Genomic DNA, 893,798 nt, shown 5'->3' with positions numbered 1-893,798 from the left:
CCGTCGCTCCGCACACGAAGGCGTGCCCCGGGAGCGCCGCCAAGAGCAGCCGAAGCCGCTCTTCGTCCTCGAGCGCCCGTGACGTGCGCGTGCCCCAGAAGGGAGACTCGAGGGCTCTCGAGCGCATCCGCCCCTCCGACAGCCCGAACGCCCGCCCGTCGGCGACGGTGAAGGCGGCGGGCAGGTCAGAAGGTGGCAGCATCCCGCCAGCGTGCGCTCGCGGCCTCGCCCGTGGCGGCGCCGGCGGGGTGCCTGTGCACTATCCCGTGGCATCCGCCCCTGGGGAGGAGAAGTCCCTCCGTCGAGTCGCCAACAACCGTTCGAATTTTCGCTGGAACGCGACGGATGCTGGCGACTCGACAGGAGGGGGGTCGGGAGGGGTCAGGCGACCCAGACGGTCTTGAGGTTGCAGAACTCGCGGATGCCCTCGGCCGAAAGCTCACGGCCGAAGCCCGAGCGCTTGATGCCGCCGAAGGGGAGCTCGGGGTACGAGATCGTCATGCCGTTGATGAAGACGGCGCCCGACTCGATGCCGCTGATCGCCGCATCGATCTCGGCCGCATCCGTGCTCCAGAACGCCGACCCCAGGCCGAAGTCGAGCACATTGGCGATCTGCAGGGCCTCGTCGAGGGACGAGACCTTGTAGAGGGATGCGACGGGGCCGAAGGCCTCCTCGGCGAACAGGCGCATGTCGGTCGTGATGCCGGCAACGACCGTGGGCGGGTAGAACCAGCCCTCGCCGCCCGGGCGCTCTCCGCCGGCGAGGATGTCGGCGCCCTTCGCCCGCGCGTCGTCGACGAGCTCGAGGATGTCGCGGAGGCCCGACTCGCTGGCGAGGGGTCCGATCTGCGTCGACTCGTCCGCGGGGTTCCCGAGCACGAGGGCCGACATCCGCTCGGCGAATCCCGCGGCGAAGGCGTCGTAGACGTCTTCGTGCACGATGAAGCGCTTGGCGTTGATGCAGGCCTGACCGTTGTTCGACGTGCGGGCCGAGACCGCCGTGGCGATCGCACCGTCGAGATCCGCGGAGGGCATGACGACGAAGGGGTCGGAGCCGCCGAGTTCGAGCACGACCTTCTTCAGCACATCGCCCGCGGTGCGGCCCACGGCGCGGCCGGCGCCCTCGGATCCGGTCAGTGTCACCGCGGCGATGCGCGGGTCGCGGACGACCGCTTCGACACGGGAGGAGCCGACCAGGAGGGTGGCGAACGCGCCCTCGGGGAACCCCGCACGCGTGAACAGCTCACCGAGGTACAGCGCCGAGCGCGGCACGATCGAGGCGTGCTTGAGCAGCCCGGTGTTTCCGGCCATGAGCGCGGGCGCGGCGAAGCGCACGACCTGCCAGATCGGATAGTTCCACGGCATCACGGCCAGCACGACGCCGAGCGGCTCGTACCGCGCGCCGGCCGCGGATGCTCCCACGACGCCCGGGTTCTCCAGCCACCGCGGGGCGAGGAACTCCTCCGCGTGATCGGCGTAGTACCGCATCCCCCGCGCCGACTTCGCCACCTCTCCGCGAGACTGCGCGATGGGCTTTCCCATCTCCGCGGTGATCGCGGCGGCGACCTCCTCGGCCTCGGATTCGAGCAGGTCGGCGGCGGCCCGCATCCAGGTGGCCCGCGCCTCCCAGCCGGCCTCGGCGAGCGCGGGAACGGCGGCCGATGCGGCGGCGAGCTTCGCCTCGACGGCGTCGTCGTCGTCCTCCTCGAAGATGCCGAGTTCGGCTCCTGTGGCGGGGTTGACACTGCGGATGGTGGGCACGGCGGCGCCTCTCAGAATGCGGTGGGGGAAGGGGGTGGGAAAGCTCAGATGAGGATGCTGAGCGGATTCTCGATGCGGCGCTGGAACGCGGCGAGCCACTCGGCGGCGATGGCACCGTCGAGGACGCGGTGATCGGCCGAGAGTGTCACGGTCATCACCGAGCCCACGGTCAGCTCGCCGTCGGATCCGACGACCGGCATCGGGCGCGCGGCGCCCACGGCGAGGATGCCGGACTGCGGCGGGTTCAGGATGGCGCTGAACTGCGCCGTCCCGTACATGCCCAGGTTCGACACCGAGAAGCTCCCGCCCTCCAGCTCATGCTGGCGGAGGCGGCCCGCACGAGCACGCTCGGCGAGGTCGGCGACGGTGGCGCTGATCTGCGACAGCGGCAGCCGCTCCACGCCCCGGATGACCGGTGTCGTGAGTCCGCCCTCGGTGGCGACGGCGACGGCCAGGTCGACGCCGGTGAAGTGGCGGATGCTGTCGTCATTCCAGATCGCGTTGGCGGCGGGAACATCGACGAGAGCGGCAGCGACGGCCTTCAGCACGAAGTCGTTGACGGAGATCTTGCGCGGCGCCGACTCGTTGACGCTCTTGCGAAGCTCCAGGAGCGCATCCACGCGGCAGTCCGCGACGAGATAGAAGTGCGGGACCGTCGACTTGCTCTCGGTGAGACGCCGCGCGATGGTGCGCCGCATCCGATCGACCGGCACGTCTTCGTAGGTCGCGGCTCCCTCGGCGGACGAGGCGGGCGCCTTGGGGGCGGCCGGAGCTGCAGGCGCCTGGGCGGTGGGCTCGGCGGCGGCCGTCTCGGCCGGAGCCTTCGCGAGGTGGCGCTCGAGGTCGCGCCGGACGATCCGTCCGTGCGGTCCGGTGCCGGAGATGTCGGCGAGGGGCACACCCTTCTCCGCCGCGAGGCGCCGAACGAGCGGGCTGGCGAACAGTCGCTCGCCGGAGGCTCCCGCGTCGTCTTCGGTGTCCGCGGATGCGGGATCCGCTCCGGTGCGCACTCCGGATCCGTCCATCGGGTCGGGCTCCGGGTCGCCGGGGGCTTCCTCGGCCGGGGGCTGGGCTGCGGTGCCCGCCGACGATGATCCGCTCGGCGCGCGCTCGGCGGCGGGAGCGGGATCTGCGGCGGCGACGCCGGCGGCGCGCAAGGCGTCGTCGATCGCGTCGGCTCCTTCACCCTCGGCGACGAGCACGATGATGGCGTCGCCGACGGCGACATTGTCGCCCGCCGGAACGAGGAGGCGCCCGACCGTGCCGGCCGCTTCCGCGGACAGCTCGACGGTCGCCTTGTCGGTCTCGATCTCGGCGAGGGTCTGGCCCACCGCGACGGTGGCGCCTTCCTCGACGAGCCAGGACTGGATGGCGGCTTCGGTGGCGCCGGCCATCACTTCGGGCATGCGAATGATCTCAGCCATGTCAGGCTCCGAATCCGGCGCGGACGGCCTCGAGGGCGGCGACCACTTCTTCAGTGCGGGCGATGGCGGCGCGCTCCAGCACCCGGGAGATGCTGGGGGATGCTTCGCCGCCGGTCACCCGCGCGATGGGCTGGTCGAGGTAGTCGAAGTAGCGACGCTGGATCTCGTCGGCGAGCCATCCGCCGTACGACGTCCCCTGTGCGCCCTGTTCGACGATGAGCACCGCGTTGGTCTTGCGGATGCTCTCGCCGAGAGTGTCCCAGTCGATCGACGCGCGGTCGAGCCAGCGCAGGTCGATGAGCTCGGCGTCGATGCCCGTCTGCTCGATCGCCTCGGCGGCGTGGTCGACCATCGAGAGGTAGCTGATCACGGTGACCTCCGCGCCCTCGCGGACGACGGCGGCGCTTCCCGGCGGGATGATGTAGTCGAGGTCTCCCTCGGGCACCTCATCGGCCTTGCCGTACAGATCGACGTGCTCGATGACGAGCACCGGGTCCTGCAGGGCGAGCGCGGCGTTCATGAGACCGACGTAGTCGCGGGCGTTGGATGCGGCGACGATGCGCCATCCGGGGCTGGTGGCGAAGATGCCGGCGGGGTCCATGAGGTGCTGCGAGCCGTAGCCCGAACCCATCGCGATCTTGGTGCGGAGCACGAGCGGCACGGGGTTCTCCCCGCCGAACATGTGGCGCGCCTTGCCGATCTGGTTGAACACCTGGTCGGCGGCCACCCACATGAAGTCGGGGTACATGAACTCCACGACCGGGCGGAACCGGCCGTCCAGTGCCAGTCCGCCGCCGAGACCGACGAACGCGTTCTCGCTGATCGGCGTTCCCATCACGCGGTCGGGACCGTACTTCTTCGCCAGCCCCTTGGTCGCGCCGTTCGTGCCGCCGTTGAGCTTGTGGACGTCTTCGCCCATGACGACGATGCGCGGGTCTTCCTCCATGCGGCGGTCCATGACCTCGGCCACCGCGTCGACGAACTTCACGGGGCGGGTAGCGGCGCCGGCCTCGAGGCGGGGGAGACCCTCCAGCTCGCTGGCATCGCCGCGCACGCCGACGTTGACGAAGGTCGTCTCGGGCCACAGCTCGGGACGGATGCGGCGCTTGCCGGGGCGGTCGGGGTCGGCCTCCACGAGGGCGTTCACGGCGGCGGTCATGGCCTCCTGGACGCGCGTGCGCAGCGCTGCGACAGCCTCGTCGTCGATCAGGCCGCGGTCGCGCATGCGACTCGCGGTCAGGTCGAGCGGGTCGCGGGCACGCCAGGACGCTTCTTCTTCCTTCGTGCGGTAGCCGAAGGCGCTGCCGGGGTAGGGGCCGTTCTGGTGGAAGAAGCGGTAGACCTCTGCCTCGATGACGGCGGGGCCTTCGCCCGACCGCATCCGCTCGGCTGCCTCCTGCGTGGCGAGGTACACCGCGAGCGGGTCCATGCCGTCCACGCGCCAGGAGGGGATGTGGAAGCCCTGCCCGCGGACGGAGAACCGCGTGTCCGCGGTGATCTCGTCGGCGCGCGTGGACACCCCGTACATGTTGTTCTCGATGAAGAAGGCCACCGGCAGCTTCCAGGTCGCCGCGAGGTTCATCGACTCCAGAACCGACCCGATCTGCGCGGCGCCGTCGCCGAAGTAGTTGATCGTGAGGTCGGTGTCGGTCGCACTGCTGTGCTTCTGCGCCCAGGCATTGCCTGCCGCCATGGGAGCGCCGCCGCCGACGATCGCGTTCGTGCCGAGAGCGCCGGCTTCGAACCACTGCAGGTGCATCGAGCCGCCGCGGCCCCGGCAGTAGCCCTGGGCCAGACCGAGGATCTCGGCGAGCGTGCGCTGGAGCACGGTCTGGATGTCGTCGTCCACGGGGTTCGCCGGGTCGATGGTGCCGCCGCTGACGTGCGTGAGTGCCTTCGCGAGGAACTGGTGGTGCCCGCGGTGCGAGCCGTTCACGCCGTCGCTGGAGCGGAGCCCGACGATGGAGCCGACGGCGCCACCTTCCTGCCCGATGCTGGAGTGAGCCGGGCCGTGCACGAGGCCTTCGCCGGCCAGTTCGAGCACCGACTCCTCGAACGCACGGATCAGGTGCAACTGGCTGAGCATCGTGCCCAGCAGTGCGGGGTCCGCTGCGTTCCAGTCGTCCTTGGTCGTGGAGAGTTCGATCCAGTCCACGCCGGTCGAAAGTTTCTTGCGCTCAGGCATCTTCGCCTCATCCCATCCCGCGGCCCATGTGGCCGGTCCGCTTCTTCGAGAGTAAGGGAGGATTTGATCCAATTCAAGGGGTGAGCCGAGAACAGTTCGCGAGAACTCTGGGCAGATGGCGCACAAATGGATACGATGTGGTCACCAGTCGACGAGGAGGTCGCGTATGACTCAGGACAACAGCCCCGGAATCCCGGGCCTGCGAGGATCGGATCACATCGGCATCACGGTGCCCGACCTCGACGAGGCGCACACTTTCCTCGTCGACGTCCTCGGAGCCGAGTACATCTACACCCTCGGTCAGAAGAGCGCCGAGGACGATTGGATGCAGGTCCAGCTCGGCGTGCATCCGCGCACCGTCATTCGCGAGATCCGCTTCTACCGCCTCGCGACCGGTGTGAACATCGAGACGTTCCTTTACGACTCCGCCGATGGGCAGAACCCGCAGCCGCGCAACAGCGACATCGGCGGGTACCATCTGGCCTTGTACGTCGATGACATGGATGCCGCGGTCGAGTATCTGCGCGCATCCGGTGTCGAGGTGATGGGGGAGCCGGTGGCCAGCGCGCAGGCGGCTCTCGGGCAGCGGTGGGTGTACTTCCGCGCTCCGTGGGGGCTGCAGTTCGAGCTCGTCAGCTATCCCGGCGGCAAGGCGTACGAGGCGGACGCGCCGCGTCTGCTGTGGAAGCCCACCGACCCGACTGCGTGAGAGGACCCGTGATGGCTGCTCCGCGTGCGGGCGTGCACGGCGCCACCGGCGCCCGGATCGCCGCGACCCTGCGCGACGCCATCCTCGACGGCGAGTACGCCCCGGGCGAGCGCATTCGTCAGGACGACCTCGCCGAGCGTCACGGTGCGAGCCGGCTCCCCGTGCGCGAGGCGTTGCGGATGCTGGAGGCCGAGGGTCTCGTCACCCTCGTCGCCAACACCGGGGCGTGGGTCTCCACGCTCGGCGCCGGAGAATGCCAGGAGCTGTACCTCGTCCGCGAGCGGCTCGAGCCGCTGCTGCTGAAGATGAACGTCGAGCTGGTCACCGACGACGAGATAGAGCGGCTCCAGCTGCTCGCCGATCGCATGGAGGAATCCGCCGACGTCGAGGAGTTCCTGGCGCTGGACCGCGAATTCCACCTCCTGGGAATCGACCACGTCGACACCAGCGTGCTGACCGACCTCGTCAAGAGCCTGTGGAACCGCACGCAGCACTACCGGCGCGCCGCGACGCGGCTGTTCTGGAGTGAAGGCGACCGCGGCGTGCACCACGACCACCAGCTGCTGGTGGGCGCGCTCCGTCGGCGTGACGCCGACGACGCCGAGATGCTGTTGGCGCAGCACATCCGCCGCAGCCGCCTCGAACTGACGCGGCATCCCGAGGTCTTCGACCTTCCCGCATAGCGGTGCCGTGCGCGGCCCCGCGCACCGATGCCAGAGGCCCAGGTCGCGTGGTGACCTGGGCCTCTGGCATCGGGTTTCAGGCGATCAGGTGTCGATCGCCCTCCCCGCGGAGGTGCGCCCGGTTGGGCGCGTCGGTATTACTTGGTGGTCGCCTTGGCAGCCTTCTCGATCGTCTTCGCGGTCTCCTTGGCGTGCGAGATGAACGCGACGTGCGATCCCTTGACCTCGGAGGTCTGGGCTCCGATGTTCTCGGCGAAGTAGCGCTGGGCGACGGGGGAGACGGCCTTGTCCTGCGTGGAGACCTGGTACCAGCTCGGGATGGTCTTCCACGCCGGCTCGCCGGACTTCTCGGTCATGCTCAGGGACGCGGCGGGACGCTGAGTGACGGCCATGCGTGCGGCGTCCTTCTTGGGCAGGTCGGCGGCGAAGATGTCACGGAACCGCGTCGTGTTGATGAGCGACTCGGTGTCGCCGCCGGCGATCGGACGCGAAACGAGGTCCTTTGCCGGGTCCGCCACGCCGCCCGGGTACTTCACGGGGTCGAGGAAGTCGATGACGGCGTCTCCGGCGTCGGGCGCGATCGCGGCGATGTAGACGAGGGCCTTCACGTGCTCGTTGCCGGTCGCGGCGTTGGTGATGACCGCGCCCCCGTACGAGTGGCCGACGAGGACCACGTCGCCCGGGATGGACTCCAGGACGCTGCGGAGGTACGCGCTGTCGGAGGAGAGGCTGCGGAGGGGGTTGGCGACGGCTTGGACGGGGTAACCGTCGCGCTGGAGCTCGTCGATGACGTTGTTCCAGCCGCTGCTGTCGGCGAAGGCGCCGTGAACCAGGACGACGGTCGGCTTGGCGGTCGGCTTGGCGTTCGACGCCGGCTCCGCAGCGCTGGCGGCGCCGGCTCCGACGCCCACGGCCAGGGCCGCGGTCAGTGCGACGGCGGCTGCGGCGGCAAGCCGGCGGCCGGAGAACGAATGGGTCTTCATGGGGGATGTTCCTTCCTTGTCCTGCTCATCAGGTAGACGAACTAGTACCCCTACAATAGGGAGGACAACGGCGCGTCGCAAGCCCAAACTCCTGATTGGGGGAGATGCGCCCACGAAGGCAGCGTCGACGCCGTCGCGGGCGGTGCGACGGCGCCACGACGATGCGCGCGGGTCGCGCCAGCGCCGGAGCACCAAGCGGACGCCTGCACTCCGGGAGAGGGCCCGGCGTATTGCCGGGGACGCGGAGGTCAGCGGGTGAGGAGGAGGGCGTCGCCCTGGCCGCCGCCACCGCAGAGGGCGACGGCAGCCGTGCCGGAGCCGCGGCGGATGAGTTCGTGCACCGCGTGCACGACGAGACGATTGCCGGATGCTCCGATCGGGTGGCCGATCGCGATGCCGCCGCCGTGGACGTTCACGACGTCGTCCGACAGCCCCAGTTCTGCCTGCGAGCGGGCCACGACCGCGCCGAACGCCTCATTGATCTCGACGAACGCCAGGTCGGACGGCGCGATCCCCGCCCGCTCGCACGCCTGCGCGATCGCGCGTGCGGGTTGCTCGTGGAGGGAGTTGTCGGGTCCGGCGACCTGCCCGGTCGCGCCGACGACGGCCAGCACCTCCCATCCGTTCTCATCCGCGTGAGAGCGGGAGGTGACGACGACCGCCGACGCTCCGTCGGAGATCTGCGAGGAGTTCCCCGCGGTGATCGTGCCGCCCTCGGCGAAGGCCGGGCGCAGGCGGGAGAGAGTCTCCACCGTCGTATCGGGGCGCACGCCCTCGTCAGTGGTCACCACGACCGGCGCGCCCCTCCGCTGCGGGACCTCCACCGGCACGATCTCGGCGTCGAAGATCCCCGCCGCCTGGGCGGCTGCGACCCGCTGGTGCGAGCGGGCGGCGACGGCATCCTGCGCTTCGCGCGAGACGTCGAACCGCGCGTTGGCCCGTTCGGTCGACGCGCCCATGCTCTCGTGGTCGTACGCGTCGGTGAGTCCGTCGTACGCCATGTGGTCCAGCGCCTCGACCGAGCCGTAGGTCCACCCCTCCCTCGATCCCATCAGCAGGTGCGGCGCCCGCGTCATGGACTCCATGCCGGCGGCGACCACGACCCGCGCGTCGCCGGTGCGGATCATCCGCGCCGCGTCGATGATCGCGGTCAGCCCCGACAGGCACACCTTGTTCACCGCGGAGGCGTGCACCTCCCACGGGAGGCCCGCCGCGACGGCGGCCTGACGGGCCGGGTTCTGGCCCGCGCCGGCCTGCAGCACCTGCCCGACGAGCACCGCATCCACCGCGTCGGCGGGGATGCCGCCCTGTTCGAGCGCGCCGCGGATGGCGATCCCGCCCAGCTGCGTGGCGGTGAGCGCCGCCAGCTGGCCCTTCAAGCGGCCCTGCGGGGTGCGCGCCGCGGCCACGAGGACGATGTCGTCGGGAATCATCATTTCTGCTCCTGGGGGATGCGGACAAGCAACGGCGGTTCGGTGGCCGCCACAACATCTTCCACGCTCACGCCGGGTGCCGTCTCCACGAGGACGAGCCCCTCCGGGGTGACGTCGAGAACGGCGAGGTCGGTGATGATGCGGTCGACCACGCCCTTGCCGGTGAGCGGCAGGCTGCACGCATCCACGATCTTGGGCGAACCGTCTTTGGCGACGTGTTCCATGAGCACGATGACGCGGGCGGCGCCGTGCACGAGGTCCATCGCGCCGCCGGGGCCCTTCACCATCTTCCCGGGGATCATCCAGTTCGCGAGATCCCCGTCCCGCGACACCTGCATCGCACCGAGGATGGCCGCGTCGATCTTGCCCCCGCGGATCATGCCGAAGCTGAGTGCGGAGTCGAAGAAGGCCGTGCCCGGGAGGGTCGTCACCGTCTCCTTCCCGGCGTTGATGAGGTCGGGATCGACGGCATCCTCGGGAGGGTACGGGCCGACGCCGAGGATCCCGTTCTCCGACTGCAGCACCACCGTCACCCCGTCCGGCACGTAGTTCGGCACCAGCGTCGGAAGTCCGATGCCGAGGTTGACGTACGAGCCATCCGTGAGTTCACGCGCGGCGCGGGCGGCCATCTCCTGTCGGGTCAGCGCCATGTCACTTCCCTTCCGCGCGGACGGTGCGTCGCTCGATGCGTTTTTCGATGTCGGAGCCGACTCCCACGATGCGGTGCACGTAGACGCCGGGCAGGTGGATGCTGTCGGGCTCGAGCTCGCCGGGTTCGACGAGCTCTTCGACCTGGGCGATGCACACGCGGCCGGCCATGGCGGCGAGGGGGTTGAAGTTCCGCGCGGCCTTGTTGAACACGAGGTTGCCGTGGCGGTCGCCGCGGAGAGCGTGCACGAGCGCGAAGTCGGTGACGATCGCCTCCTCGAGGACGAACTCGCGCGGTCGCCCACCGAGGTCGAACGTGCGCACGTCCTTGACGGGCGAGGCGATCGCCACCCCGCCGGCGCCGTCGTACTTGCGGGGGAGGCCGCCTTCGGCCACCTGGGTGCCCACGCCGGTCTGGGTGTAGAACGCGGCGATGCCCGACCCGCCGGCGCGCAGTTTCTCGGCCAGGGTCCCCTGCGGGGTGAGCTCCAGCTCGAGTTCGCCGGAGAGGAACTGCCGTTCGAACTCCTTGTTCTCCCCGACGTAGGACGACGTCATCTTGCGGATGCGCTGAGCATTCAGGAGGATCCCGAGGCCCCAATCATCCACGCCGCAGTTGTTCGACACGATCGACAGGTCTCTCGTCCCCTGCGCCAGCAGGGCCTCGATGAGGGCGATGGGGTTGCCCGAAAGGCCGAAGCCCCCGACGGCGAGGGAAGCTCCGTCCGGGATGTCGGCGACGGCCTCGGCAGCCGAGGCCCACGTCTTGTCGATCACGTGGCACTCCTTCGTGTTCCCGGCGCAGCGATGCGCCGTCCTCCCATCCTGCGCGGCGTGCACGTTGCGGGCGACGTGTCGTGTTGCGATGTGGATGCCGTCGGTCGTAACGTCCATATGGTGGACGCATCCTCGGACCGTGGGGCGGTACCCGGCGCGCAGGCCATCGCTCGGGCCGCGCACCTGCTGCGCCTCGTGACGGCGGCCGGGGTCGAGGGAGCAGCGATCGGCACCCTCGCCGCGCGGGCCGACCTCACGCGGCCGACGGTGCACCGGTTGCTCACGGCGCTCCGCCGGGAGGGTCTGGTCGACCGGGACGACGCTACGGGACGGTGGATGCCGGGACCCGAGCTGTACCTCATGGGAACCGTCGCCGCATCCCGCTACGACATCACGCCGACCGCGCGCGACATCGTCCGCTCGCTGGCCGTGCGGACCGAGGAGAGCGCCTTCCTCTCCGTCCGCCGGGGGGACGAGACGGTGTGCCTCCTGCGCGAGGAGGGAAGCTTCCCGATCCGCTCGTTCGTGCTCGCGGAAGGGGTGCGCTTCCCGCTGGGCGTCGCATCCGCGGGCCTGGCGATCCTCGCCTTCCTCCCGCCCCACGATGTGGACGCCTACTTCGACCGGCACCCGGAGCTGGGGGACGCCTGGGGTGCACCGCACGGCGAGAAGCGTCTGCGCGCGCGGCTGCGGGAAACGCACGAACGGGGCTATGCGGTCAACCCCGGGCTCATCGTCGAGGGAAGCTGGGGGATGGGCGCCGCCGTGTTCAACCGGGAGGGCGAGCCGCAGTGGGCGCTGAGCCTCACAGGCGTGCAGTTCCGGTTCGGACCGGATCGTCTTGCCGAACTCGGGCGCACGCTCCTGGCCCACGCGCACCAGCTGACGACGCGCGTCGCGCAGCGCTGATCCTCGGTCCCCGGGTTCGTCACGGTGAGCGCAACCATGCGTAGGTGATCTCCGGACGGCCGGGCGCTCCGTAACGGGGCACCCGCGCGACCCGTCCGCTGTCCACGAGATGCTCCAGGTAGCGGCGCGCGGTGACCCGCGACATCCCTTCCGCTTCGGCGACCTCGGTCGAGGACAGCGGCGCCGCCGCTTCGCGGACGCGAGCGCCCACTGCCGTGAGGGTCTCCTCGGACAGGCCCTTCGGTAGTGGGGGAGGTGTGGCACGCAGCGCTCCCAGCAGCGCATCGACCTCCGACTGCGACGCCACGCCCTCGGCCTGGGTCATTCCGTCGACATACGCGCGGTACGACTCCAGGCGCTCGCGGAAGGCCGCGAAGGTGAAGGGCTTGATGAGGTAGTGCACCACCCCGGTGGAGACAGCCGCGCGCACGGTCGAAGCTTCCCGCTCCGCGGTCACCGCGATGATGTCCACCTGGGCGCCGTGCGCACGGGCCCGACGGGCGACGCCGAGGCCTCCGCCGTCGGGGAGCGTCAGGTCCAGCAGCACGAGGTCGATCCGGCGATCGGGATCGATGAGCGCGGGAAGAGCCGCGCGGGCACTGGAGGCGAGGCCGGCGACCTCGAACCCGTCCACTCGCGCGAGATAGGCCGCGTGCAGCTCGAGAGCGAGGGCGTCGTCGTCGACGATGAGCACGCGGATCATGCCGGTGCTCCCGGAAGCCGTACCTGCACACAGGTCGGCGGGCCCGAGATGCGCACGGAGCCCGCATGCAAGGCCACGATGTCGTGAACGAGGGCGAGGCCCACCCCGCGAGGCGCGGTGGCTGCGGCCGGCTTCGTCGTCGCGCCGAACGCGAACGGGTCGGAGAGCTCGGCTGGGAAGCCCTGACCGCTGTCCGTCACGGTGACCTCGGTCTCCTCGCCCACCTGGTGCATGCCGACCCGCACCCACCGGCCCTCGGCACCGGCGGACGCGGCGTCCAGGGCGTTGTCGACGAGGTTGCCGAGAACCGTCACCGCATCAGCAGGCGGCATCGCCACGATCGGCGGCGGATCGGAGATGTCGATCTCCATCGAGACCCCGCGCTCCGCGGCCTCGTCCAGTTTGGCCAGCAGGAGAGCGGCGATGACGGAGTCGCCGGTGTGGCCGACGAGGCGATCGGCCAGTCCCTGCCGATGGTCGGCGGACTCGGTGAGCAGCGCGCGGGCGTCCTCCACGCGATCCAGTTCGAGCAGGGCAAGGAGGGTGTGCAGCCGATTGCCATGCTCATGCGTTTGGGACCGGAGGGTCTCGGTCAGCGTCTGCACGCTGGCCAGCTCTCCTAGGAGCGCCTGCAATTCCGACCGGTCGCGCAGCGTCATCACGTGGCCCCGCTGCGGGGCACGTCGCCCCCGCAGATCGCGCGCCTCCTCCTGGTTGACGAGGAGGACACGGTCGCCCGTCATGACGGTCTCCTCGACCATGCGGCGCCCTTCCCGAAGCGCATCGCGAAGTTCCGCGGCGATCCCCGCCTCCTCCGGATCGAGCGTCACCAGTCCGCTGCGCGCCGGCGGAAGACCGAGGAGGTCGGCCGCCTCGTCATTGTAGAGACGGATGCGGCCCTCGCCGTCGGTGACGACGAGACCCTCCCGGATCGAGTGCAGCACGGTCTCGTAGTTCTCCACCATGCGCGTCAACTCGTCCGGCGTCAGTTCGCCCGCGACTCGTCGCGCAGACCGCCGCACGAAGACGGCGCCGAGGAGCCCGAGCCCGACGATCACGCCGGTCACCACGGCGATGAGCGGAACCCGTGGGGCAAGCTGCGCCTGAACGGAATCGAGGGTCTCGCCGACCGACACCAATCCCACCATCTCCCCGCTGTCCTGGATCGGCGCGATCGTGCGCACCGACGGACCGAGGGTGCCCTCGTACACTTCGGTGAACGTGCGGCCGGCGAGGGCGGGCGCGGTCGACCCGAGGTAGGGTTCCCCGATCTCCTCGGGGTTGCGGTGGGTCAACCGGATGCCGTCGGTGGTCATGACCGTGACGAACGAGACATCGGCGTCGGCCATCACCTGTTCGGCGATGCGCTGGAGGCCGGCAGAATCGCCGTCCGCGGTGAGGTCGGCCACGGCGGGTTCGTGGGCGAGCGTCTCGGCCACGGAGCGTGTCACGGCCTCGGCCTCGCGCTGTCCGGAATCGGCCAGTTGGAGGCCGAGGACGATCGAGAGCACCGCGCCGGTGGCCACGGCCGTCCCGAGCGCGACCAGCGCCAGCCGGCCTCCCACGGTGAGTCTCACAACCTCATCCTCCCGCGCCGCTTCGTCGCGCGCCGTGAACAATACGACCACAACTGGCCGCTGCACGCGGGCTGGTTCACAGTCGAGGCAGCACCGGCACCCCCGCCGGTCACGACGACGATGTTGGAAGAGGGGATAGGCGCTGATGGCTCTGTCACTCCGCACTGCACGTAACGGACGACCCCGAAGAAGGATCGATCGCAATCACTGGCTTTACATCGCGGTCCTCGTGGCCGTGGTGCTCGGCATCATCGTGGGGCTCGTCGCGCCCGATGTCGGGGTCGCCCTCGAGCCGATCGGCCAGGGTTTCGTGAGCCTGATCAAGATGATGATCGCTCCGGTCATCTTCTGCACCATCGTGGTGGGCATCGGATCGATCGCGAAGGCGGCGACGGTGGGGAAGATCGGGGGCCTGGCGCTCGGGTACTTCCTGATCATGTCGACGTTCGCGCTGGCCATCGGGCTCGTGGTGGGCAACATCATCCACCCCGGCGCCGGCCTGGACATCGGCGGAGCCGCATACGAGGTGGAGGGTGAGGCCGAGAGCACGGACGAGTTCCTCCTCGGCATCATCCCGACGACGTTCTTCTCCGCGTTCACCGGCGGGAGCATCCTTCAGGTCCTCTTCGTCGCACTCCTGGTCGGCTTCGCGCTCCAGCGGATGGGCGAGCGCGGAGCGCGCATGGTCGAGGCCGTCCGGGGCTTCCAGGTGCTCGTGTTCCGCATCCTGGGCATGATCTTGTGGCTCGCCCCGCTGGGGGCGTTCGGCGCGATCGCGGCCGTGGTCGGCAAGACCGGATTCCAGGCGATCGTGAGTCTGGGTGTGCTGATGCTTGCGTTCTACCTCACGTGCTTCCTGTTCATCGCGGTCATCCTCGGCACGCTCCTGTGGGCGGTGGCACGCATGAACGTGTTCCGCCTCATGGGCTACCTGGGCCGTGAATACCTGCTCATCGTGGGCACCTCGTCCTCCGAATCCGCCCTGCCCCGGCTCATCGCCAAGATGGAGCACCTCGGAGTCTCCCGTCCCGTCGTGGGCATCACCGTCCCCACGGGATACTCGTTCAACCTGGATGGCACGGCCATCTATCTGACGATGGCGTCGCTGTTCATCGCCACGGCCATGGGGCAGCCCATGTCCATCGGAGAGCAGATCGGCCTCCTCGTCTTCATGATCATCGCGTCGAAGGGCGCGGCGGGAGTCACCGGCGCCGGTCTTGCCACCCTCGCCGGGGGACTGCAGGCCTACCGGCCCGACCTTGTGGACGGCGTCGGCGTGATCGTCGGAATCGATCGGTTCATGTCGGAGGCGCGGGCGGTGACGAACTTCACCGGCAACGCGGTGGCCACGGTTCTGATCGGCCGGTGGACGAAGCAGTTCGACGCGGCCCGCTCACGCGAGGTGCTGGCCGGCCGCCTGCCGTTCGACGAGTCCATGCTCACCGGCGACCCGCATGGCGCGGCCGCGCAGGAACAGGACAAGGTCGGCGGCGACCCCGAGGGTGAGACCCCCGTGAACACCCGGGAGCTCGACGCATTCCGGGCGAAGGCAGCCGCAGCGGCGGCGAAGCCTGCCGAACGAGGCTGACGCTTGACGTTCATCCGGCCTACGGTGCTGCGGCGCCGCAGGCCGGATGCGTGTCTCACGGGCCTTTCAGGGATTGGAGGCGGAGCAGCAGCCCGGGCGCGGTCCGGTCGAAGCGCGATCGAGGCGCCGAGCACGGCGGGCAGTAGCTCCCGGCGGCGCGAGATCACGACCGTGACGACCGTGGCGGCGATGGTCGGCGGGCATTTGGGGAGGAGATGTGCGATGGGGAGGGCGGGATGTGGTGATTCGGCCCTCCCGAAGCGCCATCTCCTCCCGGAGTGCTCGGGACGTTCTCGGTCGGGTCCGAGTGGGGCCGTGTGGCTGCGTGGGGATGGTCGGCGGGGGATAGTCGGCGGGCGGTTGGGGAGGGGATGTGCGATGGGGAGGGCGGGACGTGGTGATTCGGCCCTCCCGAAGCGCCATCTCCTCCCGCAGTGCCATCTGCTCCGGAGTGCTCGGGGACGTTCGCGGTCGGGGCGAGTGGGGCCGTGTGGCTCGGCGGGCGGTTGGGGAGGAGATGTGCGATGGGGAGGGTGGGATGTGGTGATTCGGCCCTCCCGAAGCGCCATCTCCTCCCGGAGTGCTCGGGGAACGGCCGAATCGCGGACCCCCCGCCACGTCGCCGGGCTACGGGGCCGGGCGGCGGAACCAGCGACGGCGGCGGGGAGGGGAAGGGGATGCGGCGGCCGCAGCCGCGCGCGCATCTCGGCGCGCCTCCCATGCCGCAACCTCCGCCTCCACGTCGCGGGTCGGGGTGACGACGGGCGGACCGCCGAGTAGCTGGCGCCGGGCCTCGATGACACGGCGGTTGAAGTCTTCGACCGCCTCGCGCACGTCGGCCGCCCGGGTGAGGGCGTCCAGGCGCTCCGCCATCTCGGCGTGCTCGACGCGCAGCATCAGCGCCGGCGGTCCGAGTCCGGTGAGCTTCTCGTTGGCGATCTTGCGACGGATCCACCAGTCGGGGTCGTGGCTCTCGCCGAGCCCCGCCAGCGGCTTGCCCGCCCCGGGGAGGTTCTCGAACTCGCCTCGCCGCATCGCCTGCTGGATCGCCGTTTCCACGTACGCCGCCCGCTCGGCCGCCGTCGACCCTCGTTCGGGGGCCCCGGCCGGCGGGCTTTGGGCGAGGGCGGCAGCGTCCCCGGCCAGCGGGCCTTCGGCCAGGGCGGCAGCATCCTCGGCCGGCGGGCTTTCGGCCAGGGCGGCAGCATCCTCGGGCGACAGGCGCCCCGCGCGCGCTTCCTGCTCGAGGCGGTAACGCGCGGCCGCCTGCCTCGGGTCGTCGCTCATGCGCACCTCCGCAGGGTCTCCATCGAGCCTACGACGGGAGAAGAGGGCGGGGTCGGCCGGCGCGGGCCGCGCTAGGGTGAGCGGCGCAGCACGCAGGAAGGCGGGGGATGACCGAGGAGCCAGGTGCACGCCCGACAAGCGCAGGTCGCGTCGGCGTCCGCGATGTCGCCCGGGCAGCGGGCGTCTCTCCGCAGACCGTGTCGCGCGTGCTCAACGGGCACCTGAGCATCCGCGACGACACGCGGGCGCGCGTTCTGGCGGCTGTGGACGCACTCGGGTACCGCATGAACAACGCCGCCCGCGCGCTGGGAACGAGCACCACGCGGACCCTCGGCGTGGTGGCCTCGGATGCTGCGCTGTACGGCCCCTCCGCGGGGATCGCCGCACTGGAGACCGCGGCCCGGGCGCGCGGCAGGTGGATCGCCACCGCGTACGCCGACGCCGCCGACCCCGCTTCGGTGGTCGCTGCGCTCCAGCACCTCCTGTCGCAGGGGGTCGACGGCATCATCCTCGTCGCCGCGCACACGCGGACGAGTGAGGCCGTTGACGCTGCCCGGCCGGGGGTGCCGGTCGTCGCTCTGCACGGCGGCGCGGGGACCGATCGTCAAGCCGAGGGGGCAGCCCTCGCCGTGCGGCACCTGCTGTCCCTGGGGCATGAGCGCATCGCCGAACTCAGCGGCCCCGCCGACTGGACCGAGGCGGTCGCTCGTTCGCGGGGCGTCGCGGCCGCGCTCGCCGAGGGGGGTGTCGCGAGCGCCGGGAGATGGTCGGGCGACTGGAGCGCCGCCGCCGGAGCTGCCGCCGCCGGGGATGTCGCGGCGGCCGTCTCGCGCCCGGACGGCCCGACCGCGGTCGTGACCGCGAACGACCAGATGGCGCTCGGCCTCATCGCCGGACTGCGCGCCGGTGGTGTCGAGGTGCCGGGAGAGGTGAGCGTGGCCGGATTCGACGACAATCCGGATGCGGCGTTCTACACCCCTGCGCTGACCACGGTGCGCCTCGACCTCGCCGGTGAGGCCCGCCGCGTCGTGGCCGCCGTGGTCGGCGAACCCGAGGCCGGGGCATCCGCCGCGCCGCCGATCCTGGTCGAGCGCGCCTCGACGGCCGCTCCCCGGAGCGCTCCCTGACAGCCCGCCCGCCCCACTCCGCGCCAGGACGCGCCTCCCGCGGATGCGCCTCCCCGGGACGCGACGGTTCGCGGCCGTCCCTCCGGCGCCGGACCCGCGGGAGGGGGGTCGCGCCGCCGCAATGATACCGGTAACATTCGCGGGAGACCTCGCCCGCCGACGATGGAGCACCCGTGACGACATCTCTGGATCCTGACGCGGTCGACCGCATCCGCGAACTGATTGCCGCGGGGCGCACCGCACTGGGGATCGAGCTCGGATCCACCCGGATCAAGGCGTGCCTTGTCGCAGACGACACCACGGTCCTGGCCGTGGGGAGTTCCGCGTGGGAGAACGACTACGTCGACCGCACGTGGACCTACTCCCTGGATGCGGTGGAGGAGGGTCTGCGCGCCGCCTACGCCGACCTCGTCGCCGACGTCGAGCGGCAGTACGGGGTTCGTCCGGCCACGTACGGCGCGATGGGTGTGTCGGCGATGATGCACGGCTACCTCGCATTCGACGACGCCGGCGCCCTCCTCGTGCCCTTCCGCACGTGGCGCAACACGTCGACCGCCGCGGCGGCCGCCGAATTGACCGCGGCGTTCGGAGTGAACATCCCCCTCCGCTGGTCGATCGCGCATCTGCACCAGGCCGTCCGCGACGTCGAGCCGCATGTGCCGCGCATCGCCTCCCTCACGACATTGGCCGGATACGTCCACGAGCGGTTCACCGGACGCCGGGTGCTCGGGGTGGGTGACGCCTCGGGCATGTTCCCCATCGACCCGGCGACCAAGAACTACGACACCGCGCTGCTCGCCCGCTACGACGCGCTCGCCGCGGGAACCGTTCTGCCGGCACCGGTGGGGGAACTGCTCCCCGAGGTGCTCGAGGCCGGCATGCCCGCGGGTGAACTGACCGCCGAGGGTGCCATGTTCCTCGACCCCACCGGCGAGCTTCGCCCCGGGTCGCCGCTGTGCCCGCCCGAGGGAGACGCCGGCACCGGCATGGTCGCGACGAATTCCGTGACGCCACGCACCGGCAACGTCAGTGCAGGGACGAGCATCTTCGCCATGGTGGTGCTCGAGCGCGCGCTGCGTCGCGTGCACGAAGAGATCGACCTCGTGACCACCCCCGCCGGCGACCTCGTCGCCATGGTCCACTGCAACAACGGCGCCAGCGAGCTGGGCGCGTGGGCAGGGGTCTTCGGCGAGTTCGCCGCCGCGGCGGGCGCTCCCCTCGACTCGGATGCGGTGTTCGAGGTGTTGCTCCGCGAAGCTCTCGAAGGGGATGCCGATGCCGGCGGCATCCTCGCGTACAACCACCTCTCCGGGGAACCGATTGCGGGGCTCGACGAGGGCCGCCCGCTCATCGTCCGGACGCCCGGCAGCCGCCTCACCCTGGCGAACCTCATGCGCGCGCAGGTCTACGGCGTCTTCGGCACCCTGAGCCTCGGGATGCGCATCCTCGCGGAGGAGGAGGTCGCACTCGACCAGATGTATGCCCACGGGGGGATCTTCCGCACGGCCGGGGTCGCACAGCGGTTCCTCGCCGGAGCCCTCGACGCGCCGGTGACCGTGGCGGAAACGGCGTCCGAGGGCGGCGCGTGGGGCGCGGCGGTGTTGGCGGCCTATCTGGCGCACGCCTCGCAGCTCGACCTGGCCGGATACCTCCGCGAACGCGTGTTCGCCGGCGCTCCCGCGACGACCCTTGCGCCCGAACCGGCCGACGTCGCCGGTTACGCCGACTACCTCGACCGGTATCGTGCGGGCCTCGCCGCCGAGGTCGCCGCCGTCGCCTCCCTCTGATTCCCCCCGAGCCACCACGCCCCCGAACCGCCCCGCACCACGCCTCCCCTAACCGGCCCCCGAACGCCCCCGCCCCGCCCGAAGGACATCCCATGACCCGCACGCCGCTTTCCTCCTCCCTCGCCGCCTACGAGGTCTGGTTCGTCACCGGAAGCCAGACCCTCTACGGCGACGAGACGCTCCGGCAGGTCGCCGAGCAGTCGCAGGCGGTCGCGGCCGGGCTCGACGGACTGCCGGTGAAGGTCGTCTGGAAGCCGGTGCTGAAGGATGCCGACAGCATCCGCCGTCTGGCGCTCGACGTGAACGCCCGGGACGAGGTCATCGGCGTGATCGCGTGGATGCACACGTTCAGCCCCGCGAAGATGTGGATCTCAGGGCTCGACGCTCTCCGCAAACCGCTGCTGCACCTGCACACCCAGGCCAATGTCGAGCTGCCGTGGTCCGAGATCGACTTCGACTTCATGAACCTCAACCAGGCCGCGCACGGCGACCGGGAGTTCGGGTACATCCAGACGCGCCTCGGCGTCGCGCGCAAGACCGTCGTCGGCCACGTGTCGAACCCGGCGGTGCGTTCGCAGGTCGAGGACTGGCAGCGCGCGGCCGCCGGGTGGGCCGCCGCCCGCTCGCTCAAACTCGCGCGTTTCGGCGACAACATGCGCTACGTGGCGGTGACCGAGGGGGACAAGACCGAGGCGGAACTGCGCTTCGGTGTGCAGGTGAACACGTGGGGCGTGAACGACCTCGCCGAGGCTGTGGCCGCCGCATCCGATGCCGACATCGACGCCCTCGTGGCCGAGTACGAGGAGCTCTACGACGTGGCGCCCGAGCTCCGCGCCGACGGGGAGCGGCACGAGTCGCTGCGTGACGGCGCCGCCATCGAGCTCGGCCTGCGGGCGTTCCTCGAGGAGGGCGGTTTCGGCGCGTTCACGACGAGCTTCGAAGACCTCGGTGCTCTGCCCCAGCTGCCCGGCCTCGCCGTGCAGCGGCTGATGGCCGAGGGATACGGCTTCGGGGCCGAGGGCGATTGGAAGACGGCGATCCTCGTGCGCGTCGCCAACGTCATGGGCGCCGGACTCCCCGGGGGCGCCAGCCTCATGGAGGACTACACCTACGACCTCGTTCCCGGCGACGAGAAGATTCTCGGCGCGCACATGCTGGAGGTGTCGCCGTCGCTCACGACGTCGAAGCCGCGCCTGGAGATCCACCCGCTCGGCATCGGCGGCAAGGATGATCCCGTGCGCCTGGTCTTCACCGCCGACCCCGGGCCGGCGCTCGTCGTGGCCATGAGCGACATGCGCGACCGGTTCCGACTCGTCGCCAACGTGGTCGAGAACGTCGCGGCGCCCGACCTGCCGAAGCTCCCGGTCGGACGCGCCGTGTGGAAGCCGCAGCCGGATTTCGCCACGTCGGCGGGATGCTGGCTGGCGGCAGGGGCCGCGCATCACACCGTCATGACGACCGCTGTGGGCATCGAGGTCTTCCGCGACTTCGCCGAGATCGCGCGCACCGAACTCGTCGTGATCGATGACGACACCACCCTTCGCGGGTTCCAGAGGGAGCTCCGCTGGAACCAGGCCTACTACCGCCTCGCGCAGGGACTCTGACATGGCTCGCGCACCGCTTTCCGGCACTCAGCATGCCCTCCGCGCCGGCGACGCCGAAGCGGTGATCGCCGGCGTGGGAGCATCCCTGCGCTCGTACACGTACGAGGGGCGGAACCTCGTCGTGCCTTTCGATGCGGATGAGGTGCGCCCCGGCTACCGCGGCGTGACGCTCGCCCCGTGGCCGAACCGCGTTGTGGACGGCCGGTACTCGTTCGGCGGAGTGGAGCAGATCCTCGCCCTCACCGAACCCGCGCGGGGGCACGCCCTGCACGGTCTGCTGGCGTGGGTCGAGTACGCGGTGCTCGACAAGGGGCCGAGCCACGTCACCCTCGCGGCGACCATCGAGCCGCAGACGGGCTATCCCTGGCGGGTGTTCGTCGAGACCACCTTCGCCCTCACGGCGGAGGGGCTGACGCAGACCGTGCGGGCGCGGACCGATGGTGTGACCCCCGCGCCCTGGGGCACGGGGCCACACCCGTACCTCGTCGGAGGGGCGGGCCGCGTGGACGACTGGACGCTGCACCTGCCCGCGGACCAGGTGCTCGAGGTCACCCCGGACCGCCTCATCCCCACCGACCTCGTCCCGGTCGAGGCGGATCCTGACCGGTTCGACTTCCGTACCGCCCGCCCGATCGGGCCTGTCGCGATCGACCACGCCTTCACGGCGCTCGCGCGCGAAACGGACGGGACCGTGACCGTGGCGGTGACGGATGCGGACGGCCGAGGCGCGGCGATCACGTGGGGTGAGGCGTGCCCGTGGGTGCAGGTGCACACCGCCGATCAGCCCGACGGCGAGCGTTCTCCGGCGCACCGGATCGGTCTCGCGGTCGAGCCGATGACGTGTGCTCCTGACGCGTTCAACGCCGCCCGCTACGACTTCGAGACCGGTCTTCTCCTCCTGGAGCCCGGCGCCGAACCGCTCGAAGCGAGCTGGACCATCCGCCCGGTGGGATGACGCGGATCAGTGCCCGTCGTGTGTCACGGCGGGCACGGTGCCGTCGCCGCGGATGAGCACAGCATCCTGCGTGGCGGCGAGAGCGGGGGTCACCACGACCGAGAGCACGGCCGCCGCAAGAATGAGGCCCCACACACTCGGCGCGCGTTCGCCGACGCGTCCCGGCCGCCGGCGGAGGGCGACAGCGGCGTAGCCGGCGACGACGAGAACCAGGGCGGTCGCTGCGGCCGCGGCCACGACGCTGGTGTGGGCGGGCGAGAGCGCCAGCAGGACGGTGAGAAGCAGCATCCCGAGGATGGCGCCGCCCACGACGAGACGCGGGACGAGGATGCGGGTGCGAGCGAGGCTCGCCGTGCCCCAGGCGAGACTGGTCACGCCCAGCGTGAAGAGCAGCAGGCCCACGCCTCGGCTGAGCGCGGTGCCGGCGGGACCCACGACGCCCCCGGCGCCCAGGGCGGCGAGGATCAGCCCGGCACCCCAACCGGCCACCGCGGGCCATGAGCCCGTGAACGCGACCCGCGCCATCCCCGCACGCAGAGCGCGCGCGGGGACGGCGGGATCGGACGCGGTGAGCGTCACGGGGAAATCGCCTTACGCCGTGCGAGTGCGCGAGTCACGCACGCTCTTGTCGGCGGCCAGGCCCACGCCGAGCAGAATGATCGCGCTGGCGAGGTGCAGGAAGTGGTCGGCCACGTTGAGCGCGAGGAAGTTGGCCGGACCCTGCAGGAAGAAGCCGACGATGCCGAGGAGGAGGTAGACCGCCCCGACGAGGATGTTGACGGTCTTGGCCGCACGCACGCCGGCGATGCCGCCGATGAGAAGCGCCGCACCGACCAGCAGGTGCACGATGTTGTGCAGCGGGTTGACCTGGAAGATGCCGAGCAGCAGGTTGCCGTCCGGCCCCGCGAATGCGACGTCTCCGGTGACGGTGAAGCCGAGTAAGCCGACGAGCAGGTAGACGGCGCCGAAGATGACGCCGACGAGACGGTTCGGTGATGAGCCCATGAGGACCTCCAGATGAGTGGCGCGGACGGTACCGCGCCTGCGGATGGTTCGGAACGGATCAGGAATCGGATGTGCGTGCCTCGGAAGGTGACGGCCGGGCAGGCGGAAGGCCTCGATTCTTTCGAGGCCTTCCCTGTTCTGCTGCGTCGCGCACTTTACGGGTCGCGGCGGAGCTGCTCCTCCATCTCGTGGTGGTGGTCCGGGCTGCCGCCTTCGGCGTCCGCTCGTCGCGTGTCGGCGGCGGGCTGGCTGTTGTCGGCCTTCTCGGCGGTGCCGTCCTTGCCGTCGGTGGCGTCTTCCCAGGCATCCTTCGCCTTGCGACCGGCGTTCTTCGCGTCATCCATGAGTCCCATGCGTCCTCCTTCTGGATCTGCTGTTGAGGCGAACGTAGGGGCGGAGCGAGGCGCCACCCGATGGGGTTGCATGGCAGGCGAAGCCGCGGTATGCGTGCGGCTGGGGCCGCGCACAGACGCTAGCCTCGAAGCGAGGAGGTGGACGGTGGGGCGAACGTCGGATGCTGTCGCGGAGGGCGTATCGATCGCCTTGGCCGCGGCTCGGCTGACCGTCCGCAACCACATCCTCGTCGAGACGATCTCGGGTGGTGCCGACTTCGATCGCGACGCGCTCGCGGCGTTCACGCGCGACACACTGCTGGACCTCGCGCGAGAACAGGAGCGGGCCGCCGACCGCATGCGGGAGCTTCGCCGCGGCGCGTGGGGCAAGCACTCCACGTCCAGCGGCACACACGATTACCGCGAGCGCGACACCCGGAACCTTCGCCGGCGCCGCAAGCAGTACGCCGGCGTGGCGAAGGAGCTGCGTGCCCTGGCCGACGACCGGGAACGGGTCTTCGCCCTCCTCGACGCCGCGCGGGACGCAGCGTGGGGCGACGTGGAGGCGAACCTTCAGCGCCGCCTCAAGGTCGAGGGGATGACGGCAGACGCGGATCCGGACTACGGGCGGATGCGGAAGGCGCGGATGGATGCGCTCCGCATGGTCGATCTTCCGAGGCTCGCATCGCACGCGCGACGCCGGCGGTCCGCGGCCGACGCAGAGCCCGGTGAAGAGCCGCAGACAGCTCAGGCGGGTGCCGAAGAGTAAGGATGCAGAAATCCCCCGGTCTCCAGAGGAGAACCGGGGGATTTCATCACTGTCTCAACACAGTGCGCGCCCGGAGGGACTCGAACCCCCAACCTTCTGATCCGTAGTCAGATGCTCTATCCATTGAGCTACGGGCGCACGGCCTCCGCGCGAAACGGCGCGCAGGCCTCACTGAGAGTACCTCACACTCCGCCGCCGCCGCGAATCGAGACGGCCTTTTCGCGGTCGTATCCGGGGGCGGCGGCGGGGTCGCGGCGTACCCTGGGGGGATGAGCGCCTACGTCTCGGCGTTCGAGTTGTTCTCCATCGGAATAGGACCCTCGAGCTCCCACACGGTCGGACCGATGCGCGCGGCCGGCGACTTCGTCGCGCGACTTGCGGCGACCGGCATGCTCGATCGAACCGCGGCCGTGGCCTGCGCACTGTACGGATCGCTCGGCGCGACCGGAATCGGTCACGGCACGCCGGACGCGGTCGTCGCCGGGCTTCAGGGGCTCGTTCCCGAGACCGTGGCCCCGGATGCGGTGCGTGCGGCGTGGAGCGGATGGCCCGAGGGGCAGCCGCTCCTGCTGGCGGGCCGGCATCCGGTCGCCTTCGCGAAGGAGGATGTCGTCTTCGCTCCGCGCACGCGTCTGCCGGGGCATCCGAACGCCCTGACCCTCGTCGCGCGCGCGGGAGGTGGGGAGGTGCTCGCGGAAGAGACTTACTACTCCGTCGGCGGCGGCTTCATCCGACGCCACGGCGAGCCTCCGCGGGTGAGTGCCCACTCCTTCCCCTTCGACTTCGACGACGCCGCAGGACTGCTCGCGCTCTGCGACGAACACGGCATCACGATCGCGGAGGCAGCCCGTCGCAACGAGGAGGCGCTCCGCGACGACGCCGAGATCGCCGCGGGGCTGGACCGGCTCTGGGACACGATGGCCGCATGCGTGAACGCCGGGCTGCAGGCCGACGGTGTGCTGCCGGGGATGCTGCGGGTCAAGCGCCGGGCGTCGGCCATCCGCGCCCAGCTCGAAGAGGTCGAGGCGGACGGGCGGCGGGAACTGCCGGGGGAGTGGCTCGGTGCCTTCGCGCTCGCCGTCAACGAGGAGAACGCCTCGGGCGGACGGGTGGTCACCGCGCCCACGAACGGCGCCGCCGGCATCCTCCCCGCCGTGGCCATGTACTGGTGGCGATTCCTCGCCGACTCGGGACTCGGCGCGGGCAACGCCGTCACGCCGTACGGCGAGCTGGTCGGGAGCGCGCTGCTCGGATACAACGGCCACGCGATCTCGCCGACCGAAGCCGCCGCCTGGGATGACGCACACGTGGCCGAGGCCAACCGCCGCCGCGGCGTCCGCCGGTTCCTCCTCACCGCGACGGCGCTCGGATCGCTGTTCAAGGCGAACGCGTCCATTTCGGGCGCCGAGGGCGGATGTCAGGCCGAGGTCGGCTCGGCGTGCGCGATGGCCGCCGGAGGACTGACCGCCGTCATGGGCGGGACGAACCGGCAGATCGAGAACGCGGCGGAGATCGCGATGGAGCACCACCTCGGCCTCACGTGCGATCCGGTCGGCGGCCTCGTGCAGATCCCCTGCATCGAGCGGAATGCGATCGCCTCCTCCACGGCCGTCGCCGCCGCGCGGCTCGCGCTGCGCGGCGATGGATCGCACTACGTCTCACTCGACACGGTCGTGGAGACGATGCGTCAGACCGGCATCGACATGTCGACGAAGTACAAGGAGACGAGCGAAGGGGGTCTCGCGGTCAACGTGATCGAGTGTTGACGCGGCGCCCGCTCAGTAGTCGGTTTCCGGCTCGGGCTCCGGCGGTTTCCGCAGTTTCGCGGTGAGGTCGCGCAGCATCCCCAGTTCTTCGTCGTTGAGCAGGGACATCCGTTCCGCGATGGATGTGGCGTGGTTGGCGGCGACCTTCCGGAAGGCACTGGCGCCGGCGTCGGTCGCCCGCACGAGGGTGCCCCGCCCGTCATCCGGATCGGAGCATTTCGTGAGGAGTCCGCGGGACACCATCCGCTCGACCAGCCGCGACACGCTCGGCTGGCTGATCAGCATGTTCGCCGTGACGTCGCGGAGTCGCGCGGTCACGTCCCGTGCGCGCGTGACGGTGAGCAGGACGTCGTACTCGGCTCGCGAGAGGTCGGTGCCGGTGAAGTCGACGCTCAACTCCTCGAGCACCTCGTGCTGCGCGCGGAAGAGACTCTCCCAGGCGGCCACGGCGAGGCGACGGTCGGTCATACCCTCAGATTACGGCGATTGCAGGCCGCCTAGGCTGAGCGGCATGAACCCGATCCGACGCGTCGCGGTCACCCTGGTGATCCTCCTGGCGGCGCTGACCGCCGGAGTCGTCGCATCCCCGGCCTCACCCGCCTCGGCCGACGTGAACGACTTCACGTTCGCGAGCATGAACGCCGACTACACGCTCACGCGCGCAGAGGACGGCGCGAGCGAGGTCCGGGTGGTCGAAACGTTCGTCGCGGTCTTCCCCGACAGTGATCAGAACAGGGGGATGCAGCGGCTGCTCCCGGAGACCTACCTCGGTGCGCCGCTCGATGTCGACCTCGTCTCGGTGACGGACGCGGAGGGCAGGTCGCGGCCCGTGGAGACCGAGAGCGATGACGGGTACCTACTCGTCACCTCTCGCGCCGACGACTTCGTGCACGGGGAGCAGACCTATGTCTTCACCTACACGATGCGTAACGCGGTCCGAGCCTTCGAAGACACCCGCGCGGACGAGTTCTACTGGAACGTGAACGGGCTCGATTGGGCGCAGCCCTTCGGTCGGGTGACCGCGAACCTCTACGTGGACGCAGAACTCGCCCCTTCTCTCACCGGCTCGCAGGCGTGTTACGCCGGCCCGCGGGACTCCACGGCGGGGTGCCCGATCGTGGCGGAACCCGATCCGGATGGTGGGGTCACCGTGCGGGCGGAGGCGACCGACGTGGGGCCGGGGGAGACCTTGACGCTTGCGGTGGGCTTCGCGCCGGGGACGTTCACCCCGTTCGACGCGTCCTATCTCGCCTCGCCGTGGGGGTGGTTGCAGGCCGGGAGTGCGCTGGTCCTTCTCGCCGCATTGGCGTGGGCCGTGGTGGTCCGCGTCCGACGGCTCGCAGACGCGCCCGGGCGGCCGACGATCATCGCCGAGTACACGCCGCCCCGCGCCGTCGATGCCCTCGAGAGTGCGGTGCTGCTGGGGAAATCGGCCAAGGCGATTCCGGCGGAGGTTCTCGAACAGGCCGTGGTGGGCAGCATCCGCATCGTCGAGGGGAAGCGCCGATGGCTGGGGGGCGTCGACCTGGAGGCGCATCTCATCGATCCGGCGCGAGCCGACGGTGATGGCCGGATGCTGCTGGACGGGCTGTTCGGCGAGGGGGCCGCGCCGGGCGCGGTGTTCTCCTTCGGACGGCAGGACACGCGGCTGTCCACTGCGGCCCGCGCGATCCTCGCGGCCGCGGGGAAGGAACTGGTGACCCGTGGCCTGCGGCGCGAGGTGCCCCTGCGGGAGCGAGTGCTGCCGTTCATGCTGGCGTTGGTCGCAACCGCGGGGGTGTTCACGTTCGGCGTCCTGGCGCTCGCGGCCAGCGTGACGCCGTGGATTCCGATCGTGCTGCTCATCGCGGCCGCGATCGCTGTCGTCGCGGTCGGCGGCCTGATCGCCCGGAAGCCGCTCACGGCGCTCGGTGCCGAGACCCGGGATCATCTGGCCGGACTGAAGGAGTTCATCGAATGGGCGGAGGCGGACCGCATCCGGATGCTGCAGTCTCCGGGCGGCGCGGAGCGAACGCCTGTCGATGCGAACGATCCGCGGCAGATGCTCCGGATCTACGAGGCACTGCTGCCGTACGCGGTGGTCTTCGGGCAGGAGAAGCAGTGGGCCGACCGGCTCGCGGTGCTGTACGACTCGACCGGAACGCCCGGTTGGTACGTCGGAACCTCCGGTTTCAGCGCCGCGTCGTTCGCGTCGGGCATCGGGTCGCTGTCGGCGAACGTGACCTCGGCCTCGTCCACGTCGGGCGGGTCGACCGGGGGCGGGTCGGCTGGCGGCGGGGGTGGAGGCGGTGGCGGCGGCGGCGTCTAGCTGTTCCGCGTCCCGGTGGCGGTCGGATGGCGGGGCGGTGGGGTGCAGCCCCTCCCGCGTCCCGGTGGCGGCCGGGGCTCGCCCGCCCAGTTCGTGACGCACCGAATCCCATCGCGACGTTCCGTGATTTCTGCGCCCGTCCCAAAGTCTGAGCACAGCGTCAGACGGTGAGCGTGGCGAGCTGGCGGGCGGGTGATCCATCGGTGGGGCGCCACCGCCGGGCGGGATCGAGCCATCTCGGGGCGCGCATCCATGGGGCGCGTCGGATCATGCGGATCTCCCAACCGCTGGTCTCGATGGTGCGGTGGTGGAACCAGCACAGGGCCACTCCGTTGTCGGTGTGAGTGGGCCCGCCGCGGGCGGCCTCTTCCACGTGGTGGATTTCGCACCACGCGGCGGGGACGTGGCATCCGGGGGTGATGCAGGTGCCGTCCCGCACCGCGATCGCCCGACGCTGGTGGGCGTTGTAGATGCGATGCGGTGTGCCGAGCTCGACGATGCTGCCGGCGCCGTCGAACACCAGACGCTGGATCGCGGCGGTGCATGCCACATGCCGTGCGACGGAAGCGGAGACGGCGCCGGTGTCGTCGGTGTCGCGCGTGGGGACGAACGCCACTCCGCCGGGCTGTGCGAGCTGGTCGGCGGCAACGGTGACCGTGAGGGTGGGGGCGGCGCCGCCGAGTTGGGGCATCCCGTCCATCCCCGCAGCGACCGTGAGCACGCCCGCGAACGCGTCGTGCCGGCGTTGCGGGGTGGTGCGCGGATCGACGGGCGCGTCCTCATCCTCGTTCGGTTCACCCGCGTTAGGGCACGCGGCGTCGGGTTCGAATCGAGGACCGGGAGCCGAGGTCACCTTGGGATTGAGGAAGGCGTCGAACAGGCGTTGCAGTTGCGCGGCGACCTCCGGCATCAGGCTCCCGCGCAGGGGAACGACACCGCTCTGCTCGCGTCCCAGGGTGAGGCCGCGCGCCTTGAGCGCACGCCCCTCGTCGGGGAGGGTGCCGTCCGGGTCGAGGTAGAGGGCCCAGGTCTTCGCCATGATCGCGATCTCGTCCGCCCCGGCCGGCCGGGTATCGGCGGTGCCGACGGCCGCATCCACCAGTGCTTCCTCAGCCGCGGCGAACGCATCCGCGTCGACCGCCGCGCAGCGGTCGCGAATGGGTGCGAGCTCCGCGGCGATCGCCGCTGCAGCGTCCACTCCGATCGCACCGGCGGTCACCGCATCGGCGACGAGGGGGAACGCCGCGGGGAGTTCGCCGCCGGTGAGCGCCGTGCGGGGGCGCAGGGGTGCGGCGGCTCGCATCCGCGTCCGCGCGGTGGACGCGGATATGCGGGTGACGCGTTCGAGGAGTTCGCCGGGGGTGCGGCATCCACGTCGCGCAGACAACCGGTCTTCGCCCAGCTCTGCGCGCGAGCGGTCGGCGACCTCACCGGCCAGGACCACGCGGGCTGCATCCAACAGCCGACCCAGTTCCTCGACGTCTGCCGCCTGACTCAGCAGTGAGTCGTCGGAGGCGGTTGCCGCGTCCAAGCCGCCGACGAGCGCACGCAGGCCGTCGCGGAGGGAGTCCACGAGGGCTGTCTGGTCGCTGTCGAACATGACCCCATTGTCCCGCTGGCCACCGACATCGGAGCGACTCAGGCCCAGATCAGGCCAGAAATCGGTGGACAACTCCCGGTGCGCGGAGGCTGGGGAGGAAGAGTCCCGTTCCCGGCAAGAGTAAGGGCCGGTCGGAGAGGCTTCCGACCGGCCCTTGTCCCTTGCACCAAGAGTGTCCTGCAATCACATGTCGGCAGCTGCCACAGCAAACAACTACCTGTCAGCACTCTATAACGGTGAGGTAACGGAACGGAAGAGTTGGCCGTTACCTTTTTGTGATTTCTTCGACTTCTCGGCTCATTCGACTTCTCGACTAAACGGTGACGTCCCACTCGGCGGCTTGCGCTTCCCGGGCCTGGCGCTCCGTCGACGACGGAAACACGTTGCGGTAGCTGGAGATCTCACCGGTGATGACCTTGACGATCACGTCGACCATTTCCTGCGGGTCGCCCTGCCCGGGGTAGGTGAACGTCGGCTGCTCCCAACCCGGGAGGATCGCCGTCTCCGGGTCGTACCAGTAGGACGACGCCTCGATCGCGGTGTCGTTGAAACCGGTTTGAAAGGGTCCGGGCTGCACCGTCGCCACGGCGATGCCGAGGGGTTTCAGCTCCTCCCGCAACGTGGCGGCGATCGCCTCGACCGCGTATTTGGTCGCGCTGTACGCACCGCCGAAGGGCTGAGCCTGCAGGCCGGCAATGGAGGAGTTGAACACGATCTTGCCGCTGCCGCGCCCGGCCATCTGGCGAATGAAGCGCTTCGTCAACTCCATCGGAGCGAACACGTCCGACTCGAAGTTCGCCCGAAGGAGCGACATCGGCAGGTCGGTCAGTGTCCCGATGTGAGCGACAGCGGCGTTATTGAAGAGCACGTCGACGTCGTAGCGGAGCGCGTGCGCGACATCGACCTCGTCGAACAGGTCGAGCTTGATGACCTCGATGTTCTCCAAGCCGGCCGCCGCGATCTCCTGACGCAACTGCGTCGCCTGCGGCCAGATCTGCACCCCCGCGATCACCCGGTACCCCAGACGGGAAAGATCGAAAGCGGTGAGTCGGCCGAAGCCACTACCTGCGCCGGTGATCAGAACGGTCTTCATGTTGGCCTTCTCTCGTCGGGACTAACTGGTTGGTTAGGAATCTAACTCTCCGACCCGCCGCTGTCAACCGACTAGTTAGTTTTACTCGACCTCCACGGCGAAGACCACCGCGATCGCGCGCCCGGACGTCAGGCTGCGCGTCGAATCTGGCACCCATCGGGGATCAGCGCGGCGGTCCAAACGACTGACGGTATTCGCGCGGCGTCATCCCGACCTCCCGCAGGAACTGGCGGTTGAAGTTGGAGAGGTTGCTGAAGCCGACGTCGTAACAGATAGCCGCGATCAGGGCGTCAGACTCTTCGAGCAGCACGCGGGCGCGCGCGATACGGAGCATTCGGACCGTCTCACTGAACGTGCGGCCACTCGCCCGCTGGAAGAATCGCGAGAACGTCGTCTCGGACATGCCTGCCAAACGCGCAGCTTCGCCCATCCGCACGGTGCCGCTGATGTTGGCGAAGATGTAGTCCAGCCCGCGCTCGACTGCGGCCGCGGCGGGTGAAGCTGCCTCCGGGGGCGTGAACCACTCCCTCGCCAGCAGCACCCGGTCCTCCCTCGGCGATCTGCTCAGAATGCCCAGCAGTCGGAAGAAGTGCACGAGCCGCAGCATGTGGTCGGTCGACCCCATCGCCTCGAGGGCTTCTGCTGCGTCGACGGCGGTGCGGCCGGTGAACAGGATTCCACGGGCAGACTCGTCCAACAGCGGGCGCAGCTCACGCAGTTCTGGCAGCTCCGCAGCCGCGCGCTCTATGCGGGCTCCGTCGAACTGCACTACAGCGTCCCGGTTGCGGATGATCTCGCCAGGCTGGAGGTCGCTCATCCAGTCGTGGGGGAGCCCCGAACCCACGAGCCACACCTGCCCGGGTTGGAAGGATCCGATGTGGTCGCCGACGATGTACCTGCCGGTGCTCTTGCGGATGAGGTGGATTTCGTACTCGGGATGGTAGTTCCACCGGGCGATCGGCGCCGGGTAGTCATGCTCCATCCAGCGCATGGAGCGTGCGGGATGGCGCTCGACCACCTCGAGCTCGGGCGGGCGGTTCAGGAGCTGAGCAGCGCGGTCAGCGGAGACGGCCATCTTCATGGAAAATTTGTATCAGAACCGCACTGCGACAGCGTAGGAGGCTGGTTCTAGCTGGCATAACCTGGCAGTACGACGCGAAGGAGCGACTCGGTGACCACCGATCGGCAGAGGCCCATCGGCTACCGGATCGATTCCAGCCGCACTGGTGCCCAGCTGCGGGTGCCGATCGTCGGTGTGTGATCACGGGCGGTTCGCTCGTGGACGGCACGGTCACGCCTGACGCTCGCGCACATCGCGAGCCGGCGTCGCTGGAAGCCGTCGCGCCCCGACGGGGTGATCGCGCACACGGGCGCCAGGGTCGCATGGTCACGATTTCGCATCTGCGGAAGGGGTGATGTTACTAGATGCTCAGTTGATAGGATATGTTTACAAGCTGTCAGAATTTTGGAACGTTGCAACGCTCGTCGCACCGTGAACTCTTGACAATGACGTGGGAGTAGCTATGTACAGTAATGAAGTCCTCAACAAGGTGTCTCGGCGCGGCCGTGGCGCTGTGGGATTGGCGGTCGCCACCCTCCTCGCTGTCGGCCTCGTCGGCTGTTCGGGCAGCGCGGGCGGCGGCGGAGCCGCCGGCGGTGACGGGGGGGACAACGTCCTCGGCCTCGTTGCCTTCGACATGACGTCGCCGTCTGACGCGGCGTTCGACAACAGCACGAAGGCCGCCTTCACGGATGCCGGCTGGGAGGTCCTCACGCAGGATCCCAAGGGCGACGCGGGTCAGGCCAACACGATCTGCAGTCAGTACGTCACCCGGCAGGTCACCGCGCTGATCATCACGACCTTCGCGCAGGACCAGATGGCGCAGTGCCTCTCCCAGGCGGGGTCGGCCGACATCCCGGTATTCTTCCTGGCCAGCCCCCTGATGGACGGCATGGCGGGCGCGGTCGACCTGGTGGCGCCTGAGCCCATCAACGACGTCTTCCTCAAGTACCTTGAGGACAACAAGGTCACCAACATCCTCACGCTCGACTACACGCCGGGCACCCCGTGCCGCCTGCGTGCCGAGTACCGCGACAAGCTGATCGAAGAGTCCGGTCTCGACATCGAGGTCGACAACCACGAGTTCCCGATCCCCGGCCAGGTCGTGGATTCGCAGAACGCCACCGCCGCGTGGCTCGCGGCCCACCCGGCGGGCTCCGGTTCGTTCGCGATCTGGTCGTGCTTCTCCGACTCGACTGCCGGCGCCCTCGCCGGAATCGAGCAGGCCGGACGCACCGACGAGCTGCCCATCTTCACGTGGGACTACAGCGTGTCCATCCTCGATGGCATCCGCAGCGGTGCCGTCGCCGCCGACCTCTGGATCGATTTCGAAGGCATGGGCGCCCAGGCCCTGGAGCTGGTGGAAGACAACCTGGCCGGCGGTGAACCGACAGGCGTCGTGGCGGCGAACATCGTGCTCACCAGTGAGAACATCGAGCAGTTCCTCACCGACCATCCCGAGGTCGAGCGCAACTGACCGGGATCGATCTCCGAGAGGGACGTTCAACTGTGAATAACAGCGAACCCGCACGCCGCACCGAGGCCAGCGTCAGCGACGCGCCGCTCATTGAAGCCCGTGACGTCACCAGGTCCTTCGGGGCGGTCGCGGCCCTCTCGGGGGTCAGCCTCGAGTTTCGCAGGGGTGAGATCCATGGACTTGTCGGCGCCAACGGCGCCGGCAAGTCCACTCTCCTCAATGTCATCGGCGGGGTGATCACCCCGAGCAGCGGCAGCATCCTTGTTCAGGGCAAGGAGCACGCCATCGATCGGCCTCGCGACGCGGATGAGCTCGGATTCGCATTCATCCATCAGGAACTGGCGCTGATTCCCGACTTCTCGGCAATCGACAACATGACGCTAGGGCTGCGCGACGCGGGGCGCTTCGGCTTCCTGGACCGCCGCGCCGCATCCAGGCGGGCCCGCGAGGTAGCCGAGCTGCTCGGCATGAACTTCTCGCTGCGCAAGCCGGCGCGTCTGCTCAGCCCGGCCGAGCGCGGGCTCGTTGCCATCGGGCGTGCACTCGTCCGCGACGCCCGGTTTATCGCGATGGATGAGCCTACGGCCGTGCTCTCAGACGTCGAGTGCCAGCGACTGTTCCGCATCATCCGCGACCTCGCAGCGTCCGGCGTAACGGTGGCGTACGTAAGCCACAGGCTCGGCGAGATCGAGGATCTCAGCGACCGAATCACGGTCTTCAAGGACGGAAGGGTCACCGGGCGCTTCGAACGGGGCGGGTACACCCGCGACGATCTCGTCCGCGGGATCACCGGGACGGCCGAGGGGCTCGGCCCGCGCGCCGAGGTCGCCAAGGTCGCGCTGAATGCGTCCGTCGTGTTCGAGGCGAAGCACCTGTCTGATGGGGGGCGCGTCCGGGACGTGAGCTTCGACGTGCGTGCCGGCGAGATCGTCGGAATCGCTGGTGTCGTCGGCGCCGGGCGCACCGAAACCCTCGGCCTCGTATTCGGCGAGCGTCGACCGGTCAGCGGCGAGATGACCCTGGACGGCAAGCCGTACCGGGCCGGCAGCGTCGCCGAGGCCATCCGTCATGGCGTCGCTCTCGTGCCGGAGGAGCGTCGATCGCAGGCACTGATCATGACGGACTCGGTACGCGCCAACATCCAAATGGGGTCGTGGGGGGCGACGGCGATCAGCCGGCTGCTGCCGTTCGTCAGTGACCGCAAGGCCCAGCGAACCGCCGAGCGCATGATGAGTGAGCTGCGTATCAAAGCCCGCGACCCGCACGTAGAGGTCGGGACGCTCTCCGGCGGCAATCAGCAGAAGGTCGTTTTCGGCCGCTGGCTTGCCCGCGATGCCCGCGTCATGTTGCTCGACGAGCCGACCCGGGGCGTAGACATCGGCGCCCGCCAGCAGATCTGGCAGACCATAGAGAACTTCGCGGCCGCAGGGAACGCGGTCGTCGTCGTCAGCTCGGAGCTCGAGGAGCTATCCATCTGCCATCGCGTCGTGGTGATGGCAGAGGGCCGCACGATCGGTGAACTGCAAGGACCCGGCGTCACCGATGAGCAGATGCTCTCAGAGATTTACAACCACCACCCGAAAGAAGAAGCCGCATGACCGACATCGCTCCTGCGCCGACCATCGACCCCCGACGGGGTCGATCGGCGGGCCAGTCCGTCACCCTTTTCATGGGCAAGTACGGAGCCCTCATCGTGCTCGCCCTCCTCGTCATCGTGTTCGGGGTGTTGGAGTCGGCGTACTTCCTCACTTGGGGCAACATCGTCCAGATTCTCAACCAGTCGGCACTCGCGGCGATCATCGCCTGCGGTCTGACGCTGGTCCTGGCGTCCAACCAGTTCGACCTCAGCATCGGCAACACGGCAAGTCTCTCGGGAATCGCCGTGGCCGCTATGCTCATCGGCGGCGTCCCGATCCCGGTCGCGATCGTGGTCGCACTCGCGATCGGTCTCTGCGTGGGACTGCTCAACTCGTTCTTGGTCACACGCCTCGGCGTCAACGCACTGGTCGCGACCTTGGGTGTGGGCAGCGTCGCCATCGGCGTCAATTACTTGATCTCCGGTGGGGCGGCCCAGCCATACGGCGCATTCGTCCCGGAATTCACCGAGCTCGCCGTCGGGACCTGGTTCGGCATTCCCAAGAACGTGTACTACATGGTGATCATCGTCGCGATCCTCTGGGTCGTGCTGAACCGCACCGTCCTCGGGCGCAACATTCAGGCCGTCGGCGGCAACGCCGAAGCGTCGCGTCTGGTGGGGGTGCCCGTGCGCGCCGTCACGACCGCCGCGTTCGTGATCTGCTCGCTCTGCGCTTCCGTCACGGGCATCCTGCTCGCGTCAGTCGTCGGCAGCGGGCAGGCAACGGGCGGTGACGGCTACACCCTGCAGGCCTTCGCCGCAGCCTTCCTGGGTACCGCGGTCATGCGGGAAGGCCAGTTCCACATCCTCGGAACCGTGGTCGGCGTCCTCACCGTCGCCACGGGCTTCAACGGCCTCGCGATCATCGGCGTGCCGGCGTTCGCGCAGTTCCTTTTCCAGGGCCTGGTGCTCATCGCGGCCGTGTCGTTCAGCACCGTCGCCCGTAAGCTCACCCGCGCCGGCTGACGCGTCTGCAGACGAAGGAGACACGATGTCCAGTGAGACGCCGAATACCATCGCAGAACTGCTCGGCGATGACGCCCCGAAGAACTGGGGCAAGTGGGGCCCCGACGATGAGGTGGGGAGCCTGAACTACTTGACCCCGCAGGAAGCCCTCCGCGGTGTGGCGGCCATCCGCTCCGGCGAGTCGTTCACCCTTCAGGTTCCGATCGGGATGCCGGGGTTCGAAGATCCCGTGCACCCGAGCCGCGCGGGCGCGGTACGCACCTCGGTCTCGGACGAGGGGTTCTTCCAGCGCGGCGCGGAAGAGCCCGCCAGTGGGCACCACTGGGCCGATGACAAGATCGAAATGTTCCTGCAGGGCTCTACGCAGTACGACGCCCTGGGCCACCTTTGGTACGACGGTCAGCTGTGGAACGGGTACGACGCCTCGACCACCAACGGCGAGTTGCGCAAGGCCTCCATACTGCCCATCGCCCAGCGAGGCGTCGTCGGTCACGGCGTGCTCATCGACATGGCACGCTATTACGGCAAGGACTCGCTCGAGCGGGGCGAGAGCTTTTCGCACATCGACCTCCAGGACGCCGCCGCCAAGCAAGGCATCGAGATCAAGCCGCGGGACATCATCGTCATCCGCACCGGGTGGCTGGGGCACTACTACCGGACCACGCCTGAGGAGTTCTACGCGGATTGGCATGAGCCGGGCCTGACCTGGTCGCCCGAGCTCGTGGAGTGGTTCCAGCGCATGGAGATCCCCAATCTGGTGACCGACCTCATCGCGAACGAGACGACCTGGCACGAGTCGGGTGTCGAGCTTCCCCTGCACAACGCCCTCATGCGCAACCTCGGGGTCGTCTTCACGGAGATCGTCTGGCTGGACGAACTCGCTGCCGCCTGCGCGGCAGACGACCGGTGGGACTTCCTCTATACCGCGGCGCCCCTGAAGGTACACGGCGCCAGCGGTGCTCCGGTCAACCCGGTCGCCATCCGATGACTGGGGTCGGGCTCTCGCAGGCGTCGCTGGCCGAACTGGACCCGCGGGTCGCGGTGCCGAGGTACGACCGGTCCCGGCTCTCGGTGGGCATCATGCACTTCGGCGTGGGAGGGTTCCACCGCGCCCATCAAGCGGTCTATCTGGACGATTTGATGTCGCTGGGGCTGGCAAGCGACTGGGCGCTGTGCGGCGTCGGCGTTCTCCCCCACGACAAGCGGATGGCCGAGGCGCTGGCAGCGCAGGATTACCTTTACACGGTCATGGTCAAGCACGCGGACGGCAGTCGCGAGGCCCGGGTGATCGGGTCGATCATCGACTACATGTTCGCGCCGGATGACCCGGAGGCGGTCATCGCACGCATGTCGCACCCCTCCGTGCGCATCGTGTCGCTCACTATCACCGAGGGTGGTTACAGCGTCGATCCCTCCACCGGCGCGTTCGACCCCGTGAGCCCGGACATCGCTGCCGACCTCGAAGGTGACAGTGCTCCGCGGAGTGCATTCGGTTTGATCGTGGCCGCGCTGCGCCGTCGCCGGGAGGCAGGCGTCCCGCCGTTCACGGTGCAGTCCTGCGACAACATCCAATCGAACGGCGACGTGGCGAGGCAGGCGATCTCGGGGTTCGCCCGGCTGCTCGACCCGGTCCTGGCCGATTGGATCGAGACGGAGGTGGCATTTCCGAACGCGATGGTTGACCGCATCACACCGGTGACAGCCGACGAGGACCGTGCGGAACTCGAGCAGCGGTTCGGCACGATCGACCGGTGGCCGGTGGTGTGCGAGCCCTTCACGCAGTGGGTCGTCGAGGACCACTTCCCGGCTGGGCGGCCCGAATGGGAGCTCGTCGGGGCGCAGTTGGTGGGGGACGTGCTGCCCTACGAACTGATGAAGCTGCGGCTGCTCAACGCCAGTCACCAGGCCCTCTGCTACTTCGGCTACCTGGCCGGCTATCGGTACGCGCACGAGGCGCTGGCGGATCAGCGGATCGAGACGCTCCTGCGTCGCTACATGGATCGCGAGGGAACGCCCTCCCTCGCCCCGGTGCCCGGCATCGATCTCAGCGCGTACAAGGCTCAGCTGATCGAGCGCTTCTCCAACCCGGAGATCCGCGACACCTTGGCACGCCTGTGTGCCGAGTCCAGCGACCGCATCCCGAAGTGGCTCCTCCCCGTGGTGCGGCACGACCTCGATGCCGGCATCCCGGTGCCTTACGCGGCCGCCGTGGTGGCCAGTTGGGCCCGGTACGCGGAGGCAGTCGATGAATCCGGGGAGCCCATCGTGATCGTCGATCGGCTGTCAGAATCGTTGCAGGCGATCGCGCGCACGCAGCGCGAACGTCCCACGGCGTTCATCGAGAACCGCGCCCTGTTCGGCGACCTCGTCGAGCAGCCGGCCTTCCGCGAGCCGTACCTCGAGACGCTCGCGGTGCTTCACGAGGCGGGGGCGCTCACCGCGCTGGAGAGACTGCTCGCGGAGGGGTGACCGGCCTCAGACGGCGGTGTAGCCGCCGTCGATGGAGAGGTCGGCACCGGTGATGAACGACGCGGCGTCGGACGCCAGGAACAGTACCGCCCCGGCGATCTCTTCCGGCCGTCCGAGCCTGCCCATCGGAGTGCCCTGCAGCCAGACGTCGAGGCGCTCGGGCATGGCCCTGCTGCGAGCGGTGAGCGCGGTCTCGACGTAGCCGGGCGAGATGCTGTTGACCCGAACACCGCGTGCGGCCCACTCGACGGCGAGCGATTTGGTCAGCATGATCACCGCCGACTTCGACGTGTTGTAGCTGGCCTGAGGCTGGGGTCGGTTGACGATGTGCCCCGACATCGAGGCGATGTTGACGATCGTGCCGGAGCCCGCCCCGAGCATGGCTCGTCCCTCTGCGCGGCACGAGCGGAACACCCCCGTGGCGTTGATGTCCATGACGGTCGCCCACTCCTCGTCGGTGAGGTCTTCGGCGTGGGACCCGAGATGGCGGATGCCGGCGCAGTTCACTGCCACGTCGAGCCGACCGGCTGACGCCAGCACGGCCTCGACGGCCAGGTCGACCGACTCGCTCGACGACACGTCCATGTGCACGAAGCGGCCGCCGACGGATGCGGCCGCCGACTCTCCGATGTCGGGGTCGAGGTCGCCGACCCACACCTGGGCGCCGGCATCCGCGAGGAGTCGTGCCGACGCGAGCCCAATCCCCCCGGCGCCGCCGGTGACGAGGGCGGTGCGTCCGTCGAGCCGGAACGTCTGCATGTGTTTCAGCCCCTCGCCTGCGGTGTGATGAACACCTTGTCGTACGTGCCCTCACGCTGTGCAGCCAATGCCTCGTCGAAACGTTCGATGGGGAAGTCGCCGACGCGCAACTCGTCGAGCGGCAGCTGGTGGGCGAGATTCGCGGCCCGGCGGTGGGTGAAGGGGTTCAGGGCCGTGCCCAGGATGGTCAACTCCCGGGCGTAGATGTCGTGAGGAGACACGCTAGCGCGGGCGTCGGGGTGCGCGACTCCGAAGAGCAGGAGCTGCCCGCCCCGCGCGAGGGCAGGGATCGCCGCGTCCATGACCGCGACCGAGCCCACCGCGTCGATCGCTGAGGAGAAGCCGATGCCGCCGCTTGCCTCGACCAGGCGCTCGCGCAGTCCGTCCTCGGCGGGGCTGAGCACGGTGTCGGCGCCGACCCGGAGCGCGAGATCGCGCCGCGAAGGCCTGCCTTCCACGGCCACGATCGGGCCAAGGCCGGCGCGACGGGACAGCATGATCAGCAGTGCCCCGACGGGGCCGACGCCGAAGATCACGATCGAGGTACCGGACTTCGCATCGAGCCGGTCGAGACCGTGCACGGCGCAGGCGAGCGGCTCGGTGAGGGCCGCCCGACGCGCGTCGTCGGTCCCGGGAACGGTGTAGGCGAGGCTCTGGTCGACCGCGAGGTATTCGGCCATGCCACCGTCGAGGTGCACGCCGGGAGCGCGGCGGTCGGGGCACATGTTCGGTCGACCGGTCTGGCACGGCACGCAGACGCCGCAGTAGTAGTGCGGCTCGACACTCACCAGATCGCCGACGTTGAGGTGACGGACGCCGGAGCCGACCTCGACGATCCGTCCGCCGATCTCGTGTCCGAGCGTGACGGGGGGCACGCTGTGATACTCCCCGTCTACGATGTGCGCGTCAGTGCCGCACAGACCGACGAACTCGGGAGCGACGAGGACGTCGGTCGGGCCGACGTTGGGGATGGGAATGTCGTCGACGATGACGCGGTGTTCCCCCTGGTAACGGATTGCACGCATAAATCGCCACGTTACCAGATGCTCACTTGATAGGATACGTTGACAAGTTGTAAGCCCCACCGTGGGTGCTCAGGATGAATCGAAGGCCAAATGACCCGCTCCCTCCCGCTGGATCAGCTTCGCGACGGCCGCGGCCGCTTCTCCATGCTGGCTATCGACCAGCGCGAATCGCTGCGGCAGATGTTGTCCGCCGACGCTCCGACACCGGTCGGGGATGACGAACTCGTGTCGTTCAAGGTTCTCGTCGCGCGTACGCTCGTGCCGCACGCCAGTGCTGTGCTCGTCGATCGGCAGTATGGGGGCCCCGCCGCCGCCTTGTCAGCGCGCCCCGTCATCCTGGCCGCCGATCTCCTGTCCCAATCCGTGCCCGGCGGGCCGGTCAACGTAGCGATGCTCGACGAAGACGTGACACCCGAGGTCGTGGCGGAGTTCGGCGCTGCAGCGCTGAAGATGCTCGTCCCCTGGCTTCCCGACCGTCGAGATGAGGCCGTAGACCTATCCGCCCGGTTCATGGACCTCTGTCGACGGCTCGGAGTGCCGGGCATCGTCGAGGGGGTCGTGCGACCTGAGGACATCGCCTTCTGGGATGCTCCTGCCCTCAACGAGGCGCTGGTCCTTGCCGCCCGCGACCTGGCTGGGACCGCGCCCGACCTCTACAAGGCGGAAGTGCCGTCGTACGGTGCCGGCGATCCGGAGGTCATCACCGCAACAGCACGCGCCATCACCGAGAGCCTCGAGTGTCCGTGGGTAGTGCTGTCGTCCGGTGTTCCCGCGGCGCGCTTCCCCGATGCCGTCCGCGCCTGCACCGCGGGGGGAGCCCAGGGCTTCCTCGCAGGACGCGCGATCTGGGCTGATGCCACGACATCGCCCGATCCGGCCGCCTTTCTCCGCACCGAGTCGGTGCGCCGGCTGCAGGAGCTGTCCGCGGCGGAGGTCGCGTGACCTCTGCTCCGACCGATGTCGTCGTCGTCGGCCGGGTCTGCATCGATCTTTATCCCACGCAATCGGGCGTGCGGCTGGAGGATGTGCGCACCTTCACCAAGTCGATCGGGGGCAGCGCGGCCAACGTCGCGGTCGCGGCTGCGCGCCAGGGTCTGGGTGTCACGATGCTCTCCCGCTCCGGGGACGACCCCTTCGGGCGCTACGTCGTCGAGGAGTTCACGCGCTTCGGCGTTGACGCCCGGCACATCCGTCCTATGCCAGGTATCCCGTCGGTGCTGACGTTCTGCGAGATGTATCCGCCGGAGGATCCGCCGCTGTACATCTGGCGAAACCCGACCGCACCCGACATGTTCCTCGACGTCGAAGACCTGCCGCTGGACGAGATCGCGTCGGCCCGCGTCTACTGGTCGACCGCGACGGGGCTCTCTCGCGAACCCAGCCGTGCCGCGCACCTCGCGGCGTGGGTGGCGCGTGGCCGGGCGCGTCACACGGTGCTCGATCTGGACTATCGGCCGATGTTCTGGGACGGCCAGGCCCATGCCTCCGCGGCCGTCGGCCGCGCACTCGAACACGTGACGATTGCGATCGGCAACGCCGACGAGTGCGAGATGGCGGTCGGGGAGCGCGACCCAGAGCGGGCGGCGGACGCGCTGCTCGAGCGTGGCGTCGAGCTGGCTATCGTGAAACGCGGCTCGAAGGGCGTGCTCGCGAAGACCGCCGACGAGCGCGTCGAGGTCGCCCCGATTCCCGTCGACGTGGTGAACGGCTTGGGTGCGGGAGACGCCTTCGGCGGTGCACTCTGCCGCGGCCTCGTGGAGGGTTGGTCCCTTGAGCGCACGCTGCGGTTCGCCAACGCCGCCGGCGCCATCGTCGCCACCCGGTATGAATGCTCGACAGCGATGCCGACCGGCGCCGAGGTCGACGCGTTCCTGGCAGAAGGCGTCATGAGCGGAGGCGACTTGTGAGCGAGCGGCTGCGTGTGCTCGTCCTCGGCGCGAGCGGCACGGTCGGCAGTGCTGCCGCCCGCCGTTTCCTCCAGGATGAGCGGTTCGAGGTGGTGGCGGTCTCGCGCCGCACACCTGGATACGCACCGCACGACCGGCTCCGCCATATGGCGGTCGACCTGACCGACGCCGGCGCGGTCGCCGACGCCCTCGGCGCGGCCGGGCCCATCACGCACGTCACGTACGCCGCCCTCTACGAGAAGCCTTCGCTCATCAGCGGCTGGACCGACCCCGAGCAGCGGATCACGAACGGCCGCATGTTCGAGCACGTCATGGGGGCGCTCAGCGACCATCCGGTCGAACACGTCTCGCTGCTTCAGGGCACAAAGGCGTACGGCTACCACGTTGGCCGGATGCGGGTCCCCGGTAAGGAGTCTCAGCCCCGGGTCGAGCATCCCAACTTCTACTGGCTTCAGGAGGATCTGCTCACCGCCGCCGCCGCCGAGCGCGGGTTCGGTTTCACGATCTGGCGCCCGCAGGCCATCTTCGGTGACCAGATCGGGGTCGCAATGAACATGGTGCCCGTCCTCGGTGCGTATGCCGCCATCCGAGCGGAGCTGGGTGAGCCGTTCTCCTTCCCGGGTGGTCACCTGTATCCGGTCGAAGCCGTCGATGCGCGGTTGATCGCGAACGCCATGCACTGGGCGACGGGGGCGCAGAACGCTCACGACGAGACGTTCAACATCACCAACGGCGACGTTTTCGCCTGGCCCGACATCTGGCCCGCCTTCGCAGACATGCTCGGCGTCGAGACGGGCGCTGACGAGCCGATGAGCCTGGCCGCGTGGCTGCCCCGCCACGCGGACGTGTGGGACCGTGTGGTCGCGCGCCACGGACTGCGCCCCAACACCCTCGAGCAGCTCCTCGGCTACTCGCACGCGTTCGCCGACGACATGCTGGCCTACACCCCGGATGGCTCCGTCCACGAGGCGCGGTCGCTCCCGCTGTTCCTGAGCACGATCAAGCTGCGCCAGGCGGGGTTCACCGAGGTCGTCGACTCCGAGTACATGTTCCGCGACCTCTTCGGCGCGCTGCGAGGTAGGCGGGTGCTGCCGTGACCGGAGGCGTGCCCGACCTCGCGGTGAATCCAGGAGTCTGGATGACCGGTTGGCAGGCCGATCGCGCCGAGGACATCGTCGCGCGCATCGCGCGTATCGGCTACCGCCGAATCGTCGTGGTGCTGCGGGACCCACACACCTTCGACCCCGCAGGCGTCCGGCAGCTCGTCGAGTCGCACGGCCTGCAGGTCATGACCAACTCCAACCAGATCGCGACCGAAGACATCGCCAGCGACGATCGCGAGGTGCGGGAGCGTGGCGTGCGCAGGATCCGCCGCGCCATCGAGGTCTCTGCAGAACTGGGGTCCGACAAACTGACCGGGATCCTCTACGGGGTGCTGGGCAAGGCCGCAGCCCCTGTTCCGCGCTCGGTCTTCACTCGCACGGCGCGCATGCTCGGTGACCTCGCCGAAGAGGCCGCGGACTCGGGCGTCGGGCTGCTGTTCGAGGTCGTGAACCGCTACGAGACGGCGCTTGTGAACACCGCGCGTCAGGCGATGGACTTCGTCGCGGCGTCCGGTACGAACCTCCTCGGGATCCATCTCGATATCTTCCACATGAACATCGAAGAAGACGACATGGTCGCCGCGATAGCCGAGGCGCTGCCCCACCTCGGCTATCTCGAGCTCGAGCAGAACCACCGCGGGGAACTCAGTCGCGGCCACATCCCGCTGGCTGAACTCACGGCATCGGCGATCGAGGTCGGCTACGACGGCCGCTACGGGCTCGAGGCGTTCACCGTCTCGGCCCTCGCACCGGACCACGCGACCGGCCTCGCGGTGTGGCGCGACGTGCTCGACCGTGACACCCGGGTAGCCGAGGATGCGTACGCTCTGCTGGCCGGCGCATATGCGGCGGCCGGCAGGCGCTAGGAGACTCACGCCTTCCAGAACGGCTTCAGGTGGGAGAACTCACGGATGCCTGCGGCGGCGACGTGGGACCGAGCAGGTCGCGGATCAATACCGCCGCGTCGCCGGGGGTGCGGGGAAGCTCGCGCATGGTCTCCTCGACTTCGGCCCGGCCCGGGATGCCGGAGCGGCCGTCGATCGCGCGGCACGACAGCGCCGCGGTGACGTTCGCGAAGCGGATGGCATCGGGCAGTTTCTTGCCCAGTACGACCGCGGCGAGCAGCGCTCCGTGGAAGACGTCGCCCGCACCGAGGCTGCTGCGCGGAACGATCGACAGAGCGGGCGCGTACGCAGTGGTCTCGGCGTCGAGCGCGAACGATCCCCGGCTGCCGTCCGTCGCGACGACCGTCTGCGCGCCGTCGGCGCGGGCGCGCTGGGCGGCCTCTCGCGGATCGTCGATCCTGTAGCGCTCGCGCAGCACCTGGGCGGTCGGCACGTAGAGGTCGATGAGGCGCAGATCGAGATCCGGCACCGGATTGCCGTCGTCGAGTGAGACTCGCGCGGTGCCCGCGCCCAGCATCCGCAGCGTTCGGTAGCCGATTTTGTCGACGTGCAGCCAGTCGTAGCCGGCCGGGATGGAGGCAGGCACCTCGGCGGGGCGCGTGATGATCGTGCGAGTTGCTGTCTCGGTGCTTACGACAACAACCGACGAGCTGCTCTCCAGGTCGTCGCGGACCACCACGTGGCGCGTGCCGACACCTTCGGCCTCGAGGCCGTCGATCAGGAGCCTGCCGATATCGTCGGCACCGACGACGCCTGCGAAGTCGACCTCGACGCCGAGCCGGGCCATGGCGACGGCGGCCGTCGAGGCGTTGCCGCCGCCGGCGAGGACGACGTGTTCGGCCTCGACCCGCTCGTCTTCACCGGGAAGCCGCCCGACCACGGCGATGGTGTCGAGCACCAGGCTGCCCAAGCACAGCGTGCGCACGGTCACCGCCGCGACTCCGGGTCGGCGGCGCGCGTGGAGGTGCCGCGCAGGTCGGAGCTGAGCTCGGTGCCCTCGGGATAGATGATATGCACGTACTCGACGCCGTTGCCGCGGCTATCGAACGCCACGCGATGCGCGACCAGCACAGCGGCGTCGGCGGGCAGCTCGAGGGCGGAGGCTTCCTCGGGTGTCGCATGTCTCGCGGTCACGACCTGCGACCCGCCGACCAGCTCGATCGATGCGACACGGTGCAGCAGGTTGTAGAGCCCATCGGACTCGAGCTGCTCACGGGTCAGGGTCACGCCCTCCGGCAGCGCCAGGAAGGTCTTGGTGAGCACGACCGGCACGCCGTCGGCGAAACGCACGCGCTCGACGTGCAACAGTGGTGCGCCCGGCGGCACATGCAGTTCGGCCGCGACATCCGCCCGTGCCTTCACCTCTTCGAGGAGGAGCACCTTGGTCGAGGGCGTCTGCCCCGAAGCGACGAGGTCGCGGTACAGGCTGCTGAGGCCGACCGGGCGCACCAGGCCGGTGCGGAGCGCAAACGCGCCGACGCCGCGCTGAGAGTGGATGATGCCGTCCGAGGCGAGACGAGCCATTGCCTGCCGAAGGGTGGGGCGGCTGACACCGAGCGCCCGAGCCAGGTCGTTCTCCGCAGGGAGCGGCACCGCCGCCGGATAATGGGTCTCTTCGACCAGTCGCTTCAGCAGTTCGGCGCACTGCCAGTACAGCGCGATGCCGGGCGTGCGGGGGAGCGGGTTGGCTGCAAGCCTGTCGAGCAGCAGTGCCTGCGGACCTGCCTGATTCATCGGGACTCCCAGCGTCGCGCATGTCGCGTCATCGGTGTTACTTTACAACTTGTAAAGCCTGCGGTCGATCAGCGACCCGCTCGGTGACCCGGAGGTATGTATGAGCATCGCAGTCATCGCCGGTGATGGCATCGGCAAAGAGGTCGTGCCTGCAGCGATCGCGTGCGTGGATGCCGCGCTCGCCCGCCACGACGCGTCGGTCGAGTGGGTCGACTATGACTGGGGTTCGGATCTCTACATGCAGACGGGCCGAATGATGCCGGTCGACGGGATCGAGAAGTTGTCGGGTCACGACGCGATCTTCCTGGGCGCGGTCGGTCTGCCCGCGATACCGGACACCGAGACCCTCTGGGGTCTGCTCATACCCATCCGCCGAGAATTTCGCCAGTACGTCAACCTGCGCCCGATCAGGGCGCTGGAGGGCGTGCCGAGCCCCGTCCTCGGCGGCGACGACATCGACGTACTCATCGTCCGCGAGAACAACGAGGGTGAGTACTCCGAGGTCGGCGGGCGTTCGTATCGCGGCCGGCCGGAGGAGGAGGCGATCCAGGTCAACGTTTTCACGCGGCATGGCATCGAGCGGGTCGCGCGCTACGCGACCGGGCAGGCCGCGGCCCGTCGGGGCGGGCTCACGTCTGCCACCAAGTCGAACGGAATCACCCACTCGATGCCGTTCTGGGACGAGGTCGTGGCTGAGGTCGCCGCGGAGACACCCGACGTCAGGCTCGAGAGCATGCTCATCGACGCGCTTGCGGCCCGCCTCGTACTCGACCCCGGTCGGTTCGACGTCATCGTGGCCTCGAACCTGTTCGGCGACATACTTTCTGATCTCGCCGGCGCGATCGCGGGCTCCATCGGCGTCGCGCCGAGCGCGAACCTGAACCCGGAGCGCCGGTTCCCGTCGCTGTTCGAGCCGGTGCACGGCTCGGCTCCCGACATTGCGGGGCGCGGTATCGCGAACCCGATCGGCGCCATCTGGACGGGGGCGATGATGCTCGAGCACCTGGGTCACGCGGATGCCGCCGCCGACCTCACTGCGGCCTTCCGGTCGGTCACCGCGGCGGGAGTGCGCACGGCCGATCTCGGCGGCCACGCGAGCACCGCGGAGGTCTCGCAGGCGATCGTCGACGCGCTCGCGTTGTGACGTGCGGCCAACCGGGCCGCGGACCGCGAGACCATCGGCAGTTCGCGGGCGCGCGCGAGTCGGACCCGAGGCCGTGACTCATCTGCGCGCCAGGAGCCGGCCTTCTGGTGTGCCCACCCTTGTCGCGTGGCAGGAACGGTCCTAACTGCGGGCGACCGTGAACCGCACGGTTCGTGGCGGGGAGGCGTTCCCCGCAACATCGGTGGCGGTGACGGTCATCGTGTGCCGCCCCGGGCTGAGTGCGCCCGGCGGTGTGCACGACCAGCCGCCGAGCGGCCCGGCGGTGGCGGTGCAGACCGTCTGGTCCGCCTCCGTCACGGTGATGGTGGCTCCCGGTTCGGTCGACCCCTTGATCGCGGGACGGTTGGTGTGCACGGTGCCGGTGGGCGTTTTCACCGTCGGGACCTGTGGCGCGACGGTGTCGCGCCACAGCACGCGTCGCACGGTTGGGGAGGAGTTCCCCACCGCGTCCGTGGCGGTGACCTTCACCTGGTGCACGCCGTCGCGGACCGGCACGTCGCACGTCCACGCGCCGTCGGCACCGGCGGTCGCCTCGCACGTGCTGCGTCCCGCCGTCACCGACACGACAGCACCGGGTTCGCTGGTACCCGCGACAGTGCTCGACCGGGTCGGCTGGGGGATGCCCCCGGCCGGGGTGGTCACGGTGATCGGCGGCGCGACGGTGTCCACCGCATAGGCGTCGATCACCGTCTCCTTGAACGTGGCCCCCGCGTCGTCCCACGCTTCCGAGCGCAGCGAGATCGTGGTGGCGTCCCGCGGAGCGGTCACCTTCGCGGAGTATGCGCCCGCCCCTCGGCCCGGCACCACCCGGACCGGCGTCCACGTGGCGCCCGCGTCCGCGGACGACCACAGCTTGAGGCCTCGGATCTTCCCGCCTTCGGAGCCGTCCTGGTGCGACACGGTCAGATCCAACTCGGTCGTGCGTCCATCCGTGTTGAAGGCATTCAGCCCCTGTACTCCGTAATCCAGCTGCAGCAGCGGGAGAATCGTGGGGCTCTGGGTGTGGGCGGAGGTGAATCCCCACTCGGTGGAGATGTGCGTGGACAACGGCCACCACGCGACATCCCGGCGGGTGTCGAGCGTCATCCGGTAGGTGCTCCTCTCCGCGGGCACGGAAGGGGTTCCGCTGGGGCTCTCTCCCTCGATCAGCAGGGCCTCGCCCTCGCGCAGCTCGAACCTCCCGGTCGACTCCGTATCCGGCCCCCACTGCTGCGGATGACCGTCTCCATCGACCCGGTACGGCAGGTTGACCGACAGCACATCGCCGTCACGGCTCACCGCAGCATCCTGCGGCGTAGCGGGAGACGGTCGCAGTCCACCGTGATGGACCTGGCCCATGAACGTCTCACTCGCCCGCTGCCCCGGCCGGTACGTCACCGGCGCGCTCTCGAACGGCGCGGGATCCGCGTTCCAGTCTTCCCCTGCCCGCACGGAGCGTTGGAATGTCAGGTCATCGTCTGTCGAGTAGTACACCTCACGCCCGAGCAGCGGCCCGGTGAAGCGGAATCCGAATCCGGTGTAGTTGCCCCCACCGATCATGGTGACGTATTCCACCATCGTGGTGCCGGGCACGAAAGCCTTGACGTCGACGTTCACCTTGGCGGTCGTCTTCGCGTTGGCCTCGTAGGTCAGATCCGTGGGGACGCCCTCCTCGATGTAGCCGAGCTGGTACTGGTACGAGGGGTTCGCGATGCCGGTGCCCTGCAGCCGTGCCTTTCCGTGACGGGCGAGCTCGACCAGCTGGAGCCCGAGGTCGCGGGGCAGCGTCAGGGTGGGCAGCGCCTTGCGGGCCATGCCGGGGAATCTCCGCGGGTCGACCGACTCGAAGTACGGACCGGGCGTCGCGCCGTAGACGAGCACGGCCACGGCTCCGGCGTCGAACGCGGCCTGCGCCTGAGCGTTCAGATCCGGATCTCCACGATCCTCCATGAGGACGACGGCCCCGCGAGCACCCGCGGCCGCCAACTCGTCCGGCGTTCCCTTCCCGGCGTTCACGATCGGTGCGTCGAGCCTGCCCAGGTACTGAGGGGACAGCACGCCGTAGTTCAGCTCACGCGAGATGTCGATCTTCTGACGGGCGCCCACCGCCTTCGCGTCGAGCAGCGGCTGGTTCAGCACGTACCGCGAGTGGACGGTCGTGTCGCCGGCCAGCGGCTCCGGGGACGCGAGGACGGAGATGTCGAGATCGAGTCCTCCCGTGGCGCCGCCGATGCCGCCCGACACCCAGGTCGTGACGGGGTAGCCGCGGTTCGGCAGCCATCGGGCGATGGTCTCTTCCAAACCGGTCGTCTTGGCCTTCCTCTCGGTTTTCATCTCGACCGGAATCGCCTTGCTCCCATCGAGGACCAGGGTGGTGTCGCCCTGCAGGTCGATGTCGCGCGCGAAGCCCGTGAAGCCGTCGACGAAGAGCGCATCCGGCGACGCAACGTTCAGAAGCTGGCCCAGCAGCGCGTAGCGGCCCGGCCGCAGCCGAATCTCTGTGACGCCGTCGACGAGGCTGAACGACTGGTTGACCTGCGAGTCATCCAGCCCGTGGATCGAGCCCGCGCTGCCCAGCGGAGCGGGCGTGCCGTTCGCCTGGATGGCCTCGATCCGGAGCGTGTGCAGGTCGGGCTCGGACATGAAGGCGAGCACGGTGCGGACCGGCGGGGCCCCCTCGCCCACCGCGGTGAGCACGCCGGTGTACACGCCCGGGTCATCGGCGCGCGGGTCGACGCTCACGTCCAGGGAGGCGGTGCCGTGAGCCGGCACCGTCACGGTGTCGGTCGAGAGCGTGACCATCCCTTCGGGTGCCGCGCCGCCGTCAGGGTCCGTGACCGTGACGGCGACGTGGGTGACGACGTCGATGTCGGAGGTGTTCGTGTAGGTGACCGTCTGGGACCGCGGGGCCTGGGTGTCGCGGGGCGACGAGAAGACCCCGAACGACAGCGAGGCGGGAGTCGCGTACACCGTCTCCTCGAGGGCGCCGGGGATCCAGGTCCGCCCCGAGCCTTCGGAGTACACCGGGTTGCCGGCCGGCTGCGCCGAACCCATCAGCACGGACTTGACAGCCTGGTCCTCCAGGTCCGGGCGTGCGGCTTTCACGATCGCCGCGGCGCCGGCCACATGGGGTGCCGCCATGGACGTGCCGGACATGGCCTGGTAGAGGTCGCCGACGGGCTCGAGCGGGTTGGTCTCCGCCGCTGCCCGGGCTGCCACGATCCTGTGGCCGGGCGCCGCGATGTCGGGCTTGATCGCCCAGTCGCCGAAGCGGGGTCCGAGGGAGGAGAAGGACGCGAGCGAGTCGTCGTCCGTGACGGCCGCAACGGTCAGTGCGCTGTCTGCCGTGCCCGGGGTGGTCACCGTCGTCGCCCCGAATTCTCCCTCGTTGCCGGCGGCGACCACGACGAGGGTGTCGTACCGCTCGGAGATCGAGTTCACGGCGAGGGCGCCGGGGTCGGTGCCATCCGTGTAATCGCCTTGGATTCCCAGGCTCATGTTGATGACATCCGCACCGTTTGCGGCGGCCCACTCCATCGCGTCGATGACCCACGATGTCTCGCCCTGACCCGCGGCGTTGAGCACCCTTCCGTTGAGGAGACGGGCTCCGGGGGCGACGCCCCGGTAGTCGCCGCCGGATGCCTCGCCACTGCCCGCGATGATCGATGCGACGTGGGTGCCGTGCCCCGCCTGGTCCATCGCCGTCCCGCTGCCGGTGAAGTCGGCCTCCAGGGTGACGATCCCCTCGTCGAGATCCGGATGGTTCGTGTCGATACCCGTATCCAGGACGGCGACGACCGCGCCGGTCCCATCCGCGCCGCCCGCCCACGCCTGCGGAGCGCCGATCTGCGGCAGTGAGTCGGTGTCGAGCAGCTCGACGGGGGAGTCGAGCCAGACCTTCTCGACCGTGTCGGCGCTTCCCACAGCCTCGACGAGTTCCGGAGCGCCCTCGGGTGCGATCTCGCCGGCGACCGAGGAGATGGACTCCAGCGTGTGCTCCGGCTCGACGCCGAGCGCATCCCAGCTCGGCTCGGCAGCGCGGGCACCGGGCTCCGTGGTCGTCTGAACGATGACCGGCATGCCGTTCTCCGGCTGGTTCGCTGTCAGCTCTTGGAGAGCGAGGACATCGAACAGGTTGCGGTCCAGGTGCTCGGGCACGAGGTGGGCGACGTCCGAGGGGATCACGAACAGGTGGCCGTCTTCTCCGAAGCTGTTGTAGCTCACGGGCCGTCCGTCGTCCCGCGGAGCGGGCGCGAGTGAGATGACCGGATCGCCGTCCGGTCCATCCATCACCGTCACTCGGTCGCCCGTGATCAAGGTCACGACATCACCCGACTGCTCCTCGGACGACGTCGGGAGTGCGGCGGCGTCCTCGCTGGCGGCCGCCACAGGGGGGATTCCGCCGACGAGGACGGCCAGGCATACTCCGCCGACGACGGCACCGACGACTGCTCTTCTGACTCTCACGCTGTCTCCCTGATCGGGAAGCGGCATGCCGGTCCCCCCGGCCCGGCCCGCTCCGCGCGGGCGCTCACGGCACGAGAGCAGCAGAGGATGCTCGTCGTCCCAGCTCCCTGCTGATTGACTCCATTGATGGCGGCCGAATGGTCGGCCCGCGACGAAAGTAGCAATTGTTGTTGCGGCCTACAATTCCCCACGCCCGGAGATCACCCCGCGTCGCCGGACATTAACAACCGCGCAACGTCACCGTCACACAGTGCCGATTCCAGCGGCCGGCGCAGACCGCGGTCATCCGCTCTCGCGGCTCTGACGTGGGCGAGCAGGGAACCGGGCGTCACTCTCGCCAGCGGCCGGCCATTGATCGGATTCATCGATGCAGCCGATCGGAACAATGCGTTGGACGCGCTGAGCACCCCGGCCCAGAGTGGTGGCACCACCACCCGAAGGAGACCGCAAATGTTGAAACACGTCGAGCTGGATCCCACGTTCCCGCTCACTTCGCAGTACTCGGACACGTCGAACGAGCCGACCATCCTCGTGAACATCTTCGATGTCGACCCGGCCGTACAGTCGGAATTCACAGACGCCTGGCTGATCGACGCCGACTTCTTCAAGAAGCAGCCCGGCTATATCTCCGCGCAGCTCCACCAGGGCATCGGGGGGAGTCGCATCTTCGTGAACTACGCGGTCTTCGAGAACACCGCGGCGTTCGCCGCCACGAACCGGCAGCCCGAATTCGGTCCGCTGCGAGGCGTCTACCCCGACGGCGCGACGGCCCACCCTCATCTGTTCCGCCGGGTGGCCGTGGCCGGCATCTGCGTCGGCGAGTTCGACGGACGCAGTGCTGGTCCCGCAACGCCGCAGCAACACGGGCTGAAGCACGTCGAACTCGACCCGACGTTCAGTCTTGCCGAGCAGTACGCGGATACCTCGGGCCAGACGACGGTGCTGCTCAACCTGTTCGACGTCGACCCACGCGACCACGAGTACTTCATCTCCGCCTGGAAGGCCGACGCGGAGTTCTTCAAGGCCCAGCCCGGATACATCTCGGCGCAGCTGCACAAGGGCATTGGAGGCAGCCGGCTGTTCTTGAACTACGCGGTGTTCGAGAACACCGCGGCGTTCGCGGCGACGAACCGGCAGCCACAGTTCGGTCCGCTGCGTGCCGTCTACCCCGACAGCGCCACGGCGAGCCCGCATCTGCTGCGGCGTCTGTCGATCCCCGGAGTGTGCATCGGAGAGGGCAACCGCCCCGTGGCAGCGGAGTGATGTATCGAAATCGCCGAGCGTCGCGCCGTCATCGCGCGGCTCAGCCGGGCCGAACTGGACGGTAGGGCGACCCGGCCGCCGCTCATCGGCGCCCCCGGGCTCAGCCCTTGCAGAGCATGGGCGTGTCGCTGCGTCCGAAGCGGTAGTCGTAGGTCGTGCCGTCGACCTCGACGACGATCCGCATACCCTCCACGATCGCCTGCGCGTAGGACCGCCCCGGCGCCGGGCAGCCGAGGGCGCTGCTCGGCCACGTCACGGCCTCGACGGAGACCAGCGCCGGCTCTCCCGAGACGCCACGAGCCGAGAGGTCATCGACGATCGCGTCCCAGCGCGCCGGGGGGCATCGACCTTGCAGCGAGTTCATTCCAGAGCCGAGTCTAGATCCGGGGGAATCGGGCGGCACACGATAACGCTGCCGGTACCGGATCACTCCGCGGTGCCGCGCGCCCCGTGGAGGCGTGCCAGGGCGGCGACGACGTCCCGGTGCCAGCGGCGCGCCGCCGGGAGGACCCCCGTGAAGATGGCGACGTCATGCGTCACCCCGAGGTACTGCACCGCGCTCGCCTCGACACCGTCCGCGCGCAGACGCTCCGCGTACGCCGCTCCATCGCCGCGGAGCGGGTCGTACTCGGCGGTGAGGATCACCGCCTCGGGAAGGCCGGCATGCGAGGCGGCGAGCAGCGGCGAGGCGAGGGGGTCGCGGGCATCGGACGGCTGTGCCAGATAGGTGCGGGCCACCGAACGGAGTTCGCGTAGCGCGAGGAGAGAAGGGATGCCGAGCGCCCGCGTCGCGCGCAAGTCGATGTGTCGGCCGGTGAGGTCGGTGACCGGCACCTCCAGCAGCTGCAGACGGATGGGAGGTCCCGAACGGTCTCGATTGGCGAGCGTCAACGCTGCGGCGATCGAGGCACCCGCCGACGTCCCGGCGACCCCGATCCGGTCGGGGTCGATCCCGAGCTCGTCGGCGTTGCGGTGCAGCCACACGAGCGCAGCGTGTGCCTGCTCGATCTGAGTCGGGAACCGGTGCTCGGGAGCCAGGGCGTAGTCCACGGCGACCATCGCGACGGATGCGTCTGCCGCCCGGCGGCGGTTCGCGGCATCCGTCGTCGGATAGTCGATGCCCCCGATGCGGAATGCCCCGCCGAAGAAAACGAGCCACGCGGGGATGCGCTCGGCGCCGGCCGAGTTCGGGGGGCCCTGTGCCGGCTGGGGGTAGTAGATGCGCACACGGACGGCCGGCAGACCGGGAACGGGGACGAGGTGCTCAACGGTGCGCAACTCCGGGCCCGGCGTCCCGACCGTTTCGAGCTCCTTGCGATCCCATGCCAGCGCAGCACGGCGATGCCGCGCCCTTGCCGTATGGGCCCCGGCGCCGGACGTCGGCGTTCGAGCCGGGCCCGACCCAGCCGCCTTGGTCGGCGCTTCGGGCTCGTCTCGTCGCCCGAGGAGCCGGCGCCAACCGGCCACCCGGAGGCGGAGCGCGTCGATGCGCTGCCGGAACAGATACCGGCGGTGCACCCGCAATCGCTCGGAGAAGAACGGATCCAAGCCCATCGAACACGCTCCTCCCCAGGGGTTCACAGTCTAGGACCGGAGAACGTCGCATGTTTCGGCCCCGCACCCGCCGCCGCGGGGTGACGATAGACGCGGGGAGAGCGAAGGAGTTGTTGTGACGTCGCCGATACCCATGCCCGTTCGTGTGAGCGTGGTCGTCCCCGTGTTCAATCCGGGACCGGCCTTCGACGAACTCATCGGATCTCTTGACCGCCAAACCCTGCGGCACACGGAATTCGAAGTCCTCCTGTGCGATGACGGATCGGGCGAGGAGACCCGCGCGCGTCTCGCCCGTGTCGCCCGAGATCGACCGAACACGCGGGTGCTGACCCTCGCGCACACGGGCTGGCCGGGTACGCCCCGCAATCACGGCATCGCTGCGGCGCAGGGCGACTACGTGTACTTCGTCGATCAAGACGACTACCTCTTCGACGCGGCGCTGGAGAAGCTCTGCGACTACGCCGACCTGCACGCATCCGACGTGGTCATCGGCAAGGAAGTGGGAATCGGACGCCGCCTGCCGCGCCAGATCTTCCGCCGTGACATCCCTCGCGCCACGCTCGGCAAAGATCCCCTCCTGGAACTCCTCACCCCGCACAAGCTTTTCCGCACCTCGTTTCTCCGAGCGAACGACATCCGCTTCCCCGACGGACGAGTGCGCCTCGAGGATCACCTCTTCGTCATGCGCGCCTACTTCGAGGCCGAAACGATCTCCGTCCTCGCCAGCGAGCCCTGTTACGCCTGGGTGAAGCACCCCGGCAGCGCCAGCTCCTCGCGGATCGATCCCGGCACGTACTACCCCCATCTGGAGGCCGTCCTCGACCTCGTCGATGCCCACACGGAACCGGGACCGCTTCGCGACACGCTCCTGCGGCATTGGTACCGCGGGAAGATCCTGAAGCGACTGGCGGGGCGACAGATGCTCGGATATCCCGACGACTACCGCGCGCAGCTCCTCGACGTGGTCATCCCCATCGCGCGGAGAAGGTTCGGTCCCGGCGTCGACGACGGCCTCGCGCTGCCGCACCGGATCCGTTCGGCATTGCTCCGCGGCGACCGGCGCGCCGATCTCCTGTGCCTGGCGGCGTTCGAGGCCGGTCTGGAATGCCGCGCCGTGGCGACCTCCGCCACGTGGTCACGCGGGGGAGGGCTCCGGCTCACGATCCGCGTGACGATCACCCAGGACGGCGAGGATGCGCTCGTCTTCGAGTCGCCCGGCTCGGACCCCGGGCGCCTCGTGCTGTCATCCTCGTTCTCCCTCGAGGACCTTCCTCCGGCCGTCCTCAAGGCCGGCCGCGACCTTCGTCGCGACCGTGTCGAGGTTCTCCTCCACGACGACACCGACGGCACCGAGCGCCGCCTCGCGGACCGCCGACGAGACAGCCGGGCATCCTTCGGCCTCTCGGTCGACCCGCTGAAGGTCTTCAGCCGGAAGGATCGCTCCCACGGCGGGCGCATCGTCGTGAAGATTCGTCGAGCACGCTGGTCCTTCGACGTGCCCCTGACAGCGGATCCGGCGATCCTCGCCAGGGCGGGGCGCTCGCCGCTCCTGGCCGGCCGCACGTGCGTCCTCGTGGCAGCCGGCAATGGGGCGGTCGAGCTCCGTCGCGAGTGGCCGGGCGGACGTGTGAAGGACTTCGCCGGCCGCGTCGTCCGCCGAGTCCGCAGGCTCGGGCGACACGCCTGAGGGGGTCGTCGGTGGCAGGCTCGCGCGGCGCGGCCGTAAGCTGCATGCGTCGCACCGTGCGAGTGGCCGGTCGCCTCCCCGCCCCGCAGTGTGACCTGCTCACCGACGAAGGAGGCGCCCGATGAGCGCTGTGAGAGACGGACGACTCAGCCGCGGCCTCGTCACAGCCGCGGGTGCGAGCTATACCGTCAACGTCGCCTTCGGTGCGGCCGTGGCATCCGGTGCCGTCGACAACAGTCGCATCCGCTGGGTCCACCACGCCCTGTTCCTCGCCACGGCGTCGCTGACCGCGCTCGCGCTCGCTTCCCATGCCGTCCAGCGTCGGCCTGAGGCCCTCGTTCTCCTGCCGGGGGCGCTGACGCTCGCCGTGCTGCCCTACGCGGGCGGACAGCGGAGCCGGCACATCGCGGTCGCGGGGTCGGCCGCGCCGTCGTTTGCGACCGCTGTCATTCTGGCCTGGAGGAGGCGCTGATGGAGTTCCTTGACGTGGTGCGTCGTCGGAAGACGACGAATGGGGCGTTCCTCCCCGATCCGGTCTCGGAGGAGCATCAGCGGCTGCTGATGGAGGTCGCCGGGCGCGCCCCGTCGCAGCTGAACAGCCAGCCGTGGCGTTTCGTGATCGTCGAGGATCGCTCCACGATCGAGAAGATCGGCCGGATCAGCGGCGAGAGCATGACCGAGGCGATGTCCAACGGCACCTTCTTCGAGCGGTACAAGCCCTACTTCCGCTTCAGCGCCGCGGAGATGGAGCGGCGTCGAGATGGGATGCTGTTCGACCGGCTCCCGGCACCGCTCCGCCCGTTCACCAGCCAGGTGTTCACCTCGCGGGGGCAGAAGCTGATGAACGGGTTGCGCGTGCCTCAGAGCCTGGGCGAGGAGAACCGCAAGCTGGTCTCCGGCTCGCCGCTGCTGCTCGGGGTGATGCTGGACCGGTCGGAGTACCGGCCCGGTCAGCTGTCATCGTTCTACTCCGTGTTCAGCATGGGCGCGGCGATGGAGAACATCTGGCTCGCCACCGTCGAGCTCGGCATGGGGATCCAATTCATCTCCTTCCCCATGGAAGTCCCGGGTCGCTGGGACGAGATCGTCCGCCTGCTCGAGGTGCCGGACGACCTCGAGCTGATGGCGGTGTACCGGCTCGGCTATCTGCCCACCGAGCAGCGCCGGCCGCCGATCGATTGGACGAGCGGGCAACGCAAACTTCCCTCGCAGTACGTCTTCCGTGGAACCTGCGCCACCCCGCAGGAAGGGTGGGACGAGCCCTCCATCCCTCCTCCCGGGGGAAGCGGCGGCTGAGCACCGTGCCCTCACGAATGCGGGGCGCGGTAACGTCATCGGATGCCCGAACTCCGCCGCGCGGCCGTCGCCGACATCGACCCCACGACGCTGTACCGCATCCTGTGGCTGCGCGTGAGCGTGTTCGTCGTCGAGCAGAACGTCGCCTACCCCGAGATCGACGGCCGCGACATCGAACCCGGTGCCGAGCTGATGTGGCTCGAGGAGGACGGCGCGGTTCCCGCGACCCTCCGCATCCTGCGCGACGGCGACGCTCTGCGCATCGGCCGCGTCGCGACCGCCCGGAGCGCCCGCGGCCGGGGATACGCCGCCGACCTCATGCGCGCCGCCGTCGAACGCTGCGAAGAGGTGGCCCCGGGAGCCCCGATCGACCTCGACGCCCAGATGCAGCTCGAAGGCTGGTACGCGCGCTTCGGGTTCGTGCGTTCGGGTGAACCCTTCACCGAAGACGGCATCCCGCACATCCCGATGAAGCGCTCATGACCGGCGGTCAACCAGGTGAGGCCGGATACGCCTGGCTGCGCGCGCGGTGAACGGCGCCCGTGCAGGCGCCCGCAGCCGCGGGGCACGGTAGCGTAGCCAGATGCCCGAAATCCGCCGCTCCGTTGTCGCCGAGATCGACCCGACGACGCTCTACCGAATCCTGTGGTTGCGCGTGAGCGTGTTCGTCGTCGAGCAGAACGTCGCCTACCCCGAGATCGACGGCCGTGAGATCGAGCCCGGCGCGGAGCTCCTGTGGACCGAGGAGGGTGAGGCCGTGCTCGCCACCCTGCGGATCCTGCAGGATGACGGCGCACTCCGCATCGGTCGCGTGGTCACGGCAGCCGCGGCACGCGGCCGCGGCTACGGCGCTGACCTCATGCGCGCGGCCATCGAGCGCTGCGAGCGGCGCGACCCCGGTGCGCCCATCAACCTCGACGCGCTGCTTGGGCTCGAGGGCTGGTACACGCGCTTCGGATTCGCGCGCTCGGGCGAGCCCTTCGAAGAAGACGGAGTCACTCACATCCCGATGAGGCGGCCGTGACCCCGCTCCGCACCCATCGGCTGACACTTCGCGACTGGACGACCGACCCCGACGATCTCGACTTCGTGCTCGACATGTACTCGCGCGGGGACGTGCAGCGCTACCTCGGGCGCTCGCCGCGCCTCATGGCCGACGTGGAGGAGGCCCGCGCGGCGGTGAGGCGGTGGACGGCGCTCGAGGACGGACCCCTCGGCGTCCGCGCGATCACCACGCACGAGGGCGACCGGCTCGGGAGCCTCCTGCTCAAGCGCATCCCGTGGTCGGCGGATGCTGTCGCCCCCGGCACCCCCGAGGACATCGAGGTCGGCTGGCACCTGCATCCGGACGCGTGGGGCCACGGGTACGCGTCGGAGGCGGCCGCCGCCGTGCTGCAGGAGGCGTGGGATGGCGGCATCCCCCGCGTGGTCGCGGTGACCAACCCGGCGAACTCCGCGTCGCAGGCCGTGTGCCGGAGGATCGGGATGCGGCACCTCGGTCTCAGCGACCGGTACTACGACACGACCTGCGAGCTCTTCGCGATCGAGGCGCCCGCCCGATAGCGCGACCCGCGCCGCCGGGCAACCGGATGCGGGAGCATCCCGGTCACGCGAGGATGGGGCCATGCTCAGCATCCCCACCCTTCCCCTCAACGACGGCACCTCGTTCCCCGAACTGGGTCTCGGCACCTACAAGCTGCGCGGAGAGGCCGGGATCGACGCCATGCGTTCGGCGCTTACCGCGGGCTACCGCCTGCTCGACTCCGCCGTGAACTACGAGAACGAGGCCGAGGTCGGGGAGGCGGTGCGAAGCAGCGGCATCCCGCGCGAGGAGATCCTCGTCACCACGAAGATCCCCGGCCGTGACCACGGCTACGACGAGACCACGGCCAGTGCGCGGCGATCCCTGGAGACCCTGGGACTTGACCGCATCGACCTGTATCTCATCCACTGGCCGAACCCGAGCGTGGACAAGTACGTCGACACCTGGCGGGCGATGATCGATCTGCGGGCATCGGGGGAGGTGCGTTCGATCGGTGTCTCGAACTTCACCGAGCCGATGCTGCGCCGGCTCGTGGACGAGACCGGTGAAGTCCCGGCGGTCAACCAGGTGGAGCTGCATCCGTACCTCCCGCAGGAGGAGCTGCGCGCCGTGCATGCGGAACTCGGCATCCGGACCGAGAGCTGGAGCCCGCTCGCCCGCCGCAGCGAACTCCTCAGCGAACCGGTCGTGACCGACATCGCCGCCGCGCACGGGGTGACCCCGACCCAGGCGGTGCTGCGCTGGCACGTGCAGGTCGGCTCGACCCCGATTCCGAAGTCATCCGACCCGCGGCGCCAGCGGGAGAATGCCGACGTGTTCGGTTTCGAGCTGTCCGCCGACGAGGTGGATGCGGTCTCCGCACTCCGCCGCGGGCGCCTGTGGGATGCCGACCCCGACACGCACGAGGAGATGTGAGCGCGAGAAACGACAATCCGGGCGAGACGGCACGCGCTGCGCCGTTTCTCGTCCGGAACGTCGTTTCTCGCTAGGGGCGGATGGCGCGGAGCCACTCGTCGAACGTCTGACCTCCGCGCGCGGCCGACGCATCCGGCAGGAGCGATCCGTCGCGCTGAGCACGACCGAAGGGTCCGGGAAGCGGCACGGCCGGGATCCACCCTCGCCGTCCGGTCGCGCGGGCGTAGGCCCGCACCATCCTCACCAGGCTCTCCTCCCCGGGGCCGGCCAGGTCGGCGATGCGGCCGGCCGGCGCCGCCGTGGCGAGGGCGGCCAGGTGTTCGCCGACCTCTCGCGCGGCCACGGGCTGCGTGCGCATGCGTGGGGCGACGTGCAGCGGCCCGAGCTTCGCGCGGGCGAACATCTGCGCGGCGAACTCGTGGAACTGCGTGGCCCGGAGGATCGTCCACGGGATCTGTCCGGCCTCGACGAGCCGCTCCTGCGCGAGTTTGCCGGCGTAGTAGCCGTGCGGGGCACGATCCACGCCGACGATCGACAGCGCCACATGATGCGCGACGCCCGCCCGGCGCTCCGCGTCGAGCAGGTGACGGGTGGTGGACGCGAAGAAGCCGATCGACTCGTCCTCCGCGAGGGTGGTGACGCTGAGAACGTCCACCACCGCATCCGCGCCGACGAGGGCGGTCTCCAGGCCGGATCCGCTCCGCACGTCGACGCCCTCGGCCCGGGCGAGGACGACCGGCTCGTGCCCGGTCGCCTCGAGCGCGGCAACGACGTGGCGCCCGACGGTGCCGGTTCCCCCGGCGACGGCGATTCTCACGTGCGGCCTCCCGCGGGTTCGATGGGCGAAGGGTTCTGGGGCGCGAGGTCGGCCGGGTCGGGGAGCATCGATCCCGGCGGGCTGGGTTCCACCCGCGGGGAGGCGAGGATCGCCAGCAGCACGCCGGCCAGCGCGATCGCGCCGCCCAGCGCCTTCACGGGGTCGAGGGTCTCACCCAGCAGGAGGGCGAACGCATAACCGAAAGCCGGAATCGCGGCCGTCGCGACTCCCGATACCGCGGCCGGCACGCGCTCGGCGCCGTAGTTGAAGAGCACGAGCGTGGGCGCGGTCACCACCAGCGCCAGCACGAGGATGCTGATCACCCCGCGCTCGTCGGTCGGAAGGGCGAGGGTGCCCGTCACCGCCTCCCACCCGAGCCAGGGGAGCATCAGGGCCGTGCCCCAGACGCCGGTGGCGGTGGCGAGCGACAGCGCGTCCGGGGCATCCGCCCGCCCTCCGTCCCGGCGGAGCAGGACGGTGTAGATCGCGTAGGAGGCCAGTGCTCCCACGTTGAGCACCACGCCGAGGTCGAGACGGAACCCGGATGCGGCGACCAGCGCGACGCCGATGGTCGCGAGCGTCAACCCGGCGATGGTGCGGCCGGAGAGCCGCTCGCGGATCACCATGACAGCGGCGACCGCCGTGAGCACCGGCAGGAGCGAGGCCACCAGAGCCGCGGTGCCGGGGGTGGTGAACAGCAGGCCGATGCTCGAGAGGGAGTAGTACAGCGTCACGCCGGTGAACCCCAGCAGGATGGTGCGCGGCTGTCGCAGGGCGCGCGCGAACGCCGGGCGGCGAAGGGCGAGCGGCACGAGGATGACCAGCGCCAGCCCGAAGCGGCTGACCGAGAGGACGGCCGGGGAGGCGGTCTGCAGCGCCCAGCCCGAGAGGACGTAGGCGAAGGACCACAGGATCACCGACACGCCGATCGCACTGATCGGCAGCCACCGAGCGGCCACGGGCGCCGTCAGAGTTCGATGCCGCGGTCGTCGTCGTTGACGCCGGAATTGCGCCCGCGCCACGACTCGTAGGCGATCAGCCAGCCGATCGAGATCGCCGCTCCCAGCACGATCCCGAGCCAGACGTTTCCGAAGACCATGCCGAACAGCACGCCGAGGGCCAGCACGAGCACGGTTCCCAGGAGCCACTGGGTGCGGCCGCGCGGCCAGCCGGTGCGGGGTTCGGACATACGCACAGCCTAGAGCCTGAGCGATCACGCCCCGCCCGTGAGCTCAGCCGGGAGCGGAGATCGAGACCATCCAGGCGATGCCGAAGCCGTCGGTGAGCATGCCGAACCGGCCGCCCCACGGCGGGGTGTCCAGCGGCATCGTGACCGTGCCGCCCTCCGCCAGCGCGTTCCAGTAGCGCTCCAGGGTGGGCGCGTCGTCGCCACTGAGCGACACGGAGAAGCCCGCGGGCGGTGAGTACGGCACGGAGCTGGGGGTGTCGGATGCCATGAGAGTGAAGCCGTCGGGCGTCTCGAGCTGCGCGTGCATGACGAGGTCGTTCTCCGACGGGTCTTGACCCATCTCATACGAACCGAAGGTGTCGATCGTCAGTTCGCCGCCGAAGATCGAACGGTAGAACTCCATCGCCGTGCGCGCGGAGCTGCGGAAGGACAGGTAGGGGTTGAGCGTCGTTGCCATGGCGACAGGATGACGCGGGGCGCCGACATCGGGGGAGAGGCTTTGGACTCAGCGGTCGCGGTGGTCTTCAGGATGCAGGCGCGGACCGCGGCGAGGCTCGATCATGCCGCTGGCGTAGATGAGCCGGATCACGCGCTGGCGCTGCCCTGCCCAGGGGGCGAGGAGTTCCAGCATCCCGTCGTCGTCCACGCGCCGGCCGGTGAGCGCGTAGCCCACGTGATGGGCCAGGTGGTAGTCGCCGACGCTGACGGCGTCCGGATCGCCGAAGGCGCGGATCCGGGTCTCGGCGCTCGTCCAGACACCGATCCCGGGCAGGCTGGTCATCACGCGGTCGCGAGTGGTGCTGTCGGGGGCGTCGGTCGCGGCGCGCACGAGGGAATCGCCGCGCGCGGCAGCCTCGACGATGGTCCGCGACTGCGGGGGCTCGAGGCCTGCCCGATGCCACGCCCACGAAGGGATGCGGCGCCACCCGGTGAGATCGGGCGGGGCGAACAGGGGCCGGGGAGTCGGTCCCGGCGCGCGCTCGCCGTACCACGTGACGATCCGCCGCCAGGCGGCGAACGCCTGGATCGCGGTCACCTTCTGCTCCATGATCGCGCTCGCGAGGGCATCGAAGAAGAGGTCGGTCCGCCCGATGCGGAGACCGGGATGGCGGTGATGCGCCTCGGCGATCAGAGGATGGCCCGTGGGGTCGAAGTCGGCCGGGTCGTCCTGCCCTCCGCACAACGCAGGGAGCTGGTCGAGCGCCCATTCCGCGCCGGGACCCCACGCCGCGCCCCGGACGATGCCACCCGGGCCCTCGCGGAGGGCGAGGGTCGCCACGCCGGCCGGCGTGCGGCTCGCCCGCCAGATGACGCCGCCGGCCGTCGTCATCGTCGGGTCTCCGGGGCCATGACGCTGGGGGAGGACGGCCCGCGCGAGGTCGAGCGGATGCCGCGGACGATAGACGGTCTCGACCGGTCGCTGCGGCGCCGGCCGCGGGTCGCGTGCTGCGGGCGCATCGCGGCCCGGGCGTCGGAAGACGGGGGCCGGCTCCGAACCGCGCCGGGCGGCGATCTCTCGCGCGCGCACCCCCGGATAAGCCATGCCCGCCACCCTACGTCCTCGTCACGACACGGCGGCCGAGAGCGGTGCGGGGTGGTTCAGACGCGGTCGGGGGAGGGGGTGCCGTGCCCGAAGCGGAGAACGACGTCGGCGTGCCGGTCGAAGCGGTACCCGACGCCGCGTACGGTGCGGACGATGTCTTCGTAGCGACCGAGCTTGGCGCGCAGGCGCCGCACGTGGACGTCGATCGTGCGTTCGCCCGGCGTCTCGTCATCCGTCGTGCCCTGCCAGAGGGAGGCGACCAGTTCGCTCCGGTCGATCGTCCGGCCCTCGCGCAGGACGAGGTACTGCAGCAGCTCGAACTCCTTGAAGGTGAACGCCGCGGACTCTCCGTCGATGAGCACGCGCTTGCGGGAGATGTCCACGATGACGCCGCCGGCGAGGGTGTCGGCGTCCTCCGGTTCCTGCTTGGTGCGGGCAACGGCCGAGGGTTCGTGCAGCGCGAGCCGCACGACATCCACATCGCGACCGCCGGAACCGGCGGGGGCGAGCGCGACGGTGGCGTAGGTCTGGGCGCTCGGGGCGAGGCCGGCCAGGGTTCGGCGGAGGGCCTCCACCAGGGTGCCGAGGCTCACGCCGTCGGCGGCGGCCTTCACCTCGTCGATCCCGACGTAGAGGGCGAACCCGCGGGGGGCGGTTCCGGGGGGCAGGTGCCGCTCGGCGGCGGGCGGCTCGGCGACGACCGAGGCCGGAGGGGCCGGAGGCGTGGCAACGGCGCGCAGGTGGCGAACGGGAGCGGGGCGGTCGAGAAGGGCGGAGGTCGACATGATGATGGCTGTCCTAAGAAAGCAGAACCTGCGCTCGCACGAGGAGGCGGTTCGGATGCGGGAGGGAGGGCCGCGATGGCCGGAACGAGGCATCCGGGTGCGCGTGATCGACGCGCGCTCCGGGGCGCTCGGGGACGGCGTGCTCGGCGTTCAGAAGCTCGAGCGGTCGTCCGACGGAGTCACCGAGTCAGCGACACATTCGACACGACTGAGCGCGGCCGGCCATCATCATGCCGGCAATCCCGTTCGCCTCCCAGGCGGACAGAGAACGCGCGTTGTCAGTCATACGCCCGATTATGTCGGTATGCGTCGCGATGCGTCAAACGTGTCAGGTCCATCGCGGGCAATATTTCGCTCTATGACGCCGACGTGCGACGGTCGTCGGACGGTCATCCCCGATATGTTGCAACATCCGCTAAACCTCTTGCGCTGAGATGGCCAAAGGTTTAACGTCTCTGTCGAAGCGCTTCCCGTAAGCGCTTCGACACCGAGGAAACCGCGGCTTCGGCCGCTGACGATGGAGTCCGCATGGCGAAGATCGATGAGGTGGCCAAGGCCGCCGGTGTCTCGATCAGCACGGTCTCGTATGCGCTCAGTGGCAAGCGGCCCGTCGCCAAAGACACCCGAGAGCGCATCGAGCGTGCCGTCCGGGAACTGGGCTACAGCCCCAACGCCGGAGCGCGCATGCTCGCGGGCGACCGCACGCACATCTTCGCCCTGACGGAGCCGTTGCGCCCCGACACGCACGCGCCCACCCATATGGCGTTCGTGCTGGCGGCGACGGTCGCTGCGCGGCGCCAGGACTACGACATCCTTCTGCTCACCGACGAACAGGCGCAGGCGGGAATGAGCCGCGTCGCCTCGAGCGGCCTCGTCGACGCCATCATCGTCCTGGATGTGGCGCCCGACGACCCGCGCGTGGCTCTCGCACGGGCGATCGAGACGCCGTCGATCTTCATCGGGGTCCCCGATGACCACGAAGGCCTCGTCTGTGTCGACCTCGACTTCGAGCGGGCTGCCGCTCTCGCCGTGGATGCCCTCCTGGATGCGGGGCACGAGCGCATCGCGCTCATCGGTCAGACCGACATCGCCTACCGCACATCCAACTTCCCTCCGCGCGTGCGCAACGGCGCGATGGAGCGAGCCGCCGAGCGCGGTGTCGAGTTGCAGTTCCGCTCCTCCGGTGCGGTGATGACCGACCCGCTCGCGACGCGGCGCGCCGTCGCTGAGCTGCTGGAGTCGGGCATCACCGGGATCGTGCTGCACTGCACGCAGGAGGCCCACGTCGCGGCGCTCGAGGAACTCGCGACCTCGGGCGTGTCCGTTCCGGACGACGTTTCCGTCGTGGCGGTGGGGGCCACCTTCGATACCGCGGCGATGCCGACGCCCGTGGACACGATCCCGCTCATCCCGCAGGCATCCTGTGACCTCGCCGTCGATCTGGCCGTGCGCTCGCTCGGCCCCGATCGCCCGGTGCCCGGGCTGCACCTCATCCCGCCGACGTACGTCGACCGCGGGTCGGTCGCTCGCCCCGTCGTCCCCGCCCGCCGCTGACCCGCCCGCCCAACCCGATCCGCATGCCTCGCATCGAAGCGCTTCGACACCGCGTCATCCCCGCCCCACCCGACCAGCACGTCACCAAGAAAAGTCACTCAGAAAGGAGTGCCGAAGATGGCACGAATCACCAGGAACACCCAGCGCCGTGCCGCCGCGGCTCTGGCCACCGCAGCGGTGGCCGCGCTCGCTCTCACCTCCTGCTCCGGCGGATCGGGCGACAGCGAAGGAGACGACACCCTGACCCTCTGGCACTACGAGGGTGACAACAGCGCCATGGGCATCGCCTGGGCGGAGGCGATCAAGGTCTTCGAAGAGGAGACGGGCGCGACCGTCGAATTCGAGGAGCGCAGCTTCGAACAGATCCGCTCCACGGCGAGCCAGGTGCTCAACTCCGACGAAGCGCCCGACCTGATGGAGTTCAACAAGGGCAACGCCACGGCCGGGTTCCTCGCCAGCCAGGGCCTCATCGCCGACATCAGCGACGCGGTCGAGGAGCACGGCTGGGACGACCAGCTGGCCTCGGCCCTGCAGACCACCGCGCGTTACGACGAGGACGGCGTCATGGGTTCGGGCGCCTGGTACGGCGTTCCCAACTACGGCGAGTTCGTCACGGTCTACTACAACAAGGATGCCTTCGCCGCCGCCGGGCTCGCGGTGCCGACGACCTACGACGAGTTCATCGCCGTGCTCGATGCCTTCCAGGCGCAGGGGATCACCCCGCTGGCCGAGGCCGGCTTGGAGTACCCGCTCGGTCAGCTCTGGTACCAGCTGGCGCTGAGCCAGGCGGACCGGCAGTGGGTCAACGACTACCAGCTGTACGAGAACCCGGTCGACTGGACCGGCGACGAGATCACGTACGCCACCGAGACGGTCCTCGAGTACGCCGACAAGGGCTACTTCTCGCCGGACGTCACCGGGCAGAAGGCCGAGGACGCGGGTCTGTCGTTCATCAACGGCACGGCACCGATCTTCGTGTCCGGCAGCTGGTGGTACGGACGCTTCGTCGATGAGATCGACGGGTTCGACTTCGGGCTGTTCCCCTTCCCCGACAGCGCCCTGAGCCTCGGCTCGTCGGGCAACCTCTGGGTGGTCCCCGAGCGCGCGGAGAACAAGGAGCTCGCGTACGAGTTCATCGACATCACCATGCGTCCCGAGATCCAGGCGCTCATCGGCAACAACGGCGGTCTGCCCGTCGCCGCGGATGAGGCGGACATCACCGACCCGAAGAGCCTCGAGCTCATCCAGGCCTTCAACGCCGTCAACGAGCAGGACGGGCTGTCGTTCTACCCCGACTGGCCTACCCCGACCTTCTACGACAGCCTCGTCGCCGAGTTGCAGGAGCTGGTGAACGGCACCAAGACGGCGGCAGAGGTCCAGGAGGCCCTCGGCGCCGAGTACGACTCGTACGTCGACGACTTCCGTTGATCGACCGGGGTGGCCCGCCGCGTCGGGCCACCCCGCCCCCCTGCACACTTCATCCATCCACGCCCGAGGAGCCGGCGATGTCCGCTGTTCCCTTCGTCCGCGCCCCGCGGACCAAGCTCCCGCCCGAAGAGCCGCTGATTCCCCAGGGCCGGAGACGCACGGCCGCCTACTGGCTGTACCTTGTGCCGGGTCTCGTGCTGGCCACCGTGATCGTGGTCATCCCGCTGATCTGGAACATCTATCTGAGCTTCACGGACTGGCGGGGCATCCGGCCGCCGGAGTTCATCGGTCTGGAGAACTGGATCGAGCTGGTGGGCGACGCGAAGTTCTGGACGTCGTTCGGCAACAGCATCTGGATGATCATCGCGATGGTCGTCTTTCCGACGATCATCGGGCTCGTCCTCGCCGCCCTCCTGTTCGACGTCATCGGGCGCAAGTTCGGTGGGCGCCTGGCGAGCTTCCTCCGCGCCACCTACTACCTTCCGCAGATCCTTCCTGCCGCCATCGCCGGCATCGTCATCGGCTGGATCCTGCGCCCGCAGGACGGCGCACTCAACACGCTTCTGGAGAACGTCGGGCTGGGCTTCCTGGCGCACAACTGGCTGGGCTCACCCGACACCGCCCTCGCCGCGATCATGGTCGTCCTCGTCTGGATCCAGATCGGCTACCCGGTCGTGGTGTTCATGGCCGCCCTGCAGCGCGTCGATCCCGAGCTGTACGAGGCGGCGGAGCTCGACGGTGCCAACTGGTTCCAGCGCTTCCGCTCCATCACGGTGAGCATCATCCGCCCCGAGATCTACGTCGTCACCCTCACGTGCACGATCGCCGCACTGAAGGTGTTCGGGCCGGTCTACGTCCTCACCCGCGGAGGACCGGGCACCTCGACGATCGTGCCCGCCTACTACGCCTACAGCGAGTTCTTCCAGTCGCAGCAGGTGGGCTACGGCGCCACCATCGCCACGGCGCTGACGATCGTCATCACGATCGTGTCGATTCTGTTCATCCGCGCGCAGAACGGCGCGGAGCGCAAGGAAAGGGCGGGGCTCTGATGGCCACGACGATAGCCGTGACCGCGGCTCCCACTTCGGCGAAGCCGCGCCCCGCGGGCGGCAAGGGGCGAGGAGGGATGACCAAGAAGCGCGGAGTGGACTGGCTGCTGCTCGCCTTCGCGGTCGTCGCCGCGATCGTCATCATCGCGCCGTTCTACCTGATCCTCATCAACTCCTTCAAGTCGCCCACCGATTACTCCAACGGCGGTCCGCTCGCACTGCCCACGGCCCTGAACTTCGACGGGATCGTCGCGTTCTGGGAGAGGGTGAACTTCCCGCAGAAGGTGTGGAACTCGTTCTTCATCGCCGGGATGGTGTCGGTCCTGGCGGTGCTGATCTCCGTGCTGAACGCCTTCGCGATCGGCATCGGACGGGTCCGCGGTCGCTCGTGGATCGTGCTGCTGTTCCTCCTGGCGAACCTGCTGCCGCAGGAGGCGCTCCTCTACCCGCTGTACTACATGTTCCGAGAGGTCGGCCTCTACAACAACGTGTGGTCGGTCATCATCGTCTTCACCGTCATCCAGGCCGCCTTCGGCACGTACCTGTTGTCGTCGGTGTACGGCACGTTCCCCAAGGAGGTGCTCGAGGCCGCTTCGATCGACGGCGCCAGCCGGTGGCAGATCCTGTGGCGGGTGATCTTCCCGATCAGCCGCCCCACCCTGTCGGTGCTGCTCATCTTCTTCTTCATCTGGACCTGGAACGAGTTCCTCATCCCCCTCACGTTCCTCGTCTCGAACGAGAACCAGACCGTGCCCGTCGCGATCGCCGTCCTTCAGGGCGATCGACTGATGGATGTCACGACCACCAGCGCATCGGCCCTCCTCGGCCTCATCCCCACCCTCCTTTTCTTCCTCATCTTCCAGCGCACCCTCACGCGCGGCATCACCGCAGGAGCAGTCAAGTAATGAAGTTCACCGATGGTTTCTGGCAGCTCCGACCGGGCGTCACGGCGCTGTACGGCCAGGAGGCCTACGACATCCGGGAGACTCGGACGGCCGACGGCCCCGGCATCCGCGTGATCGCCCCGACCAAGGTCATCGAGCGCCGCGGCGACACCCTCAACCGTCCCGTGCTCACGGTGACCCTCTCCTCGCCGTCCGAGGGGGTCGTGCGCGTGCGGGTCGAGCACCACGTCGGGGGTGGCCGCGGACTGTCGTTCGGGCTGCCGGGCGCCACGGAGAACACGGCAGCCGTTGAGGTGGATGCTGCGGGCGCGAGCCTGCGCACCGGGAACCTGCAGGCGCAGATCACGCCCGGCGCACCGTGGTCGCTGTCGTTCTCGTCGGCCGGCCGCACCCTCACGTCCAGCGGCCACAAGGCCCAGGGCTATCTGACGCTCACCGACGACGCCCAGGTCGACCCCGGCATCGTGGGGAACGCGCGCGCCGGCAGCCCGGTCGGGCGGCCCCGCGCGTTCATCCACGAGCAGCTCGACCTCGGTGTGGGGGAATTCATCTACGGTCTCGGCGAACGGTTCGGACCCTTCGTCAAGAACGGCCAGACCGTCGACATCTGGAACGCCGACGGCGGCACCTCCAGCGAGCAGTCCTACAAGAACGTGCCGTTCTACCTCTCCAACCGCGGGTACGGGGTGCTCGTGAACGACCCCGGTCATGTCTCGTTCGAGGTGGGATCCGAAGCGGTCGAGCGCGTGCAGTTCTCCGTGCCCGGTGAGGCACTGGAGTACTTCGTGATCGACGGGCCGACCCCCAAGGACGTCCTCTCGCGCTACACCGCCCTCACCGGCCGCCCGCCGGTGGTACCCGCGTGGTCCTACGGACTGTGGCTCTCCACGAGCTTCACCACCGACTACGACGAGGCCACCGTCACCTCGTTCCTGGACGAGATGTCGCGGCGCGAGCTGCCCGTCTCGGTGTTCCACTTCGACTGCTTCTGGATGCGGGAATTCCAGTGGACCGACTTCGAGTGGGACGAGCGTGTCTTCCCCGACCCCGACGGGATGCTGCAGCGCCTGCACGACCGCGACCTGCGGGTGTGCGTGTGGATCAACCCGTACATCGCCCAGGCGGCGCCGCTTTTCGCCGAGGCCGCCGAGCAGGGTTTCCTCGTGAAGCGTCCCGACGGGTCGGTGTGGCAGTGGGACCTGTGGCAGGCCGGCATGGGGCTCGTGGACTTCACCAACCCCGATGCGACCCGCTGGTACCAGGACAAGCTCCGTGCCCTCGTCGCCCAGGGCGTCGACTGCTTCAAGACCGACTTCGGCGAGCGCATCCCCACCGACGTCGTCTACGCCGACGGCAGCGCCCCCGACCGCATGCACAACCTCTACACGCACCTCTACAACAAGGCCGTCTTCGACGTGCTCGAGGAGATCCGCGGCGAGGGCGAGGCGGTGCTGTTCGCCCGCTCGGCCACGGCCGGCGGCCAGACCATGCCGGTGCACTGGGGCGGCGACTCGACGTCGACCTTCGCCTCCATGGCCGAGACCCTCCGGGGTGGCCTGTCCCTGGCGATGAGCGGGTTCGCGCACTGGAGCCACGACATCGGCGGGTTCGAAGGCACCCCCGACGCCGCCGTGTTCAAGCGCTGGACGGCGTTCGGGCTCCTCGGCACGCACAGCCGCTTCCACGGGTCGGACTCGTACCGCGTGCCGTGGCAGTTCGACGAGGAGGCCGTGGACGTCACCCGCACCTTCACGCAGCTGAAGATGAGGCTCATGCCGTACCTGTACCAGGCGGGCGTGGATGCCGCGGCAACCGGTGTGCCGGTGCTGCGGCCGATGGCGCTGGAGTTCCCCGACGATCCCGCGGCGGCCCACCTCGATCGGCAGTACATGCTGGGTTCGGACATCCTGGTAGCGCCGGTGTTCTCCGCCGAGGGCGAGGTCGACTTCTACCTTCCCGCGGGGGAGTGGACGCATCTCCTCACCGGTGAGAGCGTGGACGGGGGCCGCTGGCGCCGCGAACGCCACGGGTTCGACAGTCTTCCGCTGTATGTTCGACCCGGCACCGTCCTCCCGTGGGGGGCGCGCGCCGACCGCCCCGACTACGACTACCTCGACGGCCTCACCCTCCGGGTCTTCCCGGGCGGGGAGGGTACCGCCGACGTGCACGTCACCACTCCCGATGGACGCACCGCCGTCCTGTCGGCCGACCGTTCGGAGATCACCCGATGACCGCCTCTGCCGGCAACGCCGATTACCGCGACAGCGGCCTCCTCTTCCCCGAAGGATTCACCTTCGGTTCGGCGACCGCCTCCTACCAGGTCGAAGGCGCCGCGGCGGAGGATGGCCGCGGACCCTCGATCTGGGACACGTTCAGCAAGACCCCGGGCAAGGTGTGGAACGGCGACACCGGCGACGTGGCGTGCGACCATTACCACCGGTGGGAGTCCGACCTCGACCTGATGAGCGACCTCGGACTCGGGGCCTACCGTTTCTCGATCGCCTGGCCGCGCATCATGCCCACCGGCACGGGGGCCGTGAACCAGGCCGGGCTCGACTTCTATTCCGGTCTCGTCGACGGTCTGCTCGAGCGCGGCATCCGGCCCGTCGCCACGCTCTACCACTGGGATCTTCCGCAGCCCCTCGAGGATGCCGGCGGATGGGCGGCGCGGACGACCGCCGACGCCTTCGAGCGCTACGCGGAGGTCGTCGGCGCGGCGCTGGGCGATCGCATCCACACGTGGACGACCCTCAACGAGCCGTGGTGCTCGGCCTACCTCGGGTACGGGCAGGGCGGGCACGCGCCCGGGCGCCATGAGCCGGCCGCGGCGCTGGCCGCCGTGCACCACCTCAACCTCGCGCACGGGCGCGCCGTGCAGGCACTCCGGGCCACCTCGACCGGCGACCCGGACTACTCGGTCACGCTGAACTTCCACGTCGCCCGCGGGCGCGGCGATCGCGGCGCCGAGGCGGTCCGCCGCGTCGAAGCCCTCGCGAACCGCGCCTTCACCGGCCCGATGCTGCGCGGCGAATACCCCGCCGACCTGCTCGAGGACACCGCATCCGTCACCGACTGGTCGTTCGTTCAGGACGGCGATCTGAAGGCCATTTCTCAGCCGATCGACGTGCTGGGCGTCAACTACTACTCGACCGTCACGGTGCAGATGTGGGACGGAGCGTCGCCGAAGCAGCAGAACGACGGCCACAAGGCCGCCGACGGCGGCACGGCCTGGCCCGGCAGCGACGGTGTCGTGGAATTCCTCGAGCAGCCGGGGCCGTACACGGCCATGGGATGGAACATCGCCCCCGAGGGACTCGAGGAGCTGCTCGTGTCGTTGCGGGACCAGTTCCCCGGGCAGCCGCTCATGGTGACCGAGAACGGCGCCGCCTTCGACGATGTCGTGGCGGGGGACGGCTCGGTGCCCGACCCCGATCGTGTCGACTACCTGCGCCGTCACTTCACCGCCGCGCATCGGGCGATGGAGCAGGGCGTGGACCTGCGCGGGTACTTCGTCTGGTCGCTGATGGACAACTTCGAGTGGGGCTACGGCTACTCCAAGCGGTTCGGAATCGTGCGCGTCGACTTCGACACTCTCGAGCGCACCGTGAAGGACAGCGGCCGCTGGTACAGCGAGCTCGCGCGCACCGGAGTGCTTCCGGACTGAGTCGAGCCCGAAGGACCCCGCGCCCCGACGCCGTGCGCCGGAGACAGGCGTACCCTATCGGGGTGACCGAACTGCGCTTCGCCGACGAGAAAGACGCCTCGCGCTACACGCTGCACTGCGGCGACGACCTCGTGAGCGTGCTGGACTACCGCGACGACGGCCGGACCGTCGCGATGACGCGGGCCTACACGATCCCGACCTTCCGCGGACACGGGTACGCGGGCGAGGTCGTGGACCGCGCCGTCGCGCAGCTCGAGGCGGCGGGCGACCGTGAGGTGATCCCGGTGTGCTGGTACGTCGCCGACTGGTTCGCGGCCCACCCCGAGCGCGCCGGCATCCTGCGCGCCCGCCACTCCGCCTGAGGTTCTCGCGGCTCTACACTGAGCGCGTGCACATGAAGGACGCCTTCGACGCGGTGGCCGTCGTCTTCGAGGCGATCGGAGCAGTCGCCATGGCAGCGGGGTTCGTCGTCGCCGTGGTGCTCAGCATCCGCGCCCTCACGCGGGGCGAAGGGGGCGCGCGTGCGTTCTCCGTGGTGCGCACCACTCTGGGCGGCGGCATCCTCCTGGGGCTCGAGGTGCTCGTCGCCGCCGTCCTGCCCTGGCGCCGAGCGCTCACCACGACCGGGGCGCATGTGGTCGCCGGTGCCGTCGCGCGAGACCGGGCCGCGACCGGTTCTGCCGGCAGGTAGTCGCCCCGGTTCCGAGCGTCAAGCCCTTCCCCGCCGCGCGGGGGACACGCGAGGGTAGGAGAGCGACGGAAGGAACACGCCATGGATGATCGCGACCTGCCCGAGGGTGTCATCAACGCCGACCCCGCCGGCGGCTGGGAGAGCGGAGCGACCGCGGACGGCGAGACCGCCGAGCGGAACCGCGAGGCGCAGGACTCGTCGGGTCTGACCGACTCCGATCTGTCACCGACCGAGCCCGGCGACGATGCGACCGACGTCGCACCCGTCGAGAGCGACGCGCCTACTCAGGTCGCCGACCCCGACATGTCCACGGATGAGGAGAGCTGACGATGTCCGGAACCGCGAACGAATTCGACAAGCCGGGTGGGAACTACCCCGACCGCAATGACGAGTCGCCCATCGAACCCGCGCAGGACGAGGATCGCGGCGGCGACGCCACCATCCAGCACGGTGAGGCGCCATCGACCGTGCAGGGCGGCGCCGTCGCTCCGGACGCCCACGCCCCGACGGCGGGGTCGCCCGGCACGCAGGACGAACCGGCCATGGACATGCACGACGCCTCGGACGAAGACCGCGTCAACGGAATCGTGGCTCAGACGCGTGCCGACGTGGGTGATGCCCCGGAGGAGCGTATCGCCGACGTCCTGCGTCAGCGCTTCACCGAGACCGGAACCGACGTCGGGGACGACCGCATCCGCGCGCTCGCTGCGGAGATCGCGCAGCGCTGACCCCTCGCGGGGCGGCCGCGCCGCGCCCCTCTCGCCCCTGCCCATATCCTCTCGGCGAGCACACACGTTACGGTGCCCCATGACGTGTGTGCTCGCCGAGTCGATCTGTGCGGGCTGGGAGGGCACGAAGTGCCACGTCGCCTCCGGGACCGGGATGGATGTCGGGGATGCGACGCACTCCCGCACGAGAGGGATGCCGCGTCGTCTCACGCGAAGGGCCGCACCGGAACTCCGGTGCGGCCCTCGCTTTGTGTGGGTCAGGCGGTGCGGCGTCGCAGGAGCCGCAGGGCCGCGCCACCGCCGAGGAGGAGCAACGCGATCCCGGCGAGAGCGACGGGTGCCTCGGCTCCCGTGGCGGGAAGCACTGCCGCGCCCGGGAAGTAGCTGAAGCCCCCCGCCAGCGAGCCGGTACCGCAGGTTCCTCCGCCGACCACGCTGACGGGCACCGCACCGGTGGCCGCCCGCGCCGGGGCCGTCGCACGGATCTCCGTGTCGCTGACGACCGTGAAGCGCGGCGACGCGGTGCCACCGAAGAGCACGGCCGTGGCACCCGTGAAGCATGAGCCGGTGATCGTCACCGTGGTGCCGCCACCTGTCGGGCCGTTCCCCGGCGTGACGGCGTCCACAGCGGTCACCGGCGTGTACGTGAACACGCCGGCGTCACTGATTCCGGCCGGGCCGGTGACGACGACATCCGCGGTACCGGGCGTGCCCGCGGGAGCGGTGATCCGCAGCTCGGTGTCGCTGACGACGACGAGCCCGGTTCCGGCAGCCCCGTCGAAGGTCACGCCGGTGACGCCCGTGAAGTTCGAGCCGGTGATGGTCACCACCGTTCCTCCGGTCTCGGGGCCGACCGCGGGATCGATCGTCCCGATCACCGGGTCGTCGGTGTACTCGTAGGCATCGGGAAGCGTGTCGGTGCCGCACGCGTCGGCACCTTCCACGGTCACGTCCACGATGCCGGTGCCCGCCGGAACGGTCGCCGTGATCCGGGTGTCGCTGTCGACGGTGAAGGATGTCGCCGGCACGCCGCCGAACGACACGTCCGTGGCGCCGGTGAAGCAGACGCCCGTGATGACGACCGTGTTCCCGCCGGCGAACGGCCCGCCCGGAGGCGTCACCGCGTCCACCTCGGTGCCCTCGATGTAGGCGAACGACAGCGGCGGCGCGTCGCCGTTGGGGTGCGTCACCACGACGGCGGCGTTCCCCGGCACGTGCGCGGGGCTCGTCACCGTGATCTGCGTGTCGCTGTCGACCGTGAACGTGGTGCCGGCCGCCCCGTCGAAGGTGACACCGGTCGCACCGGTGAAGCCCTCACCGGTGATCACGACCACCGTGCCGCCGTCCTCGGGCCCCTGGTCGGGTGTGAGCGAGGCGATGCTCGGCACGTTGAGGTACAGGAAGTCGCCGGCATCGACGTCGCCGCCGGGGTGCACGACCGTGACCGTCACGGGGCCGGGCGCGTGCGGCGGTGCCACCACCCGGATCTCCGTGTCGCTGACCACCTCGACCGTGCCTGCGGAGATGCCGTCGAAGGTGACATCCGTCGTGCCGGCGAAGCCGGAGCCGATGATCGTCACCGGCGTGCCGCCGGTCTCCGGCCCCTGTGCGGGGTCGAGATCGGTCACGACCGGAGGCAGGAAGTACTCGAATGCGTCGGGCGCTTCCGCCGTGCCGCAATCGCCCGCGCCGACGACGGTCACGTCGACCGCGCCTTCGCCCGCTCCGGCGGGGACGACCGCCGTGATCGTCGTGTCGTTCACGACCGTGAAGCTCGTGGCCGCGATGCCGTCGAACTCCACGGCGGTGGCATCCGTGAAGCACGACCCGGTGATCGTCACCGTCGTGCCGCCCGCCACCGGACCGGCGTCGGGGGAGACGGACGAGATGTCCGCGACGGCGAAGTACTCGAAGTCGAACCCTGCCGAGTCGCCGGCGGCGTTCGTCACGATCACGTCGACTCCGCCGGGCGCGTGCGGCGGCGAGACCGCCCTGATCAGCGTGTCACTGATGACCTCGAACTCCGTCGCGGGGATGCCGTCGAAGGTCACGGCCGTCGTACCGGTGAAGTCGACGCCGGTGATCTCCACCGTCGTGCCACCGGTCTCGGGGCCCCGGTCGGGGTCGATTCCCATGATGGTCGGGGCGCCGGGGTTGACGTAGGTGAACCCGTCTTGCACCGTCTCGTTCCCGCACTCGGTCGGGTTGACGATGGTGACGTCGACGAGACCGGCGGTGCCCGGCGGGGCGGTGACGGTCAGCTGGGTGTCGCTGACGACGTCGAGATCGGTCCCGGCGACACCGTCGAAGAGCACCTCGGTCGCACCGGTGAGGCAGACGCCGGTGATCGTGACTTCGGTTCCGCCCTCCGTCGTGCCGGAATCGGGAGCAATGGCGGTCACGGCCGTGACGGCGTAGTACTCGAAGACGAGTGACGTGTTCGTACCGTCCGGGCCTGTGACGGCGACCGTCACGACTCCGGGGGCTGCTCCCGCCGGGGTGACCACCGTCAGGCTGGTGTCCGAGTTGACGAGGAGTTCCGTCCCGGGCACGCCGCCGAACGTCACGTCGGTGACGTCGGTGAGGCCGGTCCCCGTGATCGTCACGGGGGTTCCGCCGGTCACCGGGCCGCGGGGCGGATCGATCGCGAGCCCGGCAGGCGGAGCCAGTGCCACGGCGCGCACGGTCGCCGAAGCCAGGCGAAGGGTGATCACGCTCGGTCCCAGATCCGGCGCGATCCGCAGCTGCACCGCGCGCTGCGTGAACGAACCGGCATCCGTTCCGGCGGCGTTGCGGAACGTGCCGGGGTTCTCCTGCACGTTGACGGTGATCTCCACGACCTCATTGACCGCGCCGAGGAGCGGCGCGAGGGCCGTGACGGCCCCGCTCGTGGTGCTGTCGAGATAGGCCTCGAATGCCGCGGGGTTCAGGGCGGGCTCGAGGACGGCGCCCACAGCGGGGACCAGTGTTGCCGTCACGTAGTCCGCGAGCGGGTCGAGGAGGAGGTCGAGGTCGACCACAGCCGGCAGGCCGGGCGCGTCCACGCTCGCCTCAGGCTCCGCGGCCCCGGGGAGGTCGAGGAAGCCCCCCACCGTGCCGTCGACGTCGATCACGAGTTCGCCGAGGGGCACCCCGGCGACGGTGAGGCTGGTCGCGACCTCGATGTCGAGAGACGCGGCGTTCAGAGCGTTCTGGAGCGCGGTGGGAAGCACTCCCGTGAGGAGACCGTCGATCGTCGCGTCGATCGCGGAGATCACCGCGGCATCGCTCAGCAGCACGGTGTTCGGATCGAGACCGTTCAGGCCCTGGAGCTCCTCCAGGTCCAGGATGATGGTGCCGGTGGACAGCACGATCGTCACGCCGTCGGCAGTCAGGGGCGTGGCCGCGGCGGCAGTGAGGGCGGCACCCAGGTCCACATCCACGTCGACCGTCGGGGTCCCGAGCACGACCGCTCCCGCGAGCAGGTCGTCCAGGGTGCCGGTCACGACTCCGAGGAGGCCCGATGCGTCCACATCGAGCGCGCCCACGGCGGCGTCGAGGTCTGCGACCTCGGTCGTCAATCCCGCGTACAGGGCGGCCAGAGCGGGCGACTGCAGGATGAGGTCACCGCTCGCGATCTGGTAGTCGCTGTCGATCGTGGCACCGGTGGTGGTGCGGGTGGCGCTCGCCTCGGCGGCGAGGGCGCCCAGCTCGAGCGAGGCGCTGCTGAGGAGATCCGTGGCATCCAGGGCCGAGAGCACCGGCGTCAGGTCCACGGTGGTGTTCTCACCCGGAGCGCCCGTACCGGCCGCGATTGCGCCGTCGGCGGCGAGAAGGCCGGAGGATGCGAAGGCGCCGGTCGCGTCCGTCCGGGCGTACTGATCGACAGCCCCGAGCTCTACGACGTCACTGCCGCCGAAGAGCTGGACGCCGAGCCCGAGGTCCAGAAGTCCGAGCGCGGTGACGTCCAGCGCCTGGCGCGACGACCCGCCCGGCGGAAAGGCGTTGTACGGCGCCTGCAGCGTCGCCAGGGCGTCGATGTTCACGGCGCCGCCCGAGCCGGAGAGGAATAACCCCTCCGCCTCTGCGCGATCCCCCGGTGCCGCCAACGCCGGCGTCGCTCCCGCGATGACGAGCGCGGCGGCCAGTGCCGCCGATGTCGTCGCGATGGCGCGCCGTCGCCTCCTCGACCCGCCGCGCCGTCCGCTTCCGTCTGCCCGATTCGTTTCCGACACGAACTGCCCCGTTCACCCTCGGTCGGACGGCTTGCCCCCTGCCAGTCGTCGCCTTCGGTCCTCGGAACTTAGCGGCCTGGACGTCGGGGAATTTGACCGTTGACACCGGTGGACACGGCACGCCAATATTTTCTGCCCGTGCTGCGTGTCAGGCGGTGGCGAACACCAGGATGCGGGCCGCCGCGGGCGCTGCATCCCGGATCATCATCTCGTGTCCGCAGTCGGGGATCTCCTCCAGCCGACCGTCGGGGAGAGAATCCGCGACGAAGCGGCACCAATCCCGCGGGCATACCGGATCGTGCGCGCCGCGCAGCACGAGCGTCGGCACTTTCACCCGCGGAAGGGTGTTCTCCGGCCGATGCGCCAGCATCGCCCGGAACTTGCGCCTCAGGTGCGGCCCGGCGCGGACGTATTCGCGGGCGCCGGCGAAGATGACCTTCGGGTGCTCGTTCGCGACGTCGCGCAGGAGCCGCCACCCCTGGACGATCAGGTTGCGGGCGTGGCGGTCGACGGTCGGGGCGGCCAGGACGAGGCACGACACGATGCCGGGGTGGCGGGCGGCCACCTCCAGTGCCACCTGCGAGCCCATCGAGTGTCCGACGATCACGATGCGGCCAGGGACGCGCGCGACGAGAAAGGCGGCGACGAGGTCCGCCATCCGCTCGATCGCGGGCGTGCGGGCGGGTTCAGGGGCCTCGCCGTAGCCGGGCAGGTCGATCGCGATCACGCGGCCGTGCCGCCGGAGGTGCCGTGCCGCGTCCGCGAAGACAGTACGGCCCATGCCGATGCCGTGCACCAGCACGAACGTCGTCGGCCCGGTGCCCTGGGCTTCGGCTACGAGGGTCGACCCGGAAGCAGTGAACGAACTGACCGACGCATCATCGCTCAGTTCGGGCTCCACGCCTCGACGCTAGCGGCTCTGGATGCGGAGACGCGACGCGCGTACCGTGGCGGCATGTGCCGGAACATCCACACCCTCCACAACTTCGCACCGGCCGCGACGGACGACGAGATCCACGCGGCCGCGCTGCAGTACGTGCGCAAGATCGCCGGAACGACCAAGCCCTCCCGTGCGAACCAGGAGGCGTTCGACCGGGCGGTGGCCGACATCGCGCATGCCACCGAACACCTCCTCCACGACCTCGTGGCCGTCGCCCCGCCGAAGGACCGCGATGAGGAAGCCGCGAAGGCACGCGCCCGCGCCGAGCGCTCGGGCCGGTACGCGCCGCGCGTCGCCGCTGCATCCTGACGGTGTCCGGCGCCCCGTGCGTCACGCGACCGAGCGCGGGCCCTCCGCCACGACCGTGGCCAGGTCATCGCCGAACGTGTAGGTCGCGCTGACCGAGCCGCCGCGGAGGACGTCGGGGAGCCACCGCGCCGCGTCGTCCCACATGTCCGCGAACGGGATGCCGCCGACGGGAAACCACGCCGGGACGATCTCCTCCGTTTCGGCCGGCTCGCCCTCCCACCGTCGGCAGGTGAAGACGTGGGAGCGCTGCGACCACGCCGGTCGCGTCGGGAAGAGGTAGTCGAGCACTCCGGCGGGGACGAGGTCGTCCGCATCCACCCGCAGCCCCGTCTCCTCCGTGATCTCCCGGACCGCGCCCTCGCGGACGCTCTCGCCGCGCTCCACCTTGCCGCCGATGCCGACGACGCGGCCGAGCCCGAGTCCGCGGCGCTTGTAGCCGAGGAGCACGTCGAGGCCGCCGTCCGCACGGTCGCGGAGGAGATAGACGACGCACACGTCGGGCAGATCCACGCGTCGAGGCTATCCGGCCCGTGTTTCCGTCGTGTGGCGCTCTCGCGTCCCATCCACTCGCCACAATCGGCGGCGGTCTCGCGCCAAACCGTGCGTTTGCTGGCGAGTCGACGGGGGTGCGGGGTGCCTCCGGGGCGATGTCGGAGGGGCGACGTAGCGTGCTGGCATGCGCATCCTGCACACCTCCGACTGGCACATCGGGCGGTCCTTCCACGGACATGCCACCCTCGATGCGCTCCGCGACGTGCTGCGTGCGCTGGTCGCGCAGGTGGAGGAGCACCGCGTGGATGTCGTCGTGCTGGCCGGTGACGTGTTCGACTCCGCCGCTCCGGCCCCCGCCTGCTACGCCCTGCTCACCGACACGCTCGCCGCGATCTCCGCGGCGGGGGCCCGCATCGTCGTCACCAGCGGCAACCACGACTCCGCCGCACGCCTCGGGTTCCAGTCCGCGCTCCTGCGGGAGGGCATCACGGTTCTCACCGATCCCGGTGCTGTCGGGACCCCGGTGACGATCGCCGACGCCGACGGTCCCGTGCACTTCTACGGCATCCCCTACCTCGAGCCGGCGATCGTCCGGCACCGCTGGGAGGGTGTCGAGCTGCGCAGCCAGGCCCAGACGATGATCCACGCGATGGATCTCGTCCGCGCCGACCTCGCCGAGCGCGGTGGCCGTTCCGTGGCCCTGGCGCACTGCTTCGCCGCGGGTGTGGAGGCCACGCCCGGCGTGGAACGCGAGATCCGCCAGGGCGGTCTCGACGTCGTGCCGCTGTCGGCCTTCGACGGACCGGACTACGTCGCGCTCGGGCACATCCACGGGCGCCAGCAGCTGTCCGAGCGCGTGCGGTACGCCGGCGCACCGCTGCACTACAGCTTCGGCGAGGGCGACAAGCCGCGCGGCTCCTGGCTGGTCGAGCTGGATGCCGCGGGCTTGTCCGGCGTCGAATGGTTGCCGCTCCCGGTTCCGCGGCGACTCGTCACCCTGCGCGGAACGCTCGACGAACTCCTCGACGACGCGCGGTTCGCCGCCGACGAAGACGCCTGGGTGTGTGCGCAGTACACCGACCCGACGCCGCAGATCGAGCCCCTGCGGCGCCTGCAGCGCCGGTTCGCGTTCTGCGCCACGGTCATCCACAGCCCCGAGGGTGTCCCGGCTCCCGACGGCCGCGACTACTCGGGTCGCGTGCGCGCGGCGCGCGACGATGTCGAGCTGTTCGAAGCCTTCCTCGCCCACGTGCGCGCGGGCGACGGTGCCAGCGACGCCGAGCGTGACCTCATCCGCGACGTCGTCGACACGCGCACGGTCGCGGAGGCGCACGCATGAAACTGCACCGGCTCGAACTGGCGGGGTTCGGTCCCTTCCGCGAGCGTCAGTTCGTCGACTTCGATGCGTTCGCCGACGACGGTATCTTCCTCATCTCCGGGCGCACCGGGGCGGGGAAATCCAGCGTCCTCGACGGCGTCTGCTACGCCCTGTTCGGCGGAGTGCCGCGCTATGACGGCAGTGAGCGCCGCTTGCGCAGCGACCACTGCGACCCCGAAGACCCCACCGAGGTCGTCCTCGAGTTCACGGCGGCCGATCGGCGCTGGCGCGTCACCCGCTCGCCGGAATACGAAAGGCCCAAGCTGCGGGGCGGCGGAATGACCACCGAGCCGCACCGGGCGATGCTCGAGGAGTACGACGGCGCCCGCTGGAGCGGCGTGGCCGCCCGCCCCGTCGATGTCGCCGCGCATCTCGACGAGATCGTCGGCCTGACGCAGCAGCAGTTCCTGCAGGTCATCCTGCTCGCCCAGAACCGGTTCGCCCGCTTCCTCCTCGCCCGCAACGACGAGCGCCAGGCGCTGCTGCGGACGCTGTTCGGCACCCGCACGTACGAGGAGTACGCCGAGATCCTCGACCGCATGCGCAAAGACGCAGAGGCGGCTCTGGCCGGTGAAGGTGAGAACGTGCGGATGCTGCTGGAGGAGGCCGAGCGTACCGCCCGCTCCTCCGATCTCCTGCCCGAGGACGGTGCGGCCGAGGCCGGGATCGCGGGGCGACTGGCCGCCGTCGTCCGCGCGGTGGAGCGTGCCGCCTACCGGGCGGACGCTGCCGCGCAACAGCTCCGCACCGTCGACGCCGCCTTGGACGATGCTCTCGCACGCGAGCGAGCCGCCGTGTCGCTCGCCGAGCAGCAGCGCCAGCGGCTCGAGGTGCGAGCGCGTCTGGCGCGTCTCGAAGTCGAGGCGCCCGCGATCGAGCAGCAGCGCGGCACCCTTGCGCGGGCGCGCGCGGCGAAAGACCTGCGCGCGGCGCTGGACGCCGCCGATCGTGCGGCAGCGGCCGCGGCCACGAGCGCCGCCGCGGCGGCTGCGGCGATCGAGTCCTGGGCCGTTGCGGGGGAGACTGCGACCACGCCCTCGCAGCTGCGGGCACGCGAAGACGAGCTGGCCGCGGTCGTCGCCGCCTGCACGGAGGCGCTGACCGCCGAGGGCGAGCTGGCCGCCGCCGAGAAGGACGTCGCCCGCGCCACGGAGGCGGCCACCGCCGCCGAGCAGGCCGTGGAAGACCTCGATGCCCAGCGAGCGGCCGTCCCCGGGCTCCTGCACGACCTCGATGCGCAGCTGAGCGCCCTTGCGTCTGCGCCGGCGGATCATGCCACCGCGGCCGCGCTCGTCGCGGACACCGAACGCCGCCTCGCTGCCGCGCGCGAGGCCGATGCCCTGGCGGCGCCCCTGCACACGGCCGAACTCCGCGCCGTCGAGCGCGGCTCCGCTCTCGCGGAGGCGACCGCTCGGCACACCCTGCTCCTCCAACGGCGGCTGTCGTCGGCCGCGGGCGACCTGGCCGCCCGACTGGTCGCGGGTGAACCCTGCCCGGTCTGCGGAGGCGCGGAGCATCCGCATCCCGCACCGCCGTCCGATCAGCCGGTCACCGACGCCGAACTCGACGCAGCCGCCCGCGCGAAGGACGACGCCCTGACCGCCGACCGACGAGCCACCGAGGCGCTGCGTGCGGCCAGCGACGCCCATGCCGCGGCGATGGGTCGGGCCGGCAGTGGTTCCCTCCAGGAGGCCGAACGCGCCGCCGAGGCCGCGCATAAGGCGCTCGCGGTGGCGGAGCAGAACCTCGCCTCGCTCGAGCGGTTGTCCGCCGAGCGTGCGGGCCTTGCCGCCGCCGACGCCGAGGCCGCCACCGCCCGCGAGGCGCTCGTGGCTGAAGCCGCGAGCTGCCGGCAGGAGGCTGCCCTCGCCGGGCAGCGTGCCGAAGCCCTCCGCGCCCGGGTCGACGCAGCGCGCGGGGATGCGGCTTCGGTCGCCGAGCGCCGCGACGACGCCGAGCGGCGCCGTGGCCTGCTCCGCGCCCTCGGGGATCGCGCGGCCGACAGTGCCCTGCGCGCCCAGGTGTGGGGCGACGCTGTCGTCGATCGGGATGCGCGCCTCGCCGCCTCCGTCTTCGCCGATGCCGACGAGGCACGGGCGGCCTTGCGCAGCGCCGGCGACCGCGCGTCGATGGAGGAGAAGGTGCGGGCACACGAGAGCGCCGAGCGTGCCGATCGTTCCCGCCTCCTCGAACTCGAGCTCGCCCTTGTCGAGCAGCCGGAGGAGCCGATCGACCTGGAGCCGGTGCGCGCCGCGCTGACCGACGCGCGCGACCGCGTCACGGCGGCGGCCGCGACCGTCGCCGAGACGACCGCCGTGGTCGACCGCCTGCGCGACCTCGCCGAGCGGACGGATGCCGCGCACCGGGCCATCGCCGAGACCAGCGCGCGAGCGGCCGTCGTCACCCGCCTCGCGAACACGGTGTCCGGCCGCGCGCCGAACACGCACCGGATGACCCTCGAGACGTTCGTGCTGGCCGCCGAGCTGGAGGAGATCGTCGCTGCGGCGAACCTGCGCCTGGCCGACATGTCGAACGGCCGCTACCGGCTTCAGCACTCCGACGCGCTCGCCGCGCGCGGCGCGGCCTCCGGTCTCGGCCTCGAGGTGCTGGACGCCTACACCGGTCAGGCGCGTCCTCCGCAGTCGCTCTCCGGTGGCGAGACCTTCCTCGCCTCTCTGGCGTTGGCGCTCGGCCTCGCCGAGGTCGTGACGGCACGAGCCGGCGGCATCCGCCTCGACACCCTGTTCATCGACGAGGGCTTCGGTTCGCTGGATGACGACACCCTCGAACTCGCCATGCGCGCCCTCGACGAACTGCGCCAGGGCGGACGCACCGTCGGCGTCATCAGCCATGTCGCCGCGATGAAAGAGCAACTGCCCGCCCAGCTTCTCGTGGAGGCGGGCCCCCAGGGCGCCAGCGTCATCCGCTCGGGGGCGACGGCGCTCGCCTGAGGCCGGAGGGCCCGCCGCGGGAGAGTACCCTGAGGGGAATGTCCTCCGACTCCCGCTCCGCGAGCCCAGCCGGCGGGCACCCGCCCACCCGCGACATCGTGCTTTCGCCCGCACACCGGTGGCGTGCGTACTGGATCGCCGTCTCCGTCGCGGCCATCACCATCCTCGACCTGACCAAGGTCAACGTCGCGCTGCCGGTCATCGAGACCGCGCTCAACGCCGGCCCGACGGAGCTCCAGCTGATCGTGTCGGGCTACATCCTCACGTTCGGCCTTGTGCTCGTCCCCGCCGGCCGCCTGGGCGACTTGCGATCACGGCGGATGCTGTTCATCGTCGGGTTGTCCCTGTTCCTGGTCACGAGCCTGGCGTGCGCGCTGGCACCCGACGCCGGGTGGCTCCTCGCGTTCCGCCTCCTCCAGGGCGTGGCGGCAGGCATCCAGATGCCCCAGGTGCTCGGGCTCATCCAGCAGCTGTTCGTCGGCGCCGAGCGCGGTCGCGCCTTCGGTCTGTTCGGTGCCACGATCAGCATCGCCACGGCCCTCGGCCCGACCCTCGGAGGTCTGCTGATCGCCCTGGGCGGCGAGGCCGACGGCTGGCGGCTCATCTTCTGGATCAACGTCCCGCTGACCCTCATCGTCATCGTCCTCGCGGCAACGATGCTCCCGAGCACGCGCACCAAATCGCACCGGCGACTCGACCTGGATCCCGTGGGTGTCGTGCTGTTCGGTCTCACCGTGCTGGCATTCATGTGGCCGTTCCTCTTCACCACGGGCGCTCCGGGGGACGACCCGCGGCGCTGGTGGTTCCTCGTGGCCGGCGTGGTCTTCATTGCGCTGTTCCTGGTCTGGGAGCGGCGATACGCCGGGCGGGGAAAGCTGCCGCTGATCCCCTTCTCCGTCTTCCGTGCCGGGTCCTTCCGCAACGGGGTGATGGTCTCAGCGGCCTACTTCGCCGGCGGCCCCGCCATGTTCCTCCTCGGCACGCTGTACCTGCAGACCGGGCTCGGCCTGGCACCCGTCTTCGCGGGCATGGTGACCATCGGCTTCGCGGTCGCCTCGGCGTTCTCCTCCTGGATCGGCGGCGTCCTGGTCAACCGTCTCGGACGACCGCTCGTGGTCTGGGGCCTCGTCGGTCTTCTGGTCAGCGTCGGCGGGCTCGTCCTCGTCGTCCTGCTCACCCCGCCCGAATGGACGGCGTGGGCGATGACCGCGGTCATGGTGCTGGGCGGATTCGCTGCGGGCCTGGTGATCTCCCCGAACCAGACGCTCATGCTGGCCGACATCCCGGTGCAGCAGGGCGGCGTCGCCGGATCCATCGGTCAGCTCGGTCAGCGCATCGGCACGGCCGTCGGCACGGCGGTCGCGCTGGCGCTGTTCTACTCCACGGTGTATCGGGAGCAGGGCAGCGAGCCCGACCTCGTGGTCTACCACGATGCGTATGCGACCGGGATGATCGCGGTCGGCGTCTTCCTGGGGCTCGCGCTCATCGCCGGTGTCGTCGACCTGGCCTCACGTCGGCGCAGAGGCGAACCCATGACGCCCGCCGGCGCGGATCAGACGCCGTAAAGCTCGCGCACGCTCTCGCGCAACTGGCGTGAGCACTCCAGCACCGCGGTGTCCCACAGCTCGGTGGCGCCGTCCTGGGCGCGGTCGGACACGGCCTTGAGGATGCGCACGGGCACGCCGAATCGCGCGGCCACCCACGCGTAGGCGTAGGACTCCATGTCGACCAGGCCTGCCCCCAGCCCGCGGATGACCGTCACCGCCTCCGCGTCGTCCACGAAGGAGTCTCCGGTCGCGATCGTGACTCCTCTGGCCCCCACGACCACCCGGGTGGGGAGGGAGAGATGCTGGCCCCGCACGCCCGCAAGATCCTGTACGTCGTGCTGGACCGTCGCGTCGATCTCGTACACGCCCGGCGCCAAACCGGGGTCGACGGCGCCCGCCGTTCCGACCACCACGATCTCGTCGTAGTGCGCAGCATCCAGCGCTCGTGTCAGCGCATAGGTGGCCTGCAGTTTGCCGACCCCCGTGAGGAGTCGGTCGAACCCCGGGAGCTCGGGCTCGAAGGCGGTCAGTTCGTCCGCGTGCGCGGCGACGAGCAGTCTCATGCGATCAATCTTCCTTCCGCTCCGGCTCAGCCACCGGAGGTGAGGATCCCGATGATCCCCGATGCCAGCATGTACACACCGATCCCACCCACGATGATCCAGATGCCGACGCGCGCCGGGGACGGTTTTTTCGGGTCGTTCGCGGGGAGCATGGGGTCCTCAGGGTCGGACGAGAGTGAAGATGGCGGCGGCGAGCGTGAGCACGCCCCCGATCGCGGCGATCAGGGCGACGATCGGCCCCCCGCCGAACAGGTACGCCAGCACTGCCAGTGCCAGGAATACCACGCCGATGACGATGCCGATGATCGCGGCGGTCGGGGGCCGTCGGGCGGGGCGGTCGTTATCCATCCCGACCAGGGTATCCGGTCGGGAGCAGGCGGACGGGGCCGAGCACCGTTTCCTGGGGTGTGCGATGCCATACCGCGCGCGATCGGCGGTGTTCCGCGCGCGTGGTGAATCGGTAGTGGTACGCGGTCACGCGCACCCAGGTCGGTCGGCGCCCGGAGAAGGGGTCGTGCCGGAGGAGCCGCAGCATCCGCGGGTCGGCCTCGAGGAGTTTCCCGACGAAAGCTTCGAACCAGTCCTCGAGTGATCGGCCGAGGGGGAGGAACCACATCAGCCAGTCCAGCCGCAGGTGGTACGGAGCGACCTGGGGCGGGATGCGGCGGACGTCCCCCGGTTTGCCGCGAAACCCGTACTCCTGCCAGACGGTGGCGGGATCGCCCGGGTCCTCGGAGTCGGTGCCCTCGACGATGTACTCGATACGGCGTTTGGTGACCGTACCGAAGGCGCCGTAGGCGTTGGCGAGGTTCCAGCGGTTGAAGCTCGCGTTCATGAGTTGTCGGCGAGCGGTGAGGTTGCGCACCGCCGGCCAGCTCAGCACCACGTACAGCGCCGCGACCGCCGAGGTGACCACAAGCCAGGGCAGCGGCAACGCGGCGGACGCCCCCGCGCCGGGGATGCTGATCGCCGAGAACGCGAGCACGATGGAAATCCAGTTCAGCCACGCGAAGTTCCCGGTGACCACGAGCCACAGCTGCGTGGCGACGACGATGGCGCCGGCGACCGTGCCGATCCAGGCGAACCCGGGCCAGGGGATCCACACGCCCAGGAGAGGGACGAACAAGAACCACGGCACCACGAGCTGCGCGAAGTGGTTGCCGAGCACTTCGCCCTTGTGGAACCAGCGGGGCAGCAGATGGGCCTGCCGGCTCAGCGGACCGGGCATCGGCTGCGTCTCGTGGTGGTACGTGAGGGCGGTGAGATCTCGCCACTCCGATCCGCCGCGGATCTTGATCATCCCGGCGCCGAATTCCAGGCGGAACACGAGCCACCAGAACAGGACGATGACGACGGTCGGCGGCGGGGACGAGGACGAGCCGAGAAAGGCCGCGAGGAACCCGGCCTCCAGCAGCAGCATCTCCCACCCGAAGCCGTAGAACGTCTGGCCGATGCTGACGATCGACATGTACGCCAGCCACACGAACAGGAAGCACAGCATCGGCACCCACGCGGGGCCGAGCTGGGGGAGTCCCACCACGAGCGATGCAGCGACCAGCATCCCCGCGCCGCAGAGGAGGAGCAGGCGGCGGTCGGTGTACGGCCACCACCGGAAGATCGTGGGATGCAGCATCCGCTGTGCCCGTTTCGATGACCGCACCCAGCCCAGTAGCTGCGGAGCGGGCAGCAGGCCGTTCTCACCGAGGAGCGCGCGGAATTGCGCGGCTGTGGACAGGAACGCCACGACGTAGATGGCCGCGATACCGCGCTGAAGCACCTCGCGGGCGAACCCGAAGTCGATCGCAGCGAAGCCGTCCATGAACCGAGGGTAGGGGCGCCCCACCGCCGGCGGCAGCGGGTTGCGGGGCGCTTCGGAGGCGTTCCGGCGCGGTCGCCGACCTCGGGAGCGGATCCTGTCGTACCGTGGAGCATGGCGCACACATCGCGAACCGGGACCATCGTGGCCGTCGTCGGGGCCGGATCCGACGAGGCGCTCGGCGCCCTGGACGCGCTGCCCGGGGTCGAGACCCTCAGTCTGCACGGCACCGACCCCGCCCTCGCCGCACGGCGGATCGCCGCCGCATCCGCCCCCTGGATCGTGCACGACGCCGATCCCCTCGAGCATGTCGCGTCCGCGTGGGTCGAGCTGTACGAGGAGCGCGCCACCCTCGGCACTCTCGAGGTGGAGGTGGAGGCGGTGCTCGCCCACTTCGGGGCCGGGCGGGCCATCATGCCGGACTACTACATCGTGCTCGACCCCGACCAGGCCGACGCGACGTGGCGCCACTGGTGGCTGGGGGCGCTCGGACACCGCGCGCCCCGGCGCATCCTGCCCGCCACGGCGCCGACCACACCTCGGGATGCGGCCCTCACGCGCCTGCTCACGTCTCTGCCGACGTCGCGGCCGTGGCCGGACCCCGGGTCCTGGCTGCCCGGGCTGGCGTTCGACATCCCCGACCGCGTCGGCCTCCACGAGTAAGCCTCTGCGCGAGAAACGACATCCCCGGCGAGAAACGCCGCGTCGCGTGGTGTCTCGCCCGGATCGTCGTTTCTCGCGGACCTGGGGCGAACGTCAGGCGGGCGTCAGGAGGGGAAGACCTCGGGCAGCGCGGCGTGGAGTTCGGCGAGCCACGCCCGGGCGTTGCCGTCGGACGGGGCACGCCAGTCGCCCCGGGGCGACAGCGACCCCGCGGGGGAGACCTTCGGCCCGTTCGGGATGGCGGAGCGCTTGAACTGCGCGAATGCGAAGTAGCGCTTCAGGAACACCTCGAGCCAGCGCGCGATCGTCGGGAGGTCGTAGGCGTAGCGGTCCGCCTCCGGGAAGCCGGGCGGCCACTCGCCCGCCTCGGCGTCCTTCCACGCCTCGTGCGCGAGGAACGCGATCTTCGACGGCCGGAATCCGAAGCGCAGGATGTGGTGGAGCGTGAAGTCGTGCAGCGCGTAGGGTCCGATGCGGTCCTCGGTGGACTGCATCTTCCCGTCCTGCCCCGCCGGCACGAGTTCCGGGCTGATCTCGGTGTCGAGGACGGACTGCAGCACGTCCCTCGCCTCATCCACCTCGCCGGCCGAGATGACCCAGCGGATGACGTGCTGGATGAGCGTCTTCGGCACGCCGGTGTTGACGGCGTAGTGGCTCATCTGGTCGCCGACCCCGTAGGTGGCCCAGCCGAGCGCGAGTTCGGACAGGTCGGACGTGCCGATGACGAGTCCGCCGTGGTGGTTCGCGAGCCGGAAGAGGTAGTCGGTGCGCAGGCCCGCCTGCACGTTCTCGAACGTGACGTCGTGCACCGGCTCGCCCGACGCGAACGGGTGCCCGAGCCGGTGGAGCATCTCTTCGGCGGCGGGACGGATGTCGATGGTCTCGATGGATGCTCCGAGGGCTGTCGCCAGCGCGATGGCGTTCTCCCTGGTGTGGTCGCTCGTGGCGAAGCCCGGGAGCGTGTAGGCGAGGATGTCGCTCCGCGGCCGGCCCATGCGATCCATCGCCCGCGCCACGACGAGGAGGGCGTGGGTGGAATCCAGGCCTCCGCTGACACCGATGACGGGCTTGGGCCCCCCGATCGCGGTGAGGCGCTGCTCCAGGCCCGACACCTGGATGTTGAACGCCTCGTAGCAGTCCTGCGCCAGTCGCGCGGGGTCATCGGGAACGAACGGGAAGCGGTCGAGCGACCGGCGCAGGCCGATATCCGTCGTGGGGGGGTCGAGGTCGAACGGCACCGTCCGGAACTCGGGATCGTACGTGCGGCGGTTGTCGTCGAAGGTGCCTTGGCGCAGGCGATCCTGCCGGAGCTTGTCGAGGTCGACGTCGGCGACGCTGCGGCGAGGTCCATCGGGGAAGCGCTCGGAGGTCGTGAGGAGCTGGCCACCCTCGTAGATCATGGTCTGCCCGTCCCACGACAGGTCGTTCGTCGACTCGCCCTGACCCGCCGCGGCGTACGCATACGCCGCGATGCAGCGCAGTGACTGGGACTGCGAGAGCAGGGTGCGGTCATCGGCGCGGCCGATCGTGATGGGGCTGCCCGACATGTTCAGCAGCACCGTGGCACCGGCGAGAGCCGCTTTCGATGAGGGTGGCACCGGCACCCACATGTCTTCGCACACCTCGGCGTGCACCACGAGACCGGGCACATCCTGCGCCTCGAACAGGATGTCCGGTCCGAACGGGGCCTCGAGGTCGCCGACCACGATGTGCTGGCCCGACTGGTCGTCGCCGGGGGCGTACCAGCGGCGTTCGTAGAACTCCCGGTAGGTCGGCAGGTACGACTTGGGCGCCACCCCCAGGAGCCGGCCACGGTGGATGACGACGGCGCAGTTGTAGAGGCGGTTGCGGTGCCGCAGCGGCGCACCGACGACGAGGACGGGGAAAAGGTCGGCCGACTCCTCGACGAGCCGCAGCACGGCGGCCTCCACCGCATCCAGCACGGGGTCCTGCATCACGAGATCGTCGATGGCGTACCCGCTCAGGCACAGCTCCGGAAACAGAGCCACGGCGACCGAGTCGGCGTCGCACTCCCGCGCGGTGGCGAGAACCGATTCGGCGTTGGTGGCCGGGTCGGCGATCGAGATCGGAATGGTGCACGCCGCGATCCGGGCGAACCCATGCCGGTACGCGTTGTCGAAGGGAAGCGTCGTGCTCACCGTCCCATCCTGGCAGGTGCGCCTCCGGCCGGCGGCGGGGATTGACGTCGGAGGCCGCGGCTAGTGTCGAAGACGGAAAAGGGGAACATGCGGTACATCGGGAACGAAGGCCGGATCGTCTGGAGCGCGAGCGACCTGAAGGCGGCTGCCGAGTGCGAATTCGCGTGGCTGCGTGCCATCGACGCGAAGCTCGGGCGCGTCGAGGCCGTCGAGGACCCGGACGATCCGACGCTGGAACGCGCGGGACGCCTCGGCACGGCGCACGAGCTCCGGGTTCTGGAGATGTACCGCGAGAAGTTCGGTTCCGGCGTCGTCGAGATCCCCGAGACACGGTCATCGGATGCGGCGGCGCTGAGCGACGCGGTGGACCGCACGCGCGCGGCTCTCGCCTCCGATGCCGACGTCGTCTACCAGGCGGCGTTCGCGACCGACGAGTTCGTGGGGTTCGCCGACTTCCTGGTGCGCGACGCTTCGTCAGGCTCAGTGCACCCCGCTTCGTCAGGCTCAGCGCACCCCGCTTCGACGGATTCACGCGGGGGCCGGTGGCTCGTGCAGGACACGAAGCTCGCGCGCCGCGCGCGCGTCACCGCTCTCATGCAGCTGGCGGCATATGTCGATCAGCTGGACCGCCTCGGGGTGCCGCGCTCCGATCGTGTCGAGCTCCTCCTCGGCGACGGCACGGTCAGCTCGCACGACGTGGACGACCTGCTGCCGGTCTTCGCGTTGCGCCGCGCGCGGCTGCGGGCGCTCATCGCCGATCGTCGCGTGGAGCTGGGTGCCGCGGGTGCCCCCATCCCGTGGGGCGACCCCCGTGGTGAGCTGGGCGTCGTGGCGTGCGGGCGCTGCGCCACGTGCGAGATGGAGGTCGTCGCCTCCCGTGACCTGCTGCTGGTCGCCGGAATGCGCCCCGTGCAACGCGCGCGCCTCGCCGCCGCCGGCCTCGACACGATCGACGCGCTCGCGGCTGCTGACGTGCCGCCGGCGGGGATGAGCGTCGACACCTTCGGGTCGCTGCGGACGCAGGCGCGGCTGCAGCTGCGCAGCCCGGCCCCCGATGAGACGGTCGGAAGCGCGCCGCTCGTCCCCGTGTACGAGGTCGTCGCGCCGAAGGCGCTGGGCGCCCTGCCCCGGCCCGATCACGGCGACCTGTTCTTCGACTTCGAGGGTGACCCGTTGTACACCGAGGGGGAAGGTGCCCACTGGGGCTTGGACTACCTCTTCGGGTGGGTCGACACCAAGGAGCAGTACTCCGCCCTCTGGGCGCACGACTTCGCCGCGGAGAAGGAGGCGCTGGAGCGCTTCCTCGATCTCATCGCCCTGCGCCGGCAACAGCATCCCGACATGCACATCTACCACTACGCGCCGTACGAGCCGACGCATCTGCTCACCATGGCTGCGCGCTACGGCGTACGAGAGGCCGATGTCGACCGGCTGCTGCGCGAGGGGGTGTTCGTCGACCTGTACCCGATCGTCCGTCGCGCGCTGCGGGTCGGTTCGCGCTCCTACTCCATCAAGAAGCTCGAGCCGCTCTACATGGGCGATGAGGTGCGGACGTCCGACGTGCAGCGCGGCGACGACTCGATCGTGCGGTACGTCGAAGCACGCGCGCTCGCGGCCGATGGCGAGGCGGCCGCGGCAGAGGCGATCTTCGCGGACCTGGCCGACTACAACCGCTACGACTGCGTCTCGACGCGGCGCCTGCGCGACTGGCTCGTCGACCGCGCCCGCGAGGCGGGCCTCCGTCCCGCTCAGGGACTCGACCCCGACGAGGTCACCTACGACGAGTCACCCCGCGCGACCGCGCTGCAGCGCTGGGCGGCCCAGGCGCCGGAGTCGGACGCCGGAGCCCTGCGCCTGGGCGCCGCGGCGATCGACTACTACCCGCGCGAGGCGAAATCGTTCTGGGCGACACATTTCCTGCGCCTGCGCGAACCCGTGTCGGTGTGGGAAGACACGCGCGACGTCATGGTGGTGGATGCTGCTCGGTCGCGCGTGGTGGAGGACTGGCACTTCCCGGAGTCGGGCAAGGGAGGCGAGCGCCGCACGCTCGAGCTGCGCGGCGAGCTCGCCCCGGGCACGCGGTTGTCCACCGGCGGGGAACCGTTCGCCGTGTACGAGCTGCCCGTCCCCTTCCCGTACCAGGCGCGCCCGCGCTGGATTCACGGTGCGCGGTGGGTGCGCGTGGTCGAGGTGCTCGACGACGGCGCGATCCTCGAGGAGACCGCGGTCGAGGGGTTCACGTGGCACGAGCTGCCCCTCGCCCTCACGCCCGCCGCTCCGCCGCGCGCGGGCAATCAGCAGGCGGCCATCGACGCGTGGGCGGACGGCGTGCTGGCATCCGCACCGGTCCTCCCGGCGGACGCGGCGACCGACATCCTCTTGCGCCGCCCGCCCCGCACGCTGCGGCAGGCTCAGGGCGAGCCCGGCGGGCTCACGCCGTCGGCCGGCGATGACGTCGCGGCGATCGTCCGCAGCGTCGCCGACCTCGACCGCAGCTACCTGGCGGTGCAAGGGCCTCCGGGCACCGGGAAGACGTACGTCGGCTCGCACGTGATCGCCCGTCTCGTCGCCGAACGCGGGTTCAAGGTCGGGGTGGTCGCTCAGTCCCATGCGGTCGTGGAGCACATGCTCGACCGCGTCGTCGCGGCCGGCGTACCGGCAGCGCTCGTGGCGAAGACCCCCAAAGACCCCGAGTGCACGCCGTCTTTCACGGCGCTCCCGCGGAACGGTCTCGCCGCCTACACGGCCGAACACGCCATCGGAGGATTCGTCGTCGGCGGTACCGCGTGGGACTTCAGCCACGAGGGCCGCATTCCGCGTGGAAGCCTCGACCTCCTCGTCATCGACGAAGCGGGCCAGTTCTCCCTCGCCTCGACGATCGCTGTGTCGCTCGCCGCGCCCCGCCTTCTGCTCCTAGGTGACCCGCAGCAGCTGCCGCAGGTGAGTCAGGGCACGCACCCCGAGCCGGTGGACACGTCCGCGCTCGGCTGGGTGATGGATGGTGCCGAGGTCGTGCCGCCCGAGTACGGATACTTCCTCTCGCGCACCTGGCGCATGCACCCGCGCGTCGCCGAGCCGGTGTCACGGCTGTCGTATGAGGGCAAGCTCGCGTCGCATCCCTCGACGGCTCTGCGCGTGCTCGACGGCATCGAGGCGGGCGTCCATCCCATCGCCCTCCGGCATTCCGGCAACGCCACATCCTCGCCCGAAGAGGCAGCCGAGGTCGTGCGGCTCGTCACCGACCTCGTCGGACGGACCTGGACGGCCACCGAGACCGGCGACGACGGCCAGGTGCGGATGCTGCCGTCCCGGCCGCTGCGGCCCGAAGACATCATCGTGGTGACGCCCTATAACGCGCAGCAGGTCGCGGTGGAGGAGGCTCTTGCCGCGGCCGGCTTCCCCACCGTTCCGGTCGGGACCGTCGACCGGTTCCAGGGTCAGGAGGCGGTGGTGGCGATCGTGTCGCTCGCCGCGTCGTCCGGGCGGGATGCTCCGCGCGGACCCGAGTTCCTGCTGCTTAGCAACCGCATCAACGTCGCGTTGTCGCGGGCGATGCAGGCCGCGTACCTCGTGTATTCGCCCGGCCTCCTCGACGACCTGCCGCGCACGCCCGAGGGCGTGGCACGCTTGAGCGCTTTCGCACGCCTCGTGGGCGCCGACGTCGCGACGCCCTCGCTCATCTCCGCCTGACGCCCGGTCCCCTCCGCGAGAAACGAGATTCCGGACGAGAAACGGCGCCTCGCGTCGTTTCTCGTCCGGATCGTGGTTTCTCCCAGAAGCGGGCGGGCGGGCGGGTAGCGGGTCAGACGGTGCCGTAGAGGCGGTCGCCGGCGTCGCCGAGCCCCGGCACGATGTACCCCTTCTCGTCCAGGCGCTCGTCGAGCGCCCCGAGGACGAGGGTGACGTCGCGTCCGTCGACCTGCTTCTCGATGGCCGCGACCCCCTCGGGTGCGCCGAGGAGGCAGATCGCGGTGACATCCTGCGCGCCACGACGGAAGAGGAAGTCGATCGCCGCGCCCAGCGAACCGCCGGTGGCGAGCATCGGGTCGAGCACGAAGCACTGCCGGTCGCTGAGGTCGTCGGGGAGGCGCTCGGCGTAGGTGGTGGGCTCGAACGTCTCTTCGTTGCGCACCATGCCGAGGAACCCGACTTCGGCGGTGGGGAGCAGCTTCACCATGCCATCGAGCATGCCGAGGCCCGCGCGCAGGATCGGGACGACGAGCGGGCGCGGCTCGCTGATGCGCACACCGGTCGTCATGGTCACGGGGGTCTGGATCGCGTACGGTTCGACGCGCACATTCCGGGTGGCTTCGTAGGCGAGGAGCGTCACGAGCTCCTCGGTGAGTTGCCGGAACCCCGGCGACGGCGTACGCACATCGCGCAGCACTGTGAGCTTGTGAGTGATGAGGGGATGGTCGGCGACGTGCACACGCATAGGCTCAATCTATCCGCTCGATCCCGTCCGTACCTCGGAGCCGCATGACCGTCCCGCCCGCCGACCTCGCCGCGATGCGCCGGGCGCTCACTCTCGCAGCCCAGGCGGAGGCCGACGGCGATGTTCCGGTCGGGGCTGTGGTGACGGATGCGGCGGGGGCGGTGATCGGCGAAGGACGCAACCTCCGCGAACTCACGCATGATCCGACGGCGCACGCCGAGATCGTCGCGCTGCGGCAGGCCGCCGCATCCCTCGGCACCTGGCACCTCGCCGGCTGCACCCTCGTGGTGACTCTCGAGCCGTGCGTCATGTGCGCCGGGGCGGTGCTCCAGGCCCGCGTGCCGCGTCTCGTGTACGGCGCGTGGGACGACAAGGCGGGAGCGGCCGGCTCGGTGTACGACGTCGTCCGCGACCGCCGGCTGCCGCACCGCGTGGAGGTGGTGGCGGGTGTCGAGGCCGATGCATCCACCGCCCTGCTCCGGCGCTTCTTCACGTCACGCCGCTAACCCGCCCGTCGACTCGCCACAAAACGTCGGATTTCCGCGCGAAACTGCACGTTTTTTGGCGAGTCGACGCGGGTCAGCGGGGGAGGTGCGGCAGTACCTCGGTGCCGAGGTACTCCACGTGCTCCACATCCCGCGGATCGAGGAACTGGAAGTAGACGCGCTCGATGCCGTGCGACCGGTACACCGCGATCCGCTCGGCGATCTCCTCCGGGCCGCCCACGATGTTCGTGCCGTCGCGCACCTGCCCCACCGTGCGCCCGATCCGCGCCGCCCGCCGCGCGATCTCCTCGTCGTTCGCCCCGGCGATCGTGGACATCGCGATCGAGAGGCGGATGCTGCCCGGGTCGCGGCCGACCCGCTCGCACGCGGCGCGCAGGTTGTCGATGCGTTCGCCGATCCCGTCATCCGTCGGAAAACCGATGTTGTACTCCGCGGCGTACCGCGCGACCAGCTCCGGTGTGCGGCGCTTTCCGCCCCCGCCGATGATGATCGGCAGCGGCCGCTGCACCGGCTTCGCGAGGGCCGGCGCATCGGTGAGCCGGTAGTGCGCACCGGAGAAGGAGTACGACTCACCGACAGGGGTCGCCCACAGCCCGGTGATGATCTCGAGTTGCTCCTCGAGCAGCCCGAAGCGCTTGTCGGGGAACGGGATGCCGTAGGCCTCGTGCTCGCGCGTGAACCAGCCGGCGCCGAGGCCCAGCTCGACCCGCCCGCCCGACATGTCGTCCACCTGCGCCACCTGGATCGCCAGCGGGCCCGGGAGGCGGAACGTCACCGGGGACACGAGCGTCCCCAGGCGGATGCGGCTAGTCTCGCGGGCGAGGCCCGCCAGTGTCGTCCAGGCATCGGTCGGGCCGGGGAGCCCCGGGCCTTCGCCGGCGAGGTAGTGGTCGGAACGGAAGAAACCGGCGAAGCCGAGACGTTCGGCGGTCTGAGCGAAAGCGAGCTGGTCGCTGTACGTCGCGCCTTGTTGAGGCTCGGTGAAAACGCAGTACTCCACCGGTCCCGCCTGTCAGGCCGTGCCGGTCTGGTCCGCCGTGGCCGAACCCGCCGGTCCCTCCGGGCCGCCTACCCGGGCCCGGTCGACGTCGGGCTCGAGGTAGATCGCGCGGGCGACCGGCACGGCCGCGCGGATCCGCTGCTCGACGGTGTCGATCCTCGTGGCGGCATCGGCGAGCGTCTCCGCCGCGGGAAGGGCGACCTTCGCGGCGACGAGCAGCTCGTCGGGCCCGAGGTACAGCGTCTTGACGTGGATGATGCGGTCGACTTCGGGGCCGTTCTCGATGGCCGTCACGATGCGCTCGTGGTCGGCGTCGGTGGCGCCCTCTCCGACGAGCAGGCTCTTCGTCTCGATCCCCAGGACGATCGCGACGAGGATCAGCAGCGCCCCGATGAACAGGGTGCCGATCGCGTCGAAGATCGGGTTGTGGGTGATCGCCGCCAGTCCCACACCGCTCAACGCGAAGATCAGGCCGATCAGAGCCGCGATGTCTTCGAGGAGGACGACGGGCAGCTCCGGAGCCTTGGAGTGACGCACGAACGACACCCAGGACTGCCCGGGCAGGCGCACGTGGTTGCTCTCCACGATCGCCGTGCGCAGCGAGAACGACTCCAGCACGATGGCGACCACAAGCACCACGATCGGGATCCACACGTTCTCGAGCTCATGCGGGTGCGAGAGCTTGTTCACGCCCTCGTAGATCGAGAAGAGACCGCCGACGGAGAACAGAACGATCGACACGACGAACGCGTAGACGTACCGCTCCCGGCCGTACCCGAACGGGTGCTCCCGGTCGGCTTGACGCCGCGCCCGGCGTCCGCCGAGCAGAAGGAGAAGCTGGTTTCCGGAGTCGGCGAGGGAGTGGATCGCCTCGGCGAGCATCGACGCGGAACCTGACACGATCCAGGCGATGAACTTCGCGATGGCGATGCCCATGTTCGCGAGGAACGCGGCGATGATGGCGCGGTTGCCACCAGATGCACTCATACTCAGTCTGCCGATCGAAGAATAATGGCCTCCGTGGAAGGGGCCGGGTCTGCGGGGGTACCGACGTAGCCTATGCGGGTCAGGAGGGCGTGGCGAAACATCGCCGGCGCCTCGAGGTGCGGGCTGTGCCCCACACCGGGCAGGAGCATGTCGGTCACGTTGCCGCCTGCCCGGGCGTACGCGTCGAGAACATCGCGCGTCTGCGCCACCATCGGCTGCGGCGGCGCAATCTCGATGCCCGGCCAATCGGGCAGGATGCCGAGCTGACCGAGGTTGCCCGGGTCGGTGATCGAAGCATCCGAGATGATGGCGTCCACCTCGCCGTGCACCCACAGCACAGGCGGCTTGTCGGCGAGCTCCACGATGCCGGAGACGTCGAAGTACGTGGGCGCGAGCGCGTTGAGCACGCCCGCCGTGCCCGCTGCGTAGCCCGGCCATGTGGCCGTTCGCACGATGTCGCCGGGGTAGTTGCCCGACGCCGTCGAGGTGGCGAGCATCGCGCTGACCCAGACGTCCTCGTGCGCGCTGGAGTACCCGCTGGCGACGTACTCGGCGCGGAAAACGCTGCGCGGAGAGGTCTCCGCCTCGTCGGTGGTGTCTCCCGCACCCAGGCGGCGGACGTAGTCGGGATTCGCCGTTCCCGCGCCCGTCCCGGCACCCTCGTCGGTGAGGCGCGTGCCATCTCGGCGCGTCCCCCCGAGACCGAAGGGTGAGATCGGGGCCTGGAGGGTGAGGGTCAGCGCCGGGTGATCGAGGGCGTACTGCAGGACCACCGCCCCGCCGAGCGACCAGCCGACCAGGTGCGCGGTCTCGATGCCGAGCGCGTCGAAGGTCGCCGCGAGGTCGTCGCTGAAGTCCCGCACGCCGCGGGTGGCGTCGACCGGGACGTTCTCGGTGCCGCCGTAGCCACGGAGGTCGACCGCGACGACGCGGAGGTCACTCGGCAGGTCCTGCAGGATCTCCTGCCAGAACAGGGATGACCCGACGGTGCCGTGCACGAACACCACGGTGCGATCGGCCGGGGTGGCGGGGTCGTCGCCCTCCCGTTCGAGCACGTTCACACTCAGTCGGGACGTCTCGATGCGACGCGAAACGATGCCGTCGAACACGGTCATGGGGAGATCCTCCGCACTTCGTCGCAGGCGTCGGGACACCTGCGATTCGACTATATCTCCGGCCCCGACGCGACGGAACGCGCCGGGCGTGCGTGCGAGCGAAGCCCGAACGGGGGCACCGAGCGAAACCTTAGGATGGCGCCATGACCGCGCCATCTCCCACGCCCCTGCCCGACATCGCGATCCTCGGCGCGGGATCGATGGGGGGTGCGATCCTCGCAGGACTCGTCCGCTCGGGGCTTGCTCCGTCGATCACCGCGACCAACCGCACCGCGGCGAAGGCCGCCGACCTCTCCGGCCTGGAGGGGGTCACCAGCGTCGCGTTGGAAGAGCAGCCCGACGGCAACCTCCATGCGGCGGCGTCGGCCGACATCGTCCTGATCGGAGTCAAGCCGGGGATGGTCCCGGACCTGCTCCGCGAGATCGCCCCGCACCTGCGCGACGGTGCGATCGTCGTGTCGCTCGCCGCCGGGGTGCCGATCGCGACGTTCGTCGACATCCTCGGCCCCGGCCCCGTCGTGCTCCGGTCGATGCCGAACACCCCCGCCGTGGTCGGCAAAGCCGTCACGGGGATCGCGGCCGATGCCGCCGCATCCCCCGACGACATCGCCATCGTCCGGCGGTTGTTCGAGACGGTGGGCGCGGTCGTGGAGGTGCCGGAGTCACAGATCGACGCACTGTCGACGATCTCCGGGTCCGGTCCCGCCTACGTGTTCCTCCTCGTCGAGGAACTCACCAAGGCCGCCGTGGCCAAGGGTTTCGGCGAGGCCGAAGCGCGGCTGCTGGCCGAGCAGACGTTCATCGGCGCTGCGGCGCTGCTGGATGCTGCGGACGAAGAGCCTGCGGAGCTCCGCCGCCGCGTCACCAGCCCCAAGGGGACCACAGAGCGGGCGATCACCGTGCTGCAGGAGGCTGATCTCGCGGGTGTTTTCGGTCGCGCGACCGATGCGGCACTGGCCAGGGCGCGCGAGCTCGCCGCCGGCGCCTGACGGCGGCTGAGGGAACGGCCCGTCAGCGGTCCAGAGCCGCGAAGCGCTCGATGTCGGAGTTCGTCCCCGAGACGATGATGAGGTCGTGGTTGGTGACCACCGTGTTCGCCTCGGCGTAACGGAACGGCCGGCCGGGGCTCTTCACTCCGACGACCGTGACGTTGTACTTCGTGCGCACGCCGGACTCGTTCAGTCCGACGCCACGGATGAACTTCGGCGGGTACATCTTGGCGAGCACGAAGTCGTCGTCGAAGCGGATGAAATCCAGCATCCGCCCGCTGACGAGGTGCGCCACGCGTTCGCCGGCCTCGCGCTCGGGATAGATCACGTGGTTGGCCCCGACGCGGGCGAGGATCTTGCCGTGCGCCTGGGACACCGCCTTCGCCCAGATCTGCGGCACCTTGAGGTCGACGAGGTTCGCGGTGATGAGGACGGATGCTTCGATCAGCGACCCCACCGCGACGACGGCGACCTGGAAATCCTGCGCGCCGATCTGCTTGAGCGCGTCGATGTTGCGCGCGTCGGCCTGCACGGCGTGGGTGACGCGCTCCGACCACTTCTGGACGAGCTCGAGGCTGTCGTCGATGGCGAGCACATCGCGCTCGAGGCGATCGAGCTCGCCGGCGCAGGCCGCGCCGAACCGTCCGAGGCCGATGACGAGGACGGGTGCGTCGCTGCGGATGCGGTCAACCAACGATGGGCCTTTCCACCGGCAGCGAGTAGAGCTGCGAACGGGACGTCGCAGCCACCGCCGCGGCGAGTGTCACTGTACCAATGCGGCCCATGAACATCGTGACCGCGAGGACGTACTTGGCGGGGTCGGGAAGCTCGGCGGTCAGCCCCGTCGACAGCCCGACGGTGGCGAACCCGGAAATGACGTCGAAGAGCACCTCTTCGATCGGGGCTTGGGTGATCTGACCGATCGTCACGGTGGACAGCGCGACGATGGTCGCGCCCCACGCGACGACCGACAGGGCAACGCGCTGCACGTCGCTGGGGATGCGGCGGCCGAACGCCTCGACGGACGGTCGGCCCTTCGCCTCCGACCACACGGCCAGGGCCAGGACGGCGAGCGTGGTCACCTTGATCCCACCGGCGGTGGAGGCCGACCCGCCGCCGACGAACATGAGCATCGACCCGACGATGAGGGTCGACCCGTTCAGATCGCCGATGTCGATGACGGAGAAACCGCCCGAACGGGTCATCGCCGAGAGGAAGAACGCCTGGAACGTGGTGTCCCACGCGTCCAGGCTCCCGAATGTCTTCGGATTGTTGTACTCCAGCAGCAGGATGACTCCGGCACCGGCGAAGAACAGGATCACGGTGGTGATGAGGGTCAGCTTGGCGTGCAGCGACCACCGGCGGACGTGCCAGTGGTGCTTCCACAGCGTGAAGATGACGGGGAATCCGATCGAACCGAGGAACACGCCGGCCATCAGCACCGTCAGCAGGAAGTAGTCGTCGGCGAAGGGCACGAGGCCGTCGGCGTTCGGGACGAAGCCCGTGTTGGTGAAGGCCATCGCGGCGTAGTACGGCGCCTCCCACAGCGCCACGAGCGGGTCGATGCCGGCGAGGATGAGCGAGGGGTACAGGAGTACCGACAGACCCGCCTCGATCACGAGGGTCGACAGGGCGACCGTGGCCAGCAGTTGCCCGACCTCGCCCAGCCGCACCGTCTGGCCCTCGTTCACCGGGCCGCCGTGCACGCGCATGGGATTGGAGTCACCTGCCGCGATGAGTTTGGCGCGGAGGCCCAAGCGCTTGGAGATGACCAGGCCCAGGATCGAGGCGAGGGTCAGGACGCCCAACGCGCCCACGTTGACGCCGACATACGTGATCACGTGGCCGAGGGGTGACCAGTGCGAGTACATGTTGACGGTGGCCAGGCCCGTCACGCAGATCGTCGACACGGCCGAGAACAGGGCGTCGGCAAGCGGTGTGCGCTGACCGTCGGCGGCGGCGGCCGGCAGCGAGAACAGCGCCGTGAAAAGCAGAATCAGGGCGACGAACACCATGACGGCGAACCGTGCCGGCGACGACGTCGTGAGGTCGCGCACCGCATCCCAGCCGCCATCGAGGACAGCGCGCCATCCACGCAGTGCGCGGGGGCGCGCCGGCGCTGCCGCCATCGCCCGACCCCCTTCGTCTCGCTGCGCACGCTTCGGGCATCGCCTCGCTCGTGAACCCCGCTCATGGTACTCCGGCTCGAGCGCGGCTAATCTGAAGGCATGGCGGACATCTTCGACGTGATCGCAGACCGCACGCGTCGCGACATCCTCCAGCTACTCCTGGATCGTTCCCTCGCCGGTCAGGACGGTACCAGCGTGTCGCACATCGTGCAGGCGCTCGGTGTGAGCCAGCCCACCGTCTCCAAGCACCTGAAGGTTCTCCGCGACGTGGAGCTCGTGTGGGTGCGCGAGGAGGGGCAGCACCGCTACTACAGCATCCAGACCGCGCCGCTGGATGAGATCGACGACTGGCTCGTGCCGTTCTTCACGATCGACCCGCCGAGTCCGATCGTGCTGCCCGAGACGGCCGCGTACGCCGCGGATGTGGTCGGTCGCGCGGCCGCCTCGGCAAAGCACGCGGTGGCTACGGCCCTGCGCAAGCTGCCGGGCCGCTGACGCCTCAGGCGGCCGCGTCGGTGGAGTCGCCCTCTTGCTCGGTGTCGGACTCGTCCGGCTCGCCGTCGGGAGCGTCCCTGTGCGCGTCGGGCCCGTCGCCCGGTCCGGCGCCGTCACGCGGACCGGCGCCGTCACGCGGACCGGCGCCCTCGCGAGGACGGTCGCCGTCACGCGGACCCGCGCCGTCCCGAGGACCCGCGCCGTCCTGAGGGCCCGCGCCGTCGCCTCGTCCGCCACCGTCGCCGTCGCGCGGGGCATCGTTGTCCTGACCCGGGTTATCGGAGCGGGGGCCGGCCTCCTGGCCGTTCGGACCACGTTCGTCGGCCTCGGGGCGCTGCTCCGCGTCGGAGCCGCCGTTGCTGAGCTCGAAGCCGGAGGTCTGGGCGGGGCCGAGGTTCCATCCGGTTGCGACGCCGCCGCCGAACGCGAGTCCGGCCACGACGAGACCGCCGGCGGCCGCGGCCGCGATGACAGGCCACGAACGGCTCTTGGCCTCACGATTCTTGGGGGTGCCCTCGTTCGTGACGGGAGCGACCGGGGTGGTGGGGATGCTGTTTTCGGGGGTGCGAGAAGGGGCCGGATTGTGTCCGGCTGCATACGTGTCGTTCATGCTTCCACTCTGCCGGGGCAGATTAAGAACAGCGCATGATTGCGTTCAGCGTCCGCTGGGAATGCCGCGAACTCCAGGGTCGACGCCCGGGCTGTCGGGCGAGGGCACGCGTGAGACAACCCCACACGTCCCAGCAGCCACGCGGGTTTACACGCGTCGCGCCGACGCTCTAGAGTGTCGTCAGCACCCCGAGGGAAGGAACGCCATGGCCGAGCTGCCGGACGTGCGCTTCCTCACCGTCGCCGAGGTCGCCGAACTGATGCGCGTGTCCAAGATGACCGTGTACCGGCTCGTGCACGCGGGGGAGCTTCCGGCCGTGCGGTTCGGCCGCAGCTATCGCGTGCCGGAGTCGGCCGTGGTCGAGGCCCTGCAACGACCCGTCGCCGACGTCGGCTAGACTGATCCGAGGCCTTTTTTCTGAGCCTTGTGTTCCCGGGAGCCGGTCATCGGCACCCAGACTCCAGACATTGTGAGGTTTTCCGTGGGTTCTGTCATCAAGAAGCGCCGTAAGCGTATGGCGAAGAAGAAGCACCGCAAGCTGCTTCGTAAGACTCGCCACCAGCGCCGCAACAAGAAGTAAGCGGCTCCTGCACCGAGCGCCTGTCCTTCGCGGCGGGCGTTTCGTGTTCGCTGCGCCGCGCCTGACCTTTGAGGAGCCGCCATGCAGTCCATCTCCGTTCAGCAGCTGCGCGAACGCGAGGGCGTTCCGCTCATCGACGTCCGTGAGCCCGACGAGTTCGCCGCGGGCCATGTCCCCGGTGCCGTGAACCTGCCGATGTCGAGCATGGGGGAGCACCTCGACGAGTTGCCCGAGGGGCCCTTCGACGTCATCTGCCAGGTGGGCGGGCGATCGGCCCGTGTCGTCGAGGCGCTGACGGCGCGGGGGCTCGAGGCCACCAACGTCGAGGGCGGCACCAGCGCATGGGCCGAGGCCGGTTACGACATCGAGCGCTGATCGCTGCGGCGCACGCGTGCCGCGCCTCGCACCCGGCGGCGTCTGCCTAGGATCGAAGGGTGACAACCCTGACGGTGATCGGCAAGCCGGACTGCCACCTGTGCGATGTGGCGGAGGAGATCGTCGAAGCCGTGGTGGCCGACCTTCCCGACGCCGTCGCCGACACCGTGGTGATCGAGCAAGCGTCGATCGCGGATGACCGCGCGCTGCACGCGCTGTGGTGGGAGAAGATCCCGGTCGTCCTCATCGACGGTGAGCTGCACGCCCACTGGCGGGTCTCCGCCGACCGCCTTCGCACGGCGATCCTGGACGCGACCGCCTAGCGCTGATCGGTATCTCCCGGGATCACCGGGATGGCATTGGTGAACGCCGAGGCGCGCTCCACGGCCTCGGCGCTGCCGGTGAACAGTCCTGCGCCGGGATCCTCTGTCGCGGGAGGATCCGGCTCAGTCACGGTCTCGCCGTCTTCGGTGACGAGTACCCGCTGGACGGGCAGAGCGTCGGGCATCGTGCGCTGCATCCACGTCACCATCGCTTCACGCACCTGACAGCGGAGATCGAACAGGGTCGGTGCGTCGGCTGCGGTGACGAGGATGCGGATGCGGATGAGTCCGCCCGTGGCTTCGGTGACCTGCAGCACCGATGTCCGCCCGTCCCACAGGTCGGTGCGGGCGAGGACGTCGTCCAGGTGCTCGCGCATCCGGGCCGGTGAGACGCGCCAATCCACGTCGAACTCCACCGCGCCCAGCAGTTCGCTGCCGCGGCGCGTCCAGTTCTCGAACGGCTGCGTGGTGAAGTACGTGCATGGCAGCACGAGCCGCCGGTCATCCCACAGGTCGAGCACGACGTAGCTCAGGGTGATCTCGCCGACGCGCCCCCACTCGCCCTCGACGACGACGACGTCGTCCACGCGCAGGGCATCGCTGAACGCCAGCTGGAGTCCCGCGAACATATTGGCGAGCACCGACTGCGCCGCAAGGCCCGCGACGATCGAGGCGATACCCGCCGACGCCAGCACGCTCGCCCCGACCGCCTGCACGGCAGGGAAGGTGAGGAGTATCGCGCCGATCGCGATGATGATGATGAGTGCGATCGCCAGACGCCGCACGATGAGGGTCTGGGTGCGGATGCGGCGGGCCACCCGGTTGTCGGGAACATCGATGCGGTAGCGGCCGAGGGTCACATCCGTGCCGAAGGTCACGAGGGCGCTCAACAGCCAGGCGGATGCGGCGATCACCAGGATCGTGAGGACCTGCGTCAGAGTCGGCATCCACGCCGCCTCGGGGAACGCGAGGCCCACCGCGGCCCACACTCCCGCGAGGAGCACGGCGGTGCGGAACGGTATCCGCGCGTGGCGCACGAGCTGATGGGGCCACGCCTGGCGGCGGGCGATGAGACGGGCGGTGATCGTCACCACCGCCGTGAAGAGGATCGCGGCGAGAATGCACACGAGGAAGGTGATCGCGAAGTTCAGCCAGGGGTTGTCCAGCATGGGTCTCCTCGGTGACGCGCCCGGCGGCTCCTCCGGGCGAAGCATCCCCCTATGAGAGCACCCTGCGGCCCGCCTGGCGAGGGGGTGTGCTGCCGGTGAGGTGTGCGTTCTGCTCAGCTGATCCCGCGCGCGAGGACCGGGGCGGGCACCACGGCGATCCGCGCGGCCTGCCCGTATTCCACGCGTTCTGCTGCCGCGTGCTGCACCCGCACGAGTGTGCCGTCGTGCGTGCGCACGACGGTGGAGGAACACCTCGTCGTCGGCCGTAACCGTGTGCGGGGGTGGGGGTCAGGCGGTGAGGCGTGAACGGAGCCGGTCGAGGGTCGCGTCGCTCGCGCCGCCGGAGCGCAGGTACGCGCGAGCGCCGCCGCGCTCATCAAGCCACTGCAGCGCCGCTTCGATCGCGCTGGGCGGGCTGCCGGCCATGAGGTCGGCGAGGGCCGGAGTCACCTCGACGCCCATCATCGACACCATCCCCTTCATCCGGTCGAACCACGCTCCGCCCAGCCGTTCCTGGGAGAGGGCGTAATCGGCGATGGTCGCCTCCCGCTGCACGCCGATCGCATCCAGGACCACCGCTGTGGCGACACCGGTGCGGTCTTTGCCCGCCGTGCAGTGGATGAGCACGCCGGCATCCTCATCGGCGAGGAGCTGGGCGACGCGGGCGAAGGCGGATGCGCCGTGCCCCAGCATCTGTCGGTACATATCGGCCAGGCTGGGGAGGTTCTCCAGGGCGCGCTGGACGGCGCGGTTCGCGGCGTCGCGGTCGCCCGTCGCATGGGCGGTGAGCGCTTCCTCGATGAGGAGTGACATCGCGCCCTCCAGCAGGGGGAGATGCAGCTCCTTCACCCGGCGGCCGGTGGGGAGCCGGTCACGCGCGGTGTCGCGTTCGACCGGGGTGCGAAAGTCGACGATCGTGTCCACCGGCGACGCCGTGAGCTGCTCGATTCCGCGCGAGCTCAGGGCATGCAGGGCGTCCGCGCGGAAGAAGACCCCCGACGCGGTCGCGCTGCCGTCGTCCAGCGGAAGGCCGCCGAGGTCGCGGAAGTTGTACGTGCCGTCGAGTTCATCGAAGTCCGTCACTCCCTCAGGCTAGGGCGTGAGCGGTCAGGGGGCGAGGCGCGTCGGGCCGCGGAAGAGGAAGGTCACCTCGCGGATCGACGATTCGCCGAGCAGCAGCATCAGCAGGCGCGCGAGGCCCATGCCGAACCCGCCGTGCGGCGGGGTGCCGTAACGGAAGAAGTCGAGGTAGTCGGCGACGCCGGCGAGGTCCAGGCCCTTCTCGACCGCCTGCTCCTCGAGCACCCGGACGCGGTGCTCGCGCTGGGCGCCGGTGGTGATCTCGACGCCCTTGAAGAGCAGGTCGTAGGACTTGGTCATCCCCGTCTCGGGGTCACGCATGTGGTAGTACGGCCGGATCTCGGGGTGGTAGTCGGTGACGAACACGAACTGGTGTCCGTAGGTCTCCTCGATGTACGCGGCGACCTGGCGCTCGCCCTCGGGGTCGAGGTCGCCGTCGGTGCGCGGGATCTCGTACCCGCGCTGCTTCACCGTCTCGCGGGCCTCTGCGAGGGGGATGCGGGGGAAGGGGAGGGTCGGGACGACCACCTCGATGCCGAAGAGCTCTTCGATCTCCGCGCCGTGCTTGTCCTTGACGGCCTGGATGGCGACCTGCAGGAGTTCTTCCTGCATGCGGGCGACATCTTCGTGGGAGTCGATCCAGCTGATCTCCGCATCCACCGACGTGAACTCGGTCGCGTGGCGGCTCGTGAACGACGGGTCGGCACGGAAGACGTCGCCGATCTCGAAGATCTTGCCGAAGCCGGCCGACTGCGCCATCTGCTTGAAGTGCTGCGGGCTCTGCGCGAGGTAGGCGGTCTTGTCTTCGAAGTACTCCATGCTGAACAGCTCGGCGTTGGATTCCGAGGGGCTCGACATCAGCTTGGGGGAGTGGATCTCGATGTAGTCGCGCTCGATCCAGTACGTGCGCATCGCATGCTCGAGCGTGGTCTGCACGCGGAAGATGAGGTTGTTCCGCGCCTGGCGGAGGTCGATGAAGCGCCAGTCCATGCGCTTGTCCAGGCCGCTGTCGGCGGCGATGGGCGTTTCGGGGAGCGCCTCGGCCGCGATGTCGAGCCTGCCGATCTTCACCTCGACGCCACCGAGCTTGACGCGCTCGTCGTGCTTGAGGTCGCCCGTCACCGTGAGGAACGTGCCGGTGGTCAGGGCGGAGATCGTCTCCGTCAGGGCGAGAGCAGCGGCCGATCCGGGACCCGAGGTGGTTTCTCCGGTCTCTCCGCTCGTCGAAGGCTCGGCGAGCGCCCGCGTCGCGGGGTTGACCAGCTGTACGGCACCGGATTCGTCGCGCAGGATGACGAACTGCACCTTCTTCTGATCCCGCACCGTCTCGACCCATCCCGACACGGAGACCGGGCCGTCGGGGAGGGACTGCAGCTGCTTGACGAGAACGCGTTCACTCACGAGGGTTCAGTCTACGTGGGGCGGCGCGGGGGATCGGTGGGCGCCTGAACCCGGCTCGGCTCGGGGTCGGCGTGCCGTTGGGATCGGCGTGCCCGTCGGGGTCGGCGTGCCGTTCGGGAGGAGATGTGAAGTCCGGAGGACGGAAATGCCGGATCCGCCCCTCCCCACTGCACATCTCCTCCCCGGAGGTACGCCGTTCCCGGGCCGGTCTCGCTCGCCCGACCGGAGCCTGCGGTGCGCGTGCTCCCGACCGTGAGTCATCGTCCGCCCGTTCGCGAGGCCAGGTCTGCGCACGGCGGGGTCGGACAGCTCTGACAGCATGGGGACGTGAGTGCAGCGACGGTCGACCCCGCGCTCGTCCCCGAGCTCCTGGTCACCGACGTGCGGAAGAGCATCGGGTTCTGGTGCGGACTCTCCGGGTTCGAGATCGACTACGAACGCCCCGACGAAGGCTTCGCCTACCTCTCCTGCGGAGGCGCGCACCTGATGCTCCAGCAGCGAGGGATCGGTCGTGACTGGGTCACGGGGCCGCTCGACCCGCCTTTCGGGCGGGGAATCAACTTTCAGATCAGCATCCCGGAGCTGGATCCGATTCTCGCGGCGCTCCGCGACGCCGACTACCCGCTCTTCATGCCCCCGGAGATCAAGTGGTACCGCGTCGGCGACCACCAGGAGGCGGGTGTGCGACAGTTCCTTGTCACCGACCCGGACGGCTACCTCGTCCGCTTTCAAGCCTCGATGGGGCGTAGACCTACCGGATGATCCCGGCGTCGCGGCCTACGTCCGGCGAACCACCTTCTCCAGGAGGCGGGTCTTCGAGCGGGTGACCGGTCGCCATCGGCGATGGGCATCGTGCCAACCCGGTGCGCGGACCTCCGGGACACCCCGGTTCATGCGGATATCCCAGCCGCTCCGGTCGAGGAAGCGGTGATGGAACCAGCACAGGAGGACCCCGTTGTCGGTGTGGGTGGGGCCGCCTCGGGCGTGCTCGGTGACGTGATGGATCTCGCACCATCCCGCGGGGACGCCGCATCCCGGGATGATGCAGCCACCGTCCCGGAGCGCCGTCGCGCGTCGCTGGTGCCGGTTGAACACGCGCTCCTCGGTGCCGAGCCGCGTGATGCGGCCCGTGGCATCGAGCGTGATGCGCTGGATGCTGCCGCTGCACGCCACATGCCGGGCGAAGGCAGGCGATAGCGGCTCGTCGGTGCCCTCGGCGTAGGCCCACCCGCGGCCGGTGCGCAGATCCTCTTCGCGAATCGATACCACCAGGGTGGGCGCCGCGCCGCCGATCGTCGGCAGGTCGCCGCTGGCTGCGGCCGCCATCAGAGCGGTCGCGAGCGCGTCGTGCCGCCGCTGGGCGGGTCGCCGGTCGTCCACGGGGCAGAGCTCCTCGGATTCGTCGGAGGAACCGGGCGGCGGAGGCTCGCGAAAGACGACCCCGTTGTCGTCGACGCGCGGGGACATGATCGCGTCGAGGATGCGCTGCAGCTGAGCGGCGACCTCGGGCATCAGGCGACCGCGGAGGGGAACCATGCCGTCCTGCGCTGCGCCCAGCGTCAGCCACCGGCGGTGCATCGCGTCGCGCTCGCGCGGCTCCGCGCCGTCCTGGTCGAGGGCAGCCGACCACGCGAGAGCCTGGATGCGAAGCAGCTCCGCGCAGGCAGCCGGCGCCTCATCCGGTCCGGTGCCCCGCGCCTCGGCGGCCAGCACCTCATCGGCCAGCAGGACGGCATCGCGGGCGACACGCCGGTCCAACTCCGACAGCGGCGCGCTCACCGCGAGGATGCCGTCGACGCCCACGTCGCCGTCTGCCATGGCACAGCGAAGGGCGGGAAGAAACGGCGGCAGCACTTCACCGGAGGAGGGGGCGATCCGTCCGCGCACCGCGCGAGCCGCCCGCTGCCATTTCGTGGCGGTCTGCGGTGCGACGCGCGTGGTGCGCTGGAGAAGTTCGGAGACGTCGTGGCATCCGGCTCGTGACGTGAGCCTCGCGTCGCGATCGGGCGAGGCGGAGCGCGCGGCGACCTCTCCGGCGAGCTCGACGAGGACCGACTCGGTGCGGCGCTCGATCCGACCGGTGAGGGCGAGGGCTTCCAGCAGCGCATCGTCTTCGGCTGCGCCTACGGCGTCGGTCGCGAGCACCTCGGCGATCACCGCATCCACGCGGCCGGCGAGGTCGCGGAGGGTGTCGACGAGTGCTTCCATACCCCCATTCTGCCGAGGGCCACCGACATTGAACCTGCGATATTTCCCTGGTCAGCGTTCATTCCGGTGCTGGCGACGGAACCGCGCCACCTGGGGAGGAGATGGCGCTTCGGGAGGATCAATCCGCCCTATTCCGCCCTCCCCAGTGCACATCTCCTCCCGAAATGCTCGCCTCCTCCGGGGGTGCTCGCCGGCGGCCCACCTCGCGCCAGCCACCGCCACCTCGCCCCCCGCCGCCCCGGCTGGCGCATGCCCGGGCGCGATCCGGGCATGTCCGGTACCGTGCCCGCCCCCACCCGGTCTCTAAGATGAGCGCGTGACCTACCCGACGCCTCCGAGCGCGCCCCTCGCCGTCCCGCCGGCGACCACCCGTCGGCCTGTGCGGGTGTGGGACATCGTCCTCACCGTCCTCCTGGTGCTGCTGTTGGGCGTCTTGGCGATGCTGGCGTCGTATTTCGGCCTCTTCTTCGCGATGGCCTCCGATGGATGCTTCGACGACAACTGCAACTACGATCTGCTCAGCTTCGGCGTGTGGTTCGCGGTGATTTCGCCGTGGGTGGTGCTGGTCTTGACGCTCGCCGCTGCCGTCATCCTGCTCATCCGGAGGCGACTGGCTTTCTGGGTCCCCCTGGCCGGGGCCGCACTCACGATCACGGCCTTCTTCGTGGCGCTGCTGGTCGTGGGCGCCGCCGTCGGCACGTAGCGCGCGGGCCCTTCCGGATAGCCCGAGGAACCACGCCCGGATAGCCCGAGGGACCACCCCCGGATAGCCGGAGGAAGGACGCAGGGGAGCCCCCAGGAACTCGTAACCTGCCCCGCCTACGCTGGGACGAGGCATCCCCACGGGTGCCGATCGCCGAGACGAAGGCCCGGATGACCGACCTCACCCTTGCAGTGACCTCCCCTGGCGGGGACGGCTCGTGGCTCACGGCCCTCGTCGACTGGACGGTCTCGCTCATGGAGGTGATCGGCCCGGTCGGGGCCGGCGTCGCCATCGCGCTGGAGAACCTCTTCCCGCCCATCCCGAGCGAGGTGGTGCTGCCCGTGGCCGGCCTCACGGCGAGCCGCGGGTCGTTCACGCTCGCCGAGGCGCTGATCTGGACCACCGCCGGATCCATCGTCGGGGCGCTCGTCCTCTACGGGTTGGGACGCCTGCTCGGGGCGGACCGGCTCCGCAGGTTCGCCGACAAGATCCCACTCGTCAAAGCGGAAGACGTCGACAAGACCGTCGCATGGTTCCACCGGCACGGCGGCAAGGCGGTGTTCTTCGGGCGGATGCTCCCGATCTTCCGAAGCCTCATCTCCATTCCCGCGGGCGTCTCGAAGATGCCCATCTGGAAGTTCGTGCTGCTGACCGCGGCGGGGAGCCTGATCTGGAACACGATCTTCGTGCTCGCCGGCTTCTTCCTCGGTGCGCAGTGGCACATCGTCGAGCAGTACGCCGACTTCCTGCAGTACGTCGTGATCGCTGGGCTCGTGCTCGCCGCCGCCTGGTTCGTCTTCACTCGGGTGCGCTCAGGCAGGCAGCCCCGGCAGGAGCAGGCCGACGGCGCCTAGGGGTGCAGCGGGGCCGCGGCGGCAGCATCCGCTCAGCCCGCCCACAGAAGCCCCCGGCTTACACTGGGAGCGTGCCCGCCGATCGCCTCCACCTCGTGCGCCATGGCGAGGTCCATAACCCCGGACGCGTGCTGTACGGCCGGCTCCCGGGCTTCGGACTGAGCGCCGACGGCCGGCGGATGGCGCGTCAGGCGGCGGAATACGTCGAGTCGCTGGAGCGCCCCGTCACCGCCCTCGTCGTCTCGCCCCTGCAGCGTACCCGCGAGTCGGCGGAGCCGTTCCAAGAGCTGCTCGGCCTCGAACCGTTCATCGACGAACGCGTCATCGAGCCGACGAATGTCTTCGAGGGCAGGCGGATGCAGCGGGTCTTCTACAACCCGCTCAACTGGCGTCATCTCGCCAAGCCGGCCCTTCCGAGCTGGGGCGAGCCGTACGAGTACATCGTGGCGCGCATGCGCGAGGCGATGGATGACGCGTGGGACCGCTCGGAGGGCGGCGACGTCGTGATCGTGTCGCACCAACTGCCGATCTGGGTGGCCCATCTCTCCATCGCGGGCGGCGCCCTGCGCCACGACCCCCGCCGCCGGCGGTGCGCGCTGTCGAGCGTCACCAGCTTCGAACGTCGAGGCGAGTCGTCGACCTCGGAACGCTGGGTCGAGGTCGCCTACGCCGAGCCGGCTTCCACGGATGGTGCCGTCGACGTGGGAGCGGTGTGATGCGTCGCTTCGTCTCGCCCTTCGGGCTCGCTCAGCGACCGGGGCGCGGGCGCCGTCGCGGGGCCGCCCTCGCGCTCGCCGCCGCGCTGTCGCTCGGGCTCGCCGGATGCGCCGCGGATCCGCTCGCCGACCAGTACCGGGCGGGTGACAACAAGGGCTACATCGCCGCGAACGGGTTCGCGACCGAGGAGATCGCCGCCGCCGATCGCGGCGAGGCGGTCGAATTCTCGGGGGTCACCGAGTCCGGCGACGAGGTGTCCTCCGCCGACTTCGCCGGCCAGGTGCTCGTCGTCAACTTCTGGTACGCCGCCTGCGGCCCCTGCATCGTCGAGGCCCCGCGCCTGGAGGCGGCGTACGAGGCCTTCGAGGGTCAGGATGTGGAGTTCCTCGGCGTCAACACCTACGACCAGGCAGCGACCGCCGCATCCTTCGCCCGTGACAACGGCGTGAGTTACCCCAGCGTCATCGACGTCAACGGCGGCGCCGTCAAACTCGCCTTCGCCGAGCACGCCCCGCTGAGCGCGACGCCCGTCACCCTCGTCCTCGACACCGAGGGACGCGTCGCCGCCCGCATCATCGGCGAGCTGCCGGATGCATCGATCCTCGAGGCGATCGTGCGCGACACGCTCGCGGAGGCGGCGTGAATCCCGGGGCCATCGTCTTCGACGGTGCGCTGTGGCTCGCGCTTCCCATCGCGCTGGCGGCGGGCCTGGTGTCGTTCCTGTCGCCCTGCGTCCTGCCGCTCGTGCCGGGATACCTCGGCTTCATCGGCGGCACCGTCGCCCCGCGCCGGGGCGGCTCCGGCGCTGCTCCCGGGCGCGGACGGCTCGTGGGGGGCGTGCTGCTGTTCATCGCCGGGTTCACGCTCGTGTTCATGACGATGACCGTCCTCGGCGGCACCGTCGGGCAATTCTTCCTGGAGTACGCCGACCCCATCACGCGCGTCCTCGGGGTGGTCGTCATCCTGATGGGCCTGGTCTTCATCGGCCTGTTCGGCCTTGCGCAACGCACCTTCCGGCCCCGGACCCGCAGCAGTGTCGGACTCATCGGCGCACCGCTGCTCGGGATCGCTCTCGGCATCGGCTGGGCACCCTGCATCGGCCCGACGCTCACCGCGATCCTCTCGATCTCGTGGAACCTGGGCGACCCCGGCCGTGCGGCAGCGCTCGGCCTCGCGTACTCCCTGGGCCTCGGCATCCCGTTCCTCCTACTCGCGCTGGGCTTCGGCTGGGCCACCCGCTCCGTCGCGTTCGTCCGCCGCCACATCCGCGTCGTCAACATCGCCGGCGGGGTGCTCCTCATCCTGCTCGGCCTGCTGATGGTGACCGGCGTGTGGGGCGCGTGGATGTCGCAACTGCAGGGGGTGTTCCGAAGTGTCCCGCTCCCGCTCTGACTCGCCACCCGCTGAGGCACCCGTTCCCGAGATCGTCGAAGGGACGCTCCGCCCCGCGGATCACGCGTCGGCTCCGGATCCCGCCGACGGATCGAGCGGCGACGTCACCTCGCCCGCGCTCGGGTTCGTCGGGTGGCTCCGCTGGGGATGGCGCCAGCTGACCAGCATGCGCACCGCGCTCGTGCTGCTCCTCCTCCTCGCCATCGCGGCCGTGCCGGGATCGATCGTGCCTCAGCGCAGCGCCGACCCCAACGGCGTATCGCAGTACTTCACCGACAACCCCGACCTCGCGCCGATCCTCGACAACCTCAGCCTCTTCGACGTGTACTCGTCGCCGTGGTTCTCGGCGATCTACCTCCTGCTGTTCGTCTCGCTCATCGGCTGCGTCATCCCGCGCACGAAGCATCACTGGAAGGCGCTGCGCTCCCGTCCGCCGCGCACGCCGGCACGCCTCGCGCGGCTCGACGACGTCCGCGAACGCCATCTGGAGGCCGCGTCGCCGGAGCAGGCGGAGCAGCGTGCCGCCGAGGCGGTCGCCTCCGCAACCGAGCAGCTGCGCAAGGCGGGATACCGGGTCGAACGCTATGACGGCCGTGGCTCCTTCTCCGTGTCGGCCGAGCGCGGCTACCTGCGAGAGACGGGCAACCTCGTCTTCCACAGCGCGCTGGTCGGCGTGCTGATCGCGGTCGGCGTCGGCGGCGGGTTCACCTACACGGGACAGCGGGTGATCGTGGAGGGCACCACCTTCGTCAACTCGCTGCTGGACTACTCCTCGTTCAACCCCGGACGCTTCGTCAGCCCCGAGAACCTGACCCCCTACGCGCTGACACTGGACGAGTTCGAGGTCGCGTACGTCCCGCTCGGTGAGCAAGGCGCAGGGCAAGCGGGGAGCTTCTCCGCGAACCTCACCACGCGCGTCGGCGGAACGGAGAGCCAGGGGGAGGTGCGGGTGAACCACCCGCTGGATGTGGCCGGCGACCGGGTCTACTTGATGGGCAACGGATACGCCCCCACCCTCACCATCCGGGACGCAGAGGGCGTCGAGATCTTCCATGACTCCGTCCCGTTCCTTCCGCAGGACACCAACATGACGTCGCTCGGCGTGGTGAAGGTGCCGGACGGGCTCCCCGAGCAGATGGGACTCGTCGGGTTCTTCTACCCCACGCAGGCAGCGCTCGGTTCGGGCGCCTTCACGTCGGCGTACCCGGCGCTGGTCAGCCCGGTGCTGACCTTCAACGTCTTCGTCGGCGACCTGGGCATCGACGACGGCACAGCGCGTTCGGTGTACACGCTGAACACCACCGACATGGAGCAGCTGAGCGGCGGTGACACCGGCGTCGACTCGATCGAGCTGGTCCCCGGTCAGACCACCGACCTTCCGGGGGGCCTCGGCACGATCACCTTCGAGAACGAGGCGCCCGAGGGCGCGACCGGTTACGACGAGTCCGTGAAGCGTTTCGCCTCGCTCTCGATCCACCGCGATATCGCCGCGCCCTGGGTGCTCTCGTTCGCGCTGCTGGCCACCTTCGGATTGCTCGCAGCCCTCTTCATCCCGCGTCGACGGATGTGGGTGAAGGCCACACCGCAGGGTTCCTCGGTGCACGTGGAGTACGCCGGCCTGGCGCGGGGCGAAGACCCGACGCTCGCCGCCGCGGTGGAGCAGTTCGCGGCCCGTCACGGCGACTTCCTCGAGGGATCGCGCCGCACCCCCGACGTAGACTGAAACCATGCCCGGAACCGAAACGCTCACGCTCGACGCGGTCTCCGTGCTGCTGGTGTGGACCGCCATCGCGATCTACGTTCTCGCCTTCATCGCCTACGCCGTCGACCTCGCCCGACGCTCCGATGTCGCCGTCAAGGCTCAGGATGCTGCGCGCGAGCGCGAGCTCGTGACCGCCGGCGCCGCATCCGGAGCCGTTGCCTCGCCCTCGACCACCCGCGGCGGCGGGGCAGACCCGGCCGACGCGAAGCCGCGGTTCGTATGGGGACGCATCGGCACGTCGTTGACCGTGCTCGCGTTCCTCTTCCACGTGGCCGGCGACGTCACACGCGGCATCGCGGCCGAACGGGTGCCGTGGTCGAACATGTACGAGTTCGCCCTCACCGGCACGATGCTCATCGTGGCGGTGTACCTGGTCGTGCTCTTCCGCTACGACCTGCGGTTCCTCGGCTCGTTCATCACCGGGCTCACCGTCGTCCTCCTGGGCGGCGCCACACTGGCCTTCTTCGTCGAGGTGGTGCCGCTGGCCGACCCGCTGAAGTCGGTGTGGCTCGTCATCCACGTCTTCGTCGCGTCGCTGGCGACGGCCCTGTTCGCCCTGGCGTTCGGGCTCTCGGTGCTGCAGCTGATGCAGTCGCGCCGTGAGCAGCGCGTGGCGGCGGCCGCCGCATCCGGAGACGCTTCCGGGAAGACCGGGCTCCGGTTCCTTCGCACCATCCCGTCATCGGAGACGCTCGAGTCGCTCGCGTACCGGTTCGCGATCGTCGGCTTCATCTTCTGGACCTTCACGCTCATCGCCGGCTCGATCTGGGCGAACGACGCCTGGGGCCGGTACTGGGGCTTCGACACCAAAGAGGTCTGGACCTTCGTCGTCTGGGTGCTCTACGCCGGCTACATCCACGCCCGTGCGACCCGCGGTTGGCGCGGCACCCGTTCGGCGTGGCTGTCGATCATCGGCTTCACCGCGGTGATGTTCAACTTCACGATCGTGAACATGTTCTTTAAGGGCCTGCACGCCTACTCCGGCCTGACCACCTGACCCGACCGTCCCGTCCCGTCCCCCCCGCGCTCCCGCGAGAAACGACATTCCGGCTGAGACACGACGCGTCGCGTAGTGTCTCGCCGAGAATGTGGTTTCTCGCTGGCGGAGCGGCGCGACGGGGGAGCGGGGGAGCGGGTCAGGCGGGGGATGCGGCGAGCAGCGCGCGAGCGGGGAGTGATCGGCGCCGCGCGACCGCGACCGTCGTCGCGACGAACGCCAGCAGCGCCCACACCACGAGCCCGACGATGGCCGCGCCCAGACCATCGGCGGCGGTGAGGGCCGCGAGCATCCCCTGGTACGCCGGGGCCGTGGGCAGGAGACCCGCGACACTCAAGATCACGCCGGGCACGGTCGAGACGACCCCGGTCGCCACGGCCAGCACGCCGATCACGGCGGAGATCCAGCGACCCACGCCACCGAAGACGGCCACCAGCGCCTGGTTCACGGCGGCGAACGCGATGCCGGCGACGGCGGCGACCACCGCGAACAGCGACCAATCGGCCCAGTCGTAGCCGGCGGCGGCCTGCACGACGAGCGCCACGAGCACGCCCTGCACAGCGCCGATCGCGGCGGCCGGTGCCAATCCGCGGAGGGCAAGCACCGCCGACGGCCGGCGGGAGGCCAGTGTCCGGGCGGTGACGGCCCGCAGCACCACGAAGGTTCCGAGCCCGCCGAACCACAGAGCCACCATCACGACGAGGGGCACCGCGGACTCTCCGAAGAGGTTCGTGCCGATGCCCTCCGCTGCGACCGGGTCGGCGACGACGGAGGCGAGGTCCTGGGCCTCGGTGTCGGTGTAGGAGGGCACTTCCTCGACCGCGGTCGACAGGCCCGAGGCCAGGTCGGACGTCCCGGTCTGCAGTTGTGCGACGCCATCGGCGAGGCTCTGCGCCCCGGCCGCGAGCGCTCCGGCTCCCGTCTGCAACTCGCCCGCGCCCGCACCCAGAGAACGCGCGCCCGCTGCGGACTGCGCGGTCCCATCGGCGAGCTGTGTGAGGCCCGACTGCAACGCCTGCGCCTGCGCGGCGGCGGAGCGGAGTCCGCTGGACGATTGCGACGTCAGCTGCGAGACCCCCGCCGACACCTGGTCGGTGGCGTAGTCGGCGGCGCCGGCCGTGTACGCCAGGTCCGCGGCAGACTGCGCCGCCGCGCCGACCTGCCCGCAGAGGACCGGGTCGAGGGTTCCCGCGGCGCACTGCTGCGCCAGGGCGCCCAGTGTCTGCGCGAGGGCTGTTGCCTGGTCCGTCGACTGCTGGGTGTAGTCGGCCGCGGCCTGGGAGCCGGCGACGAGTTCGGGCGCGGCGATCTGGTCGGCTGCCGTGTTGAGGCCCGCGATGAGCTGGCCCACACCGGAAGCGGACTGTCCGATGCCGCCGGCGATGGTGTCGAGACCCGACGCCAGTTCACCGGCGCCGGCCGACAACTGCCCGGCGCCGTCACCGAGCTGCGTGGCACCGGCCGGCAGCTGCGCGGCGCCCTCTGCGGCCTGCCCGGCGCCGTCGGCCAGCTGAGCCGCGCCGTCCGCGGCGGTGCCGAGCTGGTCACCGAGGGTCGTGAAGCCGAGGAAGACGTTCTCGAGGTACACCTGCGACAGCGACGTGCCGAGCAGGGATGCGGCGGCCTGTGTGACCTGCGCGGAGATCGCGTCGTCGACCACGAGGCTGTCCGGCGGAGTGGAAACCTCGATCGTCGCCTGCTCGGGTGTGCCGCTGCCGGGCGAGGTGGACGTCGCCGCGGCGGAGAAGTTCTCCGGGATCGTGATGACGGCGGCGTACGAGCCGTCAGCCAGGCCGTCCTGGGCGTCTTCCTCGTTGGTGATCGTCCAGTCGAGGTTGCTGGGGAGGTCGTCAGACCCCTCGACGAGGCCCGCGGTCAGCTGGCGTCCGAGCGGGACGGTCTGGCCGTCGATCGTGACCGGCTCGTCGTTGTTCACGATCGCGGCGCTCATCGCGTCGAGGCGCTCGACGGGGTTGTACAGCGCAGCCACGAGCACGCCGCCCAGGAGAACCGGCAGCAGCAGTGCACCGATGATCGTGACCCAGGTCACGGGTCGGCGGGTACCGGCGCGTTCCAGCGGAAGCGCGAGTGGAGAGCCAGAACGGGTCATGCGGTCACCTCGGACAAATCAGTGGAGCGGGGAGAGGGGGCGCGGACCTGGGTGACGGATGCGGTCGCCCATCCGCCGTCGGCGAGCAGGCGCCGGGCGGCGTCGGCGTCGGCCGCAGTGATGAGCAGGGTCCAATCGCCGGTGGCGGCAGCATCCCGGAGGGTGGCGGCGGCCTGATCTCGGAGGGCCCCGTGCGCGACGACGTCGATGCCGTGGATCGCCAGAAGTCCGGGGCGGCCGGTGAGCGCATCCCGCAGCTCGGCGAGAGGATCCTCGGCCTCATCCAGCTGCGCCATGCCGACATGGCTACGCACCCACGCCTCCCGTCCGGGGAGGAGGTGGCCCGCGACCCGCAGTCGCCCCTCGGTGAGCGAGACGCGACCGGCCAGTGCGTACAGCGCCGCCCGCGCCCGACGGGGGTCGTCCGACGTGAGGATGGCGGCCGATCCCGGGTCGACCTCGAGGGAGAGCCCCCCGAACAGCTCGATATCCCCGGCCCCGAGCGCGAGGCCGTCGGCCACGACGACCGCGCGAGACTGCGGCCCCGGCCAATCCTGCAGCGCGATCTCCCGTTCGACGGCTTCGCCCTCGACATCGAGCTTCGGCAGGACACGCTCGAGCCACCGTGGCATCCACCACGCCTTGTCACCCAGGAGAGTCATGAGGGCGGGGATGAGCGTCATGCGGACCAGGAACGCGTCGACGGCGATGCCGACGGCCAGGCCCAGTGCGATGGGCTTGATGGAGGAGTCTCCTTCGGGCACGAACGCGGCGAAGACGGCGAACATGATGAGCGCTGCGGCGGTGACCACGCGCGCCGTGGCGGAGAACCCGGATCGCACCGCCTCCACGGCGATCGCTCGGGCGTCGGCACCCGCCGCGCCGCGAGCGCGCGCATGCACGTAGTCCTCGCGCATCCGGGTGACGAGGAAGACCTGGTAATCCATCGCGAGGCCGAAGAGCACCCCCATGAGCACGATCGGCATGAAGCTGATGACCGGGCCGACCCGGGTGACGTGGAGGAGATCGGCGAACCATCCCCACTCGAACACCGCCGCCACGGCGCCGAAGGCGGCAGCCACCGACAGCAGGTACCCCAGGGCCGCGGTCAGCGGCACCGCGATGGAGCGGAACACGACCATCAAGAGGAGGAAGGACAGTCCGACCACGAAGATCCCGAAGGGCACCAGCGCCGCTCCCAGGCGATCGGAGATGTCGATCGCGACGGCGGTGAAGCCGGTGACTTTCAGGTCGATCCCGTATTCGTCGAGCCACTCGTCGTGGTGCGAGCGCAGCTCGCGCACGAGGTCTGCGGTCGCGGGGTCGTCGGGTGCCGTCTCCGGGACGATCTGCACGATGCCGGTGTCGGCGGTCTCGTTCGGCGTCGCCAGCGCGACCTCCTTCACGCCCGGCAGGGCTTCCACCTCGGCCGCGAGGTCTTCCATGAGGCCGAGCGGATCGGTCGAGGTCACGATGGTGCCGGTGAGCACGAGCGGACCGTTGAACCCTGGCCCGAAGTGCTCGGCGGCCAGGTCGTAGCTCTGCCGCGCCGAGTTGTCCTGGGGCAGAACGCCGGCGTTCGGCAGCGCGAGCGCGAGGCTCCCGGCGGGGATCGCCATCGTCCCGAGGCCCACCACGACGGCGACGGCGGTGACCAGCGGATGCCGCGACACCAGCGCGACCCAGCCGTTGGTGCGCTTCGGCGCCGATACGGGCGTTGCGCGAGTCGCGGGGGTCGTGCGCGGGAGGACGGCCTCGCCGGGCTTCTCCACGGGCGCGTCAGCGTGCGAGGTCGCCGCCGCTGACCTCCGCGACCGGCGCCCGCCGACGCGCCCCGCGGCACGCCGGCCGACGAAGCCGAGAAGGGCAGGGGTGAGCGTCAGGGAGACGACGACGGCGATGGCGACGGCGACGGATGCGGCGATCCCCATCGTCGTGAGGAACGGGATGTTCGCGAACGAGAGCCCGATGAGGGCGATGAGCACGGTGATGCCGGCGAAGGTCACGGCAGATCCGGCCGTTCCCGTCGCCCGTGCGGCCGACTCCTCCGGGTCCATGCCGTCGCGCACCTGGTCCTGATGTCTCGCGGCGATGAACAGGGCGTAGTCGATGCCGACGGCCAGGCCGAGCATGAGTGCGAGCAGCGGCGTGGTGGAGGAGATCGTGGCGAAGGCCGTCGCGAGCAGGATCAGCGCCATGGACAACCCCACGCCGAGAATCGCGGTGAGCAGGGGGAGCCCGGCCATCACGAAGGAGCGGAACGTGACGATCAGCACCAGCAACGCGATGATCAGGCCGACCGCCTCGGTGATGGTGACGCCGGGGATGGAGGTGGCGAACAGATCGCCGCCGAGCGCGATCTGGGCACCGTCGGGCAGGTCAGCGGCGAAGGCGTCGGTGGCCGCTCGCAGGGCGTCCTTCGACTCGGCAGAGACGCTCGTGGCCTGGCCGTCGAACTGCAGGCGCACGATCGCCGCATCCGCCTCATCGGTGACGAGACCCGACACGGCCTCGTCGAATGGATCGGTGACGGCGAGCACGCCGTCGATGTCCTCCAGCTCGGAGACGAGCGATGCGATGCCTGCGGCGTAGGGGTCTTCATCGACGCGGTCGCCGTCAGCGGCGACGAGCACGATCTGGGCGCTGGTGCCCGACACCTGCGGGAAGGTGCGGGACAGCTGCTGGAGACCCTCTTGCGACTCCGTGCCCGGGATCGAGAACGAGTTGTCGGTGCCCTGATTCAGGACGAGCGCGCCGCCGCCGGCGGCGAGCAGGACGACGATCCAGGCGACGAGGACGCGCCAGCCATGGCGGTACGACCAGCGTCCCAGCGAGGCGAGGAGAGTGGACAACGAAGGCTCCGATCGGTCAAGGTCCGATACAACGCTGTACCCGATACACAGATGTATCGTAATAACCGAACGTCTGGTTAGGCTGGACGATTCGTGTGAAACGGAGGAACGAGATGTCCGACACCCCCGTCACTGGGCCCCGCCGTCGGGAAGCCACCCGCCAGCGGTTGCTGGATGCGGCCACCGAGGTCTTCGCCGAAGTCGGGCTCGATGCCACGTCCGTCGAAGCCGTCTGCGAACGCGCCGGTTTCACCCGCGGGGCCTTCTACTCCAATTTCGCCTCCAAGGAGGAGATGTTCCTCGAACTGGCTGCTGCCGTCGCCGAAGAGCGGATCGCCGAGTTCGAGGCGCGGGTGGCGCAATTGGAGGGCGAGGGATCGCTCGCGGCCACCCCGGAGACGGCGCTGGGACTGGTCGAGCGCGTGCTCGACCTCCCCGGCGACGATCGGCTCGGAGTCCTCCTCATGAGTGAGATCCGCATGCGCGCCCTGCGCACGCCGGCCATGGCGGAGGCGTTCCTCGCGCAGGACGCGTCGATGCGAGGCAGCATCGCCCGCACCATCGGCGAGATCGCGCGGGCGACCGGCCTGCGACTGGCCGTGCCGGCGGACGATGCCGCCCGGGTGCTCTTCCTCGTGTGGGAGGGCACGATGACGCGCGCCGTGATCGCCGGCCGTGACCGCCTCGGCGCTCAGCGCGAGGTGCAGAACAGCATCGCGGTCGTCGTTCCGCTGCTGATCGCCAAAGAGGACTGACCTCTCAGGACGACGCGAGCATCGCGTGGCACCGGGCCAGCCGCGCGACCCACCAGTCGCGACGGTCCCGGGGCGCGGCGAGGGATCGTAGACGCTCCGGCGAGGGCGCGAGAGCCTGCACCGGCAGCATCCCGTCGCGTGGTGCCAGGGGAGGATCGGCGACGTCGCTGAGGAACAACGCCGAGGTGCCCAGGCCGCAGTCGTAGTCCAACTCGGGAAGGGACGCCGCCAGCGCGACGCCCATCGCGAGGCCGATCGAGGTGTCCAGGGCGCTGGAGACAACGGCGGGGAGACCGGAGGCGGCGACGATCTCGAGTGCCCGATGCACGCCGCCGAGGGGCTGGGCTTTGATCACGAGAAGATCGGCCGCGCCGGCGCGCGCCACGCGGAGGGGATCGTCCGCCTTGCGCACGCTCTCGTCGGCGGCGACGGGGATGTCGAGGTAGCGGATCCGGTCGCGGACCTGTGCGAGCTCGTCCAGCTGCATGCAGGGCTGTTCGACGTATTCGAGGTCGAAGGGCGCGAGGGCATGGATGGCGTGCTCAGCCTCGTCGACGTTCCACCCGCCGTTCGCGTCGACGCGGATACGGCCCTCCGCGCCCAGAACGTCGCGGACCGCGCGCACCCGCGCCACATCGTCGGCGAGGAGCTGGCCGGGCTCGGCGACCTTGACCTTCGCGGTCCGGCATCCATCGAAACGAGCCAGCACGCCGGGGACGTCGGCGGGCGCCACGGCGGGAATCGTGGCGTTGACCCCGACGCTCTGGCGCAGGGCCGGTGGATGCGGGGTCCAGCCGAAGTCGATCGCCCCCGCCAGCCAGGTGGATGCTTCGCGGTCGTCATACTCCACGAACGGTGAGAACTCCGTCCAGCCCGCGGGTCCCCGCAGGAGCAGCGCTTCGCGGACTTCCACTCCACGGAAGCGTGTCGCCATGGGCAGCGCGACGACGTGCGCATCCTCGAGGAGCTCGTCGAGGGAGGGAAGCGGGGAGGTCACCACCCCATCCTCCCGCTGATCCGCGTCTGGCGCCCGGGGAAGTCGGACGCCGGCGGCCGGCACGCGGCCAAGCGAAGCGTGCTGACCTTGCTCGGCGATCCGGACAAGCTCGCCGCCGAGTACATCGACCGGCCGCTCCAGCTCGCCCGGTCACGGTCATCCTCTCCACCATCATCGGGTTCGGGATCGTCGCCATCGCCGCCTGGGACAGCATCGACGGTTTCCGCAAGGCCCGGCGGGCGCGCCGGCCCGGCGCTCTAGGCTGAACGCATGCTCCTCGACACCCCTGTGCGCATCGGCGTGCAGATCGAACCGCAGCACGCCACCTATCCGCAGATCCGCGACGCGGTACGGCGGCTGGAGGACATGGGCGTGGACATCATCTTCAACTGGGATCACTTCTTTCCGCTGCACGGCGACCCGGATGGTGCGCACTTCGAGTCGTGGACGATGCTCGGGGCGTGGGCGGAGCAGACCGAGCGCGTGGAGTTCGGCGCACTGGTGAACTGCAACAGCTACCGCAACCCCGACCTGCAGGCCGACATGGCGCGGACGATCGATCACATGAGCGGGGGACGGTTCATCTTCGGCACGGGGGCCGGCTGGTTCGCGCGCGACTACGACGAGTACGGCTACGAGTTCGGCACGCCGGGAAGCCGCCTCAAAGACCTCGCCGAGGGGCTGGACCGCGTGGTGGCGCGGTGGGGAAAGCTCAACCCGGCGCCGAGCCGCCGCATCCCGATCCTGATCGGCGGCAAGGGGGAGCAGAAGACGCTCCGGCTCGTGGCCCGCCATGCCGATATCTGGCACAGCTTCGTCGGCCCCGACCAGCTCGCGCACAAGATCGGCGTGATCGAGCGCTGGGGGGAGACCGAGGGGCGCGACGTCTCGGACGTGATCGTCTCCAATGAATTGAAGCAGCGCGACAGCCGCGACGCCGACGCCCTCTTCGATGCCGGCGTGCGGCTGTACACGCTCGGGTGGCCGCCGGGAACCCCGGACTACGACACGGTCGGTGCATGGTTGCGGTGGCGCGACGGGAAGAACGGGTCGTGATGGTCTCCGAACTCTTCGACCCCGCCGAATGGATGCCGGCGCCGGCGAGCGAGCGCTACACCGACATCACCGCGCATGTCTCCTCCGACGGCCGCATCGCCCGGGTCGCATTCGACCGCCCCGAGGTGCGCAACGCCTTCCGCCCCCACACCGTGGACGAGCTCTACACCGCGCTCGACATCGCCCGCCAGGATCCGCGCATCGGCGTCGTGCTGCTGACGGGAAACGGCCCGAGCCCGAAGGACGGGGGGTGGGCGTTCTGCTCCGGCGGCGACCAGCGCATCCGCGGACGCGACGGGTACACGTACGCCGATGACGCCGCGACCGCCCCGGATCCCGCCCGCGCCGGCCGCCTGCACATCCTCGAGGTGCAGCGCCTCATCCGGTTCATGCCCAAGGTCGTCATCGCCGTGGTCCCGGGGTGGGCGGCCGGCGGGGGGCACTCGCTCAATGTCGTCTGCGACCTGTCGATCGCCTCCGCCGAGCACGGTCGCTTCAAGCAGACCGACGCCGATGTGGGTTCGTTCGACGCCGGGTACGGGTCGGCGTACTTCGCCCGGCAGATCGGGCAGAAGCTCGCCCGCGAGGTGTTCTTCCTCGCCGAGGAGTACTCGGCTCAGCGCGCGTACGAGATCGGCGCGGTCAACCGCGTCGTCCCGCACGTCGACCTCGAGCGTGAGGCGATCGCGATGGCCCGCGTCATCCTGGGCAAGTCGCCGACGGCGATCCGGATGCTGAAATTCGCGTTCAACGCGGTCGATGACGGGCTGGTGGGGCAGCAGGTGTTCGCCGGCGAGGCGACGCGCCTCGCTTACGGCACGGACGAGGCCGTCGAGGGTCGCGACGCGTTCCTGGAGAAGCGCGAGCCGGACTGGACCGGGTTCCCGTGGCACTTCTGACGCCGCTCCGCCCGACCGGAGGGTGAGGCCGGCGTGAGACTCGAGGAGATCGACGGGGATCAGCCGCGCGACGTGTTACGCGCGCTCCGCGCGGCGCTCGGCGCCGGCCCCGCCGTCGGGCTCGGATCCACGCGTGGCACGCTTCCGGCGGAGGTTCCCGCCGGAACCGCCGTGGTCGTCACCACCTCTGGGTCCACCGGGGTTCCCAAGGCGGTCGCGCTCAGCCGCAACGCCCTCACCTCCAGCGCCCTGGCCACCGCCGCCCGGATCGGGGAGGGTTCCTGGCTCCTCGCGCTCCCGCCCGCCTACGTCGCCGGCATCCAGGTGCTCGTCCGCTCCCTCGTGGCCGGGCGTGAGCCGGCGATCCTCGCGGGCTCGTTCTCGCCCGAGTCGTTCACCGCCGCCGCGCGGCTCATGGCGTCGAGCGAGAACGGCGAGCGGATTCCCACGTACACGTCGCTGGTTCCCGTGCAGCTGCAGCGGATCGTGGATGCGGCGGCCACCGACAGCGACGTCGCCGCGGCGCTGCGCTCGTTCGAGGCGATCCTCGTGGGTGGGCAGTCGCTGCCCGATGTCCTCCGTGAGCGCGCCGCGGACGCGGGGGCGCGGGTGGTCCGCACGTACGGCTCGACCGAGACCAGCGGCGGATGCGTCTACGACGGCGTCCCTCTGGACGGTGTCCGCCTCCGCATCGTCGACGGGGAGGTGCGGGTCGCCGGCCCGGTGCTCGCAGACGGGTATCTCGGCGACCCGGAACGGACGGAGGCAGCCTTCCCGCGTGACGCGGACGGCACCCGCTGGTTCCGCACCGGGGATACGGGCCTCGTCGATGACGGCGGGATGCTCCGCATCCACGGGCGCATGGACAACGTCATCGTCTCCGGCGGCGTGAACATCTCGCTCGACCGCGTGGAGCGCGTCGTGCGGAGCATCCCCGGCCTGGAGGCGGCCGTCGTAGTGGGCGTGCCGGACGCGACGTGGGGGGAGGCGTCGGTCATCGTCGCACCCCGGGGCGAGGCGTTGCGCAGGAGCGAATCCGAGCAGCTGGACCACGCCCGCACTGCGGTGGCCGACGCCCTCGGCACGCCTGCCCGCCCGTCGCGACTGGTCCTGGTGGACGAGATCGCACACCTGGCGTCGGGCAAACCCGACCGCGAGGCGATCCGCCGCCTGGTGACGTCGCTGCGCTGACGTCAGGTGGCGGGGCGCTCTCCGGTGTCGACGACGCAGAAGCGGTTGCCCTCGGTGTCTTCGAGCACGATCCAGTCGGCGTCCCGGGGATACCCGTGCCAGTCGACCTCTCGTGCGCCGAGGTCGAGGAGCCGTTGCACTTCCGCGGCGTGGTCGTCGGCGTAGAGATCGAGGTGGATGCGCGGCGGATAGTGCTGCGGGTACCCCGTCACCGAGAGTGCGAGGCTCGTTCCGGGACCATCCCAGCCGCCTTTGTCGGGCGGATCGAGCATGACCCAGTCGTCGCTGGGTTCGGCGCGGTTGACGAACCCCAGCGCGGCGCGCCAGAAGTCCCCGGCCCGGGTTATGTCCTCGACGGTCATCACGATGGTGGCCATGGTGAGCATGTCTCCACCCTGCCGAGTCACCCCCGCTGAGGGGAGGGGGTTGCACGCGCGCCTAGGATGGCACTCCGTGGCCGCATCTTCTCGTAAACCTTCCGCTCGCACCAGTTCCGCGCGCCGCCGCCCGGGCGGCAATCCGCAGAAGCGACCCGCTCCGGCCGCCGCGCCCCGGAAGGCCACGGCGGCGGACTGGATCGGCGCAGCGCGGCTGCGCACCCTGCCCCTCGCCGTGAGCCCGGTGCTCGTGGGCACGGGCGCTGCCAACCTCGGGGCGGAGCCCTTCCACTGGGTCATTGCCCTGTTCTGCCTGCTGGTGACCGTGAGCCTCCAGATCGGCGTGAACTTCGCCAATGACTACAGCGACGGCATCCGCGGCACCGACGACCACCGGGTCGGCCCTGCCCGACTGACCGCGGCGCGCAAGGCGAAGCCGCGCACGGTCCTCATCGTCGCCCTGGTCTTCTTCGCCCTCGCCGCGCTCGCCGGACTCGCAGTGGTGATCCGCACGCAGCAGTGGTGGTTGCTGGCGGTCGGTGCCGCGTGCATCGTCGCGGCGTGGTTCTACACGGGCGGAAAACGCCCCTACGGCTACGCGGGTCTGGGCGAGGTGTTCGTCTTCGTCTTCTTCGGGCTGGTGGCCACCCTCGGCACGACGTGGGTGCAGGCCTTCGCGCTCCCTCAAGAGGCGTGGTTCGGCGCGGTGGGTGTGGGGTTCCTCGCGTGCGCGGTGCTGCTCGCGAACAACCTCCGCGACATCGATCAGGATCGCCTTGCCGGCAAGCGCACTCTGACGGTGCGCATCGGCAAGCGGTGGACGCAGGTGCTGTACACGGTGCTCGTGCTGGCCCCGTTCGGCATCGCCGCGTTCCTCGCGCTGTTCTATCCGATCGCGTGGCTGTCGCTGATGGCTCTGCTCGCCGGGCTCCCCGCCATCCTCATCGTCTGGACCTACCGGGTGCCGCGCGAACTCGTCATCGCGCTCGCGCTGACGTCGCTCACATCCCTCGCCTACGCGGCCTTCCTCTTCTGGGCCTTCGTCAGCTGAACCCCCGTCCGACTCGCGGATTCGGAGAAGAGCGCCGGATTCAGCGGTCGGTGCCGGGGCGACGGGATGCTGCGTCGCTCGCCGCATCCTCGGCGTCGGCGTCGGCCCGAGCCGCGGCGCCGCGGCGCGCGGCTCCGCGCGCCTGGGCACGGCGCTCGGCGAGGCCGGAGGTGACATCTTCCAGCGGGCGGCGGAGGAACAACAGCGACAGGGCCAGGCCGATGAAGGCCGCGAAGATGGCGGCGAGCCATGGCAGGTCGCGGAACACCGGGAGCAGCAGAAGTGCACCGAAGGGAACCAGGAACGCCAGCAGCCGCAGCACCGTGTACACCAGGGCCGAGCGCGCGATCATCGGGCCAGTCTAAGCCGCCGCGATCATCGTGCCCACTGCCCGGCCGACGCACAGACATCGCGCCTAGGATGAGACCATGGCGAGGCTGTTGCTGATTCTGGCGCTCGTGGGCACCGCGTTCTGGGTGTACTCGATCGTCGACTGTGCGCTGCAGCCGGCCCAGCGCGCCCGCGGCGTCAGCAAGGGCGCATGGATCGCGATCGTCGTGCTCCTTCCGGTCCTCGGCGGCCTGCTGTGGTTCGTCGTCGGCCGCGGCCGCACCGCCACCGCTGCCGCCCGCCGTGCTCCCGACGATGACCCCGAGTTCCTCGGCAGCATCGGCACGATCGCCGACCAGGACGAACGCATCCGTCGCCTCGAAGAGGAGCTCGCCCAGCTCGACGCTGAGGACGACGACGAACGGTTCCGCTCGGCGCCGCCCACCGAACTCCCGGGCGACGAGCCCGGCACCGCCCCGCCGACCGGAAACGAAGGCGACGACGACGCCCGCGGTCAGCGCGGCGCCGTCGGCTGAGCGTGACCAGCCCCGACCCGCGCCGAGGCGCCTCTCCCGCCACGGACGCCGCCGCCGCTCTCCTCGGAGCGCTGGTGGCGGGTGGCGTCCGGCACGTGGTCCTCAGCCCGGGTTCGCGCTCGCAGGCGCTGGCCCTGGTGGCCGCCGAGCTGGAACGGGCCGGCCGCATCCACCTTCACGTCCGGATCGACGAGCGCGTCGCGGGATTCACGGCGCTCGGCATCGGGCGTGAGACCGGTACCCCGGCCGCCGTCATCTGCACCTCCGGTACGGCCGTGGCCAACCTCCTTCCGGCGGTGCTCGAGTCGCACCATGCCGGCGTGCCGCTGCTGCTCCTCACCGCCGATCGCCCGCCCGAGCTGCGCGGCGTCGGTGCGAATCAGACCACACGCCAGCCGGGGTTGTTCGCGCCGCACGCGCGGTACGACACCGACCTGCCGGTTCCGGATGCCGTCGACCCCGACGGCACCTCGGACCAGACGGTGATGTTGCGGGGCGTCGCCGCCGACGCGCTCGCCGCCGCCCGCGGCGGCACCGGGCGCCCCGCCGGACCCGTGCACCTGAACCTCCCCTACCGCGAACCCCTCGCCGGCCCGACACCTGCCTGGCTGACCGGTGCGCCCGCGACCCGGCCGGCCGCCGGCGATCCCGGCGATCCCGCCGGCACGGAATCGGGAGCGCTGTACCAGGGCGGTGGCGGCATCGGCGGAGCCGACGTCGCGCCCGGGGAGACAGCGCCGCATCTGCTCGCCCGAGGCCCGCGCACGATCGTGGTCGCCGGGGCCGATGCCGGTCCGGCGGCCGAAGAGCTCGCGCATGCGGGCGGCTGGCCGCTGGTCGCGGAGATCGTCAGCGGCGCACGATATGGGCGGAACCTCGTGCACGGGTACCGCGACCTGCTGTCGAACCCCGAGCTGGGTGGCGCGGTCCAGCGCGCCGTGGTGTTCGGCCACCCGACCCTCAGCCGCGAGGTCGCGAGGCTGCTGTCCCGCGACGACGTCGAGGTGATCGCCGTACGCCGACCGGGCGAACCCCTGAACCTCAACGGCTCGACGCTGGGGGTGGACGAGGTGCGTGTCGCCGACGGACCCGCCGACCGTGAATGGCTCGGACGGTGGATGCGGGCATCCGCCGCCGCATCCACCGACCTGTCGCCGCCCGCTCCGGACGCCGACGGGCTTTCTTCGGCCGAGCCCCACGAGCGTCTGGGGGCGATCGCGGCGGAGATGGCGGTCCTGCGCACGCCGCTGGATCGCGCCGGGCTCGTCGACGCGGTGTGGCGCGCGACCTGGCCGCACGACCGCCTCGTCTTCGGCTCCTCGCGTTTGGTGCGGGTGGCCGACGCGGTGCTGGGTGGCAAGAAGGTGCCGGTGCACGCCAACCGCGGACTCGCGGGCATCGACGGCACCCTCGCCACGGCGATGGGAATCGCGCTGGCAAGCCAGACCGACGGGCGCGCCGGCGTGACACGCGTGGTCCTCGGCGACCTTGCCTTCCTGCATGACGTCGGATCGCTCCTCCTCCCGGGTGCCGAGCACGAGCCGCGCATCCAGGTGGTCGTGGGAAACGACGGCGGGGGAACGATCTTCGACGGACTCGAGGTGGCGGAGCTCGCCGGAGCTCAGGCGATGGACCGCGTGCTGTACACCCCGCAGGGGGTTCGGCTCGAGCACCTCGCCCTGGCGTACGGGTGGGAGTACCACCGGCCGACCACCCGCAGCGCCCTGGATCAGCTGCTCACCTCTCCCGTGGGCGGGCGTCAGCTCTTCGAGGTGCCGCTACCCCGCTGAGGAAAAGGATGCGCCGGCGTGCCGCCCGGCGGCAGGATGACTCCATGAGCTCCTCGCCACCGTGGACCACCCCCGCCGCAGATGTCCTTCGCGCAGATCCTGGATTCCGTCTCGCCGACGTCGATCCGCGGTCCACGCCCGGCTACACCGGCGGGAAGTCCGCGGGTACGCGGGAGCTGAAGGCGGGAGGATCCCGGCTCGGTGAGCTGCAGGAGCGCCTCTTCGCGCAGAGTGTCGCGGGCACCGCCGAAGGGTCGGTGCTGCTGGTGCTGCAGGCGATGGACACCGCAGGCAAGGGCGGCGTCGTGCGCCACGTCGTGGGCGCCGTCGACCCGCAGGGAGTCGAGCTCGCGTCGTTCAAAAAGCCCACCGACGAAGAACTCGCCCACGACTTCCTGTGGCGCGTCGAGCGCCGCCTTCCTGTGCCCGGCCGCATCGGCGTGTTCGACCGCTCCCACTACGAAGACGTGCTCATCGGGCGGGTGCGGGCCCTGGCGGCGCCCGAGGAGATCGAAGGGCGATACGACGCGATCGTGCAGTTCGAGGCGGATGCGGCGGCACGCGGCATCCGCTGGGTGAAGGTTCTGCTCCACATCTCCAAGGAGGAGCAGAAGGAGCGCCTGACCGAACGCCTCGACCGGCCCGACAAGCACTGGAAATACAACTCGGGAGACGTCGACGAGCGGCTGCTGTGGGACGAATACATGGCGGCCTATCAGCTCGCGATCGAGCGGACCTCGACAGCCGGGGCTCCATGGCATGTCGTGCCCGCTGACCGTAAGTGGTACGCCCGCCTGGCGGTGCAGCAGCTGCTCCTGGATGCTCTCACCGACCTGAATCCCCGATGGCCGTCGGCCGATTACGACGTCGATGCCGAAAGGGCGCGCCTCGCCGCATCCTGACCATGGCCGGGCCACGCGGCGAAACCCACTGCCGGGAGGGGTCAGGCGAGGGCTTCGACGATGGGACGGAACTTCACGCGCGTCTCCAGGAGTTCTGATTCGGGGTCGCTGCCGGCCACGATCCCGGCACCGGCATAGGCGGTGATGGGGAGGGCGCCGTTGGCCAGCGGCAGGTCGAACTGCGCACAGCGCAACGCGATCGCCCACTCGCCGTCGCCGGAGGCACCGATCCACCCCACCGCGCCGGCGTAGCGTCCGCGGTCGAACGGCTCCAGCCGGCGGATCAGATCCATGGCCACGGAGGTGGGGGTTCCCGCCACCGCCGCCGTGGGATGCAGCGCCGCGACCAGGTCGAGCGAGGAGGACCCGTCATCCAGCACGCCTTCGACGTCGGTCGCCAGGTGCCACACGTTCGGAAGGCGCAGCGTGAAGGGCTGCTCGCCCGCGGCCAGGGCGCTGGTGTGCGGGCGGAGCGAGGCGAGGACGCTGTGCACGGCGAAGCGGTGCTCGTCCTGGTCTTTCGTGCTGTCGGTCAGGGCGAGGGATGCCGCGGCGTCGGCGTCGGCTTCCGCGCCGCGGGCGATCGTGCCGGCGAGCACGCGCGCGGTGACGGTGCCGCCGGACACCGTCACGAGGGTCTCCGGACTCGCGCCGATGAGGCCGTCGACGGCGAAGACCCAGCAGTCCGGGTACCCGATGAGGAGAGCCCGGACCAAGCGGCGGAGGTCGGCGCCGGACGGCACCGTTCCGACCACGTCGCGGGCGAGCACGACCTTGTCGACCTCGTGGCGGGCGATGGCACCGAGAGCGTGCCGCACGGCGTCCTGGTACCCCTCCGCGGTCATCCGGCCGGGGCCCACGGTGGCAGACCAGTGCGGGCCGAACGGCGTGGGGGAGGGGAGTTCCGCGGCGGCAGCGGCCGGGGAGCGGTCGTCGACGGAGACCTGCGTGACCCAGGTCCGCCCGCCGCGCCGGCCGACGAGGGTGGCGGGGACGGTGAGGATGCTGCCGCGCGGCGAGTCCGGGTCGAAAGCGAACGAGCCGAGTGCGACGAGACCCGTACCGGGCACGTCCACGGGATCGTCGACGTCGGCGGCGGCGGCGACGGCGCGCCAGCGCGCTGCGAGGTCCGCCGCGGGCACCGGGGTCCCCGGCACAGCCTCCAGACGCAGGGCCACCCCGAAGGCGGCCAGAGCATCGCCGCGGCGGCTCCAGAAGAGGGGATCTTCGGCGTCGGCGTAGACCAGGACATCCTCGACGTCATCGACCTCACGGGTCACGACGCGGAGCCGTGGAACCTCGGACGACGCGGGGGACTGCACGGTGCCAGCCTAGTTCGCGCCCCGTACCCTCGGTTCGCGGGGCGTCCCCGTCGCGGGGCCGTCGAAGCGTCCGAGAAGCGCCCGCTCGCGAGGGCCTGTCCCTAGACTGCGGGGATGACTGCACCGCCCGAACCCGGCACGCGCCTGCTCTTCCGCTGGCGGAAATGGGATGGTGCGCCGCACTGGGAGCACGACTGCGTCTTCCTGGGTCGCGACGAGCACGGCGACTGGGTGGGGCAGCAGGCCGGATGGCGCAGCGCCCGGCCGGGGCGGGAGATGCCCGCTCCCCAGCCGAACGTCACGCTGATTCCGCCCGGCGGGCAGTGGGCGTTCACGGCGAATGCTGCGCCGCATCCCACCCGGGTCTACATCGACCTGGCGTGGGACGTCCGGTGGGGCGAAAGCGGGGAGCCGACCGGCATCGACATGGACCTCGACGTCGTGGAGCACGAGGGCCGGGGCATCTGGATCGACGATCGCGACGAGTGGGACGAGCATCGCGTTCAGTACGGATACCCGCTCGACATCGTCGAGCGACTCGAGTCCGTCGCCGTCGATCTGGAGCAGCGCGTGCGACGTCGCGACGCCCCCTTCGACGACGCCACGATCGCCCGCTGGCTGAGCCGGCTCGCCTCGTTCGCCTGAGCCGTGGAGTCCGCGGACCCGGCCTAGACTCGTCGGGTGACCTCCGAGCCGAACCGTGCCGACCTCGGCAAAGACCCGGCCCGCGTGGCGGGCATGTTCGATCAGGTCGCGCCGGCCTATGACCGCACGAACACCGTGCTGAGTCTGGGGAACGACCGGTTCTGGCGGGTCGCGACGACCCGGGCGATCGGGCCGCGCCCCGGTCAGCGCATCCTCGACCTCGCGGCGGGCACGGGCGCAAGCTCGGTGTCGCTCGCCCGGAGCGGCGCCGAGGTCGTCGCCGCCGACTTCTCCCCGGGGATGATCGCGGAGGGCCGGCGTCGGTACGGCGGCATCCCGAACCTGTCGTTCGTGCAGGCCGATGCCACCGCACTGCCGTTCGAGGACGCGGAGTTCGACGCGGTCACGATGTCGTTCGGGCTGCGCAACGTGAACGACCCTCGGAAGGCGCTGCGTGAACTGCGTCGCGTGACCAAGCCGGGCGGCCGGATCGTGGTGTGCGAGTTCTCCCACCCCCCGTCGCGACCCTTTGCGGGCCTGTACCGCTTCTACAACGGGCGGGTGCTGCCCGTGATCGCGAAGACCGTCAGCTCCAACGCGGAGGCGTACGAGTACCTCAACGAGTCCATCCGCGACTGGCCCGACCAGCGCACCCTCTCCGCTTGGCTTCGCGAGGCGGGATGGACCGACGTGGCCTACCGCAATCTCTCGTTCGGCATCGTTGCGCTGCACCGAGGCACCGCTCCCGCTTCGGAAGCCCCCAGCGCGGCGGGGTAGGCTGGGATGGTGACCCCCAGACCTTCCGCTGCGGGCTCGCAGATGGCGGGCAAACTGGGCCTCACCGACCGCATCTTCGCGGGCGTCCGCTCCCGCAGGCTCCTCGCCACCGTCGAGGCGGGTCTCGAGCGCGTCGACCGGAACCTCGCCGAAGAGCTTCGCATCGCCGATTCCCTGGCGGATGCGACGAGCCGCTACCTCTACGAAGCCGGCGGCAAGCGCCTCCGTCCGATGCTCGCGATCCTCACCTCTCAGCTGGGTGACGGTGTGACCGATGATGTCGTCGACGGCGCGACCGCGCTGGAGATGACTCACCTCGGTTCGCTGTACCACGACGACGTCATGGACGGCGCAGACGTCCGCCGCGGCATCCCGAGCGCGCAGACGGTGTGGGGCAACAACGTCGCCATCCTCACCGGCGACCTCCTCTTCTCCCGCGCGAGCCGGATCATGGCACGCCACGGCGACCGCGCCATTCGGCTGCAGTCAGACACCTTCGAACGCCTCGTCCTCGGGCAGATGCACGAAACCGTCGGACCGCACCCCGACGACGACCCGGTCGAGTTCTATCTGCAGGTGCTCTTGGACAAGACCGGGTCGCTCATCGCCGCCGCCGCCCAGGCCGGCGTGATCTTCTCCCACGGCCCGGAGGAGTTCGAACAACCCCTCCGCGTCTTCGGCGAGAAGGCCGGCGTCGCGTTCCAGCTCCTCGACGACGTGCTCGACCTCTCCGACGCTCCGGACGAGACCGGGAAAGTGCCCGGCACCGACCTGCGCGCGGGCGTGCCGACGATGCCCTACCTGCTCCTCGGACAGCGCGAGGATGCGGCATCCCGCGACCTGGTGGCGCGCATCGATGACGGCGTGGCCCGTATCGCCGACGGCTCGGACGCGGCCCTGCTCGACAGTCCCCTCGCCGAGTTGCGCGAGCACCAGGCCACCCGCGCGACCCTCGACCTCGCCCGCGCCTGGTCGGCCGAGGCCATCGCTGCCCTGGACCCGCTTCCAGATGGAGCCGTGCGCGAAGCGTTGAGCCGGTTCGCGCAGGCTGTGGCCGACCGCTCCAGCTGATGTCGCATCCGACACAGCGCGATACCTCGCGGCTTCCGCCGCATCCGAATCCGAAAGGATCCTCATGACTCAGCTCAGGCTGGCCATCGTCGGCGCGGGACCCGCGGGCATCTACGCCGCCGACATCCTCCTCAAGGCCGAGCGGAAGTTCGACGTGTCGATCGACCTGTTCGAGCAGCTTCCCGCGCCCTACGGCCTGGTCCGTTACGGTGTGGCCCCCGATCATCCCCGCATCAAGGGGATCATCACCGCGCTTCGTGGGGTGCTCGACAGCGGGGACATCCGCCTTTTCGGCAATGTGCGCTTCGGGGAGGACATCACCCTCGACGACCTCAAGCGGCATTATCACGCGGTCATCTTCGCGACCGGCGCCATCCGCGACACGAGCCTCGACATCCCCGGCATCGACGCGGAAGGTTCGTATGGCGCGGCCGACTTCGTGAGCTGGTTCGACGGGCACCCCGACGTGCCGCGCACGTGGCCGCTGGATGCGCAGTCGGTCGCCGTGATCGGAAACGGCAACGTCGCGCTCGATGTCTCCCGGATGCTCGCCAAGCACGCCGACGATCTCCTCTCCACCGAGGTCCCGGCGAACGTGTATGAGGGCCTGAAGGCTTCGCCGGTGACGGACGTGCATGTCTTCGGACGCCGCGGCCCCGCCCAGGTGAAGTTCACGCCGCTGGAACTGCGCGAGCTCGGCGAGCTGCGCGACGTGGACATGGTCGTCTACGACGAGGACTTCGACTACGACGAGGCATCGAAGGCGGCGATCGCCAGCAACAAGCAGGTCATGGTGATCGACCGCATACTCCAGTCGTGGCGAAAGCGCCCGAGCGCGAACAATGCCGCCGCCGCGGCAGGCGGCGGGGCGTCGCGACGCCTGCACCTGCACTTCTGGGCCAAGCCGGTCGAGATCAAGACGGATGAGTCCGGCCACGTGTCGGCGTTCGTCTATGAGCGCACGCGGCCGGACGGCGAGGGCGGAGTCGCCGGCACCGGCGAGCTGCGCGAGGTTCCGATCCAGGCGCTGTACCGCGCCGTGGGGTACTTCGGGTCGCCGCTGCCTGGTGTGCCCTTCGACACGCGGCACGGGGTCATCCCGAACCGCGAGGGCCAGGTGCTGCACGGCGACTCCAACGAGCCGGTTCCCGGCGTCTACGCGACGGGCTGGATCAAGCGCGGGCCGGTCGGGCTCATCGGTCACACGAAGTCGGACGCGATGGAGACCGTGCGTCACCTCATCAACGACCAGGGATCGTGGTGGCAGCCGGAGGATCCGTCGGAGGGTGCGATCCCCGCTCTCCTGGCCTCGCGCGGGGTCCGCTGGACCGACCTCACCGGATGGCACCGCCTCGACGAGCACGAGGTCGCCCTGGGCCTCCCGCACGAGCGCGCCCGCATCAAGGTCGTCCCGCGGGACGAGATGGTCGCGATCTCCCGCGGCGAGTAGCCCGTTCGGGGCTTGAGCCGGTTCGGGCTTGGGCTGCTCGGGCTTGGGCTTGGGCTTGGGTTTGGGCTTGGGCTTGGGCGGCTCGAGTGTGGGGTTGGGCTTGGGCGGCTCGGGCGTGACGGGCTCGGGCTTGAGCGGCTTGAGCTTGACGGGCTCGGTTTGAGCGGCCCGGGAGGAGATGGCGCTTCGGGAGGGCGGGACAGGGGGTTTTCGTCCTCCGTAGTGCACTTCTCCTCCCTGGGCGCTCGCCCCGGCGCCACACCGGACCCCGCCTGGCCCGCTCCCGTGCTCTTCGGGAGGGGATGGCGCTTGGGGAGGGTGGATCTGCGGGTTTGGGTCCTCCGTAGTGCACTTCTCCTCCCTGGGTGCTCGCCCCGGCGCCCGCATCGGACCCCGCCTGGCCCGCTCCCGTGCTCTTCGGGAGGGGATGGCGCTTGGGGAGGGTGGGTCTGGGGATTTGGGTCCTCCGTATTGCACTTCTCCTCCCTGGGTGCTCGCCCCGGCGCCGCACCGGAGTCCGCCTGGTCCCCACCCGTGCTCTTCGGGAGGAGATGGCGCTTGGGGGAGGGTGGATCTGGGGATTTTTGGTCCTCCGTAATGCACTTCTCCTCCCTAGGCGCTCGCCCCGGCGAACCCGAGCCCGAGCCCGAGCCGGCGCCCGGCGCACCCGAACCCGAACCCGAACCCCCCACTCGTCCTCCCCAGTCGGCCGCTGACGGGTTTCTTACACGGGCTGCCCCATCGAGCGTCCGCGGGCATCCCACGGCCGCGACGATGGCGGGATGCTCTCACTTGCGGAATCGATCAGAAGCCAAGGCGGCGTTTCGCGCGTATCCACGTTGCGCGACAGTGGGTTCTCCCGCCGCCGCGTGGAGGCCGCCCTGGCACGCGGGGAGATCGTGCGGGTGCGGCGCGGATGGGTGGCGACCCCGGATGCCGATCCCTACCTGGTGTCCGCCGCTCGAGCGGGCGTCGTCCTCACCTGCGTCACGCAGGCCCGGCGGCTCGGCTTATGGGTGTTCGGGGATGACCGGCCGCACGTGGCTGCTCCGGCACACGCGGGCCACATCGACGTCGCGCGGGACACGGTCGTGCACTGGGCCGCGCCGGTCGTGCCTCGGCATCCCGGTGCCCTCGTCGACGGCATCGAGAACCTCCTCGCGGCGGTGGCATCGTGCCAGCCGCACGAGGTCGCGCTGGCGATCTGGGAGTCGGCGCTGCGCCAGGGGATGGCCGACAAACGGGCGCTTCAGCGCCTTACCCTTCGACCGGACGCGAGACGGCTCTGCGAAGAGGCAACACCGTTCGCCGACTCTGGACTGGAGACGTTCGTCGTACCCCGTCTGCGATGGATGCGGCTTCCACTGCGCCGACAAGTGTGGATCGCAGGCCGCCCGGTAGATCTCCTCATCGGTGATTGCCTCGTTCTGCAGATCGACGGTGGCCACCACGTCGGAGCCCAGCGCGAATCCGACATCGCCCACGACGCTGAGCTGACGTTGAGGGGGTACCACGTCATCCGCGTCGGATATGCCGCCGTCATCGATGACTGGGCGGCGGTGCAGGACCGCATCATGCGAGCCGTCGCTCAGGGTCTGCATCTCGCGGCATGACTGACACCGAGATGGCGGGTGTCTCGGTGTGCAAGCCCCCGCCGCGGCGGCGCCGTCGCGCCGGGAAGCGGGCGGTTCGGGAGGAGATGGCGTGTGGGGAGGGGCGGATGTTGGGGGCTCCGCCTCCCGATGGCACATCTCCTCCCGGGTTGCCCGCGGGCACACTCCCGCCCCGCCGCGGGGGAGCTGTCGCGCCGGGAGCCGGGCGGTTCGGGAGGAGATGGCGTGTGGGGAGGGGCGGATGTTGGGGACTCCGCCTCCCGAAGGCACATCTCCTCCCGGGTTGCCCGCGGGCGGCACCGGGCCCCGAGACCCCCGGGGCCGCCCCCGCCCCCGGAGAACCTGACCGCCCCGGGAGAACCGCACCGCACCTGCCCACCCCCAGGCACCAAGTCCCGGACCGGACACGTCCCGCCGGCCCAGCCCTAGGCTGGCGGCATGAACGCAGGGTGGGTGCCCGACCTGCTCGGGCCGGGTTTCGAGCAACGCACCCTGCCCCTCGGCCGGGAGGACGGCGAGGAGATCACCGCGACGCTTGTGCGCAGCATCCCGTCGCCACCGGCTCGCCTGTTGGGGGCACTGCGCGACATCGACGTGCTGTACGTGCACGGGTGGTCGGATTACTTCTTCCAGGTCGAGCTCGCCCGCTTCTGGGCAGACCGGGGCGCCCGGTTCTTCGCCCTCGACCTGCGCCGGTACGGAAGAAGCCTTCGCGAGGGTCAGCGTCCGGGTGATATCCACTCGCTCGACGACTACGACGCCGACATCGATGCGGCCCTTCGCGTCATGGGGGAGGGGGAGCGCGGCACGCGTCGGCTGGTCCTCCTCGGCCACTCCACCGGCGGCCTCACGCTCACCCTGTGGGCCGCGCGACACCCCGACCGTGCCGCCGCGCTCGTCCTGAACAGCCCGTGGCTCGAGCTCCAGATCGGCCCCATCGGTCGGCAGGCGCTCACCCCCCTCGTCAACGCGCGAGCCCGCATAGATCCGCTCGGCCCGCAGCCCGTCGTCGATCTCGGGTTCTACACGCGGGCCCAGCGCGAGATCGGCTCGCTGCCGATCCCGGCGGACGGATGGCGTCCGGAGCGGGGGTTCCCGACTCATCCGCGCTGGCTGGCCGCCGTCCTCGCGGGCCACCGCCGCATCGCGGAAGGGGTGGATGTGGGATGCCCCGCCCTCGTGTTGCTGTCCGCGCGCTCGACGCCGCCGATCCGATGGACGGAGGAGATGACCGACACCGACTCGGTGCTCGTCGTCGACGACATCGCGCGCGCGGCGACCCGCATCGGGGAGCTCGTCACGATCGCCCGGATCGAGGGTGCCATCCACGACGTCTTCCTCTCCAGAGCGGGTCCGCGCACCGCCGCCTACGCGGCCCTCGACCGGTGGCCGAAGGCGCTGCGCTGACACTCCGGCGCGGAGGGGCCTGGATGCTGCGGCTCGGCTGCGCTGTCAAGCCCGAAGCGCTCGGCACATCCGGCCTGGTGGAATTCCCGCATGGATGACCGAGAGAGGGCGCCGATCGAATCCGGACCGGACCCCGACACCTCCTCCGCCGGTGAGCCGGACCTGGAGCCGGGACCGGACACGGATCCGGAAGACAACCGACCGCTCGCGGAAGAGGACGGGGTGCAGGACACCCCGATCTGACCGAGACCTCGGGCAGTGCGAGTGCGAGTGCGAGCGCGAGTGCGAGTGCGAGTGCGAGTGCGAGGGTGAGGGCGAGGGCGCTCGATCTACGGCATGGGGATCAGGGCTGTGTGATGACGACCTTGCCGCCGCCGTTTTCGGCCAGGGCGTGAGCCTCGGCGATGTCGGCCAAGGAGAACTCGTGGTCGACGCGGGGCGTGTAGAGCCCGTCCCGCCCGAGCGCGGCGGCGTACCGCAGGAGCGCCGAGTCGTTGCGCGAGCTGACCGAGGTGGCGCCGAGCTGCGCGGCCCCCTGGTGGTCGATGACGGTGACGACCTGGGAGGCCACCCCCACGATGCTCACCAGATCCGGCAGGGAGTCGGACGGGGCCGAATGCAGGGCTGCGTCCACGCCGCTCGGCGCGAGGACGGCCACGCGCTCCGCCAGCCCCGGGCCGTATGCCGTGGGAAGAACACCGAGCGACTCCAGGTGCGGATGGTTGCTCTCGCGGCCCGTGCCGATGACGGTGGCGCCGGCGGCGAGGGCGAACGCTGCCGCAGCGGTGCCGACGGCACCGGAAGCGCCCTCGATGAGCAACGTCTTGCCGTTCAGGTCACCCAGAGCGTCGATGACGGCCGCGGCGGTGGCGGACGCGAGCCCTGCTGCGGCGGCCTGCGCCGTCGACCAGCTCTCAGGAACGGTGCTCCATGCAGTCAGGACCGCGAACTCCGCGGTGGCGTCGGTGACCCCGCCCAGGCCGAACACGAGGTCGCCCACCCGCGTGTCCGTCACACCCGGACCGACTTCGTCGACGACACCGACGGCGTCCCGGCCAGGGATGGCGGGCAGGGTCACGGGGAGGACCTGCGCGAGGTGGCCGGCGCGCAGGACGACGTCGATCGGATTCACGCTCGTCGCGCGCACCTTGATCCGAACCGAACCCGCACCGGCATGAGGTTCCGGCACGTCCTCGACGACGAGAACATCGGGGGCACCGTACGAGTGGAAACGGGCAGCGCGCATAACAGTTCAACTTTCTGGTGAGCATGAGGCAGCAAGTACTTGCTGCGGAAAGGAACACTATCCCGAATTACTTTCCGCGGCAAGCAACGCTACGATGTGACCATGTCCGCAGCAGATCGCCTCTCGCCGCAGGAGGATCGAACCTGGTCCCTACTGGTGGGCGTCATGATGTGGCTCCCCGCCGAACTGGATACCTACCTGGAGCGGTTCGCGGATCTCAGCCACGCCGAGTACGGGGTATTGCGCTGTCTGTCGCTCAGCGAGGACCGCGAAATCCACATGAGCCGCCTGGCTGCCACCGCCAGCGTGACGCCGTCGCATCTGTCGCGGATCGTCGGCCGATTGGAGAAACGAAGTCTCCTGGCGCGCAGCGCGGATCCCACGGACGCGCGGAAGACCCTCGCGAGGCTGACGCCATCGGGAGCGCGCCTTCTCGCGGAGGTGGAACCCGGCTACGTCGCGGAGGTCCGCGCCCGCGTGTTCGCACTTCTCGAGAATCGGCAGCTCGAGCAGCTGGAGGACATTGCCGAAGCGATTCTCACACCGCTCCGACCTGAGTGCGTTGACCTCCTGCCCCCTCGATCAGCTCGCTAGGCCCGCGACGAACGTGAGCAGGTCGTCGACGATCACCCGTGTCTGATCAGCGGGCGAAGCGCAGGGTGACGATCTGGAAGGGTCGCAGGTGCAGGGTCGCGATGAGTTCCTCGCCGGCGGTCACGTCGACCAGAGCGGATGCGGTGGTCACGCGCTCGAGCAGATCGGTCTCCGCCACCCCGTGCGCGGCGAATCCCGTCGAGACCGTGGCCGCAATCCGGCGTCCGAGCGCCTCGTACAAACGCACCACGACATCGCCGCTGCCGTCTTCGGCCGGCTTGACCGCTTCGACGACGACCCCCGAGCCCTCGTCGGCGTGAGAGTCCGAGTGCGCGACCGAGACGGAGATGAGCGGTGCGATCTCGGTGGCGGCGGCTCCGGGCAGTACCCGTTCCGGGAGATTGATGCGGTAGCCCTCGACCACCGCATCCGCGACGTCGGCGCCGATCACGAGACCCACGCGCAGGGTGTGGGTGCCCTGATCCTGTGTCGGGTCGGGGAAGAGCGCGGCTCGGATCAACGACAAGCGCACCGTCGAGATCGTGCCACCGCCGGCCGCGCGAGCCGCGCGCGTGACGTCATGCCCATAGGTGGAGTCGTTCACGACGGCCACTCCGAAGCCCGGTTCCGCGACGCGGACCCACCGGTGCGCCACCGTCTCGAACCGCGCGGCATCCCACGACGTGTTCGTATGCGTGGCGCGATCGATGTGGCCGAACTGGATCTCGGACGTCGCGCGATCGGTGTGCACGTCGACGGGGAACGCGAGCTTGAGCAGTTTCTGCGTTTCGTTCCAGTCGACGTCGAAAGTGAAGTCCACGGTGCGCGATCCGGCGTCCAGCGCGATGCGCTGGACGACACGGGATGCGCCGAACGAGCGTTCGACGACGACCTCGTCGTCCACGACTGAGACGCGGTCCGTCCCCGTGAGGTCGGTGACGGTCGAGCGGTAATGCACGTCGACATCCCATGCATCCCACTGGGTCGGGGTGTCGCGGTGCAGTTGCAGCAGCCCGCCGGCCGTCCCGGGCGGGACGCTTTCGCGCCCGGAGGCGAGATCGACCGCGGATGTCACGAGCCCCCGTTCGTCGATGACCACTCGCACGACGCCGTTGTCGAGGATCCACTGCGACCCGCTCGCGCTCGGGGTCACGCGGGCGGGTGGCGTGCTGAGTGCCACGCCCAGGGCGGGCACACCGGCACGTGCGTGCGGGGCGGCGTTCACGGTCAGGGTGTGCGTGCCCTCGCCGGCCAGCTGACGGAGACTGGTCGCAATGACGTCCTCCAGCTCCCGCGCGACGTGGGCGTAATTGCGCTCCGCGTCCTGGTGAACCCAGGCGATCGACGATCCAGGCAGGATGTCGTGGAACTGCTGCAGCAGCACGATCTCCCAGGCGCGCGCCAGACGGTCGGTCGGATACTCGGCGCCGACCCGAACCGTGGCCGTCGTCGCCCAGAGTTCGGCCTCGCGCAGGAGATGCTCGCTCCGGCGGTTGCCCTTCTTCGTCTCGAGCTGGCTCGTGTAGGTTCCGCGGTGGAACTCGAGATACAACTCGCCCACCCACACCTCCGGGTCGGGATACTCCGCCTCGGCGGCCTCGAAGAACCGGCGCGGAGTGGAGTGGACGACGCGGGGGGATCCTTCGAGCGAGCCGGCCCGCGCGATGGCCTCCGTCATCTCCCTCGTGGGCCCGCCCCCACCGTCGCCGAAGCCGTAGGGCAGGAGCGAGACGGTACCGCGTCCCTTGTCCGCGTAGTTACGCTCGGCGCGCGCCAGCTCCGCGGCCGACACGATCGAGTTGTAGGTGTCCACGGGCGGGAAGTGCGTGAACAAGCGGGTGCCATCGATGCCCTCCCACTGGAACGTGTGATGCGGCATGCGGTTGGTCTCGTTCCACGAGATCTTCTGGGTGAGGAACCACTGCGCGCCCGCTGCCCGGGCCACCTGAGGCAGGGCGGCGGTGAAGCCGAACGAGTCGGGCAGCCATACCTCGGGAGTATCGATGCCGAACTCGCGAAGGAAGAAGCCCTTGCCGGCGACGAATTGTCGGGCGAGTGCTTCGCTGCCGGGCATGTTCGTGTCCGCCTCGACCCACATCCCGCCGACCGGGACGAACCGGCCCTCGGCGACACGGGCGCGGATACGCGCGAACAGGTCGGGGTAGTACTCCTTCATCCACGCATACTGCTGCGCGGACGACGCGGCGAAGACGAAGTCGGGGTTCTCGTCCATCAGGGACAGTGCGTTCGAGAAGGTTCTGGCCACCTTGCGCACGGTCTCGCGCACCGGCCAGAGCCAGGCCGAGTCGATGTGCGCGTGACCGACGGCGTGGAGCGTGTGCGCACTGGCGGTGGCGGGGCTGGCGAGCACGGGCGCGAGCGCGGCGCGGCCGGCGGCGGCGGTCCCGGCGACGTCGGTCGGGTCGACCGTGTCGATCATCCGCTCGAGCGCCACGATGATGTCGGCGCGTCGCGGAGAGCCCGCGTCCAGCTGCGCGGCGAGACCGTGCAGCGTGACGGTGTCGGCCAGGAGGGCCGTCACCTCCAGATCACGCAGGCGCACATCCACGTGTCGCAACCGGTAGACCGGGTCGGTACCCGCGGTGCGCGGGTCACCTACAGGCGTCGGCGCGAAGCTGAAGAGGCTCCCCACATCCGGGTTCGATGCCCCCTCGATGTACACGTCGATGGTGCCGTCGGGAGCGACCGCCTCGACGACCGCGTTGTTGAGGGGCGCGATGGCGCGCACCGGCTCTCCGCCGGCCGACCACACCATCGCCTCGCATTGGAAGCCGGGCTGGCCCATGGTGAATCCGAGGTCGGCGACGAGCTCGGCCCGCGTGCCGTCGGGCAGTGCGCCGTCGTCCGTCCGCCAGTCGTCCGGTACCCCACCACTCACCCGGAACCACGTCGTCCCCCAGGGGCGCCCCCAGAGATCTCCGGCGGAAATCGGCCGGTAGGCGCCGGCGGCGGCCTCGGCGATGGTCACGGGTTCGCCGGGCGCGTCCCAGCACACCAGCTGCAGCGGTCGTGCATCGCGGTGCACGGCGGGCAGGAGTCGCTCGCGGATGAATCGTTCGACTCGGAGAGCGGCCAGGGCGGAGCGGTCGTGCATCGCGTTCCTTTCTACGGGATGACAGGGGAGGTCGATTCAGCCCTTGACGGAGCCGGCAAGGGCGAACGCGCCGCCGGAGAGCCTTTGGACCAGAACGTAGAGCACGACCATCGGCGCGGCGTAGATCACGGAGTACGCGGCGAGTTGCCCGTACGCGACCGAGCCGTATTGACCGAAGAAGTTGAAGATCGACACCGCAGCCGGGACCTTCGAGGAGGTGAAGAGCAAGACGAACGGGACGAAGAAGTTGCCCCACGCCGTGGTGAACACGAAGATGAACACCACGCCGATGCCGGGCCTCATGAGCGGGATGACGATGCGCGCGAGCGCCTGCATCGATCCCGCGCCGTCGACCCACGCCGCTTCTTCGAGCGAGATGGGCACCGAATCCATGAAGTTCTTCAGCATCCAGATCGCCATCGGCAGCGACGTCGCCGCCATGAAGACGATGACCCCCCACACCGAGTCGAGCAGCCCGAACGACACGAACAGGGCGTAGACCGGCACCATCATCGCGGTGATGGGGAGACCTGTGCCGAACAGGATCCCGTACATGAAGGTCTTCTGGAAACGCATCGCGTAGCGCGAGAGCGGGTATGCCGCGAGCACGCCGGCGACGACGGTGATCACGGCCGTGCCCAAGGAGATGACGATCGAGTTCAGTAACGGCTGCCATGTCAGTTCCCAGGTCATGACCTGGGTGTAGTTCTCGAGCGTCCACGTCACGGGCACCTTCATGGTGACCTTCGCCTCACCGTCGAAGGACGCGAAGACGACCCACAGCAGGGGGATGAGGAAGATGACGCCGATCACGGCCAGGATCACCGACGACAGGATGGTCTGCGGTCCCTTGCGCGGCGCCGAGATCGCTGCGGTGCCCGCCATCAGTCCACCTCCGGCTTGAGGATCTTGATGTACATCACCGAGAAGACGGCACCGATCAGGAGGGTGACCGTGGCGACGGCGGTGCCGTATCCGACCTGCGCGAACTTGAAGGCCTCCTGGTAGGCGAGGACCGGCAGGGTCGAGGACTGGGTGCCGGGGCCGCCGCCGGTCATCACCCAGATGAGGGTGAAAACGCCGAGGGTCTGCAGGGTGGTCAGCAGGAGGTTGGTCGAGATCGACCGTCGAATGACGGGGAGCGTCACATGGGTGAATCGCTGCCAGGCGCCGGCCCCGTCGATCGTCGCCGCCTCTGTCAGCTCGGGCGGCACCTCCGAGAGCGCGGCGTTGTAGACCATCATCGAGAACGCGGTGCCTCGCCAGATGTTGGCGAGGATGACCGAGAGCATCGGGAAGTAGTACAGCCAGCTGGTGCCTTCGAGTCCGAACCAGCCGAGGAAGGTGTTGAGCGTCCCGTCCGTCTGGAAGAAGGCATACAGCGCGAAGGCCGCGACGATCTCGGGCAGCACCCAGGCCAGCACGACGAGCCCGCCGACGAGGGAGCGCAGCGGTTTCACCGAGCTCCTGATGAGGACGGCCAGCAGCATGCCCAGCACGTTCTGTCCGATCACGGCCGAGGCGAGCACGAAGATGACGGTGAGCCCGAGGGAGAGCCAGAACTCCGGCGACCCGATGAGTTCGGCGTAGTTGGCCAGGCCGATGAACTGCGGGTCCGCGGCCCGCGGTCCGGTGAGGGCGCGGTCGGTGAGGGAGCCGTACAGCGAGTACACGATCGGCCCCAACATGAACGCCAGCAGGAGCAGCGTCGCAGGCAACAGCGGCAGCAGCCGAGCGGCCGTGCGGGCGGGACGCCCGGGCCGGGAGGAGGCCCCCCGGTCCGGGCGGTGCCGGCCACCTGTGGTGAGTGTGGCGGTGGCGGTCATCCCGACGTCATCCCGCCTGCGTGTTGTCTTCGCCGACGATGCCCAGCAGAGCCGAGTCATATGCCGATTGGGCCTCCTCGGGAGTGGCCTGCCCCGTGAAGACGGCCTCCGTCGCGACCGGGATGTTGGACGAGATCTGTGAGTAGTCCGGCGTCGCGGGGCGGAAGTGCGTGTAAGGCACCAGCGAGGAGAAGAACTCGAACGAGGGATTGAAGTCGAGGTACTCCTGGCTCTCCGCGACGTCCTTCCGCACGGCGATCTGGCCCGCTTCCTGGTGGTACGTCAGTGCATTGTCGAAGGTGAGGGCCTGTGCCATGAAGTCGAAGGCCGCCTGCGGGTCGGACGCGTTCGCACCCATCGCGAGCGTCCATCCCCCCGACATGGAGGTGAAGCCGTCGCCGCCGCCGTCCTGGGTGGGCATGGCGGCGAATCCGAGCGTCTCCTCCCACTCCGGCCAGGCGTTCTCGCCGTTGATCCAGTTGCTGGGCAGCCAGGAGCCGTCGAGCGCGATCGCGATGCCGCCTTGGGGGAGCAGCTCGGTGCTGACCTTCGTCCCCCAGCCCGCGTCGAGCGCCTGCGCAGGGTCGGGGCCGAGTTCTTCATCGGCGACCGTCTGGTAGAACTGCAGCGCATCGAGGAAACCTTGTGACCCGGTCAGCCACCTGTTCGAATCGGTGTCCATCAGTTCGTCCTCCGTGCCGTACAGCAACATCTCGAAGCCCTGCATCGAGGTCGCCTCGCCGAGCGCCTGCGATGCGTAGACGTTGAACGGGATGACGTCGGGGTCGCTCTCCTTCACAGCACGGGCGGCATCGAGGACGTCCTCCCAGCTCGTCGGTGCCCAGTCCTCGGGGAGGCCTGCGTCCGTGAGGATCTGCTTGTTGAAGTAGAGGCCACGGGTATCGGTGCCGAGGGAGATGCCGTAGGTCTTGCCGTCGTCGCCCAGACCCGCCTGGCGGGCGCCGTCGTCGTACTGATCCCACTGGTCCCAGTCGGCCACGAAGTCGTCGATGGGCTGCAGGTAGCCGGCCGCGGCATCGGAGCGGATCTGGAAGGTGTCTTCGTAGATCACGTCGGGAGCGGTGTCGGGCGAGCCATTCATGAGGGCGAGCTTGGTGAAGTACTGGTCCTGCTCGGCTTCGATCGGGACGAGCTCGACCGTCGCCCCGGGGTGAGCCTCCTCGTACTCCTCCTTCGTGAGCTTCATGAGTTCGTCCATCGCCGTAAACGACGTGGTCTTCTGGTACGCCACCCGGATGGTGTCGTCAGACCCGCCGCCCTCGCCGCTCGCCCCGCAGCCCCCGAGCGCCAGTGCGAACGCGGTCGTCCCCGCGATCGCGAGAACCGCCTTCGATCTCTTCACGGTCAAAGCTCCTTCGCTTTTCCAGACGCACGTTGGGGTGCGCACGTCTTTTCTAAACCAAATGGATTAAATAGACAAGGGTTCTCCGGGTCGGAGTCGCCCTCAGCGGGACGCGATCATCAGATCGGTGGGTCGTGCGGTGAGAGCCGAATCGAGCACCAGGCAGGCGGCGCCCACGGCCGCGACGTCCGTGCCGAGGGAGCTCTCGAGCAGTCGGATGCCGCGCACCGTCGCGGTGGCGCGGCTCGCGGCCACCGCGCTTTGCAGCACGGGGCGGCCGGCTGCGGCGAGCAGGCTCCACAGCGGTCCGCCGACGACCACCACGTCGGCATCGAGAAGGTTGTTGACCTGTACGACCGCCCGAGCGAGATTCTCGCCGGCGCGCTCTACCGCCGCGACGGCGGCAGGATCGCCGTGCATCGCGCGCTGGGTGAGCGTGGCGAGGTGAGCGCGCAGCTCAGGGGCGGTGGGGGAGGCCCCGGGGGCGAGCACGCCGCCGTCGACGAGCAGGCGCTCCGGGGCGATGGCCGCACCGAGGCATCCCCGTTGCCCACAGGCACACGATGGTCCCTCGAGCTCGACGACGAGGTGGGCCACGTCGCCCGCGTTGCCCGTGCGCCCGCGAAGTGGCGTGCCATCCATCGCGAGTCCCACCCCGACCCCGGCTCCGTAGTAGACGAAGATCGCATCGTCGAGGTCCTGATTCGCGTCGGTCCACAGCTCGCCGACCATCGCGGCCACGACATCCTTCTCGACCGTCACGGCCAGGCCCGTTGCCTCCTGCAGCCGCTCGCGCAGATGCACGTGACGCCACGCCGGCACCAGGAGCGGCGGTTCGAAGAGAACGCCGCGCGCGGAGTCGAGGGGTCCGGGGGCGGCGACGCCGATCCCCAGCACACGGTCGCGCGGCAGCCCTGCGGCGGCGAGCAGCTCCTCCACGGCGCGGGTGAGATCCGCGACCAGATCTTCGGCCGTGCCTGTCTGCCGGGGAGTGTGCTCGGCGTGGGCGATCACCGCGCCGGTGAGGTCGACCGCCACGAACGTGTCGACGGCGGGGTCGAGATGGATGCCGACGGCGCAGCGCGCCGCAGGATCCAGCCGCAGCGGCGTGCGCGGCTTGCCCGGGCCCGCCGCGATGGGCGTCCCCTCCACGATCCAGCCTTCGTTCACCAGCCGCCGAGCGACGTTGCTGAGCGTCTGGGCGGATAATCCGGTGCGCGCCGCGAGCTCGATGCGGCTGATGCCCTCGGGTGCTCGCCGGATGAGGTCGAGCACGAGCGTCTGATTGTAGGTGCCGACCGCCGGCAGGTTGGACCCGCGTCTCATGAGTTCCTCCGGTCGCACCATACTGCGCCCGGGGCCTCCCGCCGTTACGGTCGAGCGTCAAGCCCCCGCGGCGCCCGGAGTGCCACTCGTATGGTCGAGACATGTCCCACACCGCAGACAGCGCCCCCGACGACCGTCACGACGACGTCTTCGAGGAGCAGCAGATCGTCGATCCACCCGAGCCGCCGCAGCCCGAAGTGGATGTCGCCGAGGACTGATCCAGCCGGCGCGGAGTCGAGGCTCGGGGGAGATGCGGCGCTCGACGTGCCCGTGCCCGTGCCGTGAACGAGGCTGCCGGCGTCCAGCTCAGGGGGCCAGCGCCCCCGGGTGACGCAGAAGCGGGATGAGTAACTCGGCGATCGCTCTTTCGGTACCGGATGCATCGAGGCCCCCGTCGACGCGCAGTACCCGCCACGTCGTGGCATCGCACAATGCCACGATCTGAGCGGAGCGGCGAACGAGCGTCGGCGCATCGAGCGCCGGGTCCAGGTGCTCCGCGAACGTGCGGCGGCACCAGTCGACGTGGTAGGCGCGTCCTCGCGCGACGATCTCGGGGAGCCCCGCGACGAGTGGCGCCTCGGCGTACGTCTTGAGGATGAGCAAGCCGTAGTCCTCGTAGTGCTCGACGAGCGCGGCGATCGTGTCTGCCGCAGTCGACCGCGACGCCGCTTCGCGCTTCGCGGCGATGCGGCTGAGCTCGCGCTCCACCGTCGTGGTCATGAGCGCGGCCTTGCTGCCGAACCTGCGGATCACCGTCTGCACGGTGACATCGGCATCCGCGGCCACGTCCTCGAGGCGGACGCGCTCGTAGGGCGTGGTGCGCAGCAGCGCGAGCATTGCGTCCACGATGCGCTCCGCCGTCCGCTCTGCCGCATCCGCACGTGCCGACATGCGATACTCTCGCTTATTCATGTTAAGCACGCTAACATCAAAATATGGATACCTTCATCGGGCACATCGGGCGCGTCGAAACCTGCCTTGGTTCCCTGTCCGTGCGGCGCATCGGGCGAGGTGCGCCGACCGTGCTCTGGTCGTCGATGTTCGTCGACAGCCACACGTGGGATCCCCTGCTGCCGCTTCTGCTGGACGGTGACCCCGGGCGGGAGTACGTGCTGATCGATCCGCCCGGCTTGGGGCGCAGCGAGCCTCTTTCGCGGCGCACCAACATGGTCGAGGCCGCAGGGGCGGCACGCGATGCCCTGCGGGGGCTCGGCCTGAGCGGTCCGGTCGACTGGATCGGCAACGCGTTCGGAGGCCACGTCGGTTACGAGTTGGCGACAGACTCGTCCGTGATGCGCAGCTTCGTCGCGATCAGCGCGCCCACCCAACCCGTCCCGGCGGCGCTCCGGCGTCAGATCGCTCTCCTTCATCCCCTCCTCCGCCTCGCCGGACCCGTTCGGCCTGTGCAGAAGGCCGTCATCGCGGCGATGCTGACGGATGCCTCGGCCACAGACACGCGCATCCTGCGTGTGGTGACGGAGAGCCTCGCGAGACCGACGCGCAAGAGCATGAGCTATGCGCTGCGCTCGTTCATCATCGACCGCCGCGATGTCACGGAGCGGCTCGCGCGCATCACGGCGCCGAGCCTGTTCGTCGCCTCCGACGATCGCGGCGACTGGAGCCCCGAGGACGCGCAGCGTGCGGCCGCGCTTGCCCCGAATGCCCGTGCCCTCACGATCTCGGGAGCGCGGACACTCGTGCCTCTGGAGCAGCCGGCGGCGCTGGCGGACGCGATTCTCGCCTTCTGGAGGGAGATCGGATAGGCGGACCCCCGCGGTTCAGGCAGGGTATCCGCGCGGGGCGGTGAAGGCGGCCCGCGCGCTACCGGTAGTTGGTGAACTGGAGGTCGACGTCGAGGTCGGCGGCCTTCAGGAGCCGGATGACCTCTTGAAGGTCGTCCCGGTTCTTCGACTGCACGCGCAGTTCGTCGCCCTGGATCTGGGACTTCACCGTCTTGGGCCCCTCGTCGCGGATGATCTTGCCGATCTTCTTGGCATCCTCCTGCGAGATGCCCTCCTTGAGCGTCGAGACGATCCGGAACTCCTTGCCGCTCGGGGTCGGTTCGCCCGAGTCGAGGCTCTTCAGCGAAATGCTGCGCTTGATGAGCTTCGTCTGGAAGACGTCGAGAACGGCCTTGGCTCGCTCCTCCGAGTTCGCCTTGATCAGGATGGACTCGCCGCTCCACTCGATGGAGGCGCCGGTGCCCTTGAAGTCGTAGCGCTGCTCGACCTCCTTGCGGGCCTGGTTGAGCGCGTTGTCCGCTTCCTGGCGATCGATCTTGGAAACGATGTCGAATGAGCTGTCGGCCATGACGCGAGTGTAGCCGCGACCGTCGGAGCGCACGGGGAACGGGGCCGCGGATCGGCGAACGCCTCCGGCGGAACCCCGGATCACGTCTTCGTATCGAAACCGGGTGCACTTTGCATGGCGTGGGAGGCGGACGCAGACTGGAAGCGCTTGCATAACAAGCCCGGGGCCGACGATGTCCGCCAGTACTGCGCTGACAGCGGCCCCTTCTGACAGAGAGGCACACACCGATGAAGGTGAACACCAAGGGCGCGCTCGGATTCGGCGCCCTCATCGCCACGAGCGCCCTGCTCCTCGCCGGCTGCGCCGGCGGCGGGGGAGACAACGGCGGTTCGGGCGACGGGGATGCATCCGCGAAGCTGACCGTATGGGTCGACGCGAACCGCGCCGATGCCCTGAAGGACGTCGCCGCGGCGTTCGAGGAGGAGAAGGGCATCGAGGTCGACCTCGTTCAGCGCGACTTCACCAAGATCCAGGCCGACTTCGCCGCGCAGGTCCCCACCGGCAAGGGCCCCGACATCACCGTCGGCGCGCACGACTGGCTCGGCGGCTTCGTGCAGGACGGACTCGTCGCTCCCATTGAACTCGGCGACAAGGCCGCAGAGTTCCAGCAGGTCGCGATTCAGGCCTTCACGAACGAGGGCAACGTCTACGGGCTTCCCTACGCCACGGAGAACCTCGCGCTCATGCGCAACGTCGACCTCGTCCCCGAGGCGCCCACGTCCTTCGACGACATGATCGCCAAGGGAACCGCCGCGGGCGTGCAGTACCCGTTCGTCGTCGGCCTCGACCCGGCCAACGCCGACCCGTACCACCTGTACCCGTTCGAGACCTCGTTCGGTAACTCGGTCTTCGCTCAGAACGCCGACGGCAGCTACGACGGATCGCAGCTGACGATCGGCGACGCCGCCGGCCAGGCGTTCGCCACCTGGCTGGGCCAGCAGGGGGCCGCCGGGACGATCAACCTCAACCTCACGCAGGACCTCTCCAAAGAGGCCTTCAACTCGGGACAGACGCCGTTCATCCTGACCGGCCCGTGGAACGTGGCCGACGCTGAGGCCAAGGGCATCAACCTCGCCATCGACCCCATCCCCTCCGCGGGTGGGCAGACGGCCAAGCCGTTCGTGGGCGTCCAGGGCTTCTACCTCAACGCAAAGTCCGACAACGCGCTCGCCGCCAACGAGTTCCTCGTGAACTACCTGGCTACCGAGCCGGTGCAGACCGCGCTGTACGAGGCGGGCGACCGCCCGCCGGCACTGACCGCTGCGTATGAGAAGGCCGCGGCCGACCCCATCATCGCCGGCTTCGGCGCCGTGGGCGCCACGGGTGCTCCGATGCCCAGCATCCCCGAGATGGGTGCGGTCTGGGAGTTCTGGGGCGTGGCGGAGGTCGCCATCCTCAAGGGCGAAGATCCCGCCGCCACCTGGACCAAGATGGCCGAAGACATCCAGGGCAACATCGGCGGCTGACGCCCTTCGTCACCGCTGAAGCAGGTGGGGCGGCCTCCGGGCCGCCCCACCTCACTCTCTGAGCACTATCCGCACGAACAAGAAAGCACCGAGGATGACCCTCCCCCCGGTCGAGACCGACACACCCGCCGATCGTCGAGATCCGGCACTCGAAAAGCGCCGCCGCCGCGCCGAACGCTACGCCGAGGCCGCGTCGCTCGGGTGGAAGGTGTGGCTGGTCAAGATCGCCGCGCTGGCGATCGTCGACGCCGCCGCGGTCTACGCGATCATGGTGCTCGCGGTGTCCGACCAGTGGATCATCGCGGCGGTCGTGGCGCTCGTCACCGTCGGCGTCAACGTCGTCTATCTGACCCCGGGACTTCTCCCGGCCAAGTACCTCACACCCGGGCTGATCTTCCTGCTCGTCTTCCAGATCTTCGTGATCGGCTACACGGTCTACATCGCCTTCACGAACTACGGCTCGGGCCACAACTCGTCCAAGGACGACGCCGTCAACGCGCTCCTCCTGCAGTCGCAGGCCCGCGTCGAGGATTCTGCGACCTACCCCATCACGGTCGTCGAACAGAATGGCGTGTTCTCCCTACTGGTGACCGACCCCGAGAGCGGCGACGCCGAGGTCGGCAACAGCGAGGCTCCGCTCGAGCCGGTCGAGGCGGAGTTCAGCGGCGGCAAGGCCGTTTCCGCCGAGGGGTACAACACCCTCGAGTTCGCCCAGGTCATCGCGAACCAGGGCGAGATCGGTGCGATCGCCGTGCCGATCTCGGATGACCCGAACGACGGGTACCTGCGCACCACCGACGGCTCGAGCGCGTACCTGTTCACGTCGAGTCTGCAGTGGGATCCGGACGCGGACACCATGACCGACACGAGCACCGGCACGGTGTACCGCGACATCGGCACCGGTGCCTTCACCGCGGACGACGGCACGGAGCTCCTGCCCGGCTGGGTGGTGACCGTCGGCGTCGACAACTTCGTGCGTGCGTTCACCGAGGAGTCCATCCGCGGTCCGTTCATCGCGGTGGCCATCTGGACCTTCGTCTTCGCCTTCCTCTCGGTGGCGACGACGTTCGTCCTCGGGCTCTTCCTCGCCATCGTGTTCAACGATCCGCGGATGAAGAGCCGGAAGTACTACCGGATCATCATGATCCTCCCGTACGCCTTCCCTGCATTCCTCTCGGCGCTGGTGTGGGCGGGCCTGTTCAACCAGGACTTCGGGTTCATCAACCAGGTTCTCCTCGGCGGCGCCTCCATCCCGTGGCTGCAGGACCCGTTGCTCGCCAAGATCGCGATCCTCATCGTGAACCTCTGGCTGGGCTTCCCGTACATGTTCCTCGTCACCACCGGCGCGCTGCAGTCCATCCCCGACGACGTGACAGAGGCGGGCAGGGTGGACGGCGCGAGCGTGTGGCAGATCTTCCGCTACATCAAGTTCCCGCTGCTGCTCGTCTCGGTGGCGCCTCTGCTGATCTCTTCGTTCGCCTTCAACTTCAACAACTTCAACCTGATCTACATGCTCACCGGCGGCGGACCGCGCTTCGCGGACGCATCCATCAACGCCGGAGCAAGCGACATCCTGATCTCGATGGTCTACAAGGTGGCCTTCGTCGGACAGATGCGTGACTTCGGGCTGGCCAGCGCATTCTCGATCATCATCTTCCTGCTCGTGGGTGTCATCTCGTACATCGGATTCCGACAGACCAAGGCCCTTGAGGAGCTGAACTGACATGGCGCTGGATTCGACTCCTCTCGCCGGCGCCCGCCCGCCGCGCCGACCCTTCGGCGTGTGGTTCCGGCAGACCGGATGGCGCCACATCGTCGGCATCGTCATGCTGGTGTTCGCCGCGTTCCCCCTTCTGTACGTCCTGTCGGCAGCGCTGAACCCCGGCGGCACCCTGCTGACGGCGAACGGGTTGTTCCAGACGTTCAGCGGCGAGAGCTTCGTGCGGCTGTTCACCAACCCGACGCAGCCGTTCGGCGCGTGGTTCGTGAACTCCCTGGTGATCGGGATTTCGACCGCGATCGGCACGGTCCTCCTGGGCGCCTTGGCGGCGTACACGTTCTCGCGGATGCGGTTCACCGGGCGTCGCTTCGGGCTCCTGAGCCTCCTGCTCGTGCAGATGTTCCCGCAGCTGCTGGCGTTCGTGGCCATCTTCCTGCTCATGTCGACGATCGCCGACATCTTCCCCGCCATCGGCTTGAACACCCAGGTCGGCCTGATCATGGTGTACCTCGGGGGCGCGCTGGGGGTGAACACGTACCTCATGTACGGGTTCTTCAACACCGTGCCGGCATCGATCGACGAGGCCGCCAAGATCGACGGGGCCGGTCACGCGCGGATCTTCTTCACGATCATCCTGCGCCTGGTGGCGCCGATCCTCGCTGTCGTGGGGCTGCTGTCGTTCATCGCGACGATGAACGACTTCGTCATCGCTTCCGTCGTCCTCGTCGACCCGGACAAGCAGACCCTGGCGGTCGGGCTGTACCAGTTCGTGTCGCAGGAGACGGCGACGAACTGGAGCGTGTTCGCCGCCGGCGCCGTGATCGCCGCCATCCTGCCGATGGTGCTGTTCCTCGCCCTGCAGCGGTACATCGTCGGTGGTCTGACGGCCGGAAGCGTGAAGTAACCCGGCTGTCCCTCCCTCACCGATACGATCTCCCGGCGCCCGGCCCCGCGGGGGAGGGGCGTTCGTAGACTGTTCGGCATGCATGCTCTGACCGAGGACGAAGTGCGGGAGTCGTTCGTGAACGCGGGCGACGACGAACGACGGGTTGCGGGGATGCCGGTGGACTTCCTCCTGGCCGACTGGGATCACCTCGACTTCCTCGCGTGGCGTGACCCCCGCAACCGCGGTCGCGGATACGTCGTCATCGAGCGGGACGGCGTACCGCGCGGCGTCGTGGTGCGTGCGGCGGAAGGCTCCTCGAGTGCGCGGGCGGCCATGTGCAATCTGTGCCACACCATGCAGCCCGCCGACCAGGTGGCCCTGTTCACCGCGCGCAAGGCGGGTACGGCCGGCAAGGCCGGGGACAGCGTCGGGACGTACATGTGCGCCGACCTCTCATGCCACGAGACCGTCCGCCTTGCCATGCCGCTGGCGCCGAGCGAAGTCCGAGCGAGCGTCGACCTGAAGATCGACGGCACGCGCCGCCGCACCGAGGCCTTCGTCGAGCGGGTGCTCGAAACGGCAGACGTATGAATCGACGTGTCGTGGTGGTCGGCGACGCGCTCATCGATGAGCTCCGCGACAGCGAGGGGGTGCGCGAGTTCGTCGGGGGAGCCGCGCTCAACGTCGCGGTGGGGCTGTCACGGCTGGGCGTGCCGGCCACGCTCCTGGCGATGGTCGGCGACGACGAGCCCGGCTCGCGCATCCGCACGTATCTCGAGGACTACGGCGTGGATCTGATCGCGTCGCCCTCGGAGTACGGAACCTCCCGCGCCGTGAGTACGCGGTCCCGCTCGGGTGAGCCCGAGTACGTGTTCAACGATGCGGCGCAGCATCGCCGCATCCGGTTCGGGGAGAACGAACGCGCAGCGCTCCGCGACGCCGAAATGGTCGTGGTCAGCTGCTTCCCCTTCGACGACCGGGCGCAGACGCAAGAGTTCGCCGATGCTGTGTCCGCCGCATCCGTCGCGCTCGCCGTCGACCCGAACCCGCGGGCGGGGATGCTGCACGACCGTGACGAGTTCGTCCGCGGCTTCGAGCGTCTGGCCGCGGGGGCGATGCTGGTGAAGATCGGCGAGGACGATGCGCGACTGCTGTATCGCGAGTCACTCGACCGCGTGCGCCCGCGGATGACTGCCCTGGGTCCTGCTGCGGTTCTCGCGACATATGGTGCAGGCGGCGCGGCGATCGACGCGGGAAGGGACACGGTCGTCCGGCCCGTCTCGACCATGCCCGGGCGGATCATCGACACGATGGGCGCCGGCGACGCCGTGCTCGCAGCCACCGTGGCGCTGCTGCGCGACGGCGTGCCCGCCACTGCGGGAGAGTGGGCCGCGGTCCTCGAGCGGGCGATGGATGTGGCGGCCGCGACGTGCCGCTTCGAGGGGGCGTTGCTGCGCCTGCCCCGTGAGCTCGAGGGGCGCGAGCTGGACCACCTGGGCACCTGACGCGCACAAGTGTCTAGGGTGGGGGAACCTACCCTGGAGGACCTCCGTGTCAGACATCACGCTTGAGCAAGCACAATCCGTCGTCGCCGCCGCGCTGGCGGAATCGAAAGTGATCGGCACGCCGATGAACGTCGCGGTCGTCGACGCTGGCGGAAACCTGAAGGCGTTCGCGCGTCAGGATGGCGCGTGGCTCGGTTCCATCGACATCGCCGTGAAGAAGGCGCGTACCGCGCGCCTTTTCGACATGCACACCGGAGCGATCGGCGAGCTGTCCCAGCCCGGTGGCCCGCTCTACCAGATCGAACACTCCAACGGCGGGCTCATCACCTTCCCCGGTGGGATACCGCTCAGGGTCGACGGTGTGATCATCGGCGCCGTGGGTGTCTCGGGGAGCACGGTCGAGGACGACCACCGGGTCGCGGACGCAGGCGCCGCCGCGCTCTGACGACTTCGGCCGTCGCAGCGTGCCGTCTGGTTCGAGTTGAGCCGGACAGGGGAGTAATATCGGTGATCGCGCCTCTGTCCGACTGCCAAAGCCGGGCAGGTGCGCACCTGGCGAGTTACCCAAGCGGCCAAAGGGATCTGACTGTAAATCAGACTGCTCAGCATTCGGGGGTTCGAATCCCTCACTCGCCACCACCACCCTTTTAACCGCATGTAAACAACGAAAGCCGCTCTGCCAGTCCTCGGACAGGCAGGGCGGCTTTCGTCGTCGGTGGCGGTTTCGTGGCTACTCCCCCCCCGGCAGAAGCCTCTGCGTAGTTTCCCCGCCTCGAGTGCCTTCCGCCCGCAAAGGAGCGGAAGGCACCCGAGCTGGCGTCCCCCCCAGTGTGTGCCAGCGTTGATTATTCGGTGCCCTCACCTGATCGGATTGCACGCGCGAGCGGGGGGAGTGTCAAGCCTTGCGATGCGTGGCCGCGTTGTGCCACACGGAGATGCGTAGCGGCGGTTTGCCCCCATGCCGGTCCCCAATCTCCGGCCGGCCACGACTTTAGGAGTACACCGCCGACATCGGACCAGGGTCGAAAATCCGGGTATAAGTCCCACATGCCTACGCCGGCGGCGGCGGATTACCCCACGTGCACGGCCGAGCCATCGTCACGCTGGGGAAGGAGGTCGTTCTTGTCGCCGCGGATCAGGAAGACCGCGATGAGCGACGCCGCCACCATGACGACCGCGGCAGCGATGAAGACCGACGAGTAGCCGTCGGTGAACGCTGCGAACTGGTCGTTTCCGGATGCTGCAGAGCCCCCGGCTGCCCGGGCGTAGATCGCCGTGAACACCGATACTCCGACCGAGCCGCCGATCTGCATCGCGGCATTCACCGTGGCGGAGGCGGCTCCGGCGTCGTGCGGCGCGACTCCTGTGAGGGCGACGTTCTGCAACGGAACGAACAGGGCCGCGAGACCGGCGCCGAGCAGAACGAGCGCGGGCAGAACCTGGGTGACGTAGCTCCCGTCGGGCGTGATGAAGCTCAGGTAGAACAGGCCGGCAGCGGCGAACAACGGACCCACAACCAGCAGAGGGCGAGGGCCGATAGCCGGCAACACCTTGGTGAGTGCCGGAACGACGATGAGGATGACGACAGTCATCGCGACGTTGGCGAGACCCGCGAGGAGCGGCTTCATGCCCAGCACGATCTGAAAGTGGAAGGTCAGGTAGAGCGTCGCGCCGATGAGGACACTCCCCACGATCGCCTGAATGAGGAAGGCGCCGCCGCGCACACGGTTGAGGATGACCCGCAACGGCAGAAGCGGCTGCGCGACGCGTGACTCGATGAGCACGAAGAGGGCGAGCAGGCCGGCGCCGAGAGCGAGGAAGCCGATCGTGCCGATCGAACTCCAGCTCTCTTCGGCGAGGCTGAAGCCGTAGACGAGCGAGCCGAGGCCCAACGCCACCGTGATCGTTCCCCAGACGTCGTAACGGTTGTCGCCCTCCGCCGTGCTCTCCGTGAGGAAGAGGAATCCCCCGATGATGCCGACGACGACGAAGATCACGTTCACCAGCAGGCACCACCGCCAGCCGGCGAATTCCGTGAGTGCGCCGCCGAGCAACAGGCCCACCGCGGCACCGCTTCCGCCGATGATGCCGAACACGGCGAAGGCCGTGTTCCGCTCGCGGCCGGACGGGAAGGTCACCGTCAGCAGGGCGAGCGCGGCGGGGGCGAGCAGCGCCGCGAACAGTCCCTGGGCGCCCCGGGCGATGATCAACTCGGTGCCCGTCTGAGCGAACCCACCGTACGCGGATGCCACGCCGAAGCCCAACATGCCGACCATGAAGGCACGCCTGCGACCCCAGTAATCGGCGATCCGGCCGCCGAGGAGGAGCAGAGCACCGAAGACGAGAACGTAGGCGGTGACGACCCACTGGCGTTCGACGTCCGTGAGACCGAGTTCCCGCTGGGCCTCGGGCAGGGCGATGGTGACGATTGTGGCGTCAAGGACGACGACCAGCTGGGTCAGCGCGAGTACGCCGAGTGACCACCATGCACGGGATCTGGACAGAGTGATGGACATGAGAAGGCCCTCCAGGCTTCTGGCGAACGAAGTGCTGGAGGTTTCAAGCCTCGGACCGTCGCGGCACGATGTGCGGACGGCCTACTCCGACCGACGCGGTCGAACAGACCACGATTCTAACGCCGCAGCGCGGATCAACGCGGCAAGCGCGACGGGCGGCGCGCGGGGGCATGGGGCGGTCGGCTCAGGCGGACCGGGCGACGTCGTCGAAGGCGTCTTGCAGGGCGGCTTGGACCGCACGGATCCCCGGACGTCCGGCCGATCCGCTCCGAATGGCGGTGAAGACGTCGCGCCTCGGGTCGCCCGGAAGAGACACGAGGCGTACGGGCGGATCGTCCCCGGCGAACACGAGGTCGGGGAGCATGCCGACGGCGAGTCCGGATGTGATGAGCCGCACGTGGGCGGTGAGGTCGGCGAGCTCGAATCGAACATCGGGCTCGAACCCCGCGGCGCGGCACTGCTGCGTCGCCCACTGGCGCGCTGCCGTGCCGATCGGCTCCATCACCCAGGGTCGGTCGCGCAGCGCCGTCAATGCCGCCGAGGTGTCGCCCGGCGCGAGGGCGAGGCGGATCGCGTCATGCCCCAGGAGCACGCGCTCCACGCCGTCGCGATGCTCGCGCGTATGCCCGGGATACTGCTCGGCGACGACGAGGTCGAAGCCGCGTGCGGCGAGTTCGAACAGCCCGTCCTCCGGGGCGAGTTCGGCCACCTCCATGCGCAGTTCCGGCTCGTCACGGGCGAGGAGGGTGAGCGCCCGCGGGACGAGCCCGTGCGCGGCCGACTGCATGACGGCTACCCGCACCGGCGCGAGCGTCGGCTGCATGCGTTCCAGCTCGCTGCGCACCCCCTCGTCGGCATCCAGCATGTGGGCGGCGTGGGCGGCGAGGGCCTCGCCCTGGGCTGTCAGCCGCACGCGTCGCCCGTCTGGTTCGAGCAGCGCGACCCCGGCCTCGCGTTCCAGCTGCGCCAGTTGCTGAGAGATGGTCGACGGGCTGTAGGAGAGGGCCTCGGCCACGGCGGCGAGTGTGCCGCGCACCGACAGTTCGTGGAGCAGACGCAAGCGGCGGAGATCGAACACGAAGCATCCATTCGTCGACACAGCCGAACGGTATCCATCATAAATGGTCGCTTTTCCCGATTGGTGTGCGCGGCGCAGACTGGGCCCACGACGGAAGGTTCCCTCATGACCCTCAGCGAAGCCCCCGCCGGCGCCCCTGCCGCCGACCCGGCCGACATTCGGCCCATCGACCTCGCCGACGACGCGATCGCGCTCGTCCGCCGTTGGCTGGAGGCCAGCCGTGCCGAACCGGTCGATGCGTCGGCCCAGCGCCTGGCCGGGGTGCTCCGCGACCCGAACGGTCTCGCCTTCACCGTGGGATTCGTCGACGGGGTGGTGCGGCCGGACGACACCCGCGTCGCCGCTCGCAACCTCACGGCGCTGACGCCGCTGATTCCGGGATTCCTGCCCCTCCCGCTGAAGGCCGCCATCCGCCTCGGCGCGCTGGCGGCCCCGATCGCCCCGCGCATCGTCGTGCCGATCGCCCGCACCGTCCTGCGCGCAATGGTGCGTCACCTCATCGTCGACGCGACGGATCGGAAGCTCGGCCCGGCCATCGAACGCATCCGGAGCGCGGGCGAAGGAACCCGACTCAATGTCAACCTCCTCGGTGAAGCCATCCTCGGTAAGAAGGAGGCCGCACGCCGTCTTGCGGGCACGCGCCGCCTGCTGTCCCGGGATGATGTGGACTACGTCTCCATCAAGGTCTCCTCGACTGTCGCGCCGCACACCCCGTGGGCGTTCGAGGAGGCGGTGGCGGATGCGGCCGCCGCTCTCCGCCCGCTCTACCGTGACGCTCAGGAGGGACGGAAGTTCCTCAACCTCGACATGGAGGAGTACAAGGACCTCGACCTCACGCTCGCGGTGTTCATGCGGATCCTCGATGAGCCGGAGTTCCGCGACCTGGAGGCCGGGATCGTCCTGCAGGCCTATCTCCCCGACGCCCTTGGCGCGATGATGCGCCTTCAGGAGTGGGCGGCGGACCGCGTGGCCTCTGGCGGGGCGGCGATCAAGGTCCGCGTGGTGAAGGGCGCGAACCTCCCGATGGAGCGGGTCGACGCCGACATTCACGACTGGCCCCTGGCGACATGGGAGTCCAAGCAGGCATCGGATGCGTCGTACAAGGCCGTCCTCGACTACGCGCTCCGCCCGGAACGCACCGCGAACATCCGCGTCGGCGTCGCCGGCCACAACCTGTTCGACATCGCGCTGGCGTGGCTGCTCGCCGAACGCCGGGGCGTCGCTTCCGGCATCGACGTCGAGATGTTGCTCGGCATGGCCACCGCCCAGGCCGCGGTCGTGCGCCGCACTGTCGGGTCGATCCTCCTCTACACGCCGGTCGTGCACCCGAAGGAGTTCGACGTCGCGATCGCGTACCTCATCCGCCGGCTCGAGGAGGGCGCGTCGGCGGAGAACTTCATGTCGGCCGTGTTCGATCTCGATAGCGACGCGGGTCTGTTCGCCCGTGAACGCGACCGGTTCCTCGCCGCTATCGCGGCCATGCCCGATGGGGTCCCCGCGCCGCACCGCGTGCAGGATCGCACCGCCCCGGCCCTGCCCGCGCGGGCACCCGGATTCGACAACGCCGCCGACTCCGATCCGGCGATCGCGGCGAACCGCGGCTGGGCCGACGGCATCCTCGCCCGCATGCAGACCTCGACCCTCGGCACCGAGACGGCGGATGGCCACGTTCTCGCCGACGAGGCCGCCGTGGATGCCGCGATCGATGCGGCCGTGACGGCGGGCGAACGCTGGCGGGCGCTGGGCGCCGATGGTCGTGCCGAGATCCTCCACCGCGCCGGCGACATCCTCGAGCGCCGCCGCGCAGACCTCATCGAAGTCATGGGGTCGGAGTGCGGCAAGGTCGTCGAGCAGAGCGATCCGGAAGTGTCGGAGGCGATCGACTTCGCGCACTACTACGCCGAACAGGGTCGCCGGCTCGGACAGGTCGACGGCGCGACGTTCACTCCGGCGCGGCTGACCGTCGTGACGCCGCCGTGGAACTTCCCCGTCGCCATCCCCGCCGGTTCCACCCTCGCCGCGCTCGCTGCCGGCAGCCCCGTGATCATCAAGCCCGCACGCCAGGCACGACGTTCGGGCGCCGTCATGGTCGAGGCGCTCTGGGAGGCCGGTGTGCCCCGCGATGTGCTGACCTACCTGCAACTCGACGGTCGGGAGTTGGGGCGACGGCTCGTGTCGCACCCTTCGGTCGAGCGGGTGGTCCTCACCGGGTCGTACGAGACCGCCCAGCTCTTCCGCTCGTTCCGACCCGACCTCCCGCTCCTTGCTGAGACGAGCGGCAAGAACGCGATCATCGTCACCCCCAGCGCCGACCTCGACCTGGCGGCCAAGGACGTGGCGTTCTCCGCCTTCGGGCACGCGGGTCAGAAGTGCTCCGCCGCATCCCTCGTCATCCTCGTGGGATCCGTCGCCACCTCCGACCGCTTCCGCGGGCAGCTCGTGGACGCGGTCACCTCACTCGAGGTGGGGATGCCGTGGGAGCCCGCGAGCCGCGTCGGGCCCCTCATCGGGCCCGCCGACGGCAAGCTCCTGCGGGCGCTCACGACGCTGGAGCCCGGCCAGCGGTGGCTGGTGGAGCCGAAGAAGCTCGATGCCGACGGCGCGTTGTGGCGCCCAGGGATCCGCGATGGCGTGCAGGCGGGGTCGGAGTTCCACCTCACCGAGTACTTCGGGCCGGTCCTGGGAGTCATGACCGCCGCCACGCTCGACGAGGCGATCGATCTGGTCAATCAGATCGACTACGGGCTCACCTCGGGGCTGCACTCCCTCGATGACGCCGAGATCCAGACGTGGATGGGGCGGATCGAGGCGGGCAACGCGTACATCAACCGCGGCACCACCGGCGCGATCGTGCGGCGCCAGCCGTTCGGCGGCTGGAAGAAGTCCGTCGTGGGCGCGGGGACGAAAGCGGGCGGTCCCAACTACCTCACCGGCTTCGGGGCGTGGACGGATGCCGCGCCCCCAGCCGTGCAGGCGCACGTGCGCCCTGACGGGTTCGTGTCTGCGGCCCTGGCTGCCGTGCCCGCCAGCGACCGCGGCTGGCTGTCGGCCGCGCTCGCCAGCGACGCCCTCGCATGGGCGGACGAATTCGGCACAGCCCGCGACGTGTCGGCGCTGGCATCGGAGCAGAACGTCTTCCGCTACGCGCCGGTTCCGGTGACGATCCGGTTCGAGCAGGCCGACGAAGTTGCGCTCGTACGGACCGCCGCCGCCGGGATCCGCGCCGGTGCTGCACTCACGGTGAGCACCGCGGCCGGCCTCTCGCCGGCGGTGCGCGCCTGGCTCGAGGGCGCCGGGGTCTCCGCGCGGGTGGAGGACACCGCATCCTGGTGCCGCCGTGCGGCCTCCCTCGGCCTCCGCGGCGGACGCGTGCGGCTGCTCGGGGGTTCGGCGCGGGAGTTCGCGGAAGCGACGGACGGATCGCCCGCGGTCGCCCTGTACACCGGACCGGCCGTGACCGCGGGGCGGATCGAGATGCTGCCGTACCTGCGCGAGCAGGCGGTGTCGATCACCGCGCACCGCTTCGGCACCCCCCGTCGCTACCCGGTGCCGGCAGCATCCGGGGGTGGGCGATAACCGTGCGGGGGATGGACCGGATCATCCCCAGTACGGCGGGCGCGCCGCGACCCTGAGAGACCGCGTGCCAGGATGGAGCGACTCCCGAGGAGAGGTACCACCATGACCACCCCCCAGCATCCGCCCCAGCAGGCACCGGCTCAGGCCGGTCGCAATCTTCTGCGTCTGGCCATCTGGGTCGCCATCGGCGCGCTCATCGCTGCTGCCATCGTCTGCGTCGTCTGGGTGCTGATCGGCCCGGAGAACGACATCATCGGACGCGCGTTCCTGACGATCCTGCTGCTGGCCGCCTTCGCCGGCGCCGCGATCCTCGACGTGCACCTCTCCGCGCGTCGGCCGCCGTGGTTCCAGCTGACCAGCATGATCACGTGGGTGGTGGCGCTCCTGGTGGGAGCGTTGCTCATTTGGATGCCGACGGAGGAATACGGCTTCGAGGGCTTCACGCGCTTCGTGTCGTTCTTGCTCGTCGTGCTCATCCTGCAGCTGGCGCTGCTGCACGTGCGCCTCTACCTGAAGTCACTCAGCCGTCACCTGACCGCTTTCACGCGCACGCTCGCCGGTATCACCGTCGGGCTCGTGATCGTCCTCACCGTCATGCTGATCCTGCCGCTGACCTTCCACGAGTTCATCGACTTCCGCGATCTGTACTGGCGGATCGTGGTGGCGATCACCATCCTCGCCGCTGTCGGTACGGCACTGATCCCGCTGATGAACGCGCTCTTCGCGCCGAAGGCTCCGCGACCGGTCTCCCCGCCCGTGCAGCAGTCGGCGCTTCCCCCGTGGCCGACGTACGGCGATGGCGCGACTCCGCTGCCGATGCTCCCGGACGGATCGCCCGACTGGAACGCGTACTACACCGGCTACCCCACCTACGGGCAGCAGCCGCAAGCCGCACCCGCTCAGCAGCAGCCGGCCTCGCAGCAGCCGAGCCTGCAGCAGCCGCCGGTGTCCCCGCCGCCGCCGCCCGCACCACCGCATCCCGGTTTCGAAGGGTATCCGCCGCCGCCCCCGGCGCCGCGCTGACCCGGGTCCGTCCCGACGCGAGGGCGAGGTGAACGGCCTCAGCGCTCGCCGGCGGGTGCGTTGCGGGCCCAGCTCTCGAACTCGACTTGCACGGCGTCAAAGAAACCCGTTTTCCCCCGCGTGTAGTCGTCGTAGTCGGGCTTGCCCGTCTCCCGCTCGCTCAGTTGGCGTTTGACCGCCTCGTATCGAGCCCTCTGGTCGGGGTGTGCCCGCAGCCAGTCACGGAACCACACCGTGTACAGGCCCCAGGGGGAGTCCGCTCGGCGCACATGCAGGATCGCCTGCTCGCCCTGGTGCCAGAACAGGGACTTCTCCCACACCAGGGGCTCCGCGGCGAGAGAGCCCCTCGGCACGTCGCGGTACACGCCCGGCGAATCGGGGCGTGATCCTCGCGCTCGCTCATATCCGAGCGGAGCGAGGCGCGCGATGAGGTCGGGATCGGCGGGAAGCGGCGAGATCCGCACCTGCAGGTCGACGAGCGGCTTGGCCGGGAGGCCAGGCACCGAGGTGGAGCCGATGTGATCGAGCGCGGCGTCCGCCGCGCCCTGCAGGCCCTCCAGGGCGCTCCTCACTCCTCCGAGCAGGCGGAACGCTGTCCTGGCCCACTCGGGGTCGTAGTCAGCGAGTGCGGCGGGGTTCCTCGGCTTGCTCACGCGGTCGAAGGTAATCCCGCCCGCCGCCGGGGGCAAAGTCGGACAGCCGATCAGAGGTTGAGCAGCTCCAGCGCCGCCATCGCGGCGTTGTGCCCGCCGATCCCGCTGACTGCCCCGCCGCGCTGGGCGCTCGACCCGCACACCAGGATGCGGGGATGCTCCGTGGCCACGCCCCAGCGCTCGGCGGGGCTGGTGGGCTCGGCTTCGAGCCAGGGCCACGACAGCGGACCGTGGAAGATGTCGCCGCCTGACATCGCCAGGTCGTCCTCGAGATCGGCCGTGGTGCGCGCCTCGATGCACGGCTGGCCGTCCGCCGTCTCGTAGATGCAGTCGGCGAGCGGCTCGGCGAGCACCGAATCCACACTGCGTTGTGCGGCGCCCAAGAGTTCGACACGGGCGGCCGCCGCATCCTTGCCGGCGAGGAGACGGTGCGGCACCTGAAGACCGAAAAGCGTGAGCGTCTGCGCCCCCTGGGCTTGCAGCTCGGGGCCCAGGATCGACGGATCCGTCAGCGAGTGGCAGTAGATCTCCGCAGGCATAGGCTCGGGAACGACGCCGGCCACCGCCGAGGCGTACGCCGCGTCGAGCTGAGTCATGGTCTCGTTGACGTGGAATGTACCCGCGAACGCTGCTTCAGGCCGCACGTTCTCGTCACGCAGCCTCGGCAGGCGTCGCAACAGCATGTTGACCTTGACCTGGGCGCCCTCGGCCTGCGCCGCCGCATCCACGTCGGCGCCGCCGTCCCGGAGGAGGCGCACGAGCACGTCGTGTCCGACACCGCTGAGGACGACGCGTCCGCGGAGGTTCTCGCCCTTCCGGTCATCGACGTGGACATCGCCGTCGGGGGTGATGGCAGTGACGCGGGCGCCGGTTCGCACCTCGGCGCCGGCCACGCGAGCGGCTCGCTCAAGCTCGTCGCTCACGCGCCCCATCCCGCCCACCGGCACGTCCCAGTCGCCCGTTCCGCCTCCGATCACGTGATACAGGAAGCAGCGGTTCTGGCGCAGCGATGGGTCATCCGCCGCCGCGAAGGTTCCGATGAGGCCGTCGGTGAGGGCGACGCCCCGCGCGATATCGGTCTCGAGCGATGACCGCAGCGTCAGCCCGAGGGGCTTGTCGACCATGTCGCTCCACAGTGCGTCGTCGTCCACGCGCTGCTGCACCTCGGCGGTGGTCGGCAGGGGCTCCGTCATGGTCGGGAAGATCGCCCGCGCCAGCGGTGAGATGCGCCCGTAGAACGCCGCGAAGCGTTCCGCTTCGGCGGCATCGCCCGAGGTGCGGAGGAAGGATGCGGCGGTGGACTCGTGGTCGGCGGTGTCGACCAGGATGCCGCGCGACGGGTCGGCCGGATCGGGGGTGTAGGAGGAATACCGGCGGCGGCGGAGGTCGATGTCGAGCTTCAGGTCACGGATGATCTGCCGGGGGAGCAGGCTCACGAGGTAGGAATACCGCGACAGCCGGGCGTCGATTCCCTCCCATGGGCGCTCCGACACGGCAGCGCCGCCGACGTGTTGGAGCTGCTCGACCACCACGACGCTGGCTCCCGCCCGGGCGAGGTACGCGGCGGCCACCAGCGCGTTGTGGCCGCCCCCGACGATGACGACGTCATGCGTATGGCCCGGGATGCGCGCGCTCATGCGTCTACGGTAGCCGGGGCGCCCGCGGCCGCCGCTAGCGTGGAGTCATGACCCTCACCGCAGATCTGCTGGAGCTCGCCACCGAGATCGCCCGGGAGGCGGGCCGGCTCGCGCAGACCCGGCGAGCGGAGGGCGTCACGGTGGCTGCGACGAAGTCGGCGCTGGCCGACATCGTCACGGAGGCCGACCGCGAGGTGGAGGCGCTCATCCAGTCGCGGTTGCGCGCGGCTCGCCCCGCTGACGGCTTCCTCGGGGAGGAATCGGGCGGTCGCGCCCGTGAGTCGGAGATCACGTGGGTGGTCGACCCCATCGACGGGACGGTCAACTACGCGTACGGCCTCCCCGCGTACGCGGTCAGCATCGCCGCCGTCGGAGGGGATCCCGATCCGGAGACGTGGACGGCGCGCGTCGGTGTCGTGTACTCGCCTCCGACGGAAGAGCTCTTCTCCGCATCGCTGAACGGTGGAGCCTGGCTCGGGGAGCAGCGGTTGCGCGTGAACGCCGACGTCGGCCCGGCCGGAGCCCTCATCGGCACCGGTTTCGGGTACGACCCCAGCACCCACGCCGCCGCATTGGATCAGATCGCGCGGGTCATGCCTCTCGCACGGGACCTTCGTCGGGGTGGCGCAGCCTCCCTCGATCTCGCCTCCGTGGCCGCGGGACGCCTCGACGCGTACTACGAACGGGGGCTGCAACCGTGGGATCACGCTGCCGGAGCGCTGCTCGTTCGCGAGGCCGGAGGCCTGGTTTCCGGGGCTCCCGGGGGTCGCCCCGGCCGGGGCATGACGATTGCTGCGTCGCCGGGCGTCTTCAACGCGCTGTCCGAGGTGCTCGACTATTGACCCGTGCCGGGGCGGCCCTGCACATGGCTTTCTCAGTCGCCGCGAGGTAGTGTTTATCCGATCGTTACCTTTACCGCCCGAACGGTGGGGGTGGCCAACGCTGTACTGACCGATGCCGTCGCGCCTTCGCGACACGACCCGGAAGCCACTACGTCTTGACCGACTCCCGCCCGGCTGCGCCTGCCTCCCCACGGTGGACCAGCCCGACTCCTGACGCGCCAGCGAACGGAGCCCCTCCGCTGACGCGTGCAGAACTGCGACGACGCGCCCAAGCGCAAGCCGCGGCGGCCGTGAGTCCGGAGTTGCCGGCGGCCCGCGAGGTCCGGGGGCGACCTCTGACCGAGACCATCGGGTCGACGGATGCGATCGAGCTGACGGTCGCTGTCGAGGACCTGCCCGACCTGGCTCCTGAAGCCCTCGCGCTTCCCGCCCTGCCCGCCGAGGTGGCCCTCGTCGTCGAGACGACCGCCGCGGCGGTGGAGACGACTCCGGTCGCTCTTCCGACGTCGCCGATCGCGTTGCCCCAGGTGCGCGCGCGCCGGACACCGCCCGCCGCTCCTGCCCCGGTGGACGAGTCGCTGGCGGATGAGGATGACCGCGATTTCGTCGACGACGTCCACGCCGCCGCCGAGCGTTCCTCGCCGGGCGAGGATGGCGCGTTCGATGAGTTCGAGGCTGCCGCCCGGCTGTTCGCGTTCACCGGTGAGACGCCCGTGCAGGTGGCCGCAGCTGCGCTGCGAGACGAGGAAGAAGAGGCGCCCGCCGTCTCCGAGGGAGCGCAGCATCGCCGGGGTTCGTCGTTCCGGCGGGCGGCCGCCGCATCCTTCTCGGTCGGGATCATCGGCGTCGTCGGTCTCCTCACCGTCGGGCTGACCACGCCGGCCGAGGCCGTCGCGGCTGTGCAAGGCGGAACGGCAAATCTCAGCACGCTGGCCGCAGGCGCTGTCGCCGCGGAGGACGAAGAGATCCAGGTGTACGTCGCGCCTGCTGAAGTGAAGAACGAGGGCGTCGAGCGCCTCGACCACTTCACCACCACCACGTTCGCGGAGATCGCCGCGGAATCCGGCATCTCCAACTTCTCCAGCTTCTTCGTCAACGACCCGACCTCGGCGATCCAGTGGCCGTTCGCGGTGGGCGTGCCCATCACCTACGGATACGGCATGCGCTCCGGCCGGATGCACGAGGGCATCGACTTCGTGCCAGGGGCAGGGGCGCCGGTCCAGGCGATCGCCGATGGAACAGTGCGGATCGCGACGGAGTCGGGCGGCGCCTTCGGGGTGACGGTCGTCATCGACCACGTCGTCGACGGCGAGCTGATCTCCAGCCGCTACGCGCACCTGCAGTACGGCTCCCTTCAGGTCGAGCCCGGCCAGCAGGTCACCGTCGGCACCTTCATCGGCCGCACAGGAAACACCGGTCGCTCATTCGGCGCGCACACGCACTTCGAACTGCTGGCCGGCGGAACGAGCGCGGTGGACCCGCTGCCGTGGCTGCGTCAGCACGCGGGCGGCTGACCGGCGTCAAGCGAGGCCCAGCGCTCTGGTATTCTCGTTGAGTTGCCCGGGGAACGCCGGGCGCGCCCCGATAGCTCAGTGGTAGAGCACTTCCATGGTAAGGAAGGGGTCGTCAGTTCAATCCTGACTCGGGGCTCGAAGCATCCATGCGGATGCGTCGCGGCAGGGTAGCTCAGTTGGTGAGAGCGCACGACTCATAATCGTGAGGTCGCGGGTTCAAGCCCCGCTCCTGCTACAACGAGAAAAGCTTGGTTGAGCGGCTTTTCGACCTTGTTAAAATCGCGCACAGCGAAGCCAAGTCGGTAGTCTGCCCACATTTGCCCACACTTGGCCTCGTCCTCGACGGGGCGCAGAGGGCAACTCGCCCGAACGTGGGGCCCAACGCAGATTAGCGCCCGGCGATTGCGCTGGTCGCCACGACGGGATCATCACCCTGACGGGCCACGCCCGTTCGCGAAAAGCTCGCCCGCATCACGGTCGAGAGCATCCGAGACAGCGTTCAAGTCCTCGTCGAAGAGCTCGGCGTACACGTCGAGTGTCGTGGCCGCAGACGCGTGGCCGAGCATCCGCTGGACTGCTTTCACGTTGGCGCCGGCCGAGACCGCGAGGCTAGGAGCGGCGTGACGCAGGTCGTGGGGAGTGACAACCGGGGACGCCGGGTGTGCGGCGCGGACTCTCGCGGCTCGTCGGGCGCATGGCTTGTAGCGATTGCGCGAGATGACCGCCAGCACGACGCCATCCGTAGACGTGGAGCCCACGAGGTACACACGACCCTCGCTACCGTGACTCTCGCGTTTCACGGCGGCATCGACATGATCGGGGGAGAACAACTCGTCGCAGCCTACGCACTGCTCGAGCGCGGAGGGACGGTCATCGCACTCGGACACGCCGCCGCAGCGAGCGAGCACTTCTCCTACGGGGCGTTCGTCGCGGACCCCACGACGGCGGACCGCTCCATCACGAGCTTCTTCCTCGGAACCGAGCCGGACCGGGCGGTCGAGCTGCGGTACCTCGTGGCGGACAGGGAATTGCTGCTCGGCCCGATCCACGTCAGAGGGTGGACCGAACTGCCGGAGCTTCGCGGGTCAGGATGGGCTCGTCTATAGCGCAGCTGCGACGTCGCGCTAGGCGCGGGGAAGCACGACCGCGGCCATGATGACGTTGTTGACGATGGTGGCGGCGACAGTGCGCGCGACAGCCTGAGCCGCAGCGCCGGCACCCCAGTTGCCGTTCTTCAGTGCCTCAGCGCGGGCGATGACCGGCGAGGTCCAGGGGATGTCACGGTCGAACTGAGGCAGCGTTCCGCTGCCGTACAGAAGCGCGGCGAGCGCTGCGACGCGGGGAGTGGGTTCCGCTCCGTCGACAAGGACGGCACGGACGTCGGCGAGCAGTGCAGCGCGGTGTTCGTTGTCGCCCTCCTCGAGTGCTGTGAAGCGGAACAGACCGAGCGCCTTCCGGGCGCTGCGACGGAGATCCCCACGCCCGACGAGGCGGTCCAGCAGCGGTTCCCGCAAGGTCGGGCCTGTCGCGGCGAGCACGGTCTGCACACCCTTCGGCTTATCCGCGACGTACTCCCAACTCAAGCGGAGGAGTTGGTCAGACGGAGGGTTGTCGGTGACAGCCTCTACGGTCGTCGTTCCGAGCAGGCCGGTGCCCGTGCTCACGTGGCCTCCGAGTGCGAGGTCGGCGAGCACCGCCCCTGCGAGCACATAGTAGAGAGTGCCCTCTCCGGCGATGTTTCCCGTACCGGCCTCGGAACCGGGTTCGGGCCTGAAGAGAAGCAGGAGAAGGTCCTCCGCCAGTGTTGGCGTCTCAAGCCCCGCAGTCGCCTTCGGCTCCTCGGCCGGAGTGGAAGACGAATCCTCGAAATGTGTGGTCATGGTTTTTCCGTTCTCGCTTCTCGATTCGGTGACACCACAGGAGCGGGCAGTGCCGTGACCCGATCTAGCTAAGGCCGTGTTGTCGGGACAGGGTCAAGTCCGTGGCGTGGGCTCGCCGCCCGTCTGTCCACCCCGCGCGCGGATGGCTCGCGCCTGCGGATCCGTCGGCTCATCGCTGTGGGGCTTCCGCTGGAGCGGGTACACCTGATCGTGACGGCCACATCCGAGGGCACACCCGCTGCGCAGTCGTGACCGCGCAAGCCTCTTCGATCACGGAAGCGACGCCGCTCTACGACCCGGGTCATCAGGCACTTCAGGTTCTGTTCTCAGACCCGGAGGTTCGACAGCTCGAGGGTGATGTCGGCCTGCTGCGCGGCAACTCGGGATGACCGTCTTCTCGATCGTCTTCGCAGGGAGCTTGCCGACCCGCGCCGTCTCGAGTCCCTCGCACTCATGGCCGGTCAGTTGCGGGAGGTGACCAACGACTCGTCCGAGGACGAACGCGTCGCTGTCATTGCGACGTTACGGGCCGGCGCGTCCGGGATCGACGATGTGCGCATCGGGGATCCGGCGCTTCGCGCTCTTCCCGAGGACTACATCACCCGCTCATTCGATCCAGCGCAACTCGATGTGATGCGGCGAGCCATTCCCCACTGAGCCCCGCGATCATCCGGGCTTGACCCTGTCACGAGGACAACGTTCATGGTGGACAGGTGAGAATCACCATCGCCTATTTGAGCTCCTACTTCCTGTCAGTGCTGGCCAACTCCATCGCGGCGGTCGCACTGCCGCTGATCATCCTGACCACGACCGGCAGTGCTCTGGGCGCGGGGACAGTCGCCGTCACCACTGCGATCCCAGCGCTCCTCGCGGGCGTGCTGATGGGGGTCGTCATCGACCGGGTCAATCGGCGTACGTCGTCGATCGTCACCGACGTGATTTCCGGAGCCGCCGTGGCCGCCTTGCCGCTGATTGCTCTGTTCACCGAACTGAACCTGGCTCTGTTCATCATCTTCGGTGTGATCGGTGCACTCGGCGACATCCCGGGGATGACAGCACGGGAGACACTGCTGCCGGCTGTCGTCCGTGCAAGCTCGTTCCCGTCCGAGCGTGTGATCGGCATCAGAGAGAGTCTCGGTGCGATTGGACTCGTGCTGGGGCCGGCGCTTGCCGGCACCCTGATCGCACTCGGCGGCGGGACCACGGTCCTGTGGGTCACCGCGGGATTCTCACTGGCGGCCGCGGCCGTTACCGTCTTCATTCCCCATCGGCTGGGTGCACACGACGCAATTGGTCGCGCTTCGAGCCGGTTCGGTTGGGCGGAACTCCGAGAGGGTTGGTCGACCCTTTTCCGAAGCCCGTTCCTCATGATGCTTGTGGCGATGACCTTCATGGCCGGCATCGTCTTGTCCTCGTTCCAGGGTCTGATCCTGCCGGTGTACTTCACGGAGCTCGGTCAGACCCCGGTTCTCGGCTTCGTACTCAGCGCTCTTGCCGTCGGCCTCCTAGCGGGCAGTGGCATTTATGCCATCTTCGCTCAGCGCGGACGTGGCCGTCGTGCGTGGCTCAGCACCGGATTGATCGGCGCCACCGTGGGCCTGGCCATCATGGCCACTCTTGCCAACGTGCCGATCGTGCTCATCGGTGCGTTCCTGACCGGTCTGGCGAGCGGACTGTTCACCAGCCTCATGGGAGTACTCATGCTCGAGCGCATCCCCGACGGAGTTCGCGGCCGTGTGCTCGGCACCCAGAACGCCGTGATGACCATCGCACCACCGCTAGGGGTCATGATCGCCGCCATCATCACCGAGACCACCACAACGGGAGTCGCCGCAATCGCGGCCGCCAGTATCTGGGGAATCATGACCATTGGCGTACTGGTGTCCAAGCCGCTCAGAAACCTCGCTCCGTTACCAGAGGATCCGCTGCTCCCCGTCGACGATCAAGGTCCCGAGGGACTGGGCCGAACCCGACCGTAGACGAAGCTCCACGCCGCCCCCGGCGCGTGAACCAGGGCGAAGAGAACGGGTGTGACGAGGAGCGCGATCGCGAACCCTAAGCGCGCGTCGGCGAAAGGACGCCCAGAAGATCGTCCAGATGGGGAGGACGACGACGGCGGCGCGGCCCAGGGGGTGCCAGCGGAAGCGACCGGCGATCGTCGAGAGCCATCCCGGCCGCACCCCGAGGAACGCCCACTCGAGGGGGCCCCACGCGGGGATCATGAGAGCGATGAGAAGGTTGCCGCCGGCCCACAGCCCGAACGTCACAGCCGGGTTCGACGGGTCCATCGCGGGGAGGTCAATGGCGGCATCGATCGCGGCGGCGACGGGAGCCGCGAGACGAAAGACCGCGGCGGCGAACACGGCGAGTGCCGACACAGCCGCGGCGACACGGCGCCAGGCGTTTCACGGGCCGTGGAGCCCTCGGGCGGAGTCGTCGGTCTGCTGGTGCGGCGCGAGCGGGGTTGCGGCGTTGAGAAGGCGGCGTAGAGCGTTGCAGCGTAGACAACATCCCAGTCGGCCGCCACTACATCTGCGACTGGATTGATCGAACGGTCAGCGGGCTGCGCATCCCGGCTGCGGATCGTCAGTCAACCGCCGAATGATCGGCGATGGAGTCGGCAGGATCTCCCGGAAACCTCCTGTCTGAGGCGCTGCGCGCCTCGGACAAGCGGTGCCTGCATGTGTGCCGACAGACGCCATCCGTCCCGCGCGCGCAACTGCTACAGGTAGGTTTCCGTCGAACACAGAAGCGTGAAGTACGGCTCTGTCTGTTCCCTTCACAAGGCACCGGATTCCCGGTGCCTTTTCCATGCCCGGCGCGTCACGCCGTGCAACCTCCGGCCGATCTCGGCGAAAGCCACTAATTTACCGAGCGGTATGGTTTACTGGTCGCCATTCCGCACTGCAATCGGGGGATGCGGGCCTCGCACGCCCGGCTCCACAGCGTCAAAAGCAACAACCCTGCAAGGAGAACACCGGACGATCCACATCGCTCATCGAAAGGACACCGCACATGGCAACAGTGAACGATTCCTACGAGCTCGCGCGTCGGCGCGTGATTGCAAAGACGATCTTCAAGTGGGTCGTGGCCGCTTGGGTACTCCTTGCGGTGGTTCAGATCGCGATCTGGTACTTCACGACACCGGGCGGCTACTTCTGGCCGGTGTGGCCCATCCTGGGGACCCTGGTCGCGGTCGTCGTGTGGGGCGTTTTCACTTATGGCCGCCGCCCCGCCGATGTCTCGGAGAGCCGCATTCAGGCCGAACTTGCCCGCATGCGGGGCGGCAACTGACGGGGCGTTCTCTGGATCTCTGAGGGCACGATGCCCCGGAGGCCTCCTACGGGCACCAGTTCGACAGTGCGACGTCGACGACCTCGTCGAGCTCGTCCCGCCCCACGTCGCTGGCGGCCTGAACGGCGATGCCGAACCCGACGGTGACGATATATCGAGCGAGGCGTGCGGGATCGGCGTCGCGGGGGAGGTCCCCTTCCAGGATGGCCCGCCGAAAGCGCTCCTCCAGATCCGTATTCGCCTCGTTGCGCCACCCCACGAGCACGTCGTGGGCCGGTTTTCCTTCGTCGCCCGTGGCCAAGGCTCCCTGAACACCCATGCACCCGGGCGGAAATGCGGGGCCGGTGGCCGTCATGACCGCGCCCCGCAAGAGCTCCTCGGCCACCTCGCGCGCCGTCGGCCGCTGCATCGCATGCTCCACGTACGACCCCGGACCGTGGGTATACCGCTCGAAGGCCCTGCGGAACAGCTGCTCCTTGTTGCCGAACGCTGCGTACATGCTCGGCTTGCTGATACCCATCGCACCCGTTAAGTCGGTGATGCTCGTACCCTCGTAACCCTGCGCCCAGAAAAGGGTTACCGCGCGGTCGAGAGCCTCGTCTGCATCGAACTCTCTGGGCCGCCCGGTCCGACCACCGCGCGAGTCGCTCATGACAATATTCTAACGAGTTGGTACCGATCGGTAGGTGACGTCGACACCGGCTTCAGCTCACGCGCAGCCACACCGTGGTCGCCCCCGGGAGTTCGCCGGCCGGGAGGGGTCCGCTCGCGAGCAGGACATCGCCACCGGGCAACGGCACGGACTCGGCGCCGAAGTTCGTGACGATCATCCATCCGCCTGGTCGAGTGAAGCCGAGAACCTCGCCGCGGGAGAGATCCTCGTTCCACTCCAGCGTCTCGGCCGTCTGCAGTCGGTGGCGCAGACGCAGAGCGTCGCGGTAGAGGCTGAGGGTCGATTCGGGATCGTGCTCCTGCGCCTCGACGGAGACGTCGCCGAACCACGTCGGCTGAGGCAGGTGGGCGCCGTTCTCGCCGAAGCCGAACGACGACCCGGTGGTCTTCCACGGCAGGGGGACGCGGCATCCGTCGCGTCCCAGCCCGTCGAAGCTCCACTCCGGCTGATTCACCGAGCGGTGATAAGCGGGATCCTGCCGAGCCTCGGCGGGGAGGTCGCCGACTTCGTGAAGGCCGAGTTCCTCGCCCTGGTACAGGTAAGCCGACCCGGGGAGGGCGAGCACGAACAGCGTCGCGGCACGTGCCCGGCGCAGACCGAGGTCGAGATCGACACCGTCACGGGTTGCGCCGGCGAGCATCCATTCGGTCCCCTGCTTCACGTCGCGGCCGTCCAGGGGAGGAAGCCCGTAACGCGTCGCATGGCGGGTCACATCGTGGTTGGAGAGCACCCACGTCGAGGACGAGCCGGTGATGAGAGACTGCGCAAGGTTTTCGGCGACGATGGTGCGGAACTGTGCCGCGTCGAAGTCGGCCGTGAGGAGGTCGAAGTTGAAAGCCTGGCCGAGACTCGTCGGTGCCGCGTACTTCGCGCGCCGCTCGGCGGAGTCGACCCAGGCTTCAGCGACGGCGGTCCGGGGCGGGTCGTATTCGTTGAACAGAGCGCGCCACTCGGCGTAGACCTCGTGCACCTCATCCCGGTCGAGGAGGGGATGGCGACCGGAGGCGGGATCGAGCAGGTCCAGGTCGGCCTGAGCGGGGAGGGGGTCGAGCAGCTCCTTGACGAGCATGTGCGCCACGTCGATGCGGAAGCCGTCGACGCCGCGGTCGGACCAAAAGCGCAGCGTCGTCAGGAAATCGTCGCGCACCTCGGGGTTGTCCCAGTTGAAGTCGGGCTGTTCCTTCGCGAAGGAGTGCAGATACCACTGCCCGTCGCCGACCGGCTCCCATGCGAGCCCGCCGAAGACCGACGTCCAGTCGGCCGGGGGGAGTTCACCGTTCTCCCCGGCCCCGTCGCGGAAGAGGTACCGGTCGCGTGCGGGACTGTCGCGCCCGGATTCGAGTGCCTCACGGAACCACGGGTGCTCGTTCGAGGAGTGGTTGGGCACGATGTCAACGATGACGCGGATGCCCGCATCATGCAGCGCCGACATCATCTCGTCGAACTGGGCGAGCGTGCCGATTCGCGGGTCGACGTCGCGGTAGTCGGCCACGTCGTATCCGCCGTCGGCCAGGGCGGAGGGGTAGAACGGGCTCAGCCACACCGCGTCGACGCCGAGGTCACGGAGGTACGGCACGCGCGAGATGATGCCGCCCAGGTCGCCGATGCCGTCGCCGTTCGCATCGGCGAACGAGCGCGGATAGATCTGGTAGACGGCGGCTTGGCGCCACCACGAGGCGGCGGGGGCGACGACGGATTCAGCTGCCATCGGTCTCTCCTTCGAAGCGGGAGGGCAGGGCGGGGCGCGTGCCCTGCTCCCGTGCGGTCGGTCGGTCAGCCCTTGAGGGCGCCCTGGGTCACGCCCTCCATCACCCAGCGTTGGGCGAAGAGGTAGGCGATGATCGCCGGTGCCATGGCCATCAGGTATGACGCGAAAGCGACGTTGTACTCGCTGCTGAACTGCGTCTGGAAGAGGTACTGACGCACGGGCAGCGTCTGCAGGTTCGCGTCGGAGATGATGAGCGACGGCATCATGAAGTCGTTCCAGGCGTAGAGGAACGCGAAGATGCCGACTGTTGCGCTCATCGGCGCCAGGAGCGGGAAGATCAGGCTCCAGAAGGTCTGCCACGTCGACGCACCGTCGATTCGCGCGCTCTCCTCCAACTCGATGGGGATGGAGCGCAAGAACGCCGTGAACAGCAGCACGCTGAAGCTGAGCTGGAACATCGTCGCCAGGATGATGACGCCGAACGGGTTGTCGAGGCCGAAGCGGCCGGTGAGTTGGATCTGCGGGAGCGCCACGACCGGGAACGGAATGAACATCGCCCCCAGCAGGTAGAAGAACGACCAGCGGAAGACCCGCCGATCCCAGTTGCGCACGATCGCGTACGACGCGAAAGCGGCGAGGAGGATGGTGGCGACGACGGTTCCGACGGTCACCAGCAACGACATCGCGAAACCGACGGGGAATCTGGTGAGCTGCCAGGCGTCGATGAAGCCCTGGATGCTGAAGGGCATCGGCAGCGAGAACGCATTGCCGTCGACGGCCTGGCCGCCTGTCTTGAACGACATCGAGATGGTGACGTACAGCGGCAGGAGGACGGTGACGGCGCAGAGGAGCAGGATGACGGTGCCCGACCAGCTGACGCGTTCCCCCTTGCCGCTTCGGCGCGCGCCGGATGGGGGAACCACGATGTTCTTGGTGCTCGCTGCGGTGGCGGTGTCCGTGGTCATCAGAGGGCGTTCCTTCCGCGCGTCACCGAGAGTTGGCCGATGGCGATGACGACGGTGATGATGAAGAACAGCGTCGCCGTGGCCATCTGGTAGGCGTAGTCGCCGGTCTGGAAGCCCCGGATGATCGTCATGGCGATGCTGCGGGTCGCCGTGCCCGGCCCACCGTTGGTGAGGCCGATGATGATGTCGTAGGCGTTCAGGAAGTTCTTGAAGCCGAGGATCACGTTGATCACGACGTACCCGGCCACCAGCGGCAGCGTGATGCGCAGCAGCTGCTGCGGCTTCGAGGCGCCGTCGATGTCGGCCGCCTCGTAGACCTCGCCGGGGATCGAAAGGAGCCCGGCGATGTAGATGAGGAGCGTGCCGGGGATCGACTGCCACGCGGTCACGATCACGATCCCGATCCAGGCGAGGTCGGGATTGGCCAGGATGCTCTCCTGCAGGGCGGGGATGCCGAGGGCGGACCCGATGGCCGGCAGGGAGTTCTGGAAGAGGAACTGGAAGACGTACGCGATGATGATGCCGGAGACGACCATGGGGATCACGAAGATCGCCCGGAGCCCGACCTTGAACCGTATGCGGGAGGTCAGCCCCACCGCGAGCAGGAACGCGGCGATGTTCACGACGATCACCGTCACCAGCGAGAACCCGAAGGTGAACAGGAAGCTCCCCAGAATGGCCGGGTCGCTGAACGCGGCGACGTAGTTGGTGAAGCCGATGAATTTCCAGTCGCCCAGGCCGATGGAGTCGGTGAAGCTGAAGAAGATGCCGATGATGCCGGGGACGGTGATCGCGAGGGTGAACAGGATCACCGGCGGGAGCAGGAAGAGGTAGTAGATCGGCTCGACCCGCTTGCGGCTGTGGCGCACCTGGGGGTCGCCGCCGGTCACGATCGTTGCGGTGGCGCTCATCCTGCCGTCTCCTCTGTCGATACCGCCGGCTGGCGGAACGCCAGTCGGGCCCAGTCGGCGTCCATCGTCCGCAGGAGGCGCAGGGGATCCGTGCCCAAGACCAGCGCTTGCGCGTAGTTCTCGGTCGGAATCGCCCGCGGAATGAGGACGCCCGGGCCCTGGTATACGGCGCCCTCGTTGTAATAGGCGATCATCCCCTCGATCCGGGGGTCGCTGGGGTCTTCGCCAGAGGTGGTCGGCACGAATCCGAGTTGCGACTCGTTGTACGCCTGGATGATGTCGGGGTGGAAGAGGTACTCCAGGAAGTCGAAGGCGCCCTCTTTGTTGGATGCCTCGTCGGGAATGAGCGTGACCAGGTCCATGTTGACGCGCACCTTGAGGTCGGCGGGGTCCTCGGTCATGGGCAGTGGGAAGGTGCCGAGTTCGAGGTCGGGTGACGTCTTGGCGATCTCGCTGAAAGCCCACGGACCCTGCATGTACATGGCGCCCTCGCCCTGCGCGAAGGCGACGTTTCCGGTGTCGTAGTTGCGGCCGTTGGCATTGGGCTGCGTGTACTCGCTGGCGAGGAGCTGCATCTTCTCGATCGGCTCGAGGAAGTCCTTCTGGAACGACACCGGGGAGTCGGGCCCGACGTCGGCGCCCTGGGCGGCGAGCTCGTCGAAGAATTCGAGAGGGTCGATCGCACCGCCGATGCTGTAGTCGAACCAGCCCTGGTTGACGGTCCACGCGTCGGCGAACGTGCCGTAGAACGGCGAGATCCCCGCCGCCATCAGCGTGTCGCATACCTCGATGAGTTCGCTCCAGGTCTGCGGCACCTCGAGGTCGTGCTCGGCGAAGATCTCCTTGTTGTAGATGACCGACGCGCCCATGACCGAGTACGGCAGGCCGGTGATCCGACCTTCGCAGACGCCGTACTGCTCGAGGAGTTCCTGCATCTCGGGGCGGATGGTGCTCGCCGCTTCGGTGTCGGACAAATCGGCCAGCGCGCACCGCTGGACGAAGCGCGACACCTCGTGGTTGTAGTTCGCCAGCATGAGGTCGGGCGGGTTCCCTCGGACGAAGCTGGCCGCAATCGGGTCAGGGCCCGATGTGTCCATGTTCACGCGGAACTCGTCCTGTGAGGCGTTGTAGTCCGCCACGACTTCCTGCATGAAGTCGATCGCCTCACGTTTGTTGAAGGTGAAGTGGACGCTCTGCGTTCCCGAACCGGCGCCCGTGCTGCACCCGGCAAGCAGCGATGCGGTCAATACGGCGGTGAGACCCGCCGCGGCCAGGCGCACCGTGCGCCTCGTTCTTCCAGACATCCTTGTCCTTCCCAACGACCATCGACTTAGATTTGGGCACTAAATCTAGTGAGTGCATCTAAACGACGGGACCACTGTCTCACCCGGGGCCGGACGCGTCAACCTTGTATCGTCGGGTACATGGGTCTAGGGTCAGCGAGCTCCCCGCAGCTGCTGAGGCGCATGAACTCGGGGGCAGTGATGCGGTTCGCGCTGCGTTCCTCCGAGTTCACGGCGGCCGAGGCGATGGAGGCGACGGCGCTGACACGGTCGACCGTTCTGGGCGTGTGCGACGATCTCGTCGCGGCGGGATGGCTGAAGGAGATCGCCGACAGCAGAGCCGCGGGCCTCACCAGCAAGGGACGACCGGCGCGGCGCTACTGCCTCCGCGAGGAGGCCGGCATCGTGGCCGGTATCGATGCGGGGGAGCATCGCTACACGGCCGCCGTCGCCACCCTGCGTGGGCGCATGCTCGCCACGCGCACCGCCATCCCCCCACCCTTCGTCGGGCCGGCGGGTGCGGAGGCCGAGGGCGGGCCTTCTGCTGCGGCCGGACGTCGCGATCTCGCGGCCACCCTGCTCCACGAGACGGTGCGCGCTGCCGGAAGGGAACCGACCGACGTGCTCCTCTGCGTCGTCGGCGTGCCGGCGCCCGTGGACTCTGCGGGACGATCCCCGAGGGGCGATCACGACTTCTGGATGATGATGAACCCGGGTTTCGACGGGCTCCTCGACGGCGCTGCGGTGATCGTCGAGAACGACGCGAATCTCGCGGCCGTTGCGGAGCAGACGCAGGGGGGACGGGCGCGCATCGACAACGTGGCGACCGTGCTCTCGGGGGAGCGCCTGGGCGCTGGTGTCATCGTGGACGGCCGGCTCCTGCGTGGCGCGCGGGGAGGCGCGGGTGAGATGCGGTTACTCAACATCGTGGAGGGCGCGGGATCTCCGGAGGGGATCGGCGCCCTCGCGCGCATCTGGGCGCAAGCGGCGGTGCGAGACGGCGCCGATACCGTCCTCCGATCAGTCGGCACCGCGGACATCTCCGCAGAGGACGTGTTCTGCGCCGCGGGCGTCGGAGATCCTCTCGCGTGCGACATCATCTCCCGCCTGGGATCACGCGTCGCGCGGGTGGTCGTCGTGCTGGCGAGCCTTCTCGACATCGATCGCGTCGTGATCGCGGGGGCGATCGCCGAGGCGGTCGAGCCGGTCCTCGTTCACGCTCGGCGCGTCCTGGAGGACGAGTTCCCCTCTCCCGCGCCCGAGGTGGTCGCGAGTTCGCTCGGTAGTGACGTCGTCGTGCTCGGCGCTGTCGAGTCGGCCCTGTCCCGCGTACGCGAGGCCCCGCTGGCCTTCACGCCACGCACTCGTGCCGTCGCCTGAGCATTCCGTGCGGCGGGACCCGTTCCCCTAAGCTGTGCGCATGATTTCACCGCGCGTCCACCCGCCCGCATCGAGGGTGGGCGTGGTGACCGGCGCGCTGGCGTTCGTGCTCCTGATCACCTCATGTGCGCCATCGACACCCGCCCCGTCGACGAGTTCCGCGGATCCCAGCCCGTCCGCCAGTGCGGAGGCGCCGAACACCGAAGCTGAAGTGGCCACGGCCACAGCGACGCTGAAGGATGGCACCGTCGACGTCATCGTCCGATCCCTGGAGAGGGATGACAACGGAACGACGATGACGCTGCGCGCCGCCTTCGTGCCGCACTTCGGCAAGGAAGGCGAGAGTTACACGCTGTCGTCGATAAACGGGTACATCTTCCTGCGACCGGTCCTCCTCGACCGCCAGAACCTCAAGCGGTACAGCGTGATCGAGGGAGACGGACAGCAGGAGTGGCTGACGAACACCAGCGCCGAGACGGTCGAAGGCGAACCGCTCGAGTCCTGGTTCGTCTACGCCGCGCCGGAAGACGACATCGACGAGATCACTTTCACCATCGACGAGTGGTCGATCGAGCTGCCCGATATCCCGATCGGCGGTGACCGATGAAGGTGGCGACAGCTGCGGTCGGCGTTGCCATCCTGCTCGCGGCGGGCGCCTTCGTTGACAGGGAGGACGCACCCGAGCCGACGCCCGAGCAGTTCGACGAGTCGATCATCGCGTACTCGATCGAGGGTTCCGTCGAACTGCTCGTCGAAGAGGGCGCGGACGACCAGAGCCTGACGCTCGGCTCCGATGTGCTCTTCGCCTACGGCTCCGCCGACCTGGACACCAGCGCGCAGGCCGCACTGGAGGCTCTGATCGCCGACCTCCCGGACGGGGCATCCGTCACCGTCGACGGTCACACCGATTCCCGCGGCGGTGACGCCGTCAATATCCCGCTGTCGCAGGCGCGCGCGCAAGCGGTCGCCGACGTGATCACGAGTCAGCGCGGCGACGTGACCATCGCGGTGACGGGGCACGGGTCATCCCTTCCCCTCGCCGATGAGTACCCGGGCGGCCAACCGGACTACGGCGCCATGGCGACGAACCGCCGGGTCGAGATTCGCATCGGAACCTGAGGACCCGCGCCGCATGCGGCCCGACATCCGGAGAGCGAGTCGTCGCGAGGCATCGCTCTCCGGATTGCCCGAAGGCGGGCAAGCTGAGCGGGCGCTGCGGCCTCACCGGTCGCCGAGTTCGCCGGGGTGGGTGAGTCGCCACCACTGCGTCGGCGGCTGGATGCTGCCCTCGAGTATGACGACGGCGGTGGCGGTGTTCGGCCCGGCGGTCCAGGTGAGCGTTCCCACTTCCTCGCCATCCTGATACCGGGTCGGGGTCGTCAACTCCATCGTCACGGCGATGGGTGTGTCAGACCATGTGAAGATCGATGCGCTGTCGCGAACGACCAGTCGCGCGCTCGATCCCCAGGGGGTCGACACGCGACCCACGTCATCGCCGGAAGCCGCGACGGGCACGTCGTGGAAACCCGCGCGGATGCTCTCCAGCAGCGCGATGACACTGCCGTTCACGGAGTCGCGCGAGAACCCGTCGAGCATCACTCCCGTGACGGCCAGCGGTTCGGTCGCTCCGACGTCCAACGACGCGGTGTACAGCAGGTGGAAATGATTCTCGCCCAGGTTTCCCGTCTTCAGCCCATTGATTCCGGCCACGCCGAGCAGGTCGTTCGTGTTCGCCATCCCGCCGAGGGAAGGAAGGGAGAGGGCCGGCGTTGCGGTGAGCTGCGCGATCGTGGGGTGGGATGCCGCGAGTTTTCCCAGCGTCACGAGGTCGCTGGGGGTGCTCATGTTCCGGCGGTCGATCCCTGTGGGCTCGACCATGGTCGTTCGGGTCAGGCCGTGGGCTACCAGCCACGCCCGAGCCGCGTTGACGAAGGCGCGCTGCGAGCCGAACGCCCACGTCGACACCGCCTCGGCGTAGTTGCTCGCCGACGGGATCAGCATCATCGCGAGAGCGTCGCGCTCCGACATCGAACTTCCCGTCGGCATCGCAGCGATGGTGGCGCCGAGCAGGTAGTACCTGTCGTAGAGATCATGATCGGCCTTGTCGAACGTGATCGTGGGCCCCGGGTCGTCGGGTCCGGCGAGGGGCTTGGCGTCAAGGACGACCAGCGCGGTGATGAGCTTGCTGATGCTTGCGATCGGCCGAGGTTCCTCCGCTCCGCTGGTCGCCCAGATCCCACTCGCAGCGTCGCCGAGGTACTCGTCGGCGCCCGAGATGCTGATCGCTGACGCCCCCTCGGCGGGGAGAGCGACGGTGGTCGCGGGAGGTACAGCGACCTGGGGCGTCTGCGACGACAGGACGGGAGCGCTCACGGGCGCCGTCAGCGCCCATCCGGTATAGCCCCCGACCGCGGCGACCATCACGGCGACGACGACAGCCGCGACGATCAAACCCCGGCGACGGCGGCGGCGCCGGGCCACCGGATCGAGGTCGGCGCCCCGCGGCGCGTCAGGGTCGTACTCGCCCCGCATCAGCTGCGCGAGCCCAGATATCCCGTCCGAAGAGTCGTGCTGCGTCATTGCGGGCCCCCGTCCGTAATGCTGAGCTCCATCATGCCGGACGGATGCCGGGGACACCCCCCGCGGCAGAGCCGGGTCTCCGGAACCAGGTGTGGAGCGTCTCGATGGTGCGGGAGGGGCAACCGCCCGCACGGGGATCGGCCGACTCTGCGGTGGCGTGGCGCTCGACGATTCCCACGTCCACGCCGAGCAGCGTAGGCCCGACCATGGGTCTTGCGGCAAGCCGCTGCCCCCGCGATATCCTGGGCGTGGCACGGTGATTCCCTCACCGTTCGAGCCCGGCGTCGAACGATCGGCCCGATAGATGTCCATCATCCTGGCCCTGGGCAGCGCCATCGCGTTCGGCGTCGGCGACTTCTTCGGGGGGCTCGCCAGCCGCCGCACTGCCGTCACGGCCGTGATCGTCTGCTCTCAGCTTGTGGGGATGGCCGTCCTCGTCCCAGCGCTGGCGTTGGTGCCGGGCGATCCAGACCCGGCATCGGTGGCCTGGGGATGCGGCGCCGGACTGGCGGGCGGCGTGGCCCTCCTCCTCTTCTACCGCAGCCTCGCCGAGGGGAGCATGAGCGTGGCCGCGCCCCTGACAGCGCTGGGGAGCGCGGGAGTCCCTGTCGTGGTCGGCGCGGCTCTGGGGGAGCGTGCGTCGGTCGTGGCGCTGATCGGGATCGCCATCGCCGTCGTGGCGGCGGTCCTCGTCAGCGCGGAGGGCGGACGGCTACCGGGTCCTCGCGAACTGTTCACCAGCACATCCAGCGGCGGCGCGCTGGTCGCCGGCGCGCTCTTCGGGGTGTTCTTCGTGCTCCTGGATCAGTCGGATCCCTCCAGCGGCTTGTGGCCCTTGGTAGGGGCGCGGCTGGGCTCGATCGCGCTCATGATCGGCATCGGCCTGCGTGCCCGGCGCGCTCTCCGTCCCCATCGCGGTGCCGTCGGTGCGATCGTCATAGCCGGCGTCTGCGACATGGGTGCGAACGTGCTGTTCCTGCTGGCCACGCGCTCCGGTCTCCTCATCATCACCGCGGTGCTCGTGGCGCTGTATCCCGCGGTGACCGTGCTTCTCGCGCGCGCACGTCTGCACGAGCGAGCGCATGCCATCCAAGTCGTCGGGTTCGCCGCTGCGGCGCTCGCCGTGACTCTCATCGCGATCGGCTGATCCTGCGGCGACCGTTTAGCGGAATCCGGCGCCGAGGGAAAGGGTCGGCGACAATCCATGGCCAGCGGATACACCTGAATGATGGACCGGATTCACTACGCCGGCGATTCCATCCTCACCGGAACGGACATCGCTCACGCCCTCCTTGAATACGCGCGCGCGCTCGCACAGGTCGGTTCGTCCGACACCGTCGAGATCCCGACGGTGACCGAGGACGGTGAGCCCGGCCGCTCGGAGATTCTTGTCGGACCCGCCAGCCAGGTCATCTCCAGCCTCGAGGACCTGGAGCTCGAGGAGGTGGTGGACCGGGAGCTGGTCACACGGCTACAGGAGATGACCGAAAACCTGGAACGGTTCGGCACGTCGTCCCCCGGAGCCGCTATTCAAGGGGAGCATGAGCTACCGGTCGGCTGGTCCGACTTCGAGGACATCTGACCCGGCAGGCGGTGCGGACCGCTACTCGTCTCCGGGGATCGGGATGAGAGCGAGGTCGGTGGCGGCGGTGACGAGCAGGGAGGTCGGACGAGGTGCGCCCTCGCCAGAGTTGACCTCCAACCAGAACGCCTCGTTGGAGCGTGCCGCCGTGAGGATCTCCTCGCGCAGCTCGTCGATGTCGCGGTTGCCCACGGAATACGATTGGCCGCCGTAGACGATGTCAATACGCTTCATCGTTCGCCTGTTCTCTCGTGGACGCCGCGGCGGGCGCGGGCTCGGGGACCACGTACAGCCCGCGGGGAGAGTTCGCGGTATACATCAGCGCGTCGACCCACGCGCGGTTGAGGGCCGGAAGGCGGCCGCCGTAGTACTTGTACGTGATCACGCTGTGCGGGTGCACCCAGATGGATGTCCGGCCGTTGCCGATGCTCGCATCGTCCTTCCAACTGAAGTGGAAGGACTCCCCGCGCCGCAGCTTGGCGCCGATCACCACCTGAAGGTGAGCCAGAAGGCGGTCCTCAAAGTCCGCCTTCAGCTGACCTTCGAACAGGAACTTGCCCATTGCTTTCCCTCCACCGCGCGGGGACTCGCGTGATGAATCCGCTTTCAGCATGCCACATCGGGCGGTATCGGCGTCGGAAAGCGACTCGGACGGCCGCCCGCTACCTGCTGACGGCCACGCGCGCAACCCGGGAAACACCCCGCGCCGTGGATGCCTACTCTGGGGTTCCATGAAAGGAGCGTGAACATGATGAGCACTCCCATTCCGCCGATCTCGCCCGAGGATGAGAACCCGGCCAGCGAACTGAAGACCGACGTCGTGAACGACGTCGAGCGCGAGCACACGATCACGGGCGATGTGGTCGGTGGGGATGACGCGGACGACGATGGGCCCGACGCCACGGGGGAGGACGACGCCGAGCGGTGACGCCGGCGTCACCCGTCAGGAGACGTTTCCGGCGTGACGCGGCCCGCGCTGGCGACGCATCAGCTGGCCGATCACGCCGTGCCCAGGGCTGAAGAGGTAGACCGCGGTGAACACGATTCCCTGGACGACCACGACGAGACCCGCTGAGGACGCATCCAGCCAGTAGCTCAGGTAGATGCCCACCACGGATGACAGCGCCGACAGGATCGGCGCGATCACCAGCATCCGTCCGAACCGGTCGGTCAGGAGGTAGGCGGTGGCTCCGGGGATGATGAGCATCGCCACGACGAGGATGACGCCGACCACCTGGAGGGCCACGACAGCGGTCATCGCCAGCAGCCCGAGGAGGAGCGCGCCCAGCATCCGCGGTGACAGCCCGATGGCGAAGGCGTGGGCAGGGTCGAACGCGTAGAGCGTGAGATCGCGCCGCTTGATCACGAGGACGACGAATGCGATCGCGGCCAGCACGGCGATCTGGATGAGGTCGCCGGCGGACACCCCGAGGATGTTGCCGAAGATGATGTGGTTGAGGTCGGTCTGACTCGGGGTGACCGAGATCAGGACGAGACCCAGCGCGAACAAGGTCGTGAAGACGATGCCCATCGCAGCGTCTTCTTTCACCCGGCTGGTTCCGCGGATGAGGCCGATCAGCGCGACGGCGAGAAGCCCGAAGACGACTGCGCCGAGGGCGAAGGGCGCCCCGACGATGTAGGCGAGGACGACGCCGGGGAGTACGGCGTGAGACACCGCGTCGCCCATCAGCGACCAGCCGATCAGGACGAGCCAGCACGACAGCAGGGCGCACACGACGGCGGCGATCACCGTCGTCGCGAGAGCGCGCGTCATGAACTCGTACTGCAGCGGCTCCAGCAGCAGGTCCACCGGGTTCACCTCTGTCCTCCCCCCACGGGAGCATCCAGTCCGAAGGCCCGCGCGAGATTCTCGGGGAGGAGGGCATCGGCAACCGTCCCCTGGAACACGATGCGGTGCAGGAGCAGGATCGCATCGTCGGCCAGCGTCGGCAGGGCGTGCAGGTCGTGGGTCGACACCAGCACAGTACGGCCGTCGGCGGCGAGTTCGCGAAGGAGACGCACGATCGTGGCCTCCGACTTCTTGTCCACGCCGGCGAAGGGTTCGTCGAGGAGCAGGATGGCAGCATCCTGCGCGATGCCGCGTGCCACGAACGCACGCTTGCGCTGGCCGCCCGACAGCTGACCGATCTGCCGGTCGGCGAGGTCCGTCAGCTCCACTCGGGCGAGCGCCTCGTCCACAGCAGCGTGGTCTGCCGCGCGGGGACGTCGGGTGAGACCCATGTGGCGGTACCGGCCCATGAGGACCACGTCGCGGACCGATACGGGGAACGCCCAGTCGACGTCCTCGCTCTGCGGCACCGAGGCGATGAGCCCCTTCTTGCGAGCCGTCGTGGGGGCCTCACCTGCCACCCGGACCTGTCCGGTATCGGGCGGGATCATCCCCAGGACGGTCTTCAGCAGGGTGGACTTCCCCGCGCCGTTCATCCCGATGAGGCCCGTCACCCGCCCGGGATCCAGGGCGAGCGTCACGTTGTCGAGCGCGACCACCTCGCCGTAACGGACGGTCGCGTCGACGACGGAGATGGACGCGGTCACGACGCGCCGCCCGTGAGGGCATCGAGGATCATCGCGGCGTCGTACCGGATCAGGTCGAGATACGTGGGCACGGGTCCGTCCTCCTCCGACAGCGAGTCGACGTAGAGTGTGCCCCCGAACTCGGCGTCGGTCGCCTCGACCACCCGTTGCATCGCGCGGTCGGACACCGTCGATTCGCAGAACACCGCCGGCACGTCGTTGTCGTTCACGAATCGGATTGCCGACGCGATCTGCTGCGGAGTCGCCTGCTGTTCGGCGTTGACCGGCCAGATGTACGCCTCGGTGAGGCCGGCGTCGCGGGTGAGGTAGGAGAACGCGCCCTCACACGTCACCAGGGCGCGCTGGCTCTCCGGGATCGCGGACAGCTCACCGACGAGGTCATCCTGGATCTGCTGCACCTCCGCGGCGTATGCCGCGCCGTTCGCGGCGAAGTCCGCTGCGTGCTCGGGGTCGAGGTCGCTGAAGGCGTCGACGAGGTTCCCGACGTAGATCTGCGCATTCACCGGGCTCATCCACGCGTGCGGATTAGGCCGGCCGTCGTAGGCGTCTCCCGCGATGTCGATCACCTCCACCCCCTCGGAGACGACGACGTGCGGCACATCGGCCGACTCGACGAACTGGCTGAACCACGCCTCGAGGTTCAGTCCGTTGTCGACGATGAGGTCGGCCTCCGACGCTTTCGCAATGTCGCCGGGGGTCGGCTCATAGCCGTGGATCTCGGCGCCGACCTTCGTGATCGAGTCGACCTGCAGGTGCTCGCCGGCGACGTTCCGCGCCATGTCGGCCAGAACCGTGAACGTGGTGAGGACGCGAGGGCGGTCATCGCCTCCCGCGGCGGCGTTTCCGCCCGCGCATCCTGTGAGGAGGGCAGCGGCAGCCGCCATCCCTGCCAGACGCCTCACGGCGACGGCACGATTTTTCGGCATACCGAAAAGCTACCCGAACCCGCGAGCCGACAACCTGTCGACTCGCCACAAAACGCGCAGAAAACGAGCGAGACAGGACAGATCGTGGCGAGTCGACGGGGTCCGGCCTCCAGTAGCCGAGATCGATGCTCATGGTCACACCTCCGGGTGGGGGATGGCGCTCGCCGCGTCCAGGGCCTGGGCGAGATCGGCGAGAAGGTCGGCCGGGTCTTCCAGACCGATCGAGAGGCGGATGGTCGTGGGGGAGATCCCGGCATCCGCCAGCTGAGCCGCGTCGAGGTGGCTGTGGGTCATCGAGGCCGGATGGGCCACGAGGCTCCGGGCGTCACCGATGTTGGCGACGAGTTTGATCAGGCGCAGTCCGTCGACCACGCGATGCACCCGGGCGCGGTCGGTTTCCGCGTTCCCGGAAGAGGCGAGGTCGAACGAGAACACGGCGGGCACGCCCCGGGGAAGGTAGCGCCGTGCCGCCTCCGCCCACCGGTTGCCGGGAAGCCCGGGATGATGCACGACGGCGACGTCGGGGCGAGCATCGAGAAAGCGCGCGACCTGGAGGGCGGATGCGGTGTGCTTGGCGATGCGCAGATCCAGCGTCTCGATGCCCTGCAGCAGTTGGAAGGAGTTGAACGGCGCGAGCGAGGGGCCGAGGTCGTGGACGTACTTCGTCTTCAGCAGCGCGGCGAACGCGAAGCCCTGCGGGCCGAAGCGGTCCCACAGCACGATGTCGGACACCCGCGGGTACGGCTGGGTCAGCTGCGGCCAGCGCTCGGGGTCGGCGCTGAAGTCGAAAGACCCGATGTCGACGACCACGCCGCCCATGGAGGTCCCGTGGCCCCCCAGGTACTTGGTTGCCGAGTGCACCACGATGTCGGCGCCGAACTCGCCGGGCCGCTGCAGGTAGGGCGTGGCGACGGTGTTGTCCACGACGAGCGGCACGCCCGCGTCGTGGGCGACATCGGCGACGCCGGAGACGTCCAGCACCTGCGCGGTGGGGTTCGTCACCGACTCGGCGAAGAGCGCGCGGGTCTCGGGCCGGACGGCCGCGCGCCACGCGTCGAGGTCGTCCTGGTCGACGAAGGTGACGGCGATTCCCCAGTCGGCGAAAGTCTCCTGGAGGAGATCCACCGTGCCGCCGTAGAGCTGCCGAGCCGCCACGACGTGCTGACCCGCCTTGGCGAGGGCGAGGAGGGTGATCGCGACGGCCGCCTGCCCGGATGCGACGGCCACGGCTGCACGTCCACCCTCGAGCGCCGCGACGCGCTCCTCGAGGATGAGCTGGGTGGGATTGGCCGACCGGCTGTACAGGTTGCCGACTTTCCGCAGCGCGAAGATGTCGGCGGCCTCCTGCAGCGACGCGAACTCGTAGGCGGTCGTCTGGTAGATCGGCGGCGCGACGGCGTTCTGCGGGGTGCCGGGGGTGTAGCCGCGGTGCACCTGCGACGAGGCGAAACCCTCACTCACGGCTGCGCGCAGCCTTCCCAGCCCCCGCACGATCGTGGCCGCGACCGAGCGGTGCGGATCACGCCGAAGGTGATGTATCGCGCCATGCGTCTGCTCCCATCCCTGCCTGACTGATGAGCACTGATCCTGAAGCCGATCCCGCTCCACCGCGAGGAAGGTTGCGGACCGTGTCCGCATGTGTCGTCACAAACCCGGCCGGAGAGCCGAGCGAAAGTCGAGGAATCCGATTCGCGGACGGCGCCGAAGAGAAAGTGCGCGCCCACCCGGGCGGGCCTGCCCCACCGGGGCGGCACAGCACACCGGAGTCCCCTGGCTCCTGATCTCGGAGGAACTCATGATCACTTCCCGCAAGCGCCTCAGCGTCGGTCTCGCCCTCGTTCTCGCGTCATCCTTCGCCCTCACTGCGTGTTCCATGGGTGGGTCGTCGAACACCACGGAGGAGAGCTCGGAGCCGATGACGGAGTCCAGCGCCCCCGCCACCGAAGAGCAGATGGATCCGGCCGCCAGCCTCGTCGGTGCAGGCTGCGCCGACTATGCCGAGATGGTTCCGGATGGCGACGGCTCGGTGTCGGGCATGGCGGAGGACCCGGTGGCTGTCGCCGCCTCGAACAACCCGCTGCTGACCACGCTCACCGCAGCCGTCAGCGGCCAGCTCAACCCCGACGTGAACCTCGTCGACACGCTGAACGGCAGCGAGTTCACCGTCTTCGCGCCGGTCGATGACGCGTTCGCCAAGATCGACCCCGCCACGATCGAGACGCTCAAGACCGACACCGATCTGCTGACGTCGATCCTGACGTACCACGTCGTCCCCGGGCAGGTCATGCCGGATGACATCGCCGGCACCCACACGACCGTGCAGGGCGCGGACGTCGAGGTGACGGGCAGCGGTGACATGCTGATGGTCAACGGCGCCGGCGTCATCTGTGGTGGCGTGCAGACCGCCAACGCGACGGTCTACCTCATCGACACGGTGCTGATGCCCCCGGCCGCCTGATCGCGACTGCACGACGCGGAGGGAGCCGCGGCGCCGGAAACGGTGGCCGCGGCTCCACCCTCTTTCAGAAAGGGACTCGGATGACTCGGCGACGACCTCTGCGCGGGTGGGGATGGGCGGCGATCGTGGGCGCTGTCAGCGCTGCTGTCCTGCTCGCCGTCAGCGAGCTGGCGGCACTGCTGGTGGCCCCCGCCGCCAGTCCGCTCTTGGCGGTCGGCTCCTTCGTCGTGGACGTGGTGCCGCGGCCGCTGAAGGAATTCGCGATCGAGACGTTCGGTTCGGCGGACAAGATCGTGCTCCTCGCCGGGCTCGGCGTGGCCGCGGGAGTCGCTGCGGCAGCCGCGGGGATTCTCGAACTGGTCCGGCGGCCCGCGGGCGCGGTCCTGCTCGGCATCGGCGCCGCCGCGGCGACCGCGGCGATCGTCACGCGGTCGGGGGCCACCGGTCTCTCGTGGATTCCGCCGATCCTCGGCGGAATCGCCGGGATCACGACCCTGATCCTGCTCACCGCGCGACTGCGGCGCTGGATGACCGCAGCCGGCGCGGCTCGCGTCGACGAGGACGGCGAGGGCGACCCCGCGGACGCCGCACGCCCGGAGCACCCCGGGAACGTCGACCGCCGATCGTTCTTCATGATCACGGCACTGGTCGCTGCATCCGCCGTCGTGGTGGGTGTCGGTGCCCGCGCGCTCAGCGTCGTGTCGACCTCCGTCACCGCGCTCCGCGACGCAGTGCGGCTGCCCTCGCCGCGGACCCGCGTGACCGTGCCGGCCGGGGCGGAACTCGACCTCCCCGGTCTCACGCCGCTGTTCACCCCGAACGACGAGTTCTACCGCGTCGACACCGCGCTCGTCGTCCCCACCGTCGACCCCGACGCCTGGCGGCTCGTGGTCGACGGCATGGTCTCCCAGCGGGTCGAGCTGAGCTTCGCCGACCTCCTCGATATGGGGCTCGACGAGTACGCGATCACTCTCACGTGCGTCTCGAACGAGGTCGGCGGCGACCTGGTCGGCAACGCGACCTGGCTCGGTGTTCCGCTGCGTGACGTCCTGCGGATGGCCGGACCAGCCGCGAACGCCGACATGGTGCTCTCGCGCAGCGTGGACGGGTTCACCGCCAGCACGCCGCTGGCTTCGCTCACCGACGACGGCGTCGACGCGATCCTCGCGGTGGGGATGAACGGCGAGCCCCTCCCGCTGGAGCACGGCTTTCCGGTCCGCATGGTCGTTCCCGGGCTCTACGGCTACGTATCGGCGACGAAATGGCTGACGCAGCTGACGGTCACGACCTTCGCGCAGGATGAGGCGTACTGGACGCCGCGCGGCTACAGCGCCGAGGCGCCGATCAAGTTCTCCTCCCGGGTGGACACACCGAAGATCGGCGCGGGAGTAAGTGCGGGCCGGATCCCGGTCGCGGGGGTGGCGTGGGCTCAGACCGTGGGGATATCCCGCGTCGAGGTGCGCATCGACGACACGGAGTGGCAGGAGGCCACCCTCGCGGCGCCGATCAACAACGACACGTGGGTGCAGTGGGTCCTCGAGTGGGACGCCACTCCGGGCACGCACTACGTCACGGTCCGCGCCGTCGACAACAACGGCCGGCTGCAGATCGAGCAACCGGCACCGATCGCCCCCGACGGATCGGCCGGGTGGCAGCGCACCCTCGTGACGGTCACGTAGGACGCGAATGCGGCACACCCGGAAGAATGGGACGATGTCGCATTCCCCCTGGGCTCCCCCCTCCTCCTTCACGACGCGGCCGACCCTCTCCGGCTCCTACGGAATGGCCGCCTCGACCCACTGGCTTGCCACCGGCACGGCGCAGAGCGTTCTCGAGCGGGGCGGCAACGCCTTCGACGCCGCGGTGGCGGGATGCTTCGTGCTCCACGTCGCCGAACCGCACCTCAATGGTCCCGCCGGTGACCTCGTCGGACTCGTCGCCGCGCGCGGCACCGAGCCGCGCGTGCTGTCGGGCCAGGGCCCCGCGCCGGCGGGAGCGACCATCGCGCACTACCGCGGCCTGGGGCTCGACGCCGTCCCGGGCGCAGGGGGCCTGGCGGCCGCCATCCCCGGGGCCTTTCCCGCCCTCCTCCGGCTCCTGCGTGAGCAGGGCACGTGGGAGTTCACCGATGTCGCCGCGTACGCGATCGAGTACGCCGAGCGGGGCGTCCCGGTGGCCGCGAGCTGGGCCCGGACGGTCGGCGCGGTTGCCGAGCTGTTCCGTGACCATTGGCCCACCTCGGCGGAGCTGTGGATGCCCGGCGGCCGCGTGCCCGAAGCGGGGGAGGCCTTCCGCAACCCGCAGTGGGCGGATGCTCTGCGCCGCCTCTCCGCCGTATCCGCAACGGGACTGTCGCGCGACGACCGCATCGACTCCGCCCTCCGCGAGTGGCGCGAGGGCTTCGTCGCCCGCGAGCTGACGGCCTTCCTGGCCGAGCCGCACCGGCACTCCGACGGCGGCTCCTACCGGGGCGTGCTGACCGAAGCGGACATGCGCGGGTACGCGGCCGCTTGGGAGGAGCCGGTGACCTATCGCTTCCGCGGGGTGGACGTGGTCAAGGCGTCGAGCTGGGGATCCGGTCCCGTCCTGCTGCAAGCGCTCGCCATCCTCTCCGTCTTCCCGGACGACGAGCTCGACCCCTCCACGGCGCGCGGCGCGCACCTCGCCATCGAGGCGCTCAAGCTCGCGTTCGCCGACCGCGAGGGCTACTACGGAGAAGACGCGCGGCCCGCGCTGGACGTGCTGCTCAGCGACGACTACGCCCGCTCCCGCGCGGCGGAGATCCGAGATTCTGCGAGCGCGGAATGGCAGCCGGGCACGATCCCCGGCCACGAGCCGTTTCTCCCGCCTCTGTTCACCGAGCACGCCGGTACCGGGGGCAGCGTCGGCGAACCGACCGTGCGCAGCTCGGGCGAGACGCGGGGGGACACCTGCCATATCGACGTCGTGGATGCCGCGGGCAACATCGCCAGCATCACTCCCTCTGGCGGCTGGCTCCAGTCCTCGCCCGCCGTTCCCGGGCTCGGACTGGCCGCCGGCACGCGTCTGCAGATGACATGGCTGGACGAGAGCTCGCCGGCGGCGCTGCGTCCGGGAGCCCGCCCCCGGACGACACTGTCACCCACCCTGCTCGCGCGGGAGGGAGTGGTGGTCGAGGCGCTCGGGACGCCCGGTGGTGATCAGCAGGACCAGTGGCAGCTGCCCTATCTCCTGCGGAGGATCATCGGCGGGTATTCCGCGCAGGCGGCCATCGATGCCCCGACCTTCCACACGACGCACCTGCCGAGCTCGTTCTGGCCGCGCGCGTGGGAGCCACGCGGAGTCGTGGCGGAGGATCGGCTCGGCGCAGGCGTGATCGACGAACTCGCCGCGTGGGGGCATGCGGTGGTGGTCGTCGACGGCTGGTCGCTGGGGCGGCTCTCCGCGGTGACGCGTGACGCCGGTACCGGCACCCTCACCGCCGCCGCGAACCCGCGCGGCAGTGCTGGATACGCCGCAGGCCGCTGACCGGGCGCACGTCCCGGCCGCGGCGTGAACCCGGGGTTCGACAGCATCCGCGACGCCGACCGGTCGGATGTATTGGTATACGCCGGCCGAATGTCAATCCCTCCCCGTCGGTGGATCACCTGCGGTGGGCTGGAGTTACGAATACAACACTGAGGAGTGACATGGTTCAAATCATCGAGACGATCGACGTCGATGTGCCGGTGAACACGGCCTACAACCAGTGGACGCAGTTCGAGAGCTTCCCCTCCTTCCTGGACGAGGTCGTGTCGATCGAGCAGCGCGATGACACGCACCTGCACTGGAAGGTGAAGGTCGGCGGCGTAGAACGTGAGTTCGACGCCGAGGTCACGGAGCAGCATCCCGACGAGCGTGTCGCGTGGCGGAGCGTCGGCGGCGAGACCGACCACGCAGGCGTCGTGACGTTCCACAAGCTCTCCGACACGTCCACGCGCGTGACCGTGCAGATCGACTGGGAGCCCGAGGGGCTCTTGGAGAAGGTCGGTTCGCTGGTGGGCGTGGGCTCGCACGCGGTGAAGAAGGACCTCAAGAACTTCAAGGAGTTCATCGAGAGCCGCGGCGCCGAGACCGGCCAGTGGCGTGCGGACGTTCCCCGCTGACATTCGCTAACCAACGGCGCCCCGGTTGTCAACGCTTCGGCACCGGGGCGCCGTGGTGTGTTTACTCGGGAGCGGATCCACACGACCGGAGGACGCGATGAGCGGACGGGACACCGCTGAGCCCGCGGCGCGGGTGCGCCCCATCGAGGTAAGCGATGCGGGGGAGGTGTTGACGCTCCAGCGGGCGGCCTTCGTGTCGGAGGCGCTCATCTACGGCGACGCCGACATGCCGCCGCTCACTCAGACGCTCGAAGAGCTCGAGGCCGAGCTGCAGGACAACCTCGGATGCGTCGCCCTGCTGGGCGAGCGCATGGTCGCGGCCGCGCGCGCGCGACGGGACGGCGATCTGCTGCTCATCGGCCGCATCGCCGTGGCACCCGACATCCAGGGTGCCGGTCTCGGATCGTTGATCCTCTCCGCGGTCGAGGACCGGGGCAGGGAAGCCGGCGCGACCGAGGCCGAGTTGTTCACCGGCCGTCTGAGCGAAGCGAACCTCCGGCTGTACACGCGAGAGGGCTATCAGGAGACCGAGCGTGCCGGCGGCGAATCCGGCGAGGACCAGATCTTCCTCCGTAAGCGCCTCGTGCCCTGACGGCGGCCGTTTCCCTAGCGGCTCGAACCGCCGCTGCCGAAGACATGCACCGGACGACCCTGCGCGAGACCCTCGACGGCGAACAGCGAACCGCTCAGCGGTGCAGCCGCGAGCTGGTCGTCGGTCATGTTCTCGCGCGCCGTACCGACGAACAGTGTGCCGTGGTCCGGGCCGCCGAAGGCCACGGAGGTGACACGGGGAGCGGGGACGGGGATGCTTCCGACCGGGTGCCCCTCGGCACTCCACTGCACGACCTCGCCGTCGCCGTATATGCCGTTCCAGAACGACCCTTCCGTGTCCATCGCGATGCCGTCGGAGTCGCGTCCGCGCAGATACGGCTCGAGGTCGCCGAGCGGATCCGTGCCCGGGCCGTAGGAGGCACGGTAGACCGTCTGCGTCTCGGTGTCGGTGACGTACATGACGTCGCCGGAGTCCGACCATTCCATCCCGTTCGGGACGGTGAAGCCGTCGCGCAGCATCCACGCCTCACCGTCGGCGGTGAAGATGTAGACGGCGCCGTGGGGCTCGCCCGCGCCGTCCATCGACCCCACGACGAAACGGCCGAAGGGGTCGACCTTTCCCTCGTTGAACCGCGACTCGCGATGCGCGTGCCGCACGTGCGCGATCGTCCGCCCGAGCGTGCCGTCGGGATAGAGCTCGACGATGCGGTCCTTCAACGACGCCACGTAGCCGCCTCCGGCAGCCGGCTGCACCGCGCTCACGGGTGCGGGCAGCTGCACGACCCGGTCGCCCGAGCCGTCGCTCGGCCCGTCCAGCCGTGCGCGATGGAACGTGCCGGCGGGGATGTCGACCCAGGCGAGTTCCTGGGTGCGTTCGTCCCAGAAGATGCTCTCGGGCACCACTGATTCCACGCGGCGGAAGACGCGCAACTCACCGTTCACCGAGTACCTCCGAAGGGATCAGATCGCGGATGGTCAGGGCAGCGCTGACCACCGCGAGGTGGCTGAGCGCCTGGGGCAGATTGCCCCAGAAGCCGCCGTCGTGCTCGGAGATCATCTCCGCGAAGATGCCGACGTCGTTCGCGTACCCCACGAGGTCATCCATCGCCGCTACGGCCTCCTCGTGCCGACCGATGCACGCCAGAGCCGACACCCGCCAGAAAGCCGACGACACGAAGGTGTGCTCCTCCTGGTCCATGCCGGTGTAGCGGTACAGGAGCGGCCCGGCACCCAGGTCGCGCGTGATCGCGTCGATCGTCGCGGCCATGCGGTCGCCGCGGTCGAAGCCGCTCTCCGCGTGCAGCAGGACGGAGGTGTCGAGATCCGTCGTCCCCGGGTACATGACGTAGCTATTGGCTTCCTCCGACCACCCGTAGCGTCCGACCCATTCGGCGATACGGTCGCGTTCCGATCGCCATCGTTCGGGATTCCCGGGGATGGCGCCGCGCTCGGCGAGGAGAACCGCGTCGCTGAGCGCCTGCCAGCATCCCATCTTCGACGACGTGTAATGGCGGACGTCGGGCAGCTCCCACATCCCTGAATCCGGTGAACGCCACAGGTCGCACGTGCGATCGGCCATCGCGGCGAGAGAACGGCCGGTGGCGACGTCGAGGATGTTGCCGGCGTCGACGTACGTGCGGCAGATCGCGAACAGGTCGCCATAGACACCGAGCTGCAGCTGTCCGCGCGCCGGATTCCCGGTGACGACCGGGCCGATGCCCTGCCATCCGCCGACCCCGTACTCGCGGCTGCTGCCGGTGACTTCGCCGCGCAGGGAGTAGAACACGTGCAGCTCGGGGCCGTTGAGCCGGATGGTGCGCAGCAGCCAAGAGATCGCGGCGTGCGTCTCTTCGCGGAGGCCGAATCGCACGAGGGCGTGGGTCGTGTACGCCAGGTCGCGGACCCAGGCGAAGCGGTAGTCCCAGTTCTTCCCGCCCCGAGGGTTCTCCGGCAGCGAGGTCGTGGCGGCCGCGGCGATGGCGCCGGTCGGGGCGTAGACGAGGAGCTTGAGAGCCAGGGCGCTCCGCTGGACGGCGGGCCGCCAGGGTCCCTCATAGGAGAATTCCCGCGACCACGCGCGCCACGCGCGAACCGTGCGATCGATGCCGCGCTGGACGTTCCCCGGGTCGGGGAGGTGCAACGGCTCACCCTCGGTGGCGACGAGGATCAGGACCGACGCGGAACCCGGGGCCGTCGTGAATGAACCGTGCACGGCCGGACCCGCGCCGCCGTCGCGCTGCGTTTGTGCCGTGCCCGAACCCTCGCCGACGACGGCAAGCGACAGGTCACCCACGCGCAGGACCGCGACGCCATCACGCTCCTCGATCCAGGGCGCGGCGGTCTGCAGCCGCGTTCCCGGCTGGACCCGCCAGCGGAAGGGCACGCGGCCTTCGATGCCCTCGATGCGCCGGGCGAGTTCGGCCCAGGGCAGCCGCCCGGCCACACCGGTGACCATCGCATCGGTCACGCGGGCCTTTCCGCCGGCCGTGGTGAAGGTCGTCTCGAGCACATTCGTCCGCGGGATGTAACGGCGCCGGACCGTGTAGTCCTCCGTCGGCTCGAGCTCGATGCATCCACCGGTGTGCTCGTCGAGAAGTCCAGCGAACACCGGTACGGAGTCGAGGTGAGGAAGCGGGAGCCAGTCGATCTGGCCGCGGCGTCCGACCAGCGCCACCGTGCGTCCATCGCCGATCGGCGCGTACTCCCGCAGGTCGGCGTGACGGGGCTCGGTGTTCGAGGCCATACCGCCACGCTACGGAGCCCGGCGCACGGGAGGATGGGGTTGCGCGGTCGGTGCCACGTCACTAGGCGTGGCTCGCGGAAGCGCATAGCAACGGGCCGGACCACCGACAAGCCCCGGCAGGCGGAGGACGGGCGCGGATAACCTCGCACTTGTCTCGTTTCCCGAGTGCAAGGAGATCGCCCATGCCCACCACGAACGCCAAGGACGCCCCCACCCGCAATCGCCGCCGCCCCGCGCGCGGCGGGTCCGGTGCGGGCCTGACCGAGGAGGAGAACGCCGAGAAGGGCTTCGCCGCCTCCGCTGAACTCAGCGAGAACATGCAGAAGGTGCTCGTCGACCTCATCGAGCTGTCGATCCAGGGCAAGCAGGCGCACTGGAACGTCGTCGGCAAGAACTTCCGCGACACCCACCTGCAGCTCGACGAGGTGATCGAGTCGGCGCGGGAGTTCAGCGACACCGTCGCCGAGCGGATGCGCGCGCTGCACGCCCTTCCCGACGGGCGCAGCGACACGATCGCCGAGACGACGACCCTGCCGGAGTTCCCGCAGGGCGAGATCGACACGGCGGAGGTCATCGACCTCATCACCGAGCGACTCGACGCCGTCACGGCGACCTGCCGCGAGGTGCACGACGACGTGGATGAGGAAGACCCCACCAGCGCCGACATTCTGCACGCGGTCCTCGAGCGACTCGAGCAGCTGTCGTGGATGGTCAGCGCCGAAAACCGCACGCCCTCGCGCCGCAAGGCATAGCGTCCGTGGTGGCCCGCCGCAACCCCCGTGGGCGGGCCACCCCCGGCTCCTAGCGTGGCCGGCATGGCTGACATGTACACCGCCCAGGACCCCACCACGCAGTACCCCCGGCCGCCGTTCCCGCCTCAGCAGCAGGACGGCCCCGGCGACATCCACAAGATGGATCCCGCCCCCGACCACGGCGAGACGACCTACATCGGCTTCGGTCGCCTCCCCGGACGCAAGGCGCTCATCACCGGCGCGGACTCGGGCATCGGGCGCGCCGTAGCGATCGCGTACGCCCGCGAGGGAGCCGATGTCGCCCTCAGCTATCTCCCCGAGGAGCAGGCGCAGGCAGAAGAGGTGGCCGCCCTCATCGAGAAGGAGGGGCGCACCGCCGTCCTCCTCCCGGGTGACCTGCAGGTCGAGGAGACGAACATCGAGGTCGTGGAGCGCGCGGTGGAGGGGCTCGGCGGGCTCGACATCCTCGTGATCAACGCCGGGACGATGCCCACGGTCGACAGCATCGACGACTTCGAGACGAAGACGCTCGATCACGTCATGAAGGCCAACATCTATCCGCTGTTCTGGCTCACCAAGGCCGCCTCCCCGCACCTGAAGCCGGGCGCCGCCATCGTGACCACCTCGAGCGTGCAGGGCTTCCAGCCGTCGCCGTCGCTGGCCGAGTACGCGGTGTCCAAGGCGGGCATCGCCAACTGGACCCGGGCGCTGTCGCAGCAGCTCATCGAGCGTGGCATCCGCGTCAACGGGGTCGCACCGGGACCCATCTGGACTCCGCTGCAGCCGGCCTTCGTGCCCAACGAGAAGATCGAGGAGTTCGGTTCCCAGACCCCGATCGGTCGTGCCGGGCAGCCCGTCGAACTCGCGCCGGCGTTCGTGTTCCTCGCGTCGCAGGAGGCGAGCTATGTCATCGGGGAGACGATTGCCGTGACGGGAGGCATGCCGGTGCACTAGCGTTCGGGCCATGGATGACGCGACGCTGGGTCACCTGCATGCATGGTGGCGGGCGGCGAACTACCTCAGCGTCGGGCAGATCTATCTGCTCGACAATCCGCTGCTGCGCGAGCCGCTGACCCGCGACCACGTCAAACCCCGCCTGCTCGGTCACTTCGGCACGGTCCCGGGACTCACCCTCGTGTACGCCCATGCCAACCGCGCGATCCGCGATCGTGACCTCGACGCGCTGTACATCGCGGGGCCCGGCCACGGCGGCCCCGGCATGGTTGCCAGCGCGTGGCTCGACGGCACCTACAGCGAGATCTATCCCCGCATCACGCGCGACGAGGAGGGGATGCGGCGGCTGTTCCGCCAGTTCTCCTTCCCCGGCGGCATCCCCAGTCACGCGGCACCGGAGACGCCGGGATCGATCCACGAGGGCGGCGAACTCGGGTACTCGCTCAGCCACGCCTATGGAGCGGCCTTCGACAACCCCGATCTGACCGTCTTCTGCGTCGTGGGCGACGGGGAGGCCGAGACCGGGCCGCTGGCGACGGGGTGGCACGGCAACAAGTTCGTCGACCCCGCCACCGACGGGGCGGTACTGCCGATCCTGCACCTGAACGGGTGGAAGATCGCGAACCCGACGCTTCTGGCACGCATCCCCGATGACGAGTTGCTGAGCCTGATGCGCGGCTACGGGCACGAGCCCATCCTCGTGTCGTTCGAGGCCGACGACCCGCCCGAGCACGTGCACCGAGCCTTCGCCGAGGCGATGGACGCCGCGCTGGACCGCATCCGCGACATCCAGCGCGCCGCACGCGAAGAGGGATCCTCCGAACGCGCCATCTGGCCGATGCTGATCCTCCGATCCCCGAAGGGATGGACCGGGCCGAAAGAGGTCGACGGGCTTCCCGTGGAAGGAACCTGGCGCGCTCACCAGGTGCCGTTGCCCTCGGCTCGGGATACCGAGGAGCACCTGCACCAGCTCGAACAGTGGCTGCGTTCGTACCGGCCGGAGGACCTGTTCGACGACGCCGGAGCGCCGCTGCCCGACACCGTCGCGCTCGCTCCGGACGGGGAGCGGCGGATGTCGGCGACCCCGTACGCGAACGGCGGCCGCGTGCGGAAAGACCTCGACCTGCCCGACTTCCGGGACTTCGCCGTGGGCGTCACCGCTCCCGGAGCAGGGGACGCGCAGGCCACGGCGATACTCGGGCGCTACTTCGCCGAGGTCATCCGGCGGAACCCGCGTACCTTCCGGTTGTTCGGCCCCGACGAGACAGCATCCAACCGGCTCGCCCCGGCGGTGTACGAGGTGACCGACAAACAGTGGAACGCCGAGATCACGCCCCTCGACGAGCATCTGGCGCGCGCCGGCCGCGTGATGGAGGTGTTGAGCGAGCATCAGTGCCAGGGATGGCTGGAGGGGTATCTCCTCACCGGGAGGCACGGCGTCTTCAACAGTTACGAGGCGTTCGTCCACATCGTCGATTCCATGTTCAACCAGCACGCGAAGTGGCTCGAGGCGTCGCGGCCGCTCGCCTGGCGCCCCCCGGTCGCGAGCTTCAACTATCTGCTGTCCAGTCACGTGTGGCGTCAGGATCACAACGGGTTCACCCACCAGGATCCCGGGTTCCTCGACGTGGCGATGAACAAGAGCCCCGAGATCGTGCGTGTCTACCTGCCGTGCGACGCCAACACCCTGCTGAGTACGTACGACCACTGCCTGCGCTCGGTCGACTACATCAACGTGGTGGTGGCGGGGAAGCAGCCCTCACCCCAGTGGCTCGACATGGACGACGCCATCGCGCACTGCCGTCGCGGCCTCGGCACGTTCGGATGGGCGGGTACGGAAGAGGAGGGCGCCACGCCCGATGTCGTGCTCGCCGCTGCCGGAGACGTCCCCACGCAGGAGACCGTGGCCGCTGCCGCGCTCCTGGCGGAGTACGCCCCCGACCTGTCGACGCGGGTGGTGAACGTCGTCGACCTGATGCGCCTGCAGTCCGAGGACCAGCATCCCCACGGCCTGAACGACGCCGACTACGACGGATACTTCCCCCCGGACACCCCGACGATCTTCGCCTTCCACGGGTATCCCTGGCTCATTCACCGCCTGACCTACCGGCGACACGGACACGGCAACCTGCACGTGCGGGGCTACAAGGAACGCGGTACCACCACGACGCCGTTCGACATGGTCATGCTCAACGACCTGGACCGGTTCCAGCTGGCGATCGACACCCTGGACCGCGTGCCGGGCGCGGCCACGCGGTATGCCGCGCTGCGGCAGGACCTCGTCGACCGTCGAGCGGGAGCGCGCTCCTACACGCGCGAGCATGGCGAGGATGAACCCGCCGTCAGCGACTGGCGGTGGGGTCGGCCCGTGGGCTGAGTCTTCCCGGCGTCGTTCCCGCTCAGGACATTTCCGTCTTCAGCGGCGCACGCGCCGGGGCTTGCGGGGGTCGGATGCGGTGACCTCGGCCGTGGCGCGCCGCTCCGCCTCCAGGCGCTCGGCCTCCTCGCCACCGATGGCCTCGCCGCGGGCAACAAGCCCCGCGACATCGGAGAGCGGGATCTGCTTGAGGAAGATGGCGAGGATCAGGGCGATGACGATGAAGGGGATGAGGTACCAGAACACCGGCGCGAGCGCGTCCGCGTACGCGGTGACCACGCCCTCGCGGACAGAGTCGGGCAGAGCGTTCAAGGTCGCGGGGTCGATCGTGGCGGTCGCCTCGCCGGCCTGCGCGGGGGAGGCCCCCGCGTCCGTGAAGACGGTCGTCAGGTTCTCGGTGAGGCGCGTGGTGAACAGCGTGCCGAAGACGGCGGTGCCCAGGGCGGCACCCACCTCGCGGAAGTAGTTGTTCGTGCTCGTCGCGGTCCCGATGTCCGCGGCCGGAACGGCGTTCTGCACCACCAGGACGACGACCTGCATGATGAGGCCGAGGCCGGCGCCGAAGACGAACAGGTACACGCAGATGAGCCAGATGGGCGTGGAGGCGGCGAGTGTCGTCATCGCGGCCATCGCCGCGCCGGTGATGATCGTGCCGAGGATGGGGAACAGCCTGTAGCGCCCTGTGCGCGTGATGAGGAGACCGGACGCGATCGAGGTTCCCAGCAGACCGACCATCATCGGCAGCATGAGGAGACCGGATTCTGCCGCCGACGTGCGCGAGGACATCTGCAGGAAGGTCGGGATGAACCCGATGGCGGCGAACATGCTGATACCGAGCGCCAGCCCGATGGCCGTGGCGTTGACGAAGACCGGGTTGCGGAACATCGACAGCGGCATGATCGGGTCGACCGCGCGCGACTCGGTGAAGACGAACAGCGCCGCGGAGGCCAGAAGCCCCAGCCCCCACGCCCATGTCGCCATCGAGTCCCAGCCGAACTCGGAGTCGCCACCGAAGTCGGTGAAGAAGATGAGGCACGTCGTGGCGATCGACAGGAACGCCACGCCGAGCCAGTCGATCGGCTTGTCCGCCTTCTTGTCGGGAAGGCGCAGAGCGAAGACCGCGATGAGGAAAGCGATGATGCCGACGGGGATGTTGATGTAGAACGCCCACTGCCACGTCATGTGGTCGACGAAGAACCCGCCCAGCAGGGGGCCGGCGACTGCGGAGAGCCCGAAGATCCCGCCGAGGGGGCCGAGGTACTTGCCGCGCTCGGAGGCGGGGACGATGTCGGCGATGATCGCCTGCGACAGGATGATCAGACCACCTCCGCCGAGGCCCTGGATCGCACGGAAGGTGACGAACATCCAGAAGTCGGTCGCCAGCGCGCACCCGATGGAGGCGAGCGTGAAGATCGCGATCGCGATCATGAAGAGACGCCGGCGGCCGAGGATGTCACCGAACTTGCCGTATACGGGCATCACGATCGTTGTCGCGAGGATGTACGCGGTGGTGATCCACACCTGGTGCGAGACACCGCCGAGCTCGCCGACGATGGTCGGCATGGCGGTGGACACGATGGTCTGGTCGAGGCTGGCCAGCAGCATCCCGGCGATGAGCGCGGAGAAGATGATCCAGATGCGTCGCTTCGTCAGCAGCAGGGGAGCCGCGCCGGGTGGCGTGGTGGTGGAGGTGGTCATGAGCGTCCTGTCGGGGCGTGCTGGTCGATGAACAGCTGGTGGGCGGCGGTGAGCCGGCGCGAGAAGATCTGGGCGAAGGTGTCGGAGTTGCCGGCCGCGACGAATTCGTCGGCGGTCGCGCGTGAGAGCGCGGCGAAGATCTGGGCGGCGGCCACCGCCCGGAGGTCGCCCTCGGGCAGATGCTCGCGCAGGGCGATCAGCCGGGCGTCATCCTGCTCGCGCTCATGGACGAGTTCGACGAGGCGGGCGATCAGCCGCGGCTCCCGCTGCACGGCGGCGCCGAGGTCGGCGAGCGTTCCCGGGGCGGTGTCCATGGTGCGCCACCGCGCGTCGGCGAGATCGACGAGGTCGGTGAGGAGCGTGGATGACAGCGCGGCGCCGGGCGGACGCTGAGCTCCCGCATCCAGGAACCTCCTGACGGCTTCGACGTCTTCGCGCTCGAGCGGAACGCCCAAGACGGCGTCTTCTTTCGACGCGAAGTAGTTGAAGAAGGTGCGGCGCGACACTCCGACCTCGCCGCACAGCCGCTCGATCGTGAATCCCGCGAGGCCGATCTCGGCGGTGAGGCGCCGCGCGACCGTGATGAGATCGCGCGTCGTTTCTGCGCGATGACGTTCGCGCAGGCCGCTTGCACTATCAATCACAGAGTGCAGTCTTGCACTCTGAATTCTTTAGTGCAATTTCCCGCCCGTCCAGATGGCCGCGGTTAAAGGGCGGCGAGGGCCTGAGCGAGGTCGGCGCGCAGGTCGTCGAGCGACTCGATTCCCACCGAGAGGCGCACCACCTCGGGGGGCACGGCAAGTTCGGTGCCGCGCACGGAGGCGTGCGTCATCTCGTCGGGGTAGTTCACCAGCGACTCCACGCCCCCCAGTGACTCCGCGAGCTGGAACAGGCGCAGCGACTCCGCGAAACGACGGGCGGATGCGGAGTCCTGGAGTGCGACGGAGACGATCCCGCCGAAGGCAGACATCTGCCCCGCGGCGATCTCGTGGCCCGGGTGCCCGGGGAGTCCGGGATAGAAGACGCGAGCCACGCGCTCATGCCCCTCGAGGAACTCGGCCAGGGCGAGCGCGTTCTCGCTGTGCCGCTGCATCCGCAGCCCGAGCGTCTTGATGCCGCGGGAGGTCAGCCACGCATCCATCGGACCCGCGATCGCTCCGGCGGCGAACTGCAGGAAGCGCACCTTACCCGCGAGCTCGTCGTCGTCGAGGATGAGCGCCCCACCGACGACGTCCGAATGACCGCCGAGGTACTTCGTGGTGGAGTGTACGACCACGTCGGCGCCGTGTGCGAGCGGGCGCTGCAGCGCGGGGGAGGCGAACGTGTTGTCGACCACGACGAGAGCGCCGGCGTCGTGACCCACGCGCGCGAGTCCGGCGATATCGGTCACGCGCAGCAGGGGGTTGCTCGGCGTCTCGACCCAGAGGATCTGCGGCGCACGCTCCGCGACCGCGGCGGCCACGACGTCGAGGTCGCTCATGTCCACGACACGCAGCGAGACGCCCCACGGCCCGAGCACACGGGCCAGGAGCCGATACGTGCCGCCGTACACATCGTTGCCGAGCAGCACCTCGTCACCCGGCTGGAGAGCGGCGCGCAGCAGTGCATCTTCGGCGGCGAGGCCGGAGGCGAACGACAGCCCGTGCCGCCCCCCTTCGAGCGCCGCCAGCTGAAGTTCGAGAGCCGTGCGGGTGGGGTTCCCGCTGCGTCCGTACTCGTAGCCGCTGCGGAGGTTGCCGATGCCGTCCTGTACGTACGTCGTGGAGAAGTGCACGGGAGGGATGACCGCGCCGGTGCCGGGGTCGGCCGACTGCCCGGCATGGACGGCCAGGCTGTCGAAGGAGAGATTGGCGGAATCGGCGGTCACGAGGAAGCTCCTTCGGAGGGACGAGCGGGCAGGTCGGCCGAGGTGAGGATGGCCACGGGGCGGCCGGCTTCGGCCACCAGGACGGCGTCGGCTGTCTGGAGAAGCGTCCTCGCCTCGTGTTCGGGCGTTCCGACGCCCACCAGCGGCAACGGGTCGGCGAGCAGGTCGGCGACGGCTGTGCTCGGGGTCGCGGCCCGCAGCGCGCTCTCCGACACCGACCCGGACACTTCGCCCAGCACCGGCTGGGCGGCGGATGCCACGGGCGCGACGGGCGCGCCGCTCCGGTGCAGCACCTCCAGCGCCTCGGCGGCGGTGGCGGTGGGGAGAAGGACCGCGAGGGGGCGGGCGCCGCGCTCGGACAGGAGGTCGCCCACCGTGCGGCCGGGCGGGGCCTCCTCGATCGCGAACCCATGCGACAGCATCCACGCGTCGTTGAAGACCTTGCCGACGTACCCGCGACCGGAGTCGGGCAGCAGCACGACGACGACGGCATCGGCGGGGAGGTCGCGCGCGACGCGCAGGGCGGCGACGACGGCCATGCCGCTCGATCCGCCCACGAGCAGACCCTCCTCGCGGGCGAGGCGACGGGTCATGGCGAAGGCCTCGGCATCATCGACCGCCTCCACGGCGTCGACCACCGCCGGGTCGTAGGCGCCGGGCCAGAAGTCTTCGCCCACGCCCTCGACGAAGTAGGGCCGTCCGGTTCCGCCGGAGTACACCGACCCTTCCGGGTCAGCGCCGATGATGCGCACCGCCCCGGTCGAGACCTCTCGGAGGTATCGACCGGTGCCGCTGATCGTGCCCCCCGTGCCGACGCCGGCGACGAAATGCGTGATCCCGCCGTCCGTGTCGCGCCAGATCTCCGGCCCGGTGGTCTCGTAGTGGCTGCGCGGCCCGTTGGGGTTGTCGTACTGGTTCGGCATGAAGGCGCCGGGAGTCTCTTCGACGATGCGCCGGGAGACGCTGTAATACGACCGCGGGTCATCGGGGGCGACGGCGGTGGGGGCGACGACCACCTGGGCGCCGAACGCACGCAGAACCGAGCGCTTGTCCTCCGACACCTTGTCCGGCACGACGAACACGCAGCGGTACCCGCGCTGCTGGGCGAAGAGCGCGAGGCCCACGCCGGTGTTGCCGCTCGTGGGCTCGACGATGGTGCCGCCGGGCTTCAGGTCGCCGCTGCGCTCGGCCGCGTCGAGGATGTTCGCGGCGATCCGGTCTTTCGAGGAGCCGCCGGGGTTCACGAACTCGATCTTCGCGAGCACGGTGGCAGCGATGCCCTCGGTCACGCGGTTCAGCCGGACGAGGGGCGTGTTGCCGATGAGGTCGGTGACGCTCGAGGCGTAGCGCACGGGTGCATTCCTTCGGTGTGCCGCGCGTCGGCGCGGGCGCTGTCGGTGGTCGGAGAAAGCGCGAACGCGCTCAGCGACAACAACGACAGGTCTGCACGTCCCCAGCATAACGACCGGGCCCGCCCGCGCAAGCGGACGCCGGTCGTGCAACCCGCGGTCCCCGCATCCGCGCGCCGGAATCGAGGACATCCCGCGAATCGAGGAGCGGATCGGCCCGCGGGCTCCTCTGTTTCCGAGATCTCCTCGATTCCCCGGCGTCAGGGGGCGGTGCGCAGGCAGGCTTCCACAGCGACCCACGGGAGCATCGCGCATTTCACCCGGGTGACCAGGCGCGCGACGCCGGCGAAGGCCGCGGCATCCCCGAGGCTCTCGGCCGGCTCGACGTTCCCCCCGCCCCGCATGAGGGCGCGGAAATCCTCGATCAGGGCCGTCGCCTCCTCGCGCGAAGCTCCAGTCGTGAGGTCGGACATGATCGAGGCGGATGCGGTGGAGATGCTGCAGCCGTGCCCTGCCCACGCCAGGGCGTCGATGCGGCCGTCCGGGGAGAGCTCGATTCCCACGGTGATCTCGTCGCCGCAGGTGGGGTTGAGCTCGTGATGGGTGGTGGTGAACCCCGCGATGTCTCCGCGGCCGATCGGGCGCCGGCTGTGATCGAGGATGACCTCGCGGTAGAGGTCGCTGAGATCGCTCATCGGTCGGCTCCGAAGAAGTCGCGCACGTCCGCGAGCGCCTCGCCCAGCGCGGCGATCTCATCGTCCGTCGTGTACACGTATGCGCTCGCACGTGTCGTGGCGGCCACGCCCAGGCGGCGGTGCAACGGCTGGGCGCAGTGGTGGCCGGTGCGCACGGTGATCCCGCGGTCGTCGAGGAATTGACCGACGTCGTGCGGGTGTACGCCGTCCACGACGAAGCTGACGAGCGCTGCCCGTTCCAGGCCTGCCGCCGGGCCGACGAACGACACACCCGGAACGCGCGCGACGGTGTCGACGAGAAGCTGCGCCTGCTGGTGCTCCCGCTCGGCCACCGTCGCCATGCCGAGACCCTCGAGATAGTCGATGGCCGCGGCGAAACCGACGGCCTGCACCACCGGCTGCGTACCCGGCTCGAACCGGTGCGGCGCAGGGAGGAACTCCGCCGTCTCGAACGTCACCGTCGTGATCGCGGACCCGCCGGTGCGTCCGGGGGGCAGGGCGTTCAGCAGGTCGGCGCGGCCGTACAGTGCACCGATCCCGGTCGGACCCAGCATCTTGTGTGCCGAGAACGCGGCGAAATCGACGCCGAGCGCGTGCAGATCAAGGGACCGGTGCGGAGCGGACTGACAGGCGTCGAGGAACGTCAGCGCTCCGCGGCTCCGTGCCAGCGCGACGACGTCCTCGACCGGGGCGACGAACCCCGTCACGTTCGACACGTGTGCGAAAGCGATCAGCCGCGTGCGCTCGGACACCACCTCGCTCATCGCGTCGATCGTCCAGAGGCCGTCGTCGTCCACGGGGACGGGCCGCAGGACTGCGCCGGTCCGGGCGGCCAGGCGCTGCCACGGCAGCAGGTTGGCGTGGTGCTCGGCGATCGGGATCACGATCTCATCGCCGGGATGCAAGACCCATGGGGCATCGCCGCCCGGCGACGCCGCATCTGAGAGCGACGCCGCATCCGACAAGGACCATGCGACGAGATTGATGGCGTCGGTGGCGTTCTCGGTCCAGACGATCTCGTCCTCATCCGCCCCCACGAAGCGGGCCACCCGCGCGCGAGCCGACTCGAACGCCTGCGTGGCCGATCCCGTCGCAGCGCTGGAGCCGCGGTGGACGGCGGCATAGGCCGTCTCGGCGAACTCGCGCTGCGCGTCGAGTACCGCTGCGGGCTGCTGCGAGGTCGCGGCGGAGTCGAGGTAGATCGAACCGCCGCGGCGTTGCACGAACGGAAAATCTGCGCGGACGTGCGGAAAGGTCGGCGCGGGAGCGCGGAGCGTCGTCATGGTTCCTCCTGAGCCCGCCGAAGGCGGCATCTTCCAGTCTGCTCTGATCTGACGGCAACCGGGGCCATAGCAGTGCATCGAGCCGGCGTCAACGGGCAATACGTAGCCCGCGTTTCCGGTTAGTTTCAGTGTGTTCCACCCCCCGCGAAATTCCCCCAGTTCTGGTGTTCGGGTCACCGGTCCTGCGGAGGTTCCCGGGGAAGACGACCCCCGGTTGGCTCTGGCTTCTGCCGCCCGGGGGTCGTGATCTTTTTCGGGACGATCCGCCAGGACCTCGCGTGTTCGGCCCGCGTTCGCGCGCCCGGAAGGGCAGGCGCGGCGGCGATAGGGTGAAGGCGCGGCATTCCGCCCCGAGCGAAACGAGACGGTCATGAGCACGACACCCCCGGGTTGGTACGACGACGGGCACGGCGCCCTGCGCTGGTGGGACGGAGCATCCTGGACCGAGCACGTCCACGCACCGGAAGCCGAAGCGGCCGCCGTCTCCGACGCCGCTGCTGCGCCGGAGGGGAACACTGCGGAGGTGCCGGTCACGTCGGCGGCCGCCGCACCCGGACCGGCCGTGCCCGCTGCGCCGGTATACCCGGCGCACTACCCCGGTGCCCCCGCCGCCGGGGGACCCGCCGGGGCGACGCCCACACCGGGTTACCCCGCCGGCCCGCCCGCGCCGGATGCCCCGCGCCCGAAATCCAAGCTCTGGATCCTGTGGGTGGTCCTCGGCGGCGTCGTGCTGCTGATGATCGTTCTCGCCGCCATCCTCATCCCGCTCGCGGTGAACTGGTTCAGTCCGAGTTCGAGTTCGAGTTCGAGCTCGACTCCGAGCCCGGGCTCGAGCTCGGCAGGCGGAGCCGATGAAACCCGCGCGGTGGAAGCCGTCGAACTCTACGACGACGCCTGGGATGAGGCCGACTGCGACGCCTACGAGCTCTCCACCACGGAGGCGTACCGCGAGAGCATCAGCCTGACCGACTGCGCAGCCTTCGAGACGGACGCCCGGTCTTTCGGCGAGTCGACAGATGAGTACGAGCTCGAGGTGACCGGGGTCGAGGTGCTGGGAGAGGACCGCATCGAGGTCGTGACGCTCGAGACGTACCAGCTGCTCTACGACGACGCCGGTGAGCTTCTCGACGAGCCGCAGCCTGTAGAGGACACCCTGCGGTACGTGGTGGTCCTCGACGGCGACCGTTGGGCCATCGACGCCCTCGACTACGACGAATGAGCGCGGCACCTGAGGCGCGCCGAGGGGCGCGCTTCTTTCTCACGTGCGTCAGCGTCGGGCTGCTCGCCGGTCTTCTGTCCGGATTGTTCGGGGTCGGCGGCGGCACGGTCATCGTGCCGCTGCTCGTGTTGCTGCTCGGGTTCGACCAGCGCCGCGCGGCGGGCACATCGCTGGCGGCCATCGTCCCGACGGCCACGGTCGGAGTCATCTCCTACGCGGTCTCGGGATCGGTCGCCTGGATTCCCGCGCTCATCCTCGCCGCCGCGGCGGTCATCGGTGCGCAGGTCGGAACATGGCTCCTGCCGCGCGTGTCGCAGACCGCGCTGCGGTGGGGCTTCATCGGGTTCCTCCTCGCGGTCATCGTGAGCCTCTTCTTCGTCATCCCCTCGCGAGAGGCCGTCCTCGAACTGAACTGGGTGACCATCCCCGGCCTCGCCGTGCTCGGGCTCATCACCGGAGTTCTGGCAGGTCTTCTCGGGGTGGGTGGCGGGATCATCGTGGTTCCCGCCCTGCTGCTGATCTTCGGGACGAGTGACCTGATCGCCAAGGGCACGTCCTTGCTGATGATGATCCCCACCGCGATCTCGGGCACGATCGGCAACCTGCGGCGGTCCAACGTCGACCTGGTCGCGGCCGCCTCCGTGGGACTCGCCGCCTGCACCACGACGGCGGTCGGCGCATGGATCGCCACGATCGTCGACCCGTTCGTCGGCAACATCCTGTTCGCCGCGTTCCTCGTGTTCATCTCGGTGCAGATGGCGCTGAAAGCGATCCGGTCGCGCGGGCGCTGACCCGGAAGCGCGCGCGGGGGCTCGGTAGGATGGCACCGTGCCCGTCAATCCCGAGCTCGTCGGCCGGACGTTCCCCCCGACAGCCCCGTACCTCGTCGGCCGGGAGAAGGTACGCGAGTTCGCTCGTGCCGTCTTCGCCGACGCGCCGCCGCACACCGATCCCGAAGCCGCGCGCGCTCTCGGCTACCCCGATGTCGTCGCGCCGCCCACCTTCGCGATGGTGATCCAAGACCTCACCCTCCAGCGGCTGCTGGCCGAGCCCGACTCCGGAATCGAGCTGGCACGCACCATCCACGCCGAGCAGCGGTTCCGTTACACCCGGCCCATCGTCGCCGGGGATGAACTCACCGCATCCCTGACGGTCCGCGGAATCCGCACCATGGGAGGAAACGCGATGGTCACCAGCGAAGCCGAGATCCGGGATGCGGCGGGAGAGCACGTCGTCACGGCGACCTCGGTGCTGCTGGTCGGGGAGTCGGCGTCGTGACCGCGGTCGGAGACATCGTTGCCGAGCGTTCGGTGCACCTGACCCGCGAATCGCTCGTGCGGTATGCCGGGGCTTCGGGTGACTTCAATCCCATCCACTACCGCGATGACGTGGCGTCCGAAGTCGGACTTCCCGGCGTCTTGGCTCACGGGATGCTGACGATGGGCATCGCGGTGGGTGCCCTGGGGGAGTGGCTGGGCGACCCCGGCCGCATCCTGGAGTACGGGGTGCGGTTCACCCGGCCTGTCGTCGTCCACCCCGACACCGGCGCCGACCTGCAGATCGTCGCGAAGGTCGGAGCGGTCGACGAGGGCTCCCTGCGCATCGACCTCACCGTCACGCACGCCGACACCACGGTCCTGGGTAAAGCCCAGGTGCGCGTGCGCGCCTGAGTCATGCCCGCACTCGACCCTGTTCCCCTCGCAGAACTGACCACGCTGCGCACCGGCGGTGTGCCGGAGCGGCTCGTCGAGGCGAGGACGGCGACCGAACTCGTCGATACGCTGCGGGAGCTGTGGTCGGCCGGTGAGCCCTGGCTCGTCGTCGGAGGCGGCTCCAACCTCTTCGCCGGAGACGAGCCTTTCGAGGGCACCGTCGTGCTGGTGCGTACCCGTGGGGTGCAACGTCTCCCCGGCTCGCGGCCCGGCACGGCGCGGCTGCGCGTGCAGGCCGGACACGACTGGGACGAACTGGTCGCGTTCGCCGTGGGGGAAGGGCTCGCCGGTATCGAGGCGATGTCGGGCATCCCCGGAACCGTCGGCGCGGCGCCCGTGCAGAACATCGGTGCGTACGGGCAGGAGATCGTGCAGACCCTCGTCGAGGTGGAGTTGCTGGATGAGGCGACCGGCGATGTGTCGACGGTGCCGGCCGGCGACCTCGGGCTGGGTTTTCGCACCTCCGTGCTCAAGCAGCACTACGGCTCCGCACCCCTCCGGTCGGCGGTCATCCTCACCGTCACGCTCGAACTCGAGGAGGTCGGGGACGACACGCGGCCGGTGACCGGCGATCAGCTGCGTACCGCGCTCGGCCTCGCGCCCGGCTCATCCGCTTCGCTCCGGCAGGTGCGCGACGAGGTGCTCGCCACCCGCCGGCGGAAGGGCATGGTGCTCGACGCGGACGACCCCGACACGGCCAGCGCGGGGTCGTTCTTCCAGAACGCGGTCGTCTCCGCGGCGTTCGCCCGCACGCTGCCACCGGAGTGCCCGCGGTGGCCGATGGCTCCCGACCTCGATCCGGTCGTCGTCATCCCGCTGGAAGAGTTCACGGGGGTCGTGCCGGAGCCGGCGACCGGCGCGCCCGACGTGAAGGTCAGCGCGGCGTGGCTCATCGAGCACGCCGGTGTGGGAAAGGGCTTCTCTCTGCCCCGCTCACGCGCGGGGTTGTCGACGAAGCACACCCTCGCGCTCACGAACCGGGGCGGCGCCACGGCCGCCGAGCTCGCGGAACTCGCCCGGTTCGTGCAGCAGCGCGTGCAGGCCGAGTTCGGCCTCATCCTGCAGCCCGAGCCGGTGCTCGTGAACGTCGAGCTCTAACCCCTCGACCTACGAGAAGAGGCGCTGCAGGCGCTGGACGCCCTCCAGGAGCTGGTCGTCGCCGAGGGCGTACGACAGGCGCAGGTAACCGCTCGGGCCGAAGGCCTCGCCCGGGACGACGGCCACTTCGGCCTCCTCGAGGATGAGGTCGGCCAGCTCGAGCGACGTCGTCGGGGTCGTGCCGTGCCACTCGCGCCCGAGGAGCCCTGTGACGTCGGGGTACGCGTAGAACGCGCCGAGCGGGTTCGGAACCGTCACGCCGGGGATCTTCCCGAGCTCGGAAACGATGAGACGGCGGCGCCGGTCGAACGCGAGGCGGAAGTCTTCGGCCTCGTCCTGGGGGCCGGTGAGAGCGGCGAGGGCGGCGCGCTGGGCGATGTTGTTCACGTTGCTCGACAGGTGCGACTGCAGGTTCGCGGCCAACTTGATGGCGTCAGCCGGCCCCACCATCCAGCCCACGCGCCATCCCGTCATCGCGTAGGTCTTGGCGACACCGTTGACGAGGATGCTGTGCCCTGCCAGCTCGGGAACGGCCTCGACGATCGACACCGCGCGCACACCTTCGTAGACGAGGTTCTGGTAGATCTCGTCGGTGATGACCCAGAGCCCGTGGGCGAGCGCCCACTCGCCGATCGCCTTGGTCTCCTCAGGCGTGTAGACGGCGCCGGTCGGGTTGGATGGCGAGACGAACACGAGGGTCGTGGTGCGGTCGGTGCGCGCGGCCTCGAGCTGCTCGACGGTGACCTTGTAGTTCTGGTCGGCGCCGGCGAAGACCTCGACGGGCACGCCGTCGGCCAGCGCGATCGCCTCGGGATAGGTGGTCCAGTACGGCCCGGGCAGCAGCACCTCGTCGCCCGGGTTCACCACGGTCTGGAAGGCCTGGTACACGGCCTGCTTCCCGCCGTTGGTCACGACGATCTGCGAGGGCTGCACCTCGAGCCCTGAGTCGCGCAGCGTCTTGGCCGCGATGGCCTCGCGCAGCACGGGAAGACCGGCCGCGGGCGTGTAACGGAAGTTCGCCGGGTCGCGCAGAGACTCCGCCGCGGCATCCACGATGAACTGCGGAGTCGAGAAGTCCGGCTCGCCGGCGGCGTACGAGATGACGGGCCGCCCGGCGGCTTGCAGGGCCTTGGCCTTCGCATCCACTTTGAGGGTGGCCGATTCGGCGATGGCGGACAGCTTGCGGGAGAGCGGGGCGGGGGATGTCACCCTCCCCAGCGTACTCGCGCGGGTCGATCGTTACGGGGTCGTTGCGGCACGGGCTGCGAGGGTCGCTTACGGTGACGGGAGGGGGTGCGGATGCGGCGCATGCGGGTGCTCGGAGCTCTGGCCGTCGTGTTGCTCGCGCTCGCCGGATGCGCGGGCATGCCGGGCGTTCCGGCTCCCCGCCCCGACGCGACCCCCGTTGCCGCCATCACGTGCACGGGAATGTTCGAGGAGGCCGCTGAACCGGGACCGATGGCCGGCGCGGTTCCGGACGACTTCGACCCGGTGGCGCTGTACCGGTGCGACCCGAACGCGACGGACGAGGACGACGCCGGCGTGTGGGCGGGAGCCCGGGTGGAGCGGTTCGAGGGCGACCTCGCGCGCGTGCTCGACGCGCTCGCCACGCCGAACGACCCGCGGTGGGGCGGCGCCTGCTCGGCCGTCGGGTACGCCGGTCCGGAGTACTGGGTCGCTGACGCCGGGGGACAGTACGTGCGGGTGAGTCTGCCGGCGGATGGCTGCAGCCTGCCCAAGGCCGACGCGCTGGCCGCGGTGCAGGCGGGCATCTCGCGGCTGCGGCTCGTGGAGGAGACCTTCACCCCTTCGACGCTCGTGGAGTCGCGGGCCGCGACGTCGGCGGGATGCAGCACCCAGGCGGGGGTTCTCGTGCTCGCCGACCTCAGCGACTCCGCCCTCGTCGACTCCGGCCTCGTGGACTCCGGCCTCGTGGACTCCGGCCTCGTGACGGAGGACGAAGTCGTGCAGCCGGAGGAGGGGAACGTCATCCCGTGGGAGCCGCCGGAGCTTCCCGACCCCGCCGACGTCGACGGCATGCTCGTCTGCGTGTACGAGACGACGGATGCCTCGGCTGAGGCCCTCTTCGTCCGGTCGGCTCAGCTCGCCGCCGACGACGCGCGCGCCGCCGTGACCGATGCCGCAGCGGCACGGCCGAGTGGGCCGTGCCGCGACACCGCGACGCGGATCGTGGTCGCCCACCCTCTGGCGGACGGTGCCTCCGACGCGACATCGTTCACGGTCGAGCTCGACGGCTGCCGCCGCCTCATGGACCCCGCCTTGCGCGCCATGGCGGCGTCGCCCGCTCTCCTCGCGCTTCTGTCGGCCGCCGCATCCTGACCCGTCCCCGTCCCCGTCCCCGACGCCGAACCGCGAGACTGCATGCTGCCCACGAGACAGCGACCCTCGGACGCAGTCTCGTGGGCAGCATGCAGTTTCGCGGGGCTGAGGGCCTGATCAGTCGAGGTAGCGGGCGTACGCGGGGATCGTCAGGAACGCGGGGAACTCGTCGCGCAGGGCCACCTCGCGGAAGATCTCGGCCGCATCGTCGAACCGGTCGCCGTCGAAGCGGGTCGCCTCCCCGAGCACTCGCGCCACCCAGCCCTCGACGTAGTCGCGGGTGATGGCGTCGCCCTCCGCGGTGACCCGGTCCTGGTGGATCCACTGCCAGATCTGCGACCGGCTGATCTCGGCGGTCGCCGCATCCTCCATCAGATTGTCGATCGCCACCGCACCCTGCCCGCGCAACCACGCCTCGAGGTAGCGGAGAGCCACCGACACGTTGCCGTGGACGCCCGCCGCGGTCACCGGCAGGCCGATGTGCACGTCGAGGAGCTGGGACGCGGTCACCTCGACGTCGTCGCGCTGACGGTCGACCTGGTTCGGCCGGTCGCCGAGCACGGCGTCGAACTCGGCGCGAGCCACCGGGATGAGGTCGGGATGCGCCACCCAGGTGCCGTCGAACCCGTCGCCGGCTTCGCGCTTCTTGTCGGCGGCGACCTTCTCGAAGGCGCGCTCGGTCACCTCGGGATCGCGCCGGTTCGGGATGAAGGCGCTCATCCCGCCGATCGCGAAGGCCCCGCGGCGGTGGCACGTCTTCACGAGCAGCTCGGTGTAGGCCCGCATGAACGGCACCGTCATCGTCACGTCACTGCGGTCGGGGAGCACGAAGCGGGCGCCGCGGCCGCGGTAGTTCTTGATGATGGAGAAGATGTAATCCCAGCGGCCGGCGTTCAGCCCTGCGCAGTGGTCGCGCAGCTCGTAGAGGATCTCGTCCATCTCGAACGCCGCGGGGAGGGTCTCGATGAGCACCGTCGCGCGTACCGTCCCGTGGGGGAGACGCAGGTACCGCTCACTGAACGTGAACACGTCATCCCACAGCTTGGCCTCTTCGCTGGACTCGATCTTCGCGAGGTAGAAGTACGGGCCGCGCCCGTTCGCGATGAGTTGCTCGGCGTTGTGGAAGAAGTACAGCCCGAAGTCGACGAGAGAACCGGATGCCGCCATCCGGCGCCCCGCGCGGTCGGTGTAGTGGACGTGCTTTTCCGGGAGGTGCCACCCACGGGGGCGCATGACGATCGTGGGGGTCTCCCCGGCCGTCACGGAGTAGTTCTTGCCCTCCGCGCTGGTGAAGCTCAGCCGGGCGCGGATGGCATCGAACAGCGAGAGCTGACCGCCCATCACGTTCTGCCACGTCGGCGACGTCGCGTCCTCTTGATCGGCCAGCCACACCTTCGCGCCGGAGTTGAGCGCGTTGATGGTCATCTTCGGGTCGGTCGGACCGGTGATCTCCACCCGCCGGTCCTCCAGCCCGGGGCCGGCGCCGGCGACGCGCCAGGAGGCGTCCTCGCGGATGTGGGCGGTGTCGTGACGGAACCCCGGGTCGTGCCCGTTTCCGATCTCGAAGCGCCGCCGCATCCGATCGGCCAGCCGGTCGTGCCGGCGACCGGCGAAACGCGAGTGCAGCTCCGTGAGGAAGGCGAGGGCGCCAGGGGTGAGGATCTCGTCGAAGCGCTCGCCGAGGCGGCCGGTGACGTCGATCCACGGGCCCGCCGCGGTGGGCGGTGGTGGCCCGCTCGTCGGGGGTGGGGGCGTGAAGTCGCGCGCGATGGTCCTGTCGGTGATGGTCATGTCATGTCCTGTTCGACGTCAGTGGAGGGTGTGGGGCGGAGAATGTGCGGTGGGGCGAGGGATGCTGCGCCCCAAAGCACGGGACGCGCCCCGAACCCGGGCTCAGTGGAACTGGGCGCGCTCGGTGGAGCCGGCCAGGGCGAGGGTGGCGCTGTCGGGGTTGAGCGCCGTGGACACGACGTCGAAGTAGCCGGTGCCCGCCTCGCGCTGGTGCTTGGTGGCGGTGTAGCCGTCCTTCTCGGCCGCGAATTCGGCCTCCTGCAGTTCCACGTACGCGCTCATGGCGCGTTCGGCGTATCCGCGGGCGAGGTCGAACATCGAGTAGTTGAGGGCGTGGAAGCCGGCCAGGGTGATGAACTGGAACTTGTAGCCGAGATCGGCGAGTTCCTCCTGGAACGTCGCGATCTGCGCGTCGTCGAGGTGCCGTTTCCAGTTGAAGCTCGGCGAGCAGTTGTAGGCCAGCAGTTTGCCGGGGAACCGCTCGTGGATGGCCGCGGCGAAAGCCCGCGCGAGCTCGATGTCGGGCTCACCGGTCTCCACCCACAGCAGGTCGGCATACGGCGCGAACGCCAGACCGCGGCTGATCACCGCATCCAATCCCGGTCGCACGCGGTAGAAGCCCTCGGGGGTGCGCTCGCCGGTGAGGAACTCCTGGTCCCGCTCGTCGACGTCGCTGGTGAGGAGGTCCGCGGCGAGGGCGTCGGTGCGCGCGATGATCACGGTGGGCACGCCCGCGACGTCGGCAGCGAGCCGCGCGGCGTTGAGCGTGCGGATGTGCTGCTGCGTGGGAACGAGCACTTTGCCGCCGAGGTGGCCGCATTTCTTCTCGCTGGCCAGCTGGTCTTCCCAGTGGATGCCGGCGGCCCCCGACTGGACGAGGGAGGCGGCGAGTTCGAAGGCGTTGAGCGGTCCACCGAATCCCGCCTCGGCGTCCGCGACGATGGGAGCGAGCCAGTCCTGCGTCGCCTGGCCCTCGGCGTGCTCGATCTGGTTCTGCCGCAGCAGCGCGTTGTTGATCCGGCGAACGACGGAGGGAACGGAGTTGGCCGGGTACAGGCTCTGGTCGGGGTAGGTCTGTCCGGCCAGGTTTCCATCGGCGGCGACCTGCCATCCGGAGAGGTAGATGGCTTTGAGGCCCGCGCGCACCTGCTGCACGGCCTGGCCGCCGGTGTAGGCGCCCAGGGCCCGCACGTAGTCCTCGGTGTGGAGGAGGTTCCACAGGTTCTCCGCCCCGCGCTGAGCGAGCGTCGCGTCCTCGCGCACCGATCCGCGCAGGCGGACCACATCCGCTGCGGTGTAGGTGCGTTCGACGCCGTCCCACCGCGGGTCGGTCGCCCAGATTTCTTCGAGCTCGGTGGCGGTCTGCGTCTGGTCTCCGGCGCGGAGGGGTGCCGAGCCCGGGGTGGCGTGGATCGTCATGTCGGTTCTCCTGTTCGGATGCCGGGGCGGAGGCCTCGGCGGCTGGTCGTGAGTCCACCATCCGTGACCTTCCCCGCACCGAGCAGACGATGTCGGTGTGAACTTTCCAGAAACTTCTGCATACGTGACAGACTGCGCGCATGAGCACCGCTGCTGCCCTGTCGGATCCCGCCGATCTTCCCGACGATGAGGGAGTGGACCCCCTGACGATCGGACGGCGCATCCGGCAACTGCGCAGCGCGCGCGGCCTCACCCTCGAAGAACTCGCCGGCGCCGTCGGGCGAGCCCCCAGCCAGCTGTCGATGATCGAGAACGGCCGGCGCGAGGCCAAGCTCACGATGCTGCAGGCCATTTCACGCGCCCTGGGGACGACGCTCGACGCTCTTCTCGCCTCCGAGCCGCTGAATGAGCGCGCAACCATGGAGATCGCGCTGGAGAAGGCGATGCGCGGCCAGACCTTCCAGGCACTCGGGATCGCGCCCTTCCGGGTGGGCAAGTCTGTGCCCGACGACGTGCTGAAAACGATGCTCGCGCTGCAGGGGGAGATCGACCGGCTGCGGGACGAGCGGGCGGCCACCCCCGAGGAGGCCCGCCGTGCCAACGTCGCGCTCCGGCGCCTCATGCGCAAGCAAGACAACTACTTCCCCGAGCTGGAAGACAGCGCCCGCAGCATCCTCGCCGCCGTCGGTCACCCGGGCGGCCCGCTCACCCAGCGCAGCGCGAGCGACATCGCCGGCCATCTCGGCTTCACGCTGCACTACGTTCCCGATCTGCCCCAGACCACCCGCAGCGTCGCGGACATCAAGAACGGCCGCCTGTACCTCTCCAGCCGCCTGACGGCGAAAGGCGACCCGCGCACGGCGGTGCTGCAGGCGCTGTCCAGCCGCATCCTCGGCCACAGCGAACCCACGAGCTATGCGCAGTTCCTCCGTCAGCGGGTGGAGACGAACTACCTCACCGGTGCGCTGCTGGTTCCGGAGGAGTCGGCCGTGACCTTCCTCTCCGACGCCAAGGCGTCCCGGGCGATCAGCATCGAGGATCTCCGCGACGCGTACTCCGTGTCGTACGAGACGGCGGCGCACCGGTTCACCAACCTCGCGACGGTGCACCTGGGCATCCCGGTGCACTTCCTCAAGGTGCACGAGTCGGGCACGATCACGAAGGCCTACGAGAACGACGACGTGAACTTCCCGACCGACCGGCTGGGGTCGATCGAGGGACAGATGTGCTGCCGACGGTGGACGAGCCGTGTGGTCTTCGACGAAGACGATCGCTTCAACCCGTACTACCAGTACACCGACACCGGCAACGGCACGTACTGGTGCACGGCGCGGGTGGAGGCCTCCAGCGAAGGCGCGCACTCGGTGAGCGTGGGCGTCCGCTTCGACGACACGAAGTGGTTCCTCGGCCGCGACACCCCGAACCGCGGCGTGTCGAAGCATTCGGTCGAAACGTGCTGCCGCCGGGCCCCGGCCGGGCTGGAATCGTCGTGGCGCGCATTCGCGTGGCCGAACGTCCGCACGCCGCGCACCCTGCTGGCGACGCTCCCCACGGGCGCCTTTCCCGGCGTCGACACCACCGAGGTCTACGAGTTCCTCGAGGCGCACGCCCCGCGCTGACGCGGGGCGACCTCAGTCGATGCGCGAGTGATCTCCGAGCCGGTGCCATGTGCGGTTGTGGTAGACCAGCGGATGCGTGGTGCCCGCGGCATCCGGATCCTGCGTGTGCGCCTCGAGCGCCTGAACGAGGATGACCGTGGCGACTCCGGCTGACACCGTGCCGACGACACGGCCGCGGATCCAGGAGGAGGCGGCGGGGAAGTAGGGCTCGCCGGTGGGGAGCCGGGTCCACAGCGACGTGTCGGCGAACCGGTCGATGCCGCTCGTCGCGCCGAGCTTCGCGATCTGCAGCTGTTCGGCCTCGAGGAGATGCACGACCACCGTCTCGGCCTGCCGGATCGTCGGGGCGCTCGACGACAGCTCCGAGACCGAGAAGACCAGGAGAGGCGGGGTCACGCTCGCCGACGACACGGACGTGGCCGTCAGGGCGACCGGTCCGTCGGTGCCCTCGGCGGTGATGACGGCGACGCCGGCGGGGTGGTTGCGGAAGGCGGCCTTGAAATCCTCGGCGTCGAGCATCGGCTCTGCGTCGGGTCCGCCCTCGGCGTCGATGATGTCGCGACTGGTTTCGTTGGACACGGTCATCTCGTCCTCCTCAGGCGCCATGTGGCGGCTGAATATCGAATACGGCGAGCTGGGTCGCCACCATCCTGTAGTACCCGACCAGCGTCACGAGTTGGAACAACCGCTCGGCGCCGAAGAATTCCGCCGCGGCGCAGGTCAGAGCCGCGCGACCTGCAGGGCCGCCCACAGCTCGGCGCGGGCGGGGAAGGACGACAGATCGGAGCCGAGCACCGACTCGGCCTGGGCGATCCGGGTGCGCACCGTATGGCGGTGCACCCCGAGCGCGGCGGCCGTCGCATCGATGCGCGCGTCGTTCTCCAGCCACGCGCGGAGGGTCGAGACCAGTTCCGTGCCGCGCGTCCGGTCGTGATCGACCAGGGGGGCGAGGGATGCTGCCGCCAGCACCCGGGCGAGGTCGCTGTCCAACGCGCCGAGCACTCCGGAGGCGGCGGTTTCCCCGAACCGTGCGACTCGCCCACGTTGTCGGCGGAGCGCGGCCAGCGCCTCGTCGTGCGCGCGGGCGAATTCGGGCCACCCCGCCGGAGCGGACACGCCCACACGCACGGGGAAGCGCTCCACGAGCGCCTCGGGCAGGGCGGAGCCCGGCGCGACGGCGACGACAAGACCCTCGGGCCCGCGGCCGAAAAAGATCGGCTCCATGGTCGACGCGGCGAGCCACTCGGCGACGTTCTCCAGCTGCGCGGCGTTCCCCTCCGCCACGATGACCGTCATCGACCCGGCGGGCAGGCTGCCACCGAGTTCCCGGACGAAGCGCCGGGCGAGCGCGACCTCGCCGGCCAGCAGGGCCTGGACGACGCCGGCCCGCAGCATCCCCTGAGCGCGCTGCACGCCCTCGTTCTGTTCGAGCGCGAGACCGGCCATCGCGATCACCGACGTGACGACGGCGCGACTCTCGGCGTCCAGATCACCCGCGGCGATCGCCAGGACGCCCCGGAGATGCCCCCCGCGGCCGAGCGTCTGGAGGGAGAAGGGCACATCGCCGATGCGCATCGCCGAGCCCGCCCGCGCGCCGCGGCGGAGCACGGCGGCGACTTCGGCGGCGAGGTCGTCCCGGATGCTCGCATCCAGAGCCCCCACCGGATGCTCGCGCCGCAGCGCGCCGGCGGTGTCGTAGAGCCCCACCCACGCCCCGAGTTGGCGCGCGAGCTCGGCGAGGGTGGCGTGGAGTCCGTCGGGGCGGAGCGCGGCGAGCGAAACCGCTCGCTGCGCCGCCAGCGCCCAGGTCCGTCGCGCGTAGGACTCTGCGGCGACCGCCTCGCCGTTCGCGCGTGCCACCGCGATGAAGGGCGTGCGATAGGGCACCTCGAACAGCGGCATCCCGACCGCCACGCAGGCCGCTTCCAGCAACGGCGGGATCCCGGGCCGCACCACCTCGGTGCCGAATCCGAGCGCTGCGACCCCGCGGTCGCGCAGGCGCCGGACATAGGCGCGGAAGGTCTCCTCGTCGTCCGCCCCGTCCGCGAACTGCGTGCCGGTCGTCAACAGCACGAGCCCCTCGGAGAGGAAGGGCGTCGGGTCGGCGAGGTCGCTGCTGTGCACCCACCGCACCGGCCGCTCCCACGCCCCGGGTTCGAGGGCCTCCTCCGGTGTGGCCAGGCGCAGGTGCAGATCCGGACGCATGACCAGTGTGCGGACGGTCGCGGAGGAGGCGGAGGGGTCGACCACGCACTCTCCTTCCGTCCGGATGTCCGCGACGTACACGGACTCGGGTCGAATGTACATGACGGCGAGTGCGGGCCCCGTGGCGCCTGCCTAGCATCGCCGCCATGAGCCAATCCGCCGTTCTCTCGTCCGTCGGCGGGCCGTCGTTGCCTCAGGTGCGCCGGCTCGTCACCGATCTCCCCGGTCCCCGCTCGCGCGAGATCCTCGAGCGGAAGGCCGCGGCTGTGGCGTCCGGAGTCGGACACACCGCCCCGATCGCGGCGGTCGCCGCCGGCGGGGGTGTCGTCGTGGATGCCGATGGCAATTCGCTGATCGACCTCGGTTCGGGCATCGCGGTCACGACCATCGGGAACGCCCACCCGGCGGTCGTCGCAGCTGTGCAGGAGCAGGTGGCACGCTTCACCCACACGTGCTTCATGATCTCGCCGTACGAGTCGTACGTCGCCGTCGCCGAGGCGCTCAACCGGCTCACCCCGGGGGACCACACCAAGAAGAGCGCGCTGTTCAACAGCGGCGCCGAGGCGGTGGAGAACGCCATCAAGATCGCACGGAAGGCCACCGGGCGCCAAGCGGTCGTCGCCTTCGACCACGCCTACCACGGGCGGACGAACCTCACGATGGCGCTGACGGCCAAGAGCATGCCGTACAAGAGCGGCTTCGGTCCCTTCGCGTCGGAGATCTACCGCGCCCCGATGTCGTATCCGTACCGCGATGGGCTGAGCGGGCCGGATGCGGCGGCGAAAGCCATCTCGGTGATCGAGAAGCAGATCGGCGCCGACAACCTCGCGGCCCTGCTCATCGAACCGATCCAGGGCGAGGGCGGATTCATCGTCCCCGCCGAGGGGTTCCTTCCCGCCCTCGCGGATTGGTGTCGGGCGAACGGCGTGGTGTTCATCGCCGACGAGGTGCAGAGCGGCTTCGCCCGGACGGGTGCGATGTTCGCGAGCGAGCTGTTCGGGATCATCCCGGATCTGATCACCACCGCCAAGGGCATCGCCGGCGGCCTGCCGCTGGCCGCCGTCACCGGTCGGGCCGAGATCATGGATGCCGCGCACGCCGGCGGGCTCGGCGGCACCTACGGGGGCAACCCGATCGCGTGCGCCGCGGCGCTGGCGGCGTTCGAGGTGTACGAGACCGAGAACCTCGTCGAGCGCGCACGCGAGCTCGGCGAGATCCTGCAGCGGCGCCTGCGCTCCATGCAGGACGAGGACCCCCGGATCGGGGATGTCCGCGGCTTCGGCGCGATGGTCGCCGCCGAGTTCGTCGACCCGGCCTCGGGTGCCCCCGATGCGGCTCTCACCTCCGCCGTGGCGAAGGCGTGCCTGGCCGAGGGCGTGATCGTGCTGACCTGCGGCACGTACGGCAACGTCATCCGCTTCCTCCCGCCGTTGTCGATCGGCGATGATCTGTTGGTCGAGGGCCTCGACGTCCTCTCCGGCGTCCTCCAGCAGGCCTGAGCGCCGCAACGGTCGAGGGGGGCGAGCATGAGAGAGCTGACGAGGGACGTCGTGGTCGTCGGAGCCGGGGCGGCGGGGCTCACCGCCGCGAACGCCCTGCGCACGGCCGGCCTGTCGGTGGCGGTGCTGGAAGCGCGTGACCGCGTCGGCGGCCGACTGTGGACCGACGTCATCGACGGCGCGATGCTGGAGATCGGGGGCCAGTGGGTCTCGCCCGACCAGGACGCGCTCATCCAGACCCTCGATGAGTTGGGGCTGGAAACGTACCCCCGCTACCGTCAGGGCGACAGCGTGTACATCGGCCGCGACGGCACGCCCACCCGGTTCACCGGAGACATCTTCCCGGTGGCTCCCGAAACCGAACGCGCGATGGTCGAACTCATCGAGAAGCTCGACGCGCTCGTGGCCGAGATCGACCCGGACGCCCCCGAGCGACACCCCGCCGCGGCAGCGCTCGACCGCGTCTCGTTCGAGGAGTGGCTGGCGCGCGAGACCGACGACATCGAGGCGCGCGAGAATGTGGCGCTGTTCATCGCCGGAGCCATGCTGACCAAGCCCGCCCACGCGTTCTCGGCGCTCCAGGCGCTGCTGATGGCGGCGAGCGCGGGGAGCTTCTCGCACCTGGTCGACGCCGACTTCATCCTCGACAAGCGTGTCGTGGGAGGACTCCAGCAGGTGCCGCTGCTGCTGGCTGAGCGGCTCGGAGATGACGTCGTGCTCGGCCAGCCGGTGCGCGAACTCGCGTGGGAGTCTGCGACGGGGCCGGGAACCGGTGGCGTGACCGCGACGACCGACGAGGTCATCGTCCGCGCCCGCTACGCCGTGCTCGCGCTGGCACCGGTGCTGTACCCGCGCATCTCCTTCCACCCCCCGCTCCCGCGGTTGCAGCAGCAGATGCACCAGCACCTGTCGATGGGTTTCGTCATCAAGGTGCACGCCGTGTACGAGACGCCGTTCTGGCGCGAGCAGGGGTTGTCGGCGACGGCGTTCAGCCCGTACGAGATCTGCCACGAGGCCTACGACAACACCAACCATGGCGATCCCCGGGGCACCCTCGTCGGCTTCGTCTCCGACCGCCACGCCGACGACCTCTTCCGCCTTCCGGCCGCCCAGCGCAAGGAGCTCATCTTGGAGTCGCTGTCGCACTACTACGGGTCCGAGGCCAAGAACCCGGTCGTGTATTACGAAAGCGACTGGGGGGCTGAGGAATGGACGCGCGGCGCCTACGCCGCGAGCTTCGATCTCGGCGGGCTGGCCCGCTACAACGCCGACGCCCGGACCCCGGTCGGCCCGATCCATTTCGCCTGCAGCGACCTCGCCGGGGCGGGCTACCAGCACGTCGACGGCGCCATCCGGATGGGGCGGCGCGTGGCCGACGCGATCGTGACCGAGGCTCGCGCATGAGCCGCCCGATCGCCGTGGGGTACACCGCGACCGACGCCGGAGCCGACGCCCTCGCGGTGGCCGCACGCCTCGCGGCCGCCATCGACGCGCCACTGGAAATCGTGATCGTCCTGCCCGACGCGGCCCGCAGCGTCATCACGCCCCCGGACGCCGGATATGGGCGGCTCGTCCGTGCGCGCGCGGAGGAATGGCTCGCCGACGCACAGCAGCAACTCGGCCAAGCAGTGCGCCACCGGGGCAGCGTCCGGTACGGCGAATCGTTCGCGGAGGGGCTCTGGCACACCGCGCGGGAGGTGGATGCGGCGTACCTCGTCGTGGGCGCGGCGAACGGCGGAATCCGCGGCCGGCACTTCCTCGGGTCGGTCGCGAGCGAGCTGCTGCACACCTCCGACGTCCCCGTGGTCCTCGCCCCCGAGGGGTCGCGACGCATCGACCCCTCGGCGGGCCTGTCCCGGGTCACCGCCGCCGTGGGCACACGCGCGGGGGCCGACGTGCTGTTGGAGGAGTCGGTCGCCCTCGCCGCCGCAGCATCCGTCCCGCTTCGCCTGGTCTCGCTCGAGACGATCGACCTGCCCGCGGGACTGGACACCGCCGCGATCCGGGTCGCCGGCGCCGCGCACGCCCAGCGTGTGCTCGAACAGGCACGAGCATCGCTCCCCGAGGCGATCAGCGCCGACGTGGTCCTCGCCCGCGGCGACAGCGTCGAAGAGGCCGTCGGGGCGTTGACGTGGGATCAGAGCGAGATCGCGATCGTCGGCTCGAGCCGACTCGCGCAGCCGCGCCGGCTCTTCCTCGGTTCCACCGCGGCCAAGATGCTCCGCGAACTTCCCGTTCCCCTCATCGTCGTGCCCCGCACGCGCCCGGAAGAAGGAGGGCGCCCATGACCGCTCCGAGAAGCGGGTCGCCCGCGGCCACGACCGGCGACGGCGCCGGCGGACTCTCGAAGAAGGGGCTGTCTGCGGGGACGGTGGGTCTGCTCGGGGCCATCGTCATCGGCATCTCGTGCATCGCACCCGCCTACACGCTGACGGCCGCCCTCGGTCCCACGGTGTCGGAGGTCGGCTTCCAGGTGCCCGCCATCATCCTCGTCGGTTTCATCCCGATGCTGCTCGTCGCTTTCGGGTACCGCGAACTGAACAAGCAGATGCCCGACTCCGGCACGTCGTTCACGTGGGCGGCTCGGGCCTTCGGACCGTGGGTGGGGTGGATGGCGGGGTGGGGCCTCATCGCCGCCACGATTCTCGTGCTCTCCAATCTGGCCGGGATCGCGGTGGAGTTCCTCTTCCTGCTCATCGACCAGATCGCGGGCAGCCCGGGCACGATCGCCGAGCTGGCCTTCAACCCGTTCATCAACGTCGCCGTGTGCCTCCTGTTCATGCTGGGCGCCACGTTGGTCTCCTACCGCGACATGCAGACCACCCAGAAACTGCAGTACGTCCTCGTGACATTCCAGGTGCTGGTACTCGTGGTCTTCTCGATCGCCGCCTTCGTCCACGTCGCCCAGGGGAATGCGTTCGACGCGAGCCCACCGGAGCTGAGCTGGTTCAACCCCTTCGCCGTGGGATCGTTCACCGCCGTCGTGGCGGGGCTCTCGCTGTCGATCTTCATCTTCTGGGATGGGACGTCACCCTCACGATGAATGAGGAGACGAAGGATCCCGAGAAGACTCCGGGTCGGGCGGCCACCCTCACCGTTGTCACGATCGTGGTGCTGTACCTGCTCATCTCGCTCGCGCTCCTCGCGTTCGCGGGTACGGGGGAGGGGGAGCTGGGCCTGGGCAACCCCGACATCCAGGACAACGTCTTCTTCTATCTGAGCGGACCGGTTCTCGGCCCGCTCGCCTTCCTCGTGTCGCTCGCCGTACTGACCAGCTCGGCATCCTCTTTGCAGTCGACGTTCGTCTCGCCCGCGCGCACGCTCCTGGCGATGGGCCACTACGGCGCCCTTCCGCCCAAATTCGCGCAGGTCACCCCGCGGTTCTTCACGCCGGGCTACGCCACCATCGTGTCGGCGGTCGTCGCCTCGGTCTTCTACGCCATCATGCGGTTCGTCAACGAGAACGTGCTGTGGGACACCATCACCACCCTCGGGCTGATGATCTGCTTCTACTACGGGCTCACGGCCTTCGCGTGCGTGTGGTATTTCCGCCGGCAGTGGTTCGATTCGGTGCGCGACGTCTTCTTCACGCTCCTCTTCCCGCTTGTGGGCGGCATCATCCTCGCGGGCCTGTTCGCCGTCACCCTCGTGGAGAGCCTCGACCCCGACTACGGCAGCGGGACGGAATGGTTCGGCGTGGGCAGCGTCTTCGTGCTGGGTGTCACGATCATCGGCCTCGGGATCGTGGTCATGATCTGGCAGGCCGTCCGCCGTCCTGCGTTCTTCCGTGGGGAGACACTGTCGAAGGACGCCCCCGCGAGCGCGCGCCGCCGGCGGCAGACTGTATGAGAGCGAAAGGAACGTCATGAGCGAATACGCCGTCGTCAACCCCGCCACAGGGGAAAGGCTGGCCGAATACGACACGTTGACCGACCGTGGCGTCGAGGGGGCGATCGCCGCGGCCTCCGACGCCTACCGGACGTGGTCGCGCACCTCCGTCGCCGACCGGGCCGCGCTCCTGCGCCGCGCGGCCGAACTGCACCGCGAGCGTCGTGACCTGCTCGCAGCGATCATCGTGCGGGAGATGGGAAAGCCCCTGGAGGCGGCACTCGGCGAGGTCGACTTCGCCGCTGACATCACCGAGTTCTACGCCGACCACATCGAGGAGTTCACCGGCGACCAGCCGCTCGACATCTCCGGCGACGGGAGCGCGGTGATCCGCCGGTCGCCGCTGGGCGTGCTGCTGGGCATCATGCCGTGGAACTTCCCGTACTACCAGGTGGCGCGGTTCGCCGCGCCCAACCTCGCTGTGGGCAACACCATCCTGCTCAAGCATGCTCCGCAGTGCCCGGAGTCGGCCGAGGCGCTGCAGCTCCTCTACCGCGACGCCGGCTTCCCGGAGGGCGCGTACGTCAACGTCCGCATCACCAACGACCAGGCCGCCGCGATCATCGCCGATCCGCGCGTGCAGGGTGTCTCGGTGACGGGATCGGAGCGCGCCGGAGCGGCCGTCGCCGAGATCGCCGGACGGAACCTGAAGAAGGTGGCGCTCGAATTGGGTGGTTCCGACCCGTTCCTGCTGCTGTCCACCGACGACCTCGACGGCACCGTGCAGTCCGCCGTCGACGCGCGCCTGGACAACACCGGACAGTCGTGCAACGCCGCGAAGCGCTTCATCGTCGTCGATGAGCTGTACGAGGCGTTTCTCGACAAGTTCACCGCCGCCATGAGCGCGGCGAAGGTCGGCGACCCGCTTGCCGAGGACACGGTCCTCGGCCCGCTCTCATCCGCTGCGGCCGCCGAACGCCTCGCGGAACAGGTCGAGCGGGCCGTCGCGCAGGGCGCGACACTCGTCGCGGGCGGTACGCGCGACGGCGCGTTCTTCGCGCCCACGGTGCTCACCGGCGTCACGAGCGACATGGATGCGTACCGCGAGGAGTTCTTCGGACCCGTGGGCGTCGTCTACCGGGCATCCGGCGAGCAGGAGGCGGTCGCCATCGCGAACGACACCGGATTCGGATTGGGGTCGTACGTGTTCACGACCGACCCGGAGCAGGCAGAACGGGTGGCCGACGGGATCGACGCGGGCATGGTCTACGTGAACGTGGTGCTCGCCGATTCGCCCGAGCTGCCTTTCGGCGGAGTCAAGCGCAGCGGCACCGGCCGTGAGCTGGGGCTCCTCGGTGCCGACGAGTTCGTCAATAAGAAGCTCATCCGCGTCGCCTGATGACCCTCCCCGCCGACGCTCCCGCTCCTGTCCCCGTGACCGACCAGGGCGACGTTTCGGGAGCCCTCGCCTCAGGGGTGCGGAGGTGGCGCCGGCGTCGTGTGATCTGGCTCGTCGCCGTGATCGCGGTGGTGGTGCTGGCAGCGGCCGGGGCAGGAATCTGGTGGGCAGTCCGAGACGCGCAGGAGCGCGCGCTGGCCGCACGCGCGGTCACCACAGGCCAGCAGACCGTCGTCACGGCGGCCTTCGAGGGAACCGCCGAAATCGCCGCCCAGATCCAGACGCAGCGCACCGCGTACCGGGATGCCGAGTCGCTGTGGAACGGTGCGGTCGCCTCGAACGAGGCCTTTCTGGCCGAGGATGCGGCACCCGCCGTGTCGGCGCCCAATCCGGGCGGCGACGGGATGCCCGGCGGGGATGGTGAGGCTCGCGCGCTGCTGGACGGCATCGGAGCATCGGCGGTGCAGATCGTCTACGACGGCGGCCCGCAGAACTGCGGCTTCGCGGCGGCCGACGAGACCTACCGGATCGCTCTCGGCGGATGCTACGACAGCAAATTCCGCAACCGGGTCTTCCTGGCCTGGGATCCGGGTGCCACCCGCGCGAACATCTGGCCGATCTTCGTCCACGAAGCCATGCACTGGTATCAATGGGACCGCTACTCGACGCAGTTCGCTGCCGCGGAGAGCGCCGGCGTGAGCCAGGACGCCTATCGTCCGCAGATCGAGGCTGACGCCAGCTGTCGTGCGGTGATCCAGCACGACGTGCCCGCCACGGCTTTCGAGGCGTCCTCCGCGCCGTGCAACGTCGCGGATTGGCACGACGGGTGGCTGGTCGAACAGCTCGCGGGCCTCGGCGTGCCCGTCGCCGCGCCCGATCCGGCGACGTTCGAAGTGCAGGAGGTGATCCGCCCATGACGCGGCAACCGCGCATCCGGCTCGCCGGAGCCGTCCTCGCCCTCGCTGTGTGCGCGACAGCGCTGACTGCGTGCACCTTCGGTCCCGACCCGGCGGAAGTGCGCAGCGAGACGCGGGAGGTCTTCGACGATCTGGTCGGGGTCCTCTCCGACGCCGACCCGGCGATCCTCCGCACGGTCGAGACGGCGCCGGAGTCCGAGCAGGCGTGCGGCGAGGATGGCGAGGGGACGCAGCACGCACTCGTGGCCACGGGCACACTCCCCGTCACCGCGCCGGTGGACGCCGTCGATGCTCAGGTGGGCGCCCTCGGGGCCGAGCTCGACCCGGAGACGTGGGACCGGATCCGTTCGGCGTCGGACGCGCCGGAACAGCAGGCGTGGGCGTCCGAAGACGGGATCGTGGTCACCGTGACATTCGACGACCCGGTCTTGGTCACCGCCGTCTTCACCCCGTGCACTCGCTGAGCGGGTTCGCGGGTGGGAAAGGGATGACGTAGACTTCCCCTGCAGGAAAGTCTGCATTCTTTCGCCGTGCCCGCCGGTCGGGCCGACCCCCTTTCGGACAGGTCACGGTGGCGGAGTGCGGGCATCCCGGGGCCTCACGGCCTCTAGGGCGGTAGCTCAATTGGCAGAGCAGCGGTCTCCAAAACCGCAGGTTGCAGGTTCGATTCCTGTCCGCCCTGCGCGCTGGCGCATGCTGGCACACGGTAGGCAACCCAGGTAGGTGCGATGGTCCAGGATGAGCCGAGAGGCGAGGTGGTCGCAGGACGCGACGCGCCACGCGAGAAGAGGCCCAACTTCTTCGCGCGCATCGCCATATTCGTCCGCCAGGTGTTCGCGGAGCTTCGGAAGGTGGTCACCCCGACCCGCTCCGAGCTGCTGAAGTTCACGGCCGTCGTGCTCGCCTTCGTCGTCATCATGATGGCGCTGGTCTACGGACTGGACGTGCTGTTCGTCTGGATTACCACGGCGGTCTTCGGCGTGCCAGGCGGCTCCGCCCCCTGACCTGCGCCGTGAGCGCTTGCGGAGCGGCTTCGACGCCCGCACCATCAACGGAAGAGATCACAATTGTCTGAGAGATACAACGACGACGCCGACTGGGCGACGGCCGCCGAGCAGTCCAGCGAGGACGACGAAGCGCAGGAGGGCAACCAGCTCGCCGCCGAGGAGCGATCCGTGGCACCGGCCGAGCAGAGTGCCATCCACGTCGTGGAAGACGGCGACGACACGGGTGACGTCGACACCTTCGCGGACGAGGACATCTTGATCGACGACCCCGAGGCCGACGCGATCGTGAACGACGCGCTGACCATCGACGAGGCAGCGGAGGTGGAAGCCGCCGCGGAGGCGCTCGCCGAATCGCTCGCCGACGAGGCGGCCGACCACAATGCGGAGGAGCCGGACGTGACCCCCTACGACGGACCGGATGTGAACGGCGAGCCCGACGAGCCGGTGCTGGATCCCGACTTCGTGGAGTCGGTCACCGAAGCCGCCGGCGTCGTGGACGAGGTGGAGGCTTCGGTCGATCCCGCCGACGCCGCGGAAGAACCCGAAGGCTTCGACCCCACGGTCAACCCCGATGACATCGTCACGGCGGGCGACCAGGACGACTCCGTCGCCATGGACGACGCCACCGCTGAGGACGCTGCCACCGCGGAGGAGGCTGCCGTCGCGGACGACGCGACCGACGCCGCTGAGGACGATGAGGACGCGGACCCCTACGAGGCGTTCCGGACCGAGCTTCGGATGCTGCCGGGCAAGTGGTACGTCATCCACTCCTACGCCGGCTTCGAGCGCAAGGTGAAAGCCAACATCGAGCAGCGGAAGTCCACCCTCGAGGTGGAGGACGACATCTACCAGGTCGAGGTCCCCATGGAGGACGTCGTCGAGATCAAGAACGGCCAGCGCAAGATGGTTACGCGCGTCCGGATCCCGGGCTACGTGCTCGTGCGCATGGAGCTCAACGAAGACACGTGGTCGGTCGTCCGTCACACCCCGGGTGTCACCGGCTTCGTGGGCAACGCCCACAACCCCACGCCGCTGCGCTTCGAGGAGGCCTTCACCATGCTGAAGAGCCTCGTGGAGGTCAAGGAGGTCGCGCCCACCAAGGCCGGTTCCGCCAAGGGCGGCCAGGCCGTGGCGCGCAGCATCCCCGCCGAGGTCGACTTCGAGATCGGCGAGACCATCACGATCAAGGAGGGCTCGTTCGCGGGTCTCCCCGGCTCGATCAGCGAGATCAAGCCGGAGAGCGGCAAGCTCACCGTGCTGGTCTCCCTCTTCGAGCGCGAGACGCCGGTCGAGCTCAGCTTCGACCAGGTCACCAAGCTGTAGGCGCGACGCCTCGAAACGCCCCGCTCGGCTCCGGCCGGCGGGGCGTTTCGCGTCACTCGTGCCGGGCCGCCCAGTGCGGGCTCTGGATGAGTCCGAGGAGGTTGCCGAACGGGTCGACGATCGACGCAGACCACCACCCCTCCCCGCGCGGGGTGATCGGGTCGAACACGTCGGCGCCCGACCCCACCAGGCGGTCGACGCTCGCGCGGATGTCATCGACGTGCATGCTCACCAGTGCGCCGCCCGGCGCCGGCAACGGGGGACGGTAAGCGCTGGACATGAGGGCGAGTTCGTCCTCGTCGTCGCCGAACCGCCACTCGGCGTATTCGACGGGTCCGCTCTCGGGGCGCACGAAGTACGGCGGAGCACCCAGCACCTCGGCGTACCAGGAGACGGCGGCCGCCATATCGGCGGCGACGAGGTTGAGGTTTGCCAGTCCACGGAACATGTCGTTCTCCTTCTTCGTCATGAGTCCACTCTTCCGCTCAAAGTGATCACCGCACGATCACTTTTCCTGGGATTCTGGGAGCATGCGAGCCGACCGGTTGATCCAAGCTCTTCTGGTGCTGCAGGCACGCGGCACCGTCACCGCGGCTCAGCTCGCTGCGGAACTCGAGGTCTCGGTGCCCACCGCCCGGCGCGACCTGCAGGCCCTGCTCGCGGCGGGAGTGCCCATCTACCCGCGCCCGGGCCGCGGGGGAGGGTGGCAGCTGATCGGCGGAGCCCGCACCGACCTGACGGGCCTGACGGGGCCGGAAGCCTTCGCCCTTGTTCTGCGGCTGGCGCGGACTGCGACCGAATCGGATGCGGCGGTCCGTGCCGAACGGAAGATGCTGCGAGCGCTGCCGCCTCCGTTCCGTGACGCGGCCGAACGGGTCGTCGCCGCAACGATCAGCGGTCGATCCTGGGGACGCAACGCCGCCCCCGAGCCGCCTGCCGCGGCGGGGATGCTGCAGGAGGCGATCGCCACCCAGCGGGCGGTGGACGTGGCGTATCGCGATGGGAACGCGCGTGCGCTGGTGCCGCTGGTCGTCGGGCGGCGCGGCGATGCCTGGTACCTGTTGGCAGCGCCGCCGGCACCGGAGACCGGAATCGCCGACACGTCGCGGATTCGGACGTATCGGCTGGACCGTATCCGTGAGCTGGGCGCGGCGCACGCGGTGGGGCGAGCGCCCGCGGACTTCTCGCCGGAGCAGGCGTGGGACGAGATGGTGGAAGCGGTCGAGGGGCATCGCAGCGCAGCATCCGCCCTCGTGCTCGCCGACGCCGCCGTCGCCGGACCGCTGTGCGCGCAGTTCGGGCGGTACGCCCGCGTCATGGGGGACGCCGGGAACGACCGCACGCGCGTGGAGGTGCGGGCACAGAATGCGGTGGCCCTCGCCGAGCAGCTCGCCGGCTGGAGCGGCGGGGTGGAAGTGGTGGAACCGGTGAGCGTGCGGCGGGAGCTCGCCGAGATCGGCCGGCGCCTGGTCGCGACCTACGGCGGGTGATCCGCAGCGGCGGGTCGTGCCTGGACGCGGAGTGCCCCCGGGCGGTCGCCCCGGCTATACTTGTGTGGTTGCCCCCATCGGGCAGCGAACCCCCACCACTGCCAGGATTCGCCTGGTTCGTGGCAGCGCGCCCGCCGGGCGCACGACAGTGAGGAAACACATGGCACCGAAGAAGCGGGTGACCGGCCTGATCAAGCTCCAGATCAATGCCGGCGCCGCCAACCCCGCGCCGCCGATCGGGCCCGCGCTCGGTCAGCACGGCGTGAACATCATGGAGTTCTGCAAGGCGTACAACGCCGCGACCGAGTCGCAGCGCGGCAACGTCATCCCCGTGGAGATCACCGTCTACGAGGACCGCAGCTTCACCTTCATCCTGAAGACCCCGCCCGCCGCCGAGCTGATCAAGAAGGCCGCCGGCGTCGCGAAGGGCTCGCAGACCCCGCACACGTCCAAGGTGGGCAAGCTCACCAAGGATCAGGTCCGTCAGATCGCCGAGACCAAGCAGCCCGACCTGAACGCGAACGACATCGAGGCCGCCTCGAAGATCATCGCGGGCACCGCCCGTTCCATGGGCATCACGGTCGAGGACTGAGGGGGATAAGAACATGGCTACCAAGTCCAAGGCATTCCGCGCCGCTGCTGAGAAGATCGCGGCCGACAAGTTCTACACTCCCGCCGAGGCTGTCGCCCTGGCGAAGGAGACCGGATCGAAGAAGTTCGACTCGACCGTCGAGGTCGCGCTCAAGCTCGCCGTCGACCCGCGTAAGGCAGACCAGATGGTGCGTGGCACCGTCATGCTTCCGCACGGCACGGGCAAGACCGCCCGCGTCATCGTGTTCGCGAACGGCCCCGCGGCCGAAGCGGCGATCGCGGCGGGTGCTGACGAGGTCGGCGGCACCGAGCTCATCGAGCGCGTGGCCGGTGGCTGGACCGATTTCGACGCGGCCGTCGCCACCCCCGAGCTGATGGGTCAGGTCGGTCGCCTGGGTAAGGTGCTGGGCCCCCGCGGCCTCATGCCCAACCCCAAGACCGGTACGGTCACCCCGAACCCGGCCAAGGCCGTCGAGGAGATCAAGGGCGGAAAGATCGAGTTCCGCGTCGACAAGCACGCCAACGTGCACTTCGTCGTGGGCAAGGCCTCGTTCTCCGCCGACCAGCTCGACGAGAACCTGAACGCCGCGCTCGAAGAGATCGTCCGCCTGAAGCCCTCCAGCGCCAAGGGCCGCTACATCCAGAAGGGTTCGGTGTCGACCACGTTCGGCCCCGGCATCCCGCTGGACGTCAACGTCTTCGCCTGATCCACGCTTCTCACGAAGGGCTCCGCCTCCGGGCGGGGCCCTTCGTTCTTGTGCGGGCGCGGAAAGCGTGCAACGCGGCGTAACGCGAATTCCGCCTCGGTTCATCCCGTGCTGTACTCCTCTGTCGGCGCAAAATGCCACCGATCGGCGCGGACCGCCTTCCTCCCGAGACGTCAGGATCCTCATGCTTTCTCGTCGCTTTCCCGCCGTCACTCTCGCCGTGGGCTTCGTCCTTGCCCTCACCGCGTGCAGCGGCGGCGCGACGGAGCCGGGCGCCACGGCCGCGGGCGAGGAGTACGGTCTCGTCTCACCCGGCACACTCACCGTCGCCACCGAGGGCACCTATCGGCCCTTCACCTTCCATGACGCGTCGGGCGATCTCGTCGGCTTCGATGTCGAGATCGCGGAAGCCGTCGCGGAAAAGCTCGACCTGGACGTGACGTTCCAGGAGACGCAGTGGGATGCGATCTTCGCCGGTCTTGACGCCGGCCGATTCGATGTCATCGCCAACCAGGTCTCGATCAACCCCGAGCGGGAAGAGAAGTATCTCTTCAGCGAGCCGTACACGGTCTCGCCCGGCGTCATCGTGGTCGCCGAGGACGACGCATCCATCTCGAGCTTCGACGACCTCGCCGGCAAGACGACCGCCCAGTCGCTGACGAGCAACTGGTATGAGCTGGCCACGGAGAGCGGTGCGACCGTGGAGCCGGTCGAGGGATGGGCGCAGGCCGTCGCCCTGCTGCAGCAGGGACGCGTGGATGCCACCGTCAACGACAATCTGACCTTCCTCGACTACGAGAAGAGCGAGGGGCCGACCGGTCTGAAGATCGCGGCCGAGACGGAGGACCCCGCGTACAACGCGTTCGCTTTCACCCAGGACCGGGAGGCGCTGGTCGACGCCGTCGACGCCGCCCTGGCCGAACTGCGCGAAGAAGGAGTGCTCGCCGAGATCAGCGAGAAGTACTTCGGCGCGGACGTCACCGAGTAAGCCCGACGTCGAGGAGGAGCGCCCGTGAACGAGACGTGGACGCTCGTCGTGGACTCCTTCTGGCCGCTGCTGCTGGCGGGGCTCACCGGCACCATCCCGCTGGCCCTCGCCTCCTTCGCCCTCGGCCTCGTCCTTGCCCTGGGGGTCGCGCTGCTCCGGCTATCGGGCAACGCCCTCCTGTCAGCGGTGGCCCGCTTCTACGTCTCCGTCATCCGCGGCACACCCCTCCTCGTGCAGCTGTTCGTGATCTTCTACGGCCTGCCCTCGATCGGCGTGGTGATGGATCCGTGGCCCGCGGCGATCATCGCGTTCTCTCTCAATGTGGGCGGGTACGCCGCCGAGGTCATCCGCGCCGCGATCCTCTCGGTGCCCAAGGGCCAGTGGGAGGCCGCGCACACGGTCGGATTCTCTCCCGCGCGAGCCCTCACCCGGATCGTGCTCCCGCAGGCGGCCCGCGTATCGGTTCCCCCGCTGTCCAACACCTTCATCTCCCTCGTGAAGGACACGTCGCTGGCGTCCCTCATCCTCGTCACCGAGCTCTTCCGCCGCGCGGAGAACATCGCAGCGTTCACCTACGAGTTCATGATCATCTACCTCGAAGCCGCGGCCATCTACTGGGCGTTCTGCCTGGTGCTCTCCACGGGGCAGAATCTCCTCGAGAGGAGGCTCGATCGCTATGTCGCGCGATGATCTCCGCGGGCCGGACCCGCTCGCCCCGCCGGCGGCGGGCGGCGACCGCCCTCTGCTGACGGTGACCGGGATGCAGAAGAGCTTCGGGTCGAACCATGTGCTCGACGGCGTGGACTTCGAGGTGCGCCGGGGCGAGGTCGTCGTCCTCATCGGGCCGAGCGGCTCGGGAAAGACGACCGTCCTGCGGTGCCTGAACGCACTGGAGACGCCCGATGCCGGCCTGGTCGCCTTCGACGGCGGACCGGTCGTCGACTTCGCGGAGCGCGTGGCGAAGTCGGACCGCTCGGCGCTCCGGGATCGATCGGCGATGGTGTTCCAGCACCACAACCTCTTTCCGCACCGCACCGTCCTCGAGAACGTGATCGAGGGCCCGGTGCATGCGCACGGGATGTCCCGCGCCGACGCGGTCGCGCGGGCGGACGCGCTGCTGGAGCGCGTCGGACTCCTCGAAAAACGCGACGTCTATCCCTTCCAGCTGTCCGGGGGGCAGCAGCAGCGGGTGGGGATCGTCCGGGCCCTGGCGTTGCGGCCGGACCTTCTCCTCTTCGACGAGCCCACCAGTTCGCTCGACCCCGAGCTGGTGGGGGAGGTGCTGACGGTGCTCCGCGAGTTGGCCGAAGAGGGCTGGACGATGATCATCGTGACCCACGAGCTCGAGTTCGCGCGGCGGGTCGCCGACGAGGTGCTCTTCTTCGACCGGGGGGCGATCCTCGAGCGCGGTGCTCCCGAAGAGCTCTTCACGCGACCGCGGGAGGAGCGCACGCGGCGTTTCGTCGACCGCATCCTCCGACCCCTCGACGAGTGAGTCGCAGCCGGATCACTCCGTCGGCAGCACCTGGAAACCGGCCGCCCGGGTTCCCGCGCCGTGTTCCGCGTCCACCGGGTCGGTCTGCACCTCTGCGACCTCCGCTCCCGGCGGGCCATGCCGCATCCACTCGACCATCGCCTCCACCGCCGCCGTGTCGCCTTCGAGCTCGGCTTCCACAGAGCCGTCCCGCCTGTTGCGCACCCACCCCCTGAGCCCGCCGGCCTGCGCCTCGGCTCGAGCGGTGTAGCGGTAGCCCACACCCTGAACGACGCCGCGGACGACGACATGGACCCGTTGCATCACCCCATCGTCGTGCATGTCGGGGCGGGACGCATCGTCACCGCGGCAGGACGAGGCTCACAGCGATGCCGATCATGACGACCGCGATGATCGCGTCGAGGATGCGCCATGCGCGGGCTGTCGACAGCCAACGCCCGAGATAGCGTGCGCCGAACGCCAGACCGAAGAACCATAGGATGCTGGCGATCATGGCTCCTGCGGCGAAGATCCAGCGGTCGTCGCCCTGGGCGGTGGCGACCGAGCCGAGGAGGAAGACGGTGTCGAGGTAGACGTGCGGGTTCAGCCACGTCAGGGCGAGGCAGGTGAGGAGGACGGGAGCAAGCCGGGGAGCCGTCCGCGTCGGGGATCCGCCGCGGGACGTGTGCGCGCCGGCCGCAGCATCCGCCTCGGCGGGTGTGAGCCCGCGGCCCGTCGGTCGCCACGCACGGCGGGCGGCGAGCAGGCCGTATCCGACGAGGAAGAGCGCACCGGCCCAGCGGATGACCCCGATGAGCCACGGCACCGCCTGCAGCACCAGGCCCACACCCGAGACGCCCAGGGCGATGAGCAGGGCGTCGGACACCGCGCAGACGGCGGCGACCGCGAACACGTGCTCACGGCGCACGCCCTGACGCAGCACGAAGAGGTTCTGCGCGCCGATCGCGACGATGAGGGAGAGGCCGAGACCGAGGCCGGCGAGGAAGGCGGGGAGCACACTGTGACGGTACGGACGCAATCGTGACAAGTCCAGTTCAGGATTCTTTTGAACCTTTAGCATGGCTTCATGTCGGTTCCGCTGGATCTCGCTCGAACATTGGCGGTCGTCCTCGACGAGGGCACGCTGGACGCCGCAGCTCGCCGGCTGCACATCACGCCCTCTGCGGTCAGCCAGCGCATCCGCGCGCTCGAAGACCGTCTCGGCCGCGTGGTGCTGTTGCGCACGAAACCGGTGCGCGCCACCGACGCCGGCCGCGCCATCGTGCGTCTGGCACGGCAGCTCGACCTCCTCGAGCACGACGCGCTCGCTGAGATCGGCGCCGATGACTCGGGAACGGCCGTGGTGCCGCTCGCCGTGAACGCGGATTCGCTGGCGACGTGGTTTCTGGCGCCCCTGGCGCGGCTGAGCGACCGGCGGCGTGTGGTGTTCGAACTGCACCGCGACGACCAGGACTTCACGGCCGCGCTGCTGGAATCGGGAACGGTGATGGCCGCGGTCACCTCTCGCGAGACGGCGGTGGCCGGCTGCCGGGTCAGGCCGCTCGGGATGCTCCGCTACGAGGCGGTGGCCAGTGCCGCGTTCGTCACCCGGTGGTTTCCCGCCGGTGTGGACGGTGACCGGCTCGCCGTCGCCCCGGTCGTCGACTTCGACCGCCGCGACGACCTGCAATCACAGTGGCTCGCGGCCCGCGGCGTCACCGGTACGCCGCCTCGGCATCTCGTCCCCGCCTCCCACGACTTCGCCACCGCGATCATTCTGGGACTGGGATGGGGTCTTCTTCCGCGTTTTCCGTCCGAAGACCACCTTGCCTCCGGCGCCCTGGTTCCCCTGGGCGGCCCGCCCATCGATGTGCCCCTGTTCTGGCAGCAGTGGAACCTCACCTCACCGCTGCTGGATGCGATCGCCGATGAGGTCGTGGCCGAGGGCCGGCGCGTGCTGACGGCGCCTTAGTCGTCGCTGATCCGCAGCACCAAGGTGCCGCGTGTCTGGCCCCGATCGAGTTCGGCATGGGCCGCCGCTGCGTCCGCGAGCTCGAACACGCGGTCGATATAGACCTGGACCGCCCCTGAATCCAGGAGCCGGGCGATGGTGGCCAGAACCCCACCGTCGGGAATCACCCTGTAGCCGGTCGCGCGGACGCCCGCTGCGGCCGCGGCATCGGCGTGCCCCGGCCACCCGCTCTCGGGCACCTCGATGAGGAGGCCGCCCGGGCGCAGCACGGCCACCGAACGGCGTGCGGTGTCGTCCGGGCCGTTGCCCACGAGGTCGATGACGACGTCGACCTCGCCGACGACGTCCTCGAACCGCTGCGTGGCGTGGTCCACGACGACGGCCGCCCCCAGACTGCGCAGCCAGTCGGCGTTGCCGGCGGGGCCGGTCGCGGTGACGTGGGCACCGAAGTAGGCGGCGAACTGCACGGCGAAATGGCCGATACCCCCCGTCCCGGGGTGGATCAGGATCCGTTGGCCTTCGTGTGCGAGAGCCGTCTCAACGATGACGCCCCACGCGGTCAGAGCATCCAACGGAACGCCGGCCGCCTCCACGTGGGACAGGGAGGCGGGTTTGCGGGCGATCGACTGGGCGGAGGCGACGACGTACTCGGCGTAGGTTCCACCCGTGCGGGGAAAAGCCGCCATCCCGAACACCTCGGTTCCCGCCGGGAACGGGAAGGCTTCGAAGGGCGCCTTCACGACCACCCCGCTGAAGTCGAAGCCGAGGGCGGCGGGGTATTGCGCGATCGCGTCGGCGACCCCCTCGCCGCGGCGCGTCTCGGCATCGATCGGGTTCACCCCGGCGGCGACGACGCGCACGAGCACTTCGCTCAGCACCGGTGCGGGCACGGCGAGTTCGGCGGTGCGCAGGGTGCCGGCGGCTGCGGAGTCGATCACGGCAGCCCGCATCGTGGCGGGCGGGTCGGAGGGAGAGACGAGGGCTGATCCCGTCGGGGCGGGTTCGGGACGCAGCGGCCGGAATCTCATCCGCGCTCCTTCCGTGCGGTCGGCACCGGCAGCACAGGTGGCTGGGGTGCGAACACAGTCAACCCGAGCAATGTCTCGCCGGTGTTACGCGGGGGTCACTGTGCGGAGAAGCTCCGGTGCATCCGCTATGCGCTGTCGGCCGGGGCTCTCCCGCTGGCCAGAGCCGACAGGAGCGAGGTGGCGTGACGGATGTCGTCGACCGACCATTCCTCGAGTGCCGCGGACAGGCGGCCGCCGTGGGGAGAGCGCGCCGCCTCCAGTCTCCGGGCGCCCAGGGGAGTGACCGCGATGAGGCGCGAACGCCGATCGTTCGGGTCGTCGGTGCGCTCGACGAACCCGAGCGCCTCCAGCTCGCTGACGCTGCGGCTGGCCAGCCCCTTGTCGGACGTCAGTCTCTCCGCGAGGGCCGAGAGGGTCACCGGGCCGTGGCGATGCACCGCGGAGAGCACCTTGAAGGTTCCCGGGAGCATCCCCGGGCTGGCCAGTTCCGCCGCCTCTGAGATGAGGCGACGGAACACGGTGATCAGTTCGGAGAACGAGTTCTCCAGATCGCGGATCGCCTCTGTGCGTTCGTCGATCGCCGGAGCGACGGCGGGCTCAGGGGAGGCGGCGGCTGTCATGTCAGCCATCCTCGCCGATCCCGGGGCGACCGCCGCGGGAGCGACGTGGTGTGTTCTCCGGGTCGGCGGTGGGGACAGGACCGGTGCCGGCGAGGACGGCCATTCCCTCCGTGGTGGATACCGTGGCGAGGTCCGCCTCGCTGGCAGCGATGCGCTCGGCCGTGGTCATCCGCGTCAAGGCGTGGTTCGGCAGGAACGCGATCGCGATGATGCTGAGAACGGCGAGCGGCACCGCGATGAGGAACGCGTGCGCGATCGAGGTGGCGTAGATCTCTTCGAAGATCACCCGCACGACATCTGGCAGCGCCGACACCTGCGGGAGGGCGCCGGAGCTGAGCTGGTCGGCGACGGCCGCGCCATCCGGTCCGAGGCTTGCGATCGCGGCGCCGATCTCCTCCTTGCGGTCGGCGCCCAGCGAGGTCACCGAGGCCGCGACAGCCGCGCCCATGAGAGACACCCCGATCGTGCCGCCGAGGCTCCGGAAGAAGGCGACGCCGGAGCTGGCCGCGCCGAGTGCCCTCGGGTCGGCGGTGTTCTGCACGATGAGAACAAGGTTCTGCATCGTCATGCCCACGCCCGCGCCGAGCAGGAACATGTAAAGGCCCACGAGGAAGAACGGCGTGTCGTAGTGGATGGTCGACAGCAGGAACGATCCAGCGGTCAGGAGCACGGCGCCGACGATGAGGTACGACTTCCACTTCCCGAAGCGGGTGATGAGCGCGCCGACGACGACCGAGGCGATCAGGAGACCCGCGATCATCGGGATCGTGAGCAGCCCGGCCTCGGTGGGAGTCGCGCCGCGAGCGAGCTGCATGTACTGGCTGAGGTACACCGACGTCCCGAACATCGCCAGGCCCGTGGCGATGGAGGCGATCACGGCGAGGGTGAAGGTGAGGTTGCGGAAGAGGTTCAGGGGAATGAGGGGCTCGGTCACCTTCAGCTCGGTGATGATGAACAGGATCGTCGCGAGAGCCGCGCCGCCCACCATCAGAGCGGTCTCCATGCTGGCCCACTCGAAGTTCTGCCCCGCGTTGGTGATCCAGATCAGCAGGAGCGAGACCGCCGCCGCGAGGAAGACGATGCCGAGGTAGTCGATGCGCACCTTGCGGGGCGGATGCTTCGGCAGGTGCAGCGTCCGCTGCTGGATGAGGAGTGCCGCGACGGCGAACGGAAGCGCGACGAAGAAGTTCCACCGCCACCCGAACGCGTCGGTGATCAGGCCGCCCAACAGAGGGCCGCCGACGGTCGCCAGCGCCATGACGGCGCCGAACAAGCCCATATAGCGGCCGCGCTCACGCGGGCTGATGATGTCCGCCATGATCACCTGGCTGAGCGCCGCGAGACCGCCGGCGCCCACGCCCTGGACCGCGCGGAAGGTGATGAGCGTCTCCGGGTTCTGCGAGAACCCGGCCGCCGCCGTCGCGAGCACGAACACCAGGATGGCGATCTGGATGAGCAGCTTGCGGTTGAACAGGTCGGCGAGCTTGCCCCAGATAGGGGTCGAGATGGCGGTGGTCAGCAGCGTCGCGGTGACGACCCACGTGTACACGGCCTGGTCGCCGTTGAGGTCGTGGACGATGACCGGAAGGGAGGTGGAGACGACGGTCGAGGCGAGCATGGACACGAACATGCCCAGCAGCAGACCCAGGAGGGCGGGGAGGACGCGGCGCTGTGCCGGTGCCTCGGTGGAATCGAGAGCCATGCGGGCCCTTTCACGACGGAGACGGATCGGCGACGACGATGGCGCGATAGTTGACTTAACTCAACGATACGCCTTTTCGTTGACTTTCGTCAACGACCGGTCACTGTGAGAGGGCGAGCGCTCGGAACGCTTCTCTCGGGTGCGGGGGAGGGGCCGCTGCATCCTGACGCGCCCGTGTCGTCCGGTGGTGGAGTTCGTCGATGAGCGCCGTGGCGAGGGAGACGAGCTTGGCGATCTCGCTCTCGTCCCGGTCCACCCACTCGCACCGGGGCTCGTCGTCCACCGGGACGAAGTCGTCGTGCACTTCCCAGGCGACCAGGGTGCGGTCGGCGCCGAGCACGTGCTGCTGCCACCACACCTGGCGAAGATAGGTGCGTGGGATGCTCCGCCACGACTTGTTGGTCGTCTTGATCTCGGCGAGCACGACGCGGCCCGCCGCATCCACGGTTACGCCGTCGGGGGTGGCCAGGTGGCGCTTCTCCACGACCGCGTGGAAGAGGGCCGACGACGGCTGAATGCCGTGGGTGGCCGCGACCCACGCGGCGATCTCCGGCTCCCGGCGGCGGCCGTGAGCGGTGTAGGCGTTTCCGGAGAAGCCCGAGCCCATGAGTTTCGCGTCGGCGGCACGGGGGATGGCGTTCGCGCTGGTGAGCGTCGCGACGTCCGTGGCCGTGATTCCGCGCGATCGCGCGCGGATCCATGCCACCCGGTCGCGCGAGTCCGCCACGATCCGCGCCGCGAGTTGCGGGCTCCGGGAGGCGAGATCGGGGGACATGTGTTCGACCCTAACCCGCGCTTCCGACCCGTCCCACCCGACCCGCCGCCCATCCGCGTGTCCCTCCGCCTGTCGCCCGCGTGTCGCTCCGCGTGCCCCTCCGCGAGCGCACGACTTGGTGCCCAGCGCACGACGTTCCTCCGCGATTTCGCCGTGCGTTCGACGCGAAGTCGTGCACTCGGCGGCGGGCCGCCCTTCCTCCACAGGGGCGCGGCGCGACGGGGTGTCCACAGAACGCACAGGAACGGATCGGCGGGGTGCCACGGGCGGTGAAGTGGAGGGATGCGACATCTCACCGCTGAAGAAGCAGACAGCATCCTGCGCAGTCGGGAGGATCTCAGGTTCCTCGGAATCAACGACCGAGCCGTGGCGGCGATGACGAACACCGCCGGAAGATCCGCCGAGGTTGGTGGGTGCAGGGGGAGGCGTGCAGCGGCCTCGCGCCCGAGTCTCGTCATCTCCTTCACGTGTGCGCTGTGGCCCGCGACATCCGAAGTGAGGACACGGTGGCCTCGTACGCGTCGGCGGCCGTGCTGCATGCACTGCCGCTCTATCGGACGCCCCTCCGCCAGGTTCATCTCACCACTCCACGGGAGGGGCGAATCTCCAGTGGCGACGATGTCTTCCGCCACGTGCAGAGCGTTCCGGACCAGGACATCGCCGAGGTGAACGGGATTCGCTGCACGACGGTGGAACGCACCGTGTTCGATCTCTGCCGGACGCTTTCGCCCGAGGCTGCGCTCTCGGTGGCCGACGCGGCGCTGCGTCAGATCGCCGTCCGCGACCATGCGTACGACGAATCCGCGGCCATGGCCTGGCGCGACGACCAGTTCCGTCGGCTTCGGGACGCGGCTGGAGCCCGCGGCATCCGGCAGGCGCGGCGAATCGTGGAGATCGCCGACGGTCGCGCGCAGCTCCCCGGCGAAAGCGTCAGCCGGCTTCAGCTCTTCCGCCTGGGATTTCGGCACCTGTGCCTGCAGGTGCCGGTCCGCGCGCCCGACGGTCGGTGGTACTGGGTCGACATCGGTATCGAGGAGGCCGACGCCTGGGGTGAATTCGACGGCGCGACGAAGTACCTGGACGAAGCCATGCGCTCGGGACGCAGTGTCGAGGAGGTGCTGCTCGCAGAGAAGCAGCGAGAGGACTGGATCCGCGGCACGACTCACCGCCGATTCGCCCGCTGGGGCACCGCGCACATCGAAACGCCTCTGCTTCTGGGTCGCCGCCTCGCGTCATTCGGCATTCTTCCGCCACGCTGACACCGACGGCCTTCCGCCGCCCTCACACCGACTGCACGGGTTCGTTCCCAATGCACGAGCTCATTGCGCTCATTACCCGTGCACTCGGCAAGAGACCGTGCACTCGCCGAGGGGAGCGGAGGCGGGGAGGCGGGGTGGGGAGGGGCGGGATTTGGACCGGAGGCGGCGGGCGCGTATGCTGGGGGCAAGCCAAAGACCGCCGGTCATCGGTGTGCGCGCGAGCGCATGACGATCGAAGCTCTGTGAAAACAGGGGCCTGCGCAGGTGTACGAAACGACATCCCGGACCGGGAATCGAGCTCCGTGCGCTTGCGCCGGAGCTCTTCTTGTTTTTCCAGGCGGAGAAGACCGGATGCTGCGGCCCGACGCCCCGTCATTGCGGAGCGTTTCGTACACACAAGGAGTGGCCATGGCGCAGAAGGATGCATCGGTCGCCGAGCTCACGAAGAACTTCGAGGACTCGACCGCCGTTCTGCTGACCGAGTACCGCGGTCTGACGGTTGCCCAGCTCAAGGAGCTGCGCAACAGCATTCGTCAGGACGCGGAATACGCCGTGGTGAAGAACACGCTGACCAAGATCGCCGCGAACAACGCGGGGTTCACCGGTCTGGACGACGAGCTCAAGGGCCCGTCTGCCATCGCTTTCGTGCACGGCGACCCGGTCGCCGTCGCGAAGGGGCTGCGTACCTTCGCCAAGGCTAACCCTCTTCTCGTGATCAAGGGCGGGTACTTCGACGGTGCCCCCCTGAGCGCGGACGAGGTCAACAAGCTCGCCGATCTCGAGAGCCGTGAAGTCCTGCTGGCGAAGCTCGCCGGTGCGATGAAGGCCTCGATGACCAAGGCGGCATACGTCTTCAACGCGCTCCCGTCGAAGGCCGTTCGCACGGTCGACGCGCTGCGCGAGAAGCAGGAGTCCGCGGCCTGACATCGGGCCCCGGCATAAGCGAAACCCCAATCAAGGAGAAACATCATGGCAAAGCTCAGCACTGAGGAGCTGCTCGACGCGTTCAAGGAGCTCACCCTCATTGAGCTCAGCGAGTTCGTGAAGGCGTTCGAGGAGACCTTCGACGTCACCGCCGCGGCCCCGGTCGCCGTTGCCGGCCCCGCTGCCGGTGGCGCCGCTCCCGTCGAAGAGGAAGAGGTCAAGGATTCCTTCGACGTCGTCCTCGAGACGGTCGGCGACAAGAAGATCCAGGTCATCAAGGTCGTCCGCGAGCTCACCTCGCTCGGCCTCGGTGAGGCGAAGGCTGTCGTCGACGGTGCTCCCAAGGCCGTCCTCGAAGGTGCCAACAAGGAGACCGCCGACAAGGCGAAGGCCGCTCTCGAAGAGGCCGGCGCGACGGTCACCCTGAAGTAACTCTCTTCACGAGAAAGCCCCGGATGCTGCGGCATCCGGGGCTTTCTCGTTGCCGATGTCAGCTGCGCCCGAGGCGCGTGTCGGAAACGGAGACCGAGAGCGCGGGGTCCGTCGGCGCGGTCGAGCTGCGGACGACCAGGCGTGCCTGCAGCCGGATGTCGGCCGGCTCGGCTGCAGGATCCTCGATGGCGCGCACCAGCATCCCCACGGCGGCGCGTCCCTGCTCGCGGGGGATCTGCTGCAGCGTGGTGAGGGAGAACATCTCAGCGAACTCGTGATCGTCGATTCCGATGACGCTCAATTCGCTGGGCACGGGGATCGCCAGCCGCCGCGCGGCGATGATGGCGCCGACCGCGACCTCGTCGCACGCCGCCACGAGCGCGGTCGGCCTTTGCCGCGCCTGGCTGAGCAGGTCGACCGCCGCCGCGTATCCGCCCGGCATGGTCACAGGGGAATGCGCGTGCCGCGCGCCTTCGCCGAGTCCGGCCGCGCTCATCGCCTCGCGGTACCCGCGCAGGCGGAGGCGGTCGACGTGGGCGAAGTGCTCGTCGGCGTCGCCGCCGAGGAACACGATGGCGCGATGTCCGAGTGCGATGAGATGCTCGGTCGCCCGGCGAGCGGCATGGACGTCGTCGACGGTGACCACGCCCCGTGCCTCGGGGGTGCCGACGACGCTCACCAGCGGTCGTCCCAGGCGCAGCAACTGCTCCAGCTCCCCGTCAGCGGGCTCCAGGCCCACAGCGATCAGTCCGTCGAAGCGGCGCCGCGGGAGAAAGTCCGACAGCACGCGTCGACGATCTCCCGTGCCCGGCGGCGCCTCATAGAGGGTGAGGTCGAGGTCGAGGTCGAGGAGGGCCGACTGGATTCCCTCGACGACCTCGGCGAAGAACCAGCGCGCCAGCGTGGGCACGAGCACTCCGATGGACTGCATCCGACCGGTGGCGAGACTCACGGCACTGGTGGACGCGACGTAGCCGAGGGATGCGGCGATCTCCGCGACCCTCCGGCGCGTCTCATCCGAGACGTACCCGCTGCCGGTGAGTGCACGGCTCGCGGTTGATTTCGAGACGCCGGCGAGGCGTGCGACCTCCGAGATGCCGCTCATGCAGGCCTCCTCATCGTCGTGTCGACCGCAGATCCCGTGAAAGCGTAGTCGCGGCCTCGGGGAAATGGAACCGGTTCCGCGCGCCCTCGAGGACACGGAACCGTTCCCAGGGCTGCTTGAGAGCGCTCCCAGGGTGTGGTTATCTACTCGTGATCAATCATTGTTGTGCGGTGCCATGAAGTCGCATACCGTGGCCTGGAATCGGTTCCTTACGGATCCGCACCGCAGATACTCAAGGAGGAGGAACCACATGGGCATGTCACAGCACCGTCGCCTACTGGCGCCGCTCGCACTCGTCGGCGTCGCCGGCATCGCGTTGGCAGGCTGTTCGGGAGGGCCGGGCGGGTCGTCCGGCGGCGGCGGAGGCGATGACGAGGGCAGCGTCGTCACGGTCTACGGCACGATCGCCGACACCGAAGCCGAGCTGCTCGAGGAGTCGTGGGCCGACTGGGAAGAAGAGAACGGCATCGACATCGAGTACGAAGCCTCGAAGGAGTTCGAGGCTCAGATCGCCGTTCGCGCCCAGGGCGGAAACGCACCCGACCTCGCGATCTTCCCGCAGCCCGGTCTCATGCGCGACATGGCCGAGCTCGGGTTCCTGAAGCCCGCCCCGGAGGCCGTCGTCTCCAACGTCGGAGAGTACTGGTCCGAGGACTGGGCCGAGTACGGGCAGTACGACGGCACCCAGTACGGTTCTCCGCTGATGGCCAGCGTCAAAGGCTGGGTCTGGTACTCCCCGGCGCAGTTCGCCGAGAACGGCTGGGAGGTTCCGGCCGACTGGCAGGGCCTGCTCGACCTGACCACTCAGGTCCAGTCGACCACCGGCGCCGCACCCTGGTGCATCGGCTTCGGCTCGGATGCTGCCACCGGATGGCCCGGAACCGACTGGATCGAGGACATCGTCCTCCGCCAGTCCGGCACCGAGGTCTACGACCAGTGGGTCGCCAATGAGATCCCCTTCACCGACCCGCAGATCGCCTCCGCCTTCGAGGAGTTCGGCAAGATCGCGCTCAACCCGAGCTACGTCAACGCCGGCTTCGGTGGCACCGACACCATCGTGGGAACGCCCTTCGGTGACGCGGCCAATGCGCTGGTCAGCGGCGACTGCGCGCTGCACCACCAGGCCTCGTTCTTCGACGGCTTCATCACGGATGCGGGCGGCACCGTCGCCGAGGACGGCGATCTCTGGGCCTTCCTGATGCCGGCGTTCGAGGCCGGCAGCGAGGGGAACGTCGTCACCGGTGGTGGCGAGATCGTCGGCGCCTTCAGCGACGACGAGGCCACCCAGGCGGTGCAGGAGTACCTCTCCAGCCCCGAGTGGGCGAACTCGCGCGTCGCCCTCGGCGGCGTGATCTCGGCCAACACCGGGCTTGACCCGGAGAACGCCTCCAGCGAGATCCTGACCGCCGCGATCGAGATCCTGCAGGACCCGAACACCACGTTCCGGTTCGATGCATCCGACCTCATGCCGTCGTCTGTGGGAACGCAGACCTTCTTCAAGGGCATGAACGACTGGGTCAACGGCACACCGACGACCGCCGTGCTCGAGCAGATCGAGTCGGGCTGGCCGTCCGAGTAATCCGCTGACGCGGGGTCGCTCCTTCCCGGGGCGGCCCCGCGGTCATCGGTGCAGAGTTCGACGACGCACTCGGAAGGACCCTCATGCGCGAATTCCTTCAGTGGCTGAGCACCCTCTCGCCGTGGCTGGAGATCCCGATCATCATCGGTGTCTTCATCGCGGTCGTCGGGCTCATCCTCTTCCTCGTAGAGCTGGCCCCGCGCAGGGGCCGGGGCTACACGCTCCTGCGGCTCGCCGTGTGCGTCGCCGTACCCGTCCTGATCCTGTGGATGCTCCAGTCGTACCAGTGGGCGATCATCGCCGCGGCCTTCGTCGGTCTGGGCTTCTTCTTCCTCGACATGTACGCCAAGAGGGGCGCCGGATCGCTGTTCCAGCTCCTCGGCTTCCTCGCCCCGGCGATCCTGCTTCTCGTCGTCGGGCTCATCGTGCCCGCCATCCAGACGACCGGCCAGGCGTTCTTCAACCGGAGCGGTCAGTCCTTCGTGGGGCTGGACAACTTCGTGTGGATCTTCACCCAGCCGCAGGGGATCCGCGTCGTCCTCAACACCATCGTGTGGGTCGTCGTCACGCCGATCGTCTCGACGATCGCGGGGCTCGCGTACGCGTACTTCATCGACAAGAGCCGCGGTGAGAAGTACTACAAGATCCTCGTGTTCCTGCCGATGGCGATCTCCTTCGTGGGGGCGTCGATCATCTGGCGTTTCGTGTACACGCCCCGGCCGGCCGACCAGGACCAGATCGGCTTCCTCAACCAGATCATCGTGTGGCTCGGCGGTCAGCCCGTCAACTTCCTCGCGGTGGAGCCCTGGAACACGCTCTTCCTCATCGTCGTGCTGATCTGGGTGCAGACCGGTTTCGCGATGGTGGTGCTCTCCGCGGCGATCAAGGGCGTTCCCACGGAACAGCTGGAAGCGGCGGAACTGGACGGTACCAACGCCTGGCAGCGGTTCATGAACGTCATCGTTCCGGGCATCCGTCCGACCCTCGTCGTCGTGCTCACCACGATCTCGATCGCCTCACTGAAGGTGTTCGACATCGTCCGCACCATGACCGCCGGCACGAACAACACATCCGTCATCGCGAATGAGATGTACACCCAGATGCGCAGCTTCGAGCAGGGACGGGCGGCGGCCTTCGCCGTCGTGCTGTTCGTGCTGGTGCTGCCGCTGGTCGTCTACAACGCGGTGCAGCTCAAGAAGCAGCAGGAGGTGCGCTGATGAGCGCGGTGATGCCGGTCGAACTGCCCCTGGACGAGGGCACCAAGGACGAACTGCGCCGTGGCGAGCGCCGGGCCGAGCGGGGGGTGACCGCGGGCGCCAAGCGAAAGCTCACATCCCGCTGGGCGACGCTTGCCGCGCTGGTCATCGCGGTGCTGTGGACCCTCCCGACCTTCGGGTTGTTCATCTCCTCGTTCCGTCCGCGCGAACTCATCCAGACCACCGGTTGGTGGACGGTCTTCAGTAACTGGGGATGGACCCTCGAGAACTACTCCGAGGCGCTGCAGTCCGGCAACAGCCAGCTGAACATGGCGGGCGCCTTCGTGAACTCCATCGCGATCACCCTGCCCGCGACGATCATCCCCATCTCGATCGCGCTGCTGGCGGCGTACGCCTTCGCCTGGATGCAGTTCCGCGGACGGAACATCCTGTTCATCCTGGTGTTCGCCCTGCAGATCGTGCCGATCCAGATGGCGCTGATCCCGCTGCTCCAGCTGTTCTCGGAGGGAACGCTGTTCAACGTTCCCGTGATCCAGGGGATCGGACAGGCCGGGTACGCGCAGGTGTGGATCGCGCACGCGATCTTCGGTCTGCCACTGATGATCTTCCTGCTGCACAACTTCGTCTCGGAGATTCCCGGGGATGTCATCGAAGCGGCTCGGGTGGACGGTGCGGGCCACGGACAGATCTTCTTCCGGATCATCCTGCCTCTGACGATGCCCGCGATCGCCTCGGTGGCGATCTTCCAGTTCCTGTGGGTGTGGAACGACCTCCTGGTGGCCTTGATCTTCGCCGACGGCAACGTGGCTCCGATCACCAAGCTGCTGGCAGAGATGACCGGTAGCCGAGGTCAGGACTGGCACCTGCTGACAGCCGGGGCGTTCATCGCGATCATCGTCCCGCTGATCGTCTTCATCGCTCTGCAGCGGTTCTTCGTCCGCGGGCTTCTGGCCGGCTCGACGAAGGGCTGAGCGGCCGAGGAGGCATCCGGGCGGTCGTACAGTGATCCCATGGGTGCCTCCTCCACCGCTTCCACGCGCGAGGACGGCGAGTCCGGGCTGACCTCGGCGGAGGTCGCGCAGCGCGTAGCGGCGGGCCGGACGAACGCGTTCGAGTCGCACACCAGCCGCAGCGCCTGGACGATCATCCGGGCCAACGTTCTGACCCTGTTCAACGGCATCGTCTTCGGATGCTTCTTCCTGCTCCTGATCCTCGGGCGGTGGCAGGACGCCCTCTTCGGTCTCGCCGCTTTCGGCAACTCGATCATCGGGTGCGTCCAGGAGTTCCGGGCGAAGGCCGCGCTGGACCGCCTCGCGCTCATGAACGCTCCCCGCGCGCGGGTGCGCCGAGACGGCCGCGACATCGACATCGCCCCGCCCGAGGTCGTGCTCGACGACGTGCTCGTCCTCCGCGCCGGTGACCAGGTCACCGCCGACGCCGCGGTGGTCGTCGGGCGCGGCCTGCAGGTCGACGAGTCGATGCTGACCGGAGAGGCGGAGGCCGTCGACAAGCGCCCTGGCAGCGAGACCCTCTCGGGGTCGGTGGTCGTCGCCGGGGAGGGGATCGCACGGGTGGTGCGCGTCGGGGAGGACGCCTACGCGAACACCTTCGCCCGCGAGGCGAAGCGGTTCTCGCTCGTGGCCAGCGAACTGCGCTCGTCGGTGGACCGGGTGCTCAAGTGGGTGGGGTGGGGCATCGGGCCCATCGGGCTCCTGGTACTCAACGCGCAGATGCTGGTGCTCGGCGGTTGGGCCCGCGCGTGGCGCACCGGCGCCTGGGTGCAGGCCGCCGTCAACGCCGTCGCCTCGCTCACGGCGATGATTCCGCTGGGGCTGGTGCTCATGACCTCCATCGCCTTCGCGGTGGGCGCCGCCAGATTGGCCGCCCGTCAGGTGCTCGTCAACGAGCTTCCCGCGGTGGAGGGACTCGCGCGCGTCGACATCATCTGCCTGGACAAGACCGGCACGCTGACGGCCGGGGACATCACCTTCGGCGAGACCTTCCCCCTGCAGGAGGTCGCGGGATGGGAGGAGGCCCTCGGCTGGTACGGCGCGGCAGAGGACGCCAACGCCACAGCCCGGTGCCTGCGCGAGCCCTACCCGGGGACGCCGGCCGTGCCTGCGACGGCCGAGATCCCGTTCTCCTCTGCCCGGAAGTGGAGCGCGGTGTCGTTCGGCGGGGGCACGTGGGTGCTCGGTGCGCCGGAGATGGTGTTCGGGGACGCCGCATCCGACCCCCGCACCCCCCTGGGGCGTACCGCCGCGCATTCCGCGGACCAGGGACGCAGGACCCTCGTCCTGGGGTACAGCCCCCGATCCCTCTCCCGTGACGAGGTACGGGCCGAACAGCTGCCGGGCGAACTTCTGGCGGTCGCGGTTCTCACCTTCCGGGAAGAAGTGCGCAGTGACGCACGGGAGACGCTGGAGTACTTCCGGGAGCAGGGAGTGGCCGTTCGGATCATCTCCGGCGACAACCCGCACACCGTGGCGGCGATCGCTCGCGAGGTGGGCGTCAACGTCGACGAGGGATTCGACGCGCGGCATCTCCCCGACGACCAGGCCGCGCTGGCCGACGTTCTCGAGGACCACATCGTGTTCGGCCGCGTGACGCCGGACCAGAAGAAGCGCATCGTCCTCGCCCTCCAGAGCCGTGGGCACACGGTGGCGATGACCGGCGACGGCGTCAACGACGCGCTGGCCATCAAGACGGCCGACATCGGCATCGCCATGAACTCGGGAGCGGCGGCGACGAAGGCGGTGGCCCGCCTCGTTCTGCTGGACGGTCGGTTCTCGCATCTGCCTGCCGTTGTGGCCGAAGGCCGGCAGGTCATCGCGAACATCGAGCGGGTCTCGATGCTGTTCCTCACCAAGACCGCCTACGCCACCGGGTTGGCGCTCCTTTTCGGTGTTCTGGTGATGGAATTCCCCTTCCTTCCGCGGCAGCTATCCATCACGGACGGCCTCACCATCGGGATCCCGGCCTTCTTCCTGGCGCTGATGCCCAACACGCAGCGGTACGTACCGGGCTTCCTGCGACGATCCCTCACGTTCGCGATCCCCGCGGGCGTTCTCATCGCGGTGGCCCTCACTGTCTACGCGCGGATGGCGGCGACCTTCGGGGTGACGCAGGAGCAGATCCGCACCGGGGCGACGATCATCCTGGCCGTCGTCGGCATCTGGGTCCTGGCGGTGCTGTCGCGACCGATCCATCGGGTCGTGGCCCTCGTCATCGGCGGCATGTTCGTCGCGCTGCTCGCCATCTTCACCGTGCCGCTCACGAGTGCCTTCTTCCAGCTCGCCGATCCGGGGGAGGAGACGTCGACGCTCGTGGCGATCGTGTCGGTGTCCACGATCGCCGGCATCGAGGTCGTGCGCTGGGTGCACCGGAGAATCGTCGCGCAGGCGCTGAACGCTCCTACGACGCCTGCCGGGCGAAGAAGCGAGAGCCCGGCGGAACCCACAGTGCGGTGAGGACGAACGCCTGGACCACGATCTGTGCGATCGCGGCGCCGTCCCACTCGGTCGTGGCGATCGCGGTCACCTGAAGCGCGGCTAGCGCGGCGATCACGACGGACGCCAGCGCCCGGGCGAGCCGGCTTCCGCGCCCGGTGGCCCCGGCAACGGCGAGCGCCAGCAGACCGGCGAGGATGATCGCCACGCCGAGGAGTGAGATCGTCAGCACCGCGTCGGCGGCCGCCTCGTACCGGCTGAGAAGCACGACGATCCCGATGGCGGCATTCAGCAGCCCGCTCCCGTAGAGGAGCACGACCGCAATGGTCACGATGACCGGGCGTCGCCCGGGCGGGGGGCTGGTCACCGGAGCGAGGCGGTGCAGCCCAGGCGGGAAGCGATGGACTCCATCGCGCCGATCTCGCCCGTCTGTGCGGCGATCATCCCCTCCGCGACGGTGTCGACCCGCGGGTCGGAGCCCAGCTCGACGACGGCCTCCGCCATCGGAATGGCGCCGCGGTGGTGGCGGATCATCAGGTCGAGGAACAGGCAGTCCGCGTCCGCCCCCGTGGCGTTCCGGAGCTGGGCGAGCTGCTCCGGCGTGGCCATCCCCATCTCGGCCTCGAGCTCTTCCTCGGTCACGGCTGCGGCGTCATGCCCGTGCTCGGCGGAGTCCGCCATCCAGGACATCAGCGGACCGCCCGACTGGGGGAGCCCCCACCGGACGAGCCAGCCGTACATCTCGCCCCGCTGGCCGGCCTGCGCGGTGGCGATGTCGTACGCGAGTACCCGCAGCTCCGGATCTTCGGTCTTGCGGTAGATCTCCATGGCCATCTCGATGGCCTGCCCGTGATGAACCTGCATGTCGCGCGCGAAGCCGGCCTCCGCCGACGACGTGCTGGGGTGCACCGGCGCGGCGCTCGCGCCGAAGGCGGTGAACCGGCCGACCGCGAACGCCGTGGCGGCGACCGCGATCGCGACGAGCAGAACGGCGACCCACGGCGCGGCGCGCCGGACGGGTGCGGCGTCGCCGGTGCCTCCGCTCATCGTCAGGTCAGGACTTCCCGGGGCCGTCGGTGGCGCCGGAGCAGCTCGCGTTGGGCTCGGGGACGTCTTGGCTGCGCCAGTACTCCTCGAAGAACTCCGGGATGCGCTCGTCGGACGCGGAATCCAGCTTCAGCTGATGGTTCCACGAGCTGAGGACGATCGGGGAGTCCAGGCCCTCGAACGGGGAGAGGATGACGTAGGTCGAGGGAAGGTGGGTCTTGAGGGTGTCCAGGTCTTCGCCCGACACCGCTGCGGCGTCGTAGGTGACCCAGACCGCCCCGTGCTCCATGGAGTGCACGGCGTTCTCGTTGACCTGCGGCTCGGTGTAGATCCCGCAGTTCAGCCAGATGGAGCTGTGCGGGCCGCCCGCCGGGGGCGACTGGGCGTAGTCCACCGCACCCTCCACGTGTGTGGTCTCGTTGTCGAAGGTCTCGACCCCCTCGATCTCGAGCCCTTCGCTGTCGAGGGCACCGTAGGTCGGGGCGCTGCGGGGAGCGAAGACGAAGGATGCGACGACCAGGGCGAGGATCGCCACGGCAGCGGTGGAGCCCACGACCCACCAGACGATCTTCCCGCGCCGCCGCTTGGCGAGCTGGCGCTGGTACTCCGCCAGCTTTTCTTGGCGTTTCTGCTCGCGCTGCTGCTTGACGGTCTGATTGATGGTCGCCTGGGCGGCGGGGTTCCCGCTCGCGCGGCGGTCGGACGGGCTTGACGAAGGAGTCATGTGCGGCGTGTGCGTTCCGTTGGTGAGCGAGGACACGTCGGACGGGCGCCGACAGGTACAGCCTATTCGCGCGCATGCGGGGGAGGCTGTGAGGCTCCCCATACGCCGCTATCATGGATGCGTTCCGAATCGATTCGGAACGTCCCCTCCCCTCTGTGAGACGCGGACCTTCTCCGGGTCTTGTCGCTGACTCTCCGAACGAAGGCTTCGTGCTCGACACCGCATCCAACCCGATCGTCCCTCCGGCCGCCGGAACCCGTCCGGAGCGGCCGGCCACGGGCGCGATCCGCACCCTGGGAAAGAACCCGGCGACCGCGCCGATCATGCTGCACCCGGGGGACTCGCTCCCCATGGGTCGTCGCGTGGTGTACATCATCCTGCTCGGCGCGTTGACGGCGCTCGGGCCGTTCACGATCGACCTCTACCTGCCGGCGTTCCCCGCGCTGGAGAGCGACTTCCGCACCACGGCCACGGCTATCCAGCTCACCCTCACCGGCACGATGGTCGGATTCGCGCTGGGTCAGCTCATCGTCGGCCCCCTCAGCGACAAGGTCGGCAGGCGCATGCCGCTCCTCGCCGTCACCGCGTTGCACGTCGTGGCCAGTACGGCCGCGGCACTGGCCCCCTCGCTCGAGCTGCTCTCGGTCGCACGCGTCCTCATGGGCGCGGGAGCGGCAGCCGGGGGCGTCGTCGCCGCGGCGATCGTGCGGGATCTCTTCGGCGGGCGGCGTCTCGTGGTGATGCTCTCGCGCCTGGCGCTGGTCTCGGGCGTCGCGCCGGTGCTCGCGCCGCTGGTGGGGTCGGGGCTCCTGCTGGTGACGTCGTGGCGCGGGATCTTCGTCGTCCTCGCGGTGTACGGCGCCGTCATGCTCGTCTCGGCGATCTTCCTCCTCCCCGAGACGCTTCCCCGGGAGCGGCGGGCCGAGCAGGCCAGCACAACCATCTGGGCCCGGTACCGCAGCGTCCTGACCGACCGGGTCTTCCTCGGGGTCCTGGTCATCGGCGGGATGACCTTCAGCGGCATGTTCTCCTACCTCTCGTCGTCGTCGTTCCTCTTCCAGGGCGCCTACGGGCTGGATCCGCAGCAGTACGGGATGCTGTTCGCGGTCAATTCGCTCGGCGTCATCGTCGGCGTGCAGTCGGCGTCGCGGCTGGCGGCGCGGTTCGGTCCCCAGTGGGTGATGGCGTGGTCCACCGCCTTCCTCCTCATCGCCAGCATCGGCATCATCGTCACCGACCAACTGGGCCTCGGCATGTGGGGCACCATCGTGCCGTTGTTCTTCTTCATCACCGCGTGCGGGTTCACCTTCCCGTGCGTGCAGGTGCTGGCCCTCGACCGGCACGGCAAGGCGGCCGGCACCGCACAGTCCCTCATCGGGGCGACCAACTTCGGCGTCGCCGGTTTCATCTCTCCGGCGGTGGGGTGGATCTCCGGTTCCGCCGGCATCACCGCCACGACGATGGCTTCCGTGATGGTCGGATGCGCCGTTATCGGCGTCCTCGGGCTATGGCTCCTGGTGCGGCCGAAGACGGTGGGCCTTCTGGCGCCCTGACGGGCTGCAGCCGGAACAGCCGCACCACGCGACCGGATTCGCGCTCGTAGGTGCGGTACCCCGGCCACTGCCGTTCGATGCGCGCCCAGACGGCGTCGCGTTCGTCGTCGCCGATGAGGGTGGCGTGCACGGGCATCCGGCGGCCGCGAACCGTGATCTCCGCGTCGGGGTGCGCGAGCAGGTTCGTCGTCCAGGCGGGATGCTGCGACCCGGCGAAGTTCGAGCCGGCCACGATCGCCCGGCCGTGACCGTCGGGCGTGTACATCAGCGGCACGTCGCGGGGCTGTCCGGAGCGGGCACCGACGGTGTGGAGGACGAGCGAAGGCACGAGGAGCCCGCTGATCTGCACGCGCCCCTTCGTCGCACGAGCGATCGCGCGCTCGACAGGCGGAAGCGCGGTCGGGGCGAAGCGGCGGAACACCCGCGTGCGGGTGAAGGGCGCAATGGCGCGGCGCACGACGTCGACGGCACGACTCATCCCGACATTCTTGCGGGATCGTCGTCGCTGCACGCAACCCCCGGCGCAAATCGGTGACTCCCGGAGACAATGGCGTGATGGAGATCGCAACCGTGCGGGCGTGGCGTCTGCAGGCCCTGATCGGTGCGGTGCTGGTCGCGCTCGCCTGCGGACTGGGAGCGTGGGTGCTCGCCCGCGGCAATGAGCCCTTCGTCGTCGACGTGTGGTGGAACAGCCTGTGGGCGGACTCGGCGGGAAACAGCGTCCTGTTCACCTTCGCGCTGGTGATGAACCGGCTCGGGGGGACATGGGTGGGGGTCTACCTGATCCCGATCGCCTCGGCGGTCGGGCTGCTGCTCCTCCGACGGCCGTGGGGAGCCGCGTACTTCCTGGCCGCCTCGATCCTCAGTGCCGCCGCCGTCCAGGTGCTCAAACGTACTTTCGGGCGTGCGAGGCCCGAAGACATCCTCATCACGAGCGACTATGGGTCGTATCCGTCCGGTCACGCCGCGAATGCGGCGACCATCGCGGTGGTCGCTGCGGTGCTCTTCGCCCGGGCCTGGGTTCTCATCGTGGGGGCGGCATGGGTGGTGCTGATGGCCTTCAGTCGCACGTATCTGCACGCGCACTGGCTGAGTGACACGATCGGCGGCGCTCTGGCCGGCGCCGGGGTCGCCCTCCTGGTCGCCGCGGCCTTCTCCGCCCTGCTCGCCCGGGACCGTGCGCGTCAAGCCCTCCGCGCGACGCCCGGGCGCACCTAGCGTCAGAGAGTGAGCGCGCTGACCACCCCCACCGGCCGGGAGGCGGCGTTGCGCGCCCGCCCGCGATCCGATGGCTCGGCCCCCCGCGCCCTCGTGATCGGTGCGACCGGGTATATCGGCGGAAGGCTGGTGCCGCGGCTGGGCGCCGCCGGGTATCGCGTGCGCGTCCTGGTGCGCTCGCCCGAACGCGCACGCGCCTTCGATTGGGGCGAAGACGTCGAGATCGTCGAGGGTGACGCGACGGACGCCGCTGCCATGGCGCGGGCCGTGGCCGACGTCGACGTGCTGTACTACCTGGTCCACTCCATGTCGGCAGGACGGGATTTCGAGGATTCCGACCGGCGAGCGGCACAGACCGTGGCCGATGCCGCGTTGGCCGCCGGCGTTCGTCGGATCGTGTACCTGGGCGGGCTGCATCCCTCTGGCACGGAACTCTCGCCGCATCTGCGATCGCGGGTGGAAGTGGGCCGGATTCTCCTCGACAGCGGCGTGCCGACACTCGTCCTGCAGGCGGGAATCGTCATCGGATCGGGATCGGCGTCGTTCGAGATGGTCCGTCACCTCACCGAGGTGCTGCCGTACATGCCGGCGCCCCGGTGGGTGCGCAACCGCATCCAGCCGATCGCCGTCCGCGACGTGCTGCACTACCTCCTGGGGGCGGCACGGGTGGGCGAGGATGTCAATCGCACGCTCGACATCGGTGGACCCGACGTGCTGCGGTACGGGCAGATGATGAACGGGTATGCGGTGGAAGCCGGCCTCCGCCAGCGCGCGATCGCCGCTCTGCCTGTCCTGACGCCCCGGCTGGCGTCGCACTGGGTGAACCTGGTCACGCCCATTCCGCGGGCGATCGCCCGGCCGCTCGTGGAGTCGCTGCAGAACGACTGCATCGTCAAGGACGGTGCCGTGGACGATTTCATCCCGCCCCCGGAGGCCGGTCTCACCCCCTACCGGCAGGCCGTCGCGCTGGCCCTCGGCCGCCTTCGAGCGGACGAGGTAGAGACGAGCTGGCAGGATGCCGATCTCTCCGGGGTGCCGAGCGACCCCCTGCCGAGCGACCCGGACTGGGCGGGCCGGACGGCGTTCACCGACGTTCGGACGGCGTTCACGTCGGCACCGCCGGAGCGCCTCTGGGCCGTTGTCGAAGGGATCGGCGGGGAGAACGGGTGGTACTCCTCGCCGATCCTCTGGGCGATTCGCGGGTGGATGGATCGTCTCGTGGGGGGAGTGGGCCTGGCCCGCGGACGCCGCAGTCGTGGGCGGATCGCGGTGGGGGACGCACTGGACTTCTGGCGTGTCGAGGCACTCGAGCGTGGGCGGCTTCTGCGGTTGCGCGCGGAGATGAAGGTGCCGGGGCAGGCCTGGCTGGAGCTTCGGGTGACCCCGCACGACGGTGGGGCGCGCTTCGACCAGCGCGCGGTGTTCTTCCCGCGCGGGCTCGGCGGCAGGCTCTACTGGCTGGGGGTGCTCCCCTTCCACGGGTTCATCTTCCGCGGGATGGCCAACCGGATCACCGCAGCGGCCGCGCGTGCCTCGTAGGCTGGGCGGATGCAGCGCATCGCCCGGGTGATCACGGTGTCCGACCGATCGGCTGCGGGGGAGCGCGAGGACCGCGGTGGTCCGCTGGCCGTCGGGATGCTGCGCGACGCCGGCTGGGACTGCGCCGACGCCGAGATCGTCCCCGATGGTGCCGACAGCGTCGAGGAGGCCTTGCGGCGCTCGCTTTCCGGGCCCCCGGTGCTGATCGTGACCACGGGCGGCACCGGTGTCGGACCGCGGGATGCCACGCCCGAGGGCACCGCGCGGGTCCTCACGCGCGAGCTCCCGGGGATCGCGGAAGAGATTCGCCGCGGAGGGCTCGCAGACACTCCGCTGGCCGTCCTCTCCCGTGGGCTTGCCGGGGTCGTCGACCCGGCGGGTGGTTTCGTGGTGAACCTTCCCGGCTCCCCGCGCGCCGTGGTGGCCGGCATCCCCGTCGTGCTGTCGGTTGCTGCCCATGTGCTCGACCAGCTGGCGGGGAGGGACCACGCGTGAACCCGGTGCGGATCGCAGCGATCTCCGATGCGCCCCTCGACGTGGCGGCCCACCTCGATGCCGTCGACGACCCGCGCTTCGGCGCGACGACGAGCTTCGTGGGACGCGTGCGCGATCATGACCCGGATGCCGCCGGCGCCGTGGTGGCGCTCGAGTACAGCGCGCACCCGGACGCTCCCGACACGCTCCGGCGGCTCGCCGAGCAGGCCGCCGACGGGCTCGATGCCGTCGTGGCGGTGAGTCACCGCGTCGGCCGGCTGTCGGTGGGTGACGCGGCGGTCGTGATCGCCGTGGCCTCGGGGCACCGGGCGGTCGCCTTCGACGTGTGCCGCGCTCTGATCGAGGCGATCAAGACCGACCTCCCGGTGTGGAAACGTCAGGTCGAAGCCGACGGCACCACGGCCTGGAAGGGCCTCGGCGGCTGATCCGGCTCAGCCGCCGGCGAACGGGGGCAGAACATCCACGAGGGACGCCGCGGTGAGATCGGCGTCGCCGTCCGTGCGGACGCCGTCGACGAGGATCGCGCAGCGAGGCAGGATGTCCGCCAGGGCGGGATGCTCGGCGAGAACCGCGTTGCGCAACGCCGTCAGCGTCGGCTCGGTGCGGTCCTCCGCATCCGCACCTGCGGCCTCGGCTGCGGCCGCGAAGTAGCGGACGTGGGTCACGCCGACGCCTCCCCGGGGCGCGTCCAGTCGCCGGAGCGCCCACCCGATTTCGCCACGATGCGCACGTTCTCGATCAGCGCGCTCCGGTCCAGTCCCTTGATCATGTCCACGATCGCCAGGGCGGCGACGGAGACCGCGGTGAGAGCCTCCATCTCCACGCCCGTGCGGTCCGCCGTCCCCACGGTGGCCTCGATCGCGACGCCGTCCGCCGTGATCTCCAGGTCGACCGATGCGCGGTGCACGCCGATGACGTGGGCAAGGGGAAGGAGGGAGGAAGCCGACTTGGCGCCCTGGATGCCGGCGATCCGGGCCACCGCCAGCACGTCGCCCTTCGGGGCCGTGCCGTCGATCAGCGCCGCCACGACCTCGGGCGCACAGCGGACGAAGCCGCGGGCGGTGGCCGTCCGCACGGTCGGCTGCTTCGCCGTCACGTCGACCATGTGCGCCTGTCCGGCCGCGTTCAGGTGGGGAAAGCTCATCCCACCAGCATGACATCGACGCCGTCGCCGGGTGCGACGGCGTCGACCTCGGCGGCGACCACGGCGAACGCCGAGGCGCGGGCCAGGCCCCCCGCGAGGTGGGATCCCGAGCCCCCGGCAGTCGCGGGGCGCACGGCGCCGCCGGCGAGGTCGACGGCGGCGGGCAGGTATTGGCGCCGTCCCACCGGCGTACGCCACCCTTCGCTGGCGAGGAGCGTCGTGTGCGGCCGGGCGAGGTCGTTCCGGCCCTGCAGGCGAAGCAGTGCCGGGCGCACGAAGACCTCGAAGGACACCGCCACACTCACCGGGTTGCCGGGCAGCCCGAAGACGAGGCAGCCCGAGGGGAGCACGCCGAACGCCTGCGGCTTCCCGGGTTGCATGGCCACCCCCACGAACTCGATGTCGCCGCCGCCGTCGAAGGCGCCACGTACCGGCTCGTAGGCACCGGCGCTGACCCCGCCGGTGAAGACGATGACGTCGGCACCGACGGCCTGCGCCTCGGTCGTCACGCGTGAGACGGCGGCGGGATCATCTCCCACCCGCGCGAGGAGCACCACGTCGGCGTCGGTGGCGGCCACCAGCGCCTCCAGGAGCGGCCCGTTGGAATCGGGGATGCGGCCACGGCTCGGGATCTCCCCGGGGCCGGTCAACTCGCTGCCCGTGGAGACCACGGCCACGCGCGGCGCCCGGGTCACGGAGACCGAGTCGACGCCGGCGGCCACGGACGCGGCGATCTGGAAGGCGCCCATTCGCGTGCCGGCGGCAACCACCTCGTCGCCCGCGCGGAGGTCGCTCCCACGGCGGCGGATGAAGCTCCCCGGCTTCGGTGCCCGCGTGACTCGGATTCCGCCGAGCGAGTCGGCGAGTCCTCCGGCGGTGTCTTCGAACGGCACGACCGCGTCGGCGGCGGAGGGGACCGCCGACCCCGTCATGATCCGCGCGGCCTCCCCGGGCGCGAGGGCCGGGTCCGTGTCGGTGCCGGCAGGAAGGTCGGCGACGACGCGGAGGAGGGCGGGATGCTCCGCCGAGGCGTCCGCGACGTCGCTCGCGTGCACGGCGAACCCGTCCATCGCGGAGTTGTCGAAGAGCGGGATGTCGAAGGTCGCCCGCACCGGCGCCGCAAGGGCGCGGCCGGCTGCGGCACGCACAGGGCGCGACTCGGCGCGGACCGGGCGCACGGCGGCCAGCACCCGGGTGAGCTGATCCTCGACGCTGCGGAGCGCCGTCACGCGACGATTCCCGTCGGAGCGGCCCGCAGGGGCACCTCGGCCACGCGGGCCCGGAGCGCATCGACGGTGATCATGCGACCGAGGAGCGGCTCTCCTGCTCCCGTCACGAGCTTCACCACCTCGGTGGCCAGCATGCCCCCGACCTGCACGCAGAGCGCGCCGAGCACACCGACCTGTGCGCATGTGGGCGGCTCGCCCTCACTGCCTTCCGGGAACAGATCGCCCAGGCGCACGGCGTCGACGCCCACAGGGGGCCGCGACCAGAACACCGTCACCTGCGCGTGCCATTCCTGAACCGCGCCCCAGACGAGGGGCACGCCGAGCGCGTCGGTCGCATCGGCGACAGTGCGGCGGGTCGGAAACGCGTCGCTGCCGTCGACCACGATGTCGGCGCCGCGGAGGATGTCCCGAGCGTTGTCGGTCGTCAGTCGCTCACTCACCGTGACCACCCGGGTTCCGGGGGCGAGGTCGGCGATCGCGCGGGCCGCAGACGCGGTTTTCGGGGAGCCGACGTCGCCGACGCGGTGGAGGATCTGACGCTGGAGGTTCGTCAGTTCCACCACGTCGTCGTCGATGACGACGAGTTCGCCGACACCGGCGGCGGCCAGAGCGAGGATCGTGGGGGAGCCCAGCCCCCCGGCGCCCACGACGGCGACACGTGCGGCGGCGAGTCGCCGCTGCCCCTCCTCGCCGATCCCGGCCAGCACCGCGTGCCGGGCGGTGCGGATGAGCTCGGTGGGGGCGAGGCTGTCGATCGGTTCGACCAGCGGCTTCATCCCCTCAGGCTACGGCCTCGGGATCATCGGCGAGGGATCCGCGGAAGCGGGGATTTTATAGGTCATGAGCCGCATCTGCGGTAACTTACTGCGATGACGAGCTATCGGATCTCCCAAGCCGCCCGTCTGCTGGGGGTCAGCGACGACACCGTGCGGCGGTGGATCGATGCGGAACAGCTCCCGGCCGGCGGATCGCCCGCGGAGATCCCCGGCGCGGCGCTCGCCGACCGTGCCGTTCGGCTCGCTGCCGAGGCCGACGACCCGACCGACGTGCTCTCCAGCGCGCGGAACCGGTTCGTGGGCATCGTCACGCGCGTCCAGGTGGACGGCGTCATGGCGCAGGTCGACCTGCAGAGCGGGCCGCACCGGGTGGTCTCGTTGCTGTCCGCCGAAGCCGTGCGCGAACTGCAGCTGGAGGTCGGTTCGCTCGCGGTGGCATCGGTCAAGGCCACGCACGTCGTGGTCGAGACACCGCGGGATTGACGTGGCTCGGCGCATCGCGGCCCTCGTCGCCGCATTGGTCGTGGCCGTCCTTCCCCTCGGGGGATGCTCCACCGCCGACCGCGCCTCGTCTCCCGGCCACGGCCTCACCGGCACGGTGACGGTCTACGCCGCCGCATCCCTGAGCCGCGCCTTCGATGAGATCGCGGAACGAGTGGAATCCGACAATCCGGGCGTGCGCGTCCGCGCGGTGTGCGACGGCTCGAGCACCCTCGCCGCCCAGATCCTCGAGGGGGCACCCGCCGACGTCTTCGCCTCCGCGGACGAAGCGAGCATGGCGAGCCTCGCCGGCGTGGCGACCGACCCGGCCGTCTTCGCCACGAACACGCTCGTGATCGCCACCCCGGCGGACAACCCCGCGGGCATCGAGACGCTCGCCGACCTGACTCGCGCGACCGTGGTGCTGTGCGCCCCCGAGGTCCCTTGCGGCGCGGCATCCGAGGCCCTTCTGGAACGCGCCGGTGTGACGGTGACGCCCGCGAGTCTGGAGCAGAACGTCACCGCGGTCCTCACGAAGGTCGCCGCCGGGGAGGCCGACGCGGGGCTGGTGTACGCCACTGACGTGAGAGGGATGGATGGGGTCGCAGCGACCGTGCCCGAGGGAGCCGAGGAGATCGTGAACCGGTACCCCATCGCCACGATCGACGGCGCCTCGCATCCGGATGCGGCGGCCACGTTCGTCGCGTTCGTCCGATCGGCGGAGGGCGAACGCATCCTTGCGCGCCATGGATTCGGGGCGCCGTGAGCACTCCGGATGGATATGCGCCGCGCTGGCTCGCCCTCCCCGCCGGCGTGGGCCTGGTCTTCCTCGTGCTCCCGCTCATCGCCCTGGTCGCACGGGTCCAGTGGGACACCCTCTGGAGCGACGTCACGTCTCCGGCGGCGCTGTCGGCGCTGGGGTTGTCGTTGCAGACCGGTCTGACCGCGACGGCCGCGTGCATCGTCGTCGGCGTTCCCCTGGCACTGCTGATCGCCCGGAGCACGGCACGGACGGCCGCGCTGCTGCGCGCGGTCGTCACCGTGCCGCTCGTGCTGCCGCCGATGGTCGGCGGGGTCGCGCTGCTGTACCTCTTCGGACGCAACGGCTGGCTGGGAGCTGCGGGGCTGCCGTTCACGACCACCGCTGTCGTGCTGGCGCAGACCTTCGTCGCGCTCCCCTTCCTCGTGCTGGCCGTGGAAGGGGCTCTGCGCACCTCCGGCGTAGCGTACGAGCGCACCGCCGCAGCGCTGGGGGCCGGGCGCTGGACGATCCTCCGCCGGGTCACCTTGCCGCTGGCGGCGCCGGGGATCGTGGCCGGCGTCGTCCTGTGCTTCGCCCGCGCCATCGGGGAGTTCGGGGCGACCGCCCTGTTCGCCGGCAACGCCCCCGGGGTGACGCAGACCATGCCGCTGGCGATCTACACGGCATTCAACGGTGCCGGGGTGACGCAGGGCACCGCCGTCGCGCTGTCGCTGCTGCTCCTGGTCACCGCCATCGCCGTCCTGCTTCTGGTCCGCGGATGGCGACCGGGGGCAGCGCGATGACCCAGCTGTCGGCGCGGGTGGTCGTGCAGCGCGCCCGGTTCGCCGTCGACGTGTCGCTCGATGTTTCCGCGGGGGAGACGGTGGCGGTCATGGGTCCCAGCGGAGCGGGGAAGTCCACCCTCCTGGGCGCGCTCGCCGGGCTCGTGCCGCTGGACGACGGCGAGATCCGGGCCGGCGACCGGGTCCTCGAGCGCACGGCCCGCCCCCGTGTCCGCATCGCCCCGATGGGGCGCGGGATCGTGCTGCTCGGCCAGGAGCCGCGGCTCTTCCCGCATCTGACCGCGCGCGAGAACGTCGCGTTCGGACCTCGCGCGGGGAGGATGCCGCGCGCGCAGGCCCGCGCGGAGGCGGACGCGTGGCTGGACCGCGTCGGGTTACCCGGCGCCGGCGACCGGCGTCCTGCCGACCTCTCCGGCGGCGAGCAGCAGCGGGTCGCGGTCGCCCGCGCGCTGGCTGCGTCGCCCCGCGCGGTGCTGCTCGACGAGCCCCTGGTCGCGCTCGATCCCGACACGGCCGCCGGCATCCGGGCGATGCTGCGCGCCCAGCTGGCCGGAACGACGACCGTCGCGGTCACCCACGACGCGGTGGATGCCGCGGCCCTGGCCGGACGCCTCGTCGTGATCGAGGACGGTCGCGTCACCCAGTCCGGACCCGTACGCGACGTGCTGTCCCAGCCCGGAACCCGCTTCGTGGCGGCGATCGCGGGGCTCAACCGCGTCGAGGGGCGTGGGTCCGGCGGCGCCTGGCAGCGCGACGGAGTGCGGCTGGACTCCGAGGATGCACCGTCCCGCGCGATCGCGGCATCCGAGGGTGGGCCCCTCGCGGCCGTTTTCCGGCCGTCGTCCGTCCGGGTTGTTCCGGACACCGCCTCGCCCGCCCCGGGCGGCAACACCTGGACGGCACGGGTCGACCGGCTCGAGCCCACGCCGTCGGGTGTGCGGGTGCAGGCGGGATGGTGCGCCGTGGACGTCGATGCGGCGGCCGCCGCATCCCTTTCCCCCGGCGCGTCGGTGTCGTTGACGGTCGCTGCGGCCGACGTGCGATTCCTGCCGGCGGGGGAACCGGGCAAACGACGCGGATAGGCTCGGGGAATGGGCGGGATACGACCATTCCGGGCCGGCGACGAACCGGCGCTCGCCGAGATCTGCCTACGGACCGCCGATGCCGGGGGTGATGCCACGGGGATCCTCGAGGACGACGCGATCTGGGCGGAGATCTTCGTCCTCCCGTACGTGGCGCGCCATCCCGAGTTCGCTTTCGTCGTGGAGGCGGGGGAGGGGCGCGTCGTGGGGTATGTGGTCGGCGCCCCGGACACCCGCGCGTTCGAGGCATGGTTCCGCGACGAGTGGTGGCCGCAGTTCGGCGGTCGCTGGCCGCAGCCGCCGCAGGAGCGCACCCGGCAGGACGGGGTCCTCCGGTACGCCTACGATCGGGCGCCGGGTCGCGAGCCGTATGGCGACACCTATCCCGCGCACCTGCACATCGACCTGCTTCCCGAAGCGCAAGGGCAGGGGTGGGGGCGACGGCTGATCGACACGCTCACCGACGCCCTGCGGGCGGCGGGTGTGCCGGGCGTGCACCTCGTCGCCGGCGACGCCAACACCGGCGCACTGGCGTTCTACCGCCGGCTCGGCTTCACCCCTCTGCCTTCGCATGAGGGTGCGCAGGCATTCGCCCGCGACCTCTGACGCGCGCTCAGGCGAGTTGACGGGTGCGGCGGCGCTCGCGCAGCACATAAGCCGGACGAGAGGCGGTCGCGGGCCAGGCGTCATCGCGCGCCGCACCGTCCTCGCGCCAGCCGTGGGCTTCGTAGAACCTGGCGGCGCGGTCGTTCCCCTCGAGGACCCAGAGGTACGCAGCCGTCGACCCGGTCGCGCGCAGCCATTGCTCGACCGCTTCCATGAGCGCGTGACCGACCCCGCGCGACCAGGAGGTCGGGACGGCGTAGATCGCGCGCAGTTCTCCCCACTGCGCCCACTCCTCTTCGCGCGCCGGTCCCACGTTCGCCCATCCCACGACGGCGTCGTCGTCGACGCTCGCCAGCAGGTCGACGGACCCGTCGCGGTGATCCGTCGTCCACCGATCGGCGCGCAGCACGCTCTCGCGGTCGACGTCCATCGCGCCGAGGACATTGTCGGGGATCAGTCCGGCGTAGGCCGTTTGCCACGACTCCACGCGGATGCGGGCGATCGCTGCCGCATCCGACCGCGTCGCGACCCGCACATTCACACCCATCCTGGAACTGTGCCACACCGCGTCGCGTGGTCGTCAGCCGACGAGCCGGCCGGATTCCAGGCGCACGGTGCGGTCCACAAGCGCATTCGGCACCTCTACATGCGAGATGAGCACGACCGCCCGGTCGCCCGGTACGGCTCCGAGGAGGTCGCGCAGGAGGGCGTCGGATGCGGCCGGATCCACCCCCGCGGTGGGTTCGTCGAGCACGAGCACAGGGAAGTCGCGGAGCAGGGCGCGGGCCACCGCGATCCGCTGCGCCTGCCCGCCCGACACGAGCGCGCCGCGGTCACCGACACGCGCGTCCAGGCCGCCGCGCTCGCGCACCCAGGTGCCCAGACCCACCCGATCCAGCGCCGCGAGCAGCTCGGCGTCGTCCGCGGTGTCGCGGGCGAACAGGATGTTCTGGCGGATCGATTCGTCGAAGAGGTACGGGCTCTGCTCGCACAGGCCGATCGCGCGGCGGAGGTCCTCCCCGGCGATCTCCCGCGCCTCGACCCCACCCACGGTGTACGAGCCGGCGTAGTCGAGGAAACGCACGAGCACATGGGCGAGGGTCGTCTTGCCGGCCCCGCTCGGACCGGTCACGAGCACGCGCTCACCGGCCCCGATCCGCAGATTCAGGTCGGTGAGGCGCCCCGCGTCTGCGCCCGACCGCTCGGGCCAGCGTGCGCCGAGCCCGGTCAGGACGATGCCTTCGCCCAGCGCCGGAGCTGCCCCGGTGGCGCGGGGCTCGTCCGAGGGGAGCCCTGGGGGGATGCGGTCGGGTACCGCGGCGGCAATGCGCTCGGCCGCCGCACGCACCTGCCGCCAGGACGCCAGGGCCAGCGGCACCGGCCCGAAGATCTCGAACACGGCCATCGGGAGGAGCACGACGACGGCGAGGCCCGGACCGCTGAGCGTGCCCTCGACCACGCCGGGCGCGGCCACGATGAGGGCGAGCAGCCCGGCGATTCCGGCGAGGAGGGAGACGGCCGCCGCGGTGGCGCCTTGCGCCACGCCGCGGCGCACCACGGCGCGGCGTAACCGCTCGTCGGCTCCGCGCAGACGTGCGTGCGCAGCATCCAGCCCGCCGAAGGCCGTCAGCACGTCGAGGGAGACGAGGAGGTCGTACACGGCGTCGGCCACGGCCGCACGCAGCGGCGCGATCGCCCGTTCCGCCCGCGCACCTGCCGCCCAGCCCAGACCCACCGCCAGAACGAAGGCGACCGCGAGGCACACCAGGAGCGAAAGCGCGGCGGGCACCGACACGAAGGCGACGAACACCACGCTCGCGAGCGACGCGAGCGCGGCCACCGCGAGAGGGTGGACGACCCGGAGCGGAAGGTTCTGCAGCTCCTCCACGTCGTCGACGAGGCTCGAGAGCATCTCACCGCGGCGGGCGCGACCGAGTCCATCCGGTGCCAGCGGCACGATGTCGCGCACGAGCCCCGCGCGCACGGTCGCCAGCTGGCCGAGCGCGGCGTCGTGCCCTGCGAGGCGCTCGAGGTAGCGGAAGACCCCTCGCCCCAGCGCGAAGGCGCGCACCGCGACGACGGCGGCCGAGAGGTAGAGGAGCAGCGGCTGCTCCGCCGCGCGGGCGATGAGCCATGCGCTGGCGGCGAGGAGCGCGATCGCGCTGGCGGCCGTGCCCACCCCCGCCAGTACCGACGGCGCGAACCGTCGCGTGCTCGGCTGCGCGGCCCGCAGCATCTCCCGCGTCCTCCGGTTCATGCGGCACCCACGCCGATGGCCAGGGGGAGCGTCACGACGTCGTCGGCGATGGCCGCAGCCGACGCGCGGTGCGAGACCAGCAGCACGCCGGCACCGCTGTCGGCCACGCGGCGGATGCTGCGCCACAGCGCGGCCTCGATCTCGGTGTCCAGGGCGCTCGAGGGTTCGTCGAGCACGAGCAGGCGCGCACTGCCGGAGCGGAGGCGGTACAGCGCCCGGGCGATCGCGACCCGCTGCGCCTGTCCGCCTGACAGCCCGGAGCCGCCCGCACCGAGATCCCGGCCGGGATCGACATCTCCCGCCTGCGCGTCGGCGAGGCAGGTGCGGACGAGGGCGGCGTCGGCCTCGGCGGCGCCGAGAGCGACGTTGGCGGCGACCGTTCCGGCGACCAGGCCCGGCCGCTGCCCGACCCACGCGATCGACTCACGGGCATCGACGGCGGGGGACCCGTCCACGAGGATCGTGCCTTCGTAGGGTGCGAAGCCCAGCAGGGCCGCGACAACGCTGGACTTTCCCGCACCGCTCGGACCCTGCATCCACACCACGCGCCCCGGTTCCAGCGCGAGGTCGACCGGCGGCAGCATCCGCTCGCCCCGGCGCACCGAGAGCCCGCGCGCGTGGACCCGCGACCCGGGGGCACGGTGCGCCGGAGCCACCGGGGCGGATGCGGCGGCGTCGAGCACGCCGAAGATCTCCTCGGTGGCGGCCACGCCCTCTGCGGCGGCGTGGAATTGCACGCCGACCTGGCGCAGCGGCAGGTACGCTTCCGGCGCCAGCAGCAGCACGAAGAGTCCGACGAGCAGGTCCATCTCGCCGGCGAGCAGGCGGAATCCGATCGTCACGGCGACGATGGCGACCGAGATCGACGCGAGGAATTCCAGCGCGAATCCCGAGAGGAACGACACCCGCAGCACCGACATGGTCTCGCGCTGATACCGGTGCGTGACCTCCCCGATCGCGTCGGCAGCGCGGTGCTCGCGCCCGAAGGCCTTGAGGGTTCCGAGGCCATCCACGGTATCGGCCAAGCGTGCGGCGAGGCGCCCGAGCGTGTCGTACTGGCGACGCTGCACGGAGCGCGTGGCCAGGCCGATGAGCACCATGAAGAGCGGGATGAGGGGGATCGTGAGGATGACGGTCAGCCCCGACAGGGGATCGGCGAGCGCGATCGCCCCGATCAGGATCGGCGTGGTCACGGCCGTTGCGACCAGCTGCGGGAGGTACCGGCCGAAGTACGCGTCGAGCGCTTCCAGTCCGTGACCGGCGGTGACGGCGAGGGATGCGGCGTTCCGGCTGCCCAGCCATCCCGGTCCGAGCTTGCCGACGGCGCGCACCAGCGCGTCGCGCAATTGCAGAGACGCCGCCGCACCCCCTCGGGCGCTCACGCGCTCGGAGACGAGGACGAGGACCGCGCGCAGGACCACGAGGCCTGTGGCGGTGCCGACCAGCGGCCACAGCTCCGACACGGGAACCCCGTCGATCGCGCCTCCCAGCGCCGCGGTGAGGGTCCACGCGAATCCCACGATCACGCCGGTCTGGGCGAGCACGATCGCCGCGGTGATGGCGAGGAATCCGCGAGAGGCGCGCGCGTACGTGAGCAGCCGGGGGTCCACCGGCCCGCGCCGGCCCCCGCTCACCGCAGCGACTTTCTCATCCGAACGCACGTCGGTCAGTGCGCGGACAGCGCGGCCTTCTCGATGTGCGAGCGCGTGACGCGGCGCCGGAAGACCCAGTACGTCCACCCCTGGTACGCCAGCACGAGCGGGAGGAAGATCAGCGCCGCCCAGCTCATGATCGTCAACGTGTAATCGGTGCTCGACGCGTTCTCGATCGTCAGGGTGTTCGCCGGGTCGGTGGAGGAGGGCATCACGTTGGGGAAGAGGGCGAACCACAGCATGAGCACGCTCGAGATGATCGTGACTGCGCCGAATCCGAATGCCCGTCCTTCCCGGTCGCGCAGGTTGGACACGACGGAGGCGATCAGCGCGACAGCCGCGACCGCGCCCAGCACCAGCACCGGGATCGACATGTGCACGAGCACCGTCCAGCTCACGAACACGGCTGCCACCGCGACGGCGAGGAGCCCCGCGCGGGTGGCCAGGCGCCGCGCATCCGCATGCACCGGACCGTCCGTCTTCAGGGCGACGAAATACACCCCGTGCACGAAGAAGAGCAGCAGGGTCGTCAGTCCGCCGAGGAGCCCGTACGGGTTCAGCAGGGTGAGGAGCGACCCGGTGAATTCGAAGTCGGCGTCGATCGGCACGCCCTGCACGATATTGGCCACCGCCACGCCCCACAGGAACGCCGGCAGGGCCGAACCGATGACGATCATGCGGTCGAAGCCGCGCCGCCACCGGAGCGAGTCGCGTTGATGCCGGTACTCGAACGACACACCGCGGGCGATGAGGGCCAGGAGGATGAGCAGCAGCGGCAGGTAGAAGCCGCTGAACAGCGTGGCGTACCACTCCGGGAACGCCGCGAACAGGCACGCCCCGGCGACGATGACCCACGTCTCGTTGAGGTCCCAGACCGGACCGATGGTGTTGATGATCTGGCGGCGCGAGATGTCGTCCTTGCCGAGGAAGGGCAGCGACATCCCGACGCCGAAGTCGAACCCGTCGAGGACGAAGTAGCCGACGAACAAGAACCCGACGATCCAGAACCAGAGGTAGGCGAGATCCATTTTCCGCTCCTAATAAACCGTCGTCGGGGTGTTCTCGATGGAGTCGGGCTCGGCCGGCGCATCCGGATCGGGAAGCGGGTCGGGGCCCTTCTGCGCGTACTTGAGGATCAGGCCCAGCTCCACCACCGCCAGGGCGGCGTAGATCGCCGTGAAGGACACCAGCGAGATGAGGACGTTCCAGCCCGGGACACTGGGCGACACCCCGTCTTCGGTCAGCATGAGGCTGAAGACGATCCAGGGCTGACGGCCCATCTCGGTGAAGACCCACCCGACGAGGCTGCCCAGGAGCGGAAGGGGCGCCGACCAGATGAGTACACGCCACATCCACGGGCGCATCTGGACGGTGGACTTCTTGCGCGTGAGCCACAGCCCGGCCACCGAGAGGAGAGCCGCGACCCCGCCCAGACCCATCATCCAGCGGAACGCCCAGTACGTGATCCAGATGACGGGGGCGTAGTCGCCCGGGCCGAACTGCTCGGTGTACAACGCCTGCAGGTCGTTGATTCCCTCGACGCAGCCGTCCAGGGTGTGCGTCGACAGCAGTGACAGCAGGAAGGGCACACGCAGCGACCAGACCTCCTGAGAGCCGTCCGGCGTTCCGATGGAGAAGAGCGAGAAGGAGGCATCGGCCCCGCACGCGGTGTCGTAGATCGCTTCGGCCGCGGCCATCTTCATCGGTTGCGTGGCGACCATCGTGAGGCTCAGCTGGTCGCCGGAGAGCGCGACCCCGGCGAAGGAGATCACCATGAACCACATCCCGAACCGCAGCGATGTGCGCATGGTCTCGATGTTCTGCTTGCGCAGGAGATGCCAGGCGGACACGGCGATGAGTACGGCGGCGGCGAACATCCACGCCGACGTGATCGTATGCGGAAAGGCGGCCAGGGCGACGGGATTCGTAAGCAGCGCCCCGAAGTCCACGAGCTCCGCCCGTGAGCCGTCCGCGGCCATCTCGTAGCCGACCGGATTCTGCATGTACGCGTTCGCGGCGAGGATGAAGTAGGCCGACAGTGTCGCGCCGATCGCCGCCATCCAGATACTCGCGAGGTGCGCGAGGCGCGGCAGGCGGTCCCAGCCGAAGATCCACACGCCGATGAACGTGGCCTCGAGGAAGAACGCCAGGAGACCTTCGAAGGCCAGCGGGGCGCCGAACACGTCGCCGACGAAGCGGGAGTACGCCGACCAGTTCATCCCGAACTGGAACTCCTGGACGATGCCGGTCACCACGCCCATGGCGAAGTTGATCAGGAAGATCCGGCCGAAGAAGCGGGTGAGGTGGAGCCACTTCACCGACCCGGTCCGGTACCAGACCGTCTGGAAGATCGCCGTGACCAGCGCCATACCGAGCGTCAGCGGAACGAAGAGGTAGTGGTAGAGCGTCGTGAGACCGAACTGCCATCGGGCGAGAAGTAGCGGGTCGAGCAGCTCCACGGGGTCCTCCGATTCCGCGCCACCGGCTGTGGTCTGACCACAAGCTAACACCCGGGATCAGTGCCGCGGCCGGCGATCTCTCGTCATCGAATCAACCCCGGCCCGCCGCTGCGCCGGTGTGAGCCCGTACGCTCGGAACATGTGCGATCCGGTGGTGGTGGGATGACCGCGGTGCCGGTCGTGCTGCGCCTCCCCGGGCATGCTCCCGTCGCGGACACCGGCGCGCTCATCGACACGCATGGACGCGTGCACCGTGATCTGCGGATCTCCCTCACCGACCGTTGCTCCCTGCGGTGCACCTACTGCATGCCGGAACAGGGCAACGAGTGGCTCGCGCGGTCCAGCATCCTCACCGCCGACGAGATCGTCGAGGTCGCGACCGCCGCCGCGGCGCTGGGCGTGACCACCTTCCGGCTGACCGGCGGTGAGCCGCTCCTGCGCGCCGACATCGTGGAGGTCGTCGGCCGTCTCGCCGCGCTCCGCGGCCCGGCCGGTCCGGTCGAGATCGCGATGACCACGAACGGGATCAGCCTGCCGAAGTTCCTCCCCGGCCTCGTGGCAGCGGGGCTGACGCGACTGAACATCAGCATCGACACGATCCGCCGAGACCGCTTCGCCGCGCTCACGCGCCGTGATCGACTCGATGACGTGCTGGCCGGCATCGCCGCGGCCGCCGCCTCCCCGCTTCGGCCACTGAAGCTCAACGCTGTGGCGATGCGGGGGGTCAACGACGACGAGCTCGTCGACCTCGTGCAGTTCGCCGTCGACGCGGGTGCGCAGATGCGCTTCATCGAGCAGATGCCTCTCGACGCCGGACACACCTGGGATCGCACCACCATGGTCACCCGCGGAGAGATCCTCGCCGCGCTCGGCGAGCGGTGGAGCCTGACCCCCGTGCCGGGCCGCGGGGGCGCGCCGGCGGAGACCTGGGTGTTGGACGAAGGCCCGCACCGGGTCGGGGTGATCGCATCGGTGACGGCGCCGTTCTGCGGCGCGTGCGACCGCCTGCGCCTCACCGCGGACGGTCAACTGCGCAATTGCCTCTTCTCGGTCGCCGAGTACGACCTCCTCCCCGCCCTGCGCACGACCGGGTCCTCGGCCGCGCGCGCCGCGGGCATCGGCGAGGTCCTCCGGGCCTGCGTGCACGGCAAGCTGGCCGGCCACGCGATCGACGACCCCGGGTTCCTCCAGCCGCCGCGGGGAATGAACGCGATCGGCGGCTGACCGTCGCGGCCTCCACTCTCCCTATACTCGGTAATACATACTCGATATTCATTGGGGGTCGCATGTCGGTACGTCGGGGGCTGCTGGCGATCCTCGATCAGGACGCGTGCTACGGCTACCAACTCCGCGCGGAATACGCCCGGCGTACCGGCGCGGCGCTGAACGTCGGGCAGATCTACACGACGCTGGACCGGCTCGAGCGCGACGGTCTGGTCGAGAAACGCGGTACCGACGAGCGCGGCCAGACCTACTGGGGGATCACCTCCGCGGGACGGGACGAGACGCAGCGGTGGTTCTCGGAGGCGGAGCTGCCCGCCGGACGCGACGAGCGGGCATTCAAAGTTGCGCTGGCCGCGACGCTGCCGGGCGTGGATGCAGCCGGGCTGGTCGCGGCCGAACGGCGCGCGGCCGTGACCCGCCTGCATGCGATCGACGACGACGAGCAGGACGACGTCGCCGTCGCCATCCTGCGGGAGGCCGAGCGTTCCCGCGTGGCCGCGGAGATCGCGTGGCTGGATGCCGTCGCACCACTGGTCGCCGGGGTCGACGACGAGCGCGCTTTCGCGCTGTCATCCGAGCGGCCCCGCCGGGGTCGGCCGGCGCGCGCCGACGCCTCGGCCGGCTAAGGCATTTACCGCCCGTAAACGCTTACCGTCAAGCCCTACGCGCTTCCGCGATTTCCGGCGCACCCTGTACCTAGGAGCGAAAGGGGCCGGCGGTGGTGATGGAAGCACGTCACATCGAGTCCACCCCTCTGGCGGCACCGCAGCCGTGGACGCGCATCGACCTCGACCTGTACGAGATCGCGTGGGACGGCGACGTCGCGGGATACATCGAGGTCGTCGGGCACGTGTTCGTGGCGCTCTCCGGATCCCGGTACCACCGGGCCGTCGAAGTGTGCCAGGCACTCACCTTCCCGGATGCGGTCGATGCGCTGCGTCGCGCGACCGGTCATTCCGCCGCGGTGTAGCGCCGGTGCAGCAGGGTCTCAGCGGGCGAGGGTGTAACCGGCCTCGACGACGGCGGTGCTGAGGGCCTCGGCCGGTACGGGCACGGTGCCGCGCACCGTGACACGCGATGTCCCGCCGGCCACGAGCTCGACCTCCACGCCGCTCACCCCGTCGAGGGCGCTGATCTCGTCGGTCACGGCGCGCACGCAGTGGCTGCACGTCATGCCCTCCACGCCGAGTTCCGCGACGACTGCGGAGGGGGATGACGCCCCGGTCGTCGCGGGCGAACCGCACATGCACGAATCACCGCCGCATCCGGCAGCGGGGGCGGTCAGTCCGAGGTCGAGGCGCTGAACGGTCATGGTCTTCTCCTTCTCAGGAGCGGACGAGGCGCGCGATCGCCTCGTTCGCTTCGCGGATCTTCTCTTCGGCGACAGGCCCGCCCTGGGCAGTGGCCTCGGCCACGCAGTGGCTGAGGTGATCGCTCAGCAGTGACAGGGCGACGGTCTCGAGCGCCTTGGTGGCGGCAGAGACCTGGGTGAGGATGTCGATGCAGTACTTGTCGTCTTCGACCATCCGGCCGATGCCGCGCACTTGGCCTTCGGCGCGGCGGAGGCGCGTGAGGAGGTCCTCCTTGCTGCCTTCGTACCCGTGCATGGTGGCCATGATACCCCCGGTGGGTATGGCGCGCCCGAGGCCTGTGCGGCGCCGGAAGCGTTACGGTCGGAGCATGACTTCCTTCGACCGCGACGACGAGGTCGATCTGCTGATCGACGCCTGGTCGCGCCGACTCCCCGAGGTGGATCTCACCCCGCTGGATGTCATGTCGCGGTTGCGTCGCGCGTCGCACCGGCTGGGACGACTGCGGGCGGGGGCGTTCGCGCATGCCGGCCTGTCGGCATGGGAGTTCGACGTGCTCGCGGCGCTCCGCCGGGCCGAAGATCCTCACGAGATGAACCCTGCCCAGCTGATCGACGCCACCATGATCGGCTCGGCCGCGATGACCAACCGCCTGGAGAAGCTCACGGCACGCCACCTCGTCGAGCGTCGCCCGAACGAGCTCGACCGGCGCAGCATCCTGGTGCGCCTGACCGCGGAAGGGTCAGCGCGCGTGGATGCGGCGATGACCGAGCTCGTGCGCCGGGAAGCAGAGGAGCTGCAGACACTCAGCCGCGCCGACCAGGCCGCGCTGGCCCGCATCCTCCGGCTCCTCGTGGAGCCGTCCTGAGACCGTGACAACTCCGTCGCCGAACGGCGCGGGGCCGTGCCTGAGCCGGCGCGGCGGTGAGATCTGCACGCGGGAGGCGGGTCATCGTGGCCTGCATCACCGGATCGGAACGGGACTCCTGTGGAGTGACCGTGACGCCGATCCACCGCGATGCCCCGGGAGCGGCCGACCGGCCGTGCCCGCCCCGACGCTCCCCGACGGGTACCCCGGGGGACGCGCACTGTGCGACGCGTGCTGGGGGTTCGTCCGGCTCGTGGCCGGCGCGCTCGCCGAGCACGACTCGTGGCGCGGGGACGCCACCCGCGCGGAGTTCGACCGCCGCCAGGAGTGGTTCAACACCCACGGCTGGTGACCACGAGTGCCCTGACCGGAGATCGACCCATGGACGACGAAGACGAACTCAGGATGCTGCGCTCACGCGCGTACGGCCCCGCATCCGACATCCACACCGACCCGCAGGCGCTGGCGCGCCTGGAGGAGCTGGAGCGTGAGCAGCGCCAGGCAGAGATGCCGGACGCCGAGGCCCCGGCCACTCCGGACGCGGGTGCTTCCGGCGATGCCTCGGAGCCCCGTCAACCGGACGCGCCCGACCGGGAGCCTCGCGAGTCGGATCCGCCGCCCGCGGCCCAGCGGTCGCGCCGGTGGGTGGCGATCCTCTGGTTCGTCTCGGTGCTCGCCGCGCTCGCCGTGGGTGCCGCCATCGCTTCGGCTCTGATGCCGTTGGTCTCGCGGGGGGCCGGGGCGGTACAGGTGGCCACGCTTCAGCCGCACCCGGCATTCCCGTGGCCGGAGAACTTCCTGGGTCCCGAAACCGAGGACGCCACCGGATATCAGGATTTCTTCGGCCTGACGGCGATCACGGCGAAGAGCGGGCCATGGCTGCCCGACGGCACCGACACCTGCATCCTGGTGATGCCCACGACCGACCTCCGCGACGGCGGCGCGCTCACCGGCGGCTCGCAGTACGGCTGCGGCGCGGGCGCCTTCCCCGCCACGGTCGTGGTGACGGTGGGCACGGAACTCCCGGAGGAGCTGCGCGGGCGCTTCCCGCTCGGCAGTGCCCTGCAGTTCGTCTTCGACGGCGAGCGGGTGGGGGTCTTCACCGACGCTCCGGAGTGAGAGGGTGGAGTGTGCCCCCCACCCTGCTCGACCTCATCCCGGTCGGCGCCGACGACGACGCCGTGTACGCCGGGTTCGTGCAGTGGGCGGGCGATCGCGGACTGACGCTGTACCCGGCTCAGGACGAGGCGGTCATCGAGCTCGTGTCCGGGGCGAACGTCATCCTCTCCACCCCGACGGGGACTGGCAAGTCGCTGGTCGCCGTCGCCGCCCATGCCGCCTGTCTGGTGAGGGGCGGACGCACCTACTACACGGCCCCGATCAAGGCGCTCGTGAGCGAGAAGTTCTTCGCGCTCGTGGATGTCTTCGGCGCCGAGAACGTCGGGATGGTGACGGGCGACTCGTCCGTCAACGCCGACGCGCCGATCGTCTGCTGCACGGCGGAGATCATCGCGAACCTCGCCCTCCGGCAAGGATCCGCCGCCGCCGTCGACCAGGTCGTGATGGACGAGTTCCACTACTACGGCGACACCGAACGCGGGTGGGCATGGCAGGTGCCCCTCCTGCTGCTGCCGCGTGCGCAATTCCTCCTGATGTCGGCGACCCTCGGCGATGTCACGCCCATCGCGGACGACCTCGCCCGGCGGACCGGTCGCCCCACGGCCCGCGTGACCGGCGTGGACCGGCCCGTCCCGCTGCACTTCTCGTACGCCCGCACGCCCGCTCACGAGACCGTGCAGGAGCTGCTCGACACTCGTCAGGCGCCGATCTACATCGTGCACTTCTCCCAGGCGGCGGCCATGGAGCAGGCCCAGGCGCTGTCCAGCATCCGTGTGATCGCCCGCGAGCAGCGCGACGAGATCGCCGACGCCATCGGCGGCTTCCGCTTCACGACCGGGTTCGGGCGCACCCTCTCCCGGCTCGTGCGCTCGGGCATTGGTGTGCATCACGCGGGCATGCTGCCCCGCTACCGCCGGCTGGTCGAAACGCTCGCCCAGCGCGGACTGCTCCGGGTCATCTGCGGCACCGACACCCTCGGCGTCGGGATCAACGTCCCCATCCGCACGGTGCTGCTCACGGCGCTGTCGAAGTTCGACGGGCAGCGGATGCGGCACCTCTCGGCCCGCGAGTTCCATCAGATCGCCGGTCGTGCCGGGCGGGCCGGGTTCGACACGGCCGGGACCGTGGTCGTCCTCGCGCCCGAGCACGAGATCGAGAACGCCGCTGCCGTCACCAAGGCGGGCGACGACCCCAAGAAGCTTCGGAAGATCGTGCGGAAGAAGCCGCCGCAGGGCTTCGTCAACTGGAGCGAAGCGACGTTCGAGCGGCTCGTGTCCGCGGAGCCCGAGCCGTTGGTGCCGCATCTGCACATGAGCGCGGCCATCCTCATCAACCTCATCGCGCGGGGCGGCGACGTGTTCGCCAACGTCCGCGCGCTCGTGTTCGACAACCACGAGCCGCGTGCCCGGCAGCGTGACCTGGCCCGGCGGGCTCTGGCGATCTACCGCACCCTGGTCACGGCGGGGATCGTCGAGGTCGTCGAGGGACAGGTGCGGCTCACCGTCGATCTGCAGCCGAACTTCGCACTCAACCAGCCGCTGTCGCCGTTCGCGCTCGCCGCGATCGAGCTGCTCGACCCCGACGATGGTCCCGGTGCCATCGGCTCCGGGCACTACGCGCTCGACGTCGTCAGCATCATCGAAGCCACCCTCGACGACCCCCGGCCCGTCCTCTCCCAGCAGGAGTTCCTCGCCCGCGGCGAGGCGGTCGCGGCCATGAAGCGCGAGGGGCTCGACTACGACCAGCGCATGGAGGCGCTCGAGGACGTCACGTATCCGAAACCGCTCGCTGAGCTGCTCGCGCAGACGTACGAGGTCTTCGCATCCACTCAGCCCTGGGTGCGCGACTTCGCGCTGTCTCCGAAATCGGTCGTCCGCGACATGTTCGAGCGGGCTCTGTCGTTCGGCGAGTTCGTGTCGCTGTACTCGCTCGCGCGGAGCGAGGGACTCGTGCTCCGTTACCTCAGTGACGCGTATCGTGCCATCCGCCAGACCGTCCCCACCGAGGCGCAGACCCCCGACCTGCTCGACCTCATCGAGTGGCTCGGCGAACTCGTCCGGCAGGTCGACTCCAGCCTCATCGACGAGTGGGCGGCGCTCATCGCCCCTCCGCTGGACGAGGATGCACCGGTGGTGCCGCCGGCGCCGCCGTCGGTGCTCACGAACCGACGCGCCTTCGGTGTGCTGGTGCGCAACGAGATGTTCCGCCGCGTTCAGCTGGCGGCTCTCCAGCGCGACGACGACCTGGCGGCACTGGATCCGGACGTCGACTGGTCGGCGGCGTTGGACGCGTACTACGCCGAGCATGACGAGATCCTCACGGGTGGTGCCGCCCGTTCCGCCGCGCTCGTCACGATCGATGAGACGGATGCGGCGACCGGCACCTGGCGGGTGGAGCAGACCCTCGATGACCCGGCCGGCGATCACGATTGGCGGATCCGGGCGGTCGTCGACCTTGCCGCATCCGAGGAGGAGGGCACCGCCATCGTGCGCGCCACCGAGGTCGTCCGGCTGTAGCCGGCGCCTCTAGGCTCGGACCCGTGGAAGTTGCCCTCGCCGTCCTCCTGTTCGTGAACGCCGCCTTCAATGTGATCGTGTGGCCTCGGTTCTACGGCCGGGTCGCCAAGGACCCTCGATCGCGGGATGCCGCCGGCAAGCCCACGCGCTTCCTGATCGTGCATGCCGTGCTGATCGCGGTCGCCCTCGTGCTGGCGCTCGTCTCGGCTCTCGCCGGCATCGCGGCGTTGATGAGCTGAGTTGCGATGGCGCCGGTGCGGGTGGGCGTGATTCCGGGTCCTGGGGTATCGGGGACTGCCTAGACTCGCGGTGGAGGCGTCCGTCTCCGCACGACCCCTCGGAGGAGCACAAGATGCAACTGGCCATGGTGGGACTCGGGAGAATGGGCGCCAACATCGTGCGCCGCCTCATGCGCGACGGACACGAGACCATCGTCTACGACGTGAATCCGCAGGCCGTGGCGACTCTCACCGGCGAGGGCGCGGTCGGCGTGAACGACTTCGCCGACCTGGTCGCCAAGATGACGGCGCCTCGCGCCGTGTGGCTGATGATCCCCGCGGGCCTGACCGGCGGTGTCGTCGAAGAGCTCGCTGCTGTGCTCGAGCCGGGCGACATCATCATCGACGGCGGGAACTCGAACTACCGTGACGACGTGCGCCGCGCGAAGGCCATGAAGGAGCGGGGCATCCACTATGTCGACGTCGGCACGAGCGGCGGTGTCTTCGGCCTCGACCGCGGATACTCCCTCATGGTGGGTGGCCCGGATGAGGCGTTCGCGCACATCGAGCCGGTGCTGCGCACGATCGCACCCGGGCCGGGGAACATCCCGCGTACGCCCGGACGCGAGGGTGACTACGCGCCCGAGGAACGCGGCTACCTGCACTGCGGGCCGTCGGGAGCGGGTCACTTCGTGAAGATGGTCCACAACGGCATCGAGTACGGCATCATGGCGGCGCTCGCCGAGGGTCTGAACGTCCTGCACAACGCCGACGCCGGCCTGCGCGAGACCTCGCACTCCGCCGAGGTCGCGCCGTTGGAGGAGCCGGAGTACTACCAGTTCAACATCGCGACGCCGAAGGTGGCCGAGCTCTGGAGACGCGGCTCGGTCATCTCCTCGTGGCTCCTCGATCTCACCGCCGCAGCGTTGCAGGAAACCCCGACCCTCGACGGCCTGGCCGGTCGGGTGTCGGACTCCGGCGAAGGCCGCTGGACCGTCAAGGCCGCCGTCGATATCGGCGTGCCCGTCCCGGTCCTGGCCGCATCGCTGTTCGAACGATTCGCGTCGCGTGACGAAGACCACTTCGCCAACCAGGTCCTTTCGGCGATGCGCCTGCAGTTCGGCGGACACCAGGAGCTTCCTGCCGGTGACGTGCTGGAGGCGGGCGGCGCGACCGCCGACAGCGCCGGCTCCTGAGCGGTTTCCGCGCACGCTTTCGCGACGTCCCGCTCCGCACCCCGTGACGGATGCGGAGGCCGGTCGTAGGCTGAGTCGCATCTCACCGCACGGGGGGCCAGCATGGTTCGAGTACACGTCGCCGGCGTCGCACTCGACGCCGCGCAGCAGCATGTGATTCTGCTGAAGCCCATCGGTCCGTCAGAGGCGGCCGGATCGGTGCTGTGGATCGGGGCACAGGAGGCCACGGCCATCCTGGTCGCCGTCGAAGGGGTGGTTCCGCCTCGCCCGCTCGCGCACGATCTCATGGTGCGACTGCTGGCGGCGCTGGACGGCACGGTCGACCGTGTCGAGGTGACGCGGGTGGATGGCGGAACGTTCTACGCAGAGGTCACCCTGCTCACCCCGCACGGATTGCGCGCCATCGACGCGCGACCCTCGGATGCGATCGCGTTGGCGTCTCGAGTGAACGCGCCGATCTGGGTGGCGGATGCCGTCTTCGCTGAGGCCGGCGTGCCCGAGTCGCTGACCGAACCGGCGGAGGAAGTGGACGAGGAGGAGAAGGTGGACGAGTTCCGCCGATTCCTCGACGACGTCGACCCCGACGACTTCGTCCCCTGACGCTTCGTCTCGCTGCGCCCGCTCCCTGTCCGGGGTTCCGCTTTCGGACCCTGAGCGAGGAGCGCAGCGACGAGACGAAGGGTCGGCCCGGTCGGCTCGGCATCAGAACGGCGGTGGGTCGCCGTCGGGCAGGAACACGACCCGTTTGGGTGGTTCGTCGGTGTACCTGTTGCCGAGCGGGCTGGTGAATTCGAGGACCCCGTCGGGGAGCTGCTTCACGGTCCATTCCGTTTCCGTCTTCAGTGTGTGATGTCGGAGACAGAAATGGGACAGGTTGCAGATGGCGGTGGGTCCGCCCTCATGGTGTTCGTGGTTGTGGTCGAGTTGGCAGCGGTGGGCCGGGGCGCGGCATCCGAACCCGCGGCAGTGTTGGTCGCGGGCTTGGAGGAAGCGCTTCTGGTCGGGTCGAGGAGTGTACCGGTCGACCTCGAGCACGGTTCCGGTGATCGGGTCGCACATGACCCGGTCCCATCCCGGGGCGTCACCCGCGAAGCGGCGGGCCGTGGCCGGGTCGATGGGGATCTGCCCGTGCAGGCTGGCTCCGGCGTCAGTCGTTCCGGTGAGGGTGGTCACCGGCACGAGGATCTGCACGTGGGCGCGGATCGCCCCCAGGCCGCCGGGACTCTTATCCGCGATGGGATCGATGGCCGGGGTGCCCGTGAGGATCATGTCGGCGACGAGATCCGCAGAGATCTGCGCGAGCGTACGCGTGTCATCCACCACGTCGCATCCCGCGTGCTCGGGGCCGGCCCCCGGAGTGCCCTCGTCGGCCAAGCCACCCGAGGTCGCTTCGTTGGTGGCGAACTCTCCCGATGCTCGGCGGGCACGTTCGGTCGTGGCGGCGTCGCGGATGAGGCGGGCCTGCTGGGTGATCCGGTCGCGCGCCCCGTGCGCGAGGGTCGCCGGAAGAAGGATCTGAAGGAGTGCCATTCCGTCGTCGAGGTCGAGCACACTGACACCTCGCGCCTCACAGGCGCGGGCGTGGCGCTCGGTCATGCCGAGGGGGTTGACGCGCTCGGCCAGTTCCCGCGCACACCCTTCGGTGCGCCCTGGGGTTTCCCGCTCTGCGTACGCGAGGACCGTCTTCTCCCAGGCGCCCCGCACGTCGTCATCGTCGATCGGGGTGCCGGTCTGCAGGATCACGTCGACGTGGCGCTTGGATATCCGCGCGTCCTCCAACGCGTCCACCGTCGCGGGGAACCGGGTGACCAGGACGTACGCGTCGTTGAGGTCTTTCTGCACGGTCCGGTCATGCGCGTGGGTCGCGAACGCGACCTCCGCCGCGATCGACCGCATCGGCATCTCCCGCTTCCGCGACAACTGGGCGGATGCTCGGCCGATCTGTTCCACGGCGACCTCGGCGAGGGCCGCCTGGTGACGGATGAGACCCGCCTGGGCTTTGGCGATGATCGCTTTCTGTTCGAGCACCCCGGCCAGACGCGCACGCAACCGCGCGGTGTCATCGGGCCCGTTTTCCCCAGGCCGGGAGCTGTTTTCCATGACCCAAACCTACTCCGGGCCTCCGACATTGCTCTGGCGCGGCCCTGGGTCCCTGAGCGAGGAACGGAGCGACGACACGAAGGGTAAGAGCCCGCGCGGTTGGACACTTCGTCTCGCTGCGCTCGCTCAGCGTCCGAGGGTCCGCTTCCGGACCCTGAGCGAGGAGCGGAGCGACGAGACGAAGGGTCGCGGGTCGGGCGGGTGGACGCTTCGTCTCGCTGCGCTCGCTCAGCGTCCGGGTGTTCGCTGCGCTCGCTCGATGCCCGGGGGTCCGCTTCCGGACCCTGAGCGAGGAGCGGAGCGAAACGAAGGGTAAGAGCCCGCGCGATCGGGCACTTCTTCTCGCCGCGCTCGCTCGGTGTCCGGGTGTGCGTTGCGGTCGCTCAGCGTCCGGGGGTCCGCTTCCGACCCTGAGCGAGGAGCGCAGCGACGAGACGAAGGGTGAGAACCCGCGCGGTCGGACACTTCGTCTCGCTGCGCTCGCTCGGTGTCCGGGTGTGCGTTGCGCTCGCTCAGTGTCCGGGTGTTCGCTTCCGGACCCTGAGCGAGGAGCGGAGCGACGAGACGAAGGGTCGCGGGTCGGGCGGGTGGACGCTTCGTCTCGCTGCGCTCGCTCAGCGTCCGGGGGAGTGCTGCGCTCGCTCAGTGTCCGGGAGGTCGCTGCGCTCGCTCAGTGTCCCGGGGGAGTACTCCGATCGGCCCGGCGCGGCAGCGCGCTCCGGTTGGTCAGCGCCGGGCTCAGACCGTGGGGGCCAGGGTGCTCTTCCAGCCGAGCGCGGGAGCGACATACCGCGCGAACGACTCCATGAGCCGCAGGTTCCACTCCACCCCGAGCTGGCTCGGAATGGTCAGGACGAGCGTGTCGGCGCTGCGGATGGCGGCGTCGGCGAGGAGCTGCTCGATGAGCACGTCGGGTTCGTCAGCGTAGGTGCGCCCGAACGTCGAGCGCATGCCGTCGATGATGCCGACCTGATCGGAGTCCTGGCCGCCGCGCAGGAGCATCGCGTCGCGCTCCGACGTAATCGGGAAGATGCTGCGACTCACCGATACGCGAGGCTCGCCGGCGTGACCTGCCTCGCGCCACGCCGCGCGGAAGGCGTCGATCTGCTGTGCCTGCAGTTCATCGAAGGGGATGCCGAGGTCCTCGCTGATGAGCGTCGACGACATGAGGTTCACCCCGATGCGTCCCGCCCACTCTGCTGTGGCGATGGTGCCCGCGCCCCACCACACGCGGGAGCGGAGTCCCGGCGAGTACGGTTCGATCCGCTGCATCCCGCGGCCTCCGCCGAAGGGGCTGGAGTCATCGCGCTCGGCGAGCCCTTCGCCGTCGATCGCCCGGAGGAAAAGGTCGAAGTGCTCGCGGGCGATGTCCGCCCCGCGCGGGTCGTGCGACCCGGTGTAACCGAACGCTTCGTACCCGCGGACGACCGTCTCCGGTGACCCTCGGCTCACGCCGAGCGCGAGCCGGCCGTCGCTGAGCAGGTCGACGGCGGCCGCTTCCTCCGCGAGGTACAGGGGGTTCTCGTACCGCATGTCGATGACGCCCGTACCGATCTCGATGCGCTGGGTGCGGGCCGCGATCGCAGCGAGCAGCGGCATCGGCGAGGAGTGCTGGCGGGCGAAGTGGTGCACCCGGAAGTACGTGCCGTTGACGCCGAGGTCGTCCAATCCCTGGGCAAGGTCGACCGCCTGGATCAGCGTGTCGCCCGCGGTGAGCTCACGCCCGCCGCCCAGGGGACCGTAGTGCCCGAAGGAGAGGGTTCCGAATCGCTGCATGTCAGGCGCAACCCGTCGACCGTCGCATCCATTCCCGTGAATGCAGGAGGCGGCGGCCGATGGGTCGACTCACTGCGCCGCGGTGGGGTCGTCGTGGTCGTCGGGGTCGTCGCCTTCGGCGAGGTGTTCGGCGATCGCTTCGTCGTCGGCCAGCGCCGGCGCCTGGTCGGCGAGGTCTGCGCGGTCACGGTTCGGGTACCCGGAGTCCGTGCGGAGTTCGCTCTCGGGGTTCTGCGGTGCGGCGGGATCGGACATTCCGCTTTCCTTTCGTCGGGATTCCATCGCACCGCAGGTCACCGGCGGGAAGGACGGGGTTGACAGCATCCCCAACCCTGGACAGGCGCGCGCTCGCCGCCGGCTGAAGCAGCATCCGCGTACTGCCTCTGTTCGAACGCTGTCAATCCCCGCGCCCCACACCGGCATGCCCGCGAAGCTCAGCATGACGGGGCGCGCCGGATCGCGCCCCGCGAGTCAAGGGAGCGGAACGGCATGAGAGCACTGACGTGGCAGGGCAAGCGCAAGGTCTCCGTGCAGGATGCACCTGACCCCCGCATCCAGGAACCCACCGATGCGATCGTGCGCATCACCTCGACGGCGATCTGCGGGTCGGACCTCCACCTGTATGAAGTGTTCGGGCCGTTCCTGGACGCGGGCGACATTCTCGGCCACGAGGCGATGGGCATCGTGGAAGAAGTCGGCGCGGATGTGACCACCCTCGTCCCCGGCGATCGGGTGGTGGTGCCGTTCAACATTTCCTGCGGGCACTGCTTCATGTGCCGTCGCGGGCTGCAGTCGCAGTGCGAGACGACGCAGGTCACGGAGTACGGTTCGGGTGCATCCCTCTTCGGCTATACGAAGCTCTACGGACAGGTCCCAGGGGGACAGGCGGGGATGCTGCGGGTGCCGCTCGCCGAGTACAACACCGTGCTCGTGGGCAAGGAGCTCCCCGACGATCGGTACCTCTTCCTCAGTGACATCCTCCCGACGGCCTGGCAGGGCGTCGAGTACGCGAACCTGCCGGAGAACGGCACGCTCGTCGTGATGGGCCTCGGCCCGGTCGGGCAGTTCGCCTCGCGGATCGGCGTGTACCGGGGGCACCGGGTGATCGGCATCGACCCCGTACCGGAGCGGCGCGAGATGGCAGCGCGGTTCGGGGTGGAGGCGTGGGGGGATGAGGCGGCGGTCGAGCGCATCCGCGAGGCCACCGAAGGACGCGGCGCGGACGCCGTCATCGACGCGGTGGGCCTCGAGGCGCACGGAAGTCCCGGCGTTCACCTTGCCCACCAGGCCATCGGGGTGCTTCCCGACGTCCTGGCGCGGCCGCTCATGGAGAAGGCAGGCATTGATCGGCTGGCGGCGCTGCACTCCTCCATCGACATGGTGCGCCGTGGCGGCACCGTGTCCATCAGCGGCGTGTATGCCGGTGACGCCGACATCCTTCCCATGAAGACGATGTTCGACAAGCAACTGACGCTCCGGATGGGGCAGTGCAACGTCAAGCGCTGGATCGACGACCTGCTTCCGCTGGTCGAAGATCCCGCCGACCCGCTCGGCACCGAACGCCTGGTCACGCACCGGGCGCCGCTGGAGGACGCGGCTGCGCTCTACGACACCTTCCAGCGCAAGGCCGACGGCTGCATCAAGGTCGTGCTGGAGCCGTAGGGTCCTCTCCCGGGGTGATCGCATTCCCGTGCCGTGCCCGGAGCACGCGCGCGGGGGTTGCGGCGCGCGAGAGGCGCCGGCCCGAGTAACGCACGCCGCCTCCGACGCGCAGGAGCAACGCGAGCCACGCCGTGACGCCCCGCTCCACCGCCCACAGGGGAGCCCATAACGCGCTCGATGCCGGGAACACCGCGCGCCCCCCGCGCCGACGGCGGCCGAACTCGGCCAGGGCCACGAGCGCTGTCGCTCCCGCGACCAGGCGCAGCGGCCGCCTCGCGGCGGAGAGCAGCGCGGGGAGGATGGCGAGTTCCGCGGCGAAGCGTCCGGGCTGAGCGAGGCTGTCATAGGCCTGGCGCACGCGCTGCGACAGGAAGAGCCGCGAAGACGGCGGCCGCCGGACGACGAAGATGTCGTCGCGGGCGGCGACGCGTCCCCCCGCCGCGCGGATGGTGCGCTCCATCTCCAGATTCTCGAAGAGGACGTCGCCGTCATAGCCGCCGGTGGCGAGCAACGCCGACTGGCGCACCCCGTAGGTCCCCGGGTAGTCGGCACCCAGCGCGCGGTTCAGGAGAGTGCGAGCGGTGTCCCAGCGAGCGTGCCACGGCAGAGGACGGAAGTGGTTCTGCGGCTTCACCAGTTCCGCGTGATCAAGCGACCCGACGACTGCCGCGAGGACCGCCTGGTCGTACCGGACGTCGTCGTCGGCGAGCACGATGCGCTCGTGTCGAGCGGCGCGCACCCCGGTGAGAACCCCGCGCACCTTGCCGTTCGCCCCCGAGCGTTCGCTGACGGGCAGATGGCGCACCATCCCACCCCACGCGGCGGCGTGCGCGGAGAAGCTCGACGGATCCGACCCGTCGACCACGGTGACATCCACCGCCGCGCTGAGCCCCCGCAGATACGCGGTCAGCTCGTCCAGCGCGGCATCGTCATTCCACTTGAGTGGAAGGACATACTCCGCGGTCAGCCGCGGGGAGCGGTTCATTCGTCCGTGCGGAATCCAGCGGCCTTGTGGGTCCCGTCGCAGAATGGCTTGATCGCCGACAGCCCGCACCGGCACAGTGCCACCGTCCGGCGCTTGCGGGGGATGGGGTGGCCTTCGGCGGTGCGCAGGTCGACGTCGCCGCGCAGCAGCAGCGGGCCGTCGGGGTAGGCGGTGATGGTGACTCGGTCGTCGGTCATTCCGGGCCTCGCAGGGAGGTCTCCGACCGGGACCACGCCTCCATCATGTGGGCGCCGACCCACTCGTCTGCGACCATACAGGCGGCGGCACCGAAGAGGATGTCGGGAAGCAGGTCGGGACGGTCCTCCGCCAGCGCGCCGGCCATGTCGCGTCCGGCGATCTGCTCGTGCACGGCGTCGGCTTCGACGTGCTCGTCGAAGTAGTCGGTCACCTCTGCCCCGTATCCCAGCCGGCGCAGTCCGTCGGCGTACTTGGCGTTCGGGATGGACGACGTCATCTCGAACGCGGCGAGGTGGCCCACCACGGCGCCCAGAAGGCGGCGGTTGAGCCCGAACATCGACATCACGTTGTGGGAGGCGAGCGTGACCGCCGGCACGCGGTCGACGTAGGTACCGTACGTGTCGTCGAGGCCGGCTCCCCGCATCGCCGCCGCGAAGATGGCGGCGTGGACGCGCTCCGGCCGGCCGCCGCCGTACTCGTCCGACTGAATCTCGACGAGTGCGGCCTTCGGGCGTCCGGTCAGCCGCGGGATGGCCCACGAGTGCGGATCGGCTTCGCGCAGCGTGTAGATCGAGCGCTGGATCAGGAACTCCTGGGCCTGCTCCTTCGTAGCCTTCTTGTAGAGGTACCGCGAGAGGCTCGGGCCGGCGTCGGCCGACGTCATCTCGAACAGCAGCCGGGCCACGGCATCCGCTGACGCTTCCGGGGTCACCGGAACGTCGACGGTCGAGCGCAGCTCCGCTTCGAACGCCTCCTCCAGCAGCCGCCGTGTGCGGACGAGCTCGGGATCCCACTCGAGGTCGGCGGAGAACCCGTCGATCGAGCCGTAAGCGGACGCGTACAGGGCGAACAGGGCGAGCTGGATGTCATCGTCCTGGGCGATCACGGTCGAGCGGGCGAGCGCCTCGGCCGCGCGATCGGTGTGCTCGTTCCCCGCATCCTCGCCGGTGAGGCGGCGCAGCACCGCTTCGCTGAGGGGGCCCCGTGCGGAGAACGGGACGGCGAGGGTGGAGGGGGCGAATTCGACGACGGACACAGATTCTCCGTTCGGACGTGGACGCGACATCCTCACTCTCTCCCGCGGAGGGCAGAGGCCGGGGGCCCTTGACAACGGACGCCCGTCCCGAGACACGAAGCGGGGGTGTGGGCGTCAGCCGCGGCGCCGTCGTCCCCACAGTGCGGCGGCGCCGAGCGCTGCGCTCGCCGCGAGCATCGCCCGCCGGCGCGGAGAGCGCCACCCACCCGTGACGGTGCTGGGGCCCGGCTGGGCCGACTGCAGTGCCCCGAGCGAGTCGGGAGCCGGATCCCGCGAGAGGCCGAGCGTTTCCACGAGGACGAGGATGACGCGGTCGTACACCCGGGGGAGCGCCCTGGCGAGGAGGATCATGGATGACTGCACCCGCCCCACCGTGGCTACGCGGGGACCGAGGCCGCGCGAGGACCGCTCGATCACGCGCGCCACGCGGTAGGGAGACGTGACAGGTGGCAGCGGCCGCGGCGCGCGACCGGTGAAGTTGCTCGCCCGCTGATAGATCGGCGTATCGATGCTGGCGGGAAGCACCATGCGCACCTCGATGCCGGGCGACCCGAGGAGCTCCTGCTGCAGCGAGCGCGTGAACCCCAGCAGCGCGAACTTGCTCGCCGCGTAGGCGGATGCGTAGGGAGCGGTCACCACGGAGAACAGGGACCCGATGAGGATGATCCGGCCCGATCCTTGTGCCCGCAGCTGCGGGAGCACCGCGCGAACGCCGTCGATCTGCGCAACGACATTCGTCTCGAAGACCCGCCGATAGACGTCGGTGGGGGTCTGCTCGACACGTCCGTAGACCAGCGCCCCGACGGCGCCGATCCACACATCGACGCAACCGAAGCGCTCGACCGCGCGGGTGACCACCTCGGCGGCGGTGCCTTCCACCGTGACGTCTCCGGGGATGACGAGGACCTGAGCACCGAGCGCGCGGCATTCCGCGGCCGCCTCGAGAAGGGCGGCTTCGTCGCGGGCGACGAGAACCAGACGCGCCGATCGGCGCGCGAACCGGTACGCCGCGGCGCGCCCCATGCCGCGCGACGCACCGACGATGACAACCACCCGACCGCTTCTGCGCATACGCCGATGCACCTCCTCGTTCGGGGTGACGCTAAGGCGCGGGTCCCCGCCGTCCGAGAGGCTTGACACGAGGGGGAGGGGACACGCCTGCCGCGCGTCGTCGCTACCAGGACGTCCCGATGCTGGCAACCCCGTCCGCGCGGCACACTCCGGTGGCGCACAGTGTCCGGCATGGCTCGAAACCCCGATGGCGTGTTCCCTGTCGCCGACGGCGTCGTCCGCATCAGCCGCGCCGCAGTCAACTGTTATGTGGTCGAAACCGGCGACGGTCCGGTGCTGATAGACGCGGGCCTGCCGAGAAGCTGGCCGCTCCTGCGCCAGGCGCTGCAGTCGCTGGGGCTGACCCCCGACGACCTCGCCTCGGTCTACCTGACCCATGGGCACTTCGACCACGTCGGGATGTGCGACCGCCTGTTGCACGATCATCACGTGCCCCTGCACATCCACGAGAAAGACGTGCGTCTGGCTCGGCATCCGTACCGCTACGCCCACGAGCGGCCGCGATTCCTCTACCCCGCTCGTCACCCCGGTGCCCTCCCCGTTCTCGCGCGGATGGTGGGTGCCGGCGCCCTCGGAGTGCATGGTGTCGACGCGCACGGCGACGTCCTCCCGGGCGAGGGCGCGTCTACGCCGGGGGGCCTCGTCCCCGTCTGGTCGCCCGGCCACACGTACGGCCACTGTGCGTTCTTCCTGCCCGATCGAGGCATCCTGTTCTCCGGCGATGCGCTGGTGACGTACGACCCCTATACCGGCGAGACCGGTCCGCGCGTCGTCGCCCGTGCCGCGACGGCCGACGGAGCTTCCGCTCTCGCTGCTTTGCGCGCCCTCGGTGCCACCGATGCGCGGCTGGTCCTTCCGGGCCACGGTGACCCGTTCGACGGCGGGGCACGCGAGGCGGCGTCGCGCGCGACGGAGGTCGGGATCGCCTAGAGAGGGGTACCGGCCCGTCACAGGCCGCCGCCGTCAGTGGGGGAGCAGACCGAGGATCACGCCGCCCCCGGCCCCTCCGAACACCACCACCGCCCAGGGTGGGAGCCGGCACACGGTGAGCAGTACGAAGCAGAGCAGGGCGAGCGCGAACTCGGAGACACCGGTGATCGCGGTGGTGAACACCGGTGTGTACAGGGCAGCCGCGAGAATCCCCACGACCGCCGCATTCGCGCCTCGCAGCGACGGCTCCGCCCACCACCGCCGGCGTAGCGCGTTCCAGAACGGCAGCACCCCGGTCAGGAGCAGGAAGCCCGGAAGGAAGATCCCCACCGTGGCGATCGCGGCGCCGGGGATGCCGCCGGGGCCGCCATCGGCGAGCGCCCCCAGGTATGCGGCGAAGGTGAACAGCGGACCCGGAACGGCCTGGACGGCCCCGTACCCCGTCAGGAGCTGGTCCACGCTCACCTGTTCGGTCTGCACCATGGCCGACTCGAGGAGAGGCAGGACGACGTGTCCACCGCCGAAGACCAGCGCGCCCGCCTGGAAGAAGGCCGCGAACAAACCCACGTCGGCACCTCTCGTGAACGAGGCGACGAGAGGCAGCCCGATCAGCAGGACCCCGAAGGCAGCCAGGCACACGATGCCCGCCGCGCGCGACACGGGAAACCGCACACCGGGCGTTCCCGCTGATGCGCCGTCGTGCCGGCAGAACAGCAGCCCGGCTGCTGCGCCGAGGATGATCGCGAGGATCTGCCCGATCGAACCACCCAGCAGGAGCGCGAGGACGGCCGCGCCCAAAGCGATCGTGGCGCGCGGCCGGTCCGGCGTCAGCGTGCGCGCCATCCCCCACACCGCGTGCGCGACGATGGCAACCGCCACGATCGTGAGTCCCTCGACCACGCCCGCCGCGACCACCCCGGTCAGAGAGGTCGCGCCTGCCGCGACCGCCACCATGAGCGCCGCCGAGGGCAGGGTGAAGCCCACGAATGCCGCCAGGGCGCCCAGCCACCCGGCCCGCAGCATCCCGAGGGCGAATCCGACCTGGCTGGAGGCCGGGCCCGGCAGGAACTGCCCGAGCGCCACGACGTCGGCGTACTGCTCGTCGGTGACCCATCCCCGACGCGTCACGAGTTCGTCGCGGAAGTACCCCAGGTGGGCGATCGGACCGCCGAAAGAAGTGAGGCCCAGCTTCAGAAAGGCGCCGAACACCTCGCCTACGGGATGGTGCACGTCACGACCTCATCATCGAGCGGTGAACGGCGTGTGAACCGCCGCGCCGGCACACCGACATGCCGGAGTCCGAGACCGCCCACGTCCCGCCGCATTCGCACGAGGAGCCCCGGAGCGGTGAGGATGGGGCCATGCGGCGGGTGATCGAGTGGATGGGCGCGCGTCAAGTCGCGCTCTCCCTGCTCGCGATCGCCCTCGGGGCCGTACTGGGCCTCGCGCTGCCGGCGGCGGCTTCGCCCCTCGAGCATGCGATCACACCGGTGCTCGCGGCGCTCTTGTATGTCACGTTCCTCTCGGTCCCGTTCGGACGAGTCGCCCGCAGCTTCGCCGACCTCCGTTTCCTCGGTGTCCTCCTCATCGTGAACTTCGTCGTCGTGCCGGCCGTTGTCTTCGGGCTCAGCAGGTTCGTCGCGGCCGACCCGGCCCTGCTCGTGGGCGTCCTCCTCGTCCTCCTCACCCCCTGCGTCGACTACGTCATCGTGTTCGCCGGCCTCGCCGGAGGTGATCGCGAGCGGCTTCTGGCGGCCACGCCGCTGCTCATGGTGGCCCAGCTCGCGCTTCTCCCGGCTTACCTGTGGCTCATGGCCGGACCGGCGGCGGCAGCCGCGATCGAGGTGGCCCCCTTCGTTGCGGCGTTCGTCGGTCTCATCGTCGTGCCCCTCGTCCTGGCCGTTCTCTCCCAGGTCACCGCCGTCCGCTTCGGCCCGGCGCGGCGCCTTTCCGCCGGCGCCATCCACCTGATGGTGCCGCTGATGATGCTCACGCTCGTGGTCGTGATCGGTTCACAGATCGCTCGGGTGGGGGGAGCTTTCGCTTCGGTGGTCGCTGCCGTGCCGATCTTCGTCGCATTCATCGTCGTGATGGCGCCTGTGGGAGCACTCGCCGGCCGCGCGGTCGGACTGGAGAGGCCCGGCCGCACGGCCATTGTCTTCGGTGGTGTGACCCGCAACTCCCTCGTGGTGCTTCCGCTTGCTCTCGCCCTGCCGTCGGCATTGCAGCTCGCTCCGCTCGTGGTGGTGACGCAGACCGTGGTGGAGCTGGTGGCGATGGTCGCTCTGGTGGCGTTCTTCCGGCGTCGGTTGCGGGACGGAAGGATGCCGCGGGCGCAAGCGGTGGCGGGACGGAGCGAGGCGACGTAGATTTCCCCCAGGGACCACAGCCGAGAGCAGCGATGAAGGAGGCGGACATGGTCAATTTCCTCCCCGTACCGGCCGACGGCGCCGTCGAGAAACTGAGCGCGGCGCAGTGCTGGGGCCATCTCGAAGGGACGCGCATGGGGCGACTGGCTCTGCTCGACGCGTCAGGCGAGCCGGAATTGTTTCCCGTGAACTTCCTCACCAGCGAGGGACTGCTCTACATCCGCACTGCCAACGACAGCAAGCTGCGCCACATCCGGGCGCGCCCGACCGTCGCCTTCGAAGCCGACGGCAATGAGCACGACCTTCACTGGAGCGTTCTGGTGCGAGGCGATGCGGTCCAGGTGGTCATCGATGAGGAGATCCGCCGCAGCGGCGTTGCGCAGCTGAGCACGGCGAGCCCGGCGGCGAAGCCGTTCTACATCCGCGTCACACCATCGTCGATCACCGGGCGGCGGTTTCGTGAAGGCATCGACGTGCGAACCCGGTTCCCGTTGCCCACCGGCCCGGTGGATCGTCCGGCCGTCGTGCCGCGGTCGACGCGGCCGAACCCCATCCCGCACCTTCCCCCGTTCGAGGAATGACGAGGGTGTGCCTTCGCATCCGCGGGTCAGTGCTCGGCGCCGAGCCCACCGGTGAGTCGCCCGTGGAATCCGCTCGTCGCGGCGTTCATCCCCTCGAAGGTGACGGTCGTCCCCAAGCGTTCGTACTTCGTCTGGATGGCGTCGAGCGCAGCAACGGTCGACGCGTCCCACACGTGTGAACGGGAGAGATCGATGATCACGCGGTCGGGATCGCGGGTGTAGTCGAACTGGGTTGTGAGGTCGTTGCTGGAGGCGAAGAAGAGCTCGCCGTCGACGGTGTAGCGCGCCGTCGGTCGATCTCCGTCGGTGACGTCGCGCGTGACCGTGGTGAAGTGCGCGACCCGCCGGGCGAACAGCAGCATGGCCGCCACGACGCCCGCGCCCACCCCGAGGGCGAGATTGTGCGTCCAGACGGTGACCGCGACCGTCACCACCATCACGGCGGTCTCGCTCTTCGGCAGGCGGCGAAGCGTGGAGGGGCGGATGCTGTGCCAGTCGAAGGTGGCCGCGGAGACGACGATCATGACGGCCACCAGCGCCGCCATCGGGATGATCGCCACGATGTCACCGAGGGCCACGACCAGGATCAGCAGGAAGACCCCGGCGAGGAACGTCGATATGCGGGTCCGGGCACCGGACGCCTTCACGTTGATCATCGTCTGACCGATCATCGCGCAACCGCCCATGCCGCCGAACAGGCCGGAGAGGATGTTGGCGGTGCCTTGGCCGAGCGCCTCGCGGGTCTTGCGCGAATGCGTGTCGGTGATGTCATCGACGAGCTTCGCGGTCATCAGAGACTCCAGGAGACCGACGATCGCCATCGCCGCAGCGAACGGGCCGATGATGCCCAGCGTCTCCCAGGTGAGCGGGACATCGGGGAGGAACAGAGAGGGCAGGCTCGTGGGGAGCTCCCCCTGATCGCCGACGGTCGGCACGCTCCAGCCCAGGAGCACCACCGCGCCGGTCAGCAGCACGATCGCCACGAGCGGCGCCGGCACCGCCTTCGTCACGCGCGGCATGAGGTACATGATCGCCAGGCCCGCGGCCACGAGCGGGTAGACCAGCCACGGCACGTCGATGAGGTGGGGCACCTGGGAGACGAAGATGAGGATCGCCAGCGCGTTGACGAAGCCGACCATGACGCTGCGGGGGATGAACCGCATGAGCCTCGCCACACCGAGCGCGGCGAGCACGAGCTGGATGACACCTCCCAGCAGAACCGTCGCGATGAAGTAGTCGATGCCGTACTCGCGCGCCACAGGCGCGATGACCAGAGCGACGGCGCCGGTCGCTGCGGTGATCATCGCCGGGCGTCCACCGAGGAAGGCGATGGCGACGGCCATGACGAACGAAGAGAACAGCCCGTACCGCGGGTCCACCCCCGCGATGATCGAGAAGGCGATCGCCTCCGGGATCAGGGCGATGGCGACCACGAGCCCCGCCAGCACCTCGCGGGTGAGCAGGCGAGGGCTCCGCACGGCCTGCCACACCGTGGGTTCGATGCGGTACCGGGCGGCAGCATCCTGCGCCGGAACGACAGCGGTCATCGTGCTCCTGGAAGGGGGGAGGGGCCGGGGGTCCGGCGGGTCAGGCCGTCAGGTCGCCGATCAGGGCCTCGACGCGGGAGCGGATGTCGTCGCGGATGCGGCGCACCGCGTCGAGTTCCTGGCCTGCCGGGTCGTCGAGTACCCAGTCTTCGTATCGCTTGCCGGGAAAGATCGGGCAGGCGTCGCCGCATCCCATGGTGATCACGACATCGGATTCGCGTACGGCGTCGACCGTGAGGATCTTCGGGGCGTTCGCTGCGATGTCGATCCCTTCCTCCGCCATCGCCTGAACGGCGGTCGGGTTGACCGCGTCCTTCGGTTCGGACCCGGCCGATCGCACGTCGATCCGGTCGCCGGCGAGTGCTTCGAGGTAGCCCGCGGCCATCTGCGAGCGTCCGGCGTTGTGCACGCACACGAACAGCACGGTGGGTCGGGACATGGGGTTTCCCTTGATCGGCGGAGGTGTCATGACAATCATGCTCGATGTGGAGGGGCTGCGCACTCCGGTGGCGGTGCAGCGCTACCCTGGCCGCATGCGAAGCCGCCGCCGGACATGGGTCGTCGGCGGGGCGGGCCTCCTCGCCTGCGGGGTCCTCGGCGCGCTCCGCTCCAGCCTGGCGGGGTCTCCGGGAGCGGTGTGGGGCGTCGCCATGACGGCCGACGTCATCTACGCGGCGGCTGTCCTGCTCTTCGCCGTCGGTGCCTCACAGGCGGCGAGCGTTGTGGCGCGCGGCCCGCTCGGCGTCACAGCCCTGTCCATCGTCGCGGTGTGGCCGCTCGCGGACACCCTGGTGGGCGGGCTGCTGTCGACGCAACTCTCCTCAGAGACCGGCAGCTGGGCCGTCTACGGTTACATCTCGCTGATCGTGCCGGTCGGGGCCGGCCTGATCGCCGCGATGCGGATCGCGCGGGCCGGCACCGTGCCGTCGCCGTGGTGCTGGGCGCCGCTGGCCGTGCTTCTCCTTCAGGCGGCGGTGTGGGCGATCCCGCAGATCCTGTTCACCGCCACCGGCGCCGCCGGGATCCAGGCCTTCTACGCTCCTTTCGCCGCCCTCGGGATGCTGGGATTCCTGGCGCACACCCTGGGGCTCGGTATCCTCGCGGTCGTGCTCGCCGCACGCGAGCGACCGGACAGCGTGGAGGTTTACCGTTCCGCGTGAAGAGCGCGTGGGTCGCGGCATCCTCGCGAACCGGGAGTAGGCTCGCCCTCCGTCAGCAGCGTTGCGCCGGACAGTCCGGCCGACGGCGATCCTCCGGGGTCGTCCCGCCCACGGAGAGAGCCCGACATGGTCCGCCCGATGATCTTGATGGGAGACGTGCTCGACACGCTCCGCGAGTGTTCCGCCGGCGACGGCGTGGCCTATCTCACCGGCGGCGCTCCCGAGAGCCGCGTTCCCGCCGATGCCCGTACGGTCGTCGTCGGGGTGGACCTGCGCGATGTCGCCTCGCGAGGGGTGGCGAAAGCCCGGCTGAAGATCGCCGGGCAGCTCGCGGCCGAAACGGTCCGGCACGGCGGCGCCGTCCGCCACGCGGTGATCGCTACCACCTTGGATCCGCACATGGTGCGCTACTTCGACCGCCTCGCCTCCGCCCTGGCCACTCGTCTTCACTCCGAACTCGAGCGCGCGGCCGGTCGCGACGTGGAGGTCACTCTGCTGGATGTCTCGCGCTGCGAAAACGGGCGTGCACTGTTCGATCGGCTGCGCGAGCGCTCCGACGACCCGTCCGGCTCGCACGGAGTGGTCGTCCTCAACTGGGATGACATCCGCTCGCGCTCCATCGCCCGTGCCGCGACCCTCCAGTACGTCTGAGCCGTTCGTCTCCTCGCACCCGCACACCGCGGTGCCCTTTCGGCCTGCTCCCCACGCGCCCTCGCGCGGGAGATGCGCGGGCAGAGGTCGCGCTACCCCTTCCCGATCACCGACCGTACGCCCTAGCGTGAACGCGTCCCGCCACTTCACATCCCGAGAGGACCCCCATGAGCAACTGGAGCGCTGACGAGCTCGACCTCATCGGTCGGGCGGACGAGCTGCGGGTCTCCTCGCGGCGTCCCGACGGCACCGACCGGCCGTACGTGACCATCTGGTCGGTCCGCGCGGGGGACAGCATCTACGTCCGCTCCGCCTACGGCACCGGGAACCCCTGGTATCGGCGCGCCGTCCGATCGGGCACCGGTCGCATCCAGGCGGGTGGAATCGAACGGGCCGTGGCATTCACGCCGATCGATCCTGGCGACTCCGTTCTTCAGAAGGCGGTGGACGACGCTTACCACGCGAAGTACGACCGGTACGGGCCGCGGACCGTCGGGCCGGTCGTCGGCCCGAACGCCCACGGGTCGACTCTTCGCCTCGATGCCCGGACGGAAACGGACACACCGCCTGGACCAGCGGACGGACGGGGCGACGGCGAGCCGTGACCCCGGCATCGCAGAAGGAGACCACGTGATGGACTATCGCCCGCTCGGACGCACCGGCGTGCAGGTCAGCCCCCTGTGTCTGGGCACGATGATGTTCGGCCCCTGGGGGAACGACGATGAGGCCGACTGCATCCGCATCATCCACCGTGCCCTGGACGCCGGCATCACGTTCGTCGACACCGCCGACGTGTACTCCGCCGGCGTCTCCGAGGAGATCACCGGTAAGGCGCTGCGGGGCCGTCGCGACGACGTCGTCCTCGCCACGAAGTTCTTCATGCCGATGGGGGACGAGCCGAATCACCGCGGCGGGTCTCGGCGGTGGATCATCCGGGAGGTCGAGGATTCCCTCCGTCGCCTCGGCACCGATTGGATCGACCTCTACCAGGTGCACCGCCCCGACCCGACGGTCGACATCGAGGAGACGCTCGGTGCGCTCAGCGACCTGGTCCATCAGGGCAAGATCCGCTACATCGGCTCGTCGTCGTTCTCCGGCGCCCAGATCGTCGAAGCCCAATGGGCGTCGCGGGAACGCAACCTCGAACGTTTCGTCACCGAGCAGCCGCCGTACTCGATCCTCGTCCGTGGCATCGAAGAGGACATCCTCCCCACCACCCAGCGGTACGGGATGGGCACGCTCACGTACAGTCCGCTGTCGGGCGGTTGGCTGTCGGGGAAGTGGCGGAAGAGCGCCCCGGGCTCGCCGACATCGTCGGCGCGGCCCGGCGCCCGGTTCGACATGAGCAGCCCGGCGAATCAGCGCAAGCTCGATATCGTCGAAGAGCTCGCCCAGCTGGCCGAGCGCAACGACATGACGCTGATCGAGCTGGCGATCGCCTTCGCGATCAACCACCCGGGGGTCACTGCCGCCATCGTCGGACCGCGGACGAGAGAGCAGCTGGAGTCGTACCTGCCCGCCGCGGACAGGCGACTGCCGACCGAGGTCCTCGACCGTATCGACGAGCTCGTCGCGCCCGGGGTCACGATTAATCCCGACGACAACAGCTACGGCACCCACGAGCTGCAACCCGCATCGCGCCGGCGCTGAGCGGCTTCCGTGTGTTTGTCACCGGGGTAGCCAGCGGCCGCTCATCGGCATAGCGTCGGCCTCCCGTTCCCCAGACGGACAACGCCGCATCGGAGGCAGTCACATGTGCACAGGAGCGAACTACACCACGCGCGATCATTACTTCGGTCGCAATCTCGACCTGGAGTTCTCTTACAACGAGACGGTCACCGTCACGCCTCGGAATTTCCCTTTCGAGTTCCGAAAGGCGCCGTCGCTTGCGACACACCACGCCATCATCGGGATCGCGACCATCGCGGACGGCTATCCGCTGTACTACGACGCGACCAACGAGAAGGGCCTCAGCATGGCGGGGCTCAACTTCCCCGGGAACGCCGACTACAAACCCGAGGCGGAAGGCAAGACGAACGTCACACCCTTCGAGTTCATCCCCTGGGTTCTCGGGCAGTTCGAGACCGTGGATGAAGTGAGGACGGCGCTGGCGGAGCTGAACCTCGTGGAGATCAACTTCAGCGAGACCTTCCCCCTGTCGCCGCTGCACTGGATCATCTCCGACCGGGATCAGTCCCTCACGGTGGAGAGCGTGAAGGAGGGGCTCAAGGTGTACGACAACCCGATCGGAGTCCTCACCAACAACCCCACCTTCGACATCCAGTCCTGGAACCTGAACAACTTCATGCATCTGTCGAAGAACCCCCCGGAGAACAACTTCTCCGACGACCTCGAGTTCGACGTCTACAGCCGCGGAATGGGTGCGATCGGCCTTCCGGGCGATCTGTCGTCCGCGTCCCGTTTCGTCAAGGCCGCCTTCACGAAGATGAACTCCGTCTCGGGCGACTCCGAGTCGGAATCGATCAGCCAGTTCTTCCAGATCCTGGGTTCCGTCGCGCAGCAGCGCGGATGCGTGGAGGTCTCGCCGGGCAAATTCGAGATCACGATCTACTCCTCCTGCTGCAATACCGACAAGGGGATCTACTACTACACGACCTACGAGAACAGCCAGGTGACCGGCGTCGACATGCACAAGGAAGACCTGGACGGGAGCGGGCTGGCGGACTACCCGCTGATCAAAGGCCAGCAGATCCACATGCAGAAGTGACCGAGCGCAGCCCGGAATGGGAAGAGCCGCCGATGCGGGACGAAAAGTCCAGGTCGGCGGCTTATTCCGTGTGGCGGAGGATGGGGGATTCGAACCCCCGAGGGCTTGCACCCAACACGCTTTCCAAGCGTGCGCCATAGGCCACTAGGCGAATCCTCCTCGGCCCCGGAGGGCCGCCGACCATCCTACCTGCAACCGCGACGCGGCCCGCACCGCGGGTTCACCGGGCCGTCGCGGGCTCCGGCGGATGCGCATACGCAGAGCCGGGGCGGATGACGAGAGATCGCGGCACGACGGCGGCAAGGATGCGGCGCCACGGGGCGACACCTCCGGCCAGCGCCCGCCGGACGGAGGTCAGCGCGGCGCTCAGATCGTCCCCGGATCCCGGTCTCGAGGAAGGTCCGGCATAACTGGCCCGTTCGATCGCCGCGACGAGCACGTCGATCGCCGGGGCCGGGGCGCGGTGGTCCGCCACCAGGCGCGCACCGAACGCACGCGGAGACTCCGCACCGGGCACGGGGATGGCGAGGTCTATCGCCGACTCTTGGACGGCGAGCCATGTCGCCCCGGCCTGGCCTGAGCGGGCAGCGGCCAGGAGGCGGCGACGGCGGATCTCCCGGAGCACGCCCGGGAGCGCGAGCACGGCCAGAACAAGCAACGCCGTCCCGATTCCGGGCCACGCGCTGCCGCCGTCGTTCCCCCCGAGACTCCCGGCGCCGGCCTCCAGGTCCTCGTCGAGGCGCGTGCCGGGTGCGGATGTCGCCGACGGACCCGTCGTCGGCTGTGCGGCCTCCTGCGGCGCTCGGTCCGCGGGCGTCGCGCCGCCAGGGGTGAGGGCGGACGTGAAGCTCGTCGGCACTCCGAGACTGTTGGTCGGCTCGAACGGCACCCAGCCGATCCCCTCGAAATGCACCTCCGGCCAGGCGTGCAGTTGGCTGCTGGAGACGGTGTAGATCGTCTGCCCCTGCGTTGCCGCACTCGTGTTCACGCCCGGGAGGTACCCGACGACGATCCGTGACGGCATCCCCAGGGTGCGCGCCATCAGCGCGAAGGCGGACGCGAAGTGGACGCAGTACCCCTCCCGCGCGACGAGGAACTCCGCGACGGCAGCGGCCCCCGAGCCGTCGAACCCATCCTCCACCGGAGCCTCGAGCGAGTACGCGAAGCCCGACCCGCGGAACCATGCCTGTAGCGACTGCAGGGCGTCGAAGTCGTTCACGGTGCCGCTGGTCACCTCGCGCGCCGTCGCCTCGATCACCGGAGGCATGCCCTCGGGGAGGGCGAGCGACTCTTCGCGCACCTCACCGCCGGATCCGCGCGCGCGGATCTGCTCGAGAGTGGGCCGGGGAACCGAGGTGACGACCTCGTAAACCTGCCCCTGGGAGGAGCCCGTGCGGGAGACGACGGTCCGGTTCTGCGAGAGAGCGCCCCAGGTGCCGTCCAGGCCCGTGACGGAGACGGCGGGGTACGGCACCGGAAGCCACGGCGAGTTGAGGTCGGTGATCTCCACGGTCGTGCGGTACTCGGATACGGCTACCTCGGAATCGACCTCGACGGCCGGGAGCGCCGCATCCTCCTCGGAGATCGGCAGTGTGCGCCCTGCATCGGGCTCCCACACCGCGCCGTCGAACTCGGAGAGCGTGACCGCCCGCAGGTAGGGCGGGCTCGGGGCGGTCGACCGGACCGACAGCACCTCGGTATCGCGTGGCTGTCGAAGATCATCACCGAGCTCGAGGGTGGGGTCGATCGTGGCCCCCGTACCGATGCCGCTGCCTCCGGCCCGCGCGACGGGCGAGGGAAGCAGGGGGCTCGCCACGAGCGCCACCACGACGGCGATCGCACCGATCGCCGTCGCCGTGGCTGTGGCGCCGCTGGCGCGCGGGGGGCGTTCGCCGGAGAAGTCCGGGCCAGGGTCGCGCGGGGGAGCCTCGGGTCGGCGCTGCCGTGCGCGCGTGTCGACCCGCAGGAGGAAGAGGATGCTGGCCGACAGGATCACGAACCCGACGATGTCGATCTCGTCCGGGACGGCGATCGAGGGGATCAGGGAGATCGCGACCAGACCGACGCCGGCCAGCAGGGGCATCCGTGCGGTGAGTACGACATGGTCGATCGCCAGGGCGACGAGCCCGATGGCGGCGATCAGGATGAAGGCGAGGGCGGTACCGGCTTCCAGAGGCGCTGCGCCCAGCACGATCTCGTCGATTCCTGCGGATACCAGCACAGGCACCATCGCGAAGGAGTCCGGCGTGGGGATGACCCACACGAACGCGGTCGACCGGCCGAACATGGCGGTGAGGGCGAGTACCCAGACGGCGGCTTCCAAGGCTGCCACGGCGACACCGGGGAGCCGGAACCACCGCGCGACGACTCCGGTGGCGAGGACCGCTGCGGCCAGCACGAAGGCCCCGAGCACCCACGGCCCGCGGTCGATGACGCGCAGCAACGGGGTACTGGCGCCCACGAGAGCCGTCAGCACCCCGGCGGCGAGCAGGATGTCGGTGCGCCGGCGCCCGGGGAGCGCGCGGCCCCACGGGTCAGTGGACACGGGCGCCTCCCCGCGCGATGGTGGTCTCCCACGCCCGCGGAAGGTCGGCATCCGGCGCGATGGAGCCCGCCGACCATCCGAACCCGCGGAGGCGATCGACGGCGTCGGCCGCCGCACCGACGGCGAGCAGCACCGGGAGGGAGGAATGATGAGCCAGGGGCGCCAACGTCTCAGCGTCGGCGGGGGAGAGGCGGCCGGTCACGACGACGACGGGGCCGGTGAGGATGCCGGCGAACAGCCCCGACACGCCACCGAGGTCGTCTCCCTTCCGGGTGGTGAGCGTGGCCAGCTGCGCGGCGAGGGCCTCGACGTCGAACACCTCGCCCCCGGCCAGCGGATCGGACAGGGGCGAGCCGTCGGAGTCGAGGATGGTGACGGTGTACCCCTCGCGGACGAGCTGCATGACCGCCGACACCGCCGCGGAGACGCCGGTCTCGAAGGCGGGGTCCTTCCCCGGCGCGAGCAGGGCCTCGGTACCCCACCGCAGCGCGCCCCGATCGAGCACGACGGTGGCTTCCGGGCTCGCTTCCTGTTCCTCCTGCCGGACCATGAGGGTGTCGCGGTGGGCGGTGGCCCGCCAATGGATGCGCCGCATCGAGTCACCCGACGCGTACGGACGCGCCACGAGGTTGTCTGCGCCCTGCCCGAGCTGCGCGGTCGCCGTCTGCAGCATCCCGCCGGATTCTCCCGGAGCCGTCGGCAGCAGGGACAGCTCGACGATCGCGGGGGCCACCGTCACGCGTGTGCGCCCCCCGAGGGAGAACCGACGCCGGGCCAATCCGAACGGGTCGGTGGCCGTGACGATCAGCGGACCGAGCGTGTGGATGCCTCGGGTGCGGCCCTCGACGGTGTACCGCAGTTCGATCGTGCCATCGCCGCCGCGCAACCCCGATCCCATCGCCGGGAAGATGCCGCGGGCACGCCCGGCCAGACCCGAGGGCAGCGTGTCTGCCCACGTCCCCGGCGCCGTGGGGAGTGCCGACCGCATGCCCACCCGCACGCGGACGGCCGTCGCCCGCCCGACGGAGGCGACATCGGGCACGAGGGAGCGTGCCACCGCCTGGGTGCGCCGTGCGGCGAAGAGCGACACGACGCTCCCGGCGACGACCGCGAGCAGCAGCACCCCGAAATACACCAGCTCTTGCAGCCCGGCCTCGGCGGCGATCACGAAGGACAGGAGCGCCAGGACCACCGCGCCGGTACCCCGGGCGGTCAGCGGCCACAGGCGTTTCATGTTCGTGTCACACGCGCGCCGCGAGAGGGACCCGCACCGACGCGGCGATCCGGTCGAGCGCGGCGGAGATGACCTCCACCGACGGGCGACCGCCGGCGGCGGCGCGGCTGGGAATCAGGCGGTGGGCGAAGACCGGGCCGAGCAGCGCCGTCACGTCATCGGGGATGACGAAGGCGCGGCCGTCCAGCGCTGCCCAGACCTTCGCCGCGCGCACCAGCTGCAAGGTCGCGCGGGGGCTTGCGCCCAGCCGCAGATCCGGGTGCGAACGGGTCGCATGGGCCAGGGCGACGGCGTAGTCCTCGACGGCCGGTGACACGTGGACCGCGCGGGCCCACGCGATCAGCTCCGTGACGCGCGCGGCGGTGACCACCGGCCGGATGGCTTCGAGTGGATTGACGGTGTCGCGCTGGCGCAGCATGAGGGCTTCGCTGCGGGCATCCGGGTACCCCATCGAAATGCGCATCATGAACCGGTCGCGTTGCGCCTCGGGAAGCGCGTAGGTGCCCTCCATCTCGAGCGGGTTCTGCGTGGCGACCACCAGGAACGGGTCGGGGAGGAGGTGGGTCCGTCCGTCGACCGTGACCTGCTTCTCCTCCATGGCCTCCAGCAGTGCCGACTGCGTCTTGGGGGAGGACCGGTTGATCTCGTCGGCGATGACCACGTTGGCGAAGATCGCCCCCGGCTTGAACTCGAATTCGCGGTCGACCGGGTTGAACACCGACACACCGGTGACGTCTCCGGGGAGAAGGTCGGGGGTGAACTGGATGCGGCGGACGCTCGCGTCGATCGAGGCGGCCAGGGCGCGGGCGAGCATGGTCTTGCCCACACCGGGGACGTCTTCGATGAGGAGGTGTCCCTCGGCGAGAAGGGTGACGAGAGCCGAGCGCACCGCATCCGGTTTCCCGTCGATGACGCGCGAGACCGAGGCCAGGATGCTGCCGGTGACCTGTCCGAAGTCCTCGGGAGTCAGCGGCTGCAGAGAGGGGGCGGTCACGGTGTCGTTCATGGTTCCCTCGGGTCGGGGGGAGGGGCACCATCGCCCGTCGTTACCCGATCGTAACCCCGGTTTCCGGGCCTGGGGCTGGGAAAAGCCTGCCGCTTGCGGTGACCCGTCGAAGTCGACGTGTCACCGCTCGGCCGGTTAGAGTGGAGGTGGCTCTCCGCGTGGCGGCATCCAGGCCAACTCCCCCAGGACGGAAACGTAGCAAGGGTAACCAGGCTCTGCTGGGTGCGCGGAGAGTCTTTCTTTGCCCCGGTGGCGCCGTGGGGGATGTCTCGACGGTGGTGCAACCCCGCGAAGAACAGGCCCGACCGTCCTAGGGTGGAGCCGTGGCGCAGAGCATCTACATCACCTCCGCAGAAGGCCACTCCGGAAAGTCCACCGTGGCGCTCGGAGTGCTCGACGCGCTCAGCCACGCCACGCCCCGTGTGGGGGTGTTCCGGCCCATCGCCCGCTCCACCGCTGAGCGCGACTACGTGCTCGAGATGCTGCTCGACCATGACGGCGTCGACCTGGACTACGACGAGTGCGTGGGTGTCGGGTACGACGACGTGCGCGCCGACCCGGATGCGGCGCTCGGACGCATCGTCGAGCGGTACAAGGCGGTCGAGGCGCAGTGCGACGCCGTGGTGGTGATCGGCAGCGATTTCACCGATGTGTCCAGCCCCGCCGAGCTCGGCTACAACGCGCGCATCGCCGCGAACCTCGGCGCACCGGTCCTTCTCGTCGTCGGTGGCCGCGCGGGACAGGGACAGGGGGAGCAGCTCGGCACCAGCACCGCCCGCAGCGCCGAGGAAGTGGGACAGGCGGCTTCCCTTGCCCTCGTCGAGCTCGCTCACGAGCGCGCCGAACTCTTCGCCGTGGTCGTCAACCGCGCCGACCCCTCACAACTGGACGAGGTCGTCGCCGTGGTGCACGGCGTCGTCGACACGGAGAGCGCCCGCACGGTCCCCGGCGGGAACATTCCGGTGTGGGCGCTGCCCGAAGACCGCTTCCTCGTCGCACCCTCGGTGCGGGGGGTGATGCGGTCGGTGGGGGGAGAGCTCGTCAAGGGCGACCCTGCCCTTCTCACGCGCGAGGTGCTCGGGGTGGTCGTCGCCGGGATGTCGATGGTGAACGTCCTGCCCCGGCTCACCGAGTCGGCGATCGTGGTGATCCCCGCGGACCGGACAGAGGTCCTTCTGGCGACCCTGCTCGCCAACTCCTCGGGGACGTTCCCGTCGCTGGCCGGCATCGTGCTCAACGGCCCGTTCCCGCTTCCCGAGGCGATCGATCGACTCATCGACGGGCTGGGGTCATCGCTGCCGATCGTTGCCACCGACCTCGGCACCTACGACACCGCGGTGCGGGTCATGAACACACGAGGGCGCCTCGCCGCCGACTCGCAGCGCCGCTACGACACCGCGCTGGCGATGTTCGAGCAGTACGTCGACACGGCCGAGCTCACCCGCGCACTCGGGGTCGCCCAGCCCAGCGTGGTCACGCCGCTGATGTTCGAGTACGGCCTCGTCGAACGCGCGCGCCACGATCGCCGCCACATCGTGCTGCCGGAGGGGAACGACGACCGGGTCCTGCGTGCGGCGGCGACCGTTCTCGCGCGCGGCATCGCCGATCTCACGATCCTGGGCGAGGAGGCCGAGGTGCGAAACCGGGCGGTCGAGCTGGGCATCGACCTGGGGGCGGCGAACGTCGTCAGCCCGTTCGATGCGGCGTATGTCGACCGCTTCGCGCACGAGTACGAGAGGCTCCGTGCGCACAAGGGCATGACCTACGCCCGCGCCGCCGACACGGTCACCGATGTGTCGTATTTCGGCACGCTCATGGTGCATCTGGGGTTGGCGGACGGGATGGTGTCGGGCGCCGCGCACACCACCGCCCACACCATCCGGCCCGCGTTCGAGATCATCAAGACCCGCCCGGGCGTCTCCGTCGTCTCCAGCGTCTTCCTCATGGCCCTTGCCGATCGCGTGCTCGTGTACGGCGACTGCGCGGTCATCCCCGACCCCACGAGTGAGCAGCTCGCCGACATCGCCATCTCCTCGGCCGCGACCGCCGACCAGTTCGGGATTCCGCCGCGGGTGGCGATGCTGTCCTACTCCACCGGCGAATCCGGCACCGGTGCCGACGTCGAGAAGGTGCGTGCGGCGACCGCGCTCGTCCGGGAGCGGGCGCCCCAGCTCCTCGTGGAGGGACCCCTCCAGTACGACGCGGCGGCCGATGCGGCGGTGGCCGCCGCGAAGATGCCGGGGTCGGATGTCGCCGGCCGCGCGACGGTGTTCATCTTCCCCGACCTCAACACCGGCAACAACACCTACAAGGCTGTTCAACGCTCGGCCGGCGCGGTGGCGATCGGCCCCGTGCTGCAGGGGCTGAACAAACCCATCAACGACCTCTCGCGCGGTGCGCTCGTCGATGACATCGTCAACACCATCGCGATCACCGCGATCCAGGCGCAGGCCGACGCATCCGACCTTCTCGACCCGCCGGATTCCCGCAGGTCGGGGGAGGACCGGTCATGACCGCGGTGCTCGTGATCAACTCGGGGTCATCCTCGTTCAAGTACCAGCTGCTCGACCCCGAATCGGAGCACGTCCTGGCGATGGGGCTCGTCGAGCGCATCGGCGAAGCATCCGGCGTCGCCAGCCACACCGTCACGGCCGCGGCACTCACCGGCGGTGGGGGCAGCGGGCCCGCGCTCACCGTGACGGATGCGACGTACCGGATCGAGCGCGCGATACCCGACCACACCGCGGGCTTCCAGGCGATGCTGGACGCGCTGGCGCAGCACGGGCCGTCGCTGACGGAGCATCCGCTCGTCGCCGTCGGGCACCGTGTCGTGCACGGCGGGGCGCGCTTCTACGAGCCGACGCTCATCACTTCGCTGGTCGAGATCAACATCGACGAGCTCTCCGTCCTCGCGCCGCTGCACAACCCGGCGAACCTCGCCGGGATCGTCGCTGCCCGCAAGACCTTCCCCGATGTGCCGCACGTCGCCGTCTTCGACACAGCCTTCCATCAGACCCTCCCGGCGCCGGCGTACACCTACGCGATCGATGCGGCGCTCGCCGAGGCTCACCGCATCCGCCGGTACGGGTTCCACGGGACGAGTCACAAGTTCGTCAGCGAGGTGGCCGCCGGCTTCCTCGGCAGGCCGCTGGGAGATCTCAAGCAGATCGTCTTCCACCTGGGCAACGGCGCATCCGTCACCGCGATCGACGGAGGACGCTCGGTCGACACGTCGATGGGCCTCACACCGTTGGAGGGGCTGGTCATGGGCACCCGTTCGGGTGACCTCGACCCGGCCGTCCTGTTGCAGCTCGGGCGGCGCGCGGGGATGTCCATCGACGACCTCGACACTCTTCTCAACAAGAGGTCGGGGCTCCTGGGCCTCGCCGGAGTGAGCGACATGCGCGACATCCATGCCGGCATCGAGCGCGGCGACGCCAGGGCCACCCTCGCGTGGGATGTGTATATCCACAGACTCCGCGCCTATGCCGGGGCGTATCTGGCCCAGCTGGGCGGTGTGGATGTCATCTCCTTCACCGCCGGCGTCGGCGAGAAGGATCCCGCCGTGCGGGCGGCGTCCCTCGCCACGCTCGGGTTCGCCGGCATCGAGATCGACGCCGAGCGCAATGCCGCCCCCGATCGCGGCGTCCGCATCATCTCGACCGATGCCTCCGCGGTGACCGTCCTCGTCGTCCCCACGAACGAGGAGCTCGAGATCGCGCGTCAGACGCTCCGCGTCGCGGTGTCCTGACCCACCCCCGGACCGCGAAACTGCACCTCCGCCACGAAACAGCGTCCCTCGGCGGCGGTCTCGTGGCGGAGATGGAGTCTCACTGCCCGATTAGCCCGCAACCCCGCGACGCTGCCCGGCGCGGCGCAACTACGCTGGACCCGTGCCCGCCGGAACCTCCACGCCGCTGCCCGACCTGACCACCTACGACGCCGTCCTGTTCGACCTCGACGGCGTGCTGACCCCCACCGCCGAGGTGCACATGCACGCCTGGCGAACGATGTTCGAGCAGCTGTTCGCGCAGTGGAACATCCAGCCGCCATACACCGAGCGCGACTACTACGAGTACCTCGACGGCAAGAAGCGGTACGACGGCGTCGCGAGCCTTCTGCGCAGTCGCGACGTCGAGGTGCCGTGGGGCGACCCGTCGGACCCGTCGACGGCCGACACGGTCTGCGGCATCGGCAATCGCAAGAACGACGTGTTCGCGGCGGTGCTGCGGTCGGAGGGGATCGCGCCCTACCCCGGGTCGGTTCGGCTCGTCGACAAGCTCCGGGCTGCCGGCGTGCCCATCGCCGTGGTGTCGAGCTCGAAGAATGCCGAGGAAGTGCTCGCCGCGGCGGGAATCCGCGATCTCTTCCCGGTCGTCATGGACGGTGTCATCGCCGAGCGCGACCATCTCGCATCCAAGCCCGCGCCGGACGTCTTCGTCGAAGCCGCCCGGATGCTGGGTGTCGATCCCGCGCGTTCGGTCGCCGTCGAAGACGCGCTCAGCGGCGTCCAGTCGGCCGCCGCGGGGGGCTTCGCGGTCGTCGTCGGGGTCAATCGCGGCGCCGGCGGCGAGGATCTTTCCGAAGCCGGGGCCACCGTCGTCGTCGATGACCTCGCGGCGTTCGTAGACTGACCTTCCGAGACATCCCGAATCTCCGGCAGTGGAAGGCAGCACATGATCGATCGCGGTCGGTTCCCCGTCGACGAGTGGCGCCTCATCGAGACCGAGGGTTCCCTCGACGACGCCGGTGTCACTGAGACGCTGTTCGCGGTCGGCAACGGCTACCTCGGCTTGCGGGGCAACTACCCCGAGGGCCGCTTCGCGCAGGAACAGGGCACCTTCATCAACGGGTTCCACGAGGTCTTCCCCATCCGTCACGCGGAGCAGGCGTACGGCTTCGCCGAGGTGGGGCAGACGATCATCAACGCGCCCGACGCGAAGGTCATGCGCGTGTACGTCGATGATGAGCCGCTGTCGTTCGACGTCGCCGACGTCCGCCACTACGAGCGTGTTCTGGACATGCGTGACGGTGTGCTGCGTCGCCGCCTCCTGTGGGTCACCCCGTCGGGCAAGCATGTCGAGATCGAGGACGAGCGGCTGGTGTCGTTCGAGGAGAAGCACCTCGCCGTGATGCGGCTGACCGTGACCGTCCTCGACTCGGACGCCGCGGTGACGATCAGCTCGCAGCTGATCAACCGGCAGGACGGCGAAGGCATCTACGGCGGCTCCTCGATGCCGGGCAAGAAGGGCGGCTTCGACCCGCGCAAGACCGAGAAGCTGCAGGAGCGGGTGCTGCAGCCGCAGGAGTACTGGCAGGACGGTGACCGTTCCGCACTGACGTACCGCGTCGCCGAGTCGGGGATGACGTTGGCCGTCATCGCCGACCATCTCCTTGAGACCGACAACGACTACACGGCCCGGCGCCTCATCGAACCCGATATCGCCAAGAACGTCTTCCGTGTCGAGGCCCGCGCGGGGGTTTCGATGACGCTGACCAAGCTCGTGAGCTATCACACGTCGCGCGGTGTGCCCACCGGTGAGCTCATCGACCGCTGCCGCCGGGGTCTGGATCGCGCGGAGACGCTCGGCGTCGACGAGCTGTTCGTTCGTCAGCGGGCGTGGCTCGACGGGTTCTGGGAGCGCTCCGATGTGCGGATCGAGGGTCACCCCGACCTGCAGCAGGCAACGCGGTGGTGCCTGTTCCAGCTCGCGCAGGCCTCCGCCCGTGCCGACGGGCAGGGCGTGCCGGCCAAGGGCGTAACGGGGTCGGGGTACTCGGGCCACTACTTCTGGGACACCGAGATCTACGTGCTGCCGTTCCTGGCGTACACGACCCCGCTGTGGGCGCGCAACGCGCTGCGGATGCGGTACCTGATGCTTCCGGCGGCACGCAAGCGTGCGCACCAGTTGAACGAGGCCGGGGCGCTCTTCCCGTGGCGCACGATCAACGGCGAGGAGGCATCGGCCTATTACGCCGCCGGCACCGCGCAGTACCACATCAACGCCGACGTCAGCTATGCCGTCGCCAAGTACGTCCGCGCCACGGGTGATGTGGACTTCCTCGACTCGGAGGGCGTGGACATCGCCGTGGACACGGCGCGGCTGTGGGCGACGCTGGGGTTCTGGCGCTCCAACGACGGTGTCATCGACGGGGAGGGGGAGTCGTTCCACATCCACGGCGTCACCGGCCCCGACGAATACACGACCGTCGTCAACGACAACCTCTTCACGAACGTCATGGCGCGGTTCAACCTCCGCTTCGCCGCGCGCACGGTGCGCGACATGGAGGAGGCCGACCACGACGCGTACCTGCGGATGGTCGCCCGGATGAACCTCGACCCGTCGGAGCCGGAGATGTGGGAGCGGGCCGCCGAGGCCATGCACATCCCCTACAGTGAAGCTCTCGGCATCCACCCCCAGGATGCGGTGTTCCTGGAGAAGGAGATCTGGGACCTCGAGCACACCCCGGCCGACCAGCGCCCCCTGCTCCTGAATTTCCACCCGCTCGTCATCTACCGGTACCAGGTGCTCAAGCAGGCCGACGTCGTGCTGGCGCTGTTCCTCCAGGGCAATCACTTCACCGCTGACGAGAAACTCGCCGACTTCGAGTACTACGACCCGCTGACCACGGGCGACTCGACGCTGTCGGCCGTGGTGCAGTCGATCCTCGCCGCGGAGGTCGGGTACCAGAACCTCGCGCTGGAGTACTTCCGTGATGCGCTGTTCGTCGACCTCGGCGACCTGCACCACAACGCCGCCGACGGTGTGCACGTCGCCTCGGCCGGCGGGGTGTGGACCGCGCTGGTGTCGGGCTTCGGTGGCATGCGCGACCACTTCGGCGAGCTGACCTTCGACCCCCGCCTGCCGGCGGAGTGGCCGTCGCTGTCGTACGTGCTGCACTGGCACGGCACCCGGCTCGACATCGCTCTCACGCGCAACCTCCTGACGGTCGAGGCGGGGGAGGGCGACCCCGTCCAGTTCTCGGTGCGCGGCGTCGGGTACACCGTGCACGGGGGCGACCGTGTCGAGGTTCCGCTGCTCGGTCAGGGTCCCGTCCGGCCGGGTAAGCCCTCGCTCCGTCAGTTCGCCGACGCTCGCCGCGAGGACGGAACGCTGCTGTCGGTGTCGTTCCCGACGGTGTCGGCGACGATCCCCACCGTCAACGACGGCGCCGACGCGGATGACTCCGTCCGCGTCGAGAGCTGACCCACCCCGGGAATGGGCGGGATGGGCGAGTGGGCCCTCAGGGTGGGCGCTCGCTCAGCGCGAGTGTCGGCGGCACACCGTAGGCTTGTGGCGTGACGACCGCCCTGTACCGCCGCTACCGCCCCGAGGCGTTCGGCGAGATGATCGGGCAGTCGCAGGTCACTGAACCGCTGATGACGGCCCTCCGCAGCGACCGCGTCGGCCACGCGTACTTGTTCTCGGGTCCTCGTGGATGCGGAAAGACCACGTCGGCGCGCATCCTCGCCCGCTGCCTGAACTGCGCGGCGGGTCCGACCGACACCCCGTGCGGCACCTGCGACAGCTGCGTCGAACTGGGTCGCGGCGGCGGAGGCTCGCTCGACGTCGTCGAGATCGACGCGGCCAGCCACAACGGCGTCGACGACGCGCGCGACCTCCGCGAACGCGCGATCTTCGCCCCCGCGCGCGACCGCTTCAAGATCTTCATCCTCGACGAGGCGCACATGGTGACGCAGCAGGGCTTCAACGCTCTGCTCAAACTCGTCGAAGAGCCGCCCGACCATGTGAAGTTCATCTTCGCGACCACCGAGCCGGAGAAGGTGCTCGGCACCATCCGCTCGCGCACGCACCACTACCCGTTCCGCCTGGTGCCGCCGGCGGCGATGCTCGAGTACGTCCAAGAGCTGTGCGAAACCGAGGGTGTGGCCGTCGAGCCCGGGGTGCTGCCCCTGGTCGTCCGCGCCGGGGGCGGCTCGCCGCGCGACACGCTGTCGCTCCTCGACCAGCTCATCGCCGGTTCCGAGGATGCCACGGTGCGGTACGAGCGCGCCGTCGCCCTCCTCGGTTACACGCACGCCGAGCTGTTGGACGAGGTCGTCGACGCCTTCGGGTCTGGCGATGCCGCCGGGGCCTTCGCGGCCGTCGACCGTGTCATCCAGACCGGGCAGGATCCTCGGCGATTCGTCGATGACCTGCTGGAGCGGCTCCGCGATCTCATCGTCATCGCCGCGACCGGTCAGGGCGCATCGGCGGTTCTCCGCGGCGTCCCTGCCGAAGAACTCGAGCGGATGGGCCGACAGGCGACGCTCTTCGGCGCCGGCCGTCTTTCCCGCACGGCCGACCTCGTCGTCGCCGCGCTCGACGAGATGACCGGAGCGACCTCCCCGCGTCTGCAGCTCGAACTGCTCGTCGCACGCGTGCTCGCCCGCACGGGCGCGCCGGCCGCATCCGCTCCGGCTGCATCCGCGCCGGCCGCATCCGCTCCGGCTGGGTCCGCTCCGCCCGCCTCCGCTCAGCCCGCGGCCGCGCCGGCCGCATCCGCTCCGCCCGCATCGGCAGCGGCCGCCTCCGCTCCGCCCGCGGCCGCGCCGCCCGCCTCCGCTCCGCCTCAGCCGGCGCCGGTCCCGCCCGCGGCCGCCATGCCCGACCCGGCGCCCGCTGCGGCCCCGAGTGCGGATCGCGTCGCCGAGGGTTCGCCGGATCCGGCCCCGGTGCGGCGCGACGATGTGCCCGCGACCCCCGTCGAGGCGCCGACGCCCATCGCCGAGCCCCCCGCCGCTTCGCCGTCCGAGCCGGAGTTCGCGCAGCCCGCGGCGGCCGGCGCGTACACCGCCCAGCGCATGCGCGACGCGTGGCCCGAGGTGCTGGCGCGCCTGCAGGAACTCAGCCGGTCGTCGTGGCTTCTCGCATCCGGCGCACGGGTGATCGACCTCGACGACGACGTCCTCACGCTGTCCTTCGCCAGTGAGCGCGACCTCGCCTCGTTCAAGAAGCGCGGGGCGGGCACCGGTCCGAGTGAAGACCTGCGTCAGGCGATCCTCGGGGTCCTCGGCATCCGGGTGAAGTTCATCGCCCGGCATGATGGCGACGGCCCCGGCGGTGAGCGCCCCGCGCCCCCGGATGCTGCCCCGCCGGCCCCCGAGCAGCGTTCCACGCCGCCCGAGAGCCGCCCCGCGGCCGCCTCTGCCGCGCCGGTGACCGAATGGGCCGTCGCATCCATCCCGTCCACCCCCGACGAGGTCGACGCGCCCGCTCCGCCCGCTGCGGCTGCCCGCTCTCTGGGGCAGTTCGCCGTCGACGACGAGCCCGAAGACGCCGCGCCGGCCGCGCGACCGATCGCCACGCTCGCACGCGTGCGCGAGGGCGACGTGATGCCGGATGAGTACCCGGCGGATGCTCCGCCCGAGGACGAGGCAGATGATCTGCCCGCGCCCGAAGAACTGCGCGATGCCCCGGTGCCGCCCGTGGTGGCGCCACGCATCACGCCGCCGCGCGGCGGAGTGCAGCGATACGGCGAGGCCGTGGTTCGCCAGGTGCTCGGCGCGACGTTCGTCCGCGAGGAGCCCCACCAGTCGCCGACGACGAGGTTCAGTTAAGCCATGTACGACGGCATCGTTCAAGACCTCATCGACGAATTCGGCCGGCTCCCCGGAATCGGTCCGAAGTCGGCGCAGCGCATCACGTTCCACATCCTGCAGTCGCCCTCCTTCGATGTGTCGCATCTGGCTCAGCTGCTCGCCGAAGTTCGCGAGAAAGTGCGGTTCTGCGAGATCTGCGGCAACGTGTCGGAGCAGGATCGGTGCTCCATCTGCCGTGATCCGCGCCGCAACGCCTCACTGATCTGCGTCGTCGAAGACGCCAAGGACGTCGCGGCGATTGAGCGCACGCGGGAATTCCGGGGCCTCTACCACGTGCTGGGGGGCGCGATCAGCCCCATCGCGGGTGTCGGTCCCGACGACCTGCGGATCACGCAGCTCATGCAGCGCCTCGCCGACAGCACGGTGCAGGAAGTCATCCTCGCCACCAACCCCAACCTCGAGGGCGAGGCGACGGCGACCTACCTCAGCCGTCTGCTGCACACGCTGGAGATTCGCGTCACGCGCCTCGCGTCGGGGCTGCCGGTCGGCGGCGACCTGGAGTACGCGGATGAAGTGACCCTGGGCCGCGCCTTCGAGGGCCGACGCACCCTCTAACCCGGGTCGACTCGCCATAAAACGTCCGGGTTTCGGCCAGACTCCCGCGTTTTGTGGCGAGTCGACTGGGGCGGGGGACCTCGAGCGCACCCGGGGCGAAGGCAACGAGCCCCGTGCGGCGGGCAGCAGCATCCCGCCCACGGCGGTAAGCGAGCGCCGACCATCCCTCCGTGCGTCCCTGGCCCGATGGCCTCGCCCAACCGCGGGCGTATGTCGGTCGCAGCATCCCCGCGTCCGTAAGATGGTGCGTCGGGCGTGGCATCCGCGCGCTCAGTGTCGCCTGCACCAGGCGACAAGTTTCGGGAGTACGAACGTGGCGCTGATCGTCCAGAAGTACGGCGGTTCGTCGGTCGCCGACGCCGAGAGCATCAAGCGCGTCGCGAAGCGCATCGTCGACACCCGCCGGGCCGGCCACGAGGTCGTCGTCGCCGTGAGCGCCATGGGAGACACCACGGACGAGCTCCTCGAACTCGCCGGCGAGGTGGCGCCCATCCCCGCGCCCCGCGAGCTCGACATGCTGCTCTCCAGCGGGGAACGCATCGCGATGGCGCTCCTCGCGATGGCGATCCACTCGATGGGCTTCGAGGCCCGCTCGTTCACCGGCAGCCAGGCGGGCATGATCACGGATGCGACGCACGGCGCTGCGCGCATCATCGACGTGACCCCCATTCGCCTGCGCGAGGCGCTGGACGAGGGTGCCATCGTCATCGTGGCGGGTTTCCAAGGCTTCAACCGCGACACGCGCGACATCACGACGCTCGGTCGCGGCGGCTCCGACACCACGGCGGTCGCGCTGGCGGCCGCCCTCCAGGCCGACGTCTGCGAGATCTACAGCGACGTCGATGGCATCTTCACCGCCGACCCTCGCGTCGTTCCCCGCGCGCGCAAGCTCGACCGCATCTCGAGCGAGGAGATGCTGGAGCTCGCCGCGAACGGCGCGAAGGTGCTCTACATCCGCGCCGTCGAGTATGCGCGGCGCCACGGCGTGATCATCCACGCGCGTTCGACCTTCAGTTCGGGTGAGGGCACGTGGGTGCTCGACCCCTCCCGCACGTCCCACCTCATCCCCGAGGGAGCCCCCATGGAAGAGCCCATCGTCGCCGGTGTCGCCACCGACCTCAGCCAGGCGAAGATCACGGTCATCGGCGTGCCCGACGTCCCGGGCAAGGCCGCGGAGATCTTCAAGATCGTCGCGAAGTCCGGCGCCAACGTCGACATGATCGTGCAGAACGTCTCGGCTGCGGCCACCGGCCGCACCGACATCTCCTTCACCCTGCCCAAGACGGATGCGGCGACCGCTCTCAAGGCACTGGCCGCCGACCAGTCCGCGGTGGGCTTCGAAAGCCTCGTGCACGACGACCAGATCGGCAAGCTCTCCGTCGTCGGTGCGGGCATGCGCACGCATTCGGGTGTCTCCGCGACCCTGTTCGAAGCGCTGAGCGTCGCGGGCGTCAACATCGAGATGATCTCCACGTCGGAGATCCGGATCTCGGTCGTGCTGCGCGGCGACGACCTCGCCGATGCGGCCCGCGTCGTGCACAGCGCCTACGGCCTGGACGGCGACGTCGAGGCCACCGTCTACGCCGGCTCCGGGCGCTGACCGCGCGCTGACGGCCCGACCGGCGCTGACCGCGCGCCGACCGGGCGCCGACCGCGGCCTGCTCGTCCGCCGCATCCGGATCAGGCGTTTTCGCGGACGCAGGACGATTCCGGGCGCAATGGCCTGTCCTCGCCGCATCACCTGATCTCGGCACGGGGCGGCCTCCGGGCGCGACCGCGCGCTGCTCGACCGGCGCCGCCGCCGACCCCGGCCCCCGCCCGCCGACCCCGGCCCGCCGCCGCGCCCCCAGCGCCGAGCCCGGCCCGTGGGTCGACCGCAGCCGAATGCCCCGCCGCATCCGGATCAGGCGTTTTCGCGGACGCAGGACGATTCCGGATGCAGCCGCCTGTGCTCGCCGCATCACCTGATCTCGGCACGGGGGCGGACCCCGGGCGCGACCGCCCGTTCCTCGACAGGCCCACCGCCGCCCCGGCCCTTCCGGCCCCGCCCCGCCCCGCCCCAGCGCCGAGCCCGGCCCGTGCGTTGACCGCGGCCGAACGCCCCACCGCATCCGGATCAGGCGTTTTCGCCGACGCAGGACGATTCAGGGCGCAGCGGCCTGTCCTCGCCGCATCACCTGATCTCGGCACGGGGGCGGACCTCCGGACGACGACCGTGCGCTGCCACGATCCGGCGGGGACGCGCCACATCGGGGCCACCGGGGGAGTGCCTGGCTCACCCGCCGGTAGAATCGGGCCACCGCGATTCCGCGGCATCCCGACCCGCGCGGCCCTGAAGCCGACGCATCCGAGGCTCCCGAGGTATCGCCATGACCCGCATCTCCGATTCCGGAATCTCCCTCGCCGTCGTCGGCGCCACCGGCCAGGTCGGCGGGGCGATGCTCGACATCCTCGAGGAGCGCGGATTCCCCGTACGCGAGCTGCGCGCCTTCGCCACGGCTCGCTCGGCCGGGTCGGACGTCATCTTCCAGGGGAAGGCCGTGATCGTCGAGGATGTCGCCACCGCCGACCTCGAGGGGATCGACATCGCCCTGTTCTCGGCCGGCGCGACCGGTTCACGGGAGCATGCCCCGCGCTTCGCCGAGGCCGGCGCCACCGTCATCGACAACTCCAGCGCATGGCGGATGGACCCCGATGTGCCGCTCGTGGTGAGCGAGGTCAACCCGCACGCCATCGACGAGGCGCGCAAAGGCATCATCGCCAATCCCAACTGCACGACGATGGCGGCGATGCCGGTGCTGAAGGTTCTGGATGCCGAGGCAGGTCTCGAGCGCCTCATCGTGAGCACGTATCAGGCCGTCAGCGGGTCGGGGATCTCCGGCGTGCAGGAGCTCCTCGGCCAGATCGAGGGTGTGATGGCGCAGGGCGATGTGGAGCGTCTCGCGCGCGACGGCTCGGCCCTGGACTTCCCGCAGCCGGACAACTACATCGCGCCGATCGCCTTCGATGTCATCCCGTTCGCCGGCAACCTCGTCGACGACGGGACCAACGAGACCGACGAGGAGAAGAAGCTCCGCAACGAGAGCCGCAAGATCCTCGAGCTCCCCGACCTGCGCGTCGCCGGCACGTGCGTGCGCGTGCCGGTGTTCACGGGCCACTCGCTCAGCATCAACGCCGAGTTCGCCCGCGACATCACCCCCGACCGCGCCCGCGAACTGCTGGCGTCGGCCCCGGGCGTCGCGCTCGAAGAGGTGCCCACCCCGCTCCAGGCCGCCGGCCACGACCCCAGCTATGTCGGCCGCATCCGCGCCGACCAGTCCGCTCCCGAAGGCAAGGGGCTCGTCCTCTTCATCAGCAACGACAACCTGCGCAAGGGTGCGGCGCTGAACGCGGTGCAGATCGCGGAGATCGTCGTCGCGCGCCTGGGTGCGACCGCCTGAGTCTCTCGATATCGAGCGGTCGAATATCTCGATGTCAAGAGAGCGGGGTCTGCCCGCCTAAGATTGTCGGGTGAGCGAAAACGTCGACGTCCTGCTCATCGGTGGCGGGATCATGAGCGCCACCCTGGGGACGCTGTTGAAGGAACTCCAGCCCGATTGGAAGATCGTGGTGTGCGAGCGGCTGAGCCAGGTCGCCCAGGAGAGTTCCAACGCGTGGAACAACGCGGGCACCGGTCACGCCGCCCTGTGCGAGCTGAACTACATGCCCGAGGGCCCGAACGGCGCACTCGACCCCGCCAAGGCGGTGGCCATCAACGAGCAGTTCCAGCAGAGTCGCGAGCTGTGGTCGTCTCTCGTGCAGGAGGGGGTGCTGGATGCTCCGTCCACGTTCATCAACTCCACCCCGCACATGACGTTCGTCCGCGGCGAGAAAGACGTCGCCTACCTCCGCAAGCGCTACGAGGTGCTGAAGAAGGAGCCGCTGTTCGCCGGCATCGAGTACAGCGAGGATTCGCGGGTCATCCACCAGTGGGCACCGCTGCTCATGAAGAACCGCCTGAAGACCGACGAGCCGTTCGCTGCGACACGCGTCCCCTCGGGCACGGATGTGGACTTCGGCGCGCTCACGCGCCAGCTCTTCGATCACCTGGAAGAGGCCGGCGCCGATGTCGTCACCAACTGCGAGGTGCGAAAGCTCAAGCGCCAGAAGGATGGCACGTGGCTGGCCACCTACCGGGGGACGGTGGGCAACACGCCGGGCACCATCCGCGCACGGTTCGTCTTCGTCGGAGCCGGCGGGTGGGCGCTGAAGCTCCTGCAGCGCTCCGGCATCCCCGAGATCAAGGGCTACGGCGTGTTCCCCATCGGGGGCCAGTGGCTCAAGACCTCCAACCCCGCGCTCGTCGCGCAGCACCGGGCGAAGGTGTATTCGCAGGCATCCGTCGGCGCGCCGCCCATGTCGGTGCCGCACCTGGACACCCGGGTGGTGGATGGGGAGACGTCGCTGCTGTTCGGCCCTTTCGCGACGTTCAGCCCGAAGTTCCTGAAGAACGGCTCCGTCCTCGACATCGTGACGCAGGTGCGGGCTCACAACCTCTGGCCGATGCTCAAGGTCGCCATCGACAACCCGAGCCTCATCCAGTACCTCGTGGGTGAGCTGCTGAAGAACCACGCGAAGAAGGTCGACAGCCTCCGCACGTTCGTGCCCACGGCGAAGGACGAGGACTGGGAGCTGTTGAACGCCGGTCAGCGCGCGCAGGTGATGAAGCGCGACCCGAAGAAGGGTGGCGTCCTGCAGTTCGGTACCGAGGTCGTCACGGCGGAGGATGGCTCGATCGCCGGCCTCCTCGGCGCATCGCCCGGCGCCTCGACGGCCGTCTCGATCATGCTGGGACTGCTGAAGACGTGCTTCCCCGACCGGATGCCCGGGTGGGAGGGGCGGCTGAAGGAGCTCATCCCCACCTACGGCGAGACCCTCAATTCGCGGCCGGAGGTCGCGGGCGCGGTCACCGCTGAGACCGCACGGACTCTCGCGCTCACGGCCTGAACCTCGCATGGCGAAGCTGTACTTCCGCTACGGCGCGATGAACTCCGGGAAGTCGACCGGACTGCTGCAGGCGGCGTACAACTACGAGGAGCGCGGGCTGCAGGTGCTGCTGGCCAAGCCCACCGTCGACACCAAGGGCGCTGAGCAGATCGAGAGCCGCCTCGGGGTCGCCCGGCGGGCGGACTTCCTCCTCGCCCCGGAAGACGACGCGCGGGCCGTGTTCGCCGCCGTCGCGGGCGACCGACCGATCGCCTGCCTGCTCGTGGATGAGGCGCAGTTCCTCACGCCCACCCAGGTCGACGACCTCCTGCGCGTCGCCGTGCTCGATGACATCCCCGTGATCGCGTACGGCATCCGGACCGACTTCCGCACCGAGGCCTTCCCCGGCTCGCGGCGGCTCCTCGAACTGGCACACAGCCTCGAGGAGCTGAAGACGATCTGCCGCTGTGGGCGGAAGGCGATCTTCAACGCGCGCCTGGTCGACGGCCGGTTCGTCTTCGACGGCGACCAGGTGGCGATCGACGAGGGGGCGGCGGCCGGGGTCGTGACCTACGAATCGATGTGCGCGGTGGACTACCTCCGTGAGTCGGGCGGGCGCCTCGACGGCCGCTGACCGCCGACCACGCGGCGCCCCGACGGATACGCTGGATGCATGCGAGTACTCCTGGCCGGCGGCGCCGGATATATCGGCGCGCACACCGCGGTGGCGCTCTTGGATGCCGGACACGACGTGGTGCTCCTCGACGATCTGTCGGGCACCTCTGCGGTCGCGGCCGATCGTGTCGCGCAGATCACCGGTAAGCCCGCGCCGCTGGTGGTGGGGGATGCTGCCGACCGCGACGTGGTGGAGGCTGTGTTCGCCGAACACGGCCCGATCGACGCGATCATCCACCTGGCCGCCTTCAAGGCGGTGGGGGAGTCGACCCAGATCCCGCTGGAGTATTACCGGAACAACCTCGACACCACATTCGCCCTCGTCGAGGTGGGCGTGCGGCACGGCATCCGCTCCTTCGTGTTCTCCAGCACGGGCACGGTGTACTCCGATCCCGCGGACCTTCCGTTCACCGAGGAGTCGACCACGAGCGTCGACCTCTCGAATGCCTACAGCAAGTCCAAGCGCATGAACGAGGTGGTTCTCGCCGACGTTGCCCGCGTGAACCCCGACCTCAACGTGACCGTTCTGCGGTACTTCAACCCGGTGGGGGCACACCCGAGTGGTCTGATCGGGGAGGGCCCCACCGGCATCCCGAACAATCTCATGCCGTATGTCTCACGCGTGGCGATCGGGGCGCTGGACGAGATCGGCGTGTTCGGCGACGATTACGACACCCCCGACGGCACCGGCTTGCGCGATTACATCCACGTCGTCGACCTCGCCGAAGGGCATGTCGTCGCGCTGGAGAAGGCCCAGCCCGGGCACGCGGTCTACAACCTCGGCACGGGATCGCCGGTGAGCGTGCTGGAGCTCATCGCCTCGTTCGAGAAGGCCGTCGGACGGGAGCTTCCCCGGAAGATGCTGCCGCGGCGTCCCGGGGATGTGGCGGCGACGTACTGCGACCCGTCGAAGGCGGCACGGGAGCTGGGCTGGCGCACACGGCTGACCATCGACGACGCGAGCCGCGACTACTGGAACTGGCAGAGCCGCAACCCGGCCGGTTACGCCACTCGCCCCTAGCCCTCGTCCCTCCCCGTCGACTCGCCACAATCCGGCGCGTTTTCGCACGGAACCCGACGTTTGCTGGCGACTCGAAGGGGACTAGGCGCGGGCGGTCGCAGCGGAGCTCCGCGGCGGCCACGGGATCAGCATCGACGTGCGGCGCTGGTAATCGGCGTATGCGGGGTACTTGGATGCGCTGAGGGACTCGGTGAAGATCGTCGAGCCGATGAACAGGACCGTCAGCAGCGCCGGTCCCACGATCGTCCAGTTCAGCAGGCCGCCCCACGCGCCCAGTCCCGCGGTGACGGCCGCGACAGCCCCGATGAGGTAGAACACCCACCACTGAGCCTGCTCGAAGAAGAAGTTCGGGTGTCGGCTGACGCGGAACAGCCCGGTCGTGACGAAGCCGGGTTCGAGCGTGCCGCCGGCGCGCTTCTTGGCCTGGTGGAAATCCCACTGCTGCTGATCGGCGGCGAACTCCCCGCCGAGGAACGCGACGAACAGCACCGCCAAGGCCGCATCCCACCCGGTCAGGGGCGCGGGATGCTGCCACGCGATGAGGGCCGGCAGGGAGATGAGGACGAGCAGCGCGTTCTGATAGAGCACGATGAACAGCAGGTTGAAGATCTGGAACTGCGCCGGCGTCATCCGCTTCCGCAGGAGCCCCCACCGGTAGTCCTCCATGCCGGTGTAGCCGCCCTTGCGGGCGAAGTTGAACGTCAGCCGCGCCCCCCACGCCGTGACGAGGAGGGCCATGAGGATCAGCCGGCCCGCGTCCCGGCCGTCCGTGATGGCAGCGATCGCAAAGATCCACACGTAGGCGATCGGCACGATCGACCAGATACGGTCCACCCAGGACGTGTCCTTGGTGATCAGCGAGAGAACCCAGCACGCGGCGGAGACCGCGGCCGCGAGGAGCAGGACGATCAGGAGCGGGTCCATGCGCCTCAGGCTAGTCCGGTTGCCCGCGCTGTCGGCAGGCGGTACTGTGGTCCGACCACAGGAGGTCGCATGGAATCACCGCCGACGCCGCGCGCGTGGCAGCTCGTGCTGGAGCGCATCGAGGGAGATCTCCGCGAGGGGCGCCTGGCTCCGGGCGACCGACTGACCCCCGAGCGGGAGCTCGCGGTGCAGCTGGGCGTGGGCCGCTCGAGCGTTCGTGAGGCGCTGCGTGTTCTCGAGGTCCTGGGGCTCATCCGCACGGCCACAGGCTCCGGCCCCACGGCGGGCGCGATGATCGTGGCGACGCCCCGCGGGGGACTCTCGGCGCTCCTGCGGCTGCAGGTGGCCGCCAACGGCTTTCCGGTCGGCGACGTCGTCCGCACCCGCCTCGTCCTCGAGACCGCTGCCGTTGAAGCTCTGGCCGGCGCTCGCGAGCGGGACACCGCATCCGCCCATGCCGTCCTTGAGGCGATGGATGCCGCCGGCCTCAGCCCCGCCGAGTTCCTCGCCCTCGACGCCCGACTGCACCTCTCGCTGGTGGAGGCGTCCGGCAACGTCGTGGTGGCGGCGATGATGGAGGGCCTTCGCACGGCCATCGAGTCGTACGTCCTCACAGGCGCGACCGGCCTGACCGACTGGGACGCGACCGCCGACCGCCTCCGCTCCGAGCATCGAGCGATCGTCGCCGCGGTCGATGCGGGCGACGGTGACACCGCACGGCGGCTGGTCCGTGACCACATTTCCCGCTACTACGCCGAGGCAGGCCTCGCACACCCCCGAGAAGGAGACAGCGCATGGTGAACCGCCAGCTGCCCAAACCCGCCGAGATCTTCGAGCTGATGAAGTTCAAGGCACCCGAACTGAACGCGAAGAAGCGGCGCCTGGAAAACGCGCTCACGATCGCCGACCTGCGGAAGATCGCCCAGCGTCGGACGCCCAAAGCGGCCTTCGACTACACCGACGGCGCCGCCGAGGGTGAGCTGTCGTTGGCTCGAGCCCGGCAGGCGTTCGAAGACATCGAGTTCCACCCGAGCGTGTTGCGCCCGGCGGAGAACGTGGACACCGCCACGACGATCCTCGGTGGTCCGAGCGCCCTGCCGTTCGGGATCGCGCCGACCGGCTTCACCCGTCTGATGCAGACCGAGGGGGAGACCGCGGGCGCCTCCGCGGCCGCGGCCGCCGGCATCCCGTTCACCCTCTCGACGCTCGGCACCACCTCGATCGAGGGGGTCACGGCGGCCAACCCGCACGGGCGGAACTGGTTCCAGCTGTACGTCATGCGGCAGCGGGAGATCTCCTACGAGCTCGTGCGCCGTGCCGGCGACGCCGGCTTCGACACGCTGATGTTCACCGTGGATACCCCGATCGCCGGGGCGCGGCTGCGCGACAAGCGCAACGGGTTCTCGATTCCGCCGCAGCTGACCCTCGGCACGATCGTCAATGCGATCCCGCGGCCGTGGTGGTGGATCGACTTCCTCACCACCCCCAAGCTCGAATTCGCCTCCCTCACGGAGACGGGCGGCACGGTCGGCGACCTGCTCAACGCCGCCATGGACCCCACGATCAGCTTCGAAGACCTCGATGTCATCCGTGGCATGTGGCCAGGGAAGATCGTCATCAAGGGCGTGCAGAACGTCGACGACAGCGTGCGGCTGATCGATGCCGGCGTGGATGGCATCATCCTCTCCAACCACGGTGGTCGCCAGCTCGACCGGGCACCGATCCCGTTCCACCTCCTGCCTCAGGTGGTGCGGGAGGTGGGGAAGGATGCCACGGTGATGATCGACACCGGCATCATGAACGGCGCCGACATCGTCGCATCCATCGCCCTCGGGGCGAAGTTCACGCTGATCGGGCGCGCCTACCTGTACGGGCTCATGGCCGGCGGGCGCGCAGGGGTCGACCGGACGATCCAGATCCTGCGCTCGGAGATCGAACGCACGATGGCGCTGCTGGGTGTCGCGTCACTGGCCGAACTCGAGCCGAAGCACGTCACGCAGCTGTCGCGGCTCGTGCCGCTCGCCTCCTCCGCTCCCGCTCCCGCTCCCGCCCAGCTGTAGCGCCGGATTCGCCGAAAACGACGTGCCGGCCGAGAAACGACGCGCCGCGTCATGTCTCGCCCGGAATATCGTTTCTCGCGCGTCAGCGGAGGGGGAGCGTCGGGATGAGCGTGTCCAGGAACGCAGCCGTGTCGGGCCAGCCCTCGACCGCGTGGCAGGGAACGCCCAGAGCGAGCACCGGGTAGTCGTTGCCGTCGGGGTCGAGGCGGTCGCCGACGAACAGCATGTCGTCGAGCGGGATGCCGGTGACCTCGGCGAGCTGGCGCATGCCGTAGGCCTTGTCTATGCCGCGGTGGGTGATGTCCACGGAGGTCGAGCCGCCCGAGCGCACCTCCAGATCGGGGATGCGGGCCGCCACCGCCTCGCGGAGGGCGTTCTTCTTCGCGCCTGTGGGGTCCCACGCGATCTTGGCCTCGAGCGGAGCCTTCTGGCCGAGGGCGGAGTACGTGATCTGCGAGCCGCGGTCTTCGAGGATGTCACCCCACGTCTGCGACTCCCACAGCCCCAGGCGGCGCGCCTCCTCCTCGACGGCGGCGAGGGCGCGTGCCTTCTCGTCGTCGGTGAGGGAGTGGGCGTAGACCGTCTCGATACGGCCCTCGGCGAGCCGGTAGTACTGCGTGCCGCACGTCGGCATCAGGTGGATGTGGCTGAGCGTCTCTGCCGACGCCGCCGGCAGCCGGTCGACGACCTGAGCGCGGAACTGCGCGAGCTGCCCGCCGGAGATGATCGCGACCTCCACGCGCTCGGCCAGCGCGATCAGTTGCTCACCGATGCGCGGGTCGATGGCGCTCTTCGACGGGGCGAGCGTGTCGTCGAGGTCGAAGGCGACGAGGCGGGGAGTGGATGCGGGCACGATGCTCCTGTCGATGCCGAACGTGAAGATGGCCCCGTATGGCGACGGAGCCGCTTCCATCGTATTCGCAGCGGCTGAGCATCCCCGCGGGCCGCCCACCAGCGCTCACGGGCGGACCCCCTGCGCGCCTCCCGCCCACGGGTGCGGGCGAGCGCCGGAGCGAGGAGAAAAGCGAAAGGCCGACCCGTGTGGGCCGGCCTTTCGCCTGTTGGTCGGGGTGACAGGATTTGAACCTGCGGCCTCTTCGTCCCGAACGAAGCGCGCTACCAAGCTGCGCCACACCCCGTGGCAACCCCCCGAGTCTACCCCGAATGGAGGGATGCTTCGAACCGGGGCGGCTCCTCAGCCGGCCGTGAATCGGCGCCGCTGGGCCACGTGTGCGAGCAATGCGAGCCCGGCGAGGAGCGCGGCGATGCCGCCCGCTCCCACGCGCGGGCCTGCGCCCTCCCAGAGCCCGGTCGCGGCCAGTGCGCGCGGGGTGTCCTCCGGTGCGGGCGCGGCGGGGGGAGTCGGGACGTGCACGATCTGCGTGGGCGCGGCGAAGTCTTCCGCCCAGCGGTAGTCGCGTTCGAGGTGGCGAGCCACCTCCGGCGCCTGGGCCGAGGCGGCGATCTCCCACACCGCGGTGTAGTACCCGGGCCCGGGCAGCTCCCACCCGGAGGTCACCCGATACGTGCCGCCGCCCTGTGCCGGGTCGGTGATCAGCTCGAGCTCGCCCACCGGGACCGCGTCGGCCGGGATCTCGGGACCCGTCGGGGCGCCCTCGGTTCGGTAGACGATCGCTGTTGCGCGGAGCGCGATGAAGCCGCCGTCGGCGCTCCGCGGCCACACGCCCTCGACCGGGGCGAGCGTCACGTCGTCGACGAAGGGTCCTCCCGTCGCCTCCGGCGCTGCCACCTGAGTCGTGATGCCGGGCGAGAAGACGACAGGCCTCGGCGTGGCATCCGCCGCCTCGACGAAGTACTGCACCGACCCGCCCGGACCCGCGGTGTGCTGCTGACCCTCGGTCGTGAAATATCGGACCGCGGGTGCGATGGTGGCCGACAGAGTCGCAGCCGCTCGCACGGTGAACGGGGCGCCGGTGTCATCCGGCGAGCTCGCGCTGATCGGGTGCGCACTGCCGGGAGTCACACCGGCGAGCTCCGCCGTCCCCGACTCGATGAAGACGGCGTTCTCGAGCGTCACCACGGCGGTTGTGCCCGCGCCGCCGTCGAGCCGGACGGTGCCGCCGCGTGGGTCGGCCTCGTCGGTGGTGAGCGTGAGCGCCGCATCCGAACCGGGCACGATCACCGCCATCCCCTCGGCATAGTAAGCCTCGGCCTTCTGCTGCACTGCGGCGGAATGCTCCGGCGCGAGACGCGCGAAGACCCAGTCGACGGCGCCGGCCAGAGAATCGCCCGGGTACCCCCACGAGTGAAGGGTGGTATCGAGGTCGGCGATCGCTTTCACCGCCCAGCCGACGCCGGCCGCTTGCACGGGGTCGTTCGTCTGGCCATAGGTGGTGATCAGGTGGTTGATCCCCGCGAGTTGTTGCGGCGACAGGCCTGCCGCATCGCCTCGAACCCCGTGGTCGGTGCTCGGGCCGGTCGGGGCGGGGAGCCCCGGGACGATGCAGTACGTGTGCACCCCGTCGATCAGCATCGAGCCGTGCCACCCGTAGGCGGACACCGGCGCCCACGTGCCGAATCCGACGCCCTGGGATGCGGCGGAGGCCGGCGGCGCGGAGAGGAGGGTTGCAGCCAGAACGAGCAGAGCCGCCGCAACCGCACCGATCACGTTTCGACGGCGGCGCGGGTGGGAAGCGGGCACGGAGGTCATGTGGCATCCTTTCGACGGGGTCTCTCCGTCGATGGTGAGGTGCCTCGGGATGCCGCGGTGCCGGGAACGACCCGGTTGTGGACGGTGCCCCACCGGACGCGCCTGGGGAGGAAGAGTGCCGCCGCCGGCGCCCGCCGGCGCACGCCCGCTCGGCGCGAGAGTGGGGGCGGCGCGGGATCAGCGGGGGAGGAGCGTGATCAGCGAGACCTCGGGCCGGCAGGCGAACCGCACGGGCGCGTAGATCGAGTGGCCGATTCCGGCGCTGACGTTCAGCGGCACGGAGCGGCCACCGTGCGTCCATTCGCTCAGGCCGCGCGCCTGGTCGAGCGGGATGTCGCAATTCGCGACCAGCGCGTTACGGCTCCCCGGGATGCGGACCTGGCCTCCGTGCGTGTGCCCGGCGAGCAAGAGGTCGGCCCCGAGATCCGTGAAGGCGTCCAGGACCCGGCGGTACGGTGCATGCGTGACCCCGAGCGAGAGGTCCGCTTCGTCGAGCCGCTCGAGCGCCGCAGTGGTGGCCGGCAGGTCGTCCCAGTCGCGATGGGCGTCGTCGACGCCGAATCCGCGGATGCGGAGACCGCCGACGTTCAGTTCGGCCGCGGTGTTGTCCAGATCCACCCACCCCAGCTCGTCCGCCAGATACCGGTCGAGGGCATCGACGTCGATCTTCTCTGCGGTCGGCTTCCGCTTGGACGGGCCGGAGAAGTAGCGCAGCGGGTTGCGCGGCGAGGGCGCCTGGGTGTCGTTCGATCCGTGCACGAAAACCCCGGGGATTCCGGCGAACGGCGCGAACGCGGAGCGGACGCCATCCAAGCCCTCCACGTGGCCGAGATTGTCACCCGTGTTCACGATGAAGTCGGGCCGGAGGTCGGCGAGCCCCGCGATCCACTCCTGTTTGCGGTGCTGCCACGGCGCCATGTGGGCGTCGGACAGGTGAAGCACCCGCAGGGGTGAGGCGGTGGGCGGGAGGATGCGAAGCGCGGCATACCTGACCGTGAAGAGGTACCGCTCGATGCCGATTCCCCACACCGCGGCGGACGCGCCGACCGCCCCCACAGCCCCGAGGGCCGTGAGGGCGGTTCGAGCGATCGGACCGGCTACCACTCAGCATTCCCTGGCGGTGACGGCCAGGGTGACGGCAGCGGTTCGTGATGTCAAGGTTCCGGCGGCCGGGGTGGTGCCGGTGGCGACGCCTTCCGCGGGAGCGTTCGGATCAGCAGTGCAACTCGCGGACAGGTTGGTGAAACCCGCACTGCGGAGAGCTCCAGCCGCCTCTTGCGCGTCCATGTTCGCGACCGAGGGGATCGCCGTCGCCTGCCCGTTGCTGGGACTGATGGTGATCGGCGTGCCACCGGGAGCCGACCCCGTGGGATTCTGCGCCGCGATGATGTCGGTCGGCTGATCGGAGTCCACTGGATCGCCCACGACGACTTCCCACCCGGCTTCGGTCAGTGTGGCCCGGGCTTGATCGACGGTCTGCCCGACAACATTCGGCACATCCTTGGTCACGCGGCGGGTCAGATTGTTGTCGGCTGGGGGGAACCGGTCGCCCCCGTAGAACTCGTTGGCGACGCGCTGCACGGCGCGAGCCATCGGGTACCGGATGTCGGCAAGGCGTCGCCCATTGTGCCAATTCCGGAAGATCTCACCCGGGCCTTCGACGGTGCCCGCCCAGGCGGCGGTGGCCACGTTCGTGGAGGATTCCACCATCCAGGACTGCAGTCCTTCGTGCGTCCCAGTCTTGCCGATCAGCGGGGTTCCGTCGTAGGTGTTGCCCTGTGAGCCGGTGCCGCCGTTCATGACGCCGGCCAGCGCCGTCGCTGCGGTAGCGGCGACCTCGGGGGACAGCACCGGCGTGCAGGCGCGTACCGGCACGAGCTCGGGGCGGTCGGTGCCCTCGCTGTCCGTGACGCGGTCGATGACCTTCGGCTGGCAGTAGGTGCCGCCGTTCGCCACGGTCGCGTAGGCGCCCGCCATTGCCAGAGGCGAGACCGCGTCGCTGCCGATGACATTGTTGCCATAACGCATCTCGATGTCGTTGCCGTTGGCGAGGGTGACTCCCATTTTCTTCGCGACCTTCGCGATGTCGCAGAGGTCGAGCTCGGCCGCCATCCCGAGGAACCCGGTGTTCAACGACTGCCGGGTGAACTGCATGGGCGTCCCGGTGTACCCGGCCTGATTGTTGAAGTTTCGGATGCGGTCCTTGGACACGTTGACCCAGTTGCCGTAACACGAGTTCGTCATGTCCGGCACCGGTCGGTCGCGGCCGTTCACGATCTCGTTGAGCGACTTCCCCTGCTCGAGCCAGTCGATGAGAGTGAAGAGCTTGAAGGTCGATCCGGCGTTGAAACCGTCCGAGTTACCGAACTGCCGGTCGCCGGCGTAGACGAGGCTGCTGTAGTTCGGGTCGGTCGCGAGAGCAGCATCTTCGCTGAACAGGGTGTTCTGTGCGATACCGAGCACGCGTCCGGTCTTCGCTTCGACACTGACGATCGCGGCGCCGAACTTCATGCTGGCGACAGAGGTGGGCGCGTAGTCGGTCATCGCCTGTTGGGCGGCGTTCTGGACGTTCCAGTCCAGGGTCGTGTAGATGTTCAAGCCATCCTGACGCAGCGAGCGGAGGCGCTCTTCAGCGGTCGGTCCGAACGACGGGTCCTTGCGGATCACCGAGACGACGTACTGGCAGAAGTACGGAGCGGCGGATGCGGCACATCCCTGTGAGGCCGGCGTGATCTGCGGCGTGATCGGTTCGATGGCAGCGGCCACGTACTGCTCGCGCGTGATCTTGCCGTCGTCCAGCAGCCGGCTCAGCACGTAGAGCTGGCGGCCCTTCGTGGCGCTGTACCCGTCGGCCGCAGCCAGCAGCTGCTCCTGGGTGATGGTGCCGTCCTCGACAAGGGTGTGGAGCCCCTGGATAGTGGTGGGATTGACGTCCTCGATGGAGCCGTCCGGCGCCTTGTTGTACGACACCTCGCCCTCGACGATGCTGCCGCCGGCGCGGTCGATGCGGTACGTGTTGGGGTTCTGCACGATGCCGGCGAGGGTTGCCGCCTGGCTGACGCTGAGCTGCGCCGCGGGGACGTTGAAGTAGTACTTCGAGGCGGCTTCGATCCCGTAGTTCGTGCCGCCGAAGTTCGCGATGTTGAGGTAACCGAGGAGGATGTCGTTCTTGGAATATTCCTTCTCGAGCTGGATGGCGTAGCGCATTTCCTGCAGCTTGCGCTCATAACCTTCGATGCCCGATGCGGTGGTGGCGTCGGTCCAGCAGCTCTGGAGCACCTCGCCGCGCGACTTCGTTTCCACGCCGTCCGCGTCGACCTCGGGGACCGCGTCGCGCTCGCACTTCTGGATGAGCACGTTCTTGACGTACTGCTGGCTGATGGATGAGCCACCCTGCGTCGCGCCGCCGGAGGCGTTGCTCAGCAGCGCGCGCGTCGTTCCGATGAGGTCCACGCCGCCGTGCTGGTAATACCGCGGGTCTTCCGACGACAGGATCGCGTCGTACATGACCGGGGAGACCTGTTCGAACTCGACCGGCTGCCGGTTCTGGTCGTAGAACTGCGCGAGGATCTGGTCGCCGGTCCAGATTGTCGTCGGCTGCATGAGCTTGTCGATCTTCAGGATGCTCGGCATGTTGTCGAAGATCGAGATGGCGCTGGAGGCAGCGGCACCCGAAACGGCGATGGCCGGGGTGATCGTCGCAGTGACGAGCACGCCCGCGACGGCGCTCAGGCCGACGAGGCCGGCGAGACCGCCGAGCACTCCGGACGTCGTCCGTTTCGTATCAGGCATAGGCTTGATGCTAAGCCAAATACCTGGGCGAAGCCTTGATAGGCAGGCGTTCTGGACGCTGTCGTCAGGCATCCTCTCGACGACCGGAGCTGCGATGACCACGTGGGAATACCTCACGGCACCCCTTCTCATCCATAACACCGCCGCGATCCTCAACAACTGGGGAAAGCAGGGGTGGGAGCTGGTGCAGGTGGTGACCGGCCCCGAGGGCGGCCTCGTCGGCTACTTCAAGCGGCCCTCCGGGGGCGGCGGCACCAACGCGGGACTGGGCGCTGCGGCGCAGGCGTCCCAGCAGTTCGGGGAGGGCGCATGAGCATCGCGGCCCGCCTCGACGAACTCGGCCTCGAGCTTCCGCCGGTCTCCGCTCCGGCCGGCGCCTACGTGCCCGCCAAGGTGCACGGCGACCTCGTCTACACCGCCGGCCAGCTGCCGTTCGTTTCGGGCGCCCTCCCGGCGACCGGCAAGGTCGGCGATGGCCACCGCCTCGTTCCCGCCTCGGACGCGTACCAGTACGCCCGCCTGTGCGCGTTGAACGCGATCGCCGCCGCCGCCGACGCGGCGGGAGGGATCGACCGACTCGGCGGCGTCCTCAAGGTCACCGGGTTCGTGGCATCCGTGCCGGAGTTCACCGGACAGCCGGGCGTCATCAACGGCGCGAGCGAGCTCCTGGGCGAGGTCTTCGGCGAGGCTGGCCGCCACGCTCGTTCGGCTGTCGGCGTGCCGGTCCTGCCGATGGACAGCCCCGTCGAGGTCGAGGTGGTCTTCAGCCTCGCCTGACCGCCGCCGCATCCCGCGCCCCACCCGTCCGCCGCCCCGACGCCGACGTGCGGCGCCGGGGCGACGGCGGGCGCTACTTCACCTGCTTGCTGATCACGCTCATCACGGCGGTGTCGGCGAGGGTCGTGGTGTCACCCACCTCGCGGCCTTCCGCCACGTCGCGGAGCAGGCGCCGCATAATCTTGCCCGAGCGCGTCTTGGGGAGCTCGCCCACGATGTAGATGTCGCGGGGCCGGGCGATCGGGCCGATCTGCTCGCCCACCCAGCTGCGCAGCGTCCCGGCGAGGCCTTCGGGGGAGTGCGCCTTGAGGAAGCTCTGCTTCACGATGACGAACGCGACGACCGCCTGGCCGGTGGTCTCATCGGATGCTCCGACCACGGCCGCCTCGGCCGTGGACTCGTGAGCGACCAGCGCCGACTCGATCTCAGCGGTCGACAGGCGGTGCCCCGACACGTTCATCACGTCGTCGACCCGGCCGAGGAGCCACACGTCGCCGTCCTCATCCAGGCGTGCCCCGTCGCCGGCGAAGTAGTAGCCCTTGTCGGCGAACTTGTCCCAGTACGTCTCCTTGTACCGATCCGGGTCGCCCCAGATGCCGCGCAGCATGCTGGGCCACGGCTCGGTGACGACGAGGAGCCCGCCGTTGCCGTTGCCGACGTGCTCACCGGCGTCATCGACCACGTCGATCGAGATACCCGGGAGGGGCACCTGGGCCGAGCCGGGCTTGGTCTCGGTGATGCCGGGGAGGGCCGAGATCATGATCGCGCCCGTCTCGGTCTGCCACCAGGTGTCCACCACCGGTGTCGACTGGCCGCCGATGATGTTGCGGTACCAGACCCACGCCTCCGGGTTGATCGGCTCACCGACCGAACCCAGCAGCCGGAGCGATGACAGGTCGAAGCTCTGCGGCACCTCGCGACCGATCTTCATGAACGAGCGGATCGCCGTCGGCGCGGTGTAGAAGATCGTCACGCCGTACTTCTGGATGATCTCCCACCAGCGGCCGGGATGCGGCGCATCCGGTGTCCCTTCGTACAGCACCTGCGTGGCCCCGTTGGCGAGCGGTCCGTAGGTCACGTAGGTGTGGCCGGTGATCCAGCCGATGTCGGCGGTGCACCAGTACACGTCGGACTCGGGGTGGATGTCGTGCACGACGCGGTTCGTGAACGCCGACTGCGTCAGGTAGCCGCCGGAGGTGTGCAGGATGCCCTTCGGCTTCCCGGTCGTGCCCGAGGTGTAGAGGATGAACAGGGGGTTCTCGGCGGGGAAGGCCTGCGCTTCATGCTCGGCGGATGCCGCGGGCACGGCCTCGTGCCACCACACATCGCGATCGGCGTTCCACTCGACGTCGTTCTCCCCACGGCGGACGACCAGGACGTGCTCCACGGTCTCCTGTGGTCCGCTGCCGTTGCGGTCGGCGAGGGCCATGTCCACCGCGGGCTTCAGCGGCGACACCTTGCCCTTCCGGTACCCGCCGTCGGCGGTGATGACGAGCTTCGCCCCGGCATCGTCGATGCGGGCGCGCAGGCTGTCGGCGGAGAATCCACCGAACACGACCGAGTGGATGGCGCCGATCCGAGCCACCGCGAGCATCGCGGCCACCGCCTCCGGGATCATCGGAAGGTAGATCGCGACGCGGTCGCCGTGACCGACGCCGAGCCCTTCGAGGACGTTGGCGACGCGCTTGACCTCGTCGGTCAGCTCCGCATAGGTGATGCGGCGTTCGTCTCCCGGCTCGCCTTCCCATAGCAGGGCCACCCGATCCCCGTTGCCCGCCTCGACGTGACGGTCGAGGCAGTTGTAGGCGACGTTGAGCTCTCCGTCGGCGAACCATCGGGCAAACGGCGGGTTGGTCCAGTCCAGCACCTCGGTGAACGGCTTGTGCCAGTGCAGCAGCTCGCGGGCCTGGTCTGCCCAGAAGCCTTCGCTGTCCGCGGCGGCGCGTTCGTACAGCTCCGCCGTGGCCACGGCCTCCGCCGCGAACTCCGCCGACGGTGCGAAGCGTCGGGTTTCCGAGAGAAGGTGGTCGATCTGGCTGCTCATGCGCGCTCCTTTGCGGAAGAGTCGCCCGCCGGTGACGAGGATGGCGGCGCGACACGGGCCAATCTAGTTCCGGGGTCTAGCCGCGACTACCTCCGATAGTTGGGTCGGCCGCGCCACGGCGTGTGCGGATTTGCTCCCCCGGGCGATCTGCGTAAGGTGGATGCGGCCCGAACATCGTTCGGCAGACGTGACCAGCGAGCCCCCCAAATATCGCTCGTCGCGTGGCGGCATCCCGTTCCCCCCATGGGATGCCGCCTTCTCTCTTTTCAGCGGTCGGGCGCGACCCTCTGCCGGCGCGTCACGTCTGGAGCGACGCGAGGAACTCATCGGTCGCGCGGACGTCGTCGCGATCATAGGTACTCACACTCGCGAGGAGTTCGGAGGCGCCGGTCCGCTCGAGGAGACCCTCCAGCGCTGCGGCCACCTCATCGGGAGTGCCGCTGATCGCCGCATCCAGCGACGCTTGCACGGCGTCGAGCTTCTTCGGAGCGCTCGTGGACTCGAGCATCCGTCGCACCGTGTCCACCGGCTCGAGGGCACGGAACTCCCCGACCTCACGCGTCATGGCAAACGCCCACGCCTCCGGCAGCAGGAGGTTACGAGCGCGCTCCGCCGTTTCTGCGACAGCGACCTCGATGCTCACCATGAGGTAGGGATCCGGCTGTGTCGAGGTCGGTCGGAAGTCGCGGAAGTAGGCATCGATCGCCAGCGCGTTCTGCAGGATCGGCCCGCCGATCACTGCGGGCAACCCCAGCTCCGCGGCCAGAGTCAGCCCGCCCTTGATCGCGAGCAAGAACACAGGCGGCGGGTCGACGGAGGGTCGGACCGTCATGTCCGCTCGCCTGTCCAAGTACGAGCGGATCTGCTCGACCTCGGCGGCGTACTCGCCGTCGCTCACGGTCATCCGGCCCAGTGCTCGCCGGACCGCAGCGGTGAACCCGAGGGAGCCGCCGAGGCCGATGTCGACCCGCCCCGGGAACAGCGCCTCGAGCAGCAACGCCTGTTCCGCGATCACCAGCGGATTGTGGTTGGGCACCATGATCCCGCCGGTGCCGACGCGGATGCTGCGGGTGCGGGCACCGATCGCGGCGACCAGCACCGTGGGGGCTGCGCTGGCGATGCCGGGAACGGCGTGGTGCTCCGCGGTCCAGAACCGGCGGAATCCGAGCGCGTCGGCGCGCACGGCTCGTTCGACGGTCGTGGAGACGGCGTCGGCGTCGGACTCGCCGCTGCGCGTCCGCGACCTGTCGAGTAAAGAGACGCGCATCGGTCACTTCCTCCGCTTCGAGCGGTGCATTGCATCGTGTTCGGGCGGACGTTGGTTCGCTCCCTTTCGAGAACGCGCCTCCCGTCGCCGCCATTCCTCGCGCGACACCTGGATGTCGCGTCCGGCCGTTTCTCCCCAGGAGATCGTTCGCCGATGCTTTCCACCGATCGTCACGTCGCCCGGACGAGGTTGCTCGGCGGGCCGTAGCGTCGCCGCATGCCCGATGCCTTCGTCGTCTCGCCTCGACGCCCGCGGCCGGCATCCGCGATCCCGGGGCCCGTGCCCCCGGCCGCGCCGGCCGCCCCGGTGTCTCCCGACGCTCGGGATGCCGCGCTGGCGCCCTTCGCGCGGTTTCTGGCGGATTCCGACGTCACCGATCTCTTCGTCAACGGCGCCGACGGCCTCTTCGTCGATCGGGGTGACGGGCCGCGGCCCGTGCGGGAGTGGCGGGCGGCGGAATCCGACGTGCGCGACCTGGCCGTCGCCCTCATCGGTGCGGGAGGGCGCCATATCGACGACGCCACGCCCTGCGTCGACGTCCGCCTGCCCGGCGGGGTGCGCGTTCATGCGGTGCTGCCGCCGATCGCGTCTGCGGGCACGACGATCTCGGTGCGGGTGCCTCGCGTCGTCGCGCCGGACCTGGATGAGCTGCTCGCCCGCGGGCTCACGGACGAGAAAGGCGCGGAAAGGCTGGAGGGGCTGGTGCGCGACCGCGTCAACCTGCTCATCACCGGGGCCGCGGGCTCGGGGAAGACCACTCTCCTTGCCGCGCTGTTGTCGCGGGCGCCTGTCACCGAGCGGATCGTGACGATCGAGGATGTCGCGGAGCTGAGGCTGCAGCATCCGCATCATGTCGCGCTGGAAGCCCGCCAACCGAACCTCGAGGGTGCCGGGGGCGTCGATCTGGCGCGACTGGTGCGTGAAGCGCTGCGGATGCGGCCTGATCGGCTCGTCATCGGTGAGTGCCGTGGGGTGGAGGTGCGGGAGCTCCTCTCTGCATTGAACACCGGCCACGACGGGGGCGCCGGGACGTTGCACGCGAGCAGCCTCACCGACGTTCCCGCCCGGCTGGAGGCGCTCGGTGCGCTGGCGGGGCTGGATGACACCGCCCTCGCGCGGCAGGTGGTGAGCGCCATCGGCTGCGTCGTCCATCTGGCGCGCGACGCCGGCGGGCGGAGGCGCATCGTGGGCACCGGCCGTCCGGTCCTGGACGCCGGACGACTCCGGATGGCGGAGATGCCGTGGACCTGAGACGACGACGCGCGCCCGCCCCGCCGGATGCGGCCGCCACGGCCGACACCGTGCTGCGGCTCGCGGTGCTGCTGCGTTCGGGAATCGCGCCATCCCGGGCATGGACGGTGCTGGAGGATCGCGGCGACCCCGTCGCGGGGCGGGTCCGGGCGGCGGTGCTGCGCGTAGGCGACGTGCCCGGCGCGCTCGCCGCCGAAGGCGGCGCCTGGCGTGAGGTGGCCGCGGCGTGGTCGATCGCGAGCATCGTGGGGGCGCCGCTGTCCGAGAGTCTCCGCGACGTGGCCGCCGCGCTGCGGGACGGTCAGCAGACGGCCGACGACGTGCGCATCGCGCTTGCCGAACCGGCCTCGACGGCGAAACTCCTCGGCTGGTTGCCCCTCGTCGCGGTGGGCCTGGGCATCGCCCTGGGCTTCGACACCGCGGTGGTGCTCACGACGACCCCGTTCGGTATCGGATGCCTCGTCGCGGGAGTCCTGCTGCTGATCGCCGCGCGCCGCTGGAACGCCGCACTCGTGTCCCGCGCGGCGGCAAGACCCGGGATCCCGGGGATGGCCGCGGAGCTCACGGCCATCGCGCTGTCGGGGGGTGCATCCGTCGAGCGGGCGCGAGACCTCGTCGGCGAGGCACGTCCCGACGCCTCGGACCCGGAGGTGGACGACGTCCTCGCGCTCTCCCGGGCGGCAGGGGTTCCGGCGGTGGAGCTCCTGCGCTCATCCGCCTGGCTCGCGCGCCACCGCGCCCGCACCGACGGCCGACTCCGTGCCGCTCGGTTGTCGTCGCGACTGCTCATCCCGCTCGGCGTCTGCACGCTGCCGTCTTTCCTGCTGCTCGGCGTCGCGCCGATGATGCTGAGCATCCTCTCCTCCGGCGTACTGACGCTGTGAGGTCCGTCGTGCCCACCGACACCGATTCGAGGAGGATCACCATGTCACTGCCGCCCCTGCCCCCGCCCGCGCGAGAACCCACGGTTCCGCTCCGTCCACTGATGCGTTCCCGGTCGCGGCGGCTCTTCGCCGACGAGACCGGCGCTGCCACCGCCGAATACGCCATCGCCACGATGGCGGCGGTGGCCTTCGCCGGTCTCCTGGTCGTCATCATGAGGTCCGATGAGGTGCGCGGCATCCTCACCGACCTCATCCGCCGCGCGCTGACGGTCGAATGAGCGCGTGCCGCCCCCGCTCGCTGCTGGGCGAGCGGGGGTCGGTCACGGCCGAGTTCGCCGTGGTCCTCCCCGCCGTGATCCTCGTCGTCCTCTTCGGCGTGGGCGCGCTGGGCGCCGGTGCACGCCAGGTGCGGATGCAGGATGCCGCCGCCGACGCCGCACGCCTGGTTGCCCGGGGAGAAGACGCCGGCCGCGCGGCGGCGGTGGTCGCCGCCGCGGGCGGAACGGTCTCGATCGAACCGCGGGGTGATCTCGTGTGCGTCATCGCCACGGCGCCGTCGCCCCTTCCCGGGCTTCCCGCGGCGTCAGCGACCTCGTGCGCACTGGCGGGAGGCCTCTGATGCCCGGTGTCGCCGCGTCCGTCGGCGTCGTGGGGGTCGCGGCCGTGCTCACCGTGTCGCTGTGTGCGGCGGCTGCCGCATCCGCCCATGCGCAGCGGGTGGCGTCGGCCGCGGATGCTGCCGCACTGGCGGCCGCGGACGCCGCCAGTGGCGCGGTTCCGGGCGTTCCGTGCGAGCGCGCTGCCGAGGTGAGCGCGGCCGTCGGAGTCGCCGTGATCGCGTGCGACCTCGACGTTCTGGTGGCCACGGTCACGGTCTCCGCGCCCTTCGGAATCCTCCCGGCGACGGCCTCCGCGCGGGCGGGGCCGCCGCCGGAATGACACGGCGCGGCGAGACGGGGCGGATCCGCACCCAGGAAGTCGTGTGTATGGTGTGCAACGAAGAAAGGACGCCCCCACGTGCCAAAGGCAGCGCCACACGGCAAGAAGCTTGTCATCGTCGAATCCCCGACCAAGATGCGGTCGATCCAGGGTTACCTCGGCGACGACTACGAGGTGTTGAGCTCTGTCGGGCACATCCGTGATCTCGCCAGCAAGAAGGAGATCCCGGCCGACAAGAAGGAGGCGTACGGCAAGTACTCGATCGACGTCGACAACGACTTCGACCCGTACTACGTCGTCAACGATCGCAAGACGAAGACCGTTGCCGAGCTCAAGCGTGCCCTCAAGACGGCCGACGAGGTCCTGCTGGCCACTGATGGTGACCGCGAGGGTGAGGCCATCGCGTGGCACCTGCTCGAGGTGCTCAAGCCCAAGGTTCCGGTCAAGCGCATGGTGTTCCACGAGATCACCCAGGACGCCATCCGCGAAGCCGTCCAGCACACCCGCGAACTGGACACGTCGCTGGTGGACGCCCAGGAGACCCGCCGTGTGCTCGACCGCCTGTACGGCTGGGACGTCTCACCCGTGCTGTGGCGCAAGGTCGGCTCGGGCCGCGAAGGCACGGCGCTCAGCGCCGGCCGTGTGCAGTCCGCCGCCACCCGCCTGGTCGTTGACCGCGAGCGGGAGCGCATGGCCTTCGTCTCGGCCTCGTACTGGGATGTCGAAGCATCCGCGGTCAAGGGTGCCGAAGCGTTCACGACGCGTCTCGCACGCGTGGACGGGGCGCCGCTGGCGCGTGGCACCGACTTCGATGACCGCGGCGCGCTGAAGAAGGCCGTCGTCGCGCTGGACGAGACCGCTGCCCGGGAGCTCGCCGACGCGATCGCCGCCGCGGGAGCCGCCTCCGTCACGAGCGTCGAGGCGAAGCCCGGTACGCGCAGCCCCAAGCCTCCGTTCACGACGTCCACCCTTCAGCAGGAGGCCGGTCGGAAGCTCTCGATGAGCGCCAAGCACGCGATGAGCGTCGCCCAGCGGCTCTACGAAAAGGGCTACATCACCTATATGCGTACGGACTCGACCGCGCTGTCCGCGCAGGCGGTCAAAGCGGCGCGCGCGCAGGCCGTCTCCCTCTACGGTGACCGTGCCGTGCCGCCGAACCCGCGCGTGTACCGCAACAACTCCAAGAACGCGCAGGAAGCGCACGAGGCCATCCGGCCGTCGGGTGAGGTCTTCCGCACCCCGGCATCGGTGGCCGGCGGACTCGACCGCGACGAGCAGCGCATGTACGACCTCGTGTGGAAGCGCACGGTCGCCAGCCAGATGTCCGACGCGAAGTACGAGACCACGACCGTGATCCTCAGCGTCCAGGCCGGGGAACGCGTCGCCGAATTCACCGCATCCGGCACCGTCTACACCTTCAAGGGCTTCCTGGAGGCCTACGAAGAGGGCCGTGACGAGAAGCGCAGCGACGCGGACAAGGCCGATGACCAGTCGCTGCCGGCGCTCGCCGTCGGCGATGCCCTCCAGATGCGCGACGTCGAGCCGAAGGGCCACGCGACATCGCCCAAGCCCCGCTACACCGAGGCGAGCCTCGTCAAGGCGCTCGAGGAGAAGGGCATCGGTCGCCCCTCCACCTTCGCGAGCATCATCGACGTGATCCTCGACCGCGGGTACGTCACCAAGCGCGGACAGGCCCTCGTTCCGAGCTGGCTGGCCTTCAGCGTCGTGCGCCTCCTCGAGGAGCACTTCGCCGACCTCGTCGACTACGACTTCACCGCCGCGCTCGAGGACGACCTCGATGCGATCGCCCGCGGCGAGCAGAAGCGCACCGAGTGGCTGCGTTCCTTCTACTTCGGCTCCGACGAGCAGGTGGGGCTCCGCAACGTCGTGGACAACCTCGGCGAGATCGACGCGCGCGAGCTGAACTCCACGCGCATCACCGACTCGGCGACGCTCCGCTTCGGCAAGTACGGCCCGTATCTCGAGGTGCCCGACGCGACGAACCCCGAGGCGCGGCGCATCGTCAACATCCCCGAGGATCTGGCGCCCGACGAGCTCACCCCCGCAAAGGTGCAGGAGCTCATCGACGCGCCGGTCGCCGGAGATCGCGTGCTGGGGGAGAACCCTGAGAACGGCAAGCTCATCGTCGTGAAGGACGGCCGGTATGGACCGTACGTCCAGGAGGTCGACCCCGAAGACCCCGACAACGTCGACGAAGCCACCGGCGAAGTCGTCGAGGCGCCGAAGAAGGGGAAGACGAAGAAGGATGCGGCGCCCAAGCCCCGCACCGCCTCGCTGTTCCGCTCGATGTCGGTCGAGACCATCGACCTCGACACGGCCCTGAGGCTCCTCACGCTCCCGCGCATCGTGGGGGCCGATCCCGAGTCCGGTGAGGAGATCACGGCTCAGAACGGTCGCTTCGGCCCATACCTGAAGAAGGGCACGGACTCGCGGTCGCTGGACAACGAGCAGCAGATCTTCGACATCACGCTCGAGGAGGCCCTGGCCAAGTACGCCGAGCCGAAGTACGGGGCACGCAAGGCGTCGAGCGCGCTGAAGGAGTTCGACAACGACCCCACCAGCGGCAAGCCCATTCGCCTCCGCGACGGCCGGTTCGGCCCGTACGTGACCGACGGGGAGACGAACGCGACCATCCCGAAGGGCGAGAACGCGATGGACGTCACCTTCGAGCGTGCCGTCGAGCTGATCGCCGACAAGCGTGCGAAGGGACCTGCGCCCAAGCGGACGACGCGGAAGGCGACCACGACGCGGAAGGCGCCGGCCAAGAAGTCGTGAGCGAGCACGCCGCATCCGGCCTCTTCATCACGCTCGAGGGTGGTGACGGGGTCGGCAAGACCACGCAGGCTCGTCTGCTCGAGGACTGGCTGACGGGGGAGGGGCGCATGGTCGTGCGCACCCGGGAGCCCGGCGGCACCGAGGTGGGCGTCCTCATCCGCGATATCGTCCTCCACCACCGCGGTGACATCGCGCCCCGCGCCGAGGCGCTGCTGTACGCAGCGGACCGCGCCCATCATGTGTCCACCGTGGTCCGCCCCGCTCTCGAGCGGGGGGATGTGGTGCTCCAGGACCGGTATCTCGACTCTTCGGTGGCCTACCAGGGCGCCGGGCGCGTGCTCGATGGCGAAGAGATCCGCAACCTCTCCCTGTGGGCGGCCGGGGAACTCCTCCCGGATCTGACCGTTCTGCTGGACCTCGACCCCGCCGCCGCCCGCGCGCGCCTGAACGCCGCCGACAAACCGTTCGACCGGCTCGAAGCCGAGCGTGAAGAGTTCCACGTCCGCGTACGCGAGGCCTTCCTCGGCCTCGCCCGCGCCGAACCCGAGCGCTTCCTCGTGCTGGACGCGGCCCGCCCGCCCGGCGAGATCGCGGCGGCCATCCGAGAGCGCGTCGGTTCCCTCCTGCCGTGACGCCGGACGTGCACGGTCCCGCCCCCACGACGGGGAAAGGCGGGCGGTTGCACCCCGGCGATCCCCACTCCGGGGGCGACGGCAGGGTCTGTGGCCGCGGATAGGCTGGAGCGCATGCCCGCCCTCTCCACCGTCGCCGTCCCGTGGGACGCCGTGTGGGGCCAGGATGAGGCGGTCCAGGCGCTTCGCGCCGCGGCCGAAGATCCCGCGCAGATGACCCACGCGTGGCTGCTCGTCGGCCCGCCGGGCTCGGGACGCTCGACCCTTGCCCGCGCCTTCGCGGCCGCTCTCATCGCCGAGCCCGGGGACGCTGCCGCCGTGCAGCAGGTGCTGGCGGGCACCCACCCCGACCTCACTGCGCTCCGCACCGAGCAGGTGGTCATCCGCATCGACGAGGCTCGTCGCCTGGTGGAGCGGGCGTACTTCGCCCCTTCGCTCGGGCGTCATCGTGTGATCGTGGTCGAAGACGCCGACCGGATGACCGAGCGCACCTCGAACGTGCTGCTCAAGGCGCTGGAAGAACCGCCCGAGCGCACCGTGTGGGTGCTCTGCGCGCCCAGCGACGCCGACCTGCTTCCCACGATCCGCTCGCGCGTGCGGGTGCTGCGTCTGCGGGAACCGGAGGTCGCCGACGTCGCGGCGCTCATCGCCCAGCGGACGGGAGTGCCGCTCGATGTCGCCGAGCAGTCGGCCCGGCACGCCCAGCGGCACATCGGGATGGCGCAGCGTCTGGCCACGGATGCGGACGCGCGGGCTCGGCGGGCGGAGACCGTCGAAGCGGTCCTCCGGGTGCGAGGCGTCGGTGACGCGGTCGACGTTGCCGGGCACGTGGTGCGCGTCGCCACCGAGGATGCGAAGGCTCTCTCCGCACAGCGCGACGAGGAGGAGCGCGCGGCTCTGCTGCGCACGATGGGCGTCGCGCCGGGAGCGCCCGTGCCCGCGGCGGTCCGCAGCCAGCTGACGGGGCTCGAAGACGACCAGAAGCGACGTGCCACACGCAGCCTTCGCGATGGCATCGACCGCGTGCTCACCGACCTGCAGTCGCTGTATCGCGACGTGGTGGTGATGCAGTTCGGCCGCGACGGCGATCTCATCAACCGGGAGTACGAGGCCGAGCTGCGCGCCATCGCCGCGGACTGGACCCCCGAGCGGACGCTCGGAGTCCTCGACCGCATCGCCGAGACCCGCCGCAACCTGCCACAGAACGTCGCCCCGCTTCTCGCGCTGGAGAGCATGCTGATCACGGTCGCCACGGGGACCACCCCGTGACGCGCGTCCGGCGGGCGATCGCCCTCACGGTGGCGGTCGCGCTCGCCGCCGTGTTGTCCGGCTGCTTCCTCGCTCCCACCCCCATCCCCACCCGGTCACCGGACACCAGCGGTGTGGCAGCCGAACTCGTGCCGTACTACGGCCAAGAGCTCGACTGGAACCGTTGCGAGGGCGACCGCTTCGACTGCACGACCGTGCGAGCGCCCCGCGACTGGGCAGACCCCGCCGCCGGCGACCTGGAGCTCGCCGTCATCCGTCAGCGCGCCACCGGCGGTGACCCCCTCGGGTCGCTCCTCACCAACCCGGGCGGACCAGGCGTCAGCGGGTACGACTACGTGCGCAGCGCGGCATCCGCGCTGGCCACCCCGGAGGTCGCCGCCGCGTACGACCTCGTCGGCTTCGACCCCCGCGGGGTTGCCCGATCCACACCCGTGACGTGCCTCGATGACGCCGAGATGGATGACTTCCTCTACGGCATCCCCGCGGGCAGGCGCGGCACGCCGGAGTGGGACGAAAGCCTGGGGGAGAAGGCCGAGGCCTTTGCCGACGCGTGCGAGGAGAACAGCGACGGGATCCTGCCGTACATCTCCACGGCGAACGCGGCGCGCGACCTGGACCTGCTGCGCGCCGTGCTCGGAGACGCCGCGCTGAACTACCTCGGTTACTCGTGGGGAACGGCGCTCGGCGCCGCCTACGCTGAGTTCTTCCCCGACCGCGTCGGACGCATGGTCCTCGACGGCGCGGTGGATCCGTCCCTTCCCGGGTCGATCATCGGAGCCGAGCAGGCCGTCGGCTTCGAAGAGAGCCTGCGCGCCTTCTTCGCCGACTGCGCGCGGCAGGACGACTGCCCCTACGGCGGCACCGTCGATGACATGCTCGCCGACCTCGGTGCCCTCCTCGCCCGCGTGGACCGCTCGCCCGTGCCCGGCGCCGACGGCCGGCAGCTCGGCGCCGATACGCTGCTGACCGGGATCATCCAGAGCCTGTACACGCCCGGCAGCTGGGCCTGGCTGCGTCTCAGCCTGAGCGAGCTCGAAGACGGCGACCCCACCTCGATCTTCACGGCCGCCGACGCGTACAACGGCCGGGCCGACGGAGCCTACCCCGACAACCTCACCGACGCGTTCACCGCGTACAACTGCATGGACTACCCGGTGGAGACGGCCGAGTCGGAGCAGGCCGCCGAAGACCTGGTCCGCAGCCAGGCGCCCACGACAGCGGACTACTGGTTCGGCGCGGATGTCTGCGAGTTCTGGCCGGCGGAGCCCACGGGAACACGCGAGCCCGTCACCGCGGCCGGGGCGGCTCCGATTCTCGTCATCGGTACGACAGGTGACCCGGCGACCCCCTACGCGTGGGCGGTGTCTCTCGCGGGGCAGCTGGCCTCCGGCATCCTCGTCACTCGCGTGGGCGAGGGCCACACGGGGTACACCGAGGGCAACAGCTGCGTGGACGAGATCGTGGACACCTATCTGCTGGACGGCGTTGCGCCCACCGGCGACGTCCGCTGCGAGTGATCGGGTGCGTGTTCGCGGCACCGGCAGCAAGCAGGTAGGATCGATGATCGTGCAACGCGCGAGCGAAGCGCGCCACCTTAGCTCAGTCGGCAGAGCGATTCACTCGTAATGAATAGGTCAAGGGTTCGATTCCCTTAGGTGGCTCCACTACCCCCGACCGGAGTGGGCCCATGACGAACCCGATCGAGGCGATCGTCGAGATCCTCAGTTGGGTGTGCCTGGGTGCGGGGGTCCTCGTCGCCGGTGCGGCGTTCATCGCCTACCTCGTGGACGGCACGTGGGTGCCCGTCCGGGGGTTCGTCGAACACGAGCCCGACGGCCTCGTCGTCCGATGGATCGGCGACGATGACGCGGTGAATGAGGCGCCGCTGTCTGAGGCGGTGTGGCACGAGCTCGGCGGGAAGGACACCGTCGAGATGTTCGCCCGGCAAGGCCTCCGCAATCGGATGCGCGCGACGCGGCGGTCGGGTGCGGTGCGGGGGCTCGCGCTCCTGGCGACGATCCTGCTCGGCGTCGGAGCACTGTTGCTGATCGTCTCGGGCATCCTGCTCTTCGTCCCCGAGTGACCGAGCGGCCGGATGGCGCCGAACAAGGTAGCTAGATAAGCTAGCGATATGTCTGCGTCGCACCGCACCTCCTCACGCCCGGCTCGCTGGCTCCGCATCCTCCTTCCCAGCGTGCTCGTGCTGGTGTGGCTGGTGGGCGGATCGATCGGCGGACCGTACTTCGGCAAGGTCAGCGAGGTGGCCACGAACGATCAGTCGAGCTTCCTCCCCGAATCGGCGGATGCGACGCAGGTCAGCGAGCGGCTTCCCGACTTCCTGGGCGAGGGCACCATCCCGGCCGTGGTCGTCGTGGAAGGCGAGGGCGAACTCACCGCGGACCAACTCGCCGACATCCAGACCCTGGCCGACGACCTCGCGACCGTGGAGGGTGTCCAGGATGGGATCTCCCCGCCTCTCCCGAGTGAGGACGGACAGGCGGTGCAGATCTTCGTGCCGCTGGACAGCTCGGGGGAGGTGAGCGACGCCGTCTCCGAGCTCCGCGACGTGGTCTCCGGCGACCTGCCCGAGGGAGTGGAGGCGTGGGTCACCGGCCCCGCCGGGTTCACCGCCGACCTCACGAACGGCTTCCTGGGGATCGACGGGCTGCTGCTTCTCGTCGCGCTCGGGGCCGTGTTCGTGATCCTGATCATCGTCTACCGCTCGCCGCTGCTCCCGATCCTCGTGCTGTTGACGTCGCTGTTCGCGCTCTGCGTCGCGCTGCTCACGGTGTGGTGGCTCGCCAAGGCAGAGGTGTTCGTCCTCAACGGGCAGGTGCAGGGCATCCTGTTCATCCTGGTGATCGGCGCCGCCACCGACTACGCCCTGTTGTACGTCGCCCGGTTCCGGGAGGCGGTCGCGACCGGTCTGCCCCGGTGGGACGCCATGGTGCGGGCGTGGCGGGGCGCGTTCGAGCCGATCCTCGCTTCGGGTGGCACGGTCATCGCCGGCCTCCTCTGCCTGCTCCTCTCCGACTTGGCCAGCAACCGGGCCCTGGGACCCATCGCCTCGATCGGCATCGTCTTCTCGATGCTGTCGGCGCTGACGTTCCTGCCGGCGCTGCTCGCGCTTGTGGGTCGCGCAGCCTTCTGGCCGTTCATCCCGAAGAAGCCCGACGCCGAGGTCTCCGACGATCTCTCGCAACCGGTGCGCGGCGTGTGGGCGCGGCTGGCCCGTTTCGTCAGCCGGCATGCCCGGCCGGTGTGGATCATCAGCACCCTCGTCCTCCTCGTCGGATGCGTGGGAGTCACTCAGCTGAAGGCGGAGGGCGTGCCGACGAGCGAATTCGTCCTCGGCGCCTCCGAGTCGCGCGACGGCCAGGCACAGCTGGCCGAACACTTCCCGGCCGGCTCCGGCAGCCCCACGTACGTTCTCGTGGGCGAGGATGACGCCGCCGACGCGCTCGCGATCATCGAAGACACCGACGGCGTGGACAGCGCCTCGGTGGTCGTGGAGGACTCCGCCACCGGCCAGGCGCCGGTCGCGCTCGAGAGCGGCGAGCTCGTGGTCACCGCCTTCGGTCCGCCCGGAACGCCCGCCCCGACCCCGACCGTTTCCGACGGCGACCTGCTGTTCGCGGTCACCCTGGCGGACGCGGCCGACTCCGACGACGCCGAAACCACCGTCCGCGACCTCCGTGCGAGCCTCGACAGCGAGTTCGGGGAGGGAGCAGTCCTCGTTGGCGGGGAGACGGCCATCGACGTCGACACCAACGACACCTCGATCCGTGACCGCACCGTCATCATCCCGGTCATCCTCGTCGTGGTGCTGATCATCCTCATGCTGCTCCTGCGGGCGATCCTCGCGCCGGTGCTGCTGATCCTGAGCACCGTGCTGTCGTTCGGAACCGCCCTGGGCGTGAGTGCGCTGGTTTTCAACCACGTCTTCCACTTCCCGGGGGCCGACCCTGCCGTGCCGCTGTACGGGTTCGTGTTCCTCGTCGCGCTGGGCATCGACTACAACATCTTCCTGATGTCCCGCGTGCGGGAGGAGTCTCTGCAGCACGGGACGCGCTCGGGCATCAGGCGCGGCCTGATCTCTACGGGCGGCGTCATCACCTCGGCCGGTCTCGTCCTGGCCGCCACGTTCGCCGCCCTGGGGGTCATCCCCATCCTGTTCCTCGCTCAGATCGCGTTCATCGTGGCGTTCGGAGTGTTGCTGGACACCTTCGTGGTCCGCTCCCTCCTCGTACCGGCGCTCGGCATCGACATCGGGCGCGCAATCTGGTGGCCGTCGAAGAAGCTCTGGCGTGAGGGCCCAGAGACCCGCCAGGCTGCCGCGACTGCTCCGGCCACCCCTCTCCCCGGACCTAACTCAGGCTCCATTCCCGCACAGGCCCCGACACGCCGCTCGCTGCGGCGCCGGTGACGCGCTCGGCCTGAGTACGGTCCGGGGCGGCGCGGCGCCCCGCACCGCACCGCACCGCCCGCGCCGCGCCCGGCGCCGCAGGCCGGCGCCGGGGACCGCCCAGGCGTCGTACGCTCGAATCATGAGTAAGGCGCTGTTCATCGTCGACGTCCAGAACGACTTCACCGAGCGCGGTGCGCTGGGAGTGGAGGGTGGGGATGCGGTGGCCGAACGCATCTCACGATTCCTCGAGGGGCACGCCGACGACTATGCGATCGTCGTGGCCTCGCGAGACTGGCACGACGGCGACAACGACAACGGCGGGCACTTCTCCGACACCCCTGACTTCATCGACACGTGGCCGGTGCACTGCGTCGCCGGGACATACGGGGCCGATTACGACGAGGTCTTCGACACCTCGCGGGTGACCCACCACCTGAAGAAGGGGCAGGGCAGACCGGCCTACTCGCTGTTCGAGGGTGTGTCGGATGACGGCGCCACGGCGACGCAGCTGCTCGATGAGCACGGCATCCGCGATATCGATCTTGTGGGGATCGCGACGGACTACTGCGTCCGCGCGTCGACCCTGGATGCGCTCGCAGCCGGGCGACGGGTCCGCGTGTTCACCGACCTCGTCGCCGGCGTGCATCCCGACTCCAGCGCGGCCGCGCTCGCCGAGGTCTCCGCGGGGGGAGCGGAGCTGACGGAGTCCGCGAAAGCGTGAGCCGCTGAGTCACCCCGACTCGTCTCCCGCCGGCGATAGCGTGCATCGACGATGGGCGAGCGGATGACGGCGGAGCAGCAGGGAGCGACACCCTCCGCCCGCCGGCGCCCCCTTCCCGACGTCGCCGTCGAGTTGGGGGGATGGGCCGCCGCTCTGGTCCTCAGCCTCATCGTGGTGGCGGTGGTCGCCTCGGTCAGCGACGAACTCCTCTTCACCGACGGCGATTCGGTGATCGTCCCGCTGATCGTGCGGTCGATCGCCCTCGGGCAACCCCAGGACTGGGCGATGTCGCCCGTCCTCTTCCTGCCCGAGACGCTGGGGTACGGAATGCTCTCGCTGCTCGGGTGGGGGATGGGCGCGACGCTCGTTCTCAACGCGGTCGTGAACATCCTTGCGCTCTACGGGGTGCTGCGCCTGGTGGCCGGCCGCCGTCGCCCCGGGTCGACGCCTGTCGCCGGCGCGCTCGCCGCGCTCGCGGTCTTCGCGGTGCTGGCGCTGCTCGAAGGCGCCGCAACCCGGGATGGCGCGCAGTTCGCCACGATGCTGGCGACGACGTCGTACTACTCGGCAACGGTGATCGCGACGCTCGCCGTCATCGGCGTCGTGCGGCGCGCTCTCGATCGCGGGTCGCCCCGGCCGTGGGTGCCGGCCGCGGTGCTGGCGAGCGTGGCGGCTGTGTCGGTGCTGACGAATCCGCTGTTCGCGGCATGGGCGTCCGTGCCGGTCGTGGGGATGCTGGGGATCCTGGCTCTCGCGCGACGCCTACCCGCCGCATCCGCTGCGTACCTCGGCGGTGGGCTCGTGGTCGGCAGCGTTCTCGGGTACGTGCTGCGCGGCCTGTTCTCGGCCTCGATCGTCGCCGACAGCGGCAACTACTTTCGTCCGGACCGCTGGCTCTTCTCGGTGGAGCGTTACGGGGGTCTCGTCGGCGGCATCGCCGCGGCTCCGAACGGCATCGCGTGGCTGCTGGCGATCCTCGCCATGTGGGTCGGCGCGCTGCTGCTGTTGCGGTCGGCGTGGCGCTCGCGGGATGCGGCGCTCGCGGCGGTGGCCGGAATCGGGGCTGTCTGGCCTCCGCTTCTCACCGTCGGTGCGATCCTCCTCGGCACCGACGCGGTGCGGTACCTCCAGCCGTGGATGTACCTGCCGCTCGCGGCCGTCGCCGCCGGCGCTGCCTCCCCGGTGTGGCGCCCCCGCATCTCGCCGAGAGCGCGCCATGCGGTCGCGGCCACCGGTGCGGTCGTGGCGGTGGTCGCGGGCGTTGTGGCGATCCCGGGGGTCACCGCCGCCGCATCCCGCACCGATGCCGACCTCGCGTGCGTCGTCGAGTGGGTCGAGGATTCCGGACGCACCGGGGCGGGCCAGTTCTGGGCGGTGCGCGCGCCGAAGGCGAATCTCGGCAACCCGGCCCGGCTCATCCAGGTGGATCACACGTTGCGCGTCTACACCTGGCTCACCAACCGCACCGATGCCGCGGCCGCGGAGGTCACCTTCCTCGTGCAGGACGCGAGCACCTACCCGTTCGACCTGCCGGACGGGTTCTCGATCGACCAGGCGCAGGCGATCGGATGCGGTCGCTACACGATCCTCGATTTCGGGAACCGCGTGCTGCCGCTGGGTCCGTCGCGGAACTGAAGGCCTCAGGTCACCCGGCCATCACCGGGCCGCGAGACCCGCAGCCAGCGATATCCGTACGCTGCGATCTCCAGTTCCACCTCGCCGCGCGCGCCGAGCGGGAGGCGGTCGGAGTCGAAGAGGTCGACGAGGGTCGTGCCCTCCGGCTCATCCGCCAGAGCGAACGCCACCATCGCCGGCGTGTCGGCGAAGTTGTGCACCGCGACCATCCGTCCGACGTCGGCGCGCAGCGAGTGGACCAGAACACCCGGCGCGTCGTGCTCCATCAGCTCGAACATGCCCCAACCCAGCTCGGGCGAGATGCGGTAGCGGGAGGTCAGATCACGGAAGAAGTGCAGCAGCGATGCGCGATCCTCGATCTGGTCGGCGACATTGATATGCGCCGGGGCGTATCCGTCTCCGGGCGGGGCCGCCACGATCCGCGCAGGGGCGGCGGGGGAGAACCCGCCGTTGCCGTCGGACGACCACTGCATCGGTGTGCGCACAGCGTGGCGCTTGTCGAGTTCGGCGTTCTCACCCATGCCGATCTCCTCGCCGTAGAAGATCACCGGCGTCCCGGGGAGGGTGAAGAGAAGGCTGTAGGCCATGCGGATGCGGCGGGGATCGCCGCCGACCATCGTCGGCAGGCGTTTGGTGATCCCGCGCCCGTAGACGCGCTGGCGTTCGTCGGGGGCGAGAGCGTCGAACACCTCCTGACGTTGATCGTCGCTGAGCTGGTCCAGGGTGAGCTCGTCGTGGTTGCGGAGGAAGTTCGCCCACTGGGCTTCCACGGGCAGCGCCGGCCGCGACGAGAGCGCTTTCGCCAGGGGGGCGGGGTCCCCCCGGACGAGCGACAGGTAGAAGGCCTGCATTCCGGTGAAGTCGAACTGCATCGTCAGTTCTTGGCCGTCGTTGCCCAAGCCGAAGTACGCCACCTGCTGTTCGTACGGCAGGTTCACTTCGCCCAGGAGCACCGCTTCACTCGAGCGTCGCTGCAGGAACCGGCGGATGTCGCGGAGCATGTCATGCGGATCACCCATCTCCTCGCCCTCGGGAACTTCGAGGAAGAACGGCACGGCGTCGACCCGGAACCCGGTGATCCCCAGCTGCAGCCAGAATCCGATCGTCTTGGCGATCTCGTCCCGGACGGCGGGATTCGCGATGTTCAGATCCGGCTGGTGGGGGTAGAAGCTGTGCAGGTACCACTCGCCCGACTTCTCGTCCTTCGTCCACAGTCCGCCGGCTTCGCCCGGGAACACCGGATTCGTCTGCCCTTTCGGCGGGGCATCGCTGCGCCACACGTAATAGTCCCGGTACGGGGACGACGTGCTGCGCTTGGCTGCCTGGAACCACGCATGACGGTCGGAGGTGTGGTTGACGACGAGATCGACGATCACCCTCATGCCGCGGTCACGGGCGGTGCGGATGACCTCGACGAGGTCACCGTGTGTGCCCAGGCGCGAGTCCACGCCGTAGAAGTCGGTGACGTCGTATCCGTCGTCGCGGTCGGGTGTCGGGTAGAAGGGCATGAGCCAGAGGCACGTGACCCCGAGCTGGGCGAGGTAGTCGATGCGGGAGGCCAGCCCCTGCAGGTCACCGATGCCGTCGCCATCGGAGTCCAGGAACGTCTCCACGTCGAGGCAGTAGATGATCGCCGACTTCCACCACAGGTCGCTGGTGTCCGTGATCCTCACAGCAGCTCCCGCAGGCGGGGGAGGAGCCGCGTCTCCGCCGCGTGCAGGAAGGCGGATTGATCCTTCCCGACGTGGTGAAGGTAAACGCGGTCGAACCCGATGCGGGCGTGCTCGGCGATCCGGCCGGCGAGTTCGTCGAGGTCGGCCGAGATGAACACCGCCTCACGCAGCGCGTCCTCGTCCGGATCGCCGGCGGCGGCGTCGAACTGTTCGGGCTGCTCGATGTTCCAGGTCGCCGGCGGCGACACCACGCCGTTGCTCCACTGGTCCCGCGCGATCGCGAGGGCTTCCGCATCCGTCTCCGCGAAACTGAGATGCACCTGGAGGATGCGGGGGCCCCTGCCGCCGGCCGAGCCATACGCCGATACGACCTCGCGCAGCGCGTCGGGCGCCTGCAAGACCGTGGCGAGGCCGTCGGCCCAGGATGCGGCCCACCCCGCCGTCTCCGGGCTCACCGCAGTGGCGAAGAGGGGTGGTGGAACCTCCGGAAGGGTCCACAGCCGCGCCTCGTGGACGCGGACGAGTCCGTCGTGGTCGACCATCTCGCCGTTCAAGAGCCGCCGGATCACCGACACGCTCTCCGCGAGTCGCTCGTTGCGCTCGTGTTTGGGTGGCCACGGCTGCCCCGTGACGTGCTCGTTCATCGCCTCGCCGCTGCCGAGCGCCGCCCAGAAACGGCCCGGGAACATCTCCTCCAGCGTCGCGTAGGCCTGCGCGACCACCACCGGGTGGTAACGCTGGCCGGGGGCGTTGACGAACCCGATCGAGAAGCGGGTGCGTGCGAGCGCCGCACCCAGCCAGCTCAGGGCGAAGCCCGACTCGCCCTGCCGCACGCCCCACGGCGCGATGTGATCCGAGCACATGGCGCCGTCGAATCCGGCCGCTTCGGCGGCGATGACGTCTTCGAGCAGTCGACTGGGGGGAATCTGTTCATGCGAGGCGTGGAATCCGATGAAGACCATGATTCGAGTCTGGCGGGACGGTCGGCCCGAAGGGAACGCGTTGCCCCGCGCGCTTGTGTGCGATATCGGGCATATTGGGCTGGTCCCCTGTGATACTGAGTCCCATGAGACCACCCCACCTGATCGCCGCAGGGATGATCATCATCGCCGCGCTGGCAACGCCGACATCCGCGATGGCCACCACCGCCCCGCTGCCGGTTGACTTCCTCACTGAGGGCGAGGTGGAGTTGCACACCGCCACCGAGAGCGACGAGGACTTCGATCCCGGCACGGTGTATTGGGAGGTGCAGCTCCAGTGGAGCGACGGGACCTATCCGTATGTCGCCACGTGGGAGCGTTCTGAGGGTTCGTGGGCGTCGGAGGACGAGGCGAAAGCGCATTTCGCCGACGCCGGCATAATCGACGCGATCACCGCGAGTCGTCAGTGCGAGAGATCCCGCATTCAGGAGATCGCCGCGGGAACGTCCTCATACAACGAGTTCCATGCACTGTCGGGCGACCCCGGCGAGGAATGGACAATCGCCCCTGACACCTGGGAGGAGATCGACGAGGCGTGCGCCTACCAGCTTCAGGAAGAGTGGGAATGGGCGTGGGAGCACACCCCGTCGGTGCACGACGAGGAGGGGACCGGGATCGTGACCGTACGGATCCCGATCGATGTGCTCGGGCCTGGCGAGCACGAGTTGTTCGCCACGCCCTACGGGTTCGTCTACGAGCCCTCCTCTGAGCTCGATGAACTCTGCCGCGTGCACACGTGGCCAAACGGCTACTGGGTGAGTCGGGCGTGCCGGTTTGAGTGGCTGGGGTCGGCGACGACCACGGTGATCGTGCCCGAGCCGCCGAGCGCTGCCCCGACGGACGCTCCGGCGGACGCGCAGGAGTCGTCGGCCGGGCTGTCTGCGACGCCCCTGCTGGTGGGCGCAGGAGTCGGTCTCGTGGTTGTGGTCGGCGTGGTCGTCCTCATCGTCCTGATGCGGCGTCGCACCCGGTCTTAGGCCGCGAAACCGGGGCTGCCGGCTCACCGCGTGCTGTCGAGGGTGATCGCATCACCGACGCGGACAGTGCCGCCGCCTTCGAGGGGGAGCAGCAGGATCCCGAGGGTCGGCTCCGCCTGGTCGAACTGCGTTGTGAGGATGCGGAGGAGGCGAGCGTCGCGCTCGCCGGTGTCGGGGTTGGCCATGATGGCCGCGCAGCGTCCGATGGGTCGCTGCACCTCGAACCGCACCTCGCCGATGCGCACATGCCCGGCCCAGCCGAGCTCCTCCCACGGGGCCGTCCCATCGATCACGATGTTGGAGCGGAACCGGCGGTCATCGATGGGGGCGGGCACCGCCGCATCCACCGCCGCCACGGACGCCGTGCCATGCAGCGACACGAAGCCGCGGGGACGGTCCTGGAACCGCGAGGTCATCCCGTCGCCGACCAGCCGAAGGGGCAGGATGCTGTCGCCTGTCAGCCGCGCTCCGTCCGGAGTCCCGGCGAGGAGTGACGTGACGGCGTCCTCGAGCTCCCGCCGCCCCTCGGGCGTGAGGTCGGCTTCGGCGAGGACGCGGTCGCCGACCGAGATGCGCACGCGACGAGCGTCGTCGTCGTAGTGCAGCCGGAGGAGCGCGAGGGAGGGGAACTCCATCAACGAGAGGCCGCGGTTTTTCGGCCAGTAGTCCAGACCGTCGCGCTGCTCGGGCTCGAAGGCGTCCGCGAAGCGGAAGGCGAGCACGCGGTCACCGGCCACCCGCCCGTCCGCTTGCACCGAGAGGTCATTCCGCGGCTCCGGGGTGAAACCCTTCACCGGGTATCGGTAGAGTGCGGCGACGGAAGGCACGCCCCATCCTTTCACCGCGTGCGACGGGCGACGCGGCTGCGCCGAGTCGGGGAGCCCGGCGGGCGCGCGCCCCGCCGGGCTCCCTTCCTCAGAACGCGACCTCGATCGTCTCGTTCGACTCGATCACGTCGCGGACCGCATCGCTCGTGAACGCCTTCATCAGCGCGGCGGTCGCTTCGGAATCGGCATCTTCTTCGCGGACCACGAGGTGGAGCGCGAAGGTGTCGTCGAGCTCGGTGATGAGCCCGTCGTCCTGCGGGGTGAGCCCGAGGGCGGCGATGTGTGACGGCCACTGGAAGACGAGGTCGGCTTCGTCGTAGGCCGCGTTGAGCGAGCTGATCGGCACCTGCAGGAACTCGACCTCCTTCGGGTTCTCGACGACGTCCTCCACGGTCGCCTCGTACGGATCCACCGCGGGGTCGAGCGTGACGATGCCCTCGGCGGCCAAGAGTTTGAGGGCGCGTCCCGTGTTGGAGGGGTCATCCGGGATCGCCACCGTGGCTCCGGACGGCAGGTCGGCGATGTCGGCGAGCGTCTTGGAGTAGAACGCGATGACGAAGTTGTAGACCGGCTGCACCCCCACAAGCGACCCGTCGTTGCCGGCGTTGAACGACTCCATGTAGGGCACATGCTGCGAGAAGTTCGCGTCCACGTCGCCGTCGTTCAGGATCGTGTTGGCCGTGATGTAGTCGGCGACCTCGACGAGCTCGATTTCGTAGCCATCCTCGATGGCCTCCGCTGCCGCCTCCACGACATCCGTCATCGGCGAGGTGACCGCGGCGACCTGGATCGTCACCGGAGCGCTCTCGTCGCCCGCGCCCGCGCCCTCGTCTGCACCGCCGGCGCAGCCGGCGAGCACCAGCACTGTCCCCAGTGCCGCTGCGACGATGCTGATTCGAGACGATCTCATGTGTTCCTTCTTTCCTGTGGTGGCCGGGGACGCGAGCCGGGGATCAACGGTGATCCAGCCGCACAGAGGTGCGCTGGCCGATCGCCTGGATGGCGAGGACGCACGCGATGATGATGACGATGGTGATGTACATGAGGGCGTCGTTGTACTCCTGATAGCCGTAGCGCATCGCGAAGTCGCCGATGCCGCCGCCGCCGACCACACCGAGGACGGTGGAGTACGACAACAGGCTGATCGCGGCTGACGTCAGGGCGTAGACGAGCCCTGATCGCGCCTCGGGCAGCAGGACCCGGAACACCGCCCGCGGCAGCGTCGCACCCATGGCCAGGGCGACGCGGGAGACGCCGGGCGGGATCTCGCGGAGGATCTGCTCGACCAGGCGCGCATAGATGGCCACGGCCACGAAGCACAGCGGCAGCGTCGCCGCCTGCGTGCCGAAGCTCGTGCCGACCACGAGTCGTGTGAAGGGAATCAGGAAGACGACCAGGAGGAGGAACGGGAAGGAGCGGACGATGTTGATGTACATGTTCGCCGCCGACCAGATCGGCCGGTTCTCCGCGATGCCGCCGCGCCGGGTGAGGAAGACGACCATCCCCAGCGGCAGCCCGATGAGGACGGCCGCGAGGAGCGAGACCACCAGCATGTAACCGGTCTCGCCGAGCGCCTCCAGGATCTCGTCGCCGTACTCGGAGAGAAGTTCGCTGACCCCGTTCACGGCATCAGCTCGCGTTTGACCTGCTCGTGATAAGTCGGCAGAGTGCGGTAGGCGGTCTTGGCAACCTGGAACAGCTCGATCAGTCGCCCCTGTTCCAGCAGCGCCGCCCGGTCGCAGATCGCCTTGACGACATCGAGATCGTGCGTGATGACGACCACGGTGGTGCCGAGCTTGTCGCGGGCATCCGACAGCACCCGCAGGACGTCGGACGTCGTCGATGCATCCAATGAGGACGTGGGCTCGTCGCAGAGGAGGAGCGCGGGGCGGGCTACGAGCGCCCGGGCGAGTCCCACGCGCTGCTGTTCGCCGCCGCTGAGCTGCGCCGGGAAGTGGTCGGCCCGGTGCGACAGCCCGACGAACGCGAGGATCTCGTCGACGGCCTGGTTCTCCTCGGCGCGGGTGAGAACGGGGCCGCCCTGCCCCCGGGCGAGCTGCAGCGGCAGCGTGACATTGGACCGCACCGTGCGGTTGCTCAGCAGGTGGACACCCTGGAACAGCACCCCGATGCCCTGCCGGAGCTGGCGCAGCCCGCGGCGGTGGAGCGCCGTGACGTCGACGCCCTGCACCGTGAGGGATCCGGAGGTCGGGGTGACGAGCCCGTTGATGAGCTCCAGGAGGGTGGTCTTGCCGGCGCCGCTCTCCCCGATGACCCCGAAGATCTCTCCTTGGCGGATGCTGAGCGTGATTCCATCCAGCGCGGGGCGGGCGTCGGAGCTCGCGTCGTGGCGCTTGGTGATGTCCTGGAACTCCACGATCGCGCTGGGGGGAGAGACCATCGCGTCGCGTCGTCCTTTCATGCCCGGCAGCCACCCGGTTCGGAGTTTCTGTATCGGATCCAATTATAGTTGTCTTGTGAGTGCGAGGTATCGGACGGCCGCTGTCAATCGCGATGGCGGGAATGGTGTCAGCAGTGTGGTCGGTGGGCTCGAGGTGGCGGTATCCTCACCGCTGGCGGCGGAGGTCGACCCCACGGCGTCGAACCCCGAGCAGCTCCTCGCGCTGGCCTGGGTCACCTGCTTGAATGCGACCGCGCAGGCGGTGGTGGCGCGGCAGCGGCGCACAGCGGTGCGTGTGGAGGTCGAACTCCACCCGGCGTCCTCCGGGTCGGGGTACGAGTTCCATGTCGACGCCTACCTCTCGGCGGAGGGCGCCTCGATCGAGGAGACCGCGGACATCCTCACTGCTGCCCACGCGCGGTGCCCGGTGTCGAAGCTGCTGGCCGCCTCATCCACGGTCCACGTGCATCCTGAGGTCTACGGCGAGGGCTGATGCGCGTGCGCGGCGGTCTCTAGCCCTGGAGCTGGCCGATCAGCTTGTGAACGTCGATCAGGCCGGAGAACTCGGTGATCCGCCCCTCCGCCACGCGATACATGGCGAATTCCGCGACATTCACGTGCCGGCGAGTCGGTGCGATGCCCCGGAAGGTTCCGAGGTGCGTGCCGCTTCCGCGGAGGTGTGCGGCGAGGCGGTCGTCCTCGACGATGAGTTGGATGCGGCGCCACCGCCAGTCCGGAAATGCGGAGAAGAGGTCGGCTAAGGCAGCGACCCACGCGTCTGCGCCGCCCGGCAGGTGCGCACGCCGGACTGACGCATCGACGAACGAGCGGATCGCGTCCAGGTCGTGCCGGTTGCAGGCGTCGAGGTAGTCGCCGAACCACTCACGCATCTGCCACGGCTCCACCGTCTCATTATCCGTGGGATTCGACGGGCGGGTCTGGGCGATCCCGCCGACGACAGCGACGAGAGCCCGGCGCCGTGCGCACAAGAAGCGAAAGACGCGGTCTTCGTCCTCCTTCTGAACAACGAGCTTCTGGGGAATGCGATCGGTGTCGTATCCGCTAAATACCCTAGGGGGGTATGGTACGCGTGTGAATCGATCGGTACCTCCGCGCTGAGGCGGCCGTAGAAGAGGCCGGATAGACCCTGGCCGACAGCCACGTGTGAGCGTCCCCGCACGCAACGAAGGAGGCTCTGATGAGCCAGCACGATCACTCCCCGAACCCGGCGGGCCGCAACGGGCATGCTGGCGCAGCGACGGCCATGGCGCACGATCACGGGGCGACGGGCCACCCCGGTCACGACGATGCCCAGATGCCGGCAGCGGGGCACTCCGGGCCCGGGCATTCCGACCATGGCGGTCACGCTGGTCACGGCGATCACGTGGCCCGGTTCCGCCGACTGTTCTGGATCATGCTGGTCCTCGCGGTCCCGGTCGTCGGGTTCTCCATGATGTTCTCGATGCTGATCGGCTACCCGTTGCCGGACGCCGCATGGGTCGGATGGGTCTCCCCGGTCCTGGGCACGGTCATGTACGTGTGGGGTGGTGCCCCGCTCCTGACCGGTGCCGTCAGCGAGCTTCGCGCCCGCACACCCGGGATGATGCTGCTGATCGCCCTCGCGATCACGGTCGCGTTCGTCGCGTCCTGGGGTGCGAGTCTCGGGCTCCTGCACCACGAATTGGACTTCTGGTGGGAGCTGGCGCTGCTGATCGTCATCATGCTCCTGGGCCACTGGATCGAGATGCGCTCCCTCGCCCAAACCACCTCCGCACTGGACTCCCTCGCCGCCCTCCTGCCGGATGAGGCGGAAAAGGTCAGCGGCGACACCACCGTCACCGTCGCACCCGCCGACCTGCAGGTCGGTGACGTCGTGGTGGTCCGTCCCGGTGGGCGGGTGCCCGCGGACGGTCGGGTCGTGCAGGGCTCGGCCAGCATGGACGAGTCCATGATCACCGGAGAGTCCCGCCCGGTGCCCCGCAGCGACGGCGACCCGGTCGTCGCCGGGACCGTCGCCACCGACTCCGGGGTTCGGGTGGAGATCACCGCGGTCGGTGAGGACACCGCCCTCGCCGGGATCCAGAAGCTCGTCACCGAAGCGCAGAACTCTTCCTCCCGCGCACAGCGACTCGCGGACCGCGCCGCCGGTTGGCTGTTCTGGTTCGCGCTCGGCGCCGCCGCCGTCACTGCCATCGTGTGGACTGTCATGGGGCTACCCGATACAGCTATCGCGCGCACCATCACGGTGCTGGTGATCGCGTGCCCGCACGCACTCGGGTTGGCGATCCCGCTGGTGGTGTCCATCGCCACCGAACGCGCCGCCCGCGCCGGCGTGCTCGTCAAGGACCGGCTGGCGCTGGAGAGCATGCGGACCGTGGACACGGTCCTGTTCGACAAGACCGGCACACTCACCAAGGGCGCCCCCGCAGTGACCGCCATCGACCCCATCGACCGCACCGACCCCGACGAGCTGCTCGCTCTGGCAGCCGCCGCCGAGACCGACTCCGAGCATCCCCTGGCCCGTGCCATCGTCAACGCCGCCCACGAGAAGCAGCTCACCATCCCTCGCGCCACCGACTTCGAGTCTTCCCCCGCGGTCGGCGTCCGCGCCCTCGTGGACGGGCGCACCGTGCGGGTCGGCGGTCCCTACCTGCTCGAGCAGGAGGGGGTGAACGAGCTGCCCGTCGCGGACGAGTGGCGCGGAGAAGGCGCGATCATCCTGCACGTTCTGGTCGACGGGACGGTGGCGGGTGCGTTGCGGCTCGCGGACGAGATCCGCCCTGAATCGCGAGAGGCCGTGACCGCGTTGCAGGGACGGGGCGTGCAGGTGGTCATGATCACGGGGGACGCGGAAGCGGTTGCCGCGTCCGTGGCTGCCGAGCTCGGCATCGACCGGTACTTCGCCGGGGTCCGCCCCGAGGACAAGGCCTCCAGGGTCAAGCAGCTCCAGAACGAAGGCCGGAAGGTCGCGATGGTCGGCGACGGGGTGAACGATGCCCCCGCCCTCGCCCAGGCAGATGTCGGTATCGCGATCGGCGCGGGCACCGATGTTGCGATCGCCTCCGCCGGGGTGATTCTTGCCAGCGACGACCCCCGGTCGGTGGTCTCGGTGATCGAGCTGTCCCGGGCGAGCTACCGAAAGATGACGCAGAACCTGTGGTGGGCCGCGGGCTACAACCTCATCTCCGTACCGCTCGCGGCGGGGGTGCTCGCCCCGATCGGATTCGTGCTGCCGATGTCGGTGGGAGCGATCCTCATGTCGCTGTCCACGATCGTGGTCGCCCTCAACGCCCAATTGCTGAGGCGACTGGACCTCCGCCCAGACGCCCTCATCGGTCGCCGCTGAGCGGGTGCCCTCCCGTGGGAGGACGAGGGAGGTGACCGCTGCGATTGTCCGGGCGGATGAAGGGCGCGGCGCTAGGCTCCGGTCATGATCAGGTTCTCTGCCGGGTTCCCGGTGAGCCGCACCGCTCTGGCGGCGTGCGCCCTCACGGTCACCGCGGTGATCGCCGGGTGCGCTCCGGCAGAGCCCGCCGCCTCGACGCCCGAAACCACAACTCCGGCCATCGCCGTTTCCCCCGCCGCGACCACTTCGACCGTGACGGATGTCGAAACGTGCGAGGCATTCACTGACGTCTCGACCATCCTCCAGAACGCGGGGGTGGCCCTTTACGAGGGGCGCATGTCACAGAAGGAGTACGACGGCTGGATGCGACTCGCAACGCGGGTGCTCGACCGGGTTCCCACTCGGGGCGAGGGCGCCGTCAGCGAAGCCATTGCAGCGCTGAAAACGGAATACCCTCCCATTCCCTCGGGAACGTACGGTACAACCAGCTTCGGCAGCCCGGGGCCGAACACATCCTCCTCTCCTGTCGACGCCTGTGAGGCAGCCGGCTATCAGCTCTTCGCTGAGGGTTTCACGGGCGGATAGCGCCCACGAAGCGAGTAGGCCCCGCGGGGCTCAAACCCGCCTCGGACCCTTTTCCGTGCGGCCGGGAGGGGCAAAACCCGCGTGACTACGCGCCGAAGTGGGCTCTGACTTCGCTCGCCTGCTCTGGCGTGAGCAGCCACCGCTGATTTGGACGATGGTCTGGGTAGCGTTCGCGAAGGAAGCGCCGCACTCTTCGCCCTGGACCTTCGCCATCTTCGTGGCCGAGCTCCGCGGCAAGCTCGACAGGCGTGATCGAGCCGACGGATGGCAGCAGCCCAAGCACGACGGGATAGCCGAAGTCGTCATCCTCGAAGGTCACCCACACGGCTGCACCTATGGGAGTCGGCGCGGCTGGCGGGGGAGCGCCCAGTGGAAGAACCGGTAAAGCCCACGACAAGGCGTCGCCGCTCACGGATGGGACCAGGACCTGAAGCCGTCCTCGGAGCGCCGGATCCACATTGTTGATGACCGTTCCCCTATGAATCGACACCGCGCCAGCGTACGCGCACGGCCGCAGGCACGGAGCGAATCGGATCGTTGGTCGGACGGTGCGGAGCGTTACGGTGTGTCGCCTATCCCATGAGGGCCGCTTCGGGAAGGGGCAACGCGATATCCAGCTCGGGGCGGTAACGATGACGTATGGACACGATTGACGACGCCGACCCTTCCGTCGATTCATCAGAGCGGCACGTTGTTCCGTCTCCTCCGGAGCGGATTCGAAAGGCTCGGTCGATGGCGCGCGTGCCGGGCGCGAGGCGCCGCTTCGAGCCCGTCTATTCGTCCGCAGTCGCTGTAGGACGATTCTTCTTCGGCGGAATTCTTCAACTGCGGCCGACCGTTTCAGGGGCGGAGCGGATCCCTTCATCGGGTGCGGCCGTGTTGGCGATCACGCATTTCGGCTACATGGACTTCGCGTTGGTCGAGTGGGTCGCCTGGTTACGAACGCGGCGTCGGATCCGGTTCATGGTGACGAGGCGGGCGGCCGACAAACCCGTCATCGGCTCGCTTCTGCGCCAGATGCGGCACATTCCCGTGGAGATGGGAGCCGGTCGCGACGCGTACGCACACGCGGTCCGCGCCCTGCAAGATGGCGAGCTTGTCGGAGTATTCCCGGAGGCGGGAGTGAGCGCGTCGTTCACCGTGCGTGAACTCAAGACCGGCGCGGTGCGTATGGCCGCTGCCGCCGGTGTAACCGTGATCCCCGTCGTGGTCTGGGGTGGGCAGCTATTGCGAACCAAGAATCATCGAGCGCGGGTCCGGGAGGCCTTCAAAGCGCCGATCCGCGTCTCGGTGGGCGTCCCCATCGAGGTTGAGCCGTCGGACGATGCCGCGGAGAAGACAGCTGAGCTTCGTTCGCACCTGCAGGCCCTTCTCGAGGACGCACAGAGGACTTATCCGATGTCGGGGGCGGGCCAGTGGTGGCAACCAGCCCATCTCGGCGGCTCTGCACCCACCCCCGCCGCCGCCGCAGTCGCAGAAGCGGAGCGCCAGCGGCGAAGGTTGGCTGACCGCGGAGAGAGAACCAGCGACTGAGCCCTGACCATTTCGGCGAGAAGTGAAACCCCGCGATCCCAGTCCGGAGAGGGGATCGCGGCGGCATGAAGCGAGTGGGCCCCGTGGGGCTCGAACCCGCCTCGGACCCCTTCCCGGGTGGCTGGGAGAGGCGAAATCCGCGTGATTCCGCCTTTCTCGGGCGGTCAGCGATTTCCCAGAAACGGTGCGGTTTCAGCCGGATGTTGTCATTTTGTTGTCACGCGGCGTCGCCGTCGACCTCCGCGTATGCCAGAGTTGCTCGCCCCGTCGTCACGTTCAGGCGATGCCGGGGAGCAGCCACCGCCCCGCACGTGAGTCCACACCGAGGGGTACCCGTCCCGCTTCCACGGTTCCCAGCGGCGCCCTCACCGCGAGTGTCGCCGTCGGTCGCAGCCAGAGAGATGGTCGCGCTGACGTCAGACCGGATGCCCTGCAAGGCCGGCGGCTGCGGAAGTTCACCTCTGGACCCTTGCCCGATTGCCGATCCCTATCCCGGCGCTGCGCAAGCGGGACGGTTGGGTACGCGGGGAGCGCCGGATTCCGGTCCGCCAGGCAAGCTTGCTTGACTCAATGGCCGTCCGTCCGGATCAACCACGGCTCTCGTGAAATCCCTCCGCTTCCGCTGGGCTGTACGCCCGCGAAGAGAACAGCCGATGCGGATCAGGCGAACAGTTCGTCGAACGCGTCCGTGCGCACGCGAGGCGCCGTGACGGTCCGCTTGATCGCAGGCTCGGAGGTGACGGCGGCGGTGCTGACCGACTCCATGAGAGCGCTCGCGGGCTCGGTCAGGAATCTGCTGGGCTTGGCTGCGACGTGCTTGGCCAGGAACGCGGTGGGATGCGTGGGCAGCCGCGACGGCACGTACACGTCGAGAGCGTCGCGCGCACGGGTGATCGCGACATAGAAAAGACGCTCTTCCTCGGCGAGACCGGCGGGCGAGGTGAGCGCCATGTCCGAGGGCATCGCGCCGTCATTTGCGCGCAGGAGGTGCACCGTGTCCCATTCCAGGCCCTTCGCGGAGTGGATCGTCGACAGGGTCAGCCAGTCCTCGTCGAGATGCGGCTGCTTCGCCCAGTCACCGGCGACGTGCACCGGGTCGATCGCCTGCTCGCTCACGAAAGTGCGCAGATCACTCTGCTCAGCGGCGGCCTGCGTGATGCCATCGACTTCGGTCACCCGACGGTGCCAATCCGGGTAATGCGCGCGCAGCAGCGGATCCACCGCGGCTCGGCATGCCTCGACCAACTCTGGCACGGCGGTGGTGGAGTCGACGGCGCCAAGCAAAGACAGGGTCGACGCGAGCCCAGTGCGCGCCTTCGCCGGTGCCGCTGCGACAGCGTCGGCCGCGCGATCGACGCCCCCGTCCGCGAGTATCCCGGCAAGCCCGCGTGCACTCGCTTTGCCGATCGCGCGGTGCCGGGTGAGCAAGCGGTACCAAGACACCTCGTCCGCCGGATTGAGCACCACCCGGAAGCTCGCCAGCAGATCGCGCACGTGCGACGTCTCCAGGTAGCCGATTCCGCCGAACTTGTGGAACGGGATCCCTCGCACTTTGAGCTCGACCTCGAGTTGCGCGCTGTGGGATCCGGTGCGCATCAGCACGGCCTGCGAACGCAGTGGCGTGCCATCGACGTGGGCGGCGAGGATGCGGTCCGCGACTGTGCGGGCCTCGTCGTCGGCGTTGCGGCAGCTGACCAGCGTCGGTCGGGCGCCCGGCTGCGGACGGTCGGCGATAAGCCGCAGTTTCAGTTCGCCCGGGCGCACCTGGTTCGCGAGGTCGAGGATCGGTTGCGTGGAACGGAAGTTGCGTTCCAGGCGCACGAGCGTCGCGTCGGGGTGCTCGTCGACGAGTTCGAGCAGGTGCCCGGCGTTCGCGCCCCGGAACGCGTAGATCGCCTGTGCGTCGTCGCCGACGACCGTGAGCCCGCGGCCGTCGGGACTGAGCCCGCGCACGATGTCGACCTGAAGCTGGTTGACATCCTGGTATTCGTCGACGAGCACCCAGTCCCAGCGCGCCCGCAGCCGTGCTCCGACATCGGGATCAGCAACCAGCGCCCGCCAGGCGATGAGCAGATCATCCAGGTCAAGCAGGCCGCGCTCGCGCTTGCGGTCGCGGTAATGCCTCAACAGACCGGCGACCTGGTCGGCATGCTCGAGCGCCCAGGGAAACTTCTCTTCGATCACGGCGCGGGCCGGCGTCGCGGTGTTGATCGCGCGGGACGCGATGTCGGCGATGGTGCGTGTCGTGGGCAGACGCATCTCGGTGCCTTCGAGCCCGTGCTCTGCCCGCAGCAGATCGATCAGGTCGATGACGTCGTCAGGATCGATGACCGTGACGTCCTCCAGCCCCAGATGCTGCGCGTGCTCGGCGACGATGCGGTGCGCGACGGCATGAAACGTGCCGCCCGCAATGCGCTGCGCAGCCTGCGCGTCGCCGCACATTGCCGCGGCCCGAGACAGCATCGCCCCTGCTGCGCGCCTGGTGAACGTCAACAGCAGGATCCGCTCAGGGACAATCCCTGCCGCCAGCAGCCGCGCAACCCGTGCGGTGAGCACCCGGGTCTTCCCGGTGCCGGCCCCCGCCGCGACCACAAGCGGCCCATCGCCGTGCTCGACGGCCTCCAGCTGTGCCGGATCCAGCCCGACGAGCGCATCAATAACTGCCACGGAGGTGACGCTAACGAGACCCCCGGACACTCCGCCATCACGGCGAGTCTGCGGAGATGCGCAAGCGGGGCCGTCCGATCGGGCCGGAGCGGTATGTCAGGGGCGGGGTTCCCGCCCACTGAGCGGTCGCCCATCGTGACGCCATTCGTCGCGGAAGCCGATGGCTCACCGTGCGTGGCAGCGCCTTTAAACCGGACGTGGCGTTCGCCGAGACACCAATGGATGGCGACGCCTTCGCAGCCCTCCTGGACTCCGTCAACCACCCCGGCTGACTGGACAGCTCTGCGGCCGGCAGTGCGCAACGTCGCGTCCACCTGCGAGCACACAACGCTGGGCCGATCGATACGGATCCCCAACAGGCAACGTGGGGTGACCAATTCGCATCTGTCGCTGCGCTGCAGTCACGCGGACGGAGCTCACGCGTGGCTGGCTAACTCAGAGGCGCCATCCAGCGCGGTCCGTGCAATTTGAGCACCACCGCTTTGACTTCCCGTATCGTGCGGCCGACATACCGGTGGAGGACCGCTTCGTGGGCTTCATCTTGCGGGAAGTGCGGCCGCCCGCGCCCGCCTACTACCACCTGCCTGTAGCTCTCTCCAAGGGTGCTGAGCACCGCATCGACACCCTCAATGCTCACCTCCTCGCCGCGGGAAGCAAGCATTCTTACAACTTGCCCGTCCGTCGCCCCTGCTTCGTGGAGCTCCAGCATGTGGGCAGTGGATACACTCCATCCGTCATGGAGCGCGGAGGCGATTGCGCGCGCCTGCACCGGGGTAGCGACTGCAAGATATGTGGACAAGTCGTCTATCATGGCGCGCTTTGTTCTAAGCGGAACAAGAACGCTCTTCAGGAACGCGGGCACCCAAGACGGGCGCAGAACGTCGTTGGAGAGGAAGGAGTCGACCGAGCGCGAGGCCTTGATGGCTTGCTCGAGCGTCGGCCAATCCACCATGAGCGGCGAGGTGAACGCGGCCAATGAGTCTTCTAGCAGTCGCGCTGTGAGGAGTCTGGCCGGGAGGTCGCCGCTTTCGGGCGTGATTCTTGCCGGTTGTAATGTCCCGGGCTCAAGACTCGTCGCGATTTTCACACGGGCGAGCGTCGACGGTATCGCCTCGGAGGCGTTGAGGATGAAGTACGCCAAGTCACGTCGGTCCTCGATCTCGACGCCGGCAACGTCGAGGATCCGTCGGTCACGCAGTAGGGATTTCAGCCCTTGGTCCGCACCGATCTCCCGCGTGTATTGAAAGACATTCTCGAAGGTGGCTGGCACGCGGCGATCGGCGGCCAGCGCGGGCCACGCGGCTTTTGGGACGCTCGTGAGCGACTGAACAGTGGCGCCTGGTGCATCGTCGACGAGGCGCGATATCAGGTCGTGATCCGTCGTAGTGACCGCGTTTAGAACCGCGATAAAGTTCGCCTGGTCTGCGACGACTTTGATGACCGACGGGTCGTGCTCTGAGACCGAGAGATACTCTCCGAGGTTGGCAAGAGCGTGGGTATAGGCGGCCGGGTTTAAAGCGAGAGTGTCGAGTCCGACGACGCCGGACGGCTGAACTGTTCGCAGGTTCGCGTGTGTGATGGGGTAGAGCTTGAGATCCACTGCCACCGCTCGGGCAGTCTCGTTGAGCTCGGAAAGTGAGGGGATCTTTGCTCCGGTGGCGGCGAACACACCAAGTACCCGCTGCGCCATTGTCGGCGATGTCGGCGAGGTTACTGCCGACATCTCCTGATAGTGGTCGCTGAGGATCCGACCGACGGCCGAATCAACGCTTACTGCCGATGCTGGGAGCGCCGTCAGCACGCTGTCGACAATTGCGAGGCGCTGACCATCCTGTATCGACGCTGCGGAGGCTGCGTACTGGAGTGCGCTTGGCCAGTGGGCGACAAGTGCGGCAAGAAGTTCGGCCGGTGCTGCGCCTTGGGCCATATAGGCGTCGAGGAACTCGTCTCGCTGTGCTCCAGCTTGAGCGAGCATCTGAGCAACGGTGTCGGCAGCCTGCGGGCGTTCGCGAAGCAGGTAGTCGAGGATGCTCGCGTTCAGGATGCTCGGGTCACTGAAGATGTCGGCACTGTCGTTGGTCCGCGCGCCCTGTTCCCTCAGGATCTGGCGAACGTCTTTGCGGGTGAGTTCGAACGAAGCGTCCGCTTGACCGGGTTCGACGTACCGGTAGATGTAGTCGCGAGCTCGCGGTCCGAGATGTGTGCCGTAGTAGCTGGACGCGTAGGACGGGAAGTGGGAGTCGACGTAGCCGTGGCGCACAAGATCCCTGGCGAGCTCGGAGGTGAGCACGACGCGTACCAGCATGTCGAACGACAGCCGATCCGGGTCTACGTCGCGGAGGGCGCTCAACCTCTGCTTTTCACCATCGCTCAGATCGAGCTTGTCGGATGGGACGGTGAGGTCAGCGCGTCGGCAAAGCTGCTCCCAGGAGTGGTGGCGGAGGAACTCGACCGCGTGCTCCAGTTCCGCGAGTGTGGAATTGAATTCCTTCGTGTCGACTTTCTCCCAGTCGTCAGGGTCGATGCTCTCGCCGAGTTGGCGTGCCAGCATCTCAGCAGAGAATCGGATACTGATCGGGGCAGAAGAGCGCGACATCGTGAACTCGATACCGTCACTCGCCGCGATCTCCGCCCAGCTTCCGGGCTGCGTCAGGTCCGGGAGGTCTGCTGGAAGGCTCACCCGATACGGCGCTGGAGTGGCGGCCTGCAAGTCATCGCGGAGAACGTCGAGGCGGTCGGCGAGCGTGCTGGCCCGCGAGCGTCTGCGTGCCTCAATCTGGTCATCACGACGGCGACTGACAAGCGCGGGAACGGCGGTCTCCGTCAGGTTCGTCGTCACGAGCGTTCGCCACATTCGGTAGAGGCGGTCAAGGCTGCTTGCCTTGTGGCGGATGAGTTCGAAATCAGTGAGGTGAGTGTTCTTGAAGAGAACCATCGCGAAGACGAGGTCGTCGGTGATGCCTGGGATCCGGCTCTTGGGCACAACGAGTTGCTGACGGTAGACCTCGAATTCATTGCGGATGTTGTGAATAAGCCGCATGTCGGCCACGTGTCTCGCAGCGAGCCGGATGAGGGAAGGTGAGATCTTGAACTGCCCGCTCTTCATCGCATTGCTCATCAGGTCTCGTGCGTTGTCGGCGCTGACAAAAGGTACGACCGGAATGATGACGTCGAAGAACTTGGTGCGATTCGCCCGAATTGCTGCGCCCTGGGCGTGATCCGCGGTGCGCATCTGCTTCTCGGCGGCAGGAGCGGCTTCCCCTATCTGTTCGAAGACGCTGTCACGTATTGCATAGACGAACTTGACTGGATGGGGCAACTGGGTGGCACTGTTGAGCAGGTTATTTAGTGCCCGGAGTGCATCGAAGATTTCGACATCCTCAAAACGGTCGATATCTTCGATGACCACTATGTCGCGCCCCGTGACCTGGAAGACATAGACGATCTCGTCCAGGTAGTCATCGAAGTAGGTTCGCGACTCCTTACTCAGGGTGACAGTGGCATTGGCCGTGCTGACCGAAGCGGTGACGGAAGGACGTGATCGCACGACCAGTACGACGAGCCAAGCGGCTCCGACGAAAAGCGCGGCGCTCACCGCATAAGCAAGAACATGTCGCCACACACCATCGAAGGTGTCGATGATGAACGAATGGAACACGCCGAGCAAGGCGACGATGAGCCAGATACTCAGGCCCGCCGCAAACGCCCATACCCAGTCCCACGTGCGGTCCGGTACTGATGTTCGGCGGTACCGAGACTGCGGCACCTGCTCGGGAAGCGTCGTGTAAAGGAGCTGCTTGACGATCTCCTTCTGAATCCGATTGGTCCTTGACTCGGCGTCGTCGTCAGAGCCTTGAGAATCGTCACGCGGCCTCTGGCCGTCACCGGAGTCCGGGACGATAGTCGATAGTGATAGCCGGACGATCCTGGATGCGAATTCCTGATCGGACCTGAGCCGTTCGAGCACACTACTCTTGCCCGTGCCATACGCGCCGGTGAGGGCGATATTCGTCACCGCCTCCTCCCGAAGCGCCCTACTCAGCAGGTCGAAGTAGAGCTGGTGGCGAGAGGTGCTGTAAACGGGGGCAAGGCTCGTGAGGCGCAACTTCGCGCCCGGGCCAGCATTCTCGTCTTTCACGGCGCGGATGAGATTGTCGGGCATGCGGTCATCGTATTGACGATCACCGACGGCGAAACGAATTGACAGGCCCCGGACGCCGCAATCGACTACAGGTGCCGGGCGACGGGCCGGTGAAGTGAGTAGTGGCACGATTCCTAATTGTTGCTTCGGGCAGCTTGCCGGGACTTCGAAGCCTTTGCGCAGCGTCAACGCGAGTCGGCCTCGTAGCGATCCGGGATCCGTCTATGGCGCGTAGGTCACGTGTCGCATATCGGAGCCAACACGGTCGCGTCCCCGTCGTCGTGGGGAGGCCAAACCAGGGCCGATCGCCGACTTGATGGCACTCTTACCTTCGCCCGCTGAGGTGCCGGGTTGCAGCCGCATTCCCGGTGGGGAGCCTGTTGACTCCGCTGGGCACATCAGTATGCAGACAACGGCGCCACAATCAGTTCGGAAAGAGCGCCGGCCGCGCGGAAGACGGTCCTCCGTCGAGCCGCTTCTCGACTGTCGTCGGCTCGCTCGACGTGAATGGTGCGCATCGGTTGGCAGTTCTTTTTTCCGGCCGTGCACCGATGCTACGTGCGCCCGCTGACACCGTCGCCGAAGATCTGACTGCTGCGGGCGGGCTACCTAGGCGAGGAGCCTCTGCCCGCGACGAACCTCATACCGACCCGACTCGGGGAGATACCCCGTCTTCGCGAACCTCATCACTCGTGCCCATTGTTCGTCCGCACGATCAACGCCCCAGTCCTCAGCCGACTTTGTCCGGTCGATAGGGGTCGTCCACTCGGATACGGGGTCGACAGCACGCATATTGGTCTCGCCGTTGAAGCCACTCAACACCTCCACGTGGCTTGCGATGTCTCCGGTGAGGTATTTGAAACCGCGCGCAACATCATCGTCGACCTGCTGGCTCGACTCGACGAAGACGTTCGGGAACAGGCGGCCAGCAATGGTGTACCCGACGAGGTGAGTCTCGCCGTCAACTGTGATCTGGCCGACTACCACTCGAGCGTCTCCATTCGGCACACGTGAATCCAGCCACGAGAACGCTTCAGTCAGTTCCTCGGGCTCCTCCGGGTGGAGCCGACCCGATACGGAGGGCTGGGTCTTGAGCGGGAAACCGGTCCACTCGCCCCGCTCGTTACGGTGGACGATCTGAGGGGCAACGGTCGCGAACGCTCGGAGCACGCTGAGCATTGTGCCAACGACTTCCTTGCCCCGAAGCCGAGCTTCGAAAAAGGGTCGCAGTGCGCGAGTGCCGGGGCGGAGTTTGGCGTCAGCGGTCGCGGGCACGTCATCCCAGTCGACGTAAAGCCGGAGGCCATGCAGCCCACCGATGAGGGCACCCGTAGCGTCGGAGGGGCGGACGATGTGAAGCACGTGCTGCGCGACGTTCCGCACATATTTGATGGCGTCGATGAACTCGCCGTCCGAGGTACCTGAGAGTACGGAGCGGTAGGTCGCCTGGTCGGCGATGGTGCCTCCAAGGCGCTCGTTCAACGTCTGCGTTGCAGAGAGGAAGGTGCGGACCTCGCTACCCAGCGAATCGACGTCCGCGGTCGTCGCGGTCTTGGTATAGAACGCCGAAGCGGCGACCTGGACATCGCGCATCAGCTCTTTCAAGACAGCGGCCTCATCAGCCGTCAGCGAGACAGTGGTAGTAGGGGCTTGGCTCATGCCGCGATGATAGCCGCGTCCTGGACCGCGCCGGCCGCACGTAAGCCGGTCCTGCTACGCGCACCCGGAGCCGTCACGCGGCGGTCTCTGCGGAGGTCATGACGCAAGGGACGAAGCGATGCTCGCAAGACCCGCCCGGGTCGATGCCCGATGCGGCCGCCTCATACGCACGGTCGAAGACAGCGCGGATTGAGTGTCGGCAGAGAACGGCGGTCGCGGATAGGAACGACGACCCAGCGCCCGGGGGAAGTGACCAAACAGCGATGCACGCAGGCACTTTCTGTGGGTCCTACGGATCTTGCGCGTCGGCTGATCGCGTGTGTAAACCATGTTGCATGGCCAGATCGAAGCGGCGGAGCGAGGATGGCAGGGCCAAGGCGCACGCTCGTCAGCGCGAGCGGAATGAGAGGGCTGCCGCCGAGCGGGCCGTTCTCGCGGCCCGACAGGCCGCCTCGCAACGTCTCGACGGCAGCACGACCTCAGGTCTGCAGCGACTGGGCGAACTGTCGACCAGGCTCGAACGGCTTCATTCCGAGGAGAGCGACATCCTCCGTGAACGCGATCAGCTGATCGAAGACCTGCGCCTTCTCGACACGTCTTGGAACCTCATCGCTCTTCGCAGCGGCGTCAGTCGCCAAGCACTGAGCAAGCGCGTCCGGTGAGATTCCCAGGACATCGCGTTGCATGTCGAGACCGGACCAGAGGCTGCAGCCGGCGATGCCGCGCGGCCTCGACGAGCTGAGCCTCGAAAAAGCTCCGGGGGGGCGATGACGTCAGCGACGGTCGTCCGCCTCTCTCCCGTTAAGACGGATACCTGCCATGGTCGCCGTCGCCCCTCGGTCATACACTCGGTGCATGGCGCTGGACCTCAACGAATACATCGAAGCGGGCTACGCACTGACGCCCGCCGAACGTCTCGAGGCTGCCCGCGCCTTGCAACTCAGCGTCGACCAAGACACGGATGAGCGCCAGCCCGAGATCGACGCCGCGTGGGAAGACGAGATCGACCGTCGTCTGGATGACGTCAAACGGGGAGAAGCCGTTCTCGTCGATGGTCGCGAAGGTCTGGCTGCGATCCGGGACGAACTGGCAGCGCGCGTTCGGTGACCTTCCGGTGGCGTGAGCACGAAGCTGCCCACGCGGAACTCCGCGAAGCCATCCTCTTCCTCGAAGATCAGCGCGAAGGCTGGGGCGAGCGCTTCGCCGAAGCCGTCGAGGCAGCGATCAACAGCATCCTCGACTCACCCCATAGTTGGGGCCTTCATCGCGGGCGCCCTCGCGTGCCACCGGTGCGGTCGCGAAGCGTTGCAGGTTTCCGGTACGACATCAAATACGTCGTCATCGAGGACGAGGTGATCGTCCTGGCCTACGCGCACGAGCGACGCAAACCCAACTATTGGTCCGAGCGGCTCTGACTGGTGAGCGAAAGGGAGACCATCCACGGCGTGCCCATCACCGACGCGCAGATTGCGGCGTGGGCGATCGAGGGCTGCGGCTGGGTACGACGTCGAGGAGCTGAAGCGACGCGGGCGCGGGCGACCGGGGCCGAACTCCTCGGCAGAGGCGGATCAATAGGAACCGGGAGCCGGTCGCTCCTATCCACAGGCCCGAAGCTGCCCTCCACAGTTGCCGGAGTTCGGCGCAGGATGCATCATGCGCAGCGCGGCGTAACGCCGCGCACCGATGCAAAGACCACGGGAGCCAGCATGGGCAGCATCCACTCCTACACGGCAGCCTCGGGCAAGCGCGTCTACCGGATCAGCTATCGAAAGCCTGACGGGAGCCAGGCCACGCTGCGCGGGTTCCGGACGAAGTTCGACGCGGAGATTCGTCTGGCCGAGGTGGAGATCTCGAAGAACCGTGGGACGTTCGTCGATCCATCCGACGCGCGCATCCTCGTCGGCGACCTGGGTGAGGACTGGGTCGCATCGCGTCGGGCGGATCTCAAGCCGTCGACCTTCCGTACGGTCGAGTCTGCGTGGCGCATTCACGTCCGTCCGAAGTGGGGCGCCCGGGCGGTGGGCGGGATCCGCCACTCCGAGATCCAGATGTGGATCGCCGGGCTCTCGACCACCCACAGCGCAACCTCGGTGCGTCGCGTCCACGAGATCCTCTCCGGCATCCTCGAGGTGGCTGTAAGAGACCGCCGGATCTCCGCCAACCCCGCTCGCGGAGTCAAGCTCCCGCGCAAGAAGTCGAAGCCCCGCGCCTACCTCAGCCATGAACAGGTCGCCCAACTCGCCGCCGGGGCCGCTCGCCCCGAACTCATCGTCTTCCTCGCCTATACCGGTCTGCGCTGGGGCGAGGCGACCGGGCTGCGGGTGAAGCACGTCGACGTCAAGCGCCGCCGCGTGAGTGTCGAGGAGAATGCGGTCGAGGTCGGCAGCTGCATCGAGGTCGGCACGCCGAAGACCCATGAGAAGCGCCAGGTCCCGTATCCCGCTTTCTTCGCCGAAACTATGCAGCGTCTCGTCGCCGGCAAGGGGCGGGAAGCGCTCGTCTTCGGTGAAGGACGAATCCACGTCCGCCGGCCGAAGGCGACGACCGGATGGTTCAACAGCGCGGTCTGCCGCGCGCAGGAGACGTCAGCCGCCGCCATCGAGGCTGCAGTGGATGCGGGGGAGGAACCGCCACGCCCATTCCCGCGGGTCACGCCGCATGACTTGCGGCACACCGCCGCGTCGCTCGCGATCTCTGCCGGCGCCAATGTGAAGGCCGTGCAGCGGATGCTGGGCCACGCCTCCGCCGCGATGACGCTCGACACCTACGCCGACTTGTTCGACGACGATCTCGACGCTGTCTCGGCGGCCTTGGACGAAGCGGCGGGCGCCTCAGGTGTTGTCGATCTGTTGCGAGGTGACGGGCATTAGGAAGTCGAGCGAGGAGGTTGCTCCGATGCACTCACTCGCGAAGGCGGTCATGGGTCGTGGCGGAAACACCTACCCGTCGAAAGCTTGTGGCTCGTTGTACTGGGTGTGCGGGCCGAGTGCCTCTACGAGCGCTTCCGGGCATTCGATCCGTTCCTGGATGCGCCTAAGGTCCCCGATGGTGTCGGCGATGAAGCCGACCTCCATGCTGTAGCACGTGTAGACCGAGGTGGGTCGAAGGTCGAGCCAGTCTCGCTGGCCGTCATCGCCGGACGCAAGGCCGGAGTGGAAGAGCAGATTGAACGTCAGCGTCTCATCGGCGGAGTCATCAGATACCTCTTCCGTCGCGTCGAAGTACACCACCCCGGGTTCCGTCGGGTCCAGGTCAGCTGGGGCGTCACCGCCATCCCAATGCACAGCCACGTCAGCGAGTTCATCGATGAACCGTTGCGGGTTCCACCCTTGGTAGCCCGCGTTCCGGATGTTGTAAACGATTCCTTCCTGACCGTCGAGCTGTCGCCACAGCTGCGAGTCCATCGGCACCGGCGCGCACCCGGCGGCCACAACCGCCATGGGTGTAGCGATGCCCACGGCAAGAACGAGGCGAAGACCTCGACCCATCAATCGCGCTCCCTTTCACGGCCACGCGCCCGCTCAACTACGGCGTAGAGTGCCAAGCTCTTTCCCTTCCTCGTCGAGGAGCACCAGCTCGTCTCCGCGTACCTGGGCGGAACGGGCGAGAGCCAGCCACTGGTCATGTTCCTCGAGACACATCACGAGGGTCGTGTGGACCTCTTCGAATGTTGCGGTACCGTCGCCCTCGTCCTGCCAGCGGCCACCGAACCCGTTGCAGCCGTCATAGCCACCGAACTGCCCGCCGACACGCAGCTCGACATGCGGCTCGCGGTCATCGCTGCTACCCCACCTGCCCGCCGCATCCCCCGGAGGTGCGCAGGCGGTGAGCGCGAGCACGCTGGCTACGACAAGTGCAGCGACGGCGCGGCGGGGCAAACTCGAAGGCCTGGCTGCGGGCACACGCCCATCATGATTCATTCACGGAGCCGTGTGAACAAGGCGAACCGAAATCGATCGACTACGGGATTGCGAAGTCCTAGGGCGCGGACGGCAAGTGGATCAGCTTGTCGTCACCGTCGGCGAGCTCGGTGAAGCCGAGACCACGCCCCCGGAGGTAGTCGGCTGCTGCGCGCGCCGCGTCGGAACCAGCGTGGGGAACAACTCGCGTGCTGGTCAGGTTCAAGGTCTGCGCAGGCATCTCAGTCCGGTAGCCAGGAGGATGGGTCGACACTTCATCCATCAGGTGGATGCCGCGTAGATCTGTCGAGGTGAGACAGGCGCCTGCCGAGTAGCCGGCGTAGTCGAGGTGCGGAGAGCGGGCGAGCGCATCCCCCAGTCGTGCTTCTGTCGCCGCTCGCGCGAGCACGAACGCGTTTCCCCCTACTACCCAGAGCAGATCGGCGGACGCGAGACGCTTCCTCAGCGAACTCTCTTCGCCGTCCCAATAGTCCCGGAGGTCGAGTTCCTCGCTGCGATACCCGAGTCGAGCCAGGTCGTCGACCTCCCGATCCCAGCTCAGCAGGCGCTCTTCGTACTCGTCCAGCGCATTCATCACGATGAGGGCGCGACCGTCGACACGTCGCAGAGCTTCCGCGCGCGGCCCGAATCGGTAGGCGCTGAGATAGATCCGCACGCGCTAACGCTAGCGATTCGCTGATCCCGCAAACACCTGGATACGATGGTTGTCGGGACGGTTCTGGCCCGACCGTCGAGGGCGACTCCCGTCGTCGCGACGGTCAGCGGTCGAGGCGCTCACGGCTCCGACAGGTCGGCAACTTCAGACATCACACGAGCCTCATAGACAGCGAACTGCGCCCCATGGCTGGCGGAGAAAGCTCCGCGGGTGTTGTCAAATTGTTGTCACGCGGCCATTTTGGCTAGGTTCCGAGATCCGGGATCCCAGTCGGGAGTAGAGAGCGAGGGTGTTCAAACACGGTGGGCCCCGTGGGGCTCGAACCCACGACCCGCGGATTAAAAGTCCGATGCTCTACCGACTGAGCTAGAGGCCCGCAGCATCCAGCCTACCGGCCCGGCGACGAGCAAAACTCAGGATGAATCGACGTCGGGCGGAGGGTTCGACCCAGTAACACCTGGTTCTCCTGAATTCAGCAGGGGCCGCGCGTGACTTTCCCGCCAGCGGCAATCCGCCGGGCGTTCGGCAGCGAACAAGCCATAGCGCAAGAGCGGCCGAATGTGGGGGGGATTGAGGCATGCTGGTGCACATGGTCATCGACGGCGCGGACGTCCCGGAGGACGCTGGCCACACCGTCGACCATGTCGCCGACCTGCTGGTGCGCATCGCCGCCCGCGACCAGGCCGCCTTCGCCGAACTGTACGACATGCTGTCCGCCCGCGTGTTCGGTCTCATCCTGCGTGTGCTGGTGAACCGCTCCCACAGCGAAGAGGTGCTGCAGGAGGTCTTCCTCGAGGTGTGGCAATCCGCCGCCAAGTTCGCTCCGAACAAAGGTCAGGGGAGGTCGTGGTTGCTGACGATCGCACATCGACGAGCCGTTGACCGCGTGCGGTCCGCGCAGGCGAGCAGCGATCGTGACGTGCGTGCGGGCTTCCGCGATCTGGAGGCGCCGCGCGACGACGTTGCCGAGAGCGTCGAAATGCGGATCGAGGGCCAGCGGGTCGTCGGCGCCCTCGCCACCCTGCCGGAGGCGCAACGCGAGGCGCTCACGCTCGCATACTTCGGCGGATACAGCCAGAGTGAGATCGCGGCGCTCGTCGGAGCACCGCTGGGAACGATCAAGACCAGGATGCGCGACGGGCTGTCGCGGCTCCGCACCGAGATGGGGGTGAGCGCATGAACGAGAAAGACTTCGCCGAACTGTCGGCCGCGGCCGCCCTCGGTGCGCTGGCGCCCGACGAGCAGCGAGCCTTCGAGGCCGAACTCGCGCTGTATCCCGAGCGCGAGGCGATCCTCCGCGACGACCTGGATGCTGCATCCCGGCTCGCCGCGCTGGCGCCCCCGGTCGCGCCTCCGCCCGCCATCCGTGACGCGTTGCTCGCCCGCATTGCGGCCGAGTCGGTGGTGGGGGATGGACCCGACTCCCCTCGAACGGCCGGTAGGGATTCCGGTGACGGTCCCGAGGCCCGCTCAACGGCCGCGGCCGATCCTGCAGCCGGTCCCGCACAGCCGGGAGCCGGCGCGTCCTTCCCCTCGGCCAATGGGGCGTTGCGCGGTCCGCGTCGCTGGTTCGTCCTCGCCGCATCCGTCGTTCTGCTTCTGGCCGTGGGATTCGGCGCGGTCACCATCGGTCAGCAGCTGAACCCCTCGCCCGCGGTCATGGCGCTGCGGGAGATCCAGCAGGCTCCGGATGCGTCGTCGGCGAGCATCGAGATGGACGGTGTCGAGGCGACCGCGCACTGGTCGGGCGAGCTCGGCCAGGCGGTGCTGGTGTCGGATGGGCTCCCGGAACTCGCCGACGATGAGACGTTCGAGCTGTGGTTCGTGCGCGAGGACGGGGCGATCCCGGCGGGTACGTTCGCCGCGGACGGGGGAGAGGCCACCGCGCTCCTCACCGCCGAGATGCAGGCGGGCGATGTGATCGCCGTGACCGTCGAGCCGGCCGGCGGCTCGCCAACCGGGGCGCCGTCCGGGGATCCGCTGATCGCCATCCCCACCGCTTGAGCTTGAGCGCTCGCGGGGCTCTCCGTGACGCCCGCGGGTAGCCTGGAATCATGAGCGATCAGCCCCGCGACTTTCACAAGCCGGTGCGCCGACCCGCTGAGCTGTTCGACCGGCTCTTCGCGGCCGCGGACCCCGCCGAGGTCTCGCGCGTCGCGCACAGCACGGCGCAGGCGTTGCTCTCGCGAGTGCGCGAGGACCCCTCGGCCGACGTTGTCTCGCGCCTCGTGACCTTCACCGACGAGCACGGGATCGACGACATCGCAGAGCTGTGGTCGCGCTCGCCGGCTCGCTCCCTCCCGGGTGCGCTGTGGCGCCTGTACCTGCTGCAGCTGATGATCCACGACGATCCGCAGACCGCGGCGCTGCTGTACGAGCGGGGGCGCAGCGAGATCCTCTCCGTCGACCCGGTGGTCGCCGGCGCGCCGACGCCAGCCAGCCCGGACGAGCTGGTGGCCCTCATCGACATGATCCTGCGCGGGCTTTTCGAGGGCGACTTCGCCGTCGCGCTCGAGCGGGCCGCGGCGTTCTGCCGCGTGCAGGCGTCGGGGGCGACGCACCTGGCCGACGACTACGAGCTGACCGAATCCGACCGGGCATCTGCCCTGACGACTCGCGCGCTCCGGCTGTCGACCTACGCGTCCGATCTCGCGGCGTGCGCCGTCCTGTGGCGACGCGAATCGCTGGCCTGACGCACCCGCTGGCCTCACGCATCCGCTGGCTGCGCCGCATCCGCTCGTTCGCGAGAAACGACGATCGGGCTGAGAAACGGTGCGACGCGTCGTTTCTCGTCCGGATCGTCGTTTCTCGCGGATCGCGCGGTAAGCGCGCCGGAAAAAGTAAGTGCCGGGCCGCAGAACGCCTCTCGGCGCGAGGCCGCTCTCGGCGGCAAAAGATGGAGCCCGGGGTTACTGCGGCCCGGCTGTAAGAGTCTAACGTCATCGTGCGCGCGTTATTCCACCCGCTTAGGCTCAGAGCATGGCATGGCGTTACGCACTCGTGATCGATCCCGCCGCCGCGGGCGACCCGCGCACCGACTTCTCCGACACCTTCACCGAGATCGACCCGGCAGCTCCCGCCCTGAGCGTGGGGGAGTTGTCGACCCAGCGCGGTGACGGCATCTTCGAGTCGATCGGCGTCGTGGACAAGCATCCGCAGGAGGTGGAGGCGCACCTCGAGCGCCTGGCGTACTCCGCCGGACTCTGCGACCTGCCCGCCCCGCACACCGAGCAGTGGCGTCAGGCGATCGCCCGGGTGGCGGATGCTGCGGAACCGGGCGAGAGCGTCATCAAGCTCATCCTCAGCCGCGGTGTGGAGCACGGTCCGGCGCCGACGGCCTGGGTGACGCTCGCCCCTGCGCCGGACAGCACTTCTGCCCGCGAGGACGGCGTCCGGGTCGTGACCCTCGACCGAGGCCTCGACAGCGGCGCGCCCGGGCGGGCGCCGTGGCTGCTCCTCGGCGCGAAGACCCTGTCGTACGCGGTGAACATGGCCGCGATCCGTGAGGCCCGCCGCCGCGGGGCGGATGACGCGATCTTCGTCACGAGCGACGGCCTGGTGCTGGAAGGCCCCACCTCCTCGGTGCTGTTGCGCTTCGGCGACCGATTCGTGACGCCCGAGCCCGGCGCGGGAATCCTCCACGGCACCACCCAGGTGAGCCTGTTCGACTACCTGACTGACCACGGTTACGAGGTGGCGTACGAGCCGGTCCCCGTCGAGGCGCTCGGGCAGGTGGATGCGGCGTGGCTGGTCTCCAGCATCCGCCTCGCCGCCCCGATCACAGCCGTCGACGCCCGGTCACTCCCGAGCGATCGGGTCTTCACCGCCTCGCTGAACCGCTACCTGCTCTCCCCGCGCGACTGAGGCGCCGGCGCGCGGCTCAGCCGAAGCGGCCGGAGACGTAGTCCTCAGTCGCCTGGACCGACGGGGTGGTGAAGATCGTCGAGGTGTCGTCGTACTCGATGAGCTTGCCGGGCTTGCCGGTGCCGGCGATGTTGAAGAACGCCGTCCGGTCGGACACGCGCGAGGCCTGCTGCATGTTGTGGGTCACGATCACGACCGTGTACTCGTTCTTCAGCTCCGCGATGAGTTCCTCGATCGCGTAGGTCGAGATCGGGTCGAGGGCCGAGCACGGCTCATCCATGAGGATGACCTGCGGCGAGACGGCGATGGCGCGCGCGATGCACAGACGCTGCTGCTGCCCCCCGGACAGGCCGGAGCCCGGCCGGTCGAGGCGGTCCTTGACCTCTTTCCACAGGTTCGCGCCCTGCAGGGAACGCTCGACGAGGTCGTCCGCGTCCGACTTCGAGATGCGGCGGTTGTTGAGCTTCACGCCGGCCAGGACGTTCTCGCGGATCGACATGGTGGGGAACGGGTTGGGGCGCTGGAAGACCATGCCCACCTGACGCCGGACGAGGACCGGGTCGACGTTCGGCGCGTACAGGTCGTCACCGTCGAGGAGTACCGAGCCCTCGACGCGCGCGCCGGGGATGACCTCGTGCATGCGGTTGAGCGTTCGCAGGAACGTGGACTTGCCGCAGCCGGACGGTCCGATGAACGCGGTGACGCTGCGTGGTTCGATATTGAGAGCGACCCCTTCCACGGCCAGGAAGTCGCCGTAGTAGACGTTCAGATCGCTGACTTCGATGCTCTTGGACACTTCTGTCTTCTTCCGATTTTCGAGGTCGGCCGCGTTCAGCGGCCGGACTTGGGTGCGAACAGTCGCGCGATGAGGCGCGCGGTGAGGTTCAGCAGCATGACGATGACGATGAGGGTGAGCGCAGCCGCCCAGGCGCGACCGATGTAGGCCTCGGCCGGGATTCCCTGGTTCATGTACTGCGTGTAGGTGAAGACCGGCAGGGTCTGCATGCGGCCGTCGAACAGGTCGTAGTTCATGGAGGAGGTGAAGCCTGCGGTGATGAGCAGCGGAGCGGTCTCGCCGATGACGCGCGAGATCGACAGCATGATTCCCGTGGTGATCCCGGCGATGGCGGTGGGGAGCACGACCTTGGCGATCGTGAGCCACTTGGGTACCCCGAGCGCGTAGGCGGCTTCGCGCAGCTCATTCGGGACGAGCCGCAGCATCTCCTCGGTCGAGCGGACGACCACAGGGATCATCAGCACGGCCAGAGCCACCGAACCGATGATGCCCAGGCGCACCCCCGGGCCGAGGAACAGCGCGAACAGGGCGTAGGCGAACAGGCCGGCGACGATCGACGGGATGCCGGTCATGACGTCGACGAGGAACGTGATGCCGCGGGCGAGGCGGTTGTCCTGGCCGTATTCGATGAGGTAGATCGCCGTGAACAGGCCGATGGGAATCGAGATGATGGATGCGGCGAGCGTGATCACGAGCGTGCCGACGATGGCGTGCAGGGCGCCGCCGCCCTCGCCGACGACGTTGCGCATCGACGAGGAGAAGAACTCGCCGCTCCAGTGGGGCGCCCCCAGGGTGACCACCGTGAACGCGACCGAGATGAGCGGAACCATGGCGATCGCGAACGCGACCGTGACGACCCCGGTGACGAGACGGTCCACGGCCTTGCGGTTGCCCTCGACGATGGCCGAGATCGTGAAGATGAGCACGAGGTAGAGGACGGCGCTGACGACCGCCCACCCGGCGAGGTTGAACCCCGTCTCGGAGGAGACCGCCATCACGGCGAAGACGGCGGCGGATGCGGCGAACGCTCCGACCAGCAGGGCCCAGGGTGCCCAGCGGGCGAGACGCCCGTTCGTCAGGCGCACGCTGACCGGAGCCGGCTGTACCGGGGGAGGAGCCAGGGTGGTGGTCATGTCAGTTGGCCCCCGAGAATTCCTTGCGCCGACTCACGATGTAGCGCGCGAGGGCGTTGACCGCGAAGGTCACGACGAACAGGATGAGGCCGGTCGCGATGAGCACGTTGATGTTGAGGCCGTAGGCCTCCGGGAAGCTCAGCGCGATGTTGGCCGCGATGGTGTTGGGGTTGTCGGGGGTCAGCAGCTTGAAGGTGACCCCGCCGGAGACCGACAGCACCATGGCGACGGCCATCGTCTCGCCGAGCGCTCGGCCGAGACCGAGCATGGCGGCCGACACGATGCCGCTGCGGGCGAAGGGGAACACGGCCATGCGGATCATCTCCCAGCGCGTGGAACCCAGGGCGAGCGCGGCCTCCTCGTGGAGGACGGGGGTCTGCAGGAAGATCTCCCGGCAGATGGCCGTGATGATCGGGGTGACCATGACGGCGAGGACGATCGCGGCGGTGAAGATGGTGCGGCCGGTGCTGGAGACCGGCCCCGCGAACAGGGGGATCCAGCCGGCGCTGTCGACCAGCCACGTGTAGATCGGCTGGACCGCCGGCGCGAGTACCCCGATCCCCCACAGGCCGAAGACGACGGATGGCACGGCGGCGAGAAGGTCCACGACGTAACCGAGGGCCTGGGCGAGGCGGCGCGGTGCGTAGTGCGAGATGAAGAGGGCGACGCCCAGCGACAGCGGCACTGCCATGACGAGGGCCAGCGCAGCAGCCCAGACGGTGCCGAACACCAGAGGCCCGACGTAGGACCAGAAGTTGGACGGGAGGATCGACGCATCCTCGTTGCCGGCGAACAGGGCGGGCAGCGATTGCACGACCAGGAAGATCGCCACCGCGGCCAGCGTGACGAGGATCATCGCGCCGGCGAACAGCGCCGTCCGCGAGAACCAGCGATCGCCGCGGCGCTGTGGCGGCCGCGGGGGCGCGGTCCGGGTGACCTCGGGTGTGGTGGTCATGGCTTCGATTCTGTGAAAGGGAGTCGATGTCCAGACGGATGCCCGGCCCGGCGGAAAGCCGAACCGGGCATCCTCGGCGACCTTACTTGATCGCCTCGATGGCGGTGTTCACCTGCTCGCGCAGGGTGTCCGAGATGGGGGCGCTGCCCGCGGCCTCGGCGGCGGCGTCCTGACCCTCGGGGCTCGCGACGAACGTGAACAGGCCCTTGACCAGTTCGGCGGTGGCGTCGTCCTCGTAGTCGGCGCACCCGATCATGTAGCTGACCAGGACGATCGGGTAGACGCCGGCCGCGGTCGTGGTGCGGTCCAGAGCGATCGCGATGTCGGTGGGTGCTCGCCCCTCCTCCTCGGGCGACGCGTCCACGATGGCCGCGGCGGCCTCGGGGGAGTACTCCACGAACTCTTCGCCCACCTGGATGGCGACGGTTCCGAGGTCGCCGGCACGGGAGGCGTCGGCGTAGCCGATGGTGCCCTGACCGCCCTCGACGGCCGAGATGACGCCCGAGGTGCCCTGAGCGGCCTCGCCGCCCTCGAGCGGCCACACGCCGTCCGGCTCGCTCGTCCAGACATCCGGAGCGGCCTGGAAGAGGTAGTCGGTGAAGTTCTCGGTGGTGCCCGAGTCGTCCGAACGGTGCACGGGGGTGATGGCCGTCGCCGGCAGCTCGACGCCGTCGTTCAGGGCGGCGATCGCGGCGTCATCCCACGTGGTGATCGTGCCGGCGAACATTCCCGCGAGGGTCGCGGCATCCAGGTTCAGCGTGTCCACGCCCTCGAGGTTGAACACCACGGCGATGGGGGAGATGTACGTGGGCAGCTCGACGATGTCGGAGCCCTCCACACACGCGTCGAACGGTCCCTCTTCGATCTCCTCCGTCGTGAACGGCCGGTCGGAGCCGGCGAACTGGAAGGCGCCGGCCTGGAACGATTCCCGGCCGGTACCCGAACCGGCCGGGTCGTAGTCGATCGTGAGGTCGGGGTTCGTGCGCTGCAGCTCGGCGCTCCAGGTCTGGACGGCCACTTCCTGCGACGACGCGCCACCGCCGACGAGGTTCCCGGAGAGGCTGCCGCTATCGGCAGCGGTGGTCTCCCCATTGCCGCCTCCTTCGTTCGCGGCACACCCGGCGAGGGCGAGGGCCGCGATGGCGGCGACAGCGCCCAGCTGGGCGAAACGAGTGATCTTCACTATGTGGATCCTTCGGGAGTAGGGATTGTGTGAAAAACCCGGTGCAGGGCTCGCCACGAAGGTAGACACGGCCCCTTAATCGATGGCGCAGCGCAGGTGAACGGGAGGTGAACGGCACTCGGCTGTCGCGCGTCGCGACCCTGTGCCGCCCTCCGACCCGGCCCGCCTCCTACAGTGGGACCATGGCGAAGCGATCACCCGCGGAAACCCGCGCGCTGGAGGCGCTTGCGGATGCTGCGGACGCCGCCCGTGCGGCGCGCAAGGCCTCGAAGCGGCTCAGCGACAAGCCGGCGCGGGCTCTGCGTCGTCGGGCCGCGGAGGTCGCGCAGTGGGCCGCGGCACCTCACGATGTGGCGGAGCATCCGAAGCAGGTCAGAAGGGCCGCGGAAAAGGCGGCCACCGACCTCCGACGGGCGACGCACGAGGAGCTGCGTGCGCACACGGCGCGCGAGCAGGCGCGGGCCGCCCTCACGCAGCAACGTGTGCGGGCCGCGATGACCGACTCGTTACCCGTCGTCGCGACGGTCCCCGCGGCCCGTGGCGCCGGCCTGCCGGCTCTCGTCCGCCCGGAAGCTGCGCGCCGACCTCAGACCTTCGGCTCGTGGGTTTCGATGGCCACGATGCCCGAGCCCGGATGGTCGACGGACAAGTGGGCGACGGAGAATCCGCCCGTCTCCAACGACGACGCGCTCCCGAGGTAAGACCCCGCCAGGGTGCCGGTGGCCAGCGCCAGCTCACTGAGGATGTCGGGGAGCACCGGCCCGTGACTGCACAGAACGGCGGCGCGCCGCGCGCGTACCCGCTCACCTACGACCATCCGCACATCGGCGGTGCCGTCCTCCCACGCGTCCTGGCTGATCAGGGGACTCTGCTCGATGCGCCGCCCCACCGCCGCCGCCAGGGGGGCGACGGTCTTCATGCACCGTTCGGCGGGGCTGGAGATGATTTTGGGGGCCCCGAACGCCTGCAGGGGGCCGACGATGGCGTCGGCTTGTCGGCGGCCGCGAGCGGTGAGCGGACGTGAGGCGTCCGGACCCTTCCACTCGCTCCGCGCCTTGGCCTTGCCGTGGCGGAGGATCACGAGAGGAAAGGTGCGGGTCACCCCCTGGTCCACGAGTGCCTGATACGCGTCGAGGATCTCGATGTCGACCGGGTAACTCAGTCGCTCTCGCGCCTTCTTGACGCTGGTCCACTCGAGCGCGGCGATCTCGCGGTTGGGGACGAACGACGATTCCCGCACCGCCGCATCCGTCGCCTCGGTCGCCCAGTAATGCACGATCTTCTCGCGCGAGTTGGGCAGGCGGTATCGGGAGACGCCGATCGGAACGCCGAGGCTCACCCGGATTCCGGTCTCCTCGCGGATTTCCCGCACGGCGGTCTCGGCAAGCATCTCGCCGGGGTCCACCTTGCCCTTGGGGAGCGTGATGTCGCGGTACTTGGTGCGGTGGATGAGGAGAACGACGGGTTTCCCGTCGACCAGGCGCCACACCACGCCGCCGGCGGCGTGGACGGCGCTCTCCGTCATCGCACCGTCCGCGCTCGGCGCCGGCGCTGCACCGAAGCCATGGTCTTCTCCTGCAGATCCACCAGCGGCTTGCCGTCTTCGCCGCTGCTGCGACGGGTCCATTCGCCGTCGGAGCCCAGATGCCACGAACTCGTGCCGGAGCTCATCGCCAGTTCGAACAGGTCGGTGAGTTCCACGACCTGCTCCGGCGCGGTCACGCGGACGAGCGCTTCGACGCGGCGGTCGAGGTTCCGGTGCATCATGTCGGCGCTGCCGATGTACACCTGTGGTTCTCCGCCGTTCTCGAACGTGAAGATGCGGGAGTGCTCGAGATAGCGACCGAGGATGGATCGCACCGTGATGTTGTCGCTGAGCCCGGGGACTCCCGGCTTGAGGGAGCAGATGCCGCGGACCCACACGTCCACCGGCACACCCGCCTGGCTCGCGCGATACAGGGCGTCGATGATCTGTTCGTCGACCATCGAGTTGACCTTGATGCGGACGCGGGCCGGTTTTCCGGCAAGGGCGTTGCGACGCTCCTTGTCGATGAGGCGGATGAGGCCCTTCCGCAGGTGAAGCGGAGCGACGAGGAGCCGCTTGAACTTCTTCTCGATCGCGTAGCCGCTGAGCTCGTTGAAGAGCCGGGTGAGGTCGCGCCCAACCTCGTTGTCGACCGTGAACAGCCCGAAGTCCTCGTAGATGCGACTGGTCTTCGGGTTGTAGTTTCCGGTGCCGACATGGCTGTAGTGCCGCAGGACGCCGTCTTCCTCACGGATGACGAGCGCGAGCTTGCAGTGCGTCTTGAGTCCGACGAGGCCGTACACGACGTGCACGCCGGCCTTCTCGAGCTTGCGCGCCCACACGATGTTCGCCGCCTCGTCGAAGCGGGCCTTCACCTCCACGAGCGCGAGCACCTGCTTGCCCGACTCGGCCGCGTCGATGAGCGCCTGCACGATGGGGCTGTCCCCGGATGTGCGGTACAGCGTCTGCTTGATGGCGAGGACGTGCGGATCTTTGGCGGCCTGCTCGAGGAACGCCTGCACACTCGTGGTGAACGACTCGTACGGGTGGTGCACCAGCACGTCGGCCCGTCGGATGGCCGCGAAGAGGTCGGCGCGCCGGTTCTGCTCCGGCGGCTGGAAGGGCACAGCGGTCTTGGGGACGTGCGGCGGATACCGGAGGTCGGGCCGGTCGATACGTGACAGGTCGAACAATCCGCGGAGGTCGAGTTGGCCGGGAAGGCGGTACACCTCCTGCTCGGTGATGTCGAGCTCGCTCAAGAGCAGGTCGAGGGTGACCTCATCCATGTCGTCGGTGATCTCGAGTCGGATTGGCGGCCCGAAACGCCGGCGCAGGAGCTCGGCTTCGAGGGCTTGGATGAGGTTCTCGGTCTCGTCCTCCTCGATCGTCATGTCCTCGTTGCGGGTGAGGCGGAACGCGTGGTGGTCTAGCACCTCCATCCCCGGGAACAGGTCGCCGAGGTGGTTGGCGATGAGATCTTCCAGCGGCAGGTACCGCGCCTTGCCCCGCTCGCTCGGGATCTGCACGAGCCGCGGAAGCATCGGCGGTACCTTCAGGCGCGCGAACTCCTGGCGGCCCGAGCGGGCGTTGCGTACGCGGATGGCGAGGTTGAGCGACAGCCCGGAGATGTACGGGAACGGGTGTGCCGGGTCGACCGCCAGGGGCATGAGTACGGGGAATACCTGGGCCTGGAAATACTCCGACAGCCGCTCCCGCTCGTGGTCGTCCAATTCGTCCCACGTGACGACCTCGATGCCCGCTTCGGCCAGGGTGGGCCGGACGTGTTCGGTCCACGCCGCCGCATGGCGCAGCTGGAGCCGGTGCGCCTCGCCGGAGATATCGGTGAGCACGTCCAGCGGCGCGCGACCGACGTTGGTGGGAACGGCGAGGCCCGTGACGATGCGGCGCTTCAGTCCGGCGACGCGCACCATGAAGAACTCGTCCAGGTTGCTGGCGAAGATGGCGAGGAAGTTCGCCCGTTCCAGAGCCGGCAGCCGGTCATCCTCCGCCAGCTCGAGCACGCGGCGGTTGAAGGCCAGCCAGCTCAGCTCGCGGTCCAGGTAGCGATTCTCGGGAAGCTGCGCGTCGACGGCTTCGACTGCCTCATCGAAATCGTCGTCGTCGGCGTCGCCGAGTCCGGCGTCCAGCACGTCGCGTTCGATCATCCCTTCATCATTGCAGGGGAACAGAAATCCGGCGCCAATGGATCTCGTCGCGTTCGTGTCCCGAGCTCAGGATGCAGAGGGTGAAGGCGTCGGCAGCTGGTCGTCCTCGTAGACGTTGAAGCGGTAGCCGACGTTGCGGACTGTGCCGATGAGCTGCTCGAGGTCGCCGAGCTTGGCGCGCAGGCGGCGGACGTGCACGTCGACGGTGCGCGTACCGCCGAAGTAGTCGTAGCCCCACACCTCGCTGAGAAGCTGTTCCCGCGTGAACACCCGGGAGGGGTGCGTGGCGAAGAAGTGGAGGAGCTGGAACTCCTTGTAGGTGAGGTCGAGCGGCTTGCCGTGGACCTTCGCGGAGTATGAGGACTCGTCGATCGTGATTCCGGAGGTCTGGATGCGGGTGGACACCTGCTCCTTCGACATCCGGCCGATGGCGAGACGCACGCGGGCGTCGACCTCGGCCGGTCCGGCGGTGACGAGGATGACGTCATCCACCCCCCAGTCGGTGGACACGGCCGTGAGGCCGCCCTCCGTGACGACGAGGAGCAGCGGCGCGTCGAGCCCGGTCGTGTTGAGGATCTTGCACAGCGACTTCGCCCCGACGAGGTCGATGCGCGCGTCGACGAAAATGACGTCGGCGCTGGGTGCGTTGACGAGCTGAGCGGGTTCGGCGGGGATCTGGCGTACCCGGTGACTGAGCAGTTCGAGCGCGGGCAGAACGGCGCCTCCACCGTTCGCGGAACTCAGAACGAGAAGCTGTGCCAACACCGACCTCCCCCCGATGCGGCGGGCCGCATCACCCCCATATCTTAGGGTGAGTCGGAGCTCCTCCCACGCGCTGCGTGCGCGGCGGCTCGAGCTGAGCGAGAATGGCCGGTATGACCGTTCCGGAGCTCGCGCCGCGCCGCACCGTCTGGGGTGTGCTGGCGGTATGGCTGGTGGCTGCTCTCGCGGGCATTGGAATCGGGATCTTCGTCCCCGAGGGCTGGCGTGCGGCGTGGCTGACGGTGAGCCTCGGGGCGTGCATCGTGCTGTCGTTCGCGGTCCAGTTGGCGTACGGCCGTTCGCAGGAGTTCGTGGTGCGCGTCGCCGCGAGCGCCTTGGGCGCCCTCCTCGTCCTTGCCGTCATCAGCGCCGGTTTCGGTCTCGCCGCTGTCGTTCCCGGGTAGCCGCCCGCACCCCGACCCCGCTCCTCGGCCTCCCGCGCCCTGAGCGAGGAGCGGAGCGACGAGACGAAGGGTCGTCCCGTGTGTAGTGCGTGGGGCGCTTCGTCTCGCTGCGCTCGCTCAGCGTCCGGGGCCCGGATGCGCCGCTTCTCCGGGGGTGTGGCGCCCGGGCCCTGAGCGAGGAGCGGAGCGACGAGACGAAGGGTCCCCCGGGTGTGGCGCGTGGGACGCTTCGTCTCGCTGCGCTCGCTCAGCGTCCGGGCCGGGATGCCCGCTCCTCGGCGGCTCGCTTTCTCCCGGGCCCTGAGCGAGGAGCGGAGCGACGAGACGAAGGGTCGTCCCGTGTTGTGCGTGGGGCGCTTCGTCTCGCTGCGCTCGCTCAGCGTCCGGGGTCCTCCGGGGTGCGCCGCTCCTCGGCGGCTCGGCCCCCCCGGGCCCTGAGCGAGGAGCGTAGCGACGAGACGAAGGGTCCCCCGGGTGTGGCTCGTGGGGCGCTTCGTCTCGCTGCGCTCGCTCAGCGTCCGGGGTCATCCGGGGGTGCGGCCCCCGGGCCCTGAGCGAGGAGCGTAGCGACGAGACGAAGGGTCGTCCCCGTGTGGCTCGTGGGACGCTTCGTCTCGCTGCGCTCGCTCAGCGTCCGGGGTCGGGATGCGCCGCGTCCGGAACCCGGCACGGGGACGGGACCGCACCGCCCGGCGCGGGGGAGGGGTGGGATAAAGTAGCGCTATGGATCTCGTCGCGCTCGAACTGTTCTTCGTAGGGCTGTTGGGCCTCGCCTCGCTTGCGATCGTGTTCGTGTCGGGCGTCGTCGTCAAGAACCTGTACCGCGGCCAGCGCTGACGGCGGCGTCGTGTTCGAGCTGCCGACTGACCTTCCCGCCGACCTTGCGCCACTGTCGTGGCTCGTCGGCGTGTGGGAGGGCACGGGTGTCATCGACTACACGGCGGGCGATTATCACTTCACCGGCGAGTTCTCCCACCGCGTGAGCTTCAGCCACGACGGTGGGCCGTACCTGAACTACTCGGCCAACGCGTGGCTCCTCGGTGGCGACGAGCCGTCGCCCCTCGTCGCCGAGGTGGGGTACTGGCGTCTCAGCCGCCCGGCCACGTCCGCCGACGCCGGCCCCGGCCTGCTGCCGGCTCTCATCGCGGGCCCGGCGCGCACGGTCGATGACGTCGAGAGTCTCCGCAACGATGCCGGCGGCTTCGACATCGAAGTGACGCTCGTCCACGCGGACGGCATCAGCGAGCTCTACCTCGGGCAGGTCCGAGGGCCGAGGATCGACATCGCCACCGACGCGGTCGTGCGCACCGCCGGCGCGAAGGCGTACACCGCCGCCACGCGCATGTACGGCCTCGTCGACAACCACCTTCTGTGGGCGTGGGACATCGCGGCGCTCGGCTCCGAGCTGACGTCGCATGCCTCGGCCCGTCTGGCACGGGCGGACTGATGACCGACTACTCGAACGTTCCGGGCGCCGTCAGCGACGAGCGCGGCCTGCGCCACGTCGGCAATCCGCTCGCCGAGCAGCGTGCCCTCGCCGATGGCCGGGCGCTCGCCCCGCTGGGGGATCGCCGCATCCTCGCCGTCGCCGGCGTCGATCGCCTGAGTTGGCTCGACTCGCTGTCGTCGCAAGCGTTGACGCATCTCCCCGCCGGCGTATCGACCGAACTGCTGATCCTCGACCCGCAGGGCCATGTCGAACACGCGGCCGCGGTCCTCGATGACGGCGAGACGACGTGGCTGCTGGTGGATGCTGCGGATCGTGAGGGGCTGCTCGCCTGGCTCCTGCGGATGCGGTTCCGCCTCCGGGTGGAGGTGACCGACCGTTCCGATGACCTGGCGGTGGTGGGCGGCACGGCCCGGGCGCTCGATGCCGTCGCCGCCGTGGCGCCCGCGGGCGTTCCCGTGGTCTGGCGCGACCCCTGGCCGAACGTCGCCCCCGGCGGCCACGCGTACGCGGACCTCACCGATCACCCCGGGGCCGATCGTGATTGGGCGGAGGCCGTCGTCGAACGTGCCGAGCTGGCGCGTCTGATCACCGCGGCCGGATCCGCGCCCGGCAGCATCGCCGGGCTGGATGCTGCGGATGCCCTGCGCATCCACGCCTGGCGTCCTCGTCTCGCGGCAGACGCGGATGAGCGCGTGCTACCGCACGAGCTGGACTGGCTGCGCACTGCGGTCCACCTGTCCAAGGGCTGCTACCGCGGGCAGGAGACGGTCGCGAAGGTCCACAATCTCGGCCACCCGCCCCGTCGTGTGGTGGCGCTGCAGCTGGACGGCAGCGACAGCGTGCTGCCCGAACGCGGGGATGCTGTGCGCGCCGGTGATGCCTTCGTCGGGGCGATCACCTCCGCCGCGTGGCACTACGAAGACGGCCCGATCGCCCTCGCCCTGATCAAGCGCACCGCGCCGATGGACGTCGACCTCGTGGTCGACACCGCCCAGGGTCCCGTCGCCGCCGCGCAGCAGGTCGTGGTTCCCGCGGACGCCGGGGCGACCGCATCCGTTCCCCGCATCCCGCGCCTGGGGCGCCGCACCGCCGCGAGCTGAACCCCGACGGCGGCGTTACGCGGGTGCGACGGCGTCCCACGGAACGGTCACCTCGCCCAGGCGCCACCGAGCCCGTCCGAGCAGCGGCCATCCCGCCTGGACCAGGGCGTCGAGAGCGGTGCGCCACCGATGCACGGGGCCGAACGGCGCCACGACAGCTGCCCGCTGCCACTCGCTCTCGAGGGCAGCGAGGAAGGCGTGGATGCGCTCGCCGGCGACGTTGCGGTGGATGAGCGCCTTCGGCAGGCGTTCGGCGGCCACGGCGGGAGATTCCAGGCCCGTCAGGCGCAGGGAGATCGTCAGCGTCCGGGGCGCGGCATCCGGGCCGACCTCCACCCACGTGACGATCCTCCCGAGTTCGTCACACGTGCCCTCGACCAGGACGCCATCGGGCGAGAGGCGTGCCGCCATCCGCCCCCACGCCGGCGCGACATCGGCCTCGTCGTATTGGCGGAGGACGTTCATGGCGCGCAGGATCACCGGTCGGCGTCCGCCCGGAAGGGGCACCTCGAATCCGCCGCGCGAGAAAGAAACGTGCTCCCGGGTCTTCGCCGGAGCCCCCCGAAGCTGCTCGCGGGCCCGCTCGACACGCTCGGGATCGATCTCCAACCCGACGACGTCGACATCCGGTCGCACGCGGGCCAGTCGCGCGTGGAGTTCGAGCGTGGTCACGGCGCTCGCGCCGAAACCGAGGTCGACGACGAGGGGATGCTCCGCCCGGCGCAGCGCGGGGTGGCGGGCGATCCAGCGGTCGACGCGTCGGAGCCGATTGGTGCCGGTCGTGCCGCGCGTGACTTGACCCACCACCGACGCACGCATGCGCCCATGATGCCAGCGCTACCCGGGCACGAGCCCCGTATCGGGATCGTCGCTCGATTAGGATGGCGCCATGACCGCGCCCTACACGCTGATCCTCCTCCGTCACGGCCAGAGCGAGTGGAACGAACTCAATCTCTTCACGGGATGGGTCGATGTGCGGCTGACGGCGAAGGGCAAGGCCGAGGCGACCCGCGGTGGCGAGCTCATCGCCGAGTCGGGCCTGACCCCGGATGTGCTGCACACGTCCGTTCTCAGCCGGGCGATCCAGACGGCCGACCTCGCGCTGGACGCGGCGGATCGCCTGTGGATTCCCGTCAAGCGCTCGTGGCGGCTGAACGAGCGCCACTACGGCGCTCTGCAGGGCAAGGACAAGGCGCAGACCCTCGAGGAATTCGGGCCGGAACAGTTCCAGCTGTGGCGTCGCTCGTTCGACGTGCCACCGCCGCCCCTGCCCGCCGACGACGAGTTCAGCCAGGTCGGCGACCCGCGCTACGTCGGGATCGACGGTGAGATTCCGGACACCGAATCGTTGAAGCTCGTGATCGATCGGCTGCTCCCGTACTGGGAGGGGGAGATCGTCCCCGACCTCCGCGCCGGCAAGACCGTGCTCGTCACGGCGCACGGCAACTCCCTGCGCGGCCTGGTGAAGCACCTCGAGGGCATCAGCGACGAGGCGATCGCTGAGCTGAACATCCCCACGGGCATCCCGCTCGTATACCGCCTCAACGAAGACCTCACCCCGCAGGGTCCGGGGGAGTACCTCGACCCGGATGCTGCGGCCGCCGGTGCCGCCGCCGTGGCAGCGCAGGGTAAGAAGGGCTGACGACCTACTCGGCGATCGCCGCCTCCACCGAGAGGTGGTGGTCGGCGGTCCAGTCGCCCGTGGCGAGGTAGACGACCTTCTTCGCGACCGACTCGGCGTGGTCGGCGAAACGCTCGTGGTAACGGCTGGCCAGCGTCGCGTCGACGGTGGCCATGGCCTCGCCCTTCCAGTTGTCGCCGAGGACCTTCTCGAACACGCTGACGTGCAGCTCGTCGATCGAGTCGTCGTCGTTCCGGATCTCCTCCGCCAGGCGCAGGTCTTCGGTGCGCAGGAGCTCGGTGAGCTTGCGAGCCACCGACACGTCGAGCTCCCCCATCCGCTTGAAGGTGCTCTTCAGGCCCTTGGGGATCGCCCGCTCGGGGAAGCGGGAGCGCGCGAGCTGAGCGATGTGCTCGGCCATGTCACCCATCCGTTCGAGCGATGCGCTGACGCGCAGGGCCGTGACGACGATCCGCAGGTCACGGGCGACGGGCTGCTGGCGGGCGAGGATCTCGATCGCCAATTCGTCGAGCGCGACCGCCTTTTCGTCGATGACGCGATCGTTCTCGATGACCTCCTCGGCCAGGGCCACATCGCTCGTCGAGAACGCGCGGGTGGCCCCGTCGATCGCGACCGTGACCAGCTCGGCGATCTCGACGAGACGGTTCTGCACGTCCTGGAGCGACTGATGGAAAACTTCGCGCATCGCAGCAACCTTCCTGATTCGAGGCACGGCACACCCATGCCACGACCTTCGCGATTGTCGTGAGCGAAGGTGAACGGACGGTGCCGTGCGAGTGAATAGTATCCCCCGGCCCGCGGCCCGCTGCGGACGACAGGGTGGGAGAGCCGACGTGCGCACGTACTCTGGGACGCATGGATCGAACGCAGCTGGTGCTGCTGGCCCTCCTCGTCGGAGTGGTCGTCGGCGGCTCCGTCGTCCTCCTCATCGCCTATGCACTCCGCATCCGTGATCGCCAGCGGGAGCAGACATCCTCGGAGGTGCCGGAAGGCGTCGCGGAGGTGCTGAGCGCCATGGATGACCCCGCCTTCGTGTCGGACACATCCTCCACGGTGCTGGCTGCGTCCACCCCCGCCGAGGTGTTCGGCATGCACACGGGCGCGGTCATCCCGGGTGAGGACCTCCGGAGGGTAGCCCGCGCGGCGCGCGAGACCGGGGCTCCCGTCGTGGAGACCCTCCGCCTCCGCCGTGGCGCCGCCCCTGCCGAGCCGCGTCTGGTCGCGGTGCGGGCCACGAGCATCTCTCCCCGGTTGACCCTCGTCGTTCTTCGCGACATCACCGAGCGGGAACGGGTCGAAGAGATGCGCCGCGACTTCGTGGCGAACACCAGCCACGAACTGAAGACACCCGTCGGTGCGGTGAGCCTTCTCGCGGAGGCCGTCGAGTCGGCGGCGGATGACCCGGCCCAGGTGCGGATCTTCGCCGCCCGGTTGACCGCGGAGGCGGCTCGGCTGGGCGCGCTCACCTCCCGCATCATGAGCTTGTCGCGCCTCCAGGCCACGGACGAGCTGAAAGAGATGCGGGATGTGTCGGTGGACGAGGTGGTCACTTCGGCGGTCGAGGCGCACGCCATGCAGGCCGATTCGGCGTCGGTCACCCTGGTGCGTGGCGGAACCCGCGGGTTGTACGTGCGCGGTGACGCGCAGGTGCTCACCGAAGCGGTCGGCAACCTGATCGCCAACGCGGTGGCGTACTCGCCCGCCGGCTCGAGCGTCGGGGTCGGCGTGAAAGATGTCGAGGGGATCGTCGAGATCGCCGTGACCGACCGAGGCATCGGCATCCCCGAGGCCGAGCAGCAGCGGGTGTTCGAACGTTTCTATCGCGCCGACCAGGCCCGCTCGCGCAGCACCGGAGGATCGGGACTGGGACTGGCGATCGTCAAGCATGCCGTGCAGCGGCATGGCGGCGAAGTGCGCCTGTGGTCTCGGCCTGGCCGCGGATCGACGTTCACCATCCGGCTCCCCGTCTCGGCTCCGCCCGAGCACGAGCCCGCACGACCGAAGTCCCGCCGCAAGAGCCGCAAGAGCGCGGCCGCTGCGCCGCGTTCTACACCCGTGAAAGGGGAGCCGACATGACCCGAGTCCTGATCGTCGAGGACGAGCCCGACCTCGCCGACCCGCTGGCCTATCTTCTGCGCCGGGAAGGGTACGAGGTCGAGATCGCCGGTGACGGCGCGGTCGCGCTCGCCGCTTTCCGTGAGCGGGGCGCCGACATCGTCCTTCTCGACCTGATGCTTCCGGGGATGCCGGGCACCGAGGTGTGCCGCCGGCTGCGGGCGAGTTCCAGCGTGCCGATCATCATGCTCACCGCCAAGGACTCGGAGGTGGACATCGTGGTCGGGCTCGAGCTCGGGGCCGATGATTACGTCACGAAGCCGTACTCCTCGCGCGAGCTGCTGGCACGGATGCGGGCGGTCCTGCGCCGATACGCCCAGGCGGAGTCGGCAGACCTGGATGACCGCATCCTCCAGGGAGGGCGGGTGACCCTGGACCTCGACCGGCACACGGTGGCGGTGGACGGCAGCGAGATCAGCATGCCGCTGAAGGAATTCGAGCTGCTCGAAGTGCTCATGCGCAACGCCGGCCGCGTGCTGACGCGTGGGCAGCTCATCGACCGGGTGTGGGGCACGGATTACTTCGGCGACACCAAGACGCTTGACGTGCACATCAAACGCATCCGCTCACGGATCGAGACCCGCCCGAGTGATCCGAGCATGCTGGTCACGGTGCGAGGGCTCGGCTACCGCTTCGAGGCCTGAGGCCTCGCGGCGCTACGCCGGTCAGGTCAGGGGAGCAGCTCGTTGTAGTAGTCCAGCTCGCCGTCCAGCACGGGCACCTGGAACAGGACACCTTCGGCGTCACCGGACTGGAAGTACACCGGAACCGTGGAGCCCGGAGGGCCGTCGACCGCATCGAGGGGCAACGGCTCCGTGTCGTCGGCGGGGTTGCCGAGGCTCAGGGACGACTTGGCCGGAACGCGCACCGTCGCCTTCTGTGCGGACGCGCCCTCGCCGAGCTCGATGTTCAGCGTCTGCGCCTCGTCCGTATCGTTGACGATGGCCGCGATCATGTTGCCCTCTTCGCCCTCGCCCTCGCTGACGATGAGGACGTTGCGAACCTTCAGGGGCCCGGAGTCGGGGATGTTGACGCCGTCAGCCGGCGAATACTGCAGAGTGGTCGCCTGCGTGGCGACGAGGTTGCAACCCGTCGTTCCCAGAAGAATGGCGGCGCCCAAGGCGGCAGACGCGATAAGGCGCGAGTTCACAGTTCCTCCCGGTGGAGCAGACGAGCTTCCCCAGCATTCTACGGGGTCCGCTGCGCGGTTCCACGCCCCCCGCGGGGACGGCGCGACCGGGGGCGGAGAACCTTATCGCAAGTGAGGCTGTGGTATCCTAGACGTTGCCGAAAGGACATAACTGCATGCTTTTTGAGGTTGGCGAGACCGTCGTGTACCCCCATCATGGAGCGGCCACGATCATCGAGGTCAAGGATCGCATCATCAAGGGCGAGACGAAGAAGTACCTGAAGCTCAACGTCACCCAGGGAGACCTCGTCATCGAGGTACCCGCGGATAACGTAGACCTGGTCGGCGTCCGCGACGTGATCGGCAAGGAAGGCCTGGACAAGGTCTTCGAGGTGCTGCGTGCTCCCTTTACGGAAGAGCCCACGAACTGGTCGCGCCGCTACAAGGCCAACCTCGAGAAGCTCGCTTCCGGCGATGTCATCAAGGTCAGCGAGGTCGTCCGCGACCTGTGGCGTCGTGACCAGGACCGCGGCCTGTCCGCGGGCGAGAAGCGCATGCTCGCCAAGGCGCGGCAGATCCTCGTGTCCGAGCTCGCGCTGGCGGAGAAGACCGACGAGGAGCGCGCCGGCGTCGTCCTCGACGAGGTCCTCGCTTCCTGACGCTGCCGCAGTAGCGTGGGAGCGTGAGCATCACGCCCGTTCCCCGTGTCGCTATCGTCGTCGTCGCTGCCGGGTCCGGCACCCGCCTGGGCGCTGGAACTCCGAAGGCACTCGTCGGCATCGATGAACACACGGTGCTGCGCCATGCCTTGGACAACGTCTTCGCGGCACCCTCGGCACAGGTCATCGTCGTCGCTCCCGCGGGGCGCGAAGGCGATGCGCTGACCGAGGTGCTCGCCGCATCCGGTGACGCCCGAGACCTCGCCTCCGTCGTGATCGGCGGCGGTACGCGCCAGGAGTCCGTCGCTGCCGGCCTGGCAGCGGTGTGGGCCGATGTCGACTTCGTGCTCGTGCACGACGCCGCCCGCGCACTCACGCCGCCCGATGTGTTCGTCCGTGTGCTGGACGCCCTGGCCGACGGGCTTCCTGCCGTCGTGCCTGTCATCCCCGTCGTCGACACGCTCAAGCGCGTTCGGGGCGTCGAGGTGGTCTCCGTCGTCGACCGGTCGGAGCTGGCCGCGGCCCAGACTCCGCAGGGATTCTCGCGGGTCGTGCTGGATGCCGCGTACGCGGTGGCCGCGAAGGACTTCACCGACGACGCGGCGCTCGTCGCGGCAGCCGGCCATCCCGTCGCGGTGGTGGCCGGCGACCCGCGTGCGTTCAAGATCACGACGCCGGAAGACCTGGAACGCGCCCGCGGCCTGGTCGCGCCGTCCCACCTCACCCACGTGGCGCTGGAACGCCTGCAGTCGATGCCGCGGGTGGGTGTCGGCACCGACGTGCACGCGTTCGGCGGCGCCGGGGCGTTGTGGCTCGCGGGGCTGGAATGGCCCGGGGAGCCCGGGTTGTCCGGCCACTCCGACGGCGACGTCGTCGCTCATGCGATCGTCGACGCGATTCTGTCGGCCGCGGGGCAGGGCGACATCGGCGCGCACTTCGGCACCGATCGCCCGGAGTTCGCCGGAGCTCACGCCGAGGCGTTCCTCGCGCGCACCGTGGCGATCGTGGGCGAGGCGGGATGGCGCGTCGGCAACGTCTCGGTGCAGTTCCAGTCGACGCGTCCTCGTTTCGCGTCGCGCCGCGCCGAGGCGGAGGCGGCCCTGTCCAAAGCCCTCGGCGGGGTGCCCGTCTCGGTGAGCGCCACGACGACGGATGGCCTCGGCTTCGCGGGTCGCGGCGAGGGAGTCGCGGCTTTCGCGACCGCGCTGCTCTTCCCCGCCTGAGTCCCCCTGAGTCGCCCCACCGCCGAGAAACGACTTCTCGGCCGAAACAGGGTGCGACGCGGTGTGTCTCGGCCCGAATGTGGTTTCTCGAGCGTGGGCCGGTGCGGGCGGGCCGGGTTCAGAGCGCGCGGGTCATGAAGGTCGAAAGGGGATCGGGCGCGTAGGAGTCGAACGGGCCGCACTCGGCGAAGCCTTCGCTCGCGTACAGCCGGCGTGCGGGCAGGAACCCCTCGGCGCTGCCGGTCTCCAGCCACAGGCTCGTGAAGCCGCGCTCGCGCGCCACGGTCACGAGGTGTCGGAGGAGCGCCCGGCCGATGCCCTGCCCGAGGAACGCCGCATCCACGCGCATCGACTTGATCTCGCCGCACGCGTCGTCCAGGCGGGCGAGCGCTGCGATGCCCGCCACGCGGCCGTCGACCTTCGCCGAGAAGAACGTGATGTCGGGGCTTCGCAGGCCGTCGATATCGAGCGCATGCACGCTCTCCGGAGGCGAAAGCGCGCGCATGCCGGCCAGGTGCGCGGCCACCAGCGCGCGGGTCTGCTCCCCGGTCAGGTCGTCGACGGTGATCCGCAGCATCCTCATGCCTCCGCCGCGAAAGGTGCCGGGTCGCGGGCCGGGCGCGAGCCCCACGCAAGCAGGACGAGGCCGGCCGCGAGGACGGCAAGCCCCGCGATCGCCGCCCCCGACAACCGCTCGCCGAGCACCGCGATGCCGAGCACCGCAGCGGTGAGCGGCTCGGCGAGCGTCAGGGTGGATGCCGCGGCTGCCGTCAGGCGTTGCAGGCCCCAGGTGAAAAGGGTGTAGGCCAGGGCGATGGTCGCAAGGCCCAGCCAGAGCGACATCGTGAGGCCATCCGGCGTCGTCACCCAACGCAGATCGACGAACGGTGCCGCCACCGCGGCGACGACGGCGGAACCGGCCCCCATCGCACCGGCGACGGTGAAGGGATCCCATCCGCCTTGCATCAGCCTCCGCTGCGCGTTCGCGAAGACCGCGAAGGCCGCGCCGGCGCCCACCGACCCCGCGAAACCGAGAGGATCGGCGCCCGATGAACCGGCGTCGCCGCCGAAGACGAGCAGCGCCACCCCGCCGAGGGCGAGCACCGTCGCGCCGATCCACGTGACGGTCGGGAGCCGCCGGGTCAGCGCCCATTCGAGGAGACCGGCGATCACGGGCGCCGACCCCAGGGCGACGACCGTTCCCACTGCGACACCATTGCGCTCGGTGCCGAGGAAGAACAGCGGTTGGTAAGCGGCGAGACTCAGCCCCGTCAGTGCCATCAGGCCGACCGCGCGCCGGGTGTACCGCGGCGGGTCGGCGGTCCGGCGTCGCGCGCGCGTGCCGAGACTCAGCCCGACCAGCGCGAGTGCCGTGCCGCCGATGAGCAACCGCATCGTGCCCACCGCGAGCGGCGTCGTGCCGTCCGGCCCCAGGGCCTGAGAGGTGCCGGTCGTGCCGAACAGCACCGCGGCCGCGACGACGGCGAGGACGGCGAGCACGAACTCCTTTCTACTGCCTCCGCACGCGTTCCGGGTGGGTGTCATCGCCGTCGCACCCGCGGACCGCGCCGGCGCCGCCGGTAGTCTGGGAGGATGACCGTCCGGATCCACGACACGAAGGCGCAGGCGTTGCGCGACTTCGTCCCGCGCGACCCCGGAAACGTGACCGTGTACGTGTGCGGCCCGACGGTGCAGTCCGGCCCGCACATCGGCCACGTGCGGGCGGCGCTGAGCTTCGACATCCTCCGCCGGTGGCTCACCCACCGCTTCGGTCGGGTGACGTTCGTCCGCAACGTCACCGACATCGACGACAAGGTCCTCGCGAACGCCACCGACGCCGAGCCGTGGTGGGCGCTGGCGTATCGGATGGAGCTGGAGTTCTCCCGCGCGTACGCCGCGGTCGGCATCCTGCCCCCCACGTACGAACCTCGGGCGACCGCATCCATCCCGCAGATGCAGGAGATCATCGCGCGCCTCATCGACGCCGGCCACGCCTACCCCGCCGCGGCCGATTCGGCTGCCGCGGGAGACGTGTACTTCGACGTGCGCTCCTGGCCGTCGTACGGGGCACTCACCCGCCAGTCGATCGACGCCATGGAGCCGGCCGGCGACGCGGACCCGCGTGGCAAGCGCGACCCGCACGACTTCGCGCTGTGGAAGGGTGCCAAATCGGACGAGCCCGACAGTGCCGCGTGGGATTCGCCGTGGGGTCGCGGGCGCCCCGGCTGGCACATCGAATGCTCCGCCATGTCGCGCCGCTACCTCGGCCCGGAGTTCGACATCCACGGCGGCGGCCTCGACCTGCGCTTCCCGCACCACGAGAACGAACTCGCCCAGTCCACGGCGGCCGGAGACCCGTTCGCCCGCTACTGGGTGCACAACGGCCTCGTCACCGTTGACGGACAGAAGATGTCGAAGTCGCTCGGCAACTTCCTCCTCGCCGAAGACGTGCTGCGCGACGTCGACCCGCTGGTCGTCCGGTACGCACTGGCCTCGGCGCACTACCGATCCAGCCTCGACCTGTCCGACCGCGCCTTCGCCGAAGCCGAGGCGGCGCTCGGCCGGATCCGGTCGTTCCAGGAGCGGGCACTGCGGATGCTGCGGGACGAGGAGAACGACCGTACGATCACCGCCGTCCTTCCTGACCGCTTCGCTGCGGCGATGGACGACGACCTCGGCGTGCCGCAGGCGCTCGCCGTCGTGCACGAGACGGTCCGCGACGGGAACCTCGCGCTCGAGGCCGGGGATCGTGACGCGGTGCTGCGCGCATTCTCCGACGTAGCGGTCATGACCGGCGTGCTCGGAATCGACCCGCTCGACCCCTTCTGGGGCGAGACGGGGGCTGCCCCTGAGGCGGCGGCGCTGGACGCGCTGCTGTCCACCCTCATCGCCCAGCGCGCCCAGGCGCGTGCGGCCAAGGATTGGGCGGGTGCCGACCGCATCCGCGACGCAATCGCAGCGGCCGGTGTCGTGCTCGAAGACACCGCCGACGGAACCCATTGGAGTATTCATGGTTAAGCAAGGGCGCCCCGGCGCACGAAAGTCCGGCAAGAAGGGTGCTGTCAAAGGCACCGGCGGCCTCGGGCGCAAGTCGCTCGAGGGCAGGGGCCCGACCCCGAAGGCGGAGGACCGCAGCTGGCACGTCGCCGGTAAGCGCAAGGCCGCCCAGGAACGGTTCACCGCGGCCGGAGGCAAGGGCAAGCCCGCTCCGCGCACGACCGGACCGAACTCCGCGCGCGGCGGACGGTCGAAGCAGAGCGACGACACCGAGACGGTAACCGGGCGCAATTCGGTGCTCGAAGCGCTGCGTGCGCGCATCCCCGCCACTGCGTTCTACATCGCCCAGCGCGTGGAGATGGATGACCGCGTCAAGGAGATGCTGGCGCTGGCCACCAACCGGGAGATCCCCGTGCTCGAGGTGACCCGTCCCGAGCTCGACCGTATGGCCGGCTTCGACGGCGTGCACCAGGGCGTCGCGCTCAAGGTGCCGCCCTACGAGTACGCGCATCCGCAGGATCTCCTGGAGAACGTCATCGACAGCGGTGAGGTGCCGCTGTTCGTGGCGCTGGACGGCGTGACCGATCCGCGCAACCTCGGCGCGATCATCCGCTCGACCGCCGCGTTCGGGGGGCAGGGCGTCATCGTCCCGCAGCGCCGGTCGGCCGGTGTGACCTCGGCGGCATGGAAGACGAGTGCGGGTGCGGCCGCGCGCATCCCCGTCGCCATCGCCCCGAACCTGACGAACACGCTGAAGGAGTTCAAGAAGCAGGGGGTGTTCGTGCTCGGTCTCGACGGCGGCGGCGACGTGTCCCTGCCGGCGCTCGAGCTCGCTGACCGGCCGGTGGTGGTCGTGGTCGGGTCGGAGGGCAAGGGACTCTCGCGGCTGGTCACGGAGACCTGCGATCAGATCGTCTCGATCCCCATCTCGGCGGCGACCGAGTCCTTGAACGCGGGAATCGCCGCGTCGGTGGCGCTCTACCAGATCGCCACCCTGCGGTCCGTGCGCGAGTAGGGCTCCGCTGGAGCATGAGAACGGGCGCTGGGCGCCCGGCTGGCAGTCGGCCTGCTCATCCGCTCCGGCGGGATGTCCTAGTCGGCAATGAGCGCCTCGAAGTCGGCGGCCCCCGCTCTGACGACCTCGCCGATCCGGCGGCGGTCGTCGTCGCTCAGCCGGTACGCCGGCGCGACGACGGTGACGGCACCGACGAGGGCGCCGTAGGAGCGCACGGCCGCGGCCGCGGCCCACACCCCCGCGTCCACCTCCGCGTTCGACTCGGCGTAGCCGCTGTCCCGGATCTCCTCGAGGGCCGCCTCGAGTTTCGAGCGGGCCGAATTCGACATCGGCGGACGCAACAGGTCCAGGTACTGCTCGCGCTTGCCGTCGCTGTACTCGGAGAGCAGCACCTTGGGGGCTGCGCCCTGGTGCAGCGGCATGAGGTTGCCCGGCTGGAACGAGATGGAGATCTGGTGGTCACTCTCCGCGATCGCAAGACACACCGCCGCATCGTTGACGCGCCGGAGGTAGAGCGCGGTCTCGCCGGTCTCCTCCCGCATGCGATCGAGGATCGGCTGGGCGGCCGTACGGTAGTCGAGCGAGGCCTCGGCGGAACGGGCGAGCTGGAGCACGCGCGGGCTGAGCACGAAGGCACCCTTGCTGCGTTCCTCGATGAGGTTCATCTCGCGCAGCAGCGAGAGATAGCGGTAGGCGCTCGGAACCGAGATGTCGAAGCTCTCGAGCACGTTGTCGATGGTGAGCTCGGGACGGTTCTCCGAGAACTGGAGCAGGATCTGCAGCACGCGGCGAGCGCTGTCGACACCCTTGGTCCGTTGGGGGAGCGTGGGGGCCGCGTCCTCCCCCTCAGGTGCATTCATGGTGTTCATAGACGTTGTCGAGCCTAAACCAGCATCTCCCCAGGAGGCCGGTCACGCCCTCTGCTCGCTCAGCACCTCGAGGGCAGTGTCGATGCCTGCCCCCACATCGAGCTCCATGCCGAGGTCCAGCAGGGTTCGGCCGAGGGCGCCGAGGCCGACGATCGAGTGGAACCCGCCCGCGGTCGGTCCCATGTGGGACAGGCGGATCAGATTACCGGCGCCCTGGCCGTGGGAGAACATGACGCCGTACTTCGACCGGGCGTGGTCGCGCACCGTGGCGTTGTCGATGTCATCGGGCAGACGGATCGAGGTGACGCACGCGGACATGCTGTCCTCCCGCTTCGCCCAAAACTGCAGCCCCATCGCACGCGCGCCGGCCTTCGTGAGCTCGCGCGCGTCGACGTGTCGCTGGACGACCCGGTCGATGCCCTCGGCGAGGGCCTGGTCGAGTGCCGCCTCAAGGCCGTTGACCTCGCTCACGGACGGCGTGTAAGGGAAGCGTCCCTCGCCAAGCCACTTCTCCTTCCAGTCGAGGAGAGACAGGTAAGAGTCGCGCGGCGCCGCGGGGTTCGCATAGATCTTCTCCCACGCCCGCTGACTCACGGAGACGAGGGCCAGGCCTGGCGCCCCGCCGAGGCATTTCTGGGGTCCGGTCACGCAGAGGTCAAGACCCCAGTCGTCGGTGCGGTGCTCCATGCCGAGCACGCCGGACACCGTGTCGATGTAGGTGAGGATGCCACGATCGCGGCACATCGGCCCGATCCGCGACACGTCGGTCACGGTCCCGGAGGGGGTCTCCGAGGCGACGAGGCATACCATCTCGATGCCGGGGTGGGCGTCGAGATACTCCTCGACCGTCTCCGGGGTGATGGCGTCGTCGTAACCGACCTCGAGCTCGTGCACGTCGGCACCGAAGTCCCGGAGCCAGTAGCCGGTACCTTTGCCGAAGATGCCCTGGACGAGGTTGAGGACCTTCATACCCGGGGTCACGAGCGAGCGCAGGGCGCCCTCGAGGGCAAGGATCGCCTCGCCCTGCATGATGAGCACGTCGTTGCGGGTCTGGAGGATCTGGGCGGTCTTGTCCTGCACGCGGCGGAAGGTCGCCTTGAAGTCCTCGTCGTAGTGGTACTGGATGGGCTTGGCCAGGCCGGCGAGGGTCTGCGCGGTGACGGCGACCGGGCCGGCCGCCAGCGTGAACTCGAGGTTCTTCATGGACGATCTCCTCTGGCTGTGGAGGCGCGCGTCAACGCGCGCCGCGGGTGTACGGGCTTCCCAGTGCGGGGGGCACCATCGAGCTGCGGGCGAAGATGATGAGCGTCAGCATCACGACGATGAAGGGGAGCATCTGGAAGACGTCGGCGGGAACGCTCACGCCGATGAGCTGCAGCGGGTTCTTGATCGCGACGGCGACCCCGTACACCATCGACGTGAGCACGATCCAGGTCACCTTGCCCCGCGAGAGCATCGTGATGACGATCGCGACGAAGCCGAGCCCGCCGGTCATGAACGCAGTGAACGTGCCGGTGGTGAGTATCGACAGGAACGCGCCGCCGCAGCCGACGAAGGCGCCGTTGAGCAGCACCGCCGACGCCCGGGTCCGCACCACGTTGCCCCCGGCGGCGTCGAGTGAGGCCGGCTTCTGTCCCGCTGCCCGGATCGACAGCCCCCAGTTGGTCTTAGAGAGCAGGAACGCGACGACCACCAGGGCGACCAGCAGTACCCAGAAGATGCCCGACTGGCGGAAGAACGACGGCCCCACGACGGGCAGGTCGGAGAGGCCGGGGATCGCCCAGGCGTCGCCGGCGAGGCTCTTCGGCGACTTGCCGTAGTTCTGGAGGTACAGCACACTCGTGATGCCCTCGCCGATCACGGTGATCGCCAGACCGATGACGATCTGGTTCAGGCCGAGCCACACGTTCAGCACGAGCAGCAGGAGGTTCGCCACCACGCCGCCGCCGATGCCGCCGAGTATGCCGAGCCACGGGCTGCCGGTCACGACGGCGACGACGAACCCACTGTAGGCGCCGACCAACATGACGCCCTCGATGCCCAGGTTGAGCACGCCCGACTGCTCGCCAATGGTCTCGCCGACCGCCGCCAGAATGAGCGGCATCGTCTGCAGGATGATCGCGGTGAGAAACGCGGCGAGCACGCTTGCTGACAGCAGGCTCATGCGGTCACCTTCCCGTGAGTTGTCGTGGCGGTGGCCGCGCGCAGCCCGAACAGCGACATCGCCGACTGCTTCATCCCGGCCGGCAGGTAGCTCTGCCCGAGTCGGCGCTTCTCACCGACGTATTCGGTGAGCGTCATGAACACGAGGATGAGGCCCACGACGACGAGGAGGAAGTCGGAGTTGAGTCCCACGCTGCGCGCTGCGTTGATGCCGCCGTTCGCGAAGACCGAATAGAAGCCCACGAGGGGGATCGCTGCCAGCGGACTTAGCCGCGCGAGGAAGACGAAGGGCATCACGGCGTCGCCGTACCCCGGGTTCCAGTTCGCACGCTGATAGGTCACATTTCCGAGGACGTCGATCGAGCCGGCGAGGGCGATGAGGGCACCGGAAAGGCAGAACAGCAGGATGATCATCCCGCTCTGGTTGATACCGACGTGTTGCGCGGCCTTCGGGCTCGCCCCGAAGACGTCGAGGCGCACGCCGAACGAGGTGCGGCTCACCACGAACTGGGCGACCACCGCGAGCAGGATGGCGACGATGATGCCGACGTGCACCCGCGTCCCGCTGAGGAACGGGAGTAGGTCCTCTCGCCCGATCGTCGCCGTCTGCGGCGCCGTCACGCTGGGGTTGGTGTCGTGCATCGGCCCCTTGATGAGCAGATTCACGACGCCGATGGCGATGAACGACATGACGAGCGAGGTGATGATCTCGTTCGTCCCGAACCGGGCCTTCAGCACCGCGGGGACGATCGACCAGATCGCGCCGATGACCATTGCGCCCACGATGAGGATGATGGTCACGAGCCAGCCCGGCAAGATCGGGAACAGAGCCGGGCCGAAGCCGGCGGTGACGACCGAGCCGAGCAGGAACGTGCCGTTGTAGCCGAGGTTCCACAGTTGGCCGCGGAACGAGACGATGAGGCCGAGCGCGATGATCATCAACGGCGCCATGAGCCGCAGGCTGTCCTGCCAGTTGTTGCCGGTGAGCCCGTACTTCCAGACGCCCGCGTAGAAGTCGAGCGGGTTGCTGCCGATCGCGGCCATGATCAGCCCGGCGACGACGAGTGCCAGCAGAACAGGCAGGATGGAGCGCACGAGCGCGTCGGTGGCCCGGCGCCAGCGCGGTACTTCGTCGATCATGCGTGCGTCGCCCCCTCGATCGCTCCGGTCATCAGCTGTCCGACCCGTTCCGCGGTGCCGCGACCGTCGTTCGCCACGGTGCCGACGATCTCGCCGTCTGAGATCACGGCGATGCGGTGTGAGAGCTCGACGAGCTCGTCGAGGTCCGTCGAGAGCAGCAGCACGCTGCCGCCGCCGGCGGCGAAGTGCGTGAGGATCTGTCGAACCAGCTGCACGGTCTTCAGGTCGAGCCCGTAGGTGGGCTTGTTGACGACGACGAACCGGGCGCCGTCGGTGAGCTCGCGTGCGAGCAGGATCTTCTGAATGTTGCCGCCGGAGAGCGTGCCGGCGCGGGTTGCGGAGGACGGGGTCTTGATCGCGTACTCGCCGATGAGCCGATCCGCCTCAGCATCGACCGCCTTGCGGTTGATCTGACCGAACCTCCAGAAGGGCGGTTGGCCGATTCGCTTGAGCACAAGGTTCATGGCGACGGACATGCTGGCGACGGTGCCCTCGTGCAGCCGGTCATCGGTGACGTAGCGGAGGCCGAGCTGCTGCCGTCCGGCTACGCCGCGGCGGGTCACGTCTTCGCCGTCGAAGCGGATGGTGCCCTCCGCGGCCGGCCGCTGCCCGGCGACGACCTCGGCAAGTGCGGCCTGACCGTGGCCGTCGATGCCCGCGACGCCGAGGATCTCGCCCTCGCGGACGCGGAGGGAGACGTCCCGGATATCGACGTCGTGGGCGTGGCCGCGCGTGGCGACCTCGCTGAGCTCGAGCCGGATCCGCCTCTCGCCGGGCGCGAGGTCGTCGACCTCGCGGCGGGCCTCGGTGGCGCCGGCAAGATCGGCGGCGTCGGGGTTTGCGACGTCGTCGCCGAACATGGCAGCAAGGATCGCCCGCTGCGCCCGCGCCTCGGTGAAGGAGGCGAGCTCGTCGACGCCGATGTGGCCGACGTTCTTGCCGCCGCGGAGGATGGTGACGCAGTCGCCCATTTGGTACGCCTCGCGGAGCTTGTGGGTGATGAACACCACGGCGAGCCCCTGCGCCCGGATCTGGGCGACCGACTCGGCGAGCTTGTCGATCGCCTGCGGCGTGAGCATCGAGGTCGGCTCGTCCAGGATGAGCAGACGGCTGCCCTTCCACATCGCCTTGGCGATCTCGACCTGCTGCTGCTGGCCCAGGCCGAGGTTACCGGCGAGGGCGGTTGGATCGATGCGGGCGCCGAGCAGTTCGGAGAGCTCCTCGAGGCGGGCTTGGGCACGCTTCTCGCTGCGCAGCAGGCCCGTCTCGCCGAGCATCAGGTTCTCGAGGACCGTGAACGCCGGAACGAGGGTGGAGTGCTGGTGCACGACGCCGATGCCGAGGTCAACGGCCGCCTTGGGGGAGTTGATGGGGGTCGGCACGCCGTCGACCTCGATGGTGCCGGAGTCGGGCTGCTGCATCCCGGCGAGGATGCTGATGAGGGTTGACTTGCCTGCACCGTTCTCACCGAGAAGGCAGTGGACCTGGCCGCCGACGATGTCGAGGGAGATGCGGTCGTTCGCCACCACCCCGGGGAAGGCTTTGGTGATCTCGCGCAGGGAGATCACTCCCGGCGCAGCGGCGATGCTGCTCAATACGATCTGCTCCTCAGTCGTCTCCGCGGACGGTGTCCGTCGGCGGAGGGATGCCGTCCCGGTGCCCAGGTCTTCCTGGGTACCGGGACGGCTGTCGGATCCGGTGTCACTCGGCCTTCTTGGAGGCGATGACCTCCTTCACCTCGGCGGAGTCTTTGGCTCCCTTCGGTGTGATGTCTCCGGCCTCGATCGCGTCGGTCGCGGACTTCACCGCGGCCTTGATCTCGTCGGTGAGGCCGTCGGTTTCCTGGAGGTACAGGCCGCCGTTGCCGACGGTCAGGACGTAGTCCTTGGTGCCGAAGGTGCCCGCCTCCACGTCCTTGATGGCCTGCTCGTAGGTGGGCGTGTAATCCCAGATGACGGAGGTGAGCAGCACGCTCGGGTCCTTCAGCGCGGACGTGACGTCGCCGATGTCCGCGATGTACTTCACACCGGGGTGCGCGTCGATCGCCTGGAGGTAGCCGAGGGTCGCGCCGTCGCCCATGCCAAAGACGACGTCGGCGCCGCCCGCGATCACGGTCTCGACCGCGGCCTTGCCGCCGGCGGAGTCGGCGTAGCCGCTTGCGCTGATCTGGCCGAAAAGCACGTTGATAGCTGGGTCGACGGAGTAGACGCCCTGGGCGAACCCGGCGGCCATGTCGAGCCAGTTGACGTCATCGGCCGAGATCACGACGGCGACCGTCTTAGCCTGCGTGCTCATCGCCGCGGCGATGCCGGCGATGTAGCCGCCCTGTTGGCCCTCCACGAGCGCTTGGGCGAGCTGACCGGGCACCGGCTCGAGGCCGGAGTCCTGGGCGAGGACCGGAACACCAGTCTGGCCGGAGACGGTCTGCGCCGGGACGCCGTAGCCGGAGGCGTGGGCGATTACGAAGTCGGCGCCGTCGTCGTCGATGACCTGGCCGAGCACGGTCTCGATGTTGTCCCAGCCCGCGTCGGGAACCGCGACGTAGTCGAGCCCGAGCTCGTCGGCCGCGGCCTTCGAGTTCGCGAGGCCGACCTGGTTCCAGCCGAGGTCCGTCTCATTCTCGGGGGCGACGAAGGCGACCTTCGTGACCTCGGCGCCAGCGCCATCGCTGCCGCCGTCGGAGGAGCCGCCCCCGGCCTGCGACGAGCAGGCTGCGAGGCCGATGATGAGTGCGGATCCGGCCAGGAGCGCGCCGGCGCCCTTGGCCGCGCGGCGAGCGAGGCCGCTGTGAGCTGCTTTGTACATTGCCTGGAAGTCCTCTCAGGGATGGGGGCCGCCGCAGCCTGTGCTTCGGGATTTCTCACAATGTGCGCCGATACCGGCACAGTATGAGAAGAACGTCGGTAGGTCAACGATCAGAACAAAGGTGTTACCGTCGCGAAACACGTGCGCGCCATGCTGACGCCGACGCCTGAGGAGAGAGCATATGAACGGTCCACTTCGTCGCCTCGCCGCGGCGGCGATCGTACTCCCGTTTATCGCGCTTGCCGGCTGCGCATCGACGGGCGCCGTCCCGGCCTCGAGTCCTGGCCCGACAGCTCCTCCGGCGGCGACGCCCCAGACCCAGCCATCAGCGGAGCCGACACCGCCCCTGCCGCAACAGGATGCCGACGCTCTCGCACAGCTCGCCGACGTCGCACCGCGCACCTCCACGATCGATCCGCAGCTCGCGGACTGGACGGAGTGCTGGCCACCGAGCGAGCATCTGATCGCCGCGAGCGAGGTCGGGAACGACACCACGTGGAAGGTTATCTGCCGCGTCCACTGGCACCAGGAGGACGGCACCGCCCGCTACCAGGACACCAACTGCATCGGCGACTTCGCGCAGCAGCCGATGCTCGACCACTGCTACCGGTGGGTGCACTACGACTACGAGCCCGAGTTCGGCGACGCTCCGGCGGTCCGGGCCGCCGAGTGATCTCAGATGCGCGATCCGAGCATTGACCGAAGGTCCATAATTCTCATAGTGTGCTCGCAACTCAGAATCATGTAAGAAAACGAGGAGCAGATGATGGCGGATCCGAAGGTCTACCTGCTGGACGGCGGCACGCTCGTCATCGACGAGTCCGACGTCCATTGGCACATCAACGCCGGAAACCCGGTGCGGTTCCCGGTGTACTCGGTGCTCGTCGAGCACACCGACGGCCTCATCCTCTACGACACCGGCTACGACCTCGAGCACGTCCAGAAGGTGCTGCCCTTCGAACTCCCGGAGCAGACCCCCGAGCAGACGATCCCCGCGCAGCTTGCAAAGGTGGGTTTCAAGCCGGAGGACGTCGACATCGTCGTCAACTCCCACTTTCACTTCGACCACGTCGGCGGCAACAAGTACCTGACGGAGGCGACGCACCTCGTCCACAAGGCCGAGCTCCGTCAGGCGAAGTACCCCGAGCCGTTCGAGCGGCTCGGCTACTCCGACCTGTCCTTCGACTTACCGGGTGCCACCTACAAGCCGATATCCGGGGACTACGAGATCGTCCCGGGTGTGACCCTCATCGAGACGCCGGGCCACACCATCGGGCACTATTCGATGCTCGTCGAGCTCGAGCACGACCGGAACATGCTTTTCTGCGGCGACGCCGCGTACACCCGCACCACGCTCGAGAAGGAGTGGATCGCCGGGTTCCACCTCGATCCCGCGAAGTCGGTCGAGGCCATCCGCCGACTCAACTACCTGGGCCGCGTCAAGAAGGCCGATATCTACCCCTCCCACGAGCTCGAGCCCTACCTCGGCTGGAAGCTTGCGCCCGCTTACTACGGCGGACATTGACCTCGGCGGTGACCGACCGTCGCTCGGGCCTCATGGATCTGAACCGAACAGAAGGAAACAGCATGACTGAACGCGTCGCCATCGTTACCGGAGCCGGCCAGGGCATCGGCGCGGCCATCGCCAAGGAACTCGCCGCGGACGGCGTCAAGGTCGTCGTCACCGACATCAATCTCGGCGGCGCTACCACCGTGGCTGAGGAGATCGGGGGAGTTGCGAAACTGCTCGACGTGTCCGATCCGAAGCAGGCGAACGCTGTGGTCGCCGAGGTGGTCTCCGAGTTCGGTCGACTCGACATCCTCGTCAATAACGCGGGACTCGTCCCGTTCACCCCGTTCGACGATCTCACCATCGAGCAATGGCGCCGCACCTTCTCCGTCAACGGCGAGGGCCTGTTCAACATGACGAAGGCCGCTGTGGAGGCAATGAAGCCGAACGAGTACGGCCGCATCGTGAACATCGCCTCCAACACGTTCGTCGCCGGCACCCCGAACTGCGCCGACTATGTCGCCACGAAGGGTGCCGTCGTGGGCTTCACGCGTGCCGTGGCGGGGGAGATCGGCAAGTACGGCATCAACATCAATGCCGTCGCCCCCGGGATCATCGCGAGTGAGGGCGTGTTCACGACCGGCCACGGCGAGGGCTTCGATTACGTGGTGCCGATGCAGGCGTTCAGCCGTCGCGGCGTGCCCGCCGACGTGGCGCCGGCCGTGGCGTTCCTCGCATCGGAGAAGGCGCACTGGGTGACCGGGCAGCTGCTCGTCGTCGACGGCGGCCACACCCGCAACTGACGCCGGCCGTCCGCCGCGCTGCCACTGCTACCGATCGGAGACGCATGACCACCGCGAATCCGGACGTCCTCATCGTCGGCGCAGGCTCCGCGGGGTGCGTCCTCGCGAATCGGCTCAGCGCGGACCCCACACGGCGGGTGCTGGTGCTGGAGGCCGGCGGCCGCGTCACCGACCCGGACATGCGACGGCCGGAGCTCTGGCCGCTCATCCAGCACAGGGACTACGACTGGGACTACCTGACCATGCCGCAGCGTGGTCTCGCCGGTCGGCGGTTGAGCTGGGCGCGCGGCCGGGGGCTGGGCGGCTCGAGCCTGCTGCACGCGAACGCGCACATGCGCGGCTGCCGGGCGGACTACGAGCGCTGGGTCGCCGCCACCGGCGATGAGCGCTGGTCCTGGGACGCCCTCCTGCCGCGCTTTCGCTCGATGGAGTCCTTCTCCGGCGGGGCGGACGCGGTGCACGGGGCGGACGGCCCGCTGTCGGTGCTGCTGCCGGGTCCCGACCTGGTGAGCCCGCTGGTGCAGGACTATCTCCGCGGTGCGGTGTCCCTCGGGATCCCGCGGATCGCGGACCACAACGGCGGCGAGATGCTGGGGGCGACCCCGAACTCGCTGACCATCCGCAACGGCGAGCGGATGACTGTGGCGGACGCCTACCTCGATCCCGTCGCCGACCGGCCGAACCTGGCGGTGCTGACCGGGGTGGTCGTCCAGCGTCTCCTGGTGTCGGGCGGCCGGGTCACCGGCGCCGAGGTGCTCGCCGACGGGCAGCCGATGCAAATCGCGGCGGGCACCGTGATCCTGGCCGCCGGCTCGATCGCGGATCCGCTGCTCCTCATGCGCTCCGGCGTCGGCGACCCGGACGTGCTGTCCGCGGCTGGCGTCGAGACCGTCGTCGAGTCACGCGGAGTGGGGAAGAACCTGCACGACCACGTCCTCGGCGCCGGCAACCTCTACCGCGCAGCGAGGCCCGTGCCGCCGAGCCGGCTCAACCTGTCGGAGTCGATGACCTACCAGTCGGCGAAGGGCATCGGTGAGACCGCGGGTGCCGCCGACGTCGTGGTGGGCTGCGTGGTCGGATTGAGCTACTCCGAGTCGTTCTCCCCTGGCGTCGGGCCGGGGGAGGGATTCGCGCTCCTGTTCGGCGTGACGAACCCGACGAGCAGGGGCGAGATCCGCATCAGCGGCCCCTCGATCGACGACGCCCCGATCATCAACCCGAACTATCTCGACACCGAGCACGACCGGGCCATGTTCCGGCTCGCGCTCGAGCGTGCCCGCCTGATCGGCGCCACGGAGGCTCTCGACGGCTGGCGTGCCGAGGAGCTGCTGCCCGGGCCGGGCGTGCGGACCGAGGCCGAGGTCGACTCCTTCATCGCCCGCGCCGCGATCACGCATCATCACCCGGTGGGCACGCTGCGGATGGGCGCGGACGACGCGGCACCGGTGACTGCGGACCTCGCCTTCCGTGGTGTGCACGGACTCTTCGTCGTCGACGCCTCGGTGATCCCCTCGATCACGGCCGGGCCGGTGCACGCCCCCGTCCTCGCCATCGCCGAGGCGTTCGCCGCCGACTACGCCTGACCCTTCGAACCTGCGGAGATCCGATGAGCACCGTTCCCGATCGCACCGTCCTCGACGCCGTCGTTACGCGGGAGCGCGACATCCGGGAGATCTCGGAATTCGTGCTCGCACACCCGGAGCTCGCGCACGAGGAGCATGCCACCTCGCGCGAACTGGCCGACCGCCTGGCGGCGGCCGGGTACCGCGTTCAACGCGGCGTCGGAGACCTGCCGACCGCGTTCCGGGCGGAGCTCGACACCGGCCGTCCGGGCGGCACCGTGGGTCTCCTGGCCGTCTACGACGCGGTGCCGGCCCACCGCACCTCGGACGGCACGACCGTCGCGACCCACTCCTGCGGCCACTCGGCCCAGGCAGCAGGCGTCCTGGGCGCGGCGCTGGCGCTCGCCGACCTGCGTGACTCCATCACGGGGACCGTTGTCGTGATCGGCGCTCCGGCCGACGAGATCCACGCTGCGGGGACGCAGCGCCTGGGAAGTGGGAAGGCGCTCACCGCCGCGCGCGGCGTCTGGCAGGGCGTCGACGCCGCGCTCTACGTACACCCCGAGTTCCTCGACGCGGTGTGGACGCAGTCGCTGTGGATGCGGCGGGAGACGGCGATCGTCGCCGGTGACCGGACCCTGCGCAACGACGTCGAACCCGCTCCGTATGCCGCCTTCCGGCGGCTGGCTCCGCTGCTCGAGAGCCTGGATCGCTCGAAGGTCATGGTCGAGACGGTGGTGCTCGACGGAGACGTGGAGGAGGGATCCGGGCTCTCGCTGCGGGCGCAGTTCCTCGTCTTCGCCTCGGCAGAGGAGAGATCGACGATCTCCTCGGACCGGTGCGCCAGGCCCTGCCGAACGCCGTCTGGAAGCGCGGCAACGCGATCGAGGCGATCCGTCCGGACGCTCGGGTCACTGCCGCGGTGCAGGAGGCGCTCACCGCCGCCGGACGGCCGGTGCGATCGGATATCCCGCCGCTGCCGTTCGCGACGGACTTCGGGACCGTGACCGGCGTCGTCCCCGCCGCCCTCATCGGGGTCGGCCGCGCCGAAGGCTGGGCGTTTCACACCGACCGCGGTGAGCCGCAGTTCGCCGGTGCGGAGGGTGTCGCGATGGCGCGGAGCATCGCCGAGGTGCTCGCGCTCGCCGGCACGCGCCTCACCGCCTGAGGTCGGCTCCGCCGGAGCGGGGTCAGTCGCCCAGGAAGAGGCGCCGGGCGGTGCCGTTCATGACCGCCTCGAGATGGTCGGGAGCAAGCCCGGCGAGCTTCACCTTGAGCTGCTCGACCTTCGGCTCGTGCCACGGCCCGTCCGAGCCGTACATCACGCGGTCGGCGCCGACCTTCTCGACAGCCTCCTTGATCTTGAGGCTCATCGGCATCCCGCTGGTCTCCAGCCACACGTTGGGATGCCGGCCCGCGATCGCGATTGAGGCATCGATGTAGACGATGTTGCCGTGACCCATATGCCCGAGGATGATCTTCGCCTCCGGGTACCGGACGATGAGCTCCTCGATGCTCCACGGCAGCGAGAAAATCGGGTGTCCGCAGTGGATAAGCGCGGGCAAGTCGTGCTCGATCAGCACCTCGATGATCGGGTGGACGATCGGGTCGTCCGGCAGGAAGCCGTTGAAGAGCGGGTGCAGCTTCACGCCGCGCACCTTGGGGTCCCGCAGGTACTCGCGGAGCTCGTCGACGGTGCCGGGCACCTTCGGGTTCGCCCAGTACAGCTGGTATGCGCCCGGGATACCGGCGACCACCCGGCGGACCATGGCGTTGTCCTCGTGGAAGACCATCGCGGTGTCGATGTCGTTCGCGGCGAGGTAGGGCGCAAGGCCCGCCTCGTCGAGCCGGACGCCCGACATCGGGAAGTCGCCGACATGGAAGTGCGCGTCGGTGATCGTCATCAGCGCTGAGAGACCGCGACGAACCGGGCCTGCTCGAGGATGCTGTCGCCGTACCGCGCCAGGAACTCCTCGCGGCTCGGCGCGCCATCCACCGTGCGGCTCAGCGCGTAGATCCAGAAGTAGTAGTGGTGGTCGCCGTGGCCTACGGGCGGCTGCGGCCCGTAGTATGCGGCGGCGCCGGCGCCGTTCGGGGCCTCGCGCACGCCGGGCGCCTCAAGGTCGAGCGACGTGGCCTGCGGCGAGACGCCGTAGACCACCCAGTGGGTAAACCCGTGGGGGAGCGGCGCATCCGGATCGTGGCAGATGATCGCGTACTCGGCGGTGCCCTCAGGCGCGCCCGAGAACTCCAGACGCGGCACCGAACTGCCGCCGTCGGCGGTGAACTCGTGCGGGAAGCGCCCGAGGGTGGGGATGTCGGGGCTTCCGATGGTCAGCTTGTCGATGAAGAGCGCCATGAGCGCGTCCTTTCCGTGGTTCGTTGGTCGGTTCAGTCGGCGAGCAGGCGCTCGAACTCCGAGGTGACGAGCTCGGGGTGTTCCTCCGGGATGTAGTGGTCTGCTTCCCCGACCACCAACCAGCGGTCGTCGGGACGGTCGGCGATCGCCGCCGTCCATGCGGCTTCGCTGACGATGCGGCTGTCGACTCCACGAAGGCTCGTCATCGGTGCGCTCACCGCGCGGTATTCCGCGTCCCACTGGGTGCGGAACCCCGCGATGAGCTGCGTCATCGCCCCCGGGTCGGCGAGTGGCCACCACTGCCCGTCCACGCCCCGGTCGTAGCCCCAGCGTGCGCGGCGCTGGGCGGCGCCGGGCAGGATGCGGGGGTAGCGGCTGCGGATGTACTCCTCGACGGCGACTGCGTCGGGGAAGGCCCGGTGGCCGCCGGCGACGCGGGCCGCGAGTTCGTCGAGGACCGTCGCCTCCACATATGGGGTGTAGTCGACGGCGACGACCGCGGCGACGCGGTCGGGATGGAGCGCGCCGGCGAGCCAGGCGTTTCGTGCGCCGAGCGAATGCCCGCCGACGATGGCGCGCTCGATCCCGAGCGCGTCGAGCACGGTGACGACGTCGCCGGCGAAGTCCGGGCCGGTGTAGCCGGTCGCCGGCTTGTCGCTGCGCCCGTGTCCGCGCTGGTCGAGCGCGATGACCGTGGCGTGCGCCGAGAGTGACTCGGCCACGGGCTCCCAGACGGCGTGGTTCGCCGAGGTCCCATGCAACAGCACGATCGCCGGGCCCGAGCCGCGCACCCGGTACGCGAGGTCGACCTCGTTGCCCCGGGTGCGAAAGAGCCCGTCCGCGATCGGCTCCACACCGATCGGGGCTTTCATCAGACGTTCGGAATGGACGAGAGTGTCTTCCGGGCGGCGACGAGTCCGGTGATGATCTCCCTGCGCTTCTCGGCGACCGCTTCCGGGCCGTCGTAGTCGTACATGCCACCGCCTGTCTTGAACCCGAGCGTTCCGGCGGCGATCTTCTCTTCGATCATCGCCGGGGTGTCCTTGCGGTCGGCGAGGTCGGCGTTGAGGTAGCTCGAGACGGCCTTGTAGATGTCCAGGCCTGCCATGTCGAGGAGTCGGGTGGGGCCGACGACCGAGAGCTTATAGCCGATGCCCCACTTGACGCAGGCGTCCAGACCCTCGGGTGTGACAATTCCCTTCTCGAGAAGATCGAGGCATTCGCGCAGGATCGCGTAGAGGACGCGGTTCTCCACGAAGCCGGGGGTCTCCTTCTCGACGACGGGAACGTAGTCGAACGCCTTCACGACGCTGACGAGACGGTCCACGAGGGCGGGGTCGGTCGCCTCGCCCGGAATCACCTCGATCATCGGGATCAGGTGCGGCGGGTTCGACCAGTGCATGCCGATGAGCCGGCCGGGAACACTCATGCCCTCGCTCATCGCCGTGATCGGGATGCCGGACGTGTTCGAGGCGATGATGACGTCGTCGCCGACGAGGCCGTCCTCCAGCTCGGAGAGCAGCGTCTTCTTGAGTTCGAGCCGCTCGGGGATCGCCTCGATGACGAGCTCGGTGTCGGCGACCGCCTCGGCGAGGTCTGTGCCGAACGACACGGAGCCGCCGTCGGATTTCGGCGTCCCGACGGTCTCGAGGACGCCGTTGACCATCGCGTACGACGCCTTCGCGTTCTCGATGGCCTGGTCGGAGATGTCGTAGACGCGGACGACGACCCCCGCGCGGGCCAGGGTCGCGGCGATACCGGGACCCATGGTGCCGGACCCGACGACGGTGGCGATCTTCGGAAGGATGCTGCTCATACTCGTGCTCCTTGCTGACTTCGATGGAGGTGCGGTGGTTTGGGATTCAGACGCCCGGCGGGAGGCTGATCTGCGAGATGCCGATGCCCTGGAGCGCCTCGACTCGGTCGAGTCGGCGGTTGAAGTAGGTCCAGAAGTTGTGCTGGGCCTTGGCGGGGTAGATCCGGTCGAACTTCTCCTTCGTCTCTTCCGCGTCGGGCTCGATCGGCGCGAAGCCCGACGACTTGAGGTCGACCTGGAATCGCGCGGCCTTCTCGAGGAAGATCCCCGTGAGCGTCACCTCGGCGACGGTGCTGCCGACGAAGGCCACGCCGTGGTTGGCGAGCAGGAGCGCCTGCGCCGGTCCGAGCGCCTCCGCGGCGGACACTCCGAGCGGCACCGTCGTGATGATGTGGCTAGTCTCGGCGAAGCGGGGGACGCCCTCGTAGGCGAACCAGACGCCGTGGTTGTTGTACGGCCTCAGCGTCTCCTCGGAGGCGCCGAGCACCGTCGCGAAGTGCGCGTGCGAATGGCCGACGAAGTTGACGTCCGGCCGGGCCTTGAGGATCTCGGCGTGTAGCGGCCACTCGAGGTGGCGGAGGCCGGTGCCCTCGAGGACGTTGCCGTCGAAGTCGATGAGGATGAAATCATCGTCCTCGACCTCCGAGAGCGCGAGGTTGCCGCGCTTCAGCCAGAGTCCGCGCCCGAACGGGTCGCGGTAGGAGAGATGTCCCATCGACATGTCGCCGTGGCCCTCGAGCTCGAGGATCCGGTGCGCCCGGGCGACATCCGCGAGCACGCTCGCGATCGAGGCGTCTTCGAAGTACTGCGTGTGCTGATACGTCATGTTTTCCTGCTCCTCGAGAGACTAGTTCGCGTCTCGGCCCGCGGCCTCGGCGGCCGTCATCCCGCCCACACGGGCGTTCGGTCGGCCGCCGCTCGCGACCGCCACGATGATCACGAGCTCGTCCGGACGCGGGGCGTCGGGGAGCGTGATCGTCATCGCGTCGTAGTGCGAGCGGACGTAGACCTCATCCTTGTACGCGAGAGGGATGTCGATCTGTGATCCGGCGCCGGCGACCTTCGAGGCGGAGGAGATCCAGGCCTTGCCGCCGCCCACCGCGTCGCGAAGGGCGTCACCGAAGACGGTGGTGATGCAGGCGACGACATGCTCCTGCTCGCCGTTCAGCCCGGCGAGACCGCCCTTGCCGTATGACTCGACGGGACGACCCCCGAGCAGCGCCGCGGCGCGACGACCGAGCTCGGTCCCGATGCTCGCGCTCGGCGCGGTGAGCGGGGACAGGTCCTTCACCCAGCGACCCGCGAAGGGGTTCTCCAGGACGACCGCCACGGCTGCCTTGACCAGTGGCTGCTCCGGTGCGGGACCGAGGTCGTGGAGCGTCTCCGAGATGAAGGAGTGGATCGCGCGGACGCGATAAAAGGGGTCGATGCTCATGAGTTCACCTCGTGTCGGTGGGGATCCGTGGGGTTGTACAGTGCGGTCTCCACCACGTCGCCTTGGAACTGGTTGCCCTCCGCCATCTGGCGGGTGTCGGCGTAGTACTGCGAGCGGTCTTGGGCGCGATCGGTGATGGGCCGCTCCAGGCGCTCCCATTCGCGCAGGACCTCCGCCATCTGGTCGTCGGGCGCTTCGGTCGCCGCGGTCGCCAATGTCCAGGCGTTGTGGATGGAGCATCCGGCGCCCTGTGCGAGCGCGGGGCACATCGCGTGCGCGGCGTCGCCGATGAGTGCGACCCTGCCCTCGGTCCACCGGTCGAGCCGTGTGGTCTGGTAGCCGTAGTACTTGCCGTGCAGCTTGGCGGCCTCCTCCAGCAGTGGGGCCAGGTGCGGGAAGTTCTCGGTCCAGAGTGGGAGGTCGATCGGTACCTTCGAGCCCTGCGCGTCGCTGGCCGGTGCCATCAGGGCGATGTACACTTCCTCGTCGTTGCACGGCACGTAGAGCACGCGGAGCACGCGCGGCTCGATGTTCCAGAAGTCGATGTAGTTGTCCCACTCGGTGTCCGGTTCGAGCTGCTGCAGCTCGGCCTTGTGACGAGGCACGAGGAACCGTGTGATGCCGTCGCGCGACCGCTCGCGCTTGAGCGGGATGCCAACCGAACCGCGGACCGCGGAGCCGACACCGTCTGCGCCGACGACGAGATCGGCGTCCTCTGACGTTCCGTCGGCGAAGCTGATGCGACCGTCCGGGGTCGCGCCGGTGACCGGCGACCCGGAGACGATCTCAACCCCGGATTCGCGGGCGGCAGTGAGCAGCGTGCTGTACAGGTGGGGGCGCGTAACCGAGATCCAGCGGATGCCCTCGAGTCTCTCCTGCGACTGCACCACGTTGTTCATCCGCGTCTCGTAGGCGGGGGAGTGCATGGCGCGGGACTCCAGGTCGGGGGTAGCGCCGAGCAGGTCGAGGACCTGGAGGCTGTTGCCCCAGAGTACAATCCCAGCCCCTTCGGCGCGGAGCTCGGGCGAACGCTCATGGATACGGACGCTCCACCCCTTCTGAGCAAGCGCAGTGGCGACGGTGAGCCCGGCGAAGCCGGCGCCCGAGATCGCCGCGTGGCGGGATGAGGCCATGAGACCAACTTTCAGAGGAAAGGTTTTATTACGATCTGATTTGTTCTTCTCGTATGTGGAGAGTCTTGCGGAGCGCGGCGCTTCTCGCAAGCGAAAGCTCGGGGGCCTTCGCGACGTCCTCGCTCGTGTTCGAGTCGGTTCTCGATCAGCAGCGGGCCGGGATGCTGCGGCATGTCGTGGACGCGCTGAGCCTCTGCCTCGACGACACGACCGCAACACGCTCCTCGTCGCTCCGCGCCGCGCAGTTCCAGGAGCTCGTGACCGCCCACCTCCTGCTCGACCTGCCGCACCGCGATTCCGACCGCCTCGGCGCGGCAGGTGATCCGGCTCTAGTGCGCACCGCGCGGATCGTGGCCGGGTACTGCCGCGAGCACTATGCCGAGCCGCTGAGAGCATCGCCAACCTCGCGGCGGTCGCGCACGTGAGCGAGTGGACGCTGTTCGCGGCGTTCCGCCGTGAGTTCGGCACGATCCCCGGCCGCTGGATGCGTGAGCTTCGGCTGGAACGCGCGCGGCAGAGCCTGCAGGCATAGGAGCGGGCCACCAGCGTTGTGGCGGCCGCGATCCACCACGGGTTCAGTCGCGTCGGAGGGCTCGCCACCGACTACAGACGCGCGTACGGCGAGTCGCCGTCCGACACGATCCGCGGGTGTCGCGCCTCCGCACCGTGAATCAGACGGCGGCGTGCCGCGCAATCGCGGCTGCTCCCGCGAGTTCGTAGTTCTCCTCGGAGAGATACACGTGCTGCAGCGCCCCGAGAGAATTGCGGAGGTGGCGCTGCATGGGGTGGTCCACCGAGAGCACGCGACCGCCCCCGTAGCGGAACAGGTCGGAGATGAGCTCCGCGCAGAGTTCGGCGACCAGGGTGTGGCGGGCTCGGAGCACCGCGACCGTGTCGTCGTCGATCGTGCCGCCGGAGCGCACGATGTTGATGCCCTCCTGAGCGGTCGCCCGGTACAGCGTGCGCGCGGCGGCCCATTTCGCCTCCGCCTGACCGATCGCCTTCTGGAACGACGCGCGGCCGGCGAGTGAACCGCTCAGCGAGCGGGCCGTGGATGCGGCGAGGTCGATCATGTCGTCGATCGCGCGCCGCGCGATCCCGACGAGGAGCGGCGACAGCTCATTCGAGATGAAGATCATGATCGGCTGCCGGAAGATGTCGCCGCCGCGCTGCGGTGCCCCGCCGTACGCGTCCATCGCCCGGGACGCCGGCACGAAGACATCGTCGAAGGAGAAGTCATGGCTCCCGGTCCCCTGAAGGGCTGCAGCGTTCCAGTTGCCGTGGACAGTGACCTCGGACTTCGGGGCGGTCACGAAGATCGGAGCTCCGGTGCCCTCGACGATGCATCCGCCGACGACCCAGTTCGAGTGGTCGATACCGCTCCCGAAAGCCCAGCGGCCGGTGACACGGTAGCCGCCGTCGACCGGGATCGCGCTGCCGCGGGGCGTGAACTGGCCCGCGACCGTAGGCAGCGGCTCGCCTGGCGCGAACAGGTCGGCGACACCCTCCTCGGGGAGCCAGCCGGCCATGGTTCCGATCGTGCCGCTGCCGATCATCGTCGCCCACGCCGCCGAGGCGTCGTGATACGCGATCTCCTCCATGACGTCGCCGAAGCCCACCGGGTCGAGCTCGCTTCCCCCGAGTTCGATCGGCGTCTTCATCCAGAAGAACCCAGCCGTGCGGAGCTCCTCGGCGACGGCGTCGGGGAGGCGCCGGATCAGCTCCGCCTCGCGGGCGTGCTCCTCCAGCAGGGGGCCGAGCGCTCGGGCGGCGGCCAGAAGAACGTCCGCACGATCGGAGGCGGACGGGGATGCGGATGCGGCGGCGGATGTGGATGCGGGTGCGGCGGCGGACGTGGATGCGGCGGGAGTGGTCATCGGGCTCTCCTTCGAGACGACAGTCGTCCCAGTCAACACCCGCAGCCCGGGGAATTCAGACCGAATCCTGCGTGAAACCGCCGCGCCGTGCGGGATCCGGCGTCCTTCGGCCCGGCATGTGGAACGCTGGGGACGAGCGCTGCATACGCGGGAATGAAACCATTCCGGCGCCGATTGCCGCTCGCACGTCCAACGAAAGGATTCTCGTGGCCCGCATCGCCGTCATCGGAGGAACCGGCTACGCCGGCAGTCACATCATCCGGGAGGCCGTTCGCCGCGGCCACACCGTCGTCTCGATCGCCCGGTCGGTTCCCGCCGAGCGCGTGGAAGGCGCGACGTACCTCGAGGGCAGCATCCTGGATGTGACGGATGTCGTGCACAAGCTCCAGGGTGTGGATGTGGTGATCTCGGCGGTCGCGCCGCGCGGTGACATGCTCGGCAAGGTGCGTCCCGCGCTGGCGGAGCTGTTCGCGGCGCTTCCGGAGGATGTCCGCGTGGGCGTCATCGGCGGCGCAGGCGGCTCCCTGGTCACACCGGGAGGGCCGCGGCTCATCGATACCGAAGGATTCCTCGACGCGTACAAGCCGGAGTCGCTCGAGGCCATCGGAGTGCTCGAAGACCTGCAGTCCACCGCGGGCGGACGCGACTGGTTCTACATCCATCCCGCCGGCGGCTTCGGCGTCTGGGCGCCGGGGGAGCGCACCGGCTCGTACCGCGACGGCGGAGACGTGCTGGTCGTGGGTGAGGACGGGGAGTCATTCATCTCCGGTCCCGACCTCGCCGTAGCGATCCTCGACGAGATCGAGTCGCCGAAGCACTCGCGAGAGCGCTTCGCCGTCGGCTACTGACGTCGCGGTGGCCGCGCGACGGCGCTAGACCAGATCGCGCCAGTCCACCACGGCCTCCTCGTCGTCCTCCCCGGCCTCCTCGTCATCGACGATGGGCATCATGCCCGTCTGACCGGGGAGTGCGAGGGAGTCGGTCGGCGGGCCCATCACGGTCGCCTCGTCCCGGCGGTGGCGAAGCACATCGTCGATGTAAGACGTCAGCACCTCCGCGATGGGCACCGAGCGTCCGCGCGCCTGCGACATGTACCACCGGTGCTCGAGCACCTGGTGGAACACCTCCGCCGGCTCGAGTTTCGCGCGCAGGTCGAACGGGATGGACATCACGACCGGCTCGAACACGCGGGTCAGCCACTCGTGCGCGACCATCTCCTCGTCCGGGCCGAGACGACTGGTCCGCGCGCGGAATTCGTCCAGGTCATTGAGGAGACGGCGGGCCTGGTTCTCCTCGACATCCAGTCCCGTCAGGCGCAGGAGACGGCGCTGGTGATGCCCGGCGTCGACGACCTTCGGCTGGATGGACGCGCGCGTACCGTCGGGCGTCGTCTGGATCGACATCTCGCCGATGTCGAAGCCGAGGGCGTTGAGGCGCTGGACGCGCTCGGTGAGGCGCCAGGACTCGTCGAGCGCGAACGACTCCTTGTCGGTGAGCGCTCCCCAGAGCGAGTAGTAGGACGACAGGATGCCGTCGGCGATCTGCACCGCGTCGATGCCGCCCTCCAGGCGGCCGCCGGCCTCCAGATCCATGATCTCGCCGGCGATATTGGTGCGGGCGACATCGAGGTCGTGCGCGCGCTGCCCCGGAGTCAGCCCGCTCTCGTGCAGCTCGCCGGTCTCCGCATCCACGAGATACGCGGCGAAGGCGCCGGCGTCCCGCCGGAACAGGGTGTTCGACAGCGAGACGTCGCCCCAGAAGAAGCCGACGTTGTGCAGGCGCACGAGGAGCACCGCGAGAGCATCCACCAGCCGCGCGGCCGTGTGCGGGCGCAGCACCTGCGTGAACAGAGCGCGGTAGGGGAGCGAGAAGCGAAGGTGCGCCGTGACCAGGGCTGCGGGCAGCGTCCGCCCCTCCGCATCCGTTCGTCCGCCGATCACGGCGACGCGCTCGACGCACGGCGCGGCAAGACGGTGCAGGTTGCCGAGCATGTCGTATTCGCGCCGGGCCATCTCCTGCGTGGTCTCCTTGATGGCCACCACCCGCCCGGACAGATTCGCAAAGCGCACCAGGTGCCGGGAGATGCCCTTGGGGAGGTACACGATCGTGCTGCTGGACCATTCCGACAGGGGCGTCGACCACGGCAACGAGAGTAGGCCGGGGTCGACGGAGCTGGCGGTGATGCTGAGCGATTCGGGCACGGGACCTCCCGGAAATACGGCGCGGCGCGGGCAGCCTCAAGGCTACCCGCGCCGCGGCGGTGAGAGATGGGTCAGGCGGAGACGACCGGCTTGTCGTTGAGACGCTCACCGGACTCGATGTCGAACGCGTGCACGTGGCCGGCGCTGGCGGCCAGGGTGACCGTCTCGCCCGCGTTCGGGTGGCTCCGGCCGTCGACACGTGCGACGAGGTCGGTGCGCTTGCCGTTGATCTCGGTGTGGCCGTAGAGGTAGCCGTCCGCGCCGAGTTCCTCGACGAGGTCGACGACCACCGAGAGACCGCGGCCGTCGGAGGGACCGACGACGATGTCCTCGGGGCGCACGCCCACGGTGACCTGGCTGCCGTTGGCACGGCCGACGGTGTCGCGGTCCAGCGGCACGACCTCGTCACCGAACCGCACGCCACCCTCGGCGAGATCGGCCGAGAAGAGGTTCATGGCGGGCGAACCGATAAAGCCGGCGACGAACACGTTGTTCGGCTTCTCGTACAGGTCGCGGGGCGTTCCGACCTGCTGCAGGATGCCGTCCTTGAGGACCGCGATGCGGTCGCCCATGGTGAGGGCCTCGGTCTGGTCGTGCGTGACGTAGACGGTCGTGACCCCGAGGCGGCGCTGCAGCGACGCGATCTGCGTGCGCGTCTGCACGCGGAGCTTCGCGTCGAGGTTCGACAGCGGCTCGTCCATGAGGAACACCTGCGGCTGGCGGACGATCGCGCGACCCATCGCGACACGCTGACGCTGACCACCCGAGAGGGCCTTCGGCTTGCGCGTGAGGTACTCCTCGAGGTCGAGGAGCTTGGCGGCCTCGAGCACGCGCGCGGCACGCTCTTCCTTGCCGATGCCGGCGATCTTCAGGGCGAAGCCCATGTTCTCGGCGACGGTCATGTGGGGGTACAGCGCGTAGTTCTGGAAGACCATCGCGATGTCGCGGTCCTTCGGCGGGACGTCCGTGACGTCGCGGTCGCCGATCAGGATGCGGCCGGAGTTGACCTCTTCGAGGCCGGCCAGCATGCGCAGGGACGTGGACTTACCGCAGCCGGAGGGGCCGACGAGAACCAGGAACTCGCCGTCGGCGACTTCGAGGTTGAGCTTGTCCACGGCGGGGCGAGTGCCCCCGGGGTACAGGCGGGTTGCGTTGTCAAACGTGACGGACGCCATTTTCTTCTCCTTCACCGGCAGGTACGTGCCGGACGATCCGTAGTGATGGATGAGCGGGGGCTAACCCGCACGCCCGCCATCGGGCGCAACTTTCAGTATAGGTGTCGGGCGTCCTGCGTCTGGGTTTTTCCCAGGCTGCCTCGTTAGCATCGATTCCGGCCGCGTTACCCGTGCGGCCCGCCGGATCCCCGGCCCGCTTATCCGTTCCAGAAGGTTTCATGTCGAACGACCAGACACCGCAGGTGCCTGCCACGCGCGACCGCCGAGAGGCCGTCCGCGAAAAGGCCCAGCAGGTGCACGCCAAGCAGTCGCGCTTGCGGCTGCTGCGTGGCATCCTGCTCAGCGCGGCCGGTCTCGCCGTCGCGGGCGTGGCCACCGCCGCCATCATCTGGGCGTTCGCGGAGATGGGCCCGCGTCCCGTCATTCAGCCCGCCAACGCGCAGAACGACGGCTTCGCGGTGACCACCGTGACCGGGGCCGCTGATCCGGTGGCAGGCGGTGTCGACGAGGCGGCGACGCCCGCGCCCGCAGAGGCAGCACCCACGGAGGCAGCGCCCACGCCGACCCCGACGGCCAGCGAAACTCCCGCCGTGGACATCCGCGTCTACGTGGATTACCTCGCTCCCGAGGCGCGCGAGTTCCAGCTCGCCAATGCTGACCAGCTGAAGAAGTGGGTGAGCCAGGACGCCGCGACCCTCAGCTACTACCCCGTGGCCATGCTGACGTCGAAGTCGAACGGCACCAAGTACTCGCTGCGTGCGGCGGGGGCGGCCGCGTGCGTCGCGACGTATTCGCCCGACACCTTCTTCGCCTTCAACGACGAGCTGCTGCGCCAGCAGCCGGAGATCGATTCGGACGGCTTGAACGACGAACAACTCGCCGAGCTGGCGCAGGCCTCCGGTGCGGCCTCGCCGAAGATCGTTCGCAACTGCATCGAAGACGGCTCGTTCTCGACGTGGGCACGCGCCGCGACCGATCGTGCACTGGAGAGCATTCCCGACACCGATGGTGCCGCGCTGAGCTCGACGCTCATGATCCTCGTCAACGGCACGCAGTATGTCGGGGCGATGGATGACCCGAAGGAATTCGCGCAGTTCGTGCTCACGGCCGCCAGCGACTCGTACTACCGCACGCCGTCGCCGACCCCGTCGGCATCCGTCACGCCCACCCCGGCGCCTTAGTCCCGCCGGATCAGCGAGCCGGGCCGCCCGTCCTGCCTCGGTCGCCCTCGTCGCCGTTTCCGACGAAGGGGTCGACCTTGTCGGCCTTCCGGAGCGTCTCGGCCTGCTCCTCACGCCGCTTCGCGGCATCCGCCGCATGTTGGTCGATGTCGCCGGCGCGTCGCTGCGCCTCGATGTCGGCCTGGGCGGCGCGGGCTTTGGCCCGCTCCGACTCGGCGGTAGCGGCGGCGGTGTCGGCCCGCGCCTGCGCGAGCTCCGCCTCATGCTCCCGCGCGCCGAGGTCGGCCTCTCGAGCCTGGGCGCGCAGCTTCTCGGCCTTCTCGTGCTGCGCGTGCTGGCGGCGCTCCCGACGTCCTTTCGCCGTGACGGTCAGAACGATGACCACGATCACCACGACGACGACAATGGCGACGATGATCCAGATGAGGGCACTCGTGTCCATGGCTCCTCCTTCTCGTGTGGCACCGACCCGGCTGTGCGGCGCCTCCCGCTACCAAAGCCGACGGCACACGGCGGCGAGAACCGCCTTGCCGTGGGGGAGGCGGTGCGCTAGCGAGGGGCCGGGCGGCGGACGCTCTAGACTCGGTTGTCGAGATCCGCGTACCTCCGCGGCTCGCCGGCTTGGCGCAATTGGTAGCGCACCTAACTTGTAATTAGGGGGTTGCGGGTTCGAGTCCCGCAGTCGGCTCTCCGCGCTCCCGCCTCCCGTCGTCCGCGAGAAACGACGATCCGGATGAGACGGGACGCATCGCGCCGTTTCTCGTCCGGATCGTCGTTTCTCGCGGGTGGGCCGTAGCATCATGCGAGTGACCTCGCGCGAAGCCCCGGGTGCGGCGCGACGCATCCCGTTGGGGCTGGCGGTCGCATCCGCGGTGGCTGTCGGAGTGCTGACGGCGCTCCAGGCTCGCATCAACGGGTCTCTCGGCGACGCCATCGACGACGGCTACACCGCCGCGGTCATCTCGTTCGGCTCTGGCCTGCTCATCGTCCTCGCGATCACCGTCCTTCTCCCCTCGGCCCGCACGGGCTTCGGCCGGCTGGTGCGGGGCATCCGCGGGGGAGACGTGCCGGTGTGGATGCTGCTGGGCGGTCTCGCCGGAGCCCTCACGGTCGCGACGCAGGGACTCACCGTCGGAACCATCGGGGTCGCGCTGTTCACAGTGGGTGTGGTCGCCGGGCAGACGATCCACGGGCTGATCCTCGACCGCCTGGGATACGGGCCCGGGGGTGTGGTGGCCGTCACCGTGCCGCGCGTGGTCGGCGGCGCACTCGCCGTGGCGGGAGTGATCGTGTGCGTGGCAGGGGTCACGGGAGCGCCGGCGCCATGGATGCTGATGCTCCCGTTCCTCGCCGGCGCAGGAATCGCCTGGCAGCAGGGCACCAACGGGCGCCTCGGTCAGCGCACCGGGAACGCGCTCACCGCGACCCTGGTGAACTTCGCCGGTGGCACCATCGCACTCGCGATCGCCGCCGCCGTGCACATCTCGGTCGCGGGCGCACCGCAGACGCTCGTGGTCGACCCGTGGCTGTACCTCGGGGGAGCCGTGGGCGCCGTGTACATCTTCCTGTCGGCGGCCATCGTGCGCACCACCGGTGTGCTGCTGCTGGGGCTGGGGTCGGTGGTGGGGCTGCTGGCGATGTCGGTGGTGCTCGACGCGTTCTGGCCGGCGCCCTCCGGGCCGCCCCTGCCCATTGCGCTCACCGCGGTGGCGGTGGCCCTGGTCGGTGTCGCCATCGTGGTGGGATGGCGACGGCGGCGGCCCGGCCGCTAGAGCAGTGTGGGATCGGCCGCCCCGTGGGAGGCGTCGCGCCCCATCGGCGGCTCACCGGAGGCGTCGCGCGCCATCGGCGGCTCACCGGAGGTGTCACGCGCCGTCGGCGGAGTCGCGCTCTTCTCGCGCTTCTTCGTCTCGCGGCGCGACTCTTCGGGCATGCGCGTGAGCATCTCGCTCGCGTTCACGCCTTTGCGCGGTCCGAGCCGGGTGGCAGCCGGCTTGCCGCCGACATACAGCCAGCCGAGGAGCTCCTCGTTCTTGCCGAGGCCATGCGCCTTGGCGACGGCCTTGCTGCGCGTGTAGTGGCCGGTTCGCCAGATGACGCCCCATCCGGCCTCATCCAGCAGCAGGCTCAACATGTGCGCGACCCCGGAAGCGACCGCCTCCTGCTCCCAGCGCGGAACTTTCTCGCTCTCGCGGTAGCTGGCCACGATCGCGATCAGGAGCGGAGCGCGCAGCGGCTTGGCCGAGGACCCCTTCTCGCCGAGCGCCTTGTTGATGGCGCGGCCCAGTCGCTCCCGGTCGGTTCCGCGGAGCTCGATGAGACGCCACGGGCGAAGCGACGAATGGTCGGCGACGCGACCGGCCGCGGCCACGAGCGTCTCCAGCTCAGCCGACGAGGGTGCCTCCTCGGTCACGCGCGACCACGATCGGCGTGCGCGGACGGCCTCGAGCGCCGATCCCGCCCGCCCGGAGCCTCCGCGCGGCGCATCAGCGGCGTGCAGAGGCTGCGGAGGGATGCTCACGCCTCCGGCTCGGGGGCGAAGTTCAGCGCCAGGGAGTTCATGCAGTACCGGTCGCCGGTGGGCGTGCCGAACCCGTCCGGGAACACGTGCCCCAGGTGCGATCCGCACGCGGCACAGCGCACCTCGGTGCGCACCATGCCGTGGGCGCGGTCTTCGATCAGCTCGACGGCCTCCGGGCGGACCGACTCGTAGAAGCTCGGCCATCCGCAGTGCGAGTCGAACTTCGTTCCGCTCTGGAACAGCTCGGCGCCGCAGCCGGCACACGAGTACAGTCCCGCGCGTTCCTCGTCGAGGAGCTCACCGGTCCAGGCGCGCTCGGTGGCGGCCTGCCGCAGCACGGCGTACTGCTCCTCGCCGAGCTCGGCGCGCCACTGGTCCTCGGTCTTCTCAACGGAATAGCTCATGGGGGTCTTCCTCTCCACCGTCCATTCAACCCGAACACCAGGGCAGCAGGCGCTCCCGGCGATAATGCCGGGATGGACCCGGATGCTGTCGCCCCCGTGATCGCCCGTTACGAGCGCTTCGCACGGGACGAGGCGCCGGGCCGGTCCGACCTGTACGCCGAGTGGGCCGCCGGAGTGGCGGGCGATCACGAGACGGCCGCGATCCTCGCCCGCATCCCCGAGACGCACCGCCAGCCGCCCCTGGTGTTCGCCGTGACCCGGATGCTGGGGGCTTCGGAGAGCGGATATGGCGAGTGGGCGAGGTGGGTCCAGGCGCACGCCGACCGGGTGGTGGCCGAGAGCGCGACGCGCAGCATCCAGACCAACGAGCCGCTGCGCTGCGCGGCGCTCCTCCCCGCGCTCAGCCTCGTGCCCGGACCGATCGCGCTCCTGGAGGTCGGTGCCAGTGCCGGCCTCTGCCTGTACCCCGACAGGTACTCCTACCGGTATGCCACCGGCGGCGGGGGGCTGCGCGCGCTCGACCCGCCCGGTGGCCCGAGCGCCGTGGTGCTGCACTGCAGGCTCGTCGGCGCGCCGGTCTTGCGGATGCCGGACATCGTGTGGCGTGCCGGCATCGACCTGGCGCCGCGGAACGCGCGCGACAAGGCCGACAGAGCGTGGCTGACCGGACTTGTCTGGCCTGGCGAAACCGGTCGCCGCGAACGCATCGAGCGCGCACTCGATGTGGCCGCGGCCGACCCGCCACTCCTGGTGCCCGGCGACGCGAGGGAGGTTCTCGCGGAGACGGCCGCACGGGCGCCGCGGGGGGCGACTCTCGTGATTACGACGCCCGGCGTGCTCGCCCACGTTCCGCGGGTGGGTCGGCGGCCGCTCATCGACGCGGCGCGGGCCGCGGGGCGGTGGATCACGATCGACGATCCGGCCCTGCACGATGGCTGGACCGCGGTCCCTGATCCCTGGCCCGGGGGATTCGCCCTGGCGTTGGACGGGAACATCCTCGCCGCCGTTGACCCGCTCGGCGCGTCCGTGGAGTGGCTCCCGGGCGAACGCCGCCAACAGGCTTAGCGTGGAGGAGTGCCCCTCACCGACCGCGATCGCGCCCTCCTCGCCTTCGAGGCGGAGTGGCGGCGGCACGGCGGGGCAAAAGAGGAAGCCATCCGGGCGGAGTTCGCGATGCCGCCGGCGCGCTACTACCAGCTGCTCGGTCGCCTGATCGACACGGCAGAGGCTCTCGAGCATGACCCGCTCCTGGTGCGCAGGCTGCGCCGTCTCCGCGATCAGCGAGCCACGATCCGGGCGGCCCGCACCGGCGCTCAGTGATCTTCGACCGCCTGCCGATAGCATCGACGGGTGGCCCGAACGACCTACCCGCGCGACCGCTTCGACGAGCTCGCGCCTGAGACGGGACGCGTCGGCGCACACCGCGCGGAGAACCCACGGATGCGCGGTGGCATCGTGTTCCTGTGGGCGGTTGTCGCCACGATCGTTCTCCTCATCGCCGGGATCTTCGGCTCGCTCCTGGTGACCGGGCGCATCTCCTTCTCGACGGAGCCGTTGCCCACCACCACTCCGCTTCCCATCGTGGAGCCGGTGGTCGACACGTCCGTGCCGGTGCTCGTCCTCAATGCGACCCCGCAGGAGGGGTTGGCGGCGCAGGTGCGGGACACCGTGGTTGCCGCCGGCTGGTCGGCCGACATCGTCTCGGCCGGAGCTGCCGGCTCGAGCGACTTCCCCGCGACGACCGTCTACTACGCGACCGAAGACGCCGAAGCCGCCGCTCTGGGGCTGGCCGAGGTCATCGGCGGTGCGGAGATCGCGCTCAGCGACCAATATCTCCCACCGGATGACCCGGAGACCGAGGCGGATGAGGCGGGCCGGCAGCTCACCGTGGTGCTCGGGCTCGACCGCATCCAGGCGCCCTCGGAGGGCACGGAACCGTAGTCGGCGACCGGGTGTTTCGGGCGGGTAAACAGTTCGATGCGGCCGTGTCAACACTTGCCCGAGCGGGGGTTTGCGCCCCATATGCCGTGGATACGATGACGTCGTCCCACAGCATCAGGAGAACAGCATGGCCCAGGGCACTGTCAAATGGTTCAACGCCGAGAAGGGTTTCGGCTTCATCACCTCCGGCGACGGAGAGGACGTTTTCGTCCATTACTCGAACATCGACATGACCGGTTTCCGGGTGCTCGAGGAAGGGCAGGCCGTCGAGTTCACCGTCGGGGCGGGGCAGAAGGGTCCGCAGGCCGAATCGGTCCGCGTTATCTGACGCAGCATCCCGGCATCGCCTCCGAGGCGGCACCGCGTGAAGACCTCATCAGGGCAGGGAAGCCCGAGGTCTTTCCGGGGTGCCGCCTTTTCGGCATCGCCGACACGGGCGTCGTATCCCGGTGGCGCAGCTTGCACTCGCATGGGGCGAGTGCCAGAATGAGTTAGCACTCGTGTTTGTGGAGTGCTAACAGACTGATAGCTCCGTCCTGGAGGGACGACATACATATGGCAAAGATCATCGCTTTCGACGAAGAGGCCCGACGCGGCCTCGAGCGCGGCCTGAACATCCTCGCCGACGCCGTCAAGGTGACGCTCGGCCCCCGCGGTCGCAACGTCGTGCTCGAGAAGAAGTGGGGCGCCCCCACGATTACGAACGACGGCGTTTCTATCGCCAAGGAGATCGAGCTCGACGACCCCTACGAGAAGATCGGCGCCGAGCTGGTCAAGGAGGTCGCCAAGAAGACGGACGACGTCGCCGGTGACGGAACCACCACCGCGACCGTTCTCGCTCAGGCACTCGTTCGCGAGGGCCTGCGCAACGTCGCCGCCGGCGCCGACCCCATCTCGCTCAAGAAGGGCATCGAGAAGGCCGTCAAGGCCATCACCGACCAGCTCCTCGCCGGCGCCAAGGAGGTCGAGTCCAAGGAGCAGATCGCTGCCACCGCATCGATCTCCGCCGCCGACCCCGCGATCGGCGCGCTGATCGCCGAGGCCATCGACAAGGTGGGCAAGGAGGGTGTGGTCACCGTTGAGGAGTCCAACACGTTCGGCACCGAGCTCGAGCTCACCGAGGGTATGCGCTTCGACAAGGGCTACATCAACCCTTACTTCGTGACCGACCCGGAGCGTCAGGAAGCGGTCTTCGAAGACCCGTACATCCTGATCGCGAACCAGAAGATCTCGAACATCAAGGACCTTCTGCCGATCGTCGACAAGGTGATCCAGGAGGGCAAGGAGCTCCTCATCATCGCTGAGGACGTGGAGGGCGAGGCTCTCGCAACTCTCGTGCTCAACAAGATCCGCGGCATCTTCAAGTCGGCTGCCGTCAAGGCTCCCGGCTTCGGCGACCGTCGCAAGGCTCAGCTGCAGGACATCGCGATCCTCACGGGTGGCCAGGTCATCACCGAAGAGGTGGGCCTCAAGCTCGAGAACGCCACGGTCGACCTGCTCGGCCGTGCGCGCAAGGTCATCATCACCAAGGACGAGACCACCATCGTCGAGGGTGCCGGTGACTCGGCGCAGATCGAGGGTCGCGTGACCCAGATCCGTCGCGAGATCGAGAACACCGACAGCGACTACGACCGCGAGAAGCTCCAGGAGCGCCTCGCCAAGCTCGCCGGCGGCGTTGCCGTCATCAAGGCGGGTGCGGCCACCGAGGTGGAGCTCAAGGAGCGTAAGCACCGCATCGAGGACGCCGTTCGCAACGCGAAGGCAGCCGTCGAGGAGGGCATCGTCCCCGGTGGTGGCGTCGCGCTGATCCAGGCCGGCAAGATCGCGTTCGCAACCCTGCAGCTCGAGGGCGACGAGGCGACCGGCGCGAACATCGTCCGCGTCGCGATCGAGGCTCCGCTCAAGCAGATCGCCCTCAACGCCGGCATGGAGCCCGGTGTCGTGGCGAACAAGGTGGCCGAGCTCGAAGCAGGTTGGGGCCTCAACGCCGCGACCGGCGAGTACGGCGACCTCTTCGCGCAGGGCATCATCGACCCGGCGAAGGTCACCCGTTCGGCGCTGCAGAACGCAGCGTCCATCGCGGGTCTGTTCCTCACCACCGAGGCGGTCGTCGCCGAGAAGCCCGAGAAGGCTTCGGCAGCTCCCGCCGACCCGACGGGCGGCATGGACTTCTGAGTCCACCCCGCGTCTGACGCACAGAACGGCCCCCTCCACGCGGAGGGGGCCGTTCTGCGTTCGGGATAGCGGTCGGCGGTCAGCGGAACAGGCTCGTGCTGGCCTGCTCGACCTCGGCGTAGTGGCGCCCGGCGACGGTGAGGGCGCCGTCGATCTCGGCGAGAGAGGCGGCGACCTGCTGCTGCGTCGCCCGCCACCGCTCCACGACGCCGGTGAAGGCCGCCGACGCCGCCCCCGTCCACGACCCCTGCAGCTGGGTGAGCTGGGACAGCAGCGCGGCGGACTCCGATTCCAGACGGTCGACCGTCGCGCGGACGGCGTGCGACGCGGTGAAGACCGCGTCGCTGTCGACGGAGAAGACAGCCATGAGAACTCCTTTCTGTACGTGCCGGCCACGTTAGGGCGCGCCGGTCCCGCACCGAGGAGACGCTGACGACCCGGTGGATGGCGCGCCTTCTGGCGCCCCTGGGGAGGAAGGTCAGCGGAGCCGGGGGAGCGGCCGGGTGTCGGCGATCTCGTCGGCGAAGGGACGAGGAGCCAGCGGCAGCGACACCCGGAAGGTCGCTCCGCCGCCGGGCGTCTCTCGCACCGACACCGTGCCGTGCAGCGCCTCGACGATCGATGCGACGATCGAGAGGCCGAGCCCTGAGCCACCGGTCTCCCGCGCTCGAGACGTGTCGGCGCGCCAGAAGCGCTGGAAGATCTGTTCGCGGATCTGCTCGGGGATGCCCTCGCCGTGGTCGACGACCTCGATCCACCCGGTGTTCTCGGTCGGAGAAACCCCGACGCGCACCTCGATCGGGGAATCCTCTCCGGTGAAGCGGCGGGCGTTGCCCAGGAGGTTCGCGATCACCTGCCGGATGCGGTTCTCATCGCCCAGCACGATCGGCTCGTCCGGCAGCAGGAATGACCCGTCGGCCGGTTCGTCCGTCAGCGGATCGATCGGTCCGCTGTCGGCCGCGTTGCGAGGACGCCGACGGAGGCGGGAGAATCTCGCACCGGCCAACGCCATCGCCGAGGACCCCGCGGTCGCGCGCCGGCGCGGCTCGTCTGTCGGGCCGGTCGGAGGGTCGGCGGTGGTCGACGTCGTCTCCGCGGTCCCGTCGTGGAGCGTCGTGTCCTCGACGGTGACTTCGCGCTGCGGGGACGCCGCCCGAAGATCCAGTGCGGCATCCCGGGCGACCGGTCGCAGGTCGACCGGTTCGAGCAGAACGTCGCGTCGCTCGTCGAGGCGTGCCAAGGCGAGGAGGTCTTCGACGAGAACGCCCATGCGGATCGCTTCCTTCTCGATCCGCTCCATGGACTGTGCGATCTCCTCGTCGCCACGGATGGCGCCCATCCGGTACAACTCGGCGTACCCTCGCACGGTCACCAGTGGCGTGCGCAACTCGTGGCTGGCGTCGCCGATGAAACGGCGCATCTGCCCGACCGTGGCATCGCGCTGACGGATCGCCGCATCCACACGGTCGAGCATCGTGTTGATGGCCATCTTCAACCGGCCGACCTCGGTGCCGGGCACCACGTCCGACATGCGCTGGCTGAAATCGCCGCCCGCGATCGACATGGCCGTCGCCTCGACTTGACCGAGACCGCGGAACGTGAGGGTGACGAGCCACCGCGTGAGCAGGGCGCTGGCGATGAGGATGAGCAGGGCCAGGATGCTGTAGATGCCGATGTAGGTCCCGACGACGCGTTCGGTCGGGGCCAGCGGCGCGACGACCATCTGCGTGAACGCTTCCCCGGCGCCCGGGGGCTGGAAGAAGTCCACGCTTGCGCGGAACGATGCGCCGGTTTCCGGGTCCTGGTACTCCAGCGCCTGCCCCACGTGCATGGAGGTTTCCTGCAGCGGGAACTCCCGCGGCAGGTCGGGGATGATGTGGGACGACGTGCCGTCGTAGAGCGCCTCCAGCGCCCCGTCCACGCCCCGGTACAGGACGATGATGTTGCCCGTCGCCGCGACGTCGTCGCGGGGGGTGAAGGTGATCTTCCCGCCGTCGTTGCGCGCGTCGAAGACGGTGTCTGCGATGTCGCTGGCCGCCAGGAGACGTAGTTGCTCGTCGACCGAGTCGACGAGGGTGTTGCGCAGGAACGCCATGGTGCCGAACCCGGCGGCGACCAGTCCGACGGCGAGCAGACCGACGGTCACGCCGGTGACCTTGGCGCGCAGGCTGAGCCCACGCCACCATCCGGTCACGGCATCGTGCTTCTCAGCCAGGAGAGAGTCTTTCGTCGAGGCGCTCAGGCGGTCTTACCGGCCTTGAGCATGTAGCCGAAACCGCGCTTGGTCTGGATGAGCGGCTCGGTCGAGTGCGGGTCGATCTTGCGACGCAGATAGGAGATGTAGCTCTCCACGATTCCCGCGTCGCCGTTGAAGTCGTACTCCCACACGTGGTCGAGGATCTGCGCCTTCGACAGCACCCGGTTCGGGTTGAGCATGAGGTAGCGGAGCAGCTTGAACTCGGTGGGGCTGAGATCGATCGACACGTCGCCGACCGTCACGTCGTGGGTGTCCTGGTCCATCGTGAGTTCGCCCGCGCGGATCACCGACTCCTCGTCGGCCTGCATCGTGCGGCGCAGGATCGCCTGGATGCGGGCGACGATCTCGTCGAGGCTGAACGGCTTCGTGACGTAGTCATCGCCTCCGGCGTTGAGACCGGTGATCTTGTCCTCCGTCTCATCCTTGGCCGTCAGGAACAGGATGGGCGCGGTGTAGCCGGCCCCGCGGAGGCGCTTGGTGACGCTGAACCCGTTCATGTCGGGCAGCATGACGTCGAGAACGATGAGGTCGGGTTCTTCCTCCAGCACGGCAGAGATGGTCTGCGCGCCGTTGGAGACGGCCCGGACCTGGAATCCCGCGAATCGCAGGCTGGTGATGAGCAGGTCGCGGATGTTCGGCTCGTCGTCCACGACGAGGATGCGCGGTGCGGTCATAGGCCCATACTGGCATCCGATTCCTTGGGGAGGCTGGAAATGCGCGCACCCGCCGGGATCAGCCCGATCGGGCCGCGGTCACCAACCGGGCCACCGTCGGGCCGATCGGGGCATCCGGATCGACCGTGAGCCGGTGCAGGACCAGCCCGTCGAGACCGGCCATGAGCGCACGCGTGGCGCCGTCGGGGTCTGTCGCACCGGCGTCGGCGAGCAGGTCGACCACCCAGCGGACGAAGACCTCGCGCTGTGCGAGCAGGGGCGCGAGGAGGTCGCGGTCGGCAGCGGCCTCGAGGAACAGCGCGAGCCGCGCACGCGATCGGTCGGCATACCGACCGGTCTCGGCATCGACCATCGCGGTGAAGGCCGCGACGAGATCGAGGTGGTTTCCCTCCGCGGCGGCCGGCAGGTCGTCGCGCTCGTTTTCCGCGATCCACGTGATGACACCGGCGACGAGCGCGGCCCGGGTGCGGAACCAGTTCGACGTGGAGCCGCGCGGCAGGCCGGCCCGCTCATCGACGCGCGCGTGCGTGAGCGCCCGGATGCCCTGCTCGCCGATGAGGCGCACGGCGGCGTCGAGGGAGCGGTCGCGCGTCGAACTCACACGTCGACCCTAGGGTGTCGCGCGCCGCGGAAGAGGGGGATGTGGGACTACTACAGACGTAGTATCATCGCGGGCATGGACCCGCAACGGGGTGAGGTCGTGGTGACGGAGCGCATGATCGCTCTGCCCGACCTGGACGTGCACGTGCGGGAGGCCGGAGCGGGGACGCCGGTGCTCCTGCTCCACGGCTTTCCCGAGACATCCCGCGAGTGGTCCCGCGTGATCCCGGAGCTTGCGCGGGTCGGCCACGTGTTCGCGCCCGACCTCCGGGGATCGGGCGGCACCAGCGCCCCGGCAGGCCGGAACGACCGACGCGCGCTGTGCGCGGACGCCGTCGGCCTGCTGGATGCACTCGGCATCGAGCGCGCGGTCGTGGTCGGTCACGATGTCGGTGCGCTCGCGGCTCTGGCGCTCGCCGTGGATCACCCCGGGCGGGTCTCCCACCTCGTGGTGCTCTCGGTGCCGCCGCTGTACCTGCGGATGACGCCCTCGATGCTCGGCGTCACGCGCCACCTCTGGTTCCAGTACGCGTTGGCGGTGCCGGGCCTCGGCGCCCGCCTGCTCAGCCGGGGCCGGCAGCGCCTCCCGCGCTGGCTCTTCACCACCTTCGCGAGCAGCGGCGGGGGAGTCCGACCGGAGGACGTCGAGGAGTACCTCGCCGACCTGAGGCGCCCGGGCCACGCGCAAGCGGGATCGCGGAAGTACCGGCAGCTGGTGCTGCCCGAGTTCGCGCGGATCGTCTTCGGCCGTTACCGGCGGACACTGCCGTCCATGCCCACGCTGGTTCTCCTCGGCGACGAAGACCCTGTGCTGCCGCGGGATGCGCTCGGTGGTCTCGAGCGGTACGCGCGCAACATCCGGATCGAGGGGATCGCCGGTGCCGGGCACTTCGTCGTGGACGAACAGCCCGCCGGCGTCGCCGAGCGCATCCAGCGCTTCGCCGGCCTGACGGCGCCCTGAGGCACCTCAGCCGGCGACGAGCCGGCGACGAGCCCGGCGAGCGGCTCAGGCCGCGGGGGCGAGCAGGTCGTCGGCGTCGAGGATCGTGTACGCGTATCCCTGTTCGGCGAGGAACCGCTGCCGGTTCTGCGCGAAGTCCTGATCGACGGTGTCGCGGGAGATCAGCGTGTAGAAGCTCGCCGTGTTTCCCGACTCCTTCGGGCGCAGCAGCCGGCCGAGCCGCTGCGCCTCCTCCTGCCGGGAGCCGAACGACCCCGACACCTGGATGGCGACGGATGCCTCGGGCAGGTCCACCGAGAAGTTCGCGACCTTCGACACCACGAGCAGCGAGATCGATCCTTCCCGGAACGCCTGGTACAGCTCCTCGCGCTCCGACACCGGGGTCGCCCCGGTGATCCGCGGAGCATCCAGGGCCTCGGCGAGGACATCGATCTGGTCGAGGTACTGGCCGATCACCAGGATGCGCTCGCCGGCGTGACGCTGCACGAGTCCTCGGACCACCTCGATCTTCGCGGGGGCGGTCGCTGCGAGGCGATACCGTTCGTCGTCCGCCGCGGCCGCGTACTCGAGGCGGTCGCCGTCGGGCAGGTCGATGCGCACCTCGTAGCAGGCGGCCGGGGAGATGAAGCCCTGTGCCTCGATCTCCTTCCACGGCGCATCGAACCGCTTCGGGCCGATGAGGCTGAACACGTCGCCCTCGCGCCCGTCCTCGCGGACGAGGGTGGCGGTGAGGCCGAGGCGCCGGCGGGCCTGCAGGTCGGCGGTGAGCTTGAACACCGGGGCGGGCAGAAGGTGCACCTCGTCATAGACGATGAGACCCCAGTCCAGGGCATCCAGCAGCGCCAAGTGCGCATACTGACCGCCGCGCTTGGCCGTGAGGATCTGGTAGGTCGCGATCGTGATCGGCTTGATCTCCTTGACCTGCCCGGAGTACTCGCCGATGTCCTCGGCTGCGAGCGTGGTGCGACGCAGCAGCTCATCGCGCCACTGCCGTGCGCTGACCGTGTTGGTCACGAGGATCAGGGTCGTCGTCTTCGTCTCGGCCATCGCGCCGGCGCCCACGAGCGTCTTCCCGGCGCCACAGGGGAGCACCACGACACCCGAGCCGCCCTCGGAGAACGCGTCGACGGCCTGCCGCTGGTACGGGCGCAGGTGCCAGCTGGCCTCATCGAGGTCGATGGGATGCGGCGTTCCCGGCGTGTACCCGGCGAGGTCTTCGGCCGGCCACCCGATCTTCAGCAGCTCCTGCTTGATGTGCCCGCGCGCCCACGCGTCGATCACGTACGCATCCGGGGACGGGCGACCGATCAGCAGCGGCTGGATCCGCTTGTTGCGGGCGACCTCGGTGAGCACGGCGGGATCGGTGGAACGAAGAACGAGGGTCCCCTCGTCGTCACGCTCGATGACAAGGCGCCCGTAACGGCCCACGGTCTCGCGGATATCGACGGACACGGACGCGGGAACGGGGAACCGCGACCACCGCTCGAGCGTCGCCAGCATGTCTTCCGCGCCGTGCCCGGCAGCGCGGGCGTTCCACAGCCCGAGCCGCGTGATGCGGTAGGTGTGGATGTGCTCGGGGGCGCGCTCGAGCTCGGCGAAGATCGCGAGTTCATGCCGCGCGCTCTCGGCATCGGGATGCGCGACTTCGAGGAGCACCGTGCGGTCGCTCTGCACGATCAGGGGGCCGTCAACCATAACCGGCAATTCTACCGCCGCGCCGACGGTGCACGGCCCTCACGACACCGGATGAACGCTTGCGATGCTCGACAGCGGCAGCGTCCGTTCCACGTCGGCGTTACGGTCGCGGCCGCGCAGGCGCCCACCGCCGAGGCCGGTCGCCTCGAGGCGGAACGTGCGGGTCGACCCGTCGGGGAGCCGCACGACGACATCGACCACCGCGCGTCCGCGCACCGCGGTGTCGAGTTCGCGTTCCAGCCACGCGGCGTCCGCGTCTTCCGACTCACTGCCCGCCCGCACACGTGTGAGAAGCGCTGCGTACTGTTCGGATGCCGGCGGCACCGACCGCTCGGCGGCGAGCCGAGCGCGATCCAGTTGCCGCGGCATCCCGGCGTCATCCACCGCGATCACGGGGTAGCGGGCGTCGGCGAGGGCCCAGTACACGGTTTCCTCACCGATGCGGGAGACCAGTGCCCCGCCGTCGCGGACGAGGCCGAGCGCGCGCAGGGCCTGATCGACGGCCACGGTCTCCAGGGCTGCGGAGTCATCGCTGGTTACGCGCGTGCGCCCGCTCACGGGATCGCGGCCCACCCGGAGGAGCCCGTACCGTTCGGCGGTGCGGCTGAGGACGTACTCCAGAGGCTGCGGGACGCCGGTGAGCGACAGTTCCTGGAGGAAGGCGCGCACCGACTGGGCGCTTTCTCCGGCGGTGATGGCGGCCGCGAGGCTGTCGGCGCTGAACCGATAGGTCGACGCCTGAGCGCGGGACTCGCGGACGGCCATGCTGCGCAGCCGCACGTCCAGGTGCGGCACGAGGGGGCCGGGGGCGATGGCGGTGAGGTCGTTCTGGAGGTAGACGCGGTCGACTTCAGGGGGCAGGAAGGCGCCGAGCGCCGCCGTGTCGGCCGAGCCGCCCGCCGCCAGAGGCGAGGCCCACGGCGGCTCACCACCTCCGGGCGTCAGCAGGCCCCACGCCACAGCGCGGGCGCGCCAGAGGCCGGCGCGCGTCGGCCACGCGGTGTCGAAGGGATAGGCGTCGATCCACGCCGCTGCCGGCACCCAGCCCCCCTCGGGCGTCCGCAGGCCGGCGGGAAAGGCGTCGCGCAAGCGTTCGGCGGCGCTCATCCAGCGCTCCAGGGTGGGGCTTGCCACCCAGGCGCGCCCGGCCGCGGTCACCAGCCACGCCCGCTCCTCTGCATGGAGCAGGCCGGTGGATGCGGCGAGCCCGACGAGCAGGTCGGCCGTATCGCCGTCCGGTGCGGCGCCGTCGTCGACCAGGGCCCGGCGGTCGCCGGCGCCGAGCGCGCCGTTGCCGATGCGGGTGAGCGGCTCGGTCAGGGCGCGCAGGAGCACGTCGGCGAGGGAGGCGGCGGAGGTGAAAGCGTGTTCCGCCGCGGCGGCATCGTCGGCGGGGGATGTCGACCGATCCACCGCCTGCGGGGGTTCGGCGGGAGCTTCGCGGTCGCGCACGGCGACGCCGACCGCCGCGAAGGGATGGCCGTCAGCATCCACCAGTCCCGCCGCAACGAGGGCGGGGCGCGCATCGACGGGCACGGGGGCGCCGTCGGCCGCGGCGTGGGCGAGCGCCGACGCCGAGGGATACGGCAGAGCCGTGAGCGCCCGCGCGACGGAGGTGGGCTCGAGGAGGGCCGCAGCCACGTCGAACAGGTCGCGCCACGCCGCGGTGGGAGGAGCGCCCCGGGCAGCGAGCAGCTCCGCCAAGTCCGCATCATCCAACTGGGCGAGGGCGATGGCCAGCGCGCGTTGGTCGGAGGTGGGCGGCACGGTCAGTGATCCCGGTTGGCGCGGGCCCTTCGCACGAAGCTCATCACGAGCACCGTGATCAGCAACACGAAGGCGAGCACCGGCGCGATATAGACGGTCGCACCCACGGTCGGCCACACACCCGTCGCGAAGTCGGAGCCCATGGCCGAGCCGATCATGATGGCGATGAAGCACACGATCGACAACACCAGAAGGCCCAGCGACATGAACGCCAGGATGCGGTCGATGCGGCGGACCGGAAGGTCTTCGCCGGGCGTGCGGGTGCTCATCCGCTTCAGCCTAGCGGTTCGCGCCCGTGCCGTAGTCTTGATGATGGCGATCCATCGGTCGCGATCCATCCCCGTCCGCGTCCGCGCGGACTTCTGCTTTCAGCGAGGTTTCCATGCCCACCGGCAAGGTCAGGTTCTACGACGAAGAGAAGGGGTTCGGCTTCATCACCAGCGATGACGGCCAGGACGTCTTCCTGCACGCGACTGCCCTGCCCGCCGGCGCCCCTGCCCCCAAGGCAGGCGCGCGGCTGGAGTTCGGTGTCGCCGAGGGCAAGCGCGGTCTGCAGGCGCTGTCGGTGCGTGTCCTCCAGGCGCCGCCCAGCGTGGCCAAGCGCACCCGCAAGCCCGCCGACGACATGGCGGTGATCGTGGAGGATCTCGTCAAGCTGCTCGACGACATGGGAACCGACCTCCGTCGCGGCCGGTACCCCAGCGGCTCGCACGGCAAGAAGGTCGCCGCCGTGCTGCGCAAGGTCGCTGATGACCTCGACGCCTGATTCCATCGACGAGCGCCTGCTCGCCGCATCCGACCTCGCCCGCGCCGCGCTCCTCGAGGTGACCTCGGAAGCCTCCGTGGGCGACCCTGTCGGGTACATCGACGAGGGCGACGGCGTGGTGTCGCTGCGCTTCGCCAACCGGCTCGCCGGCTACCCGGGCTGGTTCTGGACCGTCAGCGTCGCGCGCGTCGAAGACGCCGAGCCGACGGTTCTCGAAGTCGAGTTGCTTCCCGGGGATGATGCCCTGCTGGCGCCCGAGTGGACGCCGTGGGCTGTCCGTCTCGCCGAGTACCAGGCCGCGCAGACCGCCCTGGCCGAAGCGGCCGACGCCGCCGGTGAAGACGCCGACATCGACGAGGACGACGCGGACGAGTCCGACGACGACCTCGACGATGACGAGATCGACGACGTGCTGGGCGATGACGATGACGACGACGAACTCGACGAGGACGGGTCGCCCATCCTGCACGCCGGAGACCTCGACGGTGTCGACATCGACCAGCTCGATCCTTCCGCCCCCGACGACGACGACGATCTCGACTCCGACGACGACTCCGAGGAAGACGTCGACGTCGACTCCGACGAGGACCTCGACGACGACTCCGACGAAGACCTCGACGACTCCGACTCCGACTCCGACGACGAGTCCGAGCGCTAACTCCTCCTCAGTCGACTCGCCAAAAAACGTCCGGATTTCGGGTGAAACCGGACGTATTGTGGCGAGTCGACGGTCGGTTAGAGGCGCTCGATCGTGTAGTCGATGCAGCGGATGAGCTGACGCACGTCGTCGGGCTCGATCGACACGAAGGTCGCGATCCGCAGCTGGTTGCGGCCGAGCTTGCGGTACGGCTCGGTGTCGACGATGCCGTTCGAGCGCAGGCTCGCCGCCACGGCGGCTGCATCCACCCGCTCATCGAAGTCCACCGTCACGACGACCGGCGAGCGGTCGGCCGGGTCGGCGACGAACGGGGTCGCGACCGCTGAGGCCTCGGCCCAGTCGTACAGCGTGGTGGAAGACTCCGACGTGCGCGCGTTCGCCCACGTCAGCCCGCCGTTGTCGAGGATCCAGCTCAGCTGGTCGTCCAGCAGCAGCAGCGTGGTCAGCGCCGGGGTGTTGAGCGTCTGCTGCAGGCGGGAGTTGTCCAGCGCGTTCTTCAGGCTGAGGAACTCGGGGATGTACCGGTCGGATGCGGCGATCCGCTCGATGCGCTCGATCGCGGCGGGGGAGACGACGGCGAACCAGAGGCCGCCGTCGGACCCGAGGTTCTTCTGCGGCGCGAAGTAATAGACGTCGGCCTGGGCGACGTCCAGGTCGATGCCGCCGGCGGCGCTCGTCCCGTCGATCACGGTGAGCGCGCCGGGGTCGCCCTGGACACGCGTCACGGGGGTCGCGACCCCGGTGGACGTTTCGTTGTGCGGCCACGCGTACACGTCGACGCCTTCGATGGGCTCGGCGACGGTCGCGGTCCCGGGCTCGACCTTGCGCACATCGGGAGCTTCCAGCCACGGCGTCTTCGCGGCAGCGGCGAACTTGCCGCCGAACTCGCCGAAGACGAGGTTCTGCGCGCGGCGCTCGATGAGGCCGAACGCCGCAGCATCCCAGAACGCCGTCGACCCGCCGTTGCCGAGGATCACCTCGTAGCCGTCGGGAAGGCGGAACAGTTCGCCCAGGCGTCCGCGGACGCTTCCGACAAGGTTCTTCACGGCCGCCTGACGGTGCGACGTCCCGAGCAGCGTCGCGCCGCGCGTCACCAGCGCCTCGAGCTGCGCTCCGCGGATCTTCGAGGGGCCGCATCCGAAGCGTCCATCGGCGGGCAGGAGGTCGCGAGGCAGATCCACGTGCGGCATGGCTCGATTCTAGGGCGGCCCCGCGCACCGCCCTCTCCGCCCCCAGGCACGGTCACGGACGGTTTCCGTCGTTCTGCGCGGCCGGATTCCGACGAAAGTCGTCCGTGACCGCACGGGGAAGGGGGGATGGCCGGGCCGGGGCTCAGGAGCGTTGGATAGGCTGGAAGTCCACCGCTGAGCGCCGAGGAACCCCGCCATATGACCGATCTCATCGACACCACGGAGATGTACCTGCGCACGATCCTCGAGCTGGAAGAGGAGAACATCGTGCCTCTTCGTGCGCGCATCTCCGAGCGCCTCGGGCACTCCGGCCCGACGGTGTCGCAGACCGTCGGGCGCATGGAGCGTGACGGACTCGTCGTCGTCTCCGAAGACCGGCGACTCGAACTCACCGACGCCGGTCGCCAGAAGGCCGTCGATGTGATGCGCAAGCACCGTTTGGCCGAGCGCCTCCTCAGCGACGTCATCGGGTTGGACTGGGCGTACGTCCACGAGGAGGCGTGCCGGTGGGAGCACGTCATGAGCGAGCAGGTCGAGCGTCGCCTGGTCGAACTCCTCGGTCACCCCACCGAGTCGCCCTACGGCAACCCCATCCCGGGACTCGATCAGCTCGGCGACCACCCGGCCAACACTTTCGAGCAGGGTGTCGTGGGCCTTGTCCGTCGACTCAACGAGGCCGGCGCGCCGATCGCCGGGACGGTACGGCGCCTCGCCGAGCCCGCGCAGGTCGATCCGGAACTGCTGCAGCAGCTCAAGGCAGCCGGGGTCGTCCCCGGCGCTCGCGGCGATTACCGGTTCAACGAGGGCTACGTCCTGCTGCAGATGGACGGCAGCGACGAGGGCCTGGAACTGCCGATCGAAGTGGCCTCGCACATCTTCCTCGTCGACGACCAGCACTGATCCTCCCCAGCCGGGTCTCGCTGGCAGTTGTCCACGGGATTTGTGGTCAGCGTGACATATTCGTTACCTTCCGGTAGCGTTCATCCCGTCCCCAGGTGAAAAGCCCCACCGTCGGACCCCGCGCAGGCTGCCTCATCGGCTCGTCGTCTGCGGAGGGTGAAGCCCGCATATCGTCCCCAACTGAGTCCCGACGAGCCAGTGCCGACAGGCGCGGAGGCGCCGGAGGAACTATTGGCTGAAGATATCGATTCGGTCGGATCTGCACCCGAGCAGAACACGACCGACACGACCCGCCGCGCCCGAGCGCGCACCTCGACTCGCGCCAAGGTGCGGCCCCCGGCGAAGGCGAAGGCGCCTCGTGCCGCCGCACGACCCACCCGTCAGCGCCCGCTCCGCTCGGGGAAGGCTGCGCCGCTGCGCAGCGCTGCGGTCCTGACGATGGTCGCCGGTCTGATCGCCACCGTCGCGCTGCCGGCCTATGCGGCCTGGCAGCCCGAGGAGGAGTCGCGGACCTTGCAACAGATCGCCGCCGACGATGCGCAGTCGCTCGTCGTGGCCTCGGACGCATCCGCGGTTCAGCTCCAGCGCAGCAGCTACGCAGCCACCACGGCGGAGGAGATCGAGAAGAAGAAGGCCGCCGAAGCCGCTGCCGAGCGTGCTCGCGTCCGTGCCGCCTCCTCCCCGGTATCGCTGTCGTCGATCGACCTGACCATGACCGCTCCGGGCTCCGGCGAGGTCCGCTGGCCGCTGTCGGGCTTCAAGCAGGGCCGTGGCCTCGGCGACTCCGGCTACCACCAGGGCGTCGACCTGCTCGCCGGATGCGGCACACCGCTGTTCGCCGCCGCCGGCGGTGTCGTGCGCGTCTCGCAGGAGAGCTTCGGCGGATACGGCGTGGCGGTCACGATCGATCACGTCATCAACGGCCAGCGGGTCAGCACCCTGTACGGCCACATGACCTATGGCAGCCGCGTCGTCCGGGCGGGCGAGAGCGTCGCCGCCGGGCAGCTCATCGGCGTCGTCGGGTCGACGGGCAGTTCCACGGCGTGCCACCTGCACTTCGAGGTGCACGTCAACGGCGGCGTCGTGGACCCGTGGGGCTGGCTCCAGTCCAACGCCAGCTGAGACTTCGCAAAGGCGGCGTGCCGGGGAATGGTTCCCGACACGCCGCCTTTTCGTTCCCCGAGGCGATCCCCGGGCGTGTCGCGTGGGTTAGCCTGTCAGCGACGCTGAGAGAAAGCGGAGGAGCCGATGGGCATCACACCACGCATTCGCACCACGGATGCGCTCGGTCTGCTCGTCCTTCGGCATCGTGGAATCGGACGCCGCGGCTCGGCCGTGGCGTTCTGGCGCTGTCTGTGAAGACAGCGCCTTTTTCATAACCTGCGCTCCTTGATCCGTCGCATGTCGAATATCCGAGAATCCGTCCCGGCCATTCGAGAGGAAGCGGAATGCGCACATTGGTGCTCAACGCGGGCTATGAGCCGCTCGCTGTCGTGTCGTTCAAGCGAGCGCTCGTGCTCGTGATGGACGAGAAGGCCACCGTGATCGAGCGGGTGGAGGGCGACCCCGTGTGGGCGGCCGCAGGGGCCTACGACCGCCCCGCGGTCATCCTCCTCACCCGCTACGTGCGAGTGCCCGGTGCGCGCCGCATCCCGGTCACGCGAAGAGGCGTGCTGCGCCGCGACGGGCATCGCTGCGCCTACTGCGGCAAGACAGCATCCACGATCGACCACGTCTTGCCGCGCTCGCGCGGGGGCGCGGACTCGTGGGAGAACCTGGTCGCGTGCTGTCTTCGCTGCAACAACCTCAAGGGCGACCGCACGCCGCAGGAGATGTCGTGGAGTCTGCGGCTGATCCCGGGTGCCCCCCACGGGACGCAGTGGACGGTTCGCGGCACCGACCGCGCCGACCCGCGCTGGGAGCCCTACCTGGCTCTCGCCGCCTGACCTCTCCTGCCCCTGACGGTTACGGACGGTTTTCGTCGCTTCGCGGCGTCCCAGAGCGACGAAACCGTCCGTCATCGTGAGGGGATGCGGAATGTCGGAGGGCGTTCGTATCTTCGAACCACGGGATTGAGACCGTAGAACAAATGTTCTAGCCTGTGGGAATGAGGGCGATCGTGCGGACCGAGGCGGAAGCGCTGAGCGACGTACGCGAGCTGCGCGCGCAGCTCGAGCGTATGCAAGGCCGCCGTCTGGACGCTCCCGCGATGCCGACCCATCCCGCGTTCGCCGGTCTCCTTCCCGGGGGAGGGCTGCGGCCCGGGTCGGCCTATACCCTCGCCCCCTCGACCGCGCTGCTGCTGGCACTGATGGCGCGACCGTCGCAAGACGGCGCGTGGTGCGCGGCCGTGGGCATGCCCGAACTGGGTGTCGAAGCCGCCGAGCGCTATGGGCTCGACCTCGACCGGCTCGTCTTCGTCCCCGAACCGGGTCCGCGGTGGCTGGCGATCACCGCGACGATCGCCGAGGTGATGCCCGTGGTCGCCGTGCGCCCGCCCGCGCGTGTGACCGACGGCGAGGTCTCGCGGCTGTCCGCCCGCTTGCGCGATCGCGGAACCGTGCTGCTCGTCCAGGGCGCGTGGCCGCAGGCCGAGGCGACGATCGATGTCGCCGATCCGCGCTGGGAGGGCCTGGGCGCCGGGCACGGATACCTCGCCGCACGCGAACTGACCGTCTCGGTGACCAGCCGGCGCTCGCCGTCGGCACGCCGAGCGCGGATGCTTCTTCCCGCCGCCGACGGCACCGTGTCGTTGCTCGGGCCTGCCGCCGAAGCATCCCGCCCCCGCCTGGAGGCGGTGCCGGAGTTCTCCGAGGTGAGGGCGGTGGGCTGAATGCTCGCACCCGTACGCAGCCTCGTGCTGTGGTTTCCCGACTGGCCGGTGACGGCGCTCTCCCTGGACGGCGCCGCCGCCGAATCCGGTGCCCTCGACCCGGCTGCGCTCGACCCGGACGCGCACACGCTGCACCCGCAGAGCTCCATCGCCGTGTTCGAGCACAACATCGTCGTGGCGTGCTCGGATGCGGCCCGTGCCTCCGGCGTCCGGCGCGGGCAGCGACGACGGGACGCGCAGGCGGTCAGCCCCGGGCTCGTGATCGTTCCCGCCGATCCCGTGCGCGACGCCCGCGCCTTCGCACCGATCGTCGCGCGCATCGAAGAACTCGCCCCCGGCGTGCAGATCGTCCGCCCGGGGCTGTGCGCCCTGCGCGCCCGCGGGCCCGCGCGGTACTACGGCGGTGAGGACGAAGCCGCCCGGACGCTTCTGGCCGCCCTCGTCGCCGACGGCATGACGGGGGTGCGGGCAGGGGTCGCCGACGGCCTGTTCACGGCCCAGCTCGCCGCACGTGCCACCCGCGCGGACGCCCCGGTGCGGATCGTGCCCTCGGGGGAGGCGGCGCCGTTCCTCGCGCCGTTGTCGGTGGGGGTGCTGGAGTCGGCGGGGGCCGGATCGACCGCATCCCGTGAGACGGCGCTGCCCGAACTGCTGGCACGGCTCGGGGTGCACACCCTCGGCGCTTTCGCGGCGATGGAGGTCGAACGTGTGCGCGACCGCTTCGGGGAGCAGGGCGTGCGGCTGCACGCCCTCGCGGCCGGTCGCGACTCCCGCCCGGTCGAACCCCGCACCCCGCCGCCCGAGCTGCACCGCGAGGTGTCGTTCGAACCGCCCCTGGAACTGGCCGAGCAGATCGCCTTCGGGATGCGCATCGCCGCCGATGAGTTCGTGCAGGGCCTCGGGGAGCGTCACCTGGTGTGCACGGAGTTGCGGGTCGAGCTGGTCGGCGACCGGGGAGAGCGCAGCGAGCGGGTGTGGCTGCATCCGGGGTCGTTCGACGCGTCCGCTGTGGTCGACCGGGTGCGGTGGCAGCTCGCCGAAGACGCGCAGAGCGTCCTCGGCAGCGGCGTCGCTCGCGTGAGGATCTCGCCCGAGGCCGTGGATGAGGCATCCCATCACGTGATCGGGCTGTTCGGTGCTGGTCCGGAAGAGCGCGTGCATCACGCCCTCTCGCGTGTGCAGGCGATGCTCGGTCATCGCGGGGTGCTCACCCCGGCCGTCGGCGGCGGGCGCTGGCTCACCGAACGGCAGGTGCTCGTGCCGTGGGGGGATCGAGCGGTCGTGGCGAAAGAACGCGCCCGCCCGTGGCCGGGAAGCCTGCCCGATCCGCTGCCGACCACCGTCTACCCGCAGCCGCGCCCGGTGGGTGTCACCGATGCCGCCGGCGGAACCGTGGTGGTGGGGGAGCGCGAGGTGCTGAGCGCGCAGCCGGCGCTGTTCGCGGTCGGTGGTCGGCGCGGCCGCATCCGGTCGTGGGCTGGGCCCTGGCCGATTCGCGAACGGGGGTGGGATGCGGTGCGCCGGCGTCGCGCGCACCGTTTCCAGGTGGTCGATGACGACGGGGTCGCCTGGCTGCTCGTCGAGGAGAACGGCGTCTGGACCGCCGAGGGCCGCTATGACTGACCCTTCGTCTCGCACCTCAGCCCCGTCCCGAGTGGCCGGCCCGGGCGAGGACATCTGCCGAGCCGAGGACGGAGGACGCGCCTTCGCTCCTCTGCTCGGCAGATCTCCTCTGCCCAGCCGGGCAGGAACGGGCCGCATCCGGTCCTGTTCCGGCCGCACCCGGTCCCTGAGCCGGGCGGAGGCACGCTGATGGGCTTCCACAACCCGCCCGTGCCGTGGTCGGAGATCGAACGCACGCTCAGTGATCGACGTCGCCCCGGCACGGTTCCCGCCGGAGCCGACGGCGGCGACAGTCCGGCGTGGTCGCGCAAGCGCGGACCCTACGTGCCCCCGGCCATCGAGCGTCCCGCCGACACCGTGCCGTATGCGGAACTGCACGCCCACTCGTCGTACTCGTTCCTGGACGGCGCATCCTCGCCCGAAGAACTCGCCGAGGAGGCCGAGCGCCTGGGGCTCCACGCGCTCGCGGTCACCGACCATGACGGCTTCTACGGCATCGTCCGCTTCGCCGAGGCCGCCGAGTCGCTGCAGCTGGGCACCGTCTTCGGCGCGGAGCTGTCGCTGAACCTGCCCGGGCCGCAGAACGGCGAACCCGATCCGGTCGGCTCGCATCTGCTCGTGCTCGCGCGCGGGGAGGAGGGGTACCACCGGCTCGCGGCGGCGATCACGTCCGCGCAGCTGCGCGGTGCGGAGAAGGGGCGGCCGGTGTACGACCTCGACGAGCTCGCCGAACGGGCCGGCGGTCCCCACGACCCGCAGTGGGCGGTGCTCACCGGCTGCCGTAAGGGGCCGGTCCGTCGCGCGCTCGCCGAGGACGGCCCGGATGCGGCGGCCGCCGCGCTCGACCGGCTCGTCGAGCGCTTCGGCCCCGATGCGGTGCACGTCGAGCTGATGGATCACGGTAATCCGCTGGACTCGCGCCACAACGACCTGCTCGCCGCGCTCGCCGCCGAGCGGAAGCTGCCGGTGCTCGCCACCAACAACGTGCACTACGCGGCCCCCGAACGGGAACTCCTGGCAGCGGCCGTCGCCGCGGTGCGGGCGAACCGGGGCCTCGACGAACTCGACGGATGGTTGCCCGCCCACGCCGGCGCCCACCTGCGCTCGGGGGCGGAGATGTCCCGGCGGTTCGCGCGGTATCCCGGCGCGGTGGCGCGCACCGTGACCCTCGCCGATGAGCTCGCGTTCCCCCTGCGGCGCGCCAAGCCCGCGCTGCCGAAGCAGAAGGTGCCCGACGGGCACACGCCGATGTCCTGGCTGCGGCACCTCGTCTGGGAGGCGGTGCCGCGCAAGTACCCCGACCTGAAGCCGAAGGATCGCGACCGCATCGAGCGCGAGCTCGGGGTGATCGAGATGAAGGACTTCCCCGGCTACTTCCTCATCGTCTACGGCATCGTGCAGGAGGCCCGCCGCCGAGGCATCCTGTGCCAGGGGCGCGGGTCGGCGGCCAACAGCGCCGTGTGCTTCCTGCTCGACATCACCGCGGTCGATTCGATCGCCTACGACCTGCCGTTCGAGCGGTTCCTCTCGAGCCTCCGCGACGAGGAACCCGACATCGACGTGGACTTCGACTCCGACCGGCGCGAGGAGATCATCCAGTGGGTCTACCGCCAGTACGGCCGTGACCGCGCCGCGCAGGTGGCCAACGTCATCCAGTACCGGCCGAAGAACGCCGTCCGCGACATGGCCAAGGCGCTCGGGCACTCGCCGGGGCAGCAGGACGCGTGGTCGAAGCAGGTCGAGCGATGGGGGGCGGCGCTGGATACCGGGGCCGATCACGACATCCCCGATCAGGTGCTGGCGTACGCCACCGAACTGCTGAAGGCGCCGCGGCACCTGGGGATCCACTCCGGCGGCATGGTGCTCACCGACCGCCCGGTGGGGGAGGTGGTGCCCATCGAGCACGCGCGCATGGAGAACCGCACGGTCATCCAGTGGGACAAGGACGATGCCGCCTGGATGGGGCTGGTGAAGTTCGATCTGCTGGGCCTCGGGATGCTGGCGGCGCTGCAGTACTGCTTCGACCTCATCCGCGATGCGACGGGGGAGGTGTGGGAGCTCGCGACGATCCCGAAGGAGGAGAAGGCCGTCTACGACATGCTGTGCCGCGCCGATTCGATCGGGGTGTTCCAGGTCGAGTCCCGCGCGCAGATGGGGTTGCTCCCGCGTTTGCAGCCGCGCCGGTTCTACGACCTCGTGGTGCAGATCGCGCTCGTCCGCCCCGGGCCCATCCAGGGAGGCGCCGTGCATCCGTTCGTCCGGCGCAAGCTCGGCCAGGAGAAGGTGACCTATGCGCACCCGAAGCTAGAGCCGGTGCTCGAGCGGACGATGGGCGTGCCGGTGTTCCAGGAGCAGCTCATGCAGATGGCCGTCGCGGTGGGGGACTGCACGGCCGAGGATGCTGATCTCCTCCGCCGGGCGATGGGATCCAAGCGCGGCGTGGAGCGGATCGAGAAGCTCCGCGAGAAGCTGTACGCCGGAATGGCCCGCAACGGACTCACTGGCGAGGTCGCCGACGGGATCTACGCGAAGATCCAGGCGTTCGCGAACTTCGGGTTCGCCGAATCCCACTCCCTCTCGTTCGCCCTGCTGGTCTATGCGAGCTCGTGGATCAAGCTGCACTATCCGGCCGCGTTCCTGGCCGGGCTGCTGCGCGCTCAGCCGATGGGGTTCTACTCGCCGGCGACGCTGAGCGCCGACGCCCGCCGGCATGGTGTCGAGGTGCGCCGACCCGACCTGCTGCGCTCGGGCGTCCAGGCAACCCTCGAACCCGTCACGGATTTCGAGGAGATCCCGGAAAGCGAGGATGCTGCGGCCCGATCCGGTCCTCGATCCGCGCGATCTCCTCGGTTTTCGCCCGCCGGGCCGGGCGAGCCGGCCGGATCCACCGCGGATTTCGAGGGGATCCCGGAAATCGAGGATGCTGCGGCCCGATCCGGCCCTCGATTCGCGCGATCTCCTCGGTTTTCGCCGGCCGGGGCCACCGGCCTGCCCGCGTGCGCTGACCGCCACCAGCCGCCGGTCGGCGATTTCGATCCGAAGGCCCCCGACGAGTCGGATGCGCACCGCCGCGACGGGCGGTTCGCGGTGCGTCTGGGACTGGCGGAGGTCACTGGGATCGGTGCAAAGGTGGCGGAGCGCATCGTGACCGAGCGGGAGACACGAGGGGAGTATCGCGATCTGCGCGACCTCGTGCGCCGGACCGGCCTCACCGCCGCCCAGCTGGAGGCGCTCGCCACGGCGGGTGCGTTCGACAGCCTCGGCATCAGCCGCCGCGAGGGGATCTGGCTGGCCGGCTCCGCGGCGCAGGACCGCGCCGAATTCCTGCCCGAGTCGATGGTGTCGGTGCAGCCGCCGCTGTTCCCCGACCCCACGAGTTATGAGGTGCTCGCGGCCGACCTGTGGGCGACGGGCATCTCACCGGGCGATCATCCCCTCACGCATTACCGCTCCCAGCTCGATGCGCGGGGGGTTCTCACCTCGCGAGAACTGCGCACGCACGAGAACGGCCGGCGCGTCGAGGTCGCCGGGCTCGTGACCCACCGGCAGCGGCCGGCCACGGCATCCGGCATCACCTTCCTCAACCTCGAGGACGAGCACGGCCTGGTCAACGTGATCTGCTCGGTCGGTGTGTGGAACCGTCATCGGCGCGTGGTGCGGGAATCTCCCGCGCTCATCGTGCGGGGGATGCTGGAGCGTTCGGTCGAGGGGGTGACCAACCTCGTGGCGGACCGGTTCGAAGACCTGCGGGTGGGGGTGTCGCACACCTCACGAGACTTCCGGTGATCGGGCTGCCGAATAGACTCGACGCGACCCGGCTCTCGCGGAAGGACCGACATGACCGACGCCCCTCAGTTCCCTCCGGGGTGGTACGCCGACCCGGACAACCCCTCCGTCCATCGCTGGTGGAACGGATCGGCGTGGACCGAGGCCCGACAGCCGGCTTCCGCCGCCGCACCCGCCCCGGCCGCCCCGGCCGCCGTGCCCGCCCCGGCCACCGCCGCCGCGGCCGCCGCTGCCCCTGCGGCGCCCGCACACCCCACCCCCGCCCCGGCGCAGCCCGCGTACCCGACCTATGCGTCAGCGCCCGCGGCGTACCCGGCCTATCCGTCGGCCCCCACGGCGCCCGCCCCCGAGCGTCGTGACATCCCGACCGAGACGCCGTGGATCTGGCTCATCGTCTTCCTGCCGCTGGTCACCTTCCTGCCCCTGTTCTTCATCGACTGGCGTGGGTTCCTCGAGGACAGCATCAACGACTCCCTCGAGTCGCCCTCCAACGCGTGGGCGGCCTCGTTCACCGGCGCCACGCTGCTCCTGACCCTCCTGGGATACCTGGTCATCGCCGCGCAGGTGGCGTTCGCCTACCTCGACTGGCGGGCGCTGCGCGCACGCGGGATCGACAAGCCGTTCCATTGGGCGTGGATCTTCTTCACGCTGATCGTCAGCAACGGCGTCTACGTCATCGGTCGCGGCGTGATCCTCCGTCGGCAGACCGGCAAGGGTCTTGCCCCCGTGTGGGCGTGGATCGCGGTGACGGTGCTCAGCATCGGAGTGGGTGCGGCCTTCGCCGTCTACCTCCTCAACGAGGTGTTCACCCTCATCTCGATCTACGACGCCGGCTCGCCCTTCTAGCCCGTCGAAAAGAGGAGACATGGCCACCGAGCAGATCGACCCCACCGACCAGATCGACCCCACCGCGAAGCCGTGGTCGTCGGGATGCGCCGAGTGCGACGCGGCGGGCGGATGGTGGGTGCACCTCCGCCGCTGTGCGGCGTGCGGGCATGTGGGATGCTGCGACGATTCGCTCGGTCGTCATGCGACCGCGCACTGGCAGAGCGCGGGCCACCGTTTCATCCAGAGCTTCGAGCCGGGGGAGGACTGGTGGTGGGACTACCAGGAGCAGGCCTCCATCGAAGGTCCGGAGCTGGCGCCTCCCACCAGTCGCCCCGAATCCCAGCCGTCACCCGGCCCGGAAGGCCGGGTTCCGAACGACTGGCGGCAGGCGTTGCGTCGCGCATCGTCGGAGTGAGAATCCGCTGTGACGCGTCACGCCTGGGCGCGTAGTACGAGCGCCGCGGCGCCGAGGAGCGGACTGTCGCTTCCGAGCTGGGCTCGCATGATCCGCGCACGCGCGAGGAACGGGTAGGGCGCGGCGGCGTCGCGGGAGGCGCGAACAAGATCGACGTAGTCCTCCGCGACGTGGGAGAAGCCGCCGCCGATCACGATGAGCTCGAGGTCGAGGAGCGCGCTGGCCGATGCCAGCGCGGAACCGACCGCGGCGGCGCTCCGACGCACCGCGGAGCCGGCGATCGCGTCATTGGCGGCATACGCGGCGGCGAGCTCCTCGCCGGTGCTGCCCTCCCAGCCCTGTTCGCGCGCCCATCGGACCACGTTCGGACCGCTCGCTACGCGCTCCACCGTCGCGTCGAGGCCATGGACTCCCGGGGCGGTGAAGCCGGCGACTTCGATCTGCCCGAGATGCCCGGCGTTGCCTGTGCTTCCGGCATAGGGGGCGCCGCGGGTGATGATGCCCCCGCCGATGCCGGTGGACACGATCATCCCCATCATGGTGCCGACATCGCGGCCGGCGCCGAGCCAGTGCTCCGCGATCGCGATGCAGAGCCCGTCCAGGGCGACGCGCACGGGGGTCGCGTGCAGGTGCGGGGGGAGGACGCGGCGGATCGCGGCCACGAGGGGAAACCCCGCGGCGTCAGGCAGGTTCAGCGGAGACACGGTCTGGCGTGCGGTGTCGAGAGGGCCGGCACTGCCGATACCGACCCCGACGATTTCCGCACCAGGCGGGATGGCGGCGACGGCTGCAGTGACGACGGTGGTGAGGGCGCGCTCCAGGTGTGACCGGTCGCTCTGCGCGCCGGTGGCCGCGCGGGCACGGGAGCCGGGCACCACGGCACCGGATTCGTCGACGAGGCAGGCTTCGATCTTGGTTCCGCCGAGGTCGACGGCGATGGCGAGCGGCACGACGGAAGCCTACTGGCCCCTCCGCCCGCCGGCTTCTGACGCGACAGAGACCTGGGCACCGGCGAGGTGACAATGCTCATCGGACCGTGGTTGAGACCACATGACCCAAGCCGCCTCGCCCCCGTTCCGTGCGTGCGGAAGGCTGCGTTTCACGCCGTAGCCTGGAGCGGTGAGCGGTGCAGTGGTCCTCGGAGATCTCACCGTCGTCTCCTGGATGCTGTTGGCACTGGGTTCGCTCGTCGTCGGGATGTCCAAGACGGCACTGCCGGGTGCGGGCGCCATCGCGGTCGCTCTGTTCGCCTCCGCGCTGCCCGCGCGCGAATCCACCGCGACGCTGCTGCTCCTGCTCATCGTCGGTGACATGCTGGCGCTCTGGGCCTACCGGCGTCACGCGCAGTGGCGGGCGCTCCTGCGACTGATCCCCGCCGTGCTTGCCGGCATCCTTCTCGGCGTGGTGTTCCTCGCCGTCGCCGACGATGCGTGGGTCAAGCGCGTCATCGGCGTGCTCCTGCTCATGGTGGTCGCCGTGACCCTGTGGCGGCGACGCGCGACGCGCGCTTCCGGGCGATCCCCGAGCGGCGGATGGCTCGCTGCCACCGTGTACGGCACCCTCGGCGGCTTCACGACCATGGTCGCGAACGCCGCCGGCCCTGTCATGTCGATGTACTTCCTCGCCGCCCGTTTCCCGGTGAAGGCGTTCCTGGGCACGGCCGCGTGGTTCTTCGCCGTCGTGAACGTCGCCAAGGTGCCGTTCGCAGCGGCCCTCGGGCTCTTCTCCGTCGACAGTCTGCTGATCGACCTGTGGCTGATACCGGCGGTTCTGGCCGGGGCGCTGCTCGGCCGGTTCATCGCCGGTCGCCTTCCGCAGGTCGTGTTCGAGCGTCTCGTGATCGGGCTGACGATCGTCGGGGCGCTCTATCTCCTCTGGTGACGCTCCTTAGTGACGCAGGGCGCTCAGGGCCTGGACGTTGTCGCACCCTGGCTGCGCCGACGCGTCCAGCGGGCGAGCAGGAACAGCACCACGCCCACGGCGAGGAGGATGCCGGCGAACAGCCACACCTCCGGCCGCTGCTGGGTGAGCAACAGGATGCAGGAGCCGATGCCCAGCACGGGGATGAACGTCCACACCCGGAAGTGCTCGTGCTCGACGTGATCGCGCCGCAGGACCAGGACCGAGACATTGGCACTGAGGAAGACGATGAGCAGGAGGAGCACGACCGTCTCGGCCAGTGTCGCCAGGTCTCCGACGAGCGTGAGGAGCATCGCCACGACGGTGGTGGCGACGATGGCCACCCACGGGGTCTTCCGCTTCGGCAGCACTCGCGCCAGGACGCTCGGCAGGAGGCCCTGCTCGGCCATCCCGTACGCGAGTCGGCTCGCCATGATCATCGTCAGCAGCGCACCGTTGGCCACGGCGATCAGGGCGATGAGGCTGAACAGCCACGGCGGGACGGGCACCCCGCTGGCTTCGACGACCTGCAGCAGCGGTCCGCTCGAGTCTTCCAGCTCCTGGGCGGGCAGGGCGATGGAACTTGCCAGCCCCACGAGCACGTAGACCACGCCGGCTGTCAGCAGCGCGGCGAACAGGGCGCGGGGGAAGGTGCGGGAGGGGTCCTTGACCTCTTCGATGACATTGGCCGACGTCTCGAACCCGACGAACGAGTAGTAGGCGATGATGGCGCCCGCGAGCACGGCAGGCCCGAAGGCCGCGCCCTCGGGAAGTTCCGTGACGCGCGACACGTCCCCACCGCCGCGGCCGAGGAGGATGGCGACCACGACCACCACGAGTACCAGACCGCTCACTTCGATGACCGTCATCACGAGGTTCGCCCCCATCGACTCGCGGATGCCGCGGGCATTCAGCGCCGCGACGATCGCGAGGAAGACGATGGCGACGGGGATGACGGGGAGGTCGATGAACGTGCTCAGGTACTCTCCCGCGAACGCGATGGACAAGCCCGCCGCACTGGTGACCCCGGCGGCGAGCATGCTGAAGCCGACGAGGAAGGACACCAGGGGGTTCTTGAAGGCCCGTTCGGCGAAGACGGCGGCGCCCCCGGCGCGCGGGTACTTCGTGACGAGTTCGGCATACGACCCGGCCGTCAGCAACGCGAGCAGGAGGGCCAGCAGAAGCGGAGCCCACAGCATCCCGCCCACCCGCCCGGCGAGCACGCCCATCAGCGCGTAGATCCCCGCACCGAGCACGTCACCGAGGATGAAAGCGAACAGGAGCGGCCCGGAGATGCCTCGCCGCAGACGCGTGGGCGGTTCCCTGTCTGTGGTCATCGTTTCACCGTAGGAGGTCCCCGCGCGCGCCGCCGTCGGGTTGACAGGGAGGCCGCGGACGCAACGGCCGCGCCCTTCTTCTGCCGGCCTCCCACTACCGCGCGTCGCAGAGACGGTCAAGACCTAGGCTGTCGCACCCCCTGAGAGGAGGATGAACAGAGTCGTGAGCTCGTCGCCCGAATCGTCTCGCGACCGGAGGAGACCCGAGATGTTCGACATCTTCGTGACCGGTGCCCGAATGGCGACCACTGACGACGTCGCCGAGGCGCTGCTGGAGTACTGCGGAGTTCTCTCCGAGCAAGAGCGGACGGAGATGGTGTCCTTCCCGGTGCTCCTGGACGGGCAGACCGGCCAAGCCTGGGTGACCCTGGGTGCCGGAATCTCTCTCGTCGCGGTGCGCTCCGAGCCGGAGCTGCCATTCACCCTGGAGGGGGAGGAGCTCGCAGCCTGGAGCATCCGGCGGCGCACCGCTGTCGTGGCCGGACGAACAGGCGGTTTCGACTGGGACGAGGGCCACTGAGGTGGCCGGGTTTCTCGAAGGCAGCTGAAGGAGACGGCGCGCACCTAAAGCGGGTCGCACTCCACCCAGGTGTGCTGGTTGCGGTCAGGCCTGCGTGTCATCGGCATTCGTCCGGGTGGCCAGTCCTTCGGCGCGGGACTTGAGGGCGAGGTCGAATTCACCGAGCTTGACCTGAATCTTCTTCATCATCGCGGGCGAGAGAGTAACGAGCAGCCCCGTCAGCTTCTCCGATTGCGCCAGCGTGGTGCGAGTCGAGCTCAACGCGGTGAGAGTGAACCGGTGATCGGCGTCCATCAGCCCAGGCAGCAGGAATCGGCTCGTCCAGCGGAGCTCCGTCCCGGGAGTCGCCGTGACTACCCGGACGGGCCCCTGTCGCGGTTTCCCGAAGCCCTCGTCAAGTGTCGCGCCGAGGAGAACCGTCTCTCCGGCCGCGGCAACCCCGGAGGCGGAACGGTAATACGGATTCCAATCGGGATAGCTCTCGAAGTCGGTAAGGGCTCGCCACACGACGTGGGCGGGCGCGTCGATGTCCACCGTGCTGGTCAAGTGGGGCATGCGTGACTCATCCTCTTCTGGGGGATTTTCTCTCGTGATGGTTCCGGTGTCGGCCATCCCGTGCAGCGAGAGCATAATGCGGCGCTCAGCGCGCGAGGCGCTGAACGGCCGCCGGTTTCGCAGCATTCGGGTGAACATGCAGACAGCGGCACCGCACTGGGGTAGTGTCGTACTACGACGAGCATCACGCGCGTCGCCTGTCCGGATGAGTTCTCCAATGACGGACACCGCCCATCCGGGCAAAAATCCACAGACCCGCTCTCATCGCTGAACCGGGTTGCACGACTGAATCGACATCTTCACATCTCTTCTTTGCTTTCACCTTCTGAACTTTCTTCCTCTCCGTTGACTTGGCTCAAGGCCGATCTCGACGTGTATGTCGCACACCGTGCCGGTGAATACGCCGGGCACGTGACCATCGACGACACGCGCTTCTCGGCACACGATGCCGTCGGCACTCGCCTCGGCGTCTTCGCCGCCCTCCTTCTGGCGCAGCGTTGCCTGGAAGACGCACTGGGCTGCTTCGACAGCCACCCCCATCCTGGGCGACGTCGCCCGACATCTCCGCGATCTTTTCGTCGCGGTAATCGGGGCCGCCGTAGCGGCCCCTCTTTAAGAAAGAGAGATCCGATGGCATTCGGAACTGTGAAATGGTTCAACTCCGAAAAGGGCTATGGCTTCATCGCCCCCGAGGATGGCTCGCCCGACGTGTTCGCGCACTACAGCGCGATTGAGGGCGGCGGCTTCCGCTCCCTCGAAGAGGCGCAGCGCGTGGAGTTCGACGTCGAGCGCGGCCCGAAGGGCCCCCAGGCCTCGAGCATCCGCCTCGTGTGACGTGAGGATGCGGCGGGCGTGAAGCCCGCCGCATCCATCTCGTTTCGGGCGGCTGTGCAGTAACTGTGCATCCGCGCGTTGACATACGGGTACCAGCCGTCCTTAGTATGGTCGGCAATAGCGGGCGCATCCGCCCCCGCATATCACTTTCAGCATGACCTTGGGTCTGGCTGTCTAACCCAAGGAGACCCTTGACCACTGTCACCCCCACAAAGGCCACACTGGGTCCGGTCCGGCAGACATATGCCACCCGTGAATCATTCCCCCCGGTCGCCAAGGCCTATACACAGGTCTCGCAGGTGGTGAAAGAAATGGGTCTTCTCCGTCGTGCCCAGTGGTTCTACGCCCTGGTCGCCGGCGCTCTCCTCGTTGCCCTGGCCGGCTGCATCGCAGGATTCATCCTGCTCGGCGACAGCTGGTTCCAGCTCCTGATCGCCGCCGCGCTCGGCATCGTCTTCACGCAGATCGCGTTCCTCGCACACGAGGCCGCGCACCGCGTCATCCTCTCCTCCGGTCCGGCGAACGATCGCCTTTCCCGCTTCATCGGCCCTGCCCTCGTCGGCATGAGCTACTCGTGGTGGGACTCCAAGCACAGCCGCCACCACGCCAACCCGAACCGGGTCGGCAAAGACCCCGACATCGAGATCGACACGATCTCGTTCGTCCAGGACGACGCCGCCAAGGCGCGTGGTGTGGTTCGCTTCATCACCCAGCGTCAGGGGTGGCTGTTCTTCCCGCTGCTGACCATGGAGGGCTGGAACCTCCACTTCCTCGGCATCAAGCACCTCATCACCTCGCGTGAGCCCATCAAGGGCCGCTGGATGGAGCTCACCCTCATCCTGCTGCGCCTGGCCGCGGTCATCGTTCCCGTCTTCCTCTTCCTGCCGCTCGGACTGGCCGTCGCCTTCATCTTTGTGCAGATGGCCGTGTTCGGTGTCTACATGGGCGCCTCCTTCGCTCCGAACCACAAGGGCATGCCGGTCATCGCACCGGACGCCCGCCTGGACTTCTTCACCAAGCAGGTCCGCACCTCCCGCAACGTTCGCGGTGGGTGGTGGGCGACCGCCCTCATGGGCGGCCTGAACTATCAGGTCGAGCACCACCTGTTCCCGAGCATGGCCCGCCCGTATCTGTCACGGGCCCGCGTGATCGTGCGCGAGGCGTGCGAGACGCTCAACGTTCCGTACACCGAGACGAGCCTCATCCAGTCTTACGGCATCGTCATCAAGTACCTCAACGAGGTCGGGCTCGCCGCGCGCGACCCCTTCGACTGCCCCACCCGTCACCAGATACGCGGTATCTGACGGCACCCGGAACGCCCCCTCCCGCCTTGCGCGGAAGGGGGCGTTCCGCATTGACGGGCAGGTGCGATGGAAGACCTGTCGCCCTGCCGCGGGAGTGATTCGCCGACTCGATCACGATCCGAGAAGCGTCGCCGCACTCAGCGCCGTAACGTGAGGCTCGACACCTCAGGCAGGTAGCGAAAGGTAAGGGCTATGGCTAAGACGGATACGTCCGACGGACTGAGCGCGGAAGAACGCGAGGCGGTCAAGCAGCGCGCCAAAGAGCTGCGGGAGCAGGAGAAGGCCGGCAAGAGCCGCGCCGCCGGTGAGAAGGCGGTTCTCGAGGCCATCGCCGACCTCGAACCGGAGGACAAGAGCCTCGCCGAGGGGCTGTACAAGGTGGTGAGCGAAGTGGCCCCCGACCTCGTGCCCAAGACGTACTACGGCATGCCCGGGTTCGCCAACGCCGAAGGCAAGATCGTCGTCTTCATCCAGCCGGCCCGCAAATTCAAGACGCGCTACGCCACGATCGGCTTCGAAGACAAGTCCCACCTCGACGACGGCGACATGTGGCCGGTCGGGTTCGCGGTGCGCACCTGGACGCCCGGTGTCGAGGCGACGGTGACGGACCTGGTGCGGAAGGCCGTCACGTAAGTCCGGGCTCCACCCGCGCGCCCGCCGACATCGTTCGGGGCATCCACGGCGTCACGGTGTGCCCTGCACGCGCCGATACGAGGGCTGACGCAGCCGCTCCACCCATCGGTAGATCTGTGCGCCCGGGAGCGGGTTGCGCACAGCGTCGAAGCGCAGGTCGCGGTCGTCCTGCTCGGCGGATGTGCGCAGGTCCACCTGAGCGAACGGATGCCACTTCCCGGTCGGTCTCGCGAAGTACAGGCGGATGCGCCACGGTTCCCGGCGCAGGGCATCCCCGACGCGGGCGACCTCGGCCGGCAGCATCCGCGGGGGAGCGCTGCGCGCGCACACGAGGATCGGCCCGTTCTGCGATCGGTAGGGCAGGAGGCTTCCGAACGTGGCGCGGGTGGGGGAGCGGCGCAGCAGGAGGAGGAAGCGGGACGGCACTCCGACGCCGGTCGTCGCCAGTTCGAGGTCGACAGCCCGCCCGCCGGCGCGGCACCGCAGGGCCAGGCCGATAACATCCGGGAGTGCCGGCGGCAGGCCGACCGACCGCGATAGCCGCGCGACCACCGGCACGGGGGCGGGCGACGCCTCGTCGATCCATCGGATACCGGAGGACACCGTCCCGCCGATCCACGTCAGGTCGCCCTCCAGCAGGACGCCTCGTGCGTGGATCGGTCGGGGTCGACGCGCGAGCAGGAGGAGGGCGAAGAAGCCGCGGAGGGCGGCGCCGACGACCCCGGAGAAACCACGGAACATGGGGCCATTGTCGGCATGCGCGCAGGCTTCGCACCCCCCTTCGCCGCGGTGGAGCGAACGGACTACGATGCCTGGACGCGGCAGTCGCGCCGGTAGGGTGGACGAGGCGCGTCGGGAAGTCTGGTCGACACTTCCCTTGTCGACCGAAGCCATAGGCGGGAACCGATGCCACAGAATCCACGATCGACCCCGGCCGCTTTCCCCCAGCGCGGCAGTTACGCCGAGGCCAGCCGCATCGGCACGCTGCTGAGGAAGGAAGCCGTCGGTGGCGCCCTTCTGGTGGCCGCGGCCGCCGTCGCGATCATCTGGGCCAACACGCCCGCCGCCGATGCGTACTTCGCGTTGCGTGACTTCACGATCGGCTACGCGCCCTGGCATCTGCAACTGTCCCTCGGTGCGTGGGCGGCGGACGGGCTTCTCGCGATCTTCTTCTTCCTCGTCGGGCTCGAACTCAAGCGGGAACTGATCGTCGGCGATCTGCGGGACTTCCGGACGGCCGTCGTTCCGATCGCCGCAGCTGCGGGAGGCGTCGCCGTCCCCGCACTCATCTACGTGGCGATCGTGTGGCAGTCGCCGACTCTGCTCGCGGGATGGGCGATTCCCGCGGCGACCGATATCGCCTTCGCCGTCGCGGTCCTGGCCATCGTCGGATCGCACCTGCCGAGCCCGCTGCGCATCTTCCTTCTCACCCTCGCCGTCGTCGACGACCTCATCGCGATCGTCATCATCGCGATCTTCTACACCAGCGACATCGAGCTCATTCCGCTTCTCCTCGCGGTGCTCACCGTCGGCATGTACGGCGTCATCGCGCAGCGATACCAGAAGCTGTTCCACCTGAAGCCCGCAGCCGCCTGGCTGATCCTCCTCCCGATCGGCTTCCTCGCGTGGGCGTTCATGCACGCCTCAGGGGTGCACGCCACGATCGCCGGCGTGGCGCTGGCTTTCACCGTCCCGGTGAAACAGCCCAGAGGCTCCGCGCTGACGTCCCTGCAGGGAGGACTGGCGGAGGTGTTCGAGCACCGCTTCCGACCGCTCTCGGCCGGCTTCGCCGTACCGATCTTCGCGTTCTTCGCTGCCGGAGTGGCCGTCGGGGGAGTGGACGGGATCGCGCGCGCCGTGACGGATCCGGTCACCATCGGGGTGGTCGCCGGACTGGTACTGGGGAAGCCCATCGGCATCGTCCTCACGACGCGAATACTCACCGCCGTCACGCACGCGCGCCTGGACCCGGCCCTCCGGTGGATCGACCTCATCGGTGTGGGCATCCTCGCCGGCATCGGATTCACCGTCTCCCTGCTCATCGCAGAACTCAGCTTCGGTCCCGAGAGCGTGCACAACGACGACGCCAAGATCGCGATCATGCTCGCGTCGGTCATCGCGTCGCTCGCCGCGTCCCTCATCCTGATCGCGCGGAACCGCGTCTACAAGCGCATCGCCGAGGAGGAGAGCGTGGATGCGGATGAGGACGGTGTTCCGGACGTGTACCAACGCCCCGCCGGACAGGGCGACAGCACCGCTTGACCTCGGCGCGCCCGCGGCCGCGCGCCGAGCCGGTGGGGGCGCAGGGTGTGCCGTCTGGTTTTTCCTGATGCCGGCCCCGAAAAGCAAGGGGGGATACAGGATTCGTTCAGCCTGGTTATCTCCCTGAGGCGCGCATTCGCGCCCGACCGTCACAGGAAAGAAATCACTAATGAGCAATACCACTCAGAACGTCCGCAGCTCCCGCCTCTCCACCGAGACGAAGGCGGCGTTCAAGACCACCGAGTTCATCGCCTACGTGGTGATTCTGGTCGCGATGTTCATCGCTTCCCTCGTCGTCGACAACCACGAAGACGGCCAGGGCTTCGGCGCGTCGCAGGTCTGGCTCTACGCCACGCTGCTCACCATCGGTTACATGATCAGCCGCGGGCTGGCCAAGTCGGGCAGCCGGGAGTTCTACGACCGCGACGACCGCGAGGCTCGCAACGGTCGCTGAGCTTCAGCACCGAGCACAGGGGACAACCCCGATCGCTTGCAACGAAGGCCCTCTGCTTTTTCGCAGGGGGCCTTCGCCGTGCGTGCTTCTCCTCTGAGGCTCAGGTCGGCTGCTTCGGACCGTAGAGACGCGCGATGTCTTTCGAGTCGAGCCATCCCTCATAGGCCGGATGCTGAGGCCAGCCCTCCGGGGAATCCTGCCACTCCTCCTGCCGGCCGTACGGGAGCAGGTCGATGAGGGAAAACGTGTGGGTGAGTTGTTCCGTGCCCCGTCCGTTCGTGTGCCACGTCCGGTACACGGTGTCGCCGTCGCGGAGGAACACGTTCACGGCGAAGCCGCCTCCGGGAGGGGCGTCGACATCCGCGCCGAAGGAACTTGCGCCCGTGGAGTACCACGGCATCCGATTGCCGACCTTGTCCCGGTAGGCGAGCGCCTCGCCGATCTCGCCCTGCGTGACGATCACGAAGCGGGCGTCGTAGAGGTCCAGGAAGCCCAGCCGCGTGAACTGGGCGGTGAAGCCCGTGCAGCCGCCACACTGCCACTCCTGTCCCGGTCGCCACATGTGGTGGTAGGTGATCAGCTGCGACTTCCCCTCGAACATGTCCGCCAAGCGGACCGGCCCGTTCTCGCTGTCGAGAACGTAGTCGGGCATCTGGACCATGGGCAGCCGTCGTCGCTGAGCGGCGATCGCGTCCAGCTCGCGCGTGGCCGCCTTCTCGCGCACGCGCAGTTCGTCCAGTTGGCGGCGCCATTCGTCCGCGTCGGTGATGGGCGGGTGCGCCGTGATGGTCGTGGAATCCATGAGTCTCACCCCTTTCAGATCGAACCGGGGCGCCGCAGCGCGCCGGATGATGTTCACACCGTACACATTTGGCCTTCACCCTACGCGCCCGCGACAGCCAGTCAAGAGGGCCGTGCGAGTGCAGGGCTTGACGACGCACTCAACGCCGAGATGTCCGATCACAACGTGTCGTGCTTCGCGATCGCGCCCGAGCAGTACGTCATGCTCGGCAGCCGCGAGATGTACGCGAGCGTCGGCGCCGCCGAGGAGCTGGTGGGTGGACCCGACACGCCCTCGAAGGTCACGGTGTCGTTCGACCTCGGCAGCCGCGAGGCGGTCGACGAGCTCACCGAGCGCGCCGGCGCGGCCGGCGGGCGGATCGGTGACACCGACGACTACCCCTTCATGTACCAGCGCCAGTTCGACGACCCGGACGGCTACCACTATTCGCCGTTCTGGATGAAGCCGGACGCCGATCAGAGCGCGTGAGCGACCTCGCCGCAGCCCTCGACATCGTCGGACCACGGTGGGCACTCCTCATCGTGGAGCGGCTGCTCGACGGGCCACAGCGCTACGGCGATCTGCAGCGCGACCTCGGAGTGCCCACGAACATGCTGGCGACCCGCCTGCGCGAGCTCGAAGCGGCCGGCGTGCTCTCCCGGCTGCCCCTCCGGCACAACACCCGGGCGTACGCGCTGACCGATCGCGGGTTCGCCTTGGGCGAGGCGATCGTCGCGCTCGGACGCTGGGGCGCCGAGGAGGGCGTACGGGCGGCGGGATCGCGAGGCGCCCCGACACGCTCCTCCGCAACTGCCGCGCCGCCGTCAGCCCCGTCGCCGCCCTGATCTGGATCACGTTAGGCGGCCGGAGTCACCGCTCCTCCAAGGCGAGCTTCTGGGTGACAGCGAGAGTGCGCTCCGTCAGCTCGTCGATGGTCACGCGATCGAAGTCGCGCACGGCGCTCCGCACCCGAACGTGAGTGGTTCCGATCAGTTCGGCGGGGATGCCTCCAGCCCCATGGATAGCGCCGAAGACGCCCCCGACCGTCGCGGCGTTGGAATCCGTGTCCCGCCCGCCCGAGATCGTCATCCCCACGGCGCTGACGAAATCGTCGCCCCACAACAGGCCGATCGCGATGAGGGCGGCGTTGTTGATGGTGTGTACCCACGGGTACTCGCCGAGGGTCTCGTCCACCCAGTCGAGCGCCGCCACGTGGTCCGCGCCGGAATCGAACAGATCCAACACGCCATCGAGCGCCTCCGCGAGCCGGGACTCCGGGGGCACGACGCCCGCTGCCCGGCGGAGAGCGTCCTCGGCGTTGGTCGACGTCAGCGCTGCGGCAACCAGGGCCGCCGCCCACAGCTCGCCGTAGAGGCCGTTCGCGGTATGCGTCAGCCGGGCATCGACGAGGGCGAGCCGGGCCGCTTCACCGGGATCGCCCGGGTTCGTGAATCCGAAGGCGTCGGCGCGAATGAGTGCACCGATCCACTCCCGGTACGGGTTGCTCCGGGTTGCCGTGTCCGGCGGGGTCACACCGTGGATGAGGTTCCTATACGCCGCGCGCTCCGCCGTGAAGGTCTGGCTGAACGGCACCCGGTCGAGCCACTCGGCCGCGACCTGCTCGGTGGTCAGGTCGCGCCCGTACGTCTCCAGCAGGTGGAGGCCGAGGATGGTCCAGTCGATGTCGTCGTCGCGGGGTACGTCTTCGAAGAGCCCCGCCGACGCCGTGTTCGCAGAGGGGTGGAGCGCACCGACCCCCGCGGGCAGCGGCTCCAGCAGCGGGAGATAGCCACGCTGCGGCCAGTGGCCGGTCGCCTTCAGGTAGATCTCGAGCTCGGCGCGTGTCAGCCCCTCGATCGGCTTCCCGAGTGTGTTCCCCACGGTTCGCCCCAGCCAAGCGCCGCGGATGCGAGAGGGCAGCTGCGCGGCATCCACCGCTGTTCGCGGCATCCCCGCGAACAGGGCCTCCAGCGACGCATCGTCGTCCGGCTCGCGGTACCGCCAGTCCGGCGTCCGTTCGAGCCGTCGCATCCTCTCTTCGAGGGAGAGGAGCGCCGCCAGATCTCCCCGCCGGGCAGCGTCCGCGGCCTCTTGTTCCATCTCGCCGACGTCGAACCCGCTCAATCGCAGTTGCTCGGCCTCGTCGGGGACATAGTCGCGGGGATCGAGGACGTCGTGCATGCGCGTCGCTTTCGGGTCGAGGGGGAACGGAGCGGATCAGCCCTTGACCGCACCGGAGAGGAAACCTTGAGTGACCTGCTTCTGCAACAGGATGAACACGACGATCACCGGAATGATCGTGATGAGCGTGCCCGCCGCGAGTGGCCCGATGTCGATCGACCGGCCGCCGAGGAACAGATACAGCCCCGTCGTGAGCGGGCGGAACTCCCCGCCGGGAACGTAGAGCAGGGGAACGAGGAAGTTGTTCCAGTTCTGGAGGAAGGTGAAAACGGCGAGCGCTCCGGCTCCCGCCGAGACCAGCGGGACCATGATCCTCCAGAAGATCTGCCACTCGGAGGCCCCGTCGATGCGTGCGGCCTGCTCCAACTCGGTGGGCAGATCGGAGAAGAACGCCCTCATGAAGAACGTTCCGAAGGCGAGCCCCGTCGTGGTGAGTACCAGGTTGACGCCGGGGAGGGTGTCGAGAAGACCCATCCCCCTGAGCTGGAAGTAGAGCGGGATCATGTAGGTGAAGAAGGGCACCAGCAGGCCCAGCATCACCAAGTAGAACGCGATGCCACGCCCGGGGAAGGGCAGCCGGGCGAAGGCGTATCCCGCCATCGTCGAGACGACCACCACCAGGATCGTGCTGGGCACCGACAGGAGGAAGCTGTTGAGCACGTAGTCGCCGAAATTGCCGTCCGTCCAGGCGGCCACGACGTTCTCGAAGGAGAACGACGAGAACAACCCGAAGGGATTCACCGTCACGTCGGCGTCCGTTTTGAAAGCCGTCGAGATCGTGAGGATGATCGGGAAGATCGCGAACAGCGAGAGCACGATGAGAACGGCGTGCCTGCCCACGCGCCCCGCTCTCACGCGCGGAGAGGTCGGGTTGTCGTTGATGGTCATGCGCCCGTTCCCTGCAGAGAAACCCGTCGTTGGAGTCGGTTCAGCCATACCGCGAACGGGACCGCGAGGACCGTCATCACCAGTGCGATGGTCGTGCCGTAGCTGATGCGGTTGAGCTGGAATGCCTCGCTGTAGGCGAGCGTGCCGAGCACATCGGTCGCACCGGCCGGACCGCCCCCGGTCATGACGAAGATGATGTCGAAGACGCTGAACCCGCCAACGAGAGTGATCGTCGTGACCATCAGGAACACCGGCATGATCTGCGGAAGGATGATGTACCAGAGTCGTTGGATGGTGTTCGCCCCGTCGAGCCGGGACGCGTCGACCAGCTCGATGTCCACGTTCCGTAGCGCGGCGAGCAGGATGACGAAGACGAAACCCGATGTCGCCCAGATGGCGGTGGCGAGCACCGCGAACAGAGCTGTATCCGGGTTGCCGAGCCATCCCGTCCGCAGGAAGGACAGCCCTACCGCATCGAGCGCTTGATTGAGCCAGCCGCGCACCGGGTCATAGATCCAGCTCCACACCACGCCGACGGCCACCTGCGGGAGGACGTACGGGAGGAAGAACGCGACTCGGTAGAGGACGCCACCCCGCCCGACGTTCCACATGAGAAGCGCGAGAGCGAGCCCGATCACCAGCGGCGCGATCGTTCCGATGATGATCCAGATGGCGTTGTTCTTCAACGCCGGCCAGAGGTTCGGATCCTGAAACAGCTCGATGAAGTTGGCGAGCCCGACGAACTCGGGGTTCGGGTTCACCCCGTTGAAGTCCACGAACGCGTAGTAGATGGCGTTTCCGAGGGGCACGAGGAAGAAGAGCACGACCAGGATCATCACGGGCGCGACGAGCAGCAACCCGAGGCGGGTCTGCGCCCGCCTGGTCGCGCGCGGCGTGTCGAGCACGATCCGGGTCGAGCGCCTTCTCTTCTTGGTCGCCGGGTCAGGCCCGTCGGCGAGAGCCGAGGCGCCGACCGCGATCCCGACGGTCACTGCTGCGCCGCAGCCTGCATCTGGGCGGCGACCTCTTCGGCGCTCATCTGACCGGAGAGGATCGCAGCGACACCGTCGAGCATGGCCTCGTTGAACTCATCCGTGGTCAGCACGTCGATGTTGTAACCGAAGTCGCCCGTGCCATCGGAGAACTTCGCGGTGTCATCGAGCACCTGACGAAAGAGCGGCGACACGTCGACGTCTGCGGCGATCGGCTGGGGCGGGATGACGTTCAGGTTCTCCACCATCCACTGCGCGTGCTCCGGCGATGCAAGGTAGTCGACGAGCTCGAGGGCAGAATCGAGTTTCGTCGTGCTCGCGGAGATCATCGGACCTGAGCCGAGTCCGCCCGCGAAGATTCCGGGGCCATCCTCAGCGGGGAAGGGGATGTACCCGACTTCGAAGTCTGCGTTGTCGTCGATTTCAGAGATGAGCCAGCTCCCGGTCGGGACCATGGCCGCCTCGCCCGAGTAGAAGAGCGCACTCGCGCCGTCGTAGCTGAGCGAGGTCGGGAATTCCGGAAGGTAGCCCTGCTCCAGGTAGTCCTGCCACAGCTGAAGGGAGGCGACCACGTCAGGGGAATCCCACGAGGCTTCGCCACTGACCAGCGCGTCCATTCCCGTCGACCCGACGCGGCTCGAGAGCGCCATGCTCAGCAGGTGCCCGCCCTGCCACCCTTCCTGGTTGCTGGCGGCGATCGGAACGATGCCCGCATCCGCGAGCTTCTTCGAGGCGGCCTCCAACCCGGCGAGGTCCTCCGGAGGCGCGATGTCGTGCTCGGCGAAGAGATCCGCGTTGTAGAAGAGCCCGAGGGTCTCCATTTCGCCGGGGATGCCATAGAGAGTGTCCTCGAAGGTGACGCGCTCCTTGGCGAAGTCGTAGAAGGGCCAGTCGTACTCGGCGTAGGCGTCGGTGAGGTCGTAGAGCAGGCCCGCCTCCGCGAACGCCCCGCCGAATCCTGGGCCCGAGCCCCAGTTGAACACATCGGGCCCCTCGCCGGATTGCAGCTGCGTCTGCAGAACCGTGCGGAGGGTGTCGAACGGCATCGCTTCGACCTCGACGTCGATCCCGCTCGATTCCGAGAACTCCGCGAGGTGATCTTCCAGCGCCTGCAACGCCGCGGGATCCTCGGGCTGCTCCACGAGATACCGCAGTGTGTCACCGTCCGCATTGGAGCCGGTGCCACCACCGGTGCAGCCGCTGAGGATCAGCACTGTGGCGGCGGCCGTGAGGATGGCCGGCGTCCTGAGAGAGAAGGTATGCATCGTTGCGATTCCTAACGCTGAAAGTCCTGAGACGGGCCCTCGGACATAATTTCAGCCTGAAACGAGAAATGTCAAGATGCCGTGCAATTCCCTAACCGAATGAGGCGGCGGGCTCCGGCTCGAGCGGTGCCGCATCAGCCGTTGCGCCGGCGGCAGCGCCGGGGTACTCCTTCTGGATCGCAATGACGGCCGCGCCGCGAGCCCACTCGATGAAGTCCATGGGGCGGACGATCAGCTCTCCGTGCATCGCCCCATCGACGTCGTACTCCGCTCGCCCCTCCTCGACGCTCGAGCCGGCGACATCGACGAGGTGCACACCCTCGCCCGAGAGGATGATCCGGGTCACCCCCGTGAGCGCGGTGATGGCTGATGCCGCGCGGCCGAGGGCCCGAGCGGCATCGCGCACCACCCGCACGGCCGTCGCGTCCCCGCCTTTCGCCATGTTCAGGACTTCGTCGTAGCCGATGGAGCGGCCGTGCGCCACCGACACCGCGGTGGCGATCGCCCCCGACGACAGCATGGCCGTCATGCACCCACGATGACCGAGCGGACAGAGCGGCCCCAGCGGATCCACCGGGTAGTGGCTCACCGGGTTCACCAAGGTGGGAACCATGACGTCGTTGATGACCAGCCCGTATCCCACTCCGGCTCCGACGGTCAGCAGGGCGAAGCTCGAGTAGCCCCTTCCGTGCCCGAACCACTGCTGAGCCCTCGTGAGCCCCACGACATCGTTGTCCAGATGCACCGGGAGCTCGAGTGCCTCGCTCACGAGAGAGCGGAACGGCACGTCGTGCCAGTGCAGGTAGGGGGAGTCGGCGACCACCTCACCCGCTTCGACCTTGCCTCCCACTGTGAGCCCCACGGCAGTCACCTGCTGCGGAATCCGCGCCTGGAAGTCGGAGACGACGTCTTTGACAGAGGCCACCACATCGGCGACGCGAAGAGACGGCAAGGGCACCGTTTCCTGAGCGAGGACGTGTGAACGAACATCGGTGACGACGGCGTAGATGGACTGCTCTGTCAGCTTCAGCCCGATGAAGAGGTACTTGCCGGGGACGACGTCCAGGGGGAGGAAGGACCGCCCCCGGCCGGGCGTTCGAACGGCATCCGATTCGACGAGGACGCCCGCTTCCACCAGTGGCCTGACAAGTCGCGTGAGGGTCGCCGGCGACAGCCCCATGCGCTGCGCGAGGCGTGCGCGGGACTCTGCCCCGTGGACGAGGATCTCGATGGCAACGGCCTTGGATGATGCCGACAGCACCGGGCCGAAGGCCGTTTCATGGGCGTCCACGAGTCACGTCCGTCCGCTCGAGGAGGCGTCGCGCGGGCGGTCGACGGCGACCGAAGGCGTGTGGGGCATCTGTGCCATGCTTGACTTTATTAGTTTCGGTCCGAAATATGAAGTGCGTGACAAAGGAGTTCGGATGAGTGTACCGAGGGCGAAAGAGGCAGCCGGGCCGGTCGTCCTCGCAGCCGGCGACACGTCCCTGATGGTCGATGTGTCCGGCGGCATCCCGCGAATCCTGCACTGGGGACCCTCGGTCGCCTCGACCTCCGACGATGCCGCCTTCCTTGCCTCGCTGGGCGACACGCAGGGCGGTGCCGACCTGCTGGAGGTGCGCAAATCGCCCAGCGTGCTTCCGGAGCAGTCTGCGGGATGGATGGGAACCCCGGGTCTGGAAGGCCATCGGAACGGAACGAGCTTCTCGTCCGCCTTCCACCTCAGCGAGTGGCGCCTCGACGACTCGAGCGGGGGAGCGCAGACCCTCATCGTGGATGCAGAGGACCTCGCTGCACAGCTGCGTGTCACCACCACGATCGAGATGCTGTCCACGGGGCTGATCCGTGTCGCCGCAAGCGTGACGAACACCGCGCAGCGCAGCAACTATCACGTCAACGCGCTGCGGGTGGTGCTCCCCGTTCCCGCCGAAGCAGCCGAGATCCTGGACTTCACCGGGCGCCACCTCCGCGAGCGCACACCGCAAAGACATCCCTTCGTCGGCGGGACGCACCTCCGTGAGGGTCGGCGAGGCCGCACGGGCTCCGACGCCAGCATCCTCCTGGCCGCCGGCACACCCGGGTTCGGCTTCCGCTCGGGCGAGGTATGGGCCGTTCACACTGCGTGGAGCGGCAACCACGCCACCTTCGCGGAACTCGGCCTCACCGGCGCGCGGGTGCTCGGCGCCGGCGAACTCCTGCTCCCGGGGGAGATCATCCTGGAGCCGGGGGAGTCCTACTCATCCCCGTTCGTGTACGGCGCCTACGGAGTAGGGCTCGACCGGATCGCCCAGGCATTCCATGAGCATCTCCGCGGCAGGCAATCGCACCCCACGACTCCCCGACCCGTCGTCCTCAACACGTGGGAAGCGGTGTACTTCGACCAGGACCTGGCCTCCCTCACGCAGCTCGCCGAGCTGGCCGCCCGAGTGGGGGTCGAGCGCTTCGTCCTCGACGACGGCTGGTTCACCCACCGCCGCCACGATCGCGCCGGTCTCGGCGATTGGCAGGTCGCGCGCGACGTGTGGCCGGACGGATTGGGTCCTCTCGTCGACGTCGTGCGCTCGCTCGGGATGCAGTTCGGCCTGTGGTTTGAGCCCGAGATGATCAACGAGGATTCGGATGTCGCTCGCGCCCACCCCGAGTGGATTCTCGCCCCGGGCGAGCGCCTGCCGATCGCCGGGCGCTCGCAGCAGGTGCTCAACCTCACCATCCCCGAGGCGTTCGACTACATCCTGGAGTCGATGAGCTCCCTCGTGGAGGAGTACTCCATCGACTACATCAAGTGGGACCACAACCGCGATCTCGTCGAAGCCGGCGACCGGGCGACGGGCGCTCCGCGGGTGCACGCGCAGACGCTGGCGACCTACGCGCTGATGGACGAGCTGCACCGGAGGCACCCGGGACTGGAAATCGAGTCGTGCTCCTCCGGAGGCGGGCGCGTGGACCTCGCCGTTCTCGAGCGCACGCAGCGGGTGTGGGCGAGCGACTGCATCGATGCCCTCGAGCGCCAGCAGATCCAGCGCTGGACGGGGCTCCTCCTGCCTCCGGAGCTCGTCGGCTCGCACGTCGGCGCGCCGACTGCGCATACGACCCACCGCACGCATTCGCTTGCGTTCCGCGCGGCCACGGCGGTGTTCGGTCACTTCGGCATCGAGTGGGACCTGCGGGACGCCTCCCCGTCCGAACTGGAGGAGCTGGCGGCCTGGGTCGAGCTCTACAAATCCGAGCGCCACCTCATCCACACCGGCACCGCGGTACACAGCGATTATCCGGACGATGCGTACTGGGCCCACGGCTACGTCTCGCCCGACCGCGATCGGGCTCTCATCTCCTTCGTCGCGCTCGGCACGACGGTAGGCGTGCACCCCGGCCGCATCCGGATCCCCGGCCTCCGCGACGAAGCGTTCTACCGCATCGAGCCGATCGAGCTCTCCGCCTCGGCGCTCACCCGTGTGGCGGGCGGACCGCCATCCTGGTGGAGTGCCCCCGCGACCGTCTCGGGCGGGGTCCTGCGAACCATCGGCCTCCAGGGCCCCATGCTGTATCCCGAGCAGGCGCTGCTGTTCCGCCTCGTCGCAATCGACGGCACCGGCGCTCCCGCATCCCGCACCGTTGAAAGGAAGTGAACATGGGACGCTTGGTTCGTTTCACGTCGCCACGAGTGGCCGAGGTCGTCGACTTCGAAGAAGCCCCGCTCGGCGCCGGCGAAGTCCGCCTGCAGACTCTGTACTCCGGCATCTCCGCCGGCACCGAACTCACGGCGTATCGCGGGAGCAACCCGTATCTCAGCAGCGAGTGGGATGCGGAACGCCGGCTGTTCGTGCCGGGCGACTCGACGCACGCCTACCCCCTGGATGCCTGGGGTTATGAAGAGGTCGGGTCGGTGACCGAGGTCGGCGAAGGGCTCGACCCCGGGCTCGTCGGCTCTCTCGTTTGGGGAACGTGGGGTCACCGTTCCTCGGTGGTCCGCCCCGCGCCGTGGGTTCTGGAACGCCTCCTGCCGGACGGGCTCGACCCCGTCGTCGGGATCTTCGCGAAGATCGGGGCGATCGGACTGAACGCGGTGCTCGACGCGGATATCCACGTCGGCGAGACGGTCGTCGTCTTCGGCACGGGCGTACCCGGACAGATCGTGGCTCAGCTCGCCCGCCTCAACGGGGCGCGGGTTATCAGCGTCGACCTCATCCCGGGTCGCCGGGAACTGGCCGAACGCCTCGGCGCCTCGCTGACGCTTGACCCCGTGGCCGACAACGTGGCCGAAAGGGTCCGTGAGGTCACGGGCAATCGCGGGGCGGACGTCGTGATCGAGATGAGCGGCAGCTACCACGCGTTGCAGGAGGCGGTCCGCACGGCGGCGTACAGTTCCCGGGTCGTCGTCGGAGGCTTCTTCCAGGGCAGTGCGACCCCGGTGCGGCTCGGCGAGGAGTTCCACCACAACCGCATCTCGATCATCGGGTCTCAGATCTCCGGCGTGGCACCCGCTCTGCAGCACCGCTGGAACGAGCTGCGAATGTCGACCACCGCGCTCGAGCTCGCGCGCGAGGGGCGTCTCGACCTGACGTCACTCATCACGCACACGCTCCCGGCGGAAGACGCTCCTGCTGCCTTTGAAATGCTCGACACGTCACCGGAGAGCGCACTTCAGGTGGTGCTGGACTACCGGCCGGCGGCAGGCGAGTGATGGAGCCGTTCCCGCGCTCCGACGGCGCCCTCGGCTGGGGCATCCTCGCCACCGGGGGGATCGCCGGCGCATTCACGCGAGACCTCCTCACGCATGGGCATCGCGTGACGGCGGTCGGATCGCGTTCGCTCCCGTCCGCCGAAGCCTTCGCGGCGAGATACGGCATTCCCCGCGCGTACGGATCCTACGAAGAGCTGGCCGCCGACCCGGGGATCGACGTCATCTACGTCGCCACTCCGCACAATTTTCACGCGCAGAATGCCACGCTCGCTCTCGAGCACGGCAAGCACGTCCTCGTCGAGAAGTCGTTCACGCTCACCCAGGCGGAAGCGACGGCGGTCACCGAGCTGGCTGCCCGAAAGGGGCTCGTGGTCCTCGAGGCCATGTGGACGCGATTTCTGCCGCACATGGCTCATGTGCGCGACACCATCGCGGCGGGCCGACTCGGTGACATCCGGCATCTCCACGCCGATCACGCTCAGAGTCTGCCTCGTGACGAGAGCCACCGACTCAATAATCCTGCGCTCGCCGGTGGTGCCCTCCTCGACCTCGGCGTCTACCCGATCTCGTTCGCGCATGACATCCTCGGTGTTCCCGTCGATATCGCTGCGCGCGCCACTTTCACCCGCACCGGTGTCGACGCGTCGGTCGCGACGATCTTCACCCACCGGAACGGTGCGATCTCCACTTCGTTCTCGTCGCTGGAAGCGCGCGGGCCGAACCGCGCAACCATCGTCGGGACGAAGGGACGCCTGGAACTGGCCGACACCTGGTACCAGCCGACCACGGTGTCGCTCTACGACGAGCGGAATGAACTCGTGGAGGTGTACGACGCCCCCGTGTCGGGGCGTGGGATGCAGTTCCAGGCCGCGGAGCTGGAGCGGCTCGTCCGGGAAGGTGTTCCGGGAAGCCCGCTGATCACGCCCGCTGATTCGGTGGCGGTCATGGGGACGATGGATGCCGTCAGGGAGACCATCGGTCTCCGTTATCCGGGGGAGTGACCGCGCCGGAGGATGATGGGTCCATGCCTGCCGCTCCCCGTCCCGGACTCCGGGTGAACGCGAGCGTCACGATCCCCGAGTCCGAGCTGACCTGGCGGTTCTCGCGGTCGTCCGGTCCCGGCGGGCAAGGCGTGAACACGGCCGACTCGCGAGTGGAGCTCGGATGGGATGTGGCGGGCTCGGCCGTCCTCTCGCCGGTTCAGCGCGAACGAGTTCTCGAGCGGCTGCGCGGGCGTCTTGTCGACGGGGTGCTGACGATCACCGCATCCGAACACCGCGCACAAGTGCGCAACCGGGATGCCGCGCGCACTCGGCTCGCCGCGATCGTGGCTGACGCGCTGCGGCCGCCGGCGCCGTCCCGGCGGCCGACGAAACCCACGCGGGGCGCCAAGGAACGACGGCTGACCGCGAAGAAGCAGCGCACCGACGTCAAACGGCTCCGTCGACCGCCGCAGGATTGACCGCCGCAGCGTTGCGGGCGAGCGCCGAGAGGACTTCCTGAGCCACCCGCGGCGCCGCGCGTTCGGGGAGCCAATGACCCTCGTCCAGTTCGACGAAGCGGTAGCCGCCGCGCACATAACGTCGGGTCAACTGCGCGGCACGGCGCCCGAGTGCCTGGTCCCTGTTCCCCCACACGTACGTCGTGTCCACGGTGACCGGCGCCCGAGCGGCGCGCGATCCGCGTCGGTCAGGCAGCCACATCCCGCGGTACCAGTGCAAGGCGGAACGAAGCGCACGAGGGGCGGAGAGGAACCGCTGATACTCGTCCGCGATCGGGGCGGGGAGACCGGATGCGCGCAGCAGGCGGGCCAGGCGCGGCCGCAGTAGCGCCTCGGGCAGCCACGGCAGCTGGAAGAAGGCGATGTAGAGCGAGCGCAGGCCCTGGGCCGAAGACAGCAGCGAGCGGAGCAGGGCGCGGGGATGCGGCGTGGACAGCACCGTGATGCCGGTCAGCCGCTCGGGAGCGACGGCCGCGACGCGCCAGGCGACGAATCCGCCCCAGTCGTGGCCGACCACGTGCACACGCTGCCTGCCGAGCGCGTCGAGCAGCGCGAGCACATCGCCCGTGACATCGACGGCGCGGTAGTCGCGGCGCCGGCGTGGTCGCGCTCGTGGCGAATACCCGCGCTGGTCGAAAGCGAGGATGCGAGCGCCGCCGGCCTCCAGCAGCGGTGTCACGGAGTCCCAGGTGTGACGCGACCCGGGAAACCCGTGCAGCAGGACGACCACCGGCCCGTCGATAAGCCCGGTGTCCGACACATCGAAGATGAGGTCCCCGCGGCGGAAAGCGTGGAGGCGTGCAGCGGCCATGCCCCCACCCTGACCGGTGGGGGCATGGCGCCCGAGGGGGTTGCGTCTGCGCGACGCCGGTGCGGTTACCCGCCGATCAGGGTGAACAGCAAGCGCACTGACAGGGCGAGGACGGCGACGAGGCCGATGATGCCGAGGACGTTCTGCCACCAGCGGTTTCGCATGTCTCCCATGAGCGACCGCCGGTTGGCCATCACGATGATGAGCGCGGCGAGGATCGGAGCGACGAAGATCGTGAACGCCTGTGCGATGACGATGAGCTGGATCGGCGAGGTCTGGAAGATCAGCGTCACGATGATTCCGAAGGCCAGGATGCTGGCGCTGACGATCTTCGCTGTCCGTGAACTGGACGAGGAACCTCGGCCGAGACCGTCGGAGAGCATCGTGCCTCCTGCGGTGGCGTTCGCGATCATCGAGGAGAACGCCGCCCCGAAGAATCCGAGCGCGAAGACGGTGGACCCGACAGGTCCGGCGAGGGGTTCGAAGATGCCCGCGAGAGCGACGATGGTCGGCGCGGCTTCTCCCGTGTTGCCGAGGACCGAGGCGGCGACCACGATGACGAGCGCGGTCATGACGCCGGGGGCGACGATGCCGGGGATGGTGTCCACGATGGTGACGTCGCGGTAGTCGCCTTCCGTCCGGTTGCGCTCCTTCGTCCCGTAGGACGTGTAGAACGCGGCGTTGATCGAGAAGTTGGTTCCCACGAGCGCGACGATGAGCAGCCACGATCCGTCGGGCACGGTGGGGATCAGGCCGGTGCCGGCAGCCGCCCAGTCAGGGTTGGAAATGAACGCCGAGACCACGAACGCCACCGCCATCAGGCCGACGATGACGACGAGCACCTTCTCGATCACGCGATAGACGTTGCGGAGCAGGAGGAGCCCCGCAACGGCGACGGTGCAGATGACGGTCCACATGACCGGGTTTCCCCCGAACAGCATGGACAGCCCGAGGCCCGATCCCACCGCGTTACCGACGGAGAAGCACAGTGTGATGAGGAAGATACCGATACCGGCGACCACGCCCACCCATGTTCCGAGGTGGTCTTTGATGGAGCTGATCAACGACACGGGCGATTTGATGCCCAATCGGACGCACATGTCCGTGAGGAAGATCATCAGGATGGTCGAGACGACGATCACCCAGATGAGCGCGTACTGATAGCCGCTCCCCGCCTGCACGGCGGTGGTGAGGTTGCCCGGGCCGAACTGCCACGCACCGGCCACGAATGCGGGGCCGATGAGGGTGAGCTGCTGCCAGAAGGAGCGGCGCGTGCGGCGGGCGTTGACGATGCTCTTTATCGTGTCAGTGGAAACACGGCCGTGGCCGGTCCCCGGAGTGGTCGTGGTGTGGCGAGGTGTCGTGCGACCGGTCATGATCGTATTCCTTCGTCGGGGTGCGCGGCACCGTTGCCGCGAAGTCTTCGTTGACTGAGGTGCCGCTGTGCGGCGCCGGGAGGTGGAGACCACCAGGCGGGGGCGGCGGTGGGATGCCGCCCCCGCCTATCCGTTAGGCCGGGACAGTGACCTTTTCGAGACCGGCCGACGCGAAAGCGGCGGCGATCTCGGCCTCTGCACCGTCGGGCAGCGGCAGGAGTGGTGTGCGCACGGTGGCGTGGTCGAGGATGCCCCGGTTCACCAGCCCCCACTTGAGCGCGACGGTGCCCTCCATGTGAGATCCGCGGTGGTAGACGTTCTTGGTCACCGGGAGGAGCCGCTCGTGGATGGCGTGGGCGCGCGGGTAGTCCTGCGCCTTGCCGGCATCGATGAGCTCGATGAGAGCCTCCGGGGCGATGTTGCCGTAGCCGACGAGCAGGCCGTCGACGTCGAACATCGTCGGGAGCAGGTACTCGTCGTGGCAGGAGAGGATCTGCAGGTCGGGGTAGGCGGCACGCAGCGCCGGGATCTCGGTGTACCAGCGGCGCATGTTCCGCACACCGTTCTTGGTGGCGAACACGCCGTCCTGCCCGGCGATCTCGAGCTGGGTGTCGAGGTTGTACGACGCTTTGGTGTTGTCGGGGTACTGGAAGAGGATGAGCGGCAGGCCCGACTCCTCGTAGATCTCGCTGTATCGGGACTGCGGCGCACCGTCCTGATATCCGAAACGCAGCCACCCGTGAGACGGATAGACCAGACCCGCAACGGCGCCGGCCTGGGCGGCCATCTTCGCCTCGAGCGCGGCTGTCTTGTTTCCTTCCTTCGTGATCCCGGCGATGACGGGCACGCGGCCGTCGGTCGACGCGACGAACGCGCGGATCACGTCGAGCTGCTCGTCCTCGGTGAGGAACGTGCCTTCTCCGGCGTGGCCGAGGACGACGAGGCTCTTCACGCCGTCGATCGAGCCGAGCCAGGAGCCGAGGCGCTGGATGGCGTCATAGTCGACCTCGCCATCGGTGGTGAACGGGGTGACGGGGGCGGGGTTCAGACCGCGCAGGTTGAGGGACATCGCTGGCTCCTTTGTGAGCAGTTCCGGTAGGGGCAATTCGAGCGAGAACGTTAGCGGGAACGTTTGCAAGAACGTTTGCAAGTATGATCGGACACAGGTGCGATGTCAAGAGCCGGATCTGTCCGGCTGGATAGACTCGCCGCGACGGAGGCCTGATGAACGACCGCATCGACACGCAGGTGGTGACGCTGCGTGATGTCGCCGTTGCGGCCGGAGTCAGCATTTCCACGGTCAGCCGGGTGCTGGACGAGCGCACCCGCGCATCCCGGTCAGCGACCGCCGAGAGGGTGCGACAGGTCGCGGATGAGCTCGGTTACCGGCGCAATATCTACGCGTCGAGCCTGCGGCGAGGGGAGACAGGGACGATCGGCGCCCTCGTGCCACGGCTGGCCGACACCGTCATGGCGCTGATGTTCGAGGCGATCGAGCGCACCGCCCGCGCACGCGGCTACTTCGCCGTCGTCGCCACCTGCGGGGATGACCCGGAGGAGGAACGTCAAGCCACCGAGCGCCTCCTCGATCGCGGAGTGGACGGGCTCATCCTCGCCACAGCCCGCATCGACGACGCCTTGCCCGCGTCGCTGCGAGACCGCGGCATCCGTCATGCCCTGGTTCTCCGCACCGACGGGCTGAGCCCGTCGTCACTGGGCGATGACGCGGCCGGTGGGTATTTCGCGGCGCGTCATCTCGTCGACCTCGGCCATCGCGACATCGGCGTCATCACCGGACCGTCGTTCACGTCCAGTGCTCAGGACCGCCTGGCCGGCGCTCGCCAGGCCCTCGACGAGGCGGGCACGCCACTGCCCAGCGACCGCGTCCTTTCCCGCGGGTACGGCGTGGATTCCGGGGTCTCCGCCGGCCGGGCGATGCTCGAGGCATCCGACCGGCCCACCGCCATCTTCGCCGCGAACGACAACCTCGCGATCGGCGTCATCACCGCCGCATCCAGTCTCGGTCTCGTCATCGGGCGAGACCTCTCCGTCGTCGGGTACAACGACATCCCGCTGGCGGCGCAGCTGCCTGTGCCGCTCACCTCAGTGCGCGTGCCCTTCGATCAGATCGCCGCGTCGGCGATGGATCAGCTCATCACCGAGAACCACGCCGAGGGCGACCTGCTGCGCCGCTTTCTGCCGACCCTCATTCCGCGGTCTTCGACCGGCCCGATCGGCTGAGCTGACCCCGCGGCCCGCGTTTCATCAGGCGGGATTGAGGAGTTCCCAGTGACCCTCGGAGACGATCTCGACGGCGCCGTCGACGACGGAGATCGCGGTCTGGTCGTCGATGGCATAGGCCGGCCCCGCGATGTCTGTCGCCCACTCCCGGGCTCGGGCGGACGTGTTGCTGGACCAACCCGGGCAGTCGAGATGCGGAAAGAGGGAGAAGTCGACGACGCCCAGCGTCTCATCGCTCCCGGTCGGGTCCCACTCGACGAACTGTCGGCCGATCCGCGGCGTCATCACCATGCTGCCCGCGCTCACGCCCACCCAGACGGTGTCGCGGAGGGCGGGGAGGAGGTCGGCCATCCCGGACTGCCGCATCCAATGGGCCAGGTAGACCGCTTCGCCGCCGTCGACCAGGAGCACGTCCGCATCGCCGACCCAGGGCGCCCAGCGGTCTTCGCCGATGGTCCGCAGCGCGGTGAGTTCGAGCACGCCGACCGACTTCCAGCCCAGGTCGCACAGGCCGGGCTGGTCGGGCCATGCGCTCGCGATGGATCGCCACACCGACAGCGGATTACATGCCGGGTGTCCCCACTGCGCCGTCGGGATGAACAGAGCGTTGCTCTCGCTGAGAGGTTTGCCCAGGAGACCGATCAGCGCCTGGCGGATGCTGCCGTTCGTGATTCCGCCGGAAGTGAGGAGAAGCTTCACGAGGCGTCCTCCTGCACCGCGTCGGTGTCGCCGGGGACATCGGGACTTTCGATCGGAGTCGTCATCGAAGCTCCCACCATTGCAGAGTGAATCAATCGGCAGGAGGCTAGCAGAGGATGGGGTGGCTGTCCGAGACAAGCCGCAAAGGCGTCACGGGGTCGAGGTCGGGACGGGCGGTTGCACCCCCGAGCGTGACTCAGCGACTCGGTGACGAATGGCTTCCGCGGTGAGCTCGGCCTTCCGCATCAGATCAAGCACCGCCCGGTGATTCTCCCAGTGAAGGGCCCAAAGATCGGCGCCGATGAGCGCTTCAAAGTCCACCTTGGTGGGCGTACCCCAGCGCGCGAATTCCTCAAGGCGGGCGATCCTCTCCTGGATGTCCGCGACTCCCCGGGTCGTCGGCGAGAGCCGCGCTGTACTCAGCATCCAGTCTCGCCAGTGCTTGTTCCCCTTGCTCTGATTACACTTTCCGCACGCCGGGACGAGGTTATGGATCTCCGAGATGTAGCCGGTTGGCTTCTGCGCAACGACGAGCGGACGGAAGTGGTCCCATTCGGTGGCATCGTTGCCGCAGTAGGCGCAGACGGCGATATCCATCCCGAGAATGCGCAGCGCTTCGCGGACCTGCGCCGCGCTGGGCCAGATCACCGGGATGATGCCGTTTACAAACGAGTTCGTGATGCTCGAACTGCGACCCGTGATGCGCACGGGCTTGGGCATCGAGAAGTTCGACGGGGTGGGCATGAAGATCACGCTAGCCGTCTGCCGCCGGGCGTTTCGTAGTTCAGCCTCGAGCCGTGACCGTCCCTTGCGACGACATCGGGAAGCGGGCGATTGCGAGTACCGCTTGCCGTATGGGCGGGAGTGAGCCAGTGGGGTTGCGGGTGAGGCGAGGGGGAGCGCCGCAGGACGAGACGCCGGAGCGATAGCCTCGCTTGGTGTTTGCGCACGAGACAGGCTCCGGCATCCCCGTGGTGCTGCTCCACGGGTTCGGTCTGGATCATCGTTCCCTGCTCCCGTTGGAGCCAGCGTTCGAGCGCGCGGGGGAGTGGCGACGGATCTACCTCGACCTCCCCGGCGCGACCGGGTCGCCGGCGGGAGCCGTGAGCAGCGCCCAGGCGGTCGCGGACGCTGTTGCCGAAGAGGTGGCGGCTCGGATCGGAGACGCGCCCTTCGCCGTTCTCGGGAACTCGTTCGGCGGGATGATCGCCCGCTACGTCGCGCATGAGCTGCGCTCGCAGGTGCTCGGGCTCGCCACCCTCGCCGGCGTCTTCGTCGCGCCGCACGCCGAGCGGACCGTGCCGCCCCGAACGGTGTTGAGAACAGACCCGGACATCGAGCCCATCCTCGGGGCAGCGCTCGAACAGTATCGAGAAGACGCCGTGGTGGAATCGGTCGACGACGCGCGCGCGTTCCTGCGGTACGTCCTGCCGGGCCTCGACGGCGCCGACTCGGCTGCGCTCGATCGCATCGCGAAGAGCTACTCCCTCGACCGCGAACCGGAGGACGCGCACCCCGAACCGTTCGCTCAGCCGACCGTGCACGTCACGGGTCGTCAGGACGATGTCGTCGGCTACGTCGACGCCTGGAGCCACATCGACCACTACCCGCGTGCGACGTTCGCCACTCTCGACGCGGCCGGTCATAACCTCCTCTTCGAGCAACGCGACCTCTGCTCAGCCCTCGTCGCCGACTGGCTGGCGAGGATGCAGCAGCTCAGCTGACCGGATGCGGGCTACCCGCGGCAAAGGCTACGGCGAGGCCGCCCTAGGGTTGAGGGATGACTGAATACCTCGCACTCACTGGTGGCTACGTCGTTCCCGTAACGGGCGACCCGATCGACAACGGGACGGTCATCGTCACGGATGGCGTGATCTCTGCCGTGGGCGGGGCCGACACCCCGATTCCGGAGGGCGCGCGGATAGTCGAGGTCTCCGGCAGCTGGGTGCTCCCCGGGTTCATCGAGGCGCACGGCCACCTGGGCGTCCACGAGGACGGCGAGGGCTGGTCGGGCAACGACACCAACGAGATGACCGACCCGAACGGCGCGCGGTTCCGGGCGCTCGACGGCATCGACATCGAAGAGGTCGGCTTCCGCGACGCGCTACGCGGAGGCGTCACGACCGCGGTCATCAAGCCGGGTTCGGGAAACCCCATCGGCGGACGCACCGTTGCCATCAAGACCTGGGGTGGTCGCACGGTGGACGAGCAGGTGCTCTCCCTTGACGTGTCGGTCAAGTCGGCGCTGGGGGAGAACCCGAAGCGCGTGTACGGGGACAAGAAGCAGACGCCCTCCACGCGGCTCGGCGTCGCCGCCGTCCTGCGCGACGCGTTCGTGAGCGCGCGCAACTATGCCGAGAAGCGGTCGGCGTCGGCCACCAAGGGGGAGCCCTTCGACCGGAACCTCACCGACGAGACGCTCGCCGCCGTCCTGGACGGCGACCTGATCTGGGACCAGCACTGCCACCGCCACGACGACATCGCCACGGCGATCCGCATCGCCGAGGAGTTCGGGTACAACCTCGTCGTGAACCACGGCACCGAGGGACACAAGATCGCCGATGTGCTGGCGGAGAAGGGCATCCCCGTCATCTTCGGCCCGATGCTGACCTCTCGCTCGAAGGTCGAGTTGCGCGACCGCGCGATCGGCAACCTCGCGCTGATCGCGGCGGCCGGCGTGAAGGTCGCCATCACGACCGACCATCCCGTCATCCCCATCGAACAGATCCGCCTGCAGGCGATCCTCGCCGTGCGGGAAGGGCTGCCGGCCCAGACGGCGCTGGAGGCGCTCACGGTGAACCCGGCCTCGATCCTCCGACTGGACTCGCGCGTCGGCGCTCTGGAAGAGGGCCGGGATGCGGACATCGTCGTGTGGTCCGGAGACCCGCTGGCGATCGAGTCAGAGGTCGAACAGGTCTTCATCAACGGCCGGCCGGTGGTCGAGCCGGCCGCCGACGGTGAGCGCGAGCCTCGGATCGTGGACCGCTGGGAGCGGTTCGGCCGCACCTCCTGGGTCCGCTGACCCGGCGCGACCCCGTCAGTTGGCGGTGTCGGTCCAGGAAGCGATGTCGACGCCGTGGTTGTCGGGCGAAGCCAGCGACCACCAGGCCGGAGCATACGAGTCGTCGGCCATTCTGCCTCCGGCGGCCAGGGCGGCATCCACTCGTGCCTGGGCCTGGTCAGCCGGCACGAAGACATCGAAGTGCGTCCGACCCCGCGCCGGAGAGTCGCCGGTGATCGGGTTGAACGCCAGTTGTGGCCCGGAGCGCAGCGGGTCGACGGCATCCGTCTCACCGAGCTCTTCATAGCCCAGTACGGCCAAGAAGAACGGCCGGACGTCGACCTGGGAATGCTGGGCGACGTAGATGCCGATCGACTGCGCGCGCGACGGGTCGGCGGTGAGCTGCAGCTCGGCGGCTGCCTGCGACACGGCGGCCGCGAACTCCGGGGCGGCCGCCGGGATGCCCTCGTCGCCGCGGTGAGGGATGCGGACGACGATTGCCTCGGGACGCACGTCGATGTCGGGCAGGATGCTGAATCGCTCCGCTGCGGCGACGATGGGGGCGATGAGGCTCGCCGCGTGGGGGAGTGAGGTCGCGGTGAAGACGGCCTGCGGGCCTGTGCCGGTGACGCGCCAGTCGGAGACGCCGGGTGCCCGGTGGAACTCGGCCGGCGAGATCCAGACTGATCCGCTCGTCGGCTCGCTCATCGAGAACTCCTTTTTAAGCGGTCGGAGCCCGCTCCTGACGGCCCATGACCCTGTGCGGACCCACGGTACTCGGGGGTCGGGCGGTGCGGAATGTCCGCCACAGTCCGCGCTGCTCGATGTATGGCAGGCGCTGAGCGTCTGGGAGATGTCGGCGGTCGGTCGCGCCCGCCCCGGGACGTCACACGCCCCCGCGGGGATCGCGACCTTGGTAGGCAGTCGTTCCCGCGGGGGCGTGTGGAATCGGTCAGCGTCAGCTGCGGTCCGTGCGGGCCGCGTCGTCGTTCAGCTCGATCTCTTCCTTGCGGACCTGCTCGGTGACCGTCTCGTTCTCGGTGACGGTGTCCTTGTCGAGGCGGACCCGCTCGACCGGGACGGTTTCCTTGGCGATGACGGGGCGCTCTTCGGTGAGAACGACCTCGTGCTCTTCCTCGCTGATGTCGGGTCCGGCCAGGGCGTCGCCGGCGTTCGCGTCGGTGATCGGCTCACGCTCGAGCCGCACCTCTTCACGGCTGACCGGGACGGTGACCGTCTCGTTCTCGGTGACGATGTACTTCCGCAGACGCGCACGACCGGTCTCCACCTTCTCGGTGCCGACGCGCAGACGCTCCTCGGAGCGGGTCATCGCGTCATCCGTGGAGGGCCCTGACGTGTCGTGGCCGACGGTGGTGTCCGTGTCGACCCCGCGGTCGTAATCGGTCGCCCCGCCGGTCGAGCCGTTGCCGTAGTAGGCGTACAGCTCGTCCTCCTGGGAGTGCTCGAGCGCGCCGTCGACGTCGATGCGGGGAGCGTCCTTGACGCGCTCCTTGGTGTAGGGGACCCGGAAGTCCTCGCCGACCTGTTCTGCCTGGTCGATGGGAACGAAGGTCTCCGACATTCCGAAGAGCCCGGTGCGGACCGACGCCCACGAGGGCGCACCCGAGTCCGTGTCGACGTAGACCTGACCGATGGTTCCGATCTTGTCCCCGTCCGAGTCGATGACGTTGCTGCCGATGAGGCTGCCGAGATTGTTCGAGTTGATCATTGTGTTCCTTCAGTTGTTGTTGAGATGCGTTTTTCGAGTTATCGGACCGCAGGTACGGGCGTCCCCGCGTTAGCGGGTAGTCCGCCCGGTTACGGCGTCGTTCTGACGGTCACGATTGACGACGGTGCGTACGCCGAACATGCCGCCCAACGATGCGATCACTGCGCCGAGCAGAAGACCGAAGAAGCCCCACCATGAGCCCGCCTGAGCAGTGTCGGCGGCGTCCTTGGCCACCTGCCCTGCGTCATCGAGCGCCTCGTCGGCCTGGTCCTGGGCCGCCTCCTCGTCGACGTTGCCCTGGACGTCTTCGGCGACCTGGGTCACGTCGGTGCCGGAGAGAGCCTGGGTGGCGGAGCTGACGATGCCGCCGACGGCTCCGAGCAGGCTGGCGCTGAGCCAGACCGTCAGGGCCAGAGCGACGACCAGCGAGGTCGCCCAGGTCAGGAAACCGTGTAGTAGCCCGCTGCGGACAGCGAGAGCGCCAGTGACGAAGCCGGCGGCGGCGAGAGCAATAGCGAGCGCAATAGCGCTCCAGATGCCCGCCCCGACGCCCGAGCCGCCAAGCCCGATTGCTGCGGTGACCAACGAGAGCAGCACCGATACTGCAAGGAACGTCACCACACCGGCGATGATCGATCCCCACGACACGTTCGCGGGGCGACCGGGACGTTCGGTGCCGATCAGCGACTCCTTGCCGGCGTCGTTATCGGTCGTGACGGGCAGGGCCGCCGCACCGCCATTGCTGCTTGAGCCGTTGTTGGCCATCATTGCCTCTCATGGGGGGTGGGGCTCGCGTAAGACGCAGCGAGCCGCCGGGGGAGAGCCGCTTACAGCGTAAGCAGCTGACGTGACGTTACAGTGTAAGCAACGCCACCACCAGTGCCCCTGGCGGCCGTGAGGAGAGTGTGCTATCGAGGAACGCGTGCGGAAGAAGCCGGTGGGAGCGCCGGCCCCCCGCCTCAGTCGTGAGTTGATCGTCGAGACCGCCCTGGCTCAGATCGACCGCTCCGGACCGCAGGGTTTGTCGATGAGGTCCCTGGGGCAAGAGTTGGGTGTGGAGGCCATGTCCCTGTACCGGCACGTGCACGGCAGAGAGGACCTCCTCGAAGGCGTTGTCGCACTGCTGATGAGCAACCTGACCTCGGACCTCGACGAGGAGCTGGCTGAGCACTGGCAAGGCTTCCTGCAGACCACCGCCCACCAGGTCCGCCGCATCGCAATGGAACACCCCAAAGCCTTTCCACTGGTCGCCACTCGGCACCCCGCAGCGCCCTGGCTGCGTCCGCCGCTGAGAAGTGTCGAGGTCGTCAACACATTCCTGAGCACACTCATCGGACACGGGTTCACCGACGCGCAGGCTGTTGACGCGTACCGATCATTCAGCAGCTTCCTCCTCGGCCACCTGCTCCTCGAGTCCGCGGTCCGCGGAGCCGAAACGGGCCCCGTCGAAGAGCCCCTCGACGAGGGAAACGCGGACATCCCCGAAGGCGACGGGCAAATCTCCCTGGACGCGGCGACAGAAGTGGAACGCCTCCGTCCCCTGCTCAGCCAGGACCGCAGCGGCGAGGAGTTCGAAGTCTCCCTCGAAGTTCTCCTCGACCGGCTGAATATCGAGCTGTCCCAATGACCCGATCACGGTCGTCAGTCCCGAGGGGTGACGTCTAGGCCGCGCAGCTACTCGTCTCGACAGCGTCGCCGGCGAGGTGGATGCGGTCATCCCGGGTCACGGTTTTGGCGGGGGTGTCGGGCAGCTCCGAGTCCGCATCGATCAGGATCGCGCCTACGTGGCGGCCGCGCGGGACGGCGGGGTCATCGACGACGCGCGCGGGTCGATCCGTCGGCCCCGCTGTACTGGTTGGCCGACGTGCACGAGTGGCATATGCAGCGGCTCGCGGACAGACGGCACGACACGCCGGAGCGATAACCTCGCTTCTTGTTCGCACACGAGACAGGCTCCGGCATCCCCGTGGTGCTGCTCCACGGATTCGGTCTGGATCATCGGCACAGTGGTCGCCCACTCGGTTCTCGCCGAGCTGGATCCAGCGCAATGGCACGTGCCGTTGTTCCTCACGTTGGGTTCGCCCTTGGCGGTCGGCAAGATCCGCAGCAGCCTTCCGCGGGCGATCTATCCACCCGCCGTCGGGCGCTGGGTGAATGCGCTTGATCCGTTGGATGCCGGGGCTCTGCACCCCCTCGACGCGCAGACCTTCCCCACCTCGCGGCCGACCGACAATTATGTGGAGGTCGACAATCCGGCGGAGGATCACCATGACATCGAGGGCTACCTCGGCGACGTGTGGGTTGCCACCCAGATCCACAACGCCGTAGCGGCGAAGTGAGATTCTCCCGCTCGGGATGCTCCCGAGCGGGAGTCAGTCGGAGGTGTCGGTCCAGGCCGCGATATCTACGCCGTGGTTGTCCGGCGACGCCGGCGTCCACCAGGCGGGCGCGTATGAATCGTCGACGAGTCTCCCTCCGGCCGCGAGCGCAGCTTCGACTCGCGCTCGGGCGTGGTCTCACAGAAGAACGTGCTCCACCACCATCGATAGCCGCCCATCTGTGCCTTGGGGGTGATTCGGGCTGCCGTCCGCACGGTCGATCCATCGCAGGACAGGCGGCGCCGGCCGCTCGCGAATCGTCGGGTTACTGAGGCGGCCGATTCCCAAGCAGCGCGCGGATGCGGTCAGAGAATGCCACGCGGCCGCGATAGCCCTCACTCTCGTGAAGAGCTTCGAGGAGCGTGCGTTCGCGGGCCTCTGCCGCGGCGACACGCGCTCGTCGACTTGCGTCCGTGGAGATCACCGTGGCGAGGCGTCCGCGCCACCGAGGCCCGACCCACAGCAGACCGGGAAGAACGAAGCCCGTCAGATAGAGGACACTCTCAACCTCATGGCCATGGTAACCGAGCGCTGCGCGAACGAGGTTGATCGCCCATAGGCTCCAGAACGCGAGTGGTAACAACGTGAGACTCCACCGTACCCATGGGTCGAAGAAGAATCTCGCCTCCGTCGCGAGGACCGCGAACGACAGCATGACCAAGCCCCACATCGATAGAAGGAGTGCAACCGGCCCAAATGGGGAAACTTCGCCATTTGCGGCACCGATCGCTGACGCCACGATGATCGGCACCACGGCGATCGCGCTCGAGAGCGTGAAGGCGCTCCAGAACGCAAGGTACGGGCGCGCGTGCGAATGCCGCGCGATTCGCGCATCCCAACTGCTGGTCCGCTGTGCTTGATCACGAGCGATGAAGTAGCGGGACAAAAGAGAACCTAGCGAGTAGCGACCGCAAGACGCTCCGACGACAACTACCAGCGGGACCAACGCGACGAGTCCAACGATCGAGGGACTCCATGGCACCGCCGGGTGGGCTGAAAGGCCAAGCAGAATCACCACAAATGCGACGTACGCCCCTGTGACCACTGTGGCGGTCATGGCCACGATGGAGCGAGTCGACGCTAGGTCGACAAGGTCGTCGCCGGGTGCCACCTCCGGGAGCCCGTCTCTGGTCCAACGCAGCAGTTCAGGTCGATCGTGCGGGATCGCCAACCACACGAGTAGAGCGACCAGTACGGTCGTCGCGAGCGGCGCAATCCATCCAGAGAGCTCCGACAGACTCTTTGCCCAACCGACCATGGCACCCTCTGCCGCGGTCTCCAGCTTTGAGGTCAGTGACGAGCCGGGAACTGAAGTCAGTGCGTTAGCAACGACGCCGGCCAATCCCAGCGATGCCGTGACTACTAGTAGAAGCGCAAGCACAGCGATCTGCGTGAACGTCGATCGCCATGTATGGCGATCAGAGTTCGTCGCCGCGGCTGATTCGCTCATGCCGTAAACCTAGAGGACGTTTTGCACGCGCGGCGGATGTCACGGGGAGACGCACCGCCCACACCGCCGATGCACCTCGAGCGTTCTGCATTCGTGCTGTGCACGCTACGGGGATCGGCGACGCGGTTCGCTCCTACCGACGGCGCTTCCGCGGCTTGCTCGGGCGTTCGATCGGCGAACCCCGTCCCACGACATGCCACCAGCCGCAGTAAGGACAGTGCATAGCCCTCGCGCCCTTGAACACGCCGGCGGCGATCGTTGCCGCCTCAGCCTGGGTAGCGATCGGGGCACGGCGCGTCCGACATCTCACACCTCGCATACCGCGAAGGTACCGAGTAGCGCCGACACTCCCCGCTAACTCAGAACCCAACCGGCCGGCACGCCCCCCTGCAGCCTGCACTATCCAGGACCTGCCCAATTCGTGGAGTCAGTCGCTGGGTGGTGAATCCGGGACGTCATCGTCGACGTTGTCGACGTCCGAGCGAGGGTCTTGACCCTGCTTCTTGGACCTCAACTGCAACGCGGCCTTTGCTGCGATCGTCCTTGCCAGCCCAGCGGCAGCGCTCCCGGCGCCCTTAGCCGCGGTGAGAGCCCGTGCCTCGTCCGGGATGCCGTCGCCATCGAGGTCTACCGATCGGAAGTCGCGTGTCGCTTTGGCGCTCAGGGTTCTCGCTTTGCCGCCAACTGCCAACGCCGCTTCGGCGGTTGCGCTGCCGGCTGCTTTGGTTGCGGTGAGAGCTCGCGCCTCATCGGGGATGCCGTCGCCGTCGAGGTCTAGCGACCGGAACACGTCCGCGGCAGCGCCGACCTTGTCCCAAACGTCGCTGCCGAAGTCTTTGACGTTGCTCTTCGCAGCCTCGAGGGCGATCAGAGCACGCGATGGTTGCGTGGGCTCTTGCGCGGGCTTGGCGTACTCCTCGAGCCAGTCCGGGAAGTCTGTCGGTATCTCTGGAAAGGCGACGCGCCCCGCCTTGACCACATCTTTGCCGAAGTAGAAGCTGCCCACTCCGCCGATCACGGCGCCGATACCGAACGGGACAGCCTTTCCGAGCGTCCCTGCGCCGAGCTTGCCACTGGTCTTGAGCGCCTCGCGACCGATCACGACGGTAAGGGGTGCCAGCGCTGAGTCCGGGATCTGCTCAGTAAGCACTTCACCCCAACCCTTCGGAAGAGTCTTGGCGACGACCCCTGTTGCCGCGGAGCGGGCCTGATCGACCCCGCCAGCCCCGGCCGCGGTCAACACGATCTTGCTGATCTGGCTCTGGGACTTCTGCCCGAGGAGTGTCCCGAGGACAAGCGGACGGGCACGGTCAGCTTCAACTACCGGAATTCCATGCAACTCGGCCACGGCCAGGACGTAAAGCGCGCTGGTCTCATAGAAGAACAGCATGTCCACGACGCCAAGCCCAAGGGCAAGCGGGATACCCACGCCCGGCAACGCGGCGGACGCGCCAACGCCACTGCTGGCGATTGTCACAGTGGCGACGTACCGGTTGTCGAGTTCCTTGAGGATTTCCGCGGGCGAAGCCGCCGGCTTGTCTCGCCGCACCGATCGGAGATACTCCAGCACGACGGGGCGCTGCACGGAGATCGCCTTGTAGATCTGTGCCTGGAAGCCCTCCGCTTGTGCGAGTTCCTTGGCGTGATCGACCGCCAGTACAGGGACGTCGGCGGCGGTGAGTTCCGTCCCGCTGCCCTGCGTTGTGGCCCGAGTGTTCCCCGTCACGTCTCCCCCATTCACCTATTCGCGTGCGTCCAGCATGTCAGTCTCGCTTGGCGGTCCGATGGTCTTGGGAAGGCCGGCGTGGATTGTCATCCGGCTGCGACGGCCAATGCCCGCGTGATCCTGCGATTCCTTGCCTCGACGAAGTCCACCTGGCGTTGCAGAAACTCCCCGTACTGCGCGGGCGAGCTAGGAAGTGCCGCGCCCGTGAAGTCGTCAAACGGCAGGTAGAAGCGGATCTCCGATGAGGAGTCATCCACTAGATCTTGCAGCAGGAAGAACTCGACGTACCGGTCGAACTCTCGGAAGAGTTGGAAGAAGCCCTGGTTGGCCCTGAGAACTGGGCTGAGCGGGCTGTCTTCGCCGACGTAGTACCGGCGGATGCACTCGAGCGTGAGGTCGAAGCGGTCTCTGATACGCGGATGGGTGCCGCGTCGCTGGTTGACCGTCTGCATCCCGCTCACGCGCTCCGCGGGGAAGATAAGCCGGCCGCCGATCGACAGGCCGACCGAGTGGAAGTGATCGCGCACGTCCTCGGGGACGAGTTCGTAGAACTGTCTGCACGGGCGCTTGCTCGAGTTGGCGAGGATATCGCTGGAAAGATACAGGTCGCCGCGGTCACCGCTGTACCGCAGAAGATACGAACCCCGACGGCGCACCGGCTCCAGCTCGAACATCGTGCCGTCTGGTAGCGGTCGGCTCCACAAGAGGCGGTGATACGACTGGAGGGTCGGACTGTGCCTGTCCGAGTCACGCCCACGCGAGTCTGCTCGGAAATCGAGAGTGGTGTCGATCTGAACGCCGTCGGTCATGCTGCGGACAATACAGCCGTGGTCCGACGATATGCACTCCACTCTTCTCCTCGATAGCCACGGACAGGGAGGATCCCTTATCGCGCACTGCCCGGAAGCGGAGCGTCGATGTGCGCTCGGATCCCAGTAGGGACTCCGATAGGCGTACCTGAACGAGCTTTTGCTCGCGGCTGGCCCAGGCCAGCCCTACTCATCGATGTCATCCGCGCCCACTTTGCCGTCGAGGACAGCCTGAACTTGGGCTTCGAGGGCGTGGTTCCCTTGGGCGCCAAGTTCGTTCATGAATGCCTCGGCTCGGCTCTTCAGGTCCTCATCTGGCGACATCATGGCGTTCGCGATGACGACGGGAATCGCGTGCCGACTCAGGTCGAACGCTACTCCGCCGCCTTCGGTGCGCCGCCCCAGAAGAAGCTTCAGCACAGCGAGCGCAGCTGCCGGGTCGGTCGTTGATGCCTGCGCCAGCTCTTTTCCGATCATGTATCGCTCGGTCGCGATTGTGGGTTCGAGTTCGAGTGCTTCACACATGCGGGGAAGCCACCACTCTGACGAGAACGAGCTGCTCTTAGCCAGCCAATAGATACCCACGAGCTCCTTGCCGTCACCGGGGTGCTCCCGAACGTGACGAATGCGGTCGTCCCAAAGAGTTGCGAATCTATCGCGAATCGGATCTTCTACCGAGGACGCACGGAAGAAGGACCATGCGATCTTGCCTAGAGCGTCACCGCGAACCTCTGGGCTGGTTTTGGAGAAGAAGGCATCGAAGACCGGATCCTCTGCATCTATGTGCCCAAAGACGAACGCATCGATGACCCACTCGCCAATGCGCGGCAGTGGGTCAGACTCTCCCTTCCAACCAGCAACGAGCGCGTCGCCGACGTCAATCGCCGCAAGCATCGCGGGAGTCAGAAGTTCGTACATGGGGCGGTTGTAGCGATGTGTTGCCATCGCTGTGGTTAGGACGATTTGCTGCTCGACCGAGATGCCTGCGCGAGTGCCGACCAGATCGTCGAGGTGGGTCTTGCTCCAGTCAGGTGCTGCGTTCAGCAGTCTGCCGAGTCCCTCGCCGAGTGCGGCTCGGCCCGCGCCATGCTGGTCGACGCGTGACGCCTCGGCCTCGATCGCCTTGAGTGCGTCGTCCTGCCATGGCGAGTTCTCCGCGCTGGTCGCGGCGACGATGAGCGCTCGGACCCTGCTTGGCCACTGCCAATTGAGGGACATAGTGAGTGGATCCCACCCGGAACCTTCGTGGCTGTAGGAGTCGTAACTGGCCCAGGCGTCTTCGTCGTCCGAGCGATCGATCAGAAGCCGCGCGAACCGCTCCTGATACTCGTCCGGAACTACGATCGAACCTCGCTTCTTGAGCAGCTCCTCGAGCAAGCCAATAGCCGCGTCCTTCGCACCGCTGTAGTCCTTGTCATCGTCGAAGTCGCCGCCTTCAACCGGAAAAGGAGAAGGTAGCGGGTGATCGAGCACGTGCTCCACTAGCTCAGCAACCTGCGACCAATCAAGCTCGTGATCAGCTTTGGTCGCCGCTTCCCAACCCTGCAAGATCGCGCGCAGGTAGGTTGGGCGAAGCTGATTCCCAAGCTGACGAACGCCCCTCAAGGCCAGCGGGTTAGTCGTCAGAAGGCCCGAAAGGGCTCTGCCTTGGCCTTCATGCGACGGTTCAGGTCCCCAGCCATCGCCCTTGTCATGCCAGCTCGCGAGGTGAACAACCAGTTCCGCCGGCGCCATAGCGGCCATTGCGTCCTGGCTCGTGTGAGGGTTGGGGCCGCTCCAACTGGTGACTCGACCCATCGGTTCGAGCGGGTCGTCAATTGCGCCGAGTGCTTCGTCCAGTTTGGCAAGCTCTTCGCGCAAGTCTGCCGGCAAAGCGTCGTGCCCGATCGCCGAAAGCCAACTGTGCCGGTACCGCCGCGCTCTTGCTTGAATGCTCGCTTCCCACTCTGGATCAGTGAGACCCTCTGGGCGCGGAAGTCGCTCTCGCATCCAGGCAAGGTCGACCTCGAATGCTCGCGCGAGGAACGGAGTTACGACCGACGTCGCAGTCGGCTCTGCCCGAGCGGTGGCTCGCGCCAGTTGCGCATACTCGACGCGAACATATTCATCGTCCGATTCCGGATCTTCAAGCAATTGCTTCGCCGCGTCGATAAGGGCCGCGACGTCGCCTCCCGCCTCGAGTTCCTGACGAATCGCCTCGGCCACAACGTAGATCGCGATCTTCCTCAACAGCTTCACACCGCCGCGCAGCAGAACGTTAAGCGTTCCGGTCGGATCCGTGCCCATTGCCCGAACCGCAACGTCGCGGACGGCATCGATGAGCACATCCTCTGGGCGATCCGTGTGGTCGCCACGCGCGTCAATCGACGACCGGTCCATCGCGCTGAAGTCGCGATCGCCCGAGGCATGACCGGAAGCCTTGACGTAAGCCGTTAGCCAGCCCACGAGCGCCTTGAGCGCATTCTCGCCGAGCGCGGGGACCATCCGCGGAAGTTCCTGCTCGTACCAGTACTCCTCGAGGAGCAGCTCAGGCCTTCGAATGGACTTGGTGTCGTCGCTTGGGCGAGGCTCGAACAAAGTGTTGGCGAGCCAACGACCAAGACGAGGCTGACCGCCTTCGAGCAAATTGATCGAAAGCGACACGAGGGACCGCGCATCAGTCCTCCAACCGAAACCCGTCGGCACCCAAGCCTTGATGAGTGGTTCCAGTCGAACGCTTGATTCGGTCGGGATCTGTGATCCGATCTCAAACACGGCGCGGCGAACCCAGCCGTTGTTGCTCTCCTTCAACTGAAGCAACACATCCACGACGTCGTCGGGCGCCTGTGGCGCGATCCGAGTTAGGAAGGAAATTTCCGGCCAGTACGTGTCACGGAGGTACCCGTCGCCGGTTGACTCCGGCTCCGGCGGGTTCGTGAACGCCCCGGCATCAAGAAGGGGACGAACCCAGAGTGGATTTTCGAGTCGCTCGTAGAAGGCCCGTCGAAGCTGAAACGTCGGGATCTTGAGCAAGGCGGCGCGCACCTGCTCTGGAGTTGGAGCACGGAAGCTAGGCATCGATCCCCTCCTCCGTGGCGTTGATTTCGTTAAGCAGATCGTCGATCGCGTGCAAAGAAGCGAAGAAGGCGGTTATGACTCCGTCGAGCAACTCCTCGAAGACACCGACGTGTCCCCATATCTCGTGGTCATTTGGCAAGTCTGACTCCGCGACATCGCGCTCGTGGAGATGTGCCCACTTCACGAAATAATCCCGCGACTGAATCCACTGCGACACGGCAATGTGGCTTGCGTTGTCGTCGTCGGTAATTAGTGCAGCGACATCGTCCCTGATCCGGCGCTTCTCGTGGATCGCGGCCTTGAACAGCGTGTTCATTGCAGCGGCGACTTCTTGAGGCACTGGGACAGAGTCGCCGTCACGGTCCAGCTCGAGTTCCGGGAACCTTGCGAGAAGGTCTGGGAGTGCCTTTACTTGGTCGCCCGAGGAAGGCTTGAACCGAGGGGCCGTAGGCCGGCCCAGCGCACCCAGTACACGATTCATGACCTCCCGCATGCAGTGTCCAATGAAAGCAACACGCGTGCGCGGATCGGATACCTCGAGCTCGCCTCTGAGCAACCTCAACGCGGTTCGATAAAAGTTGGCTAGCTCCGCACGCTTGTCCTGCAGCGCGGCGAGTATCCGTCGCTGCCTGTCATCCATGAACGTGTCAGGCTCGGTCACTGAGTCCTACCTGTCTGCCATGCCATTCGCGAAAAGCTCCGCCTGTTCGAGCACGAGCTCGACCGCCTTCTCTTCCGCGTCCGGCGGGTAGTCGTACTTCGCCAGCAGGCGGCGCACCTTCGAACGCATCTCGGCGGGCACACTGTCGTTGACAGTAGCAGTCGCCCAGTCGGCATGCCTCGACACGGGATGGACGGGCGATTTCGAATCCTGCGAAGCGCACATCTTCTAGCGCCCTTGGAGCCGCGGTCGCCCAACTCGGGCGTCCGACCAGACACGGCCGCGGCCCGCTGGGAGATCCGCCGCGCACCCTCGCGCATGGAAAATGCCGCCCTCGACCTCAAGGGTGGGCCGTTGCCCTTGTACCGTTTCGCATCGATTACCCACACTCCGGACGGTCCGATGGCGATGTGATCGATGTTCGCGCGGGGGCGAGGGATGCGGCGGTCATGCAGGGCGCGGAAGGCATCTGGCAGATCGTGGAGTCGCTCAGCGAGGAGTTCCTCACCGATCGCGCCGCGCTCCCATGCCGTCGTGCGTTGTGGCTCATCGGACAGAGCCGGGATCAGACCGCCCAGTTCGGGTGATTCTCGCGGGTCCGCCGCTCATGGGCCTCTTTGCGGCGCTCGAACTCTCGACGCGCGGACGCACCCGCCGTGCCCGCCTGTGGGCCCGCGACCGCAGCGGCCGTGACCTCTGGTGCGGCCGCCGAAGGGCATTGGACACAGCGGACCTTCTTCAACCGCAGAGTCGGCCTGTGCCGGCGTAGCGCAGCAACATCCGCTTGTCGTCTGGCCCCAGTTCCAGCGTCACGACGCCGACCGTATCAGTCCGCTCTCCGTAGTCGCGCAGCGGGTGCAGTCGAATCCGGTTACCGCACTGCCGGATCGCCGGATCGGTTCTTAACGAGCCACGGCTTGGCACTCGGACTACGCCGCGCCAGCTGCGCGCGCACGGGTTAGGTCGTGGACAGATCCGTCGGCCATGGAACCGTGTCGGAGCCCACTGTCTCACCCGACGCAAGGCGGACCCTGGCAATTAGGCCAGACATCGTTCGGTCCTGCGCGGCGATCGCCGCGATCACCATGTGGACCGTTTCGATCTTCATGAACCACTGAACCGCCTCGCCATCCTGCAGGCGGAACGGGAGCTTTGGGTTGAGCGTGGCGAAATCGTTGCGTCCGAGCATCGCGAAGTCGGCATCGCCCGGGCTCTCGGGCACCGCGACCACGTAATGAACGTCGATTGCGGCGACCGTGATGTCGGCTGTGCCGGTGTTGCGCACGTCGACAACGAGGACCGCCGGGTTCGCACCCATGTGAAGGTTGAAACGAAGCGTCGTGCCCAGGAAGTCCAGCGGCATCGTCAGTACGCCGTCAGGTCCCGTGATGATACCCGCAGTGAGCTCGACCTCGACGGCCCGTCTCGGCCCGAGTCGCTCCACCACGCTCGCAATAAGGTCCTCGAGGTTGGCGTCGTTGGCGACAGACCTCAACGCTTCCGTGCCTTCGGCAGTCTCGTTGTCGACCTTCCATTTCGTGAGGAGCTCGACCGAGTACTTCTCGGGCTCAAGCCGGTCGACCAGCTTGTGGTGCGGTACGCAGAGCAGAATGAGATTGCCGTACGACGCGCGCTCTGGATCGGTCATAGACGGGTCGTACCGCGCGGAGGTCGGGTTTGCTCCCCGGATGTGAGCAATCTCCACCCCGACGATCGGGTGCCCGCCCTCGACCGCGATCACAGGCGTGGTACACCCGGGAAAGTAGCAGGTCCCTTGGGCTAGTCGGAAAAGAGCACGTTCAGTTCCGACGGTGTAGTCGCGCGGCCCGCCGCTCAACCGTTTCCCCCCGAACCGCTCATGTCTCGATCGTAGTGAGACTCCGGACCTACTCAGGCGCTTCATCGGTCGGCGCGAATCGTCTCGGTGAGGACGGGCAAGGGGAGCGGTCGCGCGTGGCTGATGTCACTTGCGTTTGCCATCCATATCCGTGTATCGCACCGGAAGCAGCACCACCTCGTGCGAGGGAGGGGATCGCGACCGCGAGTGGCCTGTCAATCACTTTGACCACGCGTCGCTCCCGGTCTCGCTAGAGCGATTCGCTCTCGCCGCCGAGCGCTCGAACAGCAACCACGAACTCGGGCAGCCCGATCCGCTTGTGTCCACCTTGAAGGCCTTGACCAGTGAAGCCCAGATCAACGGGCCTCACGAGGCGCTCGCGCGTCGGGACCAACCGAGGTGTCGTCCGGTTCACCCAAGGCCATCTGTTGGCTTCCTCTTCGGGACGGCCACCTCGATCCACAATGTACCGTGGGTCGTTCCGCGGCTCGTCGACCACCTCCACAATCGCGTAGCAAGCGTGCGCGTCTTTCGCGTAGACCAGCACCAGATCGCCCGGTGCGAAAGACGGCCGTCGGTGTGCGGCGCTGGAGAACCAGAACTCGCTGCGCCACTGGTCGTAGTTCGGCTGACCGTATTGAGCCTTCACCCAGAGGTTTCTCTCGCGAGCGTCGCTGACGAGATTCGCGAGCTGTGAGACATCCTCGTCAGCTCCATCGAGCTCGGGCGACAACTGGACGGCGATAGCGCGTGGCAGTTCGCGTGCCCGCCGGTCGAGGTCGTCGATGTCCTGGCGAAACACCGCTGTGGACGTGTTCCACCACTCGTCCACTCGAGTCCGTGCAGCAAGCGCATCCTCGGGGCGCAGCCGGAGGGACAGCTCAAGGTTCGGGTCGGCCGACGCGCCGAGGCCAGGGCCTGTCAAGTTCGCCGAGCCGATCATGCCAAAGGTCTCGTCGGCCAAGTACGCCTTCGCGTGGAGGCGGCGTGCGTGCCGCACATCAACGCCGGCGTCTATGAGGGCGCGCAGTCCATCTGTGGAGAGGTAGCCGCCAGCGGCCGCCGCCGCATCCAGCCGGGTGATCAGCGACCATGTGGCGGTGGAGGTGCTTGCAATGCCGGCGAGTTGCTTGGCGATCCGGATGCTGATGAAAGGGCACGCGAGGCGGACCCGATCCGAAGCCGCCCGGAGCGCGTTCATCAGTTCGGGTTCGGCAATCGTCAGCAGACTCGTCACGGCTGTAACGGTAGCGAACCGCCAACACCTGGTGCCGGTTCGATCCGTATCCGGGCATCGCCGGCTTTCGCGGGCCGATTTGTGCAAGCAGGTTTGGAAGTCAACTGCGCGCGCAGCAACCACAGGCTCGAGATCAGTCCTCTGACGGGCCGCTGCTTGCCACGTCGCGCACGTGAGTCAACGCGCCTTCCTTCGTCGGGAAGCGGCCGCTCAGCCCGCTCCAAAATGTGAACGGGGCGGGCGCGACCTCCCAAGCCCCGTCGCTCTGGGCGACTGTTGCCACATGCTTTCCTGCATGCTGTGAGTCTGCAGCAGAGAAGAATCCCACGCCGCCGTGCGCCTGCTCGACTTCATCGAGGTTCATTTCGTCTCCGTTCCATTGGGCTTCGCTGTGAAGCCCTCTATTGAGTGATACGTCTGACGGAGCGATTCGACCAACCCTCGAGTGAGTGAATCTGGCGCACGTTCCTCTTCGATCGGCTCAAGGGCGGTGCTCGCAGGTGGTACGTTGCGGGCGGGCATCAGCGCATTCGACAGGCATCCCCAAGCGGGCATGGGCACGACCGCGGACTGTCTCGCGTAAACCTGTGAAAGGGGTGACGCGCCGCTATCGATGGAGCCGCGTCGTCCGCCTTGACTCAACCCTCGGCGGCGGCTGGCGTTCCGACGAGCTGCTGACGGATCGCATCCGTGTAGTGACGAGAGCGGCACGACGCGACGAGCAGGGTCGTGTCCCTGCTGGACCATCCCGAGTCGGTCGGCAGTGCGGGGTAGGACAGTGCGTGGTCCTTGAACTCCATGCGGGGGACGGGGATGACGCCGCCGCCTGCGCGACGGAAGTTCTCTCCGCCCGCCACCTTCGTGGTGCACGGCGTCATCTGCAAACTCCGCGCGTCGCTGAGGACAGCGTCGAACAGGTCAAGGTTCGCCGTCGCCAGGCACAGGTCGAGGATGACGGTGAGGACGTAGCTCGCGCGTGACGGGGACAGCGAAGTTGCGGTGAGACAGCCGCCGAGCAGCCGCTCTACGACATCTCGCGGAGATTCGTCCATGGTCCCGAGCCCCAGGCCGTTGAGGGCCGGATCCGTGCGCTGCATCAGCCATGTCGCTGCGGCCCGCAAGTACTGCGCCGCAGCCTCAGGATCGCGTCGGTGCACCACGCACACGATGGGGATGAGGGACACCGCGAACTGTTCTGACACCGGGCGATGTGCGCCGGGGTGGCGGCCCGCCAGGAGCACCACCGCCTCCTCGAACGGTTCCCGGCCCGCGGGCTCCTTCGTCGAAAGCGCAGCCAGCGCTAGGAGTTCGGTCGCGCGCACGGTGGTGACCGCGTACGACACCAAGCCTGTCGGTGACGAGTCCTCACGGGTGAGCGCGACCGGTTCGTCCAGCACGGGCTGAACAGCCTCGAGCAGCAGACCGCAGACCGCATGGAACAACCTGCTGGCGGACTCCGCCTGCGCGTCGTCCGCACCGCGGACACGCGCGCCGCGGAACAGGTGCAGCGCGCACATCGCTGCGAGATCCAGTCGGTCATGCGCACGTAGCGCGTGAATAAGGATGGCTGCTTCGATTCCTGCGACCCCCATCATGCCCGGTTGTGTCCATCGACGGGTGAACCGCTCGAGTGCCGGCTCGTCCACACGGCGCGCGTGGATGTCGGTCAGCATGTGAAGGAGCTCCCGCTGCTCCGACACGGACAGGATGGCCACGTTCGGGTTGGCAGTCAGCCACGAGCTGAGGTCCTCGCGATCCCAGACTTCCACCCGACCCGCGCCTCGAGCAGCTCGCGCCTGGGCGTACTCCTGCGCGTCGACCGCGGCGGCACCTTTGAGTCTTCCGGTGGTGAGCAGCACGGCGACACGCGGAAGGTCCGCGTCGAAGCTGGGGTGTGCGCGGGTGTTGTACTCGGCCTCTTCCAGCTGCGGTCGAACCGCCCGCCACTCCGACTGGCCGAGGTCGCCGGCCTTGGACTGGATCGCGTACTGGTATGTCGTGCCGGTTTCGGGGTCGCGGCGCTTGGCGATCACGTCCTTCCCGAACTCGAACGCACCGTGGATGAAGCGAACGTCGTAGAAGCCCTGCGCGGCGAGCAGCGCCAGCAAGGTCGGGTCGAACTCGCGCTCGCTGACCGACTCAAGGAAATTGCCGACGGCTGCGTGTAGCACGGCTCTCCTCTCGCTTGGCATCCATGATGGCGTCGATACGTCGGGTCTGCTCCTCGGTCGGCGGGCTCGCGCGCAGGCGCTCCAGAAGCTCCGGTGATGCCACCAACGTCACGTTGCTTTCGCCGTTCTCGTCGAAGCTCACCTCCACAGTCTTCAGCGCCTCGATGTACATCTCCACCGGATCATCGAGGTTCACGTGGACGACATCGCCGCTGGCCTCGGCTGAGTCGGAGATGAACCGCAGCATCCCCTGCTCCTTTTGCCTGCCGAGGCCATCCGCGATCTCGTGCAGCGCACCCATCACGGCGTCGACGTCGAACTCGAGAGCGGTGTCCCGGGTGAGTACGATCTCGTGTCGGGGAGCAAACTGCCGGTAGTCCATCGAGACCTCGTCGGTAACTTCCACATCCGGGAACTCGGTAACCGTCTGCTTCGAGAACGACTTGAGCAACGGGTGCAGCTCCTCGGACAGTTCGATGACCCGGGTCCCGAACCATTCCAGCCCCGCGGCGACATACTCCTCTGCGACCGCAGGGAACGGCGGCAGATCTTCCGAATCGGAACTCACCTTCTGACCGTAGCGGTGGCCAGTGTCAAACGCGCCCTCATGTCACCGCGTCTCCTGTCGGCGCACGCGCATAGAGGGGTCGCTCAGCGGGCGGACCTGTTCCTGACGTCGTTGTTCTAGGGGCTACAGTGGCGCCTATCTTGTATAGCATGTTAGCTTGTCACGCATGATAGCTTCGGTCGGTGCTCAGCTGCGCAAGGGTGTCGCCGAGTACTGCATCCTGGGCCTGCTCGCACGTGAGCAGATGTACGGCTGGCAGTTGTCCGAGGCGCTATCGAAGCCTGGCCTCATCGCGAGCATCGGAACGCTTTACCCGATCCTTTCGCGCCTGCGGGAACGGGGTTTGATCACTTCGTTCGAACGGGACGCGGGAGCAGGGCCGGTGCGCAAGTACTACCGGCTTACGGGTCGGGGGGAATCTGAGCTGGAGAGTTTTCGGGAGCAGTGGGGCCCGTTCGTTGCCGCGGTCACCGAGATCGTGGGAGAGGTTGGAGACGATGAACACTGACCGCCCGGCCGACGTGGACCGTTACCTTCAGCGACTCGATGCCGCGCTGGAGGACGTTCCCACGCACACTGCCGACGAGATTCGCCAAGGCGTCACCGAAGAGCTCTCATCTCTGGACGCGGAAGCGGCCAGAGCGCGTATCGAACAACTCGGGGATCCGGAGTTCATCGCCGCCGAAGCCCGCATTGGCGCGCCCGAGCGCACTCGGCGGCGCAAGTCCGGAGTGGAATCGCGCCCGTACATCATCATGGCGAGCTCGGCAGTCGCCGTCGGCATCTACATCGTGCCCATCTTCGGCGCCGTGGCTGGGTTCGTGATGGTGTGGGTCTCGGCAGCGTGGCTGCGATGGGAGAAGGTGGTCGCAACCCTCACACCGCTTCTCGCAGGCTTCCTCACCGCGTCGTTCTTCGTACTCACCCGCATTCCCAGTGGAGACGGCGGCAGTTCGCTCGTGCCCGGATTCGGGGTGCCCGCTGCCGAAGACTTCGGGCTTCCCTGGTATGCCTGGTACTTCACGCCGATCGTGGCAGTCAACGCGTTGTTCGTCGTCTCCATCGCGAACCTTGCTGTCGGACTCTGGCTGCTCGTCCGCGCGCTCCGGCGCTCCTGAGCGCAACGTCTACGCACGAAGAGCGGTCCATCAACGAACAGGCTCGAATGCGACTTCGTAGTCAGTCCTCTCGGGGCGCCGCCGAATACCGACGCTCAAGCAGCGAGTCCAAAGCCGCCAGCAGCGGCTGGTCCTCAACACTCACACCCGGTCGATGCTCAACGCCGCCATCGAGTGCGACTGCACCGAGACCAAAGGCGTTGTACACAGCGACACGACGCTCGAGCTTCTGGTCATCCGCGAGTGACCCGGCTTCCTGCACCGGCATAAGCGCGAGCAGCTTTTCGACCTCCGATGCGTCGGCCCAGTCCGTTATGAATCGCCCCGCCTGCCAGCTCGCCATGTGAGAAACCTACCCCGCAGCGACGAACCTCATCGCGCCCGCGAGCCGGTCCTCGATTAAGCGTGGCTGGAGTGTCTCCGTTGTGCGGCGGCTGTGGAGCAGACCCCTCGTATGCCCCGCGCGCAGATATGCCGGATTGAGCTCCGCCAACTGCAACGCTGCCGAAGCCCGCGACCGTTGATGCCGAGACCTCGTGTCTGCCGTCGTCACACCCGTCAGAGATCGAGGAAGTCGCCCAGCCAAGTGCGTACTTCTGCGAGACAGTCGGTCGACACTTCGCCGGCCAGCCCCGTGAGTCGGTCCCGCGACAACGTGCGTGGCTGCTCGGTCATGACCCACGATGGCCGGTCCAGCCCGCTAGACCCCTCTACGCGAATGTGGTTCGGCCATCCGCGGTCGGTGGTCGTGATCGGCAACACGATGACGAGCGTCGTCACAGCATCCAAGTAGCCGGGGGACGCGACGACCAGCACCGGGCGATGACCACCTTGCTCTCTGCCGCGGACAGGCTCGAGTGCCGCCCAGGCCACGGCGCCCGGAGCAAGGTCGGCGGCCGTCACGAAGCGTCGGCCAGTTCGGTGCGCTCCCAGTCTTCAGTCTCCGCAGCGTGTGACCTTGCATCGTCGTTGCTCGACGCATCGATCGCGGACTTCAGCGTGTGCAGACGCCATCGTCTGTCCTCGGCATCTGCGAGGTGTGCGAGGTGCGCACCGAGGGTAAGCCCGTCCCGGGCGGCTTGCTCCTTAAGCCGGTCGCGGAGCTCGTCGCTGACCTTGATGGTCGTAGTCATACTCGGAGTATACCGGCGAGCGAGCGGACACCTCGGTGCGCGACTAGAGAGAGAGCCCGCCACGCGAGGGAGACGCGCTCGGTGCGGTCCGAGGGCCGGAAGTCTCCCGCTCTCGCGCCGCCCGCCGCAGCTCGGCGTGCGCGGCGCGCATCGCGTCCTGGATCGTGAGCTCGGTCGTCCCGCGCATCATCGTTGCGCCGACCTGTGCAATCGCGTCCTCGTCTGTCCGCGCGACCGTGATCGCGACGTTCTGGTGACGCCCTCGGGTCAGTCCGACGTACAGCCCGGCTGCGTCGACATCCGGTCCCACCACGGCCGCATCCGTCGTCTCGCCCTGGATGCCGTGCACCGTTGACGCGTACGCCAGCTGCACGTGTTCGAGCGCGTATTCGGGAGTCACGGCCCGGATCTCGCCGCTGTCGGTCGCAGACGCGAGCGTGATTACGTCGTCGCGTATCCCGCGCACCACCCACTGCGCACGGTTCTCGACTCCGGTGCGCGGGTCGTTGCGACGCGTCTGCACGGTGTCGCCGACGAGGATGCGCTGCTCCGCCATCCCGAGTGCAAGCACGGTGGCGTCGAGCTCGCCATCGTCGACACGACGCTGCTGGATCGCGTCGTTGATCGAATCCGCCTCGCTGTTCGTGCCCGAAACCAGCGCGACGCGCTTCCCGCGCGCGTGCCACTCGAAGTACGCCGCGACCATCGCGTCGCGCGCTTCTTCGGTGTTCCGCGCCCGGTGCACGTGCCCGCGCGCGAGCAACTCTCCTGCAACCGTGAGAGCGTCATCGCGGTCGCGTGGGTCACGCAGGCGAAGCGTGAGAGCGGCGTACTCGGGATCGCTGAACCGGTGCACAGTGTCGAGTTCGACGGATGCTGTCGCAAAGCGCACTGCGGATGCCATCGCTCCTGCGTGTCCGACCGGAAGCGCTTGGTACGGATCACCCACCATGGCCACGCCCACGTGCTGTCGGATTGCAAGATCAACGAGCGCGTCTGCGGTCTGTAGGTCGACCATGCCGGCCTCATCCACGACGATCCGATCGCCGCGCCGGAGTATGAACCGCGATGGCCCCTCATAGACGACCCCGCTGTGCGGGTCCGCCTCGCCGAGCGACAGCCGCGTCCACACCTGCGCCCCGGTCGCGTCGGTGCCCCAGCGATAGCCGTGATCGGCGAGCAGAGCATGCAGGCTCGACGCCTCGGCACCGACCTCGCGTGATGCGACGGACGCCGCCTTACGTGTCGGCGCGACCACCAGCATCCGTCGTCGCTGTGCTCTCAGTCCCTCGTACGCGATGCGCAGCATCGTGGTCTTACCCGCGCCGGCCGGCCCGGTGATCGCGACAAGTCCGGCTGTCCCCGCTATCGCGCCCGCCGCGGCAAGTTGCGAGGTGTCGAGCCGCTCGACGTCTTCCGGGGAGGCCGCGCACTGACGCAACTCATGCGGCAAGAGTGAGCGGCCGGGGGAGGCGAGTGCGTCGAGGTGGCCAGCGAGGCGCATCTTCAGGCGCATGGTCTCGGTCGCCATGAACGCCTTCACGTGGCCCGGGATATCGGCATCCTTCACCAGTCGCACGCACTTGCGATGCGCGTGGTCGACGATCGCATCGATCGTTGCGGTCAGCTCGTCCCGGGTCGCGATCACGCCGCTGCGTGAGAGAGCTCGCGTGGCGCCGGCGCGGAGGTCGAACTGACTGAACCGGCCGCCGGAGCGGGTGGACCGCTCATCCGCATCAACGACCGCGGCGTCTGCAAGAAGGTCCAGGTCCAGCGCGTCGATTGGATTCGAGACGAGCGGTACTGGTGAATGGTCGAAGACGAGCCGGGGGAGGAGCCCCGCAATCTCGTCGCGGACGGCGGCCTCCCACGACTGCTCGTCGAGGTTAGTGGGCTTGTTCGGGCGCGACATTGCCCATGCGCGACGGTCGATCTGCGTCAGGACTCGGATGCTGGGGCTCGCGCCTTCGTGCTCGGCACTCCACTCCGCGATGAGCTTGGCTCGGTTCGCCTCGATCTGCGCTGACCGACGTGAGAGGGGTCGAACCACCGCCGCCAGTTCCGCAACCTCGCCGTCATCGTCGAGTGTGAATCCGTGACGAGCGAGCGCCGCGACCCACCGCGGGTCGGTGCGTGCGGCGAGGTCACCTTCGGCGTTGATCAGCGTGTGCAGCTTCATCGCGACTCGGGAGTCGACGTTGGACCATTTGCCGTCGGCGCCGAGCACCTTTACGTTCAGCCAAAGGTGGCGGTGGGCGTGCGGGTCGAGCGCGCGCGAGCGACGGTGGTCGAGCTCGACGACCTCGATGCGGGTGATGTCTTCCCGGATGAGTCCGCCATGCCCGCGACGTGCGTTGAGCTCGTCGAGCCAGGTGGTCAGGATCCGGTCGCGCAGGCGGTCCTGCAGCGACTCGAACTCGGTCGCCAGATCCGGATGCAGCAGGGCGGCGATGCTGTACGACTTGGGATGGTTGAGTGTCGCATCCAGCAAGAGGTCGGCGTCTGCGCTGAGCCGCTGGGTTCCGCGCTCCTCGCCGGTGACCGGGTCATGGCCGGTGAGCCACACCCGGAGAGCATCCGCCGACAGCTCATCGGCTGCGATGGCGCCATTCGTCACTACGTACCGGGTGACGCTCGCATCGCCGGCGTTGCCGTACACCTCGAGCGCATCGGAGCCAGCCGAAAGGTGGAGATGGGCGTCGCAGGTTCCCTTGACGGCGTAGTCGATCGCTCGCCCGACCCCACCGGATCCGGCGCCTCTCTTCCATCGCTGCAGGCCCCCGCGCATGGCGCCAGGGTACGACTACTTTTAGCCCCTGGCCAGCACTTTTTGCGGTGCGCAGGTGAGTGTAGCCGGATGCTTCAGAATGGCGCCCGGATCACCGCCCCACTGAACGGTGCCTGCGTGCATCGCGGTCTCATGCCTCGTGGTCTGTATGCTGGCTCGCGTTGCGGGTCGAGTCCGTCGTCGGTTTATGGAACGCGTTTGTGCCGAGCGTATCCGTTGGGCAACGATTGCTCGCTAGACACGTGAACGTTACGGCTGACTGCGCATCTGAGCTCGGCCACCGAGGGGCCGGGGCGATAGTCAAGCATCCCCGACCAGGATCCAAGTTGGATGGACTGCACCATTTGCGGCGACTGAGTATTCTATGGTTTCGGTCTCACCCACCCCGGATGTCGTTGGCTAGCCTTCATTCAAACGACCCAAGGGGGCACCGTGTCCGGAGATCGATGGCGGAACATGGGCTGGTATCTTTCGCCGACTTCAGCGGGCGCGCTCATGGCGAACATCGCGAGTGTAGGTGCGTATAGCGAGCGAGCCACTTTCTCCTGGCGCGGAATGAGAAGCATCGATTACGACTATGTGTCCTCATTGCAGCGTACCGATGTCGGCGCAACTGAAACGCAGGTGCGCATGCGCGAGACCGCCATCCTGGACGAGGCGCGATCATGGGGCCTTGGCTATGGAATGGGGGGATGGTCATCCGATCTGCAGCTGCTGGCCGACCTTCAGCACTATGGGACCAGTACCCGCTTGATTGACGTGACTAGCGACCCCATGACCGCCTTATGGTTCGCCTCGCAGGAAGTTGGTGAAGATGGGCTCTCAAACTCTGGGGTGCTCGTGGCGATAGATACCGCTGCGTGGCCTCGCTTCGGCAAGAGTCAGCCCGCTGGCACCCGCGCAGCCAACGACAATCCGATGGGATGGGAGCTAGATCTGGGGCTCAAGAGCGGGACGCCATTCGTCGTGAACTCGCTTCACCCGAATGACCGGCTACGCGCTCAGAGCGGCTACTTTGTTGCATCCCGCGTTCCCGAGCAACCGCGCACCTCGAGCCCATTCGTCGGACTTGATCTCGAGTTTAGCGAGGTTCCCTACAAGTATCCTCGACAGCTTCTCGACGACATGCTGCACGACACCCATCACGTCACCAAGCAACGCATTCCCTTTATCGCAGTAAGGGTGCAGTCGTACCTGAAGGTGCGCCTACGACGAATACTTGAGAATTCGTACAATCGCAGCGCAAAGGTGCTCTTCCCGGACTTCGCGGGTTTCCGGGACTTTTCCTCCACCGCAACCCCCAGGATCAGTGAAGAGGAAACCGACGCGAAAACACGCCGATGATGACTGTCTCTCGGTGAGGGACATGAGTGGGACTTCCCCAGTCCGTGGGGTCGATCGCGACACGTGCTCGGCGCCTTGGCCATTCAATGACAACTCGTCGATAGACTCGCGGCAGGCAGACTCGTCTGAGGTGATCATGAGCGTACGCGCGGCAAGTCTTCGCGACGTGTCGTTCCAAGAGAACTACTCGACGAGTGGCACCTCTATGCTTCACGAGTTCTATACACCCGCGCTGTCACACGCGATTAAGTACGACCGGGCCGCCGGCTACTTCTCATCGGCCATTCTCGCCCTCGCTCCCGCAGTGTTCAGCGAGTTCGTGACGCGCGGCGGCAAGATTCGACTGCTGTGCTCACCCAACCTGAGCGAGGCGGACGCCGAGGCGATCCTCACACTCCCCGAGTCACACCGTCCCACACCGATTGAAGTCGCGGCCAGCTCGTTGGCCGCGCTGGCGCACGGCAGCCAGGTACAGACGAGAGCGGTGGCGTGCATGCGCGCCCTGATTGACGCCAAGATCCTCGAAGTGCGCTTTGTTACGGTCGGCAGGTCCGGCCTGTACCACGAGAAGATCGGCATTTTCAGTGATGCCGAGGGAAACCGCCTGTCCTTCAGTGGCAGCGCAAACGAGACCGCCGCGGCCTGGTCCGGTATGGCAAATCACGAGGGCATCGAGGTTTTCCCGCACTGGCTAGGGGACTCGGAAGCAAGGAGATGTTCAAGGCACGCCGATCAATTCGATGAGACATGGCACGGATTACGTCGGAATCTAAACGTCACTAGCGCTGAGGACGCGGCCAGAGTAATTCGCGAGTACGTGCCCGCCGAGCCTCTCGATGAGATTGTCGCCTCCCTCCGGGATGCGCTCAAAGAGGCGGAGTTTCATCCGGAGGTTATCTCACTGAGGGCATACCAGTCAGCGGTGCTGGAATCGTGGGAGGCCGCGGGATGCCGCGGCATTGTGGCTTTCGCGACCGGCGGCGGTAAGACTCGCACGGCGCTCGAGGCAGTTCGCCGTTGGACAGCGGACGGGAAGCCCGCTTTGATCCTCGTGCCCTCAGAGCTGCTACACCGCCAGTGGGCTGATGAGATCGCGGAACTCCTTGGAAATCCGGCTCTTCTGCTTGCGGGAGCGGGCCACGCACGCGATAGCTGGAGCCGACGGCTCGCCGATTACACCCGGCCAGATGAAACGCTAGGACAGCGCGTCGTCTTGGCCACCTATCAAACCGCAGCGACCGACCGGTTTCTCGAGCTGATTCATGACGGTGAGCACCTCCTTGTCGTCGGCGATGAAGTCCACCGAGTTGGAGCTCCCGACACGCGACGCATACTCGAGCAGATTGATGGCGGTGCGCGCCTTGGGCTTAGTGCCACGCCGCAGCGCTACGGCGACCCGCTTGGCACAGCGTCGACCCTCGACTACTTCGGGCCCGTACTTCAGCCCGAGTTCACTCTACGAGACGCACTCGAAGCGTCGGTGCTAGTCCCCTACGATTACGACTTCGTCACCTGTCCCCTCACTGAAGACGAACAGGAGTCGTGGGACGAATTCACCGATCGGGTGGCGCGCGAGATCGCGCGGAACAACGGCGACCTTTCGGAGTTCGCCTTGCACCTGCTCCGTCAGCGCGCGCGGATATCGAAGGGTGCGCATGGGAAAGCGGCGATCGCACGCCGAGTGATTCTGGAGGCGTACCACCCTGGCGACCGCTGGTTGGTCTATTGCAACGACGTGAACCATCTGCGGTCTGTGCGTGCAGAACTGGAGGGGCTCGGCATCGACCTCCTCGAGTACCACTCACAGGACGACGGCGATCACGAGGCGACGCTGAAGTTCTTCTCGAATCGCGGCGGCATCTTGCTGGCCATTAAGTGCCTCGATGAGGGCGTGGACATCCCGATGATCAACCGCGCCTTGATCCTCGCCTCGTCGACGAATCCCCGCGAGTACATCCAGCGCCGCGGTCGAGTGCTCCGCCGGTCTCCTGGTAAGTACAGTTCGCACCTCTTCGATGTGATCGTGGTGGGCAGCGATGGACGCGCAATCACTCCGAGCGAGGTGGTGCGCGCGATGGAGTTTGCTGAAGACTCCCGCAACCTCGGGCCGGAGATATATCTTGAAGACTTATTGCCGGCTGGGATGAAGACAGACGGCCTCGACGTCGAGGACGAGTGATCGTAAATGATGGGAAGTCATGGATAGCCCGCAGAAGCCCTCGCCGCGCCAAGAGGCGCTTTACGCCATCCTCGAGTCGTGTGCGACCTCAGAAGCCGTACTGATCGGCGAAGATGCGTGGGACCGTCTCGTCACCCTCGCTTGGGACAACCGCTCACATGTCGGTGACCGACGCGACATCCGCCGTCAAGTTCGCGCCATTCTCGTCGAATCCGGGCGCGCAGGAGACGAGTCCTAATGCAGCTCACCGAACTCGAACTGATCAACTGGGGCCCATTCTTCGGGGTGCACAGCATCCCGCTCAGCGTGGATTCAAACGCCCCGGTGATCCTGTTTCGTGGCGAAAATATGCGTGGCAAGACCAGTCTGCTCCGCGGGATCATCTGGGCTCTGTACGGCGAGATTCGCGAGCAAGACGGACGCACACAGCTCGACGTAGGCCGGATGGTCAACATCGATGCGTTGACTGCCGGCGAGACTGACTTCGGTGTGCGCCTGAAGTTCTCGCACGCCGGGAGTGAGTACACCCTCTACCGGACATCAACCGCAACGGAGGATCGGCCCGGACGCGCTCGCGTTCAGGCCCCAAAGGTCGACTTGATCCCCACGGGAAGTGCGCCCTATCCCGCCTCCCAGGTCCCAGATGTCATCAACGGCATACTCAGCCGTGAGATATCAGATTTCTTCCTGTTTGACGGCGAGATGCTCAATCGGTTTGAGGAACGTCTGCGCGAAGAACGGTCCGCGCCTCAAGGGTTCGTCCGAGCGCAGGTGGAGCGCGCGCTAGGCCTTCCGTTCCTCACCGAACTTGGGCAGGATCTCGATGCCGTCTTAGGTGAGGTCAACTCCGCGATCGACCAGGTTGTTCGCCGAGCAAAAGCTCACGACAAGGACAGTGACGCGTACCGGGCCAAAGTTGAAGAACTCAATGCCATCGATGCCAACTTGGTGCAGCTGCGCGAACACGACGAGCAAGTGTCAAGACAGATAGAGGACGTCGAAGCCCAACTCGCGAAGGTCGATGAGATAAAGGACGCTTACCATCGCCGGAAGAGCCTCGAGAAGGAACTAGACGCCTCCGTGGCGACCATCGAAGACTATCGAGGTGCCATCGCTGAACGCGCAGAAGCCGTCTGGTGGCTTCCAATGGCCGACAGGCTCTTCAATGAAATCGAAACCGTTGACGAGCAGATTGTTGAGGCGGAGGCGCTCGAACGTGGTCAGATTGTGACCCGACTTAAGATCGAACAGCTGGAAGGACAGATCGCCACGGGCACATGTGCGAGCTGTGGCCAACCTGTAGAGACACATAACCTCGACGAGTTATCAGCCGAGCTCGATAAGCTCCGGGAAAGCCTCAACGAAACTGCAACGCGTAAACTTGACGATCTGCGGCTGAGACGAACTCGCCTGCGTAAGTACGCTGCCGCCCCTAGCGTGCTCGAGTGGATTCACAACCAAGAGTTGGATGTGCGCAAGGAAGCGTTCAAGAACGACAAGCGTCGTCAGGAAATCCGAGCGATCTCGGACCAACTCGTCGGCACCAACGTCGAAATTGACGTACTCGAGCGCAACTATCTGGACCTGCGGAACACGAAGACGCGGATAGCGAGTGCGATCGTCGGGCTCGAGGCTAAACGAACGACAGCGAAAGCAGAAGCGAACAAGCTTGGCAGCAAGCTCGCGGAACAGCCCGAGGTCGACCCAATCGACCGTCGTCTCCAAGCGATGGCGACAGAAGGCGTGGACATCGTTGGACGCTCATTCGCTGGGTTTCGTGGCGCCATGCGCCAACGCGTCGAGGCGGCCACGAGCGAACTCTTCAGAAAGCTCACAACGGAGAAGGAATACTCGGGCGTCGCGATCAGCGACGACTACCACCTTGCGGTAACGGATCACCAGCAGCGGCCGCTGAGCATGATCTCCGCTGGCGCCAATCAGATACTGACGATGGCGTTCATCGGAGCACTTGGTGAGTGTTCCGTAGATGAAGCCCCCATGGTGATGGACACGCCATTTGGCCGTCTGGACGTCGGCCATCGCCGCGCCATCTTGGAGTGGGTGAGCGCGTTTGATCGACAAGTCATTCTTTTTGTTCAGTCGGGTGAGTACGACCCCACTCGCGACGCTGCAATCCTGAGCGGCAAGATCGGCCGCGAGTACATGATTGACCGAGTATCTCCGAGCCGATCAGAGGTGTCCGTCGCATGAGCGACACTTACGAGTCTCCCGAGCCGGAAGACGACGATCGGCGTACCTTCGGGCCTTCCGCGTCCAACCGCGAAGTACTGGAGGCGCTCGTCCGCCAGGGCCATTTCAAGACCTCCATTGGTGCATTTCAGGCTGCGGCGATGCTCGCACTGCGAAAGGGCCTCGATCCCGAGCAGGCGCCCCCTTCCACCGGAACGATGTGGAATCGGGGCAGCGTGAACCTCCAAGTGCTGGAGTTCCTCGGCTGGTATGTGCCAACCAACACTCCCGTGCGTCTCCTTGCACAACTCGGCAACGCCGGCACCGCATACATCGCCGAGAAAGTCAGGACTGGTGGGTACCCGCTATCCGAGATCTACGAGCTTGCCGAGCTTGAAATCGACTAGCGCAGGCGTTCCTAGTTGATGACTGGCGACCTCCTCAGTGGGGGGGACGAGGGGTGGGAGGTGGACGCGCAGACGGCTGCTCAGACTTTCCTCGATCAACTTCTTGCCACTGATCCGCAACTTGCGGAGACCGCCCTAGCCGCCGAAGTCGACACTCTACTCGGGCGCACTCCGGCGCCCACTGCACTGAGGACTAGCCGCCAAAGCCGCCCAACCCGAGGCGATCACGACCGACGTGGATCCGACTTCGCCTGGTACCAACAGATTCTCACTGCACTTCCGAAGACGGATGACTCATTCATCGAAGAGGCAGCACGTCGCGTCGAGATCGGGCTCCTTGCCAGGGATCGGCGAGAACGGCTCGACCACCAAACCTCCTCCCGACGCGAGCTTGCAGCGCTTCATACGCTCATTCAACGGGGCGACGACGCCTGGACCTGGCTGGTTCTGACTAACCTCCGCCTGGTCTTCCACTGGTCCAAAGGGGTCGCACGTTCAGTCGACAGTGACTGGGCCCAAGATGCTTTTCAGGTTGGCTGCATCGGCCTCATGCGAGGCCTGCAAGGCTGGGACTACCGGTTGGGATACAAGCTGAGCACGTTCGTTTCGTGGCACGTCAGGCAAGCCATCCAACGCTGGCGCGCCAACGATGTGATGATCATTCGACTGCCGGTCCATGTGTGGGAGGCACTGGCGTCTTCGGACGGTGTGCCGAGCGACAAGGCGCGCAAAGCTGCCGATCGCGCCCTGGACCTCGCGTCAATCGAGGCGATGCTCGATCGTGGCGAGGACGCTTCGTGGGACGGAGGTCTGAGCGCGGTAGAGGATCGCATTGATCGAGAGAGGCAAATTGGCGGCCTTCTAGAGGTTCTTGATCAGCGATCCCTCGACATCATCCAGCGCCGGTTCGGCCTAAGAGATGACCTCGATGGCCCTGAGACGCTGGAAGAGATCGGCGAGGTCTGGAATGTTACGCGGGAGCGCATCCGTCAGCTGGAAAAGAAGGCGATGGTTGCGCTGCGCGGCAGAGCGGCAGTTGCACCAGCAGGTCCGCCGGTCGTGCGACCCCGGAGACGCTGATGGCGCGGGACAAGCGTCGAGTAGCGTCCGACCGGCGGGGGGCCGAGTAAGCAGCCGTGTTGTTCACGTGATATTGCCCGGTAACGTCTGCTTGAACAGCGACTGCGGGCAAATCCGCCGACGTCGGGCGACGGCTGCACTCTCCGTACCGAGCCCAAGCGCGAGAAGGACATGCCCTTGGCGCCGGTGAGTTGGTGGAGCCCAACGACCCAAGATTGTCGTGTCAGCGGTCCCACGTAGCCTTGGCCGCGAACGCGGAGGTCAGATTTGAGTACCGCCCCGTTCAATGCGTCGTGTCGTCGCAGCAACCTGCGAGTATCGACGGAGGACAGAAGGCGGAGACGTGACCACGACGAAAGAAGATACTGAACGCAACCGCGCCCCCATGCCGGATTTGGTCGATGCAAGGCCGGTGCGAGATGTTCCCGTCGCAAGGATCAGGCCTGAGACAGGCTTAGGACGGAAACGCGACCGCGAGGGGCACCGCGAGCTCCAGAGATCAATTGCCGAGTTTGGGGTACTGACGCCAATCACGGTGCGACCGTCACGAGACGGCAGCGGCGATTACCTGCTGATCAAGGGTGAAGGGCGAACTCTTGCATGCCGCCTACTCGGACTAGAGACCGTCCCAGCCATCGTGGTCGGTGAGGACTACGCGGAACGCGAAAAGGTTCAGCAATTTCTTGTCGAGAACGTGGCGCGACTGAAGATGCGTCCCGTTGACCGGGCGCTGCTCATCCACCGCGCTCGGGAAGCCGGCGAAGAGACATCAAGCATCGCTCGGCGATTCGGCCTGTCTGCCGCGACAGTACGTCGACTCTTAGCTCAGCTCGACGGAGCTACCCAGGGTGAGGTCTCAGCGCTCAACAAGGGTGAAGTCACTCTTGCCGTGCATGCGGTTGTTAGTCGCCACGTCCGCTCAGAAGAAAGAGAAGCGGCTCTCTCCGCAGTCATCTCCACGTCTATCCGCGCGAAGGACCTGGAGAGTCTGTTGATTGCCATCGGCTGGCAGAGACTCTCCGACCTTGGTCCAGCATTCGCTGCCCAACGTCTCCTGCTCTTGGGCTGGATCTGCAAAGCCCTCGAGAGCACTCCACCCGGGTCATTCAAGGACCGGCTCCAAGAGGTGGCCAGTCAACTGCCGACCGACTTTCCCGAGTCCAATAGCCTCGTTGTGAGTGCACGATGAACCACGTCTATGTCACTTCCGAAGACCTCTCCCTCAGCCCGGAACTCACTCGGACTGGCAGTGCGCGATCGTTCGAGGAGAGGCTCCAGTCTTCGCTGATGGAGATAGGGCTCGCCGAGCCTCTCAAAGTCGCGGTGAATCCTGAGGGAGGATACACGGTCATCGACGGTGCGCTCCGGCTGCGCGCCATTCGAGCGATCCGAGAGAAGCACCCGGAACGATTCGTCAGTATCCCGGTCTACGTGCTGGATTATGACCGACGGTTCGAATTTCGTTTCCAATCGGACATCTACCAAGACCTACTCCCCAGTCAGATGGCTGTGCTAGTCGAGCATCTCCATGAGAGCGAGAACATCTTGAAGGCGGACATCGCTCGCTACATCGGCGTGTCGCCTGCAACGCTTCGGAACTACACCGGACTATGGCGCCTCTTGGAGAGGGGTGGTTTGTTTGCGCGGATCGTCGAACTGATGGATGTAGGCGTTCTACCAGCCTCTAATCCTTACGCCTGGCTACGACTTACATCGGATGGTCTTGCGAAGGTTCTTCGCGAAAGTTTCACCGGCGACCTCGATCCAGAACCATGGATCACCAGCGTGACGCTGGCCGCCCGGCGCGGAGACTACGTCCGCTTCCCCATCAAGTTTGTGGAGGGAGCGACGGACGCGCTTCCGCCGGAGTTCTATCGAGTGAATGCGGAAGTTCGCCTGGCGAAGCGGGACCTCGGACTCCGCAAAGGGTCCGGCGCCGACGGCTCCAAGCGACTAATTACGCGCGCGCGCGCGATGGCGCAACTCGAGCGAGTGGCATGCGAATCGTCGGCTCCTGTGCTTCGCTCCGCCGCCTCCAGCATCCGAGAGTTTCTAGCGTGACTGTCAACGTCGACTGGTCAAGCGACGCCTTCTTTGAGTCAGCAGATGTGGGATCGGTTGACGGCGGCACTACGTCGGCAGGCGACCTGTGGCACAGCGTGAGCCCCCGATGGGGCCATTCGATGCACACCATGTGCTCATACCACGGCATGTTCCCTGCGAAGGTTGCACACTTCTTCATCCAGCGATACTCAGAGCCCGGGGATCTCGTCGTAGACCCCTTCAGCGGTAGAGGCACGACTGCCCTCCAAGCGCGGGTCGAAGGTCGCAGGGCAGTTGGCAACGATCTCAGTCCGCTCGCTTATGTACTAACCGCCGCCAAGGCAAATCCTCCATCCTGGGAGGAGATCAACGCGTATGTGGATCAACTGGAGCGCTCGTATCGCGCGAGCGGAACCGTCGATTCAGCAGTTTCGCCCGACATCGCGATGCTGTATCACGAGAAAACGCTTGCGCAATTGTGCTTCATTCGATCGAATCTGCTGAGCAAGCCCATCACCCAATGGGCGCCCAAAGAGCTGATGGTCGGGGGCGCACTGGCAGGAATTATGCATGGTTCGTGGAGAAGAGACGGCACCTCCCAGTACCTAAGCATCAGCATGCCCAACACGTTCAGTATGTCCCCTCGATACGTCGAGAAGTTCATACGCGAGCACTCTCTGGAGAAGATCGAACAGGATGTGTTTGAGCGTTTGAGGGACAAGCTCGCGAGGCTATACCTCGACGATGTCACCGGACCAGCAGGCGCTGCCCATCATCTCGATGCCGCCACGCTGATGAGCGACGGTCCGATTGAACCTAAGAGCGTTGACCTCGTAGTCACCTCGCCGCCCTACCTCAGAGTCGTCAACTACGCCGCGGCAAACTGGATTCGGCTCTGGCTGCTCGGCGTCGACGACGTCGGCCGAGACAGCGGCGCTGGCAGGAAGAAGCTCGATGCAGTGCTGGATCACGGGCATTCATACGACGCATATAAGGCCTTCATGCTTCGAACGTTCCTGAGCACTCAGGAGAGCCTCGCGCCGGACGGAGTAGCAGCGTTCGTAATTGGCGACGTCGCAGATCCAGGCAAGGAGCCCCTACCGTTAGCTGCGCAGCTCTGGGATGACCTCTCTGCACACACAAACTTGAGATTGCTCGAAATGATCGAAGACGATCTTCCCACGCAGAATAAGGTCAGCCGCATCTGGGGTGAGACAAAGGGGCAGGCGACCAACCGAGACTGCACGCTAGTCCTCGCGCACAAGGACGGCAAACCACGAATTAGGGACCACGACGTCAGCTGGGAAGAGCCGTATCGCGACGCTGGCCCCGATGCCGCGCACGAACGTGTTCGCCTAGCGGCTAGACGCTAGTCCCCGCGCGATCCAGCGAACCTCCGAGTGAAAGCGCCATGGAGCGCGACTTCGAATGACATCGACCCGCTTTGGGCAGCGGTATACCGTTGCCATCGGGATGGGTGTCGCGCAGAAAGCCCAACGGTCCAGCCATCGATGCAGCGAGACATGATGAGTCCCTCCACCCAGGAAACCTGTTCCCGGAAGTGACCGCGGGCGACGCCACTCGGCTCAGATGCGCCCCACGCCAGAAGGACGGCGTCGGCAGCATCTATCCCGTCACGAAGGGCATCTCGGGAGGCGAGCCACGGGAGTTCCTGACGCCCAACGGTTGCGATATCAGTAACGTCATCGGTGGGAACATTCAACAGGTTCACAACTCTGGTCGACTCGAAACTCAAGAGCCGGGCGGCCATCTCGACGCGTTGCATTGTTCGGCGACCCGAGGTGCGTTTAGGAGGCGTCGCCAGGATAGCTAAGAGCATCCCCAACACCGTACAGGAGCCTGATCCGCTAGCCGCAGGCGTGATTTCATGTAGTCGCGCAACGCAGAGTCACAGACACAGATGTACGTACCAATCACTCCACGCGTCAGCAGGACGCCGTAGATTTTACGGATGTACTGGAGCAGGTCGTCGGAGTACAACTTCGAGGCGGGGTTGTTCTCACTGCCCTTCTTATCTCGGTATGACTCACGGTCGATAAACGCCTGGTCCGGCTCAGGGTCGTACCGCGGATCGGGTCCGATGATCACGCCGGCGTCTCCGAGCCCCACATCCCACGGTGAGAGGACCATCGATGGGTGTAGGTTCGGCGTCTTCTTGAAGACGCGTCGAATCGACTCGCACAGCGCAGGGCCGGAGCGCAGCGGAGGACCGAGCACAGAGCGTCGAAAGCGCGGGACGAGGCCGCGGCCGATCGCTACTCTTGCAGTCGGAGGGAGGCGACCCGCCCGCCACCGTCGACACTTGGCGACGTTCTCGGCCATCCCATTGCACCCAGTTTCGCGGCCGTTGACGACAAGATCAACATGTCCGACACTGGCCCGGATACTGGCCGTGGAGCCGGCATGAGCGGAGGTCGAGATGGGCAGCATCACCCCGTACGAGTCGCCCAAGGGTCGCCGCTACCGCGTGCGCTATCGCAAGCCCGATCGAACGGAGGCGGAGAAGCGCGGTTTCACGACGATGCGTGAGGCGAAGTTGTATCTCTCCATGGTCACGGTCTCGAAGGCGAAGGGTGAGTACATCGACCCGGCCTTATCGCGGGTTCCTGTCAGCATGTTCGCCGACAGCTGGTTGCGGTCCAAGCAGCCGCCGATGTCGAAGCCGTCGTACTACATGACGCTCGAGCGGGCGTGGAACAACCACGTCGCTCCGGTGTGGGCGGACAGGGAGATCTCGTCCATCCGACGCTCGGAGGTGCAGGACTGGGTATCAGAGCTCGCGACGCGCAAGTCGCGCACGGTCGTTATCCGCTCGCTCGGAATCCTCGCCGGCATCCTCGACGTCGCCATCGACGATCGGCGTCTTGCAAGCAACCCGGCCCGCCAGGTGCGCAACCTTCCCCGGCATGGGCCGGGCAAGCGCCGCGTCTACCTCACACATGACCAGGTGGCGACGCTGGCGGCGTGCTCGGCATATCCGACGCTCGTCCTGACGCTGGCGTACTGCGGCTTGCGATGGGGCGAGGCTACGGGTCTGCGCGTCCGGAGCGTGAACCGGCTTCGTCGACGCTTCGTCATCGAGGAGAACGCGGTGATGATCGCGTACGAGATCCATGTCGGCACACCCAAGACGCACGAGCGGCGCTCGGTCCCGTATCCCGAGCGTCTCGCGCCGATGATCGAACAGGCGTGCGCCGGCAAGGGTCCCGAAGGGTTGCTCTTCGGCGATGGGGTCAATCACATGCGCAACTCAGGGGCGAAGGGGTGGTTCGCGAACGCGGTTCGGCGTGCGCAGGAGTTCGATCCGTCGATCCCGCGGGTCACTCCTCACGATCTCCGTCACACCGCCGCATCGCTCGCGATCAGCTCGGGCGCAAACGTGAAGGCCGTGCAGCGGATGCTCGGCCACGCGTCGGCGGCGATGACGCTGGACACGTACGCCGATCTCTTCGACGACGATCTGGACGCGGTCGCAACTCGGCTGAACGACCAGATGCCGTTGGTGGCGCTGCCGTCGGGTCCGCAGAAGCGCTACGCCCGACCGCAGTAGCCGCAGAGAGCAGATTGCTCAGTTTTTCGACGAGGCAAACGCAACCAGAAACGCTCGATTTCGTCGTTCTGAGACGTCGAACGACGCGTCGTGATGCCCCTCGAAGCTGCCCCGTTTTCGCCTCATAGCTTTCGCAAATGCGGGCAAAAAGCGGGCAAAAACGGAAAACTAGTTAGGCTGGCCGAAATAAACAGCTGGTCAGACGCAGAAATATGTTGTGCCCCTGGAGGGACTCGAACCCCCAACCGTTTCCTTAGGACGGAACTGCTCTTCCATTGAGCTACAGAGGCTGGCGGCCCCAGTCTACTGAGCGCGCCGGATGCTCCCGGCGCAGACCACCGTGCACACCGGGACGAGCGGGCCGTTGAGTGTAGTGCCCTCGCCGCTCGGGCGGCCAGGGCTATCGCACGGCCGCTACGTAAGGTGGACTGTTTCCATGGCTGCCCCTACGTTCCGTCACGATGCGATCGGGGGCGTCGCCGTCACGGCGTGGGTACTCGGGATGGGCCTCACCCTCGGCCTGGAGAACGACTCGTGGCAGACCGCCGGGGGAGTGCTCTGGTCGGGCGGATTGATCGTCGCCGGGGGAGTGGCCGCGCACGCCTACCGGACGCGGAGTCGTGTAACCGAGTGACGGGACGCTGAGCGGAGCGCCGGACGCTTCGACAAGCACAGCGACCGGCGCACCGACCCGCACCCGGAACACGACAGCGCCCCGGGAGGATCCCCGGGGCGCTGTCGGAAGACGCGGGTCAGTCGCGGGCGGTGACGGCGAACTGCACGCCGCCCTGGCCGTCGGGCTGGGCGTCGAGGACGCGGTCGTCCAGCACAAGCGCGGCCTCGAGGTCGAGGTAGACGCGAGCGCCGTCGTTCTCCACGACGGCGTCGGCCGGCTCGGGGCCGGGAACGACTGTCAGCTGGAACTCCGACTCCGGCGCGCCGGAACCCTGGATACGTACCCCGCCATCAGCCACATCCGGGAACTGCGCGGTGATGGTCTTGACGGCGGTTGTTGCCTGCTCGGTGAGCGTGAGCATGAATGCCCCTTCCGTTGCGGACTCGAAGGCAGCCACGATTCCGAGAATCGGCGCACACCTCAAGCGCCCGCGGCCCACTGCCAGGGGATTCTCACCTGGTGCCGCGAGAGGCGAGGGTCAGTGCGCGGCTTCGTACGCCTCGAGAACGGATGCGGGAATCCGGCCGCGCTCCGAGACGGAGAGGCCCTCTTCCTTCGCCCACGCGCGGATGGCCGTGTAGTCCTGCTGACCGGTCCGCCGCCGGGGTCGCCCGCTCCCGCCGGCCGACGAGGCGGAGCGCGTCGACACCGACCGCGCGGCCCGGATGTAGGGCGCGATGGCGTCCCTCAGGGCTGCGGCATTCTCCTCGGTCAGGTCGATCTCGTAGGCGACGCCGTCGAGGGAGAAGAGCACCGTCTCGCCCTCCCCGACCTCGAGAACGGTGCCGTCCAGGTCGTCGACGAGCTGATGCACGATTCTGCGGGCCATGGTGACACCTTAGGCGAGAGGGGCGGCGGAAATCAGGGGAGGATGCCGAGCCGCCGGGCGCGGGTGACGGCAGCGTGGCGGGTGGATGCGTCGAGCTTTCCCATCGCGGCCGCCAGGTACGACTTGACGGTCGTCTCCTTGAGGTCGAGCTGCGCCGCGATCTCGGAGTTGGTGGCGCCCAGCGCCGCGCACGCGATCACGTCGAGCTCCCGCGCGGACAGGCGGACCTTCGGCTCGCCCGACGCCCCTTCCTGCGCACCGGAGAGTGCGGCCAATCGCCGCTCGACCTGCGCGAGCCGCTGGCGGAGGCTGTCGTCGCGGATGGCTGCGGCCACGCTGCGGAGTTCGGCGTAACTCTCCCGCAGCTCTTCCTGAGCCGCCGGCGTGAGCGGAGCATCCGGCCTGCCCTGCGGCAGCATCGCGATGCGGCGGTCGACCTCGTCCCGGACGCGCAGTTCGGTGGCGAGTTCAGCGGCGACCCGGAACGCGGGCTGCGCGACCACATCGCCCACCGGGGCTTCGGTCCACGACCCGCAGTACAGCACGCCGCGGGCCGACCCGGTCACGACGACCGGCACGGCGAACAGCGTGGAGATCCCCTCGCCGAGGATCGCGCGGTCGTAGTCGTGGGTGATCGTCCGCGACGTGCGGTAGTCCATCGCGAGGCGGGGGCGTTTCTCGACCAACGCGCGTCCGCCGAGGCCCCGGCTCTCTTCGACGACCAGGCCGTGGATGCTGCGGGTGCGGGCCCCCACGATGGTGGTGACGTGGATCGCTCCGTCGCGCTCGAGACCTCCGAAGGCCACGGGGAACCGCGTCCGGCGCGCCAATTCACCGACGGCGTGGGACACGAGATCGGCCTGGTCGAGCTGGGGGCTTGCAACTCCCACGAACTACCTACTTCCGGGGGTGACGGCCACGTCGCCGCCTTCGTAGCGTCGACCATATCACCGGGCACCACCGCGGCGCCCAGACATCCCGCATTCCGGAGCCCGCCGGTGCTCCGGGCCCATGAGGCAAGGAGGCCACATGTCCGATCCGCGTACCGATGCCGCCCCAGGCGCCATCGACTACATCGCGGTCGAGGAGTCCCCACCGTTTCGCGAACTGAAGCGGCGCCAGCGCAGCTTCGTGTTTCCCCTCGCGATCGCGTTCCTCGTCTGGTACTTCGTCTACGTCCTGCTCTCGTCCTTCGCGCGGGACTTCATGTCGCAGCGCGTCGCGGGCGACATCACGGTGGGCCTGCTGTTCGGGCTCGGCCAGTTCGTGACGACGTTCGCGATCACCATGGCGTACGTCTGGTACGCCAACCGCAAGCTCGACCCGCTCAGCGCGGAGCTGCGGGAAGACCTGGAGCGCGCTGAAGGGGGACAGTCATGATGCGTCATCTCACTTCGCTCGCTCAGCAGCCGATGGCCGATGTCGTACACGCCGCCGCGGAGACGGTGGAGAACAACCCGATCCTGAACATCTCGATCTTCGGGGCGTTCGTCGCGGTGACGCTGTTCATCGTCATCCGCGCCAGCCGCAACAACAAGACGGCGGCCGACTACTACGCGGCCGGGCGCTCCTTCACCGGGCCGCAGAACGGGTTCGCCATCTCGGGCGACTACCTGTCGGCGGCGTCCTTCCTCGGGATCTGCGGCGCGATCGCCATCAACGGGTACGACGGCTTCCTGTACTCGATCGGCTTCCTCGTCGCCTGGCTCGTCGCGCTGCTGCTCGTGGCCGAGCTCATGCGCAACACCGGCAAGTTCACGATGGCCGACGTGCTGTCGTTCCGCCTGAAGCAGCGCCCCGTGCGGATGGCTGCGGCCATCACGACCCTCGCGGTGTGCTTCTTCTATCTGCTGGCTCAGATGGCCGGCGCCGGCGGGCTCGTCTCCCTGCTGCTGGGCATCAGCGACACACTCGGACAGTCGATCGTCGTCGCCGTCGTCGGCCTCCTCATGATCGTCTACGTGCTCGTCGGCGGGATGAAGGGCACCACCTGGGTGCAGATCGTCAAGGCGTTCCTCCTCATCGGCGGCGCGCTGGTCATGACCATCTGGGTCCTGGCGATCCACGGCTTCAACCTCAACACGCTGCTCGGGGCCGCGGTCGATAATTCGGCGAACGGTGAGGCCATCCTCGGCCCCGGCCTGCAGTACGGCGCCAACCCGTGGGACTTCGTCTCGCTCGCCCTGGCGCTGGTGCTCGGAACGGCCGGCCTCCCGCACGTGCTGATGCGCTTCTACACGGTGCCCACCGCGAAGGAAGCACGCCGGTCGGTGGTGTGGGCGATCTGGCTGATCGGCCTCTTCTACCTGCTCACCCTGGTGCTCGGCTACGGTGCCGGCGCGCTGGTCGGAGCGGAGACGATCGCCGCGGCGCCCGGCGGGGTGAACTCGGCCGCACCGCTGCTCGCCCTGCAGCTGGGCGGGCCCATCCTCCTCGGCTTCATCTCGGCGGTTGCCTTCGCCACGATCCTCGCGGTTGTCGCAGGTCTCACGATCACGGCGGCGGCGTCGTTCGCGCACGACATCTACGCGAACGTCGTGAAGAAGGGCAACGTGCCGCCCGATGGTGAGGTGAAGGTCGCCCGTCGCACGGTGGTCGTGATCGGCGTCCTCGCCGTCCTCGGCGGCATCGGGGTGCAGGGGCAGAACGTCGCGTTCCTCGTGGCGCTCGCCTTCGCGGTGGCGGCGTCGGCGAACCTGCCGACGATCCTCTACTCGCTGTTCTGGCGCCGGTTCACCACGCGCGGCGCGGTGTGGAGCATGTACGGGGGGCTCGCTGCCGCGGTCATCCTCATCGTGCTGTCGCCGGTGTTCTGGGGCACGCCCACGAGCGTCTTCCGTGACACGGGCGTGGCGATCTGGCCGTTCAACAACCCGGGCATCGTGTCGATCCCGCTCGGGTTCTTCCTCGGCTGGCTCGGCACCATGACCTCGAAGAAGGGCAGCGAAGACCCGAAGAAGGCGGCGGAGATGGATGTGCGCTCCCTCACCGGCTTCGGGGCGGAGAAGGCCACCTCGCACTAGATCCTGCGAGGACCGAGGCCCCGGGGACGGCGTTCCCGGGGCCTCGGCTCGTGCCGGGGCGGCCTACGCGCCCGACTCCTGTTCGAGGCGGAGGAGGTACTCCTTCACCTCCGGATGCCCGCCGTACTCACCGATCGACCCGTCGGAGCGGACCACGCGGTGCACGGGCACGATGATCGAGAACGGGCTCGTGGCGCACGCCGTGCCGACCGCCCGTGCCGCGCCGGGGGAGCCGGCCCGGATCGCGACCTCGCCATAGGCCGCGGTCTCGCCGTACGGGATCTCGCAGACGGCCTGCAGGGCGGCGCGCCCGAACCCGCGGGTGAAGCCCCAGTCCAGCGGCACGTCGAAGTCGCGGCGCGCGCCGTCGAAGTACTCATCGAGCTGCCGGGCGACTCCGGCGGCAGCATCCCGGTCTTCCTCGGGCTGCGTACCGAGAAGGCGCACGAGGCTCTCACGCGCGGCGGCGAGATCGTCGTGCACGACGCGCAGGTTCGCCAGCCGCTCGTCGGCGAACGTGAGGAGCACGTCGCCGACGGGGGTGTCGTGAACGGCGGTGGTGTATCGGGTCATGCTGACATCCTGGCCGCGCACACCCGCGGTGCGGGCTGCGCGACGACGACCTGTGAGCGAATGGCGCCCGTGCCACCCCTGGGGAGGAAGGCCCGATGGCCCGGCGTGTCTGCGAATCGCCCGAAACCCGCGCGGGATGCGGCGTACCGGGGGTACCCGCGCCTACTGTGGCTCGTGTGTGGCGAGGTGAATATAACGCCGTGGTCGGCGAAGAGGACAGAGACGCCGCATCCGTGAACCCTGGAGACCTGGGTGTGGCGGAGCCCGGTGTGAGCGTACGGCACGTCGCCGACCCCGAACGGGATCGGCTGCGCGCGGAAGCGGCGACGCTGGGCGGACGCTCGACGCTGCTGCGCTTCGACGACGCCACCGACGCGGGCATCGACATCACCAAGGCCCACCCCGGCAGCCTGCCGCAGTTCATCACCGGCCGCTCGACGCTGCTGTCGAACCTCTTCCGCGACGAGGTCGCGCTGCGGTCGGCGCGTCTGGCCGCCGAGCGGATCACCGCGAAGAACGTCGAGCTGCGCACCGCGCGCGGCATCGAGCCGGTGCACCTGGCCGTCGGGCTCGCGGAGTGGAAGATCGGGGGAGTGACCTGGTCTGCGCCGGTCCTTCTCCGGCCGCTGGCCATCCGCCGGCACCACGGCGACTTCGAGCTCAAGCTCCACGGCACGTTCTTCATGAACCCCGAGCTGGCGCGCGCCTTCCGCGGCCACTTCGGCATTCCGCTCGATAGCACCGCCCTGGCGGGGCTCGCCTACGACCAGGGGGTCTTCAAGCCGCAGCCGGTCATCGACCACCTGCGCGCGCTGACCCGGCACCTCCCGACCTTCGTCGTGCACCCGCGTCTGGTGATCTCGTCGTTCGCCGACGTGGGTTCGGCGATGGCGCGCGACACCGTCGACCTCGACCACCTGGTGCTGAACGCACTCGCCGGACACCCGGACGACCGCGCCCGGCTGTCGGTGCGCCGGGCTGATCCGGTGGTGACGAGCGCGGATGAGCGCTCTCCCGCATCCGACACTCTTCTTCTGGACGCGGATGCCGAGCAGGAGGCCGTGCTCGCACGGATCGCCGCCGGGCACTCGCTCGCGGTGCACACGCTTCCCGGCACCGGCGGGACGCAGACCGTCATCAACGCGGTCGGGCAGCTCGTGCAGTCGGGCAAGCGCGTCCTCGTCGTGAGCGCGCGTCGCTCGACGCTCGAGGGGATCCGGCATCGCCTCGCGGGCATCGGACTCCCCGGTCTCGCGGTCTCGCCGACGCACCTCCGGCGTGACCTCATCCGTGCCATCGGGCGCAATGAGAAGGCCGAGCAGCCCAAGGTCGCCGAGATCGACGACGCGCTGGTGCGACTGCGCACCGTGCTGCGCGACTATCGCGGGGCGGTCACGGCGGAGCATCCCGCGCTCGGCGTCTCCGTGCTCGAGACCCTCGGTGCGCTCACCAAGATCGCCGGGCTCGCCCCCGCGCCCTCCACGAGCGCGCGGTTCGACCTCGCCACCCTGGAGCGGCTCGCAGGACGCCGCGCCGAGGCATCCGCGGCGCTCGCCGCAGCCGCGCGGCTCGGAGAGTTCCGTTTCGGCCCCGACGACTCGCCTTGGTACGGGGTGTCGTTCACCCGCACCGAGGATGCGCGCGCCGCGCACAAGCTCGCGGGCAAGCTGCATCGACAGGACGTGTCGGGGCTGCTCGAGCGCGGATACGAGCTCATCGCTCAGACGCGCATGCGCCCGTTCCACACGATCTCCGAACTCGGCCAGTACCTCCGGCTGCTGCGGGGCATCCGCGACTCGCTCGACCGGTTCAGCCCGACGGTGTTCGAGCGCCCGCTGCTCGAGCTCATCCAGGCGCACGCGCCGCGCCGTGACGCGCCCACGATGAGCGGCCCCAATCGGCGTCGGCTCAAGCGCCTGTCGAAGGAGTACGTGCGCCCGGGCGTGCACGTCCCCGACATGTACGAGGCGCTGGTGCGCATCCAGCAGCAGCGCACCGAGTGGCAGCGCGTCGTCGAGGCCGGCGTCACCCCCGAGGTTCCGCTCGGGCTCGCCGACGTCTCCGTCGCCTGGCAGCGCGTCGACGCGGAGCTGAGCGAACTGGACGCGATCCTCGGCCGCGACGGCTCGGAGCGACTCGCCTCCCTTCCCGTGCAGCGCCTGGTGCGGACCCTTGCCGGCCTCGCCGCCGAATCCGAATTCTTCGACAACCTCGTCGAGCGCGCCAAGCTGCGCTCCGAGCTCGCGCAGCTCGGCCTGGAGTCGCTTCTCGTTGAGCTGTCGGTGCGCCACGTCCCCGAGGATCGCGTCGGGCAGGAGCTCGAATTCGCGTGGTGGCAGTCGGCGCTGGAGCACTTCCTCCGCACCGACCGTGCCCTCCTCGGAGCCAACACCACGGTCGTCGACCGTCTGGAGCGCGACTTCCGTCTCGTCGATGAGGCCCATGCCGCGGCATCCGGGCCCCTCCTCGCCGCCCACCTCGCCAAGCAGTGGCGCATCGGGATCGTCGATGAGGCCGCTGAAGCCACGGCCCTGAAGGACGCGCTCAAGCGGGGACTCAACACCCCGCGCGAACTCGCCGATGCCGCCCCGACGCTGCTGAACACGCTCGCGCCGGTGTGGCTGGCATCCCCGTACGAAGTGCCGGAGATCCCCGACGAGCGGCCGTTCGACGTCGTCATCATCGCGGATGCTGCGGCCCTGTGCCTCGCGGAGGCCGTGCCCGCCATCCGCCGGGCACGTCAGGTCGTGCTGTTCGGCGACCCGGTCACGCAGAAGCCCACGGCCTTCCGTGTCAGCGCGACGCTCACCCCGGATGACGGCGAAGACGAGGTGCCGTTCGACAGCGTCTCGGTGTTCGAGCGGCTCGCGGAGCTTCTTCCGGTCGCGACCCTGACCCGCAGCTACCGCGCCGGCGGCGAAGACCTCGCCGAGCTTGTCAACGACGCGTTCTACGGCGGCGAGATCGTGTCGCTGCCGTGGGCGGGGTCGTACCTCGGCCGGGGCAGCCTGAGCGTGGACTACGTCGAAGGCGGAACCGGCGCCCCCGACCCCATCACCGGGGCCGTCGAGAGCCCCGACGCCGAGGTCGCGCGTGTCGTGACGCTCGTCGTCGAGCACGCCGTCAACCGCGGCGCCGAGTCGCTCATGGTCGTCACCGCCAGCGCCCGCCACGCCGAGCGCGTCCGTGCCGCCGTGGAGTCGGCGTTCGCCGGCCGATCGGATGTGGCCGACTTCGTCTCCCGCGACACCGCGGAGCCGTTCGCCGTGCTGACGCTGGAGGAATCGGTCGCCGAAAGCCGTGACCGCGTCATCTTCTCGCTCGGATTCGGTCTCACCAAGCACGGCCGGGTCCTCAGCGACTTCGGCGACCTGTCCACCCCCGACGGGGAGCGGCTGCTCACCGTGGGCATGACCCGCGCGCGCCGGTCGATGGTCATCGTCTCCTCCATCCGCCCATCGGCCTTCGACGACGGCCGGCTCGAGCACGGCGCGGCCACGCTGATGAGCATCCTCGGCGGCCTCGCCGCCCGCGGGCGCGACGCGCGACTCGAGGACCTCGCCGACCCGCTCACCCTGGCCCTGGCCCGGGAATTGCGGCGCCTTGGCCTCGCGGTCGACGTGCACTACCGCGGTCTTCTGCCCCTCGTCGCCCAGCACGGCGGCAAGGCGGTCGTGGCCGAATCCGACCCGGAGACCGCCGCTGATTCCCTGCGCGAGACCCTGCGCCTCCGCCCGCAGACGCTGCGGCGCCTGGGGTGGCACTACGTCCGCGTGCACGCCTTCGACCTGTACAGCGACCCGGCGTCGGTCGCCGCTCGCATCGCCGCGCTCCTCGGGGTGCAGCCGGACGGGCCGACCGCCGACGCGGCGACGCAGCCCATCGATGTCCCCGACTGACCGCCAGCGGATCGAACGCGTCCCCGGCGCGCGCCGGGCGAAGCTGACACCAGCGCCCGGCACCGCACCCGAGCCGGTGCCCGCGGACGAGCCGGCTGAGGAATCCGCGGAGGTCGCGGGCGCAGCATCCACGGTTCCGGTGCGCGGACCCAATGACGAGCAACTTCGGCGGGACGTCCCCCCGCATTACTGAGGCGGGCGTGCGGCGGGCGGGCGGGCGTGCGTGCGGGCGGGCGTGCGTGCGGGCGTGGCGTGCTCACCCCGGGCGGGTGGGTAGGCGTGCGTGCGTGCACTTGCGGAGGAGATGTGCAGTGCGGAGGGCCGTATTGCCTTGAACCGTCCTCCGTAAGTGACTTCTCCTCCCGAGCCGCTCGGGGCGCGGTGGTCGCTGCGGGCGAGTTGCCGACCGAAGCGGTCCGGGCGGGCAGCTGGGGAGGAGATGTGCAGTGCGGAGGGCCGTATTGCCCTGAAACGTCCTCCCTAAGTGACTTCTCCTCCCGAAGTGCTCGGGCGTGGCGGTCGCTGCGGGCGACGTCGCCGACCGAAGCGGCCCGGGCGGGCGGCTGGGGAGGAGATGTGCAGTGCGGAGGGTCGTAAAGCCCTGGAGCATCCTCCCGAAGCGCCATCTCCTCCCGAACCGCTCGGGCATGGGGTGGCTGCTGCGGGCGAGTTGCCGACCGAAGCGGCCCGGGCGGGCAGCTGGGGAGGAGATGTGCAGTGCGGAGGGTCGTAAAGCCCTGAACCGTCCTCCGAAGCGCCATCTCCTCCCGAACCGCTCGGGGTGGAGGGAAGGCTCAGCGGGCCGTGGCGCCCGACCGCTGCGTCTCGAGCAGGTCGCGGATCTGGACGAGAAGCTCCTGCTCAGTGGGAAGCTTCGGCTCGTCGGCCGCTTCGCTGATGCCGGCGCGCGCGGCGGCGCGCTCCTTGATGCGGTTCATCGGGTAGACGAACACGAAGTAGACGACCGCAGCGACCGCGAAGAAGCTGATGACGGCGCTGAGGAGCGAACCGAGTGGGAAGGTGACTTCCTGGCCGTAGATGCCTGTGAAGGTCGGACCGAACTGGCCCGCCGCATCCGCTTGATAGAACAGCGCCACCAGGGGATTGATGATCGAGGTGACGACGGCGTTGACGATGGCGGTGAACGCGCTACCAATGACGACGGCGACGGCCAGGTCGACGACGTTTCCGCGGAGAATGAACTCCTTGAATCCTCTGATCATGGGCTTCTCCTTTTCCGGGGGGAGTGTCATGAGTCAGACGAGGCCGAGGCGGCCGGGCTGCTCTTGCCCGACGATGCCGATGAGGAGGACGCTGCGCTACCACTTGCGCTTTCGGAACTGCTGGAGGTGGAGCTGTCGGAGCTCTTCTTCTCGGCCGCGCGCGAATCGGTGCGGTAGAAGCCGGAGCCGTTGAAGGTGACGCCGATCGACCCGTACTCCTTGCGCAATGCACCTCCGCACTCCGGGCACACGCTCAAGGTGGGCTCGGCGAAGGACTGCACCGCGTCGAAGCGGTGGCCGCATTGTTTGCAGGCATACGCGTAGGTGGGCATGGGGCTCCTAGAGTTCAGCGGGACGCGGGGGAGAAGGTGAGGGTGCGGGTCGGCGTCACGATGCCGGTGACCGGCTGGTCGTGCACGTCGCGCGGGACGTCGTCGAGGAGTTCCGAATCGAAGACCACCGCGTACACGGGCGGGCAGTTCTCCATCGAGCCGATCGTCTTGTCGAAGTAGCCACGGCCCCAGCCCAGCCGCATCCCGGTGCGGTCGACGGCCGCCGCGGGGATGACCAGCAGATCGACGTCGTTGACGGCGATCGGGCCGAGCACCTCGCCGACCGGCTCGGGCATCCCGAGCAGTCCGTCGGTGATGTCACCGCCCGGGACAGCGACCGCCCAGTCGAGGAGACCGTCGGCACGGGTGATCGGAAGGAGCACGCGGATGCCGCGGCGCACGGCCGCGTCGACGAACCCGCGGGTGCCGGGTTCGGTCGGAGTCGACAGGAAGCACGACACCGACCGGGCGCCGACCCGCGCGACGAGGTCATCCAGCTGCGCGCGGATGCCCTCCGCGGCGTGCTCGCGGGCGGCATCGGACATCATCTGCCGTCGCTCGCGCAGGTCGGCGCGCAGTGCGCGCTTGGCCTGCTCGATGGTGTCCGACATGCTGTCGATTCTAGGCGGGCGCCGGAGTGCCGCCGGCGAAGGGCCGGCCTACAGGCGGGAGGTGGATGCTTCACGCGTTGTTCACACGCATCCCGCTAACCTGTGTTCATGTCGCATAAGCCCTTCAAGGCCGTCATCCCCGCCGCCGGACTCGGCACGCGCTTCCTTCCCGCCACAAAGGCGATGCCGAAGGAGATGCTGCCGGTCGTGGACAAGCCAGCCATCCAGTACGTCGTCGAAGAGGCCGTCGCTGCGGGTATCGACGACGTGCTCATCATCCTCGGCCGCAACAAGAACAACATCGCGAACCACTTCGACGCGATGCCCGAGCTGGAGCAGAAGCTCCGGGCGAAGGGCGACGAGGACAAACTCGCCAAGGTGGAGCACTCCTCCGACCTGGCCGATATCCACATGGTGCGCCAGGGGGAACCGAAGGGGCTCGGTCACGCGGTGCTGCGCGCCAAGGCCCACGTCGGCGACCACCCCTTCGCGGTGCTGCTCGGCGATGACCTCATCGACGAGCGCGACGCGCTCCTGTCGAAGATGCTCGAGGAGTACGACGGCCGAGGCGCCACCGTCATCGCCCTCATGGAGGTGGACCCCGCATCCATCCACATGTACGGGGTGGCAGCCGTCGAGCCGACCGACGAAGACGATGTCGTGAAGGTCACCCAGCTCGTGGAGAAGCCCGCGGCCGAGGATGCGCCGTCGAATCTCGCGATCATCGGACGGTACGTCCTCGGTCCTGACGTCTTCGAGATCCTTGAGCACACCGAGCCGGGCAAGGGCGGCGAGATCCAGCTCACCGACGCGCTGCAGGAACTCGCCCAGGGTGCGGGCGACGGGGGCGGGGTCTACGGCGTGATCTTCCGCGGTCGCCGGTACGACACCGGAGATAAGGTGGACTACATCAAGGCCATCGTGCAGCTGGCGGCGGACCGCGAAGACCTGGGTCCGGAGCTGCGTCCCTGGTTCAAGGAGTTCGCGGCGGGTCTTTGACGCTGCTAGATCGAGGGAGTGGGATGGACCTGTCGATCCCGCGACGACACGGGCCGATCTCCATTCGGCTCGTGCGCCCCCGCGACGCCCGAGCGCTTCAGAACGAGCTCCTGTCGAATCGCGGATGGCTTCGGCCGTGGGAGGCGACGAGCCCGGACGGACCCGTGTCGTTCGACATGCGGCTCGGCATCCGCCGGCTTCTGCAGCAGCACCGCGACGGCGCGGGCGTTCCCTTCGTCATGGAGTACGACGGGGAAGTAGCCGGCCAGCTCAACGTGTGGGGCATCGCGCGTGGGTCGCTGGCGTCGGCGACGATCGGATACTGGGTCAGCGAACGGTTCGCTGGACGCGGGATCACCCCGACGTCGGTGGCGCTCGCCACGGACGTGTGCTTCGACGAACTGCGCTTGCACCGCATGGAGATCTGCATCCGCCCCGAAAACGTGGCGAGCCTCCGCGTGGTGGAGAAGCTCGGGTTCCGGTACGAGGGACTCCGGCGCCGCTACATCCACATCAACGGCGACTGGCGCGACCACTACGCCTTTGCGCTGGTGCGCGAAGAGGTTCCCGACGGGGTGCTGGCGCGCTGGGTGAGCGGGCGGGTCCCGCCGGATGCGGCGACCGTGCCGCCGTCCGACCGACTCCCGGCCTGAAACCCGGGCTCATCTCTGGGGCGACGATCGGGTGCGGTTCCGCCGCGGTTTTCCTCGACCTGACGGGCCGCGATGCATCCGCACTGTGCGACGACACGCGCGCGCGGTGCGCGGGGAAAAACGGCCCGGTCGCATACCGTTAGGCGCATGGGCGGGCAGGTGTTGGGCGGTGGCGTGATCGTCGCCGTCGCCGTCGCGCTCTGGCTCGTGTATTTGCTGCCCTCCTGGGCCAGCCGCTACCAGTACACCTCATCCGAGCGTAACGCCGTTCGCCTGAATCAGGCGCTGCGGGTGCTCGCCGAGACCAGTGAGACTCCCCGCGAGGTGAGGCTCGAGCTGAACGCACGCACCGCCCTCGCCCAGCAACGTCTCGCCCGCCGCGCTCAGGCCGAGCGGGAACAGGCGGACCTCGCCGTGGCACGAGCCGCCCTGGAGGCTGCCAAGGAGGAGAGCGCCACCGAGCGCGAGCTCGCCCGTGCCGCCCAGGCCGAAGCCGTCGCCGCGGCACGCGCTGAGCGCGCAGCCGTGCGCGAGCGCCCGGCCCTCCGCCGCGCACGTGCACGACGACGGATGCGGTTGACCACCACCGTCCTCGCCGTTGCCGCACTCGCCGCCGCCGGCGTCGGGGTGTGGCAGTTCCTGTCCGCCGCGACCTCCGTGCTGCTGTGGGCCGGCGGCGGAATGTTCCTGCTGTCTGCCGTGGTGCTTATCCGGATGTCCCGCGTCGCCTCGCGCGGAGCGGTTCGCGAGAGGCCCGTCGCCGCGACCGAGCGCGTCGCGCCCGCCATGCCCGACCTTGCTGTCGGTCGCCCGCGGTCCGCGGCGTGGACGCCGCGGGAGCTGCCGAAGCCGCTCGCCTCGTCCAGCGGCTCACGCGCGGCAGCCGTGCTCGACGCCCAGGAGGCCCGCGAAGCCCTCCGGGTCGCCGCGCGGGAAGAGGCGATCCGCGATCTGGCCCAGCAGAATCAGCCGCCGTCGATCGACGAGGCACGCGTCGCCCGTGCGTCGGAGTTCACCCGCATGGGCTACGTCGACGATGCCGAGATCGAGGCGCACGTGCGCGACCTGCTCACGCGTCGCGCCGTCGGCCAGTAGCCCTCGCGCGGAGCTGCCGAGCGGCGCGGGGAGCCTCTGCCGCCGTGATAATGTAGCGGAGGTTCAGGGGCCTGTGGCGCAGCTGGTAGCGCACCTCGTTCGCATCGAGGGGGTCAGGGGTTCGAGTCCCCTCAGGTCCACCCATTGTGATGTCTCGCGACATGCGTCTCATATGTCGCGAGACAGCTGTCACTTAACAAGAGCCCGGCCATCGGCCGGGCTCTTGTTGTTCGTGCACGCGAGCCGCACGCCCCGCGACCCGGGGACCGCCGCGTCTCGGCCTCCCGGCGCACGACGATCCGGGGCCGCGGCCGGACTCCCATCACGGCATCGCAGCATCCCGTATTCGGCGTCGGATCTCGCTCGGGCGGCCTGGCCGGAGGAGAAGCCTCGGCTAGAGCAGGGACTTCTCGTAGACCCGGAGAACGCTCGGGGTGGCGAGCAGAGCGCCGAGCGTGGCGTGGTGCGCGGCGAGCTCGTCGTCGCGTATGTGCTCGTAACCCAGTCGCCGGTACCAGCGGTCAAGCTCGGCCTTCGATGCGTTGCTGCCGTCGAGCGGAGTGAGGACCTCGATCTGCATGGCGCTCGCTGCAGCGTCGCGGGCGAGGTCTTCGGCCGCATCGACCAGCCCCCGCCCGATCCCGGCCCCTCGGACACCGGAGTCGACGGCGAGCATGCCGAGCCAGCCAACCCCGTCGGCGACGGCCGTCCGAACGACACCGACGAGTCGCTCGTCTGCGTATGCGGCGAGGATCTCCCCGGCGCCCACGGCTGCCGCGATCTCGTCGTGATCGGTGCGAGGCGTGCCGGGGTGCCACATCCCGACTTCTGCGGCCGCGTAGACGTCGTTGGTCAGTGCTGTGACGAGGTGCACCAGGTCGCTGTCGGCAGCGGCCGTCGGAGGCAGCAGGCGAATCGAACGTGCGGGAGTCACAGCGACTCTTTCCCGGTGAGGCTCAGCGGAATACCGGTGAACCGCGTTCGCGGATCGACGTTGAGCGCATCGGTCCGTCTCGTGAACAGGATCTCATCCGATGTGTTGGTCATGGTCAACGTGTGTGTTTCCCGTCTGAAGAGATGTCGGCGCGGGCGCGAGGATCTGCCCTCGCCCGCGCCGCCCCTCGGCCCGGGGCGACGGTCACGGTAACACCCCGACCGTCTGGAGCATCCGTCGTTATCCCCAGGCTTCGCCTTCACCTCTCGGCTGAGAGGGCGACCTCTGTGCCGTCGGCACGCCGGTGATCGGCTCGTCGCGATTCGGTTCTCGGGACCGCCCGCGCGTCATCACGGGTGACCGGGCGAGCGCGCCGGCGCGATCCGCTGCCCGGTGACCACCGCGATCGCCGCGACCACGAGGTGCATGAGCATCAGGGCGAGCACGCCGAGCACGCTGGTGCCCGGGATGAAACCGCCGACGAGCAGCAGCACGTCGGGGATGAACGACACGAGCACGAGCACCGGCACGAGGACCCGCAGGAGCCGCGCGGATCGGCGCACGCAACGGACGACCAGCACCCACCCCGCGATACCGGCGAGCACGCCGGCGATGCCGAAGGCGAGGTAGGGCCCCGGTTGCAGGGGCGCGAACGTGCTGTCGGCGCCCAGCGCGAGGGCGCCCAACGCCACGGCGGTGAGGGCGATCGCCGTCGCGACGACCGCGGCGAAGACCAGGAGTGCCGCCGTGGCGGCCCGGGGGCGGATGAGCTCGGTGGACATGATGCTCCGATCGTCGGTGGATGACTGTGACGCTACGGTCGCGGCTCGGTGCCCACATCTGCCGGACGATGTAACCCCGCTACCTCCGGGGGGAGTACCGGTTTCGCGCCGTGTGCCGTCGCCGGGGCTGTAGCGTCGCCGCCATGACCCTTCTCACCACCGACGCCGTCACCCAGTACGCCGTGCTCGATGCGCTCCTGGCGGGCGCCTACACCTCCGGACTCCCCGCCACCGATGCTCGCCGGCTGGGGGACTTCGGCATCGGATGCTGCGATGGGCTCGCCGGCGAAGTGATCCTGGTCGACGGCGACCTCCTCGAATGCACCGATGAGGCGGCGCCCCGCGAGATGGCCGACGACGAGTCGCTGCCTTTCCTCGACGTGTGCACGTTTCCGGATGTCGCGGCTGAGACGGTCGGAGCCCTCGACCTGGCCGCCTTGACGGCTGCGGTCGAGGAACGCCTGGTCAGTCGGAACCTGTTCCACGCCGTCCGGGTGGACGGGGTGGTGGCGACCGTCCGCATCCGCGTGCCGCGTCGCCGGGAGGCGCCTTTCCGGTCGCTCGCCGACGTTACGCGCGACCAGGTCGAGACGGTGCTCGAGGAGCGCACCGGAACGCTCGTGGGGTTCTGGGCGCCGGAGATCTATCAAGGGATCGCCGTGGCTGGGCTGCACCTCCACTTCATCGCGGCCGACCGGCTCTCCGGCGGGCACGTGCTCGAGGTCACGGTCGCGACAGGGGAGCTGCGCCTCGCCGCGTATCCGCGCTTCGATCTGCGCCTCCCCACCGACGAGGTCTTCCTGCGCACTCCGCTCACCCACGGCGACGATCACCGCATCGTGGCCATGGAGGGCGGCGTCTCCCACTGACCCCGCTTTTCGTCGCTGCGGGGGCCCTTCGTCTCGTCGCTGCGCTCCTCGCTCAGGGTCCGGTGCTTTCGGACGCTGAGCGAGCGCAGCGAGACGGAGCGTCGACCCCGAACGGTACCGTGGGGGCCCTTCGTCTCGTCGCTGAGCGAGCGGAGCGAGACGAAGCGTCAGGGTGCGGGCCCAGCGGCGCGGCCGGTCGCCTCCCGGACGCTGAGCGAGCGGAGCGAGACGAAGCGTCGGCCCCGGACGGTACCGTGGGGGCCCTTCGTCTCGTCGCTGCGCTCCTCGCTCAGGGTCCGGTGTCCCCGGGCGCTGAGCGAGCGCAGCGAGACGAAGCGTCGGTGGCGGCCGGTGCGGGATCGCGGAATTCCCGCAAGGCGCGCCCGCGTGGGGGACCCCTGTGCTTGACTCCAAGCGGGCCGTTCCTTCGGGCGCCGCTCAGCACACATCGCCTCATCCACCCCCCGGAGAGTCCATGACCGTGGCATCACCCCGTCCATCCACCCCTCCGCTGCGTGTCGGGGTCGTCGGCCTCGGCTGGGCCGGTCAGCAGCACATCGCGGCGTACACCGCGCATCCCGATGTCGAGCTGGTCGGTATCGCGGGCCTGGAAGAGAACGCGCGCCGCGAGCTGGCCGAGCAGTTCGACGTCGAGGTCGCGGTCGCCGATTGGCGAGAGCTGCTCGACAGCACGCCGCTGGATGCGGTGAGTGTCGCGGTGCCGACGTTCCTGCACGCCCCGGTCGCGGTAGCGGCTCTGGAGCGCGGCATCCACGTGCTTTCGGAGAAGCCGATCGCCCGCAGCGCCTCGGAAGCCGCCCAGATGGTGGCGGCCGCCCGCTCGGCGGGGCGCGTGCTGCAGGTCGCGTTCAATCACCGTCTGCGCGGCGATGTCCGCACGCTCGCGAGCGAGATCTCCTCCGGCGCGCTGGGGCGCATCTACCACGTGCGTGCGGCGTGGCTGCGACGCGCGGGCATCCCCACTCTGGGCAGCTGGTTCACGAGCAAGGAGCTTGCCGGCGGCGGTCCGCTCGTCGACATCGGAGTGCACATGATCGACTCGGTGCTCGACCTCATGGGCGAGCCGCGAGTGCTCTCGGCCTCCGCGGTGGTGCACGCCGAATTCGGCCCGCGCGGTCTCGGCGGCCCGGATGCGGCGCTCGGCGGCAAGCAGTTCACCGGCTCGGCGTTCGACGTCGAGGACTTCGCGACGGTTCTGCTGCGCCTGGAAGGCGGTGCGTCCGTCACGCTCGACACGAGCTGGGCCTCGTATCGCCCGAGCGGCGACGAGTTCGGCTTCACCCTCTACGGCACCGAGGGCGGCGCCGAACTGCGCGTGGTGGACTACGCCCCGGCGACGGATGTCGCCCTCTACTCCGGCACCGCCGATGCGGTGGCCGATCGCGTGCTCCCCGGTGGCGAGCCGGCCGGACACCAGGGCGTCGTGGACGAATTCATCCGCACCGTCCGACACCCCGAGGAGTGGGCGGCGAACGACGGCAGTGTGGCCGCACGCCGCGCCGCGATCATCGACGCCTGCTACCGGTCGGCGGAGGAAGGGCGGGAAGTCGCCGTGGAGCAGATCGAGATCGGAGCGATGAAATGAGCGCGATTCGCGTCCTCGTCTGGAACGAGGGAGAGCACGAGCTGCACGACGCCGCTGTGCAGGAGATCTACCCGGACGGCATTCACGGGGCGATCGCGGAGGGCCTCCGCGACCTGTTGGGGAGCGACGTCGAGGTGCGCACGGCCACGCTGCGCGATCCGGAGCACGGCCTGTCGGAGGAGGCGCTCGCCGCGACCGACGTGCTCCTGTGGTGGGGGCACATCGCCCACGACCAGGTCGACGACACGGTCGTGGACCGCGTCCACCAGCACGTGCTGTCGGGTATGGGCCTGCTGGTTCTGCACTCGGGCCATTTCTCGAAGATCTTCATCCGCCTCATGGGCACGACGTGTTCGCTGGCGTGGCGGAACGACGGTGAGCGCGAACTCGTCTGGACCGTGGCCCCGGGTCATCCGATCACCGACGGGGTGGAGCATCCCATCACCATCGACCGGCAGGAGATGTACGGCGAGTTCTTCGACGTGCCCCAGCCGGACGAGCAGATCTTCGTCTCGTCGTTCGCCGGTGGCGAGGTGTTCCGCTCCGGCCTCACCTACCGGCGAGGGCGCGGACGCGTCTTCTACTTCTCACCGGGCGACCAGGAGTACCCCGTCTACCACCACCCGCAGATCCGGCGCGTGCTCGCGAACGCCGTGAGGTGGGCGCACCCGGGGGATGCCCCGCGGGTGCTGCCCACCGTCACCAACCCCGCGCGTACGCACGGGTGAGGCGGCTCAGCCGACGAGCGCAGTCCGGGATGCTCCGGCGCTGAGCCGCTCGGCGGCGAGTCCTTCTGCGGCCATCAGCGGGGTCACACCCCGGGTTTCGGCCTCGTCGAAGATGCGCCGCGTGGTGTCGCCGATCGCGGCGACGCGCGCCATGATCTGCGCGCGGTCGCCGAGTCCCTTGTCGGCGGCGTCGAGGTAGATCACTCCGCCGGCGTTGGCGACGAAGTCCGGGGCGTAGAGGATGCCGCGGGCCGCCAGGCGCTCTGCTCCGCTGCGGTCGGCGAGGGGGTTGTTCGCCGGGCCGCACACCGCGCGCGCGTCGAGCGCGTCGATGACCTCGTCGGTGAGGAGGCCGCCGATCCCGGCGGGAACGAACACGTCGGCGGTCACGAGGTGCTCGTCGCCGGGTGCGACCCAGGTCGCGCCGAGGTCGGCGGCGAGGTGGCGCTTGGCGGGGTTCACGTCGGTGACGTGCAGCACGGCGCCCTCGGCGGCCAGCCGGACGGCGAGGCGGCTTCCGACCTGTCCCAGCCCGGAGATGGTGATGTGGCGACCGGCCACGTCGCCCGAACCCGCGACACGCTCGAGGGTCGCACGCAACGCCTCGTACACGCCCACGCTCGTCGGACCGGCCGGCTCGCCCGAGCCCCCGGAGGCATCCGGCAGACCGACGACGGACGCGGTCCGTTCGCGGACGACGAGCATGTCTTCGGCCGTCGATCCGACGTCCTCTGCGGTGCGGTAGAGCCCGCCGAGTGACTCGACCGCGTCGCCGAGGTCGAGGAACGCCGCGCGGCGGCGCTCGGGGTCGAGGACCGTTCCCTCGGTCAGGCCGATGACGGCCTTGCCGCCGCCGGCGTCGAGTCCGGCCGCGGCGTTCTTCAGGGTCATCGCGGCCGACAGGCGAAGCACGTCGCCGAGAGCGGCGCTCCAGTGCGGATACGTCCAGACGCGGGCGCCGCCGAGAGCGGGGCCCAGCGCGGAGGAGTGCAGGGCGACGGCGAGGAACAGGCCGCTGCGTTCGCCGGTCCTCACCTCCACGCGTTCGTGGGTGAATTCGGGCAGGGGCAGGGCAGGAGTCATCGTCGATCCTCTTCCGGCGGGCTTCGTGGGCCTGGGGTTTCGGATGTCACGGGTGTGCGGCATCCGGAAACCATTGTGCCCGGGGACTCCACCGAACGGGAGGGGGGCGACGGCGGCTACGCTTCCGTCATGGCTGACGAATACCTGCACGGCCACCACTCCAGCGTCGTGAGCTCGCACGCCCGGCGTACGGCGGAGAACTCCGTCGCCTACCTTCTTCCCTCCCTCCGCGCCGGCATGTCGCTCCTGGATGTCGGGTGCGGACCGGGAACGATCACGGTGGATCTGGCCGAGAAGGTGGCTCCCGGGCGTGTGGTCGGCGTGGATTCCTCCGCGCTCGCGTTGCAGCTGGCGCGCACGGTCGCGCAGCAGCGTGGGGTCGGTGTGTCCTTCACGACCGGTGACGCCTACGCCCTGGCGGCCGGTCGCGGCGAATTCGATGTGGTCCACGCCCATCAGCTGCTGCACCACCTCGCGCGTCCGGTCGACGCCATCCGTGAGTTCGCGCGGGTGGGGGCGGGCGGGATCGTGGCGCTTCGCGAAGTGGACTACGGCGCGATCACGTGGTTCCCCGAGTCGCCGGTGCTGGCGGAGTGGTTGGACCTCTACCTCCGGCTCGGACGCGCGCTGGGCGGCGAGCCCTCCGCGGGGCGGCGACTCCTGTCGTGGGCGCGCGAGGCGGACCTGCGCGACATCGTTCCCAGCGCATCCCTCTGGCTCTACGCCACGCCCGAAGACCGCTCGTGGTTCGCGGACTCGTGGGCTCAGCGCGCGACGGAGTCGGACTTCGCCGAGCATGCCCTCGATCGCGGGCTCGCCGACCGCGACGCCCTGCAGCGGATCGCCGACGGCTGGCGTGAGTGGGCAGCGGCGCCGGACGGATGGCTCGTCATGCCGCACGGCGAGATCCTCGCGCGCGCGGCGGCCTGAAGGGTACGGCTGCGACGCGCGCCTAGGGTGGGACGCATGAGTGTGGACCTCCCCGCCCGCAGCCGTCTGGTCGCCGAGCGTCTGGCGGAGGAGGGGATCGCCGGGAAGATCGTCGTGCTGCCCGATGCGGCATCCACCGCTGCCCTGGCGGCCGCTGCCCTCGGGGTGGACGTGGGGGCGATCGCCAACAGCCTGGTGTTCATGAGCGACGGCGAGCCGTTGCTCGTGATGACCAGCGGGGCGCACCGTGTCGACACGGCGGCGCTTGCCGCGCGTCTCGGGCGCGGGCCTATCCGCCGGGCGAGCCCGGAGCAGGTGCGCGAAGCGACCGGGCAGCCCATCGGCGGCGTCGCGCCCACCGGGCACCCCGCCCCGCTGACGACGGTGGTGGATGAGGCGCTCGCGGCGTATCCGGAGCTGTGGGCGGCCGGCGGCACGCCGCACACCGTGTTCCCGCTGACCTTCGATGAGCTCGTCCGCCTCACCGGCGGCGTCGTGGGAAAGGTGGACTGACCTCAGACGCGGACGGGCGCCGCCGCTCAGGACCTCGTCGTGGAAGGCACGGGGAAACGGAGCGTCGCGGCCACGGGCGAGCCGTCGGTGAGCTCTTCCCGCGGTACGGCGAGCACCGATCCGCCCGTGCGCAGGACGTCCGCCGCGAGGTCGAGAAGGAGGAACATCCCCTCGCCCGCGTGCACGCGACCGAATTCATCCACGGTGCCCGAGCGCTCGGCATCCTGATCGAGGCGGAGCTCATCGATCGCGGCTGCCGCGGCGGCCGCCGCCACTTGCGACACGCGGGAGGTCGCCAGCTCCTGCGCGCGAAGCGTGCCGAACCGCTCCTTCCACGCGGAGACCTGGTGTGCGTGGCGCATGCTCAGCACCTCGCGCGCGCGGTCTTCGATCTCGGAGTCGGTGAGCGACTCGGGGTGCGCGGTGATCTCCTCGTCGAGCAAGAGCGCGAAGGTGTTCTGCGCGCGATAGGCCGGCCGGAACTCGTCGGTCGCGGCCAGGATCAAGGGGACGCCACGGCGGATGACCGCAGCCACCGCCTGGTCCACGGCGCGGCAGAACCGCTCCCGCTCGGGTCGGTCGCCGTCGGACCCCCGGGCGGGGTCCCGGTCCATCCGCCCGTCGTTGGAGGCATGCTCCAGCATCAGCTGGTGGTCATCGGGCAGGGTCAGCGGGTGCTCGATGAGCCCGGGCGCCGCTGTCACTTCCGTGAGACGCGCGAGTCCGCGGGAGAGCTGCAGGACGAACGCCGACGAGCTGTCCGAGCACGCGCGCAGCAGCATCCGTACGTCGAAACGATCACCGACGACGACCTCGTCGGTGACCTCGAACGGCAGCTGATACCACTCGGCGGTGTCGGGAGTGGCGAGGACGAGCATCGCTTGAGACTGCGAACCCCAGACGTCGTCGTCCTGGAGAAGGCCGCGCAGCCGTTCGACGGTGGCGGCGCGCTCGCCGCGGGGGAGGTCGAGCTCATCGAGGCGTCGCGCGGCCTCGTCGATCGCGTCGCGCAGGGCGATGCGGGCGCGCTCGTGGTCGGCGGGGACGGGGGAGGAGCCGACCACCAGGCTGACGCTGCCCGGGTGACGCGCCTCGATCAGAGCCAGCAGTTGGGGGTTGTCGGGGAGATCACGAGGGAACATGCCCCGACCCTAGGGCTGCCGGCGCCATCCGGCTAGACCTTGCGGCGGCCCCGCGGACCCCGGGGTTCCGCTCACGGGCGGGCGAGCGCCTCGAGACATGTCACGGCGGCGGCTGCCGACCACGCCTGCGGGCGGCACGCGGCCGGGTAGGGCGTGGGAACGGAGATGGCGGATGCCGGGTCACCCGAGTGCAGCTCGGGCACGCGGTATCCGAAGCCCTCGGCCGCGGCCAGCAGCTCCTGCACCACGGCGCGGGCGGCATCGTCGAGGCCGGCGCGCAGCATCCCGTGCACCGCGATGGCGGTGTCGTGGACCCACACGCTGCCTCCGTGGTACGACAGCGGCCAGAACCCCGCGGCCTGTGTCGACATCGTGCGGATGCCGTACCCGCTCGACATCGTCGGCCCGCGGAGGAGACCGGCGATGTGCGCCTCATCCGCCGGCTCCAGGATGCCGGTTCCCAGGAGGTGCCCGATGTTGCTGGTGAGGGTGTCGACGGCGTTCTTGTCGCGATCCAACGCGACGGCCGGGTAGCGTCCCTCGGGCGTGTCCACCCAGAAGGCCGCTCCGAATTGCGCCTTGAGCGCGGCGGCCCACGCGCGGAGCCCTTCGGCATCGTCGGTGTCGTCGCCGAACGCCTCGAGGAGCGCCGCCCCGCCCAGCGCCGCTTCGTACGCGTACCCCTGCACTTCGCAGAGCGCGATGGGACCGGCCGCGAGCGTGCCGTCCCGCCACTGGATCGAGTCGCCGGAGTCCTTCCAGCCCTGATTGGCCAGCCCCGTGCCGAGGCGATCGATGTAGTCGAGGAACCCGTCACCGTCGCTGTCGCCGTACTCGAGGATCCACCGCAGGGCACGGCGGAGGGCGGGGATCAGCTCGCGGACCTCCGCCTCCGGCATCCCGGCTCGCCACGCATCCGCGAGGAGGCACACCCACAACGGCGTCGAGTCGACACTGCCGTAGTAGCGCGGGGGGAGGACGATCCCTTCGCCGGGGAGTTCGATCGCGGACGAGCGCAGCTCGTGGAGGATCTTCCCCGGCTCCTGGGCGGTCGCCGGGTCGTCGTCGGTGCCCTGCAGGCGTGCCAGGACGCGGAGAGTGGATGCGGCGATGCCGCGGTCCAGCGGAAGCCCCAGCCGCGCGGCCCACAGCGAATCGCGGCCGAACAGGGTGAAGAACCAGGGGGCTCCGGCGGCGAAGAAGTCGTCGTCCGGCGCATCCGGCAGCGCCAGCCGGAGGGCGTCGAGGTCGCCGAGGGCGACCTCGAGCCACCGCGCCAGCCGCGGATCGGCCGACGCCGCCGAGGACCCCGCCGCCGACGCCGACGCCGCCGCGTCCCACCGCACCGGGGTGCGGGCCGCCTGCACGACGAGGGACTCGTCGTGCAGCTCCAGCGACCACTCCACCGCCGCCGAGCCGCGCGCGGGGACATCCATCGGCCACGTGATCACGAGTGCATCGCCCTCGGCGTCCACCCGCGCGCCCGGCGCCGCGAGCTCGAACGAGGCGGCGCCGGCTGACGCCACGACCCCCGCCTCGGTCATCCGGAACGACCGAGGCCGCGGAGCATCCCGACCCGACTTGACCTCGTGCAGCAGCGCGAAGTCGGGGACGACCCGCAAGGTCAGTGTCGTCGACACGGATTCCGGAAGGTGCGAGCGGACCGTCAGCGTCTCGGACACGCGACCGCCGTCGACACGGCGGTCGCGCTCCAGCCGCACCTTGGGGTCGGGCTCCGCGTCATCCAGGCCGCGGATCAGGCCACCGAAGACGATCCGCGACGGGCCGTCGGGAGCGGCCGAGATCCACTCGATCGCCGATCCGCCGCACGACAGCTCCAGCGCGCGCACGTGCCGGACGTCGCCGTGGTAGATCCCGTCGATCGCGGCGGCGCCGGCGTCGCCGCCGGCGCGCGACCACACCTGGGTGGGTGCGCGCAGGGCGATCACGGCATCGGAAAGCAGGGGCTGCAACGGCTGCGGCAGCCCCTCGGTGTCGCGGGTCATTCCTTGACGGCTCCTTCGCTGGCGTTCATGATGCGGCGCTGGAAGATGAAGAACATCACGGCGACGGGGATCGTCATGATGGCAGCGGCCGCGAGTTTGATCGGGTACTGGCTGCCCTGGCTGAGCTGACCGCTGGCCAGGGACGCGACGCCCTTGGTCAGGGTGGTGAGCTCGGGGGACTGGGTCGAGACGACGAAGTGGCTCAGCTCGTTCCACGACCCCTGGAACGAGAGGATCACGATGGTGATGAGCGCGGGGCGGGCCATCGGCAGCACCACCGACCAGAAGATCCGGAAGGTGCCGGCGCCGTCGATCCGGGCCTGCTCCTCGACGGACGCCGGGATCGATTCGAAGAAGTTCTTCATGATGAACACGCCCGCCGCATCCACCAGCAGGGGCAGGATCATGCCCGCGTACGAGTCGTACATCCCGAGTTGGTTGATCACGAGGAACTTCGGGATGAGGAGCACCACGGTGGGCACGGCCATGACGGCCACCAGCGCCGCGAAGATGATGCCGCGACCGCGGAAGCGGAGCCGGGCCAGCGCGTAGCCGGCGAGGGAGTTGAAGAACACCCGGCCGATGGTGACGAAGATCGTGACGATCGCCGAATTGGCGAACCATGTCGGGAAGTCCGACCGCAGGAACAGCTGCTCGTACGCCGCCCACGTGAACGTCGAGGGCACGAGCGAGATGGGATCCACCGCGGCATCCGCGTCGGTCTTGAAGGACGTGGCCACCTGCACCAGGAACGGATAGATGTAGATGAGGGCGAGGGCGGCCAGCGCGACGTAGAGGACGATCTGCCACACGACGGTCTTCCGTGGCAGGTGGCGCCGTCGCCGCGGGGGCCGGTCGGTGGCGCCGCCGGTGAGCTCTTGCCCGATGAGGACGTCGGTCTGGAGGCTGGTGGCTGCTGCCGTCATCGTGCCGTTCCCTTCGATGTGGGACGCACTTCGTACTGCCGCGCCCGGCGACGCGAGACCGGGCGGTCGCGGAGAACCCAGCGCTGCAGGATCGTGAACGCCACGATGATGACGAACAGGACGAACGCGATCGCGGCGCCCTGGCCCCACTCCTGGGAGATGAAGGCGGAGTCGTAGCTGAGATACGCGGGAGTCAGGGTGGTCTTGCCCGGCCCGCCCTGGGTGCCGGTGTAGATCTGATCGAACACCTGCCAGCAGCCGATCAGGCCCAGCGTCAGCACGGTGAAAAGCGTCGGCTTGAGCTGGGGGAGGGTGACACGCCAGAACCGCTGCCAGGCGTTGGCGCCGTCCATCATCGCGGCCTCATCCACGTCGCCGGAGATGTTCTGCAGCGCCGCGATGAACAGCAGCATGAACGTGCCGGAGGTGGTGAACACGGCCATGAGGATGAAGGCGGACATCGCGACCGAGGGCCCGGCCATCCAGTCCCACCACGACACCCCGAGGAAGGCGTTCTGCGTCAGTGCCGCGGGACCGGACTGCACCCCGAAGACGCCGAGGAAGTTGTGGACGACGCCCCGGGGCTCGTTGAACCAGTTCGGGCCGTTGATGCCGATCCACGACAGCGCCTGGTTGATGGCTCCGGAGGTGGAGAACAGGAACAGCCAGAGCACGGTGATCGCGACGGTGCTGGTGACCGAGGGGAAGTAGAACGCCGTGCGGAAGAACCCGCGCCCGCGCAGCACTGCGCGGTTGACGAGGACGGCGAGGAACAGAGAGAGGGCGGTCTGGCAGGGAACGACGAGGAGGACGTACCACGCGTTGTTGCGCAGCGCGATGCCGAAGTCACGTTCGGCGAGGCCGCCGCCCGTGGTGATCTCCGCGTAGTTGTCCCCGCCGACGAAGCTCACGCCCGGGGCGAAGGGGCTTCCGCGCCCGCTCCAGTCCGAGAAGCTCACCCACAGTGCCATCAGCACCGGGATGAGGAGGAAGACGCCGAGGATGACCAGCACGGGGAGCGTGAAGATCCATCCCGCGGCGGTCTCGCCGCGCCGGAGCCCCCGAGAGGAGGACCCGGCGCGGCGAACCGCGGTGGATGACGCGGTCATTACTCGACGATGGCCTCGAGGTTGGCCTGCACGGTGTCGAGGATCGCCTGCGGGTCACCCGTGGCGAGGGACTCGATCTGTGCGTTGAAGTCGGAGATGACGTCGGCGGCACCGGCCAGGTTCGGCGGGAACTGCGCGTACTCGGCCCCGGCGAGGAACGCCGACAGGTCGGGGTTGGCGCTGGTCCACGCATCCGCTGCGGACTGGATCGACGGCATCGGGCCGAACGCCTCCGAGAAGGCCAGCTGCTGCTCGGTGCCCGTCAGGTACTCCACGAGTTCGAGCGCAGCCTCCTGGTTGGCGCTGTCGGCAGCCATGCCCCAGCAGTTGGTGAACTGCAGCGTGCCCTGACCGGCGGGACCGGCGGGGAGCTCCGCGACCGCGTAGTTCACGTCCGGGTAGTCGTTGGTCAACGCTCCCGTGATCCAGTTGCCCTCGATCACCATTGCCGCGGCCCCCGTTCCGAAGGCCTCGCCGCCCCATCCGGCGCCGATGTCGCTGGCGAAGGCGAAGGAGCCGTCGGCGAGGTGGCTCTGCACGTAGGTCAACGCCTCGACGTTCTCCGGGCTGTTGGCGGTGGCTGCGCCGTCGGTGAGGAGACCGCCGCCGGCCTGCGCCATGAAGGCGCCGATCCGCTGGTACTCCGCGCCGAAGGCGAGACCCACCTGCCCGTCGGTGGTGAGGCGCTGCGCGACCGCGGCGAGGCTGTCCCAGTCGGTCGGGATGTCGGCGTCGGTCAGGCCGGCCTCAGCCCACAGGTCGGTGTTGATGACCAGCGCGAGGGTGGAGAAGTCCTTCGGTGCGCAGTAGAACTCGCCGTCGAGGGTGAAGTTCTCCACGAGCGACGGGTAGAAGTCATCCTTGTTCGCCAGCTCGTCGCCGTACGCCTGGATCGAGCCGTTGCTGGCGTACCCGGCGAGCGCCTCGGGGGCGAGGTAGAACAGGTCGGGCGGCGATCCTGCCGCGAAGCCCTGCGACAGCTGCTGGGGGAGGTCGTTGGCGACCTGGACCTCGGCTTCGATGCCGGCGTCCGCCGACCAGGCGGCGACCGCCTCTTCCACGGCGGTCGTCTCGGCCTCGCCGGATGAGCCGATGAGGATGCTGAGCGATCCGTCGGCGGATTCGTCCGATCCGCTGCCGGAGTCGTTGAAACCGGAGCCGCACGCCGCGAGCGTGAGCGAACCGGTCACGAGGAGCGCGCCTGCGCCGAGCATTGCCCGCGTGGTGTGCCGTGTCATGTGTCTCTCTCCTTCGATGAGGCATGTGGCGCGCTAATTTGAACGATCAAACTGCGCGTCTCCTCACCGTATGTAGTGCGGGCGGGAGCTGTCAAGGCGCCCGAGCGTGACGCCTAAGATGGCGCACGGGAAGCCGATCGGGCGGGAGATGCAATGGCCAAGGCGCCTACGGTGGACGATGTCGCGCGGGTCGCCGGCGTCTCCCGGCAGACCGTGTCGAACGTGCTGAACGCGCCGCACGTCGTGCGTGCTGCCACCCGGGAGCGGGTCGAGGCGGTGATCGCCGACCTCGGCTATCGCCCGCACGCCGCCGCGCGGCGTCTGCGGACCCGGCGGAGTTCGACCATCGGCATCCATCTCGACCCCTATGCTGGCGGCGTCTCCGGCGTCGTGCTCGACCGGTTCGTGCATGCGCTCACCGAACGCGCGAGCGACCGGGGTATGCGCGTGCTCGTGTACGCCGCCCGGACCCCCGAAGAGGAGATCGCCCGCCTGGCCGACCTGCTCGACGGCGGCGAAGTGGATGCGGTGGTCGTCACGGGGACGTTCCACGGTGATCCTCGCACCGGATGGCTGGCCGAGCGCGCGCTGCCGTTCGTCTCGTTCGGGCGTCCGTGGGGCGAGGACGATGTCGAGGCGCCCGCGCACCTGTGGGTGGACGTCGACGGGGCAGCCGGCACCGCCGCCGCGACGGGTCACCTGCTCGCGACGGCCGGGCGCCGGGTGGCCTTCCTCGGGTGGCCTGCCGGCTCGGGGACCGGTGACGACCGTGAGCGGGGATGGCGCTCGGCGGGTGGCGGCGGCCCCCGGTGGGTGGCGGAGGAAGGGGTCGCTGCGGGGCGGGCGGCCGTCGCCCGGGCGCTGGAGGCCGGGGCCGACGTGGATGGCATCGTGTGCGCGAGCGACTCCCTGGCGATCGGCGCGCATCTCGCCGCGGGGGCGGCCGATCGGGCGGACCTCCCGATCGTCGGGTTCGACAACACCCCCGCTGTGGAGGCGCTCGGGTTGTCGAGCGTCGAGCAGCTTCCGGAGGAGGTCGCCGCGGGCACCCTCGAGCTGTTGATGGGCGCGACCGGCAGCATCGTGGCGCCTCGGGCTGCAGCATCCGGGTCGGCGCACGTCCTGGTCACGCCGCGCCTCGTGGTGCGCTGAGCCCCGGCCTGTGGGCCGTTGGGCGTGGGGTGTGGAACGTGGGGCGTCGGCAGTGGCCGCGACGGGGTGGCGGCTACGGGGTCGTCAGCTGGACGTCGTCGGGGGCGACGGAACCCACGTCATCCCAGGTGCCCTGCTCCCAGGTGAAGACGGCGACGGCGCCGGTGGACATGCTCACGTCGTGTCCGGCGAGGCTGCTCACCAGGGCGCTCATCCCGGGGTCGTGTGCGACGACGATCACCTCGTCGACGCCGCTGTCGCGCGCGGCCTGCAGGATGGCGTCCGGCTCGGCGAGGTAGAGCTCGGGGATCGGGCGCAGCTCCGCGTCGAACGCCGCGGCGAAGTATTCCGCGGTGCTGCGGGCGCGCACCGCGGTCGACGTCAGGACGACTTCGGGCCGGACTCCGGTGCGGAGCACGCGGCGCGCGACCTCGGGGGCGTCGAGCTGACCGCGCGAGTTCAGCGGACGCTCGTGGTCGTCGAGGGAGGAGTCGGCCCAGTCGGACTTGGCATGCCGGGCGAGGGAGAGTTGGATCATGCGGTCACGTAGACCCATGCCGGGCGCCCGCTGGCGAGCGTCACCGAAGCGCGCCGATACAGCGACACCTCGTACTCGTCTGCCGCCTCGAGCTCATCCGCGGTCAACCAGACCACCATCCCCACCACCTTGTCGCGTGCGTCTCCGGTCTTCCGGAGTGCCGGGTGCGTCTCGGCGCCCGACACTTCGACGACTCTGACGTCTTCGATCTCGATGTAGTCGAGCGTGTACCCGGCCAGAACGTCCTCTTCACCCTCGAGCAGTCGCCCGAATGTGTCGCGCTGCACCCCGGGAAGCTGCAGCGTGCCATAGGTGAAGAGAGCTTGGTCGGCGGGTACCTCGGCCACGTTCTCAGGTTAGCGGTCAGCCCAGGGCGAGCGAGGCCACCGTGAAGATCGCCGCTCCGGCCAGTGCGCCGACGATCGTGCCGTTGAGGCGGATGTACTGCAGATCGCGGCCGACGAGAAGCTCGATCTTCTCGGTCGTCTCCGCCGGGTCCCAGCGCTCCACGGTGTCGGTGATGACCGAGGCGATGTCGTGGCGGTACCGCTCGACGACGAAGACCGCCGCATCCGTCACCCACCCGTCCACCCGCTGCTGCAGGGATGCGTCGGTCGTCAGCCGCTCGCCGATCTCCACGAGCGCCTGCACGGCACGCCGGCGCAGGCCGCTCTCGGGGTCCTCGAGCGCAGCGAGCAGTCCGGTCTTGGCGGTCTGCCACGCCTCCGCGGCGAGCGCGCGGACGCGGGGGCTGTCGAACAGTGTCGCCTTGGCGTCTTCGAGCTTGCCGATCGTCTCGGGGTCGTGCTGCAGGTTGTCGGCCAGGCGCCCGAGGTAGCGGTCGATGGCGGCGCGGGCGGGATGCTGGGGGTCATCGCGCACCGCGTCGACGAAGGCCAGCGCCTGCCGGTAGACGGTCTCGTCGACGATGCGCGAGGCGATGCCCGGCAGCCACGAGGGGAGGCGCCGGGAGACGAGGCCGGAGAACGCGTCCTGATTCCCCGCCAGCCACGACGCGAGGGTGTCGGCGGCCATATCCACCGCGCCGTTGTGCGCGCCCGAGTCGACGACCCGCTCCAGCCAGCCCCCGACCGAGGGTCCCCAGTCGGGGGCGATGAGGTGCTCTCGGGCGAGGTCTTCGATGACGTCGCGGACGTCGTCGTCGCTCAGCGCGTTGAGGACCGCCGTCGCGGCGGTGGCACCTTCGCGAGCGACGCGCTCCGCGTGCTCGGGTTGGGTGAGCCAGGCGCCCAGCCGTGTGGCCATCGGCGTGGATTCGAGCTTCCCGCGGACGACGGGCGCGGAGAGGAAGTTCGTCTCGACGAACTCCCCGAGACTGCGGCCGATCTCGTCCTTCCGGCGCGGGATGATCGCGGTGTGCGGGATCGGAATTCCGAGCGGGTGGCGGAAGAGCGCGGTGACGGCGAACCAGTCGGCGAGGGCGCCCACCATGCCACCTTCGGCCGCCGCCCGCACCCACTGCACCCACGGGTAGCGCTCCTGGAGCGGGAACGAGATCGCGAAGATGACCGCCATCAGGATGAGCGCACCGAGCGCGACGGCTTTCATCGTGCGCAGGGCACGGCGCCGTTCCTGGTCGGCGGGGCTCAGCAGGGCGGGAGGAGTCGGGGGCACCCGGTCATCCTCGCACGGGCGTATTGGGCGAACATCAGGGTTGCAGCGGCCCCAGCAACGCCGTAGCGGTGGCGGAGTGGGCCGACTCCGGGTCGGAGGGGTGGAACAGTCCCGCGAGCACGTCGCGATACAGCCGGGACAGCTCGCTGCGGGAGAAGTAGGACGAGCCGCCCGACACGAGGATCGCGTCATCCACGATGCGCTTCGCCGTGGTGACGGCGCGATGCTTGACCCCGGCCAGCAGCGCGAACCAGCGCGGCCCGTGGTCGGTGAGCGTGTCGACGTCGCGGGCGAGCGTCGCCAGCTGCGGGGGGAGCGCGTCGTAGGCGAGCCCCATGTCGGCCACACGCCAGCGGATGTCGGGGTCTTGCGCGTACGCCTTGCCGGTCTTCTTCGAGTGGCGCGTCGTCGCCGCATCCACTGCCAGGTCCAGTGCCCGGCGTGCCACCCCGGTGTAGACGGAGGCCAGGAGGATCTCGAACACGGCGAAGATCCCGAAGACGAGCGGGTCGGGTTGCGGGCCCGGATCCACGCGCCGCACGACCCGGTCGGCGGGGGCCACGGCGCCGTGCAGCTCGGTCGTGCGGCTCTGGGTGCCGCGCATCCCGAGCGTGTCCCAGTCGTCGCGCGTCACGATCGCGTCGGTACGGGGAAGGAAGGAGTAGACGATCTTCGGGCCGTCGGCCGAGGTCGTGTCGAGGCCGTGGACACCGAGGTGATCCCACACGGGGGCCAGCGACGTGAAGATCTTCGTGCCGGTGTAGCTGTACCCGCCGTCGCCGGTCGGTTGGGCCGCGGTGTCGCTGCCGAACAGCACGAGGTCGTTGCCGGCTTCGCTGATGCCGAACGCGAACACCTCGCCGGCGGCGGCTCCGGCCTGCACGAACGCGAGGTCGTCGATGCCGCGATCCTGCAGCACCTTCGCCACGCCCGTCCATACGAGGTGCATGTTCACCGCGAGTGCGGTCGCGGGGGCGGCCGTGGCCAGGCGCTGCTGGAGGAGCGAGGCTTCGGCGAGCCCCAGGCCGGCTCCGCCGCGGTCGGTGGGAACGAGGATGCTGAGGTACCCGGCGGCACGGAGTTCGTCGAGGTCGTCGGCGGGGAACGTGTTCTCCCGATCGTGGACCGCCGCGCGCTCGCGGATGCGCTCGAGGAGGTCGTCGGGAAGGTACTGCGCGGGATCGAACGCGGCGGTCATGCTCCCATTGTCGTCCGCATCCCGGTATCCCGGCCGGGTGCGTCGCTGCGGGCGGGTGCGGTGCTGCGGCCGGGCAGCCCCGGCCGCTCGGCCGGGGGGCTCAGACGAGGGCGGCGAACAACGCGGCGACGGTGTCTTCCGGCTTGTCGCGGTGCGGCGAATGCCCGGCGCCCCGCACGATCGACATCGACACCGCCGGGTTCTGCAGCACCTCCTCGGCGAGCGCGCCCGTGAAGATCGAGTACACCCCGGGGTCGGCACCGAGGATGTGCGTCGGAACCGAAAGTCGGGCGGCGGCGTCGCGCACATCCCATTCGGGGTTCTGCACGCTGGTCTGCTCGACGGCCCACGCGCTCGCCTGCTGGGCCGACAGAGCCTTCAGCTCGATGTCCTGGGGATGCCACGTCGGATGCGCCGCCCGAACGGCCGCGACGCTCGTGTCGGCGAACGCCTGCTCCTGGCTCGCGCGTACGATCTCACGGTCGCGCGCGGCGAGGTGGATCGCGGGGTCGACGAGGACGAGCCGTTCGGTCCACTCGGGATCGTCGGCGGCGGCGACGGTGGCCGCCGCCCCGCCGAGCGAGTGCGCGATGACGAGGTCCCACCCCGGGCCCTCCTCCGGGCGGACGCCGGCGAGGTCGGCCGCGTAGGCGTCGATCGTGTAGTCCAGCCCGCGCGGCGCGATGCCATGCCCGCGGAGGTCCACCGCATCCGCCCGCCACCCGGCCTCTGCCAGCGCGACCCCGTACCGCCACATCAGCGCGGCGTTGGAACCGAGGCCGTGGACGAGGAGGGCGCGGCGACCCGCGGCGGGCTCACCCCACGTGATGCGGGGCAGGATCACGGGGACAGGCATGCGTTCATGCTAATGACACCCGCCGACCCCGGGGCCCTGTGGCCCCCGCACAATAGAGGGATGATCTCGACGGAGGCGGCGCGGGCGTTGCGGGAGGCCGGACTCGTCTGGCACCCCCGATCGGGCGATCGCTTCCAGCTCGACGAGCCGGAGTTCGACGCCGACGTCTTCACTGTCAGCGAGATGACGATCGAGGCGCGGGCCTATCCCACCGGCGTGATCCTCGCCTTCAACGGGACGACCGAGTGGGCGCTGGATTCGGTCGCCCTCGAGGAGGCGCTGTGGCTGCCCTCCGAAGAGCAGCTCCGCGAGATGCTCCGCACCACCTTCCGGGGGCTCCGCCGGCTCACCGACACCTACGAGGTCGAGATCGTCGTCGCCGGCGAAAGCCGCACCTTCCAGCATCCCGAGCCCGCCGACGCGTACGCGCTCGCCGTCATGGCTCTGCTGGCCCGCATCGCGTGAGCGAGGTGCTCAGGTGATCGTGGGCACCGGCTCGGTGTCGGGGATGGGGCTCGCGTCGCGGTGCCGCAGGTCGGGGAAGCCGCGCACGCAGGCGACGGCCACGACGACGCCGACGAAGGCGAAGGCCGCTCCCGCGACGTAGGCGCCCTGGGGTCCCACGCCGTCGATGAGGAAGCCGGCCGCGGCTGAGCCGGCTGCCGCGCCGATGAGCTGCCCGGTGCCGATCCACCCGTAGGCCTCGGCCGTCTCGCTGAAGCGCACGCTGGCGGACGTGATCGCGAAGATCACCGCCAGGGCCGGGGCGACCCCGATGCCGGCGAGGAACAGCGTGCCGCCCAGCCACCACACATCCAGGGCGAAGATCGCCAGCACGAGGCCGACCGCCACGATCGCGAGACGGCGGGCCATCGCCCACCGTCCGAGGGGGATGGCCCCGAAGGACAGACCGCCCGCGAGGCTCCCGATGGAGAACACCGCCAGGACCAGGCCGGCGGCGGCGCCGCTGTGGCCGAAGGTGGCGACGACGCCGGCTTCCACCGCGGAGCACGCGGCGATGAGAAGGAACCCGCTGATAGTCGCCAGGAGCACCGGGGGCTTGGCGAGCACCTTGCCCAAGCTCCGGCGGCTGCGTGGGATGCGGACGCGCCCCACCTCGGGGGAGAGGATGAACCACGCGCCGCCGACGACGAGGATCACCACGATCAGCCAGAGCGCCTCCACGGTGCCGACCTGGGTCGCCACGAAGGTGATGACGACCGGCGCGACGATCCAGATGATCTCCTGCAACGACGCATCCAGGGAGAACAGCGGCGTGAGCTGACGCGAGGTCACGATCTTGGGGTAGATGGTGCGCACGGCCGACTGGACCGGGGGCGTGGACAGACCCGCCAGCATCCCCAGCGCCATGTAGCCCGGCACGGGCAGACGCAGGAGCGCGAGAAGAGCGATGGATGCGGCGCAGACGACGAGCGTGAGGGTCAGCACCCGCCGCATCCCCCATCGGCCCATCCAACGGCTGGTGATGGGACCCGCGATGGCCTGGCCGATCGAGGTCGCGGCGAGCACGAGTCCCGCGGCGCCGTAGGACCCGGTCATGTGCTCGATGTGGAGGAGGACGGCGAGGCTCGTCATCCCGTTCGGGAAACGGGCGGCCAGCTGCGCGGCGATGATCCGCGCGACGCCGCGCGTCCGCAGGAGCTCCCGATAACCAGCCACGACATCCCACGGTAGCGACTCCGTCCCCTCGACGGGCCAGCGCGGGGGCATCCCGCCGACGGGGGCCGACACGCCGTGATCGCACTTTCCACAGAAGTCCGCGTGTCGGAGGCCACCCGTAGCCTCGGGCCTGTGGACAGATGTCGCCACGGCCCGTGAAAGCGGCGGGATTCAGGGCTTTTCCAGGCTTCCCGAAAGGGCCCTGCCTGTGGATGAAACGGTGGACAACATGTGTTGTACCTGGGGAGAGCGGTGCAAAATCACATGAATGTAACTACTAGCCCTTGTGGTGACTTCCAATGTCGGCACCCATATGTAGTATTGAGCTCCCGGGACAGGAGCGTTCCGGGAAGTCGGGATCTTGAGGGGAAAACAGGTAATCATGGCTATCACGGTGTACACCAAGCCTTCGTGCGTGCAGTGCACGGCGACCTACCGCGCGCTGGACTCGAAGGGCATCGAATACGAGGTCCACGACCTCTCTCAGGACCCCGCGGCCCTCGAGCAGGTCAAGTCGCTCGGCTACCTTCAGGCGCCCGTCGTCATCACGGACGAGGACCACTGGTCCGGGTTCCGTCCCGACAAGATCGACGAGCTCGCCGCCCGCCTTTCCTGACCCTCGCGACGGACCTCGAGAATCGGAGCGAGCCATGACTGCGCAGTTGGCGGATTCCGCCACCTCGCATCGAGGCCTCGCCGACGCACCGCTCCTGGTCTACTTCTCGAGCGTGTCGGGCAACACCGCGCGTTTCATCGAGAAGCTCGGAGCCCGCGCGGTGCGCATCCCTCTCCACGCGAGCGACGCTCCGCTCACGGTCGACGAACCGTTCGTGCTCGTGACCCCCACCTACGGTGGGGGCTCCGGGCGCGGCGTCGAGAAGGGCGCCGTCCCCAAGCAGGTCATCCGGTTTCTGAACGACGCCGGCAACCGCAGCCTCATCCGCGGAGTCATCTCGGCGGGCAACACGAATTTCGGCGAGCACTTCGGCCTCGCCGGCGAAATCATCAGCCGCAAGTGCTCCGTGCCGCACTTGTACAAGCTCGAGCTGTTCGGCACCCCCGACGACGTCGCGCGCGTCAACGAAGGATTGGAACGATGGTGGAATCCACAGCACTAGAAGCGGCATTGACCGCGAACGACTTCAAGACGGATCTGCGGTTCGACGGCATGGACTACCACGCCCTCAACGCGATGCTCAACCTGTACGACGAGAACGGCAAGATCCAGTTCGACGCCGACAAGCGCGCCGCACGGGAGTACTTCCTGCAGCACGTCAACCAGAACACGGTGTTCTTCCACTCCCTGAAGGAGCGTTTGGACTACCTCGTGGAGAAGGAGTACTACGAGCCGGCCGTGCTCGAGAAGTACTCGTTCGAGTTCATCCAGCAGCTCAACGACTTCGCGTACGGGAAGAAGTTCCGCTTCGAGACGTTCCTCGGTGCGTTCAAGTACTACACGAGCTACACGCTGAAGACCTTCGACGGCAAGCGGTACCTGGAGCGCTTCGAAGACCGCGTCGTGATGACCGGTCTCGCCCTCGCCGACGGTGACGAGAAGCTCGCCACCGAGATCGTCGACGAGATCCTCTCCGGCCGCTTCCAGCCGGCGACCCCGACCTTCCTCAATGCGGGCAAGGCACAGCGCGGCGAGCTCGTCAGCTGCTTCCTGCTCCGTATCGAAGACAACATGGAGTCGATCTCGCGCGGCATCAACTCCTCGCTGCAGCTGTCCAAGCGCGGCGGCGGTGTCGCCCTGCTGCTCTCGAACATCCGCGAGGCGGGTGCGCCGATCAAGCAGATCGAGAACCAGTCCAGCGGCATCATCCCCGTCATGAAGCTCCTCGAAGACAGCTTCAGCTACGCCAACCAGCTCGGCGCACGCCAGGGCGCCGGCGCGGTGTACCTGTCGGCCCACCACCCCGACATCCTGCGCTTCCTCGACACCAAGCGTGAGAACGCCGACGAGAAGATCCGCATCAAGACGCTGTCGCTGGGTGTCGTGGTGCCCGACATCACGTTCGAGCTCGCCAAGAACGACGAGGACATGTACCTGTTCTCGCCGTACGACGTGGAGCGCGTGTACGGCGTGCCCTTCGGTGACATCTCCGTCACGGAGAAGTACCGCGAGATGGTGGATGACCCGCGCATCAAGAAGACGAAGATCAACGCGCGTGAGTTCTTCCAGACCCTCGCCGAGATCCAGTTCGAGTCGGGCTACCCGTACATCATGTTCGAGGACACGGTGAACAAGGCCAACCCGATCAAGGGCCGGATCAACATGTCGAACCTCTGCAGCGAGATCCTGCAGGTGAACAGCCCGACCACGTTCAACGAAGACCTGTCCTACAACCAGATCGGCAAGGACATCTCGTGCAACCTCGGTTCGCTCAACATCGCCCTGGCGATGGACGGGGGCAACCTCGCGCGGACGGTGGAGACCAGCATCCGGGCCCTCACCGCGGTGAGCGAGCAGAGCCACATCCGCTCGGTGCGCTCGATCGAGGAGGGCAACGACCGCACGCACGCGATCGGCCTCGGCCAGATGAACCTGCACGGTTACCTCGCCCGCGAGCACGTGTTCTACGGCTCGGAGGAAGGGGTGGACTTCACGAACATCTACTTCTACTCGGTGCTGTTCCACGCGCTGCGCGCATCGAACAAGCTCGCCATCGAGCGCGGGCAGGCCTTCGACGGCTTCTGGGACTCGACCTACGCGTCGGGGGAGTTCTTCGACAAGTACATCGAGCAGGTGTGGGCGCCGAAGACCCCGAAGGTCTCCGAAATGTTCGCCGGACACCACATCCCCACGCAGGATGACTGGCGCGAACTCAAGGCCTCGATCCAGCAGTTCGGTATCTACAACCAGAACCTGCAGGCGGTGCCCCCGACCGGCTCGATCTCCTACATCAACAACTCCACGAGCTCGATCCACCCCATCGCGGCGAAGGTCGAGATCCGCAAGGAGGGCAAGCTCGGGCGCGTCTACTACCCGGCGGCGTTCATGACGAACGACAACCTCGAGTACTACCAGGACGCGTACGAGATCGGCTACGAGAAGGTCATCGACACCTACGCCGCCGCCACTCAGCACGTCGACCAGGGCCTGTCGCTCACGCTGTTCTTCAAGGACACCGCGACCACGCGTGACATCAACAAGGCGCAGATCTACGCATGGCGGAAGGGCATCAAGACCATCTACTACATCCGCCTGCGCCAGATGGCGCTCGAGGGTACCGACATGAGCGAGTGCGTCAGCTGCACGCTGTAACGCTCTGACCAGGGATTTCGAGAGAAGAGACGATGAGCGAGAAGCTCCAACTCCTGGATTCTGTCCAGGCCATCAACTGGAACCGCATCCAGGACGATAAGGACGTCGAGGTGTGGAACCGCCTCGTGAACAACTTCTGGCTGCCGGAGAAGATCCCCCTCTCCAACGACATCCAGTCGTGGAACACGCTCACGCCCGACGAGCAGCTGCTGACGATGCGCGTGTTCACCGGCCTGACCCTGCTGGACACCGTGCAGGCCACGGTCGGAGCGGTCTCGCTGATTCCCGATGCGATCACCCCGCACGAGGAGGCTGTCTACACGAACATCGCGTTCATGGAGTCGGTGCACGCGAAGAGCTACTCCTCGATCTTCTCGACCCTGTGCTCGACGAAGGAGATCGACGAGGCCTTCCGCTGGTCGGTGGAGAACCCGAATCTGCAGAAGAAGGCGCAGATCGTCATGGAGTACTACCGTGGCGACTCGCCCCTGAAGCGCAAGGTCGCCTCGACGCTGCTCGAGTCGTTCCTGTTCTACTCGGGCTTCTACCTGCCGATGCACTGGTCCAGCCGCGCCAAGCTCACCAACACCGCCGACCTCATCCGCCTCATCATCCGCGACGAGGCCGTGCACGGGTACTACATCGGCTACAAGTTCCAGAAGGGGCTCGAGCGGGTCTCCGAGGCCGAGCGGGCCGACCTCAAGGACTACACGTTCTCGCTGATGTACGAGCTCTACGACAACGAGGTGCAGTACACGCAGGACCTCTACGACGGCGTCGGGCTGACCGAAGACGTCAAGAAGTTCCTGCACTACAACGCCAACAAGGCGCTGATGAACCTCGGCTACGAGGCGATGTTCCCGGCGAGCGTGACGAACGTCAACCCGGCGATCCTGTCGGCCCTGTCGCCGAACGCCGACGAGAACCACGACTTCTTCAGTGGGTCGGGTTCGTCGTACGTCATCGGCAAGGCCGAGGCCACCGAGGACGACGACTGGGACTTCTAAAGTTCCGCATCCGCAGCGTCGGATGATCGCACGAAGGTCGGAGGATTCCACGTGAATCCTCCGACCTTCGTCGTTTTCTCCGACCCCGGCGACCGGGATCGGGGCGTGACAGACTGCCGGCATGGATGCTGACGCCACGGTTCTCCGCAGCTGGACCGGCTGGATCCGCACCGCCGATCGCGACGCGTACGGCCGCTACCTGACCGAGACGGGGATGCGGGAGTATCGGGCCACGCCCGGAAACCGGGGCGCGTGGGCCGTGATGCGCGACCTCGGCGACGGGCGCACCGAAGTGCGAACGCTGTCGCTGTGGCGCTCCCGGGACGACATCGTGGCCTTCGCCGGCGCCGACATCTCCGTGGCGGTGTTCTACCCCGAGGATGATGCGTTCCTCGTCGACCGTGAGCCCACGGTGGAACACTTCGACGTCGTCGCCTGAGCTGTTGCGGCGAGCGGCGGATGCTGCGGCATCCGCCCTGCGCGCATGTCCGGGGTCCGCGGGAGCATGACGTCATGACCCGATACGCCATCGATGCCGCTGTCGCCCTCCGGATCGTGACGGACGCGCTCCCCGTCGCCTCCGGGCATCAGCTCGTGGGGCCGGCGGTGCTCCGTTCCCACGCTCTGTCTTCCCTGTATCGCGACGTGCGCGCCGGCCGCCGGGGCGAAGCCGAGGGGCGCCGGCTCCTCGAACAGATCGCAGGGTTGAAGATCCGGCTGCTCGGCGATCGGGTCTCGCGAGCCACCGCGTGGCGGATCGCCGCGCAACACGACTGGGAAGACACGGCACTCGCGGAGTACCTCGCCGTGGCGTCCCTGCAGGCGGATGCCCTCATCACCGACGACCCTGCGCTGGCGGCTGCGGCCGAGGGAATCGTACGGGTGGCCGAGATCGGCGAGCTGCTCGATCCCGGCGGCGCCGGCGGGTGATCGCGCGGGAGCTGACGGTGGCCGCCCCCAGCCCCTTCAGTTCTTCCGCGAGGCCGTCACCGTGAACTTGGGGTTGCGCGCGATCTGGCGCGTCGGGCCGACCACGCGCTCGAGGGTGGGGCGGTACTGCAGTGCCGAGTTCCACACCGTCCACAATTCGCCGCCCGAGCGCAGCACCCGTGCGGCGTCGGCGAACAGGGAGGAGGCGAGACCCTCGTCGACTGCAGCGCCGCGGTGGAACGGCGGATTCAGCGCGATGAACGACGCGCTGGCGTCCGGGAGGCGGGAGAGCGCGTCATCGCGCACCACTGTCATCCGGTCGGCGATCCCGTTCGCCTCGGCCGTGGCACGCGCCGATCGGACCGCGGCCTCGGAATCGTCGGACGCGTAAACCTGCAGGTCCGGATCGCGCACCGCCAGCGTCGCGGCGACGATGCCGTTGCCGCAGCCCAGGTCGATGGCCGGTTCGCCGGCCGGGAGCGCCGGGGAGGGCAGGTGGTCGAGCAACAGCCGCGTTCCGATGTCGAGGGAGGCGCCCGCGAAGACCCCGCCGAAGGCGCAGATCGTGACGCCGTCGTGTTCGCCCCGGCTCGGCACGGGATCATGCCCGTTCTTGGGTCCGCGGGCGATGAGTACGCGAGACTTCTGCCGGGCGTGCGTGACGTCGAGCGTCGTGAAATTCTCGCGCAGGACGTCGTTCATGGCGAGGCTCATGTGCTTGATCCGCCCGCCGGCGAACACCACGACGTCGGGCGCTGCGTGCGCGGCGATGAGCCCCGCGATGTCGCGGAGTTCGTCCAGTGAGCGCGGCAGACGCAGCAGCACGAGGCGTGCGTCGCGGACGAGATCCGCGTCCAGCGGCAGCGACCGGACACGATCCGCGAGGCCGGTCAGGCGGGCGTTCCCGCCGAGCGCGCGCTCGCCCGACAGGGCATCCTGGTGCACCCGGACAGCGGAGGCCCCGGACGGGCCTTCGGCTGCGGCGGAGAGCGCGAGCGCGCCGTACACGTCTCCGATCACGACGATCTCATCGCGGCCGAGGGGTTCGCGGGCGGCGGCGGACGCGTCCAGCAACAGGCGATCGGCCGCATCGTGAGCGAGCTCAGCGTCGCCGGGTTCGCGTTCGGATTCGGGGTCACGGCGCAGGGCGTCAAGGGAGAATTCCACTTCCCCACGGTACCCGCGAGCGCTGGACGTTCGTCGGTCCCCTCGGGGGCGGACGTGCGTCGGCCCCCTCCGGGGACGCCCATAGGCTGGTGAGAACCCACCCGACAAGGAGAACCTGTGTTCCGCGCGCCCCTGACGCTGTTCCGCACGCTGGCGATCGCGGAGGCGATCTCGTGGACCCTGCTTCTCGCGGGTCTGATCATGCGGGCGGTTGCCGGCTGGAGCATCGCCGTCACGATCGGTGGCGGCATCCACGGCTTCGTGTTCCTCGCCTACGGCGCGACCGCCATCCTCGTCGCCCTCAACCAGCGCTGGAGTGCCTGGCCGACTGTGGTCGCGATCGCCAGCGCCGTCATCCCGTACGCGACCGTGCCCACCGAGGTGTGGCTGCATCGCACGGGCCGGCTGACGGGGGAGTGGCGGCGGGAGGAGACCGCCGATCCGCGTGACCGGCGCCCGCTGGACCGGATGCTGCGGTTCTTCCTGCGTCGACCGTGGGTGCTCGCGCTTGTGCTTCTCGCCGGCGTGGCGGCGCTGTACGTCGTGCTGCTCGTCATCGGCCCGCCCGGCGGACCCCGCTGACCTCGCCCCCGGAGCATCCCGGGCCCCGAGACTGCATCACCGCCACGAGACGACCGCCGTCGTCAGCGGTCTCGTGGCGGAGAAGCGGTCTCGCGGTCCTGGGCGCGGCTACACCGCGGGGCGCGGCGGCGCGTCAGACGCGACGGCTGAAGTGGATGGGCAGCGCGAGGGCCGCCGACACGCACAGGATGCCCAGAATGAAGAAGAGAGCCTGGAATGGCACCAACGCGAAGGAGATGCCCACGAGGAAGACTCCACCGAGGAACAGGATTAGCGCGATAACGTACATGGAACCTCCCGAACCCAGGGTACCGTGCCCAGCGGCCCCGAATGTTCCATCCCCGCGGAGGCCCCGCACCTCACGCATCCCATGGCGGACAAGACAGGATGAAGACGTGACCACCGCCCAGCGACCGCGCCCCAGTGATCAGGTTCACGGGCGACACCACAGGAAGCCCCTGCGCGGCGACCGCCTCGCGGCCGCAATCATGCTCGGCAGCGTGGTCGTCGCGATGGTGTGGGCGAACCTGCCGGGCAACACCTACCACGACCTGTGGGAGCTGCCGCTCACGATCGGCGCCGGAGACGCGTCGGTGACGTTCACGTTGCACGCGTTCGTGAACGAGGGGCTCATGACCCTGTTCTTCTTCCTCGTGGGGCTGGAGGTCAAGAACGAGTTCACTGTCGGTGAGCTGACGGATCGGTCGCGCGCGATGGTGCCCATCGCGGCCGCCGTCGCCGGCTTGATCATCCCGGCGGTCATCTTCATCCTCCTCAACCTCAACAGCGGCGAAATGGACGCGTGGGGTGTCGTGATCTCGACCGACACCGCCTTCCTCGTGGGGGCACTCGCCATCATCGGGCCCAGATTCTCGGCACGGCTCCGCACCTTCCTCCTCACCCTCGCGGTGGTGGACGACATCGGTGCGCTGCTGGCAATCGGACTGTTCTACAACAACGGCCTCGATGTCTGGCCCTTCGTGATCTCCATCGCTCTCATCGGGCTCCTGGCCCTGGTGCGCTTCCTCCCCGCCCCTGTCCGGGGTCTGGCCTATGTGGTGCTCGGCGCGGCGCTATGGGTCGAGATCTACATGGCCGGAATCCACCCGACGCTCGCGGGCGTGGCCGTGGCGCTGCTCATCCCCGTCTTCCCGCCCCGCCGCGGCGACGTGGAGCGCGCCGCCGAGCAGGCGCAGGCATTCCGCGAATCGCCGAACCCCCGATACGCGGCGGCGGTCTCGCGCAGCCTGCGCGACTCCATCTCGATCAACGACCGCGTCCAGGCCGCATGGCGGCCCTACATCAACTACGGTGTGCTGCCCATCTTCGCCCTGGCCAACGCCGGGGTGCACATCACCGGGCAGACGCTCCAGGATGCGGTGACCTCGCCGCTCGCGTGGGGAATCCTCGCGGGTCTCGTGGTGGGCAAGTTCGTCGGCATCTTCGGTGCGGCATGGCTCGTGTGCGTCCTGGGAAAGGGGCAGCTCGCTCCCGGCCTCAGCTTCCACCGGGTCGCGGGCGGCGCAGCACTGTCGGGGATCGGGTTCACCATCTCCCTCTTCCTCGTTCCGATCGCCATCAGCGACCCCGAGAGCCAGGACATCGCGCGCGTCGCCGTGCTCACCGCATCCGTTCTGGCGTTCTTCCTCGGCTGGGCGATCCTGGCTCTCGGGGACCGGATGGTTCCGCCGCAAGCGATCGGGTTGAAGCTGGCCCGACCGGTCGACCCCACGCGGGACCACGTGTTCGGCACCATGGACGCGCCGTACGAGATCGTCGAATACGGCGACTTCGAGTGCCCCTTCTGCAGCCGGGCGACGGGGTCGGTCGACGCGGTGCGCGAGCACTTCGGCGCCGACGTGCGCTGGGTCTGGCGTCACCTTCCCCTGGATCACGTGCATCCGCACGCGCAGGAGGCCGCTCAGGCGGCCGAAGCCGCCGGACGCCAGGGCGAGTTCGGACGGATGGCGAACAAGCTCTTCACCCACCAGGATCACCTCGAGCGCGACGATCTCTTCCGCTACGCAGAGATGCTGGGTCTCGACCCCGACACCTTCGCGCGCGACTTCGCCTCCGGGAGGGTGCAGCGCCACATCCAGGATGACCGCTTGGACGCGGAGATCATGGACCTCCACTCCACGCCGACGTTCTTCGTCAACGGCTATCGGCACACGGGGCCGTACGACTCCGCCACGCTCATCAGCGCGCTGCAGAGCCGGGTTCCGGCGGCCCCGAAGGAGCGCTGAGGCGAAGGAGGTCCTGCGCGAGCAGGGTGGAGCCGGCCACCGCAGCGGGCATCACGACGATGGCGCCGAAGGGGATGAGGAAGCAGAGCTGCGTCGCGACCCCGAACCCGAGAGCGCGCGGGCGGGAGGCGCGAAGGAGCGCTCGCCGCTGACGCCGGTCGAGTCCGCGCGCGGCGAGGGCGCGCGAGGACAGTTCGTCGGCGAGGAGCCAGCCGGTGAGGGTGACGCCGAGAATCGCTCCCGCGATACTCCCCACCACGGGGACGAAGCCGACGATCCACGCGAGAATCGCCACGCCCAGGCCCCGCAGGAGGAGCCGACCCGCGTCGCCCACCGCACGCCAGAAGCCGTAAGCGGCGTCGGGAATCGCACCGGTCGTCTCCCGCTCCACCGCACGCCAGATTCGGTCGTAGAACGGCTCGCCGAGGGCCAGAGTCGCCGCGGTGATGGTCACGGCCGCGAGGAAGAACGCTCCGCCGAGGGTGGCCAGCGACACCGCGATCCGCAGCGCTCCCGCCCAGAACTCCGGCCACCCGTCGGCGAACGGGGTGAGGGCGGAGGCGATGTCGGGAAGGGCGAAGGCGAGAGCGACGAGCCCGCCCACCACGAGAACGACCACGATGACCGCCGGCACGAGCCCGAGCGCCATGACGGCGGGGATGCGGCGCCACAGTGCGAACCCCCGCCCCAGTGTCCCGACCCCTCTGGCGAATTCACGCATACCGCCAGTCTTCCAGCCCGCGTGCGAGCGCGGTGACAGGATGGGAGCCCGTCGGGGGAGGAGGCGCCGTGCGACTGCGGACCACATCGACACACCGCACGTATCGGTATGTGCGCCTGTCCCTGATCGGGGTGCTGGTGTTCCTCGGTGTAGGGATCGGGGCGCAGGTGGCGCTCGGCGGGCCACTGGGTTCGGTGAGCGCGGCCTACTACACCCCGGCACGCAACGTCTTCGTGGGTGCGCTGTGCGCGGTGTCGCTGGCGCTTCTGGCGCTGTCCGGACGCAGCGTCGAGCAGGCGTTGCTGGATCTCGCCGCCGTGCTGGCGCCCGTGATCGCCCTCGTGCCGACGCCTGTCACGCCGGCTGCGGTCCCCGGTTTCGACCCGGGCTGTCCCGACGCGACGCCCTGCGTGCCCGCTTCCGCGCTCGCGGATGTGGCGAACGGGATGCTGACGCTGTCGGTGATCGGAGCCCTCGCCGTCGTGACGGCCCTGGTCGTGGGTGCGGTCCAGCGGACGCTCACCGTCGGGGGAGCGGCGACGATCCTCGCCGCCGGCCTGCTCGTGCTGGGCGGAACGGCGTGGTGGACGCTGGCGCCGGAGTCCTTCGTGGCCGGGGCGCACTTCGCGGCGACCCTGGGGTTCTTCGCGCTCGTCGCCGCGGTGGCCGCGTTGGCGGCCCTCCGCCCCTGGGCACGGTCGGCGCAGCGGCGCAGCATCCTGCGTCTCGTGTATGCCGTCATCGCGGCGGGCATCACCGTCTCTCTGCTCTTCCTCGCCGCCGTCACCGCCCTCGACGCCTCGGGCGCCTCCGCGGTTGCCGCCGCCTCCTCCGGGCGGCCCCTCGTCTTCGCGGGCGAGGCTGTCGCACTGGTGCTCTTCGCGGTGTTCTGGCTGGTCCAGACGGTGGAGCTGTGGGACGACATCGACCCGAGCGTTTTCTCCACGAACCGGGAATAGCGTCGCACCGTCCGCGTTGAACTTGATAACAGAGCGCTCAAGTTAGAGCTTGATCGCTCACGACTCAAGTACTACAGGAGACGGGAATGCCCGAAGACTTCACCCCGAACACCGGCGACGGCGCGAGCTCGTTCGACGAGTTCCTCGCGCGGTACCTCGCCGGCGAACGTGCACGTGCGGAGCGGTCGATCGACCTCAGTCGCTTCCTGAGCGCACGCACGCAGACCCTGCTTCAGAACGCGGGGCGGTTCGCGCTCGAGCGCGGCCAGCGAGAGCTTGACGCGCTGCACCTGCTGCGCGTTCTCATCGATGACGAGCCGGCCCGGGAGGCCGTCGCCCGCATCGGTGCCGACCCCGCCGCGATCGCCCGCGCCACGGAGGAGCGGCTTCCCGCCGCATCCGCCCCGGCCGACGTGGACGGCGCCGTCGTCACCGCATCGGTGCAGCGCGCCCTGTTCCACGCTTTCCAGGTGGCCCGGTCATCCGGCTCCACCTACGTCGACCCCGAACACCTCTTCTTCGCGCTCGTCCTCGCGCAGGACGCTCCCGCCGGGCAGGTGCTCGCGCAGGCCGGTGTGACGGCTGAGGCCCTCACGCAGGGACTGCGGGAGACCGTGGGTGCCGGCGGGTCGCAAGAGGCACCGGCAGACGCCGCGAGCCAGAGCGAGACGCCGAACCTCGACAAGTTCGGCACCGACCTCACCGCCCGCGCGCGCGCCGGCGAGCTGGACCCCGTCATCGGGCGTGCAGACGAGATCGAGCAGACGATCGAGATCCTGAGCCGCCGTACGAAGAACAACCCTGTTCTCGTGGGAGAGGCCGGCGTCGGTAAGACCGCCATCGTGGAGGGGCTCGCTTCCGCCATCGTGGAGGAGCGCGTACCCGAGCAGCTGCGCGACAAGCGCGTCATCGCGCTGGATCTGCCGGCGATGCTCGCAGGCACCCGCTACCGTGGCGACTTCGAGGAGCGCCTCACCCAGACGCTGGAAGAGATCGCGGCCCGCAAGGGCGAGGTCATCGTCTTCATCGACGAGGTGCACACGGTCGTGGGCGCCGGTGGCGCCGGTGACGGTGGCATGGACGCCGGGAACATCCTCAAGCCGCGCCTGGCGCGGGGGGATCTCCACCTCGTGGGTGCGACCACTCTGAAGGAGTACCGCACGATCGAGAAGGACCCGGCGCTGGAGCGTCGCTTCCAGCCGGTGCGCGTGGGCGAGCCCTCGGTCGAGGACTCGGTCGAGATCCTGCGCGGCCTGCGCTCAGCGTACGAGGAGCACCACGGCGTCACCTACACCGACGACGCGCTGCGTGCCGCCGTCGAGCTGAGCGACCGTTACCTGACCGAGCGCGTGCTGCCCGACAAGGCGATCGACCTCATCGACCAGGCCGGTGCACGCCTCCGGCTTCGGCTCGGAGTGAAGGTGGACGTTTCCGGTCTGATGGAGCGCCTGGCGACTCTCGAGGCCGACAAGAACGCCGCCGTTTCCGGCGAGCACTACGAAGAGGCATCCCGCATCCGCGATGAGATCGTCAAGGTTCAGGAGAAGCTGGATGCGGCGACCTCCGCCGGTCGTTCGGCACGCTCCGGCGAGGCCGTCGTGGACGAGCCCGAGATCGCCGCGGTCATCAGCCGGGCCACCGGCATCCCGGTGAACCGGGTGACCGAGTCCGAGCGGGAGCGTCTGGCACAGCTGGAGGACGAACTGCACGGACGCGTGATCGGTCAGGACGACGCGGTGGCCGCGGTCGCCAAGGCCGTCCGCCGCAACCGCACCGGCATGGGCGATGCCCACCGGCCGGTGGGTTCGTTCCTCTTCCTCGGCCCCACGGGTGTCGGAAAGACGGAGCTGGCCAAGGCGCTTGCCGCGTCGCTGTTCGACGATGACTCCGCGGTCATCCGCTTCGACATGAGCGAATTCGGCGAGCGGCACACGGTCTCGCGGCTGGTCGGTGCCCCTCCGGGATACGTCGGCTACGACGAGGCCGGGCAGCTGACCGAGCGTGTGCGGCGCAACCCGTACTCGATCGTCCTGTTCGACGAGATCGAGAAGGCGCACCCCGACGTGTTCAACCTGCTCCTGCAGGTGCTCGACGACGGTCGCCTCACCGATGGTCAGGGACGCACGGTCGACTTCCGCAACACGGTGGTCGTCATGACGTCGAACATCGGCAGCGAGTTCCTCGCGTCGCGCTCCGGAGCGATCGGTTTCATCGCCGACGGCGGGGGAGCGACCGGGTTCGGGTCGGACAAGGACCTTCGCGACCGTGTCATGGGCAAGCTCCGCGAGGCCATGCGGCCGGAGTTCCTGAACCGCATCGACGAGATCGTCCTCTTCCGCAAGCTCGACCAGCCGCAGCTGCGGCAGATCGTGCGGCTGATGCTGGGCGCGACCGAGGCGCGGTTGACGAAGCGCGAGGTGACGCTCGAGGTCACCGAGGCGGCCGTGGATTGGCTCGCCGAGCACGGGTACGAGCCCGAGTACGGCGCTCGCCCGCTGCGGCGTCTGATCCAGCGCGAGCTGGATGACCGCATCGCCGACCTCTTCGTGACGGGCGCGCTCGTCGACGGAGGTGCGGTGGCGGTCGACGCCGTGAACGGCGACCTCGCCGTCCGGTCGGTGTCCGCCTTCGCTCAAGCCGCCTGACTCTGAAAACGCCGAATGCCCCCGAGGTCAGCCTCGGGGGCATTCGGCGTTTGATGGCAGGGTGGAACCATGACGGTCTCGTTGGGAGTGGCAGGCTCGCTCGGCCCCGACCTCATCGCTCGCCTCGCGCCGGCGGTGGAAGATGCCGGGTTCGCGAGGTTGTGGGTGAACGACACCCCCGGCGGCGACGCGATCGCCGCGCTGGCGGCCGCGGCCCGCACCACCACCCGCCTGACGCTCGCCACCGGGGTCATCCCTGTCGACCGGCGTCCCGCGGCCGAGATCGCCGATGATGTCGAGGCCGCCGGCATCCCGGTTGACCGCCTCGTCCTCGGCATCGGTTCGGGTGCCGCCCGCGCGGGGGCCGTGGGGCGTGTCGCCGACGCGATCGCCGTGCTGCGGAGCCGCCTCGACGCGCGCATCGTCGTCGGCGCACTGGGACCGCGGATGCGGCGACTCGGCGCCGAGCACGCCGACGGCATTCTCCTGAACTGGGTACCCCCGCAGCTGGCGGTCGCGCAAGCGCAGGAAGCAGCGGCGGTGTCACCCGACGCGCAGGTCGCCGTCTACGTCCGGACTGCGGTTACCGCGGGCGCGCGCCCGCGGTTGGACGCCGAGACCGCACGTTACGCATCCTTCCCGAACTACGCCGCGAACTTCGCACGGATGGGAGTGGACGCCGCCGCCGCGACCTTCCCCGATGAGGCCGCGCTCCGTCGGGGCCTCCCCACGTACGAGAAAGCCGGCGAAGTGGTCCTCCGCGCCGTGACTGACACCGAGGACCTCGAGGCGTACCTGTCTTTCGTCGCCGCGACGGCGCCGGCTCGCCTGCGCTGAACGCGTGCGACACTGTCGGCATGCTGCGCCTCGAATCCCTCCGGACATCGGCCCGATGGGCGCTCGCCGCGCTCCTTCTGGCGGCCGGCGCCTCCCACCTGACCTGGGGACGCCGCGGCTACCGGATCGTCGTGCCGGACTGGGCGCCGGGGATGCTGCGGATGGACAAGGATGCGATCGTCGTGGCCTCCGGCGCGGCCGAGCTGGTGCTCGGAGCGGCGGTCGTGGGCCTGCCGCGTGAGCGGATGCGCATCGGCGCGGTGATCGCGGCCTTCTTCGTTGCGGTTTTCCCGGGCAACGTGCATCAATGGCGCACCGGTCGGCCGGCCCCGGGCCTGCGCACGGACCGTGCCCGCCTCATCCGGCTCTTCCTCCAGCCCATCCTCGTGGCCTGGGCGCTGTGGGCCACGCGCCCGCCGTCGCGCTAGCGCTGCACCCCGCTTCGCGCGCCTCGGGGGACGCCCGGTGCCGCGCGTCGGGGGACGCGCGGTGCGCTTTGTGGTGTGCGGTTGGGGAGGGGATGTGCGGTGGGGAGGGGGGAATGTGGGGTTTGGGTCCTCCGGAGTGCACATCTCCTCCCGAGGTGCTCGTGGGGCGCGAGCGGATAGTGCTCGTCTCGAACGGGACGCCGCGCGCGGCGTTGTGGTGTGCGGTTGGGGAGGGGATGTGCGGTGGGGAGGGGGGAATGTGGGGGTTGGGCCCTCCGGAGTGCACATCTCCTCCCGAGGTGCCCGCCCGCGCGGCGTTGTGGTGTGCGGTTGCGGAGGGGATGTGCAGTGGGGAGGGGGGAATGTGGGATTTGGGCCCTCCGGAGTGCACATCTCCTCCCGACGTGCCTCTGGGGCGCGGGCGGATGGTGCCCGCCCGCCTCGCCCCCGCGGCGCTGTGGCGTGCGCTGGGGGAGGGGATGTGCAGTGGGGAGGCGGGAATGTGGGGTTTGGGTCCTCCGGAGTGCACATCTCCTCCCGAGGTGCCCGCCTGCCCCGCCCGCGTGGCGTTGGGGTGTGCGCTGGGGGAGGGGATGTGCAGTGGGGAGGGGGGAATGTGGGGTTTGGGGGCCCTCCGGAGTGCACATCTCCTCCCGACGTGCCTCTGGGGCGCGGGCGGATGGTGCCCGCCTGCCCCGCCCGCGCGGCGTTGTGGTGTGCGGTTGCGGAGGGGATGTGCAGTGGGGAGGGGGGGAATGTGGGGTTTTGGTCCTCCGGAGTGCTTATCTCCTCCCGAGGTGCCCGCCTGCCCCGCCCGCGTGGCGTTGGGGTGTGCACTGGGGGAGGGGATGTGCAGTGGGGAGGGGGGAATGTGGGGTTTGGGTCCTCCGGAGTGCACATCTCCTCCCGAGGTGCCCGTGGGGGCGGGCGGAGGGTGCCCGCCCCCACGCCCGCGGCGCCGCCAGCACACCCCCGCCCCCGCCCCGCCCCCGGCCGCCGCGCCACGCCCCACCCCGCCTCACCCGCGCCCACCCCGCCCCCGCACGCCGCACCTCCGCCGCACCGCAGGACACCTCCTATCCGGCGGGCAGGGCGTCCGCCACCCCGGCGCGGGGTGTCGGGGGTGGGTGCGAGAATTCCGGGATGCTCCTCGCCGAGGTCGTCGCCACCGCATCCGCCGTCGCGGCGACGCGGTCGCGGCTGGCGAAGGTCGACGCGCTCGCCGGGCTGCTCGCCCGGCTGGAACCCGACGAGATCCTCGCGACCGTGGGTTTCCTCACCGCGTCGCCGCGGCAGGGACGCCTCGGCGTGGGATGGCGTTCGATGACCGACCTCTCGGTCGCGCATCCGGACTCGCCTTCGCTCGCGATCGCCGACGTCGACGCCGCGTTCGAGGAACTGGCTCGTACCGCGGGCGCCGGTTCCGGTGCGCGCCGCACGCGCGTCCTGGCGGCGCTGGCGGAACGGGCGACGACCGAGGAGTGGGACTTCATCGTTCGGGTCATGCTCGGGGAGCTGCGCACAGGCGCGCTGGAGGGCGTGCTGCTGGATGCGATCGCCCGCGCGGCCGAGCGCGATCCTGCCGTCGTGCGCCGAGCGGCGATGCTCTCGGGCGATCTCGGGGAGACGGCTCGCGTGGCGCTGACCGAACCGCCGGCGGCGCTCGCGGATGTCGGACTCGTCGTGGGCCGCCCTGTGCTCCCGATGCTGGCCAGCACGGCGGCGACGGTCGCCGATGCGGTCTCGGCGACCGGTATGTCGTCTGTGGAATACAAGCTCGACGGTGCCCGGATCCAGGTGCACCGCCGCGGCGACGAGGTGCGCGTCTTCACACGCAGTCTCGCCGACGTCACCGCTCGCGTGCCCGAGATCGTCGAGGTGGTCCGGGCGCTGCCGGCCACCGACCTCATCCTCGACGGCGAGACGCTTTCCCTCGATGAGTCCGGCGCCCCTCGTGCGTTCCAAGACACGATGGCACGCTTCGGCGCCGAGGCTGCCCGGGAGGTCGCGCTTCGCCCCTGGTTCTTCGACATCCTGCACGCCGACGGACGCGACCTCCTCGACGAGCCGTTGTCCACCCGCCAGAGCGAGCTGGAGCGGATCGCAGGTCCCTGGCGCGTCCCCGTCCTCACGACGGACGACCCCGCGGCGGGGGAGGCCTTTTCGGCAGCGGCGCTGGACGCGGGCCATGAGGGCGTGATGGTCAAGGATGTCGCCGCGCCCTACGTCGCCGGCCGCCGCGGCGCCGCGTGGATCAAGATCAAGCCGGTGCACACCTTCGACCTCGTCGTCCTCGCCGTCGAGGAGGGGTCAGGACGCCGAGCGCAGTGGCTGTCGAACCTGCACCTCGGCGCGTATGACGCCGAGGGGGAATTCGGTGAGCCCGGCGACTTCGTCATGGTCGGCAAGACCTTCAAGGGGCTCACCGACGAGCTGCTGCGCTGGCAGACCGCTTACTTCCCGACGATCCAGACACGTCGCACCGCGCGGACCGTGTACGTGGAGCCGGTGGCCGTCGTCGAGATCGCGATCGACGGGGTGCAGCGCTCCACCCGCTATCCCGGCGGGGTGGCATTGCGCTTCGCTCGCGTGAAGGCGTACCGGCCCGACAAACGCCCGGCCGACGCCGACAGCATCCAGCGACTGCGCGGGATGCTGCGGGGCTGACGTCCGGGTCCGCCCGTGTCAGGATGACGACATGACCCGCGCCCAGGGACCCGCCTTCGAGATCGAATACCGCAGCGTCGGCCCGGCGGAGGCGCCCCGCACCGTCCTGGTGCTGCGTAGCGGCCCGATCGCCCTGACGGATCCGGAACCCGGCATCACGAGGCGGCACGGGGTGAGGCTGCTCCTGGTGGAGGTCGGGGCTGCGGAGCTGGACAACCCGCCGACCTTCGGCGGGGAGACACCGGCCGAATCGGCCGCCGCGGAGGTGTTCACGCTCCTCCGCGAGGAAGTGCCCCGCGGCATCGTGGGGTTGGTGGGGGAGCGCGCGGCCGCCCTGTTCACCGTCGCGCTCGCGGCCGGCCTCGGCGCGCGGGTCGACCGGCTCGCCCTCGTGGCCGCGCCTCCGCCCGACAGTCCCCTCGCGGCAGATCTCACGGCCGCCACCCTCGCCCGTGTGCCCGCAGCCACGGCCATTTTCAACGGGTCACGGGATGCGACGGCCCCGCCGGATGCAGCCGAGTGGTACGCCGCCCACCTCGCGAGCGCACGCGCCGACATCATCCCCCCGAGCCCCGCGCGAGCCGGCGACGCGCGGCTGGCACTCGCCGACGTCTGGGACCGGGTCCTCACGCACGTCGACGCGCAGATTCCGAGCCCCTGACATGCGCATCGTCGTCCTCACCGGGGCGGGAATCTCCGCTGAGAGCGGCCTCGCCACTTTCCGTGATGCGGGAGGCCTGTGGGAGGGGCATGACATCGCCGACGTCGCCACCCCGGAAGGATTCGCCCGCGATCCCGACACGGTGCTCGCCTTTTACGACCTCCGACGCCGGATCGCCGGATCCGTCGCCCCCAACGCGGCCCACCTCGCGCTCGCGCGTCTGGAGCAGGCGCTCGGCGACGATCTCCTGGTCGTGACGCAGAACGTCGACGATCTTCATGAGCGGGCCGGCACGTCGCGCTTGATTCATATGCACGGAGAGCTGCAGAAGGCGCTCTGCTCCCGCTGCGGCGCGCGCACCCCGGAGATGGGCGACCTGCTCGGTCGGCCCGAGTGCCCGCACTGCGGGGCCCGCACGCTCCGCCCCGACGTGGTGTGGTTCGGGGAGATGCCGTACGGATTGGACGCCATCGAGCGTGCGGTCAGCGAGTGTGACCTCTTCGTCTCGGTCGGTACCTCCGGTGAGGTCTACCCCGCCGCCGGTTACGCGGCGCTGGCGGCTGCGTGCGGCGGGCGCACCATGGAGCTGAACCTCGTGCCGAGCAACCCGCTGGTGCCGTTCGACGAGGTGCGCACCGGCCCGGCGACGGTTGTCGTGCCCGCGTGGGTCGAGGAAGTCCTCGCCCGCGCCTGACGTCGCCGGGCCGACGCTCAGCTTCGGAGGAAGGACCCTCCCGCCCGTACTCGAGACACGGCGTCCACCGTGGCGGCGAGGATCAGGACGCCGCCGGTGACGAGCAGGTTGATGCCCGCGGGGAGGTTGAGAAGCCCGAGGCCGTTGGTGATGCATGCGATCACGAGCGCGCCGATGGCGGCGTGGATGAGGCGTCCGCGGCCTCCGAACAGGCTCACGCCGCCGACCACCGCCGCCGCGACACCGCTGAGGACGATGTCGCGCCCGACCGTCGCATCCACCGACCCCACCCGGGAAACGCTGAACAGGGCCGAGACGACCGCGAGCGTGGAACAGATGACGAACGCCCACCACTTCACCCAGCGCACCTTCACCCCCGAGCGGCGAGCCGCCTCGGCGTTGCCGCCGATCGCGTAGATGTAGCGGCCGAACCGCGTGCGGTCCAGCACGAAGGTTCCGATCCACAGGATCACCAGCGTGACCGGCACGATGATCGGCACGCCCTGCACCGCGACGACGGACTGGCCGCGGTCCTGGTTCAGGATGAAGACGAAGACCCCACCGATCACGGCGATGACCGCCAGCTTGATCCACACGAGCGAGAGCGCCCGGTTGGGGACCCCCGCCTTCGTGCGACGCGCTCGATCGAAGAACGACGTCCCGCCCGAGACCGCGAGCATGACGACCAGCATCCCCCACCCGGCCCAGACGGGAAGGTTTCCGTTCTGCAGGGCCACGAGTTCGGGCACCTGCAGGCGGTACAGTCCGCCGTCCCCGATGATCAGGAGGGCGAGCCCCTGATAGCCGAGGAACAAGCCCAGCGTCACGACGAACGAGGGGATGCCGACCCGGGCGACGAAGAACCCGATCAGAGCTCCGGTGGCCAACCCCACGGCGAACCCGACGAGGAGCGCGAGAATCCAATTCACCTGGAACTGTGCGTTGAGCACGACGAAGAGGGCCATCGCCACACCGCCGGTCACGCCCGCCGACAGGTCGATCTCGCCCAGAAGCAGCACGAAGACCAGGGCGATGCCGAGCATCACCAGCGTCGCGGCCTGATTCAGCAGGTTGGCGAAGTTCCGCTCGGTGAGGAAGAACGGGCTGAGCGTGGAAAACAGCAGAGCCAGGACGACGAGCCCGCCGATGGCGGGAAGGGCGCCCATGTCTCCGGAGCGGATCCGCTGCCACCAGGCGGCGATCTGGTCGCGGAGTCCTCCTTCGACACCGCTTCCGATGAGGTCGCCGGCGACCGGGTCGGGTGAGGCGTTGGTGACGGTGCTCATGCCAGGTCTCCCGGAGTGATGATCGTGTCGGTGGAGAGGAGGGACACGCCGGGCGGTGTCTTGGTGCCGGTGATGTAGCCGACGATGTCGTCGCGAGTGGCATCCTTCGCCGACACCTGCGCGACCAGCTGGCCGAGGTACAGCACGGCGATGTCGTCGGCGACCGCGAAGACGTCGGCGAGGTTGTGGCTGATCAGGATGACAGCCACCCCCTGCTGGGCGAGACGCTGAACGAGGTTCAGCACCTGTTCGGTCTGTGCGACACCCAGCGCGGCGGTCGGCTCGTCGAGGATGACCACGCGGGCCTTCTTCAGCACGGCGCGGGCGATCGCCACCGTCTGACGCTGACCCCCGGAGAGCGAGGCCACCTTCTGACGGACGGACTTGACGGTCCGCACGGACAGTGACCGCAGCGTGTCGGATGCTTCCCGCTCCATCCGCCCCTCGTCCAGGGTCCCCGCCGTGAGTTCCTCCCGGCCGAGGAACATGTTCTGCACGATGTCGAGGTTGTCGCAGAGCGCCAGGTCTTGATAGACGACCTCGATACCGAAGCCGGCCGCATCCCGCGGCGTGTGCAGGTCGCGGTGGGTACCGTCGATCCGGACCTCGCCCTCGTCGTAGGGTTGCACGCCCGCGAGGCCCTTGATGAGGGTCGACTTGCCGGCGCCGTTGTCGCCCACGAGGGCCGTCACGGTACCGGGGTGCACTTTCAGGTCGACGCCCTTGAGGACGTTGACGGGGCCGAAGGATTTCTTCACGCCCGAGAGTTCGATGATCGGCTGTGTCATTCCCGCTTCCTTGTCTTCCATCGGACAGAGCGGGGGCGCCGCGCCCGAGGACGCGGCGCCCCACGGAGGAGCGTTACTGCACTCCGAACTCGGTGCACTTGGCGGCGACGTCGCCCGTGCAGATCTCGGCGGCATCCGCGTCGCCGGCTTCGACGACGTTGATGACCTCTTCCGGGCCCACCAGCTGCGGCGTGACGGCGATGTACGGTGTGCCGTCTTCCAGTTCCTGGTCGGCGGTGGGCGTTTCCCCGTTCAGCAGGGCGACGGCCACCTCCACTGCCGCGTCGGCCTCCTCCTTCACCGGCTTGTAGACGGTCGCCGTCTGCCAGCCGAGCAGGATGTTCTGCAGCCCCGCCACGTTGGCGTCCTGGCCGGACACGGCCACGCCGGCGAGGTTGTTGTTCTGCAGAACCTTGATGACGCCGGCCGCGTTGGTGTCGTTGGCCACCCAGACTCCGTCGACGGCCCCTCCGAGGGAGGTGAGCGCCTGCTCGAAGTTGGTCTGCGACTTGGTCTGGTCCCAGATCCCCGGGGGCTCGGCGGCCGGAGTGATCCCCGCGGCCTCCATCACCTCGACGGCGCCCTCCTTGAACATGGCCGCGTTGCCGTCGGTGGGGTCGCCCCCCATGTAGACGACGACCGCGGTGGCCGGGTCCTTGCCGGCCGTCGCGAGCCCGTCGAGCACCGTCTGGCCTTCCAGGCGACCCACTTCGACGTTGTCGAAGGACACGTAGTAGTCGGCGCCCTCGAAAGGCCGGTCGTATGCGATGACGGGAATACCCTCGGCGGTGGCCTTGGCAGCGACGGCCTCCGCGGCACCCTGGTAGTCGACCAGAAGCATCACGCCGCAGCCCTGCGTGAGCTGCTGGTCGGCGATGGTCGAGTACTTGTTGGTGTCGCCCTGGGCGTTCTGGATGTCCACGTCGAACCCGGCCTCTTCGAGGCCCTCCTGCAGGTACTTGCGGTCGAAGTTCTCCCAGCGGGGCGATGAGGCGGCATCGGGGAGGATGACGCACGCCCGGTCGGCGGCTTCCCCTCCGCCCTCGGTCGACGATCCGCCCCCAGATCCCCCGGAACATCCTGCGAGCAGCACCGCCGCAGCGCCTGAGAGCGCTACCACGGCGGACAATGAGCTTCGCTTCATTTCTCACCCTCCATTGGTGTGAGGTGTTTCCTGGTGTGCCCCCGCCTCCATGGACGTGGCCCTGAAATGATGCACTGCCCCCCGCGGCTAGCGCATCGATCGGGAGGTCACGTTTCGGTAAACACTGCGAAAGTTTCGTCCGGGGGAGGGTGGATTCAGCCGCGTGCAGGTGCTAGGCGAACGAGCACCACGTTGCCGGACTCGTCCGTCTCGGCGACCTCGGTGTACGCCTTGACGAAGTCGGAGAAGCTCTTCTGACCGTACGTTTTCTCGCTGAACGCCGGGTCGAGGCGCTTGATGAGGCTCTTCACCGTCGACGCGTGCTGCCACTCGTTCTCCTCGCGTTCCCCGCCCAGCCGCAGGGCACGCTCGAGCAGGTCCGCGCCAGGATCGGTGGTGCGCTTGCGGGTCCGCGACCGCGAGGGCGATGGGTCCTTCTTCTCCGGGGTGGGCAGTGCGATGCCGGGGAGAGAGTCGTACGCGTCGAACTGGTCGCACGCCGCTGCCAGAGACTTCGCGGTGGAGCCGGCCACCCCCACCCCGACGACGAAGCGACCGAGTCGTCTGCACCGCTGGGCGAGGGGAACATAGTCCGAGTCCCCGCCCACGATCACCACGTGGCTCAGGTCGGGGAGGCGGAACATGTCTTCCACAGCATCCACTGCCAGGCGGATGTCCGCCCCGTTCTTGGCGTAGGCGGCGGCCGGGAAAAGCTGCACGAGGTCGACCGCGCGCGCCACCAGTTGCGTGCGGTATTCGGCGTTGACGGGGGAGGACCAGTCGGCGTAGGCGCGGGTGAGGACCAGCGTGCCGAACGAGGCCGCGTAGTCGATGATGGCGCCGACGTCGATCGTGGCCTGGGCGAGCCGCTCGACGATCTCGGGTTCGGCCGGCTTCTCTGCGATCTTGCTGCGGTCGCGGGCATACGCGTTGCGGCCGTGCACCCGGTCGTACCAGGACATCACGATGTTGTCGAAGTCGAGGTAGACGGCGACGCGGGCGTTCTGCGAATCGGGCATGGCACCAGTCTGCCGGGTACGCCCTCGCCCGGGTACCGCAGACCCACCTTGCGGCACTTGTCCGGCGTGCGCAGCCGCGGAGTCGGCTGAGCTTCGAGCGCAACGGGCCCCTAGGCTCATCGCGTGAACCCGATCGACCGCTTCCGAGAGCTGCTGCGCATCCCTACCGTCTCCCGCTCCGACACGTCGCAGATCGACCCCGCCGGGTTCGAGGAGTTCCGCGCTGCACTGGAGCGGCTCTACCCGCTCGTGCATGAGCGGCTCCAGCGGGAGGTCGTGGGCGACGGGGCACTGCTGTACCGATGGGAGGGTGAGACCTCCGCCGAGCCGCTGGTGCTGATGGCGCACCAGGACGTCGTTCCGGTCGTGGACGCCGAGTGGCAGCATCCGCCCTTCGCCGCGGAGATCGTCGGGGAAGGGCCCGTCGCCGAGATCCACGCGCGCGGCGCGATCGACGACAAGGGCGCGCTGGTGGCGATCCTCGAGGCGGTGGAAGCTCTGCTCGCCGAGAAGGCCACGCCGCCCCGGGACGTGTATCTCGCGTTCGGCCACGACGAGGAGACGCACGGCACCGGCGCGCAGGCGCTGGCTGCCGCTCTCCGCGAGCGCGGCGTGCAGCCGGGGCTGGTACTGGATGAAGGCGGAGCGATTGTGGAGGACGTCCTGCCGGGCCTGTCGGCTCCCGCCGCGATGATCGGCGTCGCGGAACGCGGAATCGCCACCTTCGTGCTGACCGCCCGCGAAGCCGGCGGTCACGCCTCCACTCCGCCGCGGATGCCGGCGACCGCCCGGCTCGCCCGGGCCATCGACCGCATCCGCCGCCGCCCCTTCCCCGTCCGCCTCGCCGCTCCCGTGCGGGCGATGCTCGCCACCGCCGCCGCGCATGTTCCGCAGCCGCTGCGCGCGGTGTACGCGGGGGCGGGGGCCCTCGCGCCGGTGCTCACCCGCGCGTTGTCAGCGCTCGGACCCGAGACCAATGCGCTCGTGCGGACGACCGCCGTCGTCACCGAACTGGCCGGCGCGGACGGACGCAATGTGCTGGCCACGTCTGCGCGGGCGTGGGTCAACGTCCGCCTGCTGACCGGCGACACCCTGGCGGGGGCGACAGCGCACCTCCGCCGCGCGATCGCCGATCCGCTCGTGGAGATCTCCCTCGAGGAGGGCTCCGAGCCCTCGCCGGTGTCGCCCTGGCGCGGGCCGGAGTGGCGACGGTTGGCTGCGACGGTGCAGGGGACGCTCGGCGCCGATGCGGTGACGCTGCCCTACGTGCAGCTCGGCGCCAGTGACAGCCGCTGGTTCACCACGATCAGCGAAAGCGTCTACCGCTTCGCGCCCTTCCGCCTCTCCCGCGCCCAGCGCGATGCGCTGCACGCGCACGACGAGCGCATCGGCGTGGAGGTGTGGCTGCGCGGTATCGCGTTCTACCGCGAGCTCATTCTCGCCCGCTGACCGGTCGCCGCGGGGGGTCGTCGGAGACCCCGAGGAGGAACGCGGCGATGCCGGATGCGGTGCCCTCCAGCACCGGCCCGTGTCCGAAGGACCAGTCCGCATCCGTTGCCCGGACGGTGAACCCCCGGACGACGGCGCGACGATCCGCGGGAGCGGAGCCCGAGGCGTATAGGGCGGCGGCCCCGGCGAGGAACGGGTCGAGGCCCGCGTCCACGCCGTTCTCGCGGGCGAGCACGAGGAGTGCGCGCACGGTCGCCGCGAGGGTGCGGATGCTGCGCCGCCGGCCGGAGCGGACGGCGACGGCGACGCTGCGCAGGGCCGCAACCGGGTCCTCGGTCAGCGGCGAGCCCGCCTCGCCGCGGAGGCCCGCGTCGGCGAGGAAGAGCTCCATGCGCTCCGCCGCGGTCGCCGGAGCCGCGCCGATGAGATCGGCTGCACGGTCCACCACGTCGGCAACGGCGGCTCGCCGGTCGCTCGAGACGGCCGCTTCATCAGCGGTCTCCCGCTGACTGAGGGGTAGGAATCGCGCGAACCGGGACACGCGCACAGTGTAGGCATGTGACACTCATGTGACAGAATCCGACGTGCGCTTCACCATCGTGTGACAGTCACATGCGGGCGGTATCGTTCGCGCACACGACAGTGCCGGAGGAGAAGGATGAGCGAGGACGCGAGCGGGCGACGCCCCAGCATCCGCGACGTCGCGCGGTTGGCAGATGTCTCGCATCAGACGGTCTCGCGGGTGCTCAACAACCACCCCAGCATCCGCCCGGAGACGCGCGCCCGAGTGCTGGACATCATGGCGCAGCTGCGATATCGGCCCAATCGGGCCGCGCGGGCGCTGGTGACCTCGCGCTCGCAGACGATCGGCATCCTCGCCGCTTCCAGCACGCAGTACGGCCCGGCCTCCAGCATCGCCGCGATCGAGGCAGCCGCCCGCGCGCGGGGGTACTGGGTCAGCACGGCCTACATCGAAGCGCGTGACCCGGACTCCATCGCGCAGGGGATCTCGCACCTGATGGCCCAGTCGATCGAGGGTCTGGTGGTCATCGCACCGCAGGTGCGGGTGATCCGGGCGATCGTCGCGCAGCAACTGGATATCCCTTACGTGACGCTGCAGTCGGCCGAAATCGACCCGGGCCACACACTGTCGGTGGACCAGATCGCCGGTGCGCGCATGGCCACGCGCCACCTCATCGAGCTGGGGCATCGCCACATCTACCACCTCGCCGGGCCCCAGGATTGGGTGGAGGCGGAGGCGCGGATGCGCGGTTTCCTCGAGGAGATGTCGGCGCAGGACGTTCCCACCACGGCTCCGATCCTGGGCGATTGGACGGCGGACTTCGGGTATTACGCAGGCCGTGAACTGCTCAGCGTGCGCGATTTCACGGCGATCTTCTCCTCGAACGACCAGATGGCGCTCGGGCTCCTGCACGCCGCCAGGGAGGAAGGGTTGGAGGTCCCCGGCGACATCAGCATCGTCGGCTTCGACGACATCCCCGAGGCTGCGCACTTCTCGCCTCCGCTGACAACGGTGCGCCAGGACTTCCCCGAGCTGGGACGCCGATGTGTGGACCTGCTGCTCGGGGGAGGCGACCTGCCGACCGACGCGGTGAGCGCGGCGATCGTGCCCGAACTCGTCGTCCGCACGTCGACCGGGCCGGCCGCGCGGCTCTAGCGGCCGTTACGGTAACGAAACCGCCACAGTTGACACCCCGGTCGGAATGGGAACTATAGTTGCCCGATGTGAACGGTCACATAGACCGGGCATCCGAGAGGCGAAGGAGTCCACGGGATGAGCGGGAGCGCCGAGGCCAGCCGCCAGGAGCAGTATGTGGTGGGCGCGAGGACCGAGGTTGCGATCGCGCGTACCCGCGCCGACGTCGCTGCGCTGCATGGCGAACTCGTGCGCTACGGCCTGGTCGTGTGGACCGGCGGCAACGTCTCGGCACGGGTGCCGGGGGCCGACCTGTTCGTCATCAAGCCGTCGGGCGTCTCGTATGACGAGTTGGCGCCGGAGAACATGATCCTGTGCGACCTGGATGGTGTCGTGGTGCCCGGAACCCCCGGGAGCGATCGCTCTCCCTCCAGCGACACCGCAGCCCACGCCTACGTATACCGGAGCATGCCCGAAGTCGGGGGAATGGTGCACACGCACTCGACGTTCGCTACGGCATGGGCGGCGCGTGGCGAGGGGATCCCGTGCGTGATCACCGCGATGGCCGATGAGTTCGGCGGTCCCATCCCGGTGGGCCCGTTCGCGATCATCGGCGACGACTCGATCGGTCGCGGCATCGTCGAGACCCTTCGGGGGCATCGCAGCCGCGCCGTGCTCATGCAGAACCACGGACCGTTCACCATCGGCTCCAGCGCACGGGATGCAGTGAAGGCCGCCGTGATGCTCGAGGACGTGGCCCGCACCGTCCATTACGCGCGGGAGGCCGGTGAGTTGATCCCCATCCCGCAGGACGCCATCGACCGGCTCTACGACCGGTACCAGAACGTCTACGGCCAACAAGCACACAACTGAATATCGGAACACCGAGACGAAGACGTCCAACGAAAGGACACACAGTGAAGGCAAAGAAGGTTCTTCTCGCGACCATCGCCGCAGGCGCCCTGATGCTCTCCGCCTGCAGCGGAGGCAGCGGCAGCGGCAGCGGCGGGGAGGGCGGCGGCGACGGCGGTCTCATCGGCGTCGCGATGCCCACCAAGAGCTCTGAGCGCTGGATCCAGGACGGCAACGCCGTCAAGAAGACGCTGGAGGAGCAGGGCTTCTCGGTCGACCTTCAGTACGCGGAGGACGACATCCCCACGCAGGTCTCTCAGATCGAGAACATGATCACCAAGGGCGCTGAGGCGCTGATCGTGGCGTCGATCGATGGCACGACCCTCTCCGAGGTCCTGCAGACGGCCGCCGACTCCGACATCCCGGTGATCGCTTACGACCGCCTCATCAAGGGTTCGGAGAACGTCGACTACTACGCCACGTTCGACAACTTCCTCGTCGGGCAGCAGCAGGCGTGGACGCTCTTGAACGGCCTGGGCCTGACCGACCTCGAGGGCAACCCCGTGGATGGTGCCCCCGCCGGCCCGTTCAACGTCGAGCTGTTCGCCGGTTCGCTGGACGACAACAACGCGTTCTTCTTCTGGGATGGCGCGATGGACGTGCTCGAACCCCTGATCGAAGACGGCACGCTGGTCGTGAACTCGGGTCAGACCGACATCGAGCAGGCCGCCACGCTCCGCTGGGACGGCGAGACCGCCCAGAGCCGCATGGAGGACATCCTCACCTCGTCCTACTCCGACGGCAGCACCCAGGTCGACGCGGTGCTGTCACCGTACGACGGCATCTCGCGCGGCATCATCTCGGCCCTCGCCGACGCCGGGTATTCCGTCGGTGACGAGTGGCCGACCATCTCCGGCCAGGACGCCGAGGTCGACTCGGTCAAGGCGATCCTGTCGGGCGAGCAGTACGCGACGATCTTCAAGGACACGCGCGAGCTCGCCAAGGTCGCGGCCAACATGGCCATCGCCGCCCTCCAGGGCGACGAGGTCGAGGTCAACGACGAGGAGACCTACGACAACGACGTGAAGATCGTCCCGTCGTACCTCCTCGCGCCGGTTCCGGTCGTGAAGGACAACGTCGAGCCGGTGCTCGTGGAGTCCGAATACTGGACGGCCGAGGACCTCGGCCTCTAAGGTCCGAACCTGAACCGTGACGGTGGGCGGGGGCTTCGGCTCCCGTCCACCGTCGCGGCGGCCCGCTACATCCCCATTTCTCGGAAGAAGTCGGAAACGTGTCAGAGAACATCCTGGAGATGCGCGGCATCACCAAGACCTTCCCCGGCGTCAAGGCGCTGTCGAATGTCACCCTCGCGGTTCGCTCGGGAGATGTCCACGCGATCTGCGGCGAGAACGGCGCCGGCAAATCGACGCTCATGAAGGTGTTGTCGGGCGTCTACCCGCACGGCACCTACGACGGCGAGATCGTCTACGCCGGTGACGAGGTGCAGTTCCGCAACCTTCGCGACAGCGAGGCCCGCGGGATCGTCATCATCCACCAGGAACTGGCGCTCAGCCCGTATCTGTCGATCGCGGAGAACATCTTCCTCAACAACGAGCGCACGAGCGCCGGTCTCATCGACTGGAACAAGACGAACTTCGAGGCGGCAGCGCTGCTGGCCCGCGTCGGACTGCGCGACAACCCCACCACGAAGATCAGTCAGATCGGCGTGGGAAAGCAGCAGCTCGTCGAGATCGCCAAGGCGTTGTCGAAGGACGTCAAGCTCCTCATCCTCGATGAGCCGACCGCTGCGCTCAATGACGAGGACTCCGCGCACCTCCTGGACCTCATCCTCCAGCTCAAGGAAGAGGGCGTGACCTCGATCATCATCAGCCACAAGCTGAACGAGATCAAACGCGTCGCCGACACCGTGACGGTCATCCGCGACGGTAAGACGATCGAGACGATCGCGAAGGCCGAGGTCACCGAAGACCGCATCATCAAAGACATGGTGGGGCGCGACCTCGAGCACCGCTATCCCGACCACGAGCCGCACATCGGCGAAGAGCTGTTGCGCGTCGAGGACTGGACGGCGCACCATCCACAGGATCCGTCCCGCGTCATCGTGGACAAGGTCTCCCTGAACGTCCGCGCGGGGGAGATCGTCGGCATCGCGGGCCTCATGGGCGCCGGGCGCACCGAGTTCGCGATGAGCCTGTTCGGCCACAGCTACGGCACCCGCATCTCCGGCAAGGTGTTCATGCGCGGGAAAGAGATCAAGACGCGCACCGTGTCGGAGGCGATCGACAACGGCCTGGCGTATGCGACGGAAGACCGCAAGACGTACGGGCTGAACCTCATCGAAGACATCAAGCGCAACATCTCGATGGCCTCCCTGCGGAAGCTCGAGAAGGCCGGTCTCGTCAACGACAACGAGGAGTTCAAGGTCGCCAACGACTACCGGCGCGAACTGAACATCAAGGCCCCGAGCGTGCTCGTCAAGACCGGAAAGCTCTCCGGCGGAAACCAGCAGAAGGTCGTGCTGTCGAAGTGGATCTACTCCGACCCCGACGTGCTCATCCTGGATGAGCCCACCCGCGGCATCGACGTCGGCGCGAAGTACGAGATCTACACGATCATCAACCGGCTCGCGGCCGAGGGGAAGGGCATCATCGTCATCTCCTCGGAGCTTCCGGAGCTCCTGGGCATCTCCGACCGCGTGTATGCGTTGTCGGAGGGCCGCATCACCGGCGAGGTGCCCATCTCCGAAGCCACCCCCGAGTCCGTCCTCAAGCTCATGACCATGGAGAACCCCCGCTGACGGGGGTTCGGGAGACAGATCAATGACGAACAACACCGAGGCCGTCGGCGCGAACATCAACCCGCCGGACAACAAATTCACGCGCTGGTTCAGCCACGTGCTGGCCGATCTGGGCAAGAACGGCATCTTCATCGCCCTGATCGCCGTGGTCGCCCTCTTCACGATCCTGACCAACGGCATCCTGCTCCGCCCCCAGAACATCTCGAACCTGGTCGTGCAGAACGGCTACATCCTCGTGCTGGCCATCGGCATGGTCATGGTGATCATCGCCGGGCACATCGACCTCTCGGTGGGATCGGTGGCGGCCTTCGTCGGGGCGCTCTCGGGCGTCTTCGCGGTGGAGATGGGCATGCCCTGGTGGCTCGCCATCCTGTTGTCGCTCCTCATCGGAGCGCTGGTGGGCGCGTGGCAGGGTTTCTGGATCGCTTTCGTGGGGATTCCCGCGTTCATCGTGACCCTGGCGGGCATGCTGATCTTCCGCGGGCTGGCGCTCGTGGTCCTCGGTAACGCCAACATCGGCTCGTTCCCGACGGAGTACCGAGCGTTGGGCAACGGGTTCTTGTCGGGGTTGTTCGGCGAAACCGATCCCGACATCTTCACGCTCGCGATCGGCGCCGTGGCCATCGTCGCCGTCGTCGTGCAGCAGATGCGCACCCGCGCGGGGCGGTCCAAGTACGGTCAGGAGGTCGAGCCGATCGTCTGGGTCATCGTGAAGCTCGTGCTCATCGCCGCGGCGATCGCCTTCTTCACCTACTCGCTCGCGTCGTACAAGGGCATCCCGGTGACCCTGATCGTGCTGGCGGTGCTCGTGATGGTCTACGGCCTCGTGATGAAGCGGACGGTGTTCGGCCGCCACATCTATGCCATCGGCGGCAACCGCCACGCCGCGGAGCTGTCGGGGATCAAGACCCGCCGCGTGGACTTCTGGTTGTTCGTGAACATGGGGTTCCTGGCAGCCCTCGCCGGCCTGATCTTCACCGCCCGCCTGAACCTTGCCGGCCCGAAGGCCGGTGACGGATTCGAGCTCGAAGCCATCTCGGCCGCGTTCATCGGTGGCGCTGCGGTCCAGGGCGGTGTCGGCACCATCGGCGGGGCGATCATCGGTGGCCTCATCATCGGCGTGCTCAACAACGGCATGTCGATCATGGGCATCGGCATCGAGTGGCAGCAGGCCGTCAAGGGCCTCGTCCTGCTGCTGGCCGTGGCCTTCGACGTCTACAACAAGCGCCGCTCCGGCAACAGCTGAACGCCTCCGCGGCCTGACCGACCTCCACAATCCCGTCGGCCGACGAGAACCCCGCAGTGCGCCGGGGTTTCGTCGGCCGACGGGATTTTCGCGGGGACGGGGACCTGGTCAGGGGAGCAGGGTGACCTTGCCGTCGGTGCCGGACTGGACGAGGCGCTGGGCCTCTCCCGCCTCGGTGAGCGGCAACTGCGGACCGAGCTCGACGGAGAACGCGCTGGCCGAGAGAAGCGCGAGCGTCACCGGGATCGCCTCGTGCCGCCACGCGAGTTCCTGGGCCGAGAGGGGGCGCGGGCTCCCACCTCGGAACGCCCGGATGCCGAGGGCATCGGCCTCTGCGCCCCGGACGAGTGTGACGATCCGCCGGCGGTCGGCGACCAGGTCGATCGAGACGTCCAGCGCCTCGTCGGTGCCGACGCAGTCCAGGGCGGCGGTGACACCTTCCGGCGCAGCATCCCGTACCCGTCCCACGAGCCCGTCGCCGTAGCGCACCACGGTCGCGCCGAGAGCGCGCACCCCGTCCGCGCGGCGATCCGAAGCGGTCGCGATGACGCGGGCTCCCCACAGGAGCGCGTACTGGACCGCCGCGCGCCCGACCGAGCCCGAGCCGCCGTGGACGAGAAGCGTGTCACCGGGGCCGATCGCGAGCGACCGCAGCGACTGATACGCCGTGCCGACGGGAATCCCCAGCGCCGCGGCCTGCGCGGCACTGACCGCCGGCGGCCGGGGCACCGCGGAGGCGGCGGGGACGACGATCTCCTCGGCGTAGGTTCCGATGACGCCGGTCAGCACGACGGGAAGGCCGGGGCGGAATCCCTCCACGTCGTTCCCGACCTCGACCACGACCCCGCCGGCGTCCGCGCCCACGCGACGGGGCTCGCGGATGGGGTCGCTCGCCCGCGCGCCCGAGCGCAGCTTCGCATCCACCGGATTCACGCCGGCCGCCTCTATCCGAACGCGCAGCTCACCGCGAGCGGGAGCGGAGAAAGGCACCTCGCGGACCTGCAGCACCTCAGGACCGCCGAACTCGGTGTGGACGACAGCGCGTGGCATGGCAGGATCCTTTCCGTCGCCGAGCCTAGTGGTGGGCGCGGCCCCGGGCTCAGCTGCGCAGAACCTTCGCGATCCGCTGCAGCGAGACCGGTTCGGCCGTGCCGAGCTGCTGCGCGAAGAGGCTCACCCGCAGCTCTTCCAGCAGCCACCGTGCGTGCACGATCCGGGCGGGCGCGTCAGCGGGCGGCGGGATGGTGCCACCCGCGTCGCTGTAGAGGGCGGCGGCCCGCTCGTATTCGTTCTGACGCTGCCGGTCGCGGCCCGGGTTGTCCGCCAGCGCCTGGACCCGCTGCAGCGCGCCGGCGAGATACCGCGGAACGTGCGCCAGACGAGCGAGCCCGGTCGCGGAGACGAACCCCGGGAAGACGAGACCACTCAGCTGCGCGCGCACGTCACCGAGCGCCCCGAGAAGGGCCATCGACGTCTGGCCTCGGAGGGCGCGGTCCACCTCGCGGCCGGTGGTGAGGACCCGTGCAGCCAGCGAGACGGCCGCGAAGGTCTCGTCCACGACGACGGCCGACAGCGCATCGCGCACGCGTTCGAATTCGGCGTGCGTGCGGACGGATCCGCCGGGCGCGGAACGATCGAGCACCGCATCGGCCACGGCCACACGCGCGTCCTCGATCAGAGCCTTGGCGCTGGGGTACGGGGATGCGGCGAGGGCGAGCTTCTCCGTCGACGTGAGGTGCTCGAGGACATAGGTCGCGGGGGAAGCGACGGCCAGGAGCAGGAGGCGGCGCACGCCCGCGCGGGTGTGGCGCGCCGCATCCTGGGGGGTGGTCTCCAGGCGCAGCGACACTGATCCGCCGTCATCGATGAGGGCGGGGTAACCCCGCACGACACCCCCGGCCACCCGCGTGTCCACGACCTCGGGGAGATCACCGAACGTCCATGTCGTGACCCCCGAGCGCGCCGTGAACGCCCCGGGCGCGGCCATTCCCCCCGGCGTCGCTGCGGCGGCGACCTGCGCGGCGCGGCGATCGATCGTGGCGGCCACGCTCGTGCGCGCACGATCGGCGAGGCGCTGCTGGAGCGCGGACAGGTCGCGGTCGCTGCCGACCGTGCGCCCGCGGGCATCCACCGCGCGGAAGGTGGGCAGGAGGTGGCCGGGCACCCGCTCCATATCGAAATCGGCTGCGGTCACGGGCTGGCTCGCGACGCGCTGGACCAGCGCGGCCAGCGCCGCGGTGAGGGTGGTGGCGGGGAGCCCGTCCGTGTTCTCCGGGCCGCGTCCGGCCAGGTCCGCGGCGAAGCGCTCGGCCCAGTCCGCCGCGGGGACGACGTTGCGGCGGATCGCCTTCGGAAGGGCGCGCAGGAGCGCGGTGACCAGGGCGTCCCGGAGCCCTGGGACCTGCCAGTCGAAGCCGTCGGGTCGCAGCTGGGCGAGAAGGGCCAGCGGCACGAGGACGGTGAGCCCGTCGTCGGGAGCGCCCGGTTCGAAACGGTAGGACAGGGACAGGGTCTGGTCGCCCTGCTGCCACCGAGACGGGAATCCGCGGTCATCCGGGCGCGCGGCCTCCCCGGTGAGGTCGGCTTCGGACAGGTCCAGGAGGCGCGGGGTCTGCTCCGAGGCATCCCGCCACCACTGCTCGAACGAGCGCACGTCGAACACGTCGGCGGGGATGCGGGAGTCGTAGAACGCGAACACCGCCTCGTCGCCGACGAGGATGTCGCGGCGCCGCTCGCGCTCCTCGATCTTCTCCAGCCTGCGGCGCTGCTCGGTGTTGCGTCGGAGGAAGGCGGTGAGGCGCTTATCGAGCGTCGACGCATCCCACTCCTCCTCGACGAGCGCGTGGCGGAGGAACATCTCGCGCGCGAGCGGCCGGTCGAACCGGGCCAGCTGCACGCGCCGGCGGGGGACGATCTCCACGCCGAAGAGCGTGACCTTCTCGTACGCGGATGCGGCGCCCGCCGACTTCGACCAGTGCGGTTCGCTCAGCGACCGCTTCGCGAGGTCGCCCGCGAGCGCTTCGGCCCACGCCGGGTCGATCGCGGCGACCGTGCGCGCGAACAGGCGGGACGTCTCGACCAGTTCGGCGGCCATCACCGCCGAGGGCCGGCGCTTGCGCAGCCCGGAGCCCGGGAAAATCGCGAACCGTGCGCCGCGGGCGCCGATGTACTCGCCCTTGGCCGCGCGCCCGTCGCCCTTCGCGTCCCGGGGGCCGCGGCGGTCCTTGGGCGGGTTCGCGGTGCGGGGGTCGAGGATGCCGATCTGCGAGAGCAGGCCCGCGAGGATGGCGCGGTGCACCGCATCCGGATCCGCCGTCCGCTCGGTGGTTTCGCGCCGGATGTTCAGGAGCGAGCGCAGCTGCCGGTGCACGTCGACCCATTCGCGGACGCGGACGTAGTTGAGGAACTCGGCGCGGCAGAGGCGCCGGAAGGCGCTGGAGCCGAGCTCGGCCTGCTTCTCCTGCAGGTGATCCCACAGGTTCAGCAGCGACAGGAAGTCGCTCGTCGGGTCGGTGAATCGAGCGTGCAGGCGGTCGGCCTCTTCGCGCCGCTCTTCGGGGCGCTCGCGCACATCCTGGATGGACAGTCCCGCGACGATCGCGAGCACCTCCCGCAGCGTGCCGTTGTCGCGGGCCTCGAGCAGCATCCGGGCGAAGCGGGGGTCGATGGGCAGCCGCGCGATCTCCCGCCCGATGCCGGTGAGCCGCGGGGTCTCGCCGCCGCGGCCGGCGGTCGGGCGGGCGGGGGGTCTGATCGCCCCCAGCTCGGTCAGCAGATCCGTTGCGGCCTTCACGCCGCGCGAGTCGGGCTTGGTGAGGAACGGGAAGTCCGCCATGTCACCGAAGCCCAGCGACAGCATCTGCAGCAGCACGGACGCCAGGGACGTGCGGAGGATCTCCGGTTCGGTGTATTCCGGCCGCCGGGTGAAGTCCTCCTCGGAGTAGAGGCGGATCGCGACGCCCGGCGACGTGCGGCCGGCACGCCCCGAGCGCTGCTGCGCCGACGCCTGCGACACGGCCTCGATCGGCAGGCGCTGGATCTTCGAACGTGCGCTGTACCGCGAGATGCGGGCGGTGCCCGTGTCGACGACGTACCGGATTCCGGGGACGGTCAGGCTCGTCTCGGCCACGTTGGTGGCGAGGATGACCCGGCGCCGCACGCCCGCGACGCGGGAGGGTTCGAACACGCGATGCTGTTCGGCCGAGGAGAGACGACCGTAAAGGGGGAGGACCTCGGTGGGCGCAGCATCCTTCGCGTACGCGCCGCGCACCGCCTCGGCGGCATCGCGGATCTCCGCCTCGCCGGGGAGGAACACCAGCACATCACCGGCGGGCTCGCGGTCGAGCTCGCGCAGCGCCGCGACGATCCCGCCGACCTCGTCGGGATCGTCCTCCGCTTCGCCCTCCGGCACCAGCGGGCGGTATCGGATGTCGACGGGGTAGGTGCGGCCCGAGACCTCCACGATCGGCGCGGGCTGATCCGCGGCATCCGCGAAATGCTTCGCGAAGCTCTGCGGGTCGATGGTCGCCGACGTCACGATCACCTTGAGGTCGGGGCGCTCGGGGAGGATGCGGCGAAGGTAACCGAGGAGGAAGTCGATGTTGAGCGACCGTTCGTGCGCCTCGTCGATGATGATCGTGTCGTAGCGGCGCAGCAGCCGGTCGCGGTGGATCTCGTTGAGCAGGATGCCGTCGGTGACGAGGGCGACCCGGGTGTCGTCGGAGACGTTGTCGGTGAAGCGGACCTTGTAGCCCACGGTGGTGCCCAGCGGCACCTGGAGCTCTTCGGCGATGCGCTCGGCGATGGTGCGCGCGGCGATCCGGCGAGGCTGGGTGTGCGCGATACGGGTGCGGCCGAGCTCGAGGCAGATCTTGGGCAGCTGCGTGGTCTTGCCCGACCCGGTCGCTCCGGCGACGATCACGACCTGGTTCTCGGCGATGGCGCGCGCGATCTCCTCCCGGGCGGCGCTGACGGGCAGCTCCGGCGGGTACGCGATCACGGGTTCGGGCGAGGACACAGCCTTCGATCGTATCCGGCATCCCGCTCCCCTCCCCGAGAAACGACAATTCGGATGAGACACAACGCGGCGCGGGGTTTCTCGTCCGGATCGTCGTTTCTCGCCGGGCAGAGCGGTGCGGGGAGCGGCCGGGGGAGGGTCAGGACGGGCGGGAGATGAGGGCGACCAGGTCTTCCCACATCGCATCCAGGCGCGGCGTCCACGGCGCCGCCATCGCGCCGGACCGGTAGCGGTGCTCGGCCAACTCCAGCGGCACCCACTCGGCTTCGGCCACCTCGAGAGGATCGGGCCGCAGCGTCGGGGTCTCGGCGATCCGTGCGGCGTAGAGATCGAAGAGCGCGGTCGGCTCCGGGAATCGGCCGACCAGGACCAGGGATGCTGCGGACACCGCAACGCCCGTCTCCTCCCGCAGCTCTCGCGCCGCCGCGTCGGTACTCGGCTCACCGGCGAGCACGCTCCCCGCCGGGAACTCCCAGGTGAGCGGATAGTCCTTGGCCGAGGCCCGGCGCGTCATGAGCACGCGACCGTCGGAGCGGACCACGCACGTGCCCACGACGACGTGGAACGCACCATCCGGCCATCGGGCATCGCCGCGTCGGTGGGTGCGACCCATCGGCGTTCCGTCCCGGGTTGTGAGGTCCCACAGTTCCTCGTCGCTCATCGCTCCATCTTGCCGCCGAGGCACCCACCCTGCGCGAGAAACGACGATCCGGACGACACAGGGCGCGGCGCGGAGTTTCTCGTCCGGATCGTCGTTTCTCGACGGCGGGAGGACGGCGGGAGGACGGCGGGAGGACGGCGGGAGGACGGCGGGAGGCGGCGGGAGGCGCGGGGGGCGTCGCGCGCCGGGCCGCGTCCGTCAACCCCCGGACGCGACGGCCGGGGCCGCTCCTAGGCTGGCGGCATGACAATTCCCACGGTTGCCCTGAACGACGGCAACAGCATCCCCCAGCTCGGCTACGGCGTCTTCCTCGTTCCGCCCGAGGACACCGAGCGCGCGGTGAGCGAAGCCCTCGAGGTCGGCTACCGCCACATCGACACCGCCGCGATCTACCGCAACGAGAAGGGCGTCGGCGCGGCGATCGCGGCCAGCGGCATCCCGCGCGACGAGCTGTTCATCACGACGAAGCTCTGGAACGACCGGCACGACGGCGACGAGCCGCACAAGGCCATCGCGGAGAGCCTGGAGAAGCTCGGTCTCGAGCAGGTGGACCTCTACCTCATCCACTGGCCCACCCCCGCGAAGGACAACTACCTGCACGCGTGGGAGAAGATGATCGAGATCCGGGATGCCGGGCACACCCGCTCGATCGGAGTGTCGAACTTCCAGGTGCCCCACCTCGAGCGCATCGTCGACGCCACCGGTGTGACTCCGGTCGTCAACCAGATCGAACTCCACCCCGCTCACGCTCAGCGCGAGATCGTGGCGTGGGGCGAGGCACATGACATGCACATCGAGTCGTGGGGTCCGCTCGGTCAGGGCAAGTACGACCTGTTCAACATCCGCGCCGTTGCCGAGGCCGCGGCATCCCACGGCAAGAGCCCGGCCCAGGCCGTGCTGCGCTGGCACATCCAGCACGGCTTCATCGTGTTCCCCAAGTCCGTCCGCCGCGAGCGGCTGGAAGAGAACATCGACCTGTTCGACTTCGAGCTGACCGACGCCGAGATGACCGCGATCGATGCGATCGACCCCGGTGACGGCTCGGGCCGCGTCAGCACGCATCCGGACGATCTGAACTGACGTGAACCGCCTGGCGAACGCCACCAGCCCCTACCTGCGTCTCCACGCGTCCAACCCGGTCGCGTGGTACCCGTGGGGGCCGGAGGCGTTCGCCGAGGCGGAGCGGCGCGACGTGCCGGTGCTCGTGTCGATCGGCTACTCCACGTGCCACTGGTGCCACGTCATGGCGCGCGAGTCGTTCGCCGACGACGCGACCGCGGCGATCATCAACGACGGCTTCGTGGCGATCAAGGTCGACCGCGAGGAGCATCCCGAAGTGGATGCCGCGTACCTCGACGCGGCCTCCGCCTTCACCCGGAACCTCGGCTGGCCCCTCACGGTGTTCACCACCCCGGGCGGCGCGGTGTTCTTCGCCGGCACGTACTGGCCGAACGAGGCACGCGGGCCCATGCCCGCCTTCCGGGACGTGCTCGCCGCGGTGCGGGAGGCGTGGACCGAACGGCGCGACGAGGTCCTCCGCACCGGTGAGGCCCTCCGCGAAGCGCTGGCGGCCTCGGTCCCGCCCGCCGCGGATGCGCTTCCCACTCTCGACCAGCTCGCGGAGGCGGCGCGCGCGGTCGTCGCGGGGGAAGACCGCGAGTACGGCGGATTCGCGGCCGGCAGTGCGCTGGAGACGCCCAAGTTCCCCAACGTGCCCGTGCTGCGCTTCCTCGCGTCGGAGGCGCTGGTGGAGCCGGTTCCGGATGCGGCGGCCGTGGCCGCGCGCGCACTCGCCGCCATGGCCGCCTCCGAGTTGCACGACCCCGTCGAGGGCGGCTTCTTCCGCTACGCCACCCGGCGGGACTGGACCGTTCCGCACTACGAGCGGATGCTCACCGACAACGCCGGGCTGATCGAGGCGGCGCTGGACGCCGGGAACGACGAGGTCGCCGCCGACGCCGCACGGTACCTCGTCGACGTGCTGCAGCAGCCGAACGGTGGAATCGCGGCGGCCCAGGACTCCGAATCGATCATCGACGGTGAACGCAGCGAGGGCGGCTACTACGCCCGCGACGCCGCCGGGAGGGCAGAGCTTGCCCCGCCGGCGCTCGACGGCAAGATCGTCACCGGGTGGAACGGCCACGCCATCGCCGCCCTCGCGCGCGCCGGCGTGGTGCTCGGCGACGACCGTCTCATCGAGGCGGCGCGCTGGGCGACGGACGCCGTACTCGAGACGAACCTCGACGCGGACGGGATGCTCCGCCGGGCGTCGCTCGACGAGATCGTGTCCTCCGCCCCGGCGACACTGGAGGATTACGGCGGGCTGGCCCGCGGTCTGCTGCTGCTCGCGCTCTCCACGGGACAGTCGGTGTACGCCTCCCGCGCCCGCGACCTCGTGGATGCGTGCCTGGCAGCGGACGGGACCATCGAGGCGCCCGGCGGCGGTGACCCGGTGCTCGCCACCCAGGGGGTACGGGCCGCGGGTGTCGCCAGCGACGGTGCGGCTCCCTCCGGCCCCGCGGCGATGGCCGCCGCCGCGCTGCTGCTGTGGCAACTGGGCGCCGGAGAGCGCTACCGCTCTGCGGCCGCCACTCTTGTCCAGGCGGCGAGCCCCGCCGCGCTCGCCGCGCCGATCGCGCACGGCGCCCTGCTCCAGGTGGCGGTCGGGCTGGCCAGTGCCCCGCACCAGGTGGTCGTGATCGGGAACGCCGACAGCCCTCTCGCTGCCCGGGCACGCCGCATGCACGCCGATGTCGTGGCGATCGTCGACGCGTCGCAGGCCGCCGAGCTGGCCTCGGCCGGCCTGTCGCTGTTCGAAGGGAAGGCGCCGATCGAGGGACGCCCGACCGCCTACGACTGTCGCGCCTTCACGTGCCGCCTCCCGGTGACCGACCCCGCACAGCTGGCCTGACCGACCCCGCACAGCTGGCCTGAGCCACCCCGCGCAGCTGGCCTGATTCACGCCGCTCGGCGGGCCTGACCTCGCCGCGACTAGACCCAGGTGGGCAGCCAGTTGTGGAGCCGCCAGAAGTCGTACGCCACGGGCAGCCCCGTCCACACCGGATACCAGAACGCTGCGACGAGCGTCACGATGACGAGGAACACCGCGACGATCCGCTGTCCGCTCACTCGTCGGGCGGGGGGCGCCCCCGGCGGAGCGGCGATGTCGCGCAGCGCGAAGGTGAGCGCGAGGATCAGGAACGGGAGCGTGACCACTGTGTAGAACTGGAAGATCGTCCGCTCGGGGTACAGCAGCCACGGCACGTAGGTCGCCGCGATGCCCGTCAGAACGAGCGCGAGGCGCCACTCACGGGTCAGAACGAACCGGACGGCGAGATAGATGACCGCAGCCGCTCCCGCCCACCACACCAGGGGGTTGGGGAGGCTGGAGATCGCCTCGGTGCATCCCGAGGGGAGCCCGCATCCGTTCTCGCCGGCAGCATCCTGGCGCCAGTGCATCGACGTGGGGCGGATGAGGAACGGCCACTGCCAGGCGGGGCTCGCATACCCGTGCGGGGAGCTGAGCCCGACGTGGAAACCGTAGATCGACTGGTGGTAGGCCCACAGGTTCTGCAGGGCCAGCGGCACCCACGCCCACAACCCCGTCGCGGGGGTCGCGTCGACGGCGTGGCGCGAGTAGCCGCCGTCGGTGAGGAGCCACCCCGACCAGGAGGCGATGTACACCACCGCGGCGATCGGCACGAGGAGCAGGAACGACACCGGACCCTGCCGGAGGGCGGCGTCGGCGGGCCACATCCCGATCCCGGCCCGTCGTCGGGCCAGCGCGTCGGTGATCACCACGTACAGGCCGATCACGGCCAGGACGTAGACGCCCGACCACTTCACCGCCGTCGCGGCACCGGCGGCGGCCCCCGCAGCTAGGAGCCACGGCCGAGCCCATAAGACCGGCCCCCACTGCACGGACGACGGCCGATCGTCCTCACGCGCCGCCACGAGCGCGGCGAGCCGTGACAGCGAGCCGCGCCGGTCGAGGACCACGAACCAGAACGCCAGCAGGACGAAGAAGGTGAGGATGCCGTCGAGCAGCGCGATGCGGCTCATCACGATCGCGAGTCCGTCGATGGCGAGGAGGGACGCGGCGACGGTCGCGAACGCGCGTGAGCGGGTCAGCGCGTGCGCGAGGAAGTACAGCACGAGAACGCTCGCGGTGCCGAGCAGCGCCACCGCGAAGCGCCACCCGAACGACGAGTCGGCGCCGAACAACGCCATCCCGGCGCCGATCAGGATGCGGCCGAGCGGGGGATGCACGACGTAGCTGCCGACCGCGGTGAAGATGTCGGTCTCGCCCGCGAGGAAACGAGCGTCGGCGCCCTCGGGCCAGGTCGATGGGTAGCCCAGGTTCCACTGGCTCCAGGCGTCTTTGACGTAGTACGTCTCGTCGAACACGATGCTGTGGGGGTGCCCGAGGCCTGCGAACCGGAGTACCCCCGCCAGGAGCGTCACGAGCAGGGGTGCGAGCCATGAGTACAGTCGTTGCCGCTGTGGATCGGCGACCACACGTGCGCGCCACCGGTCGAACCACGTCGACGCCGATGCGGGAGGCGCATGCTCGGCGGTCGACATCACGGGCCCAGCCTAAGCTGGGCGCGTGATCATCCTGGGTGCGACGCCGATCGGCAACCTCGGCGACGCCTCGCGGCGCCTGGTCGAGGCGCTGTCGTCGGTCGAGATCATCGCGGCCGAAGACACCCGGACGACGCAGCGGCTGCTGGCCGGGCTGGGCGTGGAGAACCGCCCCCGCCTGATCGCGCTGCACGACCACAACGAGAAGGAGCGAGCCGGAGAGGTGATCGCCCTGGCCCGCGACCGCGACGTGCTGGTGCTCAGCGACGCCGGGATGCCGACGGTCAGCGACCCGGGGTACGGCCTGGTCTCCGCCGCCGCCCGAGCCGGCGTGGTCGTGACGGTGCTGCCGGGGCCGAGCGCCGTGCTGACCGCGCTCGCCGTCTCGGGCCTGCCGACCGACCGGTTCGCGTTCGAGGGTTTCCCGCCGCGGAAGCCGGGGGAGCGGCGCACCGCGTTCGCAGCGCTGTCCTCCGAGCCCCGCACGTTGGTGTTCTTCGAGGCGCCGACGCGGCTGGCCGCCACGCTCGCAGACCTCGCCTCCACGTTCGGGTCCGGCCGCCCCGCCGCGGTGTGCCGCGAGCTGACGAAGCTGCACGAGGAGGTCGTGCGGGGCACGCTCGGCGAGCTGGTCGAGTGGGCAGCCGGAGGAGTCCGCGGCGAGATCGTCATCGTCGTGGGCGGTGCGGCACCGCGGGAGACGCCCTTTCCCGACGCCGTGGCGCAGGTGCTCGAACTCCGGGGCACCGGCGCGCGACTGAAGGATGCGGCATCCGAGGTCGCCGCCGTCACCGGGCACTCATCGCGCGAGCTGTACCAGGCCGCACTGGACGCCCGCGGCTGAGCCCCGCCGCTCAGCGAGACTCCACCTGCGCCACCAGACTGCGTACCTCGGCCGCAGTCTCGTGGCGGTCATGCAGTCTCGCGGTTCTCAGGGATCGGGTCCGGTCGGCCGTCATACGCGCGGCCGGACCGGCCCGCGCCCGTAGAATTCTCGGGTGAGCACCGGCCGATCCTTCTACATCACGACGCCGATCTACTACCCGAGCGACGTGCCCCACATCGGCCACGGATATACGACCGTGGCCGTGGACGCGCTCGCGCGCTGGCACCGCCAGTCCGGCGACGACACCTGGATGCTCACCGGCACCGACGAGCACGGCCAGAAGATGATGCGGGCGGCCGCCGCCAACGGTGCCACGCCGCAGGAGTGGGTGGACAAGCTCGTCAGCGAGGCGTGGTTCCCGCTGCTGGAGACGCTCGACGTCGCCAACGACGACTTCATCCGCACCACCCAGCCGCGCCATGAGGAGCGGGTACGCCAGTTCGTGCAGGCGATCTACGACCGCGGCTACATCTACGCCGGCGAGTTCGAAGCGCTGTACTGCGTCGGATGCGAGGAGTTCAAGACGGAGGCGGAGATCGTCGACGGCACCGGGGCCTTCGAGGGCCTCAAGGTGTGCGCGATCCACTCCAAGCCTCTGGAGCTGCTCCAGGAGAAGAACTACTTCTTCAAGCTGAGCGAGTTCCAGGACCGCCTGCTCGAGCTCTACCGCGACGTGCCCGACTTCGTTCGGCCGGAGTCGGCGCGCAACGAGGTCGTCTCCTTCGTGAAGAACGGGTTGAAAGACCTCTCCATCTCGCGCTCGACCTTCGACTGGGGCATCCAGGTGCCCTGGGATGAGTCGCACGTCATCTACGTGTGGGTGGACGCGCTGCTCAATTACGCCACGGCCGTCGGGTACGGGTCCGACCCGGAGCAGTTCGCCGAGCGGTGGCCCGCGTACCACGTGGTGGGGAAGGACATCCTCCGTTTCCACGCCGTCATCTGGCCGGCGATGCTGATGGCCGCGGGTGTCGAGGTGCCGCGCGGCGTTTTCGCGCACGGGTGGCTCCTCGTCGGTGGCGAGAAGATGTCGAAGTCGAAGCTCACCGGTATCGCCCCGACCGAGATCACGGATGTCTTCGGCTCCGACGCGTACCGGTTCTATTTCCTGTCCGCGATCGCGTTCGGCCAGGACGGATCGTTCTCGTGGGAAGACCTGTCCGCCCGATACCAGTCCGAGCTGGCGAACGGGTTCGGCAACCTCGCATCCCGCACGGTCGCGATGATCGAGCGCTACTACCAGGGCATCGTGCCGCCGGCGGGGGAGTACGCCGAAGGCGACCTGCGCATCCAGCGCACCGTGGCGGATGCTGCGGCACGCGCCGACGCGGCGATCGAGCGGTTCCGCATCGATGAGGCCATCTCCGCGGTGTGGACGATCGTCGACGACCTCAACGGCTACATCACCGAGAACGAGCCGTGGGCTCTGGCGAAGGACGACGCTCAGCGCGAGCGGCTCGGCACGGTGCTGTACACCGCCGCCGAGGGACTCCGCGCGCTGGCCGTGCTGCTGTCGCCGGTGATGCCGATCGCGACGGAGAAGCTGTGGGTGGCGCTCGGTGCGGCCGAGACGCTCGGCCGCCTCCCGCACCAGCCGTTGCGCGAGGCCGGCACGTGGGGGCTCCTCCGCCCCGGGACGTCGGTCAACGGCCTCGCCCCGCTCTTCCCCCGCGTCGAACAGCCCGCATGACGGGCGACCCGAGCACGTACGTGCGACGCCGCGAGAAGGGGAGCCGGGATGTCACCTACCCCGAGCTGCCCGAGCCGCTCGCCGTGCCGGTGTACGACAACCACGCGCACCTCGAGATCGAGGACGGCGAGGCGGGGCTGACCCTCGCGGAGCACGTCGAACGGGCGGCCGCCGCGGGCGTGCTCGGCATCGTCCAGGCTGGAGGGGACATCGACTCCTCCCGCTGGTCGGCGGAGGCCGCCGCATCCACGTCGGGCGTGCTGGCGGCCGTCGCCGTCCACCCGAACGAGGCACCGGCATACGAGGCGGCGGGAGAGCTGGATGCGGCGATCGCGGTGATCGACGAACTCGCCGCGCAGCCGCGGGTGCGGGCGATCGGCGAGACCGGCCTCGACTTCTTCCGCACCGGGGAAGACGGCCGACCGGCGCAGTTCCGGTCGTTCGAGGCGCACATCGACCTCGCGAAGAAGTACGGCATCGCGATGCAGATCCATGACCGCGACGCCCACGACGCGGTCCTGGAAACGCTCGACCGGGTCGGCGCGCCCGAGCGGACGGTGTTCCACTGCTTCTCCGGCGACGAGGCGATGGCCCGCATCGCCGCCGACCGCGGCTACTACCTCTCCTTCGCGGGCAACGTGACGTTCAAGAACGCGCAGAACCTCCGCGATGCGCTCGCGGTGACGCCGCGCGAGCGCATCCTCGTGGAGACGGATGCTCCGTTCCTCACGCCCGCGCCGTTCCGCGGTCGCCCCAATGCGCCGTTCCTCGTGCCCGTCACCGTGCGGTTCCTGGCCGCCGAACTCGGCGCCGACCTGGACGAGCTGTGCGCGCAGATCGCGGCGAACACCGTCGAGGTCTACGGCGCGTTCTGATCGCGGCCGCCGTCGGTCATCGATTCCAGCGTGCGCCCTTTCGTCTCACGGACGAACCTGATCACGAAGAAGATCGCCACGAACGCGAAGAAGCTGTACACCCCGTACGCCAGCCCCAGGCCCACCGCGGCCAGCGCCGGGAAGGTCGTGGAGATGATGAAGTTGGCCACCCACTGTGCGGCCGCTGCCACCGACAGGGCGACGGCGCGGATGCGGTTGCTGAACATCTCGCCCAGGAGCACCCACACCACCGGTCCCCAGGACGCGCCGAAGAAGACCACGTAGAGGTTGGCGGCGATGAGCGCGATGGTTCCGGCCGTGCCTTCGAGAACCGGCTGGCCGTCGACGATGGGCGCGGTGGCGAAGACGATGGTGAGCGCCGCGAGGGAGAGGAACTGCCCGATCGCCCCGATGAGGAGGAGGGGCCGGCGGCCCACCTTGTCGATGAGCAGGATCGCGATGATCGTGGTGACGATATTGGTCACGGACGTGATCACGGTGATCGTGAGCGAATCCTGCTCGGTGAATCCCACCGCCTGCCAGAGCGTCGAGGAGTAGTAGAAGATCACGTTGATGCCGGTGAACTGCTGCAGCACCGACAGGCCGATCCCCACCCACACGATGGGCAGGAGTCCGAACGCCGGGCCGTGCAGGATGGCGAAGCGGGGCCGGTCGGGCTTGCCCTGCACCGTCTCGATGATGTCGGTCGTGGTCTTCTCGACGTTGCCGCCCACGAAGCGCGTGAGCACCTCCTTGGCCTTGCTCACCTCGCCGCGAGCGATGAGATACCGGGGCGACTCGGGGATCGTGAGGGCGAGCACGCCGTAGATGACGGCCGGAACGAGTGCCGACAGGAACATCCACCGCCATGCCTCCAGGCCCAGCAGCCACGGGGCTGCGGCGCTGCCCGCCGCAGCCACGATCGCCGCGTCGCCGAGGAGCGCGACGAAGATGCCGGAGACGATGGCCATCTGCTGGAGGGATCCGAGGCGCCCGCGATGCGCCGGAGGGGAGACCTCGGCGATGTAGGCCGGGGCGATCACCGAGGCGATCCCTACCCCGAGGCCGCCCACGATGCGCCAGAACGACAGATCCCAGATCCCGAAGGCGAAGCCGCAGCCCACCGCGCTGATGACGAAGAGGATGGCGGCGACCACCATGATGCGGACGCGCCCGAACCGATCCGCGAGGCGCCCGGCGTACCACGCGCCCACCGCGCACCCGAGGAGCGCTGACGCGACGGAGAACCCGAGCAGGAACGGTCCGGCGTTGAACTGCTCGCCGATCGCGCTGACGGCGCCGTTGATCACGGCGGTGTCGAAGCCGAACAGGAAGCCGCCCAGCGCCGCGGTGGCGGCGACGAGGATGACGCGGGTGATCGGGACGGAGACGTCGGCGCCGGACTGCGGGGATGAACTCATCGGATTCCTCCTTCGTGCCGCAGGGCCGGCCGTGCCGCCCGTGTCCGCCCACCCTGCCGCGAGCCCCACATGCTGTCAAGGGACTGCCGGGCACCTGCGACGGGCACGGCTACAGTGAATCGATGCCTGTTTCCCTCCTCGGTGCGACCGAGATCCGCCGCCTGGCCGCGGAGCTGGATGTCGTACCCACCAAGAAGCTGGGGCAGAACTTCGTGGTGGACGCCAACACCGTGCGCAAGATCGTGCAGGTCGCCGGCGTCACGGCCGATGACCGTGTGGTGGAGATCGGTCCCGGGCTCGGGTCGCTCACCCTCGCGGTGCTGGAGACCGGCGCGAGCGTCGTGGCCGTCGAGATCGACCATCGCCTCGCCGAGCGGCTTCCCGCCACGGCGCGGGAGCGCGGCGTCCCCGAGGGGGCGCTCACCGTCCTCGACGCCGACGCGCTGCGGGTCACCGCGCTGCCGGGAGATCCCGGGGTCCTCGTGGCGAACCTGCCGTACAACGTCTCGGTGCCGGTGCTGCTGCACTTCCTCGAGACATTCCCGGCTCTGAAGCGCGGCGTCGTGATGGTGCAGGCCGAGGTGGGGGAGCGTCTGGCCGCCCCGCCCGGGTCCAAGGTGTACGGCGCTCCGAGTGCGAAAGCCGCGTGGTACGGGCGGTGGCGTCTGGCCGGAACGGTCTCCCGCCAGGTGTTCTGGCCCGTTCCCAACGTCGACTCGGTGCTGGTCGCCTTCGCTCGCTACGCCACGCCTCGCGGCAGCGAAACGGAGCGCCGACGCACCTTCGCGGTCGTGGATGCGGCGTTCCAGCAGCGTCGCAAAATGCTGCGGCAGGCCCTGGCCGGGGTCCTCGGCGGAACATCCGCTGCGGCATCCGCGGTTCTGGAGAGCGCGGGGGTCGCGCCCACCGCCCGCGGGGAGGAGCTCGGCATCGACGATTTCCTCCGCATCGCGCGCGCTCTGCCGACGCCCGATTCCGGCGTTTCATAACCCGGACACGCCCCGTTCACGAAACATGCCGGTAACATTTCTATGCGAAGGGCACACTGGAAGCCAGATCGCCGGACCCGACGGCGCGAAGGGGAGTCATGCGGTACGCCGAGTACCCGAAAGCCGAACGCATTCTGCTCCACCTCAGTGACACGCACCTCCGCGCCTTCGGGTCGCCGCACCTGTACGGCTCGGTCGATGCCGAGGCGAATCTCGCCCGCGCGCTCGACGCGATCGAAGCCTCCGGTGTCCGGCCCGATGCGTTGATCTTCACCGGCGACGTCGCGGACCACGGCGAGCCGGGGGCCTACGCGCGTGCGCGCGCCCTCGTCGAGCCCCTCGCCGAACGGCTGGATGCGAAGGCCATCTGGGTCATGGGAAACCACGACGACCGGACCGCCTTCCGCGCGCATCTCCTTCCCGCCGAGCCCGGCGCCGCAGCATCCGCGCCCGTCGACCGGATGGACGAGCTCGACGGCCTCCGCATCATCACGCTCGACACGAGCGTCCCCGGCTTCCATCACGGGGAGCTCACCGACGCGCAGCTGCGGTGGCTCGCGAATGTCCTGGCCACTCCCGCACCGCTCGGGACGATCCTCGCGCTGCATCACCCGCCCGTGCCGAGCGTGCTCGACCTTGCCGCCTCCGTCGAGCTCCGCGATCAGCCGCGGCTGGCGCAGGTCCTACGCGGCACGGATGTGCGGGCCATCATCGGCGGGCACCTGCACTACTCGACGTTCGCCACCTTCGCGGGCATCCCCGTCTCGGTCGCCTCCGCCACCTGCTACACGCAGGATCTCACCGTCCCCGTCGGGGGAACCCGTCCACGTGACGGCGCACAGGGGTTCAACCTCATCCACGTCTACGACGAGACCATCGTGCATTCGGTGGTGCCCCTGGATGCGGCGGTACCACTGCAGTACGTCGACGCCGAGATGTCGGCGGTGCGACTGCGGGAAGCCGGCGTGGAGGTGCCGGCCGCCCGGGAGGTCACCGACCGGACCGCGCCGCCGACCGCCCCGTTGCCGATCCTGCGCTGACGTCCGCGCGCTCCCAGGGAGCACGCACCGGGAAGGCGCGCTCGAGGCAGGAGCGCAGCGCTCGGATGCGCATCTCCTCGGGGATCTCCGGCACGCTGCCATCGTTGAGGCAGAACATATCGGTGTCGCGGCGGGTGACGAGGCGCTCCATGATGCGGAGGGAATCCAGCTGCGTGGTCTGCACGTACTGCACGCGCGGCTCACGGGTGACCACCGCGCGGCCGGTGAGCAGCGCGTAGTAGTGGTAAAGGCTGTTGGTCACCGAGATGTCGGTGGCGGCACGGAACCGGTTGGCGGCCGTACGCGCATAGTCATCGGCGAACTCCCGCTCCAGTTCGGCCGCGACCGAGCGCCGCATGGGCACCGCGCAGTGCTCCAGGTCGTGGGTGATCACGCGGCCGAAGCGCTCCTGCAGGAGCGCTCGGTTGGTGCGGAGGCCATTGTCGTGACCCGAGCGTCCCGCGTGCGGCACCCCGGTTCCGATCCGCACGCCGCTCTCGACGAAACGGCTCACCCCGCCGCCGCTGAAGAACAGCTCGGGCGCGACCGGCCGGCCGAAGAACATGTCGTCGTTGCTGTAGAGGAAGTGCTCGGCGAGCCCGTCGATCCGGTGCAGCTGCGCCTCGACGGCGTGCGAATTGTGGGTCGGGAGCACCGCCGGGTCGGCGAAGAACTCCTCGCTGCGTACGAGGGTCACGCTCGGGTGCTCGTTCAGCCACGCCGGTCGCGGCGAGTCGGTGGCGATGAAGATACGGCGCACCCACGGCGCGTACATGTGCACGCTGCGCAGGGCATAGCGCAGCTCATCGATCTGGCGGAATCGGGCGGGGGAGTCATCTCCGTCTCCCACGACATAGCCGTCCATCTGCGCCGCGCGCTGGCGCTGGAACTCGGTGGAGGAACCGTCCACCCAGGAGAAGACCATGTCGACGTCGGCCAGCACCTCGTCGGGCTGCGGATCGAACATGCCCGCCACCGTCCGCCACGAGCGCCCGTAACGCTCGGTCTGAACGACCGAGAAGTCTTCGCGCGGCGTGACACGGCGCGTCAGCAAGGTGGGTCGGGGCGCTTCCACGAGCGTCTCCCCGAATCGCCAGAATTCCAGGTGCGGAGCGAGCGAGGAGCCGTAGCGGTAGGCGCCGTTCGAACTCGTGCGGGGACGATAAACCGCGTACGAGGCCACGATTCCCGCCTCCACCACCGCGCCGTGCATCGGGACCGGGCCGTCTCCGCGCGCCTTGAGGTAGAACGGTTCGCCCGCGCGCGCCGACTGCAGCGCCTGCAGGGCCGTCTCGGCCGCTTCCGCGTCGGCGACGAGCTTCGGCCGGCGGTTACTGTCGCGCACGAGCAGCACATCGATCCCCGCGGCCTCGAGGGCCTCGGCGACGTCCCGCAGGTCGTCGGCCAGGGCCTCCGCGGGTGAGACGTCATCGGTCACGAGGTGAAGAACGCCATCCACGAGTCGGATGTCCTCGCGCGCCAGCAGGGCACGCCACGGATCGATCTCGGTGGGGAGGGGAACGAAACGACGCACTGCGCTCTCCTTCCATACATTGCCGGGGGACCTCGCTCGGGAGAGCGCCCACGGTAGAACAGTCCCGTTACGGCGGGATTTCGCTCCGGGGTCGTTCGCAGCCGGGCGTGTCCGCGCTAGGGTCGGAGAGTGACCGACCGACCGCGTTTCCGCCCGGACGTCTCCGACATCCATCGCCCGTACTCCGCTGCCGAAGATCGCTACTCGGCGATGGGCTACCGGCAGGTGGGTACTAGCGGATTGTATCTCCCCCCGGTGTCTCTCGGGCTCTGGTGGAACTTCGGAGACAACATCCCGTTCGACCGGCAGCGGGAGCTCCTTCGCCACGCATTCGACCGGGGCGTCACGCACTTCGACCTGGCGAACAACTACGGCCCGCCGTACGGTTCGGCCGAGACGAACTTCGGGCGGATGATGCGGGAGGACTTCGCGCCCTACCGCGACGAACTGATCGTCTCGTCCAAGGCGGGGTGGGACATGTGGCCGGGTCCCTACGGCGACCTCGGGTCGCGCAAATACATCCTCGCCAGCGCTGAGCAGTCTCTGCGGCGCATGAGCATCGACTACGTCGACATCTTCTACTCCCACCGGCCCGACCCGGTCACCCCGATCGAGGAGACGATCGGGGCACTGGACACCCTGGTGCGCGAGGGCAAGACCCGCTACGTGGGCATTTCGCAGTACGACGAGAAGCAGACCGCCGCCGCGGTGGCCGTCGCCCGGTCGCTGGGAACGCCCCTGGTCATCCATCAGCCGTCGTACTCGATGGTGAATCGCTGGGTGGAGGACGGCCTCACCGGTGTGCTGGCTCAGGAGGGCCTCGGCGCGATCGCTTTCACACCCCTCGCCCAGGGCGTGCTGACGGACAAGTACCTGGGGGATGGACGCGCCCAGCGTGCGCAGCGACGCTCCTCTTTGCCCGAGAACCCGCTCCCGCACGCCGCCATCACCGGCCTTCGCGGGTTGAATCTCATCGCGAAGGAACGCGGGCAGACCCTCGCCCAGATGGCGATCCAGTGGGTGCTGCGCGAGCCGACGGTCACCTCGGCGCTGATCGGGGCGTCGCGCATCGATCAACTGGACGACAACCTCGCCGCAGCGGGCGGACCGGCCTTCGACACGGAGGAGCTGGAGCGCATCGACGCCCTCGTCGAGACGATCGACCTCGATCGCTGGGCGGATTCGGCCCGGTGAGTTTGGCGGCGTCGACCGGCGGCGTGCACGTGCGCGCGCCCGGGAAGATCAACGTCTTCCTCGAGGTGGGCGACGTCCAGGACGACGGATACCACGACGTCGCGACGGCCTACCAGGCCGTGTCGATCTTCGAGGACGTGTGGGCGAGCCCTTCCGACGAGATCACCGTGGAGGTGAGCGGGGACACCGACCTCGACGACGTGCCGACCGACGATCGGAATCTCGCCGTCCGAGCCGCCCGGCTGCTCGCCCGCGCGACCGGCACCGAGGCCGGCGTTCATCTGGAGATCCACAAGTCGGTGCCGGTGGCGGGAGGAATGGGCGGCGGATCGGCGGATGCGGCGGCAGCCCTCGTCGCGTGCGACGCGCTGTGGGGGACCGGGTTGTCCACCGCCGAACTGTTGCGCCTGGCGGCTCGTCTGGGCGCCGACGTGCCGTTCGCGTTGCTGGGCGGCACCGCCGTCGGCACCGGGCGCGGCGACGAGGTCAGCTCGGCGCTGGCCCGAGGACGGTTCGACTGGGTTCTCGTCCCGAGCGCCGAGGGCATGTCCACCCCGGTGGTCTATCGCGAACTGGACGAGCACCGCACCCGCCATCTCGTCGACATCGGTCCCGTCCGGCGGCGCCCGGCCGTGGATCCTGCCGTCCTGCATGCCCTGCGGCAGGGGGACGCGGGGATGCTGGCCGCCACGCTCCGCAACGATCTTCAGGCCCCTGCCCTGCACCTCCGCCCCGATCTCGCCAGCGTGCTGGAGGCAGGAGAACGATCCGGCGCGCTCGCCGGCATCGTGTCGGGGTCGGGGCCGACACTCGCATTTCTCGCCCCGGACGAGGCGACCGCCATCGACCTGCGGATGAGTCTGAGCGCCGCGGGTCTGCGGGCGATGCACGTGCACGGGCCCGTCCCGGGGGCGCGGCTGATCTGAGTCGCGGGAATGAATCCGGTGCCGGATGCGATGACAACAAGGAGCACTCTCGCGCCCCATGTCCGAGGGCTCGGGTAGCGTGACACCCAGCGACGCCCTCGCCGTTCCGGCGAACCCATCCCATCGGGAGGAAGTCCATGAAAGCAGTACTCGACGGCACGGTTCTCGCCGAAGCCGACCGGCAGGATCTGATCTCGATCGAGGGGAACTGGTACTTCCCGCCGCAGAGCGTGCGGGAGGGTGTCCTCGTCGACAGCCCCACCCCTTACACGTGCCCCTGGAAGGGTGCGTGCCAGTACTACACGGTCTCCGTCGGAGACACGAGCCTTCCCGACCGGGCGTGGGCGTACCCGACGCCGAACCCGACCGCGATCGAGCGCGTCGGCAAGGACTTCTCCGGCTACGTCGCCTTCTGGAAGGAAGTCCAGGTCGTCGACTGACGGTCGTCACCCGGGTCCATGATCGAGTTCTCCTCCGTCTCGAAGGTCTTCCCCGATGGCACATGTGCCGTGGAGGACTTCAGTCTCGTGCTGCCCTCACGCCGGACCACCGTGCTCGTGGGGTCGTCCGGGTCGGGGAAGACGACGCTGCTGCGGATGATCAACCGCATGGTCGACCCGACCTCCGGCGTGGTGTCCATCGATGACGAGGACGTCACCGGGCGGCCGCCCGTGGAACTGCGACGCAGCATCGGCTACGTGATGCAGAACTCCGGGCTTCTCCCGCATTTCACCGTGGCGCAGAACATCGCCACGGTTCCGGTGCTGCAGGGGCAGAAGAGCAAAGCGGCCCGCGCCCGCGCGCTCGAGCTGATGGACACGGTGGGTCTTGACCGGGCGATGGCCGATCGATATCCCAGCCAGCTGTCCGGCGGTCAGCAGCAGCGGGTGGGCGTGGCACGAGGGCTGGCAGCCGAACCGAACATCCTGCTCATGGACGAGCCGTTCGGTGCGGTGGACCCCATCGTGCGCGCGGAACTTCAGCAAGAACTGCTGCGGCTGCAGCGCGAGATCGGCAAGACGATCGTGTTCGTCACGCACGATATCGACGAAGCGTTCCTTCTCGGCGACCAGGTGGTGATCCTGGAGGAACGTGCCCGCATCGCGCAGGTGGGAAGTCCCAGCGAAATCATGGAAGACCCCGCCGAGGGCTTCGTCTCGAGCTTCATCGGCGCGGAGACGGGTAAACGCGCCCTGCACCTCAAGCAGACGCCGCGCGGCACGGTCGTCGTGGATGCTGAGGGGCGCACGCAGGGGGCACTCCGGGAGGGCGCGGGCCCGTGATCTGGGTCGCCAACAACCTCGATCTGATCGGTGAGCTCGCGCTCGTCCATCTGCGGCAGAGCGTCCTCGCGATCCTTCTCGGCTTCGTACTGTCCGTGCCGCTCGGCTGGGTGGCGTGGCGTTATCGCCTGGTGCGCAGCGGCGTCATCACCACCACCGGGCTGCTGTACACCGTCCCGTCGATCGCGTTGCTGATCCTGCTGCCCAGCGCGACCGGCTGGTACAGCATCACCAGCGAGATGAATCTCATCGTGGCGCTGACCATCTACGCCGTGGCGATCATCGTCCGCTCCGTCGCCGACGGATTGGACTCCGTCGACCAGGGCGTGCGGCAGGCATCCACCGCGATCGGGTACGGGGCGTTCCGCCGCTTCTGGGCGGTGGACTTCCCCCTGGCGGGCCCCGTGATCCTCGCGGGGGTGCGCGTCTCCGCGGCCAGCACGATCTCCCTCGCGACCGTGGGGATCCTCGTCGGCATCACGAACCTCGGGTATCTCTTCACCAACGGCCTGCAGCGCCGCATCATCCCCGAAGTGCTCGCCGGGGTGGCGGCCGTCGTCGTGCTCGCGCTCGTGGTCGATCTGCTCCTCCTGGTGGCCGGGCGCCTCCTCATGCCGTGGACGCGTCCCCTGTCCACCCCGCGCGTGCGGCGTAGCTCGGCGATCGCGGTCGGGGCCGACGCATGAACCTCTTCCTCGAAGCGCTCGCCTGGCTCTTCTCCGGTGACACCGGGGCCATGGCCTCGATCCCCGTCGCCACCGGAGAACAGCTTGCCTACACGGCGATGTCCGTGCTGGTCGCCGCGGTGATCGCCGTTCCGATCGGCTGGTACATCGGGCACACCGGGCGAGGGCGCGAGGTCGCCGTCGCCGTCTCGGGGGCAGCGCGTGCGATTCCGTCGTTCGGACTGCTGATCCTCCTCACCCTGCTCCTCGGGGTTCTGCACAAGCCGGAGGCGGCGGTGATCACCTTCGTCGTCCTCGCGATCCCCTCTCTCCTGGCGGGTGCCTACACCGGCTTCGAGGCCATCGAGCCACGTGTCCTGGATGCCGGACGGTCGATGGGCATGACACCGTGGCAGATCCTGTGGAAGATCGAGGTGCCCCTCGGACTGCCGCTCCTCGTCGGTGGCCTGCGGGCGGCCACGCTTCAGGTGGTTGCGACCGTGACCATCGCCGCCTATATCGGCCTCGGCGGGCTGGGCGAGTACATTATTTCCGGGCTGCAGCTGCGGCGCCTCGAGGTGATCATCGGAGGCGCCCTCCTGGTTGCGGCACTCGCCCTGCTCCTGGATGCCCTGTTCGCCTGGTTGCAGAACGCCGTGGTGCCGCGCGGAGTCCGGGCGGCGGCATCCGTTTCCGGTGGCGCCACGAAGAAGCTCCGCGGGCGGATCGAACCCGCCGCCCTCGTCACCCGCAGCGGTCCGCATCTGCCCCCCTGACCCCATCGAACCCCATCAAGAAAGAGGAATCACATGTTCACAGGACGTACCCGCAGGGGCCTGGCCGGTGTCGCCGGTGTGGCGGCCGCAGCGCTCGCGCTGGCCGGCTGCGCCTCGAGCAACCCGCTGGAAGACGACAATTCCGCCGGTGGCGAGAACGCCGACGACACCACCATCGTGGTCGGCTCTGCGGCCTACTACTCGAACGAGATCATCGCCGAGATCTACGCGCAGGCGTTGGAGAACGCCGGTTTCGAGGTCGAGCGTCAGTTCCAGATCGGACAGCGCGACGCGTACATCCCCCTCCTCGAGGACGGTTCGGTCAACGTCTTCCCCGAGTACTCGGGGAACCTCCTGCAGTACTTCGACGCCGAGACCGAGGCGCGCACGCCCGACGAGGTCTACGCGGCGCTCCCCGACGCGCTGCCCGAGGGCCTCGAGGTGCTCGAGCAGTCCACCGCAAGTGATCAGGACTCGTACACCGTCACGGCGGACTTCGCCGAGCAGTACGACCTCTCCACGATCGCCGACCTGGCGAACGTCGACGTCCCGCTGACCCTCGGGGGTCCGGCCGAGCTCGCCGAGCGCCCGTACGGCCCGCAGGGGCTCCAATCGACCTACGACGTCGCCGTAGAGTTCTCGGCGACGGGAGACACCACGGTCGAAGATCTCGTGGCCGGCACGGTGAACGTGGCCAACGTGTTCACCGCCGACCCGCGCATCCAGACCGAAGACCTCGTCGTTCTGGATGACCCCGAGGGCCTCTTCCTCGCCTCCAACGTCGTCCCGGTCGTCGGCTCGGATGTCGCAGACGAGGTGGCGGACGTGCTCAACGCCGTCAGCGCCGCCCTGACCCCCGAGGGCCTTGTCGCGTTGAACGTTCAGTCCACCGAGGATGAGCTTTCGCCCGACGAGATCGCGTCGCAGTGGCTCGAGGAGAACGGACTCGTCTGACCGGCGAGATCGTGGAACCGGTGAGGGGATGCTCCGTCTGTCGGAGCATCCCCTCATCCGTGATCGTGGTGGCGTTCACCGCACCCGCTCGGCCGGGTAGACGTCACGGATGTGCTCGAGGAAATGACGACCGATGCTCTCGGCAGCGATGAGCTCCCGGTGCGCCGAGCGAGGCACCGCGAAGTACCGGTAGACATCGCCGCCGGTGAACTCGATCTCCAGGACGGCGAGGGCCGGGTCATATCCGATCGACTCGACCGCCGTGGAATCCACGCGAGCCCGCCTCATGGCCGACAGGCTACGCCCTGCCAGCGGGCCGGGCGTCCGCGGGGCGGGCGCGGCGGGCGGCGGGGCGGGGGTTATTACCTGATTGGCCCGGTGGGCGCGCCGCTGCACGCGACCGTGCTCCTACGGTGAGGCGAGCGTCCGCGCGGACCGGTTCCGCCGCCGCGACCGTACCGAGGAAGGGAACGCGATGCCGCCGCGCGCCGACGACGACCAGATGCACCTGTTCCTGTTCTTCAGCCCCGTCGGCCGGAACAGGTCGAGCTGGCGTCGCCCGGACAGCCAGGTGGAGCTGCTCTACGGTCTGGACGGCGCCAAGAACTCCGTGCAACGGGCAGAGGCGGCGAAGATGGACGCCGTCTTCTTCGCCGATGCGCTGTACTACGGCGACGCCGGCCTCAACCCCGAGATGGGCGGTTACGAGCCACTGACGACAATGGCCGCGCTCAGCGCAGTGACCGAGAACATCGGCCTTGTCGCCACCATTTCGACCACCTTCAGCGAACCGTACAACGTCGCCCGGATGCTGTCCCAGCTGGATCACCTCTCCCACGGCAGGGTGGGGTGGAACGTGGTGACGTCGTACGACGGCGCGCAGAACTTCACGGTTCCGCTGCCGGAGAAGCAGGAGCGGTACCGGCGCGCAGAGGATTACCTGCAGGCGTGCATCGCGGTCTGGGACGCCTGGGAGGACGACGCCGTCGTCATCGATCGGGAGAACGGCGTGTGGGCCGACCCCGCAAAGATCCACCAACCCCACTACCGAGGGCCTTACTACCAGATCCGCGATGCGCTGAGCGTGCCGCGCTCGCCGCAGGGGCGACCCGTGATCGCGCAGGCGGGGCAGTCCGAGGAGGGGATGCGGTTCGCGGCGCGCAATGCCGAGGTCGTGTTCACCGCGCAGGTGGAGAAGGCACCGGCGCAGCGGTCCCGGTCGAAGCTCGAGGAGTTCTCCACGGATGCGGGGCGTGAGCGCATCCCGATCCTCCCCGGTCTGATGCCGGTCATCGGCGATACCCAGGAGGACGCCGAACGGATCCTCGCCGAGCTCGGTGACCTCGTCCAGCCCGACATCGCCCTCGCCACTCTCAGCGGCCTGCTGCTCGGTGCGGAGCTTGCCGACCTCGACCTCGATCAGCCGGTTCCCCCCGATCGCCTCATCGACCCGTCGGTAGCCGCGACTCACCCCAGCCCACTCGCGAGCCGGTACGCCGGCCTGTACCGGATCGTCGTGAACGACAAGCCGACGCTGCGTGAGCTGCTGCGCACGCGAGCCACCTCTTCCGGGCACCAGGTCGTCGTCGGCACGGCGCAGACCGTCGCCGATCGGATGGAGGAGTGGTTCCGCAGCGGCGCGTGCGACGGGTTCACGCTCACCCCGTCATATCTGCCGGAAGGGCTGGACCGGATCTGCGACGACCTCATCCCGGAACTGCAGGCGCGGGGACTGTTCCGACGCGAGTACCCGGGCACGACGCTCCGGGACACGCTCGGGCTCACCCGGCCCGCCACCCCCTGAGCCCACGGCGAGAATTCGCCCCGAGGATTCGCCGTAGCCTGGGACGGATGGCACATCTCCTTGGGGCCGAGGCCCTGCACCTGGAATACCCGACAACCGTCGTCTTCGACTCGGTGTCTCTCGGCGTGAACGAGGGCGACCGCATCGGCATCGTTGGACGCAATGGCGACGGCAAGTCGAGCCTGCTCGCGATGCTCGCCGGGCGGATGGAACCCGACTCGGGCCGCGTGACCGTCCGCGGTGGTGTGCAGATCGGGGTCCTCGATCAGGGCGACACGCTGGCAGACGACGACACGATCGGCGCTGCGGTGGTCGGCGACCGTCCCGAGCACGAGTGGGCCGGTGATCCGCGCGTCCGCGACGTCATCGCAGGCCTCCTGGGCGACCTCGCGTGGGACGCCGTGCTCGGAACCCTGTCCGGCGGCCAGCGCCGTCGCGTCGCCCTCGCCCGCTTGCTCGTCGGTGACTGGGACGTGCTGTTCCTGGACGAGCCGACCAACCACCTCGACGTCGAGGGGATCACGTGGCTCGCCGAGCATCTGAAGCGCCGGTGGGCGCCGAACGCCGGCGGGCTGCTCGTCGTCACCCACGACCGGTGGTTCCTGGATGAGGTGTGCACGGTCACGTGGGAGGTCCACGACCGCATCGTCGAGCCGTTCGAAGGCGGATACGCCGCCTACATCCTCCAGCGCGTCGAACGCGACCGTCAGGCCGCCTCCATAGAAGCACGACGGCAGAACCTCGCCCGCAAGGAGCTCGCCTGGCTCCGCCGTGGAGCTCCTGCCCGGACCGCGAAGCCGAAGTTCCGCATCGACGCCGCCAACGCGCTCATCGCCGACGTTCCCGAGCTCCGCGATCCGGTCGCCCTGCAGTCCCTCGCCGTCTCCCGCCTGGGCAAGGATGTCGTCGACCTGCTGGATGTGTCGGTGGCCTACCCGTCGCCAGGCTCGGAGACCGGGACGCGGGAGGTGCTGCACGGTATCGAGTGGCGCATCGCGCCGGGGGAGCGCACCGGAATCCTCGGCGTGAACGGGGCGGGCAAGTCGACCCTGCTCGGACTCATCGACGGCTCGGTGACGCCGACGGCGGGCCGCGTCAAGCGCGGGAAGACCGTGCGCGTCGCCACCCTCACCCAGCGCCTCGACGAGCTCGTCGAGCACCTCGACGACCCCGTCCGGGTGGTGGTGGCCGAACTCCGCACGAGCTACACGTTCGGCGCCGGCTCCAAGGCGCAAGAACTCACGCCGGGGCAGCTGCTGGAGCGGCTCGGGTTCTCCAGTGCGCAGCTGTCCACCCCGGTCAAAGACCTCTCGGGCGGGCAGCGGCGGCGCCTCCAGTTGCTGCTGATCCTCCTCGACCAGCCGAACGTGCTCATCCTCGACGAGCCGACCAACGACCTCGACACCGACATGCTGGCGGCCATGGAAGACCTCCTCGACTCGTGGCCGGGCACCCTCCTCGTGGTCTCGCACGACCGGTACTTCCTCGAGCGCGTCACCGACCAGCAGTACGGCATCTTCGACGGGCGTCTCCGCCACCTTCCCGGCGGTGTCGACGAATACCTCCGACTGCGGCGGATGCAGCCGGAGACGGCCCGCGCGGGTGCGGGAAGCACCCCCGCTTCGGCAGGACTGTCGGGATCCGACCTGCGCGCCGCGCAGAAGGAGACCGCAGCCCTCGAGCGACGTATCTCGAAGCTCGAGAAGGAGATCGACACCGCCCGGGCCGCCCTCGTCGACCACGACCAGGCCGATTATGTGGGTCTCGGAGCGGAGATGCAGCGGATCAGCGCGCTCGAGGCCGAGCGCGACGACCTCGAGCTGCGGTGGTACGAACTCGGCGAGTCTCTCGGGTGACCGACAACCGCCGAAGCGAGGCGATCTGCCGAGCCGAGGGGGGAGAGGCCTGTTCTCGTCCTCGGTCGGGCAGATCTCCTCGCCTCGGGCGCCGGATGCTCGCCGAGCCGAGCCGGGCGGGATCAGGCGTCGAAGCCCAGGCTGAGCTTGCGCAGAAGGTTGGCGAGACGCTCGCGGTCGCTGCGGGACAGCGCGTCGAGGAGGAGGGCTTCGGCGTCGACGAGGCGGGTGATCGCCGCATCCACGCGGGTCCGCCCGTCGGGAGTGAGGGTGACCAGGATGCTCCGGCCGTCACCCGGGTCGGCCTCGCGCCGCACGAGGCGACGGCCGACCAGTCGGTCGATGCGGTTGGTCATCGTGCCGCTGGAGACGAGGGTCTGCTGCAGCAGCTGCTTCGGGCTCAGCTGGAAGGGCTCGCCCGCCCGCCGCAGTGCCGAGAGCACGTCCCACTCCCACGGCTCCAGGTCGCTCCGGCGGAACGCCTCTTTCCGCGCCCGGTCGAGGTGGCGCGACAGGCGGTCGACGCGCGAGAGCACCTCGAGGGGCGAGAAGTCCAGGTCGGGGCGCTGCCGGATCCACGCGACGACGATGCGGTCGACCTCGTCGCTCTCGTGGCTCACGGTCCCATTATCCGCTTCGCGCGCTGCCCGTGCCCCGGGGCTGTCGTCCAGCCCCATCTGGCAGACTGAAACGGCGCCGGTGGCGCGGTCCGCCGTGGTGTAACGGCAGCACGACAGCCTTTGGAGCTGTTAGGACCAGGTTCGAATCCTGGCGGCGGAGCATGACGAACGAACTGGCCATTGTGGTTCTCGCTGCCGGGCAGGGCACACGGATGCGTTCGCGCCTGCCGAAGGTGCTGCATCCCCTGGGCGGGCGCCCCCTCGTGGCGCACGTGCTGGACGCCGCCGCCTTGCTCGACCCTGTGCGCATCGAGGTCGTCGTGCGCCACGAGCGCGACCGCGTGGTCCGGACGCTCACCGCCCTCACCACCGACGTGCACATCGTCGACCAGGATGAGATCCCCGGCACGGGCCGCGCCGTGCAGGTGGCGCTGGATGACCTCGGCGACTTCGCCGGCGACATCCTCGTGCTCAGCGGTGACGTGCCGCTCCTGGAAGCGGCCACCCTCGCCGACCTCGTCACAGCGCACCGCTCGTCCGGGGCCGCCGCGACCGTGCTCAGCGCGCGGGTGGCCGATCCGAGCGGCTACGGCCGCGTCATCCGCGACGCCTCCGGCGGCGTGGAGCGGATCGTCGAGCAGAAGGACGCCACCGCGGACGAAGCCGCCGTCACCGAGATCAACGTCGGGGTGTACGTCTTCCAGGCCGCGCCGCTGCGGAGCCACCTGGAACTGGTGGGCTCGGCCAACGCGCAGGGAGAGCGCTACCTCACCGACGTCATCCGTCTCCTCCGCGACTCCCGCCACGTCGTCACCGCCACCGAGGCGCCGGACGCGACCGCGGCGCTCGGCGTCAACGACCGGGTTCAGCTGGCGGAAGCCGCGCGCACGCTGAATGCCCGCATCGTCCGGCGCTGGCAGCTGGAGGGCGTCACCGTGCAGGATCCCGCGACGACGTGGATCGAGGACACCGCCACCCTCGCGCCGGATGTGACGATCCTGCCGAACACGCACATCCTGGGTGCGACCGCCGTCGCCGCCGGCGCGACGATCGGGCCCGACACGAGCCTCGTGGATTGCGAAGTGGGGGAGGATGCCGTCGTCCGCCGCACCGATGCGACCCTCGCTGTGATCGGCGCGCGGGCGACCGTGGGCCCGTTCGCCTTTCTCCGCCCCAACACCACACTGGCCGAGGGGGGCAAGATCGGCACGTTCGTGGAGACGAAGAATTCCACGATCGGCGAGGGCAGCAAGGTGCCGCATCTGTCCTACATCGGCGACACGACCGTCGGTCGCAACGTCAACCTCGGCGCCGGGACCATCACGGCCAACTACGACGATCTGACCAAGCACCGCACCGAGATCGGCGACGAGGTGCACTCCGGCTCGCACAACGTGTTCGTGGCGCCGGTTAGGATCGGAGAAGGCGCCAAAACCGGGGCCGGCGCGGTGGTCCGCAAGGACGTGCCCCCCGGTGCTCTGGCGCTGAGCGTCGCGCCCCAGCGCAACGTCGAGGGATGGGTCGAAAACAACCGACCGGGCACGGGCGCGGCGCGAGTCGCCGCGCAGGCCCGGTCTGCACAGGAAGCTGGCGATGGGCCGCAAGAAGAAGACGGTTGACCTCGATCGGGACAACGGCATCGCCCCCGGTTTGGTCGCCAAGACGAAGAAGCGCCTCGTCGTCGCAGCCGGTCGTTCCCACCCCGAGCTCGCCGCTCAGGTGGCCGCGCACCTCGGCACCGAACTCGCCCCCACCGAGCACCGCACGTTCGCGTCGGGGGAGATCTACACGCGCTTCGAGGTCTCGATCCGAGGATGCGACGTCTTCGTCATCCAGTCGTTCGGCCCGCCGGTCAACGAGTGGCTGATGGAGCTGCTGATCATGCTCGACGCGCTCAAGCGCGCCTCTGCCAAGCGCATCACCGTGGTGGCGCCGTACTTCCCCTACTCGCGACAGGACAAGAAGGGCCGCGGACGCGAGCCGATCAGCGCCCGCCTCGTCACCGACCTGCTGACCACCGCGGGCGCGGACCGCATCATGAGCGTCGACCTGCACGCGGCGCAGATCCAGGGATTCTTCGACGGTCCGGTCGACCACCTCTTCGCCAAGCCCGTGCTCCTGGATTACTTCCGCGAGCACCTCAGCCCGGAAGACCGTGAGACGCTCACCGTCGTCTCGCCCGACATGGGGCGCGTCCGCGTCGCAGACACCTGGTCCGACAGCCTCGGCGCCCCGCTGGCGATCATCCACAAGCGCCGCGACCCGAAGGTCGCCAACCAGGTCACCGTGCACGAGATCGTCGGTGCGGTGGCCGGCCGCACCTGCCTGCTGGTGGACGACATGATCGACACCGGCGGCACGATCGTGAAGGCCGCGCAGGCCCTCAAGGCCGCCGGCGCGCGCAAGGTCATCGTCGCCGCGACCCACGCGATCTTCAGCCCGCCTGCCACGGTGCGGCTGCAGGACGAGGCGATCGACCTGGTCGTGGTCACCGACACCGTCCCGATCCCCGCGGACGAGCGGTTCGAGGGTCTGATGGTGCTGCCCATCGCGCCGCTCCTGGCCCGCGCCATCCGCGAGGTCTTCGAGGACGGCTCGGTCACGAGCATGTTCGGCGGCGAAGCCTGAGATCGTTCCTCGCGAGGCCCGTCGGGAACGGAATTCTGCGAAGAGTGGGCAACGGGTGAACCGCGAGCCGGGGCGCGTCGTGTCACCGGTGTGGCCATCCGGTCACGAGGCCCTGCACGAGCAATCGCCTTTGGAGGACGCTGTGATCCGTACCATCCCCCTACCCCGTTCCATCCGTGCCGCCGCAGCCTTCGTCGGCGTCGCGGGGGTCGTGACCCTCGCTGGATGCTCCGGCCCTGCCGAAGCGGAACCGCAGACCGTCGACGAGACGACGCAGAGCGAGGCCGGCTCGGGCGAGGCCGGCGCGGGCGCCTACGCCGACGGGACGTACAGCGCCGAGGGCAGCTACCGGACACCCGAGACGACCGAGTCCCTCGACGTCACGATCACCCTGGAAGGCGACGTCGTCACCGCCGTCGAGGTGACCGGTGACCCGCAGGCGCCCCAGTCGGAGCAGTACCAGGGCCGGTTCATCGGCGGCATCTCGGACGAGGTCGTCGGGAAGAACATCGACGAGCTCTCCGTCAGCCGCGTGGCCGGGTCCTCCCTCACCAGTGGCGGATTCAACGAGGCGCTCGAGGCCATCAAGGCCGACGCCGCGGCCTGATCGCATGACCGCATCCACCACCACGCGCGCCGCTTGGTTCTTCGATGCGATCGGAACGCGGTGGCACGTCGCGACCGACGCCCCACTGGGGGCCGCGGTGGTCGCGCGCGTCCAGGCGGTCGTGTCGGAGTTCGATCGGGTCTGGTCGCGCTTCCGCGACGACTCGGTCGTCACCGCACTCGGCCGGAACGGAGGCACCGTCCCGGCGCCGCCCGACGCCGCGGAAATGCTCGACGTGTACGCCGAACTCGATGCCGCCACCGGCGGCGCCGTCAATCCGCTCGTGGGCGAATCGCTCGCCCGGCTCGGCTACGACGCCCGTTACTCCCTCGTGGCGGGTGATCCACGCCGGGCGCCGGCGGACTGGCGCGAGCGGCTGACCTGGTCGCGCGGGCAGCTCGCCCTCGATGCCCCCGCGGTGATCGACGTCGGAGCGCTGGGCAAGGGGCGTCTCGTCGACCTGGTCCTCGCGGTGATCGTCGAATCGGGCGCGAGCGATGCGGTGGTGGATGCCTCGGGCGATATGGCCGTGCGGGGAGCACCGCAGCGCGTCGGTCTGGAGCATCCCTTCGACGCCCGCCGGGCGATCGGGGTGATCGAGGTGGAGGACGCCGCCCTGTGCGCCTCGGGCACCGCGCGCCGCGCGTGGGGCGACGGTCTGCACCACGTGCTCGACGCCCGGACGGGCACTCCCGTGCAGGCGTTCGCCGCCACGTGGGCCGTGGCGTCGACCGCGATGCGGGCCGACGCGCTCGCCACCGCGCTGTTCTTCGAGGGCGGCCCCGAGCTGGCCGCAGCGTGGGACGCGCAGTGGGTGCGCATGCGCACCGACGGGCGCGTGGAGTGGTCGCCGGGATGCACGGCGGAGCTGTTCCTGTGATCGGCGCGGTGACGGCGGGCTGGACCCGCGTTCTGGGGCTCCTCGGCCGGGTGTCGATGTACCGGCTGGTGCTGCTGTCGCTGGCCTCGCTGGCGGTCGTGTCGCTCGTGCTGTCGCTGCTGGGGCTCATCGGACCGCGCCCGCTCGACCTTCTCGTCACCGCGGGGGTGCTGGCGGCCGTGTGCGTGCTGGTCGACCTGGGCATGCAGAGCATGCTCCGGCTGCCGCGACGGGTGGAGTCCTCGCTGATCACCGCCGGAATCCTGCTGTTCGTGCTGTTCCCGACGACCGACCCGCTCGGCCTCGCCGGCATCGCCCTGGCCGGCGCCGCCGCATCCCTGTCGAAGTACCTTCTCGTGTGGCGCGGCCGGCACGTCTTCAACCCCGCCGCTGTCGGTGCCGCCGTGCTGACTCTCGTCGGGATCGGAATACCGGCCCTGGGCGCCTCGGCGTGGTGGGTGGGCACCCCGACGCTGGCCGCCCCCGTTCTCGTCCTCGGTATCGCGATCCTGTGGCGCACCGAGAAGATGCGCATGGTCGCCGGCTTCTGGGTGATCGCCGCGGGGGTGGCGTTCCTGCGTGCCGTGGCCCAGGACACCGCAGCCGGCTTCGAGGTGGATGCGGGGGCCATCGCTGTACAGGTCGCATTCTCGTCGCCGTACCTGTTCCTCGGGGCCTTCCTGCTCTCGGAGCCGCTGACCCTGCCCCCGCGGCGGTGGCAGCAGTTCGCCGTCGCGGCAGTGGTCGGCGTCCTGGCCGGGTGGCCGCTCAATCTCGGCGTCTTCACCCTGGGGCAGGAGTTCGCCCTGCTCGTGGGCAATCTCGTGGCGTTCCTCTTCGCCCGGCGAAGCGGGGTCCGGTTCGTCGTGGAGGGACGGCGCGAGGTCACCCCGACGGTGCGGGAACTGACGTTCCGCACACAGCGTCCGTTCGCGTTCCGCCCGGGGCAGTACCTCGAACTCGACGTGCCGCACCGGCGGCCGGATGCCCGGGGAACGCGCCGGGAGTTCTCCATCCTCTCCGATCCCGCCGACCTGCCCACCGTGCGGATCGCCTACAAGGACGGCTCGCACTCCAGTTTCAAGCGTGCTCTGGCCGAGGTGCCCCCCGGAACGACGCTCGCCGTCTCGGGCATCTGGGGCGACTTCCTGCTGCCGACGCGCACCACCGCCCCGCTGCTCTTCGTGGCAGCGGGGATCGGAGTGACGCCATTCGTGTCGCACCTGCGCCATCTCGCCGCAGCCGACCAGGATCGCGACATCGTCCTGATCTACGTGGCCTCGGATGCTTCGGAGTTGGCCTTCCGCGACGAGATCGCCCGCGCGGGCATCCCCGTCATCGTCTTCACTCGCAACGAACCGGCCGATCTGCCGGCCTCTTGGCGGTGGGCGGGCCGTGGCGTGCGCCTGGACGCGGATGGGCTGATGCGGATGGTGCCCGACCTCTCCTCGCGGCACGCCTACATCTCCGGGCCGCCGGCACTCATCGCGGATCTCGCCCCGGCTCTGGAGCGCGCGCGGTCGCTCACGACCGACGCGTTCTCCGGCTACTGACCCGTCGACTCGCCAGCAATCGTCTGGTCTGAGCTCATTTTCGGACGTTTGCTGGCGAGTCGACGGGGGGTTACGCGGGGTCGGCGGGTCTCGCGGGAAGGCGGACCTCGAAGACGGTGTCGCCGGGGGTGCTGCGGACGCTGATCGTGCCGCGGTGCGCCTCGACGATCGCCCGGGCGATGGAGAGGCCCAGGCCGGTTCCCCCTGTCTTGCGAGCGCGGGAAGCGTCGCCGCGAGCGAAGCGCTCGAAAAGCCGGTCGGCGACGGCCGGATCGATGCCGGGCCCGTCATCGTGGACGCGGAGCACCGCCTGATCGCCCTCGCGGCGCACCGACACGGTCACGACGGTTCCGGCGGGGGTGTGCGCTCGGGCGTTTGCGAGGAGGTTGGCGATCACCTGCTGCAGGCGCGCGGGGTCTCCGGCCAGGACGACCGGTTCATCCGCGACGTCGAGGATCCACTCGTGGTCGGGGCCGGCGGGCCGCGCGTCGCCGACGGCCTCGACCGCCAGGTGCGTGAGGTCCACCGTGTCGTACACGAGCTCCTGGCCCTCATCCAGCCGAGCGAGGAGGAGGAGATCCTCCACGAGGGCGGTCATCCTCAACGACTGCGCCTGGATGCGCTCGAGGGCGGTGCGGGCGTTCTCCCCGAGCGAGGCGTCCCGCAGCGACAACTCCGAGTACCCGCGAATCGAGGTGAGCGGGGTGCGCAGTTCGTGGCTCGCGTCGGCGACGAAGCTGCGCATGAGCTCCTCGTTACGCTGGCGGGCCGTGAGCGAAGCATCCACGTGGTCGAGCAGGGTGTTCAGCGCGGCGCCCACCTGGCCGATCTCCGTGGAGTCGTCGGTCTGGGCCTCGGGGACGCGCTCGGTGATCTTCACGTCGCCGGAATCCATCCGCACCTTCGCCACCCGAGTCGCGGTGTCGGCCACGGCACGAAGGGGGCCCAGGCCGATGCGGATGACGATCGCGATGATGGATGACAGCAGCACCAGGCCGCCGGTGGTCACGAGGCCCACCGTGAGGAGGATCTGCGAGATCGTCGTGGTGATCTCGCTGAGAGGCAGGCCGAGGACGGCCAGGGCCTCGGGGCCGGGGTACGTCAGGCTCGTGACGCGGTAGTCCCCGAGACCTGGGATGTCGACGGTGCGCGATGAGGCGGTGGCCACCGAGTCGACGATCTCGGCGATCTCGTCGTTCTCCAGAACGCGGACAGCGCCGCCGTCCACGTACGCGCCGGTCGTCCCCCCGGCCGGCGTCCGGGTGACCAGCAGGGTGCCGTCCTGGAAGGGTCCGCTGGCCAGCAGCTCGGGCGCGGTGCTCTGCACGCCGATACGGACATTCGACGCTGCCTGACGCAGCCGCGTGTCGAGACTCTCTTGGAGCACCTGGCCGAGAATCGCCCCCGTCGACAGGGCGACGATGGCCAGGATGACCGCGACCATCCCGATGATCGCGGTCATCAGGCGGGCTTGGAGACTCCAGGCGCGGGCGCGTGGGGGGCGGGAGGGGGCGGTCACTGCGGCGCTTTGATCATGTAGCCGACGCCCCGGATGGTGTGGATCAGGGGTTCCCGACCGGCATCGATCTTCTTGCGCAAGTAGGAGATGTACAGCTCGACCACGCTGGAACGTCCGCCGAAGTCGTAATTCCACACGCGGTCCAGGATCTGCGCCTTGGAGACGACTCTCCGCTGATTGCGCATGAGGTAGCGCAGCAACTCGAACTCGGTTGCCGTCAGGTCGATCTCGTCGCTTCCGCGGAACACCTCATGACTGTCCTCGTTGAGGGAGAGGTCGCCCACGTGCAGGATCGGCTCCGCGTCACCGGAGGTCGCCGTCCCCGCGCGGCGCATGAGGCCCCGGAGCCGAGCGACGACCTCCTCGAGGCTGAACGGCTTGGTGACGTAGTCGTCGCCGCCCGCGGTGAGCCCCGCGACGCGGTCGGCCACCGCATCCTTCGCCGTCAGGAACAGCACGGGGACGTCGTTGCCGGAATGGCGGAGCCGCTGCAGCACGGCCATGCCGTCGAGGTCGGGCATCATGATGTCGAGCACCATGGCGTCGGGCTCGAATTCGCGGGCCACCTGCAGAGCCTGCAACCCGGACGAGGCAGCGCGAACGTCCCACCCTTCCATCCGCAGAGCCATCGAGAGAAGGTCGGTGAGCATCTGTTCGTCGTCGACGACGAGGACGCGCAGGGGGGTGCCGTCCGGTCGGGTGAGGGCGGGGGAGGGTGCGGCCGCGTTCATGTAGCCATTGTCCGCCCGAATCTATGAAGGCTCTATGGCGTGCGCTATGCGCGGACTGTGAAGGGCGGACCGTGGGCGACGCGGCCGGGTTTCAGCGTCCGGCCGCGTCCGCGTGCGCGATCATCCGGTCGAACAGGGCGTCGCGGCGCTCATCGATCCGCTGCCGCTCGGGATGGGCGTCGTACCACGCGATGATGCGGCGTGCGCCCTCGTCGAAGGTCACCGTGGTGCGGAATTCCGGCGCCAGCGCGGTCACCTTGGCGTTGTCGAACACCATCGAGTGCGCCTTGTCACCGACGAGCCCCGGGCCGAGGTCGGGATCCCACGCGGCGATCGTTTCGCTGGCGATGTGCACGAGACGCGGGTCGGGCACGCCGGCGGCCTCGGCGAGCCAGCGGTAGATCTGGTCCCACGTGGGGGCGTGGCTGCCGGTGATGGTGAAGGCCTCGCCGATCGCGGCGGGGGCGCCCAGGAGACCGGTGAAGGCGACGGCGAAATCGTCGCTGTGGGTCAGTGTCCACAGGCTCGTACCGTCGCCATGGACGACGACGGGCTTGCCCGCCCGCATCCGCGCGATGTCCGTCCACCCCGCCATGGTGGGCAGCAGCGTGTCGTCGTATGTGTGGGAGGGGCGGACGATGGTGACGGGGAGCCCGCGGTCGCGGTACGCCGCCACCAGCAGGTCTTCGCACGCGATCTTGTCGCGTGAGTACTGCCAGAAGGGGTTGCGCAGCGGCGTGGACTCGGTGACCGGCAGGTGGGAGGGCGGCTTCTGGTACGCGGACGCCGAGCTCACGAAGATGTACTGGCCGGCGCGCTCGCCCGCCACCGTCAGCGCGGTTTCCACATGCGCCGGAAGGAACGACAAGAAGTCGGCGACGACGTCGAACTCCGCTCCGGCGAGGGCGGCGGTCACCGCGTCGGCGTCCCGCACGTCTGCGACCAGTCCGCGCACCTCGGCGGGAAGAGGGCGCGAGCTCGTGCCTCGATTGAGGACGGTGACGTCGTGGCCCGCGGCCACGGCTGCGCGCACGCATGCCGTGCTGATGACACCGGAACCGCCGAGGAAGAGGATGCGTCGGGAGGTCATCCTCCGACCCTAGACCCCGCTCTATCGGGGTGTCCGTGACCGGGGCTACCGTGTGCGCATGAAAACGACAGAGCTGTCGGTGCGTCTGACGGGCACGATCGTGCGTCCGCAAGACGAGGACTGGGATGCGGCGCGGCTGTTCCACTCGGGGATCGGCCAGCCCGACCTCATCGTCCGCGTGGCAGACGTGAACGACGTCTGCGCCGCGGTTGCCCACGCCGCCGAGGAGGGCGCACCGGTGGTGGTGCGGGGCGGCGGGCACAGCGCGTGGGGAACCATCCCCGGCGGAGTGGTGATCGATCTGTCGGGGCTGGCCGATGTGGTCATCGACGCGCCGCGCGGACGCGTCGCCGTCGGTGGGGGAGCGACGTGGGGCGAGGTCGCTCGCACGCTGAGCGAGGCGGGACTGGGAATCAGTTCCGGCGACACCGCGTCGGTGGGCGTGGGGGGACTGACGCTGGGCGGCGGAATCGGCTGGATGGTGCGGGCCTGGGGGCTGGCTGTCGACCAGCTGATCGGCGCACAGGTGGTGACCGCATCCGGGGATGTCGTCGAGGCGTCAGGCGCGGAGCATCCCGACCTCTTCTGGGCCCTCCGCGGGGGAGGTGGCAACTTCGGAATCGTGACACGCTTCGACTTCGCCGCCCACCCCTTGGATGCCGTCGTGTTCGCCACCCTGCACGCGGGCGAGGATGCCGTCGCGGTGCTGCGTGCGCTCCGGGGGATCCTGCGCGACGCGCCGCGGGAGCTCACCGTGACGTACATGGACGTGCCGCCGATGGACCCGAGCGCTCCGCCGGGAGCGACGATCTCCGCCTGCTGGGCAGGCGCCGACGAGTCCGCACTGCGCGCGGTCCTCGCGCCCCTGCTCGCCGTGCCCGGCGTCGCCGAGGACGATATCGGGGTGCGGGCGTACCCCGACGTGCTTCTGGACATGCCCGGATATGACCCCGACCAGCCGGTCCCCGGCTTTGTCGGCGGGAATACCCTCGTCGCCGAGCTGGACGATGACCTCATCGACGCGCTCGCCCGCTTCCGGGCGGAGCGGCGCGCAGCCGTGCTGTTTCTGCGTTCCCTCGGCGGCGCCTTCGGTGAGGTTCCGCCGGGAGCCACCGCCTTCGCCGAACGCTCGGCGACCTGGTTCGCCATGGCCGGCGCCTTCGACCTGCCGGGTCTCCTCGACGCGGATGGCCGGGCGGCGGCCGAGAGCGAGTGGGCGCGCATCGAGGCGCGTGGACTCGGGGTCTACGGGAACTTCAGCCCCTCGACCGATCCCGGCTGGGTACCGCGGATGTATCCGCCGGCCACCCGAGCGCGGCTGTCGGAGGTGAAGCGGGCGTGGGATCCGGCCAATCTCTTCCGGCGCAACCACAACGTGCCGCCCGCGGGTGCGGACGGCACGTTGTGAAGCGGCGTCAGTGGGTGTCTTCGGCTTCGATCTCGGTGCGGTCGCCCGACCACAGGGTGTGGAAGGTTCCCGGCTTGTCGATGCGCTTGTAGGTGTGCGCGCCGAAGAAGTCGCGCTGCCCCTGGATGAGGGCGGCCGGCAGTCGTTCGGCGCGGAGGCCGTCGTAATACGCGAGGGACGACGAGAACGCCGGGGCGGGAATCCCCGCGCGGGCCGAGGTGGCCACGACGTCGCGCCAGGCCGACTGCGCGCGGGTGAGGGCGTCGACGAAGTACGGCGCGGTCAGCAGCACGGGCAGCTCGGGGGTCGCGGCGTACGCCTCGGTGATCCGGTTGAGGAACTGCGCGCGGATGATGCAGCCGCCACGCCAGATCGAGGCGATCTTCCCCAGGTCGATGTCCCAGTCGTACTGGGCCGCACCGGCACGGATCTCATCGAACCCCTGCGAGTACGCGACGATCTTCGAGGCGTACAGCGCGAGGCGGATCTTCTCGATGAACGCATCGGCGTCGTCGACCTGCAGCTGCTCGGCCGGCCCGGGCAGCTCCCGGGAGACCTCGCGCTGCTCGGGGTGGGAGGAAAGGGAGCGGGCGAAGGTGGCTTCAGCGATGCCCGAGACCGGGACGCCCAGCGACAGTGCCGTCTGGACGGTCCATGCCCCGGTGCCCTTCGCGCCGGCCTGATCGACGATGACGTCCACGAGTGGCCGGCCCGTCACGGCGTCGGTCTGGCGGAGCACCTCGGCGGTGATCTCGATGAGGTACGACTCGAGCTCGCCCCGGTTCCACTCCGCGAAAACGTCGGCGATCTCGCCGGGCGTCTTGCCGGTACCCCGGCGGATCAGGTCGTACGCCTCGGCGATCAGCTGCATGTCGGCGTACTCGATGCCGTTGTGCACCATCTTCACGAAGTGGCCGGCACCGTCGTGGCCGACGTGGGTCACGCACGCCTCGCCCTCCGCGACGGCGGCGATCGAGGTGAGGATCGGTCCCAGAGTCGTCCACGACTCATCGGAGCCGCCCGGCATCAGAGACGGCCCGTTCAGGGCGCCTTCCTCACCGCCCGACACGCCCATCCCGACGAAGTTGATCCCCGTCTCGCGGACGGCCTTCTCGCGGCGGATCGTGTCGGTGAACAGGGCGTTGCCCCCGTCGACGATGATGTCGCCGGGTTGGAACACCCGCACGAGCTCCTCGATGACCGCGTCGGTCGCATCGCCGGCCTTCACCATGATCACGGCCGCGCGCGGGCGCTGCAGCGACGCGGCGAACTCCTGATACGAGAACGCCGGAACGAATTCCGCCTCGGGGTGGGCGGAGACGAGTTCGTCGGTCTTCGACCGGGAACGGTTGAACACCGCCACGGTGTTCCCCTCGCGGCTGGCGAGGTTGCGGGCGAGGTTGGACCCCATGACCGCCAGACCCACCACGCCGATGTTCGCCGGCCCGCTCGCATCCGCGGGGCTGGCCGTGCCGGCCTCGGCGACGGGCCGCCGCACATCCTCGGGTGCGGGTGCGCCCTCGTGCGCGCGTGCCGCTTCGTGCGGTGCCTGCTCCTGATCGGTGGACAATTGCGTCTGGGCAGGGTCGTTTGCTGACACGCGGGCTCCTGGTGGTCGGGATGCGGCTGAGCGCCTGGCGTCGGGGGACGCCGGTGGGGTCGCACTCAGCCTATCGCCGGTGATCCTCGGAGGCGCCGGCGGTCATCCGGGCCGGAAGGGGGGCCGTCAGTCCTTGCGATAGGCGGCGCGGCCGAGCGACCAGAACGCCGCCACGGTGCCCACGGCACCGAGGGCCGCGATGGCGCCGGCGATCCACAGCATCAGGTGGGAGAAGAATTCGGCGGGCATGGATCCTCCGTGTGTCGGCAGCGTCTCCATGGTAGCGGGGCCGCTGGTAGACTTCTGAGTGAAACTTCGGCGAGGGATGCGTCAGCCCAGGCGGTGCGTCCGTGATCGACGCGGTGAAGCAGGCTCACGGCTTTCCTCACGCGCTCGCGTTCGAGTCGAAACCAGACCCCCACACCGGGCCCGTGTGCCCGCAAGGAGAATTCATCATGTCGGAAGACAACCAGGTCCACGCCGAGCTGCGTGAGAACTTCGGCAAGGGCCACGCCCGACGCCTCCGCGCCGCGGGCAAGATCCCCGCCGTCCTCTACGGCCACGGGGCCGATCCGCAGCACCTGGCCCTCCCGGGCCACCAGGTGGCGCTGCTCATCCGTCGCGCCAACGCGCTGCTCGACCTCGAGGTCGCCGGAAAGCACGAGTACGCGCTGGTGAAGGACGTGCAGAAGGACCCCGTGCACCAGATCATCGAGCACATGGACCTGCTGGTCGTGCGCAAGGGTGAGAAGGTCTCCGTCGACATCCCCGTGATCCTCGTCGGTACCCCCGCCCCCGGGACCCTTGCCAACCTCGACGCCAACACCATCTTGATCGAGGCCGACGCCACTCAGCTTCCCGAGTCGGTCGAGGTCGACGTCGAAGGCCTCGAGGACGGCACGCACATCACCGCCGCAGACCTGAAGCTGCCGGCCGGTTCGGTCCTCATCGCCGACCCGGAGACCCTCATCGTCGCGATCTCGGTCCCCACCGACACTCTCGCGGCCGAGGACGAGATCGCCGAGGCCGATGCCGCGGTGGCCGAGGAGCAGTCCGAGGAGTCCGCCGAGTCCGAGTGACCGAGGACTTCTGCAGTTTCCCGAAGGGGCGCCCAGTGCGCCCCTTCGGTGTAGGTGCCGGCATCCGGGAGAATGAAGACGATGGCTGAGACGTGGCTTGTCGTGGGCCTGGGTAACCCGGGGTCCCGCTACGAGACGACCCGACACAACGTCGGGCAGATGGTCGTGGATGAACTCGCCCGCCGGCGCGGCGAGACCTTCACGTCCCACAAGGCGAACGCCCGCGTCGCCGAGACGTGGCTCCGACCCGGTGGTCCCAAGCTCGTGCTCGCAAAGCCGAACAGCTTCATGAACGTCTCCGGGGGGCCGGTCGCGAACCTCGCCCGGTACTACGGCGTCGATCCCGGCCGGATCATCGTGGTGCACGACGAGCTCGACATTCCGTTCGACACGATCAAGCTCAAGACGGGCGGTGGTCACGGCGGTCACAACGGCGTCCGCGACGTCGCCAAAGCCCTCGGCACCCCCGATTTCCCGCGCGTGCGCGTGGGGATCGGACGCCCGCCCGGTCGCCAGGACCCCGCAGACTGGGTACTCGACCCCTTCGGCGCCACCGAACGCGCAGCGCTGCCGAACCTTCTCGCCGACGCGGCGGACGCGGCCGAGCTCACCGTCAGCGAGGGGCTGCTCACTGCTCAGCAGCGGTTCCACGCCCCCCGCTGACGCGGCTCAGTGCCGGCTAGGAGACGTAGGGCGCGACTCCCGCCGCGACGCCGATCCCGTAGAAGGTCGCTACCGCACCCACGCCGATGACGGCCAGCACGATGGCGACGATGCCCCACACGCGTCCGCGGTTCTGCACGGCCGCGATGATGCCCTGGATGAGGCCCCACAGGGCGAGGATGCCCCACACGGCGAAGGCCACGAAGGTGAGCACGCCTGCGCTGATGGCGAGCTGCTGGCCCGCGAGGGGGAGCGAGTCGTCATCGAGTTCCACCGTGCCGCCGCCGCTGACTTGGGCGTACTGCCCGAGAGCGCCGGTCTGCATCCCCGCGATGAAGGCGATGATCGAGCCGATGACGGCACCGGCGAGCGCGGCACAGAAAGCGATGATGCCGAGCGTGGAGGGACCCTTGGGCTTAGGCCCCGTCTCCCCGGCGGGTGGCGCGTAGCTTGCGGCCGGAGAACTCGCGGGCGCGGATCCGGCCGGAGGCTCATATGCCGGAGGCGGCGTCGGCCGGCCCTGCGGTTCGGGCGGTGTCGTGCTCATGGCCACTCCTTCGTTCTCGGTCGAGGACGCGGTCAGTCTAGGGCCGGCCTGGTACGCGGTCCATCGGCGACGCCGCCGTCGGTGGAGACCCGTAGACTTTTGCGGTGACAATTTCCGGGATCGTGCGCGCCCTCGAGCAGGCGGAGTCGTTCCAGGATGCAGCATCCGCCTCGGTCGCGGACGCCGAATACTCGCTCGTCGACGGCTTGGACGTGCCGGTCCTCGCCGGTCTGCTGGAGCGGCGCCGGTCGGCCGGCCTGCCTGCGGCCCTCCTCGTGGTCGCGCCCACCGGCCGCCGCGCCGAGTCGCTGGGCCCCGCACTGGCGGCCGTGCTCCCCGGTGCGGAGGTGCTGCACTTCCCCGCGTGGGAGACGCTTCCCCATGAGCGCCTGAGCCCCAGTCCCGAGACCATCGGGCGCCGGATCGACGTGCTCCGCCGGATCGCCGCCTGGGACGGCGCGGCTCCGCTGGTCGTGACCGCCTCGGTGCGCAGCGCGCTCCAGCCTCTGGCCGAAGGGCTCGGCGATGTCGCCGCGATCGATCTCACGGTGGGCGGTCGTGGGTACGATCTGGAATCCGTCGCGGTGCGCCTGGTCGAACTCGCCTACCACCGCGTCGACATGGTGTCGCGCCGCGGCGAGTTCGCGGTGCGGGGCGGCATCCTCGACGTCTTCCCCCCGAACGCCGACCACCCCCTGCGTATCGACTTCTTCGGTGACGAGGTCGACGAGATCCGTGCGTTCTCGGTCGCCGATCAGCGGTCGCTGCCGGGCGCGGTACCCGGGGTGTCCCTCATCCCCAGCCGGGAGCTCCTCCTCACCCCCGACGTGCGGGCACGGGCCGCGGAACTCCGAGACGACTTCCCCGGTCTTCGCTCCATGCTCGAGCGCATGTCGGCGGGGATCCCCACCGACGGCATGGAATCGCTCATGCCGATCCTCGTCGACTCCCTCGTCCCGCTCATCGGGTTCCTCCCGGAGCGGTCCGCGGTCGCGCTGGTCGATCCGGAACGTTCCGTTGCCCGCGCGCAGACGCTGGGGGAGACCAACCGCGAATTCCTGGATGCGGCGTGGTCGGCCGCGACCGCCGGTGCCCGCGTCCCGATCGATCTCGACGCCGGCGACTTCCTGACCCTGGCCGAACTGCGTGAGGCCACCCATGAGCACGGCGGCGTGTGGTGGAGCCTTTCCGCGTTCGATTCCGGCGCCGCCGATGCGTCGGCGGAGGGTCTGGATGTGGACACTGCGGCCGTCCGCATCCGCGGGGAGTCCGTGCCCTCGTTCCAGGGCAACGTCGAGGGCGCCACCGCGCACATCGGCGAGTTGCTTTCCGCGGGGTGGAGCGTCGTGGTCGCCGCCACCGGCGCCGGACTCGTGGATCGCGCCCGGGATGTGCTCGCCGAACGAGGCGCCGCCGCTCGGCGCGTGGACAACGTGCTGCACGCCCCGGAGCCCGGGGTCGCGCATCTCGTCGTCGCTCCGCTGGAGCGCGGTTTCCAGCTCCCCGAGGTGCGGTTGGCGGTTCTCACCGAGAGCGAGTTCTACGGCCGCACCATCGGCAGCGACGCGCGCGTGGTGAAGAAGCTCGCCTCGCGGCGGCGCAACGTCGTCGACCCCCTGCAGCTGAAGCCGGGCGACTTCGTCGTGCATGCGACGCACGGCATCGGCCGGTTCGTCGAACTGTCTCAGCGCGAGGTGTCCAGCGGCGGCCGCAACCCGGTCAAGACCACGCGCGAGTACGTGGTCCTCGAATACGCGCCCTCCAAGCGCGGCTACCCCGGTGACAAGCTCTTCGTGCCGACCGATCAGCTGGACCTGCTCTCCAAGTACGTCGGCGGCGAGGCGCCGACGCTGTCCAAGATGGGCGGCAGCGACTGGGCGCAGGCGAAGGGGCGCGCGCGAAAGGCTGTCCGCGACATCGCGGTGGAGCTGGTGAAGCTCTACTCGGCGCGCATGGCGTCCAAGGGTCACGCGTTCGGTCCCGACACCCCCTGGCAGCGGGAGCTCGAGGAGGCGTTCCCCTTCGCCGAGACGCCCGATCAGCTGCAGACCATCGACGAGATCAAGGCCGACATGGAGAAGCCGATCCCGATGGACCGGCTGCTGTCGGGCGACGTCGGATTCGGCAAGACCGAGGTGGCCGTCCGTGCGGCGTTCAAGGCCATCCAGGACGGCAAACAGGTCGCAATGCTCGTCCCCACGACCCTGCTGGTCAAACAGCACACCGAGACGTTCACCGAGCGCTTCGCCGGGTTCCCGGTGAAGGTGCGCGCGCTGTCGCGGTTCCAGAGCGACAAGGAAGCCCGCGAGGTCCTCGCCGGCCTCACCGACGGCACCGTGGACATGCTGATCGGAACGCACCGCATCCTCACGGAGAAGGTGATCTTCAAAGACCTCGGGCTTCTGATCATCGACGAGGAGCAGCGTTTCGGTGTCGAGCACAAGGACGCGCTGAAGAAGCTCAAGAAGAACGTGGACATCCTCGCGATGAGCGCGACGCCGATCCCGCGCACTCTGGAGATGGCGGTGACCGGCATCCGTGAGATGTCGACGCTGCAGACCCCACCCGAGGACCGTCACCCGATCCTGTCGTACGTCGGGCCGCGCAACGAGAAGCAGATCGCCGCCGCCATCCGGCGGGAGCTGCTGCGCGAGGGCCAGGTCTTCTACGTGCACAACCGCGTGTCGTCGATCCAGCGGGTCGCCGCCGAGCTTGCGGAGCTCGTGCCGGAAGCGCGCGTCGCGGTCGCGCACGGGCAGATGGGCGAGCACGCCCTCGAGCAGGTCGTCGACGACTTCTGGGAGCGTCGCGCCGACGTGCTGGTGTGCACCACGATCGTGGAGACCGGGCTGGACATCTCCAACGCCAACACGATCGTGATCGACCGCGCCGACAAGTACGGACTGTCGCAGTTGCACCAGCTGCGAGGTCGCGTGGGGCGCGCGAGAGAGCGGGCGTACGCCTACTTCCTCTACGACGACACGAAGCCGCTGTCCGAGACCGCCGCCGACCGCCTGGAGACCATCGCGGTCAACAACGACCTGGGTAGCGGCATGCAGGTGGCGCTGAAAGACCTCGAGCTGCGCGGAGCGGGAAACCTCCTCGGCGCCGAGCAGGCGGGGCACATCGCCGGCGTCGGGTTCGACCTGTACTTGCGCATGATCGGTGAGGCGGTCGCGACCTTCCGCGGCGAGGAGACCGACGGACCCACGGAGTTGCGCCTGGAGCTGCCCGTCGACGCTCGCCTGCCGGAGACGTACATCGACAGCGAGCGGCTCCGCCTGGAGGCCTACCAGAAGCTCTCGGCCGCCGCATCCGCAACCGCCAAGGACGACGCCATCGACGCCGTCATCGACGAGCTGCGCGACCGCTACGGCGAACCGCCACGCGAGGTGGAGGGGCTCATCGCCGTGGCGAGGCTGCGCCGTCGTGCCGCGCGAGCGGGGCTGGCGGATGTCGTGGCCATGGGACCGAACCTGCGCCTGGCCCCGGCGAACCTGCCGGACTCGCTGCGCGTGCGCCTGCAGCGCCTGCACCCCAAGGCCAAGATCGTCGCCGGCGGAGAAGCGCTCGTGGTGCCGCTGCCGGGGGCCGATTCCGATGGCGACCTCATCGGCTGGGTCGCGCAGCTCCTCGACCAGCTCTTCCCCGAGCCGGCGCCCGCCGCGGCCGAGCCGTCCGGCGCCGCCGAGCCGGCTGCCGCCGCATCCGCCGCGTCCTGACCTGCTGGCCCGAGCTGACCTCACCTCACCTGCGCGCCGACACCGAAATCGAGGAGATCCCGCGGATCGAGGATGGATCCGGCCGGTCCGGTCCTCGATTCCCGAGATCTCCTCGAATTCGGGGGCGCGTCAGCCGGTGTTCTGCAGCCCGGCGGCGACCCCGCTGACCGAGAGCAGCAGGAGACGCTCCTGCTCGGGATCGCGCGGCGCGTCGGCAGCGGTATCCCGCAGCGTCCGCAGGGCGCGCAGCTGCAGCAGCGAGAGCGCGTCGACGTAGGGGCTTCGCATCTTCACCGCCCGCTGCAGGGTGGGCTTGGTCTCCAGGAGCTCGTCGCCGCCGGTGACGCGGATCACCCAGGAGCGGGTGAGGAACATCTCCGTCATCACGAGCTCGGCGAGGTCCGGGCGGTCGCCCAGGTCGAGGTAGCGGCGGGCGATGCGCGCATCGGCCTTCGCGAGGCTCATGGCCACGTTGTCCACGAGCGTGCGGAAGAGCGGCCACTCGCGATAGGCGGTGCGGAGGCGCTCTTCGTCGCCCACGGCCTCGAGGGCCGTGCCGAGGCCGAACCATCCGGCGAGGTTGATGCGAGCCTGGGTCCACGCGAACACCCATGGGATGGCGCGGAGGTCTTCGAGCGACTCCACCGACAGCCCACGGCGCGCGGGGCGTGACCCCAGCGCGAGGTGACCGATCTCTTCCATCGGGGTCACGCGCGCGAACCAGGGGGCGAAACCGGGCGCCTTCACCAGGGCGAAGAACCGGTCGCGGGATGCCGCGTCCATCGTGGCTGCCACGTCGGCGTAACGGTCGGCGGCGGCGCGGTTGTGTGCTTCGTTGGACGGGGCCGAGGCCATCAGCACGGCCGCGGCGACCTGGTCGATGTGCCGCATCGCGATCGCCGGATCACCGTAGCGAGCGAAGATCACTTCACCCTGCTCGGTGAGCTTGAAGCGCCCGTCGACGGAGTGCGGCGGCTGCGCGAGGATCGCCGAATTGGCCGGCCCTCCGCCCCGGCCGAGGGCGCCGCCGCGGCCATGGAACAGGGTCAGCTCGATGCCCGTGCGTTGCGCCCAGTCGGCGATCTCGGCCTGGGCCTCGTACAGCGCGAGGTTCGCCGCGACAGGCCCGACGTCCTTCGATGAGTCGGAGTACCCGAGCATGACCTCCAGGCGCCGGTCCGTCGCATCAAGTCTTGCCGCGAACGCGGGGTTCTCGACGATCTCGGCGAGGATCCCCGGCGCCGCCCGAAGGTCGGCGAACGTCTCGAACAACGGGATGACGTCGAGCACGGGCGGCGTCCCGCCTTCGCCGACCGCGTACGCGGCCAGGCGATGCACGGCCGCGAGGTCGTCGGCGGATCGCGTGAACGAGACGATGTAACGGCCGGCGGCGCGCGGACCGAAGCGCTCCTGGATGTAGGCGATCGCGCGGAAGACGTCGAGCACCTCTTCGGCCTGGTCGCTGGTTCGCCCCGCATCCAGGTCGGCCAGGACGCTCGCGTGCACCGCGGAATGCTGGCGCACCTCCAGCTCGGCGAGGTGGAAGCCGAACGTCTCGACCTGCCACACGAGCTGCTGCAGATGCCCGTACGCCTGGCGGGCCGCACCCGCGGCCAGGAGCGAGTCCTGAACGACGCGGAGGTCGGCGAGGAGGTGCTCGGGGTCGCGGTAGGCGCGGTCGGCGTCGCGTGTGCGGGTGGCCGCGATCTTGCGGGCCAGCAGCAGCAGGATGCGTCGGTGCGGCTCGTTGGGGGAGCGCTTCGCGATCTCATCCGCGGCATCCTCGTCGGCGGCACGGAGCCGTTGCCACAGGGTGAGGAGCGCAGCGCTCGGCGGGGTGGATGTCGCATCCAGGGTCAGCCCGCGGCCGACGCGCAGCGCGGTGCGTTCGAGCCCGCGAAGCACGTGCTCGCTCGCGATCGCCGCCGCCTTCCGGGTCACCGTGGCCGTGACGAACGGGTTGCCGTCGCGGTCACCGCCCACCCACGACCCCAGCCGCACGAAGGGGCGGACGATCGGCGCGCGGGCGCCGGCGGCATCCCCGTGCAGTGCGTCGTCGATGCGGCGGTACACGTGCGGGACGGCCGTGTACAGCGTTTCGTCGAAGACGCCCATGATCGAGCGCACCTCGTCCGTCGGCGACGGTTTCTCGGAGCGGAGCGGGGCTGTGCGCCACAGCACGTCGATCTCCTCGAGCATGCGGCGCTCGGCGCGTCGGCTCGCCGCGCCTCCCTCCGCCGCGCTGTCGTACCCGTCGAGCAGCTCCGAGAGGCGGCGGATGCTGCTGGACACGGCGCGGCGGCGCGCCTCGGTCGGGTGCGCGGTGAAGACGGGGTGGAAGCGGAGAGCCTGCAGACGACGGCGCGCCGCATCCTCGCCCACTTCCTCCGACAGCTGTGCGTACGCGGCGACGACAGAGTCGGACGCATCGGAGGAATCGGCGCTCCCGTCGCGTTCGCGGAGGACCCGGACGCGCTGGTGCTCTTCGGCGAGGTTCACGAGGTGGAAGTAGCACGTGAACGCCCGTGCGACCTCATCGGCGCGGGCGACGGTGAACCCGTCGGCGATCGCCGCCGCACGCGCGAACGCCTCGGATGTCTCGTCCGTGTACGCGTGGATCGTGGCCGTCCGCAGGCGCTCGACGTCCTCGAACAGTCCCGGCGACCCGCTTTCGCGGAGGACGCGTCCCAGGAGCGACCCGAGCAGGCGCACATCGGCCCGCATCTCTTCGGGGAGCTCCTGCCCGGCCTCGAAGCGGCCGACGAGGTCGAGAGCCTCGGTCTGGGAGAGTTCGTGCATCCCTCAAAGCTATCTCGCTGCCCGGAAGGCGGGGATCCTCGTATCGTGGCGGGCATGGCACTACCGGAGAATCGCGCGCCCGGCCACGACGGCGACGCGCTGCGCGAAGCGGCCGAGACGATGCGCGCCGTCCGCGACCGCTGCGTGTGGACGCAGCAGATCGATCATCGAGCCCTGGTTCCGTACCTCGTGGAGGAGAGCGCCGAGGTCATCGACGCCGTGGAGTCCGGCACGAGGGAGGAGCTCCGCGAGGAGCTCGGGGACCTGCTGTGGCAGGTGCTGTTCCACGCCGAGATCGCCTCGCGCGACGCCGAGGACCCGTTCGACATCGACGACGTGGCGCGAGGCTTGACGGAGAAGATGGTGCGGCGGCATCCGCATGTGTTCGGGGATGCGGTGGCCACCACCCCGGAGGAGGTGCTCGTGCACTGGAACGCGGCCAAGGCCGCGGAAAAGCAGGCACGCACGAGCGTGCTCGACGGGGTCTCCACGCACATGCCGTCTCTTGCGCTCGCGCAGAAGCTGATCGGCAAAGCCGCCCAGGTCGGCGTCGTGCCCGCGAGAAACGACGATCCGGACGAGAAACCCCGCGACGCGGTGCGTCTCGCCCGGAATGTGGTTTCTCGGCCGGGGAACGAGGCGGAGCTCGGTGACACGCTCCTCGCGCTCGTCGCCGACGCACGCGCGAACGGGTGGGACGCGGAGCGTGCGCTGCGCGAACGGCTGCGGATGTTGACCGACGACGTGCGCGCGGCCGAATCCGCCGCGGGCAGCGAGCCGGGCCTGGAAGAATAGCCGGGTGCCCTCCGTCACCCCGCCGCGCGGCATGCGCGATTTCCTGCCCGCCGAGAAGTCCCGTCGCGAGCGCGTGCTCGCCGTCATCCGGCAGCGCTACCGCGCGCACGGGTTCGACGAGATCGAGACGCCCGTTCTGGAGGAGTACGGTCGCCTGCACGCCGGCATCGGCGGCGACAACGAGAAGCTCGCCTTCAACATCCTCAAGCGGGGGCTGGACTCCGATGCGATCCGCGCCGCCGCCGACGACCCGGCGGCCCTCACGGACCTCGGACTCCGGTACGACCTCACCGTTCCGCTGGCGCGGTTCTACGCCACGCACCGCGGCGAGCTTCCCACGGTGTTCCGCGCCGTCCAGATCGCGCCGGTGTGGCGCGCGGAGCGGCCCCAGAAGGGCCGTTATCGCCAGTTCGTGCAGTGCGACATCGACATCATCGGGGACACCTCCGTGCGTGCCGAGGCCGAGCTCATCGTCGCGACGCTGGACGCCGTCGATGCGCTGGGGCTCGAGGGTGGTGTCGTGCGCGTGAATGACCGCCGCGCACTGGACGGGATGCTGGAAGGCTTCGGATTCGCCGCCGACGAGCGGCCGGGCGTGCTGATCACGATCGACAAGCTCGACAAGATCGGCCCCGACGGGGTCGTCGCGGAACTGACCGAGCGGGGTGCGCACCCGCCCGCCGTTGCGGCGTTCGCGGAGTTCCTGCGACGTCCGCAGCCTGCCGAAGAGCTTCCCTACGGCGAGCTCTCCATCCGCCGAGCCCTTCCCGAGGGTGCATCCGACGAGGTGGTGGCGCACCTCGCTGCCCTCGGCGATGCCGTCGCTGCCGCCCGCGGCGGCGATGTGCCGCTGACCTTCGACCCGTTCCTCGTCCGCGGCATGGGGTACTACACCGGCACGATCTTCGAGCTCGCTCATCCTTCGGTCTCGTATTCGCTCGGCGGGGGCGGCCGCTACGACGGCATGATCGGCCGGTTCCTCGGCCAGGACGTGCCCGCCGTCGGCTTCTCGATCGGCTTCGAGCGCATCGTCGACCTCGTCGCGGAAGGCGAGGATGCAGCATCCGCGGCCCTCGTCCTGGTCCACGACCGCGACGTGCCGGTCGCCGAGCTGGTCGCGCTGAAGTCGGCGCTCGTGGCCCAAGGCCGTCGCGTGCGCCTCGAGCGGCGGACGAAGAACCTCAAGGCGCTCCTCGAACGCGCCGCCGCCGACGGCTACACGGCCTTTGCGACGGCATCGGCGGGTGCGGCCGTGGACGATCTCGAGGTCAAGCCGCTCACCTGAGCCGCGCTGGCCGCGCTCGTGGCCCGCGCCGCGCCGACGGCACCGGCGCCGATCCGCTCGCCGCCCTGGTGCCCGGACTCGCCCCGGTCTCGGTGCCCCCGAGCGCCGCACGCCGCGCCGAAGGAAAGGAAGACCTCGTGACCCGCTCTGCAGCCCACCCCCGCCGCCGCTTCGTGCTCGTCGCCATCATCGCGCCGCTCGTCATCACCGTGGTCGCCGCGGCCGTGCAGGCGGCCCTGCTCCCGAGGCTGCCCGAGACTGTCGCGATCCACTGGAACGCCGCGGGCGAGCCGGACGGCTACGGACCGGCGTGGTCGTTCCCCGCCTTGACACTCGTGCTGGGGGTGGCGCTCGTGCTTCTCCTCGGCGGCATGGTGCTCGCCGGCGAGCGGGCCGCCACGCGGGGGCACGCGCGCACCGGGGTCGCCGGGGGTCAGCTGCGGTTCGTCGGTGCATTCCTGCTGGCCACGGTCGCCTTCCTGAGCGTCCTGGCGACGGCCCTCGCGGCGTTGCAGACCGACCCCGCTGCGCCGGATGCGCCGCCCCTCGGCCTCCCGCTGCTGGCGGGGCTCAGCGCCGGGGTCCTGGCCGCGATCGCCGGATGGTTCGCCCAGCCGCGTGCGCAGGACATCCCCGAGGAGGGCGTCGCGGTCGAGCCACTGCCGATCGCCGCGGACGAGAGCGCGGTGTGGGCGCGCACCGCCACGACGTCCCGCGGACCCGCTCTCCTACTCGTCGGCATCGCCGTGGCGGTGCTCGGCACGGGCGGGGGGCTCGTGGCCACCGGCAGCGGCGCGGCGGGGTGGGTCGTCCTCGCGACGGGCGTGCCGCTCGTGCTCCTGGTCATTGCGGTGCTCGCCCACCGCGTGGTCATCGACGACACCGGGCTCGTCGTCCGGAGCATGGTCGGCGTGCCACGCTGGCATGTCGCATCGAGCGACATCCGGGCGGCCCGCGTCGTCTTCGTCAACGCGATGGGCGAGTTCGGCGGGTGGGGCTGGCGCTGGACGCCCGGGCGCTTCGGCATCGTCACCCGCAGTGGCGAGGCGATCCAGATCACCCGCCAGGACGGGCGGCAGTTCGTCGTGACCGTCGACGACGCCGCCACCGGTGCCGCCCTGCTCCAAGCGCTCGTCGAGCGGCGCGCGGGCTTGACCGGGCGCGGCGGCGTGGGAAGTCTGGAGGCATGACCGGACCCACCTCCGACACCTGGACGCACGTCGACGCTTACCTCACCGACACTCTCGTGGGGCACGACCCCGACCTGGAGGAGGCCATCGCCGACCAGGAGGCCGCCGGCCTCCCCGCGATCGAGGTCGCCCCGCTCAACGGAAAGCTGCTGCACCTGCTGGCCCGGCTGGCCGGCGCGCGGCGGGTGCTGGAGATCGGCACCCTCGGCGCCTACTCGACGATCTGGCTCGCGCGCGCGCTGCCGGACGACGGCCGGGTGATCAGCATCGAGGCCGAGCCGCGCAATGCGGCCGTGGCACGGGCGAACCTGGAACGTGCGGGGGTCGCCGAGCGCGTCGAGGTGCGGGAGGGGCGAGCCGCCGACGTGCTGCCCACCCTGGCGGATGAGGCGCCCTTCGATCTCGTCTTCATCGACGCCGACAAGGAGTCCAACACGATCTATCTCGACTGGGCCGCACGCCTGGGGCGCCCAGGCACCGTCGTCATGGTCGACAACGTCGTGCGCTCGGGGAAGGTCGCAGACCTCACCGACAAGGGATCGCAGATCGAGGGGGTCCGCCGCGGTCTCGAGATGCTGGGCACTGATGCGCGCTTCGACGCCACGGCGCTGCAGACCCTGGATCGGAAGGGGTGGGACGGCGTCGCCATCGCTCTCCTGACCGACGCCGCATCTTGAGGCCCGCTGTGGCGCAGCGCCTGCATCACTAGACTCGACCGCGGACCGACGACGCTCCGCAAACCTCACCCCCGAACCTTTAGGGAGTCCTTCGTGGCACTTATCGAGGCTGTCAACGCGCGCGAGATTCTTGATTCGCGCGGAAACCCGACCGTCGAGGTGGAGGTGCTGCTGGATGACGGCATCGTCCAGCGCGCGGCCGTCCCGTCCGGAGCATCCACCGGTGCGTTCGAGGCGTACGAACTGCGAGACGGCGACAAGCGCCGCTACGGCGGCAAGGGCGTCCTGAAGGCCGTCGCCGCGGTGATCGATGAGCTCGGCCCGGCGCTGGAGGGCGTCGAAGCCAGTGAGCAGCGCATCGTCGACGAGATCCTCATCGAGACGGACGGCACCGAGAACAAGTCGCGCTCCGGTGCGAACGCGATCCTCGGCGTGAGCCTCGCGGTGGCCAAGGCGGCCGCCGACAGCGCCGACCTGCCGTTGTTCCGCTACCTCGGCGGCCCCAACGCGCACCTCCTCCCGGTGCCGCTGTTCAACGTCATCAACGGCGGCGAGCACGCCGACAACGGCATCGACATGCAGGAGTTCTTCCTTGCGCCCATCGGCGCCTCGAGCTTCTCCGAGGCACTGCGCTGGGGCACCGAGGTGTACCACGTGCTCAAGGGTGAGCTGAAGGCCGCCGGTTACGCGACGGGCCTCGGCGACGAGGGCGGTTTCGCCCCCGACCTGCCCAGCAACCGCGAGGGGCTGGAGTTCCTCGTCCGCGCCATCGAGAAGGCCGGCTTCACCCCGGGCACCGAGATCTCGCTGGGTCTGGATGTGGCGGCCACCGAGTTCTTCTCCGACGGTGTGTACCGCCTGGACAACAGGGACTGGACCGCCGAGCAGCTGACCGACTACTACGTCGAGCTCGTCGACGCGTTCCCGATCGTCACCATCGAGGACGCGCTCGCGGAGGATGACTGGGACAACTGGACCGCGCTGACCGAAAGGCTCGGTAAGAGGGTGCAGCTGGTCGGTGACGATCTGTTCGTGACCAACCCCCAGCGCCTCGCCGAAGGAATCCGACGAGGAGCGGCCAACTCCCTGCTGGTCAAGGTGAACCAGATCGGCACGCTCTCCGAGACGCTCGATGCCATCGACCTGGCCCACCGCTCGGGCTACACCACGATGCTGTCGCACCGTTCGGGGGAGACCGAGGACACCACGATCGCCGACCTGGCCGTCGCTGTGAACTCGGGACAGATCAAGAGCGGCGCGCCCGCTCGCAGCGAGCGGGTCGCGAAATACAATCAGCTTCTGCGTATCGAGGAAGAACTGGGCGACGCGGCGGAATTCGCCGGTCGTTCGGCGTTCCCGCGCTACACCGCGTAAGCAAGAGCGAAGCGTCAACGAGAGGGGGGAACTGTGCCTCGAGGACAGGTTCCCCCCTCTCGCACGTCGGCGCCGGCACCGGAGCGTGTCGACGTCCGGGCCTGGCTGGGCGGCATCCGCCTGTCGGGGTTCATGGTCATCATGCTCGGGCTCGTGGTGCTGGCCGCCTTCGTGCTGGTGCCCACCGTCGGCACCTATGTCGACCAGCGTCAGCAGATCGCGGCTCTCCGGCAAGCGGTCGAGGTCGGAGAGCAGGAGGTCGCCGACCTCGAGGCGCAGCGGGAACGCTGGACCGACCCGGCTTACATCACGACGCAGGCGCGGGAGCGCCTGTACTACGTGCGCCCGGGCGAGGTGGTGTACCTCGTCGACAACGACCTGCCCGCAGCCGAACTGCCACAGGAGGAGGGGGCTGTCAGCGACGAGGTCGCCCAGACCCGCACCGACTGGATGTCGCAGCTCGTCCGCTCCGTGGCGACCGCCGGGCTCGCGCGCACGGCGGCGCCCACCATCGGCGTACCTCTGCCGGCACCGACCCCGTGACCTCGCGAGGCAGGGACCAGCACCCTTGCAGCCGGGAACGGTAGCCTGGCGGGGATGAGCACCCCCCCTCTGCCGCCCGCATCCGACGCCGATCTCGCCGTGCTGCGCGAGCAACTCGGACGCCCCGCCCGCGATGTCGTCGGCATCGCAGCACGCTGTGTGTGCGGCAACCCGGTGGTCGTCGCCACCGCGCCGCGCCTCGCGGACGGGTCGCCGTTTCCGACGTTCTACTACCTGACCCACCCCGGTGCGACCTCGGCGATGTCGGCGCTGGAAGCCGACCATGTGATGCGCGAACTCAGCGACGACCTCGACGCCGAGGAAGACCTGCGCGCGGCCTATCACCGCGCTCACGAGGCGTACCTGCGCGACCGTGCCGCGTACGGCGAACCCGAGGAGATCGCCGGCATCTCCGCCGGGGGGATGCCGACGCGGGTGAAATGCCTGCATGCCCTCGCCGGCCACGCCCTCGCGGCCGGACCGGGGGTCAACCCCATCGGGGATTTCGCCCTGGAGCGTTCGTCCTGGTCGCCGCAGCGCTGCACCTGCGCCTCGCCGGGAGCTGCGGGGTGAAGAAGCTCGCCGCAGCCGTGGCTGCGTTCGTCCTGACGGGAACCCTCATCGGTGCAGCATCGGTGCCGGAGGATCCGACGGATCCGGTGCGCGCGGGGGAGTATTGGCTCGACCAGTACGGCGTCCGTGAGGCGTGGAAGACCACGCGGGGAGCGGGGGTCCGCATCGCCGTGATCGACACGGGTGTCGGGCGTACTCCGGTCGAGTTCGCCGGCGTTGTGGACGGAACGGATATGTCGGAGCTCGGCAGCCCCGACGGACGCGAGCCGATCGGCGGGACCAACGCGAACCACGGCAGCTGGGTGGCCTCCCTCGCCGGCGCCCGCGGGACGGGCGAGGGCCGGGGCATGATCGGTGTGGCACCCGAGGCCGAGCTCTTGTCGATCTCGATCGACATCGCCGGGCGCTCGGTTCCGGTGAAGGACCAGATCGCCGGTGCCATCCGTTGGGCGGTGGACAACGGCGCGGATGTCATCAACATGTCGCTCACGACCAACACCCTCGAGTGGGATCCGTCGTGGGATGACGCTTTTCTGTACGCGTTCGACCACGATGTCGTCATCGTCGTGGCCGCGGGAAACCGCGGCAGCGGCACCACCCGCGTCGGTGCCCCCGCGACGATCCCTGGCGTACTGACCGTGGGCGGGGTCGATCCCACCGGTACCGCGAGCGTCGACGCCTCCACCCAGGGCATCACCATCGGCGTCTCCGCCCCCAGCGAGCGACTCATCGGCGTGTCGGCCGACGGTTCTCTCGTGCAGTGGAACGGAACGAGCGGCGCGGCGCCGATCGTCGCAGGGATCGCCGCGCTTGTGCGGGCAGCGCATCCCACCCTCGATGCCAACAACGTTCTGAACCGCCTCATCAGCACGGCCACCCCCGCGGTGGGGGCCGGCTCCCACCCGGACGTGCTGTACGGATACGGGCTCGTGAACGCCGCGGCGGCGGTGACGGCGAGCGTTCCGTCCGTGGACGCGAACCCCGTCGGCGACCTCCGGGAGTGGATCCGTCTGTACCGCCGGGCCGACGCCGAGCCGGCGCCGCAGCCCACCGTCGGGCCGGTCGTCGTGCCGCCCCTCGCCGAGGCGGATGAGGCGTCACCGGCCGGTCATCCGCTCCTTCCGAGCGAGGAGACGCTGCGCTATGGGAGCCTTCCGCTCGCGGCGGGTACCGTGGCGTCTATAATGATTGTGCTCGGCTTCAGCGCTGCCGCCCGGCGCATTCGATTGGCACGCGAGTCTCGCACGCCGAGCCGCCCACCCACTTAGGAGTTCCTTCCACCGTGACCAGCACCGTGCCAAAAATCCTCATCGTCGGTGGCGGATACGCAGGCTTTTACACCGCGTGGAAGTTGGAGAAGCAGCTTCGCCGTGGAGAGGCGGAGGTCACGATCGTTGACCCGCTGCCCTACATGACCTATCAGCCGTTCCTGCCCGAGGTCGCCGCCGGCTCCATCGAGGCGCGTCATGCCGTCGTGCCGCTGCGTCGTCACCTCAAGCGGACAACCGTCCTCGCCGCCAAGGTGACGGGAATCGACCATGCGCACAAGGTCGCCACGCTCACCCCGATCGCGGGCGAACCGTGGCAGCAGGAATACGACCAGATCGTCGTCACCGCCGGCGCGGTCTCGCGCACTTTCCCGATCCCGGGTATCGCCGACAACGCGATCGGCTTGAAGACCATCGAAGAGGCCGTGGCCGTCCGCGATCTCATGTTGTCCAACTTCGACAAGGCGTCCGTCCTTCCCCCCGGCCCCGCCCGGGAGCGACTGCTGACCGTCGTCGTGGTCGGCGGCGGGTTCGCAGGCATCGAGGCCATCGCCGAGCTGCGCTCGTTCGCCTCCTCCCTGCTGAAGTTCTACCCGCAGGTCTCCTTCGAGGAGACGCACTTCCACCTCGTCGAGGCGATGGGTCGCATCATGCCCGAGGTGTCGCTGAAGACCAGCGAGTGGGTGCTGAAAGACCTCGCCAAGCGCGGCGCCTACGTGCACCTCGACACGCAGGTCACCGGAGCCGTCGACGGCAACGTCGAGCTGTCCACCGGAGAGATCATTCCCACCGACATCATCGTGTGGACCGCCGGCGTCATGGCGAACCCCACGGTGGTCCGTGGCAGCGACCTCCCCGTCGAGGAGCGCGGCCGTATCCGCACGCGTCCCGACCTGCGCGTCGGGACGGCCGAAGAGGCCGTCGAAGGTGCCTGGGCCGCCGGCGATGTCTCGGCCGTTCCCGATCTCACCGGCGGAGGCGTGGGGGGATTCTGTGTTCCCAACGCCCAGCATGCCGTTCGTCAGGGCAAGCTCCTCGCGAAGAACATCACGGCGGTCCTCCGCGGCGAAGAGCCCAAGGAGTACTACCACAAGAACCTCGGCGCGGTTGCGGGCCTGGGCCTGTACAACGGCGTCTTCCAGTCGGGCAACCTCGCCATCAAGGGCATCCTGGCGTGGGTCGCGCACCGCGGCTACCACGGCCTGGCCATGCCGACGTGGGAGCGCAAGTGGCGCGTCCTGTGGGGCTGGTGGAACAACCTGTGGCTCGGCCGCGACATCGTGAACCTCGAGGCCGTGCAGACCCCGCGCTACGTCTTCGAGGAGTTCGCAGCTCGTCCGCGCCCGCAGCAGCCCGCTGCCGCTGTCGAGGAGAAGAAGCCCGCTGCGAAGACCGCGAAGCCCGCCAAGAGCGAGAAGCTCGCCGCCCAGGGCTGAGCGCTAACGTGGGAGCGGGCACGTCCCGCCCCCGTAGCCCAATGGCAGAGGCAAGCGACTTAAAATCGCCACAGTGTGGGTTCGAGTCCCACCGGGGGTACCATCCCGCCGCGGAGTATCAAGCATCCTGGCCCTCATCGACTTCGGTCGGTGGGGGCCTTTCGCACTCCCCGATCTCAGACGAGGTGCGCACGTCCCTGGAACGCCCGTGAAGCGTCACCGCGCGCACCTCGACTGATGCTCGATCCCTACGGAAGCCGGTCCCCAAAGTCCGGCCAGCTTCGATTGTGGACGGCACCCCCGACATCGGACCAGCGTCGGAAGTCCCGGGAACAAGGTCCCCCTGGCTTCTCCCGCCGCAGCTGGCCGCGCGAACCGCGGGGGATCGTTCCCGTGACGTCAGGAACCCCCGCCGGCCGCGAGCCGACGGGGGTTTCGTGATTTCGTGTCAGTGGCGCCTTCTACGTGGAGAGGCGTCGACGGAGGGAGAACAGCACGAACGCGGCGCCGGTGACGAGCAGCAGCACGCCGGCGACCGGTGAGAGCGCGTTGCCTCCCGACGCGGCCAATTCGCCCGGGTTCTCCGCACCGGTCGCGGGGAGGCCGGCGGTGCCCGAGGGTGGCACCGGCGCCACGATGGGAGCCGGGGGCGCCACGGTGATCTCGTAGATCGCGCTCGCGTCCGGTGATTGGGCGTTACCGGCGGTCACGGTGAAGGTGCTCGATCCCGGGGTGGTGGGGGTGCCGGAGATGACGCCGGTCGTGCTGTCCAGGCTGAGCCCGGCCGGGAGGCTCCCTTGGGTGACGGTGAACGTCGGTGAAGGCGTGCCTTCCGCTGTGACGGTGAACGAGTAGGGCGTGCCGGCGGTGGCGTCCGTGGGCTCACCGGAGGTGATCTCCGGGGCGGGTGTGTCGGACACGGTTCCCGGCGTACACCCGGTCGCCGGGGTGATTACGTTCGACTGCAGCGTGACAGCGCCGTTCAGGGCGATCAACCGACCGGCGATGGTCGCGTCGGTGTTCGCCGTGATCGACGTATTGGCGAGGACAGTGCCCTCGAATGCGGCGCCTGTGCCGATCGTGGCGGACGAGCCGACCTGCCAGAACACATTGCAGGAGGACGCGCCGCCGGTGAAGAGGATGTTGGCGCCCGAACCGATGGTCAGAGTGGAGGAGGCCTGGAAGACCCATACGGAGCTGGCACTTCCGGCCAGAGTGAGGTTGCCGCCGGACAGTGCCAGCGCTCCGCCCGTGTACACCCCCGGTGCGAGGCTCTGACCGGCCAGCTCGCCCATCCCCAACCGGGTCGGGGAGAGGGAAGCGGCGACGTTGTACGCCGTGAGGGCGTCCGCTTGCGCCTGCGCAGCTTCCGTATCGGTCTGGTAGGTCTCGCCATCCACCTCTCCGCCGGTAGGCGCACCGGTGAATCCCGTAAGCGAGGTGCCCGGTGACACGCCGAGGTCACCGTTGATGACGGTGGGGCCGGTGTTGGTGACGCCGGTGGCTCCGAGGACGCCGTAACTCTCGGCCGTGCCGAGGTCGATGGGGCCGCTGATGACGGTCGCCGCAGACGCGGCTGTAGAGATACCGAAAGTGGCTGCTACGGCCAACCCGAGGGTGGCTGCGAGCGCGAAAAAGGGACGTGGCGAGATCGTGCTGGCCATGGGGGGATGCCTGCCTGGGAGGAAGAAGCGCATTGGGGGCATCGTTGACACCCGCGCGCTCCCACCATATCCCGACCACCCTGAGTGGGTCGGTCACACGCCGATCGCGCGTGTCGACGAGGGTGCGTCAGGAGGGGAAGCGGAGGTCGAGCGTGCCGATGCGGACGATCAGGCCGTCGTCGTCCGCCAGGAGCGAGAACAGGGTATGCGTACACCCGCGGCAGCGCACCAGCGCCGACCGCGGCTCGCGCTCGACCACCGTCTCGGCGAGGACGAACTGATCCCCGCAGTGGCCGCACGTCAGGGCGAGCATCGTCGGATCGACAGCGAGAGAGGTCCCCAGCATCCCCGCCAGCGCGTTGCCGTCGACGACGCGAACCGGACCACTGGGTGCAGGGTGAGAAGGGGTCATCAGGTGCCTCCGAATCGCTCGGTGCGAACCCGCGCCGGATCGTGACCGAGCTGCACGAGGGCGGATGCGGCGGCTTCGACGAAGCCTGTCGGGCCGCAGACGAACACCGAGGGTGACGTCTCGGACGACGCGGTGTGCGCGCGCAAGACGTCGGGGGTGACCCGCCCGACCCGTCCCGGCCATCCCGGAGGGCCGGAGCGCGTGTAGACCCACGTGACGGGGATGCCCGCCGCATCCAGCCTTGCGACCTCGCCGCGGTACATCGCGTCTTCGGGCGTCCGCACCGAGTACAGCAGCCGGAATGGAGCGGAAGAGGGGGACGCCGCGCGAGCGCGGGCCATCGCCAGCAACGGCACGATGCCCGACCCGCCCGCGATGAGCTGGACGGGGGAGGGGTCGTCGTCGTGCCAGACGAAGAATCCGCCGAGCGGACCCATGATCTCCAGCTCGTCACCGGGCTGCACGTCCCGCACGAGATAGGGGGACACCTCTCCGTCCGGCACCTCGTCGATCGCGATCTCGACGTCTTCGCCCGGCCCGGAGGACGCGATCGAATACGACCGCACGGCCTGGTAGCCGTCCTCGGCGGTGAGGCGCAGGTCGAGATGCTGCCCGGGGAGGTTCCCCGGCCAGCCGGGGACGTGCACGCGGAGGATCCGCGCCGTCGGGGTCGCCTGCTCGATCTGTGCGATCCGCGCCGGCGACCACCCGCGCACCGTCACCAATAGCGCTCCTCGCGCCAGGGATCGCCGTGGAGGTGGTAGCCGTTCTGTTCCCAGAACCCGGGGTCGTCGTGGTCCTGCATCGTGAGGCCCCGCACCCACTTCGCGCTCTTCCAGAAGTACAGGTGCGGCACCAACAGACGGGCGGGCCCCCCATGCTCCGGATCGAGCGGCTCGCCGCCGAACTCGAAGGCGATCCAGGCCTTGCCGTCCGTGAGGTCCTCCAGCGGCACGTTCGTCGTGTACCCGCCGTAGGAGTGGGCCATCGCATATTCGAGGTCGGTGTCCACCTCAGCCAGGAGGGTATCGAGGGACACCCCGCGCCACGAGGTGCCGAACTTGGACCAGCGCGTCACGCAGTGGATGTCGGTGCTGACGTCCTCGATCGGAAGGGCCATGAACTCGTCCCACGTCCACGTGCGGGAGACCCCGTGCTCGTTGCGGATCGTGAACGCCCACTCCGCCGTGTCGATGCGCGGCGTCGGGCCTGCCGAGAGGACGGGGAAATCCCCCGTGAGGTACTGGCCCGGTGGCAGGGCGGGGTCGGATTCGCGCCGACGGGCGCCGAAACCTCGCGAGAATACGGCCATGGAAACCTCCCGGATCGGGGGTGAGGAGAGCCTTGTGGCACAGCGTAGGGGATGAATCCGGCTCCGCTCTAGGCTGTCTTCATGTGTGGGCTGCGGAACGCCTCGTGACTCTCGACCTTCTGGGCGGTCGGTCATCGGCTGACGCGGGATCGGCGCACTGGGCCGCGATCGATGCCGCCACCGCGTCCCTCCCCGCTCCCGTCGCCGTCATCTCGCTCGAGGCCCTCCGCTACAACGCCGCAGACCTGCTCGTGCGCGCCGGCGGGGTGCCGATCCGGGTGGCCAGCAAGTCGGTGCGTGTCCGCGGCCTGCTCGACGCCGTACTGGCGCTTCCCGGATATCGCGGCATCCTCGCCTTCACGCTTGCCGAAGCGCTGTGGCTCGCCGGCAACCACGACGACATCGTTCTGGGTTACCCGGTCGCCGACCGCCCCGCCCTCGCGGCGCTCGGCGCGGATGAGCGGGCCGCGGCACGGATCACCCTCATGGTCGATGACGTCGCCCACCTCGATATCGTCGATGCGGTCGCCGCACCCGGTTCCCGCGCGGAGATCCGCGTGGCGATCGACGTGGATGCCTCCTGGCGCGGTCCGCTCGGTCACATCGGCGTCCGCCGGTCGCCGCTCCATCACCCGGCAGAGGTCGTGCAGCTCGCCCGTCGCATCGCGGCCCGGCCCGGCTTCCGCCTCGTCGGTCTCATGATGTACGAGGCGCAGGTGGCCGGGCAGCCCGACGCCGTGGGCGCCGGCGACCGGGTGATCCGGTGGATGCAGCGGCGATCCGTCGCTGAGCTCGCGGAGCGGCGCGCGATCGTGGTCAGCGATGTCCGCGAGATCGCCGACCTCGAGTTCGTCAACGGCGGCGGCACCGGATCGCTGGAGCGCACCGTCGCGGAGCCGGCCGTCACCGAGGTGACCGCCGGTTCGGGGCTCCTCGCCGGGCACCTGTTCGACGGGTATCAGGCGTTCTCTCCCGCCCCCGCAGCCGCCTTCGGGCTCGACGTGGTGCGCAAGCCCCTGCCCGACATCGCCACGGTGCTCGGCGGAGGGTGGATCGCCTCCGGGCCCCCGCTGGCCTCACGCCAGCCGCTGCCGGCGTGGCCGGCCGGCTTGCGCCCGCTCGGGCGTGAAGCGGCGGGAGAGGTGCAGACGCCGTTGCAGGGTGCCGCGGCTCGACAGCTCGCCATCGGAGACCGGGTGTGGTTCCGTCATGCCAAGAGCGGAGAGCTCGCCGAGCGCGTCGACCGGTATCACCTGGTGGAGAGCGGTGCGGTGCGCGGCGACCTCCCCACCTACCGCGGCGAGGGCCGGGCGTTCCTGTGACCCGGCCCGGCGGGATCTGGCGCAACTGGGCGCGTAATCACTCGGCGCGCCCCGCCCGCGTGGAATACCCGTCCAGCGTGGAGGCCGTGCGCCGTGCGGTCACGGCCGCCGCCGCACGGTCCCTGCGGTTGAAGGCCGTGGGCGCCGGCCACAGCTTCTCCGGGATCGCCGTCGCCCCGGACGTTCTCGTCGACCTGTCCGACCTCCGGGGGGTCGTGGCGGTCGACCGCGAGCGCGCCCGGGTGACGCTGCGGGCGGGAACGCGCCTCTGGGAGATCCCGGGCCTCCTCGCCCCCTACGGCCTGGCGATGCCGAACCTCGGCGACATCGACCGGCAGACCATCGCCGGCGCCATCTCCACGGGAACCCACGGCACCGGGCTGCGTTTCGGCGGTATCTCGACGCAGGTGGTCGGGGTCACCCTCGTTCCCGGGGACGGCTCGCTGCTGACGGTCGATGAGACCTCCGAGCCTGCGCTGCTTCCGGCCGTCGCCGTGGGGCTCGGGGCACTCGGTGTGCTCGTCGAGGTGACGCTGCAGTGCGTTCCGGCGTTTCTCCTGGAGGCCGTGGAACGGCCGGAGCCCCTCGAGGAGACCCTGCGGGGCATCGGGGAGCGGGTGGAGGCCGACCACTTCGAGTTCTACTGGTTCCCCGGCACCGACGTGGCGGTCACCAAGACCAACACGCGCCTGCCCGAGCACGGGGTGCGCCGACCGATGCCGGCCGCACGCCGGTGGGTGGATGAGACGTTCCTCGCCAACGGCGTCTACCGCATGACGTGTGCGGCCGGGGCCATGGTTCCCGCCGTCGTGCCGCCCGTCGCTCGGATCGCCGGGCAGACGTTCGGCAACCGCACCTACGTCGACCACTCGGCACGGGTTTTCACCCAGCGCCGCACGGTGCGCTTTCGCGAGTCGGAGTACGCGGTGCCCCTCGAACGGCTCGTGCCGGCGTTCCGCGACATCCAGAACCTCATCGCCGAGCGTCGCTGGCGGATCTCCTTTCCCGTCGAGGTGCGCGTCGCGCCGGCGGATGATCGGTGGTTGTCGACGGCGTACGGCCGGGACAGCGCGTATCTGGCGGTGCACCGCTACTGGCGAGAAGACCCCAGCGAGTACTTCGCCGCGGTGGAAGACCTGATGGTGGCACACGGGGGCCGGCCGCACTGGGGCAAGGAGCACGGGCTGGACGCCGACGAGCTCCGCGCCCGCTACCCGCGGTTCCCCGAGTTCATCGCCGTCCGTGATCGGCTCGACCCGGCGCGCGTCTTCTCCAACGCCTACCTGGACCGTGTCCTGGGTGGGTAACGACTGGGAGATGGGAACTCGGCCAGGAACGGGTGGCGCGCCCCCATTAGGATGAGGGGCACTCATCGAACGGAGACTTGGACATGTGGGAATGGCTCATCCCTGTCCTGATCGTGGTCGCGATCATTGTGATCGCCGGCATTTACCTCTGGGCGACGTATAACTCGCTCGTGCAGTTGAATGTCCGCGTCGACGAAGCGTGGAGCGACATCACCGTGCAGCTCAAACGCCGCGCTGATCTCCTCCCGAACCTCATAGAGACGGTCAAGGGGTACGCGGCGCACGAGAAGGCCGTGTTCGAGAATGTGACCCGCGCGCGTGCCGAGACGCTGTCGGCGGGCGGGCCCGCCGAGGCCGGTCTCGCCGAAGGGCACATGCAGCAGGCGCTGAAGTCGATCTTCGCGGTCGCGGAGGCCTATCCCCAGCTCCAGGCGAGCCAGAACTTCCTGCAGCTGCAGCAGTCGATCGTCGACACCGAGGACAAGATCCAGGCGTCTCGCCGCTTCTACAACGGCGGCGTGCGGGAGCTCAACACCAAGATCAAGGTGTTCCCGAACAACCTCTTCGCGCGGAACCTCGGCTTCTCCGAGCGGGAGTTCTTCGAGGTCGTCGACGGGGCTGCCATCTCCGAGCCCCCGCGCGTTCAGTTCTGATCGGTGCACCGCCTCGCCCCGCGGGACGCGCGGCGTCTTGCGGTGCGCGCTCAGCGACTGGATGCGGAGCGCCCGGCCGACATCCTTGAAACGCTCGACGCGCTCCGGCTGATCAGCATCGATCCGACCCCGGCGATCGCGCCCAGCGCCGACCACATCCTGTGGAGCCGGATCGGCTGGCCGTACCAGCCCGCTGACCTCGCCCGTGCCGTGGAGATCGACCGCACCGTCTTTCAGTGGGGCGGCTTCTACCGCCCGATGGAGGATCTGCCGCTGTACCGCCCGCAGATGCGCGCGTGGCCGACATACCGAAAGCACCGTGAATGGCTGGAGGCCAACGCGACCTTCCAGCGTGATGTGCTCGACCTGCTCCGCGACGGCGGGCCGCTGCGCACCGGAGAGATCCCTGACACCAGTGCCGTGGCGTGGCCGTCGACCGGATGGACCAATGCCCGCAACGTGACACAGATGCTGGAGTTCCTCGCGCTGCGCGGCGAGGTCGCGATCTCTGGGCGGGATGGGCGGCAGCGCCTCTGGGATCTCGCCGAGCGCGTCTATCCCGACGACCTGCCCGATGTCGACGACGAGACCGCCGCTCGCGGCCGAGCCGAGAACCGGCTCCGCTCCCTCGGTCTGGCGCGGGCCGGCTCGCTGGCCCAACGGGGGGACCCCATCGATGGGGGCGACGTCGGGGAGGAGGCGGAGGTGCACGGCGTCCCCGGGCGCTGGCGGGTGGATGCGGCGGCTCTGGCCCTCCTGGACGAGTGGGCGGGACGCGCCGCTCTCGTGTCGCCGTTCGACCGGTTGGTGTCCGACCGCACCCGCGCTCAGGAGCTGTTCGGCTTCGAGTACCTCCTGGAGATGTACAAGCCGGCCGCCCAGCGACGGTGGGGATACTTCGCGCTCCCGGTGCTGGTCAGGGACGAGTTGATCGGCAAACTCGACGCGAAGGCCGATGCCAAGTCGGGCGTGCTCCGCGTCACGGCGCTGCACGAAGACCGGCCGTTCTCCGAGGAGGAGACCGCGGAGGTCCTCGCCGAGATCGACGACCTGGCCCGGTGGCTCGGTCTCGAGGTGATCGGAAGCGAGCGCGCGTGATCAGTGCACGCCGAGGAGGATCTCGCTACCGTCGACACGGACCTCGCCGCGCAGCGACCAGGCGTCGTTGCGGTAGGTGAACACGGCCGGCGCGCCACCGCGATCCGTGCCGCTGACGGTCGCGACGATCACACCCCCGGTCGCCTCGAACGAGCGTGCATCCGGGGCGATCGCCACGGCGGGGAGCTGCTCGACGCGGAACGCGAAGCGTGTGGCTGCGGCCAGATCGGCGGCCCAGGGAATGCGGAGTCCGCAGGCCTCGGGAACCTCCGTGCCGCCGCTCGCGCACGCGGTCGCATAGGCGTCGATCTGAGCCTGCGCCCGGGCCGTCGCATCCGCGGTCAACGAGGCGTCGACGTGCACCTCGGTCGCCTGGTCGTTCGAGACGGCGGTCGTCGCGCCCCCGGTCACGAGCCCGTCGGGCGCGGCCGCGAACTCGTACACCGCGGGGAGCAGCGACGTGGTGCCCGTGGCGAGGAGCACGTCTCCGACGCGGACGGCTGCGCCGATCGTCGTGCTGATCTCTACGTGGGCAAGGAAGCCGTCGGTGACCTGCCATCGCCCGTCGATCTGCTCCATCCGGAACGAGATCCGCCGCTCGGCTCCGTCGAGGGTCGCCGTCGCCTGCACCGCGGCGGTGCGGGCGTCTCCGTCGAGCTCCTCGACGCGCGGAGCCTCGGGATACGAGATCGCGGCGGCGAAGGCGGCGAGAAGTCGCTCGTGGTCGGTCCCGCGAACGTCGGCGAGGGAGCCGGCGACCGCCCGGGGGTCTCCGTCTTCCAGCGCGGCCAGATACGCCCGGGCAGCGTCTTCCGGACCGGTCGGCCGCGTCGTGGACCACAGGACGAGCGCCGCGGCGACCAGCGCCACCGCGGCGGCGGCGAGCGCCACCGCGGTGCGCCGCTTCACACCGGCTCCTCGGGCGTGAGCGCCACCGCCTCGGCATCGGCCCGCTCATGCCGGCCGGCCGTGGGGAGAGCCCTCGCCAGGTCGTCGACGGCATCGCCCCAGCGCGACACCGACACGTGCTCCAGGCCCTGCCACCGAGCCGCACGCAGTAGTTCGGCGGCCAGGCGCTCGGCGGCATCGGGAGGGCGCGATGCCTCCCACCACGCCGACTGCACCCGGAGGGTGCTGGCCGCACGATCGGCCTTGAGATCCACCCGGCCCACCACGTCATCGCCGACGACGACCGGCAGCGAGTAGTAGCCGTACCGGCGCTGCGCGGCGGGCGTGTAGATCTCGATGCGGTACGAGAAATCGAAGAGGCGCTCGGCTCGGTCGCGGAACCACACCAACGGGTCGAACGGCGTGAGCAGCGCGGTGACGTCGGTCTCGCGCGGCACGACGGCGTCGCGATGCAGCCACGCCCGTGCGGGGCGTCCGCCCACCGCCCACCCGGCGACGGTGACCGGGGACAGCTCGCCCATGTCGACGAGGTCGCCGACCGCCTGCAGCACGGCAGGGCGGTCGCGGATGCGCCAGTAGTCGGCGAGGTCGGATGCGGTGGCGACACCGTACGCGCGCGCCGCGCGCCGCACGAGTTCGCGGACGGCATCGGCACGCGGCACGGGATTCGCCAGCACCGCACCGGGAATCACGTCCTCGGCGAGGGCGTAGCGCCGTTCGAATCCGCGGCGACCCGCGATCGCCACCTCGCCGGACAGCCAGAGGTGCTCCAGCGTCTGCTTGACCTGCCCCCAGTCCCACCACGGTCCGCGTGCCCCGCGCGACAGGTCGCTCTCGATCTGCGCGGGTCGCAGGGGCCCCCGGCCGGCCAGTTCCCGGCGCACCCAGGCCACCGTATCGGCGTGCGTGGTGAGCCATGAGCCGGGGGAGGAGTACTTCTCGCGGAAGGCCTGCATCCGGAAGGCGAAGAGCGACCAGTCCTCAGCGGGGATGAAGGAGGCGACGTGTGCCCAGTACTCCACGTACGGCGCCCGGCGGGCGAAGAGCAGCCGGTCCAGCGCCGCCGTGTCATACGGTCCCAGGCGGGAGAACAGCGGCATGTAGTGCGAGCGCGCGAACACGTTCACGGAATCGATCTGCAGCGTCGCCATGCGACGGATCGCTGCGGACAGGCGACGTGTTCCCGGTTCTTCGTCACGCTGTCGCGAGAACCCTTGTGCGGCGAGGGCCACCCGGCGTGCCTCGGCGGCGCTCAGCGTGGCTCTCACCCCCCGAGCCTAGCTCCGGGCGCCGACACCGCGCGGCGGGCGCGACGCTTAGACTGGCGTGATGAGCGGCTCCGGTCCCGAACAGCGCGGCTCGTTCTTCGATGCGTCGCGACGCCCTGCCGCCGCCGCCGTGACCGCGGACCCCGCCGCTCCCCTCGTCCCGCGGGGACTGCAGGTTGCCACAGCGTATGCGTGGCGACTGCTGGTGCTGGCCGCGGCCACGGGTGTGGCGATCTGGCTCGTGATCCAGCTGAAGCTCCTCGTCATCCCGCTGCTCATCGCCATCCTCGTGTCGGCCCTGCTCTGGCCCGCGCTCTCGTGGATGCTGCGGCACCGGTGGCCCAAGTGGCTCGCGATCGTGATCTCGGTGCTCGGCACCCTCGCGATCGTCTCGGGACTTCTGTGGCTGGCCGTGTGGCAGATCACCCGGGAGTGGGGCGAAGTCCGCGATCGCACCGTCGACGCCGTCGGCCAGCTGCGGCAGTACCTCATCGACGGGCCGATGCACCTGACGGCGCAACAGATCGACGACGCACTGTCGCAAGGGCTCGGCTTCCTCCAGGAGCAGGCCGAGCTGCTGTTGTCGGGTGCCCTGGCGATCGGCAGCACCGTCGGCCACGTGGCCACGGGCATCCTGCTCACCCTCTTCATCCTGCTGTGCATCCTCGCCGACGGTGGGGGCATCTGGCGGTGGACGACGCGTCTGTTCCCCCGCGCCGCACGTCCCGCCGTGGACGGCGCGGGTCGCGCGGGATGGGCGACGGTCGTCACCTACGCGCGGACCCAGCTCCTCGTCGCGACGATCGACGCGGTCGGGATCGGGCTCGGGGCCTTCTTCCTCGGTGTTCCTCTCGCCATCCCCATCGGCGTGCTCGTCTTCCTCGGCGCGTTCGTGCCGTTCGTCGGGGCGGTGGTCACCGGCGCCGTCGCGGTCTTCCTCGCCCTGGTCTACAACGGCCCGTGGATCGCCTTCTGGATGCTGGTGGTGGTGCTGGGCGTCCAGCAGCTCGAGAGTCACGTCCTGCAGCCGCTGCTCATGGGGTCGGCCGTGAAGGTGCACCCCCTCGCGGTGGTCCTCGTGGTGGCGGGGGGAGCCATGGTCGGTGGCATCCCCGGTGCCCTCTTCGCCGTACCGCTGGCCGCGTTCGTGAACGTCGTCGCGGTGTACTTGAGCCGGCGGGCGGGGGACAGCAGCGCACCACCGCCGACGGCTGATCTGATCTGGAGAACCGTGCCGCGGCGCGGGAGGAGAGTCGCATGAGCGTTTCCGCTTCCACGTCCGCCTCTGTGGCGGTTCCGACGCTGGCGGGCTTCCAGGACGCCGCGCAGATGCTCCGCGGAATCATCTTCCGCACCCCCCAGGACGAGTCCCAGCACCTCAGCGAGGTTCTGGGCGTACCGGTTCATCTGAAGCTGGAGAATCTGCAGCGCACGGGATCGTTCAAGATCCGCGGCGCCACCTACCGGCTCTCACGACTCACCGCCGACGAGCGCGCCCGCGGCGTGGTGGCCGCTTCCGCGGGGAACCACGCCCAGGGCGTCGCACTCGCCGCGCAGCAGCTGGGCATTCCGGCCACGATCTTCATGCCGCTGGGTGTGCCCGTGCCGAAGCTCCTCGCCACGCGGGGATACGGCGCGGAGGTCATCCTCGAGGGCGCGACCGTCGAGACTCCGTTGCGGTTGGCGGCGGAGCACGCCCAGCGCACCGGCGCCGTGCTCATCCACCCGTTCGACCACACCGACATCGTGCTCGGGCAGGGAACCCTCGGTCTCGAACTGATCGACGAGCTGCCCGACCTCGCGACGGTCGTCGTGGGAATCGGCGGGGGAGGGCTTGCCGCCGGCGTCGCCGCCGCGGTGAAGATGCGCGCTGCCGCGGTCGGCCGTACCGTCCGCGTGATCGGCGTGCAGGCGGAGAACTCCGCCGCCTATCCCTCGTCCCTCGCGGCCGGGGAACCGCTGGAGGTGTCCACGCGTCCGACGATCGCCGACGGCATCGCGGTGGCCCGACCGGGGGATCTGCCCTTCGCGATGATCCGCGAGTACGTGGACGAGGTCGTCACCGTCACCGAGGACGACATCGCCCGCGCCCTCCTGGTGCTGCTCGAGCGTGCGAAGCAGGTCGTCGAACCCGCCGGCGCTGTGGGGGTCGCGGCCATCCTCGCGGGGAAGGTCCCCGCCATCGGTCCGACCGTCACGATCCTGTCCGGCGGCAACATCGACCCGCTGCTGCTGCAGCGCGTGGTCGCGCACGGGCTCGCCGCATCCGGGCGCTACATGACGATGCGCATTCCGCTGCCCGACCGTCCCGGTCAGCTCGCCCGGGTGTCGGCGCTGCTCGCCGACGTCGGCGCGAACGTGATCGAGGTGCTGCACACGCGCCATGGCCAGGGTATTCAGATCAGTGAGGTGATCCTGCAGCTGAGTGTGGAAACGCGCGGCGCCGAGCACCAGGCGCTGGTGATGGCGACGCTCGAGGCCGCGGGATTCGTGCCGACGATCGCCGCCGACTGAATCGTCACTGCCCGGAGTAGGTCTCGACCTTCACGACCTCGACCGGGATCTCACGCCCGTTCGGCGCCGTGTAGGAGCCTTTATCGCCTTCCCGCATGCCGATGATCGCGGCGCCCAGGGGGGATGCCTCGCTGTAAACGTCGAGCTCGGAGTCCACGGCGATCTCCCGGTTGCCCAGGAGGAAGACCTCTTCGCCGCCGGCGACGATCGCCGTGACGACAGTGCCGGGCTCCACGACGCCGGTGCTCTGGGGCGCAACGCCGACCTTCGCGTTCTTCATCAGGTGCTGCAGTGTGCGGATGCGCGCTTCCTGCTTGCCCTGCTCGTCCTTGGCTGCGTGATAGCCGCCGTTCTCCTTGAGGTCGCCCTCCTCGCGCGCCGACTCGATGCGCTTGGCGATCTCTTCGCGTCCGGTCGTAGAAAGGTGTTCGAGTTCGGTAGCGAGCCGATCGTAGGCGTCCTGCGTGAGGAACGTCTCGGGTGCGTCACTGGACACGTCGCTCTCCTTCGCCTCGGTGAGCCGGCGTGGGCCGGCCCGGGATACGGAAACGCCCCGGCTCAGGCCAGGGCGTCATGATCCGAACAGCTTAGGTGACCCAGCAGCTGTTCACCAAACCTGTCGTGGCCAGCGCGACCGTCGGAATGGTTTCCGCGAACACGCGGCCGTGCCCGTCGGCCGGCGGATATTCCACGACCCGCCATCCGACGATGCCATGCTCCTCGTCTTGCGCCTCCAGCACGCAAGCGAGGCCCGCGCCGGGCGGAGCGGTGACCTGGAAGGTCACCGTCACGGTGCGCTCGTCGGCGACGTCGTACCCGGTTCCCACGACATCCACGGCGTTCATGGTCTGTGACACGGTTGACCACCCGAGAGCGAGCACCAGGGCGGAGGCGATCACGCCGACGATCACCCATCCGGTGATCCGACGCCGGCGGGAGCGGGTTCGCCCATATCGCTCGTCGAGCATGTGCTGCGTGGTCATCATTCCTCGGGGCGTTCTAGGCTTGTCACTCCAGGCTATGCGCTCCGGCGCGGAACGAGGACCCATGTACGACGCGCTCATCGCCGCCGCGGTCACCCGCACGCCAGAGCCGACCGCGCCTCCGGCGGAGCTGGTGACCCCCGGGCCGTGGGGCTTCGCCGTGATCGCCCTCCTGGCTCTCGCGGTTGCTCTGCTGGTCTTCGACATGCTGCGGCGGATCCGGCGCGGTCGCTACCGGGAAGACATCGCCGCCGAACTCGACGCGGAAGAACAGGCGCGCGCCGCGACGCAGGCGACCAGCGCGGACGACCAGGACATCGACCCCGAGGATGACCCCGCGCGGCGATGAAACCGGCCGGCGGCAGGGCTCCGAGAGTCAGCCGCCGTGGTACGCCGGATGCAGCACGATGAGCAGGATCGCCGTCCAGTGGCAGAGGTACGCCAGTGCCGTGCACACGTGGAAGATCTCGTGGAAGCCGAAGTGCCCGGGCCACGGGTTGGGGCGCTTCATGGCGTACACGATCGCCCCGGCGGTGTAGAGCAGGCCGCCGATGAGGACCAGCGTCATCATCGCGGCGTTGGCGTCGAAGAGGTCGAACAGGTACATCAGCGCGGCCCATCCCAGGGCGAGGTAGAGCGCGACGTACAGCCAGCGCGGAGCGTTCAGCCAGAAGATGCGGAAGAAGATCCCGGCGATCGCTCCGCCCCACACCACCGAGAGCAGGATGATCGCCTTGTCGGTGGGGAGCGCGAGCACGGCCATCGGCGTATACGTGCCGGCGATCAACAGCAGGATGTTCGCGTGGTCGATGCGCTTGAGGATCGCTCTCGTTCTCGGCTTCCAGTCCAGCCGGTGGTAGAGCGCCGAGTTGCCGAACAGCAGGATCGAGGTGACCAGGAACACCACCGAGGCCCACTTCGCCGGGGCACCCTGCGCCACCGAGATGAGGATGACGCCGCCGATGATCGCGACGGGGAGGGTTGCGGCATGGATCCAGCCGCGCCACGTGGGCTTGACTTCGCTCTGCGCGCCGACCGCGCCGGCGTCGATGAGCGGCAGCTCGGGAACACCGGCCCCGTCCGTGGGAATGTCGGTGCGAGGTGTGCGGCGGGTCACGCTACGAGCCTACGCGCAGGCACATTCCGGACGCGGCACGTGCGTAGCCGCACGGTAGCGTAGAGGCCGTGACCGGCGGCCGCAGCAATCAGGGCAGGGGATTGCTCTATCGGCTCTACAGCAAACGCCTCCGCCGGCGCCTGAGGCCCGAGACCGTGCCCCACCACGTCGCGATGATGATCGACGGGAATCGGCGATGGGCACGTCAGCTCGGCTACGAGACGGCAGCGCACGGGCACCGGGCCGGTGCTGCGAAGATGCGCGAGTTCCTGCGCTGGTGCGATGACCTCGGCATCCGCGTCGTCTCGCTCTACCTGCTGTCCACCGACAACCTCCGCAAGCGTGATTCGCGGGAGCTGACCGATCTCATCGAGATCATCGCCGACCTCGCCGAAGGGATCTCCCACGAGCCGGACTGGCGGGTTCAGCACGTCGGACGTGCCGACCTCCTGCCGGCAGAACTCGCCCGCGTTCTCGGCGACGCGGAGGACCGGACGCGTGCCCACACGGGCTTGCACGTGAACCTCGCCGTGGGCTACGGCGGCCGGAGCGAGATCGTCGACGCGGTACGCAGCATCATCGCGCAGCACGACAAGGAGGGCGGTTCGCTGGAGGAGCTCGCCGCCAGCCTCACTCCCGAGCAGATCGGCGAGCATCTCTACACCGGTGGCCAAGCGGACCCGGACCTCGTCATCCGGACCTCCGGTGAGCAGCGACTCAGCGACTTCCTCCTGTGGCAGAGCGCGCACAGCGAGTTCTACTTCGTCGAGGCCCTCGGCCCCGACCTCCGCGAGGTGGACTTCCTGCGCGCCATCCGCGACTACGCCGACCGCGACCGCCGCTTCGGCAGCTGACGGCGCCGGACGCGATCCCCGGCCGGATCCGGCCGATGTCAGAATGCCTGTCATGACAGCTCTCGACGGCTATCTGACGTCTTTCGACATCGAGCCGGGATATCTCGACTGGGCCAGTTTCGGCCCGCTGTCGCCCGTTGTGCGGGATGAGGCGGCGGCGGACCTGGGTCAGCTCGCCTCCGGGCGGCCGTCGGGGATGCAGTTCGTAGCCGCACGGGAGACGCGCGCCCGCGCCTTGCTGGCCGACCTGCTCGCCACCGATCAGGACCATGTCGTCCTTCAGCCCTCCACCACCTACGGGCTGCAGCAGGCGCTGTACGGGTTGAGTGGCACTCTTCTGGTGTCCCGTGCGGAGTTCCCGAGCCTCACCGTCACCGCCGCTCGCGCGGAGGCGGTGGGCGGCGCCGGCGTCCGCTGGCTCGAGCCGCCCTCCGGCTTCGTCACCCCGGACGCTATCCGCGCCGCGCTCACCGACGACGTCTCGGCGCTGGCGGTCAGCCTCGTCGATTTCCGCACCGGGTACGCCGCCGACCTGACGGCGCTCCGCGACGCCGTGGGCGACCGGCTGCTCATCGTCGACGCCATGCAGGGATTCGGCGTGGTGGAGGCCGACTACGCTGCCGCCGATGTCGTGGCGGGAAACGGCTACAAGTGGCTCCGGGCCGGACGCGGCACGGGGTTCGCCGCTTTCTCCGATCGAGCCCTGGAGCGCCTCATCCCTCGCCTGTCAGGCTTCGCGGGAACGGGCAGCTCGCTGCCGCTGGATGAGGTGCCCCCCGCAGCGGCCGGTGCCGTCCGGTTCACCGTGACCGCCGCCGACCCGCTGGCGGCCAGCCGGCTCGCCGCCAGCGTGGAAGAACTGCATGCGGTCGGGGTGAGCGCGGTCGCCGAGGCGGTTGCCGCGCGCGCCGGGGACGTCATCCGTCTGGCGGATCGGTACGGCGTTCCGGTCGCCACGCCGCGGGACTCGGCGCGCCGTGCGGGGATCGTCGCCCTCGCGCCCGCGCCCGAGCATGCGGCGGCTCTCGTCGCCGCACTCGCGAACCACGGGCTCTCCACGCGCACCCGGTCGGGCCTCGTGCGGGTGTCCCCGCACGCGGGCACGGACGCCGGGACACTGCGGATGCTGGGTGACGCGCTGGCCGACTTCGCGGCGGGCTGAACGCCCCGACACGCCGAATTCACGTCCCCGACACAATCCCGTGGCGTGTCGGAGGAGAGGCGCGTCCGAGGCCGGTCGTACGGTGATCGCATCGGGCAAGGCGCCCGGTCGGGTCGGCCTCTAGGATCGCGACTCGCAACCAACGGTCGACTCGAGACTGCCGGGTGCAGAACCCGGGTCGGGAGTGGGTTGTGACCGCACACGCAGCACCGAACCAGTACGGCAGCACCATCAGCGAAGACACCGTCACCGTGGAGGAGCTGCCGACGGAGCAGGATCTCCGCACCTACGTTCTCGACACCTCGGTCCTCCTGAGCGACCCACGCGCCTTCTTCCGCTTCGCCGAGCATTCCGTCGTCATCCCGGTCGTGGTGATCACCGAGCTCGAGGGCAAGCGCCACGACCCGGAGCTCGGTTACTTCGCGCGGCAGGCGCTCCGTCACCTCGACGGTCTCCGTGTCGAGCACGGCCGCCTCGACTTCCCGGTGCCGGTGGGCTCCGGCGGCACGCTGCGGGTCGAGCTGAGCAACACCGACCCGGGGGTCCTGCCCACGGGGATCCGGCTCGGCGACAACGACACGCGCATCCTCGCCGTCGCCATGCACCTGGCGCAGGACGGGACGGAGGTGACGGTCGTCTCCAAGGACCTCCCGATGCGCGTCAAAGCCGCCTCGCTCGGCCTTCACGCCGAGGAGTACCTCGCCGAGCAGGCAGTGGATTCGGGATGGACCGGCATCGCCGACCTCAACGTCGGTGGTGATGAGATGAGCGATCTGTACGAGTCGGAGGTCGCCTCCAGCCCCGATGTCATCGGACTGCCGGTGAACACCGGCCTCATCATCCACTCCGAGCGCGGGTCGGCCCTCGGGCGCGTGACGGGGGAGGGCGCCTACCGTCTCGTCCGTGGTGACCGGGAGGTCTTCGGCCTGCACGGCCGCTCGGCGGAGCAGCGGATCGCCATCGACCTGCTTCTCGACCCCGACGTGGGCATCGTCTCCCTCGGCGGGCGTGCGGGCACCGGCAAGTCGGCGATCGCGCTGTGCGCCGGCCTCGAGGCGGTTCTCGAGCGTCAGCAACAGCGGAAGATCATCGTCTTCCGCCCGCTGTTCGCGGTGGGAGGGCAGGAGCTCGGATACCTCCCGGGCGATGCCGCGGAGAAGATGAACCCGTGGGGTCAGGCAGTGTTCGACACGCTCGGGTCGGTCGTGTCGGCGAACGTCCTCGAGGAAGTCCTCGCACGGGGACTTCTCGAGGTACTGCCGCTCACCCATATCCGGGGTCGGTCGCTGCACGACGCGTTCGTGATCGTGGATGAGGCGCAGTCGCTCGAGCGGAACGTGCTCTTGACGGTGCTCAGCCGCATCGGCCAGAATTCGCGCGTCATCCTCACCCACGATGTCGGCCAGCGCGACAACCTCCGCGTCGGCCGGCACGACGGCATCGCCTCCGTCATCGAGACGCTCAAGGGCCACGGTCTCTTCGGGCACGTGACGCTCACCCGGTCGGAGCGCTCGGCGATCGCGGCACTGGTCACGGACCTCCTGGAGGCCGGCGAGCTGTCGTGAGGGGGTCGGGACGGGCGGAACCGCGACATGAGAGCACTCTCACGCGCCGCTCCGCCTGCTCTCACGAATCTGGCGGAAAATTACAGCATCGCGAGTGAAGTCTCGCGCCGCCCCTGTGGCGGGTACCCCCCTCGAGAGGTACGGACCCGAAAGGGTCCACCCACGAAGAAGGAGTCATCGCTTTCGGGTAACGAGATCGATGCGCCCGGAGTTCCCCCAGCTCCGGTCCTCCCCATCAGCCCCCGGCGTCCCCCAGCGCCGGGGGCTCTCTCGTGTCCGCGGGTGCGGAGGAATCACTCCCAGCGGTAGCCCGCGCCGCGCACCGTGGTGATGTGTTCGTGTCCCAGCTTGCCGCGCAGGTACCGCACGTAGACGTCGACCACGTTGGAGCCGGGGTCGAAGTCGAGGCCCCACACCCGGCTGAGAAGCTGCTCGCGGCTGAGGACCTGGCCCGGATGGCGAAGGAACTGCTCAGCGAGGGCGAACTCGCGCGCGCTGAGGTCCACTTCCCGTCCCGCGACGGTGGCTCGCCGCGTCAGCACGTCCAGAGCGACCTCACCGTGCACGATCGCGATCGTGCTGCTCTGCACGTTCTCTCGGAGGCGCGAGCGAACGCGGGCGAGCAGTTCGTCGAACTTGAACGGCTTGGCGACGTAATCGTTGGCACCGGCATCCAGGCCGTCGACGGTGTCGCGGGTGCTCGAGCGCGCCGTGAGCATGATGACCGGCAGGGTGGAACCCTGTCCGCGAAGGTGACGCAGCACCTCGAAGCCGTCCAGCGACGGCAGGCCGATATCGAGGAGAAGGAGGTCGATCCCGCCCGACAGTGCCGTCTCGAGCGCCTCGGCGCCGTCCTCGACGACCTGCGTGCGGTACCCGGCGGACTCGAGCCCGCGGCTGATGAACGCCGAGATACGGGTCTCGTCCTCGGCGATGAGGATGAGCGTCATCCGGAGGCCTCCCGCTGTTGCACCACGTCGCCGGCGCGGACCGGCGCCGGGAGGTCGGCGGCCCGTCCGCGCCCGGGCGGGATGTGGATCGTGAGCGTGGCGCCGCCTCCGGGTGTTTCGGCGACGGAGCAGTGGCCGTCGTGGGCCTTCACGATCGCGTCGACGATCGCCAGGCCCAACCCCGAGCCGCCGACCGTGCGGCGTCCTTCGGCCCGGTCGAAGCGGCGGAAGATGCGGTGCCGGGACGCCGGAGGGATACCCGGACCGTGGTCGCGCACCCAGAGGCGGGCGCCGCGGTCATCCAGGGCGCTCCCGATTTCGACGGGCGTGCCCTCCGGGGTGTACTTGGCGGCGTTGTCGGCGAGCTGCAACCAGGCCTGCAGGAGGCGGTCGTAGTCGCCGTCGACGCGCCCGTAACCGCGAGCTTCGACGCTCCAGCGATGCCCGGGGATGACGGCGACCAGTTCTCCGACGCGGGCCGTCAGCGCGTCGACGTCGACGACGCTCATCGACAGCGCCCCGTCCTCCACGGCAGCAAGCAGATCGATGTCGTCGACGAGACGGGTCATGCGGTCAAGCTCGGAGATGCCGATCTCCCGTGTCGCGGCCACGTCGGCGGGGTCGCGGATGTTCATCATCTCCAGGTGGCCGCGGACGATCGTGATCGGAGTCTTCAGCTCGTGACGCACGTCATCCAGCAGCTGACGCTGCACATCGACGGAGCCCTCGATGCGGTCGAGCATCGAGTTGACCGTCCGGGTCAGGTCCGAGATCTCGTCGTTGCCCTCCGCAGGCAGCCGAGTGCCGAAGTCGTCGATCGTGACCGCATCAGCGGTCGCGCGAAGATCGCGCAGCGGAGAGAGGAAGCGTCCGATGACGAACCATCCGACGATGCCCATGGCCGCGAGGATCGCGACCCCGGCGACGGTGTAGGTGAGGACGCCCGTGACCACCAGCTTCATGCGCGCGTCGAGGAGCACTGCGTGTGCCACCAGGACGTCGCCCTTCGGGATGACCACGTATCGCAGGAGACCCACGTCGCTCCGGACGGTGGAGTACTGCGCGTCACCGGGTGCCCAGGCGCTCACCGTGCGGACGAAGACCTCATCGTCGGCCAGATCGAGGCCGCCGGAGGTCGGCGCCGAAGCGACCACGACGCCGTCCGCCACGGCGACGGTTCCGTCCGTGCGGGCAGGCACGACGCTGCGCACGGCTTCCACGACCGACTCCCGGTCGCGCTCCGTCTCGGCGGTCAGAGATTCGGAGAAGGCCCGCAGCTGCTCATCCGCGGTGTCCAGCACCTCCTGTCGCTGCACCCAGGAGGTGATTCCGCCCGCCACGACGAGCCCGACGCACGCAACGGCGAGGACAGCCCCCAGGATCCGCGCGCGGGCCGAGCCCATTCTCGGCGGGCGGCTCACCTTTCGATTATCGCGCGAGCGGGCGCCGATCCAAGCGCTGAACCGTACCGGATCACCCCGGATACGTCATCGAGAGCAGGTCGAGCTTCTCGTCGAGCTGGGCCTCGGTCAGTTCGCCGCGGTCGACGTAACCCAGATCGATCACGGCCTCCCGCACGGTGATGCCCTTCGCGACAGAGTGCTTGGCGATCTTCGCAGCCGCCTCGTAACCGATCAGCTTGTTCAGGGGGGTCACGATCGACGGTGACATGCCCGCGTACGCCGCGGCACGTTCGACGTTGGCCTCGAGTCCCGCAATCGTCTTGTCGGCCAGCACGCGCATCGTGTTGGCGAGCAGTCGGATGGATTCCAGCAGCGCCGTCCCCATGACGGGAATCGCGACGTTCAGCTCGAACGACCCCGATGCACCGGACCAGGCGATCGTGGCGTCATTGCCGATGACCCGTGCGCACACCATGAGGGTCGCCTCGGGGACGACCGGGTTCACCTTCCCCGGCATGATCGACGAGCCCGGCTGCAGGTCGGGGATGTGGAGTTCCCCGAGGCCCGTGTTCGGCCCCGAGCCCATCCAGCGGAGGTCGTTGTTGATCTTCGTCAGCGACACCGCGATGGTGCGGAGGGCTCCGGATGCCTCGACGAGGCCGTCGCGGTTCGCCTGGGCCTCGAAGTGGTCCTTCGCCTCGGTGATGGGCAGGTCGGTCTCGCCGACGATCAGCTCGATGACCTTCTGCGGGAACCCGGGCGGCGTGTTGATGCCGGTACCGACCGCGGTGCCACCCAGCGGCACCTCGGCGATGCGGGGGATCACGGACTGCACGCGGTCGATGCCCAGCCGCATCTGCCGGGCGTAGCCGCCGAACTCCTGTCCGAGCGTGACGGGCGTGGCGTCCATGAGGTGGGTACGGCCCGACTTGACGACGTCCTTCCACGCCTCGGCCTTCGTCTCGAACGCGACGGCGAGGTGGTCGAGCGCCGGGATCAGGTCGTCGATGAGCGCCTGGGTGGCGGCGATGTGGACCGAGGTGGGGAAGACGTCGTTGGACGACTGCGACGCGTTGACGTGATCGTTGGGGTGTACGGGGGAGCCGAGGTCGCCGCTGGCGAGAGTGGCGAGCACCTCGTTCATGTTCATGTTCGACGACGTGCCGCTGCCCGTCTGGTACACGTCGATGGGGAACTGGTCGGCGTACTCGCCGGCGATGATGCGGTCGGCGGCGCGCGCGATGGCGTCGGCGATGCCGCCGTCGAGGGTTCCGAGGTCCTTGTTGGCGAGGGCCGCGGCCTTCTTGATCCGGGCGAGGGCGACGATCTGTGCGGGATCGAGCGGGTCGCCGGAGATGGGGAAGTTCTCCACCGCACGCTGCGTCTGTGCGGCGTACAGGGCGTTCTTCGGCACGCGCACCTCGCCCATGGTGTCGTGCTCGATGCGGTACTCGGTGTCGGTCACTTCGTCGTCCTCCAGATGCCGGGTGGTTGTCAGGGTGTCAGGGCAGCGGGTCGCCCGCATCGCCCACGATCACGACGGGGACGGCGGTCCCCTCCGCGAGCCGGTAGTTCGCGCCCACGATCGCCAAGCGCCCCTCGGCGACCGCTTCGGAGACGAGTTCGGACCCGTGCAGCAGCTGTGTCACGGTGTCGCGCAGGTGTTCGCGCCCCACCTGCTCGGGGTCGATGGTCGCCGCCGTCGTGGCGTGGTCGGCTCGAAGGACGCGGCGAACAGCGGGAACGATGGGGGCGATCTGCCGCCAGATGAGCGGCGGCAGGTTGGGGGCGTCGGGCTGCACGCTCTCGATCGCGGCGCCGACGGCGCCGCACGCGTCGTGGGCGAGCACCACGATGAGGGGCACCTCGAGCACCGCGACGGCGTACTCCAGGCTGCCGATGACGGAGTCGGAGATCACCTGGCCGGCGTTGCGCACGACGAAGAGATCGCCGAGGCCCTCGTCGAAGATGATCTCCGCGGCGAGGCGGGAGTCGGAGCATCCGAACAGGGCCGCACGGGGCCGCTGGCCTCCGGCCAGTTCGTGGCGGCGCTCGACGTCCTGACGCGGGTGCCGCGGGGCGCCGGAGACGAACCGGTGATTGCCCTCTGCCATCTCGTCCCACACCACCCGCGGGGTGGGGTGCGCCGGCGTCATGATGCGGCTCGCAGGTCGGCGATCTCCGGCGCCAGAGCGCCCGCGACCGTGGCGGCCACAGCGGGGGAGGCCGAGCCGTAGACCATCACGACGTCGGTTCCCGCGTCGGTCGCCAATGCGTACGACACGTTGCCCGCACGAGCCGGATCGGACACGCGGTACTCCTCCCACACGATGCCTTCGATGGTGATGGTGCCGTTCGGCCGGTTTCCGGCCACGACCTCCGCCGTCCACGCCTCATCGGCATCGAACCCCTGAGCGACGCGGACGAACCCCGCGCTGTCGTCGGGGGCGTACACGATCGTCCATGCGTCGATCGTGTCGGCCTGGAGCGTGGCCGAGTTGACACGCCAGTCGTCGGGGACGTCGGGGGTGAGGACGGGGCGCTGCAGAGTGTCGCTGAGGGCGGCGGCTTCGGCCGCCACGTCGATCGGCGGCCGTTCGGCCGGTTCACCGCGGGGGACACCGAGCACCACGACGGCCACCACGATGAGGATGACTCCGAGAGCCGTCAGCAGGTTGCGGAACGTCTTGCTGGACCGGTAAGCCTGGGACGATGCCGCCTTCCGGGCGGCCGTCTCATCGGGGGTTTCGGGGCGTCCGAGCTCGGCGACGATGCGGGCCATCACGACTCCGCAGGTGCCGACCGCGCGGCGTCCAGCCGCCGCTTGGCGCCGAGCAGCCACTCTTCGCAGCGCGCCGCAAGGGCTTCACCACGCTCCCAGAGGGCGAGCGACTCCTCCAGCGTGGGGGCGCCCTGCTCGAGCTCCGCGACCACGCGGACCAGCTCATCGCGGGCCTGCTCGAACGACAAAGTCGCGACTTCGGTGGTGCCCGATTGCGACGCGGTCATATCCACCATCCTAGTTCGGCTCCTTCCCCGCGGCCGTCGCGGCGGATTCGGGGACCTCGCCCTCGGAGCGGGTGGCGATCGAGCCGCGAGCGACCGTGACGAGTACTTCCGTGCCGGCGGGCGCCTGCGCGGCGTCGCGCACGATGACCCCGTCGGCGATGTGGGCGATGGCGTACCCGCGCGACAGGGTGGCCAGCGGCGAGAGCGCTCGCAGCGACGCACGGAGCTCGGTCGTTCGGCGGTCGTGCGTGGCCACGAGACGCTCGACGATGTCGCGGCCGCGGTTTCCCAGCATCCAGATCTCCTGAGCGCGGCCGGTGAGAATCGCGTCGGGGGTGCGCAGCACCGGGCGTGAGCGCAGTTGCTCCAGCTGGGCGATGTCATGGGTCACGCGCTGCGCGAGCCGACCGCTCAGGCGCGCCCGCAACTGCGCGACAAGCGCACGCTGCTCGCTGACATCCGGCACCACCCGCTTGGCGGCGTCGGTGGGCGTCGAAGCGCGGAGGTCTGCGACGTCGTCGAGCAGGGGGTGATCGTTCTCATGCCCGATGGCGCTCACGATCGGCGTGGATGCGGCGGCCACGGCTCGCAGGAGACGTTCGTCGCTGAAACCGAGGAGGGTCTGCGGGTCGCCGCCCCCTCGCGCGATCACGATGACATCCACGTCGGGATCGGCATCCAGCGCCTTGAGCGCGGCGATCATCTCCGGGACGCACCGGTCGCCCTGCACGGCGGCGTGCTTCGTGCGGATCCGCACGTGCGGCCAGCGCAGCTCGGCGTTGCGGTGCACGTCTTTCTCGGCATCGGAGTTCTCCCCGGTGATGAGGCCGACGAGGCGGGGGAGGAAGGGGATGCGCTTCTTCCGGGAGGCGTCGAACAGCCCCTCGCCCCGCAGCTTCGCGCGCAGCTGCTCGAGCTTTTCCAGCTGATCGCCGAGTCCGACGTGCCGCATGGCGGAGACCGCGAAGCTGAAGTCCCCTGAGCGGGGGAAGTAGTCGGCCTTGACGCACGCGATGACATGGTCGCCGGTCGAGAAGTCCTTCGACAGGCGCTGGGCCGTGCTCGACCACACCCGGAACGAGATGGTCGCATCGGTGGCGAGGTCTTTCATCCGCCCGAACACGTTGCCGCCACGCACATTCCAGGAGGTGATCTCTCCCTCGACCCACACCGACCCCCAGCGGTCGACGGAGCCGCGGATGGTGTCATTCAGCCGCGCGACCGACGTGGGCGCGTGCATCGTGGAGTCGCGCGGGGGCACGGAATCGGGCGGCGGGGGCTGCCCCGGCACCGCTTCGGGCTGGAAAGTGGTCATCACTTCTCTCGAGATCGATCGAGGATCGGCCGGACTCGGCCGTCGTCCAGGGGCGTCCTCGTAGAATCAAAGGGTGAGCACCCCTGTCGTTTCGCTGCCCGTGCCCCGGATCCCGGGTCGTCGCGGGCGGCTCCAGGATATCCCGGTCGACGGACACAAGAAGGTGCTCCTGGCCGCACCCCGTGGATACTGCGCGGGTGTGGACCGCGCAGTGATCGCGGTGGAGAAGGCGCTGGAGCGGTTCGGCTCGCCGGTCTACGTGCGCAAGCAGATCGTGCACAACGTCCACGTCGTCAGCGAACTCGAAGCGAAAGGCGCGGTGTTCGTCGACGAGGTCGATGAGGTCCCGCCCGGGGCGCACGTCGTCTTCAGCGCCCACGGCGTGTCACCGGCCGTCGTCTCGGCCGCTGCCGACCGGGGTCTGCAGGCGATCGATGCCACCTGCCCGCTCGTGACGAAGGTGCATCGGGAAGCGGTGCGTTTCGCCCGTGACGACCGCGAGATCCTCCTCATCGGCCACCTCGGTCACGAAGAAGTCGAGGGCACCGCGGGCGAGGCGCCCGATCACGTCACGATCGTGAACTCGCCCGATGAGGCCGACACCGTCGTGGTGCGGGATCCGTCCAAGGTCGTGTGGCTGTCCCAGACCACCCTGTCGGTCGACGAGACGATGGAGACGGTCCGGCGCCTGCGGACGCGGTTCCCGCAGTTGCAGGATCCGCCATCCGACGACATCTGCTACGCCACCCAGAACCGCCAGGTCGCGATCAAGAAGGTCGCGAAGGGGGCGGACCTCGTCATCGTGGTCGGCTCGGCGAACTCCTCCAACAGCGTGCGCCTGGTCGAGGTTGCGCTCGAGCACGGCGCGAAGGCCGCCTACCGCGTGGACTACGTCGACGAGGTGCGGCAGGAGTGGCTCGACGGCGTGGAAACGGTCGGCGTCACCAGCGGCGCATCCGTTCCCGAAGTGCTCGTCGAGGAGGTGCTGGCAGAACTCGCCGGCGCCGGTTACCGCGATGTCGAAGAAGTGCGCACCGCCGAGGAGGATCTGATGTTCTCCCTCCCCAAGGAGCTGCGCTCGGATGTCTCCGGCCGCCGTGACGCGCGTGCGCTCGGCGGGCGGGGTCGCGCGTGAGCGACGGCGACCCGCGACCGCGTCCGCAATACGGCGAATACGCCACCCCCGAGGAGCAGCGGGCGCGCATCGCGCGGCCTGACACGACGGACGCGCTCGCGGCAGGCGTTCATCCCGCACCGGAGTCGGGGTCGGCGGCTCCGGTCGCATCGGAGGCGCCTGGCGCTCCCGCTTCGCGGACCGCGGCGCCGGCGACCGGCTGGCGTCTCGCCGACCGCATCGTGAGCATCGGACTGCTCGTCTACGGGCTGTTCAACGTCCTCTTCACGACGCCTCGGTTCTTCGATTTCGCCGGCTTCGCCAACGAGTACCTGGCGTTCCTCGGCGTGGACGAGTCGTTCTCCAACTTCGATGCGGCCCGCGTATGGGGCCCCATCGCCGGCATCGTCTACGTGGTGGGCTGGCTCGCGAGCGCGCTCCTCACCTGGTGGCAGCTCCGCCGCGGGCGCGTCGCGTTCTGGATTCCGCTCGTCGGTGCCCTCCTGACCATCCTCGTCGTGGCCGCGTGCCTCACCGTGCCGCTGTCGGGCGATCCCGCGTTCGCCGAATTCATCGATCGGTTCTCGGCCGGACGATGAACCGCGCGGCGCCCCATCTCGTGTGATCTGGGGAGGTGCCATGCGCGGCAAGGACGACGTTCAGCTCGGTGCGCTGTACGACGCCCATGCGGCGCCGGTATGGCGCTACGTGGTCAGCCTCACCGGTGATCGTGCCGGCGCGGACGACGTCGTGCAGGAGACGCTCCTGCGGGCGTGGCGGAGCCCGCGGATCCTTGAGGACCCCGCGTCGGCGCGAGCCTGGATGATGACCGTCGCCCGGAACCTCGTCATCGACGAGGCCCGGAGTGCGCGGCGGCGTCATGAAGCACCCGTCGCCGACGTGCCCGAGCGCGCGCGGCCGGACGGTTCCGACGCACTGTTCGATGCGCTGCTGATCGAAGACGCGCTGGCGGGACTGAGCGCCGACCACCGCGCGGTGATCGTGGCGGCGTATTACGGCGGACACACCACCGCCCAGGCGGCCGAGGAACTCGGCATCCCGGAGGGCACCGTGAAATCACGGCTGCACTACGGTCTGCGGGCGCTGCGGCTCGCACTGCAGGAGAGGGGGGTGACGCGATGAATCCCGAACATGATCGCGTTGCGGAATGGGACGCGGCATACGTCCTGGGGGCGCTGTCGCCTGCCGACCGCCGCGCGTACGAAGACCACCTGGCCGAATGCGACGAATGCCGTCGCGCGGTCGCCGAACTCGCGCCCACGGCGGGGCTGCTGTCGCGTGTGCCCGCCGAGCGGGCGCGGGCGATGGATGACACCCCGGCCGACCCGCGCCCGGAGCTGCGGGACGCGCTCCTGCAGCGTGCACAGCACCGGCGACGGCGTCGCATCGTGTGGACGCTCGCGGCCGCGGGTGCGCTGGTGCTGGGCGGCGTGGCCGTGCCGGTGACGATCGCCGTGACGGCCCCGCAGGGGGTGGTGTACGCCCTGACCGACCTCGCGGGAGCACCACTGGAGGCATCGGTGCGCCTGACCGACGCGGCGTGGGGGACGCGCATCGATCTGGTCTGCCGCTACAGCGGCGAGGTGCTGGACGCCCCCGAGGAGGGGTGGCCGTATGCGCTGACTGTCACCGACGCCGAGGGAGCGACCACGACACTCTCGACGTGGCGTGCGTCTCCCGGCTCGACGACGAATCTCAGTGCGGGTACCGACCTGCCGGTCAGCGAGATCGGTGCGGTGGAGATCCGCACGATCGACGGAGAAGACGTGCTGATGCGTTACGACGCGGGGGAGTAGGCGACCCGCGGCCGCGGCCGTGACGTAGCATTCCGGGATGCCCCGTGTCCTCGCCGTCTGCGTCGTGCACCAGCTCCGCCCCGACACCGGCTTTCTCGGGGTGACCGCGATCGACAAGCGCCCCGTGCCTACCGCGGTGCACGTCGGTCAGTACGGGCTGCGTGGTGACGTGCAGGCCAGTCGCAAGCACCACGGCGGGCTCGAGAAGGCTGTGTACGCCTACGCGCAGGAGGACGCCGCCTTCTGGGAGGCTGAACTCGGCCGGGAGCTGCCGCCGGGCTGGTTCGGCGAGAACCTCCGGGTGGAAGGCCTCGACGTCAACGCGTCGCGCATCGGCGAGGTGTGGCGCATCGGCGACACCGTCGAGGTCGAAGTGACGATGCCGCGCACCCCGTGCGCCACCTTCGCCCGATGGGTCGGCGGTGCGGAGCAACGCGGATGGGTGCGCCGGTTCGCGGCGGAGCGTCGCCTCGGTCCCTACCTGCGTGTTCGCCAGGTCGGCAGCATCCGCGCCGGCGATGAGATCGAGGTGCTGACCGTGCCGGAGGGCGCCCCGGGCCTGCTGGAGAACTTCCGCGCGCCGGCCTGAGACGACGGATGCCCCGACCGCGAGGCCGGGGCATCTCTGAAGTCGTGCGGGTCAGGCGCCCTGCGACTTGCCGTGGGAGCCGAGCTGCTGGGTGGCCCCGACCACGCGGGCGGCCATCGCCGACTCGGCGACCTTGCCCCAGGCGCGCGGGTCGTACTGCTTCTTGTTGCCGACCTCGCCGTCCACCTTCAGGACGCCCTCGTAATTGCTGAACATGTATCCGGCGATCGAACGCGTGAACGCGTACTGCGTGTCGGTGTCGATGTTCATCTTCACCACGCCGTTGCTCACCGCGAGCGCGATCTCTTCATCGGACGAGCCGCTGCCGCCGTGGAAGACGAGGTCGAGGGGCTTGGGGCCGGTGCCGAAGCGCTGAGCGATGCCGGCCTGGATCTCGCCGAGGAGCTCGGGGCGCAGCTTGACGTTGCCCGGCTTGTAGACACCGTGCACGTTGCCGAAGGTGAGCGCCGAGATGTAGCGGCCGTTCTCGCCCAGCCCCAGGCGCTCGACGGCCTTGGTGACGTCGCCGACGGTGGTGTAGAGCGCTTCGTTCGAGCCCTCGTGCTGCACGCCGTCCTCTTCGCCGCCCACGACGCCGACTTCGATCTCGAGGATCGCGTGGATGGCGTTGAGGCGGGGAAGGAGCTCCGCGGCGATGTCGATGTTCTCCTCCAGCGGCACCGCCGAGCCGTCCCACATGTGCGACTGGAAGATCGGGTTGCGCCCGGCCTTCACCTCTGCTTCGGACGCTTCGATCAGCGGCAGCACGAAACCGGGGAGGGCGTCCTTCGGGCAGTGGTCGGTGTGGAGGGCGACGGTGATCGGGTAGTTCTTGGCGACCTCGGTGACGAACTTCGCGAACGCGATCGCGCCGGTGGCGCGGCCCTTGACCGTGTGCCCGGCGAAGTAGTCCGCTCCGCCGGTCGTCACCTGGAGGATTCCGTCGGAACCCGCCTCGGTGAGGCCCTGCAGCACCGCGTTGATGGTCTGCGAGCTGGACACGTTGATGGCGGGGTACGCGAATCCGCCCGCCTTGGCGCGGTCAAGCATCTCGGCGTACTGCTCGGGGGTGGCGACGGGCATGAAGTCTCCTCGATTGTGGAGTGGGGGTTGTCGGTCACTCTACCGAAGGCGCTCGACCACCCGGGAGGTGGGGTGCCGCAGGGGCGGACGACGGCATCTTCCCCAGCGGCAAGAATGGCGATTCCTTCGCGTGGCCGGGGAGGCGAATCGGTCGATTCGTTCGGCGGCGTGGATAGGCTGGCCGCATGGTGAGTCTTACCGCCGACATGAGCCCCCTCCACCCCGACCGCAACCTCGCACTCGAGCTTGTGCGCGCGACCGAAGCCGCCGCCATCCGCGCGGTGCCCTTCATCGGTCGCGGCGACAAGGAGGCGGCCGACGGTGCGGCCGTCGATGCGATGCGGGCCTTCTTCACGACCGTGAACTTCGACGGCACGATCGTCATCGGCGAGGGCGAGAAGGATGACGCGCCCATGCTGTTCAATGGCGAGAAGGTCGGCAACGGCCGCGGCCCGCAGTGCGACGTCGCGGTGGATCCGATCGACGGCACGTCGCTCACGGCGGCCGGACGGCAGAACGCGCTGTCCGTGATCGCGGTTTCCGACGCGGGGACGATGCTGGATGCGTCCACCGTGTTCTACATGGACAAGCTCGTCACCGGCCCCGCCGGCGTCGGCGTCGTCGACATCCGGCTCCCTATCGGGGAGAACATCCGGCGCTTGGCCAAGGCGCTGGGGAAGCCGGTCGACGAGCTCGTCGTGTCGGTGCTGAACCGGCCGCGGCACGAGCAGCTCATGCAGGAGATCCGCGACGCCGGAGCCGGCACGCGTCTCATGAGCGACGGCGACGTCGCCGGTGGCATCAACGCGGCGCGCCACAACGCGCGGACCGACATGTGCGTCGGAATCGGCGGCAGCCCGGAAGGCATCGTCACCGCGTGCGCGATCAAGGCGCTGGGCGGCCACATCCAGGGCCGTCTGTACCCGCAGACCGACGATGAGCGGCAGAAGGGCGCCGACGCCGGCCTGAGGTTCGACTACGTCTACGAGGCCGACGAGCTGGTCAAGGGCAAGAACACGATCTTCGTGGCGACCGGTGTCACCGATGGCCAACTCGTCGCCGGCGTGCGCCGTGAGGGCGACTGGCTCTCCACCGAGAGCGTGGTGCTGCGCAGCGCGTCGGGCACGCTCCGGCGCGTCGTGTCGGAGCACCTGACGTCGAAGTGGCTCTGACCCGCTGAGATCAAAAGGGCGGCGGGTCGCCGTCGGGCAGGAACATCACCTGCGGCGCCGGCACATCGAGGTAGTGCCGCCGCAGAGGTGAGGTCCACCGGATGGACCCGTCCGGCAACTGCTCAGCCACCCATTCGGTCTCGGTCTTCAGCGTGTGATGTCGTTTGCACAGACACGCCATGTTGCAGACATCGGTCTTTCCGCCCTGTGCCCAGTCGAGATTGTGATCGTGGTCACAGAGCCGTGCGGGCATCCGGCATCCAGGAAACCGGCAGTGGATGTCGCGCGCCGCGAGAAACCGTTCCATCGTGCTGCCGGCGCGGTATCGATCGACGGCGAGCACCATGCCGGTCACGGGGTGGGTGAGGATCCGATCCCACCCCGAGGATCCGGCCATCAGGCACCGTGCCGTGTCGGCGTCGATGGGGGCCTTGCCATCGATACGGGCGCCTCGGTCATCTTTGCCGGCCGCGGTCAGAGCGGGGACGGTCACCTGGACCTCGGCGCGGATCGCGCCCAGCCCGCCGGGGAGCTTGTCTTTCGTCGGATCGATCGCCGGCTGCCCGGTCAGCAGGATGTCGCAGAAGATGTCGGCGCGGATCTGATCCAGGGTGCGCGTGTCGCAGACGCTTGGCTTCTCCTCGGCCGACTCCGCTGACATGCTTTCGTCCGGCTCCGTGGTGATCGCACGGATCTCTCGCGCCTGTCTGCTCAGCCGGTCGTGGACCGCGAACGCCTCCGTGACGGGCAGGATGGCCCGCACCTCGGCCATCCCGTCGTCGATCTCCGTGACCGTGACCATGCGCGTCAGCGCGGCGCGCTGGAACCGTTGAGTGATGGATTCCGGCTGCATCCGTTCAGCGAGAGCAACGGCGAACGCTTTTGTGCGGGCGGCCGTCTCCCGCTCCGCCCGGTCGAGCACGACCCGCTCGAACGCAGCCCGCTCGCGCGGGTTCGCCAGAACGGCCCCGGCGTCGCAGATGGCGGTCGCGTGGCGCAGCGTGATTCGTCCGGCCGAGAGGGCGTCGACGGTGGCCGGGAACTTCTCCGTCAGCTCCAGGGCGTCGCCCATGCGTCGCTGCACGGTGCGATCGTTCAGCCGAAGGGCCAGACCGATCTCAGCGGCGACCGCGCGCAGTTCCATCTCGCGCGTCTGCTGTCGCCGCGGCCGGTGGGCCATCCGGTCGAGGGCGATGCGCATACCGGACGCGAAATGCAGTATCGCCTCGGCTTCCAGCGCGGCGATCGCCTCCTGATTCGCGCAAAGGTCGTCAACGACACGGGCGAGGTGCTCGCGACCCTCCGAAGCTCCGGAGCCGGCTTCCGCTGTCATGCGATAAGCGTCCCACCGACCACCGACATTGTCCCTTCTCGCTGTCCCGGCTCAGGCCCTGATCGCTAGATCATCACGGCCTGCCGCGCAAGGGCATCGAGCGGCCGGGCTTTCCCGGGGAGCCTCGAAGGACATCGGCACTGTGATCGAGTCGTGACGCCCCGGTGCGGGGAAGTCTGGCAAAATTGTTTCTGGTGTCGATGGGGATGCTTCCCAGACCGATCATCGAGGGGTACGCCAGATGTCCGTTCAGACCAGTGCGCCGAGGACCGGCGCCCAGGCCGTCATCGCCGATGCCGTCGACCCTGCCCGCCGACCGGATGTGCTGTTCCGCGTGCGCCGCGAAGAGGGCCAGCAGATCAGCGCCTGGTGGATGGTCGGTGCCTTTGTTCTCGTGTCCGGCGCGGTGATCACGCTGCTCAGCTTCGTCCCCGGCGGCGCCTGAGCGGTTCCCGGCTCACTCCGCCGATTCGACGTCGATCCGCGCGCGGAGTTCACCGACGTCGGCGCCGATGATCGCGTTCGGTGACTCGGGTGACACCAGTTCCGGCGCGCTCCACCGCCGCAACGGTGTCTCCACCGCTCTCGGCGGGGACACCGCATCCAGCTTCGTGTCGTCGATCCCGGGGAACTTGCGTGCGCTGGCGAGCACGCGGGACTCGAGCGAACCGGCGAACCGGTTGTAGCTGTCCACGGTGCGCTCCAGCGCCCGCCTCAGGTCGTCGGCGTGACCGGCGACCGTGCCGATCCGCTCGTACAGCTCCGTTCCCAGCGCGAACAATTGCCGCGCCTCCTGCGACACGTCCTGCTGGGTCCAGGTGTACGCGACGGTCTTCAGCACCGCCCAGAGGTTGACGGGGGATGCCAGCGCGACGCGCTTGGTGAACGCGTAGTCCAGGAGCCCCGGGTCTTCCTCCAGCGCGGCGGCCAGGAGCGATTCGCTCGGGATGAAGCACACCACGAACTCGGGGCTGGTGGGCAGCGACGCCCAGTACGCCTTCTTCGCCAGAGCATCCACGTGCGCGCGGACAGCACGCACGTGCTTGTCGAGGAGGCTCTTGCGCCGGGCGCCCTCCGCGCCGTCCGCCGTGAGCGGGATGGCGCTGGCTTCGAGGAACGCGTCCAGCGGCACCTTCGCGTCGACGGCGAGCGCCTTGTCGCCGGGCAGGCGAACGATCAGGTCGGGGCGTGCGGTACCGCCGGAGCCGGTGGCGAGCGTCGACTGCGTCTCGAAGTCGACATAGCGGAGAAGTCCGGCGGCTTCGACGACGCGACGCAACTGCGTCTCACCCCAGACTCCGCGGGTGCTGCCCGATCGCAGTGCCGAGGCGAGGGATTCTGTCGTGGCGCGCAGCGACTCGTCGGACTGCGACGCCCGCCGCAGCTGTTCGCTGAGGGTCGCGAACTGGGCTCCGCGGTCGCGTTCGAGTTCCTCCACCTTCCGCTGCATCGTGCCGAGCGTCTCGCGCACCGGTTCCAGGGCGCGCAACACGGTCTGCTCCCGGCGCTCGCGTTCCTCCCGAGCCGCCTGCTCGGCGCGGGTCTGACCCGCGAGCTCGCGGTACAGAAGCTGCTGGTGATCGAGCTGAGCCTGTACGCCCGCGCGACCCGCTTCGCTGCCGGCCAGGCGCGCGGTGAGGTCGGCGCGCTCGCGCGCTCCGCGTGCCGCGGCGCGCGAGGTGCCCACGGCGAAGCCGGCGAGGGCACCCACGAGCACGCAGGCGATCGCCACGAGGGGAAGGGCTAGTGCGTCCATGCCGTCAGTGTGCGCCCGACCCCCGACATCGCCTCAGGCGACGGCGAGCATCGCGTCCACGCGCGCCGCGGGCGCGTCCCTGTGCGGGGCGGGCGCGTTCGTACGCGGGGCGGCGATGGCCGAGACGCGGACCCCGGTCGCGAGCGCGAGGGCGTCCACGTCGGGCGCCTGCACTCGGCGGGCGGCGTCGATGACGATGTGCGCGCACGCGAGCGCGTCGGCGAGCGCGTCGTGGTGCGCGAAGTCACCGAACCCGGCGGCCGCGGCGGCCAGCGGGAGCCGGTAGGAGTCGAGCTCGTACGTGCGACGGGCCACCTGCAGGCTGCACAGGTAGCGGTAGGGCGGGCATACGTCGCCGGTGGCCTCGCACGCGCGCCGCAGGACGGCCATGTCGAAGCCGGCGTTGTGCGCGACGAGCACATCCGCGCCGGCGAACGCGGTCAGCTGCTTCAGCTGCGCGCTCCACCCGAGAGCGGACGCGACGTCTTCGGGCCGGATGCCGTGGATGCCGATGTTGAAGTCGTAGAACGTGTCGTGTCCGGCCGGCGGGCGGATGAGCCATCCCGCGGTCGCCACGACCTGCCCGTTGCGCACCCGCGCCATGCCCACTGCGCAGGCCGATGCATTGCTGGAATTCGCCGTCTCGAAGTCGATCGCGGTGAAGTCCAGGGTCACCTCCTCAGGTTTGCTTTCCCCGCCGCATCCGCCCGTCAGGCGCGCCGCGGGGATGGCGATTCCTCCGGCTGTGTTGTCTCACTTGTGCAGCTTCTGGGTTGCCGAAAGCTGCACAAGGGGGACATCCCGCTGCCGGGGGTCCGCGTAGGGTCGAAGAATGGCCAGCCGCGAAGAGATGTCGACGTCATTCGGAGCCGCCGCAGACACCTATGAGGCGGGGCGGCCGTCCTATCCCGCCGCGGCCGTGGCGTGGATGCTGGAACCCGTCCGCGATCCCGACCGCGCGCTGCGGGTGGCAGACGTCGGCGCCGGGACGGGCAAGCTCACGCGCGGAATCGTGGAGAGCGGCGCGGAGGTCATCGCGATCGACCCCGACCCGGGGATGCTGGAGAGTCTGAGAACCCACGTCGTGGGTGTTCCGACGTTCGTCGGGCGGGCCGAGGCGCTGCCGCTGCCGGACGCGGCGTTGGATGCAGTTCTGCTCGGTCAGGCGTGGCATTGGGTCGATGTACCTGCCGCCTCCGTCGAGGTGGCCCGCGTGCTGCGCAGCGGAGGGGTGCTGGGCCTCGTGTGGAACATCCGCGATGAACGCACGCCGTGGGTGCGGCGTCTCACCGCGGCCATGCACAGCAGCCAGGCCGAGGAGATGCTCGCCGAGGGGGGTCCGAGCGTAGATGCGCCGTTCGAGGGGGTGGAGGGACGCTCGTGGCACTGGACGCGCCCCATGACGCGCGACGACATCTTCGCCATGGCCCGCTCGCGCAGCTACCTCCTCACCGCCGAGCCCGCAGAGCGCGCGCGCATCGAGCAGGCGCTCGCCGACCTGTGCGACGAGATCGGCGCCGTCGCCGACGCCGTGGTCGACCTGCCCTACGTGACGCGCGCGTTCCGCACCATCCGCCCGTAGCCCCACCCTCGCCCGCCAGCCAGCCCGCCAGCCCGCCAGCCCGCCAGCCCGCCCGCTCCTTCCGTCCGAGCCGCCGCGCCCGCCCCATCCGCGCCCGTCGCGTCGCGTCCCGCGCCGAGAAACCACAACCCGGCCGAGACATAACGCGTCGCGTCGTGTCTCGCCCGGATCGTCGTTTCTCGCGCGCCGCCGCACCCGGGCAGCATCCGCCTGTGCCGCGCCTCCCGCGCCCCCCGCCACCCGCCGAGAAACCACAGCCCGGACGAGACATAACGCGTCGCGTGGTGTCTCGTCCGGATCGTCGTTTCGCGCGCGCGGGGTGGGGCTGGGGTCCCCGCGCCGCGGGGGCGCAGCATCCCCCCACGTAGACTGGACTCCCGTGGCTCTCACCATCGCAATCGTCGGTCTCCCGAACGTCGGCAAGTCGACCCTGTTCAACGCCCTGACCAAGAATCAGGTGCTCGCGGCGAACTATCCGTTCGCGACGATCGAGCCGAACATCGGCGTGGTGAACCTCCCCGATCCGCGGCTCGAGAAGCTCGCCGAGGTCTTCCACTCGGAGCGCATCGTGCCGGCCGTCGTGTCGTTCGTCGACATCGCGGGCATCGTGCGCGGCGCGAGCGAGGGGGAGGGGCTGGGCAACCAATTCCTCGCGAACATCCGCGAGGCGGATGCGATCGCCCAGGTGGTGCGCGGATTCGCCGACGACGACGTCGTGCACGTCGAGGGCGCCGTGAACCCGGCCGGTGACATGGAGACTATCAACGCCGAGCTGCAGCTCGCCGACCTCCAGACGCTGGAGAAGGCGATCACCCGGTACGAGAAAGAGGTCAAGGGTCGCAAGCTCGACCCCTCCGTGCTCGAGACCGCGCGTGCCGCCGAGCTCGCGCTCCAGAAGGGCCAGCTGCTCTCCGCCTCCGACATCGACCTCGCCCCCATCAAGGAGCTCGGGCTCCTGACCGCCAAGCCGTTCATCTTCGTGTTCAACGTGGATGAGGCGGTCCTGACGGATGATGCGCGCAAGGCTGAGCTCGCCGCCCTCGTCGCCCCGGCGAAGGCGGTGTTCCTCGACGCGAAGATCGAGTCGGAGCTCATCGAGCTCGACCCCGAGGACGCCGCCGAGTTGCTGGCCTCGACCGGGCAGGAGGAGTCGGGCCTCGTCCAGCTCGCGCGTATCGGATTCGACACGCTCAACCTGCAGACCTACCTGACCGCGGGGCCGAAGGAGGCGCGCGCGTGGACGATCGGCAAGGGCTGGAAAGCCCCGCAGGCGGCCGGCGTCATCCACACCGACTTCGAAAAGGGCTTCATCAAGGCCGAGGTGATCTCGTTCGACGACCTCATCGACGCCGGCTCTGTGGTCGAGGCCCGCTCGCGCGGCAAGGCGCGCCTCGAGGGCAAGGACTACGTCATGCAGGATGGCGACGTCGTGGAGTTCCGCTTCAACAACTGACGGATCCACGTAGGCCATGACCTCCAGTGCCGGTCGTGATCATCAGAGGCGCGAAGTGCTTCCGCGTGTCACCGAGTTGCGCGCTCGGCTCCTCGCGTGGGATGTCCTCGGCGTTTACGCGGATGCCGACCGGCCTGCAGACGATGCGGAGTACGACGACCTGATCTTGCCGATGATGACCTGGCTGGGGGAGGGCGTTGATGCGGACGAGTTGAGCGCGCGGCTCGTCCGATTCCTCCGCACCGACTATGGCCTCACTGTGAGCGACGAGAAGGCGGAGGTCCAGTTCGCGCGTTCGCTGGTCGAGTGGTGGCAGTCTCACGCCAGTTGACGTATGCCAGCTTTGGTGGAGTTCCGTAACGGAGTGCATCAGGCGGCCTCCGACGGCGAGTCGAAGATCATCGCCCTGGAGTGGCCAGATGCATCGCTTCGGTTACCGCCAAGGCGTTCCCTCCCAGACGGATCGATCCCTTGAGATCAGCGGCGTAGGTCGACCAGCACGATCACGCCACCGGTAGCAGAGTCACAAAAGCGCCCGAATGATCCGAAGTAGGACGACTCTTGGTCGCCGTCCGGGAGGTCCGCGAGCGTGACTTGTGCGCCGTACCCCTCGAGGTGTGCGCCGTCACTGACCCTTTGACCCCCTTCGAGGACCACGGCATCGCTGTCCTGTTCGCTTTTGTCCGGCCAGACAATCCACAAGATCGCCCCGGTGACAAATCGCCGCTGTCGAGCATCATGCACCCGTTGGACTCGACAACCAGCCTGCCCGAAATCAGCTTGGGGGTCCCCCCGGCCGCCGTCAGCGCTTGGTGCTGGGTAGCCGAGTCCACCGTTGGCAATCCGAACCCACCGTTAGAGGAGCCGTCATCCGATTCGCTGCAACCTGCGAGACATCCGGCAACAAGGACCAATGCAAGACGCGTAGTCGCCGCCTTAGGCTCCACGGCTTCGCCCCCCGTCAATGCTCAGTGCCCCCGGCGCGATCGGGACCGTGTGCAGGAGTTCCGGTACCTGGGGAATCACGTCAGGCTAGCGCTTGAGCGGCGAGCCCAGGATGGCGCCGCCTTACAGCGTGGGTGGTTCGGTGGACGGTGCGCCTCGCGGCAGGACGGCGACGTCGTGGAATTCCGCTTCAACGTGTAGGTGGTGGCGTCTTTCCGCGGATCTCGGGGAACCTGTCATTCCGCCATTTGCGCGTTCCGCTTCCGCTTCCACGCCCACGTCCGGCAGCGAAGTTCCGCCGTACGGGTTCCGAATCTGCGCCTGGCATCAGCTGCACGGCTGACCTCAACGCACTCGCCAGCCGCCGCAGCACCGGCAGCGAACCGGGCCCGGCCCGAGGCACGAACGGCGGAGTACGCGGGGCTAGAAGTCGGTGTGGGATTCCTGGTCGATCTCGAGTGACGTCTCGTCACCCGCCCACGCCGCCAGGGCCGCATCGAGCTGACGCCTCAGCCACTGTGCCGACAACGGCCCCGCTTCTTCACGCTCAGCCAGTTGTCGTCTGCGTTCATCCGCCGTACCGGTGAGGTCATCGTCGGCGGGCATCGTCGAGTCGGTGATGCGCTCGCTCCTCTGGGTGGGTGCGTGAGACTTCGTGCCCGCTGTTCGCACCGGCGGTCACATAAGGGGGGCGCGACCCGGGATACCCCGGCTCGCGCCCCAGGAGTGTAGACGGCACCTACTGCTGGATGAACGCGAGAAGGTCGGGGTTGATGACGTCGCCGTGGACGGTCAGCATGCCGTGCGGGTAGCCCTGGTAGATCTTCAAGGTCGAGTTGCTGAGCAGCTCGTGCTGCTTGAGGGACGCGTCCTTGTAGGGAACGACCTGATCGTCGTCACCCTGAGTGACCAGTGTCGGAACGGAGATCGCTTTCAGGTCCTCGGTCTGGTCGGTCTCGGAGAAAGCGGCGATGCCGAGGTAGTGCGCCTGGGCGCTGCCCATCATGCCCTGGCGCCACCAGTTGGCGATGACGGGGTCGGAGACCTGGGCGCCGGGGCGGTTGAAGCCGTAGAAGGGTCCGGAGGCGACGGCCTGGTAGAACTCGGCCCGGTTGGCCGCGAGCCCGCTACGGAATCCGTCGAACACCGAGATGGGGGTGCCCTCCGGGTTGTCGTCGGTCTGCACCATCAGCGGAGGAACGGCGGACACCAGGATGGCTTTCGCGACGCGTCCCTGCGGTTCTCCGTACTGGGCGACATAGCGCGCGACCTGGCCGCCGCCGGTGGAGTGCCCGATGTGGATGGCGTTCCGGAGGTCGAGGTGCTCGACCACTGCATTGGCGTCACTGGCGTAGTGGTCCATGTCATGGCCGGTGCCGATCTGGGAGGACCGGCCGTGCCCCCGCCGATCGCTCGCGATGACCCGGTAGCCGTTCGCGAGGAAGAACAGCATCTGCCCGTCCCAGTCGTCAGCCGAAAGTGGCCAGCCGTGATGGAACATGATGGGCTGCGCATCCGGGCTGCCCCAGTCCTTGTAGAAGATCTCTGCGCCGTCTTCCGTGGTTACAAATCCCATGATCCGCCTCCGCGTTCATGTCGGACCAAGCTGTGCTTGGGACGATTCTCGGGTCGTCTCGCTCCTCGGTCAGGTGGCGAGTGCGTCCACGGTAACGCCGGTCTTCGTCCCGTGGGCCGGCATCATCGATGTCCCGACATCTGTCCAACAACGTGCGCGAGTGCGCCTTCATCCTGCGACGCCCGGGCAGCTCATCAACGGCGGGTGTCGCTCGGCCATCACGACGGTTCGGTCGCGCGCACCAGACCGCAGTGAAGACAGGACCACGCCACGAGGAACCGCTCCTCGTCGAGGATCTCGAAACGGAGCGGATCGCCGCACGTGGGGCAGGCCCGGGGATCGGGCGGCGTATCGATCACCTCTCCAGCCTAGGAACGCGCGGGGGCATGAGGGCCGGCGCGCCGGTCGTCCGTCCTCACGCCGGCGACGCCGCCCGAGCGGGCGCGGGAGGGGGCACGACGCGCCCGCGCAGACCCACGGCGATGAGGTGTATGGCAAACCAGATCTCGAAGACGAACACCGGCACCGCGCACAAGCCGGCGACCGTGCCGCCCTGCGGGATCACCCCGAACAGCTGCGCCGCGTTGCTGGCGAGCACCACGGCGCCGCCGAGCATGCCGAGCACGGCAAGGGCGCGGGGGACGACACGCGCGTCGAGGAGCAGCCAGCCCAGGATGATCGTGTTCACGCTGATGACCAGGCCCTGACCGACGAGGAATGCGGCGGTGTGCAGTGCGAGGAGAGTCTCGTCCAGTGGCGCGCGCGGCGCGGTCCACAGCAGCACGAGCATCGGCAACGTGCCGGCGGCGATGACGGCGGCTTCCAGAGCGCGCAGGCCGGCGAAGGCGGCGGACCGAACTCGGCCGACGTCGCACAGCAGCACCCACAGCAGGATGCCGGTACCGAGGCATCCCGCGGCGAGCACCAGTTCGAGGGCCACCCCCAGCGCGAAGCCACCGGCCGCGTAGGCGGCGACCGCGGTGACCGAGGTGACGTGAGTGAGCAGGTAGAGGGCGCCCGCGGTGCGGGCGTAGGTGCGAGGGCTTCTCGTCATGGCGTGCCGATCGTCGGAGGTATACGCCGTATACCGGCGTGACATCACCTTAGGTATACGCTGTATACGTGTCAACTCCCGGTGCGCGAGGACAGCTGGACCGCGCGCGCGTGCTCGATGCCGCCGTCGCTGTGGCAGACGACCTCGGTCTCGAGGGCACGAGCATGCGCCGGCTGGCCGACGCGCTCGGGGTCACCGCCATGGCCCTGTACAAGCACGTCGCGAATAGGGAACAGCTGATCGACGGGATGCTGGATCGCCTTGTGCTGAGCATCGAGGTACCTGCGCGCGGGCTGGGGTGGAAGGACGCGCTGCGCGCTCGCATCCTGTCGGCCCGGGCCGTGATGACGGCGCACCCGTGGGCGCAGGCGGCGATCGAGACGCGGACGCACGCGAGCCCGACGGTTCTGGCTTACATGGACTCCCTGATGGCGATCATGTTCGAGGGAGGGCTGCCGCCCGACCTCGTGCACCATGCGATGCACGCGCTCAGTACTCGGATGTGGGGAATCACGCGCGACGTGCTGCCCACGCCTTCCGTTCCGGACGACCCCGCCGAGCGCGCGCGAGCGATGTCGGAGTTCGCCTCCTCCTACCCGGCCATCGTCCGGATGGCGACCACCGCTCCGCATGCGGGGGAGGCCTGCGACGAGGACGCCGAGTTCGCCTTTGCGCTCGACATCCTGCTCGACGGTTTCGAGCGGTTGCACGTGGCGGGGTGGAGGTCCGGCGGCTGAAGGGGCGTGCTCGCCATCCACACCGAGGGCGATCGCCTTGTGGCGCTCGGTGGTGAGGACATCGGAGTCGGCGGCGAACCCGGCGCACAACCTGCGAGGATTCGTCTATCCCTGCCCAGCCCGGAAGGACGATCGATGACCTCTCTGACCCTTATCTCCCGCATCCGCCGTGTCGGAGGCCTCTCCGTGGCCGCCGGCTCAGTGCTCCTCGCCGGCGGCGCCGGGGCATGGTTCGCCGTGACCAAGCAGTTGCGCGACGAGAAGATCACCGTGCCCGGGAACGCCCCCGTGCTGGCGGGCAGACGCGTGCAGGGTCCGGCGACGGCCTACGCGGAGGCGCTCGTCATCAAGGCCAACGCGGAGCGGGGCGCGGGCGGGCGCACCTTCTCCGACATCAGCAACGCGCTGCGGGACGTGGAAGCGGGGAGCGACGAGGAACGCGAATTGCGGAAGCAGAGCGGTGCGCTGTCGACGGCGGCGTCGCTGCGCACCTCGCTGATGACGTCGGTACTGGCCTACGGGGTGAGTGCCCTCGTCGCGGGCCTCGGCGCCTTCTTCCTGACCGTCGGCGCGCAGCTGCGCCGAGCTGACCGGGGCTGAGAGCCCCGCTCCGGCCGATACCGACATGCCAGGATGGTGCCATGACCGTGCATTTCCTCACCGGTGCCGGGTCGGGTATCGGCGCCGCGCTCGCGACGCGTCTGCAGGCCCGCGGCGACGACCTCATCCTCCTCGCGCGCAGCACGGAACGCGCCGCTGAACTCGAGCAACGGTTCCCCGGGGCGAAGACCGTCGTCGCCGACCTCGCGGCGCCGTCGGACCTGGCGGCGGCGCTCGGCTCCCAGGAGCTCCCCGCCCGGCTGGACTCCGTCATCCATGTCGCCGGCGTGGTCGACCTCGGTCCCGTCGCCGAGATGCCGGTCGCGCTGTGGACGTCACAGCTGAACGTGAACCTCGTCGGACCCGCGGAGCTGACCCGACTGCTCCTCCCGGCGGTGCGGGCCGCGAAGGGGCAGATCCTGTTCGTCAACTCCGGAGCGGGCCTGCGTGCAGCTGCGGACTGGGCCGCATACGCGGCATCCAAGCACGGGCTCAAGGCGCTCGCCGATTCGCTGCGCGCCGAGGAAGCCGCGCACGGTGTGCGGGTGTCGTCCGTCTTCCCCGGCCGCACGGCGACGGCGATGCAAGAGCGGGTTCACGAGCAGGAGGGCGCCTCGTACGATCCCGCCGCCTTCATCGATCCGGAGTCGGTGGTCACCAGCATGCTCACGGTGCTCGACCTGCCCCGCGACGCGCAGATCCCGGAGCTGACGATCCGCGCAGGCGTCTGACGCGCTACCCGTTCCGCGCGTCCACGGGATGATCGCCGTTCCGTCGCGCCTATCGTGGACAGCCGATGCCGTTCACCCTCGCCGCTCCCGCCCACAGCGAACTGCTCATCAAGAAGAGCAGGTTCCTCGGATGCGTCGAGCCTGTCGCCGGCCGTGAGGAGGCCGTCGCGCGGGTCGCGGCGCTGAGGGCGCAGCATCCGGATGCCCGCCACGTCTGCTGGGCGCTGATGGCCGGTGGTCACTCGGCAGCGAACGACGACGGCGAGCCGAGCGGCACCGCCGGCCGCCCGATGCTCGACGTACTCCGGCATCAGGAGCTCGAGGGCGTGCTCGCGACGGTCGTCCGCTACTTCGGTGGGGCGAAACTCGGCGCGGGCGGGCTGGTCCGCGCGTACACGGATGCGGTGGCGCAGGCCCTCCTCGGAGCCGAGCGGGTGCCGCTGATCCGCACACAGACCCTGCGCGTGCGCGTGCCCTATGCGTTCGAGGGGATGCTCCGCCGCGAACTCGACGCGTGCGGCGCGGTGCTGGAGGATGTGCGTCACAGGGCGGACGTCGAGATCACGCTCGAGGTTCCGGTGGACCGCGCCGAGGACCTCGTCGCCCGCATAGACGACGTGTCTCAGGGGCGTGCAGTGTGGATGAGCGCCGCCTGAGCACCGCGCCCGGCCCGATGCAATCGGACCCGAACTGTCGGGTGCATCCGCCGGGCGGCGACGAATCTTGATCGGGAAGGGAGCCACCGTGATCGAGATCCTCAACCGTCTGGTCGACGAGGTGGAGGCGCATCTGAACGATGAGCTCGACCTCGACGCGTTGGCGCGGGAGCTGGGAACGACCGTCTATCACGCGCGGCGGATGTTCGCCTCTCTCGCCGGGATGCCGGTGTCGGAGTACGTGCGCCGGCGACGGATGACCGTCGCCGCGGCCGATGTGATCGGCGCGGAGGATCTCCTGACGATCGCCGTGCGCTACGGATACGGGTCGACGGAGGCGTTCGGTCGCGCGTTCCGCGCGGTGCACGGCGTGAGCCACGGTGACGTCCGCCGTGACGGCGGCCCCCTCTGCAGCCAACCGCAACTCAGGTTCCGCCTGACCGTCGAAGGGAATACCCCCATGGACACCCACATCCTCGAACGCCCCGCTTTCCGGCTCGTCGGCCACGCCGCGCGCGTGACGCTCCAACACCAGGGCGTCAACGCGGCCATCCAAGAGCACATCGCGGCCCTGCCGGCCGCGGAGCACGAGCGGCTCAAGCTGTTGAGCGCGACCGAACCCGCCGGTCTGCTGCAGGTGAGCGCAGAGGTCGACCCGGGCTACGAGGACGGCAGCGAGCTGACCTATCTGCACGGCGTCGCCGTCGAGACGGGGACCCCCGTCCCCGATGACCTCGACGTCATCGACGTGGATGCGGGGGAGTGGGCCGTCTTCCGGACCTCCGGAGAGCATCCCGCGGCGCTGCAGGCGGCGTGGGCCGCAACGGCCACCGAGTGGTTCCCGTCGAACCCGTGGCGGTTGCGACCGGGGCCCTCCATCGTCGCCGTGCTCGATCGGGCGCCCGATTTCCGCACCGCCACGTGCGATCTGTGGCTGCCGGTCGAGCACGCCTGAGGCGCTCGGTCCGGTCCATGGCGGGCTTCAGACGAAGAAGCGGCTCGCGCGCGTCGTGCCGCCCGCGTCCGTCCACTCCACCAGGAGCGCGGCGACGGCCGGACCGGCCACCAGGTCGCGGACGGTGAAGCCGAACTCTGCGCCCGGCTCGACCCTCGCGGGCAATTCGGCGGAGACGGTCAGCGTCTTCCCGCCGGAGGGCACGGAGAGGCGGTCGACCTGGATCGTCTCCCCTCCGAGATTGCGGAGGACGCCTCGCCCGCCCGCGACCGTCAGCTCCAGGCGCGGGTCATGGTCGTGAGCGTCATCGGCGGGACTGCGCGCGGGGCCTGGCGACACGGTGGGTCTCCCGTCGGACGCGAGCGGCGCACCGGCCCGCGGCAGTTCGATCGTCGAGGAGGCCGCGCCGGCCACCTCCCGCAGACCCCCGCGCGTCCGGATATCTCGGACGAACGCGGCCACGGCGACCGCGCTGGCGGCGATCGAGCCCAGGGCGCCGAGGTAGGCGGGAAAGGTCGTGCTCCAGAAGTCCGGCCAGGTCATGAGGGCAGGCTAGTGGTGGCGGCGGCTCGCCCACCATCCGGGAGAATGGATGCATGACAGCCCCAACGCCCTCCCAGACGTTCGAGCCCGACGGCCGCGCCATCCCCTTCGTCGATGAGGGCGAGGGCCCGGCGGTGGTGCTCCTCCCCGGGCGTGGACTGAACATCTCCTACCTCGGCACCCTCGCGCATGTCCTGGTCGAGGAGGGCTTCCGGATGATCCGGATCGGCGTCCGTCGACCGACGGATGCCGACGCCTCCCTCACGCTGCACGACCTGGGGCAGGACGTCATCGACGTGCTGGACCACCTGGGCCTCGCCTCCGCATGGATCGGCGGACACGCCTTCGGGGGCGCCGTCGCGCGCACGGTGGCGCTGGATCACCCCGACCGTACGGAGGGCATCCTGCTGCTCGGCGTCGAGGGCGTCGAGCCGGTAGCCGACGAGGTCGCGCAGGCGCTGCAGGCCGCGTTCTCGGATGCAGCCGACTCGGACGCGCTCGACGCCATGCGAGTGCTGGCCGGAGCCACGGTGGACCCGCAGTGGGCGTGGAACATCTTCTCGCGCGCCCGCGACCTTTTGGCCGAGCCGGTGCAGAGCGCCGCGCTCGCGGCCACTCCGGCAGAGGAGTGGACGGCGCTCGCCCCGAGTCTTCCCGTCCTGATTCTCCAGGGCACGGAGGACCGCGTGAATGTGCCGGGGAACGGCGACCAGCTGCAGGCATCCGCGGCGGACCGGGCGAGCGCCGCGCGCATCGAGGGTGGCGGTTACCTGTTCGTCGTCACGCACCCGGGCGACATCGGCATGCAGATCGAGGACTACCTGGCCTGGGACTGACCCGATCGGCTCGGGTTCGACGCCGGCCCTGACCCCGAGCGTGGGGTGCCGGATTCGCGGGGGTGCCGGACGCGTATGCGCCCGGCACCCCCGCGGGTCAGCGGGACGCCTGCACGATCAGATCGGTGACGACGTCCGGGCGGCTGACCATCACCGCGTGGGAGGCATCGACTTCGCTGACCTCTGCGGTGGTGCGCCCCACCATCATCCGCTGCAGGTCGGGGTTGATCGACTGGTCCTGGAGGGTGATGAGCGCCCACGTCGGCACGGCGGCGAAAGCCTCGCGGACGGTGGGCTCGGAGACGGCCTTGACGTTCGCGGGGCGCTGCGCCACGGCCATCACCGCGGCGGTGGCCTCGTCGACGTCGCCGGCGAACGCCGCGCGGAAGCCCGACGCATCGATGAGCACCTCGTAACCGGCGGGTACCTCCGTGGTCACCAACGGCAGCGGGGGAGTGGACTGGGCGGCGAGCTGACCGACCGTCTCACCGGCGCTCGGGATGAACGCTGCGATGTACACCAGTGCTTTGATGTCGAACGCCGCCGCGTCGACGTTGGTGATCACGGCGCCGCCGTAGGAGTGCCCCACGAGGACGATGGGCCCCTCGACCGACTTCAGGTAGCTCGTCAGGTAGGCCGTGTCGCTGTCCACGCCCTGGAGCGGGTTCGCGATGGCGCGGACGGGGAACCCGGCGGCGGTCAGGCGCTCGATGACGCCGGACCAGCTCGTGGAGTCCGCCCAGGCGCCGTGCACCAGGACGACGGTGGGGTTGGCGGACGGGCTGCCGGTCGTGTCGGTATCGGTCATCGAGGTGAGGTGGGGGGTGAGGGTGCGCATGGTGCGTCCTTTCTGAGACAGAGCGGGACCTTCCCGCGTGGTAGACGAACTAGTAACTCTACCGAACGACACAGTACATTCCGCGTGGGATCCGCGCAACCGACGTGAGAGTCGGCACACGCGCACCCGATGTCGAACGGGGTTTCGGGAATGCCGCCATCGGAGTAAGGATGGAGAGACGACCCGAAGGAACACGACATGACCATGACCCCCACGAAGACCCACCTCTCCACTCGCGCGAAGGCGGGGCTGGCTCTGCTCGGCGTCGTGCAGGTGGCGTTCGCGTTCCTGGCCTTCTGGGACCTCGCGTTCCGAGACGCCGACGATGTGCGTGGGCCCAAGCCGGCGTGGATTCCCGCGATCCTCGTCAACTGGTTCGGCCCGGCCGCCTACTTCGTCTTCGGGATCCGGCACCGCCCCTGAGCGGAGGGGGGCGTTCCGCGCCGGTTTGACCGCACACCGCGCTCGCCCGGCGGCCCCCTCCCGCGTCCTGCCGCCGCCCGTCGGATGACAGGATCGAGGGATGACCGCAACACTCGTCGCCTCGGGGCTGGCCGGCGGATACGGCCACCGCACGCTGTTCGACTCGCTCGACCTGACGGTCGCCCCGGGTGACGTCATCGGCGTCGTCGGGGCGAACGGTGCGGGAAAGTCCACGCTCCTCCGACTGCTGGCAGGCGTCGACGAACCGCAGGCCGGCACGGTGACGCTTGCTCCGTCGGACGCCTTCGTGGGTTGGCTTCCGCAGGAGCACGAGCGCATCGTGGGCGAGACCGTCGCGGACTACATCGCACGGCGTACGGGATGCGCGGAGGCGACGACCGACATGGATGCTGCCGCCGCGGCCCTCGCCGATCCGTCGCTGTCACCTGCGGGCGCGGACCCCGCCGACGCGTACTCGGCAGCTCTCGACCGGTGGCTGGCCAGCGGCGCGGCGGACCTCGATGAGCGCCTGCCGGTGGTGCTCGCCGAGCTGGGTCTCGATCTGGGCGGCAGACCGGAGCAGGCCCTGATGACGTCCCTGTCGGGCGGGCAGGCCGCCCGGGTGGGGCTGGCTGCGCTCCTGCTCTCCCGATTCGACATCGCGCTGCTGGACGAACCCACCAACGACCTCGACCTCGACGGGCTCGAGCGGCTGGAAGCCTTCGTGCGGGGCCTCCGCGGCGGCGTGGTCCTCGTCAGCCATGACCGCGAGTTCCTCGCCCGGTGCGTGACCCGCGTGCTGGAACTGGACCTGGCGCAGGGCGCCAACCGGGTCTTCGGCGGCGGCTACGACGCCTACCTGGAGGAGCGGGCGACCGTGCGGCGTCACGCGCGGGAGAAATACGACGAGTTCGCCGACAAGAAGGCCGATCTCGTCGCCCGGGCCCGCACCCAGCGGGAGTGGTCGAGCCAGGGCGTGCGCAACGCGATGAAGAAAGCGCCGGACAACGACAAGAACAGGCGTAAGGCGTCGATGGAGTCGAGCGAGAAGCAGGCTCAGAAGGTGCGCCAGATGGAGAGCCGGATCGCCCGGCTCGACGAAGTGGATGAGCCGCGCAAGGAGTGGCAGCTCGAGTTCACCATCGGCGCTGCCCCGCGCTCCAGCGCGGTGGTCTCGACGCTCAGTGGCGCGGTCATCCGGCAGGGCGACTTCACGCTCGGTCCGGTGTCGACGCAGGTCAACGCCGGCGAACGCATCGGCATCACCGGACCCAACGGCGCCGGCAAGTCGACGCTCCTTCGCACGCTGCTCGGCAGACAGACCCCGGACGAAGGAACCGCGAGCCTGGGTGCCACCGTGCGCATCGGCGAGATCGACCAGGCGCGCTCCCAGCTGGCCGGACCCCAGGCGCTCGCCGTGGCGTTCGAAGACCTCGTCCCCGACCTGAATTCCGGGGAGGTTCGCACGTTGCTCGCCAAGTTCGGCCTCAAGGCAGACCATGTCAATCGGGCCGTCGATGAGCTGTCGCCCGGAGAGCGCACGCGTGCCGGGCTGGCACTCCTGCAGGCGCGCGGCGTCAACCTCCTGGTCCTGGACGAGCCGACGAACCACCTCGATCTCGCGGCCATCGAGCAGCTCGAGCAAGCGCTCGAAGCGTTCGAAGGCACCCTTCTCCTGGTCACGCACGACCGGCGGATGCTCGCGAACGTGCGGACCGACCGGCACTGGCGGGTCGGGGACGGTCAGGTCACCGAGCTCTAGGGCACGGGATGCGGCGGCCCGCCTGCCGCGCTCAGACGGGTCTATCCGACGGCGGGGAAACGACGAGCCGGCCCCGCAGGAACGGGAGCACCGGCGCCCGGTACCGCAGGGACGGCGCGTCGTGCGGTTCGAGTTCGATCCTCGCCTGACCGAAGCGCCACAGGCGGTTGAACAGGAACACGGTGAGCTCGACGGTCTTGTCCGTCGGGACCTGCCACGTGCCCAGGCCCCACTGCACAGGCTGGCCGCGTCCACTGATCACCACCGTCGGCTTCACGCCGGCGTAAAGCGCGAACCAGGGCTTGGTCAACGTCAGCTCGATGCGGCGGGTCGCCGTGTCATCGGTGCTCACTCGGACGTCGAGGTGGCGGCTGCGGGCACGAGCATGGGGCTCCTTCGGGTGGGCGGATGCATCCGTCGGAGCATCCCGCCCGCCCAGGTTATGCCACGCGGGTTCCGCCCTCGGAAGCCCTCGGCAACAGGCGACCCGCGCCGCCGTGCCGGCCCTGTCACCGAGTCAGGTCCGGGTGCACAATGTGGGGCATGAGCCAGGCTCCGCCGCCCGAGCGCACGCCGACCGAACCGGATGCCGTGCTCAACCGCCGCGCGCAGATCATCGCGACGGAGCACTGGGGACTTCTGGCGGCGCGCAGCACGGCTCAGAGTGAGGTGCTCACCCGCATCACGATCTTCCTGACCCTTGTCTCTGCCGGGCTCGTGGTCATCGGCCTGCTCGCGCAGGCGCCCGCGTTCGCCGATGCGTTCGCCATCGCAATGCTCGCCATCCTCGGATTCCTCTGCCTGATCGGGTTCATGACCGTCGTGCGGGTGATGAACGTCGCGGAAGAGGACATGATGTACGTCGTCGCCATGAACCGTCTGCGCGGCGCGTACGTGGAGCTGGACCCGAAGGTGGCGGATTACTTCCTCGGTGCGACTGCCGACGATCAGGAAGGGATGAAGCAGACCTACTCCTTCCTGCGACCTCGGAGCGTCAGCGTGCTCATCGGCAGTTCGTCGATGCTCCTTTTCGTCGTCGACGGCTTCGTGTTCGGACTGTTCGCGGGGGCCGCGGTCACGGTCGGCGGAGGGTCGGCGGCCGGCGCGATCACCGCGGGCATCGTCACCGGGCTGGCCCTGGTCGGCGCACTGGTGTGGTACTCGGGAATCGGGTACGTGACCGCGTGGCGGACGTACATCCCGCGCCGGCCCACGGCGGGGCGGCGGTCCTACTGGCGCAGTGCTGAGCCAGAACCGAGCCGCGGGCGGAGGCGCTGAGCCGTCCTTTTCGCCCGGTGGTCGAAACCGACCGTCACATGGACGCGTCGGTTTCGATGTCTTCCGCGAGGTCGTCGATCGCCTCCGGGCGGAGGCTGACGCCGGCCTGGTCGAGCCGGTCCTCCAGCACGTGGGTCACGTCGTCCTCGACGTGCCCATGCCGGATGTCGTCTCGTACCTCCTCGGCGATCTGCTCGACCACCTCGGTTTCGTCCACCTCTGCCGGCTCGGGGGAATTCACATCGGATGTCATGACTCGATGCTCGCCCATGGGGCGCTCGCGGCGGTCCCCCCTTGACGCCGCAGGCGGCGTGGCGGAGGGTGCCCCGAAGAGCGCGGGTCAGCGGCCCTGACGTTTCTTGTACGGCTTGGGCTCACCCTTCACGACGGGGGCGCGACCTTTGCCTTTCGAGGCCTTGGCCTTTCCGCCCGCCGGAACGACCGGCTTCTCGGCCGGCGGGGGCGCCGCCGCGATCCGTTCCTTCGCTTCATCGAGCAAGAGGGTTCCGGCTTTCGTCAGGCGCGTGCCGGCGTTGTCGCGGGTGAAGAGGGGATGCCCGATCTCGGCTTCGAGTTTCTCGATGGACGAGTAGAGAGCGGCGAGCGGGATGCCGAGGGCCTCCGCCGCGCGCGGAAAGTGCAGCTCTTCGGCCACGGCGACGAACCGTTTGAGCTGGGCGAGTTTCACGGGGGCCTTTCGTTGTCTTGATGCAGAGTGCCGCGGGGCGAGCAGCCGCGCCCGGGGGATCGGTCCGGGACCCTGGTGCGACGCAGGCAACAGGGTTGCCTGATGTCGTACGCATCGAGCGTAACCGGACGCATCCCCGCGACCGGACGTCGCCGACCGATCGGCCAGCAGTGAGGAGTGCCCTGAGTCCGGCGTGGCCGGTGCGCTGCATCCGGACACGGACTTACGCTCCGTCGGGATCGGTGGCACCGTGATCCCATGGAGACGATCGAGTGGTGGGACCGGCTCGAGCCGGACGCGAAGCGGTGGCTGGTGGGGCACAACGGTGAAGCCGTGCCCGCGGATCTCCTCCAGAAGATCGTGTCAGCCGGGGGTGTCCTCTCTTCAGATGCCTGGTGGATCGGCGAAGAGGGGCCCGATGGCTTCTTCCTGTCGGATGAGGCCACCGATTGGATCGAGGCCACCGCCAACGGGGAATCCCTCCCGGGCCCGGAGAAGACGACCGCCACCTGACCGGGACCGGACTGCTCCCGGAAACCGCGCGGGTCTACTGATCCTCGCGCGAGGTCACGGAGGACTTTCCTACTCGGACGACTGCTCGCTCGTCTCGGCGCGCTTCTCGCCCCGCTTGCGCCCGTAGCGGGCCGCCAGGAAGAGCACCGACCCTACCGCTACGTATCCGGCGGTGGCGAGCCACACCACGCCCGTCTGCTGGGTCAGCAGCACAATGCTGGCGACGATGGCCAGGATCGGCACGATTTTCGGCACGCTGAAGTGGGAGTGCTCGACCTTGTCCTTCTTCAGTACCAGCACGCTCACGTTGGCGGAGAGGAAGACCAGCAGCAGCAAGAGCACCGTCGTCTCGGCGAGGGTCGCGACATCCCCGATCGCGCTCAGACCGATGGTCGCTCCGGCCACCACGAGGATCGACACCCACGGGGTGCGGCGCTTGGGCAGCACACGCGCGAACGCGTGCGGGAGCAGGTTCGCCTCGGCGAGCCCGTAGCCGACACGGCTGGCCATGACCATGAAGAGCAGGGCGCCGTTGGCGATGGCGACCAGGGCGATGAGCCCGAACAGCCAGGGCGGAATACCGAGGCCGCTGGCGTTGACGACGTCCAGGAGCGGCCCGGTGGACTCCGCGAGGTCGGCCGGCGGCAGGACGATGACCGCGCCCACGGCGATGCACAGGTAGACGACGGCGGCGGTGATGATCGCGCCGAAGAGGGCCCGCGGGTACGCCTTGGAAGGGTTCTTCACCTCTTCGGCCATGTTCGCTGCGGCCTCGAAGCCGAGGAAGGAGAAGAACGCGACGATGGATGCGGCGAACGCGCCCGCCAGAGGGTGAACGTCGGGAGCGAACTCGAAGATGCGCTCGGGCTGGCCGTTGCCGCTGGTGAAGACGATGGCGGCGACCACGATGACGATCACAAGGCCGGTCACCTCGATGACCGAAGCGACGAGATTGGCGGCCAGGGATTCGCGGACGCCGCGCAGGTTGATCAGCGTCAGCAGGATGATGAACACCATGGCGGCGGGAACCTGCGGCACATCGATGAGGGCCCCGAGGTAGTCACCGGCGAAGGCATTCGCAAGGGCCGCGGCGGTGGTGATACCCGAGGCCATCATGAGGAACCCCACGAGGAACGACAGGTACGGGATGTTGAAGGCCCGGTCGGCGTAACGGGCGGCGCCGCCCGCGTGCGGGTACTTCGTGATGAGTTCCGCGTACGTTCCGGCCGTGAGCAGGGCAACGACCAGGGCGATGAGCAGCGGCAACCAGATGACTCCGCCCACGTCGGACGCCATCGTGCCGACGAGGGTGTAGATGCCGGCCCCGAGCGTGTCGCCGACGATGAACGCGAAGAGCAGCGGTGTGCCGATCGCGCGCTTCAGGCCGTGCTTGGCCTCGGGCGCGGTGTCTGTGGTGTCCTTGGTCACCGCACCACTTCAGTGTGTCGCGTGCCGCGAGCGCAACCCCTGCCGTGGTCGACCCCTCTGGCCTTATCCTGTCCGACCGTCTCCCACCCCTCGCGCGTGCGTGTAGCCTCAGGCCTACAGGGTCATCGCGACTCTCGAAGGAGCGAGACCTCATGGGTGAGAAGTCCACGCGTAAAGAAGGCGGCAAGACCGCACCGGCGAAGACGCTGAAGGAAAAGCGCGTCGCCAAGGCCGACAAGAGGGCGGCCAACAGCCGCGCTGCGGACAACGACGCGATCACGAACATCAAGAAGCGCTGAATCGGTCGCGCCGGGCGAGGCGGCGAGGCAGGCTACGCCGCTTCGCTTCTGGAGACAACGGGGTTCGGGCGGATGTGCACCCCGCGTACGTTCTCGACATGAGCGCACACGATCCCGACCGCCGCGATCCTGATCAGCCGGCCTACGGCGGCACCGCCCCGGAGACCGGTTCAGCGGACCGAGGCACGCTGCACCACGAGGTCTTGGAGCGCGAGAAGGACAGGTTCGGCGGCTTCAAGTTCGGCTCGGCGTTCTTCGGCTGGCTCACCGCCACCGGCACGGCCGTGATCCTGACGGCTCTGGTCGCCGCCATCGGCGCGGCCGTCGGCCTGAGCTCCGAGGCGGCGATGGAAGACGCGGCCGACGCCGTCACGGAGAACACCGGTGCCGTGACGGTGGTGAGCGCGATCGTCCTCGGCCTCGTGCTGCTGATCGCGTACTTCGCCGGCGGTTACGTCGCCGGGCGCATGGCGCGGTTCGATGGGGTCAAACAGGGGCTCGCCGTCTGGATCTGGGCCATCGTGATCGCCGTCGTCGTCGCCGTCATCACCGCGATCGCCGGAAGCCAGTGGGACATCCTCGGCAACCTCGACAGCTTCCCCCGCATCCCGGTGACCCCCGAGACGGCGACGACGACCGGCATCCTCACCGCCGTCGGGGCAGCGATCGTCACCCTGGTCGGCGCCATCCTCGGCGGAATGGCGGGCATGCGCTACCACCGCAAGGTCGACCGGGTCGGCCTGGGTCGCTAGCTGGCCGACCGACCCGCGTGACCGGCGGCGGCCGCACTACTGTGACGGTATGGCCGCCCCGACTCCCTATCTGCTCTTCGGCGGCAATGCCGCGGACGCGCTGCGCTTCTATCAGTCCACATTCGGGGGCGAGCTCACCCTGAACACCTTCGCGGAGTTCGATCGGACGGACGGGCCGGGCGACGCGATCGCGCATGGGGTGCTCACCGGGCCGGTCGACCTGTCCGGCGCGGATGCGGCCGGCGATGAGCGCCCCTTGGCCGTCCAGGGGCTGATGCTGTCGCTGCTGGGCGCCGCTCCTCCTGACGTGCTCCATCGATGGTTCGACGCTCTCGCGGCGGGGGGACGGGTGATCGACCCGCTTCAGCGGCGTCCGTGGGGAGCGACGGACGGCAGCGTCTGCGACCGCTTCGGCGTTTCCTGGCTGATCGGCTACGAGGACTGACCGGAAAACGAGCACCGGTCGACTTTACGAAGCCCCATCGCGCTCAGGCGGATGCGATCTGGGCGCGCTGCTCCACCAGCGGGCAGCTGAACACGTCGCGCTCGCCGAGCCCGACGCGGTTGATGTAGCGGACGACGATCGCGTACGAAGCGAACAGCCCCGTCTGGGTGTACGGCACTCCGCGTTCGCGGCAATACGCGGCGATGATGGGGGCGGCCTTGCGCAGGTGCGGGCGGGGCATGGAGGGGAACAGGTGGTGCTCGATCTGGTAGTTCAGCCCTCCGAGGAAGACGTCGAGGATGCGGTTGCCGCGCACGTTGCGGCTCATCATCACCTGCCGGCGCAGGAAGTCGAACGTCACATCGCGCGGCACCACCGGCATCCCCTTGTGGTTCGGCGCAAAAGCGATGCCCATGTAGACGCCGAAGAGCCCGAGCTGCACGGCCAGGAAGACGAAGGCGATCCCGGGGGAGAGGACCAGGAAGACGAGGATCGTGAAGCCGACGACGCGGACGGTCAGGAAGGTGATCTCGATCCACCGGCGGTCCAGGCGCTCGCGGGTGGCGACGCGCCGCACGCCCGATGCGTGGAGGGAGACGCCTTCCAGCAGCAGGATGGGGAAGAAGAACAACCCCTGATGTGCCCGCAACCATCCGACCACGCGGTTACGGGGTGCATTCGAGGCCTCGGCGGTCACCACGATGACGGGCAGCTCGATGTCGGGATCCGATCCCAGCTTGTTGGGGTTCGCGTGGTGGCGGGTGTGCTTGTGCTGCCACCATCCGTAGCTCATCCCGACCAGGAGGTCGCCGAGGATGAGACAGATCCAGTCGTTCCACTTGCCGGAGACGAAGATCTGGCGGTGCGCCGCATCGTGGCCGAGAAAGGCGATCTGCGTGAACACCACGGCCAGAGCGGCGGCCGTGAACAGTTGCCACCAGGTGTCGCCGATCATGACGAACGCGACAAGGGTCGCCGCCAGCACGAGGGGCAGGGCGATGAGCTTCGCCCAGTAGTAGCCGTAACGGCGGCGCATCAACCCGCTCTCACGGATCATCTGGGCCAGCGGAGTGAAGTCGCTCGGGCCCCGGGCGGGTCGATCTGCGCGCGGCACGGTCGAGCGGAAGGTGGGGGTCACGACGCGGACGCTACGCTCCCGGGTCAGGCGGCTCGCGGGGTCGCGGCCCCGCGAGCACTGTGCTACGTGAGCTCCGCGCGGTGCTACACGAGGTGCATCAGCGCCGATCCGAAGATGAGGACGGCTGCGGCCAGAATGGCCAGGCCCGCGACCGCGACAACGGCGATCACTACGACGTTACCGGCGATCGCGAGGAGTCCGGCGGCGGCGGGGGACAGGTCGCGGCGGGGGACCGGGATGGATGCAGTGGCCATGCGCACGACGCTACGCAGGCCCGGAGGGCGAGTCGTCGGCCAGAAGTCTCGTCCGCATCCGACTGCAGGAGGACATCGCGGCGCGGACGCGGCCGTAGAGTGTACGCTTCACGGAATCCGGAGGTCCAGGGATAGAATTGGATTAGCAGGCGGAATTCAGGGTTGTTAGCCTGATCCGCGGCTCACTCGGAGCGCCGCGCACCCCCGCCTGGCGTTCACCCGACATTGGAGAGAAACATGCTCTGGACTATCCTCGGCCTCATCGTCATCGGCTTGATCGCCGGCTTCATCGCTCGCGCTGTCATCCCCGGCAAGCAGAGCATGGGGATTGTCATGACGATCGTGCTCGGAATCATCGGCTCTTTCGTCGGTGGATTCCTGGGCTTCCTCATCTTCGGCAGCGACCCGGCCGCAGGCTTCCTGCAGGCCTCGGGCATCATCGGCTCGATCCTCGGCGCGATCATCGTGCTCGGCATCTACGTCGCGGTCAGCCGTCGTCGGGGCGCCAGCACCCGCTGACAGACCGACACGACCACCCGGAGCCCGATCGTCGTCAGACGGTCGGGCTCCGGCGTGTCCGGGGGAGCGGCCACGTCCGCTCCCGGCATGGGAAAATTCGTCGGTGGCCGATCTCGAGATGGCGCGCATCCCCGGCGGACGCGTGCAACTGCACGACGCGCGGCGGCGCACCCGACGCACCGCCGATCTGGAGCCTTTCGAGATCGGGGTTTTTCCCGTCACGCAGGAGCAACTGGCTGAGGTGATCGGCGAGCCGGCGCCGCATCCGCGCCGCCCGGCGGTGGAAGTGAGCTGGCTTCGCGCCATCCGCTTCTGCAATGCCGCTTCCGAGTGGGAGGGCCTCGACCCGGCGTACTCCTTCGACGGCGAGCAGGTCGCGTGGCACGCGGACGCCGACGGATACCGCTTGCCCACCGAGGCGGAGTGGGAGTTCGCCTGCCGCGCCGGCTCCACCACCGCACAGTACGGCCCGCTCGCCGAGGTCGCCTGGACGGCCGCGGACGGCACGACGACTCCCCAGGATGTGGGGCTGAAGCTGCCCAACCTGAACGGCCTCTTCGACATGCTCGGGAACGTGTGGGAGTGGTGCTGGGATTTCCTCGACCCTGCCCGCTATGACGACTATCGCGTGTTCCGCGGCGGGGGATACGCCGACGATGCCTGGAGCGTCCGGGCCGGAACACGACGCGGGGGACCGCCGCGCGCCACGCACGACGACCTCGGTTTCCGGGTGGCCCGGGGCGGCTTCTACACGGTGGATGAAGCGCAGGGATGGTCTGCGCGAGCCGATCGCGAGCGCGCCGAGGCCGACGGTCCGCTCCCGCCCGGCTGGACCCCGCAGCGCTGAAGCCGGCGTCGGCGACCGTTCAGTGTGCCGCGAGCGCGGCGAGGGTGTCGCCATCCACCCGCTGGGTGGTCCACTCCTGCTGAGGGGTCGCGCCCAGCGCGCGGTAGAACGCCACCGCCGGGGCATTCCAATCCAGCACGGTCCACTCCAGGCGCGAGTAGCCGCGCTCGACGCAGACGGCGGCGAGGGAGCTGAGCAGCGCCTTGCCGTACCCGCGGCCCCGCTGGTCGCTGTCGACGTAGAGGTCCTCCAGCCAGATCCCGTGCCGGCCGGTCCAGGTGGAGTAGGTGAGGAACCACACCGCAATACCCACGATGTCGCCGCTGCGTTCGACGACGTGCGCGAAGACGCGGGGCTCAGACCCGAAGAGCGCGTCGCGCAACGCCCCGACGGTGTTCTGCACCGCATCGGGCTCGCGCTCGTACACCGCCAGCGCGACGATGCACGCGAGGATCCCCGCCTCGTCGCCCGGGGCTGCCGGGCGCAGGACCGCTCCGTCGTTCAGGCGTCGGGGGTTCATGTCGTCAGCCTATCGAGCACCGGCACGCTGCCCGCGCCGGCCCGGGATGACGCAGTGCCGCTCGGGAATGCGAACGATCCGCGCCCCCTGCTGGCGGGGCGGCGGGCGGACTCCCTACGATCGGAGCATCGCCGCGGGGAGGGAGGAAGACGTGCCTGAGTCCCCTGAGGTCGACGCGCTCACCGGGTTCCTCCGAGGCGAGCTCATCGGGGCATCGATCGGTGACACCGACGTCGCGGAGTTCCGCGCGCTGAAGACCCCCGCGAGGCCGCTCGATGCACTGACCGGCCACACGGTCGAGGACGTGCGGCGATTCGGCAAGCATGTCGCGGTGTACACGGACGGCCCCGACCTGGTCATCAGTTTCGGTCGAGCGGGCTGGGCCACATGGCGCGCGGAAGGCGACCAGGAACCGCCCGCCGAGGACGCGCCACCCGTGATCGTGACGATCGCCTTCCCGGGCCGGGGCGTCCTGGCGCTGACGGATGCCGGTGACTGGCTCTCGCTCGGCGTATCCATCGTGGATGATCCCGCCGTCCTGCCGGCAATCGCCAAACTCGGCCCCGACCCCACGGACGACGGGTGGTCCCCCGGCGACCTCGACCGTGCACTGGGGAGGCGGCGAAAACAGCTCAAGGCGCTGCTGCAGGAGCAGGAGTCGCTGGCCGGGATCGGCAACGCCTATTCCGACGAGATTCTCCATGTCGCCCGGCTTTCGCCCGTCGTCCATGCCGCGGACCTGACTCCCGAAGAACGCAGCCGCCTGTACGCGGCCATCCGATCGGTTCTCGGTGAGGCGTTCGCCTCTCGACGCGGAGTGCCGCTCGATCGGCAGAAGGCCGAGAAGGTCGCGGCGATGCGCGTGCATGGGCGCACCGGCGAAACCTGTCCGGTCTGCGGGGGGACGGTCGTGGATCTTCCCGGGAGCAAAGGTGGGGCGCAGTACTGCCCCACCTGCCAGACCGGGGGTGTGGTGCTGCCGGGCTGACGGGGATCAGCCGGCGAGCGCGCGGTGGACCGATGCCACCGCGCTCGAGCCCTCCCCGACCGCCGCTGCCACACGTTTCATGGATCCGCGCCGCACGTCACCCGCGGCGAACACTCCCGGAATCGAGGTCTCGAAGGGGAGGGGCTCGCGACCGAGGCGCTGCCACAGCCCGTCGAGCCGGTCGGGGGGAATGTCCGTGCCGGTGCGGAGGAAGCCGTCGGTGTCACGGTCGAGGTCCGAGAGCCAGCCGGTCGCGGGGTCGGCGCCGATGAAGCAGAACAGGCCACGCGCATCCACATCGCCGACCGCGTCGATCCGCACCCGCTGGAGCGAGCCGTCGCCCTCCAGCGCGGTCACGTTGGCGCCCGTGAGCACCTCGACAGACGAATCTTCATGGAGCCGGTCGATCAGATAGGCCGACATGCGGCTCCCCAGGTCGTTGCCGCGGACCACCAGCCGCACGGGCGATCCGTGCGAAGAGAGGTACAGCGCCGCCTGCCCGGCCGAGTTGGCTCCACCGACGACGACCACGGGCGAGTCGACGACGTGGCGCAGCTCGAACTGCGTCGCGGCGTAGTAGATGCCGGCGCCCTCGAAATCTGCCCACCGGTCCAGCGGCAGCCGTCGGTACGAGGCGCCGGAGGTCACAATGGCGGTCCGGGTGTGGATGATGCGACCGTCGGAGAGGGTGACCTCCAGGCCGCTGTCCGTCGAGCGCAGCTGCGCGGCCTCGCACGGGGCGTAGACCCGCACCCCGAACTTCAACGCCTGGAGCGAAGCCTGCCCGATGAGGTCTCCGCCGCTCACCCCGAAGGGGAACCCGAGGAAGTTCTCGATGCGCGATGTCGCCGCGGCCTGGCCGCCGGGCGCCACCGCATCCAGCAGAACCGTGCTCAGCCCTTCGGACGCCCCGTAGATCGCCGCGGCGAGACCGGCGGGGCCGCCGCCGACGACGACCAGGTCGACGACCTCGTCGGCGTCGCCCTGGTAACTGAGCCCCAGCCGCTCGGCGACGATACCCGGCGTGGCGCGCAGGATCGGCTCGCCCTGGATGAAGGCGATCGGGAGGTCCTCCGGTGCCACGTCGTGGTGTTCCAAGACGTACGGGTCATCGGGCTGCACCTCGTGGGAGCTGTGCACCAGATCCAAGCGCTCGGCGAACCGGCGCAGGGACTGGAAGTCCTTGGACGAGGCAGGCCCGACCAATTTCAGAGTGAGCGCGGCCGGTCCCTTGCGCAGCGACTCCCGGCGCAGCCACAGCGTCCGGAGGAGCAGATCGCACAGCTCGTCGTCTTCGCTCATGATCTTGCGGAGGGAAGCGCGCGTCACGCGGTGGATGCGTCCGGGGCGGGTCACTCGCGCCGAGAGGAATGCGCCCTGTCCGTTGAGCAGCCCCAGCTCGCCGGCGAAGGTACGCGGGGTCATCGTCGTGATGACCGTCTCCTCGAGCCACCACAGCGAGTCGCGGACCACCTGCACTTCGGCGGTGTCGACGAGGATGAGGTCGTACTCGCGGTCCCCGGAGCGGAAGAGGTAGTCGCCCACCTCGACATCTTCGGCCGTGCTGAAGGGCAGAATCCGTTCCCACTGGTCATCGGTCAGCGGTGTCGAGATCGCCCGTTGCTGCGCCTGTTCGAAGGCTTCTGTGGTTCCCACGGGCAAAAGGGTATGCCCTGATGCGCCTACCAGGGGCGGGAATGGGTCAGGGAGTCTGGCCGGAGTGTTCGCCCTCGGCGATCTCCTCGACGAGCTTGTCGTTGAAGGCGGGGAGGTCGTCAGGCGTGCGGCTGGAGACGAGACCCGCGTCCACGACGACTTCCTCGTCCACCCAGGTCGCTCCGGCGTTGCGAAGATCCGTCTGGAGACTCGGGTAACTGGTGAGCGTGCGATCGCGCACGAGGTCGGCCTCTGTGAGGATCCACGCGCCGTGGCAGATGACGCCGACCGGCTTGTGCTGCGCGAAGAAGTCGCGCGCGAATGCGACCGAGGCGGAATCCATCCGGAGGTGGTCGGCGTTCACGACGCCTCCCGGGAGGACGAGCGCGTCGAACTCTCCCGCATCCGCGCCCTCGGCGGGAAGGTCGACAGCCTGCTCGTGCCCGTTCTTGCCGCTGACGCTTCCCTCCGCGGGGGAGACGAGGACCGCCGCGGCACCGGCGGTGGTCACGGCCTCCCAGGGGCTCGTCAGCTCACTGTCTTCGAACCCGTCGGTCAGCAGGAAGGCGACGCGCTTGCCGTTCAGATCGGTCATGATGCACTCCTCACATGTCGGTGCTCCCACGCTAGAAAGCACCGAGGGAGCACGCCCGGGGGTTGCGAGGGCTCCCAGACCGCGCTACCTCGGGGAGGATCAGTGGGCGGCGATGTCCCCGGCCTGTGCCCGGACCTCGTCCGGCGTGTCCGCGGGCTTGCGAATGAGGAACGCGCCGACGATGGTCGGCAGCGACAGCAAGGCCGCGACGAGGTAGGCCGTCTGGGTGCCATGAGCGTTCACGGTCGCGCCGGCGCCGGTCGCCGCGCTCGCCGAAGACATGATCGTGATGAGCAGGGCGATGCCGGCGGCGCCGGCCACCTGCTGCACCGTGCCCACGATCGCCGAGCCGTAGGAGTAGAACCTCGGCTCCAGCGACGCCAGCGATGCCGTGAACAGCGGCGTGAAGGACAGCGCCAAACCGAGGGACAGAACCGTCTGCACCGCGACGATGAACCAGATCGGGGTGGTGGCATCCACGGTCGTGTAGACCCACAGCATCCCGCTCGTGAGGAACGCGCCCGGGATCAGCAGCACGCGTGTGCCCCAGCGGTCGTAGACGCGGCCGATGAAGGGCCCGGCGAAGCCCATCGCCAGCGACCCCGGCAGAACGATGAGGCCGGTGTCGAGGGGCGACACGCCGCGGACGTCCTGGAGGTACAGGGGGAGCAAGGTGATGGCGCCGAAGAAGGCCATCGCCATGATGCCGAGCTGAGCGACCGACAGGGAGAAGTTCGCAGATCGGAAGACGCGGAGATCGAGCAGGGCCGAGTCCGAGCGCTGCTTCACCAGCTGCCGCCACACGAACAGGGCAAGACCGACCACGCCCACGGTGAGGGAGACCACGAAGGTCATCGTCGACATGGCGTCCGCCGCGGCGGCATCCGGACCCGTGTGGCCGCCTCCGCCGATCTGGCTGAGGCCGAACACGACGCCGCCGAAACCCAACGCCGAGAGGATGACGGAGAGGACGTCGATGGGCGCGTCCTTGCGGGTCTCGCCGAGGTTGGTGATCCACCGGGCGCCGACGAACAGGGCGACCAGGGCGATCGGAAGGACGATCCCGAAGGTCCAGTGCCAGCCGAGCGAGTCGAGAATGAGCCCCGACATCGTCGGACCGATCGCGGGGGCGAGCGCCATGACGATGCTGACGCGCCCCATCATCCGACCGCGCTGGTGCGGCGGGACGATGGTCATGAGCGTGGTCATGAGGAGCGGCATCATGATCGCCGTGCCGGATGCCTGGATCACGCGGGCGATGACCAGCACCGTGAACCCGGGGGACAGGAATGCCACGAGCGTCCCGAGCGAGAAGAGCGTCATCGCGGCGATGAACACCTGCCGAGTCGTGAACTTCTGGAGCAGGAAACCGGTGATCGGGATGACCACCGCCATGGTGAGCATGAACGCGGTCGTGAGCCACTGCGCGGCAACCGCGGTGATGTCGAGGTCGACGATGAGGCGCGGGATCGCGACGCCCATCGTGGTCTCGTTGAGGATGGCGACGAACGCGGCGATGAGCAGGAGCCAGATGACGCGGCTCTGCTGCGGGGTGATCTCCGTCGCGGATGCGGGACGACGGATGCTGTCGGTTTGGGCGGCGGCCACGGGTGCTCCTCGATGCTCGGGGGATGCCAGGTCGCCACTTCGGCCAGTGGCAAGCTGAGACCGCAACGGTCGGGTCCGGCGGCGTATTCCCGATTCGGGTGAAATACGCGACCGCACCTGCGCAAGCCCCGCTTCTACCCTAGTCCGCGGCATCCCTGTGCCGACGTAGGCTGGCCCGCATGAGCATGGGCGGCCGGGGCATGGGCGGCGGAGGGCCGTTCCGTGGCGTCGACGCCGAAGCCCAGCGCCGGCAGAACGCGCAGGCGCCGCGCGTGCGCAATCTCGGGCACCGCGTCATCGAACTGTTCCGTCCCTACCGAGGACGGATCCTGGTCACCGCGGTGCTCGTGGTCGTGGCGGCGGCGGTGGCGGTCATCCCGCCCCTCCTGGTCCAGCGGATCTTCGATGACGCACTGTTCCCCCTCAGCGGCGGGTCACCTGACCTTCCGCTGCTTCTGCGGCTGGTGCTCATCATGATCGGGCTGTTCCTGCTCTCCGCCGTCCTCGGCGTGGTGCAGACCTGGTTGACGTCCACGGTGGGCAATCAGGTCACCGGCGATCTTCGGGTGCGGCTGTTCGACCACCTGCAGGCGATGGAGCTGGGCTTTTTCACGCGTACGAAGACCGGGGTCATCCAGTCCCGACTGCAGAACGACGTGGGCGGGGTCGCGGGCGTCCTGACGAACACCGTCACCAGCATCCTGGGCAACGCCGTGACGGTCGTCGCGTCGCTCGTCGCGATGATCCTCATCGACTGGCGGCTGACGATCATCGCCGTGGTGATCATGCCGGTGCTGATCCTCGTGCAGCGGCGCGTCGGCCAGGTTCGCGCGCGCATCGCCGGAGAGACGCAGGAGTCGCTGAGCGAGCTCACCTCGATCACCCAGGAGACGCTGAGCGTCTCGGGCATCCTCCTGTCGAAGTCGTTCAACCGGCAGCGCACCGAGTCGGAGCGGTTCGCGGCGGAGAACGTCAACCAGGTGCGTCTCCAGGTGCGTCGTGCGATGAGCGGGCAGGGCTTCTTCGCCGTCGTGCAGGTCATCATGTCGAGCGTTCCGGCTCTCATCTACCTCGTCGCGGGTTATCTCGTCACCGGCGGGTTCGACACCATCACGGCCGGCACGATCGTCGCCTTCACCACGGTGCAGGCGCGATTGCTGATGCCGCTCATGGGCCTCATGCGCGTCGCGCTGGACCTGCAGACCTCCGCGGCGCTGTTCGCGCGCATCTTCGAGTACGTCGACCTCGTTCCGGCGATCCAGCAGGCGCCCGACGCCATCCCGGTGGCGGAGGCTCCCGGCCCGCTCGGGCGGATCGAGTTCCGCGACGTGGTCTTCCGGTATCCGGACGCGTCGGCGCAGAGCCGCGCCACGCTCGACGGTGTGTCGTTCGTCGCCGAGCCCGGCTCCCACGTCGCGTTCGTGGGGCCGTCGGGCGCGGGGAAGACGACGATCCTCTACCTCACACCGCGCCTGTACGAGGCATCGGAGGGAGCAGTCCTCTTCGCCGGTGCCGACGTGCGGCAGCTGCAGCAGGCATCCATCATCGACGAGATCGGGATCGTCTCGCAGGAGACGTACCTCTTCCACGCGACCATCCGGGAGAACCTCCGCTACGCCAAGCCGGATGCGACGGACGGCGAGCTGGAGCAGGCGTGCCGAGCGGCGAACATCCACCACGTGATCGCCGGCTTCGAGCGCGGTTACGACACCATCGTGGGGGAGCGCGGCTACCGCCTGTCCGGTGGGGAGAAGCAGCGCATCGCCATCGCGCGGGTGCTCCTGAAAGACCCTCCCGTGCTGCTCCTGGACGAGGCGACGAGCGCGCTGGACACCGTGTCGGAGCGGATCGTCCAGGAGGCGCTGGATGCGGCGGCCCGCGGTCGTACGACGCTCTCGATCGCGCACCGGCTGTCGACGGTCATCGGTGCCGACGTCATCCACGTCGTGGACGCGGGACGCATCGTCGAATCCGGCACACACGCCGAGCTGCTGGCCCGCGAGGGTCTCTACGCGAGCCTGGCCGCCGAGCAACTCGCTGCCACCCGCATCCTCACCGAGGAAGCCGCCGCCGAGTCCTGAGCGGTCGAGGGTGGGCTACCACAGCAGGGCGGCGGACACCGGGGGCGTGTCGGCCGGCACGGCGGAAAGGCTGTGGATGTCGCGGACGAAGGCGCCGAGGGCCCTCCGGTACACGTCATCGGGGTGGGTGCGGGCGATCTCGACCAGCGGAGGAACGTCCATCGCCAGGATGAGGCGCACCCGGGACTGCACGGCCGCGTGCAGCCCGGCGTCCTCGAGCACCTCGATTCCGCCGCGCATCGCCTCGAGGTACTCCTGGAGCACGGGAAGGGTGCCACGGCCCTGCGTGATCGAGGTGCCGTCGGCGCGCTCGCGCCACTCCACGACGACATCGGGCACCACGTCGAAGGCGCGCGCTCGGGCGTACATGCGCTGCGCGACCACCTGGTCTTCGTACAGGCGGCCCTCGGGGAAGCGCAGGCCCGCGCGGTGCCAGAACTCGGTGCGGCTCACCTTCGACCACGCGACGATGTTGCCGGAGGCATCCGGGTGCTCCGCGAGGGTCGTGGCCGTCCGCGCCGGATGCGTTGCCGCAGCCACCCAGGGCTGCACGGTGCCCGCCGAGTACGCGCCGACCCCGTCGGGCCGGAGGCGCACGTAGGCGCCGACCGCGAAGTCGCTGCCGGAGGCGTCCAGCGCATCGATCAGCCGCGCGAGCGCGCCGGGGCGGAGCCGGTCGTCGGCGTCGAGGAAACCCAGCAGGGGCGTGTCGACCAGGTCCAGCCCCGTGTTGCGCGCGCCGGCGAGCCCGCGGCGACTCTCGTGTCGCACGAGGCGGAACCGGGTGTCGTCGGCGGCGGCTGCGGCGAACAGCTCGCCCGTCGCATCCGTCGAGGCGTCATCGATGAGGAGGGCGGTCCAATCGGGCCGGGTCTGGGCGCGGAGCGAGTCGAGCGCGTCCTGCGCGTACTCCTCGACATCGTGCCCGGGCACGATGACGGTGACGGCGCTCACGCGCCCGATCGTACCGCCGCGACCGAGGCCGCCAGCGCATCGGCGACCGGGAGCAGCGACTCCGACAGCGACCGCGGGAACGTGAAGCGCACGGCGGTCCGCGCCGTGTCGACATCGACGCCGAGCGCGACGAGCACGTGGGATGCCTCGTCGCTGCCGGCGGCGCACGCCGATCCGCTGGAGGACACCACGCCGCGGCGTTCCAACTCGAGCAGGATCGCCTCGCCGCTGGTTCCGGGGAAGACATAACTCGCCGTGCCGGGGAGCCGTGAGAGCGGATCGCCGGTGAGGCGCGCCTCGGGAAGGAGGACCGCCACTCGCGCGACGAACTCATCCCGCAGCGCCGCCGCCCGGGTGGCGGCTTCGTCCCGCTCCGCTTCGGCGAGCTCCAGTGCCCGGGCGAACCCCACGGCTCCCGCGACGTCCTCAGTGCCCGAGCGTCGCCCGCGCTCCTGCCCGCCGCCGTGCAGCAGCGGCTCGAGCGGGATCCGTCCGCGCACCGCGAGCACGCCCGTACCCTTCGGCGCACCGATCTTGTGCCCGGCGATCGAGAGGGCGTCGGCGCCGAGGCCGCGAAGGGGCAGCCACCCCGCGGCCTGCACGGCGTCGACGTGCAGGGGCACCCGTGCGGATGCGGCGATCGCGGCGAGGCCCGCGGCATCCTGCACCGTTCCGACCTCGTTGTTGGCGTATCCGACGCTGAGAAGCGCGGTGTCGTCGCGGAGCATCCCGCGCAGTGCCGCCAGGTCGACGCGTCCTCCGTGGTCGACGGGGGCGAGGTCGACGGCGAATCCGTGGACGCGGCGGAGGTAGTCCGCGGAAGCCAGGATCGACTCGTGCTCGATCGCGGTGGTGATCACGCGCCTCGCTCCGCGATCCAGGTGCGCCGCGATCGCGATGCCCTTCACCGCGAGGTTGTTCGCCTCGGTGCCGCCCGAGGTGAAGACGATGTCGCCGCGCCGCATCCCCAGGGCGGCGGCGACGCGCGTGCGGGCGTCGGCGAGGGCGGATGCGGCGGCCTCCCCGACGGTGTGCACGCTGGAGGGGTTGCCGAACTCACGCGTGAGGTAGGGCATCATCGCCTCGAGCACCTCCGGACGCACCGGCGTCGTGGCGGCCGAGTCGAGGTACAGCATGCTCATCCCGCGTCGACGAAGACGTCCAGGCCGAGGTCGAGCGCTCGAGCGGAGTGGGTGAGCGCCCCCACGGAGATGACGTCGACGCCCGTCTCGGCGATCGCGCGGACGGTGGAGAGATCGACGCCGCCGGATGCCTCCACGATCGCCCGGCCGCCCACCTGCGCGACGCCGGTCCGGAGATCGGCGAGCGAGAAGTTATCGAGCATGATCGTGCCGATGCCGGCCGCGAGGACGGCTTCCACCTGGTCCAGCCGGTCGACCTCGACCTCCACGTGGGTGGTGTGCGGCAGCTGGGCGATCGCCCCCTGCAGTGCGGCGGTGACGGAAACGCCCTTCCGGGCGAGGACGGCGAGGTGGTTGTCCTTCACCATGACGGCGTCCGAGAGCGAGTATCGGTGGTTGTGACCGCCGCCCATCCGCACGGCGTGACGCTCGAAGGCCCGGAGGCCCGGGGTGGTCTTGCGGGTGTCCGCGATGCGCGCGCCGGTGTGAGCAACCTCGGCGACGTACTGGGCGGTGAGCGTGGTGATCCCTGCCATCCGCTGCACGAAATTCAGCCCGACGCGTTCGGCGGTGAGGACGCCGCGGGCAGGACCGGAGACGAGGCCGAGCGTCGAGCCGGCGTCGAAGTACTCGCCGTCCTGGACGAGGAGATCGACGCGGATGCGGGGGTCGGTCAGCGTGCACGCGGTCGTGAAGACGTCCCCGCCGCTGAAGACGCCCGGCTCGCGCGCGATGAGTTCGGCGCGTGCGACCGCCGTGTCCACGATGAGGTTCGCGCTCGTGACGTCGCCCCACGGCGCGTCCTCCTCGAGCGCGGCGGCGACGGTGCGTTCGATCATCGTGCGTGTCAGCATGCGGCACCTGCCCCTGCGAGTTCGTTCCGGACACCGGCGCGGTCATCCGCGCGGAAGTGGGCGCCGACCGATCCGCGGCGCGCGCGGGCTGCCGCGATCAGGTGCTCGGCCACGAGAAGGAGGTTGCGGTCTTCGAGCGCGTGCACGGTCCCCGCGTCGGACGGCAGAGCGGCACGCCATCCCGCCAGCACGGATGCCGCGTGCGCGAGCCCGACGCCGGTTCGGACGAGTCCGGCGTCGCCCCGCATGAGCCGCTGCAGGGCAGCCCGGGAGAGCGGCTCCTCCGGCGCGGCGAGATCAGGCGTTTTCGCGTACGCAGGACGTTCCGCGACAGAACCTCCTGTGTCCGCCGCATCTCCTGATGCAGGCACGGGCCAGCCCACGGATGCGGCGTCGGCGGCGAGCACGTCGCCCGCGCGCGCGCCGAACACCGCGCCTTCCAGCAGCGAGTTCGACGCGAGCCGGTTGGCGCCGTGCACGCCGGTGCGGGCGACCTCGCCGACCGCATACAGGCCCGGAACCGTCGTACGCCCGTGCAGGTCGGTCACGACGCCGCCCATGAGGTAGTGCGCGGCGGGGGTCACCGGAATGGGGGTCGTCGCCCAGTCCAGACCCCTCGCCCGCACCACGCGGCATCCCGTCTCGTGCGCGTGCAGCGCCGCGACGAGTCCGGCGATGCCGCTGCCGGCGACGATGACGTGCGGTGCCGTCGTCATGACGCGCCGTCCGACAGGCCCAGGGACGGCGAGGCGTCCGTCGCAGCGGCCGGAGGCTTGGCCGCCAGCATCCGCTCGAGGGCGACGGTCGCGGGCTCCGACACCGAGAACGGCACCGTGATGCGGTTGCGCACCTCGCCGCGGACGAGGGACTCCAGCACCCAAGCGAGGTAACCCGGATGGATGCGGTACATCGTCGAGCATGGGCACACGACCGGGTCGAGGCAGAAGATCTCGTGCTGAGGATGCTCCGCAGCCAGGCGCTGCACGAGGTTGACCTCGGTGCCGATCGCAAAGGTCGTGGGCTCGGTCGCCGCCGCGATGGCCTTGCGGATGTAGTCGGTCGAGCCGGCCTCGTCCGCCGCATCCACAACGTCCATCGGGCATTCGGGGTGCACGATCACGCGCACGCCGGGATGCTCGGCGCGGGCCTGGGTGATCTGGTCGACGCTGAAACGGCGGTGCACGGAGCAGAAGCCGTGCCACAGGATGACCCGGCTGTCCTCGAGCGCGGCCGCGTCGTTGCCGCCGAGGGGGCGGCGCGGATTCCACATCGGCATCTGCTCGAGCGGTACGCCCATGGCCTTCGCCGTGTTCCGTCCCAGGTGCTGGTCGGGGAAGAACAGCACGCGGCGGCCGCGCGCGAACGCCCACTCGAGAACCGTGCGGGCGTTGGACGACGTGCATACGATGCCGCCGTGGCGGCCGACGAATCCCTTGATCGCGGCCGAGGAGTTCATGTACGTCACCGGGACGATGGGCACGAGACCGTCGGGCCCGGGGGAGTCGAGGTCGCCGAGGATCTCCTCGAGCTGCTCCCAGCACTCCTCGACCTGGTCGATGTCGGCCATGTCGGCCATCGAGCAGCCGGCCGCGAGGTTCGGCAGGATGACGGCCTGGTCGGGCCGGGAGAGGAGGTCGGCGGTCTCGGCCATGAAGTGCACGCCGCAGAAGACGATGGCCTCCGCGTGCGGATGCGCCTGTGCGGCGTTCGCCAGCTGGAACGAGTCGCCCACGTAGTCGGCGTGCCGGATGACCTCTTCCCGCTGGTAGAAGTGGCCGAGGACCATCACGCGGTCGCCGAGGGTGGCCTTGGCGACGCGGATGCGGTGGTCCAGGTCGTCGGCGGACGCGTCGCGGTACTCCGCGGGAAGCTCGCCCTGACGCGGCGCTCCGGTCGGGATCACGTCGCCCATCGATGCGCCGGGGCCGTAGCCGGGCCGTACGTCGAAGGCCCAGGGGCCCGCGGCGAGGTCGGTGGTACACGTGGAGGCGGTCGAGGCGCCGGTGACGATCGCCTGGATCTCGTGATCGACCGACGGATCGAGCGGGCGGGGGGTCAGCCGCGTGGCGGGCATGTCGGGTCCGATCAGTTGCGGATCGTCAGAGTCCCGCGGTCGGCGAGCTCGACGTCCCGGTTGTAGCGGTACAGGCGGGCGGGGCGGTGGCTCCCGGTGCGGAAGCGCTCGGTCGGGATGAGGGTGCCGGAGCTTTCCACCTGGCGGCGGAAGTTGGCCGGGTCGAGGCGCCGCTCGAGGATGGACTCGTTGACCTCGCGCAGCTCTGCCAGGGTGAACTCGGCGGGGAGGAGCCCGTGGGCGATGCGGCTGTAGCCCACCTTGTTGCGCAGGCGCCACAGGGCGTACTCGACGATGTCGTTGTGATCGAACGCGAGCCGCGGGAGGCTCGCCGCTTCGAACCACTCGACGTTCTCGGGCGCGTCGCCGGCCTCGGCGTGCGCGCCCACCTGTGCATCGACCTCGTCGGCACGAAGGAGCGCCCAGTACACGATCGACACCACACGCGTCGGCGAGCGGTCCACCGCCCCGAACGCGTACAGCTGCTCGAGGTAGCTGGGGGTGAGGCCCGTGGTCTCGGCGAGCGTGCGCGAGGCCGCTGCATCCAGGCTCTCCGCCGGGTCCAGCCATCCACCGGGAAGCGCCCACGCGCCGTCGTACGGTTCACGGGTGCGGCGCACGAGCGGGAGGACGAGTGCGGCGACGTCGTCTTCGGTCCGGCGCCGGAGGCTGAAGATCACAGTGGACACGGCGACGCGGGCGTCGGCGACGCCGGGACGGGATGCGCTGGTTTGTGTCATAGTGACCTTTACTCGGGGCGATCTTAGTGTCATCGTGACTCGAAGCGCAATCGCGTCCGCCCGCCTCGCCCCCGTTGGCCCGTCGACTCGCCAACAAACGTCGGGAATCCGCCCGATAAACGACGGAACGTGGCGACTCGACGGGGGAGGTTCCCAGGATTCCCGCCTAGCGTGATGGCGTGCTGCTCGTGGACGTCTTGCTGATCGTGCTGCTGGCGATCGCGGTCCTCATCGGCGTCCGGCGTGGCTTCCTCGCCAGCGTCGGGATGTTCCTCGGGCTCGCCGCCGGTGCCGTCGCCGCCTACTGGGTCATGCCGCTCGTCGGTGGGTGGGTTCCCGTCGCGGCGTGGCGCACGCTCGCAGTCGCCGCGAGCGGAATCTTCCTCCTTCTCCTGGGCGCGGCGGTGGGTTCTGCGATCGGCCGCTCGTTGCGCCGCGGGGTGGACCGCATCCGTCTGCGGATCCCCGAGCGGATCCTCGGCGGCGTCGTCAGCGGTCTGGCCGCCGTGCTGGCGATCTCCTTCGTGGGCGGCGCACTGATCTCGACGGGCACCCCCGTGGTCTCCAGCGCCCTGGCCTCCTCGAGGCTCCTGCAGACGATCGACGCGATGACCCCCGCGCCCGTGCAGGCGGCGCTCGCCCAGCTGCGCGGGTCGATGTTCGAAGAGGGCCTGCCGACCCTCGGTCGCCTGCTCGAACCCGCGGTGACGCCCAGCGCGCCCGATATCGCGCTGGATGACCCGGACCTGGCGCGTGCGGCGCAGTCGGTCGCGAAGATCACCGGAGTCGCGTACGCGTGCGGCATCACCGCGAGCGGCACCGGATTCGCCGTGGCGCCGCACCTGCTCGTCACGAACGCCCATGTAGTGGCCGGCGTCGAACAGCCCGTGGTGGAACTTCCCGGCGAGCCCGCGCGCGACGGGCGCGTGGTCTACTTCGACCCCGTCGACGATCTGGCGGTGGTCGCCGTCGACGATCTCGGCGCCGAGCCGCTGAGCATTTCTCCGGCGCTGCCCGTCGGCGCGGCCGCCGTCGTGCAGGGATACCCCCACGGAGGACCGTTCACATCGGGCCCCGCGCACGTCGTGTCGATCGGAACCGTCGCGGTGCCCGACATCTCCGACTCGTCCACCGCACTGCGCGAGATCTACGCCCTCGCCGCAACCGTGCAGCCGGGAAACTCCGGCGGGCCGGTTCTCACGCCCGACGGGCAGGTGGCGGGGGTGGTCTTCGCCCGCTCCGACGCCGGAGAGGAGGTCGGCTACGCGATGACCCCGACCGAACTGAATCCGGTGATCGCGCAACTCGGCACTTTCGAGGAAGCAGTGCCCTCGGGCTCCTGCCGGCGATGACCGCGCGCTAAGCTGGCCGCGCAGGGCGCCCTCGGGCGGCCGCCGGCTCCGGCCGACAACCGAATATCGGCCTCGACCCCCGCGGGAGAGCCCCGGCGCACGCTGCCGGGCACCGAAGGAGCAAGCCTCCCCGCCAATCTCTCAGGTCCGCGTACCGCGCGGGTTCGGCCACTCTGGAAAGCGATCGGGATGCACCGCCCCGGTCCGCCGACGGTGAAAGCCCCCGCATCCGATCGGATGCGCCGGCGAAACTCTCAGGCCGATGACAGAGGGGGAGTTCACAGACACCGTCCGGTGTCTGCCCGATCCGCGAACGGGAGAACTCATGCCAGACCCCCGCAGGACCGTGCTCCACGACCGACATGACGCCCTCGGTGCCTCCTTCACCGACTTCGGTGGATGGCTCATGCCCGTGCGCTACAGCTCCGACCTCGCCGAGCACCACGCGGTCCGCTCGGCCGCCGGCCTGTTCGACATCTCGCACATGGCCGAGGTCGACGTGCGCGGCACCGACGCCGCAGCCTTCCTGGACTACGCGCTGGCGGGCAGGATGTCGGCGCTCGCCGACGACCAGGCGAAGTACTCGCTCGTCCTCACCCCCTCCGGCGGCATCGTCGACGACGTGATCGTCTACCGTCACGGCGCCGAGCACTTCCTCGTCATCGCCAACGCCGGCAACCGGGATGCGGTGGCCCAGGCCTTCATCGAACGCGCCGCGGGGTTCGATGTCGCCGTCACCGACGAGACCGATCAGACCGCGCTGATCGCCGTGCAGGGTCCGCGGGCCGCGGAGATCCTCGCCGCCGTTCCGGGACTCACCGACCTCTCGCTCCCTCTCGCGGAGCAGAAGTACTACCGCATGGCGCACGCCGTCTTCACCGCGCCCGGGGCGGACCCCGTGACCGTGCACCTCGCCCGCACCGGTTACACCGGGGAAGACGGGTTCGAAGTCGTCGCCCCCGTCGAGGCGGCCGGCGCGCTGTGGGACGCGCTGCTCACCACCGGTGAGCCCTTCGGCCTGGTGCCTGCCGGTCTTGCCGCCCGCGACACGCTGCGCCTGGAGGCCGGGATGCCGCTGTACGGGCACGAGCTGACCCGCGACATCCTGCCGGCACAGGCCGGGCTCGGTCGGGTCGTCGCCGCCGACAAGGACGACTTCGTCGGCAAGGCAGGCCTGGAGGCCGCAGCATCCGCCGACGCCCGCGTGCTCGTCGGACTCGTCTCGGAGGGCCGCCGGGCCGGGCGGGCGGGATACGCCGTGTACGACGGTGACCGGCTCGTGGGCGAGATCACCAGCGGTGCGCTCAGCCCGACGCTGGGGCATCCCATCGCTCTCGCCTTCGTCGAGCCGGGCGTCAGCGCGACCGGCACCGACCTTCTTCTCGACGTGCGGGGGACCCGCATCCCCGCGACCGTGACCGCCCTGCCCTTTTACCGGAGGAAGAAATGACCGACCTGGACTCGCTCAAATACACCGCCGAACACGAGTGGATCGCCCTCGAGGGCGACGTGGCCACGGTCGGAATCACGGCCTTCGCCGCCGACCAGCTCGGCGATGTCGTGTTCGTCGACCTCCCCGCGCCCGAGGCGAGCGTGGCCGCCGGTGAAGTGTGCGGCGAGATCGAGTCCACCAAGTCGGTGGGCGAGTTGTACGCGCCGCTGGCGGGGGAGGTCGTCGCGGTCAACGACGCCGTGGTGGCCGACCCGTCGCTGGTCAATTCCGACCCGTACGGCGAGGGGTGGCTCGTGAGAATCCGAGTCGGATCGGTCGAGGAATCCGGGTTCCTCGATCGCGACGCGTACACGAAGCTGACGGGCGGCGACGACGCATGACCGCATCCGCCGCCCGCATTCCCGTCTTCGCCGATCGGCACATCGGGATCGATGCCGCAGCGCAGCGCCGCATGCTGGATGTCCTCGGCTACGACAGCGTCGACGACCTCGTGCGGACCGCCGTACCCGCCTCCATCCACACGGCCGACCGGCCCACCAGCGACATCCCGCCCGCCGCCACCGAGGCCGAAGCCCTCGCTGAGCTGCGCGTCCTGGCCTCACAGAACCGCACGGCGCGGCCCATGATCGGGCTGGGCTACTACGACACGTTCACGCCGTCGGTCATCGCGCGGAACGTGCTGGAGAACCCGTCCTGGTACACCGCCTACACGCCGTACCAGCCGGAGATCTCGCAGGGGCGCCTCGAAGCGCTCATCAACTTCCAGACGATGGTCAGCGACCTCACCGGGCTCGCGACGGCGAACGCGTCGATGCTGGACGAGTCCACCGCGGTGGTCGAGGGGATGCTGCTGGCCCGCCGCGCGGCGAAATCACGCTCGAACGTCTTCCTCGTCGATGCCGACGCGCTGCCGCAGACCAAGGCGCTCCTCCGGCACCGGGCCGAGGCGGTCGGGATCGAGCTGCGCGAGAGCGATCTGTCGGTTCACCCGGTGGACGAGGACGCGTTCGGCGCGCTCATCCAATACCCCGGCGCCTCCGGGCGGGTCTGGGATCCGGCGGCGGTCGTGGAGGCCGTCCACGGGCAGGGGGGACTGGTCGTCGTCGCCGCGGACCTCCTCGCCCTCACCCTGCTGCGTTCGCCGGGCACGTTCGGCGCCGACGTCGCGGTGGGGACGACCCAGCGCTTCGGCGTGCCCCTCGGGTTCGGCGGGCCGCACGCGGGATACATGGCCGTACGGGCCGGGCTCGAGCGGCAGCTGCCCGGACGACTGGTGGGGGTGTCGCAGGATGCGGCGGGGCATCCCGCCTATCGCCTGTCGCTGCAGACGCGGGAGCAGCACATCCGCCGCGAGAAGGCCACGTCGAACATCTGCACCGCGCAGGTGCTACTGGCCGTGATGGCGGCCATGTACGCCGTCTACCACGGGCCCGACGGGCTGAAGGCGATCGCGACCGGCGTCGCGCGCAAGGCCGAAGCGCTCGCCGAGACGCTCCGGGGCTACGACCTGACTCTCGCCGCGGACGCGTTCTTCGACACCATCCGCGTCTCGGTGCCCGGACGTGCGGAAGACGTCGTGCGCCGTGCGCGCGACCGCGGATACCAGCTGCTGTGGGTGGATGACGCGACGGTGGGCGTGTCGGTCGACGAGACCACCACGGCCGAGGATCTCGCGGCGGTCGCGGCGGCTTTCGGGTTGCCCGAAACGGACGACCGGAGCCTGGCATACGGCGAGGCCGAGCCCGTGCGCGCCGTGCCGTCGTCGCTTCGTCGCGCGGACGAATACCTGACGCATCCGGTGTTCTCCGCACACCGGAGCGAGACGGCGATGATGCGATACCTCAAGCTCCTCGCCGACCGCGATTACGCCTTGGACCGCGGGATGATCCCGCTCGGCTCGTGCACGATGAAGCTCAATGCCGCCACCGAGATGGCCGCCGTGTCGTGGCCCGAGTTCGCCCGCGTTCACCCGTTCGCCCCCGAAGACGACGTCCTCGGCTACCTCGCCATGATCGAGCAGCTCGAGCGGTGGCTGGCCGAGGTGACCGGTTACGACGCGGTGTCGCTGCAGCCCAACGCCGGCTCGCAGGGCGAACTCGCCGGGCTCCTCGCCATCCGCGGATACCACCGGGCGAACGGCGATCTCGACCGGGTGGTGTGCCTCATCCCGTCCTCCGCGCACGGCACCAACGCCGCATCCGCGGTGCTCGCCGGCATGCGCGTGGTCGTGGTGGCGTGCGACGAGGCGGGGAACGTCGACCTGGACGACCTGCGCGCGAAGATCGCCGCGCATGAGGAGCAGCTCGCGGCGCTCATGATCACGTACCCGTCGACCCACGGCGTGTACGAGCATGACGTCCTGGAGATCACGCAGGCCGTGCACGACGCCGGCGGGCAGGTGTATGTCGACGGAGCCAACCTCAACGCGCTGCTCGGATACGCGCGATTCGGTGAGCTCGGCGGCGACGTGTCGCACCTGAACCTGCACAAGACGTTCGCGATCCCGCACGGCGGGGGCGGCCCGGGTGTCGGGCCGGTCGCGGCGAAGGCGCACCTCGTGCCCCATCTTCCGTCGCATCCGTTCTCGCAGCGCGCCGATCATGCGGGCGGCGTCTTCGACGGCGGTCCGATCTCCGCCGCGCCGCACGGATCGGCCGGCATCCTGCCGATCTCCTGGGCCTATGTGCGGATGATGGGCACCGAGGGGCTTCGGGATGCCACCGCATCCGCTGTTCTCAGCGCGAACTACATCGCCGCGCGCCTGCGCGACCACTTCCCCGTGCTGTACGCGGGGGAGGGAGGCCTCGTCGCGCACGAGTGCATCCTCGATCTTCGTCCGTTGCGGGAGGAGACCGGGATCACCGTCGACGACGTGGCCAAGCGGCTGATCGACTACGGATTCCACTCGCCGACGATGTCGTTCCCGGTCGCCGGGACGCTCATGGTGGAGCCGACCGAGTCGGAAGACATCGGCGAGCTCGACCGATTCGTGGAGGCGATGATCGCCATCCACGCCGAGGCGCACGCCGTGGCGGAGGGGGCGTGGCCTGCCGAGGACAATCCGCTGACGAATGCTCCGCACACGGCCGAGTCGGTCGTGGCGGGCGAGTGGACGCACCCGTACTCGCGGGAGGTCGCGGTGTACCCCGTGCGCTCCCTCGTGCGGACGAAGTACTGGCCCCCGGTGCGGCGGATCGACCAGGCCTACGGCGATCGCAACCTCGTGTGCGCCTGCCCGCCGGTCGAGGCCTTCGCCTAGCCCCGCCTGTCCCCCCGGGCCCCGGCGGACCGCGAGACTGCATCTCCGCCACGAGACCGCGTGCGATGGATGCGGTCTCGTGGCGGTGGTGCGGTCTCACCGGGGGACGGCGAAGAGGGCTGCCCGCAGCGAGAAGAGCTCGTCCGTGCGCATCGGCGCGATGGGTTGTAGCCCGCCGACGATGAGGATGCGGCGCAGGGTCATCGGCTCTTGCAGCTCCGGCCAGCCCCACCGGGCCAGACTCGCGAGGTGACGTCGCAGCTCGTCCTCCCGCCGCTTCTCCTTCCACACGACCTCCGCGGGGTCGCCGTAGCGTCCGCCGTACTTCGCGCGCCCGTCCGTTTCGCCGCCGAGCCGCACGTGCCTCCACAGCATGTCGAGCGCGTACTCCCCGTGGGCCGTCGTGACCACGGCTTGCAGGTCGGGCGGCGGGAAGCCGAGCCACTCGATGACCGCACGGCTCACCGATTCCAGCGGGCTCTCCGCCCGCGCGTCGGCGCGGTGCAGCGCCCATCGGGCGCGGTGGCGGCCACGGCTGCTGGAGCGCGCCTCGTTGCGGGCGACGAGCTGCTCGACGCTGGCGGTCGGTTCGGCGCGCAGCACCGCGTCGGCCACGGCGAGGGCGAGGCCCGCATGCCGAGCGCGAGCCACATCCACGGCCACCTCGGTCGGTGCGGTCACGAGGATGCCGCCGATATCCACGATCTCCCGCGAGTCGGAGGTGGAGTGCGTGCGGATGCCCGCCGATTCGCGGGACGTGGCGGTCGAGCTGAGGAGATGGACGAACGGCGGCTCGCCGAAGACCGGCAGACCGAGCAGGGCGGCGGCCGACTCGAGGCAGAAGATCCCATCCGGGTGCGTCAGCGCCGCCGCGTGGACGCGCGCAAGATAGCGGTCCCACGGCGGCAGGGACCGCCACGGGTCGGCCGGCGCGTACACGCCCGGGCGGACGAGCACGAGCCGGCCGGCTGCGGCCTCGCGGTCGAGCCGCATACCTGGCCGGTCGCCGGCCCGCAGGAGCGGCACGGGGGCGGGAACGAGCCGCTGGGAGAGCGGAAGAACGGGGATCATGGCCCCAGCATCCGCCGCCGCGCCCGCCCCCCGCGGGGGGAATCGCATCCTGTGGATCGGTCTCGCGTCCGCCGCCCTGGGGAGGAGAGGTGGGCGCCAGCCGCGAAACTGCACCTCCGCCACGAGACCGCGTACGACGGCGGCTGTCTCGTGGCGGAGATGCAGTCTCGCGGCCCTGGGGCGGGTTAGGCGGGGGCGAAGACGGTGGGCCAGAGGGAGGCGGCGAGGGGATAACCGACGAAGGCGACGATGTCGATCAGGGTGTGCGCGATCACGAGCGGCATCACGCGGCCCCACCGGCGGTAGCACCAGCCGAACACCACGCCCATGAGGAAGTTCCCGAGGATCGCGCCGTAGCCCTGGTACGCGTGATAGGCGCCGCGCAGCGCGGCGGTGGCCAGGATGATGCCCCACCACGACCAGCCCAGGCGCCGCAGCCGATCGAAGAGGTACCCGAGGAGGATGACCTCCTCCGTCAGCCCGGCCCGCACCGCGGCGAGGACGAGCAGGGGAACCACCCACCACGCCGTATCCAGCGGGGATGCGACGACCGCGACGTTCAACCCGAGCATGCGCGCAACGGCATAAAGCCCGAGCCCCGGGATGCCGATGACCACGCCCACGAGCGCTGCGCGGCCGAGATCTCCGCCGAAGCGCCGGAAATCCAGTCCGATACGGCGGAGTGCGTTACCTCCCGGCTCCCAGAGCAGGTAAACGACCAGCGCGACGATGGCGAGCGAGAAGGCGATGTCGAGGAACCGGTAGAGCGCGTCCCACGCGGCCTCGGCGTCGCGCGCCGGGTTGAGCTGGGTCTGCTGCTGCCCCAGAGGGGTGGTTCGCAGCGAGGCGCGGACAAGGGAGAGCACCGCATACAGCGCGGACTGGCCGACGCTGACGGCGAGCACCAGCCCGACCTCCCAGCGCAGGCGAACGCGGGCATCGCGGTCCGCGGGATCGAGGGCTGCGGGGAAGCCCGACCCGACCACTGCGCTCGACACTCGCACCTTGTCAGATTGCCACACGCCGTTCCCCGCGAGTTAAGGGTATGTAACGTTTTCCACAGAGGTTTTGACCAACCCTCCACCCATCCCTACAGTTTCCCTATCCGCGCCCCCCGGATAGCTCTGTCTCCTGGGCGGGCGCATCACCCCTTGCACAGGAGGAATCAGTGAAAGCAACGCGCCTCTCGGCTGCGGTCGCTCTGACCGCGGTAGGAGCTCTGGCGATCTCGGGCTGTTCGGCTGCTGGTAGCAGCAACGACGACTCGGGCCTCGTCGAGGGCTCCTCGATCACCGCCGCGTGGAACCAGGCGTTCTACTCGATGAACGGCAACACGTCGTTCGGTAACGCCACGGCCAACAACAACATCAACTACCTGGTGTTGGACGGCTTCAACTACTACAACAACACCCCGGAGCTCGTGGAGAACACGTCCTTCGGCAGCTACGAGCTCGTCAGCGAAGACCCGCTGACCGTCACGTACACGATCAATGAGGACGTGAACTGGTCCGACGGCACGCCGGTCGACGCGGCTGACCTTCTGCTCAACTGGGCCGCCCTGTCCCGGGGGCTCGACACGCCCGAGTTCGACCCGGCGGAGTTCACCGACCCGGAGACGGGCGAGTTCACCGACGCGTTCCCGACCGACGTCGTGTACTTCGACTCCGGTGCGCAGCCGGGCTCGCGCTTCGGTCTGGTCAGCCAGACGCCGGAGGTCAGCGAAGACGGCCGCTCGATCACGATGACCTACGACGCCCCGTACGTCGACTGGGAGCTCGCCTTCACCGCGCCGCTTCCCGCGCACATCGTGGCGGAGAAGGCCCTCGGCATCGACGACGCCGAGGAAGCCAAGCAGGCCGTCCTCGACGCGATCGAGAACGAGGATGCCGAGGCCCTGGCTTCGATCTCCGCATTCTGGAACGCCGGCTTCAACTTCACCGAGATGCCGGAGGACACCGACCTGGTGACCGCCAGCGGCCCGTACATGATCAGCGACTTCGAAGCCGATCAGTTCGTGACGCTCACGGCCAACCCGGAGTACAACGGCGACAACGCGCCGAACGTCGAGGAGATCACCATCCGGTTCATCCCGGACCCGCTCGCCGCTGTCCAGGCGCTGGAGAACGGGGAGGTCGACGTGATCTCGCCGCAGGCGACCGCCGACCTGACGACCGCGCTCGAGGGCATCGACGGCATCACGGTGCAGACCGGCCTCGAAGGCACGTACGAGCACGTCGATCTGCAGTTCGACCAGGGCAAGAACCCGGAGAACATCTTCTCGAACCCGCAGGTGCGTGAGGCGTTCATGAAGACGATCCCGCGTCAGGAGATCCTCGACACCCTGATCAAGCCGATCATCGGTGACGACGCCACCCTCCGTGGCTCGCAGATCTTCGTCCCGGGCGCCGAGGGCTACGACGAGGCCGTCGCCGACAACGGGTCCGAAGCCTACGCCGAGGTCGACATCGAAGGCGCCACGCAGCTGCTGGCCTCCTCCGGTGTGACCGACACGTCGGTCTGCATCCTGTACGCGAGCAACAACCCGCGCCGCGTGAACGAGTTCGCGCTCATCCAGCAGTCGGCCAACTCCGCCGGCTTCAACGTGACGGACTGCGGTTCGACCGAGTGGGGTGGCCTCCTGGGCACGCCGGGCGCCTATGACGCCTCGCTGTTCGGCTGGCAGTCCACGAGCCTGGGCGTGACCGACTGGGTCGCCAACTTCGAGACCGGCGGCATCAACAACCTGAACTTCTACTCGAACCCCCGCATGGACGAGATCGGCGCGGAGATTTCGAGCGAGTTCGACGCGGACGCGCAGCAGGAGCTCATGATCGAGGCCGACCGGCTGCTGTGGGAGGACTTCTACGGAGTCACCATCTTCCAGTTCCCGAGCGTGACGGCGATCAGCGACCGCGTCGAGGGCATCGACCCCTCGATCCTGGCGCCGACCATCTTCTGGAACGCCTGGGACTGGAGCGTCGCAGACAGCGAGTGATCGCGAACACTGACAGCATCGGCTGAGCACCAACCAGGCCGAAACGTCAGCGGGGTGGGGGTCCGCAGGGGTCCCCACCCCGACCGCGTACACTTTCCCCGTCGAATACGCTGCCGCGGGAACAACCTGCGGCAGCGTATGACGCTGATCCGGACCGATAGGCAGGCAGCCACACCATGGCTTCATTCATCGTTCGGCGGCTGATCGCATCGATCTTCGTCCTGTTCGCCGCCACCTTCTTGATGTACATCCTCACGGCCTACTCGGGTGACCCCCTGCAGGACCTGAGGGAGAGCAACGCACCCAACAAAGAGCAGCTGATCGAGTCCCGCATCAAGCTGCTCAACCTCGACGTTCCCCCGCCCCTGCGGTACTTCCTGTGGCTCGGGGGACTGTTCCGCGGCGACCTGGGCGTCAGCGTCCAGAACCAACAGGTCAATGCCCTGCTGTCCAACGCGATCACGTCAACGCTGACGTTGGTCACGATCGCCACCGTCGTGGCCATCGTCCTGGGCATCATCGTCGGCATCATCTCGGCGCTCCGCCAGTACACCGGCTTCGACTACACGGTCACCCTGACCTCCTTCCTCTTCTTCTCCCTCCCGGTCTTCTGGGTGGCGGTGCTGCTCAAGCAGTACGGCGCCATCCAGATCAACAACTGGCTCGCAGAGCCCACGATCGCCGTACCGGCGATCATCCTCATCGCGCTCGTCGCGGGCCTGCTGTGGATGTCGGTCATCGGCGGCCGATGGAAGCGGCGCGTGATCGTCTTCGCTGTCTCGGCGGTCGCCACCGGGGGAGTCCTCGCCTACCTTTCCGCGACGCAGTGGTTCGCCCAGCCGAGCATCGGGATCGTGGTGTTCGCGATCCTCGCTCTCGGCATCGCCGTCGGTGTCACCGCCGTCACCACGGGTCTGCGTAACCGGCGCGCCCTGTACGCCTCACTCGCGACGGCCGCGATCGGCCTCGCGATGTACTTCCCGATGGTGAACTTCCTCCTCAACGGCATGACGCTGTGGCTGTTCCTGGGGTACGCGCTCCTGACCGTGGTCGTGTGCGGCGTCATCGGCTGGGCGCTCGGAGGAGCGGACCGTCCTCCGGTCATCCGCGCCGCGATCCTGTCGGGTGTGCTGATCGCGGGTCTCGTCGCGCTGGACAAGTTCATGTCCTACTGGGCCGCGTACTCGGCCTCGTCGCGCGTGCGCGGGCGCCCGATCGCCACGGTCGGTTCGCAGACGCCGAGCCTCGGCGGCAACTTCTGGGTGCAGGGCATCGACCTCTATACCCATCTCCTGCTGCCGACGATCGCCATCATCCTCATCTCCTTCGCCAGCTACACGCGGTACTCCCGCGCGAGCCTGCTGGAGGTGATGAACCAGGACTACATCCGCACCGCACGGTCGAAGGGCCTCACGCAGCGCACGGTGATCGTGCGGCACGCGTTCCGCAACGCGCTCATCCCGATCACGACGATCATCGCGTTCGACGTGGGTGCCATCGTGGGCGGCGCGGTCGTGACCGAGACCGTCTTCGGATGGACCGGCATGGGCCGGCTCTTCGTCGACGGGCTGGCGCACTCGGACCTGAATCCGGTGATGGCGTTCTTCGTCGTGACCGGTGCCCTTGCGGTGTTCTTCAACCTGGTCGCCGACCTTCTCTACGCGGCGCTCGACCCCCGGATCAAGGTGTCCTGATGACCACCACAACACCCCCCATCGACGACCGCGACGCGCAGGCCAAGGCCGAGATCTCCATCGAGCAGAAGGAGACCGAAGGCCTCAGCCAAGGGCAGATCGTCCGTCGGCGCTTCTTCCGTCACCGTGCCGCGGTGGCCGCGATCATCGTGCTGGCCTTCATCGTCCTGCTGTCGTTCACGTCGGTGGGCGTGAACCTGTGGGGCATTCGCATCCATGGATGGTGGCCCTACAGCTGGGATCAGATCCCCGGCCAGGAGAACGGCGGGCGGCCGACGCTCAGCATCATCCCCGAGTTCCTCGGGGGTCCCGGGATCCAGGTCGGCAACCACCCCTTCGGCCAGGATGAGGTCGGCCGCGACATCTTCGCGGTCGTCATGCGCGGCGCACAGCAGTCACTCATGGTGATGGTGCTCGCCGGTGTCGTTGCGACCGTCATCGGCGTCGTCATCGGAGCTCTCGCGGGCTACTACCGCCGCGGCGTGGACTCGGCCCTGATGCGCTTCACCGACGTCATCATCACCATCCCGCTGATCGTGATCGGCGCCGTGCTGGGCCACGCGTTCGGGAACCTCGGCGCCGCGGTTCTCGGCATCGTGATCGGCCTGTTCGCGTGGACGTCCATGGCGCGACTCGTGCGGGGCGAGTTCCTGTCGCTGCGCGAGCGGGAATTCGTGGATGCTGCGCGCGTGTCCGGCGCGCGCGACCGGCGCATCATCTTCCGGCACATCCTCCCCAACGCGGTGGGCGTCATCGTCGTGAACGCGACGCTGCTCATGGCCGGCGCGATCCTGCTCGAGTCGGCACTGAGCTACCTGGGCTTCGGCGTCGTGAACCCCGACACCTCGCTCGGGAAGATCGTCTCGGAGAACCAGGCGGCCTTCTCCACGCGGCCGTGGCTGTTCTGGTGGCCGGGCATCTTCATCATCGCGATCGCCCTGTGCGTCAACTTCATCGGCGACGGCCTGCGGGACGCGTTCGACCCGCGCCAGAAGAAGATGCCGAGCGAACGGGCGATGGCCCGCGCCGCTCGCGCGGCCGGTCCTGCCCCGGTGGCTCCGGCCGAAGATCACGTCGCGACCGTCACCGTCGGCGGTGAGGCGGTGTTCACCGGCGACGTGACGAACTACCACGACCCCCGGCCGGAAGAGCCGGGCGACGGGCGACGCGAACCCTTCGATCCGGAGCGGTGACGTGCCCCTGCTACAGAAGCAGACCCGCGGCGGTGGCGGCGGCGGATACCGCCAGGGCGGCGATCGTGCCCGTGTGCCACGTGACGCGCGCGGCATCGGGCTCGCGACCGGCCGCGAACATGCCGGCATCGCGGAGGTCTTCCCAATGCCGACGGATGACGTGCGCGAGGCCCCCGGAGGTCGTGGTCAGGGCGTCGCTCGGGCGGAGACTTCCTCGCAGCCCCCGCGCCGACTCGGTGACCCCGTCGAAGTCCGACCGCGCCAAGCCGAGTGCGCGGTGGCGACCGGGCGCGGGGCTCACCCACACCGGCACCTTTCCTTCGGCCGTGTGCAACGTCAGGGAGAACCGCGTCTCGACGCGCTCGATCGCCGGCCACGGCACGAAGAACGTGCGCAGCACGTTCACGACGGTGATCCCGTGCTCTTCGACCGAGAGCGAGGGGCGCCAGAACAGCGCCCACGCGGCCACGGCGATCAGCACCAGCGCCCAGCCATAGCGGAGCGCCGCCAGCGGGTCCTGCCACGCGATCGCCACGATCCCGCCCGCACATACGGCAATGGTGAGCGCGGCCAGCACGCGGGCGGGGACGGACCGGTAGGTCACCTGTTGGAACGACATGACTTCAAGCTTCTCAGGGATGGGAACACCTCACATGACTGACACCACCAACATCGACCCGACGATCGCTGCCGTGCACGCCGCGCTTCCCGAGACGATCCTCGAGGTCGACCGCCTGGGAGTGGACTTCTGGGTCGAGGGGCAGTTCTACCCCGCGGCAGTGGACATGAGCTACGTCGTCCGCCGCGGCGAGGTGCTCGCCATCGTCGGCGAGTCCGGGTCGGGCAAGAGCACCAGCTCGATGGCGCTGCTCGGCCTGCTCCCCGACAACGCACGTGTCACGGGATCCATCAAACTGCTCGGCCGGGAACTGCGCGGGGTCGAGGACGCGGTGATGCGGAGCCTTCGCGGCAACGAGATCGCCGCGATCTTCCAGGAGCCCATGACCGCGCTGAACCCCGTCTACACGGTGGGGTTCCAGATCAGCGAGGCGCTGCGCTCCCACGATCGGATGCTGCCGCCGTCGGACGCGAAGGAAAAGGCGATCGAGCTGCTCCGTCTGGTGGAGATGCCGAACCCCGAGCAGAGCTACAACAAGTACCCGCACCAGCTCTCCGGTGGTCAGCGTCAGCGTGCCATGATCGCGCAGTCCATCTCGTGCGACCCGCTGCTGCTGATCGCAGACGAGCCCACCACGGCTCTCGACGTCACGGTGCAGGCCGAGATCCTGGATCTGCTGCGGAACCTCCACAAGCGGCTGGACTCGGCGATCATCCTGATCACCCACGACATGGGGGTCGTGGCCGACCTCGCCGACCGCATCATGGTGATGAAGAACGGCATCGTGGTCGAGTCCGGCACGGTCGACGAGATCTTCCACGCCCCGCAGCATCCCTACACGCAGTCGCTGCTGGCCGCCGTCCCGCACCTCGGGCAGGGCGTCGCGGACGTCGATGACCTCGTCGCCGCGGTCGAGGGACACGGAACGGTGGCCGTCGACCGCTCGCCGCAGATCGCTGCCGGGCGCACCCCGGTGCTGAGCTTCCGCGACGTGGCCATCGAGTACCCCAAGCGCGGGCGCATCCCCGCCTTCCGCGCGGCGGAGGACATCACCCTCGACATCTACCCCGGCGAGATCATGGGTCTGGTCGGCGAATCGGGCTCGGGCAAGACCACGCTCGGCCGCGCCGCGATCGGACTGCTGCCCATCGCGGAGGGAACGCTCACCACGGTGGGCACCGACATCTCCCACGCCACCCAGAAGGACCTGTTCGCCATCCGGCGGCGCACCGGCATCGTCTTCCAGGACCCGGCGTCGTCGCTGAACCCCCGCATGCCCATCGGGCAGTCCATCGGGGAGCCGATCCTGCTGGCAGGAGAGGCCAAGGGCAAAGCTCTCGACAAGCGCGTGGAGGAGCTGCTCACGCAGGTCGAGCTGCCGGCGTCGTATCGCAACCGCTTCCCGCACGAGCTCTCCGGCGGTCAGCGCCAGCGTGTCGGTATCGCCCGGGCGCTCGCGCTCGCGCCGGAACTGCTCGTCGCCGACGAGCCGACCTCCGCGCTGGATGTCTCCGTCCAGGCGCGGTTCCTCGACCTGCTGCAGGAACTGCAGGAGCAGCTGCAGTTCGCGTGCCTCTTCGTCAGCCACGACCTCGCGGTCGTGGACATCCTCGCCCACCGCATCTCGGTCATGCACCGGGGTCGCATCGTCGAGCAGGGAACCCGCGAGCAGATCCTGCGGAGTCCCCGCGAGGCGTACACGCGCCGGCTCATCGCGGCGGTTCCGGTGCCCGATCCGGAGGAGCAGGCTGCTCGGCGGGCGGCGCGAAAGCTCGTGCTGAGCGACGGCGAAGCATCCTGAAATCCGGGTGCAGCCGCCGCACAGCCCTGCGCCGGTAGAATGAGGTCGCCCGATTCCGGGCGCACCCCGAAACTTTCAAGGACACCTTCATGGCGCATGCCCTCCGTTCCGATCTGCGCAACGTCGCGATCGTCGCGCACGTCGACCACGGCAAGACGACGCTCGTGGACGCCATGTTGCGCCAGACCGGCTCTTTCGGCTCTCACGAGCACATGGAGGAGCGCGCCATGGACTCCAACGACCTGGAGCGCGAAAAGGGCATCACAATCCTCGCCAAGAACACGGCGATCACCTACTCCGGCAAGCACAGCGAAACCCCGGTGACGATCAACGTCATCGACACCCCCGGTCACGCCGACTTCGGTGGCGAGGTCGAGCGCGGGCTGTCGATGGTCGACGGCGTCGTGCTGCTGGTGGATGCCTCGGAGGGTCCCCTCCCGCAAACCCGCTTCGTGCTGCGCAAGGCCCTGGAGGCCAAGCTTCCCGTCATCCTGCTGGTCAACAAGACCGACCGCCCCGACGCGCGCATCGCCGAGGTCGAGGCGGAAAGCCATGACCTGCTCCTCGGACTCGCCTCCGACCTGGTCGACGACGTGCCCGACCTCGATGTCGACGCTCTTCTCGACGTGCCCGTCGTATACGCGTCCGGCCGTGCCGGCGCGGCGTCGCGCAACCGTCCCGAAAACGGCAGCCTTCCCGACAACGACGACCTGGAGCCGTTGTTCGAGGCGATCCTCGAGCACGTTCCCGCACCCGCCTACGATGACGAGGCGCCGCTGCAGGCGTGGGTCACCAACCTCGACTCCAGCCCGTTCCTCGGCCGCCTCGCGCTCCTGCGCGTGTTCAACGGCACGTTGAAGAAGGGTCAGACCGTCGCGTGGGTCCGCGCGGACGGGACCGTCAGCAGCGCCCGCATCACCGAGCTGCTCAAGACCCGTGCCCTCGAGCGCTACCCCGCCGAGAGCGCCGGCCCGGGTGACATCGTCGCCATCGCCGGGTTCCCCGACATCACGATCGGTGAGACGATCGCCGACCCGGAAGATGTGCGCCCCCTGCCGCAGATCCACGTCGACGAGCCGGCCATCTCCATGACGGTGGGCACCAACACCTCGCCCCTGGCCGGCAAGGTCAAGGGGCACAAGCTCACGGCGCGTCTGGTCAAGGATCGCCTCGACCGCGAGCTGATCGGCAACGTCTCGCTCAAGGTCGTGGACATCGGTCGCCCGGATGCGTGGGAGGTGCAGGGCCGTGGTGAGCTCGCCCTCGCCATCCTCGTGGAGAACATGCGTCGCGAAGGGTTCGAACTGACCGTGGGCAAGCCCCAGGTGGTCACCAAGAAGATCGACGGCAAGACGTACGAGCCGTTCGAGCACCTGACCATCGACGCCCCCGAGGAGTACCTCGGCGCCATCACGCAGCTGCTCGCGACCCGCAAGGGGCGCATGGAGTCGATGACGAACCACGGCACGGGCTGGGTCCGGATGGAATTCGTCGTCCCCTCACGCGGCCTCATCGGCTTCCGCACGGAGTTCCTCACCACGACCCGCGGCACCGGTATCGCCAACGCCATCTCCCACGGCTACGAGCCCTGGGCGGGTCAGATCGTCACGCGTCAGAACGGGTCGATCGTCGCCGACCGCTCGGGGGTCGTCACTCCCTTCGCGATCATCGCGCTGCAGGAGCGCATGTCGTTCTTCGTGCAGCCGACCGAAGAGGTCTACGAGGGCATGGTCATCGGGGAGAACTCGCGCAACGACGACATGGACGTGAACATCACGAAGGAGAAGAAGCTGACGAACATGCGTCAGTCCACCTCCGACACGTTCGAGTCGATGACCCCGCCGCGCCAGCTGTCGCTGGAGGAGAGCCTGGAGTTCGCCCGCGAGGACGAGTGCGTCGAGGTCACTCCGGAGAAGGTGCGCATCCGCAAGGTCGTTCTCGACGCGACCGAGCGCGGCCGCAACGCGTCGCGCCTGAAGCGGCAGGACGCCAACGTCTGACCCCCCGCGTCGCCGGGGCGTGGGTAGGCTCGGGCGAGTGACTGCTCCGCCTCCGCTCGAACCGGCCGAGGAGCGGCGCCGGGCGATCCGGCAGGGAGTCGCGGTCTCCCTGGCCACCAGCGCGTACGGAGTGTCGTTCGGCGCCCTGGCCGTCGCATCCGGCCTCGACGTCTGGCAGACGTGCGTGCTGAGTCTGTTCATGTTCACCGGAGGATCGCAGTTCGCCTTCGTCGGCGTCGTCGGGGCAGGAGGGCTTGCCGCGGCACCGGCCGCGATCGCCTCCTCGGCGCTCCTGGGCGTCCGCAACGCGGCTTACGCCATGCGGATGTCACCGGTGATCGGCCGCGGGTTCTGGCGCCGGGCCGGCGCGACCCAGTTCACGATCGACGAATCGACCGCGGTCTCCCTCGCACAGACCGATGCTCGCGCGCGGACGCTCGGCTTCTGGGTGACCGGCGTCGGAATCTACATCGGGTGGAATCTGTCCACCCTGATCGGCGCTCTCCTGGGCGACGTGCTGGGCGATCCACGCCAATACGGGCTCGATGCCGCGGCGGCCGCGGCATTCCTGGCGCTCCTGTGGCCGCGTCTGCGCGGACGCCAGGCGATCGCGGTCGGGGTCGCCGCCGCGGTCATCGCCGCCGTCCTGACTCCGGCGCTCCTGCCGGGGCTTCCCGTGATCGTCGCGGCGGTGGTGGCGATCGTGGTCGGGTGGTTCAACTGGCTCGGTCGCTCCGAACAGCCCCCACCCGAGCCCCTCGACGCTCCCGAGCGGGGAGGGCTGCCGTGACGATGTGGACCGCGGTACTCCTGGCATCGGTGATCTGCGTCGCCCTCAAGGCCGTCGGCTACCTTCTGCCGGCCCGCTGGGTGGAGGCGCCGCGCCCCGCCCGCATCGCCGACCTCCTCACGGTGGCGCTCCTGGCCGCCCTCGTCGCCGTGCAGACCCTCGGAGCCGGGCAGGCCGTCGTGGTGGATGCCCGCATCCCCGCGGTGCTCGTCGCCGCGGGACTCCTCGCCCTCCGCGCCCCCTTCCTCCTCGTCGTCCTGGCCGCCGCCGTCACCGCCGCGCTCCTCCGCCTGTGGGGCTTGGCGGTCTGAGCGGGCCGCCTAGACTGTCGCGGTGACCTCTCCGGCCGGACTCCTCGCGGCGCGCGCCCTCACGTGGGTCGTGTCGCTGCTGATCGGGGCGGTGTACGGCACCGCCGCGACCGTGGGTCACGCGTTCACCCTCGGGGTGTTCCCGCTCGGGCTGGTGCTCGCGATCATCGGGACCGGTGCGCTGCTCGTCGGGTTCCGTGCCCTCACCGCCGACCGGTGGACGGCGCTGGCGGGCGGCCTCGGTGTCGTGCTCGTCACGTTCCTGTTCAGCAACGTCGGTCCGGGGGGCTCCGCGATCGTGGCGCCGACGTCGGATGCGACGGAGTGGATCCCGGTGGCGTGGACGATCGCGGTCCCCGTCCTCGTCGCTCTCGTCGTGGCATGGCCCGATCTCTCGGGCCTGCCGCGAACGGCCGTCTCCTCCGGTGAGCCCACGTAGACTCTTCTCGTGACGTATGTGATCGCCCTTCCGTGCGTGGATGTCAAGGACCGCGCGTGCATCGATGAGTGCCCCGTCGACTGCATCTACGAAGGCGAGCGCTCCCTGTACATCCACCCGGACGAATGCGTCGACTGCGGTGCGTGCGAACCGGTGTGCCCCGTCGAGGCGATCTATTACGAGGACGACCTGCCCGACGAGTGGCGCGACTACTACAAGGCGAACGTCGAGTTCTTCGACGACATCGGCTCGCCCGGGGGAGCCGCGAAGGTGGGGGTCATCCACAAGGATCACCCGGTCATCTCCGTTCTTCCGCCGCAGGGCGAGTGACCCGCGCCTGATGGGCGTCGCCGACCTCGCCGACTACCCGTGGGATGCCGTCGCCCCCTATGCGGAGAAGGCTCGGCGTCACCCCGGGGGAATCGTCGACCTCTCGGTCGGCTCGCCGGTCGATCCGACGCCCCCCGTGGTCGCGTCCGCCCTGTCCGCCGCGACGGACGCGCACGGCTACCCGCTCACCAGCGGCACGGCTGAGCTCCGTCAGGCGATCGCCGCGTGGTACGCCCGGCGCAGGGGGGTTCCCGGCCTCACTCCTGCCTCCGTGCTGCCCACGGTCGGATCCAAGGAGCTCGTGGCGCTGCTGCCTCTCCTGTTGAATCTCGGCCCCGGGGATGCGGTCGTCCACCCCCGCGCGGCCTACCCGACCTACGAGGTGGGGGCACGGCTCGTGGGAGCGACGCCGGTCGCCGCGGACGATCCGGCCGAGTGGCCCGAGAACACGCGGCTGGTCTGGATCAATTCCCCCGGGAACCCGGACGGGCGCGTGCTCGACGTTGCGGCGCTCCGCCGCGCCGCCGAGCGGGCACGGGAGATCGGGGCGGTCCTCGCCTCGGACGAGTGCTACGCGGAGCTCGGCTGGGAGGGGGAGTGGGCGGATACGCCGGTTCCCAGCATCCTCGACCCGCGGGTCACCGGCGGCGACGTGACCGGGCTCGTGTCGGTGTACTCGCTGAGCAAACAGTCGAACCTCGCGGGGTACCGCGCCGCCTTCCTCGCGGGCGACCCGGCGCTGATCGCGCCGCTTCTCACCGCGCGGCGCCACCTCGGGCTCATGCCCCCTGCCCCGGTGCAGGCCGCCATGACCGCCGCCCTCGGCGACGATGCCCACGTCGCGGAGCAGAAGGCCCGCTACCGCGCGCGCCGCGCGGTCCTCAAACCCGCGGCGGAGCGCGCCGGATTCCGCATCGACGCGAGCGAGGCGGGTCTCTACCTGTGGGCCACCGAGGGTCGCGACGCGTGGGAGAGCCTCGGACGGCTCGCCGACCTCGGCATCCTCGCCGGCCCGGGCCATTTCTACGGGCCGCACTTCCCCCGCCACGTGCGTCTGTCGCTCACGGCGACCGACGAGCGCATCGCCGCGGCGGCGGAAAGACTGCGCTCGGCCTGACGCGTGGGCGCCTCCCTCCATTCGGAGGGGGACCCCTTCGGCCGTGTCCGTACGGGCCTCGCAGGCCCGTTAGGCTGGACGAGCACGGGGGATGCGGTCACCATCCACGTTGTCCGTGCCGACCCGGCGGGTGCGGACCTGCCTCTGGGACGAGCGGTTGGACGCGACCAGGAATCGCAAGGAGGCGCAGTGAGCGACACGGGAACGCAGGACGAGAAGGCCACTCTCACCGTCGGGGAACGCACGGCCGAGTTCCCGGTGCTTGCGGGCACCGACGGGGTGCCGAGCATCGACATCTCGACGTTCACGCGTCAGACCGGCCACACGACTCTCGACTACGGCTTCGTCAACACCGCGTCCACCAAGAGCGCGATCACCTTCATCGACGGCGATCAGGGGATCCTCCGCTACCGCGGCTACCCGATCGAGCAGCTGGCGAAGAACAGCACGTACCTCGAGGTCGCGTGGCTGCTCATCTACGGCGAACTGCCCTCCGCCGACGAGCTCGGTGCCTTCGACGAGCGCATCCGCCGCCACACCCTCCTCCACGAGGACCTCAAGCGCTTCTTCTCCGCCCTCCCGCACACGGCGCATCCGATGTCGGTGCTGTCGGCGGCCACCGCCGCCCTCTCGACCTATTACGAGAGCGAGTCCGACCCGCACAACCCCGAGCACGTCGAGCTGAACACCGTGCGGATGCTGGCCAAGCTCCCCGTGATCGCCGCGTACGCGCACAAGAAGAGCGTCGGCCAGGCCTTCCTGTACCCCGACAACTCCCTCGGTTTCGTGGACAACTTCCTCAAGCTCAACTTCGGCGTGCTCAGCGAGGTCTACGACGTCAACCCGGTCATGTCGCGCGCGCTGGAGCGCCTCCTCATCCTCCACGAAGACCACGAGCAGAACGCCTCCACCTCCACGGTGCGTCTGGTGGGTTCCACCGGCGCCAACCAGTTCTCCTCCATCTCCGCCGGTATCAACGCGCTGTACGGACCGCTGCACGGCGGCGCGAACGAGGCGGTCCTGGAGATGCTCGGGCGCATCCGGGACTCCGGCGAGAGCGTCGAGCGCTTCGTCGAGCGGGTGAAGAACAAGGAAGAGGGCGTCAAGCTCATGGGCTTCGGCCACCGGGTCTACAAGAACTACGACCCGCGCGCCAAGCTCGTCAAGGAGTCGGCCGACGAGGTTCTCGAAGCCCTCGGTGTGAGCGACCCACTGCTGGATCTGGCGAAGGACCTCGAAGAGATCGCACTCAATGACGACTACTTCAAGGAGCGCCGCCTGTACCCCAACGTCGACTTCTACACCGGCGTGATCTACAAGGCGATGGGGTTCCCCACACGCATGTTCACGGTGCTGTTCGCGATCGGGCGCCTGCCCGGCTGGCTCGCGCACTGGCGCGAGATGCAGAGCGACCCGCAGACGAAGATCGGCCGCCCGCAGCAGCTGTACACCGGCGCCGCGGAGCGCGATTACCCCGGGGTCTGATCCCCGCTGCTCATCCTTGCCGTCGCGCAAGGGGGTGACCGGACGCTTTCGCGCGCGTAATTTGCGGACCGCGGGAATCTATCCGCACGAGCGGAGGCGGCCATGTGGGAGCAGACGACCGATCCCTTCGGGAGCCTCTGGCTCTCGGCGCTCGTGGCGGCCATCCCCATCCTCCTCTTCCTCCTGTGCCTCGTGGTGCTCAAGCTCTCCGGCATCATCGCGGCCGTCATCGCGCTGGCGGCGGAGATCGTGGTCGCCCTCTGGGCGTTCGGGATGCCGGGATCCGCGGTGGCCGGCGCCGGGCTGCTGGGCGTGCTGACAGCCATCTGGCCGATCGCCTACATCATCGTCATGGCCGTGTGGCTGTACCGTCTCGCGGTGGCCAGCGGCCGTTTCGAGGTGATCCGTTCATCGATCGGCGCGATCTCGCCGGATCACCGCATCCAGGTGCTCCTCATCAGCTTCGCCTTCGGCGCGTTCCTCGAAGGCGCCGCCGGGTTCGGCGTGCCGATCGCGATCTGTGCCGCCCTCCTGGTGCAGCTGGGCTTCCGCCCCGTCAAAGCAGCCATGATCTGTCTCGTCGCCAACGCCGCCGCCGGCGCGTACGGTGCCATCGGCATCCCGGTCATCGTCGCGGCGCAGGTGACCGGGATCGACGTCATGATCCTGTCGCGGTCCCTGGTCGTGATCCTGCAGCCGCTCACCCTCCTGATCCCGTTCCTGCTGGTGATGATCCTCGACGGGTGGCGGGGCCTGAAGGAGACTCTGCCCGCGACCCTCACCGTGACGATCGTCTTCAGCGGCATCCAGGCCGGGGTGCTGTGGTTCCTCGGGCCGGAATTGGCCGACATCGGCGCGGGGCTCGCAGCGATGGTCGCGCTGTTCGCCCTCGGTCGGGTGTGGCAACCGCGCAGTCACTTCCGCCAGGACGGGGGCGAGGCGCCCGTGCTCGAGCGGCACAGCATCCGGCAGATCGCCGTCGCCTGGAGTCCGTTCTACATCCTCACCGGCTTCGTCCTGGTGTGGAGCCTGCCGGCGTTCAAGGGGTTGTTCGCATCGGGCGGCGCCCTGGCCGGCGCGGTCTTCCCCCTCGCGATCCCCGGCCTCACCGGTCAGATCGCCAATGCCGCCGGGGACACGGTGACGGCCACATGGGACTTCACGCCGCTGAACGCCACCGGCACCGCGATCCTCCTCGCCGTGATCGTGTCGTCCCTCACGACGCCGAACATCGACGCGAAGGTCCTCTTCCGAGAACTCGGGGAAACGCTGCGCACGCTCTGGCAGGCGCTCGTGCTCATCGCCCTCATCCTGGCGCTGGCGAACATCGCCAACTACTCGGGCGGCTCCACGTCGATGGGTTCCGCCCTCGCCGCGCTCGGGCCCGTCGTGCCGCTGCTCGCGCCCATCATCGGCTGGATCGGGGTGTTCCTCACCGGGTCGGTGGTCAACAACAACACGCTGTTCGCGCCGCTGCAGGTGGTCACCGCGGAGGGGATGGGCGCCGACCCGGCGCTCACCGTGGCGGGCAACACGGCGGGCGGGAACACCGGAAAGGTGATCTCGCCGCAGTCCATCGCGATCGCCGCCGGAGCGGTCGGGCTGTCGGGGAGGGAGAGCGAGATCCTGCGCGCGTCGATCCTCTACAGCCTCGGCATGCTCGCGCTGATCTGTATCTGGAGCTTCACGCTGTACCTGGTGTTCTGATGCTCAGGCGTGCAGCGCCTCGTTGAGGACCACGCCGACGCCCTCGCGCCGGACGACCTCGACCGCACCGGTGAGGGAGTTGCGGCGGAAGAGCAGGCCGGACCGGCCGGAGAGCTCCGCGCCCTTGACCCACGTCGGGGTGGAATCGTCGCCGCCCCGCAGCACGATCTTCGTTCCGGCGGTGACGTACAGACCGGCCTCCACCACGCAGTCGTCACCGAGCGAGATGCCGATCCCGGCGTTGGCTCCGAGGAGCGTGCGTTCGCCGATCGACACGCGGTGGGTGCCCCCACCGGAGAGGGTCCCCATCACCGAGGCGCCGCCGCCGATGTCGCTGCCGTTGCCGACGACGACCCCCTGGGAGATGCGCCCTTCGACCATCGAGGCGCCCAGAGTACCCGCGTTGAAGTTGACGAACCCCTCGTGCATCACGGTCGTGCCGGAGGAGAGGTAGGCGCCCAGGCGCACCCGTGAGGCGTCGGCGATCCGGACGCCCGGAGGCGTCACGTAGTCCAGAAGCCGCGGGAACTTATCGAGCCCTTGCACCTGCACGCCCTCGCGCAGGAGCACGGGACGCAGGCGGGTGGCGTCGTCGGGATGCATCGGACCGGCCGTCGTCCAGGCGACGTTGGGGAGGTGCCCGAAGATGCCGTCGAGGTTCAGCTCGTTGGGCCGCACCAGCCGATGCGATAGCGCGTGCAGCCGGAGGTAGGCGTCCGAGGTGGATGCGGGCGGAGCATCCAGGTCGATCTCCACCGCGACGACCTCGACCGTCACGTTACGGCGGGGATCGGGGACCGCGAGCTGTTCGAGCGCGGGCGGGGGGAGCGAGGGGTTGAAGCCCATGGGCAGGCGGCCGAGGGCGGGTTCGGGGTACCAGGTGTCGAGCACCGTGCCGTCCGCGGCCATCGTCGCCAGGCCCAGGCCCCACACCCATCGCTCGTCGCTCATGGTTCCACGGTAGCGGCTCCGCCGCGGCGCTCCGACGGGCCTCGGTAGGATCGAGGGGTGCCCGTCCTTGACCTCTCCGCCTCATCCGTCGACCTCACTCGTGCCATCTGCGACATCCCGAGCGTGTCGGGCGACGAGCGCTCGATCGCCGACGCGATCGAGGAAGCGGTGCGTCCTCTCGGGCACCTCGAGGTGATCCGCGACGGCGACACGATCATCGCCCGCACCACCCTCGGCCGCGCGCAGCGCGTGGTGATCGCCGGGCACATCGACACCGTTCCCATCAACGGGAACCTCCCCACACGGGACATCGAGGTGGATGGCGAGCCCTACCTCTGGGGCCGCGGCACCGTCGACATGAAGGCGGGCGTCGCGGTGCAGCTGCGTCTGGCCGCCGAGCTGGTCTCGCCCCGCGTCGACATCACCTGGATGTGGTACGACCACGAAGAGGTGGATGCCGACCTCAACGCTCTCACGCGGCTGTCGCGTACGCGCCCCGACCTGTTCGCCGGAGACTTCGCGATCCTCGGCGAGCCCTCCAACGGTCAGGTCGAAGGCGGGTGCAACGGCAACCTGCGGGCGGTGGTGCGCACCGACGGAGTGCGCGCCCACAGCGCCCGCGCCTGGGTCGGTGAGAACGCCATCCACAAAGCGGCGCCGATCCTCTCCCGCCTGGCCGAGTACCGCCCGCGCGAGGTGGAGGTCGAGGGCCTGGTGTACCGCGAGGGTCTCAACGCCGTCCGGATCACGGGCGGGGTCGCGGGCAATGTCATCCCCGACGCGTGCGAGGTCGAGGTGAACTACCGGTTCGCCCCGAGCCGGAGCGCGGAGGAGGCCACCCGGATCGTCCACGACGTCTTCGCCGGGTTCGAGGTCGAGGTCGTGGATCTCGCCGCCGGCGCGCGGCCCGGGCTCGACGCCCCGCTCGCGCAGGAGTTCGTCGCGGCCGTGGGTGCCGAGCCGCGGCCGAAGTACGGATGGACCGACGTCGCTCGCTTCTCCGAGATGGGCGTCCCGGCGGTCAACTACGGACCGGGCGATCCCTCCCTTGCACACCACGATGAGGAGCGCGTGCCGCTCGCGCAGATCCTCGAGGTCGAGCGCGGCCTGCGGGCGTGGTTGAGCGCCTCCTGACGGTCGCGCGGAGGCTTCCCGTCCCCGCGGCGATCGGCATCGTCTACGTCGCGGCGCGTCTGATCACCACCGCGTTCCTCGTTCTCGCCGCGGAGCTCTCCACGTCCGGCTCCCGCTTCGGGCCGGACGCCACCATCGCCGACCTCGCCATCGGATGGGACGGCCAGTGGTACTGGTTCGCCGCCGTTCACGGATACCCGACCGACCTGCCGCTGACCGAGTCCGGCGCCGTCGCCGAGAACGCGTGGGCGTTCATGCCGCTGTACCCGTACCTTGCCGCCGCCCTCGGCGCGTTCCTCGGCTCGTGGGGCGCCGGCGCCGTGCTCATCTCCCTCGCCGCCGGCTACGGCGCGTGCGTGGCGCTGTACCGGCTGCTGCGCGAGCGCACGGATGCGGCGACGTCGATGTGGGCCGTCGTCTTCTTCGCCGCGGGCCCCCTCGGAGCCCTGTTCCAGGTGGCCTACGCCGAGTCGCTCTTCGTCTTCCTTCTGCTCCTGGCGCTCCGCTGCATCCTGCGTCGGCGATACGGATGGTTGTATCTCCTCATCCCGGTGATGGGCTTCACCCGTCCTGGCGTCCTGGCCTTCGCGCTGACGCTCGGGCTCTACGGCATCTGGCGGTGGTTCCGACGCCGTTCCGACCCGCTGCCGGCCCGGGAGGCCCTGCACATCGTCGCCCTCGGCGCCCTGGCCACGGCGGTCGGCTTCGCGTGGCAGGCGATCGCGTGGTTCGTGACCGGCGACCTCGGTGCCTACCTCGCCACGGAGCTCGCCTGGCGGCGCAACTGGATTCCCGACGCCGCGGGGGGCTTCGTGCCCTTCGAGGGCTTCGTCACCGCTGCCGCCTTCTGGTTCGGCACCTGGGGGCTGGGGGAGGTGGCCGGCTACATCGCGCTCGGCCTGCTCGTGGTGGGCGTCGCCGCCGCGCTGCTGGTGGAACCGCACGTGCGCCGGCTCGGGGTGGAGATCCGGCTCTGGAGCGCGGCGTACCTGGTGTACCTCCTCGCGGTCTTCTTCCCGCAGTCCAGCATCTTCCGTCTCCTCTTTCCGCTCGCGCCGCTGGCCGGCGCCCTCGCGGCACCGCCTTCGCTCGCCTGGCGTGTGGGTGTGCTTCTGGCCGGGCTGGCCGGGCAATGGGGATGGATCTTCGCAATGTACGCGCTGGGGAACACGTACTGGCAGATCCCCTGACCACGACGCAGGACGCACGCGCAGGTCCGCGGCGCTCCTGGGCGGCTTCGCGCAGCCGAACTCCTCCCCAGAGGTCCCGTGTGAGCCGGCGCGCACGATAAACTGTGAATGACCTATACGAAAGGGAGCCCGCGATGGCAGCCATGAAGCCGAGAACCGGTGACGGACCGATGGAGGCCGTGAAGGAGGGGCGTCTCATTATCGTCCGCGTTCCGCTCGAGGGCGGGGGCCGGCTCGTTGTTTCCGTGAACGACGCCGAAGCCAAGGAGCTCTACGACGTGCTGGGCGGAGTGGTGGGAGCCTGACGCTTCTGCGCAACGCCGAAACGGCCGGTCCCGCGAGGGGCCGGCCGTTTCGCGTGTCCGACGCGTCAGCGCGCGTCGGCGATGGTCGTGAGCTGCAGCAGCCCCTCGGCCGAGGTCGACAGGGCGCCGATCACGGCGGGGGAGGACTGCGTTTCCGAGATCAGGGAGCGGTAGGCCGTCGTCACGGGGTCGCGTCGCACCGGATCGGCGACGGCACCCCCGCCCAGCACCCGCGGGACGAGCACCGTTCCGCCCGCGCGCACCAGGCGCAGACCGTGCTCGACGTACTCGATGACGCCCTCGGGCTCCGCGTCGACGAAGACGATGTCGTAGGATGCCTCGTTCATGCGGGGCAGGACATCGGCGGCGCGGCCGGTGATGAAACGTGCGCGCGCGGCGGGGATCCGCGCCTCGGCGAACGCGGCACGCGCCGCCCCGAGGTGCTCGGGCTCACTGTCGATGGTCGTGAGGGTCGCACGCGGCGAACCGTGCAGCAGCCACAGCCCCGACACACCGCCGCCGGTGCCGATCTCGACGATGTTCAGGGCGCGGGAGGCGGCCGCGAGAACGGCGATCTGAGCTCCGATGGGCGGGCTGATCGGGTCTGCGCCCAGTTCCAGCGCGTGCGCGCGGGCGCGCGCGATGTGCTCCGGTTCCACCGTCGCCTCGAGCACGAACCGCTGATTCGCCTCTGATCCGCTCATCCCAACCTCCTCCGCCAGACTAGGCGGCGGCGTGCCACCGAACGCCGAGGCGCGGCGAGTAACCTGAAGTCATGTTCTTCGGGCTCACGATCGAGAAGCTGCTGCTGATCGGCGTGATCGCGGCGATGCTGATCGGTCCCGAGCGGCTGCCGCGCTACGCGGAGAGCCTGGCGCGTCTGACCGTCCGGGCTCGGGAGATGATGCAGGGCGCGCGCAGCCGCATGCGCGAGGAGATGGGTCCGGAGTTCGACGAGGTGGACTGGCGCAAGCTCGATCCCCGTCAGTACGACCCGCGTCGCATCATCCGCGAGGCCCTGCTCGAGGATGCGCCCGTCGCCACCGTACGGGCGGCCTCCGTCGCCGGGGCCGCCGCGGCTGTGGGGACGACACCCCCTGCGCCACCGACCTTCCGAGCAGGCGAAGAGCCGCCGTTCGACTCCGAGGCCACCTGACGCACGGGCGTCCGGCTTACGGGAGCGACATCGGCAACGGCCGACCGGCGAGCCCGCGGCCGCCCCGGGCGATGAGGCCCGCGAGGTCATCCACGGCTCGCGCCGCCGCATCCGCCGGTTCCCCCGCGACGACAGGGATGCCGGTGTCCCCACCCGTGCGGAGGGCGGGGCTGAGCGGGATGGACGCGAGGAGCGGCACCGGGCCATCCGCCTCGGTCGACAGTGCTCGGGCGACCTCCGCACCCCCACCGGCGCCGAACAGATCGAGCGACGAACCGTCGGGAAGCGTCATCGCCGCCATGTTCTCCACCACCCCGATGATGCGCTGGCCGGTCTGTCGTGCGACGAGGCCGCTGCGCACGGCGATGTCGGATGCGGCGGCCTGCGGCGTCGTCACGACGAGCACCTCGGCGTTGGGCAGAAGCTGGCCCACCGAGATGGCGACGTCGCCGGTGCCGGGCGGCATGTCGAGCAGGAGGATGTCGAGGTCGCCGAAGTAGACGTCGGTGAGGAACTGCTGCACGGTCCGGTGCAACATGGGCCCGCGCCACGCGACGGCGCCCGTCGCGGACTCGCCCGGGCGGCGGAGGAACATGCCGATCGAGATGACCTTCACGTCGAAGGCCACCGGAGGGAGCATCAGGTCGTCGATGCGCGTGGGGGAGGGGGGCAGCCCGTCCGCGTCGACGAGACCGAGAAGGGCGGGGATGGAGAACCCGTGCACGTCCGCATCGACCAGGCCGACGCGAAGACCGCGGCGGGCGAGGGCGACGGCGAGGTTCGCGGTGACGGTCGACTTGCCCACGCCACCTTTGCCGCTGGTCACCGCGATCACACGGGTGAGGGAGTCGGGGCCGAACGGCATCTGCCGCGCGGCGCGCCCGCCGCGGAGGCGCTCGGTGAGCGCGCGGCGCTGATCGGGTGTCATGACCCCGATGGCGAGGTCGACCGCGGCGACGCCCGGGACGGAGGCCGCGGCCGCACGCACATCCCGCTCGATACGGTCCGCGGCGGGGCATCCCACGATCGTCAGCGCCACTTCCACGTGCGCCACGTCTCCGGCGACCGACACCGCGCGAATCATGTCGAGCTGGCCGAGCGGGCGGCGCAGCTCCGGGTCGCTCACAGCGGAGACCGCTGCGCGCACCGCGTCTGTGCGCGCGGTATCCGTCAGTGCGGCATCGCTCACTGCGCGCGCGTCTCGCGCCCCGGCGCGTCGAGCTCCTTGAGGAGAGCCTTGAGCTCGGAGCGCAGCGCGTCCTTCGTCAGCACGCCGTCGGTCATGTCACGCACCGCCATCCGCAGCGCCACGATCTCGCGCGCGAGGTATTCGGTGTCGGCGAGATTGCGTTCGGCGCGCTGCCGGTCCTGCTCGATCTGCACCCGGTCGCGGTCATCCTGCCGGTTCTGCGCGAGCAGGATCAGCGGGGCCGCGTAGGAGGCCTGGAGGGAGAGGATGAGCGTCAGCAGCGTGAAGTTCATCGACGACGGGTCGAACTGGTACTCCCGCGGGGCGGTGCTGTTCCACACCAGCCACACCACCACGAACGCGGTCATGCCGAGGAGGAAGGCGGAAGTGCCCATCGCCCGGGCGAACGCCTCGGAGAAGCGCCCGAAGCGATCCCGCGACGGGCGCGGGGGGCGGGGAGGCAGGACGCCGCCCCGGCCGAGGGGCGCATCCAGCGAGACGGACTGCCGGTTCGCACGGGCCATCAGCGCCTCCTCGGATTCGTGGTCGGAACGCTCGCCGTGGCGGGCTGGGGCCGGGTCGTGGTCCGCGGTCTCGGATCATCCCCGTTGTGCGACCGCCAATCCTCCGGCAGCAGATAGTCGAGCATGTCGTCCACGCTCACCGCGCCCACGAGCCGATGGGCGGAGTCGACCACCGGCAGGGAGACGAGGTCGTAACTGGCCAGCAGCCGGGCGACTTCGGCGGCCGAGGCGGTCGCCGGCACGGGCTCGAGCGTGTCGTCGATGATCGCGCCCAGCCGTTCGTGCGGCGGGTAGCGCAGCATCCGCTGGAAATGCACCGTCCCGAGCAGCCGCCCGGTGGGCGTCTCGTACGGGGGAAGGGTGACGAAGACGGATGCGGCGAGGGCGGGGTGGAGCTCGTGCCGGCGGATGAGGGCCAAGGCCTCCGCCACCGTGGCGTCGGCGGAGAGCACGATCGGCTCGGGGGTCATCAGGCCGCCGGCGGTGTCGGGGCCGTACTTCAGCAGCGCGCGGACGTCGTCGGCCTCTTCCGGTTCCATGAGCTCGAGAAGCTGCTCGAGTCGGCCCTCGGGGAGCTGACCGAGCAGATCGGCGGCGTCGTCGGGTTCCATGGCATCGAGGATGTCGGCGGCACGCTCGTCGCCCAGCCGCTCGAGGATGTGCACCTGCTCGTCTTCGGGCATCTCCTCGAGGGCGTCGGCGAGGCGCTCGTCGGAGAGCTCCTCGGCGACTTCCAGCAGCCGGTCCTCCGGGAGGTCGAGCAGCGTGTTGGCGAGGTCGGCCGCCTTGAGGTCGGCATAGGTGGCCACCAGCTGCTCGGCGGACTGTGCTTCACCGGCGGTCTGCTGCTCGCGCACCTCTCCCCAGGTCGCGAAGGTGGTCGGCCCCTTGGCGAAGGGCGACGCGCTGGTCTTGGGGCGCCGCAGGAACAACTGCCCGATGTCCCATTCACCGAGCCGGCTGCGCTCGATGGCGACGTCTTCGATGACGGCGTCGCCGGAGCCGTCATTCAAGTACACGCGGCGGCCGACGAGCTCGGCGAGCACGCGAACTTCGCCTCCGCGCTGCTGGAAGCGGCGCACGTTGATGAGGCCGGTCGTGATGACCTGGCCGCCCGCGATCGAGGTCACCCGTCCGATGGAGAGGAACACGTGTCGGCGGCCCGGGATCTCCACGACGAGACCGACCACGCGCGGCGGGTCGGCGGAGCGGTAGATGACGACGACGTCCCGCACCTTGCCCAAGCGGTCGCCGGCAGGGTCGAAGACCGCGCAGCCCGCCAGACGCGCGACGAAAACCCTCTGCGTGCTCACGCTTCCAGCGTAGTCCGCGCCCCCCGTGGCCAGGGGCCGCAGCGGGAGCGCGTGCCAAGATGGACAGATGAGCATGCTCGGTGGGCGCGTCCCTCCCGGCCGCGAGGCGGTCGGCGAGACAGTGGCGTCCTTTCCCACGTACGAGGCAGCCCAGAAGGCGGTGTCGACCCTCATCTCTGCCGAGATCCCCGCGCGGGACATCGCCATCGTGGGCCAGGGTCTGCGGTCGATCGAGCGCGTCACCGGGCGACTGGGGTATGCCACCGCCGCCCGCTCGGGCGCGATCAACGGTCTGCTGCTCGGTCTGCTGTTCTCCTTCATCTTCGTCCTCGGCATGCCGACGGTGCAGATCTCGGTATTCCTCGGCGTGCTCCTGGTGGGGGTGGCCATCGGGATGCTCATGAGCCTCATCACCTACTCGATCGTGCGACGTCGTCGCGACTTCGCGTCGGTCATGCAGGTGACCGCCGATCGGTACGAGGTGTGCGTCGTGCCGACCAGCCTGCCGAAGGCTCGTCAGACGCTCGGCCCCGTCTCCACCGTGGCGGCGCCTCCGCCCGTTGCTCCTTCCATCGAGCTTGCGCCGCCGCAGTACGGCGAGCGTCTGCCCGACCCCGGTTCCGAGGCGCCCGTCCCGGGACCGGCCGCACCGGACGCGGGCGGGAACGACCCACAGCCGGATGGGGCCGCGCCCGAGCACCCCGAGCCGCCGCGCTACGGGGAGCGCACCGAAGGGTGACCGCCGAGCCCGAGCGGATCGCCGTCGAGCTGCCGTCAGGGCGGGTCGATGTGTCGGCCGACTACGCGGAGCCCGCCGGCGCGTCGGCCACGATAGCCATCGCGCACGGAGCCGGCGCCGGGCGCGAACACCCCTTCCTCACGGGCTTCGCGCGCGGCATGCGCGTCCTCGGGATCGCAACCGTCCTGTTCGACTTCCCCTACCGTGAAGCCGGGCGGCGGATGCCCGGGCCCGCCTCGCACGCGGTCGCCACGTGGAGCGGCGTGATGTGGTGGCTCGAGCAGCGCGAGGCGCCCGGGGTGCTCTGGGCGGCGGGGAAGAGCTACGGCGGCCGCATGGCCTCGATGGCCGCCGCCGAGCGGGCGATCGACCCGGCCGGGCTGGTCTACCTGGGGTATCCGCTGCATCCGCCCGGTCACCCCGAAAAGGCGCGCGTCGCGCATCTCCCGGCCATCACCCAGCCGCAGCTGTTCGTGTCGGGGACCCGCGACCCGTTCGTCGACCCGAACGCGCAGCTCGAGGACGCCGTCGCCGGCTGCCTGGACGCACGGCTGGAATGGATCGACGGCGCCGCGCACTCGTTCGAGGGAAAAGGAGGCCCGCGGGATCCGGACGCGCTCGGAGAAGGTCTCGCGCCGCTGGTCGCGGCCTTCCTCGCCAAGCGTTCCTGAGCCGGCGGAGTCGCTGCTCGTCCCATCAGCTCCGGCGCATCACTGGCGTGGAGGAGGCGGTGCGCTCGAGGATCGGACGATGAGATGCACTGGCAGCAGCACCTGCCGGGCGATGCGGGGTCCGACGAATTCGTCGAGCAGCAGTTTCGTGGACTCGGTGCCGAGTTCGGTCAGCGGCAGGCGCACGGTGGTCAGCGGTGGCCCGAGATCGGATGAGAGCGGCGTGTCGTTGAAGCCGACCAGGGAGACGTCTGCCGGGCAGCGCAACCCGAGGCTCCGCATGGCGCGCATCGTTCCCACGGCTACGAGGTCGTTACAAGCGAAGATGGCGGTCACCGAAGGACACTTGGCGAACAGCTTCTGGGCCGCCTCCTTTCCTCCGTCGATCGTCAGGTCCGCGCTGTGGACGACGGGGGTTTCGTGGGTGTCTAGCCCGGCATGGGCGACGGCCTCCCGAAAGGCGGCGACACGTTCGTAGCCGATCGAGGTGCTTAACGGCGCGGCGATGTGAGCGATCTGCCGATGGCCGAGAGCCACCAGATGCTCAACGATCTGCCGGACGCCATCACGGTCATCGCCGGCCACCGACGAGAAGGTTCGATCATCTCGGAGCCGCTGCGTCAGCACTGTGGGGATGTTCAAGTCGCGGGCGCGATCGATGATCGGATACGACCGCAGAGCGGTGCCGACGATGAGACCATCCACACGGCGGGAAAGCAGGGCGTGGAAGCCCCGTCGCTCGCGCTCCACAGCAGAATCGGTGCTCGCGACCAGCGCCGCGTACCCCTCCGCCTCCAGCGCATTCTGGATGCCACGCAGAATGGGTGGCCAAAAAGGGTTAGTGAGGTCGGGGATCAGCACGCCCACCGTGTTGGTCCGCTGTCGGCGGAGCTCTCGTGCGGCCACGTTGGGGGAGTAACCCAGCTGGGTCGCCGCGGCTTCGATTTTCCTCACCGTGTCCGGGCTGACTCGTGCGCGTGTGGAGTCGTTTAGCGCGCGCGACGCGGTGCCTTTGTGTACGCCGGCCAATCGGGCGACGTCCTCCAGCAGCGGTCGCTTTGCCATGCCTTGATCGTAATAGCCTGCTCCGTGGCAATCGGTTGCATGCTATCCGGCTTGAGCGGGCGACCTGACAGAGCGACCGATGAGCAAATTGCTTCTTGGCACCCGGCCCACGGCGAGGCGGGTGTGCATGTGTGGGTTGGACCCGGTATTGTGCGCAGCGACCGGATGTGATGCAATCGGTTGCCACTCCTTATGGGATCACCAGCAGAAAGGCCTGCTCCGACGATGCTGTCTGCAACCTCCGACGAACGAATCCTCATTCAAGGCGGAACCGTCCTTTCGATGGACCCCGGCGTGGGCGACTTCGCAGTCGGTGATGTGCTCATCGAAGGCACGACGATCGTGCGAATCGGTACCGACCTCGAAGCTGACGGCGCCCGCATCATCGACGCAAGGGGCCATTTCGTTCTTCCCGGCTTCATTGATACGCATCGGCATACCTGGCAGTCGCCCGTCCGCCACATCGGCTCGGACTGGACGCTGGGGCAGTACTTCACGGGCATCCATTTCGGGCTCAGCCAGCTCTATCGTCCGCAGGATACGTACATCGGCAACCTGTTGGGGGCCGCCGAAGCGCTCGACGCAGGCATCACGACGCTGCTGGACTGGTCGCACAATCTCGAGACGCCGGCGCATGCCGATGCTGCTCTGCAGGGCCTGCGCGATTCTGGTCTGCGGGCGATCTTCGCCCACGGCGGCGGCGCGACGATGTGGGCGGTGCCGAGCCAAGTGCCGCACACGCGCGATGTGCTGCGTATTCAGCGGGAGCAGTTCGCCGATTCCCGCCCCGAAGACCTCGTCACGCTCGGGTTCGCGGCGCGAGGCCCCCAGTACGCACCGGCTGAGACCAGCCTCGAAGACTGGGCTCTCGCCCGCGAGCTCGGCGTGCGCATCACCGTGCACGTCGGGGACGGCGAGTGGGGCAAGTCCGGCCCCGTGCGATGGATGCACGAGCACGGTCTCACCGGTCCCGACGTCACATATGTGCACTGCAACACGATCGACGACGAAGAGATGGCGATCATCGCGGCCACGGGCGGCACAGCGTCGGTCTCTGCGGACATCGAGACGCAGATGGGCCACGGCTGGCCGGCCACCGGTCGCCTTCTGGATGCCGGAGTGCGGCCAAGTCTGTCGATCGACACGTGCTCGTCGAACGGCGGCAACATGTTCAACGCCATGAAGACAACGATCAGCACCCAGCGCGCCCTGGACAACGCGGCCGTCGAGAACGCGGACGCGCAAGTCGGGCTGCGGCTCAGCTGCAAGGACGTAGTGGAGTTCGCGACGGTCCAGGGAGCTCGCGCGGTCGGATTGGACGACGTGGTGGGCTCTCTCACGCCCGGCAAGCAGGCCGACATCATCCTGGTGAAGGCAGACGACCTGTCGATGACGCCGATGAACAACCCGTATGGCGCGCTCGTGTATTCGGGCCACCCCGGCCTGGTAGACACCGTGATGGTCGCCGGCCGTCTGGTCAAGTACGACGGGGATCTCGTCGATCTCGACCTGCAGCGTATCCGCGCCCTCGCAGTCGAGACGCGTGACTATCTGTTCGCGCAGGCGTCGACCAATCCGCTCATTCAGGATGCTCACATCGGTGGCGAGTGGATGCCCGGAGCAGTCGCCGCGAGCTGAAGCCTCGACGTCGACGCCACGAGCGAGAGGCGTCGGGAGCGCCGCATCATCCCCGTTCACTGCCACCCGAATTGCGCAGCGCGAACACCATCGCAGTGCCCGATCAATGGAGACGAAAGACAATGATGACTCGTACCCCTGCCCCCCGGCCGCGTGCCCGGCTCCGATCCCTCGCCGCGGTGTCGCTTTCCGTCTCGGCGCTGTTCCTTCTCGCCGCGTGCGCGCCGTCAGCCGCCCAGGAAGACGGCGCCACCCAGTCGGAGAACGACTACACCGGCGCCGACGCCACCCAGGAACAGACCGAGGCGCTCGTGAAGTCGGCCGGTATCGTCGATGACACCTCGTGGTGCGGCGAGGATCCCATCACGGTGGGTGTCGCCGACGCGTTCGGCGTTAACGGATGGTCGCAGTCGTCCTATGCCGCGGTGCGATCGGAACTCGCCAAGTGCGACAACGTGACACAGCTTGTGACCGTCGGGCAGGGCGACCTGAGCAAAGCAATCAGCGACGTCAACGGACTGGTCTCGCAGGGCGTCGATGCGATCGTCAGCATTCCGAGTCTGGGTCAGGGCCAACTGCCCTCGTTGCAGGCCGCGACCTCGGCGGGCGTCGACGTGGTGGTGTGGGGTGCCGACCCGGGCGGAGAGCCCGGAACAGACTACCTGGCTCTTGTCGACTGGGATCCCGAAAAGGCCGGCGAGAGGTGGGCCACGTGGGTTGCGGAGAAGCTCGACGGCACCGGCAAGGTCGTCTACCTGGGCGGGCCGGCCGGCAACCCGGTCTCCGTGGGGACCCTGAAGGGGATCGGCGCGGTCTTCGCTGATTACCCTGACATCGAACTTCTCACCGGCAGCGACACGTTCCCCGCTACCAACTGGGACCCGGCGCAGGCGCAGAACATCATGGCCTCGCTCATCGCGAAGAACCCGCAGATCGACGCTGTCATCACCGACGACGGCAGCTCCGGGCAGGGCGCACTGCGCGCCTTCGCCAGCTCCGGTCGTGCACTGCCCGTCATGGCGACCCTAGAGTCGAACGCACTCGGTTGCGCCTACGCCGAGGCCACCGCCAGTAACCCGAGCTTGGAGGTCGCGACAATCTCCGCGCGTAACTGGCTAGGCCGCATCGCCGCCCGTAAGGCAGTGGCCGCCGCGTCGGGCCTCCCGCAGGACGACCCCACCCAGTTCGACCTGCCCTTGTTCGAGGACTCTTCGGCTGGCAACCCCCCGAAGTGCGATCCGTCGGTCTCGCCGGAAACGTTCTTCTCAAACGAGCTCTCGCCGGACGACATCGCCACCTACGGCAAGGCCAGCTGAGGCACGGCGCACCGCGCCTCGATCGTCCCAAACGAAGGAGATTGCATGCCCGGCGTGGCTGCGGAGACCCGCACAGACGTCCTGCTGCGCTTCACGGGCGTCAGCAAGTCCTATCCAGGAGTCCGCGCACTGGATGGGGTGTCGCTCGAGGTCCGAGCGGGCGAAGTGCACGCGCTGGTGGGCGAGAACGGCGCCGGTAAGAGCACCCTGATCGGGGTCGCGGCCGGCGTCGTCGTCGCCGAAGAGGGAACGGTCGAGATCGGTGGCACGCGCCTGACGGAGCCGTCGCCGTCCCAGGCGGCGGCCCTCGGGCTCGCCGTCGTCTACCAGCACTCCTCCACGCTGCAGGACCTCACCGTCTTCGAGAACCTAGTGCTCTCCGTTCCTCCGGGCATGGGGGGATCCGAGCGCAGCGGGCAGAAACTGGGATCGCGTGCGTGGGTCGAAACGAGCCTCCACCGCGCCGGCCTCGGTGTGCACCCGCAAACCCGAGTGTCCGACCTGTCGACCGCGCAGCGTCAGATGCTCGAGATTGCTAAAGCGCTCGCGTTTGATTGTTCTGTACTGCTGCTGGACGAACCGACGGAGTCGTTGACGCAGGCCGAGTCGGAGGTGCTGTTCGAGCGCATCGCGCAAGTTAAGGCCAGTGGCGCGGCCGTCGTCTACATCTCGCATCGACTGGCAGACGTGCGGCGGATATCGGATCGATTCACGATTCTGCGCGACGGTCGTACCCGTGGAACCTTCGACACGGGGGAGATCAGTGAGCACGACATCGTCGAGCTCATGATCGGTCGTGAGGCGGGGAGCACCTTCCCGCCTAAGGCAACCGATGACGCGGCAGCACCGGTGGTCATGACCGTCGAGGGGCTGACTGGCACCGGATTCGCCGACGTAGACCTCGAGGTCCGCCGCGGCGAGATCCTCGGATTCGCCGGTGTCGAAGGCAACGGTCAGCGCGAGGCCCTGCGAGGCATGGCCGGGCTCGGACACGCGGCGGGTCGAGTCGTCCTGGCAGGGGCGCCGGTGTCGGTGAGGTCAGTGTCGGCGGCCCAGAAAAACGGAATCTACTACCTGCCGGGAGACCGGCACGCGGAGGGGGTATTCCTGCCCCTGAGCGTGGCTGAGAACGTGTCGCTGCTGCAGCTTCCCCAGCTCTCCCGCGCCGGCATCGTGAGCAACGCGGCGGAGCGCTCATTGGCCGCCTCTGTCATCGAGCGCTTCAACGTGAAGACCCCGGGCAGCGCCTCGCTGGTCGGAACGCTGTCCGGCGGCAACCAGCAGAAGGTGCTGCTCGGCCGCACACTTGCGCCGTCTCCCGCGGTGGTTCTTGCAGAGGAGCCGACGCGCGGTGTCGATGTGGGCGCACGCGCCGAGATCTATCGGCAGCTGCGAGGTTACTCGGACTCCGGCTCGGGGGTGGTCATCCTGTCGTCCGACGCCGCGGAGCTGGCCGGACTGTGCGACCGCGTCATCGTCTTCTCAAGAGGCCGCGTCGTCGAGGTTCTCGAAGGCGAACGGGTCTCCGAACGCGTCATTACAGGCACGGCCGTCACCGCGGTGACCGAGAAGATCACCACGCGCGAGTCGTCAGGCTCGCGCGGTGGTGCGGGCCGCTTTCTCGGCGGAGATTTCTTGCCGGCATCGATCCTGGCTGTGCTGATCGTGGCGCTCAGCCTCGGCACGCAGGCCATCAACGGGTTCTTCCTGTCGCCCCGGAGTTTGTTCGACCTGTTCATCGCCGCGAGCGTCCTGCTCCTGGTGAGTGTGGGACAGGCAGCGGTATTCATGACCCGGGGGATCGATCTGTCGGTCGGACCCACGATGAGCGTCACCGTCGTCACGCTGTCGCTGTTCGCGGGCGCGGACCAAGCTCCCGGTAGCGCGCTTGTCGGCATCGTGCTGGTTTTGGCGGTCGGAGTCGCCATCGGCTTCATCAATGCGGTGCTGATCAGGCGTACGAAGCTATCCCCGGTCTTGGCGACTCTTATCACCTCGATAGTTCTGCAGGGGATCGCGCTGTTGATTCGCCCGGAACCCGGTGGCCCGATCGGATCCTCCATCACGGACCTGTCCAAACTCGGCTCCGGGCCGATACCCTACGTTTTTCTTGTCGCCGTCGCGCTCGCTGTTCTGCTGGAGGTCGCGCTCCGCCGGACGCGGTGGGGGAGAGAGCTGCGCGCCGTCGGCTCCAACGAGAACAGCGCCCGACAGCTCGGTGCGCGGGTGGAGCGAAGCTACTACTCCGCGTACGTCCTCGCGGGGCTCACCGCCGCGCTGGCGGGAGTCGTGCTCTCCAGCGTGGTCGGCATCGGCGATGCCAATGTGGGGCAGGCCTTCACCCTCACGTCGGTCACCGTCGTCGTTCTCGGTGGTGTGAGCGTGCTCGGGGGCCGCGGGTCTTTCATCGGCGTACTGCTCGCGGCCGTGCTCATCCAGATCCTCTCAAAGGCCACGACCTTCCTCCACCTCGGGGCCGAGTGGCAGTACTGGGTGCCGGGCGCCTTGATCCTCGTCGCGGCGGTCGTGTTCACTACCATCCGACTCGGCCAGGGGGCCCGCCGATGAACGGTATCCGGCGTACTATCGATTCGCCATACAGCTCCGCGGGTATCGCCCTCGTCTTCCTCCTCGTCCTCAGCGTCGCTTTGGCCCCGGGAAGCCTCTCGGGTTCGGCCCTCCTGTCGATGTTGCCCTTCGCGGCGATCCTCGCCGTCGCTGCCGTGGGGCAGACCCTGGTGATCCAGCAAGGGGGGATCGACCTGTCGGTCCCGGGGGCGATTTCGCTGGGCGCCGTCGTGGTGACCTACGTCGCCAACGGTGACGACGACCGGATGCTGCTGGGTCTGCTCCTGGCTGTGGCATCGCTCGCCGCAGCCGGCGTCATCACCGGCCTCGTCGTCGCGTGGTTGCGGGTATCTGCGCTCGTTGTCACCCTCGCGATGAACGCCCTACTGTTGGGTGCTGTCCTGGCGCTCACCGGAGGCAGTTCGACGGTCGCGGCGCCGACATCCCTCTCATCGCTGACGCTGGGACGAACGGTCGGCGTACCGAACACCGTCCTCATCGCTGTGGCGGTGGTGGCTGTGGCGGCAGTGGTGACGACGAGGACACCCTTCGGCAGGCGTTTCATCGCCAACGGCGTGAACTCCCGCGCGGCACACACCGCCGGCATCCCGACCAAACGGTACGCCGTCCTGACATACGTCTCGGCGAACGTGTCATACGCCATCGCTGGGGTGATGCTAGCGGGCTTCCTCGGGACCCCGAGCCTCTTCTCCGGCAACACCTACCTCCTACCGACCATCGCCGCGGTGGTGGTGGGAGGGACCTCCCTGTCGGGTGGTCGAGGCAGCGTCGTCGCGAGCGCCTTCGGAGCGCTGTTCTTAATCCAGCTGCAGCAGGTGATCTCCGCGCTCGGCGCACCGACCTCGGTGCAGTTCATCGTCCAAGGTGGCGTGATCGGCCTCGCCATCGCCTTGCGATACGCCCTGAAGATCCGCCGCCGGGCGGTCGCGGTCGGCTGACCGGGCTACGCGCGTCGCGCAATCCAGGCCTCGACCTCGTCGGCCGTGCGCGGGATCGCCGCGGAGAGGTTCACCGGTCCGTCGGCGGTCATGAGAATGTCATCCTCGATGCGCACGCCGATGCCCCGGTATTCCTCAGGCACGGTGAGGTCGTCCACTTGGAAGTACAGGCCCGGCTCGATCGTGAACACCATGCCAGGCTCCAGGGGGCCGTCGTAGTACATGTCGCGGCGCGCCTGCGCGCAGTCGTGCACGTCGAGGCCGAGGTGGTGGCTCGTCCCGTGCACCATGTAGCGGCGGTGCTGACCGCCGAGGTCAGCATCCAAGGCCTCCTCGGCGGAGACGGGCAGGAGACCCCATTCGGCGACGCGTTCGGCGATCACCGTCATCGCCGCCTCGTGCACGCTGCGGAACTTGACCCCCGGACGCGCGGCGCGGAACGCGGCGTCCGCGGCCTCGCGCACGGTCTCGTAGATCGTCCGCTGGATGGGAGTGAACCGGCCGCTCACCGGGAGCGTGCGCGTGATGTCGGCCGTGTACAGGCTGTCGACCTCGACACCGGCGTCGACGAGCATGAGGTCGCCCGCCACCACCGGCCCGTCGTTGCGGGTCCAATGCAGGTAGCACGCGTGGGGGCCGGATGCGGCGATCGTGTCGTAGCCCTCGGTATTGCCGTCGGTGCGCGCGCGGGTGTGGAAGACGCCCTCGACCACGCGCTCGCCGCGTGGGTGGTCGAGGATGCGGGGCAGGTCGCCGACGATGTCGTCGAAGCCGCGGGCCGTGGCCTCCACCGCCGCGCGGAGCTGCTCGATCTCGAACTCGTCTTTGACCAGGCGGAGCTCCGAGACGAAGCGGGTGAGTTCGGGGTCTTCGTCGACGACCAGGTCACCGTCGCGGGACTCGAACGTGTCGATGTGCTCGGTGGGCAGGTCGAGGTCGGCGGCGACGCCGGCAAGGGCTGGGCGCGGTCCGATCCAGAACTCGCCGATCGCGGCGTTTCCGTAGAACTCCGGCGTCGAGCGGTCGGCGCGTTCGCGGAAGTAGAGCGTGACCTCGTGCCCGGTGCGTCCGGTGGGCTCGAACACCAGGACCGAGTCGGGCTCGGCGTCGGAACCCCAACCCGTCAGGTGCGCGAAAGCGGAGTGAGCGCGGAACGGATAGTCGGTGTCGTTGCTGCGCTGCTGCAGCGTTCCGGCGGGGATGACGAGGCGCCGACCGGGGAACGCGCGGGAGACCGCATCGCGTCGGGCACCCGCCCAGGCGGCCGCCTCCCGGCGCACGGGGAGCGTCTCGGGGCGCTCGGCCCATCCGGCCGAGATCGTCTCGAGGAAGCCGCGGGGGAAGGGCTGACGACGATTGGTGTTCGACGACTCCGACTCATCGGCCGGGGTGATCGTGTCGCTCTCGCCGGTGGCGGCGGGGCCTGTGTTCTCCATGGCCCCAGTCTCTCATCGGGGCGCATGCGCGTCACCCGCCGGCCGGCTCCAGCTGCACGACCAGCGGCCGGTGGTCGCTGCCCGAGCCGTCGAGGGATTTCAGCACGGCCGACCCCGTTGCCGTCCACTCCGGCGAGGCGAGCACGTGATCGATCGGGGTGCCCAGAAGTGCCGGGAAAGCGGTTGACCAGGTGCCGACGGCACCGTTGCCCGTTTCCGCGGCCGCATCATGGCAGCGCCCCAGGGTGCCCCCATCCACTCCCATTCCCCACATGTGGTCGAGGGTGGCGTTGAAGTCGCCGGCGAGGATCACGTTCGCGCTCGCGCACTGGTCGGCCAGCCACTGAAGGTCGTCGCGCCAGGCTTGCATGTAGCTCTCACGCGGCGCGACGGCGTGGGCGGCGACGACGGTGGGTCCGTCGCCATCGACGGGCATCGCGACGGCGCTGGGCACCGTGGAGGTGTTGCTGGAGCCGTTCTGCGACGACTCGATCACGGCATAGTCGCCGAGCGCGGGAGAGATGAGAAGGGTCGTGGACGTGGCATCCCACCCGTCCACGCCGTACTCCCCGTACGCGGCGTGATGCGCCCACATCGGAGCGCCCAGGTCGCGCATGGCCACGGCGACCTGCTCGCCGGTCTGGATCGTCGTCTCCGGCAGGGTGACGATGTCGGCGCTCATGGCGACGGCGATCTGGGCGATCGTGTCGGCGGTGGTGGCCGAGCCCGCCGTGTTCCAGGTGAGCACGCGGATACTTCCGGCGGTCTTTTCCGGCAGGGTGTCGCTTCCCAATCCGCGGCTGAAGAGCACGGCCCCGTTGACTCCGGCAGCGAGCACGGAGATGACCGCCAGTGACAGGGCGAGCGCGCGAAGGGGGCGAGCGATCGCGAGCAGAAGCGACACGATGCCGAGGACCGCGAACGCCACGGCGATCGGCCCCCGGAAGGCGATCATCTGAGCGATCGGAAAGACCCGCTCCACGTGGAGCAGTGGGGGCCAGGTGAGCACCGCCGCAGCGAGGAGGAAGAGCCCCGCCACGAGGAGTCCGAGGAGGCGACGCACGTCGGGAACTCTAGAACAGCATGCTGGGAGATGCGCGCGTGCGACACTCCCGAGCGCCAGGTTCGCGGCATCGGGGGCGTCTCGGGGCCGCGATACGCTCGGAGGGTGCAGACGCCCCGGTTCAGTGGTCCCAGCGACCTCCACCTGCACTCGACGCACTCCGACGGCACGGAGGCCCCCGCGCTGGTGATGGCCGCGGCGCACCGGCACGGCCTGCGCACGGCCGCGCTGACCGACCACGACACGACGTCCGGGTGGGCAGAGGCCGCCGATGCGGCGACCTCGCTCGGTATGACGTTCATCCCGGGGATGGAACTGTCCGCGCGCCATCAGTGGCGCAGCGTCCATCTGCTCGCTTACCTGGTGGATCCCGATGAGGCGGCGTTGCGTGCCATGACAGACCGCATCCGCTCGTCGCGTCTCGACCGCGCGCGGGTCATGGCCGACCGCATCTCCCGCGATTACGACCTGGGGTGGGATGACATCGTCGCGCAGACCATCGACGGAGCCACCGTGGGGCGGCCGCACATTGCGGACGCGCTCGTCGCGCGAGGGGTCGTGCGTGACCGCGCGGAGGCGTTCGACGGCATCCTGAGCCCGGGCGGCGACTACTACGTGGCGCTGTACGCGCCAGATCCGGTGACCGCCGTGCAGCTCATCGTCGGAGCCGGAGGCGTGCCGATCATCGCCCACCCCGCTGGCCGCGCGGGGCTGCTGCCCATGCCGCTGCTGTCGGAGATGCTTGCTGCCGGGCTCGCCGGGTTCGAGATCGGCCATCGGGAGAATCTGGAGTCGGGGAGGCGGACGCTGCGCCGCATCGCTGCCGAGCGTGACCTCATCCTCACCGGCTCCAGCGACTATCACGGGCTCGGCAAACCCAACGTGCCGGGCGAGAACACGACATCCGACGACATGGTGGCCCGCATCCTGGCTGCCGGCTCCGGCACCGCGCCCGTCTTCCCTTAGCGGCGCGACGCCCCGGCGGCGCCGGGCTGTGGCGTGGCAACCCTGTTGCCGAGACTCTCCGCTGGGCCGATGGGGAGGAGATGTGCGTTGGGGAGGGCGTTTCGGGCGGATGCGTCCTCCCGAGTGCGCATCTCCTCCCCAAGTGCGCGTGCGAGCGGCGGGTGAGGCCGGCCTGGCGGCGGGGGAGGAGACGTTCCGCGGGCGTGTGGGGAGGAGATGTGCGTTGGGGAGGGGCGATTAGGGCGGATGCGTCCTCCCGAATGCGCATCCCCTCCCCAAGTGCGCGTGCGGCGGTGGGTGTTACGGGCTTGGCGGCGCGGGGGAGACGTTCCGCGGGCGTGTCGGGAGGGGATGTGCGTTGGGGAGGGGCGATTGGGGGGATGCGTCCTCCCGAGTGCGCATCTCCTCCCGAGGCGCACGTGCGACGGCGGGTGATACCGGCCTGGCGGCGGAGGAGGAGACGTTCCGCGGGCGTGTGGGGAGGAGATGTGCGTTGGGGAGGGGCGATGGGGCGGATGCGTCCTCCCGAGTGCGCATCTCCTCCCGAACGGCACGCGGCACGGACGCCGCACCGGAACGGTGGAGCGCCAGGCGGCCGAGCGGCGAGCGTCAGGGCGGCCGAGCGGCAAGCGTCAGGCGGCCGAGCGGCGAGCGTCAGGCGGCCCGAGCGGCGAGCGTCAGGCGGCCTGAGCGGCGAGCATCAGGCCGCGGGAGCGGCGCCGTCGGCGCGTGAGCCGCCCCGGCGACGGCGACGCCGGCGCGGCGCCGAGTTGCCGTCGTGGTGTTCCGTGCCGCCGCCGTCGTGGGTGCCTGCGCCCTGCGGCGCACGCTCGCCCGACTCCGCGGAAGCGCCCTCTTCGCCGGTGCGCCGCCGACGACGCCGGCGCGTGGCATCCGCGGACTCGTCAGCGGCAGGCTTGTCGGCCGGCTTCTTCTCGACGCTGGCCCTGGGGGCGGTGACGAGCCGTCCCTTGGTACCGGTCGGGATCCCCAGATCGGAGTACAGGTGGGGGCTCGAGGAATAGGTCTCGACGGGGTCCGGCTGACCGAACTCGAGCGCACGGTTGATCAGCGCCCATTTGTGCAGGTCATCCCAGTCGACGAAGGTCACGGCGATGCCGGTCTTGCCGGCGCGGCCGGTACGGCCGACGCGGTGCAGGTACGCCTTCTCGTCGTCCGGGATCGTGTGATTGATGACATGGGTGACGTCGTCGACGTCGATGCCGCGCGCGGCGACGTCGGTCGCGATCAGGACGTCGCGCTTGCCGGCCTTGAACGACGCCATCGAGCGCTCGCGCGCCTCCTGGCTCATGTCGCCGTGGACGGCGGCGGCGTTGAACCCGCGGTCGCCGAGCTCGTCGACGAGCTTCTGGGCGGCGCGCTTGGTCCGCGTGAAGATGACCGTCTTGCCACGACCCTCGGCCTGCAGGATGCGGGCGATGACCTCTTCCTTGTCCAGCGAGTGCGCGCGGTAGACCAGGTGCTCGATGTTCGCCTGCGTGAGGCCCTCATCCGGGTCGGTCGCCCGGATGTGGATCGGGTTCGACATGAACCGGCGCGCCAGGGTGACGATGAGGCCCGGCATGGTCGCCGAGAACAGCTGCGTGTGCCGGACGGCGGGAAGCTTCGTGAAGATCTTCTCGATGTCGGGGAGGAATCCGAGGTCGAGCATCTTGTCGGCCTCGTCCAGCACGACCTCGGTCGCGTTCGAGAGGTCGAGCAGACGCTGGTTGGCCAGGTCGATGAGGCGGCCGGGGGTGCCGACCACGATCTGCGCGCCGGCCTTCAGCTGCTCGATCTGACCCTCGTAGGCCTTGCCGCCGTAAATCGCCACGACGCTGGTCGAGCGGTTCTTGGTCAGCATGTCGATGTCTTCGTACACCTGCACGGCGAGTTCGCGCGTGGGGACGACGATGAGCGCCTTCACCCCGTGCTCGGGGTTGAGGCCCAGACGCTGGACGACGGGGATGCCGAAACCGAACGTCTTGCCGGTACCGGTCTTGGCCTGGCCGATGATGTCTTGGCCGGGGAGGCCGAGCGGGATGGTCTGCTCCTGGATGGGGAAGGCATCCACGATGCCCTTCGACGCGAGAGCGTCGACAATGTCCTGGTCCACGCCGAGCTCGGCGAAGGTCGTCACGATGAATGCCTGTCCGGCGGGGGAGACCCGCCTTGGTGTCGAAGGTCCACGCCCTCTTCAGCCACAGGCGCGGGGCCCCGATCCGATGTCGGGGCCCTTCCAGGATACCGGTCCCGCGCCCATCCCCCGCTCGCGCCTAGGCTGTACCCCGTGTTCGAGTGGTTCCGTCGCCGCGCCAGGCCCGAGGGGCGCGCCCTCACGCTGCGCTCGCGCGGGGATGCGGGAGACGCCACGCGGGTGGATTTCGAAGAGCTCGCACCGGACGTCGATACCTACCTGGGTCAGGCGGCCTACCTCCAGCTGGGGTTCTTCGAGACCCTGAGCGAATTGATCGCCTCCACCCCGGAACTCGCGCAGAAAGAGTCGCTGTCGCGTGCCGCCGGTGCGGCGCTGCGCAAGCACGAGGAGCTCGTCGCGCTCATCCGCGACCGCGGCGACGACCCCACCGCCCTGATGCTCCCCTTCCGAGAGCAGCTCGACGCCTTCCGGAGGGCGACGCACGGCGTGCGCCCGCAGGAGACGATGCTGTCGGTGCACATCACCGCCGGCATGCTGGATGACTTCTACCTGGCCCTGTCGGCGAGCTACGGCGACACCGGGCGACGAGTTGCGCGCATCCTGCAGGCCGATGACGACCGCCACGCGATCGTCGAGATCACGGTGGAGACGATCGCCAGCGACCCGGAGTGGGGCTCGCTGCTCGCCCTCTGGGGCCGGCGGCTCGTCGGCGACACGCTGCTCGTGGCTCGCGCCGCCCTGCGCACCCGGACGCTCGACGAAGCCGATCAAGCCCGCGTGGAGCCGGTGTTCACCGCTCTCATGGGCGGCCACGCCCGGCGCATGGACGCGATGGGTCTCGCCGCCTGAGAAACCCGCACATCGGTGCACCAGGTGATCCGCTCCGCCCGCAAGCAGGCGCCCGCCGCGGCTCGCGCGGCAGGCGCGCGCCCTTCCCGGGTCAGCTCGCGCGGCAGGCGCCCTCCGCGGGTCAGCGCGCGCTCAGCCGTTCCCGCGCGGCGGCATCCGCGCGGGAGCGTGACGCACTCAGCCAGGCGATCACCGGGATCGTGACGACGGCGGGAAGCACGATCGCGGAGAGCCAGAGCAGCGGGTTGTCCACGCCGAGGCCCGCCCAGGTCAAGGCGGTCCAGGAGACCGCCCCGACGGCCGCCCCGAGGAGGGGGGCGAGCCCTGCTCCCCGGGTGTTGCGCTGCGGCAGCCCGAAGTGGACGGCGACGCCGATCACGGCCCCGATCAGGATCCCGAGGAGAAGCTGCATGGGATCAGGCCACGAAGCCGACGCGTCGGGCGTCCTCCGTGCCGATCTCGACGAAGGCGAGGCCCGCGGTGGGCACGATGTAGGCGTTGCCCTTGCTGTCGGTGAAGGTCACGTGCGTGGCGGAAGCGTCCAGTGCGTCGGCTACGGCCTTCTTGACGGTTTCCGACGACTCCGAGGTCTCGAACGTGAGCTCTCGGCCGGTGTTCGCAATTCCGATGCGGATCTCCACGGTCACTGCCTTCCTGCCGGGGTTGATCCGGCACCACGAAAAACTCTACGGCAGCCGCTTCGGCTCCCCGCTCGCGGACGCAACGCTCTGGGCGAACGATGTCGGAAACCGGCGGTAGCGTAGCCGGCATGGTTTCGGGGGACACGTTCGTCGCGGACGCAGCTCTCGATGACGCGCAGCGTTGTGTGGCCGCCCTTCCTGCCGACGCCTCGGCGGTCGTCGTCGGCGCACCCGGTGCCGGCAAGACCGCGTCGCTCGTCGCCCGCGTGCGTGCGCTCGTGGCCGCCGGAGTCGACCCCGACGACCTCCTCGTCCTCACCCCCACCCGACCGAGTGCAACGGCGCTCCGTGATCCGCTCGGGCTGGCCATCGGTCGCGCGACCGCCGGACCCGTCGCCCGATCGGTCGCCTCCTTCGCCTACCACCTCGTGCGCGGCGCCGAAGTGCACGCGGGCGGGGAGCCGCCGCAGCTGCTCACCGGGCGCGACGAAGACCAGATCATCCAGGACCTCCTCTCCGGCGACGCCGAGGATGAGGCGGGGGGATTCCGGCGCTGGCCGGAAGACCTCGGCGCCGGCATCCGCGCGACCAAGGGGTTCCGCAGCGACGTGCGCGCCTTCCTGGCCGAATGCACGACGCTCGGGGTCCGCCCGGTCGACCTCGAGGCGCTGTCCGACCGGGCCGAGGTGCCGGTGTGGCGGGCGCTGGCGTCCTTCGCGCGGGAGTATCACCGTGTGCGTTCCGACATGCGGGGCGCGTACCGCGACGCGGCGGGTCTCGTCCGCGAGGCGATCGGCATCGTCCGGTCGGCCGAGGCCGGGGCGGGGATGCTGGGGCGCTTCGCGGGGTTGCGCTGCATCCTCGTCGACGACGCTCAGGAGTTGACCGCCGGCGGAGTGGAGCTGCTGGAGGCGTGCGCGGCGCGCGGAATCGGCGTCGTCGCGTGGGGCGATCCCGACGTCGGGTCGGGCGCCTTCCGGGGTGCCACGCCGGAGAACTTCGCGCGGCTGGCGCAGATACTCGGCCGGACGGAGGTGCTCCCCACGGTGCACCGCGGCACCGCCCTGCAGGTCGACCTCGTGCGGTCGGTGACGGCCCGGATCGGTGCGGCCGGCGTCGTCGCCCACCGGCGGGCCGTCGGAGGCGCGCAGCCCGACGGGTCGGTGCGGACCTATCACCTGCGCTCACCGGCGGAAGAGCTGGACGCCGTGGCGCGGATCCTCCGCGAGCGGCACGTGCTGGACGGCGTGGCGTGGCGGGAATGCGCCGTCATCGCCCATGACTCGCGCCAGGTCGCGACGATCGAGACGGAACTCGCCGCCCGCGACGTGCCGGCCCGGGCGAGCGGTCCCGGGCGCCCCCTCGGGATGCAGCGTCCCGTCCGTGACCTGCTCGCCCTGGTGGAACTCGCCGTGCAGCACCCCGACGAGTGGACACCGCCGCAGGTCACCGACGCGCTTCTCGGCGTGTTCGGGGGGCTCGACCCGATCGAACTTCGCCGGCTCCGGATGCTGCTGCGCTCGGCCGAGCTGGCGGCGGGGGGTGAGCGCACCGCCGCCGACCTGCTCGCCTCGGGCGTTCGGCATCCTCTGGAGCTCGAGGCGCTCGACACCCGCGAGGCCCGTCGCGCGGCACGATTCGGACTCACGCTCGCGGCACTGCGCGCCCAAGCTGCCGATCATGCCACCGCGCACGAATTGCTGTGGACCGTGTGGGAGCGCAGCGGCCTGCAGCGTTCCTGGCGAGAGGCGGCGCGGGGAAGCGGACCGGTGGCCGACCAGGCCTCCCGCGACCTCGACGCCATGGTGGCGCTCTTCCAGGCGGCGAAGCGTTTCGGTGAGCGATCGCCGGGAGAGCCGGCCGCCACCTTCGTCCGCGCCGTCCGCGACAGCGACGTCGCCGAAGACCGGCTCGACGATGTCGAGCGCGCCGACGCGGTGCACGTGCTCACTCCGGCTGCCGCGGCTGCACGATCCTTCGACACCGTGATCATCGCCGGGGTGCAGGACGGCGTCTGGCCCAACACCCGCGTGCGCGGCGGTCTCCTGGAAACCTGGCGGCTCGCCGACGCCGTGCGGAACCCGGATGCGCCGGCCGCGGGCATCCTGGACCGGCGCCGTCAGGCGATGCACGACGAGCTGAGGCTGTTCGCCCGGGCGGTCTCCCGCGCGCAGGCTCGCCTGGTGGTGACCGCCGTCGATGACGACGATCAAGGACCGAGCGTGTTCTTCGAGCTGCTGCCCGCCCCCGAACCCGCCGGAGCGCTGGCCGAGCACCCGCTGTCGCTGCGGGGGATGGTTGCGCTGCACCGCCGCACGCTCACGAGCGCCCGCTCGCCGCTCGCCCAGCGCCAGGCGGCCGCCGGTCAGCTCGCGGTCCTCGCCGCGGCCGGTGTCGCCGGCGCCGACCCCGCGACCTGGTACGGGATGCTGCCGCCCACCTCGACCGCCCCGCTGCGCGACCTCGACCAGGAGCCCGTGCGCGTGTCGCCGTCGCGGCTGCACGCGCTGGAGGAGTGCCAACTGGACTGGGTCATCACCGACCTCGGCGGTGACCGCCAGGGGATGACGGCGGGGATCGGAACCGTGCTCCATGCCGCGCTGGAGACGGCGGAATCCGCCGACGAGGAGTCCCTCTGGGCCGCGGTCGAATCGCGCTGGGGTGAGCTGGAGTTCGAGGCGGCGTGGCGGGAGCGGGCCGAGCGGACGAGAGCGCGCGACCTGGTGCGCCGCCTGGCGGTCTACCTCAGGCGGTTCGACGCCTCGGGGGGAAGCCTCCTCGGAGCGGAGCGGCACTTCGAGGTGCCGATTGCGCTCGAGGACGCCGCCGCACACGGCGCCGTGCTCAGCGGTGACATCGACCGGGTCGAGGTGGCGCCCGACGGCTCGGTGGTGATCGTCGATCTCAAGACCGGCAAGAACGAACCCCAGACCGACGCGAAGGTCGCCGACAACCCGCAGCTCGCGGCCTATCAGCTCGCCCACGCGTCCGGGGCGATCGAGGCGGTCGCGGGAATGCCGTCCGGCGGCGCCAAACTGCTCGTCCTCCGGCCCACGGCGGCATCGGCCGATTACGTCACGCCCACCCAGGCGCCCTTCGACGAGGAGCAGCGGGCCGCGTTCGTCGCCCGGGTCGGGGAAGCGGTCACGGTGATGCGGGGGACGAGCTTCGCGGCCGCCTACGAGGAGCACTGCCGTGACGAGTACTCCTACGGCGTCTGCCGCATCCACACGATCGCGGCGGTGAGCGCGTCGTGAGCGGGATGCTCTCGGCCGCCACCATCGCGGCCGCCCTCGGCCAGTTCGCACCCACGCCCGAGCAGGCTGCCGTCATCGAAGCGCCCCTGCAGCCCGCTCTCGTCGTGGCCGGCGCCGGAAGCGGCAAGACCGAGACCATGGCCGGCCGCGTCGTGTGGCTCGTGGCCAACGGGATCGTGCGCCGCGACGAGGTGCTGGGGTTGACCTTCACGCGCAAGGCGGCCGGAGAGCTTGCCGAACGGATCTCCCGCCGCCTCGCCCGGCTGAGCGAATTCGAGCGGCGGGGCCTTCTGCCGATGCTGCCGGGCTTGCACGCCGCCGGCGAGCTCGACCGGCTCGCCGACCTCGGCGAGGGTGCGCGCGCGGACGCGGACCGCGGGGCGATTCTCGACGAACTCGCCCTCCGATCCGGCGCGTCGGCCGCCGACGTCGACGGCGACGAGATGCTCCACCGCCCCACCGTGGCCACGTACAACAGCTTCGCCGACGCCCTCGTGCGCGAGCATGGGGTGCGGATCGGCCGGGACGCTGAATCGGCGATCCTCTCCGAGTCCGCCGCGTGGCTGCTGATGCGCCGAGTGGTGTTCACCTCCGACGATCCGCGGCTGGAGGAACGCACCGAGGCGCCGCGGACGATCATCGACGCGGCGCTGCGCATCGCCCGTGACGGCGTCGACAACCTCGTCGACCTGGACCGGCTCGCCGCCTTCCCCGAGCGGTTCGCCGACGTCCTCGAGCTGCCGTCGGAGACCTCCCGCCAGACCGGCCCCTACGCGCCGGTGGTCAAGGCCGAACGCAAGGTGAACGCGCTCTCGCTGCTCGCCGCGCTCGCCGCCGAGTACGCCCGCGAGAAGCAGCGACTGGGCGTCATGGACTTCGCCGACCAGGTCGCCGGCGCGCTGCAGATCGTGCGCGGGCATCCGGCGGTCGTCGATGAGGTGCGTGGCCGCTACCGCGTCGTGCTGCTGGATGAGTATCAAGACACCTCGGTGGTGCAGACCGATCTGCTCGCCGCCCTGTTCGCCGGTACCGGCGTGATGGCGGTCGGGGACCCGCACCAGGCGATCTACGGCTGGCGCGGGGCCAGCGCAGGCAATCTCGCCGGTTTTCCGGCGGCCTTCGCCGCGGATGCGGAGTGCCTCCGCTTCGCGCTGCTCACCAGCTGGCGGAACAGCGCCCGTGTTCTGGATGCCGCCAACGCGGTCCTCGAGCCCTTGGCGGCCGGCGGCGCCGTGCAGGTGGGCGCCTTGCAAGCCCGGCCGGGCGCTCCGGTGGGGGAGATCACGACCGCGTTCGAGCGCGATCTGGATGCGGAGACCGATCGCGTGGCGGAGTGGTTCGTCGGTGTCCGCGCCGCGCGTGCGGTGAACGGGAAGGGGACGACGGGGGCCATCCTCTTCCGCAGCAAGAAGCACATGGTGCGCTTCGGCGACGCGCTCGGGCGTCGGGGGGTGCCGCACCGCATCCTCGGTCTCGGAGGACTGCTGACCACGCCCGAGGTCGTCGACGTGGTCGCCGCGCTCCGCGTTCTCGCCGATCCCGACGCCGGTTCGGCTCTGCTGCGGCTGCTGTCCGGGCCGCGGTGGGCGATCGGACTGGCCGACCTCCGCCGGCTGGCACTTCTTGCCCGGCGCCTCGCCACGCACGACGCGGCCCTGCAGCCGCTGGATGCGGCGGTCACCGAGCGGCTTCGGGCCATCCCGGGAGCTGACCGCGCGTCGCTGATCGACGCCCTCGACTTCGTCGCCCGGCAGAGCGACACCCATGGGTGGCTCGCCGACTTCACCCCGTCCGCGCGCGAGCGTCTCCGCGAGGCGGGTGCCGTCTTGGCCGGTCTCCGCCGCGCGATCGGTGCCCCCATCCCCGAGCTCATCCGCCTGATCGAACTCGAACTGCGCCTCGACGTCGAACTGGCGGCGAACGAGTCGCGCGGGCCGGCCCGCATCGCCTCCGCGCAGCTGCGCGCCTTCGTGGACGAGATCTCCGGATTCCTCGCCGCGGACGAGTCGGGGTCGGTGTCGAGCCTGCTTGCGTGGCTCGACCACGCCGAGAAACTCGACGAGTTCGCCCCGCGCACCGAGCCGCCCGAAGACGACGTCGTGCAGCTGCTCACCATTCACGGGTCGAAGGGCCTGGAGTGGGATGCGGTGGCCGTCGTGCGCCTGGTCACCGACGAGCTCCCCTCCCTTCCCCGCGACACGGCGGGGTGGCTCGGGTTCGGGGTGCTCCCGACGGAGTTCCGGGGCGATGCGCCGTGGCTCCCGCACCTGGCCTGGCGATCGGCGGCCACCTCACAGGAGCTCAAGGCACGGATCGACGCCTACGTGGCCGCCAATCGCGGGCGCCAGCTCGAGGAAGACCGCCGCCTGGCGTACGTCGCCATCACCCGCGCGCGCGATCACCTGTTCCTCAGCGGATCGAGCTGGGCGGGCACCAAGCGGCCCCGGACGCGCAGCACGTTCCTCACCGAGGCGGCCGCCGCGCTCGGGATCGAGCTCCCCGCGGAAGACCCCGGCGAGAACCCGTACGGCGCGGAGCGGCGCCTGCTGCACTGGCCGATGGATCCCCTCGGTGCGCGGCGTCCCGCGGTGGCCGGCGCCGCCGCCGAGGTCGAGCGCGCCCGTTCGGCCCCCCTGCCCGCCCCGGAGACGGAAACGGAGCTGCTCCTCGCCGAGCGGGCCGCGCGCATGACGCCCGTCACCCGTGCCGCACCCGTGCGGATCCCCGCCTCCCGGTACAAGGAGTTCGTCGCCGACTACGCCGGCGCCGTCGAAGCCCTCGACCGCCCGCTGCCCGAGCGCCCCTACCGCCAGACACGCCTGGGCACGTTGTTCCACGCGTGGGTCGAGCAGCGCTCAGGACTCGTGGGCGCGGGGACCGGCCTGGACGACGCGCTGTGGGACGACGACGAGCATGCCGACGCCTCACCGGCGGATGCGGCCGACCTCTCCCGCCTGCAGGGGAACTTCGAGCGGTCGGAGTGGGCGCGCCTTCGGCCGCTGGAGGTCGAGACCGAGATCGACTATGTCGCGACCGACCTCGACGGGCGTCCGCACATCGTCATCTGCAAGCTCGACGCCGTCTACCGCCGGGGCGAGCGCATCGAGATCGTCGACTGGAAGACGGGACGCCCGCCCGCCACCGCGGCCGAGCGCCGCGAGCGGATGCTGCAGCTGGAACTGTACCGGGAGGCGTACGCCGTCCGGCACGGTGTGCCGCGCGAGCAGATCGACGTGGTGTTGTTCTACGTCGCCGACGAAATCACGCTCCGGAACTGATGCGGGGCTCGTCGCCCCGACCCCACCAGCGCAGCGCCGCGCGCGAGGCGCGCTCGGCTTCGTCCTCGAGTTCGGGCCCGTCGGAGTCCTCGCCCGCGGAAGCGGGCTCGGGCGCGCGTTCCTGCCAGCCGGCGATGTCGATGGGGGCCGTGGACGTGTCTTCGGGCGACCGGAGTCCGTCGAGTCCGAAGTCGGGGGCATCCGCCTTCGCGTCCTCGCGGTCGCGTTCGGTCGCGAGGAACAGCGACAGCATCTCCGGGTCGTACGTGTCGGTCTGCATGGAGGTGTCCACGGGGGCGGCACCGGGTTCCGGCATCCGCTCGACGAAGGCCAGCGCCGCATCCAGATTCACCGGCGCATCCGGCACGATCCTGTCGCCGCGCACTCCGTCGGCCAGGGCGTCCAGGAGCGCCACGGCGTCGTCCACGACGACGGTGTCACCGTTCTCGAACCCGTGGACCAGCCAGCGGGCGAATTCCAGCTCGGCGTACAGACGCGCGCGTTCCCGCAGCAGGCCGTCGGGCGCCCTGCTCGCGTCGGCCGCGTAGCCGGCGAGGACGTCTTCGGCGGCCTCGGGTGCCGAAGCCAGCCACCGCAGGTCGGTCGCGGGGTCGCCCACGCTGAGCCCGCCCCACTCGAGCGCACCGGCGACGCGGATGTCGTCGCCGTCGTCGGTGAGGAGGAACGTCGAGGATGAGGCACCCCCGAAGATGACCGCGGAGTCGAACCGCCAGAGCTCGTCGGTCTCTGCGGCCTGCCGCCACCGGTCGATGAGGATGTCGGGCGCGCGGCGGGTGGCCTCCACGCGATCCAGCAGGCGGGTGACGTCATCGCGCACCTGGTCAGGGGTGCGCACGGGGAGCCCGTCGGTGCGCACGATGGACGGGGGCAGAGCGTGGACGGCGGCGAGAGCCGCGCCGATGGCGGTCGCGACGCCGCGACCCTTCGGGACGTGGGTGGGGTCGACGCGGTACCCGGGAAGGTGGTCGACCACCAGCACGCGTGCGACGCCCGAACCGGACTCGCCGAGAACCTCGGGGGCCTGGAAGGGCAGCAGCGCCCGCACGCCGGGGGTGAGCGCGACCAGCGCCCGCGACTCGGCGGCGAGGTCGGCGGCGGAGTCTTCGGTCGCGGGCATCCGGACGACCGCCTCGCGGCCGTCGTCCAAACGCACCAGGGCCGCATCGAATCTGCCGGCGCCTCCCTCGGTGAGAGCGCCCACCCCGACCACGCCGATCCGCGGGAGGGCGGCCGTCGCCGACGCGGCTAGAGTGAGAGGTGAGCGTGCCATGCGCCCAGGCTAGGCCGGGCCCGCCGTCCCGCCCCCGCGCCACGCCTGTGAGAGAGGTACTCGATGACGGTTCCCGTCACGACTCCCGCCCGCATCGGCCCGGTGGACCGATCACCCACCGAGCGCATGGCGGACGACCTGATCGGCCGAGCCCTCGCCGATGCGGCAACCGTCGTCCTGGTGGTCCGCGGCGATGCCACGCCGCTCGCCGCCGACGGTGGCCTCGCGCCCGCGCGCGTGGCGGACGTGCCCGATGACGCGCTGTGGGCGTTCCTCGGTCGTCGCCCCGACGGCGCGGCCGTGCTCGCAGCCTCCTTCGCTCCCGACCGAGACGATCCCGTCGCAGCGCCGGGGGGATGGGGCGTCCTGCGGGTCATCGGCGGCGACCTGCCCGTCGACGACGCGGGCCTCCTCGTCACCGCGGTGGCGCTCGGGCGCTGGCTGGTGGACGCGCCCCATTGCCCGGCGTGCGGCGCGCGCACCGAGCTGCGCCACGCGGGATGGGCACGGCACTGCCCGAACTGCGGGCGCGAGCACTTCCCCCGCACCGACCCCGCCGTGATCGTCGCCGTCACGCGGGAGGACGACCCCGACGTGCTGCTGCTGGGTTCCAACGCCCTGTGGGGCGCGGAGCGCTACTCGTGTTTCGCGGGTTTCGCCGAGGCGGGGGAGTCGCTGGAAGACGCCGTGGTGCGCGAGGTGCACGAAGAGGCCGGTGTGACGGTGCGGAACCTCCGGTACCAGGGGTCACAGGGCTGGCCCTACCCCCGGTCCCTCATGCTCGGCTTCACCGCAGAGGCTCCGGCAGGGGAGGTCGCCCTCGCCGACGGTGAGGAGATCGTCGCCGTGCGATGGTTCACCCGCGCGGAGATCGGTGAGGCGCTCGCGGGCCGGAGCGCTCTCCAGCTGCCCGGCACGGCATCCATCGCCTCGCGGCTCATCCGCGGCTGGTACGAGGCGGCCCCGTGAGTGCTCGCGGCCCCCTCGACGCCCTCGATGACCAGCAGCGCGCGGCCGCGGCGGCGCTGCGCGGACCGGTCTGCGTGCTCGCGGGTGCGGGCACCGGTAAGACGCGCGTCATCACGCACCGCATCGCGCACGGCGTGGACACCGGCGCGTACTCGCCCGGACGGGTGATGGCGGTGACCTTCACCGCCAAGGCCGCCGGTGAGATGCGCGGACGACTGCGTGCGCTCGGAGTCGAGGGGGTCGCCGCGCGCACCTTCCACGCCGCCGCACTGGCGCAGCTGAACTACTTCTGGCCGTCGCTCACCGGGGATTCGGCGCCGGCGCTCGTCAGCAACAAGGTCAAGCTCCTCGCCCACGCCGCCGACAGCCTCGGGCTTTCGCCCGACACTCCGACGCTCCGTGACGTGGCGAGCGCCATCGAGTGGCGGAAGATCACCCTCCGCAGCATCGACGCCTACGTGCAGGCCCGTCCGCACGCGGTGGGACGGCTGGACGTGCAGAAGGTGGCCGACCTGCAACGCGCCTACGAGAAGCTCAAGGACGAGCGTCGCCAGATGGACTTCGAGGATGTCCTCCTCACGTGCGCGGGGATGCTGGAGGCCGAGCCGCGCGTCACCCAGGAGGTCAGGGAGCAGTACCGTCACTTCACCGTCGACGAGTTCCAGGACGTCTCGCCCCTGCAGTACCGGCTGTTGCAGCTGTGGCTGGGCGATCGCCGTGATCTCTGCGTGGTCGGCGATGCCAGCCAGACGATCTACTCGTTCGCCGGTGCGGACGCGCGCTACCTGCTCGAGTTCCCGCGTACCCACGAGGACGCCCAGGTGTTTCGGCTGGAGACGAACTACCGGTCGGCCGCTCCCGTCCTCGATGTGGCCAACTCCCTGATGCGCGGCCGCCCCGGGGCGCTGGAGCTCGTGCCCGCGCGGCCGGCGGGCGCGAGCCCCGTCCCCGTGGTGCGCGGTTTCGACGACGACGAATCGGAGGCTGCGGCCGTGGCCCGCTCCATCGCCGACGCGATCGCCGGGGGCGTCGAACCATCCGCGATCGCGGTGCTCTACCGCTCGCACGCACAGTCGGCGGTCCTCCTGACGGCACTGGGGGCCGCAGGCGTCCCCACCACGGTGCTGGGCGGGCGACGCTTCTTCGATCAGCCCGAGGTGAGGCAGGCCGTGCTCGCGCTGCGCGCAGCATCCGTCGCCCCCCTGGAGACCGACTTCGTCACCACCGTGCGCGATGTGCTGCGCTCGCTGGGGCTGGCCGAGGAACCCCCTCCCGCCGGCGGCGCGTTGCGCGATGCCTGGGAGGCGCGCGCGGCTCTCCTGCGACTGGCGGAGACCGCACCCGCCGGCACGAGCCTGCGTGCGTTCACCGACGACCTCGTCGCGCGAGCGAAGGATCAGCACGAACCGGCGACCCGCACCGTCACCCTGGCGACCCTCCACGCCGCGAAAGGGCTGGAATGGGACCACGTCCATCTCATCGGGGTGAGCGAGGGGCTTCTTCCCATCTCCTACGCCACCACCTTCGATGATGTCGACGAGGAGCGCCGGCTGGCCTACGTGGGGATCACGCGGGCCGGGCGAACCCTCTCGCTGAGCTGGTCGCGGGGGAGAGGACGGACAGCGCGGACTCCGTCGCGGTTCCTGCAAGAGATCGGCACGCACAGTCTTCGTGCGGGGGATGGGATCGCCACACGCGGTTCGGCGCGTCCACGCGTAGGCGCACCGAACGCGCGGGAGTCGTCCTCGGCCCGGTGATCAACTGCACCGCGACGCGCGCGGCCTCCACCGCCAGGTCGGCATCCACGGAGCACGCTCGCCCCACCAGCTGACTGGCGACCACCGGCCATGTCGGGTCGGCGTCGCGCGCATGAGCGGCGTGGCACGCCAGGCAGGCGGTGACACCCGGCTCGATGACGGGCCCCACCGTGGCGCCTGCACCCTCGAACACGAGGGGGAGGTGGGGGACGTCGTCGGAGACGAGCGCGGCCGCGCGGTGCGGATCGACGAGGTGCGCGGCCAGCACCACGGCCGTGAATCCGGAGGGGATCGCCACGCGCGAGAACGGCGCCCACGGAAGGACGCCCACCTCGGCGCCGGCGCGACGGAGTGCCGCAGCGACGACGTCCACGATCGCCGTCTCGATCCCGTCCGTGGTCTGCAACGCGATCCGCGGGGGCTCCGGAGTGCGCTGCAGCACAGGCTGGAGCTCGGCGAAGAACGCGTCGGCTTGCGCGCGGCGGATGCGCCGGGACGTCAGCATCCCCGCAAGCGCGTTCTCCGGGACGCCGCGGGCCAGTTCCTCCAGGAGGCGCTCCTCCCAGGGTTGCGGGTCTTCCAGCCGGGCGACGTCATCCACTCCGAACTGCAGGGTGGTGGCGTCGCGCCACAGCGGCGGGTGGGCGGGATTCAGGCGCAGCATGGCCCGAGTTTGCCCCCGCGCCGGGCGCGCCGCGCCGTCTGTCCACACCCCGCCGACCGCAGGGGGTCGTGGGCGGCCTGGGGAGGAGGGGATCAGACCGGTCGGGGTCCCTCCGGGGTGGGCTCGTCAGGGTCGTCCGGATCCGCGTCGGGAGCCGGGGGAGCCTCGCCGCTCTCCTCGGCCAGAAGCTGCGCGAGGGCGTCGTCCATCGCGTCGCTCTCCGGCGCCTCGCCCCGCGCCTGCGCAGAAAGGCGCGCCACGAGCCGTGCCGGGTCGTCGATGTCTTCTGCGGTGGGCATGAGGTCGGGGTAGTCCCACAGCGCATCCCGGCCGGCGATCCCCACCGCGTCGGTGACGGCACGCCACATTGCTGCGGCCTCCCGCATCCGCCGGGGCCGGATCTCCAGCCCCACCAGCGAACTCAGCGCTTCCTCCGCGGGTCCGCCGACGGCCCGCCGACGGCGCACCGCTTCGGCGATCCGCTCCGCGGTGGGCAGGCGCGTCGTGGCGTCCGCCGTCACGACGTCGACCCATCCCTCGATCGTCGCGAGCAGGTTCTCCAACCTGCCGAGAGCGGCCGTCTGCTCCTCGGACCGGGCCGGCAGCAGGGCTCCGCTTTCCAGCGCATGGCGCAGCTCTTCCGGCTGGGACGGGTCGAAGCGCGCGGCGAGATCCTCCAGGGCGTCGGTGTCGACGTGGATGCCGGAGGCGAAATCGCGCACCTGCGCGATGACGTGCAGGCGCAGCCACCGGGCGTGGCGGAACAGGCGCGCGTGCGCGAGCTCGCGTGTCGCCAGGTACAGCGCGAGCTGGTCGTCGGGGATCTCCAGGTCACGACCGAAGTCGGCGAAGTTCTGCGGGAGGATGGCCGCGTCACCGGCGGGCATGATCGGGATCCCGACGTCACCGCCGCTGAGGACCTCTGTCGAAAGACGGCCGACGACGTGTCCGAGCTGCGTGGCGAACAGAGAGCCGCCGACGGTGCGCATGAGGCGTCCGGCGCCGGCGATGAGGTCTTGCATCTCCTCCGGCGCCTGCGCACCCAGCGCGTTGGTCAGAGCGTCCGCGATGCTGGTGGCCACCGGCTCGGCCAGTTCCTGCCACACCGGCAGGGTCGCTTCCACCCACGCGCCGCGCGTGATCGCGCGAGGGGCGGCGGCGAGATCGGCGATGGTCGTGGCCTCGCCGAGCCACAGTGCGGCGAGGCTGAAAGCCGAGTCGAGGTCGGTCCGCTGGCCGCTGGTGATGCCGCGGTCGCCCTGGTTCGCGATGTGCAGCGCCTGGCGCTCGGTGAGATCCCACGAGATGCCGTCGTCACCCGAGGTGAAAGCGCCCTGAAGGTGCCGCATCATGGTCTGCATCGTCGCGGGGTCGATGGGCATCCCCGACAGCCGCGACAGCTGCTCCGCGTCGAGTGCACTGCTCTCTCCCGAGAGCAGCCGACGCAGCAGCTCCTGGAGCTCCTCTTCGGGGCTCCGATCCTCGTCCGCCACTTCAGCCGCCTTTCAGCCGGGTCTAGTCCTGGCGATCTACGCTAGTCGGACGCTCTCCTCGCACTCCCCGGCTGACCTCTGGTCCCTTACGCCGGTCGCGAACGACCAGGCGAAGAAAGGCTTACCGTGGCCCTGTTCGACGAGAACACGACGATCGTGCCTGCGCAGCGGCGCCGCTGGAGCCGGGCATCGCTCGTGGGACTGTGGTCGATCTCAATCGCTCTCATCGTCCTGCTGATCCTCACCTTCCTCCCCACCGCCTACGTCATCCAACAGCCCGGGCCCGTGTACAACACCCTGGGCACCGTGACCAACGCGGAGGGCGAAGAGGTGCCGCTCATCGCGGTCGAGGACGTGGAGACCTACCCGCCCGACGGCGCGCTCGACCTCCTCACCGTGCAGGTCGTCGGCAATCCCGAGCGACGCCCGTCATGGTTCGAACTGGCTGTGGCCTGGTTCGACCCCTCGCGGGCCGTACTCCCGCTGGACCGCGTTTTCCCGCCCGGCCAGAGCACCGAGCAACGCCTCGAGGAGAACGCGGCGCTCATGACCGACTCGCAGCAGGAGGCGATGGCCGCGGCCCTGCGGGAACTCGGCTACGACGTCACGTCGCGCATCGCGATCCACTCCCTCACGGACGACTCCGCGGCCGAGGGCATCCTCGAGCCCGGCGACGTCATCCTCGCCGTCGGCGGGAAAGACGTCACCGATGCGCAGCAGGTGCGTGACGCCGTCGTGGCCGGAGGCGGCGACCCGGTGACCCTGACCATCGAACGCGACGGCCGGGAAGACGAGGTGTCGGTGACACCCCGAGAGGCCGAGGTCGAGGGCGAGACCACCTGGCTCGTGGGCGTCCAGCTCATCGCCGACTATTCGTTCCCGGTGGATGTCACCATCCAGCTGGATGACGTGGGCGGACCCAGCGCGGGGATGATGTTCGCTCTGGGGATCATCGATGTGCTCACCCCCGGCGACCTCACCGGTGGTGAGCAGATCGCCGGGACGGGAACCATCGACGCCGCGGGCGAGGTGGGACCGATCGGCGGCATCCGCCAGAAGCTCTACGGCGCCGAGCGGGCCGGCGCAGACTACTTCCTCGCGCCCGAGGAGAACTGCGAGGAGGTCGTCGGGCACGTTCCGGGCGACCTGCAGGTCTTCGCCGTCGGCGAGCTGGATGACGCGCTGGCCGTGCTCGACGCGATCCGCACCGACGGGGACGTCGCCGCCCTGCCCACCTGCGGTTCCTGACGGACGACGCGTCATCGGGGGCAACGCATAACGGTTCCGGCATCCACGGCGTTCCCCCAGAACTCGCCGCCTAGGATGGCAGAGTGACCACGACCAGTCCTGCGAAGCCGGCCACGCCCAACCGTTCCCGACGCGTCATTGCCATCACCCTTGCGGTCATCGCCGCGCTGGTGGTCGGTTTCTTCGTGTTCGCGAGCCTCTACGCCGACTGGATGTGGTTCAACCAGCTCGGCTTCACCCAGGTGCTGACGACCCAGTGGATCGCTCGCGTGGTGATGTTCGTGGTGGGGTTCCTCGCCATGGCGGTGCCGGTGTGGGGCGCCATCCAGCTCGCCTACCGCCTCCGCCCGGTGTACGCGCGCCTCAGCTCGCAACTGGACCGCTACCAGGAGGTCGTCGAGCCGCTGCGGCGCCTGGCCATGTGGGGCATCCCGATCTTCTTCGGCTTCTTCGCCGGTTTCGCCGCCTCCGCGCAGTGGGAGACCACCTGGCTGTGGTTCAACGGGGTCGCCACCGACACCACCGATCCGCAGTTCGGGCTGGACACCGGCTTCTACCTGTTCGCGATGCCGTTCTACAGCGCGGCGCTGGGCTTCGCCTCCGCCGTCATCCTGATCTGCCTGCTGCTCACCGCCGCGGTGTCGTACCTGTACGGGTCCGTACGCGTGGGACAGCGTGAACTGCGGATCTCCAAGGCCGCCCGCATCCAGCTCGCCGTCCTCGCCGGACTGTACCTGCTCGTGCAGGGCGCGAGCCTGTTCCTCGACCGGTACCGCACGCTGGTGGAGGCGGGCGAGCGCATCACCGGACCCGGGTACACCGGCGTCAACGCGACGATCCCCGGGCAGACGATCCTGGCGATCATCGCCGTCCTCGTCGCGATCCTCTTCTTCGTCACCGCGGTCATCGGCCGCTGGCGCTACCCGCTCATCGCGACCGCGCTGCTGGTCGTCTCCTCGCTCGTTCTCGGCGTCGGCTACCCGTGGGTGGTGAACACCTTCCAGGTGCGCCCGAACACGCTGCAGCTGGAAAGCGAGTATTTCCAGCGCAACATCGACATGACCAAGCAGGCGTACGGCGTCGACGACCTCGAGAAGCAGGACTTCACCGCCGAGACGGCCGCCGCAGCCGGTCAGTTGCGGGCGGACGCGGCGACCACCGCGCAGATCCGCATCATGGATCCCGCGATCATCGGACCGACGGTGCGGCAGCTCGAGCAGTACCGCGCCTACTACCAGTTCCCCGACGTCCTGGACGTCGACCGGTACGAGATCGACGGCCAGTCGCAGGACACCATCGTGGCGGTCCGCGAACTGAACATGGACCAGCTCTCGGACGCGGCGACCTGGCAGAACACGTCGCTGGTCTACACCCACGGGTACGGCCTCGTCGCGGCGGCAGGAAACGAGCGGACGAGCGACGGCGACCCCGTCTTCCTCGAGCAGGCGATCCCCTCCACCGGGTTCCTGTCGGAGACCGACTTCGAGCCGCGGGTCTACTTCGGCGAATACTCTCCCGAGTACTCGATCGTCGGCGCCCCCGAGGGGACCGAGCCCATAGAGCTCGATTACCCGATCGGCAGCGATGGGGGCAGCGACACGCGCACGACCTTCACCGGCAACGGGGGCCCGAGCGTCGGCAACGTCTTCAACCGCCTCATCTACGCGCTGAAGTTCCAGTCCGAGCAGATCCTCTTCTCCGACGCGGTGAACGAGGACTCGCAGATCCTCTACGACCGCGATCCCCGCGAGCGGCTGGAGAAGGTGGCGCCGTACCTGACGCTCGACAGCGACCCGTACCCGACGGTGGTGGACGGCCGCATCAAGTGGGTCATCGACGGCTACACCACGAGCGCGAACTACCCGTACTCGTCCGGCGTGAGCCTGTCGCAGGCGATCGCCGACACCAACAACCCCGCCCCGCGTTATGCGCTGGATGACATCAACTACATCCGCAACTCGGTCAAGGCCACCGTCGACGCCTACGACGGCAGCGTGACGCTGTACGCGTGGGATGACCAGGACCCGGTGCTGCAGGCATGGCAGAACGTGTACCCGTCCACCCTCGAGCCGTATAGCGAGATGTCGGCCGAGCTCATGGCGCACGTCCGTTACCCGACCGACCTGTTCAAGGTGCAGCGGTCGATGCTCGGGGTGTACCACGTCGATGACGCGCGTTCGTTCATCCAGCGCGACAACGCCTGGGCGACCCCCGATGACCCGCAGGACGACACGCGCCTGCAGCCGCCGTACTACCTGACGATGCAGATGCCGGGGCAGGAGTCGCCCGCGTATTCGATGTTCACCACGTTCATCCCCTCGTCGCAGGGCAACAGCCGGAACGTGCTGACCGGTTATCTCGCGGTCGACTCCAACGCGGGTTCCGAAGCCGGGGTGAAGGGGGAGGACTACGGCAAGCTGCGCATGCTGGTGATCGACTCCGCGACCACGGTTCCCGGTCCCGGCCAGGTGCAGAACACCTTCAACTCCGACACGGCCGTCTCCTCGCAGATCAACATCCTGCAGCAGGGCCAGTCGGAGGTGCTGCCCGGCAACCTCCTGACGCTCCCCGTGGGTGGCGGCCTGCTCTACGTGCAGCCCGTCTTCGTGCAGTCCTCCAGCGGCACGCAGCTCCCGCAGCTGCGGCGCGTGCTCGTCGCCTTCGGCGATCAGATCGCGTTCGAAGACACCCTCAATGAAGCGCTGGACGTGCTCTTCGGCGGTGACTCGGGTGCCGATACGGGCGACGGTGAGGTGATCCCGGAAGACCCGGATCAGGCTCCGACCGAGCCCGGCGACGGCACCGAGGAGCCCGAGACCCCGACGGTTCCGGCGGACGAGTATCAGGCCGCGCTCGAAGAGGCGCGCGTCGCCCTCACCGAGCGTCAGGCGGCTCTGCAGGCCGGCGACTTCGCCGCCTTCGGTGAGGCCGATGCCCGCCTGACCGCAGCGGTCGAGCGTCTCCTCGCCCTCAAGGAGCCGCAGCCGGGCGAGTAACCTCGCGCGCCGCGAGAACCCATCTCCGCAGCGAAAGCACCGCAGTACGCAGTGCACTCGCCGGCGGGATGGGTTCTCGCGGTTCACGGCGGGGTCAGGGGGTGCGGAGGAGCGCCCACCAGATCAGCAGCAGCGTCACGCCGAAACCGGCGATCTGGTTCACCCACAGGAACCGGCGCCATCCTGCCGTCGCGTGGTCGGCAGTGGCGTCGGAGACCGAGCGGTAGGGCCACACGACGACGAGATACGGCACGACCAGCAGCGCCGCGAGCGGGCCGGGCCACGCCGTTCCGAACATGGTGAGCCCCGCCAGCACGTAGCACGTCAGGGCGAAGCGCACGGTCCATCGCGCTCCGCGGGCCGTCGCGATCGAGGAGATTCCCGCGGCGCGGTCGGCGGCGACATCCTGCACCGCCCCGAAGGCGTGCGACGCGACCCCCCAGAGGGCGAACGCCACGACGATCGCGACCAGTTGTGCCGTCCACGTGGCGCCGGCGAGCACGAGCCCGTACACGGCGGGGGAGAAGAAGTGGATGCTGCTGGTGACGGAGTCGGCGAAGGGCCTCTCCTTCAACCGCAGCGGTGGGGCGGAGTAGAACACGACGAAGAAGAGACTGGCCGCCAGGACGAGCCACGACAGCGGGTCGCCCAGGAGGACCAGAGCCGCCACGAACGGAACGCACGTGACCGCCGCGGCCCACAGGGTGATGCGGTGCATCCGCCGGTCGAGGACGGCGCCGTGCGCGCCGCCCTTGCGCGGGTTCCGAAGGTCGGATTCGTAGTCGAACACGTCGTTGATGCCGTACATCGCGAGGTTGTACGGCACGAGGAAGAAGACGGTGCCGATGAGCAGCGCGACGTCGATGCTCTGGGCCGTGAGCAGGTACGCCGCCGCGAAGGGGTAGGCCGTGTTGATCCAGCTCACCGGTCGTGAGGACACCAGGAGGTCTCGCAGCACGCGCCCCGGAGGCAATGACGAGCCGCTCACGACGGCTTCGGCGTGCGCTGCAGCAGGGTGAACACCGCGGGGAGGCCGAAGGCGGCGCACAGCGGATAGGCGAAGTCCTCGATGGGTGCCTGGCCGATGCGGAGCCCGGAAAGGTGCTCGGGCGGGTAGCTGAACAGGTCGAGCGCGATCATGACGTTGTCGAACACGGCCGTCAGCGCGAGCAGGGCGACGGCGCCCACCGCCGACGCCCGCAGCCGCGCCCCGAACCCGGGCCGGCGTGCGGAGAGGGCCGTGACGGCCGCGGTGACCAGGAGGAACGGCAGGACGAGGAGGGGGTAGGTCATGCGCGGGCCTCCCGGCGGCGGAGCATCCGCTCGGCTCCCGCCCATGCGACCAGGGCGAGGTAGGACAGGAACGCCAGGAACACGGGTTCTTCCAGCGGCAGGTGCGGGGCGAGATCGACGCCGAGAAGCAGGGTGCTTCCCCCCTTGACGAAGACACCGGTGAGGATGCCCGCGGCATCCCACAGCAGGAAGAAGGCGGTGCCGATCACCACGGCTGCCACCGTCGCGCCGGGCGCCCGCGGGCCGATCAGGCGCAGGCGCACGTCGAGGACGAGGATGCCGGCGGCGGAGAGGACGATCGCAAGGAGGTAGAGCCCGGGCACCTCACGCCTCCCTGCGCGCCGGCTCGGGAACCGGACCGGGGGAGCGGTCGCCGCGGAGACGCTTGAGGACGAGCTCGGCGGAGATGAGGCACATCGGCAGGCCGATGCCGGGCAGCGCCGACGTCCCCGCGTAGTACAGCCGGCGCACCCGGCGGGATTGGTTGCGCGGGCGGAACACCGCGCTCTGGCGGAGCGTGTGCGCGAGGCCGAGCGCATTGCCGCGCCACGAGTGGAGGTCGGCCTCGAAGTCGCCGGGGGCGATCGTGCGGCGGACGACGACCCGATCGGCCAGGTCGGGGATGTCGCACCACTGGCCGATCTGCGCGATGACACGGTCGGCGGCGGCCTCGATCGCGGCATCCCCGCCACCGTCGACGCCGCCCCGCCCGAGGCCGGGGTCGGCGGGGACCGGCACGAGCACGAACACGTTCTCGTGCCCCTCCGGGGCGACGGTGTCGTCGGTCGCGCTCGGGCGGCACACGTAGAGGGATGCCGGCGTGGGGATGCGGGGATCCGTTCCGAGGATCGCTTCGAAGTTCTCCCGCCATTGCGGGGCGAACAGCAGCGAGTGATGGGCGAGCTGGGGGAGCTCGCCACGCACTCCGAGGAGCACGAGCAGCGCGCCGGGGCTCGGGGTGCGGTCCTGCCACCACTTCTCCGGGTAGGTGCGGTCCGCCGCATCCGACAGCAGCCGCGTCTCGGTGTGGTGGAGGTCGGCGGTGGAGACGACGACATCGGCGGGGATGATCTCGCCGCTTGCCAGGCGCACGCCGTGCGTGGCGCCGTCGCGAACCAGGATCTCCTCGACCGGCGCCGAGGTGCGTACCGCGGCGCCGCGCCCGCGGGCGAGGCGATCGATTGCCGCGATGACGGTCGTGAAGCCCCCGCGCGGGTACCGGACGCCGTCGTCCATGTCGAGGTGGCTCATCAGGTGGTAGAGGCTCGGGACACCGTACGGCGAGCCGCCCAGGAACACGGCGGGATACTCCAGGATCTGGCGGAGGCGCGGGGAGGTGAAGCGCGTCTCGACGTGCCGGGCGAGCGTGCGGGTGAGAAGCGGCAGTAGCCGGGGGAGACGCCGCAGGAGCGCCGGATCCCGGAGCCCTGCGGTGGTCGTGTAGGGGTCGTAGAGGAATCGGTTCACCGCCAGCTCGTACGCATCGGCGGCGGAGTCCAGGTACGCGTCCAAACGCGGCCCGGCGCCCGGCTCGACGGATTCGAACAGCGCGGTGGCCGCATCCCGACCCGACACCACGTCCAGGGGCGGGATTCCGTCCGCACCGAACACCCGGTAGGCCGGGCGCAACGGCACCAGGTCGAGCTGCTCGGCGGCGCTCGTGCCCAGCAGGGCGAAGAAGTGGTCGAAGACCTCGGGCATGAGATACCAGCTCGGGCCGGTGTCGAAGCGGAATCCGTCCCGCGCCCACGAGCCCGCGCGGCCGCCGAGCTCCGCACGCGCTTCGCACACGGTGACCTCATGCCCCTCGGCGGCGAGCAGCGCAGCGGTCGCCAGGCCCGCGATCCCGCCTCCGACGACGACCGTCCGCGTCACCGTCGCCGCTCCCGCGGACGCGCGGTGACCGCTGCGCGCAGCGTGAGAGCGGCCTTCACGGGGTCAGGAACCCGCAGGCGGCGTCCTGACGCCGCCTGTGAACGGCGCAGACGCCGAGAGAGCTCGGCGAAGAGGTCGTGCGCGGTCGAGACGGCCCGGCGGCAGTCCCGCGGCAGCCGGGGGATCACCGCTGCGGCGGCGGCCAGATCGGCGTCGATACGGTCGAGCACCTCGGTGCGGCCGTTGCCGGTCGTCGCCCCCGACAGATAGTCGCGTCCGAGCCGCCCGGCGTCGTCGTCGAGATCGCGGAGGAAGTTGACGTCTTGGAAGGCCGCGCCCAGGCGGCGGGCGCCTCCCGCGAGGTCGGGGGGAGCGGGGAGCGGATGGGGGGAGCCGGCGTTGAGGAACACCTGCAGGCACATCAGGCCCACCACCTCGGCCGACCCGTAGACGTAGGCGTCGTGCGACCCGGCGTCGTGGGCTGTCGTGTCGATGTCGGTGCGCATCGAGGCGAAGAACGGGGCGGTGAGGTCGGCCCCGATGCCGCACGCCCGCGCCGTGCGCGCGAAGGCATGCACGACGAGATTGGCGCTGAAGCCGCGCTCGATGGCCTCGAGCGTCTCCTGCTCGAGGGAGTCGAGCACCTCGCGCTCACGGGTGCGACTCAGCCCCGCGTCGGCGGCCGGGCCGTCCACCACCTCGTCCGCGACGCGGACCAGCGCGTAGACGTTCCGCACGTGCGGCCGCACGCGCGGGCCGAGCAGGCGGCATGCGAGAGCGAACGAGGTCGAGTAGCGGGCGATGACTGCGGCCGCCGCATCCTCCGCCGTGCGGTCGTACAGCGCCAGCCCTGTGGGGGAGTGGCTCACGGCACGCGCTCCCGCACGCCCTCGACCAGGTCGAGGAGCATCGCGCGGCAGTCGCCGGGCAGAGCGGGGTCCCTCGCGGTGCGGCGCGCGTCATCGAGCGTCTCGCCGACGAGCAACTCCACGCGCTGCCGCGCACCGGATGCGGCGAGGGCGGTCTGGGCGGCGCGGACGGCGACGGGACCCGTGTGTGCACGGGCCAGTGCGTCGCTCACCTCCGGCCAGCGTTCGCTTTCGCGGGCCAGGGCGATGAGCGGAGTGCGCTTGGCCTCCCGGAGGTCGCCACCCTCGGACTTGCCGGCGACGGTGGCGGTACCGAACGCGCCGATGAGATCGTCCACCAGCTGGAATGCCAGCCCCAGCTGGAATCCGAATCGGCCGAGCACCGCGCGGCTGGCCGACGGTGCGCCGGCGAGGACTGCTCCGGCCTTCAGAGGTGCCGAGAAGGAGTACACCGCCGTCTTGTTCGCCGTGGCGAGGAGAATCGCCTCGGATGCCACCCCCGCGTCGGCGATCACGGCGTTCTCGACGTCGGCGAGCTCCCCCGACGCCGAGACGACGACGGCTTCGTCGACGAGCGCCATCAGCTCGGCGCGGACCCCGGAAGGGACGTCGGCCAGTGCCACGAGCCGGATGGCCTCGTGCAGCAGCAGATCGCCGGCCAGGATGGCCGCGGCATCCCCGAGCAGCGACGCGCCCGCGGCATCCGCCCCCCGGGCCTGCGCCCGTGCGCGGAACTCGCCGCCGATGTTGAGGACACCCCGCCGATGCGTGTCGTGGTCGATCACGTCATCGTGCACCACGAACGCCGTGTGCAGCAGCTCGAACGCCGCCGCCAGCTGGTACACCGCGCGCTCGTCGCCCGCCGCGCCGAGGGTTTCGTAAGCGGACACGACGAGCGTGGGACGGAAGCGCTTGCCGCCGGCCGATGCGCGCCGGATGGCGGTGGCCAAGGCACCGGCGGAACCGTCGAGCTGCGCCATCCGCCCCTCCAGACGCTGCAGCGCGATATCGATGGCGTCGTCGATCGCCTCGCGGGTGGCCGGCGCGGCGCGCAGCGTGATCATGAGGCGCGGCGTCGCTGTTGCCGAGGTGCGCCGAAAAGGCGCAGCTGCTCGGCTTGCAGGACGAGCCACGGGCTGAAGGCCCACGGGGTGGCATCGAGGGCGGTGGCGAGATCGGTCGGGTCCACCCATTCCGCGTCCGCGACTTCGAGTGGGTTGAGCTCCGGCTCTTCCGAGGTCCGCGCGGTGTACACGGGGCAGATCTCGTGCTCCACGATCCCGGTGGCGTCGATCGCGCGATACCGGAACAGCGGCAGGGCGAGGTCGATCTCCGTCAGCGTCAGACCGAGCTCGTGCGAGGCGCGACGGCGCACGGCCGAGATCACGGGTTCGGCCGGACGAGGGTGCCCGCAGAAGGAATTGCTCCACACCCCGGGCCACGTGGCTTTCCCCAGCGCGCGCCGGGTGACGAGCACCTGCCCGGCGTCGTTGACGACGTGGCACGAGAACGCGAGATGCAAAGCGGTGTCAGTACCGTGCACACTGCTCTTCGGGGCTGTTCCGATCTCCTGGCCGTCGTCGTCCAAAAGAACGACATACTCGGTTTCGATCATCGCGCCTCCATTTTGCTAGTTTAGCTAGCGAGTGGCCACGACTATACAAGCGGAGGGAGGGAGTGTCCATCTTGTCGCAACCTGCGCAGGCACCTGGTACAAGACGCGAGACGATCACGGCGACGCTGTTCGCCGTGCGTGCCTTCAGTGACGCCATGGACCGCATGCACAGTGGCATGAAGGGCGACATGGACATGAACGCGACCGACCTCGCGGCGCTGCGGATGCTCATCGTCCGCGAGCAGCGGGGGGAGACGGTGAGCCCTCACGAGGTCGCGCGGCACCTGCGGATCTCCACGGCATCCACGACCAAGCTCCTGGACCGGCTCACCGCGACGGGTCATCTGGAGCGGCGGCCCCATCCCCGTGACCGTCGCGCGCGCATCGTGGTGTTGACCGAGCGCACGAGGCGCGAGTTCTTCCAGCATTTCGGCGCCCACCTGGAGTCGATGCGCGCGGTCGCGGCGGACTACAGCGACGAGGAGCTCGCCGTCATCGCTCGCTTCCTGGGCGAGATCGCCGAGGCCGTCGATCCCCGTTAGTCCACCGAGAATCCATGAGCGCGGCGATCAGGCGCGCGAGCGGAGGGCGGGCTTGTCCGACAACCGGATCTCCTTCATGAAGAAGGCGACGACGAAGCCCACCACCCCGAGCGGCACGAGAAGCCAGAACGAGGGCGCCAGCGCGTCGGCGTACGCCGTGACCACGGCATCGCGCAGATCTGTCGGCAGCGTCTCGACGGCGGCCGGAGTGAGCGACGAGGCGCCGAAGCCGGAGGGGATGTCGGATGGCGGGACGTTGCGGGTCGCCTCGCTCAGCGTGGTCGTGAGCCGTGTGGTGAAGGCGGCGGAGAAGATGCTGGTACCCGCGGCGGCGCCGATCTCGCGGAGGAAGTTGTTCGTCGACGTCGCCACGCCCACCTGGTCGGGGGAGACGGCGTTCTGGGCGGCGATCACGATCGTCTGGAGCACCAGGCCGAGCCCGAGCCCCAGAACGAAGATCATGGCGCCGAACAGCACCGTGGACATTCCGCCGGTGATCTGGGTGAGCCAGGCCAGGCCGGCGGTGGCGAGCGCCATCCCGGCGATCGGATATACCTTGTACCGTCCGGTGCGGGTGATGAGCCGGCCCGAGACCAGCGAGCTGATCATCAGCCCCGCCGTCATCGGCAGCATCAGCAGGCCGGATGCCGTCGCTCCGACGCCCTCCGACATCTGCAGGAAGGTCGGCAGGAACGACAGCGCAGCGAACATCGCCATGCCCAGCACGAGGGCGATGAGCGCGGCCACCGTGAAGGTGCGGCTGCGGAACAGCTGCAGCGGCACGATCGGGTCGGCCGCGCGGGACTCGATCCAGAGGAAGCTGCCGAGCGCGGCCAGGGTCACCGCGGTCAGGGCCAGAAGCCAGGGGTCGCGCCAGTCGTAGCCGGCTCCGCCGGTGAGCGAGTTCCAGCTGGTGAGGAAGACGATCCCCGCGGTCGTGGTCGCCAGGAGCAGGGCGCCCCGCACGTCGAAGCGTCGCGCCGGTCGACGGGAGGGGAGCTTCAGGGCGAACCACGCGATCGCCAGGGCGATGATCGCGACGGGGACATTGGTCCAGAAGCACCACCGCCACCCGGGGCCCTCCGTGAACCAGCCGCCCAGCAGCGGCCCCGCGACGGTGGCGATGCCGAACACCGCGCCCATCGGACCCATGAACTTACCGCGGTCGCGCGGCGAGACGATGTCGGCGATGGTCGCCTGCGACAGGATGACGAGCCCGCCGGCGCCCAGGCCCTGCACGGAGCGCCAGACGATGAGCTCCGCGAAGGAACCCGCCAGCGCCGAGCCGGTGGAGCCCACCAGGAACAGCGAGATCGCCAGCAGAAACGGCACGCGGCGACCGAACAGATCGCCCGTCTTGCCGTAGATGGGCATCACGATCGCGATCGCGAGCAGATACGCCGTGACGACCCAGCCCTCGCCTTCGGCCGCACCCAGATCGCCGACGATCGTGGGCAATGCCGTGCCGACGATCGACTGATCGAGAGCGGAGAGGAACATCGCGGCCAGCAGCGCGCCGAAGATCACACCAACGCGGCGGCGGGACATGCCGACGTCGGGCGCATCATCAGTCGCTGGGGAGGTGCTCACACCGACGTGACTACACGACGTCACGGCGCGCGGTAACCCCTGGCGCATCACTGCAGGGAAGTGCAGCGGCCCCCGGCGGGCGGCAGGTGCGCAGCCGAGCCCGGTCAGGCAGAGAGAAAGGCCCCGGATCAGATCCGGGGCCTTTATTGTTGCGGGGACAGGATTTGAACCTGCGACCTCTGGGTTATGAGCCCAGCGAGCTACCGAACTGCTCCACCCCGCGGCACATCACCAGCCTAGCACGGTCCGTCGGAGTGCCTCACCGGGCGGACGTCGTGGTTGCCGTTCGAGCGCGGTGTCGGAAGGATTCGGACATGAGCAGGGACAACGGGGCCGAAGCGAAGGATGACACCTCTCAAGGTCGCGACGAGACGCCCGCCGAGCGGGCTGATCGCAACTGGAACGACGTGCTGCAGGAGCTGCGGGTCCTGCAGACCGGCACGCAGATCCTGACCGGATTCCTCCTCGCCCTGGCCTTCCAGCCGGCCTTCGCCGACCTCGACCGCGGGCAGCGCGTGTTCTATCTCGCGCTGGTGGTGCTGTCGGCGCTCAGTGCGATCGTGGCCCTCGCCCCGGTGGCGCTGCATCGCTTCCTGTTCCGCCAGCACGCCAAGGCCTCGGTCGTCCGGTATGGCCACCGGGCACTGCTGCTTGCGTTGATCACCGTGTCGCTTCTGCTGGCGGGAGTGGTCGCGTTCGTGTTCGATGTCGTGGTCGGCTGGGGTGCGGCGGTCGCCGCGTCCGCCGCCCTGGCCGCCCTGATCCTCGTACTGTGGGTGGTGGTGCCGGTGACGATCCGCCTCCGGCTCGAGGGAGATGAGGACGGATGAGCGTGGATTCGGTCGGGGTCGCTGTCGCGCAGTTCGCGCCCACGGCTTCGGTGGCGGCGAACCTGGACGTCATCGGGTCTCTGGTCGCGCGGGCAGCGTCGCGGGGAGCGCGCGTGGTGCTCTTCCCGGAGTACTCCAGCTACTTCCTCGACCCGTTCGACGCGTCGCTCTCCGCGAACGCCCAGACGGTTCACGGTCCCTTCGTCTCGGCACTGATCGGTCTGGCCGATGAGCACGATGTCACGATCGCCGCCGGTCTGCTCGAGCGTGCGGACGACGACGCCCGCGTGCGGAACGCCGTCGTCGCGGTCGACCGGACGGGCCTCCTCGCCACCTACCGCAAGCTGCACCTGTACGACGCGTTCGGCCAGCGGGAGTCGGACTGGGTGCAGCCGGGAGAGATCGCTCCGCCGCAGACGTTCACGGTCGACGGGATGCGGTTCGGGCTGATGACCTGTTACGACCTGCGCTTTCCCGAGGTCGCCCGCGTCCTGGCCGATGCCGACGTAGAGGTGGTGCTCGTGGCGGCCGAGTGGGTGCGGGGGCCGCTGAAGGAGCACCACTGGCGGACGCTGCTTCAGGCACGTGCCATCGAGAACACGCTCTTCGTGGCGGCAGCCGATCATCCACCGCCCCTCGGCGTCGGGAACTCCCTCATCGTCGACCCGCAGGGAGTCGTGGCCGCAGGGGTCGGGACCAGCACCGATGTGGCGGTCGCGCATTTGGACCGCGAGGCGGTGGAGCGCGTGCGGCGGGTCAACCCTGCGCTGAAGCTCCGCCGGTTCCGGGTCGAGCCGGCCTGACGCAGCCGCGGCTACTCAGGCTCGGAGACTCGCCAGCCGGGAGGCGGCGTCCTCGAGAACATCGGTCCGCTTGCACGCGGCGAACCTCACCAGGGTGCGGTAGCGGTCCCGGTGAGCGGATGTCGCAAAGGCCGTGAGGGGGATGCCCACGACGCCCGCTCGCTGGGGGAGGGTGCGGCAGAACTCGTCGGCGTCGGCCGCACCGACGGGCGCAGCATCCGCCACCGTGAAGTAGGAGCCACTGGGCACCGATACCGCGAAGCCTGCGGCGCGCAGACCGGCGCCCAGCAGGTCGCGCTTCCCCCGCAGCGTGGCGGCGATCCCGGTGAAGAAGGCGTCCGGGAGACGCAGACCGGTGGCCACGGCGGGCTGGAAGGGGCTGCCGTTGACATACGTGAGGAACTGTTTGACCGCGAGCACGGCCGACACGAGCTCCGCCGGGCCGGTGACCCAGCCGATCTTCCATCCCGTGACGGAGAACGTCTTGCCGGCCGAGGAGATCGAAATCGTGCGTTCCCAGGCACCCGGAAGCGTCGCGATCGGCACGTGCGGAGCGTCGAACACGAGGTGCTCGTACACCTCATCCGTGACGATCACCGCGTCATGGCGTTCGGCCAGTTGGACGATGCGCTCGAGAACCTCCCGCGAGAACACCGAACCGGTGGGATTGTGCGGGTCGTTCACCAGGATGACGCGGGTGCGGTCGGTGACGGCAGCCGCGAGTTCGTCGAGGTCGGGCTGGAAGTCCGGCCAGCGCAGCGGTACAGGCACGAGCCGCGCCCCGGCCAACGCCACGCAGGCGGCGTACGAGTCGTAATAGGGCTCGAACACCACCACCTCGTCGTCCGGGCCGTCAAGGAGAGCCAGGAGCGAGGCGGAGAGCGCCTCCGTCGCACCGGCGGTGACCAGGACATCGCGCTCGGCATCGAGCCGCAGGCCGTAGAAGCGCTCCTGATGCTCGGCGATCGCCCGCCGGAGGTCGGCTGTGCCGCGCCCGGGCGGATATTGGTTTACGCCCTGAGCGATCGCTTCCCGGGCCGTCTCCAGCACCACGCCCGGTCCATCCTCATCCGGGAAGCCCTGGCCAAGGTTGATGGCACCGGTTCTGGCCGCAAGAGCGCTCATCTCGGCGAAGATGGTCGGTACGGTCGACCCGTCCGGTGCCCTCAGACCGGCACCCTCGGCGGCACGCCGCCAAGCTCCGGGAATGTCTCGCATCCCCCTCACGCTAGTCGCATAGACGGATCCCGGTCGGACCATAGAAAACGCACAGCAACCGACGTCACGCTGGATATTGCTTGGCAGAAGGAGCAACCATGAGCGACAACCAGGGCGAGCGGCCCTCAGAGAACGTCCCGGCATCCTCGCCGCAGGACGGCTCTCCCACGCCCGCACAGACCAACAGCAGTGCCGCAGAGGCGCCGCACACCCCGGAGACCCCGGAACAGAGCCTCGCAACCGAGACGTCCACGACGCCTCCCGGCTCGACACCCGTGCCACCGCATCCCGGTCCCGTCCCGACGCGCGCCGCGTCGACGGGCGCAGGGTGGGGTACGGCCGGCGAACAACCCCCCACCCGCTTCGGACCCGGACAGTACGCCGGCCCCGCGCGACCCGCGTACGCGGGTCAGCCCGGCGGGTACGCGTATGGTTCCGCCCCCGCCCCGGCGGCGCAGCCCGCCGCAGTGCCGGCGGCCCAGAATGAGGCGGAGTCCCGCAAGAAGTCCGGTGCCGGCAAAGTCGTCGGTCTGATCGTCGCTGCCGCCCTCGTCGGCGGTGCCGCAGGGCTCGGTGGCAGCTACGCCGGACTTGCTCTGTGGGGCGGCGAGGACTCTGCGCTGGTCGCAGGTCCGGGAACGATCACCATCAACGACACCGACGACGTGAACCAGACCGCCGCGATCGCGGCCAAGGTGGTGCCCAGCGTCGTCACCATCAGCGCGAGCACCGGCGAGGGGGGCGGAACCGGGTCAGGCGTCGTGCTCAGCGAGGACGGCTACGTCGTGACCAACACCCACGTCGTGACGCTGGACGGCCAGAGCGCTGACGCGCAGATCACCGCCACGACCTCGGACGGGCGTGTCTACGACGCCGAGATCATCGGCACCGACCCCATCTACGACCTCGCGGTGATTCAGCTCCAGGATGCGTCGGGGCTCACGCCGATCGAATTCGCCGACTCGAACGACCTGAACGTCGGTGACGAGGCGGTCGCGATCGGTGCGCCGCTGGGACTGTCGAACACCGTCACCACCGGAATCATCAGCGCCCTCAACCGCTCGATCCAGGTGGCCTCTGCGGCCGCACCGGACGACGGCGAAGACGGGGGCGATGCGGAGACACCGGGCCAGGAGGGGCCGTTCTTCTTCGACTTCGGTCAGGGAGAGCAGCAGCCGGGGTCGACGGAGAGCATCAGCATCTCCGTCATCCAGACGGACGCCGCCATCAACCCGGGCAACTCCGGCGGGGCGCTCGTCGACTCTCAGGGACGACTGATCGGCATCAACGTCGCCATCGCCTCGGCGGGCGGCTCGTCCAGCGGACAGGCCGGCAACATCGGGGTCGGTTTCGCGATCCCCTCGGACGTCGCCAAGCGCGTGGCGGACGAGATCATCGAGGACGGCGCGGCGACCCACGGTCTCCTCGGCGCCCAGGTCCAGGCCGCCTCCGCGGTCGAGGACGCCGAGACCGCCGGCGCATACATCGCCGAGGTGGTCCCCGGAGGCGCAGCCGAGCAGGCGGGGCTTCGCGAAGGCGATGTCGTCATCGAGTTCGATGGCAAGCCGATCACCAACTCGACGGATCTCACGGCGCAGGTTCGTGCCCTCGCCGCCGGCTCGGACGCGACCCTGACGTATGTCCGCGATGGTGAGTCGCGCACCGCCGATGTCACCCTCGGGGAGCTCGGTTCGTAGCGCTCCCGGCACGGACGCCACCCCGCGATAGGCTCGCGGGGTGGCGTCCTTCTCGTTCGGTGCGGGAAATGCGCGGAAGCTCCTGAGCATCCCGATCTACGCACTGGGCCGCCTCGCTACCGCCCTCATTCCGCGCACGCGCGACGAGTGGGTGTTCGGATGCGCCGTGGGCATCGCCGACGGCGCTCTCGCGCTGTGGGAGCAGGCCGCTTCCGCCGGGGAGCGTGCCGTCTGGCTGGTCGCGACCGACGACGAAGCGCGGGAGGCCGACCGGCGGGGTATCCCGCACGTGCGCAAAACGGGCTTCCGCGGGTTCTGGCGCACCGCGCGGGCACGTGTCATCGTCGTCACGCACGGATTCGGCGACGTCAACCGGTACGGCGTCTCCGGCGCCCTCGTCGTGCAGTTGTGGCACGGTATCCCGCTCAAGCGCATCGGTCTGGACTCCCCGGAGACGCTCCGGAGCCGCATCCTGCCGAGTTCCCGCCTCGTGCGCGGGGTCCTCCGACGCATGTATGCGGCCGCGACGAGCCGCATCCGGATCCTGCCGGCGGCCTCGCACCTGGTGCGCGGCCGGCTCGAATCGGCGTTCGGGCTGCCCAGCGCGTGCGTACCGGTCACGGGAGAACCCCGGGTGGACGTGCTCTCCCGCGGGACGGCCGGCCAGCGGCGCGCCGCCGCAGCCGTCGCCCTCCGTGACGCGGTCGGCCCGATCGGTGCGGGCACCCGCGTCGTGCTCTATGCGCCCACGTGGCGCGACGGCGAGCCCGACCCGGCGGTTCCGACGCCCGCGGAGTGGCGGACCATCATCGACGTGCTGGAGCGATTCCAGGCGGTGCTGCTGGTCCGTTCGCATCCACTCGGCGCGGGGGAGTACCGTCCGCCGTTCGATACCGATCGCGTCCGCGCGGTGGGGAGCGACGTCGTGCGCGACGTCACCCCGCTCCTGCCCGGCATGGACGTCCTCGTGACCGACTACTCCTCGCTGGCCTTCGACGCTGCGCTCGTGCCCCTCCCCGTCCTGTATCTCGCCCCGGATCTGGACGCGTACCGCGCTCGACGGGGGCTTTACGGGCGGTACGCGGATGTCGCGGGCCCGGACTGGGCGGATTCCTGGAGTGTCCTGTGCGGGCAGCTGGAGGCCGTGCTGCAGGATCCGAGTGAGCGGTTGGACCGCTCGTTCGCTCTGAGCGAACGCATTCACGCCTTCCGTGACGGCCGTAATGCCGAGCGCGTCTACGAAGCCATCCGCGCCGCCGTCGGCGCGAGAGAGAGAGTCTCATGACCCACGCCCGTTTCCTCGTGCGCGACGATGGCGTCGCGACGCTGGAAGTGTCCGGCAACGGCGAACGGCCGGACGCGGTGACCCTGGTCGGTCGGCGCGCGCGCGCCGAGGGGCGCCTCAGCGAAGACGGCGGGACGTGGCGCGCGGTGATCGAGCTGCGTGCCTCGCGCTGGGGCGGCCCGCCGTTACCGCTCCCCGGCGGCGAATACGCGCTGACGATCGAGCCGGGGGAGGCGACGGATGCGGGTCTGCCGCAGGATCACGTCCCGATCACGTTGCTCGGGACGCTGCGCGCGTCGTGGGACGGTACGCGGGCGCGCATCGGGCCACCCGTCAACCCTGTGTACGACTCCGGAGAGGGGCAGGCCGCCCTCGAGCGCCGGTACGCCGCGGCCCGGGAACAACTCGAGAACGCGGTGTTCTTCGAGAGCTTCTACGGGCGCAACGCGAGCTGCAATCCCCTCGCGATCGACCGGGAGCTGGCCCGCCGCGCGCCCGGGGTGACGCGGTACTGGAGCGTCGTCGACCTCTCCGTCCAGGTCCCCGACGGCGCGATCCCCGTGGTCGAGGGAAGCCCGCAGTGGTGGCGTGCTCGCGGAGCATCCCGTCTGCTGGTGATCAACGATTGGATGCGACGCCGGTTCGCGCGCCGGCCGGGGCAGGTCGTGCTCCAGACGTGGCACGGCACTCCGCTCAAGCGACTGGCGCTGCACCGCCCCGGCTTCGACCCGCGGCGGGCAGCGGCCGTGGTCAAGGAGTCGCGGCGATGGAACGTGCTGCTGGCGCAGAACCCGTACGCCGGACGGATCCTCCGGAAGGCGTACGCCTTCTTCCGCCGCCCCATCTGGGTGGAGGGATACCCGCGGAACGACGTGCTCGTCACCGACGACGGATCGGCTACCCGGCGCGATCTCGGTATCGCCGCCGACGCTCGCGTGCTGCTCTACGCCCCGACGTGGCGGGACGACCGCGACGAGATCGTGGATTTCCTCGACCCGGCCACGCTCGCCGCCGAGCTCGGTGCGGTCGTGCTCGTCCGTGGGCACTCCCGCACCCTGCTCCCCGGGAAGGACGCCGAGGGACCGCGGGTCATCGACGTCACCGGGTTCCCCGACACGTCGCGTCTGCTGACGGCCGTGGACGCTCTCATCACCGACTACTCCTCGGTGATGTTCGACTTCAGCGTCACGGGCAAGCCGATGTACTTCCTCGTGCCCGACATGGACCACTACCGGGGCGAGCTGCGCGGTTTCTACTTCGACCTCGCCGACGCCGCACCCGGTCCGATCGTCCGCACGCAGGACGAGCTCATCGCGGCGCTGCGGAACGACGACCAGACTCCCTACGCCGACCGGTACGACCGCTGGCGACGGACCTTCAACGCCCGCGACGACGGCGGGGCCGCCGAACGGGTCGTCGCGCGCATCCTCGACCAGGGCTTCGTCTCCGGCCCCGAGTAGGGAACGCGAGACTCTGCCGCCCGGTGGTCAGGGCAGGGGGGTGTTGCGCCCGTCGAGCCGGGAGGTGTCCACGGTGTCGCGGGCGCCCGCGAGCAGCCCGGAGATGAAGCCGGCCCCCCACGACAGATGCATGGTGGGGAGGACGGCGAGAGTCCAGACCTTGTCGCGCCATCCCTTTCCGCCGCCGCGACCAGCGGCGACGCCCGCGACCAGCGCGGCGTAGGCGGCCACCGGCACGTGCACGACCGACGCGATCCGCGAGCACGCCCCGGTGGTGACCCGCGTGGCCTGCAGCATCCCCACGGCGGCGCTCAGCCCGACGGCGGCGACGAGGGCTGGGGGAGCGAAGAACCGCAGCGAGTTGCGGCGGCCGTAGCGCCGCACGAGCTCGCCGCGCCATGCCCCGGTGGCGCGGAACTGCCGTGCGAGACGAACCCAGCTCTCGCGGGGCCAGTAGATCACCGAAAGCTCGGGGTCGAACCACACGCGGTACCCGGCGCGGCGGATCCGCAGGTTGAGCTCCCAGTCCTCGCCGCGGCGGATGGACTCGTCGAACAGACCCACTTCTTCGAGCACGGAGCGGCGCATGACGCCGAGGTACGCCGACTCGGCGGGGCCCTCTTTCGTCCCGCCGTGGTACGCCCCGCCGCCGAGGCCGATGGGGGAGTTGTAGGCGCGTGCGACCGCGCGCTGAAAGGGCGTCCGCCCTTCGGCGTGCATGACGCCCCCGACGTTCGCGGCCCGCACCCGCGCGAGGGTGGCAAGGGCTCGCCGGGTGTAGTCGGGGGCGATCTCGGAGTGTGCGTCCACGCGCACGACGGTCGGATACCGCCCGGCGCGGATGGCGCGGTTCAGTCCGACGGGGATGTCGGCCGCCGGGTTGTCCACGAGCAGGATCCGCGGGTCCTCCTGTGCCAGCGCCCGGGCGATGTCGTCGGTGCGGTCGGACGAGGGTCCGAGGGCCAGGACGAGCTCGACCGGACCGGGGACGTCTTGGGCGAGCACCGTCTCCACCGCCCGGCGCAGGTACCGCTCCTCATTGAGCACGGGCATGACGAAGGTCACGCCGGCCTCCTCCGCGGGAACCGGCGCGTCCCTGCGTCCGGGTGCGGCGACATGCATCCGTCGATTCTGTCACGGCGCTGTCTGGGTACGCTGGAAGGATGCGACTGCTCAGCGACGTCCAGCTCGCGTGGGGTCTGTTCCGCAAAGGCCTGGCCAACCGGGCCGCGGCGGCGGCCGTGCGGCGGGCGCTGCAGGGCGAGGTCCCGCATCCGCCTCACCACTACCGCATCGCGGTGTACTTCGCGGATGGCGGCGTGAACATGTACCAGATGCGCCAGTGGTACAAGCCCCTCGCGCAGCTGGCCGAGCGCTGGCCTGTCGTGGTGCTGGCGCGCTCCGCGTTCGGTGCGCGGGCACTTCTGGCCGAAGACGCGCTGCCGGTGGCCTATGTGCCCTCCGTCCGCGACCTGGAGGACTTCGTTGCGGACCAGGACATTCGCGTCGTCCTGTACGTCAACCAGAACACCCGCAACTTCCAGATGTTCCGGTACGGCCACCGCTGGCACGTGTTCATCAACCACGGTGAGTCCGACAAGATGTACATGGCCACCAACCAGTTCAAGGCCTACGACTATGCCTTCGTGGCGGGCGAAGCGGCGCGGAACCGCCTTTCACGCGTCCTGTGGGACTACGACCTCGATGCCCGCACCTTCGCCATCGGCCGTCCTCAGGCCGATCACTACTCGGGAGTGCTGCCGTACACGCCCGATGACCGCACGGTCGTGCTCTACGCCCCCACGTGGGAGGGGGATCGCCCGTCCGCGCACTACGGGTCGGTCCGTACTCACGGGGAAGCGCTCGTCGCAGCGCTCCTGGCCACCGGGCAGCACCGCGTGGTGTACCGCCCGCACCCCCGTTCGGGCGTTGTGGATCCCGAGTACGGCGCGGCCAACCGGCGGATCATCGCCGCCATCGCCGCGGCCAACGGCGCCGATCCCGGAGCGCAGCACGTCTACGACGACGGCGCCGAGCTCGGCTGGCAGCTCGCCGCCGCTGATCTCGCCATCGTGGACATCTCCGCGATGGTCTACGACCGCCTCGCCGCCGACAAGCCGCTGATGATCACGCGCCCGGCCGACCCGGAGGCCGCCGTCGACACGCACGGTTACCTGTCGGCGTGCGAATGGCTGGATGCCTCCGACGCGGGGGCGGTCGTCGCCGAGTCCGAGCGGGTGCTGGCCGACCCGGAGTCGGTGGCGCGCCTGCAGCACTGGGTGCGGTACTACTTCGGAGACACCTCGCCGGGAGCGGCGACAGCGCGCTTTTCTGCAGCCATCGAGGAACTCATGGAGCGGTGGGAGCAGTGGCACACCCGGCCGGGGGCCGAGGACGACGTCGGCGACGGTGCCGAAGCCGACGTCGCCGACTGATCAGACCCCGGCGAGGCGTTCGACCGCCGCGAGGGGGATCCGCACCCAGTCCGGGCGGTTGCGAGCCTCGTACACCGTCTCGTAGAGCGCTTTGTCCAATTCGAACGCACGCAGGAGGTCGCCGTCGGCAACGACCGCGCCCGGGGTGGCCGCGTACCCGCGAAGGAAACCCTCGCGTGCCGCCTCCGCCCACGCGCGCGGGTCGACGGCAGAGGAGTCGACCGATTCCACGACATAGGCGAAGGAGCGCAGCATCCCCGCCACGTCACGAACAGTGAAGTCCGGTGCATGCCGCTCGGCCATCGGCCGCATCGGCTCACCCTCGAAGTCGAGCAGAACCCACCCGCGCCGCGGCACGTCGAGGACCTGCCCGAGGTGAAGGTCGCCGTGGATGCGCTGCAGCCGCGGCCAGTCCGCCCCGAGGGCTCGGTCGAACGCGGCGTCGATCGCGGGGACGACCGAACGCAGCGGGGGCACCGCGTCGACGGCCGCCGTCAGGCGGGTCTGCCAGCCCTCCGCTGTCCGGGCGCGGTCGCCGTCGGTGGCATCGCGTGTGGGGAACAGGCGTGCGAGCGCGGTATGCGTGTCGGCCACGGCGGCGCCGAGCCGTGCCGCCTGCTGCTGGAAGTCCACACCACCCGCCGCGGCGCGTAGCGCCACCCGCCATGCGTCTTCGACTCCCGGGAAGAACTCCTGCGCGAGCGCCAGGGACCCGGCCACGACATGTCCCTCGTCACCCGGCTGCCGCCAGACGCCGGACACCGTCCCCACCAGAGGCGGCACCGACCGAGCGCCGGCTTCGGACAGCGCGGACTGCAACTCGATGTCGGGATTGAGGCCCGCGTGCACCTGGCGGAAGATCTTGCAGATGACCGGATGCGCCGACGCGGTGCCGCGGAAGATGATGGACGTGTTCGACTGCTCGCCCTCCAGCACCGTGGCGGGGAGGGTGTGCGGCCAGTGACCGTGGCGGGAGGCCGGTTCGCCGTAGAGCGGGCCATCCACCCCGCCGACTCGACCGCCGCGCGTGACCCAGGCGAACAAGATGTCCTGGAAGGCCGGGTCGGCTGCACCATCGACCATGACCGACCCGTGGGGACGCCCGATCTCACCGGGCGCCGGTGCCGATCGCCACACGGCGGGGATCTGGTACAGCGCCGGGCTGTCGCCGCTCGTGTCGGCGACGAGGAGCACCTGGACACGAGCGTCCGGGCGACCGCCGAGGTCCCATTCGGCGATGAGCCGCAGTCGCGGCACCGCTCCCTTGTTGGCGTACCACCGCTGGCGGGGCATCCACTCGCGCAGACACGCCAGCGTGCTGTCCATGCTCCCGACGCTACCGCTCGGGGACGGTGTCGGCAGCAGGCGTCGCGTCCGTGGCTGGCGCGCCGCCATCGCCGGCCGTGTCGTGCGCGTCCGGTCGTCCCGTCCGGCCACGACGTGCGGCCCCACCGGCGCGCCGCGTGGCGCCGCCGACGGACCGTCCGGCCGTGGCGATGCCGCGCGCGGCCGTTCCGGCGGCACCGGCGATCGCGCCACCGACGCGCTGCGCACCGACGACCGCGGCGTGCTCCATGCGAAGAGTGCCGGGCCGGGGCTCGAGCTCGGCGGGAAGAACCACCGGTGCGACGCCGAACGCGCGCCGTGAGCCGACCAGGACGCGACGCCCGAGGATGTTGTTGCCGGCCCCGCCGACGGCGGCGCCGATTCCGAAGGGGAGGGCCTTGCCGATCCAGGACGCGCTGCCGCGCACCGCGAACTGATGGATGAAGGCGCGCTTCAGGCGGTCTACGACAGGCCCGACGGAGGCGCGAGGGAGGGTCTTGGTGACCATCTCACCCCAGTAGCCGGCGCGGGTCGGCCCCCGACCGGCGGCTTGTCCTGCCAGCTGGGCGACGAGGTCCACGCCCTCCTTGCCCAGCATGAGGGTCAGAACGAGCGCGCGCGCACGGTCGGGATCGTCCACGGCGATGCCGTGGACCTCGGCGATCGACTGGGCGAACAGGGCGGTCGCCTCCACGAATCCCACGGTCTCGACGCCGCTGAGCGCGAGAGTGATGCCCGTCCCGACGCCCGGGACCACGGCGGTGGCGCCGACCGCAGCGCCCCCCGCGGTGACGGTGGCGAGGTACCGACGCTCGAGGATCCGTACGAGGTCAGCGGGCGAGGCATCCGGGTGGCGCAACCGGATGCTGCGCAAGTGGGCGAGCACCGCGGGGCGCTGGATCGCCAACACGCGATCGAGCGCGCGGATGGATCGGGGATGCTCCTCGGAGCCGACTGGCGGCAGCCCGCCCGACCAGGGCGCGTCTTCGGGGAGCGAATGGATGCGGTGGACCTTGTCGCTCATCGGGGCGATCCTACGCGGAACGTCTGCGCGCGTGCCGAGCGGCTCAGACGAAGAGGTTCGCGCGCTCGAGGTCTTCGGCGAAGTCGACCTCGACCGCGTACAGGTCGGAGATGTCCATCGGCTCCAGACGCAGCCCGTCTTCGGCGATGGCGAGCTCGAGTCCGCGCTCGAAGTAGTCCTGGTCACCCACGCGGGCGAGCTGGCGCTGGAGCGCCTTCTTGTCACGGGCGGAGATGAAGTTGATTCCCACGGCCTCGCCGATGCCACCGACGACCGTCTTGGACAGCTCCTTGATGACGCCGTCCGCGCCGACGGTGTACTTCACCTCTTCGTCGCTGACCTTCGCGGTGTTGACCGTGACGAAGGACTGGTCGCGTTCGATGAGGGGCAGCGCGCGACCGAGGATGCGCGGGTCGAACACGACGTCGCCGTTCATCCACAGGACGCCGCGCTTACCGGTCTGTGCCAGCGCACGCAGGAGGCTCTTGGACGTGTTGGTCTGGTCGTAGCGCTCGTTGTACACGTAGTCCGCCTTGGGAAAGGCGTCGACGATCGTCTCGGCGCGGTAGCCGACGACGGTGAGGATCCGCGCGCCCTGACCGAAGGCCGCGTGGACGTTGTCGTGCTGCTGCTGCATGATGGTGCGACCGTCACCCAGCTCGGTGAGGGGCTTGGGAAGGCTGCGACCCAGGCGCGAGCCGAGGCCGGCGGCGAGGATGACGATCTGAGGGGACACTGTTGCTCCTGGGGGTTGGTTCACTTCCGGTTCACCGGAACGCCACTCCTTCGTGCGCCCCTCATGGTAGCGATCCAGCCTGGAAGGGTGCACAATATCGGCCACCCGTTGCCGATTCGTGATGCACCGGCTGCCGGTCTCACAGGGGAACAACAGGCCGCTGAGTCGGTGGGGCTTGATAGTTTGGACCGATGACAGCCTCGCTGCCGCTGCCTGACGACTCACCCCCGGACGTCCAGAGGCACATCGACCCGGAGGCGGCTCCGACGGCCGCGCCGCCCCAGCCCCGGACGCCTTCGCGGACGAATTCTCCCGCACGCTCGACGACCGTGTCGGGTGCCAAGCCCACGCCGGCGAACAAGCCGCCGGCGAAGAAGCCGGCGACGAAGAAGCCGGCGACGAAGAAGCCCGCGGCGAAACGACCCGCCGCCGCCCGAGCTGCCGCTCCGACCGCGGCGACAGTCAGTAAGCCGGCGAGGAAGTCCGCGGTGAACAAGCCCGCGCCGAACCCACCCGCCGCTTCTCACGCTGCCCCCACGCGGGCGGAAACCCCGGGCGCACCGACGATGGCGGATGCCACCCCGACGAGCGGGGCCGGCGCCGCCGCTCCGCAGAGCGCAGTGCCGATCCCTGGTCCGCCGCCGCTGCCCGACGGACTCGTGATCCCACCGCGGCCACCGCTGCCCCCGGTGCCGCCGCTGCCGCCGCTGCCGCCGATCGCGGTTCCCGACAGCGCGACAGAGCCGGAGCCGGAGCCTGAACTCGAGCCCGAGCCTGAGCCGGAGCCTGAACTCGAGGCTGAGCCTGAGCCGGAGGTCCTCTCCCAAGCGGTGCCGACCGAGCAGCCCGAGCCGGCGGTCCTCTCCCAAGCGGTCCCGACCGAGCAGCCCGAGCCGTACCCCGCGCCGGAGCCGGTGGGGCCCCCCGTGCACGAAGCATCTCCGGAGCATCCCGCGGAGGATGCGATCACGGCGATCCTGGACGATGCCGCGGCGGACGACGCTGTTGACGAAGCGGTTCCCGCTCTCGAGGTGCGCGGCGTGACGAAGACGTTCGGTGGGACGCTGGCGGTCGACTCGGTCGGCTTCACCGTCCCGGCGGGATCCTTCTACGGAATCGTCGGGCCCAACGGGGCAGGCAAGACCACGACGCTGTCGATGATCGCGGGTCTTCTCCGCCCCGACGAGGGGACCATCGCCATCAACGGCGTCGACTCTCGGACGCGGTCGACGCAGGCCAAGCGGGCCATGGGCGTCCTCCCCGACAGGCTCCGCACCTTCGATCGGCTCACCGGCCGCCAGTTGCTGTACTACTACGGAGTGCTTCGCGGCCTGCCCTCAGCGGTCGTGGAGCGCCGCATCATCGACCTCGCGCGCGCCTTCGATCTGGTCGACGCACTCGGGCGCTCCGTCTCGGACTACTCCACCGGCATGACGAAGAAGGTCATGCTCGCCGGGGCGATGATCCACTCGCCGCGGCTCCTCGTTCTCGACGAACCGTTCGAATCCCTCGATCCGGTGTCCAGCGCCGTGATCCTCGACATCCTGACGACCTATGTCGCGCACGGCGGCACGGTGATCCTCTCCAGCCACGGTATGGAGCTCGTTGAGCGGGTCTGCACGCGCGTGGCGGTGCTGGTGGCCGGACAGGTGCTGGCCGAGGGCACCGTCGAAGAGGTGCGGGGCGCCGGCACGCTGCAGGAGCGATTCCTGGAGCTCGCCGGTGGACATGGCGACGTGGAGGGCCTGGAGTGGTTGCACGCCTTCTCCGACTGAGACTCGCGTCGCTGCTGGGCGCGGTGCGCGGTGACCGCCGCCACGTGCTGCGGATGGCGACCGGATTCGTTCTCCTGGCCGCGGCGACTTCGGCGGCCGGCGTCGCCATCCTCAGCCTGCGCGACGCCTCCGATGCCGCGGCCCATGTCGTGACCGTGCTGGGTGGCTCGGCCATCACGCTCGGGTTCGCGGTCGCCCCGCTCGTCCTCGGCACGGTCGATCCGCTCGATCCCCGACGATTCGCGGTCCTCGGGCTCCCGCCGGCGCGCCTGGCGGGAGCGCTGGCGGTCACCGGACTGCTCAGTGTGCCGATCGCCGTCGTCCTCGTCCTCGCCGTGTGTGCCGCGGTCATGTGGCGGGCACACGGCGCGTCACCCGGGCTGGGAGCCGCCTCGGTGGTGCTCAGCGTCCTCACGTGCACCCTCCTCGCGCGTGTGAGCGAGGCGGTCGCCGCGCTGGTCGTGCGGGAGCGGCGGTCGCGCGAACTCACCGGGTTGTTCCTCGTGGGGGTCCTCGTCGTCGTCGTTCCGGTCGGTGTCTTCCTCGCCTCGCTCGAGTGGCGCGGCGCCGTTCCGGTGCAGTTGCGGGAGGCTGCCGGGATCCTCGCGGTCACACCGTTCGGGGCGGCCTGGGGGCTCCCCTCTCTGGCAGGGGGCGACCTGGCCATCGCCCTGGCCGTGGCCGTCGCCACCCCGGTCGCCCTCGCGGCGGCCTGGTTCGCGGTGGTGACGCGGATGCTGACGACTATCGAGCGGCCCGCCGCTGTGCGTGAGCGTGGAGGCCTCGGATGGTTCGCGGCGGCTCCGGGAACCCCGGGCGGAGCGGTGGCCGCACGGAGCCTCGTCTACTGGCTCCGCGACCGGCGCTACCTCGTGAACTACCTGGTCGTGCCCATCGCGGCGCTTCTCACCGTCGTCCCGCTGCTCGTTGCCGGCGTGCCGCTGGGGATCGCGGCGCTCGTGCCGGTGCCGGTACTGGCGCTGTTCTTCGGGTGGCTGCCGCACAACGATGTCGCGTACGACTCCACGGCCATCTGGATGCACATCGCCAGCGGCGTGCGGGGCGTTGCCGACCGGGTGGGACGGCTCGTCCCGATGCTTCTCATCGGCCTCCCGGTGCTCGCCATCGCGGTGTCGGTGGCGACGGCGGTGCATGGTCGATGGGCGATCCTCCCCGCGCTCGCAGGGGTGAGCGCCTCGCTTTTCCTCTCCGGGCTGGGCCTGTCGAGCATCGCCTCGGCGGCGGCGCCGTATGCGGTCTCGCACCCGGGTGACAGCCCGTTCCAACAGCCGCAGCGCACCGGCTCGGGCGCCGCGACCTCGCAGGCGCTGGTGCTGCTGGGCGCGATCGTTCTCAGTGCACCGGCCCTGTGGTGGGCATGGCTGGCCCTGACCCGTGACGTGAGCTACGCGATCGCGGCGCTGTGGGGAGGCGTGGCCGTGGGGGTGATCGTCCTGACGGCCGGCGTCGCCATCGGCGCCGCCGTGTTCGAGCGGCGTGGCGACCGCATCATGGAGTTCGCGGAAGCGTCGTGACGGGCCGGGGGAGCCCGCCCCCGGCTACACTGGCACATCATGAGCACGCCACTGGACCAGCCCGATCCGGGCGGAATCGCGACCCTCGACCGCGAGCTCGAAGAGCTCATCCGCGAGGAGAACGTCGAGCCGGGCGATCATGAACGCTTCTCGCACTACGTGAAGAAGGACAAGATCCTCGAGTCGGCGATCACCGGCAAGCCCGTTCGGGCGCTCTGCGGGAAGAAGTGGACGCCGGGCCGCGACCCCGAGAAGTTCCCCGTCTGCCCCACGTGCAAAGAGATCTACGAGTCCCTGCAGGGCTAGCGGACTGCAGCGTCCGCGTCGACGAACACCGTCGGCAGAGCGGGGTCCGACCGGCTGAGCGCCAGGGCGCGCACCGGCAACTCCTCCCGCACCCGCGCATGATGGGCCCGGGCTGCGGCGACGCCGTCGTGCCCCTCGGCCGCCTCATCGATGCGGCCGTCGACGACGAGCGGCACCTGCAACGCACGCGCGTCGGGGTGGGCCGCGGCCGCATCCAGATCCTCGAAGCCGTCGGAGACGACCACGAGCTCGCTCGTGGCGACGCCCTCCTGCAGCGTCCGGAAGGCCGCCTTCCGCCCGCCTCGCGACGCCTTGTCGGTGGATGCCTTCGCCACGCCCAGCCACGACCCGTCGCCTCCCTGGCGGGCCACCAGCTTGAAGACCATGCCGGCGGTGGGGCTTCCCGACCCGGTCACCAGGGAGGTACCGACGCCGTAGGAGTCGACAGGGGAGGCGGCCAGGGCGGCGATCGCGAATTCGTCCAGGTCGCTCGTGACCGTGATGCGCGTATCTCTCGCGCCGAGCTCGTCCAGAAGTGCGCGCACGTCGGCGGCGACCGTCGGCAGATCGCCGGAGTCGATCCGTACCCCGCCGAGACCCGTGCCGGCCACGCGCACCGCGGTCTCGACCCCGCTGCGGATGTCGTAGGTGTCCACGAGCAGGGTCGTTTCCGGGCCTAGGGCGTCGACCTGGGAACGGAAGGCCGCCTCCTCGGTGTCGTGCAGCAGCGTCCAGGCGTGGGCGGCGGTTCCCATGGTCGGAACGCCCCAGCGCTGGCCGGCAGCGAGGTTGCTGGTCGCACTGAAGCCTGCGATGTAGGCGGCGCGCGCCGCCGCGATCGCCGAATCTTCGCCCGCGCGCCGCGACCCCATCTCCGCCAGCGGACGGTCTCCGGCGGCCACGCTCATCCGGGCGGCGGCCGTCGCGATCGCGGAGTCGTGATTCAGCACCGACAGAACGAGCGTCTCGAGGAGGACGGCCTCGGCGAACGTGCCCTCCACGGTGAGGAGCGGCGATCCGGGGAAGTACAGGTCACCCTCCCGGTAGCCGGTGATGGACCCGCCGAAGCGGTAGTCGGCGAGGTACTCCAGCGTCGCCGCATCCACCACCTTCTCGTCGCGGAGGAAGCGGAGCTCCTCGTCGCCGAAACGGAAGTCCCGGAGCAGGCCGAGCAACCTCCCGGTCCCGGCCACGACACCGAAGCGGCGGGCACCGGGCAGGCGCCGAGCGAACACCTCGAACACGCATCGACGCTCCGCGGTGCCGTCGCGCAGCGCCGCATCCAGCATCGTGAGCTCATACCGGTCGGTCTTCAAGGCGGTGCTCGCGCTCATCCCGTCACCCTATCCACGGATCGGGTGTGCCGGCAGGCGCGGGTAGGGTGGGATGTCGTGGATGAGGCGCCGATCGGAATCTTCGACTCGGGCGTGGGCGGTCTCACCGTCGCCCGGGCCGTGTCGGCGCAACTGCCGCGGGAGTCGATCCTCTACGTCGGCGACACAGCCCACTCGCCGTACGGGCCGAAGCCGATCGCGGACGTGCGGCGGTACTCGCTCGAAGTGCTCGACTCGCTCGTCGATCAGGGCGTCAAGATGCTGGTGATCGCCTGCAACACCGCGTCGGCGGCAATGCTCCGTGACGCCCGCGAGCGGTACGACGTCCCGGTGGTGGAGGTGATCGGTCCCGCCGTCCGCACGGCGATGTCGACGACCCGCAACGGCCGGATCGGCGTCATCGGCACCGAGGGGACGATCTCGTCCGGCGCGTACCAGGACATGCTCGAGGTCAACGAACGTCTCACCGTGTTCGCACAGGCCTCCCCGCGGTTCGTGGAGTTCGTCGAGGCCGGTGTCACCGACTCGCCCGAGGTCCTCGCCGTCGCCGAGGAGTACCTCTCGCCCCTCCGCCACGCGGGCGTGGACACGCTCGTGCTCGGGTGCACGCACTATCCGTTCCTCGAGGGGGCCATCAGCTACGTGATGGGCCCGGATGTGAGCCTGGTCTCCAGCGACACCGAGACGGCCAAGGACGTCTACCGCCAGCTCGTGAGCCGCGATCTGCTCGCCGGCCCGGACGCGGTCGCCTCGCACGTGTACGAAGCCACCGGCGACTCCGTCGACGAGTTCCTGTCGCTCGCCCACCGGCTCATGGGCCGCGAGGTGCGCGAGGTGCAGCTCGTCCAGACCGGAGCTATCGACCTGCCGCGCTGAGCGGCCTCTTCCCTCACCCTGCAGACGTCCCCCGGGAGATCTGCAGACCGAGACCTCACCCGAAGGAAAGGCATCCCATGACCGACATCACCCGCGCTGACGGCCGCGCCGTCGACCAGCTGCGACGCGTCACCATCGAGCGAGGATGGTCGAGCCATGCCGAAGGCTCGGCTCTCATCAGTTTCGGCGAAACGCGCGTGCTGTGCACGGCGTCGTTCACGAACGGCGTGCCCCGGTGGCTGGCCGGCAAGGGCAAGGGCTGGGTCACCGCCGAGTACGCGATGCTGCCGCGGGCGACCAACAGCCGCAATGACCGGGAAAGCATCAAGGGGCGCGTCGGCGGCCGCACCCACGAGATCTCGCGGCTCATCGGCCGCGCGCTGCGCGCCGTCGTGGATACGAAGGCGCTCGGGGAGAACACCCTCGTCCTCGACTGCGACGTGCTCCAGGCCGACGGCGGGACGCGGACGGCCGCGATCACGGGCGCCTACGTGGCTCTGGCCGATGCGATCGCCTGGGGTAAGGAGCGGAAGTTCATCGCCCAGCGCTCCGAGGTTCTCATCGACTCGGTCTCGGCCGTCTCGGTCGGGATCATCGACGGCACACCGATGCTGGACCTCGCCTACGTCGAAGACGTGCGCGCCGAGACCGACATGAACGTGGTCGTCACGGGCCGGGGCCTGTTCGTCGAGGTGCAGGGCACCGCCGAGGGCGCGCCCTTCGACAAGAGCGAGCTCGACCGGCTGCTCGAACTCGGCGTCGCCGGGTGCGGCGAATTGCGCGACACTCAGGCCGCGGCGCTGGCGGGCTGACCCATGGGGCGGCAGATCGTCCTCGCGACCCACAACGCCCACAAGGTGGACGAGTTCCGCGCGATCGTCGCTGCCGTGCGTCCCGACCTCGAGGTCGTCGGCTACGACGGTCCGGAGCCGGTCGAGGACGGCGTGACGTTCGCCGAGAACGCGCTGATCAAAGCCCGCGCTGCCGCCGCGCACACCGGTCTCCCCGCGCTCGCGGACGACTCGGGGCTGTGTGTGGATGTCCTCGGCGGCTCCCCGGGTGTCTTCTCCGCGTACTGGGCGGGACACGCCAAGGATGCTGCGGCCAATCTCGCGCTGCTGCTCGACCAGCTCTCCGATGTGGCCGATCCGCACCGCACGGCGCAGTTCGTCTCCACCATCGCGCTGGTCACGCCCGGCGGCGGTGAGGATGTCGTCGAAGGCCGGTGGGACGGGCGGCTCGCTGCCGCAGCATCCGGCGAGGGGGGATTCGGATACGACCCGATCTTCATCCCGGACGGCCAGGAGCCCGGCGCAGAGCGGACGGTCGGGGAGTGGACGGCTGCCGAGAAGAACGCCGAGTCGCACCGTGCACGCGCGTTCGCGGCCCTCGTCCCGCTGCTGGGGCGGATGTGACGCGAGGGAGAATCGTTCTCGTTCCCGACATGACGACACGGCACCCCCCGACCCGGGGTCGGTCGTAGCCTGGGGATATGCACGATCATGCGCCCGGGGTCCGTGGCGCGAGCAATCGCCGCCTGCTGGCGATCTCGCTCGCGATCACGACGGTCGTCATGCTCGTGCAGATCGTCGGCGCCGCACTGTCCGGGTCGCTCGCGTTGCTCGCGGACGCGGCCCACATGTTCACCGACGCTGCAGCGCTCGTGATCGCCCTGGTCGCCAGTGCGGTCGCTGCGCGGCCGGCGAATGACCGACGCACCTTCGGGTACCAACGCGCCGAGGTGTTCGGTGCCCTCGCGAACGGCGTCATCCTGCTCGCCCTGTCGGTGTGGGTCGCGGTCGAGGCGGTTATGAGGCTGATGAACCCCGCCGACACCGAGATCGCCGGCGGCCTCATGCTCGGCGTCGCCGTGATCGGCCTGGTCGCCAACGCGATCGCGATGTGGCTCCTGGGGAGCGCCCAGCGGCGCAGCATCAACGTGCGGGGCGCGTACCTCGAAGTGCTCGGCGACCTGCTGGGCTCGGCCGCCGTCATCGTCGCGGCGATCGTGATCGTGACCACGGGGTGGGCGCCGGCGGATGCGGTGGCCTCCCTCCTCATCGCCGCGATGATCGTGCCACGGGCGATCGGCCTGCTGCGGGAGGTCGTCTCCGTGCTGGGCGAAGGCGCGCCGAAGGGCATGCACGTGCAGGAGATCCGCGACCACATCCTCGGGACCCCGGGTGTCGTGGACGTGCATGACCTGCATGTGTGGCAGCTCACGCGGGGAGCGCCGGTGTTCAGCGCGCACGTCGTCGTCGAGGATGCCGCGCTGAGCGACGGGCGGTCCGGGAGCGTTCTCGCCGCGCTGCAGGGATGCCTCTCGCAGCACTTCGACGTCGAGCATTCGACGTTCCAGCTCGAGCCGGCCGGTCACATCGAGCACGACGACGCCCGTCACGCCTGACGATCAGGATTCGCGGACGACCTCACCGGGCGCCTTGTCCGGGCGGAGTCCCCGCCACCGCGCGTGCCGCAGGATGCCGCCGGGGGTGAACTCTGCGAACTCCACCTCGCCGACGAGGTCGGGGCGGACCCACAGGGCGTCGCGCGCGTCGGGACGCGGCACCTCGACGAAGGGGTTCTCGTCGGTGCGCCGGGGGCGCAACTCCGCCTCCAGCTTCGCGATGGTCGCTTCGCTGAAGCCCGATCCCACCCGGCCTGCGTACCGCAGGCCGGTGCCGTCGGGGATGCCGAGGAGGAGTGAACCGATCGTGCCGTTGCGCCCGCCCTTGCCGGGGCGGATGCCGCCGATCACGACCTCCTGGGTGCGGGTGAGCTTCACCTTCAGCCATTGCTCCGAGCGGGCGCCGCGGCGGTAGGTCGACCCCGGGTCTTTGACGACGATCCCCTCCAGCCCGAGCGCGCGACTTCCCGCCAGCGCCGCATCCACGTCGTCGAACACCGGCGGCAGCACCACGGGCTCCGAGGCGGACGCGGCGAACTCCTCCAGCGCGGCACGGCGCTCGGCGAGCGGCAGGCCGGCGAGGTCGCGGCCGCCGCGCGAGAGGATGTCGAAGAGGAAGAGCTTCACCGGGGTGCGCGGGCTCTCGCGGGCGATCTCCCGGGGCTTGGCGAGGTTCATCCGCGTCTGCAACAGGGGGAAGCTCGGTCGCCCCGTGGCGTCCAGCGCCACGATCTCCCCGTCCACGACGGCGGGCTGCGACCCGAAACCCAGATCGACGGTCGTGAGCTCCGGATACTTCGCCGTGATGTCGTTCCCGCTTCGCGCCCTGAGATGCAGGCGCGAGCCGTCCCAGACCCCGATGGCGCGGATGCCGTCCCACTTCCCCTCCACCCATGGCCCGCTGCCGGAGCCCCACCGCCGTGCCGCCTCCCGCGCCATCCCCGGGCTGGCGGACGTGGCGAGCATCGGGCGCAGCTCGGACGGCGGCGGGATGGCGGCGGCGTCGTCGCCGGCCTGGTCTTGTGCGCGGCCGTCGGCTGCCGGCGCCCGGGAGGCCCCGGCGCGAGAAGCCGGGGCATGGGAGGCCGGGGAGTCGGCCTCGGTGGCGACGACGGGGGCGCCGTCGTGCTGCGGATGCCCCGCCGCATCCGTCTTCATGCGATGCAGCAGCCACGTCGACTTCTCTCCGCTGCCGTCGGTGCGGATGAGGGCGAGCCGCACCCGCCCGAGCGGACCGCCCGGGCGGCCCTCGAGGGTGAAGATCACCTCGTCGTCGCGCCACTTCTCCAGCTCGTAACGCCCTTCGTCCCAGATCGTCATCGACCCGGCGCCGTACTGGCCCGCCGGAATCGTGCCGGAGAACGTCGCGTACTCCATCGGGTGATCCTCGGTCTGCACAGCGAGGTTGTTGCGCCCGGTCGTGGCGGGGATCCCCTTGGGCACCGCCCAGCTCGCGAGCACGCCGTCGCGCTCGAGCCGGAGATCCCAGTGGAGCCGGGTCGCGTGGTGCTCCTGGATGACGAAGCGCGGCAGCCCTTCGGATGCGGTCGCGCCGATCGCATTCGCCGGCACCGGCTCGGGTGTCGCCCCCGCCGTCCGTTTCGCGATGTAGATGCTCAGCGGGCCGTCGTCGGCGGCCCGCGCCCCGGCACTGAATCCGAGCGCCGCCATCGGGTCACCGTCGGCAGCGACGCGCTCGAGCACTTCGTCGAAGAGGAGGTGCCGAAGACCGGGATCGTCGAGTTCCTCCCACGTGCGAGGGGCGGCGATCGTCGGATGATCCCGCCCCCGCAGTGAGTACGGGGCGATCGTCGTCTTGGATCCGTTGTTCTGGCTCCAGTCGATGAAGACCTTGCCCGGCCGGGCCGCCTTCGCCATCTGGCTCACCACCAGGTCGGGGGAGTCGGCCTCGATCGCCCGGGCGAGCTCCTTGGCGAAGGCGGTGATCGCGTCACTGGACTGCTCGCCAGGCAGCGCGGCGTACAGGTGGATGCCCTTGCTGCCGCTGGTGACGGGGTAAGGGTCCATCCCCATGTCCGTGAGGATCGACCGCGCCTGCCGGGCCACCTCGGCGCACTCGGCGAGCCCGACGCCGGGGCCGGGGTCGAGGTCCAGGACGAGACGGTCGGGGTTGCCGCGGTCACCGTCGGGTGCGAATCGCCACTGCGGAACGTGCAACTCCAGGCTCGCCACCTGCGCGAGGTAGACGAGGGTCGGCACGTCGGCGACCAGGGGATAGTCCTTCGGGCCGGAGGAGTGCGGGATGGGACGGCGCTGCACCCACGACGGGGCGCCGGCCTGCAGGTCTTTGGCGAAGAACGACATCCCGGGGTCGTCCGGTGTGCCGACACCGTCGGGCCATCGTTTGCGTGTGACCGGGCGTCCGGCGACGTGGGGCAGGAGAACCGGCGCCACGCGCGTGTAGTAGGCGATGACCTCGCCCTTGGTCGTGCCGGTTTCGGGGTAGAGCACCTTGTCGAGGTTCGTGATGCGCAGCCGACGGCCGTCGATGCGCACCGTCTGCTCTCCCGCGGCCATATGTTCACCGTAGCGGCGCGGATCGCAAGGGGTTTCGGGGATTGCTGTGACAGGTGTGTACTGGTGTGATGAGGGCGATCTGGAAAGGCGCGCTGACCTTCGGTCTCGTGAACGTGCCGGTCAAGGTGTACTCCGCGACCGAGGACCACGACGTGCCGCTGCATCAGGTGCACAGCACGGACGGCGGCCGCATCCGTTATCAGCGCATCTGCGAGGTGGACGGCGAGGTCGTGCCCTATTCCGACATCGACCGGGCCTACGACGACGGTGACCGGACGGTCGTGCTGACGAAGGAGGACCTCGCGTCCCTGCCCTCCGAGCGCAGCCGCGAGATCGATGTGGTCGAGTTCGTCCCGAGCGATCAGGTCGACCTGCTCACGCTCGACCGCGCGTACTACCTCGAGCCCGACTCCGCTTCGCCGAAGGCCTACGTGCTGCTGCGGCGGACGCTGGAGGAGACCGACCGGACCGCGATCGTCCGGTTCTCGCTGCGTCAGAAGACCCGCCTGGCGGCGCTGCGCGTCCGCGGCGACGTGCTCGTGCTGCAGACCCTCCTGTGGGCCGATGAGGTGCGGGATGCCGCGTTCCCGGCGCTGGACGAGACGGTGCGGATCTCGGCGAAGGAGCTGGAGATGTCGGCGGCGCTCGTCGAGAGCTTTGCGAAGGACTTCGATGCCGAGGAGTTCACGGACGAGTATCAGGCGGAGTTGCGCACCCTCATCGACGCCAAGCTGGAACAGGGCGACGCGCTGGACACCGCTGCCACCTTCGGCGAGACCGAGGACGAGGACTCCGGTGGCGAAGTGATCGACCTCATGGAGGCCCTCCGCGCGAGCGTGGAGCGCAGCCGTGCGGCACGGGGCACCAAGGGCGAGGATGCGCCGAAGAGCTCGGGCGCAGCAGCATCCGGGTCGTCGAAATCAGGGTCGCCCGCGAAATCGACGACCAAGGCGAAGCCGGCGTCTGCTGCCAAGACGACGACCGCAGCGAAGAAGAAGACCGCGAAGGCCTCCTGACGGCCGTCAGTCCTTCGGCGCCTCCGGGCGGCGACTTTCCAGGCTCTCCTGGTCGAGCACGAGCGACTGCGCCTCGCCGGAGTCCGTCTCCGGCTCGCCCCCGTGCGGCGCGCGCTTCGCGTGGGCGCGCTCGCGGAAGTAGTGGAAGGCGACGAAGCCGATCGTGCCGGCGACGGCGATGAGCAGGATCACGTCGATGTACTCGGCGACGAAGTCACCGACGCCGGGGATGAGCCCGATGCCGTAGCCCAGCATCGTGAGACCGAAGCCCCAGAGCAGTGCCCCGGCGAGGTTGTAGATCGTGTACTTCCACTTGTTCATGTGCCCGACGCCCGCCGCGATGGGGGCGAAGGTGCGCACGATGGGAACGAAGCGCGCGAGGATGACGGTGAGCCCGCCGAAGCGCTCGAAGAACGCGTTCGTGCGCTCGACGTTCTTGACGCTGAAGAGGCCGGATTCCTTGCGCTCGAAGATCGCCGGGCCGGCCTTGTGGCCGATGAGGTAACCCACCTCGCCGCCGAGGAAGGCGGCCAGGCCGATGAGGAGACCGACGAGCCAGACATTGATACCGAACACACCGTTCGGGGCGATCGCGGAGGGGTGCGAGAGCAGACCCGCCATGATCAGCAGAGTGTCCCCGGGCAGGAGGAACCCGATCAGGAGCCCCGTCTCGGCGAAGATGATGAGGCACACCACGAGCAGCGCCCAGGGCCCGGCGGCCGTGATGATCGTCTCAGGGTCGAGCCAGGGGATGAGAGCGGCGTGGGTGATCACGAAGGGTCCCGTCGTTCGGTCGGCGGCATGGCGCACACGCAAGCGTCGCCGTGCGGAAGGTGGGACTTGAACCCACACGCCCGGAGGCACAGGAACCTAAATCCTGCGTGTCTGCCAATTCCACCACTCCCGCGAGTGGGATCAGTCTAGGCGAGCACTCTCGCGCCGATGGTGGGGGAACCCCCCGAAAAGGGGCGCCCGCCGGGGGTGCGCCGGGTGCTGTCGCGCCATCGTGGGCCGTGCGGGTCTCGGATAGGCTCGGCGCGTGCACGAAGCAGAGCAGCGAGCGCGCGTCGGTGTGGTCATCCGTCCTCAGCTACCTCCCGAGGACCTGCTCGCCGCGGTGGGGGCCGTCGAAGCCGAAGGGTTCGACGATCTCTGGTTCTGGGAAGACAGCTTCTGGGGCGGCGGACTGGTCACCTCGACCGCCGCCCTCTCGGTAACCTCTCACATGCGGGTCGGACTGGGGCTCATGCCGACGCCCCTGCGCAATCCCGCGCTGGCGGCGATGGAGATCGCGGCGCTCGCCCGGATCCACCCCGAGCGATTCGTGCCGGCGTTCGGGCACGGCGTCCGCGAGTGGATGGTGCAGGCCGGGGCAGCCGTGGAGAGCCCGCTGACGCTGATGCGCGAATACGTCGCTGCGGTCCGCGCACTGCTGCGCGGTGGCGAAGTGACCGTAGACGGTCGATACGTGCACCTCGACCGCGTGCAGCTGAGCCACCCGCCGTTCCCCTCCGCTGTGCCGCCGCTCCTTCTCGGCGCGAACGGACCCAAGGCGTTGCGTCTGGCGGGCGAACTCGCGGACGGGGTGGTCCTGGACGAGGTGCCCACCGGGGAAGAGGTCGCCGCCAAGGTCGCCATCGTGCGGGAGGGCCGCGCAGGCTCCCCGCTCGAGAACGAGCGCTTGCAGGTCGTCGGGTACGTGAAGCCTGGTGCGGATCCCGGTGCTCAGGCCGTCGAACTCGTCTCGGCCGGGCTCACCACGATCGTGTTCTCCCACTGGGAGGGCGACCCGGACCCGCGTGTGCTGTTCGATGCAGCCCACGCGGCGCGGGCGGCCCTGGCGTCGATGCCGTCAGATGACGAGGACCCTCTGACGTGACGATCGGCGTCGTCTTCGTCCAGGGCGCCGGAGCCGGTGCTCACGAAGAGGATGCTCCGCTGGCGGCAAGCCTCGCTGAACACCTGGGAGAGCAGTACTCGGTCGACTTTCCCACGATGCCCGACGACGATGGCGCCGACAATCGGCTGTGGCACTCGGCGATCGCCCAGGCGATCGGTCGCGCGGGGGCGCCCGTCGTGCTGGTCGGGCACTCGGCCGGTGGCTACGTGCTCCTCACCTATCTCGCCGGCGACCGCCTCCTTCCGCCGGTCGCCGCTGTCTGCCTTCTCGCGGCGCCCTTCCCTGGCGGCGATCCCGACTGGACGTTCGAGGGGTTCGACCTTCCCGATGACCTCGCCGAACGCATGCCGGTGGACGCGGTGGTGATGCTGTACGCGAGTGAAGATGACGACATCGTCCCGTTCGCCCACCGTGACCTCTACGCCGCAGCCATCCCGGGCGCTGTTGCGCGCTCGCTGCCTGGGGGACACCAGTTCGGCGGGGACCTGCGCGTCGTCGCCGAGGACATCCGGCGCGTTCTGGGTGAGCGGCGCTAGGACGGAGGGATTACGGTCCGGCAGCCGTCCGGAAATCTGGGTTGCGGTTTCCTACTCAGGGGCGTAGCCTTCTAGGTAGGAAAGTCAAACTCAGGAACGGAAATCGTCATGCATATTGCTGGACAGACTGCTTTCGTCAGCGGAGCCAACCGCGGCCTCGGCAAGGCTCTCGCCGTGGAGCTGCTCGCGCGAGGCGCAGCCAAGGTCTACGGCAGCGCACGCGATGCGTCGACGATCACCACGGAGGGCATCATCCCCGTGCAGCTCGACATCACGGACCCGCGATCCGTGGCTGCCGCGGCCGAGCTCGCCGCCGACACGACGCTCCTGGTGAACAACGCAGGTCTCACGACCCTTTCTCCGCTCCTGGGCAGCGATCCGGCCGACGCCCGCGCCGAGATGGAGACCAACTACTTCGGAACGATGGAGATGGTGCATCGCTTCGCACCGGTCCTGGCGCGAAACGGCGGCGGCGCGATCATCAACGTCGTCTCGATCATGGCCTACCTGGCGATGGACGCCTCCGGCGGCTACGGGGCATCCAAAGCGGCACTGCTGGCAGCGACCAACAGCCTCCGCTTCGAGCTGGCCGGCCAGGGCACCCGGGTGGCCTCCTTGTCGCTCGCCAGCACCGACACCGACATGATGGCCTGGTACGACGGCCCCAAGAACGACCCGAAGGACGTCGCCCGTCGCGCCTTCGACGAGTTCGAGGCCGGCGCGCTCGACCTCTTCGGAGACGACGCCACGGCAGCATGGAAGAGCCGGCTCGGCGAAAGCACCGGCCAGCTGTACCCCCAATTCGCGAGCTGAACACATCGACAGGAGACCGTGAATGCCCGAGGACCAAACGACCGAGTACCGCGGCGACACCAAGTGCTCGCTCGCCAAGGCCGTGGACATCGTCGGGGAGCGGTGGGTGTTCTTCATCATCCGTGAGGCCCTGGCGGGGGTGACGCGATTCGCCGAGTTCAAAGCCCGGCTCGGCGTCGCCCCCGACATCCTCACCGCCCGGCTCGCCCTCCTGGTCGACTCGGGAATCATGACGCGGCAGACGTACCGGGACAGCGGAGAGCGCACCAGGCACGAATACGTCCTCACCGAATCCGGGCGAGAACTGGCCCTTCCGATCTTCGCACTGCAGCAGTGGGGAGAACGATTCGCACCATCCAGCCTGGAAGGGTCGATCACTTTCACCACCAGCGAAGGAGATCCGGTCGCCGCCGCCTTCGTCTCCCCGCAGGGTTCGGCTCCGGTCGACGTCATCGCCCGGCGCGTGGACGAGCCCCGCTCCTGAGGTCAGCTCCCTCGAGCGGCGGGTTCGCGCGCCGCTACGGGCGCGCGATCCGCGATCGGTAGCGGCGTAACGCGCCGTTGGGGGTGCAGACGGCCGCGGGGTGTGGAGAACTTCCGCGCGCTCATCGGGGTTTTGCGAGGATTCCCGCGTGAGTCTCGCCTTCGCCTCTCCGGGTTCCGCGGCCGCCGCGGTCGCCGAACGGGTGCGCGAGCGGCTCCGCGCCGAGCAGGCGGATCCGACCCTCGATCCCGAGCTCGCCACGAGCATCGCCGCCAACGAGGTGCGCCGGCACAACGACTACGCCCTGGCGCGGGGGCTCGACCCGGTCGATGATGAGGCAGGGTGCGTCCGCGATGTGCTCGCGCAGCTGTCGGGGTTCGGTCCGCTGCAGCCGTATCTGGACGACCCGACGATCGAGGAGATCTGGCTGAACGCGCCCGACCGCGTGTTCGTGGCACGGGGAGGCCGGGCCGAGCGCGTGCCGCTCGCTCTCACCGACTCCGGGGTGCGGGATCTGGTGGAACGGATGCTGCACACGACAGGGCGGCGCGTCGACCTCAGTCAGCCCTTCGTCGATGCGTCGTTGCCCGATGGGTCCCGGCTTCACGTGGCGATCCCCGACATCACCCGGCGACACTGGGCCGTGAACATCCGGAAATTCCTGCCGGCGTATCGGGACCTCGCGCACCTGGTGCAGTCCGGATCGATCAGCGGGGCAGGCGCCGACCTCCTCGCCGGTGCCATGCGCGACGGGCGGAGCATCCTGGTCTCGGGTCCGACGCATGCCGGGAAGACGACGCTTCTCGGCGCGCTGGTGGCCGCGGCGGCATCCGGGCAGCGGATCGTGACCGTGGAGGAGACCTTCGAACTCGCCGTCGACGCGCCCGACATCGTGGCGATGCAGGGACGGCAGCCGAGTCTGGAAGGGACCGGAGAGGTGACCCTCCGGCGTCTCGTGAAAGAGGCGCTGCGCATGCGACCCGACCGCCTCGTCGTCGGCGAGGTGCGGGATGCGGAGGCGCTGGACCTCGTGCTCGCGCTCAACACGGGTGTGCCCTGCGCCGCAACCATCCACGCCAACTCCGCGCCGGAAGCCCTCGTCAAGCTGGCGGCCCTCCCGCTCCTGGCCGGACGGAACATCGATGCGACCTTTGTGACGGCGGCCGTCGCCCGCTCTGTCGATCTCGTCGTGCACTGCGAACGCGACGCCTCCGGCCGGCGGCGTGTGGCGGAGATCGTCCAGCCGACCGGTCGCATCCTCGGCGACGCTCCGGAGGTGCGCCGCGTCGTACCCGGGAGCCGGCGATGACGGTCCTCCTGGGCGCGACGCTCGCCGCGGGCGTCCTGCTGGTCGCTTCCCCGTGGCTGTGGCCCGCCGCTTCGATGCGGGCTGCCGGCCCTTCCGCCCCCGCGGGACCGCTGGCGCGGCTCCTCGAATCGGCGGGGTTCGCCGGGGTGCGGGGTCGCGTCGTCCTCGTGCTCTCGCTGGCGAGCGCGGTGATCGCGGCCGCGGTGGCCTGGCTCCTCACGTCGGTCCCCGCCTTCGCGCTCGTGGTGGCGGGCGCGGCGGCAGCGGCGCCGTTCGTGTGGCTGCGTGCGCGTCGCGTGCGCCTGCTGCGCTCGCGACGGAACCTGTGGCCCGACGTGTGCGACCTGCTCATCGCCTCGGTGCGCGCCGGGATGTCGCTGCCGGACGCCGTGGCGAGCCTGGCCGGCTCTGCGCCGCCGGCATTGCGGTCGGCCTTCGCCGCGTTCGCGGTCGACATCCACGCCTCGGGTCACTTCGAGTCCAGCATCGGGCGGCTGAAGACCGCGCTGGCCGACCCTGTGGCGGACCGCATCATCGAGACCCTGCGCATGGCGCGGCAGGTGGGCGGCACGGAGCTTCCCACCGTGCTGCGCGCCCTGGCATCCTCCGTACGCGCCGACGCTCTGCTCCGCGGGGAGGTCGAAGCCCGGCAGTCGTGGATCCGTGGCGCAGCGGTGCTCGGGGTCGTGTCCCCGTGGATCATCCTCGTCCTGCTGGCGTTGCGCCCCGAAGGTGCCGATGCGTACTCGAGCCCCGAGGGGGTCGGCCTGATCCTGGCCGGCGGGCTCGTGTCGGTGGTCGCATTCCGCCTGATGCTGCGGATCGGTCGCCTTCCCGAGCCGCGGCGGTGGTTCGGATGACACCGGGTCTTCTCACCGAGTCCGCCGTCGCCGTGGTGCTGGGAACCGCCCTCGGCATCGGCGTGTGTCTGCTGGTCTCCCTGGCCCCCCGGGTGAGCGCGCCGAGCCTCGCCCGGCGCATCGCGCCGTACATCCGCGACGTCACGGATCCCCTGGGTATCGGACCCGCCCTGTCACCGGTCCCCACGGTTCGCGACGCCGTACGCGGGGCACTCGATCGAGTCGCCGCGATGTTCGGCGGTTCGGAGGCTCTCTCGCGCCGCCTGGGCCAGGCCGGCTGGACGATCAACGCCACGGCCTTCCGCACGCGGCAGCTCGTGTGGGGTCTCGCGGGTCTCGGCGTCGGCGCTCTGCTCGTGGTGCTGGTCGCGCTCGCCGGCGGGCTCACGCCCGCGGCCGTGATCGTCGCGCCGGTGCTGGCGGCGAGCGCGGTGGTGCTGTGCGACGCGCGGTTGACGTGGGCGGCCGGCCGGCGGATGCGGCGGATCGAGGAGGAGCTCCCCACCGTGCTGGACTTCCTGGCGCTATGCCTTTCCGCCGGCGAAGGCATCCTGGATTCTCTCCGCCGTGTCGGGGAGGTCGGCTCGGGGGAACTCACCGGCGAGATCCGCACGACGCTGCTGACCGTGGGCACGGGTGAGCCGCTCACCGACGCCCTGACGTCGCTGGGAAGCCGGTTGCAGGTGCCCGCGCTGTCCAGGGCCCTTGATCAGGTCGTTGCGGCGCTGGACCGGGGCGCCCCGCTGGCGCAGGTGCTGCAGGCGCAGGCCACGGACGCGCGCGAAGACGCCAAGCGCGCACTCATCGAGCAGGCGGGGCGGAAAGAAATCCTCATGCTCATCCCGCTGGTGTTCCTCATTCTTCCCCTGAGCGTGCTCTACGCGGTGTTCCCGGGGATTTTCCTGTTGCGGCTCGGAATCGGCTGACCATCGGAAAGGAGGACACATGCGAGGAAACCACTTCATCCGCCGCCTGCGCACCGCATGGGGGGACGTGCTGTCGGACGAGCGCGGCGACGTTCCGGGCTGGGTGCTCATCACCTTGATGACCGCTGGGTTGGTCGTCGTGATCTGGGCACTCGCAGGCCCCGCTCTCGCGCAGCTGTTCGAGCAGGCGATCTCCCGCGTCTCCGGGCTGTGACGCATGCGCCGACTGCGCGATGTCGTCGGGCGTGCCGTGCGCGGTGCGCTCGCTGACGACGCGGGTTCCAGCCCCGTCGAGTTCGTCCTGGTGGGGGCGTTGCTGACCCTGCTCACACTCGCGGTCATCCAACTCGCCCTCGGCGTCTATGTCCGCAACGTGGTCCACGACGCTGCCGTCGAGGGTGCGTTTCACGCGGCGCTCGCCGACACGAGTCTGGCCGAGGGCGCCGAGCGCACGCGGGGGCTGGTCGCCCGGGCGGTGGGGGAGTCCTATGCGGACGACATCGCCGTGCGTGAGACGGATGCGGCGGGAAGCCCCGCGGTGCGGGTCACCATCCGCACGACGTTGCCCCTGCTCGGACTTCTGGGGATCGAGCGTGCGCTGGAGGTGAGCGCTCTTGCCCCGGTCGAATCTCTGGAGTGAGGTGAGAGTGCGCGCCGCCGACGATAAGGGCTCGGCCGCGCTCGAGTTCATCTTCGTGGGACTGCTCCTGCTGGTACCCATCGTGTACCTCGTCGTTGCCCTCGGCATGATCCAGGGGCAGAGCCTCGGCGCCGAGTCGGGCGCCCGGCACATCGCCCGCGCGGTGGCGACGGCCGAGGGGGCGGATGCGGCGGACACCCGGGCCTCGGCGATCCTCGCGACCGTCGTCACCGAGTACGGCATCGATCCGGATCGCGCCGATGTCGACGTGTCGTGCCGGGACGCGCCATCCGCGTGCCCGGAGGCGGGGGCCACCGTCGTGGTGACGGTACGGACGGAGGTGTCGCTGCCCCTCGTTCCTCCCGTGCTGGGACTGGACCGGATCGCCCGAATCCCGATCGAGGCATCGGCGGCCCAGAAGGTGTCGCGGTTCTGGAGCGAGGACTGATGGCGATCCGGCGTGGTGAGGAGGAGGGGAGCGTCCTCCTCCTCACCATCGGCTACGCGGTGCTCGCCCTCGTGCTCGTCCTGGTGTGTGCCAACGCCACGAGCCTGTACCTCGCGCAGAAGCGCCTGGACGCGCTCGCCGATGCGGCCGCGCTCGCCGCCGCCGATGGCTTCACCCTGACCGTGGAGTCGGGGCAGCCGCGCACCGACTTGACGGACGCCGGGGTGTTCGCGCAGGCGACGGACATGGTGGCGGCCGTCGGTGAGGAAGCGACCCTGGTGGCCGCGACGACGCCAGACGGGCTTTCTGCCCGCGTCACGGTCGCCGGCACGTGGCATCCGCCCGTGATCACGATGTTCGTCCCCGGCGGCGTCGCTCTCTCGGCGACGGCCACCAGCCGCAACGCGCTGCGGTGAGGGCGCCGGTGATCCGCCGCTCCCGAGCCGGCCCCCGCCCTATCGCGCCAGGGTGTTCTTGTAGATGTGCTCGGCGAGCATGATCGTCGTCACGTTCGTCGCCACCGATGGCACGACCGGCATGATGGATGCGTCGATCACGCGGATTCCGGCGAGCCCCCGCACGGCACCGCCGCCGTCCACCACGTGCCACGGGTCATCCGGTCCGCCCATCGGCACCGTCGACGTCGGGTGGGCGTAGGAGGCGATCTGCTCATCGATCACTCGGGCGAGCTCCTCATCGGACTCCACCTGCGCGCCGGGTACCATCTCTTCGGAGACAGCCGCGAAGATCTCGTTACGCGCGACCCGACGGCTGAGCTTGACGGCCTCGAGCATGCGGCTGCGATCACGCGGCGTGGACAGCAGATTGAGGTCGATGATGGGCGCTGCCAGCGGCTCGGTGCTCGGCAGGGTCACGGTTCCGAACGACTCCGGCTGGACGAGGGCGACCGCCAGCACGATGGCGCCGCCGGTGGGGCTGTTCGCCGGATCGAAGAGGTGGCTCACCGAGATCTGAAGGTCGAGGTCACCCTCCTCGGCTTCACTGGACTTCACCCACAGCATGGCTCCGAACTGGGGAGTCATCTCGAGGGCGTCGGGCTTCAAGGCGTAGACGTTGTAGTAGAACGGGTGGTCCTGCAGCCGCCGCCCGACGGGCAGATCGGCCACGACGTCGATCCCGAGTCGGGTCAGGTCTTCGGCCGGGCCCACGCCCGAGCGCATCAAGATCGCGGCGCTCCCGTATGTGCCGGCCGAGAGGATGACCTCGCCGGCAGAATAGGCCTGCCCGTCGGAGGTGATCACGCCGGAAGCCGTCGTGCCGTCGAAAACGACGCGATCGATGTGCGTCCTGCCGAGGATCGTCAGATTGGGGCGAGAACGCACGTCGGCGGTCAGATACGTCAGCGCGGTGCTCTGCCGCACCCCGTCGACGATGTTGAGGGGGTTCATCGAGGCCCCGTCCTGGTCGGCGCCGTTGGCATCGCTGACGCGAGCGAAGCCCTCGGCCACGCTCGCGTCGATGAACGCGCGCATGGAGGTGGTGCTCTCGTCGTAGCGGCGCTGCCGAATGGGGAAAGGCCCCGTGCGCCCGCGGAGCGCATCATCCCCGTCCGGGGTGTTCTCCAGAGACTTGTAGGTCTCCAGCACGTCGGCGAACGACCACCCCGCAAGCCCGCGGGCCTCCCACTTCGCGAAGTCGGATGTCCGGGCCCGGAGCGCGACGGCGGCGTTGACAGCAGAGCTGCCGCCGAGCACCTTTCCCCGCGGAATCGCCTGGTTCGGGACGCTTGAATTGTGACGGCCGGTGTAGCCCCAGTCGTGGTCGGCATCGCCGCCGACCATGCTCGCCCTGAGAATGACCTCGGGGTTGCCGTCTGGGGGGTAGGCGGTGCCTGCCTCGATCAACAGCACCGATCGGGAGGGGTCGCTGCTGAGCCGGTTGGCCAGAACAGCGCCTGCCGATCCGCCGCCGACGATGATCACGTCATAGGTGTCGAGAGTCATGGGGTAGTCCTTCCGTAACGTCGGGTCGCTTCTGTGAACCGCGATGTCCAGTTCAACCGAGCGCCGGCCTCCGAGAGAGGCCGCAGCACGCACCGTTCTGCCTAGGTCTGGCAGTGCTACCCACACCGCCCCCTGCCCGCTTTCGCGGTGGATGATGGGCGTATGGCGATCGAAGACGAACTGAGAGAGTTCCTCCACGCGAGCCGGGCGAGGCTCGTCCCCGCCGATGTGGGGCTCGACGACTCGGTGCAGCGCGGCTCCGGTTCCTCCCGTCGCGTCCCGGGCTTGCGGCGTGAAGAGGTCGCGCACCTGGCCGGCGTGAGCGTCGATTACTACTCGCGGATCGAGCAGGGACGCACCCGCCATGTGTCCGACGCCGTGCTCGCCGCGGTGGCGTCCGCCCTGCGCTTGAATCCGATAGAGCGCGAATACCTTTTCGCTCTCGTCGCGCAGAAGAACTATGACCCCCGCAGGTCGGCGCGTGAGGACACCGCCCGCGTGAAGCCGAACGTGCACCGCACGCTGGCCGCCTTCCAAACGTCCCCCGCGGTCGTCATGGGACTGGGGATGAGCATCCTTGCGATGAACCCCCTGGCCCGCTCGCTCTATTTCGATTTCACCAAGGTGCCCTCGCGTGAGCGAAACCTCGCCCGGTGGATCTTCCTGTCGCCCGAGGCGAGAAGTCTCTACGACGACTGGGAGACCGCTGCCTCCGAGGCCGCGGCTGTTCTCCGTGCCGACGCCGGTTCCCACCCCGACAACACCGCTCTGAACGAACTCGTCGGCGAGTTGACGGTGAAGAGCGAAGACTTTCGCCGCGTGTGGGCTGAGTACAGCGTGCATCGCTGCAGTTTCGGGACGATCCGGATGACCCATCCCATCTCCGGGAAGCTCACGATCGAGTACCAGGCCCTCGACGTGCCCGGGGAGAAGGACCAGAAAGTCGTCGTCTACATGGCGCCGGAGGGATCGCCGTCGGAAGACGGCCTCCTGATGCTCGCCAGTTGGGGGGCAGGTCCCGGCGGGGGAGTGGGTGACCGGCGGGAGGAGCCGACTCGTCAGGCGTGAGCGGTGATTCGCCGCACCACGCACGGCTCGCCTGGTGCGCGTTCTCCCCGGGCCGCTCGGCCTGTCCCCGAATGACCGATCACCTTCTCCGAAGCAGCACGACCGCGTCCTCGTGATGTGTGTGCGGCCCCACCGCGGGCCGCCCGCGTGTCTCGGCGATCACAGTCATCCACGCCTCCGGCGGGAGGCTGAGCGCCGCGATCTCCTCGTCGGGGCACAGGAAGAGATGCTCGGCCCCCGCCGGCAGCGATGCACCCGGCGGGGACCCCGCGTGCGACACGATGAGCAGGTGCCCGCCCGGTACGACGCGACCCGCCGCGCGACGCAGGATACCGGTGCGCGCGAGCGCGACCGGCGACTGGAAGAAGCTCGCGGTCACCAGGTCGTAGCCCTCGTCGCTCGTCCACGTGGAGAGGTCGACGGTCGCGAACCTCGCCCGCGGCGAAAGGCCGGCAGCGGATGCGGCGGCCCGCGCGCGGGCCACGGCGGTGGGGGAGATGTCGAGCCCGGCGGCCTCCCATCCGTGCGCGGCGAGCCACAGGACGTCGGACCCTTCTCCGCTGCCGAGGTCGAGGGCGCGCCCGGGCGGGAGGGTGGAGACGATCTGGGCGAGCGTCACGTTGGGCGCCCCCGACCACACCCTCTCGGTGCTCGCGTACCGGTTCTCCCAGAACTCCGCGGGCAGGGCCTCCGGTGTCGTCATGCTGCCACCACCGCCGCGTCGAAGTCGGCGGAGACGAGCGCGGCGTTGACGACCGCGCCGACGGAGGTACCGGCGCCGATGGACAGGGGGACGTTCGCCCCGGCGCTGACCACGTTGCCCGCGGCCCAGATGCGATCGCTGCTGGTCTTGCCCATCGCATCGACGCGCAGGAAGGTGCCCATCGCGTTCTCCTCACGAGTGAGCCCGAGGTGTGACAGCAAGTCGTCGTGCGGGCGGAGCGTGCCGCCGGTGAAGATCGCGTCCACCGCGACCTCCCCACCGTCCTGCGTGCGCACCGCGGAGATCTCCTCCCCGTCGCCGATGATCTCGGTGACGGGCGTGGGGACGAGGACGATGCCGCGCGCGCGGAGGCGCCGCTCGGTCGCAGGGTCGAGGTCGCCGAGGGCGGCGGTGAAGACCGTGACGCGGTCGCTCCACTGCCGCACCAGCTGCGCCTGATGAAGGCTCAGGGGAGAGGTGGCCAGCACGCCGAGGTGTTTGTCGCGCACCTCCCAACCGTGGCAGTAGGGGCAGTGCAGCACCGTGCGCCCCCACCGCTCGGCCAGTCCCGGGATGGCGGGGAGGTCGTCGGTGATCCCCGTCGCGACGATGACCGCACGCGACGCGTGGATGTCGTTTCCGGCGACAGCGACCCTCACCCCGTCCTCGGTCTCATCAACCTGCGTGACGGATGCAGCATGGAACTGCACCCCGTACGCCGAAGCCTCACGGCGTCCGCGCTCGAGGAGCGCCGCGGGATCGGTCCCCTCGTTACCGAGCACCCCGTGCATGTGGGCGGCGAAGCGGTTGCGGGGGCTCCCCGCGTCGATGACCAGCACGCGGCGGCGCGCCCGTCCGAGCATGAGAGCGGCGCTGAGTCCCGCCACGCCGCCGCCGATCACGATGACATCCCACTGGTCGTCTTCCATGCGGCCCACTTTCCGCGCACAATGACGGGAGTGCAAACAGTTTTGCCAAATCAGCAAGGGAGTGCCATGTCGGAGGAACTGCGGCAGGTGGGGGTGCGACTGCGCGACGCGCGCCGCGAACGGGGTTTCACGCTCGAGGAGCTCGCGATGCGCGCCGGGATGTCGACCAGCACGCTGTCGCGGCTGGAGTCGGGGAAGCGGCAGGCGAGCCTCGAGCTGCTGCTTCCGCTGACTCGCCAGCTCGGTATCCGCATCGATGATCTGGTGCGCGCGGAGACCCCCGATCCCCGGGTGCGCCGCCCTGTGATCCGGCGGGACGGGATGATCATCGCCCCGCTGGCCCCTGAGGGCTCACCGATCCACACCTACCGGGTCACCTTCCCGCCCGTGGACGAGCTCCCGGGTCTCCGGGTGCACGACGGATACGAGTGGCTGTATGTGGTCAGTGGAAGGCTCCGGCTGCGTCTGGCCGAGCAGGATCTCATCCTCGCCCGCGGAGAGGCAGCCGAATTCGACACCCGCATCCCGCACGCCCTCTCGGCCGCCGGTTCCCGCCCGGCCGTGGTGATCAGCATCTTCAACGAGGCCGGCGCACGAATGCACACGTACGTGGCGGGCCCGTGACGACAACGGCCTACGCGGCGATCTGGCGGGTTCTCTGAGTCAGCGCTGGCGTGGGACGAACCGCGGCACCCAACGGACGAATCCGGCAGCACCCAGGAAGCCGACAACGCCGACGACGGCGATCGCGACCGGAAGCGAGGCCAGCGCCGTGACGGCGGAGACCATGAGCGGCGCGGCCGCTCCGCCGGCGTCGGTGAGTGTGCGCCACGAGCCGAGGAAGGGCGCCGGGTCAGAGGGTGGGGCGACATCCGCGCCGAGCGTCAGCAGGATTCCACTGGACAGGCCGTTGCCTACGCCCAGGACGGCGCCGAAGAGCCCGAACCACAGCCCCGGCTCGGCGGTGTCGTGCGTGACGGAGAGTGCGAGGAAACCGGCGCCCATGAGCAGCATGGCGGGCAGCGCAGCCCACAGTCGGCCGAACCGGTCCATTACCTGGCCGCTGGCGTAGAAGAGTGCGAAGTCGATGGCGCCCGAGACGCCGACGACGAGAGCGATGGTCTGGGCATCCAGCCCGATCGATACGCCCCACAGGGGAAGTACCACCTGTCGGGCCGAGCGGACGGCGGAGAGGGATGCTGCCGCCAGCCCCAGCCGGCCGAGCACCCGGCGGAAGCGCCACATGGTGCGAAAGACCCCCACGCGCTCCACGACGGGGATGGAGCCGGTGACGGCCTCACCGCTGTCTTCGGTGTCGCGCGAGCCTCGGACGCTCTCGGCGCGCTCCTCGGCGGCGAGCGTCTCTTCCGGGTCTCGCCCGAACAGCACGAGAAGGATCGCAGCGAGGAGCGTGACGGCGAAGAACCAGATGGCGGCGTGCTCGTCGGCGAAGATCGCCAGAAGAGCGGCGGCGACGAACGGGCCGAGGAACATCCCCAGACGAAAGGTGCCCCCGAGGAGCGAGAGGGAACGGGCCCGGAAGACCAGCGGCACGCGCGTGGTCATGAACGAGTGGCGCGCGAGGCCGAACGCCGCCGCGCAGAACCCGATGAGGAAGACGGAAGCGGCGAACAACGCGAGGTTCGGAGCGAGGGCCATGGCGACGATGCCGGCGAGAGCGAGGAATCCGGCGGAGGCCATCGTCGCGCGCTCACCGAACCGGGCGACGGCCCACCCGGCAGGGATGTTGCCGCAGAGCTGACCGACGACCAGGGCGGATGCGACGAGGGCCGCGAGGGCGACGTCGGCGCCGAGGTTGCTCGCGATGACGGGGATCAGGGGGAGAACCGCACCTTCGCCGAGCGCGAAGAGCAGCGTGGGCCCGTAGATCATGGGCGCGAAGCGTCGGAGGACGTGTCGCGGCGAGTCGGTCATCGCTCTCACCCTAGCCAGCGGCGTCATCGCCGCGTGACAGCGGCGACGCATCCGGCGCGTGGGGAGGGACGCAGACGGCGGGCGGTGGTGGGCCGGTCAGCGGTCAAGCGGTCAAGCGGTCAGCCGTCAAGCGGTCAAGCGGTCAGCCGTCAAGCGGTCAAGCGGTCAAGCTCCAGGCGAGGGGATCGAACCGTCGCCGTCCACCGAGGCGCGGAGTGCGGTTCGGATCCACGTGGGCGGGTGGGATGAACCACACCGTTCCCGCACTAGGAGGTGCGCCGGGAGGAGTGTCGATACGGATCTCCCACCCATCGGCATGAACCCGGTGGTGGCACGACGTGCAGAGGAGGATGGCGTTATCGAGGTTCGTCTCCCCGTGGTCTCGCACCCACCATCGGATGTGGTGCGCTTCAGCGAACGCGGGCGGCAGGTGGCACGAGGAGCATCCCCCATCCCGCTCGACCAGAGCCAGGCGCTGCGGGTTCGTGTAGTGGCGCTTCGCGCGCCCCCAGTCGAGGATTTCGCTGTCAGTGCCCAGAACGCACGGGATGATGTCGGCCGCCGCGGCCATGCGGCGCGCGGTGCCCGCGTCGATCGGCGCTTCCATCCCGTCGATCGTGGCCACTCCGGTGCCGGTGCGCACATCCTCGAGAGTCATCCTCACCACCACGGACGTTGACGTGCCGGGGAGTGTGCCGGCGTCGCATCCGATCGCGTGCCGACAGATCGCGCCGAGCGCATCGGCCCGCATCTGCGTCAACGACCGCGTCTCGTCCATGATCACGCCCTCCCTGCCCTGCTCGACGGAGGAACCGGCTCCACTGGCGCCCACTGCGTCGTCGGGCGACGTCGTGCCGTCGTCGTTGTCAGGGTCGGAGGCATTGTGGCCGCGGGACGTGCGGAGCTGGTGCGTGACGATGGCCTCGATCGCGGCGACGACCGGCGCGGCGGATTCGGGGTCGAGCCGTGCCGTCAGTACGGTCATGCCCACCGCGTCTTGAGTGATCTTCAAGGAACGCTCGCCATGCTGCTCGGCGATCCGCGGCTCGAGCCCGTCCGGGTCGAGGTGCGCTTCGGCCCGGCGCAGCACGGAAAGCAGCTCGTCGTATGTCAGGAGCGGCGCCTGCTGGGCCAGCGTCCGCTCGGCGTGATCACGGGTCGTCACGTCGACGCGCAGCGAGACGCGGTCGAGCATCGTCGTGATCGCGGATGCGGCGGCGACACTGATGTGCCCCGCGTCCAGCGCTGCCGCGACGTGCGGATGCTTCGCGGGTAGGGGCTCGCCGGACAGGGAGAGCCGGGGTGCCGTGGCCTGACCCACTTGGATGAGTCGTGCCGCGTCGGCGGTGTGGCCGCCCGTGGCCTCGGCTATCAGCTTCGCCGGGGTGCGGAAGCCGTTCTTCCGCGCCAATCCTTCGCTCCCGAGTTCCGGACGGGACCGCGCGGCAAGTTCTGCCGCCACGCGGGCGTGCAGCCCGTCCACCCGGCGACGGAGGTCGGCCAGGCGCTCGTTCACGAGCTTGACTCTCGCATCCGAAAGCGTCGTCGCATCCGCTGCGTCATCCCACGCCGCATCCAGCGCGGTGAGCGCTTCGGCGATGGCAGTGGTGGGGCTGGTCATGACTTCATCGTCCCACCACCCTCCGACATTTGTTCGAGGCTCGGAGAGGTCGCGAGCTCCCCCCGAGCGCGTCGGGAGGAGATGTGCACGGGGGAGGCGGTTCTGGCCTTATCGGCCCTCCCGAAGCGCCATTTCCTCCCGAAATGTCCCTACCGCGACCGTGGTCGGGGCGGAGATGCGGACCCGGAGGAGCGCACCGGCCGGCATGACAGGAGGAGTGCGCCCGCGCGCCATCCTCCTCCCCGGACGCCCGCGCGCCATCCCCCTCCACCAGACGCGGGCGCGGCAGGCGCCGCCGCGACGGCGGTAGGCTGAACTGCCATGCTCGAATTCGATCCGTCCGCCGACATCCAGGCCCTGCGCTCCACCTTCCGCGACATCAAGTCGGTCGTCGACGTGGAGGGGCTCGCCACAGAGATCGCCCGTCTGAGCGAGGAAGCCGGCGCGCCAGACCTCTGGGACGACGTCGACAAGGCGCAGAAGGTCACCAGCGCACTGAGTCACCGCCAGACGGAGCTGCGCCGCATCACCGAGATCGAACAGCGACTGGATGACCTCGATGTCATGGTCGAACTCGCGCACGAGATGGACGACGAAGACGCCGCCGAAGAGGCCCGCCGAGAGCTCGCAGAACTCGAGGGCGTCATCGGTCAGCTCGAGGTTCAGACACTGCTGGACGGCGAGTACGACGACCGCGGCGCCGTGGTGACGATCCGTTCCGGTGCCGGCGGCGACGACGCGACCGACTTCGCCGAGATGCTCATGCGCATGTATCTGCGCTGGGCCGAGCGCCACAAGTATCCGGTCAAGGTCATGGACACCTCCTTCGCCGAGGGCGCGGGTATCAAGTCCGCGACGTTCGAGGTGGATGCCCCCTACGCCTACGGCACCCTTTCCGTCGAGGCCGGAACCCACCGCCTGGCCCGCATCAGCCCGTTCGGGTCGGCCGACAAGCGGCAGACGAGCTTCGCCGCCGTCGAGGTCATCCCGGTGATGGAAGAAGCCGTGGAGGTCGAAATCCCGGAGAACGACCTGCGCGTCGATGTCTTCCGCTCCTCGGGCCCGGGCGGACAGTCGGTCAACACCACCGACTCGGCCGTGCGCCTCACCCACCTCCCGACCGGCATCGTCGTGTCCATGCAGAACGAGAAGTCGCAGATCCAGAACCGCGCGGCGGCTATGCGCGTTCTGCAGACACGACTGATGCTCCTCCAGCGCGAAGAGGAAGCGGCCAAGAAGAAGGAGCTCGCCGGCACGATCACGGCCAGCTGGGGCGATCAGATGCGCTCCTACTTCCTCTACGGCCAGCAGCTCGTGAAAGACCTCCGTACGGGCTACGAAGTGGGCAACCCCGCGTCCGTCTTCGACGGCGACCTCGACGGCCTGATCGCCGCGGGGATCCGCTGGCGCAAGCGCAAGCTCGACGACTGATCCACCCGACCGGCCTGAATCGGCCGCTCATTCTGCGGAGGTCGCAGCCGGTTCACGCAAGTGGGCCCGGGCGGCGCGTCACGGCGAGCGGTCGCGGACCGGCGCTTAGGCTCAATGCGCCATGATCCGGTTCGAAAATGTCAGCAAACGGTACCGCGGCACCTCCAAACCCGCTCTGGATGCAGTGGACTTCGAGGTGCAGCGTGGCGAGTTCGTCTTCCTCGTCGGCGCCTCCGGGTCCGGCAAGTCGTCGTGCCTGCGCCTCATCCTCCGCGAGGAGACCCCGAGCAGCGGGCGGGTGGTGGTGCTGGGCCGCGACCTGCGCACCCTGCCGAACCGGAAGGTGCCCTACTTCCGCCGCCACGTCGGGGCGGTCTTCCAGGACTTCCGGCTTCTCCCTACCAAGACGGTGTTCCAGAACGTCGCCTTCACGCTGCAGGTGACCGGCGCATCCCGCGGCTTCATCCACCAAGCCGTGCCCGAGGTCCTGAACCTCGTCGGACTCGGCGGCAAGGAGAAGCGGCTGCCGCACGAGCTGTCGGGCGGTGAGCAGCAACGCGTCGCGATCGCACGCGCCCTCGTGAACCGCCCCCAGGTGCTGCTGGCTGACGAGCCGACGGGAAACCTCGATCCGGGAACCTCCATCGACATCATGCAGTTGCTCGCCCGCATCAATGCCGGCGGCACGACCGTGGTGATGGCCACGCACGAGGCCGGGTTCGTCGACCAGATGCAGCGGCGCGTCATCGAACTGCAGAACGGCCAGATGATGCGCGACGAGCGTCACGGCGGATACGGCGATACGTCCGGACTGCCGCGCCTCACGCCCGAGGTAGAGCGGGGCGCCGCCGCCGTCGCGGCCCTGACCGCTGTGCTCGAGGTGCAGCGCGAGGTCGCCCACGTCGCGCCCGCCGCCGCAGTCGCCCTGGATGCTGCCGCCGATGAGCTCGCACCGGCCGCCGCCGAAGCGCTCGGCGCCGCCGCCGCGCCGGATGCGCCCATCCTTCACGCCCGCGCCGCCGAGGCCGATGCTCCGTCCGTGTGGCCGCCCGAGCCGGATGCTCCGTCCGTGTGGCCCGCCGAGGCGACCGCACCCGAACGCGCGCCTTCGCCGCCGGTCCGCGCCCCCCACTCAGCAACGGCCGAGCCCGCCGTCGCTGCCATGGGCGGAGCGACGATCACCGCGTCCGCGGTGTCCGCGCCGGCAGCATCCGAAAGCCATGTTCCGGTGCCGCCGGAAGAGGCGGCCGTCCGCCCCGAGGAACTGTCGACCCACACGCGGCCCGTCGCGATCGATCTTCCGCCGGTCGACATCGACGAGCTGGGGCTCGCCGATCGTCTCGGCCTCGACGACGGTAACGACGAAGTGGGGCCCACCTCGTGAGACTCGGACTCATCCTGTCCGAGGCCTTCTCGGGCCTCCGCCGCAACGCCTCGATGGTCATCTCCGTCGTGCTCGTGACCTTCGTGTCGCTCACCTTCGTCGGTGCCGCGATGCTCATGCAGATGCAGATCGGTCAGATGCGCGACTTCTGGGTCGATCGCGCGCAGGTCGCCGTCCACATGTGCACCAGCGTCTCGGACTCGGAGACGTGTGTGAACGGTGTGGCCACGGAAGAGCAGATCGAGCAGGTGCGTGGCAGCCTCGACGGCGAGGCGCTGGCTCCCCTCATCCGGGACTATCGCTTCGTCACGAGCGAAGACGCGTACGAGGACGCCCTGGAGCAGCTCGGCGAGGACTACGCCGACATCCTCACCGCCGACCAGATCAACGCCAGCTTCTTCATCAACCTCGTCGATCAGAGTCAATCCGAGGTGATCGCCGAGGCCTTCGGCGGGATGGACGGCGTCGAAGAGGTGCAGGACCAGATGCAGTACCTCGAGCCGCTCTTCTCCGCGCTCACCGTCGCGACGTACATCGCGGTCGGGATCGCGGCGTTGATGCTCGTGGCAGCGGTGCTTCTCATCGGCACGACGATCCGTCTGTCGGCCTTCGCGCGCAGGCGGGAGATCGGCATCATGCGGCTGGTCGGCGCATCCAATCGCTTCATCCAGACCCCGTTCGTCCTCGAGGGGGTTCTGGCAGCGCTGATCGGGTCTGCCCTCGCAAGCACCGCAGTGTGGGCGATCGTGAACTTCGGCGTCGACGACTACCTCCGCAGCCGCATCACGTTCGTCTCGACCTGGGTCGGCCCCGCCGAGATCGCGATCGTCGTCCCGGTCATCGTGCTCATCGGGGTGGTGCTGGCAGCCTTGTCGGCCGGATTCGCGATCCGCCGCTGGCTGCGGACGTAGCGGAGCCCGCGGCACCGACCTCACGGGCGGCGCCGGCCTTGTAGACTGAACGGCTGCGTGTGCCTGGGATCCGAGGGAGGTGGGACATGCCTCGCGAAAAGGGCGAAAAAGTCATCGCCACCAACCGTCGTGCCCGTCACGACTACGCCATCGAGAAGACCTATGAGGCCGGCCTCGTCCTCACCGGCACCGAGGTGAAGTCTCTCCGGCAGGGGCGCGCGAACCTCACCGACGGCTACGCCTACATCGACGGTGGTCAGGCTTTCCTCGACGCCGTGCACATCCCCGAGTACTCGCAGGGGCACTGGACCAACCACGCCACCAAGCGCACCCGAAAACTGCTGCTGCACAAGGACGAGATCGTCAAGATATCTCACGCCGTGTCGGCGGGCGGCTACACGCTCGTGCCGTTGCGGCTGTACTTCTCCGACGGACGCGCGAAGGTCGAGATCGCGGTCGCCAAGGGTAAGCGCGAGTTCGAGAAGCGCCAGACGATCCGCGAGCGCGAAGACAAGCGCGAGGCTGAGCGCGCCATGCGGTCGCGCAACCGCCTCGGCGACTGAGCGGTCAGCGCGCGAGAAACCGTGCTTCCACGGCGGCGCTGACCACGATGTCGGCCGGCTGCAACGCCAGGCCCGCACCCGACGCATCCGCCGCCGCCATCGCGCGCATCATCACCGGGCCTCGCTCGGGATGCGGCAGCAGCAGCCCCGCGTCGGCCATCTCCAGCGGCGTCACCGACTCCAGACCCAGGGCCTCCGCGTAGGCGCGGGCGCGGTCGACGGCAACCTGAACAGCCTCGGCCCCCACCTCACGCTCGATTTCTGCGCGGGTGGCGGGGGAGAGCTCCCAGCGGACGTCGGTCACCTGCACCGCATCCGTCTCGGCCACCTCACCGATCCACCACGACAGCGCCACGAAGTCTCCGAAGGTCGCGGTGATGTCGATCGACGCATGGTGCACCGGGGGAAGCTGACGCCCCTCCGCGTTCCACGGCCGCTCCGACCACGCCGACACCCGACCGCTCGACCACTCCACCACTTCGCCCGACCGCTGATGGGCGACCAGGTCGTCGCGGAGGGGTTCGGCGAGTGTCGTCACCCGCTCGACGACCGGCCCGCGCTCGGGCCCGTCCCGCCGGACTGAAAGACTGACGATGGCGTGCTCGGGCGCGACACGCCGCTCCTGCTCGCCTCGGACGGTGACCACGACCTCGCTCATGCCGCGAGCATACGGCGCTCTCCGGGCCGTCACGCAGACGGCGGGCCGACGACATCCTCCGTCTCAGCCTTCGTCTGCGCAAAGAGGATCGCGCCGCCCGTGAACAGGTAGGTGGTTCCGTACCCGTCGGCGTCTTGCACCCAGTAGTCGGTCTTGTGCGTCAGATACACGCCGCGCTCGTCCTCCTCGGTGAACCACGCCGTGTCGGTCTCGGCGGTCCGCTCGGCGATGAGGGCTGCCCACACCTCCGCCGTGGCCGGAGCCCATCCGTAGAGGAGCACGTTGTCGGTGCCGACGGTGGGGTCCACCGCCCACCAGCACTGGATGCCGTCGGTGAAGAGCGTCTCGGGGTCCTCCACGCGTGCCGGAAGCCAGTCGGTGCTGAACGCCGGATGCATGATGTTCTCGCACGTCGGCTCCTGCCAGCCGGCTGGGGCGGGCGGCTCACTCGGTGCGGGCGAGGGGGTCCGCGAGGCCGAGGGCGACTCCACAGCCCCCGACGACGACGAAGTCGGTGACGCGGCCGGCGCCACCACGGGCGACCACCCGAACGTGAGAACGAGAGCGATGACCAGGACCGTGCCGACGGCCATGGTTCCCACGATGATCCACACCCACCGCTTCTCCATGGGCTGATCATAGGGTTCGGCGAGAACCGCTCGGGAATGGCTTGGCCGCCGCATCCGTTGTACTCTGTAACGCTCGGGTGCTTCGGCAGCCGGCGACAATTCCACAGAGTGACAGTGGCCCCTCCACACGGAGGATCACGGGGATGATCGGTTTCGACATCGCCTGTGAATTCGCGAGAAGCGGGCCGAGGATACAGGGTTATCTCGTAAACGCTCCCTGTAAAACAATAAGTGCTGAAACTAACCGCACTGAGTTCGCCCTCGCTGCCTAAGCGAGCCTGAACTCCGTCAGACCGTAGGCGTCCCCGCTACGGATCCTGGCGTCATCTAGGGGACTTGCTGAGCGGTGGCGTCTGGACGCCGCTCGGGACTCTTCCCAGGCTGGGCTCGTCGACTTAGGTGTCTGTGACAAAGGTCGGAGCCGAGCAGAACGTCTGCACAGACTGCGCCCGGAGAAGACGCGATATCTCAGCGATGGACGGGGGTTCGATTCCCCCCATCTCCACCAGCCGCTGTCACCGAACAAGGCCCGAGAGCCGCGGAGTATCGCGGATCTCGGGCCTTTGTTTGTCCTCGATGAGGCACCACGACACGGAATCGCCGGGATGCTGCTGCCGCTGGGACGAGCGAACATGAGCCGGTCGCTGAGCGATCGGCGTACGTGCCGAGCGTCATCGCGGCCGTCCGCACGCGAGCGCTGAATTTCGGGGCCCGTACCGCGTTCCCACCTCGCCTTGGTCGATAGCGTCGGCCTCTCACCCGATCATGCGAGCCGCGGGGTGAGGCCGTCGACGATGATGTCGAGCATGCGGGTGAGCTGCGCAGCTTGCGAGGGGGCGCCCGCGACGGAGAGGGCGCCGGCCAGGAGTGCCCCCAGGTCGACCGGGTCGACACCCGCGCGCAGCTCGCCCGTCGCGATGCCGGCCTCGAGCAGCATCCCGATCACTTGCTGGACCTCGTCGCACACCGGGCCGCTGCCGAAGCGGCCGGTGGCACTCATCGCGACGAGGGCCTCGCCCACGCCGCGTCGCTCGCGCGCCCACTCGGCGAAGCGCAGCATCCATGCCAGGAGCGCGCGGGCGGGCCGCTCGGCGGCGAGCAGTGCCGTCGCGTCGTCACGCAGCGTGCGCACCTGATCGCGGTAGACCTCCTCGACGAGGTCCTCCTTTGTGGGGAAGTGTCGGTACAGGGTGCCGATACCCACCCCCGCCCGCCTCGCGATGGAGTCCAGCGACACGGTCTTTTCCACCGCGAACACATCAGCGGCCGCTGACAACAGGCGATCGCGGTTGCGTCGGGCGTCGACGCGGAGGATGGGCGGCGTGGCGGTCATGGGTGCTCCCGAATGCAGGGAAAAGCGGAGTGCTCTCCGGATCAGTGTACAGTGGCGTAACCGGAGGGTCCTCCGATTGAGGGCGGCCCCACGACGAGAGGAAAGCTCATGCCCACCGCTTTGATCACCGGCGGCACCACCGGCATCGGCCGGGCGACCGCCGAGCTCCTGCGCGGACGCGGCTACCAGGTGGCCGTCACCGGCCAGAACCCCGAATCGGTCACATCCGCCCGCGCCGCGCTCGGCGACGACGTGCTCGTCCTCCGCTCCGACAGCGGCTCCGTCGCAGACATCGACGAGCTCGTCGGCGCCGTGGGGGAGCGATTCGGATCGCTCGACCTGCTGTTCCTCAACGCCGGGGTCTTCCGGCCGGCGCCGGTGACTGACGTCACGGAGTCGGAGTTCGACGCCCAGGCCGATATCAACTTCAAGGGGCAGTTCTTCGCACTGCAGCGGGCGCTGCCGATCCTCAGCGACGGTGCATCGGTCGTCATGACGGTCGGCCTCGGCGCGAGCCGCGGCAGCGCCGGAGCCACGCTCGGAGCGGGAACGCGTGGCGCGATGCTCGCGATGCTTCCCTCACTCGCGGTCGAGCTCGCACCCCGCCGCATCCGCGTGAACGCCGTGAGCCCCGGCATGACCGACACGCCACTGCTGGACAAGCTCGGCCTGCCGCAGAGCGCGCGCGACGCCATCGCGGCGCAGATCCCGCTCGGACGGTTCGCGACCGCCCGCGACATCGCCGAGACAGTGGCCTTCCTGGCCTCCGATGCCGCCGCCTACATCACCGGGCAGGAGATAACCGTCGCCGGTGGCCACGGGCTGAGCGCCTGAACCCGATTCCCCCGCACGCCCACCTCCAATTGCCCTCCGACCCTCTGAGGAGACCGACATCACTCTCACTCTCGACACCTACCGTCAGCTCGGCCGATCGGGACTGCGCGTCTCGCCGCTCGCGCTCGGCGCCGCCACCTTCGGCAACGAGCTCGGCTGGGGCTCCGACGTCGACGAGGCCCGTCGGATCTTCGACCACTACGTCGCATCGGGCGGCAACTTCATCGACACTGCCGTCACCTACGGCACGTCCGAGCGCGTCGTGGGTGAATTCACCCGGGGCCACCGCGACAGCCTGGTGATCGCGACCAAGTACTCCACGCTGCGGGATCCCCGCGACCCGAACTCCGGTGGGGCCAGCCGCAAGAGCCTGCTGGGCGCACTGGAGACGAGCCTGCGCGAACTCGGCACCGACTACGTCGACGTGCTCTACCTCCACGTGTGGGACGAGTCCACCCCCGTGGAGGAGATCATGCGCGGCCTGGACGACGTTGTGCGGCAGGGCAAGGTCCGCTACATCGGCATTTCGAACACGCCGGCCTGGCAGATCGCACGGATGCAGACGATCGCAGACCTGCGCGGCTGGTCGCCGCTGGTCGCATTGCAGATGGAATACAGCCTGGTGGAGCGATCCGCCGAGCGCGATCTGCTGCCGATGGCTCAGCAGCTCGGCATCGCGCCGGTGCTGTGGTCGCCGCTGGCCGGCGGCGTCCTCTCCGGCAAGTACACCCGCGACGGCCTCGCCGGCGGGTCAGAACCCGCAAGCTCACGCGGGAGCCTCAACGTTGCGTTGGGGAGCATCAACGATCGCAACCACGACATCGTCGACGTCGTGCGCAACGTCGCCGCGGAGCTCGGACGTACGCCCGCGCAGATCGCCCTGGCATGGAGCCTGCACAACCCCGCGGTGACGGCCCCCGTGCTCGGCACGCGCACCTTCGCGCAGCTCGAAGACAACCTGGGCGCTCTTGAGGTCACCCTCTCGACGGAGCACATGGCCCGGCTCGACGAGATCAGCGCGATCGACCTCGGCTTCCCGCACGCGATGCTGGCCAGCGACCACATCCGGGTGCAGACGCGCGGTGATCTGAAGATCCAGCCGCGTCGCTGACGGGCACCTGAAGCGACCCCGAGGCCCGGGGACGCAGGGTGGGCCCGTGCCCCGGGCCGCTTCCGCCAAAGCGTCCAGTGCTCGGCCCGACGAGCCGACACTCGCGGGCGTTCGGTGAGGGATCCGCCTGCGGGCCACGCGGTCAATGCCGTGGGTTCGAAAGAGTCCTACCCTCGGCGGGTTCGGCCGGATGGCCGGGGATCACAGCCGCGCTGTCACGGTGATCGCCTGGATGGTGCTCTCAAGGTGACCGGAGCCGAATTTTGCTACCAGCGCCTGCGCCGCGTCTTCCGTAGCTGATTGCAGACCGTCGGCTTCCCGCGATTCGATCTCGGCGCGCACCGGGGTGCCTTGGCACACTCCGACCGCCGCGTCGTGCGCGGCGTCGGCTCGACTGGGGAGGGTCACCGTTTCGGCGACGACCTCAGAAAAGCCGGATTCGATCAGTTCTGAGCGGATCAAGTCAACGTCGAAGTATCCAAACGGGACTCGTTCGATGAAGGACGGAGGATCGTCGGGATACCGTGCTGTCAACGCTTCCGCGATGATGCGGGTGACATCGTTGGCCGCAAGGCGGTCCCAGACCGTGAATATGAAAACGCCTTCGCTGGCCAACACGCGCGCTGCTTCTTGATACGCCCGTGTTCTCTCCGGGAAGAACATCACCCCGAACTGGCAGGCAACGACATCGAAGGTGTCCCGGTCAAAGGGCAGTGTCATGGCGTCGCACTGCGCCCAGCTGGCGTGGCCGAATCCTCGCGTGGTAGTGGCGACGTCGATCATCGCTTGATTCAGATCCGTGGCCATGATGGTCGTGCCCTCTCCGAGCATCCGTTCGAGTTCGCGGGTCACGACCCCGGTACCGGCCGCGGTCTCGAGCAGCCGCCGCGGCGCAAGCGGTGCGATGCGTTTTGCGATGTCAACCGCGTACGGCTCGAAGAGCAACGGCGTCAGGTAACGCTCGTAGAGGACCGGGATGGAGCCCTCGAACGCGGAATTAGAACTCGGCATGATCACTCCTCATCCAAGGAAGGTTCGGCTCCGTGCCGGCGACGGCGGGTACGCACAGTATGCGCGTCCTTGGAGAGATGGCACGAGGGACGAGACTCTTTCGGGACAGTTCAGGCCGTCGCTTATGTCGCGTCTATCCATGCGAGCCGGTCAGGCTGCCCGAAAGCCGGTCCGTAATCGATCGTTTCTGGGCGAGATGAGCCTGCGCAGGAAGGCCCAGCTCGGGCTGTGAGCATCATGCGCACTCACCCGACGGCTATCCGGCTACCAAGGGTGCGGTCGCCTGAGTGCCGTCCTCGTTAGCGATGGGGCGCGGAGAACGCCCCGCGCACCGTCGCTACGAGAGCGCTCTTGCGGCGTGCGTGCACCGTTCCGGGTTCGTCCGCGCTGGCTGCCACGAGCGCGCTGGCCGGCGACCAAGCCATCGACATGGCTGTAACGATCGAGAGGATGTCGTCGGCGTCGAGCGAGGGGTCGATGCTGCCGGACCTCTGGCCTTGCCGGATCGCATCGGTCTTTCCCCGGTTGTGGTCGTTGCCGTCGTTGTAGAGGTCGCCGACGGGGTGGCGTTCAAGGCGTGCCCAGGTGGTGAGTCGGACGATTTCCGGGTGGGCGAGGTACGCGTCGTACAACTCTGTCGCATAGCCCGGCAGGTCGTCTCCGCGAAGCGGAACGGAATTGATCATCCAACCGATGTGCTCGGCATAGACCGCGTCGAAGAGCGCGTCCTTGTTGCCGAAGTAGCTGTACATCTGGCCCTTGTTGGAGTTTGCGGCGGCAGCGATCCGGTCCACCCGCGCCCCGGCGATCCCGTAGTGGGCGAATTCCGTGGAGGCGGCGTCGAGGATGCGCCGCATGGTGGCTTCGCCCTTGCTCGTCGTCGTCATCTCTTAAGCATAACTACCAACTAGTCCGTTTGACATCACTGACGCTTAGAGTTGCCGTCACGTACGGACCAGTTAGTATTTTTAGGAGTTGGGAAGATCATGAAGACCGTTCTTATTACCGGCGCAGGCAGCGGCTTCGGCCGCCTGACCGCACTCGACCTTGCGCGCCTCGGATATCGGGTGATTGCCGGCGTGCAGATCTGGCCGCAGGCCTGGCAGCTGCGTCAGGAGATCGCGGCAGCAGGTCTGGAAAATATCGAGGTCATCAAGCTCGACCTGTTCGACGAGATCGATGTCGCTCACGCCCTTCGCTACGACATCGACGTTTTGTTCAACAACGCCGGCGTCGCCCACAGCGGAACGCTGACGGACCTCCCGATGTCCCGCCTTCGGGCGAATTTCGAGTCGAACGTGTTCGCCCCGATGGAACTGACCAAGGGCTTCATCCGGCAGATGGCCGCGCGGGGCAGTGGAAAGATCGTGTTCAACTCCTCTGACGCGGGTCTGCAGACTCCACCCTCCGGAGGCGCGTACAGCGCGACGAAGTACGCCATTGAAGCAATTGCCGCGACCCTGCGCGAGGAGCTGAAGCCCATCGGCATCACCGTGGCGACCGTGCAGCCCGGGTTCTATCTGACCGGCTTCAACGACACCGCACTCGAAGCGTCGACTTACTGGTACGACCCGGAGACGGCCATCCTGCCGGGGTGGGAACCGCCGTTCACCCTGGTCGGGCAGGAAGACCCGCAGAACATGGTCGACGTGATCGTCAAGGTCATCACCGGCGAGATCACCACATACCGCAACGTGTTCCCGCCGTCGATGGAGCACGAGACCCGTGAAGCGCAGGCCGCCGAATGGGACCTCACGGTCTAACCACACACCATCCTCCGCCTCGGCCTGGATTGGTCCAGGGCGAGGCGCGAGGCAAGCGGCACGAGGAGAAATCATGCCCAGCACTACTGAAATCCTGAGCGCGCTGAACATCAGCCGTGATTCCACGGCCTGGCAGCGCACTGTCGACATCACCACCATCGGTGCCCGGTCAGGGAAGCCTCGCCGGATCGAGATCTGGTTCCATCGCGTCTATGGCCGGTGGTACCTCAGCAGCACCCCCGCACGCCGCGACTGGTACTCGAACCTGCTCGGCAACCCCGAGTTCGTCTTCCATCTCAAACACGGCATTCGAGCCGACCTCCGGGCGACCGCTCTGCCGATCACCGATCCCGCGCAGAAGCAGCCGATCTTCGAGTACATCGTCGACGACTTCAACCAACCCCACAATCCCGCCATCGTTCGACAGCCCCAGCACGTCGAGGACTGGATGGCCGGGAGCCCGCTCGTGGAAATTGTCTTCTCCGACATCCCTCCATCGACGAAGAACCTTTCGTGACCGCGAAGACGAGTCCGTCGCGCTGCGTACATAGACGCCGCGGCAAGTGAGTCATCCCCCGCCCCGATAGGCGGTCGATCAACGCGACAGCCCACGCGCTGCGACGCTGATCTGTCGGCTCGTTGAACTGGTCGCAACGATCTCCCAGCTGGAGCCAAGCATGCAACGGGCCTACGCGGGGTGTATTGACCCGCTGCCGAGGCGGCGGGACAATGAGCCGCCGACCGACGGGTCACCTTCACCTTCTCGCCTCTCCGATGCATCTGAGCCCGGCGGGCGGCCTCCGTCGAATGAAGGGAAGGCGCCATGCCACAGGGTGATGACGGACCCATCGCAATCGACCAACTCGTCGCGCTGGACGAGGAAGACTGCATCCAAGAGGACCTCCGGCCCTGGGGACACGTAAACGAGTACGCCTATGCATTCCAGTCCGACGAGGCGCCCACCGTGACGACCACCGAGTTCGATGGGGTGTATAGCCTCAGCGGCCGAATCATCCCGGGGGTGCCGATCGTCGATGAGGACGCATCGCATGGCGAGGTGGTCGCCCGGACGCTTGCCGAACGAGTGCGAGCGCGGGAGCTGCGGCACGAGCGCCGGTTGCAAGAGCGTACTCGCGCGGAGAGGGTGGATGGTTCGCGGCCGAGGGGCACCCCGATCGCCTACCTGCCGCGCACCCTTGCAAACGTGCACCTACGCGCCGCTGTCGGCACCTCCGCTCGCGGGGGCACGGTGGACCTGTCGACAGTGGTCGTTAAAACGAAGGATGGCGATGCGCACTCGACAATCATCGACGGTGAGTCTCGCGACTTCCTTCGTCCGACCTTCTACCCGTACACCGCCGTGTGCAAGATCGAGCTGTGGCAGCCCGACGCATCGGGTACCTGGATGAACTCGGGCAGCTACGCGTCGGGCTTTCTCGTCGGCCGTCGCACGCTGATGACCAGCGGGCATTCCTTCGACAGCGTTTCTTTGTCAAGCGGCCAGGTCCGGATACGCGTGATTCCAGCGTGCTGGGCGAATCGACCGGTTTTCGGGCTCGGGCTCATCACATGGGTGAGACGTCGGAGGCGGTGGCACTCCGACTCGGGCAACGATCTGCAGATCTGTCAGCTCGCAGACCCGATCGGGGACTCGATGGGGTTCTTCGGTGCCCGCGTTTACGACTCGGACTGGGAGGGGCAGCGGTCGTGGACGATGGCGGGCTTCCCCTACGACCGGAGCCAGGTCGCGATGTCGGCTCAATTCGGTATCGCCGTGCGCGACGACGACGACGGGGACGACATCAACCTGGACGGCAGCACATTTGACACGACGCAGGTTGAGAACGATGCCGATGAAGCGTCAGGAGCCTCCGGGTCGCCGCTTTTCGGATGGTTCGGGAGGGACAACCCGTGTGCGATTGGTGTCCATTCCGGCTCGCAGACGGACGGCACCATTTCTGGTGACGAGACGTGGGCGTGCGCAGCGGGCGGAGACGCGCTCCCTGCGATCGTCCAGTGGGGACGCCGAAACTGGGACTGACCCCAAATGCCGGGGCAAGCGCGGGCCCGTCGAGGACGTTACTGGGCTACGCGAACATTTGGCGCAGCACGTCGAGGTCGCCAGCGTCGAGCGCCTGCGCGATGACGTCGGCCTCGGCCGGGTCGGGATACAGCGCGCGTAGCTCGTTCGTGAAGATGTCACGCATCTGGTCGACTTCGCCCGCCCAGGCAGCGGCGCTCATCGCTTCGACCGCGAGCTGGTAGGGAATCTGCTGGTAGCCGCCCTCAGCGCTCCGCGGGCTGTAGTACTCCACCCACGGGATCGAACTGTCAGGAGCAAGCAGCAGTACCTCGCCAGGCTGGATGGTGCGCGTGTGATTGAGGGTCGCGATAGTCAGCGCGTTTGCGATGCAGAACCGGTCACCGATCGCATACAGCGCGTCACCGGGCTCGACCGTGTACGTCTTTACGTTGCCTTCAGCGTCCAGGCCCGCCGTCCCCCGTGCAAGCTCGTTGACTCCCCGGTCGATCAGGTCGCCGTTGATGCTGGCGCGTCCGCCGCCCACGTGAAGCCAGCGCGGCTCCTCGCACCCTGCTGGGCTGTTCTCTGGGATCGCCGTGCCGTTGCCGACATACACGTACCCATCGCCCAACTCGCCCAGCATCTTCTCGACCGCGGCGTCATCGTCCGCCACTGAATCCACCTCGGGCGACTCCTCAGTCGGAGTGGAGCTTGCCCATGACGAGACCACGCCAGCCACAGAAGCCACAGCGGGGGCAGCGAGGATGACGAGGCCACCAACGACGAGTACGGCGGCTCCAAGGGTGATCTTGCCGGCGAGGCTCATGTCGCCACCATATTGGGGCTGGCAGTCCGGGTGCCAGCACTGGTGAGCCGCAGGTCAGCGGTAGAACCACACACGTATGCGTCGCGCGTTGGGTCCAACACGCCGGAGCCCAGCCAGTCCCCGTGCGGATGACGGTCGGTCTCCGGGCTCCGCCCGAGAGTCGTACCTGCCGTCCGCGCCTGAACGTGTGCGGAGGAGCCCCGTTGAATCGTCAGTGGAATGACTCGAGGGCGCGCTGGTAGCTGACACTGTCGTTGCGAGTAGCGTCAGTCATCAGCAAAGCGTTGAGGGTGATCTTGCGTGAGTACTCGCCCTCGCACGGGATGGTCACGATCTTGGTCAGACCGGCACGCCATGCGGGGATGAGCGCATCGAGATCCCTGTGCTCCGGCGAATGCATCATCCTCTGCCGCATCGACGAGAGGCGAACGTCCGCCCCGCGGCGAGACCAGTCCTGGTAGCCGTCGTCGAAGATCGCGTCGCCGAATGCGTCCCGCCAAGAGGGGCCGACCATTTCGTGGAGGATCATCTCGCGCTCGGGCGATCGGTTCGCGGTCTGCTGGAGACGCTCGAACTGTCGGGGATCCTGGTCACGGCCAGCGTGCTCCGCCGCTGCGTGCCACAGTGGCGGCCACGCCCTCTCCCACTCGACCCTTTCCGCAGCGGACGGCCCCGCCCCACTCACGCCAGCGGGCGCATCTACGAGCAGAGGCGGGAGGTCCGCCCCTTCCAAGTGCAGGTCGTGGGCCTGGCGGATCCACAGCAACTCCAGCAGCGCGGTGGGCCTGTCCTCGACGGTGATCCCCATGTCGCGCGGCCACGGGTTGCCGGGGATCGGTCTGCTTGATCGCATCAGCCCTCCTGGCTAGTCACCGCAATCATGCCCAGACCTCCGCCCCGCCCGCATCCGGTCGCTGATCGAGCGACGGTTCGATACCAACGAGCTATCCGTTGACGACCGTCAGCGCGCGCGGAAGTGCTCGCGGACGTCGTCGGCTTGCTCGGCCGTCAGGAGCCAGCGTGAGTTCGGCTTGTGATCCGGGTAGTGTCTGCGCAGGTACTGACGCACCCTGTGGCCTGGTTGCTCGCCGTCGTCGTGGCCCAGCTCCGCAGCGAGCTCAACAGCTGTGATGAGTGAGGGCTCACGCACGTGTCCGATGATGACGGGAGTTGCGGAGTTGCCGCCTTCGTACATGACCCACACGCCATCGCCTTCTCCCGGAGCCACGGCGCCTGCGCCGCCCAAGGGGATTAGCAGCTCCGCCCACTGCGCATGGGTACTCACGTCGCGGATCCGGACGTTGACTCTTCCTCGTCTGGTGGGATCCTGACCTGGCCCGACGATTCCACGGTGAAGCGACATGCGCTCAGTATGGCGTGACCCCACGAGCACGAAACCAGGGTCAGCGACCGCTACGGGCGAGTAGCCGGTTCGAGCCCGTTGTTCGATAAGCCCTGCCCGAAGCCCGGTCGTCAAACGGACGCTCCCTGCGCGCTGTGATGCCCCGTGACGTGGTTCCTCGATGGGGAGCCGGGGCGATTCAACGCCCGGGGAGGCGAAGCCTCACCCTGCGGGATGGGCCCCGGCTTGTTCGTGCGCGAGGCGGCGATGCCGCTCTCGAGCGAAATCCTGTGCGCGAGGGCCCGCGCCGAGCGCGCGCTGCGATACCGCGAGCACGATGCGAGTCGCCGTCACGACGGGCAGGACACTGCGACGAACCCCGAGCAATTTGCGGTACGGCCGCGGCAGGCTCGCGACAGCCGCGGCGAACAGCACGCGATAGGCAAGTCGCATCGAGCCGGTGAAGGGCACGTCACGCAAGAACCGCACGACCTCGTCGACGCGCTCGTCGCGGCGGAGCTCCGCACGGTCGAGGAACCCCCGCAGCCTCTCCCTCAGGTGGGCCTCCGTCTCGGGCGGATTCTCCACACGCATGAGACGCCCAGCGGTCGCCCACTCGCGCACGTATCCGTCGGCACCTCCAGGAATCGGACCGCCCCACCGCTCGTGCGCGCCCAGAAACGCTTCTGCGAAGGCGAGGTGCACCCATTCCACGAGACGGGCGTCCGACGCCGAGTAGGCGTGAGCCCCGGCATCCGTCGCGTAGGTTCCCTCGACGCGCTCGTGCAGCCGGCCGACGCGCGCCGTCTCCTGCTTCGCCTGCGTCGTCGAGCCGTACGTGACGCAGATGATCCACCGCACGGTGCCCGTCAGTCGGCCTAGTGGATCCTCTCGGTAGCGCGAGAAGTCGTGAATGCCGGCCATCGCGCCGGGGTGGAGGGCTTGGATGAGCAGCGCTCGGATGCCGGCGACGAAGGTCGCGGTGCCCGCGTGGACCGTCCAGACCGCGCCCCCGTCGGGAAAGTACCCGTCGTCGTCGCCCTCGGCGAGCTCACGCACCCACCGGGGCATGCCGTCCGGATCGCCCGAAAGCGCCGTGAGCAGCCGCGCGCGGAGAGAGGGACCCTTCATGGCTCCAGCGTGCCACGCCCGCTGGGGGACCGGCGCAGGGACGGCCCATCTTGAGCCCACGGGGGGTTCGGCCATCGTGCCAGAAATCTCCCGTCGTGAGACTATGGCGCCGTGACCGAACCCGTGCGATTCGTCGTCGATGGTGAAGAGTTCGACGTTGTGAGAGACGGCAGCTCGATGCACCACACCTGGGTGAGCGGCCCGGACGCGAGCTACGGGTTCTCGGTAGGAGGATTGCGCGCGGCAGCGCGCACGGACGACGAGGTGCGCTCCGAGGTCCGCGCATTCTTGTCGGGGATCGACCCGCGCACCGGCTATCTGGCCGAATGACGGTCGCCCTGCGGGCATTGGCGTGGAAGGGGGCGTCGGGTACATGGAGTGTGGCGCTCGGTTGAGGAGCCGATTGCGAGCGGCGGGTCGTTCAGCTCGAGCCGGGTACACACGCGATCCGACCAGTGGGTGCCGTAGGTTCGTCTTGTGCGGGGTCGGGGCATCTATGTGGAGACGTCGATCCGTGCTGAGGTGGATGCCGTTTGGGATGCGACGCAGGACCCTGTTCAGCACGTGCGCTGGGATGTGCGGTTCTCGAAAATCTCGCCCAATGGGGTGACCGTGGCCGGCGCTTCGACATTCACGTACGAACGGCGTGTCCCGTTCCACACAGTGCGGGGATGTGGTGTCAGCCTGGGCGAGAAGAACGGTCTCGACGGGGCCCGGACGTCGGCGCTGCGGTTCCAGACGAAGGACCGGCTGTCTCCGATCGCTGCCGGTCGCGGCTACTGGCGGTACGTCGCCGGGGGGCGGCAGGTCACGGTCTTCGTCACGGGATACGACTACTCCCCGGGTTGGGGTGTGCTGGACGTCTTCGTCCGCCCGGTTCTCGGGTGGGCGACAGCGTGGAGCTTCGACCGGCTGCGGATCTGGTTAGAGACCGGCGTCCCGCCTGAGCGTTGGCCGCTGCGGAGCGTGCTCTGGTGGTGGAGGCCTGACCGCCCGCGTGCCGCCCATTGTCTACGAGCACCGCGCGGCACACCGCGGCGAGCCGACCATCTCGCCGATGCGCCATCATCCCTAGCGGCCCTGCCGGACCCGGAGGTCACCCGGTGACATCGATCTTCGAGACGGCACTCGGAGCGGACTTCGACCGACTGCACCCGATGATGCGACGACGGTTCGGCGTGGGATTGGACTCCGGGGAAGCGTGCGTCGGGCGTGGGGTGATGACGAGCATCCGGCGCGGGCCGTGGTGGACCGTCCCGTTCCTGCAGATCGGCCGGCTCCGGAACATCCTCATCCCCGACACCGGCACCGACGTGCCTTTCGCGATCGAGAACTTTCCGTACCTCGACCCGCTCGGCCGCGAGACCGTCACGTTCGTCCGCGAGTACACCCTCGGACCAAAGCGCCGCCGGTTCGACGCCACCATGATCCTGAACGATGGTCGGATCGTTGACTACCTCGGCACCCACCAGCACCTCGCCGTCGACCTCGACCTGCGCGTCGACGAACGCGGCGGGCTCCTGCTCACCTCCGACGCGCAGCGCTTCTACGAAGGACCTATCGGCTTCCGATTCCCGATGCGGTTCAGTGGTCGCGCCTTCCTCCACGAGTACTACGACGACAGCGACCAGCGCTTTCACATCGATCTTGAGGTGCGCAACCGCCGGTTCGGATTCCTCTTCGGCTACCGCGGTACGTTCCAGGCCGAATGGATACCCGCCACCGACGCACCCGCTCGACTCAAGCCCCACCGACACGAAGTCAGAACCTGACAACCAGCAGCCCGCTGCCCGGTCGCTGATCGGCTTTTGTTTCCCGTACCAACGGTTGAGGCACGTCCGATCCGGCACCCGCCCGAAACCCGGTGCTTCACCGGACAGCCGAGCGCTCCTTGGCGAAGAGTGCAAGTACGAACACACCAACCGACACGAGCGTCATGACCGCTGCCAGGGCCATAACGGTTGCGTCGGCGGGGAGCATTGCGCATCCCGCCGACGTGTCCTCGTAATCGCAACTGCGCCACGGCCGGAAGAAATAGACGATGGTGACTATCACCCCAACGAGTACGAGGAGTGCGCTCCCGGTAACCCACCATCCGCGCGCCCTTGGCTCCATGGTCCGAGCCTACGGCGCACTCTCTCCTGGTGCCCGCAGCCCGATCCCCGAGTGGGTCAGACGTTCCGTAATGGGGAGTGGGTGATCAACACGTATCAGACGTCCTGAAGGGGTTGGGTGTCTCGGTGAGCGTCGTCGGTGAGTTTGCCGATCTGTTGAAGGCCCCACACGACCCACAGCACGTCGAAGACGAGCAAACCGATGTTGATCCAGAACAAGGGCAAAATCTGTGCATCCTGCGTGCCGCCAAGCACTGCGAGAACAACCAAGCCGGCGGCAAGCGGTATTGCGATTACCGCGCGGAATGCAGTGCTGCGCTTGAGGAATCGACGGTACGCCGCCGGGCCTATCGGCGTAGTGATGTCGCGCATGCCGCAAAACTACACCGGCCGAATTTGTCGCGACGGCTCTGAGACTGCCGCCGCTTACCGCGGAGGGGGTTCGTTAGCGGATCCCCACCCGGGCACTGCTCGCGAAGAGCAACGGCCGTGTGGCGATGAGCGGGCGTCGACGGGCTCGGTGAGTGAGAGTTCGCAACGGGTTCTTGACGCAGATGAGTCGCGGGTGTAACCCAGAATCAACGGCTGGCTTAGTGCGGAGCTTGCCGAGTCAGGGGTCAAGCCGTGGCACCTCGAAAGTCAGCCTCACTGGCGAAGGACGTGGAGATCGTCGCGCTCGATGAGGAATGGGCGGACCTACTCCTCGTCGGGTCTCACACGGTGGAAGTCCGAGCGGTCGCCGGCCACCAGGATGTACTGATCGATGGCGAGCGTCAGCGCTACTGGGTGAACTCTTCGGGGTACACCATGTACGCGGATGCGTACGCGGCCCCTGAGTACTCACTCTTAAGCGCTGTCCGCGAGATGCTCGGCGGTGGTGACGTCACGGTGATCTCGCGCCGTCAGCTGACTCTGTCGTCACCACCGCCTCCCACCGGCCAAGTCGTTGGTCCCTCACGGCTGTACTGCGCTCGCCCCGATTTCATGTCAATGAATGAGGGTTCTCGAAGGGAGTTTGGGGTCGCCCTCAACGCTCTGTGGGAGAGTGGCATCATTCGCGCCTTTGCCAGCGAGCATTCCGATGCGTGGTCTCAGGTTCACTTCGGACCGGCCTTCTTGCCATGGCACCGACACTTTCTCCTGCGATTCGAGAAGCACCTCCAGCGGATCAACCCCCGCGTCCACTTGCCGTACTGGGACTGGACGCGAGACGACTCATGGGCGCTCGACGATGAGCCGTGGAAGTCCTTCTTTGGAGGACGTTCAAATAGTGGCGGAATGTTTGATGATTGGCGGCCAGAGGAAGGCGGATTTGAGCGAGGCGCGAGGCCGGGAGACGCCGGTCACCACGCTCACGGCGTCGGGGACGCCTCAGAGGACGCAGCAGACAATCAACCCAAACTGAGCAATATTGCCTGGTATCTTGAGCGACCCGGTTTCGCCAGCTTTCGCGAGATCGAAAACGCAGCTCACAGTGTCGCTCACCAATTCGTCGGCGGGACGATGATGACCCCGTATAGCCCTGCCGATCCGCTCTTCTACTTGCACCACTGCAACATCGACCGCCTCTGGGCGTTCTGGCAAAAGCTTCACCCTCTTGCGGACCAGTACAACCTCGACCCAGCCAATGTCGACAACCGGAGCTATTCGTCTCGCGTGCCCGAGGACGAACCTATGGCGGGCGGCGCTACGCCACGATCCATGCTTGACCATCCCGAGCTAGGGACCATCTACCTTGGTGATACTCAGCTAGAGCAAGAACTTGTGGAGCGCCAGGCTAGGCGATCTGAATCGATCGAAGGCGGTGGGGTCGGCCCGAATGAAGAAATCGGCGAGATCCCTATCGAGGTCTTCGATCCAGAAGTTATGCCAGCGATCAAGCTCGCCGATAGTACAAGGCGTCTACGCGTCGGTCCGCCCAGCATCGGGTACGGTCGCGCGTCGATCCGTGACGTTGAAGGTCGTCAGGTCGTGATGCGCAACATCGGAACGCATGCCATCCGGGTTGAGGTCAAGCCCGGGACGGGACCGTTTCGGTGGCAAAAGGTCAGCGGCTACATCGAGCCGTGCCGATCGCTGGAACTCACAGTTCTCTTCAGCCCCTCAAATTCCGGATCGATGAGCACCCAACTCATTATCGACAGCGACGCGGATAACGGGCCACACAGTGTTTTACTCTCCGGGAGCGGCATCGTCGGCGAACCGCGATAGACGCACCCCGAATCTCGAACTAAGCGAGACCACCCCGTGCTGGAGTCAGTACGGGGGATAGTAGGTCCACGAGCCGGGAGATGCGAGCTTCCGATCAGGCCAGCGAACGCAACAGAGCCCCGATGATCCTGTGATCGACTTGCGGTTCGTACCACTGGTCGGATCTACTGACACTTCCATCGCGTGTGACCGGCTGGGGTCGCTCTACGTGCGAGGCGGTTCGCTATTCTTCGAGCGCTGCTGCGAGCAGCTGGATCGCCTTGGGCCCGACTCCGTGGAGTGTTTCCAGATGCGTAACGCCGACTCTCTTGACGTCGTCCAAGTTCAGCACCCCAGCCTCGGCGAGCGCCCTGATAGGGGGTGCGCCGATGCTAGGAAGCGGGCGTTCATTCACGCATGCACGATACCTTCCGATCCAGACTGAGCGTCAGCCGGTGCTCGATGGGGCGTATCGGAGGGTGCTGATCTGGGCGTGCGTCGGACTCATGACGGAGCGGTTCGCGGATCAGGTGACAGTGCCTGATGTCTTCGGGCTTCCATTTCATGTCGGCCGGGATGTGGCCGGCGACGCGGGCGTGACACTCGCTAACCCCGATCCGGACGGCCCGCCGATCGGTGCGCTGGCATGGCCAGGGCTTTACTACATCACCTCGCAGCGCCCTGCAGCAGGAACCACGTTGTACCGCTGGGATTTCGTTGCGGTGGAGATCGTTCCCTACGGCAAGGCCGACTCCAACGCCGCGGCACGTCCTCATGAGATCCCACCTGCCGACGTTGCCCGCGCTCATCCGTAGCGCGACGCATTCATCGATCTCACCGACTCTGACGATCAAAGCCACTGATTCGGCGCAGCGCGAAAGCGGCCCTCAGCTGCATCGTTGGTGGGCGGGATGGTTGTGTCGCGCCGCTAAGCGTCCAGGTTCTCGCAACACCCGCCCGCAGCCATGTCCGCTCACGGAACGACAAACGCGACAGGCAGCTGGCCCTATCACCGCGCCGGTAGCAGGACCCCCGACACCTTACGAGCGACCCATGGATGGCGAGGAACAGAAGAGCGATGCATGCGAGCACTTTGTGGATCCCCAGCATTCGTTGAACACAGGCATCCCCTGTCGACCTACTTCCATGGTTCGAGGGCTCCATTCCAAGCGAAATGCTGCGCCTGATCGCAACAGGTGCAGTGCGGGCCGACCCCGCGCGTAGGACGAGCACGCCGGGCATCTCGAGGTCGCGGCCGCTCGGGGTAACCACCGCGGGACTGCATATGCCATGACGGCGCTGACGGCGAGCCGACCGCGCTGCGATCTCGTCCTCGGACGAGTGCTCGCCGCACGGATGGTCACGGCCCGCCGGAGCGTCTAGCATGCGCGCATGCAGAGTGGACCCGCAACCGGTGATGCCCCCCGACCGCGCAGCGTCCCGCCGCATCCGATTGCGTCGGTCCCCACCGACATACCGGCGTTCCTCGGAGCGGGCGACGGGCGCCCGGCACTCGTCCACAGCATGTCCGAATTCGCCCAGCGGTCGCCGCAACCGGGTGCGCTCACAACCGCCGTCGAGATGTTCTTCCTCGCCGGCGGTCGGCGCGCGTGGGTCGCGCCGCTGCCGGAGCTGACGCCCGAAGCCGCGCGATCGACGATCCCCGACCTGCATCCGGATGCCTCGCTCGTCGCCGTCGTGGCTGATCCTGCCGCGCCTCTAGCGGTGATCGCCGCCGTGGCGGAGGCGCTCGCCTCCCGCCCGGTAACGCTGCTGGTCGAGGGCCCATGGTCAGATACTGAGTCGGCCGAGACGGCGATGGCCGCGGGTCCGGCTGCGGCGGTGGGAGTCGAGGGCCCGGATGCAGCGCTGTTCTGGCCGCGGGTGCACCGGGGGACGAGCTCGGGCCGGCGCCAGACGATCTCTCCGCTCGGGTCGGTCGCCGGCGCGTTGACGGTGACCGATGTCTTCACCGCTGCGACGGGACCTCGGGGCGCGCTGCCCGGCGTTCTCGCCCCGGCAGTGGACCTCACCACAGCGCAGCGCGAGGCCTGCAGCGCGCTCGGCATCAATGTCATCGCCGCCTTTCCGGGTCGGGGAACGGTGTTGTGGGGCGCTCGCACGCTTTCGGCCGAACGGGAGTGGAAGTTCCTGCCGGTCAGGCGCTTGGCTCTCTTCCTCGAGGCCTCCCTAACGCGCGGCCTCGGGTGGACGGAGTTCGAACCCAACGGCCCGCATTTGTGGGGCGCGGTGGGCCGGGATGTTTCGACGCTTCTGGACGAGCTGTGGCGAAGAGGCGCCTTTCGTGGCCAGACTGCCCAGGAGGCCTACTTCGTCCGGTGCGGCCGAAGCACCATGACCGACGCCGAGATCGCGGCCGGCACCCTCGTGTGTTTGGTCGGATTCGCACCGACCAAACCCGCTGAGTTCATGGTGCTGAGGATCACGGCTCGCGCAGCGACGACATAGCGCGACCGGGCGTGCCGGTGGATCTCTCGTGGAGAGAGAGGCTCGTTAGGGTGGACGAACTGTCCATCTGCGTCTCGTGCGCGGCGACCGTGATGCTACGACCTGTCAGCCCGACTCCGACGGAGCGAGCGCAGCGTTCACGAGTGACTCCATTCCGGGCTTTCGCGGCATAGCCTCGCTTCTCCGCTGGCGCTCCGAGGCTCGGTCTTCCACGACCCGGCACTGCGCCGCTCGCGACCGGCTAACTGCTGCACTGACTGAGACATGACCTAGTGGGGCATGCTGATCGGCAGGTCGTCATTCATTCCCGGAGGCTGGGCGATGAGCGCTGAGGCTTCGGTCTTGGTGAGGCTGTTGGGGTAAAGCTGTCGGGAGAAGCGTCCGCGCGGGTCGTCTTTGTCGCGAGGCATTTCGATGGTGGATGCGTCGATGATGCGCAGGGCGAGTTCAGTTTCTTCCTTGCTCAGTTCGAGGTTTCCCTTTCTGCGGAGGACCACGCGTCCGCGACGGTTCGCGCCGTCACCGAGGGTGAGGATCAGCGTTCGCGGCGCTCCGGCCCACAACGGGTCGACGACCAGCTCTGCTCTGGTCACGTCTGCCCACGGCAGCGTCTTCCCTCCAAGGCGAACGAGTTTGGTCGACGGGTTCGCCTCGACCGGCGTCCGGTATCGGCGGAGCGCCACCAGCCCCACAACCGCGCCGAGGGCGACGGCGACGAACCCGATCAGGATGCCCCACGTGATGTCGTCCAGCATGAGCAGCAGCTGCGCGGGGACCACCGCCACCGCAATGGCGAACGGTGCGATGGTGGCGGCGGGCAAGGTCCCCTTCAGCGGCCCGCCGAGCGCACGCCACCCCTCCGGGTCGAGCGGTCCAGCCTTCACCGTGGGGCGCGTCACATACGAGTCGCGCTGTGTGGCCGCATCAGCGTCGAATCTGGACGCGCGGAGGAACCAGGCGCCGGCGGTCCCGTAGATGATGACGAAGAACGTGAGAACGAGCACCCGCTCCCATCCGAGCGAGGCGTCGGCGAGCGCCCAGGCGAGTCCGGCGACAGCAAGAGGGAGCGGTGCGAGCAGGATGACCCCGAGATTCCGCAGGCTTCGCCGCGCACGAACGGCCGCCGGGAGCTCGTGACCTGTGGGCGGCCACGTCTTATTCGCCCAACTGGGACGCAACCACCAGAGCACGCCGACGCCCATGCCGATCGTCGCGAGGGTGAGAAGACACGCGGCGAGGATCGCCCAAGGCGCCACGGAGATCAGCCACCCCGCCGCGATTCCGACCGCGATACTCACGGCGATCAACAGTGCCCCCAGCATCCGAGGGCTGGGAAACGTACGCGCTTCGCTCGTCACGCGCCCTGTCTATCGCGCGATGACCGCAGTGCGCGAGCCTCGATGCGCCGCTCACCACGAAGATGTGCTGCCCCTGTTCCCCTTTCGAAGGCCGAGAGCCGCGGAGTGACGCGCGCCGGCGCCGGCCGCAGCAGGACGAGCAGCGCGGTCTCACGGCGTTGCGCTCATGAACACGAGATAATGGATGCATGGCCTCCTCTGTCGAACGCACCTCCAACCCGTCTGCCTGGGCCGCGTTCTGGGTCGCGCTGGCGGGCCTCGTGCTCATGCCCGTTCCGCTGTTCATCGGGCTGATCCTCGGCGGCGGGCTCTCGATCATCGCCGCGATTCTCGCCGTGATCGCCCTTCTCAAAGGGCTCGCGCGCAGCGGCAAGGGCATCGCGCCTGTCGTGTTCGCCGGGATTTTCATCGCGCTGACATGGGGCGGCATCTCCATCGGCGGCGGCACCGTCTGGTAGGTCGGCGGACGGGGGTTCCCCCTGTCAGAAGAGTTGAGCCGGTCTAGGCGAGCGCCCCGTAGTACTCCTCCATGTTGGGGTAGTAGTCCGCGAAGTCGACCCCATCGACGTCGGCACCGTCCATGACGGCCGTGAGCCGGTCGAGGTAGTACTCCCAGCCCGGCCCGACGCTCGACATGTCGCCGTCGGACAACAGTTGGGCGAAGGTGAGCACCGTCACGCCACCGGCCTCCTGCTCCAGGTCGAAGCGCAGATGCCAGCGCTGGTCGCCCACCGCGGTGTCCGCGGCGAAGCGCTTGGGCCGATCGCATTCCACGATCGAGACCGCTTCGCCTTCGACGTCGTCGCCCTCGGCGGTCATGAAGAAGGTGACCGTCCCGGTGGTGGGGTCGCCCTCCCATCGGCCGATCCAGCGCTCCAGGCGATCAGACTCGGTGAGGGCCGCCCAGACCGCGTCGGGTTCGGCGCGGTACCGGCGGACGAACTGCACCTCGCGGCCCCGCGGGCCTTCGCCGACGGCGCCGGTCGGAGTGGGATTGCTCATGCGATCTCCTCGGTGTCGATGGATGCCGCGCCCCCGGTGCGCTCCTTCGGGGACGCGGAATGGCGGTGGTCGCGCGAAGCCCGGCGCACCTCCAGGTCGAGCGCGTCGAACGCGGACTCCGGCACAGGCGGACGCCTCAGCGTCCTGAGGTACTCCTCAACCGCCTCGAGCTTCTCCGCCCGCAAGCGGTATCGCCGGTGGCGGCCGTCGGCGACGGCGCCGATGAGGCCGGATTCCAGCATCACGCGCAGGTGACGGCTGACCGCGGGGCGGCTGATCGGCTCGAGGGCGGCGAGCTCCCCTGCGGTGTGCTCGCGGTGCGCGAGCACACCCAGCAGCCGGCGACGCGTCGCGTCGGCGAGGCACTCGAAGACATCCACCCGCGAAGCGTAACCGGAGTGTTACGTGTTGTCGAGATAGAGAATGCTCCGGGAGATGTTGCCCCGGGGATTTCAGCGGAGAGGAAATCTCCCGCGCGAGCGGCGCCAGCTCCGCCTGCTCGGCACCGGCTGCCGGCACCTACTGGTACCAGGGGACAGGATGACGGGCCCAGCGTCAGGGGCGGGGGAGCCTTCTTCTCGACCGCTCGAGGATGCTCTCGATGAGAAGTGCGGCGGCCACGCCGAGTAGGACGCCCGATAGGAGGAGGAAGATCTGTGTCCTATTCGCGCCCGCCGGCTCGGACCACCTCACGATCCCTGGCCCGAGCGTTTGGACGCCGTCTCCTCTCCACTGGACGGAATGGATGAATCCACCGTCGCCCCAATCGACGACCTCATTGTCGGTGTGCTCGACCACCCCATCTGCGGACGGTCCGTAGACGGCTTGGCGCTCCTCGGTCGCGGTTGACAGTAAGACGGCTGTGAAGCTGGAGGCTCGCGGCCGCACCGCGCCGCGTTCCTCGAGCAGCGGAAAGTGGGAGAAGCTGAGCGGCTTCAGCTCCTCAGGGGTACTCGCTTCCTCCTGACCGGCAGAGATCGACGACATCTGAGGCGTGCGCGCCAATCGCGATCCGAGCGTGTCAGTTGTCCACGCCTCCACCGGGGTTCCGGTGAGGACCAGCCCGTCTCCAGGGCGGAGGTCAACAGTCAGAAGCTGGTACTCCAGTTCGGTGCGACCCACTGCTTGACCCAACTGACCGCATCCCGCCGGATCCCCGGCCGGTGTCAGCTCGTGAGGGGGCGGTTCGATCTGCTGGAAGTCTAGGCGCGGCGTAGCGTCCTTCAGACGCGCGCCACACGCGAGCACTACGAGGGCGGTCACATCTCTGTCGGCTTGCCGGTTCATAGTCCGGTGAACGCGCAGCTCGACTCTCCCGTCGTGCGCAAGTTGCCAGGTGAGGCCGAACTCTGCGTCTTCGCTCTCCGCCCACAGCTCGATCTTGTCCTTGAGATCGAGCGTCGTCAGGGCCGGCTGTGCGGTCGCCGTGAACCCCAGCCACCCCCCGGACACAAGGGCGACGACGAAGATCGACGCGGTTCCCAATCCCCAACGGGCCATACCGGTGCCTCCCCAGGACCAGGCGTTGGCTCACCCTACCTTCGGCGGCGGGGTGCGGCTAGTCACTCCCCGCGGAGGGTCGTCCAGGTGGCGGGCCGCTCCCGGAGCCCGGGAACTAACGGCGCGCGAGGGGGGGGCACCCTTTGCCGGAGGGTTTGAAGGAGATACTGAGGAGTGGCGCGGCTCCGCGCGGCGGTCAGGGCGCGGCATTCAGGAAGTTCTCGCGCGCGAGCGGTGCGACCTCAAGGTGCTCGGCCTCCGCTCCCGACACCCACCGAAGCTCCGCGATCTCCGCCCGGGCTTCGGGACGCTGCGAGCCGATGTCGACCGCGAATACCTCGGCGACGACGACGAACCCCGGTTCGTTGGCCGCAGCGGCCGTGTAGGTCCCGAGAGCGCGCAGGTTTTCCGGACGCACATGGACGCCGATCTCCTCCGCGAGTTCGCGGCAGAGGGTCTCGCTCGCCGACTCGCCCGGCTCCGGCTTCCCACCCGGCTGCATGAACGCGGAGGTGCCTTCCTTGCGCACGAGCAGCAGGCGGTCCTCCGCATCCGCGATCACGGCGGCCGACACGTGGATGCGGCGGGTCACGGGGGGAACGGGGGAGGAGTGCACCGTCGCACGGTAACAGCATCCGCCCATGTCGGCCGACGTAGAATCGCGTGTGCTTCCTGAGATGTCCGACGCCCCCGCCACGCCGTCCAGCGGCATCGATCCGGAGCGTTTGGCCGTCGCTTTGGACGTGCTCCAAGAGATCGCCCACGTCGATCAGTCGCATCCGGACTTCATCGCCGTTCGCCGGGCGACCGCGCACATGTTCAAGGCGGCCAAGAAGGAGCGGCGCCGCGGGATCCGCGATGCGATCGCTCAGGCCGACCGCGAGGTGGTCGCCGCCACCGCGACCGGCGCTGCCGATCGGATCGACGACGAGACCCGCGGAGTCCCGATCACCACCGCGACGACCGCGCCCACCGCCGGCACCCTGATCAAGGCACGCGGGTGCTACATCTGCAAGCAGCCGTACACGGTCGTGGACGCGTTCTACCACCAACTCTGCCCCACGTGTGCGGCGATGAGCCATGAGAAGCGCAACGCGCGCACCGATCTCACGGGTAAGCGCGCACTGCTCACCGGCGGTCGCGCGAAGATCGGCATGTACATCGCCCTGCGCCTGCTGCGCGACGGAGCTCACACGACGATCACCACGCGGTTCCCCCGCGACGCCGTGCGCCGCTTCAGCAGCCTGCCGGATGCTCCGGAGTGGCTGCACCGCCTCAAGGTCGTCGGGATCGATCTGCGCGATCCGGCACAGGTGGTCGGACTGGCCGAGGATGTCGCGTCAGCCGGCACCCTCGACATCCTGATCAACAACGCGACCCAGACGGTTCGCCGCTCGCCGGGGGCGTACCAGCCGCTCGTCGATGCCGAACTCGCCCCGCTCCCGGACGGCCCGTTGCCGGAGCTGGTCACCTTCGGCCACACGAATGACCAGCACCCGAAGGCACTCGAGCGTTCGGTTGCCGCGCACCCGATTCTCGCGGCTGCGGCCGAGCGTGCCGATGAGCTGACCGAGCAGGCGATGACGGCCGGGTCGAGCTCGCTCGAGCGACTGGCTGCCGGAACCGCGATCGACGCGGGCGGGCTCATCCCCGACCTGCACGATGCGAACTCGTGGACCCAGCGCGTCGACGAGGTCGACCCCCTGGAGATGCTGGAGGTGCAGCTGGCGAACACCACCGCGCCGTTCCTCCTGGTCTCCAAACTCCGTCCGTCGCTGGCCGCGAGCAGTGCCCGACGCACCTACATCGTCAACGTCAGCGCGATGGAAGGCGTCTTCGGTCGCGGATACAAGGGTCCCGGGCATCCGCACACCAACATGGCCAAGGCGGCGGTGAACATGCTCACGCGTACGAGCGCCCGCGAGATGTTCGAGACCGACGGCATCCTCATGACGAGCGTCGACACCGGCTGGATCACCGATGAGCGCCCCCACCCGACGAAGGTCCGGCTCGCCGAAGAGGGGTTCCACGCGCCGCTCGACCTCGTCGACGGCGCCGCCCGCGTGTACGACCCCATCGTGCGGGGCGAAGCGGGCGAAGACCTGTTCGGGGTGTTCCTGAAGGATTACGCGCCCGGCGCATGGTGAAGCTGCCTCCAGTCGGGCGCCGGGTGGTCATCCGCTACCTCCTTCCGTCCGGACAGGCAACCGATGCGCTGGGCCAGCTCCTGAGCGCCGACGGTTCGACGGTGGTGGTCGACGGCAAGCGGGGCGTGGAACGCATCCCCGTGGCCGACATCATCGCCGCGAAGGAAGTGCCGCCCCCGCCCGACCCGCGCCCGCGCCGACCGGCGCAGTAGGCAGTCGGCGTGGTGCGCGGGCGCAACAGGTTCTCTCGAGCGCCGAGCGCCTCCCACGACAGGCCGCATCAGAGGGGGACGATGAAGGCAGAACCAGGTCCCCCCGCAGTCAGGACGGTCACCTATGCCGGATCCGCGCAGACGCACAATCAGCGTCGGTACACTCTCGCTTCAGCCGGCAGACGCCCCCGAGCGCTGGGAGGTCAGCGCTGGGTCGGCGGAGCACGGTGCCGTGGACGCGCAATGGGGCGACTGGGTCCGTCTGGCCAAGCGCATCCTCGACGCCGACGCCCTGTCGCGGGACCTCGAGGCTCGCGGGGATGCGTGGGATCAGGGCCACGCGGCGGGTGTCACCGACACGGGCGACGGCAGCGCGCAGAACCCGTTCCGCTGACGCCCGGTCGTGGGTCTCGCCGGCCGCGGATCAGGCGGTCCGTGCGCGGCGGGGCTTGGGCTTGTCTTCCCCGCTCTTCGGCGGCATCGCGCTCACGTCGACCCGCTCCTGACCGGCGCGTGTGGCCCATTCCTTCGCGAGGCCGGATGCAGCGTGGTGAGAAGCCCGGACCGCACGGTTGTCGGCCCACGAGTTCAGCACGTGCCCGGCATGCCCGCGGACATGTTCGAGAGTCACGGGCGGGAGTCCCGCAGCTTCGCGCGCATCGCGCGCGGTGATCAGCAGCTCGAGGATGTCGCGGTTCTTCGTCGGTGCACCGGTGGAGGTCTTCCAGCCGCGTCGACGGTGGCCGTCCATCCAGGAGGCGTAGGTGTCGATGGCGTATTTCGAGTCGGCCTGCACCCGGAGGTTCGGCACATCGGCGTGGTACTGCAGGGCGCGAAGCAGCCCGAGCAGTTCACCGATGTTGTTCGTGCCCAGGGGTACCGACCCCGCCGCCCACTCGCCATCCATGCCAACCCAGGCCCATCCTGCCGGTCCGGGGTTGCCCTTGCAGGCGCCATCGGTCGCGACGATGTACTCCGGATCTGGGGGTGTGGAACTCTGTGGCACATCCGAAATCCTTTCACGCCGGCGGCGCGCGCCCGGTGCCCGACGGCGGCGCGTCCGACGCTCCCTCTCTTGTGCAACACCTTCGTCATGCCTTTACTGGTGTCATGGTTCGGAGTACGGAGGGGCGAGCGCCCGAAACCGTGCCGGCGGCGGCGCGTCTGTTGCGCGACTTCGTCAACACGGTGGAGTGGCAGGTCGACGACGAGACCTGGACGTCGCCGTCCGCGCTCGCAGATTGGCTGCGCGAACGGGTCGGGGAACTCTCCGCTGACGTGACGGAGGATGACCTCGTTCTCGCCCGCCGCATCCGGGAGGGGCTCAGGGAGGTGCTGCTGACGCACGCCGGCCACGAAGCGCTCCCCGGCTCGCTCGCCGACCTCAACGACGCCCTGCAGCACGTACCGGTGCGGATGGCGTTCGGCGAGGACGCCGGCCCGGCGCTCTCGAGCATCGCCCCCGGGACGAGCCCCGCACCGCTTGCGCCGATCGTCCTCGCCATCGACACCGCCCGGACGGACGGCACCTGGATGCGGGTGAAAGCCTGCTCGCGGGATTCGTGCCGATGGGCGTACTGGGATGACTCCCGGAACCGGTCGGGGCGTTGGTGCTCGATGCAGGGGTGCGGCAACTACATCAAGATGCGCCGCCGTAACTCGCCCGCGGCATCAGCCGAGGATGCCCTTCCGCTGGCGGATGCAGGACAACGTGTGCCGCGGATGGTCGACGTCGCGGCCCGCGCCGGGGTCTCCGTCAAGACCGTCTCCAACGTGGTGACCGGCACGGTGAACGTGTCGGAGCCCACTCGGCGGCGTGTCCTCGCCGCCATCGAGGAGCTCGACTACCGGCCCAACCTGGTGGCGCGGGCGTTGCGAACGGGCCGCGGGGTGGACGTTCACGAACCCCGCTGAGCGTGTCGGCGAAGCCTGCTGAGCCTCTGCGCGGACGGCCGACGGCGCCGCGTCGTGGCCCCTATCCCACCGGCGGCTGAACCGTGGGGCGTGGTTCCGGCGTGCGTTGCTCCGGGTCCGATGCCACCGCATCCTCACCCGCCGCAGGGAGGGATGGCGGGGCCGCCGCGTAGGCGGCAGAAAGTCGGCGGTACGGCTGGGAGAGGAAGGCCAGGAGCACGACGACCAGCAGCACGGAGCTCGCACCGACGAACGCGAGCGCGATGCCGCGGGCCTCGCCGGGGCCGAGGAGCCAGCCGAACGAGTCGCGTCCGGGCTGGGAGTTCATGAACGGGATGAGCCAGAACTGCGCAAGCGGTCCGATGAGGAACGACGAGACGGGTGCTGCGGCGGACTCCATGCTCGCGGCGAACCCGAAGACGCGTCCTTGCTTCTCGAACGGCACGACGCGCTGCACGATCGTCTGCTCGGCCGCCTCGGCGATCGGCATGAGGGCCATGAAGACGAGAATCCCGAGGGCATACACCCACCACCACTCGCGGATGGCGAAGGTCATTCCGAGGAGCGCGATCCCGACGTTGACCACCAGCAGGGTGCGCACCGGGTTCTTGCCCAGCCCGAACCTCGCGACCAGCCCGCCACCGAGGATGAAGCCGATGCTCGTCACCCCGAGGACGATGCCCCACACCTCGACCGAGAAGAGGGTGAGCCCGTAGGGGTCCATCAGTGCCATGAACACCCCGCCGACGAGGTTGTTAAAGGTCGAGAAGAGGATCAGGGCCAGAAGTCCGGGTACCACCACGACGGCGGGGATGACCTCCCGGAAGCCGAAGCCCCGGGGCACCTCGCCTTCTACATGCGCGACACCTCGCTCGGGAATCGGGACGAAGAGCAAGTGGATGAGGGCGACTCCGGTGGCCACGATGGCGATGACGACGGTCCAGCCCATCCCGAGGAGCCCGATGGACAAACCGGAGAAGACGCTCGTGACCATGAATGCGATGCCCTGGACCGCGCCGACCAGGCCGTTCGCGCGGTCCCGGCGATCGGCGGGCACGAGGAGCGTGACGGTGGTCGAAAGCGCGATGTTGCGCAGGTTCTCCACCACGCCGCCGATGAGGATGACGCCCGCGAACACCCAGAACCACGGTCCTCCCCAGTTCACGAGGACGCTCTCCGGGAATGACAGGTACAGGGCGCCGGCCAGGAGATACGTCGCCAGGGTCACGACGCTGGAAAGCACCATGACGGCCTTCTTCTTGAGCCGGTCGACGATCACGCCGAACACGACACCGAGAACGGCGACCAACAGCATGTAGGAGCCACCGATGATGGCGGTCGCGAGTACTGAGCGAGTCTCCAGGTACGCCCAGAAGGTGAGCGCCCACCACAGGTAGCTGGAGGTGACGTTCGCGACGGCGGTGTTGGCGAGCACCTGGTAGAACGCACGTACCGTCCCCGGGCCCGGACCCCCCTGCGCGCGTTCCTCGAGCTGCCCCGAGGGGAGGTCGGATTCGGTCATGGCGGGCTTCTTTCGCGCCGGACGGGTGACGGAGTGCGCCGTCTATGTGGACACCGTGTACATTGATGTTCACACCGTACACACCGAGGTTGGGCAATGCAATGACGAGTATCGAGGCGCGCACCTATCATCACGGTGACCTCAGACGCGCGCTGATCGAGGAGGGCTTCGCCCGAGCGCGGACGGGAGGCCCGGCCGCGGTCACCCTGCGCGAGGTGACACGCGCCGCCGGAGTCTCGCCCAACGCGGCGTACCGTCACTTCGCCGATCGGGGCGAGCTGGTGCGCGCAGCTGCCGCGGAAGCCCAGCTCGCCCTCGCCCGGGCGATCCTCGCGCGGGCGCAGGCCGAGACAGGTGACGTCTCCACCGCCGCAGCATCCGTCGAGCGCCTCCGGTCCATCGGACTGGCCTACATCGACTTCGCCAGAGCCGAGCCGGGATGGTTCGAACTGGCGTTCGCTGTGCACGACCAGACTCCGAGCGACGCGATCGTGACCCTTGACGGCGAGGTGGTGGAGCCCTTCCGGCTGCTTCTGGATGCACTGGATGCGATGGTCGGCACAGGAGCCCTCGCTGCCGAACGCCGTCCGAACGCCGAGTGGGCGTGCTGGTCGGCCGTCCACGGGTTCGCGGACATCGCCGTGCACGGCCCGCTGCAGTGGCAACCGCCCGCCGTGATCGACGCGCTTGCCGCCGTCGTCGTCGAGGCGGCCATCGCGGGCGTGCGCGGAGCCGCCGCCGCATCCCCGCACCCGGATTCCACGGACCCCACCGTCGGGGAGAGCGAACGAGCGGGATCATGACCGCCCGGGAGCCCGCCTCAGCGGGTCAGCCGATGGGCCACTCCACGAGCACGAGGGTCTGCTTGGTGTCGGCGAGGGTCACCCAGCCGTCCCCGAAGAAGTAGGTCAACCCGTAGCCGTCCTCATCGGGGGCGATGGCCGTTTCCGGGCTCTCGGTGACGTAGAAGCCCCCCTCACCCTCCTCCCGCCGCCACCCGGTGCGCAGCAGCTCGGACTGCGCTTCCTCAGCCTGGGCGCGACCGATCGGCGCCCAGCCGAAGATCTGCACATGGTCCGTCGCCACCGAGTAGTCGCCCCACGTGCACTGGATGCCGCCGGCCACTTCGGTGCCGCCGATGCGGAAGACGTCGGCCTGTGCGGTCCAGCCGACCTTCTCGAAGTCGGCGACGGTGGCCGCCGGGATGATGGTCTCGCACGACGGCTCGCCGGGGTCGGCCGCATCGCCGGACGGCGTGGGCGCGGGGGAGGTCGGCACCGCCGTCGGAGGCGGGGGAGTGGTGGGCGTCGTCTCCGGGGCGTTCGGGGTCGAGCACGCCGCGAGGGCGGCGAGTGAGAGGGCGAGTGCGACGACCGCCGCAGGGCGCAGGAATTTCATCGGGCACTTTCAGTGAAGCGGGCGTCGGCGGCGTGGAGCAGATCGAGGAATGCGGCGTGGAGGATGCCGTTGGTGGCCAGCGACGACCCGGCGTCGAGGGAGTCGGTTCCGTCATACGAGCCGAACCGGCCACCGGCCTCTCGGATGATGGGTGCGACCGCGGCGACGTCGTACTCCTTGACGTCGAACTCGGCCACCATCTCCAGGCGCCCTTCCGCGAGCCACATGTACGGAAGCGCGTCGCCGTAGCCGCGGTCGCGCCAGACGCTGCGCGTGAGTTCGAGCAGCGCCGGGAGGTGCCCCGCATCCGCCCATTGTTCGATGCTCTGGAAGCTCACGCTCGCCTCAGGAAGGTGCGACACATCGGAGACGTGGATGCGGCGCGCCTGCCCGTCCGGGGTGTTCGTCCACGCGCCCGCCGCCTCCGCCGCCCACCAGCGTCGGCCGATCGCGGGCTGGCTCACCACTCCGACCACGGGGACGCCGTCGATCGAGAGGGCGATGAGCGTTGCCCAGACGGGGATGCCCCGCAGGTAGTTGTGCGTCCCGTCGATGGGATCGATGATCCAGCGCCGAGCGCTGGACCCACCGGCTCCGAACTCCTCGCCGAGCACCGCGTCGTCGGGGCGCTCGGCCGTGAGGATGCGGCGGATCTCGCGCTCGGTGGCCAGGTCTGCTTCGGTGACGAACGACGCATCGGCTTTCGCGGACACATTCAGGTCGGCCGCGTCGAAGCGTGCCATCGACACCGCATCGGCGGCGTCGGCGAGGCGGAGCGCGAGGGCGAGATCGTCGGCGTATGGGCCGCGCAGCGAAGGCGGCGAAGCGTCGGCAGGGGACACGTCGTCAAGGTTACAGGCGCCGGGATGCGCGATTGGCGGCACGGCTGATCGGGATGGTAATGTGATCCCTCGGTCCGCCCGGGTCTTCAGACCCCGGCCCGTCCGCACCTCTAGCTCAATCGGCAGAGCAACTGACTCTTAATCAGTGGGTTCTGGGTTCAAGTCCCAGGGGGTGCACGAAAACCCCCGGTAGATCTCGCCATCTACCGGGGGTTTTTTAGTGCCCGTCGCCGTTCCGCACCACCATAGCGATTCGCGGTTGGTGGCTAATCCAGTACTTATCCAGTACTTTGAGCAGCTTCCAGCGCTCCGCGGGCCATCGCCCGCCAGAGTTCGTCCGGCACGTCGGAGATTCCGTACTCTGAGAGCGACTTAGCCGCCGCGGCCACCTGCTCTTCTGTCACGGGGGCGCGCCAGCCTTTCTCGACGCCAGTGGTCAGCGTCCCTGGCTCCAGCTCGGTGAAACCGGCATCGTGGATCGTCACCGGCATGGCCTCTATCTTCCCCTTGCCTGCGGCGAGAACGACGATGGGATGGGTGTACGTAATGCCGTAGGCGGCGAGTGCCGCATGAGCGGCGTGGGCCGCGAGCTTCATCGGGGTGATCTTGCCGTGAAGGTTCTTGTTCCACCAGATCCGCAAAGGCTCTTCGCGCTCGCCCATCACTTGCTCCCTTCAAACATGCTGTCTATGACACCGGCGAAGTCTGCGATCTCCCGCTGACGCTCCACGTAGTACTTCACGGTGATGTCTTCCGACCCGTGACCGAGTTGCGCCTGCGCCGCCTTGATCCCCACCTGACGATCGAGATGCGTGGCGACTGCCTTCCGGAAGTCGCGTGGAGTCTTCCCCACGTACACCGATTCCTTGATGGCCTCCCGCCACTGCCTGCGCGTGTTCGCCGGCCAGCGGTAACCGCCTGTGGACGACGGGAACACCATCGGATAGACCGACTCCACCCGACGCGACACGAGGGCGTCCAGGAGCGTCTGGGGAAGTTTTAGGCCACGGTGACCGGCGTCGGACTTCGGGTGATCCTGTCGGAACAGCTTTCCCGTGTCAGGATCCGCCGACAGGGTGCCGGTGACCCGCAGCACACCCGCGTCCAGGTCGACGTCTTCCCAGCGGATCGCGAGGGCTTCACCGATGCGGCAGCCCGTCGCCATGAGCATCGACGACAAGTCGCGAAGCTCCGACGTGTGTCTGCGATCGAATTCGGTGAACAGTCCACGTAGGGCGTGGATGTCGTCCAACGTGATGACCTTCACGACACGCTTGGTGGTCGGGATAGGCATGGTGTCCTTCGCCGGGTTCCGGGTGACCGCACCCTGCCGAACGGCGAGGTTGAACATGGCGATCAGAACCGTCCGCGCGGTGCGAGCCTGGGAGGGCGTCGCGATCATGCCCTTCACAAACCGGTCCAACCTGGGCACCGTCGCCTCTGACAGTTTCAGGTCGCCTATGCCGGGCTTGATCTTCGACTCGATGGCGGTGCGGTAGGTGGTGTAGGTGCCCGCCACGGCTTTCCGTAGCCGCAGTTCCTCGAGGTGCTTATCCGCCAGCGCGGCGACCGTTGAGTCGCCCGACAGAAGCTCGGTCGTGTCGGCTGTCATCGCCTTCAACGCCTTGATGAGGTTCCGTTCCGCATCGGCCTCAGTGCGGCCGTTCCGCTGCACCTGCCGGCGCTTCCCTGACGAGTCGCGGTAGTACGTGTACGCCACGGGTTGGCCGTCGACTGTTGCCCTTCGGACCTTTCCCCATGTCTCAAGAATCAACTGTGGTCTCGGCATGGGAACCTCCTGAGGCTAGTAGTCCATGAGTCAAGTCTACCGCGAAATCCAGTACTTTCAGTGGGCCGACACGACTTCCCTGTGTACCCACTGGCCCGCACCCATTCGCGGTTTCAGATAGGTGCGACCACCGGATATGAGGAGCATGCTGCGGAACGCGCGGATCAGGTCGACCGTGACGTGGAGCTCGACGGCCATGGCCTCCTCGTGGCCCGAATGGATGATCTCGGCGACCTTGTAGGCGGCTAGGTCGATGTACCGCAGTGCCGCCCATTGGTCCGCTCGCCTTTCCTGTTTCGCGTTGACGGGGCCGAATTTGCTGCGGACGTCACCGAACACGGCGTGCGCGGCCTCGTGCGCTAGGACGGACCGGTGGAGCCGGCTCGCGAGTCCTGACTGGATGCGTATGAGGCGTTTGCGGTGGATGTACTCACCGTCGCGGTCGGGCGGGAGCTCGGTGTATTTGACGCGCACTGCAAGAGCTTCGATGGTCTCGTAGATGCGTTCTTCCATTACGTGGTTTCCGGCTCCTCGCCTCGGTCCTTGGACTTCTTCTTCGCCACCGCTTCGAGATCTGACTTCTCTGTTTTCTTGGTGTTGATGTCGATGACGGTCACGTTAGAGGAGGGGTCCGACATGGTTAGTTCGCGTTCGTCGGCGCGGGCTTTGAGGAGTTGCAGGATTTCGGAGTCGGGGACCTCTGCGAGCATCCGTCGCAGGCTGGCGCGGGTGGGGCGCGGCCGTTCGCGGTCGTCCCATTCGTTGGCTTCTCGGGCGCTGACGTCGAACCCGGCCGCTTTGAGTGCGTCGGTGGGGGAGACGCCGAGAGTGTTTGCGGTGATGATCGCGAGTCGGTGGGTGGGTGCCTCGTTGCCTCGTACCCATTTGCTTGCGCGGTCGCGTTTGATGTGGCCGGCGGAGTTGGCGACTAGGTCTGCTTGACGCCATCCGCGGCGCGTTAGCTGCTCGTCTAGCCACTTTCCCCACGCTGCTGCGCGCTCTACTTCACTCATCCCACAAGTGTTGCGCGCGCGCAAGTGGAAGTCAATCGCGGCGGGTGTTGCGCCAGACATACGTGTTGGGTATGGTGAGCACGACAGAATCTGTATCGAACACCAGACAAGGGGAGCGAATGTTAAGAATCGAACCCTCCGTGCTTGACCAGATCGCGCAAGAGCGCGGCTGGATGCACGAAAAGGGACGCCTCGCCGGAACCCTCAACGCGACGCTCATGGCCGAGAGGTTGGGCGTATCTGTGTCCACCGTCACCCGCGCCTACGACACCGGGGCGCTTGGGATGACGTTGCTGACCAGGCTCAAGGTCGCTAGCGGCTGGCCCCTCGATGACCTCGTTGAGGTCGCAGCGAATGGGGAGGTTGTGCCGTGAGCGAGGAACTTTGGAATGAGAAGGAAGTCTCCGAGAGATTCAACATCCCGGTAGGGACTCTTCGCTATTGGAGGGCACAGAAGGCCGTTCTGCCTTACCGGAAGCTGGGCGCACTCGTGCGGTATAACCCGGCAGAAGTGAAGGCCGCAATCGACGACGCCAAGGTCGAGGTGGCGTCATGAGCCCCCGCCGACACGACTACAAGCCCGAGGTCTCCTATACCCAGGCCCACCTGCGCCTGAAGATCGACCGCGGACGCCCCATCCAGTACAGCTGCGTCACCTGCGGAAACGCGGCCCGCGAATGGGCGTACGTGGGCGGTTGCCCTGACGAACTCCGTGACGACCTCGCCCGGCCGTACAGCCTCGACCAATCCCGGTATGAGCCGATGTGCGTTTCGTGCCACCGCCGCTTGGACCGAGCTCTCCGTGACGGTCGAACTGTGGACGTCTGTTCTCGCGGGCACGAGTGGAACGAAGAGAACACGGGCATCCGGGTCAAGCGCGGTCCGGGTGTAGGACTGCGGTTCTGCCGCGCATGCCACCGAGAAGACTCCCGCTCTCGTCGTGAGTCCCTGAAGGAGATGGCAGCATGACCGCCCCTATCCCGGCGTCGTTCGTTGCCGCCCGTTCCCGTGACACGCACCGGCAGTGGCGGCGTGAGGCGTCGTTGACGTTCATCAACGGTGTCCTGGCTGGGCTGTGTTTCCTGCTCGCTGGGACGACGGGCCTGCTGTTGATCATGGTCCTCCGCCACGGAGGTGCAGCGTGAACTACGCCCTGCTGTTTACCGGCCTGTACGGCTCGGTACTACTCCTCATATTCGTGATCATCGCGTCGGTGGCGGGGTGGCGAGAAGCTGCCCTGGTCATTGCAGTGACGGTCGGGATGCTCCTCGCCATCGTCGGACTCGTCTTGTTCTGGCTTTGGGTTGCGGGGGGTGCAGCGTGAACGAGTTCACCGCATCCAACGGTCAGAAGCTGTACCTCTCCGAGAAGGGAATGATCGGGACTGTCCCGAATCCGTCCCTCCTGAACACGAAATCGGACCTCGGGGTTGCTCTCGCCGAGTTCTTCCGGGCTGAGGAAGACGAACGCCTCGGACGGTGGCGTTGGCCCGCCAACCCGGACTTCGTCGTGTACCACGCCCGCAATGTCAACGGGGACCACAAGGTTCTCAACCTATCCGATGGGCACGGAATGCTCTGGGGGCGCGACATGGAACCCGCGCCGCAGGGCAGTGACCTGGTGGAATCCGCCGCCCGAGCGTACTTCGACGCTCACCCAGAATCGAAACCCTGGCACAACGCCAAGCACAACGAAATCTGGGCTCTCTTTGTTGCGATCCAGGACGAAGCGTACCGCGTGGACGTGGACGCCTTTGTCCCGGTGAACAACCCTGGACGAGTTCGCATCCCTCTCACGGACACCCGCGTCAAGTCCGCCCGCCGCATCTGGCCTGAGGGGGTGGCGTCGTGATCCGCCGCATCCGCTGGTCGATCGTTCTCGTCGCCGCCGGGTTCATCCTCATCCCCATCGCATGGGCCGGCACCGGGTTCAACGGTGCCTCACTCCTCGGGGTTCTCGTGTGGGTGGGGTCGGTGTGTGCGGAGTTGGAGTGGCAGTGCCATCACGCCCCGTATGGGGATGAGTCGTCTGCGGAGTGGGCTGCCGCAGCAACCGTATGGGAGGAAACCCAATGATGTACGCATCCAAGACGCCCCGCGACCTGAACCACGACCCGCTGCCCTGGACCAACCCGAAGTTTGGCGGTCCGGGCATGCGATACAGCCGTTGCGTGAACTTCGAGTACGGCCCGTCAGTACACATTCCCCGCCGGGAGTTCGATCACGTCCAGCACAACGAACCGAACCCCATCCTCATCGAATTCCGGGACGACGCGGAGGACATGGTCAAGGCGCGCGCATGGGATACCGCGCGGACAGCAGCGGACTGGTTGCGCAACTCGGGGGAGTCCCTCGAATCCTGGGGCAACACCCCGGCTGAGATCGAGCACGCACGCCGCGTGTTGACCCGCCTCGCACGAATCGGGGCCGGCGCATGACCCCCCTGGACAGGAGGGCACGCCTCGACACCCTCAAAACCCACCGGGCACAACTCGACAACGCCTACGAACACACCCGCACCTGGCATGAGAACCAGATGCTCATGGAGGAACAGTCCTACCACCAGGACCGGGACCTTCTGGACTCGCTCATTGGTGACCTGATCGACGAGATCGAAGCCGAAGAAGGCGACGAGCGATGATCAACGACATCGCAGCAACCCTGGCACTGGACGCACTGCCGATTGGGTCTCAGGTCGCAGCCGCATTCGTCGACCATGACGACACCGCGACCGTCATCCTCTTCGAGCACCGCATGCACGAGGGCGAGCGTCGCTGGTGGGACATGACGCGCAACCACGTCTGGTGGACGGCTCGCGAGATCGTCCAAGCACACGACGACATGGTCGTGACTGCCAACCCCGGGCACGCAGGCGCCGATCCGGCCGAGCGGGCCGCCTCGTGACCGCCGCGGACCTGGACAGGATCCGGGAAGACCACGGCCTCACCCAGATACGCCGCGAAGACACCCGCTGGCAAGCCGCACACCTCTCCTTCGGCGTCTCCTACCGCACCGGATACCGCACAGGTTTTTGGGACGCCGTCGAATGGGTCCTCGCCACACAACGCGCCATGGACCGGCTCGACACCGCCGACATGGTCGCAGAACTCCGAAAAGGCGCCGGCTCCCTGTACTACCCGCTGTTCGAACACGACCCCGCACGATTCCTCGAGTGCCCGAGGTGCGATATGCGAACCCTGCATACCGCTGACGGCTGCTCCGACTGCGGCCACGACCACCAGTAACCACCCGAAAGGACACACCCGACATGACCGAACAAATCGACCACGTCAAGGTCGCCATGGACAACTTGGAGGCAGCAGACAACCACGAAGGGAATCCGCTCGAACAGGTGGCGTGGGTGGGCGCCGCTCAGGTGCACGCGACTCTCGCGCTCGTGGAACAGCAGCGCATCGCCAACACCATTGCCTTCGGAAACGCCAAACGCGAAGACCTCATCTGGGCAGCCGAAGGGGACCAACTCCTCGAATGGCTCCGCGACGGGAACGGTGTCGCCGGATACCTGTCCGACGCTCAGAAGGAAGACCTGGGGGTCGAGTGATGACCGTCACGTACTACCGGGATATCGTCCAGGGCTCCGACGAATGGCTTGAGGTGAGGCGTGGGCTCATCACCGCATCCAACATCGGCAAGCTCCTCACCCCCACCCTCCGCGTCGCCGACAACGACACCTCCCGCAACCTCACCCTCACACTCGCGGCCGAACGCATCACCGGCCACATCGAATACCAGCACCCCTCGTTCGACATGATGCGCGGCACCGACGACGAACCATGGGCGCGCCTCGCATACGACGAACACCACGCACGGGTCGAAGAAGTCGGGTTCGTCGTGCGCGAAGAAGCCGACTACAAGATCGGCTACTCACCGGACGGCTTGGTGGGGGACGACGGTCTCATCGAAATCAAGTCCCGCCGCGCACAAGGGCAGCTCATCGCGATCCTGAGCGACCGGGTACCCAACGCCAACATGGCCCAGTTGCAGTGCGGCATGTTCGTCACCAGCCGGAAGTGGGTCGATTACGTGTCGTACAGCGCCGGCCTCCCGCTCTATGTGAAGCGCGTGTATCCAGACCCCGAATGGCACGCCGCCATCGAAGCCGCCGCAACCATCTTCGAGGTCAACGTCACCGACACCATCACCCGCTACCAGAACGCCTCCCGACTCCTCCCGGCCACCGAACGCCGCCCCGAACTCGACGAAATCAGGATCTGACCATGGACATCGCATCGACCACGCAACCCAAATCCGACCAACAGAACTTCGATGACTACATCGCCGGACCCAAGACCGTCACCGTCTCCGAAGTCCGCGCCGGGAACGCAGAACAGCCCGTCGAAATCCACCTCGTGGAGTACCCCGGACGCCCGTTCAAACCCTCCAAATCCATGCGCCGCGTACTAGTCCAAGCATGGGGACCGGAAGCGTCCGTCTACACCGGGCGCCGCATGACCCTCTACGGCGACCCCACCGTCAGATTCGGCGGACAGGTCGTGGGTGGCATCCGCATCAGCCACCTGTCCCACATTGACGGGCCGTTGAACGTGTCGCTGACGGTGACGCGGGGCAAGCGTGCCGCGTTCGTCGTCCAGCCGCTCCCCGAGCTCGCACCACAGCAAGCACAGAAACCCGACCGGGCAGCGGCAGCCCTATCCGCCATCAAGGCTGCCCCCGACACGGCAGCACTCACCAAAGTGTGGGACCGCATCGTCGCAGGCGGGCTCGACAACAACCAGACACTCGCCGCCGCACGGGAAGCCCGCAGCGACGAACTACGCGGACTGATCTGACCCGGGGGTTGGGGCGTGCGCCAACACGAAACCCCCAACACCCGGTACCCACGCCAACCAAAGGAATGAAAGACCGTGAGCAAACCCATCATGCCCGGCGACGACACGTTCGTCACGTTCGTCCCCGGCAACCCCGTACCACAAGGATCCAAGACCGCGTTCGTCGTCGGGAACCGGGCAGTCGTCACCGACCAGAACCAGGCCAGGCTCAAACCCTGGCGTGCAACCGTCTCCGAATACACCGACATGGGTCACGAATTCCACGGACCCGTCACCGTCACCCTCACGTTCCACATGCCCCGCCCCATCAAGCCGAGGTGGGCGCGACCCGCGGTCAAACCCGACATCGACAAACTCACCCGCGCAGTCCTCGACGGGATCACCGACTCCGGCCTCATCGAGGACGACGCCCGCGTAGTCGACCTGCACGTCGCCAAGGTCTACGCCATGCCCCTCGGCGTGAACATCAGCGTCACGGCGGTCACAGCATGACCAACCCAGAGCGTCCCGAACAGTGGATGGACGAGGCGTTGTGTGCCGAGACATCTATCGAAGCCTTCTTCCCCGAGAAGGGCGCGATCGATAGGTCATCGATGGCACGCAAAATATGCGCCAACTGCGACGTCGCCGCCCAGTGCCTCGAGTACGCGCTGAGGAACGACATCGAATACGGGATCTTCGGCGGGGTAACCGCCCGTCAGCGTCGCACCATGCGAGGTGCAGCATGAGCGCCCCCATCAGGCACGCGGTCATCGCGGCCGTCCACGCACCCGAGACGCTCCCCAAGGAACGCCGGTACCCCTGCCGCGCCTCCTGCTGCAAAACACCGTTCTACTGCGCCAAGCAACGCAAGTGCGCCTGCCACCACATGGAGGTCGAAGAGTGATGCACAAGACCAAACGTGACCTCGCTGAGTCGTTCCTGCGGATGCTCACCGGCCCCCACGTATCCAACGCAGGCAACTACGTCGCCAACGCATACAGGTACGGGGTGCCCGTGGGTCGCATCATCGCCATCACCGGGTTCGAAGCCGACCTCATCGTCCAATGGATCGAGGAAGACGCCTGATGGTCTGGTTCAAGGTTGACGACGGTTTCTACACGTCCAAGAAGGTGCTCAGCATCCCACGCACGCACCGCCTCGCAGCGGTCGGGCTGTGGACGATGGCGGGCAACTGGTCCGGGCGGGAACTGTCCGATGGGCGTGTCCCCGAGTACGTCCTCGCCGAGCTCGGCACGACACCGAGGCTCCGCCAAGCGTTGGTCGAGGCTCGGCTGTGGCTCGACCGAGGCTCGGACGGTATCGAGTTCCACTCGTGGGCTCAGTACCAGCCGACGCGCGCCGAAGTTGAAGCGGAGAGGGCAAAAGCCGCGGAAAGACAAAGGAAATGGAGGGAACGGCAAGGCGGAGTGACGCGTGACGACACCGTTAGTAACGCCGTTACGGGCACCGTTACTGCACCCGTGACTAACGGTGCCCCGACCCGACCCGACCCGACCCGACCAATAGATGCTTCTAACGAAGCATCAAAGCCGCGCAAGCGCGGCACTCGCGTTCCCGATGACTTCACCATCACCGACGACATGCGCGAATGGGCAAAGACCGAAACCCCCCACGTCGACATCGACCGGAAACTGGCCGAGTTCGTCGACTACTGGCGAGGAGTCGCAGGGGCCAAGGGCGTCAAGCTCGACTGGGTCGGCACATGGCGCAACGGGATGCGGAAGCAAGAAGAGTTCGCCCTCCGAGACGCAGCCGCACGCCCCGACACGGCACCCCGCAAGCGGTACCAGTTCAACGCGGGATCCGACCAATGAGCCGGGTCAACGACGCCGAACTCGCCACCCTCGGAGTCATCCTCACCACCAACGGACGAGTCCTCGACGACATCACCCTCACCGGAGACGACTTCCTCGAACCCCGACACGGGGACCTGTACGACGTCATGGCGGGGGAGTGGGCGCAAGGCCGCCCAGTAGACGCGTTCACACTGTCGGAGAAGATCCCCGCAGAGTCCGCGTTCCTGTTCTCGCTCACATCCGCGCCCGTGTCCGCAGCGTCCGCGACGTACTACGCCGACATCATCCGCAAACACGCGTTGCGACGTCGTCTCGCATCAGCCGGCGCTGCCCTCGCTAACCTCCCGAGCTCCATGGACGCAGCGGAAGCAGCCGACCACGCCCGCGCGATCGTCGAACAAGCCATCGGCACCGGGGAAGCGGCAATGCGGTTCGTGAAAGACGTACTCCCCGCGGTCATGGAACGCCCCGAAGGGGAGACCGTGTTCACCCCGTCACCGTGGCCGTCCCTGAACGCCGCGATTGGTGGGTTCCGTCCCGGTGCCGTGTACGTCGTCGCCGCCCGCCCCGGTGTCGGTAAGACGGTCATCGCAGCGCAGATCGCCACACGGCTCGCTGAGGAGGGTGTGGTGGCGTTCGCGTCGCTCGAGATGACCGCTGAGGAGTTGGTCGCCCGGCTCGTGTCCGAACGGCTACAGATCAACGTCGGCCACATCAAAGACGCGAAACTCACCCCCCACGACATCGCCCGCTACCGGTCCCGCAAAGCCGTCCTCGAAGACCTCAGCATCGCCATCGACGACCGTTCCGGGATCGCCCCATCCGACATCCGCACCTTCGCACGCGCCGCCTCCAAGAAAGGGCAACTCGCGGGGATCGTCGTCGACTACATGCAACTCATGGTGTCGAAGTCGAAACAGGACCGGCACCTACAGGTCGCGGAGTTCTCCCGGCAACTCAAGATCCTCGCCAAAGACCTCCAAGTGCCCGTGATCGCCCTGTCGCAGCTCAACCGCAACAGCGAAGCGACCGCCCTGTCCGTCCCGAAACTGTCCGACCTCCGCGAGTCCGGCGCCATCGAACAAGACGCCGACCTCGTACTGCTACTCCGCAAAGAGGGCGACACCGAAGACCCCCGCGCGAACGTCGAACTCGTCATCGACATCGCGAAGAACCGGCACGGGCGCACCGGGGAAATCAAGCTCCGCTGGGACGGCGGTTACTCCCGCGCCGTCGAGTGGAACCACACCGACAAGACCTACTGAAAGGAAACCGAATGACCACCGTAACCGTCTACACCAAGCCGAAATGCGTTCAGTGCGACGCAACCAAACGCGCCCTCACCGACGCGGGGATCCCGTTCGAGGTGGACGACATCACCAAGCCCGAGAACCTCACCGCTGCACTCGCCCTTGGGTTCAAATCCGCACCCGTGGTCATCGCAGGCGACCAAGGGTGGTCGGGGTTCCGCCCGGATCTCATCGAAGAACTGTCCAACCGAATCAAGGAGAACAACCAGTGACCGAAATCAAAGACGGCGTCTACTCGCAAGTCGCCGGCACCGTAGGCCGCGTCAACGACGGCCGATTCACCATCGAAGTACAGCGCCCGCAGGCGAAGTACCCCGACTACGTCACCGTATGGAAGCCCGACTTCCAGGTCGCGCAGGGTGACCGGATCGCCGTGAAGGGGTGGCTGTCGTGGAAGAAGACCGAACGCAACGACAAGGTCTACGTCGACGTGTCCGTGAACCTGCCGCAGCTCGTGTCGCACGAGCCCGGGACGCCAGCACCGGCTGACGCGTGGGGTTCACCCGCCGAGGACCCGAATTTGCCCTTCTGACCCACCGCACCCTGTCCGGGGTTGGTTCGCCAATAAGCCAACCCCGGACACCCCAACCAAAGGAAACGAAATGACCGAACAACGAGACGAACTGCTCATGCGAGCGTCCAAGTCATTCGAGAACATCAATATCGAGGAAGGGTCGCACGCCGCCCTGGTCCGCGACCTCTGGCAAGAGCTGGTGGTAACACCCGACATCGAAGGGATCGTCGGATTCATCGACCAGACCATCTACGCCAACGAGGACAACGGCCCCGCGGTCACCTGGCGCAACTCCGAGGTGATGCAGATGCTGGGCGATCTCCGCCGGTGGCTCCTTCCGGAAGACGAAACTGAGGAGCAGTCGTGACCAGTGATCTGTTGAACGCGGTCGACTCCCTCACCCTCCCGGTGTCGGAGAAGATCACCCAACCCATCTACCGCACAGTCCTCGACGAGAACCAGCGCCCGAAGACCACCGACAAGGGCGAGATCATCCGCGTAATGATCGGGGAACGGACCATGCGGCTCAACCACGCCCCACTCCTCGACCGCCTGGAAGCCGCCATCACCTCGAGCATGGCCCGACACGGGGGAGGAGGAACCGACAAACACGCGCGCAACCTCCTCGACTCCCAAGCCCTCTTCGAAGCCATGCGGATCACCGCGGCGATCAAAGACTGGTGCGGGATCGTCGGGATCCGGGCGACACGGAACCCCACGAAAGACCTCCGCGCCTGGTACACCGCACGACTCGCCACCAACCCCGAGTCGGACGAGTTCTACATTGACCAGCTCTACAAGTGGTCGCGGGTCATCACCTCGAAACTCAACCAGCCCAGGTCGTGGGAACTCGCAGCACCCTGCCCGCTGTGCAAAGCCACCACCTGGGTTGACATGGTTGACGACAACGGCCGGCACGTCGAAATCGAACGAAACCGGCCCATCGTCGTCGAATACTGGCCCGACCAGCTCGACATCGCCGCCACCGCAACCGCGAGGTGTCGGGCGTGCATGGAGGAGTGGTTCGGGGAGGACGCGCTGAAACGCCTCAACGACGGTCTCGACACTCCGGTGAAAGAAATCACCGTTACGGGTGGTGAAGAAGTTTCAGACGTGGTAACCTGAGGTGCACGGAATTTTTGTGCCCATTTTCAGGAGAAGCCCCTGGTCCCAACGGATCGGGGGCTTCTCCCGTTAACACGACTCCCCGCTGGTTTCGCTGACTCTGATGTCGACGGCTAGGGCGGGTGAATAGCCCCCTTTGGTTGGGGCGTATCGCCGTGCACCGGTCTGCACGGTTACCGGGGTTGGGGTGCGGTTTCGGGTGGCCGCCCCCAACCCCACTTCCGGGGCTGACAGGTTCGCCCCACGAATTTCAGGAACCGACCGTTTCTGAAACGCGTGGGTAATCCGGTTTCGATACCGGCAGCTCCACAATGCGAGGACGAGCGGTTGCGTCCGGGCCCTGGTTCCCGGTCGGCCGCGGTGCACCCTTCGCAGAGGTGACGTGAGCTCGGCTCGGCAGAGCAACCCGCACGCGACGGCGTGAGCACGGGTAGGCGTCGGTTCAAATCCGGCACGTCACCACCCCTCCCGCTTCCCCCGGTCCCCGCCACCCGAACCCGATCGGAGCTAAACCGTGTCGCTCGCCGACGAACTCAACGCACTCCGCGAAACCAAACCGCGCACGTTCGAGCAGTGGTGCGAAGTCGCGGAACCAGAAGACCGGCTCCTCGTCCTCGAAGCCATCCAGGACCGGACACTCCTGCCCAACGCCCTGAGCGTTGTACTCCGCAAGAACGGCGTACCAGTGTCGAGGGAGACCATCATTGCTCTCCGCGAACAGGGGATCCGCGATGACTCTCGCAGCTGACCTCAACGCCCTGTCGATCCCCGTGCCGCCCAAGCAATACCAGCAGCACGCCGAATACGACACCGAAACCGGCAAAGGCACAGGCGCCACCGGACCCGTACGCGTCAAAATCACCGACGAACGGCAACTCCTCGAGCTTGCCGGCTTCGACCCCGACGCCTTCCGCATCAGCGGCAAAATCGCCCAATGGACCAAAACCCACCACGACCGCGAAGACACCTACAGCTTCTTCTTCCAAACCGAGATGACCCGGCCCGAAGAAGACACCATCAACCTTCCCGCCCTGTACGCCGCCGCGAAACGCAAACCGCGAAACCCCACCATGGGTACGGCCGAAAGCCGAGTAACCGTCGTCGCGCTCAGCGACGTGCAGGCAGGGAAGGTTGACCACCGTGGGGGAACCCCGGAACTTGTCGACCGTCTCGAAGAGAAACGGCACAAACTCGCCGCGCACCTCAAGACACGCAAACCCTCCCGCACGGTCCTCGCCGAAGTAGGCGACCTGTTCGAAGGGTTCGAATCCGGCGGTAACCCCATGTTCACCAACGACCTCTCGTTGGCGCAGCAGATGGATCTCGCCGGCACGGAACTGTACCGGTTCATCGAACTCATGCAACGCCACGGTCACGTAGACGTCGTCGCTGTGACCTCCAACCACACCGCGTGGCGTCGGGGAAAACAGCAACTCGGACGTCCCGGAGACGACCTCGGGTTGTTCGTCCACAAGCAGGTAGAGAAAGTCGCAACCGCGGCCGGTATCGACGCGTCCTGGACCACCCCCGGCATGTACGAAGAATCAGTCCTCATCGACGTCCTCGGCACCAAAGTCGGCGTCGTCCACGGGAACCAGTTCGGTGCAGGCCAAGCGATCACCTGGTGGCAGAAACAGCAACACGGCGGCGGAGCAACCGCACCGGCCGACATTCTCCTCACCGGCCACTACCACAACCTCACCGTCATGCCCTCAGGCCGCAACCCCAACACGGGGCGAGCCAAGTGGTGGCTTCAGTGCCCTACGACCGATTCGGGTTCGTCATGGTTCGCCAACGCGTCCGGTGGCACCGACTCCGACCCGGGCATCCTCGTGTTCGACATCACCGAGAACGGGTTCGACCTGTCCTCCCTCACTGTCCTCTGAGTGCTGCACCAACACTTCCCCACGGATGTGTTGGCACAGACCCTACCCGCCAACACATCCCGCCCCCCTTGCACGTGCCAACCCCCAGAAACAAACGACGAGCCAAGAGCTTGATGTATACACAAGCTGGGCGAGCGCGGCACACACAAGGAACCAACCCCTGCAACCGTCTGAACCCGCGAAACACAATCTCACCGGGGCGAACGAGCCTAAACACGAGTACGCGCGGACGAGTGAAGCGGAACACAGGGACACGCCACAAACGTTTCGCTAGCGAAACATTTATGGCACCCCAACGAACGGGGAACACCATGGGTGAATGGGTTGGATGCGACGGGCCACGCTGCCCAGCACGCGCATACGTCACCGCCTACATCAGCCGACACTCCTTGACGTATTGCGGGCACCATTATGCGGTTTACGCATCCCAGCTCGCGGAAGCCGCGGACTGGATCGTCGACGAACGCTCCAACATCACCGCCTAACTGTTGGCAACCGAACCCGGTACCAACACTTCGCCTAGGAAGGCACGGTCGTGTATGCGCTTCAGGACCACGGTGTCCCAGTAATCCTCGGCACCCTACGTCGAGCCGTCGATTGGGTCGAGCCGCCCGCAGAGGGCGAATACCTACTCGTGTGCCACGAAGCCGGAGACGACTGATGCCTAGGCGAATCGTGGATCACGAACGCTTCCGCCGTGACGCACTCCGCGAACCCACGCAAGCCGACCGAGACCGCGTCCGGGAAGAACTCGCCCAGACACCCGCATGGTGGGACCGCGCGTACGCGGCGCTCGTCGCTAAGAACTTCCCACCCAAACCGTTCAACCCGGACGAGCACGAAGGCCACGAACTCATCGAGACCCGCACCTACGCCAACACGGTAGTGCGCATCATTTGCGCGTCATGCCCCGGAGACGACTGATGAGCGACGTGCAGATCGACCGCTGCCCCACATGCTCCATCCCCGTATTCGCGAGGATCGACGGCGCCACGTACGACCTCATCCCGGAAGGGCAGGACAGCGAATGAGCGTTGACACGAAGGCAGCCCTCGAAGCCGCCCTCACCGCACACATCGCCAACCTCACAAACGGCGACATCGTCACAGACTGGACCCTCATCGCCGCCACAACCACCGTCGAAAACATCGGCACAGGCACAACCCGGTACTGGTGCGAAGGCAACGAAGGACAACCCGTCCACGTCACCATCGGCCTCCTCCAATACGGACGCGAAACCACCACATGGGCACACGACGATGACTAAGGCGGAAGCATGACCCCCGCCGAACTCGAAGCACACGGGCTACACCAATGCCCCGACTGCCTCACCACACACGCCAGCGAATCCGCGCTCATGTACTGCTGCAACCCCGCATTCGACAAGCCCGGGTTCGTCCGCGGCTACGAACTCGGATACGACTAAGGTCCACCGGTAACCTTCCACCCATGAGCAAGAAACGCAGCGTTGGTCTCGTCACCATCACCCTCCTCGCCCTCACTGGGTGCGCCACCGCCCAAGAGCCGGCCACCACAGAGCCAGCCGCAACACCAAGCGAAACCACCACCGCAATCAACTGCCTCGAGATCACACCCGACGCCATCGCCGGCCTCCAATGGGGACTCGACCAGAAACAAAACAACATCACCGTAGAACGTGGCGCCGCAATCGCGACAGACGACTACTGGATCGTCGCAGGACTAATCACCGGCCCCGGCCTCGAAGAAGGACACACCGCCATCTGGTCGACCTTCAAAGACCCGACCACCACAGGCGAGTTCGCCTACTCATCCATCGACGCGGTAGCCGCCGAGTTCTCCGCATACGAGCAACCCGAAGGCGGATCCCTGGCCTGGCCCAACGCCGAAGAATCGCGCGACTGCCTCGACTAACCCAGGGGAGGGTCAATGCCGACCCACACCCACAACACCAACGGACACCGACGCCGCGAACTACGACGCCGGGTCCTAGCCGAAGAACACTACTGCGCACTCTGCGACCAGCCAGTGGACAAGACGTTGCGATACACCCCCGGAGCCCACGCCAAGAACTGCCCCTCCCCTCAGAACAGCCCCACCCCCACACGCGAACCCACCTGCCCCGGCTGCATCCCCCACCCCATGTCCGCGGTAGTGGACGAAGACATGCCGCGAGCTAGAGGCGGATCACCATACGACCGATCGAACTGCCACCTGATGCATCGCGCCCACAATCGGTGGAAGGGCACCATGACCCTCGCCGAAGCCAGGGCCAAGTGGCACGGGCAGACACAGTCGCGCGAGACAACACAGGCGCAACGATCGCAGGTCAAACCGTCAGACGGATGGTGAAAACAAAAGGTCTATCAAGCGCGGAACATTTCCACCGCAAAGACCGTGGGGGGTACCCCTCAACCCCCGGCCACGGCCCGCCCAAGGCATTCAGCCCACTTTCACACGCAGAACGTCGTTCCACAGCGGTAGGATAGAAGCGGCCCGAACGAGTGCTACTAACACTCGCCGGGCCTAACCAGAACCACCTAGGTCTAGTAGGGGATTCAATGGCTGAGAACCAGTCTATCTGCGCGGCGGACGAATGTTTACGCCCGGTTGCGATTGTCACACGTGGGTTGTGCGCCAAGCACTACAAGGCGGCATGGCATCGTGGTGAACTTCCCGAGAGCCGCCTGCCGGATCGCGACTGTGGTTCCTGCGGCACGTCGTTTACTCCGGCGCATGTCCTAACTAAGTACTGCTCGCAACGTTGTGTTAACACGGTTCGGGACAGCAAGCGCGGCCCCGAGTGCGCCGACTGCGGGAAGAAGATGTACCTCACGCGGGTGGTAGCTTCCGTCCCGGTATGCCAGATGTGTCGACGTGCCCGACAGGGATATCGGGCTCGCGCTGCCGCAATCGAGCAGACGTGGTCGTGCGTTGATTGCGGCCTCGACTGTACTCGTCCGGCTGTGCGGGGCCAGCGGCCTAAGTGGTGTGACACCTGTCGCCGCGTACGAGGCTTGCGGGAAATCAAGATATCCAAGGCTGGCCGGCTAGCGATATACGCCCGGGATGAGTGGCGGTGTTGGTTGTGCCTCGGCGAGGTGGATGCGGGGCTCATCGGTTCTTCCGAGAAGCTGCGCCCGTCGCTGGATCATGTTATTCCCTACTCACTCGGCGGGTCCGACGATGCTGCCAACTTGCGACTTGCGCACCTGTGGTGCAACTCGGTCCGGTCTGATGGCCGCACTTATTCTCCGGAGGATTTCCGTGACTCTTCTCGAATCAGCCGCGTCGGGTGACCGGCTAGCGGCCCTGCGCGACCTCCGGGATCTACTGGCGGAGTCCATCGCGTCCTGTGAGTCGTTACGCGATTTGGCGTCGCTGACAGCTCGGTTCCAATCAGTTCTCGTGGAGATCGCGGAACTGCAATCGCAGGAGCAGAAGACGGGTGATCCGATTGATGAAATCGCGGCCCGTCGCACTGCTCGGGGAGGCTCCACCGCGCGTCCTGGTAAAGCCAAGCGCGGTCAGGGCTAACTCGTGGGAGGACGTCGCTGACCTGTCCGCTAAGGCGGGCATTGTTCTTGACGGTTGGCAGGAACTGATCCTTGAGGCCGCGATGGGGGAGCGTTCCGACGCTACCTGGGCCGCGAAGCGTGTCGGCGTCACTGTTCCGCGGCAGAACGGCAAGTCTCAGCTTCTCGTGGCACGAGCCCTAGCCGGCGTGCTGCTGTTCGGGGAGAAGAAGATTGTCATCTCCGCTCACCAGCAGGACACGGCCCGGGAGGCTTTCTCGAAGCTGATCGAGATCCTTGAGGCTGACGGTAACGGCTGGTTGATGGATCGTGTGCGCCCTAACGGGATTATGAACGCGATCAACCGTGAGGCTGTGAAGTTCAAGAACGGTGCGACGGTCCAGTTCAAGGCGCGTACGGGTGCTGGTGGCCGCGGTTTCTCGTCTGACTGTCTTTTGTTGGATGAGGCGCAGCGGTTGAAGCGTGCCGCGTGGGTGTCGATCAACTCGACGATGTCGGCTATGCCGAACCCGCAGGTGTGGTTGTTGGGTACTCCGCCGACTCCTGAGGATGACGGTGACGTTTTCACGAGCATTCGTGCGGCTGCGGTTGACGGTGTGTCGACGGCTGCGGCTTGGGCTGAGTGGGGTGCGGATCCTCATGCGGAGGACTTTGACCCTGCGTCTGAGTACACGCGTTGGCAGGCGAACCCGGCTTGGAACACTCGCATAAATCACGAGATCGTGCAGGGCGAGTTCGAGTCGTACACGCCTGAGGAGTTCGCTCAGGACCGTCTCGGGATTTGGCTTCAAGACTTTGGTGTGGTTGCGGGAACGCGGGCTATCTCGCAGCAGGAATGGGATGACTCCGGTGTTGGTGAGAAGCCGGATGGCTCTCCGTCGTACTCCGTTGCCTTCTCGTATGACGGTGGGCGGGTTGCGGTTGCGGGTGCTGTGAAGCATGACGACGGTTGCCATGTCGAGTTGATCGATGTTGGCGCTGACTCGACGGAGGCTGGGCTAGGCGGACTCGCCGACTGGCTCGCTGAGAGACGGCGTGCGGCTTCTGTGTTCGTGTTTGCGGGGTCTGCGGGCGCTGGGCTTCTCAAGCAGCTGATGGTTGATCGTGGCGTTGCGGATAGGAAGATCCGGGTTGCTTCGACGCCGGACTATTTGCAGGCCTGCGCGATGCTCCGCGACTCGCTACGAGACGGAACTGTCACACACCTTCAGGGTGCGGGGCAGCAGGTTCTTCACGACTCGGTGGCAATCACTGATGTGGATAAGCGTGGCCGGTGGGTTGCGACCACGTCCGATGGTGACGAGACGCCCGTTGAAGCAATCAGTTTGGCCCTGTGGGGGGCACGTACAAGTAGGCAACGCTCCGGCGCGGCTGTTTTCCGATAGGAGGGGGTTGCCGTGGCGTTGACCAAGGAGCAGGCACTTGACGCGTTGAAGACCGTCCTCGAGAACCAGCGGGCGATTGAGCAGCCCCGGTTGGATCGGATTCACCGGGCTTTGAGCGTGGACCCGGGTCGGGTTTTCACTCCGACGCAGCAGATCCCTGAGGACGCGCCGCCGCTGATGAAGGCGTTGGCTGCGGAGTCGGAGACGAACTATCTGCCGTTGCTGGTGAAGACGTTCTCGCAGGTTATGAAGGTGGACGGGTACCAGACGGCCACGGATGAGGGCCGCGAGTCGCCTTGGGTTTGGTGGCAGCGGAATCGGATGGATTCGCGGCAGACGGGCCTTGTCCGGTCGGCTATCTCATACGGCGCGGGGTATGCGACTGTGCTTCCGGGCACGTATGGGCGGGGTTTGACTGGCCCCTCGGTGGAGTTGTATTCGGCTCGCCGCATGACAGCCCTGTACCAGGACCCTGAAGCGGACGAGTGGCCAATGATGGCCGTGTCGTTCGACGAGTCGTCCAAGGGTGCGCAGATTTTCTCCCTGTTTGATGAGGAGTTGGTGTACCGGTTCGGGGTTGATGCTCCGACTGCGCGGATCCTCCCGGAGATGTCCTCGATTCTGTTCGGGTCGCAGCGCATGACCTACCTCGATCACCGCCCTCATGGGTTCGATGTGCCTCCTGTTGTGCGTTATCGCGACCGAAACCTCCTGGCCGGCGAGGAACAGTTCGGGATCGTGGAGCCGCTTCTGAAGGTTCAGGAGCGCATCAACGAGACCACGTTCGAGATGATGGTCGCCCAGTATTTCCAGGCGTTCAAGCAGCGGTACATCATCGGGTGGGTTCCGAAGTCGGAGCAGGAAGAACTGAAGGCGGGCGCTGCTCGCATGTGGTACTTCGATGAGGACCCGGGGGAGATGAACATTGGCGAGTTGCCGGGTTCGTCGCCGGAGCCGTACATCAAGACCCGTGAGTCCGCGCTTCGTGATTTCGCGGCGCTTGGTCAGGTGCCGGTGCAGACGCTCGGTATCGACGGGATCTCCAACATCTCAGACGCGACTTTGGCTGGTCTTGAGGCGGCTAAGAACCGTGAGGGTGGCGAGATTATGACTTCCCTTGGGGAGTCGCATGAGCAGCTTCTCCGCCTGTGCGCTTTGAGCGACGGGAACCTCGCGGCTGCGGACGACTATGAGGCGGAGATCCGTTGGCGGAACTTCGAGGCCCGTTCGTTTGCTCAGACCGTTGACGGTCTCGGCAAGCTCGCGACGATGCTCGGTATCCCGTCTGACGCTCTCCTTGAGGATGTCCCGGGGTTCACGGGTCAGCGGCTTGAGCGGGTGCGGGAGTCGATGCAGAAGCAGGCGGCGACGTCACGGATTCAGGCTTTGGTGAACGCGACACGGAACCCGGTGGTGAACAGTGGCGAGCCAGCAGCAACTGTCGGAGTATCGGGAAGCGACACGCTCCCTGGTGGCCCTAGCTCAGCGTGATCTGCGCGGGTTCTGGGGTTCTCTGAACCTGTCCGGTGATCCGACGCGGGTGCGGGATGCGTTCCTTGAGTTCTACCCCGAGTTGGTGACCTTGTATGGGGAGCCTGCGGCGGTGTTGGGTGCGGACTGGTACGACATGCTCCGTGATGTTCCGCCTAGTGCGGCGTCGTTCGCGGCTGTTACCGCTAGCACCGTGGCGGTTGAGCAGGCGGCGTCGTCGGCTCGGTGGGCGTTGGGTCCCCTATTCCAGGGTGACCCGGATGCCGCGTTCGAGCTCTTGGGGGGCGCCACGCAACGTCTCGTGATGCAGCCTTTCCGGGACAGCGTCTTCCAGTCGGGCAGGGCTGACCCCCGCACGGCACGGTTCGCGCGGTTGCCCGTTGGGGCCACATGCAAATTCTGCACAATGGTCGCCTCAAGGGGTTTTGTCTTCGCTACGGCCAATAGTGCGGGGGACTCGAACCGGTGGCATGACTCGTGCGACTGCATGATCGTCCCCGGCCAGTCTGAGGCCGACTACCCGGAGGGTTTTGACCTTGCGGAGTATCGGCGGGCGTACCGGGAGGGTTCCGGCATAGGCCGCGATCTCCCGCCTGACGGCGGCGCGTAACGCCTGGCAACTCTCAGATTCAGGGTCACCTTCGGGTGGCCTTTTGTGCTTCCGGGGATTCGTTCCCGGTGTTTGACCGCCTGAACCGCAACGGGGACGGCACCTTCCGAAACGGAGAAACCGCATGCCTGAAACCACCGATCCTGTTACCCCTCCTGTTCCGACTCCGCCGGCACCGCCGGCAACGGAGCCCGCTGAACCCAAGCCGACCGAAACGGTCGAGTTCTGGAAGCAGAAGGCCCGCGAGCAGGAGAACCGAGCCAAGTCGAACGCGGAGAAGGCGCAAGCCCACGACGCGTATGTCGAGTCGCAGAAATCGGAGGCGCAGCGTCTCGCTGATGCTGCCGCTGCTGCGAAGCGCGAAGCCGACGAAGCTCGAGCCGTTGCCGCCCGTTACAAGGTGGCCGCGACTCACGGGGTCGGCCCTGAGTTCTTCGATCTGCTCGGAGACGGCGACGAAGCGGCAATCGAGGGCCGCGCGCAGGCGCTCTCTCCTCTGCTGAAGCTTCGTACCGAATACGAGCAGTTGAAGGCCGAGAACGAGGCATTGAAAGCGGGGAAGACCCCGGCGCTTATTCGCCCTGTCGCAGACCTGAAACCAGGCGCGACACCGCAGGCGGAACCCGCACCGGACACGTCTTATCCCACGTCATGGCTGCCGCAGTCGCGTCAGCCCAACAAGTCCTAAGGAGAAACCAAGATGGCTAATGAGTCCATCCCGGTCTTCCGTCCGGGTGCTGACCTGACCGCTACGGCGTCGGGTGCGATCACGGGCAAGACCTTTGTCAACATCAGCGCGGGTTACACGCTCGCCACTGGTGTCATCCCCACGGTGGTCACTGCGACCGCTGCTGGCCTGTCGCTCGGTGTGGCGGCTTTCGACGCGGCTTCGGGTGCAACGCTCCCGATCATCGTCGGCCCCGGTCACATCACCCCGGTCACCGCTGGCGGCACTATCGCTGTCGGCGCTGAGGTTGAGGTCGGCGCTTCGGGCCGTGCCGTGACCTTTTCGGCCGGTATCAAGCGTGGCCGCGCCCTGTCCGCCGGGACTTCCGGCACCGACGTCCTGGTCCAGCTCTACTAAGAAAGGGGGGTAACTAGATGCCTACTTACAATGCTTCCGCATACCCGCTCGGCGCGCCTGTCGTCGCCGGTGAACAGATCACCGTCGCGACCATGCTCAACGAGCCCACGCGTATCACGCGGTACCTGTCGGACATCTCCCTCCGGGGATTTATCTCGCCGCTGATCTTCAACACCGGTGGGGGTGTTTCGGGTGGTGCTGTCGTTTACGACCAGCTCTCCCTGAACGATCTCTTCCCGACCCGTGACGTTCAGGTTGTCGCGCCCGGTGCTGAGTTCCCCATCGTCACTTCTGAGAACGGTACGCCTCTGGTGGCGCCGGTCGAGAAGTTCGGTGGCAAGTTCTTCGTCACCGACGAGGCTCGCGACCGCAACGACGGTGGAACGATTCAGCGTGAGGGCCGCAAGCTCGCCAACGCGATCATCCGCAAGATCGACGCCCGGTCCATCGCGATCCTGGACGCCGCCGTGTCGGCGAACAGCTCGCAGACCGTCGTCGGCGTGAACTGGTCGACCGTGGTCACGGGCGGTACCTCCACGTCGAACGCGTCGGCATGGCCCGCCGCGGACCTCGCGAAGGTTCAGCTCCTCGCGGACACTCAGGAACTGGGTGTGCAGTACGACACCTGGATCGTGAACCCCGCGCAGCTCGCGCAGTTCCGTCTCGTGTACGGCAACTCGTGGTCCGACGTCGTCGATGCTTACGGCATCACGATCGTGCAGTCGAACCGTGTCCCCGCGGGTACCGCCTACGTGGTCGAGTCCGGTCAGGTCGGTGACCTCCTCATGGAGAAGCCGCTCACGACCGAGACCTACCGCGAGGCTGGCACGCAGCGCACCTGGGTGCAGTCTGACTGCCGCCCGGTCGCGTTCGTGACCAACCCGTTCGGTGTCGTCAAGGTCACCGGCCTCGCGGGCTAACACAGCCCCATGCCGCAGCGCACCGTGAATGTCGGTGTGATGACCTACGTCGGGGAGGGCGGACTTACACAGTTCGCCCTCTCCGGCGCGGTCGTCAACGTAGCCGACGAAGACCTTGACCGGTTCGACCGGTACAACGGGACCCCGCCCGAGGATAAGCCTCGACGTAAGCCGGGACGTCCCCCCAAAGACAAGTAATTGAACACACCGGGGGCCACCATGTTTCCATATGCAACCGCCGAAGATGTGGCCGCCCGCTGGCGAGAACTCACGACTGAAGAGACATCGATCGTCACGACATTGATCGGGGACGCGGCGGACGTGATCCAGGTCCGCTGGCCCTGCGTTGACGCACTGATCGAGGCTGGCACCGTACGCGCGGAGACGCTGGTACGGATCGTTTCGAACATGGTCCGCCGCGCGATGATGAACCGTGACACGGAGGGCGTTACGCAACTCCAATCGACCACGGGGCCGTTCTCGGATGGGATGACGTTCTCCAACCCGAACAACAACCTGTACATCACCGCCGATGACATCAAGATCCTGGATCTCCTGTGCGCGAGTGCTCCGCGAGCTCGGATGGGCTGGCTGGCATGATGTCGCGGCTCAGGGGCGAAACGGTCACCGTTACCCGTCCGGGCGGCGTGCCGACTGGGGATTATGACGAGCAGGGCAACCCGATCCTCACGGGTGATTTGACGTTCACGATTGAGGGTGTCGCGCCGGCGCCTGGGACGCGTGAGGAGCAGCAGGAGCCGTTCGGGCCACGGTCTACGAACGCGTTCACCCTGTACCGGCGCGGTGACCTTGATTTGCGCGCTGATGACCTTGTGACGATCCGTGGCACTGCTGGTTGGCAGGTTGTTGCGGATGCGTCGTCGGTTGACTGGGTGAACCCGTATACGGCGTCGTTTGTGGGGTCTGTTGCTGAGGTGCGGAGGGCGTCCTGATGGCCCGTGTGAAGGTGAAACCGGCTGGTTCTAGCCGCCGGGTGATGCGGGATCTGGCGAACTCTTCGGAGATTGCCGCCCAGTTGGAGCCGCTTGCGCGTGCGGTGTATTCCGGCGCCCGGGGTGACCCGAACGAACGGTACGTGTCGTTCCTGTTCATCCGTCAGCACCGTTCTCGTGGCCCGCTGGGGCGTGTGTCGTGGCGGGTTGGTTGTGAGGTGCCGGAGCTGGGTCGTCGTGTTGAGGCTGAGCGTGGCACGTTGGCTCGAGCGTTGGGGGGCGCGGGTGTTTGATGTTCGCTTCCCTATCACTGACGGGCCTATCACCGCGGGGATTCGTGCGGCCCTGTTGCCGTCGTGGTCGGGTCTTGTTGTTGCCCGGAAACGGCCGGCGGTCATGCCGAAACGGCTCATCACCGTCCGCAACGATTCCGGCCCCGCGGTGGATGTTCGGTCGCTCCGCAGGTACGGGGTCAACGTGTGGGCTGACAACAGTCTCGACGCGGAGAACCTCGCACTGGATGCGATGAAAGCGTGCCGTGCCCGGATGGGTCCGGTCGTGTTCACCGACGAGTTTTCGGGGCCGTACGAGATCGACGACGCCCCCGCGTTCACGTTCGCCGGTAACCCCCTGTTCCACCACTACTACACCTTCAGGGCAACCGTCCGGGGTCAATAAAAGTCAACGCCGCGCTCCTCCCACGTGGCTCTATTTAGGAGAAGCACCATGGCTGGTAAGAGCACTGAAGAGGTGTACATCGGCGTTGACGGGATCGTGTCTGTGGGCACGGGCCTCGCGACCGCCCCGACGTCGGCTGAGTCCGTCCTGGGGACGGGGTGGAACGACCTCGGGTATGTGTCCGATCAGGGTGTCGACGAGACCATCAACCAGTCCTCGACGCCTCTGCGGGCGTGGCAGAACCGGAAGATCGTTCGCACTCTCGTTGAGGAAAGCGACGTGCAGTACCACTTTGTGTTGTTGCAGTCGTCCGCGGATGTGGTCGCGTTCTACTACGGCGGCACGGTCGCAGCTGACGGGTCGATTGTCATTGACCCGTCCGTTGAGCGCCCGCACGTGAAGTTCAACCTGGATGTCATCGATGGTGACAACCAGATCCGTGCGTACGCGCCGGATGCTCAGGTCACTGAGGTGGGTTCGCAGGTGTACCGCAACGGTGAGCCGGTCGGTTACGAGGTCACGGTCACGTGCACCCATGACGACGCCATCGGCGGTTCGGTGAAGAAGTGGTATTCGGCGCTCGTTGACGAGACGCCGTGATTGACGGGTGCGGTGGGTTCTGGGAGGACGCCCACCGCACCTACCCTCCCTGTCCTTCCTTACTGATTGGAGTTCTCCCATGGCCGAACCGGTCAAGTTCACTGTCGATGATGTCGAGTACGAGTTGCCTGTTTTCACGCTCACGTCGGGTGAGATGCGGAAGCTGCGTTCCCTGAGCAACATCGACGCCCTGTACACCCTCCTTGAGATGCGCGGTGATCCGAAGCTTGTTGAGGCGTCGGACAAGCTGCCGTTCACTGAGGCCGCGAAGCTGTTCACCGACTGGATGCAGGGTCTCCGCCTGGGGGAATCTTCTGGCTCCTCGAGCTGATCGAGGAGCACCCGGAAGCGGTGGCCCGGGACTTCCGGGAGAAGTTCGGGGTGTCCGCGTTCGAGATTGGTCGGTCGCTCCGTTGGGATGAGGCGTTCCATCTCGCACGGTCCCTGTTCCGGGATATGTCGTCGTGGGTGTTCGCGGCGCTGTCGGGTTGGGATCGGCCGGTGCACCCGTTGGAGCCGGTCCTGTCGGACCAGTACGACCTCGCGAATCAGAAGTTTGTGAAGCAGCGGGTGAAGCCCTATCCGCGGCATTGGTTGGGGCGCACCCGTCTGGGTGGGAAGTCGAAAGGTGTCAGGACTTCCGCTGATGTGCGGAGGTTGCTGCGCCGCGAGTAGTCAGTCGAGGAGTGCGCGGTTGCGTTTCACGTAGCGTTCTAGGGCCGCGCGCACCTCGTCCGATACGGATTCCCCCCGGGCTGCTGCGACGCGCTGAGCGTCCTCCCACAGTTCGTCGGGGATGCGGATGCCACGGATGGGCGTGCGGGGCTTGTTCGGCACGCGGACCATTGTGTCAGCCAAGGCGACCCTCCCGGTTGAGGATGTCCATGATGCTGTCGTCGGCGCGCCACTCCATCTGGCCGTGCACGTTGTCGTAGATGTCCACGGCCCCGCCGTCGGACTCTACGATCACGCGGGTTATCCAGCGGCCCTCCCATTCGATGAGGACTTTCTTGGCGGACTCGTGCAACGAGGCGTGGGTCTCACCCCGCGCAGCGAGGTTCGCCGTCGGTACGTTCAACGCTGGGGTGTTCTCTGACATCTGCATGCCCTTCAGTATGGTCGGTTGCCGACACGGTGCCTACAACTGGTTCTACTCTACAGGGTGTATGAACACCGCGCTATACTAGGTGTATGAACACCAAACGGAAAAGGACACTCCTCGACCGGCTCCGAGCCAAGACCCGACGCGCCCCCAACGGGTGCCTCGAATGGACCGGGGCAACCAACGGCCGCGGGTACGGGCAGATCTGGCGTGACGGGCGACTCGTGCCATCGCACCGCATCGTCTACGAACTCACGCACGGGCCCATCCCGGCAGGTCTCGTCGTCGATCACCTCTGCCACAACCGCGGATGCTGCGAACCGACTCACCTCCGCGTGGTCACGGACGCGATCAACAAGCAGAACCGCGCAGGCGCGCAGATCAACTCCCGCGCAGGGGTTCGCGGGGTTCTGACGACCGAGAACGGGCGCTACAAAGCACAGGTCCAGGTTGACGGTCAGGTCTACCAGTCGGAGCGGTTCGACACCGTCGAAGAGGCGGCAGAAGCCGCCGCGATCTTGCGGGCTAAGTACCACGCCCCGATCCCACAGATATAACCCAACAGGCTGGAGGCCACGATGGCAGATGCGTGGTCTTCGGCCTGGGTTGAAGTTCTTCCCGATTTCTCGAACTTCCGGCGTGAAGCGGACCCGCAGATCACTTCCATCCTTGGGGGTGCTGGCGACCAGGGCGGGCGGGTTGGGGCGAAGAACTTCGGGTCGTCGTTCATCGGCGGTGTCGGCAAGTTTGCTCTCCCTATCGCTGGTGCGTTCGCGGCGCTAGGTATCGGAAACCTGATCGCTGACGCGATCCAAACCGGCGTCGATTTCGCGGTCGGCAGTATCGACATCGCATCGGACCTGAACGAGTCCGTCAACGCCGTCCGGGTGTCCTACGGGGCTATCGCGGATGAGGTGCTGTCGCTGGGGGATACCAGCGCCCGCACGTTCGGTCTCAGTTCGCGGGACTTGAACCAGTACGCGGTGCAGTTCTCGTCGTTCTCGAAGACCATCGCCGGTAACGGCGGTGATGTTTCGGGTGCGTTCGAGGGGATCCTGGGTCGCGCGACCGACTTCGCTTCGGTGATGAACCTGGATGTCAGCGAGGCGTTGTCGCTGTTCCAGTCGGGTCTCGCGGGTGAGACGGAACCGCTTCGCCGGTACGGCCTCGATCTGTCCGCGGCGTCGGTTAACGCGTTTGCTTACGCGAACGGGATCGCCGCCGCGGGGGCCGAGCTCACTGAGGGTCAGAAGGTTCAGGCCAGGTACGCGTACCTGCTCGAGCAGACCAACGCTGTCGCGGGTGACTTTGCGAACACGAGCGATGAGTTGGCGAATAAGCAGCGCATTCAGGCGGCGTTGTGGGATGACGTTCAAGCGAAGATTGGTGGCGCGTTCCTGCCGGTAGCGGCTGAGGTCGCTTCGATCCTCGCGGACGATGTCATCCCCGCTATCTCGTCGCTTGTTGACGAACACGGGCCGGCGTTGGCCGAGGCTTTCAGCGCTGCGCTCCCGGCTTTCCAGGAGATGGTCGACGAACTCCTGCCCAAGCTCCCAGCGCTATTCGACTCGTTCGCGACAACTCTGCCTCTCCTGATCGATGGGCTTGCGGCATTGCTTCCTCCGCTGATCGACTTCATCGGCGCGTTGGTTAACGGTGCCGTGCAGATCCAGCAGTTCTTTGCCGTCATGGGCGGCGCGCTGGCTAACGGTGCCCAGCAATGGTCGGACTTCTTTACAGGGGTTAGCGGTGCGCTCACGAACGGGGCCGCGCAGATCGGCGGGTTCGTTGGCGGCATCGTCGGGACGTTCGCAAACGGGTGGTCACAGATCTCGGGGTTCTTCTCGGGCCTGGGCGGCGCGATTGCGAACGGTGCCGGTCAGCTCGGTTCGTTCGCGGCCACGGTGGGGCAGAAGATCGGTGAGGTCATCGGCTTCATTGGCAGCCTGCCCGGGCGGGTTGCGGGGTTCTTCGCGGACGCCGGGTCGTGGCTGGTCAACTCTGGTCGCGCCTTGATTCAAGGGTTCATCAACGGCATCAAGGGCATGATCGGTGCTGTCGGTGATGCTGTTGGTGGGGTGATCGAGTGGGCGCGGGGTTTCTTCCCGAACTCGCCGGCTAAGCGTGGCCCGTTGTCGGGTTCGGGGTGGAACAAGCTTGCCCAGTCGGGTGAGGACTTCATCTCCCAGTGGACGACCGGGTTCGCGCGTCCTGATCTGACGGGTGCGTTGACACCTGTTCTCGCCGCGCCTCGGGGTGCCGTGTCGAGCCCTTACGCGTCCACAGCGGCGGTTGGGCCTGCGTCCCCAGCGGGCGGGCGCTACGACCTGATCCTTGAGGATGGCCGCTCCGTGGGCGCGTACGTGCGCGAGAAGGCTTCGGCCGTGACGTCGGATCTGACGGCTACTTTCCGGGGAGGACGCCGATGAGTGTCACTGCTTCCCTTATCGCGGGTCAGTCGCCGCAACTGGTACAGATCGTTGTTGACGACATCCCGGATGGCGCCGAGTGGGTGCTGACGGGAACTGTGGGGGAGTACACGCCCGGGTTGACGCCGGGTGAGGACTTCCTGCCTGGGGAGGACACGTTCCCATCTGATGCGGAGTTCACTCCGGGCG

Annotated in this window: 879 protein-coding genes, 17 tRNA genes, 2 other RNA genes, 8 pseudogenes and 2 riboswitches (2 of these 908 cut by a window edge); of the genes and pseudogenes, 521 read left to right on the top strand and 385 right to left on the bottom strand. The window is 69.1% G+C overall.

Features of this window, described 5'->3' with window-relative positions:
- The 4 genes from AC4FS2_RS12030 to AC4FS2_RS12015 all read right to left on the bottom strand — a co-directional run.
- Positions 1–202, bottom strand: the 5' end (the start) of a protein-coding gene (locus tag AC4FS2_RS12030) for an endonuclease domain-containing protein (protein WP_491156621.1). The gene continues 680 nt to the left of window position 1, outside the view; 202 of the gene's 882 nt are visible here — the first part of the coding sequence; it begins with the start codon at positions 200–202; its stop codon lies beyond the left edge, outside the window.
- 179 nt (positions 203–381) lie between these two features.
- Positions 382–1,761: an aldehyde dehydrogenase family protein gene (locus AC4FS2_RS12025; RefSeq protein WP_491156622.1), complete on the bottom strand. Its 1,380-nt coding sequence runs from the start codon at positions 1,759–1,761 to the stop codon at positions 382–384.
- A gap of 44 nt (positions 1,762–1,805) precedes the next feature.
- Positions 1,806–3,185 carry a dihydrolipoamide acetyltransferase family protein gene (locus AC4FS2_RS12020; protein ID WP_491156623.1) on the bottom strand — a complete coding sequence of 460 codons (1,380 nt, stop codon included), beginning with the start codon at positions 3,183–3,185 and terminating at the stop codon, positions 1,806–1,808.
- Between the two features lies 1 nt (position 3,186).
- Positions 3,187–5,370: an alpha-ketoacid dehydrogenase subunit alpha/beta gene (locus AC4FS2_RS12015; protein WP_491156624.1), complete on the bottom strand. Its 2,184-nt coding sequence runs from the start codon at positions 5,368–5,370 to the stop codon at positions 3,187–3,189.
- A gap of 166 nt (positions 5,371–5,536) precedes the next feature.
- On the opposite strand from AC4FS2_RS12015, the gene AC4FS2_RS12010 reads away from it, so the two are divergent.
- Together AC4FS2_RS12010 and AC4FS2_RS12005 are read left to right on the top strand one after the other, a co-directional pair.
- Positions 5,537–6,079 carry a VOC family protein gene (locus tag AC4FS2_RS12010; protein WP_491156625.1) on the top strand — a complete coding sequence of 181 codons (543 nt, stop codon included), beginning with the start codon at positions 5,537–5,539 and terminating at the stop codon, positions 6,077–6,079.
- Positions 6,080–6,090: 11 nt separating this feature from the next.
- A complete protein-coding gene (locus AC4FS2_RS12005; protein WP_491156626.1) occupies positions 6,091–6,762 on the top strand; it encodes a GntR family transcriptional regulator in 672 nt (223 codons plus the stop codon).
- A gap of 137 nt (positions 6,763–6,899) precedes the next feature.
- On the opposite strand, the gene AC4FS2_RS12000 is transcribed toward AC4FS2_RS12005, so the two are convergent.
- From AC4FS2_RS12000 to AC4FS2_RS11985, 4 genes are all read right to left on the bottom strand, one after another.
- Positions 6,900–7,745: an alpha/beta hydrolase gene (locus tag AC4FS2_RS12000; RefSeq protein ID WP_491156627.1), complete on the bottom strand. Its 846-nt coding sequence runs from the start codon at positions 7,743–7,745 to the stop codon at positions 6,900–6,902.
- 248 nt (positions 7,746–7,993) lie between these two features.
- Positions 7,994–9,178: an acetyl-CoA C-acetyltransferase gene (locus AC4FS2_RS11995; RefSeq protein ID WP_491156782.1), complete on the bottom strand. Its 1,185-nt coding sequence runs from the start codon at positions 9,176–9,178 to the stop codon at positions 7,994–7,996.
- The gene (locus tag AC4FS2_RS11990) at positions 9,178–9,828 is read right to left on the bottom strand and encodes a CoA transferase subunit B (protein WP_491156628.1); all 651 of its coding nucleotides are present in this window, start codon (positions 9,826–9,828) and stop codon (positions 9,178–9,180) included. The genes AC4FS2_RS11995 and AC4FS2_RS11990 overlap by 1 nt, the downstream gene beginning before the upstream one ends.
- 1 nt (position 9,829) lies before the next feature.
- Positions 9,830–10,603 (bottom strand): CoA transferase subunit A, encoded by a 774-nt coding sequence (locus AC4FS2_RS11985; RefSeq protein WP_491156783.1) that lies wholly within the window; start codon positions 10,601–10,603, stop codon positions 9,830–9,832.
- Positions 10,604–10,720: 117 nt separating this feature from the next.
- On the opposite strand from AC4FS2_RS11985, the gene AC4FS2_RS11980 reads away from it, so the two are divergent.
- Positions 10,721–11,512: an IclR family transcriptional regulator gene (locus AC4FS2_RS11980; protein WP_491156629.1), complete on the top strand. Its 792-nt coding sequence runs from the start codon at positions 10,721–10,723 to the stop codon at positions 11,510–11,512.
- 19 nt (positions 11,513–11,531) lie between these two features.
- Here the strand turns inward: AC4FS2_RS11980 and AC4FS2_RS11975 are convergent, their stop codons facing one another.
- Positions 11,532–12,215, bottom strand: a complete 684-nt coding sequence (locus tag AC4FS2_RS11975; RefSeq protein ID WP_491156630.1) for a response regulator — start codon at positions 12,213–12,215, stop codon at positions 11,532–11,534.
- Positions 12,212–13,792 carry a sensor histidine kinase gene (locus tag AC4FS2_RS11970; RefSeq protein ID WP_491177258.1) on the bottom strand — a complete coding sequence of 527 codons (1,581 nt, stop codon included), beginning with the start codon at positions 13,790–13,792 and terminating at the stop codon, positions 12,212–12,214. Before AC4FS2_RS11970 ends, AC4FS2_RS11975 begins: the two co-directional genes overlap by 4 nt.
- 145 nt (positions 13,793–13,937) lie before the next feature.
- Here AC4FS2_RS11970 and AC4FS2_RS11965 point away from each other — a divergent pair, with 145 nt between their 5' ends.
- Positions 13,938–15,380, top strand: coding sequence for a cation:dicarboxylate symporter family transporter (locus AC4FS2_RS11965; protein ID WP_491156632.1), 1,443 nt, complete (start codon positions 13,938–13,940; stop codon positions 15,378–15,380).
- Positions 15,381–16,007: 627 nt separating this feature from the next.
- On the opposite strand, the gene AC4FS2_RS11960 is transcribed toward AC4FS2_RS11965, so the two are convergent.
- Positions 16,008–16,667 (bottom strand): DnaJ family domain-containing protein, encoded by a 660-nt coding sequence (locus tag AC4FS2_RS11960; RefSeq protein ID WP_491156633.1) that lies wholly within the window; start codon positions 16,665–16,667, stop codon positions 16,008–16,010.
- A 107-nt stretch (positions 16,668–16,774) separates the two neighbouring features.
- Between AC4FS2_RS11960 and AC4FS2_RS11955 the strand changes: the two genes are divergently transcribed.
- From AC4FS2_RS11955 to AC4FS2_RS11940, 4 genes are all read left to right on the top strand, one after another.
- Positions 16,775–17,794: a LacI family DNA-binding transcriptional regulator gene (locus AC4FS2_RS11955; RefSeq protein WP_491156634.1), complete on the top strand. Its 1,020-nt coding sequence runs from the start codon at positions 16,775–16,777 to the stop codon at positions 17,792–17,794.
- A gap of 173 nt (positions 17,795–17,967) precedes the next feature.
- Positions 17,968–19,581, top strand: coding sequence for a xylulokinase (locus AC4FS2_RS11950; protein ID WP_491156635.1), 1,614 nt, complete (start codon positions 17,968–17,970; stop codon positions 19,579–19,581).
- A gap of 92 nt (positions 19,582–19,673) precedes the next feature.
- Positions 19,674–21,185, top strand: coding sequence for an L-arabinose isomerase (gene araA / locus AC4FS2_RS11945; protein WP_491156636.1), 1,512 nt, complete (start codon positions 19,674–19,676; stop codon positions 21,183–21,185).
- 1 nt (position 21,186) lies between these two features.
- A complete protein-coding gene (locus AC4FS2_RS11940; protein WP_491177256.1) occupies positions 21,187–22,140 on the top strand; it encodes an aldose 1-epimerase family protein in 954 nt (317 codons plus the stop codon).
- 6 nt (positions 22,141–22,146) lie between these two features.
- Here the strand turns inward: AC4FS2_RS11940 and AC4FS2_RS11935 are convergent, their stop codons facing one another.
- The 3 genes from AC4FS2_RS11935 to AC4FS2_RS11925 all read right to left on the bottom strand — a co-directional run bounded on the left by AC4FS2_RS11935 (position 22,147) and on the right by AC4FS2_RS11925 (position 23,498).
- Positions 22,147–22,719, bottom strand: coding sequence for a hypothetical protein (locus AC4FS2_RS11935; RefSeq protein ID WP_491156638.1), 573 nt, complete (start codon positions 22,717–22,719; stop codon positions 22,147–22,149).
- 12 nt (positions 22,720–22,731) lie between these two features.
- Positions 22,732–23,145: a DUF4383 domain-containing protein gene (locus AC4FS2_RS11930; protein ID WP_491177253.1), complete on the bottom strand. Its 414-nt coding sequence runs from the start codon at positions 23,143–23,145 to the stop codon at positions 22,732–22,734.
- Between the two features lie 155 nt (positions 23,146–23,300).
- Positions 23,301–23,498: a hypothetical protein gene (locus tag AC4FS2_RS11925; protein ID WP_491156640.1), complete on the bottom strand. Its 198-nt coding sequence runs from the start codon at positions 23,496–23,498 to the stop codon at positions 23,301–23,303.
- A gap of 145 nt (positions 23,499–23,643) precedes the next feature.
- Between AC4FS2_RS11925 and AC4FS2_RS11920 the strand changes: the two genes are divergently transcribed.
- Entirely contained in the window at positions 23,644–24,246 is a 603-nt protein-coding gene (locus AC4FS2_RS11920) for an asparagine synthase (RefSeq protein ID WP_491156641.1), read from the top strand.
- Positions 24,247–24,311: 65 nt separating this feature from the next.
- Here AC4FS2_RS11920 and AC4FS2_RS11915 read toward each other — a convergent pair.
- Positions 24,312–24,384: transfer RNA gene (locus tag AC4FS2_RS11915), tRNA-Arg, on the bottom strand.
- Positions 24,385–24,515: 131 nt separating this feature from the next.
- Here AC4FS2_RS11915 and AC4FS2_RS11910 point away from each other — a divergent pair.
- Complete coding sequence (locus tag AC4FS2_RS11910) at positions 24,516–26,012, top strand: L-serine ammonia-lyase, iron-sulfur-dependent, subunit alpha (RefSeq protein WP_491156642.1); 1,497 nt, start codon at positions 24,516–24,518, stop codon at positions 26,010–26,012.
- A 12-nt stretch (positions 26,013–26,024) separates the two neighbouring features.
- Here the strand turns inward: AC4FS2_RS11910 and AC4FS2_RS11905 are convergent, their stop codons facing one another.
- Positions 26,025–26,480, bottom strand: a complete 456-nt coding sequence (locus AC4FS2_RS11905) for a MarR family winged helix-turn-helix transcriptional regulator (protein WP_491156643.1) — start codon at positions 26,478–26,480, stop codon at positions 26,025–26,027.
- A 43-nt stretch (positions 26,481–26,523) separates the two neighbouring features.
- Between AC4FS2_RS11905 and AC4FS2_RS11900 the strand changes: the two genes are divergently transcribed.
- Complete coding sequence (locus AC4FS2_RS11900) at positions 26,524–28,320, top strand: DUF2207 family protein (RefSeq protein WP_491156644.1); 1,797 nt, start codon at positions 26,524–26,526, stop codon at positions 28,318–28,320.
- A gap of 160 nt (positions 28,321–28,480) precedes the next feature.
- On the opposite strand, the gene AC4FS2_RS11895 is transcribed toward AC4FS2_RS11900, so the two are convergent.
- The 3 genes from AC4FS2_RS11895 to AC4FS2_RS11885 form a co-directional block, all read right to left on the bottom strand.
- Entirely contained in the window at positions 28,481–29,920 is a 1,440-nt protein-coding gene (locus tag AC4FS2_RS11895; RefSeq protein WP_491156645.1) for an HNH endonuclease signature motif containing protein, read from the bottom strand.
- Positions 29,921–30,233: 313 nt separating this feature from the next.
- Positions 30,234–31,013 (bottom strand): SDR family oxidoreductase, encoded by a 780-nt coding sequence (locus AC4FS2_RS11890; protein WP_491156646.1) that lies wholly within the window; start codon positions 31,011–31,013, stop codon positions 30,234–30,236.
- 163 nt (positions 31,014–31,176) lie between these two features.
- A complete protein-coding gene (locus tag AC4FS2_RS11885; protein ID WP_491156647.1) occupies positions 31,177–32,094 on the bottom strand; it encodes a cupin domain-containing protein in 918 nt (305 codons plus the stop codon).
- 442 nt (positions 32,095–32,536) lie between these two features.
- Here AC4FS2_RS11885 and AC4FS2_RS11880 point away from each other — a divergent pair, with 442 nt between their 5' ends.
- Genes AC4FS2_RS11880 through AC4FS2_RS11860 form a run of 5 tightly spaced genes read left to right on the top strand, consistent with a single transcriptional unit; the run spans position 32,537 to position 38,621 of the window.
- A complete protein-coding gene (locus tag AC4FS2_RS11880) occupies positions 32,537–33,550 on the top strand; it encodes a sugar ABC transporter substrate-binding protein (protein WP_491156648.1) in 1,014 nt (337 codons plus the stop codon).
- A gap of 32 nt (positions 33,551–33,582) precedes the next feature.
- Positions 33,583–35,148: a sugar ABC transporter ATP-binding protein gene (locus tag AC4FS2_RS11875; protein ID WP_491156649.1), complete on the top strand. Its 1,566-nt coding sequence runs from the start codon at positions 33,583–33,585 to the stop codon at positions 35,146–35,148.
- Complete coding sequence (locus tag AC4FS2_RS11870; RefSeq protein WP_491156650.1) at positions 35,145–36,152, top strand: ABC transporter permease; 1,008 nt, start codon at positions 35,145–35,147, stop codon at positions 36,150–36,152. Before AC4FS2_RS11875 ends, AC4FS2_RS11870 begins: the two co-directional genes overlap by 4 nt.
- Before the next feature lie 25 nt (positions 36,153–36,177).
- Positions 36,178–37,140 carry a cyclase family protein gene (locus tag AC4FS2_RS11865; protein WP_491156651.1) on the top strand — a complete coding sequence of 321 codons (963 nt, stop codon included), beginning with the start codon at positions 36,178–36,180 and terminating at the stop codon, positions 37,138–37,140.
- A complete protein-coding gene (locus AC4FS2_RS11860) occupies positions 37,137–38,621 on the top strand; it encodes a mannitol dehydrogenase family protein (RefSeq protein WP_491156652.1) in 1,485 nt (494 codons plus the stop codon). Before AC4FS2_RS11865 ends, AC4FS2_RS11860 begins: the two co-directional genes overlap by 4 nt.
- 6 nt (positions 38,622–38,627) lie before the next feature.
- Here the strand turns inward: AC4FS2_RS11860 and AC4FS2_RS11855 are convergent, their stop codons facing one another.
- Positions 38,628–39,380, bottom strand: coding sequence for an SDR family NAD(P)-dependent oxidoreductase (locus AC4FS2_RS11855; protein ID WP_491156653.1), 753 nt, complete (start codon positions 39,378–39,380; stop codon positions 38,628–38,630).
- A 5-nt stretch (positions 39,381–39,385) separates the two neighbouring features.
- On the bottom strand, positions 39,386–40,405 hold the full coding sequence (locus AC4FS2_RS11850) for an alcohol dehydrogenase catalytic domain-containing protein (protein WP_491156654.1): 1,020 nt from the start codon (positions 40,403–40,405) through the stop codon (positions 39,386–39,388).
- Between the two features lie 90 nt (positions 40,406–40,495).
- Between AC4FS2_RS11850 and AC4FS2_RS11845 the strand changes: the two genes are divergently transcribed.
- Genes AC4FS2_RS11845 through AC4FS2_RS11830 form a run of 4 tightly spaced genes read left to right on the top strand, consistent with a single transcriptional unit; the run spans position 40,496 to position 44,281 of the window.
- Complete coding sequence (locus tag AC4FS2_RS11845; protein ID WP_491156655.1) at positions 40,496–41,347, top strand: hypothetical protein; 852 nt, start codon at positions 40,496–40,498, stop codon at positions 41,345–41,347.
- Positions 41,344–42,312: a 5-dehydro-2-deoxygluconokinase gene (gene iolC / locus AC4FS2_RS11840; RefSeq protein ID WP_491156656.1), complete on the top strand. Its 969-nt coding sequence runs from the start codon at positions 41,344–41,346 to the stop codon at positions 42,310–42,312. Before AC4FS2_RS11845 ends, iolC begins: the two co-directional genes overlap by 4 nt.
- Entirely contained in the window at positions 42,309–43,409 is a 1,101-nt protein-coding gene (locus AC4FS2_RS11835) for an NAD-dependent epimerase/dehydratase family protein (protein WP_491156657.1), read from the top strand. The genes iolC and AC4FS2_RS11835 overlap by 4 nt, the downstream gene beginning before the upstream one ends.
- On the top strand, positions 43,406–44,281 hold the full coding sequence (locus AC4FS2_RS11830) for a sugar phosphate isomerase/epimerase family protein (protein ID WP_491156658.1): 876 nt from the start codon (positions 43,406–43,408) through the stop codon (positions 44,279–44,281). Before AC4FS2_RS11835 ends, AC4FS2_RS11830 begins: the two co-directional genes overlap by 4 nt.
- Positions 44,282–44,306: 25 nt before the next feature.
- Here AC4FS2_RS11830 and AC4FS2_RS11825 read toward each other — a convergent pair whose 3' ends face one another.
- Together AC4FS2_RS11825 and AC4FS2_RS11820 are read right to left on the bottom strand one after the other, a co-directional pair.
- Positions 44,307–45,251 carry a carbohydrate kinase family protein gene (locus tag AC4FS2_RS11825; RefSeq protein WP_491156659.1) on the bottom strand — a complete coding sequence of 315 codons (945 nt, stop codon included), beginning with the start codon at positions 45,249–45,251 and terminating at the stop codon, positions 44,307–44,309.
- Entirely contained in the window at positions 45,248–46,054 is an 807-nt protein-coding gene (locus AC4FS2_RS11820; RefSeq protein WP_491156660.1) for a GntR family transcriptional regulator, read from the bottom strand. Before AC4FS2_RS11820 ends, AC4FS2_RS11825 begins: the two co-directional genes overlap by 4 nt.
- A 100-nt stretch (positions 46,055–46,154) precedes the next feature.
- Between AC4FS2_RS11820 and AC4FS2_RS11815 the strand changes: the two genes are divergently transcribed.
- The gene (locus tag AC4FS2_RS11815; RefSeq protein WP_491156661.1) at positions 46,155–47,198 is read left to right on the top strand and encodes a tartrate dehydrogenase; all 1,044 of its coding nucleotides are present in this window, start codon (positions 46,155–46,157) and stop codon (positions 47,196–47,198) included.
- 141 nt (positions 47,199–47,339) lie between these two features.
- Here the strand turns inward: AC4FS2_RS11815 and AC4FS2_RS11810 are convergent, their stop codons facing one another.
- On the bottom strand, positions 47,340–51,665 hold the full coding sequence (locus AC4FS2_RS11810; RefSeq protein WP_491156662.1) for a S8 family serine peptidase: 4,326 nt from the start codon (positions 51,663–51,665) through the stop codon (positions 47,340–47,342).
- Between the two features lie 450 nt (positions 51,666–52,115).
- On the opposite strand from AC4FS2_RS11810, the gene AC4FS2_RS11805 reads away from it, so the two are divergent.
- Positions 52,116–52,928 carry an antibiotic biosynthesis monooxygenase family protein gene (locus tag AC4FS2_RS11805; protein WP_491156663.1) on the top strand — a complete coding sequence of 271 codons (813 nt, stop codon included), beginning with the start codon at positions 52,116–52,118 and terminating at the stop codon, positions 52,926–52,928.
- 100 nt (positions 52,929–53,028) lie between these two features.
- On the opposite strand, the gene AC4FS2_RS11800 is transcribed toward AC4FS2_RS11805, so the two are convergent.
- Both AC4FS2_RS11800 and AC4FS2_RS11795 read right to left on the bottom strand, forming a co-directional pair.
- On the bottom strand, positions 53,029–53,292 hold the full coding sequence (locus tag AC4FS2_RS11800; protein ID WP_491156664.1) for a DUF8738 domain-containing protein: 264 nt from the start codon (positions 53,290–53,292) through the stop codon (positions 53,029–53,031).
- 62 nt (positions 53,293–53,354) lie between these two features.
- Complete coding sequence (locus tag AC4FS2_RS11795) at positions 53,355–54,482, bottom strand: alpha/beta hydrolase (protein WP_491156665.1); 1,128 nt, start codon at positions 54,480–54,482, stop codon at positions 53,355–53,357.
- 115 nt (positions 54,483–54,597) lie between these two features.
- Between AC4FS2_RS11795 and AC4FS2_RS11790 the strand changes: the two genes are divergently transcribed.
- The 7 genes from AC4FS2_RS11790 to AC4FS2_RS11760 all read left to right on the top strand — a co-directional run bounded on the left by AC4FS2_RS11790 (position 54,598) and on the right by AC4FS2_RS11760 (position 59,923).
- Entirely contained in the window at positions 54,598–56,169 is a 1,572-nt protein-coding gene (locus AC4FS2_RS11790; RefSeq protein ID WP_491177251.1) for a glycosyltransferase family 2 protein, read from the top strand.
- A gap of 121 nt (positions 56,170–56,290) precedes the next feature.
- Positions 56,291–56,641, top strand: coding sequence for a hypothetical protein (locus tag AC4FS2_RS11785; RefSeq protein WP_491156667.1), 351 nt, complete (start codon positions 56,291–56,293; stop codon positions 56,639–56,641).
- Complete coding sequence (locus tag AC4FS2_RS11780; protein ID WP_491156668.1) at positions 56,641–57,465, top strand: nitroreductase family protein; 825 nt, start codon at positions 56,641–56,643, stop codon at positions 57,463–57,465. Before AC4FS2_RS11785 ends, AC4FS2_RS11780 begins: the two co-directional genes overlap by 1 nt.
- A gap of 42 nt (positions 57,466–57,507) precedes the next feature.
- Complete coding sequence (locus tag AC4FS2_RS11775; protein ID WP_491156669.1) at positions 57,508–57,948, top strand: GNAT family N-acetyltransferase; 441 nt, start codon at positions 57,508–57,510, stop codon at positions 57,946–57,948.
- 100 nt (positions 57,949–58,048) lie between these two features.
- Positions 58,049–58,489, top strand: coding sequence for a GNAT family N-acetyltransferase (locus AC4FS2_RS11770; RefSeq protein WP_491156670.1), 441 nt, complete (start codon positions 58,049–58,051; stop codon positions 58,487–58,489).
- Positions 58,486–59,028 (top strand): GNAT family N-acetyltransferase, encoded by a 543-nt coding sequence (locus AC4FS2_RS11765; protein ID WP_491177249.1) that lies wholly within the window; start codon positions 58,486–58,488, stop codon positions 59,026–59,028. Before AC4FS2_RS11770 ends, AC4FS2_RS11765 begins: the two co-directional genes overlap by 4 nt.
- Before the next feature lie 61 nt (positions 59,029–59,089).
- Positions 59,090–59,923, top strand: coding sequence for an aldo/keto reductase (locus AC4FS2_RS11760; RefSeq protein WP_491177247.1), 834 nt, complete (start codon positions 59,090–59,092; stop codon positions 59,921–59,923).
- A 70-nt stretch (positions 59,924–59,993) separates the two neighbouring features.
- Here AC4FS2_RS11760 and AC4FS2_RS11755 read toward each other — a convergent pair whose 3' ends face one another.
- From AC4FS2_RS11755 to AC4FS2_RS11730, 6 genes are read right to left on the bottom strand one after another with little or no spacing between them, the layout of a single operon-like run.
- The gene (locus tag AC4FS2_RS11755) at positions 59,994–60,740 is read right to left on the bottom strand and encodes an SDR family oxidoreductase (RefSeq protein ID WP_491177244.1); all 747 of its coding nucleotides are present in this window, start codon (positions 60,738–60,740) and stop codon (positions 59,994–59,996) included.
- The gene (locus AC4FS2_RS11750; protein ID WP_491177242.1) at positions 60,737–61,699 is read right to left on the bottom strand and encodes a DMT family transporter; all 963 of its coding nucleotides are present in this window, start codon (positions 61,697–61,699) and stop codon (positions 60,737–60,739) included. Before AC4FS2_RS11750 ends, AC4FS2_RS11755 begins: the two co-directional genes overlap by 4 nt.
- An 8-nt stretch (positions 61,700–61,707) precedes the next feature.
- Positions 61,708–61,929 carry a hypothetical protein gene (locus tag AC4FS2_RS11745; protein ID WP_491177239.1) on the bottom strand — a complete coding sequence of 74 codons (222 nt, stop codon included), beginning with the start codon at positions 61,927–61,929 and terminating at the stop codon, positions 61,708–61,710.
- 43 nt (positions 61,930–61,972) lie between these two features.
- A complete protein-coding gene (locus tag AC4FS2_RS11740; RefSeq protein WP_491177238.1) occupies positions 61,973–62,386 on the bottom strand; it encodes a VOC family protein in 414 nt (137 codons plus the stop codon).
- A gap of 48 nt (positions 62,387–62,434) precedes the next feature.
- Positions 62,435–63,472 carry a DNA-3-methyladenine glycosylase family protein gene (locus AC4FS2_RS11735; protein ID WP_491177236.1) on the bottom strand — a complete coding sequence of 346 codons (1,038 nt, stop codon included), beginning with the start codon at positions 63,470–63,472 and terminating at the stop codon, positions 62,435–62,437.
- 56 nt (positions 63,473–63,528) lie between these two features.
- A complete protein-coding gene (locus tag AC4FS2_RS11730) occupies positions 63,529–64,257 on the bottom strand; it encodes a winged helix-turn-helix domain-containing protein (RefSeq protein WP_491177234.1) in 729 nt (242 codons plus the stop codon).
- Positions 64,258–64,785: 528 nt separating this feature from the next.
- Here AC4FS2_RS11730 and AC4FS2_RS11725 point away from each other — a divergent pair.
- From AC4FS2_RS11725 to AC4FS2_RS11680, 10 genes are all read left to right on the top strand, one after another.
- Entirely contained in the window at positions 64,786–65,811 is a 1,026-nt protein-coding gene (locus AC4FS2_RS11725) for a LacI family DNA-binding transcriptional regulator (RefSeq protein ID WP_491156678.1), read from the top strand.
- Between the two features lie 117 nt (positions 65,812–65,928).
- Positions 65,929–67,239, top strand: a complete 1,311-nt coding sequence (locus AC4FS2_RS11720) for an ABC transporter substrate-binding protein (protein ID WP_491156679.1) — start codon at positions 65,929–65,931, stop codon at positions 67,237–67,239.
- Between the two features lie 77 nt (positions 67,240–67,316).
- On the top strand, positions 67,317–68,288 hold the full coding sequence (locus tag AC4FS2_RS11715; protein WP_491156680.1) for a carbohydrate ABC transporter permease: 972 nt from the start codon (positions 67,317–67,319) through the stop codon (positions 68,286–68,288).
- Positions 68,288–69,193: a carbohydrate ABC transporter permease gene (locus AC4FS2_RS11710; RefSeq protein WP_491156681.1), complete on the top strand. Its 906-nt coding sequence runs from the start codon at positions 68,288–68,290 to the stop codon at positions 69,191–69,193. Before AC4FS2_RS11715 ends, AC4FS2_RS11710 begins: the two co-directional genes overlap by 1 nt.
- Entirely contained in the window at positions 69,193–71,424 is a 2,232-nt protein-coding gene (gene yicI, locus AC4FS2_RS11705; RefSeq protein WP_491156682.1) for an alpha-xylosidase, read from the top strand. Before AC4FS2_RS11710 ends, yicI begins: the two co-directional genes overlap by 1 nt.
- Complete coding sequence (locus AC4FS2_RS11700; RefSeq protein WP_491156683.1) at positions 71,421–72,857, top strand: GH1 family beta-glucosidase; 1,437 nt, start codon at positions 71,421–71,423, stop codon at positions 72,855–72,857. The genes yicI and AC4FS2_RS11700 overlap by 4 nt, the downstream gene beginning before the upstream one ends.
- 62 nt (positions 72,858–72,919) lie before the next feature.
- The gene (locus tag AC4FS2_RS11695; RefSeq protein ID WP_491156684.1) at positions 72,920–73,219 is read left to right on the top strand and encodes a GNAT family N-acetyltransferase; all 300 of its coding nucleotides are present in this window, start codon (positions 72,920–72,922) and stop codon (positions 73,217–73,219) included.
- Positions 73,220–73,251: 32 nt separating this feature from the next.
- Entirely contained in the window at positions 73,252–73,548 is a 297-nt protein-coding gene (locus AC4FS2_RS11690; RefSeq protein ID WP_491156784.1) for a DUF1622 domain-containing protein, read from the top strand.
- An 81-nt stretch (positions 73,549–73,629) separates the two neighbouring features.
- Positions 73,630–73,875 carry a hypothetical protein gene (locus AC4FS2_RS11685; RefSeq protein ID WP_491156685.1) on the top strand — a complete coding sequence of 82 codons (246 nt, stop codon included), beginning with the start codon at positions 73,630–73,632 and terminating at the stop codon, positions 73,873–73,875.
- Positions 73,876–73,877: 2 nt separating this feature from the next.
- Positions 73,878–74,276, top strand: coding sequence for a hypothetical protein (locus tag AC4FS2_RS11680; RefSeq protein ID WP_491156686.1), 399 nt, complete (start codon positions 73,878–73,880; stop codon positions 74,274–74,276).
- 257 nt (positions 74,277–74,533) lie between these two features.
- On the opposite strand, the gene AC4FS2_RS11675 is transcribed toward AC4FS2_RS11680, so the two are convergent.
- Together AC4FS2_RS11675 and AC4FS2_RS11670 are read right to left on the bottom strand one after the other, a co-directional pair.
- A complete protein-coding gene (locus AC4FS2_RS11675; RefSeq protein ID WP_491156687.1) occupies positions 74,534–78,490 on the bottom strand; it encodes an IPT/TIG domain-containing protein in 3,957 nt (1,318 codons plus the stop codon).
- A gap of 148 nt (positions 78,491–78,638) precedes the next feature.
- On the bottom strand, positions 78,639–79,391 hold the full coding sequence (locus AC4FS2_RS11670) for an alpha/beta fold hydrolase (RefSeq protein ID WP_491156688.1): 753 nt from the start codon (positions 79,389–79,391) through the stop codon (positions 78,639–78,641).
- A gap of 54 nt (positions 79,392–79,445) precedes the next feature.
- Here AC4FS2_RS11670 and AC4FS2_RS11665 point away from each other — a divergent pair, with 54 nt between their 5' ends.
- Complete coding sequence (locus tag AC4FS2_RS11665; protein ID WP_491156689.1) at positions 79,446–79,739, top strand: DUF2277 domain-containing protein; 294 nt, start codon at positions 79,446–79,448, stop codon at positions 79,737–79,739.
- Positions 79,740–79,760: 21 nt separating this feature from the next.
- Here the strand turns inward: AC4FS2_RS11665 and AC4FS2_RS11660 are convergent, their stop codons facing one another.
- On the bottom strand, positions 79,761–80,249 hold the full coding sequence (locus tag AC4FS2_RS11660) for an 8-oxo-dGTP diphosphatase (protein ID WP_491156690.1): 489 nt from the start codon (positions 80,247–80,249) through the stop codon (positions 79,761–79,763).
- Positions 80,250–80,415: 166 nt separating this feature from the next.
- Here AC4FS2_RS11660 and AC4FS2_RS11655 point away from each other — a divergent pair, with 166 nt between their 5' ends.
- The 3 genes from AC4FS2_RS11655 to AC4FS2_RS11645 are packed head-to-tail and all read left to right on the top strand — an operon-like array spanning position 80,416 to position 86,125.
- Positions 80,416–81,570 carry an exonuclease SbcCD subunit D gene (locus tag AC4FS2_RS11655; RefSeq protein WP_491156691.1) on the top strand — a complete coding sequence of 385 codons (1,155 nt, stop codon included), beginning with the start codon at positions 80,416–80,418 and terminating at the stop codon, positions 81,568–81,570.
- Positions 81,567–84,560, top strand: coding sequence for an AAA family ATPase (locus AC4FS2_RS11650; protein ID WP_491156692.1), 2,994 nt, complete (start codon positions 81,567–81,569; stop codon positions 84,558–84,560). The genes AC4FS2_RS11655 and AC4FS2_RS11650 overlap by 4 nt, the downstream gene beginning before the upstream one ends.
- A gap of 38 nt (positions 84,561–84,598) precedes the next feature.
- Entirely contained in the window at positions 84,599–86,125 is a 1,527-nt protein-coding gene (locus AC4FS2_RS11645) for an MFS transporter (protein ID WP_491156693.1), read from the top strand.
- Here AC4FS2_RS11645 and AC4FS2_RS11640 read toward each other — a convergent pair.
- From AC4FS2_RS11640 to AC4FS2_RS11625, 4 genes are read right to left on the bottom strand one after another with little or no spacing between them, the layout of a single operon-like run.
- Positions 86,113–86,670 carry a phosphorylase family protein gene (locus tag AC4FS2_RS11640; protein WP_491156694.1) on the bottom strand — a complete coding sequence of 186 codons (558 nt, stop codon included), beginning with the start codon at positions 86,668–86,670 and terminating at the stop codon, positions 86,113–86,115. The two genes, AC4FS2_RS11645 and AC4FS2_RS11640, sit on opposite strands and share 13 nt — an antisense overlap.
- Before the next feature lie 26 nt (positions 86,671–86,696).
- Complete coding sequence (locus AC4FS2_RS11635) at positions 86,697–86,822, bottom strand: hypothetical protein (RefSeq protein ID WP_491156695.1); 126 nt, start codon at positions 86,820–86,822, stop codon at positions 86,697–86,699.
- Positions 86,823–86,829: 7 nt separating this feature from the next.
- Entirely contained in the window at positions 86,830–87,018 is a 189-nt protein-coding gene (locus tag AC4FS2_RS11630) for a hypothetical protein (protein ID WP_491156696.1), read from the bottom strand.
- Positions 87,011–88,489: a lipase maturation factor family protein gene (locus AC4FS2_RS11625; protein ID WP_491156697.1), complete on the bottom strand. Its 1,479-nt coding sequence runs from the start codon at positions 88,487–88,489 to the stop codon at positions 87,011–87,013. The genes AC4FS2_RS11630 and AC4FS2_RS11625 overlap by 8 nt, the downstream gene beginning before the upstream one ends.
- Positions 88,490–88,600: 111 nt before the next feature.
- On the opposite strand from AC4FS2_RS11625, the gene AC4FS2_RS11620 reads away from it, so the two are divergent.
- Positions 88,601–89,149, top strand: a complete 549-nt coding sequence (locus tag AC4FS2_RS11620) for a hypothetical protein (RefSeq protein ID WP_491156698.1) — start codon at positions 88,601–88,603, stop codon at positions 89,147–89,149.
- A gap of 104 nt (positions 89,150–89,253) precedes the next feature.
- Here AC4FS2_RS11620 and AC4FS2_RS11615 read toward each other — a convergent pair whose 3' ends face one another.
- Positions 89,254–91,308: an NAD(+) synthase gene (locus tag AC4FS2_RS11615; RefSeq protein WP_491156699.1), complete on the bottom strand. Its 2,055-nt coding sequence runs from the start codon at positions 91,306–91,308 to the stop codon at positions 89,254–89,256.
- 87 nt (positions 91,309–91,395) lie between these two features.
- On the opposite strand from AC4FS2_RS11615, the gene AC4FS2_RS11610 reads away from it, so the two are divergent.
- Positions 91,396–94,998 (top strand): TM0106 family RecB-like putative nuclease, encoded by a 3,603-nt coding sequence (locus AC4FS2_RS11610; protein ID WP_491156700.1) that lies wholly within the window; start codon positions 91,396–91,398, stop codon positions 94,996–94,998.
- Between the two features lie 112 nt (positions 94,999–95,110).
- On the opposite strand, the gene upp is transcribed toward AC4FS2_RS11610, so the two are convergent.
- On the bottom strand, positions 95,111–95,743 hold the full coding sequence (upp, locus tag AC4FS2_RS11605; RefSeq protein ID WP_491156701.1) for a uracil phosphoribosyltransferase: 633 nt from the start codon (positions 95,741–95,743) through the stop codon (positions 95,111–95,113).
- A gap of 44 nt (positions 95,744–95,787) precedes the next feature.
- Here upp and tadA point away from each other — a divergent pair, with 44 nt between their 5' ends.
- A complete protein-coding gene (gene tadA / locus AC4FS2_RS11600) occupies positions 95,788–96,249 on the top strand; it encodes a tRNA adenosine(34) deaminase TadA (RefSeq protein ID WP_491156702.1) in 462 nt (153 codons plus the stop codon).
- 73 nt (positions 96,250–96,322) lie between these two features.
- Here the strand turns inward: tadA and AC4FS2_RS11595 are convergent, their stop codons facing one another.
- The 3 genes from AC4FS2_RS11595 to AC4FS2_RS11585 are packed head-to-tail and all read right to left on the bottom strand — an operon-like array spanning position 96,323 to position 99,351.
- Positions 96,323–97,249 (bottom strand): LLM class F420-dependent oxidoreductase, encoded by a 927-nt coding sequence (locus tag AC4FS2_RS11595; RefSeq protein WP_491156703.1) that lies wholly within the window; start codon positions 97,247–97,249, stop codon positions 96,323–96,325.
- A 12-nt stretch (positions 97,250–97,261) separates the two neighbouring features.
- On the bottom strand, positions 97,262–98,236 hold the full coding sequence (locus tag AC4FS2_RS11590) for a cation diffusion facilitator family transporter (RefSeq protein WP_491156704.1): 975 nt from the start codon (positions 98,234–98,236) through the stop codon (positions 97,262–97,264).
- Positions 98,237–98,238: 2 nt separating this feature from the next.
- Positions 98,239–99,351: an alpha/beta fold hydrolase gene (locus AC4FS2_RS11585; protein WP_491156705.1), complete on the bottom strand. Its 1,113-nt coding sequence runs from the start codon at positions 99,349–99,351 to the stop codon at positions 98,239–98,241.
- Positions 99,352–99,494: 143 nt separating this feature from the next.
- On the opposite strand from AC4FS2_RS11585, the gene proC reads away from it, so the two are divergent.
- Positions 99,495–100,340 carry a pyrroline-5-carboxylate reductase gene (gene proC, locus AC4FS2_RS11580; protein ID WP_491156706.1) on the top strand — a complete coding sequence of 282 codons (846 nt, stop codon included), beginning with the start codon at positions 99,495–99,497 and terminating at the stop codon, positions 100,338–100,340.
- A gap of 22 nt (positions 100,341–100,362) precedes the next feature.
- Here the strand turns inward: proC and AC4FS2_RS11575 are convergent, their stop codons facing one another.
- On the bottom strand, positions 100,363–101,034 hold the full coding sequence (locus tag AC4FS2_RS11575) for a potassium channel family protein (protein ID WP_491156707.1): 672 nt from the start codon (positions 101,032–101,034) through the stop codon (positions 100,363–100,365).
- Positions 101,027–102,469, bottom strand: coding sequence for a TrkH family potassium uptake protein (locus AC4FS2_RS11570; protein ID WP_491156708.1), 1,443 nt, complete (start codon positions 102,467–102,469; stop codon positions 101,027–101,029). The genes AC4FS2_RS11575 and AC4FS2_RS11570 overlap by 8 nt, the downstream gene beginning before the upstream one ends.
- A 99-nt stretch (positions 102,470–102,568) precedes the next feature.
- Between AC4FS2_RS11570 and AC4FS2_RS11565 the strand changes: the two genes are divergently transcribed.
- Positions 102,569–102,964 (top strand): ArsR/SmtB family transcription factor, encoded by a 396-nt coding sequence (locus AC4FS2_RS11565; RefSeq protein WP_491156709.1) that lies wholly within the window; start codon positions 102,569–102,571, stop codon positions 102,962–102,964.
- A gap of 4 nt (positions 102,965–102,968) precedes the next feature.
- Here the strand turns inward: AC4FS2_RS11565 and AC4FS2_RS11560 are convergent, their stop codons facing one another.
- Positions 102,969–103,574, bottom strand: coding sequence for a hypothetical protein (locus AC4FS2_RS11560; protein ID WP_491156710.1), 606 nt, complete (start codon positions 103,572–103,574; stop codon positions 102,969–102,971).
- 205 nt (positions 103,575–103,779) lie between these two features.
- Here AC4FS2_RS11560 and AC4FS2_RS11555 point away from each other — a divergent pair, with 205 nt between their 5' ends.
- The 4 genes from AC4FS2_RS11555 (at position 103,780) to AC4FS2_RS11540 (ending at position 104,852) form a co-directional block, all read left to right on the top strand.
- On the top strand, positions 103,780–103,971 hold the full coding sequence (locus tag AC4FS2_RS11555; RefSeq protein ID WP_491156711.1) for a helix-turn-helix domain-containing protein: 192 nt from the start codon (positions 103,780–103,782) through the stop codon (positions 103,969–103,971).
- A gap of 84 nt (positions 103,972–104,055) precedes the next feature.
- On the top strand, positions 104,056–104,154 hold the full coding sequence (locus tag AC4FS2_RS11550) for a 30S ribosomal protein bS22 (RefSeq protein ID WP_003792170.1): 99 nt from the start codon (positions 104,056–104,058) through the stop codon (positions 104,152–104,154).
- A gap of 81 nt (positions 104,155–104,235) precedes the next feature.
- Positions 104,236–104,529, top strand: coding sequence for a rhodanese-like domain-containing protein (locus tag AC4FS2_RS11545; protein ID WP_491156712.1), 294 nt, complete (start codon positions 104,236–104,238; stop codon positions 104,527–104,529).
- 59 nt (positions 104,530–104,588) lie between these two features.
- Positions 104,589–104,852: a glutaredoxin family protein gene (locus tag AC4FS2_RS11540; protein ID WP_491156713.1), complete on the top strand. Its 264-nt coding sequence runs from the start codon at positions 104,589–104,591 to the stop codon at positions 104,850–104,852.
- On the opposite strand, the gene AC4FS2_RS11535 is transcribed toward AC4FS2_RS11540, so the two are convergent.
- The 4 genes from AC4FS2_RS11535 to aspS form a co-directional block, all read right to left on the bottom strand.
- Positions 104,849–106,021, bottom strand: a complete 1,173-nt coding sequence (locus AC4FS2_RS11535; RefSeq protein ID WP_491156714.1) for a mechanosensitive ion channel family protein — start codon at positions 106,019–106,021, stop codon at positions 104,849–104,851. The two genes, AC4FS2_RS11540 and AC4FS2_RS11535, sit on opposite strands and share 4 nt — an antisense overlap.
- 113 nt (positions 106,022–106,134) lie before the next feature.
- Positions 106,135–106,257 (bottom strand): hypothetical protein, encoded by a 123-nt coding sequence (locus tag AC4FS2_RS11530; RefSeq protein ID WP_491156715.1) that lies wholly within the window; start codon positions 106,255–106,257, stop codon positions 106,135–106,137.
- Positions 106,258–106,309: 52 nt separating this feature from the next.
- The gene (locus tag AC4FS2_RS11525; RefSeq protein ID WP_491156716.1) at positions 106,310–107,104 is read right to left on the bottom strand and encodes a tyrosine-protein phosphatase; all 795 of its coding nucleotides are present in this window, start codon (positions 107,102–107,104) and stop codon (positions 106,310–106,312) included.
- 24 nt (positions 107,105–107,128) lie between these two features.
- Positions 107,129–108,502, bottom strand: coding sequence for an aspartate--tRNA(Asn) ligase (aspS, locus tag AC4FS2_RS11520; protein ID WP_491156717.1), 1,374 nt, complete (start codon positions 108,500–108,502; stop codon positions 107,129–107,131).
- A gap of 327 nt (positions 108,503–108,829) precedes the next feature.
- Here aspS and AC4FS2_RS11515 point away from each other — a divergent pair, with 327 nt between their 5' ends.
- Complete coding sequence (locus tag AC4FS2_RS11515; protein ID WP_491156718.1) at positions 108,830–109,264, top strand: bleomycin resistance protein; 435 nt, start codon at positions 108,830–108,832, stop codon at positions 109,262–109,264.
- Positions 109,265–109,279: 15 nt separating this feature from the next.
- On the opposite strand, the gene AC4FS2_RS11510 is transcribed toward AC4FS2_RS11515, so the two are convergent.
- Complete coding sequence (locus AC4FS2_RS11510; protein WP_491156719.1) at positions 109,280–110,710, bottom strand: HNH endonuclease signature motif containing protein; 1,431 nt, start codon at positions 110,708–110,710, stop codon at positions 109,280–109,282.
- Between the two features lie 316 nt (positions 110,711–111,026).
- Between AC4FS2_RS11510 and AC4FS2_RS11505 the strand changes: the two genes are divergently transcribed.
- From AC4FS2_RS11505 to ccsB, 7 genes are all read left to right on the top strand, one after another.
- Positions 111,027–111,413 carry a DUF6264 family protein gene (locus AC4FS2_RS11505; RefSeq protein WP_491156720.1) on the top strand — a complete coding sequence of 129 codons (387 nt, stop codon included), beginning with the start codon at positions 111,027–111,029 and terminating at the stop codon, positions 111,411–111,413.
- Between the two features lie 170 nt (positions 111,414–111,583).
- Positions 111,584–112,267 (top strand): DedA family protein, encoded by a 684-nt coding sequence (locus AC4FS2_RS11500; RefSeq protein ID WP_491156721.1) that lies wholly within the window; start codon positions 111,584–111,586, stop codon positions 112,265–112,267.
- Positions 112,268–112,338: 71 nt separating this feature from the next.
- On the top strand, positions 112,339–112,983 hold the full coding sequence (locus tag AC4FS2_RS11495; protein ID WP_491156722.1) for a histidine phosphatase family protein: 645 nt from the start codon (positions 112,339–112,341) through the stop codon (positions 112,981–112,983).
- Positions 112,983–113,627 carry a TlpA family protein disulfide reductase gene (locus tag AC4FS2_RS11490; protein WP_491156723.1) on the top strand — a complete coding sequence of 215 codons (645 nt, stop codon included), beginning with the start codon at positions 112,983–112,985 and terminating at the stop codon, positions 113,625–113,627. Before AC4FS2_RS11495 ends, AC4FS2_RS11490 begins: the two co-directional genes overlap by 1 nt.
- Positions 113,624–114,376: a cytochrome c biogenesis CcdA family protein gene (locus AC4FS2_RS11485; protein ID WP_491156724.1), complete on the top strand. Its 753-nt coding sequence runs from the start codon at positions 113,624–113,626 to the stop codon at positions 114,374–114,376. The genes AC4FS2_RS11490 and AC4FS2_RS11485 overlap by 4 nt, the downstream gene beginning before the upstream one ends.
- Entirely contained in the window at positions 114,357–116,099 is a 1,743-nt protein-coding gene (resB, locus tag AC4FS2_RS11480) for a cytochrome c biogenesis protein ResB (protein WP_491156725.1), read from the top strand. The genes AC4FS2_RS11485 and resB overlap by 20 nt, the downstream gene beginning before the upstream one ends.
- Before the next feature lie 4 nt (positions 116,100–116,103).
- Positions 116,104–117,135, top strand: a complete 1,032-nt coding sequence (gene ccsB, locus AC4FS2_RS11475; RefSeq protein ID WP_491156726.1) for a c-type cytochrome biogenesis protein CcsB — start codon at positions 116,104–116,106, stop codon at positions 117,133–117,135.
- Positions 117,136–117,274: 139 nt separating this feature from the next.
- On the opposite strand, the gene AC4FS2_RS11470 is transcribed toward ccsB, so the two are convergent.
- Both AC4FS2_RS11470 and AC4FS2_RS11465 read right to left on the bottom strand, forming a co-directional pair.
- Positions 117,275–119,245, bottom strand: coding sequence for a YhgE/Pip domain-containing protein (locus AC4FS2_RS11470; RefSeq protein WP_491156727.1), 1,971 nt, complete (start codon positions 119,243–119,245; stop codon positions 117,275–117,277).
- The gene (locus AC4FS2_RS11465) at positions 119,242–122,097 is read right to left on the bottom strand and encodes an MMPL family transporter (RefSeq protein WP_491156728.1); all 2,856 of its coding nucleotides are present in this window, start codon (positions 122,095–122,097) and stop codon (positions 119,242–119,244) included. Before AC4FS2_RS11465 ends, AC4FS2_RS11470 begins: the two co-directional genes overlap by 4 nt.
- Positions 122,098–122,210: 113 nt before the next feature.
- On the opposite strand from AC4FS2_RS11465, the gene AC4FS2_RS11460 reads away from it, so the two are divergent.
- A complete protein-coding gene (locus tag AC4FS2_RS11460; RefSeq protein ID WP_491156729.1) occupies positions 122,211–122,852 on the top strand; it encodes a TetR/AcrR family transcriptional regulator in 642 nt (213 codons plus the stop codon).
- Positions 122,853–122,856: 4 nt separating this feature from the next.
- On the opposite strand, the gene AC4FS2_RS11455 is transcribed toward AC4FS2_RS11460, so the two are convergent.
- On the bottom strand, positions 122,857–123,852 hold the full coding sequence (locus tag AC4FS2_RS11455; RefSeq protein ID WP_491156730.1) for an o-succinylbenzoate synthase: 996 nt from the start codon (positions 123,850–123,852) through the stop codon (positions 122,857–122,859).
- Between the two features lie 267 nt (positions 123,853–124,119).
- On the opposite strand from AC4FS2_RS11455, the gene AC4FS2_RS11450 reads away from it, so the two are divergent.
- Genes AC4FS2_RS11450 through AC4FS2_RS11440 form a run of 3 tightly spaced genes read left to right on the top strand, consistent with a single transcriptional unit; the run spans position 124,120 to position 126,995 of the window.
- Positions 124,120–124,905, top strand: coding sequence for an LLM class F420-dependent oxidoreductase (locus AC4FS2_RS11450; RefSeq protein ID WP_491156731.1), 786 nt, complete (start codon positions 124,120–124,122; stop codon positions 124,903–124,905).
- Entirely contained in the window at positions 124,905–125,804 is a 900-nt protein-coding gene (locus tag AC4FS2_RS11445; RefSeq protein ID WP_491156785.1) for a 1,4-dihydroxy-2-naphthoyl-CoA synthase, read from the top strand. Before AC4FS2_RS11450 ends, AC4FS2_RS11445 begins: the two co-directional genes overlap by 1 nt.
- 33 nt (positions 125,805–125,837) lie before the next feature.
- Complete coding sequence (locus AC4FS2_RS11440; RefSeq protein WP_491156732.1) at positions 125,838–126,995, top strand: AMP-binding protein; 1,158 nt, start codon at positions 125,838–125,840, stop codon at positions 126,993–126,995.
- A gap of 2 nt (positions 126,996–126,997) precedes the next feature.
- On the opposite strand, the gene AC4FS2_RS11435 is transcribed toward AC4FS2_RS11440, so the two are convergent.
- Positions 126,998–127,381, bottom strand: a complete 384-nt coding sequence (locus AC4FS2_RS11435; protein ID WP_491156733.1) for a VOC family protein — start codon at positions 127,379–127,381, stop codon at positions 126,998–127,000.
- A 67-nt stretch (positions 127,382–127,448) separates the two neighbouring features.
- Between AC4FS2_RS11435 and AC4FS2_RS11430 the strand changes: the two genes are divergently transcribed.
- Positions 127,449–128,423, top strand: coding sequence for a 1,4-dihydroxy-2-naphthoate polyprenyltransferase (locus AC4FS2_RS11430; protein ID WP_491156734.1), 975 nt, complete (start codon positions 127,449–127,451; stop codon positions 128,421–128,423).
- A 40-nt stretch (positions 128,424–128,463) separates the two neighbouring features.
- Here the strand turns inward: AC4FS2_RS11430 and AC4FS2_RS11425 are convergent, their stop codons facing one another.
- The gene (locus AC4FS2_RS11425) at positions 128,464–128,775 is read right to left on the bottom strand and encodes a DUF4229 domain-containing protein (protein WP_491156735.1); all 312 of its coding nucleotides are present in this window, start codon (positions 128,773–128,775) and stop codon (positions 128,464–128,466) included.
- 76 nt (positions 128,776–128,851) lie between these two features.
- Here AC4FS2_RS11425 and AC4FS2_RS11420 point away from each other — a divergent pair, with 76 nt between their 5' ends.
- From AC4FS2_RS11420 to AC4FS2_RS11410, 3 genes are read left to right on the top strand one after another with little or no spacing between them, the layout of a single operon-like run.
- Positions 128,852–129,289 (top strand): PLDc N-terminal domain-containing protein, encoded by a 438-nt coding sequence (locus tag AC4FS2_RS11420; protein WP_491156736.1) that lies wholly within the window; start codon positions 128,852–128,854, stop codon positions 129,287–129,289.
- 2 nt (positions 129,290–129,291) lie between these two features.
- Positions 129,292–131,079, top strand: a complete 1,788-nt coding sequence (gene menD / locus AC4FS2_RS11415; RefSeq protein ID WP_491156737.1) for a 2-succinyl-5-enolpyruvyl-6-hydroxy-3-cyclohexene-1-carboxylic-acid synthase — start codon at positions 129,292–129,294, stop codon at positions 131,077–131,079.
- Positions 131,080–131,123: 44 nt separating this feature from the next.
- Complete coding sequence (locus AC4FS2_RS11410; protein WP_491156738.1) at positions 131,124–131,981, top strand: PPK2 family polyphosphate kinase; 858 nt, start codon at positions 131,124–131,126, stop codon at positions 131,979–131,981.
- 41 nt (positions 131,982–132,022) lie between these two features.
- On the opposite strand, the gene AC4FS2_RS11405 is transcribed toward AC4FS2_RS11410, so the two are convergent.
- Positions 132,023–133,303 carry an isochorismate synthase gene (locus AC4FS2_RS11405; protein WP_491156739.1) on the bottom strand — a complete coding sequence of 427 codons (1,281 nt, stop codon included), beginning with the start codon at positions 133,301–133,303 and terminating at the stop codon, positions 132,023–132,025.
- Between the two features lie 114 nt (positions 133,304–133,417).
- On the opposite strand from AC4FS2_RS11405, the gene AC4FS2_RS11400 reads away from it, so the two are divergent.
- The 7 genes from AC4FS2_RS11400 to AC4FS2_RS11370 all read left to right on the top strand — a co-directional run bounded on the left by AC4FS2_RS11400 (position 133,418) and on the right by AC4FS2_RS11370 (position 140,509).
- Entirely contained in the window at positions 133,418–133,948 is a 531-nt protein-coding gene (locus AC4FS2_RS11400; RefSeq protein WP_491156740.1) for a DUF402 domain-containing protein, read from the top strand.
- A gap of 93 nt (positions 133,949–134,041) precedes the next feature.
- A complete protein-coding gene (gene ubiE, locus AC4FS2_RS11395; RefSeq protein WP_491156786.1) occupies positions 134,042–134,725 on the top strand; it encodes a bifunctional demethylmenaquinone methyltransferase/2-methoxy-6-polyprenyl-1,4-benzoquinol methylase UbiE in 684 nt (227 codons plus the stop codon).
- 9 nt (positions 134,726–134,734) lie between these two features.
- A complete protein-coding gene (locus AC4FS2_RS11390) occupies positions 134,735–135,796 on the top strand; it encodes a polyprenyl synthetase family protein (protein WP_491156741.1) in 1,062 nt (353 codons plus the stop codon).
- Positions 135,797–135,860: 64 nt separating this feature from the next.
- Positions 135,861–137,246 (top strand): FAD-dependent oxidoreductase, encoded by a 1,386-nt coding sequence (locus tag AC4FS2_RS11385; RefSeq protein ID WP_491156742.1) that lies wholly within the window; start codon positions 135,861–135,863, stop codon positions 137,244–137,246.
- A 782-nt stretch (positions 137,247–138,028) separates the two neighbouring features.
- A complete protein-coding gene (locus AC4FS2_RS11380) occupies positions 138,029–138,859 on the top strand; it encodes a DUF559 domain-containing protein (protein WP_491156743.1) in 831 nt (276 codons plus the stop codon).
- Positions 138,860–139,297: 438 nt separating this feature from the next.
- Positions 139,298–140,266 carry an alpha/beta hydrolase gene (locus AC4FS2_RS11375; RefSeq protein ID WP_491156744.1) on the top strand — a complete coding sequence of 323 codons (969 nt, stop codon included), beginning with the start codon at positions 139,298–139,300 and terminating at the stop codon, positions 140,264–140,266.
- Positions 140,267–140,356: 90 nt separating this feature from the next.
- Positions 140,357–140,509 carry a hypothetical protein gene (locus AC4FS2_RS11370; RefSeq protein ID WP_491156745.1) on the top strand — a complete coding sequence of 51 codons (153 nt, stop codon included), beginning with the start codon at positions 140,357–140,359 and terminating at the stop codon, positions 140,507–140,509.
- 100 nt (positions 140,510–140,609) lie between these two features.
- On the opposite strand, the gene AC4FS2_RS11365 is transcribed toward AC4FS2_RS11370, so the two are convergent.
- Positions 140,610–141,512 carry an NADP-dependent oxidoreductase gene (locus tag AC4FS2_RS11365; RefSeq protein ID WP_491156746.1) on the bottom strand — a complete coding sequence of 301 codons (903 nt, stop codon included), beginning with the start codon at positions 141,510–141,512 and terminating at the stop codon, positions 140,610–140,612.
- A 102-nt stretch (positions 141,513–141,614) separates the two neighbouring features.
- Between AC4FS2_RS11365 and AC4FS2_RS11360 the strand changes: the two genes are divergently transcribed.
- Complete coding sequence (locus AC4FS2_RS11360; RefSeq protein ID WP_491156747.1) at positions 141,615–142,106, top strand: MarR family winged helix-turn-helix transcriptional regulator; 492 nt, start codon at positions 141,615–141,617, stop codon at positions 142,104–142,106.
- A 46-nt stretch (positions 142,107–142,152) separates the two neighbouring features.
- Here the strand turns inward: AC4FS2_RS11360 and AC4FS2_RS11355 are convergent, their stop codons facing one another.
- The 6 genes from AC4FS2_RS11355 to AC4FS2_RS11330 form a co-directional block, all read right to left on the bottom strand.
- Positions 142,153–145,221, bottom strand: coding sequence for an alpha-mannosidase (locus AC4FS2_RS11355; protein WP_491156748.1), 3,069 nt, complete (start codon positions 145,219–145,221; stop codon positions 142,153–142,155).
- A 36-nt stretch (positions 145,222–145,257) separates the two neighbouring features.
- Positions 145,258–146,106, bottom strand: coding sequence for a carbohydrate ABC transporter permease (locus AC4FS2_RS11350; protein ID WP_491156749.1), 849 nt, complete (start codon positions 146,104–146,106; stop codon positions 145,258–145,260).
- On the bottom strand, positions 146,106–147,047 hold the full coding sequence (locus tag AC4FS2_RS11345; protein ID WP_491156750.1) for a carbohydrate ABC transporter permease: 942 nt from the start codon (positions 147,045–147,047) through the stop codon (positions 146,106–146,108). Before AC4FS2_RS11345 ends, AC4FS2_RS11350 begins: the two co-directional genes overlap by 1 nt.
- Positions 147,048–147,054: 7 nt before the next feature.
- Positions 147,055–148,410, bottom strand: coding sequence for an extracellular solute-binding protein (locus tag AC4FS2_RS11340; protein ID WP_491156751.1), 1,356 nt, complete (start codon positions 148,408–148,410; stop codon positions 147,055–147,057).
- 102 nt (positions 148,411–148,512) lie between these two features.
- Complete coding sequence (locus AC4FS2_RS11335) at positions 148,513–149,736, bottom strand: ROK family transcriptional regulator (RefSeq protein WP_491156752.1); 1,224 nt, start codon at positions 149,734–149,736, stop codon at positions 148,513–148,515.
- A 306-nt stretch (positions 149,737–150,042) separates the two neighbouring features.
- Complete coding sequence (locus AC4FS2_RS11330; protein WP_491156753.1) at positions 150,043–150,648, bottom strand: TetR/AcrR family transcriptional regulator; 606 nt, start codon at positions 150,646–150,648, stop codon at positions 150,043–150,045.
- Positions 150,649–150,671: 23 nt separating this feature from the next.
- On the opposite strand from AC4FS2_RS11330, the gene AC4FS2_RS11325 reads away from it, so the two are divergent.
- On the top strand, positions 150,672–151,499 hold the full coding sequence (locus AC4FS2_RS11325) for an alpha/beta fold hydrolase (protein WP_491156754.1): 828 nt from the start codon (positions 150,672–150,674) through the stop codon (positions 151,497–151,499).
- Between the two features lie 58 nt (positions 151,500–151,557).
- Here AC4FS2_RS11325 and AC4FS2_RS11320 read toward each other — a convergent pair whose 3' ends face one another.
- Entirely contained in the window at positions 151,558–152,046 is a 489-nt protein-coding gene (locus AC4FS2_RS11320) for a YajQ family cyclic di-GMP-binding protein (protein WP_491156755.1), read from the bottom strand.
- Positions 152,047–152,273: 227 nt separating this feature from the next.
- Between AC4FS2_RS11320 and AC4FS2_RS11315 the strand changes: the two genes are divergently transcribed.
- From AC4FS2_RS11315 to AC4FS2_RS11285, 7 genes are all read left to right on the top strand, one after another.
- Positions 152,274–153,512 carry a sugar ABC transporter substrate-binding protein gene (locus AC4FS2_RS11315; RefSeq protein WP_491156756.1) on the top strand — a complete coding sequence of 413 codons (1,239 nt, stop codon included), beginning with the start codon at positions 152,274–152,276 and terminating at the stop codon, positions 153,510–153,512.
- Positions 153,513–153,606: 94 nt separating this feature from the next.
- On the top strand, positions 153,607–155,235 hold the full coding sequence (locus tag AC4FS2_RS11310; RefSeq protein WP_491156757.1) for an ABC transporter permease subunit: 1,629 nt from the start codon (positions 153,607–153,609) through the stop codon (positions 155,233–155,235).
- A gap of 1 nt (position 155,236) precedes the next feature.
- Positions 155,237–156,136, top strand: a complete 900-nt coding sequence (locus tag AC4FS2_RS11305; RefSeq protein ID WP_491156758.1) for a sugar ABC transporter permease — start codon at positions 155,237–155,239, stop codon at positions 156,134–156,136.
- A gap of 78 nt (positions 156,137–156,214) precedes the next feature.
- A complete protein-coding gene (locus AC4FS2_RS11300) occupies positions 156,215–156,709 on the top strand; it encodes an FBP domain-containing protein (RefSeq protein ID WP_491156759.1) in 495 nt (164 codons plus the stop codon).
- Positions 156,706–157,623, top strand: a complete 918-nt coding sequence (locus AC4FS2_RS11295) for a PfkB family carbohydrate kinase (protein WP_491156760.1) — start codon at positions 156,706–156,708, stop codon at positions 157,621–157,623. The genes AC4FS2_RS11300 and AC4FS2_RS11295 overlap by 4 nt, the downstream gene beginning before the upstream one ends.
- A gap of 46 nt (positions 157,624–157,669) precedes the next feature.
- The gene (locus AC4FS2_RS11290) at positions 157,670–158,068 is read left to right on the top strand and encodes a GlcG/HbpS family heme-binding protein (protein WP_491156761.1); all 399 of its coding nucleotides are present in this window, start codon (positions 157,670–157,672) and stop codon (positions 158,066–158,068) included.
- A gap of 109 nt (positions 158,069–158,177) precedes the next feature.
- Positions 158,178–158,262 (top strand) — tRNA-Tyr (locus AC4FS2_RS11285).
- A 431-nt stretch (positions 158,263–158,693) separates the two neighbouring features.
- Here AC4FS2_RS11285 and AC4FS2_RS11280 read toward each other — a convergent pair.
- Both AC4FS2_RS11280 and AC4FS2_RS11275 read right to left on the bottom strand, forming a co-directional pair.
- Positions 158,694–160,139: an MFS transporter gene (locus tag AC4FS2_RS11280; protein ID WP_491156762.1), complete on the bottom strand. Its 1,446-nt coding sequence runs from the start codon at positions 160,137–160,139 to the stop codon at positions 158,694–158,696.
- 184 nt (positions 160,140–160,323) lie between these two features.
- Complete coding sequence (locus tag AC4FS2_RS11275; RefSeq protein WP_491156787.1) at positions 160,324–161,217, bottom strand: LysR family transcriptional regulator; 894 nt, start codon at positions 161,215–161,217, stop codon at positions 160,324–160,326.
- A 105-nt stretch (positions 161,218–161,322) separates the two neighbouring features.
- Here AC4FS2_RS11275 and AC4FS2_RS11270 point away from each other — a divergent pair, with 105 nt between their 5' ends.
- Positions 161,323–164,793, top strand: a complete 3,471-nt coding sequence (locus AC4FS2_RS11270) for a bifunctional proline dehydrogenase/L-glutamate gamma-semialdehyde dehydrogenase (protein WP_491156763.1) — start codon at positions 161,323–161,325, stop codon at positions 164,791–164,793.
- A gap of 102 nt (positions 164,794–164,895) precedes the next feature.
- On the top strand, positions 164,896–165,816 hold the full coding sequence (locus tag AC4FS2_RS11265; RefSeq protein WP_491156764.1) for a hypothetical protein: 921 nt from the start codon (positions 164,896–164,898) through the stop codon (positions 165,814–165,816).
- Positions 165,817–165,854: 38 nt separating this feature from the next.
- On the opposite strand, the gene AC4FS2_RS11260 is transcribed toward AC4FS2_RS11265, so the two are convergent.
- Together AC4FS2_RS11260 and AC4FS2_RS11255 are read right to left on the bottom strand one after the other, a co-directional pair.
- Positions 165,855–166,469: a GrpB family protein gene (locus AC4FS2_RS11260; RefSeq protein ID WP_491156765.1), complete on the bottom strand. Its 615-nt coding sequence runs from the start codon at positions 166,467–166,469 to the stop codon at positions 165,855–165,857.
- A 50-nt stretch (positions 166,470–166,519) separates the two neighbouring features.
- Positions 166,520–168,106: a phytoene desaturase family protein gene (locus AC4FS2_RS11255; RefSeq protein WP_491156766.1), complete on the bottom strand. Its 1,587-nt coding sequence runs from the start codon at positions 168,104–168,106 to the stop codon at positions 166,520–166,522.
- A gap of 47 nt (positions 168,107–168,153) precedes the next feature.
- On the opposite strand from AC4FS2_RS11255, the gene AC4FS2_RS11250 reads away from it, so the two are divergent.
- The 4 genes from AC4FS2_RS11250 (at position 168,154) to AC4FS2_RS11235 (ending at position 170,697) form a co-directional block, all read left to right on the top strand.
- Positions 168,154–168,948, top strand: coding sequence for an inositol monophosphatase family protein (locus tag AC4FS2_RS11250; protein ID WP_491156767.1), 795 nt, complete (start codon positions 168,154–168,156; stop codon positions 168,946–168,948).
- 290 nt (positions 168,949–169,238) lie between these two features.
- Positions 169,239–170,462, top strand: coding sequence for a M23 family metallopeptidase (locus tag AC4FS2_RS11245; protein ID WP_491156768.1), 1,224 nt, complete (start codon positions 169,239–169,241; stop codon positions 170,460–170,462).
- 64 nt (positions 170,463–170,526) lie between these two features.
- Positions 170,527–170,598: transfer RNA gene (locus AC4FS2_RS11240), tRNA-Thr, on the top strand.
- 25 nt (positions 170,599–170,623) lie between these two features.
- Positions 170,624–170,697, top strand: a tRNA-Met gene (locus AC4FS2_RS11235).
- A gap of 193 nt (positions 170,698–170,890) precedes the next feature.
- Here AC4FS2_RS11235 and AC4FS2_RS11230 read toward each other — a convergent pair.
- Positions 170,891–171,142: pseudogene (locus tag AC4FS2_RS11230) on the bottom strand (tyrosine-type recombinase/integrase); the annotation flags it as partial.
- Positions 171,143–171,244: 102 nt separating this feature from the next.
- Between AC4FS2_RS11230 and AC4FS2_RS11225 the strand changes: the two are divergent.
- Positions 171,245–171,568 (top strand): hypothetical protein, encoded by a 324-nt coding sequence (locus AC4FS2_RS11225; RefSeq protein WP_491157083.1) that lies wholly within the window; start codon positions 171,245–171,247, stop codon positions 171,566–171,568.
- Between the two features lie 18 nt (positions 171,569–171,586).
- Here AC4FS2_RS11225 and AC4FS2_RS11220 read toward each other — a convergent pair whose 3' ends face one another.
- A complete protein-coding gene (locus AC4FS2_RS11220; RefSeq protein ID WP_491157081.1) occupies positions 171,587–172,342 on the bottom strand; it encodes a GOLPH3/VPS74 family protein in 756 nt (251 codons plus the stop codon).
- A gap of 453 nt (positions 172,343–172,795) precedes the next feature.
- On the opposite strand from AC4FS2_RS11220, the gene AC4FS2_RS11215 reads away from it, so the two are divergent.
- Both AC4FS2_RS11215 and AC4FS2_RS11210 read left to right on the top strand, forming a co-directional pair.
- Positions 172,796–172,999, top strand: coding sequence for a hypothetical protein (locus AC4FS2_RS11215; RefSeq protein ID WP_491157079.1), 204 nt, complete (start codon positions 172,796–172,798; stop codon positions 172,997–172,999).
- 56 nt (positions 173,000–173,055) lie between these two features.
- A complete protein-coding gene (locus AC4FS2_RS11210; protein WP_491157077.1) occupies positions 173,056–174,321 on the top strand; it encodes an MFS transporter in 1,266 nt (421 codons plus the stop codon).
- Here AC4FS2_RS11210 and AC4FS2_RS11205 read toward each other — a convergent pair.
- Complete coding sequence (locus AC4FS2_RS11205) at positions 174,253–174,720, bottom strand: hypothetical protein (RefSeq protein WP_491157075.1); 468 nt, start codon at positions 174,718–174,720, stop codon at positions 174,253–174,255. The two genes, AC4FS2_RS11210 and AC4FS2_RS11205, sit on opposite strands and share 69 nt — an antisense overlap.
- A gap of 637 nt (positions 174,721–175,357) precedes the next feature.
- Here AC4FS2_RS11205 and AC4FS2_RS11200 point away from each other — a divergent pair.
- Entirely contained in the window at positions 175,358–175,636 is a 279-nt protein-coding gene (locus AC4FS2_RS11200; protein WP_491157074.1) for a 2TM domain-containing protein, read from the top strand.
- A gap of 46 nt (positions 175,637–175,682) precedes the next feature.
- Here the strand turns inward: AC4FS2_RS11200 and AC4FS2_RS11195 are convergent, their stop codons facing one another.
- The 5 genes from AC4FS2_RS11195 to AC4FS2_RS11175 all read right to left on the bottom strand — a co-directional run bounded on the left by AC4FS2_RS11195 (position 175,683) and on the right by AC4FS2_RS11175 (position 181,197).
- A complete protein-coding gene (locus tag AC4FS2_RS11195) occupies positions 175,683–176,288 on the bottom strand; it encodes a TetR/AcrR family transcriptional regulator (RefSeq protein WP_491157072.1) in 606 nt (201 codons plus the stop codon).
- Between the two features lie 52 nt (positions 176,289–176,340).
- Positions 176,341–178,017 carry a glycoside hydrolase family 13 protein gene (locus tag AC4FS2_RS11190; protein WP_491157070.1) on the bottom strand — a complete coding sequence of 559 codons (1,677 nt, stop codon included), beginning with the start codon at positions 178,015–178,017 and terminating at the stop codon, positions 176,341–176,343.
- 65 nt (positions 178,018–178,082) lie between these two features.
- Entirely contained in the window at positions 178,083–178,982 is a 900-nt protein-coding gene (locus AC4FS2_RS11185; RefSeq protein WP_491157069.1) for a carbohydrate ABC transporter permease, read from the bottom strand.
- Positions 178,982–179,893, bottom strand: coding sequence for a carbohydrate ABC transporter permease (locus AC4FS2_RS11180; RefSeq protein WP_491157067.1), 912 nt, complete (start codon positions 179,891–179,893; stop codon positions 178,982–178,984). The genes AC4FS2_RS11185 and AC4FS2_RS11180 overlap by 1 nt, the downstream gene beginning before the upstream one ends.
- Complete coding sequence (locus tag AC4FS2_RS11175; protein ID WP_491157065.1) at positions 179,890–181,197, bottom strand: ABC transporter substrate-binding protein; 1,308 nt, start codon at positions 181,195–181,197, stop codon at positions 179,890–179,892. Before AC4FS2_RS11175 ends, AC4FS2_RS11180 begins: the two co-directional genes overlap by 4 nt.
- A 120-nt stretch (positions 181,198–181,317) precedes the next feature.
- Here AC4FS2_RS11175 and AC4FS2_RS11170 point away from each other — a divergent pair, with 120 nt between their 5' ends.
- The 3 genes from AC4FS2_RS11170 to AC4FS2_RS11160 are packed head-to-tail and all read left to right on the top strand — an operon-like array spanning position 181,318 to position 183,675.
- Complete coding sequence (locus AC4FS2_RS11170; RefSeq protein ID WP_491157063.1) at positions 181,318–182,556, top strand: ROK family protein; 1,239 nt, start codon at positions 181,318–181,320, stop codon at positions 182,554–182,556.
- A gap of 40 nt (positions 182,557–182,596) precedes the next feature.
- Entirely contained in the window at positions 182,597–183,163 is a 567-nt protein-coding gene (locus AC4FS2_RS11165; protein WP_491157062.1) for a hypothetical protein, read from the top strand.
- Complete coding sequence (locus tag AC4FS2_RS11160) at positions 183,160–183,675, top strand: OmpA family protein (RefSeq protein WP_491157061.1); 516 nt, start codon at positions 183,160–183,162, stop codon at positions 183,673–183,675. Before AC4FS2_RS11165 ends, AC4FS2_RS11160 begins: the two co-directional genes overlap by 4 nt.
- 102 nt (positions 183,676–183,777) lie before the next feature.
- Here the strand turns inward: AC4FS2_RS11160 and AC4FS2_RS11155 are convergent, their stop codons facing one another.
- A complete protein-coding gene (locus tag AC4FS2_RS11155; RefSeq protein WP_491157059.1) occupies positions 183,778–185,136 on the bottom strand; it encodes a D-alanyl-D-alanine carboxypeptidase family protein in 1,359 nt (452 codons plus the stop codon).
- 304 nt (positions 185,137–185,440) lie between these two features.
- Here AC4FS2_RS11155 and AC4FS2_RS11150 point away from each other — a divergent pair, with 304 nt between their 5' ends.
- Positions 185,441–186,283, top strand: coding sequence for an EamA family transporter (locus tag AC4FS2_RS11150; protein ID WP_491157057.1), 843 nt, complete (start codon positions 185,441–185,443; stop codon positions 186,281–186,283).
- An 81-nt stretch (positions 186,284–186,364) separates the two neighbouring features.
- On the top strand, positions 186,365–186,718 hold the full coding sequence (locus AC4FS2_RS11145; protein WP_491157055.1) for a hypothetical protein: 354 nt from the start codon (positions 186,365–186,367) through the stop codon (positions 186,716–186,718).
- Between the two features lie 21 nt (positions 186,719–186,739).
- Here the strand turns inward: AC4FS2_RS11145 and AC4FS2_RS11140 are convergent, their stop codons facing one another.
- Together AC4FS2_RS11140 and AC4FS2_RS11135 are read right to left on the bottom strand one after the other, a co-directional pair.
- The gene (locus tag AC4FS2_RS11140; protein WP_491157054.1) at positions 186,740–186,952 is read right to left on the bottom strand and encodes a hypothetical protein; all 213 of its coding nucleotides are present in this window, start codon (positions 186,950–186,952) and stop codon (positions 186,740–186,742) included.
- Positions 186,939–187,280, bottom strand: a complete 342-nt coding sequence (locus tag AC4FS2_RS11135; RefSeq protein ID WP_491157052.1) for a DUF7882 family protein — start codon at positions 187,278–187,280, stop codon at positions 186,939–186,941. Before AC4FS2_RS11135 ends, AC4FS2_RS11140 begins: the two co-directional genes overlap by 14 nt.
- 186 nt (positions 187,281–187,466) lie before the next feature.
- On the opposite strand from AC4FS2_RS11135, the gene AC4FS2_RS11130 reads away from it, so the two are divergent.
- On the top strand, positions 187,467–187,646 hold the full coding sequence (locus AC4FS2_RS11130) for a hypothetical protein (protein ID WP_491157051.1): 180 nt from the start codon (positions 187,467–187,469) through the stop codon (positions 187,644–187,646).
- Between the two features lie 15 nt (positions 187,647–187,661).
- Here the strand turns inward: AC4FS2_RS11130 and AC4FS2_RS11125 are convergent, their stop codons facing one another.
- The 4 genes from AC4FS2_RS11125 to AC4FS2_RS11110 all read right to left on the bottom strand — a co-directional run bounded on the left by AC4FS2_RS11125 (position 187,662) and on the right by AC4FS2_RS11110 (position 191,661).
- Positions 187,662–188,537, bottom strand: a complete 876-nt coding sequence (locus AC4FS2_RS11125) for a metal ABC transporter permease (RefSeq protein ID WP_491157049.1) — start codon at positions 188,535–188,537, stop codon at positions 187,662–187,664.
- The gene (locus AC4FS2_RS11120) at positions 188,534–189,274 is read right to left on the bottom strand and encodes a metal ABC transporter ATP-binding protein (protein ID WP_491157047.1); all 741 of its coding nucleotides are present in this window, start codon (positions 189,272–189,274) and stop codon (positions 188,534–188,536) included. The genes AC4FS2_RS11125 and AC4FS2_RS11120 overlap by 4 nt, the downstream gene beginning before the upstream one ends.
- Entirely contained in the window at positions 189,271–190,200 is a 930-nt protein-coding gene (locus tag AC4FS2_RS11115) for a metal ABC transporter substrate-binding protein (RefSeq protein ID WP_491157045.1), read from the bottom strand. The genes AC4FS2_RS11120 and AC4FS2_RS11115 overlap by 4 nt, the downstream gene beginning before the upstream one ends.
- A 135-nt stretch (positions 190,201–190,335) precedes the next feature.
- A complete protein-coding gene (locus tag AC4FS2_RS11110) occupies positions 190,336–191,661 on the bottom strand; it encodes an O-acetylhomoserine aminocarboxypropyltransferase/cysteine synthase family protein (protein ID WP_491157043.1) in 1,326 nt (441 codons plus the stop codon).
- A gap of 334 nt (positions 191,662–191,995) precedes the next feature.
- Here AC4FS2_RS11110 and AC4FS2_RS11105 point away from each other — a divergent pair, with 334 nt between their 5' ends.
- The 5 genes from AC4FS2_RS11105 (at position 191,996) to AC4FS2_RS11085 (ending at position 197,374) form a co-directional block, all read left to right on the top strand.
- Positions 191,996–192,658 (top strand): fasciclin domain-containing protein, encoded by a 663-nt coding sequence (locus tag AC4FS2_RS11105; RefSeq protein ID WP_491157041.1) that lies wholly within the window; start codon positions 191,996–191,998, stop codon positions 192,656–192,658.
- A gap of 80 nt (positions 192,659–192,738) precedes the next feature.
- On the top strand, positions 192,739–194,337 hold the full coding sequence (locus AC4FS2_RS11100; RefSeq protein WP_491157039.1) for a molybdopterin-dependent oxidoreductase: 1,599 nt from the start codon (positions 192,739–192,741) through the stop codon (positions 194,335–194,337).
- 34 nt (positions 194,338–194,371) lie between these two features.
- Positions 194,372–196,165, top strand: a complete 1,794-nt coding sequence (locus AC4FS2_RS11095) for a gamma-glutamyltransferase family protein (RefSeq protein WP_491157037.1) — start codon at positions 194,372–194,374, stop codon at positions 196,163–196,165.
- A gap of 161 nt (positions 196,166–196,326) precedes the next feature.
- Entirely contained in the window at positions 196,327–196,782 is a 456-nt protein-coding gene (locus tag AC4FS2_RS11090) for an SRPBCC family protein (RefSeq protein WP_491157035.1), read from the top strand.
- Positions 196,783–196,879: 97 nt separating this feature from the next.
- Complete coding sequence (locus AC4FS2_RS11085) at positions 196,880–197,374, top strand: GNAT family N-acetyltransferase (protein ID WP_491157034.1); 495 nt, start codon at positions 196,880–196,882, stop codon at positions 197,372–197,374.
- A 14-nt stretch (positions 197,375–197,388) separates the two neighbouring features.
- On the opposite strand, the gene AC4FS2_RS11080 is transcribed toward AC4FS2_RS11085, so the two are convergent.
- Both AC4FS2_RS11080 and AC4FS2_RS11075 read right to left on the bottom strand, forming a co-directional pair.
- The gene (locus AC4FS2_RS11080) at positions 197,389–198,276 is read right to left on the bottom strand and encodes an SMP-30/gluconolactonase/LRE family protein (RefSeq protein ID WP_491157032.1); all 888 of its coding nucleotides are present in this window, start codon (positions 198,274–198,276) and stop codon (positions 197,389–197,391) included.
- A complete protein-coding gene (locus AC4FS2_RS11075; RefSeq protein ID WP_491157030.1) occupies positions 198,266–200,077 on the bottom strand; it encodes a glycoside hydrolase family 15 protein in 1,812 nt (603 codons plus the stop codon). The genes AC4FS2_RS11080 and AC4FS2_RS11075 overlap by 11 nt, the downstream gene beginning before the upstream one ends.
- A 182-nt stretch (positions 200,078–200,259) precedes the next feature.
- Between AC4FS2_RS11075 and AC4FS2_RS11070 the strand changes: the two genes are divergently transcribed.
- The 3 genes from AC4FS2_RS11070 to AC4FS2_RS11060 all read left to right on the top strand — a co-directional run bounded on the left by AC4FS2_RS11070 (position 200,260) and on the right by AC4FS2_RS11060 (position 204,160).
- Positions 200,260–200,829 (top strand): Dps family protein, encoded by a 570-nt coding sequence (locus tag AC4FS2_RS11070; RefSeq protein WP_491157028.1) that lies wholly within the window; start codon positions 200,260–200,262, stop codon positions 200,827–200,829.
- 63 nt (positions 200,830–200,892) lie between these two features.
- Positions 200,893–201,783, top strand: a complete 891-nt coding sequence (locus tag AC4FS2_RS11065) for an SDR family oxidoreductase (protein ID WP_491157026.1) — start codon at positions 200,893–200,895, stop codon at positions 201,781–201,783.
- Positions 201,784–201,793: 10 nt separating this feature from the next.
- The gene (locus AC4FS2_RS11060; RefSeq protein ID WP_491157024.1) at positions 201,794–204,160 is read left to right on the top strand and encodes a phosphoketolase family protein; all 2,367 of its coding nucleotides are present in this window, start codon (positions 201,794–201,796) and stop codon (positions 204,158–204,160) included.
- 39 nt (positions 204,161–204,199) lie between these two features.
- Here AC4FS2_RS11060 and AC4FS2_RS11055 read toward each other — a convergent pair whose 3' ends face one another.
- The 6 genes from AC4FS2_RS11055 to AC4FS2_RS11030 all read right to left on the bottom strand — a co-directional run bounded on the left by AC4FS2_RS11055 (position 204,200) and on the right by AC4FS2_RS11030 (position 211,052).
- On the bottom strand, positions 204,200–205,858 hold the full coding sequence (locus tag AC4FS2_RS11055) for an MDR family MFS transporter (protein ID WP_491157022.1): 1,659 nt from the start codon (positions 205,856–205,858) through the stop codon (positions 204,200–204,202).
- Positions 205,855–206,502, bottom strand: a complete 648-nt coding sequence (locus tag AC4FS2_RS11050; protein WP_491157020.1) for a TetR/AcrR family transcriptional regulator — start codon at positions 206,500–206,502, stop codon at positions 205,855–205,857. The genes AC4FS2_RS11055 and AC4FS2_RS11050 overlap by 4 nt, the downstream gene beginning before the upstream one ends.
- Before the next feature lie 62 nt (positions 206,503–206,564).
- Positions 206,565–207,725, bottom strand: a complete 1,161-nt coding sequence (locus AC4FS2_RS11045; protein WP_491157019.1) for a cystathionine gamma-synthase — start codon at positions 207,723–207,725, stop codon at positions 206,565–206,567.
- Positions 207,722–209,077, bottom strand: a complete 1,356-nt coding sequence (locus AC4FS2_RS11040) for a cystathionine beta-synthase (RefSeq protein WP_491157017.1) — start codon at positions 209,075–209,077, stop codon at positions 207,722–207,724. The genes AC4FS2_RS11045 and AC4FS2_RS11040 overlap by 4 nt, the downstream gene beginning before the upstream one ends.
- A 257-nt stretch (positions 209,078–209,334) precedes the next feature.
- Positions 209,335–209,769: a Fe-S cluster assembly sulfur transfer protein SufU gene (gene sufU / locus AC4FS2_RS11035; RefSeq protein WP_491157015.1), complete on the bottom strand. Its 435-nt coding sequence runs from the start codon at positions 209,767–209,769 to the stop codon at positions 209,335–209,337.
- Positions 209,766–211,052 (bottom strand): aminotransferase class V-fold PLP-dependent enzyme, encoded by a 1,287-nt coding sequence (locus AC4FS2_RS11030; protein ID WP_491157013.1) that lies wholly within the window; start codon positions 211,050–211,052, stop codon positions 209,766–209,768. Before AC4FS2_RS11030 ends, sufU begins: the two co-directional genes overlap by 4 nt.
- A gap of 370 nt (positions 211,053–211,422) precedes the next feature.
- Here AC4FS2_RS11030 and AC4FS2_RS11025 point away from each other — a divergent pair, with 370 nt between their 5' ends.
- Genes AC4FS2_RS11025 through AC4FS2_RS11005 form a run of 5 tightly spaced genes read left to right on the top strand, consistent with a single transcriptional unit; the run spans position 211,423 to position 215,081 of the window.
- Positions 211,423–212,271: a DUF2510 domain-containing protein gene (locus tag AC4FS2_RS11025; RefSeq protein WP_491157011.1), complete on the top strand. Its 849-nt coding sequence runs from the start codon at positions 211,423–211,425 to the stop codon at positions 212,269–212,271.
- Entirely contained in the window at positions 212,268–213,062 is a 795-nt protein-coding gene (locus tag AC4FS2_RS11020) for a sulfite exporter TauE/SafE family protein (protein ID WP_491157009.1), read from the top strand. Before AC4FS2_RS11025 ends, AC4FS2_RS11020 begins: the two co-directional genes overlap by 4 nt.
- 37 nt (positions 213,063–213,099) lie before the next feature.
- Positions 213,100–213,549, top strand: a complete 450-nt coding sequence (locus AC4FS2_RS11015) for an FAS1-like dehydratase domain-containing protein (RefSeq protein WP_491157008.1) — start codon at positions 213,100–213,102, stop codon at positions 213,547–213,549.
- Positions 213,546–213,941 carry a MaoC/PaaZ C-terminal domain-containing protein gene (locus AC4FS2_RS11010; RefSeq protein WP_491157006.1) on the top strand — a complete coding sequence of 132 codons (396 nt, stop codon included), beginning with the start codon at positions 213,546–213,548 and terminating at the stop codon, positions 213,939–213,941. The genes AC4FS2_RS11015 and AC4FS2_RS11010 overlap by 4 nt, the downstream gene beginning before the upstream one ends.
- 3 nt (positions 213,942–213,944) lie before the next feature.
- Positions 213,945–215,081 (top strand): UDP-N-acetylmuramate dehydrogenase, encoded by a 1,137-nt coding sequence (locus AC4FS2_RS11005; RefSeq protein ID WP_491157005.1) that lies wholly within the window; start codon positions 213,945–213,947, stop codon positions 215,079–215,081.
- A 9-nt stretch (positions 215,082–215,090) separates the two neighbouring features.
- Here the strand turns inward: AC4FS2_RS11005 and AC4FS2_RS11000 are convergent, their stop codons facing one another.
- On the bottom strand, positions 215,091–216,290 hold the full coding sequence (locus AC4FS2_RS11000; protein ID WP_491157003.1) for a pyridoxal phosphate-dependent aminotransferase: 1,200 nt from the start codon (positions 216,288–216,290) through the stop codon (positions 215,091–215,093).
- A gap of 90 nt (positions 216,291–216,380) precedes the next feature.
- On the opposite strand from AC4FS2_RS11000, the gene AC4FS2_RS10995 reads away from it, so the two are divergent.
- Positions 216,381–217,421, top strand: coding sequence for a hypothetical protein (locus AC4FS2_RS10995; protein ID WP_491157002.1), 1,041 nt, complete (start codon positions 216,381–216,383; stop codon positions 217,419–217,421).
- A gap of 117 nt (positions 217,422–217,538) precedes the next feature.
- Here AC4FS2_RS10995 and aceB read toward each other — a convergent pair whose 3' ends face one another.
- Positions 217,539–219,212 carry a malate synthase A gene (aceB, locus tag AC4FS2_RS10990; RefSeq protein ID WP_491157000.1) on the bottom strand — a complete coding sequence of 558 codons (1,674 nt, stop codon included), beginning with the start codon at positions 219,210–219,212 and terminating at the stop codon, positions 217,539–217,541.
- Between the two features lie 102 nt (positions 219,213–219,314).
- Entirely contained in the window at positions 219,315–220,631 is a 1,317-nt protein-coding gene (aceA, locus tag AC4FS2_RS10985) for an isocitrate lyase (RefSeq protein ID WP_491156999.1), read from the bottom strand.
- Positions 220,632–220,771: 140 nt separating this feature from the next.
- On the opposite strand from aceA, the gene AC4FS2_RS10980 reads away from it, so the two are divergent.
- Positions 220,772–222,250 carry a helix-turn-helix domain-containing protein gene (locus AC4FS2_RS10980; RefSeq protein WP_491156997.1) on the top strand — a complete coding sequence of 493 codons (1,479 nt, stop codon included), beginning with the start codon at positions 220,772–220,774 and terminating at the stop codon, positions 222,248–222,250.
- Positions 222,251–222,262: 12 nt separating this feature from the next.
- Here the strand turns inward: AC4FS2_RS10980 and AC4FS2_RS10975 are convergent, their stop codons facing one another.
- Both AC4FS2_RS10975 and AC4FS2_RS10970 read right to left on the bottom strand, forming a co-directional pair.
- Complete coding sequence (locus tag AC4FS2_RS10975; protein ID WP_491156995.1) at positions 222,263–222,835, bottom strand: flavin reductase family protein; 573 nt, start codon at positions 222,833–222,835, stop codon at positions 222,263–222,265.
- A 135-nt stretch (positions 222,836–222,970) separates the two neighbouring features.
- The gene (locus AC4FS2_RS10970) at positions 222,971–224,500 is read right to left on the bottom strand and encodes a PucR family transcriptional regulator (protein ID WP_491156993.1); all 1,530 of its coding nucleotides are present in this window, start codon (positions 224,498–224,500) and stop codon (positions 222,971–222,973) included.
- 101 nt (positions 224,501–224,601) lie between these two features.
- On the opposite strand from AC4FS2_RS10970, the gene gabT reads away from it, so the two are divergent.
- The 10 genes and pseudogenes from gabT to nusG all read left to right on the top strand — a co-directional run bounded on the left by gabT (position 224,602) and on the right by nusG (position 234,428).
- Positions 224,602–225,954 carry a 4-aminobutyrate--2-oxoglutarate transaminase gene (gene gabT, locus AC4FS2_RS10965; protein ID WP_491156991.1) on the top strand — a complete coding sequence of 451 codons (1,353 nt, stop codon included), beginning with the start codon at positions 224,602–224,604 and terminating at the stop codon, positions 225,952–225,954.
- Positions 225,955–225,981: 27 nt separating this feature from the next.
- Positions 225,982–227,358, top strand: a complete 1,377-nt coding sequence (locus AC4FS2_RS10960) for a flavin monoamine oxidase family protein (protein ID WP_491156989.1) — start codon at positions 225,982–225,984, stop codon at positions 227,356–227,358.
- Positions 227,355–228,242, top strand: coding sequence for a universal stress protein (locus AC4FS2_RS10955; protein WP_491156987.1), 888 nt, complete (start codon positions 227,355–227,357; stop codon positions 228,240–228,242). The genes AC4FS2_RS10960 and AC4FS2_RS10955 overlap by 4 nt, the downstream gene beginning before the upstream one ends.
- A pseudogene (locus tag AC4FS2_RS10950) lies at positions 228,239–229,803 on the top strand (APC family permease). The gene AC4FS2_RS10955 and the pseudogene AC4FS2_RS10950 overlap by 4 nt, the downstream one beginning before the upstream one ends.
- A 16-nt stretch (positions 229,804–229,819) precedes the next feature.
- Positions 229,820–231,181, top strand: coding sequence for an NAD-dependent succinate-semialdehyde dehydrogenase (locus tag AC4FS2_RS10945; RefSeq protein WP_491156985.1), 1,362 nt, complete (start codon positions 229,820–229,822; stop codon positions 231,179–231,181).
- The gene (locus tag AC4FS2_RS10940; RefSeq protein WP_491156983.1) at positions 231,181–232,098 is read left to right on the top strand and encodes a hypothetical protein; all 918 of its coding nucleotides are present in this window, start codon (positions 231,181–231,183) and stop codon (positions 232,096–232,098) included. The genes AC4FS2_RS10945 and AC4FS2_RS10940 overlap by 1 nt, the downstream gene beginning before the upstream one ends.
- The gene (locus AC4FS2_RS10935) at positions 232,095–232,562 is read left to right on the top strand and encodes a hypothetical protein (RefSeq protein WP_491156982.1); all 468 of its coding nucleotides are present in this window, start codon (positions 232,095–232,097) and stop codon (positions 232,560–232,562) included. The genes AC4FS2_RS10940 and AC4FS2_RS10935 overlap by 4 nt, the downstream gene beginning before the upstream one ends.
- 145 nt (positions 232,563–232,707) lie before the next feature.
- Positions 232,708–232,780: transfer RNA gene (locus tag AC4FS2_RS10930), tRNA-Trp, on the top strand.
- A 46-nt stretch (positions 232,781–232,826) separates the two neighbouring features.
- A complete protein-coding gene (secE, locus tag AC4FS2_RS10925) occupies positions 232,827–233,102 on the top strand; it encodes a preprotein translocase subunit SecE (RefSeq protein WP_491156981.1) in 276 nt (91 codons plus the stop codon).
- A gap of 288 nt (positions 233,103–233,390) precedes the next feature.
- Complete coding sequence (nusG, locus tag AC4FS2_RS10920) at positions 233,391–234,428, top strand: transcription termination/antitermination protein NusG (protein ID WP_491157086.1); 1,038 nt, start codon at positions 233,391–233,393, stop codon at positions 234,426–234,428.
- Positions 234,429–234,480: 52 nt separating this feature from the next.
- Here the strand turns inward: nusG and AC4FS2_RS10915 are convergent, their stop codons facing one another.
- Positions 234,481–234,897 carry a VOC family protein gene (locus AC4FS2_RS10915; protein WP_491156979.1) on the bottom strand — a complete coding sequence of 139 codons (417 nt, stop codon included), beginning with the start codon at positions 234,895–234,897 and terminating at the stop codon, positions 234,481–234,483.
- A 61-nt stretch (positions 234,898–234,958) separates the two neighbouring features.
- On the opposite strand from AC4FS2_RS10915, the gene AC4FS2_RS10910 reads away from it, so the two are divergent.
- From AC4FS2_RS10910 to AC4FS2_RS10885, 6 genes are all read left to right on the top strand, one after another.
- Positions 234,959–235,918: a helix-turn-helix transcriptional regulator gene (locus AC4FS2_RS10910; RefSeq protein ID WP_491156977.1), complete on the top strand. Its 960-nt coding sequence runs from the start codon at positions 234,959–234,961 to the stop codon at positions 235,916–235,918.
- Positions 235,919–236,078: 160 nt separating this feature from the next.
- Positions 236,079–236,510 carry a 50S ribosomal protein L11 gene (gene rplK / locus AC4FS2_RS10905; RefSeq protein WP_491156975.1) on the top strand — a complete coding sequence of 144 codons (432 nt, stop codon included), beginning with the start codon at positions 236,079–236,081 and terminating at the stop codon, positions 236,508–236,510.
- Positions 236,511–236,523: 13 nt separating this feature from the next.
- A complete protein-coding gene (gene rplA / locus AC4FS2_RS10900) occupies positions 236,524–237,216 on the top strand; it encodes a 50S ribosomal protein L1 (RefSeq protein ID WP_491156973.1) in 693 nt (230 codons plus the stop codon).
- A gap of 184 nt (positions 237,217–237,400) precedes the next feature.
- A complete protein-coding gene (locus AC4FS2_RS10895; RefSeq protein ID WP_491156972.1) occupies positions 237,401–238,204 on the top strand; it encodes an amino acid ABC transporter substrate-binding protein in 804 nt (267 codons plus the stop codon).
- Positions 238,205–238,228: 24 nt separating this feature from the next.
- Positions 238,229–238,894 carry an amino acid ABC transporter permease gene (locus tag AC4FS2_RS10890; protein ID WP_491156970.1) on the top strand — a complete coding sequence of 222 codons (666 nt, stop codon included), beginning with the start codon at positions 238,229–238,231 and terminating at the stop codon, positions 238,892–238,894.
- The gene (locus tag AC4FS2_RS10885) at positions 238,881–239,699 is read left to right on the top strand and encodes an amino acid ABC transporter ATP-binding protein (protein WP_491156969.1); all 819 of its coding nucleotides are present in this window, start codon (positions 238,881–238,883) and stop codon (positions 239,697–239,699) included. The genes AC4FS2_RS10890 and AC4FS2_RS10885 overlap by 14 nt, the downstream gene beginning before the upstream one ends.
- A gap of 12 nt (positions 239,700–239,711) precedes the next feature.
- Here the strand turns inward: AC4FS2_RS10885 and AC4FS2_RS10880 are convergent, their stop codons facing one another.
- Positions 239,712–240,002: an acylphosphatase gene (locus tag AC4FS2_RS10880; protein ID WP_491156967.1), complete on the bottom strand. Its 291-nt coding sequence runs from the start codon at positions 240,000–240,002 to the stop codon at positions 239,712–239,714.
- 37 nt (positions 240,003–240,039) lie between these two features.
- Positions 240,040–240,696: a LysE/ArgO family amino acid transporter gene (locus AC4FS2_RS10875; protein WP_491156965.1), complete on the bottom strand. Its 657-nt coding sequence runs from the start codon at positions 240,694–240,696 to the stop codon at positions 240,040–240,042.
- A gap of 69 nt (positions 240,697–240,765) precedes the next feature.
- On the opposite strand from AC4FS2_RS10875, the gene AC4FS2_RS10870 reads away from it, so the two are divergent.
- Positions 240,766–241,650, top strand: a complete 885-nt coding sequence (locus AC4FS2_RS10870) for a LysR family transcriptional regulator ArgP (RefSeq protein ID WP_491156964.1) — start codon at positions 240,766–240,768, stop codon at positions 241,648–241,650.
- Here AC4FS2_RS10870 and AC4FS2_RS10865 read toward each other — a convergent pair.
- The 4 genes from AC4FS2_RS10865 to AC4FS2_RS10850 all read right to left on the bottom strand — a co-directional run bounded on the left by AC4FS2_RS10865 (position 241,647) and on the right by AC4FS2_RS10850 (position 245,775).
- Entirely contained in the window at positions 241,647–242,678 is a 1,032-nt protein-coding gene (locus AC4FS2_RS10865; protein ID WP_491177230.1) for an NADP-dependent oxidoreductase, read from the bottom strand. The two genes, AC4FS2_RS10870 and AC4FS2_RS10865, sit on opposite strands and share 4 nt — an antisense overlap.
- 125 nt (positions 242,679–242,803) lie before the next feature.
- Positions 242,804–243,298, bottom strand: a complete 495-nt coding sequence (locus tag AC4FS2_RS10860) for a MarR family winged helix-turn-helix transcriptional regulator (protein WP_491156960.1) — start codon at positions 243,296–243,298, stop codon at positions 242,804–242,806.
- A gap of 1 nt (position 243,299) precedes the next feature.
- Positions 243,300–245,000, bottom strand: coding sequence for an MDR family MFS transporter (locus AC4FS2_RS10855; RefSeq protein WP_491156958.1), 1,701 nt, complete (start codon positions 244,998–245,000; stop codon positions 243,300–243,302).
- Between the two features lie 100 nt (positions 245,001–245,100).
- A complete protein-coding gene (locus AC4FS2_RS10850) occupies positions 245,101–245,775 on the bottom strand; it encodes a YqaJ viral recombinase family protein (protein ID WP_491156956.1) in 675 nt (224 codons plus the stop codon).
- 476 nt (positions 245,776–246,251) lie between these two features.
- Here AC4FS2_RS10850 and AC4FS2_RS10845 point away from each other — a divergent pair, with 476 nt between their 5' ends.
- The 3 genes from AC4FS2_RS10845 to rplL all read left to right on the top strand — a co-directional run bounded on the left by AC4FS2_RS10845 (position 246,252) and on the right by rplL (position 248,390).
- Positions 246,252–247,034, top strand: coding sequence for a hypothetical protein (locus AC4FS2_RS10845; RefSeq protein ID WP_491156954.1), 783 nt, complete (start codon positions 246,252–246,254; stop codon positions 247,032–247,034).
- Between the two features lie 408 nt (positions 247,035–247,442).
- Positions 247,443–247,958 carry a 50S ribosomal protein L10 gene (rplJ, locus tag AC4FS2_RS10840; RefSeq protein ID WP_491156952.1) on the top strand — a complete coding sequence of 172 codons (516 nt, stop codon included), beginning with the start codon at positions 247,443–247,445 and terminating at the stop codon, positions 247,956–247,958.
- A 45-nt stretch (positions 247,959–248,003) separates the two neighbouring features.
- Positions 248,004–248,390, top strand: coding sequence for a 50S ribosomal protein L7/L12 (gene rplL, locus AC4FS2_RS10835; RefSeq protein ID WP_491156951.1), 387 nt, complete (start codon positions 248,004–248,006; stop codon positions 248,388–248,390).
- Positions 248,391–248,448: 58 nt separating this feature from the next.
- On the opposite strand, the gene AC4FS2_RS10830 is transcribed toward rplL, so the two are convergent.
- Positions 248,449–249,495 carry a LacI family DNA-binding transcriptional regulator gene (locus tag AC4FS2_RS10830; RefSeq protein WP_491156950.1) on the bottom strand — a complete coding sequence of 349 codons (1,047 nt, stop codon included), beginning with the start codon at positions 249,493–249,495 and terminating at the stop codon, positions 248,449–248,451.
- Positions 249,496–249,745: 250 nt separating this feature from the next.
- On the opposite strand from AC4FS2_RS10830, the gene AC4FS2_RS10825 reads away from it, so the two are divergent.
- The 4 genes from AC4FS2_RS10825 (at position 249,746) to AC4FS2_RS10810 (ending at position 255,761) form a co-directional block, all read left to right on the top strand.
- Positions 249,746–251,074 carry an ABC transporter substrate-binding protein gene (locus AC4FS2_RS10825; RefSeq protein WP_491156948.1) on the top strand — a complete coding sequence of 443 codons (1,329 nt, stop codon included), beginning with the start codon at positions 249,746–249,748 and terminating at the stop codon, positions 251,072–251,074.
- A gap of 83 nt (positions 251,075–251,157) precedes the next feature.
- Entirely contained in the window at positions 251,158–252,291 is a 1,134-nt protein-coding gene (locus AC4FS2_RS10820) for a carbohydrate ABC transporter permease (protein WP_491156946.1), read from the top strand.
- On the top strand, positions 252,291–253,262 hold the full coding sequence (locus AC4FS2_RS10815; RefSeq protein WP_491156944.1) for a carbohydrate ABC transporter permease: 972 nt from the start codon (positions 252,291–252,293) through the stop codon (positions 253,260–253,262). The genes AC4FS2_RS10820 and AC4FS2_RS10815 overlap by 1 nt, the downstream gene beginning before the upstream one ends.
- A gap of 39 nt (positions 253,263–253,301) precedes the next feature.
- The gene (locus AC4FS2_RS10810; protein WP_491156942.1) at positions 253,302–255,761 is read left to right on the top strand and encodes an HAD-IC family P-type ATPase; all 2,460 of its coding nucleotides are present in this window, start codon (positions 253,302–253,304) and stop codon (positions 255,759–255,761) included.
- Here the strand turns inward: AC4FS2_RS10810 and AC4FS2_RS10805 are convergent.
- Genes AC4FS2_RS10805 through AC4FS2_RS10795 form a run of 3 tightly spaced genes read right to left on the bottom strand, consistent with a single transcriptional unit; the run spans position 255,706 to position 257,511 of the window.
- On the bottom strand, positions 255,706–256,107 hold the full coding sequence (locus AC4FS2_RS10805) for a hypothetical protein (RefSeq protein ID WP_491156941.1): 402 nt from the start codon (positions 256,105–256,107) through the stop codon (positions 255,706–255,708). The genes AC4FS2_RS10810 and AC4FS2_RS10805 overlap by 56 nt on opposite strands.
- A complete protein-coding gene (locus tag AC4FS2_RS10800) occupies positions 256,104–256,787 on the bottom strand; it encodes a DUF305 domain-containing protein (RefSeq protein WP_491177228.1) in 684 nt (227 codons plus the stop codon). Before AC4FS2_RS10800 ends, AC4FS2_RS10805 begins: the two co-directional genes overlap by 4 nt.
- A gap of 7 nt (positions 256,788–256,794) precedes the next feature.
- Positions 256,795–257,511 carry a thioredoxin-like domain-containing protein gene (locus tag AC4FS2_RS10795; RefSeq protein ID WP_491156938.1) on the bottom strand — a complete coding sequence of 239 codons (717 nt, stop codon included), beginning with the start codon at positions 257,509–257,511 and terminating at the stop codon, positions 256,795–256,797.
- 209 nt (positions 257,512–257,720) lie between these two features.
- Between AC4FS2_RS10795 and AC4FS2_RS10790 the strand changes: the two genes are divergently transcribed.
- Positions 257,721–259,064 carry a multidrug effflux MFS transporter gene (locus AC4FS2_RS10790; RefSeq protein WP_491156937.1) on the top strand — a complete coding sequence of 448 codons (1,344 nt, stop codon included), beginning with the start codon at positions 257,721–257,723 and terminating at the stop codon, positions 259,062–259,064.
- Here the strand turns inward: AC4FS2_RS10790 and AC4FS2_RS10785 are convergent.
- Positions 259,000–259,542 carry a nitroreductase family deazaflavin-dependent oxidoreductase gene (locus tag AC4FS2_RS10785; RefSeq protein WP_491156936.1) on the bottom strand — a complete coding sequence of 181 codons (543 nt, stop codon included), beginning with the start codon at positions 259,540–259,542 and terminating at the stop codon, positions 259,000–259,002. The genes AC4FS2_RS10790 and AC4FS2_RS10785 overlap by 65 nt on opposite strands.
- Before the next feature lie 77 nt (positions 259,543–259,619).
- On the opposite strand from AC4FS2_RS10785, the gene AC4FS2_RS10780 reads away from it, so the two are divergent.
- Genes AC4FS2_RS10780 through AC4FS2_RS10765 form a run of 4 tightly spaced genes read left to right on the top strand, consistent with a single transcriptional unit; the run spans position 259,620 to position 262,741 of the window.
- On the top strand, positions 259,620–260,282 hold the full coding sequence (locus tag AC4FS2_RS10780) for a phosphatase PAP2 family protein (protein ID WP_491156933.1): 663 nt from the start codon (positions 259,620–259,622) through the stop codon (positions 260,280–260,282).
- Positions 260,283–260,291: 9 nt separating this feature from the next.
- Positions 260,292–261,821: an SDR family oxidoreductase gene (locus tag AC4FS2_RS10775; protein ID WP_491156931.1), complete on the top strand. Its 1,530-nt coding sequence runs from the start codon at positions 260,292–260,294 to the stop codon at positions 261,819–261,821.
- Between the two features lie 9 nt (positions 261,822–261,830).
- Positions 261,831–262,316: a MogA/MoaB family molybdenum cofactor biosynthesis protein gene (locus AC4FS2_RS10770; RefSeq protein ID WP_491156930.1), complete on the top strand. Its 486-nt coding sequence runs from the start codon at positions 261,831–261,833 to the stop codon at positions 262,314–262,316.
- Positions 262,313–262,741 carry a molybdenum cofactor biosynthesis protein MoaE gene (locus tag AC4FS2_RS10765; protein WP_491156928.1) on the top strand — a complete coding sequence of 143 codons (429 nt, stop codon included), beginning with the start codon at positions 262,313–262,315 and terminating at the stop codon, positions 262,739–262,741. The genes AC4FS2_RS10770 and AC4FS2_RS10765 overlap by 4 nt, the downstream gene beginning before the upstream one ends.
- 6 nt (positions 262,742–262,747) lie before the next feature.
- On the opposite strand, the gene AC4FS2_RS10760 is transcribed toward AC4FS2_RS10765, so the two are convergent.
- The 4 genes from AC4FS2_RS10760 to AC4FS2_RS10745 are packed head-to-tail and all read right to left on the bottom strand — an operon-like array spanning position 262,748 to position 265,465.
- A complete protein-coding gene (locus AC4FS2_RS10760) occupies positions 262,748–262,981 on the bottom strand; it encodes a MoaD/ThiS family protein (protein WP_491156927.1) in 234 nt (77 codons plus the stop codon).
- Positions 262,978–263,460 carry a cyclic pyranopterin monophosphate synthase MoaC gene (gene moaC, locus AC4FS2_RS10755; protein ID WP_491156925.1) on the bottom strand — a complete coding sequence of 161 codons (483 nt, stop codon included), beginning with the start codon at positions 263,458–263,460 and terminating at the stop codon, positions 262,978–262,980. The genes AC4FS2_RS10760 and moaC overlap by 4 nt, the downstream gene beginning before the upstream one ends.
- The gene (locus AC4FS2_RS10750; protein WP_491177224.1) at positions 263,457–264,689 is read right to left on the bottom strand and encodes a molybdopterin molybdotransferase MoeA; all 1,233 of its coding nucleotides are present in this window, start codon (positions 264,687–264,689) and stop codon (positions 263,457–263,459) included. The genes moaC and AC4FS2_RS10750 overlap by 4 nt, the downstream gene beginning before the upstream one ends.
- On the bottom strand, positions 264,686–265,465 hold the full coding sequence (locus tag AC4FS2_RS10745) for a HesA/MoeB/ThiF family protein (RefSeq protein ID WP_491156922.1): 780 nt from the start codon (positions 265,463–265,465) through the stop codon (positions 264,686–264,688). The genes AC4FS2_RS10750 and AC4FS2_RS10745 overlap by 4 nt, the downstream gene beginning before the upstream one ends.
- Before the next feature lie 93 nt (positions 265,466–265,558).
- Between AC4FS2_RS10745 and AC4FS2_RS10740 the strand changes: the two genes are divergently transcribed.
- Genes AC4FS2_RS10740 through AC4FS2_RS10720 form a run of 5 tightly spaced genes read left to right on the top strand, consistent with a single transcriptional unit; the run spans position 265,559 to position 269,178 of the window.
- The gene (locus AC4FS2_RS10740; protein ID WP_491156920.1) at positions 265,559–265,948 is read left to right on the top strand and encodes a TOBE domain-containing protein; all 390 of its coding nucleotides are present in this window, start codon (positions 265,559–265,561) and stop codon (positions 265,946–265,948) included.
- Between the two features lies 1 nt (position 265,949).
- Positions 265,950–266,711, top strand: coding sequence for a molybdate ABC transporter substrate-binding protein (gene modA, locus AC4FS2_RS10735; RefSeq protein ID WP_491177221.1), 762 nt, complete (start codon positions 265,950–265,952; stop codon positions 266,709–266,711).
- Positions 266,708–267,490: a molybdate ABC transporter permease subunit gene (gene modB / locus AC4FS2_RS10730; RefSeq protein WP_491156917.1), complete on the top strand. Its 783-nt coding sequence runs from the start codon at positions 266,708–266,710 to the stop codon at positions 267,488–267,490. The genes modA and modB overlap by 4 nt, the downstream gene beginning before the upstream one ends.
- A complete protein-coding gene (locus AC4FS2_RS10725) occupies positions 267,466–268,572 on the top strand; it encodes a sulfate/molybdate ABC transporter ATP-binding protein (protein ID WP_491156915.1) in 1,107 nt (368 codons plus the stop codon). The genes modB and AC4FS2_RS10725 overlap by 25 nt, the downstream gene beginning before the upstream one ends.
- Positions 268,573–268,581: 9 nt before the next feature.
- Positions 268,582–269,178 (top strand): GNAT family N-acetyltransferase, encoded by a 597-nt coding sequence (locus tag AC4FS2_RS10720; protein WP_491156913.1) that lies wholly within the window; start codon positions 268,582–268,584, stop codon positions 269,176–269,178.
- 7 nt (positions 269,179–269,185) lie between these two features.
- On the opposite strand, the gene AC4FS2_RS10715 is transcribed toward AC4FS2_RS10720, so the two are convergent.
- Genes AC4FS2_RS10715 through AC4FS2_RS10695 form a run of 5 tightly spaced genes read right to left on the bottom strand, consistent with a single transcriptional unit; the run spans position 269,186 to position 275,546 of the window.
- A complete protein-coding gene (locus AC4FS2_RS10715) occupies positions 269,186–269,725 on the bottom strand; it encodes a GNAT family N-acetyltransferase (protein WP_491156911.1) in 540 nt (179 codons plus the stop codon).
- A gap of 33 nt (positions 269,726–269,758) precedes the next feature.
- Positions 269,759–271,435, bottom strand: a complete 1,677-nt coding sequence (gene cydC / locus AC4FS2_RS10710) for a thiol reductant ABC exporter subunit CydC (RefSeq protein WP_491156910.1) — start codon at positions 271,433–271,435, stop codon at positions 269,759–269,761.
- Complete coding sequence (gene cydD, locus AC4FS2_RS10705) at positions 271,432–273,069, bottom strand: thiol reductant ABC exporter subunit CydD (protein ID WP_491156908.1); 1,638 nt, start codon at positions 273,067–273,069, stop codon at positions 271,432–271,434. The genes cydC and cydD overlap by 4 nt, the downstream gene beginning before the upstream one ends.
- A 32-nt stretch (positions 273,070–273,101) precedes the next feature.
- Positions 273,102–274,115, bottom strand: coding sequence for a cytochrome d ubiquinol oxidase subunit II (cydB, locus tag AC4FS2_RS10700; RefSeq protein ID WP_491156906.1), 1,014 nt, complete (start codon positions 274,113–274,115; stop codon positions 273,102–273,104).
- 9 nt (positions 274,116–274,124) lie between these two features.
- Entirely contained in the window at positions 274,125–275,546 is a 1,422-nt protein-coding gene (locus AC4FS2_RS10695; RefSeq protein ID WP_491156904.1) for a cytochrome ubiquinol oxidase subunit I, read from the bottom strand.
- A 162-nt stretch (positions 275,547–275,708) separates the two neighbouring features.
- Here AC4FS2_RS10695 and moaA point away from each other — a divergent pair, with 162 nt between their 5' ends.
- From moaA to AC4FS2_RS10680, 3 genes are all read left to right on the top strand, one after another.
- Positions 275,709–276,770: a GTP 3',8-cyclase MoaA gene (gene moaA / locus AC4FS2_RS10690; protein ID WP_491156902.1), complete on the top strand. Its 1,062-nt coding sequence runs from the start codon at positions 275,709–275,711 to the stop codon at positions 276,768–276,770.
- A 62-nt stretch (positions 276,771–276,832) separates the two neighbouring features.
- Positions 276,833–277,396, top strand: coding sequence for a PadR family transcriptional regulator (locus AC4FS2_RS10685; protein WP_491156901.1), 564 nt, complete (start codon positions 276,833–276,835; stop codon positions 277,394–277,396).
- Between the two features lie 92 nt (positions 277,397–277,488).
- Positions 277,489–277,740, top strand: a complete 252-nt coding sequence (locus AC4FS2_RS10680; RefSeq protein WP_491156899.1) for a hypothetical protein — start codon at positions 277,489–277,491, stop codon at positions 277,738–277,740.
- A gap of 18 nt (positions 277,741–277,758) precedes the next feature.
- Here AC4FS2_RS10680 and AC4FS2_RS10675 read toward each other — a convergent pair whose 3' ends face one another.
- Both AC4FS2_RS10675 and AC4FS2_RS10670 read right to left on the bottom strand, forming a co-directional pair.
- Positions 277,759–278,082 carry a heavy-metal-associated domain-containing protein gene (locus tag AC4FS2_RS10675; RefSeq protein WP_491156897.1) on the bottom strand — a complete coding sequence of 108 codons (324 nt, stop codon included), beginning with the start codon at positions 278,080–278,082 and terminating at the stop codon, positions 277,759–277,761.
- Positions 278,083–278,095: 13 nt separating this feature from the next.
- Positions 278,096–278,377, bottom strand: a complete 282-nt coding sequence (locus tag AC4FS2_RS10670) for a metal-sensitive transcriptional regulator (protein WP_491156895.1) — start codon at positions 278,375–278,377, stop codon at positions 278,096–278,098.
- 73 nt (positions 278,378–278,450) lie between these two features.
- Here AC4FS2_RS10670 and AC4FS2_RS10665 point away from each other — a divergent pair, with 73 nt between their 5' ends.
- The 7 genes from AC4FS2_RS10665 to AC4FS2_RS10635 all read left to right on the top strand — a co-directional run bounded on the left by AC4FS2_RS10665 (position 278,451) and on the right by AC4FS2_RS10635 (position 284,597).
- Complete coding sequence (locus AC4FS2_RS10665) at positions 278,451–278,948, top strand: MarR family winged helix-turn-helix transcriptional regulator (protein WP_491156893.1); 498 nt, start codon at positions 278,451–278,453, stop codon at positions 278,946–278,948.
- A 175-nt stretch (positions 278,949–279,123) separates the two neighbouring features.
- Positions 279,124–279,300, top strand: a complete 177-nt coding sequence (locus tag AC4FS2_RS10660; RefSeq protein WP_491156891.1) for a hypothetical protein — start codon at positions 279,124–279,126, stop codon at positions 279,298–279,300.
- Positions 279,297–280,067, top strand: coding sequence for a hypothetical protein (locus AC4FS2_RS10655; RefSeq protein ID WP_491177219.1), 771 nt, complete (start codon positions 279,297–279,299; stop codon positions 280,065–280,067). Before AC4FS2_RS10660 ends, AC4FS2_RS10655 begins: the two co-directional genes overlap by 4 nt.
- Before the next feature lie 11 nt (positions 280,068–280,078).
- Positions 280,079–282,583: a DEAD/DEAH box helicase gene (locus tag AC4FS2_RS10650; RefSeq protein ID WP_491156887.1), complete on the top strand. Its 2,505-nt coding sequence runs from the start codon at positions 280,079–280,081 to the stop codon at positions 282,581–282,583.
- A 23-nt stretch (positions 282,584–282,606) separates the two neighbouring features.
- Complete coding sequence (locus AC4FS2_RS10645) at positions 282,607–282,822, top strand: SCO4848 family membrane protein (protein ID WP_491156886.1); 216 nt, start codon at positions 282,607–282,609, stop codon at positions 282,820–282,822.
- A 113-nt stretch (positions 282,823–282,935) separates the two neighbouring features.
- Complete coding sequence (gnd, locus tag AC4FS2_RS10640; RefSeq protein ID WP_491156885.1) at positions 282,936–283,997, top strand: phosphogluconate dehydrogenase (NAD(+)-dependent, decarboxylating); 1,062 nt, start codon at positions 282,936–282,938, stop codon at positions 283,995–283,997.
- A gap of 102 nt (positions 283,998–284,099) precedes the next feature.
- Entirely contained in the window at positions 284,100–284,597 is a 498-nt protein-coding gene (locus AC4FS2_RS10635) for a bifunctional nuclease family protein (RefSeq protein ID WP_491156883.1), read from the top strand.
- Positions 284,598–284,699: 102 nt separating this feature from the next.
- Here the strand turns inward: AC4FS2_RS10635 and AC4FS2_RS10630 are convergent, their stop codons facing one another.
- From AC4FS2_RS10630 to AC4FS2_RS10620, 3 genes are all read right to left on the bottom strand, one after another.
- Positions 284,700–286,097: a DUF222 domain-containing protein gene (locus AC4FS2_RS10630; RefSeq protein WP_491156882.1), complete on the bottom strand. Its 1,398-nt coding sequence runs from the start codon at positions 286,095–286,097 to the stop codon at positions 284,700–284,702.
- A 738-nt stretch (positions 286,098–286,835) separates the two neighbouring features.
- Positions 286,836–287,873 carry an LLM class flavin-dependent oxidoreductase gene (locus tag AC4FS2_RS10625; RefSeq protein WP_491156880.1) on the bottom strand — a complete coding sequence of 346 codons (1,038 nt, stop codon included), beginning with the start codon at positions 287,871–287,873 and terminating at the stop codon, positions 286,836–286,838.
- A 69-nt stretch (positions 287,874–287,942) separates the two neighbouring features.
- Complete coding sequence (locus AC4FS2_RS10620; RefSeq protein WP_491156878.1) at positions 287,943–288,128, bottom strand: hypothetical protein; 186 nt, start codon at positions 288,126–288,128, stop codon at positions 287,943–287,945.
- A gap of 234 nt (positions 288,129–288,362) precedes the next feature.
- On the opposite strand from AC4FS2_RS10620, the gene AC4FS2_RS10615 reads away from it, so the two are divergent.
- Positions 288,363–289,535 (top strand): alcohol dehydrogenase catalytic domain-containing protein, encoded by a 1,173-nt coding sequence (locus AC4FS2_RS10615; RefSeq protein WP_491156876.1) that lies wholly within the window; start codon positions 288,363–288,365, stop codon positions 289,533–289,535.
- On the opposite strand, the gene AC4FS2_RS10610 is transcribed toward AC4FS2_RS10615, so the two are convergent.
- The 4 genes from AC4FS2_RS10610 to AC4FS2_RS10595 all read right to left on the bottom strand — a co-directional run bounded on the left by AC4FS2_RS10610 (position 289,513) and on the right by AC4FS2_RS10595 (position 292,807).
- Entirely contained in the window at positions 289,513–290,520 is a 1,008-nt protein-coding gene (locus AC4FS2_RS10610) for a glycosyltransferase family 2 protein (RefSeq protein WP_491156874.1), read from the bottom strand. The two genes, AC4FS2_RS10615 and AC4FS2_RS10610, sit on opposite strands and share 23 nt — an antisense overlap.
- A complete protein-coding gene (locus AC4FS2_RS10605; protein ID WP_491156872.1) occupies positions 290,517–290,717 on the bottom strand; it encodes a CDGSH iron-sulfur domain-containing protein in 201 nt (66 codons plus the stop codon). Before AC4FS2_RS10605 ends, AC4FS2_RS10610 begins: the two co-directional genes overlap by 4 nt.
- On the bottom strand, positions 290,714–291,754 hold the full coding sequence (locus tag AC4FS2_RS10600; RefSeq protein WP_491156871.1) for an iron-containing redox enzyme family protein: 1,041 nt from the start codon (positions 291,752–291,754) through the stop codon (positions 290,714–290,716). The genes AC4FS2_RS10605 and AC4FS2_RS10600 overlap by 4 nt, the downstream gene beginning before the upstream one ends.
- A 114-nt stretch (positions 291,755–291,868) precedes the next feature.
- The gene (locus AC4FS2_RS10595) at positions 291,869–292,807 is read right to left on the bottom strand and encodes an SDR family NAD(P)-dependent oxidoreductase (protein WP_491156869.1); all 939 of its coding nucleotides are present in this window, start codon (positions 292,805–292,807) and stop codon (positions 291,869–291,871) included.
- 189 nt (positions 292,808–292,996) lie between these two features.
- Here AC4FS2_RS10595 and AC4FS2_RS10590 point away from each other — a divergent pair, with 189 nt between their 5' ends.
- The gene (locus AC4FS2_RS10590; RefSeq protein ID WP_491156867.1) at positions 292,997–293,755 is read left to right on the top strand and encodes an MBL fold metallo-hydrolase; all 759 of its coding nucleotides are present in this window, start codon (positions 292,997–292,999) and stop codon (positions 293,753–293,755) included.
- 33 nt (positions 293,756–293,788) lie between these two features.
- On the opposite strand, the gene chrA is transcribed toward AC4FS2_RS10590, so the two are convergent.
- Positions 293,789–294,985, bottom strand: coding sequence for a chromate efflux transporter (gene chrA / locus AC4FS2_RS10585; RefSeq protein WP_491156865.1), 1,197 nt, complete (start codon positions 294,983–294,985; stop codon positions 293,789–293,791).
- 131 nt (positions 294,986–295,116) lie between these two features.
- Between chrA and AC4FS2_RS10580 the strand changes: the two genes are divergently transcribed.
- Complete coding sequence (locus tag AC4FS2_RS10580) at positions 295,117–296,124, top strand: arsenic resistance protein (protein ID WP_491156863.1); 1,008 nt, start codon at positions 295,117–295,119, stop codon at positions 296,122–296,124.
- Positions 296,125–296,171: 47 nt separating this feature from the next.
- Entirely contained in the window at positions 296,172–296,705 is a 534-nt protein-coding gene (locus tag AC4FS2_RS10575) for a pyridoxamine 5'-phosphate oxidase family protein (protein WP_491156861.1), read from the top strand.
- A gap of 26 nt (positions 296,706–296,731) precedes the next feature.
- Here the strand turns inward: AC4FS2_RS10575 and AC4FS2_RS10570 are convergent, their stop codons facing one another.
- Entirely contained in the window at positions 296,732–298,252 is a 1,521-nt protein-coding gene (locus tag AC4FS2_RS10570) for a SulP family inorganic anion transporter (RefSeq protein ID WP_491156859.1), read from the bottom strand.
- Positions 298,253–298,292: 40 nt separating this feature from the next.
- Positions 298,293–298,691 carry an arsenate reductase ArsC gene (locus AC4FS2_RS10565; RefSeq protein ID WP_491156857.1) on the bottom strand — a complete coding sequence of 133 codons (399 nt, stop codon included), beginning with the start codon at positions 298,689–298,691 and terminating at the stop codon, positions 298,293–298,295.
- 28 nt (positions 298,692–298,719) lie between these two features.
- On the opposite strand from AC4FS2_RS10565, the gene AC4FS2_RS10560 reads away from it, so the two are divergent.
- The 5 genes from AC4FS2_RS10560 to bsh all read left to right on the top strand — a co-directional run bounded on the left by AC4FS2_RS10560 (position 298,720) and on the right by bsh (position 302,791).
- Entirely contained in the window at positions 298,720–299,412 is a 693-nt protein-coding gene (locus AC4FS2_RS10560) for a hypothetical protein (RefSeq protein WP_491156855.1), read from the top strand.
- Positions 299,413–299,550: 138 nt separating this feature from the next.
- The gene (locus AC4FS2_RS10555) at positions 299,551–300,063 is read left to right on the top strand and encodes a hypothetical protein (protein WP_491156853.1); all 513 of its coding nucleotides are present in this window, start codon (positions 299,551–299,553) and stop codon (positions 300,061–300,063) included.
- Positions 300,064–300,230: 167 nt separating this feature from the next.
- Complete coding sequence (locus tag AC4FS2_RS10550; protein ID WP_491156851.1) at positions 300,231–300,668, top strand: DUF2255 family protein; 438 nt, start codon at positions 300,231–300,233, stop codon at positions 300,666–300,668.
- 28 nt (positions 300,669–300,696) lie between these two features.
- Positions 300,697–301,713, top strand: a complete 1,017-nt coding sequence (locus tag AC4FS2_RS10545) for an aldo/keto reductase (protein WP_491157084.1) — start codon at positions 300,697–300,699, stop codon at positions 301,711–301,713.
- A gap of 103 nt (positions 301,714–301,816) precedes the next feature.
- Positions 301,817–302,791, top strand: a complete 975-nt coding sequence (gene bsh / locus AC4FS2_RS10540; protein ID WP_491156850.1) for a choloylglycine hydrolase — start codon at positions 301,817–301,819, stop codon at positions 302,789–302,791.
- A 71-nt stretch (positions 302,792–302,862) separates the two neighbouring features.
- On the opposite strand, the gene AC4FS2_RS10535 is transcribed toward bsh, so the two are convergent.
- The 4 genes from AC4FS2_RS10535 to AC4FS2_RS10520 form a co-directional block, all read right to left on the bottom strand.
- Positions 302,863–302,950: transfer RNA gene (locus AC4FS2_RS10535), tRNA-Ser, on the bottom strand.
- 61 nt (positions 302,951–303,011) lie between these two features.
- The gene (locus AC4FS2_RS10530; RefSeq protein WP_491156848.1) at positions 303,012–305,336 is read right to left on the bottom strand and encodes a transglutaminase TgpA family protein; all 2,325 of its coding nucleotides are present in this window, start codon (positions 305,334–305,336) and stop codon (positions 303,012–303,014) included.
- On the bottom strand, positions 305,326–306,570 hold the full coding sequence (locus AC4FS2_RS10525) for a DUF58 domain-containing protein (RefSeq protein ID WP_491156846.1): 1,245 nt from the start codon (positions 306,568–306,570) through the stop codon (positions 305,326–305,328). The genes AC4FS2_RS10530 and AC4FS2_RS10525 overlap by 11 nt, the downstream gene beginning before the upstream one ends.
- Positions 306,571–306,577: 7 nt before the next feature.
- On the bottom strand, positions 306,578–307,576 hold the full coding sequence (locus tag AC4FS2_RS10520; RefSeq protein ID WP_491156844.1) for an AAA family ATPase: 999 nt from the start codon (positions 307,574–307,576) through the stop codon (positions 306,578–306,580).
- A 145-nt stretch (positions 307,577–307,721) separates the two neighbouring features.
- Here AC4FS2_RS10520 and ffs point away from each other — a divergent pair.
- From ffs to galE, 12 genes are all read left to right on the top strand, one after another.
- Positions 307,722–307,818, top strand: an RNA gene (gene ffs / locus AC4FS2_RS10515) — signal recognition particle sRNA small type.
- An 81-nt stretch (positions 307,819–307,899) separates the two neighbouring features.
- Entirely contained in the window at positions 307,900–310,089 is a 2,190-nt protein-coding gene (gene pta, locus AC4FS2_RS10510) for a phosphate acetyltransferase (RefSeq protein WP_491156842.1), read from the top strand.
- On the top strand, positions 310,086–311,327 hold the full coding sequence (locus AC4FS2_RS10505) for an acetate/propionate family kinase (protein WP_491156841.1): 1,242 nt from the start codon (positions 310,086–310,088) through the stop codon (positions 311,325–311,327). The genes pta and AC4FS2_RS10505 overlap by 4 nt, the downstream gene beginning before the upstream one ends.
- Before the next feature lie 142 nt (positions 311,328–311,469).
- Positions 311,470–312,210, top strand: a complete 741-nt coding sequence (locus tag AC4FS2_RS10500; RefSeq protein WP_491156840.1) for an HAD family hydrolase — start codon at positions 311,470–311,472, stop codon at positions 312,208–312,210.
- A 42-nt stretch (positions 312,211–312,252) separates the two neighbouring features.
- Positions 312,253–314,784 carry a glycoside hydrolase family 65 protein gene (locus AC4FS2_RS10495; RefSeq protein WP_491156838.1) on the top strand — a complete coding sequence of 844 codons (2,532 nt, stop codon included), beginning with the start codon at positions 312,253–312,255 and terminating at the stop codon, positions 314,782–314,784.
- A gap of 92 nt (positions 314,785–314,876) precedes the next feature.
- A complete protein-coding gene (locus tag AC4FS2_RS10490) occupies positions 314,877–317,138 on the top strand; it encodes a DNA polymerase III subunit gamma and tau (RefSeq protein WP_491177216.1) in 2,262 nt (753 codons plus the stop codon).
- Positions 317,139–317,141: 3 nt separating this feature from the next.
- Positions 317,142–317,735 carry a recombination mediator RecR gene (gene recR, locus AC4FS2_RS10485; protein ID WP_491156835.1) on the top strand — a complete coding sequence of 198 codons (594 nt, stop codon included), beginning with the start codon at positions 317,142–317,144 and terminating at the stop codon, positions 317,733–317,735.
- A 313-nt stretch (positions 317,736–318,048) separates the two neighbouring features.
- Entirely contained in the window at positions 318,049–319,335 is a 1,287-nt protein-coding gene (locus AC4FS2_RS10480; protein ID WP_491156833.1) for an aspartate kinase, read from the top strand.
- 769 nt (positions 319,336–320,104) lie between these two features.
- Positions 320,105–321,175 carry an aspartate-semialdehyde dehydrogenase gene (locus AC4FS2_RS10475; protein WP_491156831.1) on the top strand — a complete coding sequence of 357 codons (1,071 nt, stop codon included), beginning with the start codon at positions 320,105–320,107 and terminating at the stop codon, positions 321,173–321,175.
- A 70-nt stretch (positions 321,176–321,245) separates the two neighbouring features.
- Positions 321,246–322,721 (top strand): malate:quinone oxidoreductase, encoded by a 1,476-nt coding sequence (locus AC4FS2_RS10470; protein WP_491156830.1) that lies wholly within the window; start codon positions 321,246–321,248, stop codon positions 322,719–322,721.
- Between the two features lie 7 nt (positions 322,722–322,728).
- Positions 322,729–323,334: a thymidine kinase gene (locus tag AC4FS2_RS10465; protein WP_491156829.1), complete on the top strand. Its 606-nt coding sequence runs from the start codon at positions 322,729–322,731 to the stop codon at positions 323,332–323,334.
- A 39-nt stretch (positions 323,335–323,373) separates the two neighbouring features.
- Positions 323,374–324,396 carry a UDP-glucose 4-epimerase GalE gene (gene galE, locus AC4FS2_RS10460; RefSeq protein WP_491156828.1) on the top strand — a complete coding sequence of 341 codons (1,023 nt, stop codon included), beginning with the start codon at positions 323,374–323,376 and terminating at the stop codon, positions 324,394–324,396.
- A gap of 81 nt (positions 324,397–324,477) precedes the next feature.
- Here the strand turns inward: galE and AC4FS2_RS10455 are convergent, their stop codons facing one another.
- Positions 324,478–325,320, bottom strand: coding sequence for a DUF1295 domain-containing protein (locus AC4FS2_RS10455; protein ID WP_491177212.1), 843 nt, complete (start codon positions 325,318–325,320; stop codon positions 324,478–324,480).
- 69 nt (positions 325,321–325,389) lie between these two features.
- Between AC4FS2_RS10455 and AC4FS2_RS10450 the strand changes: the two genes are divergently transcribed.
- Together AC4FS2_RS10450 and AC4FS2_RS10445 are read left to right on the top strand one after the other, a co-directional pair.
- A complete protein-coding gene (locus AC4FS2_RS10450) occupies positions 325,390–326,121 on the top strand; it encodes a FadR/GntR family transcriptional regulator (protein WP_491156826.1) in 732 nt (243 codons plus the stop codon).
- The gene (locus AC4FS2_RS10445) at positions 326,115–327,380 is read left to right on the top strand and encodes an alpha-hydroxy acid oxidase (RefSeq protein ID WP_491156825.1); all 1,266 of its coding nucleotides are present in this window, start codon (positions 326,115–326,117) and stop codon (positions 327,378–327,380) included. The genes AC4FS2_RS10450 and AC4FS2_RS10445 overlap by 7 nt, the downstream gene beginning before the upstream one ends.
- 82 nt (positions 327,381–327,462) lie before the next feature.
- On the opposite strand, the gene AC4FS2_RS10440 is transcribed toward AC4FS2_RS10445, so the two are convergent.
- The 5 genes from AC4FS2_RS10440 to AC4FS2_RS10420 all read right to left on the bottom strand — a co-directional run bounded on the left by AC4FS2_RS10440 (position 327,463) and on the right by AC4FS2_RS10420 (position 333,843).
- Positions 327,463–328,233 carry an HAD-IIB family hydrolase gene (locus tag AC4FS2_RS10440; RefSeq protein WP_491156824.1) on the bottom strand — a complete coding sequence of 257 codons (771 nt, stop codon included), beginning with the start codon at positions 328,231–328,233 and terminating at the stop codon, positions 327,463–327,465.
- 209 nt (positions 328,234–328,442) lie between these two features.
- Positions 328,443–328,519, bottom strand: a tRNA-Pro gene (locus AC4FS2_RS10435).
- Positions 328,520–328,575: 56 nt separating this feature from the next.
- Complete coding sequence (locus AC4FS2_RS10430) at positions 328,576–330,051, bottom strand: hypothetical protein (protein WP_491156823.1); 1,476 nt, start codon at positions 330,049–330,051, stop codon at positions 328,576–328,578.
- Positions 330,052–330,228: 177 nt separating this feature from the next.
- Positions 330,229–331,155 (bottom strand): metallophosphoesterase, encoded by a 927-nt coding sequence (locus tag AC4FS2_RS10425; protein ID WP_491177210.1) that lies wholly within the window; start codon positions 331,153–331,155, stop codon positions 330,229–330,231.
- Complete coding sequence (locus AC4FS2_RS10420; protein WP_491156821.1) at positions 331,156–333,843, bottom strand: transglycosylase domain-containing protein; 2,688 nt, start codon at positions 333,841–333,843, stop codon at positions 331,156–331,158.
- Between the two features lie 94 nt (positions 333,844–333,937).
- Between AC4FS2_RS10420 and sp36 the strand changes: the two genes are divergently transcribed.
- Together sp36 and AC4FS2_RS10410 are read left to right on the top strand one after the other, a co-directional pair.
- On the top strand, positions 333,938–334,156 hold the full coding sequence (sp36, locus tag AC4FS2_RS10415) for a Sp36 family protein (protein ID WP_491156820.1): 219 nt from the start codon (positions 333,938–333,940) through the stop codon (positions 334,154–334,156).
- Positions 334,153–334,620: a RidA family protein gene (locus tag AC4FS2_RS10410; RefSeq protein ID WP_491156819.1), complete on the top strand. Its 468-nt coding sequence runs from the start codon at positions 334,153–334,155 to the stop codon at positions 334,618–334,620. Before sp36 ends, AC4FS2_RS10410 begins: the two co-directional genes overlap by 4 nt.
- Positions 334,621–334,693: 73 nt before the next feature.
- Here the strand turns inward: AC4FS2_RS10410 and acs are convergent, their stop codons facing one another.
- Positions 334,694–336,664, bottom strand: coding sequence for an acetate--CoA ligase (acs, locus tag AC4FS2_RS10405; protein WP_491156818.1), 1,971 nt, complete (start codon positions 336,662–336,664; stop codon positions 334,694–334,696).
- A 298-nt stretch (positions 336,665–336,962) separates the two neighbouring features.
- Entirely contained in the window at positions 336,963–337,931 is a 969-nt protein-coding gene (locus tag AC4FS2_RS10400; protein WP_491156817.1) for an MsnO8 family LLM class oxidoreductase, read from the bottom strand.
- A gap of 216 nt (positions 337,932–338,147) precedes the next feature.
- On the opposite strand from AC4FS2_RS10400, the gene AC4FS2_RS10395 reads away from it, so the two are divergent.
- The 14 genes from AC4FS2_RS10395 to AC4FS2_RS10330 all read left to right on the top strand — a co-directional run bounded on the left by AC4FS2_RS10395 (position 338,148) and on the right by AC4FS2_RS10330 (position 352,466).
- The gene (locus AC4FS2_RS10395; RefSeq protein WP_491177208.1) at positions 338,148–339,182 is read left to right on the top strand and encodes a TadA family conjugal transfer-associated ATPase; all 1,035 of its coding nucleotides are present in this window, start codon (positions 338,148–338,150) and stop codon (positions 339,180–339,182) included.
- Positions 339,173–340,066 carry a type II secretion system F family protein gene (locus AC4FS2_RS10390; protein WP_491177206.1) on the top strand — a complete coding sequence of 298 codons (894 nt, stop codon included), beginning with the start codon at positions 339,173–339,175 and terminating at the stop codon, positions 340,064–340,066. Before AC4FS2_RS10395 ends, AC4FS2_RS10390 begins: the two co-directional genes overlap by 10 nt.
- Before the next feature lie 41 nt (positions 340,067–340,107).
- Positions 340,108–340,344 carry a DUF4244 domain-containing protein gene (locus AC4FS2_RS10385; protein ID WP_491177203.1) on the top strand — a complete coding sequence of 79 codons (237 nt, stop codon included), beginning with the start codon at positions 340,108–340,110 and terminating at the stop codon, positions 340,342–340,344.
- Entirely contained in the window at positions 340,341–340,685 is a 345-nt protein-coding gene (locus AC4FS2_RS10380; RefSeq protein ID WP_491177201.1) for a TadE family type IV pilus minor pilin, read from the top strand. The genes AC4FS2_RS10385 and AC4FS2_RS10380 overlap by 4 nt, the downstream gene beginning before the upstream one ends.
- A complete protein-coding gene (locus AC4FS2_RS10375) occupies positions 340,685–341,005 on the top strand; it encodes a helicase (RefSeq protein ID WP_491156812.1) in 321 nt (106 codons plus the stop codon). The genes AC4FS2_RS10380 and AC4FS2_RS10375 overlap by 1 nt, the downstream gene beginning before the upstream one ends.
- 78 nt (positions 341,006–341,083) lie before the next feature.
- Positions 341,084–343,801 carry a type I DNA topoisomerase gene (gene topA / locus AC4FS2_RS10370; RefSeq protein WP_491177199.1) on the top strand — a complete coding sequence of 906 codons (2,718 nt, stop codon included), beginning with the start codon at positions 341,084–341,086 and terminating at the stop codon, positions 343,799–343,801.
- Entirely contained in the window at positions 343,798–344,433 is a 636-nt protein-coding gene (gene tmk / locus AC4FS2_RS10365; protein WP_491177197.1) for a dTMP kinase, read from the top strand. Before topA ends, tmk begins: the two co-directional genes overlap by 4 nt.
- Before the next feature lie 114 nt (positions 344,434–344,547).
- Positions 344,548–345,702, top strand: coding sequence for a DNA polymerase III subunit delta' (locus AC4FS2_RS10360; RefSeq protein ID WP_491177194.1), 1,155 nt, complete (start codon positions 344,548–344,550; stop codon positions 345,700–345,702).
- Positions 345,699–347,219 (top strand): alpha/beta hydrolase, encoded by a 1,521-nt coding sequence (locus AC4FS2_RS10355; RefSeq protein ID WP_491177190.1) that lies wholly within the window; start codon positions 345,699–345,701, stop codon positions 347,217–347,219. Before AC4FS2_RS10360 ends, AC4FS2_RS10355 begins: the two co-directional genes overlap by 4 nt.
- Positions 347,220–347,290: 71 nt before the next feature.
- Positions 347,291–347,366: transfer RNA gene (locus AC4FS2_RS10350), tRNA-Thr, on the top strand.
- Positions 347,367–347,389: 23 nt separating this feature from the next.
- On the top strand, positions 347,390–347,785 hold the full coding sequence (locus tag AC4FS2_RS10345) for a hypothetical protein (protein ID WP_491177188.1): 396 nt from the start codon (positions 347,390–347,392) through the stop codon (positions 347,783–347,785).
- Positions 347,786–347,833: 48 nt separating this feature from the next.
- Entirely contained in the window at positions 347,834–350,128 is a 2,295-nt protein-coding gene (locus tag AC4FS2_RS10340) for an MMPL family transporter (protein ID WP_491177185.1), read from the top strand.
- A gap of 121 nt (positions 350,129–350,249) precedes the next feature.
- Positions 350,250–350,831 carry an isochorismatase family protein gene (locus tag AC4FS2_RS10335; protein ID WP_491177182.1) on the top strand — a complete coding sequence of 194 codons (582 nt, stop codon included), beginning with the start codon at positions 350,250–350,252 and terminating at the stop codon, positions 350,829–350,831.
- A gap of 51 nt (positions 350,832–350,882) precedes the next feature.
- Positions 350,883–352,466 carry a hypothetical protein gene (locus AC4FS2_RS10330; RefSeq protein ID WP_491177179.1) on the top strand — a complete coding sequence of 528 codons (1,584 nt, stop codon included), beginning with the start codon at positions 350,883–350,885 and terminating at the stop codon, positions 352,464–352,466.
- Positions 352,467–352,471: 5 nt separating this feature from the next.
- Here AC4FS2_RS10330 and AC4FS2_RS10325 read toward each other — a convergent pair whose 3' ends face one another.
- Entirely contained in the window at positions 352,472–354,139 is a 1,668-nt protein-coding gene (locus tag AC4FS2_RS10325) for an alpha-amylase family protein (protein WP_491177176.1), read from the bottom strand.
- Entirely contained in the window at positions 354,136–355,101 is a 966-nt protein-coding gene (locus AC4FS2_RS10320; RefSeq protein WP_491177174.1) for a TIGR03885 family FMN-dependent LLM class oxidoreductase, read from the bottom strand. Before AC4FS2_RS10320 ends, AC4FS2_RS10325 begins: the two co-directional genes overlap by 4 nt.
- A gap of 104 nt (positions 355,102–355,205) precedes the next feature.
- On the opposite strand from AC4FS2_RS10320, the gene AC4FS2_RS10315 reads away from it, so the two are divergent.
- Complete coding sequence (locus tag AC4FS2_RS10315; RefSeq protein ID WP_491177172.1) at positions 355,206–356,096, top strand: hypothetical protein; 891 nt, start codon at positions 355,206–355,208, stop codon at positions 356,094–356,096.
- 23 nt (positions 356,097–356,119) lie between these two features.
- Here AC4FS2_RS10315 and AC4FS2_RS10310 read toward each other — a convergent pair whose 3' ends face one another.
- The 4 genes from AC4FS2_RS10310 to AC4FS2_RS10295 form a co-directional block, all read right to left on the bottom strand.
- Entirely contained in the window at positions 356,120–356,923 is an 804-nt protein-coding gene (locus AC4FS2_RS10310; protein WP_491177169.1) for an MOSC domain-containing protein, read from the bottom strand.
- An 88-nt stretch (positions 356,924–357,011) separates the two neighbouring features.
- Positions 357,012–357,833 carry a MetQ/NlpA family ABC transporter substrate-binding protein gene (locus AC4FS2_RS10305; RefSeq protein ID WP_491177167.1) on the bottom strand — a complete coding sequence of 274 codons (822 nt, stop codon included), beginning with the start codon at positions 357,831–357,833 and terminating at the stop codon, positions 357,012–357,014.
- 43 nt (positions 357,834–357,876) lie between these two features.
- Positions 357,877–358,548 (bottom strand): methionine ABC transporter permease, encoded by a 672-nt coding sequence (locus AC4FS2_RS10300; protein ID WP_491177164.1) that lies wholly within the window; start codon positions 358,546–358,548, stop codon positions 357,877–357,879.
- The gene (locus tag AC4FS2_RS10295; RefSeq protein WP_491177161.1) at positions 358,545–359,324 is read right to left on the bottom strand and encodes a methionine ABC transporter ATP-binding protein; all 780 of its coding nucleotides are present in this window, start codon (positions 359,322–359,324) and stop codon (positions 358,545–358,547) included. Before AC4FS2_RS10295 ends, AC4FS2_RS10300 begins: the two co-directional genes overlap by 4 nt.
- A 154-nt stretch (positions 359,325–359,478) precedes the next feature.
- On the opposite strand from AC4FS2_RS10295, the gene AC4FS2_RS10290 reads away from it, so the two are divergent.
- The gene (locus AC4FS2_RS10290) at positions 359,479–359,817 is read left to right on the top strand and encodes an OsmC family protein (protein WP_491177158.1); all 339 of its coding nucleotides are present in this window, start codon (positions 359,479–359,481) and stop codon (positions 359,815–359,817) included.
- A gap of 19 nt (positions 359,818–359,836) precedes the next feature.
- On the opposite strand, the gene AC4FS2_RS10285 is transcribed toward AC4FS2_RS10290, so the two are convergent.
- The gene (locus AC4FS2_RS10285; protein WP_491177155.1) at positions 359,837–360,229 is read right to left on the bottom strand and encodes an ester cyclase; all 393 of its coding nucleotides are present in this window, start codon (positions 360,227–360,229) and stop codon (positions 359,837–359,839) included.
- 293 nt (positions 360,230–360,522) lie between these two features.
- Here AC4FS2_RS10285 and AC4FS2_RS10280 point away from each other — a divergent pair, with 293 nt between their 5' ends.
- Both AC4FS2_RS10280 and AC4FS2_RS10275 read left to right on the top strand, forming a co-directional pair.
- Positions 360,523–362,670: a heavy metal translocating P-type ATPase gene (locus tag AC4FS2_RS10280; RefSeq protein WP_491177151.1), complete on the top strand. Its 2,148-nt coding sequence runs from the start codon at positions 360,523–360,525 to the stop codon at positions 362,668–362,670.
- An 84-nt stretch (positions 362,671–362,754) separates the two neighbouring features.
- Positions 362,755–363,255 carry a hypothetical protein gene (locus tag AC4FS2_RS10275; RefSeq protein ID WP_491177148.1) on the top strand — a complete coding sequence of 167 codons (501 nt, stop codon included), beginning with the start codon at positions 362,755–362,757 and terminating at the stop codon, positions 363,253–363,255.
- An 85-nt stretch (positions 363,256–363,340) separates the two neighbouring features.
- On the opposite strand, the gene AC4FS2_RS10270 is transcribed toward AC4FS2_RS10275, so the two are convergent.
- On the bottom strand, positions 363,341–363,934 hold the full coding sequence (locus AC4FS2_RS10270) for a phage baseplate assembly protein V (protein ID WP_491177146.1): 594 nt from the start codon (positions 363,932–363,934) through the stop codon (positions 363,341–363,343).
- 53 nt (positions 363,935–363,987) lie between these two features.
- Between AC4FS2_RS10270 and AC4FS2_RS10265 the strand changes: the two genes are divergently transcribed.
- Positions 363,988–364,788 carry a lysophospholipid acyltransferase family protein gene (locus AC4FS2_RS10265; RefSeq protein ID WP_491156791.1) on the top strand — a complete coding sequence of 267 codons (801 nt, stop codon included), beginning with the start codon at positions 363,988–363,990 and terminating at the stop codon, positions 364,786–364,788.
- A gap of 660 nt (positions 364,789–365,448) precedes the next feature.
- Here AC4FS2_RS10265 and AC4FS2_RS10260 read toward each other — a convergent pair.
- The 3 genes from AC4FS2_RS10260 to AC4FS2_RS10250 form a co-directional block, all read right to left on the bottom strand.
- Positions 365,449–367,455: an ATP-dependent helicase gene (locus tag AC4FS2_RS10260; protein ID WP_491177142.1), complete on the bottom strand. Its 2,007-nt coding sequence runs from the start codon at positions 367,453–367,455 to the stop codon at positions 365,449–365,451.
- 430 nt (positions 367,456–367,885) lie between these two features.
- Positions 367,886–371,617: a YobI family P-loop NTPase gene (locus AC4FS2_RS10255; RefSeq protein ID WP_491177140.1), complete on the bottom strand. Its 3,732-nt coding sequence runs from the start codon at positions 371,615–371,617 to the stop codon at positions 367,886–367,888.
- A gap of 588 nt (positions 371,618–372,205) precedes the next feature.
- Positions 372,206–373,255: a hypothetical protein gene (locus AC4FS2_RS10250; RefSeq protein WP_491177136.1), complete on the bottom strand. Its 1,050-nt coding sequence runs from the start codon at positions 373,253–373,255 to the stop codon at positions 372,206–372,208.
- Positions 373,256–373,590: 335 nt separating this feature from the next.
- Between AC4FS2_RS10250 and AC4FS2_RS10245 the strand changes: the two genes are divergently transcribed.
- From AC4FS2_RS10245 to AC4FS2_RS10230, 4 genes are all read left to right on the top strand, one after another.
- Entirely contained in the window at positions 373,591–373,917 is a 327-nt protein-coding gene (locus tag AC4FS2_RS10245) for a hypothetical protein (RefSeq protein ID WP_491177133.1), read from the top strand.
- 193 nt (positions 373,918–374,110) lie between these two features.
- Positions 374,111–374,362, top strand: coding sequence for an addiction module protein (locus AC4FS2_RS10240; protein ID WP_491177130.1), 252 nt, complete (start codon positions 374,111–374,113; stop codon positions 374,360–374,362).
- On the top strand, positions 374,359–374,670 hold the full coding sequence (locus AC4FS2_RS10235) for a hypothetical protein (protein ID WP_491177128.1): 312 nt from the start codon (positions 374,359–374,361) through the stop codon (positions 374,668–374,670). Before AC4FS2_RS10240 ends, AC4FS2_RS10235 begins: the two co-directional genes overlap by 4 nt.
- Before the next feature lie 291 nt (positions 374,671–374,961).
- Complete coding sequence (locus AC4FS2_RS10230; RefSeq protein WP_491151589.1) at positions 374,962–376,125, top strand: tyrosine-type recombinase/integrase; 1,164 nt, start codon at positions 374,962–374,964, stop codon at positions 376,123–376,125.
- 69 nt (positions 376,126–376,194) lie between these two features.
- Here AC4FS2_RS10230 and AC4FS2_RS10225 read toward each other — a convergent pair whose 3' ends face one another.
- The 4 genes from AC4FS2_RS10225 to AC4FS2_RS10210 form a co-directional block, all read right to left on the bottom strand.
- Positions 376,195–376,695, bottom strand: coding sequence for a hypothetical protein (locus tag AC4FS2_RS10225; RefSeq protein WP_491151590.1), 501 nt, complete (start codon positions 376,693–376,695; stop codon positions 376,195–376,197).
- Positions 376,696–376,776: 81 nt separating this feature from the next.
- Positions 376,777–377,157, bottom strand: coding sequence for an META domain-containing protein (locus AC4FS2_RS10220; RefSeq protein ID WP_491177125.1), 381 nt, complete (start codon positions 377,155–377,157; stop codon positions 376,777–376,779).
- A gap of 76 nt (positions 377,158–377,233) precedes the next feature.
- Positions 377,234–377,830: a Type 1 glutamine amidotransferase-like domain-containing protein gene (locus AC4FS2_RS10215; RefSeq protein ID WP_491177122.1), complete on the bottom strand. Its 597-nt coding sequence runs from the start codon at positions 377,828–377,830 to the stop codon at positions 377,234–377,236.
- Positions 377,831–378,133: 303 nt separating this feature from the next.
- Positions 378,134–378,206 (bottom strand) — tRNA-Lys (locus AC4FS2_RS10210).
- Between the two features lie 201 nt (positions 378,207–378,407).
- Here AC4FS2_RS10210 and sigK point away from each other — a divergent pair.
- The 4 genes from sigK (at position 378,408) to AC4FS2_RS10190 (ending at position 381,694) form a co-directional block, all read left to right on the top strand.
- Positions 378,408–379,010: an ECF RNA polymerase sigma factor SigK gene (sigK, locus tag AC4FS2_RS10205; protein ID WP_491151594.1), complete on the top strand. Its 603-nt coding sequence runs from the start codon at positions 378,408–378,410 to the stop codon at positions 379,008–379,010.
- On the top strand, positions 379,007–379,834 hold the full coding sequence (locus AC4FS2_RS10200) for an anti-sigma factor (protein WP_491177118.1): 828 nt from the start codon (positions 379,007–379,009) through the stop codon (positions 379,832–379,834). Before sigK ends, AC4FS2_RS10200 begins: the two co-directional genes overlap by 4 nt.
- 50 nt (positions 379,835–379,884) lie before the next feature.
- Entirely contained in the window at positions 379,885–380,523 is a 639-nt protein-coding gene (locus tag AC4FS2_RS10195; protein WP_491151598.1) for a DNA-directed RNA polymerase subunit beta, read from the top strand.
- Between the two features lie 286 nt (positions 380,524–380,809).
- Positions 380,810–381,694, top strand: coding sequence for an aminotransferase class IV (locus AC4FS2_RS10190; protein WP_491151600.1), 885 nt, complete (start codon positions 380,810–380,812; stop codon positions 381,692–381,694).
- A 16-nt stretch (positions 381,695–381,710) separates the two neighbouring features.
- Here the strand turns inward: AC4FS2_RS10190 and pstB are convergent, their stop codons facing one another.
- The 4 genes from pstB to AC4FS2_RS10170 form a co-directional block, all read right to left on the bottom strand.
- A complete protein-coding gene (pstB, locus tag AC4FS2_RS10185; RefSeq protein WP_491151602.1) occupies positions 381,711–382,490 on the bottom strand; it encodes a phosphate ABC transporter ATP-binding protein PstB in 780 nt (259 codons plus the stop codon).
- A gap of 35 nt (positions 382,491–382,525) precedes the next feature.
- Complete coding sequence (gene pstA / locus AC4FS2_RS10180) at positions 382,526–383,623, bottom strand: phosphate ABC transporter permease PstA (protein ID WP_491177116.1); 1,098 nt, start codon at positions 383,621–383,623, stop codon at positions 382,526–382,528.
- A 1-nt stretch (position 383,624) separates the two neighbouring features.
- Complete coding sequence (pstC, locus tag AC4FS2_RS10175) at positions 383,625–384,578, bottom strand: phosphate ABC transporter permease subunit PstC (protein WP_491151606.1); 954 nt, start codon at positions 384,576–384,578, stop codon at positions 383,625–383,627.
- Between the two features lie 82 nt (positions 384,579–384,660).
- Positions 384,661–385,761 (bottom strand): phosphate ABC transporter substrate-binding protein PstS, encoded by a 1,101-nt coding sequence (locus AC4FS2_RS10170; RefSeq protein WP_491177113.1) that lies wholly within the window; start codon positions 385,759–385,761, stop codon positions 384,661–384,663.
- Positions 385,762–385,943: 182 nt separating this feature from the next.
- On the opposite strand from AC4FS2_RS10170, the gene AC4FS2_RS10165 reads away from it, so the two are divergent.
- Complete coding sequence (locus AC4FS2_RS10165; protein WP_491177110.1) at positions 385,944–386,462, top strand: hypothetical protein; 519 nt, start codon at positions 385,944–385,946, stop codon at positions 386,460–386,462.
- Here AC4FS2_RS10165 and AC4FS2_RS10160 read toward each other — a convergent pair.
- The 3 genes from AC4FS2_RS10160 to AC4FS2_RS10150 all read right to left on the bottom strand — a co-directional run bounded on the left by AC4FS2_RS10160 (position 386,348) and on the right by AC4FS2_RS10150 (position 390,213).
- Complete coding sequence (locus AC4FS2_RS10160; protein WP_491151610.1) at positions 386,348–387,286, bottom strand: NUDIX hydrolase; 939 nt, start codon at positions 387,284–387,286, stop codon at positions 386,348–386,350. The genes AC4FS2_RS10165 and AC4FS2_RS10160 overlap by 115 nt on opposite strands.
- A complete protein-coding gene (locus tag AC4FS2_RS10155) occupies positions 387,283–389,451 on the bottom strand; it encodes an RNA degradosome polyphosphate kinase (RefSeq protein ID WP_491151611.1) in 2,169 nt (722 codons plus the stop codon). The genes AC4FS2_RS10160 and AC4FS2_RS10155 overlap by 4 nt, the downstream gene beginning before the upstream one ends.
- Positions 389,452–389,517: 66 nt before the next feature.
- Positions 389,518–390,213: a winged helix-turn-helix domain-containing protein gene (locus AC4FS2_RS10150; RefSeq protein WP_491151612.1), complete on the bottom strand. Its 696-nt coding sequence runs from the start codon at positions 390,211–390,213 to the stop codon at positions 389,518–389,520.
- Positions 390,214–390,326: 113 nt separating this feature from the next.
- On the opposite strand from AC4FS2_RS10150, the gene AC4FS2_RS10145 reads away from it, so the two are divergent.
- From AC4FS2_RS10145 to ygfZ, 3 genes are all read left to right on the top strand, one after another.
- Complete coding sequence (locus AC4FS2_RS10145; protein WP_491151614.1) at positions 390,327–390,617, top strand: hypothetical protein; 291 nt, start codon at positions 390,327–390,329, stop codon at positions 390,615–390,617.
- A gap of 847 nt (positions 390,618–391,464) precedes the next feature.
- The gene (locus AC4FS2_RS10140; protein ID WP_491151616.1) at positions 391,465–392,064 is read left to right on the top strand and encodes a heme-binding beta-barrel domain-containing protein; all 600 of its coding nucleotides are present in this window, start codon (positions 391,465–391,467) and stop codon (positions 392,062–392,064) included.
- Positions 392,064–393,167, top strand: coding sequence for a CAF17-like 4Fe-4S cluster assembly/insertion protein YgfZ (gene ygfZ / locus AC4FS2_RS10135; RefSeq protein ID WP_491177106.1), 1,104 nt, complete (start codon positions 392,064–392,066; stop codon positions 393,165–393,167). The genes AC4FS2_RS10140 and ygfZ overlap by 1 nt, the downstream gene beginning before the upstream one ends.
- Before the next feature lie 15 nt (positions 393,168–393,182).
- Here ygfZ and AC4FS2_RS10130 read toward each other — a convergent pair whose 3' ends face one another.
- Positions 393,183–393,986, bottom strand: a complete 804-nt coding sequence (locus AC4FS2_RS10130; RefSeq protein WP_491151620.1) for a class I SAM-dependent methyltransferase — start codon at positions 393,984–393,986, stop codon at positions 393,183–393,185.
- A gap of 70 nt (positions 393,987–394,056) precedes the next feature.
- Here AC4FS2_RS10130 and AC4FS2_RS10125 point away from each other — a divergent pair, with 70 nt between their 5' ends.
- The gene (locus AC4FS2_RS10125) at positions 394,057–394,809 is read left to right on the top strand and encodes a phosphoglyceromutase (protein ID WP_491151621.1); all 753 of its coding nucleotides are present in this window, start codon (positions 394,057–394,059) and stop codon (positions 394,807–394,809) included.
- A 4-nt stretch (positions 394,810–394,813) separates the two neighbouring features.
- Here the strand turns inward: AC4FS2_RS10125 and phoU are convergent, their stop codons facing one another.
- Positions 394,814–395,494: a phosphate signaling complex protein PhoU gene (phoU, locus tag AC4FS2_RS10120; protein ID WP_491151623.1), complete on the bottom strand. Its 681-nt coding sequence runs from the start codon at positions 395,492–395,494 to the stop codon at positions 394,814–394,816.
- A 170-nt stretch (positions 395,495–395,664) separates the two neighbouring features.
- Here phoU and AC4FS2_RS10115 point away from each other — a divergent pair, with 170 nt between their 5' ends.
- Both AC4FS2_RS10115 and AC4FS2_RS10110 read left to right on the top strand, forming a co-directional pair.
- Positions 395,665–396,885, top strand: a complete 1,221-nt coding sequence (locus AC4FS2_RS10115) for a sensor histidine kinase (protein WP_491151625.1) — start codon at positions 395,665–395,667, stop codon at positions 396,883–396,885.
- Entirely contained in the window at positions 396,882–397,568 is a 687-nt protein-coding gene (locus AC4FS2_RS10110) for a response regulator (protein WP_491151626.1), read from the top strand. The genes AC4FS2_RS10115 and AC4FS2_RS10110 overlap by 4 nt, the downstream gene beginning before the upstream one ends.
- A 26-nt stretch (positions 397,569–397,594) precedes the next feature.
- On the opposite strand, the gene AC4FS2_RS10105 is transcribed toward AC4FS2_RS10110, so the two are convergent.
- Positions 397,595–398,074, bottom strand: coding sequence for a DNA modification methylase (locus AC4FS2_RS10105; protein ID WP_491151628.1), 480 nt, complete (start codon positions 398,072–398,074; stop codon positions 397,595–397,597).
- Between the two features lie 155 nt (positions 398,075–398,229).
- On the opposite strand from AC4FS2_RS10105, the gene AC4FS2_RS10100 reads away from it, so the two are divergent.
- Both AC4FS2_RS10100 and ispD read left to right on the top strand, forming a co-directional pair.
- Positions 398,230–398,712, top strand: a complete 483-nt coding sequence (locus tag AC4FS2_RS10100; protein WP_491151630.1) for a CarD family transcriptional regulator — start codon at positions 398,230–398,232, stop codon at positions 398,710–398,712.
- Positions 398,713–398,735: 23 nt separating this feature from the next.
- Positions 398,736–399,935 carry a 2-C-methyl-D-erythritol 4-phosphate cytidylyltransferase gene (gene ispD, locus AC4FS2_RS10095; protein WP_491151631.1) on the top strand — a complete coding sequence of 400 codons (1,200 nt, stop codon included), beginning with the start codon at positions 398,736–398,738 and terminating at the stop codon, positions 399,933–399,935.
- A 118-nt stretch (positions 399,936–400,053) separates the two neighbouring features.
- Here ispD and AC4FS2_RS10090 read toward each other — a convergent pair whose 3' ends face one another.
- Together AC4FS2_RS10090 and AC4FS2_RS10085 are read right to left on the bottom strand one after the other, a co-directional pair.
- Entirely contained in the window at positions 400,054–400,512 is a 459-nt protein-coding gene (locus tag AC4FS2_RS10090; protein ID WP_491151633.1) for a GNAT family N-acetyltransferase, read from the bottom strand.
- Between the two features lie 2 nt (positions 400,513–400,514).
- On the bottom strand, positions 400,515–401,435 hold the full coding sequence (locus AC4FS2_RS10085; protein WP_491151634.1) for a DMT family transporter: 921 nt from the start codon (positions 401,433–401,435) through the stop codon (positions 400,515–400,517).
- A gap of 93 nt (positions 401,436–401,528) precedes the next feature.
- Between AC4FS2_RS10085 and cysS the strand changes: the two genes are divergently transcribed.
- Both cysS and rlmB read left to right on the top strand, forming a co-directional pair.
- Entirely contained in the window at positions 401,529–402,953 is a 1,425-nt protein-coding gene (gene cysS, locus AC4FS2_RS10080; RefSeq protein WP_491151636.1) for a cysteine--tRNA ligase, read from the top strand.
- The gene (gene rlmB / locus AC4FS2_RS10075) at positions 402,946–403,947 is read left to right on the top strand and encodes a 23S rRNA (guanosine(2251)-2'-O)-methyltransferase RlmB (protein WP_491151638.1); all 1,002 of its coding nucleotides are present in this window, start codon (positions 402,946–402,948) and stop codon (positions 403,945–403,947) included. The genes cysS and rlmB overlap by 8 nt, the downstream gene beginning before the upstream one ends.
- Positions 403,948–404,024: 77 nt before the next feature.
- Here rlmB and AC4FS2_RS10070 read toward each other — a convergent pair whose 3' ends face one another.
- The 6 genes from AC4FS2_RS10070 to AC4FS2_RS10045 all read right to left on the bottom strand — a co-directional run bounded on the left by AC4FS2_RS10070 (position 404,025) and on the right by AC4FS2_RS10045 (position 410,924).
- Positions 404,025–404,807: an IclR family transcriptional regulator gene (locus tag AC4FS2_RS10070; protein ID WP_491177103.1), complete on the bottom strand. Its 783-nt coding sequence runs from the start codon at positions 404,805–404,807 to the stop codon at positions 404,025–404,027.
- 51 nt (positions 404,808–404,858) lie between these two features.
- Positions 404,859–406,019 carry a pyridoxal-phosphate-dependent aminotransferase family protein gene (locus AC4FS2_RS10065; protein WP_491151641.1) on the bottom strand — a complete coding sequence of 387 codons (1,161 nt, stop codon included), beginning with the start codon at positions 406,017–406,019 and terminating at the stop codon, positions 404,859–404,861.
- Between the two features lie 31 nt (positions 406,020–406,050).
- Positions 406,051–406,980 (bottom strand): ABC transporter permease, encoded by a 930-nt coding sequence (locus tag AC4FS2_RS10060; protein ID WP_491151643.1) that lies wholly within the window; start codon positions 406,978–406,980, stop codon positions 406,051–406,053.
- Entirely contained in the window at positions 406,977–408,119 is a 1,143-nt protein-coding gene (locus AC4FS2_RS10055; protein WP_491151645.1) for a putative B6 ABC transporter permease subunit 2, read from the bottom strand. Before AC4FS2_RS10055 ends, AC4FS2_RS10060 begins: the two co-directional genes overlap by 4 nt.
- Positions 408,116–409,714 (bottom strand): putative B6 ABC transporter ATP-binding protein, encoded by a 1,599-nt coding sequence (locus AC4FS2_RS10050; protein WP_491151647.1) that lies wholly within the window; start codon positions 409,712–409,714, stop codon positions 408,116–408,118. The genes AC4FS2_RS10055 and AC4FS2_RS10050 overlap by 4 nt, the downstream gene beginning before the upstream one ends.
- Before the next feature lie 106 nt (positions 409,715–409,820).
- Entirely contained in the window at positions 409,821–410,924 is a 1,104-nt protein-coding gene (locus AC4FS2_RS10045; protein WP_491151649.1) for a putative B6 ABC transporter substrate-binding protein, read from the bottom strand.
- A gap of 181 nt (positions 410,925–411,105) precedes the next feature.
- On the opposite strand from AC4FS2_RS10045, the gene AC4FS2_RS10040 reads away from it, so the two are divergent.
- The 6 genes from AC4FS2_RS10040 to AC4FS2_RS10015 all read left to right on the top strand — a co-directional run bounded on the left by AC4FS2_RS10040 (position 411,106) and on the right by AC4FS2_RS10015 (position 415,967).
- Positions 411,106–411,597, top strand: a complete 492-nt coding sequence (locus AC4FS2_RS10040) for a hypothetical protein (protein ID WP_491151651.1) — start codon at positions 411,106–411,108, stop codon at positions 411,595–411,597.
- Between the two features lie 93 nt (positions 411,598–411,690).
- Entirely contained in the window at positions 411,691–412,449 is a 759-nt protein-coding gene (pldA, locus tag AC4FS2_RS10035; protein WP_491151653.1) for a 4-pyridoxolactonase, read from the top strand.
- A 62-nt stretch (positions 412,450–412,511) separates the two neighbouring features.
- Positions 412,512–413,237, top strand: a complete 726-nt coding sequence (gene pldH, locus AC4FS2_RS10030) for a pyridoxal 4-dehydrogenase, SDR-type (RefSeq protein ID WP_491151655.1) — start codon at positions 412,512–412,514, stop codon at positions 413,235–413,237.
- A gap of 44 nt (positions 413,238–413,281) precedes the next feature.
- Positions 413,282–414,820, top strand: coding sequence for a GMC family oxidoreductase (locus AC4FS2_RS10025; RefSeq protein ID WP_491151657.1), 1,539 nt, complete (start codon positions 413,282–413,284; stop codon positions 414,818–414,820).
- Positions 414,821–414,843: 23 nt separating this feature from the next.
- Positions 414,844–415,806 carry a M20/M25/M40 family metallo-hydrolase gene (locus AC4FS2_RS10020; RefSeq protein ID WP_491151659.1) on the top strand — a complete coding sequence of 321 codons (963 nt, stop codon included), beginning with the start codon at positions 414,844–414,846 and terminating at the stop codon, positions 415,804–415,806.
- Positions 415,803–415,967, top strand: a complete 165-nt coding sequence (locus tag AC4FS2_RS10015; RefSeq protein WP_491151661.1) for a hypothetical protein — start codon at positions 415,803–415,805, stop codon at positions 415,965–415,967. The genes AC4FS2_RS10020 and AC4FS2_RS10015 overlap by 4 nt, the downstream gene beginning before the upstream one ends.
- Positions 415,968–415,989: 22 nt before the next feature.
- Here the strand turns inward: AC4FS2_RS10015 and AC4FS2_RS10010 are convergent, their stop codons facing one another.
- The 7 genes from AC4FS2_RS10010 to AC4FS2_RS09980 are packed head-to-tail and all read right to left on the bottom strand — an operon-like array spanning position 415,990 to position 421,542.
- Complete coding sequence (locus tag AC4FS2_RS10010) at positions 415,990–416,703, bottom strand: amidohydrolase family protein (RefSeq protein WP_491151663.1); 714 nt, start codon at positions 416,701–416,703, stop codon at positions 415,990–415,992.
- Positions 416,703–417,158, bottom strand: a complete 456-nt coding sequence (locus tag AC4FS2_RS10005; protein ID WP_491151665.1) for a YbhB/YbcL family Raf kinase inhibitor-like protein — start codon at positions 417,156–417,158, stop codon at positions 416,703–416,705. Before AC4FS2_RS10005 ends, AC4FS2_RS10010 begins: the two co-directional genes overlap by 1 nt.
- A gap of 32 nt (positions 417,159–417,190) precedes the next feature.
- Positions 417,191–418,030, bottom strand: coding sequence for an alpha/beta fold hydrolase (locus tag AC4FS2_RS10000; RefSeq protein WP_491151667.1), 840 nt, complete (start codon positions 418,028–418,030; stop codon positions 417,191–417,193).
- Positions 418,030–418,974 (bottom strand): 3-hydroxyacyl-CoA dehydrogenase NAD-binding domain-containing protein, encoded by a 945-nt coding sequence (locus AC4FS2_RS09995; protein WP_491151669.1) that lies wholly within the window; start codon positions 418,972–418,974, stop codon positions 418,030–418,032. The genes AC4FS2_RS10000 and AC4FS2_RS09995 overlap by 1 nt, the downstream gene beginning before the upstream one ends.
- Before the next feature lie 46 nt (positions 418,975–419,020).
- Positions 419,021–419,800: a class II aldolase/adducin family protein gene (locus AC4FS2_RS09990; RefSeq protein ID WP_491151671.1), complete on the bottom strand. Its 780-nt coding sequence runs from the start codon at positions 419,798–419,800 to the stop codon at positions 419,021–419,023.
- Between the two features lie 21 nt (positions 419,801–419,821).
- Positions 419,822–420,409, bottom strand: a complete 588-nt coding sequence (locus AC4FS2_RS09985) for an amino acid synthesis family protein (protein WP_491151673.1) — start codon at positions 420,407–420,409, stop codon at positions 419,822–419,824.
- The gene (locus tag AC4FS2_RS09980; RefSeq protein ID WP_491151675.1) at positions 420,406–421,542 is read right to left on the bottom strand and encodes an FAD-dependent oxidoreductase; all 1,137 of its coding nucleotides are present in this window, start codon (positions 421,540–421,542) and stop codon (positions 420,406–420,408) included. The genes AC4FS2_RS09985 and AC4FS2_RS09980 overlap by 4 nt, the downstream gene beginning before the upstream one ends.
- A gap of 53 nt (positions 421,543–421,595) precedes the next feature.
- Between AC4FS2_RS09980 and AC4FS2_RS09975 the strand changes: the two genes are divergently transcribed.
- Together AC4FS2_RS09975 and AC4FS2_RS09970 are read left to right on the top strand one after the other, a co-directional pair.
- Positions 421,596–421,967: a hypothetical protein gene (locus tag AC4FS2_RS09975; RefSeq protein WP_491151677.1), complete on the top strand. Its 372-nt coding sequence runs from the start codon at positions 421,596–421,598 to the stop codon at positions 421,965–421,967.
- The gene (locus tag AC4FS2_RS09970; RefSeq protein ID WP_491151679.1) at positions 421,964–422,074 is read left to right on the top strand and encodes a helix-turn-helix domain-containing protein; all 111 of its coding nucleotides are present in this window, start codon (positions 421,964–421,966) and stop codon (positions 422,072–422,074) included. Before AC4FS2_RS09975 ends, AC4FS2_RS09970 begins: the two co-directional genes overlap by 4 nt.
- 139 nt (positions 422,075–422,213) lie before the next feature.
- Here the strand turns inward: AC4FS2_RS09970 and AC4FS2_RS09965 are convergent, their stop codons facing one another.
- Positions 422,214–423,419 carry an acyl-CoA dehydrogenase family protein gene (locus AC4FS2_RS09965; protein ID WP_491151681.1) on the bottom strand — a complete coding sequence of 402 codons (1,206 nt, stop codon included), beginning with the start codon at positions 423,417–423,419 and terminating at the stop codon, positions 422,214–422,216.
- A gap of 206 nt (positions 423,420–423,625) precedes the next feature.
- Between AC4FS2_RS09965 and AC4FS2_RS09960 the strand changes: the two genes are divergently transcribed.
- Positions 423,626–424,267 (top strand): NAD(P)-dependent oxidoreductase, encoded by a 642-nt coding sequence (locus AC4FS2_RS09960; protein WP_491151682.1) that lies wholly within the window; start codon positions 423,626–423,628, stop codon positions 424,265–424,267.
- A gap of 24 nt (positions 424,268–424,291) precedes the next feature.
- Here AC4FS2_RS09960 and AC4FS2_RS09955 read toward each other — a convergent pair whose 3' ends face one another.
- Positions 424,292–425,620 (bottom strand): DUF4032 domain-containing protein, encoded by a 1,329-nt coding sequence (locus AC4FS2_RS09955; RefSeq protein WP_491151684.1) that lies wholly within the window; start codon positions 425,618–425,620, stop codon positions 424,292–424,294.
- A 71-nt stretch (positions 425,621–425,691) separates the two neighbouring features.
- A complete protein-coding gene (locus tag AC4FS2_RS09950; RefSeq protein WP_491151685.1) occupies positions 425,692–426,795 on the bottom strand; it encodes an ABC transporter ATP-binding protein in 1,104 nt (367 codons plus the stop codon).
- Between the two features lie 218 nt (positions 426,796–427,013).
- Between AC4FS2_RS09950 and AC4FS2_RS09945 the strand changes: the two genes are divergently transcribed.
- Positions 427,014–427,976 (top strand): DsbA family protein, encoded by a 963-nt coding sequence (locus AC4FS2_RS09945; protein ID WP_491151687.1) that lies wholly within the window; start codon positions 427,014–427,016, stop codon positions 427,974–427,976.
- Between the two features lie 10 nt (positions 427,977–427,986).
- On the opposite strand, the gene AC4FS2_RS09940 is transcribed toward AC4FS2_RS09945, so the two are convergent.
- Positions 427,987–428,418 carry a hypothetical protein gene (locus AC4FS2_RS09940; RefSeq protein WP_491151689.1) on the bottom strand — a complete coding sequence of 144 codons (432 nt, stop codon included), beginning with the start codon at positions 428,416–428,418 and terminating at the stop codon, positions 427,987–427,989.
- 173 nt (positions 428,419–428,591) lie between these two features.
- Here AC4FS2_RS09940 and AC4FS2_RS09935 point away from each other — a divergent pair.
- Positions 428,592–428,664 (top strand) — tRNA-Thr (locus AC4FS2_RS09935).
- A 118-nt stretch (positions 428,665–428,782) separates the two neighbouring features.
- Entirely contained in the window at positions 428,783–429,748 is a 966-nt protein-coding gene (locus tag AC4FS2_RS09930; protein ID WP_491151690.1) for a DMT family transporter, read from the top strand.
- Positions 429,749–429,879: 131 nt separating this feature from the next.
- Here AC4FS2_RS09930 and AC4FS2_RS09925 read toward each other — a convergent pair.
- A pseudogene (locus tag AC4FS2_RS09925) lies at positions 429,880–430,476 on the bottom strand (nitroreductase family protein); the annotation flags it as partial.
- Positions 430,477–430,493: 17 nt separating this feature from the next.
- Complete coding sequence (gene msrB, locus AC4FS2_RS09920) at positions 430,494–430,901, bottom strand: peptide-methionine (R)-S-oxide reductase MsrB (protein ID WP_491151692.1); 408 nt, start codon at positions 430,899–430,901, stop codon at positions 430,494–430,496.
- Between the two features lie 72 nt (positions 430,902–430,973).
- Here msrB and AC4FS2_RS09915 point away from each other — a divergent pair, with 72 nt between their 5' ends.
- From AC4FS2_RS09915 to groL, 5 genes are all read left to right on the top strand, one after another.
- Complete coding sequence (locus tag AC4FS2_RS09915; protein WP_491151693.1) at positions 430,974–431,966, top strand: DUF2332 family protein; 993 nt, start codon at positions 430,974–430,976, stop codon at positions 431,964–431,966.
- A gap of 9 nt (positions 431,967–431,975) precedes the next feature.
- Positions 431,976–432,221, top strand: a complete 246-nt coding sequence (locus tag AC4FS2_RS09910; RefSeq protein ID WP_491151695.1) for a DUF3263 domain-containing protein — start codon at positions 431,976–431,978, stop codon at positions 432,219–432,221.
- Between the two features lie 30 nt (positions 432,222–432,251).
- Positions 432,252–432,842 carry a LytR C-terminal domain-containing protein gene (locus tag AC4FS2_RS09905; protein ID WP_491151697.1) on the top strand — a complete coding sequence of 197 codons (591 nt, stop codon included), beginning with the start codon at positions 432,252–432,254 and terminating at the stop codon, positions 432,840–432,842.
- Between the two features lie 127 nt (positions 432,843–432,969).
- On the top strand, positions 432,970–433,170 hold the full coding sequence (locus AC4FS2_RS09900; protein WP_491151699.1) for a cold-shock protein: 201 nt from the start codon (positions 432,970–432,972) through the stop codon (positions 433,168–433,170).
- Between the two features lie 227 nt (positions 433,171–433,397).
- Positions 433,398–435,017, top strand: a complete 1,620-nt coding sequence (gene groL / locus AC4FS2_RS09895; protein ID WP_491151702.1) for a chaperonin GroEL — start codon at positions 433,398–433,400, stop codon at positions 435,015–435,017.
- A 79-nt stretch (positions 435,018–435,096) separates the two neighbouring features.
- Here the strand turns inward: groL and AC4FS2_RS09890 are convergent, their stop codons facing one another.
- The 4 genes from AC4FS2_RS09890 to AC4FS2_RS09875 form a co-directional block, all read right to left on the bottom strand.
- Positions 435,097–435,384: a WXG100 family type VII secretion target gene (locus AC4FS2_RS09890; protein WP_491151704.1), complete on the bottom strand. Its 288-nt coding sequence runs from the start codon at positions 435,382–435,384 to the stop codon at positions 435,097–435,099.
- A gap of 111 nt (positions 435,385–435,495) precedes the next feature.
- Positions 435,496–437,112: a HAMP domain-containing sensor histidine kinase gene (locus AC4FS2_RS09885; protein WP_491155602.1), complete on the bottom strand. Its 1,617-nt coding sequence runs from the start codon at positions 437,110–437,112 to the stop codon at positions 435,496–435,498.
- 143 nt (positions 437,113–437,255) lie between these two features.
- Positions 437,256–437,948 carry a response regulator transcription factor gene (locus AC4FS2_RS09880; RefSeq protein WP_491151705.1) on the bottom strand — a complete coding sequence of 231 codons (693 nt, stop codon included), beginning with the start codon at positions 437,946–437,948 and terminating at the stop codon, positions 437,256–437,258.
- A 58-nt stretch (positions 437,949–438,006) separates the two neighbouring features.
- Positions 438,007–438,549, bottom strand: a complete 543-nt coding sequence (locus tag AC4FS2_RS09875) for a TetR/AcrR family transcriptional regulator (protein WP_491151706.1) — start codon at positions 438,547–438,549, stop codon at positions 438,007–438,009.
- 75 nt (positions 438,550–438,624) lie between these two features.
- Here AC4FS2_RS09875 and AC4FS2_RS09870 point away from each other — a divergent pair, with 75 nt between their 5' ends.
- On the top strand, positions 438,625–439,509 hold the full coding sequence (locus tag AC4FS2_RS09870; RefSeq protein ID WP_491151708.1) for an alpha/beta fold hydrolase: 885 nt from the start codon (positions 438,625–438,627) through the stop codon (positions 439,507–439,509).
- 45 nt (positions 439,510–439,554) lie between these two features.
- On the opposite strand, the gene AC4FS2_RS09865 is transcribed toward AC4FS2_RS09870, so the two are convergent.
- Genes AC4FS2_RS09865 through AC4FS2_RS09855 form a run of 3 tightly spaced genes read right to left on the bottom strand, consistent with a single transcriptional unit; the run spans position 439,555 to position 443,240 of the window.
- Positions 439,555–441,204 (bottom strand): DNA repair helicase XPB, encoded by a 1,650-nt coding sequence (locus AC4FS2_RS09865; RefSeq protein WP_491151710.1) that lies wholly within the window; start codon positions 441,202–441,204, stop codon positions 439,555–439,557.
- A gap of 39 nt (positions 441,205–441,243) precedes the next feature.
- A complete protein-coding gene (locus tag AC4FS2_RS09860; RefSeq protein ID WP_491151712.1) occupies positions 441,244–442,971 on the bottom strand; it encodes a helicase-associated domain-containing protein in 1,728 nt (575 codons plus the stop codon).
- A gap of 2 nt (positions 442,972–442,973) precedes the next feature.
- Positions 442,974–443,240 carry a multidrug ABC transporter ATPase gene (locus AC4FS2_RS09855; RefSeq protein ID WP_491151714.1) on the bottom strand — a complete coding sequence of 89 codons (267 nt, stop codon included), beginning with the start codon at positions 443,238–443,240 and terminating at the stop codon, positions 442,974–442,976.
- Between the two features lie 113 nt (positions 443,241–443,353).
- Between AC4FS2_RS09855 and AC4FS2_RS09850 the strand changes: the two genes are divergently transcribed.
- Together AC4FS2_RS09850 and AC4FS2_RS09845 are read left to right on the top strand one after the other, a co-directional pair.
- Positions 443,354–443,737: a cold-shock protein gene (locus tag AC4FS2_RS09850; RefSeq protein WP_491151715.1), complete on the top strand. Its 384-nt coding sequence runs from the start codon at positions 443,354–443,356 to the stop codon at positions 443,735–443,737.
- A complete protein-coding gene (locus AC4FS2_RS09845) occupies positions 443,721–444,395 on the top strand; it encodes a DUF3027 domain-containing protein (RefSeq protein ID WP_491151717.1) in 675 nt (224 codons plus the stop codon). Before AC4FS2_RS09850 ends, AC4FS2_RS09845 begins: the two co-directional genes overlap by 17 nt.
- 77 nt (positions 444,396–444,472) lie before the next feature.
- Here AC4FS2_RS09845 and serC read toward each other — a convergent pair whose 3' ends face one another.
- Positions 444,473–445,585 (bottom strand): phosphoserine transaminase, encoded by a 1,113-nt coding sequence (gene serC / locus AC4FS2_RS09840; protein WP_491151719.1) that lies wholly within the window; start codon positions 445,583–445,585, stop codon positions 444,473–444,475.
- Positions 445,586–445,783: 198 nt separating this feature from the next.
- Between serC and AC4FS2_RS09835 the strand changes: the two genes are divergently transcribed.
- The 8 genes from AC4FS2_RS09835 to AC4FS2_RS09800 all read left to right on the top strand — a co-directional run bounded on the left by AC4FS2_RS09835 (position 445,784) and on the right by AC4FS2_RS09800 (position 455,970).
- Positions 445,784–446,485, top strand: coding sequence for an iron-dependent transcriptional repressor DtxR (locus AC4FS2_RS09835; protein WP_491151720.1), 702 nt, complete (start codon positions 445,784–445,786; stop codon positions 446,483–446,485).
- Between the two features lie 231 nt (positions 446,486–446,716).
- Positions 446,717–447,607, top strand: coding sequence for a M23 family metallopeptidase (locus AC4FS2_RS09830; protein WP_491151722.1), 891 nt, complete (start codon positions 446,717–446,719; stop codon positions 447,605–447,607).
- A gap of 326 nt (positions 447,608–447,933) precedes the next feature.
- Positions 447,934–448,431: an HNH endonuclease gene (locus AC4FS2_RS09825; RefSeq protein WP_491151724.1), complete on the top strand. Its 498-nt coding sequence runs from the start codon at positions 447,934–447,936 to the stop codon at positions 448,429–448,431.
- Between the two features lie 161 nt (positions 448,432–448,592).
- Entirely contained in the window at positions 448,593–449,318 is a 726-nt protein-coding gene (gene imuA', locus AC4FS2_RS09820; RefSeq protein ID WP_491151725.1) for a DnaE2-dependent mutagenesis accessory factor ImuA', read from the top strand.
- The gene (locus tag AC4FS2_RS09815; protein ID WP_491151727.1) at positions 449,319–450,941 is read left to right on the top strand and encodes a DNA polymerase Y family protein; all 1,623 of its coding nucleotides are present in this window, start codon (positions 449,319–449,321) and stop codon (positions 450,939–450,941) included.
- 189 nt (positions 450,942–451,130) lie between these two features.
- Positions 451,131–454,727 (top strand): error-prone DNA polymerase, encoded by a 3,597-nt coding sequence (locus AC4FS2_RS09810; RefSeq protein WP_491151729.1) that lies wholly within the window; start codon positions 451,131–451,133, stop codon positions 454,725–454,727.
- Between the two features lie 51 nt (positions 454,728–454,778).
- Positions 454,779–455,573, top strand: coding sequence for a DUF2510 domain-containing protein (locus tag AC4FS2_RS09805; protein ID WP_491151731.1), 795 nt, complete (start codon positions 454,779–454,781; stop codon positions 455,571–455,573).
- Positions 455,574–455,592: 19 nt separating this feature from the next.
- Positions 455,593–455,970, top strand: a complete 378-nt coding sequence (locus tag AC4FS2_RS09800) for a UBP-type zinc finger domain-containing protein (RefSeq protein ID WP_491151733.1) — start codon at positions 455,593–455,595, stop codon at positions 455,968–455,970.
- A gap of 17 nt (positions 455,971–455,987) precedes the next feature.
- Here the strand turns inward: AC4FS2_RS09800 and AC4FS2_RS09795 are convergent, their stop codons facing one another.
- Complete coding sequence (locus AC4FS2_RS09795; protein ID WP_491151734.1) at positions 455,988–456,920, bottom strand: ROK family protein; 933 nt, start codon at positions 456,918–456,920, stop codon at positions 455,988–455,990.
- Between the two features lie 214 nt (positions 456,921–457,134).
- On the opposite strand from AC4FS2_RS09795, the gene AC4FS2_RS09790 reads away from it, so the two are divergent.
- Complete coding sequence (locus tag AC4FS2_RS09790) at positions 457,135–457,851, top strand: sulfite exporter TauE/SafE family protein (RefSeq protein ID WP_491155603.1); 717 nt, start codon at positions 457,135–457,137, stop codon at positions 457,849–457,851.
- Positions 457,852–457,874: 23 nt separating this feature from the next.
- Here AC4FS2_RS09790 and AC4FS2_RS09785 read toward each other — a convergent pair whose 3' ends face one another.
- Complete coding sequence (locus AC4FS2_RS09785) at positions 457,875–459,206, bottom strand: APC family permease (protein ID WP_491151735.1); 1,332 nt, start codon at positions 459,204–459,206, stop codon at positions 457,875–457,877.
- A gap of 208 nt (positions 459,207–459,414) precedes the next feature.
- On the opposite strand from AC4FS2_RS09785, the gene AC4FS2_RS09780 reads away from it, so the two are divergent.
- Positions 459,415–459,726: a hypothetical protein gene (locus AC4FS2_RS09780; RefSeq protein ID WP_491151737.1), complete on the top strand. Its 312-nt coding sequence runs from the start codon at positions 459,415–459,417 to the stop codon at positions 459,724–459,726.
- 84 nt (positions 459,727–459,810) lie between these two features.
- Here the strand turns inward: AC4FS2_RS09780 and AC4FS2_RS09775 are convergent, their stop codons facing one another.
- The gene (locus AC4FS2_RS09775; RefSeq protein ID WP_491151739.1) at positions 459,811–460,281 is read right to left on the bottom strand and encodes an SRPBCC family protein; all 471 of its coding nucleotides are present in this window, start codon (positions 460,279–460,281) and stop codon (positions 459,811–459,813) included.
- A 318-nt stretch (positions 460,282–460,599) separates the two neighbouring features.
- The gene (locus AC4FS2_RS09770; protein ID WP_491151741.1) at positions 460,600–460,815 is read right to left on the bottom strand and encodes a hypothetical protein; all 216 of its coding nucleotides are present in this window, start codon (positions 460,813–460,815) and stop codon (positions 460,600–460,602) included.
- Between the two features lie 96 nt (positions 460,816–460,911).
- Between AC4FS2_RS09770 and AC4FS2_RS09765 the strand changes: the two genes are divergently transcribed.
- From AC4FS2_RS09765 to AC4FS2_RS09755, 3 genes are all read left to right on the top strand, one after another.
- On the top strand, positions 460,912–461,115 hold the full coding sequence (locus tag AC4FS2_RS09765; RefSeq protein WP_135068062.1) for a cold-shock protein: 204 nt from the start codon (positions 460,912–460,914) through the stop codon (positions 461,113–461,115).
- Between the two features lie 191 nt (positions 461,116–461,306).
- Entirely contained in the window at positions 461,307–462,419 is a 1,113-nt protein-coding gene (locus AC4FS2_RS09760) for a fatty acid desaturase family protein (protein WP_491151743.1), read from the top strand.
- A gap of 192 nt (positions 462,420–462,611) precedes the next feature.
- Complete coding sequence (locus AC4FS2_RS09755) at positions 462,612–463,052, top strand: iron chaperone (RefSeq protein WP_491151745.1); 441 nt, start codon at positions 462,612–462,614, stop codon at positions 463,050–463,052.
- 51 nt (positions 463,053–463,103) lie between these two features.
- Here AC4FS2_RS09755 and AC4FS2_RS09750 read toward each other — a convergent pair whose 3' ends face one another.
- Positions 463,104–463,793, bottom strand: coding sequence for a hypothetical protein (locus AC4FS2_RS09750; RefSeq protein ID WP_491151747.1), 690 nt, complete (start codon positions 463,791–463,793; stop codon positions 463,104–463,106).
- 165 nt (positions 463,794–463,958) lie between these two features.
- On the opposite strand from AC4FS2_RS09750, the gene nhaA (AC4FS2_RS09745) reads away from it, so the two are divergent.
- Both nhaA (AC4FS2_RS09745) and AC4FS2_RS09740 read left to right on the top strand, forming a co-directional pair.
- A complete protein-coding gene (nhaA, locus tag AC4FS2_RS09745) occupies positions 463,959–465,314 on the top strand; it encodes a Na+/H+ antiporter NhaA (protein WP_491151748.1) in 1,356 nt (451 codons plus the stop codon).
- A gap of 169 nt (positions 465,315–465,483) precedes the next feature.
- Positions 465,484–465,768, top strand: coding sequence for a hypothetical protein (locus AC4FS2_RS09740; protein WP_491151750.1), 285 nt, complete (start codon positions 465,484–465,486; stop codon positions 465,766–465,768).
- Positions 465,769–465,868: 100 nt separating this feature from the next.
- Here the strand turns inward: AC4FS2_RS09740 and AC4FS2_RS09735 are convergent, their stop codons facing one another.
- Positions 465,869–466,570, bottom strand: a complete 702-nt coding sequence (locus AC4FS2_RS09735; RefSeq protein ID WP_491151751.1) for a DUF899 domain-containing protein — start codon at positions 466,568–466,570, stop codon at positions 465,869–465,871.
- Between the two features lie 138 nt (positions 466,571–466,708).
- Between AC4FS2_RS09735 and AC4FS2_RS09730 the strand changes: the two are divergent.
- Together AC4FS2_RS09730 and AC4FS2_RS09725 are read left to right on the top strand one after the other, a co-directional pair.
- A pseudogene (locus AC4FS2_RS09730) lies at positions 466,709–467,038 on the top strand (VOC family protein); the annotation flags it as partial.
- Positions 467,035–467,310 (top strand): annotated as a pseudogene (locus AC4FS2_RS09725) (winged helix-turn-helix transcriptional regulator); the annotation flags it as partial. The pseudogenes AC4FS2_RS09730 and AC4FS2_RS09725, both read left to right, overlap by 4 nt.
- A 109-nt stretch (positions 467,311–467,419) precedes the next feature.
- On the opposite strand, the gene AC4FS2_RS09720 reads toward AC4FS2_RS09725, so the two are convergent.
- The 5 genes from AC4FS2_RS09720 to AC4FS2_RS09700 form a co-directional block, all read right to left on the bottom strand.
- Positions 467,420–468,730 (bottom strand): ADP-ribosylglycohydrolase family protein, encoded by a 1,311-nt coding sequence (locus AC4FS2_RS09720; protein ID WP_491151753.1) that lies wholly within the window; start codon positions 468,728–468,730, stop codon positions 467,420–467,422.
- Positions 468,731–468,766: 36 nt separating this feature from the next.
- Positions 468,767–469,618 (bottom strand): carbohydrate ABC transporter permease, encoded by an 852-nt coding sequence (locus AC4FS2_RS09715; protein WP_491151755.1) that lies wholly within the window; start codon positions 469,616–469,618, stop codon positions 468,767–468,769.
- A complete protein-coding gene (locus AC4FS2_RS09710; protein ID WP_491177100.1) occupies positions 469,615–470,610 on the bottom strand; it encodes a carbohydrate ABC transporter permease in 996 nt (331 codons plus the stop codon). Before AC4FS2_RS09710 ends, AC4FS2_RS09715 begins: the two co-directional genes overlap by 4 nt.
- Positions 470,607–471,875 carry an ABC transporter substrate-binding protein gene (locus AC4FS2_RS09705; RefSeq protein WP_491151759.1) on the bottom strand — a complete coding sequence of 423 codons (1,269 nt, stop codon included), beginning with the start codon at positions 471,873–471,875 and terminating at the stop codon, positions 470,607–470,609. Before AC4FS2_RS09705 ends, AC4FS2_RS09710 begins: the two co-directional genes overlap by 4 nt.
- A 91-nt stretch (positions 471,876–471,966) precedes the next feature.
- Complete coding sequence (locus AC4FS2_RS09700) at positions 471,967–473,166, bottom strand: ROK family protein (RefSeq protein ID WP_491151761.1); 1,200 nt, start codon at positions 473,164–473,166, stop codon at positions 471,967–471,969.
- A 133-nt stretch (positions 473,167–473,299) separates the two neighbouring features.
- Between AC4FS2_RS09700 and AC4FS2_RS09695 the strand changes: the two genes are divergently transcribed.
- From AC4FS2_RS09695 to arfB, 4 genes are read left to right on the top strand one after another with little or no spacing between them, the layout of a single operon-like run.
- Positions 473,300–475,501, top strand: coding sequence for an alpha-galactosidase (locus AC4FS2_RS09695; protein WP_491177098.1), 2,202 nt, complete (start codon positions 473,300–473,302; stop codon positions 475,499–475,501).
- Positions 475,502–475,503: 2 nt separating this feature from the next.
- Positions 475,504–476,556 (top strand): zinc-dependent alcohol dehydrogenase, encoded by a 1,053-nt coding sequence (locus tag AC4FS2_RS09690; RefSeq protein WP_491151765.1) that lies wholly within the window; start codon positions 475,504–475,506, stop codon positions 476,554–476,556.
- Entirely contained in the window at positions 476,556–477,557 is a 1,002-nt protein-coding gene (locus AC4FS2_RS09685) for a Gfo/Idh/MocA family protein (protein WP_491151767.1), read from the top strand. The genes AC4FS2_RS09690 and AC4FS2_RS09685 overlap by 1 nt, the downstream gene beginning before the upstream one ends.
- A gap of 23 nt (positions 477,558–477,580) precedes the next feature.
- Positions 477,581–478,018 carry an alternative ribosome rescue aminoacyl-tRNA hydrolase ArfB gene (arfB, locus tag AC4FS2_RS09680; protein ID WP_491151769.1) on the top strand — a complete coding sequence of 146 codons (438 nt, stop codon included), beginning with the start codon at positions 477,581–477,583 and terminating at the stop codon, positions 478,016–478,018.
- Here the strand turns inward: arfB and AC4FS2_RS09675 are convergent.
- The 3 genes from AC4FS2_RS09675 to AC4FS2_RS09665 all read right to left on the bottom strand — a co-directional run bounded on the left by AC4FS2_RS09675 (position 477,987) and on the right by AC4FS2_RS09665 (position 481,313).
- A complete protein-coding gene (locus AC4FS2_RS09675; protein WP_491151771.1) occupies positions 477,987–478,868 on the bottom strand; it encodes an alpha/beta fold hydrolase in 882 nt (293 codons plus the stop codon). The two genes, arfB and AC4FS2_RS09675, sit on opposite strands and share 32 nt — an antisense overlap.
- Before the next feature lie 65 nt (positions 478,869–478,933).
- The gene (locus AC4FS2_RS09670; protein ID WP_491151773.1) at positions 478,934–480,244 is read right to left on the bottom strand and encodes an Nramp family divalent metal transporter; all 1,311 of its coding nucleotides are present in this window, start codon (positions 480,242–480,244) and stop codon (positions 478,934–478,936) included.
- A 133-nt stretch (positions 480,245–480,377) separates the two neighbouring features.
- Entirely contained in the window at positions 480,378–481,313 is a 936-nt protein-coding gene (locus AC4FS2_RS09665; protein ID WP_491151775.1) for a dihydrodipicolinate synthase family protein, read from the bottom strand.
- Between the two features lie 155 nt (positions 481,314–481,468).
- On the opposite strand from AC4FS2_RS09665, the gene AC4FS2_RS09660 reads away from it, so the two are divergent.
- A complete protein-coding gene (locus tag AC4FS2_RS09660; protein ID WP_491151777.1) occupies positions 481,469–482,485 on the top strand; it encodes a LacI family DNA-binding transcriptional regulator in 1,017 nt (338 codons plus the stop codon).
- A 24-nt stretch (positions 482,486–482,509) separates the two neighbouring features.
- On the opposite strand, the gene AC4FS2_RS09655 is transcribed toward AC4FS2_RS09660, so the two are convergent.
- On the bottom strand, positions 482,510–483,184 hold the full coding sequence (locus AC4FS2_RS09655; RefSeq protein ID WP_491151779.1) for a Type 1 glutamine amidotransferase-like domain-containing protein: 675 nt from the start codon (positions 483,182–483,184) through the stop codon (positions 482,510–482,512).
- Positions 483,185–483,334: 150 nt separating this feature from the next.
- A complete protein-coding gene (locus AC4FS2_RS09650) occupies positions 483,335–483,928 on the bottom strand; it encodes an HNH endonuclease signature motif containing protein (RefSeq protein WP_491151781.1) in 594 nt (197 codons plus the stop codon).
- A gap of 194 nt (positions 483,929–484,122) precedes the next feature.
- Between AC4FS2_RS09650 and AC4FS2_RS09645 the strand changes: the two genes are divergently transcribed.
- Complete coding sequence (locus tag AC4FS2_RS09645; RefSeq protein ID WP_491151782.1) at positions 484,123–484,908, top strand: alpha/beta fold hydrolase; 786 nt, start codon at positions 484,123–484,125, stop codon at positions 484,906–484,908.
- A gap of 56 nt (positions 484,909–484,964) precedes the next feature.
- Positions 484,965–486,206, top strand: a complete 1,242-nt coding sequence (locus tag AC4FS2_RS09640; protein ID WP_491151784.1) for an amidohydrolase — start codon at positions 484,965–484,967, stop codon at positions 486,204–486,206.
- Positions 486,207–486,221: 15 nt separating this feature from the next.
- Here the strand turns inward: AC4FS2_RS09640 and AC4FS2_RS09635 are convergent, their stop codons facing one another.
- The 3 genes from AC4FS2_RS09635 to AC4FS2_RS09625 form a co-directional block, all read right to left on the bottom strand.
- Positions 486,222–486,893: a VOC family protein gene (locus AC4FS2_RS09635; protein ID WP_491151785.1), complete on the bottom strand. Its 672-nt coding sequence runs from the start codon at positions 486,891–486,893 to the stop codon at positions 486,222–486,224.
- A gap of 250 nt (positions 486,894–487,143) precedes the next feature.
- On the bottom strand, positions 487,144–487,914 hold the full coding sequence (locus AC4FS2_RS09630; RefSeq protein ID WP_491151787.1) for a DUF2382 domain-containing protein: 771 nt from the start codon (positions 487,912–487,914) through the stop codon (positions 487,144–487,146).
- A 69-nt stretch (positions 487,915–487,983) separates the two neighbouring features.
- Positions 487,984–488,682 carry a hypothetical protein gene (locus AC4FS2_RS09625; RefSeq protein ID WP_491151789.1) on the bottom strand — a complete coding sequence of 233 codons (699 nt, stop codon included), beginning with the start codon at positions 488,680–488,682 and terminating at the stop codon, positions 487,984–487,986.
- A gap of 154 nt (positions 488,683–488,836) precedes the next feature.
- On the opposite strand from AC4FS2_RS09625, the gene AC4FS2_RS09620 reads away from it, so the two are divergent.
- Positions 488,837–489,541, top strand: a complete 705-nt coding sequence (locus AC4FS2_RS09620) for a TetR/AcrR family transcriptional regulator C-terminal domain-containing protein (RefSeq protein ID WP_491151791.1) — start codon at positions 488,837–488,839, stop codon at positions 489,539–489,541.
- 379 nt (positions 489,542–489,920) lie between these two features.
- On the top strand, positions 489,921–490,253 hold the full coding sequence (locus AC4FS2_RS09615) for a hypothetical protein (protein WP_491151793.1): 333 nt from the start codon (positions 489,921–489,923) through the stop codon (positions 490,251–490,253).
- A 304-nt stretch (positions 490,254–490,557) separates the two neighbouring features.
- Here AC4FS2_RS09615 and AC4FS2_RS09610 read toward each other — a convergent pair whose 3' ends face one another.
- The 12 genes and pseudogenes from AC4FS2_RS09610 to AC4FS2_RS09555 form a co-directional block, all read right to left on the bottom strand.
- Positions 490,558–491,742: a hypothetical protein gene (locus tag AC4FS2_RS09610; RefSeq protein WP_491151794.1), complete on the bottom strand. Its 1,185-nt coding sequence runs from the start codon at positions 491,740–491,742 to the stop codon at positions 490,558–490,560.
- Between the two features lie 427 nt (positions 491,743–492,169).
- Positions 492,170–493,468, bottom strand: a complete 1,299-nt coding sequence (locus tag AC4FS2_RS09605; protein ID WP_491151795.1) for a hypothetical protein — start codon at positions 493,466–493,468, stop codon at positions 492,170–492,172.
- A gap of 86 nt (positions 493,469–493,554) precedes the next feature.
- Positions 493,555–494,277 carry a DUF6994 family protein gene (locus tag AC4FS2_RS09600; RefSeq protein WP_491151796.1) on the bottom strand — a complete coding sequence of 241 codons (723 nt, stop codon included), beginning with the start codon at positions 494,275–494,277 and terminating at the stop codon, positions 493,555–493,557.
- A gap of 186 nt (positions 494,278–494,463) precedes the next feature.
- A complete protein-coding gene (locus AC4FS2_RS09595) occupies positions 494,464–497,334 on the bottom strand; it encodes a hypothetical protein (RefSeq protein WP_491177094.1) in 2,871 nt (956 codons plus the stop codon).
- Positions 497,327–497,995, bottom strand: a complete 669-nt coding sequence (locus tag AC4FS2_RS09590; RefSeq protein WP_491151800.1) for a hypothetical protein — start codon at positions 497,993–497,995, stop codon at positions 497,327–497,329. The genes AC4FS2_RS09595 and AC4FS2_RS09590 overlap by 8 nt, the downstream gene beginning before the upstream one ends.
- A gap of 6 nt (positions 497,996–498,001) precedes the next feature.
- Positions 498,002–498,190: pseudogene (locus AC4FS2_RS09585) on the bottom strand (type I restriction enzyme endonuclease domain-containing protein); the annotation flags it as partial.
- 221 nt (positions 498,191–498,411) lie between these two features.
- Positions 498,412–498,471: pseudogene (locus tag AC4FS2_RS09580) on the bottom strand (hypothetical protein); the annotation flags it as partial.
- 482 nt (positions 498,472–498,953) lie between these two features.
- Entirely contained in the window at positions 498,954–499,643 is a 690-nt protein-coding gene (locus tag AC4FS2_RS09575) for a hypothetical protein (RefSeq protein WP_491151801.1), read from the bottom strand.
- A gap of 439 nt (positions 499,644–500,082) precedes the next feature.
- Positions 500,083–501,069 carry a phospholipase D-like domain-containing protein gene (locus tag AC4FS2_RS09570; protein WP_491151802.1) on the bottom strand — a complete coding sequence of 329 codons (987 nt, stop codon included), beginning with the start codon at positions 501,067–501,069 and terminating at the stop codon, positions 500,083–500,085.
- Between the two features lie 133 nt (positions 501,070–501,202).
- Positions 501,203–501,433 (bottom strand): hypothetical protein, encoded by a 231-nt coding sequence (locus tag AC4FS2_RS09565; RefSeq protein ID WP_491151803.1) that lies wholly within the window; start codon positions 501,431–501,433, stop codon positions 501,203–501,205.
- Positions 501,434–501,707: 274 nt separating this feature from the next.
- Positions 501,708–503,240, bottom strand: coding sequence for a restriction endonuclease (locus AC4FS2_RS09560; RefSeq protein WP_491151804.1), 1,533 nt, complete (start codon positions 503,238–503,240; stop codon positions 501,708–501,710).
- Positions 503,209–503,808: a hypothetical protein gene (locus tag AC4FS2_RS09555; RefSeq protein WP_491151806.1), complete on the bottom strand. Its 600-nt coding sequence runs from the start codon at positions 503,806–503,808 to the stop codon at positions 503,209–503,211. The genes AC4FS2_RS09560 and AC4FS2_RS09555 overlap by 32 nt, the downstream gene beginning before the upstream one ends.
- A gap of 166 nt (positions 503,809–503,974) precedes the next feature.
- On the opposite strand from AC4FS2_RS09555, the gene AC4FS2_RS09550 reads away from it, so the two are divergent.
- Positions 503,975–504,316 carry a PadR family transcriptional regulator gene (locus AC4FS2_RS09550; RefSeq protein ID WP_491155604.1) on the top strand — a complete coding sequence of 114 codons (342 nt, stop codon included), beginning with the start codon at positions 503,975–503,977 and terminating at the stop codon, positions 504,314–504,316.
- Positions 504,306–504,926 carry an HAAS signaling domain-containing protein gene (locus AC4FS2_RS09545; protein WP_491151808.1) on the top strand — a complete coding sequence of 207 codons (621 nt, stop codon included), beginning with the start codon at positions 504,306–504,308 and terminating at the stop codon, positions 504,924–504,926. The genes AC4FS2_RS09550 and AC4FS2_RS09545 overlap by 11 nt, the downstream gene beginning before the upstream one ends.
- 61 nt (positions 504,927–504,987) lie before the next feature.
- Here the strand turns inward: AC4FS2_RS09545 and AC4FS2_RS09540 are convergent, their stop codons facing one another.
- The 4 genes from AC4FS2_RS09540 to AC4FS2_RS09525 form a co-directional block, all read right to left on the bottom strand.
- Positions 504,988–505,269 carry a hypothetical protein gene (locus tag AC4FS2_RS09540; protein ID WP_491151810.1) on the bottom strand — a complete coding sequence of 94 codons (282 nt, stop codon included), beginning with the start codon at positions 505,267–505,269 and terminating at the stop codon, positions 504,988–504,990.
- A gap of 215 nt (positions 505,270–505,484) precedes the next feature.
- A complete protein-coding gene (locus tag AC4FS2_RS09535; RefSeq protein WP_491151811.1) occupies positions 505,485–505,829 on the bottom strand; it encodes a type II toxin-antitoxin system PemK/MazF family toxin in 345 nt (114 codons plus the stop codon).
- The gene (locus AC4FS2_RS09530; RefSeq protein ID WP_491151813.1) at positions 505,826–506,059 is read right to left on the bottom strand and encodes a hypothetical protein; all 234 of its coding nucleotides are present in this window, start codon (positions 506,057–506,059) and stop codon (positions 505,826–505,828) included. The genes AC4FS2_RS09535 and AC4FS2_RS09530 overlap by 4 nt, the downstream gene beginning before the upstream one ends.
- 43 nt (positions 506,060–506,102) lie before the next feature.
- Positions 506,103–508,847 carry an AAA family ATPase gene (locus AC4FS2_RS09525; protein WP_491151815.1) on the bottom strand — a complete coding sequence of 915 codons (2,745 nt, stop codon included), beginning with the start codon at positions 508,845–508,847 and terminating at the stop codon, positions 506,103–506,105.
- A 456-nt stretch (positions 508,848–509,303) separates the two neighbouring features.
- Here AC4FS2_RS09525 and AC4FS2_RS09520 point away from each other — a divergent pair, with 456 nt between their 5' ends.
- The 9 genes from AC4FS2_RS09520 to AC4FS2_RS09480 all read left to right on the top strand — a co-directional run bounded on the left by AC4FS2_RS09520 (position 509,304) and on the right by AC4FS2_RS09480 (position 519,463).
- Positions 509,304–510,191: an FRG domain-containing protein gene (locus AC4FS2_RS09520; RefSeq protein ID WP_491177091.1), complete on the top strand. Its 888-nt coding sequence runs from the start codon at positions 509,304–509,306 to the stop codon at positions 510,189–510,191.
- A gap of 136 nt (positions 510,192–510,327) precedes the next feature.
- Complete coding sequence (locus AC4FS2_RS09515) at positions 510,328–512,370, top strand: DEAD/DEAH box helicase family protein (protein WP_491151817.1); 2,043 nt, start codon at positions 510,328–510,330, stop codon at positions 512,368–512,370.
- A gap of 19 nt (positions 512,371–512,389) precedes the next feature.
- On the top strand, positions 512,390–512,608 hold the full coding sequence (locus tag AC4FS2_RS09510; RefSeq protein ID WP_491151819.1) for a hypothetical protein: 219 nt from the start codon (positions 512,390–512,392) through the stop codon (positions 512,606–512,608).
- Positions 512,608–514,581: an AAA family ATPase gene (locus tag AC4FS2_RS09505; protein WP_491151820.1), complete on the top strand. Its 1,974-nt coding sequence runs from the start codon at positions 512,608–512,610 to the stop codon at positions 514,579–514,581. Before AC4FS2_RS09510 ends, AC4FS2_RS09505 begins: the two co-directional genes overlap by 1 nt.
- On the top strand, positions 514,578–514,967 hold the full coding sequence (locus tag AC4FS2_RS09500) for a hypothetical protein (RefSeq protein ID WP_491151822.1): 390 nt from the start codon (positions 514,578–514,580) through the stop codon (positions 514,965–514,967). Before AC4FS2_RS09505 ends, AC4FS2_RS09500 begins: the two co-directional genes overlap by 4 nt.
- Before the next feature lie 60 nt (positions 514,968–515,027).
- On the top strand, positions 515,028–516,047 hold the full coding sequence (locus tag AC4FS2_RS09495; RefSeq protein WP_491151824.1) for a sigma-70 family RNA polymerase sigma factor: 1,020 nt from the start codon (positions 515,028–515,030) through the stop codon (positions 516,045–516,047).
- Positions 516,048–516,390: 343 nt separating this feature from the next.
- Positions 516,391–517,236 carry a ParB/RepB/Spo0J family partition protein gene (locus AC4FS2_RS09490; protein WP_491151826.1) on the top strand — a complete coding sequence of 282 codons (846 nt, stop codon included), beginning with the start codon at positions 516,391–516,393 and terminating at the stop codon, positions 517,234–517,236.
- Entirely contained in the window at positions 517,233–518,108 is an 876-nt protein-coding gene (locus AC4FS2_RS09485; RefSeq protein WP_491151828.1) for a ParB/RepB/Spo0J family partition protein, read from the top strand. Before AC4FS2_RS09490 ends, AC4FS2_RS09485 begins: the two co-directional genes overlap by 4 nt.
- Positions 518,105–519,463 (top strand): DNA methyltransferase, encoded by a 1,359-nt coding sequence (locus tag AC4FS2_RS09480; protein ID WP_491151829.1) that lies wholly within the window; start codon positions 518,105–518,107, stop codon positions 519,461–519,463. The genes AC4FS2_RS09485 and AC4FS2_RS09480 overlap by 4 nt, the downstream gene beginning before the upstream one ends.
- A 457-nt stretch (positions 519,464–519,920) precedes the next feature.
- Here the strand turns inward: AC4FS2_RS09480 and AC4FS2_RS09475 are convergent, their stop codons facing one another.
- Positions 519,921–520,241, bottom strand: a complete 321-nt coding sequence (locus AC4FS2_RS09475) for a DNA/RNA helicase domain-containing protein (RefSeq protein ID WP_491177818.1) — start codon at positions 520,239–520,241, stop codon at positions 519,921–519,923.
- Between the two features lie 289 nt (positions 520,242–520,530).
- Between AC4FS2_RS09475 and AC4FS2_RS09470 the strand changes: the two genes are divergently transcribed.
- Entirely contained in the window at positions 520,531–521,661 is a 1,131-nt protein-coding gene (locus AC4FS2_RS09470) for a site-specific integrase (protein ID WP_491151830.1), read from the top strand.
- Positions 521,662–521,879: 218 nt separating this feature from the next.
- On the opposite strand, the gene AC4FS2_RS09465 is transcribed toward AC4FS2_RS09470, so the two are convergent.
- Positions 521,880–521,951 (bottom strand) — tRNA-Arg (locus tag AC4FS2_RS09465).
- 146 nt (positions 521,952–522,097) lie between these two features.
- Here AC4FS2_RS09465 and AC4FS2_RS09460 point away from each other — a divergent pair.
- Positions 522,098–522,295 carry a hypothetical protein gene (locus tag AC4FS2_RS09460; RefSeq protein WP_491151832.1) on the top strand — a complete coding sequence of 66 codons (198 nt, stop codon included), beginning with the start codon at positions 522,098–522,100 and terminating at the stop codon, positions 522,293–522,295.
- 118 nt (positions 522,296–522,413) lie between these two features.
- Here AC4FS2_RS09460 and AC4FS2_RS09455 read toward each other — a convergent pair whose 3' ends face one another.
- The 3 genes from AC4FS2_RS09455 to AC4FS2_RS09445 form a co-directional block, all read right to left on the bottom strand.
- Positions 522,414–522,698, bottom strand: a complete 285-nt coding sequence (locus tag AC4FS2_RS09455) for an iron-sulfur cluster biosynthesis family protein (RefSeq protein ID WP_491151834.1) — start codon at positions 522,696–522,698, stop codon at positions 522,414–522,416.
- A 117-nt stretch (positions 522,699–522,815) separates the two neighbouring features.
- Entirely contained in the window at positions 522,816–523,166 is a 351-nt protein-coding gene (locus AC4FS2_RS09450) for a histone-like nucleoid-structuring protein Lsr2 (protein WP_491151836.1), read from the bottom strand.
- Between the two features lie 32 nt (positions 523,167–523,198).
- Entirely contained in the window at positions 523,199–524,056 is an 858-nt protein-coding gene (locus AC4FS2_RS09445) for a response regulator transcription factor (protein WP_491151838.1), read from the bottom strand.
- A gap of 139 nt (positions 524,057–524,195) precedes the next feature.
- Between AC4FS2_RS09445 and AC4FS2_RS09440 the strand changes: the two genes are divergently transcribed.
- Both AC4FS2_RS09440 and AC4FS2_RS09435 read left to right on the top strand, forming a co-directional pair.
- Positions 524,196–524,546: a DUF485 domain-containing protein gene (locus tag AC4FS2_RS09440; RefSeq protein ID WP_491151840.1), complete on the top strand. Its 351-nt coding sequence runs from the start codon at positions 524,196–524,198 to the stop codon at positions 524,544–524,546.
- A 32-nt stretch (positions 524,547–524,578) separates the two neighbouring features.
- Positions 524,579–526,189: a monocarboxylic acid transporter gene (locus AC4FS2_RS09435; protein ID WP_491155610.1), complete on the top strand. Its 1,611-nt coding sequence runs from the start codon at positions 524,579–524,581 to the stop codon at positions 526,187–526,189.
- A 63-nt stretch (positions 526,190–526,252) separates the two neighbouring features.
- Here AC4FS2_RS09435 and AC4FS2_RS09430 read toward each other — a convergent pair whose 3' ends face one another.
- Complete coding sequence (locus AC4FS2_RS09430) at positions 526,253–526,762, bottom strand: methylated-DNA--[protein]-cysteine S-methyltransferase (RefSeq protein ID WP_491151842.1); 510 nt, start codon at positions 526,760–526,762, stop codon at positions 526,253–526,255.
- A gap of 200 nt (positions 526,763–526,962) precedes the next feature.
- On the opposite strand from AC4FS2_RS09430, the gene AC4FS2_RS09425 reads away from it, so the two are divergent.
- Entirely contained in the window at positions 526,963–530,661 is a 3,699-nt protein-coding gene (locus tag AC4FS2_RS09425) for an AAA family ATPase (protein ID WP_491151844.1), read from the top strand.
- On the top strand, positions 530,648–530,854 hold the full coding sequence (locus AC4FS2_RS09420) for a hypothetical protein (protein ID WP_491151846.1): 207 nt from the start codon (positions 530,648–530,650) through the stop codon (positions 530,852–530,854). The genes AC4FS2_RS09425 and AC4FS2_RS09420 overlap by 14 nt, the downstream gene beginning before the upstream one ends.
- Positions 530,855–531,455: 601 nt before the next feature.
- On the opposite strand, the gene mscL is transcribed toward AC4FS2_RS09420, so the two are convergent.
- The 3 genes from mscL to AC4FS2_RS09405 are packed head-to-tail and all read right to left on the bottom strand — an operon-like array spanning position 531,456 to position 532,827.
- Complete coding sequence (mscL, locus tag AC4FS2_RS09415) at positions 531,456–531,884, bottom strand: large conductance mechanosensitive channel protein MscL (protein ID WP_491151848.1); 429 nt, start codon at positions 531,882–531,884, stop codon at positions 531,456–531,458.
- Positions 531,885–531,910: 26 nt separating this feature from the next.
- A complete protein-coding gene (locus AC4FS2_RS09410) occupies positions 531,911–532,216 on the bottom strand; it encodes an FmdB family zinc ribbon protein (RefSeq protein WP_491151849.1) in 306 nt (101 codons plus the stop codon).
- Between the two features lie 14 nt (positions 532,217–532,230).
- Complete coding sequence (locus tag AC4FS2_RS09405; protein ID WP_491151851.1) at positions 532,231–532,827, bottom strand: 5-formyltetrahydrofolate cyclo-ligase; 597 nt, start codon at positions 532,825–532,827, stop codon at positions 532,231–532,233.
- Between the two features lie 108 nt (positions 532,828–532,935).
- On the opposite strand from AC4FS2_RS09405, the gene galU reads away from it, so the two are divergent.
- The 4 genes from galU to AC4FS2_RS09385 all read left to right on the top strand — a co-directional run bounded on the left by galU (position 532,936) and on the right by AC4FS2_RS09385 (position 535,714).
- Positions 532,936–533,826, top strand: a complete 891-nt coding sequence (gene galU, locus AC4FS2_RS09400; RefSeq protein ID WP_491151852.1) for a UTP--glucose-1-phosphate uridylyltransferase GalU — start codon at positions 532,936–532,938, stop codon at positions 533,824–533,826.
- Between the two features lie 23 nt (positions 533,827–533,849).
- Entirely contained in the window at positions 533,850–534,479 is a 630-nt protein-coding gene (locus tag AC4FS2_RS09395) for a GNAT family N-acetyltransferase (RefSeq protein ID WP_491151854.1), read from the top strand.
- Positions 534,480–534,626: 147 nt separating this feature from the next.
- Positions 534,627–535,574 (top strand): large exoprotein, encoded by a 948-nt coding sequence (locus AC4FS2_RS09390; protein WP_491151856.1) that lies wholly within the window; start codon positions 534,627–534,629, stop codon positions 535,572–535,574.
- Positions 535,575–535,641: 67 nt separating this feature from the next.
- Positions 535,642–535,714 (top strand) — tRNA-Ala (locus AC4FS2_RS09385).
- 254 nt (positions 535,715–535,968) lie between these two features.
- Here AC4FS2_RS09385 and AC4FS2_RS09380 read toward each other — a convergent pair.
- Entirely contained in the window at positions 535,969–536,508 is a 540-nt protein-coding gene (locus tag AC4FS2_RS09380) for a GNAT family N-acetyltransferase (RefSeq protein ID WP_491151858.1), read from the bottom strand.
- 350 nt (positions 536,509–536,858) lie between these two features.
- Positions 536,859–537,290 carry a DUF6069 family protein gene (locus AC4FS2_RS09375; RefSeq protein ID WP_491151860.1) on the bottom strand — a complete coding sequence of 144 codons (432 nt, stop codon included), beginning with the start codon at positions 537,288–537,290 and terminating at the stop codon, positions 536,859–536,861.
- 143 nt (positions 537,291–537,433) lie between these two features.
- Between AC4FS2_RS09375 and AC4FS2_RS09370 the strand changes: the two genes are divergently transcribed.
- The 3 genes from AC4FS2_RS09370 to AC4FS2_RS09360 all read left to right on the top strand — a co-directional run bounded on the left by AC4FS2_RS09370 (position 537,434) and on the right by AC4FS2_RS09360 (position 540,493).
- Positions 537,434–538,159, top strand: coding sequence for an acetolactate decarboxylase (locus tag AC4FS2_RS09370; RefSeq protein ID WP_491151861.1), 726 nt, complete (start codon positions 537,434–537,436; stop codon positions 538,157–538,159).
- Between the two features lie 475 nt (positions 538,160–538,634).
- Positions 538,635–539,765 (top strand): Gfo/Idh/MocA family protein, encoded by a 1,131-nt coding sequence (locus tag AC4FS2_RS09365; protein ID WP_491151862.1) that lies wholly within the window; start codon positions 538,635–538,637, stop codon positions 539,763–539,765.
- Positions 539,762–540,493 (top strand): ThuA domain-containing protein, encoded by a 732-nt coding sequence (locus tag AC4FS2_RS09360; RefSeq protein ID WP_491151864.1) that lies wholly within the window; start codon positions 539,762–539,764, stop codon positions 540,491–540,493. The genes AC4FS2_RS09365 and AC4FS2_RS09360 overlap by 4 nt, the downstream gene beginning before the upstream one ends.
- A gap of 6 nt (positions 540,494–540,499) precedes the next feature.
- On the opposite strand, the gene AC4FS2_RS09355 is transcribed toward AC4FS2_RS09360, so the two are convergent.
- Complete coding sequence (locus AC4FS2_RS09355) at positions 540,500–541,576, bottom strand: Glu/Leu/Phe/Val dehydrogenase family protein (protein ID WP_491151865.1); 1,077 nt, start codon at positions 541,574–541,576, stop codon at positions 540,500–540,502.
- A gap of 129 nt (positions 541,577–541,705) precedes the next feature.
- On the opposite strand from AC4FS2_RS09355, the gene AC4FS2_RS09350 reads away from it, so the two are divergent.
- Together AC4FS2_RS09350 and AC4FS2_RS09345 are read left to right on the top strand one after the other, a co-directional pair.
- The gene (locus tag AC4FS2_RS09350) at positions 541,706–542,506 is read left to right on the top strand and encodes a class I SAM-dependent methyltransferase (protein ID WP_491151867.1); all 801 of its coding nucleotides are present in this window, start codon (positions 541,706–541,708) and stop codon (positions 542,504–542,506) included.
- A gap of 36 nt (positions 542,507–542,542) precedes the next feature.
- Positions 542,543–543,019 carry a YbaK/EbsC family protein gene (locus AC4FS2_RS09345; RefSeq protein ID WP_491151869.1) on the top strand — a complete coding sequence of 159 codons (477 nt, stop codon included), beginning with the start codon at positions 542,543–542,545 and terminating at the stop codon, positions 543,017–543,019.
- 26 nt (positions 543,020–543,045) lie between these two features.
- On the opposite strand, the gene AC4FS2_RS09340 is transcribed toward AC4FS2_RS09345, so the two are convergent.
- The 5 genes from AC4FS2_RS09340 to AC4FS2_RS09320 form a co-directional block, all read right to left on the bottom strand.
- Positions 543,046–544,161 carry a baeRF11 domain-containing protein gene (locus tag AC4FS2_RS09340; protein WP_491151870.1) on the bottom strand — a complete coding sequence of 372 codons (1,116 nt, stop codon included), beginning with the start codon at positions 544,159–544,161 and terminating at the stop codon, positions 543,046–543,048.
- A 71-nt stretch (positions 544,162–544,232) separates the two neighbouring features.
- Entirely contained in the window at positions 544,233–546,167 is a 1,935-nt protein-coding gene (locus AC4FS2_RS09335; RefSeq protein WP_491151872.1) for a glycogen debranching N-terminal domain-containing protein, read from the bottom strand.
- Positions 546,164–547,093: a carbohydrate ABC transporter permease gene (locus AC4FS2_RS09330; protein WP_491151873.1), complete on the bottom strand. Its 930-nt coding sequence runs from the start codon at positions 547,091–547,093 to the stop codon at positions 546,164–546,166. Before AC4FS2_RS09330 ends, AC4FS2_RS09335 begins: the two co-directional genes overlap by 4 nt.
- Positions 547,090–548,202, bottom strand: a complete 1,113-nt coding sequence (locus AC4FS2_RS09325) for a carbohydrate ABC transporter permease (protein ID WP_491151874.1) — start codon at positions 548,200–548,202, stop codon at positions 547,090–547,092. The genes AC4FS2_RS09330 and AC4FS2_RS09325 overlap by 4 nt, the downstream gene beginning before the upstream one ends.
- Positions 548,202–549,440: a sugar ABC transporter substrate-binding protein gene (locus AC4FS2_RS09320; protein WP_491151875.1), complete on the bottom strand. Its 1,239-nt coding sequence runs from the start codon at positions 549,438–549,440 to the stop codon at positions 548,202–548,204. Before AC4FS2_RS09320 ends, AC4FS2_RS09325 begins: the two co-directional genes overlap by 1 nt.
- Positions 549,441–549,593: 153 nt before the next feature.
- Between AC4FS2_RS09320 and AC4FS2_RS09315 the strand changes: the two genes are divergently transcribed.
- Complete coding sequence (locus AC4FS2_RS09315) at positions 549,594–550,592, top strand: LacI family DNA-binding transcriptional regulator (protein ID WP_491151877.1); 999 nt, start codon at positions 549,594–549,596, stop codon at positions 550,590–550,592.
- A gap of 73 nt (positions 550,593–550,665) precedes the next feature.
- Here the strand turns inward: AC4FS2_RS09315 and AC4FS2_RS09310 are convergent, their stop codons facing one another.
- From AC4FS2_RS09310 to AC4FS2_RS09290, 5 genes are all read right to left on the bottom strand, one after another.
- Positions 550,666–551,130, bottom strand: coding sequence for a SixA phosphatase family protein (locus AC4FS2_RS09310; RefSeq protein WP_491151879.1), 465 nt, complete (start codon positions 551,128–551,130; stop codon positions 550,666–550,668).
- Positions 551,127–551,477, bottom strand: coding sequence for a gamma-glutamylcyclotransferase family protein (locus AC4FS2_RS09305; RefSeq protein WP_491151880.1), 351 nt, complete (start codon positions 551,475–551,477; stop codon positions 551,127–551,129). Before AC4FS2_RS09305 ends, AC4FS2_RS09310 begins: the two co-directional genes overlap by 4 nt.
- 16 nt (positions 551,478–551,493) lie before the next feature.
- A complete protein-coding gene (locus AC4FS2_RS09300; RefSeq protein ID WP_491151882.1) occupies positions 551,494–552,765 on the bottom strand; it encodes a DUF445 domain-containing protein in 1,272 nt (423 codons plus the stop codon).
- 34 nt (positions 552,766–552,799) lie between these two features.
- Complete coding sequence (locus AC4FS2_RS09295) at positions 552,800–553,963, bottom strand: acyl-CoA dehydrogenase family protein (protein ID WP_491151883.1); 1,164 nt, start codon at positions 553,961–553,963, stop codon at positions 552,800–552,802.
- A gap of 100 nt (positions 553,964–554,063) precedes the next feature.
- A complete protein-coding gene (locus tag AC4FS2_RS09290; RefSeq protein ID WP_491151885.1) occupies positions 554,064–554,819 on the bottom strand; it encodes an alpha/beta fold hydrolase in 756 nt (251 codons plus the stop codon).
- A 60-nt stretch (positions 554,820–554,879) separates the two neighbouring features.
- On the opposite strand from AC4FS2_RS09290, the gene AC4FS2_RS09285 reads away from it, so the two are divergent.
- Positions 554,880–555,284, top strand: a complete 405-nt coding sequence (locus tag AC4FS2_RS09285) for a pilus assembly protein CpaE (RefSeq protein ID WP_491151887.1) — start codon at positions 554,880–554,882, stop codon at positions 555,282–555,284.
- 9 nt (positions 555,285–555,293) lie between these two features.
- On the opposite strand, the gene AC4FS2_RS09280 is transcribed toward AC4FS2_RS09285, so the two are convergent.
- Positions 555,294–556,499, bottom strand: coding sequence for an MFS transporter (locus AC4FS2_RS09280; protein WP_491155612.1), 1,206 nt, complete (start codon positions 556,497–556,499; stop codon positions 555,294–555,296).
- 382 nt (positions 556,500–556,881) lie between these two features.
- Here AC4FS2_RS09280 and nrdH point away from each other — a divergent pair, with 382 nt between their 5' ends.
- From nrdH to AC4FS2_RS09250, 6 genes are all read left to right on the top strand, one after another.
- Positions 556,882–557,115 (top strand): glutaredoxin-like protein NrdH, encoded by a 234-nt coding sequence (gene nrdH, locus AC4FS2_RS09275; protein ID WP_491151888.1) that lies wholly within the window; start codon positions 556,882–556,884, stop codon positions 557,113–557,115.
- A 34-nt stretch (positions 557,116–557,149) separates the two neighbouring features.
- Complete coding sequence (gene nrdI, locus AC4FS2_RS09270) at positions 557,150–557,617, top strand: class Ib ribonucleoside-diphosphate reductase assembly flavoprotein NrdI (RefSeq protein WP_491151890.1); 468 nt, start codon at positions 557,150–557,152, stop codon at positions 557,615–557,617.
- Between the two features lie 50 nt (positions 557,618–557,667).
- On the top strand, positions 557,668–559,767 hold the full coding sequence (nrdE, locus tag AC4FS2_RS09265) for a class 1b ribonucleoside-diphosphate reductase subunit alpha (protein ID WP_491155613.1): 2,100 nt from the start codon (positions 557,668–557,670) through the stop codon (positions 559,765–559,767).
- A 32-nt stretch (positions 559,768–559,799) separates the two neighbouring features.
- Positions 559,800–560,774 (top strand): class 1b ribonucleoside-diphosphate reductase subunit beta, encoded by a 975-nt coding sequence (gene nrdF, locus AC4FS2_RS09260; RefSeq protein ID WP_491151892.1) that lies wholly within the window; start codon positions 559,800–559,802, stop codon positions 560,772–560,774.
- Positions 560,775–560,895: 121 nt separating this feature from the next.
- The gene (locus tag AC4FS2_RS09255) at positions 560,896–561,213 is read left to right on the top strand and encodes a hypothetical protein (RefSeq protein WP_491151893.1); all 318 of its coding nucleotides are present in this window, start codon (positions 560,896–560,898) and stop codon (positions 561,211–561,213) included.
- Positions 561,214–561,287: 74 nt separating this feature from the next.
- Positions 561,288–561,704, top strand: coding sequence for a hypothetical protein (locus AC4FS2_RS09250; protein ID WP_491151895.1), 417 nt, complete (start codon positions 561,288–561,290; stop codon positions 561,702–561,704).
- A 36-nt stretch (positions 561,705–561,740) separates the two neighbouring features.
- Here the strand turns inward: AC4FS2_RS09250 and AC4FS2_RS09245 are convergent, their stop codons facing one another.
- Entirely contained in the window at positions 561,741–562,871 is a 1,131-nt protein-coding gene (locus AC4FS2_RS09245; protein WP_491151897.1) for a class I SAM-dependent methyltransferase, read from the bottom strand.
- 117 nt (positions 562,872–562,988) lie between these two features.
- Between AC4FS2_RS09245 and AC4FS2_RS09240 the strand changes: the two genes are divergently transcribed.
- Complete coding sequence (locus AC4FS2_RS09240; RefSeq protein WP_491151899.1) at positions 562,989–563,453, top strand: DUF3817 domain-containing protein; 465 nt, start codon at positions 562,989–562,991, stop codon at positions 563,451–563,453.
- Between the two features lie 133 nt (positions 563,454–563,586).
- Here the strand turns inward: AC4FS2_RS09240 and AC4FS2_RS09235 are convergent, their stop codons facing one another.
- Positions 563,587–563,742, bottom strand: coding sequence for a hypothetical protein (locus AC4FS2_RS09235; RefSeq protein WP_491151900.1), 156 nt, complete (start codon positions 563,740–563,742; stop codon positions 563,587–563,589).
- A gap of 106 nt (positions 563,743–563,848) precedes the next feature.
- Here AC4FS2_RS09235 and nhaA (AC4FS2_RS09230) point away from each other — a divergent pair, with 106 nt between their 5' ends.
- On the top strand, positions 563,849–565,699 hold the full coding sequence (gene nhaA, locus AC4FS2_RS09230; RefSeq protein WP_491151901.1) for a Na+/H+ antiporter NhaA: 1,851 nt from the start codon (positions 563,849–563,851) through the stop codon (positions 565,697–565,699).
- On the opposite strand, the gene AC4FS2_RS09225 is transcribed toward nhaA (AC4FS2_RS09230), so the two are convergent.
- On the bottom strand, positions 565,653–566,420 hold the full coding sequence (locus tag AC4FS2_RS09225) for an EI24 domain-containing protein (protein ID WP_491151903.1): 768 nt from the start codon (positions 566,418–566,420) through the stop codon (positions 565,653–565,655). The genes nhaA (AC4FS2_RS09230) and AC4FS2_RS09225 overlap by 47 nt on opposite strands.
- A 68-nt stretch (positions 566,421–566,488) precedes the next feature.
- Between AC4FS2_RS09225 and AC4FS2_RS09220 the strand changes: the two genes are divergently transcribed.
- The 7 genes from AC4FS2_RS09220 to AC4FS2_RS09190 all read left to right on the top strand — a co-directional run bounded on the left by AC4FS2_RS09220 (position 566,489) and on the right by AC4FS2_RS09190 (position 575,311).
- Positions 566,489–567,379, top strand: coding sequence for a hypothetical protein (locus AC4FS2_RS09220; RefSeq protein ID WP_491151904.1), 891 nt, complete (start codon positions 566,489–566,491; stop codon positions 567,377–567,379).
- Between the two features lie 86 nt (positions 567,380–567,465).
- Positions 567,466–570,024, top strand: a complete 2,559-nt coding sequence (locus AC4FS2_RS09215) for an ATP-dependent Clp protease ATP-binding subunit (protein WP_491151906.1) — start codon at positions 567,466–567,468, stop codon at positions 570,022–570,024.
- Between the two features lie 69 nt (positions 570,025–570,093).
- Entirely contained in the window at positions 570,094–570,861 is a 768-nt protein-coding gene (locus AC4FS2_RS09210) for an LLM class flavin-dependent oxidoreductase (RefSeq protein ID WP_491151907.1), read from the top strand.
- 20 nt (positions 570,862–570,881) lie between these two features.
- Positions 570,882–571,289, top strand: a complete 408-nt coding sequence (locus tag AC4FS2_RS09205) for a DoxX family protein (RefSeq protein WP_491151909.1) — start codon at positions 570,882–570,884, stop codon at positions 571,287–571,289.
- Between the two features lie 1,143 nt (positions 571,290–572,432).
- Positions 572,433–573,956, top strand: a complete 1,524-nt coding sequence (locus tag AC4FS2_RS09200; protein WP_491151910.1) for an ATP-dependent DNA ligase — start codon at positions 572,433–572,435, stop codon at positions 573,954–573,956.
- Between the two features lie 31 nt (positions 573,957–573,987).
- A complete protein-coding gene (locus tag AC4FS2_RS09195; protein ID WP_491151912.1) occupies positions 573,988–574,617 on the top strand; it encodes a hypothetical protein in 630 nt (209 codons plus the stop codon).
- Between the two features lies 1 nt (position 574,618).
- A complete protein-coding gene (locus AC4FS2_RS09190; RefSeq protein WP_491151914.1) occupies positions 574,619–575,311 on the top strand; it encodes an NAD-dependent deacylase in 693 nt (230 codons plus the stop codon).
- A gap of 17 nt (positions 575,312–575,328) precedes the next feature.
- Here AC4FS2_RS09190 and AC4FS2_RS09185 read toward each other — a convergent pair whose 3' ends face one another.
- The 4 genes from AC4FS2_RS09185 to AC4FS2_RS09170 all read right to left on the bottom strand — a co-directional run bounded on the left by AC4FS2_RS09185 (position 575,329) and on the right by AC4FS2_RS09170 (position 579,548).
- Entirely contained in the window at positions 575,329–576,597 is a 1,269-nt protein-coding gene (locus AC4FS2_RS09185; RefSeq protein WP_491151916.1) for a sugar ABC transporter permease, read from the bottom strand.
- Positions 576,594–577,385 (bottom strand): ATP-binding cassette domain-containing protein, encoded by a 792-nt coding sequence (locus tag AC4FS2_RS09180; protein WP_491151918.1) that lies wholly within the window; start codon positions 577,383–577,385, stop codon positions 576,594–576,596. The genes AC4FS2_RS09185 and AC4FS2_RS09180 overlap by 4 nt, the downstream gene beginning before the upstream one ends.
- Positions 577,386–577,458: 73 nt before the next feature.
- Complete coding sequence (locus AC4FS2_RS09175; protein ID WP_491151920.1) at positions 577,459–578,529, bottom strand: substrate-binding domain-containing protein; 1,071 nt, start codon at positions 578,527–578,529, stop codon at positions 577,459–577,461.
- Between the two features lie 155 nt (positions 578,530–578,684).
- The gene (locus AC4FS2_RS09170) at positions 578,685–579,548 is read right to left on the bottom strand and encodes an NYN domain-containing protein (RefSeq protein ID WP_491151921.1); all 864 of its coding nucleotides are present in this window, start codon (positions 579,546–579,548) and stop codon (positions 578,685–578,687) included.
- 123 nt (positions 579,549–579,671) lie between these two features.
- On the opposite strand from AC4FS2_RS09170, the gene AC4FS2_RS09165 reads away from it, so the two are divergent.
- Positions 579,672–580,997 (top strand): M20/M25/M40 family metallo-hydrolase, encoded by a 1,326-nt coding sequence (locus tag AC4FS2_RS09165; RefSeq protein WP_491151923.1) that lies wholly within the window; start codon positions 579,672–579,674, stop codon positions 580,995–580,997.
- Here AC4FS2_RS09165 and AC4FS2_RS09160 read toward each other — a convergent pair.
- Positions 580,981–581,538: a hypothetical protein gene (locus AC4FS2_RS09160; protein ID WP_491151925.1), complete on the bottom strand. Its 558-nt coding sequence runs from the start codon at positions 581,536–581,538 to the stop codon at positions 580,981–580,983. The two genes, AC4FS2_RS09165 and AC4FS2_RS09160, sit on opposite strands and share 17 nt — an antisense overlap.
- A 117-nt stretch (positions 581,539–581,655) precedes the next feature.
- On the opposite strand from AC4FS2_RS09160, the gene AC4FS2_RS09155 reads away from it, so the two are divergent.
- The 5 genes from AC4FS2_RS09155 to mmsB all read left to right on the top strand — a co-directional run bounded on the left by AC4FS2_RS09155 (position 581,656) and on the right by mmsB (position 587,570).
- Positions 581,656–582,675, top strand: coding sequence for a LacI family DNA-binding transcriptional regulator (locus AC4FS2_RS09155; protein ID WP_491177087.1), 1,020 nt, complete (start codon positions 581,656–581,658; stop codon positions 582,673–582,675).
- 117 nt (positions 582,676–582,792) lie between these two features.
- Complete coding sequence (locus AC4FS2_RS09150; protein ID WP_491151929.1) at positions 582,793–583,527, top strand: L-ribulose-5-phosphate 4-epimerase; 735 nt, start codon at positions 582,793–582,795, stop codon at positions 583,525–583,527.
- Between the two features lie 44 nt (positions 583,528–583,571).
- Positions 583,572–584,699 (top strand): multiple monosaccharide ABC transporter substrate-binding protein, encoded by a 1,128-nt coding sequence (gene chvE, locus AC4FS2_RS09145; protein WP_491151931.1) that lies wholly within the window; start codon positions 583,572–583,574, stop codon positions 584,697–584,699.
- A 98-nt stretch (positions 584,700–584,797) separates the two neighbouring features.
- Entirely contained in the window at positions 584,798–586,324 is a 1,527-nt protein-coding gene (gene mmsA / locus AC4FS2_RS09140; RefSeq protein WP_491151932.1) for a multiple monosaccharide ABC transporter ATP-binding protein, read from the top strand.
- 22 nt (positions 586,325–586,346) lie between these two features.
- A complete protein-coding gene (mmsB, locus tag AC4FS2_RS09135) occupies positions 586,347–587,570 on the top strand; it encodes a multiple monosaccharide ABC transporter permease (protein ID WP_491151933.1) in 1,224 nt (407 codons plus the stop codon).
- Between the two features lie 108 nt (positions 587,571–587,678).
- On the opposite strand, the gene AC4FS2_RS09130 is transcribed toward mmsB, so the two are convergent.
- The 3 genes from AC4FS2_RS09130 to AC4FS2_RS09120 all read right to left on the bottom strand — a co-directional run bounded on the left by AC4FS2_RS09130 (position 587,679) and on the right by AC4FS2_RS09120 (position 593,248).
- Positions 587,679–588,620 (bottom strand): quinone oxidoreductase family protein, encoded by a 942-nt coding sequence (locus AC4FS2_RS09130; RefSeq protein WP_491151934.1) that lies wholly within the window; start codon positions 588,618–588,620, stop codon positions 587,679–587,681.
- A 49-nt stretch (positions 588,621–588,669) separates the two neighbouring features.
- Positions 588,670–592,587 (bottom strand): ATP-dependent RNA helicase HrpA, encoded by a 3,918-nt coding sequence (hrpA, locus tag AC4FS2_RS09125; RefSeq protein ID WP_491177085.1) that lies wholly within the window; start codon positions 592,585–592,587, stop codon positions 588,670–588,672.
- Positions 592,588–592,726: 139 nt separating this feature from the next.
- Positions 592,727–593,248 carry an NUDIX hydrolase gene (locus AC4FS2_RS09120; RefSeq protein WP_491151936.1) on the bottom strand — a complete coding sequence of 174 codons (522 nt, stop codon included), beginning with the start codon at positions 593,246–593,248 and terminating at the stop codon, positions 592,727–592,729.
- 243 nt (positions 593,249–593,491) lie between these two features.
- Between AC4FS2_RS09120 and AC4FS2_RS09115 the strand changes: the two genes are divergently transcribed.
- Together AC4FS2_RS09115 and AC4FS2_RS09110 are read left to right on the top strand one after the other, a co-directional pair.
- Positions 593,492–594,328 carry an aldo/keto reductase gene (locus tag AC4FS2_RS09115; RefSeq protein ID WP_491151937.1) on the top strand — a complete coding sequence of 279 codons (837 nt, stop codon included), beginning with the start codon at positions 593,492–593,494 and terminating at the stop codon, positions 594,326–594,328.
- Position 594,329: 1 nt separating this feature from the next.
- Positions 594,330–596,159 (top strand): thioredoxin domain-containing protein, encoded by a 1,830-nt coding sequence (locus AC4FS2_RS09110; protein WP_491151939.1) that lies wholly within the window; start codon positions 594,330–594,332, stop codon positions 596,157–596,159.
- A gap of 80 nt (positions 596,160–596,239) precedes the next feature.
- Here the strand turns inward: AC4FS2_RS09110 and AC4FS2_RS09105 are convergent, their stop codons facing one another.
- Complete coding sequence (locus tag AC4FS2_RS09105; RefSeq protein WP_491155615.1) at positions 596,240–597,832, bottom strand: dolichyl-phosphate-mannose--protein mannosyltransferase; 1,593 nt, start codon at positions 597,830–597,832, stop codon at positions 596,240–596,242.
- A gap of 25 nt (positions 597,833–597,857) precedes the next feature.
- Here AC4FS2_RS09105 and rsmI point away from each other — a divergent pair, with 25 nt between their 5' ends.
- The 3 genes from rsmI (at position 597,858) to AC4FS2_RS09090 (ending at position 601,283) form a co-directional block, all read left to right on the top strand.
- A complete protein-coding gene (gene rsmI / locus AC4FS2_RS09100; protein ID WP_491151941.1) occupies positions 597,858–598,676 on the top strand; it encodes a 16S rRNA (cytidine(1402)-2'-O)-methyltransferase in 819 nt (272 codons plus the stop codon).
- Between the two features lie 154 nt (positions 598,677–598,830).
- On the top strand, positions 598,831–600,408 hold the full coding sequence (gene metG, locus AC4FS2_RS09095) for a methionine--tRNA ligase (protein ID WP_491151943.1): 1,578 nt from the start codon (positions 598,831–598,833) through the stop codon (positions 600,406–600,408).
- Entirely contained in the window at positions 600,405–601,283 is an 879-nt protein-coding gene (locus tag AC4FS2_RS09090) for a TatD family hydrolase (protein ID WP_491151944.1), read from the top strand. The genes metG and AC4FS2_RS09090 overlap by 4 nt, the downstream gene beginning before the upstream one ends.
- On the opposite strand, the gene AC4FS2_RS09085 is transcribed toward AC4FS2_RS09090, so the two are convergent.
- Positions 601,268–602,704: a sugar porter family MFS transporter gene (locus AC4FS2_RS09085; protein WP_491151946.1), complete on the bottom strand. Its 1,437-nt coding sequence runs from the start codon at positions 602,702–602,704 to the stop codon at positions 601,268–601,270. The genes AC4FS2_RS09090 and AC4FS2_RS09085 overlap by 16 nt on opposite strands.
- Before the next feature lie 122 nt (positions 602,705–602,826).
- On the opposite strand from AC4FS2_RS09085, the gene rsmA reads away from it, so the two are divergent.
- Together rsmA and AC4FS2_RS09075 are read left to right on the top strand one after the other, a co-directional pair.
- Positions 602,827–603,693 (top strand): 16S rRNA (adenine(1518)-N(6)/adenine(1519)-N(6))-dimethyltransferase RsmA, encoded by an 867-nt coding sequence (gene rsmA, locus AC4FS2_RS09080; RefSeq protein ID WP_491151948.1) that lies wholly within the window; start codon positions 602,827–602,829, stop codon positions 603,691–603,693.
- Positions 603,694–603,791: 98 nt separating this feature from the next.
- The gene (locus AC4FS2_RS09075; RefSeq protein WP_491151950.1) at positions 603,792–604,733 is read left to right on the top strand and encodes a phosphodiesterase; all 942 of its coding nucleotides are present in this window, start codon (positions 603,792–603,794) and stop codon (positions 604,731–604,733) included.
- On the opposite strand, the gene AC4FS2_RS09070 is transcribed toward AC4FS2_RS09075, so the two are convergent.
- The gene (locus tag AC4FS2_RS09070; protein WP_491151952.1) at positions 604,684–606,267 is read right to left on the bottom strand and encodes a stealth conserved region 3 domain-containing protein; all 1,584 of its coding nucleotides are present in this window, start codon (positions 606,265–606,267) and stop codon (positions 604,684–604,686) included. The two genes, AC4FS2_RS09075 and AC4FS2_RS09070, sit on opposite strands and share 50 nt — an antisense overlap.
- A gap of 129 nt (positions 606,268–606,396) precedes the next feature.
- Between AC4FS2_RS09070 and AC4FS2_RS09065 the strand changes: the two genes are divergently transcribed.
- The 7 genes from AC4FS2_RS09065 (at position 606,397) to AC4FS2_RS09035 (ending at position 612,065) form a co-directional block, all read left to right on the top strand.
- Positions 606,397–607,461 (top strand): aldo/keto reductase, encoded by a 1,065-nt coding sequence (locus AC4FS2_RS09065; protein ID WP_491151953.1) that lies wholly within the window; start codon positions 606,397–606,399, stop codon positions 607,459–607,461.
- On the top strand, positions 607,458–608,387 hold the full coding sequence (locus AC4FS2_RS09060; protein WP_491151954.1) for a 4-(cytidine 5'-diphospho)-2-C-methyl-D-erythritol kinase: 930 nt from the start codon (positions 607,458–607,460) through the stop codon (positions 608,385–608,387). The genes AC4FS2_RS09065 and AC4FS2_RS09060 overlap by 4 nt, the downstream gene beginning before the upstream one ends.
- A gap of 137 nt (positions 608,388–608,524) precedes the next feature.
- Entirely contained in the window at positions 608,525–608,827 is a 303-nt protein-coding gene (locus tag AC4FS2_RS09055; protein ID WP_491151956.1) for a DUF427 domain-containing protein, read from the top strand.
- Positions 608,828–608,845: 18 nt separating this feature from the next.
- Positions 608,846–609,670: an ABC transporter ATP-binding protein gene (locus AC4FS2_RS09050; protein WP_491151958.1), complete on the top strand. Its 825-nt coding sequence runs from the start codon at positions 608,846–608,848 to the stop codon at positions 609,668–609,670.
- Positions 609,667–610,356 (top strand): ABC transporter permease, encoded by a 690-nt coding sequence (locus tag AC4FS2_RS09045; RefSeq protein ID WP_491151960.1) that lies wholly within the window; start codon positions 609,667–609,669, stop codon positions 610,354–610,356. The genes AC4FS2_RS09050 and AC4FS2_RS09045 overlap by 4 nt, the downstream gene beginning before the upstream one ends.
- The gene (locus AC4FS2_RS09040; RefSeq protein WP_491151962.1) at positions 610,353–611,111 is read left to right on the top strand and encodes an ABC transporter permease; all 759 of its coding nucleotides are present in this window, start codon (positions 610,353–610,355) and stop codon (positions 611,109–611,111) included. The genes AC4FS2_RS09045 and AC4FS2_RS09040 overlap by 4 nt, the downstream gene beginning before the upstream one ends.
- Positions 611,112–611,144: 33 nt before the next feature.
- Positions 611,145–612,065, top strand: coding sequence for an ABC transporter substrate-binding protein (locus AC4FS2_RS09035; RefSeq protein WP_491151964.1), 921 nt, complete (start codon positions 611,145–611,147; stop codon positions 612,063–612,065).
- 75 nt (positions 612,066–612,140) lie between these two features.
- Here the strand turns inward: AC4FS2_RS09035 and AC4FS2_RS09030 are convergent, their stop codons facing one another.
- Positions 612,141–612,353 carry a KTSC domain-containing protein gene (locus AC4FS2_RS09030; protein WP_491151966.1) on the bottom strand — a complete coding sequence of 71 codons (213 nt, stop codon included), beginning with the start codon at positions 612,351–612,353 and terminating at the stop codon, positions 612,141–612,143.
- A 187-nt stretch (positions 612,354–612,540) separates the two neighbouring features.
- Here AC4FS2_RS09030 and AC4FS2_RS09025 point away from each other — a divergent pair, with 187 nt between their 5' ends.
- A complete protein-coding gene (locus AC4FS2_RS09025; protein ID WP_491151968.1) occupies positions 612,541–613,869 on the top strand; it encodes an NtaA/DmoA family FMN-dependent monooxygenase in 1,329 nt (442 codons plus the stop codon).
- Between the two features lie 47 nt (positions 613,870–613,916).
- A complete protein-coding gene (locus AC4FS2_RS09020; RefSeq protein ID WP_491151970.1) occupies positions 613,917–615,725 on the top strand; it encodes an ABC-F family ATP-binding cassette domain-containing protein in 1,809 nt (602 codons plus the stop codon).
- A gap of 122 nt (positions 615,726–615,847) precedes the next feature.
- Here AC4FS2_RS09020 and AC4FS2_RS09015 read toward each other — a convergent pair whose 3' ends face one another.
- Positions 615,848–616,345 (bottom strand): MarR family winged helix-turn-helix transcriptional regulator, encoded by a 498-nt coding sequence (locus AC4FS2_RS09015; protein ID WP_491151972.1) that lies wholly within the window; start codon positions 616,343–616,345, stop codon positions 615,848–615,850.
- A gap of 88 nt (positions 616,346–616,433) precedes the next feature.
- Here AC4FS2_RS09015 and AC4FS2_RS09010 point away from each other — a divergent pair.
- The 6 genes from AC4FS2_RS09010 to AC4FS2_RS08985 all read left to right on the top strand — a co-directional run bounded on the left by AC4FS2_RS09010 (position 616,434) and on the right by AC4FS2_RS08985 (position 622,013).
- Positions 616,434–616,505: transfer RNA gene (locus AC4FS2_RS09010), tRNA-Gln, on the top strand.
- 1 nt (position 616,506) lies between these two features.
- Positions 616,507–617,964: a bifunctional UDP-N-acetylglucosamine diphosphorylase/glucosamine-1-phosphate N-acetyltransferase GlmU gene (gene glmU / locus AC4FS2_RS09005; protein WP_491151974.1), complete on the top strand. Its 1,458-nt coding sequence runs from the start codon at positions 616,507–616,509 to the stop codon at positions 617,962–617,964.
- Positions 617,939–618,973 (top strand): ribose-phosphate diphosphokinase, encoded by a 1,035-nt coding sequence (locus AC4FS2_RS09000; RefSeq protein ID WP_491151976.1) that lies wholly within the window; start codon positions 617,939–617,941, stop codon positions 618,971–618,973. The genes glmU and AC4FS2_RS09000 overlap by 26 nt, the downstream gene beginning before the upstream one ends.
- A gap of 142 nt (positions 618,974–619,115) precedes the next feature.
- The gene (locus AC4FS2_RS08995; protein ID WP_491151977.1) at positions 619,116–619,580 is read left to right on the top strand and encodes an FMN-binding protein; all 465 of its coding nucleotides are present in this window, start codon (positions 619,116–619,118) and stop codon (positions 619,578–619,580) included.
- 4 nt (positions 619,581–619,584) lie between these two features.
- Complete coding sequence (locus tag AC4FS2_RS08990; RefSeq protein WP_491151979.1) at positions 619,585–620,460, top strand: FAD:protein FMN transferase; 876 nt, start codon at positions 619,585–619,587, stop codon at positions 620,458–620,460.
- Positions 620,436–622,013, top strand: coding sequence for an FAD-dependent oxidoreductase (locus tag AC4FS2_RS08985; RefSeq protein ID WP_491151981.1), 1,578 nt, complete (start codon positions 620,436–620,438; stop codon positions 622,011–622,013). The genes AC4FS2_RS08990 and AC4FS2_RS08985 overlap by 25 nt, the downstream gene beginning before the upstream one ends.
- Positions 622,014–622,083: 70 nt before the next feature.
- Here AC4FS2_RS08985 and AC4FS2_RS08980 read toward each other — a convergent pair whose 3' ends face one another.
- The 3 genes from AC4FS2_RS08980 to AC4FS2_RS08970 form a co-directional block, all read right to left on the bottom strand.
- A complete protein-coding gene (locus AC4FS2_RS08980; RefSeq protein WP_491151983.1) occupies positions 622,084–623,475 on the bottom strand; it encodes a sensor histidine kinase in 1,392 nt (463 codons plus the stop codon).
- A 53-nt stretch (positions 623,476–623,528) separates the two neighbouring features.
- Positions 623,529–624,263 carry a response regulator transcription factor gene (locus AC4FS2_RS08975; RefSeq protein ID WP_491151985.1) on the bottom strand — a complete coding sequence of 245 codons (735 nt, stop codon included), beginning with the start codon at positions 624,261–624,263 and terminating at the stop codon, positions 623,529–623,531.
- Positions 624,264–624,354: 91 nt separating this feature from the next.
- On the bottom strand, positions 624,355–625,353 hold the full coding sequence (locus AC4FS2_RS08970) for an NAD-dependent epimerase/dehydratase family protein (RefSeq protein WP_491151986.1): 999 nt from the start codon (positions 625,351–625,353) through the stop codon (positions 624,355–624,357).
- A 58-nt stretch (positions 625,354–625,411) separates the two neighbouring features.
- Between AC4FS2_RS08970 and AC4FS2_RS08965 the strand changes: the two genes are divergently transcribed.
- A complete protein-coding gene (locus AC4FS2_RS08965) occupies positions 625,412–626,761 on the top strand; it encodes an FAD-binding oxidoreductase (RefSeq protein WP_491151987.1) in 1,350 nt (449 codons plus the stop codon).
- A 7-nt stretch (positions 626,762–626,768) separates the two neighbouring features.
- Here AC4FS2_RS08965 and gnd (AC4FS2_RS08960) read toward each other — a convergent pair whose 3' ends face one another.
- Entirely contained in the window at positions 626,769–628,259 is a 1,491-nt protein-coding gene (gene gnd, locus AC4FS2_RS08960; RefSeq protein ID WP_491155617.1) for an NADP-dependent phosphogluconate dehydrogenase, read from the bottom strand.
- A gap of 228 nt (positions 628,260–628,487) precedes the next feature.
- The gene (locus AC4FS2_RS08955; RefSeq protein ID WP_491151989.1) at positions 628,488–628,610 is read right to left on the bottom strand and encodes a hypothetical protein; all 123 of its coding nucleotides are present in this window, start codon (positions 628,608–628,610) and stop codon (positions 628,488–628,490) included.
- Between the two features lie 206 nt (positions 628,611–628,816).
- On the opposite strand from AC4FS2_RS08955, the gene AC4FS2_RS08950 reads away from it, so the two are divergent.
- Together AC4FS2_RS08950 and pth are read left to right on the top strand one after the other, a co-directional pair.
- Positions 628,817–629,440 carry a 50S ribosomal protein L25/general stress protein Ctc gene (locus AC4FS2_RS08950; protein WP_491151990.1) on the top strand — a complete coding sequence of 208 codons (624 nt, stop codon included), beginning with the start codon at positions 628,817–628,819 and terminating at the stop codon, positions 629,438–629,440.
- Positions 629,441–629,521: 81 nt separating this feature from the next.
- Positions 629,522–630,103: an aminoacyl-tRNA hydrolase gene (pth, locus tag AC4FS2_RS08945; RefSeq protein WP_491151992.1), complete on the top strand. Its 582-nt coding sequence runs from the start codon at positions 629,522–629,524 to the stop codon at positions 630,101–630,103.
- Positions 630,104–630,119: 16 nt separating this feature from the next.
- Here the strand turns inward: pth and AC4FS2_RS08940 are convergent, their stop codons facing one another.
- Positions 630,120–630,650, bottom strand: a complete 531-nt coding sequence (locus AC4FS2_RS08940) for a hypothetical protein (protein ID WP_491151994.1) — start codon at positions 630,648–630,650, stop codon at positions 630,120–630,122.
- A 104-nt stretch (positions 630,651–630,754) separates the two neighbouring features.
- Between AC4FS2_RS08940 and mfd the strand changes: the two genes are divergently transcribed.
- Positions 630,755–634,372 carry a transcription-repair coupling factor gene (gene mfd / locus AC4FS2_RS08935; RefSeq protein ID WP_491151995.1) on the top strand — a complete coding sequence of 1,206 codons (3,618 nt, stop codon included), beginning with the start codon at positions 630,755–630,757 and terminating at the stop codon, positions 634,370–634,372.
- 129 nt (positions 634,373–634,501) lie between these two features.
- Here mfd and AC4FS2_RS08930 read toward each other — a convergent pair whose 3' ends face one another.
- Entirely contained in the window at positions 634,502–637,171 is a 2,670-nt protein-coding gene (locus AC4FS2_RS08930) for a phosphoenolpyruvate carboxylase (RefSeq protein ID WP_491151997.1), read from the bottom strand.
- A 54-nt stretch (positions 637,172–637,225) separates the two neighbouring features.
- Here AC4FS2_RS08930 and AC4FS2_RS08925 point away from each other — a divergent pair, with 54 nt between their 5' ends.
- The 10 genes from AC4FS2_RS08925 (at position 637,226) to AC4FS2_RS08880 (ending at position 646,415) form a co-directional block, all read left to right on the top strand.
- Positions 637,226–637,966: a nucleoside triphosphate pyrophosphohydrolase gene (locus AC4FS2_RS08925; protein ID WP_491151999.1), complete on the top strand. Its 741-nt coding sequence runs from the start codon at positions 637,226–637,228 to the stop codon at positions 637,964–637,966.
- Positions 637,967–637,997: 31 nt separating this feature from the next.
- A complete protein-coding gene (hisS, locus tag AC4FS2_RS08920) occupies positions 637,998–639,251 on the top strand; it encodes a histidine--tRNA ligase (protein WP_491177816.1) in 1,254 nt (417 codons plus the stop codon).
- A gap of 137 nt (positions 639,252–639,388) precedes the next feature.
- Positions 639,389–640,441, top strand: coding sequence for a DUF1648 domain-containing protein (locus tag AC4FS2_RS08915; protein ID WP_491177082.1), 1,053 nt, complete (start codon positions 639,389–639,391; stop codon positions 640,439–640,441).
- On the top strand, positions 640,438–641,118 hold the full coding sequence (locus AC4FS2_RS08910) for an O-methyltransferase (RefSeq protein ID WP_491152002.1): 681 nt from the start codon (positions 640,438–640,440) through the stop codon (positions 641,116–641,118). Before AC4FS2_RS08915 ends, AC4FS2_RS08910 begins: the two co-directional genes overlap by 4 nt.
- 93 nt (positions 641,119–641,211) lie before the next feature.
- On the top strand, positions 641,212–642,492 hold the full coding sequence (eno, locus tag AC4FS2_RS08905; protein WP_491152004.1) for a phosphopyruvate hydratase: 1,281 nt from the start codon (positions 641,212–641,214) through the stop codon (positions 642,490–642,492).
- Positions 642,493–642,525: 33 nt separating this feature from the next.
- Positions 642,526–643,035, top strand: coding sequence for an FtsB family cell division protein (locus AC4FS2_RS08900; protein WP_491152006.1), 510 nt, complete (start codon positions 642,526–642,528; stop codon positions 643,033–643,035).
- A gap of 54 nt (positions 643,036–643,089) precedes the next feature.
- Positions 643,090–643,608 (top strand): DUF501 domain-containing protein, encoded by a 519-nt coding sequence (locus tag AC4FS2_RS08895; protein WP_491177079.1) that lies wholly within the window; start codon positions 643,090–643,092, stop codon positions 643,606–643,608.
- Entirely contained in the window at positions 643,605–644,876 is a 1,272-nt protein-coding gene (locus AC4FS2_RS08890) for a S8 family serine peptidase (protein WP_491152010.1), read from the top strand. Before AC4FS2_RS08895 ends, AC4FS2_RS08890 begins: the two co-directional genes overlap by 4 nt.
- 26 nt (positions 644,877–644,902) lie before the next feature.
- Positions 644,903–646,312: an NAD(P)/FAD-dependent oxidoreductase gene (locus tag AC4FS2_RS08885; protein WP_491155621.1), complete on the top strand. Its 1,410-nt coding sequence runs from the start codon at positions 644,903–644,905 to the stop codon at positions 646,310–646,312.
- Between the two features lie 27 nt (positions 646,313–646,339).
- A tRNA-Leu gene (locus AC4FS2_RS08880) sits at positions 646,340–646,415 on the top strand.
- Positions 646,416–646,773: 358 nt separating this feature from the next.
- On the opposite strand, the gene AC4FS2_RS08875 is transcribed toward AC4FS2_RS08880, so the two are convergent.
- The 4 genes from AC4FS2_RS08875 to AC4FS2_RS08860 form a co-directional block, all read right to left on the bottom strand.
- Positions 646,774–647,976: an ice-binding family protein gene (locus AC4FS2_RS08875; protein ID WP_491152012.1), complete on the bottom strand. Its 1,203-nt coding sequence runs from the start codon at positions 647,974–647,976 to the stop codon at positions 646,774–646,776.
- Positions 647,977–648,103: 127 nt separating this feature from the next.
- Positions 648,104–648,388 (bottom strand): DUF6510 family protein, encoded by a 285-nt coding sequence (locus AC4FS2_RS08870; protein WP_491152013.1) that lies wholly within the window; start codon positions 648,386–648,388, stop codon positions 648,104–648,106.
- Positions 648,388–649,110: an FAD-binding oxidoreductase gene (locus AC4FS2_RS08865; protein WP_491152015.1), complete on the bottom strand. Its 723-nt coding sequence runs from the start codon at positions 649,108–649,110 to the stop codon at positions 648,388–648,390. The genes AC4FS2_RS08870 and AC4FS2_RS08865 overlap by 1 nt, the downstream gene beginning before the upstream one ends.
- Positions 649,107–649,700, bottom strand: coding sequence for a sulfite oxidase-like oxidoreductase (locus AC4FS2_RS08860; protein ID WP_491152016.1), 594 nt, complete (start codon positions 649,698–649,700; stop codon positions 649,107–649,109). Before AC4FS2_RS08860 ends, AC4FS2_RS08865 begins: the two co-directional genes overlap by 4 nt.
- 104 nt (positions 649,701–649,804) lie before the next feature.
- On the opposite strand from AC4FS2_RS08860, the gene AC4FS2_RS08855 reads away from it, so the two are divergent.
- The 4 genes from AC4FS2_RS08855 (at position 649,805) to AC4FS2_RS08840 (ending at position 654,080) form a co-directional block, all read left to right on the top strand.
- Positions 649,805–651,022, top strand: coding sequence for an alanine racemase (locus AC4FS2_RS08855; protein WP_491152017.1), 1,218 nt, complete (start codon positions 649,805–649,807; stop codon positions 651,020–651,022).
- A complete protein-coding gene (locus tag AC4FS2_RS08850) occupies positions 651,019–652,329 on the top strand; it encodes a D-arabinono-1,4-lactone oxidase (protein ID WP_491177076.1) in 1,311 nt (436 codons plus the stop codon). Before AC4FS2_RS08855 ends, AC4FS2_RS08850 begins: the two co-directional genes overlap by 4 nt.
- Before the next feature lie 83 nt (positions 652,330–652,412).
- Positions 652,413–652,982 (top strand): LemA family protein, encoded by a 570-nt coding sequence (locus AC4FS2_RS08845; RefSeq protein WP_491152021.1) that lies wholly within the window; start codon positions 652,413–652,415, stop codon positions 652,980–652,982.
- A 3-nt stretch (positions 652,983–652,985) separates the two neighbouring features.
- A complete protein-coding gene (locus AC4FS2_RS08840) occupies positions 652,986–654,080 on the top strand; it encodes a DNA glycosylase AlkZ-like family protein (RefSeq protein ID WP_491152023.1) in 1,095 nt (364 codons plus the stop codon).
- On the opposite strand, the gene AC4FS2_RS08835 is transcribed toward AC4FS2_RS08840, so the two are convergent.
- Entirely contained in the window at positions 654,081–654,989 is a 909-nt protein-coding gene (locus AC4FS2_RS08835; RefSeq protein ID WP_491152025.1) for a hypothetical protein, read from the bottom strand.
- Positions 654,986–656,257 (bottom strand): winged helix-turn-helix domain-containing protein, encoded by a 1,272-nt coding sequence (locus tag AC4FS2_RS08830; protein WP_491152026.1) that lies wholly within the window; start codon positions 656,255–656,257, stop codon positions 654,986–654,988. The genes AC4FS2_RS08835 and AC4FS2_RS08830 overlap by 4 nt, the downstream gene beginning before the upstream one ends.
- A 61-nt stretch (positions 656,258–656,318) precedes the next feature.
- Between AC4FS2_RS08830 and AC4FS2_RS08825 the strand changes: the two genes are divergently transcribed.
- Both AC4FS2_RS08825 and ilvA read left to right on the top strand, forming a co-directional pair.
- Positions 656,319–657,518: an AI-2E family transporter gene (locus tag AC4FS2_RS08825; RefSeq protein WP_491177073.1), complete on the top strand. Its 1,200-nt coding sequence runs from the start codon at positions 656,319–656,321 to the stop codon at positions 657,516–657,518.
- Positions 657,515–658,771, top strand: coding sequence for a threonine ammonia-lyase (gene ilvA / locus AC4FS2_RS08820; RefSeq protein WP_491152030.1), 1,257 nt, complete (start codon positions 657,515–657,517; stop codon positions 658,769–658,771). The genes AC4FS2_RS08825 and ilvA overlap by 4 nt, the downstream gene beginning before the upstream one ends.
- A gap of 4 nt (positions 658,772–658,775) precedes the next feature.
- Here the strand turns inward: ilvA and greA are convergent, their stop codons facing one another.
- Positions 658,776–659,267 carry a transcription elongation factor GreA gene (greA, locus tag AC4FS2_RS08815; protein ID WP_491152032.1) on the bottom strand — a complete coding sequence of 164 codons (492 nt, stop codon included), beginning with the start codon at positions 659,265–659,267 and terminating at the stop codon, positions 658,776–658,778.
- A 91-nt stretch (positions 659,268–659,358) separates the two neighbouring features.
- On the bottom strand, positions 659,359–659,754 hold the full coding sequence (locus AC4FS2_RS08810; RefSeq protein ID WP_491152033.1) for a DUF4307 domain-containing protein: 396 nt from the start codon (positions 659,752–659,754) through the stop codon (positions 659,359–659,361).
- A 64-nt stretch (positions 659,755–659,818) separates the two neighbouring features.
- Here AC4FS2_RS08810 and AC4FS2_RS08805 point away from each other — a divergent pair, with 64 nt between their 5' ends.
- Positions 659,819–660,103: a hypothetical protein gene (locus AC4FS2_RS08805; protein WP_491152035.1), complete on the top strand. Its 285-nt coding sequence runs from the start codon at positions 659,819–659,821 to the stop codon at positions 660,101–660,103.
- Positions 660,104–660,130: 27 nt separating this feature from the next.
- Here AC4FS2_RS08805 and trhA read toward each other — a convergent pair whose 3' ends face one another.
- Positions 660,131–660,871, bottom strand: coding sequence for a PAQR family membrane homeostasis protein TrhA (trhA, locus tag AC4FS2_RS08800; protein WP_491152036.1), 741 nt, complete (start codon positions 660,869–660,871; stop codon positions 660,131–660,133).
- Between the two features lie 68 nt (positions 660,872–660,939).
- On the opposite strand from trhA, the gene AC4FS2_RS08795 reads away from it, so the two are divergent.
- The 3 genes from AC4FS2_RS08795 to phoH2 all read left to right on the top strand — a co-directional run bounded on the left by AC4FS2_RS08795 (position 660,940) and on the right by phoH2 (position 664,452).
- Positions 660,940–661,725, top strand: a complete 786-nt coding sequence (locus tag AC4FS2_RS08795) for an isoprenyl transferase (protein WP_491152037.1) — start codon at positions 660,940–660,942, stop codon at positions 661,723–661,725.
- A 52-nt stretch (positions 661,726–661,777) separates the two neighbouring features.
- On the top strand, positions 661,778–662,887 hold the full coding sequence (locus tag AC4FS2_RS08790; RefSeq protein ID WP_491177069.1) for an aminotransferase class V-fold PLP-dependent enzyme: 1,110 nt from the start codon (positions 661,778–661,780) through the stop codon (positions 662,885–662,887).
- Positions 662,888–663,117: 230 nt separating this feature from the next.
- Positions 663,118–664,452 carry an RNA 5'-3' helicase PhoH2 gene (gene phoH2 / locus AC4FS2_RS08785; RefSeq protein ID WP_491155622.1) on the top strand — a complete coding sequence of 445 codons (1,335 nt, stop codon included), beginning with the start codon at positions 663,118–663,120 and terminating at the stop codon, positions 664,450–664,452.
- Positions 664,453–664,745: 293 nt separating this feature from the next.
- On the opposite strand, the gene AC4FS2_RS08780 is transcribed toward phoH2, so the two are convergent.
- The 7 genes from AC4FS2_RS08780 to xseA are packed head-to-tail and all read right to left on the bottom strand — an operon-like array spanning position 664,746 to position 671,129.
- Complete coding sequence (locus AC4FS2_RS08780; protein WP_491152041.1) at positions 664,746–665,402, bottom strand: response regulator transcription factor; 657 nt, start codon at positions 665,400–665,402, stop codon at positions 664,746–664,748.
- Positions 665,399–666,823 carry a sensor histidine kinase gene (locus AC4FS2_RS08775; RefSeq protein WP_491152043.1) on the bottom strand — a complete coding sequence of 475 codons (1,425 nt, stop codon included), beginning with the start codon at positions 666,821–666,823 and terminating at the stop codon, positions 665,399–665,401. The genes AC4FS2_RS08780 and AC4FS2_RS08775 overlap by 4 nt, the downstream gene beginning before the upstream one ends.
- Before the next feature lie 52 nt (positions 666,824–666,875).
- Positions 666,876–668,270, bottom strand: coding sequence for a class II fumarate hydratase (locus AC4FS2_RS08770; RefSeq protein WP_491152045.1), 1,395 nt, complete (start codon positions 668,268–668,270; stop codon positions 666,876–666,878).
- A 37-nt stretch (positions 668,271–668,307) separates the two neighbouring features.
- Positions 668,308–668,961 (bottom strand): carbonic anhydrase, encoded by a 654-nt coding sequence (locus AC4FS2_RS08765; protein ID WP_491152046.1) that lies wholly within the window; start codon positions 668,959–668,961, stop codon positions 668,308–668,310.
- Positions 668,958–669,587, bottom strand: coding sequence for a DUF4245 family protein (locus AC4FS2_RS08760; RefSeq protein WP_491152048.1), 630 nt, complete (start codon positions 669,585–669,587; stop codon positions 668,958–668,960). Before AC4FS2_RS08760 ends, AC4FS2_RS08765 begins: the two co-directional genes overlap by 4 nt.
- Entirely contained in the window at positions 669,587–669,814 is a 228-nt protein-coding gene (locus tag AC4FS2_RS08755) for an exodeoxyribonuclease VII small subunit (protein WP_491152050.1), read from the bottom strand. Before AC4FS2_RS08755 ends, AC4FS2_RS08760 begins: the two co-directional genes overlap by 1 nt.
- 10 nt (positions 669,815–669,824) lie before the next feature.
- On the bottom strand, positions 669,825–671,129 hold the full coding sequence (gene xseA / locus AC4FS2_RS08750) for an exodeoxyribonuclease VII large subunit (protein ID WP_491177067.1): 1,305 nt from the start codon (positions 671,127–671,129) through the stop codon (positions 669,825–669,827).
- A 73-nt stretch (positions 671,130–671,202) separates the two neighbouring features.
- On the opposite strand from xseA, the gene AC4FS2_RS08745 reads away from it, so the two are divergent.
- The 5 genes from AC4FS2_RS08745 to AC4FS2_RS08725 are packed head-to-tail and all read left to right on the top strand — an operon-like array spanning position 671,203 to position 674,649.
- The gene (locus AC4FS2_RS08745; RefSeq protein WP_491152053.1) at positions 671,203–672,264 is read left to right on the top strand and encodes a 4-hydroxy-3-methylbut-2-enyl diphosphate reductase; all 1,062 of its coding nucleotides are present in this window, start codon (positions 671,203–671,205) and stop codon (positions 672,262–672,264) included.
- Positions 672,261–672,842 carry a DUF6264 family protein gene (locus AC4FS2_RS08740; RefSeq protein ID WP_491152055.1) on the top strand — a complete coding sequence of 194 codons (582 nt, stop codon included), beginning with the start codon at positions 672,261–672,263 and terminating at the stop codon, positions 672,840–672,842. Before AC4FS2_RS08745 ends, AC4FS2_RS08740 begins: the two co-directional genes overlap by 4 nt.
- Before the next feature lie 40 nt (positions 672,843–672,882).
- A complete protein-coding gene (locus tag AC4FS2_RS08735; RefSeq protein ID WP_491152057.1) occupies positions 672,883–673,386 on the top strand; it encodes a sigma-70 family RNA polymerase sigma factor in 504 nt (167 codons plus the stop codon).
- Positions 673,383–674,060 (top strand): anti-sigma factor family protein, encoded by a 678-nt coding sequence (locus AC4FS2_RS08730; RefSeq protein ID WP_491152058.1) that lies wholly within the window; start codon positions 673,383–673,385, stop codon positions 674,058–674,060. Before AC4FS2_RS08735 ends, AC4FS2_RS08730 begins: the two co-directional genes overlap by 4 nt.
- Before the next feature lie 37 nt (positions 674,061–674,097).
- The gene (locus AC4FS2_RS08725; protein ID WP_491152059.1) at positions 674,098–674,649 is read left to right on the top strand and encodes an MOSC domain-containing protein; all 552 of its coding nucleotides are present in this window, start codon (positions 674,098–674,100) and stop codon (positions 674,647–674,649) included.
- A 51-nt stretch (positions 674,650–674,700) separates the two neighbouring features.
- Here AC4FS2_RS08725 and fbaA read toward each other — a convergent pair whose 3' ends face one another.
- Positions 674,701–675,732, bottom strand: a complete 1,032-nt coding sequence (gene fbaA / locus AC4FS2_RS08720) for a class II fructose-bisphosphate aldolase (RefSeq protein ID WP_491152061.1) — start codon at positions 675,730–675,732, stop codon at positions 674,701–674,703.
- A 185-nt stretch (positions 675,733–675,917) separates the two neighbouring features.
- Between fbaA and glpX the strand changes: the two genes are divergently transcribed.
- Positions 675,918–676,904, top strand: a complete 987-nt coding sequence (gene glpX / locus AC4FS2_RS08715) for a class II fructose-bisphosphatase (RefSeq protein ID WP_491152063.1) — start codon at positions 675,918–675,920, stop codon at positions 676,902–676,904.
- A 10-nt stretch (positions 676,905–676,914) separates the two neighbouring features.
- Here glpX and AC4FS2_RS08710 read toward each other — a convergent pair whose 3' ends face one another.
- Entirely contained in the window at positions 676,915–678,237 is a 1,323-nt protein-coding gene (locus tag AC4FS2_RS08710; protein WP_491152065.1) for an HNH endonuclease signature motif containing protein, read from the bottom strand.
- A 241-nt stretch (positions 678,238–678,478) separates the two neighbouring features.
- Here AC4FS2_RS08710 and AC4FS2_RS08705 point away from each other — a divergent pair, with 241 nt between their 5' ends.
- Entirely contained in the window at positions 678,479–678,682 is a 204-nt protein-coding gene (locus AC4FS2_RS08705) for a UDP-N-acetylmuramyl pentapeptide phosphotransferase (RefSeq protein ID WP_491152066.1), read from the top strand.
- A gap of 12 nt (positions 678,683–678,694) precedes the next feature.
- Here the strand turns inward: AC4FS2_RS08705 and AC4FS2_RS08700 are convergent, their stop codons facing one another.
- Both AC4FS2_RS08700 and AC4FS2_RS08695 read right to left on the bottom strand, forming a co-directional pair.
- Positions 678,695–679,993 (bottom strand): DNA recombination protein RmuC, encoded by a 1,299-nt coding sequence (locus AC4FS2_RS08700; protein ID WP_491152067.1) that lies wholly within the window; start codon positions 679,991–679,993, stop codon positions 678,695–678,697.
- Positions 679,994–680,026: 33 nt separating this feature from the next.
- Positions 680,027–680,668 (bottom strand): exonuclease domain-containing protein, encoded by a 642-nt coding sequence (locus tag AC4FS2_RS08695; RefSeq protein ID WP_491152069.1) that lies wholly within the window; start codon positions 680,666–680,668, stop codon positions 680,027–680,029.
- Positions 680,669–680,825: 157 nt separating this feature from the next.
- On the opposite strand from AC4FS2_RS08695, the gene AC4FS2_RS08690 reads away from it, so the two are divergent.
- From AC4FS2_RS08690 to AC4FS2_RS08680, 3 genes are all read left to right on the top strand, one after another.
- Complete coding sequence (locus tag AC4FS2_RS08690) at positions 680,826–681,575, top strand: class I SAM-dependent methyltransferase (protein ID WP_491152071.1); 750 nt, start codon at positions 680,826–680,828, stop codon at positions 681,573–681,575.
- A 379-nt stretch (positions 681,576–681,954) separates the two neighbouring features.
- Positions 681,955–683,028: a redox-regulated ATPase YchF gene (gene ychF, locus AC4FS2_RS08685; RefSeq protein ID WP_491152072.1), complete on the top strand. Its 1,074-nt coding sequence runs from the start codon at positions 681,955–681,957 to the stop codon at positions 683,026–683,028.
- Positions 683,029–683,044: 16 nt separating this feature from the next.
- A complete protein-coding gene (locus AC4FS2_RS08680) occupies positions 683,045–683,359 on the top strand; it encodes a hypothetical protein (RefSeq protein WP_491152073.1) in 315 nt (104 codons plus the stop codon).
- Between the two features lie 1,037 nt (positions 683,360–684,396).
- Here the strand turns inward: AC4FS2_RS08680 and AC4FS2_RS08675 are convergent.
- The 4 genes from AC4FS2_RS08675 to AC4FS2_RS08660 all read right to left on the bottom strand — a co-directional run bounded on the left by AC4FS2_RS08675 (position 684,397) and on the right by AC4FS2_RS08660 (position 686,603).
- Positions 684,397–684,579 carry a hypothetical protein gene (locus tag AC4FS2_RS08675; protein ID WP_491152075.1) on the bottom strand — a complete coding sequence of 61 codons (183 nt, stop codon included), beginning with the start codon at positions 684,577–684,579 and terminating at the stop codon, positions 684,397–684,399.
- A 133-nt stretch (positions 684,580–684,712) separates the two neighbouring features.
- Positions 684,713–685,549 (bottom strand): alpha/beta fold hydrolase, encoded by an 837-nt coding sequence (locus AC4FS2_RS08670; protein ID WP_491152077.1) that lies wholly within the window; start codon positions 685,547–685,549, stop codon positions 684,713–684,715.
- A gap of 218 nt (positions 685,550–685,767) precedes the next feature.
- On the bottom strand, positions 685,768–685,908 hold the full coding sequence (locus tag AC4FS2_RS08665; protein ID WP_491152079.1) for a hypothetical protein: 141 nt from the start codon (positions 685,906–685,908) through the stop codon (positions 685,768–685,770).
- 56 nt (positions 685,909–685,964) lie between these two features.
- Positions 685,965–686,603, bottom strand: a complete 639-nt coding sequence (locus AC4FS2_RS08660; RefSeq protein WP_491152081.1) for a DUF4386 domain-containing protein — start codon at positions 686,601–686,603, stop codon at positions 685,965–685,967.
- 68 nt (positions 686,604–686,671) lie between these two features.
- On the opposite strand from AC4FS2_RS08660, the gene AC4FS2_RS08655 reads away from it, so the two are divergent.
- The 5 genes from AC4FS2_RS08655 (at position 686,672) to AC4FS2_RS08635 (ending at position 690,282) form a co-directional block, all read left to right on the top strand.
- On the top strand, positions 686,672–687,340 hold the full coding sequence (locus AC4FS2_RS08655) for a TetR/AcrR family transcriptional regulator C-terminal domain-containing protein (protein ID WP_491152082.1): 669 nt from the start codon (positions 686,672–686,674) through the stop codon (positions 687,338–687,340).
- A gap of 135 nt (positions 687,341–687,475) precedes the next feature.
- A complete protein-coding gene (locus AC4FS2_RS08650) occupies positions 687,476–687,940 on the top strand; it encodes an aromatic ring-opening dioxygenase LigA (RefSeq protein WP_491152084.1) in 465 nt (154 codons plus the stop codon).
- A 41-nt stretch (positions 687,941–687,981) separates the two neighbouring features.
- Entirely contained in the window at positions 687,982–688,671 is a 690-nt protein-coding gene (locus AC4FS2_RS08645; protein ID WP_491152086.1) for an SDR family oxidoreductase, read from the top strand.
- A 65-nt stretch (positions 688,672–688,736) separates the two neighbouring features.
- Positions 688,737–689,327, top strand: a complete 591-nt coding sequence (locus tag AC4FS2_RS08640; protein ID WP_491152087.1) for an IMPACT family protein — start codon at positions 688,737–688,739, stop codon at positions 689,325–689,327.
- 88 nt (positions 689,328–689,415) lie between these two features.
- The gene (locus tag AC4FS2_RS08635; protein ID WP_491152090.1) at positions 689,416–690,282 is read left to right on the top strand and encodes an AraC family transcriptional regulator; all 867 of its coding nucleotides are present in this window, start codon (positions 689,416–689,418) and stop codon (positions 690,280–690,282) included.
- A 27-nt stretch (positions 690,283–690,309) separates the two neighbouring features.
- Here AC4FS2_RS08635 and AC4FS2_RS08630 read toward each other — a convergent pair whose 3' ends face one another.
- Entirely contained in the window at positions 690,310–690,825 is a 516-nt protein-coding gene (locus tag AC4FS2_RS08630) for a hypothetical protein (protein ID WP_491152092.1), read from the bottom strand.
- A 53-nt stretch (positions 690,826–690,878) separates the two neighbouring features.
- Here AC4FS2_RS08630 and AC4FS2_RS08625 point away from each other — a divergent pair, with 53 nt between their 5' ends.
- The gene (locus tag AC4FS2_RS08625) at positions 690,879–691,661 is read left to right on the top strand and encodes an alpha/beta fold hydrolase (protein ID WP_491152093.1); all 783 of its coding nucleotides are present in this window, start codon (positions 690,879–690,881) and stop codon (positions 691,659–691,661) included.
- A gap of 97 nt (positions 691,662–691,758) precedes the next feature.
- Here AC4FS2_RS08625 and AC4FS2_RS08620 read toward each other — a convergent pair whose 3' ends face one another.
- The gene (locus AC4FS2_RS08620) at positions 691,759–692,499 is read right to left on the bottom strand and encodes an alpha/beta hydrolase (protein ID WP_491152094.1); all 741 of its coding nucleotides are present in this window, start codon (positions 692,497–692,499) and stop codon (positions 691,759–691,761) included.
- Positions 692,500–692,697: 198 nt separating this feature from the next.
- On the opposite strand from AC4FS2_RS08620, the gene AC4FS2_RS08615 reads away from it, so the two are divergent.
- Positions 692,698–692,922: a PLD nuclease N-terminal domain-containing protein gene (locus AC4FS2_RS08615; protein WP_491152096.1), complete on the top strand. Its 225-nt coding sequence runs from the start codon at positions 692,698–692,700 to the stop codon at positions 692,920–692,922.
- A gap of 100 nt (positions 692,923–693,022) precedes the next feature.
- Complete coding sequence (locus AC4FS2_RS08610) at positions 693,023–694,684, top strand: ABC-F family ATP-binding cassette domain-containing protein (RefSeq protein ID WP_491177064.1); 1,662 nt, start codon at positions 693,023–693,025, stop codon at positions 694,682–694,684.
- Between the two features lie 31 nt (positions 694,685–694,715).
- Here AC4FS2_RS08610 and AC4FS2_RS08605 read toward each other — a convergent pair whose 3' ends face one another.
- Complete coding sequence (locus tag AC4FS2_RS08605) at positions 694,716–695,036, bottom strand: hypothetical protein (RefSeq protein WP_491177061.1); 321 nt, start codon at positions 695,034–695,036, stop codon at positions 694,716–694,718.
- A gap of 191 nt (positions 695,037–695,227) precedes the next feature.
- On the opposite strand from AC4FS2_RS08605, the gene AC4FS2_RS08600 reads away from it, so the two are divergent.
- A complete protein-coding gene (locus AC4FS2_RS08600; protein WP_491177057.1) occupies positions 695,228–695,962 on the top strand; it encodes a hypothetical protein in 735 nt (244 codons plus the stop codon).
- Positions 695,963–695,996: 34 nt separating this feature from the next.
- Here AC4FS2_RS08600 and AC4FS2_RS08595 read toward each other — a convergent pair whose 3' ends face one another.
- Entirely contained in the window at positions 695,997–696,215 is a 219-nt protein-coding gene (locus tag AC4FS2_RS08595; RefSeq protein WP_491177055.1) for a hypothetical protein, read from the bottom strand.
- An 87-nt stretch (positions 696,216–696,302) separates the two neighbouring features.
- Positions 696,303–696,650 carry a LysR family transcriptional regulator gene (locus AC4FS2_RS08590; protein WP_491177052.1) on the bottom strand — a complete coding sequence of 116 codons (348 nt, stop codon included), beginning with the start codon at positions 696,648–696,650 and terminating at the stop codon, positions 696,303–696,305.
- Between the two features lie 258 nt (positions 696,651–696,908).
- On the opposite strand from AC4FS2_RS08590, the gene AC4FS2_RS08585 reads away from it, so the two are divergent.
- Positions 696,909–697,163 carry a hypothetical protein gene (locus AC4FS2_RS08585; protein WP_491177051.1) on the top strand — a complete coding sequence of 85 codons (255 nt, stop codon included), beginning with the start codon at positions 696,909–696,911 and terminating at the stop codon, positions 697,161–697,163.
- 69 nt (positions 697,164–697,232) lie between these two features.
- Here AC4FS2_RS08585 and AC4FS2_RS08580 read toward each other — a convergent pair whose 3' ends face one another.
- On the bottom strand, positions 697,233–698,591 hold the full coding sequence (locus AC4FS2_RS08580) for an APC family permease (protein ID WP_491177049.1): 1,359 nt from the start codon (positions 698,589–698,591) through the stop codon (positions 697,233–697,235).
- A 152-nt stretch (positions 698,592–698,743) separates the two neighbouring features.
- Between AC4FS2_RS08580 and AC4FS2_RS08575 the strand changes: the two genes are divergently transcribed.
- The 3 genes from AC4FS2_RS08575 to AC4FS2_RS08565 all read left to right on the top strand — a co-directional run bounded on the left by AC4FS2_RS08575 (position 698,744) and on the right by AC4FS2_RS08565 (position 700,087).
- A complete protein-coding gene (locus tag AC4FS2_RS08575) occupies positions 698,744–698,890 on the top strand; it encodes a hypothetical protein (RefSeq protein ID WP_491152107.1) in 147 nt (48 codons plus the stop codon).
- 98 nt (positions 698,891–698,988) lie between these two features.
- A complete protein-coding gene (locus tag AC4FS2_RS08570; protein WP_491177047.1) occupies positions 698,989–699,642 on the top strand; it encodes a hypothetical protein in 654 nt (217 codons plus the stop codon).
- Between the two features lie 49 nt (positions 699,643–699,691).
- Positions 699,692–700,087 (top strand): VOC family protein, encoded by a 396-nt coding sequence (locus tag AC4FS2_RS08565; protein WP_491177045.1) that lies wholly within the window; start codon positions 699,692–699,694, stop codon positions 700,085–700,087.
- Positions 700,088–700,130: 43 nt separating this feature from the next.
- Here the strand turns inward: AC4FS2_RS08565 and AC4FS2_RS08560 are convergent, their stop codons facing one another.
- Positions 700,131–701,225, bottom strand: coding sequence for a fatty acid desaturase family protein (locus AC4FS2_RS08560; RefSeq protein WP_491177043.1), 1,095 nt, complete (start codon positions 701,223–701,225; stop codon positions 700,131–700,133).
- 83 nt (positions 701,226–701,308) lie between these two features.
- The gene (locus tag AC4FS2_RS08555) at positions 701,309–701,479 is read right to left on the bottom strand and encodes a hypothetical protein (protein ID WP_491177041.1); all 171 of its coding nucleotides are present in this window, start codon (positions 701,477–701,479) and stop codon (positions 701,309–701,311) included.
- 237 nt (positions 701,480–701,716) lie between these two features.
- Between AC4FS2_RS08555 and AC4FS2_RS08550 the strand changes: the two genes are divergently transcribed.
- Positions 701,717–701,998, top strand: coding sequence for a GlsB/YeaQ/YmgE family stress response membrane protein (locus AC4FS2_RS08550; RefSeq protein WP_491152114.1), 282 nt, complete (start codon positions 701,717–701,719; stop codon positions 701,996–701,998).
- Positions 701,999–702,101: 103 nt separating this feature from the next.
- Positions 702,102–702,845, top strand: a complete 744-nt coding sequence (locus AC4FS2_RS08545; RefSeq protein ID WP_491177039.1) for a formylglycine-generating enzyme family protein — start codon at positions 702,102–702,104, stop codon at positions 702,843–702,845.
- 19 nt (positions 702,846–702,864) lie between these two features.
- On the opposite strand, the gene AC4FS2_RS08540 is transcribed toward AC4FS2_RS08545, so the two are convergent.
- The gene (locus AC4FS2_RS08540) at positions 702,865–703,365 is read right to left on the bottom strand and encodes a GNAT family N-acetyltransferase (RefSeq protein WP_491177038.1); all 501 of its coding nucleotides are present in this window, start codon (positions 703,363–703,365) and stop codon (positions 702,865–702,867) included.
- Positions 703,366–703,516: 151 nt separating this feature from the next.
- Between AC4FS2_RS08540 and AC4FS2_RS08535 the strand changes: the two genes are divergently transcribed.
- Positions 703,517–704,353: a DNA-formamidopyrimidine glycosylase family protein gene (locus AC4FS2_RS08535; RefSeq protein ID WP_491177036.1), complete on the top strand. Its 837-nt coding sequence runs from the start codon at positions 703,517–703,519 to the stop codon at positions 704,351–704,353.
- Between the two features lie 6 nt (positions 704,354–704,359).
- Here AC4FS2_RS08535 and AC4FS2_RS08530 read toward each other — a convergent pair whose 3' ends face one another.
- From AC4FS2_RS08530 to AC4FS2_RS08520, 3 genes are all read right to left on the bottom strand, one after another.
- Positions 704,360–706,009: an FAD-dependent oxidoreductase gene (locus AC4FS2_RS08530; RefSeq protein ID WP_491177034.1), complete on the bottom strand. Its 1,650-nt coding sequence runs from the start codon at positions 706,007–706,009 to the stop codon at positions 704,360–704,362.
- A gap of 46 nt (positions 706,010–706,055) precedes the next feature.
- On the bottom strand, positions 706,056–706,604 hold the full coding sequence (locus AC4FS2_RS08525) for a type 1 glutamine amidotransferase domain-containing protein (RefSeq protein WP_491152122.1): 549 nt from the start codon (positions 706,602–706,604) through the stop codon (positions 706,056–706,058).
- 99 nt (positions 706,605–706,703) lie between these two features.
- Entirely contained in the window at positions 706,704–708,212 is a 1,509-nt protein-coding gene (locus AC4FS2_RS08520; RefSeq protein ID WP_491177032.1) for a DHA2 family efflux MFS transporter permease subunit, read from the bottom strand.
- 185 nt (positions 708,213–708,397) lie between these two features.
- On the opposite strand from AC4FS2_RS08520, the gene AC4FS2_RS08515 reads away from it, so the two are divergent.
- A complete protein-coding gene (locus tag AC4FS2_RS08515; protein WP_491177814.1) occupies positions 708,398–710,293 on the top strand; it encodes an ABC transporter ATP-binding protein in 1,896 nt (631 codons plus the stop codon).
- Between the two features lie 15 nt (positions 710,294–710,308).
- On the opposite strand, the gene AC4FS2_RS08510 is transcribed toward AC4FS2_RS08515, so the two are convergent.
- The 6 genes from AC4FS2_RS08510 to AC4FS2_RS08485 are packed head-to-tail and all read right to left on the bottom strand — an operon-like array spanning position 710,309 to position 716,057.
- A complete protein-coding gene (locus AC4FS2_RS08510) occupies positions 710,309–711,247 on the bottom strand; it encodes a glycosyltransferase family 2 protein (RefSeq protein ID WP_491177029.1) in 939 nt (312 codons plus the stop codon).
- Complete coding sequence (locus AC4FS2_RS08505) at positions 711,244–712,383, bottom strand: cysteine desulfurase family protein (RefSeq protein ID WP_491177027.1); 1,140 nt, start codon at positions 712,381–712,383, stop codon at positions 711,244–711,246. Before AC4FS2_RS08505 ends, AC4FS2_RS08510 begins: the two co-directional genes overlap by 4 nt.
- Positions 712,384–712,385: 2 nt before the next feature.
- A complete protein-coding gene (gene nadC / locus AC4FS2_RS08500; protein ID WP_491177025.1) occupies positions 712,386–713,243 on the bottom strand; it encodes a carboxylating nicotinate-nucleotide diphosphorylase in 858 nt (285 codons plus the stop codon).
- The gene (locus AC4FS2_RS08495; protein WP_491177023.1) at positions 713,237–713,959 is read right to left on the bottom strand and encodes an FAD-binding protein; all 723 of its coding nucleotides are present in this window, start codon (positions 713,957–713,959) and stop codon (positions 713,237–713,239) included. The genes nadC and AC4FS2_RS08495 overlap by 7 nt, the downstream gene beginning before the upstream one ends.
- Complete coding sequence (gene nadA / locus AC4FS2_RS08490; protein WP_491177021.1) at positions 713,956–715,317, bottom strand: quinolinate synthase NadA; 1,362 nt, start codon at positions 715,315–715,317, stop codon at positions 713,956–713,958. Before nadA ends, AC4FS2_RS08495 begins: the two co-directional genes overlap by 4 nt.
- Positions 715,318–715,328: 11 nt before the next feature.
- Entirely contained in the window at positions 715,329–716,057 is a 729-nt protein-coding gene (locus AC4FS2_RS08485; RefSeq protein ID WP_491152132.1) for an NUDIX hydrolase, read from the bottom strand.
- A 179-nt stretch (positions 716,058–716,236) separates the two neighbouring features.
- Between AC4FS2_RS08485 and AC4FS2_RS08480 the strand changes: the two genes are divergently transcribed.
- The 4 genes from AC4FS2_RS08480 to gcvP all read left to right on the top strand — a co-directional run bounded on the left by AC4FS2_RS08480 (position 716,237) and on the right by gcvP (position 722,121).
- A complete protein-coding gene (locus AC4FS2_RS08480; protein ID WP_491152134.1) occupies positions 716,237–717,409 on the top strand; it encodes a MarP family serine protease in 1,173 nt (390 codons plus the stop codon).
- Positions 717,410–717,481: 72 nt separating this feature from the next.
- Positions 717,482–717,576, top strand: a riboswitch (glycine riboswitch).
- Positions 717,577–717,688: riboswitch (glycine riboswitch) on the top strand.
- 46 nt (positions 717,689–717,734) lie between these two features.
- Positions 717,735–718,859, top strand: a complete 1,125-nt coding sequence (gene gcvT / locus AC4FS2_RS08475; protein ID WP_491152136.1) for a glycine cleavage system aminomethyltransferase GcvT — start codon at positions 717,735–717,737, stop codon at positions 718,857–718,859.
- Complete coding sequence (gene gcvH / locus AC4FS2_RS08470; protein WP_491152138.1) at positions 718,856–719,242, top strand: glycine cleavage system protein GcvH; 387 nt, start codon at positions 718,856–718,858, stop codon at positions 719,240–719,242. Before gcvT ends, gcvH begins: the two co-directional genes overlap by 4 nt.
- Positions 719,239–722,121 (top strand): aminomethyl-transferring glycine dehydrogenase, encoded by a 2,883-nt coding sequence (gene gcvP, locus AC4FS2_RS08465; RefSeq protein ID WP_491152139.1) that lies wholly within the window; start codon positions 719,239–719,241, stop codon positions 722,119–722,121. Before gcvH ends, gcvP begins: the two co-directional genes overlap by 4 nt.
- Positions 722,122–722,217: 96 nt before the next feature.
- On the opposite strand, the gene AC4FS2_RS08460 is transcribed toward gcvP, so the two are convergent.
- Positions 722,218–723,192, bottom strand: a complete 975-nt coding sequence (locus tag AC4FS2_RS08460; protein ID WP_491152141.1) for a hypothetical protein — start codon at positions 723,190–723,192, stop codon at positions 722,218–722,220.
- A 185-nt stretch (positions 723,193–723,377) separates the two neighbouring features.
- The gene (locus AC4FS2_RS08455) at positions 723,378–724,190 is read right to left on the bottom strand and encodes a CPBP family intramembrane glutamic endopeptidase (RefSeq protein ID WP_491152142.1); all 813 of its coding nucleotides are present in this window, start codon (positions 724,188–724,190) and stop codon (positions 723,378–723,380) included.
- A gap of 170 nt (positions 724,191–724,360) precedes the next feature.
- Between AC4FS2_RS08455 and AC4FS2_RS08450 the strand changes: the two genes are divergently transcribed.
- From AC4FS2_RS08450 to AC4FS2_RS08440, 3 genes are all read left to right on the top strand, one after another.
- A complete protein-coding gene (locus tag AC4FS2_RS08450; protein WP_491152144.1) occupies positions 724,361–726,187 on the top strand; it encodes an ABC transporter family substrate-binding protein in 1,827 nt (608 codons plus the stop codon).
- 176 nt (positions 726,188–726,363) lie between these two features.
- On the top strand, positions 726,364–727,881 hold the full coding sequence (locus AC4FS2_RS08445; RefSeq protein ID WP_491152145.1) for an ABC transporter permease: 1,518 nt from the start codon (positions 726,364–726,366) through the stop codon (positions 727,879–727,881).
- Positions 727,881–729,074 carry an ABC transporter permease gene (locus AC4FS2_RS08440; protein WP_491152147.1) on the top strand — a complete coding sequence of 398 codons (1,194 nt, stop codon included), beginning with the start codon at positions 727,881–727,883 and terminating at the stop codon, positions 729,072–729,074. The genes AC4FS2_RS08445 and AC4FS2_RS08440 overlap by 1 nt, the downstream gene beginning before the upstream one ends.
- 10 nt (positions 729,075–729,084) lie before the next feature.
- Here AC4FS2_RS08440 and AC4FS2_RS08435 read toward each other — a convergent pair whose 3' ends face one another.
- Positions 729,085–729,693 carry a PH domain-containing protein gene (locus tag AC4FS2_RS08435; RefSeq protein WP_491152148.1) on the bottom strand — a complete coding sequence of 203 codons (609 nt, stop codon included), beginning with the start codon at positions 729,691–729,693 and terminating at the stop codon, positions 729,085–729,087.
- A 34-nt stretch (positions 729,694–729,727) separates the two neighbouring features.
- Between AC4FS2_RS08435 and AC4FS2_RS08430 the strand changes: the two genes are divergently transcribed.
- From AC4FS2_RS08430 to AC4FS2_RS08390, 9 genes are all read left to right on the top strand, one after another.
- Entirely contained in the window at positions 729,728–731,494 is a 1,767-nt protein-coding gene (locus tag AC4FS2_RS08430) for a dipeptide ABC transporter ATP-binding protein (RefSeq protein ID WP_491152150.1), read from the top strand.
- Between the two features lie 89 nt (positions 731,495–731,583).
- Entirely contained in the window at positions 731,584–733,494 is a 1,911-nt protein-coding gene (typA, locus tag AC4FS2_RS08425) for a translational GTPase TypA (RefSeq protein ID WP_491152152.1), read from the top strand.
- Between the two features lie 37 nt (positions 733,495–733,531).
- Positions 733,532–734,284, top strand: coding sequence for an AzlC family ABC transporter permease (locus AC4FS2_RS08420; protein ID WP_491177019.1), 753 nt, complete (start codon positions 733,532–733,534; stop codon positions 734,282–734,284).
- Positions 734,281–734,595, top strand: coding sequence for an AzlD domain-containing protein (locus AC4FS2_RS08415; protein ID WP_491152154.1), 315 nt, complete (start codon positions 734,281–734,283; stop codon positions 734,593–734,595). The genes AC4FS2_RS08420 and AC4FS2_RS08415 overlap by 4 nt, the downstream gene beginning before the upstream one ends.
- 22 nt (positions 734,596–734,617) lie before the next feature.
- Positions 734,618–735,034 carry a histidinol dehydrogenase gene (locus AC4FS2_RS08410; protein ID WP_491152156.1) on the top strand — a complete coding sequence of 139 codons (417 nt, stop codon included), beginning with the start codon at positions 734,618–734,620 and terminating at the stop codon, positions 735,032–735,034.
- Positions 735,035–735,043: 9 nt separating this feature from the next.
- Positions 735,044–735,364, top strand: coding sequence for a ferredoxin (gene fdxA, locus AC4FS2_RS08405; protein ID WP_297787423.1), 321 nt, complete (start codon positions 735,044–735,046; stop codon positions 735,362–735,364).
- A gap of 10 nt (positions 735,365–735,374) precedes the next feature.
- The gene (gene dapC / locus AC4FS2_RS08400; protein ID WP_491152158.1) at positions 735,375–736,481 is read left to right on the top strand and encodes a succinyldiaminopimelate transaminase; all 1,107 of its coding nucleotides are present in this window, start codon (positions 735,375–735,377) and stop codon (positions 736,479–736,481) included.
- Between the two features lie 189 nt (positions 736,482–736,670).
- Positions 736,671–737,966: a citrate synthase gene (locus tag AC4FS2_RS08395; RefSeq protein WP_491152160.1), complete on the top strand. Its 1,296-nt coding sequence runs from the start codon at positions 736,671–736,673 to the stop codon at positions 737,964–737,966.
- Positions 737,967–738,068: 102 nt separating this feature from the next.
- Positions 738,069–739,673 carry an L-lactate permease gene (locus tag AC4FS2_RS08390; RefSeq protein ID WP_491152162.1) on the top strand — a complete coding sequence of 535 codons (1,605 nt, stop codon included), beginning with the start codon at positions 738,069–738,071 and terminating at the stop codon, positions 739,671–739,673.
- Between the two features lie 3 nt (positions 739,674–739,676).
- On the opposite strand, the gene dapD is transcribed toward AC4FS2_RS08390, so the two are convergent.
- Positions 739,677–740,624 (bottom strand): 2,3,4,5-tetrahydropyridine-2,6-dicarboxylate N-succinyltransferase, encoded by a 948-nt coding sequence (dapD, locus tag AC4FS2_RS08385; RefSeq protein WP_491152163.1) that lies wholly within the window; start codon positions 740,622–740,624, stop codon positions 739,677–739,679.
- 57 nt (positions 740,625–740,681) lie between these two features.
- Here dapD and dapE point away from each other — a divergent pair, with 57 nt between their 5' ends.
- From dapE to AC4FS2_RS08370, 3 genes are all read left to right on the top strand, one after another.
- Complete coding sequence (dapE, locus tag AC4FS2_RS08380) at positions 740,682–741,758, top strand: succinyl-diaminopimelate desuccinylase (RefSeq protein WP_491152165.1); 1,077 nt, start codon at positions 740,682–740,684, stop codon at positions 741,756–741,758.
- On the top strand, positions 741,740–742,948 hold the full coding sequence (locus AC4FS2_RS08375) for a hypothetical protein (protein ID WP_491152167.1): 1,209 nt from the start codon (positions 741,740–741,742) through the stop codon (positions 742,946–742,948). The genes dapE and AC4FS2_RS08375 overlap by 19 nt, the downstream gene beginning before the upstream one ends.
- Before the next feature lie 134 nt (positions 742,949–743,082).
- Positions 743,083–743,253, top strand: coding sequence for a DUF3117 domain-containing protein (locus tag AC4FS2_RS08370; RefSeq protein ID WP_135067559.1), 171 nt, complete (start codon positions 743,083–743,085; stop codon positions 743,251–743,253).
- Between the two features lie 65 nt (positions 743,254–743,318).
- Here the strand turns inward: AC4FS2_RS08370 and AC4FS2_RS08365 are convergent, their stop codons facing one another.
- On the bottom strand, positions 743,319–743,957 hold the full coding sequence (locus tag AC4FS2_RS08365) for an O-methyltransferase (RefSeq protein ID WP_491152169.1): 639 nt from the start codon (positions 743,955–743,957) through the stop codon (positions 743,319–743,321).
- Between the two features lie 71 nt (positions 743,958–744,028).
- Here AC4FS2_RS08365 and AC4FS2_RS08360 point away from each other — a divergent pair, with 71 nt between their 5' ends.
- On the top strand, positions 744,029–744,409 hold the full coding sequence (locus tag AC4FS2_RS08360) for a twin-arginine translocase TatA/TatE family subunit (protein WP_491152171.1): 381 nt from the start codon (positions 744,029–744,031) through the stop codon (positions 744,407–744,409).
- A 16-nt stretch (positions 744,410–744,425) separates the two neighbouring features.
- Here AC4FS2_RS08360 and AC4FS2_RS08355 read toward each other — a convergent pair whose 3' ends face one another.
- The 3 genes from AC4FS2_RS08355 to AC4FS2_RS08345 are packed head-to-tail and all read right to left on the bottom strand — an operon-like array spanning position 744,426 to position 747,435.
- Entirely contained in the window at positions 744,426–745,598 is a 1,173-nt protein-coding gene (locus AC4FS2_RS08355) for an Mrp/NBP35 family ATP-binding protein (RefSeq protein WP_491152173.1), read from the bottom strand.
- Positions 745,595–746,122: a DUF1003 domain-containing protein gene (locus AC4FS2_RS08350; protein ID WP_491152175.1), complete on the bottom strand. Its 528-nt coding sequence runs from the start codon at positions 746,120–746,122 to the stop codon at positions 745,595–745,597. The genes AC4FS2_RS08355 and AC4FS2_RS08350 overlap by 4 nt, the downstream gene beginning before the upstream one ends.
- Positions 746,122–747,435 carry a magnesium transporter MgtE N-terminal domain-containing protein gene (locus AC4FS2_RS08345; protein WP_491152177.1) on the bottom strand — a complete coding sequence of 438 codons (1,314 nt, stop codon included), beginning with the start codon at positions 747,433–747,435 and terminating at the stop codon, positions 746,122–746,124. The genes AC4FS2_RS08350 and AC4FS2_RS08345 overlap by 1 nt, the downstream gene beginning before the upstream one ends.
- A 67-nt stretch (positions 747,436–747,502) precedes the next feature.
- Here AC4FS2_RS08345 and AC4FS2_RS08340 point away from each other — a divergent pair, with 67 nt between their 5' ends.
- Together AC4FS2_RS08340 and AC4FS2_RS08335 are read left to right on the top strand one after the other, a co-directional pair.
- On the top strand, positions 747,503–748,174 hold the full coding sequence (locus tag AC4FS2_RS08340) for a YflT domain-containing protein (RefSeq protein WP_491152179.1): 672 nt from the start codon (positions 747,503–747,505) through the stop codon (positions 748,172–748,174).
- Positions 748,171–748,845, top strand: a complete 675-nt coding sequence (locus AC4FS2_RS08335) for an alpha/beta hydrolase family protein (protein ID WP_491152181.1) — start codon at positions 748,171–748,173, stop codon at positions 748,843–748,845. The genes AC4FS2_RS08340 and AC4FS2_RS08335 overlap by 4 nt, the downstream gene beginning before the upstream one ends.
- Before the next feature lie 39 nt (positions 748,846–748,884).
- Here the strand turns inward: AC4FS2_RS08335 and AC4FS2_RS08330 are convergent, their stop codons facing one another.
- On the bottom strand, positions 748,885–749,910 hold the full coding sequence (locus AC4FS2_RS08330) for a LacI family DNA-binding transcriptional regulator (RefSeq protein WP_491152183.1): 1,026 nt from the start codon (positions 749,908–749,910) through the stop codon (positions 748,885–748,887).
- Positions 749,911–750,102: 192 nt separating this feature from the next.
- Here AC4FS2_RS08330 and AC4FS2_RS08325 point away from each other — a divergent pair, with 192 nt between their 5' ends.
- The 4 genes from AC4FS2_RS08325 to AC4FS2_RS08310 all read left to right on the top strand — a co-directional run bounded on the left by AC4FS2_RS08325 (position 750,103) and on the right by AC4FS2_RS08310 (position 756,391).
- Positions 750,103–751,548 carry an amidohydrolase family protein gene (locus tag AC4FS2_RS08325; protein ID WP_491177017.1) on the top strand — a complete coding sequence of 482 codons (1,446 nt, stop codon included), beginning with the start codon at positions 750,103–750,105 and terminating at the stop codon, positions 751,546–751,548.
- A gap of 179 nt (positions 751,549–751,727) precedes the next feature.
- Entirely contained in the window at positions 751,728–752,864 is a 1,137-nt protein-coding gene (locus AC4FS2_RS08320) for a substrate-binding domain-containing protein (protein ID WP_491152186.1), read from the top strand.
- A gap of 45 nt (positions 752,865–752,909) precedes the next feature.
- Positions 752,910–755,432 carry an ATP-binding cassette domain-containing protein gene (locus tag AC4FS2_RS08315; protein WP_491152187.1) on the top strand — a complete coding sequence of 841 codons (2,523 nt, stop codon included), beginning with the start codon at positions 752,910–752,912 and terminating at the stop codon, positions 755,430–755,432.
- A complete protein-coding gene (locus tag AC4FS2_RS08310) occupies positions 755,429–756,391 on the top strand; it encodes an ABC transporter permease (protein WP_491152188.1) in 963 nt (320 codons plus the stop codon). Before AC4FS2_RS08315 ends, AC4FS2_RS08310 begins: the two co-directional genes overlap by 4 nt.
- 5 nt (positions 756,392–756,396) lie before the next feature.
- Here AC4FS2_RS08310 and AC4FS2_RS08305 read toward each other — a convergent pair whose 3' ends face one another.
- On the bottom strand, positions 756,397–757,827 hold the full coding sequence (locus tag AC4FS2_RS08305) for an aminopeptidase P family protein (RefSeq protein ID WP_491152190.1): 1,431 nt from the start codon (positions 757,825–757,827) through the stop codon (positions 756,397–756,399).
- Between the two features lie 31 nt (positions 757,828–757,858).
- Complete coding sequence (locus AC4FS2_RS08300; protein ID WP_491152191.1) at positions 757,859–758,890, bottom strand: endonuclease/exonuclease/phosphatase family protein; 1,032 nt, start codon at positions 758,888–758,890, stop codon at positions 757,859–757,861.
- A gap of 105 nt (positions 758,891–758,995) precedes the next feature.
- Between AC4FS2_RS08300 and AC4FS2_RS08295 the strand changes: the two genes are divergently transcribed.
- Positions 758,996–759,856 carry a PHP domain-containing protein gene (locus AC4FS2_RS08295; protein ID WP_491152193.1) on the top strand — a complete coding sequence of 287 codons (861 nt, stop codon included), beginning with the start codon at positions 758,996–758,998 and terminating at the stop codon, positions 759,854–759,856.
- A 700-nt stretch (positions 759,857–760,556) separates the two neighbouring features.
- Here the strand turns inward: AC4FS2_RS08295 and AC4FS2_RS08290 are convergent.
- Positions 760,557–761,996 carry a DEAD/DEAH box helicase gene (locus AC4FS2_RS08290; protein ID WP_491152195.1) on the bottom strand — a complete coding sequence of 480 codons (1,440 nt, stop codon included), beginning with the start codon at positions 761,994–761,996 and terminating at the stop codon, positions 760,557–760,559.
- Between the two features lie 150 nt (positions 761,997–762,146).
- Between AC4FS2_RS08290 and AC4FS2_RS08285 the strand changes: the two genes are divergently transcribed.
- Positions 762,147–762,863 carry a ferritin-like fold-containing protein gene (locus AC4FS2_RS08285; RefSeq protein ID WP_491152197.1) on the top strand — a complete coding sequence of 239 codons (717 nt, stop codon included), beginning with the start codon at positions 762,147–762,149 and terminating at the stop codon, positions 762,861–762,863.
- 121 nt (positions 762,864–762,984) lie between these two features.
- Here the strand turns inward: AC4FS2_RS08285 and AC4FS2_RS08280 are convergent, their stop codons facing one another.
- Together AC4FS2_RS08280 and AC4FS2_RS08275 are read right to left on the bottom strand one after the other, a co-directional pair.
- Complete coding sequence (locus AC4FS2_RS08280; protein ID WP_491152199.1) at positions 762,985–763,275, bottom strand: hypothetical protein; 291 nt, start codon at positions 763,273–763,275, stop codon at positions 762,985–762,987.
- Positions 763,276–763,279: 4 nt separating this feature from the next.
- Positions 763,280–763,504: a DUF3107 domain-containing protein gene (locus AC4FS2_RS08275; protein WP_491152201.1), complete on the bottom strand. Its 225-nt coding sequence runs from the start codon at positions 763,502–763,504 to the stop codon at positions 763,280–763,282.
- A 128-nt stretch (positions 763,505–763,632) separates the two neighbouring features.
- On the opposite strand from AC4FS2_RS08275, the gene AC4FS2_RS08270 reads away from it, so the two are divergent.
- Together AC4FS2_RS08270 and AC4FS2_RS08265 are read left to right on the top strand one after the other, a co-directional pair.
- On the top strand, positions 763,633–766,761 hold the full coding sequence (locus tag AC4FS2_RS08270; protein WP_491152203.1) for an ATP-dependent helicase: 3,129 nt from the start codon (positions 763,633–763,635) through the stop codon (positions 766,759–766,761).
- Between the two features lie 5 nt (positions 766,762–766,766).
- On the top strand, positions 766,767–770,039 hold the full coding sequence (locus AC4FS2_RS08265; protein WP_491155627.1) for an ATP-dependent helicase: 3,273 nt from the start codon (positions 766,767–766,769) through the stop codon (positions 770,037–770,039).
- On the opposite strand, the gene AC4FS2_RS08260 is transcribed toward AC4FS2_RS08265, so the two are convergent.
- Positions 770,023–771,330, bottom strand: coding sequence for a phosphotransferase (locus tag AC4FS2_RS08260; protein WP_491152205.1), 1,308 nt, complete (start codon positions 771,328–771,330; stop codon positions 770,023–770,025). The genes AC4FS2_RS08265 and AC4FS2_RS08260 overlap by 17 nt on opposite strands.
- Positions 771,331–771,393: 63 nt before the next feature.
- Between AC4FS2_RS08260 and nudC the strand changes: the two genes are divergently transcribed.
- Both nudC and AC4FS2_RS08250 read left to right on the top strand, forming a co-directional pair.
- Entirely contained in the window at positions 771,394–772,299 is a 906-nt protein-coding gene (gene nudC, locus AC4FS2_RS08255; RefSeq protein ID WP_491152207.1) for an NAD(+) diphosphatase, read from the top strand.
- Positions 772,296–774,056: an ATP-dependent helicase gene (locus tag AC4FS2_RS08250; RefSeq protein WP_491152209.1), complete on the top strand. Its 1,761-nt coding sequence runs from the start codon at positions 772,296–772,298 to the stop codon at positions 774,054–774,056. Before nudC ends, AC4FS2_RS08250 begins: the two co-directional genes overlap by 4 nt.
- A gap of 756 nt (positions 774,057–774,812) precedes the next feature.
- On the opposite strand, the gene AC4FS2_RS08245 is transcribed toward AC4FS2_RS08250, so the two are convergent.
- Entirely contained in the window at positions 774,813–776,213 is a 1,401-nt protein-coding gene (locus AC4FS2_RS08245) for a zinc-dependent metalloprotease (RefSeq protein ID WP_491177014.1), read from the bottom strand.
- Between the two features lie 126 nt (positions 776,214–776,339).
- Between AC4FS2_RS08245 and AC4FS2_RS08240 the strand changes: the two genes are divergently transcribed.
- Positions 776,340–777,461 carry a YlbL family protein gene (locus tag AC4FS2_RS08240; protein WP_491177012.1) on the top strand — a complete coding sequence of 374 codons (1,122 nt, stop codon included), beginning with the start codon at positions 776,340–776,342 and terminating at the stop codon, positions 777,459–777,461.
- Between the two features lie 83 nt (positions 777,462–777,544).
- Positions 777,545–780,457 (top strand): UPF0182 family membrane protein, encoded by a 2,913-nt coding sequence (locus tag AC4FS2_RS08235; protein WP_491177010.1) that lies wholly within the window; start codon positions 777,545–777,547, stop codon positions 780,455–780,457.
- 94 nt (positions 780,458–780,551) lie between these two features.
- On the opposite strand, the gene AC4FS2_RS08230 is transcribed toward AC4FS2_RS08235, so the two are convergent.
- The 7 genes from AC4FS2_RS08230 to idi are packed head-to-tail and all read right to left on the bottom strand — an operon-like array spanning position 780,552 to position 786,109.
- Entirely contained in the window at positions 780,552–781,445 is an 894-nt protein-coding gene (locus AC4FS2_RS08230; RefSeq protein ID WP_491177008.1) for a prenyltransferase, read from the bottom strand.
- Complete coding sequence (locus AC4FS2_RS08225; protein WP_491152219.1) at positions 781,442–781,750, bottom strand: lycopene cyclase domain-containing protein; 309 nt, start codon at positions 781,748–781,750, stop codon at positions 781,442–781,444. Before AC4FS2_RS08225 ends, AC4FS2_RS08230 begins: the two co-directional genes overlap by 4 nt.
- On the bottom strand, positions 781,747–782,073 hold the full coding sequence (locus AC4FS2_RS08220) for a lycopene cyclase domain-containing protein (RefSeq protein WP_491152221.1): 327 nt from the start codon (positions 782,071–782,073) through the stop codon (positions 781,747–781,749). The genes AC4FS2_RS08225 and AC4FS2_RS08220 overlap by 4 nt, the downstream gene beginning before the upstream one ends.
- Before the next feature lies 1 nt (position 782,074).
- Entirely contained in the window at positions 782,075–783,625 is a 1,551-nt protein-coding gene (gene crtI, locus AC4FS2_RS08215; RefSeq protein WP_491177006.1) for a phytoene desaturase family protein, read from the bottom strand.
- Complete coding sequence (locus tag AC4FS2_RS08210; protein ID WP_491152225.1) at positions 783,622–784,494, bottom strand: phytoene/squalene synthase family protein; 873 nt, start codon at positions 784,492–784,494, stop codon at positions 783,622–783,624. The genes crtI and AC4FS2_RS08210 overlap by 4 nt, the downstream gene beginning before the upstream one ends.
- The gene (locus AC4FS2_RS08205; protein ID WP_491152226.1) at positions 784,491–785,558 is read right to left on the bottom strand and encodes a polyprenyl synthetase family protein; all 1,068 of its coding nucleotides are present in this window, start codon (positions 785,556–785,558) and stop codon (positions 784,491–784,493) included. The genes AC4FS2_RS08210 and AC4FS2_RS08205 overlap by 4 nt, the downstream gene beginning before the upstream one ends.
- Complete coding sequence (idi, locus tag AC4FS2_RS08200) at positions 785,555–786,109, bottom strand: isopentenyl-diphosphate Delta-isomerase (protein ID WP_491152227.1); 555 nt, start codon at positions 786,107–786,109, stop codon at positions 785,555–785,557. Before idi ends, AC4FS2_RS08205 begins: the two co-directional genes overlap by 4 nt.
- 155 nt (positions 786,110–786,264) lie before the next feature.
- On the opposite strand from idi, the gene AC4FS2_RS08195 reads away from it, so the two are divergent.
- Positions 786,265–786,651 (top strand): MarR family winged helix-turn-helix transcriptional regulator, encoded by a 387-nt coding sequence (locus tag AC4FS2_RS08195; RefSeq protein ID WP_491152228.1) that lies wholly within the window; start codon positions 786,265–786,267, stop codon positions 786,649–786,651.
- A gap of 27 nt (positions 786,652–786,678) precedes the next feature.
- Here the strand turns inward: AC4FS2_RS08195 and AC4FS2_RS08190 are convergent, their stop codons facing one another.
- Both AC4FS2_RS08190 and AC4FS2_RS08185 read right to left on the bottom strand, forming a co-directional pair.
- Positions 786,679–788,241, bottom strand: a complete 1,563-nt coding sequence (locus AC4FS2_RS08190) for an MDR family MFS transporter (protein WP_491177004.1) — start codon at positions 788,239–788,241, stop codon at positions 786,679–786,681.
- Between the two features lie 149 nt (positions 788,242–788,390).
- Positions 788,391–788,464, bottom strand: a tRNA-Met gene (locus AC4FS2_RS08185).
- A 91-nt stretch (positions 788,465–788,555) separates the two neighbouring features.
- On the opposite strand from AC4FS2_RS08185, the gene AC4FS2_RS08180 reads away from it, so the two are divergent.
- Complete coding sequence (locus tag AC4FS2_RS08180; protein ID WP_491177002.1) at positions 788,556–789,071, top strand: DUF6328 family protein; 516 nt, start codon at positions 788,556–788,558, stop codon at positions 789,069–789,071.
- Positions 789,068–789,874, top strand: a complete 807-nt coding sequence (locus AC4FS2_RS08175; RefSeq protein ID WP_491152234.1) for a carbon-nitrogen hydrolase family protein — start codon at positions 789,068–789,070, stop codon at positions 789,872–789,874. Before AC4FS2_RS08180 ends, AC4FS2_RS08175 begins: the two co-directional genes overlap by 4 nt.
- A 15-nt stretch (positions 789,875–789,889) precedes the next feature.
- On the opposite strand, the gene AC4FS2_RS08170 is transcribed toward AC4FS2_RS08175, so the two are convergent.
- Entirely contained in the window at positions 789,890–791,092 is a 1,203-nt protein-coding gene (locus AC4FS2_RS08170) for an aminotransferase class I/II-fold pyridoxal phosphate-dependent enzyme (protein WP_491177000.1), read from the bottom strand.
- A gap of 98 nt (positions 791,093–791,190) precedes the next feature.
- On the opposite strand from AC4FS2_RS08170, the gene AC4FS2_RS08165 reads away from it, so the two are divergent.
- The 3 genes from AC4FS2_RS08165 to AC4FS2_RS08155 are packed head-to-tail and all read left to right on the top strand — an operon-like array spanning position 791,191 to position 795,534.
- Positions 791,191–792,789, top strand: coding sequence for a S1C family serine protease (locus tag AC4FS2_RS08165; RefSeq protein WP_491176998.1), 1,599 nt, complete (start codon positions 791,191–791,193; stop codon positions 792,787–792,789).
- Between the two features lie 40 nt (positions 792,790–792,829).
- Positions 792,830–794,074, top strand: coding sequence for a CDP-glycerol glycerophosphotransferase family protein (locus AC4FS2_RS08160; protein WP_491176996.1), 1,245 nt, complete (start codon positions 792,830–792,832; stop codon positions 794,072–794,074).
- On the top strand, positions 794,071–795,534 hold the full coding sequence (locus AC4FS2_RS08155; protein WP_491176994.1) for a CDP-glycerol glycerophosphotransferase family protein: 1,464 nt from the start codon (positions 794,071–794,073) through the stop codon (positions 795,532–795,534). The genes AC4FS2_RS08160 and AC4FS2_RS08155 overlap by 4 nt, the downstream gene beginning before the upstream one ends.
- 27 nt (positions 795,535–795,561) lie before the next feature.
- On the opposite strand, the gene AC4FS2_RS08150 is transcribed toward AC4FS2_RS08155, so the two are convergent.
- A complete protein-coding gene (locus AC4FS2_RS08150; protein ID WP_491176992.1) occupies positions 795,562–796,656 on the bottom strand; it encodes a glycosyltransferase family 2 protein in 1,095 nt (364 codons plus the stop codon).
- 41 nt (positions 796,657–796,697) lie between these two features.
- On the opposite strand from AC4FS2_RS08150, the gene AC4FS2_RS08145 reads away from it, so the two are divergent.
- A complete protein-coding gene (locus tag AC4FS2_RS08145) occupies positions 796,698–797,969 on the top strand; it encodes a CDP-glycerol glycerophosphotransferase family protein (protein WP_491176990.1) in 1,272 nt (423 codons plus the stop codon).
- Here the strand turns inward: AC4FS2_RS08145 and AC4FS2_RS08140 are convergent, their stop codons facing one another.
- From AC4FS2_RS08140 to AC4FS2_RS08125, 4 genes are all read right to left on the bottom strand, one after another.
- Positions 797,970–799,295: a maltokinase N-terminal cap-like domain-containing protein gene (locus AC4FS2_RS08140; protein WP_491176987.1), complete on the bottom strand. Its 1,326-nt coding sequence runs from the start codon at positions 799,293–799,295 to the stop codon at positions 797,970–797,972.
- Positions 799,296–799,305: 10 nt separating this feature from the next.
- Positions 799,306–800,319, bottom strand: coding sequence for a hypothetical protein (locus AC4FS2_RS08135; protein ID WP_491176985.1), 1,014 nt, complete (start codon positions 800,317–800,319; stop codon positions 799,306–799,308).
- A gap of 43 nt (positions 800,320–800,362) precedes the next feature.
- On the bottom strand, positions 800,363–801,055 hold the full coding sequence (locus tag AC4FS2_RS08130; RefSeq protein ID WP_491152249.1) for a phosphocholine cytidylyltransferase family protein: 693 nt from the start codon (positions 801,053–801,055) through the stop codon (positions 800,363–800,365).
- 139 nt (positions 801,056–801,194) lie between these two features.
- Positions 801,195–801,551: a hypothetical protein gene (locus tag AC4FS2_RS08125; protein WP_491176983.1), complete on the bottom strand. Its 357-nt coding sequence runs from the start codon at positions 801,549–801,551 to the stop codon at positions 801,195–801,197.
- Between AC4FS2_RS08125 and AC4FS2_RS08120 the strand changes: the two genes are divergently transcribed.
- From AC4FS2_RS08120 to AC4FS2_RS08110, 3 genes are read left to right on the top strand one after another with little or no spacing between them, the layout of a single operon-like run.
- Complete coding sequence (locus tag AC4FS2_RS08120) at positions 801,544–802,830, top strand: ABC transporter ATP-binding protein (RefSeq protein ID WP_491176981.1); 1,287 nt, start codon at positions 801,544–801,546, stop codon at positions 802,828–802,830. The two genes, AC4FS2_RS08125 and AC4FS2_RS08120, sit on opposite strands and share 8 nt — an antisense overlap.
- Positions 802,806–804,365, top strand: coding sequence for a hypothetical protein (locus AC4FS2_RS08115; protein ID WP_491176980.1), 1,560 nt, complete (start codon positions 802,806–802,808; stop codon positions 804,363–804,365). The genes AC4FS2_RS08120 and AC4FS2_RS08115 overlap by 25 nt, the downstream gene beginning before the upstream one ends.
- Positions 804,366–804,404: 39 nt before the next feature.
- Positions 804,405–804,671 (top strand): DUF3039 domain-containing protein, encoded by a 267-nt coding sequence (locus AC4FS2_RS08110; protein ID WP_491152255.1) that lies wholly within the window; start codon positions 804,405–804,407, stop codon positions 804,669–804,671.
- Here AC4FS2_RS08110 and AC4FS2_RS08105 read toward each other — a convergent pair.
- Positions 804,668–806,005 (bottom strand): nicotinate phosphoribosyltransferase, encoded by a 1,338-nt coding sequence (locus AC4FS2_RS08105; protein ID WP_491152257.1) that lies wholly within the window; start codon positions 806,003–806,005, stop codon positions 804,668–804,670. The genes AC4FS2_RS08110 and AC4FS2_RS08105 overlap by 4 nt on opposite strands.
- Positions 806,006–806,062: 57 nt before the next feature.
- Here AC4FS2_RS08105 and murI point away from each other — a divergent pair, with 57 nt between their 5' ends.
- From murI to AC4FS2_RS08085, 4 genes are all read left to right on the top strand, one after another.
- The gene (murI, locus tag AC4FS2_RS08100; RefSeq protein ID WP_491152259.1) at positions 806,063–806,881 is read left to right on the top strand and encodes a glutamate racemase; all 819 of its coding nucleotides are present in this window, start codon (positions 806,063–806,065) and stop codon (positions 806,879–806,881) included.
- 77 nt (positions 806,882–806,958) lie between these two features.
- Positions 806,959–807,693, top strand: coding sequence for a ribonuclease PH (rph, locus tag AC4FS2_RS08095; protein WP_491152261.1), 735 nt, complete (start codon positions 806,959–806,961; stop codon positions 807,691–807,693).
- Positions 807,694–807,696: 3 nt separating this feature from the next.
- Positions 807,697–808,296: an RdgB/HAM1 family non-canonical purine NTP pyrophosphatase gene (gene rdgB, locus AC4FS2_RS08090; protein WP_491152263.1), complete on the top strand. Its 600-nt coding sequence runs from the start codon at positions 807,697–807,699 to the stop codon at positions 808,294–808,296.
- Between the two features lie 77 nt (positions 808,297–808,373).
- A complete protein-coding gene (locus AC4FS2_RS08085) occupies positions 808,374–809,288 on the top strand; it encodes a cation diffusion facilitator family transporter (RefSeq protein WP_491152264.1) in 915 nt (304 codons plus the stop codon).
- 3 nt (positions 809,289–809,291) lie between these two features.
- On the opposite strand, the gene AC4FS2_RS08080 is transcribed toward AC4FS2_RS08085, so the two are convergent.
- The gene (locus AC4FS2_RS08080; RefSeq protein WP_491176978.1) at positions 809,292–811,826 is read right to left on the bottom strand and encodes an ATP-dependent DNA ligase; all 2,535 of its coding nucleotides are present in this window, start codon (positions 811,824–811,826) and stop codon (positions 809,292–809,294) included.
- 68 nt (positions 811,827–811,894) lie between these two features.
- Between AC4FS2_RS08080 and ku the strand changes: the two genes are divergently transcribed.
- Complete coding sequence (ku, locus tag AC4FS2_RS08075; RefSeq protein ID WP_491152268.1) at positions 811,895–812,842, top strand: non-homologous end joining protein Ku; 948 nt, start codon at positions 811,895–811,897, stop codon at positions 812,840–812,842.
- A 6-nt stretch (positions 812,843–812,848) separates the two neighbouring features.
- On the opposite strand, the gene AC4FS2_RS08070 is transcribed toward ku, so the two are convergent.
- Positions 812,849–813,616 carry a DedA family protein gene (locus AC4FS2_RS08070; protein WP_491152270.1) on the bottom strand — a complete coding sequence of 256 codons (768 nt, stop codon included), beginning with the start codon at positions 813,614–813,616 and terminating at the stop codon, positions 812,849–812,851.
- A gap of 51 nt (positions 813,617–813,667) precedes the next feature.
- Positions 813,668–813,749 (bottom strand) — tRNA-Leu (locus AC4FS2_RS08065).
- Between the two features lie 132 nt (positions 813,750–813,881).
- On the opposite strand from AC4FS2_RS08065, the gene AC4FS2_RS08060 reads away from it, so the two are divergent.
- The 11 genes from AC4FS2_RS08060 (at position 813,882) to AC4FS2_RS08010 (ending at position 821,174) form a co-directional block, all read left to right on the top strand.
- Complete coding sequence (locus AC4FS2_RS08060) at positions 813,882–814,721, top strand: LLM class flavin-dependent oxidoreductase (RefSeq protein WP_491152272.1); 840 nt, start codon at positions 813,882–813,884, stop codon at positions 814,719–814,721.
- On the top strand, positions 814,718–815,278 hold the full coding sequence (locus AC4FS2_RS08055; protein WP_491152274.1) for an alpha/beta fold hydrolase: 561 nt from the start codon (positions 814,718–814,720) through the stop codon (positions 815,276–815,278). The genes AC4FS2_RS08060 and AC4FS2_RS08055 overlap by 4 nt, the downstream gene beginning before the upstream one ends.
- 108 nt (positions 815,279–815,386) lie before the next feature.
- Positions 815,387–816,091, top strand: coding sequence for an SDR family oxidoreductase (locus tag AC4FS2_RS08050; protein ID WP_491152276.1), 705 nt, complete (start codon positions 815,387–815,389; stop codon positions 816,089–816,091).
- Positions 816,092–816,113: 22 nt separating this feature from the next.
- On the top strand, positions 816,114–816,575 hold the full coding sequence (locus tag AC4FS2_RS08045) for a winged helix-turn-helix transcriptional regulator (RefSeq protein ID WP_491152278.1): 462 nt from the start codon (positions 816,114–816,116) through the stop codon (positions 816,573–816,575).
- A 148-nt stretch (positions 816,576–816,723) separates the two neighbouring features.
- Complete coding sequence (locus AC4FS2_RS08040) at positions 816,724–817,884, top strand: TadA family conjugal transfer-associated ATPase (RefSeq protein WP_491152280.1); 1,161 nt, start codon at positions 816,724–816,726, stop codon at positions 817,882–817,884.
- Positions 817,881–818,744 (top strand): type II secretion system F family protein, encoded by an 864-nt coding sequence (locus AC4FS2_RS08035; protein WP_491152282.1) that lies wholly within the window; start codon positions 817,881–817,883, stop codon positions 818,742–818,744. Before AC4FS2_RS08040 ends, AC4FS2_RS08035 begins: the two co-directional genes overlap by 4 nt.
- Complete coding sequence (locus AC4FS2_RS08030) at positions 818,741–819,670, top strand: type II secretion system F family protein (protein ID WP_491152283.1); 930 nt, start codon at positions 818,741–818,743, stop codon at positions 819,668–819,670. The genes AC4FS2_RS08035 and AC4FS2_RS08030 overlap by 4 nt, the downstream gene beginning before the upstream one ends.
- Before the next feature lie 19 nt (positions 819,671–819,689).
- Positions 819,690–819,884 carry a hypothetical protein gene (locus AC4FS2_RS08025; RefSeq protein WP_491152284.1) on the top strand — a complete coding sequence of 65 codons (195 nt, stop codon included), beginning with the start codon at positions 819,690–819,692 and terminating at the stop codon, positions 819,882–819,884.
- Between the two features lie 3 nt (positions 819,885–819,887).
- On the top strand, positions 819,888–820,310 hold the full coding sequence (locus tag AC4FS2_RS08020) for a TadE/TadG family type IV pilus assembly protein (protein WP_491152285.1): 423 nt from the start codon (positions 819,888–819,890) through the stop codon (positions 820,308–820,310).
- A gap of 7 nt (positions 820,311–820,317) precedes the next feature.
- On the top strand, positions 820,318–820,758 hold the full coding sequence (locus tag AC4FS2_RS08015; RefSeq protein WP_491152287.1) for a TadE/TadG family type IV pilus assembly protein: 441 nt from the start codon (positions 820,318–820,320) through the stop codon (positions 820,756–820,758).
- Positions 820,758–821,174 (top strand): pilus assembly protein TadG-related protein, encoded by a 417-nt coding sequence (locus AC4FS2_RS08010; protein WP_491152288.1) that lies wholly within the window; start codon positions 820,758–820,760, stop codon positions 821,172–821,174. The genes AC4FS2_RS08015 and AC4FS2_RS08010 overlap by 1 nt, the downstream gene beginning before the upstream one ends.
- A gap of 39 nt (positions 821,175–821,213) precedes the next feature.
- On the opposite strand, the gene AC4FS2_RS08005 is transcribed toward AC4FS2_RS08010, so the two are convergent.
- Positions 821,214–822,722, bottom strand: a complete 1,509-nt coding sequence (locus AC4FS2_RS08005) for a GMC family oxidoreductase (RefSeq protein WP_491152289.1) — start codon at positions 822,720–822,722, stop codon at positions 821,214–821,216.
- A gap of 162 nt (positions 822,723–822,884) precedes the next feature.
- Here AC4FS2_RS08005 and AC4FS2_RS08000 point away from each other — a divergent pair, with 162 nt between their 5' ends.
- Positions 822,885–823,790, top strand: a complete 906-nt coding sequence (locus AC4FS2_RS08000) for a helix-turn-helix domain-containing protein (RefSeq protein WP_491152291.1) — start codon at positions 822,885–822,887, stop codon at positions 823,788–823,790.
- A gap of 79 nt (positions 823,791–823,869) precedes the next feature.
- On the opposite strand, the gene AC4FS2_RS07995 is transcribed toward AC4FS2_RS08000, so the two are convergent.
- Both AC4FS2_RS07995 and AC4FS2_RS07990 read right to left on the bottom strand, forming a co-directional pair.
- Positions 823,870–824,493 carry an SAM-dependent methyltransferase gene (locus AC4FS2_RS07995; RefSeq protein WP_491152292.1) on the bottom strand — a complete coding sequence of 208 codons (624 nt, stop codon included), beginning with the start codon at positions 824,491–824,493 and terminating at the stop codon, positions 823,870–823,872.
- Complete coding sequence (locus AC4FS2_RS07990) at positions 824,490–825,422, bottom strand: NAD(P)/FAD-dependent oxidoreductase (RefSeq protein ID WP_491152294.1); 933 nt, start codon at positions 825,420–825,422, stop codon at positions 824,490–824,492. Before AC4FS2_RS07990 ends, AC4FS2_RS07995 begins: the two co-directional genes overlap by 4 nt.
- A gap of 66 nt (positions 825,423–825,488) precedes the next feature.
- Here AC4FS2_RS07990 and AC4FS2_RS07985 point away from each other — a divergent pair, with 66 nt between their 5' ends.
- Complete coding sequence (locus AC4FS2_RS07985; RefSeq protein WP_491152296.1) at positions 825,489–826,046, top strand: helix-turn-helix domain-containing protein; 558 nt, start codon at positions 825,489–825,491, stop codon at positions 826,044–826,046.
- Positions 826,047–826,085: 39 nt separating this feature from the next.
- Here the strand turns inward: AC4FS2_RS07985 and AC4FS2_RS07980 are convergent, their stop codons facing one another.
- The gene (locus AC4FS2_RS07980; RefSeq protein ID WP_491152298.1) at positions 826,086–827,357 is read right to left on the bottom strand and encodes an MFS transporter; all 1,272 of its coding nucleotides are present in this window, start codon (positions 827,355–827,357) and stop codon (positions 826,086–826,088) included.
- A 157-nt stretch (positions 827,358–827,514) separates the two neighbouring features.
- Positions 827,515–828,978 carry an HNH endonuclease gene (locus AC4FS2_RS07975; protein ID WP_491152300.1) on the bottom strand — a complete coding sequence of 488 codons (1,464 nt, stop codon included), beginning with the start codon at positions 828,976–828,978 and terminating at the stop codon, positions 827,515–827,517.
- A gap of 321 nt (positions 828,979–829,299) precedes the next feature.
- Here AC4FS2_RS07975 and prfB point away from each other — a divergent pair, with 321 nt between their 5' ends.
- The 4 genes from prfB (at position 829,300) to smpB (ending at position 833,267) form a co-directional block, all read left to right on the top strand.
- Positions 829,300–830,409 carry a peptide chain release factor 2 gene (gene prfB / locus AC4FS2_RS07970; protein WP_491152301.1) on the top strand — a complete coding sequence of 370 codons (1,110 nt, stop codon included), beginning with the start codon at positions 829,300–829,302 and terminating at the stop codon, positions 830,407–830,409.
- Positions 830,410–830,530: 121 nt separating this feature from the next.
- Complete coding sequence (ftsE, locus tag AC4FS2_RS07965) at positions 830,531–831,793, top strand: cell division ATP-binding protein FtsE (protein WP_491152302.1); 1,263 nt, start codon at positions 830,531–830,533, stop codon at positions 831,791–831,793.
- Positions 831,790–832,704: a permease-like cell division protein FtsX gene (gene ftsX, locus AC4FS2_RS07960; RefSeq protein ID WP_491152304.1), complete on the top strand. Its 915-nt coding sequence runs from the start codon at positions 831,790–831,792 to the stop codon at positions 832,702–832,704. Before ftsE ends, ftsX begins: the two co-directional genes overlap by 4 nt.
- 86 nt (positions 832,705–832,790) lie before the next feature.
- Positions 832,791–833,267 (top strand): SsrA-binding protein SmpB, encoded by a 477-nt coding sequence (smpB, locus tag AC4FS2_RS07955; RefSeq protein WP_491152305.1) that lies wholly within the window; start codon positions 832,791–832,793, stop codon positions 833,265–833,267.
- 4 nt (positions 833,268–833,271) lie between these two features.
- Here smpB and AC4FS2_RS07950 read toward each other — a convergent pair whose 3' ends face one another.
- Positions 833,272–833,925 (bottom strand): SIMPL domain-containing protein, encoded by a 654-nt coding sequence (locus AC4FS2_RS07950; RefSeq protein WP_491152306.1) that lies wholly within the window; start codon positions 833,923–833,925, stop codon positions 833,272–833,274.
- Positions 833,926–833,954: 29 nt separating this feature from the next.
- Complete coding sequence (locus AC4FS2_RS07945; protein ID WP_491152307.1) at positions 833,955–834,554, bottom strand: hypothetical protein; 600 nt, start codon at positions 834,552–834,554, stop codon at positions 833,955–833,957.
- 139 nt (positions 834,555–834,693) lie between these two features.
- On the opposite strand from AC4FS2_RS07945, the gene ssrA reads away from it, so the two are divergent.
- Positions 834,694–835,062: a transfer-messenger RNA gene (ssrA, locus tag AC4FS2_RS07940) on the top strand.
- Positions 835,063–835,317: 255 nt separating this feature from the next.
- Here the strand turns inward: ssrA and AC4FS2_RS07935 are convergent.
- The gene (locus AC4FS2_RS07935) at positions 835,318–835,887 is read right to left on the bottom strand and encodes a TetR/AcrR family transcriptional regulator (protein WP_491152309.1); all 570 of its coding nucleotides are present in this window, start codon (positions 835,885–835,887) and stop codon (positions 835,318–835,320) included.
- 108 nt (positions 835,888–835,995) lie between these two features.
- Between AC4FS2_RS07935 and AC4FS2_RS07930 the strand changes: the two genes are divergently transcribed.
- Together AC4FS2_RS07930 and AC4FS2_RS07925 are read left to right on the top strand one after the other, a co-directional pair.
- Positions 835,996–836,721, top strand: a complete 726-nt coding sequence (locus tag AC4FS2_RS07930) for an SDR family oxidoreductase (protein WP_491152310.1) — start codon at positions 835,996–835,998, stop codon at positions 836,719–836,721.
- Positions 836,722–836,749: 28 nt separating this feature from the next.
- A complete protein-coding gene (locus tag AC4FS2_RS07925; RefSeq protein ID WP_491177812.1) occupies positions 836,750–837,832 on the top strand; it encodes an aldo/keto reductase in 1,083 nt (360 codons plus the stop codon).
- Positions 837,833–838,033: 201 nt separating this feature from the next.
- On the opposite strand, the gene AC4FS2_RS07920 is transcribed toward AC4FS2_RS07925, so the two are convergent.
- The gene (locus AC4FS2_RS07920) at positions 838,034–838,843 is read right to left on the bottom strand and encodes a class I SAM-dependent methyltransferase (protein WP_491152311.1); all 810 of its coding nucleotides are present in this window, start codon (positions 838,841–838,843) and stop codon (positions 838,034–838,036) included.
- 299 nt (positions 838,844–839,142) lie between these two features.
- A complete protein-coding gene (locus AC4FS2_RS07915; RefSeq protein WP_491152312.1) occupies positions 839,143–839,730 on the bottom strand; it encodes a TetR/AcrR family transcriptional regulator in 588 nt (195 codons plus the stop codon).
- Positions 839,731–839,829: 99 nt separating this feature from the next.
- Here AC4FS2_RS07915 and AC4FS2_RS07910 point away from each other — a divergent pair, with 99 nt between their 5' ends.
- The 3 genes from AC4FS2_RS07910 (at position 839,830) to AC4FS2_RS07900 (ending at position 842,647) form a co-directional block, all read left to right on the top strand.
- On the top strand, positions 839,830–840,606 hold the full coding sequence (locus AC4FS2_RS07910; RefSeq protein WP_491152314.1) for an SDR family oxidoreductase: 777 nt from the start codon (positions 839,830–839,832) through the stop codon (positions 840,604–840,606).
- A 73-nt stretch (positions 840,607–840,679) separates the two neighbouring features.
- On the top strand, positions 840,680–841,123 hold the full coding sequence (locus tag AC4FS2_RS07905; RefSeq protein ID WP_491152317.1) for a nitroreductase/quinone reductase family protein: 444 nt from the start codon (positions 840,680–840,682) through the stop codon (positions 841,121–841,123).
- Positions 841,124–841,429: 306 nt separating this feature from the next.
- Positions 841,430–842,647 carry a trypsin-like serine peptidase gene (locus tag AC4FS2_RS07900; protein ID WP_491152319.1) on the top strand — a complete coding sequence of 406 codons (1,218 nt, stop codon included), beginning with the start codon at positions 841,430–841,432 and terminating at the stop codon, positions 842,645–842,647.
- Positions 842,648–842,693: 46 nt separating this feature from the next.
- Here AC4FS2_RS07900 and AC4FS2_RS07895 read toward each other — a convergent pair whose 3' ends face one another.
- The 4 genes from AC4FS2_RS07895 to AC4FS2_RS07880 all read right to left on the bottom strand — a co-directional run bounded on the left by AC4FS2_RS07895 (position 842,694) and on the right by AC4FS2_RS07880 (position 845,928).
- On the bottom strand, positions 842,694–843,455 hold the full coding sequence (locus tag AC4FS2_RS07895) for a hypothetical protein (RefSeq protein WP_491152321.1): 762 nt from the start codon (positions 843,453–843,455) through the stop codon (positions 842,694–842,696).
- Positions 843,456–843,666: 211 nt separating this feature from the next.
- Positions 843,667–844,308 (bottom strand): hypothetical protein, encoded by a 642-nt coding sequence (locus AC4FS2_RS07890; protein ID WP_491152323.1) that lies wholly within the window; start codon positions 844,306–844,308, stop codon positions 843,667–843,669.
- Positions 844,309–844,416: 108 nt separating this feature from the next.
- Entirely contained in the window at positions 844,417–844,818 is a 402-nt protein-coding gene (locus AC4FS2_RS07885; protein WP_491152325.1) for a phage baseplate assembly protein V, read from the bottom strand.
- 201 nt (positions 844,819–845,019) lie between these two features.
- The gene (locus tag AC4FS2_RS07880; protein ID WP_491152326.1) at positions 845,020–845,928 is read right to left on the bottom strand and encodes an oxygenase MpaB family protein; all 909 of its coding nucleotides are present in this window, start codon (positions 845,926–845,928) and stop codon (positions 845,020–845,022) included.
- A 111-nt stretch (positions 845,929–846,039) separates the two neighbouring features.
- On the opposite strand from AC4FS2_RS07880, the gene AC4FS2_RS07875 reads away from it, so the two are divergent.
- The 3 genes from AC4FS2_RS07875 (at position 846,040) to AC4FS2_RS07865 (ending at position 847,700) form a co-directional block, all read left to right on the top strand.
- Positions 846,040–846,258: a hypothetical protein gene (locus AC4FS2_RS07875; RefSeq protein ID WP_491152328.1), complete on the top strand. Its 219-nt coding sequence runs from the start codon at positions 846,040–846,042 to the stop codon at positions 846,256–846,258.
- A gap of 168 nt (positions 846,259–846,426) precedes the next feature.
- Positions 846,427–847,035, top strand: coding sequence for an SRPBCC family protein (locus AC4FS2_RS07870; protein ID WP_491152330.1), 609 nt, complete (start codon positions 846,427–846,429; stop codon positions 847,033–847,035).
- Positions 847,032–847,700 (top strand): DUF4166 domain-containing protein, encoded by a 669-nt coding sequence (locus AC4FS2_RS07865; protein WP_491152332.1) that lies wholly within the window; start codon positions 847,032–847,034, stop codon positions 847,698–847,700. The genes AC4FS2_RS07870 and AC4FS2_RS07865 overlap by 4 nt, the downstream gene beginning before the upstream one ends.
- A 438-nt stretch (positions 847,701–848,138) precedes the next feature.
- Here AC4FS2_RS07865 and AC4FS2_RS07860 read toward each other — a convergent pair whose 3' ends face one another.
- Positions 848,139–848,414, bottom strand: a complete 276-nt coding sequence (locus AC4FS2_RS07860) for a hypothetical protein (protein WP_491152334.1) — start codon at positions 848,412–848,414, stop codon at positions 848,139–848,141.
- A gap of 288 nt (positions 848,415–848,702) precedes the next feature.
- On the opposite strand from AC4FS2_RS07860, the gene AC4FS2_RS07855 reads away from it, so the two are divergent.
- The 3 genes from AC4FS2_RS07855 to AC4FS2_RS07845 all read left to right on the top strand — a co-directional run bounded on the left by AC4FS2_RS07855 (position 848,703) and on the right by AC4FS2_RS07845 (position 852,701).
- Positions 848,703–850,253, top strand: a complete 1,551-nt coding sequence (locus AC4FS2_RS07855) for a tyrosinase family protein (protein ID WP_491152335.1) — start codon at positions 848,703–848,705, stop codon at positions 850,251–850,253.
- Positions 850,254–850,738: 485 nt separating this feature from the next.
- The gene (locus tag AC4FS2_RS07850) at positions 850,739–851,047 is read left to right on the top strand and encodes a hypothetical protein (protein ID WP_491152337.1); all 309 of its coding nucleotides are present in this window, start codon (positions 850,739–850,741) and stop codon (positions 851,045–851,047) included.
- A 577-nt stretch (positions 851,048–851,624) separates the two neighbouring features.
- On the top strand, positions 851,625–852,701 hold the full coding sequence (locus AC4FS2_RS07845; RefSeq protein WP_491152339.1) for a phage tail sheath family protein: 1,077 nt from the start codon (positions 851,625–851,627) through the stop codon (positions 852,699–852,701).
- Positions 852,702–852,970: 269 nt separating this feature from the next.
- Here the strand turns inward: AC4FS2_RS07845 and AC4FS2_RS07840 are convergent, their stop codons facing one another.
- Positions 852,971–854,059 carry a hypothetical protein gene (locus AC4FS2_RS07840; protein ID WP_491176976.1) on the bottom strand — a complete coding sequence of 363 codons (1,089 nt, stop codon included), beginning with the start codon at positions 854,057–854,059 and terminating at the stop codon, positions 852,971–852,973.
- A gap of 188 nt (positions 854,060–854,247) precedes the next feature.
- On the opposite strand from AC4FS2_RS07840, the gene AC4FS2_RS07835 reads away from it, so the two are divergent.
- On the top strand, positions 854,248–854,517 hold the full coding sequence (locus tag AC4FS2_RS07835) for a hypothetical protein (RefSeq protein ID WP_491152343.1): 270 nt from the start codon (positions 854,248–854,250) through the stop codon (positions 854,515–854,517).
- A gap of 43 nt (positions 854,518–854,560) precedes the next feature.
- Here AC4FS2_RS07835 and AC4FS2_RS07830 read toward each other — a convergent pair whose 3' ends face one another.
- The 4 genes from AC4FS2_RS07830 to AC4FS2_RS07815 form a co-directional block, all read right to left on the bottom strand.
- On the bottom strand, positions 854,561–855,061 hold the full coding sequence (locus tag AC4FS2_RS07830; protein ID WP_491152345.1) for an SRPBCC family protein: 501 nt from the start codon (positions 855,059–855,061) through the stop codon (positions 854,561–854,563).
- Complete coding sequence (locus AC4FS2_RS07825; protein ID WP_491152347.1) at positions 855,058–855,441, bottom strand: ArsR/SmtB family transcription factor; 384 nt, start codon at positions 855,439–855,441, stop codon at positions 855,058–855,060. The genes AC4FS2_RS07830 and AC4FS2_RS07825 overlap by 4 nt, the downstream gene beginning before the upstream one ends.
- A gap of 175 nt (positions 855,442–855,616) precedes the next feature.
- Positions 855,617–856,546, bottom strand: coding sequence for a hypothetical protein (locus tag AC4FS2_RS07820; RefSeq protein ID WP_491176974.1), 930 nt, complete (start codon positions 856,544–856,546; stop codon positions 855,617–855,619).
- Between the two features lie 211 nt (positions 856,547–856,757).
- The gene (locus AC4FS2_RS07815; RefSeq protein WP_491152351.1) at positions 856,758–857,177 is read right to left on the bottom strand and encodes an NUDIX hydrolase; all 420 of its coding nucleotides are present in this window, start codon (positions 857,175–857,177) and stop codon (positions 856,758–856,760) included.
- Between the two features lie 61 nt (positions 857,178–857,238).
- Here AC4FS2_RS07815 and AC4FS2_RS07810 point away from each other — a divergent pair, with 61 nt between their 5' ends.
- From AC4FS2_RS07810 to AC4FS2_RS07800, 3 genes are all read left to right on the top strand, one after another.
- The gene (locus AC4FS2_RS07810) at positions 857,239–858,708 is read left to right on the top strand and encodes an SDR family NAD(P)-dependent oxidoreductase (protein ID WP_491155629.1); all 1,470 of its coding nucleotides are present in this window, start codon (positions 857,239–857,241) and stop codon (positions 858,706–858,708) included.
- Positions 858,702–858,920 carry a putative acetyltransferase gene (locus AC4FS2_RS07805; protein ID WP_491152353.1) on the top strand — a complete coding sequence of 73 codons (219 nt, stop codon included), beginning with the start codon at positions 858,702–858,704 and terminating at the stop codon, positions 858,918–858,920. Before AC4FS2_RS07810 ends, AC4FS2_RS07805 begins: the two co-directional genes overlap by 7 nt.
- A gap of 232 nt (positions 858,921–859,152) precedes the next feature.
- Positions 859,153–859,314, top strand: a complete 162-nt coding sequence (locus tag AC4FS2_RS07800) for a hypothetical protein (RefSeq protein WP_491152356.1) — start codon at positions 859,153–859,155, stop codon at positions 859,312–859,314.
- 30 nt (positions 859,315–859,344) lie between these two features.
- Here the strand turns inward: AC4FS2_RS07800 and AC4FS2_RS07795 are convergent, their stop codons facing one another.
- Entirely contained in the window at positions 859,345–859,926 is a 582-nt protein-coding gene (locus tag AC4FS2_RS07795) for a ribonuclease H family protein (RefSeq protein WP_491152358.1), read from the bottom strand.
- 104 nt (positions 859,927–860,030) lie between these two features.
- On the opposite strand from AC4FS2_RS07795, the gene AC4FS2_RS07790 reads away from it, so the two are divergent.
- Positions 860,031–860,834: a CGNR zinc finger domain-containing protein gene (locus tag AC4FS2_RS07790; RefSeq protein ID WP_491152360.1), complete on the top strand. Its 804-nt coding sequence runs from the start codon at positions 860,031–860,033 to the stop codon at positions 860,832–860,834.
- A gap of 61 nt (positions 860,835–860,895) precedes the next feature.
- Here the strand turns inward: AC4FS2_RS07790 and AC4FS2_RS07785 are convergent, their stop codons facing one another.
- Complete coding sequence (locus tag AC4FS2_RS07785) at positions 860,896–862,356, bottom strand: MFS transporter (protein WP_491152361.1); 1,461 nt, start codon at positions 862,354–862,356, stop codon at positions 860,896–860,898.
- Positions 862,357–862,457: 101 nt separating this feature from the next.
- Here AC4FS2_RS07785 and AC4FS2_RS07780 point away from each other — a divergent pair, with 101 nt between their 5' ends.
- A complete protein-coding gene (locus AC4FS2_RS07780) occupies positions 862,458–863,159 on the top strand; it encodes a TetR/AcrR family transcriptional regulator (protein WP_491152362.1) in 702 nt (233 codons plus the stop codon).
- A gap of 25 nt (positions 863,160–863,184) precedes the next feature.
- Here AC4FS2_RS07780 and AC4FS2_RS07775 read toward each other — a convergent pair whose 3' ends face one another.
- Positions 863,185–863,754 carry a hypothetical protein gene (locus AC4FS2_RS07775; protein ID WP_491152364.1) on the bottom strand — a complete coding sequence of 190 codons (570 nt, stop codon included), beginning with the start codon at positions 863,752–863,754 and terminating at the stop codon, positions 863,185–863,187.
- Positions 863,751–864,596, bottom strand: coding sequence for an inositol monophosphatase family protein (locus tag AC4FS2_RS07770; RefSeq protein ID WP_491152366.1), 846 nt, complete (start codon positions 864,594–864,596; stop codon positions 863,751–863,753). Before AC4FS2_RS07770 ends, AC4FS2_RS07775 begins: the two co-directional genes overlap by 4 nt.
- 104 nt (positions 864,597–864,700) lie before the next feature.
- Between AC4FS2_RS07770 and AC4FS2_RS07765 the strand changes: the two genes are divergently transcribed.
- Positions 864,701–864,773: transfer RNA gene (locus tag AC4FS2_RS07765), tRNA-Lys, on the top strand.
- Positions 864,774–864,874: 101 nt separating this feature from the next.
- On the opposite strand, the gene AC4FS2_RS07760 is transcribed toward AC4FS2_RS07765, so the two are convergent.
- The 4 genes from AC4FS2_RS07760 to AC4FS2_RS07745 are packed head-to-tail and all read right to left on the bottom strand — an operon-like array spanning position 864,875 to position 867,398.
- On the bottom strand, positions 864,875–865,258 hold the full coding sequence (locus tag AC4FS2_RS07760; RefSeq protein ID WP_491176972.1) for a hypothetical protein: 384 nt from the start codon (positions 865,256–865,258) through the stop codon (positions 864,875–864,877).
- Positions 865,258–866,385, bottom strand: coding sequence for a tyrosine-type recombinase/integrase (locus AC4FS2_RS07755; protein ID WP_491176970.1), 1,128 nt, complete (start codon positions 866,383–866,385; stop codon positions 865,258–865,260). The genes AC4FS2_RS07760 and AC4FS2_RS07755 overlap by 1 nt, the downstream gene beginning before the upstream one ends.
- Positions 866,386–866,442: 57 nt before the next feature.
- On the bottom strand, positions 866,443–866,898 hold the full coding sequence (locus AC4FS2_RS07750; protein WP_491176968.1) for an ImmA/IrrE family metallo-endopeptidase: 456 nt from the start codon (positions 866,896–866,898) through the stop codon (positions 866,443–866,445).
- On the bottom strand, positions 866,898–867,398 hold the full coding sequence (locus tag AC4FS2_RS07745) for a hypothetical protein (protein ID WP_491176966.1): 501 nt from the start codon (positions 867,396–867,398) through the stop codon (positions 866,898–866,900). Before AC4FS2_RS07745 ends, AC4FS2_RS07750 begins: the two co-directional genes overlap by 1 nt.
- Positions 867,399–867,538: 140 nt before the next feature.
- On the opposite strand from AC4FS2_RS07745, the gene AC4FS2_RS07740 reads away from it, so the two are divergent.
- From AC4FS2_RS07740 to AC4FS2_RS07530, 43 genes and pseudogenes are all read left to right on the top strand, one after another.
- Entirely contained in the window at positions 867,539–867,772 is a 234-nt protein-coding gene (locus AC4FS2_RS07740; protein WP_491176963.1) for a hypothetical protein, read from the top strand.
- Positions 867,769–867,954, top strand: coding sequence for a MerR family transcriptional regulator (locus tag AC4FS2_RS07735; RefSeq protein ID WP_491176961.1), 186 nt, complete (start codon positions 867,769–867,771; stop codon positions 867,952–867,954). Before AC4FS2_RS07740 ends, AC4FS2_RS07735 begins: the two co-directional genes overlap by 4 nt.
- A gap of 409 nt (positions 867,955–868,363) precedes the next feature.
- Positions 868,364–868,543, top strand: coding sequence for a hypothetical protein (locus tag AC4FS2_RS07730; protein ID WP_491176958.1), 180 nt, complete (start codon positions 868,364–868,366; stop codon positions 868,541–868,543).
- Complete coding sequence (locus AC4FS2_RS07725) at positions 868,540–868,722, top strand: hypothetical protein (RefSeq protein WP_491176956.1); 183 nt, start codon at positions 868,540–868,542, stop codon at positions 868,720–868,722. Before AC4FS2_RS07730 ends, AC4FS2_RS07725 begins: the two co-directional genes overlap by 4 nt.
- A complete protein-coding gene (locus tag AC4FS2_RS07720; RefSeq protein ID WP_491176954.1) occupies positions 868,719–869,249 on the top strand; it encodes a hypothetical protein in 531 nt (176 codons plus the stop codon). Before AC4FS2_RS07725 ends, AC4FS2_RS07720 begins: the two co-directional genes overlap by 4 nt.
- Positions 869,246–869,473: a hypothetical protein gene (locus AC4FS2_RS07715; protein ID WP_491176951.1), complete on the top strand. Its 228-nt coding sequence runs from the start codon at positions 869,246–869,248 to the stop codon at positions 869,471–869,473. Before AC4FS2_RS07720 ends, AC4FS2_RS07715 begins: the two co-directional genes overlap by 4 nt.
- A complete protein-coding gene (locus AC4FS2_RS07710; RefSeq protein WP_491176949.1) occupies positions 869,470–869,835 on the top strand; it encodes a hypothetical protein in 366 nt (121 codons plus the stop codon). The genes AC4FS2_RS07715 and AC4FS2_RS07710 overlap by 4 nt, the downstream gene beginning before the upstream one ends.
- Complete coding sequence (locus AC4FS2_RS07705) at positions 869,832–870,038, top strand: hypothetical protein (RefSeq protein WP_491176947.1); 207 nt, start codon at positions 869,832–869,834, stop codon at positions 870,036–870,038. Before AC4FS2_RS07710 ends, AC4FS2_RS07705 begins: the two co-directional genes overlap by 4 nt.
- The gene (locus tag AC4FS2_RS07700; RefSeq protein WP_491176944.1) at positions 870,035–870,301 is read left to right on the top strand and encodes a hypothetical protein; all 267 of its coding nucleotides are present in this window, start codon (positions 870,035–870,037) and stop codon (positions 870,299–870,301) included. Before AC4FS2_RS07705 ends, AC4FS2_RS07700 begins: the two co-directional genes overlap by 4 nt.
- Positions 870,298–870,642 carry a hypothetical protein gene (locus AC4FS2_RS07695; RefSeq protein ID WP_491176942.1) on the top strand — a complete coding sequence of 115 codons (345 nt, stop codon included), beginning with the start codon at positions 870,298–870,300 and terminating at the stop codon, positions 870,640–870,642. Before AC4FS2_RS07700 ends, AC4FS2_RS07695 begins: the two co-directional genes overlap by 4 nt.
- A 23-nt stretch (positions 870,643–870,665) precedes the next feature.
- Positions 870,666–870,959 (top strand): hypothetical protein, encoded by a 294-nt coding sequence (locus AC4FS2_RS07690; RefSeq protein ID WP_491176940.1) that lies wholly within the window; start codon positions 870,666–870,668, stop codon positions 870,957–870,959.
- On the top strand, positions 870,959–871,633 hold the full coding sequence (locus AC4FS2_RS07685; protein ID WP_491176937.1) for a lambda exonuclease family protein: 675 nt from the start codon (positions 870,959–870,961) through the stop codon (positions 871,631–871,633). The genes AC4FS2_RS07690 and AC4FS2_RS07685 overlap by 1 nt, the downstream gene beginning before the upstream one ends.
- A gap of 2 nt (positions 871,634–871,635) precedes the next feature.
- Positions 871,636–872,208, top strand: a complete 573-nt coding sequence (locus AC4FS2_RS07680; RefSeq protein WP_491176935.1) for a hypothetical protein — start codon at positions 871,636–871,638, stop codon at positions 872,206–872,208.
- A gap of 75 nt (positions 872,209–872,283) precedes the next feature.
- Complete coding sequence (locus AC4FS2_RS07675; protein ID WP_491176932.1) at positions 872,284–872,700, top strand: RusA family crossover junction endodeoxyribonuclease; 417 nt, start codon at positions 872,284–872,286, stop codon at positions 872,698–872,700.
- Complete coding sequence (locus AC4FS2_RS07670; protein ID WP_491176930.1) at positions 872,697–872,936, top strand: WhiB family transcriptional regulator; 240 nt, start codon at positions 872,697–872,699, stop codon at positions 872,934–872,936. The genes AC4FS2_RS07675 and AC4FS2_RS07670 overlap by 4 nt, the downstream gene beginning before the upstream one ends.
- A 157-nt stretch (positions 872,937–873,093) precedes the next feature.
- Entirely contained in the window at positions 873,094–873,276 is a 183-nt protein-coding gene (locus AC4FS2_RS07665) for a hypothetical protein (protein WP_491176928.1), read from the top strand.
- Positions 873,276–874,025, top strand: coding sequence for a hypothetical protein (locus AC4FS2_RS07660; protein WP_491176926.1), 750 nt, complete (start codon positions 873,276–873,278; stop codon positions 874,023–874,025). The genes AC4FS2_RS07665 and AC4FS2_RS07660 overlap by 1 nt, the downstream gene beginning before the upstream one ends.
- Positions 874,022–875,272: a replicative DNA helicase gene (locus AC4FS2_RS07655; protein WP_491176923.1), complete on the top strand. Its 1,251-nt coding sequence runs from the start codon at positions 874,022–874,024 to the stop codon at positions 875,270–875,272. The genes AC4FS2_RS07660 and AC4FS2_RS07655 overlap by 4 nt, the downstream gene beginning before the upstream one ends.
- Positions 875,273–875,283: 11 nt before the next feature.
- Positions 875,284–875,529 carry a glutaredoxin domain-containing protein gene (locus tag AC4FS2_RS07650; RefSeq protein ID WP_491176921.1) on the top strand — a complete coding sequence of 82 codons (246 nt, stop codon included), beginning with the start codon at positions 875,284–875,286 and terminating at the stop codon, positions 875,527–875,529.
- Complete coding sequence (locus AC4FS2_RS07645; protein ID WP_491176919.1) at positions 875,526–875,849, top strand: hypothetical protein; 324 nt, start codon at positions 875,526–875,528, stop codon at positions 875,847–875,849. Before AC4FS2_RS07650 ends, AC4FS2_RS07645 begins: the two co-directional genes overlap by 4 nt.
- 70 nt (positions 875,850–875,919) lie before the next feature.
- Complete coding sequence (locus AC4FS2_RS07640) at positions 875,920–876,198, top strand: hypothetical protein (protein WP_491176917.1); 279 nt, start codon at positions 875,920–875,922, stop codon at positions 876,196–876,198.
- Positions 876,195–876,956, top strand: a complete 762-nt coding sequence (locus tag AC4FS2_RS07635) for a hypothetical protein (protein WP_491176915.1) — start codon at positions 876,195–876,197, stop codon at positions 876,954–876,956. Before AC4FS2_RS07640 ends, AC4FS2_RS07635 begins: the two co-directional genes overlap by 4 nt.
- 376 nt (positions 876,957–877,332) lie before the next feature.
- Positions 877,333–877,418: pseudogene (locus AC4FS2_RS07630) on the top strand.
- 52 nt (positions 877,419–877,470) lie between these two features.
- Positions 877,471–877,704: a hypothetical protein gene (locus AC4FS2_RS07625; RefSeq protein ID WP_491176913.1), complete on the top strand. Its 234-nt coding sequence runs from the start codon at positions 877,471–877,473 to the stop codon at positions 877,702–877,704.
- Positions 877,688–878,842 (top strand): hypothetical protein, encoded by a 1,155-nt coding sequence (locus tag AC4FS2_RS07620; protein ID WP_491176911.1) that lies wholly within the window; start codon positions 877,688–877,690, stop codon positions 878,840–878,842. Before AC4FS2_RS07625 ends, AC4FS2_RS07620 begins: the two co-directional genes overlap by 17 nt.
- Positions 878,740–879,327, top strand: coding sequence for a DUF7455 domain-containing protein (locus tag AC4FS2_RS07615; RefSeq protein ID WP_491176909.1), 588 nt, complete (start codon positions 878,740–878,742; stop codon positions 879,325–879,327). The genes AC4FS2_RS07620 and AC4FS2_RS07615 overlap by 103 nt, the downstream gene beginning before the upstream one ends.
- Positions 879,328–879,517: 190 nt before the next feature.
- The gene (locus AC4FS2_RS07610; protein ID WP_491176906.1) at positions 879,518–879,766 is read left to right on the top strand and encodes a hypothetical protein; all 249 of its coding nucleotides are present in this window, start codon (positions 879,518–879,520) and stop codon (positions 879,764–879,766) included.
- A gap of 103 nt (positions 879,767–879,869) precedes the next feature.
- Positions 879,870–880,109, top strand: a complete 240-nt coding sequence (locus tag AC4FS2_RS07605; RefSeq protein ID WP_491176904.1) for a hypothetical protein — start codon at positions 879,870–879,872, stop codon at positions 880,107–880,109.
- A 9-nt stretch (positions 880,110–880,118) separates the two neighbouring features.
- Entirely contained in the window at positions 880,119–880,268 is a 150-nt protein-coding gene (locus AC4FS2_RS07600) for a hypothetical protein (protein ID WP_491176901.1), read from the top strand.
- A 23-nt stretch (positions 880,269–880,291) separates the two neighbouring features.
- Positions 880,292–880,735, top strand: a complete 444-nt coding sequence (locus AC4FS2_RS07595) for a hypothetical protein (protein ID WP_491176898.1) — start codon at positions 880,292–880,294, stop codon at positions 880,733–880,735.
- 647 nt (positions 880,736–881,382) lie between these two features.
- The gene (locus AC4FS2_RS07590) at positions 881,383–882,120 is read left to right on the top strand and encodes an HNH endonuclease (RefSeq protein WP_491176896.1); all 738 of its coding nucleotides are present in this window, start codon (positions 881,383–881,385) and stop codon (positions 882,118–882,120) included.
- Positions 882,121–882,269: 149 nt separating this feature from the next.
- On the top strand, positions 882,270–883,742 hold the full coding sequence (locus AC4FS2_RS07585) for a hypothetical protein (protein WP_491176894.1): 1,473 nt from the start codon (positions 882,270–882,272) through the stop codon (positions 883,740–883,742).
- 12 nt (positions 883,743–883,754) lie between these two features.
- Positions 883,755–885,233, top strand: a complete 1,479-nt coding sequence (locus AC4FS2_RS07580) for a phage portal protein (protein ID WP_491176892.1) — start codon at positions 883,755–883,757, stop codon at positions 885,231–885,233.
- Positions 885,163–885,843 carry a VG15 protein gene (locus AC4FS2_RS07575; protein ID WP_491176890.1) on the top strand — a complete coding sequence of 227 codons (681 nt, stop codon included), beginning with the start codon at positions 885,163–885,165 and terminating at the stop codon, positions 885,841–885,843. Before AC4FS2_RS07580 ends, AC4FS2_RS07575 begins: the two co-directional genes overlap by 71 nt.
- Before the next feature lie 124 nt (positions 885,844–885,967).
- Positions 885,968–886,531, top strand: coding sequence for a hypothetical protein (locus AC4FS2_RS07570; RefSeq protein WP_491176888.1), 564 nt, complete (start codon positions 885,968–885,970; stop codon positions 886,529–886,531).
- 12 nt (positions 886,532–886,543) lie between these two features.
- A complete protein-coding gene (locus AC4FS2_RS07565; protein ID WP_491176885.1) occupies positions 886,544–886,927 on the top strand; it encodes a DUF2190 family protein in 384 nt (127 codons plus the stop codon).
- A gap of 17 nt (positions 886,928–886,944) precedes the next feature.
- Positions 886,945–887,847: a major capsid protein gene (locus AC4FS2_RS07560; protein ID WP_491176883.1), complete on the top strand. Its 903-nt coding sequence runs from the start codon at positions 886,945–886,947 to the stop codon at positions 887,845–887,847.
- Positions 887,848–888,045: 198 nt separating this feature from the next.
- Entirely contained in the window at positions 888,046–888,447 is a 402-nt protein-coding gene (locus AC4FS2_RS07555; protein ID WP_491176881.1) for a Gp19/Gp15/Gp42 family protein, read from the top strand.
- A complete protein-coding gene (locus AC4FS2_RS07550; RefSeq protein ID WP_491176879.1) occupies positions 888,444–888,800 on the top strand; it encodes a hypothetical protein in 357 nt (118 codons plus the stop codon). Before AC4FS2_RS07555 ends, AC4FS2_RS07550 begins: the two co-directional genes overlap by 4 nt.
- A 396-nt stretch (positions 888,801–889,196) precedes the next feature.
- A complete protein-coding gene (locus AC4FS2_RS07545; protein ID WP_491176876.1) occupies positions 889,197–889,478 on the top strand; it encodes a hypothetical protein in 282 nt (93 codons plus the stop codon).
- A 48-nt stretch (positions 889,479–889,526) separates the two neighbouring features.
- A complete protein-coding gene (locus AC4FS2_RS07540; RefSeq protein WP_491176874.1) occupies positions 889,527–890,078 on the top strand; it encodes a phage tail tube protein in 552 nt (183 codons plus the stop codon).
- Positions 890,079–890,157: 79 nt separating this feature from the next.
- On the top strand, positions 890,158–890,409 hold the full coding sequence (locus AC4FS2_RS07535) for a hypothetical protein (protein ID WP_491176872.1): 252 nt from the start codon (positions 890,158–890,160) through the stop codon (positions 890,407–890,409).
- A gap of 50 nt (positions 890,410–890,459) precedes the next feature.
- Entirely contained in the window at positions 890,460–890,753 is a 294-nt protein-coding gene (locus tag AC4FS2_RS07530; protein ID WP_491176871.1) for a hypothetical protein, read from the top strand.
- On the opposite strand, the gene AC4FS2_RS07525 is transcribed toward AC4FS2_RS07530, so the two are convergent.
- Complete coding sequence (locus AC4FS2_RS07525) at positions 890,754–890,915, bottom strand: hypothetical protein (protein WP_491176869.1); 162 nt, start codon at positions 890,913–890,915, stop codon at positions 890,754–890,756.
- A gap of 13 nt (positions 890,916–890,928) precedes the next feature.
- Positions 890,929–891,183 carry a hypothetical protein gene (locus AC4FS2_RS07520; protein WP_491176866.1) on the bottom strand — a complete coding sequence of 85 codons (255 nt, stop codon included), beginning with the start codon at positions 891,181–891,183 and terminating at the stop codon, positions 890,929–890,931.
- Between the two features lie 86 nt (positions 891,184–891,269).
- Here AC4FS2_RS07520 and AC4FS2_RS07515 point away from each other — a divergent pair, with 86 nt between their 5' ends.
- The 3 genes in view from AC4FS2_RS07515 to AC4FS2_RS07505 are tightly spaced (at most 21 nt apart) and all read left to right on the top strand, a layout consistent with a single transcriptional unit that may run on beyond the window.
- Positions 891,270–891,737 carry an HNH endonuclease gene (locus tag AC4FS2_RS07515; protein WP_491176864.1) on the top strand — a complete coding sequence of 156 codons (468 nt, stop codon included), beginning with the start codon at positions 891,270–891,272 and terminating at the stop codon, positions 891,735–891,737.
- Between the two features lie 21 nt (positions 891,738–891,758).
- On the top strand, positions 891,759–893,609 hold the full coding sequence (locus AC4FS2_RS07510; protein WP_491176862.1) for a hypothetical protein: 1,851 nt from the start codon (positions 891,759–891,761) through the stop codon (positions 893,607–893,609).
- Positions 893,606–893,798 carry the start of a hypothetical protein gene (locus tag AC4FS2_RS07505; protein WP_491176859.1) on the top strand. It continues 659 nt past the right edge of the window, so only the first 193 of its 852 coding nucleotides appear in the window; its start codon is at positions 893,606–893,608; the stop codon falls past the right edge of the window. Before AC4FS2_RS07510 ends, AC4FS2_RS07505 begins: the two co-directional genes overlap by 4 nt.

The organism is Microbacterium sp. Z10_103 (genome assembly GCF_058310455.1).
Note: the sequence above shows the minus strand (reverse complement) of the source record. Positions and strands in the feature narration are given on the sequence as shown.

What these genes read in the sequence shown, in the direction of transcription:
- AC4FS2_RS12020 (WP_491156623.1), bottom strand. Translation starts at nt 3,185, where the DNA reads ATGGCTGAGATCATTCGCATGCCCGAAGTGATGGCCGGCGCCACCGAA.
- AC4FS2_RS12015 (WP_491156624.1), bottom strand. Translation starts at nt 5,370, where the DNA reads ATGCCTGAGCGCAAGAAACTTTCGACCGGCGTGGACTGGATCGAACTC.
- AC4FS2_RS12010 (WP_491156625.1), top strand. Translation starts at nt 5,537, where the DNA reads ATGACTCAGGACAACAGCCCCGGAATCCCGGGCCTGCGAGGATCGGAT.
- AC4FS2_RS12005 (WP_491156626.1), top strand. Translation starts at nt 6,091, where the DNA reads ATGGCTGCTCCGCGTGCGGGCGTGCACGGCGCCACCGGCGCCCGGATC.
- AC4FS2_RS12000 (WP_491156627.1), bottom strand. Translation starts at nt 7,745, where the DNA reads ATGAAGACCCATTCGTTCTCCGGCCGCCGGCTTGCCGCCGCAGCCGCC.
- AC4FS2_RS11995 (WP_491156782.1), bottom strand. Translation starts at nt 9,178, where the DNA reads ATGATTCCCGACGACATCGTCCTCGTGGCCGCGGCGCGCACCCCGCAG.
- AC4FS2_RS11990 (WP_491156628.1), bottom strand. Translation starts at nt 9,828, where the DNA reads ATGGCGCTGACCCGACAGGAGATGGCCGCCCGCGCCGCGCGTGAACTC.
- AC4FS2_RS11980 (WP_491156629.1), top strand. Translation starts at nt 10,721, where the DNA reads ATGGTGGACGCATCCTCGGACCGTGGGGCGGTACCCGGCGCGCAGGCC.
- AC4FS2_RS11975 (WP_491156630.1), bottom strand. Translation starts at nt 12,215, where the DNA reads ATGATCCGCGTGCTCATCGTCGACGACGACGCCCTCGCTCTCGAGCTG.
- AC4FS2_RS11965 (WP_491156632.1), top strand. Translation starts at nt 13,938, where the DNA reads ATGGCTCTGTCACTCCGCACTGCACGTAACGGACGACCCCGAAGAAGG.
- AC4FS2_RS11960 (WP_491156633.1), bottom strand. Translation starts at nt 16,667, where the DNA reads ATGAGCGACGACCCGAGGCAGGCGGCCGCGCGTTACCGCCTCGAGCAG.
- AC4FS2_RS11955 (WP_491156634.1), top strand. Translation starts at nt 16,775, where the DNA reads ATGACCGAGGAGCCAGGTGCACGCCCGACAAGCGCAGGTCGCGTCGGC.
- araA (WP_491156636.1), top strand. Translation starts at nt 19,674, where the DNA reads ATGACCCGCACGCCGCTTTCCTCCTCCCTCGCCGCCTACGAGGTCTGG.
- AC4FS2_RS11940 (WP_491177256.1), top strand. Translation starts at nt 21,187, where the DNA reads ATGGCTCGCGCACCGCTTTCCGGCACTCAGCATGCCCTCCGCGCCGGC.
- AC4FS2_RS11930 (WP_491177253.1), bottom strand. Translation starts at nt 23,145, where the DNA reads ATGGGCTCATCACCGAACCGTCTCGTCGGCGTCATCTTCGGCGCCGTC.
- AC4FS2_RS11925 (WP_491156640.1), bottom strand. Translation starts at nt 23,498, where the DNA reads ATGGGACTCATGGATGACGCGAAGAACGCCGGTCGCAAGGCGAAGGAT.
- AC4FS2_RS11910 (WP_491156642.1), top strand. Translation starts at nt 24,516, where the DNA reads ATGAGCGCCTACGTCTCGGCGTTCGAGTTGTTCTCCATCGGAATAGGA.
- AC4FS2_RS11905 (WP_491156643.1), bottom strand. Translation starts at nt 26,480, where the DNA reads ATGACCGACCGTCGCCTCGCCGTGGCCGCCTGGGAGAGTCTCTTCCGC.
- AC4FS2_RS11900 (WP_491156644.1), top strand. Translation starts at nt 26,524, where the DNA reads ATGAACCCGATCCGACGCGTCGCGGTCACCCTGGTGATCCTCCTGGCG.
- AC4FS2_RS11895 (WP_491156645.1), bottom strand. Translation starts at nt 29,920, where the DNA reads ATGTTCGACAGCGACCAGACAGCCCTCGTGGACTCCCTCCGCGACGGC.
- AC4FS2_RS11890 (WP_491156646.1), bottom strand. Translation starts at nt 31,013, where the DNA reads ATGAAGACCGTTCTGATCACCGGCGCAGGTAGTGGCTTCGGCCGACTC.
- AC4FS2_RS11885 (WP_491156647.1), bottom strand. Translation starts at nt 32,094, where the DNA reads ATGAAGATGGCCGTCTCCGCTGACCGCGCTGCTCAGCTCCTGAACCGC.
- AC4FS2_RS11880 (WP_491156648.1), top strand. Translation starts at nt 32,537, where the DNA reads ATGTACAGTAATGAAGTCCTCAACAAGGTGTCTCGGCGCGGCCGTGGC.
- AC4FS2_RS11870 (WP_491156650.1), top strand. Translation starts at nt 35,145, where the DNA reads ATGACCGACATCGCTCCTGCGCCGACCATCGACCCCCGACGGGGTCGA.
- AC4FS2_RS11865 (WP_491156651.1), top strand. Translation starts at nt 36,178, where the DNA reads ATGTCCAGTGAGACGCCGAATACCATCGCAGAACTGCTCGGCGATGAC.
- AC4FS2_RS11860 (WP_491156652.1), top strand. Translation starts at nt 37,137, where the DNA reads ATGACTGGGGTCGGGCTCTCGCAGGCGTCGCTGGCCGAACTGGACCCG.
- AC4FS2_RS11855 (WP_491156653.1), bottom strand. Translation starts at nt 39,380, where the DNA reads ATGCAGACGTTCCGGCTCGACGGACGCACCGCCCTCGTCACCGGCGGC.
- AC4FS2_RS11850 (WP_491156654.1), bottom strand. Translation starts at nt 40,405, where the DNA reads ATGCGTGCAATCCGTTACCAGGGGGAACACCGCGTCATCGTCGACGAC.
- AC4FS2_RS11845 (WP_491156655.1), top strand. Translation starts at nt 40,496, where the DNA reads ATGACCCGCTCCCTCCCGCTGGATCAGCTTCGCGACGGCCGCGGCCGC.
- AC4FS2_RS11820 (WP_491156660.1), bottom strand. Translation starts at nt 46,054, where the DNA reads ATGAATCAGGCAGGTCCGCAGGCACTGCTGCTCGACAGGCTTGCAGCC.
- AC4FS2_RS11815 (WP_491156661.1), top strand. Translation starts at nt 46,155, where the DNA reads ATGAGCATCGCAGTCATCGCCGGTGATGGCATCGGCAAAGAGGTCGTG.
- AC4FS2_RS11805 (WP_491156663.1), top strand. Translation starts at nt 52,116, where the DNA reads ATGTTGAAACACGTCGAGCTGGATCCCACGTTCCCGCTCACTTCGCAG.
- AC4FS2_RS11800 (WP_491156664.1), bottom strand. Translation starts at nt 53,292, where the DNA reads ATGAACTCGCTGCAAGGTCGATGCCCCCCGGCGCGCTGGGACGCGATC.
- AC4FS2_RS11795 (WP_491156665.1), bottom strand. Translation starts at nt 54,482, where the DNA reads ATGGGCTTGGATCCGTTCTTCTCCGAGCGATTGCGGGTGCACCGCCGG.
- AC4FS2_RS11785 (WP_491156667.1), top strand. Translation starts at nt 56,291, where the DNA reads ATGAGCGCTGTGAGAGACGGACGACTCAGCCGCGGCCTCGTCACAGCC.
- AC4FS2_RS11780 (WP_491156668.1), top strand. Translation starts at nt 56,641, where the DNA reads ATGGAGTTCCTTGACGTGGTGCGTCGTCGGAAGACGACGAATGGGGCG.
- AC4FS2_RS11775 (WP_491156669.1), top strand. Translation starts at nt 57,508, where the DNA reads ATGCCCGAACTCCGCCGCGCGGCCGTCGCCGACATCGACCCCACGACG.
- AC4FS2_RS11770 (WP_491156670.1), top strand. Translation starts at nt 58,049, where the DNA reads ATGCCCGAAATCCGCCGCTCCGTTGTCGCCGAGATCGACCCGACGACG.
- AC4FS2_RS11760 (WP_491177247.1), top strand. Translation starts at nt 59,090, where the DNA reads ATGCTCAGCATCCCCACCCTTCCCCTCAACGACGGCACCTCGTTCCCC.
- AC4FS2_RS11745 (WP_491177239.1), bottom strand. Translation starts at nt 61,929, where the DNA reads ATGTCCGAACCCCGCACCGGCTGGCCGCGCGGCCGCACCCAGTGGCTC.
- AC4FS2_RS11740 (WP_491177238.1), bottom strand. Translation starts at nt 62,386, where the DNA reads ATGGCAACGACGCTCAACCCCTACCTGTCCTTCCGCAGCTCCGCGCGC.
- AC4FS2_RS11735 (WP_491177236.1), bottom strand. Translation starts at nt 63,472, where the DNA reads ATGGCTTATCCGGGGGTGCGCGCGCGAGAGATCGCCGCCCGGCGCGGT.
- AC4FS2_RS11730 (WP_491177234.1), bottom strand. Translation starts at nt 64,257, where the DNA reads ATGTCGACCTCCGCCCTTCTCGACCGCCCCGCTCCCGTTCGCCACCTG.
- AC4FS2_RS11725 (WP_491156678.1), top strand. Translation starts at nt 64,786, where the DNA reads ATGGCGAAGATCGATGAGGTGGCCAAGGCCGCCGGTGTCTCGATCAGC.
- AC4FS2_RS11720 (WP_491156679.1), top strand. Translation starts at nt 65,929, where the DNA reads ATGGCACGAATCACCAGGAACACCCAGCGCCGTGCCGCCGCGGCTCTG.
- AC4FS2_RS11715 (WP_491156680.1), top strand. Translation starts at nt 67,317, where the DNA reads ATGTCCGCTGTTCCCTTCGTCCGCGCCCCGCGGACCAAGCTCCCGCCC.
- AC4FS2_RS11710 (WP_491156681.1), top strand. Translation starts at nt 68,288, where the DNA reads ATGGCCACGACGATAGCCGTGACCGCGGCTCCCACTTCGGCGAAGCCG.
- yicI (WP_491156682.1), top strand. Translation starts at nt 69,193, where the DNA reads ATGAAGTTCACCGATGGTTTCTGGCAGCTCCGACCGGGCGTCACGGCG.
- AC4FS2_RS11700 (WP_491156683.1), top strand. Translation starts at nt 71,421, where the DNA reads ATGACCGCCTCTGCCGGCAACGCCGATTACCGCGACAGCGGCCTCCTC.
- AC4FS2_RS11690 (WP_491156784.1), top strand. Translation starts at nt 73,252, where the DNA reads ATGAAGGACGCCTTCGACGCGGTGGCCGTCGTCTTCGAGGCGATCGGA.
- AC4FS2_RS11685 (WP_491156685.1), top strand. Translation starts at nt 73,630, where the DNA reads ATGGATGATCGCGACCTGCCCGAGGGTGTCATCAACGCCGACCCCGCC.
- AC4FS2_RS11680 (WP_491156686.1), top strand. Translation starts at nt 73,878, where the DNA reads ATGTCCGGAACCGCGAACGAATTCGACAAGCCGGGTGGGAACTACCCC.
- AC4FS2_RS11665 (WP_491156689.1), top strand. Translation starts at nt 79,446, where the DNA reads ATGTGCCGGAACATCCACACCCTCCACAACTTCGCACCGGCCGCGACG.
- AC4FS2_RS11655 (WP_491156691.1), top strand. Translation starts at nt 80,416, where the DNA reads ATGCGCATCCTGCACACCTCCGACTGGCACATCGGGCGGTCCTTCCAC.
- AC4FS2_RS11650 (WP_491156692.1), top strand. Translation starts at nt 81,567, where the DNA reads ATGAAACTGCACCGGCTCGAACTGGCGGGGTTCGGTCCCTTCCGCGAG.
- AC4FS2_RS11645 (WP_491156693.1), top strand. Translation starts at nt 84,599, where the DNA reads ATGTCCTCCGACTCCCGCTCCGCGAGCCCAGCCGGCGGGCACCCGCCC.
- AC4FS2_RS11640 (WP_491156694.1), bottom strand. Translation starts at nt 86,670, where the DNA reads ATGAGACTGCTCGTCGCCGCGCACGCGGACGAACTGACCGCCTTCGAG.
- AC4FS2_RS11635 (WP_491156695.1), bottom strand. Translation starts at nt 86,822, where the DNA reads ATGCTCCCCGCGAACGACCCGAAAAAACCGTCCCCGGCGCGCGTCGGC.
- AC4FS2_RS11630 (WP_491156696.1), bottom strand. Translation starts at nt 87,018, where the DNA reads ATGGATAACGACCGCCCCGCCCGACGGCCCCCGACCGCCGCGATCATC.
- AC4FS2_RS11625 (WP_491156697.1), bottom strand. Translation starts at nt 88,489, where the DNA reads ATGGACGGCTTCGCTGCGATCGACTTCGGGTTCGCCCGCGAGGTGCTT.
- AC4FS2_RS11620 (WP_491156698.1), top strand. Translation starts at nt 88,601, where the DNA reads ATGGCGCACACATCGCGAACCGGGACCATCGTGGCCGTCGTCGGGGCC.
- AC4FS2_RS11610 (WP_491156700.1), top strand. Translation starts at nt 91,396, where the DNA reads ATGCGGTACATCGGGAACGAAGGCCGGATCGTCTGGAGCGCGAGCGAC.
- upp (WP_491156701.1), bottom strand. Translation starts at nt 95,743, where the DNA reads ATGCGTGTGCACGTCGCCGACCATCCCCTCATCACTCACAAGCTCACA.
- tadA (WP_491156702.1), top strand. Translation starts at nt 95,788, where the DNA reads ATGACCGTCCCGCCCGCCGACCTCGCCGCGATGCGCCGGGCGCTCACT.
- AC4FS2_RS11590 (WP_491156704.1), bottom strand. Translation starts at nt 98,236, where the DNA reads ATGAGTGCATCTGGTGGCAACCGCGCCATCATCGCCGCGTTCCTCGCG.
- AC4FS2_RS11585 (WP_491156705.1), bottom strand. Translation starts at nt 99,351, where the DNA reads ATGACCGTGTTCGACGGCATCGTTTCGCGTCGCATCGAGACGTCCCGA.
- proC (WP_491156706.1), top strand. Translation starts at nt 99,495, where the DNA reads ATGACCGCGCCATCTCCCACGCCCCTGCCCGACATCGCGATCCTCGGC.
- AC4FS2_RS11570 (WP_491156708.1), bottom strand. Translation starts at nt 102,469, where the DNA reads ATGGCGGCAGCGCCGGCGCGCCCCCGCGCACTGCGTGGATGGCGCGCT.
- AC4FS2_RS11565 (WP_491156709.1), top strand. Translation starts at nt 102,569, where the DNA reads ATGGCGGACATCTTCGACGTGATCGCAGACCGCACGCGTCGCGACATC.
- AC4FS2_RS11560 (WP_491156710.1), bottom strand. Translation starts at nt 103,574, where the DNA reads ATGAACGACACGTATGCAGCCGGACACAATCCGGCCCCTTCTCGCACC.
- AC4FS2_RS11555 (WP_491156711.1), top strand. Translation starts at nt 103,780, where the DNA reads ATGGCCGAGCTGCCGGACGTGCGCTTCCTCACCGTCGCCGAGGTCGCC.
- AC4FS2_RS11545 (WP_491156712.1), top strand. Translation starts at nt 104,236, where the DNA reads ATGCAGTCCATCTCCGTTCAGCAGCTGCGCGAACGCGAGGGCGTTCCG.
- AC4FS2_RS11535 (WP_491156714.1), bottom strand. Translation starts at nt 106,021, where the DNA reads ATGCTGGACAACCCCTGGCTGAACTTCGCGATCACCTTCCTCGTGTGC.
- AC4FS2_RS11510 (WP_491156719.1), bottom strand. Translation starts at nt 110,710, where the DNA reads ATGGAAGCACTCGTCGACACCCTCCGCGACCTCGCCGGCCGCGTGGAT.
- AC4FS2_RS11500 (WP_491156721.1), top strand. Translation starts at nt 111,584, where the DNA reads ATGACCGACCTCACCCTTGCAGTGACCTCCCCTGGCGGGGACGGCTCG.
- AC4FS2_RS11490 (WP_491156723.1), top strand. Translation starts at nt 112,983, where the DNA reads ATGCGTCGCTTCGTCTCGCCCTTCGGGCTCGCTCAGCGACCGGGGCGC.
- ccsB (WP_491156726.1), top strand. Translation starts at nt 116,104, where the DNA reads ATGCCCGGAACCGAAACGCTCACGCTCGACGCGGTCTCCGTGCTGCTG.
- AC4FS2_RS11470 (WP_491156727.1), bottom strand. Translation starts at nt 119,245, where the DNA reads ATGACCCGTTCTGGCTCTCCACTCGCGCTTCCGCTGGAACGCGCCGGT.
- AC4FS2_RS11460 (WP_491156729.1), top strand. Translation starts at nt 122,211, where the DNA reads ATGTCCGACACCCCCGTCACTGGGCCCCGCCGTCGGGAAGCCACCCGC.
- AC4FS2_RS11450 (WP_491156731.1), top strand. Translation starts at nt 124,120, where the DNA reads ATGCTCCTCGACACCCCTGTGCGCATCGGCGTGCAGATCGAACCGCAG.
- AC4FS2_RS11445 (WP_491156785.1), top strand. Translation starts at nt 124,905, where the DNA reads ATGGTCTCCGAACTCTTCGACCCCGCCGAATGGATGCCGGCGCCGGCG.
- AC4FS2_RS11435 (WP_491156733.1), bottom strand. Translation starts at nt 127,381, where the DNA reads ATGCTCACCATGGCCACCATCGTGATGACCGTCGAGGACATAACCCGG.
- AC4FS2_RS11425 (WP_491156735.1), bottom strand. Translation starts at nt 128,775, where the DNA reads ATGATCGCGCGCTCGGCCCTGGTGTACACGGTGCTGCGGCTGCTGGCG.
- AC4FS2_RS11420 (WP_491156736.1), top strand. Translation starts at nt 128,852, where the DNA reads ATGGCGAGGCTGTTGCTGATTCTGGCGCTCGTGGGCACCGCGTTCTGG.
- AC4FS2_RS11410 (WP_491156738.1), top strand. Translation starts at nt 131,124, where the DNA reads ATGAGCTCCTCGCCACCGTGGACCACCCCCGCCGCAGATGTCCTTCGC.
- AC4FS2_RS11400 (WP_491156740.1), top strand. Translation starts at nt 133,418, where the DNA reads ATGACTGCACCGCCCGAACCCGGCACGCGCCTGCTCTTCCGCTGGCGG.
- ubiE (WP_491156786.1), top strand. Translation starts at nt 134,042, where the DNA reads ATGTTCGATCAGGTCGCGCCGGCCTATGACCGCACGAACACCGTGCTG.
- AC4FS2_RS11385 (WP_491156742.1), top strand. Translation starts at nt 135,861, where the DNA reads ATGACTCAGCTCAGGCTGGCCATCGTCGGCGCGGGACCCGCGGGCATC.
- AC4FS2_RS11380 (WP_491156743.1), top strand. Translation starts at nt 138,029, where the DNA reads ATGCTCTCACTTGCGGAATCGATCAGAAGCCAAGGCGGCGTTTCGCGC.
- AC4FS2_RS11375 (WP_491156744.1), top strand. Translation starts at nt 139,298, where the DNA reads ATGAACGCAGGGTGGGTGCCCGACCTGCTCGGGCCGGGTTTCGAGCAA.
- AC4FS2_RS11370 (WP_491156745.1), top strand. Translation starts at nt 140,357, where the DNA reads ATGGATGACCGAGAGAGGGCGCCGATCGAATCCGGACCGGACCCCGAC.
- AC4FS2_RS11365 (WP_491156746.1), bottom strand. Translation starts at nt 141,512, where the DNA reads ATGCGCGCTGCCCGTTTCCACTCGTACGGTGCCCCCGATGTTCTCGTC.
- AC4FS2_RS11360 (WP_491156747.1), top strand. Translation starts at nt 141,615, where the DNA reads ATGTCCGCAGCAGATCGCCTCTCGCCGCAGGAGGATCGAACCTGGTCC.
- AC4FS2_RS11355 (WP_491156748.1), bottom strand. Translation starts at nt 145,221, where the DNA reads ATGCACGACCGCTCCGCCCTGGCCGCTCTCCGAGTCGAACGATTCATC.
- AC4FS2_RS11350 (WP_491156749.1), bottom strand. Translation starts at nt 146,106, where the DNA reads ATGGCGGGCACCGCAGCGATCTCGGCGCCGCGCAAGGGACCGCAGACC.
- AC4FS2_RS11345 (WP_491156750.1), bottom strand. Translation starts at nt 147,047, where the DNA reads ATGACCGCCACCGCCACACTCACCACAGGTGGCCGGCACCGCCCGGAC.
- AC4FS2_RS11335 (WP_491156752.1), bottom strand. Translation starts at nt 149,736, where the DNA reads ATGAGACGCGGGTCCAACCTGCCGGCGGTCGGCACCTACAATCAGACG.
- AC4FS2_RS11330 (WP_491156753.1), bottom strand. Translation starts at nt 150,648, where the DNA reads ATGAATAAGCGAGAGTATCGCATGTCGGCACGTGCGGATGCGGCAGAG.
- AC4FS2_RS11325 (WP_491156754.1), top strand. Translation starts at nt 150,672, where the DNA reads ATGGATACCTTCATCGGGCACATCGGGCGCGTCGAAACCTGCCTTGGT.
- AC4FS2_RS11320 (WP_491156755.1), bottom strand. Translation starts at nt 152,046, where the DNA reads ATGGCCGACAGCTCATTCGACATCGTTTCCAAGATCGATCGCCAGGAA.
- AC4FS2_RS11315 (WP_491156756.1), top strand. Translation starts at nt 152,274, where the DNA reads ATGAAGGTGAACACCAAGGGCGCGCTCGGATTCGGCGCCCTCATCGCC.
- AC4FS2_RS11310 (WP_491156757.1), top strand. Translation starts at nt 153,607, where the DNA reads ATGACCCTCCCCCCGGTCGAGACCGACACACCCGCCGATCGTCGAGAT.
- AC4FS2_RS11305 (WP_491156758.1), top strand. Translation starts at nt 155,237, where the DNA reads ATGGCGCTGGATTCGACTCCTCTCGCCGGCGCCCGCCCGCCGCGCCGA.
- AC4FS2_RS11300 (WP_491156759.1), top strand. Translation starts at nt 156,215, where the DNA reads ATGCATGCTCTGACCGAGGACGAAGTGCGGGAGTCGTTCGTGAACGCG.
- AC4FS2_RS11295 (WP_491156760.1), top strand. Translation starts at nt 156,706, where the DNA reads ATGAATCGACGTGTCGTGGTGGTCGGCGACGCGCTCATCGATGAGCTC.
- AC4FS2_RS11280 (WP_491156762.1), bottom strand. Translation starts at nt 160,139, where the DNA reads ATGTCCATCACTCTGTCCAGATCCCGTGCATGGTGGTCACTCGGCGTA.
- AC4FS2_RS11270 (WP_491156763.1), top strand. Translation starts at nt 161,323, where the DNA reads ATGACCCTCAGCGAAGCCCCCGCCGGCGCCCCTGCCGCCGACCCGGCC.
- AC4FS2_RS11265 (WP_491156764.1), top strand. Translation starts at nt 164,896, where the DNA reads ATGACCACCCCCCAGCATCCGCCCCAGCAGGCACCGGCTCAGGCCGGT.
- AC4FS2_RS11255 (WP_491156766.1), bottom strand. Translation starts at nt 168,106, where the DNA reads ATGAGCGCGCGCATCCCGGGCCATACGCATGACGTCGTCATCGTCGGG.
- AC4FS2_RS11250 (WP_491156767.1), top strand. Translation starts at nt 168,154, where the DNA reads ATGACCCTCACCGCAGATCTGCTGGAGCTCGCCACCGAGATCGCCCGG.
- AC4FS2_RS11220 (WP_491157081.1), bottom strand. Translation starts at nt 172,342, where the DNA reads ATGACCACACATTTCGAGGATTCGTCTTCCACTCCGGCCGAGGAGCCG.
- AC4FS2_RS11215 (WP_491157079.1), top strand. Translation starts at nt 172,796, where the DNA reads ATGGCCGGTCAGTTGCGGGAGGTGACCAACGACTCGTCCGAGGACGAA.
- AC4FS2_RS11200 (WP_491157074.1), top strand. Translation starts at nt 175,358, where the DNA reads ATGGCAACAGTGAACGATTCCTACGAGCTCGCGCGTCGGCGCGTGATT.
- AC4FS2_RS11195 (WP_491157072.1), bottom strand. Translation starts at nt 176,288, where the DNA reads ATGAGCGACTCGCGCGGTGGTCGGACCGGGCGGCCCAGAGAGTTCGAT.
- AC4FS2_RS11190 (WP_491157070.1), bottom strand. Translation starts at nt 178,017, where the DNA reads ATGGCAGCTGAATCCGTCGTCGCCCCCGCCGCCTCGTGGTGGCGCCAA.
- AC4FS2_RS11185 (WP_491157069.1), bottom strand. Translation starts at nt 178,982, where the DNA reads ATGACCACGGACACCGCCACCGCAGCGAGCACCAAGAACATCGTGGTT.
- AC4FS2_RS11180 (WP_491157067.1), bottom strand. Translation starts at nt 179,893, where the DNA reads ATGAGCGCCACCGCAACGATCGTGACCGGCGGCGACCCCCAGGTGCGC.
- AC4FS2_RS11175 (WP_491157065.1), bottom strand. Translation starts at nt 181,197, where the DNA reads ATGTCTGGAAGAACGAGGCGCACGGTGCGCCTGGCCGCGGCGGGTCTC.
- AC4FS2_RS11170 (WP_491157063.1), top strand. Translation starts at nt 181,318, where the DNA reads ATGGGTCTAGGGTCAGCGAGCTCCCCGCAGCTGCTGAGGCGCATGAAC.
- AC4FS2_RS11165 (WP_491157062.1), top strand. Translation starts at nt 182,597, where the DNA reads ATGATTTCACCGCGCGTCCACCCGCCCGCATCGAGGGTGGGCGTGGTG.
- AC4FS2_RS11160 (WP_491157061.1), top strand. Translation starts at nt 183,160, where the DNA reads ATGAAGGTGGCGACAGCTGCGGTCGGCGTTGCCATCCTGCTCGCGGCG.
- AC4FS2_RS11155 (WP_491157059.1), bottom strand. Translation starts at nt 185,136, where the DNA reads ATGACGCAGCACGACTCTTCGGACGGGATATCTGGGCTCGCGCAGCTG.
- AC4FS2_RS11150 (WP_491157057.1), top strand. Translation starts at nt 185,441, where the DNA reads ATGTCCATCATCCTGGCCCTGGGCAGCGCCATCGCGTTCGGCGTCGGC.
- AC4FS2_RS11145 (WP_491157055.1), top strand. Translation starts at nt 186,365, where the DNA reads ATGGACCGGATTCACTACGCCGGCGATTCCATCCTCACCGGAACGGAC.
- AC4FS2_RS11140 (WP_491157054.1), bottom strand. Translation starts at nt 186,952, where the DNA reads ATGAAGCGTATTGACATCGTCTACGGCGGCCAATCGTATTCCGTGGGC.
- AC4FS2_RS11135 (WP_491157052.1), bottom strand. Translation starts at nt 187,280, where the DNA reads ATGGGCAAGTTCCTGTTCGAAGGTCAGCTGAAGGCGGACTTTGAGGAC.
- AC4FS2_RS11130 (WP_491157051.1), top strand. Translation starts at nt 187,467, where the DNA reads ATGATGAGCACTCCCATTCCGCCGATCTCGCCCGAGGATGAGAACCCG.
- AC4FS2_RS11115 (WP_491157045.1), bottom strand. Translation starts at nt 190,200, where the DNA reads ATGCCGAAAAATCGTGCCGTCGCCGTGAGGCGTCTGGCAGGGATGGCG.
- AC4FS2_RS11105 (WP_491157041.1), top strand. Translation starts at nt 191,996, where the DNA reads ATGATCACTTCCCGCAAGCGCCTCAGCGTCGGTCTCGCCCTCGTTCTC.
- AC4FS2_RS11100 (WP_491157039.1), top strand. Translation starts at nt 192,739, where the DNA reads ATGACTCGGCGACGACCTCTGCGCGGGTGGGGATGGGCGGCGATCGTG.
- AC4FS2_RS11095 (WP_491157037.1), top strand. Translation starts at nt 194,372, where the DNA reads ATGTCGCATTCCCCCTGGGCTCCCCCCTCCTCCTTCACGACGCGGCCG.
- AC4FS2_RS11090 (WP_491157035.1), top strand. Translation starts at nt 196,327, where the DNA reads ATGGTTCAAATCATCGAGACGATCGACGTCGATGTGCCGGTGAACACG.
- AC4FS2_RS11085 (WP_491157034.1), top strand. Translation starts at nt 196,880, where the DNA reads ATGAGCGGACGGGACACCGCTGAGCCCGCGGCGCGGGTGCGCCCCATC.
- AC4FS2_RS11075 (WP_491157030.1), bottom strand. Translation starts at nt 200,077, where the DNA reads ATGGCCTCGAACACCGAGCCCCGTCACGCCGACCTGCGGGAGTACGCG.
- AC4FS2_RS11070 (WP_491157028.1), top strand. Translation starts at nt 200,260, where the DNA reads ATGCCCACCACGAACGCCAAGGACGCCCCCACCCGCAATCGCCGCCGC.
- AC4FS2_RS11065 (WP_491157026.1), top strand. Translation starts at nt 200,893, where the DNA reads ATGGCTGACATGTACACCGCCCAGGACCCCACCACGCAGTACCCCCGG.
- AC4FS2_RS11060 (WP_491157024.1), top strand. Translation starts at nt 201,794, where the DNA reads ATGGATGACGCGACGCTGGGTCACCTGCATGCATGGTGGCGGGCGGCG.
- AC4FS2_RS11055 (WP_491157022.1), bottom strand. Translation starts at nt 205,858, where the DNA reads ATGACCACCTCCACCACCACGCCACCCGGCGCGGCTCCCCTGCTGCTG.
- sufU (WP_491157015.1), bottom strand. Translation starts at nt 209,769, where the DNA reads ATGAGCGATCTCAGCGACCTCTACCGCGAGGTCATCCTCGATCACAGC.
- AC4FS2_RS11030 (WP_491157013.1), bottom strand. Translation starts at nt 211,052, where the DNA reads ATGACGACGCTCCGCGCTCCCGCGCCGACCTTTCCGCACGTCCGCGCA.
- AC4FS2_RS11025 (WP_491157011.1), top strand. Translation starts at nt 211,423, where the DNA reads ATGAGCACGACACCCCCGGGTTGGTACGACGACGGGCACGGCGCCCTG.
- AC4FS2_RS11020 (WP_491157009.1), top strand. Translation starts at nt 212,268, where the DNA reads ATGAGCGCGGCACCTGAGGCGCGCCGAGGGGCGCGCTTCTTTCTCACG.
- AC4FS2_RS11005 (WP_491157005.1), top strand. Translation starts at nt 213,945, where the DNA reads ATGCCCGCACTCGACCCTGTTCCCCTCGCAGAACTGACCACGCTGCGC.
- AC4FS2_RS10995 (WP_491157002.1), top strand. Translation starts at nt 216,381, where the DNA reads ATGCGGCGCATGCGGGTGCTCGGAGCTCTGGCCGTCGTGTTGCTCGCG.
- aceB (WP_491157000.1), bottom strand. Translation starts at nt 219,212, where the DNA reads ATGACCATCACCGACAGGACCATCGCGCGCGACTTCACGCCCCCACCC.
- aceA (WP_491156999.1), bottom strand. Translation starts at nt 220,631, where the DNA reads ATGACGATCCACGCCACCCCGGGCTCGGCACCCCTCCGCGCCGGAGAC.
- AC4FS2_RS10980 (WP_491156997.1), top strand. Translation starts at nt 220,772, where the DNA reads ATGAGCACCGCTGCTGCCCTGTCGGATCCCGCCGATCTTCCCGACGAT.
- AC4FS2_RS10975 (WP_491156995.1), bottom strand. Translation starts at nt 222,835, where the DNA reads ATGACCGTGTCCAACGAAACCAGTCGCGACATCATCGACGCCGAGGGC.
- gabT (WP_491156991.1), top strand. Translation starts at nt 224,602, where the DNA reads ATGAGCCAATCCGCCGTTCTCTCGTCCGTCGGCGGGCCGTCGTTGCCT.
- AC4FS2_RS10960 (WP_491156989.1), top strand. Translation starts at nt 225,982, where the DNA reads ATGAGAGAGCTGACGAGGGACGTCGTGGTCGTCGGAGCCGGGGCGGCG.
- AC4FS2_RS10955 (WP_491156987.1), top strand. Translation starts at nt 227,355, where the DNA reads ATGAGCCGCCCGATCGCCGTGGGGTACACCGCGACCGACGCCGGAGCC.
- AC4FS2_RS10945 (WP_491156985.1), top strand. Translation starts at nt 229,820, where the DNA reads ATGAGCGAATACGCCGTCGTCAACCCCGCCACAGGGGAAAGGCTGGCC.
- AC4FS2_RS10940 (WP_491156983.1), top strand. Translation starts at nt 231,181, where the DNA reads ATGACCCTCCCCGCCGACGCTCCCGCTCCTGTCCCCGTGACCGACCAG.
- AC4FS2_RS10935 (WP_491156982.1), top strand. Translation starts at nt 232,095, where the DNA reads ATGACGCGGCAACCGCGCATCCGGCTCGCCGGAGCCGTCCTCGCCCTC.
- secE (WP_491156981.1), top strand. Translation starts at nt 232,827, where the DNA reads ATGGTCCAGGATGAGCCGAGAGGCGAGGTGGTCGCAGGACGCGACGCG.
- AC4FS2_RS10915 (WP_491156979.1), bottom strand. Translation starts at nt 234,897, where the DNA reads ATGACGAAGAAGGAGAACGACATGTTCCGTGGACTGGCAAACCTCAAC.
- AC4FS2_RS10910 (WP_491156977.1), top strand. Translation starts at nt 234,959, where the DNA reads ATGCGAGCCGACCGGTTGATCCAAGCTCTTCTGGTGCTGCAGGCACGC.
- rplK (WP_491156975.1), top strand. Translation starts at nt 236,079, where the DNA reads ATGGCACCGAAGAAGCGGGTGACCGGCCTGATCAAGCTCCAGATCAAT.
- rplA (WP_491156973.1), top strand. Translation starts at nt 236,524, where the DNA reads ATGGCTACCAAGTCCAAGGCATTCCGCGCCGCTGCTGAGAAGATCGCG.
- AC4FS2_RS10895 (WP_491156972.1), top strand. Translation starts at nt 237,401, where the DNA reads ATGCTTTCTCGTCGCTTTCCCGCCGTCACTCTCGCCGTGGGCTTCGTC.
- AC4FS2_RS10885 (WP_491156969.1), top strand. Translation starts at nt 238,881, where the DNA reads ATGTCGCGCGATGATCTCCGCGGGCCGGACCCGCTCGCCCCGCCGGCG.
- AC4FS2_RS10880 (WP_491156967.1), bottom strand. Translation starts at nt 240,002, where the DNA reads ATGCAACGGGTCCATGTCGTCGTCCGCGGCGTCGTTCAGGGTGTGGGC.
- AC4FS2_RS10870 (WP_491156964.1), top strand. Translation starts at nt 240,766, where the DNA reads ATGTCGGTTCCGCTGGATCTCGCTCGAACATTGGCGGTCGTCCTCGAC.
- AC4FS2_RS10865 (WP_491177230.1), bottom strand. Translation starts at nt 242,678, where the DNA reads ATGAGATTCCGGCCGCTGCGTCCCGAACCCGCCCCGACGGGATCAGCC.
- AC4FS2_RS10860 (WP_491156960.1), bottom strand. Translation starts at nt 243,298, where the DNA reads ATGACAGCCGCCGCCTCCCCTGAGCCCGCCGTCGCTCCGGCGATCGAC.
- AC4FS2_RS10855 (WP_491156958.1), bottom strand. Translation starts at nt 245,000, where the DNA reads ATGGCTCTCGATTCCACCGAGGCACCGGCACAGCGCCGCGTCCTCCCC.
- AC4FS2_RS10850 (WP_491156956.1), bottom strand. Translation starts at nt 245,775, where the DNA reads ATGTCCCCCGATCTCGCCTCCCGGAGCCCGCAACTCGCGGCGCGGATC.
- rplJ (WP_491156952.1), top strand. Translation starts at nt 247,443, where the DNA reads ATGGCGCAGAAGGATGCATCGGTCGCCGAGCTCACGAAGAACTTCGAG.
- rplL (WP_491156951.1), top strand. Translation starts at nt 248,004, where the DNA reads ATGGCAAAGCTCAGCACTGAGGAGCTGCTCGACGCGTTCAAGGAGCTC.
- AC4FS2_RS10830 (WP_491156950.1), bottom strand. Translation starts at nt 249,495, where the DNA reads ATGAGCGGCATCTCGGAGGTCGCACGCCTCGCCGGCGTCTCGAAATCA.
- AC4FS2_RS10825 (WP_491156948.1), top strand. Translation starts at nt 249,746, where the DNA reads ATGGGCATGTCACAGCACCGTCGCCTACTGGCGCCGCTCGCACTCGTC.
- AC4FS2_RS10820 (WP_491156946.1), top strand. Translation starts at nt 251,158, where the DNA reads ATGCGCGAATTCCTTCAGTGGCTGAGCACCCTCTCGCCGTGGCTGGAG.
- AC4FS2_RS10815 (WP_491156944.1), top strand. Translation starts at nt 252,291, where the DNA reads ATGAGCGCGGTGATGCCGGTCGAACTGCCCCTGGACGAGGGCACCAAG.
- AC4FS2_RS10810 (WP_491156942.1), top strand. Translation starts at nt 253,302, where the DNA reads ATGGGTGCCTCCTCCACCGCTTCCACGCGCGAGGACGGCGAGTCCGGG.
- AC4FS2_RS10800 (WP_491177228.1), bottom strand. Translation starts at nt 256,787, where the DNA reads ATGAGCGGAGGCACCGGCGACGCCGCACCCGTCCGGCGCGCCGCGCCG.
- AC4FS2_RS10795 (WP_491156938.1), bottom strand. Translation starts at nt 257,511, where the DNA reads ATGACTCCTTCGTCAAGCCCGTCCGACCGCCGCGCGAGCGGGAACCCC.
- AC4FS2_RS10785 (WP_491156936.1), bottom strand. Translation starts at nt 259,542, where the DNA reads ATGAGTCGTGCCGTCGACGTCGTGCGCCGCGCCATTGCGCCCTTCACC.
- AC4FS2_RS10780 (WP_491156933.1), top strand. Translation starts at nt 259,620, where the DNA reads ATGGAGATCGCAACCGTGCGGGCGTGGCGTCTGCAGGCCCTGATCGGT.
- AC4FS2_RS10770 (WP_491156930.1), top strand. Translation starts at nt 261,831, where the DNA reads ATGCAGCGCATCGCCCGGGTGATCACGGTGTCCGACCGATCGGCTGCG.
- moaC (WP_491156925.1), bottom strand. Translation starts at nt 263,460, where the DNA reads ATGAGCTTTCCCCACCTGAACGCGGCCGGACAGGCGCACATGGTCGAC.
- AC4FS2_RS10745 (WP_491156922.1), bottom strand. Translation starts at nt 265,465, where the DNA reads ATGAAGCCGCTGGTCGAACCGATCGACAGCCTCGCCCCCACCGAGCTC.
- AC4FS2_RS10740 (WP_491156920.1), top strand. Translation starts at nt 265,559, where the DNA reads ATGACGAGCTATCGGATCTCCCAAGCCGCCCGTCTGCTGGGGGTCAGC.
- AC4FS2_RS10725 (WP_491156915.1), top strand. Translation starts at nt 267,466, where the DNA reads ATGGCGACCGGGGGCAGCGCGATGACCCAGCTGTCGGCGCGGGTGGTC.
- AC4FS2_RS10720 (WP_491156913.1), top strand. Translation starts at nt 268,582, where the DNA reads ATGGGCGGGATACGACCATTCCGGGCCGGCGACGAACCGGCGCTCGCC.
- AC4FS2_RS10715 (WP_491156911.1), bottom strand. Translation starts at nt 269,725, where the DNA reads ATGGGTGTGAATGTGCGGGTCGCGACGCGGTCGGATGCGGCAGCGATC.
- cydC (WP_491156910.1), bottom strand. Translation starts at nt 271,435, where the DNA reads ATGAACCGGAGGACGCGGGAGATGCTGCGGGCCGCGCAGCCGAGCACG.
- cydB (WP_491156906.1), bottom strand. Translation starts at nt 274,115, where the DNA reads ATGGATCTCGCCTACCTCTGGTTCTGGATCGTCGGGTTCTTGTTCGTC.
- moaA (WP_491156902.1), top strand. Translation starts at nt 275,709, where the DNA reads ATGACCGCGGTGCCGGTCGTGCTGCGCCTCCCCGGGCATGCTCCCGTC.
- AC4FS2_RS10685 (WP_491156901.1), top strand. Translation starts at nt 276,833, where the DNA reads ATGTCGGTACGTCGGGGGCTGCTGGCGATCCTCGATCAGGACGCGTGC.
- AC4FS2_RS10675 (WP_491156897.1), bottom strand. Translation starts at nt 278,082, where the DNA reads ATGACCGTTCAGCGCCTCGACCTCGGACTGACCGCCCCCGCTGCCGGA.
- AC4FS2_RS10670 (WP_491156895.1), bottom strand. Translation starts at nt 278,377, where the DNA reads ATGCACGGGTACGAAGGCAGCAAGGAGGACCTCCTCACGCGCCTCCGC.
- AC4FS2_RS10665 (WP_491156893.1), top strand. Translation starts at nt 278,451, where the DNA reads ATGACTTCCTTCGACCGCGACGACGAGGTCGATCTGCTGATCGACGCC.
- gnd (WP_491156885.1), top strand. Translation starts at nt 282,936, where the DNA reads ATGCAACTGGCCATGGTGGGACTCGGGAGAATGGGCGCCAACATCGTG.
- AC4FS2_RS10635 (WP_491156883.1), top strand. Translation starts at nt 284,100, where the DNA reads ATGGTTCGAGTACACGTCGCCGGCGTCGCACTCGACGCCGCGCAGCAG.
- AC4FS2_RS10630 (WP_491156882.1), bottom strand. Translation starts at nt 286,097, where the DNA reads ATGGAAAACAGCTCCCGGCCTGGGGAAAACGGGCCCGATGACACCGCG.
- AC4FS2_RS10625 (WP_491156880.1), bottom strand. Translation starts at nt 287,873, where the DNA reads ATGCAGCGATTCGGAACCCTCTCCTTCGGGCACTACGGTCCCCTGGGC.
- AC4FS2_RS10620 (WP_491156878.1), bottom strand. Translation starts at nt 288,128, where the DNA reads ATGTCCGATCCCGCCGCACCGCAGAACCCCGAGAGCGAACTCCGCACG.
- AC4FS2_RS10615 (WP_491156876.1), top strand. Translation starts at nt 288,363, where the DNA reads ATGAGAGCACTGACGTGGCAGGGCAAGCGCAAGGTCTCCGTGCAGGAT.
- AC4FS2_RS10610 (WP_491156874.1), bottom strand. Translation starts at nt 290,520, where the DNA reads ATGAACCGCTCCCCGCGGCTGACCGCGGAGTATGTCCTTCCACTCAAG.
- AC4FS2_RS10605 (WP_491156872.1), bottom strand. Translation starts at nt 290,717, where the DNA reads ATGACCGACGACCGAGTCACCATCACCGCCTACCCCGACGGCCCGCTG.
- AC4FS2_RS10590 (WP_491156867.1), top strand. Translation starts at nt 292,997, where the DNA reads ATGGCTCGAAACCCCGATGGCGTGTTCCCTGTCGCCGACGGCGTCGTC.
- AC4FS2_RS10580 (WP_491156863.1), top strand. Translation starts at nt 295,117, where the DNA reads ATGCGGCGGGTGATCGAGTGGATGGGCGCGCGTCAAGTCGCGCTCTCC.
- AC4FS2_RS10575 (WP_491156861.1), top strand. Translation starts at nt 296,172, where the DNA reads ATGGTCAATTTCCTCCCCGTACCGGCCGACGGCGCCGTCGAGAAACTG.
- AC4FS2_RS10570 (WP_491156859.1), bottom strand. Translation starts at nt 298,252, where the DNA reads ATGACCGCTGTCGTTCCGGCGCAGGATGCTGCCGCCCGGTACCGCATC.
- AC4FS2_RS10565 (WP_491156857.1), bottom strand. Translation starts at nt 298,691, where the DNA reads ATGTCCCGACCCACCGTGCTGTTCGTGTGCGTGCACAACGCCGGACGC.
- AC4FS2_RS10560 (WP_491156855.1), top strand. Translation starts at nt 298,720, where the DNA reads ATGACAATCATGCTCGATGTGGAGGGGCTGCGCACTCCGGTGGCGGTG.
- AC4FS2_RS10555 (WP_491156853.1), top strand. Translation starts at nt 299,551, where the DNA reads ATGATCTTGATGGGAGACGTGCTCGACACGCTCCGCGAGTGTTCCGCC.
- AC4FS2_RS10550 (WP_491156851.1), top strand. Translation starts at nt 300,231, where the DNA reads ATGAGCAACTGGAGCGCTGACGAGCTCGACCTCATCGGTCGGGCGGAC.
- AC4FS2_RS10545 (WP_491157084.1), top strand. Translation starts at nt 300,697, where the DNA reads ATGGACTATCGCCCGCTCGGACGCACCGGCGTGCAGGTCAGCCCCCTG.
- bsh (WP_491156850.1), top strand. Translation starts at nt 301,817, where the DNA reads ATGTGCACAGGAGCGAACTACACCACGCGCGATCATTACTTCGGTCGC.
- AC4FS2_RS10525 (WP_491156846.1), bottom strand. Translation starts at nt 306,570, where the DNA reads ATGAAACGCCTGTGGCCGCTGACCGCCCGGGGTACCGGCGCGGTGGTC.
- AC4FS2_RS10520 (WP_491156844.1), bottom strand. Translation starts at nt 307,576, where the DNA reads ATGAACGACACCGTGACCGCCCCCTCTCTGCAGCCGCTGACTCCCGAG.
- AC4FS2_RS10505 (WP_491156841.1), top strand. Translation starts at nt 310,086, where the DNA reads ATGACCGCGGTGCTCGTGATCAACTCGGGGTCATCCTCGTTCAAGTAC.
- AC4FS2_RS10495 (WP_491156838.1), top strand. Translation starts at nt 312,253, where the DNA reads ATGATCGATCGCGGTCGGTTCCCCGTCGACGAGTGGCGCCTCATCGAG.
- recR (WP_491156835.1), top strand. Translation starts at nt 317,142, where the DNA reads ATGTACGACGGCATCGTTCAAGACCTCATCGACGAATTCGGCCGGCTC.
- AC4FS2_RS10475 (WP_491156831.1), top strand. Translation starts at nt 320,105, where the DNA reads ATGACCCGCATCTCCGATTCCGGAATCTCCCTCGCCGTCGTCGGCGCC.
- AC4FS2_RS10465 (WP_491156829.1), top strand. Translation starts at nt 322,729, where the DNA reads ATGGCGAAGCTGTACTTCCGCTACGGCGCGATGAACTCCGGGAAGTCG.
- galE (WP_491156828.1), top strand. Translation starts at nt 323,374, where the DNA reads ATGCGAGTACTCCTGGCCGGCGGCGCCGGATATATCGGCGCGCACACC.
- AC4FS2_RS10455 (WP_491177212.1), bottom strand. Translation starts at nt 325,320, where the DNA reads ATGGACCCGCTCCTGATCGTCCTGCTCCTCGCGGCCGCGGTCTCCGCC.
- AC4FS2_RS10450 (WP_491156826.1), top strand. Translation starts at nt 325,390, where the DNA reads ATGGAATCACCGCCGACGCCGCGCGCGTGGCAGCTCGTGCTGGAGCGC.
- AC4FS2_RS10445 (WP_491156825.1), top strand. Translation starts at nt 326,115, where the DNA reads ATGGTGAACCGCCAGCTGCCCAAACCCGCCGAGATCTTCGAGCTGATG.
- AC4FS2_RS10430 (WP_491156823.1), bottom strand. Translation starts at nt 330,051, where the DNA reads ATGACCTCCGTGCCCGCTTCCCACCCGCGCCGCCGTCGAAACGTGATC.
- AC4FS2_RS10420 (WP_491156821.1), bottom strand. Translation starts at nt 333,843, where the DNA reads ATGCCTGATACGAAACGGACGACGTCCGGAGTGCTCGGCGGTCTCGCC.
- sp36 (WP_491156820.1), top strand. Translation starts at nt 333,938, where the DNA reads ATGACCACGTGGGAATACCTCACGGCACCCCTTCTCATCCATAACACC.
- AC4FS2_RS10410 (WP_491156819.1), top strand. Translation starts at nt 334,153, where the DNA reads ATGAGCATCGCGGCCCGCCTCGACGAACTCGGCCTCGAGCTTCCGCCG.
- acs (WP_491156818.1), bottom strand. Translation starts at nt 336,664, where the DNA reads ATGAGCAGCCAGATCGACCACCTTCTCTCGGAAACCCGACGCTTCGCA.
- AC4FS2_RS10400 (WP_491156817.1), bottom strand. Translation starts at nt 337,931, where the DNA reads ATGCGCGTCTCTTTACTCGACAGGTCGCGGACGCGCAGCGGCGAGTCC.
- AC4FS2_RS10395 (WP_491177208.1), top strand. Translation starts at nt 338,148, where the DNA reads ATGCCCGATGCCTTCGTCGTCTCGCCTCGACGCCCGCGGCCGGCATCC.
- AC4FS2_RS10385 (WP_491177203.1), top strand. Translation starts at nt 340,108, where the DNA reads ATGTCACTGCCGCCCCTGCCCCCGCCCGCGCGAGAACCCACGGTTCCG.
- AC4FS2_RS10380 (WP_491177201.1), top strand. Translation starts at nt 340,341, where the DNA reads ATGAGCGCGTGCCGCCCCCGCTCGCTGCTGGGCGAGCGGGGGTCGGTC.
- AC4FS2_RS10375 (WP_491156812.1), top strand. Translation starts at nt 340,685, where the DNA reads ATGCCCGGTGTCGCCGCGTCCGTCGGCGTCGTGGGGGTCGCGGCCGTG.
- AC4FS2_RS10360 (WP_491177194.1), top strand. Translation starts at nt 344,548, where the DNA reads ATGCCCGCCCTCTCCACCGTCGCCGTCCCGTGGGACGCCGTGTGGGGC.
- AC4FS2_RS10345 (WP_491177188.1), top strand. Translation starts at nt 347,390, where the DNA reads ATGACGAACCCGATCGAGGCGATCGTCGAGATCCTCAGTTGGGTGTGC.
- AC4FS2_RS10340 (WP_491177185.1), top strand. Translation starts at nt 347,834, where the DNA reads ATGTCTGCGTCGCACCGCACCTCCTCACGCCCGGCTCGCTGGCTCCGC.
- AC4FS2_RS10335 (WP_491177182.1), top strand. Translation starts at nt 350,250, where the DNA reads ATGAGTAAGGCGCTGTTCATCGTCGACGTCCAGAACGACTTCACCGAG.
- AC4FS2_RS10330 (WP_491177179.1), top strand. Translation starts at nt 350,883, where the DNA reads ATGGGCGAGCGGATGACGGCGGAGCAGCAGGGAGCGACACCCTCCGCC.
- AC4FS2_RS10320 (WP_491177174.1), bottom strand. Translation starts at nt 355,101, where the DNA reads ATGGTCTTCATCGGATTCCACGCCTCGCATGAACAGATTCCCCCCAGT.
- AC4FS2_RS10315 (WP_491177172.1), top strand. Translation starts at nt 355,206, where the DNA reads ATGAGACCACCCCACCTGATCGCCGCAGGGATGATCATCATCGCCGCG.
- AC4FS2_RS10305 (WP_491177167.1), bottom strand. Translation starts at nt 357,833, where the DNA reads ATGAGATCGTCTCGAATCAGCATCGTCGCAGCGGCACTGGGGACAGTG.
- AC4FS2_RS10295 (WP_491177161.1), bottom strand. Translation starts at nt 359,324, where the DNA reads ATGGTCTCTCCCCCCAGCGCGATCGTGGAGTTCCAGGACATCACCAAG.
- AC4FS2_RS10280 (WP_491177151.1), top strand. Translation starts at nt 360,523, where the DNA reads ATGAGCCAGCACGATCACTCCCCGAACCCGGCGGGCCGCAACGGGCAT.
- AC4FS2_RS10275 (WP_491177148.1), top strand. Translation starts at nt 362,755, where the DNA reads ATGATCAGGTTCTCTGCCGGGTTCCCGGTGAGCCGCACCGCTCTGGCG.
- AC4FS2_RS10270 (WP_491177146.1), bottom strand. Translation starts at nt 363,934, where the DNA reads ATGAATCGACGGAAGGGTCGGCGTCGTCAATCGTGTCCATACGTCATC.
- AC4FS2_RS10265 (WP_491156791.1), top strand. Translation starts at nt 363,988, where the DNA reads ATGGCGCGCGTGCCGGGCGCGAGGCGCCGCTTCGAGCCCGTCTATTCG.
- AC4FS2_RS10255 (WP_491177140.1), bottom strand. Translation starts at nt 371,617, where the DNA reads ATGCCCGACAATCTCATCCGCGCCGTGAAAGACGAGAATGCTGGCCCG.
- AC4FS2_RS10250 (WP_491177136.1), bottom strand. Translation starts at nt 373,255, where the DNA reads ATGAGCCAAGCCCCTACTACCACTGTCTCGCTGACGGCTGATGAGGCC.
- AC4FS2_RS10245 (WP_491177133.1), top strand. Translation starts at nt 373,591, where the DNA reads ATGGCCAGATCGAAGCGGCGGAGCGAGGATGGCAGGGCCAAGGCGCAC.
- AC4FS2_RS10240 (WP_491177130.1), top strand. Translation starts at nt 374,111, where the DNA reads ATGGCGCTGGACCTCAACGAATACATCGAAGCGGGCTACGCACTGACG.
- AC4FS2_RS10230 (WP_491151589.1), top strand. Translation starts at nt 374,962, where the DNA reads ATGGGCAGCATCCACTCCTACACGGCAGCCTCGGGCAAGCGCGTCTAC.
- AC4FS2_RS10225 (WP_491151590.1), bottom strand. Translation starts at nt 376,695, where the DNA reads ATGGCGGTTGTGGCCGCCGGGTGCGCGCCGGTGCCGATGGACTCGCAG.
- sigK (WP_491151594.1), top strand. Translation starts at nt 378,408, where the DNA reads ATGCTGGTGCACATGGTCATCGACGGCGCGGACGTCCCGGAGGACGCT.
- AC4FS2_RS10200 (WP_491177118.1), top strand. Translation starts at nt 379,007, where the DNA reads ATGAACGAGAAAGACTTCGCCGAACTGTCGGCCGCGGCCGCCCTCGGT.
- AC4FS2_RS10195 (WP_491151598.1), top strand. Translation starts at nt 379,885, where the DNA reads ATGAGCGATCAGCCCCGCGACTTTCACAAGCCGGTGCGCCGACCCGCT.
- AC4FS2_RS10190 (WP_491151600.1), top strand. Translation starts at nt 380,810, where the DNA reads ATGGCATGGCGTTACGCACTCGTGATCGATCCCGCCGCCGCGGGCGAC.
- pstA (WP_491177116.1), bottom strand. Translation starts at nt 383,623, where the DNA reads ATGACCACCACCCTGGCTCCTCCCCCGGTACAGCCGGCTCCGGTCAGC.
- pstC (WP_491151606.1), bottom strand. Translation starts at nt 384,578, where the DNA reads ATGACCACCACACCCGAGGTCACCCGGACCGCGCCCCCGCGGCCGCCA.
- AC4FS2_RS10165 (WP_491177110.1), top strand. Translation starts at nt 385,944, where the DNA reads ATGGCGAAGCGATCACCCGCGGAAACCCGCGCGCTGGAGGCGCTTGCG.
- AC4FS2_RS10160 (WP_491151610.1), bottom strand. Translation starts at nt 387,286, where the DNA reads ATGACGGAGAGCGCCGTCCACGCCGCCGGCGGCGTGGTGTGGCGCCTG.
- AC4FS2_RS10155 (WP_491151611.1), bottom strand. Translation starts at nt 389,451, where the DNA reads ATGATCGAACGCGACGTGCTGGACGCCGGACTCGGCGACGCCGACGAC.
- AC4FS2_RS10145 (WP_491151614.1), top strand. Translation starts at nt 390,327, where the DNA reads ATGACCGTTCCGGAGCTCGCGCCGCGCCGCACCGTCTGGGGTGTGCTG.
- ygfZ (WP_491177106.1), top strand. Translation starts at nt 392,064, where the DNA reads ATGACCGACTACTCGAACGTTCCGGGCGCCGTCAGCGACGAGCGCGGC.
- AC4FS2_RS10130 (WP_491151620.1), bottom strand. Translation starts at nt 393,986, where the DNA reads ATGCGTGCGTCGGTGGTGGGTCAAGTCACGCGCGGCACGACCGGCACC.
- AC4FS2_RS10125 (WP_491151621.1), top strand. Translation starts at nt 394,057, where the DNA reads ATGACCGCGCCCTACACGCTGATCCTCCTCCGTCACGGCCAGAGCGAG.
- phoU (WP_491151623.1), bottom strand. Translation starts at nt 395,494, where the DNA reads ATGCGCGAAGTTTTCCATCAGTCGCTCCAGGACGTGCAGAACCGTCTC.
- AC4FS2_RS10115 (WP_491151625.1), top strand. Translation starts at nt 395,665, where the DNA reads ATGGATCGAACGCAGCTGGTGCTGCTGGCCCTCCTCGTCGGAGTGGTC.
- AC4FS2_RS10110 (WP_491151626.1), top strand. Translation starts at nt 396,882, where the DNA reads ATGACCCGAGTCCTGATCGTCGAGGACGAGCCCGACCTCGCCGACCCG.
- AC4FS2_RS10100 (WP_491151630.1), top strand. Translation starts at nt 398,230, where the DNA reads ATGCTTTTTGAGGTTGGCGAGACCGTCGTGTACCCCCATCATGGAGCG.
- AC4FS2_RS10090 (WP_491151633.1), bottom strand. Translation starts at nt 400,512, where the DNA reads ATGCTGCGGATCACCGTCGACGACCTGACCGGGGAGCAGACCCGCGCG.
- cysS (WP_491151636.1), top strand. Translation starts at nt 401,529, where the DNA reads ATGACCGTCCGGATCCACGACACGAAGGCGCAGGCGTTGCGCGACTTC.
- rlmB (WP_491151638.1), top strand. Translation starts at nt 402,946, where the DNA reads ATGGTTAAGCAAGGGCGCCCCGGCGCACGAAAGTCCGGCAAGAAGGGT.
- AC4FS2_RS10070 (WP_491177103.1), bottom strand. Translation starts at nt 404,807, where the DNA reads ATGAATGCACCTGAGGGGGAGGACGCGGCCCCCACGCTCCCCCAACGG.
- AC4FS2_RS10065 (WP_491151641.1), bottom strand. Translation starts at nt 406,019, where the DNA reads ATGAAGAACCTCGAGTTCACGCTGGCGGCCGGCCCGGTCGCCGTCACC.
- AC4FS2_RS10060 (WP_491151643.1), bottom strand. Translation starts at nt 406,980, where the DNA reads ATGAGCCTGCTGTCAGCAAGCGTGCTCGCCGCGTTTCTCACCGCGATC.
- AC4FS2_RS10055 (WP_491151645.1), bottom strand. Translation starts at nt 408,119, where the DNA reads ATGATCGACGAAGTACCGCGCTGGCGCCGGGCCACCGACGCGCTCGTG.
- AC4FS2_RS10045 (WP_491151649.1), bottom strand. Translation starts at nt 410,924, where the DNA reads ATGTACAAAGCAGCTCACAGCGGCCTCGCTCGCCGCGCGGCCAAGGGC.
- AC4FS2_RS10040 (WP_491151651.1), top strand. Translation starts at nt 411,106, where the DNA reads ATGAACGGTCCACTTCGTCGCCTCGCCGCGGCGGCGATCGTACTCCCG.
- pldA (WP_491151653.1), top strand. Translation starts at nt 411,691, where the DNA reads ATGGCGGATCCGAAGGTCTACCTGCTGGACGGCGGCACGCTCGTCATC.
- pldH (WP_491151655.1), top strand. Translation starts at nt 412,512, where the DNA reads ATGACTGAACGCGTCGCCATCGTTACCGGAGCCGGCCAGGGCATCGGC.
- AC4FS2_RS10025 (WP_491151657.1), top strand. Translation starts at nt 413,282, where the DNA reads ATGACCACCGCGAATCCGGACGTCCTCATCGTCGGCGCAGGCTCCGCG.
- AC4FS2_RS10020 (WP_491151659.1), top strand. Translation starts at nt 414,844, where the DNA reads ATGAGCACCGTTCCCGATCGCACCGTCCTCGACGCCGTCGTTACGCGG.
- AC4FS2_RS10010 (WP_491151663.1), bottom strand. Translation starts at nt 416,703, where the DNA reads ATGACGATCACCGACGCGCACTTCCATGTCGGCGACTTCCCGATGTCG.
- AC4FS2_RS10005 (WP_491151665.1), bottom strand. Translation starts at nt 417,158, where the DNA reads ATGGCGCTCTTCATCGACAAGCTGACCATCGGAAGCCCCGACATCCCC.
- AC4FS2_RS10000 (WP_491151667.1), bottom strand. Translation starts at nt 418,030, where the DNA reads ATGAAAGCCCCGATCGGTGTGGAGCCGATCGCGGACGGGCTCTTTCGC.
- AC4FS2_RS09995 (WP_491151669.1), bottom strand. Translation starts at nt 418,974, where the DNA reads ATGAGCAGCATCCTTCCGAAGATCGCCACCGTCGTCGGGTCCGGCACC.
- AC4FS2_RS09990 (WP_491151671.1), bottom strand. Translation starts at nt 419,800, where the DNA reads ATGACGTATCAGCACACGCAGTACTTCGAAGACGCCTCGATCGCGAGC.
- AC4FS2_RS09985 (WP_491151673.1), bottom strand. Translation starts at nt 420,409, where the DNA reads ATGAGCATCGACCCCTTTTATCGCGTCCGCGCGATCCACTCCTTCATC.
- AC4FS2_RS09980 (WP_491151675.1), bottom strand. Translation starts at nt 421,542, where the DNA reads ATGGCCTCATCCCGCCACGCGGCGATCTCGGGCGCCGGCTTCGCCGGG.
- AC4FS2_RS09975 (WP_491151677.1), top strand. Translation starts at nt 421,596, where the DNA reads ATGTGGAGAGTCTTGCGGAGCGCGGCGCTTCTCGCAAGCGAAAGCTCG.
- AC4FS2_RS09965 (WP_491151681.1), bottom strand. Translation starts at nt 423,419, where the DNA reads ATGACCACTCCCGCCGCATCCACGTCCGCCGCCGCACCCGCATCCACA.
- AC4FS2_RS09950 (WP_491151685.1), bottom strand. Translation starts at nt 426,795, where the DNA reads ATGGCGTCCGTCACGTTTGACAACGCAACCCGCCTGTACCCCGGGGGC.
- AC4FS2_RS09945 (WP_491151687.1), top strand. Translation starts at nt 427,014, where the DNA reads ATGTCGAACGACCAGACACCGCAGGTGCCTGCCACGCGCGACCGCCGA.
- AC4FS2_RS09940 (WP_491151689.1), bottom strand. Translation starts at nt 428,418, where the DNA reads ATGGACACGAGTGCCCTCATCTGGATCATCGTCGCCATTGTCGTCGTC.
- msrB (WP_491151692.1), bottom strand. Translation starts at nt 430,901, where the DNA reads ATGAGCTATTCCGTTGAGAAGACCGAGGACCAGTGGCGCGCCGAGCTC.
- AC4FS2_RS09915 (WP_491151693.1), top strand. Translation starts at nt 430,974, where the DNA reads ATGGACCCGGATGCTGTCGCCCCCGTGATCGCCCGTTACGAGCGCTTC.
- AC4FS2_RS09900 (WP_491151699.1), top strand. Translation starts at nt 432,970, where the DNA reads ATGGCCCAGGGCACTGTCAAATGGTTCAACGCCGAGAAGGGTTTCGGC.
- groL (WP_491151702.1), top strand. Translation starts at nt 433,398, where the DNA reads ATGGCAAAGATCATCGCTTTCGACGAAGAGGCCCGACGCGGCCTCGAG.
- AC4FS2_RS09890 (WP_491151704.1), bottom strand. Translation starts at nt 435,384, where the DNA reads ATGGCTGTCTTCTCCGTCGACAGCGACGCGGTCTTCACCGCGTCGCAC.
- AC4FS2_RS09885 (WP_491155602.1), bottom strand. Translation starts at nt 437,112, where the DNA reads ATGGCGTTCCTGCGCAACACCCTCGTCGACTCGGTCGACGAGCAACTA.
- AC4FS2_RS09880 (WP_491151705.1), bottom strand. Translation starts at nt 437,948, where the DNA reads ATGACCGCACCGCGCATCCTCGTCGTGGACGACGAGCCGAACATCCGC.
- AC4FS2_RS09870 (WP_491151708.1), top strand. Translation starts at nt 438,625, where the DNA reads ATGGACCCGCAACGGGGTGAGGTCGTGGTGACGGAGCGCATGATCGCT.
- AC4FS2_RS09865 (WP_491151710.1), bottom strand. Translation starts at nt 441,204, where the DNA reads ATGGTTGACGGCCCCCTGATCGTGCAGAGCGACCGCACGGTGCTCCTC.
- AC4FS2_RS09855 (WP_491151714.1), bottom strand. Translation starts at nt 443,240, where the DNA reads ATGAGCACCCGCACGCCCGGCGAAGACCTTCCGGTCCGCCGCATCGAC.
- AC4FS2_RS09850 (WP_491151715.1), top strand. Translation starts at nt 443,354, where the DNA reads ATGCCCACCGGCAAGGTCAGGTTCTACGACGAAGAGAAGGGGTTCGGC.
- AC4FS2_RS09845 (WP_491151717.1), top strand. Translation starts at nt 443,721, where the DNA reads ATGACCTCGACGCCTGATTCCATCGACGAGCGCCTGCTCGCCGCATCC.
- serC (WP_491151719.1), bottom strand. Translation starts at nt 445,585, where the DNA reads ATGCCGCACGTGGATCTGCCTCGCGACCTCCTGCCCGCCGATGGACGC.
- AC4FS2_RS09835 (WP_491151720.1), top strand. Translation starts at nt 445,784, where the DNA reads ATGACCGATCTCATCGACACCACGGAGATGTACCTGCGCACGATCCTC.
- AC4FS2_RS09825 (WP_491151724.1), top strand. Translation starts at nt 447,934, where the DNA reads ATGCGCACATTGGTGCTCAACGCGGGCTATGAGCCGCTCGCTGTCGTG.
- imuA' (WP_491151725.1), top strand. Translation starts at nt 448,593, where the DNA reads ATGAGGGCGATCGTGCGGACCGAGGCGGAAGCGCTGAGCGACGTACGC.
- AC4FS2_RS09815 (WP_491151727.1), top strand. Translation starts at nt 449,319, where the DNA reads ATGCTCGCACCCGTACGCAGCCTCGTGCTGTGGTTTCCCGACTGGCCG.
- AC4FS2_RS09810 (WP_491151729.1), top strand. Translation starts at nt 451,131, where the DNA reads ATGGGCTTCCACAACCCGCCCGTGCCGTGGTCGGAGATCGAACGCACG.
- AC4FS2_RS09805 (WP_491151731.1), top strand. Translation starts at nt 454,779, where the DNA reads ATGACCGACGCCCCTCAGTTCCCTCCGGGGTGGTACGCCGACCCGGAC.
- AC4FS2_RS09800 (WP_491151733.1), top strand. Translation starts at nt 455,593, where the DNA reads ATGGCCACCGAGCAGATCGACCCCACCGACCAGATCGACCCCACCGCG.
- AC4FS2_RS09790 (WP_491155603.1), top strand. Translation starts at nt 457,135, where the DNA reads ATGCTGTTGGCACTGGGTTCGCTCGTCGTCGGGATGTCCAAGACGGCA.
- AC4FS2_RS09785 (WP_491151735.1), bottom strand. Translation starts at nt 459,206, where the DNA reads ATGACCACAGACAGGGAACCGCCCACGCGTCTGCGGCGAGGCATCTCC.
- AC4FS2_RS09780 (WP_491151737.1), top strand. Translation starts at nt 459,415, where the DNA reads ATGTTCGACATCTTCGTGACCGGTGCCCGAATGGCGACCACTGACGAC.
- AC4FS2_RS09775 (WP_491151739.1), bottom strand. Translation starts at nt 460,281, where the DNA reads ATGCCCCACTTGACCAGCACGGTGGACATCGACGCGCCCGCCCACGTC.
- AC4FS2_RS09765 (WP_135068062.1), top strand. Translation starts at nt 460,912, where the DNA reads ATGGCATTCGGAACTGTGAAATGGTTCAACTCCGAAAAGGGCTATGGC.
- AC4FS2_RS09755 (WP_491151745.1), top strand. Translation starts at nt 462,612, where the DNA reads ATGGCTAAGACGGATACGTCCGACGGACTGAGCGCGGAAGAACGCGAG.
- AC4FS2_RS09750 (WP_491151747.1), bottom strand. Translation starts at nt 463,793, where the DNA reads ATGTTCCGTGGTTTCTCCGGGGTCGTCGGCGCCGCCCTCCGCGGCTTC.
- nhaA (WP_491151748.1), top strand. Translation starts at nt 463,959, where the DNA reads ATGCCACAGAATCCACGATCGACCCCGGCCGCTTTCCCCCAGCGCGGC.
- AC4FS2_RS09740 (WP_491151750.1), top strand. Translation starts at nt 465,484, where the DNA reads ATGAGCAATACCACTCAGAACGTCCGCAGCTCCCGCCTCTCCACCGAG.
- AC4FS2_RS09735 (WP_491151751.1), bottom strand. Translation starts at nt 466,570, where the DNA reads ATGGATTCCACGACCATCACGGCGCACCCGCCCATCACCGACGCGGAC.
- AC4FS2_RS09720 (WP_491151753.1), bottom strand. Translation starts at nt 468,730, where the DNA reads ATGCACGACGTCCTCGATCCCCGCGACTATGTCCCCGACGAGGCCGAG.
- AC4FS2_RS09715 (WP_491151755.1), bottom strand. Translation starts at nt 469,618, where the DNA reads ATGACCATCAACGACAACCCGACCTCTCCGCGCGTGAGAGCGGGGCGC.
- AC4FS2_RS09705 (WP_491151759.1), bottom strand. Translation starts at nt 471,875, where the DNA reads ATGCATACCTTCTCTCTCAGGACGCCGGCCATCCTCACGGCCGCCGCC.
- AC4FS2_RS09695 (WP_491177098.1), top strand. Translation starts at nt 473,300, where the DNA reads ATGAGTGTACCGAGGGCGAAAGAGGCAGCCGGGCCGGTCGTCCTCGCA.
- AC4FS2_RS09690 (WP_491151765.1), top strand. Translation starts at nt 475,504, where the DNA reads ATGGGACGCTTGGTTCGTTTCACGTCGCCACGAGTGGCCGAGGTCGTC.
- AC4FS2_RS09685 (WP_491151767.1), top strand. Translation starts at nt 476,556, where the DNA reads ATGGAGCCGTTCCCGCGCTCCGACGGCGCCCTCGGCTGGGGCATCCTC.
- arfB (WP_491151769.1), top strand. Translation starts at nt 477,581, where the DNA reads ATGCCTGCCGCTCCCCGTCCCGGACTCCGGGTGAACGCGAGCGTCACG.
- AC4FS2_RS09675 (WP_491151771.1), bottom strand. Translation starts at nt 478,868, where the DNA reads ATGGCCGCTGCACGCCTCCACGCTTTCCGCCGCGGGGACCTCATCTTC.
- AC4FS2_RS09670 (WP_491151773.1), bottom strand. Translation starts at nt 480,244, where the DNA reads ATGACCGGTCGCACGACACCTCGCCACACCACGACCACTCCGGGGACC.
- AC4FS2_RS09665 (WP_491151775.1), bottom strand. Translation starts at nt 481,313, where the DNA reads ATGTCCCTCAACCTGCGCGGTCTGAACCCCGCCCCCGTCACCCCGTTC.
- AC4FS2_RS09660 (WP_491151777.1), top strand. Translation starts at nt 481,469, where the DNA reads ATGAACGACCGCATCGACACGCAGGTGGTGACGCTGCGTGATGTCGCC.
- AC4FS2_RS09650 (WP_491151781.1), bottom strand. Translation starts at nt 483,928, where the DNA reads ATGCCCACCCCGTCGAACTTCTCGATGCCCAAGCCCGTGCGCATCACG.
- AC4FS2_RS09640 (WP_491151784.1), top strand. Translation starts at nt 484,965, where the DNA reads ATGACTGAATACCTCGCACTCACTGGTGGCTACGTCGTTCCCGTAACG.
- AC4FS2_RS09635 (WP_491151785.1), bottom strand. Translation starts at nt 486,893, where the DNA reads ATGAGCGAGCCGACGAGCGGATCAGTCTGGATCTCGCCGGCCGAGTTC.
- AC4FS2_RS09630 (WP_491151787.1), bottom strand. Translation starts at nt 487,914, where the DNA reads ATGATCAACTCGAACAATCTCGGCAGCCTCATCGGCAGCAACGTCATC.
- AC4FS2_RS09625 (WP_491151789.1), bottom strand. Translation starts at nt 488,682, where the DNA reads ATGATGGCCAACAACGGCTCAAGCAGCAATGGCGGTGCGGCGGCCCTG.
- AC4FS2_RS09610 (WP_491151794.1), bottom strand. Translation starts at nt 491,742, where the DNA reads ATGAGCGAATCAGCCGCGGCGACGAACTCTGATCGCCATACATGGCGA.
- AC4FS2_RS09600 (WP_491151796.1), bottom strand. Translation starts at nt 494,277, where the DNA reads ATGACCGACGGCGTTCAGATCGACACCACTCTCGATTTCCGAGCAGAC.
- AC4FS2_RS09595 (WP_491177094.1), bottom strand. Translation starts at nt 497,334, where the DNA reads ATGCCTAGCTTCCGTGCTCCAACTCCAGAGCAGGTGCGCGCCGCCTTG.
- AC4FS2_RS09575 (WP_491151801.1), bottom strand. Translation starts at nt 499,643, where the DNA reads ATGACCGATCCAGAGCGCGCGTCGTACGGCAATCTCATTCTGCTCTGC.
- AC4FS2_RS09565 (WP_491151803.1), bottom strand. Translation starts at nt 501,433, where the DNA reads ATGAACCTCGATGAAGTCGAGCAGGCGCACGGCGGCGTGGGATTCTTC.
- AC4FS2_RS09550 (WP_491155604.1), top strand. Translation starts at nt 503,975, where the DNA reads ATGATAGCTTCGGTCGGTGCTCAGCTGCGCAAGGGTGTCGCCGAGTAC.
- AC4FS2_RS09545 (WP_491151808.1), top strand. Translation starts at nt 504,306, where the DNA reads ATGAACACTGACCGCCCGGCCGACGTGGACCGTTACCTTCAGCGACTC.
- AC4FS2_RS09540 (WP_491151810.1), bottom strand. Translation starts at nt 505,269, where the DNA reads ATGGCGAGCTGGCAGGCGGGGCGATTCATAACGGACTGGGCCGACGCA.
- AC4FS2_RS09530 (WP_491151813.1), bottom strand. Translation starts at nt 506,059, where the DNA reads ATGACTACGACCATCAAGGTCAGCGACGAGCTCCGCGACCGGCTTAAG.
- AC4FS2_RS09525 (WP_491151815.1), bottom strand. Translation starts at nt 508,847, where the DNA reads ATGCGCGGGGGCCTGCAGCGATGGAAGAGAGGCGCCGGATCCGGTGGG.
- AC4FS2_RS09520 (WP_491177091.1), top strand. Translation starts at nt 509,304, where the DNA reads ATGGGCTGGTATCTTTCGCCGACTTCAGCGGGCGCGCTCATGGCGAAC.
- AC4FS2_RS09515 (WP_491151817.1), top strand. Translation starts at nt 510,328, where the DNA reads ATGAGCGTACGCGCGGCAAGTCTTCGCGACGTGTCGTTCCAAGAGAAC.
- AC4FS2_RS09510 (WP_491151819.1), top strand. Translation starts at nt 512,390, where the DNA reads ATGGATAGCCCGCAGAAGCCCTCGCCGCGCCAAGAGGCGCTTTACGCC.
- AC4FS2_RS09505 (WP_491151820.1), top strand. Translation starts at nt 512,608, where the DNA reads ATGCAGCTCACCGAACTCGAACTGATCAACTGGGGCCCATTCTTCGGG.
- AC4FS2_RS09500 (WP_491151822.1), top strand. Translation starts at nt 514,578, where the DNA reads ATGAGCGACACTTACGAGTCTCCCGAGCCGGAAGACGACGATCGGCGT.
- AC4FS2_RS09485 (WP_491151828.1), top strand. Translation starts at nt 517,233, where the DNA reads ATGAACCACGTCTATGTCACTTCCGAAGACCTCTCCCTCAGCCCGGAA.
- AC4FS2_RS09475 (WP_491177818.1), bottom strand. Translation starts at nt 520,241, where the DNA reads ATGGTCCTCTCACCGTGGGATGTGGGGCTCGGAGACGCCGGCGTGATC.
- AC4FS2_RS09470 (WP_491151830.1), top strand. Translation starts at nt 520,531, where the DNA reads ATGGGCAGCATCACCCCGTACGAGTCGCCCAAGGGTCGCCGCTACCGC.
- AC4FS2_RS09460 (WP_491151832.1), top strand. Translation starts at nt 522,098, where the DNA reads ATGGCTGCCCCTACGTTCCGTCACGATGCGATCGGGGGCGTCGCCGTC.
- AC4FS2_RS09455 (WP_491151834.1), bottom strand. Translation starts at nt 522,698, where the DNA reads ATGCTCACGCTCACCGAGCAGGCAACAACCGCCGTCAAGACCATCACC.
- AC4FS2_RS09450 (WP_491151836.1), bottom strand. Translation starts at nt 523,166, where the DNA reads ATGGCCCGCAGAATCGTGCATCAGCTCGTCGACGACCTGGACGGCACC.
- AC4FS2_RS09440 (WP_491151840.1), top strand. Translation starts at nt 524,196, where the DNA reads ATGTCCGATCCGCGTACCGATGCCGCCCCAGGCGCCATCGACTACATC.
- AC4FS2_RS09435 (WP_491155610.1), top strand. Translation starts at nt 524,579, where the DNA reads ATGGCCGATGTCGTACACGCCGCCGCGGAGACGGTGGAGAACAACCCG.
- AC4FS2_RS09430 (WP_491151842.1), bottom strand. Translation starts at nt 526,762, where the DNA reads ATGACCCGATACACCACCGCCGTTCACGACACCCCCGTCGGCGACGTG.
- AC4FS2_RS09420 (WP_491151846.1), top strand. Translation starts at nt 530,648, where the DNA reads ATGTCCCCGACTGACCGCCAGCGGATCGAACGCGTCCCCGGCGCGCGC.
- mscL (WP_491151848.1), bottom strand. Translation starts at nt 531,884, where the DNA reads ATGATCAGAGGATTCAAGGAGTTCATTCTCCGCGGAAACGTCGTCGAC.
- AC4FS2_RS09410 (WP_491151849.1), bottom strand. Translation starts at nt 532,216, where the DNA reads ATGCCCACCTACGCGTATGCCTGCAAACAATGCGGCCACCGCTTCGAC.
- AC4FS2_RS09405 (WP_491151851.1), bottom strand. Translation starts at nt 532,827, where the DNA reads ATGTCGGACACCATCGAGCAGGCCAAGCGCGCACTGCGCGCCGACCTG.
- galU (WP_491151852.1), top strand. Translation starts at nt 532,936, where the DNA reads ATGTCGCATAAGCCCTTCAAGGCCGTCATCCCCGCCGCCGGACTCGGC.
- AC4FS2_RS09395 (WP_491151854.1), top strand. Translation starts at nt 533,850, where the DNA reads ATGGACCTGTCGATCCCGCGACGACACGGGCCGATCTCCATTCGGCTC.
- AC4FS2_RS09390 (WP_491151856.1), top strand. Translation starts at nt 534,627, where the DNA reads ATGGGCGGGCAGGTGTTGGGCGGTGGCGTGATCGTCGCCGTCGCCGTC.
- AC4FS2_RS09375 (WP_491151860.1), bottom strand. Translation starts at nt 537,290, where the DNA reads ATGTCCACCGAGCTCATCCGCCCCCGGGCCGCCACGGCGGCACTCCTG.
- AC4FS2_RS09370 (WP_491151861.1), top strand. Translation starts at nt 537,434, where the DNA reads ATGACCCTTCTCACCACCGACGCCGTCACCCAGTACGCCGTGCTCGAT.
- AC4FS2_RS09365 (WP_491151862.1), top strand. Translation starts at nt 538,635, where the DNA reads ATGACCGTGGCATCACCCCGTCCATCCACCCCTCCGCTGCGTGTCGGG.
- AC4FS2_RS09360 (WP_491151864.1), top strand. Translation starts at nt 539,762, where the DNA reads ATGAGCGCGATTCGCGTCCTCGTCTGGAACGAGGGAGAGCACGAGCTG.
- AC4FS2_RS09355 (WP_491151865.1), bottom strand. Translation starts at nt 541,576, where the DNA reads ATGACTCCTGCCCTGCCCCTGCCCGAATTCACCCACGAACGCGTGGAG.
- AC4FS2_RS09350 (WP_491151867.1), top strand. Translation starts at nt 541,706, where the DNA reads ATGGCTGACGAATACCTGCACGGCCACCACTCCAGCGTCGTGAGCTCG.
- AC4FS2_RS09345 (WP_491151869.1), top strand. Translation starts at nt 542,543, where the DNA reads ATGAGTGTGGACCTCCCCGCCCGCAGCCGTCTGGTCGCCGAGCGTCTG.
- AC4FS2_RS09340 (WP_491151870.1), bottom strand. Translation starts at nt 544,161, where the DNA reads ATGTTCCCTCGTGATCTCCCCGACAACCCCCAACTGCTGGCTCTGATC.
- AC4FS2_RS09335 (WP_491151872.1), bottom strand. Translation starts at nt 546,167, where the DNA reads ATGACCCGCGACACCGAGGGGCTGCCGCAGCCGTTGCAGCCCCTGCTT.
- AC4FS2_RS09330 (WP_491151873.1), bottom strand. Translation starts at nt 547,093, where the DNA reads ATGACGGCAGCAGCCACCAGCCTCCAGACCGACGTCCTCATCGGGCAA.
- AC4FS2_RS09325 (WP_491151874.1), bottom strand. Translation starts at nt 548,202, where the DNA reads ATGACCGCGTCATCCACCGCGGTTCGCCGCGCCGGGTCCTCCTCTCGG.
- AC4FS2_RS09320 (WP_491151875.1), bottom strand. Translation starts at nt 549,440, where the DNA reads ATGACACGGCACACCACGCGGGCAATGCTCGGCGCAGGCGCGCTCCTC.
- AC4FS2_RS09315 (WP_491151877.1), top strand. Translation starts at nt 549,594, where the DNA reads ATGGCCAAGGCGCCTACGGTGGACGATGTCGCGCGGGTCGCCGGCGTC.
- AC4FS2_RS09310 (WP_491151879.1), bottom strand. Translation starts at nt 551,130, where the DNA reads ATGATCCAACTCTCCCTCGCCCGGCATGCCAAGTCCGACTGGGCCGAC.
- AC4FS2_RS09295 (WP_491151883.1), bottom strand. Translation starts at nt 553,963, where the DNA reads ATGACCGCCGCGTTCGATCCCGCGCAGTACCTTCCCGACGACCTCCTC.
- AC4FS2_RS09290 (WP_491151885.1), bottom strand. Translation starts at nt 554,819, where the DNA reads ATGCCTGTCCCCGTGATCCTGCCCCGCATCACGTGGGGTGAGCCCGCC.
- AC4FS2_RS09285 (WP_491151887.1), top strand. Translation starts at nt 554,880, where the DNA reads ATGATCTCGACGGAGGCGGCGCGGGCGTTGCGGGAGGCCGGACTCGTC.
- nrdH (WP_491151888.1), top strand. Translation starts at nt 556,882, where the DNA reads ATGGCTATCACGGTGTACACCAAGCCTTCGTGCGTGCAGTGCACGGCG.
- nrdI (WP_491151890.1), top strand. Translation starts at nt 557,150, where the DNA reads ATGACTGCGCAGTTGGCGGATTCCGCCACCTCGCATCGAGGCCTCGCC.
- nrdE (WP_491155613.1), top strand. Translation starts at nt 557,668, where the DNA reads ATGGACTACCACGCCCTCAACGCGATGCTCAACCTGTACGACGAGAAC.
- nrdF (WP_491151892.1), top strand. Translation starts at nt 559,800, where the DNA reads ATGAGCGAGAAGCTCCAACTCCTGGATTCTGTCCAGGCCATCAACTGG.
- AC4FS2_RS09255 (WP_491151893.1), top strand. Translation starts at nt 560,896, where the DNA reads ATGGATGCTGACGCCACGGTTCTCCGCAGCTGGACCGGCTGGATCCGC.
- AC4FS2_RS09250 (WP_491151895.1), top strand. Translation starts at nt 561,288, where the DNA reads ATGACCCGATACGCCATCGATGCCGCTGTCGCCCTCCGGATCGTGACG.
- AC4FS2_RS09235 (WP_491151900.1), bottom strand. Translation starts at nt 563,742, where the DNA reads ATGTACGTTATCGCGCTAATCCTGTTCCTCGGTGGAGTCTTCCTCGTG.
- AC4FS2_RS09225 (WP_491151903.1), bottom strand. Translation starts at nt 566,420, where the DNA reads ATGCGTGAATTCGCCAGAGGGGTCGGGACACTGGGGCGGGGGTTCGCA.
- AC4FS2_RS09215 (WP_491151906.1), top strand. Translation starts at nt 567,466, where the DNA reads ATGCCCGAAGACTTCACCCCGAACACCGGCGACGGCGCGAGCTCGTTC.
- AC4FS2_RS09210 (WP_491151907.1), top strand. Translation starts at nt 570,094, where the DNA reads ATGACGGTCTCGTTGGGAGTGGCAGGCTCGCTCGGCCCCGACCTCATC.
- AC4FS2_RS09205 (WP_491151909.1), top strand. Translation starts at nt 570,882, where the DNA reads ATGCTGCGCCTCGAATCCCTCCGGACATCGGCCCGATGGGCGCTCGCC.
- AC4FS2_RS09200 (WP_491151910.1), top strand. Translation starts at nt 572,433, where the DNA reads ATGCTCCTCGCCGAGGTCGTCGCCACCGCATCCGCCGTCGCGGCGACG.
- AC4FS2_RS09195 (WP_491151912.1), top strand. Translation starts at nt 573,988, where the DNA reads ATGACCCGCGCCCAGGGACCCGCCTTCGAGATCGAATACCGCAGCGTC.
- AC4FS2_RS09190 (WP_491151914.1), top strand. Translation starts at nt 574,619, where the DNA reads ATGCGCATCGTCGTCCTCACCGGGGCGGGAATCTCCGCTGAGAGCGGC.
- AC4FS2_RS09185 (WP_491151916.1), bottom strand. Translation starts at nt 576,597, where the DNA reads ATGAGCACCGTCACCAACGCCTCACCCGACCCGGTCGCCGGCGACCTC.
- AC4FS2_RS09180 (WP_491151918.1), bottom strand. Translation starts at nt 577,385, where the DNA reads ATGACACAGCCGATCATCGAACTCTCGGGCGTGAAGAAATCCTTCGGC.
- AC4FS2_RS09175 (WP_491151920.1), bottom strand. Translation starts at nt 578,529, where the DNA reads ATGAAGCGAAGCTCATTGTCCGCCGTGGTAGCGCTCTCAGGCGCTGCG.
- AC4FS2_RS09170 (WP_491151921.1), bottom strand. Translation starts at nt 579,548, where the DNA reads ATGCCCGATTCGCAGAACGCCCGCGTCGCCGTCTACCTCGACTTCGAC.
- AC4FS2_RS09155 (WP_491177087.1), top strand. Translation starts at nt 581,656, where the DNA reads ATGAGCGAGGACGCGAGCGGGCGACGCCCCAGCATCCGCGACGTCGCG.
- AC4FS2_RS09150 (WP_491151929.1), top strand. Translation starts at nt 582,793, where the DNA reads ATGAGCGGGAGCGCCGAGGCCAGCCGCCAGGAGCAGTATGTGGTGGGC.
- mmsB (WP_491151933.1), top strand. Translation starts at nt 586,347, where the DNA reads ATGACGAACAACACCGAGGCCGTCGGCGCGAACATCAACCCGCCGGAC.
- AC4FS2_RS09130 (WP_491151934.1), bottom strand. Translation starts at nt 588,620, where the DNA reads ATGCCACGCGCTGTCGTCCACACCGAGTTCGGCGGTCCTGAGGTGCTG.
- AC4FS2_RS09120 (WP_491151936.1), bottom strand. Translation starts at nt 593,248, where the DNA reads ATGAGCGACGAGGAACTGTGGGACCTCACAACCCGGGACGGAACGCCG.
- AC4FS2_RS09115 (WP_491151937.1), top strand. Translation starts at nt 593,492, where the DNA reads ATGACAATTCCCACGGTTGCCCTGAACGACGGCAACAGCATCCCCCAG.
- AC4FS2_RS09105 (WP_491155615.1), bottom strand. Translation starts at nt 597,832, where the DNA reads ATGTCGACCGCCGAGCATGCGCCTCCCGCATCGGCGTCGACGTGGTTC.
- AC4FS2_RS09090 (WP_491151944.1), top strand. Translation starts at nt 600,405, where the DNA reads ATGACGGGCGACCCGAGCACGTACGTGCGACGCCGCGAGAAGGGGAGC.
- AC4FS2_RS09085 (WP_491151946.1), bottom strand. Translation starts at nt 602,704, where the DNA reads ATGAGTTCATCCCCGCAGTCCGGCGCCGACGTCTCCGTCCCGATCACC.
- rsmA (WP_491151948.1), top strand. Translation starts at nt 602,827, where the DNA reads ATGCCTGTTTCCCTCCTCGGTGCGACCGAGATCCGCCGCCTGGCCGCG.
- AC4FS2_RS09075 (WP_491151950.1), top strand. Translation starts at nt 603,792, where the DNA reads ATGCGGTACGCCGAGTACCCGAAAGCCGAACGCATTCTGCTCCACCTC.
- AC4FS2_RS09055 (WP_491151956.1), top strand. Translation starts at nt 608,525, where the DNA reads ATGAAAGCAGTACTCGACGGCACGGTTCTCGCCGAAGCCGACCGGCAG.
- AC4FS2_RS09050 (WP_491151958.1), top strand. Translation starts at nt 608,846, where the DNA reads ATGATCGAGTTCTCCTCCGTCTCGAAGGTCTTCCCCGATGGCACATGT.
- AC4FS2_RS09040 (WP_491151962.1), top strand. Translation starts at nt 610,353, where the DNA reads ATGAACCTCTTCCTCGAAGCGCTCGCCTGGCTCTTCTCCGGTGACACC.
- AC4FS2_RS09035 (WP_491151964.1), top strand. Translation starts at nt 611,145, where the DNA reads ATGTTCACAGGACGTACCCGCAGGGGCCTGGCCGGTGTCGCCGGTGTG.
- AC4FS2_RS09030 (WP_491151966.1), bottom strand. Translation starts at nt 612,353, where the DNA reads ATGAGGCGGGCTCGCGTGGATTCCACGGCGGTCGAGTCGATCGGATAT.
- AC4FS2_RS09025 (WP_491151968.1), top strand. Translation starts at nt 612,541, where the DNA reads ATGCCGCCGCGCGCCGACGACGACCAGATGCACCTGTTCCTGTTCTTC.
- AC4FS2_RS09020 (WP_491151970.1), top strand. Translation starts at nt 613,917, where the DNA reads ATGGCACATCTCCTTGGGGCCGAGGCCCTGCACCTGGAATACCCGACA.
- glmU (WP_491151974.1), top strand. Translation starts at nt 616,507, where the DNA reads ATGACGAACGAACTGGCCATTGTGGTTCTCGCTGCCGGGCAGGGCACA.
- AC4FS2_RS09000 (WP_491151976.1), top strand. Translation starts at nt 617,939, where the DNA reads ATGGGCCGCAAGAAGAAGACGGTTGACCTCGATCGGGACAACGGCATC.
- AC4FS2_RS08990 (WP_491151979.1), top strand. Translation starts at nt 619,585, where the DNA reads ATGACCGCATCCACCACCACGCGCGCCGCTTGGTTCTTCGATGCGATC.
- AC4FS2_RS08985 (WP_491151981.1), top strand. Translation starts at nt 620,436, where the DNA reads ATGCACGGCGGAGCTGTTCCTGTGATCGGCGCGGTGACGGCGGGCTGG.
- AC4FS2_RS08980 (WP_491151983.1), bottom strand. Translation starts at nt 623,475, where the DNA reads ATGACCGCGATCATCGGGATGGTCGCGGTCATCCTGGCCATCGTCGCC.
- AC4FS2_RS08975 (WP_491151985.1), bottom strand. Translation starts at nt 624,263, where the DNA reads ATGAACGCGGCCGCACCCTCCCCCGCCCTCACCCGACCGGACGGCACC.
- AC4FS2_RS08970 (WP_491151986.1), bottom strand. Translation starts at nt 625,353, where the DNA reads ATGACCTCCCGACGCATCCTCTTCCTCGGCGGTTCCGGTGTCATCAGC.
- AC4FS2_RS08965 (WP_491151987.1), top strand. Translation starts at nt 625,412, where the DNA reads ATGAAAACGACAGAGCTGTCGGTGCGTCTGACGGGCACGATCGTGCGT.
- AC4FS2_RS08955 (WP_491151989.1), bottom strand. Translation starts at nt 628,610, where the DNA reads ATGCCCGCCGAATTCTTCTCCCACCTGATGCTGTGGATCGCCGGCGCC.
- AC4FS2_RS08950 (WP_491151990.1), top strand. Translation starts at nt 628,817, where the DNA reads ATGTCGGAAGACAACCAGGTCCACGCCGAGCTGCGTGAGAACTTCGGC.
- pth (WP_491151992.1), top strand. Translation starts at nt 629,522, where the DNA reads ATGGCTGAGACGTGGCTTGTCGTGGGCCTGGGTAACCCGGGGTCCCGC.
- AC4FS2_RS08940 (WP_491151994.1), bottom strand. Translation starts at nt 630,650, where the DNA reads ATGAGCACGACACCGCCCGAACCGCAGGGCCGGCCGACGCCGCCTCCG.
- AC4FS2_RS08930 (WP_491151997.1), bottom strand. Translation starts at nt 637,171, where the DNA reads ATGCACGAACTCTCCCAGACCGAGGCTCTCGACCTCGTCGGCCGCTTC.
- AC4FS2_RS08925 (WP_491151999.1), top strand. Translation starts at nt 637,226, where the DNA reads ATGGCACTACCGGAGAATCGCGCGCCCGGCCACGACGGCGACGCGCTG.
- hisS (WP_491177816.1), top strand. Translation starts at nt 637,998, where the DNA reads ATGCGCGATTTCCTGCCCGCCGAGAAGTCCCGTCGCGAGCGCGTGCTC.
- AC4FS2_RS08910 (WP_491152002.1), top strand. Translation starts at nt 640,438, where the DNA reads ATGACCGGACCCACCTCCGACACCTGGACGCACGTCGACGCTTACCTC.
- AC4FS2_RS08895 (WP_491177079.1), top strand. Translation starts at nt 643,090, where the DNA reads ATGAGCACCCCCCCTCTGCCGCCCGCATCCGACGCCGATCTCGCCGTG.
- AC4FS2_RS08875 (WP_491152012.1), bottom strand. Translation starts at nt 647,976, where the DNA reads ATGGCCAGCACGATCTCGCCACGTCCCTTTTTCGCGCTCGCAGCCACC.
- AC4FS2_RS08870 (WP_491152013.1), bottom strand. Translation starts at nt 648,388, where the DNA reads ATGACCCCTTCTCACCCTGCACCCAGTGGTCCGGTTCGCGTCGTCGAC.
- AC4FS2_RS08860 (WP_491152016.1), bottom strand. Translation starts at nt 649,700, where the DNA reads ATGGCCGTATTCTCGCGAGGTTTCGGCGCCCGTCGGCGCGAATCCGAC.
- AC4FS2_RS08845 (WP_491152021.1), top strand. Translation starts at nt 652,413, where the DNA reads ATGTGGGAATGGCTCATCCCTGTCCTGATCGTGGTCGCGATCATTGTG.
- AC4FS2_RS08825 (WP_491177073.1), top strand. Translation starts at nt 656,319, where the DNA reads ATGAGCGGCTCCGGTCCCGAACAGCGCGGCTCGTTCTTCGATGCGTCG.
- ilvA (WP_491152030.1), top strand. Translation starts at nt 657,515, where the DNA reads ATGAGCGTTTCCGCTTCCACGTCCGCCTCTGTGGCGGTTCCGACGCTG.
- AC4FS2_RS08810 (WP_491152033.1), bottom strand. Translation starts at nt 659,754, where the DNA reads ATGACCACGCAGCACATGCTCGACGAGCGATATGGGCGAACCCGCTCC.
- AC4FS2_RS08805 (WP_491152035.1), top strand. Translation starts at nt 659,819, where the DNA reads ATGTACGACGCGCTCATCGCCGCCGCGGTCACCCGCACGCCAGAGCCG.
- AC4FS2_RS08790 (WP_491177069.1), top strand. Translation starts at nt 661,778, where the DNA reads ATGACAGCTCTCGACGGCTATCTGACGTCTTTCGACATCGAGCCGGGA.
- AC4FS2_RS08780 (WP_491152041.1), bottom strand. Translation starts at nt 665,402, where the DNA reads ATGACGCTCATCCTCATCGCCGAGGACGAGACCCGTATCTCGGCGTTC.
- AC4FS2_RS08765 (WP_491152046.1), bottom strand. Translation starts at nt 668,961, where the DNA reads ATGACGCCGGCGCACCCCACCCCGCGGGTGGTGTGGGACGAGATGGCA.
- AC4FS2_RS08760 (WP_491152048.1), bottom strand. Translation starts at nt 669,587, where the DNA reads ATGGCCCGCATCGTCGCCGAGCTCGGACGCCCCGAAACCCCCGATGAG.
- AC4FS2_RS08755 (WP_491152050.1), bottom strand. Translation starts at nt 669,814, where the DNA reads ATGACCGCGTCGCAATCGGGCACCACCGAAGTCGCGACTTTGTCGTTC.
- xseA (WP_491177067.1), bottom strand. Translation starts at nt 671,129, where the DNA reads ATGACCACTTTCCAGCCCGAAGCGGTGCCGGGGCAGCCCCCGCCGCCC.
- AC4FS2_RS08735 (WP_491152057.1), top strand. Translation starts at nt 672,883, where the DNA reads ATGCGCGGCAAGGACGACGTTCAGCTCGGTGCGCTGTACGACGCCCAT.
- AC4FS2_RS08730 (WP_491152058.1), top strand. Translation starts at nt 673,383, where the DNA reads ATGAATCCCGAACATGATCGCGTTGCGGAATGGGACGCGGCATACGTC.
- AC4FS2_RS08725 (WP_491152059.1), top strand. Translation starts at nt 674,098, where the DNA reads ATGCCCCGTGTCCTCGCCGTCTGCGTCGTGCACCAGCTCCGCCCCGAC.
- fbaA (WP_491152061.1), bottom strand. Translation starts at nt 675,732, where the DNA reads ATGCCCGTCGCCACCCCCGAGCAGTACGCCGAGATGCTTGACCGCGCC.
- glpX (WP_491152063.1), top strand. Translation starts at nt 675,918, where the DNA reads ATGGTGAGTCTTACCGCCGACATGAGCCCCCTCCACCCCGACCGCAAC.
- AC4FS2_RS08710 (WP_491152065.1), bottom strand. Translation starts at nt 678,237, where the DNA reads ATGACAGCGGAAGCCGGCTCCGGAGCTTCGGAGGGTCGCGAGCACCTC.
- AC4FS2_RS08705 (WP_491152066.1), top strand. Translation starts at nt 678,479, where the DNA reads ATGTCCGTTCAGACCAGTGCGCCGAGGACCGGCGCCCAGGCCGTCATC.
- AC4FS2_RS08700 (WP_491152067.1), bottom strand. Translation starts at nt 679,993, where the DNA reads ATGGACGCACTAGCCCTTCCCCTCGTGGCGATCGCCTGCGTGCTCGTG.
- AC4FS2_RS08690 (WP_491152071.1), top strand. Translation starts at nt 680,826, where the DNA reads ATGGCCAGCCGCGAAGAGATGTCGACGTCATTCGGAGCCGCCGCAGAC.
- AC4FS2_RS08680 (WP_491152073.1), top strand. Translation starts at nt 683,045, where the DNA reads ATGACCTCCAGTGCCGGTCGTGATCATCAGAGGCGCGAAGTGCTTCCG.
- AC4FS2_RS08675 (WP_491152075.1), bottom strand. Translation starts at nt 684,579, where the DNA reads ATGCCCGCCGACGATGACCTCACCGGTACGGCGGATGAACGCAGACGA.
- AC4FS2_RS08670 (WP_491152077.1), bottom strand. Translation starts at nt 685,549, where the DNA reads ATGGGATTTGTAACCACGGAAGACGGCGCAGAGATCTTCTACAAGGAC.
- AC4FS2_RS08660 (WP_491152081.1), bottom strand. Translation starts at nt 686,603, where the DNA reads ATGACGAGAAGCCCTCGCACCTACGCCCGCACCGCGGGCGCCCTCTAC.
- AC4FS2_RS08650 (WP_491152084.1), top strand. Translation starts at nt 687,476, where the DNA reads ATGACCTCTCTGACCCTTATCTCCCGCATCCGCCGTGTCGGAGGCCTC.
- AC4FS2_RS08645 (WP_491152086.1), top strand. Translation starts at nt 687,982, where the DNA reads ATGACCGTGCATTTCCTCACCGGTGCCGGGTCGGGTATCGGCGCCGCG.
- AC4FS2_RS08640 (WP_491152087.1), top strand. Translation starts at nt 688,737, where the DNA reads ATGCCGTTCACCCTCGCCGCTCCCGCCCACAGCGAACTGCTCATCAAG.
- AC4FS2_RS08630 (WP_491152092.1), bottom strand. Translation starts at nt 690,825, where the DNA reads ATGACCTGGCCGGACTTCTGGAGCACGACCTTTCCCGCCTACCTCGGC.
- AC4FS2_RS08625 (WP_491152093.1), top strand. Translation starts at nt 690,879, where the DNA reads ATGACAGCCCCAACGCCCTCCCAGACGTTCGAGCCCGACGGCCGCGCC.
- AC4FS2_RS08620 (WP_491152094.1), bottom strand. Translation starts at nt 692,499, where the DNA reads ATGCGCACCCTCACCCCCCACCTCACCTCGATGACCGATACCGACACG.
- AC4FS2_RS08615 (WP_491152096.1), top strand. Translation starts at nt 692,698, where the DNA reads ATGACCATGACCCCCACGAAGACCCACCTCTCCACTCGCGCGAAGGCG.
- AC4FS2_RS08610 (WP_491177064.1), top strand. Translation starts at nt 693,023, where the DNA reads ATGACCGCAACACTCGTCGCCTCGGGGCTGGCCGGCGGATACGGCCAC.
- AC4FS2_RS08600 (WP_491177057.1), top strand. Translation starts at nt 695,228, where the DNA reads ATGAGCCAGGCTCCGCCGCCCGAGCGCACGCCGACCGAACCGGATGCC.
- AC4FS2_RS08595 (WP_491177055.1), bottom strand. Translation starts at nt 696,215, where the DNA reads ATGACATCCGATGTGAATTCCCCCGAGCCGGCAGAGGTGGACGAAACC.
- AC4FS2_RS08585 (WP_491177051.1), top strand. Translation starts at nt 696,909, where the DNA reads ATGGAGACGATCGAGTGGTGGGACCGGCTCGAGCCGGACGCGAAGCGG.
- AC4FS2_RS08575 (WP_491152107.1), top strand. Translation starts at nt 698,744, where the DNA reads ATGGGTGAGAAGTCCACGCGTAAAGAAGGCGGCAAGACCGCACCGGCG.
- AC4FS2_RS08570 (WP_491177047.1), top strand. Translation starts at nt 698,989, where the DNA reads ATGAGCGCACACGATCCCGACCGCCGCGATCCTGATCAGCCGGCCTAC.
- AC4FS2_RS08565 (WP_491177045.1), top strand. Translation starts at nt 699,692, where the DNA reads ATGGCCGCCCCGACTCCCTATCTGCTCTTCGGCGGCAATGCCGCGGAC.
- AC4FS2_RS08555 (WP_491177041.1), bottom strand. Translation starts at nt 701,479, where the DNA reads ATGGCCACTGCATCCATCCCGGTCCCCCGCCGCGACCTGTCCCCCGCC.
- AC4FS2_RS08550 (WP_491152114.1), top strand. Translation starts at nt 701,717, where the DNA reads ATGCTCTGGACTATCCTCGGCCTCATCGTCATCGGCTTGATCGCCGGC.
- AC4FS2_RS08540 (WP_491177038.1), bottom strand. Translation starts at nt 703,365, where the DNA reads ATGAACCCCCGACGCCTGAACGACGGAGCGGTCCTGCGCCCGGCAGCC.
- AC4FS2_RS08525 (WP_491152122.1), bottom strand. Translation starts at nt 706,604, where the DNA reads ATGACCGATCTGAACGGCAAGCGCGTCGCCTTCCTGCTGACCGACGGG.
- AC4FS2_RS08515 (WP_491177814.1), top strand. Translation starts at nt 708,398, where the DNA reads ATGGGCGGCCGGGGCATGGGCGGCGGAGGGCCGTTCCGTGGCGTCGAC.
- AC4FS2_RS08505 (WP_491177027.1), bottom strand. Translation starts at nt 712,383, where the DNA reads ATGCTGTACCTCGACTCGGCCGCCACGACGCCGGTGCGTCCGGAGGTG.
- nadC (WP_491177025.1), bottom strand. Translation starts at nt 713,243, where the DNA reads ATGCTGACACGCACGATGATCGAACGCACCGTCGCCGCCGCGCTCGAG.
- AC4FS2_RS08495 (WP_491177023.1), bottom strand. Translation starts at nt 713,959, where the DNA reads ATGACGACGGCACCGCACGTCATCGTCGCCGGCAGCGGCATCGCCGGA.
- nadA (WP_491177021.1), bottom strand. Translation starts at nt 715,317, where the DNA reads ATGCCCGCCACGCGGCTGACCCCCCGCCCGCTCGATCCGTCGGTCGAT.
- AC4FS2_RS08485 (WP_491152132.1), bottom strand. Translation starts at nt 716,057, where the DNA reads ATGACACAAACCAGCGCATCCCGTCCCGGCGTCGCCGACGCCCGCGTC.
- gcvT (WP_491152136.1), top strand. Translation starts at nt 717,735, where the DNA reads ATGCCAGACCCCCGCAGGACCGTGCTCCACGACCGACATGACGCCCTC.
- gcvH (WP_491152138.1), top strand. Translation starts at nt 718,856, where the DNA reads ATGACCGACCTGGACTCGCTCAAATACACCGCCGAACACGAGTGGATC.
- gcvP (WP_491152139.1), top strand. Translation starts at nt 719,239, where the DNA reads ATGACCGCATCCGCCGCCCGCATTCCCGTCTTCGCCGATCGGCACATC.
- AC4FS2_RS08460 (WP_491152141.1), bottom strand. Translation starts at nt 723,192, where the DNA reads ATGATCCCCGTTCTTCCGCTCTCCCAGCGGCTCGTTCCCGCCCCCGTG.
- AC4FS2_RS08445 (WP_491152145.1), top strand. Translation starts at nt 726,364, where the DNA reads ATGGCTTCATTCATCGTTCGGCGGCTGATCGCATCGATCTTCGTCCTG.
- AC4FS2_RS08440 (WP_491152147.1), top strand. Translation starts at nt 727,881, where the DNA reads ATGACCACCACAACACCCCCCATCGACGACCGCGACGCGCAGGCCAAG.
- AC4FS2_RS08435 (WP_491152148.1), bottom strand. Translation starts at nt 729,693, where the DNA reads ATGTCGTTCCAACAGGTGACCTACCGGTCCGTCCCCGCCCGCGTGCTG.
- AC4FS2_RS08430 (WP_491152150.1), top strand. Translation starts at nt 729,728, where the DNA reads ATGACTGACACCACCAACATCGACCCGACGATCGCTGCCGTGCACGCC.
- typA (WP_491152152.1), top strand. Translation starts at nt 731,584, where the DNA reads ATGGCGCATGCCCTCCGTTCCGATCTGCGCAACGTCGCGATCGTCGCG.
- dapC (WP_491152158.1), top strand. Translation starts at nt 735,375, where the DNA reads ATGGGCGTCGCCGACCTCGCCGACTACCCGTGGGATGCCGTCGCCCCC.
- AC4FS2_RS08390 (WP_491152162.1), top strand. Translation starts at nt 738,069, where the DNA reads ATGTGGGAGCAGACGACCGATCCCTTCGGGAGCCTCTGGCTCTCGGCG.
- dapD (WP_491152163.1), bottom strand. Translation starts at nt 740,624, where the DNA reads ATGAGCGACGAGCGATGGGTGTGGGGCCTGGGCCTGGCGACGATGGCC.
- AC4FS2_RS08370 (WP_135067559.1), top strand. Translation starts at nt 743,083, where the DNA reads ATGGCAGCCATGAAGCCGAGAACCGGTGACGGACCGATGGAGGCCGTG.
- AC4FS2_RS08365 (WP_491152169.1), bottom strand. Translation starts at nt 743,957, where the DNA reads ATGAGCGGATCAGAGGCGAATCAGCGGTTCGTGCTCGAGGCGACGGTG.
- AC4FS2_RS08360 (WP_491152171.1), top strand. Translation starts at nt 744,029, where the DNA reads ATGTTCTTCGGGCTCACGATCGAGAAGCTGCTGCTGATCGGCGTGATC.
- AC4FS2_RS08350 (WP_491152175.1), bottom strand. Translation starts at nt 746,122, where the DNA reads ATGGCCCGTGCGAACCGGCAGTCCGTCTCGCTGGATGCGCCCCTCGGC.
- AC4FS2_RS08340 (WP_491152179.1), top strand. Translation starts at nt 747,503, where the DNA reads ATGAGCATGCTCGGTGGGCGCGTCCCTCCCGGCCGCGAGGCGGTCGGC.
- AC4FS2_RS08330 (WP_491152183.1), bottom strand. Translation starts at nt 749,910, where the DNA reads ATGGCAAAGCGACCGCTGCTGGAGGACGTCGCCCGATTGGCCGGCGTA.
- AC4FS2_RS08325 (WP_491177017.1), top strand. Translation starts at nt 750,103, where the DNA reads ATGGGATCACCAGCAGAAAGGCCTGCTCCGACGATGCTGTCTGCAACC.
- AC4FS2_RS08315 (WP_491152187.1), top strand. Translation starts at nt 752,910, where the DNA reads ATGCCCGGCGTGGCTGCGGAGACCCGCACAGACGTCCTGCTGCGCTTC.
- AC4FS2_RS08310 (WP_491152188.1), top strand. Translation starts at nt 755,429, where the DNA reads ATGAACGGTATCCGGCGTACTATCGATTCGCCATACAGCTCCGCGGGT.
- AC4FS2_RS08305 (WP_491152190.1), bottom strand. Translation starts at nt 757,827, where the DNA reads ATGGAGAACACAGGCCCCGCCGCCACCGGCGAGAGCGACACGATCACC.
- AC4FS2_RS08280 (WP_491152199.1), bottom strand. Translation starts at nt 763,275, where the DNA reads ATGCAGCTTCTCCTCGGGATCCTGATCGGGGCCGTGATCGGCGTCGCC.
- AC4FS2_RS08270 (WP_491152203.1), top strand. Translation starts at nt 763,633, where the DNA reads ATGGTTTCGGGGGACACGTTCGTCGCGGACGCAGCTCTCGATGACGCG.
- AC4FS2_RS08265 (WP_491155627.1), top strand. Translation starts at nt 766,767, where the DNA reads ATGCTCTCGGCCGCCACCATCGCGGCCGCCCTCGGCCAGTTCGCACCC.
- AC4FS2_RS08260 (WP_491152205.1), bottom strand. Translation starts at nt 771,330, where the DNA reads ATGGCACGCTCACCTCTCACTCTAGCCGCGTCGGCGACGGCCGCCCTC.
- nudC (WP_491152207.1), top strand. Translation starts at nt 771,394, where the DNA reads ATGACGGTTCCCGTCACGACTCCCGCCCGCATCGGCCCGGTGGACCGA.
- AC4FS2_RS08225 (WP_491152219.1), bottom strand. Translation starts at nt 781,750, where the DNA reads ATGACCTACCCCCTCCTCGTCCTGCCGTTCCTCCTGGTCACCGCGGCC.
- AC4FS2_RS08205 (WP_491152226.1), bottom strand. Translation starts at nt 785,558, where the DNA reads ATGATCACGCTGCGCGCCGCGCCGGCCACCCGCGAGGCGATCGACGAC.
- idi (WP_491152227.1), bottom strand. Translation starts at nt 786,109, where the DNA reads ATGATCGAAACCGAGTATGTCGTTCTTTTGGACGACGACGGCCAGGAG.
- AC4FS2_RS08195 (WP_491152228.1), top strand. Translation starts at nt 786,265, where the DNA reads ATGGACCGCATGCACAGTGGCATGAAGGGCGACATGGACATGAACGCG.
- AC4FS2_RS08180 (WP_491177002.1), top strand. Translation starts at nt 788,556, where the DNA reads ATGAGCAGGGACAACGGGGCCGAAGCGAAGGATGACACCTCTCAAGGT.
- AC4FS2_RS08175 (WP_491152234.1), top strand. Translation starts at nt 789,068, where the DNA reads ATGAGCGTGGATTCGGTCGGGGTCGCTGTCGCGCAGTTCGCGCCCACG.
- AC4FS2_RS08170 (WP_491177000.1), bottom strand. Translation starts at nt 791,092, where the DNA reads ATGCGAGACATTCCCGGAGCTTGGCGGCGTGCCGCCGAGGGTGCCGGT.
- AC4FS2_RS08165 (WP_491176998.1), top strand. Translation starts at nt 791,191, where the DNA reads ATGAGCGACAACCAGGGCGAGCGGCCCTCAGAGAACGTCCCGGCATCC.
- AC4FS2_RS08155 (WP_491176994.1), top strand. Translation starts at nt 794,071, where the DNA reads ATGACCCACGCCCGTTTCCTCGTGCGCGACGATGGCGTCGCGACGCTG.
- AC4FS2_RS08150 (WP_491176992.1), bottom strand. Translation starts at nt 796,656, where the DNA reads ATGCATGTCGCCGCACCCGGACGCAGGGACGCGCCGGTTCCCGCGGAG.
- AC4FS2_RS08145 (WP_491176990.1), top strand. Translation starts at nt 796,698, where the DNA reads ATGCGACTGCTCAGCGACGTCCAGCTCGCGTGGGGTCTGTTCCGCAAA.
- AC4FS2_RS08140 (WP_491176987.1), bottom strand. Translation starts at nt 799,295, where the DNA reads ATGGACAGCACGCTGGCGTGTCTGCGCGAGTGGATGCCCCGCCAGCGG.
- AC4FS2_RS08135 (WP_491176985.1), bottom strand. Translation starts at nt 800,319, where the DNA reads ATGAGCGACAAGGTCCACCGCATCCATTCGCTCCCCGAAGACGCGCCC.
- AC4FS2_RS08110 (WP_491152255.1), top strand. Translation starts at nt 804,405, where the DNA reads ATGAGCACGCCACTGGACCAGCCCGATCCGGGCGGAATCGCGACCCTC.
- AC4FS2_RS08105 (WP_491152257.1), bottom strand. Translation starts at nt 806,005, where the DNA reads ATGAGCGCGAGCACCGCCTTGAAGACCGACCGGTATGAGCTCACGATG.
- rph (WP_491152261.1), top strand. Translation starts at nt 806,959, where the DNA reads ATGACCGACATCACCCGCGCTGACGGCCGCGCCGTCGACCAGCTGCGA.
- rdgB (WP_491152263.1), top strand. Translation starts at nt 807,697, where the DNA reads ATGGGGCGGCAGATCGTCCTCGCGACCCACAACGCCCACAAGGTGGAC.
- AC4FS2_RS08085 (WP_491152264.1), top strand. Translation starts at nt 808,374, where the DNA reads ATGCACGATCATGCGCCCGGGGTCCGTGGCGCGAGCAATCGCCGCCTG.
- AC4FS2_RS08080 (WP_491176978.1), bottom strand. Translation starts at nt 811,826, where the DNA reads ATGGCCGCGGGAGAGCAGACGGTGCGCATCGACGGCCGTCGGCTGCGC.
- ku (WP_491152268.1), top strand. Translation starts at nt 811,895, where the DNA reads ATGAGGGCGATCTGGAAAGGCGCGCTGACCTTCGGTCTCGTGAACGTG.
- AC4FS2_RS08050 (WP_491152276.1), top strand. Translation starts at nt 815,387, where the DNA reads ATGCATATTGCTGGACAGACTGCTTTCGTCAGCGGAGCCAACCGCGGC.
- AC4FS2_RS08045 (WP_491152278.1), top strand. Translation starts at nt 816,114, where the DNA reads ATGCCCGAGGACCAAACGACCGAGTACCGCGGCGACACCAAGTGCTCG.
- AC4FS2_RS08035 (WP_491152282.1), top strand. Translation starts at nt 817,881, where the DNA reads ATGACGGTCCTCCTGGGCGCGACGCTCGCCGCGGGCGTCCTGCTGGTC.
- AC4FS2_RS08030 (WP_491152283.1), top strand. Translation starts at nt 818,741, where the DNA reads ATGACACCGGGTCTTCTCACCGAGTCCGCCGTCGCCGTGGTGCTGGGA.
- AC4FS2_RS08025 (WP_491152284.1), top strand. Translation starts at nt 819,690, where the DNA reads ATGCGAGGAAACCACTTCATCCGCCGCCTGCGCACCGCATGGGGGGAC.
- AC4FS2_RS08020 (WP_491152285.1), top strand. Translation starts at nt 819,888, where the DNA reads ATGCGCCGACTGCGCGATGTCGTCGGGCGTGCCGTGCGCGGTGCGCTC.
- AC4FS2_RS08010 (WP_491152288.1), top strand. Translation starts at nt 820,758, where the DNA reads ATGGCGATCCGGCGTGGTGAGGAGGAGGGGAGCGTCCTCCTCCTCACC.
- AC4FS2_RS08005 (WP_491152289.1), bottom strand. Translation starts at nt 822,722, where the DNA reads ATGACTCTCGACACCTATGACGTGATCATCGTCGGCGGCGGATCGGCA.
- AC4FS2_RS08000 (WP_491152291.1), top strand. Translation starts at nt 822,885, where the DNA reads ATGGCGATCGAAGACGAACTGAGAGAGTTCCTCCACGCGAGCCGGGCG.
- AC4FS2_RS07995 (WP_491152292.1), bottom strand. Translation starts at nt 824,493, where the DNA reads ATGACGACACCGGAGGCCCTGCCCGCGGAGTTCTGGGAGAACCGGTAC.
- AC4FS2_RS07990 (WP_491152294.1), bottom strand. Translation starts at nt 825,422, where the DNA reads ATGGAAGACGACCAGTGGGATGTCATCGTGATCGGCGGCGGCGTGGCG.
- AC4FS2_RS07985 (WP_491152296.1), top strand. Translation starts at nt 825,489, where the DNA reads ATGTCGGAGGAACTGCGGCAGGTGGGGGTGCGACTGCGCGACGCGCGC.
- AC4FS2_RS07980 (WP_491152298.1), bottom strand. Translation starts at nt 827,357, where the DNA reads ATGACCGACTCGCCGCGACACGTCCTCCGACGCTTCGCGCCCATGATC.
- AC4FS2_RS07975 (WP_491152300.1), bottom strand. Translation starts at nt 828,978, where the DNA reads ATGACCAGCCCCACCACTGCCATCGCCGAAGCGCTCACCGCGCTGGAT.
- prfB (WP_491152301.1), top strand. Translation starts at nt 829,300, where the DNA reads ATGCTCGAATTCGATCCGTCCGCCGACATCCAGGCCCTGCGCTCCACC.
- ftsE (WP_491152302.1), top strand. Translation starts at nt 830,531, where the DNA reads ATGATCCGGTTCGAAAATGTCAGCAAACGGTACCGCGGCACCTCCAAA.
- smpB (WP_491152305.1), top strand. Translation starts at nt 832,791, where the DNA reads ATGCCTCGCGAAAAGGGCGAAAAAGTCATCGCCACCAACCGTCGTGCC.
- AC4FS2_RS07950 (WP_491152306.1), bottom strand. Translation starts at nt 833,925, where the DNA reads ATGAGCGAGGTCGTGGTCACCGTCCGAGGCGAGCAGGAGCGGCGTGTC.
- AC4FS2_RS07945 (WP_491152307.1), bottom strand. Translation starts at nt 834,554, where the DNA reads ATGGAGAAGCGGTGGGTGTGGATCATCGTGGGAACCATGGCCGTCGGC.
- AC4FS2_RS07935 (WP_491152309.1), bottom strand. Translation starts at nt 835,887, where the DNA reads ATGACCGCCACGCCGCCCATCCTCCGCGTCGACGCCCGACGCAACCGC.
- AC4FS2_RS07930 (WP_491152310.1), top strand. Translation starts at nt 835,996, where the DNA reads ATGCCCACCGCTTTGATCACCGGCGGCACCACCGGCATCGGCCGGGCG.
- AC4FS2_RS07920 (WP_491152311.1), bottom strand. Translation starts at nt 838,843, where the DNA reads ATGCCGAGTTCTAATTCCGCGTTCGAGGGCTCCATCCCGGTCCTCTAC.
- AC4FS2_RS07915 (WP_491152312.1), bottom strand. Translation starts at nt 839,730, where the DNA reads ATGACGACGACGAGCAAGGGCGAAGCCACCATGCGGCGCATCCTCGAC.
- AC4FS2_RS07910 (WP_491152314.1), top strand. Translation starts at nt 839,830, where the DNA reads ATGAAGACCGTTCTTATTACCGGCGCAGGCAGCGGCTTCGGCCGCCTG.
- AC4FS2_RS07905 (WP_491152317.1), top strand. Translation starts at nt 840,680, where the DNA reads ATGCCCAGCACTACTGAAATCCTGAGCGCGCTGAACATCAGCCGTGAT.
- AC4FS2_RS07900 (WP_491152319.1), top strand. Translation starts at nt 841,430, where the DNA reads ATGCCACAGGGTGATGACGGACCCATCGCAATCGACCAACTCGTCGCG.
- AC4FS2_RS07895 (WP_491152321.1), bottom strand. Translation starts at nt 843,455, where the DNA reads ATGAGCCTCGCCGGCAAGATCACCCTTGGAGCCGCCGTACTCGTCGTT.
- AC4FS2_RS07890 (WP_491152323.1), bottom strand. Translation starts at nt 844,308, where the DNA reads ATGCGATCAAGCAGACCGATCCCCGGCAACCCGTGGCCGCGCGACATG.
- AC4FS2_RS07885 (WP_491152325.1), bottom strand. Translation starts at nt 844,818, where the DNA reads ATGTCGCTTCACCGTGGAATCGTCGGGCCAGGTCAGGATCCCACCAGA.
- AC4FS2_RS07880 (WP_491152326.1), bottom strand. Translation starts at nt 845,928, where the DNA reads ATGAAGGGTCCCTCTCTCCGCGCGCGGCTGCTCACGGCGCTTTCGGGC.
- AC4FS2_RS07860 (WP_491152334.1), bottom strand. Translation starts at nt 848,414, where the DNA reads ATGCGCGACATCACTACGCCGATAGGCCCGGCGGCGTACCGTCGATTC.
- AC4FS2_RS07850 (WP_491152337.1), top strand. Translation starts at nt 850,739, where the DNA reads ATGACGGAGCGGTTCGCGGATCAGGTGACAGTGCCTGATGTCTTCGGG.
- AC4FS2_RS07845 (WP_491152339.1), top strand. Translation starts at nt 851,625, where the DNA reads ATGCAGAGTGGACCCGCAACCGGTGATGCCCCCCGACCGCGCAGCGTC.
- AC4FS2_RS07835 (WP_491152343.1), top strand. Translation starts at nt 854,248, where the DNA reads ATGGCCTCCTCTGTCGAACGCACCTCCAACCCGTCTGCCTGGGCCGCG.
- AC4FS2_RS07830 (WP_491152345.1), bottom strand. Translation starts at nt 855,061, where the DNA reads ATGAGCAATCCCACTCCGACCGGCGCCGTCGGCGAAGGCCCGCGGGGC.
- AC4FS2_RS07810 (WP_491155629.1), top strand. Translation starts at nt 857,239, where the DNA reads ATGTCCGACGCCCCCGCCACGCCGTCCAGCGGCATCGATCCGGAGCGT.
- AC4FS2_RS07805 (WP_491152353.1), top strand. Translation starts at nt 858,702, where the DNA reads ATGGTGAAGCTGCCTCCAGTCGGGCGCCGGGTGGTCATCCGCTACCTC.
- AC4FS2_RS07790 (WP_491152360.1), top strand. Translation starts at nt 860,031, where the DNA reads ATGGTTCGGAGTACGGAGGGGCGAGCGCCCGAAACCGTGCCGGCGGCG.
- AC4FS2_RS07785 (WP_491152361.1), bottom strand. Translation starts at nt 862,356, where the DNA reads ATGACCGAATCCGACCTCCCCTCGGGGCAGCTCGAGGAACGCGCGCAG.
- AC4FS2_RS07780 (WP_491152362.1), top strand. Translation starts at nt 862,458, where the DNA reads ATGACGAGTATCGAGGCGCGCACCTATCATCACGGTGACCTCAGACGC.
- AC4FS2_RS07775 (WP_491152364.1), bottom strand. Translation starts at nt 863,754, where the DNA reads ATGAAATTCCTGCGCCCTGCGGCGGTCGTCGCACTCGCCCTCTCACTC.
- AC4FS2_RS07760 (WP_491176972.1), bottom strand. Translation starts at nt 865,258, where the DNA reads ATGGGCGAGCGCGAAGAGCCTTTGCGGATCTGGTGGAACAAGAACCTT.
- AC4FS2_RS07755 (WP_491176970.1), bottom strand. Translation starts at nt 866,385, where the DNA reads ATGCCGAGACCACAGTTGATTCTTGAGACATGGGGAAAGGTCCGAAGG.
- AC4FS2_RS07750 (WP_491176968.1), bottom strand. Translation starts at nt 866,898, where the DNA reads ATGGAAGAACGCATCTACGAGACCATCGAAGCTCTTGCAGTGCGCGTC.
- AC4FS2_RS07745 (WP_491176966.1), bottom strand. Translation starts at nt 867,398, where the DNA reads ATGAGTGAAGTAGAGCGCGCAGCAGCGTGGGGAAAGTGGCTAGACGAG.
- AC4FS2_RS07730 (WP_491176958.1), top strand. Translation starts at nt 868,364, where the DNA reads ATGACCGCCCCTATCCCGGCGTCGTTCGTTGCCGCCCGTTCCCGTGAC.
- AC4FS2_RS07710 (WP_491176949.1), top strand. Translation starts at nt 869,470, where the DNA reads ATGATGTACGCATCCAAGACGCCCCGCGACCTGAACCACGACCCGCTG.
- AC4FS2_RS07705 (WP_491176947.1), top strand. Translation starts at nt 869,832, where the DNA reads ATGACCCCCCTGGACAGGAGGGCACGCCTCGACACCCTCAAAACCCAC.
- AC4FS2_RS07700 (WP_491176944.1), top strand. Translation starts at nt 870,035, where the DNA reads ATGATCAACGACATCGCAGCAACCCTGGCACTGGACGCACTGCCGATT.
- AC4FS2_RS07690 (WP_491176940.1), top strand. Translation starts at nt 870,666, where the DNA reads ATGACCGAACAAATCGACCACGTCAAGGTCGCCATGGACAACTTGGAG.
- AC4FS2_RS07685 (WP_491176937.1), top strand. Translation starts at nt 870,959, where the DNA reads ATGACCGTCACGTACTACCGGGATATCGTCCAGGGCTCCGACGAATGG.
- AC4FS2_RS07680 (WP_491176935.1), top strand. Translation starts at nt 871,636, where the DNA reads ATGGACATCGCATCGACCACGCAACCCAAATCCGACCAACAGAACTTC.
- AC4FS2_RS07670 (WP_491176930.1), top strand. Translation starts at nt 872,697, where the DNA reads ATGACCAACCCAGAGCGTCCCGAACAGTGGATGGACGAGGCGTTGTGT.
- AC4FS2_RS07665 (WP_491176928.1), top strand. Translation starts at nt 873,094, where the DNA reads ATGCACAAGACCAAACGTGACCTCGCTGAGTCGTTCCTGCGGATGCTC.
- AC4FS2_RS07660 (WP_491176926.1), top strand. Translation starts at nt 873,276, where the DNA reads ATGGTCTGGTTCAAGGTTGACGACGGTTTCTACACGTCCAAGAAGGTG.
- AC4FS2_RS07655 (WP_491176923.1), top strand. Translation starts at nt 874,022, where the DNA reads ATGAGCCGGGTCAACGACGCCGAACTCGCCACCCTCGGAGTCATCCTC.
- AC4FS2_RS07650 (WP_491176921.1), top strand. Translation starts at nt 875,284, where the DNA reads ATGACCACCGTAACCGTCTACACCAAGCCGAAATGCGTTCAGTGCGAC.
- AC4FS2_RS07640 (WP_491176917.1), top strand. Translation starts at nt 875,920, where the DNA reads ATGACCGAACAACGAGACGAACTGCTCATGCGAGCGTCCAAGTCATTC.
- AC4FS2_RS07620 (WP_491176911.1), top strand. Translation starts at nt 877,688, where the DNA reads ATGACTCTCGCAGCTGACCTCAACGCCCTGTCGATCCCCGTGCCGCCC.
- AC4FS2_RS07615 (WP_491176909.1), top strand. Translation starts at nt 878,740, where the DNA reads ATGGTTCGCCAACGCGTCCGGTGGCACCGACTCCGACCCGGGCATCCT.
- AC4FS2_RS07605 (WP_491176904.1), top strand. Translation starts at nt 879,870, where the DNA reads ATGAGCGTTGACACGAAGGCAGCCCTCGAAGCCGCCCTCACCGCACAC.
- AC4FS2_RS07600 (WP_491176901.1), top strand. Translation starts at nt 880,119, where the DNA reads ATGACCCCCGCCGAACTCGAAGCACACGGGCTACACCAATGCCCCGAC.
- AC4FS2_RS07595 (WP_491176898.1), top strand. Translation starts at nt 880,292, where the DNA reads ATGAGCAAGAAACGCAGCGTTGGTCTCGTCACCATCACCCTCCTCGCC.
- AC4FS2_RS07590 (WP_491176896.1), top strand. Translation starts at nt 881,383, where the DNA reads ATGGCTGAGAACCAGTCTATCTGCGCGGCGGACGAATGTTTACGCCCG.
- AC4FS2_RS07570 (WP_491176888.1), top strand. Translation starts at nt 885,968, where the DNA reads ATGCCTGAAACCACCGATCCTGTTACCCCTCCTGTTCCGACTCCGCCG.
- AC4FS2_RS07565 (WP_491176885.1), top strand. Translation starts at nt 886,544, where the DNA reads ATGGCTAATGAGTCCATCCCGGTCTTCCGTCCGGGTGCTGACCTGACC.
- AC4FS2_RS07560 (WP_491176883.1), top strand. Translation starts at nt 886,945, where the DNA reads ATGCCTACTTACAATGCTTCCGCATACCCGCTCGGCGCGCCTGTCGTC.
- AC4FS2_RS07550 (WP_491176879.1), top strand. Translation starts at nt 888,444, where the DNA reads ATGATGTCGCGGCTCAGGGGCGAAACGGTCACCGTTACCCGTCCGGGC.
- AC4FS2_RS07545 (WP_491176876.1), top strand. Translation starts at nt 889,197, where the DNA reads ATGCCGAAACGGCTCATCACCGTCCGCAACGATTCCGGCCCCGCGGTG.
- AC4FS2_RS07540 (WP_491176874.1), top strand. Translation starts at nt 889,527, where the DNA reads ATGGCTGGTAAGAGCACTGAAGAGGTGTACATCGGCGTTGACGGGATC.
- AC4FS2_RS07535 (WP_491176872.1), top strand. Translation starts at nt 890,158, where the DNA reads ATGGCCGAACCGGTCAAGTTCACTGTCGATGATGTCGAGTACGAGTTG.
- AC4FS2_RS07520 (WP_491176866.1), bottom strand. Translation starts at nt 891,183, where the DNA reads ATGCAGATGTCAGAGAACACCCCAGCGTTGAACGTACCGACGGCGAAC.
- AC4FS2_RS07515 (WP_491176864.1), top strand. Translation starts at nt 891,270, where the DNA reads ATGAACACCAAACGGAAAAGGACACTCCTCGACCGGCTCCGAGCCAAG.
- AC4FS2_RS07510 (WP_491176862.1), top strand. Translation starts at nt 891,759, where the DNA reads ATGGCAGATGCGTGGTCTTCGGCCTGGGTTGAAGTTCTTCCCGATTTC.